We start from the raw sequence: 916,399 nt of genomic DNA, 5'->3' as shown, positions 1-916,399 counted from the left end.
GATGCCGCTGGACTGGGAGACCGTGGCCAAGGTGCACGCGGTCCTGGCCTGGATCGTGGTGTCGCTGACCTTCGCCCTGTGGTTCATCCTCAAGGCGGTCGACGCCCCCAAGGGCCCCCTGCACCGGACCCGGGACCTCTTCCTGGTCCTCCTCTCCCAGGGCGTCATCGGCTACGTCCAGTACTTCACCGACCTGCCCGAGTTCCTGGTCGGCCTGCACATGCTCGGCTCGGCCCTGGTGTGGATCGCGGTCCTGCGGGTCCTGCTGGCCCTGCGGGAGCGGGCCGAGGGTGACGTGACCGAGATCCCGGCTCAGTCGTACGCCGCCACCAGTTCGTCGATCGCCGGGCCCAGGTAGCCGCGGGTCAGCGCCGCCCTGTTCTCGACGACGGGTCCGGGCTCGCCGTAGCGCCGCCCCCGGATGTCCTCGACGACCTCCACGGGCGCCCCGAGCCCCGGCAGCACTTCCAGCGCCTCGCGCTTGCTGATCAGTCGCCCCTCCCGCAGCGTGACGCTGGCGCGGGCGAAGGTCAGCAGCCCCCCGTCGACCCACACGTCCCGGGTCCACAACGGGGCCTTGTCGAGGGCCGGACGCCAGAAGTCGCGCTGGTCACGGACGATGAAGTCAGTGAGTTCGCGGTCCGATACCGGCGGCAGCAGTTCCGCGGGCGGTTCCCCCAGCAGCACCCGCCCGAAGCCGTGCAGTTCGCGCCGGGTCACCGGGGTGACCGGCCGCTTGAACAGCTCCTCGTACGCCCAGGTGAGGTGGCGGCGGCCCGGATCGGCCGAAGGCGTCAGGTAGGTGCAGTGCAGCTGCCCGGACAGCGGCTCGGCCCGCAGCCGGGCGTGCGCCTTCGCCAGCCGCCAGACCGTGCGGGGTGTCAGCGAGGGAAGGACGGCGATCAGGTCCAGGTCGCTGCGGCCCTCCTGGTAGTCGCCGCCCGCGAGGGAGCCGTGGGCCCAGACGGCGACGGGGGCGAGCGGGGCGAGCGCGCTCAGGAAGCGGTCCAGTAACACCTCGGTCTGCATGCACTCATCCTGTACAGCTCACTCCAGCCCGTACACCCTGCGCGCGTTTCCCGCCGCGATCAGCCCGGCCACCCGCTGCGCGTCCGCCAGGGACCAGGCCCCCTCCGCGACCCAGCCGCCCAGTACCCGGGCCAGCGCCTCGCGGAACAGGCGGGCGCCCACGACATGCAGTTCGGGCAGGCTGTGGGCCCCGCTGGAAAAGACGATCTTGCCGAAGGGGGCCAGCTCCAGGATCTCCGCGAGGACGGTCGCCGCGCGGGCGCCGGTGCGGATGAGGGCGGCTCCGGAGTCGGCGTAGACGTGCGGGAAGACGCCGGCGAGATGGGCGGCGTGCCGGTGGTAGGGGTAGCTGTGCAGCAGGACGAGGTCGGTGCCGAGACCCGCGGTGGCCCGGACGAAGTCGGTGAGCAGGACGGGATCGGTGCGGTCGATGCGCAGACCAGGTTCGCCGAGCCCGGCGTGCAGCTGGAGGGGCAGGCCCGAGGCGGCCGCGATCCACAGCAGGTGCCGTAGCAGAACGGGGTCGGACAGCTCGCCGCCCACCCGGCGGTCCGCCAGCCATCGGCCGGCCGCGCCCCGCACCTCCCCCGGCCCCGGCGGCTCGGGCGCGAGCGCCAGGCCGTGCCGTACCCCCGCCACCGACGTGAAGGCGACCGCGCTCGCGGCGGCTCCGTGCACCGACTCGGCGAGGTTGGCGAGGAAGGACTCGACGGTGCCGGAGGTGTCGGCGACCTGTTCGGCGAGGAGTTCCAGGCGCACGATCTCGCGGGCCTCGGCGGCCGCGGCGGAGGCCAGCTCGGTGGGCCCGGTGAGGTCGCCGGGCAGCCCGGTGTCGACCAGATACGTCGTGATGCCACTGCCGCGCAGCAGCCTGCGGCCCGCTTCCAGTACGCCGAGTTCCCGGCGCCGGGCCAGATAGCGGGCGGGCGGACAGTGCGGTTCCAGGCCGAGCAGGGGCGGACACCATCGTCGTACGGCGAAACCCGTCTGGGTGTCGAACAGCGTGGTCCCCGGGGCGGGCGGGCCCTCGGTGCGGGCCAGCTGGGTCTCGAAGGTGCCGAGACCCAGCTCCGTCCTCAGTACGCCGTGGCAGTACTGGTCCACGAGGGACGGCGTTTCGATCATCCGGGCTCCCCGTTGCTGGACCGTGTCACTGCTCACAGGTCCTAACGGGTGAACCGGGCATCAGGTGTTGGTGTCACACACCCCGTGCGAAGCGCTCCGCGGGTTGAGCCGTTTCGCCCACCGTGAGGGAGGACGCCGGCCTTCGCGCGACTGCGGGGCCGTCATGGCTGATCGCGCCCACGCGGCGGAGCCGCACGTCGATCCAGCCCCGCGACACCTGGGGCGCGTTTGATCAGCCGTTGCTCGGGCCGCCCACCTGGATGCCCGCCATCCGGGTCCACTCGTACGGCCCCGTCTTCACCTTCGCGGCGAACTCGCCGTCGAAGTCCTCGTGAACGGTGATGCCGGACTTCTCGACGGCCTTCTCGGCGATCTCGTACGAGGGGGCCACCAGGTCGCCCCAGCCGCCGTCCTCGCCGACGAGGACGATCCGGGTGCCGCGGTCACCGATGTAGGCCAGCTGGCCCTCGGCGCCGCCGTGCTCCTTGGAGAAGGCACTGATCTGCTTGGCGAGCCGGGCGACCTTGCGCTCGGCCTTCGCGTCAACCTGCTGCGTGTCTGCCATGACCAGGATGCTACCGACGGGTAGAGGGAACGGCGACGTGACCCTTACCTCAGGAAGGGGTCGACCGCCACCGCGAGGAAGAGGATCGACACATAGGTGATCGACCAGTGGAACAGCCGCATCTCCTTGAGCTTCGCGCCCGTCACCTCGGCCTTGGCGCGGTTCTGCAGCCCGTGCGCCTCCCACAGCCAGAAGCCGCCCGCGAGCAGCGCGACCACCGTGTAGAACCAGCCGGTGTAGCCGAGCGGCGTCAGCAGCAGCGAGACCGCGACCATCACCCAGCTGTAGATGACGATCTGCCTGGCGACCACCTTGTTGGAGGCGACGACCGGCAGCATCGGCACACCCACGCGCGCGTAGTCCTCGCGCACCTTCATGGACAGCGGCCAGTAGTGCGGCGGCGTCCAGAAGAACATGACCAGGAAGAGGATGATCGGCGCCCACGACATGGAGTTCGTGACGGCCGACCAGCCGATGAGGACCGGGAGGCAGCCGGCGATGCCGCCCCACACGATGTTCTGCGAGGTACGGCGCTTGAGGATCATCGTGTAGACGACGACGTAGAAGAGGAGCGCTCCGAGCGAGAGCCAGGCGCTCAGCCAGTTGACGGCGAGTCCGAACAGCAGCGTCGAGACGACCGCCAGCGTGATGCCGAAGGCCAGACACTCGCGCGGCGACACCATGCCGGTCACCAGTGGACGCTGCGAGGTGCGGTCCATGAGCGCGTCGATGTCGCGGTCGATGTACATGTTGAGCGCGTTGGCGCCGCCCGCCGAGAGGTAGCCGCCGACACAGGTGAGCAGGACCAGTTCGAGGTCCGGCACACCCTGCTGCGCCAGGAACATCACCGGAACGGTGGTGATGAGCAGCAGCTCGATGATCCGAGGCTTGGTCAGCGCCACGAACGCCTTGACACGGGCCCCGAACGGCCGGTGAACCGGGCTCTGGCTCGCACCGAGCACACCCGCTGGACGGGATTCGACGGCCGTCACGCACACCCCTACAGAGACATCCCAGCAAGCCTCACCCGTGTGAAGTCCCGGTAAAGGCTCGCGCGTACCACGCCACTGTAGACGTTGCCCATACCCCGATATTCGCGGGGGTCGGGTCGTGTCCGAGGAGGCCCCCGGAAGAGCTCGGGCGCACTCGGTTGAGCACTCTTACGAGCGGCTGCGTATTCAGTTGCCGAATGCGGTACGGCCCAGTCGGGAGGCGGATGTCCGACCGGCCCGGCAGTCTGGAATGACTCGAAAAAACGCACGTACTCACGGGGGTAGGCTCGACAACGGCCGGGCGTCCCGTGCACCGGCATTTCGACATGCGTGACATGTGGAGAGGAGCCCTGACCCAGGGTGAGCACCAAGCCGACCACCACAGACCTCGAGTGGACCGAGTTGGACCAGCGGGCCGTCGACACCGCCCGCGTCCTGGCCGCCGACGCCGTACAGAAGGTCGGCAACGGCCATCCCGGTACGGCGATGAGCCTGGCTCCCGCCGCCTACACCCTCTTCCAGAAGGTGATGCGGCACGACCCGGCCGACCCCGACTGGGTCGGACGTGACCGCTTCGTGCTGTCCGCCGGCCACTCGTCCCTGACCCTCTACACCCAGCTGTACCTGGCCGGTTTCGGCCTGGAGCTGGACGATCTGAAGGCGTTCCGCACCTGGGGCTCGAAGACCCCGGGCCACCCGGAGTACGGCCACACCAAGGGCGTCGAGACGACCACCGGTCCGCTGGGCCAGGGTGTCGCCAACGCTGTGGGCATGGCGATGGCCGCCCGCTACGAGCGCGGTCTGTTCGACCCGGAGGCCGCCGAGGGCACCTCCCCCTTCGACCACTTCGTCTTCGCCATCGCCGGCGATGGCTGCCTTCAGGAGGGCATCTCCGCCGAGGCGTCCTCGATGGCCGGCCACCAGAAGCTCGGCAACCTGATCCTGCTGTGGGACGACAACCACATCTCGATCGAGGGCGACACCGAGACGGCCGTCTCCGAGGACACCGTCAAGCGCTACGAGGCCTACGGCTGGCATGTGCAGCGGGTGGCCCCCAAGCCGGACGGCGACATCGACCCGCACGCGATCTACAACGCGATCGAGGCCGCGAAGCAGGTGACGGACAAGCCGTCCTTCATCGCGATGCGCTCGATCATCGCCTGGCCCGCCCCGAACGCGCAGAACACCGAGGCCGCGCACGGCTCGGCGCTCGGCGACGACGAGGTCGCGGCGACCAAGCGGGTACTGGGCTTCGACCCGGAGCAGTCCTTCGAGGTCGCGGACGAGGTCATCGAGCACACCCGCCAGGCGCTGGAGCGCGGACGTCAGGCCAGGGCCGAGTGGGAGAAGTCCTTCCAGGAGTGGCGCAGCAACAACTCCGAGCGCGCGGCCACGTTCGACCGCATCGCCGCGGGTGAGCTGCCCAAGGACTGGGAGTCCTCGATTCCGGTCTTCGAGCCCGGCAAGGGTGTCGCCACCCGTGCCGCGTCCGGAAAGGTCCTCCAGGCGCTGGGCGCGGTCGTGCCCGAGCTGTGGGGCGGCTCGGCCGACCTCGCGGGCTCGAACAACACCACGATCGACAAGAACAGTTCCTTCCTCCCGGCGGACAACCCGCTTCCGGAGGCGGACCCGTACGGCCGCACGATCCACTTCGGCATCCGCGAGCACTCCATGGCCGCGGAGATGAACGGCATCGCGCTGCACGGCAACACCCGTATCTACGGCGGTACGTTCCTCGTCTTCTCCGACTACATGCGCAACGCCGTCCGGCTCTCGGCGTTGATGCACCTGCCGGTGACGTACGTGTGGACGCACGACTCCATCGGCCTGGGCGAGGACGGCCCCACCCACCAGCCCGTCGAGCACATCGCCTCGCTGCGCGCGATCCCCGGCCTGAACGTGGTCCGCCCGGCCGACGCCAACGAGACCGCCATCGCCTGGCGCGAGATCCTCAAGCGCTGGACCAAGGAGTTCGGCAAGGGCGCCCCGCACGGCCTGGCGCTGACCCGTCAGGGCGTGCCGGCCTACGAGCCCAACGAGGACGCCGCCAAGGGCGGTTACGTCCTGTTCGAGGCCTCCACCGGGACTCCCGAGGTCATCCTCATCGCCACCGGTTCCGAGGTGCACGTCGCCGTCGAGGCACGCGAGCAGCTGGAAGCCGACGGGGTGCCCACGCGCGTTGTCTCCATGCCGTCCGTGGAGTGGTTCGAGGAGCAGGACCAGGGGTACCGGGACAGCGTCCTGCCCCCGTCCGTGAGGGCCCGTGTCGCGGTCGAGGCGGGCATCGGTCTGACCTGGCACAAGTACGTCGGGGACGCCGGTCGCATCATTTCCCTGGAGCACTTCGGTGCTTCCGCGGACGGCAAGGTCCTCTTCCAGGAGTTCGGCTTCACCGGCGAGAACGTGGCCGCGAAGGCGCGGGAATCTCTCGCCGCCGCCCAGCGCTGACGCTCACATACGACACGTAGGAGATGTAATTCCATGACAGACGCACTCAAGCGCCTCTCCGAGGAAGGCGTGGCGATCTGGCTGGACGACCTGTCGCGCAAGCGGATCACGTCCGGCAACCTCGCCGAGCTGATCGACCAGCAGCACGTCGTGGGCGTCACCACCAACCCGTCGATCTTCCAGAAGGCGATCTCCGAGGGCGACGGCTACGACCAGCAGCTGTCCGACCTCGCCGCCCGCAAGGTCACGGTCGAAGAGGCCATCCGCATGATCACCACGGCGGACGTCCGGGACGCGGCCGACATCCTGCGCCCGGTCTTCGACGCCACCGGCGGCCAGGACGGTCGCGTGTCGATCGAGGTCGACCCGCGCCTGGCGCACAACACCAAGGCGACGGTCGCCGAGGCCAAGCAGCTCGCCTGGCTGGTCGACCGCCCCAACACCCTCATCAAGATCCCGGCCACCCGCGCCGGCATCCCGGCGATCACCGAGGTCATCGGCCTCGGGATCAGCGTCAACGTCACGCTGATCTTCTCGCTCGAGCGCTACCGCGAGGTCATGGACGCGTTCCTGGCCGGCCTGGAGAAGGCCAAGGACCGGGGTCTCGACCTGTCGAAGATCCACTCCGTGGCGTCCTTCTTCGTGTCCCGCGTGGACACCGAGATCGACAAGCGCATCGACGCGCTCGGCACCGACGAGGCCAAGGCCGCCCGCGGCAAGGCCGGCGTCGCCAACGCGCGCCTGGCCTACCAGGCGTACGAGGAGGTCTTCTCGGGCGAGCGCTGGTCGAAGCTGGAGAACGCCGGCGCGAACAAGCAGCGTCCGCTGTGGGCCTCGACCGGCGTCAAGGACAAGGCCTACAAGGACACGCTGTACGTCGACGAGCTGGTGGCGCCGAACACGGTGAACACCATGCCGGAGGCGACCCTGTTCGCCACCGAGGACCACGGCCAGATCCGCGGCAACGCGGTCGCCGGTACGTACGAGCAGGCCCGTGCGGAACTCGACGCCGTCGAGAAGCTCGGGATCTCGTACGACGAGGTCGTGCAGCTCCTGGAGGACGAGGGCGTCGAGAAGTTCGAGGCGTCCTGGAACGACCTGCTCAAGTCGACCGAGGCGGAGCTCCAGCGCCTCGCCCCATCGGAGGGCTGAACTCTTGTCGAGCAGCAACCCGCTGCGTGACCCCGCCGACCGACGGCTCCCGCGTATCGCGGGGCCGTCGGGCCTGGTCATCTTCGGCGTCACGGGCGATTTGTCACGAAAGAAGCTCATGCCCGCCGTGTACGACCTCGCGAACCGGGGTCTGCTGCCACCGGGCTTCTCGCTGGTCGGCTTCGCCCGGCGGGACTGGGAGAACGAGGACTTCGCGGAAGTCGTCCACGACGCCGTCAAGGAGCACGCCAGGACGCCGTTCCGCGAGGAGGTCTGGCAGCAGCTCATCCAGGGGATGCGCTTCGTCCAGGGCACCTTCGACGACGACGACTCGTTCGAGCGGCTGCGCGACACCATCGACGAACTCGACAAGGCACAGGGCACCGGCGGCAACTTCGCCTTCTATCTGTCCGTGCCGCCGTCGGCCTTCCCCGTGGTCATCCAGCAGCTGAAGAAGCACCGGCTGGCCGACCAGTCGAGCGGCTCCTGGCGGCGCGCGGTCATCGAGAAGCCCTTCGGCCACAACCTCAAGTCGGCCGAGGAGCTCAACGCGACCGTCGAGGAGGTCTTCGCCCCGGACCAGGTCTTCCGCATCGACCACTACCTGGGCAAGGAGACCGTCCAGAACATCCTGGCGCTGCGCTTCGCCAACACGATGTTCGAGCCGATCTGGAACCGGTCCTTCGTGGACCACGTGCAGATCACGATGGCCGAGGACATCGGCATCGGCGGCCGGGCCGGCTATTACGACGGCATCGGCGCCGCCCGTGACGTCATCCAGAACCACCTGCTCCAGCTCATGGCCCTCACGGCCATGGAGGAACCGGCCTCCTTCGACGCGGACGCGCTGGCCGCCGAGAAGACCAAGGTGCTCGGCGCGGTGAAGCTGCCGAAGGACCTGGGCCGGAACGCCGTGCGCGGTCAGTACGCGGCGGGCTGGCAGGGCGGCGAGAAGGCGGTCGGCTACCTCCAAGAGGACGGCATCGACCCCCAGTCCAAGACCGACACGTACGCGGCCATCAAGGTGGAGATCGACAACCGCCGCTGGGCGGGCGTCCCCTTCTACCTGCGCACCGGCAAGCGCCTGGGCCGCCGGGTCACCGAGATCGCGGTGGTCTTCCAGCGCGCGCCGCACTCCCCCTTCGACACGACGGCCACCGAGGAGCTCGGCTCCAACGCGATCGTCATCCGCGTCCAGCCCGACGAGGGCGTCACCGTCCGCTTCGGCTCCAAGGTGCCGGGCACCTCGATGGAGATCCGGGACGTGTCCATGGACTTCGCCTACGGCGAGTCGTTCACGGAGTCCTCTCCCGAGGCGTACGAGCGCCTGATCCTCGACGTGCTGCTCGGCGACTCGAACCTCTTCCCCCGCACGGAGGAGGTCGAGCTGTCCTGGAAGATCCTCGACCCGATCGAGGAGTACTGGGACACGCACGGCAAGCCCGCCCAGTACCCCTCCGGTACCTGGGGCCCGGTCGAGGCGGACGAAATGCTCGCACGAGAGGGACGGAGCTGGCGCCGGCCATGAAGACAGACCTCACGGACACCACCGCCAGCAAGATCAACAAGGCGCTGGTCAAGGGCCGCCGGGCCATCGGCACACCGGCCGTCGGCATGGTGCTCACGCTGGTCATCGTCACGGACGAGGAGAACGCCTACGACGCTCTCAAGGCCGCCAACGACGCGTCCCGCGAGCACCCCTCGCGCACGCTGGTGGTCATCAAGCGGGTGTCGAGGAGTCCTCGTGACCGCACCCAGTCCCGCCTCGACGCCGAGGTACGGGTGGGCGCCGACGCCGGCACCGGTGAGACGGTGGTGCTGCGGCTGTACGGCGAAGTCGTCGACCACGCCCAGTCGGTCGTCCTTCCGCTGCTGCTGCCGGACGCGCCGGTCGTCGTCTGGTGGCCGGTGGACGCACCGCTCGACCCGGCCGGGGACCCGCTCGGGGCGCTCGCCCAGCGGCGGGTCACCGACACCTACTCCTCCGAGCAGCCGGTGCGCGAGCTGACGGCGCGCGCCGACACCTACACCCCGGGCGACACCGACCTCTCCTGGACCCGGATCACGCCGTGGCGCTCGATGCTGGCCGCCGCGCTCGACCAGGTCACCTGCGAGGTGGACGCCGTCGAGGTGGAGGGCGAGGAGTTCAACCCGAGCTGCGAGCTGCTGGCGATGTGGCTGGCGGACCGGCTGGACGTGCCGGTGAAGCGGTCGCTGTCCGGCGGTCCGGGTCTCACGGCCGTACGCCTGCACACGGACAGCGGTCCGATCGTCCTGGACCGCGCGGACGGCTCGCTCGCCACGCTCTCCATCCAGGGCCAGCCGGACCGGGCGGTGGCGCTCAAGCGCCGGGACACCGCCGAGCTGATCGCGGAGGAGCTGCGCCGGCTGGACCCGGACGACACGTACGCCTCCGCGCTGCGGTTCGGGGTGGAGCGGCTGAACCCGTCGGCGCCCTTTCCGGAACCGGCTCCCAAAGGAGAACCCGGCTCCGTCGCCGGCGAATCCGGCTCCGGAGATTCCGTCTCCGCGGAGTCGGCCGCAGCCGGAGCCTCCGCGGAAGTCGCCGTCAAAGCCCCTGTCGAGGGCCCTGCGAAAGCTTCCGGGCAGGAAGCGGCGCCGTCGGCATCGCTGAAGCCGGTCCCTTCCGGCCTGTCCGGGAAGGCGGCGAAGTGAGCACCCCGCAGCTGGTCGTGCACCACGACAAGGAGCTGATGGCCCAGGCCGCCGCGGCCCGTCTGATCACGAAGATCGTGGACGCTCAGGCCTCCCGGGGCTCGGCGTCGGTGGTCCTCACGGGCGGCCGCAACGGCAACGGCCTGCTCGCCGCGCTGGCCGCGGCGCCCGCCCGGGACGCCGTCGACTGGAGCCGGCTGGACCTGTGGTGGGGCGACGAGCGCTTCCTGCCCGAGGGCGACCCGGAGCGCAATGACACGCAGGCCCGCGAGGCCCTGCTGGACGCCGTACCACTGGACCCGAAGCGTGTGCATGCCATGCCCGCGTCGGACGGTCCCCACGGGCACGACGTCGAGGCCGCGGCGGCGGCCTACGCCGAGGAGCTGGCCCGTGCGGCCGGTCCCGAGAACCATGGCGCGGTCCCGACCTTCGACGTCCTGATGCTGGGCGTGGGCCCGGACACCCATGTGGCCTCCCTGTTCCCGGAGCTCCCCGCGGTGCGGGAGACCGAGCGCACGGTCGTCGGCGTCCACGGCGCCCCGAAGCCACCGCCGACGCGGGTCACCCTCACGCTGCCCGCCATCCGCGCGGCCCGTGAGGTCTGGCTCCTGGCGGCCGGCGAGGACAAGGCGCAGGCCGCGGCGATCGCCCTGTCCGGCGCGGGTGAGATCCAGGCGCCGGCGGCCGGTGCCCGCGGCCGGGCCCGCACCCTGTGGCTGCTGGACTCGGCGGCGGCCTCCCAGCTGCCGAGGTCGTTGTATCCGCCGGCCTCGTCGTAACAACCGCCTTGCGTACGGCGGTCGACGCCGGGTCCCTCTCAGAAGGGGCCCGGCGTCGCTGCGACATCGGGGAAGACGTACTCCTGCCACTCCTCCGGTGCCACGCGGATCTCCCGGAGCAGCTGGGAGAACAACGGCGCGTCGAAGAGCACGCCGCTGTAGTCGGCCGGGATGCGTACCTGGTTGATCACCGCGGTCGGTGTGCCCGGGCCTTTGGGCTCCGCGCTGCCACCGGCGCTCTCATAGGCCTTCTCGGACGCCTCCACGAAGGCCTGGTACTTCATGTCCTGCACCGCCGAGTCGAAGGCCGGGCCCCGCAAACCGTCGACCCGCTCGGCGAGTTCGAGCAGACGGTCGTCGGTGAAGCCGTCCTCGGCCTCCTCGGGCTGGTGGCGGTGGAGCACCTGGTGGTACTCCGCGAACCTGCCCTCCGCCAGTGCCGCCCGCAGTGCGTTGACCGCCTTCTTCGAGCCGCTGCCGCCGACCTTGTCGTCCAGGAAGGACGCCAGGGTGTACTCGGTCTTCGCCTCGCCCCGCACGGTCGCGTCCCTCAGCTCCGGGCCGGCGCCGGTGGACTGCCTTCCTGAGAACCGGCCCGCTGACCGCACCCCGCCAGCGCCGCTCCCAGAAGGGCCGCCGTGAGTGCCACGGCGACCCGCCCAAGGTCATGGGCACAGAAAACGCCCAGCAGTTCTGGCCGGGGTGCTCACTGTCGCCGGCGCAGCTCCCGGTACGTCGCCACCAGGGCCTTCGTGGACGCGTCCAGGCCCGGCACCTGGGCCCCCTCGGTGAGCGCGGGCTCGACGCGCTTGGCGAGGACCTTGCCGAGCTCGACGCCCCACTGGTCGAAGGAGTCGATGTGCCAGATCGCGCCCTGGACGAACACCTTGTGTTCGTAGAGCGCGATGAGCTGGCCGAGGACCGACGGGGTCAGCTCGGGGGCCAGGATCGTCGTCGTCGGGTGGTTGCCCTTGAACGTCTTGTGCGGGACCAGCTCCTCGGCCACCCCCTCCGCACGCACCTCGTCCGGAGTCTTGCCGAAGGCCAGCGCCTGGGTCTGGGCGAAGAAGTTCGCCATCAGCAGGTCGTGCTGCGCCCTGAGGGCGTCGGACAGCTCGGCGACCGGCCGGGCGAAGCCGATGAAGTCCGCCGGGATCACCTTCGTGCCCTGATGGATGAGCTGGTAGTAGGCGTGCTGCCCGTTGGTGCCCGGCGTGCCCCACACCACAGGGCCGGTCTGCCACTCCACGGGGTTGCCGTCACGGTCCACCGACTTGCCGTTGGACTCCATGTCCAGCTGCTGGAGATACGCGGTGAACTTCGACAGGTAGTGGGAGTACGGCAGCACGGCATGCGACTGGGCGTCGTGGAAGTTGCCGTACCAGATGCCCAACAGGCCAAGGAGCAAAGGGACGTTGGACTCGGCCGGGGCGGTGCGGAAGTGTTCGTCGACGAGGTGGAAGCCGTCGAGCATCTCGCGGAAGCGGTCGGGTCCGATGGCGATCATCAGCGACAGACCGATCGCCGAGTCGTAGGAGTAGCGGCCGCCGACCCAGTCCCAGAACTCGAACATGTTGGCCGTGTCGATGCCGAAGTCCGACACCTTCTCGGCGTTCGTCGACAGCGCCACGAAGTGCCGGGCGACCGCCTCCTGATCCGCCTTCAGCTCATCGAGCAGCCACGCGCGCGCCGAGGTGGCGTTGGTGATCGTCTCGATGGTGGTGAAGGTCTTCGAGGCGATGACGAACAGCGTCTCGGCCGCGTCCAGGTCGCGGGTGGCCTCGTGCAGGTCGGCGCCGTCGACGTTCGACACGAAGCGGACGGTGAGGTCGCGGTCGGTGAAGCCGCGCAGCACCTCGTAGGCCATCGCGGGGCCCAGGTCGGAGCCGCCGATGCCGATGTTGACGACGTTCTTGATGCGGCTGCCGGTGTGGCCGGTCCACTCGCCGGAGCGGACCCGGTTCGCGAAGTCGCTCATCTTGTCGAGCACGGCGTGCACGCCCGGTACGACGTTCTCCCCGTCGACCTCGATCACGGCGTCCCGCGGGGCGCGCAGCGCGGTGTGCAGCACGGCCCGGTTCTCGGTCGTGTTGATCTTCTCGCCGCGGAACATGGCGTCCCGCAGGCCGAAGACGTCGGTCGCGGCGGCGAGTTCGCGCAGCAGCCGCAGTGTCTCGTCGGTGACGAGGTGCTTGGAGTAGTCGACGTACAGGTCACCGACCCGCAGTGTGTACCCGGTGCCGCGTCCGGCATCGGCGGCGAACAGCTCCCTCAGCTGCACCTCGCCGAGCTCTTCGCGGTGTTCGGCCAGCGCGGTCCACTCGGGCGTCCGGTTGAGCCTGGTACGGCCGTCTGCGTTCATGTCCGACTTCAGCCTTCTTTCGTGCCTGTGCCAGCTGTTCCAACCTAGTTGATCAGCGTGGGGTACGAAGGTGAAGTGCTGCGATACCACAGCCGTCCGAAGCCGCCGCCCCCGGATGACAATCAGCGGGGTCGGCAGCCGTGAAACTGCTCCGGCCAGGCACCTCTCGGCGGCCGGCCGGTTGTCGTCTCTAGATCTCGCCCCTCAGTTTGGCGAGCGCCTCGGCGAGGATCGCCTCGCCGTCGGCGTCGCTGCGCCGCTCCCGTACGTACGCGAGATGCGTCTTGTACGGCTCGGTGCGCGGCGGGTCCGGCGGGTTGTCCCGGTCCTGTCCGGCGGGAAAGCCGCAGCGCGGGCAGTCCCAGGTATCGGGGACCTGCGCGTCGCTGGCGAAGCTGGGCTGCGTCTCGTGCCCGTTGGAGCACCAGAAGGAGATGCGCAGACGGGGCGCGGACTCGCCCCGCTCGGCTTCGCCCATCGGCCCCGCCCCGACCCGGCTACCTCGGATCGCGTTGCCACTTGCCACGGTCGTAACTCCCTGCGTGATGGTGCCGCGAAGCGAGTCGGCGTGTCGCTTCGTTGCGAGCGCCTCAGTCTACGTAAGGCCCAACGCGCGTCCAGTGATTGGAGTTACAGCCCCCACACCTAGACGCAAGCCCCATGATAGGCCGCGCTCAGCTGCGCGTACCGAACATGGGGCCTTACGTGCGGAATGTACGTGCTGTGTGTGGCGTCGCCGCTCAGCTGTTCGTCTTCATGAGGAGACCGAGCACGATGATGCACGCGAACCACAGCAGACCGACCACGATGGTGATCCGGTCGAGGTTGCGCTCGGCGACCGAAGAGCCGCCGACGGAGGACTGCATACCGCCACCGAACATGTCGGAGAGGCCGCCGCCCTTGCCCTTGTGCATGAGCACCAGCAGCATCATCAGGCCGCTGAAGACGATCAGGGCGATCGAGAACCCCATAACCACGGCTGGACCAACTCTCTCGGATTCGGATGAACAACGGGGGCACGGCCTTCAGGGCCATGCCCCCGCAAGGGTACGACGGATCCTCGCCAGGTCCTACTCACTGATCCCGGAAGCGCACGATCTTGACGAACTCCTCGGCATCGAGTGACGCACCGCCCACGAGCGCCCCGTCGATGTCGGCCTGCGCCATGATCTCGGCGACGTTGCCGGCCTTGACGGAGCCGCCGTACTGGATGCGGACCTGGTCGGCCAGCTCCTGCGAGTACAGCTCGGCGATCTTGCCGCGGATGGCGGCGCAGACCTCCTGGGCGTCCTCCGCTCCGCAGACCTTGCCGGTGCCGATGGCCCAGACCGGCTCGTAGGCGATGACGACCGACTCGGCCTGCTCGGCCGGGAGGTCCTTGAGGCCGCCCTCGACCTGGGCGAGGGTGTGGGAGACGTGGTTGCCCGCCTCGCGGACGTCCAGCTCCTCGCCGACGCACAGGATCGGCGTGAGACCGTGCTTGTAGGCGGCCTTGACCTTGGCGTTGACGATCTCGTCGGTCTCCGCGTGGTACTGACGGCGCTCGGAGTGGCCGATCGCCACATACGTGCACTTCAGCTTGGCCAGCATCGAGCCGGAGATCTCGCCGGTGTAGGCGCCCGAGTCGTGCGCCGAGAGGTCCTGGGCGCCGTACTTGATCTTGAGCTTGTCGCCGTCGACCAGGGTCTGCACGGAGCGCAGGTCGGTGAAGGGCGGCAGGACGGCGACCTCGACGGCCTCGTAGTCCTTGTCCGCGAGGGCGAAGGCGAGCTTCTGGACGTGGGCGATGGCCTCGAGGTGGTTGAGGTTCATCTTCCAGTTGCCCGCCATGATCGGCGTGCGCGTGCTCATGTAGGTCAGTCCTCCAGTGCGGCGAGGCCGGGGAGCGTCTTGCCCTCGAGGTATTCGAGGGAGGCGCCGCCACCGGTCGAGATGTGGCCGAATGCGTTCTCGTCGAAGCCCAGGGTGCGGACGGCCGCGGCGGAGTCGCCACCGCCGACCACCGTGAAGGCCGGGGAGTCGAGGAGAGCCTGGGCGACCGCCTTGGTGCCCTCGGCGAATTCGGGGTGTTCGAAGACGCCCATGGGGCCGTTCCAGAAGACGGTGGCGGCGTCGGTGATCTTCGAGGCGTACAGCTTGCCGGACGCCGGGCCGATGTCCAGGCCCATCCGGTCGGCGGGGATCGCGTCGGCGGCGACGGTGGTGGAGTCGGCCGGGGCCTTGGTCTTCAGGTCCGGGAACGCGGGGGCGACCACCGCGTCGACCGGCAGGACCAGCTCGACGCCGGTCTTCTCGGCGCGCTCGATGTACTCCAGAACCGCCGGGATCTGGTCCTCCTGGAGGAGGGACGCGCCTACCTCGTGGCCCTTGGCCTTGAGGAAGGTGAAGGCCATGCCCCCGCCGATGAGGATGCGGTCGGCCTTGCCGAGCAGCTGGTCGATGACGGCGAGTTTGTCGGAGACCTTGGCGCCGCCGAGCACGACCACGTAGGGGCGCTGGACGTCGTCGGTGAGCTTCTTCAGGACGCCGACCTCGGTGGCGATGAGGTGGCCCGCGTAGTGCGGCAGCCGGGCCGGGAGGTCGAACACCGAGGCGTGCTTGCGGTGGACCGCGCCGAAGCCGTCGCCGACGTAGACGTCGGCGAGGGCGGCGAGCTGGTCCGCGAAGGCGCCGCGCTCGGCGTCGTCCTTGGAGGTCTCGCCGGCGTTGAAGCGGAGGTTCTCGACGACCGCTACCTGGCCGTCGGCGAGGCCCGCGACCGTGGCGGTGGCCGACTCGCCCACCGTGTCGGTCGCGAACTCCACGGGGGCGTCCAGGAGTTCACCGAGGCGGGCGGCCGCCGGTGCGAGGGAGAAGGCCGGGTCCGGGGCGCCCTTGGGGCGGCCCAGGTGCGAGGCGACGACCACGCGGGCGCCCGCGTCGGCAAGGGCCTTCACGGTCGGCAGAACGGCTCGGATACGGCCGTCGTCGGTGATGGTGGTGCCGGACAGCGGCACGTTGAGGTCGGCGCGGACGAAGACCCGCTTGCCGGCCACGCCTTCGGCGAGGAGTTCGTCGATCGTCTTCATGAAGGGGACTCCTGAGGAGGGCTCTGGATCGTATGAGAGCTGATCACGTGAGTGAGGGCTCGGGCAACGCGTCCTCACGCTGCCCGAGCCCTGCTCACACACCTAGGTGTCTGATCGGTCGATCAGAGCTGGTTGCCGACGAAGACCGTGAGGTCGACGAGGCGGTTGGAGTAGCCCCACTCGTTGTCGTACCAGCCGAGGATCTTCACCGAGTTGCCCTCCTGGACCATGGTCAGGGAGGAGTCGAAGGTGCAGGAGGCCGGGTCGCTGACGATGTCCGAGGAGACGATCGGGTCCTCGGTGTACGACAGGTAGCCCTTGAGGTCGCCGTCCTCGGAGGCCTTCTTGAACGCGGCGTTGACCTCGTCCTTGGTGACCTCGCGCTGCAGCGTCACGACCAGGTCGGTGGCCGAGCCGGTGGGGACCGGGACGCGCATCGCAATGCCGTCCAGCTTGCCCTTGAGCTGCGGGAGGACCAGCGCGGTGGCCTTGGCGGCGCCCGTGGTGGTCGGGATGATGTTCTCGGCGGCGGCGCGGGCGCGACGCAGGTCCGAGTGCGGGAAGTCCAGGATGCGCTGGTCGTTGGTGTACGCGTGGACCGTCGTCATCAGACCCTTGACGATGCCGAAGTTCTCGTCCAGAACCTTGGCCATCGGCGCCACACAGTTGGTGGTGCAGGAGGCGTTGGAGATGACGTGGTGGTTGGCCGCGTCGTACTTGTCCTGGTTGACGCCCATCACGATGGTGATGTCCTCGTCCTTGGCCGGAGCCGAGATGAGGACCTTCTTGGCGCCGCCCGCGATGTGCTTCTCGGCGTCGGCCTTCTTCGTGAAGATGCCGGTCGACTCGACGACGATGTCGACGCCCAGCTCGCCCCACGGGATGTCGGCCGGGTTGCGCTCGGACAGCACCTTGATGGTGTGACCGTCGACGGTGATCGTGTCGGCGGTGTGCGACACCTCGGCCTTGAGGCGGCCCAGGATGGTGTCGTACTTCAGCAGGTGCGCGGTGGTCGCGGTGTCACCCAGGTCGTTGACAGCCACGATCTCGATGTCAGCACCCTGCTCCAGCAGCGCGCGGAAGTAGTTACGACCGATGCGGCCAAAGCCGTTGATGCCTACGCGGATCGTCACGAACCGATCTCCTCGTTGGTACGCCGGTTGTGAGACCGGCGAGCTGTATGGGATGTCCCCGACCACCCCCGACCCTACCTCCCTGAGCCCGGCGGGGTGACATCGAGATGCCCCATACACGGCAGGGCGGTCCGTACCAGCCAGTAGGGGTACGGACCGCCCCGGACCGAGATCTCCGGTCACCCGAAATGACTACGTCGAGTCACGCCGGGTTCACCCGCCGATGGCCGCGAGCGCCTTGGCGAGAACGGCCTTGCGGTCGGCCGCCGCGGTGACGTGCTCCAGGCCGAAGCCCAGCAGCACGGTGTCGTCCGTGGTGACCGCTCCGTAGGTCTTGAACAGCTCTCCGGCGCGCCCCCAGTCCTTCACGACCGCGGGGCTGCCCGCGGGCGGCCCGGGCACGCTCCACGCGCCGAGCGAGGTCTCGAAGCCCTCTGTCTCGACGGCCTGGCCGCCGACGACGACGGAGGTGTTGTCGACGAGGACGCCGCGACCGCCGGACCCGGGGTCGGTGATGTAGCTGAAGGACACCTCGACCTTCTTGCCCGCGTACGCGGAGAGGTCGAAGGAGACCTCCTGCCAGCCGGCCGAGGCCCCGGTGAGGCTGTTCCACTGACCGCTGGTGCCGGAGGCCGTGCAGCCGTCGGCGCCCAGGGTCAGATACCGCTTCAGAGCGGGGTGGGCCGCGATGAAGTACCCGGCACCGCACTCCTCGGGCACGGCGGTGCCGGTGGCGCCGCCCTTCTCGGGGAGCGTGGTCCAGTCGTCCGCCCCGGCGGTGTGCGCCTCCAGGACGGCGTGGTCGTAGCCCTCCTCGGTGTCCCACAGCATCCGGGTGCGCAGCGTGGGCGCCTGCGCGGCGGTCACCTGGGTGAGGTCGACGGTGCGGGTGAGGCGGTTCCAGGCGTAGTCGCTGTGCGTGACGGCCGCCATGGAGGTGCCCTCGTACGGTCCGTACGGGTTGGGCGTGCCGGGGTAGGTGCCGGCTCCCGCGCTCGCGAACTGCGGGAAGGTCGCCACGGGCAGGTTGTCCGAGGTGACGCTGAAGGATCCGGCCGCGTCCAGCGGGTTGCCGGGGGCGGCCCCTAGGCTCGCGCCGGCTCCGGCGAGTCTGCCGGTGCCCTGGAAGGCCGTGGCGCCCGGCAGGGTCGTACGGGTGTAGGCGCCCAGGTAGTACTGGCTGAAGTCGTTCGACAGGGTGCCGCCGCCCAGGTCGACGTTGCCGCCGGCCCGCTCGCCCGCCTCGATCAGCTTGCCGCCCTCGTTCAGGAAGGCGCGCAGCTGGAGCTGGGTGGGGTTGCCCGGGACGGTCGCGCCCGTGTAGTGGACGACGGTCTTGAAGTGGTCCAGCACGCCGAGCGCGTCGGGCGCGCCCTGCGTGGCGACGTTCCAGACGATCGCCCTGCGGCCGGCCGCCGTGAGGGCGTCCACGTAGGTCTGCGCCTGTGCGGCGGTCGCGCCCTCCTCTGCGACCACGAGCACGTCCGCGCGCGGCCGCTCGGCCACCGTGTAGGTGAAGTGCGCGCTGGAGCCGGTCTTTCCGCTCTTCGTCCGGCCGGTGAACCAGACCTCGACCTTGTCGCCCGGATCGCCGTCGGCGACCTTGGCGCGGTACTCGTCGAAGTAGAGGTTGTCCTCACCGCCGTACGTCTCGCCGCCCTTCCAGGCCTTGAGCGCCGCGTCCTTCGTACGGCCGCCGTTGACGCGGTACTTGAGCTCCTTGTCGCGCACGGACCTGCGTGCGACGACGGAGACCTCCTGGTCCGCACCGCGCGAGTAGGACGTGGTGAACGGCTTCGGGGTGAAGTCGGCGGCCTTCAGACCGAGCGACGACTTCGGCTGGTCGGGCCTGGCCGCGGACTCGGCGACGGAGAGCGCGAACGGGATGTTCTTCTCGAACTCCTGCTGGATCAGCTTCTCGTCGTCCGGGAAGTTGAAGACCGACTGGCAGTCCGCCGCGTTCCACTGGTCGTTCGGGTCGAGGTCCGAGGCGGTCTGGCAGGTCGACATCTCGGGGGTGTACATCGCCAGGCCGTTGACGTTCGACGCGTGGCCGTCCGCCTCGCCGTTGGTTGTGTACAGCTCCGAGGAGACCTGCGGACGGTAGCCGGGGATCGCGGAGTTGTCCGGGGTGCCGGCGAGCGCCTTGTACATGATGTCGTCGGGCGTGTCGGTGGCCACCTGCCAGCCGACGCCGTAGAGGAGGAGTTCTGCGGCGGAGTGGTAGTTGATGCCGTACGTGAAGCCGATCCGCTTCTCGAAGGCGTCCAGCGCCTTGGTCTCGGGCTCCGAGGAGGGGGCCGTGCCGCGGTAGGTCTCACTGGTGGGGTTGGGGGACGAACCCTCGTTGTCGTAGCCCCACTTGTAGGAGAAGTTGCGGTTGAGGTCGACGCCGTCGCCGACGCCGATGGTGCCGTCGCCGTTGTTGTCGTGCAGGTTCTTGCGCCACAGGCGGTTGTCGTCGCTCTGGAAGGTGTGGTCGTAGCCGTCGGGGTTGGCCGACAGGACGAACCACAGCTCGGTGGAGTCGACGATCTTCTTGACGCGCTTGTCGCTCTTGTAGTTGTCGACGTAGTGGTGGAGCAGCCGGCGGGTCATCTCCGGCGTGATCCACTCGCGCGCGTGCTGGTTGGACAGGTAGAGGACGGAGGGTTTGGCGCCGTCCTTGGACTTCTTCGCGTTCTTGGTCAGTTTGAGCGCGAGGATGTCCTGGCCGTTCACGGTCTTGCCGATGGAGACGACCTTGGTGAGGCCGGGGTTGGCCCGGGCGGTCGCGAGGATCTCCTCCTGGAGGCCGCCGCTTCCGCTGTACGGCCGGAACACGCCCTCGGCGGCCTTGTCCACGCGGGCCTCGGCCCTGGCGGTCAGGGTGTGCTCGGTGAGCTCGACGCCCTGCCCTTCGAGCTTCTGGGCCTGCTGGTCGGTGAGGTAGACCTCGACCGTCGCGGTGCCCTTCGCGGGCACCTGCTCGCTCAGTTCGTGGCCGTCCTGCCCGGCCGCCAGCAGCAGGGGTACCTGCCCGCTGGTCACCTCGGCGCGGAAGACCTTGACTTCGTTCGGATCAGGAGAACTGGCGCTCTCCGCGGCCTGGGCGACGGGCGCGATGCCCGCGCCGCCGAGCAGGAGCGCGCCAACGGCGAGGATCGGTCTCGCTCTTCGTCTCATGAGCCCCCCTTGCGGTGGTCCGCCACAGCAGCGAACAGATGCCAGGCTCATGACAGTTGATGATCCAGTCAAGGGTGCCTCACGAATACGCAGACGCCGGTGCCGACGTCCCAAGTGGGCGTCGGCACCGGCGTGGTGAGTGAGGGTCAGGCCAGGTTGTCGGCCATCTCCTCGGTGATGCTGGACTCCGTGCCCGGGATGCCGAGGTCGGAGGCGCGCTTGTCGGCCATGGCCAGCAGGCGGCGGATACGGCCGGCGACGGCGTCCTTGGTCAGCGGCGGGTCGGCGAGCGCGCCCAGTTCCTCCAGGGAGGCCTGCTTGTGGTCCATGCGCAGCCGCCCGGCGGCGGCGAGATGCTCGGGCACGTCGTCGGCGAGGATCTCCAGCGCGCGCTGGACCCGGGCACCGGCGGCGACGGCCGCACGCGCCGAGCGGCGCAGGTTGGCGTCGTCGAAGTTGGCGAGACGGTTCGCCGTGGCCCGCACCTCGCGGCGCATCCGGCGCTCCTCCCAGGCGAGCACCGACTCGTGGGCGCCCAGCCGGGTGAGCAGGGCACCGATCGCGTCACCGTCCCGGACGACCACGCGGTCCACGCCGCGGACCTCGCGGGCCTTGGCGGCGATCGAGAGGCGGCGGGCGGCGCCGACCAGGGCGAGCGCGGCCTCGGGGCCCGGGCAGGTCACCTCCAGGGAGGAGGAGCGGCCGGGCTCGGTGAGCGAGCCGTGCGCCAGGAAGGCTCCGCGCCAGGCTGCCTCGGCGTCACAGGTGGCACCGGAGACGACCTGCGGGGGCAGCCCCCGGATCGGGCGGCCCCGGCCGTCGACCAGGCCGGTCTGACGGGCCAGCTGGTCACCGCCGGCGACGACCCGGACGACGTAACGCGAACCGCGGCGCAGTCCGCCCGGTGCCATCACGATCAGTTCGGAGCTGTGGCCGAAGATCTCCAGGATGTCCCGCTTGAGTCTGCGGGCCGCCATCGCGGTGTCCAGCTCCGCCTCGATCACAATGCGCCCGCTCACCAGGTGGAGGCCGCCGGCGAACCGCAGGATGGCGGAGACCTCCGCCTTTCTGCAGCAGGTCCGGGTGACGGGGAGCCGGGAGATCTCGTCCTTCACCGCTGCCGTCATCGCCATGGGCCGATCCTTCCATGCATCCGAAAAATACGGTCGTACGCGGCGGCCAACAGCTCCGGGTCGTGCCTCGGGGTCCCGTCGGGCCGGGCCACCGGCGCCAGCTCGACCGCGGCGCCGAACCGCTTGGCGGCATCGGTCAGGGAATCGCGGTCGGGCACGGCGGCCTGGTCGGCCAGCACCACGTCCAGGGCGAGTTTAGGGGCGTGTCGTCCCAAAACCTCCAAATGACGCTGCGGGGAGAAGCCATCGGTTTCTCCCGGCTGCGGTGCGAGGTTCAGGGAGAGTACCCGGCGCGCCTTCGTCTGGGTGAGGGCGTCCAGAAGTTCGGGCACCAGCAGATGCGGGATGACCGAGGAGAACCACGAGCCGGGTCCGAGGACCACCCAGTCCGCGTCCCGGACCGCCTCCACCGCCTCGGGGACCGCGGGCGGGTCGTGCGGCACGACGTGCACCGACTGCACCTCGCCCGGGGTCAGGGCCACGGTCGCCTGTCCGCGTACGGTCTCCACGTCCTCGGGCCGGTCCGGGTCGTGCCCCTTGACCAGGGCCTGGAGCTCCAGGGGTACGGCGGACATGGGCAGCACCCGCCCATGCGCGCCGAGGAGTCTGCCGACCAGGTCGAGGGCCTGGACATGGTCGCCGAGCTGTTCCCACAGGGCGACGATGAGCAGGTTGCCCACCGCGTGTTCGTGCAGGTCGCCCTTGGACTGGAAGCGGTGCTGGATGACCCGGGCCCAGGTCTGGCCCCAGTCGTCGTCACCGCACAGCGCGGCCAGCGCCTTGCGCAGGTCGCCGGGCGGCAGGACGCCCAGCTCGTCACGCAGGCGCCCGCTGGAGCCGCCGTCGTCGGCGACGGTGACGACGGCGGTGAGGTCGCCGGTGATCCGGCGCAGTGCGGCGAGCGAGGCGGACAGGCCCATGCCACCGCCGAGCGCGACCACCTTGGGCTGGGCGCCGCGCCGGCGGGGTCTCGCACCCCGGGCCTCCACGGGCCGGGTGGCGCGCCCTTCGGGGACGACCCTGCGCAGCCTGCTCAGCCGCGGACTACGTGCGGTCATTCCCGTCCCATGTCCCGGTGTACGACCACCGTCTCCACACCCTCGGCCGCGAGGCGCGCGGCGAGCTTCTCCGACGTGGCGACCGAGCGGTGCTTGCCGCCGGTGCAGCCGATGGCGATGGTCACGTACCGCTTGCCCTCGCGGCGGTAGCCGGCCGCGATGAGGCGCAGCAGCTCGGCGTAGCGGTCGAGGAACTCCTTGGCGCCGGGCTGGTTGAAGACGTAGGCCGACACCTCCTCGTTGAGGCCGGTGAAGGGGCGCAGCTCCGGGACCCAGTGCGGGTTGGGCAGGAACCGCATGTCCGCGACCAGGTCGGCGTCGACCGGGAGGCCGTACTTGAAGCCGAAGGACATGACGGTGGCCCTGAGCTCGGGCTCCTCCTCGCCGGCGAACTGGGCGTCCATCTTCGCGCGCAGCTCGTGCACGTTGAGGCTGGAGGTGTCGATGACCAGGTCGGCGTCGCCGCGCAGCTCGCGCAGGAGCTCGCGCTCGGCGTCGATGCCGTCGACGATGCGGCCGTCGCCCTGGAGGGGGTGCGGGCGGCGCACGGACTCGAAGCGGCGCACCAGGGCCTCGTCGGAGGACTCCAGGAAGACGATCCGCCGGGTGACGTGCTTGGACGCCAGGTCGGCGAGGGACTCGCGGAGGTTGTCGAAGAAGCGGCGGCCGCGGACGTCGACGACCACGGCGATCCGCGCGACATTGCCCTGGGAGCGGGCGCCGAGCTCCACCATGGTGGGGATCAGCGCGGGAGGGAGGTTGTCGACGACGAACCAGCCGAGGTCCTCCAGACACTTCGCGGCGGTCGAGCGCCCGGCGCCGGACATCCCGGAGATGATCACCAGCTCGGGGATGGCCGCCTCGGGGACTCCGGCCGCGTCGGCGGGCGCGCCCGTACTCACCTGTGCGTCTTCTCCGCCCTGGTCCTGTTGTTCTTCGTGCTCGTTCACATTCATGTCTCCTGCCCCCGTCGTTCGTCCGGGGCACCCGCCGTCACGGGTTCCCCACCGGAACCCGTGGTGCCGGGTTCCTCCTCATCCATGATCTCTCCAGTCGCCGTGTTGACGGCGGGCGCGGCCGGGGCCGCCTGGGCGAGGGCCACGGCGATCGTCTCGGCCGTCTTGCGGCCTATGCCGGGGACCTCGCAGATCTGGTCGATGGTGGCGGATCGTAGTTTCTTCAAGGACCCGAAATGTTTCAGCAAGGCCTGCTTGCGCGTGTCCCCGAGGCCGGGGACGTCGTCGAGCGGGCTCGACCGGAAGCGCTGGGCCCGCTTGGTGCGCTGGTAGGTGATCGCGAAGCGGTGGGCCTCGTCACGGACCCGCTGCAGAAGGTACAGGCCTTCGCTGGTGCGGGGCAGCACGACCGGGTCGTCGTCGTCCGGCAGCCAGACCTCCTCCAGGCGCTTGGCGAGGCCGCAGACGGCGATGTCGTCGATGCCGAGCTCGTCCAGGGCCTTCTTGGCGGCGGCGACCTGGGGCTGTCCGCCGTCGACGACGACGAGCTGGGGCGGGTAGGCGAACTTCTTGGGGCGGCCGTCGTCGTCCTTGAGGCCGTTCTCGGCGGTGCCCTCCTCGGGAAGGTCGTCCACCCACTCCCCCGTCTTCTCCTTCTCGGCGAGGTAGCGCCGGAACCGGCGGGAGATCACCTCGTGCATGGACCGGACGTCATCCTGTCCGGCGAAGCCCTTGATCTGGAAGCGGCGGTACTCGCTCTTGCGCTGGAGTCCGTCCTCGAAGACGACCATGGACGCGACCACGTCGTCGCCCTGGAGGTGGGAGATGTCGTAGCACTCGATCCGCAGCGGCGCGCTGTCCAGGTCGAGGGCCTCGGCGATCTCCTCCAGGGCACGCGAGCGTGTGGTCAGGTCGGAGGCACGCTTGGTCTTGTGGAGGACGAGTGCCTGCTGGGCATTGCGCTGCACGGTCTCCATGAGGGCCTTCTTGTCGCCGCGCTGCGGGATGCGCAGGGAGACCCCCGAGCCGCGGCGCTCGGCCAGCCACTCCTGGACCGGCTCGACCGGGTCGGGCAGGGCCGGGACGAGGACCTCCTTGGGGACCGAGTCCCCCTTCTCCTCGCCGTAGAGCTGCTGGAGGGCGTGTTCGACGAGGGCGCCGGTGGTGATCTCCTCGACCTTGTCGGTCACCCAGCCGCGCTGGCCCCGGACCCGTCCGCCGCGCACGTGGAAGATCTGGACGGCGGCCTCCAGCTCGTCCTCGGCGACCGCGATCAGGTCGGCGTCGGTCGCGTCGGCGAGCACGACGGCGCTCTTCTCCATGGCCTTCTTCAGGGCCCCTATGTCGTCGCGCAGGCGGGCCGCCCGCTCGTACTCCATCTCCTCGGCCGCCTCCGTCATCTGCTGCTCGAGACGGCGGATGTAGGTGCCGGTGCGGCCGGCCATGAAGTCGCAGAAGTCCTCGGCCAGGTCGCGGTGTTCGTCGGCGGAGACACGGTCGACGCAGGGCGCCGAGCACTTGCCGATGTAGCCGAGGAGGCAGGGGCGGCCGGTGCGGGCGGCGTTCTTGAAGACGCCGGCGGAGCAGGTGCGGACCGGGAAGACGCGCAGGAGGAGGTCGACGGTGTCGCGGATCGCCCACGCGTGCCCGTAGGGCCCGAAGTACCTGACGCCCTTGCGTTTCTGGCCACGCATCACCTGCACGCGCGGGAATTCCTCGTTCATCGTCACCGCGAGGTACGGGTAGCTCTTGTCGTCGCGGTACTTGACGTTGAACCGGGGGTCGAACTCCTTGATCCAGGAGTACTCCAGCTGGAGGGCCTCGACCTCCGTGGACACCACCGTCCACTCCACGGACGCGGCCGTGGTCACCATCGTGCGGGTGCGGGGGTGCAGGCTCGCCAGGTCCTGGAAGTAGTTCGCCAGGCGCTGGCGCAGGCTTTTCGCCTTTCCGACGTAGATCACCCGGCGGTGCTCGTCGCGGAACCTGTACACCCCGGGAGAGTCCGGGATCTCCCCTGGTTTGGGGCGGTAGCTGGAGGGGTCGGCCATGTCTCACACCCTACTGGCGAGGGCTGACAGTCCGGTGAGCCCGTGGACAACGGCCCAGGTCTGTCCGGCGGATCCTGTGCGGAGCCCGACGGAGGCGGCCGGAGTGATCTCCGGCGGCACACGGCCACGCACCGGATCGGCCGCCGTCGGTGCCCGCCGAGGCGGCGGCCTTCCAGCGACTGTCCGGAGCCGGAGTCGGATCCCGGCCGCGGTGACGGGTCCGTGGACGACAGGGGCGCCCTTCCCTTCGTCCGCCGGACAGGTCCTAGCGGGACTCCAGGAACGTCAGCACGGCCAGCACCCGGCGGTGGTCGTCGGTGTCCTCCGTGAGGGCGAGTTTGCCGAGGATGCTGCGGACGTGTTTCTCGACGGTGCCCTCGGTGACCCACAGGCGGCGGCCGATGCCGGCGTTGGAGCGGCCCTCGGCCATCAGGGCGAGGACCTCGCGCTCGCGGGCGCTGAGCTGGGCAAGTGGGTCGTCGCGGCGCTGGGCGGAGAACAGCTCCTGCACCAGGGAGGGGTCGACCACCGAACCGCCCCGGTGGATGCGCTCCAGGGCCTCGATGAAATCGTCGACGACCGTGACCCGGCTCTTGAGGAGGTAGCCGACCTTGCGGCCGCTCGCCAGCAGCTCCAGGGCGTCCTCGACCTCGACGAACGCGGACAGGACGAGGATGCCGGTGTCGGGGTGGCGCTCACGGATGGTGCGGGCGGCCTTGAGGCCTTCCGTCGAGTGGTCCGGAGGCATCCTGATGTCGACGATCGCCAGTTCGGGGCGTTCCTCGTCGACCAGCTCCAGGAGCCGGACCGCGTCACCGGCCTGGCCCGCGACCTGGTATCCGACGCGCTCGCACAGACTGGCGAGACCCTCCCTGAGCAGGATGTCGTCGTCGGCGAGGACGACCCGTCCCCGTGCCGGCTGCTGCGCCGCGTCGTCCATGCCCCAGCCCCCCTCGCCCGGCCTGTGCGGTGCGTCGTCCAAGGTCGGAGCTCCCCCGGCCCCGCCCTCTGCCCGCGCCCCAACAGCCTGCCCCACCCTTGGGTTTCCGGCTAGCCGGAAGCGGAATTGGAGGCCTGCCGTGACGACATCAGGACGTGTCCGGGCCATTCTCGAACCAGTGCAGATGCAGTCCGACCGGCCGTCCCGGGCGAGGGACGGAAGGTCGCACGGCCGAAGGGTGCGGGACATGCGGCGGACACGGATCGAGAAGCAGCGGCGGCCGGTCCGGGCCCGTCGGTACCCGGACGAGACGAATGGCACGGTCGACGCCCTGGACCCGAGGGACCCGGACATCGTGCGTGCCAAGCGCCTGCAGACCGCACAGAACGGCGGAACCCACCGCCTCTAGAGCCGGACGGATGCCTCTCCGTCCGACAGGACCGCCCGGAGCGTACGCGACGTCACCCAGTTCAGGCTCCCCCACCTGGACGAACTCCCCGGCGTGCGCCCCGGGCGGTCACCGGTCCGGCGAGGGCCCGCCCAGGGGCAGCCGCACGTCCATGGTCGTGCCCTCGCCGGGCGGGCTGCTGACGGCCAGCTTGCCGCCGATCGCCTCGACCCGGTCGATGAGACCGATCAGCCCGGAACCGCGTCCCGGCTCGGCGCCTCCGGCGCCGTCGTCGCGGATGGTCAGTTCCAGGACGCCGCCCCGGATCTCCGCCGAGACCTTCACCACGCGCGCGTGCGCGTGCTTCGTCGCGTTGGTGAGGCATTCGGAGGTCACGTAGTAGGCGGCCACCTCCAGTTGTTCCGGCAGCCGGGCCGCGGGCAGCTTCAGGTCGAGCTCGACGGGGACGGCGGAACGGCGGGCCAGTGAACGCAGGGCGGGCCCCAGGCCGCCTTTGGAGAGGATGGCCGGGTGGATGCCCCGGGCCACCTGGAGCAGGTCCTGGAAGGCGTCGTCGAGGCCCTTGCCGACATGTACCAGCTGTTCGGCCAGCTCAGAGGACCGGTCGGTCACCAGGGTCTCGGCGAGCCGCAGATCCAGCTGGAGGGCGACGAGCCGCTGCTGGACCCCGTCGTGCAGATCGCGCTCGATGCGCCGCCGGGAGGCGTCCGCCGCGGCCACCACGCGCGCGCGTGAGGCCGTCAGCTGGTCGCGGCTGTCGGCGTTGGCGATGGCGGTCGCGACGAGTTCGGTGAAGTCGGCCAGCCGCGACTCGGTGCCCACCGGCAGCACCTCCAGGGGAGAGGCCGCGACGACGAAGCCCCACAGCCGGTCGTCGACGACGATGGGCGCGCCCACGGCGTGGCCGACGTGGGCGGCGCGCCGGGTCCTGGTGACCGCGTCGATCGCCTCGTACCCGGCCTCCGTGCGCTCCTTGCGCGTGGCCTCTTCGAGTTCTTCCGGGATGCCGAGCACGGTCCCGAGGACCGTCTGGCTGCCGTCGGGCTCCTGCCGCAGGACGGCCGCCGTGGTGTCCAGCAGGTCCCCCACCTCCTCGGCCACCCTCGCGAACACCTCGGCCGGCGGGTCGCCGTGGGCCACCAGGGTGGCGACGCGACGCAGGGCGGCCTGTTCCCGGGCGGTGCGGCGGCTCTCGGTGACATCGCGGGCGGTGGCGTAGATGAGGCCCTGTTCCAGGACCGGCCGGGCGCTCCACTGCAGCCAGCACTCGGTGCCGTCCGCGCGCAGGTAGCGGTTCTCGAACTCGGCCACCTCGACGCCGTCGGCCAGCCGTGCGAGGGCCGCACGGGTGGTGTCCCGGTCCTCCTCGTGCACGAACTCGATGAACGGCATCGACAGCATCGTCTCGCGCGGGTGGCCCAGGAGGCGCTCGAAGGCCGGGTTGACCCGCTTGAAGTAGCCGTCGGTCCCGCTGATGCAGAGCAGGTCCAACGAGAGGTTGAAGATGCTCGCCAGTTCCTGCTCGGCCTCCTCACGCCGCCCGTGCGCCGCCGCGAAGGAGGCCATGGTGTCGTTCATGCCGCCCAGCAGCTGGCTCCATGTGCCCTCGAAGGAGGCCTGGTCGGCACGGTGTTCGAGGCGATTGTGGTCGATCGCCGTGTTCATGGCGCGGATCTCGGCGGCCAGCCGCTCGGTGGTCACGCGCAGTTCGCGGAAGGTGTCGGCGACCTCGCCCAGTTCGTCGCGGCCCGCGTACCGGATGTCGTACGAGAGATCGCCGTACGACAGTGCCCGGGCGCCCGCGGCGACCTGGCCGAGGGGCCGGGTGATCGACCGGCTGAGCGCGAGCGCGAGGAAGGTGACGAGGGCGAGCACGGCCAGCGAGGCGGTGAGGTCGCGCACCACGCGGACCTCCGCGTCGCGGCGGTCGTGGCCGGCCGTGGCGTCGAGTTCGCGGGCGGCCCGGTCCTGGATGCCGCGCAGCGAGTCGATGCGGGCCCCGGAGTCGGCGAGCCAGCGCTCGTACGAGGGCCAGGCGGCGGTCTCCGGGCGGGCGGTGGCCAGCAGGTCGCGGACGCTGCGGACGGCCCGGCCGGGATCCCTGAACTGGATGACGTACAGCTGGGTCCGCAGTTCGGCCGAGGTGTTCTCCCGGAAGGCGTCCAGCTGGGCCGTCTCGAGCGCGGGCCAGCGTCCGGCGCCGGTGGGTCGTCCCGCGGGCCCTGCGAGCAGTGCGGCGACCTCCGCCTGTTCCCGGTCGGCGGCCTCGATGGCTCGCAGGAGCGCGATGTGTGCGTCGGCGGCGCGGCCCGAGGCCCGGGTGGGGCGGCCGGCTTCGAGCGCGGTGACGTCGTGGAGCAGGGTGGCCTCGACGTTGCCGTACTGCTCGGCGATGTCAGGGGCGGTGAGCGAACCCGTGCCGATCTGGACGCGCAGGGAGTGGAGTTGACGGCCGACGGCGTCGAGGTCGCCTGCGATGTCGGATCCGGCCCACGAGGCGGCGCGGGTCACGGCGCTGTCCAGGGCCCGGTCGGTGGCGCGTTCGGCCTCGGTCCGCTCCGACGGCGTGTTCTGGCCGGGGCGCAGCCGGGCCTTGACGGCGGCGAGCCGCTCGCGTGCGACGGCGTCGGCGACCTCGGCCGTCGCGAACGACACCTCGGTGCCGGTGTGGAAGTCGCGCAGGGTGCGCGCCTCACGCCACTGGGCCACGGAGCTGAAGGCGGTGAAAGCGAGCATCCCGGTCACCGGCAGCAGGACCAGCAGCATCAGCTTCCGGCCGACGCGCAGCCGGGCGAGCAGGGGGACGCGGCGCGGGACCCCGGAGCTTCGTCTGAGCGGTGAGCGGCGCATGACAGGGCCTCAGGCGCCGGCGCTTCCGTGCGTGGTGCCTTTGGGTTCCGTCATGCGAAACACCCCTCTGTGGAGGGCGCTTTCACGCGCCCGTGCCGGGCACGGCCGGTCGTGGCGCGGCCCCTTCAGCATGCCCGCGAACTCCGCTGCCGTCCATGCGTCCCGGGAGCCACGCGACCCGGCACGGCGACGGCTCACGATCCGCCCTTCGGGTAACCGTCGTGGGCGGCGAGGTCCTTGTCGATGGCCTCGACCGCCTCGTCGAGTGTGGCCTTCACCGGAGCCCTGTCGATCATGATCTTGGGGAAGGCGCGGGAGAACGCCTCGGTGATCGCCGGGTAGGCGGGTGTGCGCGGCCTCGGCCGGGCCACGCCGTCGGTCAACTGCTCGATGAACAGGCGCTCGGCACCGCCGTCGGCGTACTCGGGCGAGAGCTTCACCGCGCTGTGCGTGGCCGGGATCGCGCCGTTGGCCACGGTCATCCGGCGGATCTGTTCCGGCTTCAGCAGATAGGCGAGGAAGCGCCATACGGCGTCGCCGTCGGCCCCGCCCGAGGTCACGCCCCACTGCCAGGAGCCCATCCCGGTCACGGTGCCCTCGCCGAAGTCGGGCAGCGGCACGATCGCCACGTCACCGGGGAACGTCCTGGTGTAGTCCGGGTACCTCCAGTGGCCTGCCCAGGAGATGACACTGCGCTCCTGCTCGAAGGCCTGTTCGCTCCTGCCGGGCTCGACGAGCCCCTCCTCCACCCAGTTCTGCAGGGTGGTGAGCGCCTCGACCGACTCGGGTCCGTTCAGAAAGCCGTCGGCGGTCCGGAACGTCCTGGGGTCGATGAGATCGCCGCCCGCCGACCACACCGCGGGGGCGAAGCCGTAGGTGTTCCACTCCTCGCCGGGTTTCGCGTCGACGAGGCCCATGTCGAGCGGATACCGGTGCCCCGCCTTGCGCAGGGTGCGCAGGATGTCCGTGAACTCGCGGACGGTCCAGGCGTCCTCCGCGCCCCGGGGAACACGGATGCCGGCCTTCTTCAGCACCGACGGCCGCACATAGAGCCCGAGCCCGGAGTCGAAGGTGCCGATCCCGTACAAGCTCCCCGCATAGGTGCCCTGTTGGCGGATCGAGGGCAGCAGGTCCTTGCGCAGGCCGTCGGACAGACAGGAGTCGATCGGCTTGATCCTGCCGGACCAGGCGTGGCTGTAGAGCCGGGGTCCGTCGAAGTCGAGCAGGTCCGGCAGGTCGCCGCTGGCCGCGGCGGAGAGCACGAGTTCGTTGTACGGCCGCTGCTCGGGCAGTGTGACGACCTCGACCCGCACCTCCCGCTGCGCCTTGTTGAAGTCCTGGACCTGGCGGCGCAGCGTGTTGTACTCGGCGCTCGGCCCCGCGTGGAACCACACGGTGACCTGCGCGGTGCCCTCGATCCTGCCGTCACAGGTGGTGTCGGTGCGGGGCCGCTCGCCCCTGTCGCCGCCGCCTCCCCCGCCGGCGCACGCGGCGAGCAGCAGCGCGACGGCCACCAGCCCCGTGGCCAGGGCGCGGCGCCCACGGCTTCTTCCGACGTCTCCGAGCGGCGCCTTCATCGCACACCCCCACTCGACCGGACTCGCACGGCCTCCCCAGGGCAGCCCACATGCTACCGCCTGTGACCTCCCGCTGCGCTGGGTGAGCGGAACTGACGTATTCGGCACAGGACTTGAGCACATTCCAGGTGCCGGGAAGCAATCCGTCCCGACTCTTTCCGGGTAGCCGGAAAGCGCAATCGCCGGACGACTGGCACCCTGTGCGCATGTCCATGCGCTGTCTTCTCGTCGATGACAGCATCCGGTTCCTGGAGGCCGCGCGAAGTCTGCTGGAACGCGACGGGATACCTGTCGTCGGCGTCGCACTGTCGGGTACCGAGGCTCTCGCACGGGCCGCGGAGCTGACCCCGGACATCGTCCTGGTCGATCTCGACCTCGACGGCGAGAGCGGATTCGACGTGGCGGTGGAGCTGGCCCGCAGTGTCTCGTGCGTCATCATCCTGATCTCCACGCACGCGCTCGACGACGTCCAGGAGCTGGTCGCCGGCAGTCCGGCGCGCGGCTTTCTGCCCAAGTCGGCGCTGTCGGCGCGGGCGATCAGGGAGTTGCTGAGCGGCGACGGGGAGGCCCCGCCCGCCTGAAGCAAAGGGGCCGCCGTCCGGCCAGGAGTGCGCCATCGTTCGGCGACAGGTGTTGTCGGGACTTGGTCAACACGCTTCAATGCGGGGGAACTCGGGGCGGGAACGACGGCGTACGAATGTGAAGCCTCCTTGCGGCACTGCCGCGCACGGCCCCGACGCACCCTCACGACGGCCTGACCAGCCGCCCGGACCTGCACAGAAAGGCCCCTGCATGCCGCACGCCACACAGCACGCGGACGTCGCGACCGTCGCCGAAGCGGAACTGGACACGGCCCTGCGAGGCGGCCCCTTCCACGTCGCGCTGCGTGCCGCGATCGCCGCCCGGGGGCTGCCGCTGCAGCGCGTCCAGCACCATCTGACGCGGTACGGGGTCAGGGTGGGCGTCACCAGCCTGAGTTACTGGCAGCAGGGTGCCCGGCGCCCGCAGCGTCCCGAGTCGCTGCGGGCCGTACGGGCGCTGGAGGAGATCCTGCAGCTGCCGGAGGAGTCGCTGATCCGGCTGCTCGCCGAGCAGGACGACGGGTCGGCCGCCGAGCGGCCCGCGGCCCGTTCCTACCGCTCCCTCCTCGCGGCCTCGGACGTCCTCGAACAGCTGCTGGGCGAGCTGGACTCGCCGCCCGACGGCGGGCTGCACACTCTCGGCCACCACGAGCGGATAGACATCGGGGCGCGCCGCGAACTGCGCGGTCGCGAGTCGCACCACATCGTGCGCGCCCACCGTGAGGGCGTCGACCGCTTCATGGCCGTCCACCACGGCGACCCGGGGTGCAGGCCCGAACTCATGACCGTGCACGCCCTGGAGAACTGCCGCACGGGACGCGTCCGTTCGCACCACGACACGGGGGTGCTCGTCGCCGAGCTGCTCCTCGACGCCCGGCTGCGCGCGGGTGACACCTTCCTGTTCCGCTACTGCGTCGAGGACGGCACGGCCGGAGTGTCCCGCGAGTACGTCCGCGGCTTCGGCTCACCGGGCGGTCAGTACGCGCTCCAGGTCCGGTTCGACGAGAACGCCCTGCCGCTGCGCTGCCACCGCTTCGCCCAGCACTCCCCCGCGGCCCCCCGCAGCGGCCGCCAGGAACTGGCCCTCACCGGCCACCACCACTCGGTGCACCTCGTCGAGCCGCGGGTGCGGTCGGGGGTCGTGGGGATCGGGTGGGACTGGGAGTGAGCGGTGTGACCTCAGGTCGGTGACGGCACGTAAACGTTTGCGCAAGCGTTTACGTGCGCTGCTGAATGGGATACCTTCCGGGCCGTGGGCCACCGTTCCGGTGCCCTCTGGGCGTCCTTCCGGGAGGGGACCCGATGCCGACCATGGCCGACGTGGCACGCAGCGCGGGGGTGTCCGTGGCGACCGTCTCGCACGTCCTCAACGGCACCCGGCCGGTCCTGCCCCACACCCGCCAGGCCGTGCTGGACGCCGTGGACGAGCTCGGCTACACGCCCAACACCCTCGCCCGCTCCCTGGTGACCTCCCGCACCCGCTCCATCGGGCTCGCGGTGTCGGCGATCAGCAACCCGTACTTCACGGAGATCCTCCAGGGCGTCGAGGCGGGTGCACTGGAACACGGTTACAGCCTCCTCATCGCCGATCCGCACGACGATCCCGACCACGAGTGCAAGGTCGTCCAGCTGCTGCACGAGAGGCGCGTGGACGGCATGATCGTCGCGCCTTCGGCGGACCCCCGCGAGCTCGTCTCCTACCTCGGGCGCCACCAGGTCCCGACGGTGTTCCTCGACCGTGTGATCGACGGGGTGATCGAAGGTATGGCCAAAGGTGTGGCGGACGGCCCGCTGCGCTTCGACCAGGTCTGCGCCGAGAACACCGAGCCGACGGCCCGGCTGGTCACCCATCTCGCCGGACTCGGCCACCGGCGCATCGGCCTGGTGGCGGGCCTGCCCGGGCTGAGCACCACCGCCGAACGGATCACCGGATACCGCCAGGGCCTCACCACCGCCCGTCTCCCCTACGACGACGACCTCGTCGTCCACGGCGACTCCGAGTCGGCCGGAGCCGAACGGGCCACAGCCACCCTGCTCTCCCTGGCCGCACCGCCCACCGCCCTCGTCACCGCCAACAACGCCATGACCATCGGCACCCTGCGCGCCCTGCGCGACCGCGGTCTGTCGGTACCGGACGACCTCGCCCTGTGCTGCTTCGACGACTTCGCCTGGGCCGACCTCTTCTCGCCCCGGCTCACCGCGATCGCCCAGCCCAGCCGGGAGATCGGCGCGCAGGCGGTCCGTGTGCTCCTGGAACGCCTCGCCGCGCCGGACCGGCCCGCCCGGACCGTGCGCCTCGACTGCACGTTCGTCCACCGCACGTCATGCGGCTGCCCCGACTCCGGGGAGCGGGGGCGGTCGTCGCAGGCCTCCCAGGCCTCCCACGCCTCCCTGGCCTCCCTGGCATCTCAGCCATCCCAGCCCTCGCAGTTCGAGAAAGGAAACGTCTCGTGATCGTCGTCGCCGGTGAGGCCCTGATCGACCTGGTACCGCAGGGCAGGGGCGCCCTCGCGAGCCTCACGCCGGCGCTCGGCGGCGGCCCCTACAACACCGCCGTGGCCCTCGGCCGACTCGGCTCCCCCACCGCCTTCTGCTCCCGCACCTCGCTCGACGCCTTCGGCGAGGCCCTGCTCGACGGGCTGCGGGAGGCGGGGGTGGACGTGTCCCCCGTTCAGCGCGGTGCGGAACCCACCACGCTCGCCGTCGCCACGATCGACACCAACGGCTCGGCCGCCTACTCCTTCTACGTCGACGGCACCGCCGACCGCCTGTTCGCCACGCCCGTCTCACTCCCCACCGACACGCGCGCGGTGTCCTTCGGTACCTGCTCGCTCGTCCTGGAACCGGGGGCGAGCGCCTACGAGGAACTGCTGCGGACCGCGGCCGCGCAGGGGGTGTTCACCGCGCTCGACCCGAACATCCGGGCCGGGCTGATCCCCGACGCGGACGCCTACCGGGCCCGGTTCAAGAGCTGGCTGCCGTCGGTGTCGCTGCTCAAGCTCTCCGAGGAGGACGCGCTGTGGCTGGGCGGCACCCCGCGCGAGTGGCTGGCCTCGGGGCCGTCGGCCGTCGTGGTCACCCATGGCGGTGACGGACTGACCGTGTTCACCCGGGACGGGGCGGCGCTTGCCGTGCCGGGCGAGAAGGTCGACGTCGTGGACACCATCGGCGCCGGCGACACCGTGAACGCGGCCCTGCTCCACGGCCTGGGCACCCTCGACGCGCTGTCCCCGGCGGCCCTCGCGGACCTGGGCGTCGAGGACTGGACCCGGCTGCTGCGGTTCGCGGCACGCGCGGCCGCGATCACCTGCTCACGGGCGGGGGCGCAGCCGCCGTACGCGTCCGAACTGGGCGGGCTGTAGGCAGCGACCGTCGGTCCAGGGGGCTGACGACGGAGCGAGCGGTGCCCCGCGGGGAGTTCCCGCGGGGCACCGCTCGTCGCGTGTCTTCTTCGGATGTGTGCGGCCGGCCGCCCCGGAGTCTCAGGCCTTGCGGGCCCGGGTCGCCTTCTTGGCGGGCGTGGTCGTGGTGGTCGTCGTCCTGGCCGTCGCCGTCTTCTTCGCCGTCGACTTGGCGGCGACCGTCTTCTTCGCCGCGGCCGTCTTCCTGGCCGGTGCCTTGCGCGGGGCCTTCACCGCTGCCCCGTCGCTGATCCGGTCGGCGCCGAGGATCTCCCTGAGGAACTTGCCGGTGTGGCTGGCCGGGACTCCGGCGACCTCCTCGGGGGTGCCCTCGGCGACGACGAGTCCGCCGCCCGCGCCGCCCTCGGGGCCCATGTCGACGACCCAGTCGGCCGTCTTGATCACATCGAGGTTGTGCTCGATGACGATGACGGTGTTGCCCTTGTCGACCAGGCCGGACAGGACCTTCAGCAGCTTGCTGATGTCCTCGAAGTGCAGACCGGTGGTCGGCTCGTCCAGGACGTAGACCGTACGGCCGGTGGACCGCTTCTGGAGCTCGCTGGCGAGCTTCACGCGCTGGGCCTCGCCACCGGACAGGGTGGTCGCGGCCTGGCCGAGACGGACGTAGCCGAGACCGACGTCCTTGAGGGTGTTGAGGTGGCGGGCGATCGCGGGGACGGCCTCGAAGAAGTCGGTCGCCTCCTCGATCGGCATGTTCAGGACGTCGGAGATGGACTTGCCCTTGTAGTGGACCTCCAGGGTCTCCCTGTTGTAGCGGGCGCCGTGGCAGACCTCGCACGGGACGTAGACGTCCGGGAGGAAGTTCATCTCGATCTTGATGGTGCCGTCGCCCGCGCAGTTCTCGCAGCGGCCGCCCTTGACGTTGAAGGAGAAGCGGCCGGGCATGTAGCCGCGGACCTTCGCCTCGGTGGTCTCGGCGAACAGCCTGCGGACGTGGTCGAAGACGCCGGTGTAGGTCGCCGGGTTGGAGCGCGGGGTGCGGCCGATCGGCGACTGGTCGACATGCACGACCTTGTCGACGAGGTCGTCGCCGTCCACGCGCGTGTGCCGGCCCGGGACGCTCCTCGCGCCGTTGAGCTCGCGCGCCAGGTGCGTGTACAGGATGTCGTTGACCAGGGTCGACTTGCCGGAGCCGGAGACACCGGTGACCGCGGTGAACACGCCCAGCGGGAAGGACACGTCGATGTCCTGGAGGTTGTTCTCGCGGGCTCCGTGCACCGTGAGCCGCCGGGACGGGTCGAGGGGGCGGCGGATGTGGGGCAGCGGGATGGCCTTCTTGCCCGACAGGTACTGGCCCGTCTCCGACTCGGCGTTGACGAGCAGCTCCTTCAGGGAACCGCTGTGCACGACCTTGCCGCCGTGCTCGCCCGCGCCGGGACCGATGTCGACGATCCAGTCGGCGACCTTGATGGTGTCCTCGTCGTGCTCGACGACGATGAGCGTGTTGCCCATGTCGCGCAGCCGGACCAGGGTCTCGATCAGCCGGTGGTTGTCGCGCTGGTGCAGGCCGATGGACGGCTCGTCGAGGACGTACAGCACGCCGACGAGTCCGGAGCCGATCTGGGTGGCCAGCCGGATGCGCTGGGCCTCGCCGCCGGAGAGGGTGCCCGCCGCGCGGTTCAGCGAGAGGTAGTCCAGGCCGACGTCGACCAGGAACTTCAGTCGTTCGTTGACCTCCTTGAGCACCCGCTCGGCGATCTTCTTGTCACGGGCGCTGAGCTTCAGCTCACCCAGGAAGTCCGCGCAGTCGCTGATGGACATGCCGGAGACCTCGGCGATCGACTTGCCCATGACGGTGACCGCGAGGACGAGCGGCTTGAGGCGGGTGCCCTCGCAGGTGGGACAGGGCACCTCGCGCATGTAGCCCTCGAAGCGCTCGCGGCTGGCGTCGCTCTCGGACTCGCTGTGCCGGCGCTTGACGAAGGGAACGGCACCTTCGAAGGGGGTCGTGTAGACCCGCTCGCGGCCGTACCGGTTGCGGTAGCGGACCTCGATCTGCGTCTTGTGGCCGTGGAGCAGGGCCTTCTTGGCGCGCTGGGGCAGCCCGGCGAAGGGGATGTCCGTCCGGAAGCCCAGCGCGTCCGCGAGGGCGCCGATCAGACGGCCGAAGTAGTCCTTGGTGTGGCCGTGCGACCAGGGGTGGATGGCGCCCTCGTCGAGGGACTTGTCCTCGTCAGGGATGATCAGCTCGGGGTCGACCTCCATGCGCGTGCCGATGCCGGAGCAGTCGGGGCAGGCGCCGAAGGGCGAGTTGAAGGAGAAGGAGCGGGGCTCCAGCTCCTCGAAGGACAGGTCGTCGTACGTGCAGTACAGGTGCTCCGAGAACATGCGCTCGCGCTCGGGGTCGTCCTCGGGGAGGTCGACGAAGTCGAGCACGACCATGCCGCCGGCGAGGCCGAGGGCGGTCTCCACCGAGTCGGTGAGACGGCGCTTGGCGGACTCCTTCACCGTGAGGCGGTCGATGACCACCTCGATGGTGTGCTTCTCCTGCTTCTTCAGCGTGGGCGGGTTGGAGAGCTGGATGGTCTCGCCGTCCACGCGCGCACGGCTGTAACCCTTGGTCTGGAGATCGGCGAAGAGATCGACGAACTCTCCCTTGCGCTCGCGCACCAGCGGCGAGAGCACCTGGAAGCGGCTCCCCTCCGGCAGCTCCAGGACCTTGTCGACGATGGCCTGCGGCGACTGCCGCGAGATCGGGCGGCCGCACTCGGGGCAGTGCGGCTTGCCGATGCGCGCGAAGAGCAGGCGCAGGTAGTCGTAGACCTCGGTGATGGTGCCGACCGTCGAGCGCGGGTTGCGCGAGGTCGACTTCTGGTCGATGGAGACCGCGGGCGAGAGGCCCTCGATGAAGTCGACGTCGGGCTTGTCCATCTGGCCGAGGAACTGGCGGGCGTACGAGGAGAGCGACTCCACGTAGCGACGCTGGCCCTCGGCGAAGATGGTGTCGAAGGCCAGGGAGGACTTGCCCGACCCGGACAGGCCCGTGAAGACGATGAGCGAGTCGCGAGGCAGGTCGAGCGAGACGTTCTTCAGGTTGTGCTCGCGCGCGCCACGGACGATGAGACGGTCGGCCACGCCGGTCCGCACCTTTCTTGGCTTGAGAGGAGTGACAGGGGCGGGGCCCCCGTGCTTTCTCAGACTAGGGGGAGCCACTGACAACGCCGGTCGGATTCCCCGGAGGCATAACAATCCCCGACCATCCAGCATGCCCGACGCCGCACCCGACCATATAGCACGCGCTTTCGATTTACGGCACTGCTTCACCACCTTCACCCAAAGGTGTGGCGGGGCTAGGGTCAGCACCATGATTGATCACGCTCATGACCTGGTGTCTGTACGTGGTGCGACCGAGCGGCTCCTGACCGCAGCCGCCAAGTTGGACAACGCGTCCGTGACCGAGTCGTCACGGCTGCCGGGCTGGAGCCGCGGCCATGTCCTCGCCCACCTGTCCCGCAATGCCGACGCCCTCGTGAACGTTCTGCGGGGGCAGCCCATGTATCCCTCCGCGGACGCGCGCGACGCCGACATCGAGCGCGACGCCCCGCGCCCCCTCGACGTCCAGCTCGCCGACCTCCGCGACAGTGCCGAGCGCTTCCAGGAGGCGGGGGCGGCACCGGCCGACTGGTCGCGCACGGTCGAGCTCCGCAACGGGGTCACCGACTCGGCGTCCCGGGTGCCGTTCCGGCGGTGGGTCGAGGTGGAGCTGCACCACGTGGACCTCGGGATCGGGTACGAGCTGGAGGATCTTCCGGAGGACTTCGTCCAACGCGAGATCGATTTCCTCGCGGAGCGGTTCCGGGGCCACCCCGACGTGCCTTCCCTCCTGATCGAGGAGGACGACGGCCGCCGGATCCCGACGGGCGGCCACGGGGACACCGCGCTCGTCGTCACGGGGCGCCGGGCCGACCTGCTCGGCTGGCTGGCCGGCCGCCGCGACGGCTCGGCACTGACGGTCCACGACGGCACCCTCCCCGCACTGCCCCCGCTATAGGCTGACCGCCATGACGTACAGCGGACAGGTGACCGTCGGCGGGCCCGCCGACGTGCACGAGCTCAAGGACCTGATGATCACCAAGATCGCGGTCGGCCCGATGGACAACAACGCCTATCTGCTGCGCTGCCGGGCCACCGACGAGCAATTGCTGATCGACGCGGCCAACGACGCGCACACCCTGCTGGGCATGATCGGCGACGACGGCATCGCGTCCGTCGTCACCACGCATCAGCACGGCGACCACTGGCAGGCGCTCGCCGCGGTCGTCGCGGCCACGCGCGCGCGTACGTACGCCGGCCGGGACGACGCCCAAGGCATCCCCGTGCCCACCGACGTCCTGGTCGACGACGGCGACGTCATCCGCGTGGGGCAGGTGGAGCTGACCGCGCGCCACCTGGTCGGACACACACCGGGCTCGATCGCCCTCGTCTACGACGACCCCCACGGGCATCCCCATGTGTTCACCGGGGACTGTCTGTTCCCGGGAGGCGTGGGCAACACCCGCAAGGATCCCGAGGCGTTCGCCAGCCTGATCCACGACGTCGAGACGAAGATCTTCGACGCGCTGCCGGACGAGACCTGGGTGTACCCGGGACACGGGAACGACACCTCGCTGGGCGCGGAGCGGCCGCAACTGCCGGAGTGGCGCGCGCGGGGGTGGTGAACTCCGGGGCATGCGCCCCGCGTACACCCCTCGCACGCGCCCCGTGTGAACTCTTCACACACGCCGGTGTCACACACGCGCTCCCGGCACACATGGTTGCGCAGTCAACTGGAAGAAGCCCCGCACAGGATGACGGCTCCTGCGCGGTACGGGCCGCCGGTCTTTCAATCCCCGCCCTCGACCGGCGGCCCCGGCGTCCCCTCCGGGGAGCGTTCACAAGAATGCAACACACGTTCCCAATATGCGGACGATTGCCGTCATGACCTCGACAAACGGGACGGTGGACTGCCACTCTCCCGCCATGCACCTTGCCCCCCGCGCACTGCGCCGCGCCGCCACCGCGGCATCCATAGCCCTGCTCGCCACCGCCGTCGGCTGTGCTCCGCAGTCGGAGGACGACGCGAACGCCAAGGCCTCGGGGTCGACGGGAACCACCTGTGCCAAGGGCAAGTTGGCCACCAAGAGCTCCGGAAAACTGACCGTGGCGACCGACGAGCCCGCGTACGAGCCGTGGTTCAAGGACGACAAGCCCGCGAGCGGCAAGGGCTTCGAGTCAGCCGTCGCCTACGCCGTGGCGAAGCAGCTCGGCTACGACAAGAGCGCCGTCGTCTGGCAGAGCGTCCCCTTCAACAAGGCCTTCGCACCGGGTGAGAAGACCTTCGACTTCGACATCAACCAGGTGTCGATCAGCGCCGAGCGCAAGAAGGCCGTGGACTTCTCGTCCGGCTACTACGACGTGCGTCAGGCCGTCATCGCGCTCAAGGGCACCAAGGCCGCCCAGGCGAAGAGCATCGCGGACCTGAAGGGCCTCAAGCTGGGCGCCCAGGTCGGCACGACCAGCCTCAACTACATCGAGGACGTGGTGAAGCCGACGCGCGAGGCCGCCGCGTACGCCAAGAACGACCAGGCCAAGTCCGCGCTCCAGAACCGCCAGGTGGACGCCATCGTCGTCGACCTGCCGACCGCCTTCTACATCACGGCGGCCGAGGTGACGGACGGCACGATCGTCGGGCAGTTCGAGAACCAGGGCGGCACACCGGAGCAGTTCGGACTCGTCCTCGACAAGGGCAGCGCGCTCACCTCCTGCGTGACGGCCGCCGTGGACGCCCTGCGCAAGGACGGCACGCTCGCCGGGCTGGAGCAGGAGTGGCTGTCGGACGCCGTCGACGCCCCGGTGCTCAAGTGACGCTCACGAAGGACGAGTCCGGCGCCGGGACACCGGAGGCGGACGACTCGTACACACCGTCGCAGCGGCGGATCGAGCGGGAGCGTCTCAAGCGTGCCCGCGCCCGCCGCGCGACGGCGATCGCCGCGGTCTCGACCCTGGTCACCGCCGTCGTCCTCTATCTGGTCGTCGTCAGCGCACCCGGCTGGCCGCGCACCAAGGAGACGTTCTTCAACGGGCAGTACGCGCGCGAGGCCTTCCCGAAGGTCCTCGAAGGGCTGTGGCTGAACGTCCGGCTGCTGCTGATCTGCGGTGTCGCCGTGCTGGTGCTCGGCATGCTGATCGCCATCGCCCGCACGCTGCGCGGCCCGGTGTTCTTCCCGCTGCGCTTCCTGGCCGCCGCCTACACGGACTTCTTCCGCGGGCTTCCGCTCATCATCAACCTCATGATCGTCGTCCTGGGCGTCCCGGCGCTGCGGCTCCAGGGCGTGACGGTCGACCCGGTGCTGCTGGGCGGTACGGCCCTCACGCTGACGTATTCGGCGTACGTGGCCGAGGTGTTCCGCGCCGGCATCGAGTCCGTGCACCCCTCGCAGCGCGCCGCCGCCCGCTCGCTCGGTCTCTCCAACCGGCAGGCGCTGCGTCACGTGGTGCTCCCACAGGCCGTGCGCCGCCAGGTGCCGCCCCTGCTGAACGACCTGGTGTCCCTCCAGAAGGACACCGGTCTCGTGTCGATCGGCGGCGCGATCGACGCCGTACGGGCCGCCGACATCATCGTCGGCCGCAGCCTCAACTACACGCCGTACATCGTCGCGGGCCTGGTGTTCGTGGCGCTGACCATCCCGATGACCCGCTTCACCGACTGGGTGACGGCACGGATGGACCGCAGGCGGGCCCAGGGAGGGACCACATGAGCGACGCACCGGTGCTGCGGATGGAGTCCGTCCGCAAGACCTTCGGCGACTCGGTCGTGCTGCGGGACGTCGATCTGGAGGTCGTCCCGCACACGGTGACCGCGCTGATCGGTGCCTCAGGCTCCGGCAAGTCGACCCTGCTGCGCTGCGCCAACCTCCTGGAGGAGATCGACGACGGCGCCATCTGGCTGGACGGCGAGGAGATCACCGATCCACGCGTCGACCAGGACGCGGTACGGCGCCGTATCGGCGTGGTCTTCCAGGCGTACAACCTCTTTCCGCACATGACGGTGCTGGAGAACATCACGCTGGCCCCTCGCCGGGTGCACAAAGCGGCCCGCGCGGAGGCCGAGGAGCACGCCCGCGAGCTCCTGGAGCGGCTCGGGCTGGGTGGTAAGGCCGGCGAGTACCCCGACCGGCTCAGCGGCGGTCAGCAGCAGCGGGTGGCGATCGTGCGGGCTCTCGCCGTACGCCCCCGCCTGCTGCTGCTCGACGAGATCACCGCGGCCCTCGACCCCGAGCTGGTCGGCGAGGTCCTGAACGTCGTGCGCGACCTGAAGGGCGACGGCATGACCATGGTGCTGGCCACGCACGAGATGGGCTTCGCGCGCGAGGTCGCCGACCAGGTGTGTTTTCTGGACGCGGGTGTGGTGCTCGAGCGCGGGACCGCCGAGCAGATCTTCGGCGACCCGCAGCAGGAGCGCACGCAGCGCTTTCTGAAGCGGATCGTGGAGGCGGGGCGGCTGTAGCGGTGGCGAGGCGGCGGTAAGGACCGTGCGCCAGGACTTCGGTCCTTACACGTCGGCCTGGGCCGGCCCCGCCAGCGCCGCGACACGCTCCACGCCGAAGACGTACCCCTGCACTCCGCAGCCGGCGATGACTCCGTCCGCGCGCAACGAGACGTAGGAGTGGTGCCGGAAGGACTCGCGCCGGTGGATGTTGGAGATGTGCACCTCCAGCACCGGGAGCCCGTCACAGGTGTTGAGTGCGTCCAGAATCGCGACCGAGGTGTGTGAGTAGGCACCGGGGTTGATGACGATGCCGCAGTGCTGGAGCCTGGCCTCGTGGATCCAGTCGACCAGCTCGCCCTCGTGGTTCGACTGCCGGAAGTCCACCGTGCCGCCGTGCGCGGCGGCCGCCTTGGCGCACAGGGCCTCGACGTCGGCCAGGGTGTCCTTGCCGTAGATCTCCGGCTGACGCTGACCCAGCAGGTTCAGGTTGGGGCCGTTGAGAATCATGATCGGGGCGTTGGCCAGGGTGCGGGGCACGGTTCCTCCGGTCGGTGAAGGCGGGCTGCTCGGACCCGGTTTATCACGGTGCGCCACGCGCGGCGCGGCCCGTACCCTCCGGGCATGACGACGATCTCGTACCCGCCCAAGCCCGTACCCGGCGACCGCATAGCCGTCATCTCCCCGGGGGCCGGTCTGCCGGGACTCTTCCCGCGCCCCTACGAGTTGGGGCTCGAGCGGCTGCGCAAGGAGTACGGGCTGGAGCCGGTCGAGTATCCGACGACCCGCAAGATGGGCTCGACGCCCCAGGAGCGCGCCGACGACATCCACGCCGCGTTCGCCGACCCGGCCGTCAAGGCGGTCATGGCGTCCATCGGCGGCGACGACCAGATCACCGTGCTGCCGTTCCTGGACCGGGAGTTGATCCGGGCGAACCCGAAGCCGTTCTTCGGGATGAGCGACAACACCAACCTGCTCGCGTTCCTGTACAGCACCGGCATCGTCGGCTACCACGGCGCGACCGTGATGACCGCGCTCGGACGGCCGGTGGCCATGAGCGCGCTGACGGCCGACTCCCTGCGGGCGGCCCTGTTCACCTCGGGCGAGTACGAACTGACCCCCGCCGCCCGCTGGCGGGACGTCGACCGTGACTGGGCGGACCCCACCACCTTCGACGCCGAGCCGGAGACCCGCCCCGGCAACGGCTGGACCTGGGTGAACGCCGACCGCACGGTGGAGGGCCGAGCCTGGGGCGGCTGTCTGGAGATCCTGGGCTGGCTGCTCATGGCCGACCGCGAGATCGCGCGCGACCTGAGTCGGTACGACGGCGGAGTGCTGCTCCTGGAGACCTCGGAGGAGATGCCGAGCGACGTCGAGGTCTTCCGCACCCTGCGCAACATGGGCGAGCGCGGACTCCTCCAGCGCTTCTCCGCGCTGTTGTGGGGCCGCCCCAAGTCGTGGGCCTTCGAGCGCCCCAACAGCCCCGAGGAGGCGGATCGTTACGCCGCCGACCAGCGCGAGGCCGTACTGCGGGCCATGAGCGACTATGCCCCGCACACCACCATCGTCTTCGATGTGGACTTCGGACACACCGATCCACAACTCGTCATCCCCTACGGCGGTCTCGTCCGCGTCGACGGTCCCACCCGGCGCATCACCGTCACGTACTGATCACGCCCGAGCGCGCTCACGCGCCCCCGTAACCGCCGATCACCGTGGGTAGTTGACGCGGCATGCACGACGTACGCACCGTAAGGGCGCCCTCCATGCCGCGGCTCGCGGCCGCCTCGCTCGCCGGGACGGCCATCGAGTTCTACGACTTCTTCGTCTACGGGACGGCCGCGGCACTGGTCCTGGGGCCGCTGTTCTTCCCGACGTTCTCCCCGGTGGCGGGGACGCTGGCCGCCTTCGGGACGTTCGGCGTGGGGTTCGTCGCACGGCCGCTCGGGTCGGTGCTGTTCGGGCACATCGGGGACCGGCACGGACGGCGGCCGGTGCTCGTGGCCTCACTGCTGCTGACCGGCGCCGCCACGGTCGCGGTCGGCTGTGTGCCGACGTACGACACGATCGGGGTGGCCGCGCCGGTGCTGCTTCTGGTGCTGCGTTTTCTCCAGGGGCTGGGCCTCGGCGGGGAGTGGGGCGGGGCCGTGCTGCTGACCGCGGAGCACGCGCCCGCCGAGCGGCGCGGACTGTGGACGAGCTTCCCGCAGGTGGGGCCCGCGCTGGGCTTCCTGCTCGCCAACGGGGTGGTGCTGGCGCTGTCGACCACGCTGTCCGAGGCCCAATTCGCCGCGTGGGGCTGGCGAGTGCCGTTCTGGGCGGCCGGGGTGTTGGCGGCGGTGGGGCTGTGGCTGCGCTCCTCGCTCCCGGAGAGCCCCGGTTTCCTGGAGATCGACGACCACGCGCGCGTGCCGCTCGCCGAGGTGGTGCGCGACCATGGGCGGCTCGTGCTGCTGACGGCCGGGGCGCTCGCGATCGGGTACGCGATCTTCTACACCGTGACGACGTGGTCCCTCGCCTACGGGACGGAGCGGCTCGGGGTGAGCCGTGCCGTCATGCTGACCTGCATCATGGCCGCGGTGCTGGTGAAGGGCGCACTCACGCCGGTGGCGGCGGTGCTCGGGGACCGGTACGGGCGGCGGCCGTTGTGTCTGACCGGGTGCGCGGCGGCAGCGCTGTGGATGTTCCCGATGGTGGCGCTGCTCGCGACCGGGGAGCCGCTGCTGATGTTCCTCGGTTTCCTCGGCGCGATGATCGCGTTCATCACGATGTTCGCGGTGATCGCCGCGTATCTGCCGGAGCTGTACGAGCCGCGGGTGCGCTGCACGGGTGCCGCGGTCGGCTACAACCTCGGCGGGGTCGTCGGCGGCGCGCTCACACCGATCGTGGCGACGGCGCTGGTGCAGCACGGCGGGCGGGTGCCCTGGGGCGTGGGTGCGTATCTGACCGGGATCGCGCTGCTCAGCCTGGGGTGTTTCGCGTTGCTGCCGGAGACGCGGCCGGTGCCCGTGGCGGTGGCGGAGCCCGCTATGGATTGACCGCCAGTTCCAGGTAGGCGGCGAACAGCACCAGATGGACACCGCCCTGGAGCGGTGTGGCCCGGCCGGGAACCACCGTCAGCGAGCTCACCACCACGGTCAGGGCCAGCAGCACCATGTGGGTTGAGCCCAGACCGAGGACGAGCGGGCCGGAGAGCCAGACGGAGGCCAGAGCGACCGCGGGGATGGTCAGGCCGATGCTGGCCATGGCCGAGCCGAGGGCGAGGTTGAGGCTGGTCTGCACCCGGTCGCGGCGTGCGGAGCGCAGTGCGGCGATCGTCTCGGGGAGCAGCACCAGCAGGGCGATGATCACACCGACGACGGCCTGGGGAAGACCCGCCTTGGCGACCCCGGACTCGATGGTGGGGGACACTCCCTTGGCCAGGCCGACCACCCCGATCAGCGCGAGGCCCAGCAGGCCCAGGCTGGTCAGCGCGGTACGGGCGGTGGGCGCGTCGGCGTGGTCCTCGGTGGTGATCACCTCGCCCTGACGGGTGATCGGGAGGAAGTAGTCGCGGTGCCGTACGGTCTGGGTCGCCACGAAGAGGCCGTACAGGATCAACGAGGACAGCGCGGCGAAGGTCAGCTGGGTGGCGGAGAACTCCGGGCCCGGCTTGCTCGTCGTGAACGTCGGCAGCACCAGGCTCAGCGTGGCCAGGGTGGCGACCGTGGCGAGAGCGGCGCCGGTGCCCTCGGGGTTGAAGAGCGCGGTGCCATGGCGCAGTGAGGCCACGAGGAGGCTGATGCCGACGATGCCGTTGCAGGTGATCATCACGGCCGCGAAGACCGTGTCTCTTGCCAGCGTCGAGCTCTTGTCGCCGCCGTCCACCATCAGGGTGACGATCAGGGCGACCTCGATGATCGTGACGGCGACGGCGAGGACGAGGGAGCCGAACGGTTCACCGACCCGGTGGGCGATCACCTCGGCGTGGTGCACGGCGGCCAGCACGGCCCCCGCGAGGACCAGGGTCACGAGTACGACGACCGCGCCGGGCAGATCGCGTCCCCATGTGAACACCAGCAGGACGACCGCGAGCACCGGCACGGCGGACGTCCAACGCGTGGTGAGCGTCCGGAGCCGAGCGATCATGCAGCGATCGTGTCAGAGGCCGACCGGACGCGCACTCCACCGGGGCTACTTGAGCTCGCCCGACTCCAGGACGTCGCAGTTGGTGTAGACGCGCTCGCCGATGCTCAGCGCGGCCAGCTGCTCCGCGAGTTTGCTCGTCTCGGGGTCCTCACTGTTGCGCATGGCCTCGTCGTACGAGTCGAACTCGAGCAGCGCCAGATAGTGGTTGGGCTTGTCCCGGTCCTTCAGGAGCATGCGGTGGGTCGGGCCGCCCGTCCTGCCCGCGTTGCGCTGCCCCGCCTCCTGCAGCAGCAGCTGCATCTCGTCCAGGCGCTCGGTCTCGAAGCCGATGATCTGCACGAACTTCATGGATGTCTCCAGCCGGCCACGGCGCCCCCGGGCCGGGGAACGCGCTCTGGAACCAAACAAGCACCGGGAGCGATACCCGGCAATTCGCCGCGCTCAGCTCCCGGTGCTGGTTCTTCTACGTCTGCTGTGGTCAGGCCTCGATGCTGTCCTTCGGAGCGCCTTCGCCCTCCGCCTGCGCCGCCTCGGCCGCCGCCTGCTTCCTGGAGGCCATGAGACTGGTGATCGTGGTGACGATCAGGACCGCGCAGATCACGCCGAGCGAGACCGGAATGCTGATCTCGGGGACGTGGACCCCGGACTCGTGCAGGGCGTGCAGCACCAGCTTGACGCCGATGAAGCCCAGGATGATCGACAGGCCGTAGCTCAGGTGGACCAGCTTCCGCAGCAGGCCGCCGATGAGGAAGTACAGCTGGCGCAGGCCCATCAGGGCGAACGCGTTGGCCGTGAAGACGATGTACGGGTCCTGGGTCAGGCCGAAGATCGCGGGGATCGAGTCGAGCGCGAAGAGCACATCGGTGGAGCCGATGGCGAGCATCACGACGAGCATCGGGGTCATGACCCGCTTGCCGTTCTCCACGATCCACAGCTTGGTGCCGTGGTAGCGGTCGGCCACGCCGAACCTGCGCTCGGCGGCCTTGAGCAGCTTGTTCTCCTCGAACTCCTCTTCCTCCTCGTCCGCCCGGGCCTCCTGGATGAGCTTCCAGGCGGTCCAGATGAGGAAGGCGCCGAAGATGTAGAACACCCAGGCGAAGCTGGCGATGATCGCGGCGCCGGCGGCGATGAAGATCGCGCGCAGCACCAGGGCTATGAGGACACCGACGAGAAGCACCCGCTGCTGGTACTGCGAGGGCACCGCGAACTTCGCCATGATCAGGACGAAGACGAAGAGGTTGTCCACGCTCAGGGACTTCTCGGTGATGAAGCCCGCGAAGAACTCTCCGCCGGCCTGGCCGCCGCCGAAGACGAACAGACCGAGCCCGAAGAGGCCGGCCAGGGCGATCCAGACAACCGTCCAGATGCCCGCTTCCTTGATGGACACGTCGTGCGGCTTGCGGCCGATGAAGAAGTCGACCGCGATGAGGGCGGCGAGGCCCACGATCGTCAGGACCCACAGGGTCACGGAAACATCCACAGTTCCTCCGGCAATACGTAACGGCAAGTAACCAGCGTCGTCGCGCTGCCGGAGGTCTCTTCCACCCACGGTGGGCCGACGCCCCGGGATCAGGCCTGATCCGTATTGACGGGTACGCCGCAGTCGACAGGGAGTACTCCCCTCCGTGCCACCAACCGTACCCAATCACCAAGTAAAGGTAAAGCGATTGGCAAAAGAAAGGTCAAAATCCCTGGTGAGAAGGCCTTTACGTATACTTGGTACGAGCCTTGGCGACCTGGTTCAGGACCTGCTGGACCACCTGGCTGCCGGGCGGGACGAGCGCGGGCTCGTAGGTCCAGGCATGCCCGACCCACGGGTCGGCGAGATGGTCGTCGGGCACCGGGGTCAGTCGCATGAGCGAGCGCCACAGGGGGTCGAGGAGCGGGCCGTAGGCGGAGGCCTCCTCACGGTCCGCGACCATCATCAGGTGGACGCCGACGGACGGTCCCTCGTCCGCGAGATAGCGCAGCTGGGTCACGGCCCGGTCGTCGAAGCCGTGCGGGAAGTCGTTGACGATCAGGAGTTGCTCGGAGGTGTCGAGGCCGGGCGGGAGGGAGTCGGCCGCGCCTCCGCGCACCGCCATCTGCACGAGGTCGACGCGCTCGGTGAGGCGCGCCAGGACGTCCGCCACGCCCCCGGCGCCGACGGCGGGCGGGGCCGCGAGCACGCCGGTCCACACCAGCGGGGCGAGCGACTGCGCCCCCGAGCCGGCCGGGTCGATGACGTGCAGGGTGTAGTCCCCGGCGGGGTGGACGGCGAGGAGCCGGGCCGCGAGCGCCACGGCCGTGTCCATGGCGAGGCGGTGCAGTTCGTGGGAGTCGAAGAACGAGCCGTCGAGCGATCCGGCGGCTCCGCTGTCGATCCACAGGCCCCGCTCCAGCGGCAGCCGGATCAGCATCGGGATACGCAGCTCGGCGCACTCGGGCAGATGCAGATCGCCCAGGCGCACGGCCATGGGTGCTTCGAACGGCACCCGGTAGCCGTGCCAGACGGGGTTGTCCCAGCGGGCGTACGCCGCGGGCAGGGCGGGTTCGACCACCTCCGACTCGGCCGTGAGCTGGCCGAGATCCCGGTCGTAGGCCGCACGAGCCTGTTCGACGAGCTGGGCGTGCTTGGTGCGGGCCGCCTCACGTGCGGCGTCGCCCTGCCCGCCGATCCGGCTGCGCGGGTCGGCGAGGGCCGCGTCGAGCTCCTTCTCCATGCGCGAGTCGGCGAAGTCGACGGCGCTGCGGTACGCGGCCGTGGAGCGGGCCAGGTCCTCGAACATGCCCCACACCTGGTTGTAGAGCCGCTCGTCCATGGACCAGCCGGTCGCGTCCCCGGCGACGGGCCTGGCGGGCTGTCCCGGCTGAACGGGAGGCGCGGCGGGCGGAGGCGGGGGCGGGGCGGCGTTCTGCCGTCGGGGGTGGCTGTAATCGATCGGGCCGCCGACGGTGGGCGCGGGGGGCTGAGCGGCGGACGCGTCCGCGGGCGCCTGGGCGTGTCCGGGCTGCGGCCCGCCGGTTGCCTGGGCGCCCTGCGCGCCGAAGGGAGAGGCGGGCTGCGCTGCGCCGGAGGCCGGGCCGCCGTCCGGGGCCATCGGCTGCGGCGGTGTGCCCGGAGGCTGTGTGCCGTACGACGACAGCGGCTGCGGGGGTACGGCAGCGGAGGCGCCCTGCGTCGCGGAAGAGCCGTGTTCCGGGCCCGGTGCCGGCGTGGCCGTCTGCCGGGCGCGGTCGCCGTCCGCCGTGCGGGCCGGGGGCGTCACGGCTCGGGCCAGCCCCTGGGCCACCGCCTCATGGATGGTGTTCGCGAGCTGGTGGGCCTGGGGAAGGCCCTGGTCGGTGAGGAGTTCGGTGAGACCGCCCGCGTAGCCCTGGCCGACGGCGCGTACCTTCCAGGCGCCCTGGCGTCGGTAGAGCTCCAGGGCGACGACCGCCGACTCGGCGTCCAGACCGGTGATGGTGTAGCTGGCGAGCTCGGTGCCGTCGAGGCCCGTGACCGCGACGAAGGGGGCGGCGACGGCGCCGAAGCGCACGGGTCCGCCCGCCGAGGGCAGGGCGAGCAGCACATGGACCCGGTGCACGGCCTCGGGTACGGCGCCGAGATCGACCGCGAGGCGGTGGTCGGCGGCCGCCTGCCGGGAGACCTCCAGACCCGGCAGGGCGGGCGCACCCGGGTGGACGACCCACTCGACGCCGTGCACCGTGCCGTGCTCGTCGCCGAGCGTGGCTCCGGCCACGATCGGCGTACCGGCCGCGATCCGGATCTCGAGGCGGGCCTGGGAGAGCGGGTGGTTCTGCCCCCGCACCAGCTCGGCCGTCATCGCCTTCTCCCCCTGTGTCGTGGTGTCGGTCGGGTGCCGCTCGGCGGGCCGGTTACAGGTGCGGCAGGATCGCCGGCATCAGGTCCTGGAAGGTGCGGCCGTTGGCCGGGGTGCCCAGGGCCGTCATGGTCCAGCCCGGGCCCGTCCGGTGCACCTTCGCCATGATCTGGGCGGTGTAGGCGCCGCCGCCGGCGAGCGTGTAGCGGGCCATCTCGTCGCCGTTGGTCTCGTCGACCAGTCGGCAGAAGGCGTTCTGCACCTCCTGGAAGGTCTGGCCCGTGAAGGAGTTCACGGTGAAGACGATCTGGTCGATGTGAACGGGGACGCGGGCCAGGTCGACGAGGATCGCCTCGTCGTCACCGCCCTGGCCGACGCCGCCGACGAGGTTGTCACCGGTGTGCTTGACCGAGCCGTCGTCGCTCACCAGGTGACGGAAGAAGACGACGTCGACGGGCTGCTTGTCCGCGAACAGGACGGCGGAGGCGTCGAGGTCGACCTCTCGCGTGCGCGAGCCGAACAGGCCGCGCCGGGGAGCCGCCTGCCAGCCGAGGCCCATGCGCACCGCGGTCAGGCTGCCTCCGTCGTTCTTCTGCAGACTGATGGCCTGACCCTTGGTCATGTTGACGGTCACGCGCCGAACCCCTCTCGCTGCTGTCCCCAGTTGCCGCGGTGTCCGCGGTTGTCCAGAACCCTACGCAGGGGCACTGACGGTGACGCACCCCGGAACGCACTTTGTGTCGGTCTTGCAACACAGGGCGATGGAGGTCAGGCCAGGCCGGCCTCCTTCATCTGCCGGAGCTCCTTCTTCATCTCGGAGACCTCGTCGCGCAGGCGGGCCGCGATCTCGAACTGGAGGTCGGCGGCGGCGGCACGCATGCGTGCCGTCATCTCCTCGATCTGCTCGGCGAGTTCGGCCGCGGGGCGGTCGGTCGGGACGGTTTCCTTGGCCTTGCCCTTGGCGGCCTTGGTGCCGGCCGCCGCCTTGCCGAGGGAGGGCACGGGGGCCTTGGCTGCCTTGCCGTCCTTGCCCTGGCGGTAGCCGGAGCCGAGCAGTTGCTCGGTGTCGATGTCCTCGCGGGCGATCTGCGCGACGATGTCGTTGATCTTCTTGCGCAGCGGCTGGGGGTCGATGCCCCGCTCCGTGTTGTACGCGACCTGCTTCTCCCGGCGCCGGTTGGTCTCCTCGATGGCCTTCTCCATCGCCGGGGTGATCTTGTCGGCGTACATGTGGACCTGGCCGGAGACATTGCGCGCGGCGCGGCCGATGGTCTGGATCAGAGAGGTGCCGGAGCGCAGGAAGCCCTCCTTGTCGGCGTCGAGGATGGCCACCAGGGACACCTCTGGCAGGTCGAGGCCCTCGCGCAGGAGGTTGATGCCGACGAGGACGTCGAACTCGCCGGAGCGCAGCTCACGCAGCAACTCCACGCGGCGCAGGGTGTCGACGTCGCTGTGCAGATAGCGGACCTGGATGCCGAGCTCCAGGAAGTAGTCGGTGAGGTCCTCGGCCATCTTCTTGGTGAGCGTGGTGACCAGGACGCGCTCGTCCTTCTCGGTGCGGGTGCGGATCTCGTGCACCAGGTCGTCGATCTGGCCCTCGGTCGGCTTGACGACGACCTCGGGGTCGATCAGGCCGGTGGGGCGGATGATCTGCTCGACGACGCCGTCCCCGCGCGAGAGCTCGTACTTGCCGGGCGTCGCCGACAGATAGACGGTCTGGCCGATGCGCTCCGTGAACTCCTCCCACTTGAGGGGGCGGTTGTCCAGGGCCGAGGGGAGGCGGAAGCCGTGGTCGACGAGGGTGCGCTTGCGGGAGGCGTCGCCCTCGTACATCGCGCCGATCTGGGGCACGGTCACGTGCGATTCGTCGATGACGAGCAGGAAGTCGTCCGGGAAGTAGTCGATCAGGGTGTTCGGCGGGGAACCGGGCGCGCGGCCGTCGAAGTGCATCGAGTAGTTCTCGACGCCCGAGCAGGAGCCGATCTGGCGCAGCATCTCGAGGTCGTACGTCGTGCGCATCCTCAGGCGCTGGGCCTCCAGGAGCTTGCCCTGCTTCTCCAGCTCGGTCAGGCGCTCCCCGAGCTCCTTCTCGATGTCATTGACGGCCCGCTCCATGCGCTCGGGTCCCGCGACGTAGTGCGAGGCCGGGAAGACGTACAGATGGTCGTCGTCGCTGATGATCTCGCCGGTGAGCGGGTGGAGCGTGGACAGTGCCTCGATCTCGTCGCCGAACATCTCGATGCGGACGGCGAGCTCCTCGTAGACCGGGAAGATCTCGATGGTGTCGCCGCGCACCCGGAAGGTGCCGCGGGTGAAGGCCAGGTCGTTGCGCGTGTACTGGATGTCGACGAAGCGGCGCAGCAGCTGGTCGCGGTCGATCTCCTCGCCGACCTTGAGCGCCACCATGCGGTCCACGTACTCCTGCGGGGTACCGAGGCCGTAGATGCAGGAGACCGAGGCGACCACGATGACGTCTCGGCGGGTGAGCAGCGAGTTGGTCGCGGAGTGGCGCAGGCGCTCCACCTCCTCGTTGATCGAGGAGTCCTTCTCGATGTAGGTGTCCGACTGCGGGACGTAGGCCTCGGGCTGGTAGTAGTCGTAGTACGAGACGAAGTACTCGACGGCGTTGTTCGGCAGCAGCTCGCGGAATTCGTTCGCCAGCTGGGCGGCCAGCGTCTTGTTCGGGGCCATCACCAGGGTGGGGCGCTGGAGCTTCTCGATCATCCACGCCGTGGTGGCGGACTTTCCGGTGCCGGTCGCGCCGAGCAGGACGACGTCCTTCTCACCTGCCTCGATGCGCTTGGCCAGCTCGGCGATGGCCGCCGGCTGATCGCCGCTGGGCTGGTAGGAGCTGACGACCTCGAAGGGCGCCACCGTACGTTCGATGTGGGAAACGGGCCGCATGGAGTCCACCGTACGACTCCCCACTGACAACGCGGCCCGATCAGGGGTTCCGGGGCGGAGGAGGGGCCGGTGGGTCAGCGGTTCTGCGGGGTGCGGGAGTCGCGGTGGTTCAGGTTCCGGCGGAGCGAGGGGCGGCGGGCGGCCGGGTGGTGGACGAGTTCGCGCGCGGGGACGCCGGGCTTGTTCTCGACGGGGGACCACACGGGTTTGCCCATGACCATCAGCGGATCGAACATCACGACGACAGCCGCGAGCAGCAGGAAGGCGAGCGGGCCGATCATCATGGGCGCGAGCAGGGAGGCGGGCGATTCACCGGCGACGGGGGCGGACGAGTGGTGCACATGGACGCTGAGGGCGGCCATGCCGGTGTAGTGCATGCCCGTGACGGCGAGGCCCATGATCAGGCTCGCGCCCACGCTCCACATGAATCCCCTGACCTGCCCGGCGGCCCAGAGGGCGGCGGTGGCTGCGACGACGGCTATGACCACGGAGATGGCGACGGTGACGGTGTTGTACTCCAGCTGCCCGTTCAGGCGCATCCCCGCCATGCCCAGGTAGTGCATCGAGGCGATGCCCAGGCCGGTGACGGCACCGCCGGTCATCAGGGGTGTTCCGGTCGCGCCCCGGTAGCCGACGATGAAGACCCCGATGCCCACCATGACGATGGCGACGCCCAGGCTCGCGAAGGTGATGGCCCTGTCGTAGTGGACGGGTGCCTGTTCGACCGTGAACCCCATCATCGCGACGAAGTGCATGGTCCAGATGCCGGAGCCGATCGCCGCCGAGCCGAGGGCCAGCCAGCCGGGTCGCCAGGACCGGCTGACCAGCATGGATCTGGTGGTGCAGCGCAGGCCGAGGGCGCCGCCGAGGCAGGCCATGAGGTAGGCCACCAGCGGTGTGACGAGTCCGTAACTGAATCCGTCGACCGTGCCTTGCATGCGCGGCTACCTTCCGCCCTTTTGCGTCCTGGAATTCCCTGAAATGTGCCCTTCCCAGCACCGCCCGAGCGGTCGGGGTCGAGGCAGAGAGTATGACCCTCACCGGAATGGTCGAACGATTTTCCGGCAAAGAAACACGCCCTTGCCCCAGTTGTGCGGCACCGGTGAGCGGACTTGGAACACGACCATTCAGGATGTGGCCATTCTGTACCCCACTGCCGTTGACGCGGTGCTGTCACAGTTGTGCTGTACGTGATTGCTCGACGCGAGGAGTACGTATGCACGCGCGCGCCGCGACCGCCACGACCACCGCGCTCCTGGGGACCGCCGCCCTCCTGCTTCCCGCAACCGACGTCCGAGCCGTCGAGGACGGCACACCGCCCGCGATCATCGCCCACCGGGGCGCCTCCGCCTACGCCCCCGAGAACACCCTGACCGCCGTCGACAAGGCCGCACGGCTCGGCGCCGTCTGGGTCGAGAACGACGTCCAGCGCACCAGGGACGGCAAACTCGTCGTCCTCCACGACGACAGCCTCCGGCGCACCACCGACGTGGAGCAGGTTTTCCCCGGTCGGGCGCCCTGGAAGGTGAAGGACTTCACCGCCGCCGAAATCGCGCGTCTGGACGCGGGCAGCTGGTTCGGCGCCGCCTACGCGGGCGCACGCGTGCCGACGCTCGAGCAGTACGTGCACCGCGTCGATCTTCACCATCAGAAGCTGCTGCTCGAACTCAAGAACCCGGAGCTGTATCCCGGCATCGAGCAGGAGACCCTCAAACTCCTCAGCAACGAGGGATGGCTCGACCGCAAGCACAGGAGCCGGCTGGTCGTGCAGAGCTTCAGCGCGGCCAGTCTGCGGACCGTCCACGATCTCAAGCCCGGAGTGAAGACCGGCTTCCTCGGAGCGCCGTCCGTGGCGGACCTGCACGCGTACGCGGCCTTCGCCGACCAGATCAACCCGTCGCACGCCGCCGTCTCCAGGGCGTACGTCTCCGCGATCCATGCCTTCACGGGTCCGCACGGCAAGCCGCTCGAGGTCTCCGCCTGGACCGTCAACACCGCGGACGCCGCACGGCTGGTCGCCGGGCACGGCGTCGACGGCATCATCACCAACAAGCCGGACGTGGTGCGGGACGCGCTGCGCGGGTAGCGGCCTGTTCACGCGGACCGCCGGGCGTTGTCAGTGCCGGCTCGTACGGTGGACGCATGAACAGCCAAGGGCAGGACGAGCAGCGGGTCGTGTGGACCGTCGTCGGCACGGACATCGGGCCGCTGCTGCTGGCCGCGACCGACGAGGGTCTGGTCAACGTGGTCTTCCACGCCACCGAGCCGGTCCGCGACAAAGCACTGGAGCGGCTCGCGTCCCGGCTCGGCGCCGAGCCCGTCGAGGCGCCCGGCTCCGCGCTGCTGGCCGAGGCGATGCGCCAGGTCGAGGCGTACTTCGCGGGCGAACGGCACGACTTCGAGCTGTCCCTGGACTGGTCGCTGATCTCGGGCTTCAACCGGCAGGTGCTGCGCGAGCTGGCGTCCGGTGTGCGGTACGGCCAGGTCGTCGGGTACGGCGATCTGGCCGGACGGGTCGGCCAGCCGGGTGCCGCGCAGGCCGTGGGGGTGGCCATGGGCTCCAATCCGCTGCCGGTCGTGGTGCCCTGCCATCGGGTCGTGGAGAGCGACGGCGGCATCGGCGGGTTCGGCGGCGGTCTGGAGACCAAGCGGAAGCTGCTCGCGCTGGAGGGCGTGCTGCCGGAGCCGCTGTTCTGACGCTCGGGCGGCATCCCTTCGTGAAGGACCGCGCGCGACGGCTGGCCGGAAGGCCGACCCGGTAGCAGACTCCGCCATGCGCACAGCCACTGGCATCCGAGGGATCGGAGCCGAAGGGACGGCGATCAGACATGAGCGGAAACAGGGCAGTCGCGTATCTCAAGCCGGGCGCTGTGGAGGTCAGGACCGTCGACCACCCGACGCTTGAGCTCCAGGACGGACCGGGGGTGTCCCCCGAAGCGGTCGGCAGGAAGTGCCGGCACGGGGTCGTCCTCAAGGTCCTCGCCACCAACATCTGCGGCAGCGACCAGCACATGGTGCGCGGACGGACGACCGCGCCCGAGGGACTGGTCCTCGGACACGAGATCACCGGCGAAGTCGTCGAACGGGGTCCGGACGTCGAGTTCATCGGCGTCGGCGACATCGTCTCCGTACCGTTCAACATCGCCTGCGGGCGGTGTCGTAACTGCAAGGAACGCAAGACCGGCATCTGCCTGAACGTCAACGCGTCCCGCCCCGGGGCGGCCTACGGCTATGTCGACATGGGCGGCTGGGTCGGCGGCCAGGCCGAGTTCGCCATGGTGCCGTACGCGGACTTCAATCTGCTGAGGTTCCCCGACCGGGACGAGGCCCGCGAGAAGCTGCTCGATCTGACCATGCTGTCGGACATCTTCCCGACCGGCTTCCACGGCGTCGTGAGTTCGGGCGCGGGCGTCGGTTCGACCGTGTACGTCGCCGGGGCGGGCCCGGTGGGTCTGGCGGCGGCCGCGTCGGCGCAGCTCCTCGGGGCCGCCGTGGTCATCGTCGGCGATCTCAACGCCGAGCGTCTGGCCCAGGCGCGGAGCTTCGGCTGCGAGACGGTCGACGTGTCGCAGGGCAGCGTGGAGGACCAGATCGCGCAGATCCTCGGGGAGCCCGAGGTGGACGCCGCGGTCGACGCGGTGGGCTTCGAGGCCCGTGCTCACGGCAGGGACGCCCCGGAGGCACCCGCGACGGTCCTCAACTCGCTGATGGGGATCACACGCGCGGGCGGTGCGCTGGGTATCCCCGGCCTGTACGTCACCGATGACCCCGGTGGGGTCGACGACGACGCCAGGAGCGGGACGCTGAAGGTACGGCTCGGGCTCGGCTGGGCCAAGAGCCACCGCTTCACCACCGGACAGTGCCCCGTGATGAAGTACCACCGGAGTCTGATGATGGCGATCCTGCACGGCCGTGTGCACATCGCCAAGGCGGTCAACGCGACCGTCATCGGACTGGACGACGCACCGCGTGGCTATGCCGAGTTCGACCAGGGCGCCAGCCGTAAGTACGTGCTCGACCCGCACGGAGCGCTGACCGGCGTACGGCCGGTCTGACGTATCGCAGGAGGGAGCCACACGCGCGTGGCGTGTGGCCCCCTCGCACGTCGGTCCGCGTCAGTCGTAGTGGCGCGCCTCGAAGACGTTCCCGTCCGGGTCCCGGAAGTAGAAGCTGCGCCGGGCCATACCGCGGGCGCCGAAGGAGTCGCGGGAGAAGTCCGAGACGGGCACGGACCCTTCCTCGATGCGGGCGCGGAGTGTCTCGAAATCGTCGGCGGGCAGGGCCAGGCAGACATGATTGACGGGGTGTCCCGCGCTCTCGGCAGCGCCAGGGACCATTTTCATGTGGTCCGCCATGGTGAGCGGCATGAGGTCGAAGATGGTCTCGTCGTTGAGCCGTACGGAGGGGAAGGACACCGCCCCCGCGGCGAAGTCGGTGAGCCTCACGGGTTCCATGCCCAGGGTCTTCTCGTAGAAGTCGGCCGATGCCACCGGGTCACGGACCCAGAGGACGACATGGTCGAGACGTGTCGAGTTGTCCTTCATGCTTCCCAGGCTGGTGTCGTCCTCCACAGCCCGCAAGGGTTTGACCGGACGTGCGGCCCGCCAGAGATGAGGGAAGACCGAACGACAGGAGGCAGGCCCGTGGTGCTGGTGGTGTCCGAAGAGGTGCGCGAGGCGATCGACGCGCGTCGACCCGTGGTGGCCCTGGAGTCCACGATCATCGCGCACGGGCTGCCGCGTCCGCGCAATCTGCAGGTGGCGCTGGAGCTGGAGGACGTCGTACGGCGGCAGGGAGCCGTACCGGCGACGATCGCCGTACTGGACGGGCGGCCCCTGGTCGGCCTGGACAAGGAGCAGTTGGAGCGGGTCGCCAACGAGGACGGGATCCGCAAGCTGGGTCACCGGGATCTGCCGCTCGCGGTGGCCGCGGGGGTGAGCGGGGCGACCACCGTGTCGGCCACGGCGCAGCTGGCGGCCCTGGCCGGGGTGGAGGTGTTCGCGACGGGCGGGCTCGGCGGGGTGCACCGCGAGTGGACGACGACCCAGGACGAGTCGGCCGACCTCGGCCTGCTGGCGCGCACACCGATCACCGTGGTGTGCGCGGGCGTGAAGTCCATCCTGGACGTGCCGGCGACGCTCCAGCGACTGGAGACGCTGGGGGTGGCGGTCGCCGGGTACGGGACGGACCGCTTCCCCGGCTTCTATCTGTCCGACTCCGGCTACCCCGTGGAGTGGCGGCTGGACTCCCCGCAGCAGGTCGCGGAGGTCATGCGGGCGCGGGAAGCGCTGGGCGCGCCCGGCTCTGCGCTGATCGTCGCCAACCCCGTCCCCGAGGAGGAGCAGCTGGATCCCGACTTGCACGCGCGTGTGCTCGCGGCCGCGCTGCAGGCGTGTGAGGAGGCGGGGGTCACCGGTCAAGGGGTCACGCCGTTTCTGCTGGACTACCTGGTGCGGCACACCGGCGGCGCCTCGCTGAGCGCCAACCTGGCGGCGGTGCGCGGCAACGTGCGGCTGGCGGGGCGGATCGCGGCGGCCCGGGCCGGGGCGTGAAGACGGACGGGCTCGGTACCGCCGCGGCCGACCGCGGGGGCGCCCTGCTGGTCGTCGGGGACGTCATCACGGACGTCGTCGCCCGGCACCGGGGGCCGCTCGCCGCGGGCACGGACACCGCTGCCGCGATCCGTACGGTGCCGGGCGGGGCAGGGGCCAACGTGGCCTGCTGGGCCGCCCGCGGGGGCGGTGCGGTGGTGCGGCTGCTGGGGCGGGTGGGCGCGGAGGCGGCCGCGTGGCACGAGCGGGAGCTGGCCGAGTGCGGGGTACGGCCGCGGCTCGTCGTCGATCCGGAGGCGCCGACCGGGACGGTGATCTGCCTCGTGGACGCCGGTGAGGGCGCCGAGCGGACGTTACTCACGGACAGCGGCGCCTCGTTGCGGCTGGAGCCGGACGACTGGTCGGACGCGCTGCTCGACGGCGTGGCATGGCTGCACCTGTCGGGCTATCTGCTGTTCTCGGAGCCGAGCCGGGCGCTGGTGGCGGTGGCCATGGAGTCGGCACACGCGCGTGGTGTTCCGGTGAGCCTCGATCCTGCGTCGGCGGGCTTCCTCCGGAAGCTGGGGGTGGACCGCTGCCTCTCGCTGGTCGAGGGGGTGGACGTTCTGCTGCCGAGCCGGGACGAGGCGTGTCTGCTCACCGGGCTGCCCGACGCGGCGGACGCGGCGGCCAAGCTGAGCCGCCACGTCCCGCTGGTGGTCGTCAAGCAGGGCGCGGAGGGCGCGGTCATCGCGCGCTCCGGCAGCGTGTACGCCCACGTGCCCGCCGTAGCGGCGACGCCCCGGGACACGACCGGGGCGGGCGACGCCTTCACGGGCGCGTTCCTCGCGGCCCTGCTGGCGGGCGCCGCACCCGAGGACGCGGTGGCGGACGGATGCCGGGCGGGAGCGCTGGCCGTGGAGCGGGTGGGCGGGAGACCTCCGCTGCCGGACTGACGACCGGCAGCCCGGCGCCCCGGCTTCCGCGCCCGTCCTACGCCTTGCGGCCCCATGCCGAGATCAACGGGGCCGTGGCCAGGTCCATCGTGCCGGTGGCGACGTTGGCGAGGTGGCGGTCGATGTCCTCGTCCGTGGCGAGGCCCGCCGTGACGAGCTGCTCGCGGATCTGGCGGATCGTGGCGGACTCCAGGGCGGCACAGGCCGGCGAGGCGAGCGGGAAGTAGGCGTCGGCCGTCACCTGGCGCAGACCGGCCTCGCGAAGCAGGCGCGGGAGGGTGCGGCCGTAGGAGAGGTCGGCGCCGCGGTCGGCGAGCAGCCGGCGGAACCCCTGGCGCAGCCGGTTCGCCAGTTGCTGCTCGGGGCCGCGCTCGTCGGGGCAGGTCAGGGGTTGCAGGGCGGGGTCGGCGTCCTCCAGCAGGAGCCGTCCGCCGGGGCGCAGGGACTTGATCATCGACCGCAACGCCCGTTCCCGGTCCGGCACATGGACGAGGACGAGCCGGGCGTGCACCAGGTCGAAGTCCTCCCCCGGCGGTTCCTCGGCGCTCACGTCGTGAACGCGTACGTCCACCGGCGGGCGGCCCGCCGCGGCCAGGCGCGTGGTGTCGATGTCGGTCGCGACGACCTTTCCGGTCGGACCGACCTTCTTGGCCAGCCAGGACACCACGGACGTGCCGCCCGCGCCGACCTCCCAGCAGCGCCAGCCGGATCCGATGCCGAATCCTTCGATGTGCCGGAAGGTCGTGGGGTCGAAGAGGGTGGCGAAGGCGTCGAAGCGCTCTCCCGCCTCCGTCTGCCGGTTGTCGAGGAGATACCGGTCGGTTCGTGTCATGCCGCGATGATCCCAGTTGGCGGGCTTGTCCGAAACGGACGACGCGGTCCTACGGCGACCTGGCCGGCCTCCGTCCGACGAGGCGACGGCGCCGAGGCGGGCGCCGGCCGGTTGTCCACAGGCGGGAACCAAGCGGAACCCTCCATGCCCACAGGCTCACCCGACGCTTACGTCGGCCTGGCAAACTGGCCCGCCAGGACGCAGACACGCGTCGCTGGGAGATCCACGCGAGGAGATCCGGATGTCCATGGCAGGGAATCTGCGAAAGGTCACGAGCCTCGGCAGCGTCGGCGGCCTGCGCAAGGTGGCCCGGCTGGCCCGGCGGCGCCCGCGCGTCGACCTGAGCCATCACGCCCGCTCCCCGCTGGGCACCTCGGTCGTCAACTGCGTGACGTACAGGGAGGGATCCCGCATCCCGGTCGACGGTGATCTGGTCGACACCGTGGAGCGGGTGCGCAAGAGCCGGGACGGCTTCGTCTGGCTCGGACTGCACGAGCCGTCGGACCATGAGTTCGAGGGCATCGCGGACCTCTTCGACCTGCACCCGCTGGCCGTCGAGGACGCGGTCGAGGCCCATCAGCGCCCGAAGGTGGAGCGCTACGGCGAGACGCTGTTCGCGGTGTTCAAGACGGTCTGCTACGTCGAGCACGAGGAGCTCACGGCGACGAGCGAAGTGGTCAACACCGGAGAGATCATGGTGTTCGCCGGCGAGGACTTCGTGATCACGGTGCGGCACGGCAGTCACGGATCGCTGGGTCCGCTGCGCGAGGAGCTGGAGTCCGACCCTCAGCAGCTCGCCAAGGGGCCGGCCGCGGTGCTGCACGCGATCGCGGATCATGTGGTCGACGACTACCTGGACGTCACCGACTCGATGCAGTCGGACATCGACCTGGTCGAGACGGCGGTGTTCGCGGAGAACGGCGCCCGGGTCGACCCGGGCCGCATCTACCAGCTCAAGCGCGAACTCCTGGAGCTGAAGCGGGCGGTGGTCCCGCTCAGCCGCCCGCTCGAGGAGCTCTCCACACGCCCGATCCACGTCATCGCCCCGGAGATACAGGCGTACTTCCGCGATGTCTCCGACCATCTGCTGCGCGCCAAGGAGCAGATCGCCGCGTTCGACGAACTGCTCAACTCGATCCTGCAGGCCCACCTAGCGCAGGTGACGGTCTCGCAGAACGAGGACATGCGGAAGATCACGGCCTGGGCCGCGGTGATCGCCGTCCCGACGATGGTCTGCGGTGTGTACGGCATGAACTTCGACCACATGCCGGAGCTGCACTGGACGTTCGGCTACCCGTTGGTCATGGGCGTCATAGCCGTAGCCTGTGGCGTGCTCTACCGCGGCTTCCGGCGCAACGGCTGGCTTTGACGGGGGTCGTCCGCGGGACGGTCAGTGGGTGGTGGAGCTGCGCGCATAGACGCTCTCGGCCCAGCCGGCGATCTGCTCGTCCGTCAGGTGCCGGGCCAGGTCGGACTCACTGATCATGCCCACCAGGCGCTTGTTCTCGATGACGGGGAGCCTGCGGATCCGGTGCTCCTCCATCTCGTGCAGGACGTCGGCGACGTCGGCGCTCGCGTCGATCCAGCGGGGTGTGCCCTGGGCCATCTCTCCCGCGGTGACCTTGGCCGGGTCGTGGCCCACGGCCACACAGCCGATGACGATGTCGCGGTCGGTGAGAATGCCGCACAGCCGTTCGTTCGCGTCACTGATGGGCAGGGCGCCCACGCCGAGTTCACGCATCAGCTGGGCGGCGCGGTCGAGGGTCTCGTGGGCGGGGATCCACTGGGCACCCCGGTGCATGATGTCTCCGGCGGTGGTCATGGAGTACCTCCCGGTGCCGGACGGCCGGCGCGGCGCGGACGGCACCGCAAGTCCCGGCGCCCTACATTCTCGTCGCGCCCGCGGGGGCCCGCACCCGGAACCCTTCGGTGACGGCGGCCGGGCTCGGGCAGCGACGCCACGGTCCCCGGACGGCCCGGGTCAGCCGCTCCACGCCGGGTGGCGGGGGTCGTCGGCGCGGACGAGGACGTCGGCCGTGCCGGCCGGGTCGGTCTCGTCGGCGTAGCGCTCGTAGGCGGGGAGGGTCCAGTGGTCGGGCTCGGGGGTACGGCGGCGGAGCGCGCCCTCGGAGAGGAGGACGTGGACGGTCAGGTCGAAGGGGAACCAGTGGCGCAGCAGGAGGGGGCCGTGGAGCAACAGGACGCCGCCGGGCGGGAGATGGACGTAGGAACTGCGAGTGGCGCGGTCGGTGACCGGGTCCCACAGGTCGGGCAGGACTCGGCCGTCGCCGCCGGGTTCGAGGGGGCCGAAGACCTCGCGCCAGAGAGCGCCGGTGTCGAACCAGCCGCTGTAGTAGGCCTCCAGGTCGTGGTGGCCGTATTCCAGACGGAGCGAGGCGGGGCGCAGGAAGCCCTCCGTGCCGACGACGAGCGAAGGGCGGCCGCGTATCCGCAGAGCCTCGGCGACACGCTCGGCGAGTTCACCGGGGCGGGCTGCCGGGGCGCCGTCGAGGGCGACTCGGGGCCAGGGGCTGCCGTCGGCCGGCTGCAGGTCGAGGAGCCGGTCGGCCAGCTGCTCGCCGAGCCGTTCCCAGGTGATCGCTTCGAGTCGCACACGGCCATGATGCGTCAGCCGATGTTCCGAAGGCGTCGCGCTCGTGGACCCGGTGGGCTGCGGGCAGGGATCACACACCGGTTGGTCGGTGTCAGTAATGAGCATGGCCGGGGAATGAACCCCTCATGACAGGCCTCGCGACTCCCCCGACCCCCGGCGGACCCCTTGTCGTCCAGCCGTTGCGGAGACGGCACTGTGCGGAGTGCCGGGGCGGGCCGTTGGCGATGCTCGTCGTCGAGGGCGGGGCGCCGCGGTGTCTCGACTGCGCCGACCTCGGGCACCTGGTGTTCCTGCCGCGCGGCGACACCGCGCTCACGCGCCGCTCGCGGGAGGAGAGTGCGCTGTCGGCGGTCGTCGTGCGGTTCAGCCGGCGCAGGGGGCGTTACGAACGGCAGGGCGTCCTCGTCGAGGAGGCGGGGCTGGCGCGGGCCGAGGAGCGGTGCCTGGCCGACGCGGAGGCACGGCGGCGGCGCCGGGTGCGGGACGCGCGGCGGCGGGCGGCGGAGGACGTGCGGTTCACCGAGGCGTTCGCGGCGGAGATACAGCGGTTGTTTCCGGGGTGCCCTGACGAGCGGGCTCGGGCCATCGCCTCGCATGCGTCCCTGCGCGGCAGCGGGCGTGTGGGGCGGAGCGCGGCGGGACGAGCCTTGTCGGAGGGCGCGGTGATCTCGGCGGTGGTGGCTTCCGTGCGGCATGTGGACACGCCGTATGACACGTTGCTGATGAGCGGGGTGACGCGGCACGAGGCGCGGCGACGGATCTCGGGGGGTGTGGAGGCGGTGCTCAGGGGGTGGCGGGTCATGGGAATGGTGGAGGGGGTGGCTCAGGCGCCGGGTTGAGGGCTCCGGCACCTGCTGCTGGGGCCCGGCGGAGACGGACGACCGGCGGAACAACTGGTGTGACGGACCTCAGGCGTTCGGGTGGGGTGGACGTTCGGTTATGGGGGTGCGCGCCATGGCCATGGTCCGGGAGGTGGGGGCGGGATTGACTGGTGGGAACGGGTGGCGCTGGGCCTGGGGCTCGGCCGGAGGCGGGAGCTGGTGTGGTGATGATCGACGGGCCTTACTTCTGGTTGGTCGTGCTGGGGGTGCTCGGGACCGGGCTGGTGGCCGGGGTCTTCTGTGCGTTCTCGACCTTTGTGATGAGGGGGCTCGCCGAGTTGCCGCCCGCGCAGGGCGTCGCCGCGATGAACGCGATCAATGTGACCGCGGTGCGGCCGCCGTTCATGGCCGTGTTCGCGGGCTCCGCGGTGCTGTGCGCGGTGATCGCGGTGGTGACGTTCGTGCTCTGGCCGGACGAGGGGACGGTGGAGCTGCTGGTGGGCAGCGCGCTGTATCTGTTCGGGTCGTTCGGGCTGACGATGGTGGCGAACGTGCCCCGCAACGACGCCCTGCTCAAGCTGGACCCGGGCACCCCTGAGGCGGCGGCGTACTGGCCGACGTATGTGCGCGAGTGGACGATGTGGAACCACATCCGCGCGGTCGCCTCGGGCGCGGCGGCGCTGGCGTACGTGCTGGCCCTCACGTGAGCGTCGCGCACACCGTCCTCCGAGCGCGGAGAAAGCGCTGTCCCAGCGGCTTACCGGCACTCTGCGCGAGTGGCCGATCGGCCGTATCGTGGCCGGAAGGAGTTCCGCAGGAGTGCCGCCCGATGACGCACGGCCACGGCGGACGCGAGGGCGTCACCAGCGCGAGCAAGGAAGACGGCCATGGCCGATCCCAAGGGATTCATGACCACACCTCGCCAGGACTGGCCCCGCAGGCCGGTCGAGGAGCGGGTCCGGGACTGGGACGAGGTGTACGTCCCCGGGGCGTTGCTGCCCATCATCAGCAAGCAGGCGGACCGCTGCATGGACTGCGGCATCCCGTTCTGCCACGAAGCCTGTCCGCTGGGGAATCTCATCCCCGAGTGGAACGACCTGGTCTCCCGGGAGGACTGGCGGCAGGCCGCCGACCGGCTGCACGCGACGAACAACTTCCCCGAGTTCACGGGGAAGTTGTGTCCGGCGCCGTGCGAGGCGGGGTGTGTCCTCGCCATCAACCAGCCGGCCGTCACCATCAAGAACGTCGAGGCGGCCGTCGCCGACCGGGCCTGGGAGCTCGGGTTCGCGCCGCCGCGACCACCGGACCGGTTGTCCGGGCGGACCGTCGCGGTGATCGGGTCGGGGCCGACCGGGCTCGCCGCGGCACAGCAGTTGACCCGGGCGGGCCACACGGTCGCCGTCTACGAGAAGGACGACCGGCTCGGCGGGCTCATGCGGTACGGCATCCCCGAGTTCAAGATGGAGAAGCACCATCTGGAGCGGCGGATCGAGCAGATGCGGGCCGAGGGGACGAAGTTCCGTACGTCCACGGTGGTCGGGCGCGACGTAGGGGCGGCGGAGCTCAGGTCGCGGTACGACGCGGTGGTGATCGCCACCGGGGCCACGGCGTGGCGCGAGCTGGACGTGCCGGGGCGGGATTTGGCCGGGGTTCAGCAGGCCATGGAGTATCTGCCGTTGGCCAACCGGGTACGCGAGGGGGATCTGGCGGTGTCCCCGATGTCGGCCGCCGGGAAGCATGTCGTGATCGTGGGTGGAGGTGACACGGGGGCCGACTGTCTGGGGACCGCGGTGCGTGAAGGGGCCGCCTCCGTGACCCAGTTGGACATCTATGCGCAGCCCGGGGGTGAACGGGACGAGGATGCCGAGCCGTGGCCCACGTATCCGAAGATCTACCGGCTGTCGGCGGCGCACGAGGAGGCCCGGGACCTGGAGACCGCGCCCGCGGCCGACGCGGACGCGCGGTTGTTCGCGGCGTCCACGCTGCGCTTCACCGGGGACGGGGACGGACATGTGCGGTCGCTGCATCTCGTCGAGGTGGACGCGGCGCGGCGGCCGGTGGCGGGGACGGGGCGGACGCTTCCCGCCGACCTTGTGCTGCTGGCGCTGGGGTTCTCCGGGCCTGACCTGGGGGATGGGCTCGTGGAGCAGTTGGGGCTGGGGATGGAGCCCCGGGGGACGGTCGCGCGGGATGCGGGGTTCGGTACGAATGTGCCCGGGGTGTTCGCTGCGGGGGACGCCGCTCGGGGGCAGTCGTTGATCGTGTGGGCGATCGCCGAGGGGCGCGCGGTCGCGGCGGCGGTCGACCGGTATCTGACGGGGAGTTCGCGACTGCCGGCACCCATCGGGCCGTACGACCGGCCGATGACGGCGTAGGGCGGCGGACGGGCCGAGGGGGGCGGGCGGGTTGGGCACCGCTGGGGCGCGCCGTCGCGGTGGATCGAGGGACCGGCACGAGAGGGGGCCGCCGGACCGGTGGCCCGGGAGCCGCAGGACACAGCCAGGGCCCTCCCCCGCCCGCTCCTCTGGCGGCCCCCCTCCCTCACCCCCGCTCGTCCGTCCCCGCCACCTTCGCCGTCGACAGCGCCACCCTGTTCCATGTGTTGATCGCGAGGATCAAGGACAGGACGTGGGCCAGTTCCTGCTCGTCGAAGCGGGCCGCGGCCTCCGCGTAGACCGTGTCGGGGACTCCGCCGTCGGCCACCAGCGTCACCGCCTCCGTGAGGGCCAGGGCGGCCTGTTCCTTCTCCGTGAAGAAATGGCGGGCCTCTCGCCAGACCGGGACCATGTGCAGGCGGTCCTCCGTCTCACCGGCCTTGCGGGCGTCGTTGGTGTGCATGTGGAGGCAGTACGCGCAGTGGTTGAGGTGGGAGGCGCGGATCTGGATCAGTTCGACGAGGGTGGGGTCGAGGCCCTCGCGGGCGGCCGCGTCGAAGCCGATCAGGGCCCGGAACACCTTCGGGGCGGCCTTCGCGAAGTTCAGCCGAGCCGTACCTGTCACGTTCGTGTTCGTCGTCATGTGATGAACCTACGGCCCGGAAAGACCGGCTGTAGGGTGCACTTCCATGGCGGAATCATGGGTCAATTACGCGGAGCGGATCGGCTCCGACCTGCACCTCGAGCTCTCCGGTCCGGGGAGCAAGCGGGCCGCGCTGATCCGGGCGCTGCGGGACGCCGTAGACAGCGGGCGGCTCGCCCCCGGCACCCGGCTGCCGCCCTACCCGCTCACTCGCCGCCGACCTCGGCGTCGCCCGCAACACGGTGGCCGACGCCTACGCCGAACTCGTCGCCGAGGGCTGGCTCACCGCCCGCCAGGGCTCCGGCACCCGCGTCGCCGAACGGTCCCGGCCGCTCCATCCCGCCGTACGCCCGAGGAAGCCGGCCCCCCACCCGCGCGCGCGTTCCACCCGTCACGACCTCCGCCAAGGCACCCCTGACGCCTCCGGCTTCCCCCGAACCGCCTGGCTCGCCTCCTACCGCCGGGCCCTCCACCAGGCACCCAACGAGGTCTTCGGGCCCGGTGACCCCGCCGGACGGCCGGAGCTCAGAGCGGCCCTCGCCGGATACCTCGCACGCGCGCGTGGCGTGCGGACGGAGCCGGACCGGATCGTCATCTGCTCCGGGTTCGCGCATGCCCTGCGGCTGCTCTTCGGGGGCGCCGGTGGCGGTGGCCGGCGGCCCCTGCGCGGCCCCCTGGCCGTGGAGGCGTACGGACTGCCCTTCCACCGGGAGCTGCTGGCGGCCGAGGGCGTACGGACCGTGCCGCTCCCCCTCGACGAACACGGCGCACGCGTCGACCGGCTGACCCGCGAGCGGGCCGTACTGCTCACGCCCGCGCACCAGTTCCCCACCGGCGGTCCGCTGCACGCCGAGCGCCGGGCCGCGGTGGTCGACTGGGCACGCGCGCGTGGCGCGGTGGTGCTGGAGGACGACTACGACGGGGAGTTCCGCTACGACCGCAAGCCCGTCGGCGCCCTGCAGAGCCTCGACCCCGAGCGGGTGATCCTGATCGGCTCGGTCAGCAAGAGCCTCTCACCCGCGGTGCGGCTGGGGTGGATGGTGCTGCCCGAGCGGTACGTCGGTGACGTGCTCGCGGCCAAGGGCGAGCGGGAGGCCTGGGCGAGCGTGCTCGACCAGCTGGCCCTCGCCGACCTCATCGTCTCGGGGTCCTACGACCGTCACGTACGGCAGATGCGGCAGCGGTACCGCGGCCGCCGGGACCGGCTCGTCGCCGCGCTGGCCGAGCGCGCGCCGCACATCGAGGCCAGCGGGGTCGCGGCGGGGCTGCACGCGGTGCTGCGGCTGCCTCCGGGCACCGAGCGGTCCGCCGTCAAGGCCGCGATCTGGCAGGGCGTGGCGCTGGACGGGCTCGCGGAGTTCCGTCACCCGGACACGGACATGCCGGCCCACGACGGCCTGGTCGTGGGGTACGCGACACCTTCCGAGCACGCGTACGCGGCGGCGCTGGACGCACTGTGCGGGGCGCTGCCGCCGGGCGGGACACAGGCGTCGTAGGAGACACCGGCATCCGCTGATCCCCCGGTCCTGCCTCCGCTGATCCCCCGGATCCTGCCTTCGAAGGAGCCCCCGCCCGTCCGCTCCTGCCCAGGGACGAGCGCACGCTGATCCCAGCGGACGGCGGTCCGGCGCAATCTCGCGGTCGGACCGCCGTCGATCGAGCAGATCTACTACGGCCTGAGCCTCGGCCCCCACAAGGCGGAGCAGCCACCGCTGTCGGTGGTGGCCGTCAGCAGGCTGGTGGACGCCCCGCGCCGCATGGCGTCCTGGTTCTGAGTGTCGATCTCAACCACTAAGTGATTACCCATCAATGAGCACTGATCAATTGAGCACTGAGGTCAGGAGAGCAGGAAGTCGGCCACCCCCGCCTTCGCGCCCTCGATGAACGCGGTCATCTCGTCGGTGGTGTAGATCAGCGCCGGTCCGTCAGGATCGGTGGACTGACGGACGGCGATCCGGCCGTCGGCGAGCTTCATCGCCTCCAGGCAGTTGCCGCCGTTGCCGCCGCTCCACGGCTTGTGCCAGCCTTCGCTCCCCAACTCCCGGGCAGGCATGCCGTTGTAGACGGGTCGGCGCGGCTTGATGCGATTCATTCACAGCTCCTTGCGGAGATCCCGGAGGATCTCCTTCGTGCGATGTGCCGTAGCGGCCTGCGCCGCCATGCGGTCCATGACCTCGAGATGGGTCGCCACCTCGACGCGCGCGTCCAGATAGACCGCGCCGGTCAGGTACTCGCTGTAGACCATGTCCGGAAGTTCGGGCACGGCGAATCGGAAGAGCACGAAGGGCCCGTACGTGCCGGGGTGCGGCCCGTTGGCGAACGGGGCGACCTGGAGCGTCACGTGGGGCAGCTTCGTTGCCTCGAGCAGTTTGTCGATCTGGGCACGCATCACCTCCGGGCCGCCGACGGGGCGGCGCAGCACGGTCTCGTCCATGACGACCCACAACCGGGGCGCGTCCTGACGGGTGAGCAGTCCCTGCCGTTCCATGCGCAGGGCGACATGGCGCTCGATGTCCTCGGGGCTGGTCTGGCCGATGGCGCCCGAGCGCAGGACGCCACGTGCGTAGTCCTCCGTCTGCAGCAGACCGGGGACGAAGTGCGGCTCGTACTCGCGGATGAGCGCGGCCGCGCCCTCCAGGCTGACGTGCATCGAGAACCAGCCGGGCAGCACGTCGTGGAAACGCTGCCACCAGCCGGGGCGGTTGGCGTCCTCGGCGAGCTGGACGAAGTCCTCGGCCTCCTGGTCACCGACACCGTAGGCCTTCAGCAGAAGCTGGAGGTACGGGATCTTGAGCCCTACCTCGGCCATCTCCATACGGCGGACGGTCGCGGGGGCGACCCGGAGGATACGGGCGGCCTCCTCGCGCTTGAGCCCGGCACGTTCCCGCAGGTCCAGCAGGCGCCGGCCGAGGACGACCTGGCCGACCGTCGGCGCGGACCGCGGTTCGCTCACGCTCCACCTCCACGAAGTCATGTACGGGCGTCACGGCCACCAGCATGCTGACAGCCCAGCGGCGCCATTCGAAGACCTAATTCGAAGATCTGTACGGATACGAATACCGCTACGTACGGATCTCCGGTGATCCCAACTGGCGCCGCTCAAGATGCTGTTGCGAGCAGTGTGCCACGGCCTCTCACCGCGTCACACAGCACTCTGCATTTTTCAGAGTGACACTTGCCAAGTGTTCACGACGGGGCGATAGTGGCAAGCGTGATTCCGTCCCCGCCCTTAGGAACAGACGCTGCCGTAGGCCACCCCCAGGGTCTCGGTGCTGTCCCGGGAGAGGGGCCCGACAGGGCCGCTGCCCGGCGCCGGTTCCGTTTCGAGCTGGCCGCGCATCCGGGTTCTCCCGCGCAGGCCAGACGCCTGACGAGGGCGCGGCTGACCCATTGGTCGGTCTGCGAGGACACCTGCGACTCGGCCGCCCTGGTCGTCTCCGAGCTGGTCACCAACGCCATCGTGCACACCGCGAGCAGCCGTGTGGTCTGCGAGCTGCACGACGATGACGACCTGGTGCGAATAGCCGTACGCGACGAGGGCTGTGCGCCGGGTGAACCGCACCCGTCCCCGCAGCGCGGCGAAGAGGAGCACGGGAGGGGACTGCTCCTCGTCGACTCCCTCTGTCACGCGTGGGGCGCCCATGAGCACGGCCCCGGTCTGCTGGTCTGGGCCGAGCTGCCGCGCAAGGCGGACGAGCCCCGCGAGGACACCGGCCCACGCAACGATCTGGGCTGGGGAGCCCGTCCCAAGCCGGTTCCCTCCGAGGGGTCGGGCCAGGGGGACGAGGCCGAGGAGCATCACAGAGCGGAGCCCGTGGGGGAAGCGCGCGGTCACGGAGCGGGGGGCGCGGGCGCATGGGCGTGAGCAGCGGATCCGGCGGCCAGGTGCTGACCATGGACACGCTGGTCCGCCTCGGCCGCGGGCTGCGGGCGCCGGTAACGCCGCGCAGGCTGGCCGTTCCGGAGGGGATGACGGTGCCGTTGGGCTGCGACGCGGTGGGGGTGCCGGCGCAGTTGAGCAGGCAGCTGGTGTCCCGCTTGCCGCGGGTCGGGTGCGTGTACGCCGATGACACGCACTGGTGGTGGATCGTTCCCGCCGACTCCGACTACGCGCTCGAATGGCCCAGGCCCGCCCAGTACGCCACCGGGGCGGTTGTTCCGGACGCCCCGGTGGTGCCGTCTCTTGTTCACCGGGCCGAGGGGACGCTGCCGTACACGCCGCCCATCCCTCTCTACCTGGCGTTGTGCCGGCTGACGGGGACCTCTCCCAGTTGGTCCCGGCCGGTCACCTCGGCGGGTTAGCTCCGCCGGAAGGCGGTCGATCGCGTGCGGGTCCGTGAGGGCCGGCGCGCCCGCGGCGGAGCCGCATACTGACGCAGCCCCGCGCCCCTTTGCGGCGCGTTGTACGCCCGCGTGTTTTCTCCGCTCCCCTTTGCGCCCTCCCTCCCTGCGGCCCGCCCCGCCATAGTGGCCCCGTCCGGCATCGGGGGAGGTCTGCGGTGGGGAAACGGCGTGGCACTGAGCAGCCCGGAGTCTCCGAGTCGGAACGGCTGCTCTTCGGAGGGCCGCTGAGGTACGACACGGGCTGGAACTCCCACTCCGACGCGTTTCTGGAGCTGGGGTTCCGGGCCATGGTGGCGCGGCTGCCGTCGCTGTTGTCGGCGAGTCTCCGGCTGGCCTGGCAGGCTGACCGGCGGGCCGCGCGGACCGTGCTGGCCGCCGAGGTGACCCGGGGTCTCGCGCAGGCGGTGAGTCTGCTCGCGGTCAACAGTGTGCTGGGGCGGCTGATCGGCGGGGGCGCGCTGGAGGACCGGCTGCGGGGGGCCGTGCCCGCGTTGGCCACCATGGCCGCCATGATGCTCCTCGGGGCGCTGCTGCGGGCCGCGTCGACGCATGCCACCGGCCGCCTCGAGCCCAAGGTGGAGCGGGTGGCGACCGAGCGGTATCTGGAGCGGGCGGCCACCGTCGAGCTGGCCGCGATCGAGGACCATGCCTTCCACAAGCTGCTGGACACCGCGCAGTACGGCGCCACCTCGGCCCGCCGGATGATCTCTTTCGCGACGCGGGTGGTGAACGCGATGATCTCGCTGATCGCGGCCGCCGGCGTGCTGACCGTGCTGCACCCGGCGCTGCTGCCGCTGCTGGTCACGATGACGATCCCGAGCGGCTGGGGCGCGCTGACCATCGCGCGCCGCCAGTACGAGTCCTTCCACACCTGGGTGCAGCACGTGCGGGCGGGCCGCCTCCTCGGTGCCCTGCTGATCGAGCCGGAGGCGGCGCCCGAGATCCGCGTCCACGGGGTGGGGCCGTTCCTGCTCAGGCACTACCGCGCGATGGCGGAGACGGCGGAGACGGAGCAGGCCCGACTGGCGAGGCTCGCGGCCCGGACGGGGCTGATAGCGGCGGCCTGGACGGGCCTGGCGACGGTGGCGACGTACGCGACACTGGGCGGGCTGCTGCTGGCGGGCGCGATGGCGCTGTCGGTGGCGGGTACGGCCGTGATCGCCGTGCGCACCGGCTCGCAGAGCCTGAACACCCTGGTCATCGAGATGAACGCGCTGCACGAGGAGGCCCTGTTCGTCGGCGACCTCCAGCGGCTCCACACGGAGGCGGCCGAGCGGGCGATCCCGGAGGGCGGGTCCGCGCTGCCGGACGAGCCGCGCGAGATCCGCTTCGAGAACGTCTCCTTCACCTACCCGGGTGACGCGACCCGCCCCGCGCTCGACGACGTGACACTCACCCTGCCGCTCGGCAAGATCGTCGCGCTGGTCGGGGAGAACGGCTCCGGCAAGACCACCCTGGTCAAGCTGCTCGCGGGGCTGTACGCCCCCGACCGGGGCCGGATCCTGTGGGACGACGTGGACGCGGCGCACGCGGACCGGCAGCTGCTCGCCGAGCGGGTCGCGATGGTCGCCCAGGACTTCAAGCGGTGGCCGTTCACCGCCCGCGTCAATGTGGCGGTGGGCCGCTCCTCGGTGCCGCTCACCGAGGAGCGGGTGTCCGGCGCGGTCGCCGAGGCCGGGGCCGGGGAGGTGCTGGCCGATCTGCCGCGCGGCCTGGACACCCTGCTGGCCCGCAACTTCAGCGGCGGGCACGAGCTGTCCGGCGGGCAGTGGCAGCGGCTCGGGATCGCCCGGGCCGCCTACCGGCGCGGTCGCATCCTGATCGTGGACGAGCCGACGGCCGCCCTGGACGCCCGGGCCGAGCTGGAGGTCTTCGAGAAGATCCGCGCGCTGTCCGGCACCGGTCAGACGGTCATCCTGATCACCCATCGGCTGGCGTCCGTGCGCCACGCGGACCTGGTGCACGTCCTGGAGCAGGGCCGACTCGTGGAGTCGGGCACGCCCGACGAGCTCCTGGCCTCCGGTGGTGTCTACGCGGAGCTGTACTCGCTCCAGGCCGAGCAGTTCACGGTAAAGGTGCCCGCCAAGGAGGCGGGCTGACCTCACGCGACAGCGTCTACCGCTGCCTCTCCACTGCGGACGATCACCAGGAACGTGTCCGTCGCGAGGTCCATGACGACCTCCGCCGGCAGTCCCTCAAGACGCCTCGCCTGCGCGAACTCCTCCGCCGGCCACGATCCGCGCGGCCCGCCAGCGGGAAAGCGTTCGAGCACTGTTCGCCCGTTCACCACCCTGCACCTCCAGAAAGCGTTGCGCTCCCCGTAGGAGCGCTTGTAGGAGTTAACGCCTTCCAGGGCCCGAAAGCCTCGGTGAGTTGCCGTACTGAGACGTAGCCGACACAAGTTCACCCCGGAGTGTGAGGGTCCCGTCACGGTGTGACGATCTGTCTCACTCTCCGTGCCATTCCTCGTACTCGTCGTGATACCGAATGCGTACGCTGCCTGCGGGCGCCCCGAGAGCGGACGCGCGCCCCTTGGGTTCCTCCCATTCCTCCTGCCGTCCCAGTGCGGTGAGGTCGAGGAAGCTGGTGGTCGAGCCGAGTCCGTCGAGGCCGCGTTCATAGGTCGAATAGGTGTGGAAGACCCGGTCGCGGTCGCGCAGGAAGCAGCTGATGCCGGGCCGCTCGGCCGGTTCGTCGTCGATCTCCAGGGTGGCCCCGAAGTCGTGGTTGAAGTCACCGCCGTACGACGAGTACCAGGGCACGGTCCATCCCATCCGCGCCTTGAACGGCAGGATTTTCGTATACGGCGCTCTCGACACGGCCGCGAACGTCGTCCCCCGCGCCTGCAGATGGGCCAGGTGTCCTATCTGGTCCAGGAAGGCGGAGCAGCTGCGGCAGCCCGCGTCCCACTCGGGCGCGAACATGAAGTGGTAGACAACGAGCTGGCCGCGCCCCTCGAAGAGGTCGAGCAGGGTGGCCTTGCCGTCACCGCCTTCGAAGACGTACTCCTCCTCGACCTCGACCATGGGAAGCCTGCGCCGCTCGGCGTTGAGGGCGTCCCGCGCGCGCGTGGCCGCCTTCTCCCTGACCAGCAGATCCGCGCGCGCCGCGCGCCATTCGTCCCGAGAGACGATCTCCGGAAGCGCCATGGGGTCCCTCCTGTGCGACGGTCCGTCCGGTGTGGTGACCGCGGGGAGGGGCGGAACTCATCGCTGTCGCGGGAAATTCCGGGAGGGGTTGATTCAGAACGACACCTGGAGTGCGAGCAGGCCTCGGGCGCGCAGGGAGTTGCGCCACCTCGGGGTGGGCTCGGCGAGCGCGAGATCCGGGAACCGTTCCAGCAGCGCGGCCAGGGCGATCTCGGTCTCGGCGCGGGCCAGCGGGGCGCCGAGGCAGTAGTGGATGCCGTGGCCGAGAGCGAGGTGGCCGGAGGCGTCGCGGGCGAGGTCCAGACGGTCGGGGTCGGGAAAGCGGTCGGGGTCGCGGTTGGCGGCGGACGGGGAGACCCAGACCGTCTCGCCCGCGGGAACGGTGACCCCGCCAATGGTGACGTCCTCGACGGGGAAGCGGCGGATGGCCAGCAGGGCGGGGCCCTCGTAGCGGAGGAACTCCTCGGTGGCCGCGGGGAGCCGGGCCGGGTCCTCGCGCAGGGCGGCGAGCTGTCCGGGGTGGTGGAACAGGGCGAGCACCGCGTTCCCGATCAGCTGCACGGTGTTCTCGTACCCGGCGAAGAGGATGAGGAAGGCCAGCGACATCAGCTCGTCCTCGCTGAGCCGGTCGCCCTCGTCGCGGACGGCGATCAGATCGGAGAGCAGGTCGTCGGCGGGTTCCCGGCGCTTGTCGGCGAGGAGCCGCGTGAAGAAGCCGAGCATCGCCACGACCGCCTCCTTGCCCGCCGCGGGTCCGGCCGCCGGGTCCGGCGCGACGAGGGTGTCGGTCCACACCCGGAAGTCCAGGCGGTGCTCGTCCGGAATGCCGAGCAGGTCACAGATGACCGTGATCGGGAGGGGCGCGGCGTAGGAGGCGATGAGATCGGTGGTCCCATGGGAACCGAGCGCGTCGAGGAGCCGGTCGGCGGTGCGCCGGATCGGCCCGCGCAACCGCTCGATCCGACGCGGGGTGAAGGCCCGCCCGACCAGCCGGCGGATCCGGGCGTGGTCCGGCGGATCCATGTTGAGCAGGTTGGCGTCGAGCGCGGGCGGCAACGAGAACCCCTTGTAGGTCCCCGCCGTGGCGTACCGCTTGTCCAACGACAACCGCGGATCGGCCAGAGCCGCCCGCACGTCGTCGTACCGCGTGACGATCCAGGCGGGCGTCCCGTCGGGCCCGGCGATCCGATGCACGGGCGCGGTGTCACGCAGGCGCCGGTACACGTCGTAGGGGTGCTCGAGGAGGCCGTCGGCGGGATCCATGGGCCTCAGCCTAGCGGCGCGGAGATCACGGGCTGCCGGACTCGGTGACGCCCTGGGCGAGTTGGCCCACGACGTCCAGGACCCCCTGGCCGAAGGCGGTCGGGGCGACCAGGATGCCGAGGACGAGCACGATGGCCACGGTCAGCCACTGGTCGGAGCGGCTTCGAGCCTGCACGCGGCGGCGAATCCGCACGAAGATGACGACAGCGAGCAACACCGCGACATTGATCGTCAGGTCCACCGCGCCGGCCCCCTCAGACGGATGCAGTCCCGGCTTTCCTGTGTAGCGTGAACCGACCCACCGTGTCCCACCGGTCACCGTCAGTTGGCACCAAAGCGCCTTTCCTGGGCCGGATTTCAGGTGTCGTAGTCCTGGATCCGCCTGCCGTGGCTGCGGTCGAGGAGGGCGGGCAGGCGCCTGCTCAACTCCCCTGCCACCGACGGGACATCGATGGTCAGCAGCTCACGGTCCCGCATCAGCACGCGGCCGTCGACGATCGTCGTACGGACGTCGGAGGAGCGGGCGCTGTGGACCAGGGTGGCGGCGAGGTCGTGGACGGGCTGGGTGTGCGGGCCGGTGAGATCGACCAGGATGATGTCGGCACGCCGACCGGGCGCGATGCTGCCGACGACCTCGCCGAGGCCGACCGCGCGGGCACTCTGGAGGCTCGCGTGATGCAGCGCCTGACGAGACGTCAGCCAGCGTGGGTCACCGGTCGTCGACTTCTGGATCAGTGCGGTGAGCGCCATCGACTCCCATACGTCGAGGGAGTTGTTGGAGGCGGCCCCGTCCGTGGCGAGTCCGACGGGGACACCGATGTCGTGGAGGGCACGCACGGGCGTGGTGGTGGGCCAGGCGAACTTGAGGTAGCCGCGCGGGGCGGTCGCAACAGCCGTACGGCCGACGGCACTTGCGAGAATCGGTAGGTCGCTGTCGAGGATGCCGGAGCCGTGCGCGATCAGGACGTCCGTGTCGAGGATCCCGGTGCGCCGCAACACCTCGATGGGCGTCACCCCGTGCCGGGCGAGGCTCTTCTCGGCCTGGTCGCGGTTCTCGGCGGCGTGGAGATGGACGGGCAGGCCGTGCTCCCGGGCGAGTTCGGCGGTCGCGGTGAGGTCGCCGTCGTCCACGGTGTAGGGCGCGTGCGGGGCAAGCGCCGTGGTGATGCGGCCACCGGCGCCGCCGCGGTGCCGCAGAGCGAACTCCAGGGATTTCTCCCGCCCTTGGGGCCCCTGAGAGGAGAAGTACGCCTCCCCGAGGTGCGCCCGGATCCCGCACTCCTCGACGACCTCGGCGACGGCGTCCATCGAGAAGTAGTGGTCGGCGAAGCAGGTGACACCGCCCCGGATCATCTCGGCGCAGGCCAGCCGCGCCCCCAACTCCACATCCTTCTCGGTGAGGTTGGACTCGATCGGCCAGACGACGTCGTTGAACCACTCCTCGGTCGGCAGATCCTCCGCGACCCCGCGCAGGGCGACCATGGGCGCGTGGGTGTGGCAGTTGACGAGCCCGGGAAGGGCGATCTGCCCCCGCCCGTCGATGCGCTCGGCCGCGGGCAGTTCCTCCGCCTCCGCACTGCTGATCACCGACTCGATGACACCCTCCCGTACGACGATCGCGGCGTCCTGCACGAACCCGACCTGCTCTTGATCGTCGTGCGTGAGCACCGTGCACGGGGAGATGATGAGACCTGCGGGAGAAGGCGTCATACAGGCACCGTACGACGCGGTCGTGCCCTCGCAGTGGGTGAACCGCGCATCCCGTCGCCGCTCTGTCGCGGCGGCACGAGCGCATGCACCCTGGCCTCACCACACCGCCCGTCGTACGCCTTCCGGAAGGGGTCCGGCATGCTCGTCGGCACCTGGAATCTAGAGAATCTGATGCTGCCGCGCAGCGGCGACGGCGCTCCCAGGACCGAGGCCGAGTACGAGGCGAAAGTGGAGGCCCTGGCCTCCGTGATCACCGCGCTCGACCCGGCGCTGCTGGGCGTCCAGGAGGTCAGGCAGGAGGAGACACTCGCCGATCTGGTCAAGGCGATCGGCGGGGACTGGCACATCGCGCTCTCCCGGCACGCGGACCGCAGGGGCATCCGCGTCGGTTTCCTCAGCCGCACCCCCCTGCGGATACGGCGGGACACCCATGTGTTCGCGGACAAGCTGCGCCCCGTGCAGGGTGACGACGGCACCGAGCCGGACACGCACGACGGGGAGACGAGCCGCGGCTTCCTCGCCGTGGAGACCGAGACCGGCGACGGGGTACTCCAGGTGGCGGTCGCCCATCTCAAGTCGAAGCTGCTGTCGTATCCGGGCAACCGGGACCGGAGCCGCTTCCAGCCGCACGACGAGGCCGAAAGGGCCCGCTTCGGCGCCTACGCCCTCTACCGGCGGGCGGCCGAGGCGACGACCCTGCGCGCCCTCGCGGACTTCCTGCTCGAAGGCGCCGGGACCCGAACGGGACGTGATCGTCCTCGGCGACATGAACGACGTGGTGAACGCCGCCACCACACAGATCCTGCTGGGCCCGCCCGGCTCCGAGCTCGACAAACCGCGCGCGTTCAACAAGTCCGACCTCGGCGACCCGTTCCGGCTGTGGGACATCGCCCCGCGCATACTCGAAAAGCGCCGCTTCTCCCGCGTCAGCTTCGGACGCGCCGAACTGATCGACCATGTCCTGGTGAGCCACCGTCTGGCCCGCCGCATCGTGGAGGCGGGGACGGGCCTGCCCGAGCACCGGGACGACGCCCTCGTACTGCCGTCGGTGGACGAGGATCCGATGAGGCGGGTGGGAACGCCCGGGTCGGACCACGCACCCGTGTGGGTACGGGTGTGACTCCTCCCCACCGGCCCTAACCGGCGAGGGGAACGTCGGGAAGCCGGACCCCCACTCGCCCGCGCCCCTCGTCAAGTCGGCCGAGTTCGCCGAGGAGTTCGGTGAGCCGTCGGACCTGTTCGGGGGCGAGCCGCCCGGAGTCGTCGAGGTGGACGGCGCACGCGGTGGTCGTGTCGACGATCCCTTCGAGCACGGCGACGATCTCGTCGGCGCCCTCCGAGTGCCGGGCGAGGGCGGGGAGTTCGGCGGCGGCGAGGGCGATGGCGGTACGGGCCTCGGCGAGCGCGCGGTAGGCCTCGCGGCGGAGTGTCCAGCGCCGGGCGCGGGCGTCGTCGGTGGGGGTGTCGTCGGTGGGGGTGTCCCGTACGAAGGACCCGGCGCCTCGTGGGACAGGCCGCGTGGTCTGCCGTGGAAGAGGCCGCGCCCTCTCCCGTGGGACGGGCCGTTCGGTCTCCCGCAGAACATGCGTGAGGTACGCCTCGGCCGCGCCACTCGCCGCGGCCAGCCGGGACCGCACTCCCCCACCCCGCTGCCCCGGCATGGGGAGATGCCCCACGATCAGCACGATCGCGCAGGCGAGCAGGGTCTCGGTGATCCGGCCGGCGGAGGCCTGCGGCTCGCCGCCCACCATCACGAGCGCCAGGACGAGGACCGTGACGACGGCGGTCTGCGCGGCGAAGTGCCGTGTGGCGACGGGAATGAGTGCCCCGCTGACGGCGACGAGCGCGATGAGCCCTTCGGGCCGCGGCAGCACGAGCGCGAACCCGGCGAAGACCAGCGCGCCGAGGACGGTCCCGGCGGCCCGGCACAGCACCCGGGAGGCGAGCGGTCCGAGGTCGGGCTTGACGAGGAAGACGGTGGTGGCGGGCAGCCAGTACCAGTGCTGGTGCTCCCCGTACCAGTGGGAGTGGTGCAGCGCCTGTGCCACGGCGACGCTCGCCCCGAAGCAGAGGGCGACCCGCAGCCCGTACTCCCGCCCGCCGGCCCCGAAAACGGACCGCAGCGCGCCCCGGACGGTGAGCCGGCGCTTGTGCAGATCCCCGCCCCGGCCCCCGTCGAAGGCGTCGGCGGCCCGCAGCAACGCGTCGTCGAGTGCCCGCAGCGCGGGCGCCGACCGGGCGGGCGCGGGCAACGGCCCGGTGTGCGTGTTCTCCCGTACGGCGACGGCGAGCCGCCGGGGCCCCGCGGAGGCCCGCCCGGGCACCGCTTCCTCCGCCCAGGCGAGCGCGGTGGCGGCCTCGGCGAGCGGCAGCGCGGCGGCGTACTGCGCATGCAGCCGCCGCTCGGCGGACGAGCTGGCGTACCGCCGCAGCCGGGGCCCGGTGAGCGCGTCCTGCGCGTGATCGAGGGCTGCGGTGAGCGCGACGCGTCGCGAGGTGGCGTTCTCACTTCCCACGGCGTCCAGGAGGGCGGCGACGGCCTCGTACACCTCGGCGACGGCCTCCCGTTCGCCGTCGAACCGGAAGTCCCCGGCGATGGCACCGGGGGTGGGCAGCACGAGCCGCAGCGCGAGCAGCCAGCAGGCCCCGCCGAGATACACGACGGCCCGCGGCCCGCCTTCCTCCGGCAACGGCATGCCCGCCCCGATCGCCGAAGCGACCAGCAGCTGCGTACCGGCTCCGGAGGCGACGGGTCCGACGGCGCTGACACCCCCCGCGACCAGCCCGACAAGGGTCAGCAGCACGGTCAGTGGGAGCGCCCCGATGTGTTCCCCCGCGGTGGTCCCCACGAACATCCCGACCGCCCCCGCGAGCGCCGGCACCCCGATCCGCTTGACGGAGGCCCGCCGGCTGCCGGGCCGGTCGTTGATCCCGGCGAGCATGGCGGCGATGGCGGCGACGACACCGAGGGAGGTGCGGTCGGCGAGGACGGCGACCAGCAGGATGGGCCCGGCCGACAACGCACCCCGCACCACGGCGTTCCAGGGAATCGGCCCACGCTGAGCTCGGAGAGCGTGCGCGAGCCAGGGCGGTAGGTGCATCCGTACGGCGGGGCGGGACACAGGGCTCCTGTCGTCTGGGGGAGGCGGGGGTGTGCCTTCGGGCGACGGTGGCCGGGCGTTGGGCTGTGGTGTCCACGGTAGATCGCGTTCTTGGACGGTCCGGGACGCTTGTGTTACTCGCGTGTGACGATGTGTGCAAAGGCCACGTTCTTTATGAACGCAACCCGGGAAGGTGAGCCGCAGACGTCCGACGGCCGCTCAGTTCGCTGTGTCGAACAGCTCCCGGAGCTCCGCCACCGCGCGGACGGCCGACCCGGGTGATGCCGTCAAGGACTCGACGATCCGGTCGACGTCCCGCAGTCCGGCCCGCTCCAGCAGCCGTTTCTCGTTCGTCACCCACTCCCTCCGCCCCGCCAGCACCGAGTGCCCCATCTGCACGGCGGACGTGGCGAGGGCTCCGGCCGTCTCGGTGAGGCGGGCGGCCGGGGCGTGGTGGGCCTCGGCGTAGGCGAGGGTGGCGTGGGCGGTGTCGCGCCAGCGGGCGGCGGCCGAGGCACGGAGTTTCGGCGGGTAGGTCGCGGGGCGCGGGAGGTCACCCCTCAGGACCTGGTTGATCGCGAGTTCGGCCACGATCAGATAGGTGGGGATTCCCGCGAGATGGAACAGCAAAGGCTCCACCCGGAACCGCCCCTCCTGCGCCTCCGCCAGCTCCCGTTCCACCACGTCGAGGTCCCGGTAGTGGACGTCGACCCGCCGCCCGTCGATCGTCAGCCAGGCACCCCCGTTGAACACCCCGCCGCCCCAGCCGCCGATCTCGGACACCTCGCCCTCCCAGCCGACGGCACGGAGATCGGCCGGGTGGAAGGCACCCCGGTAGTAGACGGCCAGGTCCCAGTCGCTGTCCGGCCGTGCGGTCCCCTGGGCCCGGGAGCCGCCGAGGGCGACGGCCCGGACGGCGGGGAGGGCGGCGAGCCGGTCGGCGGTGGCGTCGAGGAAGGCGGCGTCGGCGAGTGTGGGGGCCATGGGCGCAGCGTACGAAGCCCTGAGGCGGCCCCTCCACGGAATTACGCGGTGGGTGATGCAACCCGTTTTTCCGGTCGCGGAAATTCAGGTGCGGTCCCGCCCCCCGCCCCCGATGATCGGAAAGTTGTCCGCCGTTCGCCCCAGGAGTCCACGTGATCCAGCGCGTCACCGCACCGGCCCTGTTCCCGCCGCCGACCTACTCCCACGCCTCCGTCGTCGAGGCCGGTACGAAGCTCGCGTTTCTGGCCGGGTCCGTTCCGCTGGACGCGAAGGGGAATCTCGTCGGTGAGGGGGATCCCGCGCGGCAGGCCGAGCAGGTGATCGCGAACCTTCGGGAGCAACTGCACGCGGTGGGAAGCGACTTGGAGCATGTGCTGGCCACCGACGTGCACGTCGTGAGCAGCGAGCCGGCGGTGCTGTCCGCCGTGTGGGAGGTCGTGGAGGCGTCCGGGCTGAGCACCGGCCCGCACTCGTCGACGCTGATCGGGGTCGCCTGCCTCGGCTACACGGGCCAGTTGGTGGAGATCACGGCCACGGCCGTCGTACCGGAGAGGGCCTCGCGGTGAGCGCGGTCGTCATCCGCCGGGCCACCACCTCCGACGCCTCCGCCACGGCCGACGTCTATCTGCGGTCCTTCGGCGCCGCGTTGCCGACGGTCGTACGGCCCCGGTCCGACGACGAGGTGCACGCCTACATCCGGGACGTCGTGGTGCCGTCGCGGGAGACGTGGGTGGCTGTGGCGGAGGAACAGGTCGTGGGCCTCATGGTCCTCGCCGGCGATCTGCTGTCCCAGCTCTATCTCGACCCCGACTGGCGGGGGCGCGGCATCGGCGACCGGTTCGTCGCGCTCGCCAAGGAGCGCAGTCCGCGGGGGCTGAGCCTGTGGACCTTCCAGGTCAACAAGCCGGCCCACCGCTTCTACGAACGTCACGGCTTCGTCGAGGCCGAGCGCACCGACGGCAGCGGCAACGAGGAGCGGGAGCCGGACGTGCGGTATGTCTGGCTCCCCTGAAAGGGGTCAATCGGACCGCCCTCCCCACACCCGCCTCTTCGGCACCGGCCTCGCATACCCGCCCGCCCGACTGGTGTTCAGCCCCAGCCCCACCAGGGACTCCGCGAGCTTCACCGCCGCCCCCACCCCGTCGACGACGGGAAGCCCCAGCTTCTCCCCCACCGTCCGCTGCAGCCCGGTCATCCCCGCGCACCCCAGCACCAGGACCTCGGCGCCCGCCTCCCGCACCCGCTCGGCGGCCGCCAGGAACGCGGCCTCCGTGCGGTCGGCGTCGCTCATGTCGAGAACCCCCAGGCCGGTCCCGACGACGGCGGCGCAGTTGCGCCCCACCCCCGCCAGCTCCAGGCTGTCCTCGATCTGTCCGCACGACCGCTCCAGCGTGGTCACCACGCCGTAGCGCCGGCCGAGCAGACAGGCCAGATGGGCGGCGGCCTCGGTGATGTCGACGACCGGTACGTCCACCAGCTCCCGGACGCCCTCCCGGCCGTGCTCGCCGAAGCCGGCCATGACGACGGCGTCGTAGGGAGGACCGTCGTACGTGCGCAGCAGGTCGATGACCGCCGCCGCGGAGAGATAGCTGTCGAGCCAGCTCTCCGCGGACTCGGGTCCCCACCGCGGGGTGAGCCCGAGCACGGCGGTGCCCGGGCCTGCGGCGGCCCGGGCACCTCGTACGATCTCCTCGGTCATCTCCTGCGTGGTGTTGCAGTTGGTGACGACGATCCGCACGTTCCTCAGACCTCCAGAGGCTTCTCGGTCACAGCGACGGAGTCGGCCGTGCGCTCGCTCCGGCACAGCAGCGCGTACAGGCCGGCCGCGAGCGCCGTACCGATGAACCAGGAGTACGGGGCCACGTCGCTGAACGTCTTGACCAGGGCGAGGACGCCCGCGACCGCGGCCGCCGGCAGGAACGCCCACAGGGCCTTGGGGTTGACCCCCTTGCGGTAGTAGTAGCGGGAGCCGGGCTCGGCCTTGAACAGCTCGTCCACGTCCACGCGGCCCTTCTTGACCCAGTAGTAGTCGAGCATGATCACGCCGAACAGCGGGCCGAGGAAGGCGCCGAGGCCGCCGAGGAAGTAGTTGACGACCGTGGGGTTGGAGAAGAGGTTCCACGGGGTCACGAGCAGCGCGGCGACCGTGCTGATCATGCCGCCGACCCTGAAGGTGATCTTCTGCGGCCAGACGTTGGCGAGGTCGTACGCCGGTGAGACGAAGTTGGCGACGATGTTGACGCCCATGGTGGCGATGGCGAAGGTGAGCGCGCCCAGGACCATCACCCAGGTGTTGCCGACCTTGGCGACGAGTTCCGCCGGGTCGGTGATGGCCTGGCCCCAGACCTCCAGCGAGCCCGCGGTGACGATCACGGAGACGACCACGAAGGCCGTGGAGTTGATGGGCAGGCCCCAGAAGTTGCCCCGGCGGACGGTCTTGTAGTCCGGTGCGAAGCGCGAGAAGTCGCAGAAGTTGAGCATCAGCGTGCCGTAGGTGGCGAGGATCAGGCCGATCGCGCCAAACCACTGCCGCCACTGCTCACCGACGGAGACCGGGTGCGGGGTGGTGGTGAGCGAGATGCTCCAGCCGGCCTTGGCCAGCACCCAGATCGCCAGCGCGATCATGACCAGCCAGATCGCGGGACCGCAGAAGTCCTGGAACTTCCGCACGGACTCCATGCCCTGGCTGATGATCAGCGCCTGGATCAGCCACAGGGAGAGGAAGGAGACCCAGCCGAGCGCGTCGAGGCCGAGGAAGGAGCTGTGCGTCCAGGACTCCAGGCCCGGCCAGGCGGCCAGCAGCATCACGTTGACGGCGACGGAGGCCAGATAGGTCTGGATGCCGTACCACATGATGGCGATCACGGCCCGGATGAGGGCGGGGATGTTGGCGCCCCACACACCGAAGCTGATGCGGCTGACGACGGGGAACGGCACGCCGTGGCGCTGGCCGATCTTCCCCATCCAGTTCATGCCGACGTAGATCAGCACGAAGCCGACGAGCAGGGACGTGAAGACCTGCCACACGTTCATGCCGAGGACCAGCAGACCGGCCGCGAAGGTGTAGTTGCCCAGGTTGTGGACGTCGGACATCCACATGGCGAAAAGGTCGAAGACCTTCCAGTTGCGCTTGCCTGCGGGCGCCAGGTCTTCGTTGGTGAGCCGGGGATCGGGGACGAACGCTGGTGTGCCGGTGACTTCGGCACGGTCGGCGAGGGACACGGGACCTCCAGGGACAGGGGACAGGAGGATGGCGGCCGCCTGGCATCCAGTTTTGGTATACCAAACTGCGCACATGGTCCCGCCGTCAAGAGTTCGGGCCGATGTCGCGTCCGTTAACGCTTCGTAAAACAGCTCCGGAGTCGGGGAAGATGGCTCCATGAGCTCCACGACGAACATCGAGCCCCTCGGCGCCGTCCGCGAACGCGTCCTGGCCACCCTGCGGCAGGAGATCATCGCGGGCGGGCTGCGTCCGGGCGACCGGTTGGTCGAGCGGGAGCTCGCCGAGCGCTTCGGGGTCTCCCGGGTGCCGGTCCGCGAGGCGATCCGCGCCCTGGTCGCCGAGGGCTTCGTCCACTTCGAGACGCCCCGCCGGACGGTCGTACGGCGCCTGACCCCGAACGACGTCAAGGAACTCTTCGAGCTGCGCGAGGCGTTGGAGGTGTACGCCGCCGGCCTCGCCGCGGCGCGCGCGACCCCTCAGGACCTCGCCGAGGTCGAGCGGCTCCTCGCCCTCGCGGCGACCGCGACCGAGGCGGGCGACGCGGAGGCGATCACGGACGTCAACAGCCGTCTGCACGACAGCATCGTGGCCATGGCCCGCAACAGCCTGCTGGTCGACGCCCTGGAACCGGTTGCGGGGCGGCTGCGCTGGATGACCCGGCGGAACGAGGAGTGGCCCCAACTCCTCGTCGAGCACCGGGACTTGTACGAGGCGATCGCGTCCGGCGACCCAGAGCGGGCCCGCGCGCACGCCCTCGCGCACGTGCGGACCAACTACGAGTCGACGGTACGGCAGCTGTTCGGGGACTCGGCCGAGATGATCTAGCGGGGCCGACCGCGCGCGTACTTGTCCGTCGCCGCCACCATCACGTCCACACCCCGCTCCCCCGCGAAGTGTGCGCCGTCGTCGATCACCGTCAACTCGCTGCCGGGCCAGGCGTGATGGAGCAGCCAGACGGTGCCGAGGAGATTGCCGAAGTCGAGGCTGCCCTGGACGAGGGTGCCGGGGACATCCTTGAGGAGGGGCGCGTCGCGCAGGACGACGCCCTCGTCGTTGGCCTCGCCCAGGAAGTGATCGTTGCCCCAGTAGTGGGTGACGGTACGGGCGAAGCCCTGCCGGAACACCGGGTCCTCGTAGCGCGGCACCGACCGCGGCGGCGCCGACTCGATCGCGGTCTCCCAGTCGGTCCATGCCCGCGCCGCCCGCTCGCGCACCTCCGGATCGGGCGACTCCAGCAACCGGTTGTAGGCGGCGGCGAGGTTCCCGGCCCGCTCCTCGACCGGCAGCTCTCCGACAAACCGTTCGAACGCCGCCGGGAAGATCTTCCCGAGTCCCCTGGTGAGCAGGGTGACTTCGGGATTCGCGCCGGTCGCGATCCCGGTCAGCACCAGCTCCGTCACGGCCTCCGGATGCGTCTGCGCGTACCGCAGCCCGAGCATCGACCCGAAGGAGATACCCCACACCAGCCACCGCTCGATCCCCAGATGCCGTCGCAGCAGCTCCAGGTCCGCGATGAGATGCGGGGTCGTGTTGACGCTCATGTCGGTGTCGTACGCGCTCGCGTGCGGCGTCGACCGCCCGGCGCCGCGCTGGTCGAGGAGCACGATCCGGTACGCGGCCGGATCGAACAGCCGACGCACCCACGGTGTGCAGCCGGACCCCGGCCCACCGTGCAGCACCACCGCCGGCTTGCCGTCCGGATTCCCGCAGGTCTCCCAGTACACGTGGTTGCCGTCGCCGACGTCGAGCATGCCGTGCTCGTACGGTTCGATCTCCGGGTAGAGGGGCATCCGGCGACCCTAACCGTCGTACGGCGCTCTCGTCGTCCGGTTTTCGGCGGTGCGACCAGGCAGTCCTGCCGTCTCGGCAGCCGTGCGCAGCACGTCCCGCAGCATCCCGGGCGTGAGCTTGCCGGTGAAGGTGTTGCGCTGGCTGACGTGGAAACAGCCGAAGAGCTCGAGGCCGTCGAGCGGGACGCGCGCGCCGTGTCCGAAGGCGGGCCGCGGCCGGGGCACGGTCCAGCCCGCCTCCGCGAACGCGGGCAGCGCCGCCTGCCAGCCGAAGGCGCCCAGCACGACCACGCTCCGCAGCGTGGGCCGCAGCAGGTTCAGCTCCTGGACCAGCCAGGGCCGACAGGTGTCGCGCTCTCCCGGGGTGGGCTTGTTGGCGGGCGGGGCACAGTGCACGGGCGAGGTGACCCGCACGCCGTACAGCTCCAGGCCGTCGTCCGCGGTCACGGCGGTCGGCTGCGAGGCGAGCCCGATGTCGTACAGCGCCTGGTACAGCACGTCCCCGGAACGGTCACCGGTGAACATCCGCCCGGTACGGTTCCCGCCGTGCGCGGCCGGCGCGAGCCCGACGATCAGCATCCGCGCGTCCGCCGGCCCGAAGCCGGGCACCGGGCGCCCCCAGTACGTCCAGTCGGCGAACGCGGCACGCTTGGTGCGGGCCACCTCCTCCCGCCAGTCGACCAGCCGCGGGCAGGCGCGACAGCCCGCGATCCGGCGGTCGAGATCGGCGAGGGCGTTCATCGTTCCACGGTACGGGCACGTCCGAGCCGTGAGCGTGGGGGCCGGCCACCACTCCGGGCGCCGCCCGGAAAACCCACCCGGCGTACACGGCCCCGAGTACTAAGGTCGGAGCCATGGCTGTGGAACGTACGGACGACAACGAGACCGGTGGGACGGGCCGGGCCGGAACGACGGCCGAGGCTCCTGACGCGAAGGTCGCCGACCCCGGCCGCACGGCCCCCGAGGCACCGGACCCGAAGATCGCCGCCGCGGTCGCCGCCGCGGAGGCCGCCGGGCCGCAGAACGGCGAGAGCGTGCGGATCGACAGCTGGATCTGGTCCGTCCGGCTGTTCAAGACCCGTTCCGCCGGAGCCACCGCATGCCGGGGCGGGCATGTACAGGTGAACGGCGAGCGCGTGAAGCCCGCCCACTCCCTGCGCGTCGGCGACGAGGTGCGCGTCCGCCAGGAGGGCCGGGAGCGGATCGTCGTCGTCAAGCGTCTGATCCGCAAGCGGGTCGGCGCCCCCGTGGCCGTTCAGTGCTACGTCGACAACTCTCCTCCGCCCCCGCCTCGCACGGCCGTCGCCCCCGCCGGCCTCCGCGATCGCGGCACCGGCCGCCCGACCAAGCGCGACCGCCGCGAGCTGGAACGCCTGCGCGGCCTCACGGAAGGCAACCGCCGCACCCGCTTCGGCGGCCCGGGCGGGCACAGCGGCTCGGAGGGATTCGGCGACCGGGACGCGATCGCCGGCTCCGGTGGGCCCGACGGCTCGGGCAGCCCCGACAGTCCGGGCGGGGCACGCCGCTCCGACCGGGACAGACGCTCGAACAGGGGCGGCCACTCGGGCAGTACCGGACGCTGAGGCGCAACAGGACGCTGCTCCGGCGTCGGCGGACAAGCAACCGTCGGCCACCACCGTGAGGCCGGTCCCCTCCCGAAGGGCAGGGCACCGGCCTCACGGTGGTGGCCGTGGGGCGGCTCTCCTCACGCCCGTCGTCGCACCAGTCGCAGCAGGTCCGCGTTGTGCCGGCGCCGGGCCCAGGCGATCAGGGCGAGCGGGACGATCAGGATGAGCGGAGTCGCCGCGTTCTCCCCGTCGAAGTAGGTGAGCTGGACGACGAACGCGCCGACCATCAGCCCGCTCAGCGCCATGGCCGCCACCGACTGCAGCACCGGGATCAACAGGGCGATCCCACCGGCCAGTTCGAGCACGCCGATGATGTACATCCCCGCGCTGCCCCAGCCCATTTTGTCGAAGCCCTCGGCGGCCGAGGGGTGCGCGATCAGCTTGGGGAGCGCGCTCGCGACGACGTAGAAGAGGGCGAGCACGACCTGCAGGGTGCGCAGGGCGATCCGGGCCCGGCGGCCGCGTACGGTCGAGGACTCGGCGATGACAGGGGCGGCGGCGGAGGAAGCGGCGGTACGGGTGACGGGGACGGTGGTCTCGGACATCGGGGTCTCCTGTGGGAAGCGGTCCGTGTTGCTGTCGCAGAGGTAGACCCGCACCCGCACCCGAACTCATCGCCGCTCCACAACCTTTTCCTTCAGGCCGCCACCGCCCGCACCCATATCCGGTCCTCCGTCAGATACCGGTCCACCTTCAACCCCGCCTCCGCCAGCGCCTCCTCGAACTGCTCCTTCGTCAGTGGGCGGGACTGGAACGTCTGGGTCCAGGTCGCGTCCGGGAACTCGTACTCCGCGTACACCGAGTTCACGCCCTCTGCCACCGGCTCCGAGGAGACGATCCGCACGGTGTAACCGCTGGGGTCGACCCTCCCCCAGCCTTCGGCCGGGGGGACCCCCATCTCGCTGCGCTCGCGCGGCAGATCGGAGTGATAGTCCTCGCCCTCGCGCTGGATCAGTACACTGCCGCCCGCCGCCACGTGCCGGGCACAGGTGCGCAGCATCCCGCGTCGCACCTGCAGGTCGCCGTGGTGCACGAGGAACGACGCGAGCATCACCACGTCGAACGTCTCGCCCAGGTCGAGGTCCTCGATCGTGCCGCATATCGTCCGTGCCCCGCGCACGCGCTCCAGCATGTCGGGGGACTCGTCCACCGCCGTGATCGTGAAACCCCGCTCCAGCAGCGGACGGGTCATGCGCCCCACACCACAGCCCAGCTCCAGGATGTGCGCCCCCGCGGGCACCGCCCCGGCGATGATGTCCGGCTCCGGCCCGATCCGCAGCCTCGAGTAGAGCTCGACCGCGCACCCGTCCGGGGTGATCGCCCCAGGTCCCGTCCCCTGATGTCCCGCTCGCATCCTCAGCTCCATGCCCATCCAACGGCCCGTGTCCGCACGGCCGTTCCCGACTCGCACAGATTCACCCGTCCGGGTGGCAAAGGGAGCCCGCGACTTGAAGGGCCCGAACTCCAAAGCACCTGAACTACAGGGGAAACCAGCCGTGCCCGATGTACCAGTGCCCGCCCGCCCGCAGATGATCACCGACGGCCCGCTCCAGCGCCGTCCGCCTCGGCAGGCTCTCCACCGACAGCTCCGGATCCCCGAACACGAACTGCACCGGCTCGGCGTCCTCCGGCTGCGGGTCCTCGGGGGCCAGCCGGAAGCGCTCCTGGTACCGGACGATGTTGGAGTCCGCGGGCAGATACCCCTTCAACTGCGGGTCGAGCAGCCAGGAATGGCACAGCGCGGCACCATACGGCTCCTCCGGGAAATGCCGGGCGAAGAACTCGGCGGCCAGGGCGAGCGAGCGATCGCAGGCCTCCGGTGACAGCGGGCCGAGGAAGTCGGGGATGTGCAGGCTCAGACAGGGCGTGCCGGGGGCGATGTCCAGTCCGGCGGCCGTGAGCGTCCGGCTGTTCCACGGCCCGTACCGCGTCCGCTCGAACTGGAGTCGCCCCAGCTGGTACAGCTCGCCCCGGGAGTGCCGGGTCAGCCAGCGCGGTGACTCCACGCCCGTCCTGCCGTACCGCCTGCGGTGCACGGCCATGTTCCGGCCGAGGTCGGCGAGGGTGCGCCGGGACACCTCGGCCGGGATGCCGCGCGAGCGGTGGTACGCGTGCGTGTGGGGCAGCGCCGCCACGAACACGTAGACGGGGAAGCAGCGTTGGAGGGCGCCGGCCGGCCAGTCGAGCTCGGGCAGGACGACCGGGTCGTCGGCCCTGCCCATGTCCCGGACGAGTTCGTCGACGGAGTGTTCCAGGAACCGCTGCAGCTCCGGGTCGTCCATGACCCGTCGGCCCATCCGTACGAGTTCGCCCACGTCCTCGTGCGGTACAGCGAGTTCCACCAGCACCTCGGCCAGTTCGTCGGCGTCCGGAAGCACGCGGTGACCCCCCTCTTCGGCCCTTTGGTCAACGTCCGTTCCGAAGAGTACGTTGCAAGGGAGGAGTGGTGATCCCGATGCGTACGGGCAGTGAGCCGACGACAGCGCGCAGTGCACTGCGCATGCGGTTCTGGCTGAGCGTGTGGGGGGTGGTCTGGGCGGTCTTCGGTACGGCCGCGTTCGCGCTGGCGGGCCGCCCCGGGTGGGCGATCGCCTGCGGAGTGCTGTGGCTGGTGATCACCGCCGACATGGCGATGATCCTCCGGCACATCCGGCAGGGCCCGCATTATCAGCCGGGTCCCGACGTCCCGCCGTACCGCCCGCCGGAAAACCGACGCGGGTAGCGGGCCGACACGCTCAGGTGTCGAACCGCGCCGCCTTCAGGAACTCCGGCTTCGGGTCCAGCGCGGCCGCCAGCCTGAAGTGACGCCTGGCCTGGTCGGGCCGGCCCTGTCGCTCATAGGTGCGGGCGAGTGCGAAGTGGGCGAAGGCGTTGTCCGGCTCGCGCTCCAGGACGATGGTGAACTCCAGCTCGGCGGGCCGCAGTTGCGCGGCGGCGAAGAAGGCCCGCGCGCGCAGCAGCCGGGCCGCGGTGTTCTCCGGGTGGGCGGCGATGACGGAGTCGAGCAGCTTCACCGCGCCCCGCGGGTCCCGCGCGGAGAGCAACTGCTCCGCTGCGCGGTAGTCGATGACATGGGTCTCCGGAGTACGTCCGGTCGATCCGCTGGTCTCGGGCACGGCAAAGTCCTTCCCTCACTGGAAGGGTTCAACGCCCGGACAGGGGGACGCTATTCCTGAGACGTCCGGGACGCGCGTGCCCGGCGTACGAGTTCGCCCCATACCTCCTGCACGCGTCGCCGCAGCTCTTCCAGGGGTACGTCGTTGTCGATCACGACGTCCGCGATCTCCAGGCGCTTCTCGCGTGTCGCCTGGGCGGCCATACGCGCGCGTGCGTCCTGGTCGGACATGCCGCGCAGCCTGACGAGCCGGTCGAGCTGGGTCTCGGGGCTCGCGTCGACGACGACCACGAGGTCGTAGAGCGGCGCGAGGGCGTTCTCCGCGAGGAGCGGGACGTCGTGGACGACGACGGCGTCCTCGGCCGCGGCGGATTCGAGCTCGCGGGAGCGGGCGCCCACCAGCGGATGCACGATCGAGTTCAGTACGGCGAGCCGGTCCGGGTCGGCGAAGACGATGGAGCCCAGCTTGGGGCGGTCGAGGCCGCCGTCCTCGGCGAGTACGTCCTCACCGAAGGCCGCCACGACCGCGGCGAGGCCGGGCGTGCCCGGCGCGACGACCTCGCGCGCGATGCGGTCCGCGTCGATCAGGACGGCGCCGTGGTCCACGAGGAGCCTCGACACCTCACTCTTGCCGGCGCCGATACCGCCGGTCAGGCCCACCTTCAGCATGACCGGAAGCCTAGACGCTCCGCTCGGGGGCCGGTGTAGGGGTGGTACGGAAGGAAACCTGGGGCGCGTGCCTCAGTTGTCGCCTTCTCGTTCCGCCAGGAAGCGCTCGAACTCCAGGCCGATCTCGTCCGCCGACGGAATGTCCACCGGCTCGGCCAGCATGTTGCCCCTGGTCTCCGCGCCCGCCGCCGCGTCGTACTGGTGCTCGAGGCCCTGGACGAGGGCCACGAGGTCCTCGTCGCCCTCCTGGATCTGGCGCTCGATCTCGGTCTGGGTGCGGTGGGCGTCGGTGCGCAGGGCGTGGGCGATGCCGGGCAGGACCATGCCGGTGGCGGCCGTGATGGCCTCCAGGACGGTCAGGGCCGCGTCCGGGTAGGTCGAGCGCGCGATGTAGTGCGGGACGTGCGCCGCGACGCCCAGGACGTCGTGACCGGCCTCCATGAGCCGGTACTCGACCAGGGCCTCGGCGCTGCCGGGCACCTGTGCCTCGTCGAAGGGGCTGCGGTGGCCGGGGACGAGGTCGTGGCGGTTGCCGTGCGGGGTGAGGCCGACGGGGCGGGTGTGCGGGACGCCCATCGGGATGCCGTGGAAGTTCACGGACAGCCGGACGCCGAGCCGCTCCACGATCTGCTGGACGGCGGCGGCGAAGCGTTCCCACTCCACGTCCGGCTCCGGCCCCGAGAGCAGCAGGAAGGGCGCTCCGGTGGCGTCCTGGACGAGCCGCACGTCGATCGTGGGCTCCTCGTACTCCGTCCAGCGGTCACGCTTGAAGGTGAGCAGCGGACGGCGGGCGCGGTAGTCGACGAGCCGGTCGTGGTCGAAACGGGCGACGACCTGGTGGGGCAGCGAGTCGAGCAGCCGGTCGACGATCTGGTCGCCGGTCTCGCCCGCGTCGATGTATCCGTCGAAGTGGTAGAGCATGACCAAGCCGGCCGACTCCTGGGCGAGCGCCATGTCTACAACGGCGAGCCCCTTGGGCTCCCATGCGTACAAACCCTGCGGATCAAGCACTGTGACCGCTCCTCCTCGTGTTCATACGCTTCAACACGCCCTGGAACAGCGGCATTCCCACCCCGACGCTTGATCAGGCCCTCTCTTACGGCCTTTTCATGACAGGGGCGCGGGGAACTGCGCGACAAGCCCCCACCGCCCGTCGGACAAACGCTGAGGGACCGCACCCCGAAAGGTACGGTCCCTCAGTCAAGAGCTACTGCTCAGTGGGCGTTCAGCTCTGCCCACCGGCCAGCTTCTCGCGCAGCGCGGCAAGCGCCTCGTCCGAAGCCAGCGCGCCGGAGGTGTCCGCACCCTCGGAGGAGTACGAACCGCCACCGCCACCGCCGCCACCGGCGGCCGGAGCCGCACCCGCGGCGTCCCCGCCCTCGGCGGCAGCAGCCGCGTCGGCCTCGCGGGACTTGATGACCTGCTGCTGGTGCTGCTCGAAGCGGGTCTGCGCCTCGGCGTACTGGTGCTCCCACGCCTCGCGCTGGGTCTCGTAGCCCTCGAGCCAGTCGTTGGTCTCGGGGTCGAAGCCCTCGGGGTAGATGTAGTTGCCCTGGTCGTCGTACGACGCGGCCATGCCGTACAGGGTCGGGTCGAACTCGACCGAGGCCGGGTCGGCACCGAACGCCTCGTTGGCCTGCTTCAGCGAGAGGCTGATGCGACGGCGCTCGAGGTCGATGTCGATGACCTTGACGAAGATCTCGTCGTTGACCTGGACGACCTGCTCCGGGATCTCCACGTGGCGCTCGGCCAGCTCGGAGATGTGGACCAGACCCTCGATGCCCTCGTCCACGCGGACGAACGCACCGAACGGAACCAGCTTCGTGACCTTGCCGGGCACGACCTGGCCGATCTGGTGGGTCCGGGCGAACTGCTGCCACGGGTCTTCCTGGGTCGCCTTCAGCGACAGGGAGACACGCTCGCGGTCCATGTCGACGTCGAGAACCTCGACGGTGACTTCCTGGCCGACCTCGACAACCTCGGACGGGTGGTCGATGTGCTTCCAGGAGAGCTCGGAGACGTGGACCAGTCCGTCGACGCCACCCAGGTCCACGAAGGCACCGAAGTTGACGATCGAGGAGACCACACCGGAGCGGACCTGACCCTTCTGGAGGGTCGTGAGGAACGTCTGGCGAACCTCGGACTGGGTCTGCTCGAGCCAGGCACGGCGGGACAGGACCACGTTGTTGCGGTTCTTGTCCAGCTCGATGATCTTGGCCTCGAGCTCCTTGCCCACGTAAGGCTGGAGGTCGCGAACGCGGCGCATCTCGACGAGGGAGGCCGGCAGGAAGCCACGGAGGCCGATGTCGAGGATGAGACCACCCTTGACGACCTCGATGACGGTACCGGTGACGATGCCGTCTTCTTCCTTGATCTTTTCGATCGTGCCCCAGGCACGCTCGTACTGAGCGCGCTTCTTGGACAGGATCAGACGGCCTTCCTTGTCCTCCTTCTGGAGAACGAGGGCCTCGATCTCATCGCCCACGGCGACGACCTCGTTGGGGTCGACGTCGTGCTTGATGGAGAGCTCGCGGCTCGGGATAACGCCTTCGGTCTTGTAACCGATGTCGAGCAGGACCTCGTCCCGGTCGACCTTCACGATGACGCCGTCGACGATGTCGCCGTCGTTGAAGTACTTGATCGTCTCGTCGATCGCGGCGAGGAAGGCTTCCTCGTTACCGATGTCGTTGACCGCTACCTGCGGAGTGGTAGAGGTGGTCTCGGTGCTGCTCGTCATGTGGGAAAGGGCTCCGGTACGGACAGTGAGTCGTAGGTACTGCTTACGCCGGGAGCCTGTTTCGCTCTGAAGAAGCCGGACAGCCAAGGAAGCGCCACACAACCAATGGTGGCGCCTCGACAACCGAGGGGACATACAACAGATGCGAGCGCAGCCTGCTACGTCTGAGGAGCGCAGGCCCGCAGCGCAACTTGTAGCATACGGGGGCAGCCGGACAGGGTCAATGCGCGAAGGCGCACACCCGGGGCGGATCGCCGCATACCCGGCAGAAAACCAGTCTCACGAGGCCACGCGGACCCGCCGACGTCCCATTCGTGACGTCGTCACGACGGTCCGCCGGAAGAGCCCGCAGACTAATACGAGGGAGCCGATCATCCAAGAGCCCGCATCACACCAGCAGGAGACGGGTCCGGACGCGGAGTCGCAGGCCACCCGGCGTGACGCGGACGTCACCGAGAGCTCCCGGGCCAACCGGGGCTGGTGGGACCGCAACGCGGACGAGTACCAGGTCGAGCACGGCACGTTCCTCGGCGACGACCGCTTCGTGTGGGGCCCCGAGGGTCTCGACGAGGTGGAGGCCGAGCTGCTGGGCCCGCCCGAGGACCTCAAGGGCAGGGACGTCCTGGAGATCGGCGCCGGCGCCGCCCAGTGCGCGCGCTGGCTGGCGGCGCAGGGCGCCCGCCCGGTCGCCCTGGACATCTCCCACCGCCAGCTCCAGCACGCCCTGCGCATCGGTACGTCCTTCCCCCTGGTGTGCGCCGACGCGGGCGCGCTGCCCTTCGCGGACGCCTCGTTCGACCTGGCGTGCTCGGCGTACGGCGCGCTGCCGTTCGTCGCCGACCCGGTACTGGTCCTCAAGGAGGTGCGGCGCGTCCTGCGCCCGGGCGGCCGCTTCGTCTTCTCGGTCACCCACCCCATCCGCTGGGCCTTCCCGGACGAGCCCGGCCCCGAGGGCCTCTCCGTGTCCGCCTCCTACTTCGACCGCACGCCCTACGTCGAACAGGACGAGCAGGGCCGCGCGGTGTACGTCGAGCACCACCGCACGATCGGCGACCGGGTGCGTGACGTGGTCGCCGGCGGCTTCCGCCTGGTCGACCTGGTGGAGCCGGAGTGGCCGGTGTGGAACACCTCGGAGTGGGGCGGCTGGTCTCCGCTGCGCGGGAATCTGATCCCCGGGAGTGCGATCTTCGTGTGCGAGCGCGACTGAGGCGTTCCGGCAGTCGTACGACACTGGGGGCGTGATCCGTTACGACGCCCTGGACTCCCTTCCCGTACGCGGCGCCCTGCCCGCGCTGCGCGACGCCCTGGAAGGCCACGGAACGGCCGTCCTCGTCGCGCCGCCCGGCACGGGCAAGACGACCCTCGTGCCGCTGGCCCTCGCCGGCCTGCTGGACTCGGACGCACCCGCGCGGAAGGTCGTCGTCGCCGAGCCCCGCCGGATCGCCGCCCGCGCGGCGGCCCGGCGGATGGCGTGGCTGTTGGGTGAGAAGGTCGGCGGCAGCGTCGGCTACAGCGTGCGCGGCGAGCGGGTGGTCGGACGGCACGCGCGCGTGGAGGTCGTCACGACGGGCGTGCTGCTCCAGCGGCTCCAGCGCGACCAGGAGCTGGCGGGCGTCGACGTGGTGGTGATCGACGAGTGCCACGAACGGCACCTGGACGCGGACACGACGGCGGCCTTCCTGTGGGACGTACGGCAGGCCCTGCGGCCGGAGCTGCGGCTGGTGGCCGCGTCCGCGACGACCGACGCGCAGGGGTGGGCCCGGTTGCTGGGGGACGCGCCCGTGGTCGAGGCGGAGGGTGTCCCGCATCCGGTGGAGGTCGTGTGGGCGCCACCGGCCCGTCCGGTACGGCCGCCGCACGGCATGCGCGTCGATCCCGCACTGCTCGCGCACGTGGCGTCGGTCGTACGGCGGGCGCTGTCCGAGCGGGAGGGGGACGTGCTGTGCTTCCTGCCGGGCGTGGGGGAGATCGCGCGCGTGGCCGGCCGGTTGGGCGGTCTCGGTGACGTGGAGGTGCTCCAGGTGCACGGCCGGGCTCCGGCGGCCGTGCAGGACGCGGTGCTGACGGGCGGGGAGCGGCGGCGGGTGGTCCTGGCGACCTCCGTGGCCGAGTCGTCCCTGACCGTGCCCGGAGTGCGGGTGGTCGTCGACTCGGGGCTCGCCCGGGAGCCGCGCGTCGACCACGCGCGCGGGCTGAGCGCCCTCGCGACGGTACGGGCCTCGCAGGCGGCCGGGCGCCAGCGGGCGGGCCGCGCCGGACGTGAGGCGCCGGGTGCGGTGTACCGGTGCTGGGCTGAGGCCGAGGACGCCCGTCTGCCGCGCTTCCCGTCGCCGGAGATCAAGGTGGCCGACCTGACGGCGTTCGCGTTGCAGGTGGCCTGCTGGGGCGATCCGGACGCGTCCGGGCTGGCTCTTCTGGACCCACCGCCGGGCGGGGCGATGGCGGCCGCGCGGGGCGTGCTGACGGCCGTGGGGGCGGTGGACGCCGACGGACGGGCGACCGCGCGCGGTGTGCGCCTGGCTCGTCTGGGCCTGCATCCCCGGCTGGGGCGGGCGCTGCTGGACACCTCGGGTGCCGGCGCCGAGACGGTCGCGCTCTTGTCGGAGGAGCCGCCGCGGGAGTACGGCGACGACCTGGCGGCCGCCGTCCGGACCGCGCGGCGGGGCGGTGACGCCTATGCGGGACGGTGGCGGACCGAGGTACGGCGGCTGCGGTCCGCCTCGGCGGAGTTCACCGAGCCGGCTGCCGGGAACGACGGTCTCGTCGCCGCGCTCGCCTTCCCCGAACGGGTCGCCAGAGCCGACTCGGGGTCCTATCTCATGGCCTCCGGCACCCGCGCCGAGCTCTCCGACGGCTCCCCGCTGCGGGGCTCGCCCTGGCTCGCCGTCGCCGTGGCGGACCGGCCCGTCGGAAAGGGGCACGCGCGTGTGCAGCTCGCTGCCGTGATCGACGAGGACACGGCCCGGTCGGCGGCCGCCTCCCTGTATTCCGAGCGCGAGGAGGTGCAGTGGGCCGACGGGGACGTCGTGGCACGGCGGGTGGAGCGGCTCGGGGCGATCGAGCTCGCGGCACGGCCGTTGAGAGACGCCGACGCCGTCCTCGTACGCGAGGCACTTCTCGAAGGGCTCCGCCAGGAAGGGCTACGGCTGCTGCGGTGGACGCCCGACGCCGGGGTACTGCGGCAACGGCTCGCGTTCCTGCGCCACCACCTGGGCGACCCGTGGCCCGAGGTCTCCGAGGACGCGCTCCACGCGCGCGTGGACGAGTGGCTGGAGCCGGAGCTGAGCCGTGCCCGGCGACGGGCCGACCTGGCGCGCATCGACGCCGGACAGGCACTGCAAAGGCTCCTCCCCTGGGCCTCCGGTGAGGCCACGCGACTGGAGGAGCTGGCGCCCGAGCGGATCGCCGTACCGAGTGGGTCCAGGATCCGGATCGACTACGGCAGCCCCGAACAGCCCGTTCTCGCGGTGAAGTTGCAGGAGATGTTCGGGCTGCAGGAGTCGCCCCGGATAGCCGGCGTGCCCCTCCTCGTCCATCTCCTCTCCCCTGCGGGGCGCCCCGCGGCCGTCACCGCCGATCTCGCGTCCTTCTGGAAGGACGGCTACAAGGGCGTCCGGGCGGAGTTGCGCGGCCGGTATCCGAAGCATCCGTGGCCCGAGGACCCGGCGGGCGCCGAGCCGACGCGGCACACCAAGGCACGGCTCAGGCCGTGACCGGTTCGGGTTCCTCGACCTTCGTGGCGGCCGGGCGTCGGCTGCGGGCTTCCAGCCAGAGCGACAGTGCCAGCAGCAGGAGGCCCAGGGTCAGGAAGCCCCACGGCAGGTACGAGGTCATGAGGAGGACGAGGGTGCGGTTCGACTTGACCAGGTCGACCGTGTGCCTGATGTAGTCCTCGCGCATCTTCACGTCGCCGGCGAAGACGGTCACCTTGTCCCGGCCGCCGAGGAGGGTGCCGCCGCGCAGTTCCTCCGTGTGGAGCTCCTCGCCGTAGACGGGGGCGCCGGTGAGGGGTTCGACCCAGAACTTGCGGACCGTGGTGTACCAGCGGGTGGTGCCGGTCTTGGCGATGGACGCGGGGGTGATGCCCTGGACCGGCATGGTCTTCGGGAAGGGCACCTTGGTCCAGGGGATGGTCTGCTCGAAGTAGTAGACGTCGACGCCGCGGAAGGTCTGGGTGCCCTTGTAGTGGATGGGGGCCGAGGTGCGGGCCTGGGCGTCGAAGTACTCGTAGTCCCGTTTCTCCGTCAGGAACGGGAACTTGAACTCGATGCCCGCACGCTTGACCGGGTCGCCGTCGACCATCTCGCCGGTGGCGTGGACGGGTTCCTGGGTGTGGGCGTCGAAGATGTAGCGCTCGGGGATCTTGGAGACCATCTTGCCGTCGGGGCCGACGACGTAGGACAGTCCGTCCCAGACGACGACGTCCTTCCCGGCCGTCTGCTCGATCTTCTCGGAGGCCTCCACGTTGCCCTTGAGGGTCTGCACGATGGTGACCTTGGGGACCTTCTTCGCGGTCATCGAGCCGTAGTCGATGAGGGTCGCGTCCTTCGCCTCGAGGACCATGTCCTGGTACTGGTTGGCGGGGATCTTGGCCAGGCGCGGGAAGGCGTACCAGCGCAGCAGCGGGGACAGCGCCGCGAAGAACACGGCGAGGGCGAGCAGGACCAGGCTGGTCTTGCGGCGCATCTCGGCCTCCCGGGGTCACGGGTGTGCGGGCACTGTGGTCAGCAGCGGTTTCGGGGACGTCCCGCCGCTCGGTGTGCCGAGTGCGGTGATGGTGAGGACCAGCGCGAACGCGAGGGCCAGACCGGTCGCGGCGGCGATCAGGGCGCGCATATCCACCTCCCGGCGCACGGGAACTGATACATCGTCAGGTCCGGCACCGTAGCAACGGGCGGGCGAGATGAGAACAGCTCGCGCACGGACGAAGGGCGCCCTGTCCGCCGTGGCGGAAAGGACGCCCTTCGAGGTGGCTCCGGTGGTTACGAACTCGCGCTGGGGCTGGGCGACGGGCTCGCGGAGGTCTCAGCGGCCGCCACGGTCAGCGTCACGTCGATCGTCGCGCCGCCCGCGGTGGTGATGCGGAGGACGAAGGTGCCGGTGGTGTCGTCGGAGTAGAGCTGCGGCAGCTTCAGCAGGCCGTCGGCGTCCGTGGTGAGGCCCGTCAGGGTGCGGACGGTCTTGCCGTCGGCGTCCTTGAAGTAGGGGCCCTTGTCGTTCTCGGTCGCGTCGTCGGCCGACTTGATCAGGGTGGCGGTGGCCGCGACCTTGTCGGCGACGGCGTCCTTGTAGGTGGCCTTGACCTGGACCGCGTCGGCGAACTCGCCGCCCGGTGTGCAGGTCAGCGCGGTGTCGCTGGTGCGCACGAGGGCGTCGGCGACGCGCTGGGTGACGGTGGCCGTGTAGTCCGGGCCGGTGACCGTGCGGCCGATGAGAGTGGCGCGGACCGTGAAGGCGCCGGTGGTCTCGCCCGCCTGGAGCGCGGGCGCGGTGGCCACGCCTGAGCTGTTCGTCAGAGCGGTGGCGACCTTCTCGCCGCCGGTGAAGACGGCGTCGGTGTCGCCGACGATCGTGAAGCGGATCCGGACCTTGGCGACGCCCTTGCCGGCGGCGTTCTCGGCCTTGGTGCTGATCTGCTCGGTGAACGCGTCGCCCGCCATGGCGGTGAGCTTCGCGGTGCCCGAGTCCTCCAGGTGGTCCACGGACTGGGTGGGCGTGACCGGGGTCGTCGGGGCCGGAGGGGTGGGGGTCCCCGACGACGGCGGGGTGGTCGAGGGCGGGGTCGGGCTCGGCGAGCCGGGCGTGCTCGGCTTCGGCGGGCGCGGCGTCGAGGGCAACGCCGGCGAGGAGTTCGAGCCACCGCTGCCGCTGTTGCCGCTGCTGCCGTCGCTGCGGTTGTCCGGGATCGTGCCGGTGCCGTCCGGGATCTCGTAGGTGCCCTTGCGGAAGTACTCCAGCCACGACAGGACCGTGTTGAGGTAGTCCCGCGAGGGGTTGTAGCTGAGGACCGCGCTGTCCAGGTCGCCCTGGGTCGACAGGTCCCAGCCGTTGCGGCACAGGTAGTGCCCGGCGGCGAGGGAGGCGTCGTAGATGTTGTTCGGGTCCTTCACGCCGTCGCCGTTGCCGTCGCGGCCGGCCCACGCCCAGGTGGACGGGATGAACTGCATGGGCCCGACGGCCGAGTCGTAGGCGCTGTCACCGTCGTAGGCACCGTTGTCGGTGTCCTTGATGAGCGCGAAGCCGTTGCCGTCGAGCTGGGGGCCGAGGATCTTGGAGGTCGTGGTGCCCTCCGCGTCGACCCGGCCGCCGCGGGCCTGGCCCGACTCGACCTGGCCGATGGCGGCGAGGAGCTGCCAGGGCAGGTTGCAGCCGGGCTTGGACTCCTGGAGTTCGGCCGCGGCCTTCTTGTAGGCGGCGAGGACGGTCGCCGGTATGCCCGCCTCGGACTCGACCGGAGAGGTGGTCGAGGTGCCGTCGGTCGGCGCGGGGCTCGGGGTGTTCAGCGGCGGAAGGTCCGTGTAGTACGGCGAGTTGCCGGTGGCGCCGTTGTCACCGGCGGTCGCGTCGGGAGTGGGCTGGGCGTCGGCGGCGGTGGATCTGCCGTTGTCGTCGGCCGTCACCCCCGGAGCCTGGGAGGCCGACAGTGCCGCGACCGCGGCTGCGGCCACGGCGGTGGTCACCGCTCCCTTGCGCAGCCTCCTGCCGAATTGCGCCGCCATAAAGTGAACCCCTCCTGTGGACGCCCGAGCGCCCTTGTTCGTCTGTCGCTCTCGTCCGGTTGTGACAGTCGAGCCACCCTGGAGGTTGCCCCTGAGACGCGCGGCAATTCCTGATTCGCACGTTCGACCGAGCTCCCCAGCGCGGTGACCCGTGTGACCCTACGACAACTTCCTTTTCACGGACACCGGTTCGTGCCCGATATTCACCGGTTGGCCATGTTCGATCGGTGCGGGATCGCGTCGCTCATACTGGACGGGACCGATCACCCGGGCCGCCGCCCGGCCAACGACCGCCGCGAGGAGCCCCGTTGCCGTTCACCCTGAGCCATGCGGCGGCGGTACTGCCCGCGGTACGCACCGACGGAACCGGGCGTGGCCGACTGGTTCCGGCCGTGCTCGTGGCCGGATCCTTCTCTCCCGACATGACCTATTACGCGGCAAGTGTGGTGTCCGGGGCGATGGAGTTCGGCACCGTCACGCACTCCTTCCCGGGCGTCTTCACGATCGACGTGCTCGTCGCCTGGGCACTGGTGGGTCTGTGGCTGCTGCTGCGAGAACCACTGGTGGCCCTGCTGCCACGAGGGCGACAGGGCGGGGTGGCGACGCTGCTGAGCTGCGGGGCGCCACGCGCGCGCGTGACTGCGGCACTGGCCGTGCGCTGGTACGCCTCCGCCGTCCTCGGAGCACTGACCCATGTCGTGTGGGACGCGTTCACGCATCTCGACCGGTGGGGGATGCGGCTGTTCCCCGTCCTGGGCCGCGAGGTGGCCGGGTCGCCTCTGTACTGGTACCTGCAGTACGGCGGTTCGGCGCTGGCCGCGGTGGTGATCGCCGTGTTCTGCGGGTACGCGCTGCGCCGGGCACCCGTGGCGACCGAGCCGCGGGGCGTCCCTGTCCTGTCGGTGCGGGACAGGTGGTGGGCCGTGGCCGTGATCGGCGGGTGCATGACGGTGGGCGCGTTGCAGCGGGCCTCGCGGTGGTGGGCGTACTGGGGCTCCACCGCGAAGCCCTGGGAACTGATCCCGACCCTCTGCTTCGGCGCGGGCGCCGGCCTGGTGCTCGGGATACTGCTGTACGCCGCGGGGGTCAGGCTGTGGCGCCCGGCCCCGGTGTCCGATGCCGAGGAAGAGACCGGCCTCCCGCTCGCTCGCTGACAATGTCCGCCGTCGTCGCCATGAACACCGTCATGGTGGGCATCGGACGGGACCGGGGCAGCAGGGTGAGGGCAAGGGCCAGATAACTGAGCGCCAGCTCGGCCCAGAGCCGATGGCCGGACGGCTCTTCTTGTTCTACGGCGTCGGTGACGCGGTGCCGTAGCTCTGTGGCGGCATGGCGCACGGTAGTGGTGAAGCGTGCCGGGACTCGGCGCAGGAGTGTCGCCAGGTCGTAGGGAATGCGGGCGGTGCTTGCGGCGGCCGCGTGGGCCGGAACGGGACGCTGCGCGGAGGACGGGGCGGCGTACGCCTGTGCGGGTGCCGTCCGGCGGTGGAGCATGCGTATACCCATGAGCGCATCCTGGCCGGGGGTGCGGCCGGGGGCGTTGTTGTGACGTCCAGGCGAGTGACGGCCGCGGGCAGCTGCGCTGGGCTTGGGCGGGGCGCCTATGGGGGTGCCGGGTCGGGTTGTCGGGCGGGTGCGGGCCGGTGGGGGCTGGTCGCGCAGTTCCCCGCGCCCCTGGGGAGTTGCAGTCACCCGCGCCACGACGGACCGATCACCACCTCGCGCACCACGACGGACCGATCACCGCACCCCACCCCACGAGGGACCGTTCGCCACCTCGCGCACCACGACGGGCCGGTCGCCGCACCCTGCGCCACGAGGGATTGTTCGTCACCTCGCGCGCCTCGACGGGCCGGTCGCCGCACCGCGCGCCACGATGGGCCGGTCGCCGCGCCGCGCACCACGACGGGCCGGTCACCACACCGCGCGCCACGACGGGCCGGTAGCCGCGTACGGCGGGAAGGGGACGGGGTGGGGGGTGTCCGCCCGCAGCGGCCGGCGTCCGTCACAGGGCACCACTCAAGGGACCGAGCCGCCGGACCGAGGACGGACACCCCCCACCCCGGCCCCGACCCACCCACCGAACCCCACGCGCTACACCCGCCCCCACCGAAGCCGAAACGGGCCGCCGCAGGCACCCAGGGGCGCGGGGAACTGCGCACAACGCCCGCCCCCACCGAACCCGCACCCGAAACCGAACCCGCTCAACCGCCGGAGGCTAGTGCGCGGCGGACTCCCAGTCCGTCCCGTCCCCCACCGAGACACCCAGCGGCACGTTCAGATGCACGGCGTCGGACATCTCGCGGCGGACGATCTCCTCCGCGGCCACCCGCTCCCCCGGCGCGATCTCCAGCACGATTTCGTCGTGGACCTGGAGCAGCATCCGGGAGGCGAGGCCGGCCTCCCGCAGCGCACCGTCCACCTTGAGCATCGCGATCTTGACGATGTCCGCAGCCGTCCCCTGGATCGGCGCGTTGAGAGCCATCCGCTCAGCCGCCTCACGCCGCTGACGGTTGTCGCTGTTGAGGTCGGGCAGATACCGCCGGCGCCCGAAGAGCGTCGCCGTGTACCCCGTCGCCCGGGCCTCGTCGACCGCCCGCCGCAGATAGTCCCGCACCCCACCGAACCGCTCGAAGTACGCGTCCATGAGGGCCCGCGCCTCCCCCGCCTCGATGTTCAGCTGCTGCGAGAGCCCGAACGCGGACAACCCGTACGCCAGCCCGTACGACATCGCCTTGATCTTCCGCCGCATCTCCGCGTCGACCCCTCCGGGCTCCACGGAGAACACCTGTGAGGCGGCGGTCGTGTGCAGGTCCTCCCCCGACGTGAACGCCTCGATGAGCCCCTCATCCTCGGAGAGGTGGGCCATCACCCGCAGCTCGATCTGGCTGTAGTCGGCGGTCATGAGGGACTCGAAGCCCTCCCCCACCACGAAGCCCCGCCGGATCGCCCGCCCCTCGTCGGTGCGGACCGGAATGTTCTGGAGGTTCGGATCCGTCGACGACAGACGGCCCGTGGCCGCGACCGTCTGGTTGAACGTCGTATGGATACGCCCGTCCGCGGCGATCGTCTTGATGAGCCCCTCGACGGTCACCCGGAGCTTGGCCTGCTCACGGTGCCGGAGCATGATCACCGGCAGTTCGTTGTCCGTCTGGGCCGCGAGCCAGGCCAGCGCGTCGGCGTCCGTCGTGTAGCCGGTCTTCGTCTTCTTCGTCTTGGGCAGGCCCAGCTCACCGAAGAGGACTTCCTGGAGCTGCTTGGGCGAGCCGAGGTTGAACTCGTGCCCGGCCGCCGCGTGCGCCTCCTTCACGGCCTGCTGGACCGCGCCCGCGAACATCTGCTCCATGGCCTCGAGGTGGGCCCGGTCGGCCGCGATGCCGTGCCGCTCCATGCGGGCCAGCAGGGCGGAGGTGGGCAGCTCCATGTCCCGCAGCAGATCCGCGGCCCCGACCTCCTCCAGGCGGCTTTCGAAGGCCGAGCCCAGATCGAGCACGGCCCGGGCCTGGATCATCAGCGCCTCGGCCTCGGCACCGTCGTCCGCGCCGAAGGCGAGCTGTCCGTCGGCCGTCGCCGCGGGGGCCAGCTCCCGGCCCAGGTACTCGAGGGACAGCGCGTCCAGGTCGAAGGACCGGCGCCCCGGCTTGACCAGGTACGCGGCGAGCGCGGTGTCCATGCCGACACCGGCGACGCTCCAGTCGTGCTCGGCGAAGACCCGCATGGCGCCCTTGGCGTTGTGCAGGACCTTGGGCCGGTCGGCGTCGGCGAGCCAGGCGACCCAGGCCCTCTCGTCGGCCTCGTCCAGCTGGGACGGGTCGAACCAGGCGGCCGCACCGCCGGACGCGGCGAGCGCGACCTCGGCGACCGAGCCGGTGCCGAGGGCCCAGGTGTCGACGGTGGCCAGGCCGAGGGCCTGCTGCGCACCGTGCTCGGCGAGCCAGCCGGCCAGCTCGCCGGTGCCGAGCACCGTGCCGTCCAGCTCCACGCCGGGCGCGACGACCGGGGCGCCCTCGGCCTCCTCCGCACCCGGGTCGACGGCCAGGAGGCGCTCCCGCAGGGAGGGGTTCCTGATCTCCAGGGTGTCGAGGATCATCGCGAGGGTCTTGCGGTCGTACGGAGCGCGCTCCAGGTCGGTGACCGCCTTCGGGAGCTCCACCGTGCGCACCATCTCGGTGAGGCGGCGGTTGAGCTTGACGGCCTCCAGGTGGTCGCGGAGGTTCTGTCCGGCCTTGCCCTTGACCTCCTCGACGCGCTCGACCAGCTCCGCGAACGAACCGAACTGGTTGATCCACTTCGCCGCGGTCTTCTCGCCGACGCCGGGGATGCCGGGGAGGTTGTCGGACGGGTCGCCGCGCAGGGCCGCGAAGTCGGGGTACTGGGCGGGCGTCAGGCCGTACTTCTCGAAGACCTTCTCCGGGGTGAACCGGGTCAGCTCCGAGACGCCCTTCGTCGGGTAGAGCACGGTGGTGTGGTCGCTGACCAGCTGGAAGGAGTCGCGGTCACCGGTGACGATCAGCACGTCGAAGCCCTCGGCCTCGGCCTGCGTGGCGAGCGTGGCGATGACGTCGTCGGCCTCGAAGCCGTCGATCGCGAAGCGCGAGACGTGCATCGCGTCGAGGAGCTCGCCGATCAGCTCGACCTGGCCCTTGAACTCGTCGGGGGTCTTCGAGCGGTTGGCCTTGTACTCCGTGAACTCCTCGGAGCGCCAGGTCTTGCGGGACACGTCGAAGGCCACCGCGAAGTGGGTGGGGGCCTCGTCGCGCAGGGTGTTGGCCAGCATCGACGCGAAGCCGTAGATCGCGTTCGTCGGCTGGCCGGTCGCGGTGGTGAAGTTCTCCGCGGGCAGCGCGAAGAACGCGCGATAGGCCAGCGAGTGCCCGTCCATGAGCATCAGACGCGGGCGGCTGCCGCCGGGGCTGGTGTCGGTCTTCTTCGCTGCTGTCTCTGCCACGCCCCCGATCCTGCCACGCCCCACTGACAGTCAGACCCGCCCGCTGCCGACGGCACACAAGGCGCAAGCTCTGCTGCCGCTTCCCGCAGACCCGGCAAACGCCGTTGTCAGCGGCGCGTGCGAGGATCGGAGACGTACCTCACATGTGTGTGCGAAGGAGAGAGTCCGATGGCCACGAAGCCGCCCAAGGGTGATCCGGTTCAGGACGCTCCGCAGGTCACCGAACCGAAGCACGCGGCGGCCGGCCTCCCGGCCATCGGCCACACCCTGCGGATCGCCCAGCAGCAGATGGGCGTGAAGCGCACCGCGCTGACACTGCTGCGCGTCAACCAGAAGGACGGCTTCGACTGCCCGGGCTGCGCCTGGCCCGAGCCCGACCACCGGCACGCGGCGGAGTTCTGCGAGAACGGCGCGAAGGCGGTCGCCGAGGAAGCCACCCTGCGCCGGATCACCCCGGAGTTCTTCGCCGCGCACCCCGTCGCCGACCTCGCGACCAGGAGCGGCTACTGGCTGGGCCAGCAGGGGCGGCTCACCCACCCCATGTACGTCCCCGAGGGCGGCACCCACTACGAACCGGTGACCTGGGAGCGCGCCTTCGACATCATCGCCGAGGAGATCGCCGCCCTCGACTCCCCCGACGAGTCCGTCTTCTACACCTCGGGCCGCACCAGCAACGAGGCCGCGTTCCTCTACCAGCTCTTCGCCCGCGAGCTCGGCACGAACAACCTGCCGGACTGCTCCAACATGTGCCACGAGTCGTCCGGTTCGGCGCTCAGCGAGACCATCGGCATCGGCAAGGGCAGCGTCCTGCTCGACGACCTCTACAAGGCCGACCTGATCATCGTCGCCGGCCAGAACCCGGGGACCAACCACCCCCGCATGCTCTCCGCCCTGGAGAAGGCCAAGGCGAACGGCGCGAGGATCATCAGCGTCAACCCGCTGCCCGAGGCCGGCCTGGAGCGCTTCAAGAACCCGCAGACCCCCCAGGGCATGCTCAAGGGCGCCGCGCTCACCGACCTGTTCCTGCAGATCCGCATCGGCGGCGACCAGGCCCTCTTCCGCCTCCTCAACAAACTGATCCTGGAGACGCAGGGGGCCGTCGACGAGGCCTTCGTCCGCGAACACACCCATGGCTACGAGGAGTTCGCCGAGGCCGCCCGCGCCGCCGACTGGGACGAGACGCTCACCGCGACCGGTCTGTCCCGGGGGGAGATCGAGGAAACCCTCGCCATGGTCCTCGCCTCCGAGCGGACCATCGTCTGCTGGGCCATGGGCCTCACCCAGCACAAGCACTCCGTGCCGACCATCCGCGAGGTCGTCAACTTCCTTCTCCTGCGCGGCAACATCGGCCGCCCGGGCGCCGGCGTCTGCCCGGTCCGCGGCCACTCCAACGTCCAGGGCGACCGCACCATGGGCATCTTCGAGCGTCCCGCGCCCGCCTTCCTTGACGCCCTGGAGAAGGAGTTCGGCTTCGCCCCGCCGCGCGAGCACGGCTTCGACGTCGTCCGCGCCATCCGCGCCCTGCGCGACGGCGAGGCCAAGGTCTTCTTCGCCATGGGCGGCAACTTCGTCTCCGCCTCCCCCGACACCGACGTCACCGAAGCCGCCATGCGGCGCGCCCGGCTGACCGTGCACGTGTCGACCAAGCTCAACCGCTCGCACGCGGTCACGGGCGCGCGTGCCCTGATCCTGCCCACGCTCGGCCGCACCGAACGCGACCTCCAGGGCAGCGGCGAGCAGTTCGTGACCGTCGAGGACTCCATGGGCATGGTGCACGCCTCCCGCGGCCGCCTGGAGCCCGCGAGCGGACACCTGCTGTCCGAGCCCGCCATCGTGTGCCGGCTGGCCCGCCGGGTCCTCGGCGAGAACAGCCGCGTGCCGTGGGAGGAGTTCGAGAAGGACTACGCCACCATCCGCGACCGCATCGCCCGCGTGATCCCCGGCTTCGAGGACTTCAACGCGCGCGTGGCCCGGCCCGGCGGCTTCACCCTCCCGCACGCCCCGCGCGACGAGCGCCGCTTCCCCACCGCCACCGGCAAGGCCAACTTCACCGCCGCGCCCGTCGAGTACCCCGAACTGCCCGAGGGACGGCTGCTGCTGCAGACGCTGCGCTCGCACGACCAGTACAACACCACGATCTACGGCCTCGACGACCGCTACCGGGGCATCAAGAACGGCCGCCGGGTCGTCCTGGTCAACCCAGAGGACGCCGACAGGCTCCGGCTCGCCGACGGGTCCTACGTCGACCTCGTCAGCGAGTGGAAGGACGGCGTGGAGCGGCGCGCACCGGGATTCCGCGTCGTGCACTATCCGACGGCCCGGGGATGCGCGGCCGCCTACTACCCCGAGACCAACGTCCTGGTGCCGCTGGACGCCACCGCCGACACCAGCAACACCCCGGCCAGCAAGTCCGTCGTGGTGCGTCTGGAACAATCGGCGATCGACTGAGCGTTTGCTCAGCGCAGGCAGTCGTAGCGACCAGGACGAACGGAGCCCGCCCCATGGGTGAGCAGCAGCACGCCACGTTTCCCCAAGAGGTCATCGACGAGTACGCGGCGCTCGGCGTCGACCTCGTCGCCATGTTCTCGGCCGGCCACCTGGGCACCCGCATGGGCGTGCAGATCGTCGAGGCCTCGGCGGAACGGGTCGTCGGCACCATGCCCGTCGAGGGCAACACCCAGCCGTACGGGCTGCTGCACGGAGGCGCCTCGGCCGTGCTCGCCGAAACCCTGGGATCCGTCGGCTCCATGCTGCACGCCGGGAGTTCGAAGATCGCGGTGGGAGTCGACCTGAACTGCACACACCACCGCGGCGCCCGCTCCGGGCTGGTCACCGGAGTGGCCACACCGGTGCACCGGGGGCGCTCCACCGCGACGTACGAGATCGTGATCAGCGACGAGGAGGGCCGACGCGTCTGCACCGCCCGACTCACCTGCCTGCTCCGGGACGCCCCCGGCCGCTAGGGCCTGTCCGGCGGATCGGGGCCGACTTCACGCACCGGTGCCTGATCAGTGCGGGTGAGCGGGGTCATGGGTGTCCCCCCGCTCGAGCGAATCCGAGAGGTGGGCAAGGGGACGACAACGCGGCTGGGGTCCCCCTTGGGGGAGTGCGTGCCAGACCCCGCGACGTCGGCATGACCCGCCGGGCAGGCCCTGGGGCGCACACCGACTGGGCACGAACCCCCGGCACCCCTACCGTTCTCCCATGACCGGAATCGGCCCCGTCGAGCCCGTCAACTCACCGGCGGCGGGGGAGAGTCACGACGTCATCGGCGCCGACGCGACACGCCTGACGGACCGTTGGACATCGCGGTGGGAGAAGCTGTGTCGCCCAGGGCCCGCAGGACCACTCTGGCAACGGCCGCGCTCACCCTGCTCGCGGCCGGCATCCTCCTCCCCCGCGTTCTGGCCGACGAGCACCGCACGAAGGTCCCGGACACCCCCGTCCCCTGGCCCGCCAACGTCACCGCCTGGCGGTACCTCGGACCCGCCGGACTCCCCGAAACCGCCGGCGCCCACCCCACCAGCGGCCGCTTCCGCTTCGCCGTCGACGTCCGCAGCGGACCCCCCGTCACCCTCCGGGTCACCGGCGCCGCCTTCACCGGCCTCACCGCCCACGCCCTGCCCGAGGCCTTCACCGTGCACCCCGGCACGACCCGCCGGGTCACCGTGGAGATATCGGTTTCCGACTGTTCGGGTCTGCCGCTGAATGCCGACCTACCATTTCTTGACGTGACGCTCCGTAACACGCGCGCAATACAACACCACAGTTTCATCTTCGGCCGGGCCTACTCCCACGACCTTTTCGAGCTCCTTCGAGGCGCCTGCGCCACTGGGACGGCGTCACAGGCCGGACGGCCAAGCGGAAGTGCAGGTTCTCAAAATGCGGACTGAGGGGAAATTCCGCCAAACCGGCTGAGAGCCCCCTCGGCGGAAGCGCACCATCCACCCCGTCATAACAAGAAAGTCACAAGCCAGCGCACAGCGATGCCCCTGCCTGCAAACCGGGCTTAGAGTCACGGCCAGTCACCGCTCCATCGGGAGTTCGGTACCAGCGCGGCACAAGGCCGCACCCACGAGGGCGCGTGTGCCTGCGGAAAGGACCTGATTGTGCGACGTTCCATGGTGATACTGACCTCCGTCTTCGCGACTGGAGCTCTGACGCTCACCGCCTGCGGCTCCCGAGACGACAGTGGCGGCGACAGCGAAGGCGGGGGTGGCACCACCCTGACGATCGGCGTGGACGCCCCGCTCTCCGGCGAGAACTCCACCACGGGTCTCGGCATCCAGTACGGCGCTCAGATCGCCGTCGACGACGCCAACAAGAACAAGCTCGTCCCCGGCGTCACCTTCAAGCTGAAGGCCTACGACGACAAGGCGCAGCCCGCCACCGGTCAGTCCAACGCCACCACCATCACCGGCGACAAGACCGCCGTCGGCGCCGTCGGCCCGCTGAACTCCGGCGTCGCCCAGACCATGCAGCAGGTGTTCTCCTCGGCCAACATGGTCCAGATCTCCCCCTCGAACACCAACCCCGAGCTGACCCAGGGCAAGAACTGGCAGACGGACAAGAAGCGGCCGTACAAGACGTACTTCCGCACCGCCACCACCGACGAGCTCCAGGGCAGCTTCGCCGCCGACTACGCGTACAACGGCCTCAAGAAGAAGAAGGTCTTCGTCGTCGACGACAAGCAGACCTACGGCGCCGGCCTCGCGAAGATCTTCAACGAGCAGTTCAAGAAGCTCGGCGGCACCGTCGTCGGCACCGACCACGTCAACACCGGCGACAAGGACTTCGGTTCCCTCGTCACCAAGGTCAAGAACTCCGGCGCCGACCTGCTCTACTACGGCGGCCAGTACGACGAGTCCTCCCTGATCACCAAGCAGCTCAAGGGCGGCGGAGTCAAGGTCCCGCTCTTCGGCGGTGACGGCATGTTCGCCTCCACGTACATCGAGACCGCGGGCACCTCCTCCGAGGGCGACCTCGCCACGGCCGTCGGTGTCCCCGCCGACACCCTGCCCGCCGCCAAGACGTTCATCGAGACGTACAAGTCCAAGGGCTACAAGGGTGACTACGGCGCCTACGGCGCGTACTCCTACGACGCCACCACCGCCATCATCAAGGCCGTGAAGGCCGCCGTCGACGCCAACGACGGCAAGGTCCCCAGCGACATCAACGCCCTGCGCTCCTCCGTCGTCGACGGCGTCCAGAAGTCCGACTTCGAGGGCATCTCCGGCAAGGTCGCCTTCGACCAGTACGGCGACACCACCAACAAGCAGCTGACCGTCTACCAGGTCACCAAGGGTGCGTGGAAGGCTGTGAAGACCGGCACCGCCGACCTCGGCTAGGCCAGGCCCAGCAGCGCACAGCAACACCACCACGGGCCGCGCGGGAGGGGACCCCGACCGCGCGGCCCTTGCCACACCCCACCCCAGCACGCGATATGTGCACACGACCACCAGCGACAATGGAGGCCACGCGGTGAACACCCTGCCGCAGCAGCTGGCCAACGGGCTGCTTCTGGGCTCGATGTACGGGCTGATCGCCATCGGCTACACGATGGTGTACGGCATCGTCCAGCTCATCAACTTCGCGCACGGCGAGATCTTCATGACCGGCGCCTTCGGCGCCTTCACGGTCTACTTCTACCTCTTGCCCGACGGCACCTCTATGGCTCTCGCCGTCCCCCTGATGCTGATAGGCGGCGGAATAGTCGCCATCCTCATCGCCGTCGGAGCGGAACGGTTTGCCTACCGGCCCCTGCGCGGAGCCCCACGGCTCGCACCGCTCATCACCGCGATCGGTCTCTCCCTGGCCCTCCAGGAAGTCGTCCGCAACTTCTACCCCCGCGCCGACCGCGCCGTCGCCTTCCCCGGCCTCGACGGCACCCACGACATAGGCTCCGTCACCATCAAGGACGCCGACATCTTCCTCGTGGTCGCCGCCATCGTCTGCATGTCCGCCCTCGCGTTCTTCGTCCGCAAGTCCCGCACCGGCCGCGCCATGCAGGCCACCGCCCAGGACCCGGACACCGCACAGCTCATGGGCATCGACACCAACCGCATCATCGTGATCGCCTTCGCCATCGGCGGGTTCTTCGCCGCCGTCGCCGCCGTCGCCTACGGCCTCAAGTACGGCAGCATCGACTACCGCATGGGCTTCCTGATGGGCCTCAAGGCCTTCACCGCAGCCGTCCTCGGCGGCATCGGCAACATCTACGGCGCCATGCTCGGCGGCCTGGTCCTCGGCGTCGCCGAGACCCTCGCCTCCGCCTACATCGACGACATCCCCGGTATGCACCTCTTCGGCGGCGGCTCCTGGAAGGACGTCTGGGCCTTCTGCCTGCTCATCCTCGTCCTCCTCGTCAGGCCACAAGGCCTGCTCGGCGAACGCGTAGCGGACAGGGCGTGATCACGATGACCGACACCACCACTCGCGGCCTGATCCCGCTGCCCCTCGCCGCGGCCCGCGCGCTCCTCCTCGCCGGAGGCATCGCCACCGCCGCCTCCGCCTTCCTCGCCTGGACCTGGACCAGCGAGTTCCCCGGCGACCTCACCATCACCGGCTACCCCGGCGGCCTCCAGTGGCTGACCTTCATCGCCGGTCTCCTCACCACCCTGTTCGCCCTCGCGGCGTACGACATCCGCCCCCTGCGCGGCCTCATACCCGCCCGCAACAACGCACCCCTGGCGCTCACCGCCCTCGGCGGCTTCGGCGTCACCTGGTACACGATCGTCTCGATCGCCGTCGAACTCGGCGGACTCGCCAACCTCGAACCGGGCGGCTGGGTCGCGGCCATCGCCTCCCTCCTGCCCGTCATCGGCGCCTTCGCCCTCCCCGAGCCTCGCACCGCGAGCGCCAAGGAGAACCTCAAGGCGTACCTCGCCAAGCCCGACGGCATCCCCCCCGCCCAGCCCCTCAGCCCCTGGCTCGAGCGCGCGATCATCACGATCGTCACGATCATCGGCCTGGCGGTGTTCACCTACGGCATCGACACCGAGTACGGCGAACTCTTCGTCGGCTACCTCATCGTCGTCGTCTTCGCCGTCTGGGCCCTGCACACCGCAGGCCTCAACGACCGCTTCTCCCGGATCGTCGCCCGCAACCGCAGCTTCACGCTCGCCATGGGCTTCGCCGCCGCGATCGCGTTCCCCTTCACCCAGACCAACGACCACTACGCCAACATCGGCGTCAACATCCTGATCTTCGGGACCGTCGCCCTGGGCCTCAACATCGTCGTCGGCCTCGCGGGCCTCCTCGACCTCGGATACGTCGCCTTCCTCGGCGTCGGCGCCTACACCGCCGCCCTCGTCTCCGGCTCCGAGTTCTCCCGCTTCTCCGGCGTCCACTTCCCCTTCTGGGCCGCCGCCCTCACCGGCGCCGCCGCATCGCTCGTCTTCGGCGTCCTCATCGGCGCCCCCACCCTGCGACTGCGCGGCGACTACCTCGCCATCGTCACCCTCGGCTTCGGAGAGATCTTCCGCATCGCCGTCAACAACATGGACGGCGACTCCGGCCCCGACCTCACCAACGGACCCAACGGCATCCCGGCCATCCCGGACCTCAACCTCCTCGGGTTCAACCTCGGCGAAGCACACGACATCGGCGGCTTCACCCTCGGCCGCTTCGCCAACTACTACCTCCTCATGGTGCTGATCATGGCCCTCGTGGTCCTGGTCTACACCCGCGCCGCCGACTCCCGCATCGGCCGCTCCTGGATCGCCATCCGCGAAGACGAAACCGCCGCCACCGCCATGGGCATCAACGGCTTCCGCGTCAAACTCATCGCCTTCGCCCTCGGCGCCACCCTCGCCGGCCTCGCCGGCACCGTCAGCGCCCACGTCACCTACAGCGTCGTCCCGACGCCGTACCAGTTCGCCGGCTCCACGCCCCCGAACTCCGCCTTCCTGCTCGCCGCGGTCGTCCTCGGCGGCATGGGCACGGTCGCCGGCCCCATCCTCGGCGCCGCCCTGCTCTACCTCCTCCCGGAGAAGCTCGTCTTCCTCCAGGACAAGTCGCTGCTCGCCTTCGGCATCGCCCTCATCCTGCTGATGCGCTTCCGCCCCGAAGGCATCATCGCCAACCGCCGCAACCAACTCGAATTCCACGAGACCGGCCAACTCGACATACCAGAACAAACGACGCTGTCCGGCGAACCGGCCGCCGTCACCAAGGCGGGGGCGTGAGCACCATGACGACACCTGTACTCGAAGCCCGCAACGTCACCATGCGCTTCGGCGGCCTCACCGCCGTCCGCTCGGTCGACTTCACCGTCAACTCCGGCGAGATCGTCGGCCTCATCGGCCCCAACGGCGCAGGCAAGACCACCTTCTTCAACTGCCTCACCGGCCTGTACGTCCCCACGGAAGGCACGGTCTCCTACAAGGGCACCGTCCTCCCGCCCAAGCCCCACCTGGTGACCCAGGCCGGCATCGCCCGCACCTTCCAGAACATCCGCCTGTTCTCCAACATGACGGTCCTCGAGAACGTCCTCGTAGGCCGCCACACGCGGACCAAGGAAGGCCTCTGGTCGGCACTGCTCCGCGGCCCCGGCTTCAAGAAGGCGGAGAAGGCCAGCGAGGAACGGGCCATGGAACTCCTTGAGTTCATCGGCCTGGAGGCCAAGCGCGACCACCTCGCCCGCAACCTCCCCTACGGCGAACAGCGCAAGCTGGAGATCGCCCGCGCACTCGCCTCCGACCCCGGCCTGCTCCTCCTGGACGAGCCCACCGCCGGCATGAACCCCCAAGAGACGCGCGCCACCGAAGAGTTGGTCTTCGCCATCCGCGACAAGGGCATCGCCGTCCTCCTCATCGAGCACGACATGCGCTTCGTCTTCAACCTCTCCGACCGCGTCGCCGTCCTCGTCCAGGGCGAAAAACTCGTCGAAGGCACCTCCGACGTCGTCCAGGCCGACGAACGCGTCATCGCCGCCTACCTCGGCGAACCCTTCGACGGCGACCCCGGCGCGACGGAAGCCGCCGCGACCGACGCGGCCGAAGCGGAGAGCACCACCGGCACCAAGGGAGAAGCCCAGTGACCGCACTCCTCGAAGTCGAGGACCTCCGGGTCTCCTACGGCAAGATCGAAGCCGTCAAAGGCATCTCCTTCAGCGTCGAAGCCGGCCAGGTCGTCACCCTCATCGGCACCAACGGCGCCGGAAAGACCACGACACTGCGCACGCTCTCGGGCCTGCTGAAGCCGACCTCCGGCAAGATCCTCTTCGACGGCAAGCCCCTGGCCGGCATTCCCGCCCACAAGATCGTCTCCTTCGGACTCGCCCACTCCCCCGAAGGCCGGCACATCTTCCCCCGCCTGACGATCTTCGAGAACCTCCAGCTCGGAGCCTTCCTCCGCAAGGACAAGGAGGGCATCGAAAAGGACGTACAGCGCACCTACGAGCTCTTCCCGATCCTCGGCGAACGCCGCAACCAGGCGGCAGGCACGCTCTCCGGCGGCGAACAGCAGATGCTGGCCATGGGCCGCGCGCTCATGTCCCAGCCCAAGCTCCTGATGCTCGACGAGCCCTCCATGGGCCTCTCCCCGATCATGATGCAGAAGATCATGTCGACCATCGTCGAGCTGAAGTCCCAGGGCACGACGATCCTCCTCGTCGAGCAGAACGCCCAGGCGGCGCTCTCGCTCGCCGACCAGGGACACGTCATGGAAGTCGGCAACATCGTCCTGTCCGGCACCGGACAAGACCTCCTCCACGACGAGTCGGTCCGCAAGGCATACCTCGGCGAAGACTGACTCATCGGCCGTACGACGAGGCCCGCGCCCCCTACTGGGGACGCGGGCCTTGGTCTTTCGTGGCCGCCGGGGTTCAGCCCTTGTTGGCCTTCTTCTCGTCCGCGTCCTGGATCACGGCCTCCGCGACCTGCTGCATCGACATGCGCCGGTCCATCGAGGTCTTCTGGATCCACCGGAACGCGGCGGGCTCGGTCAGCCCGTACGACGTCTGAAGAATCGACTTCGCCCGGTCGACGAGCTTGCGGGTCTCCAGGCGCAGGGTGAGGTCCGCGACCTCGTTCTCCAGCTCCCTGAGCTCCGTGAACCGCGAGACAGCCATCTCGATCGCCGGCACGACATCACTCTTGCTGAAGGGCTTCACGAGATACGCCATCGCACCGGCGTCACGGGCCCGCTCCACCAGGTCCCGCTGCGAGAAGGCGGTGAGCATCAGCACCGGGGCGATCCGCTCCTCGGCGATCTTCTCGGCCGCGGAGATCCCGTCCAGCTTGGGCATCTTCACATCGAGGATGACGAGGTCCGGCTTGTGCTCACGGGCGAGCTCGACGGCCTGCTCACCGTCACCGGCCTCGCCTACGACGCTGTAGCCCTCTTCCTCCAGCATCTCTTTGAGGTCGAGCCGGATCAGGGCCTCGTCCTCGGCAATGACGACACGGGTCGTCAGCGGAGGCACGTGCGACTTGTCGTCGTCGGGCGCGTCTACGGGCTGGGGCGACTCGGGGGCGGTCACGGGGGCTCCTTGTTACGGGCCGGGCAGGTACTGCTGCTCATGCAGCCTACCTAGAGGCGGGGAGCTGCGGTGACCCGGTATGCTTCCGTGCAGCCAGTCCTGCCGGGTTGGTGGAATGGCATACACGGATGTCTCAAACACATCTGCCCGAAAGGGCTTGCGGGTTCGAGTCCCGCACCCGGCACTTCTAACGCAGAAGCGGATGTCCACGTTCCCGTGAACATCCGCTTTTTGATGCACGCAGTCGCGATCACTCACTCAGAGTAGCCGGATGAATTTTCACGGCACTGAGGTTCGACAGAAGGCGCTGGCACTGCTGCGTGGCGGCGCCAGAAACGCAGAAGTCGCTCGGAAGTTCAGCGTTCCACCCGGCACCATCGCCTACTGGAAACACCTGGACCGGGCGAAGCGCGGAGAGTGCCCGGGGAGACACGACCCGAAGTGCCCGCGATGCGATGGCAGAGACCTCGACACAGCGGCATACAGCTACTTGCTCGGCCTCTACTTGGGCGACGGCCACATCAGCCGCTATTCCCAACACCGGGTGCCCAACCTCATGATCGCGTGCGATGAGTCCTGGCCCGGCCTGATGGACGCCTGCGAGCAGGCGATGCGCAAGGTGTTTCCCGACAACGCAGTCTGCCGCGTCCGCAAGACCGGCTGCCGCAATGTGAAGGTCTACTCGAAGCACCTGCACTGCATGTTCCCCCAGCACGGCCCCGGCAAGAAGCACGAGCGCCACATCGCCTTCGAACCCTGGCAGCAGACCATCGTCGACGCCCACCCCTGGGAGTTCATCCGCGGCCTCATCCACTCCGACGGATGCCGCATCACCAACTGGACCACTCGCCTCGTGGCCGGTGAACGCAAGCGCTACGAATACCCCCGGTACTTCTTCTCCAACAAGTCCGACGACATCCGGCGGCTCTTCACCAACACCCTCGACCAGGTCGGTGTCGAGTGGACCACCCTCGCTCGCGGCAGCGACCCCTTCAACATCTCCATCGCCCGCAAATCCTCAGTCGCCCTCATGGACACCCACGTAGGCCCCAAGCACTGACCACGACTACTTGGGACTGTCGTCCTCGCCGATGTGGTGTACCCGGACCAGGTTCGTCGAGCCGGACACCCCGGGTGGCGAGCCGGCCGTGATCACGACCACGTCGCCCTTCTCGCAGCGGCCGTACTTCAGTAGCAGCTCGTCCACCTGGTCCACCATCGCGTCCGTGGAGTCGACATGCGGGCCGAGGAACGTCTCCACACCCCACGTCAGACTCAGCTGCGAGCGGGTTGCGGGCTCCGGGGTGAAGGCCAGGAGAGGGATCGGGGAGCGGTAACGAGACAACCGCTTCACCGTGTCCCCGCTCTGCGTGAACGCGACCAGGAACTTCGCGCCCAGGAAGTCGCCCATCTCCGCCGCCGCCCGGGCGACAGCGCCCCCTTGCGTCCGCGGCTTGTTGTGTTCCGTCAGCGGCGGCAGCCCCTTCGCGAGGATGTCCTCCTCCGCCGCCGCCACGATCTTCGCCATCGTCCGGACCGTCTCGACCGCGTACTTGCCGACGCTCGTCTCCCCCGACAGCATCACCGCGTCCGTGCCGTCGATCACCGCGTTGGCCACGTCAGAGGCCTCCGCGCGCGTCGGGCGCGAGTTCTCGATCATCGAGTCCAGCATCTGCGTCGCCACGATCACCGGCTTGGCGTTCCGCTTGGCCAGTTTGATCGCCCGCTTCTGGACGAGCGGCACCTGCTCCAGCGGCATCTCCACGCCCAGGTCACCGCGGGCCACCATGATGCCGTCGAAGGCCGCGACGATGTCGTCGATCTCCTCGACCGCCTGCGGCTTCTCCACCTTGGCGATCACCGGCAGCCGGCGCCCCGACTCGTCCATGATCCGGTGGACGCCCACGATGTCGCGGCCACTTCTCACGAAGGACAGGGCGATCACGTCGAAGCCCATGCGCAGGGCCCAGCGGAGGTCCTCCTCGTCCTTCTTCGAAAGCGCCGGGACCGAGACCGCCACACCCGGGAGGTTCAGGCCCTTGTGGTCGGAGACCATGCCGCCCTCGACCACCCTGGTGTGGACGCGGGGGCCCTCCACCGACGTGACCTCGAGGCAGACCTTGCCGTCGTCGACGAGGATGCGCTCACCCACAGCGACATCCTCGGCGAGTCCGCCGTACGTCGTGCCGCAGGACCGCTGGTCCCCCTCCGCGCCCTCTTCCACCGTGATGGTGAAGGTGTCGCCGCGTTCAAGGAGTACGGGTCCTTCGGTGAAGTGGCCGAGGCGGATCTTCGGGCCTTGAAGGTCGGCGAGGAGGCCCACGCTGCGGCCGGTCTCGTCGGCGGCCTTGCGGACGTGGTGGTAGCGCTCCTCGTGTTCGGCGTAGCTGCCGTGGCTGAGGTTGAAGCGGGCTACGTCCATTCCGGCGTCGACCAGGGCTTTGATCTGGTCGTACGAGTGGGTGGCGGGGCCCAGGGTGCAGACGATCTTTGCTCGGCGCATGTTTCGACCCTAGACCTTACCGGCGGGTAGGGAATTGGGGAGGCATGTCCACTCAACAACCTTTGGGTGAAGGGCTGTTGACAAGCGTTGAAGTGTGCACCATCCCGCTCTGATGAGCATTTCGTTTGCAAATCCCAACTGTCGCTCACAGCCTCGGCGGTGCCATGGTGAAGCGTGCGTTGACCTGGGCGTGGACGTGTTGGCGTTGGGGTTCGAGGTCGAGGGGGGCGGCTGAGGTGTCCGCCGCGGCTTCGTAGGCCATGGAGCGTGCGCGGCTGGCCTTGCCGACGAAGCGGGGTTCGGGGTCCTCGGCGCCGATGTCGGCGAGTTCGACAAGGGCCGCCAGCGACGTGCCCAGCGCTTCCGCGTACTCCCTCGCCCGCTGGACCGCTTCCCGTACGGCCTGTTGCCGGGCTTCGCGGTAGGCGGGTGAGTCCCGTCGGAGGGCCCACCATGGGCCGTCGACCGTCGTCAACTCCTGGTCGGCCAGCCTGGTCGTGAGTTCACCCAGTGCGGTGAAGTCGGTCAGTTCCGCCGTGATGTGGACGCGGCCGTGGTAGGCGTGGACGCGTTCGCCGCGGCCGTGTTCCTTGAGTTCCGGGGTGACCGAGAAGGAGCCGGTTTCCAGGCGTTCGACTGCGTCGCCGTAGGACTTCAGCAGGTCCAGGACGCCGGCGTTGCGGCGGGTGAGGTCGTCGAGGGCGGTGCGGCGGTCCTTGCCGCGGGCGGCGACGGTGACGCCGATGCGGGCGATCTCGGGGTCGACTTCGAGGTGGGCCTCGCCGCGGACGGCGATGCGGGGGGCGTCGGGGGTGCCGTAGGGAACGGTCATAACGACCCACTCTGTCAGTTTTTAGGTGTTGGGTCATCAGATCGAAACCTGCGAGACCTGTTGCCGTTGGGCATGACCGGGTCAGAATCTACGCGCGTCGTTGACCGTTCCCCGAGGAGATCAAGACATGCCCTTGAACCGCAGGAAGTTCCTGGAGAAGTCCGCCGTGACCGGTGCGGGTGTCGCGCTGGCGGGTGCCGTGGGCGCTCCGGCGGCTCAGGCCGCGGAGGCGAAGATGGGACACGAGAAGCGGTACTCCCTGACGGTGATGGGCACGACCGATCTGCACGGTCATGTCTTCAACTGGGACTACTTCAAGGACGCGGAGTACAAGGACTCGGCGGGCAACGCGCAGGGTCTGTCCCGGATCTCGACGCTGGTGAACCAGGTCCGTGCGGAGAAGGGCCGCTGCAACACGCTGCTCCTTGACGCGGGCGACACGATCCAGGGGACGCCGCTGACGTACTACTACGCGAAGGTCGACCCGATCACGGCCAAGGGCGGTCCCGTCCACCCGATGGCCGCGGCCATGAACGCCATCGGGTACGACGCCGTGGCGCTGGGCAATCACGAGTTCAACTACGGCATCGAGACGCTGCGGAAGTTCGAGGAGCAGTGCGACTTCCCGCTGCTGGGTGCGAACGCGCTGGACGCGAAGACGCTGAAGCCCGCTTTCCCGCCGTACTTCATCAAGAAGTTCCATGTGAAGGGCGCGCCGCCGGTGAAGGTCGCGGTGCTGGGTCTGACCAACCCGGGTATCGCGATCTGGGACAAGGCCTATGTGCAGGGCAAGTTGACGTTCCCGGGGCTTGAGGAGCAGGCGGCGAAGTGGGTGCCGAAGCTGCGGTCGCTGGGTGCGGACGTGGTGGTCGTGTCGGCGCACTCGGGTTCGTCGGGGACGTCGTCGTACGGTGACCAGTTGCCGTACGTCGAGAACTCGGCGGCGTTGGTGGCGCAGCAGGTGCCGGGGATCGACGCGATTCTGGTCGGGCATGCGCATGTGGAGATTCCGGAGCTGAAGGTCACCAACACGAAGACCGGGAAGACGGTCGTGTTGTCGGAGCCGTTGGCGTATGCGGAGCGGTTGTCGCTGTTCGACATCGAGTTGGTTTTCGTGAAGGGCCGTTGGTCGGTCGAGTCGGTCTCGTCCAAGGTGCTCAACTCGAACTCGGTCGCGGACGACCCGAAGATCACCAAGCTGTTGAAGGCCGACCATGACGTGGTCGTGAAGTACGTCAACCAGGTCGTCGGTACGGCGACGCAGACGTTGACGACGGTCGAGGCGCGTTACAAGGACGCTCCGATCATCGACCTGATCACGAAGGTCCAGGAGGATGTGGTCAGGGCGGCGCTGGCGGGCACGGAGTACGCCTCGCTGCCGGTGATCGCGCAGGCGTCGCCGTTCTCGCGGACCTCGGAGATCCCGGCGGGCAAGGTGACGATCCGGGATCTGTCCAGCCTGTACGTGTACGACAACACGCTGGTGGCGAAGCTGCTGACGGGTGCGCAGCTCAGGGCGTACCTGGAGTACTCGGCGGAGTATTTCGTGCGGACGGCGGCGGGTGCGGCGGTCGACGTGGAGAAGCTGACGAACGCGAACAATCGTCCGGACTACAACTACGACTACGTGTCGGGGCTGTCGTACGACATCGACATCGCGCAGGTGGCCGGTTCGCGGATCAAGAATCTGACGTACAACGGTGCCGCGTTGGACGACGCTCAGAAGTTCGTGTTCGCGGTGAACAACTACCGGGCGAACGGTGGCGGCGCGTTCCCGCATGTGGCCTCCGCAACCGAGGTGTGGTCGGAGTCGACGGAGATCCGGACGCGGATCGCGGAGTGGGTGACCGCGAAGGGTGTGCTGGACCCGAAGGACTTCGCGTCGGTGGACTGGAGGCTCACGCGCGACGGTACGCCTGTGTTCTAGAGGTCCAGCAGGGTGATGTCCACGGCGTCGGCGATGGCTTTCGCGCCGGCGTCGTTGACGTGCAGGCCGTCGCCGGCGTTGAACTCGTCGTGGATCCGGTCGGGTTGGTCCGGGTCCGCGACGGCGGCGGCCACGTCCACGATCCCGTCGAAGGGGTGGTCGTCGCCGAGCAGCCAGGCGTTGACCTCGGCGCGTACGGCCTGGCCGCGCTCGGTGTCGTAGCCCTCGTGGACGGTGCCCTTGTAGGGGCCGATCGTGGAGCCGATGACGGTGAGTCCGGCGGTGTGGAGGCGGTCGGCGAGGGTGGTGAGGCCGGCCTTGAACTCGGCCGTGGTGGGGCCTTCGGCGGGTTCCGGGTGGGCGAAGTGACCGGGCAGGCCGAGGTCGTTGAGCCCGATGTGGATGATGACGTGGCTGACGCCGGGGACGGCGAGGACGTCGTGGTCGATGCGGGCCAGGAGGTGCTCGCCGATCTCGTCGGTGAGGAGCCGGTTGCCGGAGATGCCCGCGTTGACGATCCAGCCGCGTTGCAGGCGGCGGCTGAGCTGTCCGGGAAAGCTGTTGTCGGTGCCGGGGGTGGTGGCGGCGCCTTCGATCCAGGAGTCGCCGAAGGCGACGGCGATGCGGGTGCCGGCCGGGGCGAGGACGTCTGCGCCGGCGAGGAGGTGGCCGGTGGCGAACTCCTCGGGGTCTTCCAGTGCGGTGGCGGACAGTTGGTTGCCGGGGACGGCGTGTCCGGTGTCGTAGGGCATGGCGGTGAAGGTGGTCGGTCCGGTGTCGCCCGGCAGGTAGAGGCTGAGGGTGAGTTCCTCGCCCGCGCTCACGGGGAGTTCGACGGGGTCGCTGATCGTCTCCTCGCCGGCGGGGATGGTGATGGTGGGGGTGCCGGAGAAGCGGAGCGGGGTGTCGCTGCCGGGGTCGATGCCGCTGCCTTTGGTGCGCAGCGCGAGGTGGGCGCCGCCGATCTCCAGGGGGGTGGAGCCGTAGCGGTTGGTCAGGTGGATGCGGACGGCCTCGCCGCCGCCGGCCAGGCGCAGGGACTGGCGGACGGTCTGGTCGGTGAAGCCGCGGGACTCGAAGAGGGCGAGGTTTTCGTGGGGGTTGATGGCGGCGGCGCGGTGGGCGGCGGTCCAGGTGGTCGTCATGTCGGAGCCAACCGGGCCGGTGTCCGGGTTCTTCCGCCGCGGCCGGTTTTTTACCGTCCCTCGAGCAGGGGGGTGAGGGTGGGGGCCTGTCGGGCGGGTGGGATCTGGGGGCGGTGTTCGAGGCCGAAGGTGGTGAAGGCCGTGCGGGCGGGGAGGGGGTAGGCGTCCTTGCCGGTGACGGTGTTGAGGATGGTGGCGCTGCGCCAGGCGGCGAGTCCGAGGTCGGGGGTGCCGACGCCGTGGGTGTGGCGTTCGGCGTTCTGGACGTAGACGTGGCAGTCGGCGCCGGAGATGGACGGGTCGAGGACGAGGCGGAAGTGTTCGTCGACGCGGGGGCGTTCGCGGCTGTCGCGGCGCAGGTAGGGGTCGAGTCCGGCGAGGATGCGGTCGAGGGGGCGTTCGCGGTGGCCGGTGGCGAGGACGACGGCGTCGGTGGTGAGGCGGGAGCGGGTGCCCTGCTGGATGTGTTCCAGGTGGAGTTCGATCTTCGTTGTGGAGATTCTGCCCGCGGTGCGGACGCGGACGCCCGGGGTGAGGACGGCGTCGGGCCAGCCGCCGTGCAGGGTGCGGCGGTAGAGCTCGTCGTGGATGGCGGCGATGGTGTCGGTGTCGATGCCGCGGTGGAGCTGCCACTGGGTGGTGCCGAGTCGGTCGCGGACGCTTTCCGAGAGGGCGTGGAAGTAGCGGGTGTAGTCGGGGGTGAAGTGTTCGAGGCCGAGTTTTGAGTACTCCATGGGTGCGAAGGCTTCGGTGCGGCCGAGCCAGTGGAGGCCTTCGTGACCGGTGGGGCGGTTGCGGAGCAGGTCGAGGAAGACCTCGGCGCCGGACTGTCCCGAGCCGACGACGGTGATGTGGTCGGCGGCGAGGAGGGTCCGGCGGTGGGCGAGGTAGTCGGTGGCGTGGATGACGGGCACGCCGGGGGCCTCGACGAGGGGTTTGAGGGGCTCGGGTACGTGGGGTTCGGTGCCGATGCCGAGGACGATGTTCTTCGTGTACGTCCGGCCGAGTGCTTCGGCTTCGCCGTCGGTGTCGAGCTGGGTGAAGTCGACTTCGAAGACGTCGCGTTCGGGGTTGAAGCGGACGGCGTCGACCTGGTGGTGGAAGTGCAGGCCGGGGAGGTTCTCGGCGACCCAGCGGCAGTAGGCGTCGTATTCGGCGCGCTGGATGTGGAAGCGCTCGGCGAAGTAGAAGGGGAAGAGGCGCTCGCGGGTCTTGAGGTAGTTGAGGAAGCTCCAGTGGCTGGCGGGGTCGGCGAGGGTCACCAGGTCGGCGAGGAACGGGACTTGGATGGTGGCGCCGTCGATGAGCAGCCCGGGGTGCCAGCCGAAGGCGGGGCGCTGTTCGTAGAAGACGGCGTCGAGGGCGGTGAGGGGCTGGGCGAGGGCGGCGAGGGAGAGGTTGAAGGGGCCGATGCCGATGCCGACGAGGTCGCGGGGTGCGTCGGGCTCGTGGTGTGGGGGGCGGGGGTTCATCGGGGGGTGGTTCCTTCCACGAGTTGCAGGAGTCCGGCGAGGTCGGCCGGCTGCGTGGTGGGGTTGAGGAGGGTGACCTTGAGCCAGAGCCGGTTTGCTGCGCGGGCTCGGCCGAGGACGGCGCGGCCGTCGGTGAGGAGTTTTCGGCGTACGGCGGCTACGGCGTCGTCGGTGGCACTCGCCGGTCGGAACAGGACCGTGCTGATGGTGGGGGGTTCGTGGAGTTCGAATCCGGGGTGGTCGTGGACGAGCTGCGCGAACTCCCGTGCTCGCTCGCAGACTTGGTCGACCAGTGCGCCGAGTCCTGTGCGTCCCAGGGTTTTCAGGGTGACGGCGATCTTGAGGATGTCGGGGCGGCGGGTGGTGCGCAGGGAGCGGCCGAGGAGGTCGGGGAGGCCGGCCTCGGTGTCGTCGTCGGCGTTGAGGTAGTCGGCGCGTTGGTGGAGGGCGGTGAGGTCGTTGCCGTTGCGGACGGCGAGGAGTCCTGCGGCGACCGGTTGCCAGCCGAGTTTGTGCAGGTCGAGGGTGACGGTGTCGGCGGCGGTGAGTCCGTCGAGCTTCCCTCGATGCCGGTCGCTGAAGAGGAGGGCTCCGCCGTAGGCCGCGTCAATGTGCAGCCGTGTTCTGTGGGCCGCGCAGAGGCGGGCGATCTCGGGGAGGGGATCGATGTGGCCGGTGTCCGTGGTGCCTGCGGTGGCGGCGACCAGGAGGGGGCCTTGGCCTTGGAGAGTCGTGAGGGTGCTTTCCAGGGCTGCGGGGTCGAGGGTGGGGAGGGTGACGGGGTGGGGCATCCCGAGCAGCCAGGCGGCGCGTGGGAGCGAGTGGTGGGCGTTTTCGCCGCAGATCAGCTGGACACCGGGGCCGTGGATTTCGCGGGCCAGGAGAAGGGCGAGCTGGTTGGATTCGGTGCCGCCGGTTGTTACCAGGGCATCGTCGTCGGCTGCGGGATGGTGGGGGCTGGTCGCGCAGTTCCCCGCGCCCCTGGGTGGGTTGCCGTACACCTCACTCGCAAGGTGCCGTGTCACCAGTGCCTCCAGCTCTGACGCCGCCGGAGCCTGGTCCCAGGAGTCGAGGGACGGATTCAGCACTGAAGCGGCCAGGTCTGCCGCTGCGGCCACCGCAAGGGGTGGGCAGTGCAGGTGGGCCGCGCAGAGGGGGTCGGCGGGGTCGGCGGCGCCTTCCGCGAAGGCGCGCACCAGGTGCCGTATGGCGTCCGGATCTCCCTCGTCCGGGAGGACATCCCCCAGCGCGTCCCGCACCCGATCCGCGACCGCCCCCGGTCCACCCGCGGGCAGGGGGCCGCCCCTCAGGCGGGCCCCCTCCTCCAGCGCGTCGAGAACCGTGTCGAGCAACGGGCGCAGGGCGTCACGGCCTTCGGGGCCCGAGGCCAGGGGCGGCGTGTTCATCGTCGACCTCCGGGGGCGCTGGGGGCTTCCAGCTTGGACGCGGTTGCGTGGGCGCGCCCGGAGAGTTCAACGATCCTGACCCGAAAGGGGGTACTCCCGTACGGGGAAAACCCGCTCTACATCTGCCTCACGCGCAACGCCCGTCCCAGGTCGTCGAGTTGGTCGATCAGCTTGCGGCGCAGGGCGGGGATGGGGTCGGCGTCGCGCAGACAGGCCTGGCCGAGGGCCTGGTTGTCCTCGTCGATGGCGTGGTCGGGGAACGCCCAGCGGCCGGCGGCGTCGGCGATGGCGGGGCCCCGGCGGGCGGCGAGGGCGACGGCGTCCTCGTAGTAGCGGGGCACGTACTGCCGTACGAGTTCGGTCTGTTCGGGCTGCCAGAAGCCCTGGGCGGTGGCGGTGAACAGGTAGTTGGAGAGGTCGTCGTGGGTGAACATCGCCTCCCAGGCCTGTGCCTTGGACTCCTCGGTGGGGAGGGCGGCGCGGCAGCGGGCGGCGCCTTCCTGGCCGGTGGCCGAGGGGTCGCGTTCCAGTTCGGCTGCGATGGCGGTCTCGTCGGTGGCGCCGAGGACGGCGAGGCGGGCGAGGACGCGCCAGCGCAGTTCGGGGTCGAGTTCGGGGCCGCCGGGGACGGTGCCGTCGGCGAGCCAGGCGGCGATGGTGTCGGGCTGGGAGGTGACGTTGATGCAGTGGCGGACGGCGATCAGGCGCAGGCCGGGGTTGTCGCCGTCCTCGGTGCGGCGGATGAGGTCGCGGCAGAGGGAGGAGAGGGTGGCGAGGGCGGCGGGGCGCTGTTCGTGGGTGACGTAGCGGTCGGCGACGTAGGTGGAGGCGAAGGCGAGGACGCCCTGGACGAGGGCGAGGTCGGTCTCGTGCGGGAGGTGGGCGCGGGCCGCCTCCAGGTAGGCGGTGGGCGGGAGTTCGCCGTCGCGGACGGCGTCCCGGAGGGCGTTCCAGACGACCGCGCGGGTCAGCGGCGAGGGCAGGCCGGAGAGGCTCTCGGTGACCGCTTTGAAGGACTCGTTGTCGAAGCGGACCTTGGCGTAGGTGAGGTCGCCGTCGTTGAGGAGCAGGAGGGCGGGGCGCTTGCCGATGGGCAGTGGGCCCTGGGAATCGGTCTGGGGGACGTCGAGGTCGAGGCGTTCGCGCAGGACGAGGTGGCGGCCCTCGTCGGCGACGTCCTGGTCGTAGAGGCCGACGGCGATGCGGTGCGGGCGGCTGCCCTTGTGCTCCACCTGGAGGGTGTACGTGCCTTCCTCGGCGCGGGTGACGGTCGGCCGGAGGGTGTCGACGCCGGTGGTGCGCAGCCAGGCGTCGGCCCAGGCGTGGACGTCGCGTTCGGTGGCGGAGGCGAGGGAGTCGATGAAGTCGGCGAGGGTGGCGTTGTCGAACTTGTGGCGGGCGAAGTGGGTGTTGATGCCTGCGAGGAAGTCCTTCTCGCCGAGCCAGGTCACCAGTTGCCGGAGTGCGGAGGCGCCCTTGGCGTAGGAGATGCCGTCGAAGTTGAGGAGGGCCGAGGCGGTGTCGTTGACTTCCTCGGGGGCGACGGGGTGGGTGGAGGGGCGCTGGTCGGCGTCGTAGCCCCAGCCCTTGCGCATGACGCCGAAGTCGACCCAGGTGTCGGTGAAGCGGGTGGCTTCGGTGAGGGTCTGGTAGCCCATGTACTCGGCGAAGGACTCGTTCAGCCAGATGTCGTCCCACCAGCGCAGGGTGACGAGGTCGCCGAACCACATGTGGGCCATCTCGTGGGCGATGACCATGGCGCGGGTCTGGCGTTCGGTGTCGGTGACGGCGGAGCGGTAGACGAACTCGTCGCGGAAGGTGACGAGTCCGGGGTTCTCCATGGCGCCGGCGTTGAACTCGGGGACGAACGCCTGGTCGTAGGAGTCGAAGGGGTACGGCTCCTCGAACTTCTCGTGGTAGCGGTCGTAACACTGCCGGGTGATCTCGAAGAGTTCGTCGGCGTCCGCGTCGAGGTGGGGCGCGAGGGAGCGGCGGCAGTGGATGCCGAAGGGCAGGCCGCGGTGTTCGGTGCGCACGGAGTGCCAGGGGCCGGCGGCGACGGCGACGAGGTAGGTGGAGATCAGGGGGGTGGGGGCGGCCTGCCAGAGGCCCTCGCCGAGGTCGGTGGTGATGCCGTTGGCGAGGACGGTCCAGTCCTCGGGGGCCTTGACGGACAGGTCGAAGACGGCCTTGAGGTCGGGTTGGTCGAAGGCGGCGAAGACGCGCTGGACGTCGTCCATGAACAGCTGGGTGTAGACGTAGGTCTCGCCGTCGGTGGGGTCGGTGAAGCGGTGCATGCCCTCGCCGGTGCGGGAGTACCGCATGACGGCGTCGATGCGCAGTTCGTGCTCGCCGGCGGTCAGGCCCTTGAGGGGCAGCCGGTTCTCCTCGAGGGTTTCCGGGTCGAGGGGGCGGCCGTCGAGGGTGGCCTCCCGCAGTTCGGCCGGCTTGAGCTCGACAAAGGTGTCCGCTTCGGCGCGCGCCGTGAACCGGACGACGGTCTGTGACTCGAAGGTCTCGTCGCCGGTGGTGAGGTCGAGCGCGATGGTGTAACGGTGAACGTCGAGGAGCTTGGCACGGGTCTGCGCTTCGTCGCGCGTCAGTACGGACATGCAGGACATGCTGCCTGATGGCAGGGGCAACTCACAGAGGCGGATCGGTACACGCCTTATGTCCGGTCCTGTTCGAGCTCCCCGGTGTGCGCCCCTTGTCCGCGCTGCACCGGTACCCGGGCATCCGGGTGGGGCAGGGGCCTGCGGGCGGCGTTCTCCTGGTCGCTCTCGCCGTGGTCCTTGACGAGAGCGCGTAGCTCCCGCACCTCGTGTTCGAGGGCGAGGTGGCGCCGGTGGGCGTCGAAGAGGTAGCGGACCTTGGTGCGCAGGGCCCAGGGGTCGATGGGTTTCATCACGAGGTCGGCGACGCCGAGGCCGAAGGCGGTGGAGGTCAGTTCGTGGTCGGCGCCGAAGCCGGTGAGCAGGACGACGGGGATGTGCTGGGTCTGTTCCAGACGCCGCATGTAGCGGACCACGTCGAGGCCGCTGACGCCGGGCATCCGCACGTCGAGGAGCAGGAGGCCGACCTGGCCCCGGAGCACCTGCTTGAGGGCCTCGTCCCCGCTGGTGGCGCGGGCGAGCCGGTAGCCCAGCGGGGCGAGGGCACTCTCCAGGGCGTAGAGCGTGTCCTCATGGTCGTCGACGATGAGGATCTTGGCATCCGAAGGCATGGCCCGACGTCCCTCCCTCGCGGACAGCCAGCCTACGCCCGCGTCCTGACGCGGAGTGCTCGCGGGCTGACAAGGAGTGCACAGCGCAGCATGCCGCTTGCGGGGCGCCGTGTCACCTCCCCGGGGCGTCGGTCGAGGTCAATTGGCCAGTGGGGTGGAGCCGTTCACGGTGTCCTCGGCGATGCGCTCGTGGTGCCTGATCACCTCGGCGATGATGAAATTCAGGAACTTCTCAGCGAAGGCCGGGTCGAGTTTGGCGTTCTCGGCGAGGGTGCGCAGCCGCTCGATCTGGCGGGCCTCGCGGGCCGGGTCGGCGGGCGGCAGCTGGTGGCGGGCCTTGAGGTGGCCGACCTGCTGGGTGGCCTTGAAGCGCTCGGCGAGCATGTGGACGACGGCCGCGTCGATGTTGTCGATGCTGTCCCGCAGACGGGCGAGCTCCTCGCGGACGGCGGGGTCGACGTCACCGGATCCGGTGTTGCTGGTGGTCATGAGCGACAACCCTACGGGCGCGGGGTCAGCGGATCGCAGGCGGATCGGCCGATCGGCGGCGTGGACGACCAGACCTTCGGCGGACCGCCCGATCGGGAGCGTGGGGCGGCATCCTCGGTGGATTGACCCGATCGGGAGGGGGCGGTCAGGTCCTCGGTGGATCGGCCCGACCGGTCGTGTGAGTGGCAGAGTCCACGGTGGATCGGCCCGACCGGTCGTGTGGATGGCAGAGTCCACGGCGGATCGCCCCGACCAGCAGCGCGGGCGATCAGATCCTCAGAACCGGCCCGACCGGTCGTGTGAGTGGCAGAGTCCACGGCGGATCACCCCGACCGGCAACACAGGCGATCGGATCATCGGCGGGCCACCCCGACCAGCAGCACGAGTGGCCAGGCCCACGGCGGGCCACCCCGACCAGCAGCGAGGGGTCAGGCCCACGGCGGACCACCCCGACCAGCAGCACGAGTGGCCAGATCCACAGCGGACCGCCCCGACCGGCAGCATGGGCGACCAGACCCGAAGCACACCGACCCAACCCGCAGCCCAGCCCACCAAACCCGAAACACACCCACCCAACCCGCAGCCCAGCCCACCAAACCCGAAACACACCCACCCAACCCGCAGCCCAGCCCAGCCCAGCCCAGCCCACCAGCCGACCCCGGCACATGACCGATCAGATCCGCGGCGGATCGTCCGGATCCGGTACCTGGTTGCTCCAGCCGCCGGGGACCGTCCGGCTCTCCTGGGCGCGGAAGCGGACCGGGGCCATGCCGACGCGGCGGGTGAACAGGCGGGAGAAGTAGGCGGGGTCGTCGTAGCCGACGCGGCGGGCGATCGAGGCGACGGGGAGTTCGGTGGCGGCGAGGAGTTCCTTGGCGCGGCCCAGGCGGATGCCGAGGAGGTAGTCCTTGGGGCTGCACCCGGCGCCCCGGCGGACGGCGGTGCGCAGTTCGGCGAGGGTCATGCCGTGGCGGGTGGCGTGGTCGGCGACCGACATCGCTTTGAAGGCGTCGCGGGCGAGGGCCTTGAGGACCGGGTCGCCGTCGGGGGCGAGGTCGGCGCGGGCGCGGCGCAGGGCGACGAGGAGTTCGTGGACGGCGGCGCCGGTCTCCACCTCCAGGAGGGGGTTGTCGCGGCGGGCTGCCCGTGCGATGCGGGCGATCACCGCGCGCGGTCCGGTGGCGTCGGACAGGGGCACGACAGGGCGGTCGGGCTCGATGTACCCCAGTTCGGTGTACGTGGCGGTGGCGGGCCCGGTGAAGCCGACGAAGCCCTCGTCCCAGCCGGCCCCCGGGTCGGGCGCGTAGTGGTGCGGGACTCCGGGTGTGAGCCACAGCAGCGCGGGCGCGGTGACTGTCGTGCGCCGGCCGTCGGGAGTCTCGTACCACCCGGTTCCGGTGCTGATGACGACGGCGACGTGGCTGTCGAGGGTGCGGGGACCGACGGTGGGCAGCGGGCCGTACTGGAGTCCGACCCCGAGGCAGACCAGGCCAAGGCGGTGATGGACGGGGCTGGGCGTGAGGAACCGCATCCACGTGTGGTACATCGCGCTCCTTGCCTGCGCTTCGGTCCAAGCAGCGACGATCTTTGTCCATGGACCTGGCCGCCGCCAGTCGTGAGGGTGGAGCCTATGAGCGAGTTCACGGTGGGTGAAACCGATTTCCTGCTGGACGGACGGCCGGTGCGGCTGCTGTCCGGCGCGCTGCACTACTTCCGCGTGCACGAGGCCCAGTGGGGGCACCGGCTGGCGATGCTGCGGGCGATGGGCCTCAACTGCGTGGAGACGTACGTGCCGTGGAACCTGCACGAGCCGCACCCGGGTGAGTTCCGGGACGTGGAGGCGCTGGGCCGGTTCCTGGACGCGGCCCGGGAGGCGGGGCTGTGGGCGATCGTCCGCCCGGGCCCCTACATCTGCGCGGAGTGGGAGAACGGTGGTCTGCCGCACTGGCTGAAGGGTCACGCGCGCACGGGCGACGAGGTGTACCTGGGGCAGGTGGAGCGCTGGTTCCGGCGGCTGCTGCCCCAGGTCGTGGAGCGGCAGATCGACCGCGGCGGCCCGGTGATCATGGTTCAGGCGGAGAACGAGTACGGCAGCTACGGCTCGGACGCCGCGTATCTGCTGCGGCTGGCGGAGCTGCTGCGCGCGGAGGGCGTCGCGGTGCCGCTGTTCACCTCGGACGGTCCCGAGGACCACATGCTCACCGGCGGCTCGATTCCCGGTGTCCTCGCGACGGTCAACTTCGGCTCCGACGCGCGGACGGCGTTCGAGGCGCTGCGCCGGTACCGCCCGGACGGTCCGCTGATGTGCATGGAGTTCTGGTGCGGCTGGTTCGAGCACTGGGGCGGCGAGCATGTCGTACGGGACGCAGGGGACGCGGCCGCGGCGCTGCGGGAGATCCTGGAGTGCGGCGCCTCGGTGAACCTCTACATGGCGCACGGGGGCACGAACTTCGCCGGCTGGGCGGGCGCCAACCGGGGCGGGGGCGCGCTGCACGACGGTCCGCTGGAGCCGGACGTGACGTCGTACGACTACGACGCGCCGATCGACGAGTACGGCAGGCCGACGGAGAAGTTCTGGCGCTTCCGTGAGGTGCTGGCGCAGTACGGTCCGGTGGCCGACCTGCCGCCCGCGCCCGGGGTGCTGGAGGCGGGCGGTGACGTGAACCTGTCCGAATGGGCGTCCCTGTCCGCCGTGCTGGAGGAGCGTGGCGGGCCGCTCCACGAGGGTCCCGTCCCGCCGACCTTCGAGGAGTTGGACGTCGACCGGGGGCTCGTGCGGTACGAGGTGACCGTGCCGGGGCCGCGGCAGCCGTATCCGCTGACCGCGCGGGGGCTCAGGGATCTCGCGGTGGTGTACGTCGACGGGGAGCGGGCCGGGGTGCTCACCGAGGAGGACGTCGAGCTCAAGGAGCCGGTCGCGGGGCACGCGCGTGTGGAGCTGTGGGTGGAGTCGCTGGGGCGGGTCAACTACGGGCCGCGGAGCGGGGAGGGCAAGGGGATCACCGGGGGGCTGCTGCACGAGCGGCAGTTCCTGCACGGGGTGCGGGCGCGGGGGCTGCGGCTGGACGCGCTGGACTCCGTGACCGGGGTCGGCTTCCGGGAGGTCCCGGGGGGTGGCTCGCCGGGGCTGTACCGGGGTGAGGTGTCCGTGCGGGGCGCCGGGGACGCGGTGCTGGAGCTGCCGGGCTGGACCCGGGGGTTCGTGTGGGTCAACGGCTTCAACCTCGGCCGGTACTGGTCGGCGGGCCCGCAGCGGACGCTGTACGTGCCCGGTCCCGTGCTGCGGGAGGGCGGCAACGACGTGTGGGTGCTGGAGCTGGAGGAGGCACCGGTGAACGGGACCGTGCTGCGGCTCCGTGCGCCCGGTCCGACCCACGAGAATCCGCTCACGACCTCGTAGAGTGGAATCGGGTTCAGGGCGTCTTGGGGGTACGGGCGTGACGAACGACGGACCGGTCCAGCACGGCTACCCGCATCTGGAGACGGTGCGGGCGTCGATCAACGCGCTCTACAAGCGGCTGTCCTACGACACCGTCCAGGCGTTCGCGACGAGTGTGGCGCCGGTGGACGTGGCGTTCTGCGACACCGACGATCTCTATCTCGGCGCGCAGCGGGTGGCGCGGGAGCTGGTGCGGCACTACCGGCTGCCGGACGCCCGGTTCGTGGTCAGCTTCCGGGAGATGACCCACGCGGCGAACGTCGAACTCACCGCGGGCCCCGAGTACTTCGTCGAGCTGAACGACCGTTTCCGCTCGCATCGGCGGGACATCGGCGCGGCGCTGGCCCACGAGGTCATGCACGTGTATCTGCACCGGCTGGATCTCTCCTTCCCGGGGGTGCGCGAGAACGAGATCCTCACGGACACGGCGGCGACGTATCTGGGGGCGGGGTGGCTCCTGCTGGACGCGTACCGGGAGGACGCGGCGTCGTCGCAGAAGCTGGGGTATCTCACGCCGGAGGAGTTCGGGTACGTGCTGGCGAAGCGGTCGCTGGTGTTCGGGGAGGATCCGTCGGTGTGGTTCACCAGTGCGCAGGCGTACACGGCGTATGTGAAGGGGATGGCGCAGGCCCGCCAGGACTCCGAGCAACCACCCCTCACCGCGGCGGGCTGGGCGGGCCGGCGCCGCTACGCACGAGACCGCCGCCACGCGCCCGGCCCCCAGCCGGGAGTCCCCTACACCTTCACTCCGGACGGCCCCGGGCGCCTGCGGGTGTCGTTTCCCTGTCCTACCTGTCATCAGCGGATCCGGGTTCCGGTGAGGGGGCGGGTGCGGGCGCGGTGTGCTCTGTGCCGGACGGTTCTGGAGTGTGACACGTAGGGGTGGCGGACCCGGTCAGGCCCCATACATCGGACCCGGTCACGCCCCGTACACCGGGCCCGGCGCCTCCGCCTCGCCGAGCAGCTTCAGGGTCGCTTCCCCCGCCTCCGCGGGGGCCCACCTCGCCCCCTTGTCGGCGGTCGGGCCCGCCCGCCAGCCCTCCATCACCGTGATGCGGCCGCCCTCCGCCTCGAAGACCCGGCCCGTCACTCCCGCGCTCGCCTCGGAGCCCAGCCAGACCACCAGCGGTGACACGTTCTCCGGGGCCATCGCGTCGAAGCCGTCGGTCGGGGCCGCCATCGTGTCGGCGAACGTCTGCTCCGTCATTCTCGTCCGGGCCGCGGGGGCGATCGCGTTGACCTGGACGCCGTAGCGGGCGAGTTCGGCCGCCGCGACCAGGGTGAGGCCGACGATCCCGGCCTTCGCGGCGCTGTAGTTGCCCTGTCCGACCGAGCCCAGCAGGCCAGCTCCGCTGCTGGTGTTGATGATGCGGGCGGTCGGCGTGCGTCCCGCCTTCGCCTCCGTCCGCCAGTGTGCCGCCGCGTGCTTCAGCGGCAGGAAGTGGCCCTTCAGGTGGACCCTGGTCACCGCGTCCCAGTCCTCCTCGTCTAGGTTCACCAGCATCCGGTCGCGCAGGAAGCCGGCGTTGTTGACGAGGGTGTCGAGGCGGCCGTACGTCTCCAGGGCCGCCTCGACGAGGGACGCGGCACCGTCGGTCGTGGCGATGTCGCCGCCGTGGGCGACCGCCTCGCCGCCCGCCGCGCGGATCTCCTCGGCCACCAGGGAGGCCGGGCTGTCGGGGCCCGGGGTGCCGTCGAGGCCGACGCCGAGGTCGTTGACGACGAGCCGTGCTCCCTCGGCGGCGAAGGCGAGGGCGTGGGCGCGGCCGAGACCGCGGCCCGCGCCGGTGACGACGACGACCCGGCCGTCGCAGATTCCGGTCATCTCACGTCTCCTTGTTGATGGTTCACGTCTCCTTGTTGACCGTTGCGGCGTCGAGGAACGCCGGCCGTTCCCCGCCGCCGTGCACCAGCAGTGAGGCCCCGCTGATGTACGCGGCGGCGTTCGAGGCGAGGAACACGGCCGCCGCCCCGACGTCCGACGGCTCGGCGAGGCGCCCGAGCGGGACCGTGCGGGAGACGGCGGCGATGCCCTCGTCGTCGCCGTAGTGCAGATGCGACTGCTCGGTGCGGACCATGCCGACGACCAGGGTGTTGACGCGCACGTCCGGCGCCCACTCCACGGCCATCGAGCGGGCGAGGTTCTCCAGGCCCGCCTTGGCCGCCCCGTACGCGGCCGCGCCGGGCGAGGGCCGGCCGCCGCTGACGCTCCCGATCATGACGATCGAGCCGCGGGTCCGTTTCAGGTGTTCGTAGGCGGCCAGCGACACCGTCAGCGGGGCGAGGAGGTTCAACTCCAGCACGCGGAGGTGCCGTTCGGGTCCGGCGTCGGCGAGCAGCCGGTAGGGCGCTCCTCCCGCGTTGTTGACGAGTACGTCCAGGCGCGGCAGTTCGGCGAAGAACTGCCGTACGGCGTCCGCGTCCCGGACGTCCAGGCTCACGAAGCGCGTCTTCGGCAGCGGGACTTCGGGCGGTCTGCGTGCGCAGACGACGACCTCGGCGCCCGCCTCCGCGAAGGAGCGGGCGATCCCGGCGCCGACTCCACGCGTCCCGCCGGTGACGGCCACGACCCTCCCGTTCAGCTCCATTCACCGCTACCCTTCACCTAACAAACGTTTGGTGGAAAGGTAGCTGATGCTTCCATGGGTGTCTCCACCTCGCCCCCGGAAAAGGGGCCGGAAAAGGACGGGATCGCCGTCGTCACGGTCGACTTCCCGCCGGTGAACGCCCTGCCGGTGGACGGCTGGTTCGCCCTGGCCGACGCGGTGCGCGCGGCCGGCCGGGATCCTCGGGTGCGGTGCGTGGTGCTGGCGGCGGAGGGACGCGGGTTCAACGCCGGGGTGGACATCAAGGAGCTCCAGGCGCGGGGCCCGGGAGCACTCGTCGGCGCCAACCGCGGCTGTTTCGAGGCCTTTTCGGCGGTGTACGAGTGCGAGGTGCCCGTCGTCGCGGCCGTGCGGGGATTCTGCCTGGGCGGCGGCATCGGGCTCGTGGGCAACGCGGACGTCGTCGTGGCGACCGAGGACGCCGTCTTCGGGCTGCCCGAGCTGGACCGCGGCGCGCTGGGCGCGGCCACGCATCTGTCCCGGCTGGTCCCGCAGCATCTGATGCGCGCCCTGTACTACACCTCGCGCACGGTGACGGCGGCCGAGCTGCACGCGCACGGATCGGTGTGGCGGGTGGTGCCACGCGCCGAACTCGACGCGGCCGCACTGGAGCTGGCCCGCGAGATCGCCGCCAAGGACGGGGAGCTGCTGCGCCTGGCCAAGGCCGCCATCAACGGCATCGACCCGGTCGACGTGCGCCGCAGCTACCGCTTCGAGCAGGGTTTCACCTTCGAGGCGAGCGTCAGCGGGGTCGCGGACCGGGTCCGGGACCGGTTCGGGAAGGAAGAGGCATGACCGACAAGACGATGACCGCCGACGAGGCCGTCTCCCGCCTGCGCAGCGGCATGACCCTCGGCATCGGCGGCTGGGGGTCCCGCCGCAAACCCATGGCCCTGGTCCGCGCGTTGCTGCGCTCCGAGGTCACCGACCTGACGATCGTGGCGTACGGCGGCCCCGATGTCGGCATGCTCGCCGCCGCCGGACGGATAAGGAAACTGGTCGCCGCCTTCGTCACGCTCGACTCGATCCCCCTGGAACCGCACTACCGCGCGGCCCGCGAGGCCGGTGCCTTCGAGCTCATGGAGATCGACGAGGCGATGTTCATGTGGGGTTTGCACGCGGCCGCGAACCGGCTGCCGTTCCTGCCGGTGCGTGCGGGGCTCGGCTCGGACGTCATGCGGGTCAACCCGGGCCTCAGGACGGTGACGTCGCCGTACGACGACGCGGAGACGTTCGTCGCGGTGCCCGCCCTGCGCCTGGACGCGGCCCTGGTCCACGTCAACCGTGCCGACCGGCAGGGCAACGGGCAGTACCTGGGCCCCGACCCCTACTTCGACGACCTCTTCTGCGAGGCGGCGGACGCGGCCTACCTGTCGTGCGAACGGGTCGTCGACACCGCCGAGTTGACGAAGGAGGCGGCTCCGCAGTCGCTGCTGATCGGACGGCACACGGTGACGGGGGTCGTGGAAGCCCCGAACGGCGCCCACTTTACGTCCTGCGCGCCCGACTACGCCCGGGACGAGGCCGCCCAGCGGGAGTACGCGACCACCCCCTGGCCGGAGTTCGCCGAGCGCTGGCTCGCATCCTCCGAAGGGGCCGGCTCATGACCGTCACCCGTGCCGAGTACTGCGTGATCGCCTGCGCCGAGGCCTGGCGGGGCGACGGCGAGGTGCTGGCGAGCCCGATGGGTCTGATCCCGTCCGCCGGCGCCCGGCTCGCCCGGCGGACGTTCTCCCCCGACCTCCTCATGACCGACGGCGAGGCCCTGCTCGTGGACATCGACGGCACCGTCGAGGGCTGGCTCCCCTACCGCCGGCATCTCGCCCTCGTCACCGGTGGCCGCCGGCACGTGATGATGGGCGCGAGCCAGATCGACCGGTACGGCAACCAGAACATCTCGTGCATCGGCGACTGGGCACGGCCGAAGCGGCAGTTGCTCGGGGTGCGGGGAGCACCGGTCAACACCCTCAACAACCCGACCAGTTACTGGGTGCCGAGGCACTCCCGGCGGGTCTTCGTGGAGAAGGTCGACATGGTGTGCGGGGTGGGGTACGACCATGCGGACGGTGCCCCCTGTCACCGCATCCCCCGGGTCGTCTCCGACCTGGGTGTCTTCGACTTCGCGACGCCGGACCACTCGATGCGGCTGGCGTCGGTGCATCCGGGGATCACCGTGGCACAGGTGCGGGAGGCCACCGGGTTCGATCTGGTGGTGCCGGACGAGGTGCCGTACACGCGCGAACCGACCGAGCGGGAGCTGCGGTTGATCCGTGAGGTGATCGATCCGCAGAACACCCGGTCCAGGGAGGTCGGCGACTGATGCTGGAGACCGCGTTCACCCGGCTGGTGGGTGTCCGCCGTCCGATCGTGCAGACCGGGATGGGGTGGGTGGCGGGCCCGCGCCTGGTGTCCGCCACGGCGAACGCGGGCGCGCTCGGCATCCTGGCCTCCGCGACCATGACGGTCGACCGGCTCCGGGATGCCGTACGGGAGGTGAAGTCCCGTACGGACGCCCCCTTCGGGGTCAATCTGCGGGCCGACGCGGCGGACGCCGGTGACCGGGTGCGCGTGATCGTCGACGAAGGGGTGCGGGTGGCGTCCTTCGCCCTCGCGCCCTCCGCCGAACTGATCGGCGCGCTCAAGGAGGCCGGGGTGGTCGTCGTCCCATCCGTCGGGGCCCGGCGGCATGCAGAGAAGGTCGCGGCGTGGGGCGCGGACGCGGTGATCGTGCAGGGCGGCGAGGGCGGCGGGCACACCGGGGAGGTGGCGACGACGGTCCTGTTGCCGCAGGTGGTGGACGCGGTGGACATCCCCGTCGTGGCGGCGGGGGGCTTCTTCGACGGGCGGGGGCTGGTCGCGGCGCTGGCGTACGGGGCGGCGGGCGTCGCCATGGGCACCCGTTTCCTGCTCACCTCGGACTCGACGGTGCCGGACGCGGTGAAGACGCGCTATCTGGCGGCGACGGTCAAGGACGTGACGGTGACACGGGCGGTCGACGGCCTCCCCCACCGCATGCTCCGCACGGACCTGGTGGAGTCCCTGGAGAACACGGGCCGTGCGCGCACCCTGCTGCGCGCCACGCGGCACGCCGCCGCCTTCCGCAGGCTGTCCGGCCTGACCTGGCGGCAGCTGCTCCACGACGGCCTCGCGATGCGCCACGGCAAGGACCTCACCTGGAGCCAGGTCCTGCTCGCCGCCAACACCCCCATGCTGCTCAGGTCGGCGATGGTGGACGGCCGTACGGATCTCGGAGTCATGGCCTCCGGGCAGGTCGCCGGGGTGATCGACGACCTGCCGTCGTGCGCGGAGCTGGTGGAGCGGATCATGAAGGAGGCGGAGGAGGTCCTGACCGGCCTCACAGCCTCTCGATGATCGTCACGTTCGCCTGTCCTCCGCCCTCGCACATGGTTTGGAGGCCGAACCGCCCGCCGGTGCGTTCCAGTTCGTGCAGCAGGGTCGTCATCAGCTTCACTCCCGTCGCCCCCAGCGGATGCCCGAGGGCGATCGCGCCGCCGTTGACGTTGACCTTCTGCGGGTCGGCGCCCGTCTCCTTCAGCCAGGCCAGGACGACCGGGGCGAAGGCCTCGTTGATCTCGACGAGGTCGATGTCGTCGATGGTGAGACCGGTCTTCTTCAGGGCGTGGGCGGTGGCCGGTATGGGGGCGGTGAGCATACGGATGGGGTCCTCGCCGCGTACGGAGAGGTGGTGCACGCGTGCGCGTGGCGTGAGGCCGTGTTCGCGCACCGCCCGCTCCGAGGCCAGCAGCATGGCAGCCGCCCCGTCGGAGACCTGCGAGGAGCAGGCCGCGGTGATGGTGCCGCCCTCGATCACCGGCTTCAGGCCGGCCATCTTCTCCAGCGACGTGTCCCGGCGCGGGCCCTCGTCGACCGCGACCTCGCCGTAGGCCACCGTCTCGCGCTCGAAGCGGCCCTCGTCGATGGCCCGCAGGGCCCGCCGGTGGGACCGGAGCGCGAACTCCTCCTGATCCTCGCGGCTGATCCCCCACTTCCCGGCGATCATCTCGGCACCGACGAACTGGTTCACCGCCCGGTCCCCGTACCTCGCCCGCCACCCCTCACTGCCCGCGAAGGGCCCCTGGGTCAGCCCGAGCGGCTCGGCGGCCTGCCGGGTCGCGAAGGCGATCGGGATCATCGACATGTTCTGCACGCCGCCGGCGACGACCAGGTCCTGCGTCCCGGACAGCACGCCCTGCGCGGCGAAGTGCACGGCCTGCTGCGAGGACCCGCACTGCCGGTCCACGGTCACCCCGGGCACCTCCTCGGGCAGCCCGGCAGCCAGCCACGAGGTCCGCGCGATGTCCCCGGCCTGCGGCCCGACCGCGTCCAGGCAGCCGAAGACGACATCCTCCACGGCGGCCGGATCGACCCCCGCCCGCTCCACCAGCGAGACCAGCACCCGCGCACCCAGATCGGCCGGGTGGACCCCGCTCAGTCCTCCCCCGCGCCGCCCCACGGGCGTACGGACCGCTTCGACGATGTAGGCCTCGGCCATGTCAACTCCCTCGGACGAAAGGGCTATTCGCGTACGGCGATCCCGTCCAGCACCATCGACAGGTACTGCCGGGCGATCTCCTCCGGGCTGTGCTGTCCGCCGGGCCGGTACCAGGACGCGGCGACCCACACGGTGTCGCGCACGAACCGGTAGGTGAGGCGGACGTCGAGGTCGGCCCGGAACACCTCGGCCGCGACCCCGCGCTCCAGCGTGGACAGCCAGGCCTTCTCGAACCTGCGCTGCGACTCGGCGAGGAACGCGAACCGCTCCTGCGCCACCAGTTGCTTGCTCTCCTTCTGGTAGATCGCGACGGCCGCGCGGTGCCGGTCGATCTCCCGGAACGACTCGGTGACCAGGGCCTCCAGCGTCTCTCGCGGGCCGAGTTCGGCGCCCAGGACGGCGTCGTAGCCGCCCCAGAGCTCGTCGAGGAAGGTCCGCAGGATCTCCTCCAGCATCGATTCCTTGGAGTCGAAGTGGTAGTAGAGGCTGCCCGCGAGCATGCCCGCGTGGTCCGCGATCTTGCGTACGGTCGTGGCGTTGTAGCCCTGTGCGGCGAAGACCTCGGCGGCGGTGTCGAGGAGTTCACGGCGGCGCGCGGGCGCTGCGGCGCTCACCTGGGGCTTCTTCTTGGTCGGCTTGGTCGGCACGGAGTCATTGTCGTCCTATGCGTGCTGGCTGCTGACGGCGACGACCTCGCCGGTCATGTACGAGGAGTAGCCGGACGCCAGGAACACGATCACGTTGGCCACCTCCCAGGGCTCGGCGTACCGCCCGAAGGCCTCGCGCGCGGTCAGTTCCTCCAGCAGCTCGGCCGAGGTCACCTTCACCAGGTGCGGGTGCATGGCGAGGCTCGGGGACACGGCGTTGACGCGTACGCCGTACTCCGCGGCCTCCAGCGCCGCGCAGCGGGTCAGCGCCATCACGCCGGCCTTCGCGGCGGCGTAGTGCGCCTGTCCGGCCTGGGCGCGCCAGCCGACGACCGAGGCGTTGTTGACGATCACGCCGCCGGAGTCCCTCGCGTCGCGCATCAGCCGCAGGGCCGCCCGGGTGCACCGGAAGGTGCCGTTCAGGGTGACGTCCAGGACGCCGGTCCACTGCTCGTCGGTCATGTCGACGAGGGCTGAGGTGCCGCCGAGACCGGCGTTGTTGACGACGACGTCGAGTCGGCCGTGCTCCCGCAGGGCCGCTTCGAACAGCGCCTGGACCTGCGCCTCGTCCGTCACGTCACAGGGCAGTGCGGCGACCCGCTCGGGCCCGAACTCCCCGGCCAGTTCGGCGCCGTACTCCTTGAGCCGTCGTGGGTGCGCGTCGCTGATCAGGACGCGCGCGCCCTCCTCCAGGAAGCGGCGCGCGGTCGCCCCGCCGATGCCCGCGCCGGCCGCGGCGGTGATGACGGCGGTGCGCCCCTTCAGCAGCCCGTGCCCCGGCTCGTACACCGGACTCTCGACGCCTGTCATGGCGCCACGCTAACCTACCAAACACTTGTTAGGGAAGGACGGTGTCCATGGATCTGGCGTTCACGCAGGAGGACGAGGCCTTCCGCGCCGAGGCCCGCTCGTGGCTGCACGCGCATGTGCCCGCCCGTCCGCTCCCCTCCCTGGAGACCGAGGAGGGCTTCGCGTCCCATCGCGCGTGGGAGGCGGAACTCGCCGCGGACCGCTGGTCGGTGGTCAACTGGCCGACGGCGTACGGCGGCCGGGACGCGGGGATCGTCCGCTGGCTGGTCTTCGAGGAGGAGTACTACGCGGCCGGGGCGCCCGGACGCGTCAACCAGAACGGCATCAGCCTCCTCGCCCCGACCCTCTTCGACCACGGCACGCAGGAGCAGCGGGACCGGGTCCTGCCGTCCATGGCCACCGGGGGGACGGTGTGGGCGCAGGCCTGGTCGGAGCCGGAGGCGGGCTCGGACCTGGCCTCCCTGCGGGCGAAGGGGGTGCGCACGGACGGTGGTTGGCTGCTCAGCGGCCAGAAGACCTGGTCCTCCCGGGCCGCCTTCGCGGACCGCGCCTTCGGGCTCTTCCGCACCGACCCCGACACCCCGAAACCCCATCAGGGCCTGACCTATCTGATGTTCGACCTGCGGGCCCCCGGTGTCACCGTCCGCCCGATCCGCCGCCTCGACGGGAAACCGGCCTTCGCCGAGCTCTTCCTGGACGAGGTGTTCGTGCCGGACGAGGACGTCATCGGCGAGCCCGGCCGGGGCTGGCGGATCGCGATGTCGACGGCGGGCAACGAACGGGGCCTGATGCTGCGCTCACCGGGCCGCTTCCTGGCCGCCGCCGACCGCCTGTACGCCCTCTGGCAGTCCCAGGGCGGCCCCCGGGCCACCCGGACCCCGGTCGCGGACGCCCTGATCGGCGCCCGCGCCTACCAGCTGTTCACCTACGCGGCTGCCTCCCGCTTCCTGGAGGGCGAGACGCTCGGCCCCGAGTCCAGCCTGAACAAGGTCTTCTGGTCCGAGTACGACATCGCCCTCACCGAGACCGCCCTCGATCTGCTCGGCGAGGAGGGCGAGTCGGCGGACACCGACTGGGCCGAACGGTACGTCTTCGCCCTGGCCGGCCCCATCTACGCCGGCACGAACGAGATCCAGCGCGACATCATCGCCGAACGCCTGCTGGGCCTGCCGAAGGGACGCCGGTGATGCGCTTCCTCCTCGACGCCGAGCAGCGGGAGTTCACCACTTCCCTGAACACGATGCTGACGGCCGCGGACACCCCGTCGGTCGTACGGGACTGGAGCCGAGGGGACCGCGCGAGCGGGCGCGCGCTGTGGCGCCGTATCGCCGAAGCGGGGGTGTTCGCCCTGGCGGTACCGGAGGCCTACGAGGGACTGGGCCCACGTCCCTTGGAACTAGCCCTGGCCTTCGTGGAGTTGGGGCGGCACGCGGTGCCGGGCCCCCTGGTGGAGACGGTGACGGCGGCGACACTGCTCGCCTCACTGGACGACACGGGCCCGGCGAAGCGGCTGCTCCCGGCGCTGGCCGCAGGCGGGACGATGGCCACGGTCGCCCGCGACCACGGGTACGCCCTGGACGGTGAGGCGGCCGGCATCCGTCTCTCCCTGACGGCCGAGGGCCTGCGGCTGGCCCCCGGCCACGGTCCCGTGCGCCCCTCGCTCGACCCCGCCCGGCGCCTCACCCCCTTGGACCCCGGCGGCGAACTGCTCACCCCGCATCCGCCGTCGGCGGCCGCCCTCGTCACCGCCCGCCTGACGACCGCCGCCCAAGCCCTCGGCGTAGGCCTCGCGCTTCTGGACAGGACCGTCACCCACGTCAAGCAGCGCACCCAGTTCGGCACCTCCATAGGGTCCTTCCAGGCCGTCGGACACCAACTCGCCGACGCCAGGATCGCGTTGGAGTTCGCCCGCCCCCTCGTCCTGGGCGCCGCCCTGACGATGACCGCGGAAGACGTCGCCGCCGCCAAGGTCACGGCGTGCGAGGCGGCGTACCGGACCGCCCGTACCGCGCTCCAGCTCCACGGCGCGATCGGGTACACGGCGGAGTACGACCTGTCCCTGTGGCTCACCAAGGCCCGCGCCCTGCGCACCGCCTGGGGCAGCCCGGACGAGTGCCGCGACACCGTCCTCAGTGGTGGTCGCCGCTGGTGATCTCGCGGTACTCCTCCGCCGTCGGCTTCTCGATGCGCGTGTCGGGCCCGAACATCGCCCGCGCGAGCCCGGCCCGCACCCACTGGGAACGCTTGACCGGCCGCCGTACCCCGTTCGCGTCGACGAGCGGCCCGATCTCGTACGGCGGTTCCTGCTTGTGCTGCGTGAGGGTGTGCAGCTGCTCCTGCCCGAGGGCTTCGTGGACCTCGACGTACTCGCCGTGCGGGAGCCGCCGGATGGTGCCGGTCTCACGGCCGTGCAGCACCTTGTCCCGGTCCCGGCGCTGCAGCCCGAGACAGATCCGCTTGGTCACGATGAAGGCGAGCACCGGCACCACGAACACGGACACCCGCACGAACCAGGTGATCGCGTTGATGGACAGATGCAGATGCGTGGCCACGATGTCGTTGCCGCCACCGATCAGCAGCACCACGTACAGGCTCAGCCAGGCGACTCCCAGCCCCGTGCGGACGGGCACGTTGCGCGGCCGGTCCAGGATGTGGTGCTCGCGTTTGTCGCCGGTGATCCACGCCTCGACGAAGGGGTAGACCCCGAGCGCGAGCAGGATCAGCGGGAAGAGGGAGAAGGGGATGAAGACACCGGGCTCCAGGGTGTGGCCCCAGAAGTTGATCTCCCATCCCGGCATCACCCGGATCAGCCCCTCGGAGAAGCCCAGGTACCAGTCGGGCTGCGCGCCGGTGGTCACCAGCTGCGGGCTGTACGGTCCGAACGCCCACACGGGGTTGATCTGGGCGAGGCCGCCCATGAGCGCCAGCACGCCGAAGGTCAGGAAGAAGAAGCCGCCCGCCTTGGCCAAGTAGACCGGCAGGAAGGGCATCCCGACCACGGACTTGTTGTCGCGGCCGGGCCCCGGGTACTGGGTGTGCTTGTGGTAGAAGACCAGGATCAGGTGGGCGACCACCAGACCGAGCATGATCCCGGGCAGCACGAGCACATGGATCGGGAACAGCCTCGGGATGATGTCGTGGCCCGGGAACTCCCCGCCGAACAGGAAGAACGACAGATACGTCCCGACGATCGGGATCGACAGGATCGCCCCGTCGGCGAACCGGATGCCGGTGCCGGAGAGCAGGTCGTCGGGGAGGGAGTAGCCGGTCAGACCGGTGATGATGCCGAGGAACAGCAGGGTCCAGCCGAACACCCAGTTGAGCTCGCGCGGCTTGCGGAAGGCGCCGGTGAAGAACACCCGCATCATGTGCACGAGCATGCCGGTGACGAAGACCAGCGCCGCCCAGTGGTGGATCTGCCGGATGAGCAGTCCGCCGCGCACGTCGAAGCTGATGTCGAGCGTGGACTCGTAGGCCCTGGTCATCACCACGCCGTTGAGGGGCTCGTAGGAGCCGTGGTAGACGACCTCGACCCCGCTGGGCTCGAAGAACAGGGTGAGATAGACGCCCGTGAGGATCAGGATGAGGAAGCTGTAGAGACAGATCTCGCCCAGCATGAACGACCAGTGGTCCGGAAAGACCTTGCGCATGTTGGCCTTGGCCAGCGCGTACAGGCCCAGCCGTCCGTCGGCCCAGTCGGCGAGCTTCTCGCCCTTTCCGGCCTCTCCGCCACGGGTGCCCTTGTTCACCGATCGTGCGCCGTCCATGAGTCGTCGCCTCCCCGTCGGATCAACCTCAGGGTGGCACGGCGCGCGGGTGATGCCAACGGGGCGGGCAGCCTCCTGAACCCGACCCCTCCGCTCTCCTCACTCACCTGCGTTCGCTATTTTGTTCGCCGCCGTCCCCACCGGCTCGATCATCGCCCCTGTCACTCCGAGGAGCCGGCCGTGGAACCCGAATCCGCCGTCACCACCTGCTATCGCCATCCGGCGGTGGAGTCCCATGTCCGCTGTATCCGCTGCGAGCGGTACATCTGCCCGGACTGCATGCGGGAGGCGGCCGTGGGCCACCAGTGCCCGGAGTGTGTGCGAGAGGGGGCACGGTCGGTACGGCAGGCCCGGACCGCGTTCGGCGGTCGGATCACGGCCGTCCCCCTGGTGACGTACATCCTCATCGGCCTCAACGTTCTCGCCTACGTCGGCGAGCTCGTGCGTCCGGCGATCGTGGACCGCTTCGAGATGCTGGGCGCCGGGCTCGTGGGCCCGGACGGCGGCCACTACGTCTGGCAGGACACCTACCCTGCCGACTTCCACGCCGAGGGTGTCGTCGACGGCGAGTGGTACCGCCTGCTGACCGGTGCGTTCCTCCATCTGCCGCCCACCGAGGGCACGTTCGGCATCCTGCACATCGTGATGAACATGGTGTCGCTGTGGAACATCGGCCGGGTGGTGGAGGTCCAGCTCGGCCGTCTCAGGTACGTCGTCCTCTATCTGCTGTCCGCGCTCGGCGGCTCGGTCCTCGTCCTGCTGATCGCACCCGGCGATCACACGCTCGGCGCCTCCGGCGCGATCTTCGGGCTCGGCGCCGCGTACTACGTGATGGCCCGCCGCCTCGGCGCCGACATGGCCGTCGTGAACCGCTTCATGGCGGGCCTGCTGCTGTGGCTGGTGATGTCGGCGTGGCTGACGTCCTGGGAGGGCCACCTCGGCGGCCTGCTCGCCGGAGCCGTCGTCACGCTCGCCTACGCCTACGCTCCCCGGGACGGCCGTCGTACTTTGGTGCAGGCTGGAGCATGTGCCGTACTGCTGGTGGTGCTCCTGGTCTCTGCCTGGGCCAAGGTCGCCGAACTGACGGGAGCGCAGTGAAAGGCGCCCGCCTGCTGCTCCTCGCGGCCGTCCCCGTGGTCGCCACGGCGTCGGTCTACCTCTTCGCGCCCGAGGACTCCGGCGCGGGAGGAGCGGGCCCCGACCTCTCCTCGGCCTACCGCTCACAGGCGGCCCAGGACGCCGAGGGCGCCCAGGGCGCCAAAGCCTGGGCCGAGCGGTCCGAGGGGGCGAAGAGCGCGGAGGACAAGGCGGTCGTCGCCGACCTGCCGCCGGGCCTGGCCGCCCCCGCCAAGAAGGAGCTCGCCCAGCAGCTCGTGGCCAGCGCCGAGAACTCCACCCTCGACTGGCGCAGCGCCTACGCCTACATCGAGGACATCGGCGACGGCCAGGGTTACACGGCCGGCATCATCGGCTTCTGCACCGGCACCAACGACCTGCTCACCCTCGTCGAGGGCTACACGAAGGCCCACCCCGGCAACGGTCTCGCGAAGTACCTCCCCGCGCTGCGCGCGGTCGACGGCACGGACTCCCACGAGGGCCTGGACCCGGGCTTCACGGCCGCCTGGAAGGCGGAAGCCAGGGTCCCCGCCTTCCAGAAGGCCCAGGACACGGCACGTGACCGCGTCTACTTCGACCCCGCCGTGCGCCTCGCCAAACTCGACGGCCTCGGCGCCCTCGGCCAGTTCGTGTACTACGACGCGATGGTCTTCCACGGCCCCGGCACCGACCCCACCGGCTTCTACGGCCTGCGCGAACGCGCCCTCCAGAAGTCCGACAGCCCGACCGAGGGCGGCTCGGAGAAGGCCTACCTGGACACCTTCCTCGACCTCCGCGAGGACGCCATGCGCACCCGCGACGCGGACATCGACACCACCCGCGTCGACACCGCGCAACGACGCTTCCTGAACGACGGGAACCTGGACCTGAGAACACCGCTGGAGTGGCAGGTGTACGGGGAGACGTTCCGGGTGCCGTAGGAGAACATGCGACGGCGCCTGCCCTTTGGTCCGGTCGGGGACGTGGGGGACAGGCGCCGTCAGTGTTCCGTACGCCTTTGTACGGGACGTTTTCTGTGGCCGTCAGACCATCAGGGATCGATCCGTCGGCCGGATCGGCGCGGGCAGTTCACTCGCGCCGGTCAGGAAGCGGTCGCAGCCGCGGGCGGCCGAGCGGCCCTCCGCGATCGCCCACACGATGAGCGACTGGCCGCGGCCGGCGTCACCGGCGACGAAGACGCCCGGCACGTTGGTCTGGAAGTCGGCGTCGCGGGCGATGTTCCCGCGCTCGTCGAGCTCCAGGCCGAACTGGTCCACGAGACCGTTCTCGCGGTCGGTGCCGGTGAAGCCCATGGCGAGGGTGACCAGCTGGGCGGGGATCTTGCGCTCCGTGCCCGGCTTCGGGGTCAGCTTGCCGTCGATGAACTCGACCTCGGTGAGGTGCAGCCACTGGACGTTGCCGTCCTCGTCGCCCTCGAAGTGGGTCGTCGAGACGGAGTAGACCCGCTCGCCGCCCTCCTCGTGCGCGGAGGTGACCTTGTAGAGCATCGGGAAGGTCGGCCACGGCTGGTGCGGGGCACGGTCCTCGCCCGGCCGCGGCATGATCTCCAGCTGGGTGACCGAGGCCGCGCCCTGACGGTGGGCGGTGCCCACGCAGTCGGCGCCGGTGTCGCCGCCGCCGATGACGATGACGTGCTTGCCCTCGGCCGTGATGGGGGGCGCCACGTAGTCGCCCTCCTGCACCTTGTTGGCCAGCGGCAGGTACTCCATGGCCTGGTGGATGCCCTTGAGCTCGCGGCCGGGGACCGGCAGGTCACGGGCGGTCGTGGCACCGGCGGCGATGACGATCGCGTCGTAGCGCTTCTTCAGGTCGGTCGCCCTGAGGTCGCGGCCGATCTCGATGCCGGTGCGGAAGCGGGTCCCCTCCGCGCGCATCTGCTCGATACGGCGGTTGATGTGCCGCTTCTCCATCTTGAACTCGGGGATGCCGTACCGGAGAAGGCCTCCGATACGGTCCGCGCGCTCGTAGACGGCGACGGTGTGACCGGCCCGCGTGAGCTGCTGCGCGGCGGCCAGACCGGCGGGGCCTGACCCGATGACCGCGACGGTCTTGCCGGACAGGCGCTCCGGGGCCTGCGGCTCGACGTCACCGCTGTCCCACGCCTTGTCGATGATCGAGACCTCGACGTTCTTGATGGTCACGGCCGGCTGGTTGATGCCGAGCACACACGCCGACTCGCAGGGAGCCGGGCACAGGCGACCGGTGAACTCCGGGAAGTTGTTGGTCGCGTGCAGACGCTCGGAGGCGGCGGACCAGTCCTCGCGGTAGGCGAAGTCGTTCCACTCGGGGATGAGGTTCCCGAGCGGACAGCCGTTGTGACAGAACGGGATGCCGCAGTCCATGCAGCGGCTGGCCTGCTTGCTGATGATCGGCAGCAGGGAGCCGGGGACGTAGACCTCGTTCCAGTCCTTCAGACGTACGTCGACCGGGCGGGACTTGGCGACCTCACGGCCGTGGTTCAGGAAGCCCTTCGGGTCAGCCATTGATCGCCGCCTCCATCATCTTCTCGGTGATCTCGGACTCGGAGAGTCCCGCCTGCTCGGCGGCGTCCTTGGCGGCGAGCACTGCCTTGTACGTGCTGGGGATGATCTTGCTGAAGCGCTCGACGGCGGTGTCCCACTCGGCGAGCAGCTTCTCGGCGACCGTGGAGGCGGTCTCCTCCTGGTGGCGGCGCACCACGTCGTGCAGCCACTGCTTGTCGGCGTCGTCGAGCGCTTCGACGGCGCCCGCGTTGCCGACGTTGACGTTGTCGGGGTCGAGGTCGATCACGTAGGCGATGCCGCCGGACATGCCGGCCGCGAAGTTGCGGCCCGTCTCGCCGAGGACCACCGCGTGACCGCCGGTCATGTACTCGCAGCCGTGGTCGCCCACGCCCTCCGAGACCACCAGCGCACCGGAGTTGCGGACGCAGAACCGCTCGCCCGAACGACCGCGCAGGAACAGCTCGCCACCGGTCGCGCCGTAGGCGATGGTGTTGCCCGCGATCGTCGAGAACTCGGCGAGGTGGTCGGCACCCCGGTCCGGCCGCACGATCACCCGGCCACCGGAGAGGCCCTTGCCGACGTAGTCGTTGGCGTCGCCCTCCAGGCGCAGCGTGACACCGCGGGGCAGGAAGGCGCCGAAGGACTGGCCGGCGGAGCCCGTGAAGGTGATGTCGATGGTGTCGTCGGGCAGGCCCGCGCCACCGAACTTCTTCGTCACCTCGTGGCCGAGCATGGTGCCGACCGTGCGGTTGATGTTGCGGATCGCGACCTGGGCGCGCACCGGCTGGGCGTCGGTCGCCGAGTCGGCGGCCAGGGCGTCGGCGGCGAGCTTGATGAGCTCGTTGTCGAGCGCCTTCTCCAGGCCGTGGTCCTGCTCGATGACCTGGTGCAGCGCCGAGCCCTCGGGCAGCTCGGGCACGTAGAAGAGCGGGGACAGGTCCAGGCCCTGCGCCTTCCAGTGGTTGACGGCTCGCTCGACGTCGAGGGTCTCGGCGTGGCCGACGGCCTCCTCGATGGAGCGGAAGCCCAGCTCGGCGAGGAGCTCGCGGACTTCTTCGGCGATGAACTTGAAGAAGTTCACGACGTACTCGGCCTTGCCGGTGAACCGGTCGCGGAGCACCGGGTTCTGGGTGGCGATGCCGACCGGGCAGGTGTCCAGGTGGCAGACGCGCATCATGACGCAGCCGGAGACGACGAGCGGCGCGGTCGCGAAACCGAACTCCTCGGCGCCGAGCAGCGCGGCGATGACGACGTCACGGCCGGTCTTGAGCTGACCGTCGGTCTGCACGACGATGCGGTCGCGCAGGCCGTTGAGCAGCAGGGTCTGCTGGGTCTCGGCGAGACCGAGCTCCCAGGGGCCGCCCGCGTGCTTCAGGGAGGTCAGCGGGGAGGCACCGGTGCCACCGTCGTGACCGGAGATCAGGACGACGTCCGCGTGCGCCTTGGACACACCCGCCGCGACCGTGCCGACGCCGACCTCGGAGACCAGCTTCACGTGGATCCGCGCCTGCGGGTTCGCGTTCTTCAGGTCGTGGATCAGCTGGGCCAGGTCCTCGATGGAGTAGATGTCGTGGTGCGGCGGCGGGGAGATCAGACCGACACCCGGGGTGGAGTGACGGGTCTTGGCGACCCAGGGGTAGACCTTGTGGCCGGGCAGCTGGCCGCCCTCGCCGGGCTTGGCGCCCTGGGCCATCTTGATCTGGATGTCGTCCGCGTTGACCAGGTACTCGGAGGTCACACCGAAGCGGCCGGAGGCGACCTGCTTGATCGACGAACGGCGCGCCGGGTCGTACAGCCGGTCCGCGTCCTCGCCGCCCTCACCGGTGTTGGACTTGCCGCCCAGCTGGTTCATGGCGATGGCGAGGGTCTCGTGCGCCTCCTTGGAGATGGAGCCGTACGACATGGCGCCGGTGGAGAAGCGCTTGACGATCTCGGAGACCGGCTCGACCTCGTCGACGGAGATCGGCTGACGGTCCGACTTGAAGCCGAACAGGCCGCGGAGCGTCATCAGGCGCTCGGACTGCTCGTTCACGCGGTCCGTGTACTTCTTGAAGATGTCGTAGCGGTTCGCGCGCGTCGAGTGCTGGAGGCGGAAGACCGTCTCCGGGTCGAACAGGTGCGGCTCGCCCTCACGGCGCCACTGGTACTCGCCGCCTATCTCGAGCGCGCGGTGCGCGGGCGCGATGCCGGAGGCGGGGTACGCCTTGGCGTGCCGGGCGGCGACCTCCTTGGCGATGACGTCGATGCCGACACCGCCGATCTTGGAGGCCGTACCGCTGAAGTACTTCTGGACGAAGCCCTCTTCGAGACCGACGGCCTCGAAGACCTGGGCGCCGCGGTAGGAGGCGACGGTCGAGATGCCCATCTTCGACATGACCTTCAGTACGCCCTTGCCCAGGGCGTAGATCAGGTTGCGGATGGCCTGCTCGGGCTCGAGGCCGTTCAGGAAGGTGCCCGCGCGCAGGAGGTCCTCGACGGACTCCATGGCGAGGTACGGGTTCACGGCCGCGGCGCCGAAGCCGATCAGCAGGGCGACGTGGTGGACCTCGCGGACGTCACCGGCCTCGACCAGCAGGCCCACCTGGGTGCGCTGCTTGGTGCGGATGAGGTGGTGGTGGACGGCCGCGGTGAGCAGCAGCGACGGGATCGGCGCGTGCTCGGCGTCCGAGTGGCGGTCGGAGAGGACGATCAGCCGGGCGCCGTTGTCGATGGCGGCGTCGGCCTCGGCGCAGATCTCCTCGATGCGCGCGGCGAGGGAGTCGCCGCCGCCGGAGACCCGGTACAGGCCGGAAAGGGTCGCGGCCTTGAAGCCGGGCATGTCGCCGTCGGCGTTGATGTGGATGAGCTTGGCCAGCTCGTCGTTGTCGATCACCGGGAAGGGCAGCACGACGGAGCGGCAGGAGGCGGCGCTCGGGTCGAGCAGGTTGCCCTGCGGGCCGAGGGAGGAGCGCAGCGAGGTGACGAGCTCCTCGCGGATCGCGTCCAGCGGCGGGTTGGTGACCTGCGCGAACAGCTGGGTGAAGTAGTCGAAGAGCAGGCGCGGTCGCTCGCTCAGCGCGGCGATCGGCGAGTCCGTACCCATCGAACCGATCGGCTCGGCAGCGGCCTTGGCCATCGGCGCGAGGAGGACGCGCAGCTCTTCCTCGGTGTAGCCGAAGGTCTGCTGGCGGCGGGTGACCGAGGCGTGGGTGTGCACGATGTGCTCGCGCTCGGGCAGGTCGCCGAGCTCGATCTCGCCGGCCTCCAGCCACTCCGCGTACGGCTGCTCGGCGGCGAGGCCGGCCTTGATCTCGTCGTCCTCGATGATGCGGTGCTCGACGGTGTCGACGAGGAACATCCTGCCGGGCTGGAGACGGCCCTTGCGGACGACCTTGGCGGGGTCGATGTCGAGGACGCCGACCTCCGAGCCGAGGACGACGAGGCCGTCGTCGGTGACCCAGTAGCGGCCGGGGCGAAGCCCGTTGCGGTCGAGGACCGCGCCGACCTGCTTGCCGTCGGTGAAGGTGACACAGGCCGGACCGTCCCAGGGCTCCATCAGGTTGGAGTGGAACTGGTAGAAGGCACGGCGGACCGACTCCATGGAGTCGTGGTTCTCCCACGCCTCCGGAATCATCATCAGCACGGAGTGCGGCAGCGAACGGCCGCCCAGGTGCAGGAGTTCGAGCACCTCGTCGAAGGACGCCGAGTCGGAGGCGTCCGGCGTACAGATCGGGAAGACGCGCTCGAGGGCCTTGTCGTCGTTGCCGAAGAGGTCCGAGACCAGCTGGGACTCGCGGGCCGCCATCCAGTTGCGGTTGCCCTTGACGGTGTTGATCTCACCGTTGTGCGCGACGAAGCGGTACGGGTGCGCGAGCGGCCACGACGGGAAGGTGTTCGTGGAGAACCGGGAGTGCACGAGCGCGATCGCGGAGGCGAAGCGGCGGTCGGACAGGTCCGGGAAGAAGGGCTCCAGCTGGCCGGTGGTCAGCATGCCCTTGTAGACGATCGTGCGCGCGGACAGCGAGGGGAAGTAGACGTCGACCTCGCGCTCGGCGCGCTTGCGCAGCACGAAGGCCTTGCGGTCGAGGTCGATGTCCGTGGCGGGCACGGCGGAGCCGTCGCCGACGAAGATCTGACGGAACGCCGGCATCGTCGAGCGGGCGGTGGCGCCGAGCAGCTCCGGGGCGACCGGGACCTCGCGCCAGCCGAGGACGGTGAGACCCTCCTCGGCGGCGATCGTCTCGATGTGTGAGACGGCGTCCTCGACGCCGTCCTCCGGCAGGAAGGCGGTACCGACGGCGTACGCACCGGCCGCGGGCAGCTCGAAGCCGGCCACCTCGCGGAAGAAGGCGTCCGGAACCTGGGACAGGATGCCCGCGCCGTCACCCGAGTCGGGCTCGGCGCCGGTGGCACCGCGATGCTCCAGGTTGCGCAGAACCGTGAGCGCCTGCTCGACCAGCGCATGGCTCGCCTCGCCGGTGAGGGTGGCCACGAAGCCGACGCCACAGGCGTCCTTTTCGTTGCGGGGGTCGTACATACCCTGCGCAGCAGGGCGAGCATCCATGAACGACCACTTCTGGCCACTCGTGGAGTGCTGGGACGGCTGGCGCGGCGTACGCATCGGCTCTCCCGTCGTCGTCAATTGGCATATTCAGCTTGCCGAGGGACGACGTTGGCCCTCTGCGTAAGTGCAAAATTTCGTGCAGGTTACATGATGGAGCGGATCTCGGGAACCGGATACTCCGTTCCAACATGCGGACGCCACGCGGTGCGAGGGGGGTGTCGCACACGTGGCTTGAAGTATGTGGGGACCGAGCCGGACCGATCGGTCAGATCGTCGTCCGTCGGCCCAGGGGCGGCGAAGGCGTCGTCGCCGACCCCGCGTGTGCGCCGCAAGCGTCATTGCCCGCAGCGCTTACGGCTCATGCCCAGTGGTTAAGCATTCGAAACCAGTGAGTAACGGCTACTTATGCGGCCCATCGCATAAGTAGCAGCCGACCTATCCTACGGCCGTTCCGAACAAACTGCCCAGGGCGTACGTCACACCGGCCGCCGCACCTCCCAGAGCGAGCTGCCGGAGTCCGCTGTACCACCAGGTCCGCGCGGTCACCCTGGCCACCACGGCACCGCACGCGAACAGCCCGACGAGAGCGAGCAGCAGGGCGGGCCACAGAACGGTCGCACCGAGCAGATACGGCAGTACGGGCAGCAGGGCGCCCAGGGCGAAGGACCCGAAGCTGGACACGGCGGCGACGAGCGGCGAGGGCAGGTCACTCGGGTCGATCCCCAGCTCCTCACGGGCGTGGATCTCCAGGGCCTGCTCGGGATCCCTCGACAACTGGCGCGCGACCTCGCGCGCCAGCTCGGGCTCGACACCCCGCCCCTCGTACAGGGCCGCGAGTTCGGCCTCCTCGTCCTGGGGGTGCTTGCGCAGCTCCCGGCGCTCCACATCCAGCTCGGCCTCGACGAGCTCGCGCTGGGAGGCGACGGAGGTGTACTCACCGGCGGCCATGGAGAAGGCACCGGCGGCGAGTCCCGCGAGTCCGGTCAGCACGATGGTGTTCTGACCGACGGACCCGCCGGCGACTCCGGTCATCAACGCGAGGTTGGAGACCAGTCCGTCCATGGCACCGAAGACGGCGGGCCTGAGCCAGCCGCCGTTCACATCCCGGTGCGTGTGGTTGTCCCGGTGCGCCTCGTGCAGTGGCGCCTCGATGTCGATGATGGCCATTCCGGTCCCCCAGGGAAGCTAAGCCAAAGCTAACTTTGGACAAGTTCTAAGTCTTAACAACGCACAGACTACGACGGTCCATTCCCGCCCGCCAGCAAGGAAAGGCTCGGCTAACCTGCGGCTTTACCTTCGAATGCGCAGACGATCAGAGCACCGCTCAGATGTCGACCGGGTGATGCTGAGGCCTCGGAGGCTCAGGTCAACCGCCGATGGTGGGACACATGCGCAAAGGGTTCCGCGCCCCATGAGGAACCCCCTCTGGGAGAGGCCGCGTATGGCATCGATCGCCTGCATTCCCCCGGTCCCGGCGCCCGAGGACGCCGCCGGACTCCGCGAGCGGGCCCGCGGCGCCCTGCTGGGCCTGGCGGTCGGGGACGCCCTGGGAGCCCCCGCCGAGAACATGAAGCCGTCGGAGATCCGCGCCCGCTGGGGCCGTATCGAGGGCTATGTGCTGGACGAGCCGGCCGGCACGGACGACACCGAGTACACGATCTTCTCCGGCCTGCTCCTCGCCCGGCACGGCTCCGCCCTCACGCCGTCCCATGTGGAGGCGGCCTGGCACGAGTGGATCGCGGACCGCGACGAGGGCCCGTTCCGGGGCGCGGGCTTCAGCGAGCGCGGCACGCTGGAGAACCTGCGCCGCGGCCTGGCGGCCCCCATCTCGGCCCAGCACCGCCACGCCTGGAGTGACGGCCTGGCCATGCGGGCGGCCCCCTTCGGGGTCTTCGCGGCGGGCCGCCCCGCGGAGGCGGCCCGCCTGGTGGCGATCGACGGTTCGGTGAGCCACGACGGCGAGGGCATCTACGGCGGCCAGGCGGTGGCGGCGGGAGTGGCGGCGGCGATGGCGGGTGCCCCCACCGTCGCCGTCGTCGCGTCCGCGCTGGCGGTGATCCCCGACGACAGCTGGACGGCCCGGTCCCTGCGCCGGGCCGTGGCCGTGGCGCACCGGGGCGAGAGGGCGGTCCGCTCCGCGGTGGTGATCGGCGGCTACCCGTGGACCGACCTGGCCCCGGAGGCGGTGGCCCTGGCCTTCGGCGCGTACGCGGCCGCCGACGGCGACTTCCGCGAGGCGGTCCTGACGGCGGTGAACATGGGGAGGGACGCGGACACGACGGCGGCGGTGGCGGGGGCCCTGGCGGGAGCGACGAGGGGCGCGTCGGCGATCCCGGCCGAGTGGGCCTCGGCGATCGGCCCGGCGAGAGGCAGCTGCCTCCCCTCCATGGCGGGCCATCACGTACTGGACGTGGCGGAGTTGCTGGTGGCGGGCGAGGACGAGAAGTGGTCCCCGACCGGCCTCACCCGGCAACCCTGGCCACCTCAGGACCCGGACGCCTTCACGCTGGTGGCGGACGGCGACGCAGGGGCGGACCAATGAGGCCGCCGGGCCCTTGGTGGGAAGCCCCGGGCCCCACGCCCACGCGGAACGGCTACGCCGAACCCACTCTCACGGCGAAGCCGCCCCAACCCGCGGCCGCCGACGGCGAGTTCGCCCCACAGGGGCCACCGGCACCCGACCACGAAAGCTGCACGGGTGGTGCGGGTGGGAACCCAAAGGCCGAAGGCGAAGCCGAGGCTGGGCAGAGAGTCCAGGGCCTCCTCCTCGGCCTGGCCGCAGGCGACGCCGCCGGCTGGCCCGCCGCCCGCCACAGAGCCGCCCGCATGCCCGACTGGACCCGCCGCCTCACCCGCGAACTCGACACCTTCGCCGAGCAGAACGCCACCACCACCCTCCCCGTCCCCATCGCCCTCAACCAACCCCCCGAGCCCCTCCGCCTCGGCCCCTCCGACGACGCCGAATGGGCGGCCTTCACCGCGGAAGCCCTCCTCAAGGCGGGCGACGGCACCACCCACGGCGACCTGACAAGAGAACGCCGTACGAGAGCCGCCATCGACCTCACCTGGAACGCCCTCGCCGCCGAAGTGGCCGCCGCGGCACATCGCGCCCCCGAGATCGAGTCCGCCGTCCTCCCCCTCCGCGCCCGTATCTCCGTAAGAGCGGGACTCGGCAACCTCGCCACCGGACTGCGTCCACCCGCCACCGGCCACGACAACCCGCACTACTTCGACGACGCGGCCTGCATCCGAGCCTGCGTCCTCGCCGTCGCCCACCCCGGCAGCCCCCGACTCGCCGCGGACCTGGCCGAGTTCGACGCCCGCTACACCCAGGACGGAGACGGCGTACACGGAGCACGAGCGATGGCCGCGGCCGTCTCCCTGGCCCTGATCGGCGCCCCCGTCCAGGCCTGCGTGGCGGCCGCCCTCACCGAACTCCCCGAGGAGACGGAGATCGGCCGCAACGCCCGCCACGCCCTGCACCTCGCCCGGTCCGCCGACACCGCCTTCGCCCTGATCCCCGCCCTGGAACACGAGATCGTCGACCACGTCTACAGCTACGGCATCGCCGCCGCCGAAACCGTCCCCGTGGCCCTGGCCCTGGCCCGCGCCGCACAGGGCCGTATCGCCGAGGCGATCCCCGCCGCGGCCTGCCTCTCCCGAGTCGCCGACTCGGCCCCCGCCCTGGTGGGCGCGTTGACCGGGGCGCTGGGCGGCGCCGGCGCGATCCCCGCCGCCTGGCGGAAGACCTGCCGGAAGCTCTCCGGCTGCGCCCTGCCCCGCCTCACCGGCACGGACCTCGTAGAACTCGCCGAACTCCTGGAAGCCGCACAACCGCCCCTCCCAGGAGGATGATTCCGGGCATGACGCCCAAAAACTCAGAAATCAGCCTTGAGGACCGGATCACCGGAGCCCTCGTGGGCGCGGCGGTGGGCGACGCCCTCGGCGGGCCCGTCGAGGGCTATTCCCCCGACCAGATCCTCGAACGTCACGCCGGCCGCGTCCACGGCATCGTCGGCCCCTGGAACGGCGACGCCTGGCGCACCGCCCGCCCCATCGCCCCGTACCACAAGGGCGACGGCCACGTCACCGACGACACCTTGATGACCCACGCCCTGATCAGGGTCTACGACCGGGTCCGCGACCACCTCGACGCCTACGCGATCGCCGACCACCTGGTCCCCGACCTGATGACGAACCCGCGCTGGATCCCGGAACTGGAGGCAACCGCGCTCCCCCTCCAGCGGATCTTCCTCGCCGAGAAATGGCTGGTCACCCGCCTCCACTACGGCCATGTCGACCCCCGAGAGGCGGGCGTCGGCAACATCGTCAACTGCGGCGCGGCGATGTACATGGCGCCCGTAGGCCTGGTCAACGCGGCCAACCCCCAGGCCGCCTACACCGAGGCCCTGGACATCGCGGGCGCCCACCAGTCGTCGTACGGCCGGGAGGCGGCGGGAGTCTTCGCGGCGGCGGTCGCGGCAGCGGCGACACCGGACGCGACACCGGACTCCGTGGTGACGACCTGCCTCTCCCTGGCGAAGGACGGCACCCGCACCGCGATCGAGCAGGTCTGCGAAGTGGCCACCCATCACACGGACTTCGAGTCGGCACTGCTCCCGCTGCGGAAGGCGATCGCGCCCTACGACACGGTCGGCCCCGACTACCGCGCCCCCTCCCTCGGCGCCCGCCGCCCCTCCCGCCTCCACACGATCGAGGAACTCCCCATCGCCCTCGCCATGTTGCTCGTGGCCGGAGGCGACTACCGCCGAGCGGTCCTCGGCGCGGTGAACTACGGCAGGGACTGCGACTCGATCGCCACGATGGCCGGCGCCCTCGCCGGGGCCCTGGGCTCCCCCGTTCCGGACGACTGGTCCAAGACGGTCTCGGAAGCAAGCCGCCTGGACCTGTGGGAACCGGCTACAGCGCTGACAGCCGTGACCCGGGAGATCTTCGACAGGGACGTGACCCAGCGCAGGACCCACGAGGCGGCCTTCGCGGCACTCGGAGGCCCGAGATGCTCCGACTGACCTGGGTCCAGCCGGAAGACCTCATCGGCCACGAACTCCGCCAGGCGGCCCAGGACGGCAGGGAGCCGTCGGCGATCGCGGCGAGGTGGAGAGCGGCTGGAGGCAAGGCGGCGCCGACACGGGCGGGCGCCTCCGCCGAACCCGCGTCCAGGTACCTGCGGCAACTGGCGGAGGACCTGCTGGACGAACTGGCGGATCTCCCCAGCGCGTTGGCGGACCACGAGCCCACGGACCTCGCGACGATCAAGGCCCGCTGCCGGGCGTGGCCGTCCCCCACCCCCGCGGCACCCCCCACGCAGGCCGGTCTGGAAGCGGCCTGGCTGGGCCGAGCAGTGGGCTGCCTCCTGGGCAAACCGGTGGAGAAGCTCCCCCTGGAAGCCATCCGCCAACTCGCCGGATCAACCGGCAACTGGCCCCTCGACACCTACTTCACGGCCAAGGGAGTCCCGGCGGACCTCCTCGCCGCCCATCCCTGGAACCGCCGCTCGGCAACCACCTCCCTCGCCGAGAACATCGACGGCATGCCCGAGGACGACGACCTCAACTACCCCCTTCTGAACCTCCTGTTGCTGCAACGCCACGGCAAGCGCTTCACCACCGTGGACGTGGCCGAACTCTGGCTGGCCGAGTTGCCCGCCGGACGCACCTTCACCGCCGAACGCATCGCCTACCGCAACCTCCTCCAGGGCCTGGAACCCCCCAGAACGGCCCGCCACCGCAACCCCTTCCGCGAATGGATCGGGGCCCTCATCCGCGCCGACGTCCACGGCTGGACCAACCCCGGCGACCCGGCCGCCGCAGCCGAACAGGCCCACCGGGACGCCACCCTCACCCACACCGCGAACGGCGTCTACGCGGCGATGTTCACAGCAGCGGTGATCGCCCGGGCGACGACGACCCCCGACATCCACACCTGCCTGCGCACCGGCCTCACCGTGATCCCCCCGAACTCCCGCCTGGCGAAGGCGATCACCCACGCCGTCCGACTGGCCGAGCGGCACGACGACTTCGACAAGGTCGTGGACGAACTCCACGCCACCCACGCCGCCACCCACCACTGGGTCCACTCGATCCCCAACACCGCGCTGATCGCCGCCGCCCTCACCCACGCGGACGGCGACTTCACCGGCTCCGTCTGCAGAGCGGTCAGCGGCGGCTGGGACACCGACTCCAACGGCGCCACCGCGGGCAGCATCGCCGCTCTCCTGGCCGGCGCCCCCGACAACCTCCCCGACCGCTGGACCACCCCCCTCAAGAACCGTCTGGCCACCTCCGTCGCCGACTTCAACGGCACCGGCTTCGACACCCTGGCCCACCTCACCCACCGGGAGGCTGCTCGCCCATGACCCACATCGCCGTGCTCGGCAGCACGAACATGGACCTGGTCACCTACGTCGAAAAGGCACCCCAACGAGGAGAAACCGTCACCGGCAGAGACTTCCGTACGATCCCCGGCGGCAAGGGCGCCAACCAGGCGATCGCCGCGGCCCGCGCCGGCGCCACCGTCTCGATGATCGGCGCGGTAGGCAACGACGGCTTCGGCACCCGGCTGCGCTCCACCCTGGAGCACTCCGGCGTGACCACCGACCACCTGCGCACCATCGAGGGCCCCTCCGGCACCGCGCACATCGTCGTGGACGACGAGGGCGGCAACGCGATCGTCGTCATCCCCGGCGCGAACGGCACCGTCGACCACCTCGCCCCCGGCGACGAGGGCCTGATCGCCTCCGCCGACGCCCTGCTCCTCCAGCTGGAGATCCCCCTGGCAGCGGTCCTCGCGGGCGCGCAGACGGCCCGCGCCCACGGCGTCCGTACGATCCTCACACCCGCCCCCGCCCAGCCCCTCCCACCCGAACTCCTCGCCACCACCGACCTGTTGGTTCCCAACGAGCACGAGGCGGCCACCCTCACCGGCCGCAGTGACCCGTTCGCCGCGGGCGCCGCGCTCCTGGACCGGGTCCCGCGCGTGGTGATCACCCTGGGCGCGGCGGGCAGCGTGTACCTGACCCGGGACGCCGAACCCCTCGCCGTCCCCGCCCCGCAGGTCACCGCGGTGGACTCCACGGGTGCCGGCGACACCTACGTGGGCGCCCTCGCCGTCGCCCTCGGCGAGGAACGGCCGATCCGGGAGGCGATGACCTGGGCCGCTGCGGCGGCCGCGCTCTCCGTCCAGCGGGAAGGCGCCTCGGCGTCGATGCCCTACCGATCCGAGATCGAGGCCCGGTACACGTCATGACACACGCACCTCTCACCGGCCTCCGCGTTCTCGACCTGGCCACCCTGTTCGCGGGCCCGATGGCGGCCACGATGCTCGGCGACTTCGGCGCGGAGGTCGTCAAGATCGAGCACCCCACGAAGCCGGACCCCTCCCGTGGCCACGGCCCCTCGAAGGACGGCATCGGCCTGTGGTGGAAGGTCCTGGGCCGCAACAAACGCACGATCACGATCGACCTCTCGAAGCGGGGCGGTCGCGCCACCTTCCTGCGCCTGGCCGAAACGGCGGACGTGGTCATCGAGAACTTCCGCCCCGGCACCCTGGAGAAGTGGGACCTCGGCTGGCCGGAGCTCTCCGCCGTCAACCCCCGCCTGGTCCTCACCCGGGTCACCGGCTTCGGTCAGTTCGGCCCGTACGCCCACCGCCCCGGCTTCGGCACCCTCGCCGAGGCGATGAGCGGCTTCGCGGCGATCACCGGCGAACCGGACGCGCCCCCGGTCCTGCCGCCCTTCGGCCTGGCCGACTCCATCGCGGGCCTGGCCACGGCGTACGCGGTGATGACGGCGCTCGCGGCCCGCGACCGCACCGGCGAGGGCCAGGTCGTCGACATGGCGATCATCGAACCGATCCTGACGGTCCTCGGCCCGCAGCCGACCTGGTACGACCAGCTCGGCCTCGTCCAGGAACGCACCGGCAACCGCTCCGCCAACAACGCCCCGCGCAACACCTACCGCACGGCGGACGGCACCTGGGTCGCCGTCTCCACCTCGGCCCAGTCGATCGCGGAACGCGTGATGCACCTGGTGGGCCGCCCGGAGCTGATCGACGAGCCATGGTTCGCGACCGGCGCCCAGCGGGCCGCCCACGCCGACGTCCTCGACCGGGCGGTCGCCTCCTGGATCGCCGAACGCACCCGCACCGAGGTCCTCGCGGCCTTCGAGAAGGCGGAGGCCGCGGTCGCCCCGATCCAGGACATCCGGGACGTGATGGCCGACCCGCAGTACCAGGCCCTCGACACCGTCACCACGGTCGACGACCCCGAGCTCGGCCCCCTGCGCATGCAGAACGTCCTCTTCCGGCTCTCCTCGACCCCTGGCACGATCCGCTGGGCGGGCCGCCCGCACGGCGCGGACACCGATGAGATCCTGACGGAACTGGGCCTGACCGAGGCCGAGTTGACGGCCCTGCGCACGGAGGGCGCGCTGTGAGACCGTACCCGCTCACCTGGCTCTACGTCCCCGGCGACCGCCCGGCGACCGTCACCAAGGCCCTCGCCTCCGGCGCCGACGTCGTGGTCGTCGACCTGGAGGACGCGGTGGCCCCCGACCGCAAGCGGTACGCCCGCGAGGCGACGGCCGAACGTCTCACCGACCCGCAGCCCGTCCCGGTGCACGTCCGGGTGAACGCCCTGGACAGCCCCCAGGCGGCAGCGGACCTGGCAGCGATCGCCGCCCTCCCGGGCATCTCCGGCCTGCGCCTGCCCAAGGTCACCGCCCCCGACCAGATCACCCACGTCGCGCAGACGACAGCCTGGGCAGAAGGAGGCGCCCCACCCCTGTACGCCCTCCTGGAGTCGGCCCTGGGCATCGAGCGCGCCTACGCCATCGCCACCGCCCACCCGGCTCTGCGCGGCATCGCCCTCGGTGAGGCGGACCTGCGAGCCGACCTCGGCGTACGACACGACAGGGGCCTGGACTGGTCCCGCTCGCGAGTGATCGTGGCGGCACGAGCGGCGTCCCTCCCTCCCCCGCCCCAGTCGGTCCACCCCGACATCCGGGACCTGGAGGGCCTCGAAGCGTCCTGCGCCCACGGCCGCGCCCTGGGCTTCCTGGGCCGAGCAGCCGTCCATCCCCGTCAACTCCCGGTGATCGAGCGCGTCTATCTCCCCACAGCGGAGGAAATCGAGCAGGCGGAGACGGTCCTCAAAGCGGCGGAAGCCCACCGGGGGGCCCTGGCCCTTCCGAACGGCACCTTCATCGACGCGGCGGTGGTGACCCAGGCCCACCGCACGCTCTCCCTCGCCCACCGCCGCTGACACACGACGAGGGCGCCCCGACAACTCGGGGCGCCCTCGTCGACGTACAACCGACCGTCAGGTCTTCTTCGCCGACTCGGCCTCGTCGGTCACCTCACGGGAGTCGGCCTCGGCCTCACCGGAGTCGGCCGTCTCCGCCTTCTCGGCACCGTCGGCCTTCTCACCCTCTTCGGCCACACCGTCGGCGGCGTCGGCACCCGGCTCGACCACTTCCTCGCGGCCGGGCCGCTTCTTCGCCGACAGCACGAAGTACGTCACCGCGAGCACGAACACGACGATCGCGGTCCAGACGTTGAGCCGGACCCCGAGGATGTGGTGGGCGTCGTCGATACGCATGTACTCGATCCAGCCGCGCCCCGTGCAGTACGCGGCGACGTACAGCGCGAAGGCCCGTCCGTGTCCCAGCTTGAAGCGGCGGTCGGCCCAGATGACGAGGAGCGCGACGCCGACGCACCACAGCGACTCGTACAGGAACGTCGGGTGGTAGTAGCCCGGCACCCGGCCGTCCGTGGAGGACGTGATGTGCAGGGCCCACGGCAGGTCGGTCGGCTTGCCGTACAGCTCCTGGTTGAACCAGTTGCCCCAGCGGCCGATCGCCTGTGCGAGGGCGATACCGGGGGCGAGGGCGTCGGCCCAGGCGGGCAGCGGGATGCCCCGGCGCCGGCAGCCGATCCACGCGCCCACCGCGCCGAGCGCGATCGCACCCCAGATGCCGAGGCCACCCTCCCAGATCTTGAAGGCGTCCACCCAGTCACGGCCCTCGCTGAAGTACAGCTCGTAGTCCGTGATCACGTGGTAGAGGCGGCCGCCGAGCAGTCCGAACGGCACGGCCCAGACCGCGATGTCGGCCACCGTGCCGACCCGTCCGCCGCGGGCGATCCAGCGTTTGTTGCCGAGCCAGACGGCAACGAAGACACCGATGATGATGCAGAACGCATAGCCACGCAGCGGGATGGGACCGAGGTGAATCACCCCGCGCGACGGGCTGGGAATGTAGGCAAGTTCCATGGCAGGGTCGACGCTACCCTGCCGGGCCGGGCCCACGGCAGGCGGCCCGGCAACGGGTCCATAACAGGCGGGTGAGAGAACCCGCCCGCCGGCTTACGCCCTGTCGGCCTCTCCTTCACCCCTTGGCAGCGGCCTCCACCTGCTGCTTCAGCTTCGCCGGCGTCATCGTCCGGTCCTGGTAGATGTTCTTGCCGTCGAGCAGCACGGTCGGGGTGCCGGAGAACCCGCCGTTGCGGAAGGCGGCCGCGGACTTGTCCACCCAGGTGTTGTGGGTGCCCTTCTCGACACAGGTGCGGAACGCGGGGGTGTCGAGTCCGTCGACCTTCTTGGCCAGTTCGAGGAGTTTCCCGTTCTCGGCGTAGTCGTCGCTGGTCTCCTCGGGCTGGTTCTCGTAGAGCACGTCGTGGTACGCCGGGAACTTCCCGGCGTCCTGGGCGCAGGCCGCGGCATTGGCCGCGTTCCGGGAGCCGGTGCCGCCCATGTTGCCGTCGATGATCGTCGCCAGGTGGTACTCGACCTTGAGCTTGCCGGACCCGGTGAGCTCGTGGATCGCCGGACTGTACGCCGCCTCGAAGGCCTTGCAGGCCGGGCAGCGGAAGTCCTCCCAGACGACGAGCGTCGACCTGGCGCCCTCCTTGCCGACCGGCACGGCGAGGCTGTCCTGGCCGTTGGCCCCCGAGGGTGCCACGACCGGGCCCGAGGACTTCTCCTTGCCGGAATTCGCCGCGATGACGCCGATCACCGCCGCGAGACCCAGGACGCACACCACACTCGCGCCCACGATCAGCACCCGGCGCCGCTTGTCCGCGGTCTTCTGCTTCGCGCGCTCGTCCGCCAGCCGCTCCCGGGCGGTGCGCTTTCCCTCACGGTTCTTCTCGCTCACACCCGCAGAACGAACCGGGGAGGCGCACCGCGCCTCCCCGGTCCCAGGACCACCCCTTCGAGTGACCGAAAATCTCACTGCGCCATGACGGGCCGCGGCTGGGTCACGCCTGTCGGCGCACGCCCTTCGCCAGCTCGCCCGCGAGTGCGCGGACACCCTCCACACCGGCCTTGTCGTCCGGCGCGTCGAGCATCCGCTTCACGAAGGCCGAGCCGACGATCACACCGTCGGCGAAGCCGGCCACCTCGGCGGCCTGCGCGGCGTTGGAGACGCCGAGCCCGACGCAGACCGGCAGGTCGGCGCCGGCACCGGCGACCCGGGTCCGTTCGACCAGGTCCTGGGCCTGCGCCCCGACCGACTCACGGGTACCGGTGACGCCCATCAGCGAGGCGGCGTAGACGAATCCGCTGCCGGCCGCGGTGATCTCGGCGAGCCGCGCGTCCTTGCTGCTGGGCGCGACCACGAAGACCGTGGCGAGCGCGTGCTTCTCCGCGTGCTCCCTCCACAGCGCCGACTCCTGCACCGGCAGGTCGGGCAGGATGCAGCCCGCGCCGCCCGCCTCGGCGAGCTCGGCCGTGAAGCGCTCGACGCCGTAGCGGTCGATGGGGTTCCAGTACGTCATCACGAGCACCGGCTTCCCGGTGGCCTCGTAGGTCTCCTTGACCGTCCGCATGACGTCCGCGATCTTGACGCCGCCGCGCAGGGCGATGTCGTCGGCGGTCTGGATGACGGGGCCGTCGAGGACGGGGTCGCTGTGCGGCAGGCCCACCTCGACGACATCGGCACCGCCGTCGAACGCGGCCTTGATCGCCTCGATCCCGCCGTCCACGGTCGGGAACCCGGCCGGGAGGTAGGCGATGAGCGCGGCGCGGCCCTCGGCCCTGGCACCGGCGAGGGTGTCGGACAGCAGCTGAATGTTCCCGCTCACTTGGCGTCCCCCTCGATCTCGGCGGTGTCGGCGTCCTGGTCGGCGGCGACCTGGGCGTCGGTGTCGTACAGGTCGAAGTACCGGGCGGCCGTGTCCATGTCCTTGTCGCCGCGGCCGGACAGATTGACGACGATCAGTCCGTCCTTGCCGAGCTCCTTGCCGACCTCCAGGGCACCGGCCAGCGCGTGGGCGCTCTCGATGGCCGGGATGATGCCCTCGGTGCGCGAGAGCAGGCGCAGGGCCTGCATCGCCGCGTCGTCGGTGACCGCGCGGTACTCGCCGCGGCCGCTGTCCTTGAGGTAGGAGTGCTCGGGGCCGATGCCCGGGTAGTCCAGACCGGCCGAGATGGAGTACGGCTCGGTGATCTGGCCCTCCTCGTCCTGGAGGACGTAGGAACGGGAGCCGTGCAGGATGCCGGGCTCGCCCGCGGTGAGGGTCGCCGCGTGTTCGCCGGTCTCCACCCCGTGCCCGGCGGGCTCGCACCCGATGAGGCGTACGTCGGTGTCCGGGATGAAGGCGTGGAACAGACCGATGGCGTTCGAACCGCCGCCGACGCAGGCGATGGCCGCGTCGGGGAGACGGCCTGCGCGCTCCAGGAGCTGGCGGCGGGCCTCGACGCCGATCACGCGGTGGAAGTCGCGGACCATGGCCGGGAAGGGGTGCGGTCCCGCGACCGTGCCGAACAGGTAGTGCGTGTGGTCGACGTTGGCGACCCAGTCGCGGAAGGCCTCGTTGATCGCGTCCTTGAGCGTGCGGCTGCCGGACTTCACGGCGATGACCTCGGCGCCGAGCATGCGCATCCGGGCCACGTTCAGGGCCTGGCGCTGGGTGTCGATCTCGCCCATGTAGATGGTGCATTCGAGACCGAACAGCGCGCAGGCGGTGGCCGTGGCGACGCCGTGCTGGCCGGCGCCCGTCTCCGCGATCACTCGGGTCTTGCCCATGCGCCTGGTGAGCAGGGCCTGGCCGAGGACGTTGTTGATCTTGTGGGAGCCGGTGTGGTTGAGGTCTTCCCGCTTCAGGAAGATCCGGGCGCCGCCCGCCTCCGCGGCGAATCGGGGCACCTCGGTGAGCGAACTCGGGCGGCCGGTGTAGTTGACCAGCAGGTCGTCGAGCTCGCGGGCGAACTCGGGGTCGTGCTTGGCCTTGTCGTACTCGACGGCGACCTCGTCCACGGCGGCGACGAGGGCCTCCGGGATGAACTTGCCGCCGAACGCGCCGAAGTAGCCCTCGGCGCTGGGGATCTGACCCTCGGGGTCGGGGATGAAGAACTCGCTGGGCATGGCAATACCTCACGGTGAGTGCGTTGAAAAGACACTATTCGCCGTGGGGGCGGGGTTTGTCCGACGACGAAAGGTCGTCTGTGGCTTGTCGCGCAGTTCCCCGCGCCCCTATAGGGCGCGCTGCCATCGACGGCCGTTCACCTGTCCAGGTTCGTCACCGATCACATACCGGACCCGACGACCGTGCACCCTGCGTGCGGGCGCGCGGCAACCACGGGGGCGGCAGCCGCGCGCGAGGCGGGCGTACCTGTCCGTAGTTGTCGTCGTGAGAGTCATCGGGGCAACCCTAGCGAAAGATCAGCCGCGCCCGTGCCGCAGGGCCGGATGCTCGCCCGCCGCCACCAGGTCGGAGACCGCTGTCTTCGGGTCCTTGCCGGTGACCAGGGACTCGCCCACCAGGACCGCGTCGGCGCCGGCGTTGGCGTAGGCGATCAGGTCGTGCGGGCCGCGGACACCCGACTCGGCGATCTTGACCAGGTTGGCGGGGATCTCGGGGGCGACGCGCTCGAACGTGCCGCGGTCGACCTCGAGGGTCTTGAGGTTACGCGCGTTGACGCCGATGATCTTCGCGCCCGCGTCCACCGCCCGCTCGACCTCGTCCTCGTCGTGGACCTCGACGAGCGGGGTGAGCCCGATGGACTCGGCGCGCTCGATCAGGGACTCCAGGGCGGGCTGCTCCAGGGCCGCGACGATGAGCAGTACGAGGTCGGCGCCGTAGGCCCGGGCCTCCCAGAGCTGGTACGACGTGACGATGAAGTCCTTGCGCAGGACCGGGATGTCCACCCGCGCGCGGACGGCCTCCAGGTCGGCCAGCGAGCCGCCGAAACGGCGCTGTTCGGTGAGGACGGAGATGACGGCCGCGCCGCCCGCCTCGTAGTCCGCGGCCAGGCCCGCCGGGTCGGCGATCGCGGCCAGCGCGCCCTTGGAGGGGCTGGAGCGCTTGACCTCGCAGATGACCTTGACGCCGTCGCCGCGCAGGGCGGCCACGCCGTCCTTGGCCGCGGGAGCCTTCGCCACGCGCTCCTTGAGCTCGTCGAGGCTGACGCGCGCCTGCCGTTCCGCGAGGTCGGCACGGACTCCGTCGATGATCTCGTCGAGCACACTCACGCGAGCGGCCCCCTTCCAGACGGTCGGCAGTTCGGGCGACTGATGAAACTAGTGGTCACTGCGATGGTATCCGCAGGAGGGCGTAGGCCTCGCATCAGGTTGACGCCGGTCCCTCCCCCATACTGGACCTTCGCCAATTGATCAAGGATGAAGCCAGCCACCGAACGGCAGGTTCCGGACAACCGTGAAGACCAGCAGCAATGTCCCCAGTGTCCACAGGTGCACGGGCCCGAGAGCGAGCCGCAGCGGTCGGCCACGGGCCGCACGGACCACCCAGACGGTCCACAGCACGGCGAAGCCCAGATAGCCCACAACGGCCATCGCGTTGTCCTGGAGGGCGGCCAGGAAGTCACCGTGGATGAACGCGTGCGCGCTGCGCAGACCGCCGCAGCCCGGGCAGTAGAGGCCGGTGATCTGGTAAAGCGGGCAGACGGGATAGTGGCCGGGCTGGTTGGGGTCCACGGTCCCCACGTACGCGAAGGCCCCGGCGACGGCCGCCAGGATTCCGCCCGGGACGGCGAGCCCGGTGAGTCGGGGTGCGCGCTGGGTGTCGGCGTTCACGCCTCGCATTGTGCCCTGTAGGGCCCCACGCACGCGTGAGGGGCGGCTCCGGCGCTTCCGCCCGGCCGCCCCTCCACGAGGTTCTGCGCGTGTCAGCTCTTGGCCTCGGCCGTCTCACGCTGCTGCGAGGTGACGAGCGCCTTGTGGGCGTCCTTGGGCATGCCCATCCCCATCGCGCTCATGATCCAGCCGACGACACCACCGATGACCACGATCGCCATACCGGCCCAGAAGCCCGCCGGCTGGGCCATCACCATGAAGGCGCCCGCGACGCAGAAACCGATGAAGGCGATAGTGACACCGGTCCAGGCGGCCGGGGTGTGACCGTGGCTGCTGCCCGCCATTGCTTGCTCCTAGGTGCTGAAGTACGTGTCTGAGCCGGACGCTCGAAGTCATTGTCCCGTACGCGAGGGCGCAAAGTGATCCGGGGTCGCGCTTTGCGGGCGACCGCTATGCCCCCGTTGGATCTTCTCCCCGGTCGAGGGCCTTCCAGATGTCCTCGGGCCGGTCGGGATCCACAACGGCCGCCTTGCGCCGCACCCGGGGCGCCCCGTCCCGCTCGTACCGTCCGGACATCGCGGGCCACGACCGCCCGTAGCGCAGGGCGAGCAACCCGGCGAGCAGGATCAGCGCACCCCCCACCGCCGCGACGTACGGCCAGGCGGTGTGGGAGAGAGCGGCGACCGTCGCCGAGGTGTCGCCGGAGGCCTGGGCCGCCTGCTCGTCCAGCGCGGACGAATCACCCGCCCCGAACAGCGCCGCGGCGACGATCCCCGCGCCGGACAGCGCGAGCAGCGCGGCGACCAGGAGCCGCCCGGCCTTGCGGACGGCGAAGACGGCGACGAGCGCGGCAAGGCCCACTATGGCCAGGGCGGCCGGGACGCCCGTGACGTCACTGCCCTTGGCGGTCAGGGGAAAGGCGCCGCCCGCCACGGTCGCGGTGCCCTCGGACCACCGCTGACGGGTGGACAGCAGCGCCACGGCGGCGCCGAGCGCGCCGCACAGCAGAGCGACGGCGAGACTCAGACGTCCGGCCCTGGCGGGTCCGGCGGCTTCGGAACGGGGGTGAGGTACAGCAGTCACGTACCCCACTATCACCCGAACCCCGGGCGAACGGGCACCCGGGGCTCCGTGAGAAGCGCCCCATTCCTCGGTGAAGACGCCTACTTGCCGAGCCGGTTCGCCGTGTGGACCGCCCGCAGCACCGCCGCCGCCTTGTTGCGGCACTCCGTGTCCTCGGCGACCGGGTCGGAGTCGGCGACGATGCCGGCACCGGCCTGGACGTAGGCCGTGCCGCCGCGGAGGAGGGCCGTACGGATCGCGATCGCGGTGTCGGAGTCGCCCGCGAAGTCGAGGTAGCCGACACAGCCCGCCGTACAACCCGCGCCGGGACGGCTCGAGTTCGTCGATGATCTGCATCGCGCGGGGCTTGGGGGCGCCGGAGAGGGTGCCCGCGGGGAAGCAGGCGGTCAGGACGTCGAAGGCGGTGCGGCCCTGCGCGACCTTGCCGGTGACCGTCGAGACGATGTGCATCACGTGGGAGTACCGCTCGACGGACATGAAGTCGACGACCTCCACGGAGCCCGGCTCGCAGACGCGCCCCAGGTCGTTGCGGCCGAGGTCCACCAGCATCAGGTGCTCGGCGCGCTCCTTCGGGTCGGCGAGCAGCTCGTCGGCGAGGGCCTGGTCCTCCTGCGGGGTCGCCCCGCGCCACCGGGTGCCGGCGATGGGGTGGACCATGGCGTGCCCGTCCTCGACCTTGACCAGGGCTTCGGGGGACGAGCCCACGACGTCGAAACCGTCGAAGCGGAACAGGTACATGTACGGGGACGGGTTCGTGGCCCTCAGGACGCGGTAGACGTCCAACGCGCTTGCCGTGCAGGGCGTCTCGAAGCGCTGGGAGGGGACGACCTGGAAGGCCTCCCCGGCCCGGATGCGCTCCTTGATGTCCTCGACGGCCTCCTGGAAGTCGGGGCCGCCCCAGAGCGCGGTGTACTCGGGCAGTTCGGAGGGCGGCAGGACCGCCGGGGGCTGGGCCACCGCGCGGGACAGGTCCGCCTCCATGGCGTCCAGGCGGGCCACCGCGTCCGCGTGGGCCTCGTCCACGCCGGTGTCGAGGTCGTTGTGGTTGATCGCGTTGGCGATCAGCAGGACCGAGCCCTCCCAGTGGTCCATGACCGCGAGGTCGCTGGTCAGGAGCATGGTCAGCTCGGGGAGCTTCAGGTCGTCGCGCTCGCCGGGGCCGATCTTCTCCAGGCGGCGGACGATGTCGTAGCCGAGGTAGCCGACCATGCCGCCGGTGAAGGGCGGCAGGCCCTCCTGGTGCGGGGTGTGCAGGGCCTCGATGGTGGCGCGCAGGGCGGCGAGCGGGTCGCCGTCGACGGGGACGCCGACGGGCGGGGTGCCGAGCCAGTGGGCCTGGCCGTCGCGTGCCGTCAGGGTCGCGGCCGAGCGCACGCCCACGAAGGAGTAGCGGGACCACGAGCGGCCGTTCTCCGCGGACTCCAGCAGGAAGGTGCCGGGGCGCTCGGCGGCGAGCTTGCGGTAGAGGGCGACCGGGGTGTCGCCGTCGGCCAGGAGCTTGCGCGTGACGGGGATGACACGGCGGTCGGTGGCCAGCTTGCGGAAGGTCTCGAGGTCCATGGCGGCTGACCTTACTGATCCGAGGCGGTGGCACCGGAATCAGCGCCGTCCTTGAGGAGCACGTCCGCGTCGAAGCAGGTGCGCGCGCCGGTGTGGCAGGCGGCACCGACCTGGTCGACCTTGACCAGCACGGTGTCGGCGTCGCAGTCCAGGGCGACGGACTTGACCCACTGGAAGTGGCCGGAGGTGTCGCCCTTGACCCAGTACTCCCGGCGGCTGCGCGACCAGTAGGTGCAGCGGCCGGTGGTCAGCGTGCGGTGCAGCGCCTCGTCGTCCATCCAGCCGAGCATGAGCACCTCACCGGTGTCGTACTGCTGGGCGATGGCGGGGACGAGCCCGTCGGCGCTGCGCTTGAGGCGCGCGGCGATCTCCGGGTCGAGGTTGCTGGGTGGGGGCGTGCTGGTCATGGTTGCCATTGTGCCGCGCGCCACCGACAAGCCCGGCGCCGTGTCCACTGGGCGGACCCGTCGGGCGGCCGTAGGCTGACTGCATGTCGACTTTCGCCAAGCGTGAACGACTTCTCCTCGCCGACCTGTTGGAGGCCGAGGGTCCCGACGCCCCCACTCTCTGCGAGGGCTGGCTCACCCGCGATCTCGCGGCGCACGTGGTGGTGCGCGAGCGCCGTCCCGACGCCGCCGGCGGCCTGCTGATCAAGCAGCTCGCGTCCCGCCTGGACCGGGTGATGACCGAGTTCTCCGAGAAGCCCTACGAGGAACTGATCCAGCTGATCCGCACCGGCCCGCCGCGCTTCTCGCCGTTCCAGCTCAAGCAGGTCGAGGAGCTGTCGAACACGGTGGAGTTCTACGTCCACACCGAGGACGTCCGCCGGGCGCGCCCCGACTGGGCGCCGCGCGAGCTGGACTCCGTCTTCCAGGACGCCCTGTGGTCCCGTCTGGAGCGCAGCGCCCGGCTGATGGGCCGCAGCGTGCCCACCGGCCTGGTCCTGCGCCGCCCGGACGGCCAGACGGCGGTCGCCCACCGCGGCACACCGGTCGTCACGGTGACCGGTGAGCCGTCGGAGCTGCTGCTGTTCCTGTACGGCCGGCAGAGCGCGGCCAAGGTGGATCTGGACGGCGACAAGGAGGCGATCGCCAAGCTGCACGAGGCGAAGGAGCTCGGGATCTGAGGTCACGTCGGGAGCTCGGCGCGGCGCAGGTTCCGTGCGCACAGCGCGACCACCCCGCCGAGCCCGCACATTGAGTCCTGCGAGCAGCCCGATCAGCAGGGCGACCCCGACAGCCGCGAGCACCCCTGGAACGAAGGCCAGGGCGCCGATCGCGACCGCCCCGCCGAGGCAGGCGTACACCATCACGTGCCCGGCATGCGGCACGCGCCCGCGCACGGCGAGCAGCAGGAAAGCCCCGGCCGTCTCGACGACCGGGGCTCAGCCGGACAAGGGCGTCACCGCACCGGGTGCCCCGCCCCCCGCAGCGTTTCCTTCACCTCGCCGATCCGCAGATCACCGAAGTGGAACACCGAGGCCGCCAGCACCGCGTCCGCGCCCGCGCCGATCGCCGGCGGGAAGTGGTCGAGCCTGCCCGCGCCGCCGGAGGCGATCAGCGGCACCGTCACGTGCTTGCGGACGGCCTCGATCATCTCCAGGTCGTAGCCGTCCTTGGTGCCGTCCGCGTCCATCGAGTTGAGCAGGATCTCGCCGGCGCCCAGCTCGGCCGCCCGGTGCGCCCACTCCACGGCGTCGATGCCGGTACCGCGGCGGCCGCCGTGGGTGGTGACCTCGAAGGTCCCCTCAGCGGTGCGCCGCGCGTCCACCGACAGCACCAGCACCTGCCGGCCGAACCGCTCGGCGATCTCCTTGATCAGCTCGGGGCGCGCGATGGCCGCGGTGTTCACCCCGACCTTGTCCGCGCCCGCCCGCAGCAGCTTGTCCACGTCCTCGGCCGTGCGGACACCGCCGCCGACCGTCAGCGGGATGAACACCTGCTCGGCGGTGCGGCGCACCACGTCGTACGTCGTCTCACGGTTGCCGGACGACGCGGTGATGTCCAGGAACGTCAGCTCGTCGGCGCCCTCGGCGTCGTACACCTTGGCCATCTCGACGGGGTCGCCCGCGTCGCGCAGGTTCTGGAAGTTGACGCCCTTGACGACCCGGCCGTTGTCCACGTCCAGGCAGGGGATGACTCGTACGGCCAAGGTCATGAGGACACTCCCCGGAACGCCTCCACCTCGACCTCGACGACCAGACTCGGGTCCACGAAGCCGGAGACGATGATCATGGACGCGGCGGGCCGGACGGCGTCGAACAGCTCCTTGTGAGCCCGTCCGACCTCGTCCACGTCCCGGGCGTGGGTGATGTACATGCGCGTCCGCACGACGTCCTCGCGGCCGAGCCCCAGCTGTCCCAGCGCCGCGAACGCGACGTCGAAGGCGTTGACCGTCTGCTCGTACGGGTCGCCCGCGACGATCTCGCCGTCCACCACCGAGGTGCAGCCGGAGACCAGCACGAGGCCGTTCGGCAGTTCCACCGCGCGGGAGTACCCGAAGGTCTCCTCCCAGGGCCCGCCGGTCGTGACGCGTCGTACGTCGCTCACTTGGTCACCGCCTCCAAGGCCTCTTCCAGGGTGAACGCCTTCGCGTACAGGGCCTTCCCGACGATGGAGCCCTCGACACCGAGGGGCACCAGCTCGGCGATGGCCCGCAGGTCGTCCAGCGAGGACACCCCACCCGAGGCCACCACCGGGCGGTCGGTCGCCGCGCAGACGTTGCGCAGCAGCTCCAGGTTCGGGCCCTGGAGCGTGCCGTCCTTGGCGATGTCGGTGACGACATAGCGGGCGCAGCCCTCGGAGTTGAGCCGGTCCAGCGTCTCGTAGAGGTCGCCGCCGTCGCGGGTCCAGCCGCGGCCCTTCAGCGTCGTTCCGCGGACGTCCAGACCGACCGCGATCCTGTCGCCGTGCTCGGCGATGACCTTGGCGACCCACTCGGGGCTCTCCAGGGCGGCGGTGCCGAGGTTCACCCGGGTGCAGCCGGTGGCGAGGGCGGCCGCCAGCGAGGCGTCGTCCCGGATGCCGCCCGACAGCTCCACCTTGATGTCCATCGCCTCGGTGACCTGCCGGACCAGCTCACGGTTGTCACCGGTGCCGAACGCCGCGTCCAGGTCGACCAGGTGCAGCCACTCGGCGCCCGACCGCTGCCAGGACAGCGCGGCCTCCAGCGGGGAGCCGTACGAGGTCTCCGTGCCGGACTCGCCGTGGACGAGCCGGACGGCCTGGCCGTCGCGCACGTCGACGGCGGGAAGGAGTTCGAGCTTGCTCACAGTGTTCCGATCCAGTTGGTGAGGAGCTGGGCACCGGCGTCGCCGGACTTCTCGGGGTGGAACTGGGTGGCCCACAGGGCGCCGTTCTCCACGGCGGCCACGAAGGGCTTGCCGTGGGTCGACCAGGTGACCTTGGGGGCCGTCATCGCCGCGTTGTGCGTCTCCAGCGACCATTCGTGGACGGCGTAGGAGTGCACGAAGTAGAAGCGGGCGTCCGCGTCCAGGCCGGCGAACAGCTGGGAGTCGGCCGGCGCGTCGACGGTGTTCCAGCCCATGTGGGGCACGATCTCGGCCTGCAGCGGCTCGACCGAGCCGGGCCACTCGTCGAGGCCCTCGCTCTCCACGCCGTGCTCGATGCCGCGCGCGAAGAGGATCTGCATGCCGACGCAGATGCCCATCACGGGGCGCCCGCCGGACAGCCGGCGGTCGACGATCCAGTCCCCGCGGGCCTCGTGCAGACCCTTCATGCAGGCGGCGAAGGCACCGACGCCCGGCACCAGCAGACCGTCGGCGTTCATGGCCGTGTCGTAGTCACGCGTTATCTCGACGTCGGCTCCCGCGCGCGCGAGGGCGCGCTCGGCGGACCTCACGTTGCCGAAGCCGTAGTCGAAGACGACCACTCGCTTGGATGCGCTCAATTCCACACCTCCAGCCTCACGACGCCCGCGACCAGACACATCGCGGCGCCGATGGAGAGCAGCACGATCAGGCTCTTCGGCATGTCCTGCTTGACGAACGAGTAGATGCCGCCGGCCAGGAAGAGGCCGACGACGATCAGGAGGGTCGAGAGGCCGGTCACAGCGCGCCCTTCGTGGAGGGGAGGATGCCGGCCGCGCGCGGGTCGCGCTCGCTGGCATACCTGAGGGCCCGGGCCAGCGCCTTGAACTGGCACTCCACGATGTGGTGCGCGTTGCGTCCGTAGGGCACGTGCACGTGCAGCGCGATCTGCGCCTGGGCGACGAAGGACTCCAGGATGTGCCGGGTCATCGTGGTGTCGTACTCGCCGATCATCGGCGCCATGTTCTCGGGCTCGGTGTGCACGAGGTAGGGGCGGCCGGAGAGGTCGACGGTGACCTGGGCGAGGGACTCGTCCAGCGGGACCGTGCAGTTGCCGAAGCGGTAGATGCCCACCTTGTCGCCGAGCGCCTGCTTGAAGGCGGCGCCGAGCGCGAGAGCGGTGTCCTCGATGGTGTGGTGGGAGTCGATGTGCAGGTCGCCCTCGGTCTTCACGGTGAGGTCGAACAGACCGTGCCGGCCGAGCTGGTCGAGCATGTGGTCGTAGAAGCCGACGCCTGTCGACACCTCGACCTTCCCGGACCCGTCGAGATCGATCTCGACCAGGACCGAGGTCTCCTTGGTCACTCGTTCCACACGTCCTACGCGGCTCATGCGCTCTGCTCCTTCTTCAACTCACGGACCGCGTCGAGGAACGCGTCGTTCTCTTCGGGGGTTCCGGCGGTCACCCGCAGCCAGCCGGGCACGCCGTTGTCCCGGACCAGGACGCCCCGGTCGAGGATCTTCCGCCACATCGCCTGGGCGTCGTCGAAGCGGCCGAACTGCACGAAGTTGGCGTCCGAGGCGGTGACCTCGTAGCCGATCTCCAGCAGCTCGGCGACCAGCCGGTCCCGCTCGGCCTTCAGCTGCTCGACGTACTTCAGGAGGGTGTCGGTGTGCTCCAGGGCGGCCAGCGCGGTGGCCTGTGTGACGGCCGACAGGTGGTAGGGCAGCCGTACGAGCTGTACGGCGTCCACGACCGCCGGGTGCGCGGCGAGGTAGCCGAGGCGCAGGCCGGCGGCCCCGAACGCCTTCGACATCGTCCGCGAGACGACGAGATTCGGCCGTCCTTCGAGCAGCGGCAGCAGCGAGTCGCCGTGGCTGAACTCGATGTACGCCTCGTCGACCACCACCATCGAGGGTTTCGCCGCCTGCGCGGCCTCGTACAGCGCGAGGACCGTCTCGGGCGGGACCGCGGTGCCCGTGGGGTTGTTGGGCGTGGTGATGAAGACGACGTCCGGCCGGTGCTCGGCGATGGCCTTCTCGGCGGCGGCGAGGTCGATCGTGAAGTCCTCGTTGCGCGGGCCGGAGATCCAGCCCGTGCCGGTGCCGCGCGCGATGAGGGCGTGCATCGAGTACGACGGCTCGAAACCGATCGCCGTACGGCCCGGTCCGCCGAAGGTCTGCAGCAGTTGCTGGAGGACTTCGTTGGAGCCGTTCGCCGCCCAGACGTTGGCGAGGCCGACCTCGTGCCCCGCGGTGTCGGTGAGGTACTTGGCGAGCTGGGTGCGCAGCTCGACCGCGTTCCGGTCCGGGTATCGGTTGAGATCGCGGGCGGCCTCGCGGACGCGCTCGGCGATGCGCTCGACCAGCGGCTCGGGCAGCGGGTAGGGGTTCTCGTTGGTGTTCAGCCGTACGGGGACGTCCAACTGGGGCGCGCCGTAGGGGGACTTGCCGCGCAGCTCGTCCCGTACGGGAAGATCGTCGATTCCGAAGTTCACTTGCTCGTCGGCACCTTCCACCCGAACCGGGCCTTGATCGCCGCCCCGTGGGCGGGCAGGTCCTCCGCCTCCGCCAGCGTCACCACGTGATGCGCCACGTCGGCCAGCGCGTCCTTCGTGTAGTCGACGATGTGGATGCCCCTCAGGAAGGACTGCACGGACAGTCCGGAGGAGTGGCAGGCACACCCACCGGTCGGGAGCACGTGGTTGGACCCGGCGCAGTAGTCGCCGAGCGAGACCGGCGCCCAGGGCCCGATGAAGATCGCGCCGGCGTTGCGCACCCGGTCGGCGACCGCGGCGGCGTCTGCCGTCTGGATCTCCAGGTGCTCGGCGCCGTACGCGTCGACGACCCTGAGGCCCTCGTCGATGCCGTCGACGAGGACGATCGCGGACTGCCTGCCCTTCAGGGCGGGCACGATCCGGTCCTTGATGTGCTTGGTGGCCGCGACCTGCGGCTCCAGCTCCTTCTCGACCGCGTCCGCGAGTTCGACGGAGTCGGTGACCAGGACGGCGGCGGCCAGCGGGTCGTGCTCGGCCTGGCTGATCAGGTCGGCGGCCACGTGCACCGGATCGGCGGAGGAGTCCGCCAGGACCGCGATCTCGGTCGGGCCGGCCTCGGCGTCGATGCCGATCTTGCCCGTGAAGTAGCGCTTGGCCGCGGCGACCCAGATGTTGCCGGGGCCGGTGACCATGGGAGCGGGCGGGCAGGACTCGGTGCCGTACGCGAACATGGCGACGGCGGTCGCGCCACCGGCGGCGTAGACCTCGTCGACGCCGAGCAGCGCGCACGCGGCGAGGATGGTCGGGTGCGGGAGCCCGCCGGCTGGGTCATTTTCAAAAGCGGGGGCCTGGGCGGGCGAGGCGAGCGCGATGGACTCCACTCCCGCCTCCTGCGCGGGCACCACGTTCATGATCACGGAGGACGGGTAGACCGAGCGGCCACCCGGCGCGTACAGCCCGACCCGGTCGACCGGCACCCACTTCTCGGTGACGGAACCGCCGGGCACGACCTCGGTCGTGTGGGTCGTACGGCGCTGCTCGCGGTGGACGAGACGGGCGCGGCGGATGGACTCCTCCAGGGCCGCGCGCACGGCGGGGTCGAGCTCTTCGAGCGCCTTGTCCAGAGCGGCGGCCGGCACCCGTACCGACTCCAGCCGCACCCCGTCGAACTTCTCCGCGAAGTCGATCAGCGCCGCGTCGCCCCGATGATGCACGGCCTCGCAGATCGGACGCACCTTCTCCAGGGCGGCCTGAACGTCGAAGTCGGCTCGGGGCAGCAGGTCGCGCAGGGCGGGGCCCTCGGGGAGGGCGTCGCCGCGCAGATCGATTCGGGAGATCACGTCGTCAATTCTCTCAGACCCTCGTCAGGGCCCGTTCGCGCATTCCAATGGCTGATACGCAACCCGGAAGATCGCCTTCACGTCTAGCGTTCAGGGGGTTACTCAGCGGGCATGAACGGTTGTACGAATCACAAGTGACCGAGGGGCTGGAAGAACCGTGACCGAGGGGGCCGGGATCCGGGACGGAGACCTGCCGGACGATCTGACCGCCGCCGAGGCCGGTATGTGGCAGGCCTTCCGCAACGGCACCGTGTACGACCTGAGCAGCGGCGACACCGTCGTCGACGATCCGCACGGCGGGCACCCCTGGGGCCCCGAACGGACGGTACGCGCGCGTATCGTGTGCTGGCTGCTCCTGGACGGTCCGCCCGCGCTCGCCGGCCGGGTCTCGTCCCTGAAGCTCACCGGCGTGCAGATCAGCGGCACCCTGGACCTCGCGGGCGGCACGGTCGTGCCGTACCTGGAGATGAAGGGCTGCCGCTTCGAGCGGGAGATCCTGCTGCCGGAGGCCCGCTTCACCACCGCGCGGTTCGTGGACTGCTCGGTGCCGCGGCTGGAGGCCGCCAGGGTGCACACGGAGGGCGATCTGCATCTGCCGCGCTGCCGCTTCCACAACGGCGTACGACTGACCGACGCGCACATCGGCACGGATCTGCTGATGAACCAGGCGATCGTCTACCGCGACCGCAGCGGCCGTTCGATCGCCGCCGACGGCATGACCGTGGGCCAGGACCTGCAGGCCGAGCTCCTGGAGTCGCACGGCGAGCTGAGCCTGCGCAGCGCCACCATCGGCGTCTCGCTGAGCCTGCGTGGCGCCCGGCTCAACAACCCGTACACCCGGCTCGCGCTGAACGCCCCCCAGCTGACCGTCGAGCGCACGCTGTACCTGACCCCCGCGGGCGTCGGCGCCTCCATGCTGAGCGGGGCGACCCCCGCGCGCGGGACGCGGATCCAGCGCTTCGAGTGCCTGGGCGGCGTGCGGCTGGACGACGGCCGGTTCGGGGACGCGGTCGACCTCGAGCGGGCCCGCTTCGTCTTCACGGAGGACCAGGAGCTGTCGCTGCGCCGGGTCCAGGCCCCGGAGCTGCGCTTCCTGGGTGAGAAGCCGCAGCGCGGCAAGGTGGTCCTCTCGGGGGCGCGGGTCGGCAACCTCGTGGACCGGGCGAGCGCCTGGCCGGGGCCGGGCAACCTCCACATGGGCGGCTTCGTCTACGAGAACCTCGTACCGCACGGCCCCTTCCCGCTGGCCGAGCGGCTGGAGTGGGTGGCGGCCGCGACCGCCGAGTACAACCCGGAGCCGTACGAGAGGCTCGCGTCCGTGCTGCGGGCCGGGGGCGAGGACGAGGACGCGCGCGAGGTGCTGCTCGCCAAGCAGCGCCGGCGCCGCGAGAGTCTGCCGCTGGCCGCCAAGCTGTGGGGGTACGTGCAGGACTGGACGGTCGCCTACGGTTACCGGCCCGGCCGGGCCGCCGTATGGATGGCGGTGCTGTGGGCGGCGGGTTCCGTGGCGTTCGCACACGCGAGCCATCCGCCGCTCAAGGGCGGCGACCATCCGGTCTGGAATCCCGCCCTCTTCGCCCTCGACCTCCTGCTCCCGGTGATCGACCTGGGACAGGTCGGTTTCTGGCAGTTGCGTGGCGGTTGGCAATGGCTGGCGGCCGCGATGGTCCTCCTCGGCTGGATCCTGGCGACCACCGTGGCGGCGGGGGCCACGAGGATGTTGCGGCGGAATTAAGGAGGCCCGTGGTGCGGAAGGTGAACAAAGGTCTCGTCTTTACCTCTCCTTGACCATCCGCCGTACAACTTTCCACGAGTTGCACGTGCGCACTGGCGCAGGGTTGACCCGCGGTCCTTCAATGGTCGACACCATGGCTCTGCTGCCCCCCTTCATCCGCGCGTCACGGATTCCCCCCTACCACCTCACCGGCGGACTGCCCGCCGACGACGAGGTGCTGCTCGACGTGCCTGACGACCGGCTCGGTCCTGCGCTGGTCGCGGCCGGGCAGGGCGGGTACGGGCGTGCGGCCGAGTTGCTCGCCGCAACCCGGGAGAGCGCCGCCTGGGAGCTGCGCGACCGTTACGTCCGGCGGCTCTCCGGCTTCGCCCGCTCGCGCCCCGAGTGGTACGACGCCTGGCGCGCCGAGGCCCCGTACGACCCGGACCAGCTGCTGCTGGGCGCCCAGCTCGCGGTGGACCGCGTCTGGGACTCACCGGCCCGGGCGGAGCTGCTGCGCGAGGTGAGCCCTCTGATCACGGCCGCGGCGCGCGGCGAGGACCGCGACCCGGTGCCGTGGCGTATCGCGCTGGACCACGCGCGCGGCTCGCAGGCGGGGCACACCTACTTCGGGGAGTTGTGGGAGGCGGCCCTCAGGCGCGCCCCGCTCCACTACGGCTGCCACGTCGCCGCTCTGCGCTATCTGGCGACCTCCTGGCGCGGCTCGTACCGCGAGTGTTTCGACTTCGCGGACCGGGCCGCACAGGACGCCCCGCCCGGATCTCTCATCCAGGCGCTGCCCACGCGGGCGGCCCTCGCCTGTCTGACCGAGGGCGGCGGCACCGCGGTGCCGCGCGAGCGGCTGGACGCGGCGGCGGACCGGGCGATCGAGCTGTCCGCCACCTTCGCGGCGGCCGACCTCTGGCCGGCCGAGGTCCGCAACAAGCTGGCGTACGTCCTGGTGTGCCTCGGCCGCTGGACGGACGCTCTGGATCAGCTGCGCATGATCGGCCCGTACGCGACCTCGTTCCCGTGGGGCCGGGAGTCCGAGGACCCGCTGGGCCGCTTCCTGGAGGTCCGCGAGGAGGTCCGGCGGCACGCCCTGATCCATCCACGGAGTGAGCACGGGGGACGTGTCCGCTCCGGAGGCCATTAGGCTTTGGCGCCGTGACCACCGTGCGGCTCCCGCTCTTCCCCCTGAACTCGGTTCTGTTCCCGGGGCTCGTGCTTCCTCTCAACGTCTTCGAGGAGCGCTACCGCGCCATGATGCGCGAACTGCTGAAGACGCCTGAGGAGGAACCGCGCCGGTTCGCCGTCGTGGCGATCCGCGACGGCCACGAGGTGGCGCCCAGCGCACCCGGCCTGCCGGACCAGACGGCCGTGCCCGAGCGCGGGCCCGCGGCCGGCTTCGGCGACGACCCGGTCAAGGCGTTCCACGCGGTGGGCTGCGTGGCGGACGCGGCGACGATACGAGAGCGGGCGGACGGCACGTTCGAGGTCCTGGCGACGGGCACGACCCGGGTCCGGCTGCTGTCCGTCGACACGTCGGGCCCGTATCTGACGGCCGAACTGGAGGAGCTGCCGGAGGAGGCGGGCGACGAGTCCGGTCCCTTGGCGGAAGGAGTCCTCCGGGCCTTCCTCCAGTACCAGAAGCGCCTGGCGGGGGCCAGGGAACGCACCCTGTCGTCCGGCACGGAGCTCCCGGACGAACCGTCCGTGGTGTCGTACCTGGTGGCGGCCGCGATGATGCTGGACACCCCCACGAAGCAGCGGCTGCTCCAGGCCCCCGACACCGCGTCCCGGCTCCGGGACGAACTGAAACTCCTGCGCGCGGAGACGGCGATCATCCGTAATCTTCCGTCGTTGCCGGCGTCGGAACTGACGCTCGGCCCGACGAGTCTGAACTGAGGCCGGAGCCGCCGGATGCCGAAGAAGCAGAAGAAGCAACAGCAGTCGGGAGGCACCCCCGCGACGGTGGCCCTGACCGCCGCGGGCGTGCCCTTCACCGTGCACTCCTACGACCACGACCCCTCCCACCCCTCCTACGGCGAGGAGGCGGCCGAGGCGATGGGCGTCTCCCCCGACCGCGTCTTCAAGACGCTGGTGGCGGACGTGGACGGGGCCCTCACGGTGGCGGTGGTCCCGGTGGCGGGCTCACTGGACCTGAAGGCCCTGGCGACGGCGGCGGGCGGCAAACGGGCGGCGATGGCGGACCCGGCCCTCGCCGAACGCACCACGGGCTACGTCCGCGGCGGCATCTCTCCCCTGGGCCAGCGCAAGAAGCTCCCCACGGTCCTCGACGCCTCTGCCTCCACCCACGACACGATCTGCGTCTCGGCCGGCCGCCGGGGCCTTGAGGTGGAACTGGCGCCGACCGACCTGGCCCACCTCACGAAAGCGGTCCTGGCGCCCATCGCCCGCGCGTGACCCCTCGACGGACCCCCCTTCCTCGGTTAAGCAGAAGGGGCATGTCGAAGAAAACACGGAAACGCAAATGGCGCACCAAGAAGGGCCGCTCGAACCACGGCAGGCGGCCGGCATAGGGCCGGGACGGGGTCGAAGTTCCCCTACTGCGCAGGCGCTCCGTACCCGTCCTTGGGGACCGCGTCCCCATATATGGGCTCAGGATCCCGGGGTCCGAACAACGCCGTCAGCCCCAGATGCACGACAAGCCCGGCCAGCGACCAGGCCAGCAACGCCCCCTTCGCCCCCAGCTTCAGCGGCGCGGAGAACGTGACTCCCTTGCCCACGGCCTTCGCATGGGCGAGCACATCCGAGGTCGGCCCGAGCCACATCCCCACCCGCCACGCGAGCAAGGACCCCAGCACCCCTCCGACGGCCAGCCCCACCACCAGCGGCACCCCGCCCCGCCGCCGCCAGAGAAACACCGCGAGCGCGCTCACAAAGCCGAAGGCCAGCGCCAGCAGGGTGAACGTCCCGTCCACCCCGACCGCCTGCTCGCCCTCGGTGTCCTTGAGATAGACGACCCAGCTGCCCTGCTCGTCCACATCCCCGACCAGCGGCACATGCGGCGCCAGCCACCACCACAGCACCCCGAGCAGCGCCCCGAGGACCGCCACGGCGACCGTGACCACCACGGCCTCCAGCAGCTCGGTCTTCATGCCGGGCCCGTCCTGCCCGTACGGGGCTTCGGCGGGAGCCGCGTACCGGGCGTCAGGGGCCTGCCACGGATCGTGCGAGGACGGTTCGTGGGGCGGCGGAGGAGGAGTCAACGGTGCGGTCACCCTGACATCGTGCCAGGCCCGCCTGTGCGGCGCGTCACCGGACGGCCGCCCGGCGATACGCCCAGGTGGCGACGGCCAGCGAGACCACGCCCACGCAGCCGCACACGGCGAGGTCACCGAGCACGAAGGCCCAGTCGGGATGCGGCCCGAAGGTACGTGCGAACGCCTCGACGCCGTAGGTCGAGGGCAACAGATCCCGCGTGAACCGCACCGCCTCGGGCATCCGTTCGGCGGGCAGCACCCCGAGCAGCAGCGCGGCGGACATCCCGAGCTGTCCCAGCAAGGTGGCCAGTTCCGGCCGGGGCGCGAGCAGCCCGAGCGCGGCACCCAGCCCCGCCAGGGCCGCACCGGCCAGCGGAATCACCGCCACGAGCACCCACAGATGGGCCAGCGGAAGCCCGAACAGCACGCACCCGAACACGGCGGTCACCACGGTCCCGGGCACGGTGAAGGAGGCGTACGCCCCCGCGGCGCCGAGCACCACGGCGGCCGGCGGCACCGGCAGGGTGGCGTAGTGATCCAGCCCGCCGCTCGCCCGCAGCTGCCCGAAGTACTGCGCGAGCAGATTGAGCGCGACGAAGGCGACGACCAGCACGGACGCCCCGGCGACCACGGACCGGGCCTCGCCCCCGCCGTCCACGACCCCCCGCATCAGGACCATGATGCCGATCGACTGGAAGGTCGCCACGAACAGCAGCGGGATGCGCGCGACCCGCGCGCGGGACAGCTGCGCCCGGTAGACGGCCGCCAGCGACGGCCACAGCCGTGCGCGCGGCCCGAGCTCGGCGGCCGCGGCGCGGCCCGTCTCCTCGACGGCCGGCACGCCACCAGGCAGAACCTCGACGGGTACGACACTCACGTGGCTCTGCTCCTCTTCGCTCCGGCGGTCGCCCTGTGACGTACGGATACGGCCGTCCGCGTACTCAAAGTGGTCAAGCCTTCACCAGCCCCTGCTGCGCGGCCCCGCCCAGCGCGAGGTACACGTCCTCCAGGCTGGGCGTGGCGAGCGTGAAGTCGTCCAGCGCGGCGAACGCGGCCCCGCCGGTGACGGTGGCCACGACCGCGCGGGCCTCCTCGGGGGCGAGCCGCAGCGTCCAGCGGCGCCCGGAGGCCACGGCACGGTCCTGGAGCGCGGCGACCTCGGGCACGTGCAGCGGGGCCGCCTCGCGCCACACGAGGTCGACGCGGACCTCTCCCGCGACCTGTTCCTTGAGGCCGGTGGGTGTGTCGCAGGCGATCACCCGGCCCTGGTCGAGGACGGCGACCCGGTCCAGGACCGTCTCCGCCTCGATGACGTTGTGGGTGACGAGCAGCACGGTCGTGCCCCGCTCGGCCCGCCGCCGGTCCACGGCGGACCACACCGCGCGCCGCGCCACGGGGTCCATCGCGGTGGTCGGCTCGTCGAGCACGAGCAGCGGCCGCTCCCCCACGAGCGCCGAAGCGAAGCACGCGAGCCGCCGCTGCCCGCCGGACAGCCGCCTCAGCGGTCGTCCGGCGATCGGCGTGAGCCCCAGCTCCTCCAGTACGGCGTCCCGCTCGGCCCGTGCCCGCCGCGCCTCCAGGCCGCGCAGCCGCCCGGTGGTCTCGGCGGCGAGCGAGACGGTCAGTTCGTCGAGGGCGGTGGACTCCTGGCCGAGGTAGGCGAGAATCCGTGAGGCCCGGTCCGGGTGGCGCACGATGTCGTGCCCGAGGATCTCGACGCTGCCGCGGTCGGGCCGCATCAGCCCTGTCAGCTGCCGTACGAGCGTGGTCTTCCCGGCGCCGTTCGGCCCGAGCAGCCCGAAGATCTCACCCCGCCGGATGTCCAGCTCCACCGCGTCGGTGGCCCGCACCTCGGGTGTCCCCGGTGCCCCGCGCCGCCCGCGCACCGCGGGATAGGTCTTGGTCAGCCCGCGCACCGCACACACGACATCACCACCGTGCCGAAGTGCCTGTGCCGCGCGCGTACTCACAAAGGACGAGACTACGGGGTGGGGGCGTCCTGTTCCCCCTTGGGGCGGCGTATGTGCCGTTTCACTCCCCCGCGGGCGCGTGCTCCGCCGCCGTCCGCACATCGATCTCCCGCCAGAAGCCGGCCCGGATCGCGTAACGGTCGTGCTCGTCGATCTGGTCGTCCTTGTGCGCGAGCAGCCCGAACCGCGCCGCGTACCTGAGCAGCTCCCCGTCGATCCGGTGCGGCACCCGCGGATACATCCCGGACAGCCGCTGCAGATGCGCCTGGTCCCCCAGCCGTTCCATCCACCGCCGCGCGAAGACCTGCCCCACCTCGAAGGGGTCCCCGCCGACCGTGGTGATGTCCTCCTCCCGGTCGGCCCACCGCTGCTCCGCCGTGGTCAGCTGCGCGAGCGTCGGCATGGAGGCGACCTCGGGCGGCTCGGCGGCACCACCGGGGCGGTCGACCCAGCCTTTGTCGGAGGACCACCGCAGGGTCGCGCTCGCGGGGTGCTGCGCGGCCTGGGTACCGGGCGCCCGCAGCGCGGCGAGGTCCTTGGGCGTCGGCACTCCCTTGGGCGCCGGCACCCGCTCCTGCGTGCCGTTCTCCGAAGGGGCGGCCGTGGCGTGCTCGCGCTCCTCCGCGGTCCGCTCGGGCGCGGACGAGGGCGCGGACTCGGGCAGCGGCGCCGAGAGGATCGCGGCGATCTCGGGCCGCGGCACGGGCGGCGGCGCGCAGATCCCGCCGAGTTCCTTGGCGCGTACGGCCTTGGTGATCCATGTACGGTCCAGCACCCGCCGCTCGTCCGCCTCGGCGACCAGGTCCTCCGACTGGTTGTAGTCCCCGTCGGCAGCCTGCACGGCCCACAGGTGTACGGCGACCCCGTGCTCCTTGGCGGCCATCATGCCCGGCAGCAGGTCCCCGTCGCCGGTGACGAGCACGACGTCGGAGCAGGCGCGGTTGCGGGCCAGCTCGGTGAGCTCGGCGTGCATGGCGGCGTCCACGCCCTTCTGGGCCCAGCGTCCGTCGCTGCGGGTCAGGGCGCCGAGCCGGACGGTGACCCGGGGCATCACGCGCAGCCTGCGGTGCTCGGGCTGCGGGACGCGGTCGGGGGCGCCGTCGAACCAGTAGATGCGCAGCAGGGGCCGTTCCGTGTCGGACTCGGCCCGGTCGCGCAGCCCCTGGACGAGGGCGGCGTGGTCGACGGTGATACGGGAACGGGAGGGCTCCCCGGCAAGGAGACTGGCGGCGGCCCCCAGCAGATACCCGGCGTCCACCAGGACGATGCAGCGGTCCACGCGATCCACCCTCTTTCCGGGAGGTTTGCTTCGGGCTTCCTTCGAGTCTGCCCGACCACGCGAGGGTTAACGGCCCGAACTCGATCTTCGGCGTGGCGTTTCGGGGCATCGCCCGGCGACATTCCCTGTCACACACGGTAATTATCCGAAATGCGCCTCTTGCCAGCGTATGTGAATCTGGTCCCGGCCCTGGCCCCTAGATCCCCCTCAGGAGGCAGATCACCATGGCCAAGAACAAGAAGCAGAACCGAAAGCAGCCGCAGTCCGAGCGTGGCCAGCAGGAGGCCCAGCACTCCTCGATGGAGGCACAGACCGAGCAGCGTGCCACGCAGGTGACCCCCGGCGATGTCGCCCGCAAGGGCCGGCAGAAGAGCTTCGGTCACAACTGACATCTGCATAAAGGGTTGTTGAGACCCAGGTACACAGAGGGGCGCACCCCGTCAGGAGTGCGCCCCTCTGCATGGTCCGGGCCCTGGTGGGTCAGCCCGCCAGGCAGGACGGTCCGAGCAGCACCTTCAGGTCCCCGAAGAGCGCCGGATCCGGCTTCACGCGGTGCCGGTCCAGCCGCAGGACCGTGGTCTTGCTGGGGCCCTGGAGCCGGATGCGGACCTCGCTCTCCCCCTTGTGGTGGCTGAGGATCTCGCCGAGCCTGCTGACCATCGGCGGGGTCACCTTCAGCGCCGGGATGGTGAGGATCACGGGAGCGTTGGTGCCCGCGTTGGACAGGTCGGGGACCTGGAGCTCCATCGCGACCAGCCGGGGTACGTCCTCGCGCTTGTCGAGGCGGCCCTTGACGAACACCACGGCGTCCTCGACGAGTTGCGTCGACACCAGCTGGTAGGTCGCCGGGAAGAACATGCACTCGATGGAACCGGCGAGGTCCTCGACGGTGGCGATCGCCCAGGCGTTGCCCTGCTTGGTCATCTTGCGCTGGAGGCCCGAGATGATGCCGCCGATGGTGACGACCGCGCCGTCGGAGTGCTCACCGCCGGTGAGCTGGGCGATGCCCGCGTCGGCCTTGTCGGACAGCACGTGCTCCAGGCCGAAGAGCGGGTGGTCGGAGACGTACAGACCGAGCATCTCCCGCTCCTGTGCGAGCAGATAGGTCTTGTCCCACTCCTCGGTGGTGAACTCCACGTCCAGGCCGAAGCCGGGCTCGCTGGTGTCCTCGTCCCCCATCCCGCCGAAGAGGTCGAACTGGCCCTCCGCCTCCTTGCGCTTGACCGCGACCACGTTGTCGATCATCGAGTCGAAGTGCGCGGTGAGGCCCTTGCGGGTGTGCCCCATCGTGTCGAACGCGCCCGCCTTGATCAGCGACTCCGTGGTGCGCTTGTTGCAGGCGACCGCCTCGACCTTGTCGAGGTAGTCGGGGAAGGAGGCGTACTTCCCCTTGGCCTTGCGGCTGCGGATGATCGACTCGACCACGTTCGTACCGACGTTGCGCACGGCTTCGAGCCCGAAGAGGATGACGTCGTCGCCCTGGGCGGCGAAGTTGTGCTCCGACTCGTTGACGTTCGGCGGGAGCACCTTGATGCGCATGCGGCGGCACTCGTTGAGGTAGACCGCCGACTTGTCCTTGTCGTCCTTCACCGAGGTGAGCAGCGCGGCCATGTACTCGGCCGGGTAGTTGGCCTTGAGGTACGCGGTCCAGTAGGAGACCAGTCCGTACGCGGCGGAGTGCGCCTTGTTGAAGGCATAGCCGGCGAAGGGGACCAGGACGTCCCACAGGGCCTGGATCGCCTCGTCGCTGTAGCCGTTCTTCTTGGCGCCGGCCTGGAAGATGGTGAAGTTCTTCGCCAGTTCGTCGGGCTTCTTCTTGCCCATGACGCGGCGCAGGATGTCGGCCTCGCCGAGCGAGTAGCCGGCGATGATCTGCGCGGCCTTCTGCACCTGCTCCTGGTAGACGATCAGGCCGTAGGTGACCGCGAGGACCTCTTGGAGGGGCTCCTCCAGCTCCTTGTGGATCGGCGTGATCTCCTGGCGGCCGTTCTTGCGCTCGGCGTAGTTGATGTGGGAGTTCATACCCATCGGGCCCGGCCGGTAGAGGGCCGAGACGGCGGAGATGTCCTCGAAGTTGTCGGGCTGCATCTGGCGGAGCAGCGAGCGCATCGGGCCGCCGTCGAACTGGAAGACACCGAGGGTCTCACCGCGGCAGAGCAGTTCGAAGGTCTTGGGGTCGTCCAGCGGCAGGGCGAGCATCTCCAGGTCGATGCCCTTGTTGGCCTTCACCATCTTGATGGCGTCGTCCATGATCGTGAGGTTGCGCAGGCCCAGGAAGTCCATCTTCAGCAGGCCGAGCGACTCGCACTGCGGGTAGTCCCACTGGGTGATGGTCACGCCGTCGGTGTGGCGCACCCAGATCGGGGCGTGGTCGACGATGGGTTCGCTGGACATGATCACGCCGGCCGCGTGCACACCCATCTGCCGGACCAGGCCCTCGACGCCCTTGGCGGTGTCGATGACCTTCTTCACGTCCGGTTCGTTCTCGTACATCGACCTGATCTCGCCGGCCTCGCTGTAGCGGGGGTGCGAGGGGTCGGTGATGCCGTTCAGGTCGATGCCCTTGCCGAGGACGTCGGCCGGCATCGCCTTGGTGAGCCTGTCGCCCATCGCGTACGGGTACCCCAGCACGCGCGCGGAGTCCTTGATGGCGTTCTTCGCCTTGATCTTGCCGTACGTGCCGATCATGGCGACCTTGTCGGCGCCGTACTTCTCGGTCACGTACCGGATCACCTCGACGCGCCTGCGCTCGTCGAAGTCGATGTCGACATCGGGCATGGAGACGCGCTCGGGGTTGAGGAACCGCTCGAAGATCAGACCGTGCGGGATCGGGTCGAGGTCGGTGATGCCCATGGCGTAGGCGACGATCGAGCCGGCCGCGGAGCCTCGGCCGGGGCCGACGGCGATGCCGTTGTTCTTGGCCCACATGATGAAGTCGGCGACCACGAGGAAGTAACCCGGGAACCCCATCTGGATGATGACGTCCATCTCGTACTCGGCCTGCCGCTGGCGGTCCTCGGGGATGCCGCCCGGGAAGCGGCGCTCCATGCCGCGGCGGACCTCCTCCTTGAACCAGGTGACCTCGGTGTAGCCCTCGGGGATGTCGAACTTCGGCATGAGGTTCTTGGCCTCGAACATGCCCTCGGTGTCGACCTGTTCGGCCACCAGGAGCGTGTTGCGGCAGCCTTCCTGCCAGGCGTCCGAGGAGTCGACGGCGTACATCTCGTCCGTGGACTTCAGGTAGTAGCCGGTGCCGTCGAACTTGAAGCGGTCCGGATCGGAGAGGTTCTTGCCGGTCTGGATGCACAGCAGGGCGTCGTGGGCGGTCGCCTCGTGCGCGTACGTGTAGTGCGAGTCGTTGGTGACCAGCGGGGGGATGCCGAGCTTCTTGCCGATCTCCAGAAGGCCGTCGCGGACCCGGTGCTCGATCTCGATGCCGTGGTCCATCAGCTCCAGGAAGTAGCGGTCCTTGCCGAAGATGTCCTGGTACTCGGCGGCGGACTTCAGCGCCTCGTCGAACTGGCCGAGGCGCAGCCGGGTCTGGAGCTCGCCGGAGGGGCAGCCGGTGGAGGCGATGAGCCCCTCGGACCACTGGGAGATGGTCTCCTTGTCCATGCGGGGCCACTTCTGCAGCCAGCCCTCGGCGTACGCGTCCGAGGAGAGCTTGAAGAGGTTGTGCAGGCCGGTCTTGTTCGCCGCCCAGATCGTCTTGTGGGTGTAACCACCCGAACCCGAGACGTCGTCCCGCTTCTGGTGCGGCTGCCCCCAGCGGATCTTGCGCTTGTTGCGCCGGGACTCGGGCGCGACATATGCCTCGATCCCGATGATCGGGGTGACCCCGGCCTTCTTCGCAGAGTGGAAGAAGTCGTACGCCCCGTGCAGGTTGCCGTGGTCGGACATGGCGATATGGGTCATGCCCATCTCGTTGCACGCGTCGAACATGTCCTTGAGCCGCGCGGCACCGTCCAGCATCGAGTACTGGGTGTGGACGTGCAGGTGCGTGAACGGCGGCTTTGACACGGCGTGGCCTCCATGGAAAACACTCGACGACAGGCGGACGGACAGTTCGGGGGACAGCGTCGAAGTCTATGCCTCGGCACTGACACTCCGGGGGTCGCCCCGCGTACCTTCACAACGAGGGTCGCGGGCACTTTCACCCGGCCCCGCCCGTTGAACTGACGACAGAAACGCTGTCGTACACATGCACCAGGAGGCACCCCGCGATGTCGGTTCCGCAGCTCAACGACGAGCACCGCGGCGAGGAGATCCTCGCTGTCTTCGACACCGCCTTCGGCGAGCTCCTGGCCGCCGACCCGGCAGCGTTCCGCGTGAAGTTCCGGAAGATGGCGGCCTCCGCGTTCGCGTTCTACCGGGGTACGGCGTGCCTCTTCTACCACGACCTGGACGCGGAGAAGAGGGGCGGCCCGTACCTCGACGAGCGCACCTCGCGCGTGTGGATCCACGGCGACCTGCACGCGGAGAACTTCGGCACCTACCTGGACGCCAACGGCCGGCTGATCTTCAACGTCAACGACTTCGACGAGGCGTACGTCGGCCCCTTCACCTGGGACCTCAAGCGCTTCGCCGCCTCCGTCGCGCTGATCGGGTACGCCAAGGCCCTCGGCGACGAGCAGATCACCGAACTGGTGGAGGTGTACGCGGGCGCGTACCGCGAGCGGATCCACGCCCTGGCCACCGGCGCCAAGAGCGACGAGGTGCCGCCCTTCACCCTGGACACCGCCCAGGGCCCCCTCCTGGACGCGCTGCGCGACGCCCGCGCCCTGACCCGCTTCGGCCTCCTGGAGTCGATGACGGAGATCCGCGACTTCGAGCGCCGCTTCGCGCCGGGCGGCGGCTCCATCGAGCTGGACGCGGCCACCCGCTACAAGGTGCTGGCGGCCTTCGACGGCTATCTGGAGACCCTCCCGGAGGCCTCCCTGTCCCGCCCGGACTCCTACCGCGTCAAGGACGTCGTCGGCCGCCGCGGCATCGGCATCGGATCGGCCGGTCTGCCGTCGTACAACATCCTGCTCGAGGGGCACACCGACGCCCTGGAGAACGACGTCGTGATCTACATCAAGCAGGCCCAGACCCCGGCCGTCTCCCGGCACATCACCGACCCGGCGATCCGCGACTACTTCCAGCACGAGGGCCACCGCACGGTGATCTCCCAGCGCGCCCTCCAGCAGCACGCCGACCCGTGGCTCGGCTGGACCGAGCTGGGCGGCGCGGGCCAGCTGGTCGCCGAGATCTCGCCGTACGCCGTGGATTTGGACTGGGGCGACATCGACGACCCGGAGGAGATCGCGGCGGTCGTCGCCGACCTCGGGCGGGCCACGGCCACCATGCACGCGGCGGCGGACGACACCTCAGGGGAGTCCCTGGTGCCCTTCTCCACCGAGCGGGCCATCGACGCGGCGATCGCGGCGGACGAGGACGGCTTCGCGGCTCTCCTGGTCGACTTCGCGCACAGCTACGGCGCACGCGCGCGTGCCGACCACCAGACCTTCGTCGACCTCTTCCGCAACGGCCGGATTCCGGGTCTGTGACAGGGCTCATCGCGCTTCCCATAACGATAGGGCCGCTCACAGGGATCCTTTAGGGGTCCCTTACAGGCCCGCGTGACACACTCTCCACGCTATGGACATATCCGGGACCCAGCTACGAGCGCTCCGCGCGGCGCTGTTCACGGCACTCGTCGTGACGCTCAGCACCGCGTCGCACGTGCTGCTGTCCCGGGCTCCCCTGCCCCTCAACACGGTGGCGGCGGTCGCCGTCGCCGTGTTCGTGCTCGCCTACGCGCTGGCCGGCCGGGAGCGCGGCTTCGGGCGGATCGCCGCCGTGCTGATCCCGCTGGAGCTGGCCGCCGACACCGTCTTCACCACCGGCCAGCACGTCTGCTACGGCGCCGCGGGCGGCCCGGTGGCGGGCCCGCTGCGCTCGGTCGGCTGGGACGTGTTCTGCGGCGACGGCACCAGCGTGGGCTCGCCACTGGCCCGGATGACCGGCACCGACCCCGACCGGCTCGGCGGCCTGCTCGCGCACGCCGACCCGCAGACCGCCTGGCTGCTGCTGGGCGCGCACCTCAGTGTCGGCCTGCTCGCGGCCGCCTGGCTGCGCCGCGGCGAGCGGGCCCTGGCCCAGCTGCTGCGGGCCGTGGCCGCCACGACCTTCCGGCCGCTCCTCCTGGTGGCCGCCGCGCTGACCGTGCGGTCGGAGCCGGAGCCGGCCCGCCCGGTGCGCCCCGGCCGCCGTACGGCCGTCGCTCTCGACGAGATCCTCGTGCACTCCCTGGGACGGCGTGGACCGCCGTGCTCGACCGCTGCCCTCTGAGCCGAGCAGCCCCTGAGCACCACCAGTCCCGACCTACGTATCCCCGCACACGACGTGTGCGCGTCCCCTTGATGGAGAACACCACCATGAGCAAGCGGAACAGCCAGGCCTCGAAGACCGCCGCCCGTGAGCGGCTGCGGCAGGAGCGCGAGCGCCAGGCCAAGCGCGACAAGGTCAAGCGGCAGGTCATCGTCGCCTGTTCCGTCGTCGGCGTCCTGGCGATAGCCGGCGGCATCGGCTACGCGGTCGTCCAGAACAACAAGCCCAGCTACTGGGAAGAGGCGAAGAACGACAAGCTCGTCAAGCCGGCCAACAGCACGGGCACCAACGGCACGACGGTCGTCATCGGAAAGAGCACCGCCAAGAAGACCCTCGTCATGTACGAGGACCCGCGCTGCCCCGTCTGCGCCCAGTTCGAGCAGACCGTCGGCTCGACCGTCGACAAGGACGTCGAGGACGGCAAGTTCAAGATCCAGTACGTCGGCGCCAGCTTCCTCGACGGCAACCTCGGCGGCGAGGGCTCCAAGAACGGCCTCAGCGCGCTCGGCGCGGCGCTGAACGTCAGCCCCGAGGCGTTCCTGAAGTACAAGACCGCGATGTACACCACGAAGTGGCACCCCGCCGAGGACACCGACAAGTTCAAGGACGACGCCTACCTCATCAAGATCGCGCAGACCGTCCCGGAGCTGAAGGACAACAAGACCTTCCAGAACGCCGTGAAGAACGGCACCTACGACAAGTGGGCCCTGGACATGTCCGAGAAGTTCAACAAGGACGGCGTGACCGGCACCCCGACCCTGAAGATGGACGGCAAGACGCTGACCGGTTCCGACGGCAAGAGCGCGCCGATGACGGTCGCCGACTTCAACACGGCGCTCGAGGCGGCCCTGAAGGCCTGATCCCCGCACTCTTCAGGCAAAGAGCGGGCGAACTTTCACGAGTTCGCCCGCTCTCGTTCATACCGGCCAGTAACCTGATCGGCCGTGACCAGTAGACAGAGATCAGCCGAGAGCAACTCCCTGTCCCCGCGCCGCCGTACGGTCGTCAAGGCCGCGGCGGCCACCGCTGTCCTCGCCGCCCCGCTCGCCGCCGCCCTGCCGGCCCGAGCCGCCGACGAGGCCCCCGCCTTCCTGCACGGCGTCGCCTCCGGCGACCCGCTCCCGGACGGCATCCTGCTGTGGACCCGGGTGACCCCCACCGCCGAGGCCGTGCCCGGTTCCGGCATCGGCCCGGACACCGAGGTCGGCTGGGTCGTCGCCCAGGACAAGGCCTTCACGACCGTCGTCGCCAAGGGGTCCGTCACCGCGACCGCCGCCTCCGACCACACCGTCAAGGCGGACGTCCGCGGCCTCACCCCCGCGACCGAGTACTGGTTCCGCTTCTCGGCGGGCGGCACCGACTCCCCGGCGGCGCGTACCCGCACCGCGCCGGCGTCGGACGCGGCCGTCGCGAACCTCCGCTTCGGCGTGGTCTCCTGCGCCAACTGGGAGGCGGGCTACTTCTCGTCGTACCGCCATCTCGCGGCCCGCGGCGACCTGGACGCCTGGCTGCACCTGGGCGACTACATCTACGAGTACGGCACCGGCGAGTACGGCACACGCGACACCGTCGTACGACAGCACGCGCCGGTCCACGAGATCCTCACCCTCGCCGACTACCGGACCCGGCACGGCAAGTACAAGACGGACCCGGACCTCCAGGCCCTGCACGCGGTCGCCCCGGTCGTCGCGATCTGGGACGACCACGAGTTCGCCAACGACGCCTGGTCGGGCGGTGCCGAGAACCACACCGAGGGCGCGGAGGGCGCCTGGTCGGCCCGTCAGGCAGCCGCCAAGCAGGCCTACTTCGAGTGGATGCCGGTGCGCACGGCGATCGCGGGCACCACCTACCGGCGGCTGCGGTTCGGCAAGCTCGCCGACCTCTCGCTGCTCGACCTGCGGTCCTTCCGCTCACAGCAGGTCGCCGTGGGCAACGGCTCGGTGGACGACCCGAACCGCACGATCACCGGCCGCGCCCAGCTGGACTGGCTCAAGGCGGGGCTGAAGTCCTCCGACACGACCTGGCGGCTGGTCGGCAACTCCGTGATGATCTCGCCGTTCGCGATCGGGGCGCTCTCCGCCGACCTGTTGAAGCCGCTCGCCGAGCTGCTGGGCCTGCCGAAGGAGGGCCTCGCCCTCAACACCGACCAGTGGGACGGCTACACGGACGACCGCCGCGAGCTGCTGGCCCACCTGCGCTCCAACGCCATCCGCAACACCGTCTTCCTGACCGGCGACATCCACATGGCGTGGGCCAACGACGTGCCGGTGGACGCCGGCACCTACCCGCTGTCGGCCTCCGCCGCCACGGAGTTCGTCGTCACCTCGGTGACCTCCGACAACCTCGACGACATCCTGAAGGTCCCCGAGGGCACGGTCACCGCGCTCGCCGCGCCGGTCATCCAGGTCGCCAACCGGCACGTCCACTGGGTCGACACCGACCGCCACGGCTACGGCGTCCTCGACATCACCGCCGAACGGGCGCAGATGGACTACTACGTCCTGTCCGGCAAGACCAAGGCGAACGCGACCTCCGCCTGGGCGCGTTCGTACCGCACGCGGAGCGGCACACAGAAGGTCGAGCGGACGTACACCCCCGTCTAGAGCGACTCCAGGAAGCCGAGGGCCACCCGCCAGGTGGCCTCGGCGGCCTCCTCGTCGTAGTCCGGGAGGCCGGGGTCGGTGTAGAGATGACCGGCCCCGGCATATCGGTAGATCTCGACATCGGCGCCGGTGCGGCCCATCTGGAGATACCAGGCGCTCAGCCAGTCGTCGGTCTCGAAGGGGTCCGGCTCGGCCACGTGCAGTTGGACCGGCAGCTCGTCCGCGGTCGCGTTCGGCGCGATGTCCGACGTGCCGTGCAGGAGCAGCAGGCCGCGGGCCTTCTCGTCGCCGAGGGCGAGGGTCTGCGCGATCGAGGCGCCGAGCGAGAAACCGGCGTAGACGAGACCGCGCTCGGAGTAGGGCGCGGCGGCCAGGACGGCCCGCTTGAGCAGCTCGTCCTTGCCGATCTCGGCGTTGAAGGCCATGCCCTCCTCGACCGTCTCGAACGTGCGCCCCTCGAAGAGGTCCGGCGTCCACACCTCGTGGCCGGCCTCCCGCAGCCGGTCGGCGGCCTGACGGACGGCGGGCCCGAGGCCGTAGGTCGAGTGAAAGAGCATGATGTTCATGAGGCCATGGTGCCGTACCCACTTCGCGGCCGAAGTCACATGTTCATGCCCCGCCCGGGCCGGTTAGGTTCGGGGGCATGGAGAACGTACTCCGGCCACTGATCGTGGTCGGTGGCTCGTTGCTGCTCACCTTGGTGATCGGCTGGGCCACCGACCTTCTGCTGCGCAAGGCCGACGCACGCCACAGCGAGACCCCGATGTGGGGCCTGCTGCGCCGTGGCCGCATCCCCTACCAGCTCGTGCTGTGCGCGGCCATGCTCAGAGGGTCGTACGACGAGACGAAGCTGCTGGAGCGGCACCGTGCCGGTATCGGGCAGACGCTGACGCTGGTCCTCATCGGGGCGGCCGCCTGGCTGGTGATCCGGATCGCCGCCGCGATAGTGGAGACGACGTACACCCGCTACGCGCGCGTGCACCGCGACCCCGCCCGGGTGCGGCGGGTCCGCACCCAGGTCACGCTGATCATGCGGGTGGTCGCCGCGACCGTCGGGGTGGTGGCCGTGGCCGCGATGCTGCTGACGTTCCCCGCGATGCGCGCGGCCGGTGCCTCGCTGCTGGCCTCCGCCGGAATCCTCGGCATCGTCGCCGGTGTCGCCGCCCAGTCGACGCTCAGCAACATGTTCGCCGGGCTGCAGATCGCCTTCGGTGACATGGTGCGCATCGGCGACACCGTGGTGGTGGACGGCGAGTGGGGCACGGTCGAGGAGATCACACTGACCTTCCTGACGGTACGGACCTGGGACGAGCGCCGGATCACCATGCCGGTGTCGTACTTCACCTCGAAGCCGTTCGAGAACTGGTCACGCGGCACCCCGCAGATGACGGGCATCGTCTTCTGGCACGTCGATCACACGGCTCCGGTGGAGCTGATGCGCGAGCGGCTGCGGGACATCCTGCGCGACTGTACGGCCTGGGACGGCCGCGCCTACGGCCTCGACGTCACCGACACCACCCCGAACACCATGCAGGTACGGGCCCTGGTGACGGCCAAGGACGCCGACGACATCTGGACGGTACGGGTCACGGTCCGCGAGCAGATGATCCGCTGGCTGGCCGACCATCACCCGTACGCCCTGCCCCGGGTCAGCACGGCGGACGCGGTCGTACTGCAACGCGGCGGCTCCTCCTCCAACGGCAACGGCACGGCCCCCCGCCGAGCCCACGAGACCCCACGGACGGGGCGGGGCTGACGGCCCGTCGTGGCGCCGGTGCCTGCACCGGCGCCACGACGGACCCGCACCCGCCCACCGTCAATGTCCCCGCTCGGCCCCACCGTTGACCTGCACGACCTGCGAAGTCACATGTCCCGCACCCGGCGAAGCCAGCCAGTGCAGCGTGGCGGCGACATCCCCGGGCGTCCCCGCCCGCCCCGTCGACGTGTCACCGATGAGCCGTTCCCGCCGAGCGGGATCGATGGCCCCGCCGAAGAACTCGGTGTCCTCGATGTACCCCGGCGCGACCACATTCGCGGTGATCCGGCGCGGCCCCAACTCCCGCGCGAGATCGTGGGCGTACGGATGCAGCCCGGCCTTCGCCGCCCCGTACGCCCCGCTCCCGGACCCCCGGTACGCGGCGATGGAACTCACGAACAGCACCCGCCCGCCCGGTGAGGCGAGCCGCTCCTTCAACCCCTCGGTGAGCAGCGCCGCGGTCAGCAGATTGAGCCGGAAGTTCACGGTCCAGTTGTGCGCGACGGCATCGAGGGGATCGGAGCTGTCGACGGGCGGCTCGAGCTGCCCGGTGCCCCCGGCGCTGTGGATCAGCAAGTCCACGGTCCCGAGTTCACGCTCCACGAAGCCGACGACCCCGCGCACCTCGTCGACGTCACCGAGATCGGCGGCGTACGTCAGCGCGCCGGGCACCCCGGCCTTCTCGAGCACCTCGGCACGCCGGCCGAGCAGCAGCACCCGGTCCCCTTCCGCGGCGAACACCTGCGCCGCCGCGAGTCCGATTCCCGTACCGCCACCGCTGATTATCACGTTGCGAGCCATGACCGCAGCCTACAAACTCCCGGTTGAAGAGCTCATCCCGGTTTCCGCACCTTCACCGCAGACTGCGAACGTCCAGATGCCGCAAAACCCGGTCCACGATCTCGGGATCGGCCCCCGGCTCGCTCCGCGCCGCCAGCACCTCGTGGCGTGCCGCGCTCAGCATCTCGCCGTGGATGCGCCGCACCCGCTTGAGCCGCCGCCGGGCCTCGCGCCGCTCCTCGTCCCCCATCTCGGGAGAGATCCGCACACCGATCTCGAACGCCCGCCGCAGCATCTGCTCCGACAGCTCCTCGGGCAGTTCCTCCACGCTCTCGATCTCCCGCAGCCGCTTCTTGGCCGCCTTCGCCGCCCGGACCGCGAGGGTCTTCTCGAACTCCATCTCCCGCTCGCTGTCCGCCCGCACCCCCAGCCGCTTCACCAGCCACGGCAGGGTCAGCCCCTGCAGCACCAGCGTCGCCATGATCACCCCGAACGCGATGAACACGATCTCGTCCCGGTCGGGGAAGCCCGCCCCCGAGTCGGTCTCCAGCGGGATGGCCAGCGCCAGCGCCACGGACGCCACGCCCCGCATCCCGGACCACCACATGATGACGGTCTCCCGCCATCCCATCGGGATCTCCTCGTCGATGTCCCGCTTGGCGTGCATGCGCTTGGTGAGCCAGGTCGCCGGCAACAGCCACAGCAGCCGTACGAGCACGACCACGGCCACGATCGCGGCGGCCCAGCCGAGCATCTCGCCCCAGCGTCCGGACGCCGTCCGGATCGCGTTGTGCAGTTCGAGTCCGATGAGCCCGAAGGCCACGCCGGTCACGAGCGTGTCGACGATGTCCCAGAAGGTGTGCCCGGCGAGCCGGGTCATCACGTCGTCGGCGTCGGTGGCGTACTCCGCGATGAACAGGGCGGTGGTCAGCACCGCGAGCACCCCGGAGCCGTGGAGCTCCTCGGCGAGCACGTAGGAGGCGTACGGCACGAGTACCGTCAGCCCGATCTGGAGAGTGGCGTCACCCAGCAGATCCATCAGCTTGTTGGCCCCCCAGCCCAGCGCGAGCCCCACGGCGACGGCGACCACCGCGGAGAGCACCAGCTCGAAGACGGCCTTGCCGGCCGTGAAGGAGCCGCTGACGGCTGCGGCGACGGCCACGTGGTAGAGCACGATCGCCGTCACGTCGTTGAAGAGCCCCTCGCCCTCCAGGATGGACACCAGCCTCCGGGGCAGCCCGAGTTGGCCGGCCACGGCGGTCGCGGCGACCGGGTCGGGCGGCGCGACCAGCGCGCCGAGCGCGACGGCGGCGGCGATCGGCAGTCCCGGCACGATCGCCTGGGCGACGACGGCGACGCACAGGGTGGTGACGAACACGAGCGCGACGGCGAGCAGGAAGATCGGCCGTTTGTTGGCCGCGAACTGCCGCCACGACGTCCGCCGCACCGCCGCATAGAGCAACGGCGGCAGCAGAATGGGCAGGATCAGCTCGGGTGGAATGTCGACATTCGGTACGAAGTCCAGTACCGCGAGCACGATCCCGAGCAGCGTCATCAGCACCGGCGCCGGCAACCCGAACCGGTCTCCCACCGGGACACTGATCAGAGCCCCCAGCAACAACACGAACAACAGGGCCAACTGATCCACGGTCAGAGCTCCGGGCAGATCGACAAATCTACGGTCCCTTCAGTCTGCCCGCTTCACGCCCGGACCTTCCCGACCGCCGCTCGCTCGCCCTCTCCCGTCGGCGCGGATCCGAGCGTCAAAGAACCCGCCGCATGGCCCGGTGCGGTATGCCCGCGTCCGGAAACTCCGGCCCGTACGCCACGTACCCCAGCCGCTCGTAGAACCCCAGCGCATGCGTCTGGGCGTGCAGATCCACGGCCACGAGCCCACGCGCGCGTGCCGCGTCCTCGACGGCCCGCACAAGAGCCGCCCCCACCCCGAGTCCGCGCGCCGCCTGTGTCACGGCGAGCCGCCCCAGCGACCCCACGGTCAGGTCACCGCCGGTCTTCCCGGCCGCCGCCGCGCCGTACAGCAGCCGCCCGGTCCCGAGCGGCAACCCGTCCTCCCGCACGGCCAGCACATGCACCGCTACGGCGTCGTAGGCGTCGTACTCGATGTCCTCCGGCACGCCCTGCTCGCCGACGAAGACCTCCTTGCGCAGCGTGAAGCAGGCCTCACGGTCGGCGGGGTCCTCGGCGACCCGCACCACGTACGCGTGCGTGCTCACCCGTAGGTCTCCTCACGCACCAGGTCCAGGGCCTGCTGCAGATCCGCCGGATAGTCGCTCGCGAACTCCACCCACTCCCCGTCCCCCGGGTGCTCGAAGCCGAGCCGCACGGCGTGCAGCCACTGCCGGGTCAGCCGGAGCCGCTTGGCGAGCGTCGGGTCGGCGCCGTACGTCAGGTCGCCGACGCCAGGGGTGGCGGTGGGCCGCCATGTGGACGCGGATCTGGTGGGTGCGCCCGGTCTCCAGCTTCACATCGAGCAGGGAGGCCGCACGGAACGCCTCGATGAGGTCGTAGTGCGTCACGGACGGCTTGCCCTCGGCCGTGACCGCCCACTTGTAGTCGTGCTGGGGGTGGCGGCCGATGGGTGCGTCGATGGTGCCGCTGGTCGGGTCCGGGTGGCCCTGAACGAGCGTGTGGTACCGCTTGTCGACCGTGCGCTCCTTGAACTGCCGCTTGAGCGAGGTGTACGCCCGCTCCGACTTGGCCACGACCATCAGCCCCGAGGTGCCCACGTCGAGCCGGTGCACGATCCCCTGGCGCTCGGCGGCACCGGAGGTCGAGATGCGGTACCCGGCGGCGGCGAGCCCGCCGATCACGGTCGTCCCGGTCCAGCCAGGGCTGGGATGCGCGGCGACACCCACCGGCTTGGCGATCACGACCACGTCGTCGTCGTCATGGACGATCTCCATGCCCTCGACCGGCTCGGCGACGATCTGCACCGGCGCGGCCGCCTGGGGCATCTCGACCTCCAGCCAGGCCCCGCCGTGCACCCGCTCGGACTTCCCGACCACCGACCCGTCGACCGTGACCTTCCCCGCGGCGGCGATCTCGGCCGCCTTGGTCCGGGAGAAGCCGAACATGCGGGAGATGGCGGCGTCGACGCGCTCGCCCTCCAGGCCGTCGGGCACGGGCAGGGTACGGATCTCGGGAACGGTGCTCACCCGTCGAGTATGCCGGACACCACCGACAGCCCCGACCGGCGGCTGTGGATCAGTCCTTGTGGACCGTGCCGTCGGGGTCGAGTCCCTTGAACGACAGCAGCACGATCAGGATGCCGCCGCACACGATCGCCGAGTCGGCGAGGTTGAAGACGGCGAAGTGCTTGGGCGCGATGAAGTCGACGACCGCACCCTCGAACACGCCCGGGGAGCGGAAGATCCGGTCGGTGAGGTTGCCGAACGCGCCGCCGAGCAGCAGACCGAGCGCGATCGCCCAGGGCAGGCTGTAGAGCTTGCGGGCGAGCCGGGCGATGACCACGATCACGGCCGCCGCGATCACCGTGAAGATCACGGTGAAGGCCTCACCGAAGCCGAAGGCCGCGCCCGCGTTGCGGATCGCCTCGAACCTCAGCCAGTCCCCGACGATCTCGATCGGCTCGTGGTGCTCCAGCTTGGCGACCACGATCATCTTGCTGACCAGGTCGAGGGCGTACGCGAAGGCGGCCACCGTGAACAGCACGGCGATACGACGCCTGCCCCTGGGCCGCGCCGTCTGGTCCTGCTCCGGCTCCGCCCCCGCCGCCTCTGGGGAATCCGGCGTACCGATGATGCGCTCCGCCTCTGTCACGTGAGTCCCTCGACCTAGATACCTGACTGAGGACGAGGGTACGACACGCCTCCAAAGACCCTCAGTACCGGCGTTCCTGCTTCTGCTTGCACTCCACGCACAGGGTCGCGCGCGGGAAGGCCTGCATGCGTGCCTTGCCGATGGGATTGCCGCAGTTCTCGCACAGGCCGTAGGTGCCGGCGTCGAGCCGGCCCAGGGCGCGTTCGGTCTGGAGGAGCATCTCGCGCGCGTTGGCCGCGAGGGCCATCTCGCTCTCGCGCGTGATGTTCTTGGTCCCGGTGTCGGCCTGGTCGTCGCCGGCGCCGTCCCCGGAGTCCCTCATGAGCCCGACCAGGGACTCCTCCGAGGTGGTGATCTCGGTACTCAGCCGCAAGGCCTCGGCCGTGAGCTCTGCGCGCGCCTCGGAGACCTCTTCGGGCGTCCACGGGTCCTCACCCGGGCGCACCGCGAGCTCGCCGGGCTCCACCGCGGAGACCCGCGCGTTGGGTAGGGCGGTCTTCGCCGCCGTGGCCGTGCCAGGAGTCTTCTTCGCAACCACTGTCGTGGCTCCCGTCTGCTTCGCGGCCTCGGCCGCGCCCGCCTTCTTGGCCGTGCTTTTCCTGGCCGCCCTCTTGGTGAGGGTGTTCTTCCCGGAGGTGCCCTGCCCGGCGTCCCCCTGCGGGGCATCGGCCTCCGTGGCGGCCTTCTCCTCGACCGCGATGTCCTTCGCGGCCGTCTTCCTCCCCGCGGCCTTCGTCGCGGTCGTGCCCTTGGCCGCGCGCTCGGTCGCGGCCGTGTCCTTCGCTGCGGTCTTCTTCGTGGCCGCCTTCTTCGTCACCGCCTTCTTCGTGGCTGCCTTCCCGGTGGCCGCCTTCTTCGCGACAGCCTTCCTGGCGACAGCCTTGTTGGCGACCGCACCCTTCTTGGCGACGGCCTTCTTCGCGGAGGCCTTCTTGGCGACCGCAGCCTTCTTGGTGGCCGCGTCCTTGGTGGCCGTCTTCTTCGCGACAGCCTTCTTGGTGGCCGCGCCCTTCTTGGCGACAGCCTCCTTGGCGGCTGCGGCCTTCTTCGGCCCCGCGGCCCTCTTCGTGGCCGAGTCCTTCTTCGTGACCGAGGCCTTTCCGACGCCTTTGGTGACCTCTGCCGTCCTGCCGACAGGTGTCTCGGCCGCCGGTCTCCCGGCCGCGACCTTCTCCCCGCCTGTCCGCCCGCCGGGAGCCGCCGTGGCCTTCTTGGCGCCGCTCGTCTTCCGGGGCGCCGCCTTCTTCGCCCCGGCCTTCTCGCCCCCCGCGCGCGTGCTCTTGACGGCGGCCTTCTTCGCGACGCTCTTCGCCGCCGCTCCGACCGCCTTCACGGCCTTGGCAGCGGCCCCCTTGGCCTCGCCGCCGGAGGCACGGGCATGGGTGGACCGGCCCGACGCCGACTGCTGTACGGCGGTCTTCTTCGCCACCATGCCGCGGCCCCTTCACATATTGTGATCTTGCTCGCGAATCGTGCTGGGACGATAAATCGACTTGAGTCCCGCGGCAACGGGGCACGCCGCCCGATTCGCCCGCCCCGCGCGCGCGGGGCGGGAAGCATGCATGCGTTGTGCCCAGCTCCCCGCCAGGTAATCCGCCGGATCGTACGTCCCGGAATCCGAACAGTCGTGCCGCTCCATTCGGGTCACTCCGAGCCCTACGGCGGCCTCCGCGTCCGGCTCCGGAAAACCGGTCGGCCGCTGTCCCCGGGGCGCCGTACACTGGTCGGAGCGAAAAGCGTGGATGGGGACGAGTAGCGGCGTACGCAGCCCAGAGCGACCCGGGGACGGTGGAAGCCCGGGGGCGAGCGCGACGTGAAGATCACCCCGGAGCCGCCGGAAGAAAGCCTTGGATCAGTGGGCTCCGCCCACGGGCCACCAGGGCCAGTAGACCCGGCATCGCGGCCCCAATGAGGGGGCTCACCGACGCACACCAGGCGTCGGCGGGCCAAGGAGGGTGGTACCGCGGGAGCGCGCCGAAACCGGCGCACGGACTCTCGTCCCTCCGGACGGAAGGCAGCAAGTCCGCCGGAGGAAGCTCGCTGATGACAACGCCGACGTACCGCCAGGTGCCCGCCCAGGTCGACCTGCCCGCGCTCGAGCACGCGGTGCTCGACTTCTGGCGCGAGCAGAAGATCTTCGCCAAGAGCCTGGAGCAGTCCGAGGGCCGCCCCGAGTGGGTGTTCTACGAGGGCCCGCCCACCGCCAACGGCATGCCCGGCGCCCACCACATCGAGGCGCGCGTCTTCAAGGACGTCTTCCCCCGCTTCCGCACCATGCGCGGCTACCACGTGGCCCGCAAGGCCGGCTGGGACTGTCACGGCCTGCCGGTGGAGCTGGCGGTCGAGAAGGAGCTCGGCTTCACCGGCAAGAAGGACATCGAGGCGTACGGCATCGCCGAGTTCAACGCCAAGTGCCGCGAGTCCGTGACCCGCCACACCGACGCCTTCGAGGCGCTCACGACCCGCATGGGTTACTGGACCGACCTCCAGGACCCCTACCGCACGATGGACCCGGAGTACATCGAGTCCGTCTGGTGGTCGCTCAAGGAGATCTTCAACAAGGGCCTGCTGGTCCAGGACTACCGCGTGGCCCCCTGGTGCCCCCGCGACGAGACGGGCCTGTCGGACCACGAGCTGGCGCAGGGCTACGAGACGATCGTCGACCCTTCCGTGTACGTCCGTTTCCCGCTCACCTCCGGTCCGCTCGCCGGCCAGGCCGCGCTCCTGGTCTGGACGACGACCCCCTGGACGCTGGTGTCCAACACGGCCGTGGCCGCGCACCCCGAGGTCACCTACGTCGTCGCGACCGACGGCGAGGAGAAGCTCGTCGTCGCCGAGCCGCTGCTCGCCAAGGCGCTCGGCGAGGGCTGGGAGACCACCGGCCAGACCTTCACGGGCGCCGAGATGGAGCGCTGGACCTATCAACGTCCGTTCGAGCTCGTGGAGTTCCCGGAGCCTGCCCACTACGTGGTCAACGCCGAGTACGTCACGACCGAGGACGGTACGGGCCTGGTCCACCAGTCGCCCGCGTTCGGTGAGGACGACCTCAAGGTCTGCCGCGCCTACGGCCTGCCCGTCGTGAACCCCGTCCGCCGGGACGGCACGTTCGAGGAGGACGTCCCCCTGGTCGGCGGCGTCTTCTTCAAGAAGGCGGACGAAAAGCTCACCGAGGACCTCCAGCAGCGCGGCCTCCTCTTCCGGCACATCCCGTACGAGCACAGCTACCCGCACTGCTGGCGCTGCCACACCGCGCTCCTCTACTACGCGCAGCCGTCCTGGTACATCCGCACCACCGCCGCCAAGGACCGCCTCCTCCAGGAGAACGAGAACACCAACTGGTTCCCGGAGACGGTGAAGCACGGCCGCTTCGGCGACTGGCTGCAGAACAACATCGACTGGGCGCTGTCCCGCAACCGCTACTGGGGCACCCCGCTGCCGATCTGGCGCTGCGAGGACGACCACCTCACCGTCGTGGGCTCCCGCGCGGAGCTCACCGAGCTGACCGGCACGGACCACTCCGGCCTTGACCCGCACCGCCCGTTCATCGACGAGGTCACCTTCGCGTGCCCCCAGTGCCAGAAGACGGCCACGCGCGTGCCGGAGGTCATCGACGCCTGGTACGACTCGGGTTCGATGCCGTTCGCGCAGTGGGGCTACCCGTACAAGAACAAGGAGCTGTTCGAGTCCCGCTACCCGGCGCAGTTCATCAGCGAGGCCATCGACCAGACACGAGGCTGGTTCTACACGCTGATGGCCGTCGGCACCCTGGTCTTCGACAAGTCGTCGTACGAGAACGTCGTCTGCCTCGGTCACATCCTCGCCGAGGACGGCCGCAAGATGTCCAAGCACCTGGGCAACACCCTGGAGCCGATCCCTCTGATGGACCGGCACGGGGCGGACGCGGTGCGCTGGTTCATGGCGGCCGGCGGCTCCCCGTGGGCGGCCCGTCGCGTGGGCCACGGCACGATCCAGGAGGTCGTCCGTAAGACGCTCCTGACGTACTGGAACACCGTCGCCTTCCAGGCCCTGTACGCGCGCACGTCCGACTGGGCGCCCAGCGAGGCGGACCCGGCCCCGGCCGACCGCCCGGTCCTGGACCGCTGGCTGCTGTCCGAACTGCACGCGCTGACCGACCAGGTGACCCAGTCCCTGGAGTCGTACGACACCCAGCGCGCCGGCAAGCTCCTGTCGGCGTTCGTCGACGACCTGTCCAACTGGTACGTGCGCCGGTCCCGGCGCCGCTTCTGGCAGGGCGACAAGGCCGCGCTGCGCACGCTGCACGAGGTCGTCGAGACGGTCACCAAGCTGATGGCCCCGCTGACCCCGTTCATCACCGAGCGGGTCTGGCAGGACCTGGTCGTGCCGGTCACCCCCGGCGTCCCGGAGTCCGTGCACCTGGCCTCCTGGCCGGAGGCGGACCTCTCCGCCATCGACCCGGAGCTGTCGAAGCAGATGGTCCTGGTGCGCCGGCTCGTCGAGCTGGGCCGTGCCACGCGCGCGGAGTCGGGTGTGAAGACCCGTCAGCCGCTGTCCCGGGCGCTCATCGCCGCGACCGGCTTCGGCTCACTCGACCGTGAACTGCACGCGCAGATCACGGAGGAGCTGAACGTGAGCGCGCTCGCCTCCCTCAGCGAGGTCGGCGGCAGCCTGGTCGACACCACGGCGAAGGCCAACTTCCGCGCCCTCGGCAAGCGTTTCGGCAAGCGCGTCCAGGACGTGGCCAAGGCCGTCGCCAACGCCGACGCGGCCGCGCTCTCCCTCGCCCTGCGCGAGGGCACGGCGTCGGTCGAGGTCGACGGCGAGACGATCACGCTCGCCCCCGACGAGGTGATCATCACGGAGACCCCGCGCGAGGGCTGGTCGGTGGCGTCCGACTCCGGTGCCACGGTGGCGCTGGACCTGGAGATCACGGAGGAACTCCGCCAGGCGGGCCTGGCCCGTGACGCGATCCGCCTGATCCAGGAGGCCCGCAAGAACAGCGGCCTCGACGTGGCCGACCGCATCGCGCTCCGCTGGACGGCCACGGACCCGGCCGTGATCGCGGCCCTGTCCGAGCACACACCCCTGATCAGCGACGAGGTCCTCGCCACGGACTTCGCCCAGGGTGAGGCGGACGACACCTACGGCACCCCGTTCACCGACGAGGGCCTGTCCCTGACGTTCCGCCTGCGCAAGGCGTAACCGCGAGAGCGAAGGCCCGGTCCCCAGGAGGGGCCGGGCCTTCCGCGTATCCACGCCACGGTGATCAACCCGCGTAAAAGGGCGAGGCCCCGGATCGAAATCCGGGGCCTCGCCCTGAACGCTGCCGACGCCTAAGGCGTACTAGAGGCCGTCAGTTGTCGTCCTCGTCGATGAGGAAGCCACGCATCGGCGAGGGAGCCTGTCCCATCGGACCGGGACCCTGCGGCCGTACCGGCGCCATCGGCTGGGTCATGGCGGGAGACATCTGCTGCTGGCCGCCGTAGGACGGAGCGGCCGGCGAAGGACCGCCGCCCATGCCCTGGTTGCCACCGTACGACGGCGCGCTCGCACCGGCCGGAGCCATGGAAGGCGCCGGGGACGGCGGCAGCGACGCGGTCGCCGGGGTACGCGGCGGAGCCAGCGAGTCGTCGGCCTGGGTCTCCAGCTGACGCAGCTGCGACTCGAGGTACGACTTCAGACGCGTGCGGTACTCGCGCTCGAAGCCGCGCAGGTCCTCGACCTTGCGCTCCAGCGTGGCGCGGGCGGACTCCAGGGAGCCCATCGCGACGCGGTGCTTCTCCTGCGCGTCCCGCTCCAGGGCGTCGGCCTTGGCACGGGCGTCACGCTCGAGACCCTCGGCACGCGAACGCGCCTCGCCGACGATCTTGTTGGCCTCGGAACGGGCCTCCGCGATCGCCTGGTCGGCGGTCTGCTGGGCCAGCGAGAGGACACGAGCGGCGCTGTCGCCACCGGGGCCCTGACCGGGGCCGCCCATCGGACCGCCCATGGGGCCGCCCATCGGGCCACCCATCTGCTGCTGCATGGGCGGCTGACCGCCCATGGGGCCCTGACCCATCGGACCCTGGCCCATCTGGCCCTGGCCCATCTGCCCCTGACCCATGGGGCCCTGGCCCATCTGACCCTGGCCCATCTGCCCCTGCGGGCCACCCTGGCCACCGCCGGGGCCGGCGGGCAGCTGCGGAGCACCGCTCGGCAGCTGGGGCGGGCCACCCATGGGGCCGCCCATCTGCTGCTGCGGCGGACCAGATATGCCGGCAGGTACGGGAGCGCCGGGACCTGGCCCACGCATGCCCTGCTGCGGCATTCCCTGTCCGGGCATGCCACCCTGCTGCTGGTCCTGCTGCTCCGGGGGCTTGCGCATGTTCTGCTGGTTCTGGGCAGCAGCACGCGTCGCCGCGGCCAGCTTGGCGCGCAGGTCCTCGTTCTCGCGCAGCAGGCGGGTCAGTTCGGCTTCGACCTCGTCGAGGAAGGCATCGACCTCGTCCTCGTCATAGCCTTCTCGGAGGCGGACGGTCGTGAACTGCTTGTTCCGCACGTCCTCGGGGGTCAACGGCATCTCTTCACCTCAACGTAGTCATCGGCAGTCGGCAAGACCGTATCGTCCACAGTCACCTCGCCAGGTTTCCCATGATGGAGATGAGGATGTAGACGATGATCATCAGCACGAAGAAGGACAGGTCGAGCGCCACGCCCCCGAGACGCAGCGGCGGGATGAACCGCCGCAGAAGCTTCAACGGTGGATCGGTGACAGTGTAGGTGGCCTCCAGAACGACCACCATCGCCTTGCCGGGTTGCCACGAGCGGGCGAACTGGAAGACGTAGTCCATGACCAACCGGAAGATGAGCACGATGAGGAACACCATCAGCGCGATGTAGATCACCTGCGCGAACACGCTCATGGTCTTTCTTTCCCTCTCCCCTGTTCCGTACTTCGATCCGGTTGTGCTTCTCAGCTCTGGTTGAAGAACCCGCCCTCTGCGATGCGGGCCTTGTCCTCCGCCGTGACATCGACGTTAGCAGGCGACAACAGGAACACCTTCTGCGTCACCCGCTCGATGCTGCCGTGAAGACCAAACACCAAACCCGCCGCAAAGTCGACAAGTCGCTTGGCGTCTGTGTCATCCATCTCAGTCAAGTTCATGATCACCGGGGTGCCCTCACGGAAGTGTTCCCCGATGGTACGGGCCTCGTTGTAGGTCCGGGGGTGAAGTGTGGTGATCCGGTAAGGCTCTCGTTCCGACACGACCTTGGGCATGATCACCGGTGCGTTCTTCTCCAGGCTTGCGCGTTCTTGTGTGATGGATGCCACGGGCGCGATGCGCGCGGGACGCACCGATTCCGCGGCCAGCGAAGTGGATCGGGGCACCGAGTCGCGCGGCACCGAGGACTGCACGACTCTGACCGATTCATCCCTTTCGGGCTGAAGTGCCTGATGTGACTGGTGAGACGGCTCATGCCGTCGGCGGTCCCGCTCGGGCTCCGGGTCGAGTTCAGGTTCGAAGTCGTCGTCGGGGTCGAAACCGCGGCCGTCGTACCCATCGTCCTCCACGAGGCCGAGGTAGACCGCCATCTTGCGCATCGCGCCGGCCATTCTCTGAGTCCTCCGCTCTGTGGTGGATCGGCTGACGACTGCCAAGTGCCCGCGATCCACGAGGTCGTTATGACCGCCTTTCGGCGGTAATGACCATATTTTCTGCTGTGGTCCGACTTCTTGGCGACGTTACCCGAGCCTGGGGCGGACTCCGAGTACCGCGGTGCCGACGCGCACATGTGTCGCCCCTGCCGCCACGGCCTGTTCGAGGTCCGCACTCATCCCTGCCGAGACCATGTTCGCAGCCTGATGGGCTCGGCGCAGGTCGGTCGACAAATCCATCAACCGCTCGAATGCCGCCTGTTCGCGTCCCGCGTACTCCCCGGTGAGCGGAGCGACGGTCATCAGCCCGTCGAGCCGCAACCCCGGAGCCCCGGCCACAAGATCGGCCAACTCCCCGATTCCGCCCGGCGCCACGCCGCCCCGCTCCCCTCGCTCGCTCGCACCGGCGTCGAGCGCGACCTGGATGAGGCATCCCACTTCGCGCCCGGCCTTCACGGCCTCCTTCGAAAGAGCCGTCACCAGCTTGGAACGATCGACGGACTGCACGAGATCCGCGTAACCGACCACAGATCGCACTTTGTTGGTCTGCAACTGACCGACAAAGTGCCAGGTAAGCGGCAGATCCGAACATTCGGCAGCCTTGGGCGCCGCGTCCTGGTCCTTGTTCTCGGCGACATGACGCACGCCGAGCTCCGACAGCATCCGCACGTCGCTCGCGGGATAGGTCTTGGTGACCACGATGAGGGTCACCTCTTCCCGCGCCCGCCCGGCAGCCGCGCACGCGGCGGCGATGCGCTGCTCCACCTTCGCCAGATTTGCGGCGAGTTCGTCCTTACGGTCCGTCATGCCCCATCAGTCCAGCCAGACATATCCCGCGAGTCGCCCCGTGGTGCGATCGCGGCGATACGAGAAGTGGTCGCCCGATTCCAGCGTGCACACCGGCGACTGCTGCCGGTCGCGCACCCCGAGCCGGTCGAGTTGCGCGTGCACTCCGGCGGTCACGTCGACCGAGGGCGTGCCCCAACTCGTCTCGGCGTGCGCCGCGGGTTCGACGGCGGCGACGTCGGCGCGCATCTCCTCGGGCACTTCGTAGCACTTGCCGCAGACGGCGGGTCCGGTGCGGGCGACGATCCGGGCGGGATCGGCGCCGAGTTCCGTCATCGCGCGTAGCGCGGCGGGGACGACTCCGGCGACCATGCCGGGCCGGCCCGCGTGGGCCGCCGCGGCGATCCCGGCGACCGGGTCGGCTAGCAGCACCGGCGTGCAGTCCGCGGTGAGGACGGCGAGGGCGAGACCGCGTTCGGCGGTGACGAGCGCGTCGACCTGGGGCACCGGCCGCTCGCCCCACGGCGCGGAGACCACCACGGCGTCCGCCCCGTGCACCTGGTTCATCCAGACCACCCGGTCGGGATCGAGACCGAGCGACTTGGCGGCCAGTTCACGATTGGTCCCCACGGCCTCGGGGTCGTCGCCGACCGCCCCGCCGAGGTTGAGCTCCTCATACGGAGCGGCGCTCACCCCGCCCCACCGGTCGGTGAAGGCGAAGTGCGCGCCGCTCACGCTCTCGCGCCGTCCTATCACTTCAGGAAGTCCGGCACGTCCAGCTCCTCGGCCGAGCTGTCGGTGTAGCTCCGCGACGGCGGGACCGGCGGGGGGACCGGAAGGTCGGCGACCGGCTCGGGCGCGGGCTCCGGGTCCTCCTTCGGCGTGACGCTGCCGAGCGAGCCGAAGGACGGGCGGCTCTCGGTCTGCCGTACCGGAGTGGGCTCCTCGCGGCGGGCCGAGTTCGAGGACGAACCCATGACCGTCTCCCGACGGGTCGGCGGCTGTCCCCCGTCGAAGCCGGCGGCGATCACGGTGACGCGGACCTCGTCGCCGAGGGCGTCGTCGATGACCGCACCGAAGATGATGTTGGCCTCGGGGTGGGCGGCCTCGCTGACCAGCTGAGCCGCTTCGTTGATCTCGAACAGGCCGAGGTCGGAGCCGCCGGAGATGGAGAGCAGCACACCGCGGGCGCCGTCGATGGACGCCTCCAGGAGCGGCGAGGAGATCGCCATCTCGGCGGCGGCCACCGCGCGGTCGTCGCCGCGGGCCGAGCCGATGCCCATGAGCGCCGAACCGGCCTCGGACATGACCGACTTGACGTCGGCGAAGTCGAGGTTGATCAGACCGGGCGTGGTGATGAGGTCGGTGATGCCCTGGACACCGGAGAGCAGGACCTGGTCCGCCGACTTGAAGGCGTCGAGGACGGAGACCTGACGGTCCGAGATGGACAGCAGCCGGTCGTTGGGGATGACGATGAGGGTGTCGACCTCTTCGCGGAGTTCGGCGATGCCGTCCTCGGCCTGGTTGGCGCGGCGCCGTCCCTCGAAGGTGAACGGGCGCGTGACCACGCCGATGGTGAGGGCGCCCAGGGTGCGTGCGATGTTGGCCACGACGGGCGCGCCGCCGGTGCCGGTGCCGCCGCCTTCACCGGCCGTCACGAAGACCATGTCAGCCCCCTTGAGGACCTCCTCGATCTCCTCGCGGTGGTCCTCGGCGGCCTTGCGGCCCACGGCCGGGTTGGCTCCGGCGCCGAGTCCGCGGGTGAGTTCGCGGCCGACGTCGAGTTTGACGTCGGCGTCGCTCATCAACAGCGCCTGCGCGTCGGTGTTGATGGCGATGAACTCGACGCCCTTGAGACCGACCTCGATCATCCGGTTGATGGCATTGACACCACCGCCGCCGACACCGATGACTTTGATGACTGCGAGGTAGTTCTGCGGTGCTGCCACGTCGAAGGCCTCTCGCCTCGAGTTACGTGTCGCCGAACCAACGGGGCACTGATGCCTCGCGATCCGCCGACTGATGCCGAATGGGACGGTCCGTAGCGCCGACCCGAACCCTAACGCTGAAGTTTAGGGTTACCAGTGTGTCTGTTCCCTGGAGTCTTCTGAACAGGACACTAAGTCGACAAGTGGCGCACGTTCAACGAACACGCCGAACCTCCCGTTTTTCTTTTCACCCTATGTGATCAGCCGTAGCAGTGCCCAACCAGGGTGCTGGCCTGCGCTGATGTGCGTCAACTCCCCGATGACGCAGGGGCTGTGGGGACGCTGACGTCGAAGTGCCGCGCATCGGGAGTGGCTTTCATGAGAGCGGCGAGCGTACGGGCCTTCGCGGCACCTTTCTCGCTGCTCCCCCAGGCGACGGTACGGCCGCCCTCCAACTCCAGGGAGATGTCGTCGTACGAACGCACCTTGACGGAACGGGTCGCGTGCGCGACGGCGGCCGGAATGTCACCCGCCACGCGCACCGCTTCGCGCACGAGCCGGGCCTCGCCGAAGCGGCGCAGGCTCGCGGCACGGGAGTCCGGCGGGGAGAGCGTCAATTCCAGCGCCGGGACGCCTTTGGGGGCCTCAGAAACCGTGGCGAATCGGACGCCTTCATCGTCCACTTCGACGAAGTTTCCGCCCTTTTGGACAAGCAGAACCGGAGTACGCTCGGTCACTTTCAGCCCGATTCCGTCGGGCCAGGAACGAGCGACATCAACTGAGTCAATTCGGGGCAATTTCCGGAGCAGTCGTGCCTCAATCGCATCGGTGTCGACGGAAATCAGCGGCGATCCGACCGGGACGTCGGCGGCCTCGCGGACCTGCCCCGGAGTCAGCACCCTGGTTCCCGAGACCGACACGCGCTCGACGCGCAGCCACTGGGAGCCGTACAACAGCCAGACGGTGCCCGCGGAAAGAAGCACGAGCGCGACGGCAAGAATGATGATCGTACGAAGCCGACGCACCCTCAACCGCCGGGCGGGGGGCGGGCCGGACGACTCCTGCTGGCGTTCACCGCGCTCGGCGGTCGTCGATCCGGCCACGCCCACTCCCTTTTCCTGGCTACTGGCGTCGGTGGGAGGCGATCGCCTCGTACACCATGCCGACGAGCAGCTCGTCGGCGTCCCGGCGGCCGAACTCGGCGGCGGCGCGGGACATCTCGTACAGCCGGTGCGGGTCGGCGAGCACGGGCAGGACGTTGGCCCGGACCCAGTCCGGCGTCAGTTCCGCGTCGTCGACCAGCAGTCCGCCGCCGGCCTTGACCACCGGCTGGGCGTTCAGCCGCTGTTCTCCGTTGCCGATGGGCAGCGGGACGTAGGCGGCCGGCAGCCCGACGGCGGAGAGTTCGGCGACGGTCATCGCCCCCGCGCGGCAGAGCATCATGTCGGCCGCGGCGTACGCGAGGTCCATCCGGTCCAGGTAACTTACCGGGATGTAGGGGGGCATTCCCGGCATCTGCTGTACGTGCGGCAGTTCGTTCTTCGGGCCGACCGCGTGCAGGATCTGGATCCCGGCCTGCTGGAGCCAGGGCGCGACCTGCTGGACCACCTCGTTGAGGCGCCGGGCGCCCTGCGAGCCGCCGGAGACCAGCAGGGTCGGCAGGTTCGGGTCGAGGCCGAACATGTGCCGGGCCTCGGGGCGGGCGGCGGCCCGGTCCAGGGTGGCGATGGTGTGGCGCAGCGGGATGCCGATGTAGCGGGAGTTGCGCAGCTTGCTGTCCGGCGTGGCGACGGCGACCTGGGCGGCGTACCGGGAACCGATCTTGTTGGCGAGGCCGGGGCGGGCATTGGCCTCGTGGATCACGATCGGCACACCGAGCCGCTTGGCGGCGAGGTAGGCGGGCAGCGCCACATAGCCGCCGAAGCCGACGACGGCGTCGGCCTTGGTGCGCTCCAGGATCTGCTCGGTGGCCTTGATCGTGCCGCGCAGCCGGCCCGGCACGGTGATCAGCTCGGGAGTGGGCTTACGAGGCAGCGGGACGGCCGGGATCAGCGCGAGCTCGTAGCCGCGCTGTGGGACGAGTTTGGTCTCCAGCCCCCGTTCCGTGCCCAGAGCCGTGATCCCCACGCTCGGGTCCTGCCTGCGCAGGGCGTCCGCGAGGGCGAGCGCGGGCTCGATGTGGCCGGCGGTCCCCCCACCGGCGAGTACGACATGCACCGAAATTCACCGCTCTCCGGACGAACGCGCCGATGGGGCGCGCCGTCTCATCGTGTTCCATCTCCGAGGCCCCCGTGCCGGCACGGCGCCTCCCGCCCGCTTTCTACCAAAGCGGGGTTGCCGCATCGAAAGCGCCGCCCGCGCGGCGGGGTCGTCACGCGCGAACGCGATCAGCAGCCCGACGGCGAACATGGTCGGCAGCAGGGCGGAACCTCCGTAGGAGAACAGCGGGAGCGGGACACCGGCGATCGGCAGCAGACCGAGCACCGCACCGATGTTGATCACAGCCTGAGCGGTGATCCAGGTGGTCACGCCTCCCGCGGCATACCTGACGAAGGGGTCCTCCGTGCGTCCGGCCACGCGGATACCCGCATAGCCTAGAGCCGCGAAGAGGGCGAGTACCGACAGCGTCCCCGCGAGGCCCAGTTCCTCACCGGTGACGGCGAAGATGAAGTCGGTGTGGGCTTCGGGGAGTTGACCCCATTTTTCCACACTCGCACCGAGCCCGGAGCCAAAGATTCCGCCGGAGGCGAGGGCGTAGATTCCGTGCACGGCCTGCCAGCAGTCGGCGGCGCCGGACTTGGGCTCGGTGGCGCCGATGCAGGCGAGCCGGGCCATGCGGTTGGGGCTGGTCTTGATGAGGACGAACCCGATGAACGCGGCGACCGACAGCACCCCCACGAACAGCCGGGTCGGTGCCCCCGCGAGCCACAGCAGGCCGAACAGGATCGCCGTCAGGATGATCGCCGTACCCATGTCGCCGCCGAGCATGATCAGCCCGAGCAGCAGGAAGGCGACCGGGACGAGCGGCACCAGCATGTGCTTCCACTGGGTCAGCAGCTTCTTGTCCTGCTTGCGGGCGAGCAGGTCGGCCGCCCACAGCACGAGCGCCAGCTTGCCGAACTCGCTGGGCTGGATCTGGAAGGAACCGCCGAGCGAGATCCAGTTCTGGTTGCCGTTGACCGACATCCCTATCCCCGGCACCTGCACCAGGGCCATCAGGAAGACCGCGCCCGCCAGGATCGGGTAGGCGAGCGCCCGGTGCAGCTTGACCGGCATCCGGGAGGCGATCAGCAGCAGTACGGTGCCGATGACGGCGGCCAGGAACTGCTTGCGGAAGAAGAAGGATCCCGGCAGGGACATCTGCAGAGCCGTGATCTGGGAGGCCGAGTAGACCATCACCAGACCGAGCACGGTGATCAGCAGGCTGCCGCCGAGGATGAGGTAGTAGGCGGTCAGCGGCCGGTCCCAGGCCTTGCGCGCGCGCGTGCAGAGCCGTTGTACGGGGTTCTCGCGCGCGGGCCGGGAGACGGCGGGGCGCCGGGACGCCCGCTGCACGGGCGGCCTGCCGGTACGGCTACTGGGCATCAACGCCTCCGCTACGTCGGTCAGGAGCCGAGTTCGCGAACCGCCTCCGCGAACGCGTCACCGCGCTTGTTGTAGTTGGCGAACATGTCCATCGAGGCGCAGGCCGGGGCCAGCAGCACCGTGTCCCCTGCGACGGCGAGGCGCGAAGCCTCCTGGACAGCCGCGAGCATCGCCCCAGTGTCGGTCCGGTCGAGGTCCACCACGGGTACTTCCGGGGCGTGTCGCGCGAGGGCTTCACGGATCAGGGCGCGGTCCTGGCCGATCAGCACGACACCGCGAAGTCGCTTCGCCGACTTGGCGACCAGTTCGTCGAAGGTCGCGCCCTTGGCGAGCCCGCCCGCGATCCAGACGATCGACTCGTAGGCCGCCAACGAGGCTTCCGCCGCGTGGGTGTTGGTGGCCTTGGAGTCGTCGACGTACGCGACCGCGTCCACGTCGGCCACGTGGGCGATGCGGTGGGCGTCCGGCGTGAAGTCCCGAAGCCCGTCCCGTACGGCCCTGGCGGGCACCCCGAATGCGCGTGCGAGGGCCGCCGCCGCAAGGGCGTTGGCGATGTTGTGCGGGGCGGGCGGATTGACGTCGGAGATCTCGGCGAGTTCCTGGGCGTTCTTGTGCCGGTCCTCGACGAAGGCGCGGTCGACCAGGATGCCCTCGACGACGCCGAGTTGGGACAGTCCGGGGGTGCCGAGGGTGAAGCCGACGGCCCGGCAGCCCTCCTCGACGTCCGCCGCGCGCACCAGGTCCTCGGTGGCCTTGTCGGCGACGTTGTAGACGCAGGCGACCCGATTGCCCTCGTAGACGCGGCCCTTGTCGGCGGCGTACGCCTCCATGGAGCCGTGCCAGTCCAGGTGGTCCGGCGCCAGGTTCAGCACGGCGGCGGAGTGGGCGCGCAGGGAGGGCGCCCAGTGGAGCTGATAGCTCGACAACTCCACGGCCAGGACGTCGTACTGCTCGTCGCCGAGCACCGCGTCCAGCAGGGAGACGCCGATGTTGCCGACGGCGGCGGTGCGCAGCCCCGCGGCCTTCAGGATCGACGCGAGCATCTGGGTGGTGGTCGTCTTGCCGTTGGTGCCGGTGATCGCGAGCCAGGGAGCCGCGTCGGGGCCCCTGAGCCGCCAGGCGAGTTCGACATCGCCCCAGATCTCCAGGCCGGCCGCACGGGCCGCCGCGAACAGCGGCTTGTCCGGCTTCCAGCCGGGTGCGGTGACGACGAGTTCGGTGCCCTCGGGCAGGGTCGCACCGTCACCGAGGCGCACGGTGATGCCGAGCGCCTCCAACTCGGCGGCCTGCTCACGCGCGCGTGCGTCGTCGCCGTCGTTGACGACCGTGACGTTCGCCCCGCGCGCGTGCAGCACCTTGGCCGCCGGGATGCCGGAGACACCGAGTCCGGCGACGGTGACGTGCCTGCCCTGCCAGTCCAAGGGCTCCGAGGAGGTCACTTTTCTGCTGCCCATCCCGCGTAGAAGAGACCCAGGCCGACGATCACACAGATGCCCTGGATGATCCAGAAACGGACCACGATGAGGACTTCTGACCAGCCCTTGAGTTCGAAGTGGTGCTGCAGCGGTGCCATCCGGAAGACCCGCTTGCCCGTCATCCGGAAGGAGCCGACCTGGATGACGACGGACATGGTGATGAGGACGAACAGACCGCCCATGATGGCGACCAGGAGCTCCGTGCGGGACAGGATCGCCAGGCCCGTGAGGACACCGCCGAGGGCGAGCGAACCGGTGTCGCCCATGAAGACCTTGGCCGGCGAGGTGTTCCACCACAGGAAGCCGAGGCAGGCACCCATCAGCGCGGAGGCGATCACCGCGAGGTCCAGCGGATCTCGCACCTCGTAACAGGCGTTCGGGTTGGTCAGGGTGCCCGCGTTGGCGCAGGACTCCTGGAACTGCCAGACGCCGATGAACGTGTAGGCGCCGAAGACGAGGACCGAGGCGCCGGTGGCGAGGCCGTCCAGACCGTCGGTGAGGTTCACACCGTTCGACATCGCGAGGATCATGAACAGCGCCCAGACCACGAACAGGATCGGGCCGATCTTCCAGCCGAAGTCGGTGATGAACGACAGCTTGGTGGAAGCCGGGGTGTTGCCGCGAACGTCCGGGAACATGAGCGCGAGCACCGCGAAGCTGATGCCGACGATCAGCTGGCCGGCCATCTTCGCCTTGGCCCGCAGGCCCAGCGAACGCCGCTTGACGATCTTGATGTAGTCGTCGAGGAAGCCGACCAGGCCCATGCCGCACATCAGGCCGAGCACCAGCAGGCCCGAGTAGGTCGGGGGGTAGCCGGTGATGACCTTGGACAGGAAGTAGGCGGCGACCGTCGCCAGGATGAAGGCGATACCGCCCATGGTCGGCGTACCGCGCTTGCTGGCGTGCTCACGGGGACCGTCGTCCCGGATGTACTGGCCGTAACCCTTGCGCGCGAGCAGCTTGATCAGCAGCGGGGTGCCGACCAGGGTCAGAAAGAGGCCGATGACTCCTGAGAACAGGATCTGCTTCATCATCGGGCGGCAACCTCACCCTCGGCATCGACCAGCGCCTGGGCGACGCTCTCCAGGCCGACCGAACGGGACGCCTTCACGAGGACGACGTCTCCCGGGCGCAATTCACTGCGCAGCAGGTCGACCGCCGCCTGTGCGTCGGACACGTGCACCGACTCCTCACCCCACGAACCCTCGTTATATGCGCCCAGTTGCAGCCAGGACGCTTCCCTGCCCCCGACCGCGACGAGCTTGCCGACATTGAGCCGGACGGCGAGCCGTCCGACCGCGTCGTGCTCGGCGAGCGCCTCGTCCCCGAGCTCGGCCATCTTGCCGAGCACCGCCCAGGTCCGCCGCCCCTTGCCCATCGCCGCGAGCGCGCGCAAGGCCGCTCGCATGGACTCGGGGTTCGCGTTGTAGGCGTCGTTGACGATGGTCACGCCGTCCGGGCGCTCGGTGACCTCCATACGCCAGCGGGAGAGGGAGCCCGCCTCGGAGAGCGCGGTGGCGATCTCACTTGCGGACATGCCCAGCTCATGGGCGACGGCGGCCGCGGCGAGCGCGTTCGACACGTGGTGCTCACCGTACAGGCGCATGGTCACTTCGCTTGCACCGGAGGGTGTGTGAAGCATGAAGGCAGGCTGTCCGCTGTCCGTGAGTCGTACGTTCTCGGCGCGAACGTCCGCTTCGTCGGACTCTCCGAAGAGGATCACCTTCGCCTTCGTACGGGATGCCATCGCACGTACGAGAGGATCGTCGGCGTTGAGAATCGCCGCGCCCCCCTCCTGTGCCGACGGCAGGGCTTCCACGAGTTCACCCTTGGCCTGCGCGATCTGCTCGCGGCCGCCGAACTCACCGATGTGCGCGGAGCCGACATTGAGGACCAGGCCGACCTGCGGGGGCGTCAGATCCGTGAGGTAACTGATGTGGCCGATGCCGCGGGCGCCCATCTCCAGCACGAGGAACCTGGTGTCCTCAGTGGCGGTGAGCGCGGTGAGCGGCAGGCCGATCTCGTTGTTGAGCGAGCCCGGCGTGAACACCGTCGGCGCCTTGCGCTGGAGCACCTGGGCGATCAGGTCCTTGGTGCTGGTCTTGCCGGCGGATCCGGTGAGGGCGACGAGGGTCGCGCCGAGCCGTCGTACGACATGACGCGCGAGGGCGCCGAGGGCCGTCTGGACGTCCTCGACGACGATCGCGGGCACGCCGACGGGGCGCTGGGCCAGCACGGCCACCGCCCCGGCCCGGACGGCTTGTTCGGCGTAGTCGTGGCCGTCGACGCGCTCCCCCACGAAGGCGGCGAACAGACTGCCGTCCTTCACCTGCCGGGAGTCGATGACGACGGGCCCGTGCACCAGCACCGACGGATCCGGTATGTCGTGCGTCTGCCCGCCGACGACTGAGGCGGTCTCGGCGAGAGAGAGGGCGATCACAAGTTCATCCCTGGGTCTTCTGGATGGCTTCTCGAAGCACCTGGCGGTCGTCGAAGGGACGGACCACCCCGGCGATGTCCTGGCCCTGCTCGTGGCCCTTCCCGGCGACCAGTACGGTGTCGCCCGGCCGCGCGCGGGCGACGGCGGCGGCGATCGCGGCGGCCCGGTCCTCGAAGACCTGGACCTCGCCGCGCTCGTGTACTGGCACGGACGCCGCGCCCTCGAGCATGGTTGCGAGAATCGCGAGGGGGTCTTCGGAGCGGGGGTTGTCGGAGGTCAGTACGGCGGTGTCGGCGAGGCGGGCCACGGCGGCGCCCATCGGACCGCGCTTGGTCCTGTCGCGGTCGCCTCCACAGCCCAGCACGACGTGCAGCCGGCCCTCGGTGACCTTGCGGAGCGCCTTGAGCACCGACTCGACGGCGTCCGTCTTGTGGGCGTAGTCCACGACCGCGAGGTAGGGCTGTCCGGCGTCCACGCGCTCCAGCCGGCCCGGCACGCCCGGCACCGCGGCGATTCCGTCGGCGGCGGTCTGCGGGTCGAGGCCCGCGGCGGCCAGGGCGACGATCGCGGCGAGGGTGTTCGCGACGTTGAAGGGCCCCGGCAGCGGCGACCTGGCGGAGATCCGCTCGTCCTTGGGGCCGATCGCGGTGAACGTCGAGTCCATCGGGCCGACCTGGACGTCCGCGGCGCGCCAGTCGGCGTCGGGGTGGCCCTCGGCGGAGAAGGTGACGACCGGGACCGCGGCCTCCTTGACGAGCCGGCGTCCGTACTCGTCGTCGAGGTTGACCACGCCGAGACGGCTGCGTTTCGGCGTGAACAACTGCGCCTTGGCCTGGAAGTAGTCCTCCATGCCGGAGTGGAACTCCATGTGCTCCGGGCTGAGGTTGGTGAAGACGCCGATGTCGAAGACGCAGCCGTCGACCCGGCCGAGGACCAGCGCGTGGCTGGAGACCTCCATGGCGACCGCCTCGACCCCGCGCTCGCGCATGACCGCGAACAGGGCCTGGAGGTCGGTGGCTTCGGGCGTGGTGCGCTCGGACTTGATGCGCTCGTCGCCGATGCGCATCTCGACGGTGCCGATCAGACCGGTGGACCTGACCCCTTTGAGACCGCCCTCGACGAGGTACGCCGTGGTGGTCTTGCCGGAGGTGCCGGTGATGCCGATCTGCAGCAGGTCCCGACCGGGGTGACCGTAGATCGTGGTCGCCAGTTCGCCCATGCGCGCGCGTGGGTCCTCGACGACCAGCACCGGGAGCCCGGTCGCGGTGGCGCGCTCGGCGCCCGTCGGGTCGGTCAGCACCGCGACCGCGCCGAGGCCGACGGCCTGGGTGACGAAGTCGGCGCCGTGCAGGCGGGCGCCCGGGAGGGCGGCGTACAGGTCGCCGGGGCGGACGGCACGCGAGTCATGGGTGATGCCCGTGACCTGCGCGGCGTTCCCCGGCTGCTCGGCACCCAGCTGGTCGGCGAGCTCCGCGAGGGGTGTTGCGGAGACCCGGACCGGCCGGGGCGGTCCGGGAAATGTCACGGGTGCGCCCTTCTGGGTGGTTTGGGACTGATCAGCGTGTGGCACGGCGGTGAGCGTACCGGGCGCACCCGCCTTGGAGCGAAGTGAGGGGCGGGGGGTGCCTTGGTTCCCGGAATCGGAGGTGATCGTCGTCACGAGGTGGTTCCTGGTGGCCTTTCCGAGCTGCTGATGAGGTGCTGAGGTGGTGCTGATCAGGGTGTGTAGGTGACGGGCAGTTTCGGGGCCTTCGCCCCCGTCGGCGGCACCTGCAGGGTCTTCAGGGCGAACTCCATGACCTGCTTGTAGACGGGTCCGCAGATCTGGCCGCCGAAGTAACTGCCGCTGGTGGCGTTCTGGATGGCGCAGTAGACGGTGATCCGGGGCTTGTCGGCGGGCGCGAAGCCGGCGAACGACGAGGTGTAGCCCTTGTACTTGCCGGTGGCCGGATCCACGCGGTTGGCCGTGCCTGTCTTGCCCGCGACCCGGTAGCCGGGGATGCGCGCCTTGGTGCCGGTGCCCTCCTCGTCGTCCACGACCGACTCCAGCATCCGGGCCAGCGTCTTGGCCGTCCTGGCGCTGACGACCCTTGTCTCCTTGGGCTTCGCGGCGGGTGTGAAGCTCCCGTCGGGTCCCTTCGTGCCGCGCACGAGCGTGGGTTCGACGCGGACGCCGCCGTTGGCGATCGTCGAGTAGACGGACGCGGCCTGCATCGCGTTGAGGGACACGCCTTGGCCGAAAGGAATCGTGTACTGCTGCGAGGTCGACCAGTCCGAGGGCTTGGCGAGGATGCCCGGGGTCTCGCCGGGGAAGTCGAGACCGGAGTAGCGGCCGAGGCCGAATTTGTGCAGGTAGGAGTAGAGGACCTGGTTGGCCTGCGCCTGGGTCTTGCCGAGCTGGCCGGTCGCCAGGATGGTGCCGATGTTGCTGGACTTGGCGAGCACGCCGTTGAGCGTGAGGTACCAGGTCTCGTGGTCGATGTCGTCCTTGAAGAGCCGGTCACCGCGGTGCAGCCGGTTGGGCACGATCACATGCGTGAGCGGGGTGGCGACGCCCTGTTCCAGTACGGCGGCCATGGACATGACCTTGGCGGTGGAACCGGGTTCGTAGGCGTCCTGGAGGGCCGCGTTGCCCATGTTCACCGAGCTCGCCTTGGACAGGTCGTTGGGGTCGAAGCCGGGCGAGTTGGCCATGGCGAGAACCTGGCCGGTCTGCGTGTCCTGCACTATCACGTACCCGCGGTCCGCCTTGGACTCCTTCACCTGGTCGGTGATGGCCTGCTGGGCGGCCCACTGGATGTCACGGTCGATGGTGAGCTCGACGTCGCTGCCGGGCACCGCGGGGGTCTCGGTGGAGCCCACGGTGGGCACCTGGCGGCCGCCGGACTGGGCGTAGCGGATCTTGCCGTCCTTGCCCGCCAGCAGGGAGTTCAGCTGCTGTTCGACACCGCCGCCGCCCTTGCCGTCGGCGTTGACCCAGCCCAGTATCCCGGCGGCGAGATCGCCGTTCGGGTACACGCGCTTGGTGGTGGGCACGGACAGGACGCCCGCGAGGACGTTGGCCGTGCCCGGGTCGGTCTCGCTCTTGGTGGCGAGCGCGGACTTCAGGTCCTTGATCTGCTTCCAGACCTGCGGGGTCTGGCGGCTGGCGAGCAGCGCGTAGCGGAGTTTCCTGTCCCTGGGCCGCAGCTTCTTGACGATCGTCTCCTGGTCCTGCCCCAGGATCGGGGCGAGCAGGGCGGCGGCCTGCTCGGGGCCGTCGTCGATCTTCAGTTCCTTGCGGGTGAACAGCGTGGGGTCGGCCGTGATGTCGTACGCGTCCTCGCTGGTCGCGAGGGCCACGCCGTCGCGGTCGGTGATCCCGCCGCGCTCGGCGGCCAGCGTGTAGCCGACGTACCGGTTCTGCTCGGCCTTGGCGGCGTACGTGCTCGCGTCGACGGCCTGCACCTGGAGCAGTCGTACGACGAAGGCGGCCAGCACCAGCGTCAGCGCGAGGCCGACCAGGCGCAGCCGGGGGCGGGGGCTGCCCAGGCGGATGGTCTTGGGGGCCGCGGAGCGGGGCGCCGAGGGGCGGCGGCCCGGGCGGGCTCCGGGGCCCGGGCGCGGTCGGCCGACGGGGCGGGCGGAGCGCTCGGGGCGCGCCGGTCCGGGCACGCGGCGGCGCGGCGGTTGCCTGCCGAAATCGTCGGACACTTCCGTCACCTGCCGGGGGTCGGGGTCGTGGGGGGCGGGACGACCGAGGGCGCGGCCTCGGTCGCTGTGACGACGGTCTCCGTCGGGGTGGGGTCGGCCGCCGGCGTCGGGACGGTCGCGCTGTCGATCACCTCGGGGGCGAGGACGAGCGGCATCTGGAAGGAGGCCTGTTCGGCACCGGAGGCGGGGGACGGGACACCCTTGACGGTGCCGTCGGGGTCCAGGAAGGCCGGATCTCCGCCGGGCACCATGCCGAGTTCACGGGCCCGGCGCACCAGGGCCTCGGGCGCGGAGTAGGCGTCGATGTCCCGTTGGAGCCCCTGTTGCTCGTCGGTGAGGCCCTTCGTCTCCCTCTGGAGGTCGGTGAGCTTGAACGACCCTTCGCTGAGGGCGGAGTTCAGCACCAGCAGCCCGATGAGGCCGCCGCCGAGGAGGAGGACCACGAGGAGCACGAAGGGGGTGCGGGCCGCCTGTCCGGAGCCCGTCGGGCCGGGGAACAGGCGCGCGAGACGGGCCGCCCTCCCCCTCAGTTCGGGTTTCCTACTCACTCACCCTCCAGTGAGTCCGGTTTCCCCACTCACTTGCGCGCCTCACGCACTTCACGCACTTCACTCGATGGACTCCCTGATTCGCTCGGCGCCCCTGCATCGCGCCGGTGCGGCCCGCCGGTTCTCGGCGATCTCTTCCTCGGTGGGAAGTTCGGCACCGCGCGTGAGCAGCTTGAGCCGGGGCTGGTACTGCTCGGGGACGACGGGCAGTCCGGGCGGGGCGGTGGTGGCGGCGCCGGCCGCGAAGACCTGCTTGACCAGCCGGTCCTCCAGCGAGTGATACGACAGCACGGCGATCCGGCCGCCCACGGCGAGCGACTTCACCGCGGCCGGGATCGCCCGCTCCAGGACGGAGAGTTCGCCGTTGACCTCGATGCGCAGGGCCTGGAAGGTGCGCTTGGCCGGGTTGCCGCCGGTGCGCTTGGCGGCCTGCGGCAGGGAGTTCCTGATCAGCTCGACGAGCCGGGCGCTGTGCGAGAAGGGCTCCTTCTCGCGCTCACGCACGATCGCGGACACGATCCGCTTGGCCTGCTTCTCCTCGCCGTACGCCCTGAGGATCCGGACGAGTTCGCCCGGCGGGTAGGTGTTCAGAACCTCGGCGGCGCTCATGCCGGTCGTCTGGTCCATCCGCATGTCGAGGGGGGCGTCCTGGGCGTAGGCGAAGCCCCGGTCGGCCTCGTCGAGTTGCATGGAGGAGACACCGAGGTCGAAGAGGACACCCTGCACGCGCGCGATGCCGAGCCTGTCGAGGACGTCGGGGAGCTCGTCGTAGACCGCGTGGACGAGGGTGGCACGCTCGCCGAAGGGCGCGAGCCGCTCGCCGGACAGGCGCAGGGCCTCCTTGTCGCGGTCGAGGGCGACGAGCCGGGCCTCGGGGAACCGCTGGAGCAGTGCCTCGCTGTGACCGCCGAGGCCGAGCGTGCAGTCGACGACCACCGCTCCGGGCCGCTCGAGAGCGGGGGCCAACAGGTCCAGGCACCGCTGGAGCATCACCGGGACGTGTCGACTCTGACTCAAGGGGCCCTCTCAGGTCCGGCGCGGGCCGTACGCACCGCCGGGTCCCCGCCCTCCCTCCCCTTCGCCGGGGGCCCCGGTGAAAGGGGAGGCCTGCCGGCGCCGGAAGCGTCAGCCGACCGGGAGCGGGAGGAGGCCGAGCCGTACGTACGCGCCGCGCACGTGGGGAGATCTCCGGAAAATCACCGGGGTCTCCGGGGAAAGTCCAGCAGGGAGGCCTCGCCTCCCGCTTCGCGTCACTTTAGTCCACGGCCTCTCGCGGTCAATCAACCGGCCTGCGCGTCGCGCCCCGGTGCGGACTCGACGCCATGAAAGGGCGGAAAACACCCGTTCGGGTGCGCCCGAGACCCTTGTGGGGTGCCTCACACAGAGGACGTGATGACGCTCTTTTTCCCTTCTCACGGCAGGACCGGAACAGCGGTGACCAGTACCGTCATGGTTATGACGACTTCCGCATCCGTTCCCATCGAAGGCGCCATATCCTCAGGCGGCCGTGTGACCGATCGCCTGGTCGACGCCAACGAGCGGTACGCCGCCGCGTTCACCGACCCCGGTATGGACGCCCGGCCGGTGCTGCACGTCGCCGTCGTGGCCTGCATGGACGCCCGACTCGACCTGCACGCCGCGCTCGGCCTGGAGCTCGGCGACTGCCACACCATCCGCAACGCGGGCGGTGTGGTCACCGACGACGTGATCCGCTCGCTCACCATCAGCCAGCGCAAGCTCGGCACCCGCAGCATCGTCCTGATCCACCACACGGGCTGCGGCCTGGAGGCGATCACCGAGGAGTTCCGCACCGAGCTGGAGATGGAGGTGGGCCAGCGTCCCGCGTGGGCGGTGGAGGCCTTCCGGGACGTCGACCAGGACGTACGGCAGTCCATGCAGCGGGTGCGCACCTCGCCGTTCCTGGTGCACACCGACGACGTGCGCGGCTTCGTGTTCGACGTCAAGACGGGCCTGCTGCGCGAGATCGACCCCGCGTAAGCGGCCGCCGTAGCTGTCGTTTCGCTGTTGATTTCGGCCCTCGGGGTGCCCAGAACATCGTAAAACCCGACATAGTGCAGCCAGTTGTCCACAGTCGAGTGACACGAATCGGTAACGGCAGCAAGAATGCGGGTGTGGCGTCACGCGGAACTTTTCACGCGTGGTGTCCGTGATTCGGGGTGGGCCGGTTACGCATCACAGAGCGTCGGCCCGGAAAGTACGGGCCGAGGAGGGCCGGGTGACCACCTATGACGATCGAGCGAGCCTCACTGATCTGACCGCCGTCGTGGAGCGGGTACGCAGTTCGGTGGAGGGCGTGATCGAGGGGAAGCCCGAGGTCGTACGGCTTTCGCTGACCGTGCTGCTCGCCGAGGGACATCTTCTGATCGAGGATGTCCCCGGCGTCGGCAAGACCATGCTGGCCAAGGCGCTGGCGCGGTCCATCGACTGCTCGGTGCGCCGCATCCAGTTCACGCCCGACCTGCTGCCCTCGGACATCACGGGTGTGTCCATCTGGGATCAGCAGCGCCGGGACTTCGAGTTCAAACCGGGTGCGATCTTCGCGCAGATCGTGATCGGCGACGAGATCAACCGCGCCTCGCCGAAGACGCAGTCGGCGCTTCTGGAGTCGATGGAGGAGCGCCAGGTCACCATCGACGGGCAGACCTACGAGCTGCCGAGCCCCTTCATGGTGGTGGCCACGCAGAACCCGGTCGAGATGGAGGGCACCTATCCGCTGCCGGAGGCCCAGCGCGACCGTTTCATGGCCCGGGTCTCCATCGGCTACCCCAGCGCGGACGCCGAGCTGCAGATGCTCGACATCCACGGCGGGGTGAACCCGCTGGACGACCTCCAGCCGGTGGCGCACGCGCACGACATCGTGAAGCTGGTCGAGGCCGTCCGCGGCGTCCACGTCGCCGAAACGGTCCGGCGGTACGCCGTCGACCTGGTCTCCGCCACCCGCACCCATCCCGACCTCAGACTCGGCGCGTCCCCGCGCGCGACGCTGCACCTGCTGCGCGCCGCCAAGGCCTCCGCCGCCCTCAGCGGCCGGGAGTTCGCGCTGCCGGACGACATCCAGGCGCTCGCCGTGGCCGTCCTCGCCCACCGTCTGCTGCCCACCGCCCAGGCCCAGCTCAACCGGCGCACCGCGGAGCAGGTCGTGCAGGAGATCCTCCAGCGCACCCCGGTTCCCGCCGCGCCCCAGCAGGGCGGCTTGGGGATCGGCCGCACCGCACCCGCGTATCCGCAGCAGCCGCCGCGGAGCCTGTGATGTCCACCGCGATGCCCTCCGCCGACGGCCCCGAGGTCGACCGCGGCGAAAAGGGCGGGGTGCGGACCGCGCTGGCGGGTCTGACCACCCGGGGCCGCTCCTTCTTCGCCGCCGGCATCGCGGCGGCCATCTGCGCCTACATCCTCGGCCAGAGCGACCTGCTGCGGGTCGGCCTGATGCTGGCCGTGCTGCCCCTGGTCTGCGCCACCGTGCTCTACCGCACCCGCTACCGGGTCGCGGGCAGCCGAAGGCTCTCCCCCGCGCGCGTGCCCGCCGGCAGCGAGGCCCGCGTGCATCTGCGGATGGACAACGTCTCGCGGCTGCCCACCGGCCTGCTGATGCTCCAGGACCGGGTCCCCTACGTCCTCGGCCCGCGCCCCCGCTTCGTGCTCGACCGCGTCGAGCCGGGCGGCCGCCGCGAGGTGTCCTACCGGGTCCGCTCCGACCTGCGGGGCCGCTACCCGCTCGGCCCGCTCCAGCTGCGCCTGACCGACCCGTTCGGCATGTGCGAACTGACCCGCTCCTTCTCGACGTACGACACCCTGACCGTGATCCCGCGCGTGGAGGCGCTGCCGCCGGTGCGGCTGAACGGCGAGGCGAAGGGGTACGGCGACGGGCGTCAGCGCTCGCTCGCCCTGGCCGGCGAGGACGACGCCATCCCGCGCGGCTACCGCTACGGCGACGACCTGCGCCGGGTGCACTGGCGTTCCACCGCCCGCTACGGCGAGCTGATGGTGCGCCGCGAGGAACAGCCCCAGCGCGCCCGCTGCACGGTGCTACTGGACACCCGGGGCCTCGCCTACGCGGGCGCGGGCCCGGACTCGGCCTTCGAGTGGGCCGTCTCGGGCGCCGCCTCCGTCCTGGTCCACATGCTCGAACGGGGCTTCTCCGTACGGCTGTTGACGGACACCGGCAACTCCGTGCCCGGCGAGGGCGCCGACGGTTTCGCGGGGGCCAGCCAGGGGACGGCGGACGCGGCCGGGCTCATGATGGACACGCTGGCGGTGATCGACCACTCCGACGACACCGGCCTGTCGCGCGCGTACGACGTGCTGCGCAGGGGGAACGAAGGACTGCTGGTGGCCTTCTTCGGCGACCTCGACGAGGAGCAGGCCACGGTGGTCGCCAAGATGCGGCAGCGCAGCGGGGGCGCGCTCGCCTTCGTGCTCGACAGCGAGAGCTGGGTGCGGGAACCGACCGACGTGCCCGGGGCGGTGCAGGAGCGCGAGGAGCGGCTGCGGATGCTGCGCGAGGCGGGCTGGACGGCACTGGGTGTGCCGCGGGGTGCCTCGCTTGAGGAGCTGTGGCGCCTCGCGGACCGCGAGCGCACGGGCGTGGGCGTGGCCGGCGCCGGGGAGGGACCATGCTGAGCGGGCGGGGACGACTGGCGCTCTGCGCGTGGGCGGCCACGCTGATGGCCGCGTGCGCCCTGCTCCCGCTGGTCGAGCCGGTCACCTGGATCGTGCAGGCCGCCTTCCTGCTCGGGGTGCAGACGGTCGTGGGCGCGGTGACCCGGCGGATCCCGCTGGCCCGTCCTCTGACGGTGGCGGCCCAGACCCTCGTCACGCTGGTCATGCTGACCGTGATCTTCGCCCGGGACCAGGCCCTCTTCGGGCTGATCCCCGGCCCGGGCGCCTTCGTGCACTTCGGGGACCTGCTCCAGCAGGGCGGCGACGACATCGCGCGCTACGCGATCCCGGCGCCGCTGGAGTCCGACGGCATCAAGCTGATGGTCTTCGGAGGTGTCCTGATCATCGGCCTCGCGGTGGACACCCTCGCGGTGACCTTCCGCAGCGCGGCCCCGGCGGGCCTGCCGCTGCTCGCGCTGTACTCCGTCGCCGCGGGACTGTCCGAAGGACACGGCGACTGGTTCTGGTTTCTGGTCGCGGCGGTCGGCTATCTGCTGCTGCTTCTGGCCGAGGGGCGGGAGCGGCTCTCGCAGTGGGGCCGCGTCTTCGGCGGGGCCGCGCGCGGCCCGGGCGTCGACTCCGGGCCGGTGGCGCCGGTGCGCACCGGGCGGCGGATCGGCGTGGCGAGCCTCGGCATCGCCCTCGCGGTGTCGGCCACCCTGCCCTCGATGAACGGCGGCCTCCTGGACGCCACCGGTGCGGGCGTGGGCGCCGGAAACGGCAACGGCGGCACGATCTCCGCCGTGAACCCGCTGCTCACCCTGCGCGACAGCCTGAATGTGGACGAGGACCGCCAGGTCCTGTCCGTGCGGACCGGGAGCAGCACCGACATCTCCAACCTGTACCTGCGGATCGTCTCCCTGGACGAATTCGACGGCCGGACCTGGAAGCCGTCCAAGCGGCCCATCAAGGCCGTACCGGACGACTTCCCCACCCCGACCGGCCTCGGCGGCGACGTCAAACGCACGGAGGTGGAGACGACCATCGCGGCGGCGAACTGGTACGCGCAGGACTACCTGCCGATGCCGTACCCGCCGAGCGGCGTGAAGATCCGGGGCAGCTGGCGCTACGAGCCCGAGGGGATGGCGCTCGTCGGCGATCACGGGCAGAACACGCGCGGGCTGACGTACCAGGTGAAGAGCCTGGACGTGCAGCCGACGGCCGAGCAGCTTGCGTCGGCGCCGACCGCGCCTTCGGCGATCGAGCGCGACTACACCAAGATGCCCGACTCGGTGCCGTCGGTCGTGGCCAAGACCGCCCGCGAGGTCACCGAGGGAGCGAAGAACCCCTATGAGCAGGCGGTCGCGCTCCAGGACTACTTCGCGGTGACCGGCGGCTTCGAGTACGACACGAAGGTGGAGGTCGGCGACGGGCCCAACGCGATCGCCAACTTCCTGCGGGACAAGCAGGGCTTCTGCGTGCACTTCTCCTTCGCCATGGCGGCGATGGCCCGCTCCCTGGGCATTCCGGCCCGGGTCGCGGTGGGCTTCGCGCCCGGCACCCCGCAGGCGGACGGCTCGATCTCGGTGGGGCTCAAGGATGCCCACGCCTGGCCCGAGCTGTACTTCGAGGGGGTGGGCTGGACGCGCTTCGAGCCCACCCCGACCCGGGGCACGGTGCCCTCGTACACCATCCCGGACGCCACCGGCAGTCTGACCCCCGACGTGCCGCGGCCGTCCGCGGGTTCGTCCACGGCGCCGTCGGCCTCCCCCTCGGCGAGCGAGAGCTGCTCGTCCCAGCTGCGCAAGCTGGAGGCGTGCGACAGCGCGTCGCCCGCTGCCGCGGCAGCCAGGGACGGTGGTGGCCCCTGGTGGGCCGTACAGGGCCAGTGGTGGTACCTGAAGCTGCTGTTCTGGGTGTTCGTGGGGCTGGTCGCGCTGTCGATCCCCTTGGCGCCGATGCTGTGGCGGCTGCGCACCCGCTCGGTACGTCTGGGCGGGCACGGCCGCAGTGACGCGGATGCCGCCGCGCACGCGCTGGCGGCATGGCAGGAGCTGACCGACACGGCGTGGGACTTCGGGATCCTGCCGGACGACTCGCAGACGCCGCGCAAGGCGGCGGCGCGGATCGTACGGCTCGGGCATCTCGATGCGACGGCCGCTGCCTCGGTGCACCGGGTGGCGGACGCCGTGGAACAGGTGCTCTACGCCCCGCGCCCGCGGCCGACGGCCGGCCTCGCCCAGGACGTCTACCGGGTGATCGGCGGCCTGCGCGGCTCCGTCGGCCGGGGCACGCGGGCGCGCGCGCTGGTCGCCCCGCGTTCCACCGCACGGGTGGTGTGGGCGGCGTCGGAGTGGTGGACCGGGGTCAGGACACGTGCGGCGGCGATCCGGCCGACCCTGCGCAAACCGTCCGGTCAGGAAGGCTGAAAAGCGCCGTCCGCAGACGGCGGAACGACGGTGGCCCGGGCCTTCCAAAGGCCCGGGCCACCGCGTCGCGAGGGGTGGGAGTGTCCTTGCGTGAGCTCAAGGACATACGTGAGGGGGTGAGCACCTGGTCGGGTGCTCACCCCCTCAGAACGTCATGTGGGAGCGGCTCGGCGGGCCGGCTACTGGCCGCCCTGCTCGTCTCGTCGCCGCTGCCAGCGCTGCTCGATCCGATCCATCATCGAGCGCTTCTGGCGTCCCTGGCGACGGGCATGCGGGGCACCCGCGGCGGGCTGCTCGCCCGGCTTGGGGGCCTTGCGCCAGCCGGTCACGGCGAGTACCGCGCACCCCAGCATGACGAGGAAGCCCACCACGCTGAGCCACACCTGCTTGGCGACCATACCGGCCATGAGGAGCGCGATACCTACGAGGAAGCCGGCAACTGCCTGGTAGACCCGCCGCCGGGTGTACGTACGCAGCCCGCTTCCCTCGAGCGCCGACGCGAACTTGGGATCTTCGGCGTACAGCGCTCGCTCCATCTGCTCGAGCATGCGCTGCTCGTGCTCCGAGAGCGGCACGGAGTCCTCCTCATCGTGCAGTCGCCGGGGCGACTCGGGGGGTCCCTTCAGGATAGGCAGGGAATCGCCCCCGTGAAACCCGCCCCTCTGCGCCAATTGGCCAACCGGATTCCGCCATGAACGCTCCGGCTGCTGAATCTTGTCATTCCCCAGCGGCCGTCCCGTCATGCCGGGCGGTCTCCCTCGATCATACGGCGCTGTGCGCGCGATCGGGGGGCCTGTGGCGTACTCCATGTGCCATCAAGTACCTGATCAGCACTCCGGCACAGGGGCGGCTCAGGCCTCGGCGGCCTCACGGGTCTCGCCGAGCACATGGAGCTGCGTGGCCACGGAGCGGAAGGCGGGGAGCTCGGCCGCCGCCTCCTCCAGCTTCAGCAGGGCTTCCAGGGCGCCGGGCTCGGTGTCCACGAGCACGCCGGGGACGAGGTCGGCGAAGACCCGCACGCCGTGCACCGCGCCTACGGTGAGGCCCGCGCCCTCGACGAGCGCGGTGAGCTGTTCGGCGGTGAAGCGGCGCGGCACGGGGTCGCCGTCGCCCCAGCGGCCGTTCGGGTCGTCGAGCGCCTGCCTGGCCTCTTTGAAGTGGCCGGCCAGGGCCCGGGCGAGCACGGCGCCGCCGAGACCGGCGGCGAGCAGACTGAGGACGCCCTCGGGGCGCAGGGCGGCCACGACGTTGCGCACGCCCTCGGCCGGGTCGTCCACGTACTCCAGGACGCCGTGGCACAGCACCACGTCGTAGCCGGCGCGCTCGGCCACGTCGAAGAGGCCGTGGGCGTCGCCCTGGACACCTCGCACCCGGTCGGCGACTCCGGCCTCGGCCGCGCGGCGCTCCAGGGCGAACAGTGCGTTGGGGCTGGGGTCGACGACGGTGACCTGGTGGCCGAGACGGGCGACGGGCACGGCGAAGTTGCCGCTGCCGCCTCCGGTGTCGAGGACGTCCAGCGCCTGACGTCCCGTGGCCTTGACCCGGCGGTCGAGGGCGTCCTGGAGGACCTCCCAGACCACGGCGGTACGGAGAGAGGCGCGGGGTCGCAGCGGGTCCGACACGACAGTTGACTCCTCGGCGCGGCACCGCCCGTTGCACGGCGGAGCGATCGGGGCGCCTTCCCGGCCAGGGGCGCGGACGGGGAAGGCTTCAGGCGCTCCCCACCCTATTGCCTCCGCCGCCACGCCCGGCCATCGCGGTGCCGCGGCCAGGGCACGTCCCGCCTGCCGGGGCGGCGGGAGACCGGGGGCGGCCGGGGTGGAGCACGGGGCGCTGCGAGGAGCGGCTCGGCGGGGGGAGCTCCGCGGTGTGCTGCGGGCCGGGGAGGCGGCGCCTGCGGCTCGGCGGGACGGTCCACGGGTGGAGTGCTCCGCGATCCGCGTCGGGTCGAGGCGACACGGCCCCCTGGGCCACCCCCTGTAGAACAAGTGCCCGAGTCGTCGCCGTCGCGGCCGCATCCCGGCCAGGAGCGTGCCGCGCTCAGCCCGCGTCCGGGAAGTCGCGGCCGCGGTCGGAGTCGCCGGCGCCCTCCTCGGGCTGGTCCGCGTCCTGGCGTGGTTGTGGCAGGACCGGCTGGAGCACCAGCATCCGCTCGACGAGGCGCAGGAACATCGCCACGTCGCGTATGAGGTCGTCCGCGTCCCGGCGGCTTGCCGCGCCCTGGATGCCGGCCTCGGCCCGGGCGCGGCGCCGGGCCCCGGAGGCGAACAGCGCGCTCCACTCGGTGAGCTCGGGCGCTATCTCGGGGAGCACTTCCCAGGCGCTCCGGATCTTGGCGCGGCGTCGGGGCGTGGGCTCCGGGCGCCCCCGCGCGGCGAGCACGGCGGCCGCGGTGCGCAGGGCGGCGAGATGCGCCGTCGCATAGCGCTCGTTCGGCGTCTCCAGCGCCGAGGCCTCGTCGAGGCCGGCGCGGGCCTGGGCGAGCAGGTCGAGGGCGGCGGGCGGGGCCGTCGTCCGGCGCAGCACGGGGTGTACGTCGCTCGCCGGGCCGGTCAGTGAGGGGGCAGGGCCGGTGGCGCGGCGCCGACGGGCGGCGGCTGCGTGATAGCTGGCCATGACGAACCTCCTGTCGTCTGGTTGACGGCACATCCCGCTACGGAGTGCCGTATGTGCCCATCGTGAGGTATGCCACTGACAATCCGTTCTGACCTGGGCTTTTGCTTCGATCGAAGGTTCGGGTTAGTTTTTGCACTGACCAGTCAGTTCAAAAAGTTCTCGATTCAAGAAGATCAGGGGGTGGCCGTGGACGGAATCGCTGTCTCGGCCGAAGGTTTCGGGCTCAGGGGACCCCGCGGCTGGGCCTTCCGCGGGATCGACCTCACCGCGGAGCCCGGCGCGCTGATCGCCGTCGAGGGGACGTCCGGCTCCGGCCGCACGAGCCTGCTCCTTGCGCTCACGGGGCGGATGAAGGCCACCGAGGGCACGGCGACCGTGGGCGGGGCGCGACTGCCGAAGCAGATGACGGCGGTGCGCCGGTTCAGTGCCCTGGCCCATGTCGCCGGGGTCACCGATCTCGACCCGGCGCTGACCGTCGCGGAGCACCTGCGCGAACGGGCGCTGCTGCAACGTCGCTTCGGCGACTCGGTACGCGCGCTGCTGCGGCCGCGCGCCGAGCGCACGGCCGAGGCGAGGCTGCGGATCGACACCGCGCTGGCGGCCGCCGGGCTCGACCTGGAGGCCCTGCCCAAGGGTGCGCGGACCGCCGTACGCGATCTGGAACGTCCGGAGGCCCTGCGTCTGTCGATCGCCCTGGCCCTGATCGGCCGTCCCAAGCTGCTGGGGGTCGACGATCTGGATCTGAAGCTCTCCGATATCGAACGGACCGGGGCTTGGGCGCTGCTCCGGTCCCTCACCGCGACCGGGACGACCGTCGTGGCGGTGTGCAGCGAGGCCCCTCACGACGCCGTGACGGTGTCCACGCGCCCTGAGACCGGGAAGGAGAAGGCAGATGCGTTCACCGCGACTGGCCGCGCTTGAGCTGCGCCGCTTCGGCAGGGGGAAGCTGCCGCGCGCCGCCCTGGTGGCGCTGCTCGTGCTGCCGCTGCTGTACGGCGCCCTGTATCTGTGGTCCTTCTGGGACCCGTACGGCCGCCTGGACCGCATCCCCGTCGCCCTCGTCAACGACGACAGGGGCGCCACCGCCGACGGCAGAAAACTGACCGCGGGCGACGACCTCACCAAGGGGTTGCGCGAGAGCGACACCTTCGAGTGGCACCAGGTGAGCGCCGCCGACGCGCGGAAGGGTGTCGAGAACGGCACCTACTACCTGTCGCTGACCATGCCGGCCGACTTCAGCGGGCGGATCGCCTCCAGTGCGGGCGACTCCCCCGAGACCGGCGCCCTCCAGGTCCGTACGAACGACTCGAACAACTACATCGTCGGGCAGATCTCACGGACGGTCTTCGCCGAGGTGCGCCGGGCCGCGTCCACGAAGGCGTCGCGGTCCTTCCTGGACCGGATCTTCATCTCCTTCTCCGACATCCACGGCGCCACGGTGAAGGCCGCCAACGGGGCCGACGACCTGGAAGGCGGCATCGGCAAGGCGGAGAAGGGATCCGAGGATCTCGCCACGGGCCTGAAGGACGCCGAGGCGGGCACCGGGAAGCTCTCCGACGGGCTGGCGAAGCTCGACACGGGCTCGGGTGACCTCGCGGACGGCGCGCAGCAGGTCGCCGACGGGACCCAGAGCCTCGCCGACAAGGTCAACGGTGTCGCGGACAAGGTGGGCCCCTTCCTGGAAGGCAACGAGAAGACCATCGGCGACACCGCCCGGCTCGTCGCCGACTCGGCCGCAGCCGTCCGCCACAACCTCGGCACCCTGGTGAGGACCGCCCCGGCGGCCGCCGAGGGAGCGCACAAGGCCGACGACACCCTGAAGGCCGTCTACACGGCGCGCTGCACGGACCCCGTGCTGCCGGACCCCGCCTGCGCCGACCTGAAGAAGGCCGCGCAGGCTGCCGGCGACGTGGCGAAGGTCGCCGACGACGTCAACGCTCTCGTCGCCGACCAGAACGGCGATCTGAAGAAGCTCGACAGCCGGCTCGCCACGCTCCAGCAGCAGGCCGGAGCGCTCGCCGACCGGGCGCCCCGCCTCTCCGAGGACCTGGACGACGCCGTAGCGAAGATCAACGAGCTGAACCGGGGCGCGGGCGAGGTCGCCGCCGGGGCCAGGACGCTCCACTCCGGCCTCGGCACCGCGAGGACCGGCGCACAGGACCTGGACGAGGGCGTCGGCCGGCTCAGGACCGGGGCCGACGACCTGAGCGGCGGCATGTACAAGCTCGCCGACGGCTCCGAGAAGCTCTCCGACGGGCTGCACGACGGCGCCTCGCAGATCCCCGACTACGACAAGAAGGACCGCGACCGGCGCACCGACGTGATGGCGGATCCGGTCCAACTGGTCTCCAGGGACCTGCACAAGGCGCCGAACTACGGCACCGGGTTCGCCCCGTACTTCATCCCGCTGTCCCTGTGGGTGGGCGCGATGGTGGCGTACATGCTGATCACACCGATGAACCGGCGTGCGCTCGCCGCCGGTGCCGCGGCCTGGCGGATCGCCCTGGCCGGGTGGCTGCCCGTGGTGGCGATCGGAGTGCTGCAGACCGTGGCCCTGATGTCGGTGCTGCACTGGGCGATCGGCCTGCAGATGGCGCGGGCGGCCGGGACCGTGGGCTTCCTCTTCCTGGTGACGGCCTGCTTCGCGGCGATCGTCCAATGGCTGAACGCACGCTTCGGAGCGGCGGGCCGGATCCTCGTCCTGGCTCTCCTGATGCTCCAGCTGACGTCCGCGGGCGGCACCTACCCCGTCCAGACCAGTCCGGGCTTCTTCAACGCGATCCACCCCTTCCTGCCGATGAGCTACGTCGTGGAGGCCCTCAGAAGGCTCATCACGGGCGGCGGTCTCACTCCGGTGTGGCACGCGTGCGTGGTGCTCCTCGCCTTCACCGCCGGCGCCCTCGCGCTGACGGCCCTGTCGGCCCGCCGCCGGCAGGTGTGGACGCTGGACCGGCTGCACCCGGAGCTGACCCTGTGAGTCCTTCCGCGACCGCAAGGGCGGCCTCACCTGTGAGAATCAGGACCATGGAAAGCAGCAGCGCCACGGCGGGCGTCAGCACGCGCCGCGAGGCCACCCGGCAGAAGCTCTACGAGGCGGCCGTCACGCTCATCGCCGAGCAGGGCTTCTCCGCCACCACGGTCGACGAGATCGCCGAGCGGGCCGGAGTCGCGAAGGGCACGGTCTACTACAACTTCGCGAGCAAGTCCGTCCTCTTCGAGGAACTGCTGCGGCACGGCGTGGGCCTTCTCACCGCCTCCTTGAGGGACGCGGCGGAATCGACGGCACGCGCTGGGGGCGGCAAGGTGGACGCCCTGGACGCGATGATCCGGGCCGGTCTCGTCTTCATCGACCGTTACCCGGCCTTCACGCAGTTGTACGTGGCCGAGTTGTGGCGCACCAACAGGGCCTGGCAGTCCACGCTCATGGTGGTCCGTCAGCAGGCCGTGGCGGTCGTGGAGGGCGTCCTGCGCGACGGCGTGGAGAACGGCGAGTTCAGCGACGAGATCGACGTACCGCTGACCGCCTCCGCCCTGGTCGGCATGGTCCTGGTGGCCGCCCTGGACTGGCAGTCCTTCCAGCCCGAGCGCTCTCTGGACGACGTGCACGCTGCGCTGTCGCGGCTGTTGCAGGGGCGGGTGAGCGGGCGCCGGGGATGACACGAGGCTGACATGCGAAAGCGCCGGTCCGGTGTGGCCGCGTCCCCCGCGGGCCACCTCGAACCGGCGCTTTCTCCTGCTCCCCCGATTCCCCCCGTTCTCCCCCGTCCCCCCGTTGGGCCCCCGTTCGGTCGTTCCCCCGCTTTCCCGGGTTCCCCCGTGCCTCGCTCCCGCCGACCTCGGCCGGCGGAAGGAGCGGATCCGGGGGCGGCTCCGTTCCGGCGCCCCGTGTCGCCGGTGCCGGAGCCGTTCCCCTTCGCCGTGGCTCCACTCTCTCGTTCGAGCAGGTCGGGGCCCATCCGCGCGCGTACTCATCTCACCCCCTAGGTACGCGTACTCAGTCCTGCGCACTCACCCCCAGACCGCCCCGCCACCGACTGGTTACGATCGCGTCCGTGTCCGTACTCCCTCTGGTGTTCACCAGCGGCTGGGCCAGCGGCGTCAACGCCTACGCGGTGGTGCTGCTGCTCGGCGTGTTCGGCGCGACGGGGCTGAGCGACGACGTGCCCGAGACCCTGCAGCGCCCTGAGGTCCTCGTCACAGCGGGCGTGTTGTTCCTGTGCGAGGCGGTGGCCGACAAGATCCCGTACGTCGACTCGGCCTGGGACTCGGTCCACACGGTGATCCGCCCCGTCGCCGGCGCCTGGGTCGGCGCGCTGCTCGCAGGTCAGAGCGGTTCGCTCTCCGATGTGGCGGCGGGCCTGATCGGCGGTTCGACGGCCCTGGCCAGCCACACCGTCAAGGCGGGCACGCGCATGGCGGTCAACACCTCGCCCGAGCCCTTCAGCAACGTGATCGTGAGCCTGGCCGAGGATCTCGGGGTCGCCGGCGTCGTCACCTTCGCGATGTTCCACCCGGAGGCGGCCGCGGTCATCGCGGGCGTACTGCTGCTGGCCGGCCTGCTGACGCTCTTCTTCCTGATCTCCCGCATCCGAAGATTCCGACGCCGCAGGGCCCAACGCCGGGAGGAGAAACGCCTCGCGGCACGCATCGGACGACCGCCCGGCTGACGTCCGGGCCACGATGTGCCGCAGGCCCCCGTCGGAAAACCGGCCGCCCGCGGCCGGAGTGTCAGTGGCGGCCGATAAAGTCGCAGGCATGGCACGGATTGCGGTGATCGGCGCCGGGATGGGCGCGATGGCGGCCGCTGCCCGGCTGGCCGTCGCGGGCCACCGGGTGGCGGTGTACGAGCGTACGGAGACGTACGGCGGGGCGGTGCGCCGGTTCGAGCGGGACGGGTTCGGATTCGACACCGGGCCGGGACTGCTCACCCTCCCCGCGGTCTACCGCGATCTGTTCATCAAGACCGGCAAGGAACCCCTGGAGTCGGTCGTCGAGCTGGTCCAGGTCGATCCGTCCTCGCGGCACATCTTCACGGACGGCACCGAGGTGTCCCTGCCCAACGCCTCGCGCGCGGGAGTGGTCGCAGCACTGGACGAGGCCCTCGGCGCGGGCGCGGGCGCACGCTGGGGTGACTTCCTCGTCCGGGCCCGCGAAGCCTGGGACCGCACCCGCAGGCCGCTCCTGGAGGAGCCCCTGTGGCCCAACTGGCAGGTGCTGCAGCGCGAGCCCTACCCCGCGGTGCCGCACAAACGGCTGCTGCGCACCCGACGGGCCTGCACGCTGCACGAGATCGGGGCCTGGGAGCTACGGGATCCGCGGCTCGCGGCCCTGCTGTACGGCCATGCGCTCGCGCACGGCGTCGACCCCGGCAGCGCGCCGGCGAGCGCGGCCGTCCTGCCGTACATGGAGCACGCCTTCGGCACCTGGTATGTCCGGGGCGGGATGCGGGAGTTGGCGCGGGCGGTGTACGAGCGGTGCGTCCAGCGCAAGGTCGAGTTCCACTTCGGCGCCGAGGTGACGGGCGTCCTGGAGAAGGACGGCCGCGCGGCAGGTCTGGAGCTGTCCGACGGGGCGGTCGTGGAGGCGGACACCGTCGTCGGCACCGGACCCTGGCGACTGCGCGGGCTCGTACCGGGTCGTGAGCTCTACGGCGCGAAGGACGTGCTTCCCGACGCCGAGGACCTGCACCCCGGCCGGGTCGTGGTGTGCCTCGCCCTGCGCGGAGCGCGGGAGCCGGACGCCGTGCACCGCACGGTGGTCTACGGCCCCGACCTGGAGGGCGAGTTGGACCTCTTCGTGCACGGGGAGATGCCCGACCCCACAGTGCGGATCGACCGGCCGGACGACCCTGCCCTGCGCCCCGACGCGGACCACGAATCCGTGGTGCTGACGGCGACCGTGTCGTCCGGCATGGGGTACGACTGGGCCACCGCGGGAGTCGTGGAGGCCTTCGCGGACCGGATGGTCGCCGCCGCCGAGCGGGCGATTCCGGGCCTGCGGGAGCGGATCCTGTGGCGCGAGGTGCGGACGCCCGTGCACACCGAGCGAGAGACAGGAGCCGTGGGCGGCGCCGTCGCCCCGCCCTCGCTGGCCGGCGGCGAAGGCACCCTGCACCCGTCCAACAGCACGGCGGTACCTGGCCTGTTCACGGCCGGCGGCTGGTCGCACCCCGGCGGGGGCCTCCCCCACGCGGGCATGTCGGGCTCGTTGGTGGCCGGACTGATCGTGGAGGGACCGGAGTTCCGCGGTTCTCAGTGACAACCGCTCAGTGACAACCGCTCAGTGACGACCGCGCGGGATCAGAAGCGGTACTGCTCGTCGTACCCGTTCCCCTGGCTCTGCCCGTGGTTCTGTTCCTGGCCGTTGTCGGGGTAGTACCCCTGCTCCGGCGGGAGTTCGCCGCCGTACTCGTCGGTGCGCTGCTGCGGCACCCACACCCCGCCGGCCGGGGTCTCGCCGCCGTACGTCCCGCCGTACTGGTCGTAGCCCTGCTGGACGAACTGCTGCTGGCCGCCGTAGGAGGCGTCGTACGACCCCGCCCCATAGGTCTGGGTGCCGATGTACGGGTCGGAGTAGGCGGCGTACTGCTGCTGCCCGGCCTGGTCGTAGCCGTACTGCTGCTGGTCGTACCCGGAGTAGCCGTCGTAGCCGTACGTCTGGTCGGCGGCGGCCGTCGCGTACTGGTCCTGGGTCTGGCCCGCGGACGCGTAGGACTGGTCACCTGCGTAGGAGGAGTCGTTGTATATGCCGTAGGAGCCGGTGTCGTCCGGCAGGGGCTGCGGCTCGTAGACCGACGTGGTCTCGGCGGCCGCGGCGGAGCGCGCGGGCGTGAAGACGTCGTCGCGGTCGTAGTCGTCGTGGCCGTAGCCGGCGGTGTCCGGCCGGCCCCTGGTCGTACCCGGCCTCGTCGCCGTGGGCCGCCTCGCCTGCCTCGAGGTCGGAGACCTCCAGGGCGGGCTCCTCGCCGCGCTCACGACGGCTCTTCTTGCCGCCGGTCAGACCGCCCAGCGCGGCCGGCGGGTTGACCGCCCAGCCCTGCTCGAAGCCGCGGCGGAACGACAGCGTGACGTAGGTCTGGCCGACCGCGAAGGCGATCGCGCCCAGCCCGATGACGACCACCGACGGCATCAGCACGCCGACGACCACACCGAGGAAGCCGACGAAGGCGAGCAGCCGCCAGCGCAGCCGTGCCTTGTACTGCAGCAGCACCTCGCCGAGCAGCCACAGCGCGACGATTCCGAACGCGATGTAGAGGACCGTCCAGCCCATGTACGCCCCTCTCCCAGTGACCGCTACGCAGTGTGTCGTATATCCGTACGGCCGGTCTAGGCCTGCGGTGGATGGTGCAGACCCAGGTTTTCGTAGATTTCCAGCGTCGCCGTGGAGTTGTTGAGCGTGATGAAGTGCAGTCCGGGCACTCCCTCGGACAGCAGCCGGGCGCAGAACTCCGTGGCGAACTCGATTCCGATCGAGCGTACAGCGGTCGGATCGTCCTTTGCTGTGAGGATCCGCTCTTTCAGGACGGAGGGGATGATCGCGTTGCTGAGCTGCGGGAGCCGTTCCAGCATCCGCACGCTGGTCACGGGCATGACCTCAGGAATGACGGGGGTCTCGCAACCCGCGGCGTGGACTCGGTCACGCAGCCGCAGATAGGACTCCGGCTGGAAGAACATCTGGGTGATGGCGTAGTCGGCGCCGGCGCGGCACTTGTCGACGAAGCGCGTGACGTCGGAGTCCCAGTCCGCGGAGCGCGGGTGCATCTCCGGGAAGGCCGCGACGCCGACGCAGAAGTCGCCCGACTCCTTGATGAGCCGGACGAGTTCGGCGGCGTAGGTCAGGCCCTGCGGATGCGCCACCCACTCGGCCATCGGGTCGCCGGGCGGGTCGCCGCGCACGGCCAGGATGTTGCGGATCCCGGCGTCGGCGTACTGGCCGATGATGTTGCGCAGTTCCGCGACGGAGTGGTCGACCGCGGTCAGGTGGGCGACCGGGGTCAGGGTGGTGTCCGCGACGATCTGCTGGGTCTCCTTGACGGTGCCCGCGCGGGTGGAGCCGCCGGCGCCGTAGGTCACGGAGACGAAGTCCGGGGCGACCGCCTCGACCCTCCTGAGCGCGCTCCACAGGTTCCGCTCACCCTTGGGGGTCTTCGGCGCCGAGAACTCGAAGGAGTACGTCGTCTTGCCCGCGGCGAGCATGTCACGCACCGTGCGTGCGCGGTCAGTCCTGGTGGATGCGGTTCCTAGGGCCATACCGGCAGGTTAGCCAGGGGGCAGCGGTCGCCCAACCGGATCAGGGAAATTTGCCCGCTTTGTCGACTTGTTGTCCACCCCTCGGACACCGGGCCGATCATGCGACCGGCGAATACCGGCCCCTCACTCCGTGTCACGCAGCCGCTTCGCGAACTCCGCGGCGGCCGCGCCCGGGTCGTCCGCCTCGGTGATCGCCCGGACGACCACGACCCGGCGGGCACCGGCCTCCAGGACCTCGTCGAGGTTGCCGAGGTCGATGCCGCCGATGGCGAACCAGGGGCGGTCGGTGCCGAGGGCGGCGGTGTACCGGACCAGGTCGAGGCCGGGGGCGTGCCGGCCTGGCTTGGTGGGGGTCGGCCAGCAGGGGCCGGTGCAGAAGTAGTCCACGCCGTCCTGGACCGCGGCAGCGGCGGCCTCCGCCTCGGCGTGCGTGGAGCGACCTATGAGGATGTCGTCGCCGAGGATCGCGCGGGCGGCGGGGACGGGCAGGTCGCCCTGGCCGAGGTGCAGCACACCGGCGCCCGCCGCGTGGGCGACGTCGGCCCGGTCGTTGACCGCGAGAAGCCTGCCGTGCCGCGCGCAGGCGTCGGCGAAGACCTGGAGATGCTCCAGTTCCTCGGCCGCTTCCATGCCCTTGTCCCGCAGCTGCACGATGTCGACGCCCCCGGCCAGGACCGCGTCCAGGAACTCGGCGAGGTCGCCCTGGTGCTTGCGGGCGTCCGTGCAGAGGTAGACGCGGGCGTCGGCGAGCCGGTCACGGGTGGTGTCGGGCATGCGTGAGTCTCCCCCGGGTTCGGTGGCGTACGGGCCGTGCCGGACCGTGGCCGTGGCCTCGGCAGTCACGGCCCGTACGCCGGTGTGGTTCGGATCAGACGGCGAGCGCCTGGGCCCGGCGCTTCACCTCCGTGCCGCGATTCTCGCTCAGGGCCTGCGCGGGGGTGCCGGGCAGGCTCTCGTCGGGCGTGAAGAGCCACTCCAGCATCTCTTCGTCGGTGAAGCCGTCGTCCCTCAGGAGCGTCAGGGTCCCGGCCAGGCCCTTGACGACCTTCTGCTCGACCCCGTCGATGAAGGCGGCGGGAACGTGCAGCGCGCGGTTCTCACCACGGCGTACGGCGATGAGCTGGCCGTCCTTGACCAGCTGCCGCACACGCGTCACCTCGACATCGAGCACTTCTGCGATGTCGGGGAGGGTGAGCCAGGCGGGGACGAGAGCATCGATCTTTGCGTCAATCTCGGTCACGGGATTAAGCGTGCCATCCCGCACTGACAGTCGGAAGCCGGGGCGCCCCGGCGGGGGAACGCAGTTCTCGCAGCGGCCCACCCGGTGGTCGCCTATGCCGTCGCCGCCTTCAGCGGCCTCGCCGGGTCCGCGAGCAGCTCCGGGTCCATCTCCGCGCCCGCCTCGATCAGGCGGCGGCCCTGGGCCAGGTCGCGGGGCCGGCCCACCGCCAGGAGGGCCACCAGGCGCCTCTCGCGCAGCCAGCACACCGTCCAGGCGGGGCCCGACGGCTCGCCGCGCCACAGCGTCGTGTCAGCGGACGCGTGGTGGCCGGCGTACTGGACGAAGCGGCCGAACTGCTCGGACCAGAAGTACGGAACGGGGTCGTAGACCGGGCGGGTCTCGCCCAGGATGTCGGCGGCCACCGTGCGGGGGCCTTGGAGGGCGTTGTCCCAGTGGTGGACCAGCAGGCGCTCGCCGTACCTGCCCGAGGGGAAGGAGGCGCAGTCACCGACCGCGTAGACGTCCGGTACGGAAGTGCGCAGCCGGTCGTCGGCGACGACCTCGCGGTGAGCGCCGAGTTCGATGCCCGAACCGGCGAGCCAGGCCGTGGCGGGCCGTGCGCCGACACCCACCACGACCGCGTCGGCGGCCACCCGGGAGCCGTCGTCCAGGACGACCGCGCCGGGCTCGACACGCTCCACGCGCGCGTGGGTGCGCAACACGGCACCCGCGTCGGCGTACCAGGAGGTCATCGGCGCGGCCACCTCGGCGGGCAGCGCGCCCGCGAGCGGCCGGTCGGCGGCTTCCACGACCGTCACCGCGCAGCCCGACTCACGCGCGGCGGTGGCGAACTCGGCGCCGATCCAGCCCGCGCCGACGACCACGATGTCGTGCTGTCGGGCGAGCACGGGGCGCAGCCGCTCGGCGTCGTCCAGGGTGCGCAGCAGATGCACGCCCGGTACACCCTCCGTGCCGGGCAGCCGGATCGGTTCGGCACCGGTGGCGAGGACCAGGGCGTCGTACGGGACAGGCCCGGCCTCGGTGTCCAGTTCGTGCGCTTCCGGGCGCACGCCCAGCGCCTCGCGGCCGAGCAGCAGTTCGATGCCGAGGGCCTCGAAGTCCACGTCGAAGGCCGAGCCCTCGGCCTTGCCGAGCAGCACGGCCTTGGACAGCGGCGGACGGTCGTACGGCTGGTGGGGCTCCGCGCCGATCACCGTGACCGTGCCCTTGAATCCCTGTTCGCGCAGAGCGACCGCGGTCTGTACGCCGGCCATGCCCGCGCCGACCACGACCACCCGCCGCTGCGCCTGCGTCTGCTCGCTCATTTGATCACCCTAGTCACCTGACAATCAGTCAGTCAGGAGTCGTGCTCAGTGACCTGTTCCACAACGCTCGTCCCGCTGCCCGGCTGCGACTCCCACTCCCACGTCTCCTCCAACCGCAGCCGACCGTCGGGAAGCTCCACGACCGTCGAGACGCAGTGCCCGGAGGATGTCGTTCCGTCCTGCTTGAGCTGCACGTACCGGAAGTCGAGACGATCCCCCGCGCGCGTGCCGACGAGATGTCCGCGCACGACGTCACCGCCCGCGTACTCGGCCCAGATCTCCCCGTCCTTCTCGTGGTAGGTGAACCGGGTCCGAGTACCCACCTGACCCGGGGCCTGATCGGCCACCGGGGCGAGGAGGAGACCGTCGAGCGAGCGGGGCATGGCGGAAGGCTCCCTTACAGAGGCGCACGGGCACGGGCTAGGGTGGCCAACGTAGAGCACTCGCGGGAGCCCGGACGCACCGGGCTGAGAGGGAGGCTGGGCGGCCTCCGACCGTACGAACCTGATCCGGGTCATGCCGGCGAAGGGAGGGGCTGGACGCCCATGTCCTCACGTACGTCAGACGTCCTCGTCGTCGGGGGCGGCATCATCGGCCTGGTCACGGCCTGGCGGGCCGCGCAGCGCGGACTCACCACGACCGTCGTGGACCCCGAACCGGGCGGCGGGGCCGCCCAGGTGGCCGCCGGGATGCTGGCCGCTGTCACCGAACTGCACTACGGCGAGCAGACCCTGCTGGGGCTGAACCTCGCCTCGGCCCAGCGCTATCCCGACTTCGCGGCCGAGCTCACCGACCTGACCGGTCTCGACCTCGGCTACCGCCGCTGCGGCACGCTCGCGGTGGCCCTTGACGCCGACGACCGCGCCCACCTGCGCGAACTGCACGCGCTCCAGCGGCAGTCGGGGCTGGAGTCGGAGTGGCTGTCCGGCCGGGAGTGCCGACGCCTGGAGCCGATGCTCGCACCGGGGGTGCGGGGCGGACTGCGGGTGGACGGCGACCACCAGATCGATCCACGGCGGCTCACGCGCGCGTTGCTGGCCGCGTGCGAGCAGGCGGGTGTCGTCTTCCACCGCGCGTGGGCCAAGGGCCTCCGTGTCGCAGGGGACCGGGCCGCAGGGCTCACCACGACCGACGGCGACGAGCTGGGCGCGGGCCAGGTGGTGCTCGCCGCCGGAAGCCTCAGCGGCCGCCTCGAAGGGGTCCCCGCGGACGTCCTGCCCCCGGTACGGCCCGTGAAGGGCCAGGTGCTGCGGCTGACCGTGCCTGCGCGCAGCGCGCCCTTCCTGAGCCGCACTGTGCGGGCCGTGGTGCGCGGCAGCCAGGTCTACCTGGTGCCGCGGGAGAACGGCGAGCTGGTGATCGGCGCGACCAGCGAGGAGCTGGGCTGGGACACGACGGTGACCGCGGGCGGGGTGTACGAGCTGCTGCGGGACGCCCACGAACTCGTCCCCGGCATCACCGAGCTGCCGCTGACGGAGACCCGCGCGGGGCTGCGCCCGGGCTCCCCGGACAACGCCCCGCTGCTCGGGCCCACGGAACTGACCGGGCTGGTGCTCGCGACCGGCCACTATCGCAATGGCGTACTGCTCACGCCGATCACCGGGGACGCCATGGCGCACGTCCTGACGACGGGCGAACTCCCCGACGTGGCACGCCCGTTCACCCCGAGGCGATTCGGCGCCGCGGAACTCCTGGAGCAGCCGGCATGAACATCTCCGTCAACGGAGAGCCGCGGGAGTTCGCTTCCGGCACGGCTCTCGACACCGTCGTGCGGGCGCTGACGCAGGCGCCCTCCGGGGTGGCCGCCGCGCTCAACGAAACCGTCGTCCCGCGCGCGCAGTGGCCCTCCACGTCCCTCTCCGAGGGAGACCGCGTGGAAGTCCTCACCGCCGTCCAAGGAGGCTGACCCATGGCCGACGATCCCTTTGTCATCGGCGGTACGTCCTTCTCGTCCCGGCTGATCATGGGCACGGGCGGAGCGCCCAGCCTGGACGTGCTCGAGCGAGCACTGGTCGCCTCCGGCACCGAGCTGACGACGGTCGCGATGCGGCGCGTGAACCCCTCGGTGCACGGCTCGGTGCTGTCCGTACTGGAGCGGCTCGGCATCCGGGTGCTCCCGAACACGGCGGGCTGTTTCACCGCCGGAGAGGCCGTCCTGACGGCCCGCCTCGCGCGCGAGGCGCTCGGCACAGACCTGGTCAAGCTGGAGGTCATCGCCGACGAGCGCACCCTTCTGCCGGACCCCATAGAGCTGCTGGACGCGGCGGAGACCCTGGTGGACGACGGTTTCACGGTGCTGCCGTACACGAACGACGACCCGGTGCTCGCCCGGAAACTGGAGGACGCGGGCTGCGCGGCGATCATGCCGCTGGGCTCACCGATCGGCTCGGGCCTCGGCATCCGCAACCCGCACAACTTCCAGCTGATCGTCGAGCACGCGCGTGTGCCGGTGATCCTGGACGCGGGGGCGGGCACGGCGTCGGACGCGGCCCTGGCGATGGAGCTCGGGTGCGCGGGTGTGATGCTCGCCTCAGCGGTGACGCGGGCGCAGGAGCCCGAGCTGATGGCGCATGCGATGCGGCACGCGGTGGAGGCGGGGCGGCTGGCGTCCCGGGCGGGACGGATCCCTCGACGGCACTTCGCCGAGGCGTCGTCTCCGGTGGAGGGCAGGGCGGCACTGGACCCGGAGCGGCCCGCTTTCCAGTGACCTGACGTGGGCGCCGGGGCCAGTGAGGTGACCCAGCGGCACACCTGCCCCCGACCGGCAACTCCGTGCGATCTGCGTCACAGCTACGCTGCAGTCCCGCCTCGATATCGGCCGAACTGGACGGGCTGTCAGCGACGGCTCGTAGACTCACCTGCGTGGATACGACCCTTCAGGACCCGCTGGTCGGGCAGGTGCTCGACGGCCGCTATCGCGTGGACGCGCGGATCGCGGTCGGCGGGATGGCCACGGTCTACCGGGCCCTGGACACCCGTCTGGACCGCGTGCTCGCGCTCAAGGTGATGCACCCCGCGCTCGCGGCGGACGGCGTCTTCGTCGAGCGGTTCATCCGGGAGGCCAAGTCCGTCGCCCGGCTCGCCCACCCCAACGTCGTGCAGGTCTTCGACCAGGGCACCGACGGGTCGTACGTCTATCTCGCCATGGAGTACGTCGCCGGGTGCACCCTGCGGGACGTGCTGCGCGAGCGCGGGGCCCTGCAGCCGCGCGCCGCCCTGGACATCCTGGAGCCCGTGCTCGCCGCGCTCGGCGCAGCGCACCGCGCGGGTTTCGTGCACCGGGACATGAAGCCGGAGAACGTCCTGATAGGGGACGACGGCCGGGTCAAGGTCGCCGACTTCGGACTCGTGCGGTCGGTCGACACCGTGACCAGCACCACCGGAGCCGTACTCGGCACCGTGTCCTATCTCTCGCCCGAGCAGATCGAGCAGCCGGGCACCGCGGACGCCCGCGTCGACGTGTACGCGTGCGGTGTGGTCCTGTACGAGATGCTGACCGGCGACCGCCCGCACGACGGCGACTCCCCGGCCGTCGTCCTCTACAAGCACCTCCACGAGGACGTCCCACCGCCCTCGGCCGTGGTCCCGGGGCTGCCGTACGAACTGGACGAACTGGTCGCGTCGGCCACCGCCCGCACCCCTGACCTGCGTCCGTACGACGCCGTGGCGCTGCTCGCGCAGACCCGCGAGGCACACGGCAGGCTGAGCGCCGACCAGCTGGACGCGGTACCGCCGCAGGCGCTCTCCGCGGAGTACGCGGGCGCCGAGAACCGCACGAGCGTGATCCCGCGCACCCTGACGGTGCCGCGCCTCCTGCCGGTCAACGAGGACGAGCCGGTGTACCACCGCACCAGCCGCCTGGAGAGCCCCCCGCCCCCGCCGTCCCGGCGCGGCCGCTCTTCCGGCGGCCCCCGGCGCGGCCCGCTCCTGATCGTCGCCGCGATCCTGCTGGCCCTCGGGCTCGGGGCGGGCGTCTGGTACATCAACTCCGGCCAGTTCACCCAGGTCCCGGCCCTCCTGACGAAGACCGAGGCACAGGCCCGGGACCGGCTGGACGAGGCCGGTCTGGAGACCGGCAAGGTCACGTACGCCTACAGCGACACCGTGAAGCGCGGCACTGTCATCAGCACGGACCCGGGGGTGGGCGAACGCATACGGAACAACGACTCCGTGTCGATCACCGTCTCCAAGGGCCCGCAGACCGTGAAGGTGCCCGATGTGCAGGGGGACGCGCTGAGCAATGCCCGGACCCGGCTGAAGGCGGAAGGGCTGCAACCGGGCATGGTCACCCGGGAGTTCAGCGACGACGTACCGAAGGGTTTCGTGATCAGCACGGATCCCGAGGACGGCACCACGCTGCGCGCCGGCTCGGCGATCGCGCTCACCGTCAGCAAGGGCGCCCCGGTCGACGTCCCGGACGTCACCGGCGAGGACCTGGCCGACGCCAGGGCCGACCTGACGGAGGCCGGTCTGAAGGTGAAGATCGCCACCACCCGGGTCAACTCCGAGTACGACGCGGGTCAGGTCGCCAAGCAGACGCCGGTCGGCGACAGCCAGGCGGCCGACGGTGACACCGTCACCCTGACGATCTCCAAGGGCCCCGAGATGATCGAGGTCCCGGACGTCACCGGCGACAGCGTCGACGACGCCAAGACCGAACTGGAGGCCGCGGGCTTCCAGGTCGACGAGGACCGCGGCCTGCTCGGCCTGTTCGGCGACACGGTGAAGAAGCAGTCCGTGAAGGCTGGGGACACAGCCCCCAAGGGTTCGACGATCAAGATCACCATTCGCTGACGTGCGCTCCGCGCCCGCCCAGGGGCGCGGGGAACTGCGCGCCCAGCCCCCACCGGCCCGCAGCCGCCGACGGCACACAGCCGCACCCCCGACCCGCGACCGCCCAACGACAAGAAGCCGCGCCCACCCCACCGACCCAAGCGCCGCAGGCAATGGCACCCTTGACCGGTGACAACTCAGCGCAACCCCGTCGGCGGCCACGTCCCCGTGGCCGGCGGCCTGAACTCCGTGGGCCTGTCGTACGCCCGTGACCTCGACGCCGAGACCGTGCAGGTCTTCGTCGCCAACCCGCGCGGCTGGGCCACCCCCGCCGGAAACCCCCGCCAGGACGAGGCGTTCCGCGAGGCCTGCGCGGAAGAGTCGATACCGGCGTACGTCCACGCCCCGTACCTGATCAACTTCGGCTCGCACACCGAGGCGACCGTGGAGAAGTCGGTCGATTCGCTCCGGCACTCCCTCAGGCGTGGACGCGAGATCGGCGCGCTGGGCGTCGTCGTGCACACCGGCAGCGCCACGGGCGGCCGCGACCGTTCCGTGGCCCTGAAGCAGGTGCGCGAGCACCTGCTGCCGCTCCTCGACGAGCTCACCCACGACGACGACCCGTACCTGCTCCTGGAGTCGACGGCCGGCCAGGGCGCCTCCCTCTGCTCACGCACCTGGGACTTCGGCCCGTACTTCGAGGCCCTGGACGCCCACCCGAAGCTGGGCGTCTGCCTGGACACCTGCCACATCTTCGCGGCCGGCCACGATCTCACCGGTCCGAGCGGCATGCACCAGACGCTCGACCTCCTGGTGGAGACCGTCGGCGAGGGCCGCCTGAAGCTGATCCACGCCAACGACTCCAAAGACGTGGTCGGCGCCCACAAGGACCGCCACGAGAACATCGGCTCCGGCCACATCGGCGAGGACCCGTTCCGCGCCCTGATGACCCACCCGTCCACCGCGGGCGTACCACTGATCATCGAAACGCCCGGCGGCAAGGAGGGGCACGCGGCGGACGTGGAGCGGCTGAAGAAACTCCGGGACGGGTAACGCATTGAGGAATACCCCTAGGGGGTATACGGTTCCTGCTCGGCGGAGGAACCGTCACCCGACATTGGGGGAACTCATGCAGCACCGGACAAGCGGATGGGCCACGGCCGTCCAGGCCACCCTTCACTGCCTCACCGGCTGCGCCATCGGCGAGGTGCTCGGCATGGTCATCGGCACCGCGCTCGGTTGGGGCAATCTGCCCACGACCGTCCTGGCGATCGTCCTCGCGTTCGTCTTCGGCTACTCGCTCACCCTGCGCGGGGCCCTGAAGGGCGGCCTGGACTTCCGGGCCGCGGTCCAGGTGGCACTGGCCGCCGACACCCTCTCCATCGCCGTGATGGAGCTCATCGACAACGGTGTGATCGTCCTGTGGCCGGACGCCATGGACGCGGCACTCGCCGACCTGCTGTTCTGGGCGTCACTGGCGATCTCGCTGGCCGTCGCGTTCGTCGCGACGGTGCCGGTCAACAAGTGGATGATCGGGCGCGGCAAGGGTCATGCCGTGGTCCACCAGCACCACGCGCACTGACCGTCACAGCTCGGGGCCGTCCCCCGGCTGCTCCTGGTACGAGTACCGCTGTTCCTTCCAGGGATCGCCGACGTTGTGATAGCCGCGCTCCTCCCAGAAGCCCCGGCGGTCGGCGGTCATGTACTCGACGCCACGGACCCATTTGGGCCCCTTCCAGGCGTACAGATGGGGCACGACCAGCCGGAGCGGAAAGCCGTGCTCCGCGGTCAGCAGTTCCCCGTCCTTGTGGGTGGCGAAGATCGCGTGCTCGGAGGCGAAATCCTCGAGGCGGAGGTTGGAGCTGAAGCCGTACTCGGCCCAGACCATCACGTGGGTGACCGCCGGGGCGGGCGGGGCGATCTCCAGGATCGTGCGGGCGGGAATGCCGCCCCACTCGGCACCGAGCATGCTGAACTTCGTCACGCAGTGCAGGTCGCCCACGACGCTGGTGTACGGCAGCGCCGTGAACTCCTCGTGGTTCCAGCAGTGCTTCTCGCCGTCCCCGGTGGCGCCGAAGACCCGGAACTCCCAGCGCTCGGGCCGGAATCTGGGAACCGGGCCGTAGTGCGTGACGGGCCAGCCGCGCTGCAGTCGCTGCCCCGGCGGAAGCTCGGAGTGCGCCGCTTCTCCGCTCTCGCGCTCCACCGGCTGACCCATGTCTTCCATCCTGACAGACCCGAGGGGATGCACCTGACCAGCCCTCGCCCAATTCACCTCATATTGGACTAAGCATGCCCTTACTTACTAAGTGAAGACTTACTGGACGATCTTCTTCACCGGTGCGAGGATGCGGCGCAACCTGCCAGTTCCCCACGGTTGGAAGGAGCCTCTGCGATGCAGGGCGACCCCGAGGTCATCGAATTCCTCAACGAGCAGCTCACGGGCGAGCTCACCGCGATCAACCAGTACTTCCTGCACGCGAAGATGCAGGAGAACTTCGGCTGGACGAAGCTCGCGAAGTACACGCGGCACGAGTCGTTCGACGAGATGAAGCACGCCGAGGTGCTGACCGACCGCATTCTCTTCCTGGAGGGGCTGCCGAACTACCAGCGGCTGTTCCACGTGCGCGTGGGCCAGACCGTCAAGGAGATGTTCGAGGCCGACCGGCAGGTCGAGGTCGAGGCCATCGACCGCCTCAAGCGCGGTATCGAGGTGATGCGCGCCAAGGGCGACATCACGTCGGCGAACATCTTCGAGTCGATCCTCGAGGACGAGGAGCACCACATCGACTATCTCGACACCCAGCTGGAGCTTCTGGAGAAGCTCGGCGAGGCGCTCTACATCGCGCAGCTGATCGAGCAGCCGGAGAGCTAGGCGGCCTCGTCGAGTTCATCGAGTCCGGTCAGGACCTGCTTGCCCGCGTCGGCCGGCTCACGGCTGGGGCAGGCGCCTCGGCCGAGGATCGCCTGGATCCGACGTACACAGGATCCGCAGTCCGTCCCGGCCTTGCAGGCGGAGGCGATCTGGCGGGGCGTACAGGCGCCGTTGTCCGCGTGCTGCTTGACCTGCGCCTCGGTCACACCGAAGCAGTTGCAGACGTACACGCGGATTCACCTCCCGCCGAGATCGATAAGGCTAACCTAACCTTACCCGGCGCTCGGGAACCGCAAAAGTGGAGCGGGGCGCGGATCGTATGTGATCCGCGCCCCATTCACGTTCCTGTAACAGGTGCTCCCGTCACTGGTCCCTGTACATCTCCGCGACGAGGAACGCCAGGTCGAGCGACTGGCTGCGGTTGAGGCGCGGGTCGCAGGCCGTCTCGTAGCGCTGGTGGAGGTCGTCGACGAAGATCTCGTCGCCGCCGCCCACGCACTCGGTGACGTCGTCGCCGGTGAGCTCGACGTGGATGCCGCCCGGGTGGGTGCCCAGGCCCTTGTGGACCTCGAAGAAGCCCTTGACCTCGTCGAGCACGTCGTCGAAGCGGCGGGTCTTGTGGCCGGAGGCCGCCTCGTAGGTGTTGCCGTGCATCGGGTCGGTGATCCAGGCGACGGTCGCGCCGGAGGCGGTGACCTTCTCGACCAGCTCGGGCAGCTTGTCGCGGACCTTGTCGGCGCCCATGCGGACGATGAAGGTCAGCCGCCCGGGCTCGCGGTCGGGGTCGAGGCGCTCGATGTACTGCAGCGCCTCCTCGGCCGTGGTCGTCGGGCCGAGCTTGATGCCGATCGGGTTGCGGATCTGCGCGGCGAACTCGATGTGCGCGTGGTCCAGCTGCCGGGTGCGCTCACCGATCCACACCATGTGCGCCGAGACGTCGTACAGGTGGCCCGAGCGCGAGTCCACGCGGGTGAGCGCCGACTCGTAGTCGAGCAGCAGCGCCTCGTGCGAGGAGTAGAACTCGACGGTCTTGAACTCCTCCGGGTCGGTCCCGCAGGCCCGCATGAAGTTCAGCGCCTGGTCGATCTCGCGCGCCAGCTGCTCGTAGCGCTGGCCGGACGGGGACGACTTCACGAAGTCCTGGTTCCAGGCGTGCACCTGGCGCAGGTCCGCGTAGCCGCCGGTGGTGAAGGCGCGCACCAGGTTGAGCGTGGAGGCGGAGGCGTTGTACATCCGCTTCAGGCGCTCGGGGTCCGGGATGCGGGCCTTCTCGTTGAACTCGAAGCCGTTGACCGAGTCGCCCCGGTACGTCGGAAGCGTCACGCCGTCGCGGGTCTCGGTGCCCTTGGAGCGCGGCTTGGAGTACTGGCCGGCGATCCGGCCGACCTTCACGACCGGCACCGAGGCGGCGTACGTCAGCACGGCGCCCATCTGGAGCAGGGGTCTTGAGCTTGTTGCGGATGTGGTCCGCGGACACGGCGTCGAAGGCCTCGGCGCAGTCGCCGCCCTGGAGGAGGAACGCCTCTCCCTTGGCGACGGCCGCCATCCGGGCGCGCAGCTGGTCGCACTCGCCCGCGAAGACGAGCGGCGGATACGACTCGAGGTCCGCGATCACTGCGCGCAGAGCCTCGGTGTCGGGGTACTCGGGCTGCTGCGCCGCGGGCAGGTCTCGCCAGGTGTTGCCAGCGCTGGAGCTGGTCTTAGCGTTCACGGTCACCTCGTAAACATTACGTGGTCGTGTCCGGGGTCCATTCATCTGCTCATCAAGTGAGACGCATTCCGCTCGTACGGGGGCGCCCCCGGCGGCCCCCGTACAGGTCAGCGGTCGAAGAGCACCCGGAGCCGGGGACGCCCCCGTTCGTCCGTATACGGCTGCACGCCCGTGGCGTCGCGGGTGGCGCCCTGCATCGCGGTGGCGATGTCGCCGGCGAAGGTCATGGCGACCGCCGCCGGCAGCACGGTGACGTTCTCCACGTCCTCCTCGCCGCCCAGAGCGACGGAGGGGACGTACGCCCAGTGCTGGTCCGGCGCGATCGGGCCGTGCCGGCGGACCGCGTCGACGACGAGGTGGTCGTAGGGCTCCTTGGCGTTGCGCAGCAGCTCGTCCGCGAGGAACGCCTCGAAACTCGGGGCGATCACCTCGGGGCGGAGCAGGACGCCCTCGAGGAAGTGGACCTCGGGGGCGAGGCCGCCGCCGGGGAGGCGGCGGTAGGCGTAGGAGTCACCGAAGGCGGTCTCGCCGAAGATCACGAATTCGTCGATCCGGTCGTCCCAGGCGAAGCGCCAGGTGTCGGGCGCGTTCCAGGCGACGACATCGAGCGCGGCCACCGGATGGCCTATGCCCAGGAGCCGGAACGCGCCGTGGTGGACGGTGAACCCGTTGAGTTGATCCAGGAGTTCGAGGTGGGCTTCCGGAAAGTGCTCGGCGGGCGTTCCCGCCGCCGCCGACGGCCCGGGCCGGGGCCCGACGTGGTCGGCGAGCGGCGGGAGTTCCGCGGCGTTCGGCATCACAGTGGCGGTCCTCCGTTGACCGTGAATCCTCGGAGCAGTACTCCGACCCGGGAGCCCAGTACACCACCCGCGATGCTGTTGGACTTGCCGGGCATGTCGAGCCAGCCGGCGGGTGGAGTGGCGGTGCCGGAGATCGCCGTGTCGGGGACATGTCCGGCCTGGCCGGTGTAGGGGGTTCCGGCGCGGGCCGCTCGCAGTCGCTCGGCGCGGGCCAGCGCGTTGGCGTCGGTGCGGAGCTGGCCGGCCGTGCTCTGGATGACCTTGGGCCCGTTCTTTGCCAGCCACTGGTTGGTGAGCTTGGCGTACTCGTGGATGGCGTCGATCTCGGCCTGGGTGGTGGCCTTGGTGAGCGGGATGTCGACGGTCTCGCCCTTGGGCGCGCCCCGCCCGGCGACTGCCTTGATCTTGTCGGCGGCCGCCTTGCCGACCTCCGCGAGCTTGGCGCCGGCCCGGGAGTTGGCGACGGCCCGCCCGGCGGTGGCGACCTTGCCGGTGATGGCGGAGGCGGCCTTGGAGCTGCTGGAGGCGACGGCCTTTCCTACGGCGGTCTTGGCGACGGCACCGACGACCTTCGGAGCGACGGCCGCGACGCCCTTGCCGATGGCCCCGCCGAGGACGCCCGCGGCCGCACCGATGCCGACCCGGGTGGCGAGTCCGCCGAGCGAGAAGTCGGTCTTGCCCTCGGCGACGTCGACCCCGTATCCGGCGGCGGCACCCGCCGCACCGGCGGCGACCCCGGCGACGACGAGGCAGCCCACGCCGGTGGAGCAGAGCGCGCCGACCGCGATGCCGACGCCGATGCCGACGGCGACGTCCGCGATCAGGCCCTTGTTCTCCTTGGCCCAGTCCCAGGCGGCGGAGGCGCCCTCCTTGACGGAGTTCCACGCCCCGGACAGCGACCACAGGCCGGTCGGGTCGATGTAGACGATCGGGTTGTTGCTGCCGTAGGCGTACGGGTTGAGGGACTGGGTGGAGGAGCTGTCCACGGCCGGGTCGGTGGAGATGAAACGGCCGAGCGAGGCGTCGTAGTAGCGGGCGCCCAGGGCGTTGAGACCGGTGGTCGGGTCCTGGACCTTGCCGAGGAAACCGTGGTCCGTCGGTGGTGGGGCGGAGCCGTGCCGGATGTCCCCGTACGGGTTGTAGTACGTCCGGGTCGCGAGCGAGGTGCCCGCCACGACCGCGACCTGCGCCGAGCCCTGGATGTCGTTCAGCTGCCAGACCAGTACCCCGGTCGGCTGCCGGACGGCGACGGTGATGCCGTCCTCGGTGTAGAAGCGGGTGCCCTTGGAGATGCCGAGGGCGACGGTGATCTCCTGGCCCTCGATGTAGAGGGTGGCCACGCCGCCGGGGGTGATCCGCGCCATGCGGGTGCCGTCGGGGGCGTAGACGAAGTCGGTCTTCTCCAGCAGGGCCTTGGTGACCCTGGTCAGCTCCTGGTTGGCGTTCCACTCGTACGTCGTCGGGACGAGCCCGTCGGTCTTCTTCTTCAGGGCGCCGTTCTCGTCGTACCCGTACGTGCTCGCGCCCTGCTTGGTGACGGCGTGCGGGTGCTCGCTGTCGCCGTAGGTGTAGGTGTCGGTGTCCAGCAGGCTCCGCCGGGAGGCGATGTTGCCGTCGGCGGTGTAGGTCCAGGACTGGTTGAAGCCGGCCGGGCCGTCGTGGACGAGCTCGGAGTCGCTGTCGGAGCAGTCGGTCTCGTACGTCGTCCAGGCGTGCTGGAGACGGGCGAGGCCGTCGTAGGTGAAGCAGCTGGCGACGTCCTTGTGGCCGGTCCTGTCGGTGATCGAGTCGAGGTTGCCGGCCTGGTCCCAGGCATAGGTGTCGTCCTGCCTGGCCTCCCAGTCGCCGGTGAGTCCGGTCGTCAGGGTCTGTACGCGGGACAGGCGCTGGCTGTCGCTCTCGTACGCGTACACGCGCCGCAGGTCGTGGTGCGGGTTGGCGTAGTCGCGCGAGGCCAGCTTGCCGTCAGCGGCGAAGCCGGTGGCGGAGACGTACGGGACGGTGACGTCCTTGCCGGTCAGCGGGTCCTTCTGGACGCCGGTGAGGGTGTCCGGGTTGCCCTGGGCGTCGTAGCTCGTGGTGATCTTCTCGCGTGGGGCGCCGATCACGGCGTCCTCGTACTCGATGCTCACCGTGTGGTCGGCGGCGTCGTAGCCGTAGTTCACTCTGTACAACGACTGGTGCAGGGCGCCGCCGAGTCCGGCCGGGAAGGTCCAGGTACGGCCGGTGGCGCGGCCCCGCTTGTCGTAGCCGTCGACGGAGATCGTGTAGTCCTTGCCGTCGCGGTGGGTGGTCATCGACGCCGGCCGGCCGACACCGTTGGCGACGGAGGTGGAGTCGTAGGTCCAGCTCGCCGTCTTCTCGGCGGCGTCGGAGCGGGTCACCGGGCGGTCCAGCTCGTCGTACTCGGTGGTCAGCGACGGGGTGTCGCCGCCCGCCGCGAGCGCCTTGGCGTCCCAGACCGCCGTGGCGTTTCCGTTGGCGTCGTACGCCGTGCGGGACTTGCCGGCGTCCGGGTCGTCCCCCGTGACGCGGCGGCCGAGCAGGTCGTAGGTGCTGGTGGACACATGCCCGGCGGGGTCCGTCACCGAGGCGACCTGGTCGGCCGGGGTGTAGGTGTACACGGTCGCCTGCTGGGCGTCGGTGCCCTCCCGCTGGCGGACCTGGCGGCTGCGGGCGTCGGTCCACACGGTGGTCACGGTGCCGCCGGGCGGCGGGGTGGAGCGGACGTGGTCGCCGTAGTAGACGATGCTGGTCGCCCACAGCTCCTTGCCGTCGCCGTAGCGGGCGGAGCGGATGACGCGGCTCATGGAGTCGTAGGCGCGCCGGGTCTCGTCGACCTGATCGGCGGGGACGGACAGCAGGGCACCGCCCGATGCACCGGCGGCGACCACGGGCAGCGACTCGGCGGCGATGTTGCCGATGTCGTCGTAGCGGGTGTCGATGACGACGGTCTTCTTGTCGTCGTCGGTCGAGGCGGGCGAGGCCTCCTGGCTCTGCCGGTCACGGCCGAGCGAGTCCAGGTACTTGAAGTTGGTCAAGTAGGTCTCGCCGGACTGGAGTTGGCGGGTGGTCACCAGCGGAGGCCGCCGGTGCTCCGGGTCGAGGAAGTAGGCGTACTTCTGCGCGGGCGGGTCGGCGTCGGCCTGGTCGGCCTCGTGGACGGAGACGATCCGGCCGAGCTGGTCGTAGGCGTTCCGCTTGGTGTTGCCGTTGGCGTCCTCGACCGCGACCGGCAGCTGGCGGTCGGGGTCGAGGGTGGTGACCTCGGTCTGGCCGAGGGCGTTGGTCTCGGTGACCGTGGCCGGGCGGCCGGTGGCCGGTGTGTAGGCGGTGCGGTCGGTGTTGCCGCGCCCGTCGGTCTCGGTGACCGTGCGGCCGTACGCGTCGAAGGTCGCCGACGTGGTGACCGTGCGGGAGACCGCGTCGGGGCCGCTCGCCGTCTCCGCCGCGACCGAGCGCGTGATGTCGCCCCTGGTGACCGTACCGCCGAGGTCGCCGGAGCCGTCGTAGTACTGGTCCTTGCCGTTGATCAGCGCCTTCGGGTCCGCGCAGGTGCCGGAGTAGGCGCGCACGCGGTACGGGAAGGCGAGCATCCAGTTGTCGACGGTGGCGGCCGAGCGGTCGTACGTCGTCTTCGTGCAGCGCACGTCCTCGCCGGCCGTGTCGAGGACCTCGGTGACCTGGCCGTAGGTGTCGTACGTCGTCTTGAGAGAGGTCGTACGAGTGCTGCGCGCGCCTGCGTCGGCGGTGACCGTCTCGCGAGTGATCGACTCGTTCTCGACGACCTGGTGGGCGTCCTTGTCCGGGTCGGTCTCGCCCTCCTTCGCCGGGGTGGTGTGCGCGGAGGTGTAGCCGTGCAGGGTGCCGCCGAGCTCGTGGTCGATCGCGCCGGAGGCGGTCACCTGGAACTGCCGGCTCTCCCGCTCCTTGCCCCGCAGATACGGCAGGTCCTTCAGGGAGGTGCCCTGCGAGTCGGTGACGTCTACGGACTTGTGGGAGCCGTCGGCCCTGATGTCGCCGTCCATGCCGCGGAAGTGCAGGGTGCGGGTGATCTGGACGGCCCGGGAGGTGTCCTCGCCCCGGTAGTCCGGGTCGGTCATCTTGGCGACGTCGACGCTGCCGTAGCCGCGCCAGTCGCTCCAGGAGCGGCGCTCCGCCTTGGTGACGGGGTCGTCGTCGTGGTGCCAGGCGGGGGTGGAGCGGTAGCGGTACTCGGTGGTCTGCGGGGGTGATCCGCCGCCGTTGTCACGGACGGTGACCTTGGTGGTGAGGTACTTGTGCCAGATGCCGAAGCCGGAGGACTCGCCGTTGGTGCGCCAGCCGGGGAAGCAGTCCTGGGTGTTGGAGTCGAAGCGGCCCTCGGGCAGGTCGTCGACCGGGCACGGGTTCGGCTGACCGTAGGTCACGTCGACCCGGCGGCCCAGCTCGTCGACGAACTCGCTGATGCGCAGCTTGCGCATCTCCGGCGCGCCCTCCTCCGGAGCCGCGTCGGCGCGGTTGGCGTACTCCTTGCCGGTGAACTCGACGGCGGGCAGCTTGAGTTCACCGTCCCCGGCGAGGCCGGTCTGCTGGACCTTGGTCAGCCACAGCATGGCACTGGTGCCGTCGGAGGGTTCGGGGTAGTCGTAGGTGAAGTCGAGCCGGTCGACGTCCGTCCAACCGCCGTCGGCGTTCGACCGCTGGGCGGTGACGGAGCGCAGAAGCGCGTTCGTGAAGAACGTCGGCGACTTCTGGTCCTCGCCGGTGCAGTCGCCGCTCGCGCACAGGGAGTCGAGCGGGGCGTCCGGGTAGGAGGTCGCGTGGTCGGCGTCGAAGGCCGGGCAGTCCCCGCTGCCGTCGGCGGCCTCGACGCAGCGCAGGCCGGTCGTGAAGTGCAGCCGAGCCGGAGCCTGATGGTCCTCGGCGCCGGAGCGCTGCGAGTAGACGATGTCCTTCAGATGCCCGCCGCGGACGTACGAGGTCGACTTGTCGGGGTCGCCGTTGCGGGCGTAGCGGTTGGTCTCCCGCTCGTAGAAGTAGGTGTTGGAGTTGCCGTGCGCGTCCACGACCCCGTCGAGGTTCCAGCGCCAGGCCTGCGTGCAGTACGAGTCCTCGACGCCGCCGGCGTGGCAGGGCTCGCCCTCGTCGTCGCCGAAGACGGGGACGGTGTAGACGGAGTCGGTGGCGGTGCCGGTGGTGGCCTGCTTGCCGCGGCCGAAGGTGTACTGGGTGCCCTGCGGGGTGGTCACCACCCAGTACTCGCCGTTGTCGTCACCGTTGTCCGCGCCGGTCTTCCGCTGGATCCGCCAGCCCGGGTCCTCCTGTGCGCGCCAGCTGTCGCCGCCCGCGGCCCTGTCCTTGACCAGTGAGGACGAGGTGCCCTGGAGGGAGATGCGGTACTCGTCTCCCGCCCAGCACAGGTCGCCGGTGTCACCGCCGTCGTCGGCGCAGCCGTTGTAGCGGCGCTCGATGTAGGGCAGGGCGAGGTCCCAGCCCTGGCCGACCCAGGACGGCTGGTTGTTCTCGGCGGCGACCATGCCGTCGACGGCCTGCGAGGAGTAGCCGAGGCTGATGTCGGGGGCGTCGCCCGCGATCGCCGGGACCTGCGGGAGCGGCAACGACCAGGAGAAGTCACCGGAGTTGAGGCCGACCTGCCATTTGCTGGAGGAGGCCAGGGTGGTGGCGGTGGCCGAGCCGGTCTCGCCGCTCGGCGCGGCGGCGACCACGAACACCGTGTCCGGGTCGGCGGCCACCTCGGCGGAGAGCGTGTGCGTGGTGAGGTCGATGCGGCTGTTGACCGGCGCGCTCTGCTCGCACGTCGCGGCGCGCGGTGTGGTCAGCGCGCAGGCGGGCTTGGCGATGAGGCGCAGCCGGGTCTCGAAGTCGGCGCCGAAGGCCTGGCGGAAGCCGGAGGTGTCGACCCGGACGCCGACCCGGTCGGCGGGCTGTGCGGCTTCGAGGGTGAACGCCGTGGCGTGACCGCCGAGTTGGCGGGCCTTGCCGTTGCCGTACGCGGTGACGTCGACGGTGTCGGGAGCGGCGCTGCGGCTGCGGGGCGCGGTGACCGACACGGCCGTACCGGCGGCGCGGGCCGGCTTGGTGCCGACACTGACCGTGTCCTCGCCGGCCTCGGGCCAGTCGACCTTCGCCGCCTCGGCGGCCGCGAGGGGCCGGCCCTGGGGGTCGACGGGTCTGGTGTCGAGCCGGGCGCCCGCCCGTAACTCGGTGCGGTCGATCGTGGTCACGGATCTCTCCGCGTCGGCGACCGAGGCGGTCTCCCCCGGTGCGGCCTGGGCGATCACCGGCTGCAGGCCCGACAGGCCAAGTGCCATGACGACCGCGGCGACGCAGGATGACCGAAAGCGCTTCATGAGTCCCCCTCCACCCGTAAAGCCCCAAGCGTCACGATAGGATCATGAGCACGTCAAGGCTGAGTCTGAGACATTCCTGTGAAGGAAAGAGGTGTAAGATCCGCGCCATGCACGCGCACTCGACCCAGAACTGGTGGTGGACCGCTCATCCGGCGGCCCACTGACAAGCGCGTACGCAAGACTTCGCGAAGGCCGCCCGAGGGGCGGCCTTCGGTGTTTCCGGGGTCGTTCCTCACCGCCATTGACAGAAGACGGACGAGGAACCATGGACCTGAACCAGCTCCTGCACGACGACCGCCCTTTCGCCCTGCTCCGCCGCCGCACCCCGGGCCACGACGAGAACACCGTCGAACTGCTCGTCGGCCCGGTCAGCACCTACGACCGTCTCGCCGACGTCCCCGACGAGGGCCTGGCGCTCGTCCCCTTCCGCCAGATCCGCGAGCGCGGCTTCGACGTGCGGGACGACGGGACGCCGCTCGCGGTGCTGACGCCCGAGCAGACCCACGCCCTCTCCCTCACGGAGGCCCTCGCACAGCTTCCCGCCCACGACGTCCGTGTCGAGAACGGCGGCTTCGACGTGGCCGACGAGGAGTACGCCGAGATCGTCGGACGGGTGCTGCACGAGGAGATCGGACGCGGCGAGGGCGCCAACTTCGTGATCCGGCGGACCTACGAGGGCGAAATCCCGGGGTTCTCCCGGGCGGACGCGCTCGCCCTGTTCCGGCGGCTCCTGGAGGGCGAGCGGGGCGCGTACTGGACCTTCGTCGTGCACACCGGCGAGCGGACCCTGGTCGGCGCGAGCCCGGAGGTGCACGTCCGGATGTCCGGCGGGACCGTCGTCATGAACCCGATCAGCGGGACGTACCGCTATCCCGCCGAGGGCCCGACCCCCGAGCATCTGCTCGACTTCCTCGCCGACGGCAAGGAGATCGAGGAGCTGTCGATGGTCGTCGACGAGGAGCTCAAGATGATGTGCACGGTCGGTGACATGGGAGGGGTCGTCATCGGGCCCCGGCTGAAGGAGATGTCCCACCTCGCGCACACCGAGTACGAGCTGCGCGGGAAGTCCTCGCTGGACGTGCGGGAGGTCCTGAGGGAGACCATGTTCGCGGCCACCGTCACCGGCTCGCCCGTGCAGAACGCCTGCCGGGTCATCGAGCGGCACGAGGTCGGCGGGCGCGGGTACTACGCCGGCGCGCTGGCCCTGCTCGGCCGGGACTCCGGTGGGGCGCAGACCCTGGACTCCCCCATCCTGATCCGCACCGCGGACATCTCCGGGGACGGCCGGCTCAGGGTCCCCGTCGGCGCGACCCTCGTGCGCGGCTCGGACCCGGTGAGCGAGGTCGCGGAGACCCACGCCAAGGCGGCGGGGGTACTGGCGGCTCTCGGCGTACGACCGTCCCGGCCCCGTGCGGAGCACGCGCGCGTGAGTCTCGCCGACGATCCACGCGTGCGTGCCGCGCTCGACGGGCGGCGCACCTCGCTGGCGCCGTTCTGGCTGCGGATGCAGGAACCCCTCGACGAACTCAGCGGACACGCCCTGGTCGTCGACGGCGAGGACACCTTCACAGCGATGCTCGCGCACGTCCTGCGGTCGAGCGGGCTGGACGTCACCGTCCGCCGGTACGACGAGGAAGGGCTCCGGGAGGCGGTGCTCGCGCACGAGGGACCGGTCGTGCTGGGCCCCGGTCCCGGTGACCCCTGCGACCTGGGCGACCCGAAGATGCGGTTCCTGCGGGGCCTGACCACCGAGGTGATCAGGCAGCACCGGCACGGCGTCCTCGGCGTCTGCCTCGGACACGAGCTGATCGCGGCCGAACTGGGCCTGGAGATCGTACGGAAGGAAGTGCCGTACCAGGGTGCGCAGACGACGGTCGATCTGTTCGGGCGGCCCGAGACCGTCGGCTTCTACAACAGCTTCGTGGCGCACTGCGACGACGAGACGGCGACCGGACTGGCCGCGCACGAGGTCGAGATCAGCCGGGCCGACAACGGGGAGGTGCACGCCCTGCGCGGCCCCGGCTTCGCGGGCGTGCAGTTCCACCCCGAGTCGGTCCTGACCCTGAACGGCGCCGTCGTCGTACGGGAGTTGGTGAGGCAGCTGCGCCGCACGACCGTGTGAGCCGGCCGGGCGTCAGCCGAAGAACACCCCCACCTCCTCGTACAGCTTGGGATCCACCGTCTTCAGCTTCGCCGTCGCCTCCGCGATCGGCACGCGCACGATGTCCGTCCCGCGCAGGGCGACCATCTTGCCGAAGTCGCCGTCGCGGACGGCGTCGATGGCGTGCAGGCCGAAGCGGGTGGCGAGCCAGCGGTCGAAGGCGCTGGGGGTGCCGCCGCGCTGGATGTGCCCGAGGACCGTCGTGCGGGCCTCCTTGCCGGTGCGCTTCTCTATCTGCTTGGCCAGCCACTCGCCGACACCGGACAGCCGCACATGTCCGAAGGAGTCGAGCGACTCGTCCTTGAGGACCACGTCGCCGTCCTTCGGCATGGCACCCTCGGCGACGACCACGATCGGGGCGTACGACGCCTTGAAGCGCGAGGTGATCCAGGCGCACACCTGGTCGACGTCGAAGCGCTGCTCGGGGATGAGGATGACGTTGGCGCCGCCCGCGAGGCCGGAGTGCAGGGCGATCCAGCCGGCATGGCGGCCCATCACCTCGCAGACCAGGACGCGCATATGGGACTCGGCGGTGGTGTGCAGCCGGTCGATGGCCTCGGTGGCGATGCCGACCGCGGTGTCGAAGCCGAAGGTGTAGTCGGTGGCGGAGAGGTCGTTGTCGATGGTCTTCGGTACGCCGACACACGGCACGCCGTGTCGGTCGGACAGTTGTGCGGCCACGCCCAGGGTGTCCTCGCCACCGATGGCGATGAGCGCTTCGATCTCCCGCGCGGCCAGGTTCTCCTGGATCCGGCGGATGCCGTCCTCCTGCTTCAGCGGGTTCGTGCGGGAGGAGCCGAGGATGGTGCCGCCGCGGGGCAGGATGCCGCGCACGGCCGGGATGTCGAGACGCACGGTGGCGTCCTCCAGTGGACCCCGCCAGCCGTCCCGGAAGCCGGTGAAGTCATAGCCGTACTCCTGAACGCCCTTGCGGACGATGGCCCGGATGACGGCGTTGAGGCCGGGGCAGTCGCCGCCTCCGGTCAGTACTCCGACGCGCATGGACAGTTCCCTTCGCCGCAGGTGCCTGACGAAGGGTCAGTGTGACGCGCGTCTCACTCGTCGTCGAGGCCTCTTTCGATGGCGTATCGGACGAGCTCGACCCGGTTGTGGAGTTGCAGCTTGCCGAGGGTGTTCTGGACGTGGTTCTGGACCGTGCGGTGGGAGATCACCAGGCGTTCGGCGATCTGCTTGTAGCTCAGGCCCTTGGCGACCAGCCTCAGCACCTCGGTCTCGCGCTCGGTGAGCTGCGGGGCCCTGGGCTGGTCGGGGTCGGTGGTGGGCGCGGGGTCGGTGGCGAGGCGGCGGTACTCGCCGAGGACCAGCCCTGCGAGGCCGGGCGTGAAGACGGGGTCTCCCACGGCCGTGCGGCGGACCGCGTCCAGGAGTTCCTCGGTCGACGCCGACTTCAGCAGATAGCCGGTCGCGCCCGACTTCACGGCCTCCAGTACGTCGGCGTGCTCGCCGCTCGCCGACAGCACGAGAACGCGCAGCGCCGGGTTGTGCCCGACGAGCTCCTTGCAGACCTGGACGCCGGGCTTCACCGGCAGGTTCAGGTCGAGCACCAGCACGTCGGGGTCCGCCGCCTTGGCCCGGCGTACGGCCTGGTCGCCGTCGCCCGCCGTCGCGACCACGTCGAGGCCGGACTCGGCCAGGTCGCGGGCGACCGCGTCGCGCCACATGGGGTGGTCGTCGACCACCATGACCTTGATCGGACCCTTGTCACTCATCGCTGTCCTGCCTTCCCCCGTGAAACCTTCGGTACCTTCAGTTCGACCTCCGTGCCCTGTCCCGGAGGCGAGATCAGCTCGGCGCTGCCGCCGAGCTCGCGCAGCCGGCCCCGGATCGACAGGGCCACCCCCAGCCGCCCCTCGCCCTCGGCCTGGGCGAGCCGCCCCTCGGGGATGCCGGGTCCGTCGTCCCGTACGGTCACGATCACCTCGTCGGGCTCGTCCTCGACGAGGATCCACGCGCGCGCGTGCTCACCGGCATGCCGGTGGACGTTGTCCAGGGCGGCCCCCACGGCCGCGGCCAGCTCGCGCGCGGCGGGCGAGGGCAGCGGGACGGGGGCGCCGGGCTCGACGAGGGAGACCTTCGCCGAGGCGTAGGGCGCGAGCAGTGCGCGCAGGTCGAGCGGACCGGTCTCGTCCGGCCCGTCGTCGTCCCGCTCGTCGTCGACGACGTGGACGACCGCTCCCTGGGCCGCGTCCCGCGACACCCGGGAGACGGAGGTCAGGCCGCCGGAGACCAGGGTGCGCAGCGCCACCTCCTGCTCACCGGCCATCCGGCCCAGCTCGGCCGCCTCGCCGCCCATGACCGCGCCCCGGCGCTGCACCATGGCGAGCACCTGGAGGACGCTGTCGTGGATGTCCCGGGCCAGCCGCTCACGCTCCCGGGTCGCCGCCTCGATCTCCAGGGCGCGGGCGAGGGTGCGCTCGGAGGCACGGGCGACCTCGACGACGTAGCCGATGGCGATGGAGGCGACCCAGACGAGGATCACGTTGTGGACGGTGTCGCGGGCCGGGTGGCCGCGCTCGAACAGGTTGGCGGCGGCGACCGGCGTGGAGGCGAGCGCGGCCCACCGCCAGCCGCCCTTGATCGCGAACGCCAGGACGGAACCGGCCGTCCATATCGACGGCAGGGTGGGGCCGCCGCTGTCGATGTGGTGATCGTTGACGACCAGGGGGGTCAGCACGATCCCGGTGATCGCGATCGCGAGGTCGACGGCGAGGAAGCGCTTGGTGCAGGCGGCCGCGTTCTGGACGCGGGGCAGCGTGGCGAGCGTCCACACGCACAGGACGACGTAGTAGGCGATGGCGATGCCGGGCCGGTCGTACTCGTCGTAGGCGGTGGCGAAGAGCCCGACCGCGTACAGCATGGTGAGCACCCGGTACCCGGTCAGCGCACGCCACAGCGGCTGCTCGACCGACATGCGCATGACGCGCACCTGCTTGGCCATGTCCCCCACCCCGAACTCAGACTGCCGTGTCCCAGGATCCTAGGACGCCGGCTGCTCGGGCTTGTCCTGCTCGGCCTTCGCGGCAGCCGCCTTGGCGGCCTTCTCGGCCTTGGCCGCGTCCGAGATCCGCCGCTTGGCCGCGGTCGCGTAGATGTCGACGTACTCCTGGCCGGAGAGCTTCATGATCTCGTACATGACCTCGTCGGTCACCGCGCGCAGCACGAAACGGTCGTGCTCCATGCCCTGGTAGCGGCTGAAGTCCAGGGGCTCGCCGATGCGGATGCCCGGCCGCATCAGCTTGGGCATGACCTTGCCCGGCGGCTGGATCTTCTCCGTGTCGATCATCGCGACCGGGATGACCGGGGCGCCGGAGGCGAGCGCCACGCGTGCGAGGCCGCCGGGCTTGCCGCGGTAGAGGCGGCCGTCGGGCGAGCGGGTGCCCTCGGGGTAGATGCCGAACAGCTCGCCGCGCTCCAGCACGTCGAGGCCGCTCTTGATGGCCGCCTCGCCCGCGCCGCGCGCGCCGGAGCGGTCCACCGGGAGCTGGCCGACGCCCTTGAAGAAGGCGGCCGTGAGGCGGCCCTTCACCCCGGGAGTGGTGAAGTACTCGGCCTTCGCGATGAAGGTGACCTTGCGGTCGAGGACCGCGGGCAGGAAGAAGGAGTCGGAGAAGGACAGGTGGTTGCTCGCCAGGATGGCCGGGCCCTCGGCGGGAATGTTCTCGAGGCCCTCCACCCAGGGCCTGAAGGCGACCTTCAGCGGCCCTCCGATGGCGACCTTCATCGTGCCGTACAACAACCGAGTGCCTCCTGTGTCCGTCGATGAGACCTTAACCCGGAGCCCTGTCAAACAGTCCGACGGCCCTGGTCGGTGTCAGTGCGGTCGCGTACGGTGAACCTCACCTGGACTTGCTCACGCTTCTTTCATGAACAGGAGACCTAGGTGCCGGTCCTCCCCGGAGCCGAGCCGTTCCGCCATGAGGGCGGGGAGGCCGGTGTCCTTCTCTGCCACGGCTTCACCGGTTCCCCTCAGTCGCTGCGCCCCTGGGCCCAGCACCTCGCCGAGCACGGCCTGACGGTCTCCCTGCCGCTGCTGCCCGGGCACGGCACCCGCTGGCAGGACATGGCCCTCACCGGCTGGCAGGACTGGTACGCCGAGGTGGACCGCGAGCTGCGCGCCCTCAGCGAGCGCTGCGCCTCCGTGTTCGTGGCCGGTCTGTCCATGGGCGGCACCCTGGCCCTCAGGCTCGCCGCCAAGCACGGGGACGCGGTGAGCGGTGTCGTGGTCGTCAACCCGGCGAACCGCATGCACGGCCTCGCGCCGTACGCCCTTCCGGTGGCCCGTCACTTCGTCCGTACGGCGCCCGGGATCGCCAGCGACATCGCCAAGGAGGGCAGCGTCGAGCTGGGGTACGACAAGGTGCCGCTGCACGCGGCGCACTCCCTGCGCACCTTCTTCCGGCAGGTCGACGGCGAGCTGCCGCAGGTCACCCAGCCGCTGCTGGTGCTGCGCAGCGCCCAGGACCATGTGGTGCCCGCGGCCGACTCCGCGCGCGTGCTGAGCCGTGTGTCGTCGACGGACGTAACTGAGATCGTGCTGGAACAGAGCTACCACGTGGCGACGTTGGACCATGACGCGGAGCGGATTTTCGACGAGAGCCTCGCGTTCATCGGCCGGCACACCACCGGCATCGGCAGCGAAGGGACGGCCGCACGTGGCTGAGCACGACTCCGACCGCGAGGACCGCGAGCCGGACGAGCAGGGCGTCCCGTTCGACGAGGAGGCCGCGTGGGCGGCCATCGTGGCCGGGTACGGCGAGGAGCCGAAGGACCCGCCGGGCACGAAGCCGTTCAAGTCGGTCGAGGATCTCGCGCTGCTCGAGACCGAGACGAACGACGAGCCGACGACCACGGAGACGCAGCCCAAGAAGGACGAGCCGAAGAAGGACGCGCCGAAGAAGGACGGGAACCCGGCTAAGCCGCTGGGCGGTTCCGTCGCCTTCGCACCCGGTGTCGGGCCTCGCGACTACAGCGCGCCCGAGCCGTCCGAGGAGGACTTCGAGGAGGACGACGAGGGGCACTTCGTCCCGCCGGAGCCGCCGCCGCTGCCGGCCGCCGACACCACTTCGAGGTTCGCCTGGCTGGGAGTGCTGGGCGGGCCGGTTCTGCTGCTGGTCGCGGTACTGCTCGGCTGGGAGATGACGTGGTGGCTGGCCACGGCGGGGATCGGCGGGTTCCTGGGTGGCTTCGTCACACTGGTGACGCGGATGCGGGCGGACGACGAGGACGACGAGGGTCCCGGCCGGGGTGCCGTGGTCTAGTCCGGCTCAGTTCGCGGGGATTCCGAGGGTGGCCAGGACCGGGAGATGGTCGGTGGCCGCCCTCATGTCCGCCTCCGTGATCCCGGGGATGTGCGTGGGGACTCCGCAGCCGAGCACCTCGATGCCCTTCGTGGCGAAGATCGCGTCGATGCGCCGGCGTGGTTCGGTGCGGGTCCAGGTGTGTTCGCCGCCCGTAGGCCTGGTCGCCCAGCAGTCCTGGAGGTTCGCGGCGAGGCGGGTGAAGGTGCGGCCGGTGGGCCGGTCGTTCAGGTCGCCGCCCGCGACGGCGTGGTCCACGCCCATGCCGGCGAGGCGGTCGAGGAGCATGCCCGCCTGGTCGTGGCGCTCGTCCTCCTGCAACGACAGGTGACAGCTCAGTACGCCGAGGCGGGCGCCGCCAAATCGTACGACCGCTGTGGCAAAGCCTCGGCGGTGCTGGCCGGGGGTGAGGGGGAGGAGGACGTCTTCCGTACGTTCGACCGTTGCCCGCAGGTTGCAGAGGATCGCGGGGCCCGCCGCTGTGCCGCCTCCGGTGAGGATGACCAGTCCTGAGGCTGACGCCAGCCTCGCCAGCTTCTTGCGCCAGCGGAAGAAGCGGGGGGCTTCCTGGATCAGTACGAGATCGGGTTCGCAGGCCTTGATGACTCGGGCCAGCGCGGCTGTGTCGTCTCGCATCGAGCGGATGTTGTAGCTCAGGACTTTGACCGGAACCATGTGGATCAATTTACGCCCAAGAGGGAGGGGCGCGAGGTGTGTGCGGCAGAGCCGCACGGTGAAACGGCCCCGCGCCCCTGAGTAGGTCCACTCCATGCCCGTTTACATGATCGGGTCGGGCTCTCTCGCCAGGTCCGCCGCGCCCACCAGGCCCGCCTTGTTGCCCAGTTGGGCCGCGATGACGTCGGCGACCGGGCGCCAGTTGCCGCCCACCAGCCAGCGCTTGTAGGACTTGCGGATCGGGTCCAGGACCAGTTCTCCCTCGTCGGAGAGGCCGCCGCCGACGATGAACGCGGAGGGGTCGAAGAGGGAGGCCAGGTCGGCGAGGCCGGCGCCGGCCCAGCGGGCGAGCTCGCGGTAGGAGTCGACGGCCACCGGGTCGCCCTGGCGGGCGGCCATGGAGATGTGCTTGCCCTCGATGCCGTCGGGGCTGCCGTCGCCGAGGCCGAGGAGGATCTCGGCGTTCTCCGGGGTGGCGTTGGCGCGCTGCTTGGCGTAGCGCACCAGGGCGCGGCCGGAGGCGTACTGCTCCCAGCAGCCCTGGCTCCCGCAGCCGCACAGCAGACCGTCGGGCACCATGCGGATGTGGCCGAACTCGGCCGCCACGCCGAAGTGGCCGCGGCGCAGCTTGTTGCCGATGATGATGCCGCCGCCGAGGCCGGTGCCCAGTGTGATGCAGATGACGTTGCGGTGGCCCTTGCCCGCGCCGAACTTGTACTCGCCCCACGCTGCCGCGTTGGCGTCGTTCTCCACGACGACCGGAAGGCCGACCCGGGTCTCGACCTTCTCCTTCAGCGGCTCGTTGCGCCAGTGGATGTTGGGCGCGAAGTAGACCTCCGAGCGCTGGCGGTTGACGTATCCGGCCGCACCGATGCCCACGCCCACGATCGCGTGCCCGGCGCGCGCGCCCTCCACCGCCGAGGCGATCGCGTCCACGATGCCCTCGGCCGTGCCCGGGGTCGGCACCTTGTAGGTCGAGAGGATGTTGCCTTCCTCATCGACCACGCCGGCCGCGATCTTCGTGCCGCCGATGTCGACGCCGATGGTGAGTCCCATGAATCCCTCAGTTTCGGTCGAGCCCCGCTACGGCCAACCGTACCCGAGCCCCTGCCGTCAGGGGGTTTCAGTCCAAGTCGATGCGCTCGCCGGGGCCGGGGTCCTCGCCCCGGTCGCGCAGGGTGTCGTCGTCGCGGCGGCTCCAGCGCTGCTCCTGCGCCTGGACCGCGGAGCGGTAGGCGGCGAGGAGTTCGCCCCCCGCGGCGGCGAGGTGGTCGAAGACGTCCGGGTTGCGTTCGATGACCGGCTCGACCGCGGCCTTGGCCTGCTGGACGACCTGCTTGACCACCTGCTGGGCGGCGGGTCCGGCGATGCCACCGAGGAGCGGGGACTGGAGGCCGGACAGCTTCTCGGCGACGTTGTCGACGAGCTTGCGCAGTTCCTCGGCGGCCGAGCCCGGGGGCGGGCCGTACTGGGTGCGGCGGCGGGCCTTCTCCGCCGCGAGGTCCTCCGCGACCGCCGTCGCCCACGCGTCGGCGTCGGTCGCCCGTACCTCGTCCACGGAGTCCACGGGCTCGCGGTCTCCGGCGTCGGACGGGGGGAGCTCTTCGCTCATGACGACCTCCTGACTACGGTTCGTCCCTACGACGTTACCCGAACGGGCGTACACGGTTCACGGGGTCCGGGGCCACAGATCCGGGTCCGGCGCGAACCGGATCCGCAGCTCGCCCTCGCGCAGGGCGGCGCCGGCGACGGTGCAGCGGCGTAGGGCCGAGGGCAGCGGGACGATCCGGCGGAACTGCCCCGCGCTGACGACGAGTTCGTCGCCGCGCCGGATCAGGTCCAGTTCGTCGCGTATGGCGCCGGGCAGCGGGAGGTGCCACACCAGGACGCCGTCCTCGGCGAGGTGATCGGTGACAGGCCACTCGACGGTGGAGGTCGTGTGGTTGACCTCGGGGACGGCGAGGGCGGTGAGGTCGTCGGTGCCGCGCGGGTCGTGGCCGAGGTGCGGGACGGCATGGACGTCGTACGACTCCTGCCACTCCTCCAGGGCCTTGCGCTGCTGGGCGACGAGGCCGGCGGGCCAGTCCTCCGGTACGACGCGGTTGGCGATCAGGGCGTCGGGGCGCAGGCCGCGCAGGGCGAGGGCGAGGCCTGCGGACCGTACGTCGTCGGTGCCGGCGGGGCCGGGTTCGGCGACGAGTCGCACGACGGCCTCCCGATCGGCGAGGACGGCCTCGACCGCGCCGAGTTCGGTGTCCCAGCGGGCGGCGGTCTCGTACAGCCACTCCGAGGGCATGGGGACGCCGGCGAGCCTTCCGAGCACGGGGCGCAGGCCCGCGGCGGCCTGACGCTCGGCCGGGAGCAGGCGGCGCAGGTAGCGGCGGAGTTCCTCGGGGAGGGAGAGGAGGGAGAGGGCCTGCTGGGTGGGCGGCAGGTCCACGACGAGCAGCTCGTGCCGCTCGGAGAGCGCCGCGTCGCGCAGGGCCCGCAGGAGGGTGAGTTCCTCGGCGCCGGGGAGGGGGGTGACCTCCTCGGGGTCCAGGCGGGAGGCGCCGAGCAGGTTGAGCACGTTGGAGGCGCGGTCCTGGAAGCGGGCGAGATCATCCCGGAAACCGGCGGTGGCGTCGGGGCGCCAGGCGGTGAGGTGCGGGGTGATCCGGGTGGGGGTGGGGCCCGTTGCCGCGCCGAGCATCGTGCCCAGGGTGTCCGTGCGGTCGGCACTCAGCACCAGGGTGCGGGTGCCGTTGCCTGCGGCGCGCAGGGCGGTGGCGGCGGCGACTGTCGTACGACCGCTGCCGCCGGGGCCGGTGATCAGGATGGTGCGCATAGGGGTGAACCGTAACGGACACAAGGACGTGCCTGGTTGTGCGGTCATTATGGCTGCGGGCGCGTTGCAGCGGGCGTGACAGCACCTACCCAGGGGCGCGGGGCTGCATCCATATGCGGCTCCGCCGCGTGGGCGCGACCGGCCCCCACCGGCCCGCAGCCGACCGCGGACCCCTACTCCCCCGACTCCACCCGCTTCTTCAACCCCGCCAGCGCCCGGTCGATGATGACCTTCTCCGCCTTGCGCTTGATCATGCCGAGCATCGGGATCTTGACGTCGACCGTCAGCAGATACGTGACCTCCGTGGCCCGCGCACCCGCCGGCTTCAGCACATACGAACCGTCCAGCTGCCGCAGCATCTGGGACTTCACCAGCGTCCAGGAGACCTCGTTCTCGCCGGTCCACGTGTAGCCGAGGACCTGGTCGTCCTTGATGGCGCCCGCGTCCATGACCAGCCGGACCTGCTCGGCGCGGCCGGACGCGTCCGTCGAGAGGACCTCCGCCTGCTTCACCTCGCCCGTCCAGTCCGGGTAGCGGGCGAAGTCCGCGATCACCGCCATGACGTCGGCAGGCGCAGCTTCGATCGTGATGCTCGAACTGGTGTGTTCCGCCATCGCCGTGGATCCTCCAGATATGGACCGGTGAGGAAGGGTGGTACGCACGTCTGTGCAGCGTGAAGGCTACCGCGCGTCCGGCTTCACCATTCCAGCGCCCACGGCTTCCCGCTCCCCGCGAAGTGCCCCACGTTCACGCACTCGGTCGCCCCGATCCGCATCCGCCGGACCAGGGGCTGGTGGACGTGACCGAACAGCGAGTACCGGGGCCGGGTGCGGCGGATCGCGTCCAGCAACGCCCGGCTCCCCCGCTCGAACCGCCGCGCCACCGTGTCGTAGACCAGCTCCGGCACCTCCGGCGGGATGTGCGTGCACAGCACGTCCACCTCGCCCAGCGCCTCGATCTTCGCCGCGTACTCCTCGTCGCTGATCTCGTACGGCGTCCGCATGGGGGTCCTGAGACCGCCGCCCACGAAGCCGAACGTCCAGCCGCCGATCTCCACCCGCTCGCCGTCGAGCACGGTCGTACCGGGTCCGGCGTACTCCGGCCACAGAGGCGGCATGTCGACATTGCCGTAGGTCGCGTACGTCGGTGTCGGGAACGCGGCGAACATCTCGGCGTACTGCTTGCGTACCGCCTTCTCGATCACGGAGGCGCGGTCGGCGCCGATCCCGCCCCACAGCCGGGCCCCGAGCTCTCGCGCCTCCTCGAAACGGCGGGCGGTGCGCAGTTCCACGATCAGGTCGGCGTTCTCCGTCCCGAACAGGTCGGGGAAGATCCCGCGCGAGTGGTCGGCGTAGTCGAGGAAGAGAACGAGGTCACCCAGACAGATCAGGGCGTCGGCACCCTCGCCGGCTCTGGCCAGGTCACGGGCGTTGCCGTGCACATCGCTGACCACATGTACGCGCGTCTTCCGGTTTCCGGCCGGTGTGGGTGCCATGACGATCAAGAGTAGGCCTGTGCGGCATACGTGAACAGTGCCGACCGGTCCCGCGGTTACTGGCCAGTCAGTAAGCAGGTGGACTACTGTGCGCGAAGAACCCCAATCCGTGTGACGCAGCGAACATCTCGCCGGGACCCCCTGTCGAAGACGCCATACCGGCGGGTAACGTCCGGGCAGTCCAGTCGTGCTCAGCTTTCAATTACTGAATCTCTGAGCACCTGCCCGAGCCTTGGACCGACCGTCGCATCACACAACGTCGTGGCGCCGGCGCCCTATGAGGAGCAGCAGTCTTGCGCGAGTTCAGCCTTCCGGCTTTGTACGAGGTCCCTGCGGACGGCAATCTCACCGACATCGTCCGTAGAAACGCCGCGCAGCATCCCGACGTCGCCGTCATCGCCCGCAAGGTGGGCGGTCAATGGCAGGACGTGTCGGCCACGGCGTTCCTGGCCGAGGTGCACGTCGCCGCCAAGGGGCTCATCGCCTCCGGCGTCCAGCCGGGCGACCGGGTCGGTCTGATGTCCCGTACCCGCTACGAGTGGACGCTGCTCGACTTCGCGATCTGGAGCGCGGGCGCGATCACCGTGCCGGTGTACGAGACCAGTTCGCCGGAGCAGATCCAGTGGATCCTCGGCGACTCGGGCGCGACCGCCTGCGTCGTGGAGCTGGACGGTCACACCGCGGCCGTCGAGTCGGTGCGCGACTCACTGCCCGCCCTCAAGCACGTCTGGCAGATCGAGGGCGGCGGGATCGAGGAACTGGGCCGCGCGGGCAAGGACATCAGCGACGCGGCCGTGGAGGAGCGCAGCTCGCTGGCGAAGGCCGACGACCCGGCGACCATCGTCTACACCTCCGGCACCACAGGGCGTCCCAAGGGCTGTGTGCTCACCCACCGCAGCTTCTTCGCGGAGTGCGGCAACATCGTGGAGCGGCTGCGCCCGCTGTTCCGCACCGGTGAATGCTCGGTGCTGCTCTTCCTGCCGCTCGCACACGTCTTCGGCCGGCTCGTGCAGATCGCGCCCATGATGGCGCCGATCAAGCTGGGCATGGTCCCGGACATCAAGAACCTCACCGACGAGCTGGCGTCCTTCCGGCCGACGCTGATCCTGGGCGTCCCGCGCGTTTTCGAGAAGGTCTACAACTCGGCGCGCGCCAAGGCGCAGGCGGACGGCAAGGGCAAGATCTTCGACAAGGCCGCCGACACGGCGATCGCCTACAGCAAGGCGCTGGACACCCCGTCGGGTCCGTCGCTGGGCCTGAAGATCAAGTACAAGACCTTCGACAAGCTGGTCTACAGCAAGCTGCGCGCGGTCCTCGGCGGCAAGGGCGAGTACGCCATCTCCGGCGGCGCCCCGCTCGGCGAGCGCCTGGGTCACTTCTTCCGCGGCATCGGCTTCACGGTCCTGGAGGGCTACGGCCTGACCGAGTCCTGTGCCGCGACCGCGTTCAACCCGTGGGACCGCACGAAGATCGGCACGGTCGGTCAGCCGCTGCCGGGCTCGGTGATCCGGATCGCCGACGACGGCGAGGTGCTGCTGCACGGCGAGCACCTGTTCAAGGGCTACTGGAACAACGAGGCCGCCACGGCCGAGGCGCTGACCGACGGCTGGTTCCACACCGGTGACATCGGCACCCTCGACGAGGACGGCTACCTCAGGATCACCGGCCGCAAGAAGGAGATCATCGTCACCGCGGGCGGCAAGAACGTCGCGCCGGCCGTGATCGAGGACCGTATCCGCGCGCACGCGCTGGTCGCGGAGTGCATGGTGGTGGGCGACGGGCGGCCGTTCGTCGGCGCGCTGATCACCATCGACGAGGAGTTCCTGGGCCGTTGGGCCGACGACCACGGAAAGCCGGCGGGTTCCACCGCGGCGTCGCTGGCCGGGGACGCGGACCTGAACGCGGCGATCCAGGCCGCGATCGACGACGGCAACGCCGCGGTGTCGAAGGCGGAATCGGTGCGGAAGTTCCGCATTCTGTCCTCCCAGTTCACGGAGGAGACGGGCCACCTCACGCCCTCGCTGAAGCTCAAGCGGAACGTGGTGGCGAAGGACTACGCGGACGAGATCGAAGCGATCTACGCGAAGTAGAGCGCTTTTTGAGCGAGCGTCATGGCGCGGTGTCCTCGGCGAGGACCCGCGCCATCGTGCGTTCGGCGAGCGCGGTGATGGTGACGAACGGGTTCACCCCGATGTTGCCGGGGATCAGCGAGCCGTCGGTGACGTAGAGCTTCGAATAGCCCTTCACCCGGCCGTAGTTGTCGGTGGCCCTGCCCAGCACACAGCCGCCCAGCGGGTGGTAGGTGAAGTCGTCGGCGAAGACCCTGCTGGGGGAGCCGAAGAGGTCGTACCGGTAGATGGTCGAGTTGGCGGAGTTGATCCGGTCGAAGAGCTTCTTGGCCATGCCGGAGGAGACCGAGCTCTGCGCGGCACTCCAGTTGAGGTTCAGAGCGCCGCCCGAGTACGAGAAGGCCGCGCGCTGCGGGTTCTTGGTGATCGCCAGATACAGGCTCACCCAGTGCTCGAGTCCCGTGGGCAAGGGCGCGATCTCGGCGAAGACGGGATTGTCGGTGTTGGCCCAGTCGTCGATGCCCATGACCGGCATGGTCGACTGGTTGGCGCCGACGGTGTCCCACAGGTGGTTGGCCCGCCCGAGCATCACGTTGCCGTTGGGCCCCCAGCCGGCCCCGACGCTCGCGTCCAGCGCCGGGAGCGTCCCCGACTGCCGTGACCGGAGCAGGAGTTCACTCGTACCCAGGCTGCCTCCGCCGAGGAACAGATAGGTGCAGCCGTACTGCTTGGTCTCGACGACCGCGCCGGTGTCGTCGATACGGTCGGCGGTCAGCACCCAGCTGCCGTCGCCCGCCCGGCTGATCCCGGTGACCTTCTCCATGGTGTGGATGGTGACGTTGCCGGTGCCGAGCGCGGACGCCAGATACGTCTTGTCGAGGCTCTTCTTGCCGTGGTTGTTGCCGTAGATGACCTCCTGGCCGAGGGCCGACTTGGTGGCGGTACCGGCGGCCTCGCGCTGCATGTAGCCGAAGTCGTAGACGCTGGGCACGAAGGTGGTCTTCAGGCCGGTGTTGGTGGCGTGCTTCCGGGAGATGCGGCTGAACCGGTACCACTCGGTCGACTCGAACCAGGCCGGGTCGACGGAGTTGACGCCGAGCATGGCGCGGGCGCGCGGGAAGTACGTGCTGTACATCTCCGCGGTGTCGACGCCGGGGAACTGCTCGGCGAAGTAGGACTGGAGCGGGGTGACCGCCATCGAGCCGTTGACCAGGGAGCCGCCGCCGACCCCGCGGCCCACGAAGACGGACATGTTGGAGAAGCGGACGCGGTCCAGGACGCCGGGATAGGGGTTGATGTCCTTGTTGACGACGTCCAGCCACAGGAAGGTGGCCAGCGGCGCCTCGGTGCGGGTGCGGAACCACATGGAGCGCTGGTCCGGACTGGCCGTACTGCAGAAGATCTTGCCGTCGGAGCCGGCGGTGTTCCACAGCCGGCCCATCTCGAGGACGAGGGTGCGGATGCCGGCCTGGCCGAGGCGGAGGGCGGCGACGGAGGCGCCGTAGCCGGAGCCGACGACGATGGCGGGCGCGGACTCGACCGCGGCGGGCTCGTCCGCGCGGGCCGACTGGAGCCCGACACGGGTGAAGCCGAGAGTGGCCGCCGTCTGGAGGGCGGCCATACCAAGGATCTGACGTCTAGTCAGCTGACGCTGTATCAGTTTTACTGTCATGCGCGCAGCATCGGCGGATTATTGGCCTCCGGCTATAGCAACGTCTTCAACTTTTCCGCCAACAAATCCCATCGCCACTTCTCCTCGACCCACTCCCGTCCCCGCTCCCCCATGCGGCTCCGCAGTTCCGCGTCGCCGAGGAGGACGACGATCCGCTCGGCGGTCTCCTCGACCGATCCGCCGCGCACGACCCAGCCCGTCTCGCCGTCGAGGACCGCGTCCGGGGCACCTCCGGAGTCCCCGGCGACGACGGGCAGACCGGTCGCGGAGGCCTCCAGGTAGACGATCCCGAGCCCCTCGACGTCGAGCCCGCCCCGGCGGGTCCTGCACGGCATCGCGAAGACGTCACCGGCGCCGTAGTGGGCGGGCAGCTCGGCCCAGGGCACGGCTCCGGTGAAGCGCACGGAGTCGGCGACACCGGTCTCGTGGGCGAGCCTGCGCAGCTCTTTCTCGTAGGGCCCGCCGCCGACGATCAGCAGAACGGCGTCGGGCTCCTTCATGAGGATCCGCGGCATGGCGAGGATCAGCGTGTCCTGCCCCTTGCGCGGCACGAGCCGGGACACGCACACGACCACCGGCCGGTCCGTCAGCCCCAGCCGCGCCCGCACGGCGTCGCCGCCCGACCCGGGATGGAAGGTCTTCTCGTCGACGCCCGGCGGCAGCTGCACCATCCGCGCCGCCGCCCGAGGCGTCAGCGCGCCGGCGATCCGCGAGCGCGTGTACTCGCCGAGGTAGGTGACGGTGTCGGTCGACTCCCCGATCCGGCCCAGCAGCTGCCGCGCGGCGGGCAGCTGGGCCCACCCGGCCTCGTGCCCGTGGGTGGTGGCCACCAGCCGCTCGGCACCCGCCCTCCTGAGCGCCGGCCCCATCAGCCCGAGCGGCGCGGCCGCCCCGAACCACACCGACGTACAGCCGTGCCCCCGCAGCAGCCCGACGGCCCTGCGGGTGGCCCCCGGCGTCGGCAGCAACATGGTCGTGGAATCCCGTACGACGGTGAAGGGCTGCTCCGCGTCGAAGGCGGCGGTCGCCTCGATGCCCTCCCGGCTCCGCTTCCAGGTGGAGGCGTAGACGACCAGGCGCTCGGGGTCGAGCCGAAGCGCCATGTTGTGCAGGAACGCCTGGATGCCACCCGGGCGGGGCGGGAAGTCGTTCGTCACGATCAGGGTCTTGTGCATCGCCGCCGACCCTACCGAACCGGCAGCTCACAGCCGGGGACGACCGCCCTTATGGCACCCTCACAGGAGAGCGGGACATCATGTTCTCCTCAAGCGACCATTTCAGGGCGACGGCGAACGGCGGGGAACCACGTGGAGACGACGGGTGTGCGGCGGTCTCTGACGTGGCTGCTGCTGACCTGGGGCGTGACCAGGCTGCTGCTGCTCCTGTTCGTCTTCAAGGTGTACGTCTTCCCCGGGCCGGACGTCACCAGTGACGTGTCGGTCATCTACCAGGGCTGGTACGACGTCCTGCGCACCGGAACGTTCCCGCAGTCGGACGTGACCTGGCAGTATCCGCCAGCCGCGGCGCTCGCGATCCTCTCCCCCGCCCTGCTGCCCTTCCTGGAGTACACGCAGGCCTTCTTCCTCATGGCCTTCGCCGCGGACCTGGCCGCCCTCCTCCTGCTGCTGTACGCGGGCCTGCGTCCCGGACGGCGGCTGCGGGGAGCCTGGGTGTGGGTGGCGGGCGTACCTCTGCTCGGCCCGACCGTCTACTCCCGTTACGACGTGATGGTGACCGCGGTGGCCGTCGCCGCGGTCCTCGCGGCCGCCCGGCATCCGAAGGTGGCCGGGGCGCTGGTGGGCTTCGGGGCGCTGCTGAAGGTGTGGCCCGCGCTGATCCTCGTCGGGATCCGCAGGCGGAGCGTCTGGGCCTCGGCGGCGGTGACGGTCGTGGTGGTGGCCGGACTGTTCTCCGTCGCGATGCCCGGGGCGTTCGCCTTCCTGACCTTCCAGCGGGAGCGGGGCACCGAGGTGGAGTCGCTGGGCTCGCTGGTCTTCCACATCGCCCGGCACCACGGCTGGGAGGGCTCGGTCCTGCTCAACTACGGCTCTGTCGAATTCCTGGGGCCCTGGGTGACCATGGTCAGCACGGCCGCGCTCGCGCTGACCGGCATGGCCTTCGGACTGCTGCTGCTGTGGCGGCTCGCGGCCACCCGCTTCGAGGCGCACACGGCGGCCGACGCGGCGCTGGTGGCGGTGCTGATGTTCACCACGACCAGCCGCGTGATCAGCCCGCAGTACATGGTGTGGCTGGTCGGTCTCGCGGCGGCCTGTCTGTGCTTTCGCGCGAGCCGGATGGGCGTGCCGGCCGTCCTGGTGCTGATGGCGTGCTTCGTGACGGTCCTGGAGTTCCCGATCTGGTTCGCGGACGTCGTGGGGAGCACCCCGCGTGGCATCGTCCTCCTGGTCGCGCGCAACGGCCTGCTGGTCCTCGCCACCGTCATCGGCATGCGCGAGCTGTGGAAGGCGACGGTCCGGAAACCGGCCCCGGAGGTCCCGGTGCCGGATCAGGCCGAGGCTCCCGCCCAGGAGGCCTCCGCCTCCTCCTGAGCCCCGGCGGGCGTCCGCCGGAACAGCACCGTCGCGACCCCGCACTGGACGGCCATCGCCAGCGCCATCGCCAGGCACACACCGGGCAGGCCGAGACCCGTGCAGCCGTACGCCAGCGCCAGCTGGACCGCCGTGCCGAGCAGCGTCACCCGCAGCAGCACCTTCGCCTGTCCACTGCCCTCGAAGACCCCGCCGAGCGCGATGAGGCAGGCCATCAGCAGCAGGTACGGCCCGACGCAGCGCAGGAACAGCACGCCGTCGTGGGCGACGTCGGGGCCCGCGCCGAAGGCGGCCATGATCCAGGGGGCGGTCACAAAGAGCAGCACCGCCGCCACGAGCCCCACCGCGCCGGACACGGCCACCGCCTCCCGCCCGATCATCCGCCGTGCGTCCCGGCCGGAGCCCCGCAGGTGCGCGGTGTGGATGGCGGCGGCCTGCCGCACGGCGTAGAAGGCCATGGTGGCCACGTACATGACCTTGTACGCGATGGAGTAGGCGGCCACCGCCGTCACCCCGAGCCGCGCCACGATCGCCACCAGGACGAGCGCACCGCCCTGGCGCACGGTGAAGTCGGCGGCCATGGGCAGCCCGGTGGTGAGCGTCGCGCGCAGCGGGACACCGGACGGAGTACCCGGGCACGACCGGAGCAGTGTGTTCCGGCGCAGGGCGAACAGCCCCACCGCGAGGGTCAGGGCCCGGCACAGCACGGTCGAGGCCGCGGCGCCCTGGACGCCGTACACATGGATCAGGAACGGATCGCACACCAGGATCAGCCCGTTCGCGAGGAGGGCGAGCCGCATGGGGGTCCGGGTGTCGCCGGCGCCCTTGAGGATGCCGTCGACGAGCTGCTGGGCGAAGAAGACGGCGATGCCGGGCATCGAGATCGCGAAGTAGGCGGTGGCCAGGGACACGGCCCGGCCGCCGTCGAGCACCAGCCGGGACAGCGGCTCGCGCAGCAGGAACCCGCCCACGGCGACCACCGGGGTGACCAGCGCCCAAAGCGCCACGCCGCCGCGCACGGCCGCCCGCACCCCGCCGGGATCCCGCGCGCCCCGGGCGTGCGCCACCAGCACGGTCGTCCCGGAGGCGAAGACGAGCGCGACGCCGAGCAGCACGTTCTCGGTGTTGGTCGCGACGGCCACGGCGGCGACGGCGGGGCCGCCCAGCCGGGAGACCCACACGGTGTTGATGATCCCGGCGGCGACGGAGGCCAGCAGACCCAGGTAGACGGGGTGGGCGAGAGCGACGAGCTGCTTGCGGTGGCTGTTCATCCAGACTCCCCCTCGATACGAGCTACCTCGAATAGAGGTAGCTCGATAAGAGGTAGCATGACGTCACGACCCCCGCAAGGAGGAATGCAGTGCTGGAGCTGTCGATCCTCGGCTTCCTCGCCGAGGAACCCCTGCACGGCTACGAGCTCAAGGAGCGCATCAAGGCGCTCACCGGGCATGTCCGCCCGGTCAGCGACGGCGCGCTCTATCCGGCGATCACGCGTCTCGTCAAGGCGGGCAAGCTCGACGAGCGGGCGGAGCCGGGCGCGAGTGCGGCCCCGCGTCGGACGCTGTCGCTGACCGACCTGGGGCGCGAGGAGCTGCTGGAGCGGCTGCGGCACCCGAAACAGGCCGAGATCACCGACCAGGTCCGTTTCAACACCGTCCTGGCGTTCCTGCGGCACCTGCCGGACCGACGGGAGCAGGCGGCCGTACTGCGCCGGCGGCTGGAGTTCCTCCAGACGCCGGCCAGCTTCTTCTACGACGGCGGCGAACCGGTGCGCGCGGAGGGGACGGACGACCTGTTCCGGCAGGGCATGCTGCGGGTGGCGCGGGCGACCGGCCAGGCCGAGCGGGCGTGGCTGACGGAGGCCATCGAGCGGTTGGATCAGCCGAACTGAGTCCGCAGATACTCCTGCCACTCGGCCGTGAAGGCCTCCAGGTCGGTGCCGAGCACCTTCGCCATGGCCTCCTCCACCGCCCCCGGCCGCTCCTTGTGCGTGCCCACGGCCCGGTAGAACGCGCGCAGCTTCGCCTCGCCCCACCGGTCCGCGATCATCCGGCAGGCCATCCAGCCGCCCTCGTAGGACTTGGCGAGCGCGGTCGCGCTGCCGCCGAAACCGAAGCTCGCGTCGGACGGCAGGGCCGTCGGCACCCGGCGCTCGGCGACGGCCTCGCCCAGCTCCGGTGCGGCCTCGGCCGGGGTGCGTCCGGTGCCGCGGTAACCGACCCAGTCGGCGTACCCCTCCGACAGCCACAGCGGGGTCGCGGCGGTGGTGTCGGCGCGGGTGGCGACATGGGTGGTCTCGTGGGTGAGCACGACCTGCCCGCCCACGGTGCCGAGGAGGCCGTACGCGTCGGGGTTGACGATGATCCGGTCCGCGGGCGCCTGTGCCGGGGCGCCGGTCTCGCCGGTGGTGACGGCCGCGATCCCGCGGTACGAGGAGGCGGGCGAGCCGAGCAGGCCCGCCATTCCCTCCACGGACTTCGGTACGAGCACGACGACGTGGCGGGACCACCCGGTGCCCCAGGCGTCGGAGACGGCGGGCACGGCACGGTCGGCCAGATCCGCGAAGGAGTGCAGCTTCTCGCCGGACTGTCCGACGCCGAGGACCATGCTGTGCTTTCCGCGGACGACGGTCACCTCGCCCTGGTCCCACAGCTGTTGCGGGGCCTTCTTGGCGGGCTTCTCACCGACGACGTACCACTGGCCGGACGCGTCCAGGGAGAGGTCCAGGGTGCGGGCGACGGTGACGGGGGCGCTGTCGTAGCCCTGGACCTGGTAGCGCAGTTCCGCGTCGGCGGTGGCGGTGGAGCCGCTGCGGTGGACGCCGGTGACCTTGTAGGACCAGGAGGCGAGCGGTACCGCGCTGACGTCCTCGAACCAACTCGCGCTGCCCGTCTCGGCGATCGCCGCCTTGTCCCGGTCGAGGACGGCGGTGGCCCGCAGGTCGAGGACGCGCTGGACGTCGGACTTCGCGGTGTCGGTGGCCGTCGGCCTCCCGCCGCAGGCCACCAGGGAGGTCAGCAGCAGGCACAGCACCACGACACCGTGTTTGGACGCCCGCCTTCGACCAGCCATGTTTCCCGATCGTACGGGTATCGGAGCCGTCGGTCAGGGGCGTGTGACCGTCGCGCCCGGCATCATGCCCACCGGGTCGTAGCGCACCGGGGCGCCGGGGTAAGGGGCGTGGACGACCTGACCGTTGCCGACGTACATACCGACGTGACTGGCGTCACCCCGGTAGGTGACCAGGTCGCCGGGCCGCGCCTGGGAGAGCGGGACCTGGTGGCCGGCGTAGCGCTGGGCCTGGGAGGTGCGGGGCAGGGAGACGCCGGCCTGGGCGTAGGCCCACTGCGTCAGGCCCGAACAGTCGAAGCCGGTGGGGCCGTTGGCGCCCCACACGTACGGCATGCCGATCGCGGACTGCGCGGCGGACACGGCGGCGGCCGCCCGGCCCGAGGGCGCCACCGCACCCGAGAGGTCGGGCATCTCCGAGCGGCCGGAGCGGGAGGCCCGGTCGTAGGCGGCGCGTTCGTCGGACGGCAGGGAGTTGAGCAGCTCGCGCGCCCTGGCGAGCTTCCTCTCGACGGTCCGCTTGTGGGAGGCGACGGCCTTGCGGCTCTTCTCCAGTTCGACGAGCTTCTGTGCCGCTTCGCTGCGCTCCTGGGCGAGTTCGCGCATGGCCTCCTGGAGGTCCTTGAGCTCACCCGCCTGGTGGGCGCTGATCCGGTCGAGGACGGCGGCCTTGTCGAGGTACTCGTCCGGGTCGTCGGAGAACAGCAGCGCGAGGGACGGGTCGAGGCCGCCGGAGCGGTACTGGGCGCCGGCCAGCGAACCGAGCGCCTCCCGCATGGAGTTGATGCGCTCCTGCTGCCGCGCGATCCCGTCCTGCGCGGTTCCGACCTCCTCGCGCAGCGAGTCGGCGCGCTCGTCGGCCTTGTTGTAGGCCTCGGTGGCGTGCTCGGCCTCCTCGTAGAGACGGTCCACCTCGGCCCGGGTGTCGTCGGACGGGGCGGCGACGGCCGGTACGGCGCCGAGCGCGGCGGCCGCCGCGGACAGCACGCACAGGGCGGCACCGGCGCCCCGGTTGAACCCGGACGTCTGGACAAGGCGGCGATGGGACCCCACGGGAAGCCGCGCTCCTTCCACTGACGGACAGAGACGTTCCCCGGCGAGGGGAAACGCGGCCGACAGTAGCCCCGCGGCGGGGACGTATCCAACGACCTCCGTGGGCACACAACGTGACACCCCGCCTATGACGCAGGTCATGGGCGGGGTGTGGAGTCAGTTGTGCTTGTCGCGATTCGCCCGAACGGGCGGCAAGTCGCCGCGATCTTGAGCAGTCGGGCGGCTCAGATCCGCACGCCGAACTGGAACGGCATGTTGTTGATCGACTCGTAGCGCACGACCGTCCCGGTGCGCGGAGCGTGGATGACCTGGCCGTTGCCCGCGTACAGGGCGACGTGGTGCAGGTCGCCGTAGAAGATGACCAGGTCGCCGACCTTGAGGTCGCTCATGCTGTAGATGCGCGTGCCGGCATTGGCCTGGGCCTGGGAGGTGCGCGGGATGGTGATGCCGGCCTGGGCGTAGGCCCAGGAGGTCAGGCCCGAGCAGTCGTAGGAGGCGGTGCCGGTGGCGCCGTAGACGTACGGCTTGCCGAGCTGGGTCTGGGCGGCGTTGAAGGCCGCCTGGGCCCGGGCGGAGGAGGCGGGGGCGTCCCCGAGGTCCACGCGCTCGGTCGCGGAGCGGCTGGCACGGGCGTCGGCGGCGGCGAGGGCGGCCTTCTCGGCGGCCGTCAGCGTGTTGAGGAGCTTCTGCGCCTCGGCGAGCTTGCCCTGAACGGCCTTCTTCTGCTTGGCCAGTTCGGTGCGGGTGCTCGAGAGGTCCTTGAGCTTCTCGGAGGCCTCGGCGCGGTCCTGGGCCAGCTCGCGCTGCTTCTCCTGGATCTTCTTCAGCGCCTCGACCTGCTGGGAGCTGAGCTGGTCCGCGGTGGACGCCTTGTCCAGGTAGTCCTCCGGGTTGGAGGACAGGAAGAGCTGGAGCGAGGAGTCGATGGTGCCGCTGCGGTACTGCGCGGCGGCCGCGAGGCCTATGGAGTCCCGCAGTTCGTTCAGGTCGTCCTGGCCGCGGGCCACGTTGTCCTGGATGGTGGAGATCTCCTTCTGGAGCTTCTCCTGCTTCTCCTTGGCGCCGTTGAGCTTCTCGGTGGCCTGCTCGGCCTGCTCGTAGAGGGCGTCGACCTTCGCCTTGACCTCGTCCTTGCTCGGCTTCTCGCTCGGCGCGGCATTGGCGGCATTGGCACTGAGGGCCACGGCGGCAGCGGCTGCGGTCGTGAGCACGGTCACGCGCGTACGGCTCGGCTGCTTGGGTCGACGGTGGGACGCCACGGAGGTGAACTCCTTCTTTTGAGTGATCACCCGCTCGGAGGTTCGAGCCCAGACCTTAGTGACCTTCCCGTGATCAGTTCAAATCCTCAGGAGCAAAATCTCGTCACGCCGTGCATTCTTTGCACATAACTCACATGCAGTGATGCCAACTTGACACTACGTTGCGTGACGATACGCCCAATTCGGGCATTAAACCTGGACTTTGATGTTTAGGACAGCCGCTTCAGAAGCACCGCGGAAGCCACCGGCCGCGCCCCCGCCTTGGCGATGCCGTCGGCGACCTCACGGTCGGTCGAGGCGACGATCACCGGCCGCCCGGGCGGCTCGGCGCGGACCAGCTGGCGGATCAACTCGTCGGCGGTGATGCCCGCCTTGGAGAACAGCACCCGCACCCCGCGCGGCGGCGCGAGCAGCACGGGCGCGGCCAGCTCCGCCCCGTCGAAGACACAGGTCACCTCTGCCCCCGTCTGCGCGGCGAGCTGGGAGAGCTGCCCGAGGAGCCTCAGGCGCTGCTTCTCCAGCGGCATCTGGGGATAGCCGGTCTTGGTGACGTTGTAGCCGTCGACCACCAAGTGCGCCTGGGGCAGGGCCAGCAGCTGGTCCAGGATGGCGGGGTCGTTCTCGGACAGCGCCCGCGCGGCGATGTCCTTCGGGGTCATTCGTCCCGGTTCGACCGCGTCCACCGTCTCGGCGGGCCGCACGGAGACCGGCGGCAACGCCAGCTCCCGCCGCAGCCCCTGGGCCGCGTCCAGAACGGTGTCCAGAAGCAGACGCACGCGCATGTCCTCGACACTGCGCCCCTCCCGCGCCGCTCTGCGCGTGGCCTCCAGAGCGGCCTCCGACTCCCCGAGGCGAGCCTTCAGGCGCCGGGACTCGCTCTCGGCGGCGGACACCTGGGTCTGCCCCTCGGTGCGTACGGTCTCCATCTCGGCCTGCAGCTTGCGCAGGGCCGCCTCACCGCGCTTGACGTCACTGAGTGCCGCGCGCAGTTTGCGGTGCAGCGATTCGGCTTCCTTCTTGGCGGACTCCAGCTCGGTGCGCAGCCGCTCGGTCTCGGAGCGCGTCTGGTCACGGGCGGCCGCGAGCTCCTCGCGCAGCCGCTCCAGCTCGGCGCGGTTCTCCTCGTCGGCGCGCTCGGCGTCCGCCCGCAGAGCCTCCTCGCCGGCCGCGGTGACCAGCTTGACCCATCCGGTCGGCCGCAGAACATAGGCCGCGGCCGCCACATCGAGCGGATCCGCGGCCGGGGGCGGCGCACCGGAGTCGAGCGCCCCGGCCAGCTCCGGCTGGGCCTCTCTGAACTTCTCCCCGATCCGCTGGCGGAACAGCGGATCGGTCTCCAGCGCGGCCGCCATGGCGTTGCCCGCGAACTTGGCCCGCCGGTTCGGCGCGAAGCGCGCGTACTGCCTGAGCTGTGCGGGCAGTTCGCCGACGGTCAGCCCGCCGAAGCCCTCCGAGACGATGTGCACGACCCTGCGCCGCACACCGTCGGGCAGCGGACGGTCGAGCACCTCGGCGGCGCCGTCGCCCGGCTCCCCGCCTTGTGTCTCCACCATCCGTCACACCCCATCACTGTGCGGGGCCGGCTCTGTCAGGAGTCGGCGCCCGGCCTGTCCACGAGTTCCACCTGGTCCACGGCATTGCACCAGCGGCACCGCACCGACTCGATCGTCTCACTGACCACCTCGCGCTCCTCGACCTTCGGCTCTCCGGCCAGGTCGAGGTGGACGTACTCGACGACCTTCGACGAGCGGGTCACGTCGAAGCGCGTGAGGTTGCCGCAGAGGGTGCAGCGCCACCGCGTCGAGGCGGTCGGGAGGGGAACCGTCATCGTGACTGTGCTCTTTCCTACTAGCCATTGTCGGTGACACACCGGCGTCCCGGTGCGTGTGGCTCGTAACCCTAAGGCCTGGCGGGTACTCGCCGCTCGGACGTCCACAGGGCCTGCCCGACGGCGAGGCGGTCTGGGCTGTTGCGTCCCGTTACGCCATGCTCTGTGTTCGTGATCAGTAACTGGAGGGTGACCGTCGGTGGAGCGAGCAGGTCGCTGTGGGGGCCGGCTCCGGTCACCTACGGTCTGATCGCCCTGTGCTCTCTGATCTTCCTGGTCGGCCCCGCCTCGGGTCTCGATCCGGCGTACGGCTCCGGGGACGCGGCCCTGGCCGCCCAGCGGGCCTACTTCCACCGCTGGGGCGTGGTCCCCGCCGAGCTCTTCGCGGACGCCCCCGGTGCCGCCCTCACGCCGGCCACCGCGCTGTTCGTGCACGGCAGCTGGGTGCACCTGCTGGGCAACATGCTCTTCCTCTACGTCTTCGGGGTGATGACCGAGGAGCGGATGGGCCGGGTGCAGTTCCTCCTCTTCTACGTCGGCTGCGGCTACCTCGCCCTGCTGGGCTACGCGGCCGCCAACGCCGACTCCGAGCAGTCCCTGGTCGGTGCCTCCGGGGCGATCTCGGCGGTCCTCGGCGCGTTCCTGTTCCTGTTCCCCGGGGCCCGGGTGACCAGTCTTCTGCCGTTCCTCTTCTTCCTCCCGCTGCGTTTCCCGGCCTGGGTCGTCCTTCCCTTCTGGGCGGCCCTGCAGTGGCTGGCGGCGGGCCGCGCCTCCGACGGCCCGGGGGTGGCCTATCTGGCCCACCTGGTGGGCTTCGGCCTGGGCCTGGTCTTCGCGTGGGTGCGTTTCGGCCGTGGCACTAGAGTGAAGGCCGCCCCAGCTCCGTCCCCCGAGGGAGAGAACCAGCCGTGATCACCGCGATCGTCCTCATCAAGACCAGCGTGGACCGGATCCCCGAGATCGCGGAGCGGATCGCCGCGCTGGAGTCCGTGAGCGAGGTCTTCTCCGTCACGGGCACCTACGACCTGATCGCCATGGTCCGGGTCAAGCAGCACGAGGACCTCGCCGAGGTCATCCCCGGCAGCATCAGCAAGATCCCGGGCGTGGAGGGAACGGACACGCACGTGGCGTTCCGGACCTACTCCCAGCACGACCTGGAGGCCGCGTTCGCGATCGGCCTCGACGGCTAGGGCCTAGGAGTCGAGCGCGAGCACGGTGATGCCGTCGGCGGTCGCGACGTACACGCGGCCGCTTCGGACGACCGGCGACTGGTTGCCGACGGAGGCACCGCCCTCGACGCGCTTCTGCCAGGTCTGCTTGCCCTTGCGGTTGACGCCGTAGAGCGTCGAGCCGTGGCGTACGTAGACGGTGTCGCCGAAGACCGTCGGGTTGCTGTACTGGCTTCCCTCGTCGGTGAAATGGAAGGACCACGCCGTCGACCCGTCGGCGGGGTCCAGGGCGACGAGTTCGTAGTCGGAGGCGGTGACGCCCAGGCCGCCGAAGGGCACGCAGGTGAAGTAGCGGCTGCCGTACACCTTGTCGTTGGTCGAGTCCCACAGCGGCTTGCCCTTGCGGCCGATGCCGTGCAGCATCTGCTCGCCGCCCGATCCGACCACCAGCGTGTCGCCGACCAGCGCGGGCCGCCCGGTGTCGAGGCCGGCCGCCGTCTCCCAGAGCCGCTTGCCGGTCTTCGCGTCCAGCGCCTGCACCCGGTCCCCGAAGGTGCCGACGTAGACCACCCCGTCCGCCACCATGGGCTCACTGGTGGGCGCGGGGCCGGTGGGCGTGGACCAGCGCACGCTGCCGTCGGGGGCGTAGGCCCGCACCCCGCCCGCGTCCGAGCCGTCGCCGTAGGACACCAGGATCAGTTGCCCCGCGGTGACCAGGAACTGGCTGTTCGCGGCGAACGCCCTGGTCCAGCGGACCTTGCCGCCCCGGCCGAGCGCGCACAGCTTGGAGGCGCCCTCCTGGTCGTCCTCCAGCAGGCAGTACACGCCCTGCGCGGTGGCGAGCGGGGACATGGCCTCGGCGCCCAGTGCGGTGTGCCAGAGGGTCCGCCCGTCCAGGTCCAGGGCGTGCAGCGAGCCGTCCGCGCCGCCGACGTACACCCGCGTGCCGTCGGGCGAGAGGGCGGCGCAGGGGCCGCGCCGCCCGCCGAGCCCCTGGACCTTGTACTGCCAGCCCGTCGCGGGCTTACCCGTCACGGACCCCGCACCGGCCGCCCCGGCGGCCATCCCGCCCGTCGCGGATCCGTCCGAGGAATCCCGCAGCCACAGCCACCCGCCCACACCGCCGGCCGCCACGACCCCGGCACCTCCCACCGCGGCCCGCAGCAGCCGGCGCCGGGACGGCGGAGCGGGCGTCGGTGAGCCATGGGTGACGGCGGGGACGTCCGTGACGGTCACGGGCGCCACGTACTCGACCCGGCTCTCCCGCTCCCCCGAGTCGTGAGCGGGAACCCAGCGCGCATCGCTCTGCGCGGCCTCGGGCTCCTTCGCGGCACCGGGGCCGTACCACCCCGCCCGCAGTCCCTCGCGGAGCGATCCCGCGGTGTGCCCCGCGGCCGCGACCAGTTCCGCGGGCGTCGGCCGCGCGCCGGGGTCGTCCCGCAGACACGCCTCCACCAGTGGCAGCTGTTCCTCCGGTACGGCGGACAGGTCGACGTCCCCGGTCAGGATCCGCAGCAGAACGACCGAATCCTGCCCCTCGCCGAACGGTTCCTTGCCGCCGGACGCGTACGCGAGGACCGCGCCCAGGGAGAAGACGTCACTGGCCGGCACCACCTGGGCGCCGTTGCGGATCTGCTCGGGAGAGAGATAGCCGACCGACCCGACGACCACGCCGGTCCGGGTCAGTGCCGTGCCCTCCAGAGCCCTGACGATCCCGAAGTCGATGACCCTGGGCCCGTCCGGCGAGAGCAGGATGTTGGAGGGCTTGAGGTCCCGGTGCACCAGCCCCTTGGCGTGGATCGCGGCGAGCGCCTCGGCGAGCGCGGCCGCCAGCAGCCGTACCGCGTCCGCGGGCAACGGCCCCCGGTCGAGCACCGCGTCCCGCAGGTTGGGCCCCGCCACGAACTCGGTCGCCATCCACGGCCGCGCGGCCTCGGTGTCCGCGTCCACGACCCGTGCGGTGTACGTGCCCGCCCCGCCGACGGTCTGCGCGGCCCGCACCTCGTGCCGGAACCGGGCGCGGAAGGTGCGGTCCTCGGCGTGCTCGGCCCGTACGACCTTCACGGCCAGCCGCAGCCCGCCCCGCGCCTCGGCGAGATACACCTCGCCCATGCCGCCGGACCCGAGTCTGCCCAGGACCTCGTAGGGCCCGATGGTCCGCGGGTCCGTCTCGCGCAGCTCCTGCACCCCGTGCTCCCCCTGCTTTCCGTACGGCTGCTGAGGGGGAGCGTATACGCGCGCCGGACGCCGGTACGTCAGACGGCCGGGACGCAGCGGCCTTCCTCGGTGCGGTACGTCCACTTCGCGCCGTCCGCGACCAGTTCCTTCACGGCCCGCACGAACCGCTCCACGTGCTCGTCCGGTGTGCCCGCGCCGAAGCTCACCCGGATCGCGTTCAGGGACTTCTCGCCGGGCGCGGCCTCGGGGGCGCCGCACTCGCCCTGGGACTGCGGGTCGCTGCCGAGGAGGGTGCGGACGAGGGGGTGGGCGCAGAAGAGGCCGTCGCGGACGCCGATGCCGTACTCGGCGGAGAGGGCGGCGGCGAAGTGGGAGCTGTTCCAGCCCTCGACGACGAAGGAGATCACGCCGACGCGGGGGGCGTCGTCGCCGAAGAGGGACAGGACGCGGACCTCGGGGACCTCGGCGAGACCCGCCCTCACCTTCTCGATCAGGTGCTGCTCGCGGGCGACCAGGGTGTCGAAGCCGGCCTCGGTGAGGGCCCGGCAGGCGGAGGCGATGGAGTAGGCGCCGATGACGTTCGGCGAGCCGGCCTCGTGGCGGGCGGCGCTCTCGTGCCACTCCACGTCCACTCCCCCGTCCTCGCGCCGCGTGACCTTGCGGCTGGCGCCGCCGCCCGCGAGGTAGGGGTCGGCGGCCCGGAGCCAGTCGGCGCGGCCGGCCAGGACGCCCGAGCCGAAGGGGGCGTAGAGCTTGTGGCCGGAGAAGGCGACCCAGTCGACGTCGAGGTCACGGACGCTCAACGGGTGGTGCGGGGCCAGCTGGGCCGCGTCCAGGACGATCCGGGCGCCGTGCGCGTGGGCGGCCGCCGTCAGCTCGCGGACCGGCCACAGCTCGCCCGTGACGTTGGAGGCGCCGGTCACGCAGACCAGGGCCGGGCCCCGGGGGTCGCGGTCGGCGAGGGCCTTCTCCAGGGTCTCGACGGCCTGCCCCGGGGTGCGCGGGGCGTCGAGGTAGGTGACCCGGGCGTCCTTCCACGGCAGCAGCGAGGCGTGGTGCTCGGTCTCGAAGACGAAGACCTGGCAGTCGGCGGGGAGGGCGGCGGCGAGGAGGTTGAGCGAGTCGGTGGTCGACCGGGTGAAGACCAGCTGGTCGTCGTCCCGGCAGTCGAGGAACTCGGTGACGGTCCTGCGGGCGTTCTCGAACAGGTCGGTCGACAGCTGCGAGAGGTAGCCGGCACCGCGGTGCACGCTGCCGTAGTAGGGCGCGTAGGCCGCCACGTCGTCCCAGACCCGCTGCAGGGCGGGGGCGCTGGCCGCGTAGTCGAGGGCCGCGTAGGTGACCTCGCCGCCGGTGACGAGCGGGACGGTGACATCTCGCCCCAGAACAGGCAGCTGGTCACAAATGGTCCGGGCGGGGGCAGCGGTGGAGACAGACATGGGGAACTCCCGTGAAAAGAAAGGTGAGATGGGTGTGCGGAGGCGGGGCTCGGCGCCCTATCGCATTCGCTTGCTCACGGAAGACTCCCTCGAATGACCAGGACCCCTGGTTTCGAGAGGGGCCCGCGCTTGCCGTAGACCTCGCTGCCTACGGCCTGGTCCTCACCCGGGGCACCCCGCCACGGACGGAGGGTTGCCGGACAGTCGGCCGGGGCCTCATGACTGTCACTCATGACCTGGTACAGAAACGTACGTGAAGTGATCGCGGTCCCGCAACCCGTGTCCGGATGACGGGACCGCGATGCCCGTCACGCGTGGCTCGCGGCCACCCAGCGATCCAGTGTGCGCCGGGCGGACCCGGAGTCGATCGACTCGGCGGCCTTCGTCATGGCGGCGCGGATCTGCTCGGCCAGCGTCCCCGGACCCGGGTCCAGCGCCACCAGCGCCGCCGCCGAGTTCAGCAGTACGGCGTCCCGGACCGGGCCCTTCTCGCCGTCCAGCAGCCGCCGCGCGACCTCCGCGTTGTACGACGGGTCCGCGCCCCGCAGTGCCTCCACCGGGACCAGCTCGATGCCCACGTCCCGCGGGTCGAAGCTCTGCTCGGTGACCTTGCCGTCGCGCACGACCCACACCCGGGAGGTGGACGTCGTGGTCAGCTCGTCGAAGCCGTCGTCGCCGCGGAAGACGAGGGAGGAGTTGCCCCGCTCGGCCAGGACGCCGGCGATGAGCGGCGCCAGGCGGGGGTCGGCGACGCCCACGGCCTGCGCCTTCACCTTGGCCGGGTTGGTCAGCGGACCGAGCGCGTTGAAGGTGGTCCGGATCCCCAACTGCCCTCGTGCGGCGGCCACATGACGCAGCGCCGGATGGAACTTGATCGCGAAGCAGAAGGTGATCCCGGCCTCCTCGGCCACCTCGGCCACCCGCTTCGGCGTCAGCTCCAGATTGACGCCGAGCTTCTCCAGGACGTCCGAGGCGCCGGACGCGGAGGAGGCGGCCCGGTTGCCGTGCTTGACGACCTTCGCGCCGGTGCCGGCGATGACGATCGCCGACATCGTGGAGATGTTCACCGTCTTGGCCCCGTCGCCGCCCGTGCCCACGATGTCGACGGTCCGGCCCGGCACCTCGATGACGTTCGCGTGCTCGTACATCGTCCGGACGAGCCCGGTGATCTCCTGGACGGTCTCGCCCTTGGCGCGCAACGCCACCGCGAACCCGGCGATCTGCGCGTCGGTGGCCTCGCCGCGCATGATCAGGTCCATCGCCCACGCGGTGTCGTCGGCGGAGAGGTCACGGCCTTCCAGCAGGCCGTTGAGCAGAGCGGGCCAGGAACGGCCCGCCGCGGTGTTGCCTCCAGCGGGGGTCACAGCGCTCATGGGGCCGCTCCAGGTGTCGTAGAACAAGGTGCTCCCACCCTATCCAGCCCAGGGCACGGCAAAGGGCCCCGTCCGGTGTTCGGACGGGGCCCTTCATCGCGCGTGGCGAGCGCAGCGATCAGTGGTGGCCGTGGCCGCTCGTGATCTCCTTGTACTCCTCGACGGTGGGCTTGGGGATCTGGGCCTCTTCGCCGTAGTACGCCTCGCTCAGCTTGGCGCGCAGCTTCTCAGAGCCCTTCACCTTGCGCTCGACGCCGTTCTCGTCGACCGTGGCACCGATCGCGGCCGGCTCGTACTGCTCGTGCGCCGTGAGCGTGTGCAGCTGCTCCTGGCTGAGCGGCTCGTGCACCTCGATGAACTCACCGTGCGGCAGGCGCTTGATGATGCCGGACTCGCGGCCGTGCAGCACCTTGTCCTTGTCGCGGCGCTGGAGGCCGAGGCAGATCCGCTTGGTGGCGATGAACGCGAGGACCGGGGCGACGAAGAACGCGACCCGGACGAACCAGGTGATGGCGTTGATCGACAGGTGGAAGTGGGTGGCCCAGAGGTCGTTTCCACCACCGATCAGCAGCACCATGTACCAGGTGATCCACGCGACGCCGAAGGCGGTGCGCGTCGGCGCGTTGCGCGGGCGGTCCAGGATGTGGTGCTCGCGCTTGTCGCCGGTGACCCAGGACTCGATGAACGGGTAGACCGCGATCGCGACCAGGACCAGCGGGAAGATCACCAGCGGGATGAACACACCCAGGACGAGCGTGTGGCCCCAGAAGTTGATCTCCCAGCCCGGCATGACACGGATCAGGCCCTCGGAGAAGCCCATGTACCAGTCCGGCTGGGCGCCCGTGGACACCTGGTCGGGACGGTAGGGGCCCATCGACCAGATCGGGTTGATCGAGGCGATCGCCGAGATGGCCGCGATGACACCGAAGACCAGGAAGAAGAAGCCTCCGGCCTTGGCCATGTAGACCGGCAGCAGCGGCATGCCGACGACGTTGTTGTTCGTCTTTCCGGGGCCCGCGAACTGCGTGTGCTTGTGGTAGAAGACCAGGATCAGGTGGCCGACGACCAGGCCGAGCATGATGCCCGGCAGCAGCAGTACGTGGATCGAGTAGAAGCGGGCCACGAAGTCGCCGCCCGGGAACTCGCCGCCGAAGAGGAAGAACGACAGGTACGTGCCGACGATCGGCACGGACAGGATCGCGCCCTCCATGAAGCGGACACCGGTGCCGGACAGCAGGTCGTCCGGGAGCGAGTAGCCGGTGAAGCCGGTGAACATGCCCAGGACGAACAGCAGGAAGCCGAACAGCCAGTTGACCTCACGCGGCTTGCGGAACGCGCCCGTGAAGAACACGCGCATCATGTGCACGAACATGCCGGCGAGGAAGATCAGCGCCGCCCAGTGGTGGATCTGCCGGATCAGCAGACCACCGCGCACATCGAAGGAGATGTGCATGGTCGAGTTGAACGCCTCGGACATCAGCTGGCCCTGCAGCGGGACGTAGCTGCCGTGGTACTCCACCTCGTTCATCGACGGGTGGAAGAACAGCGTCAGATACACACCCGTGAGGATGATGATGATGAAGCTGTAGAGGCAGATCTCGCCCAACATGAACGACCAGTGGTCGGGGAAGATCTTGCGCATGTTGGCCTTGGCCAGGGAGTAGATCCCCAGGCGGCCGTCGGCCCAGTCGGCGACGCGCTCGCCCGCCGGTGCCTTGTCGCGCCGCGCCCCGTTGGCCGCGGTGCTCTCGTTTGTGCTCATCCGCGCTCCCAGAAAGCAGGACCGACGGGCTCCTCGAAGTCGCCGAGCGCTTGGAGGTAACCCTGGTCGTTCACACCGATGCGCAGCTGCGGCAGGGCGTGACCGGCGGGGCCGAAGATCACCCGGGCACCGTCGGAGAGGTCGAAGGTGGACTGGTGGCAGGGGCAGAGCACGTGGTGCGTCTGCTGCTCGTACAGGGAGATCGGGCAACCCACGTGGGTGCAGATCTTCGAGTACGCGACGATCCCCTCGTGCGACCACTCGAGCTCGCGCTTGTCCTTGATGTTGTCCGGCTGGATGCGGATGATCATCAGGGCGGCCTTGGCGATCTCGGTCTGGAACTCCTCGTCGTGCTCCTCCAGGCCCTCGGGCTTGGCGAAGGTCAGCGAGCCGACCGCGACGTCGGAGGGACGCAGCGGCTCGTTGGTGTTCATGTTGACGAGCTGGAGGCCCTTGCGCCACATGGTGTGGCGGAGCTTGGTGCCGGGCAGCGGGCCGAGGTCGCGCAGCAGCATGACGCCGGAGAGCGGGAACAGGGCCAGCGCGCCGAACATCGTGTTGCGGATCAGCTTGCGACGGCCGAGCGCCGACTCCTTGGCGCCCTGCTTGAAGTCCGCGTGGACCTTCTCGCGGACCTCGGGGGACGCCTCGATCGGGTGGCGCTCGTCGGCGATCTCCTCGTCGGACATCAGGGTGCGGGCCCAGTGGACCGCACCCGCGCCGATCGCGAAGAGGGCGAGACCGAGGGTCAGGCCCAGCGCGAAGTTCAGCGCGTTGATGTGCCCGATCGGGAAGACGAAGATCGACTTGTCGTGGGGGATGCCCACGTACGAGGCGATGAACCCGACGGTGGCCAGCATCGACACCGTGAACAGCATGGCCACCGTGCGCTCGGACCGCCTGGCGGCCCGCTCGTCGATGTCCTGCACACGGTGCTCGTGGGGCGGGAGGCCGGGGTCCGCGAAGGGGTTCTTCTCGTCCGCGACGCCTACCGCGCCGTGCGCGTCCTGCTCTGCGGGCAGGTTCTCTTCTGGAATGTCTTGGCTACTCATGACTTCTTGGCCTTTGCGGTCCGAGCGGCGACCCAGACGGCGACCGCGATCAGCGCGCCGAGGCCGAAGATCCAGGCGAACAGGCCTTCGGAGACCGGGCCGAGACCGCCCAGCTCAAGGCCGCCGGGGCTCACGGTGTCGTCGCCGTTGACCGCGTTCAGGTACGCGATGATGTCCTTCTTGTTCTGCTCCGACAGCGTGGTGTCGGGGAACGACGGCATGTTCTGCGGGCCGGTCTGCATGGCCTCGTAGATGTGCTTCGGGTCGACACCCTCGAGGCTCGGCGCGAACTTGCCGTGCGTCAGCGCGCCACCCTTGCCGGTGAAATTGTGGCACTGCGTGCAGTTGTCACGGAAGAGCTCGCCGCCCTTGGCGATGTCGGCACCGTCGGGGCCGTACTGCGCCTCGGTCGGGATGCTCGGACCCGCGCCCAGCGAGGAGATGTACGCGGCCAGCTGGTCGATCTCGGCCTGCGTGTAGATGACCTTCTTGCGCGGAACCTGCGCGCCCGGCTGCTGGGCCGGCATGCGGCCGGTGCCGACCTGGAAGTCGACGGCCGCGGCGCCCACGCCCACGAGGCTCGGACCGTCGGAGGACCCCTGACCGCCGGTGCCGTGGCAACTGGCGCAGCCAACGGCGAAGAGCTTCTTGCCCTCGTCGATGGCCAGGGACTGGGCGGTTTCATCTGCCTGCGCCTTGCTCGCGGGTGCGAACACGGCGTACAGCCCCCCGGTGCATGCCAGCGCGAGGAGTAGGACGACGAGCGCCGCCAGCGGGTGGCGTCGTCGTGCGGAGAGCTTTTTCACGGATTACCCCGGTGTCAGGATCTTCTGCGTCGATGCTTGCGATGTCGGGAGCGGGCCCGGCTACTTGATCAGATAGATCGTGGCGAAGAGGCCGATCCAGACGACATCGACGAAGTGCCAGTAGTAGGACACGACGATGGCCGCGGTCGCCTGTTCGTGGGTGAACCGCTTCGCCGCGTACGTACGGCCGAGGACGAACAGGAAGGCGATGAGGCCGCCTGTCACGTGCAGACCGTGGAAGCCGGTGGTCAGGTAGAAGACCGACCCGTACGGATCGGACGAGAGGGAGATCCCGTCCTTCTTCACCAGCTCGGTGTACTCGTAGATCTGACCACCGATGAAGATCGCACCCATGATGAAGGTGATGATGAACCAGCCCCGGAGCTTCTTCACGTCACCCCGCTCGGCGGCGAAGACGCCGAGCTGGCAGGTGAGGGAGGAGAGCACCAGGATCGTGGTGTTCGTCGCCGAGAACGGAACGTTCAGGGCGTGCGCCATCTCTTTCCAGTGATCAGGACCCGTCACCGATCGCAGGGTGAAGTACATCGCGAAGAGGGCCGCGAAGAACATCAGCTCGGAACTCAACCAGATGATGGTTCCGACGCTGGTGAGGTTCGGCCGGTTGACCGACGGGTGCGCGTGCCCGGTTGTCTCTGTCGTTGCTGTCGCCACGACCGACATTATGTCGGTCGCTTATCCCGCCCTCACCCCGGGGGGTGCCGTTCGGAGTGTCTCCCTGCTCCGGACCGGTGTTGACGTGGTGTTCAAGGGAGTAGCATCCGGCCCAACGGGCCTGTCCTTACGACGCTGACGTCACGGAGGAACAATGCAGCCGACCGCCACGGTGCTGGTCTACAGCGACGATTCCAACACCCGCGAGCAGGTACGGCTCGCCGCGGGCCGTCGGCCGGCTCCCGACGTCCCGTTGGTCGAGTTCCTGGAGTGCGCGACGCCTGCGGCGGTGCTGAAGGAGCTGGACAAGGGCGGGATCGACGTCTGTGTGCTGGACGGGGAGGCCGTGCCCATGGGGGGCATGGGGCTCTGCCGGCAGATCAAGGACGAGGTCTTCCACTGCCCACCGGTGCTGCTGCTGATCGGGCGGCCGCAGGATGCGTGGCTGGCGACGTGGAGCCGGGCGGAGGCCGCGGTGACCCATCCGGTGGATCCGGTGGAGTTCGCCTCGGCGCTGGCTTCCCTGCTGCGGGACCGGAAGGCCTTGAGCGCCTGAGAGCCGCTCCCACGTCCCTCTAGATGCTCTGTGGCCTCAGCCTTGCCGTCTGGTCGGGGCCGGAGCCGTCCGGGGTGCCGGCCACCAGGGCGCTGCCGTCGCGCCATTTCTTCCAGTCGAGGTTCCAGTCGCCGAAGCCGTTGCCGAAGGTCTCCATCGTGTGGCCGTTGGAGTTGATGACCTGCACCACGTCGCCCTCGTGGACGGTGTTGAAGAACCACTCGGCGTTGGACGTGCTCATGCCGGTGCAGCCGTGGCTGACGTTGGCGTAACCCTGGGAGCCGACCGACCACGGGGCGGCGTGGACGTACTCACCGCTCCAGGTGACGCGGGTGGCGTAGTAGACCGGGAGGTCGTACGACTCCGAGGAACCCTCGGCGATCCCGATGCTGGTGCCGCGCATACGTACGAAGTACTCCTTGCCCAGCACGACCTTGACGCCGTTGCGGGTGTCGAAGCCCGGCTTGCCGGTGGTGACCGGGAGCTCCTTGATGACCTCGTCGTTCTTGTAGACCTTCATCGAGTGTGACGAGGCGTCCGTCACGGCGATGATGCGGTCGCCGGTGGTCAGCTTCAGGGGCTTCGCCTTGCCGCCCCAGAGCCGGTCGCCGATCTTGATGCCCTCCAGGTCGCTGCGGACCTGGAGCGTGGCGTGGGCCGGCCAGTACTCCCTGGGCCGGTAGTGGAGCTCCTTGTCGTCCACCCAGTGCCAGGCGCCCGGTACGGCGGGCGTGGAGTCGACCCTGAGGGCGCGTTCTATGACGGCCCGCTGAGCCTTGTCCTTGACGGGTCTGTCCAGCGTGGCGGTGACGGGCTGGCCGACGCCGTACGTGCCCGACTTGGGACCGAAGGTGACCTTCAGGCGCGTCTTGCCCAGAGGCTTGCTGGTGTCGAAGTCGAGGACCTTGCGGCCCGGTGCCCCGTCCTCGTCCTCGGTGCTCACCCGGACGGTGTAATGGGCGTTTGCCGCCAGCGGGGAGGTGCTGCGCCAGCGAGTGCCGTCGGCAGAGAGTTCGCCCGCCAGATAGCGGCCTGTGGCGTCCGTGGCCGTGACGTCGGTGATGCGGCCGTCGTCGTCCTCGGCGGTGACCTCGAGCGGCTTGTCCGGGTCGGCCTTCTTGCCGTCGCCGGTGGGCGCGTTGAAGGCGATCTGGTCCGCCGCGTCGAACGGCGTGGCCGCCAGCGGGTTCCCGTCGGACCCGCAGGCGGCGGCGCTCGCGCCGAGGGCGATCACCAGCAGCGTGCAGCTCACGAGGATGCGGGTACGCGGTGCGTGGTTCATGACTTCACGCTAGGAAGCGCCGTCAAGAACGGCGCGCTGAGTGACTCGTACGAGGGACAAGGATTGCGGCAGAAGAAGGAGCCCGGACCCTCCTGACGGAGTGTCCGGGCTCCTGTTGAGCTCCGCTCGTGCTACTGCGTGCGGTTCTCACCGCGGTAGTACTCGAAGACCCAGCCGTACAGGCCGATCATGATGACCGGCACCGAGAAGTACAGCAGCCACCAGCCGATCGCGACCGACAGGAAGGCGAGGGCGCCGCCGAAGCCGAGGGCGAGCGGCTGCCAGCTGTGCGGGCTGAAGAACCCGACCTCGCCGGCGTCGTCCGCGACGTCGGCCTCCTTGTTGTCCTGCGCGCCGGCGTCCACCCGCTTGGCCGTGAAGCCCAGATAGAAGCCGATCATGATGGACAGCCCGAAGGCCAGGAAGAGCGCGGTGGTACCGGCCGGCTCCTTCGACCACACGCCATAGACGATCGCCATGACGAGGATGAAGACGCTCAGCCAGATGAACATCCGTCCCTGGATCTTCACTTGCCGGCCTCCTTGCCGCCGTTGCCGGCCAGAGCCTTCTCACCGTGACCGGAGTTCTCGAGCTGGTCGAGCGCGGCGATCTCGGGGTGGTGCAGGTCGAACGCCGGGGATTCGCTGCGGATCCGCGGCAGGGTGAGGAAGTTGTGGCGCGGCGGCGGGCAGGAGGTCGCCCACTCGAGCGAGCGGCCGTAGCCCCACGGGTCGTCGACGCCGACCGGCTTGCCGTACTTGGCCGTCTTCCACACGTTGTAGAGGAACGGCAGGATCGACAGGCCGAGCACGAACGAGCTGATCGTCGAGATCGTGTTCAGGGCGGTGAAGCCGTCGGCCGCCAGGTAGTCGGCGTAACGACGCGGCATGCCCTCGGCGCCCAGCCAGTGCTGGACCAGGAAGGTGCCGTGGAAGCCGATGAACAGCGTCCAGAACGTGATCTTGCCGAGGCGCTCGTCGAGCATCTTGCCGGTGAACTTCGGCCACCAGAAGTGGAAGCCGGAGAACATCGCGAAGACGACGGTGCCGAAGACGACGTAGTGGAAGTGCGCCACCACGAAGTACGAGTCCGAGACGTGGAAGTCCAGCGGAGGCGAGGCCAGGATGACACCGGTCAGACCACCGAAGGTGAAGGTGATCAGGAAGCCGGTGGCCCAGAGCATCGGGGTCTCGAAACTCAGGGACCCCTTCCACATCGTTCCGATCCAGTTGAAGAACTTCACGCCCGTCGGTACGGCGATGAGGAACGTCATGAAGGAGAAGAACGGGAGCAGCACACCGCCGGTGACGTACATGTGGTGCGCCCACACCGTCACGGACAGACCCGCGATCGCGATGGTCGCCGCGATCAGACCCATGTAGCCGAACATCGGCTTGCGGGAGAAGACCGGGATGACCTCGGAGATGATGCCGAAGAACGGCAGGGCGATGATGTACACCTCTGGATGGCCGAAGAACCAGAAGAGGTGTTGCCACAGCAACGCTCCGCCGTTCGCGGCATCGAAGACGTGTGCCCCGAATTTCCGATCCGCCTCCAGCGCGAACAGCGCGGCGGCGAGAACGGGGAAGGCGAGCAGGACCAGCACCGCGGTCAGCAGCACGTTCCACACGAAGATCGGCATGCGGAACATGGTCATGCCGGGCGCGCGCATGCAGATGATCGTGGTGATGAAGTTGACCGCACCGAGGATCGTGCCGAAGCCGGAGAAGGCCAGACCCATGATCCACAGGTCGGCGCCGATGCCCGGCGAGCGGACCGCGTCCGACAGCGGGGAGTAGGCGAACCAGCCGAAGTCGGCCGCACCCTGCGGGGTGAGGAAGCCACCGACCGCGATCGTCGAGCCGAACAGGTAGAGCCAGTAGGCGAACATGTTCAGCCGCGGGAACGCCACGTCGGGCGCGCCGATCTGCAGCGGCATGATCCAGTTGGTGAAGCCGGCGAACAGCGGCGTCGCGAACATCAGCAGCATGATCGTGCCGTGCATCGTGAACGCCTGGTTGAACTGCTCGTTCGACATGATCTGCAGACCCGGCCGGGCCAGCTCGGCGCGCATGAAGAGCGCCATCACGCCGCCGATGAGGAAGAACGCGAACGACGTGACCAGGTACATCGTGCCGATGGTCTTGTGGTCAGTGGTGGTGAGCCACTTGATCACGACACTGCCGCGGTTCTGGCGCCGGACCGGCAGCTCGTCCGTGTAGTGGGACCCTGCTGCCGCGGCACCCTGGGGTTCGTTGAGGATGCTCACAGGTTCGTCGTCTCCCGGTCCTTCTCGTGGGCGGTCTGCTCGATGCCCGCGGGAACGTAACCGGTCTGCCCCTTCTTCGCGAGGTCCTTGAGGTGCTGCTCGTAGCGCTCGGGGGAGACGACCTTCACGTTGAACAGCATCCGGGAGTGGTCGACGCCGCAGAGCTCGGCGCACTTGCCCATGAAGGTGCCCTCCTTGTTCGGAGTCACCTGGAAGGCGTTGGTGTGGCCCGGAATCACGTCCTGCTTCATCAGGAACGGCACCACCCAGAAGGAGTGGATGACGTCACGCGAGGTGAGGACGAAGCGGACCGTCTTGCCCTTGGGGAGCCAGAGGGTCGGTCCGGGGTTGCCGGTCTGCGGGTTCCTCGTGGCGGGCGTACCGAAGTCGTAGACACCGCCGGCGTTCGCCGGGAAGTCGTTCTTGAACCGGGTCGGAATGGCGTCCAGGTTCTTGTCGGTCTTCGCGTCGCCCGTCGAACCCGCGACGGGCTCGATGTAGTTGAAGGCCCAGCTCCACTGGTAGCCGACGACGTTGATGGTGACGTCGGGCTCCTTCTTGAGGCTGAGGAGCTTCGACTCGTCGCGGGCCGTGAAGTAGAACAGGACCGAGACGATGACGAGCGGAACGACCGTGTACAGCGCCTCGATGGGCATGTTGTACCGGGTCTGCGGAGGAACTTCGACCTTGGTGCGGCTGCGCCGGTGGAAGATCGTGCTCCACAGGATCAGGCCCCACACCAGCACGCCGGTGGCCAGCGCGGCTGCCCAGGAACCCTGCCAGAGGGAGAGGATCCGCGGAGCCTCTTCCGTGGTCGGGGTGGGCATACCAAGGCGGGGGAAGTCCTTGTATGTGCAGCCGGTGGCGGTCGCCAGGACCAGGCCCGCGGTCATTGCCTGCAGCAGCTTCCGCCGCATCGGGCGCCGCGGCGAGCGGTCGGAGCCGTTGGGACTCACGTAGCGCCTTCCCGAGAGTCTCGCCCGCGCGGATTGGCTGCGGCCTGCCCTTACTCGGTGGTCGGTCGCCGCCCTGCGTCGGGCAGGGGTTTGGATGTTTATGCGGACCAAACCCTAGCCGACGCTCTCCGAGGGTTCAGCGGGAGGGGTGCCTACTGGGTAGGGGGTTCGCTGAATTGGCGGCTGCGGGCCTGTTGTGGCTGGTCGCGCAGTTCCCCGCGCCCCTGGGGGGTTAGCGTGGCTGTGTGTCTTACTTCGACGCTGCTTCCAGTGCTCCGCTCCATCCCGTTGCTCGTCAGGCGCTGTTGGCGGCGCTTGACGAAGGGTGGGCTGACCCCTCCCGTCTCTATCGGGAAGGGCGGCGGGCTCGGTTGTTGTTGGATGCGGCTCGGGAGGCCGCTGCCGAGGCCGTGGGGTGCCGGGCTGACGAACTGACCTTCACGTCCTCCGGGACGCGGGCCGTGCACAGCGGGATCGCCGGGGCGCTCGCCGGTCGTCGTCGCGTCGGACGTCACCTGATCGTGTCAGCCGTCGAACACTCCTCGGTACTTCATTCGGCGGAGCTGTTCGAGGTGAGTGAGGTTCCGGTGAGCCGTACGGGAGCGGTGAGCCCTCAGTCGTACGCCGATGCTCTTCGCCCCGACACCGCGCTGGCGTGTCTCCAGTCGGCGAACCATGAGGTGGGGACCGTGCAGCCGGTGGCCGAGGTGGCCGCCGTGTGCCGTCAGGCCGGGGTGCCGTTGCTGGTGGACGCGGCGCAGTCGCTCGGGTGGGGGCCGGTCGAGGGCGAGTGGTCGCTGTTGACCGCCAGCGCGCACAAGTGGGGCGGTCCGTCGGGGGTCGGCCTGCTCGCCGTAAGAAAGGGTGTCCGATTCTCACCTCAGGGGCCCGCCGACGAGCGGGAGTCGGGGCGAGCGCCGGGGTTCGAGAACCTGCCGGCCATCGTCGCTGCGGCGGCCTCACTGCGGGCGGTGCGGGCCGAGGCCGCGCAAGAGGCCGTACGACTGCGGGAGCTGACGGCGCGGATCCGGGCGCGGGTGCCTCAGCTGGTCGCCGACGTGGAGGTGGTCGGGGATCCGGAGCAGCGGCTGCCGGGGATCGTCACCTTCTCCTGTCTCTATGTCGACGGGGAGACCTTGCTGCACGAGCTGGATCGCGCCGGTTTCTCCGTCTCCTCCGGTTCGTCCTGCACGAGCAGCACGCTGACGCCGAGCCATGTGCTGAAGGCGATGGGCGTGCTGAGTGAGGGGAATGTGCGGGTTTCGCTGCCGTTCGGGGCGGTCTCCGAGGAGGTCGACCGGTTCCTGGAGGTGCTGCCGGGGGCGGTGGCGGCGGTACGGGAGAAGTTGGGAGCACCGACGCCGACGACTGCCGTGCACGGGGACGCCCTGGTGGTGGACGCCCTCGGCAAGCGCTGCCCCATCCCGGTCATCGAACTGGCCAAGGTGATCGGGGACGTGCCGGTGGGCGGGACCGTCCGGGTCCTGTCGGACGACGAGGCGGCCCGCCTGGACATCCCGGCATGGTGCGAGATGCGGGAGCAGGAGTACGTAGGAGAGGAACCGGCGGACAACGGAACGGCATATGTGATCCGCCGGATCAGCTGATGACGAGCCTCAGCCCAGGTGCCCCTGGACCTCCGCCGCGGCCTCGTCCCCGTACGCCTTGGTGAACCGCTCCATGAAGTTCCCCCGCCGCAGCCGGTACTCCTGTGTCCCGACGGTCTCGATGACGAGCGTCGCCAGCATGCAGCCCACCTGAGCCGCCCGCTCCAGCGAGACCCCCCAGGCCAGCCCCGACAGGAACCCGGCGCGGAACGCGTCGCCGACCCCCGTGGGGTCCGCCTTGCGCTCCTCCTCCGCGCAGCCGACGACGATCGGCTCCTCGCCCGCCCTCTCGATCCGCACGCCCTGCGCGCCGAGCGTGGTGACCCGGTGGCCCACCTTCGCCAGGATCTCCGCGTCGGACCAGCCCGTCTTGGACTCGATGAGCCCCTTCTCGTACTCGTTGGAGAAGAGGTACGTGGCGCCGTCCAGCAGTATCCGGATCTCGTCGCCGTTCATCCGGGCGATCTGCTGGGAGAAGTCCGCGGCGAAGGGGATGCCGCGCGACCGGCACTCCTCGGTGTGGCGGAGCATCGCCTCGGGGTCGTCGGCACCGATGAGGACGAGGTCGAGGCCCTCGACCCGGTCGGCCACCGTCTTGAGCTCGATCTGGCGGGCCTCGCTCATCGCGCCCGTGTAGAAGGAGCCGATCTGGTTGTGGTCGGCGTCGGTCGTGCACACGAAGCGGGCGGTGTGCAGGGTCTCGGAGATGCGGACGGACGCGGTGTCGACGCCGTGCCGGTCCAGCCAGGCGCGGTACTCGTCGAAGTCGAAGCCCGCGGCGCCGACGAGGATCGGGTTGGTGCCGAGCTGGCCCATGCCGAAGGCGATGTTCGCGCCGACGCCTCCCCTGCGTACGTCGAGGTTGTCGACGAGGAAGGAGAGCGAGACCGTGTGCAGTTGGTCCGCGACGAACTGGTCGGCGAAGCGGCCGGGGAAGGTCATGAGGTGGTCGGTGGCGATGGAGCCGGTGACTGCGATGCGCACGGCGTGGCTCTCCTGGGGGGAGGGTGTATTGACGGTTAACGCTATCGGGTCCGTACGGGGTACTGCGAGGCGGCCGACGGCGCGGTGAAGCAGGTAAAACTACCCGATAGTAGATCTTTCTTCGCGGGCTCCGGCGTGCATACGGTGCGGTCATGACCAACCTTGAGCTGTACGTCTCCGCCCCGGCCGACCTGGACGGGGGCCTCGCGTCGCTGCTCGGTGACTGCGCCCGGATGGCTCCGCACTGGGCGGTTCCGGACCGGATCGTTTCCCTTCCGATTTCTCCCTCGCTCATCCACGGTGTGACGGTTCCCGAGGGCTCCGCGCGGCTGCTGGAGGCGATGTCGGAGTACGGCGACTGAGTCACGGCGCTCGAGTCGGCGCGTTCGAGGGAACCGCGCGCTCCCCTGCTGCGTCCCATCGCCGTCCCCCGGAAAGGGGATGCGGGATACGACCCGTTTGCCGACCTTTTTGACAGGGTCGGGTCAGGGTCGAGGGACAGTTGCGCAGCAGAAGGAGCGATGCGGTGAACACCGAGCGACCCGACAACGACGAGGCCTCCGGCGGCGGGGACGGGAGCTCTGCGGAAGCGCGCGATGCGGGGGCTCTCGGCGCCGAGGAAGTGAGCGGTGTCGAGGAGACGCGGGGTTCCGACGCTCCCGGCGACGGGACGAGCACCGAGGGCACCGAGGAAGCCTCCGGTGCCGCGGGAGGCTCGACGGAGCAGGCCGAGGGCGCGGCGGACGACTCCCCGGCCTCCGGCACCGACACCGACACCGACGAGCCTGGCAAGGTTCCGGCACCCGACGCCGCTGCCGACGAGCCGGACGGCCCCGCGGCCCCCGACGCCCATGCCGACGCTGACACACCACAGGCTCCCGCCGATGGCGACAGCGCGGCGACTCCCAGCCGCACCGGCCTCGGCAAGCTTCCGGCACCCGACGCCGCTGTCGGCCCGGGCGAGCCCGTGGGCGTGGACGCCGATCTCGATCAGCCTCAGCCTTCCGCGCCGGATACCGCTGTCGCCGGGGCGGGGTCCGACCATGATCACGTTCCCGACGTCGCCGCTCTCTCCGACCCCGAGGTCCCCCGTTCCGGTCGGCACCGCTCCCCCGTCGTCATCGCCGCCGTCGCCGCTGCCGTCCTGCTGGTCGGGGGTGGTGGGGCGTACCTCGCCGCCAGTTCCTCCGGAGGGTCCGGCGGCGGCACGAGCTCCGGCGCGTCGGGGGACGACACTCCCCCGCCCCTCGCGCTCGACGGTTACAGCGAGAGTGGTGGGGCGGGGAACGGGATCGCGCCCGGGGAGCCGAATCCGTACGGCGTGACGTACCGCGTCGACGGCAGCCTCCCGGCGGGGCCCGGCTCGGCTCCGGTCTACCGGGCCCAGGGGCAGGTCACCGAGGACGACGTGGTGCGGCTCGCCGGGGCGCTCGGGGTCGACGGGACGCCGGTGGCGCAGGGACAGGTCTGGCGGGTCGGGGCCAAGGACGGTTCGGGACCGAGTCTCCAGGTGAACCGGCAGGCGCCGGGCGCGTGGACCTTCCAGCGCTACTCCCGCGTCATCGACCACTGTGACAGCGCCACCGTGTGCGGGGCGGAGCAGACCCCCACCGGCTCTCCGGTGAGCGTCGCGGTCGCGGAGAAGGCCGCCGCGCCGGTACTGAAGGCGGCGGGTCAGGACGGCGCGAAGCTGGACTCGAGCCAGGTCATGGGCGCCCAGCGGGTCGTGAACGCCGATCCGGTCGTGGGCGGGCTGCCCACGTACGGCTGGACGACCGGCGTCACCGTGAACGGCCGGGGTGAGGTGGTCGGCGGCACCGGCCAGTTGAAGGCGCCGGTGAAGAGCGACACGTATCCCGTGCTGAGCGCCGAGAAGACGCTGGGCCTGCTGAACAAGGTGCCCGCGGCCGACCACCGCATGGGGATCGGCGGCTGCGCCAGTCCGGTACCGCTGAAGGACCGGTTGGAGGCGCCCTGCGGGGAGTCGACGGCGAGCCCCGCGAAGAGCACGCTCACCGTCGAGAAGGCGGTGTTCGGGCTGGCGTCGCATCTCGTGGCCGGCCGGCCGGCGCTGGTGCCGTCCTGGCTGTTCGAGGTGCGGGCGACGGGCGCGAAGGACGCCTTCACGGTGACGTATCCGGCAGTCGACCCGACGTACCTCGCCTCCTCGGCGACGGCGACGCCCACGTCACCCGCGACCCCCACGGCACCCTCGGACCAGCCGACCTCCGCGCCGAAGACGCGGGACGTCAAGGTGGACGGCTACTCGGCCGAGGGCGACGAGCTGACCCTGAGCTTCACGGGCGGGGTGTGCGGGGACTACGCGGCGACGGCGAGCGAGACCTCGGGCGAGGTGACGGCCAAGGTGACCTATACGCCGTGGCCGGACAAGGTCTGCATCATGATCGCCAAGGAGATCCAGAAGACCGTGCCGCTGAACGAGCCGCTCGGTGACCGCGAGGTCGTGGGCTCGGACGGCAAGGAGATCCCGCTGAAGAAGGCGGGGGCACGGCTGCCGGAGACCTCCGGGGCCCAGTAGCCCTGGAGACACGCGAAGGCGGCGGCCCCGTCGGAGGGGGCCGCCGCCTTCTGTCGCTCGAGCTGTGGTCGAACTCGACGCCTAGCTGAAGGAGTCGCCGCAGGCGCAGGAGCCGGTCGCGTTCGGGTTGTCGATCGTGAAGCCCTGCTTCTCGATGGTGTCCACGAAGTCGATGGACGCGCCACCGAGGTACGGGGCGCTCATGCGGTCGGTGACGACCTTGACGCCACCGAAGTCCTTGACGACGTCCCCGTCGAGGGAACGCTCGTCGAAGAAGAGCTGGTAACGCAGGCCGGAGCAGCCGCCGGGCTGAACGGCGACGCGCAGGGCCAGGTCCTCACGGCCTTCCTGGTCGAGCAGGGCCTTGACCTTCGCCGCGGCGGCGTCGGACAGGATGATGCCGTCGGTGACGGTGCCGGTCTCGTCCGATACGGACATCTACATCTCTCCCGGGTTGTACGGAGACTGCTTGCCGACGATTGCAACCGCCGGGGCCGCGGATTCATTCCGGGCCGAGCAACTTGTCTTTTCGCCTGTCCTCTTCATGCTCGCACACCCGCGACGAAGCGAACAGCGACCCGAGGACCACCCCGCCCCGGGAGGACCGGGATTCACGTCACATCGACGCTATAGCCATCGTCAAAGTGACGTGAACCGGGTTATGATAGATAACGTCAGTTCGACGAAAAGTAGAAAGGGTGCGTGTCGTGACCACCGCCCAGACCACGGAGCTCGACGTACAGCCGACTCCGCTCGCCCTGTTGCTGCTCGGCCGCGAGGCCGACCCGAGGAGCGAGCGGGGCGTCGAGTGTCCCGGCGACCTGCCCTCGCCCTCCGACCCCGACCTGGTCGAGCGCGCCCGCGCGGCCAAGGAGAAGCTCGGCGACAAGGTGTTCGTCCTCGGCCACCACTACCAGCGTGACGAGGTCATCCAGTTCGCCGACGTCACGGGCGACTCCTTCAAGCTGGCCCGGGACGCGGCCGCGCGCCCGGAGGCCGAGTACATCGTGTTCTGCGGTGTGCACTTCATGGCCGAGTCGGCGGACATCCTCACGTCCGACGACCAGAAGGTGGTCCTCCCCGACCTCGCCGCCGGCTGCTCCATGGCCGACATGGCGACGGCCGAGCAGGTCGCCGAGTGCTGGGACGTGCTCACCGAGGCCGGCATAGCCGAGCAGGTCGTGCCGGTGTCGTACATGAACTCCTCGGCGGACATCAAGGCGTTCACGGGCAAGCACGGCGGCACCATCTGCACGTCGTCCAACGCCAAGAAGGCTCTCGAGTGGGCCTTCGAGCAGGGCGAGAAGGTGCTGTTCCTCCCCGACCAGCATCTCGGCCGCAACACCGCCGTGCGGGACATGGGGATGACGCTGGAGGACTGCGTCCTCTACAACCCGCACAAGCCGAACGGCGGCCTGACCGCCGAGCAGCTGCGCGACGCGAAGATGATCCTGTGGCGCGGCCACTGCTCGGTGCACGGCCGCTTCTCGCTGGAGTCGGTGGAGGACGTCCGCGCCCGGATCCCCGGTGTGAACGTCCTCGTGCACCCCGAGTGCAAGCACGAGGTCGTGGCCGCTGCGGACTACGTCGGCTCTACCGAGTACATCATCAAGGCGCTGGAGGCGGCCCCGGCCGGCTCGAAGTGGGCCATCGGCACGGAGCTCAATCTCGTACGCCGGCTCGCGAACCGTTTCGCCCCCGAGGGCAAGGAGATCGTCTTCCTCGACAAGACGGTCTGCTTCTGCTCGACCATGAACCGCATCGACCTGCCCCACCTGGTCTGGACCCTGGAGTCGCTGGCCGAGGGCAAGCTCGTCAACCGGATCGAGGTCGACAAGGAGACGGAGGCGTTCGCGAAGCTGGCGCTGGAGCGGATGCTGGCGCTGCCGTAGAACCGTCGTGAGACGCGCTCACCCCGATGCGGAGGTCCGCTCGGGGTGGGCGGGGTCGAGGGTGAAGACATCGCCGGACGGGGTGGTGACGACCAGGGCGCCCTTGTGGAGCAGCACCCTGGGCAGCCGCTCGTTCAGGTCGTTCACCCACTGGGCACGCGGCAGGGTTTCCCACAGCAGCGTGCCCTTCTTGGCGTCCAGGGCCGCGACCCGGCCGCCGGCGCTGGACAGATAGACCACGCCGGGGCGCGGGGCGGCGGTGACACCGCTCGGCTGTTGCAGGCTGGTCCGGGTCTGCCACAGCTGCCTGCCGGTGCGGACCGACACGGCGGTCACCTGTCCGGAGGTGCCGACGAACCACAGCACGCCGTCCGCCGTCGTCACCGTGCCCTCGAACTCCTTCGCCAGCTCCGTCGTCGTGGCGGCACCGGTGTCCGGGTTCACCAGCCGGATCCGGGAGAAGGGTCCCTTGCCCTCGGAGGCCAGGTGCCCTTCCTCGAGGTAGAGCAGGCGGCCGTCGTAGGTGCCGACGAGGGTCGCTTGATTGGGCACCGTCAGACGCCGCACCGAGCCGTCGGAGCGGTCGAAACCCATGACCAGCCTCTCCTTGCTGGCCGTCATGGCGGGTACGCACTCCAGGTAGAGGCCCTCGTTCGAGCGCGCCGGGTCGCACTGCATCCCCGCCGGAAGCGGCGCCTTCCAGCGCTCGGCGCCGGTGCGCGCCGAACGTGCGGTCACCGATCCGCGCTCGATGTCCGGGACGAGCAGGAGGTCGCCCGAGAGGTACGGGTGGCTCGACGCGGAGTCCACCGTGCGGCGCCACAGCCGTTCCCCCGTCCCGGTGTCGAGGGCAATGACCGAGATCACGAGATTCCCGCCCTCGGGTTGGTAGTGCTGCTCGACCAGCATCACGTCGTCCGCGACCCCGAGGAGCGAGAAGACGTGCGACCTCTTCCTCACGACGGACGGCACCCCGTCGGCGCGCCAGTCGGCCCGTCCGGTGACTCCGTCAAGGCGCACAGGCAGAACCGCGTCGCCCGCGCAGTAGACGGAACCCTCGTACATCTGGCACTCCGGGCCGCTGTCCATCCCTCCCTCCAGGAGGGTGATCCCCTTCGTCAGGCCCCGCTCGGCATCCGCGTACACCGTCGTCTGCCAGGGCTGCCAACCACTGGGCAACGCCGTCCAGCGGGAGACGGCGGCCTGCGCACCGGCCGTGCCGCCGCCCGCGCTGTCGCCGCCCGTCCGTCCCGGTCCGGTCAGCAGATACGCCGTCAGCCCGAGAGCCACCACGCCGATCGTGGCGGTCGCCGCCCACAGCGGGCGCAGCCGACCTCGGCGGCCCGGCAACGTGGCAGACCCCGGGCTCGGGGTCCCGGTGTCGGAAAGGTCCGGCAGGTCCCCGCTCAGGGTCACCGTCTGCGGGCCGTCCATCGCCTCCTCGGGCAGCACCCTCGCGAACTCCCGGGCCACGGCGTCCAGTCCGGGCCGGTCCGCGGCCTTCTTGGCCAGACAGCTCTGAAGGACCGCCCGCAGCTGCGGTCGTACGCCGTCCAGGACCGGTTGGTCGTGGACCACCTGGTACGCCGTGAGGTAGGGGCTGTCCGCGTCGAACGGCCCCCGGCCCGTGAGGGTGTACACCAGCAGCGCGCCGAGCGCGAAGACGTCGGAGGCCGGGCCGACCGTGCGGGCGTCGGTGAGCTGCTCCGGGGACATGAAGGGCGGGGTGCCGATCATCTGGCCGGTCTCGGTCAGGGGGTTGTTCTCCGCCGCCCGGGAGATGCCGAAGTCGATGACGCGGGGGCCGTCGTCTGCCATCAGGACGTTGCCGGGCTTGAGGTCGCGGTGCACGACACCGGCACGGTGGATGTCCCGCAGGGCCTCCACCAACCCCAGCGCCAGGCGCCGCAGTTCGGTCTCCCGCAGTGGGCCGAGCTCGGAGATCCGGTCGGCGAGCGAGCGGCCGGGGACGTACTGGGTCGCCATCCACGGCCGCGCCGCCTCCAGATCGGCGTCCACCACCGGTGCGGTGAAGGCGCCGCTCACCTTGCGCACGGCCTCTATCTCCTGGCGGAAGCGGGTGCGGAAGACGGGGTCCTCGGCGTACTGGGCGTGCACGACCTTCACCGCGACCTCGCGCCCGGAGCGGGATCTTCCCCGGTAGACGATGCCCATTCCCCCGGACCCGAGCCGGTCGACCAGCTTGTACCCGCCGACCGATTTCGGGTCGTCCTTGTTCAACGGCACGCCCGCGTCCCCTTCCCCCGTGCGGCACTGCGAGCACCCAGCATAGGTAACGGGGTGCCCGGCCCAGCCTCACGAAGGTCCCGGCCGCACCGTCAGTGTGGCGTACGGGAGTTGAGCCGGGCCGCCTGGCGGGTCAGGTAGTCGCGTTCGGCGAGGTTGGGGGCCTTGTGGGCGGCCTCGGCGTACAGGCGGGCCGCGGTCGTCAGGTCGCCGGCGCGTTCGTGGAGATAGGCCGCGGCCGCGGTGCGGCGGGGCAGCGAGTCCTCGATCGCGGCCAGGGCGGCCAGGCCCGCGCGGGGGCCGTCCGCCTCGCCCACGGCGACCGCCCGGTTGAGGCGGACGACGGGGCTGTCGGTGAGGCGGGCGAGTTCGTCGTACCACTCGACGATCTGCACCCAGTCGGTCTCCTCGGCGGTGGGTGCGTCGGCGTGCAGGGCGGCGATCGCGGCCTGGGCCTGGAACTCGCCCAGCCGGTCGCGGGCGAGAGCGGTCTGCAGGATCCGGACGCCCTCGGCGATCGCCGCGGTGTCCCAGAGGGTGCGGTCCTGCGCGGCGAGCGGCACCAGACTGCCGTCGGGGGCGGTGCGGGAGGCGCGGCGGGCGTGGTGGAGCAGCATGAGGGCGAGCAGCCCCGCGACCTCGGGGTGGTCGATGGCGGCGGCGAGCTGCCGGGTGAGCCGGATGGCCTCGGCGGCGAGGTCGACGTCGCCGGAGTAGCCCTCGTTGAAGACCAGGTAGAGGACGCGCAGCACGGTGGCGACGTCGCCGGGCTGGTCGAAGCGGACGTCGGAGACCGTGCGCTTGGCCCGGCTGATGCGCTGCGCCATGGTCGCCTCGGGCACGAGGTAGGCCTGGGCGATCTGGCGGGTGGTGAGTCCGCCGACGGCGCGCAGGGTGAGCGCGACGGCGGAGGACGGGGTGAGCGAGGGGTGGGCGCACAGGAAGTACAGCTGGAGCGTGTCGTCCACGGCGGGCGTGGGTCCGGGCGCCGGTTCCTCCTCGATACGGTCCTCACGTCGGCGGCGCGCGGTGTCCGAGCGGGTCGCGTCGAGGAACTTGCGCCAGGCCACGGTGACCAGCCAGCCCTTCGCGTCCCGTGGCGGGTCCGCCGGCCAGACCCGGACGGCCTCGACGAGCGCGTCCTGGACGGCGTCCTCGGCCGCCGCGAAGTCGGCTCCCCGGCGGACGAGGACGGTGAGCACGCTCGGCGTGAGTCTTCTGAGGAGCGCCTCATCCACCGGGGTGGCACTCCGGGTCGGTGGGCAACGCCGCGTAGAACGGGCGGAGCTCCAGCCACTCGTGGATCGGCTTTCCGCCGGCACCGGGGGCGGCCGACAGCTCACCGGCCAGCTCGACGGCCCGCTCGTAGCTGTCGACGTCGATCACCATCCAGCCGGCGATGAGGTCCTTGGTCTCGGCGAACGGCCCGTCGGTGACGGGCGGGCGCCCCTCGCCGTCGTACCGCACCCACGTCCCCTCGGGAGCGAGCGCCTGCCCGTCGACGTACTCCCCGGTCTTCACCAGCCGGTCCGCGAAGTCCCGCATGTACTGCACGTGCGCCGAGATCTCCTCGGGCGTCCACTGCTCCATGGGCACGTCGTTGGCCGGAGCCGGAGCGCCACGGTAGTGCTTCAGCAGCAGGTACTTGGCCATGGTGTCTCTCCTCGGTCCTGATGCGACCCATTCTGATCGCTCTCACCACGGGGACGGAGCGGGGCACGGGTTCTCGACATCACCACGAGAATTCTTTTCGCGGACCTCGTCGGGTCATTCCACCCTCGGCCGTACCAGCCCCGACTCGTACGCGATCACCACGAGCTGGGCCCGGTCCCGGGCGCCCAGCTTGGCCATGGCCCGGTTGACGTGGGTCTTGACGGTGAGCGGGCTGACCTCGAGGCGCTCGGCTATCTCGTCGTTGGAGTGACCACCGGCGACCTGGACGAGGACCTCGCGCTCGCGGACGGTGAGGGCGGCGAGGCGTTCGGAGCGCACCGGGTCGTTGCCGTCGGCGTCGCCCTGGGCGAGGAAGCGGGCGATCAGCCCCTTGGTGGCGGCCGGGGAGAGCAGGGCCTCGCCGCCGGCCGCGACCCGGATGGCGCTGAGGAGTTCCTCGGGTTCGCTGCCCTTGCCGAGGAAGCCGGAGGCACCGGCCCGCAGGGACTGCACGACGTAGTCGTCGACCTCGAAGGTGGTCAGGATGACCACGCGGACGTGGGCGAGGGTGGGGTCCTCGCTGATCATGCGGGTGGCCGCGAGGCCGTCCGTGCCGGGCATCCGGATGTCCATGAGGACGACGTCGGCGCGCTCCTGTCTGGTCAGCCGGACCGCCTCGGCACCGTCGGACGCCTCGCCGACCACCTCCATGTCCGGCTCCGAGTCGACGAGCACACGGAACGCGCTGCGCAGCAGTGCCTGGTCGTCGGCGAGCAGGACACGGATCGTCATACGGGCTCTCCCGTGGCAGGGGTGGTGGTCATACGGCGCCGCCCGCGGCCGGGGTGCGGGTCTTGACCGGCAGGATCGCATGGACGCGGAAACCGCCGCCGTAGCGGGGACCGGTGGTGAGGGTGCCGCGCAGGGCGGTGACCCGCTCGCGCATGCCGAGCAGGCCGTGACCGCCGCCGCTGTCGGGGTCGTCGTCCTCGCCGGCGCCGTTGTCGAGGACGGTGATCTCCAGGTTGGGGCCGACGCGTACGACGCTGACCTCGGCCTTGGCCTCCGTGCCGGCGTGCTTCTGGACGTTGGTGAGGGCTTCCTGGATGACCCGGTAGGCGGCCAGGTCGACGGCGGCGGGGAGGGTGGTGCCGTGGTCGGCGCGGGCGACCTCGACATGGAGGCCCGCGCTGCGGAAAGTGCCGACGAGTTCGTCGAGGCGGGCGAGTCCGGGGGCGGGTTCGGTGGGGGCCTCGGGGTCGCCGGACTGTCTCAGCAGGCCGACGGTGGCGCGGAGTTCGTTGAGCGCGGAGCGGCTGGCCTCGCGGACGTGGGCAAGGGCTTCCTTGGCCTGGTCGGGGCGCTTGTCCATGACGTGCGCGGCGACTCCGGCCTGGACGTTGACCAGGGCGATGTGGTGGGCGACGACGTCGTGCAGGTCGCGGGCGATCCGCAGGCGCTCTTCGGCGACGCGGCGGCGGGCCTCCTCCTCGCGGGTGCGTTCGGCCTTCTCCGCGCGCTCTCTTATGGCCTGGACGAAGGCGCGGCGGCTGCGGACGGCGTCGCCCGCGGTGGCACCGATACCGGTCCAGGCGAAGATGCCGAGGTTCTCCTGGGCGTACCAGGGCAGCGGGCCTGCGAGCATCGCGGCGGCGGTGAGCACGGTCATGGTGAGCAGGCCGGCCCGCAAGGTGGTGGGGCGGTCGGTGGCGGAGGCGACCGTGTAGAGGGCGATGACGGCGGCCATGGCGACGGGGGCCCGTGGATCGCCGGTGACGCACTCGATGATGGAGGCGGTGCCGGTGAGGGCCAGGACCGTGAGGGGGGCACGGCGGCGGAACACCAGGGCCAGAGCCGCGAGGACCATGAGCACCAGGCTGAGGAACTCCGGGGTGCGCAGGCTCCAGCTGACGGCGTCCTTCTCATGGGGCGCCACGAAGGAGCCCGCCATCATGCAGCCGAGGACGCCCGCCGCGAGGACGGCGTCCAGGGCCAGGGGATGCGCCTTGAACTGCTGTCTGGCGCGCTGGAGAGTGCTCACGTCCGCAACGGTACGGGTGCCCCCGCGGAGGCGGAACGGAGGCTGCCTGTACGTCCCGGGTGGCCGGGCCGGAGACGCGGTGACCGTCGTCCCCGGGAGCGCACCGTCCGCCCGGTCACCCCGGGATGAGGCCGTCGTCGCTGAGCAGGTCCCGGACCTCCTCCAGGGTGGCGTCCGGGGACGGGAGGATCAGTTCGGAGGGTTCCAGGGAGTCGTCCGGGAGGGGCTCGCCCAGTTCGCGGACCCTGGTGAGGAGGGCCTGGAGGGTGCGGCGGAAACCTGGGCCGTCGCCGTTCTCCATCTCGGCCAGCAGCTCGTCGTCCAGCTTGTTCAGGTCGGCGAGGTGGCTCTCGGCCAGCCTCACCTGCCCCTCCCCCATGATCCGTACGATCATGTCGCCCTCCTCGGCGTGGGCCCTACTGCTTGTCGAAGCGTGGGGTGTCCTGCGGCTGCTGGGACTGCGACTGGCCGGTGCCGCCCTCGATGGCCTGCTGCGACGACGACCCTCCCGCCAGCTCCGCCTTCATGCGCTGCAGTTCCAGCTCTACATCCGTACCACCGGAGAGCCGGTCCAGCTCGGCCTGGATGTCGTCCTTGTGCATGCCGGACTGGTCGTCGAGGGCGCCGGAGGCGAGCAGTTCGTCGATCGCGCCGGCACGGGCCTGGAGCTGTGCCGTCTTGTCCTCGGCCCGCTGAATCGCCAGGCCGACGTCGCCCATCTCCTCGGAGATGCCGGAGAACGCCTCGCCGATACGGGTCTGGGCCTGGGCCGCGGTGTACGTCGCCTTGATGGTCTCCTTCTTGGTGCGGAAGGCGTCCACCTTGGCCTGGAGGCGCTGGGCCGCAAGGGTGAGCTTCTCCTCCTCGCCCTGCAGCGTCGAGTGCTGCGTCTCGAGGTCCGTCACCTGCTGCTGGAGCGCGGCACGGCGGGACAGCGCCTCACGGGCGAGGTCCTCCCGGCCGAGCGCGAGCGCCTTGCGGCCCTGGTCCTCCAGCTTCGAGGACTGCGACTGCAGCTGGTTCAGCTGGAGTTCCAGGCGCTTGCGGGAGGTGGCCACGTCGGCCACGCCCCGGCGCACCTTCTGGAGCAGCTCCAGTTGCTTCTGGTACGAGTAATCGAGGGTTTCGCGCGGGTCCTCGGCCCGGTCAAGGGCCTTGTTCGCCTTCGCGCGGAAGATCATCCCCATACGCTTCATGACACCGCTCATGGGCTTCGCGCGCCCCCTTCTGACGGACTTCCAGCTCCAGCTCTGCGACAGAACCCACAGTACGGGCCCTGCATCCATTGACGCACTGTTCCGGGACGGATGCGCTCATCCCCAAGGACGACTGACCAATCCCTTGCTCCGGCGTAAGGAGTAGGTGACCTTCAGGGTGAGCAACCGATCACCGGACGTCCCCTCTGTCCCCCTACATGACGACTGGTGTTGCCGGATCGTTCCCCACCGGGCTGGGGTCCAACCCCGGACACCCCTTACCCTTGGGTTTTGTGTTCCGTAGCCGTGCCACCAAGGATGAGAAGGCCGCCGTCGCCGACAAGGCGCAGCTGACCGACTCCAAGCAGCCCCGCGACCCGCAGGCCCCCAAGGGCCGGCCCACGCCCAAGCGCAGTGAGGCCCAGTCCCAGCGCCGCAGCGTCGCCAATACGTCGCTGACGCGCAAGGACGCCGCCAAGCGCCAGCGCGAGGAGCGCCGCAGCGCGCTGGAGAGGCAGCGCCAGGCGCTGGCCGGCGGCGACGAGCGGTACCTGCCCGCGCGGGACAAGGGCCCGGTGCGCAAGTTCGCCCGCGACACCATCGACGCCCGGTTCAACGTGGCGGAGTTCTTCCTGCCGATGGCCGTGGTCATCCTCGTGCTGAGCCTGGTGCAGGTGGGTGCGCTGCAGAGCATCGCGCTGCTGCTGTGGCTCGTCGTGATCGTGCTCATCGTGCTCGACTCGATCCTCACCGGTTTCCGTCTGAAGAAGCGGCTCGCCGAGCGCTTCCCGGACCACAACCGCAAGGGCGCGGTCGCCTACGCCCTGATGCGCTCCCTCCAGATGCGTCGCCTCCGGCTGCCGAAGCCGCAGGTCAAGCGCGGAGAGCGGCCCTGAGTACGACGTCTTTCTCCGGGGGCGCGGCGGATGCCTGGCTGAACAAGCTGGGCGGGCTGCGGAATGTCGTACGACAGGAGCTGGTGGCCCGGCAGCTCGACGAGCAGATAGTCGGGCGGTACCCCGTCGGGCAGCGGCTGCGGGTGCTCGACGTGGGTATGGGTCAGGGCACCCAGGCGCTGCGGCTGGCCCGGGCCGGGCACCAGGTGACCGGGCTCGAACAGGATTCCACGATGGTGGCGGCGGCCCGGGAGGCCCTGTCAGCCGAGCCCGAGGGCATCCGGGAGCGGATGCGGATCATCGAGGGCGACGGCCGGGACACCGGGGTGCACTTCCTGCCGGGCAGTTTCGACGTGGTGCTCTGCCACGGTGTGCTCATGTACGTCGATCAGCCGGACCCGCTCCTCGCCGGGCTGGCGCGGATGCTGGCACCGGGCGGGCTGCTGTCGCTGCTCGTGCGCAACGGTGACGCGCTGGCGATGCGGCCGGGGCTGGCCGGGGACTGGGGCGCGGCGCTCGCCGCGTTCGACACGACCGCCTATCGCAATCGGCTCGGGCTCGATGTGCGGGCGGACCGGCTGAGCACGCTCACCGCGACGCTCGCCGGGATCGGGGCACCGCTCCAGGCCTGGTACGGCGTGCGGGTGTTCACCGACACCGCGGCGGACGACACCGAGGCGCCGGCCGATCTGGAGGCGCTGCTGGCCTGCGAGGAGCGGGCCGGGCGGACGGATCCGTATCGCGGGGTCGCCGCGCTGCTGCACCTGTGCGGAGTGCGGGGCTGAGCGGAGGCGGGCGAGGGGGCCACGGCACCCTCGCCCGTCGAGGTCATGCCTCCTCGGCCGCGCGCAGGCTCATCGGACCGTAGATCTCCGTGGCGTCCTCGAACAGCCGTACCTGTTCCGCGCCGCCCGCGAGCAGGGCCTTCCAGTACTCGCCGAGCCAGGACTCGGCGTCTCCCTGGGTGGTGAACTCCTCCGGCTCCACGGCGGGCTGGGTCTCAGCGCCGTCGGCCTTCTCGAATCGCCAGGTCCATGTCGCCATGCAGGCCTCCCTCGTATGAGCACGGTCAGTGGTCGAGCCTATGCGTTCCGCTGGGGTCGGTGGAACAAGATCGCGGCAGGTGGTCGCGGCGGAGGCGCGGAATCGACGCGGCCCCGCGCCCCATAGGGTGCCTCCGCTCGCGCAAGATCAACGGGGACCGGCGAGAATCGTTTCCGTGGAACTCACTCTGCTCGGTACCGGTGCCCCCAACGGCCTTCCCCGCCCCGGCTGTCCCTGCGCCGCCTGCGCGGTCGCCGTCGGGGCGGACGCACGTGGTGCCACCGCCGTCCTCGTCGACGAGACCCTGCTGCTCGATCTCACTCCCGGTGCCGCCTTCGCGGCCGCCCGCGCCGGGCACTCGCTCGGTGGCGTACGGCAGGTTCTGCTGTCGCACCCCCATGACGGGCCCCCGGTCGAGGTGCCGGCCGGGCTTCCGCAGCCGGGGCGGGTGCCGGACGGGCGGGAGTTGGCGTTGCTGACGGGGCATCGGGTGCGGGCCGTGGCGATGGACGCGCCGGGGACCGGGTACGCCGTCACCGGGCCCGACGGACAACGGGCGCTGTATCTGCCGCCGGGGGGTGCGCCCGCCGGGCTGGAGGAGGGGGCCGTCGACTCGTACGACATGGTGCTCGTCGATGTCGTACGGCGGCCGGACGCGCTGGCCCGGCTGCGGGCCGTGGGCGCTGTCGGGCCCACGACGGACGTCGTCGCCGTGCATGTCGATCACGATGTGCCGCCGGGGGCCGAGTTGCGGCGGCGGCTGGCCGCGGCGGGGGCGCGGGCCGTGCCCGACGGGACGACTCTGGTCGTCGGGGTCTACGAGGACGTACCGGATGTGCCGCGGCGGACGCTGGTGCTGGGCGGGGCGCGGTCCGGGAAGTCGGTGGAGGCCGAGCGGCGGCTGGAGTCCTTCCCCGAGGTGCTGTACGTGGCGACCGGCGGGTCGCGGAACGGGGACACCGAGTGGGCCTCCCGGGTTTCCGCCCATCGGGAGCGTCGGCCCGGGTCGTGGCGTACGACCGAGACGTGCGACCTGGTGCCGCTGCTGAAGGACGACGGGGCGCCGCTGCTGATCGACTGTCTGTCGCTGTGGCTGACCGACGCGATGGACGCCGTGGGGGCGTGGGACGACGCGGAGTGGGCCGACGGCGGGGAGCGCGAACTGCGGTCGCGGGTGCGGGAGTTGACGGAGGCGGTGCGGGGCGCGCGGCGGACCGTGGTGGCCGTGTCCAATGAGGTGGGGTCGGGGATCGTGCCGGCCACCGCGTCCGGGCGCCGGTACCGGGACGAGCTGGGGCGGCTGAACGCGGCGTTCGCGGGCGAGTGCGAGCAGGTGGTGCTGGTGGTGGCGGGGCAGGCGATGGTGCTACGGGGCTGAGGTGTCCGTGTTCTTGCGGGCGATCACCCGGTACGCCTTCGCGAAGCGGGTGCCGGCGAGGAGGAGGGCCAGGGTGTGGTCCAGCGCTCTCGCCGCCAAGTCCAGCGGTCCGTTCACCGTCGGGGGCAGGCGGGTCGTCACGCGGCCGGGGATGTGCGCGGATCTGCGGGCCGTGGTGACGATCGTGCAGCCCTGGGACTCCAACTCGGCGCGGGGGTCGTCCTGGCATTCCACGAGGAGGTGGCCGCCGGGGCGAAGGACGGCGAGGGCGGCCTGGAAATCCTTGGTGCGGGGCCGCTGGTTCAGCAGGCTGACCACGTCGTAGCGGGCGCGGAGACGGGCGGTGATCTGCGGGTCCGTCAGCCGGCCGAGGTGGCCTTCCTCCAGGCGTTCGACCGCCTGGGCGTGCAGGACGCGGTGGCTGAGGTCCAGGCCGTCGAAGGCCGTGTAGGGGAAGAACGTTCTCGCCGCCTCCGGGAAGTCCGCGTCCCCCGTCTCCACGTCCAGCCAGCTCTCCGGTTCGGGGAACCGCAGTATCGCGCGGGCGGTGGAGCGAAGACGCCGTACGGAAGGGGCGGTCGGTGCGGGCATGAGGCCTCCCGGGAACGTACGGCAATTCGCTGCAAATCGGAACGTATGGGATCCCGATCTCGGGTGCAATGACGTCATGGCCATGTGGCGCCCCCGTGTTCGATCAGGGCCGGTACTGTTCGGCGAATGAGCTCGCTTAATCTCGACGACTTCACCGATCTGATCGAGCGTCCCGACGGCGGGGTGCGTCGCGACGCCGAGGCGCGCCGGGAGCGTCAGATCGTGCCGCCCGGGGCGCTGGGCCGCCTGGACGACCTGGGTGAGTGGCTGGCCGCGGCGCAGGCGGCCGTACCGGTACGGCCGGTCGAACGGCCGCGGGTCGTGCTGTTCGCCGGTGACCACGGGATCGCCGAACTGGGCGTCTCGGGGCGGGCCGCGGGCAGCGCCTCGGAGTTGGTGCGGGAGGTCCTGGAGGGCGGCCGTCCGGTGTCGATCCTCGCGCGGCGGCTGGGTGTGCCGGTACGGGTCGTCGACATGGCGCTGGACTGCGATCCGGCCGAGCTGCCGGAGGATGTCGTACGGCATCGGGTGCGGCGCGGGAGCGGTCGTATCGATGTCGAGGACGCGTTGACCCTCGAGGAGGCGGAGGCCGCCTTCCGGGCCGGGGTCGCGGTGGCCGACGAGGAGGCCGACTCCGGTACGGATCTCGTGGTGCTCGGCGATGTGAGCGTGGGCGGGACCACGGCGGCCGGGGTGCTGGTCGCGGCGCTGTGCGGGACCGACGCGTCCGTCGTGACCGGGCGCGGCGGGACCGGGATCGACGACCTGGCCTGGATGCGCAAGTGCGCGGCGATCCGGGACGCGCTGCGGCGGGCGCGGCCGGTGCTCGGGGACCAGTTGCAACTGCTGGCGACCGTCGGCGGGGCCGACCTCGCCGCGATCACGGGCTTCCTCCTCCAGAGCGCGGTGCGCAAGCTGCCCGTCGTGCTGGACGGGGTGGTCGTGGCCGCCTGTGCGCTGGTGGGTCAGCGGATCGCGTTCCGGGCGCCGGACTGGTGGCTGGCCGGGCAGAACAGCGGTGAGCCGGGACAGACGAAGGCGCTGGACCGGATGGCCCTGGACCCGCTGCTCGACCATGGCGTGACGGTCGGGGAGGGCGCGGGCGGACTGCTGGCGCTGCCGCTGGTCCAGGCCGCGGCGGCGCTGGCCGCCGAGCTGCCGGAGAAGCCCGCGGTTTCCGAGGAGGAGCCGGAGAAGGTGTCCGACGAGGAGTAGTCCCGGACCGGTGAGTGCCCTTGCGGCAGAATCGCCGGCGCAACGGGCATGATCGCCCTTCATGGGAGATGTCCGAGTTGCACCTGTTCGGGATGCCCGCCGGTTCACCGCTGCCTCGCGGCGGGCCGCCGGGTTCGCCGTCTGGTACCTGCGGGTCGTCGCGTTCGTCAACTTCCTCAGCGCGGTGTGGGTCTCGCTGGGGCAGGACGTGCGGCGGCACAACCAGGAGGACTTCTTCACGCCGTATCTGCTGACGGCGGGTTTCGCCTCCGGGGTGTTCACGGCCTTCCTCGCGATCACCATGCGGCGGCGCAAGCGCGCGGCGTGGATCCTGAACCTGGTGCTGTCGGGGGCGTTCCTCGCGCTGTTCGTCTTCGCGATGGCGTTCCCGGAGATCCGGCGGTACGCGCAGAACTGGATCTCGCTCGGCCTCACGGCCGCGTTCGTCGCCGCCCTGCTCGTCGGCCGGCGGGAGTTCTACGCCAAGGGTGACCGGTCCAATCCGCGGCTCGCCGCCGCCGTGGCCGTGGGCGGACTGCTCGTGTGCTCGTTGCTGGCCGCGCTGCTGGTGACCGTCACCAATCAGGCCTCGAGGTCCTCGGCCTTCGGGGAGCGGTGGTGGTACGGCACGCTGCGGCTGGTCTCCGTCGCCGCCGACGACTCCCGCTTCGACGGGATCCTCACGGCGAACTGGGTCAACGTCGTCATCAACGTGCTCAGCACGATCCTCGTCCTCGCCGTCCTCTACGCCGCCTTCCGCTCCCGGCGTGCGGTCGACCCGCTCACCGAGGACGACGAGCGGTGCCTGAGAAAGCTGTTGGATCGGCACGGCGAGCGGGACTCGCTCGGGTACTTCGCGCTGCGCAGGGAGAAGAGCGTCGTCTGGTCGCCGACCGGGAAGGCGGCCGTGACCTACCGGGTCGTCAGCGGGGTCTCGCTGGCCTCCGGCGATCCGATCGGCGACCCGGAGGCCTGGCCGGGGGCGATCGGGCCGTGGCTCGCCGAGGCGCGGGCGCACGGGTGGCTGCCGGCGGTGATGGGCGCGGGTGAGGACGCGGGGACGGTGTACGCGCGGCACGGCCTGAACGCGCTGGAGCTGGGCGACGAGGCGATCGTCGAGGTCGCCGAGTTCACGCTGGAGGGGCGGGCCATGCGGACCGTCAGGCAGGCCTACAACCGGGTCAAACGTGCCGGGTACACGGTACGGATCCGGCGCCACGAGGACATCCCCGCCGAGGAGATGGCGGCTCTCGTACGGCGTGCGGACGACTGGCGGGACGGTGCCACCGAGCGCGGGTTCAGCATGGCGCTGGGGCGGCTCGGGGATCCGGAGGACGGCCGGTGCGTCGCGCTGGAGTGCAGTGCCGGCGACGGTGAGCTGAAGGCGGTGCTCTCCTTCGTGCCGTGGGGGCCGCACGGGCTGTCCCTCGACCTGATGCGCCGGGATCGCGACGCGGACAACGGGCTCATGGAGTTCATGGTCATCGAGCTGCTGAACCGGGCCCAGGAGATCCAGATCACCCAGGTTTCGCTCAACTTCGCCATGTTCCGTTCGGTCTTCGAACGTGGTGCACGTCTTGGTGCCGGGCCGGTGCTGCGGCTGTGGCGGTCGCTGCTCAGCTTCTTCTCGCGCTGGTGGCAGATCGAGTCCCTGTACCGGGCCAACGCCAAGTACCGGCCCATCTGGGAACCGCGGTTCCTGCTCTTCGAGAAGAGCGCGGACCTGCCGCGCATCGGCATCGCCTCGGCCCGTGCGGAGGGGTTCCTGGAGGTGCCGGGACTGCCGGGGTGGCTACAGCGGCGGGAGCACCTGAGCACGCACAGATGAGGACCATGGGATGCAGACGCTCGCCCGCTGGGCCCGCGCGGAGTGGGGGCCGCTGTACGTCACCGTGCGCGGACCTCTGCTGCGCCGGAAGTGGCGGGCGGTCCCCCTGGCGTTGACGGCCGTCGGGCTGACGGCCGCCCTGCACTTCGTGCACAACCAGTCGTGGGGCTACGACTTCGTCCAGGACGCCGGTGCCGTACGCGCCGCGGACCCGCTGTGGCTCGCCCTGCTCCGCACTCCCCTCTCCCTGTTCGTGCCGGCCCTTGACCTGCCGGTGTGGGGCGCGCTGGCGCAGATCCTGTTCGTGTTCGGGATCGCCGAGATCTGTCTGGGCCGCCGGCGCACGCTCGCTCTGGCGTACGCGGCCACGCTCGCCGGCACGCTGTACGCGCGCGTGGGCATCTGGCTGGGACCCGACAGCCCGCTCGGCCTGTCCGCCTCGGACGCGCACGTCGTCGACACCGGCCCGTCGGCGGCCGTGGTGGGCCTCGCGGTCTTCCTCGCCCTGCGCCACGGCGCCCGGGTCACCGCGGGTGCCGTCATCGCGGCGATGGTGGCGGAGGTGCTGGTGAAGGAGAACCTCGCCGGCAGGGAACACCTGGCGGCGATCGCGGCGATGCTGGTGCTGTGTGCGATCCCGGCGGCACGTCGGCGGCGTGCGAGGGAAGAGGCCGGGTCGGGGCTGCGGTCCGGCGAACCCTGACGGGCACCGACGCGTACACCGTCCCGGCGTCCTCACCCGCGCCCATCACCGCCGGCAGCCACCCGTGCGCCCGCGCCCCGGCGAGCCACAGCTCGATCGCCCCCAGCCAGGCCTCCGGGTCGCGGGGCTGCCGCCCGGCGAACCCTGAGCCGAGCACCGCCGCGGACGCCGTCCCCGCGTCCTCACCCGCGCCCATCACCGCCGGCAGCCACCCGTGCGCCCGCGCCCCGGCGAGCCACAGCTCGATCGCCCCCAGCCAGGCCTCCGGGTGGCCGCCGTCGGATCGCCGGAGGACGGCGACCGGACGACGCTCTTCTCCCCGCGCAGCGCGTGCGGCCCAGGCCCCGGAAACCGGCATGGACGCCGACCGCCCCTCACCACTGACCAAGATCCCCGCGGCGCGTCAGCGGCGTTCCAGCGACGGGGTCGGGTCCGGTTTGCCGCCGATCAGGTCCTGGAACTTGCGGCGGGGGCCCGACCAGCGCTTGTCGCGGTGGTAGGCGCGCAGGGTGGCCCGGGCGCGGGCGCGCGGGCGGCGGCGGTAGAAGCGCCGGGCCCAGGGGGAACCCGGGCGGGCCAGGCGGATGACACCGATCAGGCCGACGAGCGGGACGATCACGCTGAAGATCGCCATCCGGGTCTTGCCCTTGAACAGGACGAGCATCGCGAAGAGGAAGTTGACCACGACGCTGCTGATCACGCCGCCGCGGTCCTGGGCCTCCTCCTGCGTCACGTCGTTGACACCGAACGGCGAGAATCCCGCGAGCATCAGGCCGACGAGCGCCGCGGTGAGGACGACGACCTCGACACTCTTGCGGCCCTCCTCGGTCCAGTAGACGTCGTCGAGATGCAGGATCAGCGCGAACTCGTCCAGCACCAGACCCGCGCCCATGCCGAAGACCACCGCGCACAGCCCCGCCACGAAGCCGTTCCGCCCGCTCGCGACCGCGCCGAAGCCGCCGACGACGGTGAGGACGACTCCGGGCACCACGTGGTGGATGTGCACCCCTCCGGTGCTGACGTTGCCGAAGGGACCCTTGCCCGCCCGGATGAGCCGGGTGATGACCCGCGTGATCAGGAAGGTCAGTACGAACGCGGTCAGGGCGAGGAGCAACGGCAGCTTGCCCGGTTCCACGATGTTGCGCTCCAGCCAGTGACCCATGTTCCCCAGTCTCCGACCGGCAGGGGTGGGCCGCCCGGCGGCCACGGCGTCCGGGCTACCCTGCCGACGTGTCCATGACCCCGCCCCCGCTCGACGGTCTCCGCTTCGCCTTCGGCACGCTCAGCGTGCTCCCCGTGAAGGTGACCCGCTGGGACCGGGAGGCGGCACGCGGCGGAATGCTGTGCGCTCCGCTGGTCGGGGTGGCACTGGGGGGTGTGTCGGCCGCGCTGGGCCTCCTGCTCCTGGCCCTGGGTTCCTCCGCACTGCTCGCCGCGGTCGCCACCGTCGCCGTACCGGCGGTCCTCACGCGGGGCCTGCACCTCGACGGCCTCGCGGACACCGCCGACGGCCTGGGCAGCGGCAAGCCCGCCGAGGACGCCCTGCGGATCATGAAGCAGTCGGACATCGGACCGTTCGGGGTGATCACCCTCGTCTTCGTACTGCTCGCTCAGGTGGCCGCGCTGTCGCAGATGTACGGCGACTCGTGGGCGCGGGGTGCGACGGCGGCCGTGGTCTCGGCGACGGCCGCGCGGCTGGTCCTGACGCTGGCGGCCCGCGCCGGGGTCCCGCCGGCCAGGCCGGAGGGACTGGGGGCCGCGGTGGCGGGGGTGGTCCCCGTACGAGGTGCGATACCGGTGGCCGTCGCGGTGACGCTGGGCGCGGCCGGAGCGGGTGCGCTCCTCGGGTCGTACGACATCGTCCGCGCGGTCCTCGCGGTCGCCGCCGCCGTGGGAGCGGCCGAGCTTCTCCTGCGGCACTGCACGCGCCGCTTCGGCGGGGTGACCGGGGACGTGTTCGGCGGGCTGGCGGAGACCGCGGCGACGGCGGCCCTGGTGATCCTGTCGATGAACTTCTAACAGGCCTCGCGCCACACCCCGAGCTCGTACTTCTTCAGCATCGAACTCAGCTTCAGCCGCCGGGACTCGGCGCAGAAGCGGCTGGTGGGCAGCTCGTACTCGACGTGGAAGACCGCCTTGTCCGCCTTGATGAACGGCTCCATGTCCGCGCACTCGGCGTACTGCGCGCACTGCTCGTTGACCGCGAAGTCGAAGTCCGCCACCAGCTCCGGGATCTGGTCGAGGTCGTTCTTCAGGCCGACCGACAGCCCGCGGTCGTGGGCCATTTCGGCGATCAGGCGGTTGTAGCGGAGCTGGTCCGCCGCCGTCAGTGCGAAGCCCGTGCGGTTCTTGTAGCCGTCCATGTTGTCCGGCTCCACCGCGTCGAAGCCCTTCTCGCGGCACATGTCGAGGCGGTCCGCCATCAGCGGTTCCAGGGCGTCCGTGGCGCGGATGTCGAGCCAGCGCTCCCCCTCCCAGCCGTTGCCGCGCCCGATCACCGACTCGGGGAACTTGCCGGCGTCGGGGCGCCAGTCCTCCCACGCGCCGGTGGAGAGGTAGCAGATGACCTTGCGGCCCTTGCGGTGCAGGGACGACACCACCGCCTCGGACTGGTCGAAGCCGTCGATGTCGTACACCGGCACGTCCACGGACGTGTCGACACGGCCGGTCAGCTGCCACTGCCAGGCGACACCGGGGCGGGGCCGCCAACGGGATTCTCCGGACGCGGAGTCGGGGGCGGTCGAGCATCCCGTCACCAGAACGAGCAGGGTGACGAGCAGGAGAGGGCGCTTCAACGGACGGGCTCCAGACAGTGCGACGGCGTACCCAGGGATGATCTCGTGTGCCGCAGCCGGAGGTACGCTCGGCCGACCCGAGCGTAGGCTCGTCCCGGGTGGTCGCCGACAGGGGTGAAGGCCCCGATCGGGACCCGTGCTCGGACACGAAATAGGGTCGGCCGTCGGGCCCGGTCGACCCACCCGCTCGACCCACGCAACTTCACATCGGAAGCGAGAATTCACCACCGTGACTGCTCTCACTCTCAGCACCTCCGCGGCGCCCGGCCTGCGGGCCGACGCGATCGTGATCGGTGTCGCCAAGGGCGCGAAGGGCCCGGTAGTGGCGCCGGGCGCCGAATCCGTGGACAAGGCCTACGACGGCAGGCTCGCCGGCGTCCTGGAGACCCTCGGTGCCTCCGGCGCCGAGGGCGAGGTGACGAAGCTGCCGGCGCCCTCCGGCATCAAGTCGCCGCTCGTGGTGGCCGTGGGCCTGGGCGCCGAGCCCGAGAAGGACTCCTCCTTCGACCCGGAGGCACTGCGCAAGGCCGCCGGTGTCGCCGCCCGCACGCTGGCCGGCTCGAAGAAGGCCGTGTTCGTGCTGCCGCTCGGCGACGCCGCCGACCTCGGCGCGGTCGCCGAGGGCGTGCTGCTCGGGGCGTACTCCTTCACCACCTACAAGGAGAATGCGCCTTCGAAAAACGACGCCAAGGCGAAGAACGGCCAGGCTCCGCTGGCCGAGGCCGCGCTGCTGGGCGGCAAGCCGCGGGACGCCGCGTACAAGGCCGCGCTCTCCCGGGCCACCGCGGTCGCCGAGGAGCTCAACCGCGCGCGCGACCTCATCAACATGCCGCCGAACGACCTGAACCCCGAGGTGTTCGCCTCGATCGTGCAGGCCGCGGGCAAGGAGCACGGCCTCAAGGTGCAGGTGCTCGACGTGAAGGCGCTGGAGAAGGGCGGCTACGGCGGCATCCTCGGCGTCGGCGCCGGGTCGGCGTCGGGGCCGCGGCTGGTGAAGCTGTCGTACACCTCGTCCAAGGCGAAGAAGCACCTCGCACTGGTCGGCAAGGGGATCACGTACGACTCGGGCGGCATCTCGCTGAAGCCGGCGGGTCACAACGAGACGATGAAGTGCGACATGAGCGGGGCGGCGGCGGTCTTCGCGGCCGTGGTCTCGGCCGCGCGTCTGGGCCTCGAGGTCAACGTCACCGGGTGGCTGGCGCTCGCCGAGAACATGCCCTCGGGGTCGGCCACGCGCCCCGGTGACGTGCTGCGGATGTACAGCGGCAAGACCGTGGAGGTGCTCAACACCGACGCGGAGGGGCGGCTCGTCCTCGCGGACGCTCTCTGGGCGGCGTCCCAGGAGAAGCCGGACGCCATCGTGGACGTCGCCACCCTCACCGGCGCGATGATGCTGGCGCTCGGCAGCCGGACGTTCGGGATCATGGCCAACGACGACGCGTTCCGCTCCGCGGTGTACGAGGCCGCCGAGGAGGTCGGGGAGCCTGCCTGGCCGATGCCGCTGCCGGAGCACCTGCGCAAGGGGATGGACTCTCCCACCGCCGACATCGCGAACATGGGTGAGCGGATGGGCGGTGGGCTGGTCGCCGGGCTCTTCCTGCGGGAGTTCGTGGGTGAGGGGATCACCTGGGCGCACCTCGACATCGCGGGTCCCGCGTTCAACGACGGCGGGCCGTTCGGGTACACGCCGAAGGGCGGGACGGGGTCTGCGGTGCGGACGCTGGTGCGGCTCGCCGAGTTGACCGCCTCGGGTGACCTGGGGTGATGTTCGCCCAATAGCTCGGTCCCTGAGGGGCGTGGGCGGCTGCGGGCCCGTTGTGGCTCGTCGCGCCCGCGCGGCGGAGCCGCATACCGATACAGCCCCGCGCCCCTTCAGGCGTCTCACCGTGGCCCTCGTTCTCATGTGAGCGTGTGGTGTCTCACACCCCGGCCCGGCGTCTCGTTCAGGGCTGACAAGTGCGAAGATGGGGCTCGGCAGGACAGGGCCCCCACCACAGGGCCGAAGAAAGAGCGGCCGGACACCAGCCGCCGCGCGGTCACTGGAGACCGGCGTACGGCGCACATGCATGGAGGACGTGACGTGGCGAACGACGCCAGCACCGTTTTCGACCTAGTGATCCTCGGCGGTGGTAGTGGCGGTTACGCCGCGGCCCTGCGCGGGGCTCAGCTGGGGCTTGACGTCGCCCTGATCGAGAAGGACAAGGTCGGCGGTACCTGCCTGCACCGGGGATGCATCCCCACCAAGGCCCTGCTGCACGCGGGCGAGATCGCCGACCAGGCCCGCGAGAGCGAGCAGTTCGGCGTGAAGACCACCTTCGAGGGCATCGACATCGCCGGGGTGCACAAGTACAAGGACGGCGTGGTCGCCGGCCTGTACAAGGGCCTCCAGGGGCTCGTCGCCTCCCGGAAGGTCCACTACATCGAGGGCGAGGGCCGGCTGTCGTCGCCGACCTCCGTCGACGTCAACGGCCAGCGCATCCAAGGCCGCCACGTGCTCCTCGCGACCGGCTCCGTGCCGAAGTCGCTGCCGGGCCTGGAGATCGACGGCAACCGCATCATCTCCTCGGACCACGCCCTCGTCCTGGACCGCGTACCGAAGTCCGCGATCATCCTGGGCGGCGGTGTCATCGGGGTCGAGTTCGCCTCCGCGTGGAAGTCCTTCGGGTCTGAGATCACGATCATCGAGGGGCTCAAGCACCTCGCCCCGCTCGAGGACGAGAACTCCTCCAAGCTGCTCGAGCGCGCGTTCCGCAAGCGCGGCATCAAGTTCAACCTGGGCACCTTCTTCCAGAAGGCCGAGTACACCCAGGACGGCGTCAAGGTCACCCTCGCCGACGGCAAGGAGTTCGAGGCCGAGGTGCTGCTGGTGGCCGTCGGCCGCGGGCCCGTCTCCGCCGGTCTCGGCTACGAGGAGCAGGGCGTCGCGATGGACCGCGGCTACGTCCTGGTCGACGAGTACATGCGCACCAACGTCCCGACCATCTCCGCCGTCGGAGACCTGGTCCCCACGCTCCAGCTCGCGCACGTCGGCTTCGCCGAGGGCATCCTGGTCGCGGAGCGTCTGGCCGGTCTCAAGACCGTTCCGATCGACTACGACGGCGTCCCGCGGGTGACCTACTGCCACCCCGAGGTCGCCTCCGTGGGCATCACCGAGGCCAAGGCCAAGGAGATCTACGGCGCGGACAAGGTCGTCGCTCTGAAGTACAACCTCGCGGGCAACGGCAAGAGCAAGATCCTCAACACCGCGGGCGAGATCAAGCTCGTCCAGGTGAAGGACGGTGCCGTGGTCGGCGTCCACATGGTCGGCGACCGCATGGGCGAGCAGGTCGGCGAGGCCCAGCTGATCTACAACTGGGAGGCGCTGCCGGCCGAGGTCGCCCAGCTCATCCACGCCCACCCGACGCAGAGCGAGGCGCTCGGCGAGGCGCACCTGGCCCTTGCGGGCAAGCCGCTGCACGCACACGACTGATCCCTCGGTCGACGAAGCGACGATCACAGACTTCCGCAATTCGTAAGGAGCAACCGAAACCATGGCGGTTTCCGTAACCCTTCCGGCGCTCGGCGAGAGCGTCACCGAGGGCACCGTCACCCGCTGGCTGAAGGCCGAGGGTGAGCGTGTAGAGGCCGACGAGCCGCTGCTCGAGGTGTCGACCGACAAGGTCGACACCGAGATCCCCTCCCCCGCCGCGGGCATCCTGGCCTCCATCAAGGTCGCCGAGGACGAGACGGTCGAGGTCGGCGCCGAGCTGGCCGTGATCGACGACGGCACCGGCGCCCCCGCCGCTGCCCCGGCACCGGCCGCCGAGCCGGTCGCCGAGCCCGCCCCGGAGCCGGCTCAGGCCGCTCCGTCCACCGAGCAGGCCGCCCCCGCGCCCGCTCCCACCGCCGAGGCCGCTTCCGGCGGCGGCTCCGCCGAGGGCACGGACGTCGTCCTGCCCGCGCTGGGCGAGTCCGTCACCGAGGGCACCGTCACCCGGTGGCTGAAGGAGGTCGGCGAGGAGGTCGCGGAGGACGAGCCCCTGCTCGAGGTCTCCACCGACAAGGTCGACACCGAGATCCCGTCGCCTGCCGCCGGTGTGCTGCTGGAGATCGTGGTCGGCGAGGACGAGACGGCCGAGGTCGGCGCGAAGCTCGCCGTCATCGGCGCCCCGGGTGCGGCTCCGGCCGCTGCCCCGGCCCCCGCCGCTCCGGCCCCGGCCGCCGAGGCCCCCGCCCCGGCTCCGGCGCCCGCTCCGGCCCCCGCCGCTCCGGCGCCCGCTCCGGCTCCGGCTCCGGCCCCGCAGGCGCCCTCGGCTCCGGCCCCGCAGCAGCAGACGGCTCCGGCTCCCGACCCGGCGCCCGCCGCTCCGGCTCCGGCGCCCGCCCCGGTCACCCCGGCCCCGGCTCCCGCCGCGACCTCCGGTGACGACGGCGCCTACGTGACCCCGCTGGTGCGCAAGCTCGCCGCCGAGAACGGCGTCGACCTGGCAGCCGTCAAGGGCACCGGCGTCGGCGGTCGGGTCCGCAAGCAGGACGTCATCGCCGCCGCCGAGGCCGCGAAGGCCGCCGCCGCTCCGGCTCCCGCCGCTGCCGCCCCGGCTGCCCCCGCCGCCAAGAAGGCGCCGACGCTGGAGGCCTCCCCCCTCCGTGGCCAGACCGTCAAGATGCCGCGCATCCGCAAGGTCATCGGCGACAACATGGTCAAGGCGCTGCACGAGCAGGCGCAGCTGTCCTCGGTCGTCGAGGTCGACGTCACCCGCCTGATGAAGCTGCGCGCCCGCGCCAAGGACGGGTTCGCGGCTCGTGAGGGCGTCAAGCTCTCCCCGATGCCGTTCTTCGTCAAGGCCGCGGCCCAGGCGCTGAAGGCGCACGCGCCCGTCAACGCCCGGATCAACGTGGACGAGGGCACGATCACCTACTTCGACACCGAGAACATCGGTATCGCGGTGGACTCCGAGAAGGGCCTGATGACCCCGGTCATCAAGCACGCGGGCGACCTCAACATCGCCGGCATCGCCAAGGCCACGGCGGAGCTCGCGGGCAAGGTCCGCGCGAACAAGATCACGCCCGACGAGCTGTCCGGCGCGACCTTCACCATCTCCAACACCGGTTCGCGCGGTGCGCTCTTCGACACGATCATCGTGCCGCCGGGCCAGGTCGCGATCCTCGGTATCGGTGCCACGGTCAAGCGTCCGGCGGTCATCGAGACCGAGGAGGGCACGGTCATCGGCGTCCGCGACATGACCTACCTGACCCTCTCCTACGACCACCGTCTGGTGGACGGCGCCGACGCGGCCCGTTACCTGACCGCGGTCAAGGCGATCCTTGAGGCGGGCGAGTTCGAGGTCGAGCTCGGCCTGTAAGCCTCAGTAGTGCCTGTACGGTGCCCCGTCCGGAGCTCTCCGGACGGGGCACCGTCGTCTCACCGGGGCGTCAGCGTCCTGTCCGACCAGCCCCACAGTTCCTCCACCCACACGTTGGGGACGGAGAGCTTGGGTGCGGGCGTGAGCCGCTTCGTCCGGTACGCCTTCAGGACGTCGTAGGTGGCGTCCAGGCAGTCCCGCGAGGTGAGCTTCCCGGTCTTCGGGTCGACCCCGACGAGGAAGCCGCGGGCCTCGACCTCGCTGATCATGGCCCGGGCGTTGTTCACGTCGTGGGTCGAGGACCTGGTGCAGCGGTAGCGGCTGTAGGGATGTTCGGAGGTGCCCGGATAGTGGGCGTCGGTGCTCATCTCGCTGAGCATGCGGTCGTACGATCCCTCCGCGTGCCAGGCCCCGATGTCGCCGCCCGGCGGGGTGTAGAGCTTGGCGCTGGGGTTCTCGACGGCGCCGTAGACCCAGCGTCCGGTGCCCGGGAGCTTGAAGCCCCAGCCGACGTGCCCGAACTTCTGCGCCCCGTCGGGCTTGACGAAGACGCAGGCGGCGCCGCCGCCCCGGACCGCACCCGCCATGTTGGTGATCGTTTCGGTCGCTTCGGTACTGCTCGGCGTCACGTCGGCCGTCGCCCGTGTGGCCGACTGACCGCAGCCCGTCACGGCGACGATCGCACCGATCACGGCCGCGAACGCCAGTCCGCGCTGTCCCCCGATGTTCATGCCGTCCCCCTGTGGTGCGAGGGGGCGCCCCGCGCGGGAACCCCTGACGAACGCGACACTTCTCAGAGCCGTGGGGTTCCGTGTCTTGACAGAAGTCGTGCGGCTGGGAGCGTGTAAGCCTCGTCTCACCTGCATGAAAGCGCCCCCGTGCGCCCCTCCCGGACGGGCACTCGGCCTTATTGTCTAAACGTCAAACGCCCTTAAGGAGCTCTCATGACCGCGCCCGTCGTCCACTCGCTGCGCGAACAGATCCGCGAGCACATCGTGGAGGGGATCGTCAGCGGGCGCTGGCAGCCGGGCGAGCGGATCGTGGAGCGCCGTATCGCGACCGAGCTGGAGGTCAGCCAGACGCCGGTGCGGGAGGCGCTGCGCGAGCTGGAGTCGCTGCGGCTGATCGAGTCCGCGCCGAACAAGGGCGTACGGGTGCGGAATCTGACGGCGGCCGACCTGGAGGAGAGCTACCCCGTGCGGGCCGGTCTGGAGGCCATCGCGGCGGAGCTGGCGGCGGAGCGGCTGGCGCAGGACTGCTCGGCCCTGGAACCGCATGTCGCCGCGCTCTACGACGCCGACCGCGACTCGGACGGCACCGGGCAGGTGCGGCACACGGTGGGTTTCCACCGCGAGCTGGTGCGGGCGGCCGGCAACTCGGTGCTGCTGCACACCTGGGAGGGCCTGGGCATCGAGGTCTTCACCGCTCTGTCGATCCGCTGGCTGGGGACGGTCCAGCAGTCGTACGCGGAGGAGCACGAGGAGCTGGTGGCGGCGTTCAAGCGCCGGGACCCGCGGATCCCGGAGATCGTGAAGGCGCATGTCCTGGGGTGCGCGCCGAGGGCCTGACGCAGCCGAGCAGACCCGCGCTCACCTGCGGAAACCCTTCGAAAACAAGGCACCCGGTGTCTCCGTCGAAGGCACCCCGTGCCTACTTTCTCGTCATCGAGAAGTTTTGCCTCTCAACCCTTTGATCGATCATCGATCAGCGAGTTAGAGTCCTCGACGGGCCCTTACCGGGGCCCTCCGCCCTGTCCTGCCAAAGACAAAGGGCACCCCCGAAACCCTGCCTGATTGAGGGAACCCCCTTCGACTGAGGAAGGCGGCGACATGACCGACCCCATCGCCATCCAGCCGAGCGAGCTCGACCAGCTCCCCGACCGGGACCCGGAGGAGACCGCCGAATGGCAGGCCTCGCTGGACGCGGTCGCCAAGGCGGCCGGCCCGCACCGAGCCGCGTACCTGATGCGTCGCACGCTGGAGAGGGCGGAGGGCAACGGCATCGCGCTGCCGAAGCTCCTCGAGACCGACTACGTCAACACCATCCCCACCGCCGCCGAGCCGTCCGCGCCCGGTGACGAGGAGATGGAGCGGAAGATCACCGGGTGGAACCGCTGGAACGCGGCCGCCATGGTCACCCGCGGCTCCAAATACGGCGTCGGCGGCCACATCGCCACCTTCGCCTCCGCGGCCTGGCTCTACGAGACCGGCTTCAACCACTTCTTCAAGGGCAAGGAGGCCGACGGGTCCGGCGACCAGCTCTACATCCAGGGCCACGCCTCCCCCGGCATCTACGCCCGCGCCTTCCTCGACGGCCGGCTGGACGAGCAGCAGCTCGACAACTTCCGCCGCGAGTCGGGCGGCAACGGCCTCCCGTCGTACCCGCACCCCCGTCGCCTGCCCTGGCTGTGGGAGTTCCCGACGGTGTCGATGGGCCTCGGCCCGCTCTCCGCGATCTACCAGGCGCGCTTCAACCGCTACCTGACGGCCCGCGGCATCAAGGACGTCTCGGACTCCCACGTCTGGGCCTTCCTCGGCGACGGCGAGATGGACGAGCCGGAGTCCACGGCGGCACTCGCACTCGCGAGCCGCGAGGGCCTCGACAACCTCACCTTCGTCATCAACTGCAACCTGCAGCGCCTCGACGGCCCGGTCCGCGCGAACTTCAAGATCGTGCAGGAGCTGGAGGCCCAGTTCCGCGGCGCCGGCTGGAACGTCATCAAGTCGCTGTGGGGCAACGCCTGGGACGAGCTGTTCCGGCTCGACACCACGGGCGCGCTGGTACGACGGCTCCGCGAGGTACCCGACGCGCAGGTGCAGACGTACCAGACGCGCGACGCCGCCTACATCCGCCAGGACTTCTTCGGCAAGGACCCGGCTCTCGTCGAGATGGCGAAGCTGCTGTCCGACGACAAGATCCTCGAGTGTTTCCACCTCTCCCGCGGTGGCCACGAGGCGCGCAAGGTGTACGCCGCCTACAAGGCCGCCGTCGAGTTCAAGGGCGCGCCGACGGTCATCCTGGCCCAGACGGTCAAGGGCCACACCCTCGGCGAGGGCTTCGCGTCGAAGAACGCCAACCACCAGATGAAGAAGCTGACGGTGGACGAGTTCAAGACCATGCGTGACCTGCTTGAACTGCCCATCAAGGACAGTGACTTCGTCGACGGCGTGGTCCCCTACGGCCACCCGGGCGCCGACTCCCCCGAGGTCCGCTACCTCCAGGAGCGCCGCGCCGCCCTCGGCGGTCCGGCCCCGGCCCGCCGTGTGCACCCGGTGGCCCCGCTGCCGGCCCCCGCCGAGAAGGCCTTCGCCTCCTTCGACAAGGGCTCCGGCTCGCAGAACGTGGCCACCACCATGGCCTTCGTCCGCCTGATCAAGGACCTGGTCCGCGACAAGGAGACCGGCAGGCGCTGGGTGCCGATCGTCCCCGACGAGGCGCGCACCTTCGGTATGGAGTCGCTGTTCCCGTCGCTCGGGATCTACTCCCCCAAGGGCCAGACGTACGAGCCGGTCGACCGCGACCAGCTGATGTACTACAAGGAGGCCCAGAACGGCCAGATCCTCAACGAGGGGATCACCGAGGCCGGTTCGATGGCCGACTTCATCGCCGCGTCCACCGCGTACGCGACGCACGGCGAGGCGATGATCCCGTTCTACATCTTCTACTCGATGTTCGGCTGGCAGCGCACGGCCGACCAGATGTGGCAGCTCGGCGACCAGCTGGGCCGCGGCTTCCTCGTCGGCGCCACGGCGGGCCGTACCACCCTGACGGGCGAGGGCCTGCAGCACGCGGACGGTCACTCGCCGGTGATCGCGGCGACGAACCCGGCGGCGTTGACGTACGACCCGGCGTTCGCGTACGAGGTCGCCACGATCGTGCGCGACGGCATCCGCCGTATGTACGGCGAGGCGGCGCCCGGCGAGGACCCGAACGTCTTCTACTACCTGACGGTCTACAACGAGCCGCTTCCGCAGCCCGCCAAGCCGTCCGGTACGGGCATCGACGAGGGCATCGTCAAGGGCCTCTACCGCTTCAACACGGCGGAGTCCGCGGGCCTTTCCCCGGCCGCCAACGCCCCCCGCATCCAGCTGCTGGGCTCCGGCACGGCGATCCACTGGGTGCTGAAGGCGCAGCGGATGCTGGCCGAGGAGTGGGGCGTGGCGGCCGACGTGTGGTCCGCGACGTCCTGGACGGAACTCCGCCGGGATGCGCTGGAGGCCGACGCCGGTCTGCTGCGCGGCGAAGAGCGGGTCCCGTACGTCCGTCAGGCGCTGCACGGTGCCGAGGGCCCGGTCCTCGCGGTCTCCGACTACATGCGCCAGGTCCCGGACCAGATCGCGCAGTGGGTCGAGCAGGACTGGTCCTCGCTCGGCGCGGACGGCTTCGGCCTCTCCGACACCCGCGAGGGCGCCCGCCGCCACTTCGGCGTCGACGCGGAGTCCGTCGTGGTCGCGGCCCTGGCTCAGCTCGCCCGGCGCGGTGAGGTGAAGGCGACGGCCGTGAAGGAAGCGCGGGAGAAGTACGGGCTGTAGGGGCCCGGGCTTCGATGAAGGGGTACGGCGGCCGCCGTACCCCTTCGCTGTCAGTGGCCCCCGGCATCATGAACCCATGCGTGCTGCCCGGCTCATCAAGATGGTGCTGTTGCTCCAGTCCCGTACCTCCATGACCGCCGCCGAGCTGGCACGGGAGCTGGAGGTGTCGGAGCGGACGGTGACGCGGGATGCGCAGGCGTTGTCGGAGGCCGGGGTTCCGGTGTACGCGGACCGGGGCAGGGCGGGCGGGTACCGCCTCATCGGCGGCTATCGCACCCGTCTCACCGGCCTGGCCCGCGGCGAGGCGGAGGCGCTGTTCCTGTCCGGTGTGCCGGGGGCGCTGCGCGAGATGGGGCTGGATGACGCCGCCTCCGCCGCCCGGCTGAAGGTGTCCGCCGCGCTGCTCCCCTCCCTCAGCGACGCCTCCCGTACGGCCGCTCAGCGGTTCCATCTCGACGCGCCCAACTGGTTCACCGAGCCGAAGTCCCCCGAGTTGCTGCCCGCCGTCGCCGACGCCGTGTGGGACGACAGACGGGTCACCGCGCGCTATCGCGGCCGCGAGCGCGAGGTGCAGCGGGAGATGGAGCCGTACGGGCTCGTGCTCAAGGCGGGCGTCTGGTACCTGTGCGCGCGGATCCCGGAGAACGGCTCCTTCCGGGTGTACCGCATCGACCGGTTCCTGGCGGTGACGGCCGCCGGGGAAGGGTTCGAGCGCGACGAGGAGTTCGACCTGCCCAAGTTCTGGGAGGAGCGCGCCGAACAGTTCGCGCGCTCGATCCTGCGGGCCGAGGTCGTCGTACGGCTGTCCGCAGCAGGGGCGCGCAGACTGCCGTACGCCGTCGATCCCGCCGGTCCCGCCCGGGAGGCACTGGCGGCCGCCGGGCCGCCGGACGATGGCGGTTGGGTGACGGTGACCCTCCCGGTGGAGTCCGAGGAGGTCGCCCACGCGCAGCTCGCGTCGCTGGGGCCGGAGGCCGAGGTGCTGGCCCCGGAGAGCCTGCGGGCGCGGTTCGCGCGGGACGCCGTACGTCTGGCGGGGCTGTACGGGAGCAACGGGACGCTGTTCGGGACATAACAATCCGCCGCACTCCACGTGCGCCCCACCCTTCCAGGCCCGATGCTGGACCCGTGATGGACGAGACGGAGTTCTGGGAGCTGGTGGACGCCACCCGCGAGGCCGCCGAGGGAGACCCCGAGGAGCAGGCCGACCTGCTCGTGGACCGACTCCTGGCGCTGGACCCGGACATGGTCCTCGACTTCGCCCGTCACTTCGAGGCCCGCTTCAACCGTGCGTACACCTGGGACCTGTGGGGCGCCGCCTGGATCCTGCTGGACGGGGTGAGCGACGACGCCTTCGACTCCTTCCGGTGCTGGCTGATCGGCCAGGGGCGTGAGGTGTACGAGGGGGGCGTGCACGATCCCGACTCGCTCGCCGACCTGCTGGCCGACTTCGACGAGGAGATCGACGGCGACGGCGAGGAACTGGGCTACGCGGCTGACGAGGCCTATGAGCAGCTCACCGGTGCCGTCGCTCCCGACCTGGGTATCCCGCCCGCGGCCTCCGAGCCGCTCGGCGCGCCGGTCGACCTGGAGAGCGACCGGGTACTGGCGGAGCGGTATCCCAAGCTGTGGGAGCGGTTCAGGGGCTGAGTCCCGGTCAGGCCGCTCGCGCTGTGTTCAGGCCTCCGTCGTGGCCCTGCGCCGGGTCGTGTCCGTCGGGATGTACGCCTGCGTCTGGTCGGCCTTCACCGCGTGGTGCATCGGGGCCGCGTTGGCCTGGTCGAGCGCGGACGCGGTGACGGCTGCCGGGCCGAGGATCACGGCCGCGACGGCGCAGACGACCGCCCAGGGTCCGCGGGCGGTCCGGGTCCATCCGCCGGCCTTCTCCATGGTGTTCGTGTGACTGCTGTTCATTTCTTCCCCACCTCCAGTCAGTGCGTGTGCATGACGATAGGGCGACTGTTTCGGAGTGGTCCTTGAGTCGCCTACGAGAAACCTGTGAGGGCTCGGCCTCTTGACCCCTGCCGTGACTCCCGGCTTACCGTGGCCGCCCCGAACAGGAGCACCCCGCCCATGACCAGCCCGTATGTGCGCGAGATCACGCGCGAGGAACATCTCGCCCACCTGCGGCTGCACCCCGACGCGAGCCATCTCCAGATCCCCGAGTGGGCCGACGTGAAGCCCGACTGGCTGGCGGAGAGCGTCGGCTGGTTCGAGGGCGAGGCGACGGTCGCGACGGCACTCGTCCTGTACCGGCCGCTGCCCGGCACCCGGCGCTGCCTCGCCTACCTCCCCGACGGGCCCGCGATCGACTGGCGCGGCCCGCGCCCGGAGCGCCTGCTGGATCCGCTGGTCGCCCACCTGGAGAAGCGCGGGGCGTTCTCGGTGCGGATCGGGCCACCCGTGGTCGTTCGGCACTGGGACGCCGGGACTGTGACGGCGGGCATCGCCGACCCCGACGTACGCCATGTGCGCGAGTTGCCGGCGGCCGGCGTCGACGGGTTCGCGCTGGACGCCGCGGAGCGGCTGCGCGGGCTGGGGTGGCGACGGTGCGCGCAGGACGAGGACAGCGGGTTCGGGCTCGGGCAGCCGCGCTACGGCTGTCACATACCGCTCGCGGGCCGCTCGGTGGACGAGCTGCGCGAAGCCCTCGCACCGCACTTCGAGCAGTCCCTGCGCACGGCCGAGTCGGCGGGTGTCCGGGTCTCCTGGGGGACGGCCGCCGATCTGCCCGACTTCTATCGCCTCTATGCCGCGACCGCCGCCCACGACGGCTTCCGGGCCCGCCCGCCGGTCTACTTCCGGCGCATGTGGGAGGCCATGAACGCCGAGGACTCCGACCGGCTGCGGCTGTATCTCGCCGAGTACGACGGGGAGGTGCTCTCCGCCGCGCTGATGATCAACGTCGGTTCCCGTGTCTGGCACTCCTACGCCGCGTCCGGTCGCCGGGGGCGGGAACTGCGGCCCAGCAGCGCGCTGTTGTGGCGGATGCTGTGCGATGCGCGGGCGGCCGGGGCCGAGACGTACGACCTGCGTTCCGTGAACCCCTCCCTCGGGGATGACCGTCTGCTGGGCCGGCTCCGCTTCAAGACGGGGGCGGGCGGCCGGGTCGTGGAGTACCTCGGCGAGTGGGAACGGCCGGTGGGGCTCCAGGGCAGGGTGTTGCAGCGGGCCTTGGGGGTGTATCTCGGCCGCAGGTGACCCGTGGGACTGGGCGGGTCAGGTCCGGCCCTGGAGGCGGGCCGCCGTCTCCCTGATCTCCGGCAGCCGTGCCCTGAGGGCGGCGCCGGGACAGGTCGTCATGTAGCCGTCGCCGTGGGCGGCGAGGGCGGGCAGCTTCGCGGTGGTGCCGGCGGTGTAGCGGCTGAGGCTGTTGCTGGAGGTGAGACGGACGGTTTTGCGCGGGTCGATGCCGGTGAGGCCGAGCTTCCAGGCGGCCAGTGCGGCGATCGCGTCGGTCATGGCCCGCGGCACGGGTGCGCCTGCGGTGAAGGTACCGATGGCGGCGATGCCCGCCGTGCGGTGGTTGAAGCCCTGGGTGTGGGCGCCGGTGACGGGTCGGTCGACGCCGCCCGCGCGGCCCTCGTAGATGGTGCCGCAGCGGTCGACGAGGAAGTTGTAGCCGATGTCGTCCCAGTCCCGGGCGCCGGTCTGGCCGGCGGCGAGGTAGCGGATGATGCGGGGTGCGTCGGCGCAGTCGTAGCCGTTGGGCGAGTCGGTGTGGTGCACGAAGACCGCGAGCACCTTGTCGTCGTAGTGCGGGGGCGGTGGCGTGCGGGCGGCGGAGTTCGCCTCACCGGTGCCGGCGGCCCACACCGACCGCGACACGATGTGCGGCCTGGCCGCCCCGTGCGCCACGAGCCCGTCCCGGGCCACTTCGGCAGCCCTGCCGGGCCCGGCGTCGACCGCACGCTCGACACCGCTGACACACAGCACCAGCCCGAGGACGGCACCGAGCCCGGGAACACACCCGAGCAACACCCGCACGGCGGCGGGAACCACCGGCGCCGACCGAACAGGAGCCGCGCGACGGCCGACGGCCACGGGAGTGGCGGGGGCCGCTGGCCGGGCGGAGGTTGCTGGCCTTGAGGGGGCCGCCGGCCGGGCGGGGGCGGCTGGCCGGGCGGGGGCAGCTGGCCGGGCGGGGGCAGCTGGCCGGGCGGGGGCAGCTGCGTCGGCGGGATGCGCAGGTCGGACGGGAGTCGCGGCACGGACGGGGGTGACGGGCCCGGCGGGGGTCGCCGAACGTACGGGGGTCGCGGGCCCGGTGGGGGTCGTCGGCCGAACGGGAGTTGCGGGCCCGGTAGGGGGCGTCGGCCGAACCGGAGTTGCGGGCCCGGTAGGAGGCGTCGGCCGAACCGGAGTTGCGGGCCCGGTAGGAGGCGTCGGCCGAACCGGAGTTGCGGGCCCGGTAGGAGGCGTCGGCCGAACCGGAGTTGCGGGCCCTGTAGGGGGCGTCGGCCGAACGGAAGCGGCGGTCCCTGCGGAGACAGCAGACCCGTCGGCGGCCTCCGCCCCGGCGGGGCCAGCCGGCCCAACCGAAGCCGCAGGCCCGCCGACGGCCGTCGGACGTGAGGGGACCGGGGGCCCGGCAGACGCCGCAGGCCTGTCAGGAGGCGACGGACGTGAGGGGACGGTAGGCCCGCCAGACGCCTCCACTCCGGCAGGGACCGTATTACCGGCAGACGCCGTCGAGCGGACAGGACCGGGGGGCCCAGCGGAGGCCGAAGGCCCGGCAGATGCCTCCGCCCCGGCAGGAGCCGCAGGCGACCTGGCAGGAGCCTCAGGCCCAGCGGAAGCCGTTGGGCTGGCGGGATCGGCGGGCGCCGCATGAGCCCCCGCCCCGGCAGCGGCCACAGACCCGGCAGACGCCGTCGGGGCGACCGGAGCCGTGAACCCGGCCGACGCCTCCACCCCGGCAGAAGCCGCAGGCGACGTGTCAGGGCCCTCAGGCCCGGCAGAAGCCCCCGCCCCAGCAGCGGACACAGAACCGACAGACGCCGTCGGGGCGGCAGGAGTGGTGGGGCTGGTCGGCGCCGCAGGGGCGCCGCCAGACACTTCCGTCCCGGCAGGCGCCCCTTCCCCGGCGGCTGTCGCCGAGGGGCGTTTGTGGGGCAGGCGGTTTTGGAGTGCGAGGCCCAGTCGGCTCGCGTCGCGTATTCGGGCCGCGAGTGCTGTCCGGCTCGCGTCACGTATTCGAGCCGTTCGCCGTCCTCGCATCCCCCGCGCTCTTCGGACACGCATGGTTCCACTGTCGGCCGGATCCGCTCCGCCCGCGATGTGTGCTGTGCCACCCGGTGGAACCATCGTCCTGGTCCGCAACGTTTTTCCAGGTGCACGCACGCGTACCGCCGGGAACCGGCCACGCGTGCGCGTAGCTGATCACTGGACGCCTCGCCTGCGTACTGAAGGTTCCGAGAGAGAAGGGCGGCTCCGTGGACGTGCTCGACATCCTGCTGTTGCTGGTGATCGCCGCCTATGCGGCCTCCGGCTACCGGCGCGGCCTGGTGGCCGGCTGCGTCTCGCTCGCCGGGTTCGTCGGCGGCGCGGTCGTGGGCGTGTGGGTGCTGCCGTGGATGATGGACCTGGTGGCACCGGGGAGCACGGCCGCGACGGTGACCGCGGTGCTGACCGTGCTGGTTCCGGCCGCGGTGGGGCACGAGCTGGCGGGACGGCTGGCGCTCAGGCTGCGCCGGGAGCTGGACCAGGGTCCGCTGAGAGTCGCGGACGGCGTCGGCGGGGCCGTCGCCAACTCCGTGGCCGTGCTCATCGTGGCCTGGGTCGCCGCAAGCGTGCTCGGCGCGTCCTCGTCCCCGCTGGTCACCACCGCCATCCGGGACTCCGCGCTGCTCGGCGCCGTCCAGGACTCCATGCCGGAGACCACGCCGTCCTGGTTCTCCCGGGCCACCTCCGCCCTGACCGAGGCAGGCTTCCCGCAGGTCTTCAACCCGTTCGAGAACGAGTCGACGGCCGAGGTCGCCAAACCCACCGGCGACAGCGTCACGGCCGCCGCCACCAACGCGGCCAAGCTCAGCACCGTCAAGATCGAGGGCGCCTCCGGCACCCAGGGCCGCGAGGGCAGCGGCTTCGTGTACGCCCCGCAGCACGTGATGACCAACGCCCACGTGGTGGCCGGCATCGACGAGCCGAGCGTCCGGGTCGGCGGGGTGGGACAGTCGTACCAGGCACGGGTGGTGCTGTTCGATCCGAACCGGGACGTGGCCGTGCTGTACGTCCCGGATCTCCGGGCGCCGGTGCTGCGCTTCGACGACAGTGCCTCGCGGGGCGACTCCGCGGTGGTCGCGGGCTATCCGCAGGACGGTGACCTGAACCTCCAGGCGGCCACGGTGGCCAACCGGGTGAAGGCGACCGGCCAGAACATCTACAGCGACGCCACCGTCACTCGCGAGATCTACTCGATCCGCTCGACCGTCCGCCCCGGCAACTCCGGCGGCCCGCTGCTGACCGCCTCGGGCCAGGTCTACGGCGTGGTCTTCGCCCGCTCCACCTCCGACAACGAGACGGGTTACGTCCTGACGGCCGACGAGGTCGCCGGAGACGCAGAGAAGGCGGCGGACGCCACGTCGCCGGTGGACACGGGCGAGCTGGTCACGTCGTGACGCGGCGGTCTCCCGGATGATGGGGCCACGTCCCGCATGGCACCGGTCCCGCACCGGTCCCGCATGGCACCCGGAGGCTCCCGTGCCCGTGTTCTTCCTGATCTCGCTGTTCGTGGCGGGGGTCGCGCTCTGCCTGGTGGTGCGCAGGCGGCGTACGACCGCCGCGGCCGACCAGGTCCTCAGAGACGGCGCCCCATGAGCACGTCGTCGACGTACTCCCCCGCCAGCAGGAACTCCTCGGGCAGCACTCCCTCGACCGCGAAGCCCTCGGACTCGTAGAGCCCCCGGGCGGGCGTGTTGTGCCCGAGGACGCGCAGGGTGAGGCGGCGGGCGCCCCGGCGGCGGGCCTCGTCCGTGACCGCGCGGATCAGGGCGCGGCCGACGCCCCGGCCCCGGGCCTCCTCGCTGACGGCCAAGCCCTGGATCTGGCGTACGTGGGCGTTCGCTTCGATCGGAGTCGGGAAACCGAGAAGGACGTACCCCAGGATGCGGCGGTCGGCCTCGGCGACCAGGCAGTCGTCGGGAAGGTGGTGCTCGCCGAAGAACGGCCGGTAGGGAGGCTGCTGCTGCGGCGTGACCGCGTGCAGGGGCGACCAGGTCGCGCGGTCGAGGCGGGCCAGCTCCTCTTCGTCGTCAGGGAGGGCGAGGCGTATGGACAGCTGGGACATGACCGCCACCCTACGGCCGGGGTACCGGAACCAGACATCGCTCTTACGCACCCACCAGGCAGGATGAGGTCATGCAACTTTCAAGAATCGCGGTGGCCGGAGCGTCCGGGCTGATCGGCTCGGCCCTGACGCGGTCCCTGGCCGCGGACGGGCACGAGGTGGTGCGGCTGGTGCGCCGGGAGCCCCGGGACGGGACCGAGGTCCGGTGGGACCCCGAGGCCGGGCGGGTCGACACGGCCGGGCTCGCCGGGTGCGACGCCGTGGTCAACCTCGCCGGGGCGGGCGTCGGTTCGCGGCGCTGGACGGACGCGTACAAGAAGCAGATCCACGACAGCCGGGTCAACGGCACGACCGCCCTCGCCAAGGCCGTCGCCTCGCTGGACAAGCCGCCGCGGGTCTTCGTGAACGGCAGCGCGATGGGGTACTACGGCGAGACCGGCGACCGGATCGTCGACGAGGACTCCCCCGCAGGACAGGGCTTCCTGCCCGAGCTGTGCGTGGAGTGGGAGGGGGCGGCCGCACCCGCGCAACAGGCGGGCGTGCGGACCGCGTTCACCCGCACCGGGCTCGTGGTGGGCCGCGGCGGCGGGGCCTGGGGCAAGCTGTTCCCGCTGTTCCAGGCGGGACTCGGCGGGCGGATGGGCGACGGGCGGCAGTACTGGTCGTTCATCGCGCTGCACGACGAGGTGGCCGCGATCCGCCATCTCCTGGAGACCGACGGGCTGTCCGGACCCTTCAACCTCACCGCCCCGCAGCCCCTGACGAACCGTGAGATCACCGAGGCCATGGGCCGCGTGCTGCACCGGCCGACCCTCTTCAGCGTCCCCGCGCCGGTACTGCGGGCCGCGCTCGGCGAGATGGCCGGGGACGTGCTGGGCAGCGCACGCGTGCGGCCGACGCGGCTGCTGGAGTCGGGGTTCACGTTCGCGTTCCCGGACATCGAGGGGGCGATCAGGGCGGCGTGAGGGTTCCGGTGGCCGTCTGTGACTACATGCGACCGCTGTGCGACCGTGCCCTGTTGATGCGCGACTGTTCCTGACCGGTAACCGCCCTACCCTCGACCCGAACTCGGGTATCCCCGGAGCCTGTTGGGGGCATGACGTCTCCACCGGCCGCGCAACCTCGAGGAGGGGCACGTGCTTGAGCCCGCGTACCAGGCGGACGTCGTGATCGTGGGAGCCGGGGTCGCCGGACTCTCCGCGGCGCATCGGCTGACCAGCCAAGGAGTGACCGTCGCGGTGTTGGAGGCCGCCCCGTGTGTGGGCGGCCGGATGTCGACCGAGAAGGTCGACGGCTTCCGGCTCGACCGGATCGGACAGCTGCTGTCCACGGCGTATCCCGAACTACGGCTCGCGCCCGGGCTCGACGGGCTCGCGCTACGGCCCTTCGCGCCGGGCGTCCTGCTGCACGGCGACGGACGCCACCACCGCGTGGACGCTCCGGCGGGCGCCCGGAGCGCAAGGGGCGCACTGCATGCGGTGCGCGCCCTGGCGAGCGCCCCTCGGGGGATGCCGGGGCCGAGGCTGGTGGCCGCATCACGGAGGGCCGCATCCCGGAGGGCCGCGTTCCGGGTGCTGCCCGGTGCCGGTCAGGGGACCACGTCCAGGGCCGCCCGCGCGGCCGCGCCGCTCGGCGGTGCCGTCGACCAGGCCCGGCTCGGTGCCGCGCTCACCCGGTTCGCCACCGTGCCCGTCGAACGCCTCCTCGCCCGTCCGGAGTTGCCCGCCGGGCAGTCGCTCGCGGCCCGGGGACTGCCCGCGCGCACGATCGACGGCTTCCTGCGTCCGCTGCTCGCCGCACTGCTGTGCGACCCCGCGCTGACGACGTCCAGCCGATGCGCCGACCTCGCGCTGCGGGCCTTCGCGGGTGGGCGGCTGTGCGTGCCCGAGGGCGGTGCGGAGGCGCTTCCGGAGCTGCTCGCGCAGACGCTGCCGGCGGGAACCGTGCACACAGGGGTGCGGGTCACGTCCGTCGCGACGACGTCGGTGACCACGGCCGAGCACGGCGAGATCCGGTGCCGGGCGGTGCTGCTGGCGACGGACGCGCGGGCCGCGGCCGAGCTGCTGCCGGGGTTGCGGGTGCCGGACTTCCACCCGGTGACGGTCGTCCACCACACGACGGACGAACCGCCCCGCACGGGTTCCGCGCTGCTGCTCGACGCCGACCGGGGCGGCCCGGTGGCCCACACGGCGGTGATCAGCGAGGTCGACCCGAGCCGGGCCCCTTGCGGCCGGGCCCTGATCTCCTCGACGGTCCTGGGCGCCCCTCCTCCGGACCTGGAGACGGCCGTACGCACCCACCTGGGCCGCCTGTACGGCATGCCGACGCACCGCTGGGAGACCCTCGCGGTCCACCACACCCGGGAGGCGGTCCCGGCCATGCCCGCCCCGCACGACCTGCGCCGCCCGGTACGCCTGCTGGCCGGCCTGTACGTGTGCGGCGACCACCGCGACACCAGCACGGTCCAGGGCGCCCTGCACTCGGCCCACCGGGCAACCACAGCAATCCTGAAGGACCTGGGCGCGTCGGGCTCCATGCACCGAGCAGACCCGACTCCGACAGCTCAGGCAGCCTGACGGTTCACCCGCGCCCCGAAGGGGCGCGGGGAACTGCGCGATCAGCCACCACGCAGTCGTCACACGGCAAACGAGCTGCTGAGTTACGGCGAGACCCCTACCCGAGTGCGGCGACCTGGTCGCGATAACTCCGAACCGGCGCCGCATCCTTATAGGGCTCCAACCGCCGCTCGAAGTCCCGCACATACTCCACCGCCCGCACCGACCGCATCTCCGCGGCCTGCCCCGCCGCCTCCGCCGCCAGCGCACAGGCCTGGTCCAGTTCCCCCAGACCCAGACGCGCGGAGGCAAGGACCACCCGGCAGAACAACCGGCTCCGCGCATACGCGGGCGCACGCAACTGAAGGGAGCGCTCGGCGTGTTGCGCCGCCGCCCGGAACTGCTGCAGATCCCGGTGACAGTGCCCGAACTCGTCCGCCAGCTGCGCCTCGTCGAAGAACCGTGCCCAGTGCGGGACTTCGTCACCGGGACGGGCCGTCTCCAGGGCCCGTTCCGCGCGGACCAGTGACGCCGTGCACGCCCGCACCTCCCCCAGTACGCCGTGCCCCCGCGCCTCGGCCGAGTGCAGCAGAGCCTGCACGACCGGTGGAGCCGTCGTACCGACGCCCTGCTGGGCCACCCGCGCGAGCTGGATCGCCTCCCGCCCGTGCCCCAGATACACGGCCTGACGGCTCATCGTGACCAGCACATACGCCCCGTACGCCCGGTCCCCCGCCGCCTGCGCGAGCCGCAGCGCCTGCACGAAGTACCGCTGTGCGAGACCGTGCGCCGCGATGTCGTACGACGTCCAGCCCGCGAGCCGGGTCAGGTCCGCCGCCGCGGAGAACAGTCTGCGGCCGGTCGTCTCCCCGTAGGTGCCGCGCAGCATCGGCTCGCACTCGTGCTCCAGATAGCGCACCAGGGCCTGCCGGGCGTGGCCGCCGCCGTACTGGTCGTCGAGGGTGCGGAAGAGCTCGCCGACCGAACCGAGCGCGGCGATGTCGCCCCCGGTGACCTTCTGACCGGGCGCGCGCTCGGCCTGGCCGCGCTGCCGTGGCACCACCGGACGCCCCTGGGGAGGGACCCGGACCGGCTCGCCGCGGGCGACCCTGTCGTCGGGGCGGCCGATCAGCCAGTCACGGCTCGGCACGACCAGTCCGGCGGGTGTGAAGGCGATCTTGCGCAGTTCGGCGTGGCTGCCGGAGTCCTTGCGCCACAGCCCGCTGACGATGTCGACGGCCTCCTCGGGACCCGCGGCGAACTCCAGGCCGGCGTAGACGGGCGCGCAGGCGTCGAGGCCCAGGTCCTGCGCGGAGAGCCGGCGGCCGAGACGCCGGGTGAAGACCTCGGCGATGAGGGCGGGCGTGGTGCCCCGGGGCTGTTGTCCGCGCAGCCACCGGGTCACGGACGTCTTGTCGTATCTGAGATCCAGCCCGTGTTCGAGACCGAGCTGGTCCACGCGTCGGGCGAGACCCGCGTTGGAGAACCCCGCTTCTGCGATGAGCGCGGCGAGCTGTCGATTGGGAGTGCGCTGCGCGGGTCGTTCCGTCATCTGCGGTGCGGTCTCCTGCCTTTCGGGCTGTCACGTGGCCACGTGGTGCCCGGATTGCCTGTGAGCAGCCCTTATGGCCTGCGCGAACGGCGAATGTAGCGGAGAGTGAGCAGACGATCGCACACTTCGACGTTCGTTCATCCGATCGTGTGAGGATTGACCCCGAAGCTGACGCCCACGGGCCGGACGTACAGTGGCGTGGGCACCCTTCGTGCCTTACGACCTTCTAGGGAGGCGCTTGCCGTGAGTGGGTTGCGGTTCGTCCGTATGGGCTTCGGTGCGGACGCGGTCGAGTACCAGGAGGCGTGGGACGAACAGCGCCGGGTGCACGCGGCGCGGTTCGAGGACGAGATCCCCGACACCGTCCTGCTGCTCGAACACCCCCCTGTGTATACGGCGGGCCGGCGCACCGCGGACAACGAACGCCCCCTCGACGGCACCCCGGTCATCGACGTGGACCGCGGCGGCAAGATCACCTGGCACGGTCCGGGCCAGCTGGTGGGCTACCCGATCCAGAAGCTCCCGCGTCCGGTGGACGTCGTGGCGCACGTACGGCGCCTGGAGGAGGCCCTGATCCGCACGTGCGCGGAGTACGGGCTCGAGACGAGCCGGGTCGAGGGCCGCAGCGGCGTATGGGTGCTCGGCGATCCGGTCGAGCAGCGTCCGGCGATCGGCGGCCTCTCCCTGGACTTCGACCCCCGGCTCACGGACGAGGAGTTCGACCCGCGCATGAACGGCCCGGAGTACGCCCCGTCCAACGCCGGGCAGCGCCGTGAGGACCGCAAGATCGCGGCGATCGGCATCCGGGTCGCCAAGGGCGTGACGATGCACGGCTTCGCGCTGAACGTGAACCCGGACAACAAGTGGTTCGACCGGATCATCCCCTGCGGCATCCGCGACGCGGGGGTCGCCTCCCTCGCGGGCGAACTCGGCCGGGACGTGACCATCGGCGAGGTGCTCCCGGTCGTCGAGCGGCACCTGAGGGACGTACTGGAGAACGCGGAACTGAAGCCGAGAGTGATCGAGAAGACACCGGCGGCCTGAACACCGCCGCTGACTTTCAAATCAACGGGCGTACCCTGAACAACGCCGAAGAATCAATCGCTAGGGAGCCGGTCGTGTCCGCAGTCGCACCCGACGGACGCAAGATGCTGCGCCTGGAGGTCCGTAACGCCCAGACCCCCATCGAGCGCAAGCCCGAGTGGATCAAGACCCGGGCGAAAATGGGTCCCGAGTACACCGCGATGCAGAAGCTCGTGAAGAGCGAGGGCCTGCACACGGTCTGCCAGGAAGCCGGCTGTCCCAACATCTACGAGTGCTGGGAGGACCGCGAGGCGACCTTCCTCATCGGCGGCGACCAGTGCACCCGGCGTTGTGACTTCTGCCAGATCGACACCGGCAAGCCCGAGGCGCTGGACCGTGACGAGCCGCGCCGCGTCGGCGAGTCCGTGGTCACCATGGACCTGAACTACGCCACCATCACCGGCGTCGCGCGTGACGACCTGGAGGACGGCGGCGCGTGGCTGTACGCCGAGACGGTCCGGCAGATTCACGAGCAGACCGCGGGCCGTGAGGCCGGCCGCACCAAGGTCGAGCTGCTGGCCCCCGACTTCAACGCCGTGCCGGAGCTGCTCCAGCAGGTCTTCGAGTCCCGGCCCGAGGTCTTCGCGCACAACGTCGAGACGGTCCCCCGGATCTTCAAGCGCATCCGCCCCGGCTTCCGCTACGAGCGCTCCCTGAAGGTCATCACCGAGGCCCGCGACTTCGGCCTGGTGACCAAGTCCAACCTGATCCTCGGGATGGGCGAGACCCGCGAGGAGGTCAGCGAGGCGCTCCAGCAGCTGCACGACGCCGGCTGCGAGCTCGTCACCATCACCCAGTACCTGCGCCCGTCGGTGCGCCACCACCCCGTGGAACGCTGGGTCAAGCCGCAGGAGTTCGTGGAGCTGAAGGACGAGGCCGAGCAGATCGGCTTCTCCGGTGTGATGTCCGGACCCCTCGTCCGGTCCTCCTACCGGGCGGGCCGGCTCTACCAGATGGCGGTCGAGAAGCGTGGCTCCTACGTCGCTTCGCAGGCCGTCTGAGCACTGCCTGCGCACTCCCTGAGCACTGCTCCAGCCCCTTCGGAATGGCACGGAGTGCCACTCCAAACGTGTGAATCCGAGCACAAGCAACTACCGCTCGGTAGCGGCCGATTGACGCGGTCCCGGACATCCCCGCAGATAGGGGGGTCATCGGGGCCGCGTCCGTGTTTTCGGGCGGCACATCAAGGCTTCATGGGTGTTTGACCGGTCGGTCACGTCCTGGTAACACCATTCAGTGACCCTGGATGTACAGCCCGTGCACCACTCACCGAAGCCGCCACTCCCGAGGGGGACCCCCATCATGCAGGCCGCGCCGGTTCGCGCCACCGCCATCCCGTCGTTCACCGATGCACTCCGTGCCGTCGAGTCCGTGCTCATGAGCAGCGGCCAGCGGACCGCCCGCCGCAATGCCTGGACGTCCGTCCTGGAGGACCGCCGCCGCGCCAAGGACAGGGTCGAGGCGCAGCGTGTCCTGGAGCGGACGCTCACCGAGACGGTCACCGTCCGCTCCTGAATCGTCCCCTTCGACGGTGGACACTGCCGTCGTCGGCGCCTGCGGGGCCACGTAGACTTCGGGGCATGGCGAGAAGTGACAGTGCGGCGGATGCCGCGAACCCCGGGCGACTGAAGCAGATCGCCCTGACGTACAAGATGACCCGCAAGGCCGACAAGAAGATCGGCCTGGTACTCGCGGGTGTCTTCATCCTCATCCTCGGTGTCTTTCTCGCGATCGGTTTCCTGATCGGTCACCCGGTCTACCTCGGCATCCTGGGCTTCCTGCTCGCCTTCCTCGGGACGGCGGTCATCTTCGGACGCCGGGCCGAGCGGGCCGCGTTCGGGCAGATGGAGGGTCAGCCGGGCGCCGCTGCGGCCGTGCTGGACAACATCGGCCGGGGCTGGACGACGACCCCCGCGGTGGCGATGAACCGCAGTCAGGACGTGGTGCACCGGGCCGTCGGCAAGGCCGGCATCGTCCTGGTCGCCGAGGGCAACCCGAACCGGGTCAAGGGCCTGCTGGCCGCCGAGAAGAAGAAGATGAACCGTATCGTCGCGGATGTGCCGGTGCACGACATCCTCGTCGGCACGGGTGAGGGCCAGGTCCCGCTCAAGAAGGTGCGGACCACGATGCTCAAGCTGCCGCGCGTGCTGACCGGCCCCCAGGTGACGGCCACGAACGACCGCTTGCGGGCGATGGGCGACCTGATGAGCAACATGCCGTTGCCGAAGGGCCCCATGCCCAAGGGCATGAAACTCCCGAAGGGTGGGCCCAAGGCCCGCTGAATCCTCTCGTACGACGATGGGGGCGCCCGGTGTGACACCGGGCGCCCCCATCGTCGGTTCTGCAGGAGCGGGAAACGTGACCCTGTGGAGACCTGGTCAGATACGTACTTCCACGGTCTTCGCCAGCCGGTCGTGCAGGCCCCTGCCGTCGCGGTCCCAGATCAGGGCCGGGAGGGCGAGGCAGAGCAGGACCGTGCGCAGGAGGGCCCGCGCCGGGTTCACGCGACCGGTGTCGAGGGCGATCACCCGCAGGCCGAAGAGGCGCTTGCCGGGGGTGAAGCCGAGGGTGCCGACGGTGAGGACGCCCATCACGAAGAAGACCAGCAGCGCCCAGTTCGAGGTCGCCGGACCGCCGTAGCTCTGAGTGATCAACCGGGATGCAATCAGGACGCTCATCGCCCAGTCCACGGCGAGTGCGCCCAGCCGCCGTCCGGGGCGGGCGATCGAGCCCGGCCCCTCCTCCGGCAGGCCGAGCTGCTGTCCGCGGTATCCGAAGTCGACACCGGCGTCCTCGGCGGCCGCGCGGGGGCCCGAGAGCCACGATCCGATTGCATCCCTCTTGTCCACGGGTCCACCGTACTGCCAGCGTTTCGGGATACGGACAGGTGGGGCGGGGCCCACGATGTCCGGTTAACTTGTGCGAAACAAATGGGTCACGCCCGAGAAACCACCCGTCCCTAGGGTCGTGGACAGCGTGTGCCACCGCACTGGCCGCACGAACGAACTACCACCCCGGTCCAGGAACGGTCGGGAGTAGGAGGAGCTGGATGTTCCAGAACGCCGACGAGGCCAAGAAGTTCATCGCGGACGAGGACGTCAAGTTCGTCGACGTCCGCTTCTGCGACCTGCCGGGCGTCATGCAGCACTTCACGCTGCCCGTCGAGGCGTTCGACCCGGACGAGGAGCTCGCGTTCGACGGCTCGTCGATCCGTGGCTTCCAGGCCATCCACGAGTCCGACATGGCGCTGCGCGCGGACCTGTCGACCGCCCGGGTCGACTCCTTCCGCCGCGACAAGACGCTGAACATCAACTTCTTCATCCACGACCCGATCACCGGCGAGCAGTACAGCCGTGACCCGCGGAACGTGGCGAAGAAGGCCGAGGCCTACCTCGCCTCCACCGGTATCGCCGACACCGCGTACTTCGGCCCCGAGGCCGAGTTCTACGTCTTCGACAGCGTGCGCTTCGCCACCTCGTCGAACGAGTCCTTCTACCACATCGACTCCGAGGCGGGCGCCTGGAACACCGGCGCCCTCGAGGACAACCGTGGTTACAAGGTCCGCTACAAGGGCGGCTACTTCCCGGTCCCGCCGGTCGACCACTTCGCCGACCTGCGTGCCGAGATCTCCCTCGAGCTGGCCAAGTCCGGCCTGCAGGTCGAGCGCCAGCACCACGAGGTGGGCACCGCCGGCCAGGCCGAGATCAACTACAAGTTCAACACCCTGCTCGCCGCGGCCGACGACCTGCAGCTCTTCAAGTACATCGTGAAGAACGTCGCCTGGCGCAACGGCAAGACCGCGACCTTCATGCCGAAGCCGATCTTCGGTGACAACGGCTCGGGCATGCACGTCCACCAGTCGCTGTGGACGGGCGGCCAGCCGCTCTTCTACGACGAGGCCGGTTACGCGGGCCTGTCGGACACCGCCCGCTACTACATCGGCGGCATCCTCAAGCACGCCCCGTCGCTGCTCGCCTTCACCAACCCGACGGTGAACTCCTACCACCGTCTGGTCCCGGGCTTCGAGGCGCCGATCAACCTCGTCTATTCGCAGCGCAACCGCTCCGCGGCCATGCGTATCCCGATCACGGGCTCCAACCCGAAGGCCAAGCGCGTCGAGTTCCGTGCGCCCGACTCCTCCGGCAACCCGTACCTGGCCTTCTCGGCGCTGCTGCTCGCGGGCCTCGACGGCATCAAGAACAAGATCGAGCCGGCCGAGCCGATCGACAAGGACCTGTACGAGCTGGCTCCCGAGGAGCACGCGAACGTCGCCCAGGTCCCGACCTCCCTCCCGGCCGTCCTCGACCGCCTCGAGGCCGACCACGAGTTCCTCCTCCAGGGCGACGTCTTCACGCCGGACCTGATCGAGACGTGGATCGACTTCAAGCGGACGAACGAGATCGCCCCGCTCCAGCTGCGCCCGCACCCGCACGAGTTCGAGCTGTACTTCGACGTGTGATCGACGCGTAGGCCAGTCCTACGGCGGCTTTGCGGCGCCCCCGTTCCCGTTTCCCGGGACGGGGGCGCCGTCGTATCGTTTTCTGCACAGCTGTTCGACAGGAGACGACGGGGGATACGGGGATGTCAGCGCAGGACGAGGACGGCGAGCGGGAGTTCGACATCAAGTGGGCCGACGGGGCCGAGCTCAAGGAGCCCTCTGCCCGGGCCCGGATGCTCGCCGCCCGTTGGAAGGAGAACCCGCCGAAGCCACAGCCGTTCCGTGCCGACCCGGAGCCGAGGGCACCGAGCCGCTCGTCCTGGAGGTCGACGGCCATCGTCCTCGGGACCGTGGCAGTGATCATTCTGGTGCTGGGGTATGCGGGCTTCCGTCCGTTCTAGCGCGCTGAGCAGGTAAGGGGCGGACGTGCGGAGCAGTATCTGGAACGGGGCGCAGGCGGCGGTACGCCTCGCCAAGGGGGCGGTCCTGCGGGAGGCCATGTTCGACGTGGCCGACCCGGCTGTCTGGATCGCGCTGGACGAGGCGGTGCGGCACAGTGCCCGGTCCTCGGCCGACGGCACCTGGCTGCCGGCCTGGCAGCGGACCGAACAGGGGTGGACGCTGACCGACGGCCAGATCGCGCTCGGCCTGTGCCAACGGGACGGGAGGATCCGCGAGTGGGCGCTGGGGGAGGTCGCGGGGCGGCCGGAGCTGCTGCCGTTGGTCGTGATCCGGTGCGCGGACTGGGCCGAACCGGTGCGGGACCGGGCCAGGACGCGGTGGGCCGAGGCGGTCACCGTGGAGACCGCGACCGCGCTGACCCCGCTCGCCCTGCGGATCGGCATCCGGCACCGGGGTGACTTCGCCCTCGGCCTGATCGAGAAGGTGCTGCGCTCGGCGGACCGCGAGGCGCTGCTTCCGCTCCTCACCCATGCCGACCGCACCGTGCGCCGCTTCGCCCACCGGCTCGCTGTCGAGGAGGGCTTCCTCTCCCCCGCCGAGCTGGCCCGCGCCGCCGCCCGGGACGAGGACACCGTCGTCCAGGGCCTGTGCGCCGAAGCCGCGCTGGCCGCCGTGGCGGAAGGCGGCGCGGACGACGACGTACTCGAACCGCTGCTCGCCGCCCGCAATCCGCGGGCGCGGTCGGCCGGGGTGACCGCGTTGCGGCGGGCCGGGCGCGGGGAGCGGGCGGTCGGGTTTCTCGCCGACCGGGCCGGGGTGGTGCGGGCCTGTGCGCGGTATGTCGTACGGCAGTCCGGGGGTGAGCCGGTGGAGTGGTACCGGCGGCGGTGCGCCGAGGCCGGCGATGCGGCGCTGTCGGGGGGGGTGGTGAGCGGGCTCGCGGAGTGCGGCGACCGGAGTGACGCCGAGGTGCTGTGGGCGTTGACCTCGTATCCGGATCCGGTGGTCAGGGCGCGCGCCGTGGGCGGGCTGCGGGCGCTGGACGTGCTGGACGTACGGCGGCTGCGGGCGCTGCTCGACGATCCCGCGCCCGGTGTGGTGCGGGAGGCGACCCTGGCTCTGATGCCGTCCGCGCGGATGCTGGACGACGGATGGCTGCTGGAGCGGCTGGCGGTGGAGCGGCCCCGGGAGACGCGGGTCTCCGCCTTCCGGCTGCTCAACGCGTACGGCGGGCTCGTACGGCTGCGGGCCGCCGTCGCGCTGGTCGACGATCCGGACGACAAGCTGCGGCACTGGGCCCGGCAGTCCGTGCTGCGCTGGCATCCGACGGCGGGGGTGCCGCCGGGGTCGGCGGCGGTGGGTGAGCTGCTGGAACGGGCGCGTCTGTTCGACGAGTACGGGTTGAAGAGGCTGAAGTGGGAGGCCGGGCTCAAGGCCTGAGCCTTTGCTGCCCCTAGGGCTGATCGCGACCGCTTCATGGGCTGGGCCAGGTGCACACTGGACGGTGGGACGAGTGCCTGACTGCGGGGTGGTGCAGATGCGGAGTCGTTTCCGGAGCGACCGGCGGCTGACCGTGCGGATGACGGTCACCATGTTCCTGCTCGGACTGCTGTACGTGGCCTTCTTCGCCGCGTTGATCGTGTTGCTGAAGTCCTGGCTGCTGGTCGTGGCCCTGATCGCCGTGATGTTCGTGGCGCAGTTCTGGTTCTCCGACAGGATCGCGATGTTCGCGATGCGCGGGAAGGTCGTGGGGCGCGAGGAGTATCCCGAGCTGCATGCGGTGGTCGACCGGCTGTGTGCCATCGCCGACATGCCCAAGCCCGTGATCGCCGTGTCCACGATGGACATGCCCAACGCGTTCGCCACCGGCCGGAACCCGGACAACGCCGTGGTGTGTGTGACCACGGGGCTGCTGCGGCGGCTGGATCCCGCCGAGCTGGAGGGTGTGCTCGCGCACGAGCTGTCGCACGTGGCGCACAAGGACGTGGCCGTGATCACCATCGCCTCGTTCCTGGGCGTGATCGCCGGGCTCATCGTGCGGTTCGCCTTCTACAGCCAGCTGTTCGGCGGGCGGAAGGACCAGAACACCGCCGTGATCTTCGCCGCCGTGATGGGTGTCTCGGCGGCCGTGTACGCGCTCAGCTTCCTGCTGATCAGGGCACTGTCCCGGTACCGGGAGCTGGCGGCGGACCGGGCCGCGGCCCACCTCACCGGCCGGCCCTCGGCACTCGCCTCCGCGCTCACCAAGGTCTCCGGCGAGCTCGCCCGCATCCCCACCAAGGACCTGCGCACCGCCCAGGCCTTCAACGCCTTCTACTTCACCCCTGCCACCGGCAAGGAGCCCGGCATCGAGCGGATCTTCTCGACCCACCCGTCCCTGGAACAGCGGCTGGAGCAACTGGGTCGGATCTCGGCCGAGTTGGGTGAGGCGGCGACGCCCGGGAAAGGTGAGGCGGGCTGAGGATGGGGCTGCTGGACATCCTGCTCGGGCGCACGAAGCCCGTCGCGCCCGATCTCGACCAGCTCTTCGCGCTGCCGTCGGCGGCCGTCACGCTGGAGGCGGCCGCCTCCTTCACGCCGACCGGACGCGGGGCGGTGTGCTTCGCCACGGTCGAGGGGGCGGCCTTCGAGCAGACGCACCGGGAGGTCCAGGCCCTGCTGGACGCGGACGCCGACCGGGACGGCCCCCCGGTGGAACTGCGGCGGGACGACTTCGGTTACTCCTGGCTGGTCTCCGAGCGCACCCCGGACCAGCTGCCGCAGCTGGTCAACGACCTGCACGCGGTGAACAGTTCGATGGAGGTCAACGGCTTCGGGCCGCAACTGCTGTGCTCGCTCGCCGGGTTCCAGGACAGCGAGGGCCGCTCCCTCGCGCTGGTGTACCTCTACAAGCGTGGCAGCTTCTACCCCTTCGCGCCGCTCCCCGGCGAGGGACAGCGGCGCGACAACCCGCTGGAGCTGCGGGTGAAGGCCGCGCTCACGAACGATCTGCGGATCGAGCAGGACCTGAACCGCTGGTTCCCCCTGTGGGGTGCCCCCGGCCTCTGAGGCCCTGGCCCTAGCCCTTTCTCTCGCGTGCCTGCCGACGGGACTCCAGGGGGTGCTCGCGGCGGTAACGGCGGTCCCACCTGGCCTGCTTGTCACGGCGGTCGCGGTACGCCCGGTAACTGCCGGGCGTAGCCCCCGAAGCGCCGCCGGACGGGCCGCCCGGCGAGGACGCCGAGGTACCGCCCCGGCCGTACTGCATGTACACGAAGAGCAGGGCGACGGCGACAAGCCACCAGATGTGGTTCCCGAAGCCCAGGATGACCAGGACGACGGTCCCGGAAATGACGATGGTGCCCATGACGGGCCTCCGTGTGCGTGGGTGTGGTGTAGAAGAGTAGCCCCGGAGGGGCGGGGTGATGCCTGCCCTGCGCGAAGCTCTTTCCCCGCACTCTGGAGTTGACGGCATGCCCGAGTCCTTCACACAGGAACACGCCGGTGAGCGCCTGTGTGGCGTCCACGGCGGGAGCATTGACAGTCGTCCCACCGCTGTCACCGCCGTACTGCTGCACGGGGCCGGCCGCGGCAGCAAGGAGCGACTCCTGCCGCTGCTCGAGGAGTTCGTGGCGCACGGCTGCCGCGCGCTCGCCTTCGACTTCTCGGGGCACGGCGAAAGCGCGGGCGAACTCGGCGAGTTGAGTCTGCGCCGCCGATTCGAGCAGGCGGTCGCCGTGATCGACGCGCACGCCCCGGCGGACGGGCCGCTGGTGCTGGTCGGGTTCAGCATGAGCGGCCAGACGGTGGCGGACCTGACCCGCCACTACGGCAAGCGGGTGGCGGCGCTGGGACTGTGCGCGCCCGCCGTGTACGCGGCCGAGGCCTGGGAGGTGCCGTTCGGGCACGGTGACGGGAGGTTCAGCGGGATCATCCGGCGGCCGGACAGCTGGCGGCGGTCTCCGGCGCTGGAGGTGCTGCGGGCGTACGAGGGACGGGCGGTGCTCGCCGTGCCGGGCACGGACGCGGTGATCCCGCCGGAGGTGACCGAGGCCGTGCAGGAGGCGCTGGCCTCCCGGGCCCAGTTCACACGCCTCGAACTGCCGGATGCAGACCACCAGTTGGGCCTGTGGCTGCGCGATCACGCCGACGACCGGCGGGAGTTGGTGACCGCGCTGCTGACCGGGCTCGGCGACCGGGGCTGGACGGCGACCCGGGGCTGGGTCGCCAAGCAGCTCCCCGAGGGCCGTTCGGTCGTCGACTCGGGCTTTCTGTCGGGAGGTTGGAGCTCCCAGATGCGACGGCTCACCCTCGACGACGGCACCGAGCTGGTCCTGCGGTCGTTCGTGAAGCCGTTCTTCCGGCACCACGCCCCCGGTCTGCTGGGCCGCGAGGCCTCGATCCTGGCGCTGCTCGCCGACGCCGACGGTGTTCCGGCCCCCGAGCCCGTCGCCGTCGACACGACGGCCGAACACTGCGACCATCCCTCGCTGTTGATGTCCCGGCTGCCGGGGCGGGTACGCGTAGACGAAGAGGATCTCGAACGGCGCCTGGACCTGCTGGCGGCCCAACTCGTACGGATCCACCGGGTCGTTCCCGAGCAGCGGCCGCGCACCTACCAGGCGTGGACCCGGCCGGAGAAGGTGCACGGGGTGCGGGGCCGACTGTGGGAGCGGGCCGTGGACGTGATCCGCCAGGACCCGCCGCCGTACGAAGGATGCTTCCTGCACCGGGACTTCCACCCCGGGAACGTGCTGTTCACCGGGGCGGGCGACGACCTGCGGATCAGCGGGGTGGTCGACTGGGTGGAGACCTCCTGGGGACCCGCCGACCTGGACGTCGCCCACTGCTCAACAGCCCTCGCCCTGCTCCACGGCCCCGAACACGGCCTCGCCTTCCGGCAGCGGTACGAGGCCCACGGCGGATACCGGCTCGCCGACGGGCCGGACCACTTGTACTGGCGGCTCCTCGACGCGCTCGCCTACTGCCCCGACGCGGCCAAGCTCGCCGGACCGTGGCGCGAACTCGGGCGGACCGAGTTGACGCCCCGGATGCTGGGCGGGCGGCTGGAGGCGTACGTGCGGGGGCTGGTGGAGCGGTACGGGTGAGTGGCGGGCGGCCGGGGGTCACTCGCCCGGGGCCGCCGTGACGACACCTGCCGCGATGGCGGCGGACAGGACCGCGTGGTCGTTCGTGGTCCGGTCGGCGTAGGTGAGCGCGAAGTCGGCGACCGACTGGTCGAAGGTGTCAGAGGTGCCCAGGTACGCGGCGATGGCGATGCGGTCGCCGGAGCGGGCGTGGGCGCGGGCCAGGGTGGTGCCGCACAGGCGGGCGTAGGCCCTGAGGTCGGCCGGGGGCATGCCGGCGACGTCCGCGGCGCCCTTCATGTCACGCAGCCTGCGCCAGTAGTAGGCGCGCCCCTGCGGTCCGCTCATCCAGCCCAGGAAGATGTCGCTCGCCGCCTGCAGCAGCCGCTGGCCCACGACCACACGGCGGCCGGGATGGTCGTACGGGCCATGCGGCAGATACTCCTCCAGTACGGATTCCCGCGCTTCCTTGAGCTGCAGGAACAGCGGGTCGTCGACGTCCCGCCCCTCCAGCAGCACGATGAAGCAGCGCAGGCCGACGCTCCCGACGCCGACGACCTTGCGGGCCGCGTCGACGAAGCGGAAGCGGTCCAGGAGCAGCCGGCGTTCCTCGGAGAGCGTGGAGCGGTAGTCGCTGAAGATCTTGCGCAGGCTGGCCATGTCGGAGGCGCCGGCCGGCTCGAGGAGCGGCGGGTCGTGGACGATGCGGCGGCGGCCGTCGACGACCTCCGTGAGCTTGCCGAGGGCCTGGATGCTGGTGCGGCGCCGGGCCCGGGTGAGGCTGGACTCCACCTGCCGGCGGTGACGGGCGGAACGCACGAGGGGCAGCAGGCTGTCGGCGTCGGCGCTCGCGTACCAGACCTCCAGCTCGCCCATGCGGGCCAGTCGGCGCATGGCCGTGCGGTACGCGGTGACGGCCTCCCCCGCCGCCCGGTGGGCCTTGGCCTCGCCGTGTCCGTTCTCGCGGGCGGCCACGGCGACGCTCGCGGCGAGCCGTTTGACGTCCCACTCGAAGGGGCCGGGGAAGGTCTCGTCGAAGTCGTCGAGGTCGAAGAGGAGGGAGCGTTCCGGGGAGGCGTAGAGGCCGAAGTTGAGCAGGTGGGCGTCGCCGCAGAGCTGCACGGTGAGGCCGGTGTGGGGCTGGGCGGCGAGATCGGCGGCCATCACGGCGGCAGCGCCGCGCAGGAAGGCGAAGGGGGAGGCCGACATCCTGCCGTACCGGATGGGCAGCAGCTCCGGGAGCCGGTCGCGGCCCTGCCGTTCCAGTACGGCGACGGGGTCGGGGCGGTCGACGGACGGTATCCAGAGGGCGTGGGCGGAACGGGGGACGCGTTTGCGGGCGGTGCGGCCGCGCTCCGCGCGGGTGGCGGGGGTGTTCATGTGCCCTGTCTCCGGGTCACGCTCGCCTCCTGGTCGCCGGTGTCGTTCACCTCCTCATCGCAGTGAAGGGCCGGAGGGGGCAGGTGCGCATGCGGGGTACGGCGATCGGGTGACGTGTGCGTCGGGGGTGCGGTGTGTCGTCGTGTATCTGCCGCGCCATCGTGGCTGGTCGCGCAGTTCCCCGCGCCCCTATAGGGCGCGTTGTCAGTGCCCTGGGTCAGGATGGGCCGTATGGGCTTGGATGACGGAGTGCGGTACATCGGGGTCGACGAGCGGCGGGCTCGGCTGGCGTTGCGGCAGCAGCTTGCCGGGGCGGCTCGGGTGGGGAGTCCCGAGGAGGTGGCCGGGGCTCTGGTCGCGCTGCACGGGTCCGACCCGGCGACCGTGTATCTGGCGGTCGGCGCGCGGCTCGTGGATCCCTCGGGGACCGTCGCGGAGACCGAGCGGGCGTTGTACGAGGACCGGTCGTTGGTGCGGATGCACGGGATGCGGCACACCGTGTTCGCGTTCCCGACCGAGCTCACCGCCATCGTGCACGCCTCGACCGGCCTCGCGGTCGCCGCGCGGGAACGGGCCTCTCTCGTCAAGGACATGGCGAAGGCCGGGGCCCCGGACGCGACCTGGCTGAAGGAGGTCGAGGAGGCGACGCTTGCCGCGCTCGCCCGGCGCGGCGAGGCGACGGCGACGGAGCTCGCCGAGGACGAGCCGCGGCTGCGGGAGCAGTTCGTGTACGCGGCCGGGAAGAGCTACGAGGGCGTCCACTCCGTCTCGAGCCGCCTGTTGAGGGTGCTCGGCGTGGAGGGCAAGGTGGTCCGCGGCCGGCCGCTCGGCTCCTGGATCTCCACGCAGTTCCGCTGGGCGGTGGCACCCCCGCATCCCGAACTCGACGTGGCCGAGGCCCAGGCCGAGTTGCTGCGGCGCTGGCTCACCGTGTGCGGCCCCGCCACCGAGGCCGACCTGAAGTGGTGGACGGGCTGGAAGGTGACCGACGTCCGCCGCGCGCTCGCGACGATCCATGCGATCCGGGTGTCCGTGGACGAGGGGCCGGCCTACGTCGTCGACGGCGACGCCGGACCGGTCACGGGCCCCGTGGAGCCCTGGGCGGCGTTGCTGCCCGGCCTCGATCCGACGGCGATGGGCTGGCAGCAACGGGACTGGTACCTGGCGCCGTCGCTGCGGCCCGCCCTGTTCGACCGCAGCGGCAACGTGGGACCGACGGTGTGGTGGAACGGGCGGGTGGTGGGGGGTTGGGGACAGCGGCCCGACGGGGAGATCGTCTGGCGGCTGCTGGACACGGAGGGCGTGGGGAGCGAGGCCGAGGCGGCCGTCGCGGCGGAGGCGGAGCGACTGCGGGGGTGGGTGGGGGCGACGCGCGTGACACCGCGGTTCCGGGTGCCGTTGGAGAAGGAGTTGGCCGGGGGCGCCGGCTGACCGGAACGCCGGGCGCCCAGGAGGGCGCCCGGCGCCACGGCCTACCGCGAGTAGCGCATCAGCGCCCGCACCATGTGGCACGTCGTGTCCGACGGTGGGTGGACGCCGATCATCTCCGCCGTGTCCCGGATCGTCTCGTTGCGGGCCTGGTTCGGCACGTAGACGCCGGAGTCGAGCAGGGCGATCGCGAGCCGCATCGCCTTGAGGCGGCGGTTGTGGGTGACATACCACTCGCGGGGACGGCCCGGCGGCAACGGGCGCTTCTCCACGGGGGTGTACGGCAGGTCGAGCAGCACGGGGTGCTTCGCGGTGGACTGGGTCGGGAACGGCTTCGCCTTCAGTGCGGCAGCGGGCACAGGCATCCTCCTGTCGCGATAAGGACGGCCACCGGGGAACCCGGCGACGCCCTCGAACACTGGTTTTATTCTACCGTCCGCCACTGACAAAAGCCCCTGGCCACAAGGGCTTTCGGGGGTGCTGTGACGCAGGTGGAAGACGGGTTTTCGCGTACCGTGGACACCATGGAGATCTGGATCAATCCGGCCTGTTCGAAGTGCCGCAGCGCGATCGGCCTGCTCGACGCGGAGGGCGCCGAGTACACCGTCCGCCGCTATCTGGAGGACGTCCCGAGCGAGGAGGAGATCCGCGAGGTGCTCGTCCGGCTCGGGCTCGAACCGTGGGACATCACCCGCACCCAGGAGGCCGCCGCCAAGGAGCTCGGCCTCAAGGAGTGGGCCCGGGACGACAGTTCGCGCGACCGGTGGATCACCGCGCTCGCCGAACACCCGAAGCTGATCCAGCGACCCATCATCACGGCGGACGACGGCTCCGCGGTGGTCGGCCGCACCGAGGACGCCGTACGGGATGCCCTGGCCAGGAAATAGCGGGGTGTGACGCAGGTTACGTCTGATGACTCCTGTAACCACTGAGTAACCTCGTTCGGTATCTCGTACATAGCGGCGTACGCTCCCCTAGCTCTCAGGAGGCGCGGATGTCGCGCAGGAGAACACTCGGTACGAAGAAGAAGATCGCGCTGCTGGTGAGCGCGGCGGCGGTGGCGGGTGGTGGGGCCTTCGTGATGGCCAGCACCTCGAACGCCGCGCAGAGTCCGAAGACGGCGGCGGAATCGACGGTCTGCCAGGGACTCGCCACCGCGCTCGGCAACAACCAGCGGTTCATCGAGGGGCAGCGCTCCGCTCCCGACGCCCAGTCGGCGGCCCGGATCGCCAACCGGGAAGCGGTGATCACGCAGATCAAGGTGCAGCAGGAAGCGTCCGGTTGTGCGGTCGGGGAGTCGGCTCAGGACTCCCAGGCCGCCACGGTGCAGCCCTCACAGGCCGCGTCCGCGCCCGCGTCAGCGCCCGCTACTCAGGCTCCCCCCGCGGGAAACGCCGCCTCCGGGCAGCAGGTGTGCAACGGCTCGACCGTCACACTCTCCGGTGAGGGCGGTGCACCCGCCGCGTCCAGCAACCAGTTCCCGGCCGGCACGAAGCTGAAGGTCACCAACCTGGACAACAACAAGTCCACGACGGTGGAGGTCACTTCGGTCTCCGGCAGCTGTGCGCTGCTCAACAACGCGGCCTTCGAACAGGTGCGGGAGCCGGGCAAGTTCCTCATCCGCCGGGCTCTGATCGAGAAGGTCGGGTGAGGCGGTCCGCGGGCTAGAGACCCGCCAGCGCCTTCGCCTCCGTCTCCGCATCGATGCCGACCACCGGCCGGTCCGGGCGCTGGGGAGCCACCCCGCCGAGGTCCCGCAACCAGCGCCAGGTGTCGGACACCGTCTCGGTGACCGGACGGCAGCGCAGGCCTGCCTCGGCGGCCCGCGAGGTGTCCCCGCCGTGGAGGGTGTCGTGGAGGTCGGAGCCCGGCGGTACCCACACCGGGAGGCCGGTCCACGGGGCGATGCCCGCGGCGAGGACTGCGTTCGGATCGGCCCAGCGCAACTCCGCGTTCGAGCCGGTCACGGCCACGCAGGCGCCGAGGAGTTCGGCCATGGTGGTGTGGCCGGGCGGGCTGACCAGGTTGTACGGGCCGCTCAGCTCCGCCTCGGCGGCGCCCAGCGTCCACTGCGCCAGGTCGCGGACGTCGACGTACTGGAGGGGAAGGTCGCGTGGCCCCGGGGCGAGGACCGGCCCGCCGCGGGCGATGCGGCCCAGCCACCACGGCAGGCGGCCGATGTTCTCGTACGGGCCGAGGATCAGCCCGGCCCGTACGAGCAGGGACCGGTCCGTGCCGAACGCCTCGACGGCGGCCAGTTCACCGCCCCGTTTGTCCCGGGCGTAGTCGGTCTGCTCCGCGTCTGCCCCGGCGCCCTCGACCACGGGCGCGTCTTCGGTGTATCCGGCCGGCTGCGGCCAGGTGTACACCGAGCAACTCGACACGTACACATACCGGTCGGCGCGGCCCCGCAGCAGCCGCGCCGCGTCCCGGACCGCGCGGGGCGCCGCCGACCAGGTGTCGACGACCAGGTCCCAGGGGCCCCCTTCGGCCAGGGCCGTGAGACCGTCGGGCGCGGTGCGGTCGCCGTGCAGCGACCGCACCCCGGCCACGGGCGCGTGCCGTCCCCGGTGGAAGACGGTCACGTCCCAGCCGCGTTCCAGGGCCGCCTCGGCGACGGCCCGGCCGACGAACTCCGTACCACCCAGCAGAAGAAGTCTCATGCCGGTGACTGTGCCCGCCGGAGCGCCGTGAGGGAACCCGGATCTGCCCTGGGCAGACAGTCAGCCGCCGGTCGGCGGGGTGTACTTGTAGCCGACCCGGCGCACGGTCTGGATCGCGCCCCGGAATTCCGCGCCCAGCTTGCGGCGCAGCCGGGCGATGTGGACGTCTACGGTACGGCCGTCGCCCACGTGGCCGTAGCCCCAGACCGTGGTGACCAGCTGGTCGCGGGTGTGCACCCGGTGGGGGTTCTGGACGAGGTGGGCGAGGAGCTCGAACTCCAGGTAGGTCAGGTCGAGTTCCTCACCGTTCACCTCGGCGGTGCGCTGCACGGTGTCGATCCGCACGAGGGGGGCGTCGGCGTCCGCGTCCGTGACCGTCGGTTCCGGCCGGAAGGGCTGGTGCTGGTCGGCCGGGACGAGCACGAGGTAGCCGATCATCGGGGGCTGGCCCGGCAGGACGGGCAGGGTGTGCTGGGGAGCGGGCAGCCAGGTGGCGCCTGGAGGAAGGAAATCCGGTGCTTCGGGAACCTCGTCGGGGCGGACGGCTCGGAGTCGGTGCCGTGCGCCGTTCTCGGACGGGGTGGTGAGGGGGGCGGTGGAGAGAGAACGAGTGGTCGCCATGAGGTCAGCTCTTTCGCGCGAGAGGGTCGTCGGGAGACGTACGTCCGCGCGCTGGCCGAAGGCCGGGGTATACGGCTTTAGAGGGCCGGCGCGTTCATCGCGCGGCAACACACCCGGTCGAAGTCGTGGTGCTGACGGGAAGGCCAGAAGGGCTCGAGGTCATGGCGACCCGTCGCGCTGCACTTCTGGAAGCTGGCCATGAGCCCATTGAAGCAGACACGGGCCCGCGACAGGAGCCTTCTCTCACTGCTCGGACACTTCCCGGCGTGCCCGCCCCACCGGTAACACGCCGAGGGGCGCCCACCGTGGCCGGTGGGCGCCCCTCGGGAGGCTGAAGGCGGGGATCAGACCTGGCCGGCCTTCTCCAGCGCGGAGCAGCAGGTGTCGACGATCAGACGCGTCACCAGGTACGGGTCGACGTTGGCGTTCGGGCGGCGGTCCTCGATGTAGCCCTTGCCGTCCTTCTCGACCTGCCACGGGATACGGACCGAGGCGCCACGGTTGGAGACACCGTAGGAGTACTCGTTCCACGGGGCGGTCTCGTGCAGACCGGTCAGGCGGTCGTCGATGCCGGCGCCGTAGTTCTTGACGTGGTCGAGGGGCTTGGAGCCCTCACCGAGCGACTCGCAGGCGGTGATGATCGCGTCGTAGCCCTCGCGCATCGCCTTGGTGGAGAAGTTGGTGTGCGCGCCCGCGCCGTTCCAGTCGCCCTTGACCGGCTTCGGGTCCAGGGTGGCGGCGATGCCGAAGTCCTCGGCGGTGCGGTAGAGCAGCCAGCGGGCCACCCACAGGTGGTCGGAGACCTCCAGCGGGGAGACCGGGCCGACCTGGAACTCCCACTGGCCGGGCATGACCTCGGCGTTGATGCCGGAGATCGCGAGGCCCGCCTTGAGGCAGTTCTCCAGGTGCGCCTCGACGACGTCACGGCCGAAGATCTCGTCCGCGCCGACACCGCAGTAGTAGCCGCCCTGCGGGGCCGGGAAGCCGCCCTTGGGGAAGCCGAGGGGGTAGCCGTCCTTGAAGAACGTGTACTCCTGCTCGATGCCGAAGATCGGCTCCTGGGAGGCGAACTTCTCGGCGACCTCGGTGAGCGCGGCACGGGTGTTGGACTCGTGCGGCGTCATGTCGATGTTGAGGACCTCGCACAGGACGAGGATGTCGTCGCCGCCGCGGATCGGGTCGGGGCAGGAGAAGACCGGCTTGAGGACACGGTCGGAGGAGTGACCCTCGGCCTGGTTCGTGGAGGACCCGTCGAAGCCCCAGATCGGCAGCTCCGCGCCCTTGGCGTCGTCCGCCATGATCTTCGTCTTGGAACGGAGCTTGGCAGTCGGCTGGGTGCCGTCGATCCAGATGTACTCAGCCTTGAAGGTCACGGGCCACTTCCTTCGGGGATGTGTCTACGCACTGCGGGTGCTGCGGCGCTGCGGCACTGAAACGCCGCCTCTTTGATGCCCGCGAGCCTGTCAACAGGCGATTTCCCGGTCATTGCTCGAATGTGAACCCCGTGTTACCGGGTGGTGCTGTGGCGCGATTCACGGTGTGAGCGCGGCGGAGGGTGTACCTGGCACCACCCCCCGACCCTGCGGCCAGGCCCAGTGACCCGCGTCGCCCTCTCGACGAGACTGACCGTATGACCATCGAGACGCGGAACGGCAGCTGGAGCACGAGGACGCGGGGCATCGGTCTCGCGGCCGTGCGGGGGCTCGCACTGTCGCTGGTGACGCTGCCGGGGGCGCTGCTCGGGTTCACGCTCAGCCTGGTGTCCATCGCCCTGGTCCCGGTCGGGATCGGGGTCTTCACGACTCCTTGGGTGCTGACGGGTGTGCGTGCCTACGCGGACTGGCGGCGGGTGCTCGCGGCCGAGTGGTGCGGGGTGCGGATCCCGTCGGCGTACCGGCCGATACCAAAGGACGCCCACGCCTGGGCCCGCACCTACGCGATGCTGCGCGACCCGGCGACCTGGCGGGATCTGCGGTGGTTGCAGGTGGACATGACGGCGGGGTACGTGACGGCGCTGCTGTCGGCGGTGGTGGTCCTCTACCCGCTGGAGGGACTCGCGGTCGCGGCCGGGCTGTGGCGGCCGCTCGCGAAGACGGGTGGCTACTGGTACGGCTTCGTGCGCGTCAGCGACCAGTCCTCCGCGCTCGCCGCCGGCGCCCTGGGCGTCGCCCTGCTGGCCCTCGCCCCCCTCGCCCCGCGGCTGCTGACCGCCCACTTCCGGCTCACCCGCGCCGTACTCGGCGCCGGACAGGGCGAGTTGGCCGAACGCGTCCGCGTCCTCACCGAGACCCGGCGGGACGCCGTGGACACCTCCGCGGCCGAACTGCGGCGCATCGAGCGGGACCTGCACGACGGGGCGCAGGCCCGTCTGGTCGCCATGGGCATGGATCTCGGCACCATCGAGATGCTCCTCGACAAGGACCCCGCGCAGGCGAAGCGGCTCCTGGCGCAGGCCCGTCAGTCCTCGGTGGACGCGCTCACCGAGCTGCGCGACCTGGTGCGCGGCATCCATCCGCCGGTGCTGGCCGAGCGCGGACTGGGCGACGCCGTACGGGCGTTGGCGCTGCGGCTGCCGGTTGCGACCGAGGTGAACGTGGAGCTCGAGGGCCGGCCGGACGCGCCCGTGGAGTCGGCCGCCTACTTCGCGGTCAGCGAGGTCCTCACCAACGCGGTCAAGCACTCCGGCGCCGACCGGATCTGGATCGACCTGCATCAGGCGGAGGGGATGCTGCGGATCACGGTCACCGACAACGGCCGGGGCGGCGCCCTGATCACGGCCGGTTCGGGACTGGCCGGAGTGGAGCGGCGGCTGGGTACATTCGACGGCGTCCTGGCCGTCAGCTCACCCGCGGGCGGTCCCACCATGGTCACCATGGAGATCCCTTGCGCGTAGTCCTGGCCGAAGACCTCTTCCTGCTGCGCGACGGTCTCGTGCGGCTCCTTCAGGCGCACGACTTCGAGATCGCGGCGGCCGTCGAGAGCGGGCCCGAACTGGCCCGCGCGCTGGCCGAACTGGAACCGGACGTCGCCGTGGTCGACGTACGGCTGCCGCCGACGCACACCGACGAGGGGCTGCAGTGCGCGCTGAACGCCCGGCGGGACAGACCCGGGCTGCCGGTGCTGGTGCTGTCGCAGCACGTGGAGCAGCTGTACGCGCGCGAGTTGCTGGCCGACGGCACCGGCGGGGTGGGCTATCTGCTCAAGGACCGGGTGTTCGACGCGGAGCAGTTCGTGGATGCCGTACGACGGGTCGCGGCGGGTGGTACGGCGATGGACCCGCAGGTGATCCAGCAGTTGCTGACCCGGCGGGCGGCCGACGACCAGCCGCTCGCCCGGATCACGCCCCGCGAGCGGGAGGTGCTGGAACTGATGGCACAGGGCCGGTCGAACGCGGCGATCGCCGGAAAGCTCGTCGTCACGGAACGGGCGATCGCCAAACACACCGCCAACATCTTCGCCAAACTGGGCCTTGAGGTGTCGGACGACGACAATCGGCGCGTTCTGGCGGTGCTCGCGTATCTCGACCAGGGCCGGTGAGCGACCCCTCATTCTCTGTAACTCCTGCTGCTCAACGGGCTGTTGTCAGCCCGGTGCCCGGCAAACCTCTGATTTGTTTGTGGGGCGGCTGAACACCCCTGGGACGGCATCCGTAAGGGAGGGAGCCGCTTCACTCCTGTCGGGCGCCTCGATGGCCCGGAAAAGGAAGTCAGAGGAGTTCCATGGGACGCAATACACGTAAACGCCGCTCGTCGATGGCCACGAAGGCCATAGCCGCGTCGGCGGCCCTAGCGCTCGGTGGGGGCGGGCTGATCTGGGCGAACTTCTACGCCTCGGCGCACGAGTCCAACAACGACGGCTGGTCTCAGAACCAGACCAAGGCCGCCGCCGCGCAGGTGGCGACCATCTCCTGCCCCGATGTCGGTCAGAAGCTGACGAACGTGCCTCAGTCGGCGCGTCAGGGTGTGGCCACGGAGCTGGCCAACCTGGACAAGCAGATCACCGAGGCCTACGCCAGGCTCGCCTCGACGCGACAGGCTCAGGCGGGTGACTCGGGCTTCGTCCAGAACGCCATCGTCGGCCCCCTGAAGGAGAAGCGGGCGGCCACGATCGACCGGATCCGCCTCGACATCCAGCGGGTCGGTGGCCAGTTCAACACGTCGCTCAGCCAGTTGGCCGCCTGCACCACGCAGAACGCGCAGACCAACGCCGGCGAGACCGGCGGTCAGCAGCAGGACGGTGGCCAGCAGCAGGACGGCGGTCAGCAGCAGGACGGTGGCCAGCAGGACGGTGGCCAGCAGGACGGCGGTCAGCAGGACGGCGGCCAGCAGCAGGACGGCGGTCAGCAGGACGGCGGCCAGCAGCAGGGCAACGGCGGTCAGGGCGGCAACGGCCCGGTCGCGGCCGACTTCGTGGACATCACCAAGGTCCAGGGCAACGCCCAGCTCGGTGTCGGCCAGAACGGCCTCCCGGCCAACGGCAACTCGGGCTCGCGGGGCACCTTCACCACGAAGTGCGGCACCAACGGGAACGACAACCACAACACGGACAACGTGATCGTCGCCCCCGGTGTCGCCAACGGCGCCCACCACCTGCACGACTACGTCGGCAACCAGAACAACGACGCCTTCGCGAGCGACCAGGAACTGGCCGGGGCCGGCACCAGCTGCCAGAACCAGGGCGACAAGTCCTCGTACTTCTGGCCGGTGCTGCGCCTGCAGGACGGGTCGCAGGACTTCGACCAGAACAACGACGGTGGTGGCAAGGAGGGCAACGTCGGCAAGATCCTCCAGCCCGCCCAGGCGCAGCTGAAGTTCGTCGGCAACAAGAAGGGCAACGTCGTCGCGATGCCGACCGCCCTGCGCATCATCACCGGTGACGCGAAGGCCTTCGTCAACGGCAACGCCAACGCCAACGTGAACTGGAGCTGCACCGGCTTCGAGAACAAGGTGCAGCTGAAGGACCAGTACCCGATCTGCCCGCAGGGCAGCCAGGTGGTGCGTACGACCAACTTCCAGAGCTGCTGGGACGGTCAGAACATCGACAGCGCCAACCACCGCACGCACGTGTCCTTCGTCCAGGCGGACGGCACCTGCGCCAACGGCTTCAAGGCGATCCCGCAGCTCCAGGTCCGGCTCGTCTACAACGTCCCGGCCCCGAAGCTCGAGAACGGCACGGTGGTCAACCCCTACGCGGTCGACACCTTCCCGGAGAACCTGCACAAGCCGATCACCGACCACAACGACTTCATCAACTTCTTCTCCACGAACACGATGAACAAGATGGTCAACTGCATCAACACCGGCAAGAAGTGCCAGTGACGCACTGAGAAAGCCGGCGGTGAGAATCTCTCACCGCCGGCTTTCGCGTGTTCGGGTTCCTCAGTGGGCCGAGTGGGTGGCGCCCATCTTCGAGTGGTCCGTGCCCTCCTCGATGTCCCCGCCGAGCGTCTTGCGGAGCACTGTCACCGTCTTGGTGGTGTCACCGACGGCGACCCATTTGCGGCCGACCAGGAAGTGACCGCCGTAGTCCTTGGCGCCGTTGATCCACTCGCGCTGGCCGCGGTCGGTGGCGAAGGTGGCGAGGATGAACTTGCCGTCGGCGTCCTTGGACTTCTTGCACACGGCCTGGCGCAGCTCGTCGGCGTCGATCTGGATGTTGGGCGTGCACTTCACCTCGGCGGCCAGGTGCTCCAGACTGCCGGTGGCCGCGGAGGGCACCGCGGCGGCCTTCGCGTCACCGCCGGATCCGCAGCCCGCCAGCGCCAGCACCGCGGCCGCGCCGGTCAGCGCGAGCATCGGTCGGGTCAACCTCATCTGTTCCTCCGGTCACGGGTCACGTCGGACGGGCCCCGGCGGGGGTCCGTCTCCTCCCATACGGCTGCGAGGCGCGGGACGCTCAAATCCTGGTGTCACCACGGGTACGGCTGTGCGAAAGTGTGCCGGTGAACGAGGACTGGGAAAAGCGCGTGGTCGCCGCCTGGGCGACTTTGGACGACTATCCGGAGGAACGGGCGGCCGAGTTCCGGGCCGTGATCGACGCGCTCGTGGCCGAACTGCCGGACGGCAGCCCGCTCGGACTGTTCGAGCAGGCCTCCGCCTGGGACTCGACGGGGCACTCGGACAAGGCGGTCCCGCTGTACCGGGAGGCGCTCGCGAGGGGGCTCAGCCGGGAAAGCGGCTACAAGGGGCGGCGCGCCAAGATCCAGCTGTCCAGTTCGCTCCGGAACACGGGGCAGGCGGAGGAGGGCGTCAAGCTGCTCACTCCCGAACTGGACGCCCCGTCCGACGAGTTGGACGATGCCGTACGGGCCACCCTGGCACTGTGCCTGTCCAGCCTCGGCCGGGACCGCGAGGGACTGTCGCTGGTCCTGGGTGCGCTCGCCCCCCATCTGCCGCGCTACCAGCGCTCGATGGCCCGCTACGCCCGCGCGCTGGTCGACCCGGAGGACTGATTCACCCGGGGGCGGTGACCAACCACCGATTCGCTCGTTCTGCTGAACGTGCAGTCACAGGATGTCGCCCCTCGCCCCGCACCCGCTTCCGGCTCCGCCTCCGCCACCGTCGTCGACGTCGAACAGGCCGAGGCCGCGCTCGTCGAGCACTACCCCCGGCTGGTCCGGCTCGCGTATCTGGTGCTGCCGCCGGGCCTCGGCCGCAACCGGCGGGTCCTGACCGCGCACGCCCTCACCCAGCGTGCCCTGCCCCGGGGCCGCACGGCGACGCCCGTGATCCCGGCCCAGCCGGACGGCCGCGAGGGCGACCCCGGCTACGCCTTCGTCCGCCTCCAGGTGGTGCGTACGGCATTGGAGGCGGGGCTGCCGCTCCGGCGCAAGGCGTGGCCCAAGCGCTCCCAGCTCCCGCCGCTGCTCCCCCAGGTGTGGGGCCTGAGGCTCTTCCCGCGCTCCGGCGGCGCCGACGAACTGGCCCTGGACCAGAGCCTGTCGGCCCTGACCGGCCCGGCCCGTGCCGCCTACGTCCTGCGCGGCCTGGAGAAGCTCCCCGACAGCGACGTACGCGGTCTGCTGACGGCGGCGGGCGTGGCGGACGTGGACGCGGCCCTCGACGAGGCCGACTCCGCGCAGGCCGAGTACGCCCTCCTCGACTCCCCCGAGTTCGACCCCTGCTCGCTCCAGGCCCGGCCCACCGACCTGATGCGGCGCAGGCAGCACATGAAGGCCGCGCTCACCGCTGCGGCGGCCGTCGCCGTGTGCGGGGCGCTGCTCGGCATGCCGGGCGACGGCTGGGCCCCCGACGGCGCGGCCGCGCCCCCCTACGCGCGGAACCCCGCCGCCCAGGCGGCTCTGGACCCGGCCCTGCTGCTGAAGGTCCCGGGCGCCGCGTGGGAGTCCTCCGCCCGCACCGACTTCTCCGTGTGGCCGGCGCGCGGCGACCTCACCGGCGACTCGGCCCTCCTGCGCCGAGCCCTCGCCGTGTGGGCCCGCCCCGGCGAGACCGTCCAGGTCTCCGCGACCCCCGGCACCCCCTCGGGCGGCCCCTCCGGCCCGCCGCAGCTGCTGTACGCCGGGACCGTCGACAACGCGCGCGTGGTGATCCTCTACGACGGTCTGCGCATCGTCCGCTACGCCGAGCCGCGGGACAGCACCAAGGGTGCCGCCCTCGACTTCGCGCGGGTCGACGGAGCCGGCCGGGCGGAGGCGAGCGCGGTCGTCCTGGGCCGGGCCGACGGCAACATCCGCTATCTGACGGCCCCTTGGGTGACCAAGGCGGCCGACCGGGACCTGCTGAAGCCGGACTCCGACGCCACCGATCTCGCGCTGGCAGGCGGCACCACCGCGCCGATGGCCGGCCCCGCGCAGAGCGGCCCCTGCACGTCCTGGAACGTGCTCCAGCTGACGGACGCCTCCGGCACCCGGTTGCTGACCGACCTGGGCGAACTGGTCCCGGCCCGCCTGACCACCGGCCGCCCCGGCTCCGTGAAGGACGTGTCCGGGGCGGGCGCGCTGCGCGCCTGGGCGCCGTACGCCTGCTCGCTGGGCGCGATGCGCTCCGCGGGCGTGCGCAGTGTGAACGCCTGGGCCTACGCGGCGCAGCCGCTGCCCGACGCGAGCGGTTCGGCCACTTGGGTGTGCACCCGGGCCGAGACCTGGCAGGGCGGCGGGGAGCGGGTGCTGGCCCAGTTCCACACGCCGGGCGGAAGGTACGGGGCGGTCGCGGCGAAGGCCGAGAACGTGCCGGCGTGCGGGGCGAAGGATCCGCAGGTGCTGGCCGGGGTGCTGTGGAAGTCGGGGACGGGTACCTGGTACCTGCTGGCGGCGGGGAGCCGGGGGACGTCCTCGATCAACGCGTCGGGCGGGGTCCGGGCGACGGCGGACGGCAATCTGCTGGCCGCGAAGGCGAAGCAGGGGGCCCAGGCCGAGCTGAAGGGGACCCTGGAGGACGGGCGGGCGGTCAGCGGGCTCCGGTAGAGCGGCTGTGAATACCGCTGGTCGGTCCAGCCCGTTCCAGGCCGTATCCGATCGGTAAGGTGTTCGTATGACTACCGGGGTCCGCCGAAGAATGGGCGTCGAGGAACGGCGTCAGCAGTTGATCGGCGTCGCCCTCGAACTGTTCGCCCGCCGCTCGCCCGACGAGGTCTCCATCGACGAGATAGCGGCGGCGGCCGGTATCTCGCGGCCGCTGGTCTATCACTACTTCCCCGGCAAACTCAGCCTGTACGAGGCCGCGTTGCAGCGCGCGGCGCAGGATCTGGCGAGCCGGTTCGAGGAACCGCACGAGGGGTCGCTGGGCGGCCGGCTGCTGCGGGTGATGCGCCGGTTCTTCGACTTCGTGGACGAACACGGACCGGGTTTCTCGGCGTTGATGCGCGGGGGGCCCGCGGTCGGCTCCTCGGCGACGAACGCGCTCATCGACTCCGTACGGCAGGTCGCCTATGAGCAGATCCTGTCGCATCTGCGGGTGACGGACCCGCCCGCCCGGCTGGAACTGCTCATCCGCTCCTGGATCTCGCTCGTCGAGTCGACGGCCCTGATCTGGCTGGACGGCCGGCGCATCCCGCGCGCCGAACTCGAGACCCAGCTCGTGCACAGCTTCGCCGCGCTGGCCGCGGTGAGCGCGGCCTACGACGAGGAGATGACCGCGCTGCTGCGCCACATGCTCAGGGACGAGCCGAACGACGGTCCCTTCACCGACCTCGCCGCCCGGCTGATCGCACTGGCCTCCTAGAGCACGGCCTTGGTGTAGGAGGCGTCCAGGTCGCGTACCTCGGCGGAGAGGTGCACGGTGAGGCCGTCCACGGGTCCGACGTGCTTGCGCAGGAGTTCCACGACGGCCTCGGTGAGCTTCGCCTTCGTCTCCTCGGACCGTCCGGCGAGCAGGGCGAGCGTGACGTTCACGATCGCGTGGTTCCTGATCTCGCCGCCGACCGCCTCGTCCTCGGTGCGCAGGACCCGGGTCTTGCACGCCTCGAGCTTCGCGGCCGCCGTCTCGACGACGACCGGGTGCAGCGCCAGGGCGAACTCCTCCCAGTCGACATGGTCGAGATACGGGGAGTGTTCGACGGTGATCTGCGGCATGAGGACTCCTGTTCTACGACGGCACAGGTCACCCTAGCCGCAGCGCCAGCATGGCGATGTCGTCCTCCCGGTCGTGGCCGAAGGTGTCCAGGAGGGTGTCGCACAGGGCGTCCAGGCCGGGCAGGGCGCCGGAGGAGGCCGCGCGGAGGTGTTCCAGGGAGGCCGTGAGGTCGGTCCCCCGGGTCTCGATGAGGCCGTCGGTGACCATGAGGAGCCGGTCGGTGGGTTCGAGGAACAGCTCGGTGGCCGGCGGATGGGGCAGGCCGACGCCGAGCAGCGGTCCTGCCGCCTTGGCGTAGTCGGCGGTGCCGGTGTCGCGGACGATCAGCGGCGGGATGTGGCCGGCGTTGGCGATCCGGGTGCGCCCGGTGTCCGGGTCGATCAGGGCCAGGCACACGGTGGCCGTGGTGTCGGGGTGGTAGCGCTGGAGCGTCCGGTCGAGGCGCTGGGCGAGCACGGCCGGATCGCTCTCGTCCACGGCGTAGGCGCGCAGCGCGTGCCGGAGCTCGACCATGACGGTCGCCGCGTCCAGCGAGTGCCCGACGACGTCCCCGACCGCGGTGAGCACCCCCTCGTCCACGCGCAGGGCGGCGTAGAAGTCGCCGCCGATCTCGGTCTGCCGGGAGGCGGGGACGTAACGGACCACGACGTCGATGCCCGGCAGTTCGGGCAGCCGGTGCGGCTGGGGCAGGAAGCTGTGCTGGAGGGTGAGGGCGACATGCCGCTCGACCTTGTACATGAGCAGCGGCTGGGCGGCGAGCGCGGTGGCCTGCGCGAGCTGGGCCAGCAGGGTCTCGCCCTCCAGACCCACCCTGCGCATCCCGCGCGCGGGCGCGGCCAGGCACACCGGTGCCCGGCCGTCCTGGGTGACGACGAGCGCGAGCCGGGCGTCGTGCTCGACGCCGGGCCGGAAGAACCCGGCGGGCCACAGCGGCGCGGGCACGGTGGTGAGCTGCACTCCGGCCTGCCCCCGGGTGAGCCGGCGCAGCAGGGCGGCCACGGCCCGGTCGGCGTCCTCGTCGGGCAGGGCGACGGGGATGCGGTCGCGGGACAGGCCGCGGTAGAGCACGTCGTCCTGGTCGAGGACGAAGACGGCGCCGGGGGTGCCGGTGAGCCGCGAGAGACCCTCGGCGGCCGCGTCGGAGAGCTCCTGAAGGGTGCGCGCCGCCTGGATGGTGACGATCGTCTCGGACAGCAGGGTGAGCCGTCGCACCAACGCCCGGTCACCGGCCCGCAGTTGCGCGTTGCGTACGGCGGCCCGGACGACCGCCTCGATCTCCAGGGGCTCGGCGGGCACCTTCAGATAGGCCTCGACACCCATGTCCATGCCCGCGCAGTGCACGGCCGGGGGCACCGCGGAGGCCGAGAAGTGCACCACGGGCATCCCGGCCGTGTGCGGGCGTTCCTTGAACAGCCGGCACAGGTCGAAGCCGCTCATGTCGGGCAGCCCCACGTCGACGAGGGCCACGTCCGGCAGGGTGCCCTTGCGCAGCCGTGTGTCGAGTTCCGCGAGGGCCTCGCCACCGGTGGCGACCGGTACGACGCGATGCCCGGCCCGGCTCAGCACGGTGCCCATGGCGTACCGGCTGGCCTCCACGTCGTCCACGACCATCACGGTCGTGCCTGTCAGCTTGGCTTTTGCATCCATCTGTCCGCCCTCGGGCAACACCGGTGGAGCAGAGCGGGGTTCGGGCTCTGCTCCACCAAGGTAATGCCTTCAGCTACGGATGGCGGATGAAAACGGCCACGGTCCGTCCCGGAACGGCGAAGGTGCCCGATTTCCGCTCGTAGGACGCCCCTTTGACGGTAGAGTCCGCGCCCGCCACCTGCACGGGATGCAGCCGGTATGTGCCCCCGGCAAGGGCCTCGACCCGCTGGCTCCGCGCCTTCGGCGTCGCGTTGAAGACGACGACGAGATCACCCAGTTCCATCGTGATCACACCGGGCGTCTCGTCCTTCCCTGACAGCGGGAAGGACAGCTTCGACTGCACCCGCTCCGCCGTGCCGAGCGAGAACGCATTCTCCGTCGTACGGATCCGCAGCAGGTCCTGGTAGGCGGCGGAGGCCCCCTGGATCTGGGCGCAGCCGACCTGCACCGAGGCCAACAGGGGCTTGGCGTACGGCCACTTGGACGCGTTGTCGGCCGCCATGGGCAGTCCGCGGCCGAAACCGTTGCCGTCCTGGCAGTTCCAGTGGATCGCGTTGAACCAGTCGCCGCTGTCGAAGGAGTTGCGGTCGAGGGACTTGGAGCGCAGCAGGTCGGTGCCCGCCTGGGAGAGCGACGGGCCCTGTGACAGGGCTGCCGTGGCCATGGCGAGGACCTGCATCCGGGCCCGGTCGGCGGCGCCGGTACCTGCGGGCAGCTTGTACGTCAGCGCGTCGAACAGTGACTCGTTGTCGTGCGCGTCGGCGTAGGCGAGGGCGTCGCCGGGGGCGTCCGCGTATCCGGCCGGCTGGCCGTTGTAGTCGACCTGGGCGCCGGTGACCTCCTTGCCGTCGGTGTCGGTGAAGGTGAACTGCTTGAGGTTGCCGGACAGGCCCACCTTGATGAGGTCCTGGTAGTGCAGCAGACGGGCCTTCTGCTCCTGTGAAGTCCCGTTCGCGGTGGACGAGTTGGGGTCGGTGTACAGCCCGGACGCGAAACCCTGGACGCCGGGGTCCTCGTCGAAGGGCCCGCCGCCGCGTACGGCGTCACGGGCGCGGTCGGAGAAGGTCGCGATGCCGGTGCCGGCCATGTTCTTCTGTGTGGCCTGCACGAACCGGGCGTCGTCGGCGACCTCGCCGAAGTTCCAGCCCTCGCCGTAGAGAATGATCTTCTTGCCGTCGACGCCGTCCTTCTTGGGGGTCAGCGCGTCGAGGGCCTTGCGCACGGCCAGGATGTTGGCCTTGGGGTGGTGTCCCATGAGGTCGAAGCGGAAGCCGTCGACCTTGTACTCCTTGGCCCAGGTGACGATCGAGTCGACGACCAGCTTGCCCATCATGGCGTTCTCGGTGGCCGTGTTGGCGCAGCAGGTGCTGTTGGCCACCGAACCGTCGGCGAGGAGCCGCTGGTAGTAGCCGGGGACGATCCGGTCGAGCACGCTGGCGGCGGCCTGTCCGCTCGCCGCGGTGTGGTTGTAGACGACGTCCATGACGACCCTCAGGCCGTCGTCGTTGAGGGACTTGACCATCTTGCGGAACTCGACCGTGCGGCCGGTGCCGTCCGGGTCGGTGGCGTACGAGCCCTCGGGGACCGTGTAGTGGTACGGGTCGTAGCCCCAGTTGTAGGCGTCCTTGGCGGCGACCGCGGAGACGCACTCCTGCTGCTTGTCGGAGCCGGCCGGGTAGGAGGCGAGGTCGCAGGCGGGGGTCGCCTGATCGGACCTCTTCTCGGGGACGGTCGCGAGGTCGAAGACCGGCAGCAGGTGGACATAGCTCGTGCCCGACTTGGCGAGCTCACGCAGGTGCTCGGAGCCGTCGCCGTCCTTGTAGGTGAAGGCGAGGTAGGTGCCCCGGTCCTTGGACGGTACGGTCTCGTCCGCCACCGAGAAGTCCCGGACGTGCAGCTCCTGGATCTCGGCGTCCCTGAGGGGCACGGCCTTCGGCTTGGTGTACGTCGACCAGCCGCTCGGCGCCAGGGACCTGTCGTCCAGGTCGACGACGAGGCTGCGCTCGGAGTCCGTGGTGAGGGCGACCGAGTAGGGGTCGGTCACCTTGTTGGTGACGACCTTCCGGACGCCGGGCGCCCAGACCTTCACGACGTACCGGTAGGGCTTGCCCTTCCAGGACTTGGGACCGGTGACGGACCACACGCCGGTGGTGGGGTCGCGTCGCATGTCCTTCAGGGACCCGTCGAGCTCGAGCTTCACCGACTGCGCGGTGGGCGCCCAGACGGACAGTGTGGGGCGGCCCTTGTGGAAGGCCGGGCCCAGTTCCGCCTTCGTCGCGGCGGGATACAGGTCGTCGAGCACACCGGCGATCTGGACGCCGGTCGCGGTCAGCACGGCGCCGTTCGCGGCTCGTTGGGAGGCGACGAGCTGACCGTCGAGGGACTCCCTCACGCGGTCGCGATCACGTGGGTCGACGGACCAGGCCGAGTAGTCCTTCAGGTGCGGGAACCTGGCCTTCTGGGCGTCCGTGAGGCTCGTTCTGGTGAGCCGCAGCCACCTCTCGTCGTCGCTGGTCAGGGCTCCTCCGTCGACGGCGATCGAGCCGTCGTGGGAGTACAGCAGCTGGGTGGAGGCGGCCGCCTCGGAGCCGTTCCAGGCGACCGTGTTCCGGTCGATCCAGACGGCCTTGGAGGTGGTCGGGTCGAGCGCGGCTGCGGACCCGGCGGGCTGCGGGAGCAGATACTTCTCCTGGCCGTTCAGCAGCCACACCTCATGGCCGTTCGCCGTGAGGTCCAGGGACTGGTCGGTGGGCAGATCCTTCTCGTCGCCCTTGTGGATGATGTAACTCAGGCTCGTGGCATTGTCGGCCAGCGGTACCTCGAAGACCGCGCCGTAGGCGTCGGTCCTCACCGGCTCCAGCGGCTTCGACCAGTCCGTGGGGTTCGCGGCACCCGTCCAGACGTGCAGTCCCCAGCCGTCGTAGGTCCCGTCGGCCCGGTGGTAGTGGACGACGGCCTTGGTCCTGTCCTGCGCCGGGTAGTCGGGCCGCTGCGTCTGTACGGCGTCCTTGCCCTGCTCGATCCACACCTCGCCGGTCCTGGTGACGTCGATCGTGCGGTCGGCGGAGACGTCCTTGTCGCCGTCCTTGTCGATGACGAGGAAGCCGACGTTCGAGGCGCCGGGCTTCAGCTTGACGTAGGCGAAGGCGCCATATGCGTCCCGGCCGGCGAAGGGGTGGCTGTCGGGCCAGGTGGTGGACTCGCCGTCGGCGAGGTCTCCCCAGGCGTACAGACCCCAGTCGTCGTAGTCGCCGTCGGCGCGCTGGTAGTGGACGACCGCGTAGTCGCGGGAGGAGGCGGTGGGGAGTTCCTCGGCGGGCGGGGTACCGGTGACGGACTCCGCCGTCGCTGAGGCGGTGCGTCCCGTCGAGTCGGCGACAACGGCCTTGTAGCGCAGGGCTGTGCCGGCCGGTATCGCCTTGCCTATGGTCTGGGTGACCTTGTACGGCGCGTGGTCGGCGGATCCGAGTGTCCGCCACTTGCCGCCACCGATCTGGGCGGCGAAGACGACCCGGTTGAGCTGTCCGCCGTCCACGTCGGCGGTGAGCTCGACGGTGCCGGTGGCTCCGGTGGCGGGGGCCTTGAGGGTGATCGTCGGCTTGGTGGCGGGCGGGGCGAGCTTGCCGGCCGCCTTCAGGACGATCGCGGAGCCGGCGGGGACGGTGACGGTGATCTTCTTGTCGGTGTCGGAGGTGACGCCTGAGGCACCGCCGTAGATCCCCTTGAACGCCATGTTCGCCGAACCGGTCGCGAAGGTCGCGGACTTGGCCTCACTCGCGTTGTTGAAGGCGACGACGTACTCGGTGTCGCCCTGAGTGCGGGAGAAGGCGTAGACCCCGGCCCCGTCCGCCGCGTACCGCTCCTCCTGGACTCCGTCCGTGAGCGCCGGGTTGGCTTTGCGGAGCTTGGCCAGTGCGCTGATCTGCTCGTACAGCGGCGCGCTCGGGTCGTAGGCGTCGCTCGCGTGTGTGCGGTCGGTGCCGATCTCGTCGTCGTCCAGGTAGTCGGCCGTCCTGGACGCGAACATCGTCTGGCGGGCGTCCTTGTCGCCGCCGGGGCCGGTGAAGCCCTGTTCGTCGCCGTAGTAGACGACGGGGTTGCCGCGGCTGAGGAACATCAGCTCGTTGGCGAGCCTGTCCTTGGCGAGGAGTTCGGCGTCGGTGGCCTTCGGGTTGTCCTGGTTCAGGAAGTACCCGATGCGGCCCATGTCGTGGTTGCCGAGGAAGGTGACCTGTTCGTAGGCGTTGGCCTTGTCGGTCGTGTACTTGTAGTCGTCGCCGAAGACGCTCGCGAGCTTTTGCGCGCTGCCGCCCTGGGAGGCGTACCGCCGTGCGGCTTCCTGGAAGGGGAAGTCCAGCGTGGCGTCGAGACGGCCCTGGGTGACGTACGGCGAGGTGATCGACGTGTCGGCGGAGTACACCTCGCCGAACATGAAGAAGTCCTTGCGGCCCTGTCTGGCCGCGTATGCGTCGAGAGCCGTGGCCCACTGGGTCCAGAACTCCATGTTCACGTGCTTCACGGTGTCGATCCGGAAGCCGTCGATGTCGAAGTCCCTGACCCAGCGCCGGTAGATCTTCTCCATGCCGGAGACGACCTCGGGACGCTCGGTCCACAGGTCGTCGAGGCCGGAGAAGTCGCCGTAGGTCGTCGACTCACCGGCATAGGTCGAGTCGCCGCGGTTGTGGTACATCGTCGGGTCGTTGAGCCAGGACGGGACCTTGGCGCCCGCGCCGGTGACCGTGGGCTTGCGCGGGAAGGAGTCGGCGTCCACGGACGGGAAGGCCTTGGAGCCGTCGGCGTGGTCCGCGTCGTCGAAGGGCTCCCCGTCCTTCGTCAGATACGGGAAGGCGCCCTTGGAGAGGTAGTCGTAGGACTTCTCCTCGTAGTCGACGACGTCGGCGGTGTGGTTGGTGATGACGTCGAAGAAGACCTTCATGCCCTTGGCGTGGGCCTTGGAGATGAGGGTCTCCAGGTCCTTGTTGGTGCCGAAGTGCGGGTCGACCTGGGTGAAGTCCGTGATCCAGTAGCCGTGGTAGCCGGCGGAGGCGTTGGTGCCCGTGCCCTGGACGGGCCGGTTCTTGAAGATCGGGGCCATCCAGATGGACGTGGTGCCGAGGCCCTTGATGTAGTCGAGCCTCTTGGTGAGGCCCTTGAGGTCGCCGCCCTGGTAGAAGCCCTTGTCGGTGGGGTCGTAGCCGGTGCTCAGCCGTGAACCGGTGAGCCCGCCCCGGTCGTTGGAGGTGTCGCCGTTGGCGAAACGGTCCGGCAGGACGAAGTAGAACTGCTCACGGGTGTCGTCGTGCCGGGCCGGTTCCGCGGCGAGCTTCGCGTCGGAGGGCGGTGGCGGCGGGGTGTCCGCCCGGGCGGACAGCGGCTGGACGAGCGCTGCGGCCAGCGCGGTCACGGTGACCGCGGCGACCCGTCCGGCGTGTGCGGTACGGCGCCTCGACGGCACCGGCCATCTCGGTATCACTGACGTGGACTCCTTGCGATGACGGCTCTGTGGGTCCGACCCCGCGCGACCGTATCGCCGCCGCAAGCCTTACAGCAATAGTCTTGAAACAGCCGGAAAGAACTTTCAGTGTTTCCGTGAGTCGCTCAGCAGCTTGACTTGCCCGCGTAGATCGCCAGTGCCGTGTTGGACCCGAGCGTGGCCGTGAACTGGCCGTTGGAGCCGACCGTCACGCTCGTGTTGTTCTGCACGTTGCAGTACGTCCCGGCGGGCAGCGAGGTCTGGTAGGTACGGCTCAGGCTGCCGGACTCGTGGTTGATGGCGACGTAGCCCTTGGCGCCCCGCCCGAAGGCGATCGCGTCGCCGCCGTTGTCCCACCAGTTGGTGACCGGCTCACCGCGGGTGGCGTTGCGGAAGGCGACCATGCGCAGGATCTCCGGCCAGGCGTGCTGACACTTCCAGCCGTCCTGCCAACAGGCGTTCACCGAACCGTTGTTGGGCGGGCCCGCGTCCGTGTCGGACCATTCGTAGCCGGAGTTGATGTCCGGGGCGCCGTACGGGTGGGCGAGCATGAAGACGTTGGCGAGGGTGTAGTTCGCGCCGTCCTTGTAGTTGAGCGTGGAGCCGTTGCGCTCGGTGTCGTGGTTGTCGACGAAGACGCCGGCCACCGAGCTGTTCATGTAGCCCCAGCCCTCGCCGTAGTTCTTCAGATAGGCGAGGTTCTCGTTGTTGAAGACGCGCTTGAGGTCGTAGGCGTAGCGGAACTCCTGGACGTCCCCGTTGCCCGTGTACTCGGTGGGCTGGACGGCCTCCCCGCTGCCGTAGATGACCTCCTGCTTCCAGTAGACGGAGGGGTTCGTCAGACGTGACTTGATGTTGGCGAGGTCGGTGGCCGGGATGTGCTTGGCCGCGTCGATGCGGAAGCCGTCGACGCCGTAGCCGAGCAGGGAGTTCATGTAGCCGGCGATGGTGGCGCGGACGTACTCCTCGCCGGTGTCCAGGTCGGCGAGGCCGACGAGTTCGCAGTTCTGGACGTTGGCGCGATTGGTGTAGTCGGTGATGGTCGACGTGCAGTCGTCCATGTCGTACGAGGAGTACAGGCCCGGGTAGGTGTACTTCGTGTACGACGATCCGCCGGTACCGGTGCCGCTGCCCGCGGACATGTGGTTGATGACGGTGTCGACGACGACCTTCACACCGGCCGCGTGGCAGGTGGTGACCATGTTCCTGAAGGCGGTGGCGTCACCGAGGCGCCCCGCGATCCTGTAGCTGACCGGCTGGTACGAGGTCCACCACTGCGAGCCCTGGATGTGCTCGGCGGGCGGGGAGACCTGCACGGAGCCGTATCCGGCGGGGCCGAGGGTGTTGGTGCACTCCTTGGCGACGGAGGCGAAGTTCCACTCGAAGAGGACGGCGGTGACGTCCTTGGTTCCGGGCGGGGAGGCGTAGGCGGCCTGGGGGGCCGGCACGGCCACCGCGGCGGCGAGCGCGGCGGCGGTGGCGACAGCGGATGCGGTCCATCTCGATATCACGTGGGGGTTCTCCTTGCGTGACGGCCAGGCGTCTTTGCCTGGCGCCGGCGAGAACGTACCGCTGCCGAAATGTTTACAGCAAGACTCTTGAAAGCAAGAGAAAGAACTTTCACCTACTCTGCTCAGCGCTGGCTGGCGGGCTTGCCCGGCAGGTCGCCGCGACTGCCCCGGCAGGAGTAGACGATCTCCACGGACCCTCCGGGCAGGGCGCGTTGGCTCTGGAAGGTCAGTCCGGCCTCGGGGCTGAGCGCGGGGGTCAGCTGCATGCCGCCGCCGAACAGCAGGGGCAGGACGACCAGTTCGAGACGGTCGAGCGCGCCGAGGGCGTGGAAGGTGCCGATCGTGCGCGGGCCGCCGATGAGGTGGACGTCGCCGCCCCGGTTGGCCGCGCGGAGCTTCTCCAGCAGCCGTACCGGGTCGCTGTCGGTGGTGACGTGGTCCGGGGTGCCCTCCGGGCGGTGCGAGCCGAGGACGAACACGTCGAGGTCGGGCCACGGCCAGCGGCTGTTGGTCAGCGCGGGCTCGAAGGTCGTACGGCCCATGAGCGCGGCCTCGCAGTCCGCCAGGAACTCCCGGATGCCGTGGCTCTGGCCGGAGACGAACGAGGGGTCGGCGGTCAGTGCGGGCCAGCCGTTCGGCGTGGTCACGTAGCCGTCGGCACTCGTGCTCAGGCGGGCGCGGATCTGCATGGTCTCTCCTCGGGTGCGGGGCGCTGTTCGCCCTTCCACCCAAGCGTCGATCGCGGGTCCCGCCGATCGACACGCCCGACAAGAAATCACCGGACCCCCCGTGAGGGCCCGGTGATCCCTGCGTGTGCTCAGGCCGTCGTCCACCACACCGTCGTGTCGGCCGGCACCTTCGCCTCGCCGTCGGCCTCGGCCACCTCTCCGCTCGCGAGGAGCAGACGGCCGTACGCCGGAGTCGTCACCGCCTCACTGCCGGTGTTCGCGACGCAGACGAACTCGCCGCGCCGGAAGGCGAGAACACCCTCGGGCGCCCGGAGCCACTCCACCACGTCGCCGGCACCCAGGTCGGGCTGGGCGCGGCGGACGGCGAGGGCGGAGCGGTAAAGCTCCAGGGTGGAGTCGGGGTCGCCGGTCTGCGCCTGCACGCTCAGGTCCGCCCACTCAGACGGCTGGGGCAGCCAGCTGCCGCCCGCGCCGAAGCCGTACGACGATCCCTCGCGCGTCCACGGGATCGGCACCCGGCAGCCGTCGCGGAAGCCGTCCTGGCCTGCGCCGCGGAAGTACGCCGGATCCTGGCGGACCTCGTCGGCCAGGTCGACGACGTCCGGGAGGCCGAGCTCCTCGCCCTGGTAGATGTACGCCGATCCCGGCAGGGCCAGCATCAGCAGCGTGGCGGCGCGGGCCCGGCGCAGGCCCAGGTCCCGGTCGCCCGCCGTGCGGATCTGGGTGCCGAGGCCGGGCGGGTTGGCGAAGCGGGTGGCGTGTCGCGTGACGTCGTGGTTGGACAGCACCCAGGTGGCCGGGGCGCCGACCGGACGCATCGCCTCCAGCGTGCGGTCGATGACCTCGCGCAGTTCCTCGGCGTCCCAAGCGGTGCTCAGGTACTGGAAGTTGAAGGCCTGGTGGAGCTCGTCGGAGCGGACGTAGTTCGCGGTGCGCTCGATGGTCGGGGTCCAGGCCTCGGCGACGAAGATCCGCCCGCCCGTCTCCCACCCCCGCCCTTCTGCGGAAGGCCCTTCGGGCCCCTTCTTGTTTCCGGAGTACTCGTCGAGGATCAGTCGCCACTGGCGGTAGATCTCGTGGACGCCGTCCTGGTCGAAGAACGGCATGACATCGTTGCCCAGCAGCTTCACCTGGTCGTGGGATCCCAGGTCGGGCAGCCCCTCCGCCTTCACCAGGCCGTGTGCCACGTCGATGCGGAAGCCGTCCACGCCCATGTCGAGCCAGAAGCGCAGGATCGAGCGGAACTCGTCGCCGACGGCCGGGTGGTCCCAGTTGAAGTCGGGCTGCTCGGGGGCGAAGAGGTGCAGGTACCACTCCCCGTCCGCGACGCGCGTCCAGGCGGGACCGCCGAAGATCGACTCCCAGTCGTTGGGCGGGAGTTCGCCGTTCGCGCCCTTGCCGGGCCGGAAGTGGTAGCGGTCCCGGAGCGGCGATCCCGGGCCCTCGGCGACCGCCCGCTTGAACCATTCGTGCTGGTCGGAGGAGTGGTTGGGCACCAGGTCGACGATGATCCTGAGGCCCAGTCCGCGGGCGTCGCGGATCAGTGCGTCGGCGTCCAGGAGGTTGCCGAACATCGGGTCCACGGCCCGGTAGTCGGCCACGTCGTAGCCGGCGTCGGCCTGCGGGGAGGCGTAGAAGGGGCTGAGCCACACGGCGTCCACGCCCAGGTCGCGCAGGTACGGCAGTCGGGTGCGGATGCCCTCCAGGTCGCCCATGCCGTCACCGTTGCTGTCGGCGAAGCTGCGCGGATAGACCTGGTAGATCACCGCGTCCCGCCACCAGTCGCTGCGCTGGGCTTTGGCGGAGGTCGATGCCGGGGCGGTGGCGTAGTACTGCTGGCTCATGGCGTCCTTGAAACGTAAGGGGGTCATGGGGGTCGTCAAGTGGCGAGGCGGCCGCAGTGACAGCGGGGTCGGATGGACACTGCGGCCGCCTCGGGTCTTCGAGTGGGCGCTAGCCCTTGGTGCCGCCCGCGGTGAGGCCGGTCACCAGGTTCTTCTGTACCAGGTAGAAGAACACGGACACCGGTATCGCGATCAGCACGGCCGTCGCGGCCATCAGGTTCCGCTGGGCGTCGTGCTCGCTCACGAAGCTCTGCAGACCGACCGCGAAGGTGTACTTCGTGTCGGAGAGCATGAACGTCGAGGCGAACGCGACCTCACCGAAGGCGGTGAGGAAGCTGTAGAACGCGGCGACCGCGAGCCCCGGCTTGGCGAGCGGCAGGATCAGCCGCGCGAACGTGCCGAAGGGGGTCAGCCCGTCGACGCGTCCGGCCTCGTCGATCTCGAACGGGATGGTGTCGAAGTAGCCCTTCAGCAGCCATGCACAGTACGGCACCGCCGTCGAGCAGTACACGAGGACGAGTCCAAGATAGGTGTCGATGAGCTGGAGGTCCGAGAGCATCTGGTACATCGGCACCATGAGTACGGCTACCGGGAACATCTGCGTGACCAGGAGCACCCACATGAACTTGCGGTAGCCCGGAAACCGCATACGGGACACGGCGTACCCGGTGGTCGCGGCGATCAGCACACCGATCACCGTGGTGCCGAGCGAGACGATCAGCGAGCTCTTCAGCCAGTCGAAGAAGGCCGTGTGCTGGAGGACGAACGAGTAGTTGTCGAACGTCATCTTCTTCCAGATGCCGCCCGGGTGGAGGTAGTCGTCCTTGTCCGGGCCGAGGGACAGGAAGACCAGCCAGACGATCGGGAACAGCGCGATCAGGCTCGCGACGATCAGGATGCCGTGCGAGACGAGGGAGCCGGCGAGGCTCTTGTCACCGCGGCGGCGGATCCGTCCGGGTGCCTGCGCGGGGGCGGTCGGGGACACCTCGGCGGAGCTCTCGACTGTGGTCGTACTCATGAAGACTCCTGCCTCAGATCGCGAGCTGCTGGTCATTGCGGTTCAGCCAGCGGCGGTAGAAGGAGGTGAAGACGATCAGGATGGCCAGCAGCAGGATGCCGTACGCGGCCGACTGGGCGAAGTCACGCGGCTGCTGTCCGAAGCCCAGGTAGTAGGCCCAGGTGACGAGGATCTGCGCGTCCGGCGCGGTGTTGCCGAACATCAGGAAGAGCACGGCGAACTGGTTGAACGTCCAGATGATGCCGAGCAGGACGACGGTGGAGCTGACGCTCCTGAGTCCCGGCAGGGTGACGTACCGGAACCGCTGCCAGGCGCTCGCGCCGTCCATCTCGGCGGCCTCGTAGAGGGAGGCGTCGATGGACTGGAGTCCGCCGAGCAGCGAGACCATCATGAAAGGCACACCGCACCAGGTGTTGACCATGATCGCGGCGAACCGCTGCCAGAAGGTGTCCTCCAGCCAGGCCGGCGAGGGCAGGTGCAGCGCGTCCAGCACGGTGTTGATGATGCCTCCGTCGGCGAGCATGAAACGCCAGCCGAAGACGGTGACGAAGGTCGGCACGGCCCAGGGCAGCACCAGGATCAGCCGGTACAGCGTCCGCCCCCGCAGCTTCTGGTTGAGCAGCAGCGCGAGGCCGAGGCCGATGCAGTAGTGGAGGGCGACGCACAGGGCCGTCCAGACGATCGTCCAGATGAAGTGCGACCAGAAGCGGTCGTAGGCGGTGTCGCCCCACAGGATGTCGGCGTAGTTGTCGAGGCCGATGAACTTGTAGGTGGCGTCGATGTGGTTGACGCCGATCGTGCGGGCCGTGTTGAGGCTGTTGGCGTCGGTGAGCGTGAGGTAGACGCCGTAGACCAGGGGGTACAGCACGAGGACACCGAGGACGACCGCCACCGGGGTGATCATCGCGTAGGCGTACCAGTGCTTCTGGTAGCTCTGCTTCAGGCGTTGGCCCCGCCCGGGCCGTGGCGCGCGGTCACCGTGCCGTTTGCCGGTGGCGCGGTCGATGGCGACTGTCATGTTCGACACCTTCTGAAAGTTCTGCGGCTCTGAGAAGTGACTGGGCCGAGCGGCCGGCCGGTGTGGCCGGGCACAGGCCGGTGGCCGCCGGATCCCTCCCCCCATGACCGGGAGATCCGGCGGCCACACGGGCTCACTTGCTGAAGTCGGGCACCAGCTTGGCGAGGGCGGTCTCCGCGTTGCTCAGACCCTTGTCCAGGGACTCCTTGCCGCCGGCGATCTTGACCAGCTCGGTGTCCAGCGGGGTCAGCAGGGAGCTGTACTCCGGCAGGGCCACGCGCGGCTGGGCGGAGGAGAGGACCGACTGGTATCCGGCGATGCCCGGGTCGGCCTTGACCTCGGCCGTGTAGGCGTCGTCGCGGGTGGGCAGCGTGGAGTTCTTCAGTGCGATCTGCGTCTGCGACTTCGCGGAGGTCATGAAGCCCACGAACTTCTCGGCCGCCTTCTGGTGGGCGGAGTCCGAGCCGGCGTAGACCGAGAGGTTGTGGCCGCCGGTCGGGGCGCCCGCCTTGCCGCTGGAGCCGGCCGGGACGGTGGCGATGCCGAGGTTGTTCTTGTCCTTGAAGGCCGAGCCCTTGTAGAAGTTGGTGATCTCCCACGGGCCCTGGATGATCGCGGCGACCTTGCCGTTGACGAACGCGTCCTGGATGTGGGCGTAGGCGTCGGCGGTGGTGTCGGCCTTGTGCAGGCCCTTGCCGGAGAAGAGGCTCAGCCAGGTGCCGTAGCCCTTCTTGGCGGCGTCCGAGTTCACCGTGATCTTCTTGGCGGCGGCGTCGACGGTGTCGGTGCCCTCGCCGTAGAGGAAGGTCTGGGCGTAGTAGGCCGCGGTGGAGCCCCAGTAGCCGTCGACGCCGGTCTTCGACTTGATCGTGGCGGCGGCGGCCTTCAGGTCGTCCCAGGTCTTGGGGGCCTCGACGCCGGCCTTCTCGAAGAGCTGCTTGTTGTAGACCAGGGCGAGGGTGTCGGTGACGAACGGCACGCCGTAGGTCTTGCCGTCGTACTGGGCCTGCTTGATCAGGTTCGGCTTGAACTTGGCCTGGTCGGCGAGGGCCTCGGTGCCGTCGAGGGGCAGGAAGTAGCCCTTCTTGGCGAAGGCGGGGGTCCAGCCGACGTCGGAGCGCAGCACGTCGGGGGCGCCGCTCGCGCCGGCGGCGGTGTCGAACTTGTTCTGCGCCTGGTCGAAGGGGACGTTGACGTACTTGACCTTGACGTCCTTGTTGGCGGCCTCGAAGTCCTTGATCAGGGCCTGGTACGTCGGCGCCTCATTGGTGGCGTTGGAGGTGTCCCACCAGGTGATGGTCACCGGACCGTCGGCCTTGTCGCCGCTGTCACTTCCGCCGCAGGCCGTCGCCGCGAGGGCGAAAGACGCCACCAGCGCTGTGGCCGCTATGCCACGCCGCATGAGTTCTCCTTGAGGGTGAAAGCCCGTGTGCTGCGGGGAGAGGTCCCGTCTGCCCTCCCCGTCTGCCGACTGCGCCTTTGCGGCCGCCGGGCGAGTGGGAACGTAACAGCGATGCAAGGCTTGCGAAAGAGCTTGCAGCAAAAAAGTGCAAGAGACTGCGGAAGTTACCCCGTCGTGATCCCTCGTCGACCGTCACGAGACCCTTGTTTTACGGGGCTGAGCGGGACGACTACGGGTTGTGCAAGACTCTGCAAGCTCTTGCCATCCCCCTCCCGGACGGGAATCATCCCCTTGCGGGACAATGGGCGCCGATCAGAACAGAGGGACCGCGATGACGATACGGCCGGTACAGTCCGGTGCCGTGACCACACGGCTAGCCGACATCGCTGCTCAGGCGGGCGTGAGCGAAGCGACCGTCAGCCGCGTCCTCAACGGGAAGCCGGGTGTCGCCGCCACCACCCGCCAGTCCGTGCTGGCCGCACTCGACGTACTGGGCTACGAACGCCCGGTCCGGCTGCGCCAGCGCAGCGAGGGCCTGGTGGGCCTGATCACCCCGGAGCTGGAGAACCCGATATTCCCGGCCCTCGCCCAGGTGATCGGCCAGGCGCTGACCCGGCAGGGCTACACCCCGGTCCTCGCCACCCAGACCCCGGGCGGCTCCACGGAGGACGAGCTCACGGAGATGCTCGTCGACCGGGGCGTGGCGGGCATCATCTTCGTCTCCGGGCTGCACGCGGACACCTCCGCGGACATGCAGCGCTATGAGCAGTTGCGGGCGCAGGGCGTGCCGTACGTGCTCGTGGACGGGTTCTCGCCGAAGGTGCAGGCGCCGTTCATCTCCCCCGACGACCGCGCGGCGATGTCGCTGGCGGTGACGCACCTGGTGTCGCTGGGGCACAAGCGGATCGGTCTCGCCCTCGGCCCGAAGCGCTTCGTGCCGGTCCAGCGCAAGATCGAGGGCTTCGTCCGCACCATGCAGGACCTGCTCGGGCTGGCCGGGGCAACCGTCGAGGCGGACCTCGTCCAGCACTCGCTCTACACCCTGGAGGGCGGCCAGGCGGCCGCGTCGGCGCTCATCGACCGTGACTGCACGGCGGTGGTGTGCGCGAGCGACATGATGGCGCTGGGCGCGATACGGGCGGCCCGGCAGCGGGGTCTGGAAGTGCCGCGGGACGTCTCGGTCGTGGGGTTCGACGACTCCCCGCTGATCGCCTTCACCGACCCGCCGCTGACGACGATCCGCAAGCCGGTGCCGGCCATGGGGCAGGCGGCGGTACGGACGTTGCTGGAGGAGATCGGCGGAACGCCCGCGCCGCACAGCGAGTTCGTGTTCATGCCGGAGCTGGTGGTGCGGGGTTCGACGGCTTCGGCCCCTGGGGACCGCACTCGTCCGTAGGGCGGAGACGCCGGGCGTGCACCCGTGCGCTGGTAGGAGAACGGGACAGTCTTCCCGTCGTAGGACATGCGACCCGAACCCGACCGCGGGATGATCGGTGGGGTAAGGCATTTCTGGCAGACTTCATGTCTATGGGTGACTCGACCGTGACCAGCCTGGAAGACCGCGAGACCGCGGCCGCTCCGGACTCCCTCACGGCCGCCGACCGGCCGGGTCTCCTCCGCCGTCTGCGCTCCCCGCGCCGCCCTCGCCTCTGGTTCGAGATCCTTCTGATCGCGGTGAGTTACTGGACGTACTCACTGGTCCGCAACGCGGTGCCGGAGCAGAGGACGGAGGCGCTGCGCAACGCCGACTGGATCTGGCGGATGGAGCACCATCTGGGCATCGCGGTCGAGGAGTCCGTCAACCACGCGGTGAACTCCGTGACTTGGCTCGTCGTCGGCATGAACTACTACTACGCGACGCTGCACTTCATCGTGACGCTGAGCGTCCTGGTCTGGCTCTACCGCAGCCACCCCGGCCGCTACGCGGCGACGCGACTGGTGCTCTTCGCGACCACGGGTGTGGCGCTGGTCGGTTACTACCTGTATCCGCTCGCACCCCCGCGGCTGATGAACGGCGGCCACTTCGTCGACACGGTCATGGTCCACCAGACCTGGGGCTCGATGGCCTCCGGCGACCTGAAGCACATGTCCAACCAGTACGCCGCGATGCCGTCCATGCACATCGGCTGGTCCCTGTGGTGCGGTCTGACGATCTTCGCGCTGGCGTCGGTGCCGTGGGTGCGCGTCCTGGGCCTCCTCTACCCGACGGTGACGCTCCTGGTCATCGTCGCCACCGCCAACCACTTCTGGCTCGACGCGGTCGGCGGCATCCTGTGCCTGCTGTTCGGCTTCATGGTGGCGCGGGTCTGGTACGGGGCGCTGCCGTACGCGTTGCCGAGGGTGGTACCGGCGAAGGCGAAGGCCACTCCGCGGCCTGTCAAGGCCTAGCCGGTGCCCGGCAGGCACCGTGCGCCCCGTGGCGACGCCGGGCACGCTCCCGCAGAGGCGGTGCCCCCCAACTCGTCGCACCGGACACGCTTGGCCGCACCCCGCGGCCCGGTGCCGTACGCCCCCGTCTGGACGCCCGCCACACTCCCCCGAGGCGGTGCCCCACTCGCCGCAACGGACACCGCTCCCCGACCGGCCGCACGCCGCGGCCCACCAACGCCCAACCGGCGCCCCCCGACAGACACCGTGCGCCCGTGGCGACGCCGGGCACGCTCCCGCAGAGGCCGTGCGCCCAGTCGCGGCACCGGACACCGCTCCCCTACGGGCTGCATGCCACGGCCCGGCAACGCCTGACTGGTGCCGTACGCCCCGTCGCGACGCCCGGCACGCTCCCCCGAGGCGGTGCCCCACTCGCCGCACTGAACGCCGCTCCCCTACGGGCAAGCGCTGCCTGCCGAGGCATCAGGGCCTGCCCGGCGGACGAGGCCGACTTCGACTTCAAGCCGGTGCCTGATCGGGGCAGATGTGCGTGCCGGACCCCGCGATGTCGGCGTGATCCGCGGACAGGCCCTAGCCCGCGGCCGCCTCCCGCAGTGCCTCGATGAACGCCTCGAGTGCCGGTTGCGGCAGGGCGGTCTCGCGTACGGCCGCGTAGATCGCCCGGGACGGCTCCGGGCCCTGGATCCGCCGTACCGCCACGTCCGGATGCCGGCCCCCGAGCCCCAGCCGCGGGATCAGGGTCACCCCGAGTCCCGCCGCCACGAAGCCCTGTGCCGTGGCGTAGTCCTCGCTGTCCACGACGAAGCGCGGATGGAACCCCGCCGTGGCGCAGGCGGTGAGCTGGGCTTCGAGGCAGGGGCCGGGCCACTCGCTGCCCACCCACGGTTCGTCGGCCAGGTCGGTCAGGTGGATCGATCGGCGGTCGGCGAGGGCATGCGCTGCGGGGAGCACGGCCAGGTACGGATCGTCGAGCAGATGCAGGAGCCGTACGCCGTCCTCGTCCGACGGTCCCACCACCAGCGCCAGGTCCGCCCGCCCCTCCCGTACGTCCGGCAGCGGGTCGGGTCCCGTCAGCTTCAGATCGATCTGTACGCCCGGCTGTTCGGCCCGCAGCCGCGCCACCGCGGGGGCGACGAGATGGGCTCCGGCCGTGGCGAAGTAGCGCACCGAGAGCCGGCCCGTGCGGCCCGCGAGGAGGTCCCCGAGGGCCGTCTCCGCCTCGGCGACCTGTCGGCCGATCGCGTCCGCGTACTCCGTGAGCAAGAGCCCGGCGGCCGTGGGCCGCACACCCCGCCCGACCCGTTCGAGGAGCTCGGTCCCGGCCTCCTTCTCCAGTGCCGCCACCTGCTGGCTGATCGCGGAGGGCGTGTAGCCGAGCCGGGCCGCGGCCGCCGTCACGGAGCCGTTGCTCACCACGGCCGCCAGCATCTGCATACGTCGCACATCAAGCATGTACTCCAGCTTAATGATGCATCCAGGATCTTTCACTTGTCCTGACAGGTCTGTCGCGGGACCGTGGACGACATGTCCCCCGCCTCCACTCTCCGTATGGCCGCCCTCGCTCTCCTCTGGGGATCCGGCTTCCTCTGGATCAAGCTCGCCCTCGACCACGGCCTCTCCCCCGCCCAGATCACGATCGCCCGGTGCGTGCTGGGCACGGCGGTGCTGTTCCTCCTGGCCCGCGCCGCCGGTCAGCGGCTGCCCCGCTCCCGCTCCACCTGGGGTCGTCTGGTCGTCGCCGCGCTGTTCTGCAACGCCATTCCCTTCGCCCTGTTCGCGATCGGTGAGCAGAGCGTCGACTCCGGCGTCGCGGGCGTCCTGAACGCGACGACCCCGCTGTGGTCCCTGCTGATCGGCGTCCTGCTCGGCACCGACCGCGGCCTGCGCCCCCTACGGCTGACCGGCCTGCTCCTCGGCTTCGCAGGCACCGTGCTGATCTTCGCCCCCTGGCACCGCTCGGGTCTGCTGACCTGGGGCGCCCTGGCCCTCCTGGCCGCCGCCGCGAGCTACGCCGTGGCCTTCGCGTACATGGCCCGCAAACTCACCTCCGGGCAGGCCCCGTTGGCGTACTCCGCCGCCCAACTTCTCATGGCGACGGCGTGGAGCACGCTGGCGGTGCCGGTGGCTGGCCCGGTGGACACCGACTTCATCGGGCTGGGGGCGGTGACGGCCCTCGGGGTGCTGGGCACGGGGGTGACCTTCTACCTCAACTACCGCCTGATAGCGGACGAGGGCCCGGTGACGGCGGCGACGGTCGGCTACCTGCTGCCGGTCGTGTCGGTAGCTCTGGGCGCGGTGGTGCTGGACGAGCGGGTGGAGTCGAGGGTGCTGACAGGCATGGCGATCGTATTGACGGGGATCGCGCTGACCCACCTAGGGGCGCGGGGAACTGCGCGACAAGCCCCCACCGGCCCGCAGCCGAAGACGGTGGTCCGCCCGGCGAAGAACTACGCCCCGTAGAACAACTCCTCCACCACACCCCGAGCCCGCCGAGCAGTCCGCCGGTAGTCATCGAGCATGTCCCCGACATGCCCCGCCTCATACCCCAAGTACCGACCCACCGCAGCAAGTTCCCGCGTCTCGGAAGGAAACGTGTCCCCGGCCCGCCCGCGCACCAGCATCACGGCGTTCCGCACCCGCGTCGCAAGCACCCACGCCTCGTCGAGGACCTGGGTGTCCTCCGCAGAGATCAGCCCGGCCGCCCGCGCGGCGGAAAGTGCCGCACGGGTGCGAGTAGTACGCAGCCCCGGCTCGCCGGCACCGTGCCGCATCTGGAGGAGCTGGACCGTCCACTCGACGTCGGACAGCCCGCCGGGCCCGAGCTTGGTGTGCAGCTTGGGGTCGGCGCCGCGAGGCATCCGCTCGGACTCCATGCGCGCCTTCAGCCGCCGGATCTCGCGTACGGCGTCGTCGCCGAGGCCCGCCGTCGGATAGCGCAGGGGGTCGATCAGTTCGACGAACCGTCGGCCCAACTCCTCGTCCCCGGCGACCGGTTCGGCCCGCAGCAGCGCCTGTGACTCCCAGACCAGCGACCAGCGGCGGTAGTAGGCCCCGTACGACGTCAACGTGCGCACCAGCGGCCCGGACTTGCCCTCCGGGCGCAGGTCGGCGTCGATGAGCAGCGGCGGGTCGGCGCTCGGGATCTGGAGCAGGCGGCGCATCTCGGAGACGACCTTGTTGGCGGCCTCGGAGGCCACCCGCTCCTCGACGCCCTCGCGCGGCTCGTGGACGAACAGGACGTCCGCGTCGGAGCCGTAGCCGAGTTCGTGACCGCCGAAGCGGCCCATGCCGATGACGGCGAACCGGGTGGGCAGGGTGTCGCCCCAGCCCTGCCGGACGACCGCGCGCAGGGTGCCGGCGAGGGTCGCGGCGGTCAGGTCGGACACGGCGGCGCCGACACGCTCCACCAGGGCGCCCTGGTCCGGCTCGGCCGGCTGGGTCTCGGTGCCGTAGGAGCCGACGATGTCCGCGGCGGCCGTACGGAAGAGTTCGCGGCGGCGGACACCACGGGCCGCCGTGACGCCCTGGACGGCGCCCTCGGCGCGGCCGACCGCTGAGAGTATCTCCTGTTCGAGACCGGCCCGCCCGCGTGGAGCCAGTCCGCCGCCGTCGCCGTCGCCGAGGAGCGCCACGGCTTCGGGTGCGCGCATCAGCAGGTCGGGGGCGAGGCGTCCGGCGGACAGGACGCGTGCGAGGTTCTCGGCGGCGGCGCCCTCGTCCCTCAACAGCCGTAGGTACCAAGGGGTCTTGCCCAACGCGTCCGAAACCTTGCGGAAGTTGAGCAGTCCGGCATCCGGGTCGGCGGACTCGGCGAACCAGCCCAGCAGGACCGGGAGGAGAGTGCGCTGAATGGCGGCCTTGCGGGAGACGCCGGAGGCCAGGGCCTCCAGGTGCCGCAGGGCGGAGGCCGGGTCGGCGTACCCGAGGGCGACCAGCCGCTCGCGTGCCGCTCCGGCGCTCAACCTGATCTCGCCGGGACCGAGTTGGGCCACGGCGTCCAGCAGCGGCCGGTAGAAGAGCTTCTCGTGCAGACGCCGTACGACGGAGGTGTGCCGCTTCCACTCGCGGTTCAGCTCGGTCACCGGGTCGGCGCGCAGGCCCAGGGAGCGGCCGAGGCGGCGCTGGTCGGTCTCGTCCGCGGGGACCAGGTGGGTGCGGCGCAGCCGGTAGAGCTGGATGCGGTGCTCCATGGACCGCAGGAAGCGGTAGGCCTCGTCCAGCTGTGCCGCGTCGGCACGGCCGACGTAGCCGCCGGCGACGAGGGCCTGCAGGGCGTTGAGGGTGGTGCCGCTGCGCAGCGAACGGTCCTCGCGGCCGTGCACCAACTGCAGGAGCTGTACGGCGAATTCGACGTCCCTGAGGCCGCCGGGGCCGAGCTTCAGTTGCCGGTCGAGCTCGGCGACGGGGATGTTCTCCACGACCCGGCGCCGCATCTTCTGCACGTCGGCGACGAAGTTCTCGCGCTCGGCGGCCTTCCAGACCAGGGGTTCGAGGGCGGCGACGTACTCCTCGCCCAGCTCGAGGTCGCCGGCGACCGGGCGGGCCTTGAGGAGGGCCTGGAACTCCCAGGTCTTGGCCCAGCGCTGGTAGTAGGCGAGGTGGGCTGGCGAGGGTGCGGACGAGCGGGCCGTTTCTGCCCTCGGGCCGCAGGTTGGCGTCCACGGGCCAGATGGACCCCTCGACGGTGGTCTCGGAGCAGACGCGCATCATGTGCGAGGCGAGCTTGGTGGCGGCGCGCAGGGCCTTGCCCTCGTCGGCCCCGTCGACGGCCTCACCGACAAAGATCACGTCCACGTCGGAGACGTAATTCAGCTCGTGGCCCCCGCACTTGCCCATCGCGATCACCGCGAGCCGGCACAGCGCGGCGTCCTCGGGTGCGGCCGCCCGCGCTATGGCGAGCGCGGCGCGCAGGGTCGCGGTGGCGAGGTCGGCGAGTTCGGCGGCGGTCTCGGCGAGGTCGGTGGTGCCGCACACGTCACGGGCGGCGATCGACAGCAGACAGCGGCGGTAGGCGACGCGCAGGGCGACGGGGTCGGTGGCCTCGGCGAGCCCGCGTTCGAACTCCTCGACGCCGGGGTGCAGATCGCGCGGCTCGTAGGTGACGAGGGCTTGCCAGTCGCCGGGGTGCCGGGCGAGATGCTCGGCGAGCGCGGCGGACGCGCCGAGCACCCCGAGCAGCCGGTCGCGCAACGGCTTCGCCGCTATCACGGTGTCGAGCAGCTCCCGGTCGGGCTGCACCTCCAGAAGCCGCACCAGACCATGCAGCGCGAGGTCGGGGTCGGCGGTCGCGCCGAGCGCCTCCAGCAGCACCGGGTCATTGCGTACGCCGCTCAGCTCCCCGCTGTCCAGCAGCCGCTCGGCGGCGGACGGATCGGTGAAACCGTGCCGCAGAAGCCGCGTGAAGGTACTGCTCCTGCGCCCCGGCGCCGCCGTCATCCCCGGCCTCCCGTCCGATCAAGGTCGTATCGATTGAGCCTAACCGGAGAGTTGGGGATGAGCGCCGGGGCGCGGATGGGGGGATTGGGGGTGGGGTCCTGGTGGGGCGTGGATGGGTGACCCCGGGTGGGTCCTGGCGGTGGGGTGGACGGGTGACCGCGGGAGGGGGTCCTGGCCGTGGGGTGGACAGGTGACCCCGGGGGTCCTGGCGGTGGGGTGCACGGGTGACCCCGAGTGGAGTCCTGGCGGGGGGTGCACGGGTGACCCCGGGTGAGGGTCCTGGCCGTGGGGTGGACAGGTGACCCCGGGGGTCCTGGCCGTGGGGTGCACGGGTGACCCCGGGTGAGGGTCCTGGCCGTGGGGTGCACGGGTGACCCCGAGTGGAGTCCTGGCGGGGGGTGGATGGGTGACCCCGGGTGGGGATCCTGGCCGTGGGGTGCACGGGTGACCCCGAGTGGAGTCCTGGCGGGGGGTGGACGGGTGACCCCGGGTGGGGGTCCTTGAGGGGGCGGAGGTGCGATCCCGGATGAGGGTCCCGCGCGGGCGCGGACGGGCGGGGCTCTGGCGCGAGCCCTACGGGGCACGTACTGGCGATCCCCAGGCGGGAGCCCCCCGTGAGCACGGACAGACGATCCCCTGGCGGGAGCCCCCGTGGACGCGGACGAGCGATCCCCGGCCGAGCACTCCCGCGGGAATGGACGGCGAAGTCCCGGGTGAGGATCCCGGCGAGAGCGGACGGACGATGCCCGGGCAGGAGCCCCAGGGGGCTAGGACGGCGGACTCCCGACCGAGCACTCGCGCAGGACAGGCACGGCGGACTCCCGACCGGGAGCCCCCGCGGAGGCGGACAGGCGATCCACCGGCGGGAGCCCTTGTGGACGCGGACAGGCGATCCACTGGCGGGAGCCCTTGCGGACGCGGACGGACGATCCCCGGCCGAGCCCTCCCGAAAGGCACCCAGGGCGGGCTCCCGGACGGGGCCCCGGCGCGCGGCTGCGTCAGTGGATCACTACCACCGTGGTCGGGCGGGAGGGGTCCGTGAGGATCTTGTCGCCCGGCAGGCGGCCCTGGGCGGGGCTGCCCTCGGTGGATGGCAGCTCGGCCACCGGGGCCGTGTGGCCGGCGACCGGTATCTCGATCCACCACACGGTGCCCCGGTGCACACCGCCGGGCATGGAGACGTACTGGACGTCGAGGCACCGCTCGCGCAGCCGCGCGAGGACCTCCGGGACGGGCGTGCCCGACTCGACCTCCGGGAGGACGACGAACCGGTTCACCGCCGGGTCGACGCCCTCGCACGCGCGGTCGTCCGGCGGGGGCGTGACCTGTCCGGGCCGCCTCCCGCGCGGTCCGGACAGGGTGAGGTGGGTGCGTCCCACGGCGCCCGCCTTCGTCGCGTCGACGCGGATCGTGTCGCGGCGCAGCCACTGCACCGGGTGACCGTCGAGCTCGGCCAGCGCCCAGTCGCCGGTGTCGACGAGGTAGGCGCTCTCGATCGCGACGTCGTCCGGCGGCGGCAGCAGGCGCACCGCGTCGCGTGCGGCCCGCTGCCCTGACGGCGACGGCCAGTGCCGCAGCACCACGAGCAGCTTGCCCGGGGGCCGGTCGAAGGGGTACGCGCGGCCTCCGGTCACCGTGCGGTCCCCGGCCCGGGTGACGGCCGTACGGGACGTGCCGGCGACCTGGATGTCACCGCGGGCGCCCAGCGTGAACCGTACGGACGAGATCACGTCGTCGGCCCGCGCGTCCGCGGCGGTAGAGGTGGTCGACGCCTCGCAGCCGGAGACCAGCAGGGCGAGGGCCAGAGGGACTGCGCCCGCGACCAGGGCCGCGGGTCGGTGCGCACGGCCGTCGGGGCGGTGCGGATGTGAGCGCATGGGATGCCTCCGTGTCTGCGGGCGGCCGAACCGGTCGCCCGAGACGAGCGTGCTCGTTTCCAGGCCCGTGGCCCATTCGTCATTTGGCGAATCCCGGGGTGGCCCGGACGGGTCGGGCGTAGCGTCGGTCCAGGTATCCGAATCGGCCCGGGAGGCCGACATGACCCCGCCCCACACCACCGCCGAGGCCCATCTGCGCCGCATGGCGGACGTCCTGGAGGAGGCCCGGCAGGATCTCGTGGTGGGCGGGCTGCCTCCGAAGTGCCTGTTACCGGCGCTGATGCGGCTGATCGCGTGCGACGCCGCGAGCTTCAGTGAGCTGGACATCTCCACCAGGAGACAGCTCAACGGCCAGGAAATAGGCGACGAGGACGCAGACCTCGACATGGACGCGTACTGGCGCTGGCGCCATCAGCACACCCAGTGCACCCAGGTCGCCCGGCCGCACGACACTCCCGAGACGACACAGATGGCCGACTTCCGCTCGGTCCGCGAGCTGCGGAGACTCCCCATCTACACGGAGTTCCTCGCCCCGCACCCGACCATCGCGGCCATCGCCCTGCCGACCGCGCCGAACCGTACCCGGGTCTTCCAGTTCTTCCGCGAGGACGGGAAGGCCTTCACCGACCACGAGATGACGACGCTGCGGATGCTGGCCCCGCACCTGTACGAGCTCTACAGGGACGCCGCCCGCCGCCGCAGGCAGCCCGTCCGCCTCACCCACCGCGAACTGGACGTGCTGCGCTGCGTGGCCCTCGGAATGAGCACAGCGCAGATCGCGGGACAGCTCGTCGTCTCCCCCAGCACCGTTCGCAAGCATCTGGAGAACGCCTTCGGCAGACTGGGAGTGTCGAGCCGGACCGCCGCGGTGGCCCGGGTGTTCCCCGAGCCGGAGGCTCTTTGATGACCGTGAACGAACCCGAGACCCACCTCGACCCCCGCTACAGCGACCCCGACGCGACGGCACACTCGTGGGCCGACGCCGTGTCGCTGCTGGCCGCCGCCGAACTGTTCTGGATCTCGACGGTACGACCGGACGGGCGCCCGCACGTCACGCCGTTGCCGGCCGTGTGGGCGCACGGGGCGCTGCACTTCTGCACCGGCCCCGAGGAGCGCAAGGCGAAGAACCTCGCGCACAACGCGCACGTGACGCTGACGACCGGCACCAACATCTGGGACAAGGGCTACGACCTGGTGGTGGAGGGGGCGGCGGTGCGGGTGTCCGACGACACACGTCTGCGGGAGCTGGCCGCCGCGTGGGAGGCGAAGTACGGCGACTTCTGGCGCTTCGAGGTGCGGGACGGCTACTTCCATCACGGACCGGGACACGCTCTTGTCTATGCGGTGGCGCCGCGCACGGTTTTCGGCTTCGGTAAGGGACAGCCGTTCAGCCAGACGCGGTGGCGCTTCTGAGGACGGCCGTACGTACTGACGTCGACAAGGGAGTCACGCCATGGACATGAGCCTCGAAGTGATCCTTATACCGGTCACGGACGTCGACCGTGCCAAGGAGTTCTACCGCGACAAGGTCGGCTTCCACGTGGACCTGGACGGCGAGGTGATGGAGGGCGTCCGCATCTGTCAGCTGACCCCGCCCGGCTCGGGCTGTTCCATCGCCCTGGTGGACGGCCTCCAGGTGCCGACGGGAGCCCCGCAGCCCGGGACGTACCACGGCATGCAACTGTGTGTGACGGACGCGAAGGCGGCGTACGAGGAACTCACCTCACGCGGCCTGGACGTTAGCGAACCGGTCCAGTTCGCCCCGCAGGACGGCGCCACCTTCATGTACTTCAAGGACCCGGACGGCAACGGCTGGGCAATCCAGGAGTACAAGCGCCGCGAGACGGAGCCCCTGCACAAGGTCTTGGCGGACCTGGCGGCCGGACAGCAGTAGACCGCGTACGCCGCCGTGCGGTGATCTATCCAACCCTCGGCACACCCCTCTACCGTATGAACCCGGCGCTACGGAGGAACGCCCGGAGAACGTAGTCGCAGCCAGGGGGATCGTTGATCAGAGATCCATGGGGGATAGCCACCCTTGCCTTCCTGCTGATCGCAGTCCTGTCGGCGGTCACCCTGGCTTTGAGAACGAAACCGAAGTTCCCCGTCAAAACGGCGGGGTCGGACACCCAGGAGACCCCGTTCTCCGACGCCATGTTCATCGATGAGGAATTACGGGAGTGGCTGCAGAGCCATTTCGATCGCACTCATCCCGTCCTCCGGGTGTGGCAGCGCAGGGCATGGATCTACGGGTGGATGCACTACTATGCGGTCACCTGGACCACGCTCATATCCCTGTCCCTTCCCTTCCTCATCCCATACGCCTCCCACGGCTTCTATCAAAGAATTTTCACGCAGGTGGTCTCCGCTTTCGGCGCCACCGTCTACGGCATGCACGAAGCGTTCAAGATTCGGGACAACTACATCAGGTTCAGGATGCACGAATCCAATGTTTATACCCTGATCCGGCGTATCAAGGACTCCCCCGAGACGTTCGGCGACTCGAACGAGAAGATCATCAGGCGTTACGCACTCGAAGTGGAAGAGGTCCGTGAGCAGGCTCGGGCCGACGAACTCGGAAACGTTGCCAAGATCACAAAGATGGACCGTGGTTGAGGTGTCGAAATCCATCACCGCTTTCATCAGTTACCCGCGAGCGCTCGAAAAGACGGCCGCCGAAATCGCCGACAAGCTGCGAGTCGACGGGTACGACATCTGGATCGATGTACACAACTTCGACAAGGAAGCGGATGGGCACACCCAACTCAAACGCGCCATCGAAGATTGCGACTACTTCCTCTCCATAAGTCCCACCACCGGCGAACAGTCGTACTGGGTCAGGTTCGAGAACGCCATAGCCGCCCAGACGTGCACCGTCCTGGCCGATTCCTATTCCTTTCGCGGCAACCGGCTCGAGGTCTGGCGAAAGTCCGAGGTCGGTGCCGGGCATCCCGACGCGGTGATACTCGGCTCGCTGAAACAGATCGAGGCGATCAGCGCATACGCATAGGGCCGACGGTTCCCGACCGTCGGCCCTGATGCCGTTCGCGAGCGACTCTCCGGCGGAGCTAGAGCACCGGCAGGTTCTTCCGCAGCTCGAACGCCGTCACCTCGGAGCGGTACTCCTCCCACTCCTGCCGCTTGTTCCGGAGGAAGAAGTCGAAGACGTGTTCGCCCAGGGTCTCGGCGACCAGGTCGCTGCGCTCCATCAGGGTGAGGGCCTCGCCCAGGTTCTGGGGCAGGGGCTCGATGCCCATGGCGCGGCGCTCGGAGTTGGAGAGGGCCCAGACGTCGTCCTCGGCGCCCGGCGGGAGCTCGTAGCCCTCCTCGACGCCCTTGAGGCCGGCGGCCAGGAGCAGGGCGTACGCCAGGTACGGGTTGGCGCCGGAGTCGATGGAGCGGACCTCGATACGGGCCGAGCCGGTCTTGCCGGGCTTGTACATCGGGACGCGGACCAGGGCGGAGCGGTTGTTGTGGCCCCAGCAGATGTAGGAGGGGGCCTCGCCGCCGGCGCCCGCGGTGCGCTCCGAGCCGCCCCAGATGCGCTTGTACGAGTTCACCCACTGGTTGGTGACCGCCGCGATCTCCGCCGCGTGCTTCAGCAGGCCCGCGATGAAGGAGCGGCCCACCTTGGAGAGCTGGTACTCCGCGCCCGACTCGTAGAACGCGTTGCGGTCGCCCTCGAAGAGGGAGAGGTGCGTGTGCATGCCGCTGCCGGGATGCTCGGAGAACGGCTTCGGCATGAAGGTCGCCTGAACGCCCTGCTCGAGCGCCACCTGCTTCATGACCAGGCGGAACGTCATGATGTTGTCCGCCGTCGAGAGCGCGTCGGCGTAGCGGAGGTCGATCTCCTGCTGGCCCGGGGCGCCCTCGTGGTGGGAGAACTCGACCGAGATGCCCATCGACTCCAGCATGGTGATCGCCTGGCGGCGGAAGTCCATGCCGATGTTCTGGGGGGTGTGGTCGAAGTAGCCGGAGTTGTCGGCCGGGGTCGGGCGCGAGCCGTCCAGCGGGCGGTCCTTCAGCAGGAAGAACTCGATCTCCGGGTGGGTGTAGAACGTGAAGCCCAGGTCGGAGGTGCGGGCCAGGGCGCGCTTGAGCACATACCTGGGGTCCGCGAAGGACGGGGAGCCGTCCGGCATGAGGATGTCGCAGAACATCCGGGCCGTACCGGGGGCCTCGGCCCGCCACGGCAGGACCTGGAAGGTCGACGGGTCCGGCTTGGCGATCATGTCCGACTCGTATACGCGGGCGAAGCCCTCGATCGCGGAGCCGTCGAAACCGATTCCCTCGTCGAAGGCCTGCTCCAGCTCCGCCGGGGCCACGGCCACGGACTTGAGGAAGCCCAGCACGTCCGTGAACCACAGACGTACGAACCGGATGTCGCGTTCCTCCAAGGTCCGGAGCACGAACTCCTGCTGCTTGTCCATCTTCCGCTTCCCCATCCTTGCTGGTCAGGCCGCCTGTCTCCGTGTCCCGCAGGAGGCGGTCGGGCACCTGAGCATCACACCACAGCAGCATTTCGTGCGCGTTGCCGACCTTGATCGTCCCGGCGACCCGGGAGTGAACGCCTCACGTGCGGCGGATGTACTGCTCTGCCGCCCATCTTGCCTGCTCGGACCGACATACGTAATGCCCGGCCCTTCCCGTCTCACCCCGCGCGCGGGTTTCCTGTGGGCTCCCTGCGAGAAGTCACCCCCGCCCCACTACGATCAGCAGACCGATCGTCACCATCCGACCCGCCCCTTTCCCCCAGAAGGACACACCTCATGGGTTCCGCCAAGAAGAGCACCAACGCGGCACGCAAGGCGCGCATAGAGGAGATGCGGCGCGCCGAACAGGCCAGAGAGCGCCGCAACCGGATCCTCACGATCGCCGCGAGCGTGGTCGTCGTCGCCGGTCTGGTCGTCGGCGGCATCGTGCTGGTGCAGTCGCAGTCCGACGACACGGCGGCCGACGGCAAGGGGAAGGGGCACTTCGTCACCGGCTCGGACGGTGTGAAGACCTGGAAGGGCACGCTGGGCCGCAACCACGTCGCCAAGGCGGTGGACTACCCGATGGAGCCGCCGGTCGGCGGTGACCACAACCAGGCCTGGATGAACTGCAACGGTGACGTCTACGCCAAGGCGCTCAACAACGTGAACGCCGTGCACTCGCTGGAGCACGGCGCGGTCTGGGTGACGTACACCGACAAGGCCAAGAAGGCCGACGTCGAGGCGCTCGCGGCGAAGGTGAAGAAGACGCCGTACACGCTGATGAGCCCCGACGACAAGCAGAAGGACCCGATCATGCTGTCGGCGTGGGGCCACCAGCGGACGGTGACGGGGGCGAGCGACCCGAACGTCGACAAGTTCTTCGAGAAGTTCGTGCAGGGCGCGCAGACGCCCGAGCCGGGCGCGGCGTGCACGAGCGGTCTGTCGCAGTGAGGTTCGCCGGAGTGGCCGTGGCCGTGGCGGGCGTGCTCGTCGCGGCCGGCGCCATCACCTACGCCGTGGCCGAGGACGGCGGCTCGGCCGACACCCCGTCCGCCGGGTCCGCGGACGCCGGTTTCGCGCGTGACATGGCCGTACACCACCAGCAGGCCGTCGAGATGTCGTACATCGTCCGCGACCACACCAAGGACGTCGAGGTGCGGCGGCTCGCCTACGACATCGCGCAGACGCAGGCCAACCAGCGCGGCATGCTGCTGGGTTGGCTGGATCTGTGGGAGCTGCCGAAGGTGTCGGCGGATCCGCCGATGACGTGGATGGACATGGGCGACATGCCGTCGGCGGGCGAGGGTTCGCTGATGCCGGGCATGGCGACCGACAGCGAGATGAAGAAGCTGGGCACGCTGAACGGCAAGCAGGCCGAGATCTTCTATCTGCAGTTGATGACGGACCATCACAAGGGCGGCATCCACATGGCGAAGGGCTGTGTCGAGCGGTGCACGGTCGGTGTGGAGAAGCGGCTCGCGCAGGGCATGGTCGACGCGCAGCAGTCGGAGATCGACCTGATGGCGGGCATGTTGAAGGAGCGGGGCGCGAAAGCGCGTTCCTAGAGGGTCACAGCGGGTCGCAGAGGGTTATCCCTCGGTCTTCGCAGCGTCTTAATCCTCAAATGGCTTTGTCATTAGGTTAATTGGGCTCTTCTTGGGACTCGCATTCCCCTGGCATGAACCGTTCATCGAAAGAGTGACGACGGTCGAGTGATCACTCGCGACGAACCGCACAGGGGGTTCCATGAGATCCAATCGCGCCAAGGTGCGCGCCGGAGTGAGCATGGCGGCGACACTGCCGATGCTCGCGGGCGCGCTGGCGCTCGGCATACCCGCGGCCCACGCCGCGGACAACCCGAACCGGGACACGCTGGCCGGGACCAAGCCCGCGTGGGCCACGGCCAAGGCCGACAAGGGCTCCACCGCGGACAGCTCCAAGGTCTCCGCCCGGGTCTACCTGGCCGGCAAGGACGCCACCGGGCTCGCCGCCTACGCGAAGTCCGTGGCCGACCCGAGCTCGGCGTCGTACGGCAAGTACCTGAGCGCGCAGCAGGCGAAGCAGCGTTTCGGCGCCACCGCCGCCCAGGTCGCGGCGGTCAAGTCCTGGCTGACGTCCGCCGGACTGAAGGTCACGGACGTCACCGAGCACTACGTCGCCGTCAGCGGTGACGTGGCCGCCGTCGAGAAGGCCTTCGGGACCCAGCTGCACAACTACACCAAGGGCTCGAAGACCTACCACGCCCCGGCCAAGGCCGCCTCCGCGCCGGCCGCCCTCGACGGTGCCGTCCTGACCGTCACGGGCCTGGACAACGCGCCGCACAAGGCGAGCAGCAAGGACCAACTGCCGCCGCCGGACGCCGTGTTCAAGAACGCCGGGCCGTTCTCCTCGTACTACGGCTCGAACACCGCGAGCACGCTGCCCGCGGCCTACGGCTCGAAGATCCCGTACGCGATCAAGGGCTACACGGGCAAGCAGCTGCGCGCCGCCTACGGCGCGGGCACGTACACCGGCAAGGGGGTGCGCGTCGCCATCACCGACGCCTACGCCTCCCCGACCATCGCCTTCGACGCGGCCACTTACGCGAAGAAGAACGGTGACGCGGCCTACACCAGCGGCCAGCTGAAGCAGGTCCTGCCGAAGAACTACACCAAGACCGAGGAGTGCGGGGCGGCCGGCTGGTACGGCGAGGAGACCCTCGACGTCGAGGCCGTGCACGCGGTCGCGCCGGACGCGAACATCACGTACGTGGGCGCCTCGTCCTGCTACGACGACGATCTGCTCGACTCGCTCAGCAAGGTCGTCGACAACCACCTGGCCGACATCGTCTCCAACTCGTGGGGCGACATCGAGGCCAACCAGACGCCGGATCTCGCGGCCGCCTACGACCAGGTCTTCCAGTTCGGCGCGGTCGAGGGCATCGGCTTCTACTTCTCCTCCGGCGACAACGGCGACGAGGTCGCCAACACCGGTACGAAGCAGGTCGACACCCCGGCCAACTCGGCGTGGGTGACGGCGGTCGGCGGTACCTCCCTCGCCGTCGGCAAGGGCGACAAGTACCTGTGGGAGACCGGCTGGGGAACCGAGAAGGCCACGCTGTCCGCGGACGGCAAGAGCTGGACCAACTTCCCCGGCGCGTTCACCTCCGGTGCGGGCGGCGGCACCAGCAAGACGGTCGCCGAGCCCTTCTACCAGAAGGGTGTCGTCCCGAACGCGCTCGCCACGGCCAACAACGCCGCGGGCAACCGAGTCGTGCCGGACATCTCCGCGATCGCCGACCCGAACACCGGTTTCCTGGTGGGGCAGACGCAGACCTTCCCCGACGGCTCGCAGCAGTACAGCGAGTACCGCATCGGTGGCACGTCGCTGGCCTCGCCGGTGATCGCGGCCATACAGGCGCTCGCCCAGCAGGCGCGGGGCGGCAAGGCGATCGGGTTCGCCAACCCGTCGATCTACGCGAAGTACGGCTCGAAGGCCTTCCACGACGTCACGGACAACCCCACGGGGTCCGGACTCGCGGTGGCCCGCACCGACTTCGTCAACGGCTATGACGCCAGCGGTGGTCTGACCATCTCGGTCCGCAGCCTCGGCAAGGACAGCTCGCTGTCCGCGGTGAAGGGATACGACGACGTCACCGGCGTGGGTACGCCCGCGAACGGTTACGTGCAGTCGTTCGGCCGGAACTGACCCGGACGCGCCTCCACAGGGGCCCGGCCCCGAAGGTGAGAACCTTCGGGGCCGGGCCCTCGCGCATGTCCCGCCCGGCTACCTTCCCGGCATGCGGCCCGCCCGCCCGCGGCGGCCGGTCATCACGTGGATCGCGCAACCCGCCAGCAGCACGAGCGCCCCGGCGACGAGGAACGGAAGGGGCGTGTACTCGTCGGTGCAGGTCTGCCCGCCCGGCACCGCGTGGCACACCTCCCCAGGACCGCCGCGGTTCAGGTACGCGAGGTAGAACAGCGGCAGGGCCAGTCCCGAGACGCCGCCCAGGACAGCGCGTCCAGGCCCCCTGCGGAGCAGGAACACGGCGGCCACCGCGGCGAGTACGACGAAGGCCGCGCCCACCGTCAGGATCGCCGCGAGGCCGATGCCGCCGCACGCTCCCACGAGGAGCCAGGCCAGGAACCAGCCCCATCCCGCCGCACGGCCGGGGCCGTCGTCTCGCGTACCGCTCATGCCCGTCATGCCGCTCATGCCGCTCATTGAAGGCGAGGTCATGACAATCCGGCAAGGGGCAGTGGTGGTGCACAGGCCCCTCCCCCATCGCGTCGCTCTGACGATTACACTGATCGCGTGTCTGCCTTGAACTTCTGGTCGATCTATCAGCACGGGTTCGCACGCGTGGCCGCGTGTACGGGTCACACCGTCATCGCGGACCCGCCCGCCAACGCCGAAGCGGTTCTGCGTCACGCGCGCCGCTGCGGCGACGAGGGGGTCGCCGTCGCCGTCTTCCCGGAGATGGGGCTGTGCGGCTACTCCATCGAGGACCTGCTGCTCCAGGACGCACTGCTCGACGAGGTCGAGGCGGCGCTCGCGGAGGTGGTGGCCGGATCGGCCGACCTGCTCCCGGTGCTGGTCGTCGGCGCTCCGCTGCGCCACCGCAACCGGGTCTACAACTGCGCGGTGATCGTGCACCGCGGCCGGGTCCTCGGTGTCGTACCGAAGTCGTACCCGCCCAACTACCGGGAGTTCTACGAGCGTCGGCAGATCGGCGACGGCGCCGACGAGCGCGGTGGGTCGATCCGCGTGGCCGGCTCGCAGGTGCCCTTCGGTGTGGACCTGCTGTTCGCGGCGGCCGACGTCCCCGGGCTCGTGCTGCACGCGGAGATCTGCGAGGACATGTGGGTGCCGGTGCCGCCCAGCGCGGAGGCGGCTCTCGCCGGTGCGACCGTCCTGGTCAACCTCTCCGGCAGCCCGATCACCGTCGGGCGGGCCGAGGACCGCAAGCTGCTGTGCCGCTCGGCGTCCTCCCGCTGCCTCGCCGCCTACGTGTACGCGGCGGCCGGCCTCGGCGAGTCGACCACCGACCTGTCCTGGGACGGCCAGGCCCTGGTCTACGAGAACGGCGCGCTGCTGGCCGAGACGGACCGGTTCCCGATCGGCGACGAGTACGCGGTGGCCGACGTGGACCTGGACCTGCTGCGGCAGGAGCGGATGCGGATGGGCACGTTCGACGAGAACCGGCGTACCCATCAGGTGCGCACCGGTGACTTCCGGACGGTGTCGTTCGAGCTCGACCCGCCGTCGGGCGACCTGGGTCTCAAGCGCCGCCTGGAGCGCTTCCCGTTCGTGCCGGCCGACGCCGACCGGCTCGCCCAGGACTGCTACGAGGCCTACAACATCCAGGTCGCGGGCCTCCAGCAGCGGCTCGCGGCGATCGGCGGTCCGAAGGTCGTCATCGGGGTGTCCGGCGGCCTCGACTCCACGCACGCGCTGATCGTCGCCGCCCGGGCGATGGACCGCGCGGGCCGCCCGCGCAGCGACATCCTGGCCTGGACGCTGCCCGGCTTCGCCACCAGCGACCACACCAAGGACAACGCCCACAAACTGATGCGGGCTCTCGGCGTCACCGCGGCCGAGCTGGACATCACGCCGACCGCACGGCTGATGCTCCAGGAGATGGACCACCCCTTCGCCTCCGGCGAGCCGGTGTACGACGTCACCTTCGAGAACGTCCAGGCGGGCCTGCGCACCGACTACCTGTTCCGGCTGGCCAACCAGCGCGGTGGCATCGTGCTCGGCACCGGCGACCTCTCCGAGCTGGCGCTCGGCTGGTCCACGTACGGCGTGGGCGACCAGATGAGCCACTACAACGTCAACTCCGGTGTGCCGAAGACGCTGATCCAGCATCTGATCCGCTGGGTCATCAGCAGCGAGCAGTTCGACGAGGAGACCGGCAAGATCCTCGCCGCGATCCTCGACACCGAGATCAGTCCGGAGCTGGTACCGGGCGAGGAGATGCAGTCCACCGAGTCCAAGATCGGCCCGTACGCGCTGCACGACTTCACACTCTTCCATGTGCTGCGCTACGGCTTCCGGCCGTCGAAGATCGCCTTCCTGGCCTGGCACGCCTGGCACGACGTCGATGCCGGTGCCTGGCCTCCGGGCTTCCCCGAGGCCAAGCGCGGGACGTACGACCTGCCCGAGATCCGGCGGTGGCTGGAGGTGTTCTGCAAGCGCTTCTTCGCGTTCGCGCAGTTCAAGCGGTCGGCGATGCCCAACGGGCCGAAGGTCTCGGCCGGCGGTTCGCTCTCGCCCCGCGGTGACTGGCGGGCACCGTCGGACAGTTCGGCGGGGGCGTGGCTGCGGGATCTGGAGCGGTTCGACTGATGCCTGTTCGGCGGATCAGGCCGACTTCACTCAACGGTGCCTGATCAGTGCAGGTGAGCGGGGTCATGGGAGTCCCCCCGCCCGAGCGAAGCCGAGTGACGACAGCGCGGCCGGGCCCCCTGTGGGAGAGTGCGTGCCAGACCCCGCGACCTCGGCATGATCCGCCGGCCAGGCCCGAGGCCGGTAGGGGGGGCGGCCCTGGGTTCAGCCGCCTGGCCTGACCGGTGCGCTGCTGCGCCCACTCCCCCGCCCGGTCATCTCCGCGTCGAACGTCTCCTGCGCCACCTTCATCGCCTCCGCGGAGGTGACGACCCGGGCGCCGGCCGCCACCGCCCGTGAGAACTTCTCCTCCACGTCCGTGACGAAGACCCGCAGCAGGCTCGGCATGACCGGCCAGTCCGCGCTCCGGTCGAAGGCCAGGACGACCGTGTCGCCGATCCGGATCTCGCCGTGGCCGATCGAGCCGTCCTCGGTGGCCACCCTGGCGAGCTCCCCGCCTTCGAACACCTCGGTGACGAAGTCGAGGAAGGCACCGGTGTCATCGGTGACGTGCGGCGCTGGCCTGCTCGGACATAGTTGCCCCTCCTGAACGGAGGGCGCCCCGCCGACGGGGGAAGATCGGCGGGGCGCTGTGGTGCCGCTGTGGCTCTAGTGGACGGAGTGCTCCTCCAGCGGGAACGTGCCGCCGACGACATCCTCCGCGAAGGCCTTCACCGCGTTGCCCATGACCTCGCGCAGGTTGGCGTACTGCTTGACGAACTTCGGCACGCGGCCGCCGGTGAGGCCCAGCATGTCGGTCCAGACGAGGACCTGCGCGTCGGTCTCGGGGCCCGCGCCGATACCGACCGTCGGGATGTGCAGGACCCGGGTGACCTCGGCCGCGAGCTCCGCCGGGACCAGTTCCAGGACGACGGCGAACGCGCCCGCGTCCTGGACGGCCTTCGCGTCGCGCAGCAGCTGCTGGGCCGCCTCCTCGCCGCGGCCCTGGACGCGGTAGCCCATGGAGTTGACGGACTGGGGGGTCAGACCGATGTGGGCCATGACCGGGATGCCGGACTCCACCAGCAGCCGGATCTGCTCGTGGGAGCGCTCGCCGCCCTCGAGCTTCACGGCGCCGACGCCCGCCTCCTTGACCAGCCGGGTCGCCGAGCGCAGCGCCTGCACCGGGCCCTCCTGGTACGAACCGAAGGGCAGGTCGCCGACGATCAGGGCACGCGAGGTGCCCCGTACGACGGCCGCCGACAGCATGGTCATCTCGTCCATCGTGACGGGCACGGTGGTCTCGTACCCGAGATGGCAGTTGCCCGCCGAGTCACCGACGAGCATGACCGGGATCCCGGCCTCGTCGAAGACGGACGCGGTCGTCGCGTCGTAGGCGGTGAGCATGGGCCACTTCTCGCCGCGTTCCTTGGCGAGGGCGATGTCCCGAACAGTGATGCGGCGGGTGCCCTTCCCCCCGTACAGCGCCTTGCTGCCGTCGGAGGGCTTGGTGTGGGCAGCCGAAAGCTGCGTCATTGCAACGGCTCCTTACGTCATCTCGAGGCGCCCTCACGGCGTCCCCGGATCACCTCCATGGTGGCACCTCGTGCCAGTCAGGGCCAGAGGTGGTGGATGTGACCGTTCAGGCACGTAAGGTCTCGGTAAAGACTTACGATACGAGACGGTCCCGTATCGTAATGGCGCTACCCTCGATCGCATGACTACCGCAGTCCCTGACTCCCGGGTACCGGAAGCGGTGCACCGGCGCCGCTGGGCAATCCTCGGCGTGCTGATGCTGAGCCTGCTGATCGTGGTGCTCGACAACTCGATCCTCAACGTCGCGATCAAGACGATCTCGACTCCCGCGCCGACCGGCCTGGGCGCCACCCAGAGCGAGCTGGAGTGGGCGATCAACGCCTACACCCTGGTCTTCGCGGGCCTCCTGTTCACCGCGGGCCTGCTCGGCGACCGGCTCGGCCGCAAGAAGGTGCTGCTGGGCGGTCTGCTCGTGTTCGGCGCAGGCTCCGCCCTCGCCGCCTTCTCCGGATCGCCGGTCCAGCTGATCACCTTCCGCGCGCTGATGGGCCTCGGCGCGGCGTTCGTCATGCCGGCCACGCTCGCCGTCCTGATGAACGTCTTCGAGCGCGAGGAGCAGCCCAAGGCCATCGGCATCTGGGCGGGTGGCGTCGGACTCGCCATCGCCATCGGGCCGATCACCGGCGGTGTGCTCCTCGCCCACTTCTGGTGGGGCTCCGTCTTCCTCATCAACGTGCCGATCGTGGTGCTCGCCCTCGGGCTGATGCTGTGGCTGGTGCCCGACTCCCGTGACCCGAATCCCGGCCGGATCGACCCCGTCGGTGTCGTGCTGTCGGTCGTCGGCCTGGTCCTGCTCGTCTACGGCATCATCAAGGGCGGTCAGCTCGCCGACTTCACGGACGCGACCGTGCTGGCCACCATCGGTGCCGGTCTCGCCGTGCTCGTCGCCTTCGTGGTGTTCGAGAAGCGCAGCGACCATCCGTCGATCGATGTCACCTACTTCAAGAACAAGGTCTTCTCGGCCGCGATCGGCGCCATAGGGCTGGTGTTCTTCGCGCTGATGGGCGTGACCTTCTTCTCGGTCTTCTACACCCAGAGCGTGCGGGGCTACTCGCCGCTGCAGACCGGTCTGCTGATGCTGCCGCTGGCCGCCGCGCAGCTGATCTTCGCGCCGCGCGCCCGGCTGGTCGTCGACCGCTTCGGCAACCGGGCGACGACCACGGGCGGCATGCTGCTGATCGCCGCGATGCTGGTCGCGTTCGCCGCGCTGGAGGCGGACACGCCGATCTGGCTCCTCGAGGTGATCTTCTTCCTCATGGGCACCGGCATGGCGCACATCATGACGCCGACCAGCGTCGTCATCATGCAGGCCCTGCCGCGCGAGAAGGCCGGCTCCGCTTCCGCGCTCAGCAACACCTTCCGGCAGGTCGGCGGCGCGCTCGGCATCGCCGTCCTCGGCTCGGTGCTCTCCACGGCCTACCGCAACAGCATCGAGTCCCATCTCGGGCAGGTTCCGGCAGGCGTACGGCACACCGCGGGCGAGTCCATCGAGGCCACCCTCGGCGTCGCCGCGAAGCTCGGCCCCCGGGGCGACGCCCTGGTCGGCCCGGCCAACGACGCCTTTCTGCACGCGATGCACGTCACCGCGCTGTGCGGAGCGGGCGTGGCCCTCATCGGCGCCGTCGTGGTGGCCCTGTTCCTGCCGGGCCGGCCGACGGAGCCTCAGCAGGGACAGGAGAAACAGGAGTTGGTACCCGCGAGCGAGTGACCCGGCCGGGCGACGGGAGGTGACGGTGGCGGCCGGGCCCGGCCGCCGGACCGGTCGGAAGGCCGCGGGAAGCCGCGGCCCCGGGCGGAAGGGCGGTCGACCGGCGCGGCCCGTGTGCGGCGACCAGCCGGGCAGGCCTGCCAGGTGTACGGGGAGGGCGTCGGCCGGCTGGATCGGCGAGCCGGGGTCGCACATGAGGAGGTCACCGTCGCGGACAACGGCCGGGCCCCGCCCCCCTGTCCGGCCATAGGGCAGGGACAATCATCCCATCCCACCGAGAGGACCAAGCGACGTGAGCGGCCTCGCCGAGAGTCAGCCCAGGCAGACGGGGCCCGTACGGGGCCGGCCCCGCAGTGAGGCCGTGGAGCGGTCGATCATCGAGGCCGTCATCAAGCTGCTCGAGGACGGCGTGCCGCTCGCCGAACTGTCCATCGAGCGCATCGCCCGTACCGCGGGCGTCGGCAAGGCCACCATCTACCGCCGCTGGAACGGCAAGGAGGAGCTCTTCGTCGACGTCGTGCGCACCGCCGAGCCCCCGGACGCGGAACTGCCCGGCACCTCGATGCGCGACGATCTCGTGGCGCTGCTCGAGCAGTTGCGGCAGCGCGGGCTGATGACCCGTTCCTCGGCGCTGCTGCACAGTGTCTTCGCCCAGATGAAGAGCAGTCCGAAGGTGTGGGACGCCTACCACGCGATCGTCGTCGCGCCCCGGCGCCGCAAGCAGGTCGCCGTCCTGCGCCGGGGGCAGGCCAACGGCGAACTCCGCACGGACGTCGACGTCGAACTGGTCAACGACCTGTTCATCGGCCCCATGCTCTTCCGCACCATCATGCAGCCCAACTCCGCGCTGCCGGAGGGCCTGTCGGAACAGATCGTCGACGCCGTCCTCGAGGGCCTACGCCCCGTCAGTTCCTAGAGCCGTCCGGGCCCCGCGGCCCGCATGTGCGCGTTTCGTCACAGAGGGCGCTTTCCCCGCCGGGCCAGGGAACTCAGGAAGGCGACTTGTACGTCATCGCCCCCGTACGGTCGTCATGGGACGACGAGATGGGAGCCGATCATCCCCTAGGGTCGTACGGGGTGTCTGAGACCCCACGGCAACGGGGCGAACGGCGTGCACGGCAGGTAGTGAGGCGACGGTATGGCGCAGCAGGCGTACGTGACGGAAACGGCGGAGGGCGGCTCGGGACCCGAGCGCCAAAGAGCCCGGTTCCGGCGCCTGCTCGCACGGCCGGTCTCCGGCTGGCGCGGTGACCGGGGGATCTGGCGCCGCGGTGCCGTCCTGGCCGCCCTCGCGGTGATCCTCGCCCTGGTGATGCTGCTGCACGCGCAGATCCCGAACGCCATCGGCAACCTCGGCAGTCTCATCGAGACGTTCCTGCCGTGGCTGGGCCTGTTCGTCCCGGTGCTGCTCCTGTTCGGCTTCCTCCGCAGGTCAGCCACCGCGCTGATCGCGGTGCTGCTCCCGGCGGCCGTGTGGCTGAACCTCTTCGGGGGGCTGCTCTCCGACAAGTCCGCCACCGGCGGCGACCTCACGGTGGCCACCCACAACGTCAACGCCGACAACCCCGATCCGTCCGGCACCGCCCGGGACGTGGCCGCCTCCGGCGCGGACGTGGTCGCCCTGGAGGAGCTGACCGCCTCGGCGGTGCCGGTGTACGAGAAGGCGCTGGCGTCGACGTACAAGTACCACGCGGTCGAGGGCACCGTGGGGCTGTGGAGCAAGTACCCGCTGACCGGGGTGAAGCCCGTCGACATCAAGCTGGGCTGGGTCCGGGCCATGCGGGCCACGGTGGCCGCGCCGGACGGTCAGGTCGCGGTCTACGTCGCCCACCTGCCGTCCGTGCGGGTGAAGATGGAGGCCGGGTTCACCGCCCGGCAGCGTGACAAGAGCGCGGACGCGCTGGGCGAGGCCATCGCCGACGAGAAGCTCCCCCGCAAGATCCTGCTCGGCGACCTCAACGGCACGATGAACGACCGCGCGCTCAACGCCGTCACCTCTCAGATGCGCTCCACGCAGGGCGCGGCGGGCAGCGGCTTCGGGTTCAGCTGGCCGGCGTCGTTCCCGATGGCGCGGATCGACCAGATCATGGTGCAGGGCGTGGAGCCGGTGAGCTCGTGGACGCTGCCCGAGACCGGCAGCGACCATCTGCCGGTGGCGGCCCGTGTGAACCTCGCCACCTCGTCGTAACCCGCTGGCAGCCCCTTGGAATACCGGGCCCGGGAGTGTTTGTTCCGTACTTGAACATAAACTCGCACGGAACTCCGCTCTCCCCTGAAAGGCTCGGCTCTTCATGCCCTTGGCCCTGCTCGCACTGGCCGTCGGCGCTTTTGGTCTCGGCACCACCGAATTCGTGATGATGGGCCTGCTGCCCGACGTCGCAAGCGACCTCGGCATCTCGATCCCGACCGCCGGCCATCTCGTCTCGGCGTACGCGCTGGGCGTGGTGATCGGCGCCCCGCTGCTCGCCGCGGTCACCGCCCGGATGTCCCGCCGTACGGTCCTCATCGGCCTGATGGGTCTGTTCGTGGCCGGCAACGCGCTCTCCGCCCTCGCCCCCGGCGAACACTGGCTGCTCGCGGCCCGCTTCCTGAGCGGTCTGCCGCACGGTGCCTTCTTCGGGGTGGGCGCGGTCGTCGCCACCGGCATGGTGGCGCCTGAGCGCAAGGCCCGCTCGGTGTCCCTGATGTTCCTCGGCCTGACCCTCGCCAACATCGCGGGCGTCCCCGTCGCCACCCTCATGGGCCAGCACTTCGGCTGGCGGGCGACCTTCCTCGGCGTCAGCGCGATCGGCCTGGCGGCGATAGCCTCCCTGGCGCTCCTCATCCCGCACGACCACGCGCACGCCCCCGCGGCGGGCCTGCGCCGCGAACTGGTCGCACTGAAGTCGGTGCCCGTCTGGCTGGCGCTCGGCACGACGGTCGCGGGCTTCGGCGCGCTGTTCGCCGCGTACAGCTACATCACGCCGATGCTCACGGACGCCGCCGGCTACGCCGACTCCAGCGTGACGCTGCTGCTCGCGCTGTTCGGCGTCGGCGCGACGGCGGGCAACCTGGTCGGCGGACGGCTCGCCGACCACTCGCTGCGCGGCACCCTGTTCGGCGGCCTGACCTCGCTGGTCGTGGTCCTGGCCCTGTTCCCGGTGCTGATGTCGACGCAGTGGAGCGCGGCCGTGGCGGTGGTGCTGCTGGGCACGGCGGCCTTCGTGACCGGCTCCCCGCTCCAGCTGATGGTCATGGAGAAGGCCTCGGCCGCCCCCTCCCTGGCCTCCTCCGCCAACCAGGCCGCCTTCAACCTGGCCAACGCCGGTGGCGCCTGGATCGGCGGCCTCGCCCTGGCCGCGGGCCTCGGTGTGACGTCCCCGGCACTGACGGGCGCGGCCCTGGCCGTGCTCGGCCTCGGGGTCGCCGCGGTGGCCGCGGTCGTGGACCGGCGGCGCGTGGACCTCTCGCCCGGGCGGGAGCGCGTGGTCGCGGCCCATCTGCCGGAGCAGGCGGAGGCCGTACGGTACTGAGCGGTCGTACGACGAGAAGGGGCGCCCGGTGAACGCCGGGCGCCCCCTTTTTTGCTCTGTCGGCGACCTGTAGGCCCGTGTAGGCGACCTGTCGGTGGTTTGTCGGTGGGGGCTGACACCGTCCTCGGTATGACGCGAATCGACAAGAACCCCAAGAGCGGGGACTCCGCCGTTTCCGTGCGGGGGCTGGTCAAGCACTACGGCGAGACCAAGGCGCTGGACGGCGTCGACCTGGACGTGCGCGAGGGCACCGTGATGGGTGTGCTCGGGCCGAACGGGGCCGGGAAGACCACCCTCGTACGCATTCTGTCCACCCTCCTGTCTCCGGACGCCGGGCAGGCCACCGTCGCCGGGTACGACGCCGTGCGGCAGCCCCGTCAGCTGCGGCGGGTCATCGGGCTCACCGGGCAGTACGCCTCGGTGGACGAGAAGCTGCCGGGCTGGGAGAACCTCTACATGATCGGGCGGCTGCTCGACCTGCCCCGCAAGGAGGCCCGCACCCGGGCCGACGAACTGCTGGAGCGCTTCTCGCTCACGGACGCGGCGAAGCGGCCGGCGAGCACCTACTCCGGCGGTATGCGGCGCCGGCTCGACCTCGCCGCCTCGATGATCGGCCGGCCCCAGGTGCTCTTCCTGGACGAGCCGACCACCGGTCTCGACCCGCGCACCCGCAACGAGGTGTGGGACGAGGTCAAGCGGATGGTCGGGGACGGGGTCACCGTCCTGCTGACCACGCAGTACATGGAGGAGGCCGAGCAGCTCGCCTCCGAGCTGACCGTTGTGGACCACGGCAAGGTCATCGCCGCCGGCGCCATCGAGGACCTCAAGGCGAAGGTGGGCGGGCGCTCACTGCGGGTACGGCCCGTCGATCCGCTGCAGCTGCAGCCGCTCGCCGGGTGGATCGACGAGCTCGGCATCACCGGGCTCGCCACCAGCACCGTGGACACCGAACGCGGCACCGTCATCGTCCCGATCCTCAGCGACGAGCAGCTGACCGCCGTGGTCGGCGCGGTCACCGCTCGTGGCATCACCCTCTCCTCCATCACCACCGAACTGCCCAGCCTGGACGAGGTGTTCCTGTCCCTCACCGGCCACCGCGCCAGTGCCCCGCAGGACACCGTCCCCACCGACACCCGCGAGGAGGTCGCCGTATGAGCGCCGCCACCCTTACCGCCACGGAAGCCGACGCCCGGATCCCGCTGCGCGGGCACCTCCGGCACACCGGCGCCCTCGTCCGCCGCAACCTGCTGTGGATCCGGCAGGACCCGGAGTCGATGTTCGACGCCATACTGATGCCGGTCGTCTTCACCCTGCTGTTCGTCTACGTCTTCGGCGGCTCGATCGGGCAGGCCCTGGGCGGCGGGCAGGACGGATACGTCCAGTACGTCATCCCGGGCATGATCGCGATGATGAGCATGACCCTCTCCCAGGGCGTCGGCACCGGCTTCAGCCAGGACTTCAACTCCGGTGTCATGGACCGCTTCCGGTCCCTGCCGATCGGGCGCGGCTCCGTGCTGTTCGCGAAGATCTCCGTGGAACTGCTGCGGATGCTGTTCGCGACCACCGTGCTGATGATCGTCGCCGTCCTGGTCGGGTTCGACATCAATCACTGGGCCGGACTGTTCGCGGCGGTGGGCCTGTCCGCCGTGTTCGCCTCCTCGATCATGTGGGTGTTCCTCACCCTGGGCGTGATCCTGAAGAACGCGCAGTCCGTGCAGGCGATGGGCTTCCTGGTGCTGTTCCCGCTCCAGTTCGGCTCGTCGATCTTCGCTCCGACGAACTCCATGCCGGGCTGGCTCCAGCACTTCACCGACTACAACCCGCTGTCCACGCTCGCCGACGCGGCCCGCGGGCTGATGGTGGGCGGCCCGGTCGCCCACGACCTGTGGGTCACGCTCGGCTGGTCGGCGGCGATCACGGCGGTGGCGGCACCGTACGCCATCCACAAGTTCCGCACGAAGAACTGAAGTTCGGCGTCGGTGCGCGTCACACCAGGGCGGCGGCCTCCCGGGGGGAGAGGCCGTCGCCCTCCGCGTACGCCGACTCGTAGGCCGCGTCACCGAGCACCGCGCGCAGCTCCTGCTCGGCCCTGCCGCGCACGCTGCGCTCGACCGACGTCGGGCAGTGGCTGGGCGGCAGCAGCGCGTCCCCGGCCCTGAGGCAGCGGGCTCCGTCGCGGGCGCGGTCGCCGCCGTCGGCCCCGGCGAGGGCGAGCCCGGCGGTGTGCAGGTACATGGTGCGCATGTGCGGGGCGATGGTCAGGGCCAGCGGATCCTCGGACTTCTCCAGCGCCCGGCGGGTCAGGGTCAGACACTTGTCGTAGCAGCCGTCCACGGCCTCCAGCCAGGCCTCCGAGCCGAGGATGAAGGCGTCGAAGATGACGAAGTGAGCGATGCCGAACTGCTGGCGCAGCAGCTGGAGTTGTTCGCGCGCCTCGGGAATGCGGCCGGTCAGGCCGAGCCGGCCGGCGAGGAACATCCGGGCGGCGGGCATCGCCTCGTTGCGGGCGCCTTCCTGGTCGGCGATCACCTCATGCAGCAGGAGTTCGCCGCGCTCGGCCTCCCCCGTCTCCAGCAGCGTGCTGCCCAGTCGGGCGTTGAGCACGGACTTCTGGGCGCGGGCGCCGAGTTGTTCGGCCCGCTCGATCGCCCGCTCGTAGTCGGCCGCGGCCGCGTGCCATTCGCCCTTGCGCTCATGTGCTTCGGCGCGTGCGGAGAGCGCCTCGGCGGTGCCCCACAGGTCGCCGATCCGCTCGTAGATCTCCAGCGCCTCCTCGGCGTCCTGGATGGCGTCGCCGGCCCAGTCGGAGCGGTTGGCGAGCAGGTTGGCCCGCCACTGGAGGGCCGCGGCGAGCTCCCACTCGTAGCCCGGGGTGGCCCGGCAGGTGTCGACGGTCGCCTGGATGACCTTCCGCAGCCGCTCCATGTCCCCGGTGAGCATGATGGCGAAGAACCACAGGGAGCCCGGCATCCGGCAGGTCTGTGCCATGCCGGGCTCGTAGGTGCTGGCGATGGCCCGCAGTTTCGCCTGCGCGTGCTGGTTCTGCCAGGCGTCCAACTCGGTGTCCATGCAGGCGAGATGGACGAGGTGCGCGCCGCGCCGGGCCTCTTCCAGCACCTCGCCGGTCCACGGCGGCGGGGTGTCCGTGCAGCGCTCCCACACCGGCGCGGCGGGGCGGACCGGCTCGGTGAAGGGGTCGGGGCCGAGGCCCTGGACGTCGCGGGACCAGTTGCGGGCCTCGATGCGCAGGTCACGCATCTGCCAGTACCAGGCCAGCGACAGCACCAGGCACAGCCCCTCCTGCTCGTCGCGGTCGGCGACGGCCCGGCGCAGGGCGGTGCGGAGGTTCTCGTACTCGCGCTCCAGGCGCTCGATGGCGGTGAGTTGGCGGGGGCCGCGCAGCAACGGGTCGGTGGTGCGCGCGAGTTCGCGGTAGTACGCCAGATGCGCGCGCTCGGCGTCGGCGCGCGAGCCGTCCGTCTCGTCGAGGCGCTCGCCGGCGTATTCGGCGACGGTCTCCAGGAGCCGGTAGCGCATCTCGCCGTCCCCCGAAGGAGCAGCCACCACAAGGGACTTGTCGACGAGCGAGCCGAGCGCGTCCAGTGCGGCGGGCCCGCACACGGCCTCGGCGGCGGCCAGGTCACAGCCGCCGGCGAACACCGAAAGCCGCCGCAGGACGTCCCGTTCCTCGCCGTCGAGCAGGTCCCACGACCAGTCGACGACGGCCCGCAGGGTCTGCTGGCGGGGCAGCACGGTACGACTGCCGGAGGTGAGCAGCCGGAAGCGGTCGTCGAGCCGGTCGGCGATCTGACGTGGGGTCAGCATCCGTAGCCGGGCGGCGGCGAGCTCGATACCGAGGGGCAGCCCGTCGAGGCGCCGGCAGATCTCCGCGCAGGCCGCCGCGGTCCCCTCGTCGCCGTCGACCCGGAATCCGGGCCGGGCCGCGGCCCCCCGGTCGGCGAGCAGCCGCAGCGCGACCGGCTCGGGCAGCGGCTCCACGGGCCGCAGCAACTCCCCCGGCACGCCGAGGGGTTCACGGCTGGTGGCCAGGACGGTCAGTCCGGGGCAGCGCTCCAGGAGCGTCTCCGCCAGACGGGCGGCCGCGTCGACCACGTGCTCGCAGTTGTCGAGGATCAGCAGCATGCTGCGTCGGCCGCAGTGCTCGGCGAGCCGCTCGACGGGGTCGTCGAGCCGCTCGCTCCCGGCGGCACGCATCGCCTCGGCACCGGCGCCGTACAGCACGGTCTCGCGGGCACCGACGGCGGTGAGCACGGCCTCGGGCACCGCGTCCGGGTCGTCGACCGGCGCGAGTTCGGCCAGCCACACCCCGTCCCGCACCACGTCCCCCACGGCCTCGGCGGCCTCCTGCGAGAGCCGCGTCTTCCCGGCCCCGCCCGGCCCGAGCAGCGTGACGAGCCGCGCGGCCGCGAGGTCCTCGCGGATGGCATCGATGTCGGCTTCCCGGCCGACGAAGGAGGTGAGACGGGCGCGGAGGTTGCCGGAGGGCGGGGTGGGGGCTGCGGCCGGACGAGCGGGGTCGGCGCCGGACACCTGGCCGTGCTGTCCGCCCTTTTCGCCCTGTCCGCCCGCAGCTGACGGTTCCGGCCGCAGCAACTCACCGTGCAGCGCCCGCAGTTCGGCCCCCGGGTCCGCTCCCAGCTGGTCCGCGAGGAGCTGTCGTACGGACTCGTAGGCGGCCAGTGCCTCCGCCGTGCGGCCCGTGTCGCGCAGGGCGCGCAGACGCAGGGACTGGAGGGGTTCGTCGAGGGGGTGGGTGTCGCAGAGTGCGGTCAGTTCGGGGAGGGACTGATCGGCGTGGCCGAGGGCGAGCGCGGCGGTGTGGCGGGCGCGCAGGGCGTCCAGCCGGCGGGCCTCCGCGCGCGCCGCCTCGGCCGTACGGTCGGGCAGATCGGCCAGGGCCGGACCCCGCCACAGCGCGAGGGCGTCGTCCAGGACCACGGCCGCCTTCGCGGGGTCACCGTCGGCCAGCGCCCGCATACCGTCACCGGCGAGCCGCTCGAAACGGTGCAGGTCGATGTCGTCCGGGCCCGCCGTCAGCCGGTAGCCGCCCTCCACCGAGGCGACCGCGTCCGCCCCGAGCGCGCGCCTGAGCCGCCCGACCAGCGCCTGCAGCGCGCCGGTGGCGTCGGCCGGCGGGTCGTCACCCCACACCTCGTCCACGAGGTGGCTCACGGGGACGGTACGGCCGGGCCGCAGAGCGAGCACGGTCAGCAGCGCGCGCAGCCGCGTGCCACCGACCGGGACGGACGTACCGTCGGGACGGAGTGCCTGGGTGGTGCCGAGGATGCGATAGCGCACGGTTCCATTGTCTCCGGTGTGGTCGGGGCCGGTCACGGGGTTCCGCTCGCGGGGTGTTGACGGGGCGTACGCCCTCGGACGGACGGGCCGGCCCCGGGCAGTCGCCGTGAGCGCGGCCCGGGCCGCCAGCACAGCGGACTCACGCCCTGCTCAGCCCCGCCAGCAACTCGGCGAGCTCGTCGGCCGGCAGGCCCTCGGTCTCCCTCGGCGGGGTGACGGGCCGGTCGCCCTCGGATGGACGGGCCGGGTCCGGGCAGTCGCCGTGAGCGCGGCCCGGGCCGCCAGCACAGCGGACTCACGCCCCGCTCAGCCCCGCCAGCAGCTCGGCGAGCTCGTCGGCCGGCAGGCTCTCGGTCTCCGTACCGGGCGGCGAGCCGGGCGGGATGCCCCGGACGCTGCGGACGGTGTGCGACAGCACCGAGTCCGTGTCCGGGACCTCCAGGGTGACCACGAGCCCCGCCTCGGACCGCGCGCCCCCGCCGCCGGCGAACCACTTCGGGCTCGCGTCCACCGACCGCAGCGACCGGCGCCCCGGCACCGGCTCCCAGGTCCTCGAACCCGGCTCCGTCTCGCCGTACTCCTGTGTCACGACCTGCACGCACCGCACCCGGCCGCGGACCTCGGGCAGCCGGCCCCCGTGCGCCTCGACCGTGACCAGCCCGACGAACCGGGCCGAGCCGCCCGGTGCCGCAACGCTCTCCCCGACCCCGACGACCAGGCCGTTCCTGTCCCGCAGCACCCGCTCGGCGCCCTGTTCCACCGGGCCGGCGAGCTCGGTGAGCTGGTCCTGCCAGCCGCCCCCGAGGACGTCGTCGGCGGCATGGAACAGCAGCGGCCAGCGCACTTCCTCCCCCACCGAGAACGGCGTACCGCAGCACTCGATCTGCCAGTCCGCGTAGAACACGTGCCACAGCCCCATGTCCCCACCCTTCCACGGAACCTCCGCCCCACCCCAAGACGTTTTCACCTGTGCCCGGTACCGTCGGGCCGTCCCACCGCGCGCAGGTCCAGTCCAGGGAGCCCCATGACCACCGCCACCACCCGCCACAGCGACCGGCGGATCAGCCCCGTCTTCATCGGGATCGTCGCCGTGACGGCGGTGACGGGCTGGGCCACCTGGACCGGATTCGCCGAGCGGACGGACATCGCCGTCTTCCTGTTCGTGACCGGCGCCTGGATCGTGTCCCTCTGTCTGCACGAGTACGCGCATGCCCGCACCGCCCTGCACAGTGGCGATATCTCAATAGGGGCGAAGGGCTACCTGACCCTCAACCCTCTCGCCTATACCCATGCCCTGCTCAGCATCGTGCTCCCCGTCCTCTTCCTGATCATGGGCGGCATCGGCCTGCCCGGCGGCGCGGTGTTCATCGAACGCGACAGGATCCGCGGCCGCTGGCGGCACAGCCTGATCTCCGCGGCGGGCCCCCTCACGAACGTCCTGTTCGCGATCGCCTGCACGGCCCCGTTCTGGCTGGACGCCCTCGACGGCGTACCGCTGGAGTTCCGCTTCGCGCTGGCCTTCCTCGCCCTGCTCCAGGTCTCCGCCGCGATCCTGAACTTCCTGCCCGTCCCGGGCCTGGACGGCTACGGCGTCATCGAGCCCTGGCTCTCGCACAGCGTCAAGCGCCAGATCGAGCCCTTCGCCCCGTTCGGCCTGCTGTTCGTGTTCGCGCTGCTGTGGGTGCCGCAGGTCAACAGCGTGTTCTTCGACCTGGTGCACGCGGTCCTGAACGGACTCGGGGTCAGCGAAGCGGAGGCGTCGATCGGCTGGAGCCTCTACCGCTTCTGGTAGGAGTCCGTCTTGCCGCGCTTGACGTAGTACCAGCACATGTTGGACGAGAGCCCCGCCAGCAGCACCCACACGATCCCCAGCCAGCTGCCCTGTGTGAAGGAGACGACCGCCGCCGCGACGGCGAGCAGGCAGACGGCGAGGGCGTAGAGGGCGAGGCGGGGCATTTCCATGGCTCCTGTCGGGGGGACACTGCTGTGCTACGCCGACCAGTGTCCCCCATCGGCTCACACGTCCGTGACCCGCAGCCCCGCGTGCGCCTTGTACCGCCGGTTGACCGAGATCAGGTTGGCGACCAGCGACTCCACCTGGTGGGCGTTGCGCAGCCGACCCGAGAAGATGCCGCGCATCCCGGGGATACGGCCGGCCAGCGCCTGCACGATCTCCACGTCGGCCCGCTCCTCGCCGAGCACCATGACGTCGGTGTCGATCTCCTCGACCTCCGGGTCCTGGAGCAGCACGGCCGACAGGTGGTGGAAGGCGGCGGTGACCCGCGAGTCCGGGAGCAGGGCCGCCGCCTGTTCCGCGGCGCTGCCCTCCTCCGGCTTCAGCGCGTAGGCGCCCTTCTTGTCGAAGCCGAGCGGGTTGACGCAGTCGACGACGAGCTTGCCGACGAGTTCCTCGCGCAGCGACTCCAGCGTCTTGCCGTGGCCCTCCCACGGCACGGCGACGATCACGATGTCGCTGCGGCGCGCGGTCTCGGCGTTGTCGGCGCCCTCGACACCGTGCCCGAGCTCGTCGGCGGCGGCCTGTGCGCGGTCGGCGGCCCGGGAGCCGATGATCACCTTCTGCCCGGCGCGGGCGAGCCGGTAGGCGAGGCCCTTGCCCTGCGGCCCGGTCCCGCCGAGCACGCCGACGACGAGTCCGGAGACGTCGGGAAGGTCCCAGGGGTCCTTGGCGGGAGCCTTCTGTGCAGCACTGTCGGTAGAGGTCATGGGCCCGACTTTACGTCCGCCCCGCGCGCCCCGGCCGGTCGGGTGAGCCGCGTCACGGGCACCCGCCCGACGGTGATCCGCTCACCGGGGCCGCGGTCCCCGGCTTCGTAGCGGCGCCCGACGGGCGAGGCGTCGACCCGGGCCAGGTCAGATCCCCCGATCCGGACCGGCTCGGAGCAGGCGGCGGCAGGCCGAAGGCGGTGCGTGCCGGCGTCGGCGGGCTGTCGTCCTCGGTGGCTTCCTGCCCGGTTCGGGCGAATCCGGAGTGAACCACCGGTCACGGACGACCGCTTGCGGCAGGATGCGGCCCCATGGACGCCGTACGGGTCGCGCTGCTGCGCGAAGTGCTCGCCGGGACCGAGTGGTTGGGGGCCACGCGACGCTTCGCGGGCGTACTGCGGGGATCGGTGGTCTCGCACGGCGGCGGGCTGCTCCTGGTCGGCACGCCCGAGTACGAACCGTGGCACCTGGCGGCCCACCTGGTCGACGAGGCCGCCTGGTCGGGCACACCGGAGCTGGCCCCCACTCTCGTACGCCACGACGCGCGCCCCACCGACCCCGCGCACCTGTCGGTCGGCCCGGGCCGGCTCGCGGCGGCCCGGCGTGGCGAGACCCTGCTGGTGGTCTCCCCGGACCGGCCGGGCGCCCCGCTTCTGGAGCACGTGAACGACGCCCGACGGGCCGGCGCGACGATCCTCTCCCTCGGCCCCGGTGAGGGTGAACTCGCCGCGATGGCCCACGAGTCGCTGGCCGTACCGGAGGGCACGGACCTGGACCTGGACACCGTGCAGCACCTGGTGAGCGCGGCGGCGGGAGAGAACGCCGTCCCCACTCCCAGGGGCCGGCGGCGGTTCCGGGACCGGCTGTCGAGACTGGCCGACCTGCTGACCGCGCCGCCTCCGGCCCGCTGGTAGCCGCGAAAAACAGTTGCCGGACCGGCAGGCCCGCCCCGACCATGACCGGTCGTGACCGACGACGCCCCCGAACCCCCCTCCGGCCTTCGCGCCATGCTCCCCGACCTCGCCCCCTGGCGGGCCTCCCGGGACTTCCGGCGGCTGTGGTACGCGGGGCTGATCTCGAACTTCGGCAGCTTCCTGACCTTCGTGGCGCTGCCGGTGCAGCTGAAGGACCTGACCGGTTCGGCCGCGGCGGTGGGCGCGATCGGGGCCGTGGAGCTGATCCCGCTCCTCGTCTTCGGGCTGTACGGCGGGGCGCTCGCGGACGCGTGGGACAAGCGGAAGCTGATCGTGTGGACCGAGGCCGGGCAGGGCCTGCTGAGCGTGGCCCTGCTGCTCAACGCCCTGCTCCCGCACCCCGCCGTCTGGCCGCTGTACGTCGTCGCCGCGCTGTCCTCCGCCCTGGTCTCGGTGCAGCGCCCCGCGCTCGACTCCCTCTGGCCCCGGATCGTGGCCCACGACCACCTCCCGGCGGCGGCCTCGCTGAACTCCTTCCGCTGGACGGTCGGCGGGGTCGCGGGCCCGGCGCTGGCGGGCGTGGTGGTGGCCTATGCGGGCCTCGGCTGGGCATACGGCGCGGACCTGCTGACCTTCGCCGTGTCCGTCGTCCTCGTCGTACGGATCGCGGCCTCCCCCGCCTCCCACGAGGCGGCCAAGCCGTCGCTGAAGGCCATCGCGGAGGGCGCGCGGTACGCGTGGGGGCGCAAGGAACTCCTCGGCACCTACGCCGTCGACCTCGCCGCGATGTTCCTGGCGATGCCGCTGGCCCTGCTGCCGTTCCTCGCGGACGAGCTGGACGCGGACTGGTCGCTGGGCCTGATGTACGCGAGCGTCCCGCTCGGCGCGCTGCTGGTGAGCCTGGTCAGTGGCTGGACCGCGCGGATCCACCGGCACGGGCGGATGGTGGTCCTCTCGGCGGCCCTGTGGGGTTTGGCCATCGCGGCGGCCGGGATCATGAGCAACGTCTGGCTGGTGCTGTTGTTCCTCACCGTGGCCGGAGGATGCGACATGGTCAGCGGGATCTTCCGGGGGATCATGTGGAACCAGACGATCCCGGACGAGCTGCGCGGCCGGCTCGCCGGGATCGAACTGCTGTCGTACTCGGTGGGGCCGACCCTCGGCCAGGTCCGCAGCGGCGGTTTCGCCGCGTGGTGGGGCGTACGGACGTCCGTCTGGTCGGGCGGGGTGCTGTGCGCGGGCGCCGTGGGCCTGCTGGCCCTGTGCCTGCCGAAACTGATGACCTACGACGCACGCACGGACAAGCACGCGGCACAGGTGCGGGACCAGAGAGCCGCGGCCCAGGTGTGATCAGTCGTCCTCCCGGCTTCCCGCCGGAGAGTCGTGCCACTTGGGGTCGTTCTCCCACTCGAGGTTGCGCTCGCGGGCCGTCTCCATCGCCTGCTCGGCCTCCTTGCGGCTCGCGTAGGGCCCGAACCGGTCCTTGGCCGGGCACTGGGGCCCTTCCTCGACCTTCTTGTGCTCCAGGCAGTAGTACCACTCGCCCGGCTTGCCGCCCGCGCGCTTCTTGAACAAGGGCATGACCTGCTCCTCTCGCCACCGACATGTTCCCCCAACGGCGCTGGATAGACTCGTCGGCATGTCTGGCCAGTCGCTGCTCGTGCCCGGGGAACTCTCCCCCATCCGTTCCGTGCCCGGAAACATCCGTCGCCCCGAGTACGTCGGCAAGCCCGCGCCGACGCCGTACAAGGGTCCGGAGGTGCAGACTCCGGAGACCGTCGAGGCGATGCGGGTCGCCGGCCGTATCGCGGCCCGGGCGATGGAAGAGGCGGCGAAGCTGATCGCCCCCGGGGTGACCACCGACGCACTGGACAAGGTGGCGCACGAGTACATGTGCGACCACGGCGCCTACCCGTCGACGCTCGGCTACCGGGGCTTCCCGAAGTCCCTGTGCACCAGCCTCAACGAGGTGATCTGCCACGGCATTCCGGACTCCACCGTGCTCCGGGACGGCGACATCATCAACCTCGACGTGACGGCGTACATCGGCGGGGTGCACGGCGACAACAACGCGACGTACCTGGTGGGTGACGTCGACGAGGAGAGCCGGCTGCTGGTCGAGCGCACCCGGGAGTCCCTGGCCCGCGCGATCAAGGCGGTCAGGCCGGGCCGTCAGATCAACATCATCGGCCGGGTCATCGAGTCGTACGCCAAGCGCTTCGGCTACGGAGTCGTCCGTGACTTCACGGGCCACGGCATCAACTCCTCCTTCCACAGCGGCCTGATCATCCCGCACTACGACAGCCCGCACGCGACGACGGTCATCCAGCCCGGCATGACGTTCACGATCGAGCCGATGCTGACGCTCGGGACGCACGAGTACGACATGTGGGACGACGGGTGGACGGTCGTCACGAAGGACCGGAAGCGGACGGCGCAGTTCGAGCACACGCTGGTGGTGACGGAGACGGGGGCGGAGATCCTGACGCTGCCGTAGTACGTCCTGGACCCGTCCCCCTGCGGGGGCGGGTCTTTTGTTGGACACTTTTACCGACAGTGCGTCGGCAAAAGCATTGACTTAGGTAACCCTAACCAGAGAAAATCTGCCCCATGGACTCGTTCTCGACACTCATCCGCACCGCGTCCCACGAGCAGCACGTGGAGGCGGAGACCTCGACGTTCATGAGCGACCTGCTCGGCGGCCGGCTCGGCGTCGACGCGTACGCGCGCTACACCGAGCAACTGTGGTTCGCCTACGAGGCGTTGGAGACGGGGGCCGAGAAGCTGGCGTCGGACCCGGTGGCGGGCGCCTTCATACGGCCCGAGCTGTTCCGGCTGCGGGCGCTGGAGCGGGACCTGACGCATCTGAGGGGCCCGGAGTGGCGGTCCGGTCTGTCCGCGCTGACCGCCACGCAGGTGTACGCGGACCGGGTGCGCGCCTGTGCGGAGTCCTGGCCGGCCGGATACATCGCGCACCACTACACGCGCTACCTGGGCGATCTCTCCGGCGGCCAGATCATCCGCGACAAGGCGGAGAAGACCTGGGGCTTCGAGAAGAAGGGCGACGGGGTGCGCTTCTACGTCTTCGAGGAGATCTCCAACCCCGCCGCCTTCAAGCGGGGTTACCGGGAGCTGCTGGACGCGGTGGACGCGGACGATCTGGAGAAGCAGCGGATCGTGGCGGAGTGCAAGAGGGCGTTCGCGCTGAACACCGGGGTGTTCCGGGCCCTGGGCGAGGAGTTCCCCCTGTCGGCGTGAGCCTCAGCGCTCCAGGAAGACCCGGCCTCCCACTTCCACCCATCCCCCCGGCTGCGGAGCCGTGAGGATCTGGGAGCCGGCGCCCTGGACGATGTTCAGGGCCCGGCCCAGTTCGGCGGTGAGCTGGAGAGCCGCGGCTCCGGTGGCCTCGTCCTCCTCGACACCGTCGCCCCGGCCGGGGAATCCACGGGCCCGGATCCGTCCGGCGGCCTCGTCCTCCCACGCCCAGGCGTAGATCCACTCCCCTGCCGCCGGAACGGCAAGATCGTCCACCTCGGCTGCGGTGCCGTACTGGCGGAAGGCGCGCGGCGCCGCCCATTCGGCCCGCGCCTCGATCCAGCTGAACTCCCCGTCGAGCCGGGTGCCGACGACCCCGGCGGGCGTGACGAGTTCGGGCACGTCGAGCAACCAGGCCGCCCCGACGCAGGGGTATCCGGCGAAGGCCAGCCGCACGGAGGGCGTGTAGATGTCGATGACCCCTCGCTCGGGATCATCGACGAAAACGGTCTCGCTGAACCCGAGCTTGGCGGCGAACGCCTGCCGCTCGTCCCGGTCCGGCATCACGGACCCCTCACGGACGACGCCCAGCTCATTGCCGTAGCCGCCGTTCGGCGCGCAGAAGACGCGCAGCACGTCGTAGTCACTCACGGGGGAATTGAAGCATCCGCCCGGGCACCGCACGTCCACTGACTCCGGAGCGGAACCTTTGAATCTCCTTTGACCTTTACTTGACGGCTATTTTGCGCCATAGATAGATAAGCCTCAGATAAGTTAGGCGAGCCTCACCAACCCTCAGGAGCTCGTATGCGTGCCGCCAGACTGTCCGTCCTCACCTTCACCGCCGTGGCGGCCCTGACCGCCGTCACGGGGTGCACGGAGAAGGGAAGCTCGGGCGACAGCGACCGTGTCATCGACGTGACCGCCACCGACAGCAAGTGCGAGGTCTCCAAGAAGGAGTTCCCGGCCGGGCACGTGGAGCTCGCCATCGAGAACAAGGGCTCCAAGGTCACCGAGGTCTACGTCCTGTTCCCGGACGACCGGATCGTCACCGAGCGCGAGAACATCGGCCCCGGCACCAAGCAGAAGGTCACCGCCGAGGTGAAGGCCGGCGCCTACACGATCGCCTGCAAGCCCGGTATGAAGGGCGACGGCATCCGGCAGGAGGTCAAGGCCACCGGCGGGACCGTGGCCAAGCGCGACCCGCGCCTCGACGCGGCGGTCGCCGCGTACCGCAAGTACGCGCAGGAGCAGGCCGACGCCACCCTGCCGCTCGCGAAGACCTTCGCCGCCGCGGTCAAGGCCGGCGACCTCGAGGCCGCCAAGAAGGCCTACGCCCCCTCCCGGATCGGCTGGGAGCGCACCGAGCCGGTCGCCGAGTCCTTCGGGGACATCGACCCGAAGGTCGATGTGCGGGCCGACGGGCTGGAGGGCGGGCAGAAGTGGACCGGCTGGCACCGGCTCGAGAAGTCCCTCTGGCAGGACAAGAAGATCACCGCCGAGGACAAGACCCTCGCCGACCAGCTGATCACCGACCTCACCGACTGGCAGAACCGGGTCGGCAAGGCGGACATCACCCCGACCTCGATGGCCAACGGCGCCAAGGAACTCCTGGACGAGGTCGCCACCGGCAAGGTCACCGGCGAGGAGGAGCGCTACTCGCACACCGACCTCGTCGACTTCAAGGCCAACGTCGAGGGCGCCGAGAAGTCGTACGCGCTGCTGAAGCCGGTCGCCCAGGAGAACAACGCGGCCCTGGTCACCGAGCTCGACAAGCAGTTCGCCGCGCTGAACACGCTGCTGGACAAGTACCGCGCCGACAAGACGTCCTACGACTTCACCTCGTACGACAAGGTCGGTGACGGCGATCGCAAGCAGCTGTCCGACGGTGTGAACGCGCTCGCGGAGCCGCTGTCCAAGCTCGCCGCAGCCGTCGTCACCAAGTCTTCCTGAGGCGGGGATCATGACCGACGCAGCAAAGGACCCGGCTCCCTCGCGCCGTGCGCTGATCGGCTGGGGCGGGGCCGGGCTCGCGCTCGGTGCCGCCGCTGCCGGCGGCGCGGTCGCGATGACCCGGACCGGCGACGACATCGAACCGACCGCGGCCGAGGCCGGTGCCGCCGTCGAGTTCCACGGGGCCCACCAGGCGGGCATCGCGACCCCCGTGCAGGACCGGCTGCACTTCGCCGCGTTCGACGTGACGACCGAGGACCGCGCCGAGTTCGTGCAGATGCTCAAGGACTGGACGGCGGCCGCGCGGGCCATGACCGCGGGGAAGGCGGTCGGGGAAGGGGCGTACGGCGGGCTCGCCGAGGCGCCGCCGGACGACACCGGGGAGGCGCTCGGGCTCAAGCCCTCGCGGCTGACGCTGACGATCGGCTTCGGGCCCTCCCTCTTCGAGAAGTTCGACCTGGCCGACCGGCGCCCCGAGGCGCTCGTCGACCTCCCCCAGTTCGCCGGGGACAACCTCGACAAGAACCGCAGCGGCGGCGACCTGTGCGTCCAGGCCTGCGCGGACGACCCGCAGGTCGCCGTGCACGCGATCCGCAACCTCGCCCGGATCGGCTTCGGCAAGGTCGTCATCAAGTGGTCGCAGCTCGGCTTCGGCAAGACGTCCTCGACGACACCCGACGCGCAGACCCCGCGCAACCTGCTGGGTTTCAAGGACGGCACCCGCAACATCGCGGGCACGGAGACGGACCGGCTGAAGAAGTTCGTGTGGGTGGACTCCGCGAAGGAGGCCAAGGACGCCCCGTGGATGAACGGCGGCTCCTATCTCGTGGCCCGTCGTATCCGTATGCACATCGAGACCTGGGACCGCACCTCGCTGCAGGAGCAGGAGGACATCATCGGCCGGGACAAGGGCGAGGGCGCCCCGGTCGGCAAGGCGAAGGAGCGCGACAAGCCGTTCCTGCCGGCGATGAAGCCCGACGCGCACGTCCGGCTCGCGCATCCCGACTCCAACCACGGGGCGACGATCCTGCGCCGCGGCTACTCCTTCACCGACGGCACGGACGGACTCGGCCGGCTGGAGGCGGGCCTGTTCTTCCTCGCCTACCAGAAGGACGTCCGCGAGGGCTTCATCCGGATCCAGCGTCAGCTGGCCACCGACGCGCTCAACGAGTACATCCAGCACGTGGGTTCGGCGGTCTTCGCCGTCCCGCCCGGCGTCCGTGACAAGGACGACTGGTGGGGCAGCACGCTGTTCTCCAAGGAGGGCTGACCCGTGTTCTCCAACTACCTGATCGGTCTGCGCGAGGGTCTGGAAGCCAGCCTGGTCGTCTGCATCCTCATCGCCTACCTGGTGAAGACGGACCGCCGGGACGCCCTGCGGCCCATCTGGATCGGCATCGGCGTCGCGGTCGCGCTCGCCCTCGGTTTCGGGTGCGCGCTCGAATTCGGCTCGCAGGAGCTGACGTTCGAGGCGCAGGAGGCGCTCGGCGGCTCCCTGTCGATCCTCGCGGTCGGCCTGGTGACGTGGATGGTCTTCTGGATGCGGCGCACCGCCCGGCACCTGAAGTCCGAGCTGCACGGCAAGCTGGACGCCGCCCTTCAGATGGGCACGGGCGCCCTGGTCGCCACGGCGTTCCTGGCCGTCGGCCGGGAGGGCCTGGAGACCGCCCTGTTCGTATGGGCGTCGGTGCACGCGGCGAGCGACGGCACCCCGCGTCCGCTGGTCGGCGTCGGCCTGGGCATCGCGACGGCGGTGTTCCTCGGCTGGCTGTTCTACCGGGGAGCGGTGCGCATCAACCTCGCCAGGTTCTTCACCTGGACCGGCGGCATGCTGGTCGTGGTGGCGGCGGGCGTGCTGGCGTACGGCTTCCACGACCTCCAGGAGGCCGACTGGCTGCCGGGGCTGACCGACAAGGCCTTCGACATCACCGGGACCATCCCTCCGGACAGCTGGTACGGCACGCTCCTCAAGGGCGTGTTCAACTTCCAGCCGGACCCGACCGTCCTTCAGGTCACGGTGTGGCTGCTGTACTTGATCCCGACGCTCGCGCTCTTCCTCGCCCCGGTAGGGTTCGCCTCCGGGAAGGGGAAGGTGAAGGCACCTGATGAGCAGGGATCGCGGCCCTCAAAGGCTCCGCAGGCTTGACCGGAGCGCACTGATAGCAGCCTCTGTGACCGCTTTGTCGTTGACGGCGAGCGGATGCATGGTGGTGCACGGCGAGCGGGAGGTGCTTCCCGCGACCACGAAGGCGGAGGCCGCCAAGGCGCTCCAGCAGTTCACGAACGCGTACAACGCGGCGGACAAGGCGTACGACAGTTCGCTGGACGCCGCCCACGTCACCGGGGCGCTCGGCGCCATCGACGCGGCGCGGCTGAAGGCCGGCAAGGCCAACAGCCCGAGCGGCAACGCCACGCACACGCCGCTGAAGCTGTCGGACGTGACGTACACCATCCCGAAGAAGGCGGGCTGGCCGCGCTGGTTCGTCGCCGACGCGGCCGCGAACAAGGGCGGCACCGCGCGCTGGCTGCTCGTGTTCACCCGCAACGGGCTGGGCGAGCCGTTCCAGGTGGCGTATCTGACGCTGGTGGCCGAGGGCAAGGTGCCGGAGTTCAAGAAGGACGCGGACGGCTGGGCCGAGGCCGTGCCGGTGAACTCGGCCGAACTGGCCGTTCCGCCCGGCGAGGTGGGCCAGGAGTACGCGACCTACCTCAAGAGCGGCGGCGACGCCTTCGCGGACGGCGCGTACACCAGCACGTGGCGTGCGGCGCGCGAGAAGGACGGCAAGCGGCCGGGCCTGGTCACCCAGTACATCGACGAACCGATGACGAGCGGCGACTACGCACCGCTGGCCCTGCGCACGACGGACGGCGGGGCGCTGGTGTTCTTCGCCACGCACCTCTACACGAAGCAGACGGCCGCCCCGGGCACCTCGATCCCCACCACCGATGACGTGCAGGCCCTGACGACCGGCGAGATCAAGCAGTCCCTGACGATGGAGATCGTCTCGAACTCGGTGGCCGTCGACCCGCCGAAGGGCGCGGGCGAGCAGCAGGTCACCGTGCTCGGCCGGATCCAGGGACTGACGTCCGCGAAGGGTTCGTAGAGAACGGCCCGCTCGCTACCGGCGCAGGGGCCAGGCCGCGTTCTCGTGGTCCGGCTCCTCGCCGACGTAGCGGGAGCAGGCGTCGGTGAGGACTTCCAGGAGGCTCAGCGGGTCGGGCAGCGGGTGTTCGGGGCCGCGGACCCAGTGCACGGTCTGGTCGCCGGGCAGCCGGGCGGGCGGTACGAGGACGTAGGAGCCCCGGCAGTGCCAGCGCAGGCCGGGGTGTTCGTCCGCCGTCTCGGGGTGGCAGTCCAGTTCGCACGGCCACCACTCGTCCTCCTCCTCGGGGGTGCCGCGGGTGAGGGTGAAGAACAGGAGCCGGCCGTCGTCGCTCTCGGCGACGGGTCCGACTTCGATCCCGGAGTCGAGGAGCCGCTCCAGCGCTTCCCGCCCGGCCTCCAGGGGGACGTCGAGGACGTCGTGGACCATGCCGGTCGCGGTGATGAAGTTGGCCTGCGGCTGGTGCCGGGCCCAGCGCTCGATCTGCGCGCGGTCGGTGGTCGACTGGGTCTGCCAGGCGAAGGACACGGGATGGCGGGCGGGCGTGGGACATCCGACCCGGTCACAGGAACACCGGTACCCGGGGGCGGGATGCGCGGCGGGCGCGAGCGGGAGTCCCGCTGAGGCAGCGGCCAGCAGCAGGGCCTCACGACCGCCTTCGTCCCCGGCGTCGGCCTCCTTCGGCCGGCGTCCGCGCAGCCATTGGGAGAGTTTGCCCTGCAGGCCGGTCAGGCCCCCCGACTCCGCGCTCATCTATCACCCTCGCCTCGCTGTCGTGCGGAACAGCATGCCTTATGGTCCCACCTTCTTCCGCTCCGGGGGGCCCTGAGCGGATTTGAGCGTGAGTGAGCGTCTCGCGGGCGGCTCAGCGGGGTGCGATGCCGTGGAGGGCGTAGTCGACGAGGGTGTCGGTGTAGTCGTAGGTGATCGGGCCGGTGTACTGGAGCCAGCGCTGGGCGAGGGGGGAGACCCAGAGTTCGAGGGCGATGCGCGGGTCGACGTCGGGGCGCACCTGGCCGGCCTCCTGGGCGGCGCGCACCCGGTCGACGTAGAGCTGGAGCGACGGTTCGAGGAGCTTGGCCATGAAGGCCCGGCCGACCTGCTCGTTGACGACGCCCTCGGCGGCCAGGGCGCGGGAGGGGGCCTCGAAGCGGGGGTCCTTGAGCTGGTCGACGGTGAGCCGCAGTACGGCCTTGAGGTCGGCGGCGAGATCACCGGTGTCCGGAATGGTGTACGTCGCCTCGGGACCGGCCTCCCGTGCCGCCTGGTCGCTCAGGTCGAGGAAGGCCTCCATCAGCACCTCCGCCTTCGACGACCACCAGCGGTAGATCGTCTGCTTGCCGACACCGGCGCGGGCGGCGATTCCCTCGATCGTGGTCTTGGGGTAGCCGACCTCGGCGACGAGGTCGAGGGCGGCGTCGTAGATGGCGCGGCGGGACTTCTCGCTGCGTCGGGTGGTGTCGGGGGCGGCGGGCTGCTTGGAGGTATGGGTGGCCATGGGGCGAACTTACCAGGTTGACAAGACGGTGCGTCTCGCCGGAGAGTGGATGCGTTGAGCGAGACGAGACGTCTCGTCATGAACCGGATGAGTGAGGGAGCAGGTCATGACACGAGGTGGATCGGGCGGCATGCTCGGAGTCGGCGGCACGCGCAGCAACATCGGCCGCAAGGCCCTGCGCGGCGGCGACGGCGACGGCCGGATCGGCGGCGCGCGGGACCCGCAGGCGTACAAGCGTGAGCTGTTGCGGAAACTCCAGGAGAAGCGGGAGGGGGAAGCGGCGGGGGAAGCTTCGTCGTGACCGGGCCACCGCGGACCGGGGCTACGGCCTGTCCGACGGAGGCCAGGGGTCGCCCCACGCCGCGTCCCGCGCCGCCTTGTACAGGTCACCGTGCCGCTTCGTGACCGTGCGCCGGGTCAGTTGCTCGTCGGGCTCGCACAGGTCGAGGAGAACCTGTCCCTTGCGGATCTGCGGCCGGCGGATCACCCGCGCGGGGGCCGGAGTGGCCGGGAGCCGGGTCGCCGCCACGTAGCTGAACTTCTCGTCCTCGTACGGCAGTGAGCCGCCCTTGACCTGACGGTGGAGGGACGACCGGCTGACCCTCGCCGAGAAGTGGCACCAGTCCTCGCCGGGGACGATCGGGCACGCGGCGCTGTGCGGGCAGGGCGCGGCGATCCGGAAGCCGGCGGCGATCAGCCGGTCGCGGGCCTCGATGACGCGGGCGTACCCGGCGGGGGTGCCGGCCTCGACGATCACGACGGCCTGTGCCGACGCCGCCGCGGTGTCCACGAGGGCGGTGCGGTCGGCGGGGGTGAGTTCGTTGAGGACGTACGAGACGGTGACCAGATCCGTGGCGGGCAGGGTGAGGTCCTTGCCGATCCTGGTGCGCTGCCAGTGGGCGTCGCGCAGGGCCGGGTTCGCGGTGGCGATCTCGCGGCCGAGGGCGAGCGCGGGGTCGGACCAGTCGAGGACGGTGACCGCGCGGTCGCCCGGCCAGGTGGCGGTGACGGCCCAGGTGGCGGCGCCGGTCCCGCCGCCGACGTCGGTGTGACCGGTGGGGGTCCAGTCGGGGGTGGCCTCGGCGAACGCCTCCAGGGCCGCGTGGACCGCCTCGAAGGTGGCGGGCATGCGGTACGCGGCGTAGGCGGCCACGTCCGCGCGGTCGCGCAGGATCGGGCTGTCGGTGGGGGTGACTCCGCGGTAGTTGGCGATCAGGCGGTCCACCGCCTGGGCCGCCTGCTTCGGGGGGAGGCCGTCGAGGAGGGTGGCGAGGGCGGTGCGGAGGGTTTCGGACGGGAGTGCGGGGGCGGTCACCCGAGGATTCTATGGGCGGCCGGTGCGGGTGGGCCTCGCCGGTTTTCTCGCCCCCGCCGCCCCTACCCGTCCCGTCCCCAGGGGCGCTGCCCCTTCGACCCCGCTGGGGGCTGCGCCCCCGGACCCCCATCGGCCCTGAAGGGGCCTCGTCCTCAAACGCCGGACAGGCGGACGGCCGGAAGAGCTCACGTCCCCCTCACCGCCCGCGCCACCCTCGTCGCCAGCTGCGCCCTCGGTCTGTTGTCCGGGGGGCGTCTTCGTGGGTGGACCGTGTTGGCCAGCAGGACCACGAAGGTGTCCGTCGCCGGGTCCAGGACCAGGGACGTGCCCGTGAAGCCGGTGTGGCCGGCCGCGCCCCGTCCCGCGAGTTCGCCCATGAACCACTTCTGGTCGATGGCGAAGCCCAGGCCCGGTGGGGTCAGCAGGAGCTCCACGAAGTCCGGGCCGAGGATGCGGGCGGGGCCGTACGCGCCGCCCGCCAGCAGGGTCCGGCAGAAGATCGCGAGGTCGCGGGCGGTCGAGAAGAGGCCCGCGTGGCCCGCCACTCCGCCCAGCGCCCACGCGTTCTCGTCGTGGACCTGGCCCCGCAGCATCCCCCGGTCCGCCTTTGGCCCACGGCCGGCGCTGGTCCTCCGTGGCGGCCGCTCCGGGGCAGGGGCCGAAGCGGGTGGACGTCATGCCGAGGGGGCGGGTGATGCCCTCGTGGAGGAGGACGTCGAGGGGGCGGCCGGTGATGCGTTCGAGGACGTGCTGGAGGAGGAGCGGGTTGAGGTCGGAGTAGGTGTAGGTGCCGGGGACACCGATGGGCGGCTCGGCGCGCAGGAGGTCCAGGCGCTCCTCGTCGCTGTCGCAGTCGTGAAGTGGGAGTTCGGGGCGCAGTCCGGAGGTGTGGGTGAGCAGCTCGCGGACGGTGACGGAGTGCGCCGCGGCCGCCGTGAAGTCGGGCAGGTAGGCCCCCACGCGCGCGTCTATGCCGAGCGTGCCGCGCTCGATCTGCTGCACCGCGGCCACGGCCGTGAACAGCTTGGTGAGGGAGGCCAGGTCGAAGGGGGTGTCCACCCGGACGGGGACGCGTGCGGCCGGGGGCAGTTCCACGCCCGCGTCGGTCTCGGGGTCGTAGGACGCGTAGCGGACGGCAAAGCCCGACGCCTCCTCCACGGCGATCACCGGGCCGCGTCCGGCGGCCAGGACGGCTCCCGGGGCCCAGGGGTGTGCGCCGGCGGTGAGGGCATGGAACTCCCGGACGAGAAGCCGGAGTTCCCCGGGGTCGAGCCCGGCCCGTTCCGGTGTGTCGGTGCGCAGTCTCGGTGCGCTCAGCTCCCCGCTCCCTCCGTAGTCGCACGCGTGTTCCCAGAACGGCACATTGCCATGAAACAGGTGAGCGCTACCAGTGCTGCCGCCAGTTGGACGACCGCCATCGGGACGGCCGTGTCCTCCCCGGCCATCCCGACCAGCGGGGAGGCGATCGCACCGATGAGGAAGGAGGACGTGCCGAGCAGGGCGGAGGCGGAGCCGGCGGAGTGCTTGGTGCGCAGGAGGGCGAGGGACTGGGCGTTGGGCAGGGTGACGCCCATCGCCGACATCAGGACGAAGAGCGCGGCGGCGACGGGAGCCAGGCCCACCTCGCCGAAGGTCCCTGTCGCCATCAGCAGCAACGCCGTGGCCGCCGCCGTCACGATCAGCAGGCCCACGCCCAGCACACGGTCCAGGCTCACCCGGCCCACCAGCACCTTGCCGTTGATCTGGCCGACGATGACCAGCCCGACGGAGTTCACGCCGAACAGCAGGCTGAAGGTCTGCGGGGAGGCGCCGTAGATCTCCTGGATCACGAACGGGGACGCCGAGATGTAGGCGAACAGCGCGGCGAAGGCGAAGCCGCCGGTGAGCAGGTAGCCGGTGAAGGGCAGGTCGGCGAGGAGACGGCGCATCGAGTGCAGGGCCTCGCCGACGCCGCCGGTGTGCCGCTCCGCAGCCGGCAGGGTCTCGGGCAGCCGCGCCCAGACCAGGGCGGCGAGCAGCGCGCCGATGACCGTCAGGACCACGAACACGCCCCGCCAGTCCGTCACCCGCAGGATCTGCCCGCCGATCAGCGGCGCGACGATCGGCGCGACCCCGCCGATCAGCATGAGAGTGGAGAAGAAGCGGGCCATCGCCACGCCGTCGTACAGGTCCCGGACCACGGCCCGGGCGATCACTATGCCCGCCGCGCCCGCGAGACCCTGCGCCAGCCGGAAGCCGACCAGGAACTCCACCGTCGGCGCGACGGCACACAGCGCGGTGGCGACGACGTACACGACGAGACCGGTGAGCAGCGGGCGCCTGCGGCCCCAGCGGTCGCTCATCGGGCCGACCACCAGCTGTCCGAGCGCCATGCCGAGCAGACAGGCGGTGAGGGTGAGCTGGACGGTGGCGGCGGGCGCGTGCAGGGCGTCGGTGACCTCCGGCAGCGAGGGGAGGTACATGTCCATCGCCAGCGGTGGTGTGGCGGTGAGGCCGCCGAGGAGCAGGGTGACGAACAGGCCGGTGCGGCGGACGGCGACCGTGGGTGGTGCCTTGTCCGTCGCGGCCGCCCGCTGCTCCAGGTGCGGTGTCGGTCCCCCCTGCTCGGGCATGTGCCCCTCCCTCTCCCAATGATCCGGCACCTATGCTCTCAGCTCGTACAGAGTGCCGAGGGTCACGTGAGCGAGGGTGGGACCGGGATGACGACGGAGCAGAGCGTGCGCTGGGGGATTCTGGCGACGGGCGGGATCGCGGCCGCGTTCACCGCGGACCTGGTCGATCTGCCGGACGCGGAGGTGGTCGCGGTGGCCTCGCGGTCCGAGGCCTCGGCGAAGGCGTTCGCGGAGCGGTTCGGGATCGAGCGGGCGTACGGCGACTGGGTCGCCCTGGCCGAGGACGCGGACATCGATGTCGTGTACGTCGCCACCCCGCACGCGGCGCATCGCGCGGCCGCCGGGCTGTGCCTGACCGCCGGCCGCAACGTGCTGTGCGAGAAGGCGTTCACGCTGAACGTGCGGGAGGCCGAGGAGCTCGTCGCGCTCGCGAAGGAGCACGACCGCTTCCTCATGGAGGCCATGTGGATGTACTGCAACCCGCTGATCCGGCGGCTCAAGGCCCTCGTCGACGACGGCGCGATCGGCGAGATCCGCACGGTGCAGGCCGACTTCGGGCTCGCCGGGCCCTTCCCGCCCGCGCACCGGCTGCGGGACCCGGCGCAGGGCGGGGGCGCGCTCCTCGACCTCGGGGTGTACCCGGTGTCGTTCGCGCATCTGCTGCTCGGGGAGCCCTCGGACGTCACGGCGAAGGCGGTGCTCTCCGAGGAGGGCGTGGACCTGCAGACGGGCGCGCTGCTGTCCTGGGACGACGGGGCGCTCGCCTCCCTGCACTGCTCCCTGACCGGCGGCACCGCCACGATCGCGTCGGTCACCGGCTCGCTGGGCCGGATCGACATCCCGAACGGCTTCTTCCACCCGGACCGTTTCGTGCTGCACCGCGACGGGCGCGACCCGGAGGAGTTCGTGGCCGACCCGGCCGACGGGCCCCGCAACAGCCTCAAGCACGAGGCCCGCGAGGTCATGCGCGCGCTGCGGGCCGGTGAGACCCAGTCGCCGCTGGTGCCGCTGGAGGGCACCCTCGCGGTGATGCGGACGCTCGACGCGATCCGTGACCGCGTGGGCGTCCGCTATCCCGGCGAGATCGGTGAGACGGAACTCACGCCGGCGTGAGCCCCTGGTTCCCCACCTCCGTCACGAAGGACGCGGCCGTCGCGATCGGCGCCCCGGGCCTGGTCACGTACGGCACGCTCCTGAAGTCGGCCCGGGCCCGCTCGCGGCCCAGCTCGACGGTCACGTAGCCGCGCAGCCCGTTGTAGAACTTCAAGTGCGGGTTGGCCCGGGTGTACGTGTCCCAGGTCGCGGGCTTGTCGGCGCCGTCCCGGCCGCTGGCGATCGACGATCCGACGATCTCCGTGCCGAGGGTGCGGGAGGCCGGGTCGTCGAAGTCGTCCTTGATGTCGTAGGCGTACGCGACGTGCACGTCACCGGTGAGGACCATCAGGTTGTCGATGCCGGCCGACTTGGCCCCGTCGAGGATCCGGCGGCGGGAGGCCCGGTAGCCGTCCCAGGAGTCCATCGACAGCCGGGCCGGGTCCGTGAGGTCGAGCTTGCGCTGCGAGAAGTTCACCTGCTGCGGTACGACGTTCCACAGGGCCCGTGAATCGCGCCAGCCGTCGAGCAGCCACCGCTCCTGGGTCTCTCCGGTCATGGTGCGCGCCGGGTCGTCGATCTCGGGGCCTGGCAGGTCGAGGCCGTCGCCGTAGGCCTGGTCGGAGCGGTACTGGCGGGTGTCGAGGACGTCGAACTGGGCGAGCCGGCCCCAGTGCAGGCGCCGGTACAGCTGCATGTCCGGGCCCGCGGGCTGCTGCGGGCGGCGCAGCGGCTGGTTCTCCCAGTAGGCGCGGTAGGCGGCGGCGCGGCGGAGCAGGAACTCCTCCGGCGGGACGCTGTTCTCGGGGGTCTCGTCGGCGTAGTTGTTCTCGGTCTCGTGGTCGTCCCAGGTGACGACGAAGGGGTGTGCGGCGTGCGCGGCCATCAGGTCCGGGTCGGACTTGTAGAGGGCGTAGCGCAGGCGGTAGTCCTCCAGGGTGACCGTCTCGCGGTTGAAGACCGCCGGGAGGGTGCGGTCGGTGTAGTTGCGGTATCCGCCCACCGAGTTGACCGCGTACTCGTACAGGTAGTCCCCGAGGTGGAAGACCATGTCGACGTCCTCGGCGGCGAGATGGCCGTACGGGGTGAAGTAGCCGTCGGTGTACGCCTGGCAGGAGACCGCGGCGAAGGTGAGGGCCGCGGCGCGGCTGCCGGGGGCCGGTGCGGTGCGGGTGCGGCCGGTGGGGCTGATCCACCTGCCCACGCGGAAGCGGTAGTAGAAGAAGCGGTCGGCGTCGAGGTGCCCGACCTCGGCGTGGACGGTGTGGTGGAACTCGGGGTGCGCGACGGCCGTGCCGCGTCTGGCGATCCTGCGGAATCTCTCGTCGTGCGCCAGTTCCCAGTGGACCAGGACGCGTTCGGCCGGGAGGCCGCCGTCGGACTGGAAGGGGACGGGGGCGAGGCGGGTCCACAGGAGCACGGAGTCGGGCTGCGGATCGCCGGAGGCGACGCCGAGAGTGAAGGGGTTCTCGGTGATCTTCGCGGCGTCGAGCTCGGCGGCGCTCGCCGTGCCGGCGGCGGGCAGGTTCACGGAGAAGGCGAGCGCGGCGGCGGCGCCGGTGACGGTCAGGAAGCGGCGGCGGCCCATGTGCCGGGCGGCGGCGCGCAGTTCGGGGGCGTGCTGTGACGGCTGGGTGTCGAGTGTCATCCGGTCCTCCCCTGACTGATGGATGCAGGAGGCAATTGGAGTGGCCGGGAACGACGACTGCTTGGCACGTACACAACACTCAGATGGCGGACGGATGTGTTTCGCATGGCGGACCCCGCTCGGGCCCTCCCGTACGCTGCGGGGCCATGAATGCCAAGCAAACTGCGCAACATTCGAGGATCGCGGTGGTGACCGGCGCGGGTTCCGGCATCGGTCGCTCGGTCGCCGTGGAGCTGCTGCGCGCGGGCTGGTCGGTCGCCCTGGCGGGTCGGCGCACGCAGACGCTGGAGGGGACGGCGGCACTGGCTCCCGACGACACCGGGGGCGCCTCGATCGCCGTACGCACCGATGTGTCACAGCCGGACGACGTGGCCGCGCTGTTCGCCGCCACCGTGGAGCGGTTCGGGCGGGTGGATCTGCTGTTCAACAACGCGGGGACGTTCGGTCCCGGCGGGGCGCCGGTGGAGGAACTGCCGTACGACGCCTGGCGGCATGTGGTGGACACCAACCTCAACGGGGCGTTCCTGTGCGCGCAGGCGGCGTACCGGCAGATGAAGGAGCAGGATCCGCAGGGCGGACGGATCATCAACAACGGCTCGATCTCGGCGCACACCCCCCGGCCGCACTCCGTCGCCTACACCGCGACCAAGCACGCGCTCACCGGCCTCACCAAGTCGCTGTCGCTGGACGGGCGGCCGTACGGCATCGCGGTGGGGCAGATCGACATCGGGAACGCGGCGACCGACATGACCGCGCGGATGGGGGCCGGGGCGTTGCAGGCCAACGGGGAGGTCGCTCCGGAACCCGTGATGGACGTGGCCGATGTGGCGCGCACGGTGCGGCACATGGCGGAGCTGCCGCTGGCGGCGAACGTGCAGTTCGCGACCGTACTGGCGACGGCGATGCCGTATGTGGGGCGTGGCTGAGCAGCCGATCTCCCCAAACGGAATATGACCTTCCACCCCACCGCGGCTGGTTGGCGGCTTATGCTCGTCACGCGCCCTCCACAAGAGCTTCACACTTGGGGAGTGGCGTTCCGCCGACCGCATCCGAGGGGGGAGCGCGGCGGCCATCCATCGACCGGGTGGGGGTGGATCTCGCGTGGGACCGCGAGGTGCGCACCGGTCCGTGGACGGCCGCCGCGCAACATTCTCAGCTCGCGCACATCCCTTCTCAGCCGGCACATATCCCTTCCTCACGGCCGCGCAATGCTGCGTCCCTACCTTGAGGGCGCGCCCACAGCGGGCGCCAAGAACCTTCGAGGAACGGGATGTTTGGCATCTATCTCAAGCGCGAGCTGGGCCGGCGCAAGAAGGCGGCCCTGGTCATCGCTCTGGGTCTGGCGCTCGGTATCGCGCTGGTCATCACCGTCAACTCGGTGTCGGCCGGCATGACACAGGCTCAGGACAAGGTCCTGAAGTCGCTCTACGGACTCGGCACCGACATGACCGTCACCAAGGCCAGGTCGGCCCCGACGTCCGGAAGTTCGGGCAGACCGAACTTCCAGTTCGACGCCAACTCCAACGACAGTGACGACACGCAGAGTTCGGACCGCGTGATGACCCAGGGCGGTCAGGCCCTGGCGTCCAGTGTGGTCACCAAGGTCTCCCGGCAGAGTGGCGTGGCGAGCGCGGTGGGCGCGCTGACCCTGAACGTCACCAAGGTCGACGGCTCCTTCACCCAGGGCAAGGCGCAGAGTTCCGGTGGAAGCACCGGGAACGGCGGCCAGGGCGGCCCGGGCGGCGGCAGCAGTGGCAGCACCGCAGCGCCCCAGGTCCAGGGCGGCGGCGCCGACTTCGATGTGAACTCCTACTCCGTCGCCGGCGTGGACGTCACCGACCAGACGCTCGGCCCGCTGGCCGGCTCCAAGATCACCACCGGCAAGACCTTCACCGCCGCGCAGACCGACGCGAAGGTCGCCGTCGTCAGCAAGGCGTACGCCAAGGAGAACTCCCTCAAGGTCGGCGGGACCCTGAAGATCTCCGGCACCAAGTACACGATCATCGGGATCGCGACGCCCGACAGCAGCGAGTCCACCACCGACGTCTACCTGCCGCTGCAGCAGGCGCAGACGCTGGCCGACGCCAAGAACCAGGTCACCACGATCTACGTCAAGGCGAGCGACTCGCAGCAGATCGACTCCGTCAAGTCGGCGATCCAGAAGAACATCTCCGGTACGACCGTCACGACCTCCGCCGATCTCGCGGAGACCGTCTCGGGGTCCCTGTCCACCGCCTCCAACCTCGCGACCAGCGTGGGCAAGTGGCTGTCCGTCGCCGTGCTCGTCGCCGCCTTCCTGGTCGCCGCGTTGCTGACCTCCTCGGCGGTCTCCCGCCGGGTGCGCGAGTTCGGCACCCTGAAGGCGCTCGGCTGGCCGAGCCGCCGGGTCACCCGGCAGGTCGTCGGCGAGTCGATCGTGAACGGCCTGCTCGGCGGCGCCCTCGGTATCGGCCTCGGCCTCGCGGCCGCGTACGCCGTGACGATGATCAGCCCGAAGCTGACCGCGCAGCTCGGCAACACCGGCGGCGGTGGCGGTGCGGGCGGCCCCGGCGGTGGCGGCCCCGGTCAGCAGGCCACCCAGAACACCATGGAGATCGCGCTGACCGCGCCCGTCTCGATGACCACCATCGCGCTCGCGGTGGGCCTCGCGGTGACCGGCGGGCTGATCGCCGGGGCGATGGGCGGGTGGCGGGCCTCCCGGATGCGACCCGCGGACGCGCTGCGCAGCGTGTCGTAACGCCTGCCGCCTTCCCCACTTCTTCTTCTCTACGGAGTTCCCATGTACAGACTCACCGGCGTCACCAAGCGCTACACGCGCGGCAAGGAGACGGTGGAGGCGCTGCGGGGCGTCGACCTCACCATCGAGGACGGCGACCAGTTGGTCATCCAGGGCCCCACCGGTGGCGGCAAGTCCACCTTGCTGCAGATGATCGGCGGCCTGGACCGCCCGACCGAGGGCAGCGTCGAACTGGACGGCGTCGACCTGGCGAAGATCAGCGAGGCCAGACTGACCCGGCTGCGGGCCGAGAAGATCGGCATCATCTTCCAGTCGTTCAACCTCATCCCGACCCTGACCGCGCAGGAGAACGTCGAGACGGCGATGGTCCCACTGGGGGTGAAGCCGGCGGAACGGCGCGAGCGGGCCGCGGATGCGCTCCGCTCGGTGGGGCTGGGTGAGCGGCTCACCCACGCGCCCTCCGAGCTGTCCGGCGGTCAGCAGCAGCGGGTGGCCATCGCGCGTGCGCTGGTCAAGAAGCCGAAGGTGCTGCTCGCCGACGAGCCGACCGGCAACCTCGACGAGTCGATGCGCGACGAGATCATGGCGTTGCTGGAGGGGCTGTGGCACGAGTACGGGCTGACGTTCATCCTGGTCACCCATGACTCGTCGATCGCTCGTCGGTCACCCCGCCTCGCGACCATCAAGGCGGGACAACTCACTTTGATCGAACAGTCGTTGGCTCAGGGCTAGCAGCCGTTCGAGGCGGGGCCGCTCACCGTTCCAGAAGGCTGTCGACCTCGGTCAGCTGCTCGGCGGTGAGCGGCCCCTTCTCCATCGCCCCCGCGTTCTGTTCCGCCTGGGCCACCGACCGGAAGCCGGGGATGGGAACCGTGCGCGGGCTCCGGGCCCACAGCCAGGCCAGGGCGCCCTGAGCCAGGGTGCGGCCCTCGCTGGTGAGGATCTCCCGCAGCGCGTCGATGCGGGACAGCCACTCCGGGTCGGCGGACGTACCGTCGCCGAAGCCCTGGAGCCAGACCGGGGGCTTGCTGCGGATGTCACCGGGATCCTTCGGCCCCTGGCGCTTACCGGCCAGCAACCCCATGGCGAGCGGGCTGCGGTTGATGCTGGCCAGGTTCAACTCCTCGCACAGGGCCAGCATTTCGGGCGTGTCCTGCAGCACGTTGAGCGCGTGCTGTACGGCCGTGCAGTGCTCCCCCTCCGCGAACAACGCGGCACGGGCCGGGTCGTCGGTGCTCCAGGCGTAGGCGCGGATCAGCCCCTCGCCCACGAAGTCCTCGCACAGGTCCCGGAGTTCGGCCGCGCGCTCGGGGTCCAGGTCGTTCAGGTGCAGCTGGTACAGGTCGACATGGTCGGTGCCGAGCCGGTCGAGGGACGCCGTGAGGGCGCGGCGGGCGTGGGCCGGGGTGTCGTCGACGCCGGTGCGGGTGCGGGTCTCCTCGTCGAAGACGTTGCCCCACTTGGTGGCGACGATCACGTCGTCCCGCCGCTTGCCCAGGGCCCGTCCGAGCACCCGCTCGCTGTGTCCGGCGCCGTAGGTGTCCGCCGTGTCGAAGAAGGTGATGCCGAGGTCGAGGGCGCGGTGCACCGCCCGTACGGACTCCTCGTCGTCGACCTTGCCCCAGCCGAGGGGCCGGCCGTCCGCGTCCTGCCATTCGCCGCCGATCGCCCAGCAGCCGAAGCCGAGTGCGCTGACCTCGATGCCGGAGCGACCGAGAGTGCGTGTGATCTCCATGCCCGAACGCTAGGAGTTGAAGTGCGCTTCAGGGCAAGGGGTTCGGCGAGGGGGTTCTCGGGGCTTCAGGCCTGGCCGGTCTCGAAGCGGGAGATCCTGCCGTCCTCCTCGACCGTGAAGTCCCAGCGGGTGCGCATCTCGCCCCAGGTGTCGTTGCTGTAGTGGGCGAGGAGGGAACGGCCTCCGTTGGACTCGTTGTCGACGTCGATGTGGCCGTGGGAGGAGAAGATCTCCCGGTCGATCCACTCGTCGAGGTCACGGTCGCTGCCGTCGTCCGCCATGGTCGCGCCGGGCGCGAGCAGGGACAGGAAGGCCTCGCGGTCATGGGCGTTGACGGCGGAGACGAAGGCGCGGACGGCCGGGTCGCTGAGTCTGGCGGTCTGAATCGTCATGCCAGCCAGACTCACACCGCGCCCCCGGGGCCGCCACCCGAACGGCGGCGCGAGTATTCCGGGCAGGTGTGAGCGGTGCGACGGTGGAAACGCGAGGGGGGTCTCGTTCCACTTCTGCTGGGAGTCATCGTGACCGCTTACGACCGACGTGATCTGGGCCTGCTGCTCCTCCGGCTGGGAGCCGGGGGTGTGCTGGCCGCCCATGGCGCGCAGAAACTGCTCGGCTGGTTCGGCGGGGGCGGCCTGGAGGGAACCGGCCAGTTCATGGAGTCCGTCGGCTACGCGCCGGGCCGGGCGAGCGCCACGGCGGCGGGGCTGGCCGAGGCGGGCGGCGGCACCCTGCTGGCACTGGGCCTGGCAACCCCGGCGGCGGGCGCGGCGGCGGCCGGCGCGATGGCCGGCGCGTCCGCGGTGCACGCCCCCAACGGCTTCTTCAACGCGGGCGGCGGCTACGAGTACGCGGCCACGCTGGGTCTCACGGCGGCGGGCCTGGCGGTGACGGGGCCGGGCCGGATCTCCCTGGACCACGCCCTCGGCCACACGGTCAACCGGGGATGGATGGTGCCGGTGGCGCTCGCGGCGACGGGGCTGGTGACCGCGGCGGTCGTGGGGGCGCGGGGTCTGCGGCTGCGGGAGAAGAGGGACGGGGGCGATGACGCGCAGACGGCGCTCTTCGATGAGGAGGAGGCGTTGTTCGGGGAGTAGGTGGGGGCTGTCTGACGTAGGGGTGGTGCGGGGGTAGAGGTGGGGCGGGGTGGGTGTCCCTGTCCCCTCGCCCGAGGCGGGGCCGGGCAAGGGCGGTGGCCTTGTCCCTTGTCCGACGCAGGGAGGGCGGCCACTTCGGCAGCTCCGGCCGGATCCGAGACCAGCCGAGCGCCTTGCCCGACCCGTCGGCCCCCGTGGGAAGCTGCTCCGCATGAGTGATCACGGCACGTCCTCCGAGGACCTGTGGACATCCGTCGACGCCCTGTGGGCCTGGCTGGAGACGGATCAGCCGGTGAGCGGCCGTGAAGGCCTCCTCCTGCGCATGCTGAAGCTCTCCGAGGAGGTCGGCGAGGTCTCCGAGGCCGTCATCGGGGCGATCGGCCAGAACCCGCGCAAGGGCGTCAGCCACACCTGGGAGGACGTGCAGGGTGAGCTGTGCGACGTGGTGATCACCGCGTTGGTGGCGCTGCGCACGCTGACCCCGGACACCCGCGAGGTCTTCCACCGCCATCTGGCCCGGGTGACGGAGCGTTCACTCGGCCCCGAGGCGGCCTGAACCCTCACCCGGTCGGTCTACGCCCCCGGGCACCCCGCACCTCCCTCCTCGGACGATGAACCGGACGACGGCAGCGGTCGGAGGAGCCCCATGGACGACACCCCCGCCCCCTTCACGGAGGAGGACTACGCGGCCCGCATGACCAGGGCGGTCAGGGACGCGGCCGAGGCCCGCCTGGCCGGACTGCTCATCACCCCCGGCCCCGGCCTGGAGTGGCTCTGCGGCTACCGCCCCGCCGCGACGGAACGCCTCACCGTCCTCGTCCTCACCCCCGGCTCCGAACCCCGCCTGCTGGTCCCGTCCCTCGAACGCCCCGACGCGGAGGCGGCGCCCGGCGCGGAGGCGGTCCGCGTCTCCGACTGGCGCGACGGCCAGGACCCGTACGCGACAGCCACCGGCCTCCTGCTCCCCAACGGCCGCTACGGCGTCTCCGACACGACCTGGGCGATACACCTGCTGGGCCTCCAGGAAGCGCTCCCCCTCACCACCTACCGCCCCCTGACCGTCGTACTGCCACTGCTGCGCGCCGTGAAGGACGACCACGAGGTGGCCCGCCTCGCGTCGGCGGCAGCGGCGGCGGACGCGGTGTACGAGGAGATCCTTTCCCTACGATTCACCGGCCGCCGCGAGTTCGACGTGGCCGCCGACCTCGCCCGCCTGCTCCGCGAACGCGGCCACAGCCAGGTCTTCACCGCGGTGGCGTCCGGCCGGAACAGCGCGGACCCGCACCACAGGACGGGCGAACGGACGCTGAAGAAGGGCGACATGGTGGTCCTGGACTTCGGCGGTCTGAAGGACGGCTACGCCTCGCACCTGACCCGCACGGTCCACGTCGGCGAACCGGCGGAGGAGGAACGCACGGTCCACGCCCTCGTCCGTACGGCCCAGCAGGCGGCCTGCGAGGCGGTCGCCCCCGGCGCGACCTGCCAGGAGGTCGACCGCCGGGCACGCCGGCTGATCGAGGACGCGGGGTACGGCGGGTACGCCGCCGAGCGCACCGGCCACGGCATCGGAGTCACCGCACACGAGCCGCCGTACCTCACCGAGGGCGAGGAGACCTTCCTCGTCCCCGGCATGTGCCTCTCGATGGGCCCCGGGGTGCGTCTGCCGGGCCGCTTCGGCGTACGGATCGCGGACGTCGTGACGTGCACGCCGGACGGGGGAAGGCGGCTCAACGCCACGGATCGCGGGATGGCGATCGTGGCGTGAGAGCGCCGGCCGCCGTGCCCCCTCAGCCGCGCAGCCGGTCGAAGCCGAACGGGGCGAGGACCTCAGGGCGGTGGCCGGTACGGATGTACTCGGCGAGCCGGTGGCCGGTGGCCGGACCCAGGGTGACGCCGAGCATGCCGTGGCCGGTGGCCGCGAAGACGTTCTCCCGGCCCGGCAGCCGGTCGATCACCGGGAGGCCGTCCGGCAGGAAGGGCCGGCCGCCGACCCAGGGGTCGCGGATCAGGCTCACCAGGTCGTCGGGGTCGTCGAACCACCGGCCCAGGTAGTGGCGGCTGGCGAGCGCCACCGCGACGATCCGGCGCCAGTCGAGGCGGTTGTTGTTGCCGCTCAGCTCCATCGTGCCGCCGATCCGGGTGGTGGTGCCGATCGGTGAGGCGACGGCCCGTCGCTCGCCGAAGTACAGGGTGTGCCGGGGTGCCGGGTCCAGGTCCACCGCGAAGCTGTAGCCCTTGCCGGCCTGGAGCGGCAGCCGGTGTCCGAGCTCGCGCAGCAGCGCCGGGGACCGCATTCCGGCCGCGACGACGACGGCCGAACAGGGGATCTCGCCCCGGTCGGTCCGCAGTGCGGTCACCCGCCCTGCCGCGGACCGGAATCCGGTGACCTCCGCGTTCTCGTGGACCTTCACCCCCGCGGCGGCGAGCGCCTCGCCGAGCCCGCGGGCGAACCCCTCCGGATCGACCACGCCCTCGCCCTCGACGAGGTAGGCCGCGCGCACCTTGGACGAGAGCGCGCCGTCCAGCAGCCGGGCCTCGTCGCCCGTGGTGATGTCGTCGGGCATCGGATAGTGGCCCTCCGCCATCTCCCGCTGGATCGCGAGGTGATGACGGGCCTCGGCCTCCGACAGGAACGCGTGCACCATGCCGGGCCGGGTCAGGGTGGTGGCCACCCCGGCCTCGCGCAGCCCGTCGAAGAGGTCGAAGGTGTCGTGGTTCAGGTCGGCGATCGCCGCGTAGCCCCGCCGGAAGGCGGCCGGTGCGCTGCTGCGCCAGAACCGCCACAGCCAGCGCAGGAACGCCGGGTCGGGAAGGGGCCGCAGATAGAGCGGCGAGTCCGGACGGCCCACGGAGCGCAGGGCGTAGCGCAGCACGCCGGGGGACGGGACGGGCGTCGAGTGGCTGAGGCAGACCCAGCCCGCGTTGCCCCGGGAGGCCCCCGAGCCCAGCGCGCGCCGCTCGACGACCTCCACCGGAAGTCCGGCCGTCGCCAGGTAGTACGCGGTGCACAGTCCTACGACACCGCCCCCGACGACCACCACGGGTCCGTCGCCGGTGAGAGTCGGCGTACCGGTCATGACGCGGTTCCGTACGAGGCGAGGAACTCCCGGGTGCGGGCCTGGGAGGGGTTGTCGAGCACGTCCTCGGGCCTGCCCTCCTCCACGATGCGGCCGCCGTCGACGAAGACGACGTGGTCGGACACCTCGCGGGCGAAAGGGAGTTCGTGGGTGACCAGCAGCATCGTCATCCCGTCCGCGGCGAGTTCGCGCATCACGCTCAGTACCTCCCGGGTCGCCTCGGGGTCCAGGGAGGACGTGGGCTCGTCGAAGAGCAGCAGCTCGGGCTTGAGGGCGAGGGCCCGCGCGATGGCGACACGTTGCTGTTCGCCGCCGGACAGCTGCTCGGGCCGGCCGAGGGCGCGGTGTGCGACGCCGACGCGGCGCAGCAGCGTGACGGCACGCTCCAGCGCCTCCTGCTCCGGGATGCCCGCCTTGCGCTGGGCCAGGACGACGTTCTCCACTGCGGTCAGGTGCGGGAAGAGGTTGAACCGCTGGAAGACCATGCCGACGGTACGGCGCAGCCGGGGCAGGTCGCGGCAGACCGTGCGGCCGTCGCTGTGCACCACCTCTCCGGCGACCTCGATCGTGCCGCGGTCGGGCCGTTCCAGCAGGTTGACGCAGCGCATCAGGGTCGTCTTGCCGCCGCCGCTCTGTCCGATGACGCTGACGATCCGGCCGCGGTCGACCTCCAGGTCCACCTGGTCGAGGACGAGGCGGCCGTCGAAGGACTTGCTCAGGCCGTTGATCCGTACGACGGCCTCTGGCTGTGTCCGAGGCGTGGTCTGCGGGGTGGTGACCGACTCGGTCATACGGCGCCTGCCTTCATGTCGGTCTCCGCGGCCGGGGCGAGCAGGGCGCGGGCCGCCTTCAGGCGCCGTCGTCGCCACGGGGAGAGGGGGATGCCCGCCCGTACCTTGCGTTCGAGGAGCAGGAGCAGCTGGGAGAGCGGGTAGCACAGGGCGAAGTAGATGGCCGAGATGACCAGGTACACCTCCAGGGCCCGGAAGGTGGCCGAGGTGATGAGCCGTCCCTCGGACATCAGCTCGGCGGCGGAGACGGTGACCAGCAGCGAGGTGGACTTCAGCAGGTCGACGAGCATGGTGTTGGTGCCGGGCAGCGCCTGCCGTACGGCCTGCGGCAGCACGATGTGCCCGAAGATGCCCGCCCGGCCCAGGCCCAGCGCCTCCCCGGCCTCCGTCTGTCCGGCGTGCACCCCGCTGATCGCGGAGCGGAAGATCTCGGACAGGTAGGCGGCGTAGAAGACGACGAGGCTGAGGCAGCCGGCGGTGAAGACGTCCAGCCGGATGCCCGCCGAGGCCAGGCCGAAGTAGGTGAGGAAGATGATGGCGAGGAGGGGGACGTTCTTGAACACCTCGGTGTAGACCGCGGCGACGGCCCGCGCGGGCCACGCCTTGCTGAGCCGGAGCAGCGCCACCGCGAGACCGAGCAGGACCGCGCCGACGAAGCTCACGACCGTGTAGGAGACGGTGCGCCACAGGGCGTCGACGAGGTCGGGCCGGTAGTCGGACCAGGGAACCTGAAAGAGGCCGGACATGTCGTCCCCTCACTTCGCGATGGTCGGCGGGTTCCAGTCCTGCGGCCGGTCCACGCCCCGGCGCGCGGTGGCGACGTCGGCGGCCGGCTTCAGGAACTGCTCGGGGTCGCCGCCGTACTTCTCGACGAGCTTGGCCATCTCGCCGTTCGTGTACATGGCGTCGATCTGCGCGGAGATCGCCTGTTCCAGCTTGGTGGCCTTCTTGGGCAGGTAGAAGCCGGTCTGGTACGGCTGGAAGTAGGCGTAGGCGGGCTTCGCCTTGACCTGGGCGGCGGTCGGCGGGGTCAGGTACTGGGTGCTGATCTTCAGCTCCGGGCGTTCCTTCTGTGCGGCGATGATGAGGAGCGGGTCGAGGAAGCCGACGTCGACGCGGCCCGCGCCGAGGTCGTCGAAGACGCCGTTGGCGTCGGGGTAGGCGTGCAGCTTGGCGCCGGGGACGGACTGGATCGACTTGACCCAGACATAGCCCTCGACGGTGCCGAGGCTCCGATTCTCGAGGTCGTCGACGGTCTTGTAGGTCTTGCCGTTGCGGACGGCCATCGCCGGGGGCGAGTAGTAGGGCGGGTCGGTGAACAGCCCCTGCTTCTGCCGGTCCGCGGACCAGGCGACACCGCCGACGGTGATGTCCACACGGCGGGACTGCACCCCGGCGAGCATGCCGGCGAAGTCCGTGACCTGCGGTTCGACCTCCAGGCCGAGCTTTTTGGCCACGTGGTTGAGGATGTCGCCGTCCAGGCCGACGATCTTGTCGCCCTGGACGCTGGTGTAGGGGGCGTACGGCTGTACGGCCACCTTGATGACGCCGGGTGTGAGGGTGCCCAGCGCGGCGGTCTTCGCCGACACGTTCTTGGGGCCGTCGTCGTCACCGGAGCCGCAGGCTGCGGTCCCGAGGAGCAGGAGGGTGGCGGACAGGGAGACGGCAAGCGGACGCATACGGATCATCGGCATGGGCCTTCCGTAACGATGCTGAAGGATGCGGAGGGGGAGCCCGCCGACTCACCGCGCTGTGCCCCCGGCGGGGATGTGAGGGGGGATGGATCGAGAACGTGATTGCGGATGCGATTGGGGCCATACGCTACGAACCGGCTCCGGTTACGTCACCGTGTACTCCGTACAGACTTGTGGCCGAATTCGATCGATCCGCTGTACGGTGCGTCCACCCGGGCCCGCCCCGTCGACGGGAGTACCGCTCATGCTGAGCCCGTCACTCGCGCAGGAGATCGCCTCCGACACCACCGCCGTCATCGGCTTCAACGTGCTGATCACCGACGCGGGCGGCCTGGTCATCGGCAGCGGCGACAGCAGCCGGGTGGGCAGCTTCCACGAGGCGTCCGTCGAGGTCGTCCGCACCCAGGAACCCGCCACGCACAACGCGTCGCAGGCACAGCGACTGCGCGGAGTACGCCCGGGAGTCACCCTGCCCCTGGTCGCGAACGGGAAGGCCGTGGGCACGGTCGGGATCACCGGAACGCCCGCGCAGGTGCGCCGGTTCGGGCTGCTCGTCAAACGCCAGACGGAGATCCTGCTCAGGGAGTCCGTGATGCTGCGCTCCCGCCTGCTCGCCGAGCGGGCGGCGGAGAAGCTGCTGGCCGACGTCGCGTCGTACGACCCGCAGGTCGTGGAGGGCGACTTCCTGCTGTTCCGGGCCGCCGAGCTGGGCTTCGACCTACGGCTGCGGCGGGTCGCGGTCGCCATCGAGGTACGGGTCCCCGACGGGGGCGCCCGACGTCAGGGCGCACCCACCCGGGACATGGCACTGGTCCGTTCGGAACTGCTGCGCACGGTCCGCGAGGTCTTCGCCGACCCCCAGGACATCATCGCCTCCACGGCTCCCGGCTGGATCGGCGTCCTGCGCAGACTCCCGGACCGGCGCCCGGTGACCTCCCTGCTGGACGACTGCCGGCGGACCACCGACGTCATCGCCGCGCAGGACGGTCTCGTCGCCCGAGCCGGTATCGGCGAACCGGCCGCCTCCGTGATCGGCCTCCACGACTCCTACCAGGACGCCTGCGACGCGCTCCGCCTCGGGGCGCGCGTGGCGAGCGACTCCCCCGTCCACCTGATCACCGACCTGCGCGTCCACCAGGCCCTCACGGCGGTGTCCCAGTCGGCCCGCAACCGCCTGATCGAACGCACCACCGCGAGCCTGCGCGACCAGCCGGACTGGCCGGTCCTGCGCGACACCATCACGGCGTGGTGCGAGAGCGGTTTCAACCTCGTCCGCGCCTCCGAGGCCCTGCACATCCACCGCAACACCGTCGTCTACCGGATGAACAAGATCGAACAGACGACCGGCCGGCCGTTGCGGGACCACCGGACCACGATGGCGTTGTATCTGGCGTGTCTGGCTGATCGGTTGGGCGGAGGGACGGGGGCCGGCGGCGGGGGCGGAGGCGAGTGAGTCTCCGGCCCGATCGCCCCCGGTCAGCCGGAGGCCGTGGTCGCCTCTGGGTCTCGCTGGCGGATCGCCGAGGTCCGCACGACGAGGCTGGGCGGTATGACGATGTGGGGTCTCTCGCCGGATGACGGGATCCCGGCGTCCGGATCACCGACGAGCTCGATCAGTGCGCGCAGTCCTCCGGCACCCGGCGCCCTGCCTGCTGCAGGGCCCGCAGCAGGCCGAGGGCAGGCGCTCGGACAGCTCGGCGGCGCCCTTGGCGGCGAGCTGCTCCAGCTCGACGCGGCGGTCCAAGGCGGCGCGCCAGGCGGCCGGCCCGACGAGGTGGTGCAGGGGGTGGGGGCGCCACGTCGGCAGCTCCGGCCGGACCGCGACCAGCCGAGCGCCCTTGCCCGACCGTCGACCCCCGTGGCAGTCGGCCCGTGGCAAGGTGCTCCGCGTTCACTGGGGAACGGGCCCCTCTGACGGGCACTCGTACCCGTCAGGGCATGGCCGGGCCCCGGATCCGTCGGGGGACGGTCGGATCCGGGGCCCTGGTTCGGTGGTGGTCAGGCGATCTGGCGCAGCTTCGGGACGATCACATGGCTGACGTGCTCCTGGACGGTCTGCATCGGGACGCGCCGCGCCTCGAGGACCACGGTGCCGTGCGGAGCGGCGTGCTCACGCACCGGCGGACGGGACTCCCACTCGACGCCGCTGCCGACCAGGACCGCGATGAACCGGCCGGTGTCCAGCAGGGAGAGCGCCTCCTCGTCACGGGTCACGCCCACCGCGTGGAAGCCGTTGGCCTCGATGATCCCGGTGGAGGCGTCGACCAGGTGCCGCTCTCGGCCGAGGACCAGGACGTTCTTCTCGTTGCTCATGCCGTCACCTCGGTGGGCTCGGGGCTCGCGGCGGCCGCGTCGGCGGGCCGCGAGTGCTTGGGCAGGGTCAGGAAGCCGGCGGCGGCGATCACCAGGATGCCGGCGTCCAGCAGCAGGACGGTACGGAACGCGGAGGAGTAACTGACCGAGTCGGCGCGGGCGATGGCCCCGCCGAAGGCGCCGGCGACCTTGGGGTCGTCCTTGCGGCAGTCGGCCGGGACCTCGCTCGGGTCGACGGAGTCGGCGCGCTGCTGCACACAGGTGCGGAAGTCGGCGAGCAGTTGGTCCTGGGAGGTGACGCCGGCACTGCTGAGGGCGGACTTCAGCGCCGGGGCGGCCTCGTCGGCGGCGTCGCCGGACGCGTTGCCGACCTGGGCGAAGAAGATCACGCCGGTCAGCGCGACACCGAGCGCCATCCCGAGCTGCTGGACGGTGTTCAGCAGGCCCGAGGCGTTGCCCGCCTGTTCGCCGGGGACCTGGCCGAGCAGCAGATCCAGGGTCGGCGCGACGATCAGGCCGAAGCCGATGCCGGAGACGATGTGCACCGGGATGACCTGCCAGGACGCGAGGCTGTGGCCGTAGTGGGCGACCAGGACGGAGAAGGCGACGAAGCCGATCGCGTTGACGATGCCGCCGGCCACCAGCACGTTGCGGCCGAACTTGGGGACCAGCTTGTCGGGGGCGTTGCCCGCGCCGATGCCCACCCCGATGGCGAAGGTGGCGGCGGTCAGGCCGGCGTGCATCGGCGTCCAGCCGAGGCCCTGCTGCAGGAAGAGCGTCCAGACGAAGAAGAATCCGCCGACCGCGGTCCAGAACAGGAACCACACCGCCATGCCGATGGAGAACGAGCGGGAGCGGAACACCCCGAACTCGACCAGCGCGGAGCCGACTTTGGCGAAGCGGCGCTTCTCGTAGGCGAGGAAGACCGCGAGCAGCACCAGGGCGCCGGCGATCATGCCGTAGGTCCAGGCCGGCCAGCCCAGGCGGCGGCCCTCGGTGAGCGGGTAGACGAGCAGCACCACGGCGGCGAGGGCCAGCGGCATGCCGAGCAGGTCGAGCTTGGGGCGCTGCGGAGCGCGGGACTCACGGATCACCAGAACGCCGGCGATCAGCGCGGCGATCCCGACGGGGACGTTGACCAGGAAGATCGGGCGCCATTCCCAGCCGAAGAGGTTCCACTGCACGACCACGCCGCCGAGGGCGAGGCCGAAGACCGCGGAGGAACCCGTGACCGCCCCGAAGATGGCGACCGCCTTGCCGCGCTCGCCCGGCGGGAAGACCACGTGCAGGATCGCCAGGATCTGGGTGACCATCAGGCCTGCCATGGCGCCCTGGACGAACCGGGAGACGATCAGCATCTCGGGGTTGACCGCGACGCCGCACAGCAGCGAGGCGATGGTGAAGCCGGCCATGCCGATCAGGAAGACGCGCTTGCGTCCGAAGATGTCGCCGAGCCGGCCGCTGAGGATCAGCAGGGCGGCGAAGGAGAGCACGTACGCCGCGATGACCCACTCGATCTGGGCGTAGTCGGCGTGCAGGTCGCGCTGGATGCTCGGGACGGTGACGTTGACGATCGTCGTGTCGACCAGGTCCATGAATCCGGCGATCAGGACGACCGCGAAGGCCAGGCGGCGCTTCGGGTCGGGTGCGGTGCCACCCGCGGCTTCCTGCGGCGGGGCGGCGGGAGTAGATGCGGAGATGTCTTGGGTCACGGAACAAGTATGCACTTCGAGTGACTATCCCTCAAGGTGATAATTTCTCGGAGGTATCATGGCGGGCGTGAGTACTCCATCGCTGTTCGACCACCCCGCCTGCGTGATGACCCACCTCAGCGCCCATGTGCAGGAGCAGCTCGTCGACGTGCTCGCGCCCCTGGGCATCCACCCCCGCCAGTTCGGCCTGCTCGACCTGCTGATCGAGAAGGACGGCCTCAGTCAGCACCAGCTCGCCGGACCGTTGAACGTGCACCGGAACGTGATGGTCGGCCTGGTCGACGAGCTGGAGCGGCGCGGCCTGGTGGAGCGCCGCCGCCACCCCACCGACCGTCGCGCCCATGCCGTCCATGTGCTCCCGGCCGGCCGCGAGCTGCACACCGAGGCCGAGTCGCTCATCAGCGGCTTCGAGACCCGGCTGCTCGGCGGACTGGAGCCGGAGGAGGCGCGGACCTTCGTCACCCTGCTCAAGCGGGTCTTCGCGCACGCCGGACTCGCCGGCGACCTGCACCCCGGGCTCCTCACGTCCGAGGCCGCCCTCACCGAGGCCGCCCTCACCGAGAGCCGCTGACGAGGACGGTTTCGTACGAGGGCGCCCGGACCAACGCCGAGGGCCTGTCCGCCGACGGTCCGGCGGACAGGCCCCTTGGTGAACAGGCCCGGTCAGGCGCGGTCTGCCAGCCGCTCGGTGACCAGGTCGGCGGTGCGCAGGGTGTAGGAGTTGATCAGGTTGAGGCTGGTGTGCGCCTCCCTGGGGTGCACCTCGAGCGAGTGCCGGTCCGACCACGCGCGGTCGAGGTCGTAGAGCCCCTCGATCGGGAAGATGTCGTCCAGCGCGCCGCAGATGCTCAGCACCTCGGTGGCCGGAGCCGGGCCGGGGTCGATCGCCAGTTCGTCGAAGCGCGGCTGCAGGTCGGCGCCCGGCTCGGCGCCGAAGGCGAACCGGAAGTTGTCCTTCAGCCGGCGTGGCAGGCCGTCGAAGTTGGCGATCGCCGGTCCGCCGCCGAAGTTGACGACGCATCGGAAGTGCTCACCGAGCTCTCGGGCCACCCGCAGCGCCAGGTAGCCGCCGAAGCTGATGCCGGCGAAGGCCAGCCGGTCGGCGGCGATCCCCGGCTCGGTGCGCAGCTTCTCCAGCAGCTCGGCGACCACCGGCTCCATCTCCGCCAGGACCGGAGTGCGGCCCAGCCGCAGCCCCTGGCCCGGGCCCTCGAAGAGCACCGCGGCGATCCCGCGCTCGAGGTAGGCCTCGGCCAGCGCCACCACCTCGACCTCGGTGGCGGAGTCGAGCCCGTTGGAGAGCACCACCGCGGGCAGCGGCTCGCCCGATGCGCGCATCGCCTCGGTGCGCAGCACCCAGTAGCCCGCGCCGGTGCCGGGCAGCGACCCCTCGGTGACCTGGAGGTCGGTGCCCGCCAGGCTGCCCAGGAAGCAGTCCCGGATGCGCTGCCGCAGCCGCTGTTTGACCGCCCGGTCGTCGAAGTACTGGAACTCCGCCCAGTGGTAGGCCGCCGCGGCACCGCGCAGCGCGCGACTGCGCCCTGCCACCGTGCCGGACGCCTCGGCGAGGGCGGTGCAGCTCTCCGCCCGGTCGGTCCAGCGCTCGCGCCAGAGGTCCCAGAACCCGGCGGAGGCGAGGTCCAGATCGTCGGTGGGGAAGCCGTCCAGCGCCTCCGCGATGTCGCCCCAGTGCACCTGCGGGGCGTAGCGCGCGTTGAGGAACATCAGCCGCGGGAAGAGGTAGCCGAGCGCGCGGAACATGTGCTCGGGCACCCGCAGGCGCTCCGTGGTCTCAGTCATCGGAGCCACCCTTCAGCAGCACGACCCGGGCCGGGTCTACGGCCGCGGCCACCTCGCCGCGCATGATCTTGCCGTTGGCGCTGCGGGCGAACGGCTCAGGGGTGGCCCAGATCCGGTCGGGCCACTTCTCCGGTGCCAGCGCGCGGCGCAGTTCGGCGGTGACCAGCTCGCGCAGTTCCTCGTCGCTGCGCTCACCGATCGGGCCGCACAGACAGGCGACCGGCAGCTCGTGCGGGCCGTCCGGGTTCGGCAGGCCGACCAGCACCACCTCGTCCGCGCCCGGGGTGTCCGCGAGCACCGCCTCGATCTCCTCGGGGTAGATGCGGTGGCCGTTCTCGCTGAGCAGCACCCCGGCGAGCCGGCCCTTGAGGACCAGGTCGCCGTCGGGGCTCCACTCGGCGAGGTCGCCGGTGCGCAGCCACTCGCCGACCGGCTGGATCACACCGGTGGCGACGTCCACGTAGCCCTCCATGACCGACTCGCCCTGGACCCAGATCTCGCCGACCCCGTCCGGGTGGCCGGCCACCGGCTCCAGACGCACCGTCAGGGAGTCGTCGGGCCGGCCGATGCAGTAGACGTGCTTGAGGTAGCGGGCTTCGGCGTGGCCCTGCTCGGCCAGGAAGCAGAACGGGCCGTAGGTCTCGGTCAGCCCGTAGCCCTGGATCCAGTCGCACCGCAGCAGTGCGCGGCCCTGCTCGAGCACCGCCCTGGGGACGGCCGCCCCGCCGTAGGAGACCACCCGCAGGCAGGACAGGTCGTCCTCGCCGGTGGCCGCGGCGGCCACGAACTGCTTGAGCGCCACCGGCCGCAGTGCCAGGTGGGTGGCCCGGTGGCGGGCCACCTGGGCCGGCCACTGCGCCGGGTCCGGGGTCTCCGGGAAGACCACGGTGGCGTCGTGCAGCAGCGCGCCGAAGGAGTTGATCACCCCGGTGGTGTTGTTCATCAGGCCGGTCATGAAGATCCGGGCGGTCGGGCCGTAGCCCATGGTCCGGGTGACCCAGCCGATCCTGGCGACGATGTGTGCCTCGTTGACGCTGATCGCCTTCGGCTTGCCGGTGGTGCCGCTGGTGAACAGCGTCAGGAAGTGCTCCACCGGCTCGGGGTGGAGCACCTCCACCTCCGCCTCGGGTGCCTCGCCGGTGGGGAACGGCAGCTCCACCACGGTGGCGCAGCGCTCCCGCAGCACGTCCAGGCCGGTCCGGTCGCGCTTGAAGTGCAGGACCACGTCGGGCTCGGCGGCGTCCGCGATGGACAGCCACTCGGGCAGCGCCGCCGCCTGCAGCCCGTAGGGCATCAGCAGATGCAGGCCCAGCGAACTGGCCGCGGCGAGGAAGAACACCGCCTCCGGCCCGTGGTCGAGCAGCGCCAGCACCCGGCTGCCCGGGGCCAGGCCGTGATCGAGGAGGGCGGCCCGGGTCCGGGCCACCTCGCGTCGGACCTGGCGCCGGGTCAGCGAGCGGTCGCCCGCGACCATGCACACCCGGTCGGCCTCGGCGTCCGGGGACAGCGCGAGACCGACCAGCTTCGGCGTCGGGGTCATGGGCGCCGCACCACCGATGCCGCGTACGCGCAGGCCGCCCCCATGGTGGCGCGGCTGTTGGCGCTCAGGGTGTCGCGGACGTGGGCGCACGCTTGCTCGAAGGTGGTTCCCTCGCCGAGCACCCGCTCCACGGCGGCCGGGTCGACCGCCACGGTGTGGTGCGAGACGATCGCGGTGCCGCCGTCCGACTTCTCGAACTCCCAGCGGCCGCTGTGCCCGGACAACAGGGCGGGCAGCACGGTCTGCTTGTAGGCGATCCGCTCGCCCGGCACGCACAGCCGGACCGAGGCGGTGGTGTGGGTACGGCCGTCGGAGGTGACGGTGTCCATCTCCATCCGCTGCACCCCCGCCGGGTCCTCGGTGAGGTCGACCCGGCCGACGTGCGGCAGCCGCTCGGGCCACAGGTCCGATCGGTGCACGAAGTCGTAGACCTCGGCCGGGTCCACCCCGGGCTCCTCCACCCGGTCGCTGAAGGAGAAGGCCAACTGCTCCAGCGGATGCGGGCGTTCGGCGAAATCACCGAGGGCGGCCAGCTCCTGGACGCTGTTTCGGTCCACCGCTTGGGCGATCCACTCCAGCGCTTCGGGTGCGTCGTCCACGGCGGTGAAGGCGTGGGTCAGCACGATCCGGGTCCGGCCGTCGCCGGCCGGGTGGAAGGACCAGTCACCGGACATCGAGGCGACCGGCGCGGTGGAGCGGTCCTGCCGGAAGGAGATCCGCAGGGACCGCGGGTCCAGGGTGCGGCGGGAGGTCCAGGTCGCCACCTTGCCGTTGGTCTGCGCCCACAGCTCGATCCGCTCGTCGGCGCCGTGCCGCTCGATCTGCCGTGCCGACAGGCACGGCCCGAGCAGCACCGGCCAGCGGCTCACGTCCGCGACCAGCGCGTACAGCCGGTCGGCGGGGGCGCGCACCACCCGGCTGTGCTCCATCTCCCGGGTGCGCGGGCTCATGCGGCCGCGGCTTCCTTGGCGGAGCGGACCAGCTCGGCCAGATCACGCGGCGTACGGGCTTCGAAGAGCAGATCGTCCGGCACCGACACGCCGAACTCGCGCTCGATCGCGGAGGCGGTCTCCATCAGGGCCAGCGACTCGTAGCCGAGTTCGTCGAAGGAGGTGTCGGCGAAGTCGGCCTCGACGACGGCGGCCTCGGGGGCGCCCGCGCTGGCGATGATGATACGGCGGATCTCGTCCACGGTGATGTTCACAACTGTCTCCTCAGGAAAGGTCGTTGGCGGCGTCGGCGTCCCAGGCGCGGACGACGACGGCCGAGTTGAAGCCCCACAGACCGCGGGCGACCACGAGTGCGGTGCGTACGTCCGCCTCGCGGGCCCGGTCGCGGACCAGGTCGATGCCGTACTCGGCCGGCACTTCGCGGGTGCCGGCGGTCGGCGGGATCACGCCGTCGCGGATCGACAGCAGCGCGGTGGCGACGTCCAGCGCGCCGCCGCCCGCGTAGGTGCGGCCGGACGCGGCCTTCGGTGCGGTCACCGGCACCGCGCCCGTGCCGAACACCTCGCGCAGCGCGGATGCCTCCGCCCGGTCGAGCTCGGGCACACCGACCGCGTCGGCGAAGACGACGTCGACCTGGCCGGCCGTCACCCCGGCGTCGGCGAGTGCCGCCTCGACGGTGCGGCGCAGCGCCGGGGGCCGGCCGGAGCCCGGCGCGGGGTCGAAGCCGCTGGCGTAGCCGGCGATCTCGCCGAGGATGTCCGGGGCGCCGCGGCGCAGTGCCGCCTCGGCGTCCTCCAGTACCAGCAGCGCGCCGCCCTCGCCGGGGACGTAACCCCCGGCGTCCCGGTCGAAGGGCAGGTAGGCGCGGTCCGGGTCGGTGCCGGTGGACAGCCGGCCGCCCGCGATCTGCGAGGCCCAGCCCCAGGGGTCGAGCGCGGAGTCCACGCCGCCCGCGACCACCAGCGGGGTGCCGCGGCGCACGGTGCGCCGGGCGTGGCCGACGGCGTCCAGGCCGCCCGCCTGCTCGGTGACCAGGGCGCTGGAGGGGCCGCGCATGCCGTGCCGGATGGAGATCTGACCGGCGTTCACCGCGTAGAACCAGGCGAAGGACTCGTAGACGCTGACCGTCTGCGGGCCTTCGGTCCACAGTTTGTGGAACTCGCGGTGGGTGAACTCGAAGCCGCCGAGTGCGTTGGCGGTGACCACGCCCATGTCGTAGTCGACCAGGCTGGCCGGGTCGACCTTGGCGTCCTCCAGTGCCCAGCCGGCCGCGACCAGCGCGTACCGGGTGGAGACGTCGGTCTGCGGGAGCAGCCGGTCCGGCAGGTGGTCGGCGGCGTCGAAGCCGCGGATCTCGCCGGCCAGTGTGGCCGGGTACTTCCGCACGTCGAACCGGCTGAGCTCGCCGATCCCGTGCCGGCCCTCCCGGGTGGCGGCCCAGTAGTCCTGGGTGCCGAAGCCGTTGGCGGCGAGCGCGCCGATCCCGGTGACTACGGTCCTGGTCATTCCCTCTCCCCCGTCGGACGCTGCAACACCATCGCGGTCTGGAAGCCGCCGAAGCCGCTGCCGACCGTCAGCACGGTCCGCACGTCCCGTTCGCGTGCGGTCAGCGGTACGTAGTCGAGGTCGCACTCGGGGTCGGCCTCGTGCAGGTTGGCGGTGGGCGGCACCACGCCGTTCTTGATGGCGAGTGCGCAGGCGGCGATCTCCACCGAGCCGATGGCGCCCAGCGAGTGACCGACCATCGACTTGATGGAGCTGACCGGCGTGCGGTACGCGTGGTCGCCGAGGGCTCGCTTGACCGCGGCGGTCTCGTGCCGGTCGTTCTGCTTGGTGCCGGAGCCGTGGGCGTTGATGTAGTCCACGGCGGTCGGGTCGATGCGGGCCTGGTTCATGGCGACCCGGATCGCCTCGGCCATCTCCCGGCCGTCCGGCTTGAGGCCGGTCATGTGGTACGCGTTGCATCGGGTGCCGTAGCCGGTGACCTCGGCGTAGATCGGAGCGCCGCGGCGCCGCGCCGACTCCAGCGTCTCCAGTACGAACACCGCGGCTCCCTCGGCGAGCACGAAGCCGGTGCGGGAGCGGTCGAACGGGCGGGAGGCGGTCTCCGGCTCGTCGTTGCGGGCGGTGGTCGCCTTGATCGCGTCGAAGCAGGCCACCACGATCGGGGTGATCGGGGTGTCGGTGGCGCCGGCCACGATGACGTCGGCCGAGCCCTCCTGGATCAGCTGGAGGGCGTGCCCGACCGCGTCCAGGCCGGAGGTGCAGCCGTTGGAGACCAGCGACACCGGCCCCTCCGCGCCGACCTTCCACGCCACCTCGGCCGGCATCACGCTCGGCGCCAGGTAGTCGAACATGTGCGGCGACAGCCACTCCTCGCTGTCCACCAGCCAGTTGCGGCCGGAGTCGGACAGCACCAGGTACTCGCGCTCCAGGCTGGTCGCGGCGGCCACCGCGCTGCCCAGGGTGACGCCGATCCGCGCCGGGTCGATGCCCGCGAAGTCCAGGCCGCTGTCCTGCACGGCCTCCTGGGCGCAGACCACGGCGAACTGGGTGGCCCGGTCCATGCGGCGGATCTCCCGCTGGCTCAGCCCCTCCCACACCGGGTCGAAGTCCGCCTCGCCGGCGATCTGCGACCGGTACGGCGACGGGTCGAAGAAGCTGATCCGCCGGGTCGCGGTACGACCCGCGGTGAGCAGATCCCAGAACTCCTTGGTGCCCCGGCCACCCGGGGCGCGTACGCCGATGCCGGTGATGACCACTCGTCGGCTCATCACAGCCCCCTCTCTCAGAAACCGTCGTGGTCGACGAGCCGCTCCTGGTTGCGCAGCCGCCCGTCCTCGCGGACCAGGGCATCGCGCACCACACAGCTGCGGACCATCTGCGGACCGTCGCCGGGGCGGGTGGTCAGCACCAGCGCGTAGCAGGTGCTGCGGAGCCGGTCGTCCGCCAGCTGCTCGACGTCGACCATCGTGAACATGTGGCGCCGCTGCTGCGGGTCCGCGGCGAGCCTGTCGCGCACCTCGTAGAGGTCGGACAGGATGCCGGCCCGGGTGCGCGCCGGCTCCCGGCCGGGCGTGTGGCCGAAGACCGCGTCGTCGGTGAACGTGTCGGCGTACTCCTCCACCTTGCCCGCGTCCAGCGCCTGCATCTGGCGCGCGTAGTACTGAAGAACCTCTGCGTACAACTCGGCGCTGACGCCGGTCGACTCCATCTCCTCGAACTCCTTCACGCGACCGTTGATTGCGCTCAGTCTTCAATCACGCCCAAGAGCCACGGTCGAGACCGGCTCAACGCCCGTAGGGCTGTCCGGGGATCGCGCCGGCGTCGCGGGGTCCGGTGCGTGCTCCGCCAGAGGTGGTGCGCCCTGCGCGCAGCCGGCCTGATCCGCCGGGCACGCCCTCGCCGCCGGTCTGGAGCGGGGCTCGACCGGGGCGCGAGGCGGGACGGCGACGGTGGGTTGCATGGACTCATCGACTTCCACCGCCACCGAGCGCCGCGTCGCGCTGGTCACCGGTGCCACCAGCGGCATCGGCCACGAGATCGCCCGCACCCTGGCCCGCCAGGGTTACGCCGTCTACCTGTGCGCCCGCACCGCCAAGACCCTCGAGGACACCCTCGCCGAGCTGCGTGCCGAAGGTCTCGACGTCGACGGCAGCACCTGCGACGTCACCTCGCCCGAGCAGGTGCGGGCGCTGGTCGCCGCCGTCGTCGAGCGTTACGGGCGGCTCGACGTGCTGGTCAACAACGCCGGCCGGCCGGGCGGCGGCGCCACCGCCGAGGTGCCCGACGAGCTGTGGTTCGACGTCATCGACACCAACCTGAACAGCGTCTTCCTGGTCACCAAGGCGGCGCTGACCGGCGGCGGCATGCTGGCGCGCGGTACGGGACGCATCGTCAACATCGCCTCCACCGGCGGCAAGCAGGGCGTGGTGCACGCCGCCCCGTACACCGCCTCCAAGCACGGTGTGGTCGGCTTCTCCAAGTCACTGGGCCTGGAGCTGGCCAGGACCGGCATCACCGTCAACGCGGTCTGCCCGGGCTTCGTGGAGACCCCGATGGCCGAGCGGGTGCGCGAGCACTACGCCGGGATCTGGGGTGTGGACGAGCAGGAGGCGCACAGCCGGATCACCACTCGGGTGCCGCTCGGCCGCTATGTGGAGCCGAGCGAGGTGGCCGCGATGGTCTCCTATCTGGTCTCCCCCGGTGCCGCGGCGGTCACCGCGCAGGCGTTGAACGTCTGCGGCGGCCTCGGCAACTACTGATCGGCCCTTCTCCACGTGCAACGCCCGGGTGCCGGGACCTCGACGGAGGTCCCGGCACCCGGGCGTTACGCGTGGCTCGCGGGTCAGGCCTTGAGCACCTGGTCGACCCAGCCCCGGGCGGCCGGCTCGAACTGCAGCGCCACATGGGTGGAGATGGCGGTGACGTCCCGCCACAGCCGCTGCATCGGGCCGGAGAGCGCCTGTCCCCGGGTGCCGGACTGGCGGAACAGCCGGTCCACCGCGGTCACCGACAGGTCGACGGCGAGGGCGCAGTCCCGCAGGTTCCGGGTGGCTTCCAGCGGGTCGGCGACGGCACCCTCGTCGGCGAGCCGGGCGGCCCTCCCCAGCAGCAGCCGGGCCGCGTCCACCTCGCCGGCCGAACGGGCCAGCGCCTGCTCGGCGGAGCCCCGTACGCCCTGCACCCCGGTGGTGCCGGGCAGGTTCGGGGCGTTGCCGACCTTCTCGGCGAAGTACGCCGAGAAGGTGCGGACCATGCCGAGCGCGGCGCCGACCGCCGGTGCGGCGAACATCAGGCCGTTGACCGCCTGGAGCGGGGCCCGGTGGCAGGCCGCCGCCACCCCGCCCCAGGCCTCACTGGTGCGCCCGGCGAACAGGTCGGCCCGGTCGAAGGTGAGGTGCTCGGGCACGAACACCTCGTCGAGGACCAGGGTGTTGCTGCCGGTGGCGGCCATGCCGACGCTGTGCCACGTGTCCTCGATGCGGTACGCGGAGCGCGGCAGCGCGAACAGCCGCGCCTCACTGCCCGTCCCGGTCTCCACCAGGCCGCACATCAGCGCCCAGTCCGAGTGGGCGACGCCGCTGATGTACGGCCAGCGGCCGCGGACCAGCCAGCCGCCGGGGGCCGGCCTGGCCGTGCCGAACGGCGTCACGGACCCCACCAGCACCGTGTCCGGGCCGGCCGCCCAGATCTCGGCCTGGCCCTGCTCGGGCAGGAACGCCCCCGCCATCCGGGCGATCGAGGCGATCAGTGAGGCGCACCAGGCACTGGCCGGGCACTCCCCGGCGATCACCTCGACCGCCTCCACCAGTTCGGTGAAGGAACCGGCGGTGCCTCCGACGGCCGCGGGGGCGAAGTGCCGGGCGAAACCCGCCCGGACGATGTCCTTCAGTACGGCGGGGTCGACGTCGCGGGCCCGTTCGGCGGCCTCGGCGCGACGGCCGGCGGCGGGTGCGACGGCGGCCGCGGCGGTGGACAACCCGGTGGTGGGTGCCGGGGCGGCTGCGGCCGTGGCCATCTCGGCGGTGGGGGCGACGGCGGCTGCGGCGGAGGACAACCCGGAGGTGGGAGCGGGGACGGCCGCGCCGGTGGGTGTGACGGCGGCCGCTGCGGAGGGCATCCCGGCGGTGGGCATCTGTCTTCTCCTCACTACTCGGTGCTCAGGAGGCGGCCGGCAGCCGGTGGAAGGTGTTGCGGAAGAAGGTCAACGGCCCCTCCTCGCGCTGCACGGCCAGGTCGATCACCTCGCCGATGACGATGACGTGGTCGCCGCCGTCCACCTCGCGGTCGGTCCGGCACTCCAGATAGGCCAGCGCGTCGGAGAGCACCGGCACGCCGGTGATCCCCGGCCGGGTGTCGGCCTCGACGGAGTGCCGGGTGTGCCGGCTGGCGAAGGACCGGCACAGCTCCTCCTGGTCGGCGGCCAGGATGTTCACCGCGAAAGCGCCGGTCCGCCGGAAGACCGGCAGTTCGCCCGAGTCCTTGTGGATACAGACCAGGATCAGGGCCGGGTCGAGCGAGACCGAGGTGAAGGAGTTCACCGTCAGTCCCACGGTCCGCCCGGTGCCGCCGGTGGTGATCACGGTGACGCCGGTGGCCCAGTTGGCGCAGACGCTGCGCAGCGCCTGTGGGTCCACCAGGGCCGGTTCCGGCTGCAGCACACTCGCCGCGCGGTGCTCGCTCATGCCGCACCGTCGAGCAGCGGGTCGGCGAACAGGCCCTGGCTGCCCTCGGAGATCTCCTCCGCCTGAGCCAGGGTCAGCAGCACCTCCCCGGTGTACAGACCGTCGGTCTCCCAGTCGTCGGGACGCAGGCTGATCGCGTACGGGTTCACCGGCACCTCCGGGTCGGGGGTGACGCCGAGTTTGCGGGCGGCCCGGTGGAAGACGGCGACCGCCAGCGCCTCGGCGACCCTGACGTCCCGGGCGAGCTCGGCGGCCAGTTCGTCGTCGGTGTAGTCGACTACCAGCGTCGCGTGGCTGTCCTTGATCGCCTTGGCCGGCACATAGGCGGCCGCGGGGCCGTCGGTGACGACCTTCTCCAGCTCGTTCCAGTCGCGGAAGATCTGCTGGATCCGGTCGTTGACCGTGAACAGCTTCTCGAGGTCACCGCGCACGCCCCGCATGAACCCGTAGTCCAGGAAACGGTCCTTGACGAAGGTCAGCACCACGCCGACGTGGTTGAGCATGGCGTCCCAGCACAGCTTCGGCACCATCACCGCCGGGTTCCCGAAGGCCGGGTAGTGGTCCTCGACCTTGGAGAGCACGAACTCGAAGGTGCGCAGGTGGAGTTCGTTGTAGAACTCCAGCCGTTCGGTGATGTCCTCGCCCGCGAAGTCCCGGGTGACCAGGTCGGTGGTGACGCTGTTGCCGTAGCCGATCATGTCCGAGCCGGGAGAGTAGAAGGCGTCCGCGAAGGCGCCGGCCTCCCCGACCAGCATCCAGCGGTCCGGCGAGTACACCCGCTCGGTACCGAAGGCGAAGTCCTTCAGGCTGATGAAGTCCGCGACGTCGCCGGTGCGGCCGTCGACCACCTCGGCCAGCTGCGGCTCGTTGGCGCGCAGCCACTCCTGGACCTTCTCGAAGGTCTGGATCCCCTCGTACGGGTGCACCCGCGGGTCCGCGCAGACGCCGACCGAGATGTGGTCCGAGCCCAGCGGGATCAGCCACACCCAGTAGCCCTCGCCCATCAGGTGGTTGGTGGAGAACTTGCGGATGCCGGGGCGGTTCGTCCGCGCCATCCACCGCGGGTCGTCCTTGCCCCACTCCTCCAGGTCGATGCCGCCGGTGAGGCGGAACCAGGAGGCGTTGATGGTGTGCGACACCTCGCGGGACAGGCCCAGCTTCCGCTTGACGAAGTGGGCGCGGCCGGCCGCGTCGACCAGCCAGCGGGCGGCGATCGTACGCTGCTCGCCGCCCTGCGTGTAGGACACCGTGTGGTCCTGGTCGCCCTCGCGCAGCTCGATGTCGGTGATCGCGGCGCCCTGGCGCAGGTCGGCGCCGGCGTCCAGCGCCATCCGGGTCAGCTCGTTCTCGAACCGGCCGCGGTCGATCTGGTAGTTGTCGTGTGCGGGGAACTCCCGCGGGCCGAGCTCGATGCGCCGGGTGAGGTCGTGGTTGCCGCCCGCGGGCTGGAAGAACCGCAGGCCGTTCTTCTTCAGGTGGAACTTCTCCAGGTGCTCCTTCATCCCGACGGTCTGTGCGAAGTAGTGCGCGCCCGCCGGCACCGTCGACTCGCCGACCTTGAACGCCGCCTCCGGCGCCAGGCCCTGCCGCTTGTCGAGGATCACCACGTCCGTCTCCGGCCGGGCGTTCTTGAGCTGGACCGCGAGCGTGAGACCCGCGAGCCCGCCGCCCAGAATCACCACGTCGGTCGTAGCCTGATCCACCATCGCTCCTCCTGCTGGTAACAATTCGTCAAGAAGTCTGTGCGGGCGCTCTCGCGCCCCGCTCAAGCCCGCGTGGAAGCGGCCGGATGCCGGTTCACACCACCTCGGCGGCCACTTCGGCGACCACCTCGAACAGGCCCGGATTGGCCGTGGCGTACGGCGGGTTGACGGCCTTGCGGGCCTGGAACTCGGGGTCGGCCTGCAGCGCCTTCCACGCCTCGACGCTGGCGTAGTGGGCGACGTTCACCAGGGGCAGCGAGGCCTCGCCGAGCGCCTGGTGCATCCGGAAGTCGACGAAGCCCGGTGCCTCGCTCGCCCGCTCGGCCCGGGGCCGCCAGGCGCCCAGGAACTCCTCGACCCGCTCGTTCGGCAGCTCGAAGGCGTTGACCATGGTCACGCCCGCGCCGTCCGTCCGCTGCCCGGACGCGGCTTCGCCGATCACCCGGTAGACGCCCCGGTGGACGGTCTTGGCGTACGTCTCCGCGCCCGGGCCGCCCCGCTCGCCGGCCGCCGCCGCGGCCAGGTCGGCGGTGCTCGCCCAGTCGGCGACCGCGACCAGCTGGAAGCGGTGGTCGGCGCGCAGGGCCCGGTGCAGGCGGGCACCGCGGAAGCCGGGCGCGGTGCGCAGCAGCTCCAGGTGGGTGCGCCAACCCGCGATGAACTCCTCGGTGTTCTCCACCGGTGCTTCGAGTACCGCGATCAGGGTGACCGGGCCGCTCTCGTCCTTCGTGCTCACTTGTCCGTCCTCTCCCCGTGGGGTTGGGAAACGTGTCGTCAGGCGTGGCAGGCGGGGAAGCCGCCGTGCAGCTCCGCCATGCCGCGGACCATCTCGTCGATACCGGCGAAGTCCTCCGGGCGTCCGCCGCGCAGTTCGCCGTAGGCGCGGTACAGGTTGGGCACCAGCCGTTCGGTGTCCAGGAAGTCGGCGAACTCGCCGAGGTCGGCGGCGCGGGCCGCCTCCAGCGGGTCCAGTCCCTCGGCGAGGCCGGACTTGGCCACGTCCAGCAGCCAGGCGAGGTAACGCTCGGTGGTCTCAAGGAGTTCGGGGCCACCGACCGGACCGTGCCCGGGCACCACGGTGGCCGCGTCGAGCGCCCGCAGCCGGGCCACCGCGTCGCGCAGGCCGCTGACCGAGCCGGTCAGTACGAACGGGGTGACCGCGTTCATCACCAGGTCGCCGGCGAACAGCACCCGGCGCTCGGGCAGCCACACCACCGTGTCGCAGGAGCTGTGCGCCGGGCCGAAGGCACGCAGCCGCACTTCCTGTTCGCCGACGTGGAGCGTGAGTTCCTCGGCGAAGGTGACCTGGGGCGCGGCCGGTTCGACCGCGCCCCAGTCCACGTCGGGCCACAGGCCGGTCAGGTGCAGTCCGGTACGGATCGCCTCCTGCCGGGTCCGCTCGGCGGCCACCACCACCGCTTCCGGGAAGAGGTGGTTGCCGAAGGTGTGGTCGCCGTGCGAGTGGGTGTTGACGAGCAGCCGCGGGAGCTGCGGCGCGGTGCCCGCGACCAGCTCGCGCAGCCGTCCGGCCCGGGCCTCGGTGGCGGCGGTGTCGATCAGCAGCGCGTCGCCGCCGTCGACCACCAGCCCCGCGTTGTTGAGGCACCAGCCGCCGTCGGGCTGCAGGAAGGCGTGGACCCCTTCGGCGATCTCTTCGAGTCTCGGTGCACCGGTGAAAGCTGCCATACGGCCACTGTCGTCCGGGCCGCTCGACGGCCACTCGAAGCGGACCTGATCAGCGGGCCAGACGCCAACTGTGCCCCGGCCGGAACGCCGCCGTGCGCTCCCACCGGTACCAACGAGCCGTACCAGGCCCCGACGAGCTCGGCCGGACCTCCGCGGCGGGCCCGGTCACCGGGCCAGACGCCAGCTATGCCCCGGCCGGAACCCGGCGGTGCGCTCCCAGCGATACCAACGAGCCGCACCAGGCCCCGACGAACTCGGCCGGACCTCAGCGGCACGGGCCGCCGCGACCACCAACAGCGCCGCGGTCAACGCCGCCGTCTCCTCAGCCGTCGGCCGCCCCCGCTCGACCCGCACCAGGAACCGCTCCTCGGAGGCGGGCCCGGTCACCGGGCCAGACGCCAACTGTGCCCCGGCCGGAACCCGGCGGTGCGCTCCCAGCGGTACCAACGAGCCGCACCAGGCCCCGACGAACTCGGCCGGACCTCCGCGGCACGGGCCGCCGCGACCACCAACAGCGCTGCGGTCAACGCCGCCGTCTCCTCAGCCGTCGGCCGCCCCCGCTCGATCCGCACCAGAAGCCGCTCCTCGGCGGCGGGCCCGGTCACTGCGGCGGGTTGCCGTGCTTGCGCATCGGCAGGTCGGCGTCCTTGGTGGCGAGCATCTCCAGGCCCCGCACCAGCACTGCCCGGGTATCGGCCGGGTCGATGACATCGTCCACCAGGCCGCGCTCGGCCGCGTAGTACGGGTGCATCAGCTCGGTCCGGTACTCCTCGGTGCGCGCCTTGCGCACCGCCTCCGGGTCCTCGGCGGCGGCGATCTCCCGCCGGAAGATCACGCCTGCGGCGCCGTCGGCGCCCATCACGGCGATCTCGTTCGTCGGCCAGGCCAGCGCCAGGTCCGCGCCGATGGAACGCGAGTCCAGCACGATGTAGGCGCCGCCGTAGGCCTTGCGCAGCACCACGGAGATCCGGGGCACCGTCGCGTTGCAGTACGCGTACAGCAGCTTGGCGCCGTGCCGGATGATGCCGTCGTGCTCCTGGTCGACGCCCGGCAGGAAGCCCGGCACGTCGACCAGGGTGACGATCGGGATGTTGAAGGAGTCGCAGGTCTGCACGAATCCGGCCGCCTTCTGCGAACTCTTGATGTCCAGCACGCCGGCCAGTGAGCGCGGCTGGTTGGCGACGATGCCCACCGCCCGCCCGCCCAGCCGCGCCAGGGTGCAGATCACGTTGGTCGCCCAGCGCTCGTGCACCTCGAGGTGCACCCCGTCGTCGACCAGTTCCTCGATCACCGCCCGCATGTCGTAGGGCCGGTTTCCGTCGCTGGGCACCAGTTCGTACAGCGCCTCGCCGCGCCGGTCGGTTGGGTCGTCGGTGACCACCGCCGGCGGTTGCTCCCGGTTGTTCTGCGGCAGCAGGGACAGCAGATAGCGCACCTCCTCCAGGCAGGTCTGCTCGTCGTCGTAGACGAAGTGCGCCACGCCCGACAGCTCGGCGTGCACATCGGCCCCGCCGAGGCCGTTCTGGGTGATCTTCTCGCCGGTGACGGCCTGTACGACGTCCGGGCCGGTGATGAACATCTGGGAGGTCTCGCGGACCATGAAGACGTAGTCGGTCAGCGCCGGCGAGTAGGCCGCGCCGCCGGCGCACGGGCCGAGCATCACCGAGATCTGCGGGATCACCCCGGAGGCACGGGTGTTGCGCTGGAAGATCCCGCCGTAGCCGGCCAGTGCGGACACGCCCTCCTGGATCCGGGCTCCGGCGCCGTCGTTCAGCGACACCAGCGGGGCGCCCGCGGCGATCGCCAGGTCCATGATCTTGTGGATCTTCTGGGCGTGCGCCTCGCCCAGCGCACCGCCGAACAGCCGGAAGTCGTGGGCGTACACGAACACCGTGCGGCCCTCCACCGTCCCCCACCCGGTGATCACACCATCGGTGTGCGGACGGTTGCCCTCCAGCCCGAACCCGGTGGCCCGGTGCCGCCGCAGCGCCTCGACCTCCTGGAAGGAGCCCTTGTCGAGGAGTACGGCGATCCGCTCACGCGCCGTCAGTTTCCCTTTGGCGTGCTGCCGTTCGGTGGCCTCCGGACTGGGCCCGTCCAGGACGAGCTGTTTGAGCTCCTGCAGTGTGTCGACGCTCCGGCGCATCGCACTCGTCGGACTCGTCGGATGTGTGGTGTCTTCGTCAAGCATCGGATCCCGCCCCGTTTCTCATGGCTGACGTGTCCCGGCCGTTCCCTGAGTCTGGGAGGGGGCTTCGACCGGGAGCAAGCCGCCTCCAGGGGTCTGCGAGAGCCGGTCGAGCCGCAGCAGACGCAGCAACGGGTCGGTGGCCACAGTGGTCACCAGGGTCATCACCACCAGCACCGCGAACAGCCGGGAGTCGATCACCCCCAGCGACAGACCGACGTTGAGCACCACCAGCTCCGTCAGGCCACGGCAGTTCATCATCACGCCGAGCCCCAGCGACTCCCGGTTGCCCTCACCGGCCAACCGGGCCGCCGCGAACGTCCCGCCGATCTTGCCGGCCACCGCCACCAGCAGCACCAGGGCAAGTACGCCGAGCGCCGAGAGCGAGAACACCGACTGCAGCCGGGTCTGCAGGCCCACCGCGGCGAAGAAGAACGGCAGCAGCAGCCACAGCGCCAGGCCCTCGGTCCGGTGCGCGAAGTCCCGCACCGTCCGGGAGGAGCGCGGCATGACCACGCCCGCCAGGAAGGCGCCGAAGATCGCGTGTACCCCGAGCACGTTGGTGGTCACCGCGCAGATCAGTACGAAGAAGGTGATCAGGGTGCCGACCGGCAGCGCCCCGCTGTGCCGGCTCTCCAGCACCCGCAGCACGTGCGCCAGCGCCGGGCGCACCGCGAACCACAGCACCAGGGTGAAGGCCACCACCTCGGCCACGGCGACCAGCACACCGAGCGGCGAGTCGCTGCGCACCTCGGCGACCACCACGCCCAGCGCACACCAGGCGGTGACGTCGCCGACACCGGCCATGGCCAGGCCCATCGCGCCCAGCCGGGTGCCTATCAGGCCCCGGTCGGCGAGGATCCGGGCCAGCACCGGGAACGCGGTGACCGACACCGACAGCGCCACGAACAGGAGGAAGGGCCCGGTGTGGACTCCGTCGGGCTGGTACTCGTCGCGCAGTCGCAGCGCGGCGAGCATGCCCAGCAGGAAGGGCACGGCGAGCGCCGCGTGCCCCGCGGAGAGCACCTTGCCGCCGAGTCTGCGCAGCATGGTCAACGGCATCTCCAGGCCGATCAGGAACATGAAGAAGACCACGCCGACCTGCGCCAGGTTGTTCATGATCGGCGTCACCGCGGCGGGGAACACCTCCTTGGAGAGACCGGGTGCCAGCGCCCCGAACACCGAGGGTCCGAGCAGCAGGCCGGCCAGGATCTCGCCGACGACCGGCGACTGGCCGACCGCGCGGGCCGCCAGACCCAGCAGCCCCGCCGCCGCGACCACCACGGCTCCGGCCACCAGCACCTGACCGACCAGGTCGGCCGGCTCTGCCGCCTTCGTCGCGCCGGTGATCTCCTTCGCCGGATGATCGACGCCATACCTGAGCAGCAACAGCGCCAGCGCCACCGGCACCAGGACCAGCAGGCCGTAGCTGATCAGGGCGCGGGCAGCGCCGTGGAAGCGGGGTGGATCGCCCCCTGGTTCGTTCACGAGGGACGAGGTTGGATCATGCGTCATGGCCAGGTTCTCCTCACAGGACGATGACTGCGTCAGGACGATGGCAGCGTCGCCGCTCCTGGAGCCGGGGCGGTGCGGCCGGTCCGCGGGCAGCCGGGCCGGTGTAGTCGGTTCGCGGCAGCCGGTCTGCGGTCAGCCGGGACGATGCGGCCGGTCCGCGGGCAGCCACGGATCGGCCCGGGACGGAGCCGCCGCTCCGTCCCGGACCTGTCGGGTGGGTGACGCCGGGTCAGCCGGTGCGCAGCAGGGCGGTCACGGAGCCGCCGTGCACCCCGTTGAGCACCTCGGCCTGAAGCCGCTGCACGTCCGGGGCCGGTTCCAGGCCCAGTTCGGACTTGAGCACCCTGCGCAGATCCTGGTACGCGCCCAACGCCTCGGCGCGGCAGCCCACGGCGCGCAGTGAGTCGATCAGCTGGGCGTGCAGCCGCTCGTTGAGCCGGTGCTCCGCGACCAGCGACCGCAGTTCGGGGATCAGTTCCTGGTGCCGGCCGAGCCTGGCGTCCGCCTGGATGCGCAACTCCAGCACGCGCAGCCGCAGTTCGCACAGGTGCGCCTTGTGGATCGTCAGCTCCGGCCCCAGGTTGATGTCGGCCAGCGCATGGCCGCGCCACAGGCCGAGTGCCTGCCGCAGCCGCTCGGCGGCCTCCGCGACATGGCCCTGGCGCCACAGGCAGCGGCCCTGATCGGCCACTGTCAGGAAGCGCTCGGCGTCGGTCTCCCCGGTGCGCAGGACGTAGCCCGGCGCCTTGGTGACGATGTCGCAGCGCCGATCACCCTGGGGTATGGAGTCCAGGATCCGGCGCAGCTGGTAGACGTAGGTCTGCAGCGTGGTGGCCGCACTGCGCGGCGGCCGGTCGTCCCACAGCTCGGCGAACAGGGTGTCCGTGCCGACCACCCGGTTCGCGTTGAGCGCCAGCAGCGCCAGCACCGCCTTGACCCGCGGTGCGGTCGGCGCCAGGTCGCGCCCGCCCGCGATGACCTCCAATTGCCCTAGCACATTGATCGTGACCACGATCTTTTCCCCCGTTCACAGTTGTCTCGCTCCCCGTCGTTGCGGAATCGATTCGCTTTCAACCAATTACCTGTCGATGCCGCAGAGGCAACAATGCCTTTTTAACGGGCCCCGCGCCAGAACCTCTCAAGCCCACCTCGAGCCGCACTTGAGAGCTGAGGAATATCGGAAGTGCAGGGCGGACACCCTTTAGATAGTGCGACCACGGAACTCCACCAGAACTTAGTAAAATCGGGCGCCCAGATTGTGAATTCGCGGTTGCCGGAAGGAGTACTTGCCCAGAAGTCATGACACGGGTTGATATCAGATGACATGTCTATATTCCGACGCCCCGACTACCGCTCCTGTGCAGGTGGGAGCACCTGCCGAGGTCGGGAAGCACCAGCCCCGCAGCCGCCCGCCCCCGAAGGCACCGGGTGTCGAACTGTCGAGTGTGTGAAATGGCACACTGGATCCGCACACTCAAATAAGCGGAAAGAAGAATTCCACCTCGCGGCATGATTGCCCGCTCCGTCAAAGATTTCCGGATCACCCCGACTTCCTGATTACAAGGTCGGTTCAGATGGAAAGCGCTTGAGTGCCGCCGCGTCGAGTGGACAGACGAGTCGCGCTGTATGCCGGCCTGTAGAAATCTCAACCAACAACGGCGAAAGGTACCGCCGGTAGCCCCCTGAGTTGCCTGAGACCGGCCGGCGCGACGGCGTCCGGACGCTCTGCTCATCGACTCGGGTCGGACGAATCCTGTAGGCCGCGGCAAGCACGGCTGGAAGATCCACCTCACCACTGAGCGGACTGCCATCTCGGGGGGCAACGTCCACGACAGTCAGGCCTTCAGCCCGCCCGTCCAGGCCGAGCTCCGTGGCGACAAGGGCTACGACTACCACCACCTGCGGGCTGGTTACGCTTGCGTGGTATCACGCCGCGGATCGCCCACAAGGGCAAAGACTCCAGCCAACGACTGGACCGGCACTGCTGGAAGACGCAACGCACCACGGCCTGGCTCGCCCGCCGGGTGCCTGCGCCTGCACCGCGCCAAGAACGCGCCGGCCACTTCCTGGCCTCACCAGCATCTCTGTGCCCTCAGCTGCCACCGGCGGCACACCAACCAAGACGACTTGCAAGTGTCTGGGCGGAAGCGTCGTCGGAGACGACGTGCACCGAAGCCGTCCTGGTCGCTGAGACCACGGCCTGAGCCGGCGCGGGACCGTCGCAGGAGTGACGCCGTAGAGGCCGTTGACGCCTGGGGTGGTCGCGAGGATGGCCTCCGCGTCCGAAGTAGCCGTACCGGCCTGGCGGTTGTCGTCGGCCTTCTGGTCGACCATGATCTTGGTGCCCTTGAGCGCCGCCTCGAAACAGTTGAGCCAAGTTGATCCAGGCGGCCACCGAGAAGGATTGTCGAGGTGCCGACGACCGGTCCTGACGCGGCGGCATTGCCGCCTGCCGTGAGGCTCAGGCCGTGGGCACCGGATGTTGGGGGCCACCCCTTCCGGGCTGCTGCGGCGGGTACTACTGCTGACTCATGCCCCCCCCTGGGACGTATCGCGCCGTGCAAGGGGGATGACTCGCAGAGCTCACGCACAGACTCCCGATGAAGATGGATTCACCTGAACGGGGTGAACTCATCGCAAACCGAATGTTCCTGGCGTCGGACACTCATCCAGAGACGTCGAAGTCACGGCGCCCGATGGATGCCCGACATCCACGCAGCCGACCTCCGTTGCCAGCGTCAACGCGGAACGGCGGCGCCGGGCAGCGCTGGTGAATCATCGTCAAACGCTGTCCCCCCAGGGGCTTTTGAGCAGTCCAAGTGACACAGATCACTCAAGCCACCGCCACCTCACCGCCCGCCTTCTGTGATCTTGTCACCCTTTCCGATCTTTACTCAATGCATACATTCCCTTTGGAATTGCATGGGTGACGCCAACGGCGTGAGAGAAATCGGGGAATCATGAAGGTTCACAGACCTGCGCCACGACTGCGCGGGAGACTCTGGCCCCGGGGGGCCGCTCGCTGGACAGCGGGCAGTATCGCCTTGACCATGGCTATTACCCTGCTCGACGCGACCAGTTCGGGGGCGGTCTCGCAGACCCGGACGGTGGACGCGCCGAAGAAGGCAACGGCGACCCAGGCAGCTGACATCCCTTCCGCCCGAGTCGCGGCAAGGTTGTCCGGCAAGCGCGTTGAGGCACTCTCGGAACGAACCGAGATGTCGACGACGTGGGTGAACAAGGACGGCAGTCTCACAAGTGAATTTGCGGCAGGCCCGGTTCGCTTCGAGCGGGACGGCAAGTGGGTCGATGTCGACGTTGAACTGCGCGAAACCGCGTCAGGAGTTGAGCCGGTAGCGCATCCCGAAGGGCTGCGGCTCGCGGGCAAGGCGGGTACGCCGGCGAAGTCGCTGAAGGCTGCTCGTGAGGCCAAGGCCACCGACCTGGTGACACTCGGCGAAGGCGACCAGCAGATCACCCTTCAGTGGAAGGGCGGACTGCCCAAGCCGAAACTGGACGGTACACGCGCCGAGTACGTCAACGCGGTACCCGGCGCAGATGTGGTCGTCGAGGCCACCCGCACCGGCTTCGAGCAGTTCGTGGAGATCAAGCAGCGCCCGGACGCCGGCGCCTACTCCTACACGCTGCCGCTGAAGGCAAAGGGCCTGAAAGCCAAGCAACTCGCCGACGGCAGCGTCCTGTTCACCGACGAAAAGAACAAGAAGCGAGCCGTGATGCCCGCGCCGGTGATGTGGGACGCAGCCGTCGACAAGAGGTCGGGCGAGCACACGAACCGGGCCAAGGTGGGCCTGAAGGTGGTGCGGAAGGGCTCCGCCTTCGATCTGGTGGTCACCCCGGACGCGAAGTTCCTCGCGGACTCCGACACTCAGTACCCGGTCACCGTCGACCCGTCCACCTCCTCGTTGTCCAACGTCTTCGACACCTACGTGCAGCAGGGCGAGACGGTCGACTGGTCCACTGACACCGAGCTGGACCTGGGCAACCCCGGCACGACCAACTCCGACGGGACTCCGCGCACCGCGCGCTCCTTCATCTCCTGGAACACCACACCGATCCAGGACGCGCTGGTTCTGGATGCCAAGCTGTCGCTGTGGAACTTCCACTCCGGCAACAACACCGACTGCGCGCTCTATCCGTGGGAGGTTTGGTCGACCGGTGCGGCCTCGACGTCGTCGCGCTGGACGGCACAGCCGTCGTGGACCGCGAAGAAGGCCACCTCAACCGAGACCCGCGGCAATACAGCCTGTACCGCACAGCCGGACGGCTGGATCAACTCCGACGTGACCGCGCTGGTGCAGGAGTGGGCTTCGGCCAAGGCCACCCGCGGCCACATGGGACTGCGGGCTTCCAGCGAGTCGGTCGTGGCGCAGTGGAAGCGGGTCAACTCCGCGAACGCCGCCTCGAACCCGCCCAAGCTCGTCGTCAATTACAACTACCGCCCGCGCACCGGCACCAAGCAGGAGGCCGGCCCGCCGTACTTCTCCTACGGCGGCGCCTACACGGTCAACACCACGACGCCCACGCTGCGCGACACCTTCGTCGATGCCGACGGTGACAAGGTCAACGGCACCTTCCAGATCTACGACAGCGCCACCAACGCGCAGGTGGGCGACGTCATCGTCTCACCGTACGTGCCCTCCGGGCAGGCCTCCGCGGTCACTGTGCCCTCCGGGATGCTGAGCAACGGCAAGACGTACAAGTTCCGTACCTCGCCGTATGACGGGGCGCACTACAACACCGGCTGGTCGGCGTGGAAGACCTTCACGGTCGACACCGCCGCGCCGTCCGCCCCCACCGGGGTCACATCGACGGACTATCCGTCGAGCACGTGGGTCAAGGGCGCGGGTCAGACAGGGACGTTCAGCGTCACACCGAACGGTACGGACCACAACTGGCTGGAGTGGTCGCTGGATGGCGTGACCTGGACGAAGGTCGCAACCGGCGGCTCCAGTGCAGCGAAGGCCATCAGCATCACCCCGCCCGAGGACGGCACTCACCTCCTCCAGGTGCGCCAGGTGGACAAGGCGGACAACAAGTCCGAGGCGGTCGATTACACCTTCCATGCCGGGCCCGGTGGCTTCGTCCAGCCAGATGACGGTGAGCGCACAGCCCGCCGTCTTCCGCTGGTCGCGGAGGCCGACGGCAGCAAGTACAACGCGGTGTCGTTCTCCTGGCGGCGCTCCGAGGCCGATCCCTGGGTGCGCATTCCCGCAGGTGACGTCACTGCTGGTGGAACGCCTCTGACATCCTGGCCGGTGCCCCTGGTCAGCGGTAAGAACGCCGCCTTGGTGTGGAATGCCACCGACACGGTGAATCCGGACGGAACAGTCGAGATCAAGGCCGACTTCACCGGCCCGAACTCGGCCTCGGGCAGCACACGGTCCATCGATGTGATCGTGGACCGCAACGCGACGGGCGCCGCGGCCGAAGAGGTCGGGCCGGGAGAGTTGAACCTCCTCACGGGCGACTACTCGCTGTCCGCGGAGGACGCTTCCGGCTTCGGACTGTCGGTGTCCCGGACGGCTTCGTCGCGCACCCCTGACCAGGCGGCCCAACAGGACGGCCAGGCGGCGATCTTCGGCAAGGAGTGGGTCTCCGGCACCGTGGCGGAGGCGACAGAGTCGGACTATTCACACATCCGCCGGATCTCCGACACAGCCGTCGCCGTCGTCGACGTCGAGGGTACGGAAACACACTTCACCGCGAACGCCGCCAAGACCGCATGGGTTCCCGAGACCGGCTCCGAGTACCTGACGCTCACAGGCAGCGTGTCCGGTTCGTTCACCCTCTCGGACACCGATGGCACGGTCACCGCATTCACCAAACCAGACACGGCCTCCGCGACCTGGCAGGTGTCCTCCACTCTGATGGAAGGCCTGCCCAACTCCACCACCACGGTGGTCTCCGAGACCGTGACGGTGGACGGCCAGGCGCTGGCCCGCCCGAAGCGGATCATCGCCCCGACCTCCGCAGCGAGCGCCGCGACATGCACCGCGACGCCGTCGACCAAGGGCTGCCGCTCGGTGGAGTTCGTCTACGCCACCGCCACCACCGCCACGTCCTCCGCGTTCGGCGACTTCCTCCGCCAGGTCAAGGAGGTCCGCCTGTGGTCCACCGAGCCCGCTGCCGCCTCGGCCAGTGCCAAGACTGTGCAGACCTTCGCCTACGACACCGCCGGCCGACTGCGTCAGGCGTGGAACCCGCAGATCAGCCCGGCGCTGAAGACCGAGTACGCCTACGACACGGCCGGGCGGGTCACCGGCCTGACCCCGGCCGGGGAACTGCCGTGGACGTTCACCTACGGCAAGGTGGGCACCTCCGCCACCGCAGCTGAGGGCATGCTGCTCAAGGTGTCCCGCTCCGGCCTTCAGCAGGGGAGCAAGGATGTCGTATCCGGTACCGCGTCAACGTCTGTCGTGTACGACGTCCCGCTGACCGGCACGGCCGCTCCACACACGATGAGCGCGGCGGAGGTCAAGAAGTGGGGGCAGTTGGATGCCCCGACCGATGCGACAGCGCTGTTCCCCGCAGACGTGGCACCCGCCTCGCACGACGGCAGTGCCCTGACCTCCACCGGCTATACGCGCGCCACGATCAGCTACCTGGGGGTCTCCGGCCACGAGGTCAACACAGCGGCTCCAGGTGGATACATCAGCACGACGGAGTACGACCGCTTCGGCAACACTGTTCGCGAACTCTCGGCCGGCAACCGCGCCGTCGCCCTCGGAATCAGTGCCGCAGACCGAGCCGTACAGGCCGACCTGGGCATCGGATCGCTGTCCGCTGCCGAACGGGCGAACCTTCTGGCCGCCACCTCGCTCTACGACGAGACCGGCATACGCGAACTGGAGAAGCTGGGCCCGCTTCGTCGTATCGACCTGACCGCCGACCTGAAGTCGGGGAGCACCACCTTGGTCCCCGCGGGTTCCCCGGTGACGGCCCGCAGCTGGGTCATCAACGAGTACGACACGGGCCGACCGACGGACGGCACGGCGACGGTCAGGGACCAGCTCACCAAGAGCACCGTAGGCGCGCAGGTCCGGGAGCACCCCACGGTGCACGGCGAGACCAAGACATCCGTGGTCTCCTATGACTGGGCAAGGGGTCTCGCCACCCAGAACGTGCAGGATCCCGGCGGCCTGGCGATCACCACCAAGACGGAGTACGACGCCCAGGGCCGCGTCATCAAGCAGCTCCGGCCCGGTGCCACCGGCACGGACGCCGCGACCCGAGTGACGACTTACTGGAGCGCCACCGGTTCGGGTGCCTGTCAGGGCCGTCCGGAGTGGGCCGACCTGGTCTGCTCCACCGGAGTCGCCGGTGCCATCACCGGCGGCGGCACCAACCCGTCCCAGGTACCGACCACCACCACCGAATACAACTGGTGGGGCCGATCGGCGACAGTACGCGACACTGCGAACGGCAGCACCCGAACCACCACGATCCAGTACGACACGGCCGGTCGTCCCATCAAGACGACCATCAGCGGAGGCATCGGGCAAGCCGTTCCCGAATCCACCACGGAGTACGATCCGGCGACAGGTCATCCCGTGAAACTGACCTCAGCGACCGGCGGCACCATCAGCAAGGCTTACGACAAACTCGGCCGTCAGATCTCTTACACCGACGCCGATGGTGGTGTCACGACCACCGAGTACGACCTGCTCGACCGCCCGGCCAGGACAACGGACAACTCGCCCTCGACCGTCACGTACACCTACGACCACTCGATCGAGCCGCGTGGCCTCGCCACAAAGACAACCGACTCCGTCGCTGGTGTCTTCCAGGCCACCTACGACGCCGATGCGTCCCTCGCCTCGCAGAAGCTGCCCGGCGGCTACACCCTGCAGCAGACGGAGGACACCACTGGGGCTGTCGTCAGGCGTACATACACCCGCGACAGTGACGGCCTCAGCGTCATGGCCGACACCGTGACGCGCTCTGTTCTCGGGCAGGCCATCACCCACGCGGGCTGGTCCAACCAGTCCTACACCTACGACAAGCTCGGTCGCCTCACCACCGTGGACGACACCACCAGCACCGTCTGCACCAGGCGGACGTACGCCTTCGACAACCGCAACAACCGCACTTCGCTGGCCACCGCGGCCGGCGCCCCCGGCCTGGACTGCCCCACCACGGGCGGCACAGCCGACAACCACACCTACGACAGTGCCGACCGCATCGTCGACACCGGCTACACCTACGACGCCTTCGGGCGAGCCATCACGACTCCCGGCAGCGGCACGATCGCGTACTACGCCAATGACCTCGCCTACCAGCAAACCGAGAATGGAAAGCGCCAGACCTGGCAGCTCGACGCCAGCCTGCGGTTCCGCTCCTGGAAGACCGAGACCGGCAGCGGCTCCACCTGGACCCAGACCGCGTCCAAGGTCAACCACTACGACAGCGACGACGGCAGTCCTCGCTGGATCACGGAGGACACCACCACGGGCGCGCTGACACGCAACGTGAGGGGCCTCGACGGCAGCCTGGCGGCCACTACGGGCAAGACCGGCGGCACCGTCCTGCAGTTCACCAACATCCACGGGGACGTCAGCCTCCTGCTCCCTCTGGACACCAGCGTCGCGCCGACCGCCCTGGACGCCGACGAGTACGGCAACTCCAAAGTCGGCCAGACCCAAGCCCGCTACAACTGGCTCGGAAGCCAAGGCGTTTCCAACGACGCCTTGGGTGGTCTGCTGGTCACGGGAGTTCGGGTGTACAACCCGGCAACCGGGCTCTTCCTCTCACCTGATCCCGTGGTGGGGGGAAACGCCAACGCCTACGGTTACCCCACCGATCCGGTCAACTTCATGGATGCGGACGGCCGGTTCGCCATTCCTCTGGGGGTCCCCTACCTCCTCGGTGTCGGAACCGCGATCCTGGTCGCCTATGTCATCCTTCTGGCTACGAGCTGGATCTGCGGGCAAATCGGGTGCTCAATCAGCCTGCCCGGTCCGAACGTCGCCATTCCGAACAAGAACTCCAACTCGGCCAAGAAGTACAAGAAAACCGCGTACATCGGCTACATGATCCACTACAAGGGCAAGATCTGGAAATACGGGATATCCCGCGTCGGCACGAGCAGGCCGGCCAGTCAGATCAGTACCTGCAACAGGTACTACGGAACCATCGGTGGTTGCAGGTACACCGTGATGAGGCGCATGACGGGCTGGCTCAACGCCCGCAGCTGGGAAACAGCCATGATCCTCAAGTACGTGGCCAGGCATCGCCACTGCCCGCCAGGGCAGGCCAAGAAAATCTGCGTGTAAGGACCCGCACACGTCGGGATGAATGAACGACAGGCGGGTGGGGTGCCGTGGAGGCACCCCACCCGCTGCACCCATCAAGGGAAAAGAGCCTGATCCATGACAGAAGAAGACTTCTGGTCCCTCATCGATCTTCTCGGAGGTGCGGCAAACCAGCGAACCACTCCCGCCTTGAAGGAGGCCCTGGCTCGCCAGGGGGAGGCTCGCGTCGAAGAATTCGCCGACAGGCTGACGGAGAAGATGGGCCGGCTTGCGGATGTACCTCTGTCGGGAATCCCTGCCCAAGACGTGAGTGATCCGTCAGGCGCACAGCCGGTGCCACTGGCCGGTGACGCTCTCATCAATCTTCATTTCGCGGTGGTAGCCGCAGGCATCGAACAGTTCCAACAAATCCTGAGAAATCCGGGTCACGTGGCTGAGCGCGCCTGGGACTTCAGTGAATCGGACAGCCTTGCGGAGGCTGTGTCCAAAGCCTACGAAGTCGCCACCGGAAAACCCTGGCTGGGCCCACTGCCAGGGTTCCTTGTGGACGAACCAGAGGATCCGACGGCCATCGCGAAGAGTGAAACACCCTGGCTCAACCTCGCGCTGCACGGTGAGAACGAGATTCCCTCAGCGTATTTCGATGCGGCCGGCACTGTAGTTGAGATGATCCACGACGATCCACAGTGGCGGGCCTGGTGGTCGAGCGCCGAGCAGCTCAGCTTGGAAATCGATATCGATTACACCTCACAGGCGGAAAACAGTCGCGTCGCTACACGAAAAGGACGGGCTTGGGCCTCGTTCCGCAGGAGCGGTTCTCGCTTCCGTGGGCTGAACAAGAGCCGTCTCGCCTACCTCGCAACCACGGATCTGGACGCAGTTCTCGCACTCGTATCCACGTCTCTGCGCATGCCCACGCCACCCCAAGTACCTCGTCCGGCACACGCAACCGCACCGACCAGGCAGGACGACACGGCTCGCGCCAGGCTGGAAGAACTGCGGCAGCGGCACCGCGAAGGCCCCTGAACCACACCACTTTGGGTGCCCGCTTTCAGCGCTGTTCCATAGACTTCTCTCCACCAGGTCGAGCCGTAGGTATGTCCGGGTTGCCGTAGTACGCGTCAGGTCCGTGTTTGCGGGTGTAGTGGCGGTCGAGCAGGTGGCTGGGAGGTGGGGCGGCCGGGGACAGGGACAGGGTGTGCAGGGCGATGTCGGCGACGGCTTCGCAGATGATCGCGTGTTCCAGGGACTTGCGGGCGGTGGTGCCCCAGGTGAAGGGGCCGTGGTTCGCCACGAGGGCCGCCGGGACCTCGACCGCCTTCTGGTCCTCCTCCCCCAACAGGTCCACGATGACGACGCCGGTGTTGTACTCGTAGTCCTTCGTGCACTCCTCGGCGGTGAGGTCACGAGTGACGGGGATGGGTCCGTTGAAGGTGTCGGCGTGGGTGGTGCCGAGGACGGGGATGTCGCGGCGGGCCTGGGCGAACGCGACAGCATGCGTGGAGTGGGTGTGGGTGACGCCGCCGATGGAGGGGAAGGCGCGGTAGAGGCAGCGGTGGGTCTCGGTGTCCGTGGAGGGGCGCAGGTCGCCGTCCACCACGGCGCCGTCGGACAGACGGACCGTCACCAGGTCGTCGAGAGCGAGATCCTCGTAGGGCACGCCCGACGGCTTGATGACGAAGACCCCCGCCTCGCGGTCGACCCCGCTGACGTTGCCCCACGTCAGGGTTGCCAGGCCTACCTGGGGGATGGCGAGGTTCGCCCTCAGGACCTCCTCTCGCAGGCCGTCACGGACTCGTACGGTCATCGCTCGTCTCCTTCGACGCGGCCGTCGGTCATGATCACAGAGCCTGTGCGAGACGGTGGTACGCGGCGTTCCAGCGGAGCTCCTTGGCGAACTGGTCGGTGCTGGTGTGCTCGTCGATGGTGAGCAGTTCGACGCCGGTCATGGCGGCGTAGTCGGTGAGCGTCTCGACGTCGACGGCCGAGCTGAGCACGGTGTGGTGTGGGGCGCCGGCCAGCAGCCAGCTCTCCGCGGACTCCGCGAGTGAGGGGCGCGGCTTCCACACCGCCCGGGCGACGGGCAGGTGGGGCAGGGGCTCGCTGGGGCCGACGACGTCGACGGCGTTGGCGGTCAGCCGGAAGCGGTCACCGAGGTCACAGAGGCCGACGACCACGGCGGGGCCCTCGGCCGCGTCGAAGACCAGGCGGACCGGGTCCTCGCGGCCACCGATCGACAGCGGGTGGATCTCGCAGCGGGGGCGGGCGGCGGCCACCGAGGGGCAGACCTCCAGCATGTGCGCGCCGAGGATGCGCGGGACGCCCGGGCCGAGGTGGTAGGTGTAGTCCTCCATGAAGGTGGTGCCGCCGGACTGACCCTGGCCCATGACCTTCATCGTGCGCAGCAGCGCGGAGGTCTTCCAGTCGCCTTCGCCGCCGAAGCCGTAGCCGTCGGCCATCAGGCGCTGGACGGCCAGGCCGGGCAGCTGGCGCAGCCCGCCGAGGTCCTCGAAGTTGGTGGTGAAGGCGGTGAAGCCGCCCTCGGTGAGAAAGGTGCGCAGGCCCAGTTCCTGGCGGGCGGCGTACAGGAGCGAGTCGTGGCGGATACCGCCGGGGTGCAGGGAGGGCACGACGTCGTAGGACTCGACGTATTCGGCGGCGAGTTCGGCGGCCGCCTTGTCCTCGACGGCGTCGACGACGGCGACCAGGTCGTTGACGGCGTAGGTGTTCACGGAGAACCCGAACCGCATCTGCGCTTCGACCTTGTCGCCTTCGGTGACGGCGACGTCGCGCATGTTGTCGCCGAAGCGTGCCAGGCGCAGGGTGCGCGCCGCCTGGCGGCCCGCGGCGGCTCTCGTCCAGGCGGCGAGCCGCCGGATCACGCGGGGGTCGGTCGCGTGTCCGGCGACGATCTTGCGGTCGATGCCGAGCCGGGACTCGATGTGGGCGAACTCGCGGTCGCCGTGGGCGGCCTGGTTGAGGTTCATGAAGTCCATGTCGATGCTCGACCAGGGCAGCGACAGGTTGTACTGGGTGTGCAGGTGCAGCACGGGGCGGTCCAGCGCGCTCAGGCCCGCGATCCACATCTTCGCCGGGGAGAAGGTGTGCATCCACACGATCACCCCCACGCAGCTGTCGGAGGCGGAGGCCTCCTGGCACAGCCGCCGGATCGAGTCGGCGTCGGTGAGCACCGGTTTCCACACGATCCGCAGGGGGATCGGCTCGGCCGCGTCGAGTCGTTCGGCGATCATCCGTGCCTGGTGGGCGACCTGGTTCAGGGTCTCCTCGCCGTACAGGCCCTGGCTGCCGGTGAGAAACCAGATCTCCTGGCCGGCGGACGGTATTTCGGGAGCGGTCATGACGGAGGTTCCTTTCGAAGGGGACTACTGGGGAAGGGAGTTGGGGCGGAAGTTGGGGCGGGAGTTGGGGCCGCCATTCAGGCGGAGGCCTCGGCGCGCAGACGCCTTAGCCGGTGCATGACCTCGTTGGCTCCGCGGCCGAAGTAGTCGTGCAGGAGCCGGTATTCGGCGTAGAGGCGGTCGTAGGCTGCGGCGCGTTCCGGGTCCGGCTGGTAAACGCCGCGGTCGGCCTTGCCCATGGACCGGGCGGCCGCCTGGATGTCGGGGTACGCCCCCGCCGCCACCGCGGCGTGCATCGCCGCGCCGAGGGCGGGGCCCTGGGCGGAGCCGATGACGCCGAGGGGGCGGCGGGTGACGTCGGCGTAGATCTGCATGAGCAGCGCGTTCTTCGTCAGGCCGCCCGCGATGATCAGCTCGCCGACCGGCACCCCGGACGTCTCGAACGCCTCGATGATGGTCCGGGTACCGAAGGCGGTGGCCTCCAGGAGCGCGCGGTAGACGTCCTCGGGCCGGGTCGACAGTGTCAGGCCGACCATCACACCGCTGAGGTCGTGGTCGACCAGGACGGAACGGTTGCCGCTGTGCCAGTCCAACGCGATCAGCCCGTGCTCGCCCACCCGTTGCCCGGCCGCGAGAGCCGTCAGGTGTTCGTGCGCGTCACGGCCGAGGACGGCGGCCTGTTCGGCGTACGCGGCGGGGAATCCGGTGCGGACGAACCAGCCGAAGATGTCGCCTACGCCGCTCTGCCCGGCCTCGTAACCCCACAGCCCCGGCAGGATGCCGCCGTCGACCACGCCGCACATGCCGGGCACCGTCTCGTGGCGGTCGGAGCTCATCACATGGCAGGTCGAGGTGCCCATGATGGCCACCATCTGCCCCGGCTCCACCGCGCCCGCCGCGGGTGCCGTCACATGGGCGTCGACGTTGCCCACGCAGACCGCGATGCCCTCGGGCAGTCCGGTCCAGGCCGCCGCCTCGGACGTCAACCCACCCGCGAAACCACCGAGTTGGCCGATCGGCTGCTCCAGCTTCTCCGTCACGAAGTCGGCGAAGCCGGGGTTGAGCGCCTCCAGGTAGGCACGGGAGGGGTAGGCGCCGTCCTGGAGCTGGCCCTTGTAACCGGCGGTGCAGGCGTTGCGGACGTACGTGCCGCACAGCCGCCAGACGATCCAGTCCGCCGCTTCCACCCACCGCTCCGTGCGGTCGTAGATCTCGGGGTCCTCCTCCAGCACCTGGAGGGCCTTGGCGAACTCCCACTCGGAGGAGATCTTCCCGCCGTACCGCGGCAGCCACGTCTCCTTCCGTTCGGCGGCCAGTGCGGTGATCCGGTCGGCCTGGGCCTGGGCGGCGTGGTGGCGCCAGAGCTTGACGTAGGAGTGGGGGCGGGAGGCGTATTCGGGCAGCTCGCACAGGGGTGTGCCGTCGGCGAGCACCGGCAGCACCGTGCAGGCGGTGAAGTCCGTGCCGATGCCGATCACTTGCTCAGGGCGCACACCGGCTGCCGCGAGCGCTGCCGGCACCGCGTGGCGGAGCACGTCGACGTAGTCCGACGGGATCTGGAGGGCCCAGTCCGGGGGCAGTCCCGTACCGTCCGGCAGTTCCCGGTCCAGGACCGCGTGCCGGTACGCGTGCTCGGCCGTCCCCAACTCCGCGCCGTCCCGCACGCGGACCACCACAGCCCTTCCGGACAGCGTCCCGAAGTCGACTCCTACGACGCAGGGTTCGGGGTTCGTGACTGTCTCTTGTCCGGCGTTCACCGGCGGCCTCCTCCACACTGAGGTGTTCGACATATCGATCTACGTTCGAAGAGATGGGGACGCGGGCGACTTCCAAACCCACACCCGACGTACTAACTCCGACTCCTGCCGAAGTAACGAGCGCGCGCCCGGTCCAGCAGGATGGCGACGCCGAGGACCGCTCCCTGGACGACCTGCTGGTCGTAGGGGCTGACCTTGAGGGCGAGCAGGCCGTTGGTGATGAACTCCAGCAGGATGGCGCCCGCCGCGATCCCCGCGATACGGCCCTCACCGCCCGAGAGTGACATCCCGCCGACCACCGCGGCGGCGATCGCGGTCAGTTCCCAGCCGGCGCCGACGGAGGGGTCGGCCACGTTCATACGGCCGATCACCAGGATGCCGACCAGGCCGGCGAGGGCCGCGCTGGCGACGTAGGTGGAGGTGATCCGGCGGGCGGTCGGGATGCCGGCCAGCCGGGCGGCCTCCTTGTTGCCGCCGACCGCGTAGATCTGGCGGCCCACGTAGGTGCGCTCCAGCACGAACCAGGCGACGGCCGCCGCACCGACGAAGAACAGGGCGGGGACCGGTACTTCGCCGAGGTAGAACTGGCTCAGGTTGCTGAACATCGGGTCGAGGTTGTTGATGGGCGAGCCGCTGGTGATAGCGAGCGCCGTGCCCTGCGCCACGGTGTAGGTGACCAGGGTGATCACGAAGGGCGGCACGTTGAGGCGGGTGACCATGACGCCGTGCCAGAGACCGACGCAGGCGGTGATCACCAGTGTGAGCAGGATCGCGAGGGGGGCGGGCAGGCCCTCGTTGACGTTCAGCCAGCCGGCCAGGATGCCGGCCAGACCGGCCAGCGCGCCCACCGACAGGTCGATGCCACCGGTCAGGATGACCAGCGCCTCACCGATCGCGAGGATCCCGACCTGCGAGAGGTCGCGGCCCATCACCTGGAGGTTGCCCACCGCCGTGTACGTCTCCGCGTTGGCGGCGATCGCCGCGAACACCACCACGCAGGCGATGATCACGCCGGCCTCCGGGGAGGCGGCGAGTCTGCGGGCGAGGGTCGATACGGCCGAACGGGAGCGCGGTGCGACCTCGTTCGGGGCGAGCGTGGTCTGCGCGCTCATGCTGTGGCTCCGTTCGTCACGTGGTGCTCGTCGAGGGAACTCGTCGGTCGGTGCTGGTCGAGTGAGGAGGTGCCGGCCGCGGCCGTCATGATCCGTTCCTTGGTGGCGTCGGCCCGGTCGATGACCGTGACCACCCGCCCGTGGTTCATCACCGCGATGCGGTGGCAGATCCACAGCAGCTCCTCCAGTTCGGAGGAGGCGACCACGATCCCCATGCCCTGCTCCGCCGCGTGGTCGATCAGCTTGTAGATCTCCGCCTTCGCGCCCACGTCCACGCCACGGGTCGGCTCGTCGAGCAGCAGCAGACGCGGTTCGGCGGCGAACGCCCGGCCGAAGATGGCGCGTTGCTGGTTGCCGCCGGACAGCGAGCCGATCGGCTGCTCCACCGACTGCATCCGCACGTTGACGTTCTCGGTGATCTTCCGTGCCTCGGCACGTTCCCGGCCCGGTGCGAGCAGACCCCGGGTGCTGATCCGCTTGAGCACCGAGACGACGACGTTCGCCCGGATCGACGCGAACAGGACGAGCGACTGCTCCTTGCGGTCCTCGGGGATCAGCGCGATCCCCGCCGCCACGCCGTCGCCCGCGCCCCGCGGCCGGTAGGGCGTGCCGCCCAGCAGCATCCGGCCACCCGTCGAGGGCTGTGCCCCGGCGATCGTGTGGACCAGGCGGCTGCGGCCCGAACCCATCAGCCCGGCCACGCCCAGGATCTCGCCCTCCCGTACGTCCAGGTCGACCGGTCCGAGACCGTCCGCGGTCAGGCCCTCGGTCTGAAGCAGGACCGGGCTCGTCGCGGGCGGTGCCTTCGGTTCGCCCTGCGCGACCTCGCCGCCGACCATCTCCCGGATCAGCCGTTCCTCGTCGGCCTCGGCCGGTTCGAGGTCGGCTACCAGCCTGCCGTTGCGCAGCACCAGGACGCGGTCGCTGATCTCCCGCACCTCGTCGAGGCGGTGTCCGATGAACAGCACGGTCCCGCCGCGGTCGGCGAGTTGGCGGGCCAGGCCCAGCACCATCTGGGCCTCGACCGGCCCCAGTGAGGAGGTCGGCTCGTCCAGGATCAGCAGCTTGGGTTCGCGGCCCCAGGCCTTGGCGATCTCGATCATCTGGCGGGTCGGCACCGGAAGGGTGCGGACCTCCCGGTTCACCTCGATCGTCTCGGCGGACAGACCGATCTCCGCGAGCATCGCCTTCGCCTCGGCCCGCTGTGCCGTACGGTCCACCAGCAGCCGTCGCTTCGACTGGCGCGGGCGGCGGCCGAGGAGCAGGTTCTCGGCCACCGAGAGCTGTCCGACCAGGGGGAACTCCTGGGAGACCATGGCGATGCCGAGCTGCCCCGCGGCCTCGGTGGACCCGGCGGCGAGTGGTTCCCCGTCGATCAGGATCTCGCCGCCGTCCCGGTGCACCGATCCGGCCAGCGTGCCCATGAGCGTGGACTTCCCGGCGCCGTTCTCGCCGACCACGCCGATCACCTGGCCGGCGTAGAGGTCGAGTTCGGGCAGGTCGAGGACGCGCACCGGCCCGTAGGACTTGTGCACCCCCCGCAGCCGCGCGGTGACCGCGCGGTCCGGGGCGTTGTCCGGGACGTCGTTCGGGGCGTTGTCCGGGACGTCGTCCGGGGCGTTCTTGGTGGCCGTCATGCTCAGCCGATCCCGAGCTGCGACTCGAGGGACTGGTACGCGCTCAGGTCGGACTTGGTGACCAGGCCCACGCCGGAGCTCAGCGTCGAACCGTCCTTCTCCAGGTACGGCTTGACGAGCGCCATCGTCTTGTCCTTGCCCAGCACCTTCTCCGCGGCCAGGATGTACGCCCCGGTGTAGCCCTGCTGGTACGGCATCTGCACGACGGTCCCGGAGATCACGCCGGACTTGATGAACTTCAGCGTCTGGGCGTCGGAGTCGTCGGAGACGATGTGCACGGAGGCCGTCTTGCCCGCCGAGGTGACCGCCTGCGCCAGCGCGGGACCGTCGTAGGAGTAGACGCCGTACAGGCCGTTGACGTCCGGGTTGTTGGCGAGGATGGTCTCCGCGTCCGAAGTCGCCGTACTGGCCTGGAGGTTGTCGTTGACCTTCTGGGCGACCGTGATCTTGGTGCCCTTGAGCGCGGCCTCGAAGCCGGCGATCCGCTGGGTGGCGTTGGACGCGGTGAGGGAACCGACCAGGATGGCCACCTTGCCCTTGCCGCCGAGCACCTGCTTCATCGCGGTGCCCGCCTGGAAGCCGGCGGTGTAGTTCGGGGTGCCCAGGTAGAGCGAGGCGGCGTCGGTGCCCGGCAGCGGGGAGTCGATCGCCAGGACGCCGATGCCCTTCTGGACGTCGGTGTGGATGGTCCCCGCGGCCGAGGTCGGGTCGATCGCCGAGATCGAGTAGCCGGTGACGCCCTGCGAACGCAGGGTCTCCAGCTCCGAGTTCTGCTCGGTCAGCTTGCCGCCGGGCGGGGCGAAGTAGGTGCACTTGCTCTTCGCGATGCCGAGGTCGGAGCAGCCCTTGAGGAAGCCGACCTGACCGGCCTTCCAGTAGTCGGCGGCCACGTTCACGACCATCGCGATGTCGACCTTGGACAGGTCCTTGCCGGCCAGCGCGGACTTCAGCGCCGCGTCGAGCTTGGCGAGGTTCGCCTGGTTGAAGGTGACCGAGCCGGCCAGCGCGACCGGCGCGGCGGCCTTGGTACCGGCCGAGCTGGACGCGTCGGAGCCGCCCGCGCTCTTGGAGCAGCCTGCGGCGGCGAGCGAGAGGAGCACGGCGGTCGCGGTGGCGAGGGTGCGGGACCTTCTGGTGCGGAGCATGGGAATCAGCGCCCTTCTTGGCGTGTCTGGCGTGTCTGGTTCGCGTGTCTGTTTGGTGTCTCGGGATGAGTGGGAACGCTGGGAAGGCACACCTGTTCAGGGGCATGCCGGTGCCGGGGAGGCGGGGCAGGTGTGGGGGCCACTTGGAAGCGGTACGTGGCGTAGGGCGTCGGCGTCGCCGGGCGGGGGGCTCATCGGGGTGAGCGCGGCGAGGGCGCGGGATGCCTGACGGAGTCTCAGGACCGGGGAGGAGCCGACCGCTCGGGGCGGTGGGCGGGGGTGGAGCCGTCGTGTGTCGGGGACGTCACGGCCGAAAGCTCATGGTCGGCGCGGCGGCTGCCCGAAGGGCACACGGCTCACAACAAGGCCTGTTAATAAGGGATTTGGCGCCGGAGCGCTAGCAGCGACGTCGGGTCATGTGGGACTTTCCGTTCGAGGTCGCGGGCGGGTCGCCGAGGTCCGCACGACGAGGCTGGGCGGTATGACGATGTGGGGTCTCTCGCCGGATGCCGGGATCCCGGAATCCGGATCACCGACGAGCTCGATCAGCGCCCGCAGGGCGCGGCGGCCGAGTTCGTCGAAGTCCTGGCGGACGGTGGTCAGCGACGGGCCGAAGTACTCGGCCTCCGGCATGTCGTCGAAACCCACGACGCTGATGTCCTCCGGCACCCGGCGTCCTGCCTGCTGCAGGGCCCGCAGCAGGCCGAGGGCCAGGTGGTCGTTGGCGCAGAACACCGCGGTGACCTCGGGGTCGGCGGCGATCCGACGGCCGTGCTCGTATCCGGTACGAGCCGTCCAGTCGGCACCGGCCAGCGGTTCGGGCACGGGAGCCCCCCGCTTCTCCAGGGCGGCGCGCCAGCCGGCCTCGCGTTCCTGCGCGTCGAGCCAGGAACGCGGCCCGACCAGGTGGTGCACCGTGCGATGGCCGAGGTCGAGCAGGTAGGAGGTGGCCAGTTCGGCACCCGCCTCGTTGTCCACGGCGACCGAGACCAGCGCGGTGTGGGTGCCGCAGCCGACCGCGACCAGGGGCACGTCCGCAGGCACGTTGGCGAGTGCGCCCACCGCCGCGGTCTGCGGCGCGATGACGACGATCCCCGCCACGTTCTGGTCGCGCAGCCGGTCCACGGCGTCCAGCACCGAGTGCCGGTCGAGTGTGCCGACCGCGGCCACGGTGACGGAGTACTCGTGCTCCCTGGCCGCCTGCTCGATGCCGTAGAGCATGCAAGCGGGGCCGTAGAGCGTGGTGTTGAAGCTGATCACACCCAGGGTGCGGGTGCGGCGGGACGCCAGGGTGCGGGCGGCGGCGTTGGGCCGGTAGCCGAGTTCGCGGACGGCGGCGAGCACGCGTTCCCGGGTGCGGGGGCGGACGTTGGGGTGGTCGTTGAGGACCCGGGAGACGGTCTGGTGCGAGACCCCCGCGATCCGGGCCACGTCCGCCATCACCGGTGCGCGATCGCCGTCCATGTCCCGCCTCCTCACACACCGTCGTGTTGTCGTCGATCAGCTGCTTCTCCGGTGGGAGCGGCAGGCTGTGACGAATTGTTAGCGCACACATTCCTCGGCGGCAAGGCAGGTCGGGTCCCTCGATTCCGCGTTTTGCGGACTTCGACGCGCAGGCAAAGAGGCTTGTGACCTGGCAGTACTGTCCACGCGAACGCCCCTTCCGGCAACGCCGCGCACCCGGGTAAACAGACGGCACAGCTTTTGTTTCCGCACTCTTGACTGTTCGACCATGTTGACCCGGTATTCATCCGGCCGTAAAAAGACGGTGCCACAAAAGCGGCCGCCCAACTCGCCGACCGCGCGAGAACGGCACCCGCACAAGCCCCCCACTCCGGACCGATCCGCCGCCCTGACCAGCAGTGACACTCTCGACGACGCTGCACGATCTGCGGATCGCCCAGTCCGGCCCTCCCCCTCCCCTCGCCCTCCCGTACAGCTCGCATGTGCGCCGACTCGCATGTGTGCCGATCCGAGGGCCCGAAATGTTAGCGCCCACATTTCTGTCTCCCGGAGCACAAGGCGCCGGACGAGAGAAGAACCAACGACGGAAGAGGTTCACCGTGACAGGTCGAGTGAGTCGAGTGACAGGCCGAGTGAGCAGTCGGGTGAGAAGCCGACTGCGAGGCCCGCGCCAGAGAGGGCTCCTGCTGACACTGGGCGCGATCCTCACGCTCATCGGGGGCATCCTGGCCGGGGTCGTCGGCACCGCGGGCACAGCAGCGGCCGCCACCTCCCTGCCCTGCGACATCTACGCCTCCGCGGGGACACCGTGCGCCGCGGCACACAGCACCACGCGGGCGCTCTACGCCTCCTACAGCGGCTCCCTCTACCAGGTCAAACGCGCTTCGGACGGCGCGACCACCAACATCGGCGTCCTCAGCACCGGCGGCTACGCCAACGCGGCGGCCCAGGACTCCTTCTGCTCCGGGACGACCTGCACCATCACCGAGATCTACGACCAGAGCTCGAACCACAACGACCTGACCATCGAGGGGCCCGGCGGCAACGGCGGCCAGGATGTGGGCGCGATCGCCAACGCCCTTCCGGTCACGGTCGGCGGCCACGCGGCGTACGGCGTCTTCGTGTCCGCCGGCGTCGGCTACCGCGACAACAGCACCACGGGCATCGCCACCGGCAGCTCGCCCGAGGGCGCGTACATGGTGACCAGCGGCCACCACGTGAACAACCGGTGCTGCTTCGACTACGGCAACGCCGAGACTTCCGGCAACGACACCGGCAATGGCCACATGGACGCGATCAACTTCGGTACGGAGTGCTGGTTCTCGTGTTCCGGCGCCGGATCGGGCCCCTGGGTCGAGGCGGACCTGGAGAACGGGCTCTTCTTCGGAGGGAACGGCTCGAACTCGAACAACAAGGGCAACTCCAGCGAGTACGTCACCGCCTTGGAGAAGAACAACGGCACGACCACCTACGCGATCAAGGGCGGCAACGCCCAATCAGGCTCACTGACCACCTGGTACAACGGGGCCTTGCCCAACCTCGGCGGATACACCCCGATGCACTTGGAGGGCGCCATCGTCCTCGGCACCGGCGGTGACAACAGCAACGGCTCCGACGGCTCCTTCTTCGAGGGCGTCATGACCTCCGGCTACCCGACCGACGCCGCCGACAACGCCGTACAGGCCAACATCACCTCCGTCGGCTACACCACCCCCGCCGCGAACTTCCCGGTCACCGGCACCGCCTACCGCCTGACCAACGCCAACTCCGGCAAGGTCCTGGACGCGGTCAACTGCGGCACCGCCAACGGCACGTCGATCGACATCTGGGCCTCACTCGGCAACACCTGCCAGCAGTGGAAGTTCGCCAGCGCGGGCAACGGCCACTACACGATCACCAACGCCAACAGCGGCACGGTCCTGGACGACAAGAACTGCGGGCAGAGCAACGGCACGGCCGTCCAACTCTGGGCCTCGCTCGGTAACACCTGCCAGCAGTGGGACGTCACCAAGGCCGGCAGCCACTACACGATCACCAACGTCAACACCGGCATGGCGTTGGACGTGGCGAACTGCGGAACGGCCAACGGCACGGCGGTCCGCCAGTGGCAGCAGCTCGACAACGCGTGCCAGCAGTGGAACATCGCGCCGTGACCTGACGGTCGGGGCCATCGCGGGCCCGTCGGCCCCCTCCCCGCCGACGGGCCCGCGCTTCATCGGTTCACCTGGGTTTATTTGGGTTCATCTAGTTACATCTGACACGAAGGAACTGAGCATGCCCTCAGAAGCCGCCGGACCGTCCCGCAGGACCGTCCTGACCGCCATCGGTGTCACGTCCCTGGCCGGGACCTTCGCCGGATCCGTTCCCGCTGTCGCCGCTCCCGCAGCCGTGGCCGCTCCCGTCGTCCTCCCCGCCGCGGCCGCGCACTGGAGCTTCGACGAAGGCTCCGGCACCACCGCCGCCGACGCGTCCGGCAACGCCCACACCGCCACGCTCCAGGGCGCGGCCGGCTGGGACACCGGCAAGGTCGGCGCCCACAGCCTGAGCCTCACGGCGGGCGGCAACGCCACCGCGTCCGGACCGGTCGTCGACACCTCGAAGGCCTTCTCGGTGTCTGCCTGGGTCAACCTCGCCCAACTGGGCGGCTACCAGACCGCAGTCAGCATCGACGGCAAGGTGGTCAGCGCCTTCTACCTGGGCCTACGAGACGACACCGGCACCTTCGCCTTCGCCCGCCTCGCGTCCGACGCCACCCAGGGAGCCGCTGTCGCGGCCGCCGCCTCCGCCCCGACCGCCGGAACCTGGACCCACCTGGTCGGCGTCAGCGACGCCGCGGCAGGCGTCACCCGCCTGTACGTCAACGGCGTGCTCGAAGGCGAGACCGCCTACACGGCAGGCTGGGCAGGCACAGGCGCCACCGCCATCGGCCGCGCGCTGTACGGCGGCGGACAGGTAGACCAGTGGCACGGCCTGATCGACGACGTACAAATGTTCCCGACAGCTCTCACCTCAGAACAGGTGGCAACGCTGGCCGGCGTCCCGGTGGAGACCACGACCCCACTGCTCAGCGTGGACGTAGCGAATCCTGCTCACGCGGTCTCCCCCATCCTCCCGGGCCTGATGTTCGAGGACATCAACCACTCCGGCGAGGGCGGCATCTACGCCGAACTGGTGCAGAACCGCTCGATGATGGCCAGCGACACGTCACCGGTCCACTGGTCCGCGGTGGGCGGCACGACGCTGACGCTGGACACGGCCACGCCGTTGAACGAGGCGCTGAACCGCTCCCTCAAGGTGGTACTGCCGAGCGGCACAGGGGCCGGCAGCCGAGCCGGTGTTGCGAACGACGGCTTCTGGGGCATCCCGGTGCGCCCCCGAACCACGTACACGGCCCGCCTGTTCGCGAAGGCATCGCGCGGGATCGGTCCCCTGACGGTGTCGATCGAGTCGGCGGACGGGGGAACGGTGTACGCCTCCGCGAGGATCGCGCACATCGGTACGGCCTTCCCCGACCGCCCCTTCGAACTGACCCTGAGCACGGGTTCGGGCGCCCCGATAACGGGCGACGCAAGGCTGACCGTAACCACGACCGACCCGACCGCCGCGGGCGAGACGCTGTGGCTCCAGCACGTCTCCCTCTTCCCGCCCACGTACAACAACCGCCCCAACGGCCTGCGCATCGACCTGATGGAGAAACTGGTAGCCCTGAAGCCGAAGTTCCTGCGCTTCCCCGGCGGCAACTTCCTCGAGGGCAACACGATCGCGACCCGCTTCAACTGGAAGAACACGATCGGCCCGGTCTGGGAGCGCCCCGGCCACATGGACGACGCGTGGGGCTACTGGTCCACGGACGGACTGGGTGTTCTGGAGTACCTGCAGTGGGTCGAGGACATGAAGGCCCAACCGGTCCTGGCCGTCTTCGCCGGCTACACCCTGAAGGGCGAACACGTCACGGGCGACGCACTCAAGCCGTACATCCAGGACGCCCTGGACGAGATTGAGTACGTCACGGGCCCGGTCACCAGCACCTGGGGCGCCCGGCGTGCGGCCGACGGCCACCCGAAGCCGTTCCCCCTGGAGTACGTGGAGATAGGCAACGAGGACTGGTTCGACGGATCGGGCTCGTACGACTCCCGCTTCACGGACTTCTACGACGCGATCAAGGCGAAGTACCCACACCTGAAGCTGATCGCGACGACAACGGTGACGAGCCGCACCCCGGACCTGATAGACGAGCACTATTACCTGGCCCCGTCCGCAGCCCAGGCCGCCACCCACAAGTACGACAACAGGGACCGCGCCTCGACGAAGGTCTTCGTAGGCGAGTGGGCGGCGCAGGAGGGCCGCCCGACCCCCGACCTGAACGCAGCTCTGGGCGACGCGGCTTGGCTGGCAGGCCTGATCCGCAACTCGGACCAGGTCTTGATGGAGTGCTACGCCCCGTTGTTCTCCCACGTGAAGAACAACGTCTGGGCTACGAACCTGATCGCCTACGACAACCTCACGAGCTATGTCTCCCCCAGCTACTGGGCCCAGCAGATGCTGACGAGCAACCTGGGCGACACGGTCCTTCCGGCCACGGCACGCGCGCTGCCGGGCTTGGCGACGGTGGCCACGCGCTCCGGGAAGCGGCTGTATCTGGCGCTGGTGAACTACGGGACGGAGAAGGTGGATGTGCCGGTGGAACTCCAGGGCTTGGCGAAGGGGGTCAGGAAGACCGCCACGGCCACGGTCCTGTCGGGCCCGTCCCCTGCTACGACGAACACCCTGACCGCGCCCGACACGCTCGTGCCCACTTCCCGCACGGTGACCGGCGCGGCGGCGACGTTCACGAGCACGCTGCCACCGCTGTCGGTGACGGTGCTCGAGCTCACCTTGACCTGAGACCTGCAAGCCTCCGAAGGCTCAGTAAGGGCCTCCGTTCCGAACCGGAGGCCCTTTCGTCAGCTGGGCCACCTCAGCCAGTCTGAATGTTGGTGATCTCAACGGAAGGCTCTGTGCTTCCGAAGTGGTGCTGATCAGAGACGGTCACGCGGAGCCGCTGGCCTTGGTGGTCGGGGTTACCCGGCTCCGCTCACCGCACCGCAGGATCACCCTGGTGTGGGACAGCGGCGGATACGCTGACCCGCTCGTCGACTGGGCCCACAAACGCGCCGATCACGCCACGCGGTTCGTCGTCCAGTACAACCGCTCACCGGCGAAGCCATGCCCGAGCGGTGGCCAGCACCAGGAGCAGTTGGCCCAGGCAGTCCACGGCCACGTGCCCCTTGCGGCCGGCCGCCTTCTTCGCGCGGTCCCGGCCTTGCCCGTCGGCGCCGACGTGTCGGCCGGCCGCAGGGACTGTGAGTCGACGATCATCGCCGTCGGCGTGCGGTTGCAGGCGTACACTTCTGATCAAATAGGTTTTTAATTGCTACATATGGACAATTCGGGCAGAAGTGTCGTCAGAACTGTCGGATCCGGCGTCCGATCTGCCTGGGAGGTCCGCAGCGAGTGGCCGTCGGCAGCCTTGGGAGGCGCGGGCGGATCACGCAGGCGCCAGGAGGATTTCTCGATGACCCGGCGCGATGACCCGCGCACCGCGGCGGCCCGGGTGTTCTCCGAGGGCGGCGCGTTCGGCGAGCTGCTGTCAGGGATCGACTGGGCGGCGACGCCGCTCGGGCCCCCCGTCTCCTGGCCGGGGCCCCTGGTGGACACCCTGCGCCTCATGCTCACCTCTGCGCATGGGATGGCTCTGTACTGGGGGGCGGAATTCGCCACGCTGTACAACTTGGGCTCCACACCCATTGTCGGCGCCAAACACCCCTGGGCGCTCGGCAGGCCCTATAAGGAAGTGTTCCCCGAGGTCTGGGCCCACCCCGTGAGCTCCCACTTCCACTATGTGACCGACACCCGCAAGCCCCTGCTGGTCCCGGATGAGCTGCTCATCATGGAGCGCCACGGCTTTTTGGAGCAGTGCTACTTCGACTCCGCCTTCCAGCCCGTGCTGCTGGATGACGGCACCGCCGGCGGCGTGCTGCAGATCCTCACCGAGACCACCGGCCGGGTACTGGGCGAGCGCCGGCTGCGCCTGCTGAGCGAGACCGGCACGCGCACGGCCGGGCTGCCCACTCCGGGCGAGGTCGCCCGTGTGGTCGCCGAGGTGGCGGGCTCCTACCCCGACGAGATCCCGTTTCTGGGCGTGTATCTGGCTTCCGAGCCAGGGATGCAGCGGCCGGCGGCCTCCACCGGGCTCCGGTCGGCGCCCGAGACCGTCTCGCTGAATGCGGCCGACGGGCCGGAGGCGGCGGCCCGGCTGGCGCAGGTGGTCGCCGACGGTGCCCCGGCCACGCTGCCGGCCGCCGCGTTCACCGGCGGCAGCATGGCCGGGCAGCACGCCGCGGCCTCCCTGCTCCCGGTCGAGCAGGCTCTGGCCCTTCCGCTGCACTGCGCGGGCCAGGTGGAGGGCGTGCTGGTGGTGGGCGTCAACCCCTGCTTCCCCCCGGGCGGGGCCTACTACGACTTCCTGGAGGTGCTCGCCTCAGCTGTGGCCGGGGCGCTGTCGGCCGCGCTCGCGCACGAAGAGCAGCGCAGGCGGGCGGAGGCGCTGGCCGAGCTCGACCGGGCCAAGACCACCTTCTTCGCCAACGTCAGCCACGAGTTCCGCACCCCGCTCACCCTGCTCCTGGGCCCGCTCCAGCAGGCCCTGGCCGACGAGGACCGGCCCGAGCGGCGCGAGCAGCTGGAGCTGGCCGAGCGCGGCGCCCTGCGCCTGCTGAAGCAGGTCAACACCCTCCTGGACGTCGCCCGTGCCGAGGCCGGGCAGACGCACCCGGCCCTCGAGCCGGTCGACCTCGCCAGCGCCACGGCCGAGCTGGCCGGGGTGTTCCGGTCCGCCTTCGAGGCGGCAGGGCTGACGCTGGACGTGGACTGCCCGCCGCTGCCCAAGCCGGTGCCCCTGGACCGGGAGATGTGGGAGAAGGTCATCCTCAACCTGCTCAGCAACGCCCTGAAGTTCACCTTCACCGGCGGCGCCCAGGTCCAGGTGGCCGCGGCCAGCGACTGGGCCAGGCTGACCGTGACCGATACCGGCACCGGCATCCCCGCGGACGAGCTGCCGCGCCTGTTCGAGCGCTTCCACAGGGTCCGCGGCGCCCGCTCCCGCTCCCACGAGGGCAGCGGCCTGGGCCTGGTGCTGGTCAAGGATCTGGTGGAAGCGCACGGCGGCACCGTCGGCGTGGACAGCCGCCTCGGCCAGGGCACCACCCTCACCGTGGACCTCCCCTTCGCCACCGCCCAGCGGCCCCGCCCGGCCCCGCCCGAGGCCGGCGCCGGATCCCCCGGGGAGATCCCCAGGGAAGGCGGAGGCGACCGGCCCGGCCGCACGGCGGCCTACGTGGACGAGGCGCTGGGCTGGCTGGCGGCCGACCCCGTCCCCGCCGCGGCCACCTCCGCGGCACGCACCCCGCACGCTCCCGCGACCCACGATGCCCTCCACGGTCCCGGCCCGCACGAATCCGACCGCCCCCACGACCGCCCCCACCGGGCCCGCCTGCTGGTCGTCGACGACAACGCCGACATGCGCGCCTACCTCACCCAGCTCCTACAGCCCGACTACGACGTGCTGCTCGCCGCCGACGGCCGGGCCGCCCTGGAGACGGCCCTGGCGCAGCCGGTGGAGATGGTGCTCAGCGACGTGATGATGCCCCGCATGGACGGCTTCGAGCTGGTCCGGGCGCTCCGCGCCGACCCGCGCACCGCCCGCCTGCCCATCGTCCTGCTCACCGCCCGCGCCGGCGAGGAGGAATCCATGCAGGGCCGGCACGCCGGCGCCGACGACTACCTGGCCAAACCCTTCTCCGCACGCCAGCTGCTGGCGCGTGTCCGCACCGGGTTGGAACTGTCCCGGCTGCGCGAACAGGCCCTGACCGAGACCCGCAACCAGCTGGCCGTGCTGGCCTCCCTGGCCGACGCGGGCCTGCGATTGTCCGCCACCCTCGACCCGGACCAGATACTGCAGACCGCCGGTCAGATCCTGCTGCCCGACTTCGCCGACCAGATCAGCATCCACCTCACCTCTGCGGCACCCGCCCCGGCGCAGTCGCCCCCGCCGTACATCGCCGGCACCCCCCTTCTTGCCCGCGAGGCCCTGGCCACCGCCGCCACCCGCGCGATCAACGGCAACGCCCCAGCCCCAGTCGGCCCGCACCCGGCGCCCGCCGCCGTGCTGGCCCTGCCGCTGCACGCCCACGACCAGACGCTGGGGGCCCTGGTACTGGTCCGGCACACCGGCGGCTATTCCGCGGTCGAACACAAGTATCTGGAGAACCTCGCCCACCGCCTGGCCCTGGCCTACGACAACGCCACCCGGTACCACAACGAGCGCCGCCTCGCCCTGACCCTGCAGCGCGCCCTGCTGCCCCACCGCCTGCCCCAGCTGCCCGGAGTGCGCCTGGCCACCCACTATCGGGCCAGCAACCGCGGCGCCGAGGTCGGCGGCGACTGGTACGACGTTCTCGCCCTGCCCGACGGCGCCGTGGGGCTGGCCATCGGCGACGTCATGGGCCACGACGTGGAAGCCGCCACCCTGATGGGCCAACTCCGCTCCGCCCTGCACAGCCTCGCCCTGGAGGGCGCCGGCCCGGCCCAGGTGCTGACCAGGCTGGACGCCTATCTGCAGTCGCTCGCCACCGACCGCTTCGCCACCTGCCTCTACGCGGTCTACAACCCCAACCAGCACCGCCTGCGCTACGCCGCCAGCGGACACCTGCCGCCCCTCCTGATAGCCGCCGACACCGCCTACCTGGAGCTGCCCCCGGCACTGCCCCTGGGTCTGGGCAGCACCCCGGTCGACCGCGAGGTGGCGTTCCCGCCCGGCACAGGCCTGCTGCTGTACACCGACGGCCTGGTGGAAAACCGGTCCCTGTCCCTGGACGACGGCCTGGCGGCCCTGCGCCGAACCTGCGCCACGCTGCCCGCCACCGCCCGCTCCGACCCCCAGCGAATCACCGAACGGGCCCTGGAACTGCTGAACACCCCCGACCGGGTCGACGACGACGCCGCCCTGCTCGCAGCCACCGCCGAACCATCGAGTCGAACCAACGCCCCGCAGACCGACAGAAGTGCCATACAACCGACTGCTACTGCTCGCAGTCATTGCTAGGAAGCTGCTGCGTGGAGCACACCACCGCCGGGTACAAGCGGTGGCGGCCCCTCCAGAGATTCACCGAACGGCGCGAGACCTACACCGAGACCCACCTCGCCATCGTCGGACTCCTCTCCGACCGCTCCACCCGCACGGCGACCCACCGCAAGCCCAGCACCGAACTCGTGCTCGCCCGACAGGCCGCCTGCTGATCACCCAACAGCCGATCCGCCAGGCCAGCGCGCCCCGAACTCAATCGCTCCCAAGGTCTCAAGCGTGCGGACGGCTCCGGCCGTACGACGGCCACGCGCCGTAGTGAGATGTCGTCGGGGCGATGCCCTCGATGAGCAGCCAGAGCACCTCGTACTGGTCTTCCGGTCAGCATGGCGCCTACGCGCTGTGGTGCGCGTGTTGGACGAGAACTGAAGCATTTCCGTGGCTGTAAGCGGGAAGCCCTATGGTCGTTCCCACGTGCCACGACCGCATCAACTGCCAAGGGGGGACCACGATGCAGGCGAAGGAGACGCTGTTCGCCGATCTCGTGCAGGGGAGGGCCCAGCAGTTCCAGGTGCCGCTCTACCAGCGGACGTACTCCTGGACGGATAAGCAGCTCAAGCAGCTGTGGAGCGACATCCTGGAGCAGGCCGAGTTGATCGAGCGCGGCGAGAAGGCGAACACGCATTTCCTGGGGTCCGTCGTCCTCGCGCCGTCGCCGCAGAACGATGCGACGTTCCCTCGCTGGCTTGTCGTCGATGGCCAGCAGAGGCTGACCACACTCTCCCTCGCCCTGGCCGCGATCCGCGATCACGTCAGGGACGCCCAGCCGCGTGATGCCGAGCGCATCGACGAGCAATACCTGATCAACAAGTGGCAGAACGGCAGTGACCACTTCCGGCTGCTGCCGACCCAGGCGGACCGGTCGCAGTTCGCCGCGCACGTCCGTGGCCCGCTCACGGAACAGGCCGCCGGCGGCGGTGTCGCAGCTGCCTACACCTTCTTCCGCCGCAAGCTGGTCGAGGCGGCCGATCCCGCCGCCCCGCAGGACGTGTTCCGCATCGAGCAGGCCATCACCTCCCGGCTGACGCTGGTGGCGGTGACCGCCGAGCGCGGGGACAACGTGCACCGCATCTTCGAGTCCCTGAACAACACCGGACTCAAGCTCAGCCAGGCGGACCTGCTGCGCAACTACCTGTTCATGAAGTTGCCCACCCGCGGTGAGCACGTCTACGAGACCTATTGGCTGCCGCTGCAGGCCAGTCTGAGCAACGAAGAGCTGGAACAGCTCATGTGGCTGCAACTGGTCCTCGACGGCGACGACCGGGTGCGCCGCCAGGACCTCTATGCGGCTCAGCAGCAACGCTTCGAGCGCAGCAAGGCGAGCGAGGAGGACATCGAGGCCTACATCAGGGAGTTGCACCGCAGTGCCGCTCTCTTCCGCCGCCTGCTGCACCCCGAGGAGGAGCCGGACACATCGGTCCGCGCCCAACTGCACCGCCTGGACGCCTGGCAGGCCCAGGTCACCTATCCCGCGCTGATGCTGCTGCTCGACCGGCGCGAGCGGGGGTCCCTCGACTCCTCGGACACGGCCCGTGCGATGTCGTACATCGAGAGCTTCCTGGTGCGCCGGATGATCTGCCGGGTGCCGCCCAACAACCTCAACAGGATCTTCCAGGCCGTGCCCGGGCAGCTCCCTCTCGACGTGCCCGTCGCCGACGGACTGCACCAGTTGCTTTCCGCCGACAACCGGTTCTGGCCCGCCGACGACGAGCTGCGCGAGAAGATCCGGAAGGCACCCTTCTACCAGTTCGGACGGCCCCAGCAGCGCAAGATGGTGCTACAGCGGCTGGAGGAGAGCTACGAGCATCCGGAACCGGTGGACTTCGCCGCCGCGCAGCTCACCATCGAGCACGTCATGCCGCAGTCGCCCGGCGACGAGTGGCTCCGGATGCTGGCCGAGGATGTGGCCGCCGGAGAGCGCGTGGAGGACCTGCACTCCCGGCTGCAGCACACCCTCGGCAACTTGACGCTCACCGCAGTCAACTCGGAGCTGTCGAACCACCCCTTCGAGCGCAAACAGGGCTTGCTCCAAGGCAGCCACCTGGAGATGAACCGCCGCATCGCCGCCACCGAACGGTGGGGCGCAAAGGAGATCTTCGCGCGCGCCGACGAACTCACTGACCGTGCAGTCGCGTTGTGGCCGGCCCCTCTGCGCGGAGTCGGCCGCGCGGAGCGCAGCCGGGACTGGCACTTGGCACACCAGGTGCTCGCGGCGCTCCCCCACGGCATGTGGACGTCGTACGGGGATCTCGCCGCGTTCCTCGGCTCCGGAGCCCAGGCTGTGGGCAACCACCTGGCGGGAACACCGGGGTTGGCCAACGCGTATCGGGTGCTCACCTCCGAGGGCAGGGTCTCCGAGGGATTCCGCTGGACATCTGAGGACGAGGGCGGCGACGTCCGCTCCCGGCTGACCGCCGACGGCATCAGGTTCACGGCGACCGGATCCGCCGATCCGGTCCAGCGCCTCACCGCCGACGACCTCGCGCTGCTGGTCAATGAGGACGACGACCGGACTGAGGGCGAGGACACCGCACAGCGGACGCCGGGCGGCAGCCAGGGCGAGGAGACGCGCGCCGACCGGTTCTTCCGCCAGCTCGCGGCGGACGACTCCCCCGAGACGGTCGAGGCGGTACGCGCGCTCTTCGCCCGATGGGAGAAGCTCGGCGGCTGGATCGGGCACGGGGCGGGCCAGGTCATGACGAGCGCGTTCCTCATGCTCGGGGAGGCGGGCGCGCCGGGCCGCGGTATCTGGCCGATGACGCTCTACCCGGGCGGTGGGCGAGGCGGCACGGCGGAGGTGGTGTTCCAGTACCTGGCCGCACGCGAACCGTTCACCGACCGAGCACTGCGCGCCGAACTCCTCACCCGCCTCAACGAATTGGAGGGCGTAGACATCCCGGAGGGCAAGCTGGAGCTGCGCCCCAACTTCCGTCTGTCAGTGCTGGAGAAGGACCGCAACCGCGAATCGCTCGCCGAGACACTGGCGTGGTTCCGGGGTTGCTGGGAGGAGCGGGGCACAGTCTGAGCGCACGGGCACCGCTCCTGGTCCAATTCCAACCAGGAGCAGGCACAGACACGGCGACGGATGCGGAAAGTCAGAGCAGGTCAAGATCGTCCGGGAGTAGCCAGAACGCGGGATGATCAGTCAGCGAGCGCATCCTGCGGAAACTGGCGGTCCTTCGTGAACATGTCCGCCGTCCCATAGCCAGTCTCCAGCGCGACGTTCATGGGCTCCGCGCGCCCCTGATCTCCTGTGAGGAGACACGGGGCCACCGGAGCCGTGTGCGCAGGTTCGAATCCTGCCGGGGGCACCCTTCATGAGGTGCCCAAAGATCCCGTCACCAGCGGAAACGCTGAGGCCGGGGTCTTCGCGTATGTGCAGCCGTATGCCGCTCTGAGTGGCCGTATGCCGGGGTCCGTGGACTACTTGTGGACACGATCTGAGACGTTGTCCCTGCTCAACCCTGGGAACGGCGAAGGCCCCCGGACGCATCCAGGGGCCGCACCGTGCAGAGGTGCCGTTCGCTAATGCTGTGACCGCGTAGGTTCGCCGGGTTGGTGGTCGTGGCGGTTGGATGTGCGGTGACGTCCGATCCGACCGCTGGAGACGCGGTGGCTGAGCCTGTCCGTGTGCGCAGACTGACCGACCAGGAAGGTCAGCGGCTGCAGCAGATCGTGCGTCGTGGCAGCACGAGTTCGGTGCGATACCGGCGCGCGATGATGCTGCTGGCCTCGGCCGGCGGGAACCGCGTGCCGGTGATCGCGCAACTGGTGCAGGCCGACGAGGACACCGTCCGGGACGTGATCCACCGGTTCAACGAGATCGGCCTGGCCTGCCTGGACCCTCAATGGGCGGGAGGCCGTCCCCGCCAACTCAGCCCTGACGACGAGGACTTCGTCATCCAAACGGCCACCACCCGACCCGCCAAGCTCGGCCAGCCCTTCACCCGCTGGTCGATCCGCAAACTCGCCGCCTACCTGCGTAAAATCCACGGCCGGATCATCCGCATCGGCCGCGAAGCATTACGCTGCCTGCTCGCCCGCCGCGGCATCACCTTCCAGCGCACCAAGACCTGGAAGGAATCACCAGACCCCGAGCGCGACACCAAACTCGACCGCATCGAGCACGTCCTGGACCGCTTCCCGGACCGCGTCTTTGCCTTCGACGAGTTCGGCCCGCTCGGCATCCGCCCCATTGCGGGCTCTGGCTGGGCCGAGCAACGGCGTCCCGACCGGTTGCCCGCCACCTACCATCGCACCCACGGAGTCCGGTACTTCCACGGCTGCTACTCGGTCGGCGACGACCGCTTGTGGGGCGTCAACCGCCGCAAGAAGGGCGCCGCGAACACTCTCGCCGCGCTGAAATCGATCCGCGCCGCACGGCCCGACGGCGCCCCGATCTACGTGATCATGGACAACCTGTCCGCCCACAAGGGCGCCGACATCCGGCGCTGGGCGAAGAAGCACAAGGTCGAGTTGTGCTTCACCCCGACCTACGCCTCGTGGACAAACCCGATCGAGGCACACTTTGGACCGCTGAGGCAGTTCACCATCGCCAACTCGAACCACCACAACCACACCGTGCAGACCCGCGCCCTGCACGCCTACCTGCGCTGGCGCAACGCCAACGCCCGCCACCCCGACGTGCTCGCCGCCCAGCGCAAGGAACGCGCCCGCATCCGAAGCGAGAGAGGCATCCGCTGGGGAGGCCGACCTCTTCCAGCAGCAGCTTGATCAGACAGGAACTTCAAATATGACTTCGAGGCCGTCTTCCTCGTCCCATTGCTCTCCGACCTCCACAAAGCCAAACCCCGAAATCGTGGCCAGGGATGCGGCGTTGTCAGGACTGATCGTCACCCGCACGGTCCCGACTCGGGCTTCGGCAACGGCCCGATGCACCAACGCGGTCAGCATCGCCCTGGCGTAGCCCTGACGACGGTAGACGGGGACCACCGAGTAACCGAGCTCCACCATCCCCGCCTCATCCGGCGGCCCATGGAACCCGGCATACCCCACGACGGCACCTTCCGGCTCGGCCACCACAATCTCAGTGAGCCACCCCGTGTAACCCGGGTCCGAGGTCAGCTGATTGACCCGATACTGCCACACCCACTTTGCCGTGTCGGTGACGAAGTACTCGGTGAGAGCGACACCTGCTTCGGCACTCGCGCGAGCCAGGTCGTCCTTCAGCAAGGCCCTCATGGTCGTGCTCGACAACTCAACAAATCGCACGGACTTCGGGCTCGTGGGTGCCGGGGTCCGGCGCTCGACTTTGTCTGTCACAGCTCGAATCGTCGTGGAGAGTCCAGGACGTGTCCAACTGTTTCCACAGTGGCTGATGCATGCCCCCGACCAGATCGCGTCCCATCCACTCGTCCCGACCTGCGCCCCGGTGAACCTTCCCGGTCAGAGCACGCGACCGAGCCCCCGGTCATTTCGGCCAGCCGCGCGGCATAGCAGTCGTAGGCACGATCCACCGCCTTCTGCTCGAAGGCGATGATCTCTTCGCGCGTGGTGGTGCCCATGTACATATCCCCTCCCCTTGCAACACCCCGGAGGACGCTGCGACGGGCATACGCCCGGCCCCGCCGAAATAACTATCAGAGACCTGCTGATAACAAACAGTCAGATGGTCAACGTCCCGACCAGCTCACCGACCTCCGTCCGCCAGGCGCGAACCTGGTCGTGGGTAGGGCCGATCTCGTACTGGTGGTAGTGGCATCCCAGGCAGAGGTGCGACCAGACGGCGTTGGTGCGGCGAGCGGTCTCCGCCGCGGTGTAGCAGTGGAGGCACAGCAGCTTGGCCCGCATCGTGGTGTCGGCGAGCCCTGGCACCGCGGCGTCGAGCACGCGGTCGACGGAGAGCTCCAGGGCGGTCCGCAGAGCGAGGGAGGCTCCGCGGTGCCGGCCGGCGGCCGTGGCGCCCGTACGGGCGGCAAGCAGCTGATCGGCCGTCAGCAGGAGCTCCTCGACCGAGGTGGTGGGAGTGCTCATCACGCGGTCACCCCCGGCTTGCGCACCTTCTGCGCCATGATCTCGATGTCGTCCACGAATCGGTGGGGGTCGGTGATCTGCGCTCCCGTGGCGTGGGCGCCGTTCTGGCACTCCTTGAGGAGGTCCACAGCACGCGGTCCGCAAAGGGTGCGCAGTTCCCGGTAGACGTCGCCGGTCCGGCCGGCGTCGCCGAACAGGGCCAGTGCCGCGACCTTCATGAGCTTGTCGGCGCTGCCGACGGCGGCCTGCAGCTCGTCCTCGGGCGCGCCGGAGCGGTGATGCCGGATCCAGGCGGCTTCGAGGAAGGCGTTCTCCAGGGCGATACGGCACAGGCTGGGCAGCACGTGGGTCCGTGCCGCCGACGGCAGGTCACCGGAACTGGCGAGGGCCCGCGCGTCGTCGAGTGCCTGCCGTACCGGGTCTGTCACCGGCTTGACCTTCACCTTGGACGACTTGCCCCGCTCGACCTCGAACACCGTCACGGGCAGACCCTGGCTGGTGAACGCCCGCTGGAGCCGGGTGTCGTGGGTGAACACGACGACCTGCCGGTGCTCACCGAGCTCGTGCAGGACCTGGGCGAGTCCGTTGACCTTGGCGGGGTCCATGGACTGCACGGGGTCATCGATGACGATGAAGCCGAACGGGCTGTCGGCGGTGGCGGCCCGGGGCAGGAACAGAGACAGCGCGAGGGAGTGCTGCTCGCCCTGGCTCATGACGCTGAGAGCCGAGGCCTCCTGGCCGTCGACGGTGACATCCATGACGAGCTTGCGGACAGTGGCCTTCTCGCTGCCCTTCAGGCTCACGGCCTTGAGGTCGATGTTGCTCTCCTGGCGGAGCCGCTCCCAGATGCGCTGCGACTGGTCGGCGAAGCCTTCCATCCGCTGTTCCCGCAACTCGGCGGCCAGCGCCTTGATCCAGGTGCTCGCCTTCCTGATGTCCCGCAGCCGGGGCTTGTTCGCCTCCACGGCACGAGCCCTCTCCGCCCAGCCCGCCAGGCGGGTGACGAGCCCGCGCCAGCGTTCGTCCCGCTTCTCCAGTTCCCTGACGGCGTTCTCCTTGACCGCGGCGCAGGCATCGGCCAGGGTGGCGGCCGCCTCGTGGGCGCGCTGGGCGAGCTCGCCGGGATCACTGATCGTCCGGCAGGCGGTCCAGGCGCGCCACGGGTCGGCCAGGGCGGCGGGGATCTGTCGGGGCGTGTGGACGAGGTCCTGCACGGCCCGCGCGGCCGACCGGAGTTCGCTCCGCGCGCCCGCTGCTGCCTCCGCCTCCTGCCGCAGTGCGGCGATCTGCGCGATGGCGTCCGCGGTCCATGCCGGGTCCAGCATCCCGTCGGTCCCGCACACGGGGCAGGCGGCCGCGTCGGGGTGACGGTCGTGGTGCGCCACAGCCCGTTCGAGGAGTTCCGCACGCCGCAGGGCGTCCTCGGTGCCGGTGCCGCGCAGGTCCTCGGCATCGGCGAGGGCATTGCGCAGGCGGTCCAGGGCCGCATGGACCTGCGCCATCTCGGGTCCCTGCACGTCGGCCTCGGCACGCAGCCGGGCGAGCAGGCCATCGTCCGCGTCGGTGGGCAGACCGGCGATGAGGGCTTCGACGGTCGCGAAGTCGGGGGTTCCCCCCGTGTCGACGGCGACGAGTGCCTGGACCGCGCGGTCGTCATCCTCCAACTCGTACAGCGCCTCCTTGAGGTCCGGCAGCTCCGCCTTCGCCACCTTCTCCGCGTCTTCGAGCGCCTTGGCCTCCTGGCGGAGCCGGCCGTCGGCGGCATTGAGCTGCCCCAGGCCGAGGATGGTGGCGATGGCGTCGTACATCTCGGAGGGCTTGCCACTGATCATGCGGTCGAGGTCGACGTAGGACAGGAAGGGCCGGAAGTCCCGCAGGGCCTGCTTCCAGTCCGCCTCGTCGAGGGGGGCGCGGCCGTGCCCGGGTCGCCTGAGTTCGGCCCGGGAGACGTCGAAGTCGTCGCCCTCCCAGGTGCGGGTAAGGGTGCTGCGGCCGGTGTCGCCCTCGATGGCGAGCTTGACCTCGATCTCCGGCCTGCCGTCGGTGTCGTGAAGGTTGCGCCAGTTGCTGCTGCGCATCGCGTGCTGCCCCTGCCAGCGCATGTTCACACCGGTGAAGGCTGTCTCGATGCCCTCAGCGATGCTGGACTTGCCGGAGCCGTTGCGCCCCACGACCAGGTTCACGCCGGGTCTGGGGCTGAGCTTGAGCCAGGCGCGCGGTCCGATGCCACGGAACCGGGCGACGGCGACGGACTCGAGGTAGATCCGGCCGGCAGGGGAGGTCCCCCGGGGCTCGCCGTCGCCCATGGCCTCCTTCAGGAGCACCTTCACGGGCTCGGTGAGCGCCTCCTCCGCCAGGCGGGCCTCCACCAGACCAGCCACGGGCACGGACTGGTCGGACGGGGCCGGACGGGCGGGGTCGGTGGGGTGGTGTGCGTTCTGCCGGGGCTGTTCCGTCACGGTCATGCGGGTTCCTCCCGTGTGTGCGGTGGGTGGCGACTGCGGTGCGGAATGGACGCGAAGTGGACGGCCCCGAGGTATGGCGTTGCGACGAGAAGGGACCGGGAGAGATCGGATGCGTGGCGCGGTACGGCGCCAGGACGCTTCACGTTGAGGTTGCGGAGTCGCGGCCATGCTTCCATCCGGAAGCGTGACCAGATAAGCATAGCCGTGAAAGCACTGTCAAACAGCTTGACGAACTTGACGGCTGTTGTAACGTGTTAACCGTCCCTGTCCGACTGGCCCGAGAGGTGCGGAACTCCACGCCATGCCCCAGCCACCAGCCCGACCGGCGCCCTCCGCACACGTGACAGCCGCCGAGATCTCCCGCATCGCGGGGGTCACACGCGCCACCGTCAGCAACTGGCGTCGCCGCCACGACGATTTCCCCGCGCCCAGCGCAGGCACGGAGGCCAGCCCGCTCTACGATCTGTCGGCCGTCCAGGCATGGCTGCGTGGCCGCGGTCACACCTCCGCCGCCTCGCCGACCGAGGAGCTGCGGACGGCACTACGGCTGCTGGGGCCCGGCTCGGGGGTGGCCGCGCGACTCTTCCCGCTGGTGGCTGCCGCGTCCCGCCGTACGCAGGAGGAGCTGGCCGAACTCGCCGCCGTGCCCGACGACCAGCTGCTCGCCCGAGCGGAGAAGGCCGCGGGCGAGCTCCCGGCCACCGTGCCCGAGGCCGAGCCGGTCCACTACGGCCCGGACGACGCGGGCGCGGTCCGCGCGCTGCTGGGCTGCGTCCGTGAGGCGGGGGCCCAGGCCGCCCTCGACGTCCTCGCCGAACGCGAACTGGACGAGGGCGCCGCCAGCGGCGTCTACCAGACCCCGGAGGGGCTGGCCCGGCTCATGGCACGTCTCCTGCCCGCCGACGTGTCCCGCGTCCTCGACCCCGCCTGTGGCAGCGGTACGCTCCTCGCCGCCGCCGCACGGCAGGGCGTGCGGGAGCTGTTCGGACAAGACTCGCTCCCCGTCCAGGGCCAACGCACCGCGGTCCGGCTGCTGATCGCCGCACCCGAGGCCGAGACGGCGATCCGCGTCGGCGACAGCCTGCGCGCCGACGCCTTCCCCGACGTCACCGTGGACGCCGTCCTGTGCAACCCGCCGTTCGGCGACCGCGACTGGGGTCACGACGAGCTGGCCTACGACCCGAGGTGGGCGTACGGGGTCCCGCCCCGCTTCGAGTCCGAACTGGCGTGGGTGCAGCACGCCCTCGCGCACCTGGAGCCGGGCGGCCACGCCGTCATGCTGCTGCCTCCCGCGCTCGCCTTCCGCTCCTCCGGCCGCCGCGTCCGCGCGGAACTCATCCGCGGCGGGGCCCTGCGCGCCGTCGTCTCCCTTCCGGCGCGTGCCGCGTATCCGCTCCACATCGGCCTGCAGATCTGGGTGTTCCAGCGCCCCGAGCCGGGCGGCACGGACCGTGCGGCGGTGCTGTTCGTCGACGGGGAGGGCGAGCAGCGGGACGGCGCCGCGGGTACGCCGTCCGCCACCGGTACGGCCACGGTGGGTGCCGGATCCCGCGGCGGCTCGCGCTCCCGCCGGTCCGGCCCTTCCGCTTCCGCCGCCTCCACCACCACCTCTTCGGTCTCCGCCGCCACCTTCGACTGGGAGGGGCTGACGGAGCGGGTCCTCGGCCAGTGGACCGCGTTCACCACCGCCCCCGACACCTACGCCGACGAGCCCAGCGTCGCCCGCGCGGTGCCGCTCGTCGACCTCCTCGACGACGTCGTCGACGTCACCCCGGCCCGCCATGTCCGGGCGACCGCGGCCGACATCGACCCGGTAGCCCTGGCCCGGCGCGCCCACGACCTGCACGACCAACTGGCCGAGCAGGTCGCCGCCCTGGCATCCGCCTCCGCGTCCGGCGGCTGGCAGCCGTCCGGAGCATCGGCCCGCGAGTGGCGTACGGCGACCGTCTCCGACCTGGCGCGCGGCGGGGCCCTGACCGTGCTGCGGGCGGCGCCGCCCGGCACCCGCGGCTCAAAGGGCTCCGCCGCCCCCACCGTGGACCGGCCGGTCCTCACCGCCCAGGACGTCTCCACCGGCAACCCCCCGTCCGGCGGGGCCGTGGACCTCCACGCCGACGCTGCGCAGCCCGTCGCCGCCGGGGACGTCCTGGTACGCGCCCTCGCGGGCAGCGGCAACGAGTCCGCGATGACCCGGGTCGCGGACGACCGGGACGCCGGAGCGCTGCTCGGTCAGCACATCCACCTCCTGCGCCCCGACCCGGCCCGCCTCGACCCGTGGTTCCTGGCCGGGTTCCTCGGCGCCGACGACAACATCGCCTCCGCGTCCACCGGCTCCACCCTCGTGCACGTCACACCGGGCCGCCTGCGCGTACCGCTGCTGCCGCTGGAGGAACAGCGGCGCTACGGGGAGGCGTTCCGCCGCGTGTACGAGCTGCGCGCGGCAGTCCGCCGAACCGCCGACCTAGCCGCTGACACCGCGTCCACCCTCACCACCGGCCTGACCGCAGGCGTACTCCTGCCGCCGGACACCCGGGACAGCGATTCCGCCTGAAACGCCCAACGCGTCCCACCGCACACGACCACACTGGATCCCTGCCGTCCCTACGCCCGGACGGCGCTCTTCGGAAGGAAGCCGGGACCTCTTGAACAGCAGCAAGCACACGGAGCTGGCGAACCACGCCTGGTCCGTCGCCGATCTCCTGCGCGGCGACTACAAGCAGTCCGACTACGGCAAGGTCATCCTGCCGTTCACCGTGCTGCGCCGCCTGGAGTGCGTCCTTGAGCCGACGCGCGAGAAGGTCGTCGAGACCGTCGCCAAGTTCGCGGGCCAGGAGATCGACACCGACCACTTCCTGCGCAAGGCCTCGGGCCACTCCTTCTACAACAAGAGCGATCTCACGCTGCGGAAGATCGCGGCCGACCCGCAGAACGCGGCGAAGAACCTGCAGATCTACGTCGGCGCCTTCTCCGAAAACGCCCGCGAGGTCCTCGACAAGTACGAGTTCAACCAGCAGGTCAGGAAGCTCGACAGCGCGAACCTGCTCTACCAGGTCATCGGCAGGTTCACCGACCTCGACCTGCACCCCGATGTCGTGCCCAACCACAACATGGGCTACATCTTCGAGGAGTTGATCCGCCGCTTCGCCGAGCAGTCGAACGAGACCGCGGGTGAGCACTTCACCCCGCGCGAGGTCATCAAGCTGATGGTCAACCTGCTGGTCGCACCGGACGCGGACGCCCTCACCGTGCCGGGTGTCGTCCGCACGGTCATGGACCCGGCCTGCGGCACGGGCGGCATGCTCAGCGCCGCCGACGACCGCATCAAGGCCCTCAACCCGGACGCGACGGTCGAGGTGTACGGGCAGGAGCTCAACCCCGAGTCCTGGGCGATCTGCCGGTCCGACCTCATGATCAAGGGTCAGGACCCGGAGAACATCCGCTTCGGCAACTCCTTCTCCGACGACGGCCACGCCCGCCGGAAGTTCGACTACATCCTCGCCAACCCGCCGTTCGGCGTGGAGTGGAAGAAGGTCAAGGAGGAGGTCGAGTACGAGCACAAGTCGCTCGGCGACGCCGGCCGCTTCGGCGCGGGCCTGCCGCGTATCAACGACGGCTCGCTGCTCTTCCTCCAGCACATGATCTCGAAGATGAAGCCGGTGGATGTCAACGGCGGGGGCGGCTCACGCATCGCCATCGTCTTCAATGGCTCCCCGCTGTTCAGCGGTGCGGCGGGGTCTGGTGAGTCGGAGATCCGACGTTGGATCCTGGAGAACGACTGGCTGGAGGCCATCGTCGCCCTGCCGGACCAGCTCTTCTACAACACCGGCATCTCCACGTACTTCTGGATCCTCACCAACCGCAAGGACGCCGACCACAAGGGCAAGGTCATCCTGGTCGACGCGCGCGACCAGTGGCAGAAGATGCGCAAGTCGCTCGGCGACAAGCGCAAGGAGCTGGGCGACGGGACGAACGGCCGCCCCGACCACATCGGCGCCATTACCCGGCTGTACGCGGAGGCCGTCCAGGTCGCCAAGGACCCCGAGCACCCGCTGCACGGCAAGGTCAAGCTCTTCGCCAACGAGGACTTCGGCTACCAACGCATCACCGTGGAGCGGCCGCTGAAGCTGCGCTTCGAGGTGACGGAGGAGACGTTGGCGGCGCTGGCGGAGGCCAAGCCGGTGGCGAGGCTGGAGCGGAGCGAGGAGTTCGTCGCGGCGGTGCGTACGTTGCTCGGCTCGTCCTGGACGACGAAGTCCGAGGCGTTCATCGCCCTCAAGGACGCGGTGGTCGCGGCCGGGCTGACGTGGCCTTCGGGAGCGCCGTTCGCGAAGGCGGTTCGGGAGACGATCGGCGTCCGGGATCCCGAGGGCGAGGTTCAGAAGGTCAAGGGCGCGGCGGAGCCGGACACGGACCTGCGGGACTACGAGAACGTCCCGCTGGGCGAGGACGCTGAGGAGTACCTCAAGCGGGAGGTCCTGCCGCACGTTCCGGACGCTTGGATCGACCACGCGAAGACGAAGATCGGATACGAGATTCCGTTCGCGCGGCACTTCTACGTGTACAAGCCGCCGCGGCCATTGCCGGAAATCGATGCGGAGTTGAAGTCGCTGGAGGCGGAGATTCAGGCACTGTTGGGTGAGGTAACGAATTGATGAAGCTCAAGCACTGCCTTGCGGATACAGATTCGGGAGCTTGGGGCGATGACCCTGAAGATGGTCGCGGCGTTCCTGTACTACGGTCTACGGAGATTGACCTCGACGGAAACCTGGATCTTAAGGACACCGCAAATCGCTCATTGACCGAACGGGAGATTTCACGAACGCGCCTGACCAAAGGTGACCTTCTGGTTGTGCGATCCAGTGGTAGCGATGCCCACCTGGGTAAGACCGGATACGTTGGCGACGAATCGGCAGGAGCTTCATTTTCGAACTTCCTGCAGAGGCTCCGCCTCGCACCAACCCACAACTCGCGATTCGCGTGGTACTTCATGAATAGTACGTACGCCAAGCAGCAGATTCGGAAGTTGAGCTCCACGACAACTGGGCTGCAGAATCTGAGCGCTGCGCTCATTGGTGAGCTCGAGATCCCCTCTCCGTCGCTGGATGAGCAGCGCCGCATCGCCGACTTCCTTGACGCCGAGACTGCCCGCATCGACCATCTAGCAGCAAAGCTTCATCGGCAGAGTCAACTGGTTACCGAGCGGGAGGATGCCTCTATCCCCATGGGGGTTGCTGGCGCCCTTCTGTGCACCACAAAAGTGAGAACAGGGCTTCCTTGGATGCCTTTCATGAATCCAGATGCCCAGATTATCCCCTTGCTCAGAGTGCTGCAACTGCAGCGCGGCGTGGACCTATCGGACGACCAGCGCATTGACGGTCCTGTGCCGGTTGTCACAACAGCCGGCCTCAGTGGTTGGCACAATCGAGCGATTGCCGAGGGCCCGGGAGTCGTAATCCGGAGGTACGGGTCGCGAGGCAACGTTCACTGGGTAGACAGCGACTACTGGCCGCACAATACGACGCTTTACGTGAAGAATTTCAACGGAAACAGTCGTCGGTACTGTTACCATCTTCTCCGCGCCCTCCCATACGAGATGGAGCAGGTCAAGTCTGCAATCCCTGGGGTTAATCGGAATGACCTCCATCGGCTAAAAGTTGCGATGGTTCCGCAGTCTCTCCAGGAGTCAGTTGCTGAAGCTATGGATTCCGAAATGGTCAAATTTCACGTGGCGCATGAGCGTATCCAGCGGCTTAAGCAACTGCTTACCGAACGCCGCCAAGCCCTCATCACCGCCGCTGTAACCGGCCAGTTCGACGTATCCACCGCCAGCGGGCGCAACGTAACGGACGGAGTCACCGCCTAAACATGAGCCCCATCCACACGGAGTCCGCCTTCGGTGAAGCCATCGTCGCCGCCATGGTCGAGCGCGGCTGGCGCGAAGCGCGCCCGCAGGACTACCGGGCCGATCTCGGCCTGGACACCAACGAGTTGTTCACCTTCATCGGCGCGACCCAGCCCGACGAGTGGAGCGAGCTGCTCACCGTCTACGGCGGCGACCCGAACGAGGCGCAGCGCGGATTCGCCGGTCGTCTCGACCAGGCCATCGCCACCAACGGACTCCTCGACGTCCTCCGCAACGGCGTCAAGGACCGGGGGGTCCTGCTCCGCCTCGCGTACTTCAAGCCGAACCTCGTCGCCCACGACTCGGTGCTGGACGGCTACCGGGCCAACCGCCTCACCGTCGTCCGCGAACTCGAATACGCGACCAAGCAGGCAGACTGGGGCAACCGGCTCGACCTCGCCCTCTTCCTCAACGGAATCCCCGTAGCCACGGCCGAGTTGAAGAACCCGCTCACCAAGCAGGGGGTGGAGCAGGCCAAGGAGCAGTACCGCACGGACCGCGACCCCACCGAGCTGATCTTCACGCGCCGGGTAGTCGCAAACTTCGCCGTCGACCCGGACCTGGTCTTCGTCGCCACCCAGCTCAAGGGCAAGAACACCCGCTTCCTCCCGTTCAACACCGGCTCCAACGGCCCCGGCCAGCCGGGCGGCGCGGGCAACCCGGCTCCGACCGCCTACGGCACGTACGCGACCTCCTACCTCTGGGAGCAGGTCTGGCAGCCGGACAACTGGCTGGACCTGCTCCAGCGCTTCGTGCACCTGCACAAGACCAAGACGCCCGGCGGCGGCACGACGAAAACGATGGTGTTCCCGCGGTTCCAGCAATGGGACGCAGTCAAGAAGCTCACCGCGCACGCCGCGTCGCACGGTGCCGGGCACGACTACCTGGTGATGGCGTCGGCCGGCTCGGGCAAGTCGAACACCATCGGCTGGCTCGCGCACCGGCTCAGCGACCTGCACACCGCCGCCGACCCCCGTGAACTCGACCCCGAGGCCGTGTCGTCCAAGGGCCTCAAGCCGGGCGTTCCGGTCTTCGACAAGGTCATCGTCATCACCGACCGTCGTAACCTGGACGCCCAACTCCGGGAAACGATAGGCAGTTTCGAGCAGACCGCCGGTCTCGTCGTGAAGATCGACGAGAAGCACGGGGCGAAGGGCGAGCAGCTCGCGAAGGCGCTCTCCCGGGACACCGGGAAGATCGTCACCGTCACGCTGCACTCGTTCCCCGCGCTGCTGGACTACCTGCTGCGCAACCCGACCGAGCTCCGGGGCACTCACTTCGCGATCATCGTGGACGAGGCGCACTCCTCGCAGGCCGGCGATGCCGCGACCGACGTACGGGCCGTGCTACGTGAACTGGGCCTGGACTCCGACTCGGACGAGGGCGGCGCGACCGAGGTCGAGGTTCCGGCCGCCGAGCTGCGGAAGAAGCTCCGGAAGCGGGCCGAGGACCGCTCCCGCGCCGCGAACCTCTCCTACTTCGCCTTCACCGCCACGCCGAAGGCCAAGACCCTCGAACTCTTCGGCACGCTCCAGGACGTCAACGGCACGGCCACCTACCGGCCCTTCCACACGTACTCGATGCGGCAGGCGATCGAGGAGGGGTTCATCCTCGACCCGCTGCGCAACTACGTCACGTACAACACGTACTGGAAGCTGGTGAACCAGAACCCCGACGAGCGGGAGGTCGACCCCTCCAAGGCCAACTCGCTGCTCGCCCGGTACGCGCTCACCCACGACTCGACGGTCGCCCAGCACGCCCAAGTGATCGTTGAGCACTTCGTGGCGCACAGCAGGGGCCGTCTCGGCGGGCGGGCCAAGTCCATGGTGGTGACCGCCTCGCGGCAGTCCGCCGTCCAGATGGCCCGCGCGATCAAGAGCTACCTCAAGGACCGGGACTACGACACCAAGTACCCCGACCTGGGCGTCCTGGTCGCCTTCTCCGGTTCGCTCACGGTCGACGGCGAGGAGACCACCGAGTCGAAGGAGAACGGCGGTCTGTCGGAGAGCGCGCTGCCGAAGGCGTTCGGCTACACGCGTGCCGACGACAAGGCCGCGCGGGCCGGCGGTGCGGGCCGGCCCGAGTACCGGATTCTGGTCGTCGCGGAGAAGTACCAGACCGGCTTCGACCAGCCGCTGCTGACGACGATGTACGTGAACAAGTCGCTGACCGGCATCTCCGCCGTGCAGACGCTGTCCCGGCTGAACCGGACCGCCGAGCGCAAGACCCAGGCAGACCTGGCCGTGCTCGACTTCGTCAACGACGCCGAGGACATCCAGGCCGCCTTCCGCCCGTACTTCGAGGAGGCGGACGCCCTCCCCTCCGACCCCAACCTGCTCTACACCGCGCAGAGCAAGGTCATGCGGGCGGCGATCCTGTCCGGGCAGGAGATGGACGAGTTCGCCGCCGCGTTCTTCGCCGCCAAGGAGAAGGCGGCCGGCTCGCAGTCCAAGTGGGAGAAGCTGCACGCGGAGTTGTACCGGCTGCTCTCGCCGGCCGTCGCCCGCTTCACGCACCTGCTGGAGAGCGAGGACGAGGACGACCAGGAGGTGGCGGAGACGTTCCGCGCCGACCTCAACGACTTCGTCAGGAAGTACGGCTTCCTCGCGCAGATCGTCCCCTACCAGGACCCCGAGCTGGAACGGCTGCACCTCTACGGCCGCTACCTCCTCAACCGGCTGCCGCGCAGCGCCGACGGCGGCGTCGACATAGGGGAGGTCGACCTCAGCCACATGCGGGTGGAGAAGACCGGCGAGTACGACGTCTCCCTCACCGCGGACGGGTCGACGACGCTGAAGGGCTTCGGCGACGGCTCGGGCGGGGCGAAGGAGGCGGAGAAGTCGCTGCTCTCGCAGTTGATCGAGAAGTTCAACGAGCGTTTCGGCACCGAGTTCACCGAGCAGGACGTCATCCGGCCATTCGAGGAGGCCAAGGCCGATCCGAAGGTGCGGGCGGCGGCCGTCGTCAACGACGAGGAGAACTTCGGCCTCGTCTTCGACAACGTCTTCGCCGACAAGATGGCCGACCACATCGACACCATCGCGGGCATGGGCCGCCAGTACTTCGGCCCGGACAAGGGCTTCAAGTCCAGCCTGGACCGCAGCGCCCGCAAGGCGGCCTGGCGGATGATCCGCCGCGAGGAGGGGTTGGACGACGACATCTGACGTGTACGCCCCGGCTGGGTGACCGGCCGGGGCGTCCTTCGAGAACGTCACCAGTACAGCCGTAAGTACAGGTTGCCCTCAGCACGAGGTGCAGCAAATGGGGAGGGGTAAATGGACAACGCGGTGGACGAGCCCGCAGGCTCTCGGCTCCAGAAAGCCGTCGAGACGATCGTCATGACACCGGCAGCAGCCGAAAAGGTCGTGGACGGTTACCGCGGGGCCTTCGAGGACAAGAACGAGCGGAAGCCCGAGAGCCTGGAGGACAAGCGCCGGATCGCGGCCAAGATCATAGGCCGGTACTCCAAGATGTCGGCAGCCGCTGGGGCTGCCACCGCCGCCCCGAGCGTGATTCCGGGAGTCGGGACCGCGGTCGCGATCCTGGGCGGTGGTGCCACCGACGTCGCCGTGACGCTCAAGCTCCAGGTCGACATGTGCATGTGCCTGGTCGAGGTGTTCGAGACCGAGCTGAGCACCGAGGACAAGAAGCACCTCGCCTTCACCATCGCCTTGGCGGGTTCGGCGGAACAGATGGCGTCGAAGGGCGGCAAGGCGGCGGTACAGAAGATCGCCCAGAAGCTGGTCTACCAGTACCTCACAGGGCCCGCCCTGGTCACGATCAAGCAGCTGTTCAAGCGGGTGTCCATCACCTTCACCCAGAAGGCGATGGCCAAGGCGATTCCGGCAGGCGTGGGTGTCGCTTTCAGCAGCTCGACCAACTACGTACTGACGAGGGTGGTGGGCAGGGTTGCCGTCGCCGTCCTGGCCAAGGATGTGAAGTAGCAGCGCCGCATCAGGCCCGTGATCGCCGACTCAGACCGAGCTTGGCTATGCGGAGGGGGCGGGGGTTTCGGAGGAGGGCGGCAGGGGGTCGGCGACGAACCACCCCCGCTGGGGTACGGCGTACACCCAGCCTTCTTCGGCCAGCAGTCCGAGCCCCCGCCGCACGGTCGTACGCGCGATCCCGTATCGCTGCACAAGCTGGGCCTCACTCGGCAGCATCCGCCCGGGCTGCCAATCACCGCGCTGAATCTGCCCACGCAGGATCTCGGCCAGTTGCCGGTACGGGGTCAGCGGCGCGCCATGGTCGATCTCAGCATCAGGGTTCATGGACTTGACGCTAGGCAAGCCGACTGATGCACGCTCTTTGAGATACGTCTCGCGACGAATCGATACAAGGCGATACCATGCCCCAAAGAAACACCCCGGCCGGAAGGGTGAGAGCTTCCATGCCGGGGCTGAGCCGACTGATTGGGAGTCGACCTATGCGCAGCCTACTGGCCGCGATTCTGGCCCTGTTCCTGCCCGCCCGGGGTGCCCATCGCGCCGCAGCACCGCCGTCACTGCCCCCTATCTCCTGTCCCCCCGCTCCGGAACCCCCGCCCGTGATCACGTGTCCGCATCCGGCGGACGTCATCACCGCCGACGGCATGCCCCTGGTCCGGCCGTACGTCGTCGAATGGGAACGCGAGCGGGACGAACATGACCGGCGCCACCTTCAGCGCGAGCGGCGCCGGGCGGCGGTCCTGGCGACGCTGGGGCAGGACTACGTTCCGGTTCCGTGGGAGGTCGCCGCATGAGCACGAGTACGCCGCGTCTGCGCAGTCTCGGCCTCGACCCGGCCACCGGCAAGGAGGCCCTGGCGGTCACGCACCCCGGCGGCCGTCTTGAGGAGCTGGCCGACGCGCACGCGCTGAAGGCCGCCGCTGTCCTGGTGACGGTCGTCGGCGCAGTGCTGGAGGTGGGGAAGGCGTCGGACACCGAGCTCGCCGCCTTCGTAACGCCGTTGCACGCCGCGCTCGAAGAATGCGTCGGCATCATGGCGGCGGACAGGGAGTGACGGCGTAGAGGCAATTCGGCCGCAGGGCCGGTGGTGCCGTGGGTGCCCGGGGTTCCTCCTGGGCACCCACCGTCCACCGACCGCGGCACGGGGCTGTTCCTGCGGCGGGAGGCCGGCCGCCGCCCCCTCCTGCCCGTCGTCCACCGCCGGGCTCATGTCCATGTCGCACCGCGAACCCTGGACGGCATCCTGACGCAGCGGTCACACTTGACCCCTGACCGTGACTGTTCATCACGCACACCGGGGGCAAGGTGCCGCAGGAGGCGATCTCCGACCGTTACGAACTCCTGGAGGAGCTCAGCCACGGCGGCATGGGCGACGTGTGGCGCGGCTACGACGCCGTGCTCGACCGGCCCGTCGCCGTGAAGCTGATCCGGCAGGCGTCGGTCACCTCCCCGCAGCTGGCCGAGGAGTTCGCCAAGCGCTTCCGTCGCGAGGCCCGCATCACCGCGCGCATCCAGCACCCCGGCGTGCCGCAGGTGTACGACGCGGTGCTCGACGCGTCCTTCGAGCGGCTGTTCCTGGTGATGGAACTCGTCGACGGCGTACCGCTGTCCGCCTACCTCGACCCCGACCGGCCGCTGCCGGTCAGCTGGGCGGCAGCCGTCGCCGCGCAGGTCGCGACCGTGCTGTCGTACGCGCACGACGTGCCGGTGATCCACCGGGACCTCAAGCCGGGCAACATCCTCGTCGCCCGCGACGGCACCGTGAAGGTCCTCGACTTCGGCATCGCGGCGATTCTGCGCACCGACGTCACCAAGCTGACCGCCACCGGCAGCCCCATCGGCACCCACCAGTACATGTCGCCGGAGCAGGTCCGCGGCGGACGCATCACCCCGCAGACCGACCTGTACGCGCTCGGCTGTGTGCTGCACGAACTCCTCAGCGGGCGCCTCGTGTTCGAGGCGGAGAGCGAGTACCTGCTGATGTACCAGCACGTCAACGCCGCCCCCACCCCGCTGCGACACCTGCGGTCCGACGTCCCCGAGGCGCTGGAGGAGCTGGTCCTGCACCTGCTGCGCAAGGCACCCGAGGCGCGGCCCGCAGACACGCAGGAGGTGTACGCGCGGCTGCTGCCGTTCCTCCCGCCGGCAGGCCAGGAGCCGGGCACGGCGGATGCCGGGCCGACCGGCGCGCCCGACCCGACGGACGTGTTCCGTCGCCCCTTCGCGCCCCGCGCCCGCGCCCAGGCCCCGGCGCCCGGAGGCCCGGCTCCGACGGCCGTCCTCCCGGGGTCCCCGCCGGTGCCCGTCCCCGCCCGGCTGCGCGAGGACATCAAGGAGGCGTACGCCCACTCCGACGCCCTGCTGGAGGAGGAGCGGTTCGCGCAGGCCGCCGAGGTGCTCGGCGAAGTCATCGCACCCGCCGCCCTCGCCCTCGGCTCCGAGAGCAAGCAGGTCCTGGCGCTGCGCCGCCAGCGAGCGGCCATCCGCCTCCTCGGCGGCGACTACCGGGCCGCCCTGCCCGAGTTCGACGCCCTCGCCGACGCCTACGCCCGTATCGCCGGGCCCACCAGCGAGCAGGCCCGCGCCTGCCGCGCCCAAGCGGCCCGGTGCCGCGCCGAGCTCGGCCAGGTCACCGACGCGCTGGCCGCGCTCCAGGGTGTGCTGAACGTCGTGCGGGCCGTCGACAGCGACGTGAGCGAGGAAGCCGTGGAGCTGCGGCACAACATCGGGATGCTGCTGCTCGCCCAGGGCCGGACCGCCGAGGCGCGGCAGGTCCTCGAACCACTCCACCAGGACATGTGCATGGTGTTCGGCCCGGAGGACGAGATGACCGTCGAGATCGCCGAGGCGCTCGCCGTGATCCGCCTCGACCTCGACGGTTCGGCTTCCTGACCCGCTTCCTGCACAAGCGACATCGCCAACACCATGCCGCTCTGCGGCCGAGGGTTTCGCGACGGTCACGTCGCCGGGTGGTTCAGCGCTCACCGGTGTGGCCGCCAGGTCAGTGGTGCCGCCGGCCGTGTTCCGATCCTCTGGCGGCGAGTCCACCGCGCCGGTCTCCCCCTTGTCGTGGGCTTGCTGGTCGGATGTCGGCCGCCGGGAGGGAGCGTGAGCGAGATCAGCGTTCCGGACGGATGGCAGACAGTACGCTGAATCCAGCGGGATCGGGCCCGCGGCACAGTGTCCGGGAGGTGCTTCATGACGGCCGAGATGGTGGCCCCGGCGTGGATGCATGAGCAGATCACGGCGGAGGAGTACGAGTCCTGGTCCGAGGAGCAGTGCGCCGGGATCGAGATCGTGGACGGGATGGTCGTTGTGAGTCCGAGCGCCTCCAAGCGGCACAACCGGCTGGCCCGGATTCTGGCGAACGCCCTGGATGCCGCCGCGGGCCCGGAATGGAACGCCGACACGGACTTCGACGTCCGGCTTCAGGACGTCCCGCTCACCAATCGCCGCCCGGACGTCGTCGTGTACCGCGCAGAGACGATCGACATCACCCCGACCCGCCCTGAGCACGTGCTGCTGGTCGCGGAGGTGGTGTCGCCGGGCTCGGAGACCACCGACCGGATCGTGAAGGTCGACCAGTACGCCAAGGCAGGCATTGCCTTCTACTGGCGGATCGAGCAGGCCGTGACAGGTGTCCCTCTCGTGTACACCTATGTTCTCGACCCCGCGACGAAGACCTACCGGGACGGAGACGTCTTCACCGGCGTCCTCAAGGTCGCGGCCCCCTTCCCGGTGGAGGTCGACCTCGGCCAGGTCTGACCATGCACTGCTTGGCAGTCGGCGACGCGTGAGCGATGCGTGAGCGGACTGCCCGAACAGGGCGGCATGAGCCGGATCAAGCGGCTCGCCGCGCGGTTCTGACCAGGGAAAACAGCACCGTACGGCAGCGCCAGGCAGCCCTCGGCGGGGATTCGATCCCACTACCGCCGGCCCGACACCGCGAAGCCCTCATGCCGGCACCCGCGCGTCTCGCCGGGTCCGCCATCGCGAGCGCGCCGCCCCGGCCGCTCGGGGAGATCTTGACGGACGTGCGTGCGGACCCCGTTTCCTGAAATCGCCCCGCTCCGTGCGACGGACCCGCCGCCCTGGCACGTAGAGCAGACGACATCAGTTCACCGGGAGGGGAGCACGACGTGGCAGGGCACAGAGTCAGAGGCGCCAGGGGTACGGCGATCGCGGCGGCGACCATGGCGGCTCTGACCGCGTCACAGGCGCCGGCGGCGCTTCCGGCACGGGCCTCCGTACCCCCGCGGCAGGCGCCCGCCGAGCACGGGCCGAGCGTGTCGGGCGACACCGGGTACCGCACCGAGCTCCCGCCACTGCGGACCCGGAAACGCAAGGGCGGGGCGTCGGTGGCGGGCGCCGCGCTGCCGGTGAGCGTGTTCGCCGCCTACCGGCAGACCGAGGCAGAGCTCGCGCGCACCGCGCCCGGCTGCCGGCTGCGGTGGCAGTTGCTGGCCGCGATCGGCCAGGTGGAGTCCGGGCAGGCGCGTGGCGGTCGGGTGACGGCGGACGGTACGACCGTGGCGCCGATCCTCGGGCCGCGACTGGACGGCGGCCTTTTCGCCGTCGTGCGGGACACCGACGGGGGCGCGTACGACGGGGACCCGGCCTACGACCGGGCGGTCGGCCCGATGCAGTTCATCCCGTCGACCTGGGTCCGCTGGGGCACGGACGGCAACGGCGACGGGCGGGCGGACCCGGACAACGTCTTCGACGCGGCGCTCGCCGCCGGGCGCTACCTGTGTGCGGGCGGGCGAGACCTCTCCGACCCGGCCGAACTGGACCGGGCGGTCCTCGGTTACAACCACTCGCAGGACTATTTGCGCACGGTCAGGGCTTGGTACGCGTACTTCCTGGAGGGGCACCGGGTGGTGCCGGACAGCTCCGCGAAGGCGTCGACACGCCCCGAGCCGTCGCGGCCGAAACCCACGCCGGAGCCGACATCGTCCCCCTCCCCCAGCGCCTCCGCGTCCCGGACTCCGTCCGCGCCTGACTCGCCGGCCCCCACCAGGTCACGTCCGGCGGGCGGGGCCGAGAGGACCGAGGAGCCCCAACTCCCCCCGCCCGGCACGGACATCGAGCTGCCCGGCGACGATCTGCTGCCCAGCGACGGTCCGCTGACCAGCAACAATCTGGATTTGATGGTCTCCTCCCCCTCCCCAACCGCGGATACTGGGCGGTAATGTCGCCACCCGCCGGACGGCACAGGACCGGCGGGTGAGCGCAAAGGGGCCCTCATGGCGACGGACATGCCGGACATGCCTGCTGAGATACAGGCGGCCCACGACCGTTGGCAGCGCATGTGGAGTCACCGCGAGCAACTGCTCAAGGTGGCCCGGCGCAGGTCGATGAGCCCGGAGGACGCCGAGGACGCGGTGCACGAGGCGATGCTGCGCGCCGCGGAGCGCCCCGACCTGGACGACGAGCGCCTCGGCGGCTGGCTGACGACTGTGACCATGCGGCTGTGCGTCGATCGATACCGCCAGGTCAACCGTGAGATCGAGGTACACCGCAGCCCCACACTCGCCGCGCCGGGTCCGGTGCCCGTCGAGGAGGCGGTGTGCGACCGGGCCGAGGCCAGGTGGCTGGCCGTGCGCAGCGGGGAACTGCCCGCGCGCCAGGCCGAGGCACTCCGGCTGAAGTCCGAGGACCTCGACGTCGGCCAGGTCGCCGTGCGCATGGGGCTGAGCTATCGCACCGTCGAGTCGCTGCTCGCCCGGGCCCGGCGCACGCTGCGCAACTCGCTGGCCGGAACGCTGGGGCTCACCCTGTTCTTGTGGGGGCGCGGCAAGCTGCGCGCGGGCGGACACGCGCAGGCCGTGGTGGTGACCTCGACGGCCGCGACCCTGGTGGTGGCGGGGTTCGTGTTGCCGTACGTCCACGACGGGGACGGGCAGGGCACAGCTCCCCGTCCCTCCGTGTCCCGCATGGCCCAGGCGACCACGCAGACCGTCCGGCCCGACAGCGTCAGCCGGATCGCCCCGAACGCCCGTGATCTCTCGGCCGCCTCGACGTCTCCCGCAGCGACGCCGGCGGTGCCGCCCGGCGATCACGACCGGTCGCTGCTGCCTCTGTCGGTGCCACCGCTTCCGGATGCCTCGCTGTCACCAGTGCCGTCCGTCCCCGACGTCCCCGGCGTGTCCGACCTGCCTAGCGTGCCCGGCCTCCCCGATCTGCCGGCCACGTCCACGGTCCCGACGACGCTTCCGTCCCTCCCGAAGGCTCCCGCCACGCCCGCCGCCCCGACCGACGTACCGACCCCGACCGCGCTGCCATAGCACCGCCGGAAAGCACTGCCCCAGCACCGCCGGAAGAGCACTGCCGTAGAACCAGCGGAAAAAGCGCGGCCGCCGAGCCGCCGGAACCCCGGCCGCAAGACCCCCGAAAAAAACCGCCTCCGTCGCGACGGACGCCCCGCCCCTCCCCGTAGAGCAGATGTCGGAGCTGCTCCACGGCCGAAGGGTGGACTGGATGGGTGTCGAGATCTGTGTGGAAGGGCTGACCAAGTCCTTCGGTCACCAGGTCATCTGGCAGGACGTCTCGCTGACGCTGCCCGCCGGGGAGGTATCGGTCATGCTCGGCCCCTCGGGCACGGGCAAGTCGGTGTTTCTCAAGACGCTCGTCGGACTGCTGAAGCCGGAGCGGGGTTCCGTGAAGGTCGCGGGCCGGGACGTCACCAAGCTGCGCGAGCGCGACCTGTACGAGGTGCGGAAGCTGTTCGGGGTGCTGTTCCAGGACGGCGCGCTGTTCGGCTCGATGAGCCTGTACGACAACATCGCTTTTCCGCTGCGGGAGCACACCCGTAAGTCCGAGAGCCAGATCCGGCGCATCGTGCTGGAGAAGATGGACATGGTCGGGCTGATCGGTTCGGAGGGGAAGCTGCCCGGCGAGATCTCCGGCGGCATGCGAAAGCGGGCCGGTCTCGCCCGAGCCCTGGTCCTCGACCCCGAGATCATCCTCTTCGACGAACCCGACTCCGGCCTCGACCCCGTACGCGTCGCCTATCTCAACCAACTGATCGTCGACCTCAACGCACAGATCAATGCGACCTTCCTGATCGTCACCCATGACATCGCCTCGGCCCGCCAGGTGCCGGACAACATCGGGCTGTTGTTCCGCCGTGAGCTGATCATGTTCGGCCCCCGCGAGGAGCTGCTGACCAGCGACGAGCCCGTCGTACGGCAGTTCCTGAACGGCCGGATGCAGGGCCCCATCGGGATGGCCGAGGAGAAGGACGCCGCGCAGGTCGAGCAGGAGCTGGCCCAGCTCGGCGACGGAGCGCACACAAAATCTCCCGGCAGCCAGGCTCTGACTCCCCGCCTGCTGCCGGGACCAGGCATCACCAGGCCACCCCGCTGGGAGGCGATCGCGAGACGCGAGGCCGAGCTGCGCCGAAAGGCGGTGACCGGCGCATGAGGCTGTCACCGACCGGAGCCCTCAGACAATCCGGGAACCTCTTCGCGATGGCGCTGGACGTCGTCCGGACCATCCCCCGACGGCCCTTCCAGGCGCGGGAGTTCATCCAGCAGGCCTGGTTCGTCGCGAGCGTCACGATCCTGCCGACGGCCCTCGTGTCCATCCCCTTCGGCGCGGTCATCGCGCTGCAGATCGGCAGCCTGACCCGGCAGCTGGGCGCCCAGTCCTTCTCCGGGGCCGCCTCGGTCCTTGCGGTGTTGCGGGAGGCCTCACCGATCGTCACCGCCTTGCTGATCGCGGGCGCCGGCGGCACGGCGATCTGCGCGGACCTCGGGGCCCGGAAGATCCGCGAGGAGATCGACGCGATGCAGGTGCTGGGCATCGACCCCATCCACCGGCTGGTCGTTCCGCGGGTCCTTGCGTCGATGGTGGTGGCGGTGCTGCTCAACGGCCTGGTCTCGGTGGTCGGCGTCGCGGGCGGCTACTTCTTCAACGTCGTCCTGCAGAACGGCACACCCGGCGCCTATCTCGCCTCCTTCACCACGCTCGCCCAGCTCTCCGACCTGTGGGCGGCGGAGATCAAGGCGCTGGTGTTCGGTGCGATCGCCGCGATCGTCGCCTCGTACAAGGGACTCACCGCGAAGGGCGGTCCGAAGGGTGTGGGCGACGCGGTGAACCAGTCGGTGGTGATCACCTTCATGTTGCTGTTCGTAACGAACTTCGTGATGACCGCGGTGTACTTCCAAGTCGTCCCGCAGAGGGGTTAGCCGATGCGACGGATACGACCTCAAGGACTCCTCGACCAACCACTCCGTTCCCTCGAAGAGCTGGGCGCCCAACTCTCCTTCTACGGCCGCTCGTTGGCCTGGACGGGCCGCACCCTGCGCCGCTACAAGAAGGAGATCCTGCGGCTGCTCGCCGAGGTGAGTTTCGGGCGCGGCGCCCTCGCCGTCGTGGGCGGCACGGTCGGCGTCATCGCCTTCCTGTCGTTCTTCACCGGCACGGAGGTGGGCCTGCAGGGGTATGCCGCGCTCAACCAGCTCGGCACCTCCAACTTCGTGGCGTTCCTCTCGGCGTACTTCAACACCCGGGAGATCGCCCCGCTGGTGGCCGGCCTCGCGCTGTCCGCCACGGTGGGCGCCGGGTTCACGGCGCAGCTGGGCGCGATGCGGATCAGCGAGGAGACGGACGCCCTCGAAGTCATGGGCGTCCCCTCGCTGCCGTTCCTGGTGACGACCCGGATGATCGCCGGTTTCGTCGCGGTGATCCCGCTGTACGTCGTCGGACTGCTGTCCTCGTACTTCGCCGCCCGCACCATCACCACCGGCTACTACGGGCAGTCGGCGGGCACCTACGACCACTACTTCCAGCAGTACCTGCCGCCGGTCGACGTGCTGTGGTCCTTCGGGAAGGTGCTCGTCTTCGCCGTCCTGATCATCCTGGTGCACTGCTTCTACGGCTACTACGCGAGCGGCGGCCCGGCGGGCGTCGGCGTCGCCGTGGGCCGCGCCGTGCGCACCTCGATCGTCGCGATCAACGTCCTGGACTTCTTCCTGTCGCTCGCGATCTGGGGCGCCAACACAACCGTACGGATTGCGGGGTGAGCCGAATGAGGGTGCTGAGACTGCGGTTGTACGGCGTCGTGTTCCTCGCCGTGCTCGCGCTGCTGCTGTCGCTGTCGGTCGCCGTGTACCAGCAGGTGTTCACCCCGGCCGTACGGATCGAGCTGGAGGCCGACAGCCTCGGCAACCAGCTCGATCCCCGCGCCGACGTCAAGCTGCGAGGACTGCTGGTCGGCGAGGTGCGCGCGGTGCACGCCGACGGGACGAAGGCGACGCTCGACATCGCGCTCAAGCCGGAGTACGTCACGTACATCCCGTCCGACGTGCACGCGCGCCTGCTGCCCAAGACGCTGTTCGGCGAGAAGTACGTCGACCTGGTCGCGCCCGCGCGCCCCTCGGCCAGGCCCATCCGCGCGGGGGACGTCATCACCCAGGACCGCACCCGCGTCGGCATCGAGCTCCAGCAGCTGATGAACGACCTGCTGCCGCTGCTGCGGACCGTGCAGCCCGGCAAGCTCAACGCCACGCTCTCCGCGTTCGCCACCGCCCTCGAAGGGCGCGGCGACCGGATCGGCGCCAACCTCACGCGCGTGGGGGACTATCTGCACCGGCTCAATCCTCACCTGCCCTCCCTCACCGAGGACTTCGCACGCCTGGCCGACGTCGCCGAGGTGTACGGCGACGCGGCTCCCGACCTGATGGAGATCCTGCGCAACACCGTCACCACCAGCCGCACCATCGTCGAGCAGCGGGACCGGCTCGCGGCCGCGCTCACCACGACGGCCACCGCCGCGGCCACCGCGGACGACTTCCTCGACGCGAACGGTGACCGGCTGATCACCCTGGGCCGGGTCTCCCGCCCCACGCTCGAACTCTTCGCCCGCTACTCGCCCGAGTACCCCTGCCTTCTCGCCGGCCTGGTCCATGAGGAGCAGGCCTCCGAGCAGGCGTTCCGCGGCGGCAAGATGCACATCACGCTCGAAGTCGTCCGCCAGCAAGGGGCGTACGAACCCGGTGAGTATCCCCGCTACGACGACCGGTCGGGGCCCGACTGCCGCGACCTGCCCCATCCCCCGGTGCCCGCCCCCGGGGTCCACCTCAACGACGGTTCGGCGAAGGGCAGTTCGTCCGGTCCGGTCGGCGTCTCCGCCACCCGGGCCGAGCAGCGCTCCGTCGGCTCGCTCGTGGCGCCCGTCATGGGCGTACCCGCCGACGAGGTGCCGCCGGTCGCGACCCTGCTGTTCGGACCGATGGCGCGCGGAACGGCGGTGAGCGTCGCATGAGGACGTCAGGAGCCCGGCAGGCCGCCGCCCCGCTGATCAAGTTCAGCCTCTTCGCCCTGGTGACAATCCTGGCGACCGCCCTGCTCGCCGCCACCATCGTCAACATCTCCCTCACCCCCGAGCACACGTATCACGCGGTGTTCAGCGATGTGACGGGCCTGGAGAAGGGCGACGACATCCGGGTGGCCGGGGTGCGGGTCGGCGAGGTCGAGGGCATCCGGATCAAGGACCGGACGCTGGCGGAGGTCACCTTCACCGTCAGCGCGGAGCGTCCGCTGCTGAACAGCACCGGCGCGGTCATCCGCTACCGGAACCTGGTCGGACAGCGCTACGTCGCCCTGACCGAGGGCGCGGGAGACGGCACCCTGCTGAGGCCAGGCGCCGCGATCCCGCTGTCGCGCACGCAGCCCGCGCTGGACCTCAACGCGCTGCTGAACGGCTTCAAGCCACTGTTCGCCGCGCTCAGCCCGCAGGACGTCAACCAGCTCGCCACCGAGATCATCCGGACTCTCCAGGGTGAGGGCGGCACCGTCAACAGCCTGCTCGTGCACACGGCTTCGCTCACCACGACCCTGGCCGGCCGCGACAAGCTGATCGGGTCGGTGATCGACAACCTCAACACCGTGCTGGAGACGCTGGACAAGCGCGATGCGCGCTTCTCCGGGCTCCTCAAGCAGCTGCGTCGGGTGATCTCGGGGCTGTCCGCCGACCGCAAGCCCATCGGACAGTCGCTGGTGGGCATCGGCGACCTGACGGACGCCACCGCGGGGCTGCTCAAGGACGCGCGTCCGCCCCTGAAGGACGACATCGCCGAGCTGACCGATCTCACCGGAACGCTCAACAAGAACGAGAACACCGTGGAGGGCGTCCTGAAGCGGCTGCCGAACAAGCTCAACGCGCTGACGGGGACGGCGTCCTACGGCTCCTGGTTCAACTTCTACCTCTGCGACTTCGACGGCCGGATCGTGCTGCCGAAGACGAAGCAGGTGCTCACACCGGAGCTGCACGTGGCGAGGGCGAGGTGCGGCGCATGACGAAGCACTTCCTTCCGCGCAGGACCCGCAAGCGCCGCCCGGAGCCGCTGGTCAAGGTCCGCATCGACCCACCGAAGCTCCCGAAAATACGGCTCCTGCCGCGCCGGGCACCACGCCCCCGCCGCCCCGACCCCCTGGTCAAAGTCCGCGTCGACCCACCCAAGCTGCCCCGCATACGGATACGCCGCCCACGCCTGACCCCGTTCCGCGACCGCAACCCCGTGGTGATCGGAGCCGTCGGCCTCACCATCCTCGGGCTGCTGACCGTGGCCGCGTTCAACGCCGACAGCCTGCCGCTGATCGGCGGCGGCGAGACGTACAGCGCGGCCTTCTCGGAGGCGGGCGGCCTCAAGCCCGGCGACGAGGTGCGGATCGCCGGCGTCAAGGTCGGCAAGGTCGAGGACGTCGATCTGGACGGTGACCACGTCAAGGTCACCTTCAAGATCAAGGACGATCCGGGGTTCGGTACCGAGACCGGCGCCTCGATCCGGGTCAAGACGATCCTCGGCGCGAAGTACCTCGCGCTGCGCCCCAAGGGACCGGGGCAGCTGAAGCCCGGCAGTGAGATACCGCTGAAGAGGACGGTTCCGGCGTACGACGTCGTGCAGGCGTTCAGCGATCTCACCACAACGACGGAGAAGGTCGACACCGACCAGTTGGCGAAGGCCCTGGACACCATCTCCACCACCTTCCAGGACTCGCCCGCCGAGGTACGGGCGTCCATCAAGGGCCTGTCGAAGATCTCCCGGACGGTCGCCTCGCGCGACAGGGCGCTGGGTGAACTCCTCGACCACGCGAACGGAGTCACGGGCGTGCTGGCCGAGCACTCCGAGGACTTCTCCGCGCTGGTCAAGGACGGCGACAAACTGTTCAAGGAGATCAGCCTGCGGCGCGAGGCGATCCACAAGCTACTGAAGAGCTCGGCCGTGCTCGGCATCGAGCTCTCCGGCCTGGTCGCGGACAACGAAAAGGAGATCGGGCCCGCGCTCAAGGGCCTGAACCGCGTGGTGCAGATGCTCGAACGGAATCAGTCCAGCCTCGACCGGAGCGTCAAGCTGCTCGCGCCGTACGTCCGGGTCTTCACCAACGCCGTCGGCAACGGCCGCTGGTTCGACAGTTACGTCCAGAACCTGGTCGCCGCTCCGGTGGTGCCGCGGACGGGAGGCGCGCAGTGAAGAATCTGAAGAGGCGCGTGGCCGTGGTCACCGCACTCGCCCTCGCCGTCGCGCTCACCTACGTGCTGTGGCCGCGCTCCGAGTCCGTGCACGTCACCGCGTACTTCCCGCGCACCGTCGGCATCTACCCCGGCTCGGACGTCCGCGTCCTCGGCGTCCGGATCGGCGAGGTCGAGAAGATCACGCCGGAGGGCGACCGGGTGCGGGTGGAGCTGGCGTACGACGAAGGCCGCAAGGTCCCGGCGGACGCGAAGGCCGCAATCATCAACTCCTCGGTGGTCAGCGACCGTTACCTGCAGCTGCTGCCGGTGTACCGAAAAGGCCCGGTGCTACAAAACGGCGCCGTCATCCCCGAGACGCGGACCGCCGTGCCGGTCGAGCTGGACCGCGTCTTCGACAGTCTGCACACGACGGCCGACGCGCTTGGCCCCAAGGGCGCCAACAAGGACGGCTCGCTGTCGCGGCTTCTCGGAGTGAGTGCGGACAACCTCGACGGCCAGGGCGAGAACCTCAACCAGACGGTCGAGGACCTCTCGCAGGCCGTCACCACGCTGTCCGACGGCCGCACAGACCTCTTCGGCACGGTCCGGAACCTTCAGGTGTTCACGGCGGCACTGGCCGCCGACGACAAGAGCGTGCGGTCGTTCAACACCAGCCTCGCCGAGGTCGCCGGGCAGCTCGCGGGCGAGCGTGAGGACCTCGCGGACGCGCTGCGGAACCTGGGGACGGCGCTCGGCGACGTGTCGGACTTCGTGAAGAACAACAAGAAGTCGCTGACCTCGAACGTGAAAGGCCTCAGCAAGGTGACCAAGGTGCTCGTCACCCAACGGGCCGCGCTGGAGGAGCTGTTGGAGGTCGCTCCTACGGGTCTGTCGAACCTGAACAACGCGTACAACCCGTCCGCGGGCACCCTCGACACCCGCAACAACGCCCAGCAGGCGCAGGATCCGGCCTCGCTGTTGTGCTCCGTGCTGAAGACGACCGGCGACGAAGGCGGAAAGAGCCCTGACTGCAAGGAACTGAAGGATCTCTTCGACTCCCTGCCGAAGGCGCCTCAGGGCTCCGCGGTGACGGGAACGGTCGACCGGACGCTCGGCGGAATTCTGGGGGCGAGCGCATGAGCGCACTGCGCAAGGTCGGGACGGTCGCGTGGGCCGCGGTCGGAGCACTGCTGCTGTCCGGGTGCGAGTTCAACGGTTGGTACGACGTCCAGCTGCCCGGTGGAGCCGCCGCCGACGGCCACGCGTACCACGTCACCGTCGAGTTCCGCGACGTCCTCGACCTGGTGCCGCAGTCGGCGGTGAAGGTCAACAACGTCACCGTGGGCGCGGTCGAGAAGGTGCAGCTGGACGGCTGGCACGCGCGCGTACGGCTGCGGGTCGCCGACTCGGTGAAGCTGCCCGCCAACGCGGTCGCGGAGCTGCGGCAGACCAGCATGCTCGGCGAGAAGTACGTCGCGCTCTCCGCCCCGTCCGGCACGGCCCCCATGGGCCGGCTCGGCGACGGCGACCGCATCCCGCTGTCCCGCAGCGGCCGCAACCCGGAGATCGAGGAGGTGCTGTCCGCGCTGTCGGCGCTGCTCAACGGTGGCGGAGTGGCCCAGCTCAAGACGATCACCGTGGAGCTGAACAAGGCTCTGAACGGCCGGGAGAACCGGGTCAGGTCGCTGCTCAAGGAGCTGAACACGTTCATCGGCGGTCTGGACGACCAGCGCGAGGACATCGTTCGCGCCCTCAAGGCCGTCGACCGGCTCGCGGGGCGGCTCGGTAAGGAGAAGAAGACGATCGCCCAGGCCGTCGACGCGATGCCGCCCGCGCTGAAGGTCCTGGCCGACCAGCGGCGCGATCTGACAAAGATGCTCACCGCCCTGTCGAAGCTGGGCAAGACGGGCACCAAGGTGGTCAAGGCCTCGCACGACGACACGGTCGCGAACCTCAAACAGCTGCGGCCGATCCTGAAGCAGCTGAACAAGGCGGGTGACGATCTGCCCAACTCCCTGGAGCTGCTGACCACTTACCCGTTCCCGCGCAACGCGGTGGACGCCGTCAGGGGTGACTACGTCAACCTCGACATCACGGCCGACCTCGATCTGTCCGACCTGTACGGGAACTTGACGGGCGGGTCCGGCAAGTCCGGGGAGGGGAACGGCGATTCCAAGCAGCCCGAGACCCCCGATATACCCGACCTCCCGGACCTGCCGGCCGTCCCGACCCCCACCGCGCTGCCCAGCACACCGAGCCTGCCGTCGTCCCCCTCGGTGCCGTCGGCCCCGTCGGGCGGCGGCGGTCCGTTGTGCCCGCCGGTGTGCACCAGCAGCTACACCACCCGAGGAGAGCTGCCCGAGGGGATCGACCTCGCGCTCGCAGAGCTGATGCTGAAGGGGATTCAGCCGTGATCACACGTACGGTCAAGGCCCAGCTGCTCGCCTTCGCCACCGTCACCGCCGTCGGGGTCTCGTACGTCGGCGCCGAGTACACGGGCCTGGTGGACGACGTCCTGGGCCGCGGCTACACCGTGCGGGCGGACTTCGCCGACTCCGGGGGCATCTTCCCCGGCGCCGAGGTCACCTACCGCGGTGTGCCGGTGGGCCGCGTCGGCGCGCTGCGGCTGACCGGCTCCGACGGCGTCTCGGTCGCCCTCGACATCAAGGACGTCGCGCCGCGCATCCCGGCGGACACCCTGGCCGTCGTGGCGAACCGCTCGGCGGTGGGCGAGCAGTACGTAGATCTACAGCCGCGAACTTCGCATGGCCCGTATCTCCTCGACGGCAGCGCCATCCCGCGCGGCAGCACCCGCGTGCCGCTGGCAACGACGGACTTGGTCCTCAGCCTGGACGGACTGGTGAACTCCGTCGGCAAGGACGATCTACGCATCACCGTCGACGAGCTGGGCAAGGCATTCTCGGGCACCGGCCCGAACCTGAGCCGGCTGGTGGACTCGGGCAACGCGCTCGTGGAGTCGGCCTCCGAGTCACTCCCCCAGACGATCTCGCTGATCGAGGACTCGCGAAAGGTCCTCAGGACACAGGCCGACCAGGGCTCGTCCATCAAGTCGTTCGCGCACGATCTGGCGGCGCTCAGCGCACAGCTGAAATCGAGCGACGGGGACCTGCGCAAACTGATCGGCAACGCGACGCCGGCCGCGCAACAGGTGAACTCTCTGCTGAAATCCACCGGCCCACGGCTGTCGGTCCTGCTGGCCAACCTGATCAGCGGCGGCCAGGTCACGCTGGCCCGACTGCCCGGCGTGGAGCAGTCCCTGGTCACCTTCCCGGCGCTGGTCGCGGGCAGCTACACGGTCGTCCCGGGCGACGGCACCACCCACTTCGGCCTGGTGGTGAACGCCGACGACCCGCCGGCGTGCACCCAGGGATACGGGACAACACGGCGTGACCCCTCGGCCACCAGCACACGCGAGGCGAACACCGACGCACGCTGCACCGCCCCGCGCGGAAGCAAGACGTCGGTGCGGGGCGCACAGAACGCCCCCGGCGCGTCGACCACGTCCGGCGGTGCGAACCAGGCGGCGTACGTCACGCCGTACGACCCGGAGACCGGCACCGCAACCGGCCCGGACGGAAGGCCCGTCGAGATCGGCTCGACGGGCGGTCAACAGGCGGTGTTCGGAGGGGAGTCGTGGCAATGGCTGCTAGTCGGACCGATGGCATGAGCAGGATCATGAGAGGTGCCCTGTCGGGCAGAGGGACGGGCAGAGCCTGGTCGGTGGGGCTGGCCGTGGCGACCGTCCTCACCACCGCACTGACGATCTGGCTGAGCTTCGGGCTCTACAACCAGCGCGAGGCGGAGCAGCGGCGCCAGGACCTCCTGGCCGCGGCCCGCCAGTCGGCGCTGAACTTCACCTCGCTCGACTACCGGCACTACGACCGGGACAGCGCGAACGTCCTCGAGAGCGCCACCGGCGACTTCAAGAAGCAGTTCGCCGCGCAGACGGAGGAGCTGACGCAGCTGGTCGCCCAGAACAAGTCGGTCTCCGAGGGCCAGGTTCTGGAGGCGGGCATCGTCCGGTCCGACGAGCACTCGGCCCGCGTCCTGGTGGTCGCCGACAGCAGGGTGACCAACATCGCCGCGCCCAAGGGCGAGGCGCGCACCTATCGGCTGCAGCTCGACCTGGTGCACCGGGACGGCCGCTGGCTGACTTCCGACGTCGAGTTCGTCGGCTGACCGCGGGTCGGCTGACCGCGCCCCGACCGCCGCACGCCCCATGAGTACTTGAGGAGCAAGACCGTGACAAAGACGACCACCCGAAGCCGCGGCTCCGGTTCCGGATCCGGCACCGGGCGCACCATGACCGCAGCCGCCCGCGCGGCGGCCAAGCGCGCGGAGCGCGGCCACCGCGAACCGGACCCGGCGGCCGCCAACAAGGAAACCCCGGGACGGCCGGAGGCCCCGGAAGCCGGACGCACCGTGCTCATCGAGCCCAAGGACGAGAACGGCTGGGACGACCCGCCCGAGCCCTCGCCGGAGTCCTTCGAGGAGGACGCGCCGCAGCAGGAGTGCGAACCCGGCGGCCCCGCTGCGCCAACGCGGTACGGTCGGCGGCGCCTGCTCACCACGACCCTGTGCGTCCTGCTCGTGGCGGGCCTGGTCGCGGCCGCCGTGCTCGGATGGCGGTACCGGGAGGGGGCGCGGGCCGAACAGGCCCGGGGACAGGCGCTCGCGGCCGCGCGGCAGGCGGCGCCCGTCGTGCTGTCGTACGACTACCGTCACCTGGACCGCGACTTCGCCGCGGCCCGCGCCCGGCTCACCGGCCACTTCCGCGACGAGTACGCGAAGACCACCACGGCGGTGGTCGGCCCGACGGCCAGGAAATACCACGGGGTGGTGAAGGCGACGGTGGCGGCTCCCACCGGCGGCTCCCCGGCAGCCTCCGTGATCTCGGCCTCGGCGGACCGCGCCGTCGTCCTCCTCTTCGTCAACCAGGTGACCACGAGCACCCAGGTCTCGGGCTCCCGCGTGGACCTGAACCGGGTGCGGATGACGCTGACCCGTACGTCCGACGGCTGGAGGGTGAGCGCGGTCGACGCGCTCTGACATCCGTATCTTCCGGCCCGCGGAGGGCAGCCGAGTCGGACTGGAGTTCCAGTCGATCACCTGCATCTGGTCGATCTGCGTCGCGACGACCGCGCCTATCGCTGGCGCGTCATCGAGCAAGGGGCTCTGAGCTGATCGCATCCCTGGCGCCCTCTGCAGACGTACCAGCTCAGAGGTGTCCCTCGCCCCTCCGCTCCAGGGACCTTTCAGGGACTTCCAGTGCTGCCTGGGGGACTTTCGAGGGACTTTTCGCCACCTGACGCGGCAAGCCCCTGAAAGATCGGAAAGGGCCTCCGACGCAGGTCAGAGGCCCTTTACCAGGCAAAGCCGCAGCTGGCGGCAGACGAGTCGGGCTGTACGCCGGGTTCTGTTCTGAGGGGTTCTCGCGAATCCCTCAGCGACGGCCATCCATCTAGGACCGGTGTTGCCGCCGGTCTCGTGCGGTCTACCCGGGGACTCGGGCGGGCAGCCCTCGAACGTCCCCGCAGGGCCACCATTACAGCGGCCCCTTTTGACCTTGCTCCGGGTGGGGTTTACCTAGCTGCTCAGGTCGCCCTGGGCACTGGTGGTCTCTTACACCGCCGTTTCACCCTTACCGAGGACCGAAGTCCCCGGCGGTTTGTTTTCTGTGGCACTTTCCCGCGGGTCACCCCGGGTGGCCGTTAGCCATCACCCTGCCCTGTGGAGCCCGGACGTTCCTCGGGAAGGCCCCTGAGGGACTTCACGCGGCCGTCCGCCCGGCTCGTCTGCCGTGTCGACCATGTTACCGGGCGCGCGCCTCGCCTCTGTCCCGCCTGTCCGGCCGGGGTCCGGCCCGCGGCGGAGTCGCTGTGCGCGGCCTTGCCCCTAGGGTGATCCAGCACCGGGCGGGTGGCGGCTCGCTGACCGGAGGCGGTTGCCAGTACCGAGCCCGCCAGGATCAGGGTGAAGGCCGCCAGGATGGTCGCCGTCAGTGGCTCGGACAGGAAGATCGCGCCCGCTGCCACCGCTACCGCCGGGTTGACGTACGTGAAGACGGTTGCCCTGGTCGGGCCCGCCTCCTTGATCAGTTCCAGGAAGGCCACGAAGGCGACCGCGGTGCAGACCACGCCCAGGACGGCCAGCGCGGTCAGGACCGAGGCGGCGGGCATCGCCGATGGCCAGGTCATCGCCGCCGCCGGGGCGTAGACCAGGGCCGCGAGGGCCAGGCAGGGGGCTATGAGCTGGAGGGTCGGGACAGCCTTGAGGTAACGCGCGGCGATCAACGGGGCCGTTGCGTAGCCGATCACCGTCACCAGGACCTCCGCCAGGGAGCGGGCGTCCCCGCCCGTCAGGTGCGGGACCGTGAGGACTCCTACGCCGGCCAGGCCCAGGCCGAGCCCGACGACGCGCCGCACTCCCAGCCTCTCCGTTTCGCCGAAGAAGCGGGCCAGGGCCACTCCTACGATCGGGACGCCCGCGATCAGCAGGCCCGCTGTCGAGCTGGACAGGTGGCGTTCCGCGTCGGTCAGGGTCCACCAGGGGCCGATGATCTCGATGCACGCGAAGGCCAGCATCGGGCGCCAGTGGGTTCGAACGGTGGCGGTCAGGCCGCCCTGCCGTATCGCGAAGGGCAGGAGCAAGGCCGAGCCCAGCGCGCAGCGCGTGAACACCACCATCGACGGGGACAGCGGGGCGTCCACCGCCACCTTGATCAACAGGTAGGGGATGCCCCAGACCACTCCCATCAGGGAGAACAGAAACCAGCCGCGTGCAGTCATGCGGCCATGTTCGTCGCGTCAGCGGCGGCCGTCTTGAACGCTGTTGCGGTACGCCGCCGGGGTGACCCCGAGGACCCGCCGGAACCAGCGGGTCAGGTGCGCCTGGTCGGCGAAGCCCACCAGGCCCGCGACCTCGGCCGGCTTCAAGCCGGACTCCAGTAGGCCGCGGGCCCGGTGGACCCGATGCTGCGCCAGCCAGGCGTACGGGGGTATCCCCATCGTCGTACGGAAGGCTCGGAGGAGTTGGTAGCGGGACAGGCCCAAAGCGGTGGCTAGTTCGGCGAGGGAGGGGGGCTCCAGGAGGTCGTCGGCCAGGCGGTCCCGTACCGCGTGGGCGATGTGGGCGGCGCCTGGCACCGCGTCGCTTGTCGCGCGGGCCGTGGAGTGGCGGCTGGCGAGGGCCGTGAGCAGCCATGGGAGTCGGGACTCCATCTCCAACGGGTCGGGGCAGGCGCTCAGTTCGGTGTGGGCTCGGCGGAGCGCGGCGGCTAGTTCGGGGTCGTCCAGGAGCGGCTCGCGGAAGTACGGGAGTCCGCCGCCGAGGGTGCCTTCGGTGAGGAGGGACGGGTCGGGGTACAGGGCGCGGTAGGCGTAGCCGCCGTCGGAGGCTGCGGGACGGCCTGTGTGCATCTCGCCGGGAGCCAGTACGACGATGGAGCCCGGGCCTGGGCGGAGGTGGTCGCCCCGGTAGTCGATGACCTCGGAGCCGCCGACGCAGATGCCGATGCTGAACTGCTCGTGCGTGTGCGAGGCGTAGACGTGGCGGTCGAAGCGGGCGGTCAGGAGGTCCAGCGGGGGGCCGCAACGGCCCAGCCGCGCCCTGGTCCACAGAGCCTGTTCCGCCACGGTCCGTCCCCCTGTCCGTCTTGCTCAGAGGATGCAACGCCCCAGCACTCAGAGAAAGTCCGCGGTCTCCAGCTCGAAGGCGAACGGCTCCGGGAGGGTGAGCGCCTTGCCGAAGGGGCGAGTGCAGTGCTCGCGGTAGTCGTCCTTCTCCGGGTCGCTGAACAGCGTGATCGAGTCGGCGTCCCGGTCGACGAGCAGGTAGAGGGGGATGCCTCCGCGCGCGTAGCAGCGGCGCTTGGCCTCACGGTCGGCCTTGGGCTTGGTGGACGTCACCTCCAGGACCATGGCGACACCCTCGCAGGGCATCCAGGGGTCGGCGCCTTTGAAAAGACGTAGGTGAGTGGGCGCGAAGGTGGTGTCTGGGACCACATGATTCTTCGGGCAGGTGTCTCCGCTCTTCAGCCTCAACCCTTTGTTGCCGGAGAAGTCCATGTCGGACCGAGAGCGTCGAATCACCTGCTTCACGATCACGTTGATGTAGTTCTCGTGATCCCCGTCCGGCGGCGGCGTCACAACGATCTCCCCCTCGATCAGCTCGGCCCGGAAACCCTCCGGCGTGTCCAGGGCGAGAAAGCCCTCCAGCAGGACCTCTTCCTGCGTGAGCGGCTCATGGGCCATGGCAGTCATGTCACGCCCCTCCTTCGGTCGCTCGCCAGACTGGGACATCGGAAGATCACCTGTCCGAGAGATCGGGAACCGTTCCCTCGATCGTGGCACACGATCATGAGCGACGTCAGTCGACGAGCCCGCTGCCTTATATAACGCCGGCACCCTCGTACACGCGACAGGACATCGACTCAGGCAGGCGCGAACCGCACCTTCGCCCCTCCCGAACCCACCGGATCCGCCTCCGTCAGCCGCACCCTCAGCCGCTCCCCCAACTCAAGCCCCGCCCCCTCCACCCGCCCGATCACCGCCGGTGTCTCCAACTGCACGGTCCCGACGGTCGGTCGGCTTTCCTCCACGTCCACCACGCAGCCGTCGAACACCTCCCCCACCCGGTCCTTCAGCAGCGCCGCCTCCACGATGTCGACGCACTCCCGTTCGGCCTTCGCGGCGAGCCGACCTCCCTCGGCCATCTCGCGGGGCAACGCCTCGAAAGCCGCGAGCACCCAGTCCGGTACGGCCTTCCCCGCCACCGCCGCCAGGCAGATCTCCGATGCGTACCGGTCGGCGAGGCGGCGCAGGGGCGCCGTGCAATGGGCGTAGGGGGACGCCACAGCCGCATGCGTGGTGATGGCCGGCAGGACCCCGTCCCGGAAGACCGTGTAACCGGCGCCGCGCAGCAGGGTCGTGCACTCCTGGAGGAAGGCCGCGTGGTGGGGGATCCGTGGGTCCAGGGAACGCACCAGCGCCGCGTACGACACATGGTGCGGCCAGTCGATGTGCAGGGCGTGGGCGGTACGGCGCAGCCGTCCCACCGCGCCGTCCGGGGCGGCGGGCAGGGTGCGGAGGACGCCCGTGCCGTAGGCGAGCATCAGGTCGGCCGCCGTCATGCCGGTGAGCAGGGAGATCTGGGCGTTCCAGCCGTCGGCGGGAACCCCGGCGCGGTACGTCAGTTCGTACGTGCCGTTCCGCTGGACTATCTCCTGCTCCGGCACGTTCAGTGAGATGCCGCCGCGCTCCACCTCCAGCCGTTCCCGGAGCTCACCGACCTCCTTCAGCAAGAAAAGCGGCTCCTCGGCGGTGCCCGAGTCGATCGCCTTCTGCACACCCTCGTAGTCGAGCCTGGCCCGGCTGCGGACGAGGGCGCGGCGGACGTCGGCGGCAGTCGTACGGCCGTCCGCGTCGAGGTCGATCGTCCAGAGGGCGGCCGGGCGGACCTGGTCCGGGAGCAGGCTCGCGGCGCCCTCACTCAGTACCGGCGGATGCAACGGAATCCGGGTGTCAGGGAAGTACAGGGTCAGCACGCGTCGGTGCGTCTCCGCGTCCAGCGCCGATCCCGGTACGACGAAGGCGGCGACGTCGGCGATGGCGTACCGGACGCGGTAGCCGGTGCCCCGTCGAGTCAGGTGCATCGCCTGGTCGAGGTCGGTGGAGCCGGGTGGGTCGATGGTGAAGAGGGGGATGTCGGTGGCGTCGTCGTACGCCTTGAGGAGAGGCGGCCGTTCCGCCTCGGCCGTCACCTCGGGCGGGAAGTCCGACGGCACGCCGAGTTCGGTGCGCAGGGCCGTGAAGGCGCTCCTGAAGGCGGCGTCGGTCACGCGTATGCGGCGGCGGGGCATACAGCGAGCGTAGGACCGGGACCACCGAGGGGCACGCCGTACGCTGTCTCGGAGCTCAACCGAAGGAGATCGATCCCGTGCTTGTCCTGCTGCCTCCCTCCGAAGGCAAGGCGTCCTCCGGTCGTGGCGCCCCGCTGAAGCTGGAGACGCTGTCGCTGCCGGGGCTCACCGAGGCCCGTGCGGCGATCCTCGAGGAACTCGTCGAGCTGTGCGCCGGGGACGAGGAGAAGGCCCGCGAGGTGCTCGGTCTGAGTGAGGGACTGCGCGGCGAGATCGCGAAGAACACCGAGCTCAGGACGGCGGGGGCCCGGCCGGCCGGGCAGATCTACACAGGCGTGCTCTACGACGCCCTCGACCTGGCCTCCCTGGACGCGGCCGCGAAGAAGCGCGCCGGGCGTTCGTTGCTCGTGTTCTCGGGGCTTTGGGGAGCGGTCCGGGTGACGGACCGGATTCCGTCGTACCGGTGCTCAATGGGGGTGAAGCTGCCGGGGCTCGGAGCGCTGGGCGCGCACTGGCGTGCGCCGATGGCCTCCGTGCTCACCGAGGCCGCGGGGGACGGGCTCGTGCTCGATCTGCGGTCCTCCGCGTACGCGGCCGCGTGGAAGCCGAAGGGTGAGGTCGCGGGGCGGACGGCGACCGTACGGGTGCTGCACGCGCCGACACGGAAGGTCGTCAGCCACTTCAACAAGGCGACCAAGGGGCGGATGGTGCGGAGTCTGCTGTCGGCGGGGATCGCGCCCAAGGACCCCGCCGAGCTGGTGGAGGCCCTGCGGGGGCTCGGGTACGTGGTGGAGGCGTCGGCGCCCGCGAAGGCCGGGCAGGCGTGGGCGCTGGATGTGCTGGTGGACGAGATCCACTAACGACGCCATTGCACAGGATGCAATGGCCTTTGCGCACACCGCACCGCATCGGCAGGATGAGGCCATGGCCTCCTCCTCGCCGCACTCCTCGCTGCTCGGCATCGCGCCCGTCGTCCCCGTCGTCGTCCTCCAAGACGCCTCCGACGCCGTGCCGCTCGCCCGCGCCCTGGTCGCCGGAGGGCTGCCCGCGATCGAGGTGACGCTCCGGACGCCGGCCGCGTTGGACGCGATCCGGGCGATCGCGGAGGAGGTGCCGGACGCGGTGGTGGGTGCGGGGACCGTCATCACGCCGCAGCAGGTGAAGGACTCGGTGGCCGCCGGTGCGCGCTTTCTCGTCAGCCCGGGCTGGACGGACGTACTCCTGGAGGCGATGCAGGCGTCCGGGGTGCCGTTCCTGCCCGGGGTGTCGACCACCTCGGAGGTCGTGGCGCTGCTGGAGCGGGGCGTCACCGAGATGAAGTTCTTCCCGGCCGAGGCCGCCGGAGGTACGGCGTATCTGAAGTCGCTTGCCGGGCCGTTGCCGCAGGCGCGGTTCTGCCCGACGGGGGGCATAGGTTCCGCCAACGCGCCCGACTACCTGGCCCTCCCCAACGTCGGCTGCGTGGGCGGCACTTGGATGCTTCCGGCGGATGCGATCACCGCGCGGGACTGGGGGCGGGTGGAGGCGCTGGCCCGCGAGGCCGCCGGGCTGAAGACGCTACGGGCGCAGGTGTGAGGTGTCGTTGAGGAGCCGCACGCTCGCGTTGCCGTCGGCGTAGTACGCGACCGCCGACATGGAGGCCGCTGAGAGTTCCATGCGGAACAGGGACTCGGGCGGGGCGCCGAGGGCGAGACGGACGAACGTCTTGATCGGGGTGACGTGGGTGACGAGCAGGACCGTGCGGCCCGCGTACGCCGCGACGAGCTTGTCCCTGGTCGCCGCGATCCGGGTCGCCGTGGCCGCGAAGCTCTCGCCGCCGCCGGTGGGTTCGGCCTCCGGGTCGGACAGCCAGGTGTTCAGGTCGTCCGGGTAGCGCTCGCGCACCTCGCCGAAGGTCAGGCCCTCCCAGGCGCCGAAGTCGGTCTCGATCAGGCCGTCCTCGATGGTGACCTCGATGCCCAGACGTTCCGCCACGGCGGCGGCGGTCTGCCTGGTCCGGGTGAGCGGCGAGGCGAGGATGTGCTGGATCGTGCCCCGCCTGGCCAGGGCTTCGGCGGCCCGCTCGGCCTGTTCCCTGCCCACCGCGGAAAGAGAGGGATCCGTACCGCCGCTTCCCGAGAACCGCTTCTGGGGGGTCAGGGGCGTCTCACCGTGCCGCAGGAGTACGAAAGTGGCGGGCGCCCCCATGTCGGCCGGCGCCCACGCGGGGGCAGCGACCGCCTTGGCAGCACGCCGGTCCGCCTCGGACTTGGCATCGGCGTCCGGCGACGGCTGCCGTACCGAACTCGCCGACGCCCCCGAGTCCATCGCCTCGTTCGCCAACCGATCCGCCCGCTTGTTCTCCTCGCGCGGGATCCACTCGTACGTCACCCGCCCCGGCGGAAACACCCGCCCAGCCTCCAGGGCGAGCGGCTTCATGTCCGGATGCTTGATCTTCCAGCGGCCCGACATCTGCTCGACGACGAGCTTGGAGTCCATGCGGACGTGCACGGTGGCGGACGGGTCCAGGTCGTGCGCGGCGCGTAGGCCGGCCAGCAGGCCCCGGTACTCGGCGACGTTGTTCGTGACGACGCCGAGGTACTCGTACGTCTCGACCAGCGTCTCCCCCGTCGCCGCGTCCAGCACCACGCAGCCGTAGCCGGCGGGGCCGGGGTTGCCCCGCGAGCCTCCGTCGGCCTCGACGATGAACTCCCGCACGTCCAACGCTCCTTACAGGCCGGACTCGGACGTGCGCACCAGGATCCGGCGGCAGTTCTCGCAGCGGACCACGGTGTCGGGCGCGGCCGCGCGGATCTCGTTGATGTCGGTGATGGCCAGCTCCTGGCGGCAGCCCTGGCAGGTGCGCTGGTACAGCTTGGCCGCGCCGATGCCGCCCTGCTGCGCGCGGAGCTTGTCGTAGAGCTTGAGCAGGTCGGCGGGGACGGAAGCGGAGATGACCTCGCGCTCCTTGGTCACCGAGGCGATCTCGCCGTCCAGCGACTCGAGGGCCGCGTCCCGGCGGGCGGTGGCGTCCTCGATCTTCGACTGGACGGAGGAGACCCGCTCGGTCAGCTCGGCCACCCGCTCCTGCGCGGACTCCAGGCGCTCCATGACCTCCAGGACGATGTCCTCGAGGTCGCCCTGTCGCTTGGCGAGGGAGGTGATCTCGCGCTGGAGGTTCTCCAGGTCCTTGGGCGAGGTCGCGGCTCCGGAGTCCAGGCGCTGCTGGTCGCGGGTGGCGCGCTGGCGCACCTGGTCCACGTCCTGCTCGGCCTTGGTCTGCTCGCGGGCGGTGTCGCTCTCCTCGGTCTGGGCGGCCACGAGGAGGTCGCGCAGCTGGGTGGCGTCCTTGGTGAGCGACTCGATCTCGGCGTGCTCGGGCAGCGACCTGCGCTTGTGGGCGAGCTGCTGGAGGCGGACGTCGAGGTCCTGGACGTCGAGAAGTCGGATCTGGTCGGCGGGCGCGGCGTTCAGTTGGGGGCTCCAGGTGAAGGGGAGTGGCTGGTCCAGGGGTCGGTGACCGTCCTGGAGACGTGCACGCGCAGGTCCCAGCCGTGGCGGTCGGAGATCTCGTCGAGCTGGGCGGCGGCCAGCTCGCACCAGGGCCACTCGGTGGCCCAGTGCGCCGCGTCGAGCAGCGCGAGAGGACTGTGGGCGCGATCCGCGATGAACTCTGACACCGGGTGGTGGCGCAGGTCCGCGGTGAGGAAGGCGTCGACGCCGGACGCGCGGACCTGGTCGAAGAGGCTGTCGCCGGAGCCGCCGCTGACGGCGATCGTGCGGACCGTGGCCTCGGGGTCGCCGGCCACGCGGATGCCCTGCGCGGTGGCGGGCAGGCGCTCGGCGGCCCGCGCGGCGAGCTCGCGGACGGTCATCGGGGGGTCGACCTCGCACACGCGGCCCAGCCCCCGGCGCCCCGACGTGTCCGTCGGGTCGGGCACCAGCGGGCCTACGACCCGGAGGTCGAGCGCGCCCGCGAGCGCGTCCGAGACGCCCGGGTCGGCGGTGTCCGCGTTGGTGTGGGCGACGTGCAGCGCGATGTCGTTCTTGATGAGGGTGTGGACGACCCGGCCCTTGAAGTGCGAGGCCGCCACGGTCGTCGTACCGCGCAGATAGAGGGGGTGGTGGGTGACCAGCAGGTCCGCGCCCAGCTTCACCGCCTCGTCGACGATCTCCTGGACCGGGTCGACGGCGAAGAGGACCCGCGTGACCTCCTGGTCGGGTTCGCCCACGACGGTGCCGACCGCGTCCCAGGACTCGGCCCGCTCGGCGGGCCACAGGTTCTCCAGCGCGGCGATGACTTCAGACAGACGGGGCACGGGGAAAGGCTACCTGCCTGGTCTGTCCCACTGAACCCGAGCTGCCCACGGGTGTCCCGCTCAGCACAGTCGCCTCGGTTTCCTCAGGCGAATCGTTCCTGGGCCACCCCTTTGTGTGAAGGGGAAGCGCGGCCGTCCCACGCCTGTGCGTGCGAAAACTACCTTCGTGGCCGGAGGTGACCGGACGATGACGGCCTGTGCCATCGAACCCGCGGCGGCGAACGACGAGAACGAGGACGGGGAGCCCCCGCGGACGGAGTGCGCGATCGCCGAGAACGGGAACGAGAACGGGAAGACGCCGCGGACCGGGTGCGTGATCACCGTCGACGGCTCCTACGCGGCCCGTCTCGCCCAGGACGGCGGCTCCTGGTTCCCGGAGCGCTGGACGCTGGACGGCCCGGAGCCCTACGCGGTGCCGCTGCCGGGCAACCAGCCCGAGGAGCCCGGCACCGAGGTGCAGCCGATGGGTGACGGACGGGTGCTGATCAGGCGGTTCGCGGACGGGCGGCACAACTTCTCGCTGCTCTACCCGACCGGCCCGACCACCGGCGAGCTGCCACTGGGCGCGGTCGAGTGCCCGGAGGAGGGGGCGGTCCTACGGCTGCTGCCGCCTGCGCCGTGCGGCGAGAAGGCGTACGCCCTCGCCGTGGGCGCGCGCTCCAGTGCCGTGTGGCTGGTGGCGGGCGGTGCCTTCGGGCCTGAGCACCTCGCGGAGATCCCGGGGCGCTGCTCGGGCGGGGTGTGGCTGGACCGGACCGGGCGGATGCTGGCCCTGGACCGGGAGCTCGGCGGGCGGACCAAGGCGGTCGTGGTCGATCTGGGGCGCGGCGGGGAGGTGTCGCCGCTGCTGCAGATCGCCGACGGCAGCGATGACCGGCTGCTGCTGGCCGACCCGGACAGCGGGCTGCTGCTGATCTCCTCGGACGCGCCCTCTCCGGGGCGCGCGCGGCTGGGCTGGGGGGTGCTGGGCAGCACGTTGCCGGTGCGGTTCCCGGAGTGCCTGCGGGTGCCGGACTGCACGGTGACGCCGTTCGCGATCCAGCCCGGGCAGGTGCTGACGCCGGAGAGCTGCGGGGTGGCACTGCGGATCGACGGCCCGACGGGCGGCTGGGTGGGGGTGTGGCGGCCGGCCGCACGGCACGTCCAGCATCTGGCGGGGCCCGAGGGGTGGTTGGCGGGTTCCGGGCTGTGGACCGAGGCCGGTGAACTGCTCCTGCCGTACGCGACGGCGGACGCGCCGTGCGGGGTGGCGCGGTGGGCGGCGGCACCGAGGAGCGGGGCCCTCACCGGGGAGGCGGAGGGCCCGGGGGGAACGGGGGGAACGGGGGCGGGGGACGCGGGCCCGGAGGATCCGGAGGGCGGCGGCGGTACGGCCGCGCGGTCGCCCGAATCGGGTCCTCCGGAGCCTGCCGTGGCACGTCCTGTGCCCTTGCAGCAAGCCCCGTTGGGCAATCTTGTAACGAAGTAGTGCCGGTTGGCCCGGCCGCCTGGATTCGGCCCGTGGTGCGCCGGTTAAACTCGCCCCGCTGTAAAGAAAGATCATGTTGACGGGGTGAATTTCTTCCATGAGCGACGCCAGCACGAACCAGTCGACTGCAGACGTCCAGGAGTCCACGGGCCACGGTAAGCACCGGGGTCCGGTCTCGGTCCAGGACAGCGAGACGGCCCCGCGTGGCCGTCACCGCAAGTCGGTCGAGCAGACCGAGGCCGCGGCCTGAGGGCAGACGACGACACACGGCCCGCTCCTTGTCCTAGGAGCGGGCCGTTGCGCGTCTACTCCCCTTACCCCCTACTCCCTTACTCCCTTACTCCCTCTTGAGTCCCAGCACTTCGGCCGCCGCGAACGTCTCCTCCGCCGGCCGTCGCGCGTAGTGCGGGGTGAGCAGGGCGTCCAGTTCGTCGTAGGTGAAGGTGTCCTGCTTGCTGTCGAACTTGGCCTGCACCCGGGGTCGTTCGACGACCACGACCATCCCTCCGTGGACGACCATCAGCTGGCCGTTGACGCGCTCGGCCGCCGGTGAGGCCAAGTAGCCGACGAGCGGGGCGACATGCTCGGGGGCGAGGGGGTCGAGCCCCGACTCGGGCTGCTCGAGACCGGCGAAGACGTCCTCGGTCATCCGGGTGCGGGCGCGCGGGCAGATGGCGTTGGCCGTCACGCCGTACTTGGCGAGCGCGAGGGCCGTCGAGGTGGTGAGCCCGACGATTCCGCCTTTGGCGGCCGCGTAGTTGGGCTGCCCGGCGGACCCGGCGAGGAACGCCTCCGAGGAGGTGTTCACGATACGGCCGTACACCGGCTCACCCGCCGCCTTGGACCGCTCCCGCCAGTGGGCGGCCGCGAACCGGGTCGTGTTGAAGTGACCCTTGAGGTGGACCCGGATCACCGCGTCCCACTCGCCCTCGGTCATGGAGAAGACCATGCGGTCGCGCAGGATGCCCGCGTTGTTGACGAGGATGTCGAGCCGGCCGAACTCGTCGATCGCCAACTCGACGAGCCGACCGGCCTGTTGGTGGTCGGCCACGTCCCCGGTGTGGGCGACGGCCTGTCCGCCCGCGGCCCGGATCTCGTCGGCGACCTGCTCCGCGGGGCCCGCGGAGGCCTCGCCGGAACCGTCCCGGCCCGGCTGTCCGTAGTCGTTGACGACCACGGCCGCGCCGAGTCGGGCCAGCTCCAGCGCCTCGGCCCGGCCCAGCCCCCGGCCGGCGCCGGTGACGATCGCCGTGAGCCCTTCGAGGGGCAGTGGCTCGGTCATCGCGGCCCTCAGATCTCGATGCACGTACGGAGCGAGACCCCCGTGCGCATCTGGTCGAGCGCCTCGTTGATCCCGCTCAGCGGCACCCGGTGGGTGATCAGACGGTCCAGGTCGATGCGGCCGGCCCGCCACAGGGCGATGGTCCGCTCGTAGGAGCGCAGGACGTCCCCGCCGCCGTACATGGACGGCAGGATGCGCTTCTCGTCGAAGAACAGCTCGAACATGTTGAGCTGGAGGAAGTCGTCCATGGCACCCGCGCCGACGACGACGAGGGTGCCGCCGCGCCGGGTGGTCTCGTACGCCGTCCTGGCGGTCGCCGACTTGCCGACGACCTCGAAGACGTAGTCGAAGCCCTCGCCCGCGGTCACCTGCTGTTTGGCGTCGGCCAGTTCGTCCGGGGAGACGGCCCGGGTGGCGCCGAACTCGAGGGCGGCCTCGCGGCGTGAGGCGACGGGGTCGACGGCGACGATCTCGGCGGCACCCTTGAGCCGGGCCCCCTGGATGGCGGAGATGCCGACGCCGCCGCAGCCGATGACGGCGACCGACGAACCGGCCTCCACGTCCGCGGTGTTGAGCGCGGCGCCGAGTCCGGTGGTGACCCCGCAGCCGATCAGTGCCGCGATGTCGAAGGGCACGTCGTCGGGTATCGGCACCGCGCAGCCCGCGTCGACGACGACCTCCTCGGTGAAGGTGCCGGTGCCCGCGAAGCCGAACACATCGCCGCCGGGGCGCCGGAAGTTGGGGGTGCCCGCGTTCATGAACCCGGCCAGGCACAGCTCGGTCTGGCCGCGCTTGCAGGCGGGACAGGCCCCGCAGGCGGGCAGCCAGCACACGACGACCCGGTCGCCGGCCTTCAAGTGGCCGACACCTTCCCCGACTTCGAGGATCTCGCCCGCGCCTTCGTGGCCGGGGACGAAGGGCGCGGGCTGCGGGAGGACCCCGGCCATCGCGGACAGGTCCGAGTGGCACAGTCCGGTGGCCCGGACCCGGATCCGCACCCTGCCGGGCCCGAAGCCCACCGCCTCGACGTCATCGAGGACTTCGAGTTTTTCCTGGCCGATCTCGTGCAGTACGGCTGCGCGCATGGTGCGGCTCCCCTCGTACGGCGTTCTGGGTTCAGGAGTGTTCGACGATGGTGTCGGCGAGGACGGGCGCGTCGTCCCGCTCGACCGCGCCGACGGCGACCCGGGTGGACTGCGGCGTGTGCCACATACGGATCCGCAGGGTCTCCCCCGGGTACACGACCCCGGCGAACCGGGTGACGTACGACCGCACCCGGGTCACGTCCCCGCCGAGCAGCGTGTCGACGACCGCCTTGAGCGTGATGCCGTAGGTGCAGAGCCCGTGCAGGATGGGCCGTTCGAACCCGGCGACCTTGGCGAACTCCGGGTCGGCGTGCAGCGGGTTCCAGTCGCCGGAGAGGCGGTAGAGCAGGGCCTGGTCCTCGCGGATGGGGCGCTGCACGGTCCGGTCGGGCTCGCCGGACGGGGGGTCGAGGCGGGCGGAGGGGCCTCGGTCGCCACCCCAGCCGCCTTCTCCCCGGACGAAGATCTGGGCGTCGTTGGTCCACAACGGGCCCTCGGCGTCCGCGACGTCGGTCCGCATGACCAGGACGGCCGCCTTGCCCTTGTCGTACACGGCGGCGATGCGGTTGGTGGCGGTCGCGGTGCCCTGGGCGGGGAGGGGACGGTGGATGGTCAGCGCCTGGCCGCCATGCAGGACCTTGGCGAGATCGACGTCGATGCCGGGCATGGACAGACCGCTGATCACTCCCGGCGACCCCGAGCCGGCCACCGTGGCGAAGCTCGGCAGGACGTGCAGCCGGGATTCGAGGGTGTAGCGCAGTTCGTCGGGATCGGTGGCGGGGCTGGGTTTGTCAGGATGCGAGCCCGCCCCGATGCCGAGGTGGTAGAGCTGGACGTCCTTGGAGTTCCAGGAGATCTCGCCGGTCCGGGGCTCGGCGGCGAGGGCCTTGGCTGCGTCGATGGGCATACGGCTCCTGACAGTGGCGGATCCGACCGTGGCGGAGTCAAGACCTCGGTACAGCCGTCCGCACCGTCGGCCGCACCGAGGTCGTCGCGGGCCGATCTAGAACGCGTTCCAGTCCGGCGCCCTCTGTATAGCCGAGCCCACCTCAGTTGTGAAGACTCCTGACGGGGTGTCAGGTTGGTCGTCGGGGCAGTCTCGCCCGGGTTCCGGGACCGTGACATTTGTACTGCCCAAGTCCGTACACGCACATCTGCCGCGCGGACTCCGCGATCCGTAGCGTCGTCGGTATGACAACAGGGGACAAGCTCTCGTGCCGCGTGGACGAGATCCGCGAGAAGGTCCGCGAGGCCCGGAAGCACCAGCGGTACTACAAGGCGAACAAGAAGCGCCTCAACGCCGAGTGCAAGGCCGCGCAGAAGGCGGGCGAGGTCCCCGCGAACGCGGGCCTGGGCAGCGGCTTCGGTCTGCTGCCGTGGCTGCTGTTGGGGATGGGCGCCTTCTCCAACCTCTTCCAGGGCGAGGCCTCCAACCCGTGGATCGGCGGCCTGGGGCTGCTCACGTTCAACTCGCTCTACATCTACGTCGCCTTCCGCGCCTTCCACCAGCAGACCCGGGACGCGGTTTCCACACGGGTGGCACTGGTGCTGATGGGACTGGTCACCTGCGGTCTGGCGATGGGGTACGGCGGCAACTGGCTGCTGTTCTTCCCCCTGTTCGGGCTCGCGACGGGCGCGGTCGTGCGGCTGCCGCACCTGCGGTGGGTGGGTGCGCTGGTGGCCGTGGTCGCCGGCGCGGCCTCCGTCTACCGCGACGGCTGGGGCGGACTCGACACCGCATACGCCACGTGGATCTCCACGATGGTGACGGCCGCGATCATGTCCCTCTCCGAGGCGGTACGGCAGTTGCGGGAGGCCCGCGAGGAACTGGCCCGGCGTGCGGTCGAGGAGGAGCGGCTGCGGTTCTCCCGCGATCTGCACGACCTGCTCGGGCACACGCTGTCGGTGATCGTGGTGAAGTCGGAGGCGGCCCGGCGCCTCGCCCCCCGCGATCTGGACGCGGCGCTCGTCCAGGTCTCCGACATCGAGTCGGTGGGCCGCCAGGCGCTCACCGAGATCCGCGAGGCGGTGACCGGCTACCGCGAGGGCAGCCTCAGCACCGACCTCGACCGGGCCTCCTCGGCCCTGCGCGCCGCGGGCATCGAGCCGGTCGTCCACCGCTCCGGCCAGCCGCTCGCCGCCCAGACCGAGGCCCTGCTGGGCTGGGTGGTCCGCGAGGCGGTCACCAACGCGGTACGGCACAGCGGGGCGGAGCGCTGCGAGATCTCCGTGCAGGGCTCGGCGGAACGGGTACGGCTGCGGGTCTGGGACGACGGCCGGGGGACGGCGGCGGGCACGGCGCCGACCGTGGGTGAGTGCGTGGATGAGTGCACCCCTGAGAACGCCGGCACGGTGCCCGTCCCGGTCGTCGGCGGCACCGGTCTCAAGGGGCTCGCGGAGCGGCTGGCCGCGGCCGGTGGGTGGTTGGAGGCGGGCCCGGGGTCACGGGGCGGGTTCGTGGTGCGGGCCGAGCTGCCGGTCGAATCGGTGGCGCCGGAGCCGTCCGGGGAACCTGCGGGGGCGGTGCGCGGGGCCCGGATCGGCGAGGTGGCCGGGTGACGCCGTACGGGGCCGTCCCCTCTTCGGTTCTTCCTGTTTTCAGGGATTCTTCTGTTCTCAAGGATCCTGCGCGTCGGCGCAACGTCGTCGCACCCCCACCGCTCCCGCCGACGCGCCCTACTCTTGGGCCGTGAACGAGATGCCCCGGGAGCACCGGGCCGCCAAGTCCATCCGCGTGCTGCTCGCCGAGGACCAGGGCATGATGCGTGGGGCGCTCGCGCTGCTGCTCGGGATGGAGGCGGACATCGAGGTCGTGGCCCAGGTCGCGGCCGGGGACGCGATCGTGGACGCGGCCCTCGTCCACCGCCCCGACGTGGCGCTGCTCGACATCGAGCTGCCGGGGATGAGCGGTCTGGACGCCGCCGCCGAACTGCGCGACCAGGCGCCGGACTGCCGGGTGCTGATCCTGACCACCTTCGGACGCCCCGGCTACCTCCGCCGGGCCATGGAGGCGGGTGCCGCCGGTTTCCTCGTCAAGGACGGTCCCGTGGAGGAGCTGGCGGCCTCGATCCGCCGGGTGCTGACCGGCGAGACCGTGATCGACCCCGCCCTCGCCGCGGCCGCCCTGAGCGCCGGCCCGAACCCCCTCACCGCCCGCGAGTGCGATGTCCTCAAGGCGTCCACGGACGGCGCGACGGTCGCCGACATCGCGGGCAGGCTCCACCTCTCCGAGTCCACCGTCCGCAACTACCTCTCCTCCGCCATCGGCAAGACGGGCACCCGCAACCGGATGGAGGCCGTACGGGCGGCCCGACAACAGGGGTGGCTGTGAGCCCGGCGGCTCCCTACTCGATCACCTCCGCCGTCTCGTACTCGGTGCCCTTCGGTGCCACGCACACGAACCAGTTGTAGGGGGAGCCATCCGCCGACCGGATCGCCGGGACGTCGGTGCCGGTCGCGGAGCCGGCCTTCTCCACCACCGTCGCCGTCCCGTTCGTCCAGGTGCAGTTGACGCGCTGGGCGGTCTTGGCGACGTAGCCGATGACGAGACGGACGTCCTTCGTGTCGCCGGGTTCGAGGGGGAGGGAGCCGGACATGAGGTCCGTGCCGGTGAGCCGGTCCGTCTTGGGGACCGTGTTCTCCATGACCTTCGTCGACTTGCCGCCGTAGTCGCGGTACACGAAGTACGTGATCTTGCCGATGAGGTCGGAGGCATCGTGGGCGTCCGGCGGGGTCTCACTGCGCAGGGCCATGGCGGCGCGCTGGGCCTCGGCCTGCTTCTCGTCGTGCGGGGCCGACCACACGTTGATCAGGACCCGCCACTTGGTGCCCTGGTCGGTGCCGGAGGCCAGGGTGGTCTGCAGGACCCGGGACGGGTCGGCGTCGGCCGGGACGAGCGGCTGGGTCGCCACCTGGCCCCCGTCCCCGTCCCCACCCGGCAGACCCGCCACCGCGAGGGTCGCCGAGGACCCCGCGAGCACCAGTGCCGTGGCCGCGGCCACCGCCCAGCGGCGGGCCCGGCGCCTGCGGCCACCGCGGAGCACCGCCTGGTAGGGGGCTATGCCGATCTCCACCTCGTCGGCGGCGTCGGCCAGCAGGAGGGCGATGTCGCTGTCGCTCATGTCGTGGCTCTTCTCCCGGTCCGCGCTCATCACTTCCGCCCTCCCTGCGTCGCCATGTCGGCCAGTCCGGGTATGGCGCGAAGTTTGGCGATTCCCTTGGCCGCGTTGCTCTTCACCGAGCCGACCGAGCAGCCCATCGCCTCGGCCGTCTGTGTCTCGGTCAGGTCCTCCCAGTACCGCAGGACCACCGCCTCCCGCTGCCTGGGCGGCAGTTGGGCCAGCGCCGTCAGCAGGGCGCTGCGGTCGTCGGCCTGGGCGATGCGGTCACCGGTGTCGGCGATCTCGCGCACCAGGCCCGAGTCGTCCCCCCGCGCCAGGAACTCCCTGAGCTTCCTGCGGTGCTTGCGTGCGTGCGCGTTGATCATCACGCGCCGTACATACGCCTCCGGATCGTCCGCCGAGCCGACCCTGCGCCAGGCCACGTAGGCCTGTTCGAGCGTCGACTGGACCAGGTCCTCCGCGGCGTGCTGTTCCCCCGTGAGGAGAAATGCCGTCCGCATCAGCCGTGGCCAGCGGCCGATGACAAAGCTCTGGAACTCCTCGTCCCGAGCCTGTTTCCGATCCCCCATGGGCACCTCCTAGATGTCTGAAGGAGTCCATGAGCCGTCCGGACCGTTGCCTCAGTTCGCGGAGATCTTTCTCGGCAGCCATGCCAGCATCAGCGCCACCCCGCAGAGCAGCACTCCCGTCCCCACCCGGAACGCCAGGGCGTACCCCTCCGTCAGCGCCTCCGGCGACGTCACACCCCCCGTCCGGGCCGCCGCCAGCGTCGACAGGACCGCGAGCCCGAGCGAGCCGCCCATCGTGCGCGAGGTGTTGACCAGTCCGGACACCAGCCCGGCCTCCCCCGGCGCCGCCCCGGAGAGGGCCAGCGAGGCGAGCGGGGTCACCGCGAGGCCGGCGCCCAGCATCATCAGGATCCCGGGGCACATGATCGCGGTCACATAGCCGCCGTCCGCGGTCATCGTCGACTGCCAGCCGAACCCGGCGACCGCGACCGTCGTGCCGAGCACCGCCACCCACCGCGCCCCGAGCCGGCGCATGAAGCGCGGGGCGAGTTTCGAGCCGACCACGATCGCCAGCGAGGTCGGGATCAGTGCGGCTCCGGCGGCCAGGGGTGAGTAGCCGAGGACGTTCTGGGCGTAGAGCGTCATGAAGAACCACATGGAGAACATCGCGGAGCCGCTCAGGAACATCGCCGCGTTCGCCGACGCCACCGCCCGCACCCTCAGCAGCCCGAGGGGCATCAGCGGGGCCGCCGTACGGGACTCGACGAGGAGGAAGCCCCCTACCAGCGCGAGCCCGGCGGCCAGCGGGAGCAGGGTGGCCGCCGCCGTCCACCCCTCGGCCTCGGTCTGCGAGATGCCGTACGCCAATACCGCCAGTCCCCCGGTGACCAGCAGCGCTCCCGGCAGGTCGAGGCGCCGCCCGTCCCCGCTGCGGCTCTCCGTCAGCCACAGCAGCGAACCCAGCAGGACCAGCGCGCCGACGGGCACGTTGATCAGCAGCACCCAGCGCCAGGACAGGGTGTCCACCAGAAGTCCGCCGACGAATCCGCCCGCGGCGCCGCCACCCGCGCCCACGGCCGTCCAGGTGGCGATGGCCCGGGCCCGCGCGGCCCCCTCCGGGACGGCCGACGTGACAATGGTCAGCGTCGCGGGCGCCAGCACCGCCGCGCCCAGCCCCTGCACGGCCCGCGCGATCAGCAGCTCGGCGTCCCCCTGGGCCAGCCCGCCGGCCAGCGAGGCCGCCGTGAACAGGCCGAGGCCGACCAGGAACATCCGCTTGCGGCCATACAGGTCACCCGCTCGGCCGCCGAGGAGCATGAACCCGGCGAAGGCGATGGAGTAGGCGTTCACGACCCACTGCAGGCCGGACTCGCTCATCCCCAGGTCGGTGCGCATGGACGGCAGCGCCACATTGACGACGGACACGTCGAGCACGACCAGGAACTGGCCCGCGCACGCCAGCGCCACCACCAGCCAGGCGGGCGGAGCCGACCGGGGACGGCGGGGTCTATGGGCGACTTCAGCGGCTTCGAGCATGGTCGTCATGCTCTCAACCCGGCTCCACTTCCCCAAGAGAATATAAAGAAATCGTTAGTACGCCGAAGCATCGGAATAGTTGCCCATGCATACGTAGTTCAAGCCACACGTAACCCGATCTTCCAGGCCCGGAGGCCTCGCTCACATGACGCACACGCCGACCGACCAGCCCACCCGGAGAGCGTCCGGCGCTGTCGTCCCGGTGCTCGCCTTCGCGGGCATCGTGGTCGCGGTGATGCAGACCCTGCTCGTCCCGGTCATCAAGGACCTGCCGGAACTGCTGGACACCGCGCCCAGCAACGCCACCTGGGTCCTGACATCCACCCTGCTCTCCGGCGCCGTCGCCACCCCGATCATGGGCCGCCTCGGCGACCTGTACGGCAAGCGCCGCATGCTGATCCTCAGCCTCGCCGTGATGGTCGTGGGCGCCCTGGTCAGCGCCCTCACCAGCGACCTGCTCACGATGATCGCCGGCCGCACCCTCCAGGGCTTCGCGATGGGCGCGATCCCCCTCGGCATCGGCCTCATGCGGGACATGCTGCCCCGCGAGAAGCTCGGCTCGGCCATGGCCCTGATGAGCTCCTCGATCGGCGTCGGCGGCGGCCTGGCGCTGCCCCTCGCGGCACTGATCGCCCAGCACGCCGACTGGCACGCCCTCTTCTACGGCGCCGCGGGCATCGGCGCGCTCGCCATCGTCCTCACCCTCCTCGTCGTCCCCGAGTCCCCGGCCCGCGCCGAGGGCACCTTCGACGTCCTGGGCGCGATCGGCCTCTCCGCCGGCCTGGTCCTCTTCCTCCTGCCGATCACCAAGGGCAGCGACTGGGGCTGGTCCTCCGGCACCACGCTCGGCCTGTTCGCCGCGTCGGCCGTCGTCCTCCTCCTGTGGGGCGTCATGGAACTGCGCGTCAAGGCCCCCCTGGTCGACCTGCGCACCACCGCCCGCCCGGCGGTCCTCTTCACCAACCTGGCGTCGATCATGGTGGGCGTCTCCTTCTACGTCGTCTCACTCGTCCTCCCCCAGCTGCTCCAGCTCCCGAAGGCGACCGGCTACGGCCTCGGCCAGTCCATGGTCGTCGCGGGCCTGCTGGTCGCTCCGCTGGGCCTGACGATGATGATCACGGCCCCCGTCTACGCACGGCTGTCGGCGAAGTACGGCCCCAAGTTCACCCTCATCCTCGGCATGCTGATCATCGCGATCGGCTACGGCGCCGGACTGGGCCTCATGAGCGCGGCCTGGCAGAGCCTCGTCATCGCGGTGGTCCTCGGCGCGGGCATCGGGCTCGCCTACTCCTCCCTGCCCGCACTGATCGTGGGCGCGGTCCCGGCCTCGGAGACGGGGGCGGCGAACGGGCTCAACACGCTGATGCGGTCCATCGGTACGTCCGTGTCGAGCGCCGTGATCGGCATGGTGCTGGCGAACACGGCGAACAATGTCGGGGGCGTCGCGATACCGACCATGCACGGCTTCCGGGTGTCGTTCCTGATCGCGACCGGCGCGGTGGCGGTCGGGCTGCTGATGGCCCTGTTCCTGCCGAAGCCGAACCGGGCGCCGCAGCTGCGCGCGAGCAGCGAGGAGGACGCTGTGATCGAGCGGGCCGACGAGGTGCTGCGTGGCTTCCGTGGCCGCGTCCTGGACGCCGCGGGCACGCCGGTCCCCCGGGCCAAGGTCACGCTGATCGACCGGCGGGGGCGCCAGGCGGGCGCGACGCTCTCCGGTGACGACGGCACGTACGTCCTCACCGTCCCCACCCAGGGCGCCTACGTCCTCGCCGCCCGCGCCACCGGCCACGGCCCCCTGGCCTCCTCGGCCACCCACGCGGGCGACGACCGCGCGATCGACCTCGACCTGGCCCTGCCGGGCGAGACGGTCACGGCCTGACCGACACGCAGCCGGACCGCATCCCCGCCCCGCCCCACGGGCGGGGATGTGTCGCGTCGGGGGCGCCCGGAAGGACGTAGGACCGAACCCACAGCCGCACTCTGCAGCGCCCTCGGAAGCAGCCGCGACGCCGGGCCTCGGCCCGGGCCCGCACGACGGGCGGGCCGACCAAGACAGGCGCCCATCCGACCGACGACCGCCCGGCGCCCGGCGCCCGGACGACGACGTACGGGCCCAGGCCCGCACTACTGCCCGGCCGACCAGGACAGGCGCCCATCCGACAGACGCCCGCGCCGCGTCCAGTGCAGGACGACGACCTACAGCGGCCGGGTCCGGATCAGCCCGACGTACGCCGTCAGGTCCTCGCCCAGCACCACGTCCTGATCGACGACCGTGAACCCGGCCTCGGCGTACGCGTCAGCTGTCTGCCAACCTGGCGCCGGGCCCCACCGGAACCCGCACGGCACGCCCATCGCGCGCGTCCTTCGCGGCAACCCGCACCATGCGCCCGCAGCACGTTCCCACCCCCCTGTCCCCCGTCGGGCAGAGGGGTGCGGCAGCATGGACCGTCCGGAGAGGGCGTACGGCGCCAGCGCGGTCGTACGACGTCTGCCCGCACGCACGACCGACGACCGAGAGGAACCGCATGGCCGCGGCCGCACCCAAGCCCGAGATCCTCGCCGCCTTCGAGGCCGCCAAGGGGTTCATGCCCCTGAGCGAGGGGCTGGCCCTCCATGAGGCCGCTCTGGACGCCGGGCGGCTCGGGCTGCCGCTGCTGGAGGTCGGTACGTACTGTGGCCGCTCCGCGATCCTGCTGGCCGACGCGGCCCGTGAGGCTGGGGTCACCGCGCTGACCGTCGATCATCACCGCGGCAGCGAGGAGCAGCAGCCGGGGTGGGACTTCCACGATCCGGAGACGGTGGATGCCGAACTCGGACTGATGGACACGCTGCCCACCTTCCGCAGGACCCTGCACCGGGCCGGGCTGGAAGACCACGTGGTCGCACTTGTCGGTCGTTCTCCCCAGATCGCGAAGGTCTGGGGCTCGCCTCTCGGCCTGGTCTTCATCGACGGCGGTCACACCGACGAGCACGCGAACGCCGACTACGAGGGCTGGGCCCCCCACGTGGCCGAGGGCGGGCTGCTCGTCATCCACGACGTGTTCCCCGAGCCGGAGGACGAGTTCACCGGCCAGGCGCCCTACCGAGTCTATCTCCGGGCCCTCGCCTCCGGCGCCTTCACCGAGGTCTCGGCGACCGACTCGCTGCGGGTGTTGCGGCGGGTGCGGGCGGGGATCTGAGAGCGCGGTTAGAGTCGCAGACGTGTCGTACGCAGGCCCTGAATTCGGTTCCCCCCAGCCCCGCCGCCCCCGGCGCCGACCGCTGACCCTCGCCCTCGCCGTGCTCGTGCCGGGCGCGCTGCTCGGGTGGCTGGTGTACGCGGGGGTGAGCGGAGCGGCCGACGGCGGCGGGACGACGGCCGCGGCGAGTCCGCGGGCGAGCGCTCCGCCGACCGTCTCCTCCACCACCGTCGAGGACAAGAAGCCGCTCGGCTCGCTCGCGGGCAAGGTCGTCGTCATCGACCCGGGGCACAACCTCACCAACTTCCGGCACACGGCCGAGATCAACCGCAAGGTGGACATCGGTACGAACCGCAAGGAGTGCGACACGACGGGGACGTCGACCAACTCCGGTTACGCGGAGGCGAAGTTCACACTCGACGTCGCCCACCGGCTGCGCACGCTGCTGGAGAAGCGGGGCGCGACGGTGAGACTGACCCAGGACGGCGACCGGCCCTACGGCCCCTGTGTGGACGAGCGCGCCAGGATCGGCAACAGCGCGAAGGCCGACGCGGTGGTGTCGATCCACGCGGACGGCGCGAGCGCAGGGCAGCGCGGCTACCACGTGATCCTTCCGGGCCGCGTCCACCAGGGCATCGCCGACACCCGCCGGATCGTCGCCCCCTCCGCCCGACTCGGCGAGCGCATCGCGCACGACTTCGGACGCGCGACGGGCACCGCCCCCTCCAACTACATCGGCGACGGCACCGGCCTGGACACCCGCACAGACCTCGGCGGCCTCAACCTCTCGACGGTTCCCAAGGTGTTCATCGAATGCGGCAACATGCGCGACAGCAAGGACGCGGCCCTGCTCACCAGCGCGGCCTGGCGGCAGAAGGCGGCGCAGGGAATCTCTGAAGGAATCGTGAGTTTCCTGCACGAGCAACGATCTGCGCGCTGATCCCGACATACACTCCGCCCGGGCGGACGATAGGGTCTACCGACGACGAGACGACCTACGAAGGACTTGAAGTGAATATCCGCTCCCTCACTCGAGGCGACGGCGTGGTGATCGGTGCAGCGGTGTTGCTGTTCATCGCGTCGTTCCTTGATCTCTACTCGGTCGACGGAGCCCCCGACGACGCCGACCTCCCCAGCGCCTGGGCGAGCGGCCCGGTCGTGATGGGGGTCGTCCTCGCGGGCATCATCGGCGCCGCACTCGTCGTCGTGTCGCGCGGCCTGCCGCAGGTTCCCAAGGTGGCGGGACTCGACCTCGGCCAAGTCGGCGTCGCGTTCACGGTGTTCGCCGCCTGGAGCGCGCTCGGGAACGTGTTCGACCCGCTGAGCGCCGCGGACTACGGCTCCAGTTCGGACACGGTCAGCGCCGGCATCGGTCTGATCCTCGCTCTCGTCGCCACCCTGGTCATGGCCGGGGCCGCCGTCGCCACCCCGCTCGTCCCCGCCCTGCAGGCCGGCCTCGTCCCGGCCCCCAAGCCGCCCCAGCCGCAGCCCTACGGCGCCCAGCCGCCCGGTGGTTACGGCTACCCGGGCGCCCAGCAGCCGGGGCAGCAGCCCGGGCCGCAGGGTCAGCAGCCCTACGGCGGTCAGCCGCAGCCGGGGCAGCCGTTCGGCGCGCAGCCCCAGCCGCAGGCGCAGGCCCCGCAGCCGCCGGCGGCGGAGTTCTCGCCGTTCTGGTTCGCCGTGCCGGTGCCGCGCCCGCTGTTCGCGGAGGACGGTTCGCCGACGCCGATCGCCGAACTCGCGCCGGGCACCTGGTACCTGGCCGTCGAGCAGCGCGGTCCGGGTCTGGTCGCCCAGACGCAGGACGGCCGTCGTGGCGTGCTGCAGGACACGAGCGGCATCCAGCGCGGCTGAGCCCTTCGAGGTCGTAGGACGGCCCCTCGCCCCTTCCGGGCGGGGGGCCGTTGCCGTACATTCGCGAGCGCTCCCGAACATCTGACATACCGTCAGGAGGCGTCGTGCGACTCGGTCTTGCGCTCGGCTACTGGGGCCGCGGCCCCGACCCCCGCCATGTGCCGCTGGCCCAGGAGGCCGAGCGGCTCGGCTATCACTCGGTGTGGACGGCCGAGTCGTGGGGGTCGGACGTTTTCACACCGCTCACCTGGATCGCGGCTCAGACGTCGACGATCAGGCTGGGTACGGCCGTTGCCCAGATGGCCGCCCGCTCCCCCACCACGACCGCCATGCACGCCCTCACCCTGGACCACCTCTCCGGCGGACGGGTCATGCTGGGCCTCGGGCTGTCCGGGCCGCAGGTCGTCGAGGGCTGGTACGGCCGCCCGTTCCCCAAGTCGCCGCTGACCGCGACTAGGGAGTACGTCGACGTCGTACGGCAGGTCCTCAGGAGGCAGGCGCCGGTCGAGCTGGACGGCCGCTTCCACTCCCACCCCTACCGGGGCCCGGACGGCACCGGGCTCGGCAAGGCGCTCAAGCCCATCACCCACCCCCTGCGCGCCGAACTGCCCATCCTGCTGGGCGCCGAGGGGCCGAAGAACATCGCCCAGACGACCCGGATCGCGGACGGCTGGCTGCCGTTGTACTGGTCGCCGAACCGGCCCGAGGTCTACGAGGCCTCGCTCGCCGAGGCTCCGGAGGGCTTCCTCGTCGCCCCCATGGCCCAGGTGCGGGTCTGCGACGACGTGACCGAAGGACTGCTGCCGGTCAAGACGATGCTGGGCTTCTACATCGGCGGAATGGGCCACGCGGCCCGCAACTTCCACGCCGACCTGATGGCCCGCATGGGATACGAGGAGCAGGCGCGCAGGATCCAGCGGCTGTTCCTCGAGGGCCGCCGCGAGGAGGCCGTGCTCGCCGTGCCGGACGCCTTCGCCGACGAGATCTCCCTGGTCGGACCGCGCGAACGTATCGCCGAGCGGCTGGAGTCGTGGCGCAAGGGGCCGGTGACGGACCTGCTGGCGCTGGCCCCGGACCGGGAGTCGCTGCGGGTGCTGGCGGAGGTCAACGCGTGACGCCAGGTTTCGTCAAGGAATTCGGGGCCATTCGAACACCATGTCCACTGAATCTCGCCGCGGTGCCAACTCCGCCGGGACGGTCATAGCGATCGTCGCCGACATCATGGCCCTCATTCTGGGCCTGTGGATCCTGATGTACCTGCTGGACGCCAACCGGGCGAACGACTTCGTGCAGTTCATCCACGACGCCGCCCGCTGGCTCGCCGGCTGGTCCTACGACCTGTTCACCTTCGACGAGGCCTGGGCCCGGGTGGTCGCGGGCTACGGCCTGGCAGCGGTCGTCTACCTGTTCGTGGGCCACGCCATCGCCAACCGCGCCCACCGTCACTGAGACCTGACCGCGCCCACCGCCTCTGAGACCCGACCGAGCGCTCAGGCGCAGCAGTCCGGGTCAAGGCCCAGCGGCAGGCGCTCCCCGCCGAACACCACGCAGGTGGCCTCATGGCCACCCAGCGCGGCGACGGCCAGCAGCAGTGACCCCGCCGTCCACGTGGTCAGCTCCCGTGGCCACACCGCCCCGTCCTCGAACACGTACCCGGTCCAGTACAGCCCGCTCTGCGGGTCCCGCAGATGCTGGATCGACTGGAGGATCTCCAGCGCCCGGTCGGACTCGCCCGTCGCCCACAGGGCCAGGGCGAGTTCGGCCGACTCCCCGCCCGTGACCCACGGGTTGGGGACGACACAGCGCACTCCGAGAGCGGGCACGACGAACCGCTCCCAGCCCTCCTCGATACGGGACTTGGCCTCCGCGCCGGTCAACGCCCCGCCCAGGACCGGGTAGTACCAGTCCATCGAGTAGCGGTCCTTGTCGAGGAAGCGTTCGGGGTGCCGGCGGATCGCATGGCGCAGCGCACCGACCGCCAACTCCCAGTCCGGCTGGGCCTCTTCGCGCTGTTCGGCGATCGCGAGGGCGCATCGCAGCGCGTGGTGGATCGAGGAGGATCCGGTGAGCAGCCCGTCGGTGAGGGCGCTGCCGTCGTCCTCCCGCTTCCACCCGATCTGCCCGCCCGGCTGCTGGAGTTCCAGTACGAACTCCATCGCCGCGTACACCGTCGGCCACATCCGGTCGAGGAACATGTCGTCGCCGGTGGAGAGGTAGTGGTGCCACACTCCTACGGCTATGTAGGCGACGAAGTTCGTCTCCCGGCCCCGGTCGGTGACCTGCGTGAAGTCCCCGTCCTGGTACGCCGCGTACCAGGATCCGTCCTCGTTCTGGTGGCGTGCGAGCCATTCGTAGGCCCGCTCGGCCGCCTCGTGCTCGCCCGCCGCGTCCAGCGCCATCGCGGCCTCGGTGTGGTCCCACGGGTCGAGGTGGTGCCCGCGGAACCACGGGATCGCCCCGTCCTCCCGCTGCGCGGCCAGGATCCCGGCGACGGTCGCGGCGGCCTGCTCGGCGGTGAGGACCCCGGGCAGGACGAGGTGTTCTGTCCGGGGAGTGGTCACGAGGTGGCCACCTGCGGAAGGTGCGGCTTGGTCGCGTACGCCACGAAGCTCTTGCCGATCAGCGGGTTCAGTGCCTGCTCGGCGACCCGGGTGGCCAGCGGCTTCTTCATGATGTCCCAGACCAGCAGCTTGTGGTACGCCTGCACCGGCAGCGCCTTGTCGTTGTCGACGCCGAACGCGCACTTGAGCCACCAGTACGGGGAGTGCAGGGCGTGCGCGTGGTGGGTGCCGTACGGCTTGAGGCCGGCCTCGCGGATCTTCGCGAGCAGCTCGTCCGCCTTGTAGATGCGGATGTGGCCGCCCTCGACCTCGTGGTAGGCGTCGGACAGCGCCCAGCAGACCTTTTCGGGGCCGTAGCGCGGGACGGTGATGGCGATCCGCCCACCCGGCTTGAGCACCCGGACCATCTCGGCGAGTACGCCCTTGTCGTCCGGGATGTGTTCCATCACCTCGGAGATGATCACGACGTCGAAGGACTCGTCGGGGAAGGGGAGGGCCAGGGCGTCGCCCTCCATCGCGGTGGCGGTGGCCCCTTCCGGTGCCTCACCGGCCTCCTTCATCGCCGTGAACCACTTCGCGACCTCGCGGATCTCCTCGGCGTTCTGGTCCAGCGCCACGACCTGCGCGCCGCGCCGGTAGCACTCGAACGCGTGCCGGCCGGCCCCGCAGCCGAGGTCCAGTACGCGGTCGCCCGGCGCGAGTGGGAACCGGGAGAAGTCGACGGTCAGCACGTGGCCCTGCTTTCGGGGTTGAGATCGGCGTCGGTCACTCGTGGGGCGGTCAGTGGTACGCCCGTCGCTGAGGCCGTGGAGCGGTCGGGGTGCTTGGCCGCGGAACGGGGCGTGGCCTCGGCGGCGGGTCCGGCGATCGCCTCGCGGTACCGGGCCACGGTGCCCTCCGCGGCTTTCGCCCAGGTGAACTTCGCCAGTACCCGCTCACGTCCGGCCCGGCCGAGTCGCGCCCTCAGGTCCGGGTCGCCCAGGAGACGGCTCAGGGCGGTCGCCAGTGCGCCCGGGTCCCCCGGCGGTACCGCCAGGCATGTCTCGCCGTCGCGCCCGGCGACCTCGGGGATGGCGCCGCCCGTCGTGGCGACCAGCGGGGTGCCCGTGGCCATGGCTTCCGCCGCCGGGAGTGAGAAGCCTTCGTAGAGCGAGGGCACGCAGGCGACCTCCGCCGAGCGGACGAGGTCGACCAGTTCGGCGTCCGTGATGCCCTTGACGAAGTCGACGGCGCCTTCGAGGCCGTAGCGCTCCATGGCCTGGGCGACCGGGCCCTCGGCCGGTCGCTTGCCCACAACTATGAGGTGCGCCCCGGGGTGTTCCGTGCGGACCTTCGCGAGCGCCTCGACGAGGAAGACGAGGCCCTTGAGGGGGACGTCCGCGCTGGAGGTCGTGACGATCCGGCCCGGCACCACGCGCACCGACGGATCCGGCGAGAACTGGTCGGTGTCGGCGCCGATGTGGACGACGTGGATGCGGTCGTCGCGCACGCCGAGGTGGTCGACGATCTCCTGGCGGGAGGTGCCGGAGACGGTGAGCACGGACGGCACGCGGCGGGCCACGCGCTTCTGCATACGGGTGAAGGCGTACCAGCGGCGCTTGGACAGCCGCTGCCGCCATCCCTCGGCCGCGTCCAGCTCCAACTGCCGGTCCACGGTGATGGGGTGGTGGATGGTGGTCACCAGCGGAGCGCCGACATCGCCCAACAGGCCGTAACCGAGGGTCTGGTTGTCGTGAATCACGTCGAACTCACCGCTGCGGGCCCGGAGATGACGTCGGGCCCGCAGGGAGAAGGTGAGCGGCTCGGGGAAGCCGCCGGTCCACATCGTGGCGACTTCCAGGGCGTCTATCCAGTCGCGGTACTCGTCGCGTTTCGGGGTGCGGAAGGGATCCGGAGAGCGGTAGAGGTCCAGGCTGGGCAGCTCGGTCAGGCTCAGGCCGTCGTAGCCCGGATCGAGAACGGGGTAGGGCTGGGAGCCTATGACCTCGACACGGTGGCCGAGGCGGGCCAGTTCGCGTGAGAGGTGGCGTGTGTAGACACCCTGGCCGCCGCAGAACGGGTTCCCTTTGTAGGTGAGGAGCGCGATACGGAGCGGTCGCTCGCCGTCGGCGGCCGGGCCCTCAAAGGCCCCTGCCTGACTGGCCTCAGCGGTCACTCTGGGCCCCCTTCTGCCTGCACTGTCCCGCGAGATTACGACGAGAAGGTAATCTAGAACAAGTTTCAGACTTGATCGTTCAGGAGGCTCTGAATCTACCGGCAGGTAGGGGTCCTGTGAGCGGTGGATCAGGTGATTCACGCCACGACCGGCACCCTGGCATGCTGAGTGATCACACATCCTCACGGACTGTCACGGAACCCAAGGTGGACAAGGTGGCCAAGCCGGCCAGAGTGGAAGCCAGCACCGTACGACCCGACACACCGCCGCTGACCGAGCGACAGGAGGCGCGGCGCCGCCGCATCCTGCACGCGAGCGCGCAGCTGGCGAGCCGCGGCGGGTTCGACGCGGTGCAGATGCGGGAGGTCGCGGAGTCCTCACAGGTGGCGCTCGGCACCCTTTACCGGTACTTCCCCTCCAAGATCCATCTGCTGGTCGCCACCATGCAGGACCAGCTGGAACACATGCACGGCACGCTCCGCAAGAAGCCGCCGCAGGGCGAGACGGCGGCCGAGCGGGTCGCGGAGACCCTGATGCGGGCCTTCCGGGCGCTCCAGCGCGAGCCGCATCTGGCGGACGCGATGGTCCGCGCGTTGACCTTCGCGGACCGCAGTGTGAGCCCGGAGGTCGACCAGGTCTCCCACCAGACCACGCTGATCATCCTGGACGCCATGGGGCTCGAGGACCCGACGCCCGAGCAGCTCTCCGCGGTCCGCGTCATCGAGCACACCTGGCACTCGGCCCTGATCACCTGGCTCTCGGGCCGGGCCTCCATCGCCCAGGTGAAGATCGACATCGAGACGGTGTGCCGACTGATCGACCTCACGGAACCGCCGTCCTAGCATCCCGGTCCTGGCGCCCCGGTCCTGGCGCCCCGGTCCGACCGCCCCGGTCCTGGCGCCCCGGCCCCACCGCCCCGGCGCTAGCCGACGGCCGCCAGTCCGCTCCAGCTCCGTCCCGTCGCCGTCTCCCCCGCCCACCGTTCCAGCAGGCGTCGGGCCTCCGTCTCGGGGGCCGCGAGGGAGACCTGCTGGGCGCCGGCGTCGACGGCGCGCTCCTGTTCGTGGGTGCCCTCGCTGCAGCAGGCGCACATCATGCGGACGCTGCTCGCCGGCTCGGCGCCGAAGCCGTGGTCGGTGAACAGCTCCAGGAGGGCCTCCAGGTCGGCCTTCTCGCCCGCGGCCACCGTGACCTCCAGGGTGGGCAGTTCGGACGCCTCGAAGAGCAGGAGTTCCTCGAAGACGGGGTACGTCGAGCCCTCGACGACCCGCTCGCCCTTCGGTTCGCCGTCGTGGACGACGATCTCGCCGTAGCGCCGTCCGCCCGTGACGGGCACGCTGACGACCCGGCCGCGGGTGGGGCACAGCCGCTCGATCCAGACGACCTCGCGCTCGCCGCCGGTGTCGAGGCGCACGCAGGCGTACCCGAAGCGCGCGTCGATCTGCCCTTCCCCGTCGGGGAGTTCGATGCCGAAGCCGCTCCACGCGTCCCGTGCCGTCGCCCAGTCCCGCTGGATCGTGGCCGCGATGCCGAGGTTCCAGTACGCCGGGTCGCCCTCGCCGCGCGGGGAGCGGGCCGCGGCCTCCCGGCCCAGCTCATACGCCTTGGCCCAGTTCCGCAGGAACTTGTGGGCGAGCGCGGCGTCGTACCACCACACGGCGCTTGCCTTCAGGTCCGGGAAGTGTGCGAGCACCTGCTCGTACAGCTCGGCGGCGCGCAGCCAGTCCTCGGCGTCCCAAGCGACCCGTGCCTGCTTGATCAGCTTCTTGGCCTCGGACTTCTCCACGCTTCCCCACTCCCGCGATGCGCTGACGACGACCGCAGGAGCGTAAGCCCTCACACCGGCGGGGAGCACGTGAGGGACCTACGAGACGGGTTCCCTTCGCCGGTATGGTCCGGATCAGGTTCTGGGGGTCGCCGTCGAGCCTTCCCGCTGCTCTTCGGCCTCTCAGCCCTACCGTCGACGTCGGCCCTGGCGGAAGCCTTCGCATCTCGCCTGAGTCGGCTACTTCGGTGGGACTCCCTCACTCGCCTCGTAGGCCTATGTCCAGAATAGAACCCTCGTCCGGGAATGAACCCTCTCAAACCATGATTTTCTCGGCTCCTACTCCTCCGGCGGGAACACCGGCTCCCCGCTCCCCAGCAGCGTGATCATGATGGCCTCCACCGGGCAGTTCTCCGCCGCCGCCAGGATCTTCTCGTTGGCGTCGCTCTCCGGGTCGGCGGGGTGGGACTGGCGGGCGGTGTCCAGGCGGAAGCCGTCGGGGGCGGTGTGCACGCACTGCGCGGAGCCGATGCACAGGGAGCGGTCGACCTCGACGTGCCAGCGGTCTCCCATCGCCGCTCACGCCTCCCAGCCGGCCGGCAGATGGATCATCTTGTGCTCCAGGTACTCGCCGTAGCCCTCGGGGCCGAACTCCCTTCCCAGGCCGGAGCTCTTGTAGCCGCCGAAGGGGCCGAGCATGTCGAGGCTGAAGGTGTTGACGTTGTAGGTGCCGGTACGGACCTGGCGGGCGACCTCGATGCCGCGCTCGACGTCGGCCGTCCACACGCTGCCCGACAGTCCGTAGTCCGAGTCGTTGGCGATCTTCACCGCCTCGGACTCGTCGCCGTAGGGAAGGAGGCAGATCACCGGTCCGAAGATCTCCTCGCGCGCGATCCGCATCGAGTTGTCGACGTCGCCGAAGAGCGTCGGCTCGACGTACCAGCCGCGCTCCAGGCCCGCCGGACGCCCGCCGCCGGTGAGGATCTTGGCGCCCTCCTCCTGGCCGATGCGGATGTAGTCGAGGTTGCGGCGCTGCTGGCGTTCGGCGACCAGCGGGCCGACCTGGGTGGCCGGGTCGAGCGGGTCGCCGACGACCAGTGCACTCGCCGCCGCGGCAAGGGCCTCGGCGAACTCGTCGTAGCGGGAGCGGGGCAGCAGGATGCGGGTCTGGGCCACGCAGGCCTGGCCGTTGTTCATCCAGGCGGACGGGACGATCCCGGCGACGGCCGTCTCGACGTCCGCGTCCGGGAGGACCACGGCCGCCGACTTGCCGCCCAGCTCCAGGGTCACGCGCGTGAGATTGCGGGCGGCGACCTCCATCACGCGCTTGCCCGCGCCCACCGATCCGGTGAAGGAGACCTTGTCGATCCCCGGATGCCCGACCAGGTACTCGCTCACCTCACGGTCGGCCGGGAGGATGGACAGGACGCCGTCCGGCAGCCCGGCCTCCTTGGTGATCTCGGCCAGGATGTACGCGTCCAGCGGTGACTCGGGCGACGGCTTGAGCACCACCGTGCAGCCGGTGAGCAGCGCGGGGGCGAGCTTGGCGGCGGCGACGAACTGCGGGACGTTCCAGGGCACCACGGCCGCCACGACCCCGACCGGCTCGCGGCGCACGAGGATGCGGCCGAGCACTCCGTCGCGTGTCTCCTCGTACGTGAAGCCGCGTGCGACCGTGATCGCCGAGTCCCAGACCATCATCGCGCCGAGGGCCTGTGCGAGGACGCTCCAGGAGTACGGGGAGCCGTTCTCGGAGGAGATCACGCGGGCGATCTCCTCGTGCCGGACCGCGATCGCGTCCTTGATCCTGGTGACGACCTCGATGCGCTCGTCGAGCGACATCCGCGGCCAGGGTCCCTCGTCGAAGGCGGTGCGTGCGGCGGCGACCGCCGCGTCCACGTCCGCGCGCGAGGCGTGCGGCACGCGTCCGATGACCTCCTCGGTGTGCGGGGAGATCACCTCGATGACGTCCTTGCCCAGGGGGTCGGTCAACTCCCCGCCGATGAACAGCTGTCCGTGTTCCACGAGCTCGGTCATGGCGACTGCCTCCCCGGGGCGGCTTACTGACGATCCATCAGATACGGAACTGATACCAGTTCCACTGGGAGGAGTCCACGGCCCGCACACCACGACTGTTGGTGACCTCGGGCTACCGTCGAAACTCGTTCTAGTTATCATGCTGGGAACGCGGTGATTGGGGAGCTCATGGCGCAGGTGTACGACCATGGTGGCGGCGTCCGGTCCGTTCAGGTGCCCATCCCCGACAATCCGCTCGGCCACACCCTGGTGTACGTCGTCGAGACCGACCGAGGACCGGTGCTGGTCGACACCGGCTGGGACGACCCGGACTCCTGGGACACCCTCGCCGAGGGGCTGACCGCGTGCGGGACCGACGTGGGCGGGATCCACGGCGTGGTCATCACCCACCACCACCCCGACCACCACGGCCTCTCCGGCAAGGTGCGGGAGGCGTCCGGGGCCTGGATCGCGATGCACGCGGCGGACTCCGCGATCGTGCGGCGCACCCGCGAGACCCGTGCCGAGCGCTGGTTCACCTATATGACGGCCAAGTTGGTGGCCGCGGGCGCCCCCGAGGACCACGTGGCCCCCCTGCGCACCGCGCGGCGCCGCGAACTGCCCGGATTCTCGCCCGCGTTGCCCGACCGCGAGATCGTCCCCGGCGAACTCCTCGACCTCCCCGGCCGCAGGCTCCGCGCCATCTGGACCCCGGGACACACGCCCGGCCATGTCTGCCTGCACCTGGAGGAGGAGCACCCCTCCGGACTGCCGGGCCACGGACGGCTGTTCTCCGGCGATCATCTGCTCCCCGAGATCACCCCGCACATCGGCCTGTACGAGGACCCCGACGACGCCACCGTCACCGACCCCCTCGGCGACTACCTCGACTCCCTGGAACGCGTCGGGCGGCTCGCCCCCGCCGAGGTCCTCCCCGCCCACCAGCACGTCTTCACCGACGCGAGCGCCCGCGTAGGGCAGTTGCTCGCCCACCACGAGGAACGCCTCACCGACCTGCGCTCCCTCCTGGCCGAGCCCCTCACCCCCTGGCAGCTCGCCGAGCGCATGGAGTGGAACCGCCCCTGGGAGCAGATCCCCTACGGATCACGCAACATCGCGGTCTCGGAGGCCGAGGCGCATCTGCGGCGACTGGTGAAGTTGGGCCGCGCGGAGGCGGTGACGGGGAGCGATCCGGTGACGTACGTGGCCGTCTAGCCCGGACGGAGGCTCCCTTGGGCGGCTCTCAGTCGCTTTCCTACGGGCGAGTACAGTAGCCAGGTCGTCATCAGATGCCGTACGGGGGGAAGCCGGTGCAATTCCGGCGCTGCCCCTCGCCCAGTGCCTCAAGGGCCTGGGAGACCGGCCGGTGCGCGGCACCGTCGAGATATACGGAGCCGAGCCGCCCGGGGTCCTCCCGCGCTGCCCGGCTCCCCGCAGGGAGAAGGGCATCCGCCGATCATGAACGTCCGCCGCAGCGCCGCGGTCCTGGCCGCCACCGTCGCCTTCGGCACGGCCACACCCGCCGTGGCCGCCTCGCCGTCCCCGTCTCCCTCGTCCCCCTCCGGGCTGTACGGCAGCACGGATCCCACCTACGACGGGGTCTGGCGCCAGTCCCTCGCCCTGATCGCCCTGCACCGGGTGGACGTGGAACCCGCCGACGCGGCCGTCGACTGGCTGGCCGGGCAGCAGTGCGAGAGCGGGGCGTTCCCGGCGTTCCGCGCGAACCCGGCCAAGGCCTGCGACGCCAAACTGATGGTCGACACCAACAGCACGGCCGCCGCCGCGCAGGCCCTGTCCGCGGTCGGCGGGCACGGCACCGCGGTCACGAAGGCGGTGACCTGGCTCAAGTCCGTCCAGAACAAGGACGGCGGCTGGGGCTACACCCCCGGCGGGGCCAGCGACGCCAACTCGACGTCCGTGGTGATCGGTGCGCTCAACGCCTCGGGTGCCGACATCTCGCGGATCGCCAAATACGGCAAGTCGCCCTACGACGCCTTGCTGAAGCTGTCCCTGCCGTGTGCCGACGGAGGTGCGTTCGCCTACCAGCCGGACAAGAAGGGCAAGCTCACGGCCAACGCGGACGCGACCGCGGCGGCCGTCGTCGGTGCGCTGGGCCAGGGCATGGTCTCGGTGAAGGCCGGCGACAAGAAGAACGCCGCCTGCACCGACGCGGCCCGCCCCACCCCGGAGGACGCGGCGGCCAACGGCTCGGCCTACCTGGCGAAGGCCGTCGCGAAGGACGGCCACCTGACCTCCGCCCTGCCCGGCTCCGAGAACCAGCCCGACTACGGCAACACGGCCGACGCGGTCGTGGCGCTGGCCGCGCGGGGCGGTACGGCGGCGGCCACGGGTCCGCTGCGCTGGCTGGAGCGGAACTCCGCGAAGTGGGCCGAGCAGAGCGGCCCGGCGGCATACGCCCAGCTGATCCTCGCCGCCGAGGCGGGTGGCGCCGACCCGAGCGACTTCGGCGGCACGGACCTGGTCAAGCAGCTGACCGCGACGGGACCGGCGCCGGTCACCGCGTCCCAGGACGACTCCGACACCTCCGTGTGGTGGATGGTCGGCGCGGGACTCGCCGCCGGCGCGGGCGTCGGCTTCCTGCTCAGCAGCCGCAACAAGAGGAAGCAGCCGTGACCCGGCGGGCACTCCTCCTCTCCCTCCTGGCGGGCCTCCTCCTGGCCACCGCGAGCCCGGCCCACGCCGCCGGGTACCGCTACTGGTCCTTCTGGGACCGCACCGGCTCGACCTGGACCTACGCCACCGAGGGCCCCTCGACGACGGTCCCCTCCGACGGCGACGTCCAGGGCTTCCGCTTCGCGGTGAGCGAGGACTCGGCGGACGCGGACACGCCCCGCGGGCCGGCCTCGTTCACGGCGATCTGCGGGGACACGGCGGCACGGGACGGCCGTAAGCGCGTGGCGTTGGTCATCGACTTCGGTACGGCTTCGGACGCCCCGTCCGGCGAGACACCCCCGGCCCGGCGCACCGAGTGCGCGGTGGTACCCCGCGACGCGACGACCGCGGAGGCCCTGGCAACTGCCGCCAAGCCGCTGCGCTACAACACCAACGCCCTGCTGTGCGCGATCGCGGGGTATCCGCAGACGGGGTGCGGGGAGCAGGTGACGGGAGCGACGAGGCCGGCGCCCGCCGAGAAAAAGCAGGACGGCGGCCCGTCGGTGGGCCTGTGGGTGGGAGCAGCGGGCGTGGTGGCGTTGGGCGCGGCGGCAGTATGGCAGGCGAGGCGCCGCCGGCATGCGTAACGCACCCGCGCGGCCTGCCGGCGGTCGTGCCGCCGCCGCGAAAACGGGCGGCACCCTACCGGCACCGGCGAGCGCACCCACCCCGGCCCAGGTCCACCGCCCCGCGCCCCTGCACCCCGGCGCCTGGTGGCTGTGGTCCCTCTCCCTCGGGATAGCGGCGACCCGCACCACCAACCCCCTCCTCCTCGCCCTCCTCATCGCCACCTCCGCGTACGTGGTGGCGACCTGCCGCCGCCCCACGCCCTGGTCCCACTCCTACGCCGCCTTCGTCAAACTCGCCCTCGCCGTCCTCCTGGTCCGCCTCCTCTTCGCGATCACCCTGGGCTCCCCCATACCCGGCACGCATGTGCTCGTCACCCTCCCCGAACTCCCCCTCCCCGACTGGGCGCAGGGCATCCGGCTGGGCGGCAGGGTCACCGCGGAGTCCCTCGTCTTCGCCCTCTACGACGGCCTGAAACTGGCGACCCTCCTCATCTGCGTGGGCGCGGCGAACGCCCTCGCCAACCCGCACCGCCTCCTCAAGTCCCTCCCCGGCGCCCTCTACGAACTCGGCGTCGCCGTGGTGGTGGCCCTGACCTTCGCCCCCCATCTCATCGCCGACGTCCAGCGCCTCCGCTCCGCCCGCCGCCTCCGAGGCCGCCCGGACACCGGCATCCGCGGTCTCCTCCAGGTCGGACTCCCGGTGCTGGAGGGCGCGTTGGAGCGCTCGGTCGCCCTCGCCGCGGCAATGGACGCCCGCGGCTACGGCCGTACGGCCGAGGTCCCGCCCCGAGTCCGCCGTACGACCACCGCGCTCACCCTCGGTGGCCTGCTCGGTGTCTGCGCGGGAACGTACGGACTCCTCACCGCCGAGGGCGGCACGTACGGCATCCCCGTCCTGCTCGCCGGCCTCGCCGCCGCCCTGGCGGGTCTGCGGCTGGGCGGGCGCCGTACCCCGCGCACCCGTTACCGCCCGGACCGCTGGGACGTCCGGTCCTTCCTGGTCGCCGGTTCCGGCGCGGCCGTGGCGGCGGCGATGTTCCTCGCGGGCGCCACCGATCCTGCGGCCCTGCATCCGGGCGTGGTGCCGCTCGTCGCCCCCACCCTGCCACTCCTGCCCGCCGCGGCCGTCCTGCTCGGCCTGCTGCCGGCCTTCCTCTCCCCCACGCCCAAGGAGCCGTCGTCGTGATCCGCTTCGAGGATGTCTCCGTGACGTACGACGGGGCATCCGAACCCACCGTCCAGGGTGTCGACTTCGAGGTGCCGGAGGGGGAACTCGTGCTGCTCGTGGGCCCGTCGGGGGTCGGCAAGTCCACGATCCTCGGCGCGGTCAGCGGGCTCGTCCCGCATTTCACCGGCGGCACCTTGCGCGGCCGGGTCACGGTGGCCGGCCGCGACACCCGTACCCACAAGCCGCGCGAACTGGCCGATGTGGTCGGCACGGTGGGCCAGGATCCGCTGTCCCACTTCGTGACGGACACCGTGGAGGACGAACTCGCCTACGGCATGGAGTCGTTGGGACTGTCGCCGACGGTGATGCGCCGCCGGGTGGAGGAGACCCTGGACCTGCTGGGCCTGGCGCCCCTGCGCGACCGCCCGCTGGCCACCCTCTCCGGCGGCCAGCAGCAACGCGTGGCGATCGGCTCGGTGCTCACCCCGCATCCCCGGGTCCTGGTCCTGGACGAGCCGACGTCGGCCCTGGACCCCGCGGCGGCGGAGGAGGTCCTCGCCGTCCTCCAACGGCTGGTCCACGATCTGGGCACCACGGTCCTCATGGCCGAACACCGCCTGGAACGTGTCATCCAGTACGCCGACCAGGTCGCCCTCCTGCCCGCCCGCGGGGAAGCACCGGTCTTCGGCACCCCGGCCGAGATGATGGCCGTATCCCCGGTATATCCGCCGGTGGTGGACCTGGGCCGGCTGGCGGGCTGGGCTCCCCTGCCGCTGACGGTGCGGGACGCGCGGCGCAGGGCGGGCGAACTGCGGGAGCGGCTGTCCGGGCGCACGCCCATGGACAACGCACCCGCAGCCGCCAACGGCGAGACCGCCCCACAGGGGCCACCCGCACCCGGCGACGAAAGCCGCACGGGTGGTGCGGGTGGGAACAGCATCCCGGCCGAAGGCCGGGCATTCCGTCGTTGGCGTCCCCGCCGCAGTCGCCCCACGCCCAGCACGACCCCCCTCACCGCCGAAGTCCAGGCCCTCTCCGTCCGAAGAGCCCGCGTCCAGGCCCTGCGCCACATCGACCTCACCGTCCGCCCCGGCGAGACCATCGCCCTCATGGGCCGCAACGGCGCCGGAAAGTCCACCCTCCTCAACACCCTGGTAGGCCTCGTCGAGCCCTCCACCGGCACCGTCCACGTAGGCGGCGCCCAGCCCCACAGCACCGCCCCGCAGGACCTCGTACGCCGCGTGGGCCTCGTACCCCAGGAACCCCGCGACCTCCTGTACGCCGACACGGTCGCCGCAGAATGCCGAGCCGCGGACACCGACGCCCAAACAACACCAGGCACCTGCCGCGCACTCGTCGACGACCTCCTCCCCGGCGTGACCGACGACACCCACCCCCGCGATCTCTCCGAAGGACAGCGGCTCGCGCTCGCCCTCGCCGTGGTCCTGGCCGCCCGCCCGCCCCTCCTGCTCCTCGACGAACCGACCCGCGGCCTGGACTACGCCGCGAAGGCCCGTCTCGTCGGCCTGCTGAGGGAACTCGCCGCCACCGGCCACGCGATCATGCTGGCCACCCACGACGTGGAACTCGCCGCCGAGCTCGCCCACCGGGTGATCCTGCTGGCCGAGGGCGAGGTGATCGCCGACGGCCCGGCGGCGGACGTCATCACGGCCTCACCCTCCTTCGCCCCGCAGGTCAGCAAGATCCTCGCCCCTCAGCGGTGGCTCACGGTGACCCAGGTGAGGAAGGCCCTGCCATGACCCGGGCCGTGCGCCTCGGACCCCGCTCCCTCCTCACCCTCGCCCTGGTCAGCGCCGTGGGTGTGGTCGCCTTCGGCTGGCCCTTCCTCGCCCCGCCCACCTCCCGGGTCGGCACTCACGCCCAGGACGCCCCCTGGCTCTTCGCCGGACTGCTCGTCCTGCTCGTCGCGGTGGTCGCGGCGGCGATCGCGGAGTCGGGGCTTGGCCCCAAGGCCGTGGCCATGCTCGGGGTGCTCGCCGCGACCGGTGCCGCACTCAGACCGATCGGCGCGGGTACCGCCGGCATCGAGCCGATGTTCTTCCTGATGGTGCTCAGCGGCCGGGTTCTCGGCCCCGGCTTCGGCTTCGTGCTCGGCAACGTCACGATGTTCGCGTCCGCCCTGCTCACGGGCGGGGTGGGTCCGTGGATGCCGTTCCAGATGCTGGCGATGGGCTGGTTCACGATGGGCGCGGGCCTGCTGCCGGGCCCCGACCGCACCAGGGGCCGCGCCGAGGTCCGCCTCCTCGCGGTGTACGGCTTTTTCGCCGCCTTCGCCTATGGCACCGCCATGAACATGGCCGGCTGGCCGTTCATGGGCGCCCTGGCCTCGAACATCGCCTTCGACCCGCACGCCGGCGTCCCCGCCAACCTGGCCCGTTTCGTCACGTACTGCCTGGCCACGTCCCTCGGCTGGGACCTCGGCCGGGCCCTGGTGACCGTCGTCCTGACGCTCACCCTCGGCCCGGCCCTCCTCAGGGCGCTCCGCCGGGCCACCCGGCGCGCCGCCTTCGAGGCCCAGGTCACATTCGAGGCGTCCGAGCGGTGAACCACCCCACATGACGCAGCTCACCTACTAGCGGGAGCAGTAGGAATATTTCAGACATAACGCCCACTCTGCACCCCCTCTGACCTGCGCTTTGAGAGCCAAGTCACACGGGTACCCTTTCCCGGCGATTCGACCACAACTAGTAAAAGGGGTCATTGCGGACGTCTTCCGAGCCTGTTTCTCTGGACCACGTCGCACGGCGCCGACAAGCCCACGGGCCTCGGCGCCGACGCACGTCCCCCGGGTCTGCGAGCGGCAGCCACGTCCCCGAAGAAAAGGTTCTCCGTGTCCGTCTCCCGTATCGCCCGCCGCATCTCTTCCCCGAAGAAGGCCATCACCACCGTCGCGATGGCCGCCGCCACCGCCGGCCTGGTCCTGACCGCGGCGCCGGCTCAGGCGGCCACCACCAACTCGCCCGCCCAGGCCAAGGCCATCGCGCACAAGATGATCCCGAACGCCGCGCAGTACGCCGCGTTCAGCAAGATCGTCGAGCACGAGAGCGGCTGGGACGTCGACGCCATGAACTCCTCCTCCGGCGCCTACGGCCTGGTCCAGGCCCTGCCCGGTTCGAAGATGGCCGCCGCCGGCTCGGACTGGAAGACCAACGCCAAGACCCAGATCAAGTGGGGCCTGGACTACATGAACTCCCGCTACGGCAGCCCGACCGCCGCCTGGGCCTTCTGGCAGGCCAACGGCTGGTACTGAGCCGCCGCACGCATCACCCCCGGACGCCGTCGAAGAACCGCACCACCTGCGGTGCCGACACGGCGAGGGAGCCGAAGTGATCCACGGCTCCCTGCTCGACCACCCGCACCCTCGCTCCCTGACCTGCGAGGGTGCGGGCGCATGTCCGGGTGTTGCCGATGGGCACGTCGGTGTCGCCGGCAGCGGCGTACAGCCGCACCGGCACCTCCGGCTTCCAGTCGCAGGTGTGGTCGGCGGCGCGCATCGCGTCCAGCACGGCGCCGGACGGGTGCCGCAGACGCTCGTAGAAGGCGGGCGTGAGCAGCTGCTTCACCGAGGGCGCGAGTCCCCCGAGGACGTCCTCCTCCTCGTGGTCTCCGTCGAAGAGGCCCTCGACCCGGCTCGCGTACGGCGCGCGGAAGACCTCGGACGGGTCCTTGTAGAAGGGGTGCAGTCGGTTCTGCGCGACCAGCCAGTAGGAGATGTAGAGGACCCCGCTGATGTCGTTGACGCGGCCGTCGAACAGCGCGGGCATCTCCTGGCCCTCGCCGTCGTACGGGCCGCTGACCGGCGCCAGCGCCTTCAACCGGAAGTGCCGGTCGGCGCCCCCGTCCAGCGCCTTGCCGAGCGCCATCGCGACCTGGCCGCCCTGCGAGAAGCCCGTCGCGTACACGTCCCCCGTGAGCGGACGCGCGAGCCGGTCCGCGGCCGTCCGGGCGGCGCGCAGCATGTCGAGGGAGGCGGTCACCGACGAGACGGTGTCCATGTACGGATGCCGGCCCGGACCCCTGCCGAGGCCGAGGTAGTCGGGCGCGGCCACGGCACGGCCCGCGCTCGCGTTCAGATACGACGGCACCCGCCCGAAGTCCTCGCTCGCGGAGGGCGCGTAGTCGCGGTGGACCATCGTGCCGTGGGTGTCGGAGACCAGGTCGAGGCGGTGGCCGCCGCCCTTGGGGAGCGTCAGCAGCCCGGTCGCGGTGGTGGGTGCGCCCTGCGGGTCGACAGTCCGGTACGTCAGCCGGTATGCCCGTACGCCGTACCGCACGGAGTCGGTGGCGACGCCCCGCCCGTCCAGGAACGCCCGGACGGCCCCCGCGTCCCGGTCGGCGACCGGGGTGACGGAGACCAGCTCCCCGCGCCCCGTCCGGTGCGCCTGCTCACCGGCAGCTGCCACCGGGGCCGCGGCGAGGGCGGCGAGCAACAGGGCCGCCGCTCCGGCGAGCCCCCGCCGCGTACGCCAACTCGCCCGTGTCACCTGGGATGTGCGCGTCTCATCACTCATGTCCTCGACGCTAGGGACGCGCAGGTCATGCCGACATCCGAGAGTCCCCCGCATCCGTGGTGGACTTGAGTGCACCCTGCCCGTCCGGCCGCCCGGAGACTCGATGAGCGAACAGAGCAGCACCGACCCCAAGACGGCCGGCGATCCCGAGGCGCGAGGACTGCGCCTGGTGCCCGTGCTGTTGGGGCTGACGGTGGTCAGCGGACTGATCGACGCGGTCAGCTATCTGGGCCTGGAGCACGTCTTCACCGCGAACATGACCGGCAACGTGGTCGTGCTCGGGTTCGCCGCGGCCGGGGCGCCCGGCTTCTCGGTGGCGCACACGCTGACCTCGCTGGGGTCCTTCGTCGTGGGCGCGGCGGCGGGTGGCCGGGGCGCCGTACGGCTCGGCGGTGGCTCCCGGCGCACCTGGGTCCGGCTCACGCTCGCCGCCGAGGCGGTGCTGCTGGGGATCTCGGCGGTGGTCGCCTTCGCCGCGCCCGGCGCCACGGCCACCGCCTACACCCTCATCGCCGTCACGGCCTTCGCCATGGGCCTGCGCAACGCCACGGTCCGCAAGCTCGGCGTCCCTGACCTGACGACGACCGTGCTGACCATGACGCTGACCGGCCTCGCCGCCGACTCCCGGGCCGGCGGCGGCGCCAGCATCCGTTCGCCCCGCCGTACGGCGTCCGTGATCGCGATGGTCGCCGGGGCCACGCTGGGCGCGTGGCTGGTGCTCCATCACGGCCTCGGGATTCCGCTGGCGATCGCGGCGGGGCTGGTGGCGGTGCTGGCGGTGACCGCCTCGGGGCGTGAGTGAGCCCCCTCTTCTCCAGGAACTACTTGGCCAGGAAGGCCAGCAGCGCCGAGGTGACCTCCTCCGCGTGGGTCCACAGCAGGCCGTGCGGCGCGCCCTCGATCTCGACGTACTCGGCGGAGGGCAGCAGCGCGTGGAAGGGCCGACCGGTCGCGTCGATCGGAAGGATGCGGTCGCCCGTGCCGTGCAGGATCAGCGCCGGTACGTCGATCTTCGCCACGTCCGCGCGGAAGTCGGTGATCCAGGTCGGCACACACGCCACCGACGCGTGCGCCGAGGCACCCGCGGCCACGTTCCAGCTGCCCCGCACGGCCGCCTCGCTGATCCGGCTGCCGAGCGTCTCGTCCAGGTTGTAGAAGTCCTGGTAGAAGGCGTCGAAGTAGGCGTACCGGTCCTTGGTCACGGCCTCCAGGATGCCGTCGAAGACCGACTGGTCCACACCGGTCGGGTTGTCGTCGGTCTTCAGCAGGAAGGGCTCGAGCGAGGCCAGGAAGACGGCCTTGGCGACCCGCCCCGAGCCGTACGTGCCCAGGTAGCGGCCCACTTCACCGGTGCCCATCGAGAAGCCGACGAGGACCGCGTCGGTCAGGTCCAGGCTGGTGAGCACCTTGTCGAGGTCGGCGGCGAAGGTGTCGTAGTCGTAGCCCGTGGTCGGCTGCGAGGAGCGGCCGAAGCCGCGGCGGTCGTAGGTGATGACGCGGTGGCCGGCCTCCAGCAGGACCGGGACCTGCTTCTCCCAGGAGTGGCCGTCGAGCGGGTAGCCGTGGATCAGGACGACGGGCTGTCCGGTGCCGTGGTCCTCGTAGTAGAGCTCGATCGGCGCGCTGTTCTCTTCCCCAACGGCGATGTACGGCATGTCGGTTCGTCCTCTCGTAGCGGAGCTCCCAGCTCACCAGGAGTGACCGCTCAGCACCAGGCAGAAGGACAGGCGAAACTAAGTGGGAAGCGCTTGTTCTAATTGTCGTGATGACCAGTCACCCTCCTGAAGTCCCGCAGACCGAGATCCCGCACGGCGGCACCGCCTTCGGCGTCATGCTGCGCTCCCTGCGCCGGACCGCCCGGCTCACCCTGGAGGACCTGTCCGGGGCGTCCGGGGTCAGCGTCCGCGCCCTCGGCGACCTGGAGCGCGGCCGCAGCCGGGGACCACAGCGCCGTACGGTCGACGCGCTCGCCGCCGCCCTCCGGCTCGACACCGAGCAGCGCGAGCGCCTCCAGCGGCTTGCCGACGCCGGCCGGGAACGCGGGGGCCCGCCGGCCCCGCCGTATCTCCTGCGCACCGTCCCGGACTTCACCGGCCGGGAGCCGGAGCTCGCGGAGCTGGAGTCCCTGGCCACCGGCACGCGTACGCGTGCCGTGGTGCTCTTCGGGCCGGGCGGACAGGGCAAGACCACGCTCGCCGCGGAAACGCTACGACGCCTGTCCGGCTCCTTCCCGGACGGCAGCGTCTGCGTCCAGCTGCACGGCATGAGCGACTCCCCGCTGCCGGCCGCCGAGGCGCTGGTCCTCCTGCTCGTGGCGCTCGGCCACCCGCCCGACCGGATCCCGGTCGACCCGGTGGCCCGGGAGGCCGTCTACCGGGCCACGCTCGCGACCCGGCGGGCGCTGGTCGTCCTCGACGACGCGGCCGACGAGACCCAGACCAGGCCGCTGCTGCCGGACGCCGAGGGCAGTTTCGTGCTGGTCACCAGCAGACGGCCGCTGGCCGGTCTCGAAGGCGTACGCCGGATCAGGCTCGGCGGGCTCAGCGGCGGGGAGTCGGCGACCCTCCTGGAGCGGATCCTCGGCGCCCCGCGCACCGACGGGCAGTCCGAGGCGATCACCCGGCTGACCGAGCTGTGCGGACACCTCCCGCTGGCCCTGCGCATCGTCGGCAACCGCCTCTCCAGCCGCCCGAGCTGGACCCCGGCCCGCCTGGTGGGCCACCTCGCGGACGAGGAACGCCGGTTGAGCGGACTGGTCGCGGGCGACCTCGCCGTACGCGGCGCCCTCGCCCTCTCCTACGGCCAACTCACCGAACCGCACCGGCTGCTGCTGCGCCGGCTCTCGCTCATCCCCGGCCATGACACCGGCCCCGACCTCGCCGCCGTCCTGACCGGCGACGACCCGCTCACCACCGGGGACGCTCTCGACGTCCTGGTCGACCGGGGCCTGCTGGAGGAGATCGCACCCGGCCGGTACGCCCTCCATGATCTCGTGCGGCTCTTCGCTCGCGAGCGACTCGACGGCGAGGAGCCCGAGTCGGCGGCCCGGGAAGTCCAACTGCGCCTGGCGGATTGGTTGTTGCGGTCGGCCTCGGCGGCGGGCCGGATGTTCGAGGCGCCGGGCGCGCCGGAGCCGTGGGCGGGCGAACCCGCCGCCTCCGTCCCGGAGTCCGCCGCGGATGCGGAGGAGTGGCTGATCGCCGAACGCTCCCACTGGGCGGGCGCCCTGCCCCTGATGTCCGCGGCGGGCCGGCACGCGGAGATCCTGCACACCTCACGCACCCTGTACTGGTTCTCCGACCGCTGGCCCCAGTGGCCCGAGTGGCAAACCCTCTTCTCGTACGGCGCCCGGTCCGCGGCCGCCGTGGGGGACCGGGCGGCCGAGGCCCACCAGCTGAACTGCCTCGCCTGGGCCCACGGGGTCGGCGCGTCCCAGTACGAACGGGCCGAACAACTCGCCCGCAGGGCCCTGGAGTTGGCGATCGAGACCGGTGACGAGGGCCAGCAGGCCTGGGCGTGGTCGTACATCACCGGGGCCCGGCTGAGCCTGGAGCGGCCCGCGGAGGCCGCGGAGGCCGCCGCGAAGGCCATCCGGCTCTTCGAGTCCGTCGGCGACAACGCCGGGAAGGCGGTCTCCCAGCGGGTCCTCGGCAAGGCGCTGCGCGAATCCGGCCGTGCCGAGGAGGCGCTGGCCCTGCACCGGGCCCTGCTCGACACCTCCGCCGGGGATGTCCCCGGCCTGACCGAGTTCGTCCAGACCCTGCTCCGCCACGAGATCGCGAACGACCTGCTGGCCCTCGAACGATGGCCCGAGGCGGTGGCGGCCTACCGCACCGTCACCACGCCCCTCGCCCGCGGCGACCTCGACCGCTTCCAGGCCCAGGCCCTCACCGGCCTCGCCACGGCCCTGCGCCACTGCGGCGAACTCCCCGAGGCCCGCGAACACCTCACCCGGGCACACGAACTGTTCACAGCGGCCGGCGACACGGCGTCGGCAGCGGAGACGGCGACGACGATCGAGCGCCTCGGGTAGCTCGGCGACCCCGCGCCCACCTCCACCGAAGCGAGCGGCCGACGACCGCCCTCGCCATGACCGGCGCCCTCTCGGCCCGCCACCCCGAGGCGATCAAGCGCCTCGGACAGACCCGTCCCCCCACGCCCGCACCGCACCGCAAGCCACCAACGACCACCCTCGCTATGGCGGCACCGTCCGCGTCGTCCTCCGGCGCCCTCTCGGCCCGCCACCCCGAGGCGATCAAGCGCCTCGGGCAGACCCGTCCCCCCACGCCCGCCTCCGCCGAACCGCGAGCCACCGGCGACCGCCCTCGCCATGGCCGGCGCCGTCCGCTGCCTCCGCCGGGCCGCCGCCACGATGGACCGCACTCCCGAATGCCGGGTGCAGCCCGCTGGACGCTCAGCCCGGATCCACCGCCACCCGGTGATCCGGGCGCCCGTCCTTCGCCAGCATCGAGTGCGCCTCGGCCACCGCCCGGTAGAGCCGCATCCCGGAGTCGCCGCGCACGTCGTCGAGGGTCCAGACCCGCCCGCCGTGCTCCAGCGACCGCCGGGAGAAGACCTCCAGCGCGTTGATTGCCGCCGTCCCCTCCACTACCTCGGACGCGGCGGCGGGCATGTACACACCCTGCCCGGTGCCGATCTCCACCGACGAGTCGAAGACCGCGATCCCCACCTCGGGCCGCACCGCGATGTTCCGCGAGTGAACCGCCTCCGGCGAGGACACCCAGAAGAACTCCCGGCACCCCACATGCGCGAAGTAGACCGGCGTACTCCAGGGCCGCCCCTCCGCGTCCGCCGTGGCCAGCACCAGGTACCGGCTCGCGTCGACGATCCCTCGTGCGTTCTCCGCCGTAGGCCTCATGTCAGCGGCTCCTTCGGTACGTCAGCGCGAAGTCCGTCTCCCACTGCGCCGACCCGTCCTTCGACTGCTCCCAGACGCCGTGGATGCTGTCGCCGTCCGCGCTCAGCCGCCCGGTGAAACGCTGCCGGAAGGACAGCGGGGAGAAGTCCTCCTCCTCTCGCAGCAACTGCCACACCTCGCCGTCGAAGGTCATCCCGTACAGGCGTACAACCCCCCGCGCGTCGAAGTAATGCTGCGTGTACGCCCCCGTCTCCGGCTCGACCGACACGATCGACGTACTGTCCGGCGCGGGGTCCGGCGCCTCGGTCCGCTGCACCAGGAACTGCCCGTCCAGCGCCCACTCGAACTCACTCCGCCCGACCCCCCACCGCCTGCCGGGGAAACTCCGCCTCCACCACCCACTCCCCGACCAGAACCCGCAGCCGCTCCAGAGCCTCCTGCCGTACCGTCGCGCCCATCGCGAACACCTCCTCGCAGTGATGACCGCACAGGAGGGCCGAAGTCATCGGTGGGTCGACAGGCCCGCCGCCCACCCCTGCCGGAGGAGAGCGCGGGGAGGTGGTTAACCGCCGAGACGTACGACGTGGAGACCTGGACGGCGAAGGCCCAGCCCTCGATCGACCCGGCCCGCACCACCGCGTCCATCGAGCGCCGCAGGAATCCGAGTTCCGCCACGGCCCCCTGGGCCTCGTGCCGGGTCAGCGGAAAGACGGACTCGCGCCGGGCACCGAGTCGCCGGAGCAGGGGCGTGACGGCGAAGGACACCCAGCGGAGTTTGTGGATGCCGGGTTCTTCACACACTCGAACCAGACAACTTTTCCGCCACCAGATCTCGGTCCCACGCCCCACTTGTCCACGACGGCGTCCAGCAGCGCGAGGCCGCGGCCGTGTTCGGCCTCCGCGTCCGACTCGGACGCCGGCAGCGGGAGTTCGGGCACCCCGTCCGCGACCTCCACCCGAACACCGGACTCCAGCCGCAGCACGAGCACCACACACCGACGGTCCGGCACATGGCGTACGACATTGGCGACCAGCTCCGTCACGCCGAGCTCGGCGGCGTCGCACAGCGGGGTCAGCCCCCACTCGTCCAGCAGCGAGCGGACGATCCGGCGGATGTGTCGGGCGGAGTGTTCGCCCGCGGTGAGGGACAGGCGCCACTGGGGAATGTAGGAGTTCACGGGACGAGCGTGACCTCGCATGACTACGCTGGGCTATCGAACGGACACAACTGGTTGAGCCGTGGACCCAGTTACCCGAGAGGGGACCTTCGCGTGACCGGCATTCACTCCCTCGACCCCGGCGCCTCACCCGGCGACTACTACGGTTTCGAGCTGCGCCGACTCCGAGAAGCCGCCCACCTGACCCAGCGTCAACTCGGCGACATCCTCAGCTACACCGGCTCACTGGTCGGCCAGATCGAGACGGCGAGGAAGGTCCCGACACCGGAGTTCAGCGAGCGGGCGGACGCGGCGCTGGGGTCGGACGGGCTGCTGACCCGTCTCGTCGACCTGGTGCTGCGCAGCCAACTTCCCGCCTGGTTTCAGCAGGTTGCCGAACTGGAGGCACGGGCGACCGAGATCTGCACCTTCCAGGCCACCATGATCCACGGACTGCTGCAGACCCCCGCCTACGCCCGCGCCACACTCAGCGCACTCCGACGGAACAACCTCGACGACCGCACCGCCGTACGACTGGCTCGTCAGCGGATCTTCGAAAAGGAAGAGCCACCGGTCTTCTGGATGGTCATCAGCGAGGCCGCGCTGTACCAGGAGATCGGCGACGAGGAAACGATGCGTGGCCAACTGACCCATCTGTTGTCCTTCGAGAGCGATCCCCGGATCAACATCCAGGTGCTGCCGTTCTCCGCAGGGGCGCACGCCGGACTGACTGGCTCGTTCAACCTCTACCGATTCGGCGGCGACCACACCATCGTCTACACGGAGGGATACGGCAGCGGACATCCGACCGCGAATCCGGACACCGTCAAGGACTGCTCGCTCCGTTACGATCATCTTCGAGCCGCCGCTCTATCCCTCAAGGACTCGGCGGAGTTGATCCGGCGCGCGATGGAGGACCGCTATGGAGAGCAACTGGCGTAAGTCCAGCTACAGCAGCGACCAGGGCGGTGATTGCGTGGAGATCGCCGAGACGACCAGCACCGTATCCGTCCGCGACTCCAAGACCCCGGCGGGACCGATCCTCACGATCGACCCCGCCGCCTTCACCAGCTTCGTCGACTGGACGTCTACAACCGCTGGATGATCGTGCCGGTGGCCAGTCCGCCCCCCGCACACATCGTGATCAGCGCGAACTCCTTGTCCGCGCGCTCCAGTTCATGCAGGGCCGTCGTGATGAGCCGGGCCCCGGTGGCTCCCACCGGGTGCCCGAGCGCGATCGCGCCGCCGTTGACGTTGACCTTCTCCAGGCCCTGCTCGAAGACCTGGGCCCAGCTGAGCACCACGGACGCGAAGGCCTCGTTGATCTCGACGAGGTCGATGTCCTTCAGGGACATGCCCGCCTTGCCGAGCACCGCACGGGTCGCGTCGATCGGACCGTCGAGGTGGAAGTGCGGGTCGGCCCCGACCAGCGCCTGTGCCACGATCCGGGCCCGCGGCTTCAGCTTCAGCGCCCGCGCCATCCGCTTCGACGCCCACATGATCGCCGCGGCGCCGTCGCTGATCTGGGAGGAGTTGCCCGCCGTGTGGATCGCCGTCGGCATGACCGGCTTGAGGCCCGCCAGCGCCTCCATGGACGTGTCGCGCAGCCCCTCGTCCCGGTCGACCAGACGCCACATGCCCTGCCCGGCGCGCTGTTCGTCCTCGGTGGTCGGCACCTGGACCGCGAACGTCTCCCGCTTGAAGCGCTCCTCGGACCAGGCGACGGCCGCCCGCTCCTGCGAGACCAGACCGAGCGAGTCGACGTTCTCGCGGGTCAACCCCCGGTGGCGTGCGATGCGTTCGGCCGCCTCGAACTGGTTCGGCAGGTCGACGTTCCACTCGTCCGGGAACGGCTTCCCGGGCCCTTGCTTCGACCCCGACCCCAGCGGCACCCGGGACATCGCCTCGACACCGCAGCTGATGCCGACGTCGATGACCCCGGCCGCGACCATGTTGGCGACCATGTGGGAGGCCTGCTGGGACGAGCCGCACTGGCAGTCGACCGTCGTCGCCGCCGTCTCGTACGGCAGCCCGACGGTCAGCCAGGCGGTGCGCGCGGGGTTCATGGACTGTTCGCCGGCGTGGGTGACCGTGCCGCCGACGATCTGTTCCACCGCGTCGGCGGGGATGCCGGTACGGCCGAGGAGTTCACGGTAGGTCTCGCCCAACAGGTAGGCGGGATGCAGATTGGCGAGCGCGCCGCCGCGCCTGCCGATGGGAGTGCGGACGGCTTCGACGATCACGGGTTCGGCGGCCATGGGTGCGGGTCCTCTCCTCCGAACGGATCCATGGAACTTCCGTAGCACACGCATAACTAGTACGTGTTCTACTTCGCGCTGCTTTGCAGTCTGCTGACGAGCTGCCCACCACCGCAAGGGTCGTGCACACAATTGAGGGCTCCGTGCCCCTTGCCACTTGTAGAACCCGTTATTACCTTCACGGCAGCTCTGTTCCTGATGGGCCGTCAGAAAGCTGTCGAACGGCTGGAGTGAGTTGCCGATGTCGTGTCCAGCGCTTCCCGACGGGTTCGACTTCACCGACCCCGACCTGCTGCAAAGTCGCGTACCGCTGCCGGAGTTCGCCGAACTGCGCCGGGCCGAACCGGTGCGCTGGATCCCCCAGCCGGGGAACGTCGCCGGCTTCCAGGACGAGGGGTACTGGGCGGTCACCCGGCACGCGGACGTCAAGTACGTCTCCACCCACCCGGAGATCTTCTCGTCGTACCTCAACACGGCGATCATCCGCTTCAACGAACGCATCGATCGCGACGCGATAGACGCGCAACGGCTGATCCTGCTCAACATGGACCCGCCCGAGCACACCCGCGTCCGCGGAATCGTCCAGCGCGTCTTCACCCCGAGGGCCATCCGCGCCCTGGAGGAACGCCTCCGCAACCGCGCCCTGTCGATCGTCGACACCGCGCGGGCCCTGCCCGGCGCCTCCTTCGACTTCGTCACCCAGGTCGCCTGCGAACTGCCCCTCCAGGCCATCGCCGAGCTCATCGGCATCCCGCAGGACGACCGGGCGAAGATCTTCGACTGGTCCAACAAGATGATCTCGTACGACGATCCGGAGTACGCGATCAGTGAGGAGGTCGGCCAGGAGTCGGCCATGGAGGTCATCGCCTACGCGATGAACATGGCGGCCGACCGCAAGCAGTGCCCGGCGAAGGACATCGTCACGACCCTGGTGGCGGCGGAGGACGAGGGCAACCTGAACTCCGACGAGTTCGGCTTCTTCGTGCTGATGCTGGCGGTCGCGGGCAACGAGACGACCCGCAACGCCATCACCCATGGCATGCACGCCTTCCTCACCCACCCCGACCAGTGGGAGCTCTACAAGGCGGAGCGCCCCTCGACGGCGGCGGAGGAGATCGTCCGCTGGGCCGCCCCGGTCAACTCCTTCCAGCGCACGGCCACCCAGGACACCGAGCTGGGCGGCAAGCAGATCAAGAAGGGCGACCGCGTGGGCATCTTCTACGCCGCCGCCAACCACGACCCCGAGGTCTTCGAGAACCCGGACGTCTTCGACATCACCCGCGACCCCAACCCGCACCTCGGCTTCGGCGGCGGAGGCCCGCACTACTGCCTCGGCAAGTCCCTGGCGGTCCTGGAGATCGACCTGATCTTCAACGCGATCGCCGACGCCATGCCGAACCTCCGCGCAGCCGGCGACCCACGCCGCCTGCGCTCGGCGTGGATCAACGGCGTCAAGGAACTCCAGGTCACCCTGAGCTGACTCCTGTCCCGGTGTTCCGGGCCGACCGCTTCACCAGGCGGTCGGCCCGCTCCGCGTCGGCCTCCGCGGCAACGGCCACCACCCGGGCCCGCGGCCCCTGGAACAGATACGACAGCCCGAACCCACCGGCGACGACCGCCGCGCCCCCCGCCGCATCCAGCACCCAGTGGTTACCGGTGGCCACGATCGCCGAAACGGTGAACAGCGGGTGCAGCAGCCCGAGCCCCTTCATCCACCACCGGGGCGCGATGATCGCGATGACGACCCCGCACCACAGCGACCACCCGAAGTGCAGCGAGGGCATCGCCGCGTACTGGTTGGTCAGGGCGGTCAAGGTCCCGTAGTCCGGCTTGGAGAAGTCCTGTACGCCGTGCACGGTGTCGATGACCCCCAGCCCCGGCATGAGCCGCGGCGGTGCCAGCGGATAGAGCCAGAACCCGACGAGGGCCAGCAGGGTCGTGAAGCCGAGCGAGGCCCGGGCCCACCGGTAGTCCCCCGGCCGCCGCCAGTACAGGACGGCCAGCACGCTCAGCGGCACCACGAAGTGGAAGGACTCGTAGTAGAAGTCGAAGAAGTTCCGCAGCCAGTCGACCTTGACGACCGCGTGGTTGGCCCAGTGCTCGATGTCGATGTGCAGCCACTGCTCGAGGTCGAGGATCTGCCGGCCGTGCTCCTCGGCGGTGGCCCGCCCCGCGGAGTTGCTTCCGCCGGTGGCCGCGAGTCTGACCTGCTGGTAGGCGGCGTAGGTGACACGAATCAGCAGCAGCTCGAGGAGCAGATTCGGCCGGGTCAGCACCCGCCGCAGGAACGGCAGCAGCGGCACCCGCCGCAGCCGCGCGGGTACCGGCGCGGCGTAGTCCGTGGGGATCGGCGCCTGGTAGTACGGCGAGGTCCGCGACAGGAAGGGAATCACCGTGGCGGCGGCGAGCGCGGCCAGCAGCACCACGTTGTCCCGCAGGGTGTACAGCGCCGAGATGTGCGGCAGCATCATCGACGCCGGGAGGGTCATCACCACGACGACGGCCACGGGCCACACGTACCGGTCGGAGGCGCGCTTGCCGACCCGCCCGACGACCGCGAGCAGCACCCACAGCAGCTGGTGCTGCCAGGTGGTCGGCGAGACGGCGATCGCCGCGCACCCGGTGATCGCGACGGCGAGCAGCAGCTGGCCGTCACGGGCGTAGCGCACGGCCCGCCGCACGCCCAGCGCGGCGACGGCCACACCCAGGACCAGGAAGAGGGAGATCTCCAGCGGTCCGGCCACACCCAGACGCAGCAGCAGGCCGTGCAGTGACTGGTTGGAGAGGTCGTCGGCGGGACCGCCGAGTCCGGTGCCCGCGATGTGGTGCACCCAGTAGGTGTACGAGTCGTGCGGCATCGCGGCCCAGGCCAGCGCGGTGCCGGCGGCGAAGGTCGCGCCCGTGGTCAGGGCGCCCCGGCGGCGGCCGGTGAACCAGAGCAGGGGCGCGAAGAGCAGGACCGTGGGCTGGAGGGCGGCGGCGAGACCGATGAGCAGGCCGCTGAGCCGCTCACCTCGTACGACGAAGCAGGCGACCAGGACCAGCAGGACGGGCATGATGCTGGTCTGCCCGAGGTAGAGCGTGTTGCGCACGGGCAGCGACAGCATGAGAAGGCTGATCGCGACCGGCGCGGCGAGCAGGGAGGTGCGGCGGTCGACCGGCTGGGGGAGAGCGCGGGCGGCGACGAGGCCGAGGGCGACGACCAGGAGCAGGGTGCCGAAGGTCCAGCCCCAGCCGAGAGCCTGTTCGGCGGCACGGGTGAGCGGCTTCAGGACGAGTCCCCCGAACGGGGTACCGGTGAACTGCGTCGAGTCGTACAGCGAACCCTTCACATGCAGGACGCCGTCCGGGCCGACCCAGGTCTCCAGGTCCGTCAGCCGCTCGCCTCTGGGGGTACTGAGGACGACGGCCACCTGTCTGACGGCGAGGAACGCGGCCACCAGCCACAGGGCCAGCCTGGCCGCGCGCAGCCGCGCCTGGACCTCCGTAGTCCCACTGTGCTCCGCATTCGCCACGCCTCGTCGGCCTCTCAATTCCGGTCGTGCCATGCGTCCGAGAGGAAGGACGCAGGCAACCCCGGCTTCACCTGACGTCCGCCTCCATTTGTCCGAATGACGATAGTCCGCCGCGAGTGCCGTCGCTCAGCCAGGCGCGAGATGGATCACATGCGCTCCGGGAAGACACGCCCCTGACCAGGCACGGGATACCTGCATACAGCACATTTATGCACGCTCCGCGACCGGAACCGAGCAGTACGTGAACCCGGCAAGTCCACCTATGGTCGCTTTTTGCCCTTGTCCCCGTCGAAAGGCAGGCGAGCGAAGTTTTGCCGAGTGCCCCAGCCCTCACCCATCCCGTCCACGCCCCTCGCGACCCCGACACCCCCGATGCCGTCGTCGTCGATCCGGCCCTCGTGAAGCGTGCCGTCAAGGCCGCCGCACTGGGCAACGCCATGGAGTGGTTCGACTTCGGCGTCTACAGCTACATCGCCGTCACCCTGGGCAAGGTCTTCTTCCCGTCCGGCGATCCGACCGCCCAGCTCCTGTCGACGTTCGGCGCCTTCGCCGCGGCCTTCCTCGTCCGCCCGCTCGGCGGCCTGGTCTTCGGCCCGCTGGGCGACCGGGTGGGCCGCCAGAAGGTCCTCGCCGTGACCATGATCATGATGGCGGCCGGCACCTTCGCCATCGGCCTGATCCCGTCGTACGCCACGATCGGCGTCGGCGCCCCGCTGCTGCTCCTGGCCGCCCGCCTGGTCCAGGGCTTCTCCACCGGCGGCGAGTACGCGGGCGCGTCCACCTTCATCGCCGAGTACGCGCCCGACAAGAAGCGCGGCTTCCTCGGCAGCTGGCTGGAGTTCGGCACGCTGGCCGGTTACATCGCCGGCGCCGGTCTGGTCACGCTGATGACGGCCCTGCTGTCCACCGAGGACCTGGTGTCCTGGGGCTGGCGGATCCCGTTCCTGATCGCGGGCCCGATGGGCGTCATCGGCCTCTATCTGCGGCTGCGCCTGGAGGAGACCCCGGCGTTCGCGGCGGAGGCCGAGAAGGCCGAGTCGAGCCGCCCGAAGGTCCCGCTGCGCGAGATGATCACCGGCCAGTGGCAGGCCCTGCTGCTCTGCGTGGGTCTGGTCCTGGTCTTCAACGTCACCGACTACATGCTGCTGTCGTACATGCCGAGCTATCTGACCAGCGAGCTGAAGTACGACGAGACACACGGCCTGCTCGTCGTCCTCGCGGTGATGGCGCTGATGATGGTCGTCCAGCCCTTCGCGGGCGCCCTGAGCGACCGCGTCGGCCGCCGCCCGGTGATCGCCGCGGGCTGCGCGGGCTTCCTGCTGCTCTCGGTACCGGCCCTGCTGCTGATCCGTCAGGGCAGCCTGTTCGCGATCGCGCTCGGCATGGGCGCGCTGGGCCTGCTCCTGGTCTGCTTCACGGCGGCGATGCCCTCGGCCCTCCCGGCCCTCTTCCCGACCCGGGTGCGCTACGGCTCCCTCTCGGTGGGCTTCAACATCTCGGTGTCCCTCTTCGGCGGCACGACCCCGCTGGTGGTGACGGCCCTGATCGGCGCGACCGGGAACATGATGATGCCCGCCTACTACATGATGGCCGCGGCCGTGATCGGCGGCGTGGCGGTGTGGTTCATGACGGAGTCTGCGGGCCGGCCACTGCCGGGCTCGCCGCCGCAGCGGTAATCCGCTGACAGAGACCGGGTGCCGGACTATATTCGTTAGCGCAACTAGTTAGCTGCTCTAACTAGACATATGAAAGGCACAGGTGCATGAGCGAGTCGAAGCTCTGGGACGACGTCGACGACTACTTCACCACCCATCTGGCCCCGGAGGACGATGCACTCCGGGCGGCCTTGCGCGACAGCGAGGCCGCCGGCCTGCCGTCCATCGCCGTGACGGCACCACAGGGCAAGCTTCTTCAGCTCCTGGCCCAGATCCAGGGCGCCCGCACGGTCCTGGAGCTCGGCACGCTCGGCGGCTACAGCACGATCTGGCTGGCCCGCGCCCTGCCCGCCGACGGCCGTCTGGTCTCACTGGAGTACAGCCCGGTCAACGCCGAGGTCGCGAACCGCAACATCGCCCGCGCGGGCCTCGACAAGATCGCCGAGGTGCGGGTGGGCCCGGCCCTGGAGTCCCTGCCCCAGCTGGCCGACGAGAACCCGCCCCCCTTCGACCTGGTCTTCATCGACGCCGACAAGGGCAACAACCCGCACTACGTGGAGTGGGCGCTCAAGCTCACCAGCGCGGGCAGCCTGATCGTGGTGGACAACGTCGTACGGGGCGGCCGGGTCGCCGATCCCGGCAACCCCGCCTCCGACGTCCAGGGCACCCGCACCGCGCTCGAACTGATCGGACAGCACCCGAGGCTGAGCGCCACGGCGATCCAGACGGTGGGCAGCAAGGGCTACGACGGCTTCGCGCTGGCGCGCGTGCTGCCGTGACCCGGCACGCTCACACCTCGTGGTAGAAGCCGACGTTGACGCTGCGCGGGGCGGTGCGGTCACGGATGACGATCTCGCCGTTGCCGCCCCTGGGCAGCGTCACGGAGCCGCCGTAGACCAGCGGCTGCGCGTAAGCCCCGGCCACCAGCTGTACCTCGGACGAGGGATCGGGCTGCGAGCCCTGGAGCCAGGTCACCTGCCAGACGCCCTCGGGCCCGCACAGGAACTCCAGGTGCACCCGGGAGACGAACAGCCAGTCGTCGGGCGTCGCGAGCCGGCACACGGACTTGTCCCGGCCCACCCGCAGCACGGTGCCCGGGTCACTGGGCGCGTCGGCCATCTGCATCCCGGCCGTGGCACCCTCCTCCGCCGCGGTGACGACGGCCATGGTGAGTTCGAGCACGTGCGCTCCTCCTGGGTCCTTGCGCGGCAGCCCCGTTGGCCCACCGCCGCCGCATGATAAATCGCCCGGCACGGTCGTGTCCGGTGCAAGGCACCCAAGACCGGCCTGCCGCCCGACTCCGGGCGACAGGCCGGTCGTACGCATGAACGATGCGTCAGCTGTGCAGCAGCCGCTCCGTCAACTCACGGTAGTCCCGCAGCGCCAGCCGGAGTTGCTCGGTGTCGCCGGCGCCGACCGCCTTGTCGTCCCGGCCGCCGTCACCGGTCTGCCAGGAGTTGCGCAGCGTGCGCCGACGCTGCTTCACGGCATCGGTGAACCGGGCGGCGACCTCCTCCAGCACGTGGTCGGCCTCCTCGACGGCGGACCGGGGCTCGTCCACGAACCCGGCTACGGCGTGCTGGAGCCGCGTACTGAGCTTGTCGCACTCCTCGTGCGGCAGCAGCCGGGCCTCGTGGCCCTCGGGGCGCGAGGACCCGCCCACGCCGGTCCCGACGCCGCCGACGGCGTCGGAAGCGGCGTCCCGCCCCCGCTCGGTCTCACGACCGAGACCGGAGGACTTGTCGCGGCCGGGAACCGGGTCGGCGCCGAAGCCGCCCTCGTCACCCCGCCCGGGAGGCGTCATCGCGCCCGGTACGGACTCCCGACGGTCCCCACGGCCCCCACGGTCCTCTTCCGCGCCACGAGGCACACCCGCCGGGCGTCCCGTCACGGACCCCCGGGCGTCCGGTGCCTCGGTCGGTGCCTCGGTCTCGGCGGGAGTCACTAGGGGGCTGCGAGCACCCGAGGGGTCGCCTGTGGTCCGGCCCCTCCGCTCCTCGCCCGCCCCGCTCACGGCATCCGTCATGTCACTCAACTCCCCTTCGCGTGACGCCTGTTGAATGCCCACGGCAGGTGCCCCCGGCCGTCACTGCGACCGTCGCGGGGCTGACCCGCGCGCACGTGGGACTCGTCGGTGGGTGTACGGGACTCCTCGCGGCTCCGCGCCGGGCGGACGAGGTCCTCGAAGAGGGCCCGCGCCTCCACCATGGCGGCGCGCATCTCCTCCGTGTTCGTCCTGCCGTCGCCGTCCTGCCGGGCGTTCGTGCGGGCACCCGCCACCGCGTGCACCCGCCGGTAGCCGTGCACATGGTCCGCGTGGTGCACGGACAGTGCGTTGAACTGTTCCTCGTACTGCCCGCCGTCCGGGAAGCCCCGGGCCTTGGCGAGCTCGGCGAGCAGCCGGTCCGCCTCGGCGACGGCCTCCCGAGGAGAGTCGACGAAGCGTTCCTGGGCGGCCGCCCAGCGGTCCTCGTACCGCTGGCGCTCCGCCGGTTCCAGTGGCTGCTCGCGCAGGGATCCATGCCGCTCGACGCGCTCGGCGAGTTCGCGCTCGGCGGCCTTCTCGTCCCCGTCGTGCCGGGCAACGGCGCGGTCGTACTCGGGCCCGAAGCGTCGCTTCAGGCCCCGGCCGTGCTGCGGGCCCCGGCCACGCAGGGTCAGGACGGCCGCCACGACTACGACGGCCGCCACGATCACGATCAGAGCGATGATCAGGCCTGTTGACATGTCTGCCGGGTTGCCCTGAACGGTTTGTTCAAACCGTCTCCGCATGTGTGCAGACGGTATCGGGCCATGACCTGGGAGGCCGCCTCAGGAGAACCGGGCCGTCGGCCCCTCGTGCGGCTGTTCCCGGTCGGAGCCGCACAACTCGTCGTTCAGATCCTTCACCAGCTGGGCGAGATCAGTGGGCCGGTCGGGCCCCCACCAGTCCCCCAGCAACTCCCCCAACGACGCCTCCCGGGCCGCCGCGAGCCGCGCGGCGACCTCGTGGCCCGGCTCGGTGAGCAGCAGATCAAGCCCCTCCCGCGTCGCCAGCCCCCGCCCCTCCACCTGCCGCGCCCCCTCGATGATCGCGCTCAGCGGCACGGACGTGCGCTCGGCGAGCAGCGCCGGTTCCACCCACCCGTACTTCCGCATCCGCAGCACCAGCCAACTCGACGCGGGCAACAGGTCGTACCCGGCCCGCGTGGTGATGTCCCGGTAGACCTCCCGCCGCCCCTCCCGGGTCCCGAGCACCGACAACGCCCGGCACACCTCGTCGTACGACGACCGCTGCACGGGGTTGCTGGCCAGCGTCTCCGTGACGTCGGGTGCGGTGACCGACCCCCGCAGCCGGTCCTCCTTGAGGAACCACGCGAGCACGAACCCGAGGAACGCCACGGGCGCGGCGTAGAGGAAGACGTCGGTGATCGACGAGGCGTACGCGTGCAGTGCCTCGGGCCGCACCGAGCCCGGCAGCTCCGCGAGCCCCCGGGAATCGGCCTCGAGCCCCGAGACCGAGATTCCGGGCGGCAGTTGGGCGCCCCGCAGGGCCTCGGCCAGCTTGTCCCCGAGGCGGTTCGCGAACACGGTCCCGAAGATGGCGACCCCGAAGGACGCCCCGATGGACCGGAAGAAGGTCGCGCCGGACGTGGCGACGCCGAGATCCTCGTACGACACGGCGTTCTGCACGATCAGCACGAGCACCTGCATGACCAGCCCGAGCCCCAGCCCGAACACGCAGAAGTAGAGGCTCATCACCCAGGTGGAACTGCTCTCGTCGAGCCGGTGCAGAAGCAGCAGCCCGAGCGTGGTGACCGCGGTCCCGGCCACCGGGAACACCTTCCAGCGCCCGGTACGGCTGACGATCTGCCCGGAAACGGTCGAGGACAGCAGCAGCCCGAACACCATGGGCAGCATGTGCACACCGGACATCGTCGGTGAGACACCCTGCACCACCTGGAGGAAGGTGGGCAGATAGGTCATGGCCCCGAACATCGCGAAGCCGACGATGAAGCTGATGACGGCGGACAGGGTGAAGGTCCGCACCCGGAACAGTTTCAGGGGCAGCACGGGCTCGGCGGCCCGCCGCTCGACCCCCACGAACGCGACCGCCAGCAGCACCCCCAGCACCGCGAGCCCGACGATCTGGAGCGACCCCCACGCCCAGGTGTTCCCGCCCAGCGAAGCCACCAGCACCAGACACGTGGCGACGGCGGCGATGAGAAAGGTCCCGAGGTAGTCGATGACGTGCTTCGTCGACTTACGGGGAATCCGCAGCACCACGGCGATCACGGCCAGCGCGACCACGCCCACCGGAAGGTTGACGTAGAAGACCCACCGCCAGCTCAGATGCTCGGTGAACAGCCCGCCCAGCAACGGCCCGAGCACGCTCGTCGCCCCGAACACGGCTCCGAACAGCCCCTGATAGCGCCCCCGTTCGCGCGGCGGAACGAGATCGCCGACGATCGCCATCGACAACACCATCAACCCGCCGCCGCCCAGCCCCTGCAGGGCCCGGAAGGCGATCAACTGGGTCATGTCCTGGGCCATGCCGCACAGGGCGGACCCGATCAGGAAAATCACGATCGCGGTCTGGAACAACCGCTTGCGCCCGTACTGGTCCCCGAGCTTGCCCCACAGCGGCGTGGCGGCCGTGGACGCCAGCAGATACGCGGTCACCACCCACGACAGGTGCTCCATGCCGCCGAGATCGCTGACGATCGTGGGCAGCGCGGTGGACACGATCGTCTGGTCCAGCGCGGCGAGCAGCATCCCGAGGAGCAGGGCCCCGATGGAGACGAGGACGTTGCCGGAGACGTGTTGTTCTTGTTCGTCTCTCACATTCCCCGTCATACCGTGCGGGTGCGCGGCCATGAAGACCTCCTGTGGCTCTCGTTACGTCCATCGTGATCGGTGTGACCGGTTATGGCCTGTTGAGTCCTGTTGGAAGCCGGTATTCCGGGGGCTTCCGAGAGTCGGCTGTGGAGGGGTTCTGCATAATCGCTGGAGTTTGTGAGGGGAGGGACGAACACATGGCGGAGTCGAACGGCCATCTGTGCCCGGAGTGCGGGGCGCCGAGAGGGACCGACAACACCCCGTCCTGCGGGTGCAACCAGCGCGCGTCGGACGCACTGCGGGACACGCGTACAGCGGAGGCGGCCGCGGCGGAGGACTTCGATCCGCTGCGCATACGGCCGTACGTGGAGTTGGACGACGAGACCGCACCGGTGCCGAAGGCGCCCGCGCCGGACGCCACGATGCCGTTACGCGTGCCGGCACCGCCGCCGACCGCCCCGAGCCGCACGGACCTGAACCTGTTCGAGGTGGAGGCGGACTCCTCCGCACCCGGCCGGACCACCGACGGGCCGCCGCGCCGCACCCGACGCCGTACCGTCCTCCTCGCCGCCGCCGGGGCGGTCGTGACGGTCGCCGCCGCGACCGCCTTCGCCGGCGGGCTGTTCACGTACGAGTCGCCGTCGCGGGACGAGGCGGCACGGAAGAACGTACGGCCGGCGGTCCCGGATGCGACGACGACCGCGGCGTCGGCGTCCCCGTCCACGGCAGCGGCGTCCGTACGGCCGTCCTCCGCGCCCCCGTCCGCCACGGCGAGCGCGAGTCCGTCGGCCTCCCCGTCCCCGTCGAGGTCCAGCGCCTCGCCCAGCCCGTCACTGTCCGCCGAGCCCTCGGCGACCCCGACGGCCTCCGCCGCGACGGATTCGGCGGCCGGGTCCGACGCGGCACGCGAGGTCGCTCCGCAGGTTCTGCGGCGCGGGTCCGAGGGGCCGGAGGTCGTCGAGCTCGAGCTGCGGCTCACCCAGGTCGGGCTGTACGCGCGCAAGGCGAGCGGGCACTACAACGAGGGGGTCGAGGACGCGGTCGCCGCGTATCAGTGGCAGCGGGGGATTCAGGTGCCGGAGCACGGGGTGTACGACCTGGCGACCCGGGAGCGGCTGGAGTCGGAGACCACTGAGCCATAGGTGATTTTGCGGATGCGGGGCGGTGGGGGCTGGTCGCGCCCACGCGGCGGTAGCCGCAGACAGGCACAGCCCCGCGCCCCTAAAAACTCTTACTTCACGTAGATCCGGAGCATGCCGTCTGCCTGCGCTTCCACCCTCACCCGCGTCAGATCCTCCACCACCACATCCGGCCCGTGCACCGCGGCTCGCGCCCCGACTCCCACGACCCTCATCCCGGCCGCCTTGCCGGCGGCGATTCCCGCCCCGGAGTCCTCGAAGACGATGCAGTCGGCGGGCGCGACACCCAGCTCCGCCGCTCCCTTCAGGAAGCCCTCGGGGTCCGGCTTGCTCGCCCCCACGGACTCGGCGGTGACACGGACATCGGGCAGCCCCAGCCCCGCGGCCGCCATCCGGGCCGTGGACAGCGGGACGTCGGCCGAGGTCACCAGCGCGTGAGGCAGGTCCCGCAGGGAGGCCAGGAACTCGGGCGCGCCCGGTATCGCCACGACACCGTCCATGTCGGCGGTCTCCTCCGCGAGCATGCGCGCGTTGTCCGCGAGGTTCTGCTCCATGGGCCGGTCGGGCAGCAGGATCGCCATCGACGCGTGCCCCTGGCGGCCGTGGACGACCTTCATGACCTCGTCGGCGTCCAGTCCTTGGCGTTCGGCCCAGCGGCGCCAGATGCGCTCCACGACGGCGTCGGAGTTGACGAGGGTGCCGTCCATGTCGAGCAGGAGGGCGCGGGCGGTGAGCACGGTGGGGGCGGCGGTGGCCGTCATCGGCAGCTCCAAGACGCGGGACGTGGGGCTTCGGAGGTGTCTCCCCCGCACCCCCCGGAGGGACAAGGCGGCCCCGCCCGCCGGTCAGGGAAAACGGGCGGGAGCCACTTTGTTTCTCCACGGTACAAAATCCGGCGGGTTCCCGCCACCATCCCCGGAAACCGCCCGGATCAGTTCACCCACCGTTCAGCTCATCCGGCCACGGCCTCCCACAGGCTCCACAGCCCGAGCCCCAGCATCAGCAGCGCCGCGACCCTGGTGACGATCTTGAGCGGGACCCGCTTCATCAGCGCCTTTCCGCCGACGATGCCGAGACCGGCCACCGCCCACAGCGCGAGCACCGCGCCGAGACCGACGGAGAGCGGGTCGTCGTAACGGGCCGCGAGGTTCGCCGTCATGATCTGGGTCAGGTCCCCGAACTCGGCGACCAGGATGAGCATGAACCCGGCCCCGGCGACCTTCCAGAACGACTGGTCCTCGGGCCTGCGGATCTCCTCGTCGCCCTCGCCCTTCCTCAGCAGCAGGACGGCCGCGCCGCCGAGGAAGAGCACGCCCGTCAGCGCCTGCACGATCTGCTGCGGCAGCAGGGTCAGCACGCTGCCGGCCGCCACGGCGAGCGCGACATGCAGCGCGAAGGCGGCGGCGACGCCCGCGAAGACGTAGGAGGCGCGGTAACGGGTGCCGAGGACGAGGCCGGCGAGCGCGGTCTTGTCCGGCAGTTCGGCGAGGAAGACGACGCCGAAGACGACGGCCGTCACGGTGAAGCTGATCAAGGGTCCTCAATCGGTCGGGGCTGCCCCACCGAGAGTGTTCCTGCGAAACGACGCCTCGGCACGGCAGCACACAGTCAGTGCACTACTGGCCGAAGGTCTCGCTGGCGGGCCGCACGCGACCTGCCTCCGGGCGCCGGCTCAGACGAGCTGAGCAGTATGTCGACGGTCCGGCGAAGAGCTACTCCCCTTCAACGCCCCCCATCGTACGTGATCGTTTCGTCGTAAACCTTGTCGTGTCATGTACGCGTCACTAACTTCTTACCGAACGCACACCTCCCCGCAACGCGGAGCCGCGAGCATTCCCTCGCTCGCGCTTCAACATCCCCGCCCCCCAAGGGAGTTCGCATGTCGAAGTTCTACGCGCGTCGACGGCTCAGCATACTCGGAGCGCTCACCGCCCTCATAGCCTCCGTCGCGGTCCTCAACGGCCCGACCGCCTCCGCCGCCCTTCCCACGCCGGTCAGCGCGGCCACCGCCCGCACCTACCTCGCCTCGCTCACCGTGGCCACCGAGAACCGCACCGGCTACGACCGCGATCTCTTCCCGCACTGGATCACCCAGTCCGGCACCTGCAACACCCGTGAGGTCGTGCTCAAGCGCGACGGCACGAACGTCGTCCAGGACTCCGCCTGTGCCGCGACCAGCGGCAGCTGGTACTCCGTGTACGACGGCGCCACCTGGACCGTCGCCTCCGACCTCGACATCGACCACCTGGTCCCGCTCGCCGAGGCCTGGGACTCCGGCGCCAGTGGCTGGACCACGGCCCGGCGCCAGGCCTTCGCCAACGACCTGACCCGCCCGCAGCTCATCGCGGTGACGGACAACGTCAACCAGGCGAAGGGCGACCAGGACCCTGCCACGTGGATGCCGTCGGTCACCTCGTACCGCTGCACCTACGTCCGCGCCTGGGTCCAGGTGAAGTACTACTACGGTCTCTCCGTCGACTCGGCGGAGAAGAGCGCGCTCACGAGCTACCTCGCCAACTGCTGACGATTCCGTAACGGAACCTCCCCGCGGACCTCCGCCGTTCCGTACCGTACGGGGCGACGGAGGAGGATCACGTGGCCGAACTGCGGCTGGGACCACTGCTCAGGTACGTCGACGGCTCGTCCGCGACCGTGTGGGTCGAGACGAGCCGTCCGTGCACCGCCGAGGTGCGCTGCTCGGACGGCACCGGCGGCGAGGCCCCCACCTTCCAGATCGCGGGCCACTACTACGCCCTCGTCCCGGTCGACGGCCTGGCGCCGGGCACCGAGCGGTCGTACGAGGTGTTCCTGGACGGCACGCGCGTGTGGCCCCTGCCCGAGTCGCCGTTCCCAGCGTCCGTCATCCACACGCCCGCCGGCACGGACACTGTCCGCGTCGCCTTCGGCTCCTGCCGCTGGGCCTCGCCCCCGAAGGGCGAGAAGGACCCCGTGGGCCCCGACGCCCTGGACACCCTCGCGGCCCGTATCGCCGCCGACCCGGAGGGCGAACGGCCGGACGTCCTCCTGCTGCTGGGCGACCAGGTCTACGCCGACGAGACCTCACGGTCCACCCAGAGCTGGCTGGCCGCACGCCGCGATCTGAGCGACCCGCCGGGCAACCAGGTGGCGGACTACGAGGAGTACACCCACCTCTACTACGAGTCCTGGCTCGACCCCGAGGTGCGCTGGCTGCTGTCCACCGTGCCCAGCTGCATGATCTTCGACGACCACGACGTCATCGACGACTGGAACACCTCCGCCTCCTGGGTCGAGGACATGCGCGAAGTCTCCTGGTGGCGGGAGCGGCTGCTGAGCGGCCTGATGTCGTACTGGGTCTACCAGCACCTGGGCAACCTCCCCCCGGCCGAGCTCGCCGCCGACCCGCTCTACGCCGTCGTACGACGATCCCCGGACGGCACCGACGAGTTGCGCGACTTCGCCTGCCGGGCCGAGGCCGACGCGGCCTCCGTGCGCTGGAGTTACCGGCGCGACTTCGGCCGGGTGCGCCTGCTCATGGTGGACTCCCGCGCGGCCCGCGTCCTCGACGAGGAGAACCGCTCGATGCTGGACCCCGGCGAGGCCGAGTGGCTGCGCGGACAAATGCTGGAGGAGCGCGCCTCCTACGACCATCTCCTGATCGGCACCTCGCTGCCCTGGCTGCTGCCGCATCTGGTGCACCATGCCGAGGCGTGGGACGCCGCGCTGTGCCGGGGGGACCGAGGGGCGCGCTGGGCCCGGTTCGGGGAGAATCTGCGGCGGAAGGCGGACCTGGAGCACTGGGCGGCGTTCCCGGAGTCCTTCGCGGCGCTGGCGGACCTGATCGCCGAGGTGGGCTCGGGGCCCGAGGCGCCGGCGACGGTTCTGGTGCTGTCGGGGGACGTGCACCACGCGTACGTGGCCGAGCCGAAGTGGCACTCCGACGGACCCGAGGCCCGCGTCCTCCAGCTCACCTGCTCCCCCGTCCACAACTCGGTGCCCAGCTATATCCGGTTCGGCTTCCGCTTCGGCTGGAGCGCGACCGCGCGGGCACTCGGGCGGCTGCTCGCCCGGCACGGCGGCTGTGAGCAACCGCCGGTCTCCTGGCGGCACACGGGCGGCCCGTGGTTCGGCAACCAGCTCATGACGCTGACGCTGAGCGGGCGTTCGGCGCGGCTGCGGCTGGATCAGGCGCGGGAGTCGGGCGAGGGGCGGACGCGACTGGTGACGGTCTCGGAGTCGGAACTCACCGGCGGGAGCGGGCGCGAGGCGACCCGGCTCGCCCGGTAATCGCCCCCTTCCGGCCGTTTGTTGTGCCCGTGGCACGGGATGCGCGTGATGCATCCCACAGTCCAGGCCTCCCAGGCTCGGCACCCCCTACTCCCGGCGGCATGATGAGGCGGACCGTCCGCTTCCGGTGGAGCTCCACGGCTCCGCCACGCGCCCCACACGCCCGGGAGTCCCGCTCTTGCCCGCACCGACCACGGACCACGCGCCCGTCTCCGTCGCCCTGGTCGGCGCGGGGCCTCGCGGCACCAGCGTCCTGGAACGCCTCTGCGCCTCCGCCCCCGAACTCCTTCCGCCCGGCACCCACTTGACGGTCCACGTCATCGACCCGTCCCCACCGGGACCCGGCCGCGTATGGCGCCCCACTCAGTCCCCCGACCTCCTGATGAACACGGTGGCCTCCCAGGTCACCCTCTTCACCGACGAGACCGTGGACTGCGCGGGCCCGATACGCCGGGGGCCGAGCCTGCACGAGTGGGCTTGCGGGCGGTGGGGGACGGGGTGCGGGGCCGAGGGGGAGGCGGGGGCCGGCACGGGCTCGGCCGCCTGCGGCCCGCTCGGGCCCGATGACTATCCCAGCCGTGTTCAGTACGGGCGTTATCTGGAGTGGGTGTTCGCTCGGATCGTGCGGCAGGCGCCCGGGGCGGTGGGTGTGGAGGTGCACGCGGCGCGGGCCGTGCGGGTCGATGACGGCGTCGACGGGCGGCAGACGGTGACGCTGGACGACGGGACCGTGCTGTACGGACTGTCGGCCGTGGCGCTCGCCCAAGGACATCTGCCGGTCGTCGCCGACGCGCCCCAGCGCGGCCACACCGCCCACGCCGAACGCCACGGTCTGCGCCACGTCCCGCCCGCCAACCCGGCCGACGTGGACCTGTCCCGCATACGGCCGCACGAACCGGTGCTGCTGCGCGGCCTTGGCCTGAACTTCTTCGACCACATGGCCCTGCTGACCACCGGCCGCGGTGGCCGTTTCGTCCGCTCGGACACCGGCACCCTGCGCTATCTGCCCTCCGGCAACGAACCGCGCCTGTACGCCGGTTCGCGCCGCGGCGTCCCGTACCAGGCACGCGGCGACAACGCCAAGGGCCCCTACGGCCGCCACCTCCCCCTCGTCCTCACCGACGAGACGATCGCCCGCTTCCGCAAACGTGCCGACTCCGGCGAGGCCCCCGACTTCCTCACGGAGATATGGCCGCTGGTCGCGAAGGAGGTGGAGACGGTCTACTACGAAGCCCTCGTCGAGGACGGGGAGTTCAGGGACCGCTTCCTCGCCACGGACCACCGCGGTCCCGAAGAGGCCGCCGTACTGGACGAGTTCGGCATCCCGCACGCCAACCGCTGGTCCTGGGACCGCATTTCACGGCCGTACACCGGGCAGACCTTCACGGACCCCGGCAGCTGGCGGCACTGGCTCCTCGGCCATCTGCGCCAGGACGCCGCCGAGGCCGCGCTCGGCAATGTGGCCGGCCCTCTGAAGGCGGCCCTCGACGTCCTGCGGGACCTGCGCAACGAACTGCGGCAGATCGTCGACCACGGCGGCCTCCCGGGCCCGTCCCGCCGGGACCACCTGGACCGCTGGTACACCCCTCTCAACGCCTTCCTCTCCATCGGCCCGCCCCGCCGCCGCATCGAGGAACTGACCGCGCTGATCGAAGCGGGCACCGTGGACGTGCTGGGCCCACGCCTGGAGGTCCGCGAGGCAGAGGGCACGTGGGTGGCCCGCTCCCCTGAGGTACCAGGGTCCGCCGTCCACGTGACGACCCTCATAGAGGCGCGCCTTCCGGAACCGGATCTGCGGCGCACCGCCGACGACTTGCTCACCCGGCTGCTGAAGACGGGCCAGTGCCGCCCGCACACCGTGGACGGTTACGAGACCGGCGGCCTGGACGTCACCCGGCGGCCATATCACCTGATTGACCGTCAAGGACGGGCACACCCAAGGCGGTTCGCCTTCGGCGTGCCCACGGAGGGGGTGCACTGGGTGACCGCGGCCGGCGCCCGGCCAGGGGTGGATTCGGTCACGCTTTCGGACGCCGATGCGGTGGCGAGAGCCGTTCTACGTGCGACGGCGGGCGAAACAGGAGGGACCACAGAGGCAAACGAGTGGCCAAATGTTGAACTTGCAAGCATCGATTAGGGACACCTAACGTGGATGGCTCACTCGGTTCCATCCCCCTGGGGCGACCCCCCTGTGGGACCGACCCGACCGAAGGAGTCCCCCACAATGACCGGACGCCTGAACAGCGCCCAGCCATACGCCCTCGGCCTCTACCGCATCGTCGTCGGCCTGCTCTTCCTCTGTCACGGCGCCGCCTCCCTCTTCGGTGTCCTCGGCGGTGCCTCGGGCACCGACGGCGGCACCCTCGAAGCGGGCACCTGGCCCGGCTGGTACGCGGCCGTGATCCAGCTCGTCGGCGGCGGCCTCGTGATGCTCGGCCTCGGCACGCGCGTCGCCGCGTTCATCGCCGCGGGATCCATGGCGTACGCGTACTTCAAGGTGCACCAGCCCATGGCCCTGTGGCCCATGGAGAACGGCGGCGAGGCCGCGGCGATGTTCAGCTGGGCCTTCCTGCTGCTGGTGTTCACCGGGTCCGGCGCGTTCGGCCTCGACCGGCTGTTCGCGAAGCGCTCGGCCGAGGAACGGAAGCCGGCGGCGGAGCCCGTGGCCGTCTGAGGCGATCGCGTACGGTGCCCTCCCCCGCGTCCGTGGGGGAGGGCACCGGCGCGTTGGGACGCGGCAGCCGGGTGAACATGCCGCACCCATCTCATGAGCCCCCCGTGAATCTCCTGTCCCTGCCCCGGCGTACGCTGTATGGCTGTCTACGGGGGAATCACGGGGAGTCGCAGTGCTGGAGAATCTGGGGTCACTGACCGGCAGTCCATGGATCTACGTCATGGTCGCGCTGTCGGTGCTCCTCGACGTGTTCGTGCCGGTGCTGCCCAGCGGGGTGCTGGTCATCACGGCCGCGACGGCCGCGGCCGCGGGCAGTGCGGCGACCGGCAAGGTCCCGGACGTGATGGCCCTGATCCTCTGCGCGACGACCGCCTCCGTCCTGGGCGACCTGGCGGCGTACCGCCTCGCCTTCCGGGGCGGTGAGCGCCTCGACCGTGCGATCGCCCGCTCGCGTCGCCTCACCACGGCGCAGGAACGTCTCGGCGACGCGCTTTCCGCGGGCGGCGGGGCCCTGGTGGTCCTCGCCCGCTTCGCCCCCGCCGGCCGCTCGGTGGTCTCCCTCCTCGCCGGCACCGCCCACCGCCGGGCCCGTGACTTCCTCCCCTGGTCCGCCCTCGCGGGCCTGTCCTGGGCCGCGTACAGCGTCGCCCTCGGCTACTTCGGCGCCCACTGGCTGGGGGCGACCTGGCTGGCGACGGCGGTCTCGGTGGCGGCGCTGTTCGGCGCGGGAGCGGGGGCGGCGTATGTGATGCGACGACGCCCGGAGACGGCGCAGGCGCGATAGCGGCCGACGGCGGCGGCAGGACGTACGTCGGCTACGGGCCGGAGCAGACGCAGACGGTCAGCTCGGCCGCGGCACCGTGTTGTACGCCGAGGTGGCCGATGCAGCCATGTCGAGCAGGAGCAGGGCGTCGTGCTCGGGGGTGCCGGGTTCGGCGGTGTAGACACCGATGCGCTGCCCCGGGGTGCCTTCCACGTGCAATGACTGCGAGGCGAGGGTGACGGTCCCGACCTGGGGGTGCTGGAAGATCTTCTGCGCGGGCTTGCGGCCGGTGACTTCGTAGCGTTCCCACAGGCCCGCGAAGTCGGCGCTTTTCAGAAGCAGTTCGCCGACCAGGTTGGTCAGGTCGGGGGCGTCGGGGGCGGTGCCGGCGACGGCGCGCAGCCGGGCGACACAGCCGGTGACCTGGCGGTCCCAGTCCGGAAACAGGTCACGCGCGGCCGGATGGAGGAAGAGGTAGCGGGCGAGGTTGCGGTGCTTGACCGGCCAGCCCTCCAGGCCCGCGTAGAGGGCCAGGCCGCCGGGGTTCCAGGCCAGCATGTCCATGCTGCGGCTGATCACGTAGGCGGGGTTGGGGCGCAGCGACTCCAGCAGGAGCTTCAGGTGGGGGCGCACGGTGCGGCTCGGGGCCGGGGGCGGTTCGGGCGCGTACCGGGCCGCCCGGGCGGCGAGCTCGCGCAGGTGCTGGTGTTCCTGGTCGTCCATGTGCAGGGCGCGGGCGAGGGAGTCGAGGACGGCGGGGCTGGGTCGGGTCTCCTTGCCGCGTTCCAGGCGTACGTAGTAGTCGATGCTGATGCCCGCGAGGGTGGCCAGCTCCTCGCGGCGCAGGCCGGGGGTGCGGCGGATGCCGGCGCCGACGGTCAGGCCGACGTGTTCGGGGCTGGTCTGGGTGCGGCGGGCGCGCAGGTAGCGGCCCAGCTCGGCGCCCTCGCTGTGCACGCTCTGGGATGCCATGACTCCAGTCTCACCCGCCGGGCACCGGCTATGCGGGCGGGAGGGGGGCCCTGTCATTACCCCCGAAGAGCCCGCCCTGCCACCCCGGAGCGATCCGGGCGAGGGTGAATGAGGAAGAGCCGGCCCCTCGCGCCGCTCGGGCTTCGACCGGCACGACCTGCCGGCCCGGGCGAGAGTGAGAGACCGGGTAACACCATGATCGGAAGAGGACGAGATGCGGTACATCAAGCTGCGTGACCTGGAGGTCTCCCGGATCGGTCTGGGCGCCATGGGCATGTCCCACGGCTATACCGGCTCGGGCACCGATGACGCGGAGTCGATCAGGACCGTGCACCGGGCGCTGGAGCTCGGCGTCACGCTCATCGACACCGCCGAGATCTACGGCCCCTACACCAACGAGGAGCTGATGGGGCGGGCGCTGAAGGGGCGCCGGGACAAGGTGGTGCTGGCCACCAAGTTCGGCCTGGTCTCGCACGCCGGTGAAGGCGCGTGGAACCTGGACTCCAGCCCGGCGAACATCCGCGCCGCGGTCGAGGGCTCCCTCAAGCGGCTGGGCACCGACCACATCGACCTGTACTACCAGCACCGGGTGGACCCGAACACGCCGATCGAGGAGACCGCCGGCGCTGTCAAGGAGCTGATCGACCAGGGCAAGGTCCGAGCCTTCGGCCTCTCCGAGGCCGGCCCGGACACGATCCGCCGGGCCCACGCCGTACAGCCCGTCACCGCGGTGCAGTCGGAGTACTCGCTGTGGACCCGCGGGATCGAGGAGCGCGTCCTGCCCGTCCTGCGCGAGCTGAACATCGGCCTGGTGCCGTTCTCCCCGCTCGGCCGCGGCTTCCTGACCGGCACCGTCCGCTCCATCGACCAGTTCGACGAGAACGACTTCCGCCGCGACAACCCGCGCTTCACCGGCGAGAACTTCCAGCGCAACCTGGCGCTCGCCGACGAGGTCAAGGCCCTGGCCGCAGAGGTCGGCGCCACCCCCGCGCAGGTCGCGCTCGCCTGGCTGCTCGCCCAGGGGGACGACATCGCCCCCATCCCCGGCACCAAGCGCGTCAGCCGGGTCGAGGAGAACACCGCCGCCGACGCCGTCACGCTGACCGCCGAGCAGCTCGACAAGCTCAGCAGCCTGCCGCCCGCCGCCGGCGACACCCACACCGAGGCCCAGGCACAGATGCTCGAACGCTGATCCCGCCCCGCCCCGTCGCGCCGCGCTTCGCGTGGCGCCCCGGCGTCAGCCCAACTCAACCCTGGCAGGTCCAGTCGAGGCGGCACCCGCCCGGCGGCGAGCACGGCCTACCCCGGCCGGCGGCCCCCGCGCCCGCCCAGGTCACCCCGCCTCGCGGCGAGCCGCTCCGCGGACTTCCAGGCCCGCCAGCAACTCCGCCGTAGCCTCCGCGATCACCTCCACGGCTCGGTCGAAGACCTCCTGGTTGTGGGCGGCGGGGGCCCGGAAGCCCGACACCTTGCGCACATACTGAAGCGCGGCGGCCCGGATCTCCTCCTCCGTCGCCTCCTCGGGCAACACGGGCGGACGAAGCGTCTTGATACTGCGGCACATACCGACAGTCTCCCTCCCCGAGCGGATCGGCGCTTCCGTCCGCCCGTTCCGAATGTCATGATCCTCGACGAGGCGGCCACCGGTTCCGGGGCCGACCGACGAGAGGAACAATCCGACATGGCGCACGACTCGGCGCACCAGAAACTCACCGTGGCCGTCCTGGGCCCGGGCGGCACCGGCGGCCTTCTCGCCGCCCTCCTCGCTCGCGCCGGACACCGCGTGATCTGCCTGGCGGGCGACGACACGGCGACCACCCTGCGCAGGGCCGGCCTCCAGATCCGCAGCGGCACCTTCGGCGACTTCACCGTCCCGGTGGAGGCCGACACCGAACTGCGCGAACCGGTCGACGCCTGCCTGATAGCCGTCAAGCACACCTCCCTGCACTCCGCCCTCGACCGCGTCCCGCCCACCACCCTGGGCCACGGCCTGGTCGTCCCCCTCCTGAACGGCGTGGAACACCCGGCGACCCTGCGCACCCGCTACCGCCCGGACCGGGTCGCCCCCGCGGTGATCCGCGTCGAGTCGACACGGATCGCGCCGGGTGTCATCGAGCACGGCAGCCCCTTCGCCGAGCTCGACCTGACCGGCGACGGCGTCCCCCGCGAGCGCCTCGACGCACTGGCCTCCGCCCTGGCCGAGGCCGGCCCCGCAACCCGTGTCCTGGACGACGAGTCGGCCGCCCTGTGGGCCAAGATGTCCTTCCTCGCTCCCTTCGCCCTCCTCACCACGCTGCACGCCCTCCCCCTCGGCGAGGTACGCACCCGCCACCGCGAGGAGCTGACCGCCCTGGTCGAGGAGACCGCCGCGGTCAGCGCGGCCTGCGGCGGCCCCGCCGACCCGGCCCAGGCCCTCGCCCGCTACGACGCCTTCCCGCCCCGGACGAAGTCCTCGATGCAGCGAGACGCGGAGGCGGGCCGCCCCCTCGAACTGGACGCGATCGGCGGGGCGTTGCTGCGCGCGGCGGACCGGCACGGGGTGAAGGTGCCCGTCGCGACCCGGGTGGTGGGCGAGTTGGCGGACGCCACCCGCTGACGGCCCAGCCCCGACCGCCACCGCCCGCCCTTACGCGCCCGGGCGTTGCTGCGCGCGGCGGACCGGCACGGGGTGCAGGTGCCCGTCGCGACCCGGGTGGTGGGCGAGTTGGCGGACGCCGCCCGCTGACGGCCCGCCCCGACCGGCACCGCCCACCCTCACGCGCGCCCCCTCAGCCGCCGTCGCCGCCCGTCAGGTCGAACCGCCAGTCGTTCGACATGAGCCAGTGCCCCTTCGGGTACTCGAACTCGGCCTGTCCGAGCAGCGTGAAGCCCGCCCGGCGACAGACGCTGTTCGACGCGGTGTGGTCCACGCTCGGGAACGCGTGCAGATACCGGTGCTCTCCGGCGGCCCGTGCCTCCTCGACGACGGCGCGGGCCGCCTGCGCGGCCAGTCCCCGTCCCTGGAACTCCGGCAGGATCCCCCACCCGGTCTCCCAAATCAGCGAGTCCCGCCACTCGCGCTGCCAGAACCCCACCGAGCCCACGGTCTCCCCGTCGTCCGCGAGCGTGACGCGGTACATCCGCCCCGCCGACAGCTCGACGTACCGCCGATGCCGTGCGACGAGCTTCTCCTCACTCTCCGGCCCGCCCAAGTGATCGGTCATCTCGGGGCTGTTGGTCCGCTCCAGCAGCCAGAAGTCGCCCTCCGCCCAGGGCACCAGCCGCACCTGCTCCGTATCCATGCCCGCCACCTTAGGCGCCAGGTCTGACAACGCCCCCGGCCTGCGGTTTTGCCGAACCGGCAACAGACCTCGCGCCATCCCGCCGTACGTTGACAGGATCGCCGTGAGCCGCAGTCCGTGAGCCGCCACCGCACCGCCGTACGCACGGAGGACACATGCCGCACCGCACCCACCGTCTGGTCCCCGGTCCCGCCGGCCGGATCCATCTCGTGGAGCAGGGCAGCGGGCCCCTGGTCCTGCTGCTGCACGGCTTCCCGGAATCCTGGTACTCGTGGCGCCACCAGCTGCCGGTGCTGGCCGCGGCCGGCTACCGCGCGGTCGCCGTGGACGTGCGCGGATACGGCCGCTCCTCGAAGCCGGAGGCGGTGGCGGCGTACCGGATGACCCAGCTGGTGGAGGACAACGCAGCCGTGGTGGAGGCACTCGGCGAGCGTTCCGCGGTGGTCGTCGGGCACGACTGGGGCGCGGCCATCGCCGCGCACTCGGCGCTGCTCAGGCCGGACGTCTTCCACGCGGTCGCCCTGCTGAGCGTGCCGTACACCCCGCCCGGCGGCCCCCGCCCCAGCGAGGTCTTCGCGCGGCTCGGCGGGGAGGAGGAGTTCTACGTCTCCTACTTCCAGGAGCCCGGCCGGGCCGAGCGCGAGATCGAACCGGACGTCCGCGGCTGGCTGGCCGGCTTCTATGCCGCGCTCTCCGCCGACACGATGCCCACGGCCGACGCCCACCTCATGCCCGCCGACCCCCACTTCGTCGCACCCGGCGGCCGGCTCCGCGACCGCTTCCCCGCCGACCGCCTCCCGGGCTGGCTCACCGAGGACGATCTCGACGTCTACGCGGGCGAGTTCGAGCGCACGGGCCTGACCGGTGCCCTGAACCGCTACCGCGCGATGGACCGGGACTGGAAGGATCTGGCCGCCCACGCGGGCGCGCCGATCCGTCAGCCCTCTCTCTTCCTGGGCGGCACCCTGGACGCCTCCACCACCTGGCTCTCCGACGCCATCGACGCCTTTCCCACCACCCTCCCCGGCCTCCGCGGCGCCCATCTCCTCGACGGCTGCGGACACTGGATCCAGCAGGAACGCCCCGAGGAGGTCGGCCGTCACCTGACCGACTGGCTGGGCTCGGTCGTGGCGGGTCGGTAGCGCACGTTCACCGCGGCCGTGCGGTCGCCGCCGTTGAGGAGTTCGAGGCGGAGGGGAGCGCCGCCGGGGTTGTCGAACAGCCGGATGCCGTCGCCGAGCAGGACGGGCGCGATGTGGAGGTCGATCTCGTCGATCAGTCCGCGTTCGAGGAGTTGGCGGCCGATCGTGGGTGAGAGGACCTCGACGTTCTTGCCGCCGGCGGCCTTGAGCGCGATCCGGACCGCTTCGGCGACGTCACAGCTCAGGAAGGTCACGCCGTCGGCGCTCGGCGCGTCCTCGGGGTGGTGCGTGAGGACGAACACCGCTCCCTGCCACGCCCCGCCGTAGATACCACCGGCGTCGGGAAAGGCGTCCCAGCCGTCCCGCCCGCCCAGCACGGCGCCGGTCGTTCCGGCGTACTCCTCGACGAGACCGGGCCGGAACGAGAACCCCGTCATCCAGTCCATCCCGTGCCCGGGGCCCGCCACGAACCCGTCCAGCGACATCGTGAAGTGCCAGAGCACCTTGCCCGCGGCGGTCTGCGGTTCCATGTCCGCGGCAGGCCTCGTGTTCACGTGCTGAGGGTTCTCCATGGCCGGTCCTCTCTCAGGGCGTTCCTCGTCCCCCTTGAGACCGGCCCCGCGCGCGAAAGTCATCGCCGGACCGCCGACGCGCGGGCCTGCCTTACGGCCGGCCTCGCTCGATGCGCGGCGACGGTCATGACGAAGACGGCGGTGAGCACGATGCCGGCGCCGACGTAGAGCGGTGCGGTGTAGCCGAGGCCCGCCGTGATCGCGAGGCCTCCGGCCCAGGCGCCCAGCGCGTTGCCCATGTTGGACGCGGACACGTTGGCACTGGCGGCCAGGGCGGCCCCGTGCGCGTAGTCGGTGACGCGGGTGATCATGCCGGGCACCCCGGCGAACCCGAACACGCCCATCAGGAACACCAGCACCACCGAGGCCGTGGCGCTGGTGGCGAGCAGCCCGAACACCACCAAGGTGACGGTGAGCCCGACCAGGGCGAGGACCAGCGCGCGGTCACGGTCGTGGTCGGCGGCCCGCCCGCCGATCAGGTTCCCGACGACCAGGCCGACGCCGTACACCATGAGCAGCCAGGCGACATCCGCCGAGGAGAAGCCGGTGACCTCGGTGAACGTGTAGGCGATGTAGCTGAACGCGCCGAACATCCCGCCGTAGCCGAGCGCGGTGGCGACCAGGGTCAGCCAGACCTGCCCGGACCGGAAGGCGCCGAGCTGAGCGCGCAGGCCGGTGGGGACCGTCGGCGGTGTCTGTCCGACGTGGCTCGGCACGAACGCGACGATTCCCACGAGCGCGAGCAGGCCGATCACGGTGACCGCCCAGAACGCGGCCCGCCAGCCCCAGCGCTCCCCCACCAGCGCGCCGAACGGCACACCGAGCACGTTCGCGACGGTCAGCCCGGCGAACATGACGGCCACCGCGCGGGACGCGCGCTCCGGCGCGACCAGGCTGCGCGCGACCAGGGAGCCGATGCCGAAGAACGAGCCGTGACACAGCGCCGCGACGATCCGACCGAGCAGCATCACCGGATAACTCGGCGCGATCGCGGACAGCAGGTTGCCGAGGACGAACAACACCACCAGGCCGACCAGCACGTGTTTGCGGGGCAGCCGCGCGGTCGCCGCGGTCAGGGCGATCGCACCGACCGCCACGCTCACCGCGTATCCGGAGATCAGCCGCCCCGCTGCCGCCTCGGACACCGCGAAACCCGCCGCCACCTGGGGCAGCAGCCCCGCGATCAGAAACTCGGTCAACCCGATCCCGAACCCACCGACGGCCAACGCGACAAGCCCCCTTGGCATCCGCGACCGTCCGATCACCGGGCTATGCACGACAATCCTCAAGATCCGCCTTCATGAGCCGACCCTCGCGTCCCGACCGCGAGTCGGTCCATGGACAAAGAAACGACGACGCTTGGACGAAAGCGGGGCACGAAATGCCGTTGAGATGAGGCCGCCCGTGGACAAGGCTCCGTGGTCATGGAGTTCTTCTGTTACCACCGTGACCGGCCCGGCTCCCTGTCACTGCGCGAGGAGCTGACGGAAGCGCACTGGTCCTACATGGACCGGTACGCGGCCGAACTGATCGCCCGTGGGCCGACGTTCGCCGTCGGCGGTGAGGCGCCGACGGGGAGCGTACACATCGTCGAGCTGCCCGATCCGGCGGCCGCCCGCGCTTTCGCGTTCGACGAGCCCAACTATCAGGCGGGTGCGTACCGGGACGTACTCCTGCGCCGTTGGCGCAATCTGCTGGGCCGCACCATGTGGGACTTCCCGGGCGGCCGGACCGGTGGCGACCGGTATCTGGTGCTCGGTCTCGGCGCGGGAGAGGCCGTCGACCTCGCCGTACCGGCCGACAGGGACGACCTGATCGCCTACGGTCCTCTTCTGTCCGACGACGCCGACGCCTGGCTGGGCACGGCGGCCCTGGTCCGTGCCCCGGACCCGGAGGGGGCTCGGGCGGTGCTGACCGCGGACCGGTACGCGGCCGTGGAGGTCCACGAGTGGGAGTTCGGCGGACGACGCTGACAACCTTGGTTCTCGGGGCAACCGCACAGGGACCAGCCGTCCGAGCAAGGAGCGTCCGCGCCATGGGTACCGTCGTCCGCGTCCCGCAGACCAGGGACATGATCGGGGACGAGCTCTCCGGAGACGAGGCCTTCACCGCCCTGCGCCACTACGGCGGGCTGCGGCTGCTGGCCGACTCCTTCGCGCGGTTCCGTTACGCCGACGGCTTCACCAACGCCCGCGCCCTCGCCTTCCAGGTGGTGCTCGGGCTGGTTCCGTGCACTGTGGCACTGGTCGGCCTCGCCACCTCGGTGCACACGGAGGGCGTGGGCCGGATCATCGAGCTCACCCTCGGCCGGATCGTGCCGGGCGCGAGCGCCGACATCGTGAAGGACGCCTTCGACGGGACGCGGCGCACCGCGCACGGCGATGTCTGGAGCACGCTCGCCCTGTGGCTCGGTCTGGGCTTCGCGCTGTTGAACCTCGCCTCGGCCATGGGCCAGATCGAACGCGGCGCGAACCGCATCTACGGCATCGAGCGGGACCGGCCCTTCCCGCGCAAGTACGCGCGCGGGCTCGTCCTCGCGCTCGCCGCCGGTCTGCCGCTGGTGCTGGGGTTCGTCGCGCTGGTGGCCGGTGAGGCCGTGGGCGACGCGGTGGCCGCGTCCGCGGGCCGGGACGGCGGCGGGCCGCGCTGGTGGGGTGTGCTCGACCTGCCCGTGGGGCTCGCGCTGGCCTGGGTGGCCTCCGCCGTGATCTTCCGCTGGTCGCCGCGGCGCGTGCAGCCCGGTTACACCTGGCTGGCCTTCGGCTCGGCCGTACATCTGTTGCTGTGGGTGGCGGCCACCTGGCTGCTCGCCCTGTACGTCGAGGAGAGCGGTGCCTTCGGCGCCGTGTACGGGCCGCTCACCGCCTTCATCGCCCTGCTCCTGTGGGCCAACCTCACCGCCGTCGCGCTCTTCCTGGGCATCGCCTTCGCCGCCCAACTGGAAGCGGCCCGCGCCGGCATCAAGTCGGCCGTCCATCCGGACCCCGGCCCGGGTGTCTGAAGCCAGCACGGTCAGCCCTGCGCGGCGGCGGTCACCGTCGCCGGATCCACCCCGGTCAGCTCGACGACGCGGTGCGGCGGCACACCCGCGGCCGGCGCAGGCCTGGGAGACCGGGCGGCAGCTTCATCGTCAGCCCTCCGCCCCGGCGGTCACCGTCGCCGGGTCCACCCCGGTCACTTCGACCATGCGGCGCGGCGGCACGCCCGCGGCCGACGCAGACGCGTGAGGCCGGACGGCAGTCTCGTCCTCAGCCCTGCGCGGCGGCGGTCACCGTCGCCGGATCCACCCCGGTCAGCTCGACGACGCGGTGCGGCGGCACACCCGCGGCCAGTGCGCGGCCGATCAGGTCGTCCCGGCCGTCCGCGGACTCGCGGTAGGCGAGCAGCTCCTCCTCGACCCCGGCGATCGGTTCCGGTGCCAGGTGGTGGCGGAGCCGGTTCAGTTCCTCGTCGTTCAGCGGCACCGGCAGTCGCTCGGCCCCCTCGGGCACGGCGGCGGTCTCCTCAGGTGGCAGCAGACGCAGCTGCGGGGAGGTCGCCGTGGTTCCCTGCGCGTCCAGCCACGCGCGCACCGCGGGAGTCTCCATGCACGCGAGATCGCCGACGGCGGCGGGGGGCACGCCGAGTTGCGCGGACGCGTCGTCGAGCAGGAACAGATAGGCGTCGTCGGTCATCCTCGGCTCCTTCGCGACACTGACTCCTCAACCTCCTCAACAGGGGCTGATCGACCTCCCATTACCCCGCCTCGCCCGGCTAATGTTCTGCTTCGGCGAGTGACCGAAGAGGAGCGAGGACATGGTCGGTCTTCCGAGCGCGCGTTGACGTCGTAGGCCGTCCGGCCTGTCATCGCGTGCTGCCCTTGATGGTGTGGCACAGCAAGCCTTCGATCGAAGGGTCCCCGTGCCGTCCGCTTCCTCCTTTTCCTCCGCCGTGTCCGATTCCGGTCGCCCCGCCCCGTCGAGTCTGTGGCGGGACCGTGACTTCCGTCGCCTCTGGGTGGGCCAGACCGTCTCCCAACTCGGCGAGCACACAAGTCTGTTGGTGTTGCCGCTCTTCGCCGTCCTGACACTCGACGCCAGTGCCGGCCAGTTGGGCATCCTCCGCGCTGTCGGACAGGCGCCCATCCTGTTGCTCTCGCTCTTCGCCGGCGCGTGGGTGGACAGATGGCGGACCCGCACGGTGATGGTGCTGACGGACGCCGGCCGGGCCCTGGCACTGGGCGCCGCCGCCCTGGGCGGTCTTTTCGGCCTGCTCGGCCTGCCCGCACTGCTCGTGGTCGCCTTCACCGTGGGCGCCCTGTCCGTGTTCTTCGACGTGGCGTACCAGGCGTCTCTCGTACGGCTGGTGAGACGCGATCAGCTGGTGCGGGGCAACAGCGCGCTCGAGGGCAGCCGGTCCGCGGCGCAGATCGGCGGCCCCGCCCTCGGCGGTGCGTTGGTGTCCCTGCTCTCGGCGCCGATCGCCGCCGCCGGCAGCGCGCTGTTCTTCGCCCTGTCGTTCCTGTCGATCCGACGGATCCGTCGCCGCGAGGCGATACCGGAGCGCTCGGAACGTCCCCCTCGCATGGGGCGGCGCATTCACGAGGGCCTCCGTTTCGTCGTCGGCGACACCTCGCTGCGGACCGTGTGCCTCGCCTCGGCCGCCTTCCAGTTCTGCTTCGCGGCCATGATGACCGTCTATCTGCTCTTCCTGCCGCGGGAGCTGCACCTGTCGGGCACCGCCGTCGGGCTGGCGCTCGCGGCGACGGGGCCGGGCGCGCTCCTGGGCTCGGTGCTGGCCGCCCGGCTGCCGGGCCGGTTCGGTTACGGCGTGGTGCTCGTGTCCGCGGCGGCACTCGGCGACGGCGCGTTCCTGTGCGTGCCCGCGCTGCACGGCTCCGCCGCGGTGACGCTCCCCGTGCTCCTCGCGGTCGGCTTCGTGTTCGGGACGGGCGGCCAGTTGGTGAACGTCATGGTCATGGCCGTCCGGCAGACGGCCACCCCGGACGGGATGCAGGGCCGCGCGTCCGCCACGATCACGTTCGTCGGTATGGGGATGACCCCGCTCGGCTCCCTCCTCGGCGGATTCCTCGCGCAGGAGTGGGGGTTGCGCACCAACCTCCTGGTGACGGCCGCGGGCATGCTGCTGTCCCCGGTGGTGCTGGCCCTGTCCCCGCTCGCCAGCCTGGGGCGGACGCTTCCCGCGCGTGCAGGAGGCGGGAGGGATCGAACGCCCCCGTTCGCATGAACCTCCCGAAGCCACTCGCAACCCAAAATCGAACAGGCGTAGCATTGTGGCGTGGCTACGACCTATGACTTTCCGAGTGACCTCCTCGCCGGTCAGGAGGAGCTGCATCAGGTCCGGGCCGAGCTGTCGGCCCTGCTCAAGCGGCTTCCCTGGTCGGTCGCGCCGCTGGACGGCTTCAGTGACAGCACCGGCTGGCGGAAGGTGGAGCGCCCCGCCTCCCCCGGCTGGACCCCCGACGAACAGGCCGAGGTGGAAAAGCTCCGGCAGCGCGAACACGAACTCGCGGTCTTCGTCACCACCCACCGCTTCTGGACGGACGTGGCGACACCGGAACGCGTGGACGCCCGCACCAGGCTGAAGCACGCGTCCCGCGGGCCGGAAGCCGGCTGAACGACGAAGGACCCCGGCCGAGATCGGCCGGGGTCCTCTTCCGGTGTGGGCGCGGACGGTTTCGAACCGCCGACATCCTGCTTGTAAGGCAGGCGCTCTACCCCTGAGCTACGCACCCGAGACGAGTCGACAGCCTACCTTGCCCGGGACCCTGTCCTGCAAACTCTTTGCCGGGGGCCCGGCGGAGTCGGAGCAGGAGTCAGGGCAGGCGTCAGGGTCGATACGGGGGAAAACCCCACCCCCTATCCGGGAGCGGCCCGGATCCCCCGCGGGAGCCCCGGTCCCTAGCCTCGAACCAGGGTCGCGGACTGCCCGCGGCCGCCCGCTCAGGGCTAGCTCAGGGGGAGATCGTCATGGTCCGTTCCGTTCCCGTACGTGCCGCCGCCGCGGCCGGGGTCGTCGCGCTCGTCGTCGCGGGGGCCACCGCCTGCGGCGCCTCCGCCGGGGACGACAAGACCCCCGACCACAAGTCCTTCGCGCTACACGGCCGCACCCTCACCGTCGACTCCGACGACTCGGCACTGGAGATCGTCGCCGCCGATTCGAACAAGGCGGGCACGGTCGAGGTCACCCGCTGGTTCCAGGGGACCGTCGCCCTCGGCAAGGACCCCGAGGTGACCTGGTCGATGAAGGACGACCGGCTGGTGCTGCGCATGAAGTGCAGCGGTGTCGTGGCCGACTGCGCGGCCAAGCACCGCATCGAGGTGCCGCGGGACATCAGCGTGAAGGTCCAGGACGGCGACGGCAGTGTGCGGGCCCGGGGATTCACCCGGCCGCTGAGCATCAGCACCGGTGACGGTTCCGTGCGGGTCACCGACTCCAGCGGGCCGCTGGAGCTGCACACCGGCGACGGCTCCATGAGGGCGGAGGTCACCTCCCGCCGCATCACCGCCCGCACCGGGGACGGCTCGCTCCACCTCGAACTCGGCGCCGTACCGGACCGGGTGGAGACCCGCAGCGGCGACGGCTCCGTGACCGTCGAGCTGCCGAAGGCCACCTACCGCGTGGACACCAAAACCGGCGACGGAGGGGTCGACGTGTCCGTGCCCCGGTCCGACTCCAGCGACCACGTCGTGTCCGCCCAGAGCGGAGACGGCAAAGTCACGGTCCGAACCGCGAACTGACCGGCCCGTGTGTTCGTCCTCTACCGGTGGGAGAATGACATCGGGCACCGCCAGGACGGAACACAGCACGGGAGAGGGATGTGACGGCGACACCATCGCAGCCGTACTCGTCGCCGATGGTGCCGCGCGCACCCCGCCAGGGGCTCAAGGACACCCTCACCCTCGTCGGGCTGCCCCTGCTCGTCGCCCTCGCCCTGCCGGCCGCGTTCGCGGGCGGCGGCACCCGGCGCTGGTTCGGCGGGCGGGCGGAGAGCCAGCGGGCCGAGGCGCAGGCCGCCAAGGACGCCGCCGCGGCCGCCTTCTACGAGCTGGACACCGCCCAGCGGGATCTGCGGATCTCGATAGAGACCATCACGGCCGTCGACGACTCCCCCGCCGCCCGGCGGGCGGTCGCCGACTTCCAGGCGGTCAGCGGGCGGATCGACGAGGCCAGTCAGCGCTACATCGAGGCCGTCGACGCCCATGACCTCGACCGGGACGACCTGGAGGCCTCGGCCGCCGCACACGCGCGTACCGAGCTCACCCGGGCCAAGGACGACCTCGGCAACGTCAAGCGGGAGCTGGACCGTTTCGGCGACAGCCTCGGACCGCTGCTCGGCAAGGCCGAGACCCAGCTCGCCCGCCTCGCCCCGGCCGTCGAGCGGGCCCGGCAGGGGCTGCTGGCCGCCTCCAACGCCCTGGACGCCGTACGGGAGTCGGGGCTGACGGCGGACGACCTCGCCGCCCGGCTCGCCGCCCTGGGACCCGAACTGACCAAGCTCAACCAGGGCGCGGGACAGCACGGCGTGCCACAGACCCTGGAGCGGGCCGAACGGGTCGCGCGGGAGGCCGAGTCGATCCGGGTGGAGGCCGAGCGGCTGCCGGAGCGGGCCGCGGAGATCGACCACCGGCTCGTCTCCCTCCGCACCCGCGCCGAGGCCCTCACCACCCGCGCGGGCCAGGTCGACCCGGTGCTCAGCGAACTGCGCCGCCGGTTCACGGCCGCCTGCTGGCAGGACCTCCAGCACGTCCCGGACCAGGCCACGGAGAACGTACGGCAGGCCGAGCAGAAGCTTCGCGAGGCCCGCGCCGCGCGTGACGAACAGCGCTGGCCGGACGCGACCGCCCTGCTCTCCACCGTCCGCGCCCTGCTCAAAACCACCGACGAGTCAGTCTCCGCCGCCGGCGACCGGCTGCACCGGCTGAACGCCGTGCAGAAGGACCCCCAGCAGGAGATCGACCGCACGCGCTTCGCCATCCGCGACGCCCAGCGCCTCGCCATGAGCGGCCGCAACACCCCCGAACCCAGGCACGCACGCCCGTTGGACGACTCCGTGGCCCGCCTGGACCGGGCGATCGGCACGCTGGAGGGCCGCCACCCCGACTACTGGCACTTCCTCACCGAGACGGAAGCGGTACGGCAGTCGGTGGCTCGGGTGGTCTCGCAGATCCGCGAGGAGCGCGGGGGCTCGCACTGAGAGTGCGTCACTCGTCAACTACTCGCGAGCGGGAGATTGAATCTCGCACGAGATAGACAAATCGCTCTCTTTTGCATAGATCGCTCGAATGGGGTGACATGGAATGAGACCCGCATATCTCTCGTAAAGGAGATGGTGGTATGTCTTCCACCGAGTTCCTGCTCGACGACCTGACCGACGCCCCCGGCATCGACGTAGAAGCGGCTCTCGACCCCGTCGAGGCCGACGGCTACTACCGCGACAGCCGCCAGTGCGCGGCGCTCGCTCTGGTGTCGTCGTCGAGCCAACTCCTGCTCTCGCCTCCGACGCCACGGCCGAAGAAGGGCTGACGGGAGAACCCGAATGGAGCAGTCAGGCACTTCGACCCGCCTCGCGGGCGCGGTGCAGGACCTCATGTCGGAACTGGTCTCCGCTCTTCGGAGCGGAGACCGTTTCCGGCTCGCAGGCACGGTCGGGCGGGGGAACGGCCCCCAGGCGACCGCCGACCCGGCCCTCGCCGCCGTACGGGTGGTCGGAGCCGATGTCGTCCTGCCGAGCGTCCTGCTGCGCTGCGCGCCCCCCGAATCGGACGATCTCACCGTGTTCAGCAGGGCCGTGCACGCCTACCCACCACCCGCCGGAGCCCCTCCCACCTCGGTGTGGAGCCATTGGGCCATGCGGCGGGCGCTGCTGCGGCTGGACGCGTCCCTCGACGGCGCGTCGGGCGACGACACCGAGCCCGAGGCGGCCTGGCTCGAGGACGCGCCGTGGCAGGTCCTGACCCATCAACTCGCGGTGCTCGCCCCGCTCGCGCTCCCCGGCGAGGACTGCGCGGTGGCCCGAGTGGCGCGCCGCCGCCCGCTCGACGTGGCCCGGGGATTCGTACGGGCGGTCCGCCGCCGCGACTGGCTCCAGGCGGCCGGAGCGGGACGCTGGCTGGTCCTCCTCGACGAGGTGCCGCAGACGCTGGGCCTGGACACCGGGCTGGAGTTCGTGGCGCAGATGGGCGGCGAGGACGCCCGCGTGGCGTTCCAGGTCGAGGCCGCTCAACTGATGCGTGCCGGAGTGCCGGTGTGACGGCGCACGAGGTCCGGGCGACGCGCGAGGTCCGGGCCCTGGGCGAGGCCGCGTTGGCCTGGGTCTCCGCCCACCGCGAGCAATTCGCGCTCGGCGACGACGCGCTCGCCGAGCACGGCAACGTGAACACCACCTGGAAACCATTCGGTGAGTTGGCCCAGGTGTGCGTGTGCGTACGACGGCACACCGATCCGGCCGACCCGCTCCACGTGCTGGCGTCCGACCTGCTGTCCTTTGCGTGGCAACAGACCGGGCGCGGCGCGCTCTTCGTGGAGTTGCAGCGCCTCGAACCCTTCGCGACCTATCCCCTGGAGGTCTACGCGGCATTCGCGTCGGCCGGCCTGCGCCACGCCGGCTACGAGAGCGCCACCGCGACGGTGGCCCGTACCCGAGGCTGGCACCTGACGGAGCAGGAACCGAACCGACGCCTGAGCGTGCTCAACTCCGAGCGCCGCAGCGGCCTCCCGGAACACGAGGACATGCCGCGGGCACTGCGCCGCACCTGGCTCGCCGGCCTACCGGAACCGTGGACGTTCGAGCTGGCCGCCGGCTACACGCTCACCCACGTGATCTTCCATCTCACCGACTGGGGCCTGACCCCGCAGGCCGTACCCCCGCCCGTCGCGGCCTACCTCCGGCACTGGCTCGCGCCCTGGCTCGACACCTGTCTGGAGGACGAGCAGTGGGACCTGAGCTGCGAACTGCTGGCCGTGGCGAGCAGTCTGCCCGGCCCGCCGGACCGCGCCCTGTTCCAGGAGGCCTGGGCCAGACTCTCGGTGGCGCAGAACGACTCGGGTGCCGTCCCGGAGGTCGGCGGCCGGGGCAGCCGTACGACCGATCCCGACTTCATCGACTGTTACCACTCGACACTGATGACGGCCTTCGCCGCCGTGCTGACCGTCAACCGGCTGCGCGAGACGGCCGGGGACGCGCAGGCGGTTGCGGCGGACGGCGGACAGGGAGTGCCGGGATGACCAACACGCGTCTCATCCACAACGTCGGGGTCGGCGCTCTCGAGTGGCTGCACGCCCACCGCGACGGATTCCGGCTGGAGTTGGACGCCGACCCGGAGATCGGCTTCCTGGAACGCTTCAAACCGGTCGGTGAACTCGCCCTCATCTGCAAGGTGCTGTTCCGCGAGGGCGTGGCCGGATCCCGACAGGCCGCGCTGGCACGGCAGTTGATCGACCACGCCTGGTGTCACACCCTGGACGGCGGCCGGATGCTGGTGCGCGGCCAGCGCACCGAGCCCATCTCGCCCATCCCCTTCGAGGTGTACCTGCCGTTCAAGGAGCTGGGCTACAGCAGCCCCGAGGCCGAGCGGGCCTTCCGGCTCAACCAGCGGCTGGACAGCTACGCCGCCCTGGAGATGTCACCGGTCCGGCGCCTCGGCCTGTCCGCCTTCCAGCGCCGCTTCGGCCTGCCGGCCCGGGTTCCGGAGGCCGACGTCGTCGGCGCGACGTGGCTGGGGCGTTCACCCGAACCCTGGACCGTGGAAGGGCACATCGCCTACGACATCACCCACACCGTCTTCCACCTCACCGACTGGGGAGAGAACCCCGACGGTCTGCCGGCCGAGGTGGCCGGCTACCTCGCGGACTGGCTGCCGGCCTGGCTGGACGACTGGCTCGACCTGCAACGCTGGGACCTGCTCGGTGAACTGCTCGTCGTCGATGCCTGTCTGCCCCGCCCCACCTTCGACGAGCGGGCCTGGGAAGGCTTCGCCGCCGCCCAGCAGCCCGACGGCGCGATGCCCGCCGTGCGCCATATGCCTGAGGGCGCACCCGACGAGGTCTTCGACGTCGTCTACCACCCGACGCTGGTCGCCGCCTTCGCCTCCGTCCTGGCCACGTCCCGCGCCCTGACGCGGCTGGCGCACGCACCGTCATGACAGTCGGCGCACACCCCGCGCGTCCCGCCCCCTGGCCGGGCGTCCCGCCCGACGTCACCGGCGTGACGTGGAGGGGGACACTCGACGACGACGAGGCGGTGCGGCGGCTCGACGAGGCCGTTGCCGCCGTGGACGCGCCCGACGTCGTCTTCGCCCTCTCCCGGTACGGTCGCCGCACCGTGCGCACCGGCGGTACCGCGCCGCCCCCGCCCGTTCCCCGCGATCGGCTGCGCTACGAAATGGGCTCGGCCTCCAAGACGTTCACCGGACTGCTGCTGGCCCATCTGACCCAGACGGGTCTGCTGTCCGCGGGCGAGCCCGCCGCCGCCCTGCTGGATCCGGCTCGGCGGCCCGGCGGGGATCCCGTCACCCTCGCCCATCTGATCACCCACACCTCCGGACTGCCCGGCCTGCCCGGCGACTTCTTCGTCAGGGCGCTGCCGACGTGGCGCACCAACCCCTACGCCCGCTATCCGGCCGAGCGCGTGGTCGACGCCTTTCTGCGCCACCGGCAGCGCCACCGGCCCGGCACCCGCTGGCACTACTCCAACTTCGGTGTCGCCGTCCTCGGTCACGCCCTGGCGGCGGCGACCGCCACCCCGTGGGACGAGCTGCTCACCGGTCGTGTGCTGGATCCGCTCGGGCTGAGCGGCGCCACCCTCGCCCCCGGCGGCCCGGACACCGACGCCGGCGGGCACCGCAAGGACGGCACCACGCCCGTTCCGCCGCTGACCGTCGGCGGCTTCCAGGCGGCCGGTGCCGTCCGGGCCACCCCGCACGACCTGCTCACGTTCCTGGAGGCACATCTCGATCCGTCGGACAGGCCACTGACCGGTGCGCTGCGCGCGGTACGCCGCCCCGTGCTCCGGCGCGGTCTCGGGCACCGGCAGGTGCACACGGTGGCCTGGTTCCAGCACCCCACGGAGTGCGGTCCCATGTACTTCCAACGGCGGGGCGACACTCGGTCAGCAGGCCTTCCTGGGCTTCCGGCCCGACATCGGAACGGCGCTGGCCGCAATGTGCACCCGCCGCTTCCGCGCCCGCGATGCCTTCGTGCCGACCGCGTACACCCTGCTGGCAGAGATGTAGCGGGCCGGCGAGTCAGGCATCGCCGACGTCACCGCGTCCTCAGACGCGCTGCCACAGGGCCGGAGTGAGGGCGGGCTGCCACGTGGCCTGCGCCTGATGGGGCTGCAGGCACTCGTACGAGACGCCGTCGTGGATCACCTGCGCTCCCACCTCGTAGACCCGACCGGCGGCCCAGCCACCCTCCTGACCGTCCTCGGGGGCGGTGGTACCGCTTTCGGCCGTGCTCGTCCTGAGAGTGAGGCCGTACGTGCTGAGGAGCGGGTTGATCGGCTGGTAGAAGGTCGTTCCGCCCCTCGTGCAGTCGCCGGACCCGCCGGACGTGACGCCCTGGGCCTGGGCCCCGGAGATGTACGAGCCACCGGAGTCGCCCGGCTCCGCGCATACCGTCGTACGGGTCACGCCGTCGACGGTGCCCTGGGAGTAGCTGACGCTCGTGTCGTGCTGCTGGATCGTGCCGCAGTGCCAGCCGGTGGTGGAACCGGACCGGCACACCGCGGCACCCGTCAGGGCCTGCACCGAGCCGGCGGTCTGAACGTCCTGGTCGCCCTCCCCCCTGACGGCGGGCGTAGCAGTCCAGTCACTGTTGACGCCCACCCATGCCATGTCCTGGCCGGGGAAGACGGACGCCTGGAAGGTGCCCTGGGCGACCTGGTTGAACCCGGTGGTCTTCGCCCCGGCCTTCCCGCAGTGGCCGGCCGTCGCGAACCCGTGCTGGCTGCCCTTGGTGACGCCGAACCCCACGGAACAGCGGGCCGTGCCGTCGATGTAGAAGGCGTCGCCGCCCCGGATGTCGTACAGGGCGCGCGGCTGGTCGGCCGACACCTTGACGCGCACGATCGCCCTGTCGACGCCCGCGGCCGCGATGAGTGTGTCCGCGGCGGCGCGGCTCTTCGCCTGCACCGTCACCCGGTTGGTCCGTACGTCGATGTACCGGACCGGAGTGTCCAGGGCCTCGCCGGTCACGGAAGCGTCCAGCCTCGCCTTGGCGGTCTTCAGGTCCTGCAGCGGGGTCCTGACGACCACCGCCCGCGCTCCACCGGCCTCGATGGCGGGGCTGTCCGCGGCCTCGGTGGTCGCCACCGTCAGGTCCGCGGAAGTGTCGCCGCTCACCCAGGCTCCCGCGAAGCGCTTGCCCAGCGCGTTCTGGAGGCGGCCCGCGCGAGTGCCCGCCTCGGCCTCGTTGACCAGGCGCGTCCTGGCCTGGGCCTCGGTCAGGCGCAGATCACGCTGCAGCGCCCGCAGGACCTCGGGCGAGGGATCGTTCGCGCCGAGCGTCTCGGCGGCGGAGGGCACCGTCGTCGGCGCGGGGGGCTCGACGGCCGCGGCCGCGGGCAGCGCCGTGAGCACGAGGGCACTGAGCAGCGTCAGCGCGGCACAGCCGGCCGAAGCGTGTCTGTGGACCATCAGGCATCTCCTCGGGTGTGAGTAAAGGTCTCGAATCCCTAGGCTTTGCCGGGAAGGGCACGGACGATGTCCGATTCGTGCCCGTTCCACGCATCGGACGACAAGAGAGGGCCGCCCGGCGGAGCACGGGATGCCGACGGGCCGTCCTCAGGCCGGTTGGAGGCCGGCGTTGCCGGCCTCCGTCACGAAGGACGCGGCGGTGGTGACCGGCGCACCCGGCGTCGTCACGGCGGACACGGTCCTGAAGTCGGCCTGCGCCTGCTGCCGGTCGAGTGTGACCCTCACATAGCCGCGGCGCCCGTCGTAGAACTTGAGATGCGGGTTGGCCCTGAGGTACGTGTCCCAGGTGGGGGGCCGTTCGGCGCCGTCCCGTCCGCTCGCGACCGACGTGGCGGTGAACTCCGTGCCCAGGGTTCTGGAGGCCGGGTCATCGAAGTCGTCCTTGATGTCGAAGGCGTAGCCGACGTGCACGTCCCCGGTCATGACCACCAGGTTCTCCACCCCGGCCGATTTCGCGCCGTCGAGGATCCTGCGACGCGAGGCCCGGTAGCCGTCCCAGGCGTCCATGGACATCATGGGCTCCGACGTGAGGTCGAGTTTGCGCTGCGAGAAGCAGACCTGTTGCGGCATCACGTTCCACAGGGCCCGCGAGTCACGCCAGCCGTCGATCAGCCAGCTCTCCTGCGCCGCCCCGGTCATGGTGCGCGCCGGGTCGTCCTGGAGGGGACCGCCGGTGTGCTTGGTGTCCGCGTACACCTGGTCGGAGCGGTACTGCCGGGTGTCGAGGATGTCGAACTGGGCGAGGGTGCCCCACTGGAGACGACGGTAGAGCCGCGCGTCGGGCCCGTTCGGCAACTGCGCGCCGCGCAGCGGCTGGTTCTCCCAGTACGCCCGGTAGGCGGCGGCCCGGCGCAGCAGGAACGCCTCCGGCGGATCGTTGTTCTCGCTGATGGCGTTCGCGTAGTTGTTCTCGGTCTCGTGGTCGTCCCAGGTGACGACGAAGGGGTGCGCGGCATGGGCCGCCCGCAGGTCCGGGTCGCTCTTGTAGAGCGCGTAGCGCAGCCGGTAGTCCTGCAGCGTCATGGCCTCACGGTTGAAGAGGCCGGGCAGCTTGCGGTCGGTGTAGCCGCGGTGGCCGCCCGTGGCGTTCACGGCGTACTCGTACAGGTAGTCGCCGAGGTGGAAGACCACGTCGACGTCGTCCCGGGAGAGATGGCGGTGCGCCGTGAAGTACCCGTCGTGGTAGGCCTGGCAGGAGACGGCGGCGTAGGAGAGCGACGCGGCGGCGGCAGTGGTGACCGGCGCCGTGCGCGTACGGCCCGTCTCGCTGATCCATGATCCGGTCTTGAACCGGTAGTAGTAGACGCGGTCGGGCTCGAGGCCCGCGACGTCGATGTGCAGGGTGTGGTGGTACTCGGGGTAGGCGATGCCGACGCCACTGCGGACGGGTGCGCTGAAGCGCTCGTCGAGGGCCATCTCCCACTGGACGGTGACGTACTGCTGGGGCAGACCGCCGTCCGGCTCGAACGGGGCGGGGGCGAGCCGGGTCCACAGCAGCACGGAGTCGGGCAGCGGGTCCCCGGAGGCGACGCCGAGTGTGAAGGGATCGCTGGAGATCCTCGCCGCGTCGAGTCCGGTGGAGCCCGCCGCGCCCCGGGCCGGCAGCTGGGTGCTGAACGCGAGGGCGGCGGCCGCCGCAGTGACCGTGAGAAAGCGGCGCCGCCCGAAGTACCGGGCGGCGGCGAGCAGTTCGGGATGGTGTCGCACAGCCAAGGGGTTCCCCCACGGTTGATCGTCGGCAGAGAACCCCCGCATGCTAACCGGATAAAGATCATAATTCGGGCACCCCGCCGGGGCGCCGGTTAACCTGTGCTCATGCCTCGCTACGAGTACCGCTGCCGGACCTGCGGCGACACCTTCGAACTGAGCCGTCCCATGGCCGAGTCCTCCGCCCCCGCCGACTGCCCGGCGGGCCACGACGACACGGTGAAGCTGCTGTCGACGGTGGCGGTGGGCGGTTCGGCGTCCGCGTCGGCCCCGGCGCCCCAGGCGGGTGGCGGTGGAGGCGGCTGCTGCGGCGGAGGCTGCTGCGGCTGATCGCCGTACGAGAACCTCTTCAGGCTGCCTTCAGGTCGGCCTCCCTAGCGTGGGCCCATGTCAGCCATCGACTGGGTCAACGGCCTCATGGACACGCTCGGCGCGCCCGGTGCCGGGATCGCCATCGCCCTGGAGAACCTCTTCCCGCCCCTCCCGAGCGAGGCGATCCTGCCGCTCGCGGGCTTCGCGGCGAGCACCGGCCGGATGAGCCTGGTCGCCGTGCTGCTGTGGACGACGGCGGGCTCGGTGATCGGCGCCCTCGCGCTCTACGGCGTCGGCGCGTTGCTCGGCCGGGACCGCACGGTGGCGCTCGCGGCCCGGCTGCCCCTCGTCAAGGTCTCGGACATCGAGCGGACCGAGGCCTGGTTCCTGCGGCACGGCACCAAGGCCGTGTTCTTCGGCCGGATGATCCCGGTCTTCCGCAGCCTCGTCTCCGTCCCGGCCGGTGTCGAACGCATGCCGCTGCCCGTGTTCCTGACGCTGACCACCTTGGGCAGCGCCCTGTGGAACACGGCGTTCGTCCTCGCGGGCCACGCCCTGGGCGCCAACTGGACCCAGGTCACCGACCTCGTGTCCGCGTACTCGAAGGTCGTCCTCGCGGTCGCCGCGCTCGCGGTCGTGGCCTTCATCGCCGTACGACTGCTGCGGCGAGGCCGGCCGAGCCCTACTGAGGTGTCCGAGCCGTCCTGAGGAACTCCCGCAGGATCCGCTCCCCGGCCGCGACACCCCGCTCGGGCAGCGCGGTGATCTCCGGAGCCGTCCAGCCCGCGTCCGCCAGCTCCCCGTGTCCGGGCCGCCAGCCCCGGTCGGCCGCGAGGAGCAGGTCGGCGTCCAGCAGGGAGTCACCCGCGGCCAGCGTCAGGGCGGCACCGGTGCGCCGGGCCACCTCACGCATGGCCGCGCTCTTGGTGAGCGGCTTGGGGACGGCGTAGATCTTGCGGCCCTGGAGGGAGACCGTCCAGCCGCGGTTCTCCGCCCACACCGCGAGCTCCTTCACCCAGTCCTCGGGCAGCAGTTCACGCTCGACGACGAGGTAGACGAAGAGGTCCTCGGCGATCCGGTGCTTGCGCACCCACAAGGGATCTGCCCTTTCCTGGAGGTGCGCGCGGATCTCCTCCAGGGGCGCGCACTCGTCGGCGAGGCGGGCCGTGACGCGGGTGTGCCAGTCGAGGTCGGTGACACCGTCGACCAGCAGATGGCCGCCGTTCGCGCAGATCGCGTAAGTGGGCGCGGGGCCCGGCAGGTTGATGCGCTGGTACTGCTTGCGGGTGCGGGTCGTCGTCGGCACGAAGACCGCCGCGTCCCCGAGCTCGGAGAGCAGCCCGGCCGCGGTCTCCGTCATGTACGACAGCGGCCTGCTCTCGTGCACCTCGACGCAGAGCAGCCGGGGCGCCCGCGCGTCCGGCATGGTGAGCGCCAGGGCGGCGGCGGAGTAGATGAGCGTACGGTCGAGGTCGCTCGCCACGAGCACCGGAGGCTGCGTCGGCATCAGAGGGTCACCGCCCTGCCGTCGGCGCCGGTCGCGCCCCGCGTGTACTTGGGGTGGATCAACCCCACGCAGGTGTACGGGAGTTCGGCAACCTCTTCCACCGGGACACCTCTCTGCTCGGCCAACAGGCGTACGTGGTCCAGGTCGGCGCCCGCCCCGGCCCGCGCCAGGATCTTCCAGGGCACCCGGCGCAGCAGCACCCGCGTGGTCTCGCCGACGCCCGGCTTGACGAGGTTGACGTCGTGGATGCCGTACTCCTCACTGATGCGCTCGACGGCCGCCCAGCCCTCCCAGGTGGGCTCCCGGTCTCCGGCGAGGAGCTCCTTGACCTGTGCGCCGACCGCCTCGGCGACCTCGGGGAAGCGGGCGGCGACGGCGTCCAGGAAGTCCACCGACACGTCCGCGCCGGCGAGTTCGCGGTAGAACTTCGCGCCGTGGAAGTCGTCCGGGCCGACCAGGTCCGCGCGCAGGACCGTACGCGAGATCAGGCCGGACACCGTGGAGTTGAGACACGCGGAGGGGATGAGGAAGTCCTCGCGGGTGCCGTACGTCTTCACGCACGAGCCCGGGTCGGCGAGTACGGCGATCTCCGGGTCGAATCCGACGGGACCGCCCTCGGCCTCGAACTGCTTTATCGCTTCCGCCAGTTCACGTGTGATCGCGCCCTTGCCGGTCCAGCCGTCGACGAACACGACGTCGGCGGGGTCGTGGTGTCCGGCCAGCCAGCGCAGGGCGTTGGCGTCGATGCCGCGGCCCCGGACGATCGAGACCGCGTAGTGCGGCAGTTCGAGGCCGTGGCGGAACTGGGCCCAGCGGCGCATCAGGACCCCGACGGGGGTGCCGGCGCGGGCGAGGGAGACCAGCACGGGGCGGGGCGAGCGCTCCTGGAGCACGATCTCCGTCACCGCGCCGACCGCCTGGGCGAGCCTCGCGGAGGACTCCTGCAGGGCCGTACGGAACAGCTCCTGGTACTGGTCGCTCGGCTGGTACTCCACCGGCAGCGACTCCGCGTAGTGCGCGCCGCCGCTCTGGATGGCCTCCTCGCGCTCCTCGGTCGGCGCCTCCAGCGTGACGTCCGAGAGGTCCTGGAGCAGCCAGCCGACCTCCTCGGGGGCGTACGAGGAGAAGGCGGGGCCGCGGAGGGGCTCGGGGAGCATGGGGGGCCTTTCGGGGGTGTAGCTGGGGACGACGGCGAGGACGACCTGCTGGGTGTGCGCGGCGAGTTGGGCCAGGAGGCCGTCGGGGGCGTGCAGTTCGGGGGTGTCGGCGGTGGAGTCGATCACCGCGACGATCGCGTCGAAACCGGCGCCGGCGACGTTGTACGCGTAGCGGTCGCCGGGGCCGTCGGCGGGGGTGTCGTGGGCGGGGGAAGACGATCCGGCTGCGGATGGCGTAGCCCGGGTCGTCGACGGCGAGCACCGGTGAGCGGGTGGTGGTCGAGTAGGTCACCTCCACACCGTCAGCGACCTGCTCGAGTTCTCGGGCGAGCCTCAGGGGGGCGTACATGAGCTCTTCGAAGCCGAGGATGTGCACGCGGTGCGCGTCTGCCGGGAGGGCCTCGGCGAGCCTTGCGGCCATGGCGGGGAGGGCGGTCTCCAGGCGTATTCGGTGCTGGGGAGTAAATCCGTGGCGGCCACCGTCCGGGACGTCTCGGGGCCACATGAGGTCCATGCGGTTGATTGCCGGGTGCGGGCGGGTGGGGGCTGGTCGCGCAGTTCCCCGCGCCCCTGCGTAGGACACCTCATGCCTCGCTACAAGGTCCTGGCCCTTTTCCAGGACCCCCTCCGGCAGGCGTACGGTGCCCGACGCCGCTGCCACCAGGTCCACCCTCGCGTTGATCTCGCGAGCGAAGTCGTCCAGTCGGCCCGCGTCCTCCTCCGACCGCATGTCCACCAGGGCGACCACCACGTACCGGCTCCGCGGATAGCGCCCGTGCAGGTCCCTGATGGTGTTCAAGACCGTGTTGCCTGTCGAGAACTCGTCGTCGACCAGGACCAGGGGGCCGTCGCCGGCCAGGAGCGCTGGGTCCTCGGGGAGGAGCAGGTGGGACGTGGCGTGGGAGTGGGACTCCTCGAAGCCGCCCGCGGGGGCCACACCGGGGACCGGGCGGCGGGTGGAGTGGAGGTAGGGGGCGAGGGCGATGCCGTCGGCGACGGAGTGGCCGAGACCTGTCGCCGTCTCCGCGTAGCCGAGGACGACCGCTCGGGCCGCCTCCTGGTCACCCAGCAGGTCGCGGACCCTGCGGCCCAGCGCGAAGCCCTGGCCGTAGACCACCGACGGCGACTGCGGGACGTGCTTGCCCAGCACGTTGGAGACCAGCAGATGGGCCCGCTTGGGGTTGCGGCGCAGCGCCAGTCCCAGCAGGTCGGTCAGTCGGCTGTCGCCCACGAGTTCGACGCCGAGCCGGTCGGCGACCCACGTCCCCGACCAGAGCCGGTCGTTCACTGCCTTGTTCATGCGTCCCTTGGTGTCCACGGATGATCAGCCGGAGATTCCGGCGGCGAGCAGCTCCACGAAGCCGATGTCCTCGTTCGCCACCCCGAAGACCTCGGCGCGCAGCAGGGTCCGCTCGGCCCAGGCGCGATGCGGCTTCACTTCATTCATCTTGTTCGTGTATTGCGACCTCAGCACCCCGCCACCGCCGCGCTCGGGCCGCAGGATGTCCTGCGCGTCACTGAACTCCTCGTGGCTGACCACGGACAGTGCGTGCACGGGCAGCACGTGGGAGGGGTGGATGCAGGTCTTGCCGAGCAGGCCGTTGGCCTGGTCGAGGGTGATCTCGCGCAGCAGGCCGTCCATGGCGTGCTCGATGAGCGCCTCGCGCAGTTCCTCGGCCTGGCCCTCCAGGAAGGGGCTGCGGCGCAGCTGCGGCTTGAACATGCGCTCCTGGACCCGGAAGTACTCCCAGACCGGCCCGGTCACGGTGAAGCCGGTGCCGTCGGCGCGGCCCAGCATGTTCACCACGTCGGCGATCACGGAGGCGACGATCTGGACGTCCCAGGCGGTCATGTCGGGGGCGCGGCGCAGGCCGTAGGAGGAACAGAAGTCGGTGACGCCGAGCCGTAGCGCCAGGACCCGGTCGCGGTACTTGTCGACCGCGCGCGCGATGCCCTCCAGGGTCTCTACGCGCGTCTCCCGGTAGAGCAGCTCGGGAGACTCCAGCACGGGCATGGCGAACAGCCGGTGTCCGCTCGCGACCTCGGCGCCGGAGAGGGCCTCCAGGAAGGGGATGCCGCGTTCCTCGGTGAACTTCGGGAGCACGAATCCGGACAGCAGCCGGACGGCGGGACCGAGCCGTCGTACGAGATCGGGGATCTGCTCGGGGTGGCGGACCCGGATGAAGAGCAGGGGCGGGTCCACCCGCCGGTCCGCGAGGTCCGTGAACTGCCGGACGAGGTTCTCCTCGCCCTCTGCGACTTCCTCGTCACCGATCGAGTCTTCCAGGCACAGCACCATCGAGACCACGCCGCGTCCGGTCTGCTTGACGATGTCGTCGGCGAGCCGCGGCCGCGTGGCCGGACTGTAGAGCGTGGCGCCCAAGGCCGCGGAGAGCAGCCGGGCCGAGGAATCCGCGGTGAACTCGCAGGGCTCCTGGTGGAAGAGGCGCTGACGCACCTCAGGGGCGATGTGCCCGAAATGACGCATATGACTCCCCCGTGACAGCTGTGCCGCCTGTGAACCGTTCACAGGTGGCCGGTAATAGTACGTAGGTACCCATGTCCGAGGTTCCCACCGGGCATGAATTTCAGGTAACGCAGACAAACACGACCTTGTCGACACCGGTACGACATGAACCGGTATCCCGCACCCCCGCGTTGTCGTGACCAGGACCGAGAGGGCAGGATGACCGCATGACGCACGCCATGCTGAAAGGGTCGAACGTCCCGCTGGAAGCCACCACGGTACGCGCCGTGATGCGCTGGGCGCCCGGGCAGGGGGTCCCGGTCGTCGATGCCTCGGCGCTCCTCCTCGGCCCCGACGGTCGTGTGCGATCCGACGAGGACTTCGTCTTCTACAACCAGCCCCGGCACCCCTCCGGGAAGGTCTGGCTCCTCGGCAAGAAGCGCGTCGCCGAGGGTCCCACCGACACGATCCAGACAGATCTGGCCGGTGTCGAGCCCGAGGTCAGCCAGATTCTCCTGGTCGCGTCGGTGGACGACTCGTCGGTGGACAACGCCACCTTCGGCCGCGTGCAGGGCCTGCGCATCCTGTTGTACGACGCCTCGGTCGCCGATGGCGAGCCGCTGCTCTACTTCGACATCAAGCCGGAGACGGGCGCGGAGACCGCCCTGATCTGCGGCGAGCTGTACCGCCGCGGCGAGGGCTGGAAGTTCCGCGCCCTGGGCGAGGGCTATGTGGAGGGCCTCCAGGGCCTGGCCACGGACTTCGGCATCGTGGTGGACGAGTCCGACTCCGCGGAGACCCCGCTCCAGCCCGAGCCCACGTCGTTCCCCCTGCCGCCGGAGCAACCGGCCCAGTCGGCATCCTCGGTCCCCACCCAGCCGGCCTACGGCTACCCCCAGCAGGCGACTCCGGCGACCGCCCCCGTGGCCGCGTCGGGCTACGGCTACCCGCAGCCGGTGAGTCCGGTACCGGCCCCGGCGGAGTTCCGTATGCCTCCCCAAGGGCCGCAGTTCATCGGACGGTAGCGGCCCCTCACCGGTCCGCCTTCGCCTTGTAACCCCGACCCCACTGCAGCCCCCACCCGTACAGCCGGTCCAGCTCGCCCTGGAACCCGTACACGAACTGCACCTCACGCCGCACGATGAGCTCGCCCTTGATGTTCTCGATCATCACGACCGCGCAGGACCGGGCCTGAGGGTGCCGCTCGTCGAGACCTATCTCGATCCGCGGCCCATTGCTCGGGTACAGCGTCACGATGGCGTGCGTACGGTCGAACGCCGGTGTCTGGTCGTAGATGTACACGAAGACCAGCAGCCGCTTGATCTGGTCCCGGTGATCGAGGTTGACGTACATCGTCTCGCCGGACGCCGACCCGAACCGGTCGTCCCCGCTGAGCTTCACGTACGGCGGCGCGTTGACGTCCCCCAGCAGACCGCCGAGGGGCTGGACGACGCCCTTCGTGCCGTCGGCCAGCTCGTACAGGCACCCGAGGTCGAGGTCGACGTTGACCATGCTCTGGCTGTGTCCGAGGACCTCCGGCGGCTTGAGCGCCTTGAAGGGGTGCCGCAGCAGCGACTCCCGCTGTGAGCCCCCGATGTCGGAGGTCCGCATCCGCCAGGTCAGGTTGACACGGAGGTTCCCGGTCGCCGCGCCCTGCTTGGTGAGCGAGACCCGGTTGTGCCGCTTGGTCAGTTCGATCGCGTTGCTGGCCGCGCTGCCCGAGTCGAAGTCGACCTCACGGCCGCCCCGGAGTCCGTCCAAGAAGCCCATTCCCGCCCCCATGTTCACTTTGGAGAAAACCGGCGGGGCGGCCGGAGGCCGGCCGCCCCGCTCAGAGCGTTCCTCACCAGGAAGGGTGTCACACCCCGGACGAGACCTCAGTCTTCTCGTCCGAGCCCTCGGCTTTTCCCTCGGCGGCCGCCAGTGCCCTGTTGCGGCGTACGGAGGACAGGAAGGACCAGCCGATCAGGAGGACACCGACGAGACCGGTGATGAGCTCGTGGATCTCGTACTGGATGGTGACCATGAGGATCACCGCGAGGGCGCCGATCGCGTAGTGGGCGCCGTGCTCCAGGTAGACGTAGTCGTCGAGGGTGCCCTGGCGGACCAGGTACACGGTCAGGGACCGGACGTACATCGCGCCGACGCCGAGGCCCAGCGCCATCAGGACGATGTCGTTGGTGATGGCGAACGCGCCGATCACGCCGTCGAAGGAGAACGAGGCGTCGAGAACCTCCAGGTAGAGGAACATGAAGAACGCGGCCTTGCCGGCCATCAGGACCGCCGACTTGGGCTTGCCCTCGCGCTCGGCCTGTTCCTCCTCCTCGTGCTCGCGTTCCTCGTCCTCTTCGAGTTTGTCCTCGAAGTAGCCGGAGAGGCCACCGACGATCATGTAGGTGATCAGACCCGCGATACCGGAGATCAGGACGGTCTGCGCCTTGTCCACATGCGCGCCGCCGTGCTGGTGGGCGTGGGTCGCGAAGGTGAACGCGGTGACCAGCAGGACGACCAGCGCGATGCAGACCGACAGCATGTCGACCTTGCCGAGCTTGGCCAGCGGCCGCTCCAGCCAGGCCAGCCACTTGATGTCCCGGTCCTCGAAGATGAAGTCCAGGAAGATCATCAGCAGGAACATGCCACCGAACGCGGCGATCGACGGGTGCGCGTCGGTCACCAGCTCCTGGTAGCGGTCCTTGTTGTTGAGGGCGAGGTCGACCGCCTCGATGGGCCCCAGCTTGGCGCTGATCGCGACGATCACGACGGGGAAGACCAGCCGCATGCCGAACACGGCGATCAGGACACCGATCGTGAGGAAGATGCGCTGCCAGAAGGCGTTCATCTTCTTCAGGATTCCGGCGTTGACCACCGCGTTGTCGAACGACAGGGAGATCTCGAGGATGGAGAGGATCGCCACGACACCGAAGCCCTCCCACCCCCCGTAGAGGACCGCAGCGACCAAGCCGAGCGCGGTGACCGCGAACGACCAGCCGAAGGTTTTGAGAACCACTGGCTACCCAATCCGTACGTGTACGGGGTTCCCCCGTGCCGCACTCGGCTTTACGAAACTTTGAAGCGAAGTGTAGTCGGGCGGCCTCGAAGCCCCACCCGACCCCGGCTTTTGCTCATATCGCGTTATGAGACGTTGACCCCGAAGTCCAGCGCGATGCCCCTGAGGCCCGACGCGTACCCCTGCCCCACCGCCCTGAACTTCCACTCGCCCTGGTAGCGGTAGAGCTCGCCGAAGATCATCGCGGTCTCGGTGGAGGCGTCCTCGGAGAGGTCGTAGCGGGCCAGTTCCTGGCCGTCGGCCTGGTTGACCACGCGGATGAAGGCGTTGCTGACCTGGCCGAAGGTCTGGCCGCGGTTGTCGGCGTCGTGGATCGACACCGGGAAGACGATCTTGTCGCACCGCTCCGGCACCTTGGAGAGGTCGACCAGGATCGACTCGTCGTCGCCCTCGCCCTCACCGGTGAGGTTGTCGCCGGTGTGCTCGACCGAGCCGTCCGGGCTCTTGAGCTGGTTGTAGAAGACGAAGTACTCGTCACCCAGGACCCGTCCGCTGCTGCACATCAGGGCGCTGGCGTCGAGGTCGAAGTCGGCTCCGGTGGTGGAGCGCGCGTCCCAGCCGAGTCCGACCATCACCTGGGTGAGGTTGGGTGCGGCCTTGGACAGGGAGACGTTCCCTCCCTTGGCGAGCGTGACGCCCATGTGCTGTTCCCTCCCCGAGAGTGTGCTTCTGTGCTTGTCCTGCACGTCCGGCGCCGCACCCAAACAGTGCGGCGCCGGACGAAAAAGCCGGGGCGGGTCCGAGGGCCTGCCCATGGAACAGGTACTAGACGTTGACGCCGAAGTCCTGGGCGATCCCGCGCAGACCCGAGGCATAGCCCTGGCCGATCGCGCGGAACTTCCACTCGGCGCCGTTGCGGTACAGCTCGCCGAAGACCATGGCGGTCTCGGTGGACGCGTCCTCCGAGAGGTCGTAGCGGGCGATCTCGGCGCCGCCGGCCTGGTTGACCACGCGGATGAACGCGTTGCGCACCTGGCCGAAGGACTGCTGGCGGTTCTCGGCGTCGTAGATCGACACCGGGAAGGTGATCTTCTCGACGTCGGCCGGGACCGCGGCGAGGTCGACCTTGATCTGCTCGTCGTCGCCCTCGCCCTCACCGGTGAGGTTGTCGCCGGTGTGCTCGACCGAGCCGTCCGCGCTCTTGAGGTTGTTGAAGAAGACGAAGTTGGCGTCGCTGGCGACCTTGCCTGCCGGGTTCAGCAGCAGTGCACTGGCGTCCAGGTCGAAGTCGGTGCCGGTCGTGGTGCGGACGTCCCACCCCAGACCGACGATGACCGCGGTCAGGCCCGGGGCCTCCTTGGTCAGCGATACGTTGCCGCCCTTGCTGAGGCTGACTCCCACGAGTCCTCCATAGGTTTGCTGGTTGAGATGCTGCCGGATCAACGATTCGATCCTAGTGACGGGTTCCCGGACCACGCAGTCCCTGGAGGCGAACAATCACAGGGTGTCGAGCGCCTTGACGTACTCGTTCAGGTCGCGGGCGTCCGGCAGGGCGTTGACGACGGTCCAGCGGACCACGCCCTCCTTGTCGATGACGAAGGTGCCACGCACCGCGCAGCCCTTGTCCTCGGCGAAGACGCCGTAGGCGCGGGAGACCTCGCCGTGCGGCCAGAAGTCGCTCAGCAGCGGGTACTCCAGGCCCTCCTGCTCGGCGAAGACGCGCAGGGTGTGGATGGAGTCGTTGGAGACGGCGAGCAGCTGGGTGTCGCGGTCGGAGAACTGCGGCAGGTTGTCACGCAGCTCGCACAGCTCACCGGTGCACACACCGGTGAAGGCGAAGGGGTAGAAGAGCAGCACGACGTTCTTGCTGCCGCGGAAGTCGGACAGCTTCACGGCCCGGCCGTGGTTGTCCTTGAGCTCGAAGTCGGGGGCCTTTTCGCCGACCTGGATCGCCATCGCGTGGATGTCCCTTCGGGGGGCTGTTCGAGTGACGCAACCACCCTACGCAGCGATCACCACGGGTATGCGGACGGGCCGGTCGCGCCGGCCCGTCCGGTCCCACAGGGCTACTTCTTGGACTTGGCCGCCTTGGGCGTCACCAGCCGGCTGCCGCTCCAGTCCTTGCCCACACTGACGCTCTTGGAGGCGGACAGGCCTGCCGTCGTCGCGGCTTCGGAGATGTCGCTCGGCTCCACGTAGCCGTCCCGGCCGGTCTTCGGCGTCAGCAGCAGGATCGAGCCGCCCTCCTCGATGTACGTGGTGGCGTCCACCAGCACATCGGTCAGGTCGCCGTCCTCGTCACGGAACCAGAGCACCACGGCATCGGCGACGTCGTCGTAATCCTCGTCCACAAGGTCGCTGCCGATGACTTGCTCGATGGCCTCGCGGAGTTCCTGGTCTACGTCGTCGTCGTAGCCGATCTCCTGGACCACCTGCTCGGGCTGGAACCCCAGCCTCACGGCAGGGCTCGTCTCCGCGTGGTCCGCGGTCGCGCTCACGGGTTGCCTCCTGATCATGTCTTGATGATTGTCTCAGCCACGCGCGTGCGCGAAGCATTGGCCGTAGTCCACACGGGCGGGACGGATCGCGCAAGTACCCGGCGTTTCAGACCGCCGAAACGGTGACGTTCCGGAACGTGTCGACGCAACTCCAGGCACATCATCGCGGTCGCGTCGTGACGCATGCCACACCTTTCTGCCCTCTTTGCGTGTTTGGGAACCATACCCGGGCGCGGAGCCCCGGGTTACCACGGAGTAGAGATGACGTTTGGCCCCCCGAGGTACACGATGGGGAGCGGTGCAGACATCTAGAAATACGGCCCTCTGACAGGTAAGGAACAGCGTGGCTTCCGGATCCGATCGCAACCCGATCATCATTGGCGGCCTTCCGAGTCAGGTTCCTGACTTCGATCCCGAGGAAACCCAGGAGTGGCTCGACTCCCTCGACGCCGCCGTGGACGAGCGCGGCCGGGAGCGGGCCCGCTATCTGATGCTGCGGCTCATCGAGCGGGCCCGTGAGAAGCGCGTGGCCGTGCCGGAGATGCGCAGCACGGACTACGTCAACACGATCCCCACCCGGGCGGAGCCGTTCTTCCCGGGCAACGAGGAGATCGAGCGGAAGATCCTGAACGCCACCCGGTGGAACGCGGCCGTGATGGTCTCGCGTGCCCAGCGTCCCGGGATCGGCGTCGGCGGCCACATCGCCACCTTCGCCTCCTCCGCGTCCCTCTACGACGTCGGCTTCAACCACTTCTTCCGCGGCAAGGACGAGGGCGACGGCGGCGACCAGGTCTTCTTCCAGGGCCACGCCTCCCCGGGCATCTACGCACGCGCGTTCCTGCTGGACCGCCTCAGCGAGGACAACCTCGACGGGTTCCGCCAGGAGAAGTCGAAGGCCCCGCACGGACTGTCCTCGTACCCGCACCCGCGGCTGATGCCGGACTTCTGGGAGTTCCCGACCGTGTCGATGGGCCTCGGCCCGATCGGCGCGATCTACCAGGCGCGGATGAACCGTTACATGCACGCGCGCGAGATCGCCGACACCTCCAAGTCGCATGTGTGGGCGTTCCTCGGCGACGGCGAGATGGACGAGCCGGAGTCGCTCGGCCAGCTGACGATCGCCGCGCGCGAGGGCCTGGACAACCTGACCTTCGTCGTCAACTGCAACCTGCAGCGCCTCGACGGCCCGGTGCGCGGCAACGGCAAGGTCATCCAGGAGCTGGAGTCGGTCTTCCGGGGCGCCGGCTGGAACGTGATCAAGCTGATCTGGGACCGCACCTGGGACCCGCTGCTCGCGCAGGACCGCGACGGCATCCTCGTCAACCGGATGAACACCACCCCGGACGGCCAGTTCCAGACCTACGCCACCGAGTCCGGCGCCTACATCCGCGATCACTTCTTCGGCGACGACCAGCGCCTGCGCGCGATGGTCGAGGGCATGACCGACGACCAGATCCTGCACCTGGGCCGCGGCGGTCACGACCACAAGAAGATCTACGCGGCGTTCAAGGCGGCCGTGGAGCACAAGGGCCAGCCGACGGTCATCCTCGCCAAGACCGTCAAGGGCTGGACGCTGGGGCCCAACTTCGAGGGCCGCAACGCCACGCACCAGATGAAGAAGCTGACGGTCGACGACCTCAAGGGCTTCCGCGACCGGCTGCACCTGCCGATCTCCGACAAGGAGCTGGAGTCGGGCGCACCGCCCTACTACCACCCGGGCCGGGACTCGGAGGAGATCCAGTACATGCACGACCGCCGACTGGGTCTCGGCGGTTACGTCCCCACGCGTGTCGTGCGCTCCAAACCGCTCGCTCTGCCGGGCGACAAGACGTACGCGACCGTGAAGAAGGGCTCGGGTCAGCAGTCGATCGCCACGACCATGGCGTTCGTACGACTGCTCAAGGACCTCATGCGGGACAAGGAGCTCGGCAAGCGCTTCGTGCTGATCGCGCCGGACGAGTACCGCACCTTCGGCATGGACTCGTTCTTCCCGAGCGCGAAGATCTACAACCCGCTCGGGCAGCAGTACGAGTCGGTCGACCGTGAACTGCTGCTCGCGTACAAGGAGTCGCCGACCGGGCAGATGCTGCACGACGGCATCTCGGAGGCGGGCTGCACGGCGTCGCTGATCGCGGCGGGTTCGGCGTACGCCACGCACGGCGAGCCGCTGATCCCGGTGTACGTCTTCTACTCGATGTTCGGTTTCCAGCGCACCGGCGACCAGTTCTGGCAGATGTCGGACCAGCTGGCGCGCGGTTTCGTGCTGGGTGCGACCGCGGGCCGTACGACCCTGACCGGTGAGGGGCTGCAGCACGCGGACGGCCACTCGCAGCTGCTCGCCTCGACCAACCCGGGCTGTGTCGCGTACGACCCGGCGTTCGGGTTCGAGATCGCGCACATCGTGCAGGACGGTCTGCGCCGGATGTACGGCCCGGACAGCGAGGACGTCTTCTACTACCTCACCGTCTACAACGAGCCCATCCAGCACCCGGCCGAGCCGGAGAACATCGACGCCGAGGGCATCCTCAAGGGCGTCTACCGCTTCTCCGAGGGCACCTCGGGGTCGATCCCGGCGCAGATCATGGCGTCCGGTGTGGCCGTGCCGTGGGCGGTCGAGGCGCAGAAGATCCTCGCCGAGGAGTGGAACGTCAAGGCGGACGTCTGGTCGGCGACCTCCTGGAACGAACTGCGGCGCGAGGCCGTGGCCTGCGAGGAGTACAACCTGCTGCACCCGGAGGAGGAGCAGCGGGTGCCGTACGTGACGCGGAAGCTGGCCGGGGCGCAGGGGCCGTTCGTGGCGGTGTCCGACTGGATGCGGGCGGTTCCCGACCAGATCGCGCGGTGGGTGCCGGGCACGTACCAGTCGCTGGGAGCGGACGGGTTCGGCTTCGCCGACACCCGGGGTGCGGCGCGGCGGTTCTTCCACATCGACGCCCAGTCGATCGTGGTGGGCGTGCTGACGGAGCTGGCGCGGGAGGGCAAGGTGGACCGTTCGGTGCTGAAGCAGGCGATCGACCGGTACCAGCTGCTGGACGTCTCGGCGGCGGACCCGGGGGCGGCGGGCGGCGACGCGTAGCCGCTGCGCTCGGCCGGAACTGAGGAAGGGCGGTGGGGCTGTGGCCCCACCGCCCTTCACCGTTTCCTTACGATGCGGTCATGAAGGAACAGTCGGCGCAGGTCCGTTGGGAACAGCACACCCAGCGGCCCCTTCTGGCGCTCGCGGTGCTGTTCGCCGTCGCCTATGCCGTGCCGATCGTGGACACCTCGGCGGGACGGTCGTTGACGGCGGTGTGCACGGTGGTCGAGTGGGTGGTGTGGGGGGTCTTCGCCGTCGACTACCTCGTGCGGCTGTCGCTCTCGCGGGATCGGCGGGGATTCGTGCGTCAGCACTGGGTGGACCTGTGTGCCGTGGTGCTGCCGCTCATTCAGCCGCTGCGGCTGCTGCGGCTCGTCTCCACCCTGCTGCTGGTGGGGCAGCGGGCGCGGATGGCCTCGCAGATCCGGGTGACGACGTATGTGGCCGGGGCGGTCGTGGGACTGCTGATGTTCGGGTCGCTGGCGGTGCTCTCGGTGGAACGGGACGCGCCGGACGGGAACATCCGCACGTTGGGTGACGCGGTGTGGTGGTCCTTCACGACCATGACGACCGTGGGCTACGGCGACCACGCCCCGACCACCGGACTGGGCCGGATGGTCGCGGTCGGGCTGATGCTCTCCGGGATCGCCCTGCTGGGTGTGGTGACCGCGAACATCGCCGCCTGGTTCATCGAGCGGTTCGAGAAGGACGACGTGGAGGAACGCCGCCAGACGGAGGCGATCCAGGCCCTGACGGAGGAAGTACGGGAACTCCGCGCGGAGGTCGCGGCCCTGCGCAAGACGTCCATCGGCGGTTGAGGGAGGCCTGGCTCGCAGACGCGGGCGGGTCCCAGGTCGTCGCCGCACGCAGACCGGCACTCTCCGCGGACACCCCGGCGGGGATGTCCCGACGCCACGCAGCGAACGTCGGTACGCGGTCGGCGGGGCCGGAGTGGACGAGCGCGGGCCTTGGCCACCGCAACCGGCCGCGGACCGCCGCCCGCACGAGACCGCCCTAGCGCGGCGCACCCACCGCGCCCAAGGCCGCGGACCGCCGCCCCCCCCGAGCATGGAAACGCGCGAGGGCACCCAAGCGCGGGACATCGCCCACTCGGACCCCGGCGATGAATACCAGCGCCGCACCCGAGGTCGCGGCCTGCGGAAGACATCCGTCGGCGGCTGACGGAGGCCCTGGGCCGCGGGCGACCCCGCGGACACCGGCGATGTTCCCAAGCGCCGCGCCTGAGGTCGCGGCCCTGCGCGAGGCCTTCGTCGGCAGAGCGAGAGCGGGCCCCCGGTCGTCCCACCGGGGGCCCTTCCCTCACGCGCCCCGGGTCAGAACAACCCGCTGCCCGGGGTGGCCGCTCCGACGAGCCAGATGATCGCCAGGAGCGTGTCGATGGCGCCCAGAACGAAGGCGACCAGAGCAGGCCAGGCACGGTTGCCGCCCGACCAGGTGCGGCCCATGGCGAGCCAGCCGCAGACGATCGCGACGGGGCCGAGGATGATCCCCAGCACGAAGAATCCCGCGATCGCGCAGATGACTCCGATGATTCCGAGCGTCGCGCGATCCGGCCCGGTCCGTGACCACGTACGGCCACGTGATCGGGGGTACCTGCGCGTTCCGTGTCCGAAGCCCGCCATCATCAACTCCCTGACACCCTTGATTGGTTGGGTTCGTCTCGGGTTCAACGATGCGAGTACCCCCGGCACAGCCGTTAATCCTCCGGCCTTGCGGCGCGCCGCCCCCCTCCGGCAGCGCGCCGCAGCGCCGTCCGTCCTCCCATGCCGTGCGGAGGACTTGACCCACTGTGACCTGCGGCGCGTACCGAGTGCGAGAAATCTTTAGCCTCTTCACCCTGATAGGGGAAGAACGCTGAAGTCCCGTCAGATGCCGGATCAGGCGTCAGATGTGGCCCACGCCCGCGCCCGCCTCCGCGTTCTCACCGCGCTTGGTGAGCAGGGCGACGAACACCGCCACGACCGCGACCCCGGCGGCGACCAGGGACGCCAGGCTCATGCCGGAGATGAAGGTGTCGTGGGCGACGTCGGTAATCTTCGTGACGATCGCCTCCGGGGTCCCCTTGGCGACCGGGGCCACGCCCACCTGGACGGCCTCGGACGCCTGGTCCAGCTGGGCCGGCGTGAGCGCCGGCAGACCCGCGTCCTTCCAGTTGGCCGCGAGGTCGCCGTCCACCTTGGAGGCCATCACGGCGCCGAGGACGGCCGTACCGAGGCTGCCGCCGATCTGCATCGCGGCCTGCTGGAGACCGCCGGCCACACCGGAGAGCTCCATCGGCGCGTTGCCCACGATGACCTCGGTGGCGCCCACCATCACGGGCGCGAGGCCGAGGCCCAGCAGGGCGAACCAGAGCGACATCACGGCGCTGCCGGTGTCCGTCTCCAGCGTGGACATCCCGAACATGGCGATCGCGACGGACGCCATGCCGCCGGCCAGGGGCACCCGCGGGCCGAGCTTGGTGATCATGGCGCCCGCGAGCGGCGAGCCCACGATCATCATCCCGGTGAGCGGGAGCAGATGGAGACCGGCGTCGATCGGGCTCATACCGTGAACGTTCTGCAGATAGAAGGTCACGAAGAACAGGCCGCCCATGAACGCGATCGCCATCAGGACCATGAGGACCACGCCCGCCGACAGCGCCACCGAGCGGAACAGCGCGAGCGGGACCAGCGGCTCCTTGACCTTCGTCTCCCAGACGGCGAACAGGACGAACCCCGCGAGGGACACGGCGATGAAGCTCCAGGTCAGTCCGTCGCCCCAGCCCCAGGTCGGCGCCTTGATGAGCGCCCACACCAGGCAGAACATGGCGGCGGACAGCAGGGCTATGCCCAGGATGTCGAAGGAGCGCGGGGCGTTCTCGGCGCGGTGGTCGAGCAGGATCAGCACGCCGAGGACGAGGGCGAGGACACCCACCGGCACGTTGATGAAGAACACCGACTGCCAGTTGACGTGCTCGACGAGGACACCGCCGAGGATCGGACCGCCCGCGGTGGAGGCGCCGATGACCATGCCCCAGATGCCGATGGCCATGTTGAGCTTCTCGGCCGGGAAGGTGGCCCGCAGCAGACCGAGCGCGGCCGGCATCAGCAGGGCGCCGAACAGTCCCTGGAAGACGCGGAAGGTGACGACCGCGGCGATGCTGCTGGACAGTCCGATCGCACCCGAGGCGGCGGCGAAGCCGACGACACCGATCAGGAAGGTCTGGCGGTGGCCGAAGCGGTCACCGAGCTTGCCCGCGGTGATCAGGGCGACGGCCAGCGCGAGGAAGTAGCCGTTGGTGATCCACTGGACGTCCGCGAAGCTCGCCTTGAGGTCGGCCTGGATGGCCGGGTTGGCGATGGCCACGATGGTGCCGTCGAGGGCCACCATCATGACCCCGACGGCCACGGTCAGCAGGGTGAGCCAAGGGTGGCCGCGCAGCCCCGTGGCGGGCGGCTGATCCGACGGGGCTGATGACGCCCTGTCCCCCGGCCCCGGCGTGTCGATCGTCTGACTAGTCATGCGATCGAGGCTAATGACAGCCACTGACAATTGACAAACCAATTCACAAGTCGGTAACTGACACCAATGGAAACACTCCGCGAACGAAAGAAGCAGCGCACCCGAGAGGCACTGCTGCGGGTCGCCATCGAGCTCTTCACCACCGAGGGCTACGAGGAGACGACCGTCGACGACATCGCCGACGCCGTCGGGGTCTCGCAGCGCACCTTCTTCCGGTACTTCGCCGGCAAGGAGGACGCGGCGCTCGCGCTCGACGAGATGACGGTGACGCGCTTCGTCGAGGCCGTACGCGCGCGTCCGCCGCACGAACCCCCGCTGGAGGCGCTGCGCCAGGCCGTGCTGGAGGGCTGGGACACCCTGCACGAGGTCGTCGAGTCGGTCGTGCCGGTGGAACGCTTCCTGGCCATGTACCGGGTGATCGAGTCGACACCCGTCCTGCTCGCCGCCCATCTGCGGCGCTCGGCGGAGGTCGAGGAGGTGCTCACGCGCGTGCTCGCCGAACGCGAGGGCCTCGACCCGGCCACCGACCCGCGACCGAGACTGCTGGTGGCGGTCTTCAGCGGTGTGATGCGGGTGACGGAACGGCAGTGGCTGACCGACGGGGAGTTCAGTCTGGAGGCCATGCGCGAGTTGACGGTCTCGCACCTGGAACTGCTCGGTCCCGCGCTGACCGGCAAGTGGCTCCCTTACACCAAAACGTGATCCCCGTCACTTGATTAACCCGAGACCGTCCCGTTCTCCTAGTGTGTCCTTTCAGTGACTTCCTTCGACACCTCCCCGCAACTCAACGTCTGGCGCGCACTGCTCGCGCTGGCCGTGGTGTTCGTGATGCTGGCGACCACCGGTTGGACCGCGCTGCGCAACCAGAGGGAGGCCACGCCACTCCAGGCCTCGCTCGAGTCCTGGGCGCACGGCCGCCTCCACGGACACCCGCTGCCCGACCCGGACGCCGCCCCCGCCCAGCTCACGCGATTCTTCGCCTCGCTCACCTCCCAGGAGCGGGTCCGCCTCGCCCAGCGCTACCCGCTCGCGGTCGGCAACATGAACGGCGCCCCCGTCACACTGCGCTACCAGGCCAACCGCCTCGCGCTCCTGAAGGCCCGCGCCCTCGAGCGCACCCGCATGCACGACAGCCGGCTCACGCCCGCCGGTCAGCAGGAGGCGGGCCGCCGTATGCACCGCTTCGAGTCGCTGACCGCCCCCGAGCGCCACATCCTCGCCTTCGACCCCGACGGCTCCGGCCGGATCGCCGAGGTCTTCGGCAATCTCGGCACGGCGGAGCGGATCTCCCTCGTCGTGCCCGGCGTCGACACCGACCTGCTCACCTTCCAGCGCACCAACCGCAGCTACTCCGCGCCGGTCGGCATGGCCAAGGCCCTCTACCAGGCCGAACGTCAAGCGAGCCCTGCCACGCGCACGGCGGTGATCGCCTGGGCCGACTACACGGCGCCCGCCGGACTCGGCATCGACTCGGCCACCGCGATGCGCGCCGAGACCGGCGCCGTCCGGCTGAACGCGCTGGTGCGCGCACTGCCCGGCGCCTCGCCGGTCTCCCTCTTCTGCCACAGCTACGGCTCCGTGGTGTGCGGGGTGGCCGCGCACACACTGCCCGACCGGGTGGCCGACATCGCGGTGGCCGGCAGCCCCGGGATGCGGGTCGCCAACGCCTCCCATCTGCGCACCACCGCGCATGTGTGGGCGATGCGGGACGCCGACGACTGGATCCAGGACGTGCCGTACATGGAGGTCGGCGGGCTCGGCCACGGCGCCGACCCGGTGTCCTCCGCGTTCGGCGCGCGCGTGCTGTCCGCGCGGGGTGCGGACGGTCACGCCGGTTACTTCGAACCCGGAACGGAGAGCCTGCTCAACTTCGCCGAGATCGGCATTGGCGCGTACCGCTCGGTGCACTGCGCCCACGAGGACGAAGCCTGCCGCGCCGGTTTGTCCGGCACGGCCACGGCCGGACGCGCGTAGAGACTGCAGGAACTGCGGTCTGCGCGAGGAGGGGACGAAGGAGCTCGTGCCGAATACGATGACCCGCATGGGTGACGTACTGGCCGGATTTCATGCCGCCTGGGAGTTCGAGTCCGACTCCGTGCTCATCCGCTACGAACGGGGGATTCGAACACCGAAGCTCTTCCAGGCGCTGGGAGAGCGGCGTATCCCCCTGGAGGCGATCTCCGGGGTGACGCTGACTCCCGGCAAGCGGGGCACGGTGGTGTTGCACGCCGAGCCGCGACCGGGGGCGGATCCGCTCATGGAGGCGGCGGCGGGGCAGCTGAAGGAAGGGTGCGATCCGTACCGGCTGGTGCTGCCGGGCGACAAGGAGACGCTCGCCGAGTACTACGCGGACGAGTTGCGCACGCTCCTGAAGGAGGACGACGAACCGGCCGACCGATTCCTGGTGCCGGCGCCCGAGGTGCCGTTGCAGTTCAAGGCGTACGACGGGAAGGCGTCCTTCGACGGCCGTACCGTGCACTTCCGGTGGTTCTGGACGGGAGCGTCCTCGGCGAAGTGGAAGGCCGGCGACCAGAGCTTCCCGGTGTCCGAGCTGACCGGGGTGGAGTGGCGGTCGCCGGAGGTCTTCGAGGGTCATCTGCGGCTGCTGCGCGGGGAGCCGGGGCCGGTGCAGGCGGATCAGGATCCGGCGGCTGTGGTGTTCGGGCTCGGGTACGGGCCGGTCCATGAGTCGCTGCCGTTCGCGGCGGCGGTCCTGGCGGCCGTACGCCGACGGGGGCCCGCGGCGGCGGTCCCGGCCGCGACCGCGCCGCGCCGGGACCCCGCCGACATCGCCGAGCGCATCCGCCACCTCGGAGAACTGCACCAGGCGGGCCTGGTCACCGACGAGGAGTTCTCCGTGAAGAAGGCGGAGTTGCTGGCGGAGCTCTAGCTCACTCGCGGCCCGCGGACGAGAACCGCATGTCCGCGTACCGGTCGCCCGCCACCTGTGCCGCGATCGGCTCCAGGAGCTCCAGCTCCTCCTTGGTGAGCTCGATGGTCGTCGCCGCCGCGTTCTCCTCGACCCTGCCGGGCTTGCGGGTGCCCGGGATCGGGATCACCGGGAGGTCGTGCACCGTCCTCTGCTGCTGGACCCAGGCCAGGGCGATCTGGCCCAGGGAGACTCCGTGGGCCTCGGCGACCGTACGGATCGGCTCCAGCAGGGCCGCGTTCGCCGTCGCGTTCTCGCCCGTGAAGCGGGGCTGCTGGCGGCGGAAGTCGTCGGCCGTGAGGTCCTTGTCGGCGTTGGTGAAGGACCCGGTGAGGAAGCCACGCCCGAGCGGCGAGTACGGCACGAGCGCCACGCCCAGGTCGCGGGCCGCCGGGACCACCTTGGCCTCGATGTCACGGCTGAACAGGGACCACTCCGACTGCACGGCGGCGATGGGGTGCACCGCCTGCGCCGCACGCAGCTCCGCGGCGGTGACCTCGCTCAGGCCCAGGTGCTTGACCTTGCCCTCGCGCACCAGCTCGGCCATGGTGCCGACGGACTCCACGATCGGCACGTGCACATCGCGCCGGTGCATGTAGTAGAGGTCGATCGCGTCGACGTCGAGGCGCTTCAGGCTCGCCTCGACGGCCTGGCGGATGTACGGCGGGTCGTTGCGGATGATCCGCCGGGTCGGGTCGTCCGGCGGGATCGACAGGGCGAACTTGGTGGCGATCACGACCTCGTCGCGGTGGGCCTTGAAGAACGGGGACAGGAACTTCTCGTTCTCCCCGTTGCCGTAGGCGTCCGCCGTGTCGTAGAGCGTGATGCCGAGTTCCAGGGCCCGCTCCAGGGTGGCCCGGGACTCCTTCGCGTCCGTGGGGCCGTACGCGAAACTCATGCCCATGCAGCCGAGTCCCTGGGCGCCGACCTCGGGACCGGTGTCGCCGAGCCGTGCGGTCGGGATCGTGCTGTCCGTCATCCTGCCTTCTCCGTTTCATAGGTGCGACCGGCGTCGGCGTAGAAGCTGATCTTCCGGTCGAGTACGGCGAGCGTGTCCTGGAGCTCCGCGATCCGGGACAGCACGTCCCGGCGGGTCGTCTCCAGGAGCTCGAACCGTTCGGTGAACGTGTGGTCGCCCTCCCGCACCAGTTCCGCGTACCGCACCATGTCGGCGACCGGCATGCCGGTGAGCCGGAGCTTGCCGACGAGGTCGAGCCAGTCGAGGTCGCGGTTGCTGTAGCGACGCTGGCCGGTGTGCGAGCGGTCGATGTGCGGCATCAGCCCGATGCGCTCGTACCAGCGCAGGGTGTGCGCGGTCAGGCCGGTGAAGGCGACGACCTCGCTGATCGTGTAGCTGTCCTGGCCCGCAGGACGCCGGTGGGGGTGCGGCGGAGCCGCGCAGCTGTCGGTCCTGGTACCCGTGGTCTCCATCACCGTCATGACCCCAACGCTATGGCCTTGGAGTGCACTCGAAGCAAGCGGAACCGGTAAGAAATCGGCAGGACGGCTCTCGGGTGCGATCGCTAACGTGCGGTGCATGAGTCTCGTACGCCGTGCCACGACCGAGGACGCCGGGGAAGTACTGCGGCTGCGCCAGGTGATGATCGACGCTCTGCCGGACGGGGACGGCTCCACAGCGTGGCACACGGAGGCGCTGCCGTCGCTGCGGGGGAAGCTGGCCGAGGCCGACGGGGACTTCGCGGCCTTCGTCGTCGACCACCCGGACCGGCCGGGGGCGCTGGCGGCACTGGTGGTGGGGACGGTCGACTACCGGATCGGGAAGGCGGCCAATCCGCACGGCCTGGCCGGGTACGTCTTCAGCGTCGCCACCGACCCGGACGCGCGTCGGCGCGGCTACGCGCGCGCGTGCATGGACGAACTGCTGGCGTGGTTCCGCGAGCGGGGCGCCGGACAGGTCATGCTGACCGCGTCCCCGGAGGCCGAGCCGCTCTACGTCTCCCTCGGCTTCGTCCACAAGCCGGACCCCACGATGATTCTGAGGCTCTGAGCCGCTTAGTCTCGACGGCATGTCCTTGCAGAGCCTCGCGTTGATCGAGAACTGGCCGGTTCCCACCGCTGCGGCGGGGGTGGTGCGTGCCGACGGCAGGGTCCTCGGTACCCACGGCCCGGTCGAGCGGCGTTTCCCGCTGGCCTCGGTCACCAAGCCGCTCGCCGCGTACGCCGTCCTCGTCGCTTACGAGGAGGGGGCGATCGAGCTCGACGAGCCGGCCGGGCCGAGCGGATCGACGGTGCGTCACCTGCTCGCGCACACCTCGGGGCTGGCCTTCGACGAGCACCGGGCGACGGCTGCTCCCGGGGAGCGGCGGCTGTACTCGAACGCGGGGTTCGAGCAGCTCGGCGACCATGTCGCCAAGGCGGCGGACATCCCGTTCGCGGAGTATCTGCGGCAGGCGGTGCTCGAGCCGCTGGGCATGGCGTCGACGTCCCTGGAGGGCTCCCCGGCGAAGGACGGTGTGTCGACGGTCGAGGATCTTCTCCGGTTCGCGGCGGAGGTGCAGGCGCCACGGCTGCTGGACCCGCGCACGGTCGCGGCGGCGATGACGGTCCAGTACCCGGGCACGAAGGGCGTGCTCCCCGGCTACGGCCACCAGAACCCCAACGACTGGGGCCTCGGCTTTGAGATCCGCGACGGCAAGTCCCCCCACTGGACGGGCTCGTCGTCCTCGCCGCGCACCTTCGGGCACTTCGGCCAGTCCGGCACGTTCCTGTGGATCGACCCGGACGCGGGGGCGGCCTGTGTGGCGCTGACGGACCGCGCGTTCGGACCGTGGGCGGTCGAGGCGTGGCCGGCGTTCACCGACGCCGTCCTGGCAAGCCTCTAGGACATCTCCCACACCAGCAGCTCGGCCGGGGTCGCCGCCACCACGTCCAGTTCCTTGGCGTCGGTGACCCGGACCGCGTCACCCGGCCCCAACTCCGCGCCGTCCAGCCGCACTTCACCCCGCACGACATGGACGTACAGGTACCGCCCGTCGGGCACCGCGGTCCGCTCCCCCGCAGCCAGCCGCCGCACGTGGAGCATCGCGCCCGCCTCCGGAACGGCGTACGGCGTCGAGTCGGCGATCCCGCGGACGATCTCGTACGACGGCTCACCGCCCGGCTCCAGGGGCGCCAGCCAGGTCTGCACGAAGGTCAGCGGGGTCTCGGCGTCGTTGCGCTCGACGTGCCGGACGCCCGCGGCGGCGCTGAGCCGCTGGACGTCACCGGCGCGTACGACCGTCTCGTGCCCCGTCGAGTCCCGGTGCGTCAGCTCGCCCTCGACCACCCACGTCACGATCTCGGTGTGGCTGTGCGGATGCTCGTCGAACCCGGCGCCCGGCACGAGCCGCTCCTCGTTGCAGGCGATCAGCGCGCCGAAGCGGAGGTTGTCGGGGTCGTAGTGCGGCCCGAACGAGAAGGCGTGCCACGACTCGATCCCGGCCCCCGGATCCCCGCCTGGGTAGCGCTCCGTCGCGCGCCGTACGTCCGTCACGGGACCACGGTAGTCCCCGGGGGGACCGCAGTCGGTACCCGGCGGCGCGCGTCGACGTCCGGATAAGGCAGTCTTGTCCCGTGCCCGAACCCGAACACCGCAACTCCGACCCCGACGCGCCCGGCGTCCACGCCCATGTCGCGACCCTGAAGCGGCTGGAGAAGTCGTCCGGGTCTCTCGCGCAGCAGGCCATCGCGCGCATGGACGAGACGCTGCCGTGGTACCGGGCCATGCCCCCGGAGAACCGTTCCTGGATCGGGCTGGTCGCCCAGGCCGGCATCGCGGCCTTCACCGAGTGGTTCCGGCATCCGGACGCCCCGCAGGCCATCTCCACCGACGTGTTCGGGACCGCTCCCCGTGAGCTGACCCGGGCCATCACGCTCCGCCAGACCGTGGAGATGGTGCGCACCACCATCGAGGTCATGGAGAGCGCCATCGACGAGGTCGCCGCCCCCGGTGACGAGTCCGTGCTGCGTGAGGCCCTGCTCGTGTACGCCCGCGAGATCGCCTTCGCCACCGCCCAGGTCTATGCCCAGGCCGCCGAGGCACGCGGTGCCTGGGACGCCCGGCTGGAGTCGCTCGTCGTGAACGCCGTTTTGAGCGGTGAGGCCGACGAGGGAGCCGTGAGCAGGGCCGCCGCGCTGGGCTGGAACGCTCCCGAGCATGTGTGCGTCCTCCTCGGCACCGCTCCCGACGGTGACTCCGAGCTGACCGTCGAGGCCATCCGGCGGGCCGCCCGGCACGCCAAGCTCCAGGTGCTGACCGGGGTGCTCGGCTCCCGGCTGGTCGTCATCGCGGGCGGCAGCGACAACCCCCTGGCCGTGGCCAAGTCGCTGATCGGGCCTTATGCGGCCGGGCCCGTGGTCGCGGGGCCCGTCGTACCCGATCTGCTCGCCGCCACCCGGTCCGCGCAGGCCGCCGCCGCGGGGCTCAAGGCGTGTTCCGCCTGGCAGGACGCCCCGCGCCCGGTCCTGGCGGACGACCTGCTTCCGGAACGCGCGATGGCCGGGGATCCCGCTGCGCGCCAGCAGTTGGTGGAGGAGATCTACAGACCACTGGAGGAGGCCGGTTCCGCGCTCCTCGAGACGCTCGCCGTCTACCTCGAACAGGCGTCCAGTCTGGAGGGCGCGGCCCGGATGCTCTTCGTGCATCCCAACACCGTGCGCTACCGGCTTCGACGTGTGACTGACGTCACCGGCTGGTCGCCCTCCGATGTACGTTCGGCGTTCACCTTGCGGATCGCGCTCATCCTGGGGCGTCTGGCCGATGGGGATCCCCAGCCCTAGGCTTTTGTCGGGGGCCCACAAAACCCCTCCATGTTCTTCGTCCCTGTCCCCACGGGCGGCTTGGGCCGCCCTCAAGAGAGAGTGTGAGAGTGCTCGTACTCGTCGCTCCCGGCCAGGGCGCCCAGACGCCCGGCTTCCTGAACCCCTGGCTCGAACTCCCCGGTGCCGCGGACCGCGTCGCCACGTGGTCCGACGCCATCGGCCTGGACCTTGCCCACTACGGCACACAGGCCGACGCGGACGCCATCCGTGACACCGCGGTGGCCCAGCCGCTGCTGGTCGCGGCCGGGATCCTGTCCGCCTCGGCACTCGGTGCCATCACCGACATCGCCCCCGGCGCGGTCGCCGGGCACAGTGTCGGTGAGATCACCGCCGCCGCCTTCGCGGGCGTTCTGGACGACACCACCGCCCTCACCCTCGTACGCAAGCGGGGTCTGGCCATGGCCGACGCCGCCGCGATCACCGAGACCGGCATGTCGGCGCTGCTCGGCGGCGACCCCGAGGTCTCCGTCGCGCACCTGGAGAAGCTGGGTCTGACACCGGCGAACGTCAACGGCGCGGGGCAGATCGTCGCCGCCGGCACGCTGGAGCAGCTCGCCGTCCTGAACGACGACAAGCCCGAGGGCGTCCGCAAGGTCGTCCCGCTCAAGGTCGCCGGCGCCTTCCACACGCACCACATGGCCCCCGCGGTCGACGCGCTCGCCAAGGCCGCCGCCGACCTGACGCCGGCCGACCCGACGGTCACCTACGTCTCCAACAAGGACGGCCAGGCCGTCGCGACCGGCGCCGAGGTGCTGGAGCGACTGGTCGGGCAGGTCGCCAACCCGGTGCGCTGGGACCTGTGCATGGAGACGTTCAAGCAGCTCGGCGCCACCGCGTTCATCGAGGTCTCCCCCGGCGGCACGCTGGTCGGCCTCGCCAAGCGCGCGCTGCCCGGCGTCAAGACGCTGGCACTGAAGACCCCCGAGGACCTCGACGCTGCTCGCGAGCTCATCGCCGAGCACGGTGCCTGAGAAGGAGCACGAGAGCATGTCGAAGATCAAGCCCAGCAAGGGCGCCCCGTACGCGCGCATCCTCGGTGTCGGCGGCTACCGCCCGACCCGGGTCGTGCCGAACGAGGTGATCCTCGAGACGATCGACTCGTCCGACGAGTGGATCCGCTCGCGCTCCGGCATCGAGACCCGGCACTGGGCGAACGCCGAGGAGACCGTCGCCGCGATGTCGATCGAGGCGTCCGGCAAGGCGATCGCCGACGCCGGGATCTCCGCCGAGCAGATCGGCGGCGTGATCGTCTCGACCGTCTCGCACTTCAAGCAGACCCCGGCCGTGGCGACGGAGATCGCCGACAAGCTGGGCACGAACAAGGCCGCCGCCTTCGACATCTCGGCGGGCTGCGCGGGCTTCGGCTACGGCCTCACCCTCGCCAAGGGCATGATCGTCGAGGGCTCGGCAGAGCACGTACTTGTCATCGGTGTCGAGCGGCTGTCCGACCTGACCGACCTGGAGGACCGCGCCACGGCCTTCCTGTTCGGCGACGGTGCCGGCGCGGTCGTCGTGGGTCCCTCCCAGGAGCCGGCCATCGGCCCCACCGTCTGGGGCTCCGAGGGCGACAAGTCCGAGACGATCAAGCAGACCGTGGCGTGGACCGAGTACGACTCCACGGGCAAGTTCCCTGCGATCACGCAGGAGGGCCAGGCGGTGTTCCGCTGGGCCGTGTTCGAGATGGCGAAGGTCGCCCAGCAGGCGCTGGACGCGGCCGGGATCAGCCCGGACGACCTGGACGTCTTCATTCCCCACCAGGCCAACGAGCGGATCATCGACTCGATGGTGAAGACGCTGAAGCTGCCGGAGCACGTCACGGTCGCGCGTGACGTGCGCACCACCGGCAACACCTCGGCCGCCTCGATCCCGCTCGCCATGGAGCGGCTCCTGGCGACCGGCGAGGCGAAGAGCGGCGACACCGCGCTCGTCATCGGTTTCGGGGCGGGTCTCGTCTACGCCGCCACTGTCGTTACCCTCCCCTAGGCACTCCGTGCCGGATCACTCGGTCCGGGACGGGAAGCACTGCCAACCCTCTGGATAAGAAAAACGAAGGAGCGCCCAATGGCCGCCACTCAGGAAGAGATCGTCGCCGGTCTTGCCGACATCGTGAACGAGATCGCCGGCATCCCGGTTGAGGACGTCCAGCTGGACAAGTCCTTCACCGACGACCTGGACGTCGACTCGCTGTCCATGGTCGAGGTCGTCGTCGCCGCTGAAGAGCGCTTCGACGTCAAGATCCCGGACGACGACGTCAAGAACCTCAAGACGGTCGGCGACGCGACCGACTACATCCTCAAGCACCAGGCCTGAGTCTCCCGGGCTCCCTCCGGAGCCCTCCAGGCCGGACGTGCCGGCCCCGCCACCCGGCGGTGGCGCCGCTTAATCCTCGTAACGTTGGAGAAAGATTTCCCGTGAGCCCGACCAATCGCACCGTGGTCGTCACCGGTATCGGCGCAACCACACCGCTGGGTGGCGACGCAGCCTCTACCTGGGAGGGTCTGGTCGCCGGCAAGTCCGGCGTCAAGCCCCTGGAGCAGGAGTGGGCCGCTGAGCAGGCAGTCCGCATCGCCGCGCAGATCGCGGTGGAGCCGACCGAGGTGATTCCCCGGCCGCAGGCCCGCCGTCTTGACCGCTCGGCGCAGTTCGCGCTGATCGCGGCCAAGGAGGCGTGGGCCGACGCGGGCTTCGAGGCCAAGGCCGGCGAGGACGACAAGGTCGACCCGGACCGTCTCGGCGCCGTCATCGCCTCCGGCATCGGTGGCGTGACGACCCTGCTCGACCAGTACGACGTGCTCAAGGAGAAGGGCGTCCGCCGCGTCTCCCCGCACACCGTGCCGATGCTGATGCCCAACGGCCCGTCCGCCAACGTGGGTCTGCTGGTGGGCGCCCGCGCGGGCGTGCACACCCCGGTCTCCGCCTGTGCGTCGGGCGCCGAGGCCATCGGCTACGGCATCGAGATGATCCGTACCGGCCGCGCCGACGTCGTCGTCGCCGGTGGCACGGAGGCGGCGATCCACCCGCTGCCCATCGCCGCGTTCGGCAACATGATGGCGATGTCCAAGAACAACGAGAACCCCGAGGGCGCCTCGCGTCCCTACGACATCGCCCGGGACGGCTTCGTCCTCGGCGAGGGCGCCGGTGTCGTCGTCCTGGAGTCCGCCGAGCACGCCGCCGCGCGCGGTGCGCGGGTGTACGCCGAGGCGGTGGGGCAGGGCGTCTCCGCCGACGCCCACGACATCGTGCAGCCGGAGCCCGAGGGGCGCGGCATCTCGCGCGCGCTGGAGAACCTGCTGGACAGCACCGACCTGAACCCGGCGGAGATCGTGCACGTGAACGCGCACGCGACGTCGACCCCGGCCGGTGACATCGCCGAGCTCAAGGCGCTGCGGAAGGTGTTCGGCGACGACGCCGACCACATGGCCGTGTCCGCCACCAAGTCGATGACCGGTCACCTGCTGGGTGGCGCGGGCGGCGTGGAGACGGTCGCGACGGTGCTCGCCCTGTACCACCGGGTGGCTCCGCCGACCATCAACGTCGAGAACCTCGACCCGGAGGCGGAGGCCAACGCCGACGTCGTCCGCGGCGAGGCCCGCAAGCTGCCCGTGGAGGGCCGTATCGCCGCGCTGAACGACTCGTTCGGGTTCGGTGGGCACAACGTGGTGCTGGCGTTCCGTACGGTCTGAGAATCGTTTGTACGCAACTGAAGGGCCCCCACCGGTCGGTGGGGGCCCTTCACGTGTGCGGAGACCTCAGACGACCTGGTGCAGCCAGCGGACCGGGGCGCCCTCGCCGGCGTACCTGAAGGGCTCCAGTTCGTCGTCCCAGGGCTTGCCGAGGAGCTTGGCCAGCTCGGCCTCCAGGTCCGTCTCCCCGCGCTGCGAGCGGGTCAGGGCCGCGCGCAGGCGGTCCTCCGGGATCAGGATGTCGCCGTGGATGCCGGTGACGGCGTGGAAGATGCCCAGTTCCGGGGTGCAGCTGTAGCGCTCGCCCTCGGCGGTGGGGCAGGGCTCGGCCGTGACCTCGAAGCGCAGCAGGTGCCAGCCTCTGAGGGCCGACGCGAGCTTGGACGCCGTGCCCACCTCGCCCTTCCAGGAGAACTCCGAGCGCCACGTGCCCGGTGCGGCCGGCTGCCGGATCCAGTCGAGGTTGACGCGCGTGCCGAGCACCCCGGCGACGGCCCACTCGACGTGCGGGCACAGCGCGCGCGGCGCGGAGTGCACGTACAGAACTCCACGTGTCGTCACCGGGACCTCCGGGCAGAGCGGGACAGGTCTTGCTGGCCGGCATGGCGGCGATGCCGGCCGGCCACGTTGATGGCGAGGCTACCGTGCGGCGGCGCAAGGAGTGTGACGTACCGTCGGTCCCAGTGCCCCGAAACGCCCGCCATTCACCCGGCAGGACGCTAGTACGGGTGTCGATCGTTCCCTCGCGCGTCACCGGGAACTCTTGTGCGTTGTTATGAGAGGACCATCATTTTCACGAGGGGAACACCACGGATGCGCAAGCAGGGCCCCCGATCACGGGCCGTCGTCGCCGTCCTGACGGCGGCTCTCCTGGGCGTCGCCGGGTGTGACGCGGTGGGGGGCGACGCGGCGGGACCCACCCAGAAGGCCAAACCCTCGCCGAAGCCCACTCCGGCGTGGGACAGCAGCCCGGCTTCGATTGCCGCTGTGGGCGACTCGATCACGCGCGGCTTCGACGCCTGCGGGGTCCTGAAGGACTGTCCCGACGTGTCCTGGGCCACCGGCGCCAGCACCCAGGTCGACTCTCTCGCCGTACGGCTGCTGGGACGGGCGAAGGCGGCCGAGCGCAGCTGGAACTACGCGGTGTCCGGGGCACGGATGGCCGATCTGTCCGGGCAGATGGCGCAGGCGGCGGCGCGGACGCCCGGGCTGGTGACGGTGATGGTGGGTGCCAACGACGCCTGCCGGGACTCCACGGCGGCGATGACCTCTGTCTCCGCGTTCCGGTCCGGCTTCGAGGACGCGCTGAGCGTGCTGCGCAAGCAGGCGCCCAAGGCGCAGGTGTACGTGGCGAGCGTGCCGAACCTCAAGCGGCTGTGGTCCGAGGGCCGCACCAATCCGCTGGGCAAGCAGGTGTGGAAGCTGGGCGTGTGTCCGTCGATGCTGGGCGACGCGGACGCCCTGGACGCGGCGGCGACCGAGCGGCGGGACACCGTGCAGGAGCGCGTGGAGGCCTACAACTCCGTACTGAAGGAGGTGTGCGCGAAGGACGAGCACTGCCGGTACGACGGGGGCGCGGTGTACGACTACCGGTTCGGCACCGATCAGCTCAGCCACTGGGACTGGTTCCACCCGAGTGTGAACGGACAGGCGCGTCTGGCGGAGATCGCATACCGCAAGGTCAGGTCGGTGACTTAAAGTTCCGCACATGAACGAACTCTTCGCCACACTTTCCGACGGCACCCCGGTTCACCGCTGGACCCTGGAGCGCGCGGGCGTCCGCGTGCGGATCCTGTCGTACGGCGGGATCGTGCAGTCGGTCGAGGTTCCGGACCGGGACGGGCGGACGGCGGACGTGGTGCTGGGGTTCGCCGAGCTGGACGGATATCTGGAGCACTCCGGTCCGTATCTCGGCGCCTTCATCGGGAGGTACGCGAACCGGATCGCGGGCGGCCGCTTCGAGCTCGACGGGCTGACCTACGCCCTCGCCCCCAACAACGCGCCCAACTCCCTGCACGGCGGCGAGAACGGCTTCGACAAACGGGTGTGGGACATGGAGCCCGCCGGCGAGCACGGGGTGCGGCTGAGCCGGGTCAGCGCGCACGGCGAGGAGGGCTTCCCGGGGCGCCTCGAGGTCTCGGGGACGTACAGCCTGGACGAGTCGGGCGCGCTGCGGATCGCGTACGAGGCGGTCACCGACGCGCCGACCGTCGTCAACCTGACCAACCACAGCTACTTCAACCTGGCCGGTTCCGGGAACGCGGGCGGGCACGAACTGCGGATCGCCGCCTCGCGGTTCACCCCGGTGGACGCCGATCTGATCCCGACCGGCATCGAGGAGGTCGCGGACACGCGTTTCGACTTCCGTCGGGCGCGCAAGGTCGGCGCGGGCTACGACCACAACTTCGTGCTCGACAAGGGGATCACCGAGCGGGCCGTCGGGGTCGCCGAGTTGTCCGACCCCGGGTCCGGGCGAGTGATGACGGTGGCCACCACCGAGCCGGGGCTCCAGCTGTACACCGCGGACCATCTGCCCGAGCCCTTCGCGCCCGGCGACGGCATCGCGCTGGAGACCCAGCACTTCCCCGACTCCCCGAACCGGCCGGAGTTCCCGAGCACCGTGCTGCGGCCGGGAGAGACCTACCGCTCGGAGACCGTCTACGGATTCACGAGCCGGTAGACACGCACGAGCCCCGGCCCAGGGGTCAGGTCCCGGGCCGGGGCTGCTTGTGTGAGGGCTGTGCCCCCTCGGATCAGACGTTAATCGTCGCGGTGACCCGGCGGTCCCCGATCGAGCGCCCCACCTGGATTTCGTACGAACCCTTCACATAGGACCACGACGAGGTCTTCTCGTCCCAGATCTCGAAGGCCCGGCGCGGGATCTCCACGGTGACCTCGACGCTCTCACCGGGGCCGGCCGCGGCCCCCGCGAATCCGGCGAGCCGGCGGGCCGGGCGCTCGGCGTCGGGTCCGGCGGGCGCCAGATAGACCTGGACGACCTCACGGCCCGCGCGGGAACCGGAGTTGCGCAGCCGGACCCGGACGGTGGTGCCCCGGACCTCGACGGACTCGTAGGTCCAGTCGGTGTAGCCGAGGCCGTGGCCGAAGGGGTAGGCCGGGGTGCGGCCCTCCTTCTCCCAGGCCGCGTATCCGATGAACACGCCCTCGTCGTAAGGGAGTTCGCCGCCCTCCGGAGCGACCCGGGTGACCGGGGCGTCGGCCAGGGTGCCCCAGGTGGTGGGCAGGCGGCCACCGGGCTCGTGGGCGCCGGTCAGCACGTCGGCGAGGGCCGCGCCGCCCTCCTGGCCGGGGAACCAGCCGAGCAGGACGGCGGCGACGTCCTCGCGCCACGGCAGCTCCACCGGGGAGCCGGAGTTGACGACCACGACGGTGTTCGGGTTGGCGGCGGCGACCGCGTGGACCAGCTCGTCCTGGCGGCCCGGGAGCGCGAGGTCCTTGCGGTCGTAGCCTTCGGACTCGACGCGCTCGGTGGTGGCGACCACGACGACGGCCGTGTCGGCGTTGCGCGCCGCCTCGACGGCCTCGGCGATCAGTTCGTCGGGGTCGCGCCGCGGGTCCTGGTGGGCGAGGGAGAACGTGACGACCTTCATCGGGACCTCCTCGGGGAGGACGACGACGTGGGTGAGGGAGACCTCGACCGGCTCGCCCGCGGTCAGTTCGACCTGGGCGCGGGGCTCGGGGGCGCCGAAGAAGGTGACGAAGGGGTCGTCCTCGTCGGTGCGCTGGACGTCGTCGTAGTACGTCGTGCCGTCGACGACCAGCTTGAAGGCGCCGAGTCCCTTGATGCCGAAGGTGTGGGTGCCGCTCTCGCGCGGGGTGAAGGTGCCCTTCACCTCGACGGTGTGCAGCCGGTCGTGGGTGACGCCCTCGGGGAGGTCCGAACCCATCCACTGGATCTGGCCGCTGGGCACGGAGGCCGCGCCGATGACCTCGCCGGCCGCGTCCCGGCAGACCGCTTCGAGGGTGAACCCCGCGTCGGCGGCGGCGAGTTCGGTGTTGGGGTCGGCGCCGACGGCGTAGCTGAGGGTGCCTTCGGGGAGGGCGGCGGTGAGGCCGTCGAGCGGGGAGACGATCCGGTCGGGGAAGACGGTGGCGGAGCCGCCGCCGAGGACACGGGCGTCGCGGGCGGCGGCGCCGATGAGGGCGACCGTGCCGGGCTTCAGCGGGAGCGCGCCTTCGTTGCGGACCAGCACGAAGGAGCGGCGGGCGACCTCGCGGGCCAGTTCGATGCCGTCGACGGTCTCCGGAAGCTCGGTGACGACGGGTTCGGCGCCGGCCAGGATTCCCACGCGGGCGGCGAGCCGCAGCACATTGCGTACGGCCGTGTCGACCGCGCTCTCCTCGACCTCGCCGTCCCGCACGGCCTGGGCGAGGGCCTCGCCGTAGACGGTCGTCGGACCGGGCATGGCGACGTCGAGGCCGCCCTCGATGGCGGCCTTGGTGGAGCGGGCGGCCATCCAGTCGGAGACGTTGTAGCCGTCGAATCCCCATTCGCCGCGCAGGACTTCGTTGACCAGGTGGTGGTGCTCGGTCATCGTCGTGCCGTTGACCGTGTTGTAGGCGGTCATGATGCCCCACGGGCGGGCGTTCTCGACGATGAGCTCGAAGGGCGCCAGGTACAGCTCGCGCAGGGCGCGTTCGGAGACGAGGTTGTTCACCGTGAAGCGCTCGGTCTCGGCGTCGTTGGCGACGAAATGCTTGACGGTGGTGCCGACACCGCCCTCCTGTACGCCGGTGACGTACCCGGCGCCGATCCGTCCGGTCAGATACGGGTCCTCGCTGTAGGCCTCGAAGTGGCGGCCGCCGAGCGGGGAGCGGTGGAGGTTGACGGTGGGGGCGAGGAGGACGTGGACGCCCTTGCGGCGGGCCTCCTGGGCGAGCAGCATGCCTGCTCGGCGGGCGAGTTCGGGGTCCCAGCCGGCGGCCAGCGCGGTCGGCGAGGGCAGGGCGATCGACGGGTCGTCGGCGCTCCAGCGCACGCCCCGGACACCGATCGGGCCGTCCGACATGACGAGGGAGTCCAGGCCGATCTCGGGGAGCGCGGGCAGGGTCCACATGTCCTGGCCTGCCAGGAGCCTTGCCTTGGCATCGAGGTCGAGCCCGGCCAGCGCCGCCTCGACGGCCGCCTCGCGGGCCTGGTCGGCGGGGGTGGGTGCCGCCATGTCGGTGCCTCCTCGTTGAAGTCCGTGCGGGTCCTCTCATCGTGCCTCGATTACCTGGTGAACGGTAGGTTTCGTTATGTTGCTGTTATATTCAGCCTCCCGGGATGTCGTACGGTGACGCCATGAACGCCAGGACCAGAAGCGAGGAGCGCCGGGCCGAGATCGTCCGGGCGGCCCTGGAGGTCATCGCCGAGCGCGGCTACCGGGGCGCGAGCCTGGCCGCGGTGGCCGAGCGGGTCGGGCTGACCCAGCAGGGGCTGCTGCACCACTTCCCGACGAAGGACGCGCTCCTCGTCGCGGTGCTGGAGGAGCGGGACAAGTGGGACGCGGTGCCCAACGGCAGCTGGCGGGTCGACCTGCTCGCCTCGCTCGTCGAGTACAACGCGATGCGGCCGGGGATCATCCAGACCTTCTCGGCGCTGCTCGGCGAGAGTGTGACGGAGGGGCATCCGGCGCGGGAGTACTTCACCGACCGCTACACCCGGGTGCGCGCGTCCATGACCGTGGCCCTGCGTGCCGAGTACGGCGACCGGCTGCCCAACGGGCTGAGCCCCGAACGCACCGCGCCGCTGCTGGTCGCGGTCATGGACGGCCTGCAGTACCAGTGGCTGCTGGACCCCGAGTCGGTGGACATGCCGGGGGCCTTCCGGGACTTTCTGCGACTGCTGGGCGAGACGGCGGAGTGAGGGTCACTGGCTCCAGGCGGCGGCAAGCGTCTTGCTCACCACGCAGACGACGGCGAAGGCGAACGCCCAGACCTGGGCTCCGGCGGCGAACAGGGCGAGCGCGCCCGCCCCGAACCAGAACAGCTCGAAGCCGACGCGACCGGCGCCGCTCGTCCTGTACTTCGCGCGCGGTGAGCCGAACAGCGCCCACAGGGCGACGAGTACGGCGGGTGCGGCGAGGCCGAGCAGCCAGGACGCGCCGACGTCCTGGGTGAAACCCCAGTACGCGGCACCGGCCAGGGCGCCGAGCTCGATGAGGAAGAGAACACCCGAGTTGGCTGCCTTCATGGGCGGCAGTATCACCCGGCCCCCGGCACCGCCGCCACGATTTCGATCTCTATCCGTGCCTCCGGCCGGAAGAGCCGGGACACCTCGAAGGTCATGCTGGTGGGCGGGGTGCCGGTGAGGAACTCCCTTCGTACGGCGCCGTACTCCTCCAGCTCGGAGATGTCGGTGAGGTAGGTGCGGATGTTGATCACGTCGGCCAGACTCGCCCCGTGCGCCTCCAGCAGCGCGGCGAGGGTCTCGAAGACGCCGCGGGACTGTTCGGCGAGCGTGGCGCCCTCGGCGATCTGGCCGGAGACGAACAACAGGGCGCTGCCGTCGGCCTGTTGCACGCGGGCGACCTGGGAGTAGTAGGGGCTCAGCGGCTGGGGTGCGCCGGCGGGGTTGTCGAGGGTGATCTGCATGCCGTCGACGCTAGGTCCGCACTTGCGATGCGACAAGCGAATGTCCAGCATGGCTGCCATGCCGAACCCGCATCGCACCGTTCCTCCTCCCGACCTCGCCACCGTCTGGCTGCGGGTCTTCCTGGAGGTCGCCCGGCACGAGTCGTTCACCGTGGCCGCGCGCACCCTGGGCTGGACGCAGTCGGCGGTGTCCCGGCAGATCTCCTCGCTGGAGGCGGCGCTGGGCGGGGCGCCGCTGTTCGACCGGCTGCCGCGGGGCGTACGGCTGACGGAGGCCGGCAGGGTCCTCGTGCCGTACGCGCAGACCGTCACCGGAGCGCTGCACGCAGCCGCGCGCGAACTGGCCGCGCTGCGTGAAGTGGCGGGCGGGCGAATGCGGTTCGGGGCGTTCCCGACCGCGGACGCGGCGCTGATCCCGCACGCCCTCGGCGCCTTCCGCACCCGCCATCCCGGTGTGCGGGTCACCCGCGAGGAGGGACTCACGCCGGCACTCCTCGACCGGCTCACCGAGGGGCGGCTGGATCTCGCGGTCGTCTCCACGACGGGCGGCGCACCGCTGTCGGCGTACGAACTGCGCCATCTGCTCGACGAGTCGCTGTACGTCGCCGTCCCGGCCGGACATCCGCTGGTGGGCGAGGGCGCCGGCCCGGTGCGGCTCGGGCGGCTCGCGGACGCCGACTGGATCTCCGGGAGCCCACGCCCCGAGGGGACGCCCTCGACGCGGCTCTGCGGCAGGGCTTCCGGCCGCGGATCGCGCATGTCGTCGGCGAGTGGACCGCCAAGCAGGGGTACGTCGCCGCGGGGCTCGGCGTGACACTGGTCCCGGCGCTCGCCGCGGAGTCCGTGCGGCCGGACGTCGCGCTGCTGCCGGTGCTCGACGAGGGTGCTCCGGCGCGGGCGGTGTACGCGGCGGTGCTGCGGGGGCGGTCGCCCTCGCCGCCGGTGGAGGCGTTCGTCGGGGCACTGCGGGAGGCGGCGGGGCGGATTCCCGGTACCTCGGCCCCCATGGCGTAGACCACTTCCGTCACGCGATACTGCCGTCGTCCGGCACCACTCGCGCCCCCCACCACGGAAGGACCTGAACTCCCTTGACTTCCCTACGTGTTCGGATCGGCATCCTCGGACTGGCCCTGTTGGCGGGATCGGCGGCACCCGCGAGCCCGGCTGCGGCCGCGGCCGCGCCCCCACCCACGGTGGAGGAGCAGCGGCTCGACCGGGCCGTGCCACGGGAGATCCTCGAACGGTCCGGATTCGACACCGTGCCGCTCCGCTTCACGCGGGCGCTCGGAACGGCGCGTTCCTACGCGGAGGCGCGGAAGGTCGTCGTACGGCAGGGGTCCGCGCTGTGGAAGCGGGCCGTCGACCGGGCGCAGGGGCGGGGGCCGGCGGGTGGGGATCTGAGCCGGGACGACGATCGGCCCCTGTACTGGGCGCGGTTGGGGATGACCCGTGAAGTGCGCACCTGGGAGCCGTCCTTCGGGCTCTCCGAGGGACAACGTGCCGCACTGCTGAACGAGTTGGAGCGGACCTCGCGGGGGCAGACCGGTGTGCGGTATCCGGGCGGGGAACGGCTGAAGCGGGTCATGGTGACCGGGTTCGATCCGTTCACGCTGGACCGGGACATACGGATCTCGAATCCGTCGGGGGCGAGTGCGCTCGCGCTCGACGGGACGGTGATCGAGACGGCGGAGGGTCCTGCGCGGGTGGAGACCGTCGTCTTTCCCGTGCGGTGGCAGGACTTCACGGACCGGACCGTGGAGCGGGCGCTGCGGCCGTATCTGAAGAAGGTGGATCTCTTCACGACCGTGAGTCAGGGGCGGGTGGGGCGGTTCGACGTCGAGCGGACCAACGGGGCCTGGCGGGGCGGCTTTCCGGACAACGACAACGTCGGGGTGACGGGGGTGGTGCCGGTTCGGGATCCGGCCTCGCAACCGCAGTGGACGACGACGACGCTGCCGTACAAGGCGATCGTGGACGCGGACACCGGGCGTTTTCCCGTCTACGACAACACGAGCGTGACCGAGATCCCGGCGGGCGGGACCGTGCCTGTCGTACGGGCGGACGGGCCGACCGCGGGGTCCACTGCGCGGGCCGGGGGCGGCGGGAACTATCTCTCCAACGAGATCGCCTACCGGGTCACGCTGCTGCGGGACCGCCTCGGACTGCACGACGTGCTGCCGGGTGGGCATGTGCACACGCCTGTGCTGGAGTTCGGGGCCGGAAACACGGATCCCGCGACGGGGGCGGTGACCGATCCGGGGTTCGTGAAGAACCGGCTGGACATCATCGCGCAGGTCCGGGCGATTCTGGTGGTGGCGGTGGAGAAGGCCACTTGAGGTAGGTCGCCGTCTCGGTGAAGCCCAGGCGGCGGTAGAAGTCGGCGGCCCTGCGCGTCGGTACGGTCATCTCCACGTCCTGGGCGTGCCGCGCGCGGTCCTGCATGGCCCGGACGAGCCGGGAGCCCGTGCCGCGGCCGCGCAGGGGCGTGGCCACGGCGAGTTCGAGGAGTTCGAGGAGCGTGCCGCCCGCGAACAGGGTCGGCATCCGGACCGCGTAGGCGTAGCCGATCACCTGGGTGTTCCGCTCCGCCACCAGGAACTCGGCACGGCCTTCGGCGGCCGCCCGCAGCACCTCGGGAAAGGTGACGGTCGTGAAGCGGTCGGGGTCGGGACGGTAGGTGGTCGCGAAGCCGGCGAGGAGCCGGAAGACGGCGTCCGCGTCCGAGGCGGTCGCCGGGCGGACCGTCGGCTCAGGTGGCGAGCCCATCGGACACCGTCTCCTCGTCGGCCTCGTCCGACTCGTCCTCCCCGTCCCGGGTCTCCTCCCCCAGCAGTTCCCGTGCCATCAGCGTCGCCCCCGCCACCGCGCCCGGCATCAGGAACACCGCGACGAAGGGGACCACGAAGGCCAGGGCCAGGGGGGTGCCGAAGCCCCAGATGAGGGTTTTGCGGGAGCGGAGGAGGGTGAGGCGGGCCCGGAGGTCGACGCCTCGGCGCTGGAGGGCCACCGCGGTGAGCTCCTCGGTGAGGAAGAAGCCCGTCACGAAGAAGCCGATCACCGGGACCACGGTCTGGCCGACCACGGGGATGAACCCCAGGGCGAAGAGCAGGACCGCCCACAGGACGGCCCGGACGACGATGCGGAGGCTGTCCCTCGCCGAGATCCACAGCTCGCGCCAGAGCGGGAGGCCGGACTCGGGGGCCGTGCCGTCCGGGGAGACGTCCCGGTCGACCTTCTCCGAGAGGTTCTCGTAGAAGGGCTGGCCTATCAGGAGGGTGACCGCCGTGAAGGTCAGGACCGCGAGGAGAAGGGCCAGCGCGAACAGGACCACCGTGAGGAAGCCCCGGAACAGGCCCTGCCACGGGCTCGACCAGTCGTCGGCGAACGGCGTCGCCCAGGACACGAAGTCCTCGCCCCAGGTGGCCAGGGCGACCAGCGCCGCCACATACAGCACCAGGGTGATCAGGCCCGGGATCAGGCCGAAACCGTACTGCTTGCCGTGCCGGGCCACCCACCGCTGGCCCTTCAGGAGATAGTGGAAGCCCGCCCCGAGATCACGCATGTCCCGAACCCTATCGGGTGCCCGTCAGGCCGGGGATACGGCCACCACCACCCCCTGTTCCGCCGCCGGCGACACCGCCGCCGACACCCTGACCGCCACCGCCCGTGCCACGCTGCCCGCGTGGGAGGCCGCGGCCATCAGCGCGGGCTGGAGCCGCTCCAGTCCGGACACGAACAGCTCCTCCCCGGCGATCAGCACCGGCCGGGCCGCCTTCGCCGTGGCCGCCGCCGCTTCGGTGAGGTCGGCGAGGGGCGGGAGCGTCGCCCGTACGGCCCCCGCACCGGCGGCGGCCGCGCGTTCGGCCAGGGTCACCTGCAAGGGCAGCAGCGGGGCCAGCGCCGCCGTCAACGCATCGGCTATCCGCCGGAGTTCGGGCGTCGAGTCGCGCAGGACCCCGGTCGCCGAGCGGATCAGGGGAGTCAGGGCCAGGAGTGTCCCCGCGGCCAGACCGGCCGCCGCGGGGAGCAACGGGGAGGTCGCCTCGACCAGTTCGCCCAGCGCGGTCGCGAACTCCTCCACCGCTGGCTCCACCGCGTCCAGGACGGGCAGCAGACTGTCGCCCAGCGCCGCCAGCAGCGCCCGCGCCGGTTCGCTCACCGGGTGCACGGCCAGCGGGGCGCCGGTGGTGCCGAGCCGGGTGAGGGTGTCGACGATCCGGTAGAACGCCTCCTGGGCCTGCGGGGACGCGCTCGCCTCGGCCAGTTCCGCCGTCGTCTCGCGCAGGACACGCAGCACCTCCGGGCCCGAACCGTCCCTGGGGTCGAAGGTGTTGATCGCGATCCTGGTGATGTTCTGGGCCGTGTCCAGGAGCTGGCCGGTGATGTCGGTGGTGTTCCGTGCCATGCGCAGTACTTCGTCCCTGCTGGGGAGCGAAGGGATCGTCGCCATGGGCCTCTCCTGTGGACTCGCTCGCCGCCCGCTTCCGCCGCACTCAGCATGCCCCGTCCGGGCACCCGAGTTGCGCCATCCGTGGCATCCGCGCCACGAACTCCCTCTTGTTGCGGTTGAGTCGAACGGGTACATCTCGCCGTACCGATCTCAGGAAGCCCCTCAGGAGGTACGCGTGCACACCACGAGAACCGTTCCTGCGAGACCCGTCCTGCTCATCGCCCTCACCGGCTCGCTGCTGCTCACCCCGAACAGCGCGAGCGCCGACCCCGAGCCCCCCACCCGCGAGAGCGCCGGCGACCATGGCGTGGCCCGGGCCCCGGAGAGCGCCACCCTGCGGGCGCTCACCGCCCCTACCACCGGCTTCACGGACACCACCCGGGGCTATCCCCGCGAGCAGGTCCTCACCCCCGACCCCGTGAACCCGGCGGACAAGTCCGTCAAGCTGGGTCTCACCCCCTATCACGCGATCGCCCCGAGGCTGAACGCCCTTCAGCGGCTGGGCGACCGGGTGAGCGTCGAGGTCGCGGGGCGTTCGGCGGGCGGGCACCGGCTCTACCTGGTCACCGTGACCGCCCCGGAGACCACCGCCCAGGCCCGCGCCCAGGAGCGGATGCGCGAGCTGATCGAGAACGCGCCCGCGAGCGCCGCCAAGTCAGGGGAGATCAGGGCCGGTTACAAGGCGCCCGTCTTCTTCAACAACAACATCCACGGCAACGAGTGGGAGGGCACGGACGCCTCCCTGAAGCTCATTGAGCAGCTCGCGACCGCTGAGGACGCACGCACGAAGAGCCTTCTCGCCCACTCCCGCCTGTACTTCAACATCACCGCGAACCCCGACGGCCGTATCGCCGGAACCCGCGCGAACGCGGGCGGCTTCGACCTGAACCGGGATTTCGTGACCGCCTCGCAGCCCGAGGTGCGGGCGATGCGGCAGATCGAGATCGACAAGCAGCCCGCCGTGATGCTCGACCTGCACGGGTACGTCAACGGCACGCTCATCGAGCCCACCACTCCCCCGCACGGCGAGAACTACGAGTACGACCTCTTCCTGAAGAACACCTACGCCAACGCCCTGGGCATGGAGGCCGCCGTCAACGGCCTCGGCTACACACCCGCGCAGGACGGTGTCGAGCCTGCGCAGATCCCCTTCCGGGACCAGGAGGAGGGCTGGGACGACTGGCCGCCGATCTTCACCCCGCAGTACGCGGCCTTCCACGGCACGGTCGCCGCGCACACGGTCGAGATCCCGCTGGCCGTCAACAACTCCCTCTACGACAGCCTGCCCGTCGCGGAGCTGCGGCGCCGGTCCGCGATCAACACGACCGTGGCGGGCGCCGCCATCAGGGCGACGCTCGACTTCGTGCAGGAGAAGCGCACGTCGCTGATCGCCGACCAGATCGAGGTCTTCCGGCGCGGGGCGGCGGGGGCCGCACAGGTGCCGGTGTCCGAGGAGACGGTCCCCGGGGTGCCGGGCATCGGGCCCGAGGACGTGTACACCACGGACTTCCCCCGCGCGTACGTGATTCCCTCGGGCTCGACGGCCGCCGCCCGGCTCGTCGACCACCTTCTCGCCAACGACGTCCGCGTCAGCCGCGCGAGTCGCGACCTGCGGCTCGGCGGACGGACGTATCCGAAGGGCTCGTACGTCGTCGACATGCGCCAGCCGAAGCGGGGCCTGGCGAACGTGCTGCTCGCGGACGGGCGGGACATCAGCGACAAGGTCTCGGTGATGTACGACATCTCGGGCTGGAGCCTGGGCCGGCTGTGGGGCGCGACGGTCACGCCGGTGACGACGGGGAGCCTCGCCGGTGCGCCGCTGAGGCGCGTCCGGGCCGCCGCGCCCGTGGGTCGTCTCGCCCCGCGCGGCGATCTGCGGCTGCGGCTGACCGACCCGCAGGAGATCGCGGCGCTCAACTCGCTGCTCCGGCAGGGCGTTCCGGTACGGCGGGCCGCCGACGGCAGTGCGATCGTGCCCGCGTCGGCGCGGAAGCCTGCCGCCGAAGCCGCTCGCACCTACGACGTCGTCCTCGACACGACCCGGCAGACCGGCACGGCCGCACTGCACCGCACACGCGTGGCCGCCGCCGTGACTCCCGGCGAGCTGTTCGCGCTGCGGGAGATGAACTTCGAGGTCACCCCGGTCTCGACGGCCGTCCTGAACGCCGGTTTCGACTGGTCGTCGGTGGACGTGCTGTTCGTGTCGGCGGGGCTGGACCGCGACGCCCTCACCACCGGGGCCCGCACGGCCCTGGACGCCTTCCTGGGCGCCGGGCACGGGCTCGTCGGCCGCGGGGTCGCCGGGGCCGAACTGAGCGCGGCCACGGGGCTGCTGGCCGCGAAGCCGGTGGAGGGCAACGGGGACGCCAACGGCGTGGTGCGCGTGGTGAACTCGGGTCCGGTGACGGCCGGGGCCCCGGACCACGGGTTCGTCTACGCGCCGGTCTGGTTCACCGATCTCGGGCCCGGGGTGCGGGTGGAACAGTCGTACGCCACCGGCGCTCCGCTGGTCTCCGGGCACTGGCGGCCCCTGCCGGACGGCTCCGGCGGGCCCGCCGCCGCGGCCGGGCAGGCCTCGGTCGTCAGCGGCCAAAGGGCCGTTCTGTTCGGCACCGAGCCTCTCTTCAGGGATCATCCGAAGGGGGAGTTCGCCCAGGTCGGGCGGGCATTGTTCACCATGGCACACGCGAGCAGCGGCTGAGGTTGAGGAGAGCGGATGACGCAGGAGATCCACGGCACCGTCGCGGACGGCTTCGAGGCGGTGCGCGAGCAGTTCGCCGCCTTCGTGGCGGGCGAACGGCCCGACTACGAGGGGCAGTTGAGCGCGTATGTGCACGGTCGGCGGGTCGTCGACCTGTGGGCGGGCGAGGGCGTCGGACCGGACTCCCTCTACGGCGTGTTCTCGTCGACCAAGGGTGCCGCCCATCTGGTGGCCGCGCTCCTGGTCCAGGAGGGCACGCTGGAGCTGGACCGCAAAGTGACCTATTACTGGCCGGAGTTCGGGGCCGAGGGCAAGGGCCAGCTGACGCTGCGCGATCTGCTGGCGCACCGGGCCGGGGTGATCGGGCTGGACGCCGGGTTCAGCGCGCAGGAGCTGACGGACGACCGGGCGGTGGCGGAACGGCTCGCGGACCAGAAGCCGTTCTGGCGCCCCGGCACGGCGTTCGGGTATCACGCGCTCGTGATCGGCGCGCTCAGCGGTGAGATCGTGCGCCGGGCGACCGGCCGTTCGCTCCAGGAGGTGTACGAGGAGCGGATCCGGGCGCCGTACGGGCTGGACTTCCACCTGGGGCTGCCCGAGGCGCTGGAACCCCGCTACCGCTCCGTGCAGCCGATGGCCCCGACCGCCGAGCAGCAGGCCCTGCTGGACGCGGCGCTGACAGGTCCGCACAGCCTGGCCGCGATCGCCTTCAACCAGCAGGTGCCGGACCCGGGTGACCTGGTGGGCTACGCCAACTCCCGTGCCGTACGGGCGAAGGGGCCGGCGTCGGCGGGCGGAGTGGCGGCCGCCCGCGGGCTGGCCGGGATGTACGCGGCGGCGATCAGCGAAGTCGCCGACCGGCCGCCCCTGTTGAAGCCGGACACCATCGCCGAGGTGGGCCAGATCCAGTCGATCGGCTACGACCTGGTGGCCCGCGCCCACAAGTCCTACGGCCTGGGCTTCCAGGCCACGGCCGACATGTGGTACCCCTTCCTCGGTGCCGGCGCCTTCGGCCACAGCGGCGCCGGTGGCTCCCAGGCCTTCGCCGATCCCCGCAGTGGCCTGGCCTACGGCTACACCCGCCGCCGGATGGCGTTCCCGGGAGGGGCGGCGCCGGAGAACGAGCGGTTCGTGCGGGCCGTACACCAGGCGGCGTTGGCCGTATGAGCCGTAGGGCATGAGCAAAGGCGGCACCCCACGTCCAGGAGTGCCGCCTTTGCCCTGTACGACCAACGAGCTCCGTCAGGTGAGCGTCACGGAGATGTTCCCGCGGGTCGCCTTCGAGTACGGGCAGACCTGGTGGGCCTTCTCAAGGAGGGCCCGGGCCGTGGCCGCGTCGAGGTTCGGGAGGGTCGCCGAGATCTCGACGATCAGCCCGAAGCCGTCGGTGTTCTTGCCGATGCCGACCTTCGCGGTGACCGTCGAGCCGGAGATGTCGGCCTTCTCCTGGCGGGCGACGACGCCGAGGGCGCCCTGGAAGCAGGCGCTGTACCCGGCGGCGAAGAGCTGCTCCGGGTTGGTGCCGCTGCCGCTGCCGCCCATCTCTTTGGGCGGGTCGACGACCACGTCGAGCCTGCCGTCGTCGGTGGCGACACGGCCGTCGCGGCCGTTCTCGGCGGTGGCGACGGCCGTGTAGAGGACATCGGTCTGCTGGATGGACATGCGGTTGTCTTCCTCCTCGGTCCACCGCGACTCGCGCCCACGATCGACGGCGGAATTCGGAAAGAAGTTACCGCATGCCGGAAATCCAGCACAGGGCTACAGCTTGACGATCATCTTTCCGGTGTTGTCGCCGCGCAGGACCCCGAGGAACGCCTCCAGGTTGTTCTCGATGCCCTCGACGACCGTCTCGCGGTACTTGAGCTGCCCGGACGCCACCCACGGGCCGACCTCGGAGACGAACTCCGACTGGAGGTCGTAGTGGTCGCCGACCAGGAAGCCCTCGATGCGGCCGCGGGTCTGGATCAGCCGGGCGAGGTTGCGCGGGCCGGGAGCGGCCTCGGTGTTGTTGTAGACGGAGATCATGCCGCAGACCGCGATCCGGCCACCCTGATTGAGGGACCCGATGGCGGCCTCCAGGTGGTCACCGCCGACGTTGTCGAAGTAGACGTCGACGCCGTCCGGGGCCGCCTCGCGCAGCTGGTCGCCGACCTTGCCGCTCTTGTAGTTGAAGGCCGCGTCGAAGCCGTACTCCTCGACGAGCAGCTTGACCTTCTCGTCCGAGCCGGCGGAGCCGATGACCCGGGAGGCACCCTTGAGCTTGGCGATCTGGCCGACCTGGCTGCCGACGGCACCCGCGGCGCCGGAGACGAAGACCGAGTCACCCTCCTTGAAGGAGGCGGTGCGCAGGAGGCCGGCGTAGGCGGTGAGGCCGGTCATGCCGAGGACGCCGAGGTACGTCGAAAGGGGCGCGGCGTCCGCGTCCACCTTGACGGCGTTCTCGGCGCGTACGACCGCGTACTCGCGCCAGCCGAGGAAGTGCAGGACGTGGTCACCGACGGCGATGCCCTCGGCGTTGGACTCGACGACCTCGCCGACCGCTCCGCCCTGCATGACCTTGCCGAGCTCGAAGGGGGCGACGTACGACTTCGCGGCGCTCATGCGGCCGCGCATGTACGGGTCGACGGAGAGGTACTTGTTCCGGACCAGCACCTGGCCCTCACCGGGGGTCGGGACCTCGGCTTCGACCAGGGCGAAGTCCTCCGGCTTGGGCCAGCCGACCGGGCGGGACAGGAGGTGCCATTCGCGGTTGATCATGATGCCTGGACCTTTCCATTTACTTCAGTACCTTAAACAACCATGCCCCTGAATATTTCAGGTTGTCAAGTAAAGGGGTACCCTGGATCCCATGCCCACTCCTCACAAGACCCGGCCCGACGCGCTGACCATGGAAGTCGTGGAGCTCATCGGGGACGTGGTGGCCCGCTTCTACTCGGACTACGAGGACGCGGCCGCGGAGCACCTCCTCACCGGGGCGCAGGCGCGGCTTTTGAGTCTGCTGTCCCTCGAGCCGCTGCCCATGCGCAAGCTGGCCCAGAAACTGAAGTGCGAGCCGTCGAACGTCACCGGGATAGTGGACCGTCTTGAGGCACGCGGGCTCGTGGAGCGGCGGCCCGACCCCGCGGACCGGCGCGTCAAGGTGGCGGCGGCGACGGAGGCGGGGGTCCAGGTGGCCCGGGAGCTGCGGGAGGGCCTGCGGTTCGCACGGGAGCCGCTGGCCGGGCTGTCGCAGGGGGAGCGGGAGTCACTGCGGGATCTGTTGCGGCGGATGCGGGACGCGTAGGCGTGGCTTTCGGAGCCTTCGCTTCACTTGAGCGAAGGTCTCAGGTGCACCACCAGAGGAAGCGTTCGCAGTCCGTCGGGGACGGGGCCGGGCTCGGGGCCGCGGTGGTGGGGGTGGCGGTGGGGGCCGAGCCGCCGCTCGTGGACGTGGCTGTCGCGGTGGGGGTCGACGCACCGGAGGCCTTGGTGGGCGCCGACTCGGCGTCGGGGCTCTTGCTCGCGTCGGCGTCCTCGCTCTTGGACGCGGAGGGCGACGGGGACTCGGAGACCTTCGGGGAGGGCGATCCCGAAGGGACGGTTCCGCTGGAGTCGGCCGCCGTCGACGCCGACTCGCTCGCCTCCGGGGAGGCGCCACCCTCGGCCGATTCCCCGCCCGCCGCGGCCGGCTTGGGGGAAGACCCGGGGGCGTCCATGCCCAGCTCCGCGAGGCTCAGACCGCCGGCCGCGAGCACGAACCCGGCGGCGACCAGCAGGGTCCGGCGGCGGCGCCTGCGGTGGGCTGCCGCTTTGCGGTCGCGCCGGCTGGCTCCGCCGGTGGGGTCGTCGTCCTCGTCCTCGTCGTACTCGTCGGCGTGCGCGTCCTCGGGTTCCGCGGAGGGGGCGGGACCGTCGGCACTCTCCGCACTCCGGCCGCGCGCGCGCCGCCGCGAGGCCCGGCCACCGGTCGGCTCCGCCGCGACCTCGGCCACGCCATCGCTCCCGTCGGCCTCGACGCCGGCATCACTCCCGGTCGAGCCGTAGCCCGCCCCGGCCTCCGCCGACCGACCACCTGCAGGATCGCCCGCGGCGCTACGACCGTCCCCGCCGTACGCCATGCCACCGTGATCGCCGGCGTCGTGCGCCACACCACCCGGGCCGTACGAGGTGGGGCCGTGCCCGTCTCCGCCGTACGGCGTGACCTCGTCGCCACCTCCGCCGTACTGAGAAGTCGCACCCGTGCCGTACGCCCCGGCCATCCCCTGGCCGCCGTACCCACCCGTCCCGCTCGCGTACGCGCCCGCGTGGGCGTCCCCCGCGAGGGAAGGGCCGCCGTACTGCTCCTCGGCTCCGTACGTCGCGTACGCCGGGGTCACCGAAGGCTCCTGCGGCTGGGCCTGGGCCGGTACGCGGTGGGCGTACGCGCGTAGCTCTTCGATCGAGGTGCCGCACCCCGGGCAGGCGAGGGCGCCGTTGAGGTGCCGTCGGCACGGGAGGCAGAAGTCCATGACGCGGGAAGATTAAGTTCCCAACCGGTGGCGTTCCTAGAGCCAGCCGTGAAGGTTGTGTGGGGAACCGGCCGTTCCGGCGCGGCGGGTCGAGGATGTTCCACTCCCATCGCGTCGAAACCGACATCGCCGGTTCCCCGTCGGCTCAGGTTTTCCTACGGGTCGTCATCACGCGCTGGATCAGGATGAACGCGCAGAGCAGCACACCGGTGGCGATCTTCGTCCACCAGGAGCTGAGCGTGCCCTCGAACTGGATGATGCTCTTGATCAGGCCGAGGACGAGGACGCCGAAGAGGGTGCCCAGGACATAGCCGGAGCCGCCCGTCAGCAGGGTGCCGCCGATGACCACCGCGGCGATCGCGTCGAGTTCCATGCCCACGGCGTGCAGCGGGTCACCGGACTGGATGTAGAGCATGAAGAGCAGGCCGGCCAGCGCGGAGCAGAAGCCGCTCATCGTGTAGACCGCGATCTTCGTGCCGCCCAGCGGGAGACCCATCAGCAGGGCCGACTGCTCGTTGCCGCCGATGGCGTACACCCGGCGTCCGAAACGCGTGTAGTGGAGGACGTAGAAGGCCGCGGCCAGGACGACCAGGGCGACGACGGCGCCGATCGACAAGTCGCCCACGCCGAGCGGCACCCGTGTCTGCGCGAGGCTGCTCACGTCGGAGTCGTCGATGGCGATCGACTCCTTGCTGATGACCAGGCACAGGCCCCGGAAGAGGAAGAGCCCGGCGAGCGTCACGATGAACGGCTGGATCTCGAAGTTGTGGATCACATAGCCCATGAGGAAGCCGCCGAACGCTCCCACGGCCAGGGATATGGGGATCACCAGGAGCAGGGGCAGGCCCACGTCCTGTACCAGCCACGCCGTCAGCATCGTCGTGAAGCCGATCACCGAGCCCACCGACAGGTCGATGCCGCCCGACATGATGACGAAGGTGGCCCCGACGGCGGCGACCAGCAGATAGCCGTTGTCGATGAACAGGTTGAGGAACACCTGCGAGTCGCCGAAGCCGTAGTTCTGGTAGCGGCTGAGGCCGACGATGTACATCACGAGGAACAGGCCGGCCGTGACCAGGACGGGCAGCCGTCGGTCGCCGAGCAGGCGGGCGGACCTGGACGTCGTACGACGCTCCGGCGCGCCCGGTGTCGCGGGAGTCCTGGTGGTCGTACTCATCACGACACCTCCATCTTGGGAGCGGAGTCGGCGGGCTCGGCGACCGCGGCGGGCGCTGCCGGGCCCGCGGTCTTCGCGCGGCCGCCGAAGACCTTGGCGCGGAACTTCGGGGACTGGAGCAGGCACACGACGATGACGACGGCTGCCTTGAAGACCAGGTTGGTCTGGGTGGGAACGCCGATGGTGTAGATCGTCGTCGTGAGGGTCTGGATGACCAGGGCGCCGACGACCGTGCCGCCGATGGAGAAGCGTCCGCCGAGCAGCGAGGTGCCGCCGATGACGACGGCGAGGATCGCGTCGAGTTCGATCCACAGGCCGGCGTTGTTGCCGTCCGCGGCCGAGGTGTTGGAGCTGATCATCAGGCCCGCGATGCCCGCGCACACCGCGCAGAACACGTACACCATGATCTTGATGCGCATCGACCGGATGCCCACCAGACGGCTGGCCTCGGCGTTGCCGCCCACCGACTCGACGAGCAGGCCGAGGGCCGTGCGGCGGGTCAGCAGGACGGTGACGGCCACGACCGCGGCCACCACGAAGATGGAGAAGGGCAGCGTCAGCCAGTAGCCGCCGCCGATGAGCTTGTACGGCTCGCTGTTGATGGTGATGATCTGGCCGTCGGTGATCAGCTGGGCGACACCGCGGCCGGCGACCATGATGATGAGGGTCGCGATGATGGGCTGGATGCCCATCCTGGCGACGAGGAAGCCGTTCCACAGACCGCAGACCACCGCCGCGATCAGGCCGAGGCCCATCGCGAGGAGCACGGAGGACAGGGCGCCCTGGTCGGCCTGGTCGCTGATGTACGAACAGGTCAGGGCTCCGGTGATGGCGACCACGGCGCCGACCGAGAGGTCGATGCCGCCGGTGGCGATGACCAGGGTCATGCCGACCGCCACCAGGATCAGGGGCGAGCCGAACAGCACGATCGAGACGAGGCTGCCGTAGAGGTGGCCGTTCGTCATGTGGATCGCGAAGAAGTCGGGCGTGAAGGGAACGTTGACGAGCAGCAGGGCCACCAGGACCGCGACCGGCCAGAACAGGTGATGGTGTGTCAGTGCTCGCCAGCGGGAGGTGGTGGTCACTGGTGTTCTCCGCTCGCGATGGTCTCGAGGATCTTGCTGGGGGTGATCTCGGGCCCGTTGGTGAGCTGTGCCACCAGCTTGCGGTCGCGCAGCACCCCGATGGTGTGGCTGAGGCGGAGGACCTCCTCCAGCTCGGCCGCGATGTAGAGCACGGACATGCCGTCCTCGGAGAGGGAGACCACCAGCTTCTGGATCTCCGTCTTGGCGCCGATGTCGATGCCGCGCGTCGGCTCGTCCAGGATGAGCAGCTTCGGCTGGGTGATCAGCCAGCGGGCGAGAAGCACCTTTTGCTGGTTCCCGCCGCTCAACTGGCCGACCCTGGCTTCCGGGTTGGCGGGGCGGATGTCCAGCGCCTTGATGTACTTGGCGACGAGTTCGTCGCGCTGGGCGGTGGGGATGGGCCGGGTCCAGCCGCGGGCCGCCTGCAGGGCGAGGATGATGTTCTCACGGACCGTCAGATCCGGTACCAGGCCCTCCGTCTTGCGGTTCTCCGAGCAGAACGCGACCCCGGCGCCGATGGCGTCGTTGGGGGCGCTCATGGAGACCTGCTTGCCGCCGATGGTCACCGTGCCGCTGTCCGGCTGGTCGGCGCCGAAGAGCAGCCGGGCCAGTTCGGTACGGCCGGAGCCGAGCAGTCCCGCGAGGCCGACGACCTCGCCCTTCTTGATGTCCAGGTCGAAGGGGGCGATGCCGCCGGTCCTGCCGAGGCCCTCCGCCTTCATCAGCGACTCGCCCACGTCCGCGTGGAGTTGCTGGTCGTGCAGCTCCTCCAGCTGGTCCAGGGCCTTGCCGATCATCAGCTCGATCAGTCCGACCTGGTCGAGGTCGCGGACCATGTGCTCGCCGACCAGGGTGCCGTTGCGCAGGACGGTCATGCGGTCGCAGATCTCGTAGATCTGGTCGAGGAAGTGGGAGACGAAGAGGATCGCCACGCCCTCGTCCCTCAACTGCCGCATCAGGCGGAACAGTTCGAGGACCTCGTCACGGTCGAGGCTGGAGGTCGGCTCGTCCAGGACCAGGACCTTGGTGCCGGAGCCCTCGCCGTCGCTGTCGCCGGTGCCCACCGACCGTACGATCGCGACCAGTTGCTGAACGGCCAGGGGGTACGAGGACAGCGGTGCGGTGACGTCGATGTCCAGACCGAGGCGGTCGACGAGCTCCGCGGCCTCCTTGCGCATGCGCTTCCACTGGATGCGGCCCGCGCGGGTGGGTTCGCGTCCGATGAAGATGTTCTCCGCCACCGACAGGTTGGGGCAGAGGTTGACCTCCTGGTAGACCGTGCTGATGCCGGCGTGCTGCGCCTGCAGCGGGCTGCCGATCCGCACGGCCTTGCCGTCGAGGGTGATGGTGCCGCCGTCCAGGGAGTAGACCCCGGTCAGCACCTTGATCAGGGTGGACTTCCCTGCCCCGTTCTCGCCCATCAGGGCGTGGATCTCGCCGGGGAAGAGCCGGAAGTCGACGCCCGACAGAGCCCTTACCCCCGGAAACTCTTTGACTATGCCCGTCATCTCCAGGACGGGCTGCGGCTCTGCCATGGCAGCGCTCCTCATGGACTCATCGAATCTCGTTCACGGCCCGCGGGGAGCCTCCTTGAGCCGAGCTGTGCTCGGCCTGCCGGAGGCTCCCTGCCGGTGGGTGCGGTCGGTCGGTACCGCGGTCGGTCGGTACGTGCGGTCGGTCAGTACCTGCGCGGTCGCTCAGTACTTGCGGCTGGGGAGCGCGGCCTTGGCCTGGTCCTGCATGAAGTCGCCCTCCTTGGTCTTGATCCAGCGCTCGACCGACTCGCCGTTCTTGACCTTCTTCACGACGTCCATCAGCTGCGGGCCGAGCAGCGGGTTGCACTCGACGATGGCGTTGATCTTGCCTTCGGACATGGCCACGAAGCCGTCCTTCACGCCGTCGATCGAGACGATCAGGATGTCCTTGCCGGGCTTCTTGCCCGCCGCCTCGATGGACTGGATGGCGCCGATGGCCATGTCGTCGTTGTGCGCGAAGAGGACGTTGATGTCCGGGTTGGACTGCAGGAAGGCCGCCATGACCTGCTTGCCGCCGGCGCGGGTGAAGTCACCGGTCTGGCTGACGACGATCTTCCAGTCGTCCTTGTGCTCGGCGTCCATGACCTCCTTGAAGCCCTTGGCGCGCTCGATGGCGGGGGCGGCACCGGTGGTGCCCTCCAGCTGGGCGATCTTCACGGCGCCCTTGTGACCGGCCGTCGTCAGGACCTTCTCCAGGATCCTGGCGGCGCGGCGGCCCTCGTCGGTGAAGTCGGAGCCCACCAGGGTGACGTAGAGGGAGTCGTCGGAGGTCTCGACGGAGCGGTCGGTGAGGACCACCGGGATCTTCGCGGACTTGGCCTCCTTGAGCACCGCGTCCCAGCCGGTGACGACGACCGGGGAGAAGGCGATGACGTCCACCTTCTGCGCGATGTAGCTGCGGATGGCGGAGATCTGGTTCTCCTGCTTCTGCTGGGCGTCGGAGAACTTCAGGTTGTAACCCGCCTCCTTGGCCGCGGACTTCACCGAGTCGGTGTTGGCGCTGCGCCAGCCGCTCTCGGAGCCGACCTGGGAGAAGCCGAGGGTGATCGCCTTGCTGCCGTCGGAGGAGGTGCTGGAACCCTTGTCCTCCTTGGCGCAGGCCGCCAGGGTGCCGGCCGCCGCCACGCCGATCGCCGCAGTGAGGAAGTTCCTTCTGTTGAGCATGTTCTTCTCCTTTGAAGAGCCAGGACCGATCGCACTGCGTCCAGCCTGTCGATCATTATTCGAAATATCGGTCACACTGGTGTGCGAATGTTGCCGATTGGTGCTGCTTGGTGCGCGTCAGTCGGGTGCGGTGCTGGCCCGGACGACGAGTTGGGGTTCGATGGCGACTCCGGGCGCCCCGGAGGGGGCCCGGCCCTCGATGAGATCCAGCAGCAGGGCGATGCTCCGCTTGCCCACCGTCGCGAAGTCCTGCCGGACGGTGGTGAGCGGTGGAGCGAAGAACTCCGATTCCGGGATGTCGTCGAAGCCGACCACCGCGACGTCCTGGGGAGTGCGTACGCCCGCCTCCCGCAGCGCCCGCAACACCCCCAGCGCCATCTGGTCGTTGGCGACGAAGACGGCGGTCAGTCCGCGGCCCACCCAGCCGGCCAGTTCCTGGCCCGCACGATAGCCCGACAGCGGACTCCAGTCCCCCCGCAGCGGCAGCGGCGGCTCGACGCCCGCCGCTTCGAGGGTCGCCCGCCAGCCGGCGGCCCGGTCGGCGGCCTCCTGCCAGTCCTCGGGTCCGGCGAGATGCCAGACCGTGCGGTGACCGGCGGCCAGCAGATGACTGGTGGCCAGCCGCCCGCCCAGCCACTGGTCCACGTTGACGCTGGGGATCTCCGCGCCGGAGCCGGTCCCCACGGCCACCACCGGGAAGGGATGGCGGAGTTCGGCGAGAGCCTCGACCGCCGACCGCTGCGGGGCGATGGCGATCACCCCCTCCACCCCGCCCTCACTGAGGTGGTCCAGGGCCTCGGAGAGGGTCTCCACCGCGAGCTTGCGCAGGCTGACCGTGGAGACGGTGTACCCCTTGGCGCGCGCCGCCTCCTCCAGCGCGAACAGCGTGCTGGCGGGTCCGTAGAGGGTGGTGTTGGAGGCGACCACACCCAGGGTCCGGGTGCGCCGGGTCGCCAGGGCCCGTGCCGAGGAGTTGCGGCGGTAACCCATCTCCTCGATCGCACGCAGCACCTTGGCACGCGTCTCGTCCCGCACATTGGGGTGGTCCCCCAGGACACGGGAGACGGTCTGGTGGGACACCCCGGCCAGGCGTGCCACATCGGCCATGGTGGGTGGCCGGAGCTGTACGTGGTTCACGGCCGCACCTCCTTGGCGATCGTTTGTGGGCAGGTCCTGTGTCGTGGGCGGACGATTCCGCGCCGCCCGGGTCACTCCGGGGTTCCGGACAGCCCCGTGACATCGACCGGTGGGGCGGCTGGGAGCAGTGCCGACACGACGCTCGTACCTCCTTGGATGCCGGTGGGCACCGATCGGTGAATGCGGAGGTCATTGTGAGCGCTAACAATTCACGGCGGTCAAGAGGGCTGCAGCGGGAAGTGTCGTCACGGTTGAATAACGCCACCACCTGCGGGAGTTGAGGAGGGGGGCGGTTTCGCGTGGCCGTACACCCTCCATGTGCGGCCATGTGGGCGCAACATCTAAACCGTTACGCGTTCGACCACCCGACCCATTGACACTCCGACCGGGTCGTCCTTACGGTCGGGCCAGCATTTCGAACGTGAGCCGAAATTTCGAACAAGCTGAGAGCCTAGGGAGTAGCTGACGTGCGCATCACGGGAATCAGCACGCACGTGGTCGGGACGCCGTGGCGGAACCTGACCTACGTCCAGGTGCACACCGACGAGGGACTCACCGGAGTCGGCGAGACCCGCATGCTGGGCCACACCGACGCCCTGCTCGGCTATCTGCACGAGGCGAAGACCAACCACATTCTCGGGTCGGACCCGTTCGCTGTCGAGGACCTCGTCAAGCGTATGAAGTACGGCGACTACGGCCGGGCCGGCGAGATCGTGATGTCCGGTATCGCCGTGATCGAGATGGCCTGCTGGGACATCAAGGGCAAGGCCCTGGGGGTGCCCGTCTGGCAGCTGCTCGGCGGCAAGGTCACCGACAAGGTCAAGGCGTACGCCAACGGCTGGTACACCACCGAGCGGACCCCGGAGGCCTACCACAAGGCCGCCCAGGGGGTCATGGAGCGCGGCTACAAGGCGCTCAAGATCGACCCCTTCGGCACCGGGCACTTCGAGCTCGACCACGAGCAGAGCCTGTACGCCGTCTCGCTCATCGAGGCCGTCCGTGACGCCATCGGGCCGGACGCCGAGCTGATGCTGGAGATGCACGGCCGCTTCTCCCCCGCCACGGCCGTCCGCCTGGCCAAGGACCTCGCGCCCTTCAAGCCCGCCTGGCTCGAGGAGCCGGTGCCGCCGGAGAACCTGAAGGCGCTGGAGAAGGTCGCCGCCAAGGTGGACATGCCGGTCGCCACGGGTGAGCGGATCCACGACCGCATCGAGTTCCGCGAGCTCTTCGAGAGCCAGGCCGTGGACATCATCCAGCCCGACGTCGGCCACATCGGCGGCATCTGGGAGACCCGGAAGCTGGCCGCGACCGCCGAGACCCACTACATGCTGGTGGCGCCCCACAACGTGGGCGGGCCGGTCCTGACCGCCGCCTCCCTCCAGGTCGGCTTCACCGCGCCGAACTTCAAGATCCTGGAGCACTTCAACGACTTCGCCGACGCGGAGATCAAGAAGGTCGTCAAGGGCGCCCCGCAGGTCGTGGACGGCTACTTCCACCTCACCGACGCCCCCGGCCTCGGTGTCGAGCTGGACGTCGACGCCGCCGCCGAGTTCCCGCAGCAGCAGGCCCGGTTCGACCTGTGGGCCGACGGCTGGGAGCAGCGCAAGCCGAAGGGCGCCACGCAGTGAGCACCGCGGTCGTCATCGAGGCGCCCGGCGAGCACCGGCTCGTCGAGCACACCCCTCGTGAGCCCACCGCCGGCGAGGCGCTGGTCCGCGTCCACGCCGTCGGCATCTGCGGCAGCGACCGCGAGGTGTACCAGGGCAACCGGCCCGAGGGGTACGTCCGTTACCCGCTCACGCCCGGCCACGAGTGGTCCGGCACGGTCGAGGCGGTGGGCTCCGGGGTTCCGGCATCGCTCGTCGGCCGCAAGGTGGTGGGCGAGGGCTTCCGCAACTGCCAGGTCTGCGACCGCTGCCACGCGGGCGAGACCACGCTGTGCACGGCCGGCTACGAGGAGACGGGCTTCACCGAGCCCGGCGCCATGGCCGCCACCCTCACCCTGCCGGCCCGGCTGCTGCACGCCCTCCCGGACGACGCCGACCTGACGGCGGCCGCGCTCCTGGAACCCGCCGCCTGCATCGCCGCCGCCGCCCTCAAGGCGAACGCGCGGCCCGGCGAGCGGGTCGCCGTGGTGGGCACCGGGACGCTCGGGATGTTCGCCGTCCAGTTCCTGAAGGCAGGTTCGCCGTCGGAGCTGCTGGTGGTGGGCACCCGCCCGGACCGTGCGGAACTGTCGAGGACCTTCGGCGCCACCGACTTCCGCACCCGGGACCAGGAGCTGCCGGACGACTTCGACGTCGTCATCGAGACCGCCGGATCGGCGTCCGCCGCCAACACCGCCGCCTCGCTGCTCAGACGCGGTGGCCGGCTCGTCCTCACCGGCATCCCGGCCGCGGGCGCCGACGGACTCGACCCCACCGATCTCGTCGTACGGCAGCTGGAGGTGCACACCGTGTTCGGGGCGCCGCCGGACGCCTGGGCGCACACCGTGCGGGTCTTCGGAGCCGGGCTGCTCGATCCGCTGCCGCTCGTCACGCACGAGTTGCCGCTGGACGAGTTCCCCCAGGCCATCGAGCTGGTGGGGTCCGGCGACCCGAAGGTCGGGAAGGTCCTCCTGAGGCCATGACACACCGCTGAGCCGTACGCCGGTACGGGGTACCTGACGACTTCGTACCGGCGTACACCCAGAGCCTTGCGTACCCAGAGCCGCGAATGTCGTCCGAAATACCGAACATGAAGGACAGCTTGTGACCGAGACCACCGCCAGCGCGGCCCGACGACCCGGCGAGCGGGCACTCGCCGCGCTGGGCCTGAACGCGCCCGCCCTCGACCCCTCCGACGCGTCCCCGCACACCTTCCCCGGTGGCGGACGCTGGCGCACCGAGGTGCCCTCCGTGGAGGGCCCCGAGGCGCTCGGCGTTGTCCTCAAGGAGTCCTCGCGGCTCGACGTGCCGATCCACCGGATCAGCCAGGGCTCGGGCGTATGGATGCTCACCGACGCCGAGATCACCGAGATGGTGGAGGCGACGTCCGAACGTGACATCGAGCTCTGCCTGTTCACCGGGCCCCGCGGCACCTGGGACATCGGCGGCTCCACCCGCACCGACTCCCGCGGGGCCGGGCTGCGCGCCCGGGGCCACGACGCGGTCGCCGGGTGCGTCGAGGACGCCGTCCGCGCCACCGAACTCGGCGTGAAGTGCCTGCTCGTCGCCGACGAGGGTGTGCTGTGGACACTGCACCGGGCGCGGGCCACCGGGGTCATCCCGGCCGACACGACACTGAAGGTGTCGGCGCTGATCGGGCCGGTGAACCCGGCCGCGTACGCCGTGTACGAGAACCTCGGCGGCGACTCGATCAACGTGCCCAGCGATCTGACGCTCGATCACCTCACCGAGATCCGGCGGGTGTCGGCCGCCCCGATGGACATGTACATCGAGGCTCCCGACGATCTCGGCGGTTACGTGCGGATGTACGAGGTCGCCGAGCTGATCCGGCGCGGCGCGCCGCTCTATCTGAAGTTCGGCCTGTCGAAGGCCCCCGGGATCTACCCGTACGGGCATCACATGCGCGATCTCACGCTGTCCACCGCCAAGGAGAGAGTGCGGCGCGGACGGCTCGCCCTGGACCTGCTCGCACGGCACGGGGCGGACGGCGACATGGCGCCGCTCGGCTCCCGGCTGCCGGGCGCGCTGAAGCGGTTCGAAACGCCTGCATAACGTTCCGGACAACCCCCCTTCACAAAAGCCGACGCAATCGCACAGACTCCGACACAACCCAGCCTCTCCCGGTCGCTCCCCCGTACCGCCCCAGGCACCCGTACCGCCGGAACCGCACCCGGCCTCCCGACATCAAGGATGATGATCATGCGTACTCGTCGAGCCGCACTCACCGCCATAGCCGGCGCCGCCTCTCTCGCCCTCACCCTCACCGCCTGTGGCCAGGACAGCAAGGGCGGCAGCGAGGAGAGCGCGGGCAGCGCCAAGGGCGGCACGATCGGCATCGCGATGCCGACCAAGTCCTCCGAGCGCTGGATCGCCGACGGCAACAACGTCGTCAAGAACCTCCAGTCCAAGGGCTACAAGACCAAGCTGGTCTACGGCGAGGACGACCCCGACCAGCAGGTCTCCCAGATCGAGAACCTGATCACGCAGGGCGTCAAGGGCCTGATCGTCGCGGCCATCGACAACAAGTCGCTGAACAACGTGCTCCAGCAGGCCAAGGACGCCAAGATCCCGGTCATCGCCTACGACCGTCTGATCCTCGGCACGCCGAACGTCGACTACTACGCGTCGTTCGACAACACCAAGGTCGGTGAGCTGCAGGCCAGCTACATCGTCGACAAGCTCGGCCTGAAGAGCGGCAAGGGCCCCTTCAACATCGAGCTGTTCGCCGGCTCCAACGACGACAACAACACCAAGTACTTCTTCGGCGGCGCGATGAGCGTGCTGCAGCCGTACATCGACAGCAAGAAGCTCGTCGTCAAGTCCGGCCAGACCAAGATCAACCAGGTCACCACGCTGCGCTGGGACGGCGCCACCGCCCAGAAGCGCATGGAGGACATCCTCACCTCGACGTACGGCAGCGCCAAGGTCGACGCGGTCCTGTCGCCGTACGACGGCATCTCCATCGGTATCCTCGCCGCGCTGAAGTCGGACGGCTACGGCTCCGCGAGCAAGCCGCTGCCGGTCATCACCGGCCAGGACGCCGAGCTCGCCTCGGTGAAGTCGATCATCGCGGGTCAGCAGACGCAGACCGTCTACAAGGACACCCGCAAGCTCGCCGAGGTCGCCTCGACGATGGTGGACGACGTCCTCAACGGCAAGAAGCCCGAGGTCAACGACACCAAGACGTACGACAACGGCTCCAAGGTCGTCCCCGCCTACCTGCTGCAGCCGGTCAGCGTCGACAAGAGCAACTACACGAAGGAACTGGTCGACACCGGCTACTACAAGGCCAGCGAGCTCAACTAGTCAGCCCTGTCGGCACATTCCTCTGATTGAAAGGCACGACCATGGCGGGACCCGTCCTGGAAATGCGCTCGATCGTCAAGACCTTTCCCGGCGTCAAAGCGCTGTCGGACGTCACACTGACCGTCCGTCAAGGCGAGGTCCATGCCATCTGCGGCGAGAACGGCGCCGGGAAGTCCACCTTGATGAAGGTGCTCTCCGGCGTCCATCCGCACGGCACGTACGAGGGCGACATCCTCTTCGAGGGAGATGTCGTCCAGTTCAAGGACATCCGGGCGAGCGAGCAGCACGGCATCGTGATCATCCACCAGGAACTGGCTCTGGTGCCGTTCCTGTCGATCGCGGAGAACATCTTCCTCGGCAACGAACACGCCTCCGGCGGGTTCATCAACTGGAACGAGACGCTGAAGCACGCCACCGAGCTGCTGCGCCGGGTGGGTCTGAGCGACCACCCGGAGACCCGGATCACCGACATCGGTGTGGGCAAGCAGCAGCTGGTGGAGATCGCCAAGGCGCTCTCGAAGAAGGTGAAGCTGCTCATCCTCGACGAGCCGACCGCGGCTCTGAACGACGAGGACAGCGGCAAACTCCTGGATCTCATCCTGGAGTTGAAGAAGCAGGGCATCACCTCGATCATCATCTCCCACAAGCTCAACGAGATCCGCAAGGTCGCCGACTCGGTGACGATCATCCGCGACGGGAAGTCGATCGAGACCCTGGACGTGAAGGCCCCGGAGACCACCGAGGACCGGATCATCTCGGGCATGGTGGGCCGCGACCTCGACCACCGCTTCCCCGAGCGCACCCCGTACGAGGGCGAGATGGACGCGGCCCCGGCGCTGGAGATCCGCGACTGGACCGTCCACCACCCCATCGACCAGCAGCGCAAGGTGGTCGACGACGTGTCGATCCATGTGCGGCGCGGGGAGATCGTCGGCATCGCGGGCCTGATGGGCGCGGGGCGTACCGAGCTCGCGATGAGCGTGTTCGGGCGGACCTACGGCCGGTACGCGGGCGGCAAGGTCTTCAAGGACGGCAAGGAGATCCGTACGAAGTCCGTCGCGGAGGCGGTCGAGCACGGCATCGCTTACGTCACCGAGGACCGTAAGCACTACGGCCTCAACCTCATCGACAACATCAACCGGAACATCTCGCTGACCGCCCTGAACAAGGTCGCGAAGCACGGTGTGGTCGACGAGCACGAGGAGCGGAAGGTCGCCGAGCGCTTCCGCAAGTCGATGAACATCAAGGCGCCGACGGTCTTCGAGACGGTGGGCAGGCTGTCCGGCGGCAACCAGCAGAAGGTCGTCCTCAGCAAGTGGATCTTCGCGGGTCCCGAGGTGCTGATCCTGGACGAGCCCACGCGCGGTATCGACGTGGGCGCCAAGTACGAGATCTACACGGTCATCGACCAGCTGGCGGCCGAGGGCAAGGCGGTCGTCTTCATCTCCTCCGAGCTGCCGGAGCTGCTCGGGATGTGCGACCGCATCTACACCATGGCCGCCGGACGGCTCACGGGTGAGGTTCCGCGGGCCGAGGCCACGCAGGAAGTGCTGATGCGCCAGATGACGAAGGACAAAGAGGTAACGCGATGAGCACCGATGTGACGAAGGTTCCGGCCGCGGCGCCGCCGGGCAAGAGCGGGGGGTCGTCCTCCGACGGGGGCCTGCTCCAGCTGATGCTGAACGGGCTGCGCCGCAACATGCGGCAGTACGGCATGCTGATCGCGCTCGGCCTGATCGTCGCGCTGTTCGCGGTGTGGACCGACGGCGACCTGCTGCTGCCGCGCAACGTCTCCAACCTGGTGCTCCAGAACAGCTACATCCTGATCCTCGCGATCGGCATGATGCTGGTGATCATCGCGGGGCACATCGACCTGTCGGTCGGTTCACTGACCGCCTTTGTGGGCGCGTTCGCCGCCGTACTGACGGTCCAGCACGACGTGGCCTGGCCGGTCGCGCTGGTGCTGACCCTGGTGGTGGGCGCGGTCGCGGGCTCCGTCCAGGGCTATCTGATCGCGTATCTCGGCATCCCGTCGTTCATCGTCACCCTGGCCGGCATGCTGCTCTTCCGCGGTCTGACGGAGATCCTGCTGGAGGGCCAGACCCTCGGCCCGTTCCCGAACGGTCTGCAGAAGCTCGGCAACGGCTTCCTGCCCGAGGTCGGCCCGGAGACCAACTACCACAACATCACCCTGCTGCTGGGCTTCGCGCTGCTGGCCTTCGTGGTCTACCAGGAAGTCCGCGACCGCAAGCGCCAGCAGGAGTTCGCGCTGGACGTGCTGCCCAGGAACGCCTTCCTGCTCAAGCTCGTCGCGATCGCCGCGGCGGTCCTCGCGGTCACGATGCTGCTCGCCAGCTACCAGGGAGCGCCGATCATTCTGATCGTCCTCGGCGTGCTGGTGGTCGGCTACGGCTACGTCATGCGCAACGCGGTCTTCGGCCGGCACATCTACGCGATCGGCGGCAACCTGCCGGCCGCGAAGCTGTCCGGCGTCAAGGACAAGAAGGTCACCTTCCTTGTCTTCCTGAACATGGGAGTGCTCGCGGCCCTGGCGGGTCTGGTGGTCGCGGCCCGCCTCAACGCGGCCTCCCCGAAGGCGGGCCTGAGCTTCGAACTCGAGGCGATCGCCTCGTCGTTCATCGGTGGCGCGTCCATGAGCGGCGGTGTGGGAACCGTCCTCGGCGCGATCATCGGTGGTCTCGTCCTCGGTGTGCTGAACAACGGCATGAACCTCCTCAGCGTCGGCACCGACTGGCAGCAGGTCATCAAGGGCCTGGCCCTGTTGGCAGCGGTCGGCTTCGACGTGTGGAACAAGCGCAGGGTCGGTTCGTAGACCGGACCGACCGGATCGGGCCCCGCCGGAAGGCGGGGCCCTTCCCATGGGAGGAGAGGAAGCACCGGTGAAGACGCTCTTCGGCAGGCTCGCCGACGGGACCGAGGTCGACCGCTGGTCGCTGGAGAACGGCGGCACCCGGCTGAAGGTCCTGTCGTACGGCGGGATCGTGCAGTCCCTGGAGGTCCCCGACCGGGACGGCAGGTACGCGAACGTCTGCCTCGGCTTCGACCGCGTCGAGGACTACGTCGCCTCCAGCCCGTACTTCGGCGCGCTGATCGGGCGTTACGGCAACCGCATCGCCAAGGGCCGGTTCACCCTGGACGGCAAGAGCCACCAGCTCTCCGTCAACGACGGGGTCAACAGCCTGCACGGCGGCGCCCAGGGCTTCGACAAGCGGGTGTGGGACGTCGAGCCGTTCACCAAGGGCTCCGACGTCGGCCTGCACCTGTACTACACGTCCGTCGACGGCGAGATGGGCTACCCCGGCACCCTCAAGGTGAAGGTGACGTACACCCTCACCCGGCACGGCGAGTGGCGGATCGACTACGAGGCCACCACCGACAGGGCCACCGTCGTCAACCTCACCAGCCACGTGTACTGGAACCTCGGCGGCGAGGGCACCGGCACCATCGAGGACCACGAGCTGCGGATCGCGGCCTCCCGCTACACGCCCACCGACTCGGGTCTGATCCCCACCGGTGAGCCGGCGAAGGTCGCGGGCACCCCCTTCGACTTCCGCAAGGGCAAGCAGATCGGCCGGGACATCCGGGCCGGCCACCAGCAGCAGGTCCTCGCCAAGGGCTACGACCACAACTGGGTGCTCGACAAGGGCATCACGGCCAAGCCCGAGCACGTGGCGACCCTGCGCGACCCGTCGTCGGGCCGCACGCTGAAGATCTCCACCGTCGAGCCGGGGCTGCAGTTCTACTCCGGCAACTTCCTCGACGGCACCCTCACCGGCACCGGCGGTCACACCTACCGCCAGGGCGACGCGCTGTGCCTGGAGACGCAGCACTTCCCGGACGCGCCGAACCACCCGTCGTTCCCGTCGACGGTGCTGCGTCCCGGCCAGACATACCGGACGACGACGATTCACTCGTTCCACGCCTGACCTGGTCAGATGACGAGTTCGGGCCCGGGGTTCCCGAACTCACACTTCTTTCACACCCGTTGAACAGCGCCACGCAGGCATCCGTATGTAAGGGCGGCCCGTGCTCCCCCGCGCGGGCCACCCAATGACGACGGACCCGGTCGTCCCCGCCGGGTCCGCCCCATACGGAGGTTCGATGGCCGACAACGTCACCTCGTTGTTCCGCAGCACGGCTGCGCACAGCCCGTCCATGGCGGCGCTGGCGCGCGAGGGCGGCGACGGGACGGGGCCGGTGGACTTCTGTATCCCCTGCAATCCCTACTTTCCCACTCCGGCGATGATGGACACCATGGCCTCGCGGCTGAAGGACATCATCACGTACTACCCCAGCAGCGCCGACACGATCACCGCCGAGCTGTGCAATCTGCTCCAACTCCCGCCGCAGGCCGTGGCGATGGGCAACGGCTCGACCGAACTGATCACCTGGATCGACCACCTGCTGGTCCGCGAGTCCCTCGCCATCCCCGTCCCCACCTTCGGCCGCTGGACCGACCAGCCGATGGAGACCGGCAAGCGGGTCGACATGTTCCCGCTCCAGGAGTCCAGCGGATTCGCCCTGGACCTCGCGCAGTACGCCGAGTTCATACGCACCCGGGGCACGCGGGTCGCGGTCATCTGCAACCCGAACAACCCCGACGGCGGCTTCCTCCACAAGCACGCGCTCGTGCAGTTCATGGACGCCATGGCCGACCTCGACCTCATCGTCATCGACGAGTCGTTCCTGGAGTTCGCGGACGCCGAGCAGGAGCCGTCGGTGGTCCAGGAGGCGATGATCCGGCCGAACGTCATCGTCCTGCGCAGCCTCGGCAAGAACTTCGGCCTGCACGGCATCCGCTTCGGCTACATGGTCGCCAACCCCTCCCTCGCGGGCCGGGTCCGCTCGATGCTGCCGAAGTGGAACCTCAACGCCTTCGCCGAGTACGTGGTGTTCATGCTCAAGGAGCACGGCGCCGAGTACGCGCAGAGCCTCCACCAGGTCCGCCGGGACCGCCTCGACATGGCGAGCCAGCTCGCCGCGCTGCCCGGCCTGACCGTCTACCCCTCCCAGGGGAACTTCCTCTTCGTGCGTCTGCCCGTGGGCGCCGAAGGCACCGTGGTCCGGGACCGGATGCTCACCGAGCACCGGATCCTCGTCCGCGAGTGCGGCAACAAGATCGGCTCTTCAAGCCGCTTCCTGCGACTCGTGGTGCGCCCCCAGGTGGACGTGCGTCGCCTGGTGTCCGGCCTGGAACAGGTGCTCTACGGGACCAGGAGGGGAGCCGCCGTGCCCGAGCTCGCTCAAGGGACCAGCTACAGCTCGGGTACGGCGGCAGTGGACCGGTTGGTCGGCCAGACCAACGGGGCAGGCATGCAGGATCTGGCCGCGATGGCCGTCGGCGGCGGCGGGGGGATGGGCGCAGGCGTCGGCATGCCGATGCCTGTCGCCCAGCCGATGGCGGTGGCCACGGCGGCGCCCATGGGGGCGGCAGCTTCCATGGGTTCGGTTGCTTCCATGGGCTCGGCTGCTTCCATGGGAACGGCAGCCTCCATGGGCGCGGGGATGCCGATGCCGGCCCAGATGCCGGCGCCGGCTCCGATGCCCGCCCCTGCTCCTGCTCCTGCCCCGATGCCGACGCCTCCGCCGGCTCCGGCGCCCTTCGCGCCGCCCCACGGGCCGACTCCGCCGGGAGTGCCGGCCCGTGGGGGGCTCACCGCCGCGCAGGTGCGGGGGATGACCGCACCGGCGCCGGGCGCTCCGCAGGAACTTTCCCAAGCGCCCGCCACCGGGTGGCCCAACGCTCAGAGCTGGCCGAACGCGGCGGGGATGGGGCAGGCCGGCTGAGAGGCGACTAGACCGGGTTCAGTCTCCACTGCTGGCAGGTGTTGGACAGCCACGACCACTGGCGTACGTCCGCGGCGTCCGCCGTCGAGCAGTCAGCCACGTCGGCCACCTTGCCCGTGGCCTGATTGACGATCCTCACGTAGCCGCTGTCCGTCACCAGGAACCGGAACCGCTGGCAGGTGTTGTCCAGCCAGGTCCACTGGCGCAGGTCCGCGCCGTCCGCCGTGGAGCAGTCGGCGGTGTCGAGGACCTTCCCGGTGGCCGCGTTGACCAGGCGGCTGGTGTCGTCGCCCCGATCCTCGACGCGCCAGCGCTGGTTGGTGCCGCCGTTGCAGGTGTACTGCCGGACGTCGGCACCGTCGGCCGCCGAACCGCCCGCCACCGCCAGGCACTTGCCGCTGTTGCGGTTCGTGAGGGTGTACGTCGTCGAGGTCGCGGAGGGTTCGCCCGCGGGGCCCGTCAGGGACGCGCCCAGGGCGACCGGGGTGCCGAGGTTCGGGGTGCCGTCGGTGTTCCAGGTGAACTTCTGGGCCCTGGTCGTACGGCCGTTGTCGCAGCCGTCGGACGCCGAGTCGTTGGCGTGGTAGACGATCCAGCTCTCGGTGCCGTCGGGTGAGGTGAAGAACCCGTTGTGCCCCGGGCCGTAGACGCCGGCCGAGTCGTTGCGCTGGAAGACGGGTGTGGAGCTCTTCGTCCAGGAGGACGCGGAGAGGGGGTCCGAGCCGGTGAGGGTGAGCCGGCCAAGCTTGTAGTCGGGGGTCCAGCAGCCGCTCGCCGAGTAGATCAGGAAGGTCTTGCCACCGCGCTGGAGGACCTCCGGGCCCTCGTTGACCGAACCCCCGCTCCGCTCCCAGGAGTTGGTCGGCGTGGAGATCGTCGAGAAGCCGGTGGCGAGGGTGTACGGGTTGGAGAGGCGGGCCGCCACGAGGTTCTGGGTGCCGCCGCTCGCGCTGCCGAACAGGTACAACTGGCCGTTGACGGTCGCGACCGTCGGGTCCAGCATCCAGGAGGAGTTGAGCTGGTTCTTGTAGGTGTACGGCCCCATGGGGTCCGACCCGGCGCTCTCCAGCACATGCGTGCGCTGGGTCGGGTTGTAGTCGGAGACGTCCTGGCCTGCGACGTAGTACAGGTACCAACGGCCGTTGATGAAGTGGATCTCCGGCGCCCAGATGTTGCAGCAGCGCGAGGCCGCGTCCCCGGTCCACACCTGCACGCTCGGCGCGGTGGCGAGGCCGGCGAGGGTGGCCGACTTGCGCATGGTGATGACGTTGGTCCAACTCGTCGTCACCAGGTAGTAGTTGCCCTCGTGGTACGAGATCCAGGGGTCGGCGCCCTTCTGCGCCTTGACCGGGTTGGCGAACGAGGCCGCGCTCGCGGGGGACTGTCCGAGTCCTAGGGCGAGAAGCAGGGCGGCCAGCAGGGTCAGTAGGCGACGGGCCATCCGCTGCTCCAGTTCAGGAGGTTGATGCCGAGCTTGGGTGTGCCGTTGTCGTTGCCGTCGTAGTAGTGGTAGACGATCAGGTCGCCGTCGGTGTCGCTCATGATCGACTGGCCGCCGGGGCCGATGTACCGGCCGTGCGACTCCAGGACCGGCGTGCCGCCGTTGTTCGTCATCGAGACGCCGTTCTTGTCGACGTACGGCCCGGTGACGCTGGTGGCCCGGCCCACCTTGACCTTGTAGGTCGAACTCGTGCCGGCGCAGCAGGTGTCGTAGGACGCGAAGAGGTAGTAGTAGCCGTTTCGCTTGACGATGTACGGCGCCTCGACGGCCTTGGTCCCGGTGGGCCGGGAGGCGATCGAGTACCGGGTCGTGTTGGTGGAGAGCTGCTTGCCGGTGGACGGGTTGATCTGGATCGTCTTCAGGCCCGTCCACCAACTGCCGAAGGACAGCCACCACTTGCCGTCGCCGTCGACGAACAGGTTCGGGTCGATGGCGTTGTAGTCGCTGGAGGTCGTGGAGGTGTAGACGGTCCCCTGGTCCGCCCAGGAGCCGGGCAGGCCGGTGCTCGAGGTGGCGAGGCCGATGGCGGACTTGTTGGAGCCGAAGGTCGAGACGGCGTAGTACATCAGGTACTTGCCGCCCTGGTAGGAGATGTCCGGCGCCCAGGCCTCGGTGGCGTACGACGACCACCAGCCCGGCTTGGTGGTGAAGGCGTCGCTGCCGGCGGTGAACGCCGTCCGGTCGGTGGAGGTGCGGTAGCCGAGGCCGCCGCCGGTGCCGTACAGCAGATAGCGGCCCGCCGATGTGCGGATCATCGTGGGGTCGTGGATGGTGGTGGCGCCGGTGACGGTCCCGGGGTTGGGGTAGGCGGATGCCGTGCCCGGGATCAAGGCCAGCAGGAAGGCGACGGGAACGGCCAGAAGTGAGGTGCGGCGCACGCTGACGCTCCTTGGGGGGGGGGATGCGAGTGGGGGGATGTTCGACATACCGATCGCCGATCAGAGCTTCGGACGGGACCGTAGAATCGAACCCCTTGCGCGTCAATGGTCCGCGCACACCTCACTGGTCGTCAGTGGTCGTTCTCCAGGTGCAGCTTGAGCAGATCGATCCCGTAGTCGCCGCCGTTCGGGGTGCGGATGATGGTGTGGATGTGCTCCTGGGACGGGGTCCCGCCGCCCATGCCCATGCCGCCGCCCGGGCCTCCGGCGTCGGAGCCGGAACTCGCGCTCGCGCTGGGGGTCGCCGAGGAGTCGCCCTTGTAGAAGAGCGGGGCCTGGGCGTCGTACTCGACGAGGACCACCGGGCTGTGCACGCGGTAGTAGAAGGCGGAGTCGTCCTCCGTCTCCCCCATCCAGTAGAAGTACGTGCCGTCCAGGTGCGTCTTCACCTCGGCCATCTTGACCTCGGCGTGTCCCTCGTTGATGTAGCCGACGTACACACCGACGAGGTCCAGCAGCTTCTCCTGCTGACCGGAGGTGAGTTCGGAGCCCTTGAGCCCCTCGTAGGCGAGCTCGAGGTTGTCCTGGCCGGCGCCGGCCTTCATGTCCTCGTTGCCGTTCGACTGCGCGGAGACCGCCTTGGCGCGCTGGGCCGTGGTGAGGGAGCGGATCATGGCAAGGCCCGCCGTGGTCTCCGGCCGGAAGAGGGTGATCTTCTCGCCCTTGTACGTGCCCGTCGTGGGCTCCGAGCCCATGAAGGTCGGCGTCATCACCACCTGGTCGCCCAGGACGAAGTAGTTGATGGCGACGTGGTGGCCCTCGTACTGGAAGCCCCAGGGCTGCGTGGTCGACGGGGTTCCCATGAAGGTGAAGAACGTGGGTCTCCCGCTGATGGCCGTCGCCGAGTCCCTCACGGACTCCCTCGGGGCACGCCTCGTACGCGTGCCCGGGTACTACCCGCACACCCAGCGGCCCGCCGCCGTCAACGCCGCGCTGCGGGAGTTCTGGGACTCCGGGACATGAGCGCCGTAGGACTCAGCCGACCTGCTCGAAGACCATCGACCACCAGCTGTCCGGCTGCGCGAACGCGTACGGGTCGCGGGCCTTGAGGTATTCGACGAGCTTGTCGGTGTACGGGGCGCGGTCCTGCGGGGCGGCCTGTTCCAGGTGCTTGGTGCGCAGCGCGAAGCGGTACAGGAACTCGACGAGGTCGGCGAGGGTCCGGTTCACGATCTCGGCGCGCGGCTCGGCGTCGAAGGACATGAGGATGACGTAACCGCGGTCCATGTCGAGGCAGTACCGCATCACGGGGTCGTCGGTGGGACCGCCGAGCACGAGGATGTGGGTCTCGTCGCCGCCCGCGGCCACCGGCACCACGGTGAAGGGATCGGGTCCCTCCTCGGCGGTGTCGAGGGTGAACAGCACGTCGACGAAGACGGGCACACCGACCTCGCACAGCACCTCGGCGTCGGCCTCGGACAGTCCGCGCTCCTCGGCGACGGCACGGTCCAGCGTGACCACGCGGTCCGCGCCGAACAGCTCCGTCATCTCGTCATGGGTGGCCATGCGTCCTCTGCTTTCCCTTCGTCATGCCTCAGCCGGTGAGACCGGCCCGTCGCAACAGCTTCAGCCAGTCGTCGTACTCCACCAGTTCGTCGTCGACCAGCGCGAGCCGCTTGTACTCGGCGGGCGTGGTGAGCCGCTCCAGGAAGAACGTCTCGAGGCCGGGCGCGAGCTCGTCGAAGCGCTCCGCGTCGACCCAGTCGGGGCCTGCTTCCGGGGCGCCGAGGACACCGCCGCCCGCGCGGTCGAGGTAGACCGGGGCTTCCTGGATCATCCCGACACAGTAGAGCTTCGCCGGGGAGAGCGGCAGCGGGGAGTCGACCACAGGCTCGCAGTAGAACTGGTGCTCCTCGGCCTCCTCCAGGCCGAAGAGCTGCACGGACGGCCCGCAGCTCGCGCCGTCCAGCACCCGGCAGAAGTCCAGGAACTCCCGCGGCACACCGTCGGCCTCCGCGGCGGCGGCCGTCTCCTCGTCGATCGTCCCGCCGAGCGTGAAGGACAACACGTCCGTGCTCTCCGCCAGTGCCGTTCGCAGGGCGTCCACCGTCGCGATCAGACGGGCCGACGCCGGGTTCGCGCTAGTCATCCGGCCACCACTTGATGTCGATGTTGATGGGATTGCCGTCCGGAAGATCCTTGATCTGCGGACGTATCTGCTGCGTACCGATGTCGTAGTTCGTCGTCCGGTCGAGCATCCGCAGATTACGCCACGCGTCCGGACCACCGGTCTGGAGCTCGTTGACATGGTCGGGTTGCATTTTACGGGCCGCCACCGCGGCCTCTTCGGCGAAGTCGGGGTCGTCCTTGTGGTTCCTGCGGATCAGTGCTTCCAGCGCGCCCTTGTACTGCGCGGTGATCTGCTTGTCGCGGTAGTCCTCGGTCCTGCCCTTGAACTTGAAGAGCTTGCCCTCCTCGCCGAGCCGCTGCAGGGCCCGTGCCTTCCGCTCGAAGGCCTGCTTGGGCATCCCGGGCTTCCACTCCAGGGTGACGGTGTGCGGGTCCTTCGTCGTGTCCGGGCGGTCCTTGCCGATCCCGCCGCCGTCACGGACGGTGTCCTGGTCGCGGGAGCGCTTGACGATGCTCTGCAGCATCGTCTCGATGTTCTTGTCGTTGCGCGCGTGGTTGTCCCCCATCGCCCGCACGCCCTTGGACACGTCCTGGAGGTGCTTGTGGAGCTGGTCCTCGGCCTCCTCGATGGCCCTGAGGATCTTCTCGGCCCCGGTCTCGACGGCCGCCGCCAGGGCGCCCTTGCCGCGCGTCCGGTCCAGGCCGGCCCGGCTGCGGTGCAGGTGGGGGCGGGCGCCGGACTCGTGCTCGTCGGCCTGGGAGGTGATCCGGTCGGCGAGCCGCTCATGGAGGTCCTTGTCGCTGCGTACGGTCTCACTCACGCGGCGCCTCCCTTCGAGGTGAAGGTCCCCGTGGTCCCCGTGGCGGCGTCCAGCCCGTCGGAGAAGCCCTCGCTGCCCGCGTGCAGGGTCTTGCCCGGGCTGTAACCGTCCTGCAGCCCCACGGCGTTGGCGCCGAGCTGGAGGACGAGGTCGGTGGCCATGTTGCCGAGCGCGGAGTAGACCGGGCCCATCGCGACGGACATGAGCTCCTCGACGAGGAGTTGCTCGGCCTCCTTCAGCAGCCGCCGCACGATGAGGCGGGTGGCCTGGGTGGCACCGAGCGCGCCGACTTCGGAGAGCCCCAGGGTGAACGGCGCGGCGGCCTGGGCGGCGATGATCTCGGCGGCGAGGATGCCCAGTTGGACGATGGCGGCGACCTTGGCACCGGCCACGGCCACGGCGGCGCCGTCCAGGGCCATCGCCCCGAGGTCGGCCGCTTCGCCGAGGCGTTCCAGGTGTACGTCGCTGACCTTGCCCCAGTGCTGCTGGAAGGCCGCGGTGGCGATGCCCTCGTTCCCTTCCAGGAACTCCCGGACGACACCCGCCGTGGCGTCCTTGCCCTCCCGCATCTGCGAGGCGAAGGACCGCAGGCCGTCGGCCATGTCCCGGTAGTCGTCCTCGTCGACGTTGGGCCACTCGACGCCGATGAGGTCCAACACCCAGGCCGCCTCGTCGGGCAGCACGACCCCCATGTTCGTTCCCCCTCGTCTTGGCAGGACCATTTCAGGTCACGCGTACGACGGCCGAACTTTACTACGTGAGGCGGGATTTGCTGGGGGTGTGGAAGGGAGTGAGGTGGGGGCTTTTGTCGGTGGGGCGTGGTGGGAGTAGTTCGTGGCGGCGGGGTGCGAGGCAGGGGGGTGGGTTGGGGTTCGGCGGCTGGATTTCGGCGGTGGGGGGATGAGTCGGGCGGGCGGGTCTTCGGCGAGTGTGCTCGACGGTGGACGGAGAGGGCCGGGGCGGGGCAGTGCCGGACGGCGGGCCGGGGTCCATCGGTAGCCGAAGGGCCCAGGGTGCGGGGAGTGCTCGACGAGAGGCTGGTCGTACGACGACCGGGGCGGGGGTCGAGCTCGACGAGGGCCGAAGTGGCCCAGGACAGGCGCGCCGCTCAGCAGCGACCGAAGCGGCCTGCCGAGGGGGGCCGAAGTGACCCGCGGCAGGCGCGGTGTTCAGCGGTGGCGCAATCCGCCTGCCGGGCGGGAGCCGCCCAGGGCGCCCGGGCCGCCCACCCCACCCGCGCCGGAGTGCCGCCACGGCCCGGTGGGCTGCTGGGGAGACGTACGGGGCGACGTGTCGGACTGTGGCGTGCCCTCGCCCTCGTCCTGGTCCTCGCGCTCGTCCTCGGTGCGGCGCGCCTGCTGCCACTCCCCGAAACGCTCGCCGGCCTCGCGGGCCTCGGCCTCGGAACGCAGCTCCCCCGCGCGGCGGACCTTGTCGGCGCCGGAGAACAGGGCCGCGGTGTACTCCGGGTCGGTGAAGGCCTGTTCGGCGGTGAGGTCACCGCGCAGCACACCCCGCGCCATCTCCCGCAGCTTCGGATCGGGCCCGGTGCTCAGGGTGCGCAGCGCGCGGAGCAGGCTGCGTGCCCGGTCCTCGTCCTTGGCGACGTCCAGCAACTCCGCCTGGTCCACCTCACGTCCGTCCGGCACGCGAACCTCCCCCTTCCGTACGCCAGTCGCCAGTTCGACAGTCCGCCCAGTATCCAACAGCCCCGTGGGGCACGGGAGTCGGAAGCACGTCCTCAGGAAGCGAGCGCGTCCCGCATCGCCTTCGCCGTGGCCGCGGGGTCGTAACCGTCGGGAACGCCCTCGACGAGGATGATGTCGCCCTCGATGTGCCGCGAACGCAGCGGTGCGATCTCCTGGTACGCGGCGGAGTCCCACCAGGCCCGCGCCTCGGCGATCCCCGGGAAGCCGATCACCACGACATGCCCCGGCCAGCCGCCCTCCTTCACCTCGTGCCCCGTGCCGTGCACGAGGAAGCGTCCGCCGTACGGCTCGAAGGTGGCGGGGATGCGCTCGATGTACTCGGCGATCTCCGGATGCGGCGCGGCTTCCCGCAGGTGGGCTATGGCGTAGGCGGTCATGGTGTCCTCCCGGTCGGTAGGGCTCCGTACGCCGACGAGCCTGGCACGCGGGGCGAACCGAGGTCGATTACCCGGGAGGTAAGCGGTGAGGGAAGCCGCGTCGAGTCGTCCGGGTACCTCCGGGTACCTCCGGGTAAGGAGCGTGCGCACGGCGAGTCGTTCAGTCGGATGTCTCGGCCGGTCCGGCCGACTCGGAGTCGCTCTCCAGGGCGGACCGCCCGATGTCGTCGTTGCTCGCGGCCCAACTGGCCAGCAGGTTCAGGGCGTCCTGCGAGGGGGACGCGGGCTCGGCGGTGTAGGTGAGGAGGAACTGGCTGGGGCCGTCGCCGAGTGGGAAGGTCTCGAAGGGCAGGTCGAGGTCGCCGACGACCGGGTGGTGAAGGAGTTTCACGCCGGTGGTGTGCATGCGGACGTTGTGGGCCGCCCAGCGGCGCCGGAACTCCTCGCTGCGGGTGGACAGCTCCCCGATCAGGTCCGTGAGCCGCCGGTCGTAGAGGTCACGGCCGGCCTCGGCACGCAGCATGGCGACGGCGTCGTTGGCGACTTCGTCCCAGTGGCGGAAGAACTCGGTCGCGTGCGGGCTGAGGAAGACGAACCGGGCGTTGTTCGGGGGCCGTACCGGGTCGGCGTAGACGGGGGAGAACAGGGCGCGCCCGAGGTGGTTGGCGGCCAGGATGTCCCCGCGTCCGCTGAGGACGAACGCGGGTGTGCCGGCCATCGAGTCGAGGACGCGCCGCACCGTCGGCCGGACGCGCTGCTGAGCGGGTCGGCGGCGTGGCGGACGGGTCGTGCCCGCGCCGCGCAGGAGGTCGTTCAGGTGGAGGCGCTCGGCCTCGTCGAGCTGCAGCGCTTGCGCGATGCCTTCGATGACGCTCTCGGAGACGCCGGTGGCGTTGCCGCGCTCCAGCCGTGTGTAGTACTCGCTGGAAATGCCCGCGAGCAGGGCGACCTCCTCGCGGCGCAGCCCGGTGACCCGTCGGCGCTCTCCGCCGTACACGGGCAGTCCGGCCTGCTCGGGCGTGACCCTGGCCCGTCGCGTGCCGAGGAATTCCCGGATCTCCGCGCGGAAATCATCACGGATGTCACGTTTGCCGCCTTGTGGGTCGTTTCTGCCTGCCATGCGCTTCACTCTACGAGCGCTTCCGTCGGGGAGGGGGTCCCTGTCAGTGACCCCCTCATCAGGGACTCCCACCCTCGCGTGACAGCGGCTTTTGTAGGTGGTGCACCGCCCACGGTGGTGCGAACCCCCGCACACACCAGGTGCCGGATCACGGCGCCTGAAAGGAAACTCCGCATGAGCAAGGTCATTCTCGTCACCGGTGCCGGACGCGGCCTGGGCACCGACATCACCCGCGAGGCCCTCGCCGCCGGCCACCAGGTCGTCGCCACCGGCCGCCGCCCTGAAGTGGTCGAGAAGGCCCTGGGCGGACCGCAGGACAATCTGCTGGTCACCAAGCTCGACGTCACCAGCCTCGAGGACGCCGAGGCCGCCGCGCAGGCCGCCGTCGACCGCTTCGGCCGCATCGACGTCCTCATCAACAACGCCGGCAATCTCTTCACCGGTTACTTCGAGGAAATCTCGCCCGCGCAGATGCGCCGGCAGTTCGAGACGAATCTCTTCGGCCCGATGAACGTCACCCGCGCCGTCCTGCCCGTCCTGCGCAGGCAGCGCGCCGGTCACATCATCACCATCACCTCGACCGCCGGCGTGGTCGGCATGGAATTCACCTCCGCGTACGCGGCCTCCAAGTTCGCGGAAGAGGGCTGGATGGAGTCCCTGCGCCACGACGTCGAGCCGTACAACATCCGCACCACGGTCGTGGAGCCCGGCTACTTCCGCACCGAACTCCTCGTGGACGGCTCCACCATCTGGCCCGAGCTGTCCATCGAGGACTACGCCCCGCGCACCGCCCCGAGGATCGAGGGCATGAAGAGCATGAACGGCAAGCAGCCCGGCGACCCCGCCAAGCTCGCCCGCGCCCTGCTCGCCATCGCCGGCCAGGACAAGCCCCTGGAGCGCTTCGTCGCCGGCGCGGACGCCATCGAGGCCGCCGAGGCCAAGGCGCGGGAGCTCCTCGCCCAGGCGGAGGCCTCCCGCGAACTGGGCGACAACCTCGCCTACGACGACACCACCGTCTGAGGAGGGCACCGTGCCATTGAATGGCGAGTATGAGCCGAGCACGGCGCAGTTCGTGCGTGACCAGGTCGAACTGTACGAAAGCTCCGGCGGTACACAAGGAACGACGCTGGGTGTCCTGGTCACCCGTGAAGAAGACGAGAAACTGGAGGACGTGCCCGTCGTCATCCTGACCACGCTGGGCGCGAAGAGCGGCAAGATCCGCAAGTCCCCGCTCATTCGGGTGGAGCACGACGGCTCCTACGCCGTGGTCGCCTCCGCGGGAGGAGCCCCCAAACACCCGGTCTGGTACCACAACGCGGTGGCCGAGCCCCGAACCGAGCTGCAGGACGGCCCGGTGCGCCGGGACATGCTGGCACGCGAGGTGACCGGGGACGAGAAGGCCGTGTGGTGGGCCCGAGCCGTCGAGGCGTTCCCGGACTACGCGGAGTACCAGAGGCAGACGGACCGCGAGATCCCGGTCCTCGTCCTGGAGCCGGCCGCCCAGGAGCACTGACACGCACACCCGGCCCTCCTGGGCCGCCTGACAACCTACGGAGCACCTGATGAAGCACGTATCACTGGGCGGGCTCGATGTCTCCCGCATCGGCCTGGGAGCCATGACCATGGCCGGCGTCTACACCACGGGCGGAGGGCTCGACGACGCCGAGTCGATCCGCACCATCCACCGGGCGCTGGACCTCGGGGTCACCCACATCGACACCGCCGAGATCTACGGCCCCTTCCACAGCGAGGAACTCGTCGGCAAGGCCATCAAGGGCCGACGCGACGACGTCGTCGTGGCGACGAAGTTCGGCCTCGTCTCGCACGCCGGCGGCGGCCCCGGCGTCATCGACAGCAGCCCCGCCAACGTGAAGGCCGCGGTCGAAGGTTCGCTCCTGCGGCTCGGCACCGACCACATCGACCTCTACTACCAGCACCGCGTCGACCCGAACACGCCCATTGAGGAGACCGTCGGCGCGCTGGCCGAGCTGGTCGCCGAGGGCAAGGTGCGCCACATCGGCCTCTCCGAGGCCGGACCCGACACGATCCGCCGCGCACACGCCGTACATCCGGTGGCCGCGCTGCAGACGGAGTACTCGCTGTGGACGCGTGACGTGGAGGCCGACATCCTCCCGCTGCTGCGCGAGCTCGGCATCGGGTTCGTTCTCTACTCCCCGCTCGGCCACGGCCTGCTGACCGGGCAGATCCGCACCGTCGACGACTTCACCGACGACGACTGGCGCAAGACCAACCCGCGCTTCACCGGCGAGAACTTCCAGCGCAACCTGGCCATCGTCGACGAAGTGCGCGCCATCGGCGCCGAGATCGGAGCCACCCCCGCCCAGACCGCACTGGCCTGGCTGCTGACCCGCGGCGACGACATCGCCCCCATCCCCGGCACCCGGCGGGTCTCACGCGTCGAGGAGAACACCGCCGCCGACGACGTCGAACTCAGCGCCGCTCAGCTCGACCGCCTGAACAACCTCACACCCGCCGCAGGCGAGCGCCACGACGAGGCCAACATGGCCAGCATCGACCGCTGACCGCCTACGCCCACGGCTCAAAGCGGCCGACCCCACGGCACAGCACCAAGCGGGCCGTTCAGCCGTCCGACCTCGCCCGTGCTGCCTCGACGAGGAGCAGACCGCGGCCGCAGTCGTCCAAGGGAACTGCTGGTCGTACGGCAGCCCGGAGCTCACGGTGTAGCCACCGTCGGGCGGCCCCACGGCGAGACCGGCGGTTCGACAGCCGCCGTGGGGCTCACACCCGTGTATCAGCCGGCCGGAACCACCGGCCCGAAGTCCGCCTCCAACCGCTCCCTCCACCCGGCGTCCGCCAGCCCCGCCCCCACCAGCACGTCCCGCCAGTCCTCCTTGGCCAGCTGGACGGCGTCGAGGAGCCGGTCCACCCGGCCCTGTCCGCACAGCAGCGTCGCTGCGGCGATCCGTTCCTTGTCCTCCCGGTCGCCGCGGTCGGTCAGGTGGTTGACCAGTTCGGTGAGGAGATCTCCCACCACCTCGCCGTCCCGGCCGGGGAAGTCCTCCGCGATGCGCCGTTCGACCCGCACGGTAAGCCCCATTTACCCTCCTTGTCGGCATACGCCCCGGTACGGTACCGCGCCCGCCCCTCCAGACACCGCAACCTGACTCGCAAGAAACTTGACGATCCCTCATTTTGCCGAACTGACAGCCCATCAACAGCGACCGCTTCTACGGTGCCGTGTTCATGACAGACACCCCCATGAACGAGACCCCCATGAACGAGACGCCCGTGAACGAGACGCCTACGAGCCAGGCCCCGACGAGAGACACCGTCGCCCGCCGCACCGTCCTGGTCGCCACGGGCGCCACCGCCGCCACCCTCGCCCTCGGCGCCGCCGCGCCCGGCACCCCCACCGCGCGGACGGCCGGCACCGCCGACACGGCCCCCGTGGCCGCCGCGGCGGTCTGCACCCTCACCAAGGAGATGACCGAAGGCCCCTACTACCTAGACGGCCAGTACGTCCGCGCCGACATCACCGAGGGCAAGACCGGCTTCCCGCTCAAGCTCGCCCTCACCGTCGTCGACGACGACACCTGCGCCACGATCAGCGACGCCCTCGTCGAGATCTGGCACTGCGACGCGCTCGGCGAGTACTCCGGCTACGTCGGCAACAACGGCCACGACGAGCCCGACAGCGGCACCTTCCTGCGCGGCGGCGTGCTCACCGACGCCGGCGGTGTCGCCCGCATCACCACGGTGTACCCGGGCTGGTACCGGGGCCGCTGTGTCCACATCCACGTGAAGGTGCATGTCGGCGTCACGCTCACCTCCGACGGCTCCTTCACCGGCGGCACCGAACTCCACACCGGCCAGCTCTTCTTCGACGAGACGGTCACCGCCAAGGTCGGCGCGCTCTCGCCGTACTCGGCCAACACGGTCACCCGCACCACCCTCGCCCAGGACTCGATCTACGACGACGGCGGCGCCGCGTCCGGCCTGCTGACCCTCACCGCCCTGGGCAGCAGCCCCTCCACCGGCTACACCGGCACCCTGACCCTCGGCGTCGAACGCTGATCACGCGTCGCCCGCCGCCCACAGGAGCGGCGGGCGACACCCGTTCACCTGCCGGGGCACTCCTTCCACGCCATGTGGTACACGGTGCTGATGTCGCCGTCGGTCGAGTCCATCGTCATGAAGCTGACCTTGGACGGCGAGGAGGTGCCCGCGTTCACGCGGACCTCCGTGTTGATGTTGAAGTTGCGCTGAACTCCGCAGGGTGCCCACACGAGTTGGGCCCAGTCGGTGGTGTCGGTCGCCTGCCAGTTGTCGTTGTAGGCGCCGGGGAAGGTGTGGGTCTTGGCGGCCGTCTGCGAGGAGCCCTGGAAGTAGTACGAGGCCCGCTGGACGCCGCTCGCGCCGGCCTGGAGCGAGGCGAAGCCCCGGTAGTCCGCCTCGGCGATGGCGTACGTGAAGCCCTGGGGGACGTGGACGATCAGGTTGAGCTGGCAGTTCTTCCGGAACGCCGTGGGGTCGGAGTTGCCGCCGACCTGGGCGAGGTAGTCGCTGTAGGTCACCGTGAACGCGGTGTTGTCCTCGGAGACCGCGACGGCCGCCGTGCCCGCGGGACAGCCGGAGCCGTTCACCGTGGCGACGTTGATCACGATCTTGTCCGGGGGCGGGTCGACGAACCCGCCGGACGGGTTGTGCGCGGGTACCGCCGCGGCCACGAGAGCGGCGACGGCGCCGCCCAGAAGAAGTCCACTTGCCATGGGGGGTCTCTCCTCTGCGCTGTAGTTGAAGCGTGGAGAACCTGTGTGGTTTCTGTGAAGCACCGCGGCGATCGAATCGTAGGGAGCGCCCTGTGACACCGCCAGGGCGAACTCCAGCCATTCCAGTGTTGTCCGAACTCACGTGTGAACAGCGTCAGTTGGGTGGCTACCGCCTCGGACCGGCGACGGCGTACGCCGTGCTGCCGACGACCGTGAGGACCAGGGCTGTCCAGGTGCCCGCCGCCGTGCCGGGAGGCAGCAGCATCCACATCGCCACGTGCATCGGCGCACTCGTCGGGGGCGGGGCGAAGAACACCAACGAGAGCCAGGCGAACGGCAGCGTCCATGCGTACTGGCCGCCCGAGAGCGCCGCGCCGAGGGCGACCAGGCCCATCAGGCCCGCGCTGTCCCGGACGACGAACGCGGCGGTGGCCATGGACGCGCCCATGGTCTGCACCGTCACCAGCGACGCGGCGACGGCCACACCGGCGAGCAGCACGTGCGCCGCTCTGCGGGGAATCCAGCGGATCGCGGCCGTCCGGTCCAGCGCGAGGTCCTGCCCGCCGAGCCCGACCGAGACCGCCATCGCCCCCGTGGTGAGGACGAGCACGGGCATGCGCGGATCACCGGGCCCCGCGTTCCCGTCCCGGGCGAGGGCCCACACCGTCACCGCGCCGATCAGCACCGCGGCGAGCGCCGCGGGTACCTGCCGCGAACGCGCGTACAACGTCAGCCATCTCACCGGGACGCACCGCCGGACAGGATGTCGAACGGGTCGCCCTCGCAGGAGAACGCGGCAGCGCGCATCGCGTTGATCCGCGAGAGCTGCTCGGCTCGTGGCAGTGCCTTGAGTTCCTTCCACACCGGGCGGGTCTCGGCTTCGACCTCGCGGCGCAAACCTGCTGACAACGTGCCGGGAAGCGGCTTGAGGTCCCCGAGGACCCAGCCCAGCGCGACGGCCTGCGCGTATTCGTCACCCCCGAGGCCGCTCCAGCCGACGGGGGTGCACCCCGGCACCATGCCCTTGGCGATCAGGGCCCAGGTCAGCTCCTCGCCCTTCGCGCCGGCAACGATGTCGTCGTCGAAGTCGAAGAGCACGGTGCCGCGGGACCACCGCGGCGTGGAGCCCTCCGGCAGTGCGGCGGTGTTCTCCCGGACCGAGTCCGGCGCCTGATCACCGAGGGCACCGCGCAGCAGGCGCAGCGCCTCCTTGCCGGGGCCCGCGAGGTCCGCGAGCCGTGCCTGCTGCGTCTTCGTCACGCACACCGGGCCGTCGCACACCGGCTCCGAGGCGGCCTTGTCGACGACGTACATCCGGCGCGCGTCGGCGGGAAGCACGAGCAGGGCGATCACCGCACCCGCCAGGACGGGCGTCAGGGCGGTGAGCCGGGCGCGCGGGGTCGCGGCGACGAGCAGTGCGAAGCCGGTCGCGGCCATGCCGAGCAGCCAGATCGTCTGGCCGACGTGCACGGGGGCGGACAGCGTGACGAACGCCTCGCGCACGTCCTCCAGCGTCGGTGACAGCAGCGAGACCCGGTTCGGCTCCGTGCTCGTCAACCCGTCCGCCGTGCTCGTCTCCGTCCGGCCCAGGGACATGTGCATGAGGGCTGTGAACACGAAGGCGCCCATGGCCAGCGCGGGCGGGGTGAGCGGCGACGGCAGGGCCCTCGCGGCCCCCATGCCCAGCACGGCCCCCGCGACGAGGAAGAGCACCCCCACCAGCGAGATGGGCAGCCACCCGAGATGCGAGTACTCGGTGTGGGCGAGCACCTGGACCCCGCCCACGAGGACGAGGAACGCGAAAGCGGAGGCCAGCGTGATCGCCGTCGCGACCGTGAGGGTGGCCGCGCGGTGCCGGGCCGGCCGCGGGGTGCTCGTCAGCAGCTCGGACATCTTCGAGCGGTGGTCGCGCAGTCCCTGCAGCGCCCCGAGCCCTGTGGCGAGCGGCCACAGGTAGAACAGCAGGGAGCGGGTCTTCATGGCCAGCGGCGTCCACTGGGCCGTCCACGCCGTGGTGCCGCTCCACCAGGTGCCGTCCAGTACGTACAGGAACGTCAGCGCCGGCACCAGGACCACGACGCCGGCCCATGGGGCGACCGAACGCCTCAACTCGATACGCAGAACGCGGCCGTTCACCAAGTCCCCCTTCCCTGCTCGGGGTTGAGCAGCATGGCCGAGTAGCCGCGCTCCAGCGGGCTGTCGCCCTCGTGCTCCGGTCCGCCCGCCGAGGCCAGTTCGTCCGGAGGCCCCTTGAAGACCAGCCGCCCGTCGGCGAAGAGCACGACGTCGGTGCAGGCGGCGGCGACGTCCTCCACCAGATGGGTCGAGACGAGCACACAGGTGTCCGTACCCAACTCCTGGAGCAGCTCGCGGAAGCGCAGCCGCTGCGCCGGGTCCAGGCCGACCGTCGGCTCGTCGAGGAGCAGGATCGTCGGGTCGTTGACGATGGCCTGGGCGATACCGACCCGGCGCACCATGCCGCCCGACAGGGCCTTCATCCTCTCGTCGGCGCGGTCCGCCAGACCCACCCGCTCCACGGCGCGCTGCACCGCCGCGGGGATGCTCGCTTTGGGCACCTCCTTCAGCCACGCCATGTACTCGACGAACTCGCGCACGGTGAAGCGTTTGTAGTAGCCGAACTCCTGTGGCAGATAGCCGATTCGGCGGCGCACCGCTCGGTGCTCGCCCATGCCGTCCACGGACTCGCCGAGCAGTTCCAGGCTGCCCTCGGTGGGGCGCAGCACGGTGGCCAGCGTCCGGATGAGAGTGGTCTTGCCCGCCCCGTTGGGGCCGAGGAGTCCGTGGACGCCGATGCCCAGCGAGAGGTCGAGGCCGTCGACGGCCATCCGTTTCCTGCCGACCCTGACCTTCAGCCCGGTGGCCTGGATCTCCCAGGCGTAGGCCGTCGGTGCGATGTCGGCCGCGCTCACGGCGGACGTCATGCGGTGTTCCTTTCCCATGTTCTTTCCGATGTTCTTTCCGACGGTCATCGATGAGCTCCCAGCAGGGTGTACGCGCCTCTGCGGGCGATCACGACACCGGTACCGAGCGCGAGGATCAGTCCCCACACGGGCAGACCGCCCGTCTGCAGGGCGAAGGTCGTACGGCTGGTGGCCAGGGTCGGCGCCACGACCACACCGGCCCACACAGCGCCCAGTACGAAGGCGGCGCGGGTCACACCGATGACACCGCCGAGCGCCAGGGTCGTCGAGGTGAAGGCCAGACAGGGCAGCAACCACTGCACCACCATCACTCCCGTCGCCCAGCCGCCCACCAGCAGCGCGGGGACCACCACACCGAGCACGGACACGGTGCGCCGCAGCACCAGATAGAGCCCGCTCCTGGGCACCGAGGCCGTCAGCTCGTAGGCCGGGTCCAGGCCGCGCGACCAGGACGCCGCGACGCCGAGCACGGGCAGCACCGGCGCGAGCAGCAGCACCAGCGACACCTCGCCGGAGCCGGTGTAGGCCAGGTCGAGCAGCAGGGTCAGCAGCGTCACGCCCACGGCCATGGCCAGCCACGGCACCATCGTGGGGGTCATCCACCTCGACAGCCGCGCCGACCAGCGCCGTCGGCGCGGCATCGTGGCGGTGACCGCGAGTCGGGGTTCGAGGCCGGACCACACGGTGTCGACGAGCCGCGCCACGTCGGGCGCCCCGGCACCGACCGCGGCGGACAGCCGGTCACGGCACACCCGGCACATCTCCAGATGCGCCTCCACGGCCCACACCTCGTCGGCGGAGAGGTCCGCGCCGCCGCGTACGTATCCCTCGATGATTCGCTTCGACGCGTGTTCGACACTCATGCCAGCGCCCTCCGCATCTCGATACGGGCCCGGCGGGCACGGGTCTTGACCGTGCCCTCGGGCAGCCCGAGCAGGACCGCGGTCTCCCGGACGGACAGCCCGTCGAGCACCATCGCCTGCAGTACCTGTCTCAGCTCCGGTGCGAGGCTCCGCAGCGCGTCCCCGACGTCACCGCCGACGGTCTCCGCGAGCGCCAACTCCTCGGCGGCGGGTGCCACGTCGGGCGGGGCGGCGGCCGGCGGCGGCTCCGCGTGGTGAGCCCTGCGCCGGAACGCGTCGACCAGGCGGCGTGCCGCGATCGTCCAGAGCCAGCCGGTGGCCGTCCCCCCGACAGCGGTCCCGGCGAACGCACCTGCCGCGCGCCACACCGCCAGGTAGGTCTCCTGCATGACCTCCGCGACGATCTGCTCGTCCACGCACCGGCGGCGCAGCCGCACCACCATCCACGGCGACGTACGCCGGTACAGCTCCTCGAACGCGGCACGGTCGCCTTTGGCCACCAGCCGGACGAGACGCTCCTCGTCCATCTCGTGCAGCGCTGCTCTGACTGATCTCACACCTGCTAGACGCCCGGCCCCGGCGACAGGTTTTCCCCTCGCCGTGATCCACGTCACACAGTCAGGCGGAGCTCCCCGGTGGGCCTTCTACCTCAGGGGTTCTCCCACGCGGCCGGTTCGGCCGCGAGTTGCTGGACCGGCTCCGGGAGCGCGTCGCCCGCGATGTCGGCGATGGTGACGCCCTCGAGGATTTTGCGGACGTTGGCCCGCAGGGCGATCCACAGCGGGAGCAGCGGCTGTGCGGAGCCGGTGTACTCCAGACCGGTGGGGCGCTCGCCGCGCACCGACACGATCGGCCCGTCGACCGCGCGGATGACGTCCGCGACCGTGATGGCCGAGGCCTCCCGGGCGAGCCGGTAACCACCGCCCCCGCCGCGCCTGCTGTCGACGATCCCACCGCGCCTCAGGTCGCCGAGAATCCCCTCCAGGAACTTGTGCGGAATGTCCTGGACCGCGGCGATGGCCCCGGCCTTCACCGGCTCCGCGTCCTGCCTCACAGCAAGCTCCAGCACTGCCCGTACCGCGTAGTCCGCCCGTGCAGAGATCCTCATACGACAATTGTGCGGCGTTGGGGCGTAGACAATGGCCACGCCACAATAGGCACACCACTCACACCCACGAACGGACTGGCGCTAGCGCGGCACGACCAGGAGGCGCTCCCTTGGAGCTGAGCAGACGTACATTCAGCGCCCTCGCCGGCACCACGGCGCTCGGCTTCGCGCTGAGCGGCAGTGGTGGAGAGACCACCCCGGCGTACGCCTCCCACAGCGTGCCCACCGGGCCCGCACCGGGCGCGCCCGTGGCCGACCGGGTGCGGCACAAGGTCGGCTACGACAAGTACTCGCTGCTGGTCGACGGCCGGCGTCTGGTGCTGCGGTCGGGCGAGATGCACCCCTTCCGGCTGCCGAGTCCGTCGCTGTGGCGGGACGTCCTGCAGAAGATGCGCGCGCACGGCTTCAACGCGGTGAGTGTGTACGTGGCCTGGAACTACCACTCCCCCGGCCCCGGCCAGTACGACTTCACCGGCGTCCGCGACCTCGACCTGTTCCTGCGCACGGCCACCGAGACCGGCCTGTACGTGATCCTGCGCCCCGGCCCGTACATCAACGCCGAGGTCGACGGCGGCGGCTTCCCGGGCTGGCTCTCGGCGACCGCGGGCCGGGCCCGCACCTCCGACCCGACGTATCTGTCCTACGTCGACGAGTGGCTGACCGAGGTCGACTCGATCGCCGCCCGGCACCTGTTCACCAAGGGCACGGGCACGGTTCTGCTCTACCAGATCGAGAACGAGTACGACGCCTTCGTCGACGAGAGCCTCGGCCGCGACTACATGTCCCACCTGTACAAGAAGGTGCGCGCCGACGGGATCGACGTACCGCTGTTCCACAACGACAAGGGCAGGAACGGCTACTGGGCCCCGGGGTCCTTCAACACCGGGGGCGAGGAGCGCGGTTGGCTGTACGGCTTCGACGGGTACCCCGACCCGGCCCAGGTGCCTCCGGACTGGGGGGACTTCGGGGAGGGCGGCCTCAGGGGCGGGGCGACGGCCAGTCCCAGGACGCCCGGGTTCATCCCGGAGTTCGGCGGCGGCTGGTTCGACCCGTGGGGCGGGGCCACCTTCGACGGCAAGGGGTACGCCGAGGCGCGGTACACCCGGGACGCGGCCTACGAGCGGCGCTTCCAGCTGACCAACCTCGCCAACGGCATCACCGTGCACAACGTCTACATGACCTTCGGCGGCACCTCGTGGGGCTGGCTGCCGGCGCCGCAGGTGTACACGTCGTACGACTACGGGGCGGCGATCGACGAGGCACGCCGGCAGACACCGAAGCTCGCCCCGCTCCACCAGCTCGGCCATCTCCTGGGGACCGTGCCGGACTTCGCCAAGCTGGACCGGGCGGACGCGGTGCGGGCCGAGGACGAGCGGCTGAAGGTGTACCACCTGACCAACCCGGACACCGGCTCCCAGGTGTACGTCGTGCGCAACGACACCGACGCGCCGATCACGACGACCATCCCGGAAGCCGGGATCGACGTGGCGTTCACCATCGCCGCCCATGACGCCCGACTGCTCACCGCCAACCTGCAGTTGGGCGGCCGCACCCTCAAGTACGCCACCGCGCAGCCCATGATGTGCCTCAAGGTCGGGCGGATGGACGTCGTCGTCTTCACGGCCCCGCACGGCGAGATGGCGCAGGTCCTGCTGGAGTGCCCGGAGGAGCCTCTGGTCACCCGGGGCGACGCGGAACCCGCGTGGAACTACGACCTCGGCGTCCTCAGGATCACCGCGCCGATGGGCGTCGGCGGGCTGGCCCGGGTGCGGATCGAGGGCGGTGGCAGCGACACCCCGCTGCTGGTGGTCCTCGCCGACGACGCGGCCGCGCTCAGGCTGTTCCCGGTGGACACCCCGACCGGCCCGGTGCTGGTGTACGGGCCCTCGCTGGTGCGCGGGGCCACCCTGGACGGCCAGACCGCCCATCTCACCGGCGACACCGTCGAGGGGACCGGCATGGAGGTGTGGGCCCCGCGCGGCATCGGCCGGATCACCTGGAACGGACGCCCGCTGCGTACCTCGGCCACCCCCATGGGCAGCCTGCGCGCCGACATGCCGGCCACGCCCGGACAGCTCCCCGTGCCCGCCGTGGGCGAGGTACGGCTGCCCGCGCTGGGCGGCTGGCGGCGCCGTACCGAGAACTTCGAGTCCCTTCCGGACTACGACGACTCCGGCTGGACGACGGCCGACCGCACCGATTCGTACAGCGTCACCCCGGTCCCGAAGATCGGGCCGGTCCTGTTCGCCGACGACTACGGCTTCCACTACGGCGACGTCTGGTACCGGGGCCGCCTCACGGACGCGGACGACCTGGAGTCGGTGTCCCTCGCCTACAGCACCGGCACGCAGGGGCTGCTGATGGCGTGGCTGGACGGCGAGCCGCTGGGCACGCACCGGATGCCGGTGCCGGACAAGCGCACCGCACGCAAGGGGAGTTGGTCGGCGACGGCCACCTTCGAGGTGCCACCGGCCACCGGGGAGTCGCCTCGCGTGCTGTCCGTCCTCGTACGGCGGATGGCACACGACATGGACGGCAGATCCGCCGACTCCCACAAGGTGGCCCGGGGGTTGACGCAGGTCACCTTCAAGGGCGGTTCGCCGAAGGCGAGTTGGCGCATCCAGGGCGAGACGACACCCGACCCGGTGCGCGGTCCGCTCAACAACGGCGGACTGTACGGGGAGCGCAAGGGCTGGCATCTGCCGGGCTTCGCCGAGGACGGCTGGGAGGCCGCGGAGCTGCCCCGCGCCGACCGGCGCCAGGGCGTCACCTGGTACCGGACGACGTTCCGGCTCGCCGTCGACGCCGGCATCGACGCCTCGGTCGGCCTCACCCTCGACGACGATCCGAAGCGCGCCTACCGTGTCCAGATCTTCCTCAACGGCTGGAACATGGGCCAGTACGTCAACGACGTGGGCCCGCAGCACACCTTCGTCCTGCCGAACGGCATCCTGCGCACCCGCGGCACCAACACCCTGGCGCTGGCGGTGCTGTCCGACGGGACGACGGAGTCGGGGCCGAGTGACGTACGGCTGAAGCTGCTGGGGACTTCGGCCGGAGGTGTACCGGTCACGCAGGTGGATTCACCCGGCCGCTAGCCTGATGTCGTTGAACTTTCGAGCACCCGTACTTGGGAAAGGTGACCGGCGATGTCGCTGAGCCCCGGCGATCCGGAGTCCATCGGCGGTTACACGCTGGTCGACCGGCTCGGCAGCGGCGGCATGGGGATCGTCTACCTCGGTCGCTCGGACTCCGGGCGGCAGGTCGCGGTCAAGCTCGTGCACCCCGCGTACGCGCTGGACGAGGAGTTCCGCACCCGCTTCCGGCAGGAGGTCGCGGCCGCCCGCCGGGTGAGCGGGGCGTTCACGGCCCCGGTGGTGGACGCCGACCCGGACGCCCCGCAGCCATGGATGGCGACGCTGTACGTCCCGGGCCGCACCCTCGCGGACATCGTGGCCCAGGACGGCCCGTTGCGCGGCAGCGGACTGCGGGTGCTCGCGCTGGGCCTCGTCGAGGCGCTGCGGGACATCCACCGGGTCGGCATGGTCCACCGGGACCTGAAGCCGAGCAACGTCCTGATGGCCGAGGACGGGCCCCGTGTCATCGACTTCGGCATCTCGTACGCCGTCGACAACGAGGCGCTCACCATGACCGGGCGGCTGATCGGCACCCCGCCCTTCATGTCCCCGGAGCAGTTCGCCGCGCCGCGCGAGGTCACCGGGGCCTCGGACGTCTTCTCGCTGGGGTCGCTGCTGGTCTACGCGGCCACCGGCAGCCGCCCGTTCGACGGCAGCAGCCCGTATCTGACGGGCTACCAGGTGATGTACGAGCCGCCGGCCCTTGAGGGGGTCGCGGAACCGCTGCACAGCATCGCCGAACGCTGCCTGGACAAGGACCCGGCAGCCCGGCCGCAACTCGGTGAACTGCGCGAGCTGCTGAGGGCGTTGCCGGACACCGACGCGCCGACCGCCTCGGCCGCACCGGTGTCGCCCGGACCGTCCGGCCCCGTGGCGACCAGCCACCAGCGGGAGAGCCGAGGCGATCGGGGAGGCCGCGGGTCCCGGCGGCGGGTCCTCGTCGGTCTGGTCGCGGCCCTGGCCGTCACCGGGCTGAGCATCGCGGCGTTGCGGGCCGGGTCGGACACTGAGGGCGCGTCCCCGTCACCGGCCGAACCGTCGTCCACCTCGTCCGGGTCCACCGTCCCCGCCGCCGTGACGCTCCCGCCCAAGCACGTGCCCTGGGACTACCAGATCGGCGGCGCGTACCCCCCGGCGACGGGGGTCCGTGTGGTGAGCCGCAGCTACGAGGACGCCCCCGCACCCGGGCTCTACAACATCTGCAACATCAACGCCTACCAAGCGGAGTCGGACGCGGAGACCGACTGGGACGCCGACCTGCTGCTGCGCGACGCCGACGGGAAGGTCGTCCACGACACGGACTGGGACGAGGCCGTCCTGGACATCCGTACGGCCGCCAAGCGCGAACGCATCGCCGCCAGACTGGACACCTGGATCGACGCCTGCGCGGCCAAGGGCTACCAGGCCGTGGAGCCCGACAACTACGACTCCTTCACCCGCTTCCCGTCGTATCTCAAGGCCGCCCAGGCGGAGGCCCTGATGAAGCGGCTGGCGGCGCACGCCCATGCCGAGGGCCTGGCCATCGCGCAGAAGAACACCGCGGAGCTCGTCTCCGACCGCGCGTCCCTGGGCCTGGACTTCGCCATCGTCGAGGAGTGCGCGGAGTACGACGAGTGCGGCGAGTTCGCCGACGCCTTCGACGACAACGTCCTCATGGTCGAGTACACCAAGAAGGGCCTGACCACGGCGTGCGCCACCTGGAGCAGCACCCTCAGCGTGGTGCGCCGGGACGAGGAGGTCGAGCCCGAGGGCGCCGACGGATTCCTGCGGGAAACCTGCTGACGCCCTCGGGGGCCTCGTTCAGCCGAGCCGGATCACGTTCCAGGACAGCGGCTCCAGTACGGCGGTGAGGGTGCCGTTCCGCAGCGCGGTGCCCTCGGCCGCGTGCGGGGCGACCCGCTCGGGGGCGTCGAGGGTGTTGCGGGCGTCCGGGTCGGCGTCCGCGAGGACGCTGTGCTCGACGACGCTCGTCAAGTCCAGTCCGCTCAGGGCGACTTCGAGCGGCAGGGGGTCGTTCTGGCTGCGGTTGACGGCGAAGACGGTGACCGTGCCGTCCTCGGCGCGCACGGCCGTGGCGTGCAGGAGGTCCGTCTCGCCGAACTTCTTGGTCTCGTACGTCGGCGAGTCGACCCGTACGTCGAGGACCTCACCGCGGCCGTACTGCGAGGCCTGCGCGAACGGGAAGAACGTCGTCTGGCGCCAGGCCGGGCCGCCCGGTTCGGTCATGATCGGGGCGATCACATTGACGAGCTGGGCGAGACAGGCGACCGTGACGCGGTCGGCGTGTCGCAGCAGGGCGATGAGGAGCGAGCCGAAGACGACCGCGTCGAGGACGCTGTAGTTGTCCTCCAGGAGACGGGGGGCCTCGGGCCAGTCGTCCCGCTCGAACTCCTTGGCGCGCGCTTCCCACTCGGGCAGGTACCAGACGTTCCACTCGTCGAAGGAGAGGTTGATCTTCTTCTTCGACTTGAGCTTCGCTCCCACGTGGTCGGCGGTCGCGACGACGTTGTCGATGAACGACTCCATGTCGACGGCCGAGGCGAGGAAGGAGTCGACGTCACCGTCCTCGGGCCAGTAGTAGGCGTGCAGGGAGACGTAGTCGACGAGGTCGTACGTCTCCTCGAGGACCGTCGCCTCCCACTCGGCGAAGGTCGGCATGGACTGGCTGGAGGAGCCGCAGGCGACGAGTTCGACGCCGGGGTCGATCTGGCGCATCGCGCGGGCGGTCTCGGCGGCGATCCGGCCGTACTCCTCGGCCGTCTTGTGGCCGGTCTGCCAGGGGCCGTCCATCTCGTTGCCGAGGCACCAGAGTGTGATGCCGAAGGGGTCCTTGTCGCCGTGGGCGACCCGCAGGTCCGCCAGGGCGGTGCCTTCGGAGTGGTTGGCGTACTCCTGGAGTTCGAGGGCCTCGGCGACGCCCCTGGTGCCGAGGTTCACGGCCATCATGGGCTCGGCCTGGGGGCCGACCTTGCGGAGGAAGTCGATGTACTCCGAGAGGCCGAAGCGGTTGGTCTCGGTGGAGTGCCAGGCGAGGTCGAGTCGGCGGGGGCGGTCCGCGGCCGGGCCGACCGAGTCCTCCCACTTGTAACCCGAGACGAAGTTGCCGCCGGGGTAGCGCAGGGCGGTGACGCCGAGTTCGCGGACGAGGTCCAGGACGTCCTGGCGCAGGCCCTTGTCGTCGGCGGTGGGGTGGTCCGGTTCGAAGATGCCGGTGTAGACGCAGCGCCCGAGGTGTTCCACGAAGCTGCCGAAGAGGCGGGGGTTCACTTCGCCGACCTTGAAGGCGGGGTCGAGGGTGAAGCGGGCGGTGGACTTGCTCATGGGGACCTTTCAGGAACGGAGTTACTTGACAACCGGCCAGTCACGCACCCAGCCGAGCCTGTTCAGGCCGAGCTTCGGTGTGCCGTTGTCGTCTGCGTCGTAGTAGTGGTAGGCCAGCCAGTCCTGGCCGCGGGTGCGGAAGACCGACTCGCCTCCCGTGCCGATGTACCTCCCGTGCCCTGCCAGCAGCAGGTCGCCGCCGCCCTCCAGCAGCGGTGTGCCCGTGCTGTCGACGTAGGGTCCCGTGACCGTCGTGGACCTTCCGACCCTGATCTTGTACGTGGAGTTCACTCCCGCACAACAGGCGTCGTAGGACGCGAAGAGGTAGTAGTAGCGGCCGTGCTTCACGATGTACGGGCCCTCGACCGCGTACGGGGCGTCGGCGCGGGTGGCCAGGTGGTGGACGGTGGCACCCGGGAGGGCCTTCCCGGTGACCGGGCTGAGCTCGACCATGCGGATGCCCGTCCAGTACGAGCCGAACGACATCCACAGCCTGCCGTCCGCCCGGACGATCGCGGGGTCGATGGCGTTCCAGGAGTCGGTGGTCTCGGAGGTGAAGACCTTGCCGTGGTCCGTCCAGGTGCCGGGGAGGCCGGACGGGGAGGTGGCCACGCCGATCGCGGAGTGGTTGGTGCCCCAGGACGAGACGGCGTAGTAGAGCCAGTACCTGCCCGCGCGGTAGGAGATGTCCGGGGCCCAGGGGTCGCCGGTGTCGTTGTACTCGTACCACCAACCCGGCGGCTCGGCGAAGGCGTTGCCCGCGTCGGTCCAGTGCCTGAGGTCCTTGGACAGCCGGGCGCCGATCACCCCGCCGGTCGAATAGGCCGCGTAGCCACCGGACTTGAGCTGGATCACCGTCGGGTCGTGGATGATCTGCTGACCGGTGACCGGGAGCGGGTCGGGGTAGGTGGTGTCCGCCTGGGCCGTGGTCGGCAGGAGCGCGACGAGAACGGCGGTCAGGACGGCGGCAAGTCTGAGTCGCTTCAACTGGGGCTCCCTACGCTGATGGTGACCCGCACGGGCCGGACGAGGTGGGTGTGGCGCTGCCGTCCGGGCGACGGCGAAGAGGCGACCGCCCGCGCGCCGGCCCCGGCGGGACCACGGCCAAGTCCCGGCCGCACGGTGGTTGGGTCACCAGCCCGCGGGGACCGCGTACGTCCGGTGCGGCCATGTCCCCTCGCCGACTGCAAGGAAACGACCGCCCCGGCGAGCCACGCCCGACGCCCAGACCCACGCCACACCGCGACCGGACCCCCGGCACCGCACACGCCACCGCCCTGTCGGCGGACACCAAGGCGCGACCGCCCCGGCGGGACCACCGCCGGGTCTCGGCCGGTGTCCGGGCCCGCGCAGTACCGTGGTCGTGTCACTGGCCCGCCAGCCCCGTGTGGGCCACGCCCGCCACGATCTGCCGTTGGAAGAAGACGAACACGATGATCAGCGGCAGGCCTGCCATGAGGCCGCCGGCCATGAGCTGGGCCCACTGGATGCCGTAGGAGTTCATGACGGTGGCGATGCCGTTCGGCATGGTCATCAGGTCGGGGTTGTTGGTCACCATGTAGGGCCACAGGAAGTTGTTCCAGGAGGCGATGAAGGTGAAGATGCCGACCGCCGCCAGAGACGGCCTCGCGAGCGGGACGACGATCGTGAAGAAGACCCGCCAGCGGCCCGCGCCGTCGATGAAGGCCGCCTCCTCCAGTTCGCGCGGGACGCCCTGGAAGAACTTGTAGAGGATGTAGACCATCGCGGCCGGCGCGCACTGGGGGAGGATCATGCCCCAGTACGTGTCGACCATCCCCATCTGCTGGACCGTGGTGAACAGCGGGACGCCGAGGACCGCCGGGGAGATCATCAGGCCCGACATCACGATGCCCATGAGCACGTTCTTGCCACGGAACTCGGTGCGGGCGAAGCCGTATCCGGCGAGGGCGCTGACCGTCAGCACGACGGAGGTGACGCAGACCGACACCACCAGCGAGTTGATGAACCAGTTGGTGATGTTGCCGGTCTCCCACAGCGCCTTCCACGCCTGGACCGTCCAGACCTCGGGCAGCCAGTGCGGCGGGATCTCGGCCGCCTCCGCCTCGGACTTGAGGGAGGTGAACAGAGCTGCCGCGATCGGCGCCACGAACACGGCGGACACGGCGACGCCGATCAGCGTGAGGATGATCTGGCTGGGCGTCCAGGGCTTGCGGGGGTTCTTGCGGACCTGTACGGCGGTGGTCATCGGCCGCCCTCCTCACGGGTGCGCAGCAGCCACATCCGAGCCAGGGCGACGACTGCGATGATCACGAAGAAGATGATGGACATCGCGGAGGCGTAGCCCACGCGGTAGCTGGTGAAGCCCTGTTCGAGGGTGTACTGGACGAAGGAGCGGGTGCTGACCTCCGGCCCCGGCCCGAAGTCCATCATCACGACGGCCTGGTCGAAGAGCTGGAGCGAGGCGAGGATCTGGAGCGCGATCACCAGACCGGTGATGTTCCGCAGCATCGGCAGCGTGATGTGGACCATGCGGTGCCAGGCGTTCGCGCCGTCCAGCTTCGCGGCCTCGTAGAGGTGGTCGGGGATGCCCTGGAGGGCGGCGAGGTAGAGCAGGAAGCTGAAGCCGACGGTCCACCACAGGGTCTCGATGACGATGGCGAGCATCGCGTACGACTTGTCGGTCAGCCAGGGTGTGTCTAGCCCGAAGGTCTCGTTGACCAGGCCGATGCCCTGGGTGAACAGCCACTGGAACATGTTGGCGGCGACCGTCGAGGGCAGCAGGAACGGCACGAAGAAGCACAGCCGCCACAGCCATTTGCCGCGCTCGATGTGGTGGGCGAGCATCGCGAGCAGGAAGGCGAGGACCGTGATGCACGGGACGACCAGAAGCGTGAAGTACGCGCTGTGGCCGAGCGCGTCCCACATAGCCGAGTCGTTCAGGGCCTCGCGGTAGTTGTCGAGGCCGACGAAACTCGCGTCGTCGCCGGAGATGTTGGCGTCCGTGAAGCTGAGGTAGACGCCGCGCAGCAGCGGCCAGATCACGAACAGTACGAAGAGCGCGAGGAACGGGGCGACGAACCAGCCGCCGTGCTGGAAGCCCTGCTTGCGGCGGACGGTCGCCGTGACGGTCGCGGTCCTGGCCCGTGCCGGTGCGGCGACGGTCTGAGCGCTGGTCGTCATGCGACCGCACCTCCCTGCGCGGCGGTCCTGCCGTCCATCGGGTTCTTCGAGGCGAGGAGCTTGGCGAGACGGCTCTTCATCGTCTGCGCGACCTTGTCCGGCTTGGCGGAGCCCATCGTCGAGGAGACGACGACCGGGCCGAGGTCCTGGGCGAGCACGCCGGTGGAGCCCGCGAACCACACCTTGGGCTCGGTGGCCTGGTGGTCCATGGCGCTGACGTACTCGTTCTGCGGGGTGAGCTTCTTGTACGCGGCCGTGGAGAGCGTCGGTGTGTACGCGGGGATGTGACCGCCGGCCGCCCACTGGAGGGCGTGCGTCACGACGTACGCGGCGAGTTCGTGCGCGCCCTCGTTGGTGGCGCCGCCGCGGCCCGCCTGGTGCGGCAGGACGAAGGCGTGCGACTCGGCGTGGGTGGCCGGCCTGCCGAAGACGGGTGGCAGCGGGGTCGCGCCGTAGTCCAGCTTCGCGCCGGAGAAGACCGGCACGGACCAGTTGCCCTCCCAGGTGAAGGGGGCGCCGTTGATGAACTGTTCACCGGTGGGGGCGCCGGGGATGACGTACCCGTCGGTGACGTGCCTGCGGAGGAACTCCAGTACCTGGGTGGCCTTGTCGGGGTCGAAGAGGACCTCGGTGTCGGCGTCGTTGAACCACTTGCCGCCGAGCTGGGTGTAGAAGGCGACGAAGAACCACCACTGGAAGTTCTGGTCGTTGGTCCACAGGCCGATCGTCTGGAGCCCCTTCTTCTGGGCGGCCTTGGCCTTCTTCAGGACGTCGAACCACTCGTCGGTGGAGGTGACCGGGATCATCCGGCCGTCGTCGCCGAGCAGGCCCGCCTTGCCCAGTACGTCCTTGCGGTAGAAGCAGAGCTGGACGTGGATGTCGAGCGGGAGGGCGTAGAGCTTGCCGTCGATGACGCCGCGCTTCCACAACGCGGGGTTGTAGTCCTGCTCCCGTACGCCGTACTTGGCGAGCAGGTCGACGTCCCACGGGTCGAGGAGCCGGCCGGGCGAGAAGCCGGTGACCCGGCCCATGTGCATGACGCCGAGGTCGGGTGCGCGGTTGCCCGCGGCCGCCATGGCGAGCTTGGTGTAGAAGGGGTTGCCCCACTGGAGGGTGGAGTCCTTCACGTCGATGTCCGGGTTGGCCTTTCGGAAGGCGTCAAGCATCGTGATCATGTTGGCGCCGTCGCCGCCGCTGAAGAGGTTCCAGTAGCGCACCCGGGTGTCCGCGCCGGAGGCGAGCGCGTCGGCGCCGGTGCCGAGGGCCGCGAAGCCGAAGCTCGCGGCGACGCTCAGTCCGCCCGCCGCGGCGAGAAGTTGCCTGCGGCTCAGGTCAGGTCGTCCCATTCCCTGCCCTATCTGTTCGATATTTCGAATTGCGCTCGTAACTTCGAACGGGACCGTAGGCAGGAAGCGCTTTCTAGTCAATGGCCCGCGCAGCAAAATCGGATCGCGTGACGGGACAGTTCCGGGCGGCGTAGTCTCGAACAGCCCGTCCTACGGCGGCGGGAGAGCTCAGGGGGTGGGATGGACATCGCGGGCGCTCGCAGGAGTGCGGCCCGGATCGCCTCGGCACTACGACGCACCCGTGCGACCTCGGCCATGCGCGATCTGGTCTCCCACCTCACCGCCGCGGTCCGGGCCAGACCCCGCCCCCCGGCCGACGTGCCGGAGCTGTGCCGGGCCCTGTGCCAGGAGATGAGCGCGCGCCGCGGCGGCCGGCCCGTGGACCTGCGCTTCGAGCGGTTCCCCGACGAGATCGCGGTGACCGGACTGTGGGTGGAGTTCCAGGACTTCGACCTCGTCATCGTGGAGGAGCGGGCCGAGGAGATGCAGCAACTGGTCATCCTGGGCCATGAGTTGTGGCACCTGCACGCGGGCCACTCGCACCATCACGCGGCCGCGGCGGACGCGCTGGCCGGCCGGCCCGGCTGGGACTCCGTCGCCCTGACCGTGGCGGCCCGCAACGGCTCCCGCGAGGCGGACGAGGCCGAGGCCGACGACTTCGGGCACCGGCTGGCGGCCGCCTTCCGGCCGTTCGTCTCCGCACGCGGCTCCGGCGTGCGGCCCGACCCCGTCCAGAGGTCCCTCGGCTACCGCGGAGGCCGAGGGCGGTGACCCACCCCGAACCGGCACCCCAACTGGCCGCCTCCATCACCGGCCTGTACGTCTCCTTCTGGCTCCCGGGCCTGGTCCTGACCGCCGCCCTGGTGATCAAACTGCCCAGCATCCTCAAGCTGTGGCGGGACCCGCTGCTGCGTGCCGTGGGCGGTCTGCTGCTGTTCGCCTGCGCGGTGTTCGTCTTCGCGGCGCCCAGCACCATCGCCTGGACCAACCGGGTCACCGGCGTCCCGAACATCGCGGCGCCCTGGGTCTACTCCCTGATCACCGCGCTGTCCGCGTCCTGGCTGCTGCTGGTCGTGCACTGGCGCAACGGCCTCACCGAGCGGTCGGCCGAGACGCGCCGCGCGACCCGGTGGGTGGTCTACGCGTACGCGGCGGTGGTGGTCGCGCTGTGGACGCTCTTCGTGCTCGCCGACGTGCCCGTGGAGCGGATCGAGGACCTGGACACGTACTACGCCAGTACGCCGTTCATGCGCGAGGAGATCCTGCTCTACCTGTTCGCACAGGCCCTGGCCTGCTCGATCACGACCCGGCTGGTGTGGAACTGGATCCGCACCGACGGCCTCAACGCGTGGCTGCGCTGGGGGCTGAGGTTCCTCGGCATCGGATTCGCGACCAACCTGCTCTTCAGCGCGGCCAAGCTCACGGCCGTGGTGGCCCGCTGGACCGGGCACGACCTGGACTGGCTGAACACCAACATCGCGCCGTCGGCCGCCTGCATCGCGGCGACGCTGGTCGCGATCGGTTTCATCGTCCCGCACGCCGGCCAGTACCTGCACGAGCGCTGGCTGGTCCGCCGCCGCCACCGTGAACTGGGGCCGCTCGCCCGGCTGATGCGGACCGTCGCGGGCGGCCGCGAGCCGCTCGCCCTGCGCACCACCCCCGAGATGCGCCTCATCCGCCGCGAGACCTTCATCCGCGACGCGCTGCTCCAGCTGTCCCGGTTCCTCGACGAGGACCTGCGCACCCGTTCCTACGACGCGGCCGTCGCCCTCGGCTTCGAGCGCGGCCGCGCCCAGGCCCTCGCCGCCGCCGTGACGATCCTGGACGCCGTCGAGACCCGGCGGCACTCCCCGGACGCCGACGGCGACGGGGACCCCGACACCACGTACCTGCTGCAGGAGATCGCGGCCGTGTCCGACGTCCTGCACAGCCCCGACGAGATCAAGGCGGTACGCGCCCGCGCGGCCGTCCCGGCAGAGAGCATGTCCACGCATGAGCACTCCGTCTTCCCGGGGGACAGCCCCCGGACCCCCGGCAGCAAAGCAGGTCGGCGAGGGTGACCGGCGTGGACAACGCGAGGCGGACCTGAGCGAGCGCCCCTCCCCCGCCAGGGTCGCCGTCGTCCTCGGGGGATCCCACACGGGCATGCTCGCGGCGGCCGCGCTGACGGACCTCGCCGACCGGGTCCTCGTGGTGGAGCGCGACGAGCTGCCCGGGGAGCCCGCGCCCCGCAAGGGCCTGCCGCAGGCCCGGCACGCCCACATGCTGTGGTCGGGCGGGGTACGGGCCATGGAGGACCTCCTGCCCGGCGTCACCGGCACGCTGACGGACGCCGGGGCGCGCCGCGCGCCGGTCACCACCGACATGGTCGTCCTGTCGGCACACGGCTGGTTCCGGCGCTGGCCCGAGTCCCACCACGTGATCCTGGCCGGGCGGGACCTGCTGGACGCGACGGTCCGGGCACGGGTCCTCGCGGACGACCGGGTCGAGGTGCTCGGCGGCACCGAGGTGCTGGGGCTGACGGGTGACGCTCAGGGGGTCACCGGGGTCCGGGTACGGGAGCGCGACGGCCGCGAACGGACCATCGACGCGGGCATGGTCGTGGATGCGACCGGGCGGGCCTCCGGGACGCCCCGCTGGCTGACGGAGCTCGGACTGCCGACGCCGGAGCGCCGCGAGGTCGACTCCGGCCTGGCGTACGCGAGCCGCCTCTACCTCGCGCCGGAGCAGGCCCGCGACGGCTTCCCCGTCATCAGCGTGCAGCCGGACACCCGGGCGGCCGGACCGGGCCGGGCGGGCTTTCTGCTGCCGATCGAGGACGGCCGGTGGATCGTCACCCTGAACGGCACGCGCGGAGGCGAACCGTCGCCCGCCGACGACGACTTCGTGCGGTTCGCCCGCGAGGAGCTGCGGCATCCGCTGATCGGCGACCTGATCTCCCGGGCCGAGCCGCTGTCCGGCGTCTCCTTCACGCGTACGACCGTCAACCGGCGGTACTTCTACGAGCGCATGCCGGCCTGGCCGGAGAACTTCACGGTCCTCGGCGACGCGCTGGCGGCGTACAACCCGCTGTACGGGCACGGCCTGGCCGTCGGCGCCCAGAGCGCGCTCGTCCTGCGGGACCTCACTCGGCGGTACGGGTGGGGAACCGCCGGGTTGGCGCGTCGGGTGCAGAAGGCGGTGGCCCGGCCGGTCGGGGCGGCGTGGGAGCTGGCGACCGGGCAGGACGTGTTCTATCCGGGGGCCACGGAGAACGGGCCGACGGCACGGGACCGGGCCGTGGCCGCGTACGTCTCCCGGCTCATGTACACGGCCACGGGGAACGGGCGTATCGCCCGCCGCGTCACCGACGTGACGTCGCTGGAGCGGCGGGCGGAGGTGTTGCTGGCGCCGGGTGTACTGCTGGCGGCGGCGGTGGGCCCGTTGAAGCCGACTCTGACCGAACCGCCCCTGACCGCAGAGGAGTTGAAGAAGGCGGAGCTGCGGTAGTCAGCCCGCGAACGGCTGTTGCGCCACGCCCTTGCCGGCCCCCGGCACCACCAGCAGTGAGCCCGCCACCGGGTGCGGGGCGTCCAGCCCCACCCGTGCGGTCGTGATGTACAGGTCGGTCAGGTCCGGGCCGCCGAACGCGCACGCGGTGACGCGCGGGGTCGGGAGGGTGATCACGTGGTCGAGGCCGCCGTCCGGGGTGTAGCGGCGGACCGCTCCCCCGTCCCACAGGGCTACCCAGACGCAGCCGTCGGCGTCGACCGTGAGCCCGTCGGGGAAACCGGCGCCGTCCTCGATCACGGCGAAGGGCCGGCGGTCGGAGAGCCGCCCGCTCTCGTGGTCGAAGACGTCGACGCGGCGGGTGGGTGAGTCGATGTAGTACATGAGCCGGCCGTCCGGGCTCCACCCGGTGCCGTTGCTGACGGCCACGTCGTCGAGGACGGTGCGGTGCGTGCCGTCACCCGTGATCCGGGACAGGGTGCCGCCGCCCGGTGCCTCGTCGTAGCGCATGGTGCCCGCCCACAGAGAGCCGTCGGGGGCCACGGCGGCGTCGTTGGCCCGGCGGCCGGGGACGGGCTCGTGGTGGAGCCAGCGGAAGGAGTCGTCGGGGTCCAGCAGGGCCACGCCGTCCCGGAGGTTGAGGACGAGTCCGCCACCCGCGCGCGGCTTGACGGCGCCGATGTGCTGGTCCAGGACACGGACCGTGCGGTGGCCGGAGACGGGGTCGTAGGTGTGGAGCCGGGCGCCGAGGATGTCGATCCACAGGAGCCGCTCGCCGTCCCACGTGGGCCCCTCGCCGAGGGTGGCCTCGGCGCGTACGGCGACGTCGTACTTCGTGAAGCGGGTCATCCCACGCTCCGGTGGCCGAGGCGCTCGGACAGCTCGGCGGCGCCCTTGGCGGCGAGCTGCTCCAGCTCGCCGCGGCGGTCGTCGCTCCAGCGGATCATCGGCACGGAGATGGAGAGCGCGGCGACGACCTGCCCGGTGCGGTCGCGGACCGGGGCGGCCACGCAGGACACGTCCGGGTTGGACTCACGGTTCTCGACGGCGACGCCGCGCTGCCGGATCTCGTCGAGGGCCTCGCGCAGGGCAGCGGGGTCGGTGATGCTGTTGGGCGTCATACCGGGGAGCGGAGTGTCATCGGGGATACGGGAGGCGAGCTGCGGCTCCGGGAGGGAGGCGAGGAGCATCTTGCCGACGGAGGTGCAGTGCGCGGGCAGGCGCCGGCCGGCGGCCGACACCATCCGCACCGCGTGCGTCGAGTCGACCTTGGCGATGTAGATGACGTCGGTGCCCTCGAGGATCGCCACGTGTACGGTCTCGTCACAGGTCTCGGCGACGGACCGGGCGACCTGCTGGCCCTCGGCGGCGAGGTCGAGCTGCTCGGCGTACCGGCTGCCGAGCTGGTAGGGCCGCACCCCGAGCCGGTAGCGTCCCGGCTGGCCCGGGACCTGGACGATGTACGACCGGGCGGCGAGAGTGGTCACCAGCTCGTGCACGGTGGTGCGTGGCAGCTGGAGCCTGCGCACGATGTCGGGGGCGGAGAGCGTCCCGTCTCCGTCGAGGAAGAGCTCGAGAATATCGAGAGCCCGGGTCACGGCAGGTACGAGGCGTCCCACAACCGGCCCCCTCTCTTTTAAGGCGTCTGCGTTCGAAATTTCAACAGACGATCGGCATGACGAACACAGGCTAGCGACAGGCGGTTTCCTCCGGCAATGGGCAAGGGGGAGGTAGACCCACTCCGTGTGCGGCACGTCACACTGGGTTGCTCACGCCAGCTCTCCCCGCAACCGCCGGGCCCGCAGCACCAGCTCCAGTTCGAACCGCCGGTCCGGGTCGTCGATCTCGTCGCCCCACAGCTCCCGGATCTGGCGGAGACGGTAGCGGACGGTCTGGGGGTGGACGCCCAGGCGGGCCGCCACTTCCGGGGCCCCCGCCCCTGGTCTCCAGCCAGGCCAGCAGAGTCTCCGCGAGGCGGCGGCCGTGGGTGGGGCCGCAGTGCCGCAGGGGGGCCAGGCAGCGCAGGGCCAGATCGTCGATCAGCTCCTCCGGCTGCAGCAGGACCAGGGCCTCGGTGTGTTCGGTGCAGTACAGGACGTCCCCGGCAGGGAGCAGGTCCCGTTCCATCAGGCGTACGGCGGCCTCGGCCCAGCGGAGGGACTTCGCCGCGTCGGCGAGCGGGACCGGGGGTCCTATCGCGCCCGCCCAGCCGGTCAGGGCCCGGTGCAGAAGTTCGGGGCGGCCCGCCGCGCCCGGTTCCGGGACGACCATGCGGGGCTGTTCGTAGTCCATGTCCAGGAGGACGCCCTGGCCCACCGCGGGAGGCACCGCCTCACGGGCCGGACGGAGCAGGACGCCGACCGCCACCTTCTTCGGGAGGGGCCAGCCGATGCGGGCCGCGCGTTCCGTCAGCGCGTCCGCCGGGTCGCCCCGGTGGCGTTCGGCCAGCAGTAACTCCATCAGGCGGCGCTGGAGGCGCAGGCGCTCGCCCGCCTGGCGGGCCGCTGCCTCCGCGTAGCCCCGGACGGACTGGTCGACCAGTCCGTCCAGGTACTCGTAGCCCGCGTCCACCAGCTCGTACATCGCCGGCGGCGGGATCTCCACACGCTGGCCGATGTCGGCGAACCGGCGCCATGCCAGACGTACGCCCATGCGGTAGATCGCCTGGAGGGAGTCGAGGCTGCGGCCGTTCAGCCCCTCGCCCCGGCCGAACTCCTGGAAGACGCCCGGGGGGACCGTGGGACGGCCCTCCGCCGTTTCCAGGTGCTGGACGAAGACCTCGATCGCGCGGCGGATGCCGACCAGGGCCATCGGTTCGCCGGACTCGTCGAGGATCACCGGCAGATGGGGGTACTCACGGCGGATCTCGCGCAGGATCTCCTCGGCGAGGGCCGGCGCCTCGGCCATGGCGATGGCAGCGAAGCGGCGGACCTGGAGGCGGGGGACGTCGTGCCAGGCCGAGCGGGCGTTCACAGTTGCCGGGCGGGCGGCCACGGGTCAACTCCCTTGGTCCGTCTGCTCGTAGGTGATCAAGGGGGTGTTGGGCTGCTCGGGCGTCGCCTCCAGCAGCGCGACGATGCCGAGCGCGGCACCGAGGGCGAGCAAAGCGGAGACCACGACGGTCAGTGCGGCGGCGAGCAGTCTGGACATCGCAGGGGCAGCCTCTCTCGAGCGGCTCGATCCGGCGTACGTCCCCACCCGGAACCCGTCCGGTACCCACCCTGCCTGTCGCCCCAGTGTCGACAGGACATTGACAATCCGTCAAGACATTGACACCCCGTGCCAAGACGCCTACGGTCTCCGGCCCATAGAGCGGCCCGAACTCCGTCAACTCAAGCCCCTGGAGTGTCCGGATGCGCCGTACAGCCTCTCCAATCTCCCTGATTCTGCTGGGACTCGGCACGTTCCTGCTGGTACTGGCGCCGTTGCTCGCGTGGTACGTGGCCCCGCGAGCGGCCGTGAATCCGATCGACATCGACCAGACCGCGGTCTACCGCGGAACGGGCAGCGTCTTCGACACCGAGGAACTCGAGACGGTTCCCGGACAGCGGATCACCGTCACCCAGCGGGTGCGCGCCGACGTCGAGGACAGCGAACGCAGCGGCCGGGCCGCGGTGTGGGACGTCACCACCACCGTCGACACCGACAAGTCGCTTCCGGCCGCCGACCCGCACGACGCCCTGGAGTTCGTCCCGCACCGCTGGGTCATGGACCGCAAGACCACCAGGCCGGTGCACTGCTGCGGCGAGAAGCCGTACATCGAGGGCGAGGCCTATCTGAAGTTCCCCTTCGACGTGGAGCGGCGCTCCTACCAGTGGTGGGACAACTCCCTGGGTTCGACGGTGACGTTGCGTTACCAGGGTACGAAGAAGGTTCAGGGGTACACGGGTTACCGGTTCACCGGCACGGTCGCCCCGGCCAAGGTCGGGACACGGCTGGTGCCGGGCACGATCGTGGACGAGCCCGACCGGCCGCAGGTACTGGCCGAGGAGTGGTACTCCAACCACGGCATCGAGCTGGTCGTCGACCAGCGCACCGGCCGGGTGGTCTACGCACAGGTGGGCCCGAAGCGCACCCTGCGGGCGCCCGGCGCGAAGAAGGACGCCGTGGTCCTGCTGGACAGCCCGAAGATCGCGTTCACCACCGCGACCCAGAAGGACGCGGTGCGGCTGGCCAAGCGAGACAGCGGCCAACTGCGCGCGGTGGGCGAGACGTTGCCGATCGGGGCGGCTGTGGCTGGATTCGTACTGGCTGCCGTGGGGGGCGTTTTGGCGGTACGGGGACGCAGGCGCCCCGAGTCCACCGATATGAGCGATACGCCCGAGCCCGTCCTCACGATGTGACTGGACGTCAGCTCTAATAAGCCCCGAAATTGTCACCTGGGTGAGTAGCCACGACGTACGGGTGGGCGAAAACTGTGCCACCCCACCTGAACACAGCCCGTCCACATCCTCCCCCTGAGAAGCGCTCAGTCCCCCCACAACCAGCCTGAAAGACACTGCTGAGTTCCGCACCCTGAGACGAGTTGGAGCACCCATGCCCCAGCACGTGCCCCACCCGCTGCACACGCCTCCCCAGGCGTCGCAGCGGCAACCCTCATCGCACAGCCCGCACCGTTCCCCGGCGCTCCCCCCACCTCCGCGCCGAATCGTTTTCCTCGCCCATCGTGACCTGGACAATCCCGCGGCAGGCGGCTCCGAGCTGCTCGTCGACCGGCTCGCCGACGGACTGACCCGGCTCGGCCACCAGGTGACCCTCCTGTGCGGCGGCCCGGCCTCCTACCGGGACTACCGCGTCGTGTCGGCGGGCGGCGAGTTCGGCCACTACCTGCGCGCCCGTACGGCCTTCGCCCGCCAGGTCGGCGAGACCGACCTGCTGGTCGAGGTGTGCAACGGCATGCCGTACCTCGCGCCCCTGTGGCACCACGGCCCCACCCTGTGTCTGGTCAACCATGTGCACACCGACCTGTGGAAGATGCGGTTCGGCGGGCCCCTGGCCCCGGCCGCCCGGATCGGCCGAAGACTCGAACACTGGGCCCTGGCCGGTGCGGCGGCCAGACACCGGAGCCTGCTGGTCGCCGTGTCTCCGTCGACGGCGCACGCCCTGCGGGCGATCGGCGTCGAGCGGGACCGCATCCGCGTCGTGCACAACGGCGTCGAGGAGCCGGAGCCACTCGTCCGCCGCTCTTCCGAACCGCTCTTCGTCGCCGTGGGCCGGCTGGTCGAGTACAAACGGATCGATCTGCTGCTGAGGCTCTGGGAGCGGGTGCGGCCGGTGACCGGTGGCCGGCTGGTGATCGTCGGAGACGGGCCCGAGCGGTCCCGCCTGGAGCAACTCGCCGGTCCTGGCGTGGAGTTCACCGGGCATGTCTCCGAGGCCGAGAAGCACCGGCTGTTGTGCGAGGCGTGGCTGCTGCTTCATCCCTCGGCCGTGGAGGGTTGGGGACTGGTCGTCACCGAGGCCGCGACCCGGGAGACGCCGACCATCGCCTTCGACGTGCCCGGGCTGCGGGATTCCGTCGTGGACGGGGAGACGGGAGTACTCGCCCGGGGCGAGTCCTCGTTCGCCGCCGCGTGGTGCACGTTGGCCCTGTCTTCCCATCAGCGGGAGTTGATGGGCAAGGCTGCTCGCGATCGGGCTGCCAGATTCCGTTGGCATCGGACTGTCAGACAGTTTCGCGCTGTGGCCTCTGAGGCGGTGAGGGGCTGGGGACCGTGACGAGAGTGCGGCGCCATCGTGGCTGGTCGCGCAGTTCCCCGCGCCCCCAAGCATTCAAGGACCCCTCGTTTCGACGTTCCCTGGGCCTCCTTCGTGCCTTTCGGCACGAGCAGGACGACCCCGAGTCCTGCTACGCGCTGCTCGCCCGCGACGCCGTGGACCAGGTCGAGGCCTACGACGGTGCCGTCGCCGGCCGTACCGTCGTGGACGTCGGCGGCGGCAGCGGGTACTTCACCGAGGAGTTCCGCAGACGCGGTGCCGACGCGTTCCTCTTCGAGCCCGATCCCACCGAACTGGGAGCGAAGCCACCCGACGCCACCGTGATCGCCGACGGCTATCTGCTCCCCCTGCGGGACGCGGCCGCCGATGTCACCTTCTCCTCCAACGTGCTGGAGCACGTGGCCGATCCGGAGACCTTCCTCAGTGAGCTCGTGCGGGTCACCCGGCCCGGTGGGCTGATCTACGTGTCGTTCACCAACTGGCTGTCCCCGTGGGGCGGTCACGAGTGGGCGCCCTGGCACTACCTGGGTGCCGAACGGGCCCGTGCCCGCTATCGGCGCCGTACCGGAAAGGCCGCGAAGCACACCCTCGGCGAGAACCTGTTCGCCGTGCACATCGGCCCGACCCTGCGGCAGGTGCGTGCCCGGGACGACGTCACGGTCGTCTCGGCGCGCTCCCGCTACTGGCCCTTCCTCGCGGAGACCGTCGTCCGGGCTCCCGGCATCCGCGAGGTGGCCACCTGGAACCTCCTCCTCATCCTCCGGCGGTGTCCACCATGACGACGTCCACGGTCCAGGCCCCTCCTCCGGCAGCCGTTCCCACCACCGCGAGCATGTCGGGCCCCCCGGAGGGTCCGCGGTCGCGGCGCTGGCTGCTGGGGTTCTGGGCCGTGGTGTTCGTGCTGTTCCTCGTGGTGCACCCGGGCCGGCAGACCTTCGACACCAAGCTGGGCGTCACCACCGACCCGGGGCGCTTCCTCGCCGACCTCGGGCAGTTGTGGCACGACCAGGGCTCCTTCGGCGGGATCCAGGACCAGTACGTCGGCTATCTGTGGCCGATGCTGCCGTTCTACTGGCTGGGCCACGCCCTCCAGTTGCCGGTGTGGCTGGTGGAGCGGCTGTGGCTGTCGCTGATCGTGTCGGTGGCCTTCTGGGGCGCGCTGCGGCTGGCCGAGCGGCTGCGCGTGGGCAACGGGGCGTCCCGGCTCCTCGCCGCCGCCGCGTACGCGCTGTGGCCGACCTTCACCATCGTCATCGGCTCGACCTCCGCCGCCGCGCTGCCCGGCGCCTTCCTGCCGTGGGTGCTGCTGCCGCTGACGAACGAGCGCTACACCGCCCGGATCGCCGCCCTGCGCTCGGCGCTGGTCATCCCGTTCATGGGCGGGGTGAACGCGGCCTCCACGCTGGCCTCTCTGCTGCCCGTCGGCCTGTATCTCCTCTCCCGGCCACCCGGGCCCCGGCAGCGCAAGCTGATCGCCTGGTGGGTCCCGGGAGTGATCCTGGCGACGGCCTGGTGGGTGATCCCCCTGCTGCTGCTCGGCCTCTACGGCGAGAACTTCCTGCCGTACGTCGAGAGCGCGCGGACCACGACCGAGACGATGTCGGCGACGGAGGCACTGCGCGGGGCCGGTAACTGGGTCGCCTATCTGCACCTGGTGGAGGCGTGGCTGCCGGCCGGCTGGACCGTGGCCTCCTCGGTGATCGTGATCCTCTGCTCGGCGCTCGCGGCCGGGCTCGGTCTCGCGGGCCTGGCGCGGCGGGACATGCCGGAGCGCCGGTGGCTGGTGCTGACCGTGCTGACGGCCGCCCTGATGCTGCTCGCGGGATACGGCGGCGCGTTCGGCGCACCCTTCCACGGGCTCGTGCAGGACTGGCTGAACGGCGGCCTCGCCCCCTTCCGCAACATCTACAAGTTCCAGCCGGGGCTGGCGCTCGCGCTGGTGCTCGGCCTCGCCCATCTGGTGGGCGTGGCCTCCGAACCGCGCGGGGCGCGTGAGATGAGAGGCCGCCGGTATGCCCCGCTGATCGCGGCGGTCCTCGTCCTGCCCGGGCTGATGTGGCCGTATCTCAACGGCACGATCCTGAACCCGGGCTCCTTCCAGCAACTGCCCAAGTACTGGCAGTCCACGGCCGACTGGCTGGAGAAGTACTCCCCCGACTCGCGCGCCCTCGTCGTCCCCGCGACCGCGCACGGCATCTACACCTGGGGCTCCCCCATCGACCAGCCGCTCGACGTGCTCGCGGAGTCCCGGTGGGCGCAACGCGACTACGTCCCCTTCGGCACCCCCGGCAACCGGCGCGCGACGGACGCGGTCGAGCAGGCGCTGCTGACCGGCGGTGAGATCCCGGGACTCGCCGACTACCTGAGCCGGGCCGGGGTCTACTACGTCGTCGTCCGCAACGACCTCGACCCCGACCAGATCGGCTCCGTGTCGTCGTCGGTCGTCAAGCGGGCCCTCGAACAGTCCGGCTACGAGCGGGTGACGGGCCTCGGTCCGCTCATGACGGGCGGGAAGATCGCGAACGACACCCCGCTCCAGATCGAGGGGCTGTACCCGAGGCAGCGGGCGGTGGAGATCTTCCGTCCGGCGAGCGAGGCCGTGCCACGGCCCGGTCAGGCGGGGCTGCTGCCGGTCGCCGACACCGTCCAGGTGTCCGGCGGACCCGAGTCGCTGCTCCCGCTGGCGACCGAACTACGGGGCCGGGCAACGGTGTTGACCGGTGACAACCACCCGGGGCTCGGCACCCCGCCGCTCCAGATCGTCGGCGACGGCCTGCGGCGCGCGGACACCCGGTTCGGGCTCGTCAACGCGAACACCTCGTACACGTACACCGACGACGAGCGGAACGCCTCCGGGGCCGCCCAGGACGCCGGCGGGAAACCGCACCAGATCCTGCCGACCAAAGGACTCTCGCACCAGACGGTGGCCGAACTGCGCGGCGCCCGTACGGTGACGGCGTCGTCGTACGGCAACTGGCTGTTCCATCTCCCGCAGTTCGACCCGGTCAACGCCTTCGACGGCAACCCGGACACCGCCTGGGCGGAGGGTGTGGCGGGCTCGCCGGACGGGGAGTGGCTGCGGATCGGGTTCTCCGACCCCGCGTACGACATGCCCTCGTCGTTCAAGGTCACGCCGTTGCCGCAGGAGAGCGTGCGGTCGGCGGCGACCAAGGTACGGGTGGAGACCGAGAACGGCTCGCGCACCAGTTACCTGCGGGCCGACGGATCGACACAGAGCATCAAGTCCCCTCCGGGCACGACGGGTTGGATGAAACTGACGATCGTCGACTCGGTCGCGCGAAGGACCGGTCTCGCCGGGGCCGGGTTCTCCGAGATCGACCTGCCGGACGTGCAGGTGACCCGGCTGCTGCGGCTGCCGGCCGACGCGGACTCCTCCGACGCGCCCGCCGAGATCGTCTCCCTGCACCGGGTCCCCGACCCGGCCGGGATCTCCCCGACCGGCACCGAGGCCGGCCTGCACCGCCGCTTCGACACGGCGGCCTCGGGAACGCACTCGGTGAAGGCGAGCGCGGTGCCGGTGACCGGGGAGGAACTCGACAGGCTGCTGTACGAGGTCGCCCCCGACCAGCGCAACCGCATCACCGCGACCGCCGACTCCACGGCCACCCTCGGCACGGGCCTGTCCGCCCGCAACCTCACCGACGGCGACCTCACCACGGCCTGGATCGCGGGCGACCGACCGACCATCCACCTCAGCTGGAACGGCAAACAGCCCATCGGGGAAGTGGTGCTGGCGCCCGCCGGCGGACTCTCCACCCGTCCCACCGAGGTCGACATCACCTCGCCCGACGGCGCGACGGTCGCCGCTGTCGACGAGAACGGCGCGGTGCGCTTCCCGGCGATCACGACCGACCGCCTCGACATCACGATCACCAAGACGGCCCCGCTGACCCTGCACAACCCGGTCGCGGACGAGGACCTCCAACTCCCGGTGGGGCTCACGGAGGCCTACATACCGGCCCTCGACCAGTACCGGACCCCGCAGCCGAAGGCCACGCGGACGTTCTCACTGCCGTGCGGCAAGGGGCCGGTGCTGGCGGTCGACGGCAAGCTGTACCAGACCGGCGTGTCGGGCCGGATCCGGGACCTGACCGAGCGGCGCGAGCTGACGGTGACGCTCTGTCAGTCGGGCCGCTCGGACGCGGAGTTGTCCCTGACTTCCGGTGAGCATGTCGTCGAGGGCGGGGACGCCGGGCCGCTCGCCCTGACCGGCATCACGCTGACCCGCGGCACTGTCGCCGAACCGACCTCCCTCGCACGGGAGTTGCGGATACGGGACTGGCTCGGCGACAAACGCGAGGTGACCGTGGGATCGGGCGCCGCCTCGTACCTCACGACGTACGAGAACTACAACGACGGCTGGAAGGCCACCCTGAACGGGAAGTCGCTGTCCCCGCTGCGGCTCGACGGCTGGCAGCAGGGCTGGCGCATCCCCGCCGGTGCGGGCGGCACGGTGAAGCTGTCGTACGAGCCCGCGGCGACCTACGACGGCGCCCTGATCGGCAGCGGGGTCGCACTGGCGGCGCTGGTCGGCCTGGTGCTGTGGCGCAGGCGCTCTCCGAACCCCGACGACCCGCAGCGGGTACCCCCGGCCCCGGGGGTGTGGCTCGGAGTGGTGGCGCTCACGGTGGTGGGCGTGGTCATCGCAGGCTGGTTCGCCCTGCTGGTCCCGGCGTTGGCGCTGCTCGCGTCCCGGCGCCATCGACTCCTGGTGCCGATCGCCTTCGTGGCCCTGGCGGGGGCGGGGATCGCCGCGGCGGTGGGAGCCGGTGAGCCGGTGGGCGCAGCGGACGGGGCGTTCGGTCACCTAGCCCAACTCCTCGCGCTGATCGGGTTGTTCGCGGCTCTGGTGAGTGTGCGTGAGCGTGAGACACCCCCCGAGTCCGAGGCACCGACACAGCAACTGCCGCCGGTCGAGGTGAGCAAGGGGAGGACGGAACCGACATGACCCCATCGACACGCATCCCGTTCCCGGTGGTCGACGAGGTCTCCCGGCACTGCCTCCAGGAGGAGGAACCGGAGACGGTCCACATCGAGGTGCACCTGCCGGGACGACTGGACCAGTCCCGGCTCCGGAAGGCGTTCCTGGAGGCCCTGCACCGACACCCGAGGATCCTGATGCGGGAGGCCCCGGGGGGCCGGTACCGCCGCCGCTACGAGTGGGAGCTGACGGCGGAGCCGGATGTGGAGGTGGTGACCTTTGCGGCGCCGGGGAGGAACGCACTACGGGACGCGAGGACAAGGGCACTGGTCGAAGCACCTCCCCTGTCATTGTCCCCACCCGTAAGACTGGAGGTGGTGGAGGGAGCAGGTCCAGCAGAAGGCAGCGAGGCGACAGACATCGTGGGCCTGCACCCACCTCTTGAGGGGCGCGGGGAACTGCGCGATCAGCCCCCACTCAGCCGCACCCGAAACACGACCGTCCTCTTCCTCACCATCAACCACACCGCCCTGGACGGCCCCGCCTGCCTCCGCATCCTCGCCACGGCGGCCGAAATCTACGGCGGCAAGGACAACTCCCCCGCCCCAGCCCCCACCCGCGCACCGGAAACCCCACAGCGGACCCCGGACACGGCCTCCAACTGGACCCGCCCCGCCCGCGTAGCGCCTGGCACACCCGAACCCTCCCCCGGCAACGGCCTCCTCGTCACCGAACTCCCCCTCCCCCACCGCCCCAAGGGCTCCCCCTACACGGTCAACGACCAGCTCATGGTCACCACGGCCCTGACGATCGCCCACTGGAACAGGGAACACGGCGCCCACCCCCGCCCCCTCCGCATCACGATGCCCGTCGACGACCGCCCGAGGGACACGACGATGCCGATAGGAAACGGCACCCGCCTGGTAGAAGTCCCCTTCTCACCGGACGAGTTGACACACACCCGAGCCGACATGCCCGAGTTCCTGCGCCGCACGGCACAACGCACGCGCGCCCTCAAATCCCTCACCCGCCCCCAACTGGGCCACGGCGCAAGCCTGCTCACCGCCCCAATCACCCCGGTGACCTGGCGGGCGGCCCTCACCCGCGGCCTGCGCAGAGCCGCCGCCCCCTGGACCTCGACCACGCTGCTCAGCAACATCGGCCGCGTCCCGTACCCCTTGGACTTCGGCGAGGAGGCCGGCCGCGCGCACGCCGTGTGGTTCTCGGCGCCCGCGAGGATGCCGCGTGGGCTCACGGTCACGACCGCCTCCACCGCGGGCCGGCTGCACCTCGCGCTGCGCTGGTCACGCGCCCTGCTCAGCCACGGCGACGGCACCCACCTGCGGGACCTTTTCGAGCACTACCTGCACTCCACGGAGGTGGCCCCGTGAACACCAGCGCACCCCCGCGCCGCGGCGGCCTCAGAGACTTCTACGAGGACCCCGCCGTTCCCGTCGCCTCCGGCACCCCCCGCTCGCTGCGCCAGGCCCGCATGCTGGCCACGGCCCTCGGAGCGCCCGGAAAGACCCGGCGCACCGTCCTCGACATCGGCTGCGGCGACGGCACCGCGGCCGCCACGGCGGCTCCGCTCCTCACCGGCCACACGATCGTCGGCGTCGACTGGTCCCAGGACGCCCTGAAACGCGCCCGCACCCGACTGCCGTACGCCGTCCGGGGCGAACTCACCGGCCCCGGGCTGCCGTTCGGGTCGGCGTCCGTCGACGCCGTGCTGTTCAGCGAGGTCGTCGAGCATCTCGTCGACCCGGACGCCGCGCTCGACGAGATCCGCCGCATCCTGCGCCCGGGAGGTCATCTCATGCTGTCCACACCGAACTTGGCCGCCTGGTACAACCGCGGACTGCTGCTGGCCGGCGTCCAGCCGGTGTTCTCGGAGGTGAGCCTGCGGGCGATCCACGGCAGGCCGGGACGGGAGGTCGTAGGGCATCTGCGGCTGTACACGGCCCGTGCGCTGCGGGAGTTCGTCGCGGCGGCAGGTTTCGAGGTCGTACGACTGGAGGGGGCGCCCTTCCACGGTGTGCCGCGTCCGCTGCGCGCACTGGACCGGCTGGCGTGTGCCAGACCGTCGCTCGCGTCGATCCTGCTGCTGCACGCGCGCAAGACCTAGGGGGCGGGACGATGTGGTGGGGAGTGGCGGCGGCCCTGTTGGCGAACACCCTGTACAGCGTGGGATTCGTCCTGGAGAAACGGGCGCTCACCGCCCTGCCCGAGGTGTCGATCCGGCAACCGGCGCGGCTGCTCGGGCTGGTCCTCAGAAGTCCGCTGTGGATCGGTGGTTCGCTCTCGCTGGCGGCCGGGTTCGGGGCGCAGCTCGCGGTCTACCGGACGCTGCCGATCGCGGCCGCGCAGGGCATCTTCGTCTCCGGTCTGGTGCTGCTCGTCCTGCTGTCGGCCCGGCTGCTGGGCGAGGAGACGACCGGCCGGGAGCGGTACGCGCTGGGCGCCATCCTCGCCGCGCTCCTCATGGTCGTGCTGTCGCTGAAGGAGGGTTCGGACCAGGTCAGCCAGGACGCCCCGTACCAGCTGATCCTGCTGGTGTGCGTGCCGTCGCTGGCGGCGGGCGTGTGGCTGTACGGGTCCGCCGAGCGGCGCACGAGGCACCGGCACCGCATGCCGACGACCGGCGTCGAGTACGGCGTGGCGGTGGGCCTGCTGTACGGGGTCAGCTCGCTCGCGATCAAGGGCGTGTCGAGCTACCTGACGTCAACTGGGCTCGGCAGCGCGGTGGTTGAGCTGTTGGCCTCCCCGTATCCGTATCTCCTGTTGTTCACCGGGGCGTTCGGCCTGGTGATGTCGCAGGCGGCGCTGCAACGCTGCCGGGCCTCGCTGATCGTGCCGGTGTGCACGACGGTGACCTGCCTGTACACGGCGGTGCTCGGCACGCTCTCGTTCGGCGAGTCCCTGCCCCACGACCCGCTGCGCCTCGCGCTGCGCCTCGCGGGCACGGTGCTCGCCGTCGCCGTACTGCTCAGCATGCCCAAGCATGATCCGGCGCCCAAACCCCCCATCGGTGCCAAGGAGTTGACGCCCCCATGAACCCCGACGACCCGCTGCTGCAGATCCTGGCCTGCCCGCTCGACAAGGGCCCTCTGCATCTCGTACCGCCGGACGAGGCCCTGTACAACCCGCGGCTGCGCCGTCGCTATCCGATCGTCGACGGCATCCCGCAGTTGCTGCCCGCCTCCGGCGAGCAGGTGACGGACGACGAGCACGAAGACTTACTGAAACGGATGACTCCATGACCGGACCGGCTCGTACCTGGGCTGCCCGAGTGGCCCCCCTTCTGCCCACCCGGCTGGTCGCGGCGGCCGCCCGAGCCGTGTACCCGCGCTTCGAACCGGAGCTGGCGCGCCTTGCCGACCTGTGTCCGGCGGACTGCCGGACGGCGGTGGACGTGGGCGGCTGGTACGGGCCGTGGACACGGCGGCTGGCCGGGCGGGCGCGGCGGGTGGTGACCGTCGAGCCGGTACCCCATCTGGCCCGGCTGCTGACCGTGGCGGCCCCGGCGAACGTCCAGGTCGTACAGGCCGCCGCCACGGACCGGCCGGGCACCGCCCGGCTGTGGCTGCCACCCGGCGACGAGGGCGACCGGGGGGTGTCCTCCCTGGTCCGGCGGGACATCCACGGCCGGGCGGTGGACGTCCGCTGCGTCACGCTGGACGAACTGGACCTCAAGGACGTCGGCTTCATCAAGATCGACGTGGACGGCAGCGAGCTGGCGGTGCTGCGCGGCGCCACGGGAATCCTCGCGCGCGACCGGCCCGCGCTCTTCGTCGAACTGGAGTCCCGGATCCAGCCGATCGCCCCGGTGGTGACGTACTTGTCCCTCCTCGGCTACGACGGCTGGGTGCTGCCCCGCACCACCTGGGTCCCGCTGTCCGGCTTCCCCCTGGAAGCCCACCAGGCGACGGCGTCGTACGTCGTCAACCAGGGTCTCCTCCGTCGTGTCCTGCCCTTCCTCCGCCGCCCGCGGTACATCAACTCGGTCCTCTTCCTGCCGGACGGGCGCCGTCCCGGTGTCAGTGCTGTAGGGGACGATGGGGGGCATGCCCTCCGGAAAGCAGGCGGCTAGCGCGCCCTTCACCCCGCTCGACTTCCAGCTGGTCCTGCTGCGCCGCATGGCCGATCACAACCCCGGCCTGGTGGAGGACGCCCGGCACGCGCTGGGCGTCTCGATCGCGGACATGCGGGAGGCCAACAAGCGCTGGCAGGCGATGGTCCGTTCTCCCCGCGCCCGCACTCCCGCCTCCCGCTACCGCTCGGTCCTCGGCGCCCCCGAGACCGTCCTGACCCGCAAGGTCGGCGACCTGGAGTGCGAGGCCTGGCTCTGGCCCGTCCCCCTCTGGCCCGACCTCCGCTTCGAGGCGCTCCTGGCGCCGAACGGCTCGACGGTGTGGAACGAGTGGCTGATCAGGGCACCGGAGGCCGAAGGCCCTGACCTGCGCACCCTCGACGACCTCACCCCATGGTCGTGCACCGTGGACGAGGCGGCCCGGGCCTTCCCCCCGGCCCGCCCCCTGGAGGGCACGGCCCCGACGCGCTGGGGCCTGACGTTCACGGCCCCGGACGAGAAGGGCGTGCGCCGGGAGGTGGTGGCCGAGTTCACGTGGGGCCTGCTGCAAAGGGTTGCGGTGCGCTGATCGTCCCTACTGCCCGGCGCCGCGTCCCCACCAGCGTGGCCAGGTCCTCGGCCAGGGGCAGTTCGACCGTGTCCAGGGCGGGATGCTCCAGCCAGAAGACGCGGGGGCGATCCACGGAACCGCCGTGCCGGGGCGGCCAGTCCGACGCGGGAGTGAAGTCGTCGATCACGATTCTGCCGCCCGGGGTGAGGAGGCGGGCCGGGTCGCCCGGGGTGTCGTCGGGGGTCTTACCGGTGCCGCCGCCGTCCAGGACGAGGAGGTCGTAGGGTCCGTAGGCCTCGATGCACCGCCAGTCGCCGTGGAGGATCCGCACGTCGGGACGGTCGGCGAAGACCTCGGCGGCGACGCGGGCGCGCTCCGGGTCACGCTCGACGCTGAGGAGCCGTACGCCGTCCCGCGCCCCCGAGGCCAGCCAGGCCAGGCCCACCCCGCAGCCCGTGCCGGTCTCCCCGACGAGGGTCGGGGCCCCGCCCGCCAGAACCTGCAGCAGACGGCCCTGTTCGGGGCGGCAGGAGTAGGGGAAGCCGTGGTTGCGGGCCGCCGCGAGGGCTCGTTCGACGAGCGGGGGGAGGTGGGGTTCCCCCTCGTACGCGTCGGTTCCGGACATCGACATGGCGTCATGATGCAGGGCTCCGGGCCACCGTCTCCACCACGTCCGCCACCACACAGCTGACGTTGTCCGGGCCGCCCGCGGTGTTCGCCGCGTCGACCAGGGAGTGGACGGCCGTGTCCGGGGCGGTGGCTGTGGTGAGCAGGTCGCGGATGGTGGTGTCGGGGACGACGGCCGAGAGGCCGTCGGAGCACAGCAGATAGCGGTCGCCGGGTTCAGCGTCGTGCAGTTTCAGGTCCGGGGTGCCGGTCGTGAGGGCCTTGAGGAGCAGGGCCCGTTGGGGGTGGGTGCCGGCCTCCTCCGCGGTCAGCCGGCCCTCGTCGACCAGTGACTGGACCACCGTGTGGTCGTGGGTGATACGGAAGAGGGCGCCGCCGCGCAGGAGATAGGCGCGGGAATCGCCGATGTGCACGAGGGCGAGGCGGGAGCCGGTCCACAGCAGGGCGGTCAAAGTCGTGCCGTTCTCGTCGGTGCCCGCGGCCACGTCCCGTACCGCCTCGGTCGCCCCGTGCACGGCGTCCGCCAGGAGGTTGAGGACGTTGCCGGCCGGAATGTCGGCGGTGTCCAGGAACCGCAGTGCCGCCACGGCCGCGCTGCTGGCGGGGGCGCCCGCGGGACCGTATCCGTCGGCGATCGCGAGCAGGCGGGCGCCCGCATGGGCGGTGTCCTGGTTGGCGGGGCGGACCAGGCCCGGGTCCGAGTGGGCGGAGTACCGCAGTTCGAGCACGGTGGTGTCCTTCCTCGGCGTCGCCGCCAGTTCGTCGACGAGGAACGCGGCGAGGTCCCGCCGTACGGCCGTCTCCGCCTCGACCTGCGCCCAGTACGCGCGGATCTCGTCGGCGGCGGCAGCGGCCGGGAGCGCGCACACCGTGCGGATCCGGGCCAGCGGCATGCCCAGCCGCCGTAGCCACGCCACCAGCCGGGCCTGTTCCAGCTGGGCCGGCGTGTAGTAGCGGTAACCCGTCGCCGCGTCGACGCGGGCCGGACGCAGCAGCTCCAGCTCGTCGTAGAGCCGCAACGCCTTCGGCGACAGACGGCACGCCCGCGCGAAGGCCCCGATCGTCAGCCACTCCATACGGCCTCCTCCGTTCCTCGCCCTCGATGGTGGGGCTTGACCGAGGGGGAAGGTAAACGGGTTGCCGCGCTTTCCCCTGCCGCCGTTAGCCTGCCGGACGAGCCCCCATGGGAAAGGAACCCGCCGTGCCCCGAATAGCCCTCGTCACCTACGACCCCCGACCCGAACCCAGCAAGGACGCCGACCTGCCCGTGCTGGTGGCCGCGCTGCGCGAGGCCGGGGCCGAGGCGGAAGCCGTGTGCTGGGACGACGGTGACGTCGACTGGGCCGAGTACGACCTGGCCGTCATCCGGTCCACCTGGGACTACAGCTGGCGGGCGGCCGAGTTCGTGGCGTGGGCGGAGCGGTGCGCCAAGGTGACGCGGCTCGCCAACCCGGCGGAGGTCGTGCGCTGGAACACCGACAAGCGGTACATCGGGGAGCTCGCGGAGGCGGGGGTGCCGGTGGTGCCGACCCGGTATCTCGCGCCCGGCGACCCGGCCGACCTGCCCCGCGACCACGAGTACGTCGTCAAGCCCACGTCCGGGGCGGGCGCACGGTATGCCGCGCGGTACACGCCCGAACAGCACGACAGTGCCGTACGGCAGCTGGAGCGCATGCACGCCGAGGGGCTGACCGCGATGGTGCAGCCGTACATGCGGGGCATCGACGCGGGCGGTGAGCGGGCGCTGCAGTTCTTCGGGGGCCGGCTGCTGCACGCCAGCCGCAAGCGGGCGGTCCTCGCTCCCGGTACGGCCTTCGACGCGACCAAGGTCGCCCACCCGGGCCTGGAGCCCTGGACGCCGACCCCGGCCGAACTCGCGGTCGCCGAGCGCGCCCTGGCCGCCGTACCGGATGCGCCGGAGCTGCTGTACGCGCGCGTGGACCTCGTCGACGGGGAGGACGGGCGGCCGCAGGTGATGGAACTGGAGCTGGTCGAGCCGAACCTTTTCCTGTTCCTGCACCCGGCGTCGGTGCGGACGGTGGTGGAGGCGGTGCTGCGGGCGGCGCGTTGACTTGCTCCTCGGGCTGAAGCCCGAGGATTCTGGCCTTCTCGTCCGGGTTCTGTGCCGCTACGCGGCACGGGGTCCGGTGGAGAATCCGTGGCTTCCTGCTTCGTCGCACTGTGCCAGAACGGGTTCTGGTCTTACCGGCGCTCCACAGGCTGGCACCGCCAGTCCGGCGGCCTTCTTCACATTGCGTGCGGAGTTGATGTCCCGGTCGAGGACGGCGCCGCAGGCGGGACAGGTCCACTCCCGGATGTGGAGGGGTTTGGGCCCGTCCACGGTGTCGCAGACCGAGCAGGTCTGGGACGTGGGCACGAACCGGCCGATCTTGACCAGGGTGCGCCCGTACCTGGGCCTTGTACTCCAGCATGGCCACGAACTGTGACCAGCCCGCATCATGCACGCTCTTGGCCAGGTGGGTACGCGCCAGTGCCTTGACCGCCAGGTCCTCCACGCCGATCGCTTGATTCTCGCGGATCAGCGTCGTGGAGAGCTGGTGGTGGAACTCGCGGCGCGCATCCGCCACTTGGGCATGGGCGCGGGCGACCTTGAGGCAGGCTTTGTTCCGGTTCTTGCTGCCTTTCTGTTTGCGGGACAGCTCCCGCTGGGCCCTCTTGAGTTTCTTCTCCGCCCGTCTGAGGAACCGCGGGGAGTCGATCTTTCTGCCGTCGGACAGGATCGCGAAGTGCGTCAGCCCCAGGTCGATGCCGGTCTGCTGGTCGCTGTCGGGCATGCGGGCGGCCTCGGCGGCCTCGGCGGTGGCGATGACGAAGGAGGCGAAGTACCGTCCGGCCGAGTCCTTGATCACAGTGACCGACGACGGGGTGGCGGGCAGGGAGCGGGACCACTTCACCTTCACCGCCCCGACCTTCGGCAGATTCAGCCGCCCGGCTTTGTCGATGTGCCAGCGGGCGTTGGCGGTGAACCGGATCGACTGATGCTGGTCCTTGCGGGACTTGAAGCGCGGAGCGCCCAGCCTGGTGCCCTTGCGGGTGCCCTTGAGGGAGGCGAAGAAGTTCTTGTAAGCCCTGTCCGCGTCGCGCAGGGACTGCTGGAGCACCACCGCGGACACCTCGCCAAGCCAGGACCGCGAAGCGGTCTGCTTGGCCTGGGTGATCAGGCGGGTGGACAGCTCGCCGGCCTTCGGGAACGGCAAGCCCGCCGAGCGGGCACTCTCACGGGCGCGCACCGCGTCGTTGAACACGACACGGGCGCACCCGAACGCCTTTGCCAGCGCGGTGCGCTGGGAGGCATCCGGGTACAGGCGGAAGCCGTACCTCAGCTGCATGACGATCACACTAGGCACCCCGCACAAGCGTCACCAGAGGGAACATTCGCTTGAACCATCACCGCCCCCTGCGCACAGTCCGGCTCCGCCGGAACGACACCGCGACGCTCCGCGTCGCCACCTTCAGATTCGCTTCACCCCCGGTCTGAAGGCCGGAGCGCTGCGAATGAATCCCGGTAGCGCGATCCCGGGTCACCCTCGGCACACGGCGCTCGCCGCTAACCGTCCTCCTCCGGCTCCCAGTCCAGCAGCCGTACCTTCGCCACCGTTCGGACGTGGCGGCGCATCGCCGAGGCCGCCTGGCCCGGGCGCTGGAGGGCGATCGCGTCGAGGATCGCCCGGTGCTGGGCGAGGGAACGCTCGGGGCGGTGCGGCTGGCGCAGGGACTCGGTGCGGCTCTCGGCGATCTGGTCGGCGATGGAGCGCATGAACTCCGCGAGCAGAGAGCTGTGCGCGGCGGCGGTGACGGCCGCGTGGAACAGCCGGTCGCCCTCGATGCCGTGACCGCCGTCCTCGATCTCCCCGGCCATTCTGGCGAGGGCCATGCGCATGGCGACCAGGTCCTCGTCGGTGCGGCGCTCGGCGGCCAGTTCGGCGAGCTTGGTCTCCAGGGCCTCGCGGGCGTCGAGGACGTCGGGCAGGCGCCGGCGCCGCTCGACCATCTTCTCGACGGGCTCGACGTCGAGGCTGTCCCGGACGAGATACGTCCCGCCGCCGTGCCGTGCCTCGACCAGCCCCTGGACCTCCAGCACGACGATCGCCTGCTTCACGGAGGCCCGGCTGACGCCGAGGCGGGTGGCCAGGTCGCGCTCGGGCGGGAGCCGGTCGCCGGCCCGGAGCCCGCCCTCGGCGACGTACTGGCGCAGCCGGTCGAGCACCTGCTCGTAGAGCCGTGGCTTGGTCATGGGGCGCAGGGCGTCGGTCACGGGTCCCCCTCTCGTTCGTCGGGAGAGTAACACCCCATAGGTGGCCAATTGGCCAAGTGGCTGAGCCAATTTTGCGCGACCCCTTGACGTGTCGCGCGGCCCGCACCACGCTAACCAGCCATCCCCCATGTGGCTGAGTGGCTCAGCCAATTGTCCACTGAGCCAGTCGGCCACCCCACCGCTCCGGGGCCCAACGACGGGAGCCCGTATGTCCCCAGAACTCATCTCGATCCTCGTCCTGGTCGTGGTGTTCGTCATCGCCACCACCCGTTCCGTCAACATGGGCGCCCTGGCCTTCGCCGCCGCCTTCGCCGTGGGCGAGCTCGTCGCCGACCTCGACGCGGACGGCATCTTCGCCGGCTTCCCCGGCGACCTGTTCGTCGTCCTCGTCGGCGTGACGTACCTGTTCGCGATCGCGCGGGCCAACGGCACCACGGACTGGCTGGTCCACGCGTCCATCCGGCTCGTGCGCGGGCGGGTGGCGCTGATCCCGTGGGTGATGTTCGCGATCACCGGCGCGCTGACGGCGATCGGCGCGGTCAGTCCGGCCGCGGTCGCGATCGTCGCGCCGATCGCGCTGAGCTTCGCCGCGCGGTACGGGATCAGCCCGTTGCTGATGGGCGCGATGGTCGTGCACGGCGCCCAGGGCGGCGGTTTCTCACCGATCAGCATCTACGGCACGATCGTCAACGGCATCGTCGAGCGCGAGCACCTCCCGGGCAACGAGGTGTTCCTCTTCCTGGCCTCGCTCATCGTCAACCTCGTCATCGCGGGCGTGATGTTCGTGCTGTTCGGCGGGCTGAAGCTGTGGGCGCAGGGTGCGGTCCCGTTGGACGAGGCCGCCGGGTCCGGGGCTCCCGACAAGCGGGACGCACCGGAGGGCGGCACCGCCCCCGCCCCCGCCCCCGCCTCAGGCAGCGGCCCCGCCACCGCCGTGGCCACCCGCACCGAGGCCCCCGACACCACCCGTCTCACCCCCGCCCGGATCGCCACCCTCACCGCTCTGGTCGCCCTGGTCGTCGCCGTCCTCGCCTTCGACCTCGACGCCGGGCTCACGTCCATCACCCTCGCGGTGATCCTGAGCGCCGCCTGGCCGGAGGACAGCCGCAAGGCGGTCGGTCAGATCGCCTGGTCCACGGTGCTGCTGATCTGCGGTGTTCTCACCTACGTCGGCGTGCTGGAGGAGATCGGCACGATCAAGTGGGCCGGTGAGGGCGTCGGCGGCATCGGCGTCCCGCTGCTGGCCGCCGTACTGCTGTGCTACATCGGCGCGATCGTCTCCGCGTTCGCCTCGTCCGTGGGGATCATGGGCGCGCTGATCCCGCTGGCGGTGCCGTTCCTCGCGCAGGGCGAGATCGGGGCGGTCGGGATGGTGGCGGCGCTGGCGGTGTCGGCGACGGTCGTGGACGTGAGCCCGTTCTCGACGAACGGCGCGCTGGTGCTGGCCGCGGCACCGGACGTGGACCGCGAGCGTTTCTTCCGGCAGCTGATGATCTACGGAGGCATCGTGGTGGCGGTGGTACCCGCGGTGGTGTGGCTGGTGTTGGTGGTTCCGGGCTTCGGGTAGGACCGACAGGCGACAACAGGTTAGGAGTTGTGAAGCGTGACCTCTCTCTTCCCGGCCCTCAGGGGCGCCACGGCGGACCGTCCCGCCCTGCGGTTCGGCGACCGCTCACTCACCTACGCGCAACTCGCGGCCGCGACCGGCGCCCTGGCGGGCCGTCTCGCGTGGTACGACCGCGTGGCCGTCTGGGCGACCGCGGAACTGGAGACCGCGGTGGCCGTGGTGGCGGCGCTGGAGGCCGGTGTCGCCGCGGTGCCGCTCAACCCGAAGTCCGGGGAGAAGGAGCTCGGGCACATCCTGAACGACAGCACGCCGGGCCTGCTGCTCGTCCCGCCGGGCGCCGAACTGCCCGCTGCCGTCGGTGACTTGGAGCGTGTCGACATCGACGTGCACGCCACCGGGGGCACCGCACCCGACGTTTCGGCCCAGGACGGCGACCCCGCCCTGGTCGTCTACACCTCCGGCACCACAGGGCCGCCGAAGGGCGCCGTGCTCCCCCGCCGGGCCATCGCCACCACGCTGGACGCCCTCGCCGACGCCTGGCAGTGGACGTCGGACGACATCCTGGTGCACGGCCTGCCCCTCTTCCATGTGCACGGCCTGGTCCTCGGCATCCTCGGCCCGCTGCGCCGCGGCGGCTCGGTCCGTCACCTCGGGCGTTTCAGCACGGCCGGGGTGGCCCGCGAGCTGAACCACGGCGCGACCATGCTCTTCGGCGTCCCGACGATGTACCACCGCATCGCCGAAACCCTGGCGGGGGACCCCGAGCTGGTGAAGGCACTGGGCGGGGCCCGGCTGCTCGTCTCCGGTTCGGCGGCGCTCCCCGTGCACGACCACGAGCGCATCACGGCCACGACCGGCCGCCGGGTCATCGAGCGCTACGGCATGACGGAGACCCTCATGAACACCAGCGTGCGCGCGGACGGCGTGCCACGCGCCGGGACCGTGGGCGTACCGCTGCCGGGCGTGGAGGTGCGGCTGGTGGAGGAGGACGGGTCGCCGATCACGTCGTACGACGGCGAGACGGTCGGCGAGATCCAGGTGCGCGGGCCGAACCTGTTCACCGAGTACCTCAACCGGCCGGACGCGACGGCGGCGGCGTTCACGGCGGACGGCTGGTTCCGCACGGGGGACATGGCGGTGCGGGACGCGGACGGATACGTCCGGATCGTCGGCCGGAAGGCCACCGACCTGATCAAGAGCGGGGGTTACAAGATCGGGGCGGGCGAGATCGAGAACGCGCTGCTGGAGCACCCGGGGGTGCGGGAGGCCGCCGTGACCGGGGAGCCGGACCCGGATCTGGGTGAGCGGATCGTGGCGTGGATCGTCCCGGAGGATCCCCAGTCCCCGCCCGCTCTGGACGAGTTGGCGGACCACGTGGCCGCCCGCCTCGCCCCGCACAAGCGCCCGCGGGTCGTCCACCATCTCACCGCCCTCCCCCGCAACGACATGGGGAAGATCATGAAGCGGGCGCTGCATGACTGAGCGGCCGTCAGCGCGCGAGGTCGTGGCCCTGGTGGCCGACGACTTCGCCGAAATCCCGTACCCCGAACGGCAGTCGAAGCCCGACGGGCCACTCGCCTGGCAGGGCTACGACGCCTCGCGCGCGCGTGCCGCCGAACGCACCGGCGAGCAGGAGTCGGTCATCTGCGGCACCGCGCGCATCGAGGGCACCCGAGCCGTCCTGATCGCCTTCGAGTTCGGCTTCCTGGGCGGCTCGCTGGGCGAACGCACCGGCGACCGTCTGGAGGCGGCGTACACGTACGCCCGCGAACACCGGCTCCCCCTCGTCCCGTTGGTGGCCACGGGCGGCAGCCGTATGCAGGAGGGCATGCTCGCCCTGACCCAACTCCAGCGCGTGGCACGCCAGTCGGCCCTCACCCGGGAGGCCGGTCTCCCCCAGATCGCGGTACTGCGCGACCCCACCACGGGCGGCGGCTGGGCCACCCTGGGCGCCGGCGCGGACGTGATCCTCGCCCTCCCGGGCGCCCAGGTCGGCTTCGCGGGCTCCCGGGTCCGCCCCCCGGACGCCGACCCGTCGGCGTACACGGCGGAGGCCCAGGTGGCGGCGGGCGCGGTGGACGCGGTCGTACGACCGGAGGAACTGCGGCGGACGCTGGGGACGTGGCTGCGGTTGCTGGCGAGGCGGTCGGCCAGTGCCGCCGACGCCCCCACGGACGGCCACACCACCGAGGCGGCCCCCGTCCCGGCCCCCCTCGGTACCACCGAGCTCCCCGCCACCGGGTGGGACGCGGTCCGGCGTGCCCGTTCCGCGGAGCGGCCGCGTGCGGACGCCTACCTGGACGCCTACTTCACTCACCGCGCGGCCATCTCCGGGGACCGCTGCGGCGGCACCGACCCGGGCATGCTGTGCGGCTTCGGCGAGCGCGGGGGCCGCACCGTCGCCTACGCCGCCCAGACCGGCACGGCGACCCGTCCCGCCGGCTACCGCACCGCCACCCGCCTGATCCGCCTCGCGGACCGGCTCGGCATCCCGGTGCTCACCCTGGTGGACACCCCGGGCGCGGCCAACGACGCGGAGGCCGAACGCCAGGGCGCGGGCGCGGCCATCGCCGACCTGTTCACCACGGTCGCCTCCGCCCGCACCCCGATCACCACCCTCCTCATCGGCGAGGGCGGCTCCGGCGGCGCCCTGGCTCTGGCGGCACCCGGCGCCACGTACGCCACCCCGGACAGCTACTTCTCCGTGATCGCACCCGACCTGGCGGCGGCGATCCTCAAGCGACCGCGGGAGGAGGTCGAGGCGACGGCGGGCCAACTGCGGATCCGGCCACAGGACTTGGCGGAGCTCGGGGTGATCGCCCACCCCGAGGGGAGAACACTGCCGTAACTTTACAAAACGCTCATATCGGGCATAGATGATAAAACCGCCCATTTAGCCGCACCCCACCCGGCCCTTCAATAAGGGCCCCTCCTCCCCCACCGCCGCACAATGCCACTAAGCCCCGCCACCCGGCGCGGCCCCACGGTCTGTGCTCTCGGGAGGACCTTCCATGACCGCCAGTCTGGAGCAGCTGCGCCGCTGCCACTTCGCCGTGGACCTGGGTGCGGCGAGGACGCGGGTGTACGTGAAGGGGGCCGGGCTCGTCGTCGACCAGCCGTCGGCCGCCGCCGTGAACACCCGTACCGGCGCGCTGATCGCGGTCGGTGAGTTCGCCGAGAAGATGACCGGCCGCACCCCCGACTACATCCGTGTCGTACGGCCCGTCTCCGGCGGCACCGTCGTCGACATCGAGATGGCCCAGCGCATGCTGCGCCATCTGCTCGGCGACAAGATCCGCCGCAATCTGCGCCGCAAGCCCCGCCTGCGGGCCGCCGCCTGCACCCCGCACGACGCCGACCCGCTGGCCCGGCGCGCGGCGATCGAGACCCTCGTGGGACTGGGGGCGCGGCGCGTGGAGCTCGTGGACACCCTCATCGCCGCCGCCGTCGGCTGCGGACTGCCCGTCGAGCGCCCCGAGGCCACCATGATCATGGTGTGCGGGGCCGCCGCCACCCAGGTCGCGGTGCTCTCGCTCGGGTCGATCGTGACCGCCGAACGCGTCCCGGTCGGCGGCGAGGCCGTCGACCACGCGATCGTGCAGCACCTGCGTCACGAGCACGAGCTGATGCTGCCCAGCCAGTCCGTACGACCGCTGCAGCTCGCCCTCTCCGGCAACGGCCTCACCCCGCAGGGCCCCGCCTCCACCGAGATCCACGGCCGGGACGTCGCCACCGGTCTCGCGCGTTCCGTGCAGGTCGACACGGCCGCCGTACGGGACGCGATCGAGACCCCGCTGACCGCCGTCCTGGACGGTATCGGCCGGGTGCTGCGCAACTGCCCGCCCGACCTGGTGGCCGACCTCGCCGACCGCGGGATCATGATGGTCGGCGGTTCCGCCCTGCTCCCCGGGCTCGACCAGATGTTGCGGCAGGCAACCGGAATGCCGGTGCACATCGCCGAGCGGCCCGACGTCTGCGCCGTACAGGGACTGGGGTACATGCTGGAGGGCCGGATCGAGCCGCTGTCGCTGGACCCGCTGGCCACCTGAGGCACGGCACACGCCACGGCGCTCTTCACGCGCCCCCGTGAGACCCCGTCAGGCCATCTCGGGCACCAGCGCCGTGCCCTCGGGACGGAACCGCTCCAGCCGCCGCGGCGGCACGATGCTCGGCAGCAGCATCTCCCACATCAGGGTGGTCTCCTCGGTCAGGTCGGCCCGCCCGCTGAGGACCTGGGAGCTCAGCTGCATCCCGGTCCAGGAGCCGACGATCAGCCGGGCCACCCGCCCGGGGTCGAGGTCCGCCTTGACGTCCCCGCGCTGCTGCGCCTGGACCAGGCACTCCCGGAAGAGCTCGATCCACCGGGTGTACGGCTCGCTGACGATGCCCGTCTTGGAGCTCTGGTCGATGACCAGGCGGATGCCGGCCCGCACCCGGACGTCCGCCACCAGCAGCCGGGCCATGGTGTGCACGATGTCGATGACGGTCTGCACCCCGGGCTTGCCCGCGTCCGTGACCGACTCCAGGGCGGAGAACTGCTCGTCGACGAGGGCCTGGGCGAGCTCCTCCTTCGACCCGAAGTGGAAGTAGAGCGCGCCCTTCGTCACCCCGGCCTCCTTGACGATGTCCCCGAGAGACGTCCCGTGGTACCCCTCGGCGTCGAAGGCGCGGGCCGCCCCGTCGAGGATGGCCGACCGGGTGACCTCCGCGCGTTCCTGCCTGACCATGCGTCCAACCCCTGCCTGTGTCGCGACGAGCTCTCGGGATCAGTGTGCCTTCCCGACCCGTAAAAAAACCAACCGACTGGTACTTTTATCGACGGACCAGGGAACCGCCCTGGAAACGTGGGGAGTTGGCATGGCGGACAGGATCCGGGTGGGAGTCGTGGGCGCGCACGCCGAGCGGGGATGGGGTCGCAACATCCATCTCCCGGCACTCAGGGCGCTAAACGACTTTCAGGTCACGGCAGTTGCCGGTACGACCGCCGCGTCGGCGCGGGCCGCCGCCGGGGTGTGGGGCGCGGAGAAGTCGTACGACGACGCCCGGGCGCTGATGTCCGACCCGGACGTCGACCTGGTCACCGTCGCGGTCCAACTCCCCTCCCGGGACGGCCTGGTGGAGGCGGCGATCGCCGCGGGCCGGCATGTGTACAGCGAGTGGCCGCTGGCCCCGGACGCGGCGACCGCCGAGCGCTTCGAGTCGGCGGCGCTGGCGGCGGGCGTACGGCACGCGGTGGGGCTGCAGAGCCGGCACCACCCCGAAGTACGACTGCTGCGGGAGGTGTTGGCGCAGGGGCTGATCGGGGAGGTGCTCTCGGCGTCCCTGCTGTACTCGCTCGCGACACCCGAGGTGTGGTCCACGCGGTACGCGGCGCTGTTCGACGAGACGAAGGGCGTCAACCATCTCGCCGTGGTGGGCGGTCACTCGCTGGACATGTTCCAGTACGCCGTCGGGGAGTTCACCGAGATCTCGGCGACCCTGGCGACCCGGATCGACCGGATCACGATGGAGGAGACCGGCGAGCCGATCGAGGTGACCTCCCCGGACCAGATCGTGCTGGCCGGTCTGCTGGAGTCGGGCGCGGCGGCCTCGGCGCACTTCATGACGGGCGGCCCCCGCGGCGACGGTTTCCGGATCGAGGTGCACGGGCGGACGGGCCGACTGGTCCTGGTGTCGTCGGACGACTCGCTGGTGGGCCCCCGCTTCACCCTGACCCACACCCCGGCCAACGGCTCCCCCGCCCGGCAGCTCACCGTCCCCGACGCACACCGCCCGCTGCTCGGCACCCCGTCCCCGGTCAGCAATGTCGCCCAGGTCTACACGGACCTGGCCCGGGCGATCCGCACGGGAGACGACTTCGGCCCGGACTTCACCACCGCCGTGCGGGTGCACCGGCTGCTGGACGCGGTCAGGTCCTCGGCGGGGAGCGGCCGCCGGGTGCGGCTGAACCGAGTGGCCGGGCCGAGGGGACGTCACCCGACGAGCCCGGTGTGAGCAGGTGCGCCCCTGTGTGCTCCCCGCCGACGGCGTTACGGTGGAGTTCCGACGGCTGTGGGAGGCTCTCTCGTGACGAGCGGAACCGCGACGACCCGACAGGCCGGAACCGATTCCACCGCGACCGCACCGGCTCACACCTCCGTCACCCGGATCGGCGTGACGGGGCACCGCTCCATCCCGGGCGCCGTCCTGCCGGGTGTGCGTGCGGAGATGCGCAGGCACCTCAGCGGCGGCGCCCTGGAGGCCTTCACCTGTCTCGCGGCCGGCGCCGACCAGCTGTTCGCGGACATCGCCCTGGCGGGCGGTGTCCCGGTGACGGCGGTGATCCCGGGCATGGACTACGAGGCCCACCTCGACGACGACGCGGCGCGCGCCGGGTACCGCAGGATCCTGCGCGCCTGCGCGAACCGCGTCGATCTGCCGCCCGAGCCGACGCACGAGGAGGCGTACTTCGCGGCGGGCCGCTGGATCGTCGACCACTGCGACCGCCTGATCGCCGTGTGGGACGGCCGCCCGGCCCGGGGGCTGGGGGGCACCGGCGATGTGGTCGCCTACGCGCGGAGGACTGGGGTGCCGGTGACCGTGCTGTGGGAGCCGGACGTGCGCCGCGCGCCATGACGCCCGGCTCATGACGCGCCGTCAGCCACCGAACCTGCCGAGCCAGTCCGAGTGCTGCGGCGACACCAGCCGCTCCGCCTCCGCCACCGCCAGGGCCCACCGGTCCTCGGTCACGGTCGTGCTCATCTCGACCCGCAGGGTCTCCAGATCCTGCTCGACGAGCGAGTGGGCGTAGGTCAGCGGCCGGTGCCGGCGCACCTCCTGCCAGGCGACCCCGGCCGCCGCGGCCGCGCTGAGCACCCCGGTCAGGTCCCAGGCGCCGAGCATCCCGGCCGCCCTGAACACGGCCGCCAGCAGCGCCAGGAGGGTCAGTACGGCGGTCACTGAGGACCACTGCATGGAGGCGCGGTGGGCCTGGGCGGCACGCCGCCGGTACCAGGCGTGCTGCTCGAGTAATCGCTCACGCAGGTAGATGTCCCGCCGCACCGAGAAGGCCTTCGCCCGTACCTGACGCATCGCCGGGGTGATCTGGCCCTCGCCGCGAGCGTGGACCCCGTTCCTGGAGTCCTCCCAGCCCACCTTGCGCATCTCTCTGAGGCGTTCCTCGACCCGTTCCGCGAACAGCGCGTCCGCGTTGGCCACCTGGGAGTGGAAGATCCCGCCGTGCACCATGTACTGCCACGCCAGGGACTTCAGCAGCTCGGCCACGGCACGGTGGGCCTGCCAGCGTGCGCGGGCACGACGGCGTGTGGTGCGCAGTCCGATGCCGATGGTCAGGGCGTACAGCAGCGCGGCGAGGAACGCCGGGACATGGCTGTCCAGGCGTTCGGCCAGCATGGCCGAGGTGGTCGCCGCGAGCAGGACGAGCAATTGGGCGCGGACGGCGCGGAACGATTCACTCTGATGGGTGATCGCGAGTTGATCGTTAACGCGGAAGAGCGGGGGGAGGTCGTGTTCACTCCATGTCGTGCCAGGACCCGGAATTGCGGCGCTCATGAACCACCCCCGACGGCATGCTCACCTGGACCATCGAGTATGGGCGTGTACGCGCCGTCAAGCCATGCTCCGGGCCGGGTCTCCTGAGGTATCGTCCGCCTAAACCCGGGCTGTCTCTGCCTCATGGATCGCGAAGCGACACCGGACCCTCTGGTCCCCTTGGGCCGGGGGCAGACCGGTGCCCTCGAGAGGAGACATCAGCACACATGAACGCACAAACCACCACGGAGCGCGGACCGGTCTCCGGTCCCACGTCCCGTCGACTCACCCCGCTCGGGACGATCGTCCCCAGCGAGTCGGCCAGGACCGAGGCCGCTCGGGTTCTGGACGTCCCGGAAAGGCGTCCCGCCAAGCCCATCACGTTCGACAGTGCACTGTAAATCGCGCTGTCCGGCACTCGCTTGACAGAAGTGGGCTGTAAGTCAGCCTCGTTGGGCTTGCGCAGCCCACTTCTGAGTCAACCTCACCGGTACACCGCTCCCCCGTCAACCCCTCTGGTTCACCTGGGAGTTGTCTCGAACCGGGGCGTCAGGGGTGGCCGTAGGTACTAATCTGTGGTAAATGACCGACCCCGCAGCGGACACCCCGCTCCAGCAGCTCGTTTTCAAGGTGCACAGCCGCTGCGATCTGGCGTGCGACCACTGTTACGTCTACGAGCACGCCGACCGGAGCTGGAAAGCGCGGCCGGTCGTCATCCAGAAGGAGACGGTCACTCAGACGGCCCAGCGGCTCGCCGAATACGCCGGAACCGTCGGACTGGAATCCGTCTCCGTCATCCTGCACGGCGGTGAACCCCTTCTCGCGGGCCCGGCCCGACTGCGCGAGATCTGCTCAGAACTCAACACCGCACTCACCGATGTCACCACGCTGGACCTCCGTATTCACACCAACGGAATTCAGCTGAGCAGACGCCATCTGGACGTGTTCGCGGAATTCGGCGTCCGGGTGAGCCTGAGCCTGGACGGCGACAGGCTCGCCAACGACCGGCACCGGCTCGACCGTCGCGGCAGGAGCAGTTACGACCGGGTCCTGCGCGCCGTCGACCTGTTGCAGACACCGCCGTACCGTCACCTCTTCGGCGGACTGCTGTGCACCGTCGACGTCCGCAACGACCCGGTCGCCGTCCATGACGCACTGACCGCGCTCGATCCGCCGCGCATCGACTACCTCCTGCCGCACTCCACCTGGGACACACCGCCCCCACGCGGCGACTCCGGCTCACCAACCCCGTACGCCGACTGGCTGTTGACCATCTTCGACCGCTGGACCGAGCAGGGCCGCAAGGTGCCCGTGCGGACCTTCGACTCGGTGCTCAGCACCCTGCGCGGCGGCCCCAGCCTGACCGAGGCCATGGGGCTCGCCCCGTCCGACCTCGCGGTCGTGGAGACCGACGGCACCTTCGAGCAGGCGGACTCGCTGAAGACCGCCTACGACGGCGCCCCCGCCACGGGGTACGACGTCTTCCGGAACGACTTCGCGGAACTCGCCCGGCATCCCGGGGTGCGGGCCCGCCAGACGGGCCTCGCGGGAGTGTCCGAGACCTGCCGTCGCTGTCCCGTGGTGGAGTCCTGCGGCGGTGGCCTCTACGCCCACCGCTACAGCTCCGAGAGCGGCTTCGACAATCCCTCCGTGTTCTGCGCGGACCTGCGGGCCCTGGTCGACGGCATCGCCGACCGGATCACCGAACGCGCCCTCTTCCCCGGCGTCCACGACCCGGACGAGCTGTCCTTCGCCCTGCTCAAACAGGACCGGGAACGGCTGGCCGCCGCCAACGAACGGCTCGCCGGGCGCCCGGACTGGGACGAGACCTGGCACGCCCTGCTGCGACTGGACGCGGACGACGACGGAGCCACCCACCTCAACCGACTGCTGACCCACCCCTATGTACGGTCCTCACTGCGCCGCTCGGGCCAGTCCGGCACCACCACGACCGCCCGCTGCGCGTCCGTCGCGGTCGCCGCGGCCGTTCACGCCCAGGCCCCCCTGCGGCTCTCCTGGGAGCAGCCGTCCCGCGAGCTGCACCTTCCGACGCTGGGCACCATGACACTGCCCGCCCCCGGGCGCGTGGAGGCGACCGTCACCGGCCGCACGGTGAGCGTGCGTCTCGCCGACGGCAGCTCACTGGCGACGGACACCGGTCCCGGCCCGTGGTGGCGGCCGCTGACGACGCTGGAGATGTCCGACGGCAAGGGCACACCGCCGCTGCTCATCGACGACGCCGACCCCTGGCGTGCCGTCTACGCGGCCGAGGTGTCCGCCCCCCTGGCTCCGGACGCCCTGGCCGCGTTCAGGGACCGTCTTCGTACCGCGCTGTCGTCCGGGCCGCGTCCTCCGCTGCTCCTCGCCGTCGTCACCCCGCTCCAGGCCGGGACGGGCATCCGCGGCGACGAGCACGGGCTGGGCGCGCTGGGTGTCGCGGTCGACGCCGAACCCGCCGTACTGGCAAGGGAATTACCTCGTCACCTGCGCCGGGCCCGGCTGGCCGCGCTGCGCGAGGCGGCGCATCTGCACGTGCCGGGAAGCACGGCCGGCGAGTTGTTCACCGAGGCGTCCGACGCCCTGGGGGACGCCGAACACGCGGGGCCCTCGAGTGCTGCGGCGGCCTCGGCGCTGGCCCGCACGGAACGGGCCCTGACCCGGCTTGACGGACTGCCCGCGCGGGAGCTCACCGAGAGCGGCGCCGCCCTCCTGGAGGAACTGCGCGCGGAGTGGCAGCGACTTGTCTGAGCTGACGCGACTGCGCCTGCTGCTGGGCGAGTTGGGCATCCGACCCGGCGGTGTCCTCATGGTGCACACCTCGCTGAGCGGCACCGGGCTGCCCCCCACCCTGGTCCGGGACGCGCTGCTGGCCGCCCTCGGGCCCGACGGGACCCTCGTGGTGCCGGCCTTCACCCCGGAGAACTCGGACACCTCCCGCGCCCACCGGGCCCGCGTCGCCCACCTGAGCGCGGAGGAGGCCGCCGCGTACCGGGCGCGGAAGATGCTCCCCTTCGACCCGGACACCACGCCCTGTCCGTCGATGGGCGCGCTCGCCGAGTGCGTGCGCACCACGAGGGGAGCCGTGCGCAGCGCGCATCCGCAGACCTCGCTGGCCGGAATCGGGGCGCGGGCCGCCGAGTTGCTGTCCGGACACGACCCGCACTGCCACCTCGGTGAGCGATCCCCGCTCGCCCGGCTGTACGCGGCGGACGCCGAAGTGCTGTTGCTGCGCGTCGGGTTCGAGGTGTGCAGCGCCTTCCATCTCGCCGAGTACCGCATGACTCCGGCACCCCCCACACGCGAGTACCGGTGCGTGGTCGGAGCGCCGGGCAACTGGTACCCGTACGAGGATGTCGCCCTGGACGACCGGGACTTCGCGGAGATGGGCGCCCGGCTGCCGGGCAAGCTCCTCACCCGGGGACAGTGGGCCGGAAAGACGGTCACGCTCTTCGGTATGAGGGCCGTCGTGGACGACGTACGCGATCAACTGTCCAGATATCGCCTCCGAAATGACCTGAATTAAGTGAACCGCCCAGGCCCTTGGTCAGGCACATTGTTCTTCCGGTCACAGGTGGCTCCGGCTACGGGGTCATCGACGCGCAGGGGGGCGTGTTGGACACACCTGACGGAGAGTGGGGGCAGGCCTCGGCCGAGGGGCAGCCCTATTTCTTCCTCAGCTACGCCCACACCCCGCCGTGGGGTTCGGGTGGCGGCGACCCCGATCACTGGGTGCACCAGCTCTACCGGGACCTGTGCAACCACATCATGGCGCTGACCGACCTGCCCGCCGGCGCCGAAGTCGGCTTCATAGACCGGGAGATGGGCTCCGGCGTGGGGTGGCCGAGGAAGCTCAGCGAGAACCTGGCCCGCTGCCGGGTCTTCGTACCGCTGCTGTCACCGCGCTACTTCACCAGCGAGATGTGCGGCCGTGAACTGTTCGCGTTCAACGAGCGCATCCTGCACGCCCGGGCCGCCGGCGGACGCGAGGTGTCGGCCATCGTCCCGGCCCTGTGGACGCGCGTCGACTTCCACCAACTGCCGGACTCCATACGCCACATACACCTCGATCGCACGACCTTCGGCGACCGTTACGCGACCAACGGCTTCTACGGGCTCATCAAACTCAGCAGGCTGCGCGACGAGTACGAGGAGACCGTCCTCACCCTCGCCCAGCGGATCGTCCAGGTGGCCGAGGAGTCGCCGCTGCCGCCGGGCCGGCTGCGCGACTACGAGTCGACACCGAGTGCGTTCCGGCCGCGCGGCGAGGAACCGCGGCACATCCATCTGACGGTGGCCGCACCCACCCGCGACAGCGTCCCCGAGGACCGCGACCCGCGCCCCTACGGCGAGGACGCGCTGGACTGGAACCCCTACCACTCCGAGTCGACGCGCCCGCTGCCCGCCCTGGCGGAGGAGCTGATCCGCTCGCTGGACTACCGGCCCACGGTCTCCTCCTTCGACGACGAGGACACCGACGGCCCCCTCTCCCCCGGCACCGGCGAGGAGAGCGGCAAGACCGGCCGGCCGCGCATCCTGCTCGTCGACCGGTGGACGCTGACCGACGAGGAACGGCGGCGCAGACTGAAGGCGTTCGACGCCCAGGCCCAGCCGTGGGTGAGCGCGGTCGTCCCCTGGAACCGGGCCGACCTGCAGTGTCACGGCGACGAGGGACAGCGCCTGACCATGGAGTTCGAGCGCACGCTCCCGCTGCTGCTGGAGCGCGGCAGACGCACCGACTGCCGTACCGCGGTCAACGGCGTCCCCACGCTCAAGGCGTTCACCGACGTGCTGCCCGCCGTCGTGGCGCACACCACCCGGCAGTACCTCAAACACGCGGAGGCCCATCCGCCGCCGGGACCGCACGTGCCCAGGCCCCGTCTGCTGGGCCCCATCCAGCCGCCGTACCCGGAAGGCGGACCCGACCACGGAGGAGAAGCATGACGGGCCCGCGCGACGGACGTGTCATCACTTTCTATTCGTACAAGGGCGGTACGGGCCGCACCATGGCCCTGGCCAACACCGCCTGGATCCTCGCGGCCAACGGCAAACGCGTGCTCGCGGTCGACTGGGACCTGGAGGCGCCGGGCCTGCACCGCTTCTTCCACCCGTTCCTGGACCCCAAGGCGCTGTCCGCGACCCCGGGGGTCATCAACATCATCCAGGACTACGCCTGGGCCGCGACCACGGGCACCCAGCGCCCCGACGACTGGCACCTGGCCTACGCCCAGGTCGAGCAGCACGCCGTGTCCATCCGGCCCGAGCGCTTCGACCTGCACTTCCCCGAGGGCGGCTCCCTCGACTTCCTCTCCGCGGGCCGCCAGGACCGGGCCTACTCGGCGGCGGTCACCTCGTTCGAGTGGGACAACTTCTACGAGCGCCTCGGCGGCGGCACCTTCCTCAGGGCGCTCAGGGCCAGCATGAAGAAGACGTACGACTACGTCCTGATCGACAGCCGCACCGGTCTCTCGGACAACGCCGACATCTGCACCATGGAGATGCCCGACGTTCTGGTGGACTGCTTCACCCTCAGCGACCAGGCGCTGGAGGGAGCGGCGGTGGTCGCCCGCAGTGTCGAGGAGGGCTACCGGCCGCGCCGGATACGGGTCCTGCCGGTGCCGATGCGCATCGACGAGGGCGAGAAGGAGAAGGTCGACGCCGGTCGCGCGCTGGCCCGGATGCGGTTCGAGGGACTGCCCAAGGGGGCGGACGGCCGGCCGCTGAGCCAGGAGGAGCTCAGCGCCTACTGGGGCAACGTCGAGATCCCCTACCGCCCGTACTACGCCTACGAGGAGACCCTCGCCACCGTCGGCGACGAGAGCGGCATCGCCAACTCGCTGCTGTCCGCCTTCGAGCGGCTCACGGCCGTCATCTCCGACCGCGAGGTCACCTCGCTGCCGCAGATCCCCGAACCGGTCCGGCTGCGCTGCCGGGACGCCTACCTCAGGCGCCGGCCGCTGACCAGCGTGGCCGATGTCGTGGTCGCGTACGCGGCGGAGAAGCGGATGTGGGCCGACTGGGTCGAGTACCTCCTCAAGCGGGCCGGCTGCGAGGTCACGCTGCACGAGATATCCACCGGCCCGGTCGAGCCGGCGGAGACGACCGCCCACACCGTGGTGCTGCTGTCGAAGACCTTCCAGGAGTCCCGGTACGCCGACTCCGTCTGGCGTGCCCTCGGCGAGCGGACCCCGGACGGCGCCCGCAGCTCGGTGGTGCCGCTGCGGGTCGAGGAGGTCCCGCTCCCGGAGCCGTGCACCGACCTGCACCGGCTCGACGAGACGGAGTGTGTGGCCGCGCTCCAGCGCGCGCTGGAACTCCCGCTGCAGCCGGCCGAGAGCAGCCCCTCGGCCCCCCGCTTCCCCGGCATCACCCCCGGTATCTGGAACGCGCCCCAGCGCAACACCACCTTCACCGGCCGGGCCCCGATCATGGACCGGATCCGCACGCAGCTGGGCGACCTGTCCGGCCCGCCGCAGCCGCAGGCACTGTTCGGACTGGGCGGCGTGGGCAAGACCCAGCTCGCCATCGAGTACGTGCACCGCTTCATGGCCGACTACGACCTGGTCTGGTGGATGTCCGCCGAACACATCGACGACGTGGTCGCCTCGCTGGCCGAACTCGCCCCGCTGATAGGCGCGACGAGCCCCGAGGACGACATGACGAAGGCCAGCCAGGAAGCCGTGCAGCGGCTGTCCCGCGGGCTGCCGACCAAGCGCTGGATCCTGGTCTTCGACAACGCCGGCGATCCCGCGGAGCTGGCCCGCTACTTCCCCACCGGGGACGGTGGGCACATCCTCGTCACCTCCCGCAACCAGGCCTGGTCCCAGCACGGGGCGTCCCAGCAGATCGACGTCTTCGAGCGCAAGGAAAGCATCGAGCACCTGACCCGGCGCCGCGAGGACGGCCTGACGGCCGAGGACGCCGACCGGGTGGCGGAGGCCCTCGGCGACCTGCCGCTGGCGGTCGAGCAGGCGGCGGCCTGGCTGGCCGAGACCGCCACCCCGATAGAGGACTATCTGCGACAGCTGGCCCGGCAGACCACCGAGGTGCTGGACCTCAACCAGCCGCCCGACTACCCGCGGACGGTCGCGGCCACCTGGAACGTGTCGATCGAACAGCTGGAGAAGCGGTCACCCGCGGCGGTGCGGCTGCTGCAGCTGTGCGCCTTCCTCGCTCCCGAGCCGATCTCCCAGCAACTGCTCTACAGCAAGGAGATGATCACTGCGCTCAAGCCGTACGACCCCTCGCTCCAGGAGAGCCTGCTGCTCGGCCGGGTCATCCGGGAGATCGGCCGGTTCGCGCTCGCCAAGGTCGACCAGAAGACCAACAGCCTCCAGGTGCACCGGCTGGTGCAGGCGGTGATCCGCGCCCAGATGCCCGAGGAGAAGCAGCAGGAGGCCCGGCACGTCGTGCATACCGTCCTGGCGGGCGCCCGGCCCGACGGCGACGAACCCATCGACGACCCGGCCACGTGGCCCCGCTTCGCCGTCATCTGGCCGCACCTGTCCGCTTCCGACGCCCGCAACTGCCGTGAGGCCGACACCCGTCGACTGCTCATCGACCGGGTCCGCTACCAGTGGAAACGCGGTGACTTCCTGGCCGCGAGGCGCCTCGCGGAGGACCTGCTCCAGCACTGGATGCCGGTGCTCGGGGAGGACGACGTCTACTACCTCTACCTGCGTTTCCACCTCGCCAACGTGCTGCGGTCGCAGGGGCGTTACGTGGAGGCCCGGGAGATCGGCGAGGACCTGCTCGAACGCCAGCGCCGGGAACTGGGCGAACAGCACCCGCACACGTACGCCACCATGTCCGCGCTCTCCAGCGACCTGGCGGCCCTGGGCGAGTACACGAAGGCGGTCGACCTGGCCAAGAGGGCGCACGACGGCTTCAGCGAGATCTTCCACGAGTCGCACCGGCGCACCCTCAGCGCGGCCAACAACCTCGCTCTCGCCCTGCGGATGGTGGGCAACTACGGCCAGGCACGCGGCATCGACCAGGACACGCTCGACCGGCGTACGGCCGTCCTCGGCCCCGACCATCCCTACACGCTGGCCTCGGCCGAGCGGCTCGGCCGTGACCTCAGGGAGGTCGGGCGGTACGCGGAGTCGGTGTCCATCCTGTCGCGGGCGTACGCGGCCCACAAACGGATCCTGAGCAGGGAGTTCCCCGGCACCCTGCGCTGCGCCAAGTCCCTGGCGGTGTCGCTGCGCCGCAACGGGCAGCTGGAGGACGCCCGTCGGCTGACCGAGGCGACCCGCAAGCAGTACAAGGACCAGTACTCGGCCGCGACGCCCGACTCGCTGGCCTGCGACCTGAACCTGGCGGCGGACCTGTTCGCTGCCGACGAACGGGACAGGGCCCGCGAGGTGGCCCAGGAGGTGCTCGCCGAGTACATGAAGGTGCCGGGCGAGGCGCATCCGTACACCCAGGCGGCCCTGAACAACCTGGGGATCTTCCACTGGGGCTGCCGGGACCTGGACGAGGCGGAGGCGGTGTTCCTCAAGGTGCTGCCCCGCATGGCGGAGGTGCTGGGCGAGCACCATCCGCACGCCGTGTTCAGCAGCGTGAACTACGCCAACGTCCTCTACGACCAGGGCCGCTTCGAGGAGGCGCGGGAACGGGACGAGGCGGCGCTGCCGGTGCTGCGCGAGGCCCTCGGCGGCCACCACCCCGAGACGCTCGCCGTGGTCACCAACCTGGGGCTCGCCCTGCGGGCCCTGGGCCGTGACGCCGAGGCCCGCGCCCTGCGGGACGACGCGCTGGCGGAACTGCGCCTGCTGCTCGGGGAGGACAACGGCATCACCCTGCTGGCGAGCCGTGAGCGGCGCATCTACCGGGACCTGGAGCCACTGTCCGTGTGACCCCGCGCGGGCCGGCGCCGCCGAGTGAGACGGCGCCGTCCGTCGTACGTCAGCGCGTCCACCCGCCTGCCCGAGCGCCCGTCCACCCCTGCCTCCGCCAACCCGTCCACCCGCCCACGCGTCCACCCACCCGCGCGAGCGCCCGTCCACCCCTGCCTCCGCCAACCCGTCCACCCGCCCACGCGTCCACCCACCCGCGCGAGCGCCCGTCCACCCCTGCCTCCGCCAACCCGTCCGCCCGCCTGCCCTAGCGCCCGTCCGCCTCTGCCTCCGCCAAACCCGGCCGTCCGCCCACGCCTCGGCCCCCGCTCGTCCGCGCGCCCACCAGCCCACCCATGCGCTCGTGCGTCCGCGCCTCCGATCATCCCCTCGCCCGCCGGCCCGCCGGCCCGGCCGTCCGCCCACGCCTCCACCAGCCCGTCCGCCCACCCCGCGCGGATGCGCGTCAGTGCGTCCGCGTTTCGGCCAGCAGCCAGTCCAGCACGGCGGGCAGGGCGCGCAGTGCGGCGAAGTGTGCCGACGTGGGTTCCAGGACGGCCGTGGCACGCGGGATGCGGTCGGCGAGCCAGGAGGCGTGCGAGGCCGGGGAGAAGACGTCGTCCTTGCCGTGCCACAGCAGCACCGGCACCTTGATCCGCGCCGGGTCGAAGCCCCAGGACGCGGTGAGGGCCAGGGCGTCGTCGATCCAGCCGTACGGCGAAGTGCGCAGCGCCTCACGGTAGTTGCGCAGCAGCATCGAGCGGATGGTGTTGTCCGAGACGATCAGCCTGTCGTCGGCGGTGAGTTCCTCGCGCAGTTCCTCCAGCAGGCGCGCGGGATCACTGCGGATGGCGGCGGAGCGCGGGATGATCCCGGCGGCGAAACGCTCGGGGTCGGTGGCGGCCGTGCTCAGGGCGGCGACGTTGGACGGCGCCATCCCCGCATACCAGTCCAGGCCCTCCGCGTCGCGCGGTGCCCAGCCCACCAACGCCGCCGCCCTGGTCACCCGGTCCGGCAGCAGCGCGGCGCAGGCCAGGGCGTGCGGGGCTCCGGCGGAGCGGCCGGCCACCGCGAACCGGTCGAGTTCGAGGGCGTCGGCCACATCGGCCACATCCTGGGCCACGTCCGCCACCCGGCGGCGCGGCATGCGGTCCGAACCGCCGTACCCCGGCCGGTCGTAGCTGATGAGGCGCGCGCCGCGCTGGTGGAGGAAGAACGAGCGGGGTTTCGGCCCCACCCGGCTGCCGGGCATGCCGTGCAGGAGGAACACGGGGCGTCCGTGCGGATCCCCCGAGACCTCCACCCGTAACCGTCGTCCGTCCGCCGTACGCACATGGTCGGGCACCGCCGCGCTCCCCCCACCCGAGGCCTTGACCGGGCCACGCTGCCCGAACCTTGCCCACGCGGGGGTACGGCGAAACGAATTCGCAGGTCAAACGGGACCGGGGCGGGGTGGACCGGCGCAGTTCGGCCACCGGGACGAGGACTCGCCGTGACCGGCGGCCGTGGCGCGCGGGTCGCGGCATCTCAGAGGGCGAACCAGCAGCGGACCGTCGAGCCCTCCGGCCCGGCGTGCACCCGCACGAGACCGGCGACGAGGTTGACGATCTCGCCATGACCGGCGGCCGCGCGCGGATCACGGCCTCTCAGAAAGCGAACCAGCAGCGGACGGTGGAGCCCTCCGGCCCGGCGTGCACCCGCACGAGACCGGCGACGAGGTTGACGATCTCGCCATGACCGGCCGCCCTGGCGCTCGGGGCGCCGCCTCTCAGAGAGCGAACCAGCAGCGGACGGTGGAGCCCTCCGGCCCGGTGTGCACCCGCACGAGGTCGGCGACGAGGTTGACGATGAGGAGGCCGCGGCCGCCGTGCTGGCCCCGTGAGGGCGGTCGGCGGCCGGCCAGCAGGTCGGTGAGGTGTCCCCGGTCGCGGACCTCGCAGACCACGTGCCCGTCCTCGGCCCATACCCGCAGCAGGCCCGAACCGCCGCCGTGCACCACGCTGTTGGTGGTCAGCTCGGCGACGGCCAGCGCCAGGTCGTCGAGCCGTGGCCGCACGAGCCCGAACCGCGCGGCCGCGTCGGTGGCGAAGTGCCGGATCTCGCCGAGCACATCGGCGACGAAGGCGTGGGCCGGCACGTCCGGGGCCGGCGGCAGGGGTGCGTTGTAGCGGGCGTGCACGGCCTCGAAGTCGTAGCGTGCGCTCTCCTCCTCGCGCCCGGAGCCGGCGTCGACGACCACGGGGTGGGTGGCGTAGGCGTCGGCGACGGCCTGCCGGTCGAGGCGCCGGGTGTCGTACGGGCACAGGATGGTGACCGGGCGGCCCTGGAAGGCCGCGTTGATCAGGGCCTCGTGCTGGACGCAGGCCGGGTACTCGGTGGCCGTGCGCCCGGCCCAGATCGGCTCGCCGACGATCCGCACCCGGGTACCCGGCGGCTGGGCGTCGGCGAAGGCGCGCAGCACCCCAGGGATGATCCGGCCGGGGTTGCGCCCGGCCTCGCGCATGTCGAGGAACCGTACGGCCTCCCCGGCGCCGATCTCCGCCTTCAGCAGCCGCAGGTTCTCGGTGGGCACGGCCACGGCCACCGGTTCCCCGGCGGCGAGCGCCTTGCGTACGAACGGCACCACACCGGCGAGGTAGTCCCGCTCGTCGCGGTAGAAGAGCGCGGGATGCACGAACGGACCCGCGGTCTCGGCCACGGCGTTCACGGCGTCGTCACCGCGCTCCCGCCTGCCGGAAGGCGGCGCCTGGGCGCCTTGGACCATGTGTCCACACCTGCTCTCCACTCTGCCGACCGGGCTGTCTCCCCTTCGATACGTCTCCCCGACAGAAACGTCTCTGCGCCACTACCTGGACGAGACCGCGTTTACCCCCGGGAGGCGCCTGTCACTCCCCCCATGAGCCGGATGTACTCCCCGGATGAGCCGGATGTACTCCCCGGATGAGCCGGGTGTACTGCCCGACACGCCGGGCAGGCGCATTCCAGCACCGCCGGGCCCTGCGCGGCCACACCCTCGGACCGGGCCGGGAGTCGGCGGCGATCGGTGACTCAACGTCGTGACGACTGTGGGGAGCAGCGAGGCGGACATGAGCTCAGCGACACACACATCGCTCGCAGGGCGACTGAACACTCTGACCATCGACGCCGGCGTGGAGGGGGGCAGGGCCGTGCTCGTCCTCCGCGGCGATCTGATCCACGGCTGTGCGGACACCCTGGCCCAGGCGCTGGCGCGGCTGCCGGACGGCACCGGCCGGGTCGACCTGGACATGACCGGCGTCGCCTTCATGGACACGACGGGACTGCGGTTCCTGGAGGTCCTCGACACCTACGGCCGCCGCCGTCGCGTACGGGTGACGGCGACCGGCTGGAACGACCAGCCGCGCCGCGTCCTGGAGATGGCCGGTCTGGATCCCGACGATCCGCTGCACGGCCCCGGAACCCACCGCGAGCCCGTGCCCTCCGCGGTGGTCCTGGAGCGCGCGGAACAGCTGGACGCGCTGCGCACGGAGGTCGAGCAGCTCCGGCAGGCGATCGTCACCCGCCCGGTCATCGACCAGGCGCGCGGTGTCCTGATGGCCACCCATGCCTGCTCCTCGGACCAGGCATGGAACGTCCTGCGGGAGGCCTCCCAGCTCTCCAACACCAAGCTGCGCAAGGTCGCGGCGGTGGTCACGGCCGGGGCCGGGGGCGCCGGCCCGCTGCCGTCACCGGAGCTGCGGCGGGCGCTGCGGACGGCGATCGACCGTTGTCTGAACTGAGTGCAGGGGGGCGGGTCGTCGAGCCGGCGGTCGGTGCGGACGGGTCGCCGATCAGGTCGTACGACGGCGAGACGGCCGGCGCTGTCCAGGTACGCGCGATTGCCCGGACCGGCGTCAGTACGGCAGCAGCCGTCCCGACGGTGTCCTGCGGTCGATCTCGGGCTGCCGGGTGTCACGGGAGGACGAGGGCCGACGGCTGACGCGAACGCGGATCTGGCGGTTCATGGCGCCCTCCTCGGGCCTGATTTCCTGTTCCCAGACACGGACCAGCCTCGTCCTCGAGACCCGCCCGCACATCGTGCCCACGGAGGCACCTGCCCTGCCTCCCCGGGACGACCGCACCGCCTTCCGCTACTCCCGGGGGAGGACAACTACCCCTGAGAACGCCCGATCAAGCCTTGCCGGACGGGACGCACGGGAACACCCGGCAGCGCACGAGGCGCACACTGGAGGAACGCGACGGGCGGAGCCCGGCTCCCCACGGCCGCGAGGACCTGCCGACGGGGCCCGTTCCGCGGTGGCACAGGCCCCACCGACCGGGCCCGGAGCATCGCGGTCGCGGGGCCGCCACGGACGCCACGGACGCCACGGACGCCACGGACGCCAGGAGGGGTTATGCGCACAGGCACAGCTCCGGACGCGCCCGCGCCCCGAGCGGAACGGCCGCTCGGGGCCCGGCGGTGGCTCGCTGCCGTGCAACTGCTCGGTGCCGTACGACCGCTTCTGCGCCCCCGCCGCCGCCCGGCCCCCGCCCGCCCGTCGCGGCCGGAGCAGTTGCGGGCGCTCGTCGCGGTTCTGGACGAGGCGGTGGCCGCGCAGACGCCGGCCGACGAGGCCGTGGCCGCGTGCGGGGAACCCGGTCCGCCGTCGCGCGGCACGGCACGGGACTGCGGGCAGCAGAGCATCACCCTGCACCGGCTGCGCACCCGGCTTCAGGACCTGGGGACGACCGACCCGGACCTGGTGGCCGCGCAGGCCCGCGCGGGCCGCCTGCTCGCCTACGACCTGTGGATGCTGCGCGCCTCGATGAACCTGGCCTTCACCACCCGCCCCGTCGACCGCACCGAGGCGGCCCGGCTGCGCCTCAACGGCCTGGGCCGCCCCGCGGACGACCTCCGCCGGCTGCGCGACTCCCTGCGCGCGGAACTCCGGAACTCCTAGAGCGTTCGGCAATACCCGGTCAAGAGTTCCCAATGAACGCTTGTGAGCATGTGCGGCGGCGTCGATCATTGGCCGAATTCCGCCTGTACCGCCCATCGGCAGGAGCCCCTGGTGACCGCTGGCCCCATAACCTCAGAGCCTGCGGACGCGCCGCCGGCAGCCCGGTCGGAACGCCAGAAGCTGCGCAAGCACTTCGGCCGCTTCGACATCCTGTTCTTCCTGCTGTGCACCATCGTGGGCGTGGACACGATCGGCACGGTGGCCTCCTCCGGTGCGGAGGCGTTCACCTGGCTCCTCGTGCTGGCCGCCGTGTTCTTCGTCCCCTCGGCCCTGCTGACCGCCGAACTCGGCGCCGCGTTCCCCGACGAGGGCGGCCCCTACATCTGGACCAGCCGCGCCTTCGGCCGCCTGGCCGGCGCGGTCAACAACTTCCTCTACTGGATCACCAATCCGGTCTGGCTCGGCGGCACCCTCTCCGTCTCCGCGGTCACCGCGTACACGACCTTCTTCAACGGCGGCAAGGACCTGAGCACCCCGGCCTTCTACGTCTTCACCCTCGCCTTCGTCTGGATCGGCGTCCTCGCCGCGATCCTCTCCTTCGACGTCGGCAAGTGGATCCCCACCGTCGGCGCGTGGAGCCGCTTCCTCCTGCTCGGCCTGTTCACCGCCACGGTCGTCGTCTACGGCGTCCAGCACGGCCTGCACGGATTCGGCCTCGGCGACTTCTCCCCGACGTACGCGGGCTTCGTCGGCCTGGTGCCCGTCCTGATGTTCAACTACGTCGGCTTCGAACTGCCCAGCACCGCGGGCGACGAGATGACCGACGCCCAGAAGGACGTGCCGTACGCCGTCTTCCGCAGCGCCGCCCTCTCCGTACTCCTCTACGCCCTGCCGATCCTCGGCATCCTGCTCGTGCTGCCCGTCAAGGCCATAACCGGCCTCGGCGGGTTCATCGACGCGATCCGCCAGGTCTTCACGGTCTACGGCGGCCATGTCGCCGGCGACGGCACCGCCACGCTCAGCGGCGCCGGGAGCCTGCTCGGGGACCTGGCCGCGGTCCTGTTCATCCTCACCGTGCTGTCCTCGGGCGTGACCTGGGTGATGGGCTCCGACCGTGCCCTCGCCGTCTCCGGCTACGACGGCGCGGCCCCGCGCTTCCTCGGCGTCATCTCCAGCCGCTTCGGCACCCCGGTCCGCGTCAACGTCCTCAGCGGGCTGGTCTCCACGGCCGTCCTGGTCCTGGCCCACGAACTCACGAACGGCAGCGCGGCGAAGCTCTTCGGCGCCGTCCTTGGCCTGGCCGTCTCCACCACCCTGGTCAGCTACCTGGGCATCTTCCCGGCGCTCGCGGTACTGCGCCGCAAGGCCCCGGACGTCCCGCGCCCCTACAGGGCACCCGCTCCCCTCGCCATCAGCATCGTCCTGACCGTGCTCGTCCTGTTCGCCTGCGTGCAGTTGGTCGCCCCGGGCGCCGGCGACGGGTGGTTCGGCCCGGACTACGCGCCGGACGGCTGGAGCCACCACGAACGCGTCAAGTACCTCCTCACGGAGGCTCTCCCCCTGCTCGGGTTCATGCTCCTCGGCGTCCTGTTCTGGGCACTGGGCGCACCGACGCGCAGGGCGGAGTCCGAGGCGGCCGCCCGCCCCTGAGTTCTCCTCCACGGCCCCGCGGCGCGGCTCGGGGCGGCCCTGCTGCGGGGACGGTAACCGGCGGACGGCCGCAACCGGCTCGCGCTGCGCGTTGCCGTCCTCGACACCCTGCGCGCCACGTTCGACATCATCGGCAGCGTGGGAGTCGCGATCCGCATGATCGTGGGCGCGACGGTGGCGATGGACCGCCTCCCGCAACCGCGCCGCCTGGCCACACCGCTCATCGCTGTGGGCGCGCTCCCTGACCACCTGTGTCGGCCACTTCGTCATACGGGCTGGCTGCCCGGGCTGGGCGCACACCCGGCGAAGCACATCCGATGAGCCCCGGCCGGGTTGGCTCGCCGCCACGTCCCCCCGGCCCGGACCATCCCCGACCACCTCTCTCCGTAACCATTACAGCAAATAGTTGGCTAGCCACATGTTTGCTGTTACCTTGATTATGTGTCCAGCCACCTAAATGGGTGGCGACACGAGAGGAGTCGTCATGAAAGCCATCCTGTTCGACCGTTTCGGAGGCACCGACGTGCTGCACGAGGCGGACATCGAGGTCCCGCAGCCCGGCCCCGGGCAGATCCGCGTCCGCGTCAAGGCGGCCGGGCTGAACGCGCTGGACGGCAAGATCCGCTCCGGGGCGATGGAGGCCGCGTTCCCCACGCCGCTCCCCGCCGTCCCCGGTGCCGAGATCGCCGGCGTGGTGGACGCCCTGGGTGAGGGCGTGCAGGACGTGAAGGTGGGCGATGAGGTGCTGGGCTGGTCGGACACCGGCTCGTACGCCCAGTACGCGCTGGCCACCACCGTGGCCCTCAAGCCCGCCGGCCTCGACTGGCAGCACGCGGTCGCGCTGCCGGTGGCGAGCGAGACGGCCGAGCGGGTCCTGGACCTGCTGGGCGTCGCCGCCGGGGAGACCGTACTGATGCACGGCGCGGCCGGAGCGGTCGGCACCCTGGCGGTCCAGCTCGCCACGGCCCGCGGAGCGCGTGTCATAGCCACCGCCGGCCCCGCGAACCAGGACTACCTCACCTCGCTCGGCGCCACCGCGACCCTCTACGGCGAGGGTCTGGTCGAGCGGGTCCGGGCGCTCGCCCCCGACGGCGTGGACGCGGTGTTCGACCTGGCCGGGAAGGGCGCCCTGGAGGACTCCATCGCCCTGCGCGGCGGCACCGAGCGCATCGTCACCATCGCCGACTTCCGTGCGCACCAGCTCGGCATCACCTTCTCCAGCGGTGGCCGGCAACGCTCGGCCGCCCGCCTGGCCGCCCTGGCGCAGGACGCCGCGACCGGCAAGCTCGTCACCACCGTCACCGTCTACCCGCTCACCCAGGCCGCCACGGCCCAGCAGGTCAGCGACGCCGGGCATGGCCGGGGCAAGCTCGTCCTCACCCTCGACTGATCACGCCCGCCTTTCCCTCTTGTTCTGCCTTGTTCTGCTCAGCACCGCACCGAAGGACCACTCATGCTGAACGCCCTGTGGACACCGACCACCGTCGGCGACATCAACCTCCCGCACCGCCTGGTCATGGCCCCCATGACCCGTGACCGCTCCACACCCGAAGGCGTCCCCACCGAGCTGAACGCCGAGTACTACGCCCAGCGGGCCTCGCACGCGCTCATCATCACCGAGGGCACCCAGCCCAACGCGGACGGCCAGGGCTACCTCCTCACGCCCGGCATCCACAATGACGACCAGATCGCCGGGTGGCGCAAGGTCACCGACGCCGTGCACGCGGCCGACGGACGGATCGTCATCCAGCTGATGCACACCGGACGCATCTCCCACCCAGACAACACCCCTCACGGGCGTCAGCCGGTCGCCCCTTCGGCGGTCCAGCCGCAGGGCGCGATGTTCACCGCGTCCGGGCCCCAGGAGATGCCGACGCCCCGTGCGCTGTCGACGCAGGAGGTCGTGGCGACCGTCGACGACTTCCGCCGCGCCGCAGCGGCCGCCGTCGCGGCAGGCGCCGACGGCGTCGAGATCCACGGCGCCAACGGCTACCTCGTGCACCAGTTCCTCGCCGACAACACCAACCAGCGCACCGACCAGTACGGCGGCTCCATCGACAACCGCATCCGCTTCGCCGTCGAGGTCGCCACCGCCGTGGCCGAGGAGATCGGCGCGGACCGCACCGGCCTGCGCGTCTCCCCCGGCAACCCCTACAACGACATCGCCGAGTCCGACACCGCCGAGCTGTATCCGGCGCTCCTGCGTGCGCTCAGCCCGCTCGGCCTCGCCTACCTCCACGTGATGCACTCGGGCGACGACGAGCTGCTGGGCACCCTGCGGTCGCTGTGGCCGACCACGCTGATCCTCAACCGGGCCGGCACCGACCTGCCCACCCGCGCGAAGGACATCGACCACGGCACGGCCGACCTCGTCTCCGTCGGCGCCCTCGCGCTCGCCAACCCGGACCTGGTCGAGCGGCTACGCTCTGACGCGCCGCTGAACACCCCCGACCCGGCGACCTTCTACGGCGGCGGAGTGGCCGGCTACACCGACTACCCCACCCACACCGTCTGAGGAATCGATGTCCGCCTCCACACACCGCACGCCCTCCACGGCCAGCGAGGGGCCGATGAGCTACGCGATCTTCCAGCTCGCCCGCGCCCACCGCGCCCGCGCCGCCGCCATGCTCCGTGCGATGAACCTGCATCCCGGACAGGAACTGCTGCTGATGCAGCTCCTCGACCGGGACGGCCAGACCCAATCCGAGCTGCTCGAGAGCGTCGGCCTGGACCACTCCACCGTCTCCAAGTCCCTGCGCCGCATGCAGGACGCCGGACTGCTCGTCCGCGAGCCGGCCGCACACGATCGGCGCGTCATGGTCGTCCATCTCACCGACAAGGGCCGAGCCCTGCGCGAGCCCATCGCGGCGATGTGGCAGGCCCTGGAGGAGACCTCCGCGCTGAACCTGTCGGCGCAGCAGGCGGAGTCGTTCGTCCGCACCGCCTACGCGATCGCCGACGCGATCAACAGCAGCGCTCTTCCGCGGGAAGAGTCCGAGTAACTCCCCAGGACAACGCTGCAGTTCACGAAGGCCCGTGCCGAACGGAGCCACGCGCCCCGGCTGTCTGAAGAAGCCCGGTGAGCTGAGCGGCCGGTGCCCCGGCGGATGCCCCGTCGGAAGGACGGCGGGGCAGGGCAGCGCCCCCGCGGGCCCCCACCACCCTCCCCCGCCGCCGGCCGACCGGCCGCACCTCGATGACGACCGCATCGCCCACGTTCCGCGGTCACCCCTGCCCCGCGCACCCCATCCCCCCACCACTGACCTGATGGAAAGTGAGACCCCCATGACCACCACCCTCCCCGTCCTCGTCGTCGGCGCGACCGGCTCCCTCGGCGGCAAGGTCGTCGACGAACTGCTGGGGCGCGGCAAGAACGTCCGCGCCCTGGTCCGGCCGACCACCGACGCGAGCAGGCTCGAAAAGCGGGGTGTCGAGATCGCCCGCGGCGACATGCTCGACCTCGACTCGCTCGTCGCCGCGATGAACGGCGCCGATGCCGTCATCACCACCGCCGCCGGCTACACCCGCGGCGGCCGGAACGCGTACGACATCGACACCGTCGGCAACGCCAACCTCGCCGAGGCCGCCCACCGCTCCGGCATCCGGCGGTTCGTCCTGACCAGCATCCTCACCAGCGACCAGACGCCCCAGGTCCCGCACTTCTGGCACAAGAAGATCGCCGAGGACAAGCTCGAGCAGCTCGGCGTCCCGTTCGTCGCCCTGCGCCCAGGGGCGTTCCTCGACCAGATCGCGACCATGGCGGGCGACCCGCTCGACAAGGGCCGCCTGACGTGGATCGGCAAGGCCGGCGTCCCGCTGACCTTCGTCCACACCTCCGATCTCGCGGCGTACCTGGCGGCCGCCGTCGACGCCGAGGCCGCCAACGGTGAGCGCGTCGACATCGGCTGGGACCGTCCGGTCAGCATGCGCGAGATGGCCGACCTGATGGGCAGCCGGGCCGGAAAGAAGATCAAGGTGTGGGCCGTTCCTTCTGCTGTCGCCCGCGCCGCAGGGACCGTCGCCGGCCGCTTCCTGCCCCTTGTCAAGGACATGGCCGCGATGTTCGGCTGGTTCGACACGGGCCGCTACGTCGCCGACACCCGCCGCCAGGACCAGCTGTTCGGCCCCGTCCCCACGGCCGAGGACGTCCTCGCCCGGTACACCGACGAGCTGGGCGCGGCACGGCTCCGGTGACCGGCCCGCATGCCGTTCCGGTCAGGCGGTGAGGCCGGCGTCGCGGGCCACGAGGGCGGCCTGGACGCGGTTGGTGACCTCCAGCGCGGTCAGGATGCGGCTCACGTGAGCCTTGACGGTGCTCTCGCGCATGGCGAGACGAGCGGCGATGTCGGCGTTGGTGTCGCCCTGGGCGAGCAGGGCGAGTACGTCCCGTTCGCGGGGCGTGAGCCGCTCCAACCGTGCCTGGGCCGCGGTGACTTGGGGCTGGTTGATGGCGTGGTAGCGGTCGATGAGGCGGCGGGCCGCGGTGGGGTGGAGCATGGCCGACCCGGCGGCCACCAGGTGGACGGCACGCAGTATCTCGGCGGGGTCGGTGTCCTTGAGGAGGAACCCGTCGGCTCCGGCGGCGAGGGCGTCGTAGACGTATTCGTCGAGGTCGAAGGTGGTCAGGGTGATCACCTTCGGGGGGTGCGGGAGGGCCCGCAGCCGGGCCGTGGCGGTGATGCCGTCCATGCGGGGCATCCGTACGTCGACGAGGGCGACGTCGATGCGGTGTGCTGCGGCCTGCTCGACGGCCTGCAGTCCGTCGGCGGCCTGGGCCACGACCTCGATGCCGGGGTCGCCTTCGAGGAGGTCGGTGAGGCCGAGGCGGACCAGGGCGTCATCGTCGACGATCAGGGCACGGATCATGTGGGGGTGCCGTTCTGCTCGATGCCGAGGGGGTGGGGGATGCGGGCGGCCACGCGCCACGCGCCCGCGCCGGCCGGTCCGGCGTTCAGGTGGCCGCCGAGGGTGGTGACGCGTTCGCGCAGGCCGACGAGTCCGTAGCCACTGCCGACGGTGTCCGTGCGGGGAGTGCCGGCAGGGTTGGTGACCTCCACGAGGGTGGCGGGCGGCCGGTAGTCGATGCGTACGGTCACCGGAGCACCGTCGGCGTGCTTGCGGGCGTTGGTCAGTGCTTCCTGGACGACGCGGTGCACGGCCAGGCGGTGGGTGGTGGGAGCCTGTTCGGGAAGGCCGTCGGTGGTCAGCTCGACGTGCTGACCGGCGGCGCGGGCCTCGTCCGCCAGTTCCCCCACCTCCCTCATCACCGGCGTGAGCGCTGCGTCGGCCGGCGCGGCGTCGGGGTCGCGCAGCACACCGAGAACGTCGCGCAGATCGGTGAGGGCTTCGACGGAGGCCGTGCGCAGCAGACCGAGTCGTTCGACGACCGGTGCGGGCAGCATGTCGCCCTTGGTGGCCAGCACGCCGGTGTGCAGGGCGATCAGGCTCAGACGGTGGGCCAGGACGTCATGCATCTCGGCGGCGATACGGGACCGTTCCGCGATGCGGGCCGCTTCCTCGCGCAGCTGCGACTCGATGCGCAGGTGCTCGACGTCGGCCGCCAGTGCCTGGACCAGGCGGCTCCGGCCACCCCGCCACAGCCCGACGAGCACGGCCAGCACGGGGAGGAGCAGCGTGGACGCGTAGGACTGCGCCGTCCACAGGGAGGTGTCCTGGTAGCTGAGCAGGTTGGCGCCCAGGGCGGCGACGGCACAGCCCACCGCCACCCGCGCCCGGCGATCCACGGCCAGGTCGAACAGGGCGACCGCCAGCAGCGGCAGCAACGGCCATCCCCACCACGCCGTGGCCACGGTGACCAGCAGCGGCGCGACCGGCCATCGCAGCCGGGGCACGAGCAGGGCCGTTCCGCACACCAGCGCCGCGGTGATGACGGCAGCCAGGTGGCGCCCTGCGAACGACATGTCGTTCAGCGCGGCGGCCACTACGCAGAACGCCACGAGGACGCCCCGTCCGTAGGCCTGCCACCTGCGGCCTTCTCTGCTGCTCACCGGGCCCATGCTAGGCAGACCCGTGTGCCGTTCCGTCCGGCGATCTACGATGCTCACCCCCTACTTTCGTAGGGGCATGCCGTCGCAGAACGGCCGATCCAATGCCGGACGCGGCTTTCTAGCGTCGATTCCATGAACGACTGGACCACCTCCCACGACCGTGTCCTGGCGCAGCGCAACGCCGAAGGCTGGATGTTCCTGATCGAAGCGGCCCGTGATCTGCGCACCACGGGCGCCATAGCCCCCAGCGGCACGGCCCTGGCCCGTGCACTCACCGAGCCGGTTCGGGCTCAGGCGCCCCGCCCGCTGGCGGTCCTGGAAGCCGGTGCCGGCACCGGTCCGGTCACCCGGGCCCTGATCCCTCAGCTGTCCCGCGGCAGCCGGCTGGACATCGTCGAGGCCAACCCCCGTTTCGCCGCACGACTGCGCCACCTCGTCACCGCGCACCCGCATCTGGCGGCCAGGCCGGCCCAGGTGACCGTGCATCAGACCTACGTCGAGCAGCTCGACACCGACCAGCGGTACGACGTGATCGTCTCGGGGCTGCCGCTGACCAACTTCACGCCCGCGCAGGTCGAGCGCATCATGGCCCGCTACCTGGAGCTCCTCCACCCCGGCGGAACGCTGACCTACTTCGCCTATCTCGGCACCCGCAAGGCCCGCGCCCTGACGGCATCGCGAGCCGAGGCCCGCCGGCACGCCGCCGTCGACGAGATCATGGCCGCCTACCAGCGGACGTACGCCACGGGCTGCTGGACGGTATGGGCCAACCTGCCCCCCGCCTGCGTCTGGCACCTGCAACGTCCCCTTCTCTCCGCGGAGCACTCTGAGCCGCAGTTCGACGGGGCGAGGCGGTGAACGCGCTGTCCGACATCCTCGGCGGCCTCCCACCGACCGCGGCGTACGCGGTGGTGACCGCCGCCGTCCTGGCCGAGTCGGTCCTTCTCATCGGCGCCTTCATCCCCACGCTGACTCTGCTCCTGACTGCCGGCGCACTGGCCCGCACCGGCCACATCAGCCTTCCCCTCGTCATCGCCGCCGCGGCCGGAGCCGTGATGGCGGGGGACTTTCTCGCCCACCGCACCGGCAGGTATCTCGGTGACCGGCTGCGCGGAGGCCCGATGGGCCGTCGGATACCGGGCGCCGCCTGGCAGCAGGCCGAGACGCTGATGACGCGCCACGGCGGCCGGGCGGTCTTCCTGGCCCGCTTCCTGCCGGTGGTGCGCACCCTCGCCCCGCACTCCGCGGGCGTCGCCCGCCTGCCCTACCGCCGCATCGCCCCGTACAGCGTCCTCGCCGCCTGTGTGTGGGCCACGGCTGAAGCGGGTGTCGGATATGCCGCCGCGACCTCTCTCCAGCGCGTCCTCACCCTCGGCGGCCCTGCCCTCGCCCTGGTGGCTCTGGTGGTGATCGGGGGCGCCCTGCTGTGGCGAACATGGTCAAGCAGGTCGGACGAGACCGGTGTCGTAGGCGAAGATCACCGCTTGGACCCGGTCCCGGACTCCGATCTTGGTGAGGATGCTGCTCACGTGTGACTTGACGGTGGACTCGGCGAGGGAGAGGCGTTCGGCGATCTCGGTGTTGCTCCAGCCGGTCGCGACGGCGGTGAGCACCTCGCGTTCGCGGTTGGTGAGGCGGGCCAGCTGACGTTGCTGTTCGGGCGTGTGACCGGGCAGACGGCTGCCGAAGGCATCGATGAGCTTGCGGGTCAGACCGGGCGAGATGACGGCGTCCCCGGCGGCCACCGCGCGGATCCCGGCGACGAGTTCGTCGGGCATGGCGTCTTTCAGCAGGAACCCGGAGGCTCCGGCGCGCAGGGCGTCGTAGGCGTATTCGTCGAGGTCGAAGGTGGTCAGGACCAGGATGCGGGAGCGGCCGCCGGACTCGACGATGCGTCTGGTGGCCTCGATGCCGTCCATGCCGGGCATACGGACGTCCATGAGGACGACGTCGGGTTTGAGCTCGGCGGCCTTGCGGACGGCTTCGGCACCGTGGGTGGCCTCGCCGATGAGGGTGAGGTCGGGGTGCTGTTCCAGGAGCATGCTGAAGCCGAGGCGTTGCAGGGCCTGGTCGTCGACGATGAGCACGGTGGTCATGTGCGGGGGTGCTCCCTTGTTGCCGTTGGGGTCGTTTTGACGGGCGGGGCGGTCAGGAGACGCGCGTGGACGCTCCAGCCGCCTTCGCGGTTGGGCCCGGCGGTGACCCGGCCCTGGTAGATGGCCGCGCGCTCGCGCATACCGACCAGACCGCGACCGCTTCCGGTGCCCCGTCTGCGGGACCGGGGTGTGCGCGGGGGGCCGGTGTCCTCGACATCGACGTGGACCGTGTCGGAACCGACGGCCACCCGGACGCTGACGGAGGTGTCGGCGGCGGCGTACTTGAGGGTGTTGGTGAGGGCTTCCTGGACGATGCGGTAGACGGCGAGCTGAAGGCCCGGGGCCAGTGCGGTGAGGTCGCCGTCGGTGCTGAGGGTGACGGCCGTACCTGCCGCGCGGACACGTTCGATCAGCGGATCGAGGTCGGCCAAACCGGGCTGCGGGGCGAGCGGGGCATCATGCGGCCGGTCGGCCTCGTCGCCGATGACGGCGAGGAGGCGGCGCAGTTCGGCGAGGGCGCTGCGGCCGCTGCCGGCGATGATCCGCAGGGTCTCGGCACCGCGGTGCGGCTTCGCCTCGGTCAGGCCCGCGGCGCCGTCGGCCAGACCGACGATCACGGCCAGGGTGTGGCCGAGGATGTCGTGCATCTCCTTGGAGACGCGGGCGCGTTCCTGGGCGACGGCGAGGCGGGCCTGCTGGTCCTTCTCCTTCTGCAGGGCGGCGATGACGACGTTGACCAGGCGGGTGGCGAGACCGAGACCGGCGATGGCCGTCACCGTCACCACCCCCAGCAGGATGAGGATTTCCGGCCGGGTGGCGTACGCCGGCCGGCCGTCGCTCCAGAGCGTGGCGGCCCAGGCCACCAGTTGCACCAGGGAGACGGCGACGGCGATGAGCAGCCGGCCGGGGGTGGCGAAGCGGCCGACGTTGAACAGGGCCACGATGCGGGCGACGTCGGCACTGGCGTTGGCACCGTGGAGAGACCCGGTGGAGGCCATCAGCACGGCGGTGGCGGTGATGAGCGCGAAGACCAGCATGGGCCTGCGCTCCCGCCACAGCAGCGGCACGGCCACGGCGACGGTGAGGACCAGCTCTTCGGCGACCCCGGATCCGCCGACGGGATCGAGTACGGACGGCAGTCCCAGGACGGCGCAGAACAGCGGTACGCCCCACCTCCGGACCCGGGGGTGGGTCCGGTCCGCCCACCGCCAGGACGACAGCCACGCGATGATCGACACGATCACACGCTGCTCGGCATCGTTCGTCAGTGCCTCGGGCAGCTCGGGCCGGGAATCGTGTGGGGGCGTGGGGGTCAAGGTCTGTGCCCTTCGCGGTGCGGGCGGGCGGCGCCTGGGGCAGAGCGCCGACCGGGACCGATCGCTCTTCCGTGATCGTAAGAGGTCTTGTGTGGACGGGCCTGCCGGGCCCGGACCTCACCCTAGAAGCGGTATCGACGGGCGCCACGGCACTGTGGGCGGGAATACGGCGACGCCGGCCGGTACCGGAGTACTACGTTCATGCTCCTGGCGGCTGCTATGAGGCGAGCGTGCGGAGCACGGCGTCGGCTATGCCCTGCTCGCCGTGCGCGTTCGGGTGGACGGCGGCGGCCGGGCTGCTGGGCCGGAGGGGCTCTATCCAGCGGGTTTTCCGCGCGGAGCAGGCGTCGTGGCCGACGGACGGGGAGTAGGTGTCGACGTACGTCGCTCCGGCGGCCTCGGCCTGCTCGTGCAGCATGGTGTTGAGCTGCTCCCCCTTGTCGTGCAGGTAGCTCGCGTCGCCGGGCGCGAGGGGGAGCTCCCTGCCGCAGCCCTTCCCTTCGGCGGGCAGGATCGCCGGATAGCCGACGACGTAGACCCGGGCCTTCGGCGCGCGCCGTGCGATCTCGGCCAGCGCCGCGGAGAGCGTTCGGCCGGTTGCCCGGATCTTCTGTTTCACTTCGTCGGTGCCGCCGTCGACGTACTGCTTCTCGCAGGGCGCGTCGTCGGAGAAGAGGCGGCCGCTGCCGGTCGCGCGGTACATCGCACCCATCGTGACGCATCTCGTGACCGTCGAGGCGAAGCCGATGTCGTTGCCGCCGATGCCGAGGGTGACCAGCCGGGTCCGCTTCGAGAGGGCCGAGAGCTGGGCGGGGTTGGTGCCGTTGGACGTCTTCTGCGGGGCGGTGAGGGCGATGACGGTGGCGCCGCTGCAACTGACGTCATGGAAGTCGGCAGCCGGCACGCCGAGGTGGCGTGCCACGAGTGCGGGGTAGTTGTGGTCGGAGCGGTCGCAGCCGGCCGGTGTCCCGGTTTGCCGGGGGATCCTCGGGCCGGAGGTGTAGGAGTCGCCGAGAGCGACGTAGGGCCCGGGCTGCGGTCGCTCGTCCTGGGAGCTGTCGTGGTTGCCGTCCGGCCGTCCGATGAGGACGGCGGTGAGCAGAACGCCGCAGCTCACGATCCCGGCCAGAGCTGCGCGTGCATACGCTCCCATGGGTTTTCTCCTGTCGTCGTGGCGGTGCTGGATGGCGGGGCATTCCGTGTGCGGGCCGTTCCGCGGTCACGCGGGGCGTTGCTCCAGGGAGTTGGCCGGCGCGTTGGGGATGAGGACGGCGTGGACGGTCCAGCCGCCGTGCGGGTTGGGGCCGGCGGTGACCTCGCCCCGGTAGAGGGCGGCGCGCTCGCGCATACCGACCAGGCCCCGGCCGCCGCCGGCGGGGCCGCGCCGGGCACGTGGGGTGCGGGGCGGGCCGGTGTCCTCGACGGTGAGGCGCACGGTGTCGGGGTCGGCGGCGATCGAGACGTGGACCGAGGTGTCGTAGGCGGCGTACTTGACGGTGTTGGTCAGGGCCTCCTGGATGATGCGGTAGACGGAGAGCTGGAGTCCGGGGGCCAGACCGGTGAGGTCGCCGTGCGCGTGCAGGGCGACGGCGGGGCCGGCGGCGCGGACCCGGTCGAGCAGCGCGTCGAGGTCTGCGAGGCCGGGTTGCGGGGCGAGTGGGACGTCGTGTGAGCCGTCCCTGCCGTCCTGGTCGTCGCCGATGACGGCGAGCAGGCGGCGCAGTTCGGCCAGGGCGTCGCGGCCGCTGACGCCGATGATGCGGAGGGTCTGGGCGCCGCGTTCGGGCTTGGCCTCGGCGAGAGCGGCGGCGCCGTCGGCGAGACCGACGATGACGGCGAGGGTGTGGCCGAGGATGTCGTGCATCTCGCGGGAGACGCGGGCGCGTTCCTGTGCGGTGGCGAGCCGGGACTGCTGGTCGCGCTGTTTCTTGAGTGCGTCGATGTAGGCGTAGGCCAGCCGCAGGAGCAGGCCCAGTGCCGCGAACGCCGCCACGGCGACCATCACCATCAAGGTCACGGGCTCCGGACGCGTGACGTACTCCAGTTGCCGGCCGCGCCAGAAGAAGTAGGCCCATGCGACGAGTTGCACGAGAGTGACGCCGGTGGCGACCGCCAGTCGGCGTGGGGTGCAGTGCCGGCCGACGTTGAAGAGGGCGATCACCCTGGCGAACTCTGCGCCTGTCAGCACACCGAGAGGAAGGGACACGATCGAGACGGCCGTGGTGAGGGCGAAGATCAGCATGGGACGCCGCTCCCGCCACAGCAGCGGGACGCAGAAGGCGAGGACGATCGGCAGCTGGGGGTCGCTGACGTTGTGGGGATTGACGTAGGCGTCGCTGCCGACCGCGAAGCAGAAGACCGGCATCGCCCACCGCCGGGCCCAGGGGTGGGCCCGGTCGGCCCGCCGCCACGAGGCGAGCCGGGAGGCCGCCGACGCGATCACCCGCTGCTCGGGATCGCTCGTCAGGGCCTGGAGGAACTGGCGCTCGTCCGGGCGTGGGGCGGGAGCGGGGGCACTCGGTGCGGGCACGGGGGTTGGCCCTTCGCAAGGTCGGGCCGCCCGCCGGCCCGGGGGGATCGGGCCGGCGGGCGGGGCGGGGAAGACGGCCGGTGGGAGTCGACCGCCACGTCAGGAGCCGGTGCGGAAGCCGGTGCTGCGGCCCGCTCTCGTCAACTCCTGCGCATCGGGTTCTTCAGCAGCTTCCTGCGGGCGGGTGCCTGCGACTCCGTCGAGTCGGCCTGCTGGGCAGGTGCCGGCGTTTCCGTATCGTCAGAAGTGCGGACGCCGGTGAAGGCCCGGGGGGCGCCGTGGTCGTCCGATCCTGCGTGGACCGTCGCGGCGACACCGGCGGGCACGGGTTCGGGCGCGGAGTCCGTCTGCTCGGCTTCCCGATCGGCTTCGAGAGCGTGGCGCAGTTTCTCGCCCTCGACGTCCACGTTCGGCAGGATTCGGTCGAGCCACTCCGGCAGGGTCCAGGAGCGGTGGCCGAGCAGGGCCATCACCGCGGGGACGATGGTCATCCGGACGACGAAGGCGTCGAAGAACACGGCGGCGGCGAGCCCCAGGCCGATGGATTTGATCAGCACCTCGTCGTCGAGGAGGAATCCGGAGAAGACGGAGACCATGATGACCGCGGCGGCGGTGACCACCCGGCCGCTGTGCCGGAAGCCCTGCACGATGGCCTGTGTGGGTTCGGCGCCGTGGACGTACTCCTCCCGCATCCGGGAGACGAGGAAGACCTCGTAGTCCATGGCGAGTCCGAACACCACGCCGATCAGCACGATGGGCAGCAGGCTGACGATGGGTCCGGTCTGGTCGACGCCGAAGAGGTCCTTCAGCCAGCCCCACTGGAAGACCGCGACCAGGACACCGAGGGTCGAGACCACGCTGAGCAGGAAGCCGAGAGCGGCCTTGAGCGGGATCACGATCGACCGGAAGACCAGCAGGAGCAGGATCAGGGCCAGCCCGACGACGATGGCCAGGTAGGGCACGAGGGCGTCGGAGAGCTTGGTGCTGACGTCGATGTTGACTGCGGTCAGGCCGGTGACCATCAGTTCGGCGCCGGTGTCCTGGTGCAGGGCGGCGCCGTGGTCGCGGATCTCGCCCACGAGGTCCTTGGTGGCCTCACTGGTGGGGGCGCTCTTGGGGACGGCGCCGAGCAGGGCCACGTCGCCGGTCTGGTTGAAGGAGGGAGGCCGGACGGCCGCGACATCGTCCAGCTTGCTCAGCATGGTGTACGCGTCCTGGGCGGCGGCCTTGGGACTGTCGCTGTCCCGGGCGTCGACGACCACGGTGAGCGGTCCGTTGAAGCCCGGCCCGAAGCCCTTGCTGAGGGTGTCGTAGGCGATGCGCTGGGTGGTGCCGGGGGGCTTTCCGGAGTCGTCGTTCAGGGCCATCTTCAGGGACATCGTGGGGATGGCCAGCAGGGCCAGGCCGGCCACCGAGACGACGAGCACCTTGACCGGGTTGCGGGTGACGAACCTCGCCCAGCGCACGCCCATCGACTCGCCCTCGCCGCGCTCCAGCGCCTTCATGCGGCGGGTGTGCAGCCTGCCCTTCATGATCCGCATACCGGCGAAGCCGAGCACGGCGGGCAGCAGGGTCAGCGCGATGATCACGGCTACGGCGACGGCGAAGGCGGAGGCCAGGCCCATGGAGGTGAGCATGCCGATGCCGATGACGCTCAGGCCGCTCAGCGCGACGATCACGGTCAGGCCCGCGAAGACGACCGCCGATCCGGCGGTGCCCAGGGCACGTCCGCAGGCTTCCTCGGGTTCGTGGCCGTCGCGGATCTCGTTGCGGTAGCGGGAGACGATGAACAGGGCGTAGTCGATGGCGACGGCCAGACCCAGCATCAGTGCCAGGGTCGTGGAGGACGAGGCCAGGTCGAAGAAGTGCGTGGCGAGTGTGACCGACAGGACGGCCGCGGCCACCCCGAGGATCGCGGTGAGGAGGGGCAGTCCGGCCGCGATCATCGAGCCGAAGGTGATCACCAGGACGACGGCGGCGACCCCCACGCCGATCAGCTCGGCCGCCTTGCTGGTGGCCTTGTTCTCGACGGCGTTGCCGCCCAGGCTCACCTTCAGGCCCGCCTTCTCGCCCTGGGCGACGACGTCGGTCTGGACGGTGTGGGCCGCGGCGCCGACGTCGGCCTGGGCGACCTTGTAGGACACCTGGGTGTAGGCGATGGTGCCGGACCTGCTGACCAGGCCGTCGGCGAAGGGATCGGTGACGCCCGAGACCTGCGGTGACTTCTCCAGCCTCGCCACCAGGGACTCGACCTCGGTCCTGTTGGCGGCGGAGGTGAGCTTCTGCCCGCTGGGCGCCTCGAACACGACACGCGCGGTGGCGCCGTCGGCGGAGGCCTGCGGGAACTCCTTCTGGAGCAGGTCGATCGCCCGCTGGGACTGGGTGCCCGGAACGCTCAGGGCCCCGGAGGAGGTGCCGGGCGCACTCATGGCGCCGATGCCGATGGCGGCGAGGACGGCGACCCACAGCATCGCGACGACGCGTCGTCGCCGGAACGCCAGCCGGCCGAGCCGATAGAGGAAGGTGGCCACGGAGTACTCCCACCAGGAGAAGAGATCATTGGGTGAGCCGGTCCTGACTGACCCGCGATCTCAACGTAGGAGCGGTACCGGGCGACCATCCCGTACCGCGGAACCGAATCCGGCGAGGCCCCCTAGTACCTCAGTACTATTCCGTCTTCGCTCAGCCCTTGACCGCCGAGCTGGCGACGCCCTGGACGAACCAGCGTTGGAAGAACGCGAAGACGATCAGGACGGGCAGGACGAGAAGGACGCCGAAGGCGAGGATCTGGCCCCAGTCCGGGGGCTGTTGGCCCTGGAAGACGCTCATCTCCAGCGGGAGGGGGCGGACGGAGGGGTCGGAGACCATCAGGACCGGCCACAGGAAGGAGCCCCACTGGGTGAGGAAGGTCAGGATCGCGATGGAGGCGAAGACCGGTTTGCTCATCGGCACGATGATCGCGAAGAAGGTGCGCCACGGACCCGCTCCGTCCAGCCGGGCCGCCTCCTCGATGCTCGGCGGGATCGAGCGGAAGAACGTGTGGAACTGGTAGATCGAGAAGGCGTTGGCCACGAACGGGATCGCCTGGATGTAGATCGTGTTGCGCTGCTCGTTGAACATGTAGAACAGCGGCACCGCCACCGACTCGAACGGGACCAGCATCAGCAGCAGGACGAGCGTGAAGACCGCCTCCCTGCCCCGCCACTTCAGCCGTGACATGCCGTACGCGGCCATCGAGTTGACGAACAGGCCACCGGTCACGACCACGAACGCGACGAGCAGGGAGATGCCCATGAACCGCCAGAAGTAGCCGGTGCTGTCGGAGTTCAGGGCGTCGAGGACACGCGCGTAGTTGTCGAAGGACAGGTGGGTGGGGAGGAAGCCGCTCAGGCCGTTCAGTACTTCGTCGGAGGGCTTGAGACTGCCGAGGAGCAGATACAGGACCGGCAGGACGAAGACGAAGGCGAGCACGCTGAGGACGGCGTAGTCGCCGACGCGGCGCAGGCGCAGCCGACGGCGTGGCGCGCGGGTCGCGGTCGTAGCCGTGGTCGTGGTCGTGGCCATGTGGGGTCAGTCCTCGTTGTCGGGCCGGACGACGCGGCGCTGGATGAGGGTCAGGGCGACGACGATCAGGAAGAAGACGACGGTGATCGCGGATGCCTGACCGATGTTGTTCTGGTCGAAGGCGGTGGTGACGGCCTGGTACATGACCGTCCGGGTGGCGTCCTCGTCGAGACCGCCGCCGTGGATGAGGACGTACACCTGGTCGAAGACCCGGAAGGACAGCACCGAGGTGAGCGTGGCGACGAAGACGAGCGTGCCGCGGATGCCGGGCAGCGTGACATGCCGGAACTGCTGCCAGGGCGTGGCCCGGTCGAGCTCGGCGGCCTCGTACAGCTCGCCGGGGATCTGCTGGAGGCCGGCCAGCAGAATGACCATCTGGAAGCCGACGCCCTGCCATACCGACAGCACGATGACCGAGGCCATGGCGGTGGCGGAGTCGCCGAGCCAGTCGAAGGCGCCCCAGTTGCCGAAACTCACCGCGTGCAGTGCGGAGTTGAGCAGGCCCTGGTCGCTGCGGGCGAGGATGAGCCGCCAGATCACGGCGACCAGCGTCATGGGGAAGACGACCGGCATGAAGAAGAAGGAGCGGAAGAGGCCGATGGCCTTGAGCTTGCGGTTGAGCAGGATCGCCAGCGCCAGCGCCAAGCCCGTCTGGAGCGGTACGACGACTACGGCGAAGGTCAGGTTGTTCAGCAGGGCCCGCAGGAACGGGCCCGACAGGTCCGGGTCGGTGAACAGCCGCCGGTACTGCTCCAGGCCGAAGAACGAGGGGGCCAGGGGCGAGCCGAGGCGGACGTTGTAGAAGGAGAGGACGACGGCGTAGGCGAACGGGATGCCGACGAAGGCGACGAGCCCGGCGACGGCGGGCGCGGACATCAGCAGTCCGTGCAGCCAGTCGCGGTTCCTGGGCCTGTTCCGGGGCCCGGAACGGGTCGACCGGGCTGCTTTCACGGCGGTCATGGGCGGGCTGTGCTCCCGGTCGGGGGCCGCGGCGGGCGCGGGGTCCAAGGGGTCCACTGGTTCCACTGTCTTCACGGGTGGGTCCTGTTCCCGGCGCGGCGGGCAGCGTCTGCGCGTACCCGCCGCGGCCGACACGGTCCTACGGGATCTTGTATCCGGCGTTGTCGGAGAAGTCCTGGTCGATGGAGCGGGCGGCCTTGGCCAGCGCGCTCTTCGGGTCGGCGCCGCCGTAGATCGAGTTCAGGGCGTCGCTGAACTTGGCGGTGACCGTGGGGTATCCGGCCGTGACCGGGCGGGTGACGGCGACGCAGGACTTGGTGATGTCACTGTCGCCGCAGGGCTTGGCGAGCTGGTCGGCGAAGAGCTGGAGCGGGCCGCCCCGCTGGTAGAGGGGGCTGGCGGCGAGCGCGGTCTTCGTGGCGGGCGGGGCGCCGTTGGCCGTCGTCATGGCGGTGACGTTGGTGTCGTTCATGAGGTAGTCGAGGAAGGCGCCGGCCGCCTTGGCGTTCTTGGTGTTGGCGCCGATGCCCCAGGCCCACGAACCCTGGCCCGACTTGGGGCCGTTGCCGAAGTCGGGAAGCGGCAGGACGACGAGGTCGCTGCCGAGGGCCTTGCTGTAGGCGGGGTACATCCAGTGGCCGACCCAGCTGAGAGCGACGCGGCCCTTGGCGAAGGCGTTGCCGTCCGTGTTGGGGTCGGTGTAGGTCTTCCAGGACTGGAAGGTCTTCATGGCCGAGACCACGGCCGGGGTGTCGAGGGCGCCCTCCGCCTTGCCGTCCTTGAGCAGGGAGCCGCCGGCGGACCACACGATCGGGGCGAAGCCGTAGGTGCCCCACTCGTTGGACAGGCCGTTGTTCTCCTGGAGGTCGAGGACCTTGCCGTCGGAGTCCTTGGCCTTGAGTGCCTTGAGTGCGGCGGTGAACTGAGGGGCCGTCCAGTCGTCGGACAGGCCCGTCGGGTACTTCACCCCGGCCGCGTCCAGGAGCTTCTTGTTGCCGTAGACGCCGAGCCCGGAGTCGTACATGCCCAGGCCGTAGTGCTTGCCGTCGACCTCGCCCTGCGCCTTGCTCGCGGCGGTGGCGTTGCCCATGGTCTTGGCGGAGACGTACGAGTCGATCGCGGCGAGCTTCTTGTTGTAGACGAAGTTCGCCATGGTCGGTCCGTCGAACTCCATCACGTCCGGCAGCTGGGAAGCGTCGGTGGCGGTGATGGTCTTGGTGTAGTCGTTGCCGGGTATGAGCTTCAGCTCGACCTTGATCTTGCTCTGTGAGGAGTTGAAGGACTTCACCGCGTTCTGCAGGGCGGTGTCCTCGCTCTTCTGGCCCTGGTGGGCCCAGACACTGATCGTGCCCTTGCCGCTGCCCGCGTCGGCGGAGGTGCCACCGCTGCCGCCGCCGCAGGCCGCCAGGGCGGCGAAGGGCAGGACGAGGGCGAGACTCGTACAGGCCGTGCGGCGGTACCTTCTGCTGGTCGAGCTCATGGTTGTGCCTCCGTGCGATGCGAGGGTTTCGAAGTGCGCTGGTGCTTTCCGGCGTGGGGCGTGGGGTACCTCGGGCCTGACGGCCGCGGAGGGGTCACTGAGGTCCGCGCGGGCGCGGCGGGGCGGTCGTCTCGCGCAGGACGAGACGGATGGGCATCTGCACGTGCCCGGGTGCCTCGGTGCCCGGCTCGTCGAGCTGCCGCAGCAGCAGCCGGGCGGCCTCGGCGCCCTGGCCGGCCACCGGCTGGGCGACGGTGGTCAGTCCGATCACGTCGGCGAGCTCGTGATCGTCGAAGCCGACGACGGACACGTCGTCCGGCACCTTCAGCCGGTGCCGCCGCAGGGCGCGCAGCGCGCCCATCGCCATCTCGTCGGACTGGGCGAACACCGCCGTCGGCGGCCGGGAGGCGGCCAGCAGTTCGGTCATGGCCCGCTCGCCGCCCTCGACGGTGTAGTCGCCGTCCGCCTCCAGGGCCGGATCGTGCTCGATCCCGGCCTCGGCCAGCACGTCCAGGTACGCCTGGCGTCGCGCGATGGGCGTGGTCCAGTGCTGCGGCCCGCTCGACCCGCTGATCATGGCGATCCGGCGGTGGCCGAGGTTCACCAGATGCCGTACGGCGCTCTCCGTGCCGGCCCGGTCGTCGATGCCGACCACGGTGAAGCCGGGCCGGGCGCCGCCGACCGTGCTGGCCAGCGGCACCCCCAGGGAACGCAGTGCGGCCGACTCCTCGTCGTCGGGAATGAGCAGCGACAGCAGCGCGTCCACCCGCTTGCGGACCGGCATCCTGGTGAAGAAGCGCTTGCGGGTCTCCGGCGAGCCCAGGTTGTACAGCAGGACGTCGTACCCGGCGGCGCTGAACACGTGCTCGGCGGCGTCCAGCACGGTGCCGAAGAACCAGCGGCCCACGTACGGGACCACGACGCCGATGGTGAAGGTGCGCCCGCTCGCCAGGCTGGACGCCGACTGGGACGCCGTATAGCCGAGCTGCGCGGCGACGGCCGTGATCTGAGCGCGCACCTCGTCGGACACGCCCTGCCGGCCGCGCAGGGCGCGGGACACGGTGGACGCCGAGACTCCGGCGGCGCGGGCGACATCGGTGATGCTCACGGTCACAGCGCATTTCTCCCGTCGGTTTCACGTCGGTGTGATCTGGGGGTGACGTGACCGTAAACCCGGCCTCCTTGTTGCGCAAGCGTTTGCGTTCAGTTTTACTTGGGCCGATTCTCAAGCGAGACCTTCTGGATCACTGGTCAGCGCACGCGTTTGCGCGCTGCGAGCCGACAGGAACTGTGCATGCGATACGCCCCGCCCGGCCTCTGCGTGAACGACTTCGCCCTGCTCCGCGACGACGACGGCACCTACGCGGTGCTGCATCTGCAGGGCCCGTGGACGGCCGAGTTCGACCACCTGAGGATGGAGACGTCGTACGGCAGGGCCACGTCCACCGACCTGGTCCGCTGGAGGCCGGAGGGCACCGCCTTCGGCAACGGACTGCCCGGTCGCTTCGACCAGCAGGCGGTGTGGACCATGCACCCCGTCCGCCACGGCACCGGCATGGCGATGTTCTACACGGGCGTTTCCGGTCTCACCCCCGACGGCTGGCCGCTGCAGTCGGTCGGGCTGGCGTACTCGGACCGCACGGACGGCACCGGCTGGCGGCGCCACGGCACCGGACCGGTCGTCGAGGCGGACGCGCGGTGGTACCGCGCCGGCGAACACATGGGCTGGCGCGACCCGTTCGTCGTACGCGACGACGAGTCGGACGGCTGGGTCATGGTGATCTGCGCAGCCGACGCCTCCCTGCCGGTCGAGGTCAGCGGCTGTGTGGCGTGGGCGACGTCGGACGACCTGGAGCACTGGACCGTGCAGCCCCCGCTCATCTCACCGGGCGACGTGGACGAGTTGGAGTGCCCGGTCCTGGAACGCCTGGACGACGGCAGCTGGTTGCTGCTCGGTTCCATCGGCGCGACGCGCGGCTTCGAGGCATGGACGGCGCCCCGGCTGCGCGGTCCCTGGACCCGCCGCGGTCCGCTGGGCCCGACCGGCTCGTACGCTCCCCGGGTCATCGCCGCTCCCGACGGCTCACGTGTCGTGCTGCACACCACCCCACGCCGCGTCGGCCTCACCGACTCCGGCGAGCGCTGCCGGGGGATGCTCGCGCAGCCCAAGTCCCTTGTGGTGCCGGAGGATTCGGCGCCCCGACTGGAGTGGTGGCCGGGCCTGGACGGCTGGCTGGGCGAGGAGACGGAGGAGCCCGTGCTGCACGCGGTCGGCGACGTGGACGTCTCGGGGCGGATCGAGATCACCCTGCGGACCGGAGACGACGGCCGGCCCGCCCTGGCCGTCGGGTGCGACGGCAAGAACCTCTGGGTCACCGGCCCCGAGGGCAGGAGGCTCGCCGAGTCCGACCTGACCGAGCCCGCCGCCACCCTGCGCATCCTCACCATCGGTGAGTACGTCGAGGTGTACGCCGACGGCGCCTTCGTCCTGACCAGCCTGTGCTACTCGGGTCACCCCGCCCCCTGGACGGCGGTGACGGAAGGATGCACCCGCACCCTCACCGTCCGTCCGGTCCACCTGCCCGACCCCGGCCGCGACGACGCCTCGGCCATCTGGCCCGGACCGGTACCGACCTGAAAGGCACAGCCATGAAGTCGACTTCCGGCGGTCGCCCCTTCCCCGACGGCTTCCTGTGGGGAGCCTCCACCGCCGCCCACCAGATCGAGGGCAACAACGTGGGCAGTGACTGGTGGCACCGGGAGCACGAAGAGGACAGCACCCTCCCGGAACCCAGCGGTGATGCCTGCGACAGCTATCACCGCTGGCGCGAGGACACACCTTCACACGCACACCGAAGCCGTCCGCTGCCTGGCTGGGCGGCTTCGCCCGAACCCGGGTTCTTCCGCGGGTCAGCGTCTGACACCGTGATGGTCACTGCCCAGGGTCAGCGCATCAGCGCAGGTCAGCCTCGCGGTCCTGCGCCGTGCAGCAGGGTGTCGATGACGAGTGCGGCCAGCGCGTCCGGGTCCCGCGCGGCCGGATCCTGATCGGCACCGGGCCTGTCGAGGGCTTCGCCGAGGAGGGCGTAGTACACCTGCCGCGTCCAGTCCAGGTCCGCGTCCGGGGCGAGCAGCCCCTCCCGCTGCACCCGGTTCAGGAGTTCGACGGTGCGGGTGTCGATCTCCTCCCAGAGGGCGGCCGCTGCGGCGGTGTGGGGCGTGGAGTGGCTGAGGGTGAAGCGCCAGGTGTCCTTGACCCGCAGGACGTTCGCGGTCACCCGGTACAGCGCCACCAGAGCGGGAGCGGCAGCGGGCCGGGCTTCCTCGATCGCGTCGATGATCTGCTGCTTCGCGGAGACCGCGAGCGCCTCCAGCAGTGCCTGCCGGTTCGCGAACCGGCGGTGAACGGTGATCCTCGTCAGCCCCGCCGCCTCGGCGATCTGCTCCATGGAAGCGCCGGCGTCCTGGGCGAGGACCCGCTCGGCCGCCTCCAGAATCGCGCGCACACTGCGCTCGGCATCTGCCCGCAGTGCTCGGCCCATGTCTGTCTCCTGTCTGGTTCGCTACCCGGGGTCCCTTTTAGAGGATACGCGAGCGCTACGGGTACCCCATTAATTGATTCTCCAGTGTTGCAACTATAGATATATTTGATACGTTCGTGACCTGAATGTCGATCATGTGATCCCATCCTCCGAACCCAGCGGAGCTCCTCCTTGACAGACCGCGCCGTACGCCGACGCCGTCAGGCCCTGTTCCTCCTGTTCTTTCTTCCTGGCATCGCCCTGTCGTCCTGGGTCACGCGCACCCCGGATGTCCGCGATCAACTGGGCCTGTCCACCGGTCAGATGGGTCTCGTCCTGTTCGGCCTGTCCGTCGGTTCCATGATCGGCATCCTGTGTTCCGGCCGTTTCGTGTCCCGGTTCGGCACCCGGCCGGTCATCGCGCTCGGCACTCTCCTGATCATCGTGGGCACGGCCGTCATCGGTGCGGGCAGCGCCGTGCCGTCGGCACCGCTGGTCACCGCGGGGCTGTGCCTGTTCGGCGCGGGCATGGGCGGCGGCGAGGTGGCGGTCAACGTGGACGGCGCCGACGTGGAGCGCATCACCGGGACCGCGGTGCTGCCCACGCTGCACGGCTGCTTCAGCCTGGGGACGGTCATCGGGGGGTCGGCCGGAATGGCGGCCACCGCCGCCGACGTCCCCGTCTCCTGGCATCTGGCCGTGGTCGCGCTCGTCGCCACGGGGATCCTGGTCCGCGCGATGCGTGCCGTTCCCGTCGGTATCGGCATCAGCGCCGCGCCGTCGACGCCGGTTTCCGGTCCCGGTCCTGGTCCGGCGCAACGGCCCCGGCCGCAGGTGTGGAAGGACCGGAAGCTGCTGCTCATCGGCGCCATCGTGCTGGCCATGGCGCTGGCCGAGGGCGCCGCCAACGACTGGCTGCCGCTGCTCATGGTCGACGGCCACGGCCTCGACGCCGCGATGGGCTCGCTCGTCTATGTGGGGTTCGCGGCGGCGATGACCCTGGGACGCTTCAGCGGCACATACTTCCTCGGTCGTTTCGGGCGGGCCGCCGTCGTGCGCGCGAGTGCCGTCTCCGGTGCCGTCGGGCTTCTCTTGGTCATCTTCTCCGACAACGCTGTGGTCGCGGCAACAGCCGTGCTCTTCTGGGGACTTGGGGCCTCCCTCGGCTTCCCGGTGGCCCTGTCGGCGGCGGGCGACTCAGGCCCCGACCAGACCGCCCGCGTCTCACTGGTCGCCATCATCGGCTACGTCGCCTTTCTCGTGGGGCCGCCCGCCCTCGGGTTCCTGGGCGACCACTACGGGCTGCGCTCGGCCATGGTGGTGGTTCTGGCGTTCGTCGCCTCCGCCACCCTCATCGCTCCGGCCGCCGACACCCGCGGCCGCTCCACCACCGCGGTGGACGTCCCTCACGACACGCTGCCCAGCGCGAATCCCGCAGGCCACCGAGAAGACCGCTCTTGAGCCCGAGGTAGCGCCCCGGCTTCCACAACGAACCCGTCGAGCTGCGAAGTAATCAGCGCGCGCCCGGCGGCACTCGCCCGGGCCCCGGCCACGGCGACGGGACGTACAGACACCCCCCGGGTCCCGCCCTGCCCTGCGTAGGAGATACGTCGACGCTACGACTACCTGACTAATTGATGCCGATTGGGGGCAGCCGGAAGCGGCCCCTTCACGTCGAGGCAGCGCCGCCGCAGCCGGCCCGATCGGGCGCAGTGCCACACCGGACGAGATCGCGGCTTGTGCCATGTTTCTGGCGCACGAATCGGCGTCGTTCGTCACCGGATCGGTACTCGTGGCCGATGGCGGACACGGTCTTCCGGAGACGTGGCCGCGACCGAGCCCCGTGCAACCAGGATCGGAGCGCTCGATTCACGTTTCATGGCGATCGAATCGAAGGCGATGCGAGTGTATTGCGCGTGAATCGCTCGCATGCTTAGCTGTTCGCGCACCTGGGAGGTGAATGTCCTGGACGACATCGATCGGGCCATCCTGCGCGAGCTGCAGACCGACGGCCGCATCCCCTACGCCGATCTCGGCCCGAAGGTCGGCCTGTCGGCGTCGGCCGCCCGGCAACGGTTGCAGCGGCTGATCGACACCAAGGCGGTGCAGGTCGTCGGCGTCACCGACCCGATGGCCATGGGCGGGCAGGCCATGGCCCTCCTCGGGCTCGGCGTCGACGGCGATCCGCGAGCGGTGGCCGACGAACTCTCACGCCACGACGAGGTCGTCTACGCCGTCCTGACGGCCGGCACCTTCGACCTGTTCGCCGAGGCCGTCTGCCGGCATCCGCGTGACCTGCTGGACTTCGTCAACGACGTCGTGCGTCCCATCGAGGGCGTGACCACGGTGGAGAGCTTCCCCTACTTCGGGATTCACACCCATCGGTTCCTCTGGAACGTCGGCTGAGCAGCGCCCTGCTCACGTCGCTCGGGGCGCGCTCGTCCTCCACTGCTCGGGCGAGCCACATGGTCCGACCAGGCCCGTACACCTAGCGCCCCGTCACCTGCGCACAGTCCCGGCCACTCCACCACACCCTCCCTCACCGACAGCCGAGGACAGACGCCATGACGCACCATCAGCCGCGCACCGTCGACTTCTTCGCACGCGAGGCCCTCGCCGCCCCTGAGGTGACACCGGACCAGGCCCGGCGCATCGCCGCCGAGAGCTTCGGAATCGCCGCGCGTGCCGAGTCGCTGGGCAGCCAGCAGGACGCCAACTTCCTGCTGCGTCAGGACGACGGAACGCCCACGGCGGTCCTCAAGATCGCGAACCCGGCGTTCGGCGCCACCGAGATCGACGCCCAGGACACCGCCGCCGACCTGATCGCCGCCGCACACCGGGACCTGCGCCTGGCCACGGTCCTGCGTACACCGGACGGCGCCGCGCAGACCGCCACCGTCCCCACCGACGGCGGACCTGCCACGGCGCGGTTGCTGCGCTATCTGCACGGCGGGACCCTGTCGGGGCCACGCCACCTCTCCCCGCGCACGGTCGCCGCCATGGGCCGCGTCGCCGGCCGCGTCAGCACCGCGCTGCGTACCTTTCGTCACCCCGGGCTTGAGCGTGTGCTGCAGTGGGATCTGCGGTACGCCGACCGCGTCGTGGACCTGCTTGTGGAGCACATACCGGAAGCGGCGCGCCGCACCGCTGTCCTGGCGGCGACGGCCGAGGCGTGGACAGAGGTGGGGAAGGTCGGCGACCGACTCCCGCGGCAGGCCGTGCACCTGGACCTCACCGACGACAACCTGGTCCGCTCACCCGACAGCCGTCTCCCCCTGCCCGACGGGATCATCGACTTCGGGGACGTGACGGCGAGTTGGGCGGTGTGCGAACTCGCGGTGACCCTGTCCTCGATACTGCACCACGACGGCATGGAACCGCACCACGTGCTGGCTGCCGTCCGCGCCTTCCACAAAGTCCGCCCGCTGTCCGCCGAGGAGGCGGCGGCCCTGTGGCCGCTCACCGTGCTCCGGGCCGCCACCCTCGTCGTGAGCGGGCGGCACCAGGCCGCGGTCGACGCGGACAACGCCTACGTGCACGCCAACCTCGACCAGGAGTGGCGGATCTTCGAGCAGGCCACCGCCGTGCCGTGCGCGGTGATGACCGGCCTCGTCACGGAGACCCTCGGCCTGGCCGAGCGCCGAGCCCCCGCCCGGCCGCCGGTCGAACCCCTGGTGGCAGAGCCGGCTCTCACCGATGTCGCCGTACTCGACCTCTCCACCGAGGCCGACACGATGGACCACGGAGCCTGGATGGAGGAGAGCACCCCGGACCGCCTCGCGGCTTCTCTCCTCGCACAGGGAACTGCGGCGGTGGCCACCCGCTACGCCCAGCCACGGCTCAGCGCGGCCAGGGCGCTGTCCCACAGCTCGCCCGCGACGATCGCCACCGGCGTCGACCTCTGGCTCCAGCGGCCGACCGCCCTCCGGGCGCCCTGCGACGGGGAGTTGCTCCACGCTGCACCCGGCCACGCGGTACTGACCTGCCGGCCGCACGTGCTCCACCTGACCTTCACCGACGCCGTCCGACCCGGCCCGCCCGAGGGAACGCCGATACGCGCAGGCGAGCAACTGGTCTCCCTGCCCGCCGGCGCACACGTCCACGTCTCCCTGCAGCACCCCGACGGTCCGGCCGTTCCGGCGCTGGTCAGGCCCGAGTACGCCGCCGGCTGGCTCGCCCTCACAGCCGATCCCTCCCCGCTCATCGGCTCGCCCGCCGCCGGCACCCCGCCGCAGCCGGACCTGCTCGCACGACGCGAGGCCGCCTTCGCCACCGTCCAGGAGCACTACTACGACGACCCGCCCCGCATCGAACGCGGTTGGCGCCACCACCTGATGTCCACCGACGGACGCTCCTACCTGGACATGGTCAACAACGTCACCCCCCTCGGCCACGCACACCCCCGCGTGGAACAGGCGATCTCACGGCAGTTGCGCAGGCTCAACACCAACTCGCGCTTCCACTACGCCTCCGTCGTCGAGTTCACCGAGCGGCTGGCCGCGCTGCTGCCCGACCCGCTGGACACCGTCTTCCTCGTCAACTCCGGCTCCGAAGCGGTCGACCTGGCGATCCGCCTGGCCGTCGGCGCCACCGGCCACCCCGACGTCCTCGCCCTGCGCGAGGCGTACCACGGCTGGACCTACGCCTCCGACGCCGTCTCGACGTCGGTCGCCGACAACCCCAACGCCCTCGCCACCCGGCCGAGTTGGGTTCACACGCTGGACTCACCCAACTCCTACCGGGGACGCCACCGCGGCGAGAAGGCCTCCGCGTACGCGCCCGAGGCCGTCCGGGTCATCGACGACCTCGCCGCGGACGGCCGGCCGCCCGGCGCCTTCATCAGCGAGCCCTACTACGGCAACGCGGGCGGTGTCGCCCTGCCCGACGGATACCTGGACCAGGTGTACAAGGCGGTGCGCCGCCACGGCGGCCTGGCCGTCGCCGACGAGATCCAGGTCGGCTACGGCCGTCTGGGCACCTGGTTCTGGGGATTCGAGCAACAGCGGGTCGTCCCCGACATCGTGTGCGTCGCGAAGGCCATGGGCAACGGTCACCCGCTCGGCGCCGTGATCACCTCCGAGGCCATCGCCGCCAGATACCGCGACCAGGGCTACTTCTTCTCCTCGACCGGCGGCAGCCCCGTCTCCAGCGTCGCCGGTCTCGCCGTCCTCGACACCCTCCGTGACGAAGACCTCCAGGGCAACGCCGTACGCAACGGCGCCCGCCTCAAGAGCAGGCTCCGCGCCCTCGCGCACCGCCACCACATCATCGGCGCCGTCCACGGCTCCGGCCTCTATCTCGGCGTCGAACTGGTCCGCGACCGCGCCACCTTGGAACCGGCGACGGAGGAGACGAGCGAGCTCTGCGACCGCATGCTCGAACTCGGCGTCATCGTCCAGCCCACCGGCGACCACCTCAACATCCTCAAGATCAAGCCGCCGCTGTGCATCGACTCCACCGCCGTCGACTTCTTCACCGAGACCCTCGACCGCGCCCTCACCGAGCTGGGCGAACGTGACGGAAGTGAGCACGCGTCACGCTGAGGGCCGGGGGGCCCGCGCGTGCGGACGGGTTGCAAGGTCACCCGGACGAACAGGTTCAGGTCGTCGTCTTCGACAGCGGCACGCCCGGGCACTTCCTCAACCACGCCGCGCGCGGAAACTGGCGGGAATGCAGGGCCGGCAGTCGGATACGCGAATCCGCGTGCTCCCTCACTCCCTGACGTCGACAGATCGTGCCTGCGGGGTGTCAGCGGAGGGGAAACCACGCACGCTCCGGTCAGCTCGGCCCGGGGCTTGTGCAAAACGTTTTGGATCCTTAGCGTCCGGTTCGGACGGAAGGATCCGCATGATGCGCCGACTGATCGTGACGTCCTGCTCGGTGCTTCTGGTGCCCGAGCAGGGCCCCTGCCGAGTGGAGACCGACCAGGACATCCTGGTCGAGGACGGTGTGATCGCCTGGCTGGGCCCGGCGGGCTCAGGGCCGGACTCAGCCGGGGCCGAGGCCGTGGACGGCACGGGCCTGATCGCCGTACCCGGGCTGGTGAACGCCCACACGCACGGACCGATGACGCTGATGCGCGGCGCCGCCGAGGACGTGAGCGTGGAGGCCTGGTTCAACGAGCGGGTGTGGCCCATGGAGGTCAACCTCACCCCCGCCGACATCGGCCTCGGTGCGGAGCTGGCCTGTGCGGAGATGCTGCTCAGCGGGGTGACCACGTTCGCCGACCACTACTTCCACGCCGAGCGGATCGCCGATGCCGTCGTACGGACCGGAATCCGGGCCGACATCGCGCCGACCTGCTTCAGCAGTCAGGGCCGCGCGGCCCTCGAGGAGAGCGCCGGGACCGCAGCCGCCCTGCACGGCACGGGCGACGGGCGGGTCACCGCGTCGCTGGGCCCGCACGCGCCGTACACCGTCGAGGACGCGGACCTCGTGCGGGTCGCGGAGCTGGCCCGGGACCTGGGCCTACGGATCCACCTCCACGCCGCCGAGCACCTGGAGCAGACCGAGTCGAGCCTGGCGAAGCGTGGCATCACGCCGATCACGGTGCTGGAGCGGACCGGTGTGCTGGACGCGGGCGCGCTGATCGCGCACGGGTGCGGCATCGTCCCGGACGACCTGCCGACGCTGGCGGCGCACCGGGACCGTACGGGCGTGGCCTGCTGCCCGAAGGTGTACCTGAAGCACGCCCTGCGTCCGCTCACGCCGGTGCGGGGCCTGCTGGACGCCGGTGTCGCCGTCGGGGCCGGTACGGACGGGGCGGCCGGGCACAACACGCTGGACGTGTGGGAGGCGATGCGGCTGGTCGCGCTGACCCAGAAGCAGGCCGAGCGGGACGCCACCTGGATGTCGGTCTCCGACACGGTCCGGCTGGCCACGCGCGGCGGGGCCCGGGCGCTCGGGCTCGGGGACCGGATCGGCGCGCTGGAGCCGGGCCGGGCCGCGGACATCGTGCTGGTCGACCTGGGCGGAGCACACTGCCGGCCGGTGCACGACCCGGTGGCGGCCTTGGTCTACAGCGTGCGGGCGAGCGATGTGCGCACGGTCGTGGTCGACGGACGGGTCGTCGTACGCGACGGCCGGCTGCTGACGGTGGACCTGCCGGGGCTCCTGACCGAGATCGAGGCCCGCGTGCCCGCGCTGCTCGACACCTCGCACGGCAGGGCGGTGCAGCACTATGACCCGTGAACAGCACGAGCACGCGGGCCGCCGCCGACTGCACACCCTGAACCCGCCCCCCGGCACCCCCCGCGGCAAGGCGGTGCAGCACCATGCCTCGTGAGCAGGACGACGACGGGGGTCGCCGTCGGCTGCGGCGGCCCGCGTCGATCAAGGACGTGGCCGCCGCCGCCCGGGTGAGCCCGACCACGGTGTCGCACGTGCTGAGCGGCAACCGGCCGGTCGCGGAGGAGACGGCCGACCGGGTCCGCTCGGTCGTGAGCCGGCTCGGCTACGTGCCGGCCTCGACGGCCCGCAATCTCCAGGCCGGTTCGACCAACGTCATAGGGCTGCTGGTGCCCGACATCACCAACCAGTTCTTCGCCGAGCTCGCCAAGGGTGTCGAGGACGCCGCCCACGACCTGGGCTATGGGGTCATCCTGTGCAACACGGAGTTCGACCCCGACCGCGAGGACCGCTATCTGGAACTGCTGCGCGGCCGGTTCATCGACGGCATGGTGTACGCCTCGGGATCGCCGCCCTCCCAGGGCCGGCTGGCGTCGCTGCTCGGGCGGTTCCCCATCGCCCTGGCCCGACGAGGTCGTTCCCGGTCTGCTGGAGCAGACCATCCTGGTCACCGCCGACCACCGCGCGGGAGGCCGGCTGATCGGACAGCACCTGAGGGAGCTGGGCCACCGCCGGGTACTGGCGATCAGCGGCCCGACGGACCTGGTCAGCAGCCTGGAACGGATCGCCGGTTTCCGGGAGGCGTTCGGCGACGCGGGGGTCACCGAGGTCGAGGGCGCCTTCGTCGAACGGTCCGGCTACCACCTGGTCGCCGCGGCCCTGGAGGACGGCGGCCCGCGCCGCTTCACCGCCGTGTTCGCCGCCAACGACCTGATGGCGCTCGGCGCGATCGCCGCCCTCGAGGACGCGGGCCTGCGCGTCCCCGACGACGTCTCGGTGGCCGGCTTCGACGACATCATGATCGCCTCCCGTGTCCACCCCCGCCTCACCACCGTCCACCAGCCCGCCTACGACGTCGGCCGCACGGCCGGCGCCCAGCTGCTGAGCTACGTCCACCGGGACGAGGTGCCCCCCGCCTCCCGGCACATCCTGCCCGTCCGGCTGAAGGTCCGCGCCAGTACGGCGCCCGTACGCCCGCCCCGCTGAACAGGGCACCGCCGCCCCACCACCACGCACCACACATCACCTGAAAGGTCGTTCCGCGATGCCCCATGTCCTCGTCGTGGGTGAGTCCTGGTTCATCCACTCCGTCCATCAGAAGGGGTTCGACTCCTTCTTCACCTCCGAGTACGTCGAGGGCGCCCAGGTCTTCCTCGACGCGCTGCGCGACCGCGGCCACACGGTGACGTACGTCCCGGCGCACGAGATACCGAGCAGGCTGCCCGCCACGGCCGAGGGCCTGAAGCCCTACGACGTCGTCGTGATCAGTGACGTCGGGGCCAACAGTTTCCAGCTCACGCCGGAGACCTTCGCCCGCTCGGTGCCCACGCCGGACCGGACGGAACTGCTGCGGGCCTACGTCGAGCGCGGCGGCGGCCTGCTGATGGTCGGCGGCTATCTCACCTTCACCGGCATCGACGCCAAGGCCCGTTGGGGGCGCACGCCGCTGGCTGCCGCACTGCCGGTCGGTCTGCACGACCGGGACGACCGGGTGGAACTCCCCGCCGGGGCCCCACCGCGGGTCGTCGCCCGGCACCAGGTGGTCGACGGGCTGGAGGCGACCTGGCCGGATCTGCTCGGCCTCAACGAGGTGACGGTGAAGGACGGGGCGGACCTCCTCGTCGAGTGCGCGGGCCATCCGTTGCTGGCCGTGGGCGGCTACGGGGAGGGAAGGTCGGCGGCCTTCACGTCCGACCTGGCGCCGCACTGGGCCCCGCCCGCGTTCCTGGACTGGAAGGGCTACCCCGAACTGTGGGACCGGCTGGTCCGCTGGCTGGCGCAGGCCCCGGTGGAGGAGGACGCCTGATGGTCACCCCCCACCTCTCGGCCGCCCCCGGCGACTTCGCACCGGACGTGCTGATGCCCGGCGACCCGCGCCGGGCACGCCGTATCGCCGAAACGATCCTTCAGGACGCCCGGCTGGTCACCGACGTGCGCGGCATCGAGGGATACACCGGAACCTACCGAGGCGTGCCCCTGTCCGTCCTCGCCTCCGGCATGGGGATGCCATCGGTCACGATCTACGCCACCGAGCTGTTCCGGTTCTACGGCGTGCGCAGCATCGCGCGGGTGGGCACGGCGGGCGGCATACCCCCCTCGGTGGGACTGCGGGACGTCGTCGTGGCCACCGCCGCTCATACCGACTCCGCGATGGGCAGCCACCGTATCGACGGGGTGCACCTGAGCCACGCCGCCTCCTTCCGCCTGGCCGCGGCCGCCGCTCAGGCCGCCGGGACCGGACGGCACATCCATGTCGGGCCCGTGTTCACCACCGACCACTTCTACCTGGAGCGCCCGGCGCTGTTCGAGCGGCTGGAGGCGCACGGCACGCTGGCCGTGGAGATGGAGGCCGCGGGCCTCTACGCGACCGCCGCCGCCGAGGGCGGCCAGGCGCTCGCCGTGCTGACGGTCAGCGACCATGTGCGCCGCGCGGAGGCGCTCACTCCCGCCGAACGCGAGACGGACTTCGACCGCGCCGTCACCATCGCGGCCACCGCACTGCTCGCGGAAACAATTTCCTAACACGACGGCCATAGCCAAAACGTTTTGCATTGCATAGCTTTCGGCCAATGGCAAAGACCGGTCCCCGCTAGAGAAAGAAAATCCAGACGATGAGCAAGATCAGAATTCTGGGGGCCGTCGCGGCGCTCTCCCTCACCCTCGCCGGATGCGGCGCCTCGACCGCCACGGACTCCGCCTCGTCCGGGAAATCCGGAAAGCTGAGAATCAAGTTCGTCATCAACGGAAACCTCGGTGACCGTTCCTTCTTCGACTCGGCGTACGCGGGCCTGCAGAAGACGGAGAAGGACCTCGGCTACAGCCTGAAGGTCGTCGAGTTGGGCAGCGACCGCACCAAGTGGTCCTCCGGCTTCGAGGACGCCGCCGCCGGCGACGACTACGACGTACTCGCCGCGGGCACCGTCGACACCGTCGGCTTCGTCTCCAAACTGGCCCCGGAGTACCCGGACAAGAAGTTCTGGCTTTTCGACGGATCCGTCGACTACACGGGCAAGAGCGGCTGTTCCAACAAGTGCGCGAACGTCTACTCCGTCACCTTCAAGCAGAACGAGGCCGCTTATCTGGCCGGATTCCTCGCCGACAAACTGGTGGCCGCCAAGGCTCTTCCCGGCAGTACCGGAAACGGGAAGGTGGGCGTGATCGGCGGAGTGAAGATCCCGGTCATCGAGGACTTCGTCGTCGGATTCAAGGCGGGCTTCAAGGCGGCGGGCGGGAATCCGTCCTCCGGTGTCCTCGTGCAGTACGTCGGCGGCGACAACCCGTTCGGCGACCCGGCCAAGGGGAAGCAGATCGCCTCGGCGATGTACGGGCAGGGAGCCGAGCTGGTGTGGCCCGTCGCCGGGTCCTCGGGCCTCGGCGTCTTCGAGTCGGCCGTATCGACGAAGCGGTACGCCTTCGGCGTCGACTCCGACCAGTACAGGACGCTGACCGACCCCGCCCAGCGGCAGACCGTCGTCACCTCCATCCTCAAGAACGCCGGCAACGCCCTCTACCTGGCGGCCGAGGCGAACAAGGCCGGCACCCTGGCCTACGGGAAGCCCGCCGCCGTGGGCCTGGCCGAGGACGGCGTGGGCTACGTGGACAACGCCAACTTCGACAAGCTCGTCCCGGCCGCCGTGCGCGCCGAGCTCAAGGCGCAGGCCGCAAAGGTCAAGTCCGGTGCCGTCAAGGTCCCTTCGGCCTTCTGACCTCCGAGGAACGCTGGTGGAACCCATGGAGAGAACCGACGAGACCGTGGACGGAACGCTCGGCAAGGCCCCTGTCGCCCTGGAGGCGGTGGGCCTCGGCAAGACCTACCCCAACGGCACCCGCGCCGTCAGCGACGTCGACCTGGTGGTCCCCGGCGGCGAGATCAGGGCGATCGTCGGCCAGAACGGCGCCGGCAAGTCCACCCTGATGAAGCTGCTGTACGGACTTGAGCAGCCGTCGGCCGGGCAGATCGCCGTACACGGACGGCGGGTCAGGTTCGCCGGACCGCAGGACGCCATCGCCCTGGGCGTGGGCATGGTCCACCAGAACCTCATGCTGGTCCCGTCGTTCACCATCGCCGAGAACGTCGTCCTCGGCGTCGAGCCCGGCCGGGCGGGCCGCGTCGACCGCGCGGCCGCCGCCGAACGCACCGCCGCGCTGGCCGAGGAGGCGGGGCTCGCCGTCGACCCGGAGGCCAGGGTCGACGCGGTGTCCGTGGGGATGCGCCAGCGCGCCGAGATCCTCAAGGCCCTGCACCGCGGCGCCCGCATCCTGATCCTGGACGAGCCCACCGCCGTGCTCACCCCCCAGGAGACGACCGACCTCTTCACGGCGGTCCGCAGGCTGCGTGACTCGGGCATGACCGTGCTGTTCATCTCGCACAAGCTCAAGGAGGTACGGGAGATCAGCGACCGGGTCACCGTCATGCGCGCCGGGTCGGTGATCGGCACGGTACGCACCGAGGACGCGACGCCCGCGCAGCTGGCGACCATGATGGTCGGCCGGGAGATGTCCCTGGACGTGCCGAAACCCCCGGCGCGGCCCGGGCGGTGCGTGCTGCGGGTGCGCTCACTCGCGGGCCCGGCGGTGCACGGCGTGTCCCTCGACATCGCGGCCGGTGAGATCGTCGGTCTCGCGGGCGTCGAGGGCAACGGCCAGACGGAACTGGTCGAACTCCTCGCCGGACTGCGCCGCCCCACCGCGGGCTCGGTCACCGTGGACGACACCGACGTCACCCACCTGGACGCGGCGGGCCGGCGCCGGGCCGGCGTCGCCCACGTGCCCGAGGACCGGCTGACCAACGGGGCGGCCCTGGACCGCTCCCTCGCCGACAACCTGATCGTCGACCGTCACGACCGGCCCCCCGTCGCCCGCCGCGGCATCCTGCGCACCCGTCGCATCCGCGAGCTCGCCGAGGACCTGATCGGCCGTTACGAGATCCGTGCCCCGCACCCCGACGCGACGGCCGGAGCGCTGTCCGGCGGCAACCTCCAGAAGGTGGTCGTCGCCCGCGAACTGTCCGCCCGGCCACGCCTGTTGCTGGCCGCGCAGCTGACCCGGGGCGTCGACATCGGCGCCATGCACTTCATGTACGAGCGGCTCCTCGAAGCCCGTGACGCGGGCGCGGCGGTGCTGCTGGTCTCCGCCGACCTCGGTGAACTCCTCGCGCTCTCCGACCGGTTGCTGGTGATCAAGGACGGCCGTCTCGTCGCCCGTTTCGACGACCCGGCCGGACTCACCGAGGAGGCCACCGGCCTGTACATGCTCGGTGTCGAGCGGCACCCGGACGAGCGGATCACGGCGGGTGTCCGATGACCTCGACCCTGGAACCGGCGGCGGAGGAACAGCGGCGGCCCGAGACGCAGGGCCGCCGGGAGTTCCTGGCGAGCCGGCGCCGTACGGTGGCCGTCGAGCTGACGATGACGGTGCTGACCGTCGCCGTGGCCGTCCTCATCGCCTTCCTGGTCGTCCTGGCCACCGGCAAGGACGCCACCGGCGCACTGAACGCCCTGCTCACCGGCCCGCTGGAGCGCACTCCCCGGATCGGCCGCTGGCTCGCCGACGCGACCACCCTGGCGCTGCTCGGCCTGTCTGTCGCGATCCCCTTCCGGGCCCGGCAGATCAGCCTCGGCGCGGAGGGCCAGGTCTACGCCGGTGCCCTGGCGAGCGCCCTGGTGGCGATCAACCTCCACCTGCCGCCCGTCGCCGCCGTCCTGGTCCCGCTGGGCGCCGCCGCCCTCGCCGGGGCCTCGCTGGGCGCGGTACCGGGGGTGATGAAGGCCCGCCTCGGCGCGAACGAGATCGTCGCCACGCTGATGCTGAACGCGGTCGTCGTACGGGTCTTCGACTATCTCCTCACCGACCATCTCAAGGCACCCGACAGCAGCGCCGTACAGTCCGCCCCGGTACGCCCCGACTCGGCGCTGCCGCTCCTGTCCGACTTCTTCGGCGTCCCCCTGGACCAGGCGAACATCGGCCTGTTCGGCATGCTCGCGGTGGCCGCGGCCGTCTGGTTCCTGCTCGCCAGGACACCGCTCGGCTACCGCATCCGGATCACCGGTTCCAACCCGGACTTCGCCCGGTACGGCGGCCTCGACGTCCCGCGCACCATCGAGTGGAGCTTCGTCATCGGCGGCGCGCTGGCCGGCCTCGCCGGAGCGCACCTCGCGCTCGGGATCTACGGCGGGCTCCAGCCCGACATGGCCGGCGGCCTGGCGTTCGAGGGCATCGTCGTCGCCCTGCTGGGCCGCAACAACCCGGTCGGGGTGGTCGCGGCCGCACTCCTCTACTCGTATCTGCGGGTCGGCGGCGACGTGATGGAGCAGCAGACCGACGTCGGCTCCGAGGCCGTGACCATCATCCAGGCGGTGATCGTGCTGCTCGTGACAGCGCGGGCGCTGCCCGAACTCGTCAAGCGGTACCTCGCCCGAAGGGAGGCCCGCTGATGGGTCCCGTCCTCGACGTAGTGCTCAGCACCGGATTCCTCGCTGCGATCCTCGGGGTGTCGACGCCGTACGTCCTCGCCGCCCTCGGCGGTCTCCTGGCCGAGCGGGCCGGGGTGCCCAACATCGCCATGGAGGGCTCGATGCTGTCGGCGGCGTGCACCGGTGCGCTGGTCGCCGGGTACAGCGGCTCGGTCTGGGCCGGAGCGGTCTGCGGGATCGCCGCCGGCGCACTCCTCGCGCTGCTGCTCGGCGTACTGCATCTGTATCTGGGTGCGGACGCCATCATCGCGGGCATCGGCCTCAACCTCCTGGCGGCGGGCGCGACCGCGTACACCGTGTACGCGCTCCTCGGCGACAAGGGCGGGACCAGCCGGCTGCACAGCGGCGCGCTGCCCTCGGTCCGGCTGCCGCTGATCGAGGACGTCCCCGGTCTCGGCGCGGTACTGAGCGGGCAGAACGTGCTCACCTGGGCCGCCCTCGCCGCCACCCCGGCGGTCGCCTGGCTGCTGTACCGGGCCCGGTTCGGCTTCCATCTGCGCGCGGTCGGCGAGCATCCCGAGGCGGCCCGCTCGGTCGGCATCCACGTCCACCGGGTCCAGTTCCGCGCCCTCGCGCTCAGCGGCGCGCTGGCCGGTGCGGCCGGGGTGTTCCTGAGCATGGGCGCCGTGTCCTTCTTCGTCACCGGCATGACCGCCGGCCGCGGCTACATCGCCCTGGCCGCCGTCTTCCTCGGCGCCCTGCGCCCCTGGGGCGTGTTCCTCGCCGCCCTCGGCTTCGGCACCGCCGAGGCCCTCGCCGTCCAGCTCGGCAACCTCGACATCCCCTCCCAGCTGGTCTCCGCGATCCCGTACGTCTTCACCCTGCTGGCCCTCGCGTACTTCGCCTGGCGCCGCAGCCGCGCCGCACGCACCGCTGCGGCTCCTGTGTCACCGCCCTCGCTGGAAACCACGTAAACCTCCACGCCACCCGCGCCCCCACCACCGCCGAGACCGCCGCCGTCCAGCCCGGCAAAGTCACCATCCCGCCGCCGCCCGTACACAGCCAGGTGGTCCCCACGGCACGACCCGCCCCGCCCACCTTGGAAACCACATAGGCCGCCGCCTGTGCACAACCACGTGGACCCCACAGCACCACCCGCCCCGTCCCGCCCACCTGGGAAACCACACAGGCCTCCACGCCACCCCCGACGCCACCCCCACCGAGACCTTCGCCGCCCAGCCCGACAACCACGACATCCCGCCCCCGCCCGTGCACAGCCACACGGTCCCCACCGCACCACCCACCCCACCCACCCATCCGGGAAACCACATAGGCCCCCACGCCACCCCCACCGAGACCTTCGCCGCCCAGCCCGGCAACCACGACATCCCGCCCCCGCCCGGACACAGCCACACGGTCCCCACCGCACCACCCACCCCACCCACCCATCCGGGAAACCACATAGGCCTCCGCGCCACCTGCGACTCCGCCCGCGCCCAGAGCCTCCACAACCTCGACATCCCGCCGCCGCCCGTGCACAGCCAGGTGCTCCCCATAAGGATCCGCGCCGCCCGCGACTTCACCCACCGCCGAATCCCTCAACTACCCGCCCCGCCCTCCTTGGAGACCCCATGCGCATCCGCGCCGCCCGCGCCCGGATCATCGCCACCGCAGTCGTGCTTGCCTCCCTCCCCGCCCTCATCGGCACCCCGGCCGCCGCCGCCCAGGACAGTTCCGTACGCCTGGACTTCCTCGGTGCGCGGGAGCTGCCCAACGCCATGGCCTTCCAGGGCACCACCGTCGGCGGGTTGTCCGCGATCAGCTACGACGCCAGAACCGGCACGTACTACGTGATCAGCGACGACCGCTCGCAGACCGGCCCCGCCCGCTTCTACACCGCTCACGTCGAGTTCGCCGACGGCACCCTCAAGGGCGTCGCACTCACCGGCACCCATCCCTGGCTCCGCCCGGACGGCACCACCTTCCCACCCACCTCGACCGCCACCTCCACCGTCGCACCCGACCCGGAGGGCATCGCCGTTGATCCGCGCGACGGCACCCTGGCCTGGACGAGCGAGGGCGAGCGCATCGTCCCGTCCGACGGACCCGCCCTTCTCGGCGACCCCTGGATCCGCCGCGCCACCACGACCGGCACCTACACCGGCCAGGTCCCGCTGCCTCCGCAACTGCACATGAACTCCCAGGAGTTCGGCCCCCGCAAGAACCAGACCCTCGAAGGAGTCACCTTCACCCCGGACGGCCGGCGGATCGTCACCGCCATGGAGGACCCCCTCTATCAGGACGGCGACGACCCCACCCCCGAGCACGGCGCGCTCACCCGCATCACGGTCCACGACGCACGCACCGGACAGCCGCTGGTCCAGTACGCCTACCCCCTGGAACCGCTGTTCGCCACGCCGCCCGCAGGCAGCACCGACACCAACGGCGTCAGCGACATCGTGGCCCTCGACCACGACCGCTTCCTGGTCCTCGAACGCGCCTCGATCTACAGCGACAACAACTGGAAGGCCCGCATCTACCTGGTCGACCTCCACGGCGCCACCGACGTCCTCGGCCGCGATTCCCTCACCGACCCATCCGCACAACGCGTCCAGCCGGTCCGCAAGACGCTCGTGACCGACCTGTCCGACGTCCCCGGACTGCCCCGGGTCGACAACGTCGAGGGCATCACCCTCGGCCCTCGCCTCCCCGACGGCCGCCGCACCGTCGTCCTGGTCTCCGACGACAACTTCGCCGCACGCCAGGTGACCCAGTTCCTCGCCTTCGCAGCCCACAGGATCTGAAAGGGCCATTTCCGAACAGTGCGCTGGTCGGGCGACGTCTCCGGTCGCCACGGTCTCGGCACGGCCACCTCGCGAGGTCGCTCAGAACGGGCAGGTGTCCATCCAGCGCGTGACCAGGGAGGCGTCGTTCTTGTCGCCGTCGCGTACCGGACCGCACAGGAACGGGCCGAAGCGGGTGTCGGCACGCAGCCAGAGGCTGAGGAACGACACGATCCACTTGCCCTGCTTGGCCTTGTTGCCGTAGTCCGTCATCGGGCAGAGATGGTCGCCCGGAACCTCGATGTACAGCTTCTCGGACTGGGACATGGAGTTGTACCAGGGCACCGCGTAACTGTTGCCGTGGGCGACGGGGTCGCTCTGACAGGTCAGGAAGAACGTGGGCTCGGTGACTGAGGAGAAGTTCATGTTCGGGTAGTACGGGGCCGTCGGCACACCTGCCCGGAAGCGCGGGTCGTCCCGGAGGGCAGCCATGACGCCACCTCCGCCCATCGAGTGACCGACCGCGCCGAGCGTGCCGTTGAGCTTCCCCGACAGCGGGTTGCCGGGGGCGGTGCCGAGCGCGAGCAACTGTGTGCCGGCGGCGGTGATCTGGCGGCCACGCGAGCCGGGATCGTCGGTGAGGGTGTTGGTTCCCACGTTGATGACGACGAAGCCCCAGGAAGCGAGGCGCGGTGCGAGCCACTGCAGGTTCTGCTGTGTGCCCTGATAGCCCGGCATCAGGACGACGCCCGGGTACGGGCCACCGGCCGTCGGGTACGTGACCGTGCCGGAGCCGTACCCGTTCGGACTGGGAACAGTGTAACCGGCCGTGGTCAGCGGCCCGTTGGCGGCCTCCAGGGAGGCGGTCGTCGGGTCCGGGATCCCGTTGCCCGGAGGGGTGCCGCCACCGGAGCCGTACACCTGGAACTCCCACAGCGAGTAGCCGTAGGCGGTGCCCCGCTGGGTTCCGTGGACGCGGACGTACCGGCCGTTGGCGTTCACGTCGAGGGTCTGAAGGCCACCGGTGCTTGTCGTGGTCGAGTAGACGGTGGTCCACGTGGTGCCGTTGTCGGAGGTCTGGATCTGGAACGCGCGGGCGTACGCGGCCTCCCAGCGCAGCTCCACTCGGCTGATGGTGAAGGTGGAGCCCAGATCGACTCCCAGCCACTGCGGATCGCTGAAGGTACTCGACCAGCGCGTGCGGGTGTTGCCGTCCACCGCCGCCGACGCGGGGGTGGCCGCGTTCTCGGTGGACGATGAGGTCGCGGGCCTGCCCTGGGACAGCAGGTCGGCGGCGGCGGTCGCGGGCGGGGCGGCTGTCAGCAGGGTCAGCGCCAAGCCGATGGCGGTGGCCAGTGCGATGAGTGCCGTCATGGCCCGGGGCCGGGTCCTTAACGGCACGGTCGTGTCGGTTGAGCGGCTGGATGAACGCATTGATCTACCTCCGGATGGCGGGGAGAGCGCGGTGACCGGACAGCGAGGGGCCGGCTAGCGGGACTGTTCGAAGAGCCAGTCGATGACCACGTCGTTCTCATATGTCTGGGCCCATGCGAGGTGTGGGTTCAGCGGTGTCGTTCCGGCCGTGTAGCTCGTGAACAGCACGTGGCTGCGCGCGGCCCGGGCCTGCCGCAGGAGCGCCCGGGACCGGGCCTCGAACTGGGCCTTCGGCAGATCGTTGGCCCACTCCCCCCGGCTGACCCGTGCGCCGGAGGCCTCCAGGGCGTTCATCAGGGTCCAGGTGCCGGGCTTGCCGAACCGGCCCTCCCGGTAGGGGACGACCGGGTCGTCGACGGAGTGGTCGGCCCAGATCGGGATGTGCGTGATCTTTTCCATGACGGCCGGGTCGCCCCAGCCGGCCGTGGGCAGGGCGGCCGCGAACACGTCGGGGCGCTTCGACAGCAGGCTGTAGATACCGCGACCGCCTGAGGACAGTCCGACGAGATAGAGCCGGTCCGTGTCCACCACTCGCGAGTGCTCGCTCACGAAGGTGTCGATGAGTTCGATCAGAGCGGCCTGGACCTTGGCGTCGGTCCAGTCCGTGCCGTCGGGTCCGTCCATGGGACGGGGCAGGGGGATCTGCGGAGAGAGGACGAACGCGGGGTCACGGCGCTGTCGTTCCGGTTTCGCGAACGTGACCGCGACCCGGTTGGAAGTGAGCTGGGTCATGTTGTTGTCCGCGACTTCGCCACCGCCGTGCAGGGTGACGACAAGGGGGTAGCGCGTGCGCGTCCGAGGGTTCCGTACGAAGTCCGCGGGCCGGTACAGCCGGAAGTCCATTTCGAAACCCGCGGAGTCGGTGAAGGAACCGGCGGTGAAGTCGTCGACCACGGGAGTGATGACGTCGTCGTTCCGGTACGTGAACGGACCGGCCCTGAGTACCGTTTCGCCTCCAGGGGTGCGTACGTCCGCCACCTGTCTGACGGCGTACGCACGGTCGAGCGGAAGGGGGTCGGTGCCTGCGGCCCGCGCGTTGGAGTCGTTCGGGTCGAGTTCCACGATCAGGTGCTCCCCCGGCCGGCCGGGGTGAGAGCGGTCGTCCACTTCGGCGGCGGTGTTGGAGTAGACCCTGGTCACCGTGCGAGCCGCGGTCTGCCCGCCCACGGTGGCCTTCACCTCGAAGGCGGAGGGCGGGATCACCGCACCGCGTAAGTCGATGCGGTGCGCGTACTGGACCGCGACGGCCGCCACCAGCCAGTTGTTCCTCGGCGTCACCCGCGTGACGAGGTCCGTCCGCAGGACCGGACTGAGTCCGGAGGCCGCTTGTCGTCCCTCGGCCGGGACCGCCGACCGGTCGGCGGCCGCGGCGGTCGCCGTGCTCACGGCCGGCGTTGTGACCGCACCCGCGGTGGCGGCGAGCACCGTGCGTCTGGCGATCCGTCTCATGGGTCCTCTTCTCAGTCGGTGGGGGCACCCGGGTCGGGTGCCTCTGTACGTGGCTCCGGTCACAGGGAGAAGGCGCCGGTCACCAGGGCTCCGGCGGTCATGACGAGGGTGGTGGCGAAGGCCCAGCGGAAGATGAAGCGCTGGTGTTCGCCGAGTGACACACCGCTCATGCCGACCAGGATGAACGTGGACGCGGTGAGCGGACTGAGCGGGAAGCCCGTGGTCATCTGGCCGAGGATGGCGGCCCGGGCGACCTCGGCCGGGTCCGTGCCGAAACCGTTCGCGGTCTCGGCGAGCACGGGCAGTACCCCGAAGTAGTAGGCGTCCGGGGTGAAGACGAGACTCAGCGGCATGCCCGTGACGGCCACCGCGACGGGCAGGTGAGACCCGAGAGAGTCGGGGACGACGGAGACGAAGGCCTCGGCCATCTCGTCGATCATCTTGGTGCCGCTGAGGATCCCGGTGAGGACGCCGGCCGCGAAAATCATCGTGGTGACCAGGACCACGCTCTTGGCGTGCTTGTCGAGCAGCGCCTGCTGCTGCTCCCAGGTGGGGTGGTTGACCAGCACGGCGATCGCGAACCCGAGGACGAACAGCACCGGAAGCGGCAGCACTTCCTGGATCAGGCAGACCACGAGGGTGATGGTGAGCAGGAGATTGAAGATGTTCAGCCAGGTCCGCGGCGGCGGCGGGACCCGGACGGCGCCTGGGCCGTCCCCGGGGGATCGGATGGCCTGCGGCTCCTGCCCGTCGGCCGTCGTGGCAGTGGCCTGCCGGCTCGGCTCGGCTGCCGCGGCAGCCGTGGAAGCGGCGGGTTCACGGGCGTCCCGCTTGTCCTCTCCCTGGGGCACGTCCGTGGCCGGAACCGGTGGGGACAGCGCGCCGAGACGGTTGCGCTCCCGGCGACCGAGCAGGTACGAGGCCACCAGCACCCAGGCGACGCCGAAGCCCATCGCGGGCAGCACGGGGTTGAAGACCTCGGAACTGTCCAGCTTCAGCGCCGCCATGGCCCGTACGGTCGGACCACCCCAGGGGACCATGTTCATCACACCCGCGCCCAGGCAGACCACGCCGGACAGCACCAGAGGGTTCATGCCGAGCCTCTTGTAGACCGGCAGCAGCGCGGAGACGGTGATGAGGAAGGTGGAGGCACCGTCGCCGTCCAGGGCCACGCACAGCGTGAGGACGGCCGTGGCGACGGTGATCCGCAACGGGTCGCCCCGCGCCGCGCGCAACAGAGCGCGGATCAGGGGGTCGAAGAGCCCGGCGTCCACCATCAGGCTGAAGTACAGGACCGCGAAGGCGATCATGATGCCGGTGGGGGCCACCTTGGACAGCCCACCGAGAGTCAACTCGCCCAGATCGCTCGCAAAGCCGCCGATGAGCGCCGCCAGCACCGGAAGCAGGATCAGAGCGACCAGCACCGAGGCGCGTTTGGTCATGGTGACCAGCAGGAGGACGGTGATCGTGGCGAAGCCCAGGGCTGCCAGCATGGCGGCGCTCGCTTTCTCGGGGACGGCCCTCGGCGGCGGTGGGCGGAGTCGGGCGAGGGCAAGCCGAGGTGTTACGCGAGAGTTTCGGAGCACCACCGGATCGGTGTCCAGCATCAAACGGAGATCTGTCCATGCGATAAGCGCATCAATGCACGCGGTCGCGCCCTATGCTCGTCGGCCATGGAGGCCACCACCCTGCGACAACTGACGGCGTACACGGCCGTCGCCCGGGCCGCGAGCTTCACCGCGGCCGCCGCGGAGATGCACGTGTCCCAGTCCTCACTCAGCCGCGCCGTCGCGGACCTGGAACGGCAGTTGGGCGTCCAACTCCTCGAACGGGACACCCGCAATGTGCAGTTGACCGCCGCGGGCGTCGAGGCCCTGCGTATCGCCGAGCAGATCGTCACCGCTCACCGTGCGGGCATGAAGGAACTCAGGCGATTCCTGCTCGGCGAGTCGGGAACGGTCGCCGTGGCCACCCTCCCGTCGGTCGCCGCGGTGCTCCTGCCGCAGGTGATCTCCGACTTCCGTGAGCGGCGGCCGCAGGTGGCGGTACGCCTCCTCGACGGGCTGGAGCGGCTGGTACTGGACCGGGTCCTGTCCGGTGACGCCGATTTCGCGATCACCACCGTCGGGGACCCGCCCGAGCAGTTGGAGCACCGCCCCCTGGTCAGGGACCGCTTCGTCGCGGTGCTGCCGGAAGGCCACCCGCTCGCCGAGCGCCACGAAGTCGCCTGGGACGACCTGGCCCGTCAGCCGTTCCTGGCCGTCGGGCGCGACTCGAGCGTGCGCCGGCTCACCGATGCGGCGTTCGCCCAGATCGACGCGCACGCGGCACCGGCGGCCGAGGCGGGCAGTATCGCGACCGTGGGCGGACTGGTGACCGCCGGCCTCGGAGTGTCGGCGATGCCCGCCCTCGTGCTCCCGCTGATGGGCTCCGGACGCATCGTCTGCCGTCCTCTGGTGGACCCCGTCGTGGACCGGCGGCTGGACATCGCGCTGCGCGCCCGTCGAACGCTCCCGGTCGTGACGCAGCGGTTCCTGGAGACGCTTGAAGAGTTCCGTCTCCAGGACCGCCCTCTCCCGCCCGGCGTTTCGTGGGCGTGAAGGCCCCGGTCGTTCGGCGATTCATGCGTTCTTCGCATTGATTGATGGTCTTCTGTTGCTCGACAAGCATTTCTCCGCTCCTGCAGTCTGAAGACCCGAACAGCAGGGCGAGGGAGCACACCGGTGTCGGAGGACGAGCAGAGCACCAGCGGACGCGGGCAGTTGCGCGGACTGAAAGTGGTCGAGTTCGCCCATGTGGTGGCCGGGCCGCTGGCGGGTTCGATGCTCGCCGACCAAGGGGCCGACGTCGTACACGTGGAGCCCCCCGGCGTCGGAGACGCGGCCCGCGCCATGGGGCCCCAACGTGACGGTGTCCCGCTGTGGTTCAAGGTCGCCGGCCGCAACAAGCGCTCGGTCACCCTCGACCTGCACCGCGAGGCCGGCCGGGCCGTGGCCCGCCGACTCGTCGCCTGGGCGGACGTCGTCATCGTCACCCTGCGCGCCGGACGCCTGCGCGACTGGGGACTCGACTGGGACTCCGTGCACCGGATCAACCCCCGGGCCGTACTCCTGCAGATCTCCGGATTCGGCGCCACCTCGTCGCAGGCGGACGCCCCCGGCTTCGGCAAGATGGGGGAGGCGCGCAGCGGAGTCGTCCACCTGACCGGGTTTCCCGACGGCCCGCCCGTCCACACCGGCTTCTCCCACGGTGATGCCGTGACCGGCCTGATGGGCGCCTACGCCGTCCTCGCCGCCCTGCACCGCCGTGACCACGATCCCGGCTTCGACGGCGAGTGGATCGATCTCGCCCTCTTCGAGTCCCTGTTCCGTCTCGTCGAGTGGCAGGTCATCGTCCACGACCAGTTGGGCCGCGTTCCCGAACGTTCCGGCAACCAGCTGGCGGTCGCCCCGGCGGCCGTGATCAACACCTACCGCTCCCGCGACGGCGAGTGGATCACGGTGACCTCCGCGACGCTGCGCTCGGTCCGCAACATCGCCTGCCTGCTGGGACTCCCCGAGGAGGAGTTCGCCACAGCGCGGCAACAGCACGCCCGGCGCGAAGAGTTGGACGAGGGCCTGCGGAACTGGGTGGCGGAGCGCGGCACCGGCCAGTGCCTGGAGGAGTTCGCCCGTGCCGAAGTCGTGGCCTCACGGGTGTTCGACGCCGCCGACATCGCCGCCGACCCCGTGTACGCCGAACGCGAGGACATCGTCACCGTCGACGACCCCGACCTCGGTCCGGTGCGTATGCAGGCGGTGATCCCGCACTTCCGGCAGCGGCCCGGCCGGGTCTGGCGGACGGGGCCCGCCCTCGGGCAGGACAACCACCTCGTCTACGGGCAGTGGCTCGGACTCAGTGCGGACGAGCTGGCCGACCTGGAGAAGAGCGATGTCATCTGAGGCGTCCTCGGAGCGGCTTGCCGAGGCGGACGCGGCAGCGGTCGACCGGCCTCCGCTGCGCTCCCTGCTCTTCGTCCCCGGCAACAGAACCGGCTGGCTGCCCAAGGCCCGGGCGGCGGGCGCCGACGCGGCGATCCTCGACCTGGAGGACGCGGTGCCCGCCCCCGGCAAGCTCGTCGCCCGTGCACAGGTAACGGACGCCCTCGCACAGGCCGCCACCGAACCGGCCGAGCAGGCGGGACGGATGGCCCTCTTCGTCCGCGTCAACCCACTGGATGGCTGGGCGGGGGCCGAGGAACTGCGGGCGGTCGTACGGCCCGGTCTCGCCGGCATCGTGCTCCCCAAGGTCCGCTCGGCCCAGGACGTGAAGCTGGCCGACCGGCTGCTGGGCTGGTGCGAACAGGAACAGGGCCTGCCGCCGGGGCGGGTCGCCCTGCTGCCCCTGCTGGAGACGGCCCGTGGCCTGCGCGAGGCCTACGACATCGCCCGAGCCGCCGCACGCATCGCCTACCTGGGCGCACTCACCGCCCCCGGAGGCGACGTGGAACGCGCCGTCGGCTACCGCTGGAGCCCCGAGGGAACCGAAACGCTGTCTCTGCGTTCCCGCGTCCTGCTGGACGCCAGGGCAGCCGGAGTGCCGCACCCGGTCAGCGGGTTGTGGACGCGCGTCACCGACCTGCCGGGGCTGCGCTCCTTCGCCGAACAGAACCGCTCCCTCGGCTACGAGGGAATGACGGCGATCCACCCGTCCCATGTCCCCGTGATCAACGAGGTGTTCTCCCCCGGCCCCGACGAACTCACCCGCTGCGCAGAGCTGATCGCGGCGGTCGAGGCGGCACAGCGGGAGGGGACGGGCGCGGTGGCGTTCCGAGGCGAGATGGTCGACGAGGCCATGGCCGCCACGGCACGCCTTGTCCTCGAACGACACGAAGCGCTGGTTCGCGTCAACGCCGTTGTCAGTGCCTCCTCATAAAATGAAGACATCATTCGGGGAGCCTCGGAGGGGGAGCACAAACGTGTCCGCAAACAAGATCCAGCACAAGGTGAATCACGTCGCGCTGGTAGTGGACTGTTCGGGTTCGATGCGTCCGCACCAGAGTCAACTCATTCGAGTCGTGGACGAGTTCGTGGCGGGGCTGAAAGCGGAGTCGGACAGCCTCGGCCACGAGACACGGATCAGCCTCTATTCCTTCGATCACAGGGTGGAGAACCTGGTCTGGGACATGGACGTGAAGCATCTGCCGTCCATGCGGGGCCTGTACCAGGTCAACAATGGTGCTACGGCCCTCATCGAGGCTTCTCTGAAGTCCCTGGACGACCTGGGCCATATCTGGGAGGAATACGGCGAGCACAGCTTCCTCCAGATCGTCGTCACGGACGGTGAGGAGAACGCCTCCGGCGGCGACAGGCGGCACGACGGCGACATGGCCATCCTCGGCCCCTGGCTCGACAGGATCACGGCGAAGATGCGCGGGCTTCCGGGCCACTGGACCTCCGCGATCCTCGTGCCGAACTCCCTGGCCAAGCGCACCGCCCAGAACTACGGTTTCCCGGCCGGCAACATCGCCATCTGGGACGCGGACTCCCAGAAGGGCGTGGAGGAGGCGATCGGCACCGTGCGCGCTGCCGCCACCAGCTTCCTTCGCGGGCGAGAGCAGGGAGTGCGCGGCACGAAGAACTTGTTCGCTGTCGGCCAGGACATATCGGTCGACGACGTGCGGGCGAACCTCGAACCGATTCCGGCCGACAAATACCGGCTCCTGAAAGTCGACAAGGAGGTCGAAATCCGCTCCTTCGTCAACTCACATCCGGGCGTGACGTACGAACGTGGCTCCTGTTACTACCAGCTGGGCGCCCGGGCTCAGGTTCAGCAGAACAAGGAAGTCATCGTGGTCGAGAAGGACACCGACCGCGCCTATACGGGCGACGCGGCACGCAGCCTTTTGTTCGGTACGGATGTCCAGGGGACCGTCTCCGTGAAGGCGGGGAACAACCCCAAGTTGGAGGTGTACGTACAGAGCCGTTCGGTGAACAGGAAACTCAAGCCGAAGACGCGTCTGCTCATCATGCTCTGAATGCAATGAGCCAGCCGGGTCGTCAGTCCGTCGAGTCGAAGTCGGCCTTCCGCCAGCGGGCGCGCAGACTGAACGCCGCGCTCTTCGGCCGACGTTCGCGGGTGAACACCCCCTTCTTGTTGCCGTCGACGCGGAAGACACCGGGCGCTGTGGCGAAGTCGGCGAAGTTCCACACCTGCTCGCCGACGACCGCGTCGACACGGTCGAACACCCGGTGATACACGTCGAGCAGTTCGGTCTGGTACTCCTCGGTCCACGGGCTGGGTACGACGCCACGCAGTCCGGGGTAGGCGTCCGATCCGTACTCGGTGATGACGATGGGCTTGTCGCTCTCGGCCCACTGCCGCAGTTCCGCCTCGAGCTCGGTCTCGGCCGCCGCCAGGTCGTCGGGGCCGAAGTACCAGCCGTAGTAACGGTTGAGGAGCACGACGTCGAACAGGTCGGTGACCACGCACTCGTCCGGTTTCCCCATGAGCGCGTTGACGTAGGCGACGGGACGTGAGGGATCCAGCCGGCGTGCCTCGGCCGCCAGTGGTGCGAAGTAGTCGCGCGCCTCGGGCTGGACGTTGTCCGGCTCGTTGGCGATGGACCACAGCACGACACTCGGATGGTTCTTGTCGCGCTCCACTAGCTCCCTCACCGCCTGCAGGTGCGTGCGAAGGGTGCTCTCACCCACGGTGTCGGGCGAGAACGTGGGCACCTTCCGGCCGGAGCCGAAGACACCTCCCGCGATGTTCAGGTTCAGGCCGACGGCCGCCGTCTCGTCGATGACCACCACACCCTGTCGGTCCGCGTAGTCCAGCACCTCCTCGGCATAGGGATAGTGCGAGGTGCGGAAAGAGTTCGCGCCGGTCCACTCCAGCAGGGCGAAGTCATGCACCATCAGGGTGTCGTCGTGAGCCCTGCCGCGCACCGCGGCGTCCTCGTGTTTGCCGAAGCCCTTGAAGTAGAAGGGGGTTCCGTTGATCAGGAATTCCTTGCCCCGTACCTCCACCGTGCGCACGCCCACGGACTGCCGGTAACTGTCGACGAGGTCGCCGGAGATGCTCCACACCGTGGCCTCGAGTTCGTACAGATAGCCGTCTCCGGGCGCCCAAGGGTGCACGTCGGCGATCCTGAGGGTCCCCACCGCTCCGGTGGCGGCCTGGACCTCGGCCCCGGACGCGTCGCGCAGCGAGACACGTACGACGTGCTCTTCGGCTTGTGCGGTGCTGTCCACGCGGTAGGCGACGAGGCCGGTCGTGTCCTCCAGGTCGGCGGTCACGGTGAGGTCGGTGATGTGGACGAGGGGCGTGGTGTACAGCCACACGGGCCGGTGCAGTCCCGCGTAGTTGAAGAAGTCGTGGAAGTAGCGCTGCACCCGGCGGCCGTCTTCGCGTTCCTCCACTCGGCCGGGGGGTATCGACTCCCAGGTCAGCTCGTTGTTGACGACGACGGTGACACGGTTCTCGGCACCCGGCCGCAGGTGCGCCGTGACGTCGGCCTCGAAGGGGGTGTAGCCGCCTTCGTGCCGAACGACCTCGACATCGTTGACCCAGGCCGTGGCGCGATGCGTCGCGGAGTCGAAGCGGAGTACCGTCCGCGCCCCCGCCCACCCGGCGGGAACCCATACCTGCGTCTGGTACCAGACGTCGCCGACATGGTCACGGACGGTCGTGTCCGGGAAGATGTCGTTGTAGCTGGCCGGCACGGGGATGTCCACTGCGCCCGCGAGCTGCGAGCGCCACCACCCCTCGGCACGGCCGGCACCCTCCGCGTCCAGGCGGAAGCTCCACAGGCCGCCGAGAGAGCGGCGTTCACGAGTGGGGCCGTCCTGGGGACGAAGCATGGTTGGTTCTCCTGTTCGTTGTGCGCGTGTCGACTCGGTGGTCGAGGAGGCAGGTCCGCGGCGGTCGGAAGAGGGCTATTTGATGCCGGTGTTGGCGATGCCCTGGATGAAGTGCCGTTGCAGGGCGAGGAAGAGCAGGATGATCGGCGTGACGACCGTGACCGCCCCGGCCAGCAGCAGGCCGTAGTTGGTGCCGTTGGCTCCCGTGGAGAAGAGGGCGAGGGCGACGGGCAGCGTGTAGTGGTCCTCGGTCTGCGCGATGACGAGCGGCCACAGGAAGTTGTTCCACTGCGCGAGGAACGTGAGGATCGCCAGTGTCGCCAGCGCCGGCCGTGTCAACGGCAGGATCACTTTGAGGAAGATCCGGGATTCGCCCGCACCGTCGAGGCGCGCCGCCTCGACGAGGGCGTCCGGGATGTCCCGGATGAACTGCCGCATGATGAACACGCCGAACGGTGTCACGAGGAAGGGCAGGATGAGCCCGAGGTAGGAGTTGCCCAGGCCCATGTTGCTGACGAGCACGAACAGCGGGACGAAGGTGGTGACGCCGGGGATGATCAGCATGGTGAGGACGAGGCCGAAGAGCAGACGTTTCCCCGCGAACTCGATCTTCGCGAAGGCGTATCCGGCCATCGAGCAGAACAGCAGGTTGCCCAGCACACAAGCCACCGCGACGACTGTGCTGTTCAGGAAGTACAGTCCGAAGTTCTGCTTCGACAGCAGGTCTTCGAAATTGGCGAAGGTCGGGGACCGGGGAAGCCAGGAGCTCGGATGGGCGACGATCTCGCCCGTCGGTTTCACCGAGCCGAGGAACATCCAGGCGAAAGGCGCCAGCGTCGCCAGCAGTCCGAGCACGAGGGCGCCGTAGAGAACGAGACGAGCGGTGGGGACTCGCCGGGACGGGCGCCGGTCCCGGAAGGCTGGTCCCGTCGTTGTGGTGGTGGCGGTCATGTCAGGCCCTCGCTCGGAAGATGCGGAACTGAAGAAGGCTCAGTAGGGCGATCGCGGTGACCAGCACATAGGACGCGGCCGATGCCAGTCCGTAGTTGCCGAAGCCGAATTGCTGGTAGGCGTAGTAGCTGATCGACGTCGTGCTGTCCAAGGGGCCGCCGCTCGTCATGACGAACGGTTCCTCGAAGAACTGGAGGTAGCTGATGCTGAGCAGGATGGCGACCACCAGCGTGGTGGGCCGGAGCAGTGGCAGGGTCACACTGCGGAAGGCCCGCCAGCGGGACGCGCCGTCCACGACGGCCGCCTCGTGCAGTTCGGGCGGTATCGACTGCAGTCCCGCCAGGAAGATCACCATGGGGATGCCGAAGTGCCGCCAGACCGCCATCAGTATGAGGGCGGGCATGGACCAGTTGGGATCGTTCAGCCAGTCCGGACCGGAGATTCCCACGACGGACAGGGCCGAGTTGATCATCCCGTCGGGCTTGTAGAGGTACCTCCACACGACCGCCACCGCCACGATGCTCGTCACGACCGGGGCGAAGTAGGCGACCCGGAAGAAGCCCTTCGCGCGCTGGATCCCGGAGTTGAGTGCGACGGCGACGCCGAGGGAGAGCACCATCGTCAGGGGAATGCCCACCGCGACGAAGTAGAGCGTGTTCAAGGCGGCGCGGACGAAGGTGGGATCGTCGAAGAGCGCGGTGTAGTTCTCCAGACCGACGAAGTTGACGCTGAAGGGCGTCCGCACGTCCCTGCTGGTGATGTCGGTGACGCTCATCGACAGTGACGAGAAGACCGGCCAGATACCGAACGTGGCGAACAGCAGGACGAAGGGTGAGCAGAAGGCCCAGGCGACCACTGTGCGCCGCAGGCGTCCCGAACCGCGCCTCGACGGTGGGGTCGGCTGCCCGGTGGAGGACATCTCATGTGCGGGTCGCAGGGAGGTGGCCGTGGTCATCGGGGCTGCCCCGTTCCGATCGCGGACGCTTTCGCCTGGATCCGTTCCAGGGCCGCCTTCGGTGACGAGACTCCCTTGGCCACCTTCTCGATCTCGGCATCGAGGACCGCTGAGATCTGCTTCCAGGTGGTGACGGTCGGGCCGGGCAGTGCGGTCCGGAGCTGGGATCGGAAGACGGCCAGCGTCGGGTCCGCCTTGAGCTTCCCCTCATCCCAGGCCGCCTGCACGGCGGGAAGGTCTCCGGACTGTTCGTACCAGTCCTGCTGGATGTCGGGCCGGGAGAGCCACCGGATGAGCTTCCAGGCACCGTCGCGGTTCTTCGCGTTCTTGAACACCGCCCAGTGCCCTCCCCCGATGAAGCTGGCGTTGGACGTCGCTCCCTTCGGGAGCGTGGCGACCCCCACCTTGTCCTTGACGAAGTCCGCTCCTCCCGCCCCCTTCAGCAGTGCCGTTTCCCAGGGGCCCGAGACGAGTGCGGCGGTGGAACCGGCGACGAACTGCGGCTCGATCTCCCCCAGACTCACAGCCCCGTTGCGGGTCGCGGTCTGCGACGTGAAGAACGACTGGTAGTACTCCAGCCCCTCGAGCGCCTCGGGTGTGTCGAAGGTGAACTCGGTGCTGTTCTCGTTCATGAGACGCGCGCCGGCCTGCCACATGAAGGGCAGCACGCCCTGCCAGCTCGCCGCCACGCCGGTGGGCAGCGCCAGGCCCCACTTCGCTCCCTCCTTCTGGAGGGCCTTGAGGAACGGGCCGTACTCCTTCCAGGTCTTCGGCGCGGAGACTCCGGCAGCCTGTGCCAGGTCCTTGCGGTAGAAGAGGACGCGGGTGTCCACATACCAGGGGACGCCGTACGTGCCACCGTCGTAGGTGGTGCTCTGAGCGGCGCCCCGGTAGAAGGAAGAGGTGTCGACGAGGTCGGCGGGCACCTGCTCGAGTCCGCCCGTCGAGGCGAAGTTCGTCAGGTCGGCGGATCCGACGAGCGTGGCGTCCGGCGTGTCCTGGGAGGCGATCGCCGTTTCGACCTTCTTGGCGTAGTCCTGCCACGGGATGGCCGTGACCTTCACTTTCGCGTCCGGGTTGGCCTTCCGGAAGCGCGCGGCCAACTCGGGCAGGCGCTCGCCCTCGGTGCCCATGGCCCAGACGTTGATCTCGCCCTTGGCGGGTGAGTCGCTGATGGGAGCGCCCTTGGCGCCCCCGCTGCCTTGTGTGTCGGACCGGCCGCAACCGGCCAGAACCAGTGCGGCGGCCAGGCCGCCGATGATCGCTTTCGACAAATGCGAGGTGGACATCCTTGTCCGTCTCCTCTCCACCCGGTGGATGCGTCAGCGGCTCCACCGCACGTCGTGGTGTGGGTCAGCGAGACCGTACAGCGAAAACCGAACAGGTGCCACACTTTCGGCAGGCGCGATGTTGGCGGATTATCGGCCGGACACCGCCCCGCACCGCCCGCTTAGGGTTGGGGGTATGACCGAGAAGACGGCGGCCCGACCGGCCACTCGCCGAGGCCCGTATGCCAAGAGCGCACAGCGCAGGGTCGAGATCGTCGCCTCGGCGACCGCCGTGTTCGCTGCTCGCGGTTACCGCGGAGGGTCCCTGCGGGAGATCGCCAAGCAGCTCGACCTCAGCCTGACCAGCGTCGTGCACCACTTTCCGAGCAAGAGCGCGCTCCTCGTGGCCGTCCTCGAGAACGCGGACTCCGCGAGCATCGACTCCTTCGAGGCGGACAGCCGGGGAAAGGGTGTGGCCTACGCGGTCCTGCGGTACATCCGCCGCAACCTGGAAAGGCAGGAGATGCTGCGCCTCCTCGCCTTGATGGCCGCGGAGGCCTCGGCCCCCGACCACCCGGCGCACGAGTGGTTCCGTGACAGGTACGAGCGGGTCGTCACCGCTTTCACGACCGCGGTACGCAGGGACCAGGATCTGGGTCGCATCTCGAACCGCAGGCACCCCGAGCTGATCGCGGCGGCCCTTGTCGCGATGTGGGACGGCCTCCAACTCCAGTGGCTCATCGACCCGCGGCGTGATCTCCTGGCCGGGATGTCGGCGGGCCTGGAGGATCTGCTGGGCGATCCTGCCGTAGGTGACCGGCACCCTTAGCAGCAAGCACCTTCTGCTCCCCAAAGCAGATGGCCGCGCCCGCCCGTCTCGGTGCGTTGTCTGGGGTCCGGTTCGGTGTCGGGGACCTCGGGCGAGACGGCGGCGCCGCCGTTCAGCATCGTGGACCGGTCGCGGTGCGCCGCCGTCCGGCGCCCGGCATCACGCCGTCAACGCCGGGCTCGCCCAGTCTCCGCCGACGGACGGCACCGTCAGCCGGACAAACCGGGCGCAGCCAGAGCCGGATCGCGGCGACGAGACCCTGCGCGTAGTGCCTCGTCATGGAACGCCGGCGCTGTAATCATGTCGCTTCCCGTGCCAGGTACAGCCCGGATGGCCGGGGCGGCACGCGCGCCCGGCTCAGGGGGCGCGTTCGCCGAGGCGGGGGGCAGCGGAATGATGGTCGGCCTCGCCGACGCCATCCGTCCGCCCGGTGGCGGCTCCGAGGTTCCGTACGGTTCCCCGGACCGCGCCGAACTCACCAGCGGTCGGCCACCCCGAGCGCCCGGGAACCGGAGATAGCCGAACTGGTGGCGCACGGGCTCACCAGCCAGGCCATCGCGGACCGGCTCTACGTCAGCCGGCGCACCGTAGAGACCCACGTCTCCCGCGCTTTCCGCAAGACCGGGGTCTCCTCACGTACCGACCTGGCCACGCTGATGGCCCGCCGCCGCACCGGGAGCCGTTCCGGGGACGCCCGCGCGGAGCAGGACTGAGCCTGGTCCAGGTGCCCTCGGCGGTGACCGGTGAGCCTCTGCGAACCAGCCACCGCGGTCTCGGCCGGGAAGCTGCCTACCTGACGTCGACGAAGTCGCCGGGCGCCGTCGCGGAACCGGTCGTGGTGGTGCCGGCGAACACGAAGCGGTAATAGCCGTCGGAGCCGGCCTTGGTGGTGGTGCTCAAGGTGCCGGTGCTGCTGGTCTTGACCGTCTTGAGGGTGGTGTAGGTGTTGCTGCCCTTCTTGCGGAACTGCAACTGCACCGGCTGGTTCGTGTATCCCGCGTACTTGCCCGTGGTCCAGTTGGCGCGGCTCAGTTTGCCGGTGACCGTGATGGTCTTGCCCTTCTTCACCGGCTCGGGGGAGGCGTTGGCGGTCAGCTTGGCGGCACGCTTGATCTTGGTCCTGGCGACGTCGTCGTCGTAACTGGCGTTCGCGTAGAGGTCGTAGGCGCCCAGGAAGAGTTTCCAGGTCCCCGCGGTGCCGTTGCCGTCCTTGAAGGCGACCGCGGGGTCGATGGTGAAGACCGTCCTGCAGCTGTAGCTGTAGCCGTCCTGGACCGGCGTCTCCGTGCAGACGGGGTAGTCGTCCGACTCCAGGCCGCCGGTGATGGTGTCCGTGCTCGAACTGTCGGTGCCCTGCCACAGAAACGCCTGGGTGATGGCTACGCCTTCCGCGTCGAAGGCGGTGAACGTGACGGGAACGGCCTTCTTGCCCGTGACGCCGAGAACGATGTCCTTGCCCTTGTTGACGACTCCGTTCTTGAATGTGGTGCCGCCCAGCGCGTCCTGCGGCCGGACGCTCTGCGAGGCGAAGACTCTGAGATCCGTCGCCGCCCCAGGGTGCTCCGCTGCCTGGGCGGCGCCCGGAAGAACGAGCGCCGAGAATACGACGGCGCCGGAAAGGACGGTGGCCGCAGTGTGTATACGCATGTGATTCCCCCAAGGTGAGGTCGGATGGCCCTGCCGAACCGGCCTTGTGGCAGGTCCCGTTGATGTGGTGAAGAGGTCGGTGCCGGCCCGGATCCCGCGGAAGGGGCTCAGGGCGCGGGAGAGCGGAGGACGTCGTCGATGTCGAAGCTGTGGTCGGGCGTCGGGTAGAGGTCCGTCGGCCAAAGGTCCGTCGGCTGGGAGCCCGGTGTGGGTACATCGGCCGGGTCGGCGGTGGGCTTGCCGTCCGAACTGCACACCTGCGGCGCCAAGGGCTGGGACAGTTCGTGGCCGGCGACCCACTGCGACCGGAAGTCCGCAGTGGCGCGACCCCAGAGGCCCTCTCCGCCGCGGGCCTCGACCTCCTTGGGCAGTTCCTTGCTGGTCAGCGGCTTGCCCACGGTGATCGAGAGGAGGGCACCCCCGCAGGGGTTGCGGTCCGGCGCGCAGAGGGACGCGGGCAGGGCAATCTTCTGCTCGACGCTCGCGTCCGCGTGGAGTTCGGCGCGCTTCGCCCGGCGGACGTCGAAAGGACAGTCGGGTCGAGTCCCGTCCGAGAGCCGTTCGCCGTCGGCGCCGTTCGCGACTCCGTACACCAGTTTCCAGAACTCGACCTGCACGGTGATCTTCCAGCAATGCGGTCCGTTGTACCCCAACAGGCTGGCGGCCCTCAGCCCGTCGCCCCCGTAGTTCTCCTTGGGCGTGTCGACGACGAGCCGGACCCAGTCCCTGAATTCCTCGGCCGACCACCCCTTGTTGTCGTGGCAGCCGGACGCCCCGGTCGGATACGGCGGAGTGAGAGAGGGGGTCGGCGAAGGGCTCGGCGACTCGGACACCCCCGTCGCGCTCTCGGACGGATCCCCGGAAGGGGAGGTGCCATGGGCGTTCGAAGAACCCTCCTGGCTTCCACGGTGCTGAAGCCCCGCAGCACGGCGAGGGCGAAGGCGATGCCCGGGAGAACCGAGACGCCGCCTCCCTGAAGCAGGCCCGGCACACCGCTCAGCAGGCTCGGCGCCTCGATGACGATGACCGTGACAAATATCCCGTGCGACCGCCGGCCCGCGAGAACGCCACACAGCAGATGCGCCCCGGCGATCAGCAGCGACAGCACGGCCAGGACCCATAACCCCCGCCAACGCCGGCCAGACACACTTCGGTATCTGCGCTTTCACGCTCGGTGTCGTCATGAATGCAAGAAAACGGCACGCGTGTCAGGGACACGTCGGTAGGAGTACGCAGTCCATGTACGTATGTGCCATCGCCGCCCGGCCGCCGCGATCTCCTCCGCCGTCGTTTCGGCGCGCGGAAACGCGCTGCCCGCTCTCGGCGATGAGGTCCACGGGCGAGACCAGGATGCGAGCGCCGGGCCAACCCCGCCGACCGCACGGTCGACGCGCCCCTGGACACGGACGGGCGCCGGCAGGAGGACGGCCCCATCCTGAGAATCGCTGCAACGGGACTGCTCCTGCTGGACTGGCGGACCGGCGGCAAACCCGGACAGCTTCGAACTCAAGTCAGCCGGGCCCTTGATCGCATCGGCGCCCACGAAGAGGCCCGTCACATCCGACGCTCACAGATCCTGACATGAGAACCGTCTGGCCCCCTCTGAGCATCCGGACTTCGATCCCGAGACACGCGGCGACGAGCCCTCCGCCACGTCCTGGGGAATATCGCCTCAATCCGCGAGGGCCTGTCCGGTGTCCACTCCCCGCCGATCGGCCAGTCCTGGCCCACACGAACGGTGGCGAACCCACACCCTGGAATATATAAAAGATCTTGTATCGTGATACACTCGGCCTGATACACCCGAGTGGAGGAGGCCACCATGAGTCGGACGGTCATCGATCTCGACGACGAGGCACTGGAAGCAGCTGCCAGAGAGCTCGGCACCTCCACCAAACGCGACACCATCAACACCGCTCTGCGGGAAGTCACGGCCCGCTACCGGCGTTTGCGAGCACTCGACGAGGCCCGCGAACTGGTGGCCGAGGGCGCTCTGGACATCGACCTACTCCTGGACAAGAGCACATACCGCCCCACGAGCGCGGGCGCGGGCGCGGGCGCGGCGGACTATGACCGCGACACCGGAGCGCACGGGTGACAGTCGCCGACTACCTCATCGACACCTCCGCCCTTGCCCGCGTCCTGCTCCGCCAGAACACGGCCGAGTGGGACGACAGGGTCGCCGCCGGCCTCGTCGCGATCTGCGACATCACCGAACTGGAAGTCCTCTACTCGGCCCGTTCGGCCGCGGACCGCGCCCGCTTGAAGGCGGCCCTCGCCGCCCACTACGCCTGGTGCCCCATGCCCGACGGTGTCTACCGCCGCTCCCGCGTCATCCAGGAACAGTTGACCACCAAGGGAGAACACCGCAGCGCGGGCCCCGTGGACCTCCTGGTGGCCGCAGCCGCGGAAGAAGCGGGACTCACTCTGCTCCACTACGACCGCGACTTCGAAACCATCGCCCGAACGACAGGGCAGCCGGTCCGCACGATCGACCTCAGGCAGTAGAGCTCGCGCAATGCCGACGGGCACCGAGGTCTCTGACCGACCCGGCCGCCTGGCGGTCAGCCCCCTGTGGCCTGGGCCGTCTCCCGACACCCAGGGGTCACGGGCGACACCACTTCCGGATCCTCGCGTCCAGCCAGCGTCCAGATGTGACGTCCAGACGCTCGCACAGCCCACCCACGACGCCATCCTCCAGCCGTGGGCTGCTACGTCTGCGCAGGTCACAGTTACCTCAGCTAACGCTGATGGCAACGGAGTCGAACTCACGAGCAGCGGATTCAGCCCCATGGACAGGGGTGCATGGTGGGGCGGGTGGGACTCGAACCCACGGCCGACGGATTATGAGTCCTTTGAGGATCTCGGCGACCCTTGTCAATCAATGCCAATCTTGGCCGTCTTCCCAGCTCAGAAGGGATTTGGCACCTCACCCCTTCTCAGCCCTTGTCAGCCTTCTCCGATCCTTGTGTCCAACCTGCGTCCAGAACCGGGCCCCGATGGGCACGCACACCTGGTTCAAGGACGCTCTCCCCAGTTGGTGAGAGGGTCTCGAAACCATGCGCAGCGGATTTCCTTACCGACGAGATGATGCTCCACCCCTTGACCCAGGTGGAGCATTGTCCCTGACGAGTTCGTCTGCCGGGCTGCGCATGATCCTGGACTCAGTCTGTCTATCGGGTCAGCCGAGGACGTAGGTCTCATCGCCGAAGTCAGCGACGATCTTCAGCTTGCCGCCGAGCGCCTTGACGTAGGCAGCGAGGGTGTCGACCTCACTGCGCTCCAGTTGCCCCTTCTCGATGCGTGAGACGCGGGCCTGGGTGACGCCCATGGCTTCGGCAACCTGGACCTGTGTGGTGTGCTGCCGCTTCCGCAACTCGGCGAGGCGGTGCACACGGGAGGCCAGGACCATCGCCTGCACCCCCTTCTGGATCTGGTCCTTTTCGGCATCGGTGAAGGCGAAATCCTCGGCCAGGTCTCCCCAGGAGACGGCCTGCGGGTCCTTGAGGTGATCAGTCATCGTGCCCCGTCCTCTCCATCGATTCGCTTCAGATGCTCCGCGTATGCCTGCTCCGCTTGGGGCACCGCGACGCGGTACCAGCCGGACCAGTTGCCCGCATTGTCACCGCCGACCAGGATCACGGCCTGGCGGTTCGGGTCGAACACGAACAGCAACCGCACTTCCGTGGCCCCTGCCGAGCCGGGCCGGAGCTCCTTGAGGTTCGGCAGCACTGATCCCTTGATCGTGTCCACCAGGGGCCGGCCCAGCGCGGGTCCTTCCTCCTGAAGAGCAGTGACAGCCTGGCTGACCTGAATCAGCGTGTCGCGGTCAGTGCGGCGCAGTCCGTGAAGCCACGAAAGAGCCGGCTCGACCACGACGATCTCCCAAGCCATGCACCTGCCCCCACCTGCAATTTATTACACTGGTAGCATACACCACTGGCGTCATAATGGCAGGCGTGGGACCCGGCCCGGCCCGGTCAGCCAAGAGGATGGAGGCATCATCCCCAACGCCAAAAGGCGATTTTGTCCACCGGACCATGCATGGACCTGGGCCGCAGCGCGTCAATCGGATCAGCCGAGGACGTAGGTCTCATCGCCGAGCCCGGCGGTGTCCAGGGTGGTTTCGGTGTCCGGGAGGGCTTGGATCTGATCGGCCATGTTGAGGAGGTAGCGGCCGTCGCCGTCCGCCATGGCGATCAGGGCGCTGCGGGCGTCGTCGTCCAGGGGCAGGCGGTGGCCGGTGAGCTGCTCGGCGCGGTCGAGGAGCGTGGACAGCGCGGCTTCGTCGAGACGTTTGAGGACGAGGACCTGGGTGCGGGACAGGAGGGCACCGTTGAGTTCGAAGCTCGGGTTCTCCGTGGTGGCGCCGATCAGGGTGACCGTGCCGTCCTCGACGTAGGGCAGGAAGCTGTCCTGCTGGGCGCGGTTGAAGCGGTGGATCTCGTCGACGAACAGCAGGGTGCCCTGGCCGATGCCGCGTCGGCTTCGTGCGGTGGCGAAGACCTTGCGCAGGTCGGCCACGCTGGAGAAGGTGGCGGACACCGGTTCGAAGGCCAGGTTGCCGGCGTCCGCGAGGAGCCGGGCGATGGTGGTCTTCCCGACGCCGGGCGGGCCCCACAGGATGGCGGAGCTGAGGCGCTGCTGGGCGACCATGCGGCCCAGCGGGGCGTCCAGGGCCAGGAGGTGGTCCTGCCCGACGACATCTTCCAGCCGGGTGGGGCGCAGGCGGTCGGCGAGGGGCCGGGCGGGCTCCTCGTCGAAGAGCGGCAGGGTCGCTTCGGTCGGTTCCATCGGTCTCTCGGGTCGCAGGCGGGCGTGTGCGGACGTGGCGAGCCGTGCACAGGGCACTGACAGGCGTCGGCTCAGCCGCTCGTGGGAAAGCTCGCGGCGTTCATCGGGCACCGGGGCGGTCGCGTCGCGGCAGCCGCTCGGCGACCAGGTCGTAGGAATTTTCGACCGTGTCGGTGACCAGTCGCTCGGTGATGCCGGGTCCTGGCCCGAGCGAGATCCAGTGGCGTTTGTCGAGGTAGCGGCCCGGTGTGATCGAGGCGTAGTCGCGTACGTGCGCGCGGGCGTGTTCGGGTTCGCACTTGACCGTGATGATCTGCTCGTCCGGATCGTCGGTGACGATCAGGAAGACCTTGCCCGCGACCTTGTACACGTCGAGTCCCGGGGTGAAGGGGTATCCGTGGCTGACGTCGGGGAGGGCCAGGGCCGCCTGGCGGGCGGTGTCCTGGAGCCGGTCACCGGCCGCGCTCATCGGGCCGCCCGTGCGCCGGCGCCGTAGGTGTGCGGGTCGACGGGCCGCTCAGCCTTGGGCAGGTGGGCGACGACGAGCCGGTAGGAGTCGGTGACGAGTTCCCTGATGAGCTCCTTGTCGACGCCTTCTCCGCTCTCCAGGGTGATCCAGTGCTTCTTGTTCATGTGGTAGCCGGGGGTGATGTGGCTGTACTGCTCCCGCAGGGCCTCGGCCTCGCCGGGGTCCGCCTTGAGGATCACGACGGGACGCCCCGGGACTTCGGTCATCAGCATGAACACCCTGCCGCGTACCTTGAAGACCTCCCAGTCGTCACCGAAGGGATGCTCCAGCCGAGCTCCGGGAAGCTCCTCGGCGCAGGCGGCGGCGGTCTTGTGCAGGGCCGTTCCGTTCATGAACGTTTCCTTCATCGGGTGAGCGCGGGCTGGGCACCCCATGACGCGAGTGGCGCGCCGCACGGTCGTGGCGGCACCTCCCACTCTCTCCCCGAAACCGGTATAAGGCGCAGTAAACTGCGGACACATGATGGTCGACAAGCGACACCCCAGCCCAAGCGGACGGGCTGAACCGGCCGCGGTTCCGCTGTACGGTTTCCAGCCCCCGGTCGGTACTCCGTACGGCCTCGAGGTGAACACCATCGAGGACTTCTTCGCCCAGCACGCCGACTGGCCATGGAGCCCGCCCCGTCCGGTCCGCGCCACCTTCCACTACCTCATCGCGGTCACCGAGGGCGAGCTGCTGCACGACGTCGACCACGTCACGCGGACCGTCGCCCCCGGCCAGTGGCTCTGGGTGCGTCCCGGACACACGCTGTGCTTTCATCCGCCCGGCTCCGCCCGCGGCCCGTTCGTCCTGTTCGAACCAGATGTACTGCGGCCCGACATCGCCCGTCTGCTGGCCCCGCTCACCGCGCACGACGCCCCGGCCGTGCTGAGCCCGCAAGCCGATGACGCCGCCTGGCTCCAGCAGACGGCGCTCCAGCTCCTGGACGAACACCGCGCACTCGGGCGCCGCCCCCTCGACATCCACCACGCCCTGCGCCGCAGCCTGCTCGAATCGCTGCTGCTGCGCCTGACCAACTCCCCGGGCATCACCCCCATCGCCACAGCCACGGCCGACACGGGCCGCATCGACCGGTACGTGCGCTTCCTGGACGCCCTGGAACTGCACTTCCGGGAGCTGCACCAAGCCGCGGACTACGCCGAGCTGCTCGACTGCTCGGTCCGCACCCTCAGCCGCGCCGCCCGGGACGCCACCGGCAAGGGGGTACGTGAACTCATCGACGAACGCCGCCTCCTCGAAGCCCGGCGCCTGCTGGGAGGTGCCCGATGGGACGCCCGGACGGTGGCCGCCCACCTCGGCTTCACCGACCCCGCGAACTTCGGCCGCTTCTTCCGCGACCGCACCGGTCTCACCCCGGCCGCCTTCGCCACCCGCGAGGCGAGGACCGACGCGTGACGCAACGCGGCACAGGCGCCTTGCCCGTCAGGAGGAGACGGCCGCCTTCGCGGTCGGCGTGAACGCCCAGTGGGAGTGCCCGACGTGCCACTCGCCGTCGATCAGCCGGTACGCCTCGCGCCGGCCGTGCGGAGGTCGCGTTCGCAGACGGCAAGAACGTTGCCGGAGGGGTCGGTGAACCAGGCGAACCAGGGGCCGTTGGCGCGGTAGATCCCGTCTGAGTCGATCTGCACTCCCTCATAGTGCTCGAAATCCACGCCGCGTCGGGTGAGGTCCGCGACAGTACTGGGGAGGTCAGGGACGACGATGTTGAGGATGGTGAATCGTGCTGGTTGATGGTTGCGGGAGGCGTACGCGACGGTGCTCGCACCGCCGGGGAGGCGGATGGTGAGCATGGCGTCCCGGTCTTCGACTTGCAGCCCGAGTACGTCGCGGTAGAAGGTGCGGGTCGATTCCAGGTCGGTCACGGTGAAGGAGCTGTAGGCGTCGGTTGCGGTGTCGGTGATCATGGGATCCTGACGTTCGGTCATTCGGGTGCGCTGGTGTCGCGGGGCGTGTCTCGGAGCTGATCGGTGCGGCTGGGACGACCACTGGCCGGATGCCGGCGGCACAGGCGGCCCCGCTCGCCATGCCGGAGGAACCCGGTCAGGCTGGGGACCACAGGCTGCGCCGCGGTCAGGAGGCGGTCCTTTCGGTCACGGTCTGGGAGAACGCCCAGTTGGAGTGCACAATGAGCCACTGGCCGTCGATGAGCCGGTAGCCGTGCGTGGCGTTCCAGGCGCGCCGCTGCTTCTCGTTGCCGTCCTCGTCGAGCACGTAGGTCTTCAGGTTGTAAGCCAGGACGGCGAAGTCGCCGCTGTCGCCGACGTGGACCGTCGGGTTGAGGTACTCGCTGCGCACGATGTGCGGGTTGGAGTAGATGGACGACAGCCACGCGACGGTCTTCTCCTTGCCGACGACGATGTTCTCGAGGATCGGGTCGAAGTAGCTCACCTCGTCCGCGAAGCCGTCCAGGTAGCCGCCCGGGTCGCCGACGCTGAAGCGTTCGTTGTACGACTTCTCCAGCTCGATGAGGGTCTTGCTGACTTCTTCCTTGTTGACGCCCACGGCGTCCTCCCTTTCTTTGTGCATGCCCCAGCCGGTGCCTGTCGGCGAACCAGGGGATGTGTTTCTTTCAGTCGTCCAGGACGACGACGTGCTTGCCCGGCGTGGTACCGGATTCGAGGTCGGCCTGGGCGTCTCGGACTTGTTCCAGGCCGTGGTAGACCTTCGCGACCGGGACGTTGAGGCGTCCGGCGGCGATGGCCTGGAGCTGGTGGGCGAAGACGTCGGCCGGGAGGTCGCTGGCCTGACCGCCGTAGGAGGTCAGGCGTACCCCGAAGGGGATCATGAACGGGGTGAAGTCCGGGATGGACCACTGGCCTGCCAGGGCTCCGGTGAAGCAGACGGTGCCGTGCCGACGGACGGTGCGGAGGGTGTCGGGGAGGACCGAGCAGCCGACCAGTTCCAGGGCGGCGTCGACGCCGTCTGGGATCAGCTCGCGCACCTGGTCGGCGAGGGTGCCGTTGTCGACGAGGGGGTGGTCGACGCCCGCGGCCCGCAGTTCCCCGGCCCGGGCCGGGGCTGCGGGTGGTGGAGATGACGGTGGCGCCGAGGTCCTTCGCGATGGTGGCCGCGCTCAGCCCGACCGTGGAGGTGCCGCCGCGGATCAGCAGCGTCTGCCCGGCTTTGAGGTCCAGGCCGCGGGTCAGGGATCCGTAAGCGGTCTGGAACATCTCGGGCAGCGCGCCGACGACGTCCCACGGCAGGCTGGTCTCGAACGGGATGACCTGCCCGGCGGGGACGGTGACGTACTGGGCGTACGCGCCGTCGTACGAGCGGCCCATGCCGCCCATCATCGTGGCCACCTGCTGTCCTGGCCGCAGCCCGCTGTCCTCGTCGGCCTCGTCGACCACGCCGACGCCCTCGATGCCGGGCACGCGCGGGTAGGTGACCACCGCGTCCGACTCACCCTTGCGGGTGGTTACCTCGGACTCGTTGACGCCGAACGCCTTCACCTTGATCCGCACCCAGCCGGGCTTGCGGACGGGCACCGGCACGTCCTCGATCTCCAGTGCGTCGAGGCCGCCGGGCCGGGTGACGACGACGGCCCGCATCGTCGCCGTTGCGGCGCCGCCGGTTGCTGTCGGTTGGCTCATGCCGAGCTCCTTGTTGTGTTCGTCTGCCGGGAATGTGAAGGCGGAGCCGGGCTCCAGGCACAGGTGCCCGGGTCATCAGTCAGTGGTGACCCTGCGCCGTTGCGCATCTCGGGATCGCCCGACGACCGTCAGGGGCGGTCGATGCCCTCCCACAGGCCGAGGGCCTGCTGGTAGTGGGCGGTGGCCTCGAAGGGCGGGTTGCCGACGCTTCCCGAGGTGGGTTCGTCCGTGACGGCGGGCCACAGACGGGACTGCTCGCCGGTGGCGAAGTCGAGCACGATGTCGCGGATCCGTGTGTCACGCTCGGCCTGTTCGGCGCTGCGGCCCGGCTGTTCCTGCCCGACGAGGGCGTACATCTCGCTGCCGTGCACGGCGGGCGCGCCCTCGGCGGGCCCGATCATCAGGAGTTGGGCGTTGCCGCCCGCGGCGGCGTGCGCCAGGGCGCCGCGGGCGGCCGGGAGCGCGAAGAGGTAGTCCGCCATGACCGCGGCGCGGACCTCGACCGGGGTACGGCCGCCCTGGTCGTAGACGTCGACGATCTTCTGCGCACGGGAGCGGGAAATACGCCACCCCGCGACCTCGTCGACGACGCCGTCGAGGGTGTGCGGGTCGAACCGTTCGAGGTCGTTCGCCACCCACCACCCCATGTCGTCACTCGCCATGCTCAGCAGCACGTCGACATCGCGGTGCGCGCCCGAGGCCAGGACGTCCATGGGATGGGCGTGCACCACCGCGCCGGGCTGCCCGATGTCCAGGACGACGCCGGTGGCCTTGTTGTCCACCCCGCCGCGGACTCCGAGGTCCGTCGGGGCGACCTTGCGCAGGGCGTCCCTCAGGGAGACCGCGTCGAGGTCGAGCAGCTTCTCCGGGTTGTCCGCCACGCCGAGTTCGGTGACGAACAGGTGCGCGAGCTCCTCGGCCCACCAGGCCGGGATGCTGCGGGCGGGCCCGCCGGAGAACCCGGCCAGGCGCCGGTACAGGCCGTCGGCGGAGGCAGCTCCGAGCAGCCCGAAGGTGGAGTAGGCGCCAGCGCTATGGCCGTAGACGGTGACGTTGTCGGGGTCGCCGCCGAAGTGGGCGATGTTCCGCTTGACCCAGGTCAGCGCGGCGATGATGTCCTGCAGGAAGAGGTTGCTGGCCTCGGCGAGCCGCCCGCCGTACTGGGAGAGCGAGAGCGCGCCCAGGGCGCCGAGCCGGTAGTTGACGGACACGCTCACCACGCGCCCGGACGCGGCGAGACCGGCGGCGTTCGAGGTGATCTGGGTGTTCGCGCCGAACTCGAATCCGCCGCCGTGGATGTACACGGTCACCGGGAGCGTCTTGTCGGCCGGCTGCTCGGGAGCCCACACGTTCAGGTTCAGGCAGTCCTCGCCCATCCCGCTGTCCGCTTCGAGCCAATCGCCGCTGTCGGGCTGGACAGAGACAACGCCCTTGCGGTCATAGGGGCGTTCCGGATCGAAATCCGCGACCACGGGGCGACGGTACCGCTCGGCGGTGGCGTACGGGATCCCCCACCAGGACCGCACCCCTGGTGCAGTCGGAGCCTTGGGCGCGGTCGCGGTCATGACATGTCCTTCCAGCGCGGTTCGGGTGTTTCGCGCGGCGTGTCGTGGCTGGTTGCGAGCGGTGACGTCTCCCATCGTTTCCTGGGATCCGACGAAGCGCCCGGCGAGTGGCGGTCACCTGGTGGTCAGCAGGTGACACTTCGGGAACAAGATCCCGGTGCAGGCCGTGAACTTCTCCTAGCTGGCTGACGGCCGGATCGTCGGCGAACGGAGCCAGCGACCTCGCGCAAGAGGTCGGTCTCCTCTTCTTGATCCGGCGTCTTCGCGCGAACAGCGCCCGCTGCGGTGAGAGTTGTACTCCCTGTCACCGAGACTCGTAGGGGTGCGGTGTTGCGGCTGGCTGAGGCGGTCGAGGGAGATGCGCAGGAGGCGGCGCCCCTGGCCCGGGTGACTGTCGCCGGTCGTCAGGGCGACCTGGCTCAGGGAGCCGCTGAAACAGAACCAGATCCTCGGCGGTGAGATCGGGGCGCAGCAGGCCGTCGTTCGTCACGAAGCTCGCCCGGCTCGCGATCGCCGTCGGCCGACGTCCTACTGTCCACATCCCGCGGTCCCCAGACGCTGGCCGAGCTCGGCCGGCGAGCCCGCGCCGCGACACCCGAGGAGGCGGCCCACGCCGGTGACCGGGTCGTGGTGAGCATCCCGCCGGCTCCCTATCGGGAGCTTTCCCGCCGCCGCGCTGTCGGGCAAGGTCGTGCTCGACATCGGAGCGTCCGTGACACGCCGTACGACGAACCCGACGACGGCCGCGTCGGCCTTGTCGAGCCACGTCACGTCGTCGGCGATCACCAGCAGCACGCGCTCGGCGGCCCTGGGCAGCGGACCACGTCTCGCCTCAGCGGGAGGCGTCGCTGCCCCGGGAGGAAGGGGATGAGCAGGAAGACCGGCGGCTGTATGTGCGGGAGCCGCGCAGCCCGGCCGCTCCCGCCCCGCCTGTCGGTCCTCTCTGGGCCGTTTCCAGTACGGGCTGTTTTCGCCTCCCAATTCGGACCGCACGCCATTCGGACTGCGTCCGTGCCCCGCCGACCCGGCAGGCCCGCCCACTCGAAGGTCCCTGGGCACCACTTCCGGATCCTCGCGTCCAGCCAGCGTCCAGATGTGACGTCCAGACGCTCGCACAGCCCACCCACGACGCCATCCTCCAGCCGTGGGCCGACACGTCTGCGCAGGTCAGAGCGACCTCAACTAACGCTGATGGCAGCGGAGTCGAACTCACGAGCAGCGGATTCAGCCCCATGGACCAACGCCCTGAATCCGCACCCCAGATGAGACGTTTCCGCAGGTCACAGGGGTGCATGGTGGGGCGGGTGGGACTCGAACCCACGGCCGACGGATTATGAGTCCTTTGAGGATCTTGGCGACCCTTGCCGATCAATGCCAATCTTGGCAGTTTTCCCAGCTCAGAAGGGGTTTGGCACCTCACCCCTCCTCAGTCCTTGTCAGTCTTTTCCGATCCTTGTGTCCAACCTGCGTCCAGAACGCGTTCCTTTCCCCAGCTGGAGGCCGGAGTCACACAACCATGCCCAGCGGATTGCCCTTCGGACGCGCAGCGACCGCAATCCTGTGCACCCGCGAGCAACCCCGCTCAAAGCGCCGAGACCCATGCATTGAGCGGAGAGATTCAGACCTCACCTGACACCCGGTCGAGCAGTTCGGCTGCCAGGCGTACGTCCACGTCCAGCGGGCGGTCGGGGCCGATCGGAAGGAGGGCGTCGGTCAGCCGGGAGAGAAGCGCGGCGCAGGCCGGAGCCTTGGGGCGACGGGCCCTCGATGGTGATCGGCGGCTGCTTCGGGTGCCGCAGCACCGAGGAACGGTAGGGCGCTTAGTCCCGGCGGGGCTGGTGCTCGACGGGGGCGCCGTCGGCGAGCCGCTTCTCGTAGGCGGCGTGCTCGGCGGCGATCTCCTGGTCGATGTCGTGCTGGGTGAGAGTCATGAGGCTTCCTGCGTTTCGTTAACGTTCGAGGACGAGAGCGAGACCCTGGCCCACTCCGATGCACAGCGTGGCCACGCCCACCCCGCCGCCCCTGCGGGCGAGTTGATGGGCGACCGTGCCGGCCAGGTGGGCCGTAGGCACCCAGCGGGTGGCCCAGCGCGATCGCGCCGCCCTGCGGGTTGAGGATCGCCGGCTCGAACTCGGGCAACTCGGCCACGCAGCCGAGCACCTGGGCGGCGAAGGCCTCGTTCAGTTCCAGTACTGACAGATCGTCAAATCCCTTGCCCGCCTTGGCGAGTGCCCGGTTGACGGCCTCCACGGGGGCGAGCCCGAAGTAGTGCGGGTCGAGGGCGTTGACCCCGGTCGCGGAGATCCGGGCCAGCGGCTCGCGACCGGTCGCGGCAAGGCCGTCGTCGTCGACGAGCAGCAGGGCGGCGGCCCCATCGTTGAGAGGTGAGGCGTTGCCTGGGGTGACCGTGCCGGCGTCCTTGCGGAACGACGGCTTTGAGCTTCGCCATCGCCTCCAGTGAGGCATCCGCCCGTACACATTCGTCGGCACCGAACAAGACCGGCTCGCCCTTGCGCTGCGGGACCGGCACCGGCGCGAGCTCGGCGTCGAACAGCCCCGCTTCCTGGGCCTCGGCCGCCTTGCGGTGACTGGCCAGCGCGAACTCGTCCTGCTGCTCACGCGTGATCTTGTGCTTTTCGGCGATCAGCTCGGCCGACTCGCCGAGCGGGATCGTCCACTGCGGTTCCATCCGCGGGTTGACCATGCACCAGCCCAGCGTGGTCGAGTACAGGTCGGTGTGGGCGGCGGGGAAGGGCTTGTCGGACTTGGGCAGCACGTACGGCGCCCGCGTCATGGACCCCACGCCACCGGCCACGGCGAGGAGGCGTCCCCGAGAGCGATCGCGCGGGCCGCCTGGATCACGGCTTCGAGGCCGGAGGCGCACAGGCGGTTGACCGTCACGCCGGGCACGCTGGTCAGCAGTCCGGCCAGCAGCGCGGCCATACGGCCGACGTTGCGGTTCTCCTCGCCGGCGCCGTTGGCGTTGCCGAAGTAGACGTCCTCGATCCGGGCCGGGTCCAAGTCGGGTGTACGGCCGAGCAGTTCACGGATCGCGTGGGCTCCCAGGTCGTCCGGGCGCACCGAGGAGAGGCCGCCGTTGTAGCGGCCGACCGGTGTGCGGACCGCGTCGACGATGTAGACGTTCTTCACTTCAGGCCCTCCGTGACGGTCAGCTTGGCGTCGGTCCTGGCGGTGATCTCCTCGACGCTCACCCCGGGCGCGGTCTCGACGAGGACCAGGCCGTCCTCGGTGACGTCCAGGACGCCGAGGTCGGTGATGATCCGGTTCACGCACGCCTTGCCGGTCAGCGGCAGCGCGCACTCGGCGAGGATCTTCGGCGAGCCGTCCTTGGCGGTGTGGGTCATCACCACGATGACCGTGCGGGCGCCGTGGACCAGGTCCATCGCCCCGCCGATCCCGGTGATCATCTTGCCCGGGACGGCCCAGTTGGCCAGGTCGCCGGTCTCGGACACCTGCATGGCGCCCAGTACGGCGACGTCGATGTGCCCGCCCCGGATCATCCCGAAGGACAGCGCCGAGTCGAAGAAGGACGCCCCCGGCAGCACGGTGACGGTCTCCTTGCCCGCGTTGATCAGGTCGGGGTCGACCTGGTCCTCGGTGGGGTAGGGGCCGGTGCCCAGGATGCCGCGGACGGATCGGGCAACCCGGCGAGGTCGCCAACGTCATCCTCTTCCTGGCCAGCGACGAGGCGTCCTACGTGACCGGGGCGCAGTACATGGTGGACGGGGGGTACACAACGCCATGACCGGACAAGGCCCGTCCCCAACACATGTGTCGGAGGCTGTCGTCCAACTCTTCCAAGCCACCGTGGTGTTGTAGATCGACCGACTGTCCCTCCCTGACACTGGCGACCGAATGCCCTTGGTGAGGTCGAGCCCGCTTACCGGCCTCACTGGCACGCTGCCGCGCCACCACCTGCTCCGCCGCCCACTGCCCCGGCTGCGCTATGAAGACCTCAGACCGCGTCTGTACGGCTGTCGCCGGACAGCCCACACACCTCATTCACCAGTGACGTTGCCCTGACAGCCTGAAGGCTGCTCACTCACGGATACGCGCTTCGGTGTGACGGCCACTGTGATGGTCTTCGACGACCCCGAGGCCCTTGCCGCATGGCAGCCGGGCCGCCGCGAACTGCGCAGGGCTCCGTGGCACCCACTACCGAGTTCTGGCGGCGCCAGCGGTTTCATCCGAGGAACGATGCGGCCGTCACACGGGCGGCAGGTTGAGCGGCGTGACCACCTGGATCGCCGAGGGCGGGGGCTGGCCGTCGTCCGGCAGTGCCTTGTGGGCGCGCATGATGGTCTGGCAAGCGCGGCGGACGTCCTGGGGCAGGTCGTGGTGGAGCACCGCAGAGAGGCGGCGCTCGCGCAGGAGACTGATGTTGTCGTGATCGAGATCGTGGGCGATGAAGACGGCACACGGCCTGCCCAGCGCGTCGAAGGCGTCCAGCGTGGCGAAGTTGCCCCCTCCCATCGAGTAGACCGCGACGATGTCCTCGTCACGCTTGAGAGCCTCGAGCACCAGGTCGCGCTGGGTGGCGTCCAGACCGTCGCTGTCGGTGACCTCCACGAGAGAACGTCTGGGCTGCGCGAGGCGCATCGCGCTGCGGAATCCCATTTCGCGTTCCTCCTCGCCTCGGAAGGAGCCCCGGCTGATGGTGGTGAGCACATTGCCGGGGCGGTCGCCGAGCCACTGTTCGAGGAGGTAGGCGGCGGTGGCGCCTGCCGCGCGGTTGTCGATGCCGACGTAGGCCAGGCGCGCGCTGTGGGGAAGGTCTGTCACCAGGGTGACCACAGGGATGCCGGCCGCGGACAGTCGCCCTACGGCGGCGGCGACCTCAGGCACGTCGGGAGCCTTGAGGATCACGCCCTGCGTGCCACGCTTGGCGATCTTGTCGAGGATGCCGGTCATCTCGTCGGGCGGGCAGGTCTCGCGGAAGTGGAAACGTGAGCGGACGACGGCGGGGTGCAGGGCAGGCATTTCGGCCTCGAGTGCCTCGCGTACGGCGGCGGAGAACCGCTCTGGTGCCTGCATCACGATGTCGATCATGAAGGTGTGGCCCCCGATGCGGACCTGGGTCTGCTGACGGTCCAGGTCTTTGATCGCTTGATGCACTTCCCTGGTCGTGCTTTCGGTGACGCTGCCCCGGTTGTTGAGGACCCGGTCGACCGTCGCGGTGCTCAGTCCGGCCTGCCGGGCGATTTCCCTGATGGGGTAGGGGTGGCGCATGACGGTTCCCTGAAGACGATGATGGACTTTTGATTTATTTCAGAGGATTGATTGATGGGCGTGATCCCTCAAGACTGGCAGAAATGCAGGCACCGCGAAAGGACCCCGCATGTCCCTCACCGCTGCGCGATCACGGACTTGGCTGACCGAGGACGACTGCGATCTCGACGCGTTCCGCTTGCTCGTCGAGCAGGACACCGACCCGGCCGACCACCCTCTGGCCGAGCGAGTTGAGCAGAATGTTCCCCTCTACGACAGCGACCGGCTCCGTAGCCTTACGGCCACCGCCGACGGCCGACGCGAGGTACAGACCGAGCTGATCCGGGCGCTCCTCGACGGACCCGGCATCGTGGTCCTCAAGGGCGCCTTCCCCGATGCGACGGTCGTGGACCGGGCTTCCGAGGCCTTCACCGCGCTGATTGAGGAGGAGCGCGCTGGCGGCACCGCCCGCGGCGATCACTTCGCCAAGCCGGGCGCCAACGACCGGGTCTGGAATGCACTGGACAAGGTGGCCGTACGGTCCCCCGAGGTGTTCGCCGACTACTACGCCAACGACATGCTGGCGCTGATCTCCGAGGCCTGGCTGGGCCCTGCCTACCAGGTGACCTCCCAGGTCAACGTCGTCAACCCGGGCGGCGCCGCGCAAAGCGTGCACCGCGACTACCACCTCGGTTTCCTCACCCAGGAACGCGCTGCGGCCTATCCGGCGCATGTCCACCGCCTGTCGCCCGTGCTCACCCTCCAGGGCGCCGTCGCCCACTGCGACATGCCCGTCGAGTCCGGACCGACGCTCTACCTGCCGCACTCGCAGAAGTACGAACCCGGCTACCTCGCCTGGCGACTCCCGCAGTTCGTCGAGTACTTCGACGCCCACCATGTCCAGCTCCCCTTGGCCAAGGGCGATGCGGCCTTCTTCAACCCCGCGCTCTTCCACGCCGCCGGACACAACCGCTCGAACGCCATCCGGCGCATGGCCAACCTGCTGCAGATCTCCTCCGCATTCGGCCGCGCCATGGAGACAGTGGACCGCGAGGCGATGGCGAACGCGCTCTTCCCGGTGCTGCTGCGCCGCAAGGCCGAGGGGGTTTCGCAGGACTGGCTTCGCCGCGTGGTCGCCGCCACTGCTGACGGCTACCCCTTCCCCACCAACCTGGACCTCGACCCCCCGGTCGGAGGTCTCGCACCGCCCTCCCAGGCTGACACCGTCTGGCAAGCCGTAACCGAGGGCTGGACCCGCGACCGACTTCGCCAGGAACTGCAGGCCGGCGCCGAGCGCCGCCGCGGCTGAAAGGGTCACAGCATTCATGGCACTTCTTCAGGACAAGATCGTTCTGGTCAACGGTGGCAGCCAGGGCGTCGGGGCCGGCATCGTGCGGGCTGCTGTGAGGGAGGGCGCGACCGTCGTCTTCACCGGCCGCCGGGTCGAGGTGGGCGAGAAGCTCGCCGCGGACACGGGTGCGCTTTTCGTGCAGGCGGACCTCGCCGATCCGGCGCAGGCAGGCGCCTCCGCCGCACGGACCGTGGACGCACGCGGCCGCGTCGACTGCCTGGTCAACGCGGCCGGGCTGACGTCACGCGGCTCGCTCCTGGACACCACGCCGGAGCTGTTCGACCAACACATGGCGATCAACCTGCGGGCGCCCTTCTTCGCAATGCAGGCAGCAGTGGCCGACATGAAGGCCCGCCTAGCGCCGGGCACCATCGTCAACATCGGCTCCAACTGCGCCCATGGCGGACCGCCCTACTTGGCCCCTACTCCGCGGCCAAGGCCGGGCTGGCCGGACTGACCCGCAACGCCGCCCACGCCCACCGCTGGGACCGCATCCGCGTCAACGGCCTCAACATCGGCTGGACGGACACCGAGGGCGAGGACGCGACCCAGCGAGCCTTCCACGGCGCGGGGGACGACTGGCGGGAGAAGGCCGCCGCATCCCAGCCCATGGGCAAACTCGGACAGGTCGACGAGATCGCCGACTTCGTCGCCTTCCTGTTCTCCGACCGCAGCGGTGTGGTGACCGGCTCGGTCATCGACTGGGACCAAAACGTCTTCGGCGGCCAGGAGTGAACCGCCTCCCTTCGCCGGGCTAACAACTTGGTGCGCGATTGCCTGGAGTAACGCGTTCGGGCGGAGCGGGACTATCGGACTTCGAGACGGCCCAGGAACTGCGGTGCGATCTGCGGTGGAAGGCAGGATGTGGGCTGGGCCTTCACGACACGGCGTTCGATCCGTCACTGCTGGCCTACTTCCGCCGCCGGCTGGCCCGTTCCGCCCGCCCCAACCGCAATCTTCGAGGCCGTGCGCGAGGTCGTGAAGGCCACCGGCGTCCTCAAGGGCAAGCACCGCCGGGCGCTGGACTCCACCGTGCTGGACGACGCGGTCGCCATATTCGAGACCGTCACGACCACACCGGCCCTCCAGGCCGCGTGACCACACCTGTCACCCGAACAAGGTCAGCTTCCGGCAGTCCGTAGTCAGAGCAACCGAACGGGGCACGCCGGCAACCCTCGGCTTACATGCCCCACCGAAACCGTGAGGCACGGGGGGCGACTCCGTGGTGCGATCTGGGGCCGTTTTCAGTACGGGCCGTTTCTCCCCTACTCCGACCGGCCACGTCGGCAACGGCACGATCCAGGCGAGGCCAGTTGCCACCACACCGCGCCGACTCCGCTACACCCCTGGGCAGAGTGGATGACTCAGCACCGGAGCGGCCACTTCCGGTTTCCCTGCGTCCAGCCAGCGTCCAGAATCCAGTGCCCACCCAGCCGCAGGAGCCATGTACCGCAAGTTCAACCGCTGCGAACTGGAACATCCGCGCAGGTCAGCGGCATCCGCACTACCGACACCGACAACGAGGCCGAACTCGCGAGCAGCGGATTCAGTCCGTTCAGGCGAAGTTGACGATCCGACACCCAAAAATGAACGTTTCCGCAGGTCAGAAGCCTGCACAGTGGGGCGGGTGGGACTCGAACCCACGGCCGACGGATTATGAGTCCGCTGCTCTAACCGGCTGAGCTACCGCCCCATAGCGGCGTGTCGCGTACATGCGTGCGCGCCGTCTGCCGCAGCATAGCCGCTCATACGATCTCCTGCCTCGCAGGGGCGACTTCGCCTGCCCTTGAGGACTACGCCGTGACCTGCACGGTTGCGGCGGACATGAAAAAGGACCCCATCGGGGTCCTCCTTCTTCCTGCTCTCCCGACTGGACTCGAACCAGTAACCTGCCGGTTAACAGCCGGCTGCTCTGCCAATTGAGCTACGGAAGATCGAAGCTCCCCCGACTGGACTCGAACCAGTAACCTGCCGGTTAACAGCCGGCTGCTCTGCCAATTGAGCTACGGAGGATCGCCTCGTTTGCATCGAACGTACCTCCCTGGGTATTCGCCAGGGGGCGGGCGCTCGCTGCGACACATACATTAGCGCAAGCAGGGGGGTGCTCCGCCAATCGGTTCCCCCGACACCGACATCGCACCGGAGACCTACACAAGGGAGAAGGGTGGCCGCCATGCGCTACAAGCTCACGTTCGTGGTCGGACTGACTCTGGGTTACGTGCTGGGCACCCGTGCCGGGCGCGAGCGCTACGAACAGCTGAAGAAGTCCGCCCGCCAGGTTTCCCAGAACCCCGCCGTCCGCAACACCGCGGAGACGGCGGCCCAGCAGGGCCGCCAGTTCGCCGGCAAGGCCTACCACGCGGTCAGCGACAAGGTCGGCGACCGGGTCCCGGAGTCCGTGACCCAGCGGGTGCGCTCGCTCCGGGACCGCAACACGAACGGTGCGCCGGAGGACGACTGGGGCACCAGCAGCACTTGAAGCCGACAGTGACGCATACCACCCAGAGCCGCGGGGCCATGGCGCCCCGCGGCTCCGTCGCAGGACACGACCGGTCGTGACGGTTCCGGGCCCGCGAATCCGTGCGCGCCGCCACGACGCTACGCCCATAGAATTTGCGCCATGGGGATAGTCGCCGGGTTGGACAGCTCACCCGATTTCACTCGCATCGTCGTCTGCGACGCAGACACCGGTGCCGTGCTCAAGCAGGGGTATGCCCCGCACCCGGTGGAGGGCGGCGGCCGCGCATCCGACGTCGATCCCCAGGCGTGGCTCCTCTCCCTCGGTGAAGCCGCCGGCGGCGGTCTCCTCGAGGGCGTGCAGGCCATCGGCGTGTCGTCGCAGCAGAACGCCGTCGTGCCCCTCGACGCCCAGGGCAACACCGTCCGTCCCGCCATGGCCGGCGGCGACAAGCGCGCGCAGGTCGCCGCGGCCGACCTCGTCGACGCGCTCGGCGGGCGCGAGGCGTGGGCCCAGGCGGTGGGGTGTGTGCCGCAGGCGGCGCAGCCCGTCACCAAACTGCGCTGGCTGAACAAGACCGAGCCCGACGCCGCTCTGCGCACCGCCGTGCTCCTCCAGGCGCACGACTGGCTGGTGTGGCAGCTCCTCGGCCGGCCGGTCAGGAGGACCACCGACCGCGGCGGCGCCTCCGGCACCGGCTACTGGTCCGCGGCCACCGGCGCCTACCGCTCCGACCTTGTCGAACTGGCCCTGGGTCACCAGGCGATGCTCCCCGAGGTGATCGGGCCCTCGGACGCGGCCGGTACGACCCCGGAGGGGCTGCTGATCTCCGCCGGGACCGGTGAGACCATGGCCGCCGCCTTCGGTCTCGGGATCGGTCTCGGCGACGCCGTGGTGTCGCTGGGCGCCTCCGGGTCCGTGATGGCCGTGCACCCCGAGGCCCTCGTCGACAACAGCGGGATGATCACCTCCCTGGCCGACGCGACCGGCATGCACCTGCCCGTCGTCACCACCCTGAACGCCGTACGGACCCTGCGCGGGGCCGCCGAGATGCTCGGGCTGAACGACCTGGAGAGCCTGTCCGAGCTGGCGATGAAGTCGACGCCGGGGGCCCACGGGCTCGTACTGCTGCCCTATCTGGAAGGTGAGCGGACGCCGAACCTGCCGCACACCGCGGGGACGCTGAGCGGGCTGCGGCGGGAGTCGATGAAGCCGGAGCACCTGGCGCGGGCCGCGTTCGAGGGCATGCTGTGCGGGCTCGCCGACGCGCTCGACGTGCTGCGCGGCCGCGGTGTCGAGGTGCGGCGGGTCTTCCTGCTGGGAGCCGCCGCCGAGCTGTCCGCCGTACAGGCCGCCGCGCCCGCGCTGTTCGGCGCGCAGGTCGTCGTGCCGCAGCCCGCGGACTACGCGGCGATCGGTGCCGCCCGGCAGGCGGCCTGGGCGCTCGGGGTCTCGCAGGGCACGCTCGATCCGCGTACCCCGCCGATGTGGCAGGGCCCGGCCGCGCAGGTTCTGGAGCCCGGCGAGGAGCTGGCGGTGGGGCAGGCGGTGCGGCAGCAGTACGTGTCCGTGCGGGAGCAGACCTACCCGGGCGCGTTCCGGTAGGCAAGTCGCGGAACGTAAGAGTCCGGTAGGAGTCCGGGCCCACGAGGACCCGGAAGGCCGTACGAAGCACTGCTGTCGGCTTAATCGGTTGAGGTAACACGGGTGGAGTGTTCGACGATAGGGGCCAGGGGCAACCACCCGCCCCGTCGCCGACTCCGAGAGACGTAGCGTGCTCATACGACTTCTGCGGACCTATCTCAGGCCCTACAAGAAAGCCATCACCATCCTGGTGCTGCTGCAGTTCCTGCAGACCTGCGCCACCCTCTACCTGCCCACGCTGAACGCGGACATCATCGACCACGGCGTCGTGAACGGAGACACCGGTTACATCCTGAGCTACGGCGCCGTGATGATCGGCATCTCGCTGGCGCAGGTGGTGTGCAACATCGGGGCCGTGTTCTACGGCGCCCGGACCGCCTCCGCGCTCGGCCGGGACCTGCGGGCGGCGGTCTTCGACCGGGTGCAGTCGTTCTCGGCGCGCGAGGTCGGCCAGTTCGGGGCGCCCACGCTGATCACCCGTACGACCAATGACGTGCAGCAGGTCCAGATGCTGGCCCTGATGACGTTCACGCTGCTGGTGTCGGCGCCCATCATGTGCGTGGGCGGCATCGTGCTGGCGCTCGGCCTGGACGTGCCGCTGTCCGGGGTGCTGGTGGCCGTGGTGCCGACGCTGGGCATCTGCGTGACGTTGATCGTACGGCGGCTGCGGCCCCTGTTCCGGTCCATGCAGGTGCGTCTCGACACGGTGAACCGGGTGCTGCGCGAGCAGATCACCGGCAACCGGGTCATCCGGGCGTTCGTGCGCGACGCGTACGAGGAGGACCGTTTCCGGAAGGCGAACAGCGACCTGACGGAGATCTCCCTCAAGACCGGCAACCTGCTCGCGCTGATGTTCCCCGTGGTCATGACGACGGTGAACCTGTCCTCGATCGCGGTGGTGTGGTTCGGTGCCCACCGGATCGACAGCGGCGGGATGCAGATCGGTGATCTGACCGCGTTCCTCGCCTATCTGATGCAGATCGTCATGTCCGTGATGATGGCCACCTTCATGTTCATGATGGTGCCGCGCGCGGAGGTGTGCGCCGAGCGCGTCCAGGAGGTCCTCGACACCTCCTCCAGCGTGGTGCCTCCCCTGGCCCCCGTCCGCGAGCTGCGGCGGCACGGGCATCTGGAGATCCGGGGCGCGGGCTTCCGCTACCCGGGCGCCGAGGAGCCGGTGCTCAAGTCGATCGACCTGGTGGCCCGGCCCGGCGAAGTGACCGCCGTGATCGGCTCGACCGGCAGCGGCAAGTCCACGCTGCTCGGGCTGGTTCCCCGGCTGTTCGACGCGACCGACGGCGAGGTGCTCGTCGACGGGGTGGCCGTCGCCGAGGTCGACCCCGTGCTGCTGGCCAAGACCGTGGGGCTCGTGCCGCAGAAGCCGTATCTCTTCGCGGGCACGGTCGCCACGAACCTTCGCTACGGCAACCCGGACGCCACGGACGAGGAGCTGTGGCACGCGCTGGAGGTGGCGCAGGCCAAGGACTTCGTCTCCGGGCTGGAGAACGGCCTTGACTCCCCCATCGCGCAGGGCGGCACCAACGTCTCCGGTGGTCAGCGGCAGCGGCTCGCCATCGCGCGCACGCTCGTGCAGCGGCCGGAGATCTACCTCTTCGACGACTCCTTCTCCGCCCTCGACTACGCGACCGACGCGGCCCTTCGCGCGGCGCTCGCCGAGGAGACCTCGGAGGCGACCGTCGTGATCGTCGCGCAGCGGGTGGCCACCATCCGCGACGCCGACCGGATCGTCGTCCTCGACGAGGGCCGGGTCGTCGGCACTGGTACCCACCGCGAGCTGATGGCGGACAACGAGACCTACCGGGAGATCGTGCTCTCCCAGCTCACGGAAGCGGAGGCTGCCTGATGGCCGGGCCCATGGGGCGCATGATGGCCGGCACCGGTCCCGAGAACCGGTCGATCGACTTCAAGGTGTCCGGCAGGCGGCTGCTCGCCCAGTTCAAGCCGGAGCGGCTGACGCTCTACGCGATGTTGTTCTGCGTCGTGCTGAGCGTCGGCCTCAACGTGGTCGGGCCGAAGATCCTCGGCGAGGCCACCGACCTGGTCTTCGCGGGCATCATCGGACGGCAGATGCCCTCCGGCGCCAGCAAGGCGGAGGTCCTCGCGTCGATGCGGGAACGCGGCGAAGGTCAGGTCGCCGACATGCTCCGCAGCACCGACTTCACGCCCGGCGAGGGCATCGACTTCACCGCCGTAGGGCATGTGCTGCTGTTCGCGGTCGGGGTGTTCCTCATCGCGGGGCTGCTGATGGCGGTGGCGACGCGGCTGGTCAACCGGACCGTCAACCGCACGATGTTCCGGATGCGCGAGGACGTGCAGACGAAGCTGTCGCGGCTGCCGCTGTCGTACTTCGACAAGCGCCAGCGCGGCGAGGTCCTGTCCCGGGCCACCAACGACATCGACAACATCGGCCAGACCCTCCAGCAGTCGATGGGCCAGCTCATCAACTCGCTGCTCACCATCATCGGTGTGCTCGCGATGATGTTCTGGGTGTCCTGGCTGCTGGCCCTGGTCGCGCTGGTCACCGTGCCGCTGTCGTTCGTCGTCGCCACGCGCGTGGGCAAGCGCTCGCAGCCGCACTTCGTGCAGCAGTGGCGCACCACGGGCAAGCTCAACGCCCACATCGAGGAGATGTACACCGGGCACACCCTGGTGAAGGTGTTCGGCCGCCAGGACGAGTCGGCCGCGCAGTTCGCCGAGCAGAACGACGCGCTGTACGAGGCCGGGTTCAAGGCGCAGTTCAACAGCGGGGTCATGCAGCCGCTGATGATGTTCGTCTCGAACCTCAACTACGTGCTGGTGGCGGTCGTCGGCGGGCTGCGGGTCGCGTCCGGCTCGCTGTCCATCGGTGACGTGCAGGCCTTCATCCAGTACTCCCGGCAGTTCTCGATGCCGCTCACGCAGGTCGCGTCGATGGCGAACCTCGTGCAGTCGGGTGTCGCCTCGGCCGAGCGGATCTTCGAACTCCTGGACGCGGAGGAGCAGGAGGCGGATCCGGTGTCGAGCGCGAGGCCCGAGGAACTGCGCGGGCGGGTCGCTCTGGAGCATGTCTCCTTCCGCTACGACCCCGAGAAGCCGCTCATCGAGGACCTCTCGCTGAAGGTCGAACCGGGACACACGGTCGCGATCGTCGGTCCGACGGGAGCCGGAAAGACCACCCTGGTCAACCTGCTCATGCGGTTCTACGACGTCTCGGGCGGGCGGATCACCCTCGACGGCGTGGACATCGCCCGCATGTCCCGGGACGACCTGCGCGCCGGGATCGGCATGGTGCTCCAGGACACCTGGCTCTTCGGCGGCACGATCGCGGAGAACATCGCGTACGGCGCCTCGCGCGAGGTCACCCGCGGCGAGATCGAGGAGGCGGCCCGGGCGGCCCACGCGGACCGGTTCATCCGGACCCTCCCCGACGGCTACGACACCGTGATCGACGACGAGGGCAGCGGGGTGAGCGCGGGTGAGAAGCAGCTCATCACCATCGCCCGGGCGTTCCTGTCGGACCCGGTGATCCTGGTGCTGGACGAGGCCACCTCGTCGGTGGACACCCGCACGGAGGTCCTGATCCAGAAGGCGATGGCGAAACTGGCCCACGGCCGCACGTCGTTCGTCATCGCCCACCGCCTCTCGACGATCCGGGACGCGGACACCATCCTGGTGATGGAGAACGGCTCGATCGTCGAACAGGGCACGCACACGGACCTGTTGGCGGCGGACGGGGCGTACGCGCGGCTGTACACGGCACAGTTCGCGCAGGCGGTGGCCGAGGTGGACTAGCTGAAGGGGGCCGTGGCGAAACGGCCCCCTTTCCTCAGTCCAGGTAGCCCCGGAGCTGATCCGCAAAAGCGTGATCCCGCAGCTTGTTCAGCGTCTTGGACTCGATCTGCCGTATCCGCTCCCGCGTCACGCCGAAGATGCGGCCGATCTCCTCCAGTGTGCGCGGCCGCCCGTCGGCCAGGCCGTACCGGAGTTGGACGACCTTGCGCTCACGTTCGCCCAGGGTCGACAGCACCGCCTCCAGGTGCTCCCTGAGCAGCAGGAACGCCGCCGACTCGACCGGCGAGGCGGCGTCGCCGTCCTCGATGAGGTCGCCGAGGGCCACGTCGTCCTCCTCGCCGACCGGCGCGTGCAACGACACCGGTTCCTGGGCCAGGCGCAGGACCTCGCTGACGCGTTCGGGGGCGAGGTCGAGGTGGGCCGCGACCTCTTCCGGGGTCGGTTCGTAGCCGCGCTCCTGGAGCATGCGGCGTTGGACGCGCACGACCCGGTTGATCAACTCGACGACGTGGACCGGGACTCGGATCGTCCGGGCCTGGTCGGCGAGGGCCCGGGACATGGCCTGGCGGATCCACCAGGTGGCGTAGGTGGAGAACTTGTAGCCGCGGGCGTAGTCGAACTTCTCGACGGCCCGGATCAGGCCCAGGTTTCCCTCCTGAACCAGGTCGAGCATGGTCAGGCCGCGGCCGACGTACCGTTTCGCGACGGACACGACGAGACGCAGGTTCGCCTCGATGAGGCGGCGCTTGGCCATGCGGCCCAGCACGACCAGACGATCCAGGTCGAGCGCCAACTGGCTGTCCAGGTCGGGGGCGTTGCTCAGTTTCTCCTCGGCGAACAGGCCGGCCTCGACCCGGCGGGCGAGGTCGACCTCCTCGGCCGCGGTGAGCAGCGGGATGCGGCCGATCTCCCGCAGGTACTGGCGGAACAGGTCCGAGGACGGGCCGCCGGTGTCGGCGCGGGCGCGGGGCGGCTCGGGCGGTTCGACCGGCTCGGTCTCCACGTTGTCGAGGGCTTCCGCGGGCGGGGTGTCCGGCTCCGCCTCGGGGTGGTGCGCGACACGGCTCTGCGGGGGCACCGCGACGAGTACGTCGGTCTCGGCGTCCTGCTCTGTCGTGTCGTCCGTACCGTTCTCGGTCTGTGTCAGGGTCTGGGTCTGCACGGGGGCGACCTCCAGGATGATCGCTGCCATGGAGTGCGGCAGCGGTACTTCGGGGGCGGAGTCGGCGGCCTCGCCGCTGTCCGTCCCGTACGCGATGAGCGGAACCGCGGGGGTCTGGGACCCGCTGGGGGCGGATCGGCCGCGCTCCGAGGACTCAGGCACCGGACCCAGTGTGGAGTACGACACATCGCCGCCACGAGGGGCGTGCGGGGACTTTTTGAGTCCGGTCCGTGACCGCCTGGTTACTTTGCCTTACGAGTACGCGGGCCAACGGCCGTGAAACCACTTGAAAGGCGTACGGGAACCGGCGCTAGAGAGCGGCCGCGCCGCGCTCCCGCAGTGCCTGGCCGTACTGCTGGAGTACCCACACCTCGTTCTGTACGGCGGCCAGGTGGGCCGGGTCGCCGCCGGAGCCGAGGCGGATCAGGGTGCCCTGGATCTCCTGGATGCGGCGGTCGACGGCGCGGCGGCGGACCGTGACGAGCTGTTCGCCGGCGTAGTTCTCGTCGACCGTGCGCCGCATGATCGCCTCGACGGCCAGCTCCGTGACCATGGCGCGGACCGCGTCATCGGGGGCGGCCTCGCGGACCCGGACGAGGTAGTCCTGGGAGTCCTGGACGCCGTACTCCGCGCCGCCCGCGTCCATGATGGCCTGGCGTACGGCGGCGTAGGGCGGGGCGGTGAACTCGTCGATGCCGTACGCGTCGAAGGCCGGGGAGACCAGCTCGGGGCGCTGCAGGGCGAGCTTGAGCAGCTCGCGCTCGGTGGCGTAGACGGGGTTGCGCAGGGTCAGGGCGGGGCCGGAGACGGCGGGGCGGTGGGCTCCGTCGTACGACGGCTGCTGCGGGCCGCGTCCCGAGGGGGCCGGGCCCCTGCCGCCGCGGTCGCGGGACCAACGGGCCAGCTGGGCCACCCTCTTGACCACGAACTGGGTGTCGAGGATGCCGAGCATGCCGGCGAGCTGGACGGCGACCTCGTGCTGGGCGCCGCTGTTCTTGATGCGGGCGACGATCGGGGCGGCCTCGTCGAGGGCCGCGGCGCGGCCGGCGGGGGTGTCGAGGTCGTAGCGGACGACGATCTGGCGCAGCGCGAACTCGAAGAGCGGGGTGCGGGGTTCGGCCAGGTCGGCGACCGCCTCGTCGCCCTTGGCGAGGCGCAGCTCGCAGGGGTCCATGCCGTCGGGGGCGATCGCGATGTAGGTCTCGGCTGCGAACTTCTGGTCGTCCTCGAAGGCGCGCAGGGCCGCTTTCTGGCCGGCCGCGTCGCCGTCGAAGGTGAAGATCACGCGGGCCGAGCCGTTGTCCATCAGCAGCCGGCGCAGGATCTTGATGTGGTCGCCGCCGAAGGCCGTGCCGCAGGTCGCGATCGCGGTCGTCACGCCGGCGAGGTGGCAGGCCATGACGTCGGTGTAGCCCTCGACGACGACCGCGCGGGACGCCTTGGCGATGTCCTTCTTCGCGAGGTCGATGCCGTAGAGGACCTGGGACTTCCGGTAGATCGCCGTGTCGGGCGTGTTGAGGTACTTGGGGCCGTTGTCCGCCTCGTAGAGCTTGCGTGCGCCGAAGCCGACGACGTCTCCGCCGATGTCGCGGATGGGCCACATCAGACGGCCGCGGAAGCGGTCGATGGGGCCGCGGCGGCCTTCCTGGGAGAGACCGGAGAGCAGGAGCTCCTTGTCGGTGAAGCCCTTGCCGCGCAGGAAGCGGGTGAGGTGGTCCCAGCCCTGGGGGCTGTAGCCGACGGAGAAGTGCGCGGCGGCGGCCTGGTCGAAGCCGCGCTCGGCGAGGAACTGGCGGCCGGTGTCGGCCTCCGGGCCGGTGGCCAGCTGCTCCATGTACCAGTCGGCGGCGATCTTGTGGGCCTCGACCAGGCGGATGCGCTCGCCGCGCTGGTGGGAGGGGTTGTAGCCGCCCTCCTCGTACCGCAGGGTGATGCCGGCCTGGCCCGCCAGGCGCTCGACCGCCTCGGAGAAGGAGAGGTGGTCGACCTTCATCACGAATGTGATGGTGTCGCCGCCCTCCTGGCAGCCGAAGCAGTGGAAGAGGCCCTTGCTCGGACTGACCTGGAAGGACGGCGACTTCTCGTCGTGGAAGGGACACAGGCCCTTGAGGTTGCCACCGCCCGCGTTGCGCAGCTGGAGGTACTCGGACACCACGGCGTCGATCGGGACCGCGTCCCGTACCGCCTTCACGTCCTCGTCGTTGATCCGTCCTGCCACGCGTGAAGTCTACGGGGAGGTACTGACACCTACGGGACGAGGCTGACGAGGGGAACGTGCGGGTCCGCCAGTGCCTCCGTGTCCACCTGAGCCCTGGATCGGATCAGTCCCTGAATCGGCTCTGTGACGTCCCACACGTTGACGTTCATCCCGGCCAGCACACGGCCCTGCTTCACCCAGAAGGCGATGAACTCCCGCTTCCCGGCGTCTCCCCGGATCACCACTTCGTCGTACGAGCCCGGGGGTGCCCAGCCGCTGTACTCCATTCCCAGGTCGTACTGGTCGGAGAAGAAGTAGGGCACCCGGTCGTACGTCACCTGGCGGCCCAGCATCGCTCGCGCCGCCGCAGGGCCGCCGTTGAGCGCGTTGGCCCAGTGCTCGACCCGCAGCCGGTTGCCGAAGAGGGCGTGGTGGAAGGAGGCCACGTCGCCCGCCGCGTAGATGTCCGGGTCGGAGGTGCGCAGTTGTGCGTCCACGGCGACACCGCCGCCGTGCGCCCGGTCCGCCAGTTCGAGCCCGGCCGCCTCCGCGAGAGCGACGCGGGGGGCCGCGCCGACCGCCGCGAGGACGTCGTGCGCGGGATGCTCCTCGCCGTCGTCGGTACGGGCCGCGAGGACCATGCCGTCCTGCCCGACGATCTCCGTCAGTCTGGCCCCGAAGTGGAAGCGGACACCACGCTCGCGGTGCAGCTCGGCGAAGAGGTTGCCGAGCTCGGGGCCGAGGACCGAGTACAGGGGGGTCGACAGGGGCTCGACGACGGTGACCTCGGCGCCGTACTCCCGGGCCGCCGCCGCGACCTCCAGGCCGATCCAGCCGGCGCCGGCGATCACAAGGTGACCGTTGTCCCTGCCCAGGGTGGCCAGGACACCCTTGAGGCGCTCGGCGTGGGCGAGGCGGCGCAGGTGATGGACGCCCGCGAGATCGGTCCCCGGGATGTCCAGCCGGCGCGGCTCCGCGCCCGTCGCCAGCAGCAGCTTGTCGTAGCGGACGACGGTGCCGTCCTCGCCGAAGCGGACCGTCTTCGCCGCACGGTCGATGGCGTCCACGGTCTCGCCGAGGTGCAGCTCGATGTCGTTGCGCGCGTACCAGGCGGGTTCGTGGACGAAGACGCTGTCGCGCTCCTCCTTGCCGAGGAGGTAGCCCTTGGAGAGCGGCGGGCGCTCGTAGGGGTGGTCGCGTTCGTCGCAGATCAGTATCACGCGGCCGGTGAAGCCCTCCGTGCGGAGTGTCTCGGCCGCCTTCGCGCCGGCGAGACCTCCTCCGACGATGACAAATGTCTGATCCGCGTCGACCACTTGATGCCTCCTCGTAAGGGTGCCGCCACATGGGAGCGTCCCGCACGGAGTGTGATGGGGGAAGAGGGAGTGGCCCGATCAGGCCACGGAGGGTCACATTCGGTCTCGATCCATGTCACTCCCGTCTCCTCCACACAACTTGTGTCCCGCAAGCATCACAGGTGACCCGTGAGACGGGCGTGAAGCGAACGGGCGGACGCGTCGGTGAGGGACGCGATCTGGTCGACGATCACCCGCTTGCGCGCGCGGTCGTCGGGCGCGTCGTCGAACAGCGCGTGGAACTGGGGCTCGAGGCCGTCCGGGGCGCGGACGGTGAGCACCTCGGCCAGTTCGGCGACGACGATCCGCTGGTCGGCCCGCAGCCGCTCCTGCTCCGCGCGCTGCATGACATACCGGTCGGCGACGGCCTTGAGGACCGCGCACTCCAGGCGGGTCCCGTGCGGTACGACGAGTTCGGCGTCGTATCTCGTGAGTCTGCCGGTGCCGTACCGCTCGCGCGTGGCGGCTTCGGCGGAGAGGCAGAAGCGGCCGATGAGCTGGCTGGTGGCGTCCTTGAGGCGGGCCTGGGCGACGGCCGAGCCGTCGTAGCCGTGCGGCCACCATGGCTGGTCCTGGAGGCGGTCGAGGGCTTCCGCTAGTTCCGCCGGGTCGGTGTCGGCGGCGACGTACCTGCCGAGGGCCACCTCGAAGACGGCCCGGCGTTCCGGTTCGGCGTGCAGGTAGTTGGGGTCGATGTGGCCCGCGTGCAGGCCGTCCTCGACGTCGTGGACCGAGTAGGCCACGTCGTCGGCCCAGTCCATCACCTGGGCCTCGAAGGTGGTGCGGGTGCCCGGGGCGTCCTTGCGGATCCAGTCGAAGACGGGGCGGTCGTCCTCGTAGACGCCGAACTTCCGCGACTGCGCTCCGCGCGGCCAGGGGTACTTGGTGGCGGCGTCGAGGGTGGCTCTGGTGAGGTTCAGTCCCACCGATCCCTCGTCGGTGAAGCGTTTGGGCTCGATGCGGGTCAGGAGCCTCAGGGACTGGGCGTTGCCCTCGAAGCCTCCGCAGTCGTCGGCGAACTCGTTCAGCGCCTGTTCGCCGTTGTGACCGAACGGGGGGTGGCCGAGGTCGTGGGCCAGACAGGCGGCCTCGACCAGGTCCGGGTCACAGCCGAGGGCCGCGCCGAGCTCACGGCCGACCTGGGCGCATTCCAGGGAGTGGGTGAGCCGGGTGCGGGGGCTGGCGTCCCAGGCGTGACTGCGGGTTCCTGGTGTGACGACCTGCGTCTTGCCGGCGAGCCTCCGGAGCGCGGCGGAGTGGAGGATGCGGGCCCGGTCGCGCTGGAAGGCGGTGCGGCCGGGGCGTTTATCGGGTTCTGGGGCCCAGCGTTCTGTTGACTGCAGGTCGTACGGCATGTCTCGACAGTACGGGCAGTGACTGACAATTCGCCTGTACGTCTGCCGGGTGGCGGTTATACGGCGAGTGCGGGCAGTTGGTGGCTGGTCGCGCCCCTTCGGCCGGCGACCTGGTCGTAACGGTGCAGGATCAGGTCCGCCATCGCGGGGTGGGTGCCCAGGGGGGCCGAGGCGATCCACGGGGCCTTCGCCGCGCACTGGGTCGCGAACAGGCCGGGGGCCGTGAAGTACGACGCCACCGCCACCCTGTCGCGACCTCGCGCTGCCAGTGCGCGGATCGCCGTGTCGACCGTCGGGGTCGCCGCGGAGGCGTAGGCCGGGACCACCGGGACGCCCAGGCGGTCCGACAGAAGGTGGGCCGTGCGGCGGGTGTCCACGGCCGAGTCGGGGTCGCGGGAGCCCGCCGACGCGAGGACCACCGCGCTGGTGCGGCGGGTCTCCTGGTTCGTGCCCCAGCCCGCCTCGACCAGGCGGGCGTGCAGGGTCTCCACGAGCAGCGGGTGCGGGCCCAGCGGGGCAGCCACGCGCGTGCGGGCCGCGGAGGCCGCCGCCATCTCCGGGATGTCGCGCTTGACGTGATAGCCGCGGCTGAGCAGCAGCGGGACCAGGACCGCCTCCGCCGTACCCAGGGACGCCAGGGTGTCCGGCAGCAGGGGCTCGTTCAGCTCGATGTGGCCCAGGTGCACCGGCAGGTCGGGGCGCTGGGCGCGGACCTGGTCCAGGAGTTCGTGGACCGTGTTCAGGGTGCGCGGATCGCGGCTGCCGTGGGCCACCAGGACGAGCGCGGACGGCTCGGGGCGGCGCCTGTCGTCGAGGGAGACGAGGCTGGGCTGGCTGCTGATCCGGTTCATGGAACGATGGTGACGGCCTGAGGTTGCCACCCCGTTTCACGGCAATAACGCGTGCTTTCCGACGGTTCACCATGCGGGGCGCAGGCGTGTGAGGCGGCGTGACCTGCGCATTCTCGTCCGGCAGTGAGGCTGGTCACGCTCCTGCGGGCGAACCGATCGGCCTGACCGTACGTCTCTCGTTGTCGGAAGGCCGACCGGGGAGGGACCGTCCGATGCGACTGCCGAAGGTGCGCGGACCGCGCCTGCCACGCACGCGTGCCGGGCGGCGCAGGCTCGTGCAGGCCGTGATGGCGGGGTGTGTGCTCGCGCTGCTGCCGTCGACCTGGATGTACGTCGTGACGGGTGACCGGCTGCGGACGACGGCCGACGTGCCGCGCACCGAGGTGGCCGTCGTCTTCGGTGCCGGGCTGTGGGACGGCGAGCCGTCGCCGTATCTCGCCCATCGGCTCGACGCGGCGGCGAAGCTGTACCGGGAGAACCGGATCGAGGTCGTCCTCGTCACCGGCGACAACAGCCGCGAGGACTACGACGAGCCCGACGCCATGCGCGCGTACCTGACGCGGCACGGCGTCCCGGACACGCGGATCGTCAGCGACTACGCGGGCTTCGACACCTGGGACTCCTGCGTGCGCGCCAGGAAGATCTTCGGCGTCCACAAGGCGGTGCTCATCAGCCAGGGCTTCCACATCCGGCGCGCGGTCGCGCTCTGCCAGGCGGCGGGGGTGACGTCGTACGGCATCGGTGTCGACGCCAAGCACGACGTCACCTGGTACTACGGCGGTACCCGGGAGATCCTCGCGGCGGGCAAGGCGGCCCTGGACGTGGTGGTCCGGCCGGATCCGCGGTTCCTGGGACCGAAGGAGCCGGGTGTGGCGGACGCGCTGGCCTCGGCCCGCCGCTGAGGCCGCCGAGGTGGCCCGGGAGGCGGGGCACGGTGCCCCGCCTCCCGGGTCGGCCGTCACCGGCCGGTGAAGCGCGGGGCGCGTTTCTCGAGGAACGCGGTCATGCCCTCCTTCTGGTCGGCCGTCGCGAACAGGGCGTGGAAGACCCGGCGTTCGAAGCGGATGCCGTCGCGCAGGCCGGTCTCCAGGGCCTGGTGCACACACTCACGGGCCGCCCTGACCGCCGTACGCCCGTACGAGGCGATCGTCGCGGCCGCCTCCAGGGCCTCCGGCAGGACCCGGTCGTCCGGTACGACCCGGGAGACGAGACCGCAGCGTCCCGCCTCCCGCGCGTCCATCGTGCGGCCGGTGAGGACCAGGTCCATCGCCTTCGCGTGGCCGACCAGGCGGGTCAGGCGCTGGGTGCCGCCGATGCCCGGGATCACGCCCAGCTTGATCTCCGGCTGTCCGAAGACGGCCGACTCCCCCGCGATGACGAGGTCGCACATCATCGCCAGTTCGCATCCTCCGCCCAGCGCATGGCCGTTGACGGCGGCGATCTTCGGGGTGCGCAGGTCCGCGAACTCCTCCCACGCGGCGAAGTAGTCCTCGGCCGCCATGTCCACGGCCGACTTCCCGGCCATCTCCCTGATGTCGGCTCCCGCCGCGAAGACGCGTTCCGAGCCGGTGACGACGTAGCAGCCGACCTCGGGGTCCGCGTCCAACGGGCGCAGCGCGTCGAGGAGTTCGGCCAGCAATTCGGAGCTGAGCGCGTTGCGGACGTGCGGGCGGTGCAGACGTACGGTCACGACCGCGCCGTGCCGTTCGAGCTTCAGGTTGTTCATCGACGTCCCCTTCTACGAGTCCCAGATCGCGCCGTACGCCGGGATCCCCCGCCGCTCCAGGCCGTGCACCACCTGCCAGGTCAGCCTCTTGTTGGAGATGCAGATGACCGCCTCGGCGCCGAAGTCCCGGTAGGCCTCGTACGCGAGGCGCACCATGTCGGGCTTGCCGCGCTGTGAGGTGTCCCAGACCAGGGCGTGCGGCTGGACGGCGAGGATCTCGTCGACGAGGGCGTCGCCGTAGGTGGTGCGGGGGTCGCGGGTCGCCCAGACCAGACGGGAGGGGACCTCGGCCGCGAGGAGGTGGGGCAGGCAGGGGCCGATGCCGCTGCCGGTCGCCACGTAGACCACCTTCGTGAACAGGGTCTCGATGTTGGCGACTCCGGCCGTGGTGATGCCCTTCACCCAGACCTTCGCCGGCAGGTCGTCGATGAAGGCGCCCGTCCAGTCGCCGGCCCGGGAGATGGTGAGCCGGAAGCCGGGCTCGCCGGGTGCGGGGACGTTGGCGAAGGAGTGCCATTCCCTCAGCGGGCTGCGACTGATCGCGGTGGAGGAGCCCGCGAAGGGGGTCTCGCCGTGGTCGAAGCGGGCCAGCACGACGTGGGAGGAGGGGCGTTCGAGGCGTACGGCCACCTTGCGCAGCCGTAGCCAGGGCAGCGCCACGCTGAAGGTGACCAGCGCGAGCACCGCCAGTGACGCCGGTCCCGCGGACGACAGCAGGGTGTGCGTCCAGAACAGGGCGAGGGCCGTCCAGCCGCCGAAGCGGTGGATCTTCTCGAAGTGATCGTGGTGGCGGGAGCGGAACGGGGGCAGGGCGGTGGCAATGATGAGCGCGAGGAGGGACAGCAGGGTCCAGCCGACCGCCGCCAGGGGGCCATTGGGTGTCGTGACCGTCAGGGCCAGGAACCAGGCCGTCCCGGCCAGTGCTCCGCCGACGTGCAGTCCGCCGAAGTGGTAGACCTTCCCGAGCGTCCAGCGGATCTTCAGCGGCCAGGTCGTCGGGGGCCGAGTGGCCAGCCGGAAGAAGAGGTTGACGACGTACTGCTGGCGGACGATCACGGCGAGGGCGAGGTTGGCGAGCGCCGCGTGGCCGAGGGTCCGCGTCGACAGGGGCCAACCGGCCCACAGGAAGGCCAGGTTGGCCGCGATCACCAGTCCCGCCAGCCGGTTGTAGTGCATCAGCCGCGGGTGCTTCAGGAGCCGCCTCGCCGCGGAGGTGAGGGGCGGGAGGTCGGTCGTCTCGCGGACGGGTGCGGTCGTCATCGGGCCACCGCCAACCGCTCGTCGGCCATCCGCAGCAGGGCCTGCTTGTCGATCTTGCCGCGGTCGGTCTCCGGTAGGTGTGTCAGGGCCATGACACTCTCGGGCACGCAGTAGTACGGCAACGCCTCCGCCACCGCCCGCCTCGCCGCGTCGGGGTCCACGTCCGCCGGGCTGACGAACGACACCAGGGTCCGGGCGTCCCGCTTCAGGGTCACCGCGCGGGCGCAGCCCTCGACCGCTTCCAGGACCGAGGAGACGGAGTCGAGTTCGACCCGGAAGCCGCGGACCTTGACCTGGTCGTCGGTGCGGCCGAGGTGTTCGAGCTCGCCGCTGGGCGTCCAGCGGCCGAGGTCGCGCGTGCGGAACATACGGTGCTCGCCGCCGAGAAAGGGGTCGGGGGCATAGCGCTCGGCGTTCAGCGCGGGGTTGTCCAAGTAGCCCGCCGATACGCAGTCGCCACCCGCCCACATCTCGCCGACCGCGCCGATGGGCAGCGGGCGACGGTCGCCGTCGAGGACGTAGACCGTGTTGTTGGGGGTGGGGCGGCCGATGGTCAGCAGGGGGGCCGCCGGGTCGTGGCGGCTCATCGTGTTGACGATGGTCGTCTCGGTCGGGCCGCAGCAGTTGTAGAAGACGGCCTGGCGGGCCCAGCGGTCGGCGAGGGGGCGCGGGCAGGGCTCTCCGGCGACGGCGACCGTGCGGACGCGCGGGCAGACGGCCGGGTCGATGCCGGACAGGACGGTCGGGGTGGCGATCAGGACGTCGGCCGTGCGGGCCGTCGCGTTGATGTCCCGGCCGCGGATGACGAGGGTGCCGCCGTGGGTGAGGCAGCCGAGGATCTCCCAGGCCGCCATGTCGAAGGCCACGTTGAGCAGGTGGGCCACGCGGTCGCCGGGGCGGATGCCGAGGCCGCCGGGTTCGGTGAGGAGGATGCCCGCGACGTTGCGGTGGGTGACCTTCACGCCGTTGGGGCGGCCGGTGGTGCCGGAGGTGAACAGGACGTAGCAGCCGTCGTCGGGGCGGACGGTCCGCGGGGGCGCGCCCGCCGGCTCGTACGGCAGCGGTTCGTCGAGGGTGATCACGTGGGGGCCCCGCGGGACGCGGGCCGCGTGCTCGGCGACGGTCAGGACGATCCGGGTGCGGGCGGTGCGGATCACATGGGCGAGCTGGGCCGGGGGCGCTAGGCCGATGTCCTGGGGGACGTAGGCGGCGCCCGCCTTCAGGATGCCGAGCAGGCCGACGAGCATCGGGATGGAGCGGCGTACGAAGAGTCCGACGTGGTCGCCGGGCCGTACGCCCTCGCGGATCAGACGGGTGGCGAGGGCGTCGGCGTAACGGTCGAGCTCGCCGTAGGTGATCGTCGCGCCGGCGTGCTCGGCGGCCACGACGCGCGGGGTGGCGGCCGCCTGGCGCTCGACGGCGTGGTGGACGAGCGGGTCCGGGACGGAGACGGCGGGGCCGTGTCCGTAGACCCGGAAGAGGTGCCGGTCGCGGGGGGCCAAATGGCGCAGAGACATGCTGGGGGAACCTCCTGGCTGGCTTATCGCATGACGGTTTGCCTGGCGCCAAGCTGGATCCGCGCTCGACTGTAGCCGCGGTTTTTCAACACTCAACAATGCGTGCTCGGCCAAACACGCAACGGAATGCGCCACATGTGGCGTCTTTCACATCGCAGGCAACTTCCGTACCGCCCTGCGACGACTCTCAGGTGGGCGAGTATGCGCCTCACCGCTCCCGGGCGCCGATCGGGAGGTCGCCGTCTTTGCCGCGTAACACGGAGCCGTCCTCGGTGTAACACGGCCGAAGCACGCTGAAAGGCATGCAGAACACCGCGACGCCCACGCACTGCCCGTACTGCGCCCTGCAGTGCGGCATGAACCTGACCCCCGCTCCGGACGGGACCGTCGAGGTGAGCGAGCGCGCGGACTTCCCGGTGAACCGGGGGGCGCTGTGCGGCAAGGGCCGTACGGCACCCGCGGTGCTCTCGTCCCGGGTGCGCCTGACCTCCCCGTTGGTGCGCTCCGGGGGCACACTCGTGCCCGCCACCTGGGACGAGGCACTGGGCCGGATCGCCGAGGAGCTGTCCCGCACGCGCGCGGAGCATGGCCCGGACGCGTGCGGGGTCTTCGGCGGGGGCGGCCTGACGAACGAGAAGGCGTACACGCTCGGCAAGTTCGCGCGGGTCGTCCTCGGCACCTCGCAGATCGACTACAACGGGCGTTTCTGCATGTCGTCCGCGGCGGCCGGGGGGATGAAGGCCTTCGGCCTGGACCGGGGGCTGCCCTTCCCGTTGGAGGACATCCCGAAGTCCGGCTGTGTGATCCTCGTCGGCTCGAACCTCGCCGAGACCATGCCGCCGTCCTTGCGGTTCTTCACCGAACTGAGGGAGAACGGCGGCACGTTGATCGTCATCGATCCCCGCCGCACCAAGACCGCCGAACAGGCCGACCTGCATCTGATGCCCCGGCCGGGGACGGACCTCGCGCTGGCGCTCGGTCTGCTGCACCTCGTCGTCGCCGAGGGGCTGGTCGACGAGGAGTACGTCCGTGAGCGCACGGCCGGCTGGGAGGACGCGCGGGCCGCCGCGATGGCCCACTGGCCGGAGTACGTGGAGCGGATCACCGGCGTTCCGGTGCCCCAGCTCCGGGAGACCGTACGGATGTTCTGCGAGCCCGAGTCCGCGATGGTGCTCACCGCGCGCGGGCCCGAGCAGCAGTCCAAAGGCACCGACACCGTGAGCGCGTGGATCAACCTGTGCCTGGCGACCGGGCGGGCAGGGCGGCCGTTCAGCGGCTACGGCTGTCTGACCGGGCAGGGCAACGGACAGGGCGGGCGCGAACACGGCCAGAAGGCCGACCAGTTGCCCGGCTACCGCAAGCTGGACGACCCGGCGGCGCGGGCGCATGTCGCCGAGGTGTGGGGCGTGGACCCCGACTCGCTGCCCGGACCGGGGCGCAGCGCCTACGAGTTGCTCGACGCGCTCGGCACGGACATCAAGTCGCTGCTGCTGATGGGCTCCAACCCGGTGGTGTCGGCGCCGCACGCCGCGCACATCGAGGAGCGCATCAAGTCCCTGGACTTCCTCGCCGTCTGTGACGTCGTGCTCTCGGAGACGGCCGCCCTCGCGGACGTGGTCCTGCCGGTCACGCAGTGGGCCGAGGAGACGGGCACGACGACCAATCTGGAGGGGCGGGTGCTGCTGCGCCGGCAGGCGATCACGCCGCCGGACGGCATCCGCAGCGACCTGGAGGTCATGCACGAACTCGCCGACCGCCTCGGGGTGGAGAAGGGCTTCCCGACCGACCCCGAGGAGGTCTTCGAGGAGCTGCGCCGGGCGAGCGCGGGCGGTCCTGCCGACTACTCCGGGATCACCTACCGGCGGCTGGCCGAGGAGAACGGGGTGTTCTGGCCGTGTCCGACGGAGGACACGGTGGTGCACCCCGGTACCCCGCGCCTCTTCCTGGACCGCTTCGCCACCCCGGACGGCCGGGCCCGCTTCGTCCCCGTCTCGCACCGGGCGATCGCGGAGGAGCCCGACGAGGAGTACCCGGTGCTGCTGACGACCGGCCGGGTCGTGGCGCAGTACCAGTCCGGGGCGCAGACCCGCCGGGTGGACGAGCTGAACGCCGCCGCGCCGGGGCCGTTCGTGGAGCTGCACCCACGGCTCGCGGAGCGGCTGGGGGCGGCCGAGGGCGACCCGGTCGCCGTGGTCTCACGGCGCGGGCGGGCCGTGGCCCCGGCCCGCATCACACTCGGCATCCGCCCGGACACCGTCTTCATGCCCTTCCACTGGTACGGCGAGGGCCGCGCCAACACCCTCACCAACCCGGCACTGGACCCGACGTCCCGGATGCCGGAGTTCAAGGCGTGCGCGGTACGGGTGGAGGCGGTCAAGTCGTAGTTGCCGCACGGCTGTTGGCTCACAGGAGTGGAGGCGAGCCGCTGGGGCGTTGCGCTGGGGTGGTACGCCGCGGTGGTGCGGGCGGGGCGGGGGACGCCGGGTGGGGCGTCGGGGCCGGTGCGCTGGGGCGGACGCCCGGCCGGTACGTGGGGGCTGGTGCGCTGGGGCGGGCGCCCGGCCGGTACGTGGGCTGGTGCGCCGGTCCGGTGCGCTGAGGCGGACGCCCGGCCGGTGCATGGGCTGGTGCGCCGGTCCGGTGCGCTGAGGGCGGTGCGCCGGGGCAGCCGCCGAGCCGGTACGCCAGGGCAGACGCCCCCGCCGGTATGCCAAGGCGGACGCCAAAGCGGTGCACTGGAGCGGACGCCCGGCCGTACGCCAGGGCCGGTGCGGTGGGGCGGACTCCCAGCCGGTGGGCGAGCCGGGCGCCGGGGCGGTGCCCTTCCCCTCAGGGCGACAGCGACGGTCGACGTCGGCCGAGGTGCCCGTGCGGCCGGTCGCTCGCACCGCTCAGCGGCGGGACAGCCAGTCGCCGCTCTCGATCAGTTTGCCGCGCGACCGCAGGCGGGCCGTGACGGAGGGCGCGGCCACGTACACCCACGCGCGCACGGCCGTGCCGTCGGCGGTCCTGGTCACCTCGCGCGCGACGCGTTCGTAGAGGTTGCGCGGGTCGCCCGGGGCGTACTCCTCCAACTCGTCCAGGGCGGCGAGCAGTTCGCCGTAGTCCTCCGGGGCGGCGGTCACGAGCTCGCCGAAAACCGGTCCGCCGCCCGGTTCCTCGACGGCGTACGGGTAGCCGGGACCGTCGTAGAGCAGCGCGCCGGCGAGTCGGCCCGGCTCCTCGGAGCGGATACGGCCGCGCAGGAAGAGGTCGTGGTTGGCCTCGCCGGGGCGGAGCGTGCCGTAGACGAAGAACGGGAGTCTCGCAGAGGTCACAGAAACGATTCTCTCCCCTCACAACCCTGCACGTGACACGGTATGGACACGGCTTGTCATGACCTCTTAAATCTTGGTCAACGTCCGCGCCACCCCCCACGCGCCGCGTTGGCGCCTTTCAGAGGAGACCGATGAGTCGGATACGGCCGTACGTCCGAGGTGCCCGTTCCCGCCGTCTCGCCACCGCCGGAGTCGCCGCCACCACCGCCACCCTGCTGGCCGCCGCCCTTTCCCCCGCCGCCGGTGCGGCCGACAGACCGACCAGGGCCACCGCGCTCGAGAACGCCGCCTCCGTCCTGGCCGACCGGGCCTCGGCGCTGGGCCTCACCTCCGCGCAGGACACGAAGGTCCGTGACGTGATCGTCGACGCCGACGGCACCCAGCACGTCCGCTACGACCGTACCTACCGCCAACTGCCCGTACTGGGCGGCGACTTCGTGGTCCACCTGGCGCCGGACGGGGCGTACAAGAGCTCCTCGCGTGCCACGAGGAGCGCGATATCCCTCTCCAGCGTCACCCCCGTCCTGTCCGCCCCGAAGGCGGCCGACCTCGCGGCGAACGCCCTCAAGGCCGCCAACCTCGGCGAGACGCTGAAGAAGCTGACCGCCAAGCCGCAGCTGGTCGTCGACGCCCTGCACGGGGCGCCGAAGCTGGCCTGGCAGACGAACGCCGCCGCACAGGACTCCCTCGGCAACCCGGTGGCGCGGACGGTGCTGACGGACGCGCGGACGGGCGCGCAGATCGACGCGTGGGACAGCATCGAGCAGGCGGCCGGCGACGGCAAGTCGCTGTACAGCGGGACGGTTCCGCTGCAGACGACGCAGTCGGGGTCGACGTACCAGCTGAAGGACGCGGCCCGTGGGAACACCTACACCGGCGACGCGGCCAACAAGACCGACCTGTGCTTCCTGACCATCTGCCTCAGCCGGGCGCCGTCGACCGTGTTCACCGACGCCGACAACCACTGGGGGACGGGGGCGACCTCGGACCGGGCCACGGCGGCGGTGGACGCGCAGTACGGCACCGACGTGACCTGGGACTACTACAAGAACGTCCACGGCAGGAACGGCATCGCCGGGGACGGCAAGGGCTCCTACAACCGCGTCCACTACGGCACGAACTACAACAACGCCTTCTGGGACGACAGTTGCTTCTGCATGACGTACGGCGACGGTGACGGGACCCAGCTCGGTCCGCTGGTGTCGCTGGACGTGGCGGGCCACGAGATGTCCCACGGCGTGACCTCGAAGACGGCGGCACTGACGTACTCGGGCGAGTCGGGCGGCCTCAACGAGGCGACCTCCGACATCTTCGGCACGCTGGTGGAGTTCTACGCGGGCAACTCCTCGGACACCGGCGACTATCTGATCGGCGAGAAGATCGTCCGCTCCGGCTTCGGCCGCGACGCCCTGCGCTACATGGACAAGCCCTCCAAGGACGGCAACTCCGCCGACTCCTGGAGCAGTTCGGTCGGCAACCTCGACGTCCACTACTCCTCCGGCGTGGCGAACCACTTCGCGTATCTGCTGGCGGAGGGCAGCGGCGCCAAGACCGTCAACGGCGTCAGCTACAACTCCCCCACCTCCAACGGCTCCACGGTCACCGGCATCGGCCGCGACAAGCTGGGCGCCATCTGGTACCGGGCGCTGACGGTCTATATGACATCCTCGACGAACTACGCGGGGGCACGGACGGCCACCCTGAACGCGGCGAAGGATCTGTACGGCGCGGGCAGCACGGAGTACAACGCGGTGGCGGCGGCCTGGAGCGCGGTGAACGTGAACTGAGAGCCCTTGCTCGTGACACGGCCGCCCCGGGATCCGGGGCGGCCGTACCCGTCGGAGGACGAGGGCGGTTGGGCGAGGAGGACGGTTGGGCGAGTACGACCCGCACATCCATGTCGAGGTGAAGGTGGTCCGTGGCGAGGCCGCCGTCCGCAATATGCTCGCGGCCACGTTCGGCCTGGCCGGGGACCTGCCGAGCGTCGTCGCCACCGGGTGCGGACGGCGGGTGCCGTACGCCATGGCCTCGCCGCGACCGGACCACGTCACGTGCCTGCCCTGCCGGGAGCACGCCCGGTCGGAGCATCTGCGCTTCGCCGACGAGATCGAGCGTCTCAGCCGGCTGCCGGGCTCGTCCGTCACCCCCGCCCAGGCCCAGCAGGCCGCGGCCCGGCACCGCGCGCTGGCGGACGGGTTCTCCGGCCGGGAGGGCTGAGAGTTTCCGGAGTGGGACGGACTTTTCACGCGCCGGGTCGAGTCCGCCGGGACCGAGGTCCAGGCCCTGTCCGGCGGACCAGACGGGAGCCCGGCACGCGCGCCCCCGATCGGGAGGCCCTAGCCGAAGTCCGGAAGCGCGACCGTGCCGTCCTCCGCCAGGGGGAAGCCCGGGTTGTACGCCACCTCCCAGGCGTGTCCGTCCGGGTCCGTGAAGGCGCTGGAGTAGAAGCCGATCTCGTTCACCGCGGCCGGTTTGGTGATGGTGCCGCCCGCCTCCGCCACCTTCGCGAGGAGGGCGTCGACCTCCGCCTCCGAACGGACGTTGTGGGCGAGGACGATACCGCCGAAGCCGTCCCCCGGGCCCGGTTCGAGGCCGCAGTCCGCCGCCAGTTTCTCCCGGCTCCACAGGACCAGGCCCAGCCCCCCGGCCTGGAAGAAGACGGTCTCCGCGACCTCCTGGCCCCGCCATCCCAAAGCCTCGTAGAAGGCCTTGGAGCGGGCCAGGTCCGTGACGCCCAGCGTGATCAGGGTGATGCGCTGTTCCATGCCCATCGCCTCACCGTAACGCCGGTACGGGGGTCCGGCGCGACAGCCCTGACCGCCCGACCGTCACCTTCCGTACGGCCTGGCGGTCCTCCCCTCCCTCAGCACCTGGCCCCACCACACCAGCTGGTCCAGCATCGTCTTCGCCGCGGCGTCCGGGCCCGAGGGATCCTTCAGGCGGCCGTCGGCGAAGGAGCCCCCGGCGTTGTGGAAGCTCACCGTGTCCCTGACCGTCACCGCGTGGAGTTCGGCGAAGACCTGGCGGAGGTGTTCCACCGCGCGCAGGCCGCCCGAGATGCCGCCGTAGGAGACGAGGGCCACCGGCTTGGCCTGCCACTCCGTGAAGTGCCAGTCGATCAGGTTCTTCAGGCCGGCCGGGTAGGAGTGGTTGTACTCCGGGGTGAGGACCACGAAGGCGTCCGCCGACGCGAGTTTCGGGGTCACCGAGGCGAGGGCGGCGGTCGCCTCGGGGCTCGGCGCCATGGTCATGGGCAGGTCGGTCTCGGCCACGTCCACGATGTCGGGGACCAGGTCGTCGCGGTCGCGGAGGCGGTCGAGGAGCCAGTCGGCGACGACCGGGCCGAAGCGGCCGTGGCGGTTGCTGCCGATGACCAGGGCGACGTGAAGAGGAGCGGTGTCTGTCTGCATGAGGGACAGCCTGATACCTCGACCAAAGTTGAGGTCAAGCGCGGATCGCGGGCGCCGGGTCACCCGTTCACACGCGCGCCCCGCACTCTTCGGGATCTCTTCGGCGACCGGCCCGCCGTACGGCGATGACCTGCTGAAACTCTGGCCGAAGCGCCCCGGGACGCAGCGATCTGACACCCATTCACCACATTTCTGACGAACTCTCAGGAAGCGGGCTCGGCCCACTGCCACTTACCTCGAAGGCACAGACATCCACTGGAGAGCTCGAAGGAGCATCATGCGCCCCACCGCCCGGCTGCTGACCGGCAGCGCGCTCGTCGTCGCCGCGGGTCTCGTCTGTGCGCCCGCGTACGCCGGGGACTCGGACGGTCTCGAGGTGTTCCCGTCGTCCGCGGTACCGGGCGGCCGGGTCACGGTGAACACGACCGCGTGCGGGGACAGCGGTACGGCGGAGGGGGACGCCAGCGCGGTGGGCGCGGACTCCTTCACGCTGGCGCCCAGCACGCACGAGGGTGACGCGATCGGAGAGTTCCGGGTGCCGCCGAGCGCGCAGCCGGGGACGTACGAGATCGCCGCGACCTGCGCGGAGGGCGGCCGGCGGGTGACCGGTGACCTGGTGGTCACGCTGACCTCGCAGCGTCAGCCGGTGCATCCCAGAGGAAGTGTGAAGACGGGGGTCGGTGGCGCTCTGGGCCCCGATCCCGTGCAGACCGCGGCCGGTGTGGCGGCTCTCGCCGTCGCCGCCGCGGGCGGTACCTGGCTCCTGCATCGCCGGGCGAGAGGCGACGGGATCTGACGGACACCCTCCGCTGTCCGTCCGCCGGTACCGCATGTCCCCTCCCCCTCCGGGTCCGACGCCCCTCGCGGCCCGGAGGGGGACGGGCCGGCCGTCGAGGAGGTTCCTGTGCGCAACCGCAGCTTCGGCAACACCGTCATAGCGGGCGTCACCGTGGTGGCCCTGTGCACCGGCGCGTGGCTGCTGCGCAGCGGCACCGAGACACATGCCCCGCCGCAGCCGTCCGCGGCCCAGGCAAACTCCCCCACACGGGGGGAGGTCGCCCGGGCGGGGGTCCCCGCGCTGCCCCCGTCCCCGCCGGACCGCGTGCGCATCCCCGCGATCGGCGTGGCCGCGCCGCTGATGGGCCTCGCCCTCACCCGGAGCGGCAGCCTCGACGTCCCGCCGGCCGGCCGGAAGAACCTCGCCGGCTGGTACGAGGCCGGCACCACCCCGGGCGAGACGGGCACCGCGATCGTCGCCGGGCATGTCGACAACGCCGAGGGACCCGCCGTCTTCTACGACCTCGGCGCCCTCCGGAAGGGCAGCGCGATCGAGGTGGACCGGCGCGACGGAAGCGTCGCGGTGTTCACGGTGGACGCGGTCGAGGTGTACGACGCGAAGGACTTCCCCGACGAGAAGGTGTACGGGGCCGCGAGCAGGCCCGAGCTTCGGGTGATCACCTGCGGCGGCGGCTACTCACGCGCGACCGGCTACCGGGGGAACGTGGTGGTGTTCGCGCACCTCACGGCGAGCCGCTGACGACCGCCTCGGCGATGGCGCGCGCGCAGACCAGGGCCTCGGTGTGGGTGGTGTCGACCTCGATGTCGTAGACCACACCCTGGTGGACGAGCTCCGCCTGCTTCTCGGCCATCCCCCGCGACCGGTCGCCCCGGACGATCTCCCGCCCCGCGGCCACCTCCGCGTCGCACCGGACGCCGACCCACAGCACGTCCAGCCCGTCCAGCGACTTCCGCCACCGTTCCTGCGAGTGCGCGCCGCCCAGGAACACGTCGTCGACGATCACCCGGGCGCCCGCCCAGGCCGTCGCGGCGACCCCGGCCCGCCAGGCCGCCTCCAGCCGCGTGAACTCCTCGCCCACGCTCACTCCGCCGTCCGCCGCGAACTCGATGCCCGTGTCCGAGGACTGGAGCGAGGCGGGCATCGAGTCGACGAACCCGTCGATACCGAAGGACAGCCACGGGTCCGGCAGGACCGCCTGAAGACAGCGCACGATGCCGGACTTGCCCGAGCTGGAACCACCGTTGAGCACGATCACCTGAGTCGTCACGGCGTCACGCTAGCGTCGGGCGAGCGATTGTTCGTACGCAATAAACGCCGAGGAAGGCACCGGCGACCGGGGGCCGCGCGGCACAGGGCCCCCGGGGACACCCCGGGACCGCGTGATCGCGGCGGCGGAACGTGCGTCCCGTCACACCGCGGCTCAGCAGGGGCGCTGCCGAGGGGGCTGACGGAGACCGGGTCGTAGACCACGCCGTACGCCCTCACCGGGACCGACGCCCGCATCGCGGCCCTCCTCACAGCGCGCACCGGCCGCCCGCCCCGAACCCTCACATCCGCCCCCGGCACCTGCTGAGGGCAGCGTTCCTCGCGGGAAACAGACGTGATGCGGTCGGGTAACACCCACAACGCACGCTCCTAGACATGACCTCGAATACGCGTGTGGTGGTGATCGGCGCCGGGCTCGCGGGCGTCCGGCTCGCCCGGCGGCTCGGAGAGCTCGGCACGCCCGTGACGCTCGTCGGCGAGGAGGAGCACCGCCCGTACAACCGGGTGCTCCTCGCCGAGGTGCTGGCGGGACGGTACACCCCGGACGTGATCGCGCTTCCGGCGCCGGCCGCGCTGACCCGTGCCCGGGTCCTGGGCATCGACCGCGAGGCGCGGACCGTCGAGTGCGCGGACGGTTCGAAGATCGCATACGACCGGCTGGTTCTGGCCACCGGCTCGAACCCGGTACTGCCGCCGCTGCGCGGTCTGTTCACCCCCGACCACGAGCTGCCGGAGGGTGTCCACGCCTTCCGCACCATGGACGACTGCCTGGGTCTGTCCAAGGCTGTCCGGCCGGGAGTGAAGGCGGTCGTGATCGGCGGCGGGCTCCTCGGGGTCTCGGCGGCCCGCGCGCTCGCCCAGCGTGGCGCCCAGGTCATGCTGGCCCAGCAGTCCGAGCGGCTGATGGAGCGCCAGCTCGACCCGAGCGCGTCCAAGCTGGTCCGGCGCCACCTCGGAGACCTCGGTGTCGAGGTCCACACCGATCTGCGCGTCCGTGACGTGCGCTGCGTCGGCGGCGCGGTCCGCTCGGTCGAGATGGCCGACGGATACGCCCTCGACGCCGAGATCGTGGTCCTGGCCTGCGGGGTCCACCCCCGTGTCGGTCTCGCGCAGACCGCGGGCCTTCAGGTCCGCAAGGGAGTCGTCGTCGACGACGAACTGCGCACGTCCGACCCGTACATCCACGCCATCGGCGACTGCGCCCAGCACGACGGCAATGTCTACGGCCTCGCCACCCCGGCCCTCGAACAGGCCGATGCGCTCGCCGAGTTGCTGGCCGGACGGGTGAACGCCCGCTACACCGGCACCCGTTCGCTGACCCGGCTCACACTGCCCGGCCAGACCGCCTTCGACCTGGCGGCGTTCGGCGAGACCGAGGCGCTCCCGGGCGACGACGTCGTCCAGCTCGCGGACGCCACCCGCGGCACCTATCGCAAGGTCGTCGTGCGCGACGACCGCCTGGTCGGCGGGGTTCTCGTCGGCGAACTCGGCACCGTCGGCGCGCTCGCCCGCGCCTGGGAGGGAGCAGAGCCGCTCCCCTCCGACGGCGGCCCGCTGCTCCACCTGCTCACCAACGATGGAGGCTCCTGAGATGACCGCCACCCCGGGGCCCACCCCCACGATCGTGCTCGTCGGCCACGGCATGGTCGGCCAGCGCTTCCTCGAAGCACTCGCCGAGCGCGGCATGACCGCCACCCACCGCGTGGTCGTGCTGTGCGAGGAGCCGCGTCCCGCGTACGACCGCGTCGCGCTCACCTCGTACTTCTCGGGCAAGACGCCCGAGGACCTCTCCATGACGGACATGGAGTTCATCGAGACGCACGGCATCGAGCTGTACGTCGGCGACCCCGCCGTCGCCGTCGACCGCGAGGCGAAGACGGTCACCGCGAAGTCCGGGCAGGTCTTCGCGTACGAGACCCTCGTCCTCGCCACCGGCTCCTACCCGTTCGTGCCGCCGGTCCCCAACAAGGACGCCGCGGGCTGTTTCGTCTACCGCACGATCGAGGACCTCCTCGCCATCGAGGAGTACGCGAAGACCCGCACCACCGGTGCCGTGGTCGGCGGCGGTCTGCTCGGTCTGGAGGCGGCCGGCGCGCTGAAGGGTCTCGGACTCACCTCCCACATCGTGGAGTTCGCGCCGCGGCTGATGCCGGTGCAGGTCGACGAGGGCGGTGGCGCGGCGCTGCTGCGCACCATCGAGGAGATGGGCCTGAGCGTCCACACCGGGGTGGGCACGCAGGAGATCGTGGTCGACGCCGAGGGTGCCGTCACCGGCATGAAGCTCTCCGACGGCAGCGAACTCGCCACCGACCTGGTGGTGTTCAGCGCCGGTGTCCGCCCCCGCGACCAGCTGGCCCGCGACTGCGGCCTCACGGTCGGCGAGCGCGGCGGCATCACGGTCGACGAGCAGTGCCGTACGGTCGCCGACCCGCACGTCTTCGCGATCGGCGAGTGCGCGCTGGCCGCCGACGGCCGGGTGTACGGCCTGGTGGCGCCCGGTTACGAGCAGGCCGAGACGGCCGCGGCGACCATCGCCTCCGACGAGGCCGCCTTCCTCGGCGCCGACCTGTCCACCAAGCTGAAGCTGCTCGGTGTGGACGTCGCCTCCTTCGGTGACGCGCACGGCGCGACCGCGGACTGCCTCGACGTCGTCTACTCCGACTCGCGTGCGGGCCTGTACAAGAAGCTGGTCATCGGCCGCGACGGCACGCTGCTGGGCGGCATCCTGGTCGGCGACGCGGAGGCGTACGGCACGCTGAAGGCGTTCACCGGTTCGGTCCCGCCGGTCAAGCCCGAGTCGCTGGTGCTTCCCGCCGGTGCCGGGGAGTCGGTCCAGCTCGGCCCGACCGCGCTGCCGGACGACGCGATCATCTGCTCCTGCAACAACGTCCGCAAGGGCACGATCCGCGCCGCGGTCACCGACCACCAGTGCACGACCGTGCCCGAGGTGAAGAAGTGCACCAAGGCCGGTACGACGTGCGGCAGTTGCGTCAAGGTGCTCGGCCAGCTGGTCACCGCCGAGCTGGAGGCGTCCGGCGTCGAGGTCGACAAGGGCCTGTGCGGCTGCTTCTCGCAGACCCGCGAGGAGCTCTACGAGATCGTCCTCGCCCTGCGCATCAACACCTACCAGGACCTCCTGGACCGCTACGGCCGCGACGGCGCCAAGGGCGGCGACGGCTGCGAGATCTGCAAGCCGGCGGTCGGCTCGATCATCGCCTCCCTCGCCCCGACCATCGGCGCGAGCGGCTATGTCCTGGACGGCGAGCAGGCGTCGCTGCAGGACTCCAACGACCACTTCCTCGCCAACATCCAGAAGAACGGCTCGTACTCGGTCGTCCCGCGCATCCCCGGTGGTGAGATCACCCCGGAGGGCCTCATCGTGATCGGTGAGATCGCCCGCGACTTCGGCCTCTACACGAAGATCACCGGTGGCCAGCGGATCGACATGTTCGGCGCCCGCGTCGAGCAACTCCCGCTGATCTGGACCCGGTTGGTGGACGCCGGCTTCGAGTCCGGCCACGCCTACGGCAAGTCCCTGCGCACGGTGAAGTCCTGCGTCGGCCAGACCTGGTGCCGCTACGGCGTCCAGGACTCGGTCCGCATGGCGATCGACCTGGAGCTGCGCTACCGGGGCCTGAGGTCGCCGCACAAGCTCAAGTCGGCGGTCTCCGGCTGCGCCCGCGAGTGCGCCGAGGCCCAGTCGAAGGACTTCGGCGTCATCGCCACCTCCAACGGCTGGAACCTCTACGTCGGCGGCAACGGCGGCGCGACCCCCCGCCACGCGGACCTCTTGGCCCAGGACCTCTCGGACGCCGAACTGATCAAGTTGATCGACCGGTTCCTGATGTTCTACATCCGCACCGCGGACCGTCTGGAGCGCACCTCGACCTGGCTGGAGCGCATCCCCGGCGGCCTGGACCACGTCCGTGACGTGGTCGTGGAGGACTCCCTCGGCATCTGCGAGGAGCTGGAGTCCCTGATGACGGCCCACGTGGCGCACTACGCCGACGAGTGGGCGACCACCATCAACGACCCCGAGAAGCTCGCCCGGTTCGTGTCCTTCGTCAACGCCCCCGACACCCCCGACCCGGTCGTCGGCTTCGTCGCCGAGCGCGACCAGATCAAGCCCGACCTGCCGCTGCTGACCATCGGCCACCGCCCCCTGGAAGGAAGCGCCCAGCGATGACTCTGGCACCCGAGACCACCGACCTGAAGGTCGAACTCCAGCTGAACGACGACTGGTTCGCGGTCTGCGAGCTGGCCCGGCTGCTCCCCGGCCGGGGCGTGGCGGCCCTGCTGCCCGACGGCCGTCAGGCCGCCCTGTTCCGCGACCGCGCCGGCAACCTCTACGCCGTCGACAACCGCGACCCCTTCGGCGGCGCGGCGGTCCTCTCCCGCGGCCTGACCGGCACCCACCAGGGACGGCCGTTCGTGGCCTCACCGCTGCTGAAGCAGCGCTTCGACCTGGAGACCGGGCAGTGCCTGGACGACGAGTCGGTGCGGATCACGACGTACGCGGTGCGGACGGCGTAGAAAGCTTTCTTGACCGACCGTTCTCGATAAGTCTAGGCTGCGATGCGTGGCCAGGACCAAGGAGTTCGATCCCGAGGCCGCGCTGCAGTCAGCCCTGGAGCTGTTCTGGCGGCGCGGCTACGAGGCGACGTCGATGTCCGACCTCGTGGAGCACCTCGGTATCGGGCGGGCCAGCATCTACGCCACCTTCGGCAGCAAGCACGAGCTGTACCTGAGGGCGCTGGACCGCTACGACAGGGCAGGGCTCCCGCCGATCGTGCGGGAGCTGTCCCAGCCGGGGCCCGCGCTGCCGGCCGTACGGACGGTCGTACGGCGGTACGCCACGGAGGCCGCCGACGAGCAACTGCGCCGGAACGGCTGCATGGTCACCAACGCGGCGGCCGAACTGGCCCCGCACGACCCGGCGGCCGCGCGGCACGTCGAGCGCAACTGGGACCAGCTGGAGACCGTGCTGCACTCGGCGCTGGTCCGCGCGCAGGCGCAGGGCGAACTACCGGCGGACCGCGACCCGTTGACCCTCGCGAGGATGCTGCTGGTACTGCTCCAGGGGCTGCGGGTCGTCGGCAAGGCGTCGGCGGACCCGGCCCGGGTGCGGGACGCGGCGGAACAGGCGCTGGCGCTGCTCGACTGAACCCTTTCGGGGCGGGCGGCGCCCTTTTCTTTGCCGCCATACTGAACCGATCGGTCAAGAATAAGTCGGCCGTCGGTCGTGAACAAGTCGTTCAAGAATCAGGGGAGATCATGACGCGCTTCACCGGCAGGACCGCTCTCGTCACCGGCGCGGGCTCGGGCATCGGCCGAGCCACCGCCCTGGCGTTCGCCGCGGAGGGTGCGCAGGTGGTCGTCGCCGGACGCGGGCGGGAGCCGCTGACGGAAACGGTCCGGCTGATCGAGGAGGCGGGCGGCAAGGCGCTCATGGTGACCGGGGACGTCACGCGGGACGCCGAGATCCAGGCCGTCGTGGACGCCGCGGTGGACCGCTTCGGCTCGCTCGACGTGGCCGTCAACAACGCGGGGGTGTTCCGGGGCGGGCAGCCCTTGGCGGAACTGTCGTCGGCGGACTGGCAGGAGCAGCTCGACATCAACCTCACCGGGATGTTCCTGGCGCTCCGGGCCGAGATCCGCCAGATGCGCTCGCAGTCCTCCGGCGGCGCGATCGTCAACATCGCCTCCACCTTCGGCGCCCACACCCGCTCCCCCGGCGCCGCCGCTTACGCCGCCACCAAGGCGGCCGTCTCCGCGCTCACCCGGGGCGCGGCCCTGGACCACATCCACGACGGCGTCCGCATCAACGCGGTCAGCCCCGGCGCGGTGGACACCCCGATGTCCCTGCGCCCCGGCGAGGCGGAGGCGGACCGCGCCGACCGTGCGAAGGCCACCCTCCCCCTGGGCCGTGTCTCGACCACGTCCGAGATTGCCGCCGCGGTCCTGTACCTGGCCTCGGACGACGCCTCCTCGGTGGTGGGCACCGACCTGGTGGTGGACAGCGGCGCGACGGCCTGAACAGCCACCGGCGAAGACCGGCTGGGAGAAAACGGCTGGAGAGCGAAAGTCCCCCGTGCTTGCATGGGCGACATGGTGCCCACCGACCGTCTTCTCGCCTTCGCGGCCATGTCGTTCCTGCTGATCGTGGTCCCCGGACCCAGCGTGCTGTTCGTGATCGGCCGGGCGCTCGCTCAGGGCCGGCGTGCCGCCCTGACCACGGTGGCGGGGAACACCATCGGCGCCTACGTGCTGGTCCTGGCCGTCGCGTTCGGGGTCGGCTCGATCGTGGAGCGCTCGGTCCTGGTCTTCACCACGCTCAAGCTCGCCGGTGCCGCCTACCTCGTGTACCTGGGTGTCAGGGCGTGGCGCGGGCGCGGGTCACTGCGCGCGGCGTTCGCCGATGACGTGACGGCCGCGGCGGCGGGGCACGGCGGTCTGCGAACGTTCTGGGAGGGGTTCGCGGTCGGCGTGACCAACCCCAAGACCATCGTGTTCTTCGCCGCCGTACTGCCGCAGTTCGTGGACCGCGGCCAGGGCCATGTGGCCGCGCAGATGCTGCTGCTCGGGCTGGTCTTCAACATCATCGCGCTGGTCTCCGACGCCGGGTGGGGGCTGGTCGCGGCGACCGCGCGGGGCTGGTTCGCCCGCTCGCCGCGCCGCCTCTCCCTGGTGGGCGGGGCCGGCGGACTGACCATGATCGGCCTCGGTGTGACGGTGGCGGTGACGGGCCGCAAGGACTGAGGGCTCAGAGGGCTCAGACTCAGAGAGCTCAGACCTTCAGGGCGTCGTACGTCACCCCCGTGAGCTCCTCCGACGCGGCCCAAAGCCGCTGGGACGCCCGGTCGTCGCGGGTCCAGGGGGCCCGCCAGGAGGGGGCCGGGGAACCGCGCCACCCCGCCAGGGACGGGCCGGTGAAGGAGTCGGGCGGTACGTCGGGGGCGGTGGCAGCGTAGAGGGTGGGGAGGGCGCCGGCGTCGGCGGACTGGGCGAAGAAGCGGTTGCCGACCCGCATGAAGCGTTCCGCCGCCCTGCGGCCCGCCATCTTCGGGCCCGCCGTCTGGAGGTTGGTGGCCGCGTACCCCGGGTGTGCCGCCGCCGCGACCACGTCCGAGCCGTGGGCCGCCAGCCTGCGGGCCAGTTCGTGGACGAAGAGGAGATTGGCGGTCTTGGAGCGGGCGTAGGCGACCCAACGGCGGTAGCGGCGCTCGCTGTTGAGGTCGTCGATGTCGATGTTGGCCAGCGCGTGCGCCGTGCTGGAGACGGTCACGACGCGTGCGGCGGGTGTCTCGAGAAGTGTGGGCAGCAGCAGGCCGGTCAGGGCGAAGTGGCCCAGGTGGTTCGTGCCGAACTGGGTCTCGAAGCCGTCCGCCGTCGTGCCGTACGGCAGTGCCATCACGCCCGCGTTGTTGACCAGGAGGTCGAGGCGGTCGTAGGGATACGCCGCCGCGAACTGCCGTACGCAGGACAGGTCGCCGAGATCCAGGCGGGCGAACTGCACCTGCGCGCCCGGCACTTCGGCGACCAGCCGCTCCCCGGCCCCGGCACCGCGCGCCTCGCTGCGGCAGGCGAGCAGCACGCGGGCACCCCTACGGGCCAGCTCCCTCGCGGTCACGTACCCGATCCCGCTGTTGGCCCCGGTGATGACGGCGACGCGTCCGCTCTGGTCGGGGATGGCCTTCGCACTCCAACCTGACATGGCCGGGCTCCCTCCGCAGACGGTGGGACTCAGCCTACGAGCGGAGGGCCCGGCGCGTAATCGTCCGGCACGGGCCGCGTGTCCAGGTAGAACCATTCGACCCCGGGCCTCGGCGCACCTGGGAACACCTGGGCTGCGGAGGCGGCTGGGGTACGGAAGTCGTCGGGCGGGGTGCCCGGCGCGTCGGAAGCCTGGGCTGCGGAGAAATCGTGGGCGTCGGCGAGATCGGGCCAGGAGGTGGCGGCTCCGGCCCCGGCGGCCACCGTATCGAATGCGCCCCCCTCGCCGCCGACGGCGGTGTCGGAGACCCGGCCCCCGAAGGCCGACTCGGCGGAGGTCCCGCTTCCGAAGGCCCACTCGCCCGGTGCCCCGGCGCCGACCGTCCTCGCCCCGGCACCCGCGGACGTCACGCCGGCGCCCTCCGCCCCCGCACCCGCAGACGTCGTCCGGACACCCACCGCCCCAGGACCCGCGAACGCTGTCCCAGCCTCCACCGCCCCAGCACCCCCAGACGCCGCCCCAAGACCCGCAGACGCCGACCCGGCACCCGCAGACGTCCACCCGGCGCCCACCTCCCCAGCACCCCCAGACGCCGTCCGCACACCCGCCGCCCCGGCACCCGCAGACGCCATCCCGACGGTCCGCCCGTCGGTCGGCGAGGTCGCGGCCCCCGAGGTCGCCGAGACCACCCCCGGCCCCGGCATCAGCAGTTCCACCCGCAGCCCCCGCCCCCGCTGCTGGGCCGTGAACTCCTCCACCTGGCTGCGGCAGGCGTGGTCCAGGTGGGTCACGCCGGTGAGGTCGAGGCGGATGCGCGGCTTGCCGGAGGCGGCCGCGGACTCCAGGGCCTCGATGACCTTCGGCAGGCGGAGGAAGGTCGCGTTGCCGGCCATGACGATCTTCGCGGTGTCATCCTCGATGTGCTGCCGGATCACGGTCTGCGACATGCGCAGGGCCGCCAGCACGATGCCGGCAGCGAGCCCCACGAGCACGCCCTCCAGCAGCGCGGTCGCCACGATGACGAGCGTGGTGACGGTCATGACCACGAACTCGCCCCGGTCCTGGCGCCACATCTTCGGGAACTCCTCCGGCGCGAGCAGCTTCCACCCGCTGTGCACCAGGACCCCGGCCAGCACCGAGATCGGGATCAGCGCGAGGACCTGCGGGAGCAGCAGCGCGAAGGCCAGCAGCCACAGGCCGTGCAGGGTGCGGGAGAGCCGGGTCTTCGCGCCCGCCTGGACGTTCGCCGAACTGCGTGCGACCACGGCCGTGATCGGAAGCGCGCCGAGGATGCCGGCCACCGTGTTCCCGGCGCCCTGGGCCACCAGTTCGGTGTTGTAGCGGGTGCGCGGACCGCTGTGCATACGGTCCACAGCCGCCGCCGTGAACAGGCTCTCCGCCGAGGCGATGACCGTGAAGGTGAGAATCGACGTGATGATCGCCGCGTCGGCGAGGCCCGCGAACTGCTCTGCGCCCGGCACCTGGACGGCCGCGAGCAGGTTGCCGACCTGGAGCGTCTTCACCTCGACCCCGGGCAGCGTGGCGACCGCGATCCCGATGCCCACGGCGACCAGCGCGGCCGGGACCTTCCTGACCGGCCCCGGCGCCTTCTTCCACACGAAGCTCAGGACGACGGTGACGATGCCGAGCAGCAGCGCCGTCATCGCCTGCCGGTCGGTCAGGACGTCCGCGAGCAGCCCGGGTATCCCGGCCATGTTCTCGATCGGGGTGCCGGGCGCCTTGCCGTCGGCCATCGGATAAGCCTGGCTGAACATCAGCGGCAGCCCGATTCCGGCGAGCATGCCCTGCACGACGGCGATCGAGATGGCCTGGAACATCCGCCCGAGCCGTACGACACCGAGCACGACCTGAAGTATCCCCGAGCACAGGACGATCACCCCGAGCATGGCGACCCCGTGCTCGGCGACCGTCTCCGCGACCAGCGCGGCGAGCCCCGCGGCGGGTCCGCTGACCTGCAAGGTGCTGCCGCGGACCGCGCCGACCACGAGTCCGCCGATCACCCCGGAGATGATGCCCAGTTCGGCCGGGACACCGGAGGCGACGGCCACCCCGATGCAGAGCGGCAGGGCGACGAGGAACACGACGAGGGAGGCGGTGATCTCGGTGCCGAGGTCGGCCTTCGGGCCCTTGGGCGTCTGTGGACCCTTGGGTGCCCGCGGGCTGCTCGGCTCCTCCCGCGAGTCGGCCGGTTGCACCGAACTCCTCGGTTCCCTACGGCTTTTCGGCGCCGCCCTGTCTCCCCTCCCCCGCGCATGCGCCCCGCTCATCCGGCGTGCACCCGGAAGCGGCCGTCCTCGTCGAGCTCGTGCACCTGGCCGGTGTCGACCTCGTAGTACCAGCCGTGCAACCGCAGCCGGCCGGTGTCGAGCCGCTGCCGCACCACGGGGTAACTCCGCAGCGCCGCAAGCTGGTTGACGACATTGCGCTGGACCACGTCGGAGAGCGCGAGTTCGTCGGAGGCGCCGGTGAGCACGGGGGCCAGGGACGGGCGGGCGATCCCGAGCCAGGCGTCCACTCCCGGCAGCGCGGTCAGGTCGTCGCCGGACCGCAGCGCCCCCATCGCCCCGCAGTGTGAGTGACCGCACACGACCACGTCCTGAACCCCGAGCACCTCCAGTGCGTACTCGATGGTGGCGGCCTCACCACCGGCCGCGTGCTGTCCGTACGACGGCACGATATTGCCCGCGTTGCGCAGCTCGAATATCTCACCGGGCCGGGCGCCGGTGATGAGTGCGGGGATTACCCGTGAGTCCGAGCAGGTAATGAAGAGCGCCTCGGGATATTGGCCCTCGGCCAGCTTCCGGTATTCACCGCTCTCGAAATCGACCCGCCGCCTGAACGAACGCGCACGGTCCAGCAATGCCTTCAAGGGTGCCTCCTGAGCTGGGAGTTCGACCAGTTCGCATCACCGTAGAGGGGTGATGTACAGACGAAGGTTAAAAGCGGGCCAGAGCGCGGCCAGAAGCAGGACATTCTTTTTCCCGACTCCCGGTACGCGCCTGCTTCTTGTAGCGTGTCGGGCACAGGGCAGAGAATATGAATTCGGGTGGGAGAGATAAGACGTATGGGCCTGCGCGTGCTGCTCATCGAGGACGACGAGACGATCGCCGAACCCCTGGCCGAGGGCCTCGGGCACTTCGGCCTGACGGTCGATCACGTGACCACCGGCACCGAGGGGCTGAGAGCGCCGTACGGCGATGTCGTACTCCTGGACCTGGGGCTGCCGGACATGGACGGCATCGACGTCTGCCGGGGCATCCGTGAGGTCTCCGACGTCCCGATCGTCATCCTCAGTGCGCGCGGGGAGGAGGCCGACCGGGTGCTGGGCCTGGAGCTCGGCGCCGACGACTATCTGGCGAAGCCGTTCAGCGTAAGGGAGTTGGTGGCCCGGGTACGGGCCGTGACCCGGCGGACGCGGCGCACGCAGGGGGCCGCCGTCCCGCCTGCCGCGGCGGCGCCCGCGCCCGAACCCGGTCCGCTCGCCGTGGACCGCCGTACCCGGCAGGTCTGGGTCGGCGAGGCCCAAGTCCCGCTCACTCCCAAGGAGTTCGACCTGCTCGCGCTGCTCACCGAGGACCCGGGCGCGGTCTACTCCCGGCAGCAGATCCTGGACCGGGTCTGGGACCCGTTCTACGAAGGTCCGACGAAGACGCTGGACGTCCATGTCGCTTCGCTGCGACGGAAGTTGGGACATCCGGCCTGGATCCAGACGCTGCGCGGGGTCGGCTTCCGGCTGGCGGTGCACACCGGACCGGCCGGGCCGGCATGACGCGCCGGATCCTGCTCAGCTATCTCACTCTGGCCGCCCTGGTGCTGCTCTGCCTGGAGATCCCGCTGGGGTTCGTGTACTCACGCGGCGAGCGGGAGCGGGTGGTGGGCGCCGCGCGGGACGAGGCCGAGTCGGTCTCCGCGTACGCGGCGCTGGCACTGGAGACGGGCCGCGCGGAACGGGACCTGCCCGAGCGGGTGGTGCACTGTGCCGCGCGCATCGGCGGGAAGGTGGTCGTCGTGGACGGGGCGGGCGCGCTGCTGGCCTCCTCGCACCCGCTGTCCGGGAAGGCGTCCGCCGCCCTGGCCTCGCGACCGGGCATCGTGGCGGCGCTGCGGGGCGCGTCGACGGCGGACGTGCGCACCTCCACGATCGGCGGGGTCGAGTACCTGTCGGTCGCCGCACCCATGGGCCACGGCACTCAGGGCGCCGTGTGGCTGACGGTCCCCACCCGGATGGTGCACGAGCGCGTCCACCACGTGTGGCTGCTGCTCGCCCTCGGCGGGCTCGGTGTCCTCACGGCCGTCGTCCTGGTGGGCTTCGGCATCGCGCGCTGGACCGGCCGCCCCATCCGTGAACTGGAGCGGGCCACACACGAGTTGGCCGACGGAGGCCGCGTGACGCCGGTGGCGGTGACCAAGGGGCCGCCCGAAGTACGCAGTCTGGCCGCCGCGTTCAACCGTACGGCGGCCCGGCTCGCCCATCTTCTCGACGCTCAGCGCTCCTTCGCGGGCGAGGCCTCGCACCAGCTCAAGACGCCGCTGGCCGCGCTCCGGCTGCGGCTGGAGAACCTGGAGCCCAGCGTGTCGGCGCGCGGCCGGGGCAGCCTGACCGCGGCCGTGACGGAGACCGACCGGCTGGCCCGGATGGTGGAGGGGCTCCTCGCGATGGCCCGGCTGGAGGAACACGCGGCGACGCGGGGCCTGGTGGACGTCGGCGAGGTCTGCGCGGAGCGGCACCGCACCTGGCTGCCGCTCTACGGCCGGCAGGGTGTCTCGCTGGTCCTGTTCGCGGGCAGCGGGGGCCCGGTCCTCGCGCTCCCGGGCGCCGTGGAGCAGATCCTGGACAACCTCCTCTCCAACGCGCTGCGCGCGTCGCCGGCCGGCAGCACGGTGACCGTGGAACTCCGCCCTCACGCCCCGTCCCGCCGCGCCCTCCGCCCCGGCTGGGTGGACCTGCACGTCACCGACGAGGGCCCCGGCATGACGGCCGACCAGCGCGCCCGCGCCTTCGACCGGTTCTGGCGCGCACCGGGCGCCCCCAAGGGCGGCACCGGTCTGGGACTCGCCCTGGTCCAGCGGCTGGCCCACGCGAGCGGCGGCGAGGCGAGTCTGCACGCGGCGGCGACGGGCGGACTGGACGCGGTGGTCCGGCTGCCGTCGGCACAGGGACCGACGATGGGTCCTGGGAGGCCGGGCGGGCGGCGCAGGGAGACGCCGACGCTGCGGGTGCCGGTGGGGGACGAGCGGGAGTTCGTCGGGCGGCATCCCGTATGAAGCGACAGGGCCATTCCGGACGTAACGCCGTCTGACATGTAATGGTCACGGAATGAACACTTCACCTCCACAACCGCGACGTCGGCAATACGGTCATCCCCTCACGTAACACCTCCAGGGGGACGACATGGCCAACCCGTACAACAATCAGCCCGCGCCGCCGTGGCCGCCGACCCCGGCGCCCGCTTCCCGGCCCGCGCCCAAGTGGGCCCGGAAGCGGTACGTCCTGCCCGCCCTCGCGCTCGCGCTCTTCCTCGGCGTCGGCATAGGCAGCGGCGACCCGGACAAGACGGCGAGCGACGCGAAGCCGGCCGCCGCCAAGCCGCAGCCGACGGTGACCGTGACAGCGACGACCACGGCGACGGCGACGGCGACGGCCGAACCGGAACCGGCGGCCACGGTGACCGCCACGAAGACGGTCAAGGTCACCAGGACGGTCACGGCACAGGCCGAGGCGGACACCGGCTCCGATCCGGACCCCGGCAGCGTCTACTACGCCAACTGCTCCGAGGCCCGCGCCGCCGGCGCCGCACCCATCCACCGGGGCGAGCCGGGCTACGCCTCCCACCTGGACCGCGACAACGACGGAGTGGCCTGCGACAGCTGAGCCTCCGGCAACGGGCTCGCTACCTCAGCCGCGAACGAAAGGGCGGCACCCCCGCACAAGGGTGCCGCCCTCTCTTCGTGATCCGGAGCCGCCGCCCATCGGATGAGGGTCGGGGACGGGCGGCGGATCCGGGGTTCCGGGGCCGTCAGGGGCCCTACCGGTGGTCGCTGCCGTTCGCCGTGATCGCCGCGCGCCCCGCCTCGAGGCGGGCCACCGGGATGCGGAACGGGGAGCAGGAGACGTAGTCCAGACCCACCTCGTGGAAGAAGTGGACCGACTCCGGGTCGCCGCCGTGCTCGCCGCAGACACCGAGCTTGAGGTCGGGGCGGGTCTTGCGGCCCGCCTCGGCGGCGAGCTTCACCAGGGAGCCCACGCCGTCCTTGTCGATCGTCTCGAACGGGGAGACCCCGAAGATGCCCTTCTCCAGGTAGGCCGTGAAGAAGCTCGCCTCCACGTCGTCCCGGCTGAAGCCCCACACCGTCTGGGTGAGGTCGTTGGTGCCGAAGGAGAAGAACTCCGCGGCCTCCGCGATCTGACCGGCGGTCAGCGCGGCACGCGGGAGCTCGATCATCGTGCCGATCGACAGCTTCAGCTCCACACCCGTGGCCGCCTCGACCTCCGCGACGACCTGGTCGGCCTCCTCGCGGACGATCTCCAGCTCCTGGACCGTGCCCACCAGCGGGATCATGATCTCCGCGCGCGGGTCGCCCTTGGCGTTCTTCCGTTCGGCCGCCGCCTCCGCGATCGCGCGGACCTGCATGGTGAACAGGCCGGGGATGACCAGGCCGAGGCGCACTCCGCGCAGGCCCAGCATGGGGTTCTGCTCGTGCAACCGGTGCACGGCCTGGAGCAGCCGCAGTTCGTTCTCGTGCGGCTCCTGACGGGACTCCGCCAACGCCACGCGGACCGAGAGTTCGGTGATGTCGGGCAGGAACTCGTGCAGCGGCGGGTCCAGCAGCCGTACCGTCACCGGCAGCCCGTCCATCGCCGAGAACAGCTCCACGAAGTCCTGCTTCTGCAGCGGGAGCAGCGCCTTCAGCGACTCCTCGCGCTCGGTCTCCGTGTCGGCCAGGATCAGCCGCTCGACGAGCTCGCGGCGGTCGCCGAGGAACATGTGCTCGGTACGGCAGAGGCCGATGCCCTGGGCGCCGAAGCGCCGCGCCCGCATCGCGTCCTCGGCGTTGTCCGCGTTCGCGCGCACCCGCAGGCGCCGCTTGCGGTCCGCGAACGCCATGATCCGGTGCACGGCCTCGACCAGCTCGTCGGCGTCGTTGGCGCCCGCGTGCATCCGGCCCTCGAAGTACTCCACGACCGGCGACGGCACGACCGGGACCTCGCCCAGGTAGACCTTGCCGGACGAGCCGTCGATGGAGATCAGGTCGCCTTCCTCGACGACGTGTCCGCCCGGGACCGTCATCCGGCGCCGCTTGGTGTCGACCTCCAGCTCCTCCGCGCCGCAGACACAGGTCTTGCCCATGCCGCGCGCGACCACGGCCGCGTGGGAGGTCTTGCCGCCGCGCGAGGTCAGGATGCCCTCGGCCGCGATCATGCCGTCGAGGTCGTCGGGGTTGGTCTCACGGCGGACGAGGATGACCTTCTCGCCCGAACGCGACCACTTCACCGCGGTGTACGAGTCGAACACCGCCTTGCCGACGGCCGCGCCCGGCGAGGCCGCGATGCCCCGGCCGACCTGCGCGACCTTGGTGTTCTCGTCGAAGCGGGGGAACATCAGCTGGGCGAGCTGGGCGCCGGTGACGCGCTGGAGCGCCTCGGCCTCGTCGATCAGGCCCTGGTCCACCAGCTGGGTCGCGATCCGGAAGGCCGCGCCCGCCGTGCGCTTGCCGACCCGGGTCTGGAGCATCCACAGCTGACCGCGCTCGATGGTGAACTCGATGTCGCAGAGGTCCTTGTAGTGGTTCTCCAGCGTCTCCATGATCTGCATCAGCTGGTCGTACGACTTCTTGTCGATCTGCTCCAGCTCCGCGAGCGGGACGGTGTTGCGGATGCCCGCGACGACGTCCTCGCCCTGGGCGTTCTGGAGGTAGTCGCCGTAGACGCCCTGGTGGCCGGAGGCGGGGTCACGGGTGAACGCGACGCCGGTGCCGGAGTCCGGGCCGAGGTTGCCGAAGACCATCGAGCAGACGTTGACCGCGGTGCCCAGGTCGCCGGGGATGCGCTCCTGGCGGCGGTAGAGCTTGGCGCGGTCGGTGTTCCAGGAGTCGAAGACCGCGTGGATGGCGAGGTCCATCTGCTCGCGCGGGTCCTGCGGGAAGTCCCGGCCCGCCTCCTTCTTGACGATCTTCTTGAAGGCGGTGACGAGCTTCTTGAGGTCGGCGGCCTCCAGGTCGGTGTCGACCGTGACCTTCTTGACCTCCTTGGCCTTCTCGAGGGCCTCCTCGAAGAGGTCGCCGTCGACGCCGAGGACGGTCTTGCCGAACATCTGGATGAGCCGTCGGTAGGAGTCCCAGGCGAAACGGTCGTCGCCGGCCTGCTTGGCGAGCCCCTGGACCGACTTGTCGGAGAGACCGATGTTCAGGACCGTGTCCATCATTCCCGGCATCGAGAACTTCGCGCCGGAGCGGACCGAGACGAGCAGCGGGTCGTCGGCCTGGCCGAGCTTCTTGGCCATGCGCTGCTCCAGCGCGTCGAGGTGCGCACTCACCTCGTCACGCAGTGCCGCGGGCTCCTCGCCGCTGTCCAGGTAGACCTTGCAGGCTTCCGTCGTGATGGTGAAGCCGGGGGGAACGGGGAGTCCCAGGTTGGTCATCTCGGCGAGGTTCGCGCCCTTGCCACCCAGGAGGTCCTTGAGGTCCTTGTTTCCCTCGGTGAAGTCGTAGACGAACTTAGCTACGTGGGGTTCTTTGTTTTCCGACACGGGTCTCGACTCCCTCGAGGACGCGGTGGCTGCCCTGACGGCGAGGAACATACCCAGATCGAAGGCGTCTGGGTACGTCTACTCGGGCGTCATACGCCCGTAACCAGTCGTCCGCCAGCGGATCGAAAGTCAAAGCTTGGCAAGCGACACACGGCGGATGTTTTCACTTCTTGAACGCGGCAACCCCCACAGACCCTCCTAACCGCTCATTCGAGCGGCTATTCGCACGCCTGATTTCGATCGATGAACGATCAAGGGGTGGCACTCAGTGCCACCCCTTGGAGAAGTGCAGTCGCCCAAGATCCGCTCATCCGAGCGGCACCCTTCTCAAGGGTGGCGAGAATCACGCTGCCACAGGGCGCCGGATTTCACCATGCGGACGGGCATCCGGACGGAAACGGAGGCGGAAACACGGGCGTCATACGCCCATGGCCAGCAGCCTCTCCTCGACCCGCTCGGGCGCGTACAGATGCTCCACGACCAGTGCACCCGCCCCGATCAGCCCGGCCCGCTCCCCCAGCCGCGACGTCACGACCTCCAGCCGGGCGGTGGAGCGGGGCAGCGCCCGCTGGTACAGCAGCTCCCGGACGCCCGTGAGGAAGGGAGTGCCGGCCAGATCGCCGGCGATCATCAGGACCCCGGGGTTCAGCAGGGTCACGACGGTCGCCAGCACGTCCCCGACCTGCCGCCCCGCCTCGCGCGCGAGCGCCGCCGCCCCCGGATGCCCGGACGCGAGCAGGTCGCGCACATCCGAGCCCGAGGCCGCCGGCACCCCGGTCGCCGCCAGCCGCCGCGCCACGGCACCGCCGCTCGCGACGGCGGCGAGACAGCCGTAGGAACCGCACCGGCACAGCGCCTCCGCGCCCGCGGGGACCCGGATATGGCCGAGGTCGCCCGCGCCGCCGTCGATGCCCCGGTAGACCGAGCCGTCGACCACGACTCCGGCGCCGATGCCCGTCGAGACCTTGACCAGCACGAACGCCGAGCAGTCGGGGTGGGCCGTGCGCTGTTCGCCGTACGCCATGAGGTTGGCGTCGTTGTCGACGAGCACGGGGACCGGACCGGTCCCGGTGTGCTCGGTGAAGGCTCCGGCCAGGCGGCTCCGTATGTCGTAGCCGTCCCAGCCGGGCATGATCGGCGGCTGGATCACCCGGCCGCTCTCCAGGTCGACCGGGCCCGGCACGGCGAGCCCGATCCCGCAGACCTCCTCGGCACGGTGTCCCGCCTTCTCCAGCAGCTCGGCGAACCAGCGGCCGAGCTCGCCGAGCACGGCGTCCGGGCCGTCCTCGATCACCAGGGTGCCGCTGTGCTCCGCGAGGATCTCGCCGGTCAGGGACAGCACGCACGCGCGCGCGTGCCGGGTCTCCAGGTCGGCGGCGAGGACGACGGCATGGGCGTCGTCGAACTCCAGGGTGATGGAGGGGCGGCCGCCCAGCGGGGAGTCGACGGGGCCTCCGGCGCCCTCGCGCAGCCAGCCCGCGCGGAAGAGCCGGTCGAGGCGCTGGCCGACGGTCGCCCGGGACAGTCCGGTGGCCTGCTGGAGCGCCCCGCGCGTGACGGCTCGCCCGCTGCGGACCAGTTCGAGCAGATCTCCGGCGCCGGTCTGACTCCGTCCGGTCATGCGCACCCCCTTGTGTTTCTCAACTCTGCATTACATTCTGAGTTTTGCGTGTTAAATAGACGTAACCCTACGGTAGCCCTGACCGAACCGCTCGGTCACACGTCTTTCGGGGAGCCCCGAGTGGATCGCACTGCCCAGCTCATCACCCCTTCCGCGGCGCGCTCGATCGCATACGATCCGCCGGGTTCGTCACATTCCCTGCACGTCAGGGCGGCGAGGGTGCTGGAAGGCAACTGGACCGGCGTCTCCACCGTGCCCTCGCGCGGTCTGTACCCGCACCAGTGGTCCTGGGACTCCGCGTTCATCGCGATCGGCCTGCGCCACCTCTCCCCGCTGCGGGCCCAGACCGAGCTGGAGACGCTGTTGGCGGCCCAGTGGGGCGACGGGCGCGTCCCGCACATCGTCTTCAACCCCTCCGTACCGCTCGACGCGTACTTCCCGAGCCCCGACTTCTGGCGCTCCTCGACCGCGGGGCGCGCCGCGGGCGCCCCGCGCACCGTACAGACGTCCGGCATCGTGCAGCCACCGGTCCACGCCCTGGCGGTGTGGCTGGTCCACCGCGCCGACCCCGGTCTGTCCCGTGCGCGCGGCTTCCTCGCCCGGATGTACCCACGCCTGGCCGCCTGGCACCGCTACCTCCTGCACCGCCGCGACCTGGGCGGAGGCGGCCTCGCGTCCGTCGTGCACCCCTGGGAACAGGGTATGGACAACAGCCCCGCCTGGGACCTCCCGCTCTCCCGCGTCACCCCGGCGCCGGCACGCTCCTTCCGCCGCGCCGACCTCGACCACGGAGCCGCCGAGGACCGGCCGACGGATCTGGACTACGGACGGTACGTGCGGCTGGCGACGGACTACCGGGACGCCGGATACGCCGACGGCGGCGGAGAGTTCGCCGTCGAGGACCCCGCCTTCAACGCCCTGCTCATCGCCTCCGAACACGCCCTCGCCCGGATCGCCGAGGAGCTGGGGGCGCCCGGCACGGCCCGGCACGCGCGCGCGGAAAGGCTGACGGCGGCGCTGGTGGACCGGCTGTGGGATCCGGCGAGCGGGATGTTCCTGTGCCGGGACCTGCGAGGATCCGCCCAGGACAGGCGCGGCACCCTGATCCCCGAGCGCGGGGTCTCCGGCCTGCTCCCCCTGCTGCTCCCCGGCCTCCCGCGGGACATCGTCACGGCGGTCGTGCGGACCGCCTCCGGCCCCCACTTCGGCCTCGGCACCACCACCCGCCTCCCCCCCAGCTACGACCTCCTCGGCGAGGCCTTCGACCCGCACCGCTACTGGCGCGGCCCGGCCTGGTTCAACACCGCCTGGCTGCTGGAGCGCGGGCTGCGCACCCACGACGAGCACCGACGGGCCGACGCGCTGCGGGAGTCGGCCCTCGAGCTCGCCGGGACCACCGACTTCGCGGAGTACGTCGACCCGTACACCGGAGCGGCCTGCGGGGCGACCGGCTTCAGCTGGACCGCCGCGCTCGCGCTCGACCTGCTGCACAGCGACACCACAGTCACGGCGGACATGGGACTCAAGGGAGGGATCCGGCGATGACGGACCGGCATCATCTGCTCGTGCACGGCGGGACGTTCGCTGCCGTGGGTGACGGCGGGGACATCAGCGGCGTCCGGAGCGGCGGCAGCTCCCCGGACGGGCTTTTCGTACGCGACGCCCGGCACCTGAGCCGCTGGCAGCTCACGGTGGACGGCGCGGTACCGGAGGCGCTGTCGCCGGTGGCCGACGGCGACACCGCGCGCTGTGTCCTCGTCCCGCGCGGCGGCCGCCAGGAGCCGCCCGCCTGCACGCTCTTCCGTGAACAGGCGGTGGGGGACGGCTCGTTCGTCGAATCCCTCCGGGTCACCAGCAACCGTCCGGTGCCGACGACGGTCCGCCTCGCGGTCACCGCGGACGCCGACTTCACCGACCAGTTCGAACTCCGCTCCGACTACCGCACCTACACGAAGACCGGCGCCACCCGCCGCCGCGAGATCCTCGACGACGGCGTGGAGTTCACCTACCAACGCCGCGAATGGCGTTCCTGTACGACGGTGACGGCCGACCCCGCCCCGGACGGCATCGAGGAGACGGGCACCGGAGCCAGGCGCCTGGTCTGGACGCTGGACCTGGAGCCGCACGGCACGGCGGAGCTGACCCTGCGGGTGATGGCCCGCCCGCACGGTGACAAGCGGGCCCGGCGGGTACCGAGCTCCCCGGCCGCGCTGAACAATCAACTCCTCTCGCTGGAAGGCGAGTTCGTGGAGGGCATCGCCTTCCCGACCGGCTGGCCGGAGCTCGCCGCCGCGTGCGCCCGCGGTCTCGCCGACCTCGCCTCGCTCCAGGTCCCGGCGACCGGCCCCGACGGCGAGGAACTGCGCGTCCCGGCCGCCGGAGCCCCCTGGTTCCTGACCCTGCTGGGCCGGGACGCCCTCCTGACCTCGCTCTTCGCCCTCCCGTACCGCCCCCAGCTGGCCGCCGCGACGCTCCCCGCGCTGGCCGCGACCCAGGCGACCGAGACCGGCGCGGCCTCCGTGGCCCAGCCCGGCAAGATCGTGCACGAGGTGCGGCACGGAGAGCTGGCCCACTTCGGGCAGGTGCCGTACGGCCGCTACTACGGCTCGGTCGACGCCACCCCCCTGTTCCTCATCCTGCTCGGCGCGTACGTGGAACACACCGGGGACCTCCCGCTCGCCCGGCGCCTGGAGCCCCACGCCCGCGCGGCGATCGGCTGGATGCTCGACCACGGCGGACTCACCTCGCGCGGCTACCTCGTCTACCGCGCCGACCAGGGCGGCCTCGCCAACCAGAACTGGAAGGACTCCCCCGGCGCGATCTGCGGCGCCGACGGAGCACGGGCGAGCGGACCGGTGATGGCGGCGGGCGCCCAGGGCTACGCGTACGACGCGCTGCGCCGGACCGCCTGGGTCGCGCGCACGGTGTGGAAGGACGAGACCTACGCGGCCCTCCTCGAACAGGCCGCGGTGGATCTACGCGATCGCTTCCAGCGGGACTTCTGGATGCCGGACCGTGCCTTCCCCGCGCTCGCACTGGACGGCGAGGGCCGGCAGGTCGACGCGCTGGCCTCCGACGCCGGGCATCTGCTGTGGTCGGGGCTGCTCGACAAGGAGTACGGAGAGCTCGTGGGGCGGCGGTTGCTGGAGCGGGACTTCTTCTCCGGGTGGGGGGTGCGGACAGTGGCGGCCGGGCAGGCGGCGTACCACCCGCTCTCGTATCACCGGGGCTCGGTGTGGCCGCACGACAACGCGCTGATCACGCTGGGGCTGGCCCGGTACGGGCTGCACGACGAGGCGCGGGCGGTGGCGCACGGGCTGGTGGACGCGGCGACGGCCGCCGGGCACCGCTTGCCGGAGGTTCTGGCGGGGTACGGGCGGGAGACCCACGGGGAGCCGGTGCCGTATCCGCACGCGTGTGTGCGGGAGGCGCGGTCCGCCGCGGCGCCGCTCGCGCTGCTGACGGCGGTGGGGGGCGCGTAGTGCTCCGCGGTGAGGGCGTGTGAAAAGCCCTCACCTGACCGTTGACCACGCGTTTGCCCGGTGTTTGCCCGGATCGGTGAACTGCTGCCGGTAGCCGGACGTACGGGAATGTGGCGGATCCGAGACCCCCTGTCGGGTCCGCCTCTACCAGGACCCGTACGGAAGGACCCTCGGGTGTCCGAGACCCTTGCAGAGAGCACGTCACCCGAGGCCGAGGCGACAGGTGCGGACAGTCCGCCACCGGCCGGGAAGCCGTCCCTGCGCGCGCGTCTGATCCGCTGGCGGGACGCGCACCCCACCGCCGTACGCAACACCCGGTGGACCCTCAACGTCCTCGCCGCCCTGCTCGTCCTCGGCGCCCTGCTCCTGCCGAACAAGGTGACCAATCTGCACATGCGGGAGTTCGCGCGGATTCCGGCGGAGGCGATCATCGGTGCGGCCGTGGCGCTGGCGCTGCCGCGTCGGCCGCGGCTGGTGGTGGCCGTGGTGTCCGGGGTGGGGCTCGGAGTGATGACGATCCTGAACCTGCTCGACATGGGATTCAACGACTACCTCGGGCGGGCCTTCAATCCCGTCCTCGACTGGGAGTTGCTCGACGACGCGCAGTCCTATGTCGCGGACTCGATGGGTCAGGGTGTGGCGATCGGTGCCGCGGTCGGCATGGTCGTCCTGGTGCTTCTGCTGCTGGCCGTCATGACGCTGGCGATGGTCCGGCTGAGCAATCTGCTGGTCCTGGACCGGCAGACCGCCACCCGGGGCACCCTCGTCGCGGCCACCGTCTGGGTCACCTGCTCCGCCCTCGGTCTGCAGATCTTCGGCCCTCCGCTGGCCTCCGAACACACCGCCGCGCTCGCCACACTCCAGGCCAAGCGGGTGCTGTACACCGTGCGGGACGAGGCGGAGTTCCAGAAGGTGGCCAAGGTCGACGCCTTCGGGAACACGCCCGGCTCCCAGCTGGTGCCCGACCTGCGCGGCAAGGACATGATCTTCACCTTCATCGAGAGCTACGGCCGCAGTGCCGTCGAGGACCCGGCCATCGCGCCCGGCGTGGACAGGACCCTCGACACCAGCACCGCGGCCCTCGCGAAGGCCGGTTTCCACGCGAAGAGCGGCTGGCTGACGTCGGCGACGTACGGCGGCAGCAGCTGGCTGGGCCACTCGACGACCCTCTCCGGCCTCTGGATCGACAACCAGCAGCGCTACCGCACCGTCATGGCCAGTGACCACCTCAGCCTTACCAAGGCCTTCAAGAAGACCGGCGCCTGGGACACGGTCGGGGTGATGCCGGGCGTCCAGAAGGGCTGGCCCGAGCAGAAGTACTACGACCTCGACAAGGTCTACAACGCCTTCCAACTCGGCTACCAGGGACCCAAGTTCAGCTGGTCGACGATGCCCGACCAGTACGCCCTGGAGGCCTACCAGCGCCAGGTACACGGCAAGAAGCGCGACAAGCCGCTGATGTCCGAGATCATCCTGACCTCCAGCCACCAGCCCTGGGCGCCCATCCCGAAGATGGTCGACTGGAACGACCTCGGCGACGGCTCGATCTTCAAGGGCATCCAGAAGGCCGGCAACAAACCGTCCGAGATCATCGCCGACTCCACCCGCTCCAAGCAGGAGTACGGCAAGTCCATCTCGTACTCGGTCACTGCGCTGACCCAGTGGCTGGAGCGCTACGGCAGCGACGACACGGTCCTCGTCTTCCTCGGCGACCACCAGCCGATCGCCCGGGTCAGCGGGGAGAACGCCAGCCGTGACGTGCCGATCTCGATCGTCGCCAAGGACCCGAAGGTTCTCGACAAGATCGCGTCCTGGAACTGGACGGACGGCCTGAAGCCGGCGCGCAACGCCCCGGTCTGGAAGATGAGCTCCTTCCGAGACCGCTTCCTGACGGCGTACGGCTCGACTCCGCACCCGTCAAAGGGGTGACGCTGCGCTGGCTTGGGCGGGGCGCCTAGGGGGGTGCCGGGTCGGGTTGTCGGGCGGGTGCGGGTGAGTGGGGGCTGGTCGCGCAGTTCCCCGCGCCCCTGGGGAGTTGCGGTCACCCGCGGCACGACGGACCGATCACCACCTCACGCGCCACGACGGACCGTTAGCCACCTCACGCGCCCCGACGGACCGTTCGCCGCACCGCGCACCCCGACGGACCGCTCGCCACACCGCGCGCCCCGACGGGCCGGTAGCCGCGTACGGCGCGCAGGGGACGGGGTGGGGGGTGTCCGCCCGCAGCGGCCGGCGTCCGATACCGGGCACCACTCAAGGGACCGAGCCGCCGGACCGAGGACGGATACCCCCCACCCCGGCCCCGACCCACCCACCGAACCGCACGCGCTACACCCGCCCCCACCGAAGCCGAAACGGGCCGCCGCAGGCATCCAGGGGCGCGGGGAACTGCGCACAACGCCCGCCCCCACCGAACCCGAACCCGCACACGACCGGTCAACCCCCCGACGTGTCCAGCTCCGCGTCCTCTCCGACCCCCGCCCCACAGTCGTACGGGTCCTTCAGCCAGCCGTCCGGGAGGACCACCCGGTTATTGCCGGACGTGCGGCCACGCGGTCCGTCGGCGCCCGTCGGCCAGGGCTGGTCCAGGTCCAGCTCGTCCAGCCCGGACCGGAGTTCCGCCAACGACGACGTGATCGCGAGCCGCTTGCGCATCTCGCTGCCGACCGCGAAGCCCTTGAGGTACCAGGCCACGTGCTTACGGAAGTCGATGACACCGCGAGACTCGTCACCGATCCACTCGCCGAGGAGCGTGGCGTGGCGGACCATGACATCCGCCACCTCGCGCAACGAAGGCCGCGCGATGGCCTCCGTACGCCCCTCGAACGCCGCCACCAGGTCCGCGAACAGCCACGGCCGCCCCAGACACCCCCGCCCGACGACCACCCCGTCGCAGCCGGTGGACGCCACCATCCGCAACGCGTCCGACGCCGACCAGATGTCCCCGTTGCCGAGCACGGGAATCTCCGGAACGTGTTCCTTCAGACGGGCGATCGCGTCCCAGTCCGCCGTGCCGCCGTAGTGCTGGGCGGCGGTACGACCGTGCAGCGCGATGGAGGTGACCCCCTCCTCGACCGCGATCCGCCCGGCGTCCAGATACGTCATGTGGTCGTCGTCGATGCCCTTGCGCATCTTCATCGTGACCGGCAGATCCCCCGCCCCGCTCACCGCCTCACGCAGGATCGCCCGGAGCAGAGGACGCTTGTACGGCAGCGCGGACCCGCCGCCCTTCCGCGTCACCTTCGGCACCGGGCACCCGAAGTTCAGGTCGATGTGGTCGGCGAGATCCTCCTCCGCGATCATGCGGACGGCCTTGCCGACGGTGGCCGGGTCGACGCCGTACAGCTGGATCGAACGAGGCTTCTCGCTCTCGTCGAAGTGGATCAGCTGCATGGTCTTCTCGTTGCGCTCGACGAGCGCCCGGGTCGTGATCATCTCGCTGACGAACAGCCCCTTGCCCCCGCTGAACTCCCTGCACAGGGTGCGGAAGGGCGCGTTGGTGATCCCGGCCATCGGAGCCAGGACGACAGGCGGCTGCACGGTGTGCGGACCGATCCGCAGGGGCGTGTTCTCGGTGAGCGCGGTCGTGGACATTCCCCCATTGTCACGCACGGCCCGGGGTGCCCCGGCATTGATCATGCATGAACCATTAGTTAGACGCACTATCGAAATCGGCGTACGATGGCACGCATGCCTGAGCTCAGCCATCGCCGACGCATGCTGGTACTCGCGATCTGCTGCATGAGCCTGCTGATCGTGAGTCTCGACACCACCGCCCTCAACGTCGCCCTGCCCTCCATGCAGCGCGGCCTGGACGCGAGCACGGCGGGCCTCCAGTGGACGATCGACGCGTACACCCTCGTCCTCGCCTCGCTGCTGATGCTGGCCGGCTCCACGGGAGACCGGATCGGCCGCAAGCGCGTCTTCATGGCGGGCCTGGTCGTCTTCACGATCGGCTCCGCGCTGTGCTCCGCCGCGCCGAACCTGGAGGCGCTGATCGCCTTCCGCATGGTGCAGGCGGTCGGCGGTTCGATGCTCAACCCGGTCGCGATGTCGATCATCACCAACACCTTCACGGACCCGCGCGAGCGCGCCCGGGCGATCGGCGTGTGGGGCGCGGTCGTCGGCATCTCCATGGCCGCGGGACCGCTGCTCGGCGGCGTGCTCGTGGACTCGGTCGGCTGGCGCTCGATCTTCTGGGTCAACCTGCCGGTCGGCCTCGCGGCCCTGCTGCTCACCCTGCGGTACGTCCCCGAGTCCCGGGCCCCCAAGGCCCGCCGCCCCGACCCGGTCGGACAGGTCCTGGTGATCGCGCTGTTCGGCTCACTGACGTACGCCATCATCGAGGCGCCGGCCTCGGGGTTCTCCTACGTCCTGCCCTTCGCGGTCGTGGCCGTCGTCGCCCTGGCCGGACTGCTCTGGTACGAGCCCCGGCGTGACGAGCCCCTCATCGACCTGCGGTTCTTCCGGTCCGCGCCGTTCAGCGGGGCCACGGTGATCGCGATCTGCGCGTTCGCGGGTCTGGGCGGGTTCCTGTTCCTGTCGACGCTGTATCTCCAGAACGTCCGCGGGCTGGACGCGCTGCACGCCGGCCTGTGGATGCTGCCGATGGCGGTGCCGATCCTCCTCTGCGCGCCCCTCGCCGGACGGCTGGTGGGGAGCCGGGGGCCGCGGCTGCCGCTCGTGATCGCGGGGGTCATGATGACGGCGAGCGGGGTGCTGTTCGCCGCGTTCGACGCGGAGACGTCCGATGTGACGCTGTTCCTCGGATACGTGCTGTTCGGCATCGGCTTCGGGCTGGTCAACGCGCCGATCACGAATACGGCGGTGTCGGGGATGCCGCGCGCTCAGGCGGGAGTCGCCGCCGCGGTCGCGTCCACGAGCCGTCAGCTGGGGCAGACGCTCGGGGTCGCGGTGATCGGGGCGGTGCTGGCTTCCGGGGTGAGCTCCTCGTCGTACAAGGAGACCTTCGTGTCCGCTGCTGTGCCGGGGTGGTGGATTCTTGCCGGCTGTGGGCTTGCCGTGCTGCTGCTGGGCGCGGTGACCACCGGGCCGCGGGCCCGGCGTTCCGCCGAGCGTACGGCTGAGCGGCTGGAGTCGGTCGAGGTGCGCGAGGCCGCCGGAGTCAGCGCGTAGTCAGCCCACCGAGCGCAGTTGCTTCAGCACTGTTCGCTCCACAGCAGGCACAAACCTCTGCCCCGCCAGCGCCAGCGTGATCGCTGCCGCCACCCCCGCCCACGCCAGTGGGCCCAGCGGTGTGCAGCCGAACAGCTGGCTCACGCCCGGGATCTCCACCAAGGCGAACAAGGCCACCGCCGAGCCCAGGGACGTGAAGCGGACCAAGGGGCTCTCCCGGCGGTCCGCCAGTGTCTGGGCCAGCTGCGTGCCCACCACCGCGCACAGTGCCATCGTCGTCGAGCGGCGGGCCGTGCCCGGGGTGAAGCGGCCGATCAGCCAGGCGACGGTGGCGCCCAGGCAGGTGGTGATGGCGCGGTCGCGGATCTGCCGGGTCAGGGCGCTGCCCAGAACCGTGTCGATCGAGGGCTCGTCCTCGGTCGGTTTCTCCGTCGGCGTCACCGCCACCGCCATCGCCGGGAACAGGTCGGTGAACAGGTTCACCAGGAGCATCTGGCGGGTGGACAGGGGCGCGGAGCCCGACAGGAGCGTGCCGAGGATGCCGAAGCCCACCTCGCCCGCGTTGCCGCCGATCAGGATGGCGATGGCGTCGGCGACGCTGTGCCACAGGGCGCGGCCCTCGCGGACGGCCTCGATGAGGACGGTGAGGTCGTCGCCGGTCAGGACGAGGTCGGCGGCGTTGCGGGCGGCGGCCGAGCCGCGGGCGCTGATGCCGACGCCGATGTCGGCGGCGCGGATGGCGGCCGCGTCGTTGGCGCCGTCGCCGACCATGCCGACGACCCGGCCCGCGTCCCTGAGGGCCTCGACGACCTGGAGTTTCTGCTCGGGCGCGACCCGGGCCACGACATCGGCGTCGCGCAGCATCCGGGAGCGGGCCGAGCGGTCGGCGGCGGCCAGTTCGTCGCCGGTGACGACGGTGGCGTCCTCGGGCCAGCCGAGGTCGGTGGCGATGGCGCGGGCGGTCTGCGGGTGGTCGCCGGTCAGCACGACAGGCCGTACGCCCGCCTCACGCAGTCCGCGGACCAGGTCGGGGGAGGTCTCCCGGGCGACGTCGGCGAGGGCCAGCAGGCCCACGAACTCCAGGTCGCGCAAAGGCTCTTCGAGTACGTCCTTCTCGTCGCCGTCGAGCGGACGCCGGGCCACCGCCAGGACGCGCAGGCCGTCACGGGCCAGCGACTGGGCCCGTTCGGAGGCCTCGGCGGGGAGGTCCGCGCAGGCGGGCAGGACGGTCTCCGGGGCGCCCTTGAGCACCAGCACCGGGGGGCCGTCGGCCGGGTGTCCGACGGCGGCCGCGTAACCGCGGCCGGCCTCGAAGGGCTGGCCCTCCAGCTGGGTCCACTCGTCGGGGGGAGCCGCGTCCAGGACGGCCTCGTCGGTGGCGTGGGCCGGGCGCTGGTCGGAGTCGCCGTCGAGCTGGGGGCAGGCACGGGCCGCGACCCGCAGCGGACCGTCCGCGTCGGGCGCGTCGAGAGTGTGGACCGTGCCGTCCGCGTCGGTGACCCGGACCAGGCGCAGCCGGTTCTCGGTGAGCGTGCCGGTCTTGTCGAAGCAGATGGTGTCCATGCGGCCCAGGGCCTCCAGGGTGCGCGGGGCGCGGACCAGGACGCCGTGCGCGCTGAGCCGGCGGGCCGCCGCCAGCTGCGCGACCGTGGCCACCAGCGGCAGCCCTTCCGGTACGGCGGCCACCGCGACCGCGACCCCGCCGCTGACCGCCTGCCGCAGGGGCGTGCCGCGCACTAGAGCGAGCCCGGTGACCGCGGCGCCGCCCGCCATCGTCAACGGCAGTGCCTTGCGGGTGAGTTCCTGGAGCCGGGCCTGGACTCCGGCGGCGGCCGGGGTACGGGCGGCGAGCGCGACGGCGCGGGCGGCCTCGGTGCGGTCGCCGGTGTCCACGACGACCGCGCGGGCCTGTCCGGCCACCACGGTCGTCCCCTCGAAGACCATGCAGTGCCGTTCGGCGACGGGGGCGCGCGGGCTCGGGTCGGTGCACTTGTCCACCGGGAGGGACTCGCCGGTCAGCGCGGACTCGTCGACCTCCAGGCCGTCCTCCCACAGCAGGCGGGCGTCGGCGGGCACGACGTCGTCCAGCGTGAGCTCGATGACGTCCCCAGGGCTCAGCTTGGCGGCGTCGACGACATGCGGTTCCGCGTCCTCCTCCGTGACCCGGGCCTTCTGCTTCTGCTGGGCGAGCAGACCGGACAGGGCCCGCTCGGCGCGCAGCCGCTGGAGTCCGCCGACGAGCGCGTTCAGGTCGAGCGCGCCGACCACCAGCAGGGCGTCCATCGCGGACCCGAGGATCGCGGACGCGGCCGAGCCGACCGCCAGGACGGGGGTGAGCGGATCGTCCAGCTCCCCGCGCACGGCCCGGGCGAGCTGCGCCGACCACCGGGCGGGGGCCAGCACGGGCAGTCGTACGACGGCGTCGGCGGCGGTGCGGACCCGTTCGGTCGTCTGCTCGACGAGCGTCGGCTCCGGCGGTGCCTCCTGTTCCAGCCGGTCGCGTACGTCGTCCGGATCCAGGGCGTGCCAGGCCACCCGGGGACGCGGGTGCGGGGGGCTCGCGCCGGCCACGCGGAGGGCGGCACGGGTGCCGGTGAGGAGGGCGGCGGCCGCGGCCGCGTCGACGGGTGCGTGCCGGAGGCCGGGCAGTGCCGTACGGCGTCGGCCGTTGCCCGACTCGCCGACGGCGACGAGGAGTCCGGACAGGGCGGCGCCCGAGCGGGCCAGGGTCTGGGAACGGCGGCCGACCGCGCGGGCCTGCGGGACGGCGGTCAACAGCCGCCAGACGTCGGGCAGTCCGTGCGGGGCGAGGACGTCGGCGCCCCAGGCGACCGCGCAGCCGCCGTCGGTGAGGGAGACGGCCACATCACCGCGGAGGAGTCCGGCGACCACGTCGGCGTCCTGGGGGCGGGCGATGGTGAGAACGCCACCACCACCCTCGCCACCCTCGTCGCCGTCGTCGCCGTCGTCGTGGCGGAGTTGGTCGACGATGTCCTTCAACGGGCGCTCGGCGTCCACGACTTGGTCCGCGAGGCCGGTGAAGTCGGCCAGTGCGGGGTCGTCCAGGACGACGACGCGGAGTCCGGCGCGCCGGGCCGCGTCCAGCACGGGTTCCGCCCAGGGGTCCGCGCCCGCGCCCGGGGTGCGCAGGGCGCTCGGGTGCAGGAGGACGGTGCCGAGGGTCTCCAGCTGTCGCAGCCGGTCCGGGTCGCGCACCAGGACGCCGGAGCGGGACAGGGCCGCGCTCAGTACGGCGTGGAAGGCGGCGGGGCCGTAACGCGCGGCCTTCGGGGAGCCCGCGAGGACCGCCTCCGCGGCCTCGGTCACCTCGTGTTTGACGAGCAGCGCGGCGACGGCGCCGGCGATGCTGCCGGCCGAGGCGTGGCCCGCGTACTCCTGGGCGGGCGAGGGACGCGGCAGCGGACGCAGGGTCAGGTCCGCGGGCACGCTGTCCCGGTCCGGGACGCACAGGTCGTCGTGGACGGCTTCGAAGGTGGCCGTCCGTACGACCGCCTCCGCCAGCTGGCAGGTGCGCAGCGTTCCGTCGAGCAGCAGGGAGGTGGGGCTGTGACCGGCGCCGTGCACGGCGGCGTTCACGACGGCCAGCGCCACGTCCATCCGCGCGCTCCCGAGCCGCCCTCCCAGCCAGCCCCTGAAACGGGGGTTCTCCCGCAGCAACGTCACCACCGCCGTCACCGGCCGCGGCGAGGCCGGCAGCCGCAGTGCGGACCCGGCGAAAGCGGCGGCGACTCCGACGGCGTCGGCGGCGAGCGCCACGGCGGCGGTCCTGATGGAGCCGGGGTCACCGGGGTGGGCGAGCTCCTCGACGTCCTGGCCGGCCGCCACCAGCCCGTACCGCTCGGCAAGCACCGAGATCCGCTCCACGACCCGATCGGTGGCCACGCCCTCCGCCGCGGTCACGACGAGCCGCCCGAGCCCCTGGTCCCAGTAGGCGAGAGCGATGTCGGGGTGCTCGGCGAGGGCGGTGACGAGACGGCGGGCGCGGTGTTCGGTGCGGGTGGAGCGGGGCGGTGGAGAGGAGGGAGGGACTTCTTTGTTCTCTCCCTCCGCGTCCGTCTCCGCGTGCAGCGCCAGATGGGCCCGCTGTCCCGCCCGCCAGTCCTGGGGTGCGCCCGGCAGGGCCGCGCGGGCGGCCCTCGTCGCGCGGGCCGCGAAGTCCGCGGTGCGTACGCCGGCCCGGGCCGTTCCGGCCACCGCTCCCGCGGCCGCGCCGACCGCGGCGGGCGTACCCCTGGCCAGCAGGCGTGGGCCGGCCAGGACGAGGCCCGCGGCGGCTGTCGTGAGTCCTCGGTTCATCGCTGGTCCTCAGTCGCCGGATCGGGTACGGCCTGTGGTGGCGCCGCCGGGGCCGCCTCGGCCGGACGGCGACGCCGTCTCGTGCGGAGGGAGCTTGTCGGAGGGCGATGACGAGGCCGACGGCCCGCCCCGTGACGTCGTGGTCGCTGTTCCGTGTGTCGACGCCAGTACCCGGGGTGTGGGACGGCTCTCGTCCCCCGACTCCCCGTGTTCCCCGCGCTCTCCCGGCCTCGGCTGCGTCAGCCACGCCACCGCCGCCCCGGTGACCGCGACGGGCCACTCGACGACGCCCGCGACGCCGAGCACCCCGGCCCCGGCGTACACCGCGAGCCGCCGGCCGCGGGGGGAAACCGCCCCGACCCGGTCCAGCGCTCCACCGGCCACCCGGCCCACCGTCCCGGCCCCGGGAACCTTCCCCAGTGCCGACACGGCCGCCCGCAGCGGCTGCGGAAGCCCCTGCGCCGTTGACGGTGATTCTGACTCTTCTACCTGCTGCGACGACTTCTGCTCGGCCATGACTCGCCTCGCCTGTGGGGGGTCTTCTCTTCGGACCGACCGAGTTCCCGCACTGCGGGCGGTCATCCCCACCGGCGACAATCGGTCAGGGTTGCTGTCGGGCCCGTTCCAGAGCGATCGCGTGCAGCTTCTCCAGCCGCAGCCGGGACTCCTCGTCCGCGGGGGCGTAGGTCACCATGCGCGGGCCTGCCTCGGGGCCGAGCCACAGGTCGGTGTGGTCGACGGAGACATGGCCGACGTAACGGTTCACGAACTCCTTGCGGCGGCCCCGGTGTTCGATGACCTCGTGCCGGTCCCAGACCTCGCGGAACTCCGGGGACTCCGTGCGTAGCCGCTTCAGGAGCATCTTCCAGCCGGGCTCGGCGAGGTGTCCGGCCATGGTGGCACGGAAGCGGGCGGCCATCAGGCGCTGCGCCTCCGGCAGATGCACGATCGAGGAGCGCCAGTCGTCGTGGGTGTAGGAGAGGACCATGCAGTTGCGGTCCTCGGGCGGCACCGCGTCCAGATCGCACAGCAGCAGGCCGTAGGTGCGGTTGTAGGCGAGGATGTCGTAGCGGCTGTTCTGCACACAGGCCGGGACCGGCTCCAGCTGCTCGAGGACCTGCCGGATGGCCGGGGTGACCGACGGGCAGACGGTGGCCGGCGTCGGGTCGACGGCTTCGGCGAGCTGGAAGAGGTGCGAGCGCTCGGTCGGGTCCAGCAGCAGCGCGCGGGCGAGGGCGTCCAGGACCTGCACGGAGACCTGGATGTCACGGGCCTGCTCCAGCCAGGTGTACCAGGTGACACCGACCGCTGAGAGCTGGGCGACCTCCTCCCGGCGCAGACCCGGGGTGCGGCGCCGGCGGCCGCGGGGCAGGCCGACCTGTTCGGGGGCGATGTGCTCGCGGCGGTGGCGCAGGAAGGCGGCGAGCTCATGGCGCCGGATCGCCGAGGCGGACGCGGTCGCCGTCACGGGTACGGCTGTCTCCTGGGCCATGGTCGTCATGCCTCCAGCCTGCCTCCGCCGGGACCCTGTTGCCAGGTGGTTCTTCTACCAGGATAAGAAGACTCTGGTACCCCTCTGGGGGCGGGCGCAGGCTCATGGGTGTGACCACCGAAACCACCACTGCACACTCCGTCCGCCCGGCCGCGCCACCCCAGCTGGGCGGCCTCGGGCTGTTCACGGTGCTGCTCGCCGCGGCACTCCCCCTCATCGACTTCTTCATCGTCAACGTCGCGCTGCCCACCATCGGCGCGGACCTGTCCGCGAGCGAGTCGGTCCTCGAACTCGTCGTGGCGGGTTACGGGTTGGCGTACGCCGTCCTTCTCGTCCTCGGCGGCCGCCTGGGCGACCTGTTCGGGCGGCGCCGGCTGTTCCTGGGCGGCATGCTGGCCTTCGGGCTGACCTCGCTGGCGTGCGGGCTCGCGCCGACCGCGTGGACGCTGGTCGCGGCGCGGGTAGCCCAGGGCGCCGCGTCGGCGGCGATGCTGCCGCAGGTCCTCGCCACGATCCAGTCGGCGACGGCCGGACCCCGCCGGGCGCGGGCGATGGGCCTGTACGGCGCCACGGCGGGCCTCGCCATGGTGGCGGGCCAGATCCTCGGCGGTGTCCTGGTGGCTGCCGACATCGCGGGCACGAGCTGGCGGGCGGCGTTCCTGGTGAACGTCCCGGTCGTCGTGCTCGGCCTGTTCCTCGCGGCCCGTACGGTTCCCGAGACCCGGTCCCCCCGCCCGGAGCCGGTGGACGGCCCCGGCACGGTCCTGCTGGCGGCGACCCTGCTCGCGCTGCTGGCCCCGCTGACCGAGGGCAGGGCGGCGGGCTGGCCGCTGTGGACGTGGCTGTCGCTGGCGGCGTTCCCGTTCCTGGCGTGGGCGTTCTTCGAGGTGGAGCGCAGGGCGGACCGCGACGGCCGCACTCCCCTGGTCCCCCCGAGCCTCTTCCAGCTGGTGTCCCTGCGCCGCGGTCTACTGCTGATCCTGCCCTTCTCGATGGGCTTCGCGGGCTTCATGTTCGTGATCGCGGTGGCGCTCCAGGAGGGGGCGGGCCGCAGCCCCGTCCAGGCCGGTCTCGCGCTGGTCCCGCTGGCGGTGACGTTCCTGTTCACCTCGATCGCCGGACCGCGGCTGATCGCCCGCCACGGCACCCGGGTGGTGACCGCGGGCGCGCTGATCCAGGGGGTCGGTCTGGGCCTGATGATCCTGGCCGCGCACTCCTCCTGGCCGGACCTCGGCCTGCTCCCCCTGCTCCCCGGCGGCGCGATCGCCGGAGTCGGCCAGGCCCTCCAACTGCCCGTGGTCTTCAGGATCGTCCTGTCCGAGGTGCCGCCCGCCCGGGCCGGTGTCGGCAGCGGCGTGATGGTCACCACCCAGCAGGTCTCCCTGGCCCTCGGCGTGGCCACGCTGGGCACCCTCTTCCTCGCCCTGGCGCCGGGCATGGGCATGCGGGACGCCCTGGTGACGACGCTCCTCGTCCAGCTGGCCGGGGTGGCCCTGACGGGCGTACTGAGCCTGCGTCTGCCGCGCACGATCGACTGACCGGGCCGCCGGCCTGGCTCAAGTCCTCGCGAACGCCCGGTGAAGATACTGCTGTTGATGTTGTTCTTGCTGCACACTCCTAGCCGGAGGCGAGGCGCATGTTGCAGATCAACACGAGCAGGGTGAGCCGCTGGGACCAGCACGGCCGCGAACACGTGGTCCAAGTGCAGCGCAAGGGCGCGCAACGCACGATCAGATGTGACACCTGCGGCTGGCGCAAGGGAGCGCAGTTCCTGCCCTGGCTGAAGGCGGAGGAACACCTGGCGGAGGAACACCAGGCGACGGTGGACCGGTCGCAGACGTAGCGGTGGTCAGGCCTTCAGGCCGCGTACCAGCAGGTCCAGCAGCGCCGTGAACTCCTCTTCCGCACCCGGCTTTTCCCACTCACCGGCATAGCCGGGGTCGTGGAATCGGCCGGTGGCCTGGAAGAGGGCCAGGGCCGTGGTGGCGGGGGCGGTGACGGTGAAGATGCCCGCGTCGATGCCGTCCTGGACGACGCGGGTCAGCTGGTCGGTCAGCTCGGTGAGGTGCTCGACGACCGCGTCGACGTTCTCACCGGTCAGGACCGTGTACGTGGCGAACAGTTCCGGATCGTCGCCCGCCTTGCGGCGTTTGGCCTCGAAGAGCGCGGCGAGCCACTCCCGCAGCCGGGCCTCCGGGTCACGGTCCGCCTCGACGATTCCGGCCAGCACGCCCGTCGTCCGGTCCAGCCACCGCTTCGTCACCGCCTCCCGCAGCGCCGCCTTCGTCCGGAAGTGCCGGTAGACGCTGCCATGGCTGACGCCGAGCGCGCGGGCCACGTCGACCACGGTGGCCTTGGCCGGGCCGTGGCGGCGCAGCACCTCCTCGGTGGCTTCGAGGATGCGCTCGGCGGTCAGGGTCTCGGTGCTCGGTGGCATGCCTAGACCGTACCTGGCACGGTGTTCACCGTTCGCTGTCGAGCATGGCCATCAGCGGGGCCGCGTACCGCTGGCCGGCCGCCGCGTCCGCCGGTACGGCGTCCTCGATGGCGGCGAGGTCGGCGGCGGCCAGGGTCACGTCCATGGCGCCCAGTGCCTCGCCGAGCCGTTCGCGGGTCCGCGCGCCGACCAGCGGCACGATGTCGTCGCCTCGTGAGAGCACCCAGGCGATGGCGATCTGCGCGACCGTGACGCCCTTCTGTTCGGCGATCTTGCGCAGGGACTCGACCAGCGTGAGGTTGTGCTGAAGGTTCTCGCCCTGGAAGCGGGGCGAGTGGGCCCGGAAGTCGTTCGCGGCGAGCTGCCGGTCGGCCGTGAGGTGGCCGGAGATCAACCCGCGTGAGAGCACTCCGTACGCGGTGACGGCGATGCCCAGCTCACGCAGGGTGGGCAGGATCTCCCGCTCGGGGCCACGGGATATGAGGGCGTACTCGATCTGGAGGTCGGCGATCGGGGCGGTGGCGGCGGCCCGGCGGATGGTGTCCGCGCCGACCTCGCTGAGCCCGATGTGCCGGACCCAGCCCTTCTCGACCAGTTCGGCGATCGCGCCGACGGTCTCCTCGATCGGTACGTCCGGGTCGAGCCGGGCGGGGCGGTAGACGTCGATGTGGTCGACGCCGAGCCGCTGGAGGGAGTACGCGGCCCAGGTCTTCACGGCCGCCGGGCGTGCGTCGTAGCCGAGCCATTCGCCGTCCGGCCCGCGGTGGGCGCCGAACTTCACGCTGAGCAGCGCGTTCTCGCGCAGGGCGGCCGGTGCGGTGCGCAGTGCCTCGCTGATCAGCAGTTCGTTGTGGCCCATGCCGTAGAAGTCGCCGGTGTCCAGCAGGGTGACGCCGGCCTCCAGGGCGGCGTGGATGGTGGCGATCGACTCCGCGCGGTCCGTCTCGCCGTACATGCCGGACATGCCCATGCAGCCGAGGCCGAGGGCGGAGACCTGGGGGCCGGTGGTTCCGAGGGTTCGGGTTCGCATCGTCATGCCGTCCACCTTGCCATGACAGCTGACAGATTTCAATATCTGTCAGCTGTCAGGCGGCGGTCCGTCGGGCAACGGTCATGCGTCGGTCGTGGCCAGCTTCGCTCCGAGCAGCACGAAGGACGCCGCGAAGCTCCGCCGCAGCCAGGCCATGACCCGGGGGCCGGGAGATCACATGACTGCGGACCGCGGCCGCGAGCACCCCGTAGGCGGCGAAGACCACGAAGGTCGCGAGCATGAAGACGCCGCTCAGCACCAGCATGCGCGGCAGGGCGTGCGGCTCGGCCGGACTCACGAACTGGGGCAGGAACGCGAAGAAGAAGATCGTCAGCTTCGGGTTGAGGAGGTTGATCAGCACACCCCGGACGATCACGCGCCCCGATGACAGGGGAGCGCCGCCCTGGTCGACTTCGATCACCTCTTTGTCCCGCACGGTCGCCCAGGCCATGTACAGGAGATAGGCGACCCCGGCGTACTTGACCGCCTGGAACGCCACCGCACTCGCGTTCAGCAGCGCGGCGAGCCCGGTGACGGTGGCCAGGACGTGCGGCACGATCCCGAGCGTGCAGGCGAACGCGGCGACGACGCTCGCGCGCGGACCGCGGGAGAGCCCGGCGGCGAGCGTGTAGACGACCCCGGTGCCGGGAGTGGCGACCACGACGAGGGTGGTGAGGAGAAAGGCGAGGCTCATGGGGCAAGCCTGGACACGGAAAGGCCCCCGACACAGGGCCAAAGCGAGGCCTGTATCGGGGGCCAATGACAAACGGGTGGAGCTAGCAGCCGACGAGACGCCCGGCCAGGTAACCCTCGATCTGGTCGAGAGACACCCGCTCCTGCTTCATGGAGTCCCGCTCGCGGACCGTCACCGCGTTGTCCTCGAGCGTGTCGAAGTCGACCGTCACGCAGTACGGCGTACCGATCTCGTCCTGGCGCCGGTAACGGCGGCCGATGGCGCCGGCGTCGTCGAATTCGATGTTCCAGTTCTGGCGCAGCGCCTGTGCGAGCCCCTTGGCCTTCGGGGACAGCTCGGCGTTGCGGGAGAGCGGGAGGACCGCGACCTTCACCGGGGCCAGGCGGTGGTCGAGGCGCAGCACGGTGCGCTTCTCCAGCTTGCCCTTGGCGTTGGGCGCCTCGTCCTCGACGTACGCGTCGAGCAGGAACGCCAGCATCGCGCGGCCGACACCGGCCGCGGGCTCGATGACATACGGCGTCCAGCGCTCGCCGGCCTCCTGGTCGTAGTAGGCGAGGTCCTGGCCGGAGGCCTTGGAGTGGGCGCCCAGGTCGTAGTCGGTGCGGTTGGCCACGCCCTCCAGCTCACCCCACTCGTTGCCGCCGAACTGGAAGCGGTACTCGATGTCGGCGGTGCGCTTGGAGTAGTGCGAGAGCTTCTCGGCCGGGTGCTCGTACCAGCGCATGTTCTCCTCGCGGAGACCAAGGCCCGTGTACCAGTTCCAGCGCTGCTCCATCCAGTACTCCTGCCACTTCTCGTCCTCGCCCGGCTTGACGAAGAACTCCATCTCCATCTGCTCGAACTCGCGGGTGCGGAAGATGAAGTTGCCGGGCGTGATCTCGTTGCGGAAGGACTTGCCCATCTGCGCGATGCCGAACGGCGGCTTCTTGCGCGAAGCGACCTGCACCTGGGCGAAGTTGGTGAAGATGCCCTGGGCGGTCTCGGGGCGCAGATAGGCGATGGAGCCGGTGTCCTGCGTCGGGCCGAGGTGCGTGGAGAGCAGACCCGAGAACTGCTTCGGCTCGGTGAACTGGCCCTTGTTGCCGCAGTTGGGGCAGTTGATGTCCGCCAGGCCGTTCTCCGGCTCGCGCTTGTGCTTGGCCTCGTAGGCCTCGATCAAGTGGTCCGCGCGGAACCGCTTGTGGCAGGAGGTGCACTCGGTGAGCGGGTCGGAGAAGGTGGCGACGTGACCGGACGCGACCCAGACCTCGGGGGCCAGGATCACGGACGAGTCGATACCGACCACGTCCTCGCGGGACGTCACCATGTAACGCCACCACTGGCGCTTCAGGTTCTCCTTGAGCTCGACACCCAGCGGTCCGTAGTCCCAGGCGGCCTTCTGGCCGCCGTAGATCTCACTGCAGGGGAATACGAAGCCACGGCGCTTGCTCAGGCTGACGATGGTGTCGATCTTGTCGGCGGCCACGGTGCTCTCTTCATTACGACGACGGGCGACGAAGCAATCTCTACGGAGCAGTGCTTCAGAGCGAATGCTTCAGGTTACCGGCGGAGGCTGCCCCCCAATCAAATCGGTGCCGCTCAGCCCGTTTGTTGACAACGGTTTCCATAATTGATGAAAATGACTGTCATGAACGTACGACGTCACCTCATACCCACGGTCGCCGTGGCCGCTGCCCTCGCCGCCCTCTCCGCCTGCTCCTCCGACAGCGCTGCCGCGGGCGACACCGGCAAGTTCGACGTCGTCGCGTCCTTCTACCCGATGGCCTTCCTCGCCGAGCAGATCGGCGGCGACCATGTGAGCGTCACCAGCCTGACCGAGCCCGGTCAGGAGCCGCACGACCTGGAGATCAGCGCCAAGCAGACCGCGCAGCTCCAGGAGTCCGACGCGGTGCTCTACCTCAAGAACCTCCAGCCCTCCGTCGACGACGCGGTGAAGCAGTCCGAGATCAAGACCAAGATCGACGCCTCCTCCCTCACCGAGCTGGAGAAGCACGGCAACGAGGTCGGCGGCCACGCGGCCGAACACGACGACCACGCGAACGAGGACCTCGAAGGCCTCGATCCCCACATCTGGCTCGACCCGGTGCGCTACGCCCAGGTCGCCGAGGGCGTCGGCAAGGCCTTCGAGAAGGCCGACCCGGACCACGCGGCCGACTACAAGGCGCGCACCGCGGCTCTCGTGAAGAAGCTCGACGCCCTGAACACCGAGTTCGAGACCGGGCTCAAGAACACCGACACCAAGGTCTTCATCACCACGCACGCCGCCTTCGGCTACCTCGCCGAGCGCTACGGCCTCACCGAGGAGGCCATCAGCGGCCTCGACCCCGAGTCCGAGCCCAGCGCCGACCGCGTCAAGGACCTTGAGAAGATGGCGAAGGCCGACGGCGTCACGACCGTGTTCTACGAGACGCTCGTCAGCGACAAGACCGCGAAGACCATCGCCGCCGACGCCGGACTGAAGACGGACGTCCTCGACCCCATCGAGGGCATCACCGCCAAGTCCCGCGGCAAGGACTACTTCGCGGTCCAGGAAGCCAACCTCAAGGCGCTGCAGAGCGCACTGGGAGCGAAATGACACCGGAGGACGGCATGACCGAGCCCGTCATCGCGCTGCGCGGAGTCCGCGCCGACCTGGGCTCGCGGCCCGTCCTGCGCGGCATCGACCTCACCGTGCACCGCGGTGAGGTCGTCGCGCTGCTCGGCGCCAACGGCTCCGGCAAGTCCACCGCGATCCGCACGATCATCGGCCAAGTGCCCCCGTCCGCGGGGGAGATCGAGCTCTTCGGCACCCCGCGCGGGCGGTTCAGGAACTGGGCGCGGGTCGGGTACGTCCCGCAGCGCACCACCGCCGCGGGCGGCGTCCCCGCGACCGTCACCGAGATCGTCTCCTCCGGGCGGCTGTCCCGCGCCCGCTTCGGTGTGCTCCGCAAGGCCGACAAGGAAGCCGTACGCCGGGCCCTGGAGCTGGTCGGCATGGCGGACCGCGCGAAGGACTCCGTCAACGCCCTCTCCGGGGGCCAGCACCAGCGGGTGCTGATCGCCCGCGCGCTCGCCGCCGAGCCCGAACTGCTGATCATGGACGAGCCGATGGCGGGCGTGGACCTGGCCAGCCAGGAGGTGCTCGCGCGGACGCTCGGTGAACAGGTCGCCCAGGGCAGCACGGTCCTGCTCGTGCTGCACGAACTCGGCCCGCTGGAGCCCCTGATCGACCGGGCGGTCGTCCTGCGCGACGGCTGTGTCCAGCACGACGGCCCACCCCCGCGAGCCGTCGGCCAGCACGCCCTGCCCGGCCATGACCACGTCCACCCCCACGACCACGAGCCGATCCGCACGGGACTGCTGAGCTGATGGACTTCCTCGACTACGCCTTCATGCAGCGGGCTCTGCTCGCCGCCGTCCTGGTCGGCATCACCGCCCCCGCCGTCGGCATCTACCTCGTCCAGCGCCGCCAGGCCCTCATGGGCGACGGCATCGGCCATGTCGCGATGACCGGCGTCGGCCTCGGCTTCCTGCTCTCCTGGTCGCCGGTGTGGATGGCGACCCTGGTCTCGGTCCTGGGCGCGGTCCTCATGGAGCTGATCCGCTGGTACGGCAGGACGCGGGGTGACATCGCCCTCGCGATGCTCTTCTACGGCGGTATGGCCGGCGGCGTGATGTTCATCAACCTCGCGCCCGGTGGCTCGAACGCCAACCTGACGTCGTACCTGTTCGGTTCGCTCTCCACGGTCTCCGAGTCCGACGTGACGGCGATCTGCGTGCTGGCCGCGTTCGTGGTGCTCGTCACCCTCGGTCTGCGCCGGCAGCTCTTCGCGGTCAGCCAGGACGAGGAGTTCGCGCGGGTCACCGGTCTGCCCGTGCGGGCGCTCAACCTGCTGACGGCGGTCACGGCGGCGGTGACGGTGACCGTCGCGATGCGCGTGGTCGGGCTGCTGCTGGTGAGCGCGCTGATGGTGGTGCCGGTGGCGGCGGCGCAGCAGCTCAGCCGGAGTTTCGCGGCGACCTTCGCGATCGCGGTGGCCATCGGTGTGACGGTGACGATCGGCGGCACCGTGACGTCGTACTACCAGGACGTGCCGCCCGGCGCGACGATCGTGCTGCTGACCATCGCGGCCTTCGTCCTGCTGACGGGTCTGGCCACCCCGCTGGCCAGACGACGGGCCCGGGCGGCCGCCGCCGCGCGGCCCGCCCCGGACCCCGCGGAGTGTGCGATTCCGGCCAGCCGGGAGGCGGACGGCCCGGTCGGCGTCTGACCCGGCACAGGCCGGGCTGGCACAATGGCCCGGCAGGCCGATCGAAGGAGGAACCCGTGACGACCGCAGGACCGCCAGTGAAGGGCCGCGCGACCCGGCAGCGGGCCGCCGTGGCGGCGGCCCTCGACGAGGTCGACGAGTTCCGCAGCGCGCAGGAACTGCACGACATGCTCAAGCACAAGGGCGACGCCGTCGGTCTGACCACGGTCTACCGCACGCTCCAGAACCTCGCCGACGCCGGCGAGGTCGACGTCCTGCGCACCTCCGACGGCGAGTCCGTCTACCGCCGCTGTTCCACCGGCGAGCACCACCACCATCTGGTCTGCCGGGTCTGCGGCAAGGCGGTGGAGGTCGAGGGACCGGCCGTCGAGAAGTGGGCCGACGCGATCGCCGCCGAGCACGGATACGTCAACGTGGCGCACACCGTGGAGATCTTCGGCACCTGCGCGGACTGCGCGGCCGCCCAGGGCTGACACACAAGGACCTCACAGCCGAGCCGAGGGTTAACCCTTGACTCGGCCTCCTTTGCATGACATGGACCGGTCAACAGTGCCACGCTCCCCCCAGCTCTCACGCAGTTCCCGCACGGCACCTCCACCCCTGTCGCAGTAGGAGTACGAGTGAGACCCTCCCCCCGAAGATCGGCCGCCGCCGCGTCCCTGGTCGCCGCCGCATCACTGCTCGCCGTAGGTGTCCAGACGGTCCCCGCGACCGCGAAGCCCGCAGCCCCCCACCCCAGCCCCCTGCGCGCCGGAGGCCTGGAGGCGAAACTCTCCCCGGCCCAGCGCACAGCGCTGATCAGGAGCGCGTCGGGCAAGGCCGGAGCGACCGCCGACTCCCTCGGCCTCGGCGCCAAGGAGAAGCTGGTCGTCAAGGACGTCGTCAAGGACAACGACGGCACCCTCCACACCCGCTACGAACGCACCTACGACGGCCTCCCCGTCCTCGGCGGCGACCTGGTCGTGCACACACCCCCGGCCGCACAGGCGACGGGCACGCTCAGCACCACCTTCAACAACAACCGCCGTACCGTCTCGGTCAGGTCCACGACCGCCGCGTACAGCAAGGCCTCCGCCGAGACCAAGGCGCTGAGGACCGCCAAGGCGCTCGACGCCGAGAACCCCGCCGCGCAGAGCGCCCGCAAGGTGATCTGGGCGGGCTCGGGCACGCCGAAGCTCGCGTGGGAGACGGTGGTCTCCGGCTTCCAGGACGACGGCACGCCCAGCAAGCTGCACGTCGTCACCGACGCCACGACCGGCGCCGAGCTCTCCCGCTTCGAGGGCGTCGAGACCGGCACCGGCAACAGCCAGTACAGCGGCACGGTCACCATGGGCACCGCGCTGTCCGGTTCGACGTACCAGCTGTACGACACCTCTCGCGGCGGCCACAAGACGTACAGCCTCAACAACGGCACGTCGGGCACCGGCACCCTGATGACCGACACCGACGACGTCTGGGGCACGGGCTCGGGCTCCAACACCCAGACCGCCGGGGTCGACGCCCACTACGGGGCCCAGACCACCTGGGACTTCTACAAGAACACCTTCGGCCGCAGCGGCATCAAGAACGACGGTGTCGCCGCCTACAGCCGCGTCCACTACAGCTCGTCGTACGTCAACGCCTTCTGGGACGACGACTGCTTCTGCATGACCTACGGCGACGGCTCCGGCGGCACCCACGCGCTGACCTCGCTGGACGTGGCCGGTCACGAGATGACCCACGGCGTCACCTCGAACACCGCAGGACTCAACTACACCGGTGAGTCAGGGGGGTTGAACGAGGCGACCTCCGACATCTTCGGCACCGGTGTGGAGTTCTACGCGGCGAACTCCTCCGACGTCGGCGACTACCTCATCGGCGAGAAGATCGACATCAACGGCGACGGCACGCCGCTGCGTTACATGGACAAGCCCAGCAAGGACGGCGGCTCGGCCGACAGCTGGTACTCGGGCGTCGGCAACCTCGACGTGCACTACTCGTCCGGGCCCGCGAACCACATGTTCTACCTGCTCTCCGAGGGCAGCGGCAGCAAGACCATCAACGGGGTCACGTACAACAGCACGACCTCCGACGGTGTCGCCGTCGCCGGGATCGGCCGGGCCGCCGCCCTGCAGATCTGGTACAAGGCGCTGACGACGTACATGACGTCGAGCACCACCTACGCGGGGGCCCGCACTGCCGCCCTGAACGCTGCCGCCGCCCTCTACGGCTCGACCTCCGCGCAGTACGCCGGGGTCGGCAACGCCTTCGCGGGCATCAACGTCGGCAGCCACATCACCGTGCCGTCGACCGGCGTGACGGTGACCAACCCGGGCAGCCAGTCCACCACGGTCGGGACGGCCGTGAGCCTGCAGGTCTCGGCCGGCTCCACCAACAGCGGCTCACTGACCTACGCCGCGACCGGACTTCCGACCGGTCTGTCGATCAGCAGCTCCACGGGGCTGATCTCCGGGACCCCGACCACGGCCGGCAGCTACAGCACCACGGTCACGGTGACCGACAGCACCGGAGCCACCGGTACGGCGTCCTTCACCTGGACGGTGAGCTCGTCGGGCGGCGGCAGCTGCACCTCCTCCCAGCTGCTGGGCAACCAGGGCTTCGAGTCGGGCAGCACCACCTGGACCGCGAGCAGCGGAGTGATCACCAACTCCAGCAGCCAGGCCGCCCGCACCGGCTCGTACAAGGCCTGGCTGGACGGCTACGGCTCCACCCACACCGACACGCTCTCCCAGTCGGTGACGATCCCGAGCGGGTGCACGGGAACGACGTTCACCTTCTACCTGCACGTCGACACCGCGGAGACCACCACCAGCACGCAGTACGACAAGCTGACGGTGACCGCCGGGTCGACGACCCTGGCCACGTACTCGAACCTGAACGCGGCCTCCGGGTACGTCCAGAAGTCCTTCAGCCTGTCGGCCTTCGCCGGTCAGACGGTCGCCCTGAAGTTCACCGGTGCCGAGGACTCCTCGCTCCAGACCAGCTTCGTGATCGACGACACGGCGGTGACGACGAGCTGATCCCCTGAACGACGACGGGGCGGGTCGGAGGTCAGTCCTCCGGCTCGCCCTTCATCGCTTCCTCCATGGCGAGCAGCTCCTCGTTCGGGACGGCTCCGCCGAAGCGCCGGTCCCGGGAGGCGAACTCGATGCAGGCCCGCCAGAGGTCACGGCGGTCGAAGTCGGGCCACAGGACGTCCTGGAAGACCATCTCGGCGTAGGCGCTCTGCCAGAGGAGGTAGTTGGAGGTGCGCTGTTCCCCGCTGGGCCGCAGGAAGAGGTCCACGTCGGGCATGTCGGGGTAGTAGAGGTACTTCGCGAGGGTCTTCTCGTTGACCTTGGACGGGTCGAGGCGGCCCGCCTTCACGTCCTCGGCGAGGGCCTGCGCGGCATCGGCGATCTCGGCCCGGCCGCCGTAGTTCATGCAGAAGTACAAGGTCAGTTTGTCGTTGCCCTCGGTCTGCTCCTGGGCGACCTGGAGCTCCTTGGCGACGGACTTCCACAGCCTGGGCATCCGCCCCACCCAGCGCACCCGGACGCCGAGCTCGTCGAGCTGATCACGCGTCTTGCGGATGAAGTCGCGGTTGAAGTTCATGAGGAAGCGGACCTCGTCGGGCGAGCGCTTCCAGTTCTCGGTGGAGAAGGCGTAGAGGGAGATGTTGCGCACACCCATCTCGATCGAGCCCTGGAGCACGTCCAGCACCCGCTCGGCGCCGACCTTGTGCCCTTCCGTCCTGGGCAGCCCGCGCTCCTTGGCCCACCGGCCGTTCCCGTCCATGACGATCGCCACATGCTCGGGGATCAGCTCACCGGGGAGCTTCGGCGCACGGGCGCCGGACGGGTGCGGCTCGGGCGCCTTGTACTCACGGCGCTGACGACCG

The 916,399-nt window shown here is 70.6% G+C and carries 786 protein-coding genes, 6 tRNA genes, 1 other RNA gene, 30 pseudogenes and 3 riboswitches (2 of these 826 cut by a window edge); of the genes and pseudogenes, 394 read left to right on the top strand and 429 right to left on the bottom strand.

Annotated features, from left to right (window positions below):
• Positions 1–358, top strand: the 3' portion of a protein-coding gene (locus tag M2157_RS36190) for a COX15/CtaA family protein (protein WP_280867316.1). 665 nt of this gene lie to the left of the window's left edge; the window shows 358 of its 1,023 coding nt (coding positions 666–1,023); the start codon falls outside the window, past its left edge; it ends in the stop codon at positions 356–358.
• On the opposite strand, the gene M2157_RS36185 is transcribed toward M2157_RS36190, so the two are convergent.
• From M2157_RS36185 to M2157_RS36170, 4 genes are all read right to left on the bottom strand, one after another.
• Positions 313–1,029 carry a nucleotidyltransferase domain-containing protein gene (locus M2157_RS36185; RefSeq protein ID WP_280867315.1) on the bottom strand — a complete coding sequence of 239 codons (717 nt, stop codon included), beginning with the start codon at positions 1,027–1,029 and terminating at the stop codon, positions 313–315. The genes M2157_RS36190 and M2157_RS36185 overlap by 46 nt on opposite strands.
• Before the next feature lie 18 nt (positions 1,030–1,047).
• Positions 1,048–2,154 (bottom strand): amidohydrolase family protein, encoded by a 1,107-nt coding sequence (locus M2157_RS36180; RefSeq protein WP_280867314.1) that lies wholly within the window; start codon positions 2,152–2,154, stop codon positions 1,048–1,050.
• A 232-nt stretch (positions 2,155–2,386) separates the two neighbouring features.
• Positions 2,387–2,719, bottom strand: coding sequence for a hypothetical protein (locus M2157_RS36175; RefSeq protein WP_280856854.1), 333 nt, complete (start codon positions 2,717–2,719; stop codon positions 2,387–2,389).
• Between the two features lie 44 nt (positions 2,720–2,763).
• On the bottom strand, positions 2,764–3,717 hold the full coding sequence (locus M2157_RS36170) for a heme o synthase (protein ID WP_280856855.1): 954 nt from the start codon (positions 3,715–3,717) through the stop codon (positions 2,764–2,766).
• A 354-nt stretch (positions 3,718–4,071) separates the two neighbouring features.
• On the opposite strand from M2157_RS36170, the gene tkt reads away from it, so the two are divergent.
• Genes tkt through pgl form a run of 5 tightly spaced genes read left to right on the top strand, consistent with a single transcriptional unit; the run spans position 4,072 to position 10,766 of the window.
• Positions 4,072–6,159 carry a transketolase gene (tkt, locus tag M2157_RS36165; RefSeq protein ID WP_280867313.1) on the top strand — a complete coding sequence of 696 codons (2,088 nt, stop codon included), beginning with the start codon at positions 4,072–4,074 and terminating at the stop codon, positions 6,157–6,159.
• 33 nt (positions 6,160–6,192) lie between these two features.
• A complete protein-coding gene (gene tal / locus M2157_RS36160) occupies positions 6,193–7,311 on the top strand; it encodes a transaldolase (RefSeq protein WP_280867312.1) in 1,119 nt (372 codons plus the stop codon).
• 4 nt (positions 7,312–7,315) lie between these two features.
• On the top strand, positions 7,316–8,839 hold the full coding sequence (gene zwf / locus M2157_RS36155) for a glucose-6-phosphate dehydrogenase (RefSeq protein WP_280856858.1): 1,524 nt from the start codon (positions 7,316–7,318) through the stop codon (positions 8,837–8,839).
• The gene (gene opcA, locus M2157_RS36150; protein WP_280856859.1) at positions 8,836–9,987 is read left to right on the top strand and encodes a glucose-6-phosphate dehydrogenase assembly protein OpcA; all 1,152 of its coding nucleotides are present in this window, start codon (positions 8,836–8,838) and stop codon (positions 9,985–9,987) included. The genes zwf and opcA overlap by 4 nt, the downstream gene beginning before the upstream one ends.
• The gene (gene pgl / locus M2157_RS36145) at positions 9,984–10,766 is read left to right on the top strand and encodes a 6-phosphogluconolactonase (RefSeq protein ID WP_280856860.1); all 783 of its coding nucleotides are present in this window, start codon (positions 9,984–9,986) and stop codon (positions 10,764–10,766) included. Before opcA ends, pgl begins: the two co-directional genes overlap by 4 nt.
• 38 nt (positions 10,767–10,804) lie before the next feature.
• Here pgl and M2157_RS36140 read toward each other — a convergent pair whose 3' ends face one another.
• From M2157_RS36140 to M2157_RS36080, 13 genes are all read right to left on the bottom strand, one after another.
• Positions 10,805–11,305, bottom strand: coding sequence for a thioredoxin domain-containing protein (locus M2157_RS36140; protein ID WP_348541816.1), 501 nt, complete (start codon positions 11,303–11,305; stop codon positions 10,805–10,807).
• 167 nt (positions 11,306–11,472) lie between these two features.
• Positions 11,473–13,128 (bottom strand): glucose-6-phosphate isomerase, encoded by a 1,656-nt coding sequence (gene pgi, locus M2157_RS36135; RefSeq protein WP_280867311.1) that lies wholly within the window; start codon positions 13,126–13,128, stop codon positions 11,473–11,475.
• A gap of 190 nt (positions 13,129–13,318) precedes the next feature.
• A complete protein-coding gene (locus M2157_RS36130) occupies positions 13,319–13,654 on the bottom strand; it encodes an RNA polymerase-binding protein RbpA (RefSeq protein WP_003957010.1) in 336 nt (111 codons plus the stop codon).
• A 214-nt stretch (positions 13,655–13,868) separates the two neighbouring features.
• Positions 13,869–14,099, bottom strand: coding sequence for a preprotein translocase subunit SecG (secG, locus tag M2157_RS36125; RefSeq protein ID WP_020120079.1), 231 nt, complete (start codon positions 14,097–14,099; stop codon positions 13,869–13,871).
• A 103-nt stretch (positions 14,100–14,202) separates the two neighbouring features.
• A complete protein-coding gene (gene tpiA, locus M2157_RS36120) occupies positions 14,203–14,979 on the bottom strand; it encodes a triose-phosphate isomerase (protein WP_280856861.1) in 777 nt (258 codons plus the stop codon).
• A 5-nt stretch (positions 14,980–14,984) separates the two neighbouring features.
• Entirely contained in the window at positions 14,985–16,196 is a 1,212-nt protein-coding gene (locus M2157_RS36115) for a phosphoglycerate kinase (protein ID WP_280856862.1), read from the bottom strand.
• A 122-nt stretch (positions 16,197–16,318) separates the two neighbouring features.
• Positions 16,319–17,329, bottom strand: a complete 1,011-nt coding sequence (gene gap / locus M2157_RS36110) for a type I glyceraldehyde-3-phosphate dehydrogenase (protein ID WP_057618359.1) — start codon at positions 17,327–17,329, stop codon at positions 16,319–16,321.
• Between the two features lie 213 nt (positions 17,330–17,542).
• The gene (locus M2157_RS36105; protein WP_280867310.1) at positions 17,543–20,494 is read right to left on the bottom strand and encodes a M14 family metallopeptidase; all 2,952 of its coding nucleotides are present in this window, start codon (positions 20,492–20,494) and stop codon (positions 17,543–17,545) included.
• 146 nt (positions 20,495–20,640) lie between these two features.
• The gene (gene whiA, locus M2157_RS36100) at positions 20,641–21,627 is read right to left on the bottom strand and encodes a DNA-binding protein WhiA (protein ID WP_280856864.1); all 987 of its coding nucleotides are present in this window, start codon (positions 21,625–21,627) and stop codon (positions 20,641–20,643) included.
• Entirely contained in the window at positions 21,618–22,685 is a 1,068-nt protein-coding gene (yvcK, locus tag M2157_RS36095; protein WP_280856865.1) for a uridine diphosphate-N-acetylglucosamine-binding protein YvcK, read from the bottom strand. Before yvcK ends, whiA begins: the two co-directional genes overlap by 10 nt.
• A complete protein-coding gene (gene rapZ, locus M2157_RS36090) occupies positions 22,682–23,641 on the bottom strand; it encodes an RNase adapter RapZ (RefSeq protein ID WP_280856866.1) in 960 nt (319 codons plus the stop codon). Before rapZ ends, yvcK begins: the two co-directional genes overlap by 4 nt.
• A complete protein-coding gene (gene uvrC, locus M2157_RS36085) occupies positions 23,638–25,692 on the bottom strand; it encodes an excinuclease ABC subunit UvrC (protein WP_280867309.1) in 2,055 nt (684 codons plus the stop codon). The genes rapZ and uvrC overlap by 4 nt, the downstream gene beginning before the upstream one ends.
• A gap of 265 nt (positions 25,693–25,957) precedes the next feature.
• Positions 25,958–26,632: a response regulator transcription factor gene (locus tag M2157_RS36080; RefSeq protein ID WP_280856868.1), complete on the bottom strand. Its 675-nt coding sequence runs from the start codon at positions 26,630–26,632 to the stop codon at positions 25,958–25,960.
• A gap of 247 nt (positions 26,633–26,879) precedes the next feature.
• On the opposite strand from M2157_RS36080, the gene M2157_RS36075 reads away from it, so the two are divergent.
• A complete protein-coding gene (locus M2157_RS36075) occupies positions 26,880–27,041 on the top strand; it encodes a hypothetical protein (protein ID WP_280856869.1) in 162 nt (53 codons plus the stop codon).
• Between the two features lie 108 nt (positions 27,042–27,149).
• Here the strand turns inward: M2157_RS36075 and M2157_RS36070 are convergent, their stop codons facing one another.
• Together M2157_RS36070 and M2157_RS36065 are read right to left on the bottom strand one after the other, a co-directional pair.
• Complete coding sequence (locus M2157_RS36070; RefSeq protein WP_280856870.1) at positions 27,150–29,891, bottom strand: nitrate- and nitrite sensing domain-containing protein; 2,742 nt, start codon at positions 29,889–29,891, stop codon at positions 27,150–27,152.
• A gap of 194 nt (positions 29,892–30,085) precedes the next feature.
• On the bottom strand, positions 30,086–31,468 hold the full coding sequence (locus tag M2157_RS36065; RefSeq protein ID WP_280856871.1) for a sugar ABC transporter substrate-binding protein: 1,383 nt from the start codon (positions 31,466–31,468) through the stop codon (positions 30,086–30,088).
• A 206-nt stretch (positions 31,469–31,674) separates the two neighbouring features.
• Here M2157_RS36065 and M2157_RS36060 point away from each other — a divergent pair, with 206 nt between their 5' ends.
• The 4 genes from M2157_RS36060 to M2157_RS36045 all read left to right on the top strand — a co-directional run bounded on the left by M2157_RS36060 (position 31,675) and on the right by M2157_RS36045 (position 35,411).
• On the top strand, positions 31,675–32,049 hold the full coding sequence (locus tag M2157_RS36060) for a response regulator (RefSeq protein ID WP_280856872.1): 375 nt from the start codon (positions 31,675–31,677) through the stop codon (positions 32,047–32,049).
• Between the two features lie 211 nt (positions 32,050–32,260).
• Positions 32,261–33,217 carry a hypothetical protein gene (locus tag M2157_RS36055; protein WP_280856873.1) on the top strand — a complete coding sequence of 319 codons (957 nt, stop codon included), beginning with the start codon at positions 32,261–32,263 and terminating at the stop codon, positions 33,215–33,217.
• A 134-nt stretch (positions 33,218–33,351) separates the two neighbouring features.
• A complete protein-coding gene (locus tag M2157_RS36050; RefSeq protein ID WP_280856874.1) occupies positions 33,352–34,503 on the top strand; it encodes a LacI family DNA-binding transcriptional regulator in 1,152 nt (383 codons plus the stop codon).
• Positions 34,500–35,411 carry a carbohydrate kinase gene (locus M2157_RS36045; RefSeq protein WP_280856875.1) on the top strand — a complete coding sequence of 304 codons (912 nt, stop codon included), beginning with the start codon at positions 34,500–34,502 and terminating at the stop codon, positions 35,409–35,411. The genes M2157_RS36050 and M2157_RS36045 overlap by 4 nt, the downstream gene beginning before the upstream one ends.
• A gap of 120 nt (positions 35,412–35,531) precedes the next feature.
• On the opposite strand, the gene uvrA is transcribed toward M2157_RS36045, so the two are convergent.
• The gene (gene uvrA, locus M2157_RS36040) at positions 35,532–38,546 is read right to left on the bottom strand and encodes an excinuclease ABC subunit UvrA (protein ID WP_280867307.1); all 3,015 of its coding nucleotides are present in this window, start codon (positions 38,544–38,546) and stop codon (positions 35,532–35,534) included.
• Between the two features lie 229 nt (positions 38,547–38,775).
• On the opposite strand from uvrA, the gene M2157_RS36035 reads away from it, so the two are divergent.
• From M2157_RS36035 to M2157_RS36015, 5 genes are all read left to right on the top strand, one after another.
• A complete protein-coding gene (locus M2157_RS36035) occupies positions 38,776–39,462 on the top strand; it encodes a maleylpyruvate isomerase family mycothiol-dependent enzyme (protein WP_280867306.1) in 687 nt (228 codons plus the stop codon).
• A 10-nt stretch (positions 39,463–39,472) separates the two neighbouring features.
• Entirely contained in the window at positions 39,473–40,129 is a 657-nt protein-coding gene (locus M2157_RS36030; protein ID WP_280856878.1) for an MBL fold metallo-hydrolase, read from the top strand.
• Positions 40,130–40,430: 301 nt separating this feature from the next.
• Positions 40,431–41,315 (top strand): ABC transporter substrate-binding protein, encoded by an 885-nt coding sequence (locus M2157_RS36025; protein WP_280868328.1) that lies wholly within the window; start codon positions 40,431–40,433, stop codon positions 41,313–41,315.
• Positions 41,312–42,208 (top strand): amino acid ABC transporter permease, encoded by an 897-nt coding sequence (locus tag M2157_RS36020; protein ID WP_266380285.1) that lies wholly within the window; start codon positions 41,312–41,314, stop codon positions 42,206–42,208. The genes M2157_RS36025 and M2157_RS36020 overlap by 4 nt, the downstream gene beginning before the upstream one ends.
• Complete coding sequence (locus M2157_RS36015; protein ID WP_280867305.1) at positions 42,205–42,957, top strand: amino acid ABC transporter ATP-binding protein; 753 nt, start codon at positions 42,205–42,207, stop codon at positions 42,955–42,957. The genes M2157_RS36020 and M2157_RS36015 overlap by 4 nt, the downstream gene beginning before the upstream one ends.
• A gap of 45 nt (positions 42,958–43,002) precedes the next feature.
• Here the strand turns inward: M2157_RS36015 and aroQ are convergent, their stop codons facing one another.
• Positions 43,003–43,476, bottom strand: a complete 474-nt coding sequence (gene aroQ / locus M2157_RS36010; RefSeq protein WP_059206156.1) for a type II 3-dehydroquinate dehydratase — start codon at positions 43,474–43,476, stop codon at positions 43,003–43,005.
• A gap of 84 nt (positions 43,477–43,560) precedes the next feature.
• Between aroQ and M2157_RS36005 the strand changes: the two genes are divergently transcribed.
• Both M2157_RS36005 and M2157_RS36000 read left to right on the top strand, forming a co-directional pair.
• The gene (locus tag M2157_RS36005; protein WP_280856881.1) at positions 43,561–44,607 is read left to right on the top strand and encodes a S66 peptidase family protein; all 1,047 of its coding nucleotides are present in this window, start codon (positions 43,561–43,563) and stop codon (positions 44,605–44,607) included.
• A 62-nt stretch (positions 44,608–44,669) separates the two neighbouring features.
• On the top strand, positions 44,670–45,974 hold the full coding sequence (locus M2157_RS36000) for an MFS transporter (protein ID WP_280867304.1): 1,305 nt from the start codon (positions 44,670–44,672) through the stop codon (positions 45,972–45,974).
• On the opposite strand, the gene M2157_RS35995 is transcribed toward M2157_RS36000, so the two are convergent.
• The 7 genes from M2157_RS35995 to M2157_RS35965 form a co-directional block, all read right to left on the bottom strand.
• Complete coding sequence (locus M2157_RS35995) at positions 45,964–47,064, bottom strand: ionic transporter y4hA (RefSeq protein WP_280856883.1); 1,101 nt, start codon at positions 47,062–47,064, stop codon at positions 45,964–45,966. The genes M2157_RS36000 and M2157_RS35995 overlap by 11 nt on opposite strands.
• Positions 47,065–47,109: 45 nt before the next feature.
• Positions 47,110–47,412 (bottom strand): hypothetical protein, encoded by a 303-nt coding sequence (locus tag M2157_RS35990; protein WP_280856884.1) that lies wholly within the window; start codon positions 47,410–47,412, stop codon positions 47,110–47,112.
• Between the two features lie 130 nt (positions 47,413–47,542).
• Positions 47,543–48,544 carry a TerC/Alx family metal homeostasis membrane protein gene (locus M2157_RS35985; protein ID WP_280856885.1) on the bottom strand — a complete coding sequence of 334 codons (1,002 nt, stop codon included), beginning with the start codon at positions 48,542–48,544 and terminating at the stop codon, positions 47,543–47,545.
• A gap of 226 nt (positions 48,545–48,770) precedes the next feature.
• Positions 48,771–50,870 carry a TerD family protein gene (locus M2157_RS35980; protein ID WP_280856886.1) on the bottom strand — a complete coding sequence of 700 codons (2,100 nt, stop codon included), beginning with the start codon at positions 50,868–50,870 and terminating at the stop codon, positions 48,771–48,773.
• Between the two features lie 52 nt (positions 50,871–50,922).
• A complete protein-coding gene (locus tag M2157_RS35975) occupies positions 50,923–51,501 on the bottom strand; it encodes a TerD family protein (RefSeq protein ID WP_280856887.1) in 579 nt (192 codons plus the stop codon).
• 134 nt (positions 51,502–51,635) lie between these two features.
• Entirely contained in the window at positions 51,636–53,771 is a 2,136-nt protein-coding gene (gene uvrB / locus M2157_RS35970) for an excinuclease ABC subunit UvrB (RefSeq protein WP_280856888.1), read from the bottom strand.
• A 74-nt stretch (positions 53,772–53,845) separates the two neighbouring features.
• Complete coding sequence (locus M2157_RS35965; RefSeq protein ID WP_280856889.1) at positions 53,846–54,709, bottom strand: MHYT domain-containing protein; 864 nt, start codon at positions 54,707–54,709, stop codon at positions 53,846–53,848.
• A gap of 278 nt (positions 54,710–54,987) precedes the next feature.
• On the opposite strand from M2157_RS35965, the gene M2157_RS35960 reads away from it, so the two are divergent.
• The 3 genes from M2157_RS35960 (at position 54,988) to fdhA (ending at position 57,826) form a co-directional block, all read left to right on the top strand.
• On the top strand, positions 54,988–55,857 hold the full coding sequence (locus M2157_RS35960; protein WP_280867303.1) for a glycerophosphodiester phosphodiesterase family protein: 870 nt from the start codon (positions 54,988–54,990) through the stop codon (positions 55,855–55,857).
• A gap of 56 nt (positions 55,858–55,913) precedes the next feature.
• Positions 55,914–56,468: a methylated-DNA--[protein]-cysteine S-methyltransferase gene (locus tag M2157_RS35955; protein ID WP_280867302.1), complete on the top strand. Its 555-nt coding sequence runs from the start codon at positions 55,914–55,916 to the stop codon at positions 56,466–56,468.
• A gap of 131 nt (positions 56,469–56,599) precedes the next feature.
• Positions 56,600–57,826: a formaldehyde dehydrogenase, glutathione-independent gene (gene fdhA / locus M2157_RS35950; RefSeq protein ID WP_280856892.1), complete on the top strand. Its 1,227-nt coding sequence runs from the start codon at positions 56,600–56,602 to the stop codon at positions 57,824–57,826.
• A gap of 60 nt (positions 57,827–57,886) precedes the next feature.
• On the opposite strand, the gene M2157_RS35945 is transcribed toward fdhA, so the two are convergent.
• Positions 57,887–58,315, bottom strand: coding sequence for a VOC family protein (locus M2157_RS35945; RefSeq protein ID WP_280867301.1), 429 nt, complete (start codon positions 58,313–58,315; stop codon positions 57,887–57,889).
• Between the two features lie 99 nt (positions 58,316–58,414).
• Between M2157_RS35945 and M2157_RS35940 the strand changes: the two genes are divergently transcribed.
• On the top strand, positions 58,415–59,323 hold the full coding sequence (locus tag M2157_RS35940) for a pseudouridine-5'-phosphate glycosidase (RefSeq protein WP_280867300.1): 909 nt from the start codon (positions 58,415–58,417) through the stop codon (positions 59,321–59,323).
• Complete coding sequence (locus M2157_RS35935) at positions 59,320–60,258, top strand: sugar kinase (protein ID WP_280867299.1); 939 nt, start codon at positions 59,320–59,322, stop codon at positions 60,256–60,258. The genes M2157_RS35940 and M2157_RS35935 overlap by 4 nt, the downstream gene beginning before the upstream one ends.
• 37 nt (positions 60,259–60,295) lie before the next feature.
• Here the strand turns inward: M2157_RS35935 and M2157_RS35930 are convergent, their stop codons facing one another.
• Positions 60,296–61,090, bottom strand: a complete 795-nt coding sequence (locus tag M2157_RS35930; RefSeq protein ID WP_280867298.1) for a methyltransferase domain-containing protein — start codon at positions 61,088–61,090, stop codon at positions 60,296–60,298.
• A gap of 241 nt (positions 61,091–61,331) precedes the next feature.
• On the opposite strand from M2157_RS35930, the gene M2157_RS35925 reads away from it, so the two are divergent.
• Positions 61,332–62,459, top strand: coding sequence for a magnesium and cobalt transport protein CorA (locus tag M2157_RS35925; protein WP_280867297.1), 1,128 nt, complete (start codon positions 61,332–61,334; stop codon positions 62,457–62,459).
• Positions 62,460–62,480: 21 nt separating this feature from the next.
• On the opposite strand, the gene M2157_RS35920 is transcribed toward M2157_RS35925, so the two are convergent.
• Both M2157_RS35920 and M2157_RS35915 read right to left on the bottom strand, forming a co-directional pair.
• Positions 62,481–62,912 carry a CBS domain-containing protein gene (locus M2157_RS35920; protein ID WP_280867296.1) on the bottom strand — a complete coding sequence of 144 codons (432 nt, stop codon included), beginning with the start codon at positions 62,910–62,912 and terminating at the stop codon, positions 62,481–62,483.
• Between the two features lie 159 nt (positions 62,913–63,071).
• The gene (locus tag M2157_RS35915) at positions 63,072–63,704 is read right to left on the bottom strand and encodes a uridine kinase (RefSeq protein ID WP_280867295.1); all 633 of its coding nucleotides are present in this window, start codon (positions 63,702–63,704) and stop codon (positions 63,072–63,074) included.
• 125 nt (positions 63,705–63,829) lie between these two features.
• Between M2157_RS35915 and M2157_RS35910 the strand changes: the two genes are divergently transcribed.
• The 3 genes from M2157_RS35910 (at position 63,830) to M2157_RS35900 (ending at position 66,900) form a co-directional block, all read left to right on the top strand.
• Entirely contained in the window at positions 63,830–64,543 is a 714-nt protein-coding gene (locus M2157_RS35910; RefSeq protein WP_280867294.1) for a DUF2293 domain-containing protein, read from the top strand.
• 209 nt (positions 64,544–64,752) lie between these two features.
• Positions 64,753–65,232: an anthrone oxygenase family protein gene (locus M2157_RS35905; protein WP_280856901.1), complete on the top strand. Its 480-nt coding sequence runs from the start codon at positions 64,753–64,755 to the stop codon at positions 65,230–65,232.
• Between the two features lie 180 nt (positions 65,233–65,412).
• Positions 65,413–66,900, top strand: coding sequence for a glutamate synthase subunit beta (locus tag M2157_RS35900; protein WP_280867293.1), 1,488 nt, complete (start codon positions 65,413–65,415; stop codon positions 66,898–66,900).
• A gap of 166 nt (positions 66,901–67,066) precedes the next feature.
• Here M2157_RS35900 and M2157_RS35895 read toward each other — a convergent pair whose 3' ends face one another.
• The gene (locus M2157_RS35895; RefSeq protein ID WP_280867292.1) at positions 67,067–67,543 is read right to left on the bottom strand and encodes a carboxymuconolactone decarboxylase family protein; all 477 of its coding nucleotides are present in this window, start codon (positions 67,541–67,543) and stop codon (positions 67,067–67,069) included.
• Positions 67,544–67,589: 46 nt separating this feature from the next.
• Here M2157_RS35895 and M2157_RS35890 point away from each other — a divergent pair.
• A pseudogene (locus tag M2157_RS35890) lies at positions 67,590–69,039 on the top strand (PLP-dependent aminotransferase family protein).
• A gap of 341 nt (positions 69,040–69,380) precedes the next feature.
• Here M2157_RS35890 and M2157_RS35885 read toward each other — a convergent pair.
• Both M2157_RS35885 and M2157_RS35880 read right to left on the bottom strand, forming a co-directional pair.
• Positions 69,381–69,635, bottom strand: coding sequence for a DUF397 domain-containing protein (locus M2157_RS35885; protein WP_123988480.1), 255 nt, complete (start codon positions 69,633–69,635; stop codon positions 69,381–69,383).
• Positions 69,636–70,496: a helix-turn-helix transcriptional regulator gene (locus M2157_RS35880; RefSeq protein WP_280856905.1), complete on the bottom strand. Its 861-nt coding sequence runs from the start codon at positions 70,494–70,496 to the stop codon at positions 69,636–69,638. It lies immediately after the preceding gene.
• 249 nt (positions 70,497–70,745) lie between these two features.
• On the opposite strand from M2157_RS35880, the gene M2157_RS35875 reads away from it, so the two are divergent.
• From M2157_RS35875 to M2157_RS35865, 3 genes are all read left to right on the top strand, one after another.
• The gene (locus tag M2157_RS35875; protein ID WP_280867291.1) at positions 70,746–71,408 is read left to right on the top strand and encodes an ATP-binding protein; all 663 of its coding nucleotides are present in this window, start codon (positions 70,746–70,748) and stop codon (positions 71,406–71,408) included.
• On the top strand, positions 71,399–71,845 hold the full coding sequence (locus M2157_RS35870; RefSeq protein ID WP_280867290.1) for a hypothetical protein: 447 nt from the start codon (positions 71,399–71,401) through the stop codon (positions 71,843–71,845). Before M2157_RS35875 ends, M2157_RS35870 begins: the two co-directional genes overlap by 10 nt.
• A gap of 197 nt (positions 71,846–72,042) precedes the next feature.
• On the top strand, positions 72,043–73,986 hold the full coding sequence (locus M2157_RS35865) for an ABC transporter ATP-binding protein (RefSeq protein ID WP_280867289.1): 1,944 nt from the start codon (positions 72,043–72,045) through the stop codon (positions 73,984–73,986).
• A gap of 2 nt (positions 73,987–73,988) precedes the next feature.
• Here M2157_RS35865 and M2157_RS35860 read toward each other — a convergent pair whose 3' ends face one another.
• The 5 genes from M2157_RS35860 to M2157_RS35840 form a co-directional block, all read right to left on the bottom strand.
• Positions 73,989–74,174: a hypothetical protein gene (locus M2157_RS35860; protein WP_079162746.1), complete on the bottom strand. Its 186-nt coding sequence runs from the start codon at positions 74,172–74,174 to the stop codon at positions 73,989–73,991.
• A 160-nt stretch (positions 74,175–74,334) separates the two neighbouring features.
• Positions 74,335–75,036: a DUF899 domain-containing protein gene (locus M2157_RS35855; protein WP_280867288.1), complete on the bottom strand. Its 702-nt coding sequence runs from the start codon at positions 75,034–75,036 to the stop codon at positions 74,335–74,337.
• A gap of 93 nt (positions 75,037–75,129) precedes the next feature.
• Positions 75,130–76,299, bottom strand: coding sequence for a cytochrome P450 (locus tag M2157_RS35850; protein ID WP_280856910.1), 1,170 nt, complete (start codon positions 76,297–76,299; stop codon positions 75,130–75,132).
• A 25-nt stretch (positions 76,300–76,324) separates the two neighbouring features.
• On the bottom strand, positions 76,325–76,540 hold the full coding sequence (locus M2157_RS35845) for a hypothetical protein (RefSeq protein WP_280867287.1): 216 nt from the start codon (positions 76,538–76,540) through the stop codon (positions 76,325–76,327).
• Between the two features lie 116 nt (positions 76,541–76,656).
• Entirely contained in the window at positions 76,657–78,009 is a 1,353-nt protein-coding gene (locus M2157_RS35840; protein WP_280867286.1) for an amidohydrolase, read from the bottom strand.
• A gap of 138 nt (positions 78,010–78,147) precedes the next feature.
• Between M2157_RS35840 and M2157_RS35835 the strand changes: the two are divergent.
• Positions 78,148–79,129 (top strand): annotated as a pseudogene (locus M2157_RS35835) (endonuclease/exonuclease/phosphatase family protein).
• 16 nt (positions 79,130–79,145) lie between these two features.
• Here M2157_RS35835 and M2157_RS35830 read toward each other — a convergent pair.
• Positions 79,146–81,110: an FUSC family protein gene (locus M2157_RS35830; protein ID WP_280868327.1), complete on the bottom strand. Its 1,965-nt coding sequence runs from the start codon at positions 81,108–81,110 to the stop codon at positions 79,146–79,148.
• A gap of 219 nt (positions 81,111–81,329) precedes the next feature.
• A complete protein-coding gene (locus M2157_RS35825; RefSeq protein WP_280867285.1) occupies positions 81,330–82,094 on the bottom strand; it encodes a nucleotidyltransferase domain-containing protein in 765 nt (254 codons plus the stop codon).
• Between the two features lie 152 nt (positions 82,095–82,246).
• Between M2157_RS35825 and M2157_RS35820 the strand changes: the two genes are divergently transcribed.
• Positions 82,247–82,660, top strand: coding sequence for a RidA family protein (locus M2157_RS35820; RefSeq protein WP_280856914.1), 414 nt, complete (start codon positions 82,247–82,249; stop codon positions 82,658–82,660).
• Entirely contained in the window at positions 82,657–83,106 is a 450-nt protein-coding gene (locus tag M2157_RS35815) for a GNAT family N-acetyltransferase (RefSeq protein ID WP_280856915.1), read from the top strand. The genes M2157_RS35820 and M2157_RS35815 overlap by 4 nt, the downstream gene beginning before the upstream one ends.
• 6 nt (positions 83,107–83,112) lie before the next feature.
• Here the strand turns inward: M2157_RS35815 and M2157_RS35810 are convergent, their stop codons facing one another.
• Positions 83,113–83,832: an aspartate/glutamate racemase family protein gene (locus tag M2157_RS35810; RefSeq protein ID WP_280856916.1), complete on the bottom strand. Its 720-nt coding sequence runs from the start codon at positions 83,830–83,832 to the stop codon at positions 83,113–83,115.
• A 5-nt stretch (positions 83,833–83,837) separates the two neighbouring features.
• Positions 83,838–85,316, bottom strand: coding sequence for an NCS1 family nucleobase:cation symporter-1 (locus M2157_RS35805; protein WP_280856917.1), 1,479 nt, complete (start codon positions 85,314–85,316; stop codon positions 83,838–83,840).
• 157 nt (positions 85,317–85,473) lie between these two features.
• On the opposite strand from M2157_RS35805, the gene M2157_RS35800 reads away from it, so the two are divergent.
• Complete coding sequence (locus M2157_RS35800; RefSeq protein ID WP_280856918.1) at positions 85,474–86,142, top strand: GntR family transcriptional regulator; 669 nt, start codon at positions 85,474–85,476, stop codon at positions 86,140–86,142.
• Here M2157_RS35800 and pip read toward each other — a convergent pair.
• Positions 86,139–87,107, bottom strand: coding sequence for a prolyl aminopeptidase (gene pip, locus M2157_RS35795; RefSeq protein WP_280867284.1), 969 nt, complete (start codon positions 87,105–87,107; stop codon positions 86,139–86,141). The genes M2157_RS35800 and pip overlap by 4 nt on opposite strands.
• A 9-nt stretch (positions 87,108–87,116) precedes the next feature.
• Complete coding sequence (locus tag M2157_RS35790; protein ID WP_280856920.1) at positions 87,117–87,848, bottom strand: uracil-DNA glycosylase; 732 nt, start codon at positions 87,846–87,848, stop codon at positions 87,117–87,119.
• Positions 87,849–87,961: 113 nt separating this feature from the next.
• On the opposite strand from M2157_RS35790, the gene M2157_RS35785 reads away from it, so the two are divergent.
• A complete protein-coding gene (locus M2157_RS35785; RefSeq protein WP_280856921.1) occupies positions 87,962–88,690 on the top strand; it encodes an RNA-binding S4 domain-containing protein in 729 nt (242 codons plus the stop codon).
• 122 nt (positions 88,691–88,812) lie between these two features.
• On the opposite strand, the gene M2157_RS35780 is transcribed toward M2157_RS35785, so the two are convergent.
• From M2157_RS35780 to M2157_RS35770, 3 genes are all read right to left on the bottom strand, one after another.
• Positions 88,813–89,280 (bottom strand): DoxX family protein, encoded by a 468-nt coding sequence (locus tag M2157_RS35780; RefSeq protein WP_280867283.1) that lies wholly within the window; start codon positions 89,278–89,280, stop codon positions 88,813–88,815.
• A 92-nt stretch (positions 89,281–89,372) separates the two neighbouring features.
• Positions 89,373–90,089: a class I SAM-dependent methyltransferase gene (locus M2157_RS35775; protein ID WP_280856923.1), complete on the bottom strand. Its 717-nt coding sequence runs from the start codon at positions 90,087–90,089 to the stop codon at positions 89,373–89,375.
• A 124-nt stretch (positions 90,090–90,213) separates the two neighbouring features.
• On the bottom strand, positions 90,214–91,113 hold the full coding sequence (locus M2157_RS35770) for an acyltransferase domain-containing protein (protein ID WP_280867282.1): 900 nt from the start codon (positions 91,111–91,113) through the stop codon (positions 90,214–90,216).
• Between the two features lie 77 nt (positions 91,114–91,190).
• On the opposite strand from M2157_RS35770, the gene M2157_RS35765 reads away from it, so the two are divergent.
• Positions 91,191–91,457 carry a DUF6343 family protein gene (locus M2157_RS35765; RefSeq protein WP_280856925.1) on the top strand — a complete coding sequence of 89 codons (267 nt, stop codon included), beginning with the start codon at positions 91,191–91,193 and terminating at the stop codon, positions 91,455–91,457.
• Positions 91,458–91,470: 13 nt separating this feature from the next.
• On the opposite strand, the gene M2157_RS35760 is transcribed toward M2157_RS35765, so the two are convergent.
• The 4 genes from M2157_RS35760 to rpsA form a co-directional block, all read right to left on the bottom strand.
• Entirely contained in the window at positions 91,471–91,851 is a 381-nt protein-coding gene (locus M2157_RS35760) for a tetratricopeptide repeat protein (protein WP_057618417.1), read from the bottom strand.
• 50 nt (positions 91,852–91,901) lie between these two features.
• Complete coding sequence (coaE, locus tag M2157_RS35755; protein WP_280856926.1) at positions 91,902–92,519, bottom strand: dephospho-CoA kinase; 618 nt, start codon at positions 92,517–92,519, stop codon at positions 91,902–91,904.
• Between the two features lie 72 nt (positions 92,520–92,591).
• Positions 92,592–93,530: a PAC2 family protein gene (locus M2157_RS35750; protein WP_266525392.1), complete on the bottom strand. Its 939-nt coding sequence runs from the start codon at positions 93,528–93,530 to the stop codon at positions 92,592–92,594.
• A 214-nt stretch (positions 93,531–93,744) separates the two neighbouring features.
• Positions 93,745–95,256: a 30S ribosomal protein S1 gene (gene rpsA, locus M2157_RS35745; RefSeq protein WP_069763109.1), complete on the bottom strand. Its 1,512-nt coding sequence runs from the start codon at positions 95,254–95,256 to the stop codon at positions 93,745–93,747.
• Positions 95,257–95,479: 223 nt separating this feature from the next.
• On the opposite strand from rpsA, the gene M2157_RS35740 reads away from it, so the two are divergent.
• Both M2157_RS35740 and hrpB read left to right on the top strand, forming a co-directional pair.
• Entirely contained in the window at positions 95,480–96,463 is a 984-nt protein-coding gene (locus tag M2157_RS35740) for a class I SAM-dependent methyltransferase (protein WP_280856927.1), read from the top strand.
• Between the two features lie 31 nt (positions 96,464–96,494).
• Entirely contained in the window at positions 96,495–98,969 is a 2,475-nt protein-coding gene (gene hrpB / locus M2157_RS35735) for an ATP-dependent helicase HrpB (protein ID WP_280867281.1), read from the top strand.
• Here the strand turns inward: hrpB and M2157_RS35730 are convergent.
• The 3 genes from M2157_RS35730 to M2157_RS35720 form a co-directional block, all read right to left on the bottom strand.
• Positions 98,959–99,942 carry a DUF3068 domain-containing protein gene (locus M2157_RS35730; protein WP_280867280.1) on the bottom strand — a complete coding sequence of 328 codons (984 nt, stop codon included), beginning with the start codon at positions 99,940–99,942 and terminating at the stop codon, positions 98,959–98,961. The two genes, hrpB and M2157_RS35730, sit on opposite strands and share 11 nt — an antisense overlap.
• Before the next feature lie 15 nt (positions 99,943–99,957).
• A complete protein-coding gene (locus M2157_RS35725; RefSeq protein WP_280856930.1) occupies positions 99,958–100,092 on the bottom strand; it encodes an SPW_0924 family protein in 135 nt (44 codons plus the stop codon).
• 146 nt (positions 100,093–100,238) lie between these two features.
• Complete coding sequence (locus M2157_RS35720) at positions 100,239–101,975, bottom strand: lytic transglycosylase domain-containing protein (RefSeq protein ID WP_280867279.1); 1,737 nt, start codon at positions 101,973–101,975, stop codon at positions 100,239–100,241.
• A gap of 308 nt (positions 101,976–102,283) precedes the next feature.
• On the opposite strand from M2157_RS35720, the gene M2157_RS35715 reads away from it, so the two are divergent.
• Positions 102,284–103,129, top strand: coding sequence for a DUF4184 family protein (locus tag M2157_RS35715; RefSeq protein ID WP_280867278.1), 846 nt, complete (start codon positions 102,284–102,286; stop codon positions 103,127–103,129).
• Between the two features lie 1,064 nt (positions 103,130–104,193).
• Here the strand turns inward: M2157_RS35715 and polA are convergent.
• Positions 104,194–106,923 (bottom strand): DNA polymerase I, encoded by a 2,730-nt coding sequence (gene polA / locus M2157_RS35710; RefSeq protein WP_280867277.1) that lies wholly within the window; start codon positions 106,921–106,923, stop codon positions 104,194–104,196.
• Positions 106,924–107,091: 168 nt separating this feature from the next.
• Here polA and M2157_RS35705 point away from each other — a divergent pair, with 168 nt between their 5' ends.
• The 8 genes from M2157_RS35705 to M2157_RS35670 all read left to right on the top strand — a co-directional run bounded on the left by M2157_RS35705 (position 107,092) and on the right by M2157_RS35670 (position 116,676).
• Positions 107,092–109,371 carry an FdhF/YdeP family oxidoreductase gene (locus M2157_RS35705; protein ID WP_280867276.1) on the top strand — a complete coding sequence of 760 codons (2,280 nt, stop codon included), beginning with the start codon at positions 107,092–107,094 and terminating at the stop codon, positions 109,369–109,371.
• Between the two features lie 53 nt (positions 109,372–109,424).
• Positions 109,425–109,886, top strand: a complete 462-nt coding sequence (locus tag M2157_RS35700; protein WP_069763116.1) for a hotdog fold thioesterase — start codon at positions 109,425–109,427, stop codon at positions 109,884–109,886.
• A 360-nt stretch (positions 109,887–110,246) separates the two neighbouring features.
• Positions 110,247–110,816 (top strand): hypothetical protein, encoded by a 570-nt coding sequence (locus M2157_RS35695; RefSeq protein ID WP_280867275.1) that lies wholly within the window; start codon positions 110,247–110,249, stop codon positions 110,814–110,816.
• Positions 110,817–111,044: 228 nt separating this feature from the next.
• Positions 111,045–112,271 (top strand): branched-chain amino acid ABC transporter substrate-binding protein, encoded by a 1,227-nt coding sequence (locus tag M2157_RS35690; RefSeq protein WP_280867274.1) that lies wholly within the window; start codon positions 111,045–111,047, stop codon positions 112,269–112,271.
• A gap of 133 nt (positions 112,272–112,404) precedes the next feature.
• Positions 112,405–113,334, top strand: a complete 930-nt coding sequence (locus tag M2157_RS35685) for a branched-chain amino acid ABC transporter permease (RefSeq protein WP_280856938.1) — start codon at positions 112,405–112,407, stop codon at positions 113,332–113,334.
• A 5-nt stretch (positions 113,335–113,339) separates the two neighbouring features.
• On the top strand, positions 113,340–115,109 hold the full coding sequence (locus tag M2157_RS35680) for a branched-chain amino acid ABC transporter permease (protein WP_280856939.1): 1,770 nt from the start codon (positions 113,340–113,342) through the stop codon (positions 115,107–115,109).
• Between the two features lie 5 nt (positions 115,110–115,114).
• Positions 115,115–115,963, top strand: a complete 849-nt coding sequence (locus M2157_RS35675) for an ABC transporter ATP-binding protein (protein WP_280856940.1) — start codon at positions 115,115–115,117, stop codon at positions 115,961–115,963.
• A complete protein-coding gene (locus tag M2157_RS35670) occupies positions 115,960–116,676 on the top strand; it encodes an ABC transporter ATP-binding protein (RefSeq protein WP_280867273.1) in 717 nt (238 codons plus the stop codon). Before M2157_RS35675 ends, M2157_RS35670 begins: the two co-directional genes overlap by 4 nt.
• A 73-nt stretch (positions 116,677–116,749) precedes the next feature.
• On the opposite strand, the gene M2157_RS35665 is transcribed toward M2157_RS35670, so the two are convergent.
• On the bottom strand, positions 116,750–117,406 hold the full coding sequence (locus M2157_RS35665; RefSeq protein ID WP_031041938.1) for a response regulator: 657 nt from the start codon (positions 117,404–117,406) through the stop codon (positions 116,750–116,752).
• Between the two features lie 101 nt (positions 117,407–117,507).
• Here M2157_RS35665 and M2157_RS35660 point away from each other — a divergent pair.
• A tRNA-Leu gene (locus tag M2157_RS35660) sits at positions 117,508–117,590 on the top strand.
• Positions 117,591–117,677: 87 nt separating this feature from the next.
• The gene (locus M2157_RS35655; protein WP_280856942.1) at positions 117,678–118,466 is read left to right on the top strand and encodes a helix-turn-helix domain-containing protein; all 789 of its coding nucleotides are present in this window, start codon (positions 117,678–117,680) and stop codon (positions 118,464–118,466) included.
• 6 nt (positions 118,467–118,472) lie between these two features.
• Here M2157_RS35655 and pyk read toward each other — a convergent pair whose 3' ends face one another.
• Positions 118,473–119,909, bottom strand: a complete 1,437-nt coding sequence (gene pyk / locus M2157_RS35650; protein WP_280856943.1) for a pyruvate kinase — start codon at positions 119,907–119,909, stop codon at positions 118,473–118,475.
• Between the two features lie 145 nt (positions 119,910–120,054).
• On the bottom strand, positions 120,055–120,741 hold the full coding sequence (locus M2157_RS35645) for an SIMPL domain-containing protein (RefSeq protein WP_280856944.1): 687 nt from the start codon (positions 120,739–120,741) through the stop codon (positions 120,055–120,057).
• Between the two features lie 127 nt (positions 120,742–120,868).
• Here M2157_RS35645 and M2157_RS35640 point away from each other — a divergent pair, with 127 nt between their 5' ends.
• Complete coding sequence (locus M2157_RS35640) at positions 120,869–122,668, top strand: 5'-nucleotidase C-terminal domain-containing protein (protein WP_280856945.1); 1,800 nt, start codon at positions 120,869–120,871, stop codon at positions 122,666–122,668.
• Here the strand turns inward: M2157_RS35640 and M2157_RS35635 are convergent.
• The 7 genes from M2157_RS35635 to M2157_RS35605 all read right to left on the bottom strand — a co-directional run bounded on the left by M2157_RS35635 (position 122,665) and on the right by M2157_RS35605 (position 131,949).
• Positions 122,665–123,813, bottom strand: a complete 1,149-nt coding sequence (locus M2157_RS35635; RefSeq protein ID WP_280856946.1) for a GDSL-type esterase/lipase family protein — start codon at positions 123,811–123,813, stop codon at positions 122,665–122,667. The genes M2157_RS35640 and M2157_RS35635 overlap by 4 nt on opposite strands.
• Before the next feature lie 50 nt (positions 123,814–123,863).
• A complete protein-coding gene (locus M2157_RS35630) occupies positions 123,864–125,285 on the bottom strand; it encodes a SidA/IucD/PvdA family monooxygenase (RefSeq protein ID WP_280856947.1) in 1,422 nt (473 codons plus the stop codon).
• Positions 125,282–126,691, bottom strand: a complete 1,410-nt coding sequence (locus tag M2157_RS35625) for an aminotransferase class V-fold PLP-dependent enzyme (protein ID WP_280856948.1) — start codon at positions 126,689–126,691, stop codon at positions 125,282–125,284. The genes M2157_RS35630 and M2157_RS35625 overlap by 4 nt, the downstream gene beginning before the upstream one ends.
• 116 nt (positions 126,692–126,807) lie before the next feature.
• Positions 126,808–129,303: an aminopeptidase N gene (gene pepN, locus M2157_RS35620; protein WP_280867272.1), complete on the bottom strand. Its 2,496-nt coding sequence runs from the start codon at positions 129,301–129,303 to the stop codon at positions 126,808–126,810.
• Positions 129,304–129,359: 56 nt separating this feature from the next.
• Positions 129,360–129,914 carry a response regulator gene (locus M2157_RS35615; protein WP_280856950.1) on the bottom strand — a complete coding sequence of 185 codons (555 nt, stop codon included), beginning with the start codon at positions 129,912–129,914 and terminating at the stop codon, positions 129,360–129,362.
• A gap of 138 nt (positions 129,915–130,052) precedes the next feature.
• Positions 130,053–130,403, bottom strand: coding sequence for a chorismate mutase (locus M2157_RS35610; RefSeq protein ID WP_059206094.1), 351 nt, complete (start codon positions 130,401–130,403; stop codon positions 130,053–130,055).
• A gap of 673 nt (positions 130,404–131,076) precedes the next feature.
• A complete protein-coding gene (locus M2157_RS35605; RefSeq protein ID WP_280867271.1) occupies positions 131,077–131,949 on the bottom strand; it encodes an AraC family transcriptional regulator in 873 nt (290 codons plus the stop codon).
• 84 nt (positions 131,950–132,033) lie between these two features.
• Between M2157_RS35605 and M2157_RS35600 the strand changes: the two genes are divergently transcribed.
• Both M2157_RS35600 and M2157_RS35595 read left to right on the top strand, forming a co-directional pair.
• On the top strand, positions 132,034–133,803 hold the full coding sequence (locus tag M2157_RS35600; protein ID WP_280856952.1) for a beta-galactosidase family protein: 1,770 nt from the start codon (positions 132,034–132,036) through the stop codon (positions 133,801–133,803).
• Between the two features lie 37 nt (positions 133,804–133,840).
• Complete coding sequence (locus tag M2157_RS35595; RefSeq protein ID WP_280856953.1) at positions 133,841–134,722, top strand: hypothetical protein; 882 nt, start codon at positions 133,841–133,843, stop codon at positions 134,720–134,722.
• Between the two features lie 39 nt (positions 134,723–134,761).
• Here M2157_RS35595 and M2157_RS35590 read toward each other — a convergent pair whose 3' ends face one another.
• Both M2157_RS35590 and M2157_RS35585 read right to left on the bottom strand, forming a co-directional pair.
• On the bottom strand, positions 134,762–135,667 hold the full coding sequence (locus tag M2157_RS35590; protein WP_280867270.1) for an SDR family oxidoreductase: 906 nt from the start codon (positions 135,665–135,667) through the stop codon (positions 134,762–134,764).
• A gap of 22 nt (positions 135,668–135,689) precedes the next feature.
• Complete coding sequence (locus tag M2157_RS35585) at positions 135,690–136,430, bottom strand: SDR family oxidoreductase (RefSeq protein ID WP_280867269.1); 741 nt, start codon at positions 136,428–136,430, stop codon at positions 135,690–135,692.
• 54 nt (positions 136,431–136,484) lie between these two features.
• On the opposite strand from M2157_RS35585, the gene M2157_RS35580 reads away from it, so the two are divergent.
• Genes M2157_RS35580 through M2157_RS35565 form a run of 4 tightly spaced genes read left to right on the top strand, consistent with a single transcriptional unit; the run spans position 136,485 to position 139,820 of the window.
• On the top strand, positions 136,485–137,243 hold the full coding sequence (locus M2157_RS35580) for an enoyl-CoA hydratase family protein (protein WP_280867268.1): 759 nt from the start codon (positions 136,485–136,487) through the stop codon (positions 137,241–137,243).
• Positions 137,240–138,055, top strand: a complete 816-nt coding sequence (locus M2157_RS35575) for a CoA-transferase (RefSeq protein ID WP_280856957.1) — start codon at positions 137,240–137,242, stop codon at positions 138,053–138,055. Before M2157_RS35580 ends, M2157_RS35575 begins: the two co-directional genes overlap by 4 nt.
• Entirely contained in the window at positions 138,052–138,768 is a 717-nt protein-coding gene (locus M2157_RS35570) for a CoA-transferase (RefSeq protein ID WP_280867267.1), read from the top strand. The genes M2157_RS35575 and M2157_RS35570 overlap by 4 nt, the downstream gene beginning before the upstream one ends.
• A gap of 2 nt (positions 138,769–138,770) precedes the next feature.
• Complete coding sequence (locus M2157_RS35565) at positions 138,771–139,820, top strand: nitronate monooxygenase (RefSeq protein WP_280858977.1); 1,050 nt, start codon at positions 138,771–138,773, stop codon at positions 139,818–139,820.
• Here M2157_RS35565 and M2157_RS35560 read toward each other — a convergent pair.
• Genes M2157_RS35560 through M2157_RS35550 form a run of 3 tightly spaced genes read right to left on the bottom strand, consistent with a single transcriptional unit; the run spans position 139,804 to position 142,418 of the window.
• On the bottom strand, positions 139,804–140,961 hold the full coding sequence (locus tag M2157_RS35560) for an acetyl-CoA C-acetyltransferase (protein WP_280856959.1): 1,158 nt from the start codon (positions 140,959–140,961) through the stop codon (positions 139,804–139,806). The genes M2157_RS35565 and M2157_RS35560 overlap by 17 nt on opposite strands.
• A 23-nt stretch (positions 140,962–140,984) precedes the next feature.
• On the bottom strand, positions 140,985–141,608 hold the full coding sequence (locus M2157_RS35555) for a TetR/AcrR family transcriptional regulator (protein WP_280867266.1): 624 nt from the start codon (positions 141,606–141,608) through the stop codon (positions 140,985–140,987).
• Between the two features lie 15 nt (positions 141,609–141,623).
• Entirely contained in the window at positions 141,624–142,418 is a 795-nt protein-coding gene (locus tag M2157_RS35550; protein ID WP_280867265.1) for an SDR family oxidoreductase, read from the bottom strand.
• 47 nt (positions 142,419–142,465) lie between these two features.
• Here M2157_RS35550 and M2157_RS35545 point away from each other — a divergent pair, with 47 nt between their 5' ends.
• Complete coding sequence (locus M2157_RS35545; RefSeq protein WP_280867264.1) at positions 142,466–143,605, top strand: acyl-CoA dehydrogenase family protein; 1,140 nt, start codon at positions 142,466–142,468, stop codon at positions 143,603–143,605.
• On the top strand, positions 143,605–144,570 hold the full coding sequence (locus tag M2157_RS35540; RefSeq protein ID WP_280867263.1) for an acyl-CoA dehydrogenase family protein: 966 nt from the start codon (positions 143,605–143,607) through the stop codon (positions 144,568–144,570). Before M2157_RS35545 ends, M2157_RS35540 begins: the two co-directional genes overlap by 1 nt.
• Here M2157_RS35540 and M2157_RS35535 read toward each other — a convergent pair.
• Complete coding sequence (locus tag M2157_RS35535; protein WP_280867262.1) at positions 144,548–146,185, bottom strand: cytochrome bc complex cytochrome b subunit; 1,638 nt, start codon at positions 146,183–146,185, stop codon at positions 144,548–144,550. The two genes, M2157_RS35540 and M2157_RS35535, sit on opposite strands and share 23 nt — an antisense overlap.
• A 180-nt stretch (positions 146,186–146,365) precedes the next feature.
• On the opposite strand from M2157_RS35535, the gene M2157_RS35530 reads away from it, so the two are divergent.
• Both M2157_RS35530 and M2157_RS35525 read left to right on the top strand, forming a co-directional pair.
• Positions 146,366–147,283 carry a rhomboid family intramembrane serine protease gene (locus tag M2157_RS35530; protein ID WP_280856965.1) on the top strand — a complete coding sequence of 306 codons (918 nt, stop codon included), beginning with the start codon at positions 146,366–146,368 and terminating at the stop codon, positions 147,281–147,283.
• Positions 147,280–148,221: a chitosanase gene (locus M2157_RS35525; protein WP_280856966.1), complete on the top strand. Its 942-nt coding sequence runs from the start codon at positions 147,280–147,282 to the stop codon at positions 148,219–148,221. The genes M2157_RS35530 and M2157_RS35525 overlap by 4 nt, the downstream gene beginning before the upstream one ends.
• A 102-nt stretch (positions 148,222–148,323) precedes the next feature.
• Here M2157_RS35525 and M2157_RS35520 read toward each other — a convergent pair whose 3' ends face one another.
• The 3 genes from M2157_RS35520 to M2157_RS35510 form a co-directional block, all read right to left on the bottom strand.
• Positions 148,324–149,784, bottom strand: coding sequence for a glutamate synthase subunit beta (locus M2157_RS35520; protein ID WP_069763149.1), 1,461 nt, complete (start codon positions 149,782–149,784; stop codon positions 148,324–148,326).
• On the bottom strand, positions 149,777–154,384 hold the full coding sequence (gene gltB, locus M2157_RS35515; RefSeq protein WP_280856967.1) for a glutamate synthase large subunit: 4,608 nt from the start codon (positions 154,382–154,384) through the stop codon (positions 149,777–149,779). The genes M2157_RS35520 and gltB overlap by 8 nt, the downstream gene beginning before the upstream one ends.
• Before the next feature lie 378 nt (positions 154,385–154,762).
• Positions 154,763–155,494, bottom strand: a complete 732-nt coding sequence (locus tag M2157_RS35510) for a VIT1/CCC1 transporter family protein (protein WP_280856968.1) — start codon at positions 155,492–155,494, stop codon at positions 154,763–154,765.
• A gap of 274 nt (positions 155,495–155,768) precedes the next feature.
• Here M2157_RS35510 and M2157_RS35505 point away from each other — a divergent pair, with 274 nt between their 5' ends.
• Genes M2157_RS35505 through M2157_RS35475 form a run of 7 tightly spaced genes read left to right on the top strand, consistent with a single transcriptional unit; the run spans position 155,769 to position 163,607 of the window.
• The gene (locus M2157_RS35505) at positions 155,769–156,869 is read left to right on the top strand and encodes an ADP-ribosylglycohydrolase family protein (protein ID WP_280856969.1); all 1,101 of its coding nucleotides are present in this window, start codon (positions 155,769–155,771) and stop codon (positions 156,867–156,869) included.
• The gene (locus M2157_RS35500; RefSeq protein WP_280867261.1) at positions 156,866–158,182 is read left to right on the top strand and encodes an ADP-ribosylglycohydrolase family protein; all 1,317 of its coding nucleotides are present in this window, start codon (positions 156,866–156,868) and stop codon (positions 158,180–158,182) included. Before M2157_RS35505 ends, M2157_RS35500 begins: the two co-directional genes overlap by 4 nt.
• A gap of 8 nt (positions 158,183–158,190) precedes the next feature.
• Positions 158,191–159,357 carry an ADP-ribosylglycohydrolase family protein gene (locus M2157_RS35495; RefSeq protein WP_280856971.1) on the top strand — a complete coding sequence of 389 codons (1,167 nt, stop codon included), beginning with the start codon at positions 158,191–158,193 and terminating at the stop codon, positions 159,355–159,357.
• Positions 159,345–160,703 carry an ADP-ribosylglycohydrolase family protein gene (locus M2157_RS35490; protein ID WP_280867260.1) on the top strand — a complete coding sequence of 453 codons (1,359 nt, stop codon included), beginning with the start codon at positions 159,345–159,347 and terminating at the stop codon, positions 160,701–160,703. The genes M2157_RS35495 and M2157_RS35490 overlap by 13 nt, the downstream gene beginning before the upstream one ends.
• Positions 160,700–161,593, top strand: coding sequence for a ribokinase (gene rbsK / locus M2157_RS35485; RefSeq protein ID WP_280856973.1), 894 nt, complete (start codon positions 160,700–160,702; stop codon positions 161,591–161,593). Before M2157_RS35490 ends, rbsK begins: the two co-directional genes overlap by 4 nt.
• Complete coding sequence (locus tag M2157_RS35480) at positions 161,590–162,780, top strand: CoA transferase (RefSeq protein WP_280856974.1); 1,191 nt, start codon at positions 161,590–161,592, stop codon at positions 162,778–162,780. The genes rbsK and M2157_RS35480 overlap by 4 nt, the downstream gene beginning before the upstream one ends.
• Positions 162,777–163,607: a CoA ester lyase gene (locus M2157_RS35475; protein WP_280867259.1), complete on the top strand. Its 831-nt coding sequence runs from the start codon at positions 162,777–162,779 to the stop codon at positions 163,605–163,607. Before M2157_RS35480 ends, M2157_RS35475 begins: the two co-directional genes overlap by 4 nt.
• A 57-nt stretch (positions 163,608–163,664) precedes the next feature.
• On the opposite strand, the gene lgt is transcribed toward M2157_RS35475, so the two are convergent.
• From lgt to hisI, 10 genes and pseudogenes are all read right to left on the bottom strand, one after another.
• Positions 163,665–164,615, bottom strand: a complete 951-nt coding sequence (gene lgt / locus M2157_RS35470; RefSeq protein WP_280867258.1) for a prolipoprotein diacylglyceryl transferase — start codon at positions 164,613–164,615, stop codon at positions 163,665–163,667.
• Between the two features lie 115 nt (positions 164,616–164,730).
• Positions 164,731–165,498: a thioredoxin domain-containing protein gene (locus M2157_RS35465; protein ID WP_280856977.1), complete on the bottom strand. Its 768-nt coding sequence runs from the start codon at positions 165,496–165,498 to the stop codon at positions 164,731–164,733.
• A gap of 103 nt (positions 165,499–165,601) precedes the next feature.
• Entirely contained in the window at positions 165,602–166,426 is an 825-nt protein-coding gene (gene trpA / locus M2157_RS35460) for a tryptophan synthase subunit alpha (RefSeq protein WP_280867257.1), read from the bottom strand.
• Positions 166,423–167,709: a tryptophan synthase subunit beta gene (gene trpB / locus M2157_RS35455; RefSeq protein ID WP_280856979.1), complete on the bottom strand. Its 1,287-nt coding sequence runs from the start codon at positions 167,707–167,709 to the stop codon at positions 166,423–166,425. The genes trpA and trpB overlap by 4 nt, the downstream gene beginning before the upstream one ends.
• Before the next feature lie 297 nt (positions 167,710–168,006).
• A complete protein-coding gene (gene trpC, locus M2157_RS35450) occupies positions 168,007–168,816 on the bottom strand; it encodes an indole-3-glycerol phosphate synthase TrpC (protein WP_266525497.1) in 810 nt (269 codons plus the stop codon).
• A gap of 141 nt (positions 168,817–168,957) precedes the next feature.
• Positions 168,958–169,386, bottom strand: coding sequence for a DUF2752 domain-containing protein (locus M2157_RS35445; RefSeq protein ID WP_280856980.1), 429 nt, complete (start codon positions 169,384–169,386; stop codon positions 168,958–168,960).
• An 83-nt stretch (positions 169,387–169,469) separates the two neighbouring features.
• The gene (locus tag M2157_RS35440) at positions 169,470–169,721 is read right to left on the bottom strand and encodes an HGxxPAAW family protein (protein ID WP_057618472.1); all 252 of its coding nucleotides are present in this window, start codon (positions 169,719–169,721) and stop codon (positions 169,470–169,472) included.
• A 106-nt stretch (positions 169,722–169,827) separates the two neighbouring features.
• A complete protein-coding gene (locus M2157_RS35435; protein ID WP_280867256.1) occupies positions 169,828–170,460 on the bottom strand; it encodes a TIGR02234 family membrane protein in 633 nt (210 codons plus the stop codon).
• An 80-nt stretch (positions 170,461–170,540) separates the two neighbouring features.
• Positions 170,541–172,020 (bottom strand): annotated as a pseudogene (locus M2157_RS35430) (anthranilate synthase component I).
• 11 nt (positions 172,021–172,031) lie between these two features.
• A complete protein-coding gene (gene hisI, locus M2157_RS35425; RefSeq protein ID WP_280867255.1) occupies positions 172,032–172,427 on the bottom strand; it encodes a phosphoribosyl-AMP cyclohydrolase in 396 nt (131 codons plus the stop codon).
• Between the two features lie 83 nt (positions 172,428–172,510).
• On the opposite strand from hisI, the gene M2157_RS35420 reads away from it, so the two are divergent.
• Positions 172,511–173,146 carry a TIGR03085 family metal-binding protein gene (locus M2157_RS35420; RefSeq protein ID WP_280867254.1) on the top strand — a complete coding sequence of 212 codons (636 nt, stop codon included), beginning with the start codon at positions 172,511–172,513 and terminating at the stop codon, positions 173,144–173,146.
• Positions 173,147–173,148: 2 nt separating this feature from the next.
• Here M2157_RS35420 and M2157_RS35415 read toward each other — a convergent pair.
• From M2157_RS35415 to hisD, 9 genes and pseudogenes are all read right to left on the bottom strand, one after another.
• A pseudogene (locus M2157_RS35415) lies at positions 173,149–173,374 on the bottom strand (hypothetical protein); the annotation flags it as partial.
• Positions 173,375–173,421: 47 nt separating this feature from the next.
• Complete coding sequence (gene hisF, locus M2157_RS35410) at positions 173,422–174,177, bottom strand: imidazole glycerol phosphate synthase subunit HisF (RefSeq protein WP_280867253.1); 756 nt, start codon at positions 174,175–174,177, stop codon at positions 173,422–173,424.
• Complete coding sequence (locus M2157_RS35405; RefSeq protein WP_280856985.1) at positions 174,174–174,569, bottom strand: RidA family protein; 396 nt, start codon at positions 174,567–174,569, stop codon at positions 174,174–174,176. The genes hisF and M2157_RS35405 overlap by 4 nt, the downstream gene beginning before the upstream one ends.
• Complete coding sequence (gene priA, locus M2157_RS35400; RefSeq protein WP_280856986.1) at positions 174,566–175,291, bottom strand: bifunctional 1-(5-phosphoribosyl)-5-((5-phosphoribosylamino)methylideneamino)imidazole-4-carboxamide isomerase/phosphoribosylanthranilate isomerase PriA; 726 nt, start codon at positions 175,289–175,291, stop codon at positions 174,566–174,568. The genes M2157_RS35405 and priA overlap by 4 nt, the downstream gene beginning before the upstream one ends.
• The gene (gene hisH, locus M2157_RS35395) at positions 175,288–175,929 is read right to left on the bottom strand and encodes an imidazole glycerol phosphate synthase subunit HisH (RefSeq protein WP_280856987.1); all 642 of its coding nucleotides are present in this window, start codon (positions 175,927–175,929) and stop codon (positions 175,288–175,290) included. Before hisH ends, priA begins: the two co-directional genes overlap by 4 nt.
• A complete protein-coding gene (locus tag M2157_RS35390; RefSeq protein WP_057618481.1) occupies positions 175,926–176,090 on the bottom strand; it encodes a hypothetical protein in 165 nt (54 codons plus the stop codon). Before M2157_RS35390 ends, hisH begins: the two co-directional genes overlap by 4 nt.
• Positions 176,087–176,680, bottom strand: a complete 594-nt coding sequence (hisB, locus tag M2157_RS35385; protein ID WP_007381383.1) for an imidazoleglycerol-phosphate dehydratase HisB — start codon at positions 176,678–176,680, stop codon at positions 176,087–176,089. The genes M2157_RS35390 and hisB overlap by 4 nt, the downstream gene beginning before the upstream one ends.
• Complete coding sequence (locus tag M2157_RS35380) at positions 176,677–177,786, bottom strand: histidinol-phosphate transaminase (protein ID WP_280856989.1); 1,110 nt, start codon at positions 177,784–177,786, stop codon at positions 176,677–176,679. Before M2157_RS35380 ends, hisB begins: the two co-directional genes overlap by 4 nt.
• Positions 177,783–179,126 carry a histidinol dehydrogenase gene (gene hisD / locus M2157_RS35375; protein ID WP_280867252.1) on the bottom strand — a complete coding sequence of 448 codons (1,344 nt, stop codon included), beginning with the start codon at positions 179,124–179,126 and terminating at the stop codon, positions 177,783–177,785. Before hisD ends, M2157_RS35380 begins: the two co-directional genes overlap by 4 nt.
• Before the next feature lie 157 nt (positions 179,127–179,283).
• Here hisD and M2157_RS35370 point away from each other — a divergent pair, with 157 nt between their 5' ends.
• The 4 genes from M2157_RS35370 to ybaK all read left to right on the top strand — a co-directional run bounded on the left by M2157_RS35370 (position 179,284) and on the right by ybaK (position 183,267).
• Positions 179,284–180,861: an oxidoreductase gene (locus tag M2157_RS35370; protein ID WP_280867251.1), complete on the top strand. Its 1,578-nt coding sequence runs from the start codon at positions 179,284–179,286 to the stop codon at positions 180,859–180,861.
• Positions 180,862–180,982: 121 nt separating this feature from the next.
• Positions 180,983–181,996, top strand: coding sequence for a hypothetical protein (locus M2157_RS35365; protein ID WP_280856992.1), 1,014 nt, complete (start codon positions 180,983–180,985; stop codon positions 181,994–181,996).
• 11 nt (positions 181,997–182,007) lie between these two features.
• Positions 182,008–182,748 carry an LON peptidase substrate-binding domain-containing protein gene (locus M2157_RS35360; RefSeq protein ID WP_280856993.1) on the top strand — a complete coding sequence of 247 codons (741 nt, stop codon included), beginning with the start codon at positions 182,008–182,010 and terminating at the stop codon, positions 182,746–182,748.
• A 15-nt stretch (positions 182,749–182,763) separates the two neighbouring features.
• On the top strand, positions 182,764–183,267 hold the full coding sequence (gene ybaK / locus M2157_RS35355; RefSeq protein WP_280856994.1) for a Cys-tRNA(Pro) deacylase: 504 nt from the start codon (positions 182,764–182,766) through the stop codon (positions 183,265–183,267).
• Between the two features lie 140 nt (positions 183,268–183,407).
• Here the strand turns inward: ybaK and M2157_RS35350 are convergent, their stop codons facing one another.
• From M2157_RS35350 to M2157_RS35335, 4 genes are all read right to left on the bottom strand, one after another.
• Positions 183,408–184,085, bottom strand: coding sequence for an AAA family ATPase (locus M2157_RS35350; protein WP_280856995.1), 678 nt, complete (start codon positions 184,083–184,085; stop codon positions 183,408–183,410).
• Between the two features lie 34 nt (positions 184,086–184,119).
• Positions 184,120–184,944, bottom strand: a complete 825-nt coding sequence (locus tag M2157_RS35345; RefSeq protein WP_280856996.1) for an ABC transporter permease — start codon at positions 184,942–184,944, stop codon at positions 184,120–184,122.
• 73 nt (positions 184,945–185,017) lie between these two features.
• Positions 185,018–185,992, bottom strand: coding sequence for an ABC transporter ATP-binding protein (locus M2157_RS35340; protein ID WP_280858978.1), 975 nt, complete (start codon positions 185,990–185,992; stop codon positions 185,018–185,020).
• 106 nt (positions 185,993–186,098) lie between these two features.
• Entirely contained in the window at positions 186,099–187,316 is a 1,218-nt protein-coding gene (locus M2157_RS35335) for an NYN domain-containing protein (RefSeq protein ID WP_280856997.1), read from the bottom strand.
• Positions 187,317–187,540: 224 nt separating this feature from the next.
• Here M2157_RS35335 and M2157_RS35330 point away from each other — a divergent pair, with 224 nt between their 5' ends.
• A complete protein-coding gene (locus M2157_RS35330) occupies positions 187,541–187,705 on the top strand; it encodes a hypothetical protein (protein WP_280856998.1) in 165 nt (54 codons plus the stop codon).
• 91 nt (positions 187,706–187,796) lie between these two features.
• Here the strand turns inward: M2157_RS35330 and dnaE are convergent, their stop codons facing one another.
• On the bottom strand, positions 187,797–191,336 hold the full coding sequence (gene dnaE, locus M2157_RS35325; protein WP_280856999.1) for a DNA polymerase III subunit alpha: 3,540 nt from the start codon (positions 191,334–191,336) through the stop codon (positions 187,797–187,799).
• 203 nt (positions 191,337–191,539) lie between these two features.
• On the opposite strand from dnaE, the gene M2157_RS35320 reads away from it, so the two are divergent.
• The 4 genes from M2157_RS35320 to M2157_RS35305 all read left to right on the top strand — a co-directional run bounded on the left by M2157_RS35320 (position 191,540) and on the right by M2157_RS35305 (position 196,291).
• Positions 191,540–192,865, top strand: a complete 1,326-nt coding sequence (locus M2157_RS35320) for a DUF2252 domain-containing protein (protein ID WP_280867250.1) — start codon at positions 191,540–191,542, stop codon at positions 192,863–192,865.
• A 91-nt stretch (positions 192,866–192,956) separates the two neighbouring features.
• Positions 192,957–193,649, top strand: a complete 693-nt coding sequence (locus M2157_RS35315; RefSeq protein ID WP_280857001.1) for a hypothetical protein — start codon at positions 192,957–192,959, stop codon at positions 193,647–193,649.
• A gap of 86 nt (positions 193,650–193,735) precedes the next feature.
• A complete protein-coding gene (locus tag M2157_RS35310; RefSeq protein ID WP_280857002.1) occupies positions 193,736–194,548 on the top strand; it encodes a thioredoxin domain-containing protein in 813 nt (270 codons plus the stop codon).
• A gap of 84 nt (positions 194,549–194,632) precedes the next feature.
• Positions 194,633–196,291 (top strand): alkaline phosphatase D family protein, encoded by a 1,659-nt coding sequence (locus tag M2157_RS35305; protein ID WP_280867249.1) that lies wholly within the window; start codon positions 194,633–194,635, stop codon positions 196,289–196,291.
• On the opposite strand, the gene M2157_RS35300 is transcribed toward M2157_RS35305, so the two are convergent.
• Positions 196,288–196,857 carry a dienelactone hydrolase family protein gene (locus M2157_RS35300; protein ID WP_280857004.1) on the bottom strand — a complete coding sequence of 190 codons (570 nt, stop codon included), beginning with the start codon at positions 196,855–196,857 and terminating at the stop codon, positions 196,288–196,290. The two genes, M2157_RS35305 and M2157_RS35300, sit on opposite strands and share 4 nt — an antisense overlap.
• 77 nt (positions 196,858–196,934) lie before the next feature.
• Between M2157_RS35300 and M2157_RS35295 the strand changes: the two genes are divergently transcribed.
• Entirely contained in the window at positions 196,935–198,047 is a 1,113-nt protein-coding gene (locus tag M2157_RS35295; RefSeq protein WP_280867248.1) for a mechanosensitive ion channel domain-containing protein, read from the top strand.
• A gap of 60 nt (positions 198,048–198,107) precedes the next feature.
• Here M2157_RS35295 and M2157_RS35290 read toward each other — a convergent pair whose 3' ends face one another.
• From M2157_RS35290 to M2157_RS35265, 6 genes and pseudogenes are all read right to left on the bottom strand, one after another.
• Positions 198,108–198,848 carry an SDR family oxidoreductase gene (locus tag M2157_RS35290; protein ID WP_280867247.1) on the bottom strand — a complete coding sequence of 247 codons (741 nt, stop codon included), beginning with the start codon at positions 198,846–198,848 and terminating at the stop codon, positions 198,108–198,110.
• Between the two features lie 52 nt (positions 198,849–198,900).
• The gene (locus M2157_RS35285; RefSeq protein WP_280867246.1) at positions 198,901–200,475 is read right to left on the bottom strand and encodes a Na+/H+ antiporter; all 1,575 of its coding nucleotides are present in this window, start codon (positions 200,473–200,475) and stop codon (positions 198,901–198,903) included.
• Between the two features lie 115 nt (positions 200,476–200,590).
• A complete protein-coding gene (locus M2157_RS35280) occupies positions 200,591–201,061 on the bottom strand; it encodes a GNAT family N-acetyltransferase (protein WP_280867245.1) in 471 nt (156 codons plus the stop codon).
• Positions 201,058–202,003, bottom strand: a pseudogene (locus tag M2157_RS35275) (RluA family pseudouridine synthase). Before M2157_RS35275 ends, M2157_RS35280 begins: the two are co-directional and overlap by 4 nt.
• A 49-nt stretch (positions 202,004–202,052) precedes the next feature.
• Positions 202,053–202,628, bottom strand: coding sequence for a signal peptidase II (gene lspA, locus M2157_RS35270; protein WP_057618500.1), 576 nt, complete (start codon positions 202,626–202,628; stop codon positions 202,053–202,055).
• A gap of 61 nt (positions 202,629–202,689) precedes the next feature.
• The gene (locus M2157_RS35265; RefSeq protein ID WP_280867244.1) at positions 202,690–204,060 is read right to left on the bottom strand and encodes a TraR/DksA family transcriptional regulator; all 1,371 of its coding nucleotides are present in this window, start codon (positions 204,058–204,060) and stop codon (positions 202,690–202,692) included.
• A gap of 611 nt (positions 204,061–204,671) precedes the next feature.
• Between M2157_RS35265 and ileS the strand changes: the two genes are divergently transcribed.
• The gene (gene ileS, locus M2157_RS35260) at positions 204,672–207,809 is read left to right on the top strand and encodes an isoleucine--tRNA ligase (protein WP_280867243.1); all 3,138 of its coding nucleotides are present in this window, start codon (positions 204,672–204,674) and stop codon (positions 207,807–207,809) included.
• Positions 207,810–207,960: 151 nt separating this feature from the next.
• On the opposite strand, the gene M2157_RS35255 is transcribed toward ileS, so the two are convergent.
• The 16 genes from M2157_RS35255 to rsmH form a co-directional block, all read right to left on the bottom strand.
• Entirely contained in the window at positions 207,961–209,166 is a 1,206-nt protein-coding gene (locus M2157_RS35255) for a DivIVA domain-containing protein (RefSeq protein ID WP_280857012.1), read from the bottom strand.
• Between the two features lie 52 nt (positions 209,167–209,218).
• Positions 209,219–209,509: a YggT family protein gene (locus tag M2157_RS35250; RefSeq protein ID WP_053847334.1), complete on the bottom strand. Its 291-nt coding sequence runs from the start codon at positions 209,507–209,509 to the stop codon at positions 209,219–209,221.
• Between the two features lie 50 nt (positions 209,510–209,559).
• Complete coding sequence (gene sepF, locus M2157_RS35245; RefSeq protein ID WP_266525569.1) at positions 209,560–210,201, bottom strand: cell division protein SepF; 642 nt, start codon at positions 210,199–210,201, stop codon at positions 209,560–209,562.
• Positions 210,202–210,330: 129 nt separating this feature from the next.
• Positions 210,331–211,050: a YggS family pyridoxal phosphate-dependent enzyme gene (locus M2157_RS35240; RefSeq protein WP_280867242.1), complete on the bottom strand. Its 720-nt coding sequence runs from the start codon at positions 211,048–211,050 to the stop codon at positions 210,331–210,333.
• 6 nt (positions 211,051–211,056) lie between these two features.
• Complete coding sequence (gene pgeF / locus M2157_RS35235; RefSeq protein WP_280857014.1) at positions 211,057–211,785, bottom strand: peptidoglycan editing factor PgeF; 729 nt, start codon at positions 211,783–211,785, stop codon at positions 211,057–211,059.
• Positions 211,782–212,978, bottom strand: a complete 1,197-nt coding sequence (gene ftsZ, locus M2157_RS35230; protein WP_266525575.1) for a cell division protein FtsZ — start codon at positions 212,976–212,978, stop codon at positions 211,782–211,784. Before ftsZ ends, pgeF begins: the two co-directional genes overlap by 4 nt.
• Before the next feature lie 287 nt (positions 212,979–213,265).
• A complete protein-coding gene (locus M2157_RS35225; protein ID WP_280857016.1) occupies positions 213,266–214,060 on the bottom strand; it encodes an FtsQ-type POTRA domain-containing protein in 795 nt (264 codons plus the stop codon).
• 19 nt (positions 214,061–214,079) lie between these two features.
• Positions 214,080–215,174 (bottom strand): undecaprenyldiphospho-muramoylpentapeptide beta-N-acetylglucosaminyltransferase, encoded by a 1,095-nt coding sequence (gene murG / locus M2157_RS35220; protein WP_057618508.1) that lies wholly within the window; start codon positions 215,172–215,174, stop codon positions 214,080–214,082.
• Positions 215,175–215,180: 6 nt separating this feature from the next.
• A complete protein-coding gene (ftsW, locus tag M2157_RS35215) occupies positions 215,181–216,542 on the bottom strand; it encodes a putative lipid II flippase FtsW (RefSeq protein ID WP_280857017.1) in 1,362 nt (453 codons plus the stop codon).
• Between the two features lie 20 nt (positions 216,543–216,562).
• Positions 216,563–217,996, bottom strand: a complete 1,434-nt coding sequence (gene murD / locus M2157_RS35210; RefSeq protein WP_280867241.1) for a UDP-N-acetylmuramoyl-L-alanine--D-glutamate ligase — start codon at positions 217,994–217,996, stop codon at positions 216,563–216,565.
• Positions 217,978–219,051 carry a phospho-N-acetylmuramoyl-pentapeptide-transferase gene (mraY, locus tag M2157_RS35205; protein ID WP_280857019.1) on the bottom strand — a complete coding sequence of 358 codons (1,074 nt, stop codon included), beginning with the start codon at positions 219,049–219,051 and terminating at the stop codon, positions 217,978–217,980. The genes murD and mraY overlap by 19 nt, the downstream gene beginning before the upstream one ends.
• Positions 219,048–220,457 (bottom strand): UDP-N-acetylmuramoyl-tripeptide--D-alanyl-D-alanine ligase, encoded by a 1,410-nt coding sequence (gene murF / locus M2157_RS35200; protein WP_280857020.1) that lies wholly within the window; start codon positions 220,455–220,457, stop codon positions 219,048–219,050. The genes mraY and murF overlap by 4 nt, the downstream gene beginning before the upstream one ends.
• A 4-nt stretch (positions 220,458–220,461) precedes the next feature.
• Positions 220,462–221,982: a UDP-N-acetylmuramoyl-L-alanyl-D-glutamate--2,6-diaminopimelate ligase gene (locus tag M2157_RS35195; protein WP_280867240.1), complete on the bottom strand. Its 1,521-nt coding sequence runs from the start codon at positions 221,980–221,982 to the stop codon at positions 220,462–220,464.
• Between the two features lie 191 nt (positions 221,983–222,173).
• Positions 222,174–224,150, bottom strand: a complete 1,977-nt coding sequence (locus M2157_RS35190; protein ID WP_280857021.1) for a penicillin-binding protein 2 — start codon at positions 224,148–224,150, stop codon at positions 222,174–222,176.
• Between the two features lie 5 nt (positions 224,151–224,155).
• Positions 224,156–224,698, bottom strand: coding sequence for a hypothetical protein (locus tag M2157_RS35185; protein WP_280867239.1), 543 nt, complete (start codon positions 224,696–224,698; stop codon positions 224,156–224,158).
• 60 nt (positions 224,699–224,758) lie between these two features.
• Positions 224,759–225,715 (bottom strand): 16S rRNA (cytosine(1402)-N(4))-methyltransferase RsmH, encoded by a 957-nt coding sequence (gene rsmH, locus M2157_RS35180; RefSeq protein WP_280867238.1) that lies wholly within the window; start codon positions 225,713–225,715, stop codon positions 224,759–224,761.
• 375 nt (positions 225,716–226,090) lie between these two features.
• On the opposite strand from rsmH, the gene M2157_RS35175 reads away from it, so the two are divergent.
• From M2157_RS35175 to M2157_RS35160, 4 genes are all read left to right on the top strand, one after another.
• On the top strand, positions 226,091–226,696 hold the full coding sequence (locus M2157_RS35175; RefSeq protein WP_280857024.1) for a carbonic anhydrase: 606 nt from the start codon (positions 226,091–226,093) through the stop codon (positions 226,694–226,696).
• Positions 226,697–226,934: 238 nt separating this feature from the next.
• A complete protein-coding gene (locus M2157_RS35170; protein ID WP_057618518.1) occupies positions 226,935–227,969 on the top strand; it encodes a MoxR family ATPase in 1,035 nt (344 codons plus the stop codon).
• Complete coding sequence (locus tag M2157_RS35165; protein ID WP_280857025.1) at positions 227,969–229,339, top strand: DUF58 domain-containing protein; 1,371 nt, start codon at positions 227,969–227,971, stop codon at positions 229,337–229,339. The genes M2157_RS35170 and M2157_RS35165 overlap by 1 nt, the downstream gene beginning before the upstream one ends.
• Positions 229,336–231,747, top strand: a complete 2,412-nt coding sequence (locus tag M2157_RS35160) for a DUF3488 and transglutaminase-like domain-containing protein (protein ID WP_280868326.1) — start codon at positions 229,336–229,338, stop codon at positions 231,745–231,747. Before M2157_RS35165 ends, M2157_RS35160 begins: the two co-directional genes overlap by 4 nt.
• A gap of 179 nt (positions 231,748–231,926) precedes the next feature.
• Here M2157_RS35160 and M2157_RS35155 read toward each other — a convergent pair whose 3' ends face one another.
• The 3 genes from M2157_RS35155 to M2157_RS35145 form a co-directional block, all read right to left on the bottom strand.
• On the bottom strand, positions 231,927–232,322 hold the full coding sequence (locus tag M2157_RS35155; protein ID WP_057618523.1) for a DUF3040 domain-containing protein: 396 nt from the start codon (positions 232,320–232,322) through the stop codon (positions 231,927–231,929).
• 276 nt (positions 232,323–232,598) lie between these two features.
• Complete coding sequence (locus M2157_RS35150; RefSeq protein ID WP_280857026.1) at positions 232,599–233,369, bottom strand: methyltransferase; 771 nt, start codon at positions 233,367–233,369, stop codon at positions 232,599–232,601.
• Between the two features lie 418 nt (positions 233,370–233,787).
• The gene (locus tag M2157_RS35145) at positions 233,788–234,363 is read right to left on the bottom strand and encodes an SAV_6107 family HEPN domain-containing protein (RefSeq protein ID WP_280867237.1); all 576 of its coding nucleotides are present in this window, start codon (positions 234,361–234,363) and stop codon (positions 233,788–233,790) included.
• 180 nt (positions 234,364–234,543) lie between these two features.
• Between M2157_RS35145 and M2157_RS35140 the strand changes: the two genes are divergently transcribed.
• The 5 genes from M2157_RS35140 (at position 234,544) to M2157_RS35120 (ending at position 240,621) form a co-directional block, all read left to right on the top strand.
• Positions 234,544–235,284 carry an ATP-binding cassette domain-containing protein gene (locus tag M2157_RS35140; protein WP_280857028.1) on the top strand — a complete coding sequence of 247 codons (741 nt, stop codon included), beginning with the start codon at positions 234,544–234,546 and terminating at the stop codon, positions 235,282–235,284.
• On the top strand, positions 235,256–237,340 hold the full coding sequence (locus M2157_RS35135; protein ID WP_280867236.1) for a YhgE/Pip domain-containing protein: 2,085 nt from the start codon (positions 235,256–235,258) through the stop codon (positions 237,338–237,340). The genes M2157_RS35140 and M2157_RS35135 overlap by 29 nt, the downstream gene beginning before the upstream one ends.
• Before the next feature lie 47 nt (positions 237,341–237,387).
• Positions 237,388–238,020 carry a TetR/AcrR family transcriptional regulator gene (locus M2157_RS35130; RefSeq protein ID WP_280857030.1) on the top strand — a complete coding sequence of 211 codons (633 nt, stop codon included), beginning with the start codon at positions 237,388–237,390 and terminating at the stop codon, positions 238,018–238,020.
• Positions 238,021–238,415: 395 nt separating this feature from the next.
• Positions 238,416–239,030 carry a DUF4126 domain-containing protein gene (locus M2157_RS35125; protein ID WP_280857031.1) on the top strand — a complete coding sequence of 205 codons (615 nt, stop codon included), beginning with the start codon at positions 238,416–238,418 and terminating at the stop codon, positions 239,028–239,030.
• Positions 239,031–239,118: 88 nt separating this feature from the next.
• Positions 239,119–240,621: an NAD(P)/FAD-dependent oxidoreductase gene (locus tag M2157_RS35120; protein WP_280857032.1), complete on the top strand. Its 1,503-nt coding sequence runs from the start codon at positions 239,119–239,121 to the stop codon at positions 240,619–240,621.
• Positions 240,622–240,662: 41 nt separating this feature from the next.
• Here the strand turns inward: M2157_RS35120 and M2157_RS35115 are convergent.
• From M2157_RS35115 to M2157_RS35090, 6 genes and pseudogenes are all read right to left on the bottom strand, one after another.
• Positions 240,663–241,632, bottom strand: a pseudogene (locus M2157_RS35115) (hypothetical protein).
• A 56-nt stretch (positions 241,633–241,688) separates the two neighbouring features.
• On the bottom strand, positions 241,689–242,612 hold the full coding sequence (metF, locus tag M2157_RS35110) for a methylenetetrahydrofolate reductase [NAD(P)H] (RefSeq protein WP_266525618.1): 924 nt from the start codon (positions 242,610–242,612) through the stop codon (positions 241,689–241,691).
• A 123-nt stretch (positions 242,613–242,735) separates the two neighbouring features.
• Positions 242,736–243,386 (bottom strand): thiamine phosphate synthase, encoded by a 651-nt coding sequence (thiE, locus tag M2157_RS35105; protein WP_280867235.1) that lies wholly within the window; start codon positions 243,384–243,386, stop codon positions 242,736–242,738.
• Positions 243,387–243,480: 94 nt separating this feature from the next.
• Complete coding sequence (locus M2157_RS35100; RefSeq protein ID WP_280867234.1) at positions 243,481–243,852, bottom strand: Rv2175c family DNA-binding protein; 372 nt, start codon at positions 243,850–243,852, stop codon at positions 243,481–243,483.
• 92 nt (positions 243,853–243,944) lie between these two features.
• The gene (locus M2157_RS35095; RefSeq protein WP_280867233.1) at positions 243,945–245,159 is read right to left on the bottom strand and encodes an FAD-dependent oxidoreductase; all 1,215 of its coding nucleotides are present in this window, start codon (positions 245,157–245,159) and stop codon (positions 243,945–243,947) included.
• A 32-nt stretch (positions 245,160–245,191) separates the two neighbouring features.
• Complete coding sequence (locus M2157_RS35090; protein WP_280857036.1) at positions 245,192–245,542, bottom strand: hypothetical protein; 351 nt, start codon at positions 245,540–245,542, stop codon at positions 245,192–245,194.
• A 52-nt stretch (positions 245,543–245,594) separates the two neighbouring features.
• A riboswitch (TPP riboswitch) is annotated at positions 245,595–245,707 on the top strand.
• Between M2157_RS35090 and thiO the strand changes: the two genes are divergently transcribed.
• The 6 genes from thiO (at position 245,705) to M2157_RS35060 (ending at position 251,514) form a co-directional block, all read left to right on the top strand.
• On the top strand, positions 245,705–246,868 hold the full coding sequence (gene thiO, locus M2157_RS35085; protein ID WP_280867232.1) for a glycine oxidase ThiO: 1,164 nt from the start codon (positions 245,705–245,707) through the stop codon (positions 246,866–246,868). It overlaps the preceding riboswitch by 3 nt.
• A complete protein-coding gene (gene thiS, locus M2157_RS35080; RefSeq protein WP_280867231.1) occupies positions 246,865–247,065 on the top strand; it encodes a sulfur carrier protein ThiS in 201 nt (66 codons plus the stop codon). The genes thiO and thiS overlap by 4 nt, the downstream gene beginning before the upstream one ends.
• 3 nt (positions 247,066–247,068) lie before the next feature.
• Positions 247,069–247,866 (top strand): thiazole synthase, encoded by a 798-nt coding sequence (locus tag M2157_RS35075; RefSeq protein ID WP_280867230.1) that lies wholly within the window; start codon positions 247,069–247,071, stop codon positions 247,864–247,866.
• A gap of 155 nt (positions 247,867–248,021) precedes the next feature.
• Positions 248,022–249,953 (top strand): Stk1 family PASTA domain-containing Ser/Thr kinase, encoded by a 1,932-nt coding sequence (gene pknB, locus M2157_RS35070; protein WP_280857040.1) that lies wholly within the window; start codon positions 248,022–248,024, stop codon positions 249,951–249,953.
• Positions 249,954–250,121: 168 nt separating this feature from the next.
• Complete coding sequence (locus M2157_RS35065) at positions 250,122–250,985, top strand: deoxyribonuclease IV (RefSeq protein WP_280867229.1); 864 nt, start codon at positions 250,122–250,124, stop codon at positions 250,983–250,985.
• Positions 250,986–251,061: 76 nt separating this feature from the next.
• Entirely contained in the window at positions 251,062–251,514 is a 453-nt protein-coding gene (locus tag M2157_RS35060; protein ID WP_280857042.1) for a DUF4396 domain-containing protein, read from the top strand.
• A 3-nt stretch (positions 251,515–251,517) separates the two neighbouring features.
• Here the strand turns inward: M2157_RS35060 and M2157_RS35055 are convergent, their stop codons facing one another.
• The gene (locus tag M2157_RS35055; protein ID WP_280857043.1) at positions 251,518–252,150 is read right to left on the bottom strand and encodes a sulfite oxidase-like oxidoreductase; all 633 of its coding nucleotides are present in this window, start codon (positions 252,148–252,150) and stop codon (positions 251,518–251,520) included.
• Positions 252,151–252,327: 177 nt separating this feature from the next.
• Between M2157_RS35055 and bfr the strand changes: the two genes are divergently transcribed.
• Complete coding sequence (gene bfr / locus M2157_RS35050; RefSeq protein WP_280857044.1) at positions 252,328–252,807, top strand: bacterioferritin; 480 nt, start codon at positions 252,328–252,330, stop codon at positions 252,805–252,807.
• Here bfr and M2157_RS35045 read toward each other — a convergent pair.
• The 4 genes and pseudogenes from M2157_RS35045 to M2157_RS35030 all read right to left on the bottom strand — a co-directional run bounded on the left by M2157_RS35045 (position 252,804) and on the right by M2157_RS35030 (position 261,671).
• Positions 252,804–253,037: a (2Fe-2S)-binding protein gene (locus M2157_RS35045; RefSeq protein ID WP_280857045.1), complete on the bottom strand. Its 234-nt coding sequence runs from the start codon at positions 253,035–253,037 to the stop codon at positions 252,804–252,806. The genes bfr and M2157_RS35045 overlap by 4 nt on opposite strands.
• A gap of 133 nt (positions 253,038–253,170) precedes the next feature.
• A pseudogene (locus M2157_RS35040) lies at positions 253,171–254,524 on the bottom strand (3-deoxy-7-phosphoheptulonate synthase class II).
• 101 nt (positions 254,525–254,625) lie between these two features.
• Complete coding sequence (locus M2157_RS35035; protein ID WP_280867228.1) at positions 254,626–255,315, bottom strand: T6SS immunity protein Tdi1 domain-containing protein; 690 nt, start codon at positions 255,313–255,315, stop codon at positions 254,626–254,628.
• Positions 255,315–261,671 (bottom strand): RHS repeat-associated core domain-containing protein, encoded by a 6,357-nt coding sequence (locus M2157_RS35030; RefSeq protein ID WP_280867227.1) that lies wholly within the window; start codon positions 261,669–261,671, stop codon positions 255,315–255,317. Before M2157_RS35030 ends, M2157_RS35035 begins: the two co-directional genes overlap by 1 nt.
• A gap of 265 nt (positions 261,672–261,936) precedes the next feature.
• Here M2157_RS35030 and M2157_RS35025 point away from each other — a divergent pair, with 265 nt between their 5' ends.
• Positions 261,937–263,793 (top strand): anthranilate synthase family protein, encoded by a 1,857-nt coding sequence (locus M2157_RS35025; protein ID WP_280867226.1) that lies wholly within the window; start codon positions 261,937–261,939, stop codon positions 263,791–263,793.
• 12 nt (positions 263,794–263,805) lie between these two features.
• On the opposite strand, the gene M2157_RS35020 is transcribed toward M2157_RS35025, so the two are convergent.
• The 4 genes from M2157_RS35020 to M2157_RS35005 are packed head-to-tail and all read right to left on the bottom strand — an operon-like array spanning position 263,806 to position 267,589.
• On the bottom strand, positions 263,806–264,834 hold the full coding sequence (locus M2157_RS35020; protein WP_280857050.1) for a 6-phosphofructokinase: 1,029 nt from the start codon (positions 264,832–264,834) through the stop codon (positions 263,806–263,808).
• 53 nt (positions 264,835–264,887) lie between these two features.
• A complete protein-coding gene (locus M2157_RS35015) occupies positions 264,888–265,562 on the bottom strand; it encodes a response regulator transcription factor (RefSeq protein ID WP_280857051.1) in 675 nt (224 codons plus the stop codon).
• Positions 265,559–266,791 (bottom strand): DUF5931 domain-containing protein, encoded by a 1,233-nt coding sequence (locus tag M2157_RS35010; RefSeq protein ID WP_280867225.1) that lies wholly within the window; start codon positions 266,789–266,791, stop codon positions 265,559–265,561. The genes M2157_RS35015 and M2157_RS35010 overlap by 4 nt, the downstream gene beginning before the upstream one ends.
• Positions 266,792–266,830: 39 nt before the next feature.
• Complete coding sequence (locus tag M2157_RS35005) at positions 266,831–267,589, bottom strand: lysophospholipid acyltransferase family protein (RefSeq protein WP_266525687.1); 759 nt, start codon at positions 267,587–267,589, stop codon at positions 266,831–266,833.
• Positions 267,590–267,733: 144 nt separating this feature from the next.
• Here M2157_RS35005 and M2157_RS35000 point away from each other — a divergent pair, with 144 nt between their 5' ends.
• A complete protein-coding gene (locus M2157_RS35000) occupies positions 267,734–268,513 on the top strand; it encodes an alpha/beta fold hydrolase (protein WP_280857054.1) in 780 nt (259 codons plus the stop codon).
• Positions 268,506–269,111, top strand: coding sequence for a hypothetical protein (locus M2157_RS34995; RefSeq protein WP_280867224.1), 606 nt, complete (start codon positions 268,506–268,508; stop codon positions 269,109–269,111). Before M2157_RS35000 ends, M2157_RS34995 begins: the two co-directional genes overlap by 8 nt.
• 6 nt (positions 269,112–269,117) lie before the next feature.
• On the opposite strand, the gene M2157_RS34990 is transcribed toward M2157_RS34995, so the two are convergent.
• The 6 genes from M2157_RS34990 to M2157_RS34965 all read right to left on the bottom strand — a co-directional run bounded on the left by M2157_RS34990 (position 269,118) and on the right by M2157_RS34965 (position 274,105).
• Entirely contained in the window at positions 269,118–269,825 is a 708-nt protein-coding gene (locus M2157_RS34990; protein ID WP_280867223.1) for an endonuclease/exonuclease/phosphatase family protein, read from the bottom strand.
• A gap of 102 nt (positions 269,826–269,927) precedes the next feature.
• Positions 269,928–270,881: an ROK family glucokinase gene (locus M2157_RS34985; RefSeq protein ID WP_057611808.1), complete on the bottom strand. Its 954-nt coding sequence runs from the start codon at positions 270,879–270,881 to the stop codon at positions 269,928–269,930.
• Positions 270,882–270,948: 67 nt separating this feature from the next.
• Positions 270,949–271,437 (bottom strand): DUF5304 domain-containing protein, encoded by a 489-nt coding sequence (locus M2157_RS34980; protein ID WP_057611807.1) that lies wholly within the window; start codon positions 271,435–271,437, stop codon positions 270,949–270,951.
• A gap of 57 nt (positions 271,438–271,494) precedes the next feature.
• Entirely contained in the window at positions 271,495–272,652 is a 1,158-nt protein-coding gene (locus M2157_RS34975) for an ArsA-related P-loop ATPase (protein ID WP_280867222.1), read from the bottom strand.
• Between the two features lie 173 nt (positions 272,653–272,825).
• The gene (locus tag M2157_RS34970) at positions 272,826–273,266 is read right to left on the bottom strand and encodes an SRPBCC family protein (RefSeq protein WP_280867221.1); all 441 of its coding nucleotides are present in this window, start codon (positions 273,264–273,266) and stop codon (positions 272,826–272,828) included.
• A gap of 83 nt (positions 273,267–273,349) precedes the next feature.
• Positions 273,350–274,105: a metallophosphoesterase gene (locus M2157_RS34965; RefSeq protein ID WP_280858981.1), complete on the bottom strand. Its 756-nt coding sequence runs from the start codon at positions 274,103–274,105 to the stop codon at positions 273,350–273,352.
• 335 nt (positions 274,106–274,440) lie between these two features.
• Between M2157_RS34965 and M2157_RS34960 the strand changes: the two genes are divergently transcribed.
• On the top strand, positions 274,441–276,237 hold the full coding sequence (locus M2157_RS34960; protein WP_280857058.1) for a long-chain fatty acid--CoA ligase: 1,797 nt from the start codon (positions 274,441–274,443) through the stop codon (positions 276,235–276,237).
• Positions 276,238–276,256: 19 nt separating this feature from the next.
• On the opposite strand, the gene M2157_RS34955 is transcribed toward M2157_RS34960, so the two are convergent.
• Positions 276,257–277,837, bottom strand: coding sequence for a GMC oxidoreductase (locus tag M2157_RS34955; RefSeq protein ID WP_280867220.1), 1,581 nt, complete (start codon positions 277,835–277,837; stop codon positions 276,257–276,259).
• 83 nt (positions 277,838–277,920) lie between these two features.
• Positions 277,921–279,063 (bottom strand): glycosyltransferase family 4 protein, encoded by a 1,143-nt coding sequence (locus M2157_RS34950; protein ID WP_280857060.1) that lies wholly within the window; start codon positions 279,061–279,063, stop codon positions 277,921–277,923.
• Positions 279,064–279,195: 132 nt separating this feature from the next.
• On the opposite strand from M2157_RS34950, the gene M2157_RS34945 reads away from it, so the two are divergent.
• Entirely contained in the window at positions 279,196–280,437 is a 1,242-nt protein-coding gene (locus tag M2157_RS34945; RefSeq protein WP_280857061.1) for a glycosyltransferase 87 family protein, read from the top strand.
• Here M2157_RS34945 and M2157_RS34940 read toward each other — a convergent pair.
• Positions 280,395–281,708, bottom strand: coding sequence for an MATE family efflux transporter (locus M2157_RS34940; protein WP_280867219.1), 1,314 nt, complete (start codon positions 281,706–281,708; stop codon positions 280,395–280,397). The genes M2157_RS34945 and M2157_RS34940 overlap by 43 nt on opposite strands.
• A gap of 89 nt (positions 281,709–281,797) precedes the next feature.
• Here M2157_RS34940 and M2157_RS34935 point away from each other — a divergent pair, with 89 nt between their 5' ends.
• Positions 281,798–282,328, top strand: coding sequence for a PadR family transcriptional regulator (locus M2157_RS34935; RefSeq protein WP_280857063.1), 531 nt, complete (start codon positions 281,798–281,800; stop codon positions 282,326–282,328).
• Here M2157_RS34935 and M2157_RS34930 read toward each other — a convergent pair.
• From M2157_RS34930 to M2157_RS34910, 5 genes are all read right to left on the bottom strand, one after another.
• On the bottom strand, positions 282,316–283,509 hold the full coding sequence (locus M2157_RS34930) for a hypothetical protein (RefSeq protein ID WP_280857064.1): 1,194 nt from the start codon (positions 283,507–283,509) through the stop codon (positions 282,316–282,318). The two genes, M2157_RS34935 and M2157_RS34930, sit on opposite strands and share 13 nt — an antisense overlap.
• Before the next feature lie 33 nt (positions 283,510–283,542).
• The gene (locus M2157_RS34925) at positions 283,543–284,559 is read right to left on the bottom strand and encodes a C40 family peptidase (protein WP_280857065.1); all 1,017 of its coding nucleotides are present in this window, start codon (positions 284,557–284,559) and stop codon (positions 283,543–283,545) included.
• Positions 284,560–284,783: 224 nt separating this feature from the next.
• Positions 284,784–285,818, bottom strand: coding sequence for a C40 family peptidase (locus M2157_RS34920; RefSeq protein ID WP_266525717.1), 1,035 nt, complete (start codon positions 285,816–285,818; stop codon positions 284,784–284,786).
• Between the two features lie 209 nt (positions 285,819–286,027).
• Positions 286,028–287,371, bottom strand: coding sequence for an NYN domain-containing protein (locus M2157_RS34915; RefSeq protein ID WP_280857067.1), 1,344 nt, complete (start codon positions 287,369–287,371; stop codon positions 286,028–286,030).
• Positions 287,372–287,406: 35 nt separating this feature from the next.
• Entirely contained in the window at positions 287,407–287,646 is a 240-nt protein-coding gene (locus M2157_RS34910; protein WP_020137397.1) for a hypothetical protein, read from the bottom strand.
• Between the two features lie 171 nt (positions 287,647–287,817).
• Between M2157_RS34910 and M2157_RS34905 the strand changes: the two genes are divergently transcribed.
• Together M2157_RS34905 and M2157_RS34900 are read left to right on the top strand one after the other, a co-directional pair.
• Positions 287,818–288,558, top strand: a complete 741-nt coding sequence (locus M2157_RS34905) for a rhomboid family intramembrane serine protease (protein ID WP_280857068.1) — start codon at positions 287,818–287,820, stop codon at positions 288,556–288,558.
• The gene (locus tag M2157_RS34900) at positions 288,555–288,836 is read left to right on the top strand and encodes an Lrp/AsnC ligand binding domain-containing protein (protein WP_057611794.1); all 282 of its coding nucleotides are present in this window, start codon (positions 288,555–288,557) and stop codon (positions 288,834–288,836) included. Before M2157_RS34905 ends, M2157_RS34900 begins: the two co-directional genes overlap by 4 nt.
• 3 nt (positions 288,837–288,839) lie before the next feature.
• Here the strand turns inward: M2157_RS34900 and M2157_RS34895 are convergent, their stop codons facing one another.
• The 7 genes from M2157_RS34895 to M2157_RS34865 form a co-directional block, all read right to left on the bottom strand.
• The gene (locus tag M2157_RS34895) at positions 288,840–291,002 is read right to left on the bottom strand and encodes a serine/threonine-protein kinase (protein ID WP_280867218.1); all 2,163 of its coding nucleotides are present in this window, start codon (positions 291,000–291,002) and stop codon (positions 288,840–288,842) included.
• A 68-nt stretch (positions 291,003–291,070) separates the two neighbouring features.
• Positions 291,071–292,432, bottom strand: a complete 1,362-nt coding sequence (locus M2157_RS34890; protein ID WP_280867217.1) for an aminotransferase class V-fold PLP-dependent enzyme — start codon at positions 292,430–292,432, stop codon at positions 291,071–291,073.
• A 120-nt stretch (positions 292,433–292,552) separates the two neighbouring features.
• A riboswitch (SAM riboswitch) is annotated at positions 292,553–292,669 on the bottom strand.
• A gap of 71 nt (positions 292,670–292,740) precedes the next feature.
• On the bottom strand, positions 292,741–293,805 hold the full coding sequence (trpD, locus tag M2157_RS34885) for an anthranilate phosphoribosyltransferase (protein ID WP_280857071.1): 1,065 nt from the start codon (positions 293,803–293,805) through the stop codon (positions 292,741–292,743).
• A gap of 118 nt (positions 293,806–293,923) precedes the next feature.
• Complete coding sequence (locus M2157_RS34880) at positions 293,924–295,567, bottom strand: cytochrome bc complex cytochrome b subunit (protein WP_280857072.1); 1,644 nt, start codon at positions 295,565–295,567, stop codon at positions 293,924–293,926.
• A complete protein-coding gene (locus tag M2157_RS34875) occupies positions 295,564–296,619 on the bottom strand; it encodes a Rieske 2Fe-2S domain-containing protein (protein ID WP_280857073.1) in 1,056 nt (351 codons plus the stop codon). The genes M2157_RS34880 and M2157_RS34875 overlap by 4 nt, the downstream gene beginning before the upstream one ends.
• Positions 296,616–297,425: a c-type cytochrome gene (locus M2157_RS34870; RefSeq protein ID WP_028809595.1), complete on the bottom strand. Its 810-nt coding sequence runs from the start codon at positions 297,423–297,425 to the stop codon at positions 296,616–296,618. Before M2157_RS34870 ends, M2157_RS34875 begins: the two co-directional genes overlap by 4 nt.
• 60 nt (positions 297,426–297,485) lie before the next feature.
• Positions 297,486–298,106 (bottom strand): heme-copper oxidase subunit III, encoded by a 621-nt coding sequence (locus tag M2157_RS34865; protein ID WP_062037772.1) that lies wholly within the window; start codon positions 298,104–298,106, stop codon positions 297,486–297,488.
• A 145-nt stretch (positions 298,107–298,251) separates the two neighbouring features.
• Here M2157_RS34865 and M2157_RS34860 point away from each other — a divergent pair, with 145 nt between their 5' ends.
• Positions 298,252–298,653 carry a hypothetical protein gene (locus M2157_RS34860; RefSeq protein ID WP_280857074.1) on the top strand — a complete coding sequence of 134 codons (402 nt, stop codon included), beginning with the start codon at positions 298,252–298,254 and terminating at the stop codon, positions 298,651–298,653.
• 19 nt (positions 298,654–298,672) lie between these two features.
• Here the strand turns inward: M2157_RS34860 and M2157_RS34855 are convergent, their stop codons facing one another.
• The 4 genes from M2157_RS34855 to coxB form a co-directional block, all read right to left on the bottom strand.
• Positions 298,673–299,935, bottom strand: coding sequence for an Ig-like domain-containing protein (locus M2157_RS34855; protein ID WP_280867216.1), 1,263 nt, complete (start codon positions 299,933–299,935; stop codon positions 298,673–298,675).
• A gap of 131 nt (positions 299,936–300,066) precedes the next feature.
• Positions 300,067–300,465 (bottom strand): cytochrome c oxidase subunit 4, encoded by a 399-nt coding sequence (locus tag M2157_RS34850; RefSeq protein ID WP_123988657.1) that lies wholly within the window; start codon positions 300,463–300,465, stop codon positions 300,067–300,069.
• On the bottom strand, positions 300,462–302,204 hold the full coding sequence (gene ctaD / locus M2157_RS34845) for a cytochrome c oxidase subunit I (RefSeq protein ID WP_266525736.1): 1,743 nt from the start codon (positions 302,202–302,204) through the stop codon (positions 300,462–300,464). The genes M2157_RS34850 and ctaD overlap by 4 nt, the downstream gene beginning before the upstream one ends.
• Positions 302,201–303,160 carry a cytochrome c oxidase subunit II gene (coxB, locus tag M2157_RS34840; RefSeq protein WP_280867215.1) on the bottom strand — a complete coding sequence of 320 codons (960 nt, stop codon included), beginning with the start codon at positions 303,158–303,160 and terminating at the stop codon, positions 302,201–302,203. The genes ctaD and coxB overlap by 4 nt, the downstream gene beginning before the upstream one ends.
• Positions 303,161–303,405: 245 nt before the next feature.
• Between coxB and M2157_RS34835 the strand changes: the two genes are divergently transcribed.
• Positions 303,406–304,767: a cysteine desulfurase/sulfurtransferase TusA family protein gene (locus M2157_RS34835; RefSeq protein ID WP_280857076.1), complete on the top strand. Its 1,362-nt coding sequence runs from the start codon at positions 303,406–303,408 to the stop codon at positions 304,765–304,767.
• 9 nt (positions 304,768–304,776) lie between these two features.
• Here M2157_RS34835 and M2157_RS34830 read toward each other — a convergent pair whose 3' ends face one another.
• A complete protein-coding gene (locus tag M2157_RS34830; RefSeq protein ID WP_266525742.1) occupies positions 304,777–305,751 on the bottom strand; it encodes a carbohydrate kinase family protein in 975 nt (324 codons plus the stop codon).
• A gap of 152 nt (positions 305,752–305,903) precedes the next feature.
• On the opposite strand from M2157_RS34830, the gene M2157_RS34825 reads away from it, so the two are divergent.
• Both M2157_RS34825 and M2157_RS34820 read left to right on the top strand, forming a co-directional pair.
• Positions 305,904–306,113, top strand: coding sequence for a hypothetical protein (locus tag M2157_RS34825; protein WP_280857077.1), 210 nt, complete (start codon positions 305,904–305,906; stop codon positions 306,111–306,113).
• A 605-nt stretch (positions 306,114–306,718) separates the two neighbouring features.
• Positions 306,719–308,290, top strand: a complete 1,572-nt coding sequence (locus M2157_RS34820; RefSeq protein ID WP_280868325.1) for a hypothetical protein — start codon at positions 306,719–306,721, stop codon at positions 308,288–308,290.
• A gap of 81 nt (positions 308,291–308,371) precedes the next feature.
• Here M2157_RS34820 and M2157_RS34815 read toward each other — a convergent pair whose 3' ends face one another.
• Positions 308,372–308,728, bottom strand: a complete 357-nt coding sequence (locus M2157_RS34815; RefSeq protein ID WP_266525746.1) for an iron-sulfur cluster assembly accessory protein — start codon at positions 308,726–308,728, stop codon at positions 308,372–308,374.
• Between the two features lie 269 nt (positions 308,729–308,997).
• On the opposite strand from M2157_RS34815, the gene nadA reads away from it, so the two are divergent.
• Positions 308,998–310,182, top strand: a complete 1,185-nt coding sequence (nadA, locus tag M2157_RS34810) for a quinolinate synthase NadA (RefSeq protein ID WP_037719710.1) — start codon at positions 308,998–309,000, stop codon at positions 310,180–310,182.
• 18 nt (positions 310,183–310,200) lie between these two features.
• On the opposite strand, the gene M2157_RS34805 is transcribed toward nadA, so the two are convergent.
• The 7 genes from M2157_RS34805 to M2157_RS34775 all read right to left on the bottom strand — a co-directional run bounded on the left by M2157_RS34805 (position 310,201) and on the right by M2157_RS34775 (position 317,319).
• A complete protein-coding gene (locus tag M2157_RS34805) occupies positions 310,201–312,429 on the bottom strand; it encodes a serine/threonine-protein kinase (protein WP_280867214.1) in 2,229 nt (742 codons plus the stop codon).
• 92 nt (positions 312,430–312,521) lie between these two features.
• Positions 312,522–313,667, bottom strand: a complete 1,146-nt coding sequence (locus tag M2157_RS34800; RefSeq protein WP_280867213.1) for a DUF6596 domain-containing protein — start codon at positions 313,665–313,667, stop codon at positions 312,522–312,524.
• Positions 313,660–314,082 carry a YciI family protein gene (locus tag M2157_RS34795; RefSeq protein ID WP_280857081.1) on the bottom strand — a complete coding sequence of 141 codons (423 nt, stop codon included), beginning with the start codon at positions 314,080–314,082 and terminating at the stop codon, positions 313,660–313,662. The genes M2157_RS34800 and M2157_RS34795 overlap by 8 nt, the downstream gene beginning before the upstream one ends.
• Before the next feature lie 114 nt (positions 314,083–314,196).
• Positions 314,197–314,874: a response regulator transcription factor gene (locus M2157_RS34790; RefSeq protein ID WP_280857082.1), complete on the bottom strand. Its 678-nt coding sequence runs from the start codon at positions 314,872–314,874 to the stop codon at positions 314,197–314,199.
• A 28-nt stretch (positions 314,875–314,902) separates the two neighbouring features.
• The gene (locus M2157_RS34785) at positions 314,903–316,123 is read right to left on the bottom strand and encodes a sensor histidine kinase (protein ID WP_280867212.1); all 1,221 of its coding nucleotides are present in this window, start codon (positions 316,121–316,123) and stop codon (positions 314,903–314,905) included.
• A gap of 115 nt (positions 316,124–316,238) precedes the next feature.
• On the bottom strand, positions 316,239–316,517 hold the full coding sequence (locus M2157_RS34780) for a hypothetical protein (RefSeq protein ID WP_062037737.1): 279 nt from the start codon (positions 316,515–316,517) through the stop codon (positions 316,239–316,241).
• 22 nt (positions 316,518–316,539) lie between these two features.
• The gene (locus M2157_RS34775; protein ID WP_234358555.1) at positions 316,540–317,319 is read right to left on the bottom strand and encodes a PspA/IM30 family protein; all 780 of its coding nucleotides are present in this window, start codon (positions 317,317–317,319) and stop codon (positions 316,540–316,542) included.
• 218 nt (positions 317,320–317,537) lie between these two features.
• Here M2157_RS34775 and M2157_RS34770 point away from each other — a divergent pair, with 218 nt between their 5' ends.
• Both M2157_RS34770 and M2157_RS34765 read left to right on the top strand, forming a co-directional pair.
• Positions 317,538–318,215 (top strand): DUF3043 domain-containing protein, encoded by a 678-nt coding sequence (locus M2157_RS34770; RefSeq protein ID WP_280857084.1) that lies wholly within the window; start codon positions 317,538–317,540, stop codon positions 318,213–318,215.
• Between the two features lie 83 nt (positions 318,216–318,298).
• Positions 318,299–319,000, top strand: a complete 702-nt coding sequence (locus M2157_RS34765; RefSeq protein ID WP_280857085.1) for a methyltransferase domain-containing protein — start codon at positions 318,299–318,301, stop codon at positions 318,998–319,000.
• Between the two features lie 43 nt (positions 319,001–319,043).
• Here M2157_RS34765 and M2157_RS34760 read toward each other — a convergent pair whose 3' ends face one another.
• The gene (locus M2157_RS34760) at positions 319,044–319,259 is read right to left on the bottom strand and encodes a hypothetical protein (protein ID WP_057611769.1); all 216 of its coding nucleotides are present in this window, start codon (positions 319,257–319,259) and stop codon (positions 319,044–319,046) included.
• Positions 319,260–319,434: 175 nt separating this feature from the next.
• On the opposite strand from M2157_RS34760, the gene M2157_RS34755 reads away from it, so the two are divergent.
• Entirely contained in the window at positions 319,435–320,637 is a 1,203-nt protein-coding gene (locus tag M2157_RS34755) for a bifunctional adenosylcobinamide kinase/adenosylcobinamide-phosphate guanylyltransferase (protein ID WP_280867211.1), read from the top strand.
• Here the strand turns inward: M2157_RS34755 and M2157_RS34750 are convergent.
• Positions 320,626–321,228: a MarR family transcriptional regulator gene (locus tag M2157_RS34750; RefSeq protein WP_348541815.1), complete on the bottom strand. Its 603-nt coding sequence runs from the start codon at positions 321,226–321,228 to the stop codon at positions 320,626–320,628. The two genes, M2157_RS34755 and M2157_RS34750, sit on opposite strands and share 12 nt — an antisense overlap.
• Before the next feature lie 126 nt (positions 321,229–321,354).
• Between M2157_RS34750 and cobT the strand changes: the two genes are divergently transcribed.
• From cobT to M2157_RS34735, 3 genes are all read left to right on the top strand, one after another.
• Positions 321,355–322,443: a nicotinate-nucleotide--dimethylbenzimidazole phosphoribosyltransferase gene (gene cobT / locus M2157_RS34745; protein WP_280857087.1), complete on the top strand. Its 1,089-nt coding sequence runs from the start codon at positions 321,355–321,357 to the stop codon at positions 322,441–322,443.
• Between the two features lie 61 nt (positions 322,444–322,504).
• Positions 322,505–324,271: a phosphatidylglycerol lysyltransferase domain-containing protein gene (locus tag M2157_RS34740; RefSeq protein ID WP_280867210.1), complete on the top strand. Its 1,767-nt coding sequence runs from the start codon at positions 322,505–322,507 to the stop codon at positions 324,269–324,271.
• Between the two features lie 10 nt (positions 324,272–324,281).
• Positions 324,282–324,974, top strand: a complete 693-nt coding sequence (locus M2157_RS34735) for a hypothetical protein (RefSeq protein ID WP_280867209.1) — start codon at positions 324,282–324,284, stop codon at positions 324,972–324,974.
• Positions 324,975–325,377: 403 nt separating this feature from the next.
• Here M2157_RS34735 and M2157_RS34730 read toward each other — a convergent pair whose 3' ends face one another.
• Complete coding sequence (locus M2157_RS34730; protein WP_266525772.1) at positions 325,378–326,136, bottom strand: hypothetical protein; 759 nt, start codon at positions 326,134–326,136, stop codon at positions 325,378–325,380.
• Between the two features lie 74 nt (positions 326,137–326,210).
• On the opposite strand from M2157_RS34730, the gene M2157_RS34725 reads away from it, so the two are divergent.
• Positions 326,211–326,993, top strand: a complete 783-nt coding sequence (locus tag M2157_RS34725) for an adenosylcobinamide-GDP ribazoletransferase (protein WP_280868323.1) — start codon at positions 326,211–326,213, stop codon at positions 326,991–326,993.
• Here M2157_RS34725 and M2157_RS34720 read toward each other — a convergent pair.
• The gene (locus M2157_RS34720) at positions 326,990–327,769 is read right to left on the bottom strand and encodes an endo alpha-1,4 polygalactosaminidase (RefSeq protein ID WP_280857090.1); all 780 of its coding nucleotides are present in this window, start codon (positions 327,767–327,769) and stop codon (positions 326,990–326,992) included. The genes M2157_RS34725 and M2157_RS34720 overlap by 4 nt on opposite strands.
• Before the next feature lie 229 nt (positions 327,770–327,998).
• Between M2157_RS34720 and M2157_RS34715 the strand changes: the two genes are divergently transcribed.
• The 3 genes from M2157_RS34715 to sucB all read left to right on the top strand — a co-directional run bounded on the left by M2157_RS34715 (position 327,999) and on the right by sucB (position 333,111).
• Positions 327,999–329,534, top strand: a complete 1,536-nt coding sequence (locus M2157_RS34715; protein WP_280867208.1) for a leucyl aminopeptidase — start codon at positions 327,999–328,001, stop codon at positions 329,532–329,534.
• Between the two features lie 315 nt (positions 329,535–329,849).
• A complete protein-coding gene (lpdA, locus tag M2157_RS34710) occupies positions 329,850–331,238 on the top strand; it encodes a dihydrolipoyl dehydrogenase (protein WP_280857092.1) in 1,389 nt (462 codons plus the stop codon).
• A gap of 61 nt (positions 331,239–331,299) precedes the next feature.
• Complete coding sequence (gene sucB / locus M2157_RS34705) at positions 331,300–333,111, top strand: 2-oxoglutarate dehydrogenase, E2 component, dihydrolipoamide succinyltransferase (RefSeq protein ID WP_280857093.1); 1,812 nt, start codon at positions 331,300–331,302, stop codon at positions 333,109–333,111.
• A 59-nt stretch (positions 333,112–333,170) separates the two neighbouring features.
• Here sucB and M2157_RS34700 read toward each other — a convergent pair whose 3' ends face one another.
• Positions 333,171–333,842 carry a hypothetical protein gene (locus tag M2157_RS34700; protein WP_280867207.1) on the bottom strand — a complete coding sequence of 224 codons (672 nt, stop codon included), beginning with the start codon at positions 333,840–333,842 and terminating at the stop codon, positions 333,171–333,173.
• A gap of 213 nt (positions 333,843–334,055) precedes the next feature.
• Between M2157_RS34700 and M2157_RS34695 the strand changes: the two genes are divergently transcribed.
• The 4 genes from M2157_RS34695 (at position 334,056) to M2157_RS34680 (ending at position 339,293) form a co-directional block, all read left to right on the top strand.
• Positions 334,056–334,679, top strand: a complete 624-nt coding sequence (locus M2157_RS34695; RefSeq protein ID WP_280867206.1) for a GntR family transcriptional regulator — start codon at positions 334,056–334,058, stop codon at positions 334,677–334,679.
• Positions 334,680–334,940: 261 nt separating this feature from the next.
• Complete coding sequence (aceE, locus tag M2157_RS34690; protein WP_280857095.1) at positions 334,941–337,643, top strand: pyruvate dehydrogenase (acetyl-transferring), homodimeric type; 2,703 nt, start codon at positions 334,941–334,943, stop codon at positions 337,641–337,643.
• Positions 337,644–337,719: 76 nt separating this feature from the next.
• A complete protein-coding gene (locus M2157_RS34685) occupies positions 337,720–338,718 on the top strand; it encodes a YafY family protein (protein ID WP_280867205.1) in 999 nt (332 codons plus the stop codon).
• A 56-nt stretch (positions 338,719–338,774) separates the two neighbouring features.
• Entirely contained in the window at positions 338,775–339,293 is a 519-nt protein-coding gene (locus M2157_RS34680) for a DUF4240 domain-containing protein (protein WP_280858984.1), read from the top strand.
• Between the two features lie 27 nt (positions 339,294–339,320).
• On the opposite strand, the gene M2157_RS34675 is transcribed toward M2157_RS34680, so the two are convergent.
• The gene (locus M2157_RS34675) at positions 339,321–339,557 is read right to left on the bottom strand and encodes a hypothetical protein (protein ID WP_280867204.1); all 237 of its coding nucleotides are present in this window, start codon (positions 339,555–339,557) and stop codon (positions 339,321–339,323) included.
• 159 nt (positions 339,558–339,716) lie between these two features.
• Between M2157_RS34675 and M2157_RS34670 the strand changes: the two genes are divergently transcribed.
• A complete protein-coding gene (locus M2157_RS34670; RefSeq protein ID WP_280867203.1) occupies positions 339,717–340,844 on the top strand; it encodes a peptidoglycan bridge formation glycyltransferase FemA/FemB family protein in 1,128 nt (375 codons plus the stop codon).
• 18 nt (positions 340,845–340,862) lie between these two features.
• Here the strand turns inward: M2157_RS34670 and M2157_RS34665 are convergent, their stop codons facing one another.
• Positions 340,863–341,645 (bottom strand): peptidoglycan recognition protein, encoded by a 783-nt coding sequence (locus M2157_RS34665; protein ID WP_280857099.1) that lies wholly within the window; start codon positions 341,643–341,645, stop codon positions 340,863–340,865.
• A gap of 1,433 nt (positions 341,646–343,078) precedes the next feature.
• Here M2157_RS34665 and M2157_RS34660 point away from each other — a divergent pair.
• Positions 343,079–344,263, top strand: coding sequence for a MarP family serine protease (locus M2157_RS34660; protein ID WP_280867202.1), 1,185 nt, complete (start codon positions 343,079–343,081; stop codon positions 344,261–344,263).
• Between the two features lie 179 nt (positions 344,264–344,442).
• Here M2157_RS34660 and M2157_RS34655 read toward each other — a convergent pair whose 3' ends face one another.
• Positions 344,443–344,931 carry a GNAT family N-acetyltransferase gene (locus tag M2157_RS34655; protein ID WP_280867201.1) on the bottom strand — a complete coding sequence of 163 codons (489 nt, stop codon included), beginning with the start codon at positions 344,929–344,931 and terminating at the stop codon, positions 344,443–344,445.
• A gap of 71 nt (positions 344,932–345,002) precedes the next feature.
• On the opposite strand from M2157_RS34655, the gene M2157_RS34650 reads away from it, so the two are divergent.
• Together M2157_RS34650 and M2157_RS34645 are read left to right on the top strand one after the other, a co-directional pair.
• Complete coding sequence (locus M2157_RS34650; protein ID WP_280857102.1) at positions 345,003–345,896, top strand: TIGR01777 family oxidoreductase; 894 nt, start codon at positions 345,003–345,005, stop codon at positions 345,894–345,896.
• A gap of 171 nt (positions 345,897–346,067) precedes the next feature.
• A complete protein-coding gene (locus tag M2157_RS34645) occupies positions 346,068–347,507 on the top strand; it encodes an NAD(P)/FAD-dependent oxidoreductase (protein ID WP_280867200.1) in 1,440 nt (479 codons plus the stop codon).
• Positions 347,508–347,604: 97 nt separating this feature from the next.
• On the opposite strand, the gene M2157_RS34640 is transcribed toward M2157_RS34645, so the two are convergent.
• Positions 347,605–349,038 (bottom strand): regulator, encoded by a 1,434-nt coding sequence (locus M2157_RS34640; RefSeq protein WP_280857104.1) that lies wholly within the window; start codon positions 349,036–349,038, stop codon positions 347,605–347,607.
• A 243-nt stretch (positions 349,039–349,281) separates the two neighbouring features.
• Here M2157_RS34640 and lipB point away from each other — a divergent pair, with 243 nt between their 5' ends.
• The 4 genes from lipB to M2157_RS34620 all read left to right on the top strand — a co-directional run bounded on the left by lipB (position 349,282) and on the right by M2157_RS34620 (position 352,403).
• A complete protein-coding gene (gene lipB, locus M2157_RS34635; RefSeq protein WP_266525804.1) occupies positions 349,282–350,082 on the top strand; it encodes a lipoyl(octanoyl) transferase LipB in 801 nt (266 codons plus the stop codon).
• Positions 350,083–350,156: 74 nt separating this feature from the next.
• Entirely contained in the window at positions 350,157–351,122 is a 966-nt protein-coding gene (lipA, locus tag M2157_RS34630) for a lipoyl synthase (RefSeq protein WP_266525806.1), read from the top strand.
• A 301-nt stretch (positions 351,123–351,423) separates the two neighbouring features.
• Positions 351,424–351,636, top strand: a complete 213-nt coding sequence (locus M2157_RS34625; protein ID WP_280857105.1) for a hypothetical protein — start codon at positions 351,424–351,426, stop codon at positions 351,634–351,636.
• Positions 351,637–351,701: 65 nt separating this feature from the next.
• Complete coding sequence (locus M2157_RS34620; protein ID WP_280857106.1) at positions 351,702–352,403, top strand: DUF4191 domain-containing protein; 702 nt, start codon at positions 351,702–351,704, stop codon at positions 352,401–352,403.
• A 96-nt stretch (positions 352,404–352,499) separates the two neighbouring features.
• Here M2157_RS34620 and M2157_RS34615 read toward each other — a convergent pair whose 3' ends face one another.
• Entirely contained in the window at positions 352,500–352,970 is a 471-nt protein-coding gene (locus M2157_RS34615) for an RDD family protein (RefSeq protein ID WP_280867199.1), read from the bottom strand.
• Between the two features lie 200 nt (positions 352,971–353,170).
• Between M2157_RS34615 and glnA (M2157_RS34610) the strand changes: the two genes are divergently transcribed.
• The 5 genes from glnA (M2157_RS34610) to M2157_RS34590 all read left to right on the top strand — a co-directional run bounded on the left by glnA (M2157_RS34610) (position 353,171) and on the right by M2157_RS34590 (position 358,009).
• Positions 353,171–354,580, top strand: a complete 1,410-nt coding sequence (glnA, locus tag M2157_RS34610; protein ID WP_057611742.1) for a type I glutamate--ammonia ligase — start codon at positions 353,171–353,173, stop codon at positions 354,578–354,580.
• Between the two features lie 122 nt (positions 354,581–354,702).
• Entirely contained in the window at positions 354,703–354,960 is a 258-nt protein-coding gene (locus tag M2157_RS34605; protein ID WP_280857108.1) for a hypothetical protein, read from the top strand.
• A 97-nt stretch (positions 354,961–355,057) separates the two neighbouring features.
• Positions 355,058–356,401 (top strand): hypothetical protein, encoded by a 1,344-nt coding sequence (locus M2157_RS34600; RefSeq protein WP_280868322.1) that lies wholly within the window; start codon positions 355,058–355,060, stop codon positions 356,399–356,401.
• Between the two features lie 97 nt (positions 356,402–356,498).
• Positions 356,499–357,422, top strand: a complete 924-nt coding sequence (gene htpX, locus M2157_RS34595) for a zinc metalloprotease HtpX (protein WP_266530223.1) — start codon at positions 356,499–356,501, stop codon at positions 357,420–357,422.
• Positions 357,423–357,424: 2 nt separating this feature from the next.
• Positions 357,425–358,009, top strand: coding sequence for a hypothetical protein (locus M2157_RS34590; RefSeq protein WP_057611740.1), 585 nt, complete (start codon positions 357,425–357,427; stop codon positions 358,007–358,009).
• Positions 358,010–358,019: 10 nt separating this feature from the next.
• On the opposite strand, the gene M2157_RS34585 is transcribed toward M2157_RS34590, so the two are convergent.
• The gene (locus tag M2157_RS34585; protein WP_280857109.1) at positions 358,020–358,307 is read right to left on the bottom strand and encodes a hypothetical protein; all 288 of its coding nucleotides are present in this window, start codon (positions 358,305–358,307) and stop codon (positions 358,020–358,022) included.
• Between the two features lie 106 nt (positions 358,308–358,413).
• Here M2157_RS34585 and M2157_RS34580 point away from each other — a divergent pair, with 106 nt between their 5' ends.
• A complete protein-coding gene (locus M2157_RS34580) occupies positions 358,414–360,048 on the top strand; it encodes a phosphotransferase (RefSeq protein WP_280867198.1) in 1,635 nt (544 codons plus the stop codon).
• Between the two features lie 18 nt (positions 360,049–360,066).
• On the opposite strand, the gene M2157_RS34575 is transcribed toward M2157_RS34580, so the two are convergent.
• Complete coding sequence (locus M2157_RS34575) at positions 360,067–361,407, bottom strand: DUF2252 domain-containing protein (protein WP_280867197.1); 1,341 nt, start codon at positions 361,405–361,407, stop codon at positions 360,067–360,069.
• Positions 361,408–361,638: 231 nt separating this feature from the next.
• On the opposite strand from M2157_RS34575, the gene M2157_RS34570 reads away from it, so the two are divergent.
• Positions 361,639–362,838: a winged helix DNA-binding domain-containing protein gene (locus M2157_RS34570; protein ID WP_280867196.1), complete on the top strand. Its 1,200-nt coding sequence runs from the start codon at positions 361,639–361,641 to the stop codon at positions 362,836–362,838.
• A 41-nt stretch (positions 362,839–362,879) separates the two neighbouring features.
• Here the strand turns inward: M2157_RS34570 and M2157_RS34565 are convergent, their stop codons facing one another.
• Positions 362,880–363,194, bottom strand: a complete 315-nt coding sequence (locus M2157_RS34565) for a hypothetical protein (RefSeq protein ID WP_280857113.1) — start codon at positions 363,192–363,194, stop codon at positions 362,880–362,882.
• Positions 363,195–363,359: 165 nt separating this feature from the next.
• On the opposite strand from M2157_RS34565, the gene M2157_RS34560 reads away from it, so the two are divergent.
• Together M2157_RS34560 and M2157_RS34555 are read left to right on the top strand one after the other, a co-directional pair.
• Entirely contained in the window at positions 363,360–363,722 is a 363-nt protein-coding gene (locus M2157_RS34560) for an arsenate reductase family protein (RefSeq protein ID WP_280867195.1), read from the top strand.
• Between the two features lie 107 nt (positions 363,723–363,829).
• Positions 363,830–364,486: a hypothetical protein gene (locus M2157_RS34555; RefSeq protein ID WP_280867194.1), complete on the top strand. Its 657-nt coding sequence runs from the start codon at positions 363,830–363,832 to the stop codon at positions 364,484–364,486.
• 13 nt (positions 364,487–364,499) lie between these two features.
• Here the strand turns inward: M2157_RS34555 and M2157_RS34550 are convergent, their stop codons facing one another.
• The 3 genes from M2157_RS34550 to glnII form a co-directional block, all read right to left on the bottom strand.
• Positions 364,500–365,498, bottom strand: coding sequence for an SDR family oxidoreductase (locus M2157_RS34550; protein ID WP_280867192.1), 999 nt, complete (start codon positions 365,496–365,498; stop codon positions 364,500–364,502).
• Positions 365,499–365,558: 60 nt separating this feature from the next.
• The gene (locus M2157_RS34545) at positions 365,559–366,119 is read right to left on the bottom strand and encodes a winged helix-turn-helix domain-containing protein (protein ID WP_280857117.1); all 561 of its coding nucleotides are present in this window, start codon (positions 366,117–366,119) and stop codon (positions 365,559–365,561) included.
• Between the two features lie 344 nt (positions 366,120–366,463).
• Positions 366,464–367,492: a glutamine synthetase gene (gene glnII / locus M2157_RS34540; RefSeq protein WP_057611728.1), complete on the bottom strand. Its 1,029-nt coding sequence runs from the start codon at positions 367,490–367,492 to the stop codon at positions 366,464–366,466.
• A gap of 257 nt (positions 367,493–367,749) precedes the next feature.
• Between glnII and M2157_RS34535 the strand changes: the two genes are divergently transcribed.
• From M2157_RS34535 to M2157_RS34525, 3 genes are all read left to right on the top strand, one after another.
• Entirely contained in the window at positions 367,750–369,012 is a 1,263-nt protein-coding gene (locus tag M2157_RS34535) for a sensor histidine kinase (protein WP_280867191.1), read from the top strand.
• Positions 369,003–369,656 carry a response regulator transcription factor gene (locus M2157_RS34530; RefSeq protein WP_069764337.1) on the top strand — a complete coding sequence of 218 codons (654 nt, stop codon included), beginning with the start codon at positions 369,003–369,005 and terminating at the stop codon, positions 369,654–369,656. The genes M2157_RS34535 and M2157_RS34530 overlap by 10 nt, the downstream gene beginning before the upstream one ends.
• Before the next feature lie 182 nt (positions 369,657–369,838).
• Positions 369,839–371,437 carry a DUF1996 domain-containing protein gene (locus M2157_RS34525; protein ID WP_280867190.1) on the top strand — a complete coding sequence of 533 codons (1,599 nt, stop codon included), beginning with the start codon at positions 369,839–369,841 and terminating at the stop codon, positions 371,435–371,437.
• A gap of 60 nt (positions 371,438–371,497) precedes the next feature.
• On the opposite strand, the gene M2157_RS34520 is transcribed toward M2157_RS34525, so the two are convergent.
• The gene (locus tag M2157_RS34520) at positions 371,498–371,932 is read right to left on the bottom strand and encodes a hypothetical protein (RefSeq protein ID WP_063803809.1); all 435 of its coding nucleotides are present in this window, start codon (positions 371,930–371,932) and stop codon (positions 371,498–371,500) included.
• Between the two features lie 110 nt (positions 371,933–372,042).
• Between M2157_RS34520 and M2157_RS34515 the strand changes: the two genes are divergently transcribed.
• The 3 genes from M2157_RS34515 to M2157_RS34505 all read left to right on the top strand — a co-directional run bounded on the left by M2157_RS34515 (position 372,043) and on the right by M2157_RS34505 (position 375,301).
• The gene (locus tag M2157_RS34515) at positions 372,043–372,570 is read left to right on the top strand and encodes a tetratricopeptide repeat protein (RefSeq protein ID WP_280858986.1); all 528 of its coding nucleotides are present in this window, start codon (positions 372,043–372,045) and stop codon (positions 372,568–372,570) included.
• A gap of 48 nt (positions 372,571–372,618) precedes the next feature.
• Entirely contained in the window at positions 372,619–374,544 is a 1,926-nt protein-coding gene (locus tag M2157_RS34510; RefSeq protein WP_280867189.1) for a hypothetical protein, read from the top strand.
• Between the two features lie 67 nt (positions 374,545–374,611).
• The gene (locus tag M2157_RS34505) at positions 374,612–375,301 is read left to right on the top strand and encodes a TetR/AcrR family transcriptional regulator (protein ID WP_280857121.1); all 690 of its coding nucleotides are present in this window, start codon (positions 374,612–374,614) and stop codon (positions 375,299–375,301) included.
• On the opposite strand, the gene M2157_RS34500 is transcribed toward M2157_RS34505, so the two are convergent.
• The 9 genes from M2157_RS34500 to M2157_RS34460 form a co-directional block, all read right to left on the bottom strand.
• Positions 375,298–375,651 carry a 5-carboxymethyl-2-hydroxymuconate Delta-isomerase gene (locus tag M2157_RS34500; RefSeq protein WP_280857122.1) on the bottom strand — a complete coding sequence of 118 codons (354 nt, stop codon included), beginning with the start codon at positions 375,649–375,651 and terminating at the stop codon, positions 375,298–375,300. The two genes, M2157_RS34505 and M2157_RS34500, sit on opposite strands and share 4 nt — an antisense overlap.
• 28 nt (positions 375,652–375,679) lie before the next feature.
• Entirely contained in the window at positions 375,680–377,299 is a 1,620-nt protein-coding gene (locus M2157_RS34495; protein WP_280857123.1) for a fused response regulator/phosphatase, read from the bottom strand.
• 73 nt (positions 377,300–377,372) lie between these two features.
• A complete protein-coding gene (pulA, locus tag M2157_RS34490; RefSeq protein ID WP_280867187.1) occupies positions 377,373–382,772 on the bottom strand; it encodes a pullulanase-type alpha-1,6-glucosidase in 5,400 nt (1,799 codons plus the stop codon).
• A 125-nt stretch (positions 382,773–382,897) separates the two neighbouring features.
• Entirely contained in the window at positions 382,898–384,283 is a 1,386-nt protein-coding gene (locus M2157_RS34485) for an alpha-amylase family protein (RefSeq protein ID WP_280867185.1), read from the bottom strand.
• Positions 384,284–384,405: 122 nt separating this feature from the next.
• Entirely contained in the window at positions 384,406–384,972 is a 567-nt protein-coding gene (locus M2157_RS34480; RefSeq protein WP_280857126.1) for a dihydrofolate reductase family protein, read from the bottom strand.
• Positions 384,973–385,100: 128 nt separating this feature from the next.
• Positions 385,101–386,816: a glycoside hydrolase family 13 protein gene (locus tag M2157_RS34475; RefSeq protein ID WP_280867184.1), complete on the bottom strand. Its 1,716-nt coding sequence runs from the start codon at positions 386,814–386,816 to the stop codon at positions 385,101–385,103.
• 109 nt (positions 386,817–386,925) lie between these two features.
• Complete coding sequence (locus M2157_RS34470) at positions 386,926–387,834, bottom strand: ABC transporter permease subunit (RefSeq protein WP_280867183.1); 909 nt, start codon at positions 387,832–387,834, stop codon at positions 386,926–386,928.
• 13 nt (positions 387,835–387,847) lie between these two features.
• Positions 387,848–388,852: a sugar ABC transporter permease gene (locus M2157_RS34465; RefSeq protein WP_057611715.1), complete on the bottom strand. Its 1,005-nt coding sequence runs from the start codon at positions 388,850–388,852 to the stop codon at positions 387,848–387,850.
• A 133-nt stretch (positions 388,853–388,985) separates the two neighbouring features.
• The gene (locus tag M2157_RS34460; RefSeq protein WP_057611714.1) at positions 388,986–390,254 is read right to left on the bottom strand and encodes an extracellular solute-binding protein; all 1,269 of its coding nucleotides are present in this window, start codon (positions 390,252–390,254) and stop codon (positions 388,986–388,988) included.
• A gap of 361 nt (positions 390,255–390,615) precedes the next feature.
• Between M2157_RS34460 and M2157_RS34455 the strand changes: the two genes are divergently transcribed.
• Together M2157_RS34455 and M2157_RS34450 are read left to right on the top strand one after the other, a co-directional pair.
• The gene (locus M2157_RS34455) at positions 390,616–391,650 is read left to right on the top strand and encodes a LacI family DNA-binding transcriptional regulator (protein WP_280857129.1); all 1,035 of its coding nucleotides are present in this window, start codon (positions 390,616–390,618) and stop codon (positions 391,648–391,650) included.
• Between the two features lie 131 nt (positions 391,651–391,781).
• Positions 391,782–392,642: a phosphatase PAP2 family protein gene (locus M2157_RS34450; RefSeq protein ID WP_280867182.1), complete on the top strand. Its 861-nt coding sequence runs from the start codon at positions 391,782–391,784 to the stop codon at positions 392,640–392,642.
• A gap of 570 nt (positions 392,643–393,212) precedes the next feature.
• On the opposite strand, the gene M2157_RS34445 is transcribed toward M2157_RS34450, so the two are convergent.
• Positions 393,213–394,094, bottom strand: coding sequence for a LysR family transcriptional regulator (locus tag M2157_RS34445; RefSeq protein ID WP_280857131.1), 882 nt, complete (start codon positions 394,092–394,094; stop codon positions 393,213–393,215).
• A gap of 72 nt (positions 394,095–394,166) precedes the next feature.
• Here M2157_RS34445 and M2157_RS34440 point away from each other — a divergent pair, with 72 nt between their 5' ends.
• The gene (locus tag M2157_RS34440; RefSeq protein WP_280857132.1) at positions 394,167–395,102 is read left to right on the top strand and encodes a DMT family transporter; all 936 of its coding nucleotides are present in this window, start codon (positions 394,167–394,169) and stop codon (positions 395,100–395,102) included.
• On the opposite strand, the pseudogene M2157_RS34435 reads toward M2157_RS34440, so the two are convergent.
• Both M2157_RS34435 and M2157_RS34430 read right to left on the bottom strand, forming a co-directional pair.
• Positions 395,090–398,078, bottom strand: a pseudogene (locus M2157_RS34435) (bifunctional [glutamine synthetase] adenylyltransferase/[glutamine synthetase]-adenylyl-L-tyrosine phosphorylase). The gene M2157_RS34440 and the pseudogene M2157_RS34435 sit on opposite strands and share 13 nt — an antisense overlap.
• A gap of 998 nt (positions 398,079–399,076) precedes the next feature.
• The gene (locus M2157_RS34430; RefSeq protein ID WP_280867181.1) at positions 399,077–399,955 is read right to left on the bottom strand and encodes a hypothetical protein; all 879 of its coding nucleotides are present in this window, start codon (positions 399,953–399,955) and stop codon (positions 399,077–399,079) included.
• Between the two features lie 160 nt (positions 399,956–400,115).
• On the opposite strand from M2157_RS34430, the gene M2157_RS34425 reads away from it, so the two are divergent.
• The 5 genes from M2157_RS34425 to M2157_RS34405 all read left to right on the top strand — a co-directional run bounded on the left by M2157_RS34425 (position 400,116) and on the right by M2157_RS34405 (position 402,965).
• The gene (locus M2157_RS34425) at positions 400,116–400,859 is read left to right on the top strand and encodes a helix-turn-helix transcriptional regulator (protein WP_280867180.1); all 744 of its coding nucleotides are present in this window, start codon (positions 400,116–400,118) and stop codon (positions 400,857–400,859) included.
• Positions 400,859–401,368 carry a pyridoxamine 5'-phosphate oxidase family protein gene (locus tag M2157_RS34420; protein ID WP_280857135.1) on the top strand — a complete coding sequence of 170 codons (510 nt, stop codon included), beginning with the start codon at positions 400,859–400,861 and terminating at the stop codon, positions 401,366–401,368. Before M2157_RS34425 ends, M2157_RS34420 begins: the two co-directional genes overlap by 1 nt.
• Positions 401,369–401,408: 40 nt before the next feature.
• Positions 401,409–401,849, top strand: coding sequence for a VOC family protein (locus tag M2157_RS34415; protein ID WP_280867179.1), 441 nt, complete (start codon positions 401,409–401,411; stop codon positions 401,847–401,849).
• A 113-nt stretch (positions 401,850–401,962) separates the two neighbouring features.
• On the top strand, positions 401,963–402,571 hold the full coding sequence (locus tag M2157_RS34410; RefSeq protein ID WP_280857137.1) for a hypothetical protein: 609 nt from the start codon (positions 401,963–401,965) through the stop codon (positions 402,569–402,571).
• A 1-nt stretch (position 402,572) separates the two neighbouring features.
• Positions 402,573–402,965 (top strand): toll/interleukin-1 receptor domain-containing protein, encoded by a 393-nt coding sequence (locus M2157_RS34405; RefSeq protein ID WP_280867178.1) that lies wholly within the window; start codon positions 402,573–402,575, stop codon positions 402,963–402,965.
• A 58-nt stretch (positions 402,966–403,023) separates the two neighbouring features.
• On the opposite strand, the gene glnA (M2157_RS34400) is transcribed toward M2157_RS34405, so the two are convergent.
• Positions 403,024–404,385, bottom strand: a complete 1,362-nt coding sequence (glnA, locus tag M2157_RS34400) for a type I glutamate--ammonia ligase (protein ID WP_057611816.1) — start codon at positions 404,383–404,385, stop codon at positions 403,024–403,026.
• A 339-nt stretch (positions 404,386–404,724) separates the two neighbouring features.
• Between glnA (M2157_RS34400) and M2157_RS34395 the strand changes: the two genes are divergently transcribed.
• The 3 genes from M2157_RS34395 to M2157_RS34385 all read left to right on the top strand — a co-directional run bounded on the left by M2157_RS34395 (position 404,725) and on the right by M2157_RS34385 (position 408,117).
• On the top strand, positions 404,725–405,381 hold the full coding sequence (locus tag M2157_RS34395; RefSeq protein WP_280857139.1) for a DUF3105 domain-containing protein: 657 nt from the start codon (positions 404,725–404,727) through the stop codon (positions 405,379–405,381).
• Positions 405,378–405,995 (top strand): DUF305 domain-containing protein, encoded by a 618-nt coding sequence (locus M2157_RS34390; RefSeq protein WP_280867177.1) that lies wholly within the window; start codon positions 405,378–405,380, stop codon positions 405,993–405,995. The genes M2157_RS34395 and M2157_RS34390 overlap by 4 nt, the downstream gene beginning before the upstream one ends.
• A gap of 181 nt (positions 405,996–406,176) precedes the next feature.
• Entirely contained in the window at positions 406,177–408,117 is a 1,941-nt protein-coding gene (locus M2157_RS34385) for a S53 family peptidase (RefSeq protein ID WP_280867176.1), read from the top strand.
• 78 nt (positions 408,118–408,195) lie between these two features.
• Here M2157_RS34385 and M2157_RS34380 read toward each other — a convergent pair whose 3' ends face one another.
• On the bottom strand, positions 408,196–408,624 hold the full coding sequence (locus tag M2157_RS34380; RefSeq protein ID WP_280867175.1) for a hypothetical protein: 429 nt from the start codon (positions 408,622–408,624) through the stop codon (positions 408,196–408,198).
• 99 nt (positions 408,625–408,723) lie between these two features.
• Between M2157_RS34380 and M2157_RS34375 the strand changes: the two genes are divergently transcribed.
• The gene (locus M2157_RS34375; protein WP_280857143.1) at positions 408,724–410,760 is read left to right on the top strand and encodes an NAD(+) synthase; all 2,037 of its coding nucleotides are present in this window, start codon (positions 408,724–408,726) and stop codon (positions 410,758–410,760) included.
• A gap of 204 nt (positions 410,761–410,964) precedes the next feature.
• Here M2157_RS34375 and M2157_RS34370 read toward each other — a convergent pair.
• Positions 410,965–411,318: pseudogene (locus M2157_RS34370) on the bottom strand (VOC family protein); the annotation flags it as partial.
• Between the two features lie 90 nt (positions 411,319–411,408).
• The gene (gene panB, locus M2157_RS34365; protein ID WP_280857144.1) at positions 411,409–412,275 is read right to left on the bottom strand and encodes a 3-methyl-2-oxobutanoate hydroxymethyltransferase; all 867 of its coding nucleotides are present in this window, start codon (positions 412,273–412,275) and stop codon (positions 411,409–411,411) included.
• Positions 412,276–412,456: 181 nt separating this feature from the next.
• Between panB and M2157_RS34360 the strand changes: the two genes are divergently transcribed.
• The 6 genes from M2157_RS34360 (at position 412,457) to M2157_RS34335 (ending at position 419,522) form a co-directional block, all read left to right on the top strand.
• The gene (locus M2157_RS34360; RefSeq protein ID WP_280867174.1) at positions 412,457–414,043 is read left to right on the top strand and encodes an MFS transporter; all 1,587 of its coding nucleotides are present in this window, start codon (positions 412,457–412,459) and stop codon (positions 414,041–414,043) included.
• A 292-nt stretch (positions 414,044–414,335) separates the two neighbouring features.
• A complete protein-coding gene (locus M2157_RS34355) occupies positions 414,336–414,959 on the top strand; it encodes a TetR/AcrR family transcriptional regulator (protein ID WP_280857146.1) in 624 nt (207 codons plus the stop codon).
• A gap of 222 nt (positions 414,960–415,181) precedes the next feature.
• Positions 415,182–416,231: an endonuclease/exonuclease/phosphatase family protein gene (locus M2157_RS34350; RefSeq protein ID WP_266530099.1), complete on the top strand. Its 1,050-nt coding sequence runs from the start codon at positions 415,182–415,184 to the stop codon at positions 416,229–416,231.
• A gap of 103 nt (positions 416,232–416,334) precedes the next feature.
• Complete coding sequence (locus M2157_RS34345; RefSeq protein ID WP_280857147.1) at positions 416,335–417,555, top strand: MFS transporter; 1,221 nt, start codon at positions 416,335–416,337, stop codon at positions 417,553–417,555.
• A gap of 129 nt (positions 417,556–417,684) precedes the next feature.
• Positions 417,685–418,710, top strand: a complete 1,026-nt coding sequence (locus M2157_RS34340; RefSeq protein WP_266530093.1) for an ATP-binding cassette domain-containing protein — start codon at positions 417,685–417,687, stop codon at positions 418,708–418,710.
• A complete protein-coding gene (locus M2157_RS34335) occupies positions 418,707–419,522 on the top strand; it encodes an ABC transporter permease (RefSeq protein WP_280857148.1) in 816 nt (271 codons plus the stop codon). Before M2157_RS34340 ends, M2157_RS34335 begins: the two co-directional genes overlap by 4 nt.
• Positions 419,523–419,541: 19 nt before the next feature.
• Here M2157_RS34335 and M2157_RS34330 read toward each other — a convergent pair whose 3' ends face one another.
• Both M2157_RS34330 and M2157_RS34325 read right to left on the bottom strand, forming a co-directional pair.
• Positions 419,542–422,874: a BTAD domain-containing putative transcriptional regulator gene (locus M2157_RS34330; RefSeq protein ID WP_280867173.1), complete on the bottom strand. Its 3,333-nt coding sequence runs from the start codon at positions 422,872–422,874 to the stop codon at positions 419,542–419,544.
• A 295-nt stretch (positions 422,875–423,169) separates the two neighbouring features.
• Positions 423,170–423,793, bottom strand: a complete 624-nt coding sequence (locus M2157_RS34325; protein WP_280867172.1) for a DUF6578 domain-containing protein — start codon at positions 423,791–423,793, stop codon at positions 423,170–423,172.
• Positions 423,794–423,898: 105 nt separating this feature from the next.
• Between M2157_RS34325 and M2157_RS34320 the strand changes: the two genes are divergently transcribed.
• Complete coding sequence (locus M2157_RS34320; RefSeq protein WP_280857151.1) at positions 423,899–424,666, top strand: site-2 protease family protein; 768 nt, start codon at positions 423,899–423,901, stop codon at positions 424,664–424,666.
• Here the strand turns inward: M2157_RS34320 and M2157_RS34315 are convergent.
• Both M2157_RS34315 and npdG read right to left on the bottom strand, forming a co-directional pair.
• The gene (locus M2157_RS34315) at positions 424,651–424,830 is read right to left on the bottom strand and encodes a hypothetical protein (protein WP_280858987.1); all 180 of its coding nucleotides are present in this window, start codon (positions 424,828–424,830) and stop codon (positions 424,651–424,653) included. The genes M2157_RS34320 and M2157_RS34315 overlap by 16 nt on opposite strands.
• 60 nt (positions 424,831–424,890) lie before the next feature.
• The gene (npdG, locus tag M2157_RS34310; protein ID WP_280857152.1) at positions 424,891–425,598 is read right to left on the bottom strand and encodes an NADPH-dependent F420 reductase; all 708 of its coding nucleotides are present in this window, start codon (positions 425,596–425,598) and stop codon (positions 424,891–424,893) included.
• A 311-nt stretch (positions 425,599–425,909) separates the two neighbouring features.
• Between npdG and M2157_RS34305 the strand changes: the two genes are divergently transcribed.
• Positions 425,910–426,512 (top strand): hypothetical protein, encoded by a 603-nt coding sequence (locus M2157_RS34305; protein WP_280857153.1) that lies wholly within the window; start codon positions 425,910–425,912, stop codon positions 426,510–426,512.
• A gap of 93 nt (positions 426,513–426,605) precedes the next feature.
• Entirely contained in the window at positions 426,606–427,862 is a 1,257-nt protein-coding gene (locus M2157_RS34300; protein ID WP_280858988.1) for an MFS transporter, read from the top strand.
• Here the strand turns inward: M2157_RS34300 and M2157_RS34295 are convergent, their stop codons facing one another.
• Positions 427,863–428,093: a hypothetical protein gene (locus M2157_RS34295; protein ID WP_280857154.1), complete on the bottom strand. Its 231-nt coding sequence runs from the start codon at positions 428,091–428,093 to the stop codon at positions 427,863–427,865.
• A 58-nt stretch (positions 428,094–428,151) separates the two neighbouring features.
• Between M2157_RS34295 and map the strand changes: the two genes are divergently transcribed.
• The gene (gene map, locus M2157_RS34290) at positions 428,152–429,009 is read left to right on the top strand and encodes a type I methionyl aminopeptidase (RefSeq protein WP_280857155.1); all 858 of its coding nucleotides are present in this window, start codon (positions 428,152–428,154) and stop codon (positions 429,007–429,009) included.
• Between the two features lie 113 nt (positions 429,010–429,122).
• On the top strand, positions 429,123–429,770 hold the full coding sequence (locus M2157_RS34285; protein WP_280867171.1) for a biliverdin-producing heme oxygenase: 648 nt from the start codon (positions 429,123–429,125) through the stop codon (positions 429,768–429,770).
• Between the two features lie 3 nt (positions 429,771–429,773).
• On the opposite strand, the gene M2157_RS34280 is transcribed toward M2157_RS34285, so the two are convergent.
• Positions 429,774–430,418, bottom strand: a complete 645-nt coding sequence (locus M2157_RS34280) for a PhzF family phenazine biosynthesis protein (protein ID WP_280867170.1) — start codon at positions 430,416–430,418, stop codon at positions 429,774–429,776.
• A 156-nt stretch (positions 430,419–430,574) separates the two neighbouring features.
• On the opposite strand from M2157_RS34280, the gene efeO reads away from it, so the two are divergent.
• From efeO to M2157_RS34260, 4 genes are read left to right on the top strand one after another with little or no spacing between them, the layout of a single operon-like run.
• A complete protein-coding gene (gene efeO, locus M2157_RS34275) occupies positions 430,575–431,720 on the top strand; it encodes an iron uptake system protein EfeO (protein ID WP_280857158.1) in 1,146 nt (381 codons plus the stop codon).
• 10 nt (positions 431,721–431,730) lie between these two features.
• On the top strand, positions 431,731–432,990 hold the full coding sequence (gene efeB / locus M2157_RS34270; RefSeq protein WP_280867169.1) for an iron uptake transporter deferrochelatase/peroxidase subunit: 1,260 nt from the start codon (positions 431,731–431,733) through the stop codon (positions 432,988–432,990).
• A gap of 3 nt (positions 432,991–432,993) precedes the next feature.
• Positions 432,994–433,866, top strand: a complete 873-nt coding sequence (gene efeU / locus M2157_RS34265; protein WP_280857160.1) for an iron uptake transporter permease EfeU — start codon at positions 432,994–432,996, stop codon at positions 433,864–433,866.
• Entirely contained in the window at positions 433,826–434,824 is a 999-nt protein-coding gene (locus tag M2157_RS34260) for a hypothetical protein (protein WP_280857161.1), read from the top strand. The genes efeU and M2157_RS34260 overlap by 41 nt, the downstream gene beginning before the upstream one ends.
• A gap of 15 nt (positions 434,825–434,839) precedes the next feature.
• Here M2157_RS34260 and M2157_RS34255 read toward each other — a convergent pair whose 3' ends face one another.
• Positions 434,840–435,577 (bottom strand): bifunctional DNA primase/polymerase, encoded by a 738-nt coding sequence (locus tag M2157_RS34255; RefSeq protein WP_280857162.1) that lies wholly within the window; start codon positions 435,575–435,577, stop codon positions 434,840–434,842.
• Between the two features lie 112 nt (positions 435,578–435,689).
• Positions 435,690–436,322: a TetR/AcrR family transcriptional regulator gene (locus tag M2157_RS34250; protein ID WP_280857163.1), complete on the bottom strand. Its 633-nt coding sequence runs from the start codon at positions 436,320–436,322 to the stop codon at positions 435,690–435,692.
• Between the two features lie 106 nt (positions 436,323–436,428).
• On the opposite strand from M2157_RS34250, the gene M2157_RS34245 reads away from it, so the two are divergent.
• Positions 436,429–436,623, top strand: coding sequence for a DUF6243 family protein (locus M2157_RS34245; RefSeq protein WP_280857164.1), 195 nt, complete (start codon positions 436,429–436,431; stop codon positions 436,621–436,623).
• Positions 436,624–436,644: 21 nt separating this feature from the next.
• Here M2157_RS34245 and M2157_RS34240 read toward each other — a convergent pair whose 3' ends face one another.
• The 3 genes and pseudogenes from M2157_RS34240 to M2157_RS34230 all read right to left on the bottom strand — a co-directional run bounded on the left by M2157_RS34240 (position 436,645) and on the right by M2157_RS34230 (position 440,249).
• Entirely contained in the window at positions 436,645–437,637 is a 993-nt protein-coding gene (locus tag M2157_RS34240; RefSeq protein ID WP_280857165.1) for a small ribosomal subunit Rsm22 family protein, read from the bottom strand.
• A 185-nt stretch (positions 437,638–437,822) separates the two neighbouring features.
• A pseudogene (locus tag M2157_RS34235) lies at positions 437,823–438,999 on the bottom strand (serine hydrolase domain-containing protein).
• Complete coding sequence (locus tag M2157_RS34230) at positions 438,951–440,249, bottom strand: multidrug effflux MFS transporter (protein WP_280867168.1); 1,299 nt, start codon at positions 440,247–440,249, stop codon at positions 438,951–438,953. Before M2157_RS34230 ends, M2157_RS34235 begins: the two are co-directional and overlap by 49 nt.
• Positions 440,250–440,336: 87 nt before the next feature.
• Here M2157_RS34230 and M2157_RS34225 point away from each other — a divergent pair, with 87 nt between their 5' ends.
• Complete coding sequence (locus M2157_RS34225; RefSeq protein ID WP_280867167.1) at positions 440,337–441,362, top strand: Gfo/Idh/MocA family oxidoreductase; 1,026 nt, start codon at positions 440,337–440,339, stop codon at positions 441,360–441,362.
• Here the strand turns inward: M2157_RS34225 and M2157_RS34220 are convergent.
• A complete protein-coding gene (locus M2157_RS34220; RefSeq protein WP_280867166.1) occupies positions 441,349–442,989 on the bottom strand; it encodes an alkaline phosphatase D family protein in 1,641 nt (546 codons plus the stop codon). The two genes, M2157_RS34225 and M2157_RS34220, sit on opposite strands and share 14 nt — an antisense overlap.
• A gap of 146 nt (positions 442,990–443,135) precedes the next feature.
• On the opposite strand from M2157_RS34220, the gene M2157_RS34215 reads away from it, so the two are divergent.
• The 3 genes from M2157_RS34215 to M2157_RS34205 all read left to right on the top strand — a co-directional run bounded on the left by M2157_RS34215 (position 443,136) and on the right by M2157_RS34205 (position 446,458).
• Positions 443,136–443,915: an SDR family oxidoreductase gene (locus M2157_RS34215; RefSeq protein WP_280867165.1), complete on the top strand. Its 780-nt coding sequence runs from the start codon at positions 443,136–443,138 to the stop codon at positions 443,913–443,915.
• 344 nt (positions 443,916–444,259) lie between these two features.
• On the top strand, positions 444,260–445,726 hold the full coding sequence (locus tag M2157_RS34210) for an ABC transporter permease (RefSeq protein WP_280867164.1): 1,467 nt from the start codon (positions 444,260–444,262) through the stop codon (positions 445,724–445,726).
• 42 nt (positions 445,727–445,768) lie between these two features.
• Positions 445,769–446,458, top strand: a complete 690-nt coding sequence (locus M2157_RS34205) for an ABC transporter ATP-binding protein (RefSeq protein WP_280867163.1) — start codon at positions 445,769–445,771, stop codon at positions 446,456–446,458.
• A 22-nt stretch (positions 446,459–446,480) separates the two neighbouring features.
• On the opposite strand, the gene M2157_RS34200 is transcribed toward M2157_RS34205, so the two are convergent.
• The gene (locus M2157_RS34200; protein WP_280867162.1) at positions 446,481–447,461 is read right to left on the bottom strand and encodes an aldo/keto reductase; all 981 of its coding nucleotides are present in this window, start codon (positions 447,459–447,461) and stop codon (positions 446,481–446,483) included.
• A gap of 65 nt (positions 447,462–447,526) precedes the next feature.
• Positions 447,527–447,853: a hypothetical protein gene (locus M2157_RS34195; RefSeq protein WP_069764392.1), complete on the bottom strand. Its 327-nt coding sequence runs from the start codon at positions 447,851–447,853 to the stop codon at positions 447,527–447,529.
• A gap of 129 nt (positions 447,854–447,982) precedes the next feature.
• Between M2157_RS34195 and M2157_RS34190 the strand changes: the two genes are divergently transcribed.
• The 3 genes from M2157_RS34190 to M2157_RS34180 all read left to right on the top strand — a co-directional run bounded on the left by M2157_RS34190 (position 447,983) and on the right by M2157_RS34180 (position 450,323).
• Complete coding sequence (locus M2157_RS34190) at positions 447,983–448,558, top strand: DoxX family membrane protein (RefSeq protein ID WP_280857173.1); 576 nt, start codon at positions 447,983–447,985, stop codon at positions 448,556–448,558.
• Positions 448,559–448,769: 211 nt separating this feature from the next.
• A complete protein-coding gene (locus M2157_RS34185) occupies positions 448,770–449,114 on the top strand; it encodes a MazG-like family protein (protein ID WP_280857174.1) in 345 nt (114 codons plus the stop codon).
• Positions 449,115–449,204: 90 nt separating this feature from the next.
• Entirely contained in the window at positions 449,205–450,323 is a 1,119-nt protein-coding gene (locus M2157_RS34180; RefSeq protein WP_280867161.1) for a M24 family metallopeptidase, read from the top strand.
• A gap of 22 nt (positions 450,324–450,345) precedes the next feature.
• Here the strand turns inward: M2157_RS34180 and M2157_RS34175 are convergent, their stop codons facing one another.
• The 4 genes from M2157_RS34175 to M2157_RS34160 are packed head-to-tail and all read right to left on the bottom strand — an operon-like array spanning position 450,346 to position 454,120.
• Positions 450,346–451,635, bottom strand: coding sequence for an FAD-dependent oxidoreductase (locus M2157_RS34175; protein WP_280857176.1), 1,290 nt, complete (start codon positions 451,633–451,635; stop codon positions 450,346–450,348).
• Entirely contained in the window at positions 451,632–452,426 is a 795-nt protein-coding gene (locus M2157_RS34170) for an amino acid ABC transporter ATP-binding protein (RefSeq protein ID WP_280857177.1), read from the bottom strand. The genes M2157_RS34175 and M2157_RS34170 overlap by 4 nt, the downstream gene beginning before the upstream one ends.
• Complete coding sequence (locus M2157_RS34165; RefSeq protein ID WP_280857178.1) at positions 452,423–453,172, bottom strand: amino acid ABC transporter permease; 750 nt, start codon at positions 453,170–453,172, stop codon at positions 452,423–452,425. Before M2157_RS34165 ends, M2157_RS34170 begins: the two co-directional genes overlap by 4 nt.
• Positions 453,173–453,181: 9 nt before the next feature.
• The gene (locus tag M2157_RS34160; protein ID WP_280857179.1) at positions 453,182–454,120 is read right to left on the bottom strand and encodes a transporter substrate-binding domain-containing protein; all 939 of its coding nucleotides are present in this window, start codon (positions 454,118–454,120) and stop codon (positions 453,182–453,184) included.
• Between the two features lie 244 nt (positions 454,121–454,364).
• Here M2157_RS34160 and M2157_RS34155 point away from each other — a divergent pair, with 244 nt between their 5' ends.
• On the top strand, positions 454,365–455,573 hold the full coding sequence (locus tag M2157_RS34155) for a sugar diacid recognition domain-containing protein (protein WP_280867160.1): 1,209 nt from the start codon (positions 454,365–454,367) through the stop codon (positions 455,571–455,573).
• 545 nt (positions 455,574–456,118) lie between these two features.
• Here the strand turns inward: M2157_RS34155 and M2157_RS34150 are convergent.
• Entirely contained in the window at positions 456,119–456,433 is a 315-nt protein-coding gene (locus M2157_RS34150; RefSeq protein WP_280867159.1) for a hypothetical protein, read from the bottom strand.
• Positions 456,430–458,145, bottom strand: coding sequence for an MFS transporter (locus M2157_RS34145; protein WP_280867158.1), 1,716 nt, complete (start codon positions 458,143–458,145; stop codon positions 456,430–456,432). Before M2157_RS34145 ends, M2157_RS34150 begins: the two co-directional genes overlap by 4 nt.
• Positions 458,146–458,212: 67 nt before the next feature.
• Between M2157_RS34145 and M2157_RS34140 the strand changes: the two genes are divergently transcribed.
• On the top strand, positions 458,213–458,716 hold the full coding sequence (locus tag M2157_RS34140) for a MarR family transcriptional regulator (RefSeq protein WP_280857184.1): 504 nt from the start codon (positions 458,213–458,215) through the stop codon (positions 458,714–458,716).
• 92 nt (positions 458,717–458,808) lie between these two features.
• Here the strand turns inward: M2157_RS34140 and M2157_RS34135 are convergent, their stop codons facing one another.
• The 7 genes from M2157_RS34135 to M2157_RS34105 are packed head-to-tail and all read right to left on the bottom strand — an operon-like array spanning position 458,809 to position 465,667.
• Positions 458,809–459,945, bottom strand: coding sequence for an alpha/beta hydrolase (locus M2157_RS34135; RefSeq protein WP_280857185.1), 1,137 nt, complete (start codon positions 459,943–459,945; stop codon positions 458,809–458,811).
• Positions 459,938–461,485: an AMP-binding protein gene (locus M2157_RS34130; protein WP_280867157.1), complete on the bottom strand. Its 1,548-nt coding sequence runs from the start codon at positions 461,483–461,485 to the stop codon at positions 459,938–459,940. Before M2157_RS34130 ends, M2157_RS34135 begins: the two co-directional genes overlap by 8 nt.
• Entirely contained in the window at positions 461,482–462,435 is a 954-nt protein-coding gene (locus M2157_RS34125) for an aromatase/cyclase (protein WP_280867156.1), read from the bottom strand. Before M2157_RS34125 ends, M2157_RS34130 begins: the two co-directional genes overlap by 4 nt.
• The gene (locus M2157_RS34120) at positions 462,432–462,689 is read right to left on the bottom strand and encodes an acyl carrier protein (protein WP_280857188.1); all 258 of its coding nucleotides are present in this window, start codon (positions 462,687–462,689) and stop codon (positions 462,432–462,434) included. The genes M2157_RS34125 and M2157_RS34120 overlap by 4 nt, the downstream gene beginning before the upstream one ends.
• Positions 462,690–462,699: 10 nt before the next feature.
• A complete protein-coding gene (locus tag M2157_RS34115) occupies positions 462,700–463,941 on the bottom strand; it encodes a ketosynthase chain-length factor (RefSeq protein ID WP_280857189.1) in 1,242 nt (413 codons plus the stop codon).
• Positions 463,938–465,209 carry a beta-ketoacyl-[acyl-carrier-protein] synthase family protein gene (locus tag M2157_RS34110; protein ID WP_057613879.1) on the bottom strand — a complete coding sequence of 424 codons (1,272 nt, stop codon included), beginning with the start codon at positions 465,207–465,209 and terminating at the stop codon, positions 463,938–463,940. Before M2157_RS34110 ends, M2157_RS34115 begins: the two co-directional genes overlap by 4 nt.
• 14 nt (positions 465,210–465,223) lie before the next feature.
• Positions 465,224–465,667 carry a nuclear transport factor 2 family protein gene (locus M2157_RS34105; RefSeq protein ID WP_280867155.1) on the bottom strand — a complete coding sequence of 148 codons (444 nt, stop codon included), beginning with the start codon at positions 465,665–465,667 and terminating at the stop codon, positions 465,224–465,226.
• Positions 465,668–465,899: 232 nt separating this feature from the next.
• On the opposite strand from M2157_RS34105, the gene fabG reads away from it, so the two are divergent.
• A complete protein-coding gene (fabG, locus tag M2157_RS34100; RefSeq protein ID WP_280867154.1) occupies positions 465,900–466,700 on the top strand; it encodes a 3-oxoacyl-ACP reductase FabG in 801 nt (266 codons plus the stop codon).
• Positions 466,701–466,783: 83 nt separating this feature from the next.
• Here the strand turns inward: fabG and M2157_RS34095 are convergent, their stop codons facing one another.
• The 10 genes from M2157_RS34095 to M2157_RS34050 form a co-directional block, all read right to left on the bottom strand.
• Complete coding sequence (locus M2157_RS34095; protein ID WP_280867153.1) at positions 466,784–468,073, bottom strand: hydrolase; 1,290 nt, start codon at positions 468,071–468,073, stop codon at positions 466,784–466,786.
• A gap of 25 nt (positions 468,074–468,098) precedes the next feature.
• Entirely contained in the window at positions 468,099–468,623 is a 525-nt protein-coding gene (locus M2157_RS34090; protein WP_280857194.1) for a flavin reductase family protein, read from the bottom strand.
• A complete protein-coding gene (locus M2157_RS34085; RefSeq protein ID WP_280867152.1) occupies positions 468,620–470,329 on the bottom strand; it encodes an FAD-dependent monooxygenase in 1,710 nt (569 codons plus the stop codon). Before M2157_RS34085 ends, M2157_RS34090 begins: the two co-directional genes overlap by 4 nt.
• Positions 470,330–470,420: 91 nt before the next feature.
• Entirely contained in the window at positions 470,421–471,062 is a 642-nt protein-coding gene (locus M2157_RS34080) for an antibiotic biosynthesis monooxygenase (protein WP_280857196.1), read from the bottom strand.
• A gap of 38 nt (positions 471,063–471,100) precedes the next feature.
• Positions 471,101–472,012, bottom strand: a complete 912-nt coding sequence (locus M2157_RS34075) for an MBL fold metallo-hydrolase (protein WP_280867151.1) — start codon at positions 472,010–472,012, stop codon at positions 471,101–471,103.
• A gap of 165 nt (positions 472,013–472,177) precedes the next feature.
• Positions 472,178–472,366, bottom strand: a complete 189-nt coding sequence (locus tag M2157_RS34070) for an acyl-CoA carboxylase epsilon subunit (RefSeq protein WP_348541836.1) — start codon at positions 472,364–472,366, stop codon at positions 472,178–472,180.
• Between the two features lie 29 nt (positions 472,367–472,395).
• Positions 472,396–472,617, bottom strand: a complete 222-nt coding sequence (locus M2157_RS34065; RefSeq protein WP_280867149.1) for an acyl-CoA carboxylase epsilon subunit — start codon at positions 472,615–472,617, stop codon at positions 472,396–472,398.
• Complete coding sequence (locus tag M2157_RS34060; protein WP_280868320.1) at positions 472,614–474,158, bottom strand: acyl-CoA carboxylase subunit beta; 1,545 nt, start codon at positions 474,156–474,158, stop codon at positions 472,614–472,616. Before M2157_RS34060 ends, M2157_RS34065 begins: the two co-directional genes overlap by 4 nt.
• Before the next feature lie 63 nt (positions 474,159–474,221).
• On the bottom strand, positions 474,222–475,715 hold the full coding sequence (locus M2157_RS34055; RefSeq protein WP_280867148.1) for a cation:proton antiporter: 1,494 nt from the start codon (positions 475,713–475,715) through the stop codon (positions 474,222–474,224).
• Between the two features lie 229 nt (positions 475,716–475,944).
• On the bottom strand, positions 475,945–476,727 hold the full coding sequence (locus M2157_RS34050; RefSeq protein ID WP_280857200.1) for an AfsR/SARP family transcriptional regulator: 783 nt from the start codon (positions 476,725–476,727) through the stop codon (positions 475,945–475,947).
• Between the two features lie 2,038 nt (positions 476,728–478,765).
• Between M2157_RS34050 and M2157_RS34045 the strand changes: the two genes are divergently transcribed.
• Both M2157_RS34045 and M2157_RS34040 read left to right on the top strand, forming a co-directional pair.
• Positions 478,766–485,008, top strand: coding sequence for a DNRLRE domain-containing protein (locus tag M2157_RS34045; protein ID WP_280868319.1), 6,243 nt, complete (start codon positions 478,766–478,768; stop codon positions 485,006–485,008).
• A 96-nt stretch (positions 485,009–485,104) separates the two neighbouring features.
• Positions 485,105–486,013: a DUF4240 domain-containing protein gene (locus tag M2157_RS34040; protein ID WP_280867147.1), complete on the top strand. Its 909-nt coding sequence runs from the start codon at positions 485,105–485,107 to the stop codon at positions 486,011–486,013.
• 25 nt (positions 486,014–486,038) lie between these two features.
• Here M2157_RS34040 and araD read toward each other — a convergent pair whose 3' ends face one another.
• From araD to M2157_RS34005, 7 genes are all read right to left on the bottom strand, one after another.
• Positions 486,039–486,794, bottom strand: a complete 756-nt coding sequence (gene araD, locus M2157_RS34035; protein WP_280867146.1) for an L-ribulose-5-phosphate 4-epimerase AraD — start codon at positions 486,792–486,794, stop codon at positions 486,039–486,041.
• A gap of 34 nt (positions 486,795–486,828) precedes the next feature.
• Positions 486,829–488,346, bottom strand: coding sequence for an L-arabinose isomerase (araA, locus tag M2157_RS34030; RefSeq protein WP_280867145.1), 1,518 nt, complete (start codon positions 488,344–488,346; stop codon positions 486,829–486,831).
• Between the two features lie 77 nt (positions 488,347–488,423).
• The gene (gene araB, locus M2157_RS34025; RefSeq protein WP_280867144.1) at positions 488,424–490,103 is read right to left on the bottom strand and encodes a ribulokinase; all 1,680 of its coding nucleotides are present in this window, start codon (positions 490,101–490,103) and stop codon (positions 488,424–488,426) included.
• A 92-nt stretch (positions 490,104–490,195) separates the two neighbouring features.
• On the bottom strand, positions 490,196–491,215 hold the full coding sequence (locus M2157_RS34020; protein ID WP_280857205.1) for an ABC transporter permease: 1,020 nt from the start codon (positions 491,213–491,215) through the stop codon (positions 490,196–490,198).
• Positions 491,212–492,852, bottom strand: coding sequence for a sugar ABC transporter ATP-binding protein (locus tag M2157_RS34015; protein ID WP_280867143.1), 1,641 nt, complete (start codon positions 492,850–492,852; stop codon positions 491,212–491,214). The genes M2157_RS34020 and M2157_RS34015 overlap by 4 nt, the downstream gene beginning before the upstream one ends.
• Before the next feature lie 2 nt (positions 492,853–492,854).
• Positions 492,855–493,997 (bottom strand): substrate-binding domain-containing protein, encoded by a 1,143-nt coding sequence (locus tag M2157_RS34010; RefSeq protein WP_280867142.1) that lies wholly within the window; start codon positions 493,995–493,997, stop codon positions 492,855–492,857.
• A 414-nt stretch (positions 493,998–494,411) separates the two neighbouring features.
• Entirely contained in the window at positions 494,412–495,461 is a 1,050-nt protein-coding gene (locus tag M2157_RS34005; RefSeq protein WP_280857208.1) for a LacI family DNA-binding transcriptional regulator, read from the bottom strand.
• A gap of 644 nt (positions 495,462–496,105) precedes the next feature.
• On the opposite strand from M2157_RS34005, the gene M2157_RS34000 reads away from it, so the two are divergent.
• The 8 genes from M2157_RS34000 to M2157_RS33965 all read left to right on the top strand — a co-directional run bounded on the left by M2157_RS34000 (position 496,106) and on the right by M2157_RS33965 (position 509,376).
• Positions 496,106–497,614: an arabinofuranosidase catalytic domain-containing protein gene (locus M2157_RS34000; RefSeq protein ID WP_280867141.1), complete on the top strand. Its 1,509-nt coding sequence runs from the start codon at positions 496,106–496,108 to the stop codon at positions 497,612–497,614.
• A 121-nt stretch (positions 497,615–497,735) separates the two neighbouring features.
• Positions 497,736–500,345, top strand: coding sequence for a LamG-like jellyroll fold domain-containing protein (locus M2157_RS33995; RefSeq protein WP_280867140.1), 2,610 nt, complete (start codon positions 497,736–497,738; stop codon positions 500,343–500,345).
• Positions 500,346–500,469: 124 nt separating this feature from the next.
• The gene (locus M2157_RS33990; RefSeq protein WP_280867139.1) at positions 500,470–500,871 is read left to right on the top strand and encodes a hypothetical protein; all 402 of its coding nucleotides are present in this window, start codon (positions 500,470–500,472) and stop codon (positions 500,869–500,871) included.
• A 144-nt stretch (positions 500,872–501,015) separates the two neighbouring features.
• Positions 501,016–504,603, top strand: a complete 3,588-nt coding sequence (locus M2157_RS33985; RefSeq protein ID WP_280867138.1) for a SpoIIE family protein phosphatase — start codon at positions 501,016–501,018, stop codon at positions 504,601–504,603.
• An 11-nt stretch (positions 504,604–504,614) separates the two neighbouring features.
• The gene (locus tag M2157_RS33980; RefSeq protein ID WP_280857213.1) at positions 504,615–504,797 is read left to right on the top strand and encodes a hypothetical protein; all 183 of its coding nucleotides are present in this window, start codon (positions 504,615–504,617) and stop codon (positions 504,795–504,797) included.
• Between the two features lie 296 nt (positions 504,798–505,093).
• The gene (locus M2157_RS33975) at positions 505,094–507,667 is read left to right on the top strand and encodes a DUF262 domain-containing protein (RefSeq protein WP_280867137.1); all 2,574 of its coding nucleotides are present in this window, start codon (positions 505,094–505,096) and stop codon (positions 507,665–507,667) included.
• A gap of 214 nt (positions 507,668–507,881) precedes the next feature.
• Positions 507,882–507,953: transfer RNA gene (locus tag M2157_RS33970), tRNA-Arg, on the top strand.
• Between the two features lie 301 nt (positions 507,954–508,254).
• On the top strand, positions 508,255–509,376 hold the full coding sequence (locus M2157_RS33965) for an IS630 family transposase (RefSeq protein WP_348541835.1): 1,122 nt from the start codon (positions 508,255–508,257) through the stop codon (positions 509,374–509,376).
• Here M2157_RS33965 and M2157_RS33960 read toward each other — a convergent pair whose 3' ends face one another.
• From M2157_RS33960 to M2157_RS33950, 3 genes are all read right to left on the bottom strand, one after another.
• Positions 509,377–509,844: a GNAT family N-acetyltransferase gene (locus M2157_RS33960; RefSeq protein WP_067444711.1), complete on the bottom strand. Its 468-nt coding sequence runs from the start codon at positions 509,842–509,844 to the stop codon at positions 509,377–509,379.
• Positions 509,845–510,267: 423 nt separating this feature from the next.
• Positions 510,268–510,636, bottom strand: a complete 369-nt coding sequence (locus tag M2157_RS33955) for a hypothetical protein (RefSeq protein ID WP_280867136.1) — start codon at positions 510,634–510,636, stop codon at positions 510,268–510,270.
• Positions 510,636–513,101 carry an AAA family ATPase gene (locus tag M2157_RS33950; RefSeq protein WP_280867135.1) on the bottom strand — a complete coding sequence of 822 codons (2,466 nt, stop codon included), beginning with the start codon at positions 513,099–513,101 and terminating at the stop codon, positions 510,636–510,638. The genes M2157_RS33955 and M2157_RS33950 overlap by 1 nt, the downstream gene beginning before the upstream one ends.
• Before the next feature lie 340 nt (positions 513,102–513,441).
• Between M2157_RS33950 and M2157_RS33945 the strand changes: the two genes are divergently transcribed.
• The 5 genes from M2157_RS33945 to M2157_RS33925 all read left to right on the top strand — a co-directional run bounded on the left by M2157_RS33945 (position 513,442) and on the right by M2157_RS33925 (position 522,947).
• Positions 513,442–515,652, top strand: coding sequence for an N-6 DNA methylase (locus M2157_RS33945; RefSeq protein WP_280867134.1), 2,211 nt, complete (start codon positions 513,442–513,444; stop codon positions 515,650–515,652).
• 91 nt (positions 515,653–515,743) lie between these two features.
• A complete protein-coding gene (locus tag M2157_RS33940; RefSeq protein WP_280867133.1) occupies positions 515,744–517,753 on the top strand; it encodes a class I SAM-dependent DNA methyltransferase in 2,010 nt (669 codons plus the stop codon).
• On the top strand, positions 517,753–518,964 hold the full coding sequence (locus tag M2157_RS33935; RefSeq protein WP_280867132.1) for a restriction endonuclease subunit S: 1,212 nt from the start codon (positions 517,753–517,755) through the stop codon (positions 518,962–518,964). Before M2157_RS33940 ends, M2157_RS33935 begins: the two co-directional genes overlap by 1 nt.
• Before the next feature lie 2 nt (positions 518,965–518,966).
• Complete coding sequence (locus M2157_RS33930; RefSeq protein WP_280867131.1) at positions 518,967–522,167, top strand: type I restriction endonuclease; 3,201 nt, start codon at positions 518,967–518,969, stop codon at positions 522,165–522,167.
• A gap of 111 nt (positions 522,168–522,278) precedes the next feature.
• On the top strand, positions 522,279–522,947 hold the full coding sequence (locus M2157_RS33925) for a hypothetical protein (RefSeq protein ID WP_280857221.1): 669 nt from the start codon (positions 522,279–522,281) through the stop codon (positions 522,945–522,947).
• A gap of 45 nt (positions 522,948–522,992) precedes the next feature.
• Here the strand turns inward: M2157_RS33925 and M2157_RS33920 are convergent, their stop codons facing one another.
• On the bottom strand, positions 522,993–523,274 hold the full coding sequence (locus M2157_RS33920; protein WP_280857222.1) for a GntR family transcriptional regulator: 282 nt from the start codon (positions 523,272–523,274) through the stop codon (positions 522,993–522,995).
• A 275-nt stretch (positions 523,275–523,549) separates the two neighbouring features.
• Between M2157_RS33920 and M2157_RS33915 the strand changes: the two genes are divergently transcribed.
• The 17 genes from M2157_RS33915 to M2157_RS33835 all read left to right on the top strand — a co-directional run bounded on the left by M2157_RS33915 (position 523,550) and on the right by M2157_RS33835 (position 540,480).
• Positions 523,550–523,744, top strand: coding sequence for a hypothetical protein (locus tag M2157_RS33915; protein WP_280857223.1), 195 nt, complete (start codon positions 523,550–523,552; stop codon positions 523,742–523,744).
• Complete coding sequence (locus M2157_RS33910; protein ID WP_280867130.1) at positions 523,741–524,004, top strand: hypothetical protein; 264 nt, start codon at positions 523,741–523,743, stop codon at positions 524,002–524,004. Before M2157_RS33915 ends, M2157_RS33910 begins: the two co-directional genes overlap by 4 nt.
• Positions 524,005–524,255: 251 nt before the next feature.
• Entirely contained in the window at positions 524,256–525,842 is a 1,587-nt protein-coding gene (locus tag M2157_RS33905) for a serine/threonine-protein kinase (protein WP_280867129.1), read from the top strand.
• A 306-nt stretch (positions 525,843–526,148) separates the two neighbouring features.
• The gene (locus M2157_RS33900) at positions 526,149–526,715 is read left to right on the top strand and encodes a Uma2 family endonuclease (protein WP_280867128.1); all 567 of its coding nucleotides are present in this window, start codon (positions 526,149–526,151) and stop codon (positions 526,713–526,715) included.
• Positions 526,716–527,089: 374 nt separating this feature from the next.
• Positions 527,090–528,142, top strand: a complete 1,053-nt coding sequence (locus tag M2157_RS33895; protein WP_280867127.1) for a lytic transglycosylase domain-containing protein — start codon at positions 527,090–527,092, stop codon at positions 528,140–528,142.
• A gap of 75 nt (positions 528,143–528,217) precedes the next feature.
• Complete coding sequence (locus M2157_RS33890; RefSeq protein WP_348541814.1) at positions 528,218–529,237, top strand: sigma-70 family RNA polymerase sigma factor; 1,020 nt, start codon at positions 528,218–528,220, stop codon at positions 529,235–529,237.
• Positions 529,238–529,430: 193 nt separating this feature from the next.
• The gene (locus M2157_RS33885) at positions 529,431–530,375 is read left to right on the top strand and encodes an ABC transporter ATP-binding protein (protein ID WP_280868317.1); all 945 of its coding nucleotides are present in this window, start codon (positions 529,431–529,433) and stop codon (positions 530,373–530,375) included.
• A complete protein-coding gene (locus tag M2157_RS33880) occupies positions 530,372–531,142 on the top strand; it encodes an ABC transporter permease (protein WP_057614781.1) in 771 nt (256 codons plus the stop codon). The genes M2157_RS33885 and M2157_RS33880 overlap by 4 nt, the downstream gene beginning before the upstream one ends.
• A 3-nt stretch (positions 531,143–531,145) precedes the next feature.
• Positions 531,146–531,979: an ABC transporter permease gene (locus tag M2157_RS33875; protein WP_280867125.1), complete on the top strand. Its 834-nt coding sequence runs from the start codon at positions 531,146–531,148 to the stop codon at positions 531,977–531,979.
• A gap of 5 nt (positions 531,980–531,984) precedes the next feature.
• Positions 531,985–533,220 (top strand): MCE family protein, encoded by a 1,236-nt coding sequence (locus tag M2157_RS33870; protein WP_280867124.1) that lies wholly within the window; start codon positions 531,985–531,987, stop codon positions 533,218–533,220.
• Entirely contained in the window at positions 533,217–534,254 is a 1,038-nt protein-coding gene (locus M2157_RS33865) for an MlaD family protein (protein WP_280867123.1), read from the top strand. The genes M2157_RS33870 and M2157_RS33865 overlap by 4 nt, the downstream gene beginning before the upstream one ends.
• Before the next feature lie 194 nt (positions 534,255–534,448).
• A complete protein-coding gene (locus M2157_RS33860; RefSeq protein WP_280868315.1) occupies positions 534,449–535,429 on the top strand; it encodes an MCE family protein in 981 nt (326 codons plus the stop codon).
• On the top strand, positions 535,426–536,550 hold the full coding sequence (locus M2157_RS33855; protein ID WP_280867122.1) for an MCE family protein: 1,125 nt from the start codon (positions 535,426–535,428) through the stop codon (positions 536,548–536,550). The genes M2157_RS33860 and M2157_RS33855 overlap by 4 nt, the downstream gene beginning before the upstream one ends.
• Complete coding sequence (locus tag M2157_RS33850) at positions 536,547–537,824, top strand: MCE family protein (RefSeq protein ID WP_280867121.1); 1,278 nt, start codon at positions 536,547–536,549, stop codon at positions 537,822–537,824. The genes M2157_RS33855 and M2157_RS33850 overlap by 4 nt, the downstream gene beginning before the upstream one ends.
• Complete coding sequence (locus M2157_RS33845) at positions 537,821–539,098, top strand: MlaD family protein (RefSeq protein WP_280867120.1); 1,278 nt, start codon at positions 537,821–537,823, stop codon at positions 539,096–539,098. The genes M2157_RS33850 and M2157_RS33845 overlap by 4 nt, the downstream gene beginning before the upstream one ends.
• An 8-nt stretch (positions 539,099–539,106) precedes the next feature.
• Positions 539,107–539,610 (top strand): hypothetical protein, encoded by a 504-nt coding sequence (locus tag M2157_RS33840; RefSeq protein ID WP_280857234.1) that lies wholly within the window; start codon positions 539,107–539,109, stop codon positions 539,608–539,610.
• 63 nt (positions 539,611–539,673) lie between these two features.
• Positions 539,674–540,480, top strand: coding sequence for a hypothetical protein (locus M2157_RS33835; RefSeq protein ID WP_280867119.1), 807 nt, complete (start codon positions 539,674–539,676; stop codon positions 540,478–540,480).
• A 340-nt stretch (positions 540,481–540,820) separates the two neighbouring features.
• On the opposite strand, the gene rnpB is transcribed toward M2157_RS33835, so the two are convergent.
• The 5 genes and pseudogenes from rnpB to M2157_RS33810 all read right to left on the bottom strand — a co-directional run bounded on the left by rnpB (position 540,821) and on the right by M2157_RS33810 (position 545,290).
• Positions 540,821–541,225: RNase P RNA component class A (gene rnpB / locus M2157_RS33830), an RNA gene on the bottom strand.
• 211 nt (positions 541,226–541,436) lie between these two features.
• Positions 541,437–542,186, bottom strand: a pseudogene (locus M2157_RS33825) (DMT family transporter); the annotation flags it as partial.
• A gap of 51 nt (positions 542,187–542,237) precedes the next feature.
• Positions 542,238–543,065 (bottom strand): AraC family transcriptional regulator, encoded by an 828-nt coding sequence (locus tag M2157_RS33820; RefSeq protein WP_280867118.1) that lies wholly within the window; start codon positions 543,063–543,065, stop codon positions 542,238–542,240.
• A gap of 48 nt (positions 543,066–543,113) precedes the next feature.
• Positions 543,114–543,692 (bottom strand): Uma2 family endonuclease, encoded by a 579-nt coding sequence (locus M2157_RS33815; protein WP_280867117.1) that lies wholly within the window; start codon positions 543,690–543,692, stop codon positions 543,114–543,116.
• Between the two features lie 170 nt (positions 543,693–543,862).
• Entirely contained in the window at positions 543,863–545,290 is a 1,428-nt protein-coding gene (locus M2157_RS33810) for an RNB domain-containing ribonuclease (RefSeq protein ID WP_280867116.1), read from the bottom strand.
• Between the two features lie 77 nt (positions 545,291–545,367).
• On the opposite strand from M2157_RS33810, the gene yaaA reads away from it, so the two are divergent.
• Positions 545,368–546,150 carry a peroxide stress protein YaaA gene (gene yaaA / locus M2157_RS33805; RefSeq protein WP_280867115.1) on the top strand — a complete coding sequence of 261 codons (783 nt, stop codon included), beginning with the start codon at positions 545,368–545,370 and terminating at the stop codon, positions 546,148–546,150.
• Positions 546,151–546,214: 64 nt separating this feature from the next.
• Complete coding sequence (locus tag M2157_RS33800; RefSeq protein WP_280867114.1) at positions 546,215–546,865, top strand: bifunctional 4-hydroxy-2-oxoglutarate aldolase/2-dehydro-3-deoxy-phosphogluconate aldolase; 651 nt, start codon at positions 546,215–546,217, stop codon at positions 546,863–546,865.
• On the opposite strand, the gene M2157_RS33795 is transcribed toward M2157_RS33800, so the two are convergent.
• Genes M2157_RS33795 through M2157_RS33785 form a run of 3 tightly spaced genes read right to left on the bottom strand, consistent with a single transcriptional unit; the run spans position 546,848 to position 549,588 of the window.
• A complete protein-coding gene (locus tag M2157_RS33795; RefSeq protein ID WP_280867113.1) occupies positions 546,848–547,987 on the bottom strand; it encodes a bifunctional RNase H/acid phosphatase in 1,140 nt (379 codons plus the stop codon). The genes M2157_RS33800 and M2157_RS33795 overlap by 18 nt on opposite strands.
• Positions 547,988–547,999: 12 nt before the next feature.
• A complete protein-coding gene (locus M2157_RS33790) occupies positions 548,000–548,743 on the bottom strand; it encodes a C4-type zinc ribbon domain-containing protein (protein ID WP_280858992.1) in 744 nt (247 codons plus the stop codon).
• The gene (locus M2157_RS33785; protein WP_280857249.1) at positions 548,740–549,588 is read right to left on the bottom strand and encodes a Nif3-like dinuclear metal center hexameric protein; all 849 of its coding nucleotides are present in this window, start codon (positions 549,586–549,588) and stop codon (positions 548,740–548,742) included. The genes M2157_RS33790 and M2157_RS33785 overlap by 4 nt, the downstream gene beginning before the upstream one ends.
• A gap of 187 nt (positions 549,589–549,775) precedes the next feature.
• Here M2157_RS33785 and M2157_RS33780 point away from each other — a divergent pair, with 187 nt between their 5' ends.
• On the top strand, positions 549,776–551,056 hold the full coding sequence (locus tag M2157_RS33780; protein WP_280867112.1) for a hypothetical protein: 1,281 nt from the start codon (positions 549,776–549,778) through the stop codon (positions 551,054–551,056).
• A gap of 97 nt (positions 551,057–551,153) precedes the next feature.
• Complete coding sequence (locus tag M2157_RS33775; RefSeq protein WP_086724430.1) at positions 551,154–551,306, top strand: hypothetical protein; 153 nt, start codon at positions 551,154–551,156, stop codon at positions 551,304–551,306.
• A gap of 87 nt (positions 551,307–551,393) precedes the next feature.
• On the opposite strand, the gene M2157_RS33770 is transcribed toward M2157_RS33775, so the two are convergent.
• Genes M2157_RS33770 through M2157_RS33760 form a run of 3 tightly spaced genes read right to left on the bottom strand, consistent with a single transcriptional unit; the run spans position 551,394 to position 554,330 of the window.
• Positions 551,394–552,338, bottom strand: coding sequence for a 3-oxoacyl-ACP reductase (locus M2157_RS33770; protein ID WP_280867111.1), 945 nt, complete (start codon positions 552,336–552,338; stop codon positions 551,394–551,396).
• A gap of 8 nt (positions 552,339–552,346) precedes the next feature.
• Positions 552,347–553,423 (bottom strand): Zn-dependent alcohol dehydrogenase, encoded by a 1,077-nt coding sequence (locus tag M2157_RS33765; protein ID WP_266522592.1) that lies wholly within the window; start codon positions 553,421–553,423, stop codon positions 552,347–552,349.
• Between the two features lie 31 nt (positions 553,424–553,454).
• On the bottom strand, positions 553,455–554,330 hold the full coding sequence (locus M2157_RS33760; RefSeq protein ID WP_280867110.1) for a MaoC/PaaZ C-terminal domain-containing protein: 876 nt from the start codon (positions 554,328–554,330) through the stop codon (positions 553,455–553,457).
• 284 nt (positions 554,331–554,614) lie between these two features.
• On the opposite strand from M2157_RS33760, the gene M2157_RS33755 reads away from it, so the two are divergent.
• Both M2157_RS33755 and M2157_RS33750 read left to right on the top strand, forming a co-directional pair.
• A complete protein-coding gene (locus M2157_RS33755) occupies positions 554,615–555,982 on the top strand; it encodes a sensor histidine kinase (protein WP_280867109.1) in 1,368 nt (455 codons plus the stop codon).
• Between the two features lie 139 nt (positions 555,983–556,121).
• Complete coding sequence (locus M2157_RS33750) at positions 556,122–556,754, top strand: response regulator transcription factor (RefSeq protein WP_280868314.1); 633 nt, start codon at positions 556,122–556,124, stop codon at positions 556,752–556,754.
• Positions 556,755–556,767: 13 nt separating this feature from the next.
• On the opposite strand, the gene M2157_RS33745 is transcribed toward M2157_RS33750, so the two are convergent.
• Genes M2157_RS33745 through M2157_RS33735 form a run of 3 tightly spaced genes read right to left on the bottom strand, consistent with a single transcriptional unit; the run spans position 556,768 to position 559,598 of the window.
• Positions 556,768–557,574: a hypothetical protein gene (locus tag M2157_RS33745; protein ID WP_280867108.1), complete on the bottom strand. Its 807-nt coding sequence runs from the start codon at positions 557,572–557,574 to the stop codon at positions 556,768–556,770.
• Positions 557,574–558,113: a SigE family RNA polymerase sigma factor gene (locus M2157_RS33740; RefSeq protein ID WP_059205766.1), complete on the bottom strand. Its 540-nt coding sequence runs from the start codon at positions 558,111–558,113 to the stop codon at positions 557,574–557,576. Before M2157_RS33740 ends, M2157_RS33745 begins: the two co-directional genes overlap by 1 nt.
• A gap of 51 nt (positions 558,114–558,164) precedes the next feature.
• Positions 558,165–559,598, bottom strand: coding sequence for an MFS transporter (locus M2157_RS33735; protein WP_280867107.1), 1,434 nt, complete (start codon positions 559,596–559,598; stop codon positions 558,165–558,167).
• A 136-nt stretch (positions 559,599–559,734) separates the two neighbouring features.
• Between M2157_RS33735 and M2157_RS33730 the strand changes: the two genes are divergently transcribed.
• Positions 559,735–561,468, top strand: coding sequence for an MFS transporter (locus M2157_RS33730; RefSeq protein WP_280867106.1), 1,734 nt, complete (start codon positions 559,735–559,737; stop codon positions 561,466–561,468).
• A gap of 320 nt (positions 561,469–561,788) precedes the next feature.
• On the opposite strand, the pseudogene M2157_RS33725 reads toward M2157_RS33730, so the two are convergent.
• Positions 561,789–561,893 (bottom strand): annotated as a pseudogene (locus tag M2157_RS33725) (phosphotransferase); the annotation flags it as partial.
• 221 nt (positions 561,894–562,114) lie between these two features.
• Between M2157_RS33725 and M2157_RS33720 the strand changes: the two are divergent.
• The 5 genes from M2157_RS33720 to M2157_RS33700 all read left to right on the top strand — a co-directional run bounded on the left by M2157_RS33720 (position 562,115) and on the right by M2157_RS33700 (position 566,071).
• A complete protein-coding gene (locus M2157_RS33720; RefSeq protein ID WP_280867105.1) occupies positions 562,115–562,768 on the top strand; it encodes a class I SAM-dependent methyltransferase in 654 nt (217 codons plus the stop codon).
• Positions 562,769–562,790: 22 nt separating this feature from the next.
• Entirely contained in the window at positions 562,791–563,708 is a 918-nt protein-coding gene (locus M2157_RS33715) for an N-acetylmuramoyl-L-alanine amidase (protein WP_280867104.1), read from the top strand.
• Between the two features lie 71 nt (positions 563,709–563,779).
• Positions 563,780–564,622 carry a DUF5336 domain-containing protein gene (locus M2157_RS33710; RefSeq protein ID WP_280867103.1) on the top strand — a complete coding sequence of 281 codons (843 nt, stop codon included), beginning with the start codon at positions 563,780–563,782 and terminating at the stop codon, positions 564,620–564,622.
• Positions 564,623–564,726: 104 nt separating this feature from the next.
• Positions 564,727–565,737, top strand: a complete 1,011-nt coding sequence (locus M2157_RS33705) for an LLM class F420-dependent oxidoreductase (protein ID WP_280867102.1) — start codon at positions 564,727–564,729, stop codon at positions 565,735–565,737.
• Between the two features lie 40 nt (positions 565,738–565,777).
• Positions 565,778–566,071, top strand: coding sequence for a hypothetical protein (locus M2157_RS33700; protein WP_057615136.1), 294 nt, complete (start codon positions 565,778–565,780; stop codon positions 566,069–566,071).
• A gap of 41 nt (positions 566,072–566,112) precedes the next feature.
• Here the strand turns inward: M2157_RS33700 and M2157_RS33695 are convergent, their stop codons facing one another.
• The 3 genes from M2157_RS33695 to M2157_RS33685 are packed head-to-tail and all read right to left on the bottom strand — an operon-like array spanning position 566,113 to position 569,338.
• On the bottom strand, positions 566,113–567,183 hold the full coding sequence (locus tag M2157_RS33695; protein ID WP_280867101.1) for a terpene cyclase/mutase family protein: 1,071 nt from the start codon (positions 567,181–567,183) through the stop codon (positions 566,113–566,115).
• The gene (locus tag M2157_RS33690; protein ID WP_280867100.1) at positions 567,180–567,914 is read right to left on the bottom strand and encodes a class I SAM-dependent methyltransferase; all 735 of its coding nucleotides are present in this window, start codon (positions 567,912–567,914) and stop codon (positions 567,180–567,182) included. Before M2157_RS33690 ends, M2157_RS33695 begins: the two co-directional genes overlap by 4 nt.
• Entirely contained in the window at positions 567,908–569,338 is a 1,431-nt protein-coding gene (locus M2157_RS33685) for a glycosyltransferase family 4 protein (protein WP_280867099.1), read from the bottom strand. The genes M2157_RS33690 and M2157_RS33685 overlap by 7 nt, the downstream gene beginning before the upstream one ends.
• A gap of 206 nt (positions 569,339–569,544) precedes the next feature.
• On the opposite strand from M2157_RS33685, the gene M2157_RS33680 reads away from it, so the two are divergent.
• Entirely contained in the window at positions 569,545–570,180 is a 636-nt protein-coding gene (locus tag M2157_RS33680) for a TetR family transcriptional regulator (protein WP_280867098.1), read from the top strand.
• A gap of 80 nt (positions 570,181–570,260) precedes the next feature.
• Here M2157_RS33680 and M2157_RS33675 read toward each other — a convergent pair whose 3' ends face one another.
• The 3 genes from M2157_RS33675 to M2157_RS33665 form a co-directional block, all read right to left on the bottom strand.
• On the bottom strand, positions 570,261–571,124 hold the full coding sequence (locus M2157_RS33675) for a tetratricopeptide repeat protein (protein WP_280867097.1): 864 nt from the start codon (positions 571,122–571,124) through the stop codon (positions 570,261–570,263).
• Positions 571,125–571,198: 74 nt separating this feature from the next.
• Positions 571,199–571,374: riboswitch (TPP riboswitch) on the bottom strand.
• Positions 571,375–571,442: 68 nt separating this feature from the next.
• Entirely contained in the window at positions 571,443–571,676 is a 234-nt protein-coding gene (locus tag M2157_RS33670; RefSeq protein ID WP_280857266.1) for a ferredoxin, read from the bottom strand.
• A gap of 6 nt (positions 571,677–571,682) precedes the next feature.
• A complete protein-coding gene (locus M2157_RS33665; protein WP_280867096.1) occupies positions 571,683–573,140 on the bottom strand; it encodes an aldehyde dehydrogenase in 1,458 nt (485 codons plus the stop codon).
• 168 nt (positions 573,141–573,308) lie between these two features.
• Here M2157_RS33665 and M2157_RS33660 point away from each other — a divergent pair, with 168 nt between their 5' ends.
• The 7 genes from M2157_RS33660 to M2157_RS33630 all read left to right on the top strand — a co-directional run bounded on the left by M2157_RS33660 (position 573,309) and on the right by M2157_RS33630 (position 580,800).
• Complete coding sequence (locus M2157_RS33660; RefSeq protein ID WP_280867095.1) at positions 573,309–574,334, top strand: MBL fold metallo-hydrolase; 1,026 nt, start codon at positions 573,309–573,311, stop codon at positions 574,332–574,334.
• 243 nt (positions 574,335–574,577) lie between these two features.
• The gene (locus M2157_RS33655; protein ID WP_280867094.1) at positions 574,578–575,753 is read left to right on the top strand and encodes a terpene cyclase/mutase family protein; all 1,176 of its coding nucleotides are present in this window, start codon (positions 574,578–574,580) and stop codon (positions 575,751–575,753) included.
• Positions 575,750–576,379 (top strand): SCO2322 family protein, encoded by a 630-nt coding sequence (locus tag M2157_RS33650; protein WP_280867093.1) that lies wholly within the window; start codon positions 575,750–575,752, stop codon positions 576,377–576,379. The genes M2157_RS33655 and M2157_RS33650 overlap by 4 nt, the downstream gene beginning before the upstream one ends.
• Complete coding sequence (locus tag M2157_RS33645; RefSeq protein ID WP_280867092.1) at positions 576,372–577,547, top strand: energy-coupling factor transporter transmembrane component T; 1,176 nt, start codon at positions 576,372–576,374, stop codon at positions 577,545–577,547. The genes M2157_RS33650 and M2157_RS33645 overlap by 8 nt, the downstream gene beginning before the upstream one ends.
• Positions 577,544–579,289, top strand: coding sequence for an ABC transporter ATP-binding protein (locus tag M2157_RS33640; RefSeq protein ID WP_280867091.1), 1,746 nt, complete (start codon positions 577,544–577,546; stop codon positions 579,287–579,289). The genes M2157_RS33645 and M2157_RS33640 overlap by 4 nt, the downstream gene beginning before the upstream one ends.
• Positions 579,286–580,095 (top strand): ECF transporter S component, encoded by an 810-nt coding sequence (locus tag M2157_RS33635; RefSeq protein WP_280857273.1) that lies wholly within the window; start codon positions 579,286–579,288, stop codon positions 580,093–580,095. Before M2157_RS33640 ends, M2157_RS33635 begins: the two co-directional genes overlap by 4 nt.
• A gap of 285 nt (positions 580,096–580,380) precedes the next feature.
• A complete protein-coding gene (locus M2157_RS33630; RefSeq protein WP_280857274.1) occupies positions 580,381–580,800 on the top strand; it encodes a transglycosylase SLT domain-containing protein in 420 nt (139 codons plus the stop codon).
• Between the two features lie 13 nt (positions 580,801–580,813).
• Here the strand turns inward: M2157_RS33630 and M2157_RS33625 are convergent, their stop codons facing one another.
• A complete protein-coding gene (locus M2157_RS33625; RefSeq protein ID WP_280857275.1) occupies positions 580,814–582,061 on the bottom strand; it encodes an alpha/beta hydrolase in 1,248 nt (415 codons plus the stop codon).
• 103 nt (positions 582,062–582,164) lie between these two features.
• Here M2157_RS33625 and M2157_RS33620 point away from each other — a divergent pair, with 103 nt between their 5' ends.
• Positions 582,165–582,863: a YoaK family protein gene (locus tag M2157_RS33620; RefSeq protein ID WP_280857276.1), complete on the top strand. Its 699-nt coding sequence runs from the start codon at positions 582,165–582,167 to the stop codon at positions 582,861–582,863.
• Between the two features lie 19 nt (positions 582,864–582,882).
• On the opposite strand, the gene M2157_RS33615 is transcribed toward M2157_RS33620, so the two are convergent.
• Complete coding sequence (locus M2157_RS33615; protein ID WP_280867090.1) at positions 582,883–583,716, bottom strand: alpha/beta hydrolase; 834 nt, start codon at positions 583,714–583,716, stop codon at positions 582,883–582,885.
• 110 nt (positions 583,717–583,826) lie between these two features.
• On the opposite strand from M2157_RS33615, the gene M2157_RS33610 reads away from it, so the two are divergent.
• Positions 583,827–586,094: an XRE family transcriptional regulator gene (locus M2157_RS33610; RefSeq protein ID WP_280867089.1), complete on the top strand. Its 2,268-nt coding sequence runs from the start codon at positions 583,827–583,829 to the stop codon at positions 586,092–586,094.
• A 381-nt stretch (positions 586,095–586,475) separates the two neighbouring features.
• Here M2157_RS33610 and M2157_RS33605 read toward each other — a convergent pair whose 3' ends face one another.
• The 4 genes from M2157_RS33605 to M2157_RS33590 form a co-directional block, all read right to left on the bottom strand.
• A complete protein-coding gene (locus M2157_RS33605) occupies positions 586,476–586,940 on the bottom strand; it encodes a pyridoxamine 5'-phosphate oxidase family protein (protein ID WP_280867088.1) in 465 nt (154 codons plus the stop codon).
• A 1-nt stretch (position 586,941) separates the two neighbouring features.
• The gene (locus M2157_RS33600; RefSeq protein WP_280867087.1) at positions 586,942–587,256 is read right to left on the bottom strand and encodes a hypothetical protein; all 315 of its coding nucleotides are present in this window, start codon (positions 587,254–587,256) and stop codon (positions 586,942–586,944) included.
• 31 nt (positions 587,257–587,287) lie between these two features.
• The gene (locus M2157_RS33595) at positions 587,288–587,446 is read right to left on the bottom strand and encodes a hypothetical protein (RefSeq protein ID WP_280867086.1); all 159 of its coding nucleotides are present in this window, start codon (positions 587,444–587,446) and stop codon (positions 587,288–587,290) included.
• A 192-nt stretch (positions 587,447–587,638) separates the two neighbouring features.
• Positions 587,639–588,118 (bottom strand): ATP-binding protein, encoded by a 480-nt coding sequence (locus M2157_RS33590; protein WP_348541813.1) that lies wholly within the window; start codon positions 588,116–588,118, stop codon positions 587,639–587,641.
• Between the two features lie 93 nt (positions 588,119–588,211).
• Here M2157_RS33590 and M2157_RS33585 point away from each other — a divergent pair, with 93 nt between their 5' ends.
• Together M2157_RS33585 and M2157_RS33580 are read left to right on the top strand one after the other, a co-directional pair.
• Positions 588,212–589,039: a helix-turn-helix transcriptional regulator gene (locus M2157_RS33585; RefSeq protein WP_280867085.1), complete on the top strand. Its 828-nt coding sequence runs from the start codon at positions 588,212–588,214 to the stop codon at positions 589,037–589,039.
• Entirely contained in the window at positions 589,020–589,202 is a 183-nt protein-coding gene (locus M2157_RS33580; protein ID WP_280867084.1) for a DUF397 domain-containing protein, read from the top strand. The genes M2157_RS33585 and M2157_RS33580 overlap by 20 nt, the downstream gene beginning before the upstream one ends.
• Here the strand turns inward: M2157_RS33580 and M2157_RS33575 are convergent.
• Positions 589,186–590,355, bottom strand: a complete 1,170-nt coding sequence (locus tag M2157_RS33575; RefSeq protein WP_280867083.1) for a steroid 3-ketoacyl-CoA thiolase — start codon at positions 590,353–590,355, stop codon at positions 589,186–589,188. The two genes, M2157_RS33580 and M2157_RS33575, sit on opposite strands and share 17 nt — an antisense overlap.
• A gap of 241 nt (positions 590,356–590,596) precedes the next feature.
• Here M2157_RS33575 and M2157_RS33570 point away from each other — a divergent pair, with 241 nt between their 5' ends.
• Positions 590,597–591,835, top strand: coding sequence for a cytochrome P450 (locus tag M2157_RS33570; RefSeq protein WP_280867082.1), 1,239 nt, complete (start codon positions 590,597–590,599; stop codon positions 591,833–591,835).
• Here M2157_RS33570 and M2157_RS33565 read toward each other — a convergent pair.
• Positions 591,822–593,870 carry a bifunctional glycosyltransferase 87/phosphatase PAP2 family protein gene (locus M2157_RS33565; RefSeq protein WP_280867081.1) on the bottom strand — a complete coding sequence of 683 codons (2,049 nt, stop codon included), beginning with the start codon at positions 593,868–593,870 and terminating at the stop codon, positions 591,822–591,824. The two genes, M2157_RS33570 and M2157_RS33565, sit on opposite strands and share 14 nt — an antisense overlap.
• Before the next feature lie 311 nt (positions 593,871–594,181).
• On the opposite strand from M2157_RS33565, the gene proP reads away from it, so the two are divergent.
• Together proP and M2157_RS33555 are read left to right on the top strand one after the other, a co-directional pair.
• Positions 594,182–595,546 (top strand): glycine betaine/L-proline transporter ProP, encoded by a 1,365-nt coding sequence (gene proP, locus M2157_RS33560; protein WP_280867080.1) that lies wholly within the window; start codon positions 594,182–594,184, stop codon positions 595,544–595,546.
• Between the two features lie 86 nt (positions 595,547–595,632).
• The gene (locus tag M2157_RS33555; protein ID WP_280857286.1) at positions 595,633–596,304 is read left to right on the top strand and encodes an O-methyltransferase; all 672 of its coding nucleotides are present in this window, start codon (positions 595,633–595,635) and stop codon (positions 596,302–596,304) included.
• A gap of 10 nt (positions 596,305–596,314) precedes the next feature.
• On the opposite strand, the gene M2157_RS33550 is transcribed toward M2157_RS33555, so the two are convergent.
• The 4 genes from M2157_RS33550 to M2157_RS33535 form a co-directional block, all read right to left on the bottom strand.
• Positions 596,315–596,707, bottom strand: coding sequence for a hypothetical protein (locus tag M2157_RS33550; RefSeq protein ID WP_020116060.1), 393 nt, complete (start codon positions 596,705–596,707; stop codon positions 596,315–596,317).
• 154 nt (positions 596,708–596,861) lie between these two features.
• Positions 596,862–597,551, bottom strand: a complete 690-nt coding sequence (locus M2157_RS33545) for a hypothetical protein (RefSeq protein ID WP_280867079.1) — start codon at positions 597,549–597,551, stop codon at positions 596,862–596,864.
• 5 nt (positions 597,552–597,556) lie between these two features.
• Positions 597,557–598,252 (bottom strand): hypothetical protein, encoded by a 696-nt coding sequence (locus M2157_RS33540; protein ID WP_280857288.1) that lies wholly within the window; start codon positions 598,250–598,252, stop codon positions 597,557–597,559.
• An 84-nt stretch (positions 598,253–598,336) separates the two neighbouring features.
• The gene (locus tag M2157_RS33535; RefSeq protein WP_280867078.1) at positions 598,337–600,382 is read right to left on the bottom strand and encodes an MDR family MFS transporter; all 2,046 of its coding nucleotides are present in this window, start codon (positions 600,380–600,382) and stop codon (positions 598,337–598,339) included.
• 158 nt (positions 600,383–600,540) lie between these two features.
• On the opposite strand from M2157_RS33535, the gene M2157_RS33530 reads away from it, so the two are divergent.
• The gene (locus M2157_RS33530; RefSeq protein ID WP_280867077.1) at positions 600,541–601,485 is read left to right on the top strand and encodes a peptidoglycan-binding domain-containing protein; all 945 of its coding nucleotides are present in this window, start codon (positions 600,541–600,543) and stop codon (positions 601,483–601,485) included.
• A gap of 89 nt (positions 601,486–601,574) precedes the next feature.
• Here the strand turns inward: M2157_RS33530 and M2157_RS33525 are convergent, their stop codons facing one another.
• Together M2157_RS33525 and M2157_RS33520 are read right to left on the bottom strand one after the other, a co-directional pair.
• The gene (locus tag M2157_RS33525; RefSeq protein ID WP_280867076.1) at positions 601,575–602,243 is read right to left on the bottom strand and encodes an HAD-IA family hydrolase; all 669 of its coding nucleotides are present in this window, start codon (positions 602,241–602,243) and stop codon (positions 601,575–601,577) included.
• A gap of 191 nt (positions 602,244–602,434) precedes the next feature.
• Entirely contained in the window at positions 602,435–603,016 is a 582-nt protein-coding gene (locus tag M2157_RS33520; protein ID WP_280857292.1) for a TMEM165/GDT1 family protein, read from the bottom strand.
• Positions 603,017–603,361: 345 nt separating this feature from the next.
• On the opposite strand from M2157_RS33520, the gene M2157_RS33515 reads away from it, so the two are divergent.
• The 5 genes from M2157_RS33515 (at position 603,362) to M2157_RS33495 (ending at position 609,206) form a co-directional block, all read left to right on the top strand.
• On the top strand, positions 603,362–604,006 hold the full coding sequence (locus M2157_RS33515; RefSeq protein WP_280857293.1) for an HNH endonuclease family protein: 645 nt from the start codon (positions 603,362–603,364) through the stop codon (positions 604,004–604,006).
• Between the two features lie 71 nt (positions 604,007–604,077).
• Positions 604,078–605,748, top strand: coding sequence for an alkaline phosphatase D family protein (locus M2157_RS33510; protein ID WP_280867075.1), 1,671 nt, complete (start codon positions 604,078–604,080; stop codon positions 605,746–605,748).
• A gap of 178 nt (positions 605,749–605,926) precedes the next feature.
• Entirely contained in the window at positions 605,927–607,885 is a 1,959-nt protein-coding gene (locus M2157_RS33505) for an FAD/NAD(P)-binding protein (RefSeq protein WP_280867074.1), read from the top strand.
• An 87-nt stretch (positions 607,886–607,972) separates the two neighbouring features.
• On the top strand, positions 607,973–608,422 hold the full coding sequence (locus tag M2157_RS33500; RefSeq protein ID WP_280857296.1) for a DoxX family protein: 450 nt from the start codon (positions 607,973–607,975) through the stop codon (positions 608,420–608,422).
• Between the two features lie 172 nt (positions 608,423–608,594).
• Positions 608,595–609,206, top strand: a complete 612-nt coding sequence (locus tag M2157_RS33495) for a VTT domain-containing protein (protein WP_280867073.1) — start codon at positions 608,595–608,597, stop codon at positions 609,204–609,206.
• A 57-nt stretch (positions 609,207–609,263) separates the two neighbouring features.
• On the opposite strand, the gene M2157_RS33490 is transcribed toward M2157_RS33495, so the two are convergent.
• Positions 609,264–610,157, bottom strand: a complete 894-nt coding sequence (locus M2157_RS33490) for a helix-turn-helix transcriptional regulator (RefSeq protein WP_280867072.1) — start codon at positions 610,155–610,157, stop codon at positions 609,264–609,266.
• A 214-nt stretch (positions 610,158–610,371) separates the two neighbouring features.
• On the opposite strand from M2157_RS33490, the gene M2157_RS33485 reads away from it, so the two are divergent.
• Positions 610,372–611,349, top strand: a complete 978-nt coding sequence (locus M2157_RS33485; RefSeq protein WP_280867071.1) for an aldo/keto reductase — start codon at positions 610,372–610,374, stop codon at positions 611,347–611,349.
• Positions 611,350–611,490: 141 nt separating this feature from the next.
• Here M2157_RS33485 and M2157_RS33480 read toward each other — a convergent pair whose 3' ends face one another.
• Positions 611,491–611,721, bottom strand: a complete 231-nt coding sequence (locus M2157_RS33480) for a DUF2277 domain-containing protein (protein WP_030325559.1) — start codon at positions 611,719–611,721, stop codon at positions 611,491–611,493.
• Between the two features lie 117 nt (positions 611,722–611,838).
• Between M2157_RS33480 and M2157_RS33475 the strand changes: the two genes are divergently transcribed.
• A complete protein-coding gene (locus M2157_RS33475) occupies positions 611,839–612,753 on the top strand; it encodes a 2-dehydropantoate 2-reductase (RefSeq protein WP_280867070.1) in 915 nt (304 codons plus the stop codon).
• A gap of 172 nt (positions 612,754–612,925) precedes the next feature.
• On the opposite strand, the gene M2157_RS33470 is transcribed toward M2157_RS33475, so the two are convergent.
• Positions 612,926–613,438 carry a GNAT family N-acetyltransferase gene (locus M2157_RS33470; RefSeq protein WP_280867069.1) on the bottom strand — a complete coding sequence of 171 codons (513 nt, stop codon included), beginning with the start codon at positions 613,436–613,438 and terminating at the stop codon, positions 612,926–612,928.
• Between the two features lie 155 nt (positions 613,439–613,593).
• Here M2157_RS33470 and M2157_RS33465 point away from each other — a divergent pair, with 155 nt between their 5' ends.
• Entirely contained in the window at positions 613,594–614,580 is a 987-nt protein-coding gene (locus M2157_RS33465) for an alpha/beta hydrolase (RefSeq protein WP_280867068.1), read from the top strand.
• Here the strand turns inward: M2157_RS33465 and M2157_RS33460 are convergent.
• A complete protein-coding gene (locus tag M2157_RS33460; protein WP_280857301.1) occupies positions 614,538–615,134 on the bottom strand; it encodes a dihydrofolate reductase family protein in 597 nt (198 codons plus the stop codon). The two genes, M2157_RS33465 and M2157_RS33460, sit on opposite strands and share 43 nt — an antisense overlap.
• A gap of 77 nt (positions 615,135–615,211) precedes the next feature.
• A complete protein-coding gene (locus M2157_RS33455) occupies positions 615,212–616,399 on the bottom strand; it encodes an MFS transporter (RefSeq protein ID WP_280857302.1) in 1,188 nt (395 codons plus the stop codon).
• A gap of 177 nt (positions 616,400–616,576) precedes the next feature.
• Here M2157_RS33455 and M2157_RS33450 point away from each other — a divergent pair, with 177 nt between their 5' ends.
• Positions 616,577–617,125 carry a YciI family protein gene (locus tag M2157_RS33450; protein WP_280867067.1) on the top strand — a complete coding sequence of 183 codons (549 nt, stop codon included), beginning with the start codon at positions 616,577–616,579 and terminating at the stop codon, positions 617,123–617,125.
• 62 nt (positions 617,126–617,187) lie between these two features.
• Positions 617,188–618,153 carry a YihY/virulence factor BrkB family protein gene (locus M2157_RS33445; protein WP_280867066.1) on the top strand — a complete coding sequence of 322 codons (966 nt, stop codon included), beginning with the start codon at positions 617,188–617,190 and terminating at the stop codon, positions 618,151–618,153.
• Between the two features lie 247 nt (positions 618,154–618,400).
• Here M2157_RS33445 and M2157_RS33440 read toward each other — a convergent pair whose 3' ends face one another.
• On the bottom strand, positions 618,401–618,826 hold the full coding sequence (locus tag M2157_RS33440; RefSeq protein WP_280867065.1) for a DUF6003 family protein: 426 nt from the start codon (positions 618,824–618,826) through the stop codon (positions 618,401–618,403).
• 226 nt (positions 618,827–619,052) lie between these two features.
• On the opposite strand from M2157_RS33440, the gene M2157_RS33435 reads away from it, so the two are divergent.
• Complete coding sequence (locus M2157_RS33435; RefSeq protein WP_348541812.1) at positions 619,053–620,378, top strand: MFS transporter; 1,326 nt, start codon at positions 619,053–619,055, stop codon at positions 620,376–620,378.
• Positions 620,379–620,429: 51 nt separating this feature from the next.
• On the top strand, positions 620,430–620,768 hold the full coding sequence (locus M2157_RS33430; RefSeq protein WP_059205715.1) for a hypothetical protein: 339 nt from the start codon (positions 620,430–620,432) through the stop codon (positions 620,766–620,768).
• Between the two features lie 46 nt (positions 620,769–620,814).
• Here M2157_RS33430 and M2157_RS33425 read toward each other — a convergent pair.
• Positions 620,815–620,886, bottom strand: a tRNA-Val gene (locus M2157_RS33425).
• A 235-nt stretch (positions 620,887–621,121) separates the two neighbouring features.
• Between M2157_RS33425 and M2157_RS33420 the strand changes: the two genes are divergently transcribed.
• The 7 genes and pseudogenes from M2157_RS33420 to M2157_RS33390 all read left to right on the top strand — a co-directional run bounded on the left by M2157_RS33420 (position 621,122) and on the right by M2157_RS33390 (position 627,385).
• A complete protein-coding gene (locus M2157_RS33420; protein WP_280857306.1) occupies positions 621,122–621,892 on the top strand; it encodes a DUF4097 family beta strand repeat-containing protein in 771 nt (256 codons plus the stop codon).
• An 80-nt stretch (positions 621,893–621,972) separates the two neighbouring features.
• Positions 621,973–623,349, top strand: coding sequence for a hypothetical protein (locus M2157_RS33415; protein ID WP_280867064.1), 1,377 nt, complete (start codon positions 621,973–621,975; stop codon positions 623,347–623,349).
• 140 nt (positions 623,350–623,489) lie between these two features.
• Positions 623,490–623,678 (top strand): hypothetical protein, encoded by a 189-nt coding sequence (locus M2157_RS33410; protein ID WP_059205712.1) that lies wholly within the window; start codon positions 623,490–623,492, stop codon positions 623,676–623,678.
• Positions 623,679–623,691: 13 nt separating this feature from the next.
• Positions 623,692–624,405, top strand: a complete 714-nt coding sequence (locus M2157_RS33405; RefSeq protein WP_280867062.1) for a hypothetical protein — start codon at positions 623,692–623,694, stop codon at positions 624,403–624,405.
• Positions 624,402–625,379 carry a hypothetical protein gene (locus M2157_RS33400; RefSeq protein WP_280867061.1) on the top strand — a complete coding sequence of 326 codons (978 nt, stop codon included), beginning with the start codon at positions 624,402–624,404 and terminating at the stop codon, positions 625,377–625,379. Before M2157_RS33405 ends, M2157_RS33400 begins: the two co-directional genes overlap by 4 nt.
• On the top strand, positions 625,376–626,296 hold the full coding sequence (locus M2157_RS33395; protein ID WP_280867060.1) for a hypothetical protein: 921 nt from the start codon (positions 625,376–625,378) through the stop codon (positions 626,294–626,296). Before M2157_RS33400 ends, M2157_RS33395 begins: the two co-directional genes overlap by 4 nt.
• Positions 626,293–627,385, top strand: a pseudogene (locus M2157_RS33390) (serine hydrolase domain-containing protein). Before M2157_RS33395 ends, M2157_RS33390 begins: the two are co-directional and overlap by 4 nt.
• 39 nt (positions 627,386–627,424) lie before the next feature.
• Here the strand turns inward: M2157_RS33390 and M2157_RS33385 are convergent.
• A complete protein-coding gene (locus M2157_RS33385) occupies positions 627,425–628,789 on the bottom strand; it encodes a carbohydrate-binding protein (protein WP_280857312.1) in 1,365 nt (454 codons plus the stop codon).
• 147 nt (positions 628,790–628,936) lie between these two features.
• Positions 628,937–630,562 (bottom strand): alkaline phosphatase D family protein, encoded by a 1,626-nt coding sequence (locus M2157_RS33380; RefSeq protein ID WP_280867059.1) that lies wholly within the window; start codon positions 630,560–630,562, stop codon positions 628,937–628,939.
• Positions 630,563–630,664: 102 nt separating this feature from the next.
• Here M2157_RS33380 and M2157_RS33375 point away from each other — a divergent pair, with 102 nt between their 5' ends.
• Complete coding sequence (locus M2157_RS33375) at positions 630,665–630,886, top strand: zinc ribbon domain-containing protein (RefSeq protein WP_280867058.1); 222 nt, start codon at positions 630,665–630,667, stop codon at positions 630,884–630,886.
• 57 nt (positions 630,887–630,943) lie between these two features.
• Complete coding sequence (locus M2157_RS33370; protein ID WP_280867057.1) at positions 630,944–631,576, top strand: DedA family protein; 633 nt, start codon at positions 630,944–630,946, stop codon at positions 631,574–631,576.
• On the opposite strand, the gene M2157_RS33365 is transcribed toward M2157_RS33370, so the two are convergent.
• The 3 genes and pseudogenes from M2157_RS33365 to M2157_RS33355 form a co-directional block, all read right to left on the bottom strand.
• The gene (locus M2157_RS33365) at positions 631,551–632,375 is read right to left on the bottom strand and encodes an HAD family hydrolase (RefSeq protein ID WP_280857315.1); all 825 of its coding nucleotides are present in this window, start codon (positions 632,373–632,375) and stop codon (positions 631,551–631,553) included. The genes M2157_RS33370 and M2157_RS33365 overlap by 26 nt on opposite strands.
• A pseudogene (locus M2157_RS33360) lies at positions 632,375–634,832 on the bottom strand (phosphoribosyltransferase). Before M2157_RS33360 ends, M2157_RS33365 begins: the two are co-directional and overlap by 1 nt.
• A 24-nt stretch (positions 634,833–634,856) precedes the next feature.
• On the bottom strand, positions 634,857–636,020 hold the full coding sequence (locus M2157_RS33355) for an HpcH/HpaI aldolase/citrate lyase family protein (protein ID WP_280857317.1): 1,164 nt from the start codon (positions 636,018–636,020) through the stop codon (positions 634,857–634,859).
• Between the two features lie 206 nt (positions 636,021–636,226).
• Here M2157_RS33355 and M2157_RS33350 point away from each other — a divergent pair, with 206 nt between their 5' ends.
• On the top strand, positions 636,227–637,024 hold the full coding sequence (locus M2157_RS33350; protein WP_280867056.1) for a TerD family protein: 798 nt from the start codon (positions 636,227–636,229) through the stop codon (positions 637,022–637,024).
• Between the two features lie 7 nt (positions 637,025–637,031).
• Here the strand turns inward: M2157_RS33350 and M2157_RS33345 are convergent, their stop codons facing one another.
• The 6 genes from M2157_RS33345 to M2157_RS33320 all read right to left on the bottom strand — a co-directional run bounded on the left by M2157_RS33345 (position 637,032) and on the right by M2157_RS33320 (position 641,504).
• On the bottom strand, positions 637,032–637,769 hold the full coding sequence (locus M2157_RS33345) for a Tellurium resistance (protein ID WP_057615266.1): 738 nt from the start codon (positions 637,767–637,769) through the stop codon (positions 637,032–637,034).
• Between the two features lie 88 nt (positions 637,770–637,857).
• Positions 637,858–639,006: a DUF475 domain-containing protein gene (locus M2157_RS33340; RefSeq protein ID WP_280857319.1), complete on the bottom strand. Its 1,149-nt coding sequence runs from the start codon at positions 639,004–639,006 to the stop codon at positions 637,858–637,860.
• A 125-nt stretch (positions 639,007–639,131) separates the two neighbouring features.
• Complete coding sequence (locus M2157_RS33335; protein WP_266522743.1) at positions 639,132–639,707, bottom strand: TerD family protein; 576 nt, start codon at positions 639,705–639,707, stop codon at positions 639,132–639,134.
• A 124-nt stretch (positions 639,708–639,831) separates the two neighbouring features.
• Positions 639,832–640,407: a TerD family protein gene (locus M2157_RS33330; RefSeq protein ID WP_280867055.1), complete on the bottom strand. Its 576-nt coding sequence runs from the start codon at positions 640,405–640,407 to the stop codon at positions 639,832–639,834.
• A 96-nt stretch (positions 640,408–640,503) separates the two neighbouring features.
• The gene (locus M2157_RS33325; RefSeq protein ID WP_057615270.1) at positions 640,504–640,962 is read right to left on the bottom strand and encodes a peroxiredoxin; all 459 of its coding nucleotides are present in this window, start codon (positions 640,960–640,962) and stop codon (positions 640,504–640,506) included.
• 110 nt (positions 640,963–641,072) lie between these two features.
• The gene (locus tag M2157_RS33320; RefSeq protein ID WP_020116104.1) at positions 641,073–641,504 is read right to left on the bottom strand and encodes a DUF3052 domain-containing protein; all 432 of its coding nucleotides are present in this window, start codon (positions 641,502–641,504) and stop codon (positions 641,073–641,075) included.
• A gap of 343 nt (positions 641,505–641,847) precedes the next feature.
• On the opposite strand from M2157_RS33320, the gene aceE (M2157_RS33315) reads away from it, so the two are divergent.
• Both aceE (M2157_RS33315) and M2157_RS33310 read left to right on the top strand, forming a co-directional pair.
• On the top strand, positions 641,848–644,580 hold the full coding sequence (gene aceE, locus M2157_RS33315; protein WP_280867054.1) for a pyruvate dehydrogenase (acetyl-transferring), homodimeric type: 2,733 nt from the start codon (positions 641,848–641,850) through the stop codon (positions 644,578–644,580).
• 80 nt (positions 644,581–644,660) lie between these two features.
• The gene (locus M2157_RS33310; RefSeq protein ID WP_280857322.1) at positions 644,661–645,398 is read left to right on the top strand and encodes a potassium channel family protein; all 738 of its coding nucleotides are present in this window, start codon (positions 644,661–644,663) and stop codon (positions 645,396–645,398) included.
• A 516-nt stretch (positions 645,399–645,914) separates the two neighbouring features.
• On the opposite strand, the gene M2157_RS33305 is transcribed toward M2157_RS33310, so the two are convergent.
• Together M2157_RS33305 and M2157_RS33300 are read right to left on the bottom strand one after the other, a co-directional pair.
• Complete coding sequence (locus M2157_RS33305) at positions 645,915–646,226, bottom strand: hypothetical protein (protein ID WP_057615275.1); 312 nt, start codon at positions 646,224–646,226, stop codon at positions 645,915–645,917.
• A gap of 259 nt (positions 646,227–646,485) precedes the next feature.
• A complete protein-coding gene (locus tag M2157_RS33300) occupies positions 646,486–648,102 on the bottom strand; it encodes an MFS transporter (protein WP_280867053.1) in 1,617 nt (538 codons plus the stop codon).
• 66 nt (positions 648,103–648,168) lie between these two features.
• Between M2157_RS33300 and M2157_RS33295 the strand changes: the two genes are divergently transcribed.
• From M2157_RS33295 to M2157_RS33285, 3 genes are read left to right on the top strand one after another with little or no spacing between them, the layout of a single operon-like run.
• On the top strand, positions 648,169–648,804 hold the full coding sequence (locus tag M2157_RS33295; protein WP_280867052.1) for a TetR family transcriptional regulator: 636 nt from the start codon (positions 648,169–648,171) through the stop codon (positions 648,802–648,804).
• Positions 648,805–648,858: 54 nt separating this feature from the next.
• Positions 648,859–650,076, top strand: a complete 1,218-nt coding sequence (locus M2157_RS33290) for an alpha/beta hydrolase (RefSeq protein ID WP_280867051.1) — start codon at positions 648,859–648,861, stop codon at positions 650,074–650,076.
• Between the two features lie 58 nt (positions 650,077–650,134).
• Positions 650,135–650,992, top strand: a complete 858-nt coding sequence (locus M2157_RS33285) for a DUF4429 domain-containing protein (protein WP_280858996.1) — start codon at positions 650,135–650,137, stop codon at positions 650,990–650,992.
• Between the two features lies 1 nt (position 650,993).
• Here M2157_RS33285 and M2157_RS33280 read toward each other — a convergent pair whose 3' ends face one another.
• Complete coding sequence (locus M2157_RS33280; RefSeq protein ID WP_280857326.1) at positions 650,994–652,010, bottom strand: aldo/keto reductase; 1,017 nt, start codon at positions 652,008–652,010, stop codon at positions 650,994–650,996.
• Positions 652,007–652,471, bottom strand: a complete 465-nt coding sequence (locus tag M2157_RS33275) for a MerR family transcriptional regulator (protein WP_069759259.1) — start codon at positions 652,469–652,471, stop codon at positions 652,007–652,009. Before M2157_RS33275 ends, M2157_RS33280 begins: the two co-directional genes overlap by 4 nt.
• Before the next feature lie 97 nt (positions 652,472–652,568).
• Between M2157_RS33275 and M2157_RS33270 the strand changes: the two genes are divergently transcribed.
• Together M2157_RS33270 and M2157_RS33265 are read left to right on the top strand one after the other, a co-directional pair.
• Entirely contained in the window at positions 652,569–653,039 is a 471-nt protein-coding gene (locus M2157_RS33270; protein ID WP_280867050.1) for a GNAT family N-acetyltransferase, read from the top strand.
• Positions 653,040–653,058: 19 nt separating this feature from the next.
• Complete coding sequence (locus M2157_RS33265) at positions 653,059–653,874, top strand: serine hydrolase domain-containing protein (protein ID WP_280867049.1); 816 nt, start codon at positions 653,059–653,061, stop codon at positions 653,872–653,874.
• Here the strand turns inward: M2157_RS33265 and M2157_RS33260 are convergent.
• Positions 653,871–654,524, bottom strand: coding sequence for a pirin family protein (locus M2157_RS33260; RefSeq protein ID WP_280867048.1), 654 nt, complete (start codon positions 654,522–654,524; stop codon positions 653,871–653,873). The two genes, M2157_RS33265 and M2157_RS33260, sit on opposite strands and share 4 nt — an antisense overlap.
• Positions 654,525–654,604: 80 nt before the next feature.
• On the opposite strand from M2157_RS33260, the gene M2157_RS33255 reads away from it, so the two are divergent.
• The 5 genes from M2157_RS33255 (at position 654,605) to fabF (ending at position 659,535) form a co-directional block, all read left to right on the top strand.
• The gene (locus M2157_RS33255) at positions 654,605–655,810 is read left to right on the top strand and encodes a helix-turn-helix domain-containing protein (RefSeq protein ID WP_280857330.1); all 1,206 of its coding nucleotides are present in this window, start codon (positions 654,605–654,607) and stop codon (positions 655,808–655,810) included.
• Between the two features lie 89 nt (positions 655,811–655,899).
• Positions 655,900–656,823 carry an ACP S-malonyltransferase gene (locus tag M2157_RS33250; protein WP_280867047.1) on the top strand — a complete coding sequence of 308 codons (924 nt, stop codon included), beginning with the start codon at positions 655,900–655,902 and terminating at the stop codon, positions 656,821–656,823.
• 16 nt (positions 656,824–656,839) lie between these two features.
• On the top strand, positions 656,840–657,835 hold the full coding sequence (locus M2157_RS33245) for a ketoacyl-ACP synthase III (RefSeq protein WP_280857332.1): 996 nt from the start codon (positions 656,840–656,842) through the stop codon (positions 657,833–657,835).
• A gap of 78 nt (positions 657,836–657,913) precedes the next feature.
• Positions 657,914–658,162, top strand: coding sequence for an acyl carrier protein (locus M2157_RS33240; RefSeq protein WP_007381745.1), 249 nt, complete (start codon positions 657,914–657,916; stop codon positions 658,160–658,162).
• Positions 658,163–658,263: 101 nt separating this feature from the next.
• Positions 658,264–659,535: a beta-ketoacyl-ACP synthase II gene (gene fabF / locus M2157_RS33235; RefSeq protein WP_062042564.1), complete on the top strand. Its 1,272-nt coding sequence runs from the start codon at positions 658,264–658,266 to the stop codon at positions 659,533–659,535.
• A 66-nt stretch (positions 659,536–659,601) separates the two neighbouring features.
• Here the strand turns inward: fabF and M2157_RS33230 are convergent, their stop codons facing one another.
• On the bottom strand, positions 659,602–660,096 hold the full coding sequence (locus M2157_RS33230) for a DUF3145 domain-containing protein (RefSeq protein WP_007381747.1): 495 nt from the start codon (positions 660,094–660,096) through the stop codon (positions 659,602–659,604).
• Positions 660,097–660,348: 252 nt separating this feature from the next.
• On the opposite strand from M2157_RS33230, the gene M2157_RS33225 reads away from it, so the two are divergent.
• Positions 660,349–661,233 (top strand): SGNH/GDSL hydrolase family protein, encoded by an 885-nt coding sequence (locus tag M2157_RS33225; protein ID WP_280857333.1) that lies wholly within the window; start codon positions 660,349–660,351, stop codon positions 661,231–661,233.
• A gap of 10 nt (positions 661,234–661,243) precedes the next feature.
• Positions 661,244–662,215, top strand: a complete 972-nt coding sequence (locus M2157_RS33220) for an aldose epimerase family protein (RefSeq protein ID WP_280857334.1) — start codon at positions 661,244–661,246, stop codon at positions 662,213–662,215.
• Positions 662,216–662,288: 73 nt separating this feature from the next.
• On the opposite strand, the gene M2157_RS33215 is transcribed toward M2157_RS33220, so the two are convergent.
• Positions 662,289–664,718: a glycoside hydrolase family 3 C-terminal domain-containing protein gene (locus M2157_RS33215; RefSeq protein WP_280867046.1), complete on the bottom strand. Its 2,430-nt coding sequence runs from the start codon at positions 664,716–664,718 to the stop codon at positions 662,289–662,291.
• Positions 664,719–664,822: 104 nt separating this feature from the next.
• Between M2157_RS33215 and M2157_RS33210 the strand changes: the two genes are divergently transcribed.
• Positions 664,823–665,404 (top strand): TetR/AcrR family transcriptional regulator, encoded by a 582-nt coding sequence (locus tag M2157_RS33210; protein WP_057615327.1) that lies wholly within the window; start codon positions 664,823–664,825, stop codon positions 665,402–665,404.
• 3 nt (positions 665,405–665,407) lie between these two features.
• On the opposite strand, the gene M2157_RS33205 is transcribed toward M2157_RS33210, so the two are convergent.
• The gene (locus M2157_RS33205; RefSeq protein WP_280857336.1) at positions 665,408–665,731 is read right to left on the bottom strand and encodes a YrdB family protein; all 324 of its coding nucleotides are present in this window, start codon (positions 665,729–665,731) and stop codon (positions 665,408–665,410) included.
• Between the two features lie 11 nt (positions 665,732–665,742).
• Positions 665,743–666,132, bottom strand: a complete 390-nt coding sequence (locus tag M2157_RS33200) for a RidA family protein (protein WP_280857337.1) — start codon at positions 666,130–666,132, stop codon at positions 665,743–665,745.
• 49 nt (positions 666,133–666,181) lie between these two features.
• Between M2157_RS33200 and M2157_RS33195 the strand changes: the two are divergent.
• Together M2157_RS33195 and M2157_RS33190 are read left to right on the top strand one after the other, a co-directional pair.
• Positions 666,182–667,146, top strand: a pseudogene (locus M2157_RS33195) (LysR family transcriptional regulator).
• 74 nt (positions 667,147–667,220) lie between these two features.
• Entirely contained in the window at positions 667,221–668,468 is a 1,248-nt protein-coding gene (locus tag M2157_RS33190; RefSeq protein ID WP_280867045.1) for a pyroglutamyl peptidase, read from the top strand.
• Here M2157_RS33190 and M2157_RS33185 read toward each other — a convergent pair.
• The 3 genes from M2157_RS33185 to M2157_RS33175 are packed head-to-tail and all read right to left on the bottom strand — an operon-like array spanning position 668,416 to position 670,582.
• Positions 668,416–668,898, bottom strand: coding sequence for a GNAT family N-acetyltransferase (locus M2157_RS33185; protein ID WP_280867044.1), 483 nt, complete (start codon positions 668,896–668,898; stop codon positions 668,416–668,418). The two genes, M2157_RS33190 and M2157_RS33185, sit on opposite strands and share 53 nt — an antisense overlap.
• Positions 668,882–669,694, bottom strand: a complete 813-nt coding sequence (locus M2157_RS33180; RefSeq protein WP_280867043.1) for an EI24 domain-containing protein — start codon at positions 669,692–669,694, stop codon at positions 668,882–668,884. The genes M2157_RS33185 and M2157_RS33180 overlap by 17 nt, the downstream gene beginning before the upstream one ends.
• A gap of 24 nt (positions 669,695–669,718) precedes the next feature.
• Positions 669,719–670,582, bottom strand: coding sequence for a hypothetical protein (locus tag M2157_RS33175; protein ID WP_280867042.1), 864 nt, complete (start codon positions 670,580–670,582; stop codon positions 669,719–669,721).
• A 175-nt stretch (positions 670,583–670,757) separates the two neighbouring features.
• On the opposite strand from M2157_RS33175, the gene M2157_RS33170 reads away from it, so the two are divergent.
• Together M2157_RS33170 and M2157_RS33165 are read left to right on the top strand one after the other, a co-directional pair.
• Complete coding sequence (locus tag M2157_RS33170) at positions 670,758–673,283, top strand: M14 family zinc carboxypeptidase (protein ID WP_280867041.1); 2,526 nt, start codon at positions 670,758–670,760, stop codon at positions 673,281–673,283.
• 15 nt (positions 673,284–673,298) lie between these two features.
• On the top strand, positions 673,299–674,450 hold the full coding sequence (locus M2157_RS33165) for a serine hydrolase domain-containing protein (protein WP_280867040.1): 1,152 nt from the start codon (positions 673,299–673,301) through the stop codon (positions 674,448–674,450).
• Between the two features lie 75 nt (positions 674,451–674,525).
• On the opposite strand, the gene M2157_RS33160 is transcribed toward M2157_RS33165, so the two are convergent.
• Complete coding sequence (locus tag M2157_RS33160; protein ID WP_280867039.1) at positions 674,526–674,945, bottom strand: organic hydroperoxide resistance protein; 420 nt, start codon at positions 674,943–674,945, stop codon at positions 674,526–674,528.
• A 96-nt stretch (positions 674,946–675,041) separates the two neighbouring features.
• On the bottom strand, positions 675,042–676,040 hold the full coding sequence (locus M2157_RS33155) for an NADP-dependent oxidoreductase (RefSeq protein ID WP_280867038.1): 999 nt from the start codon (positions 676,038–676,040) through the stop codon (positions 675,042–675,044).
• Positions 676,041–676,131: 91 nt separating this feature from the next.
• Between M2157_RS33155 and M2157_RS33150 the strand changes: the two genes are divergently transcribed.
• Positions 676,132–676,566, top strand: coding sequence for a MarR family transcriptional regulator (locus M2157_RS33150; RefSeq protein WP_069759237.1), 435 nt, complete (start codon positions 676,132–676,134; stop codon positions 676,564–676,566).
• A gap of 40 nt (positions 676,567–676,606) precedes the next feature.
• Here the strand turns inward: M2157_RS33150 and M2157_RS33145 are convergent, their stop codons facing one another.
• The 6 genes from M2157_RS33145 to M2157_RS33120 form a co-directional block, all read right to left on the bottom strand.
• The gene (locus M2157_RS33145; protein WP_280867037.1) at positions 676,607–677,770 is read right to left on the bottom strand and encodes a hypothetical protein; all 1,164 of its coding nucleotides are present in this window, start codon (positions 677,768–677,770) and stop codon (positions 676,607–676,609) included.
• Positions 677,771–677,915: 145 nt separating this feature from the next.
• Positions 677,916–678,947 carry a galactofuranose ABC transporter, permease protein YjfF gene (yjfF, locus tag M2157_RS33140; protein WP_280867036.1) on the bottom strand — a complete coding sequence of 344 codons (1,032 nt, stop codon included), beginning with the start codon at positions 678,945–678,947 and terminating at the stop codon, positions 677,916–677,918.
• The gene (locus tag M2157_RS33135; protein WP_280867035.1) at positions 678,947–680,032 is read right to left on the bottom strand and encodes an ABC transporter permease; all 1,086 of its coding nucleotides are present in this window, start codon (positions 680,030–680,032) and stop codon (positions 678,947–678,949) included. The genes yjfF and M2157_RS33135 overlap by 1 nt, the downstream gene beginning before the upstream one ends.
• The gene (locus M2157_RS33130) at positions 680,029–681,567 is read right to left on the bottom strand and encodes a sugar ABC transporter ATP-binding protein (protein ID WP_280867034.1); all 1,539 of its coding nucleotides are present in this window, start codon (positions 681,565–681,567) and stop codon (positions 680,029–680,031) included. Before M2157_RS33130 ends, M2157_RS33135 begins: the two co-directional genes overlap by 4 nt.
• A gap of 162 nt (positions 681,568–681,729) precedes the next feature.
• Entirely contained in the window at positions 681,730–682,731 is a 1,002-nt protein-coding gene (locus M2157_RS33125; RefSeq protein ID WP_280857351.1) for an ABC transporter substrate-binding protein, read from the bottom strand.
• A gap of 117 nt (positions 682,732–682,848) precedes the next feature.
• Positions 682,849–683,868, bottom strand: a complete 1,020-nt coding sequence (locus M2157_RS33120) for a LacI family DNA-binding transcriptional regulator (RefSeq protein ID WP_280857352.1) — start codon at positions 683,866–683,868, stop codon at positions 682,849–682,851.
• Positions 683,869–684,335: 467 nt separating this feature from the next.
• Here M2157_RS33120 and M2157_RS33115 point away from each other — a divergent pair, with 467 nt between their 5' ends.
• From M2157_RS33115 to M2157_RS33080, 8 genes and pseudogenes are all read left to right on the top strand, one after another.
• On the top strand, positions 684,336–685,496 hold the full coding sequence (locus M2157_RS33115; RefSeq protein ID WP_280857353.1) for a mandelate racemase/muconate lactonizing enzyme family protein: 1,161 nt from the start codon (positions 684,336–684,338) through the stop codon (positions 685,494–685,496).
• On the top strand, positions 685,493–686,497 hold the full coding sequence (locus M2157_RS33110; RefSeq protein ID WP_280857354.1) for an alcohol dehydrogenase catalytic domain-containing protein: 1,005 nt from the start codon (positions 685,493–685,495) through the stop codon (positions 686,495–686,497). Before M2157_RS33115 ends, M2157_RS33110 begins: the two co-directional genes overlap by 4 nt.
• Before the next feature lie 121 nt (positions 686,498–686,618).
• Positions 686,619–687,587: a hypothetical protein gene (locus M2157_RS33105; protein ID WP_280857355.1), complete on the top strand. Its 969-nt coding sequence runs from the start codon at positions 686,619–686,621 to the stop codon at positions 687,585–687,587.
• 147 nt (positions 687,588–687,734) lie between these two features.
• Positions 687,735–688,841 (top strand): multiple monosaccharide ABC transporter substrate-binding protein, encoded by a 1,107-nt coding sequence (chvE, locus tag M2157_RS33100; RefSeq protein WP_280857356.1) that lies wholly within the window; start codon positions 687,735–687,737, stop codon positions 688,839–688,841.
• A gap of 41 nt (positions 688,842–688,882) precedes the next feature.
• Complete coding sequence (mmsA, locus tag M2157_RS33095) at positions 688,883–690,433, top strand: multiple monosaccharide ABC transporter ATP-binding protein (RefSeq protein ID WP_280857357.1); 1,551 nt, start codon at positions 688,883–688,885, stop codon at positions 690,431–690,433.
• Positions 690,430–691,674 (top strand): multiple monosaccharide ABC transporter permease, encoded by a 1,245-nt coding sequence (mmsB, locus tag M2157_RS33090; protein ID WP_280857358.1) that lies wholly within the window; start codon positions 690,430–690,432, stop codon positions 691,672–691,674. Before mmsA ends, mmsB begins: the two co-directional genes overlap by 4 nt.
• Positions 691,675–691,738: 64 nt before the next feature.
• Positions 691,739–692,788, top strand: a pseudogene (locus M2157_RS33085) (aldose epimerase family protein); the annotation flags it as partial.
• Between the two features lie 175 nt (positions 692,789–692,963).
• The gene (locus tag M2157_RS33080) at positions 692,964–694,649 is read left to right on the top strand and encodes a histidinol-phosphate transaminase (RefSeq protein WP_280867033.1); all 1,686 of its coding nucleotides are present in this window, start codon (positions 692,964–692,966) and stop codon (positions 694,647–694,649) included.
• A gap of 7 nt (positions 694,650–694,656) precedes the next feature.
• Here the strand turns inward: M2157_RS33080 and M2157_RS33075 are convergent, their stop codons facing one another.
• The 3 genes from M2157_RS33075 to M2157_RS33065 form a co-directional block, all read right to left on the bottom strand.
• The gene (locus tag M2157_RS33075; RefSeq protein WP_280867032.1) at positions 694,657–696,090 is read right to left on the bottom strand and encodes a family 43 glycosylhydrolase; all 1,434 of its coding nucleotides are present in this window, start codon (positions 696,088–696,090) and stop codon (positions 694,657–694,659) included.
• Positions 696,072–697,076 carry an arabinan endo-1,5-alpha-L-arabinosidase gene (locus tag M2157_RS33070; RefSeq protein WP_280867031.1) on the bottom strand — a complete coding sequence of 335 codons (1,005 nt, stop codon included), beginning with the start codon at positions 697,074–697,076 and terminating at the stop codon, positions 696,072–696,074. The genes M2157_RS33075 and M2157_RS33070 overlap by 19 nt, the downstream gene beginning before the upstream one ends.
• Positions 697,077–697,159: 83 nt before the next feature.
• Positions 697,160–697,891: a DUF3500 domain-containing protein gene (locus M2157_RS33065; protein WP_280867030.1), complete on the bottom strand. Its 732-nt coding sequence runs from the start codon at positions 697,889–697,891 to the stop codon at positions 697,160–697,162.
• 7 nt (positions 697,892–697,898) lie between these two features.
• Here M2157_RS33065 and M2157_RS33060 point away from each other — a divergent pair.
• A pseudogene (locus M2157_RS33060) lies at positions 697,899–698,051 on the top strand (alpha/beta hydrolase); the annotation flags it as partial.
• A 12-nt stretch (positions 698,052–698,063) separates the two neighbouring features.
• On the opposite strand, the gene M2157_RS33055 reads toward M2157_RS33060, so the two are convergent.
• From M2157_RS33055 to M2157_RS33025, 7 genes are all read right to left on the bottom strand, one after another.
• Complete coding sequence (locus M2157_RS33055) at positions 698,064–698,594, bottom strand: SUKH-4 family immunity protein (protein ID WP_266522844.1); 531 nt, start codon at positions 698,592–698,594, stop codon at positions 698,064–698,066.
• Between the two features lie 28 nt (positions 698,595–698,622).
• The gene (locus M2157_RS33050) at positions 698,623–699,177 is read right to left on the bottom strand and encodes a hypothetical protein (RefSeq protein WP_280867029.1); all 555 of its coding nucleotides are present in this window, start codon (positions 699,175–699,177) and stop codon (positions 698,623–698,625) included.
• On the bottom strand, positions 699,170–699,979 hold the full coding sequence (locus tag M2157_RS33045) for a hypothetical protein (protein ID WP_280857365.1): 810 nt from the start codon (positions 699,977–699,979) through the stop codon (positions 699,170–699,172). The genes M2157_RS33050 and M2157_RS33045 overlap by 8 nt, the downstream gene beginning before the upstream one ends.
• Positions 699,976–700,671, bottom strand: a complete 696-nt coding sequence (locus tag M2157_RS33040; protein ID WP_280857366.1) for a hypothetical protein — start codon at positions 700,669–700,671, stop codon at positions 699,976–699,978. Before M2157_RS33040 ends, M2157_RS33045 begins: the two co-directional genes overlap by 4 nt.
• 477 nt (positions 700,672–701,148) lie before the next feature.
• Positions 701,149–701,628: a hypothetical protein gene (locus M2157_RS33035; protein WP_280867028.1), complete on the bottom strand. Its 480-nt coding sequence runs from the start codon at positions 701,626–701,628 to the stop codon at positions 701,149–701,151.
• A gap of 92 nt (positions 701,629–701,720) precedes the next feature.
• A complete protein-coding gene (locus tag M2157_RS33030; protein WP_280867027.1) occupies positions 701,721–702,065 on the bottom strand; it encodes a DUF1330 domain-containing protein in 345 nt (114 codons plus the stop codon).
• Positions 702,066–702,225: 160 nt separating this feature from the next.
• Positions 702,226–703,185 carry a helix-turn-helix transcriptional regulator gene (locus M2157_RS33025; protein ID WP_280857369.1) on the bottom strand — a complete coding sequence of 320 codons (960 nt, stop codon included), beginning with the start codon at positions 703,183–703,185 and terminating at the stop codon, positions 702,226–702,228.
• Between the two features lie 174 nt (positions 703,186–703,359).
• Between M2157_RS33025 and M2157_RS33020 the strand changes: the two genes are divergently transcribed.
• From M2157_RS33020 to M2157_RS33010, 3 genes are read left to right on the top strand one after another with little or no spacing between them, the layout of a single operon-like run.
• Entirely contained in the window at positions 703,360–704,205 is an 846-nt protein-coding gene (locus tag M2157_RS33020) for an SDR family oxidoreductase (RefSeq protein WP_280867026.1), read from the top strand.
• A 10-nt stretch (positions 704,206–704,215) separates the two neighbouring features.
• The gene (locus M2157_RS33015) at positions 704,216–704,698 is read left to right on the top strand and encodes a nitroreductase family deazaflavin-dependent oxidoreductase (protein WP_280857371.1); all 483 of its coding nucleotides are present in this window, start codon (positions 704,216–704,218) and stop codon (positions 704,696–704,698) included.
• A gap of 49 nt (positions 704,699–704,747) precedes the next feature.
• Complete coding sequence (locus M2157_RS33010; RefSeq protein WP_280867025.1) at positions 704,748–705,728, top strand: aldo/keto reductase; 981 nt, start codon at positions 704,748–704,750, stop codon at positions 705,726–705,728.
• A 230-nt stretch (positions 705,729–705,958) separates the two neighbouring features.
• Here the strand turns inward: M2157_RS33010 and M2157_RS33005 are convergent, their stop codons facing one another.
• On the bottom strand, positions 705,959–706,264 hold the full coding sequence (locus M2157_RS33005; protein WP_280857373.1) for a hypothetical protein: 306 nt from the start codon (positions 706,262–706,264) through the stop codon (positions 705,959–705,961).
• A 176-nt stretch (positions 706,265–706,440) separates the two neighbouring features.
• Here M2157_RS33005 and M2157_RS33000 point away from each other — a divergent pair, with 176 nt between their 5' ends.
• Positions 706,441–707,241, top strand: coding sequence for an intradiol ring-cleavage dioxygenase (locus tag M2157_RS33000; protein ID WP_280858997.1), 801 nt, complete (start codon positions 706,441–706,443; stop codon positions 707,239–707,241).
• Positions 707,242–707,285: 44 nt separating this feature from the next.
• Here the strand turns inward: M2157_RS33000 and M2157_RS32995 are convergent, their stop codons facing one another.
• The 7 genes from M2157_RS32995 to M2157_RS32965 all read right to left on the bottom strand — a co-directional run bounded on the left by M2157_RS32995 (position 707,286) and on the right by M2157_RS32965 (position 712,849).
• Positions 707,286–707,936 (bottom strand): DUF4360 domain-containing protein, encoded by a 651-nt coding sequence (locus tag M2157_RS32995; RefSeq protein WP_280857374.1) that lies wholly within the window; start codon positions 707,934–707,936, stop codon positions 707,286–707,288.
• 166 nt (positions 707,937–708,102) lie between these two features.
• Positions 708,103–708,678, bottom strand: a complete 576-nt coding sequence (locus tag M2157_RS32990; protein ID WP_280857375.1) for a hypothetical protein — start codon at positions 708,676–708,678, stop codon at positions 708,103–708,105.
• A complete protein-coding gene (locus M2157_RS32985; RefSeq protein WP_280867024.1) occupies positions 708,675–710,072 on the bottom strand; it encodes a hypothetical protein in 1,398 nt (465 codons plus the stop codon). The genes M2157_RS32990 and M2157_RS32985 overlap by 4 nt, the downstream gene beginning before the upstream one ends.
• Entirely contained in the window at positions 710,069–710,878 is an 810-nt protein-coding gene (locus M2157_RS32980; protein WP_280867023.1) for an ABC transporter ATP-binding protein, read from the bottom strand. Before M2157_RS32980 ends, M2157_RS32985 begins: the two co-directional genes overlap by 4 nt.
• 44 nt (positions 710,879–710,922) lie before the next feature.
• Positions 710,923–711,741: a zf-HC2 domain-containing protein gene (locus M2157_RS32975; RefSeq protein ID WP_280857378.1), complete on the bottom strand. Its 819-nt coding sequence runs from the start codon at positions 711,739–711,741 to the stop codon at positions 710,923–710,925.
• Positions 711,738–712,268 carry an RNA polymerase sigma factor gene (locus tag M2157_RS32970; RefSeq protein ID WP_107104973.1) on the bottom strand — a complete coding sequence of 177 codons (531 nt, stop codon included), beginning with the start codon at positions 712,266–712,268 and terminating at the stop codon, positions 711,738–711,740. The genes M2157_RS32975 and M2157_RS32970 overlap by 4 nt, the downstream gene beginning before the upstream one ends.
• Before the next feature lie 122 nt (positions 712,269–712,390).
• Positions 712,391–712,849: an Rrf2 family transcriptional regulator gene (locus tag M2157_RS32965; protein ID WP_280867022.1), complete on the bottom strand. Its 459-nt coding sequence runs from the start codon at positions 712,847–712,849 to the stop codon at positions 712,391–712,393.
• 110 nt (positions 712,850–712,959) lie between these two features.
• Between M2157_RS32965 and M2157_RS32960 the strand changes: the two genes are divergently transcribed.
• Together M2157_RS32960 and M2157_RS32955 are read left to right on the top strand one after the other, a co-directional pair.
• On the top strand, positions 712,960–715,947 hold the full coding sequence (locus tag M2157_RS32960) for a beta-galactosidase (RefSeq protein WP_280867021.1): 2,988 nt from the start codon (positions 712,960–712,962) through the stop codon (positions 715,945–715,947).
• 51 nt (positions 715,948–715,998) lie between these two features.
• Positions 715,999–717,768 carry an endo alpha-1,4 polygalactosaminidase gene (locus M2157_RS32955; protein ID WP_280867020.1) on the top strand — a complete coding sequence of 590 codons (1,770 nt, stop codon included), beginning with the start codon at positions 715,999–716,001 and terminating at the stop codon, positions 717,766–717,768.
• An 18-nt stretch (positions 717,769–717,786) separates the two neighbouring features.
• Here the strand turns inward: M2157_RS32955 and M2157_RS32950 are convergent, their stop codons facing one another.
• The 5 genes from M2157_RS32950 to M2157_RS32930 form a co-directional block, all read right to left on the bottom strand.
• Positions 717,787–719,307 (bottom strand): alpha-N-arabinofuranosidase, encoded by a 1,521-nt coding sequence (locus tag M2157_RS32950; protein WP_280867019.1) that lies wholly within the window; start codon positions 719,305–719,307, stop codon positions 717,787–717,789.
• Between the two features lie 21 nt (positions 719,308–719,328).
• Positions 719,329–720,294 carry an arabinan endo-1,5-alpha-L-arabinosidase gene (locus M2157_RS32945; RefSeq protein ID WP_280867018.1) on the bottom strand — a complete coding sequence of 322 codons (966 nt, stop codon included), beginning with the start codon at positions 720,292–720,294 and terminating at the stop codon, positions 719,329–719,331.
• Positions 720,295–720,673: 379 nt separating this feature from the next.
• Complete coding sequence (locus M2157_RS32940; protein WP_280857384.1) at positions 720,674–721,534, bottom strand: carbohydrate ABC transporter permease; 861 nt, start codon at positions 721,532–721,534, stop codon at positions 720,674–720,676.
• On the bottom strand, positions 721,531–722,469 hold the full coding sequence (locus tag M2157_RS32935; protein WP_280867017.1) for a sugar ABC transporter permease: 939 nt from the start codon (positions 722,467–722,469) through the stop codon (positions 721,531–721,533). The genes M2157_RS32940 and M2157_RS32935 overlap by 4 nt, the downstream gene beginning before the upstream one ends.
• Complete coding sequence (locus M2157_RS32930; RefSeq protein WP_280857385.1) at positions 722,466–723,815, bottom strand: extracellular solute-binding protein; 1,350 nt, start codon at positions 723,813–723,815, stop codon at positions 722,466–722,468. Before M2157_RS32930 ends, M2157_RS32935 begins: the two co-directional genes overlap by 4 nt.
• A gap of 180 nt (positions 723,816–723,995) precedes the next feature.
• Here M2157_RS32930 and M2157_RS32925 point away from each other — a divergent pair, with 180 nt between their 5' ends.
• Genes M2157_RS32925 through M2157_RS32915 form a run of 3 tightly spaced genes read left to right on the top strand, consistent with a single transcriptional unit; the run spans position 723,996 to position 727,304 of the window.
• Positions 723,996–724,586 (top strand): toxin-antitoxin system, toxin component family protein, encoded by a 591-nt coding sequence (locus M2157_RS32925; RefSeq protein ID WP_079077490.1) that lies wholly within the window; start codon positions 723,996–723,998, stop codon positions 724,584–724,586.
• Positions 724,583–725,875, top strand: a complete 1,293-nt coding sequence (locus M2157_RS32920; protein ID WP_280857386.1) for an MAB_1171c family putative transporter — start codon at positions 724,583–724,585, stop codon at positions 725,873–725,875. Before M2157_RS32925 ends, M2157_RS32920 begins: the two co-directional genes overlap by 4 nt.
• Before the next feature lie 25 nt (positions 725,876–725,900).
• Complete coding sequence (locus tag M2157_RS32915; RefSeq protein ID WP_280868312.1) at positions 725,901–727,304, top strand: FAD-dependent oxidoreductase; 1,404 nt, start codon at positions 725,901–725,903, stop codon at positions 727,302–727,304.
• On the opposite strand, the gene M2157_RS32910 is transcribed toward M2157_RS32915, so the two are convergent.
• The 4 genes and pseudogenes from M2157_RS32910 to M2157_RS32895 all read right to left on the bottom strand — a co-directional run bounded on the left by M2157_RS32910 (position 727,305) and on the right by M2157_RS32895 (position 730,454).
• Complete coding sequence (locus M2157_RS32910; protein ID WP_280867016.1) at positions 727,305–728,153, bottom strand: SMP-30/gluconolactonase/LRE family protein; 849 nt, start codon at positions 728,151–728,153, stop codon at positions 727,305–727,307.
• Entirely contained in the window at positions 728,150–728,923 is a 774-nt protein-coding gene (locus tag M2157_RS32905; RefSeq protein ID WP_280857388.1) for an IclR family transcriptional regulator, read from the bottom strand. The genes M2157_RS32910 and M2157_RS32905 overlap by 4 nt, the downstream gene beginning before the upstream one ends.
• 150 nt (positions 728,924–729,073) lie before the next feature.
• Positions 729,074–730,298, bottom strand: a pseudogene (locus M2157_RS32900) (helix-turn-helix domain-containing protein).
• 3 nt (positions 730,299–730,301) lie between these two features.
• Positions 730,302–730,454 carry a hypothetical protein gene (locus M2157_RS32895; protein ID WP_167368209.1) on the bottom strand — a complete coding sequence of 51 codons (153 nt, stop codon included), beginning with the start codon at positions 730,452–730,454 and terminating at the stop codon, positions 730,302–730,304.
• A gap of 203 nt (positions 730,455–730,657) precedes the next feature.
• On the opposite strand from M2157_RS32895, the gene M2157_RS32890 reads away from it, so the two are divergent.
• The 10 genes from M2157_RS32890 (at position 730,658) to M2157_RS32845 (ending at position 742,622) form a co-directional block, all read left to right on the top strand.
• Positions 730,658–731,647, top strand: coding sequence for a DUF3068 domain-containing protein (locus M2157_RS32890; protein ID WP_280867015.1), 990 nt, complete (start codon positions 730,658–730,660; stop codon positions 731,645–731,647).
• A 193-nt stretch (positions 731,648–731,840) separates the two neighbouring features.
• Positions 731,841–733,022, top strand: coding sequence for a glycosyltransferase family 4 protein (locus M2157_RS32885; protein WP_280867014.1), 1,182 nt, complete (start codon positions 731,841–731,843; stop codon positions 733,020–733,022).
• A 5-nt stretch (positions 733,023–733,027) separates the two neighbouring features.
• Positions 733,028–733,801 (top strand): class I SAM-dependent methyltransferase, encoded by a 774-nt coding sequence (locus tag M2157_RS32880; protein ID WP_280867013.1) that lies wholly within the window; start codon positions 733,028–733,030, stop codon positions 733,799–733,801.
• Complete coding sequence (locus M2157_RS32875; RefSeq protein ID WP_280867012.1) at positions 733,798–737,991, top strand: DUF3367 domain-containing protein; 4,194 nt, start codon at positions 733,798–733,800, stop codon at positions 737,989–737,991. Before M2157_RS32880 ends, M2157_RS32875 begins: the two co-directional genes overlap by 4 nt.
• Positions 737,988–739,355 (top strand): condensation protein, encoded by a 1,368-nt coding sequence (locus tag M2157_RS32870; protein WP_280867011.1) that lies wholly within the window; start codon positions 737,988–737,990, stop codon positions 739,353–739,355. The genes M2157_RS32875 and M2157_RS32870 overlap by 4 nt, the downstream gene beginning before the upstream one ends.
• Positions 739,352–740,089 carry a class I SAM-dependent methyltransferase gene (locus M2157_RS32865; RefSeq protein ID WP_280857393.1) on the top strand — a complete coding sequence of 246 codons (738 nt, stop codon included), beginning with the start codon at positions 739,352–739,354 and terminating at the stop codon, positions 740,087–740,089. The genes M2157_RS32870 and M2157_RS32865 overlap by 4 nt, the downstream gene beginning before the upstream one ends.
• 23 nt (positions 740,090–740,112) lie before the next feature.
• Positions 740,113–741,018 carry a hypothetical protein gene (locus M2157_RS32860; RefSeq protein ID WP_280859000.1) on the top strand — a complete coding sequence of 302 codons (906 nt, stop codon included), beginning with the start codon at positions 740,113–740,115 and terminating at the stop codon, positions 741,016–741,018.
• Complete coding sequence (locus M2157_RS32855; protein WP_057615464.1) at positions 741,015–741,224, top strand: Trm112 family protein; 210 nt, start codon at positions 741,015–741,017, stop codon at positions 741,222–741,224. Before M2157_RS32860 ends, M2157_RS32855 begins: the two co-directional genes overlap by 4 nt.
• Positions 741,221–742,054: an FkbM family methyltransferase gene (locus M2157_RS32850; protein ID WP_280857394.1), complete on the top strand. Its 834-nt coding sequence runs from the start codon at positions 741,221–741,223 to the stop codon at positions 742,052–742,054. Before M2157_RS32855 ends, M2157_RS32850 begins: the two co-directional genes overlap by 4 nt.
• Entirely contained in the window at positions 742,020–742,622 is a 603-nt protein-coding gene (locus M2157_RS32845; RefSeq protein WP_280857395.1) for a hypothetical protein, read from the top strand. The genes M2157_RS32850 and M2157_RS32845 overlap by 35 nt, the downstream gene beginning before the upstream one ends.
• On the opposite strand, the gene M2157_RS32840 is transcribed toward M2157_RS32845, so the two are convergent.
• Both M2157_RS32840 and M2157_RS32835 read right to left on the bottom strand, forming a co-directional pair.
• Positions 742,585–743,235 carry a class I SAM-dependent methyltransferase gene (locus tag M2157_RS32840; RefSeq protein WP_280857396.1) on the bottom strand — a complete coding sequence of 217 codons (651 nt, stop codon included), beginning with the start codon at positions 743,233–743,235 and terminating at the stop codon, positions 742,585–742,587. The two genes, M2157_RS32845 and M2157_RS32840, sit on opposite strands and share 38 nt — an antisense overlap.
• A gap of 4 nt (positions 743,236–743,239) precedes the next feature.
• Complete coding sequence (locus M2157_RS32835) at positions 743,240–744,307, bottom strand: MerR family transcriptional regulator (protein WP_280867010.1); 1,068 nt, start codon at positions 744,305–744,307, stop codon at positions 743,240–743,242.
• Between the two features lie 125 nt (positions 744,308–744,432).
• Between M2157_RS32835 and M2157_RS32830 the strand changes: the two genes are divergently transcribed.
• A complete protein-coding gene (locus M2157_RS32830) occupies positions 744,433–745,302 on the top strand; it encodes a hypothetical protein (RefSeq protein ID WP_280868311.1) in 870 nt (289 codons plus the stop codon).
• Between the two features lie 57 nt (positions 745,303–745,359).
• Here the strand turns inward: M2157_RS32830 and M2157_RS32825 are convergent.
• Together M2157_RS32825 and M2157_RS32820 are read right to left on the bottom strand one after the other, a co-directional pair.
• Positions 745,360–746,581, bottom strand: a pseudogene (locus M2157_RS32825) (RNA-guided endonuclease TnpB family protein).
• A 218-nt stretch (positions 746,582–746,799) separates the two neighbouring features.
• Entirely contained in the window at positions 746,800–747,507 is a 708-nt protein-coding gene (locus M2157_RS32820; RefSeq protein ID WP_280867009.1) for a FadR/GntR family transcriptional regulator, read from the bottom strand.
• Positions 747,508–747,715: 208 nt separating this feature from the next.
• On the opposite strand from M2157_RS32820, the gene M2157_RS32815 reads away from it, so the two are divergent.
• The 4 genes from M2157_RS32815 to M2157_RS32800 all read left to right on the top strand — a co-directional run bounded on the left by M2157_RS32815 (position 747,716) and on the right by M2157_RS32800 (position 753,123).
• Positions 747,716–749,074: an SLC13 family permease gene (locus M2157_RS32815; protein WP_280867008.1), complete on the top strand. Its 1,359-nt coding sequence runs from the start codon at positions 747,716–747,718 to the stop codon at positions 749,072–749,074.
• A gap of 36 nt (positions 749,075–749,110) precedes the next feature.
• Positions 749,111–750,556, top strand: coding sequence for an acyl-CoA synthetase (locus M2157_RS32810; protein ID WP_280867007.1), 1,446 nt, complete (start codon positions 749,111–749,113; stop codon positions 750,554–750,556).
• Positions 750,549–751,922 (top strand): carboxyl transferase domain-containing protein, encoded by a 1,374-nt coding sequence (locus tag M2157_RS32805; RefSeq protein ID WP_280867006.1) that lies wholly within the window; start codon positions 750,549–750,551, stop codon positions 751,920–751,922. The genes M2157_RS32810 and M2157_RS32805 overlap by 8 nt, the downstream gene beginning before the upstream one ends.
• A gap of 163 nt (positions 751,923–752,085) precedes the next feature.
• On the top strand, positions 752,086–753,123 hold the full coding sequence (locus M2157_RS32800; protein WP_280857403.1) for a rod shape-determining protein: 1,038 nt from the start codon (positions 752,086–752,088) through the stop codon (positions 753,121–753,123).
• 48 nt (positions 753,124–753,171) lie between these two features.
• Here the strand turns inward: M2157_RS32800 and M2157_RS32795 are convergent, their stop codons facing one another.
• Positions 753,172–753,801 carry a ScbR family autoregulator-binding transcription factor gene (locus M2157_RS32795; RefSeq protein WP_280857404.1) on the bottom strand — a complete coding sequence of 210 codons (630 nt, stop codon included), beginning with the start codon at positions 753,799–753,801 and terminating at the stop codon, positions 753,172–753,174.
• A gap of 130 nt (positions 753,802–753,931) precedes the next feature.
• Here M2157_RS32795 and M2157_RS32790 point away from each other — a divergent pair, with 130 nt between their 5' ends.
• Together M2157_RS32790 and M2157_RS32785 are read left to right on the top strand one after the other, a co-directional pair.
• Complete coding sequence (locus M2157_RS32790) at positions 753,932–755,068, top strand: Gfo/Idh/MocA family oxidoreductase (RefSeq protein ID WP_280867005.1); 1,137 nt, start codon at positions 753,932–753,934, stop codon at positions 755,066–755,068.
• Positions 755,069–755,221: 153 nt separating this feature from the next.
• The gene (locus tag M2157_RS32785) at positions 755,222–755,689 is read left to right on the top strand and encodes a hypothetical protein (RefSeq protein ID WP_280859001.1); all 468 of its coding nucleotides are present in this window, start codon (positions 755,222–755,224) and stop codon (positions 755,687–755,689) included.
• Positions 755,690–755,710: 21 nt separating this feature from the next.
• Here the strand turns inward: M2157_RS32785 and M2157_RS32780 are convergent, their stop codons facing one another.
• Entirely contained in the window at positions 755,711–756,625 is a 915-nt protein-coding gene (locus tag M2157_RS32780; RefSeq protein ID WP_280857406.1) for a DUF4231 domain-containing protein, read from the bottom strand.
• Positions 756,626–756,831: 206 nt separating this feature from the next.
• Here M2157_RS32780 and M2157_RS32775 point away from each other — a divergent pair, with 206 nt between their 5' ends.
• The 5 genes from M2157_RS32775 to fxsT all read left to right on the top strand — a co-directional run bounded on the left by M2157_RS32775 (position 756,832) and on the right by fxsT (position 765,462).
• Positions 756,832–757,005: a hypothetical protein gene (locus M2157_RS32775; protein ID WP_158013118.1), complete on the top strand. Its 174-nt coding sequence runs from the start codon at positions 756,832–756,834 to the stop codon at positions 757,003–757,005.
• A gap of 181 nt (positions 757,006–757,186) precedes the next feature.
• Positions 757,187–759,352, top strand: a complete 2,166-nt coding sequence (gene fxsB / locus M2157_RS32770; protein WP_280867004.1) for a radical SAM/SPASM protein FxsB, inactivated metallohydrolase extension form — start codon at positions 757,187–757,189, stop codon at positions 759,350–759,352.
• Positions 759,345–760,127 carry an AAC(3) family N-acetyltransferase gene (locus M2157_RS32765; RefSeq protein ID WP_280867003.1) on the top strand — a complete coding sequence of 261 codons (783 nt, stop codon included), beginning with the start codon at positions 759,345–759,347 and terminating at the stop codon, positions 760,125–760,127. Before fxsB ends, M2157_RS32765 begins: the two co-directional genes overlap by 8 nt.
• Before the next feature lie 89 nt (positions 760,128–760,216).
• Positions 760,217–761,545 carry a TIR-like protein FxsC gene (locus M2157_RS32760; RefSeq protein ID WP_280857409.1) on the top strand — a complete coding sequence of 443 codons (1,329 nt, stop codon included), beginning with the start codon at positions 760,217–760,219 and terminating at the stop codon, positions 761,543–761,545.
• The gene (gene fxsT / locus M2157_RS32755; protein WP_280867002.1) at positions 761,542–765,462 is read left to right on the top strand and encodes an FxSxx-COOH system tetratricopeptide repeat protein; all 3,921 of its coding nucleotides are present in this window, start codon (positions 761,542–761,544) and stop codon (positions 765,460–765,462) included. Before M2157_RS32760 ends, fxsT begins: the two co-directional genes overlap by 4 nt.
• Before the next feature lie 445 nt (positions 765,463–765,907).
• On the opposite strand, the gene M2157_RS32750 is transcribed toward fxsT, so the two are convergent.
• Both M2157_RS32750 and M2157_RS32745 read right to left on the bottom strand, forming a co-directional pair.
• The gene (locus M2157_RS32750; protein ID WP_280857411.1) at positions 765,908–766,786 is read right to left on the bottom strand and encodes an alpha/beta hydrolase; all 879 of its coding nucleotides are present in this window, start codon (positions 766,784–766,786) and stop codon (positions 765,908–765,910) included.
• A gap of 423 nt (positions 766,787–767,209) precedes the next feature.
• The gene (locus tag M2157_RS32745; RefSeq protein WP_280868310.1) at positions 767,210–768,139 is read right to left on the bottom strand and encodes an anti-sigma factor RsbA family regulatory protein; all 930 of its coding nucleotides are present in this window, start codon (positions 768,137–768,139) and stop codon (positions 767,210–767,212) included.
• Positions 768,140–768,527: 388 nt separating this feature from the next.
• Here M2157_RS32745 and M2157_RS32740 point away from each other — a divergent pair, with 388 nt between their 5' ends.
• The 7 genes from M2157_RS32740 to M2157_RS32710 all read left to right on the top strand — a co-directional run bounded on the left by M2157_RS32740 (position 768,528) and on the right by M2157_RS32710 (position 776,204).
• The gene (locus tag M2157_RS32740) at positions 768,528–769,199 is read left to right on the top strand and encodes an ANTAR domain-containing protein (protein ID WP_280867001.1); all 672 of its coding nucleotides are present in this window, start codon (positions 768,528–768,530) and stop codon (positions 769,197–769,199) included.
• Between the two features lie 615 nt (positions 769,200–769,814).
• Positions 769,815–770,360: a hypothetical protein gene (locus M2157_RS32735; RefSeq protein WP_280867000.1), complete on the top strand. Its 546-nt coding sequence runs from the start codon at positions 769,815–769,817 to the stop codon at positions 770,358–770,360.
• A 111-nt stretch (positions 770,361–770,471) separates the two neighbouring features.
• Positions 770,472–772,010: an APC family permease gene (locus M2157_RS32730; RefSeq protein WP_280866999.1), complete on the top strand. Its 1,539-nt coding sequence runs from the start codon at positions 770,472–770,474 to the stop codon at positions 772,008–772,010.
• A gap of 484 nt (positions 772,011–772,494) precedes the next feature.
• Positions 772,495–773,400, top strand: a complete 906-nt coding sequence (locus M2157_RS32725; RefSeq protein WP_280866998.1) for an NADP-dependent oxidoreductase — start codon at positions 772,495–772,497, stop codon at positions 773,398–773,400.
• Between the two features lie 63 nt (positions 773,401–773,463).
• Positions 773,464–774,525: an alkene reductase gene (locus M2157_RS32720; RefSeq protein WP_280866997.1), complete on the top strand. Its 1,062-nt coding sequence runs from the start codon at positions 773,464–773,466 to the stop codon at positions 774,523–774,525.
• Positions 774,526–774,532: 7 nt separating this feature from the next.
• Entirely contained in the window at positions 774,533–775,012 is a 480-nt protein-coding gene (locus M2157_RS32715) for a MarR family winged helix-turn-helix transcriptional regulator (protein ID WP_280857417.1), read from the top strand.
• A gap of 283 nt (positions 775,013–775,295) precedes the next feature.
• Positions 775,296–776,204, top strand: a complete 909-nt coding sequence (locus M2157_RS32710) for an SDR family oxidoreductase (RefSeq protein ID WP_280866996.1) — start codon at positions 775,296–775,298, stop codon at positions 776,202–776,204.
• A gap of 21 nt (positions 776,205–776,225) precedes the next feature.
• On the opposite strand, the gene M2157_RS32705 is transcribed toward M2157_RS32710, so the two are convergent.
• The gene (locus M2157_RS32705) at positions 776,226–776,876 is read right to left on the bottom strand and encodes a response regulator transcription factor (RefSeq protein ID WP_280866995.1); all 651 of its coding nucleotides are present in this window, start codon (positions 776,874–776,876) and stop codon (positions 776,226–776,228) included.
• Positions 776,873–778,027 carry a histidine kinase gene (locus M2157_RS32700; protein WP_280866994.1) on the bottom strand — a complete coding sequence of 385 codons (1,155 nt, stop codon included), beginning with the start codon at positions 778,025–778,027 and terminating at the stop codon, positions 776,873–776,875. Before M2157_RS32700 ends, M2157_RS32705 begins: the two co-directional genes overlap by 4 nt.
• Positions 778,028–778,150: 123 nt before the next feature.
• Between M2157_RS32700 and M2157_RS32695 the strand changes: the two genes are divergently transcribed.
• Positions 778,151–778,876, top strand: coding sequence for a methyltransferase domain-containing protein (locus M2157_RS32695; RefSeq protein ID WP_280866993.1), 726 nt, complete (start codon positions 778,151–778,153; stop codon positions 778,874–778,876).
• Entirely contained in the window at positions 778,873–779,553 is a 681-nt protein-coding gene (locus M2157_RS32690; RefSeq protein ID WP_280866992.1) for a DedA family protein, read from the top strand. Before M2157_RS32695 ends, M2157_RS32690 begins: the two co-directional genes overlap by 4 nt.
• Here M2157_RS32690 and M2157_RS32685 read toward each other — a convergent pair.
• From M2157_RS32685 to M2157_RS32645, 9 genes are all read right to left on the bottom strand, one after another.
• Positions 779,458–780,114 (bottom strand): response regulator transcription factor, encoded by a 657-nt coding sequence (locus M2157_RS32685; protein ID WP_266522960.1) that lies wholly within the window; start codon positions 780,112–780,114, stop codon positions 779,458–779,460. The two genes, M2157_RS32690 and M2157_RS32685, sit on opposite strands and share 96 nt — an antisense overlap.
• Entirely contained in the window at positions 780,111–781,352 is a 1,242-nt protein-coding gene (locus M2157_RS32680; RefSeq protein ID WP_348541811.1) for a histidine kinase, read from the bottom strand. Before M2157_RS32680 ends, M2157_RS32685 begins: the two co-directional genes overlap by 4 nt.
• Positions 781,353–781,647: 295 nt before the next feature.
• A complete protein-coding gene (locus M2157_RS32675; RefSeq protein ID WP_280866991.1) occupies positions 781,648–782,583 on the bottom strand; it encodes an SGNH/GDSL hydrolase family protein in 936 nt (311 codons plus the stop codon).
• Positions 782,584–782,649: 66 nt separating this feature from the next.
• Entirely contained in the window at positions 782,650–783,960 is a 1,311-nt protein-coding gene (locus M2157_RS32670; RefSeq protein ID WP_280866990.1) for a histidine kinase, read from the bottom strand.
• Positions 783,961–784,100: 140 nt separating this feature from the next.
• Positions 784,101–786,491, bottom strand: a complete 2,391-nt coding sequence (locus M2157_RS32665; protein ID WP_280866989.1) for an MMPL family transporter — start codon at positions 786,489–786,491, stop codon at positions 784,101–784,103.
• 151 nt (positions 786,492–786,642) lie between these two features.
• A complete protein-coding gene (locus M2157_RS32660) occupies positions 786,643–787,524 on the bottom strand; it encodes a carbohydrate ABC transporter permease (RefSeq protein WP_280866988.1) in 882 nt (293 codons plus the stop codon).
• 6 nt (positions 787,525–787,530) lie between these two features.
• Complete coding sequence (locus M2157_RS32655; RefSeq protein ID WP_348541834.1) at positions 787,531–788,484, bottom strand: sugar ABC transporter permease; 954 nt, start codon at positions 788,482–788,484, stop codon at positions 787,531–787,533.
• Between the two features lie 139 nt (positions 788,485–788,623).
• Entirely contained in the window at positions 788,624–789,964 is a 1,341-nt protein-coding gene (locus M2157_RS32650) for a sugar ABC transporter substrate-binding protein (protein ID WP_280866986.1), read from the bottom strand.
• A 94-nt stretch (positions 789,965–790,058) separates the two neighbouring features.
• Entirely contained in the window at positions 790,059–791,072 is a 1,014-nt protein-coding gene (locus M2157_RS32645) for a LacI family DNA-binding transcriptional regulator (protein ID WP_280857421.1), read from the bottom strand.
• A 186-nt stretch (positions 791,073–791,258) separates the two neighbouring features.
• On the opposite strand from M2157_RS32645, the gene M2157_RS32640 reads away from it, so the two are divergent.
• Together M2157_RS32640 and M2157_RS32635 are read left to right on the top strand one after the other, a co-directional pair.
• Positions 791,259–792,602 carry a mucin-1 gene (locus M2157_RS32640; RefSeq protein ID WP_280866985.1) on the top strand — a complete coding sequence of 448 codons (1,344 nt, stop codon included), beginning with the start codon at positions 791,259–791,261 and terminating at the stop codon, positions 792,600–792,602.
• 11 nt (positions 792,603–792,613) lie between these two features.
• Positions 792,614–792,799 (top strand): annotated as a pseudogene (locus tag M2157_RS32635) (family 1 glycosylhydrolase); the annotation flags it as partial.
• A 128-nt stretch (positions 792,800–792,927) separates the two neighbouring features.
• Here M2157_RS32635 and M2157_RS32630 read toward each other — a convergent pair.
• Positions 792,928–793,506 carry a TetR/AcrR family transcriptional regulator gene (locus M2157_RS32630; protein ID WP_280857424.1) on the bottom strand — a complete coding sequence of 193 codons (579 nt, stop codon included), beginning with the start codon at positions 793,504–793,506 and terminating at the stop codon, positions 792,928–792,930.
• Between the two features lie 171 nt (positions 793,507–793,677).
• Between M2157_RS32630 and M2157_RS32625 the strand changes: the two genes are divergently transcribed.
• From M2157_RS32625 to M2157_RS32560, 14 genes and pseudogenes are all read left to right on the top strand, one after another.
• Positions 793,678–794,946 carry an MFS transporter gene (locus M2157_RS32625; protein ID WP_280857425.1) on the top strand — a complete coding sequence of 423 codons (1,269 nt, stop codon included), beginning with the start codon at positions 793,678–793,680 and terminating at the stop codon, positions 794,944–794,946.
• A 172-nt stretch (positions 794,947–795,118) separates the two neighbouring features.
• The gene (locus M2157_RS32620) at positions 795,119–795,445 is read left to right on the top strand and encodes an SDR family oxidoreductase (protein WP_280859003.1); all 327 of its coding nucleotides are present in this window, start codon (positions 795,119–795,121) and stop codon (positions 795,443–795,445) included.
• A 5-nt stretch (positions 795,446–795,450) separates the two neighbouring features.
• Positions 795,451–795,891, top strand: coding sequence for an Lrp/AsnC family transcriptional regulator (locus tag M2157_RS32615; protein WP_280859004.1), 441 nt, complete (start codon positions 795,451–795,453; stop codon positions 795,889–795,891).
• 158 nt (positions 795,892–796,049) lie between these two features.
• Entirely contained in the window at positions 796,050–799,028 is a 2,979-nt protein-coding gene (locus M2157_RS32610; RefSeq protein WP_280866984.1) for an aminotransferase, read from the top strand.
• A 304-nt stretch (positions 799,029–799,332) separates the two neighbouring features.
• The gene (locus M2157_RS32605) at positions 799,333–800,676 is read left to right on the top strand and encodes an amidohydrolase (RefSeq protein WP_280866983.1); all 1,344 of its coding nucleotides are present in this window, start codon (positions 799,333–799,335) and stop codon (positions 800,674–800,676) included.
• Between the two features lie 83 nt (positions 800,677–800,759).
• A pseudogene (locus tag M2157_RS32600) lies at positions 800,760–801,119 on the top strand (LacI family DNA-binding transcriptional regulator); the annotation flags it as partial.
• Positions 801,076–801,819, top strand: a complete 744-nt coding sequence (locus tag M2157_RS32595) for a substrate-binding domain-containing protein (protein WP_280866982.1) — start codon at positions 801,076–801,078, stop codon at positions 801,817–801,819. The pseudogene M2157_RS32600 and the gene M2157_RS32595, both read left to right, overlap by 44 nt.
• Positions 801,820–801,877: 58 nt before the next feature.
• Entirely contained in the window at positions 801,878–802,639 is a 762-nt protein-coding gene (locus M2157_RS32590) for a glutamine amidotransferase (RefSeq protein WP_280857429.1), read from the top strand.
• The gene (gene deoD / locus M2157_RS32585) at positions 802,639–803,355 is read left to right on the top strand and encodes a purine-nucleoside phosphorylase (RefSeq protein WP_280866981.1); all 717 of its coding nucleotides are present in this window, start codon (positions 802,639–802,641) and stop codon (positions 803,353–803,355) included. The genes M2157_RS32590 and deoD overlap by 1 nt, the downstream gene beginning before the upstream one ends.
• An 89-nt stretch (positions 803,356–803,444) precedes the next feature.
• Complete coding sequence (locus M2157_RS32580; protein WP_280866980.1) at positions 803,445–804,539, top strand: BMP family ABC transporter substrate-binding protein; 1,095 nt, start codon at positions 803,445–803,447, stop codon at positions 804,537–804,539.
• Positions 804,540–804,564: 25 nt separating this feature from the next.
• Positions 804,565–806,136 carry an ABC transporter ATP-binding protein gene (locus M2157_RS32575; RefSeq protein ID WP_280866979.1) on the top strand — a complete coding sequence of 524 codons (1,572 nt, stop codon included), beginning with the start codon at positions 804,565–804,567 and terminating at the stop codon, positions 806,134–806,136.
• Positions 806,133–807,266, top strand: coding sequence for an ABC transporter permease (locus tag M2157_RS32570; RefSeq protein ID WP_280866978.1), 1,134 nt, complete (start codon positions 806,133–806,135; stop codon positions 807,264–807,266). Before M2157_RS32575 ends, M2157_RS32570 begins: the two co-directional genes overlap by 4 nt.
• Entirely contained in the window at positions 807,266–808,219 is a 954-nt protein-coding gene (locus M2157_RS32565) for an ABC transporter permease (protein WP_280866977.1), read from the top strand. Before M2157_RS32570 ends, M2157_RS32565 begins: the two co-directional genes overlap by 1 nt.
• 657 nt (positions 808,220–808,876) lie before the next feature.
• Positions 808,877–810,049 (top strand): esterase-like activity of phytase family protein, encoded by a 1,173-nt coding sequence (locus tag M2157_RS32560; protein WP_280866976.1) that lies wholly within the window; start codon positions 808,877–808,879, stop codon positions 810,047–810,049.
• Positions 810,050–810,130: 81 nt separating this feature from the next.
• Here the strand turns inward: M2157_RS32560 and M2157_RS32555 are convergent, their stop codons facing one another.
• From M2157_RS32555 to M2157_RS32545, 3 genes are all read right to left on the bottom strand, one after another.
• Positions 810,131–811,402: a discoidin domain-containing protein gene (locus M2157_RS32555; RefSeq protein WP_280866975.1), complete on the bottom strand. Its 1,272-nt coding sequence runs from the start codon at positions 811,400–811,402 to the stop codon at positions 810,131–810,133.
• 114 nt (positions 811,403–811,516) lie between these two features.
• Positions 811,517–812,911, bottom strand: a complete 1,395-nt coding sequence (locus M2157_RS32550; RefSeq protein WP_280857440.1) for a prolyl oligopeptidase family serine peptidase — start codon at positions 812,909–812,911, stop codon at positions 811,517–811,519.
• 59 nt (positions 812,912–812,970) lie between these two features.
• Positions 812,971–814,404, bottom strand: a complete 1,434-nt coding sequence (locus M2157_RS32545; RefSeq protein ID WP_280866974.1) for a citrate:proton symporter — start codon at positions 814,402–814,404, stop codon at positions 812,971–812,973.
• Positions 814,405–814,584: 180 nt separating this feature from the next.
• Here M2157_RS32545 and M2157_RS32540 point away from each other — a divergent pair, with 180 nt between their 5' ends.
• The 4 genes from M2157_RS32540 to M2157_RS32525 all read left to right on the top strand — a co-directional run bounded on the left by M2157_RS32540 (position 814,585) and on the right by M2157_RS32525 (position 818,927).
• Positions 814,585–815,511, top strand: a complete 927-nt coding sequence (locus tag M2157_RS32540) for a LysR family transcriptional regulator (protein ID WP_280866973.1) — start codon at positions 814,585–814,587, stop codon at positions 815,509–815,511.
• A 123-nt stretch (positions 815,512–815,634) separates the two neighbouring features.
• Positions 815,635–816,852, top strand: coding sequence for a CoA transferase (locus M2157_RS32535; RefSeq protein WP_280866972.1), 1,218 nt, complete (start codon positions 815,635–815,637; stop codon positions 816,850–816,852).
• The gene (locus tag M2157_RS32530; RefSeq protein ID WP_280866971.1) at positions 816,842–817,825 is read left to right on the top strand and encodes a CoA ester lyase; all 984 of its coding nucleotides are present in this window, start codon (positions 816,842–816,844) and stop codon (positions 817,823–817,825) included. The genes M2157_RS32535 and M2157_RS32530 overlap by 11 nt, the downstream gene beginning before the upstream one ends.
• Positions 817,826–817,868: 43 nt before the next feature.
• Positions 817,869–818,927, top strand: coding sequence for a vWA domain-containing protein (locus tag M2157_RS32525; protein ID WP_280857444.1), 1,059 nt, complete (start codon positions 817,869–817,871; stop codon positions 818,925–818,927).
• Between the two features lie 22 nt (positions 818,928–818,949).
• On the opposite strand, the gene uidA is transcribed toward M2157_RS32525, so the two are convergent.
• The 4 genes from uidA to M2157_RS32505 form a co-directional block, all read right to left on the bottom strand.
• Positions 818,950–820,755, bottom strand: a complete 1,806-nt coding sequence (uidA, locus tag M2157_RS32520) for a beta-glucuronidase (protein ID WP_280866970.1) — start codon at positions 820,753–820,755, stop codon at positions 818,950–818,952.
• A 75-nt stretch (positions 820,756–820,830) separates the two neighbouring features.
• Positions 820,831–821,706: a carbohydrate ABC transporter permease gene (locus tag M2157_RS32515; protein WP_280866969.1), complete on the bottom strand. Its 876-nt coding sequence runs from the start codon at positions 821,704–821,706 to the stop codon at positions 820,831–820,833.
• A gap of 1 nt (position 821,707) precedes the next feature.
• Positions 821,708–822,661, bottom strand: coding sequence for a sugar ABC transporter permease (locus M2157_RS32510; RefSeq protein ID WP_280866968.1), 954 nt, complete (start codon positions 822,659–822,661; stop codon positions 821,708–821,710).
• The gene (locus M2157_RS32505) at positions 822,658–823,950 is read right to left on the bottom strand and encodes a sugar ABC transporter substrate-binding protein (protein WP_280866967.1); all 1,293 of its coding nucleotides are present in this window, start codon (positions 823,948–823,950) and stop codon (positions 822,658–822,660) included. The genes M2157_RS32510 and M2157_RS32505 overlap by 4 nt, the downstream gene beginning before the upstream one ends.
• Before the next feature lie 175 nt (positions 823,951–824,125).
• On the opposite strand from M2157_RS32505, the gene M2157_RS32500 reads away from it, so the two are divergent.
• Both M2157_RS32500 and M2157_RS32495 read left to right on the top strand, forming a co-directional pair.
• Positions 824,126–824,758, top strand: a complete 633-nt coding sequence (locus tag M2157_RS32500; protein ID WP_280866966.1) for a TetR/AcrR family transcriptional regulator — start codon at positions 824,126–824,128, stop codon at positions 824,756–824,758.
• A gap of 372 nt (positions 824,759–825,130) precedes the next feature.
• Positions 825,131–825,471, top strand: a pseudogene (locus tag M2157_RS32495) (helix-turn-helix transcriptional regulator); the annotation flags it as partial.
• A 76-nt stretch (positions 825,472–825,547) separates the two neighbouring features.
• On the opposite strand, the gene M2157_RS32490 reads toward M2157_RS32495, so the two are convergent.
• Together M2157_RS32490 and M2157_RS32485 are read right to left on the bottom strand one after the other, a co-directional pair.
• Complete coding sequence (locus tag M2157_RS32490; RefSeq protein ID WP_280857451.1) at positions 825,548–826,405, bottom strand: hypothetical protein; 858 nt, start codon at positions 826,403–826,405, stop codon at positions 825,548–825,550.
• Positions 826,406–826,512: 107 nt separating this feature from the next.
• Positions 826,513–827,238, bottom strand: coding sequence for a hypothetical protein (locus tag M2157_RS32485; RefSeq protein ID WP_280866965.1), 726 nt, complete (start codon positions 827,236–827,238; stop codon positions 826,513–826,515).
• Between the two features lie 989 nt (positions 827,239–828,227).
• Between M2157_RS32485 and M2157_RS32480 the strand changes: the two genes are divergently transcribed.
• Positions 828,228–828,503 carry a type II toxin-antitoxin system VapB family antitoxin gene (locus M2157_RS32480; RefSeq protein WP_280866964.1) on the top strand — a complete coding sequence of 92 codons (276 nt, stop codon included), beginning with the start codon at positions 828,228–828,230 and terminating at the stop codon, positions 828,501–828,503.
• On the top strand, positions 828,500–828,913 hold the full coding sequence (locus M2157_RS32475; protein WP_280857454.1) for a PIN domain nuclease: 414 nt from the start codon (positions 828,500–828,502) through the stop codon (positions 828,911–828,913). Before M2157_RS32480 ends, M2157_RS32475 begins: the two co-directional genes overlap by 4 nt.
• Before the next feature lie 673 nt (positions 828,914–829,586).
• On the opposite strand, the gene M2157_RS32470 is transcribed toward M2157_RS32475, so the two are convergent.
• From M2157_RS32470 to M2157_RS32450, 5 genes are all read right to left on the bottom strand, one after another.
• A complete protein-coding gene (locus tag M2157_RS32470; protein WP_280857455.1) occupies positions 829,587–829,925 on the bottom strand; it encodes an XRE family transcriptional regulator in 339 nt (112 codons plus the stop codon).
• A complete protein-coding gene (locus M2157_RS32465) occupies positions 829,922–830,299 on the bottom strand; it encodes a type II toxin-antitoxin system RelE/ParE family toxin (protein WP_280866963.1) in 378 nt (125 codons plus the stop codon). Before M2157_RS32465 ends, M2157_RS32470 begins: the two co-directional genes overlap by 4 nt.
• 180 nt (positions 830,300–830,479) lie before the next feature.
• On the bottom strand, positions 830,480–831,199 hold the full coding sequence (locus M2157_RS32460) for an AAA family ATPase (RefSeq protein ID WP_280866962.1): 720 nt from the start codon (positions 831,197–831,199) through the stop codon (positions 830,480–830,482).
• 100 nt (positions 831,200–831,299) lie between these two features.
• Positions 831,300–831,668: an MmcQ/YjbR family DNA-binding protein gene (locus tag M2157_RS32455; protein ID WP_280857458.1), complete on the bottom strand. Its 369-nt coding sequence runs from the start codon at positions 831,666–831,668 to the stop codon at positions 831,300–831,302.
• Positions 831,665–832,060, bottom strand: a complete 396-nt coding sequence (locus tag M2157_RS32450) for an MmcQ/YjbR family DNA-binding protein (protein ID WP_280866961.1) — start codon at positions 832,058–832,060, stop codon at positions 831,665–831,667. Before M2157_RS32450 ends, M2157_RS32455 begins: the two co-directional genes overlap by 4 nt.
• A 127-nt stretch (positions 832,061–832,187) precedes the next feature.
• Here M2157_RS32450 and M2157_RS32445 point away from each other — a divergent pair, with 127 nt between their 5' ends.
• Positions 832,188–833,123, top strand: coding sequence for an AraC family transcriptional regulator (locus M2157_RS32445; protein WP_280857460.1), 936 nt, complete (start codon positions 832,188–832,190; stop codon positions 833,121–833,123).
• Between the two features lie 101 nt (positions 833,124–833,224).
• On the opposite strand, the gene M2157_RS32440 is transcribed toward M2157_RS32445, so the two are convergent.
• From M2157_RS32440 to M2157_RS32400, 9 genes and pseudogenes are all read right to left on the bottom strand, one after another.
• Complete coding sequence (locus tag M2157_RS32440) at positions 833,225–833,653, bottom strand: VOC family protein (RefSeq protein WP_280866960.1); 429 nt, start codon at positions 833,651–833,653, stop codon at positions 833,225–833,227.
• 145 nt (positions 833,654–833,798) lie between these two features.
• Positions 833,799–834,254, bottom strand: coding sequence for a nuclear transport factor 2 family protein (locus M2157_RS32435; RefSeq protein WP_280866959.1), 456 nt, complete (start codon positions 834,252–834,254; stop codon positions 833,799–833,801).
• A 43-nt stretch (positions 834,255–834,297) separates the two neighbouring features.
• Positions 834,298–835,321: pseudogene (locus M2157_RS32430) on the bottom strand (zinc-binding dehydrogenase).
• 128 nt (positions 835,322–835,449) lie between these two features.
• Positions 835,450–836,886, bottom strand: coding sequence for a carboxylesterase family protein (locus M2157_RS32425; RefSeq protein WP_280866958.1), 1,437 nt, complete (start codon positions 836,884–836,886; stop codon positions 835,450–835,452).
• A 528-nt stretch (positions 836,887–837,414) separates the two neighbouring features.
• The gene (locus tag M2157_RS49175; RefSeq protein WP_348541810.1) at positions 837,415–837,681 is read right to left on the bottom strand and encodes a hypothetical protein; all 267 of its coding nucleotides are present in this window, start codon (positions 837,679–837,681) and stop codon (positions 837,415–837,417) included.
• An 830-nt stretch (positions 837,682–838,511) separates the two neighbouring features.
• Positions 838,512–838,704, bottom strand: a pseudogene (locus tag M2157_RS32415) (hypothetical protein); the annotation flags it as partial.
• 5 nt (positions 838,705–838,709) lie between these two features.
• A pseudogene (locus M2157_RS32410) lies at positions 838,710–838,817 on the bottom strand (protocatechuate 3,4-dioxygenase subunit beta); the annotation flags it as partial.
• A gap of 18 nt (positions 838,818–838,835) precedes the next feature.
• Positions 838,836–840,036: pseudogene (locus M2157_RS32405) on the bottom strand (thiolase family protein).
• Positions 840,033–840,533, bottom strand: a pseudogene (locus M2157_RS32400) (3-oxoacid CoA-transferase subunit B); the annotation flags it as partial. The pseudogenes M2157_RS32400 and M2157_RS32405, both read right to left, overlap by 4 nt.
• 8 nt (positions 840,534–840,541) lie before the next feature.
• Between M2157_RS32400 and M2157_RS32395 the strand changes: the two are divergent.
• Positions 840,542–840,652 (top strand): SDR family oxidoreductase, encoded by a 111-nt coding sequence (locus tag M2157_RS32395; protein WP_280868307.1) that lies wholly within the window; start codon positions 840,542–840,544, stop codon positions 840,650–840,652.
• Positions 840,653–841,113: 461 nt separating this feature from the next.
• Here M2157_RS32395 and M2157_RS32390 read toward each other — a convergent pair whose 3' ends face one another.
• Complete coding sequence (locus tag M2157_RS32390) at positions 841,114–842,136, bottom strand: LacI family DNA-binding transcriptional regulator (RefSeq protein WP_280866957.1); 1,023 nt, start codon at positions 842,134–842,136, stop codon at positions 841,114–841,116.
• Between the two features lie 109 nt (positions 842,137–842,245).
• Here M2157_RS32390 and M2157_RS32385 point away from each other — a divergent pair, with 109 nt between their 5' ends.
• From M2157_RS32385 to M2157_RS32375, 3 genes and pseudogenes are all read left to right on the top strand, one after another.
• Entirely contained in the window at positions 842,246–843,424 is a 1,179-nt protein-coding gene (locus M2157_RS32385) for a phytanoyl-CoA dioxygenase family protein (RefSeq protein ID WP_280866956.1), read from the top strand.
• Positions 843,425–843,440: 16 nt separating this feature from the next.
• Positions 843,441–844,201: pseudogene (locus tag M2157_RS32380) on the top strand (SDR family oxidoreductase).
• A 68-nt stretch (positions 844,202–844,269) separates the two neighbouring features.
• Positions 844,270–844,537, top strand: a pseudogene (locus M2157_RS32375) (transposase); the annotation flags it as partial.
• A 548-nt stretch (positions 844,538–845,085) separates the two neighbouring features.
• On the opposite strand, the gene M2157_RS32370 reads toward M2157_RS32375, so the two are convergent.
• The 3 genes from M2157_RS32370 to M2157_RS32360 all read right to left on the bottom strand — a co-directional run bounded on the left by M2157_RS32370 (position 845,086) and on the right by M2157_RS32360 (position 845,479).
• A tRNA-Ile gene (locus M2157_RS32370) sits at positions 845,086–845,159 on the bottom strand.
• Positions 845,160–845,327: 168 nt separating this feature from the next.
• Positions 845,328–845,400, bottom strand: a tRNA-Asn gene (locus tag M2157_RS32365).
• Positions 845,401–845,406: 6 nt separating this feature from the next.
• Positions 845,407–845,479: transfer RNA gene (locus M2157_RS32360), tRNA-Asn, on the bottom strand.
• Between the two features lie 160 nt (positions 845,480–845,639).
• Here M2157_RS32360 and M2157_RS32355 point away from each other — a divergent pair.
• The 4 genes from M2157_RS32355 (at position 845,640) to M2157_RS32340 (ending at position 851,360) form a co-directional block, all read left to right on the top strand.
• Positions 845,640–845,945 (top strand): YtxH domain-containing protein, encoded by a 306-nt coding sequence (locus M2157_RS32355; RefSeq protein WP_280857468.1) that lies wholly within the window; start codon positions 845,640–845,642, stop codon positions 845,943–845,945.
• Between the two features lie 141 nt (positions 845,946–846,086).
• Positions 846,087–847,529: an FGGY family carbohydrate kinase gene (locus M2157_RS32350; RefSeq protein ID WP_280857469.1), complete on the top strand. Its 1,443-nt coding sequence runs from the start codon at positions 846,087–846,089 to the stop codon at positions 847,527–847,529.
• A gap of 169 nt (positions 847,530–847,698) precedes the next feature.
• A complete protein-coding gene (locus M2157_RS32345; protein ID WP_280857470.1) occupies positions 847,699–849,432 on the top strand; it encodes an ABC transporter ATP-binding protein in 1,734 nt (577 codons plus the stop codon).
• Positions 849,432–851,360 (top strand): ABC transporter ATP-binding protein, encoded by a 1,929-nt coding sequence (locus M2157_RS32340; protein ID WP_280866955.1) that lies wholly within the window; start codon positions 849,432–849,434, stop codon positions 851,358–851,360. The genes M2157_RS32345 and M2157_RS32340 overlap by 1 nt, the downstream gene beginning before the upstream one ends.
• A 34-nt stretch (positions 851,361–851,394) precedes the next feature.
• Here M2157_RS32340 and M2157_RS32335 read toward each other — a convergent pair whose 3' ends face one another.
• The 5 genes from M2157_RS32335 to M2157_RS32315 form a co-directional block, all read right to left on the bottom strand.
• Positions 851,395–852,684, bottom strand: a complete 1,290-nt coding sequence (locus M2157_RS32335; RefSeq protein ID WP_280866954.1) for an RNA polymerase sigma factor — start codon at positions 852,682–852,684, stop codon at positions 851,395–851,397.
• Positions 852,685–852,832: 148 nt separating this feature from the next.
• Positions 852,833–854,740 (bottom strand): DNA primase, encoded by a 1,908-nt coding sequence (gene dnaG, locus M2157_RS32330; RefSeq protein WP_280866953.1) that lies wholly within the window; start codon positions 854,738–854,740, stop codon positions 852,833–852,835.
• A 29-nt stretch (positions 854,741–854,769) separates the two neighbouring features.
• Positions 854,770–856,035 carry an FAD-dependent oxidoreductase gene (locus M2157_RS32325; protein WP_280866952.1) on the bottom strand — a complete coding sequence of 422 codons (1,266 nt, stop codon included), beginning with the start codon at positions 856,033–856,035 and terminating at the stop codon, positions 854,770–854,772.
• 155 nt (positions 856,036–856,190) lie between these two features.
• A complete protein-coding gene (locus M2157_RS32320) occupies positions 856,191–857,429 on the bottom strand; it encodes a deoxyguanosinetriphosphate triphosphohydrolase (RefSeq protein ID WP_280866951.1) in 1,239 nt (412 codons plus the stop codon).
• Positions 857,430–857,485: 56 nt separating this feature from the next.
• Complete coding sequence (locus M2157_RS32315) at positions 857,486–858,280, bottom strand: sirohydrochlorin chelatase (protein ID WP_280866950.1); 795 nt, start codon at positions 858,278–858,280, stop codon at positions 857,486–857,488.
• Between the two features lie 212 nt (positions 858,281–858,492).
• Here M2157_RS32315 and M2157_RS32310 point away from each other — a divergent pair, with 212 nt between their 5' ends.
• Complete coding sequence (locus M2157_RS32310) at positions 858,493–859,182, top strand: ElyC/SanA/YdcF family protein (protein ID WP_280857477.1); 690 nt, start codon at positions 858,493–858,495, stop codon at positions 859,180–859,182.
• Positions 859,183–859,238: 56 nt separating this feature from the next.
• Here M2157_RS32310 and M2157_RS32305 read toward each other — a convergent pair whose 3' ends face one another.
• The 3 genes from M2157_RS32305 to M2157_RS32295 are packed head-to-tail and all read right to left on the bottom strand — an operon-like array spanning position 859,239 to position 862,783.
• Positions 859,239–860,006 (bottom strand): enoyl-CoA hydratase-related protein, encoded by a 768-nt coding sequence (locus M2157_RS32305; protein ID WP_280866949.1) that lies wholly within the window; start codon positions 860,004–860,006, stop codon positions 859,239–859,241.
• A gap of 12 nt (positions 860,007–860,018) precedes the next feature.
• Entirely contained in the window at positions 860,019–861,266 is a 1,248-nt protein-coding gene (locus M2157_RS32300; RefSeq protein WP_280866948.1) for a hypothetical protein, read from the bottom strand.
• A complete protein-coding gene (locus tag M2157_RS32295; RefSeq protein WP_280866947.1) occupies positions 861,263–862,783 on the bottom strand; it encodes an amino acid adenylation domain-containing protein in 1,521 nt (506 codons plus the stop codon). The genes M2157_RS32300 and M2157_RS32295 overlap by 4 nt, the downstream gene beginning before the upstream one ends.
• 302 nt (positions 862,784–863,085) lie before the next feature.
• Between M2157_RS32295 and M2157_RS32290 the strand changes: the two genes are divergently transcribed.
• Positions 863,086–865,167: a molybdopterin oxidoreductase family protein gene (locus tag M2157_RS32290; RefSeq protein WP_280866946.1), complete on the top strand. Its 2,082-nt coding sequence runs from the start codon at positions 863,086–863,088 to the stop codon at positions 865,165–865,167.
• A 507-nt stretch (positions 865,168–865,674) separates the two neighbouring features.
• Here the strand turns inward: M2157_RS32290 and M2157_RS32285 are convergent.
• The gene (locus M2157_RS32285; RefSeq protein WP_280866945.1) at positions 865,675–866,100 is read right to left on the bottom strand and encodes a gamma-glutamylcyclotransferase; all 426 of its coding nucleotides are present in this window, start codon (positions 866,098–866,100) and stop codon (positions 865,675–865,677) included.
• A gap of 131 nt (positions 866,101–866,231) precedes the next feature.
• Between M2157_RS32285 and M2157_RS32280 the strand changes: the two genes are divergently transcribed.
• Both M2157_RS32280 and M2157_RS32275 read left to right on the top strand, forming a co-directional pair.
• Positions 866,232–867,887: a M4 family metallopeptidase gene (locus M2157_RS32280; RefSeq protein WP_280866944.1), complete on the top strand. Its 1,656-nt coding sequence runs from the start codon at positions 866,232–866,234 to the stop codon at positions 867,885–867,887.
• A gap of 85 nt (positions 867,888–867,972) precedes the next feature.
• Positions 867,973–868,317, top strand: a complete 345-nt coding sequence (locus M2157_RS32275; protein WP_280866943.1) for a hypothetical protein — start codon at positions 867,973–867,975, stop codon at positions 868,315–868,317.
• 119 nt (positions 868,318–868,436) lie between these two features.
• Here M2157_RS32275 and M2157_RS32270 read toward each other — a convergent pair whose 3' ends face one another.
• A complete protein-coding gene (locus tag M2157_RS32270; RefSeq protein ID WP_280868306.1) occupies positions 868,437–868,865 on the bottom strand; it encodes a VOC family protein in 429 nt (142 codons plus the stop codon).
• A 63-nt stretch (positions 868,866–868,928) separates the two neighbouring features.
• A complete protein-coding gene (locus M2157_RS32265; protein WP_280866942.1) occupies positions 868,929–869,510 on the bottom strand; it encodes an NAD(P)H-dependent oxidoreductase in 582 nt (193 codons plus the stop codon).
• Between the two features lie 277 nt (positions 869,511–869,787).
• Between M2157_RS32265 and M2157_RS32260 the strand changes: the two genes are divergently transcribed.
• Both M2157_RS32260 and M2157_RS32255 read left to right on the top strand, forming a co-directional pair.
• Positions 869,788–870,306, top strand: a complete 519-nt coding sequence (locus M2157_RS32260) for a hypothetical protein (RefSeq protein WP_280857486.1) — start codon at positions 869,788–869,790, stop codon at positions 870,304–870,306.
• A 108-nt stretch (positions 870,307–870,414) separates the two neighbouring features.
• Positions 870,415–871,047, top strand: a complete 633-nt coding sequence (locus M2157_RS32255) for a class F sortase (RefSeq protein WP_280866941.1) — start codon at positions 870,415–870,417, stop codon at positions 871,045–871,047.
• Here M2157_RS32255 and cpt read toward each other — a convergent pair.
• Positions 871,031–871,576 (bottom strand): chloramphenicol phosphotransferase CPT, encoded by a 546-nt coding sequence (cpt, locus tag M2157_RS32250; RefSeq protein WP_280866940.1) that lies wholly within the window; start codon positions 871,574–871,576, stop codon positions 871,031–871,033. The genes M2157_RS32255 and cpt overlap by 17 nt on opposite strands.
• Before the next feature lie 374 nt (positions 871,577–871,950).
• Between cpt and M2157_RS32245 the strand changes: the two genes are divergently transcribed.
• The 6 genes from M2157_RS32245 to M2157_RS32220 all read left to right on the top strand — a co-directional run bounded on the left by M2157_RS32245 (position 871,951) and on the right by M2157_RS32220 (position 878,334).
• Positions 871,951–873,165 carry an FAD-dependent oxidoreductase gene (locus M2157_RS32245; protein WP_280866939.1) on the top strand — a complete coding sequence of 405 codons (1,215 nt, stop codon included), beginning with the start codon at positions 871,951–871,953 and terminating at the stop codon, positions 873,163–873,165.
• 1 nt (position 873,166) lies between these two features.
• Entirely contained in the window at positions 873,167–875,761 is a 2,595-nt protein-coding gene (gene nirB / locus M2157_RS32240) for a nitrite reductase large subunit NirB (RefSeq protein ID WP_280866938.1), read from the top strand.
• Entirely contained in the window at positions 875,758–876,108 is a 351-nt protein-coding gene (gene nirD, locus M2157_RS32235; RefSeq protein ID WP_280866937.1) for a nitrite reductase small subunit NirD, read from the top strand. Before nirB ends, nirD begins: the two co-directional genes overlap by 4 nt.
• A gap of 46 nt (positions 876,109–876,154) precedes the next feature.
• The gene (locus M2157_RS32230; protein WP_280866936.1) at positions 876,155–876,739 is read left to right on the top strand and encodes a TetR/AcrR family transcriptional regulator; all 585 of its coding nucleotides are present in this window, start codon (positions 876,155–876,157) and stop codon (positions 876,737–876,739) included.
• 110 nt (positions 876,740–876,849) lie between these two features.
• Positions 876,850–877,611, top strand: a complete 762-nt coding sequence (locus tag M2157_RS32225; RefSeq protein WP_280866935.1) for a glucose 1-dehydrogenase — start codon at positions 876,850–876,852, stop codon at positions 877,609–877,611.
• Positions 877,612–877,683: 72 nt separating this feature from the next.
• On the top strand, positions 877,684–878,334 hold the full coding sequence (locus tag M2157_RS32220) for a LysE family translocator (RefSeq protein WP_280866934.1): 651 nt from the start codon (positions 877,684–877,686) through the stop codon (positions 878,332–878,334).
• 28 nt (positions 878,335–878,362) lie between these two features.
• On the opposite strand, the gene M2157_RS32215 is transcribed toward M2157_RS32220, so the two are convergent.
• From M2157_RS32215 to M2157_RS32205, 3 genes are all read right to left on the bottom strand, one after another.
• A complete protein-coding gene (locus M2157_RS32215) occupies positions 878,363–879,289 on the bottom strand; it encodes an oxidoreductase (RefSeq protein WP_280866933.1) in 927 nt (308 codons plus the stop codon).
• Positions 879,290–879,318: 29 nt separating this feature from the next.
• Positions 879,319–881,391: a SulP family inorganic anion transporter gene (locus M2157_RS32210; RefSeq protein WP_280859008.1), complete on the bottom strand. Its 2,073-nt coding sequence runs from the start codon at positions 881,389–881,391 to the stop codon at positions 879,319–879,321.
• A gap of 182 nt (positions 881,392–881,573) precedes the next feature.
• A complete protein-coding gene (locus M2157_RS32205; RefSeq protein WP_280857493.1) occupies positions 881,574–882,179 on the bottom strand; it encodes a carbonic anhydrase in 606 nt (201 codons plus the stop codon).
• Between the two features lie 195 nt (positions 882,180–882,374).
• Between M2157_RS32205 and M2157_RS32200 the strand changes: the two genes are divergently transcribed.
• The 3 genes from M2157_RS32200 to M2157_RS32190 all read left to right on the top strand — a co-directional run bounded on the left by M2157_RS32200 (position 882,375) and on the right by M2157_RS32190 (position 885,182).
• Positions 882,375–883,079, top strand: a complete 705-nt coding sequence (locus M2157_RS32200) for a response regulator transcription factor (protein ID WP_280866932.1) — start codon at positions 882,375–882,377, stop codon at positions 883,077–883,079.
• On the top strand, positions 883,076–884,575 hold the full coding sequence (locus tag M2157_RS32195; protein WP_280866931.1) for a HAMP domain-containing sensor histidine kinase: 1,500 nt from the start codon (positions 883,076–883,078) through the stop codon (positions 884,573–884,575). Before M2157_RS32200 ends, M2157_RS32195 begins: the two co-directional genes overlap by 4 nt.
• 127 nt (positions 884,576–884,702) lie before the next feature.
• The gene (locus M2157_RS32190; protein WP_280866930.1) at positions 884,703–885,182 is read left to right on the top strand and encodes an excalibur calcium-binding domain-containing protein; all 480 of its coding nucleotides are present in this window, start codon (positions 884,703–884,705) and stop codon (positions 885,180–885,182) included.
• A gap of 154 nt (positions 885,183–885,336) precedes the next feature.
• Here the strand turns inward: M2157_RS32190 and ppdK are convergent, their stop codons facing one another.
• Positions 885,337–888,057 carry a pyruvate, phosphate dikinase gene (gene ppdK / locus M2157_RS32185; RefSeq protein WP_266523173.1) on the bottom strand — a complete coding sequence of 907 codons (2,721 nt, stop codon included), beginning with the start codon at positions 888,055–888,057 and terminating at the stop codon, positions 885,337–885,339.
• 418 nt (positions 888,058–888,475) lie between these two features.
• Positions 888,476–889,678, bottom strand: a complete 1,203-nt coding sequence (locus tag M2157_RS32180) for an ROK family protein (protein WP_280857497.1) — start codon at positions 889,676–889,678, stop codon at positions 888,476–888,478.
• Positions 889,679–889,798: 120 nt separating this feature from the next.
• Here M2157_RS32180 and M2157_RS32175 point away from each other — a divergent pair, with 120 nt between their 5' ends.
• The 3 genes from M2157_RS32175 to M2157_RS32165 all read left to right on the top strand — a co-directional run bounded on the left by M2157_RS32175 (position 889,799) and on the right by M2157_RS32165 (position 895,089).
• Complete coding sequence (locus M2157_RS32175; protein WP_280857498.1) at positions 889,799–891,223, top strand: hypothetical protein; 1,425 nt, start codon at positions 889,799–889,801, stop codon at positions 891,221–891,223.
• Complete coding sequence (locus tag M2157_RS32170) at positions 891,220–893,160, top strand: glycogen debranching N-terminal domain-containing protein (protein WP_280857499.1); 1,941 nt, start codon at positions 891,220–891,222, stop codon at positions 893,158–893,160. The genes M2157_RS32175 and M2157_RS32170 overlap by 4 nt, the downstream gene beginning before the upstream one ends.
• Before the next feature lie 174 nt (positions 893,161–893,334).
• Positions 893,335–895,089 carry a CDP-alcohol phosphatidyltransferase gene (locus tag M2157_RS32165; RefSeq protein ID WP_280866929.1) on the top strand — a complete coding sequence of 585 codons (1,755 nt, stop codon included), beginning with the start codon at positions 893,335–893,337 and terminating at the stop codon, positions 895,087–895,089.
• Between the two features lie 510 nt (positions 895,090–895,599).
• On the opposite strand, the gene dusB is transcribed toward M2157_RS32165, so the two are convergent.
• Complete coding sequence (gene dusB, locus M2157_RS32160; RefSeq protein WP_280866928.1) at positions 895,600–896,757, bottom strand: tRNA dihydrouridine synthase DusB; 1,158 nt, start codon at positions 896,755–896,757, stop codon at positions 895,600–895,602.
• A 96-nt stretch (positions 896,758–896,853) separates the two neighbouring features.
• On the opposite strand from dusB, the gene M2157_RS32155 reads away from it, so the two are divergent.
• Entirely contained in the window at positions 896,854–898,299 is a 1,446-nt protein-coding gene (locus tag M2157_RS32155; protein ID WP_280866927.1) for an MFS transporter, read from the top strand.
• Here the strand turns inward: M2157_RS32155 and M2157_RS32150 are convergent, their stop codons facing one another.
• The 3 genes from M2157_RS32150 to M2157_RS32140 all read right to left on the bottom strand — a co-directional run bounded on the left by M2157_RS32150 (position 898,300) and on the right by M2157_RS32140 (position 904,117).
• Complete coding sequence (locus M2157_RS32150; RefSeq protein WP_280866926.1) at positions 898,300–902,616, bottom strand: cation-translocating P-type ATPase; 4,317 nt, start codon at positions 902,614–902,616, stop codon at positions 898,300–898,302. It abuts the gene before it with no gap.
• Positions 902,617–902,625: 9 nt separating this feature from the next.
• Entirely contained in the window at positions 902,626–903,132 is a 507-nt protein-coding gene (locus M2157_RS32145; RefSeq protein WP_280866925.1) for a hypothetical protein, read from the bottom strand.
• 85 nt (positions 903,133–903,217) lie between these two features.
• Positions 903,218–904,117, bottom strand: coding sequence for a helix-turn-helix domain-containing protein (locus M2157_RS32140; protein ID WP_280866924.1), 900 nt, complete (start codon positions 904,115–904,117; stop codon positions 903,218–903,220).
• A gap of 95 nt (positions 904,118–904,212) precedes the next feature.
• On the opposite strand from M2157_RS32140, the gene M2157_RS32135 reads away from it, so the two are divergent.
• Both M2157_RS32135 and M2157_RS32130 read left to right on the top strand, forming a co-directional pair.
• Positions 904,213–905,646 carry an MFS transporter gene (locus tag M2157_RS32135; protein ID WP_280866923.1) on the top strand — a complete coding sequence of 478 codons (1,434 nt, stop codon included), beginning with the start codon at positions 904,213–904,215 and terminating at the stop codon, positions 905,644–905,646.
• A gap of 98 nt (positions 905,647–905,744) precedes the next feature.
• On the top strand, positions 905,745–905,951 hold the full coding sequence (locus tag M2157_RS32130) for a hypothetical protein (RefSeq protein ID WP_057615735.1): 207 nt from the start codon (positions 905,745–905,747) through the stop codon (positions 905,949–905,951).
• Between the two features lie 6 nt (positions 905,952–905,957).
• Here the strand turns inward: M2157_RS32130 and M2157_RS32125 are convergent, their stop codons facing one another.
• The 4 genes and pseudogenes from M2157_RS32125 to M2157_RS32110 all read right to left on the bottom strand — a co-directional run bounded on the left by M2157_RS32125 (position 905,958) and on the right by M2157_RS32110 (position 909,734).
• Positions 905,958–906,545: a TetR family transcriptional regulator gene (locus tag M2157_RS32125; protein ID WP_280857506.1), complete on the bottom strand. Its 588-nt coding sequence runs from the start codon at positions 906,543–906,545 to the stop codon at positions 905,958–905,960.
• Positions 906,546–906,570: 25 nt separating this feature from the next.
• On the bottom strand, positions 906,571–907,581 hold the full coding sequence (locus tag M2157_RS32120; RefSeq protein WP_280866922.1) for an aldo/keto reductase: 1,011 nt from the start codon (positions 907,579–907,581) through the stop codon (positions 906,571–906,573).
• 75 nt (positions 907,582–907,656) lie between these two features.
• A pseudogene (locus tag M2157_RS32115) lies at positions 907,657–908,269 on the bottom strand (LysE family translocator).
• Between the two features lie 82 nt (positions 908,270–908,351).
• On the bottom strand, positions 908,352–909,734 hold the full coding sequence (locus M2157_RS32110; RefSeq protein WP_057615743.1) for a glycine--tRNA ligase: 1,383 nt from the start codon (positions 909,732–909,734) through the stop codon (positions 908,352–908,354).
• A 162-nt stretch (positions 909,735–909,896) separates the two neighbouring features.
• Here M2157_RS32110 and M2157_RS32105 point away from each other — a divergent pair, with 162 nt between their 5' ends.
• The 5 genes from M2157_RS32105 to M2157_RS32085 all read left to right on the top strand — a co-directional run bounded on the left by M2157_RS32105 (position 909,897) and on the right by M2157_RS32085 (position 915,539).
• Complete coding sequence (locus M2157_RS32105) at positions 909,897–910,844, top strand: metal ABC transporter substrate-binding protein (protein ID WP_280866921.1); 948 nt, start codon at positions 909,897–909,899, stop codon at positions 910,842–910,844.
• Complete coding sequence (locus tag M2157_RS32100; RefSeq protein WP_280866920.1) at positions 910,841–911,617, top strand: metal ABC transporter ATP-binding protein; 777 nt, start codon at positions 910,841–910,843, stop codon at positions 911,615–911,617. Before M2157_RS32105 ends, M2157_RS32100 begins: the two co-directional genes overlap by 4 nt.
• Positions 911,617–912,519: a metal ABC transporter permease gene (locus M2157_RS32095; RefSeq protein ID WP_280857510.1), complete on the top strand. Its 903-nt coding sequence runs from the start codon at positions 911,617–911,619 to the stop codon at positions 912,517–912,519. The genes M2157_RS32100 and M2157_RS32095 overlap by 1 nt, the downstream gene beginning before the upstream one ends.
• Before the next feature lie 56 nt (positions 912,520–912,575).
• Positions 912,576–912,992: a transcriptional repressor gene (locus M2157_RS32090; RefSeq protein ID WP_266523213.1), complete on the top strand. Its 417-nt coding sequence runs from the start codon at positions 912,576–912,578 to the stop codon at positions 912,990–912,992.
• 147 nt (positions 912,993–913,139) lie between these two features.
• Positions 913,140–915,539 (top strand): M4 family metallopeptidase, encoded by a 2,400-nt coding sequence (locus tag M2157_RS32085; protein WP_280857511.1) that lies wholly within the window; start codon positions 913,140–913,142, stop codon positions 915,537–915,539.
• A gap of 31 nt (positions 915,540–915,570) precedes the next feature.
• Here M2157_RS32085 and M2157_RS32080 read toward each other — a convergent pair whose 3' ends face one another.
• Positions 915,571–916,399: the 3' portion of an isoprenyl transferase gene (locus M2157_RS32080; RefSeq protein WP_280857512.1), read on the bottom strand. The gene runs 20 nt beyond the window's last position; the window shows 829 of its 849 coding nt (coding positions 21–849); the start codon falls outside the window, past its right edge; it ends in the stop codon at positions 915,571–915,573.

The organism is Streptomyces sp. SAI-127 (genome assembly GCF_029894425.1).
In the GTDB taxonomy this organism is placed as follows: domain Bacteria; phylum Actinomycetota; class Actinomycetes; order Streptomycetales; family Streptomycetaceae; genus Streptomyces.
This window is presented reverse-complemented; position numbering and strand designations above follow the sequence as displayed.

Excerpts from the sequence above, each read along its gene's own strand:
- M2157_RS33020 (WP_280867026.1), top strand. The coding sequence starts at position 703,360 with ATGAGCAAGGTCATTCTCGTCACCGGTGCCGGACGCGGCCTGGGCACC.
- M2157_RS32735 (WP_280867000.1), top strand. The coding sequence starts at position 769,815 with ATGCGCACAGGCACAGCTCCGGACGCGCCCGCGCCCCGAGCGGAACGG.
- cobT (WP_280857087.1), top strand. The coding sequence starts at position 321,355 with ATGAGCTCGCTTAATCTCGACGACTTCACCGATCTGATCGAGCGTCCC.
- M2157_RS32105 (WP_280866921.1), top strand. The coding sequence starts at position 909,897 with ATGAACGTACGACGTCACCTCATACCCACGGTCGCCGTGGCCGCTGCC.
- M2157_RS35300 (WP_280857004.1), bottom strand. The coding sequence starts at position 196,857 with ATGAACATCATGCTCTTTCACTCGACCTACGGCCTCGGGCCCGCCGTC.
- M2157_RS33755 (WP_280867109.1), top strand. The coding sequence starts at position 554,615 with ATGACAACAGGGGACAAGCTCTCGTGCCGCGTGGACGAGATCCGCGAG.
- M2157_RS33985 (WP_280867138.1), top strand. The coding sequence starts at position 501,016 with ATGACCCGGCGCGATGACCCGCGCACCGCGGCGGCCCGGGTGTTCTCC.
- M2157_RS35095 (WP_280867233.1), bottom strand. The coding sequence starts at position 245,159 with ATGAGCGAGCAGACGCAGGCGCAGCGGCGGGTGGTCGTGGTCGGCGCG.
- M2157_RS33455 (WP_280857302.1), bottom strand. The coding sequence starts at position 616,399 with ATGCCAAGGGGGCTTGTCGCGTTGGCCGTCGGTGGGTTCGGGATCGGG.
- M2157_RS32245 (WP_280866939.1), top strand. The coding sequence starts at position 871,951 with ATGACCTCGAATACGCGTGTGGTGGTGATCGGCGCCGGGCTCGCGGGC.
- M2157_RS35240 (WP_280867242.1), bottom strand. The coding sequence starts at position 211,050 with ATGACGGACCGTAAGGACGAACTCGCCGCAAATCTGGCGAAGGTGGAG.
- M2157_RS33210 (WP_057615327.1), top strand. The coding sequence starts at position 664,823 with ATGTCGTACGGTGACGCCATGAACGCCAGGACCAGAAGCGAGGAGCGC.
- M2157_RS32605 (WP_280866983.1), top strand. The coding sequence starts at position 799,333 with ATGATGCGCCGACTGATCGTGACGTCCTGCTCGGTGCTTCTGGTGCCC.
- M2157_RS35955 (WP_280867302.1), top strand. The coding sequence starts at position 55,914 with ATGAACAGCCAAGGGCAGGACGAGCAGCGGGTCGTGTGGACCGTCGTC.
- mmsB (WP_280857358.1), top strand. The coding sequence starts at position 690,430 with ATGAGCACCGATGTGACGAAGGTTCCGGCCGCGGCGCCGCCGGGCAAG.
- M2157_RS32315 (WP_280866950.1), bottom strand. The coding sequence starts at position 858,280 with ATGAACCGGATCAGCAGCCAGCCCAGCCTCGTCTCCCTCGACGACAGG.
- secG (WP_020120079.1), bottom strand. The coding sequence starts at position 14,099 with ATGGGGTTCTCGATCGCCCTGATCGTCTTCAGCGGCCTGATGATGCTG.
- M2157_RS35830 (WP_280868327.1), bottom strand. The coding sequence starts at position 81,110 with ATGCACCTACCGCCCTGGCTCGCGCACGCTCTCCGAGCTCAGCGTGGG.
- M2157_RS32310 (WP_280857477.1), top strand. The coding sequence starts at position 858,493 with ATGCGACTGCCGAAGGTGCGCGGACCGCGCCTGCCACGCACGCGTGCC.
- M2157_RS36065 (WP_280856871.1), bottom strand. The coding sequence starts at position 31,468 with ATGAAGGCGCCGCTCGGAGACGTCGGAAGAAGCCGTGGGCGCCGCGCC.
- M2157_RS33500 (WP_280857296.1), top strand. The coding sequence starts at position 607,973 with ATGACCGGACGCCTGAACAGCGCCCAGCCATACGCCCTCGGCCTCTAC.
- M2157_RS33810 (WP_280867116.1), bottom strand. The coding sequence starts at position 545,290 with ATGCCCCGCCGCCGCATACGCGTGACCGACGCCGCCTTCAGGAGCGCC.
- map (WP_280857155.1), top strand. The coding sequence starts at position 428,152 with ATGTCTGGCCAGTCGCTGCTCGTGCCCGGGGAACTCTCCCCCATCCGT.
- M2157_RS33955 (WP_280867136.1), bottom strand. The coding sequence starts at position 510,636 with ATGAGCACTCCCACCACCTCGGTCGAGGAGCTCCTGCTGACGGCCGAT.
- M2157_RS35725 (WP_280856930.1), bottom strand. The coding sequence starts at position 100,092 with ATGCGCGCCCTGATCGCCGCCGCGACCGGTCTGGCCCTCGCGTTCGCG.
- M2157_RS34770 (WP_280857084.1), top strand. The coding sequence starts at position 317,538 with ATGACGACTGGTGTTGCCGGATCGTTCCCCACCGGGCTGGGGTCCAAC.
- M2157_RS36035 (WP_280867306.1), top strand. The coding sequence starts at position 38,776 with ATGATTGATCACGCTCATGACCTGGTGTCTGTACGTGGTGCGACCGAG.
- M2157_RS32855 (WP_057615464.1), top strand. The coding sequence starts at position 741,015 with ATGAACCCCGACGACCCGCTGCTGCAGATCCTGGCCTGCCCGCTCGAC.
- fabG (WP_280867154.1), top strand. The coding sequence starts at position 465,900 with ATGGACTCATCGACTTCCACCGCCACCGAGCGCCGCGTCGCGCTGGTC.
- M2157_RS34005 (WP_280857208.1), bottom strand. The coding sequence starts at position 495,461 with ATGGACGGCGATCGCGCACCGGTGATGGCGGACGTGGCCCGGATCGCG.
- M2157_RS34160 (WP_280857179.1), bottom strand. The coding sequence starts at position 454,120 with ATGCCGATGATCCGTATGCGTCCGCTTGCCGTCTCCCTGTCCGCCACC.
- M2157_RS35310 (WP_280857002.1), top strand. The coding sequence starts at position 193,736 with ATGAGCAAGCGGAACAGCCAGGCCTCGAAGACCGCCGCCCGTGAGCGG.
- M2157_RS35905 (WP_280856901.1), top strand. The coding sequence starts at position 64,753 with ATGATCGACGGGCCTTACTTCTGGTTGGTCGTGCTGGGGGTGCTCGGG.
- M2157_RS35855 (WP_280867288.1), bottom strand. The coding sequence starts at position 75,036 with ATGGCGCTTCCGGAGATCGTCTCTCGGGACGAATGGCGCGCGGCGCGC.
- M2157_RS36060 (WP_280856872.1), top strand. The coding sequence starts at position 31,675 with ATGTCCATGCGCTGTCTTCTCGTCGATGACAGCATCCGGTTCCTGGAG.
- M2157_RS34545 (WP_280857117.1), bottom strand. The coding sequence starts at position 366,119 with ATGGCGACCACTCGTTCTCTCTCCACCGCCCCCCTCACCACCCCGTCC.
- M2157_RS34220 (WP_280867166.1), bottom strand. The coding sequence starts at position 442,989 with ATGACACTCGACACCCAGCCGTCACAGCACGCCCCCGAACTGCGCGCC.
- M2157_RS35960 (WP_280867303.1), top strand. The coding sequence starts at position 54,988 with ATGCACGCGCGCGCCGCGACCGCCACGACCACCGCGCTCCTGGGGACC.
- M2157_RS36005 (WP_280856881.1), top strand. The coding sequence starts at position 43,561 with ATGACGACGATCTCGTACCCGCCCAAGCCCGTACCCGGCGACCGCATA.
- M2157_RS34675 (WP_280867204.1), bottom strand. The coding sequence starts at position 339,557 with ATGAACAGCAGTCACACGAACACCATGGAGAAGGCCGGCGGATGGACC.
- M2157_RS32320 (WP_280866951.1), bottom strand. The coding sequence starts at position 857,429 with ATGCCGTACGACCTGCAGTCAACAGAACGCTGGGCCCCAGAACCCGAT.
- M2157_RS33200 (WP_280857337.1), bottom strand. The coding sequence starts at position 666,132 with ATGCAGATCACCCTCGACAACCCCGCCGGCGCACCCCAGCCGCTGAGC.
- M2157_RS34340 (WP_266530093.1), top strand. The coding sequence starts at position 417,685 with ATGACGCGAATCGACAAGAACCCCAAGAGCGGGGACTCCGCCGTTTCC.
- M2157_RS35945 (WP_280867301.1), bottom strand. The coding sequence starts at position 58,315 with ATGAAGGACAACTCGACACGTCTCGACCATGTCGTCCTCTGGGTCCGT.
- M2157_RS35025 (WP_280867226.1), top strand. The coding sequence starts at position 261,937 with ATGGACCTGAACCAGCTCCTGCACGACGACCGCCCTTTCGCCCTGCTC.
- M2157_RS33275 (WP_069759259.1), bottom strand. The coding sequence starts at position 652,471 with ATGACGGTGATGGAGACCACGGGTACCAGGACCGACAGCTGCGCGGCT.
- pepN (WP_280867272.1), bottom strand. The coding sequence starts at position 129,303 with ATGTCCGTACTGACGCGCGACGAAGCGCAGACCCGTGCCAAGCTCCTC.
- M2157_RS33365 (WP_280857315.1), bottom strand. The coding sequence starts at position 632,375 with ATGCCGACGCAGCCTCCGGTGCTCGTGGCGAGCGACCTCGACCGTACG.
- M2157_RS34345 (WP_280857147.1), top strand. The coding sequence starts at position 416,335 with ATGCCCTTGGCCCTGCTCGCACTGGCCGTCGGCGCTTTTGGTCTCGGC.
- M2157_RS34940 (WP_280867219.1), bottom strand. The coding sequence starts at position 281,708 with ATGAACAGCCACCGCAAGCAGCTCGTCGCTCTCGCCCACCCCGTCTAC.
- M2157_RS32955 (WP_280867020.1), top strand. The coding sequence starts at position 715,999 with ATGTCGCTGAGCCCCGGCGATCCGGAGTCCATCGGCGGTTACACGCTG.
- M2157_RS33900 (WP_280867128.1), top strand. The coding sequence starts at position 526,149 with ATGACGGCCGAGATGGTGGCCCCGGCGTGGATGCATGAGCAGATCACG.
- M2157_RS35690 (WP_280867274.1), top strand. The coding sequence starts at position 111,045 with ATGGTGATACTGACCTCCGTCTTCGCGACTGGAGCTCTGACGCTCACC.
- M2157_RS32135 (WP_280866923.1), top strand. The coding sequence starts at position 904,213 with ATGGGTGTGACCACCGAAACCACCACTGCACACTCCGTCCGCCCGGCC.
- ileS (WP_280867243.1), top strand. The coding sequence starts at position 204,672 with ATGACAACGCCGACGTACCGCCAGGTGCCCGCCCAGGTCGACCTGCCC.
- M2157_RS34170 (WP_280857177.1), bottom strand. The coding sequence starts at position 452,426 with ATGACCGAGTCGGTCACCACCCCGCAGACCACGCCTCGGACACAGCCA.
- M2157_RS32385 (WP_280866956.1), top strand. The coding sequence starts at position 842,246 with ATGTCCCTCACCGCTGCGCGATCACGGACTTGGCTGACCGAGGACGAC.
- M2157_RS36030 (WP_280856878.1), top strand. The coding sequence starts at position 39,473 with ATGACGTACAGCGGACAGGTGACCGTCGGCGGGCCCGCCGACGTGCAC.
- M2157_RS32575 (WP_280866979.1), top strand. The coding sequence starts at position 804,565 with ATGGAGAGAACCGACGAGACCGTGGACGGAACGCTCGGCAAGGCCCCT.
- M2157_RS35505 (WP_280856969.1), top strand. The coding sequence starts at position 155,769 with ATGGCATCGATCGCCTGCATTCCCCCGGTCCCGGCGCCCGAGGACGCC.
- M2157_RS34295 (WP_280857154.1), bottom strand. The coding sequence starts at position 428,093 with ATGCCCTTGTTCAAGAAGCGCGCGGGCGGCAAGCCGGGCGAGTGGTAC.
- M2157_RS34550 (WP_280867192.1), bottom strand. The coding sequence starts at position 365,498 with ATGAGACTTCTTCTGCTGGGTGGTACGGAGTTCGTCGGCCGGGCCGTC.
- M2157_RS33225 (WP_280857333.1), top strand. The coding sequence starts at position 660,349 with ATGCGCAAGCAGGGCCCCCGATCACGGGCCGTCGTCGCCGTCCTGACG.
- M2157_RS35320 (WP_280867250.1), top strand. The coding sequence starts at position 191,540 with ATGTCGGTTCCGCAGCTCAACGACGAGCACCGCGGCGAGGAGATCCTC.
- M2157_RS34750 (WP_348541815.1), bottom strand. The coding sequence starts at position 321,228 with ATGCCCGCACCGACCGCCCCTTCCGTACGGCGTCTTCGCTCCACCGCC.
- M2157_RS34150 (WP_280867159.1), bottom strand. The coding sequence starts at position 456,433 with ATGAGCAACGAGAAGAACGTCCTGGTCCTCGGCCGAGAGCGGCACCTG.
- M2157_RS34040 (WP_280867147.1), top strand. The coding sequence starts at position 485,105 with ATGACAGAAGAAGACTTCTGGTCCCTCATCGATCTTCTCGGAGGTGCG.
- M2157_RS33040 (WP_280857366.1), bottom strand. The coding sequence starts at position 700,671 with ATGGGGGTCGTGCTGCCCGACGAGGCGGCCTGGGTGTTGGACCTCATC.
- M2157_RS34930 (WP_280857064.1), bottom strand. The coding sequence starts at position 283,509 with ATGGCTGGTCGAAGGCGGGCGTCCAAACACGGTGTCGTGGTGCTGTGC.
- M2157_RS34380 (WP_280867175.1), bottom strand. The coding sequence starts at position 408,624 with ATGAGCGGCATGACGGGCATGAGCGGTACGCGAGACGACGGCCCCGGC.
- M2157_RS35840 (WP_280867286.1), bottom strand. The coding sequence starts at position 78,009 with ATGACGCCTTCTCCCGCAGGTCTCATCATCTCCCCGTGCACGGTGCTC.
- M2157_RS32260 (WP_280857486.1), top strand. The coding sequence starts at position 869,788 with ATGCGCCCCACCGCCCGGCTGCTGACCGGCAGCGCGCTCGTCGTCGCC.
- M2157_RS36050 (WP_280856874.1), top strand. The coding sequence starts at position 33,352 with ATGCCGACCATGGCCGACGTGGCACGCAGCGCGGGGGTGTCCGTGGCG.
- M2157_RS33215 (WP_280867046.1), bottom strand. The coding sequence starts at position 664,718 with ATGGCGGCACCCACCCCCGCCGACCAGGCCCGCGAGGCGGCCGTCGAG.
- M2157_RS35510 (WP_280856968.1), bottom strand. The coding sequence starts at position 155,494 with ATGGCCATCATCGACATCGAGGCGCCACTGCACGAGGCGCACCGGGAC.
- pgi (WP_280867311.1), bottom strand. The coding sequence starts at position 13,128 with ATGAACGCAGACGGCCGTACCAGGCTCAACCGGACGCCCGAGTGGACC.
- uvrC (WP_280867309.1), bottom strand. The coding sequence starts at position 25,692 with ATGGCCGACCCCTCCAGCTACCGCCCCAAACCAGGGGAGATCCCGGAC.
- M2157_RS34020 (WP_280857205.1), bottom strand. The coding sequence starts at position 491,215 with ATGAGCGCGCAGACCACGCTCGCCCCGAACGAGGTCGCACCGCGCTCC.
- npdG (WP_280857152.1), bottom strand. The coding sequence starts at position 425,598 with ATGACCTCTACCGACAGTGCTGCACAGAAGGCTCCCGCCAAGGACCCC.
- M2157_RS32870 (WP_280867011.1), top strand. The coding sequence starts at position 737,988 with ATGACCCCATCGACACGCATCCCGTTCCCGGTGGTCGACGAGGTCTCC.
- M2157_RS32695 (WP_280866993.1), top strand. The coding sequence starts at position 778,151 with ATGAACGACTGGACCACCTCCCACGACCGTGTCCTGGCGCAGCGCAAC.
- ftsW (WP_280857017.1), bottom strand. The coding sequence starts at position 216,542 with ATGCCCAGTAGCCGTACCGGCAGGCCGCCCGTGCAGCGGGCGTCCCGG.
- sucB (WP_280857093.1), top strand. The coding sequence starts at position 331,300 with ATGGCGGTTTCCGTAACCCTTCCGGCGCTCGGCGAGAGCGTCACCGAG.
- M2157_RS34525 (WP_280867190.1), top strand. The coding sequence starts at position 369,839 with ATGGGACGCAATACACGTAAACGCCGCTCGTCGATGGCCACGAAGGCC.
- M2157_RS35490 (WP_280867260.1), top strand. The coding sequence starts at position 159,345 with ATGCTCCGACTGACCTGGGTCCAGCCGGAAGACCTCATCGGCCACGAA.
- M2157_RS36080 (WP_280856868.1), bottom strand. The coding sequence starts at position 26,632 with ATGGACGACGCGGCGCAGCAGCCGGCACGGGGACGGGTCGTCCTCGCC.
- M2157_RS32965 (WP_280867022.1), bottom strand. The coding sequence starts at position 712,849 with ATGAGGATCTCTGCACGGGCGGACTACGCGGTACGGGCAGTGCTGGAG.
- M2157_RS33645 (WP_280867092.1), top strand. The coding sequence starts at position 576,372 with ATGCGTAACGCACCCGCGCGGCCTGCCGGCGGTCGTGCCGCCGCCGCG.
- panB (WP_280857144.1), bottom strand. The coding sequence starts at position 412,275 with ATGACGCAGCTTTCGGCTGCCCACACCAAGCCCTCCGACGGCAGCAAG.
- M2157_RS34255 (WP_280857162.1), bottom strand. The coding sequence starts at position 435,577 with ATGAGCGCGGAGTCGGGGGGCCTGACCGGCCTGCAGGGCAAACTCTCC.
- M2157_RS34440 (WP_280857132.1), top strand. The coding sequence starts at position 394,167 with ATGTCCCCCGCCTCCACTCTCCGTATGGCCGCCCTCGCTCTCCTCTGG.
- M2157_RS35255 (WP_280857012.1), bottom strand. The coding sequence starts at position 209,166 with ATGCCGTTGACCCCCGAGGACGTGCGGAACAAGCAGTTCACGACCGTC.
- thiE (WP_280867235.1), bottom strand. The coding sequence starts at position 243,386 with ATGCCCGACACCACCCGTGACCGGCTCGCCGACGCCCGCGTCTACCTC.
- M2157_RS32280 (WP_280866944.1), top strand. The coding sequence starts at position 866,232 with ATGAGTCGGATACGGCCGTACGTCCGAGGTGCCCGTTCCCGCCGTCTC.
- M2157_RS34500 (WP_280857122.1), bottom strand. The coding sequence starts at position 375,651 with ATGCCGCAGATCACCGTCGAACACTCCCCGTATCTCGACCATGTCGAC.
- glnA (WP_057611742.1), top strand. The coding sequence starts at position 353,171 with ATGTTCCAGAACGCCGACGAGGCCAAGAAGTTCATCGCGGACGAGGAC.
- M2157_RS34260 (WP_280857161.1), top strand. The coding sequence starts at position 433,826 with ATGAGCAGGGATCGCGGCCCTCAAAGGCTCCGCAGGCTTGACCGGAGC.
- M2157_RS32935 (WP_280867017.1), bottom strand. The coding sequence starts at position 722,469 with ATGACGACCAGCGCTCAGACCGTCGCCGCACCGGCACGGGCCAGGACC.
- M2157_RS33395 (WP_280867060.1), top strand. The coding sequence starts at position 625,376 with ATGACCAACACGCGTCTCATCCACAACGTCGGGGTCGGCGCTCTCGAG.
- M2157_RS33055 (WP_266522844.1), bottom strand. The coding sequence starts at position 698,594 with ATGGCCACCCATGACGAGATGACGGAGCTGTTCGGCGCGGACCGCGTG.
- M2157_RS34420 (WP_280857135.1), top strand. The coding sequence starts at position 400,859 with ATGACCGTGAACGAACCCGAGACCCACCTCGACCCCCGCTACAGCGAC.
- M2157_RS32530 (WP_280866971.1), top strand. The coding sequence starts at position 816,842 with ATGTCATCTGAGGCGTCCTCGGAGCGGCTTGCCGAGGCGGACGCGGCA.
- M2157_RS32970 (WP_107104973.1), bottom strand. The coding sequence starts at position 712,268 with ATGGACGAGGAGCGTCTCGTCCGGCTGGTGGCCAAAGGCGACCGTGCC.
- M2157_RS34790 (WP_280857082.1), bottom strand. The coding sequence starts at position 314,874 with ATGACGATCCGTGTCCTGCTCGCCGACGACCAGGCACTGCTGCGCAGC.
- M2157_RS32510 (WP_280866968.1), bottom strand. The coding sequence starts at position 822,661 with ATGACCACGGCCACCTCCCTGCGACCCGCACATGAGATGTCCTCCACC.
- M2157_RS34655 (WP_280867201.1), bottom strand. The coding sequence starts at position 344,931 with ATGTCCCAGCTGTCCATACGCCTCGCCCTCCCTGACGACGAAGAGGAG.
- M2157_RS35895 (WP_280867292.1), bottom strand. The coding sequence starts at position 67,543 with ATGACGACGAACACGAACGTGACAGGTACGGCTCGGCTGAACTTCGCG.
- M2157_RS32130 (WP_057615735.1), top strand. The coding sequence starts at position 905,745 with ATGTTGCAGATCAACACGAGCAGGGTGAGCCGCTGGGACCAGCACGGC.
- M2157_RS36175 (WP_280856854.1), bottom strand. The coding sequence starts at position 2,719 with ATGGCAGACACGCAGCAGGTTGACGCGAAGGCCGAGCGCAAGGTCGCC.
- tal (WP_280867312.1), top strand. The coding sequence starts at position 6,193 with ATGACAGACGCACTCAAGCGCCTCTCCGAGGAAGGCGTGGCGATCTGG.
- M2157_RS34315 (WP_280858987.1), bottom strand. The coding sequence starts at position 424,830 with ATGCCCCGCCTCGCCCTCTACGCCCTCGCCGTCTGCCTGCTCGCCGTC.
- M2157_RS32340 (WP_280866955.1), top strand. The coding sequence starts at position 849,432 with ATGGCCGGGCCCATGGGGCGCATGATGGCCGGCACCGGTCCCGAGAAC.
- M2157_RS33740 (WP_059205766.1), bottom strand. The coding sequence starts at position 558,113 with ATGGGGGATCGGAAACAGGCTCGGGACGAGGAGTTCCAGAGCTTTGTC.
- M2157_RS33870 (WP_280867124.1), top strand. The coding sequence starts at position 531,985 with ATGAGGGTGCTGAGACTGCGGTTGTACGGCGTCGTGTTCCTCGCCGTG.
- M2157_RS35850 (WP_280856910.1), bottom strand. The coding sequence starts at position 76,299 with ATGGATCCCGCCGACGGCCTCCTCGAGCACCCCTACGACGTGTACCGG.
- M2157_RS33180 (WP_280867043.1), bottom strand. The coding sequence starts at position 669,694 with ATGCGTGATCTCGGGGCGGGCTTCCACTATCTCCTGAAGGGCCAGCGG.
- M2157_RS33525 (WP_280867076.1), bottom strand. The coding sequence starts at position 602,243 with ATGACGGCCACCGCCGCCCCCACCGTGCTCACCGCCCGCGCCCTCCTG.
- M2157_RS33145 (WP_280867037.1), bottom strand. The coding sequence starts at position 677,770 with ATGGACTTCTGCCTCCCGTGCCGACGGCACCTCAACGGCGCCCTCGCC.
- M2157_RS34360 (WP_280867174.1), top strand. The coding sequence starts at position 412,457 with ATGACTACCGCAGTCCCTGACTCCCGGGTACCGGAAGCGGTGCACCGG.
- M2157_RS34110 (WP_057613879.1), bottom strand. The coding sequence starts at position 465,209 with ATGAGCCGACGAGTGGTCATCACCGGCATCGGCGTACGCGCCCCGGGT.
- M2157_RS35990 (WP_280856884.1), bottom strand. The coding sequence starts at position 47,412 with ATGAAGTTCGTGCAGATCATCGGCTTCGAGACCGAGCGCCTGGACGAG.
- M2157_RS34825 (WP_280857077.1), top strand. The coding sequence starts at position 305,904 with ATGACCAACCTTGAGCTGTACGTCTCCGCCCCGGCCGACCTGGACGGG.
- M2157_RS35590 (WP_280867270.1), bottom strand. The coding sequence starts at position 135,667 with ATGACCGGAATCTGCGACGGCCGGGTCGTCGTCGTCACCGGCGCGGGC.
- M2157_RS32225 (WP_280866935.1), top strand. The coding sequence starts at position 876,850 with ATGACGCGCTTCACCGGCAGGACCGCTCTCGTCACCGGCGCGGGCTCG.
- M2157_RS35765 (WP_280856925.1), top strand. The coding sequence starts at position 91,191 with ATGCGTACGGGCAGTGAGCCGACGACAGCGCGCAGTGCACTGCGCATG.
- M2157_RS34670 (WP_280867203.1), top strand. The coding sequence starts at position 339,717 with ATGACCAGCCCGTATGTGCGCGAGATCACGCGCGAGGAACATCTCGCC.
- M2157_RS34735 (WP_280867209.1), top strand. The coding sequence starts at position 324,282 with ATGCAGACGCTCGCCCGCTGGGCCCGCGCGGAGTGGGGGCCGCTGTAC.
- M2157_RS34045 (WP_280868319.1), top strand. The coding sequence starts at position 478,766 with ATGGCTATTACCCTGCTCGACGCGACCAGTTCGGGGGCGGTCTCGCAG.
- M2157_RS32570 (WP_280866978.1), top strand. The coding sequence starts at position 806,133 with ATGACCTCGACCCTGGAACCGGCGGCGGAGGAACAGCGGCGGCCCGAG.
- M2157_RS33130 (WP_280867034.1), bottom strand. The coding sequence starts at position 681,567 with ATGGCAGAGCCGCAGCCCGTCCTGGAGATGACGGGCATAGTCAAAGAG.
- M2157_RS35825 (WP_280867285.1), bottom strand. The coding sequence starts at position 82,094 with ATGGCCCCCACACTCGCCGACGCCGCCTTCCTCGACGCCACCGCCGAC.
- M2157_RS34285 (WP_280867171.1), top strand. The coding sequence starts at position 429,123 with ATGGACTCGTTCTCGACACTCATCCGCACCGCGTCCCACGAGCAGCAC.
- M2157_RS33355 (WP_280857317.1), bottom strand. The coding sequence starts at position 636,020 with ATGCGTCATTTCGGGCACATCGCCCCTGAGGTGCGTCAGCGCCTCTTC.
- M2157_RS35290 (WP_280867247.1), bottom strand. The coding sequence starts at position 198,848 with ATGGCTCGCAACGTGATAATCAGCGGTGGCGGTACGGGAATCGGACTC.
- araD (WP_280867146.1), bottom strand. The coding sequence starts at position 486,794 with ATGACCGTACGAGTCCGTGACGGCCTGCGAGAGGAGGTCCTGAGGGCG.
- M2157_RS33160 (WP_280867039.1), bottom strand. The coding sequence starts at position 674,945 with ATGTCCATCCAGCAGACCGATGTCCTCTACACGGCCGTCGCCACCGCC.
- M2157_RS33010 (WP_280867025.1), top strand. The coding sequence starts at position 704,748 with ATGAAGCACGTATCACTGGGCGGGCTCGATGTCTCCCGCATCGGCCTG.
- M2157_RS33910 (WP_280867130.1), top strand. The coding sequence starts at position 523,741 with ATGAGCACGAGTACGCCGCGTCTGCGCAGTCTCGGCCTCGACCCGGCC.
- M2157_RS35055 (WP_280857043.1), bottom strand. The coding sequence starts at position 252,150 with ATGGGTCAGCCGGTGGAGCGCGAGAGCGGAGAAGCGGCGCACTCCGAG.
- M2157_RS32305 (WP_280866949.1), bottom strand. The coding sequence starts at position 860,006 with ATGAACAACCTGAAGCTCGAACGGCACGGCGCGGTCGTGACCGTACGT.
- M2157_RS36180 (WP_280867314.1), bottom strand. The coding sequence starts at position 2,154 with ATGATCGAAACGCCGTCCCTCGTGGACCAGTACTGCCACGGCGTACTG.
- M2157_RS32295 (WP_280866947.1), bottom strand. The coding sequence starts at position 862,783 with ATGTCTCTGCGCCATTTGGCCCCCCGCGACCGGCACCTCTTCCGGGTC.
- M2157_RS33450 (WP_280867067.1), top strand. The coding sequence starts at position 616,577 with ATGGAGTTCTTCTGTTACCACCGTGACCGGCCCGGCTCCCTGTCACTG.
- M2157_RS35920 (WP_280867296.1), bottom strand. The coding sequence starts at position 62,912 with ATGACCACCGCCGGAGACATCATGCACCGGGGTGCCCAGTGGATCCCC.
- M2157_RS32640 (WP_280866985.1), top strand. The coding sequence starts at position 791,259 with ATGCGATACGCCCCGCCCGGCCTCTGCGTGAACGACTTCGCCCTGCTC.
- M2157_RS35440 (WP_057618472.1), bottom strand. The coding sequence starts at position 169,721 with ATGGCGGGCAGCAGCCACGGTCACACCCCGGCCGCCTGGACCGGTGTC.
- M2157_RS33660 (WP_280867095.1), top strand. The coding sequence starts at position 573,309 with ATGGCGCAGGTGTACGACCATGGTGGCGGCGTCCGGTCCGTTCAGGTG.
- M2157_RS32455 (WP_280857458.1), bottom strand. The coding sequence starts at position 831,668 with ATGAGCGCGGCCGGTGACCGGCTCCAGGACACCGCCCGCCAGGCGGCC.
- M2157_RS34985 (WP_057611808.1), bottom strand. The coding sequence starts at position 270,881 with ATGGGACTCACCATCGGCGTCGACATCGGCGGCACGAAGATCGCGGCC.
- M2157_RS32465 (WP_280866963.1), bottom strand. The coding sequence starts at position 830,299 with ATGGCTTGGGAGATCGTCGTGGTCGAGCCGGCTCTTTCGTGGCTTCAC.
- M2157_RS33625 (WP_280857275.1), bottom strand. The coding sequence starts at position 582,061 with ATGAGTGATGAGACGCGCACATCCCAGGTGACACGGGCGAGTTGGCGT.
- M2157_RS33635 (WP_280857273.1), top strand. The coding sequence starts at position 579,286 with ATGACCCGGGCCGTGCGCCTCGGACCCCGCTCCCTCCTCACCCTCGCC.
- M2157_RS34175 (WP_280857176.1), bottom strand. The coding sequence starts at position 451,635 with ATGACCGGTACGCCGACTCTCACCGGCGACGGACCCGTGGTGGTCGTC.
- M2157_RS34185 (WP_280857174.1), top strand. The coding sequence starts at position 448,770 with ATGAGTGATCACGGCACGTCCTCCGAGGACCTGTGGACATCCGTCGAC.
- M2157_RS32655 (WP_348541834.1), bottom strand. The coding sequence starts at position 788,484 with ATGACCGCCGTGAAAGCAGCCCGGTCGACCCGTTCCGGGCCCCGGAAC.
- pip (WP_280867284.1), bottom strand. The coding sequence starts at position 87,107 with ATGCCCCTCTACCCGGAGATCGAACCGTACGAGCACGGCATGCTCGAC.
- M2157_RS33030 (WP_280867027.1), bottom strand. The coding sequence starts at position 702,065 with ATGACCGCCTACGCCATAGCCCACCTGCGGGAAGCCGCGCCGCATCCG.
- M2157_RS35535 (WP_280867262.1), bottom strand. The coding sequence starts at position 146,185 with ATGGACGGCGCACGATCGGTGAACAAGGGCACCCGTGGCGGAGAGGCC.
- M2157_RS35910 (WP_280867294.1), top strand. The coding sequence starts at position 63,830 with ATGACAGGCCTCGCGACTCCCCCGACCCCCGGCGGACCCCTTGTCGTC.
- M2157_RS33310 (WP_280857322.1), top strand. The coding sequence starts at position 644,661 with ATGAAGGAACAGTCGGCGCAGGTCCGTTGGGAACAGCACACCCAGCGG.
- M2157_RS35740 (WP_280856927.1), top strand. The coding sequence starts at position 95,480 with ATGCGCGAAGGCGCACACCCGGGGCGGATCGCCGCATACCCGGCAGAA.
- M2157_RS33815 (WP_280867117.1), bottom strand. The coding sequence starts at position 543,692 with ATGACTGCCATGGCCCATGAGCCGCTCACGCAGGAAGAGGTCCTGCTG.
- M2157_RS35250 (WP_053847334.1), bottom strand. The coding sequence starts at position 209,509 with ATGAGCGTGTTCGCGCAGGTGATCTACATCGCGCTGATGGTGTTCCTC.
- M2157_RS33515 (WP_280857293.1), top strand. The coding sequence starts at position 603,362 with ATGTCGAAGTTCTACGCGCGTCGACGGCTCAGCATACTCGGAGCGCTC.
- M2157_RS33485 (WP_280867071.1), top strand. The coding sequence starts at position 610,372 with ATGCGGTACATCAAGCTGCGTGACCTGGAGGTCTCCCGGATCGGTCTG.
- M2157_RS33155 (WP_280867038.1), bottom strand. The coding sequence starts at position 676,040 with ATGATCAACCGCGAATGGCACCTCCTGTCCCGCCCGGTCGGCTGGCCC.
- M2157_RS34570 (WP_280867196.1), top strand. The coding sequence starts at position 361,639 with ATGGGCTTGGATGACGGAGTGCGGTACATCGGGGTCGACGAGCGGCGG.
- M2157_RS35365 (WP_280856992.1), top strand. The coding sequence starts at position 180,983 with ATGGTCGACACCATGGCTCTGCTGCCCCCCTTCATCCGCGCGTCACGG.
- M2157_RS32300 (WP_280866948.1), bottom strand. The coding sequence starts at position 861,266 with ATGACGACCGCACCCGTCCGCGAGACGACCGACCTCCCGCCCCTCACC.
- M2157_RS36000 (WP_280867304.1), top strand. The coding sequence starts at position 44,670 with ATGCACGACGTACGCACCGTAAGGGCGCCCTCCATGCCGCGGCTCGCG.
- M2157_RS33580 (WP_280867084.1), top strand. The coding sequence starts at position 589,020 with ATGGAGAGCAACTGGCGTAAGTCCAGCTACAGCAGCGACCAGGGCGGT.
- M2157_RS33575 (WP_280867083.1), bottom strand. The coding sequence starts at position 590,355 with ATGGCCGCCGAACCCGTGATCGTCGAAGCCGTCCGCACTCCCATCGGC.
- nirB (WP_280866938.1), top strand. The coding sequence starts at position 873,167 with ATGACCGCCACCCCGGGGCCCACCCCCACGATCGTGCTCGTCGGCCAC.
- M2157_RS34205 (WP_280867163.1), top strand. The coding sequence starts at position 445,769 with ATGTACAGACTCACCGGCGTCACCAAGCGCTACACGCGCGGCAAGGAG.
- M2157_RS34585 (WP_280857109.1), bottom strand. The coding sequence starts at position 358,307 with ATGGGCACCATCGTCATTTCCGGGACCGTCGTCCTGGTCATCCTGGGC.
- M2157_RS34090 (WP_280857194.1), bottom strand. The coding sequence starts at position 468,623 with ATGAGCGAGCACCGCGCGGCGAGTGTGCTGCAGCCGGAACCGGCCCTG.
- M2157_RS32805 (WP_280867006.1), top strand. The coding sequence starts at position 750,549 with ATGACTGAGCGGCCGTCAGCGCGCGAGGTCGTGGCCCTGGTGGCCGAC.
- M2157_RS35925 (WP_280867297.1), top strand. The coding sequence starts at position 61,332 with ATGTCCATGGCAGGGAATCTGCGAAAGGTCACGAGCCTCGGCAGCGTC.
- M2157_RS33540 (WP_280857288.1), bottom strand. The coding sequence starts at position 598,252 with ATGTCAACAGGCCTGATCATCGCTCTGATCGTGATCGTGGCGGCCGTC.
- M2157_RS34385 (WP_280867176.1), top strand. The coding sequence starts at position 406,177 with ATGAGATCCAATCGCGCCAAGGTGCGCGCCGGAGTGAGCATGGCGGCG.
- M2157_RS34605 (WP_280857108.1), top strand. The coding sequence starts at position 354,703 with ATGTCAGCGCAGGACGAGGACGGCGAGCGGGAGTTCGACATCAAGTGG.
- M2157_RS32775 (WP_158013118.1), top strand. The coding sequence starts at position 756,832 with ATGAACGCACAAACCACCACGGAGCGCGGACCGGTCTCCGGTCCCACG.
- M2157_RS32995 (WP_280857374.1), bottom strand. The coding sequence starts at position 707,936 with ATGGCAAGTGGACTTCTTCTGGGCGGCGCCGTCGCCGCTCTCGTGGCC.
- M2157_RS34350 (WP_266530099.1), top strand. The coding sequence starts at position 415,182 with ATGGCGCAGCAGGCGTACGTGACGGAAACGGCGGAGGGCGGCTCGGGA.
- M2157_RS33735 (WP_280867107.1), bottom strand. The coding sequence starts at position 559,598 with ATGACGACCATGCTCGAAGCCGCTGAAGTCGCCCATAGACCCCGCCGT.
- M2157_RS34480 (WP_280857126.1), bottom strand. The coding sequence starts at position 384,972 with ATGCAGATCCGCGCCCGCCTGAGCACGAGTGCCGACGGCTACGTGACC.
- M2157_RS34580 (WP_280867198.1), top strand. The coding sequence starts at position 358,414 with ATGCCCGAGTCCTTCACACAGGAACACGCCGGTGAGCGCCTGTGTGGC.
- M2157_RS33265 (WP_280867049.1), top strand. The coding sequence starts at position 653,059 with ATGTCCTTGCAGAGCCTCGCGTTGATCGAGAACTGGCCGGTTCCCACC.
- M2157_RS35655 (WP_280856942.1), top strand. The coding sequence starts at position 117,678 with ATGAATTTTCACGGCACTGAGGTTCGACAGAAGGCGCTGGCACTGCTG.
- M2157_RS33345 (WP_057615266.1), bottom strand. The coding sequence starts at position 637,769 with ATGGGCTTCTTGGACGGACTCCGGGGCGGCCGTGAGGTCGACTTCGAC.
- yjfF (WP_280867036.1), bottom strand. The coding sequence starts at position 678,947 with ATGAGTACGACCACCAGGACTCCCGCGACACCGGGCGCGCCGGAGCGT.
- M2157_RS32390 (WP_280866957.1), bottom strand. The coding sequence starts at position 842,136 with ATGCGCCACCCCTACCCCATCAGGGAAATCGCCCGGCAGGCCGGACTG.
- M2157_RS35570 (WP_280867267.1), top strand. The coding sequence starts at position 138,052 with ATGACCGTCACCCGTGCCGAGTACTGCGTGATCGCCTGCGCCGAGGCC.
- M2157_RS32155 (WP_280866927.1), top strand. The coding sequence starts at position 896,854 with ATGCCTGAGCTCAGCCATCGCCGACGCATGCTGGTACTCGCGATCTGC.
- M2157_RS32875 (WP_280867012.1), top strand. The coding sequence starts at position 733,798 with ATGACGACGTCCACGGTCCAGGCCCCTCCTCCGGCAGCCGTTCCCACC.
- M2157_RS36075 (WP_280856869.1), top strand. The coding sequence starts at position 26,880 with ATGCGGCGGACACGGATCGAGAAGCAGCGGCGGCCGGTCCGGGCCCGT.
- M2157_RS33665 (WP_280867096.1), bottom strand. The coding sequence starts at position 573,140 with ATGACCGAGCTCGTGGAACACGGACAGCTGTTCATCGGCGGGGAGTTG.
- M2157_RS32910 (WP_280867016.1), bottom strand. The coding sequence starts at position 728,153 with ATGACCCGCTTCACGAAGTACGACGTCGCCGTACGCGCCGAGGCCACC.
- M2157_RS32470 (WP_280857455.1), bottom strand. The coding sequence starts at position 829,925 with ATGACTGATCACCTCAAGGACCCGCAGGCCGTCTCCTGGGGAGACCTG.
- coaE (WP_280856926.1), bottom strand. The coding sequence starts at position 92,519 with ATGCTGAAGGTGGGCCTGACCGGCGGTATCGGCGCCGGCAAGAGTGAG.
- M2157_RS32885 (WP_280867014.1), top strand. The coding sequence starts at position 731,841 with ATGCCCCAGCACGTGCCCCACCCGCTGCACACGCCTCCCCAGGCGTCG.
- M2157_RS34640 (WP_280857104.1), bottom strand. The coding sequence starts at position 349,038 with ATGACGGAACGACCCGCGCAGCGCACTCCCAATCGACAGCTCGCCGCG.
- M2157_RS35720 (WP_280867279.1), bottom strand. The coding sequence starts at position 101,975 with ATGGCGGCGCAATTCGGCAGGAGGCTGCGCAAGGGAGCGGTGACCACC.
- M2157_RS32150 (WP_280866926.1), bottom strand. The coding sequence starts at position 902,616 with ATGAACCGAGGACTCACGACAGCCGCCGCGGGCCTCGTCCTGGCCGGC.
- M2157_RS34890 (WP_280867217.1), bottom strand. The coding sequence starts at position 292,432 with ATGTCTGTCTCCACCGCTGCCCCCGCCCGGACCATTTGTGACCAGCTG.
- trpB (WP_280856979.1), bottom strand. The coding sequence starts at position 167,709 with ATGCCCAGCGAGTTCTTCATCCCCGACCCCGAGGGTCAGATCCCCAGC.
- M2157_RS35560 (WP_280856959.1), bottom strand. The coding sequence starts at position 140,961 with ATGGCCGAGGCCTACATCGTCGAAGCGGTCCGTACGCCCGTGGGGCGG.
- metF (WP_266525618.1), bottom strand. The coding sequence starts at position 242,612 with ATGGCCCTAGGAACCGCATCCACCAGGACTGACCGCGCACGCACGGTG.
- M2157_RS32555 (WP_280866975.1), bottom strand. The coding sequence starts at position 811,402 with ATGACGGCACTCATCGCACTGGCCACCGCCATCGGCTTGGCGCTGACC.
- sepF (WP_266525569.1), bottom strand. The coding sequence starts at position 210,201 with ATGGCCGGCGCGATGCGCAAGATGGCGGTCTACCTCGGCCTCGTGGAG.
- thiO (WP_280867232.1), top strand. The coding sequence starts at position 245,705 with ATGTCCTCACGTACGTCAGACGTCCTCGTCGTCGGGGGCGGCATCATC.
- M2157_RS34700 (WP_280867207.1), bottom strand. The coding sequence starts at position 333,842 with ATGAACATCGGGGGACAGCGCGGACTGGCGTTCGCGGCCGTGATCGGT.
- whiA (WP_280856864.1), bottom strand. The coding sequence starts at position 21,627 with ATGGCGATGACGGCAGCGGTGAAGGACGAGATCTCCCGGCTCCCCGTC.
- M2157_RS33050 (WP_280867029.1), bottom strand. The coding sequence starts at position 699,177 with ATGACTAGCGCGAACCCGGCGTCGGCCCGTCTGATCGCGACGGTGGAC.
- M2157_RS34865 (WP_062037772.1), bottom strand. The coding sequence starts at position 298,106 with ATGTCGGTCGTGGCGACAGCAACGACAGAGACAACCGGGCACGCGCAC.
- M2157_RS32595 (WP_280866982.1), top strand. The coding sequence starts at position 801,076 with ATGGGGTCATCCTGTGCAACACGGAGTTCGACCCCGACCGCGAGGACC.
- M2157_RS34430 (WP_280867181.1), bottom strand. The coding sequence starts at position 399,955 with ATGCGCTCACATCCGCACCGCCCCGACGGCCGTGCGCACCGACCCGCG.
- M2157_RS34445 (WP_280857131.1), bottom strand. The coding sequence starts at position 394,094 with ATGCTTGATGTGCGACGTATGCAGATGCTGGCGGCCGTGGTGAGCAAC.
- M2157_RS33960 (WP_067444711.1), bottom strand. The coding sequence starts at position 509,844 with ATGAGGGCCTTGCTGAAGGACGACCTGGCTCGCGCGAGTGCCGAAGCA.
- M2157_RS32650 (WP_280866986.1), bottom strand. The coding sequence starts at position 789,964 with ATGAGCTCGACCAGCAGAAGGTACCGCCGCACGGCCTGTACGAGTCTC.
- M2157_RS32710 (WP_280866996.1), top strand. The coding sequence starts at position 775,296 with ATGACCACCACCCTCCCCGTCCTCGTCGTCGGCGCGACCGGCTCCCTC.
- M2157_RS33070 (WP_280867031.1), bottom strand. The coding sequence starts at position 697,076 with ATGTCGAACATCCCCCCACTCGCATCCCCCCCCCCAAGGAGCGTCAGC.
- M2157_RS35035 (WP_280867228.1), bottom strand. The coding sequence starts at position 255,315 with ATGCCGAACGCCGCGGAACTCCCGCCGCTCGCCGACCACGTCGGGCCC.
- M2157_RS33765 (WP_266522592.1), bottom strand. The coding sequence starts at position 553,423 with ATGCGCGCAGCCGTACTGCACGAGATCGGCCAGGAAAAACTCGAAGTC.
- araA (WP_280867145.1), bottom strand. The coding sequence starts at position 488,346 with ATGACCGCTCCCGAAATACCGTCCGCCGGCCAGGAGATCTGGTTTCTC.
- M2157_RS33865 (WP_280867123.1), top strand. The coding sequence starts at position 533,217 with ATGAGGACGTCAGGAGCCCGGCAGGCCGCCGCCCCGCTGATCAAGTTC.
- M2157_RS32725 (WP_280866998.1), top strand. The coding sequence starts at position 772,495 with ATGAAAGCCATCCTGTTCGACCGTTTCGGAGGCACCGACGTGCTGCAC.
- M2157_RS32200 (WP_280866932.1), top strand. The coding sequence starts at position 882,375 with ATGGGCCTGCGCGTGCTGCTCATCGAGGACGACGAGACGATCGCCGAA.
- M2157_RS33150 (WP_069759237.1), top strand. The coding sequence starts at position 676,132 with ATGCCCACTCCTCACAAGACCCGGCCCGACGCGCTGACCATGGAAGTC.
- M2157_RS33295 (WP_280867052.1), top strand. The coding sequence starts at position 648,169 with ATGGAAACACTCCGCGAACGAAAGAAGCAGCGCACCCGAGAGGCACTG.
- M2157_RS34685 (WP_280867205.1), top strand. The coding sequence starts at position 337,720 with ATGCGTGCTGCCCGGCTCATCAAGATGGTGCTGTTGCTCCAGTCCCGT.
- M2157_RS36025 (WP_280868328.1), top strand. The coding sequence starts at position 40,431 with ATGCACCTTGCCCCCCGCGCACTGCGCCGCGCCGCCACCGCGGCATCC.
- mmsA (WP_280857357.1), top strand. The coding sequence starts at position 688,883 with ATGGCGGGACCCGTCCTGGAAATGCGCTCGATCGTCAAGACCTTTCCC.
- M2157_RS32890 (WP_280867015.1), top strand. The coding sequence starts at position 730,658 with ATGCGCCGTACAGCCTCTCCAATCTCCCTGATTCTGCTGGGACTCGGC.
- M2157_RS34695 (WP_280867206.1), top strand. The coding sequence starts at position 334,056 with ATGACCGCGCCCGTCGTCCACTCGCTGCGCGAACAGATCCGCGAGCAC.
- M2157_RS34075 (WP_280867151.1), bottom strand. The coding sequence starts at position 472,012 with ATGGCAGCTTTCACCGGTGCACCGAGACTCGAAGAGATCGCCGAAGGG.
- M2157_RS33025 (WP_280857369.1), bottom strand. The coding sequence starts at position 703,185 with ATGGCAGGCAGAAACGACCCACAAGGCGGCAAACGTGACATCCGTGAT.
- M2157_RS33890 (WP_348541814.1), top strand. The coding sequence starts at position 528,218 with ATGCCTGCTGAGATACAGGCGGCCCACGACCGTTGGCAGCGCATGTGG.
- M2157_RS33285 (WP_280858996.1), top strand. The coding sequence starts at position 650,135 with ATGACCCGCATGGGTGACGTACTGGCCGGATTTCATGCCGCCTGGGAG.
- M2157_RS33975 (WP_280867137.1), top strand. The coding sequence starts at position 505,094 with ATGCAGGCGAAGGAGACGCTGTTCGCCGATCTCGTGCAGGGGAGGGCC.
- M2157_RS33125 (WP_280857351.1), bottom strand. The coding sequence starts at position 682,731 with ATGCTCAACAGAAGGAACTTCCTCACTGCGGCGATCGGCGTGGCGGCG.
- M2157_RS34555 (WP_280867194.1), top strand. The coding sequence starts at position 363,830 with ATGTCGCGCAGGAGAACACTCGGTACGAAGAAGAAGATCGCGCTGCTG.
- M2157_RS34725 (WP_280868323.1), top strand. The coding sequence starts at position 326,211 with ATGACCCCGCCCCCGCTCGACGGTCTCCGCTTCGCCTTCGGCACGCTC.
- M2157_RS33325 (WP_057615270.1), bottom strand. The coding sequence starts at position 640,962 with ATGGCGATCCAGGTCGGCGAAAAGGCCCCCGACTTCGAGCTCAAGGAC.
- M2157_RS34325 (WP_280867172.1), bottom strand. The coding sequence starts at position 423,793 with ATGGGGCTGTGGCACGTGTTCTACGCGGACTGGCAGATCGAGTGCTGC.
- M2157_RS34125 (WP_280867156.1), bottom strand. The coding sequence starts at position 462,435 with ATGAGCCCGCGCACCCGGGAGATGGAGCACAGCCGGGTGGTGCGCGCC.
- M2157_RS34680 (WP_280858984.1), top strand. The coding sequence starts at position 338,775 with ATGGACGAGACGGAGTTCTGGGAGCTGGTGGACGCCACCCGCGAGGCC.
- tpiA (WP_280856861.1), bottom strand. The coding sequence starts at position 14,979 with ATGAGCACGCGCACGCCGATCATGGCGGGCAACTGGAAGATGAACCTC.
- M2157_RS33335 (WP_266522743.1), bottom strand. The coding sequence starts at position 639,707 with ATGGGCGTCACGCTCGCCAAGGGAGGGAACGTCTCCCTGTCCAAGGCC.
- M2157_RS33490 (WP_280867072.1), bottom strand. The coding sequence starts at position 610,157 with ATGGCATCCCAGAGCGTGCACAGCGAGGGCGCCGAGCTGGGCCGCTAC.
- M2157_RS35520 (WP_069763149.1), bottom strand. The coding sequence starts at position 149,784 with ATGGCTGACCCGAAGGGCTTCCTGAACCACGGCCGTGAGGTCGCCAAG.
- M2157_RS34795 (WP_280857081.1), bottom strand. The coding sequence starts at position 314,082 with ATGGCCAAGTACCTGCTGCTGAAGCACTACCGTGGCGCTCCGGCTCCG.
- M2157_RS33535 (WP_280867078.1), bottom strand. The coding sequence starts at position 600,382 with ATGGCCGCGCACCCGCACGGTATGACGGGGAATGTGAGAGACGAACAA.
- M2157_RS35615 (WP_280856950.1), bottom strand. The coding sequence starts at position 129,914 with ATGCCTTCGGATGCCAAGATCCTCATCGTCGACGACCATGAGGACACG.
- M2157_RS35575 (WP_280856957.1), top strand. The coding sequence starts at position 137,240 with ATGACCGACAAGACGATGACCGCCGACGAGGCCGTCTCCCGCCTGCGC.
- M2157_RS32265 (WP_280866942.1), bottom strand. The coding sequence starts at position 869,510 with ATGCAGACAGACACCGCTCCTCTTCACGTCGCCCTGGTCATCGGCAGC.
- M2157_RS35680 (WP_280856939.1), top strand. The coding sequence starts at position 113,340 with ATGACCGACACCACCACTCGCGGCCTGATCCCGCTGCCCCTCGCCGCG.
- M2157_RS35030 (WP_280867227.1), bottom strand. The coding sequence starts at position 261,671 with ATGAAGCGCTTTCGGTCATCCTGCGTCGCCGCGGTCGTCATGGCACTT.
- M2157_RS35015 (WP_280857051.1), bottom strand. The coding sequence starts at position 265,562 with ATGAGTGACAAGGGTCCGATCAAGGTCATGGTGGTCGACGACCACCCC.
- glnA (WP_057611816.1), bottom strand. The coding sequence starts at position 404,385 with ATGGACAAGCAGCAGGAGTTCGTGCTCCGGACCTTGGAGGAACGCGAC.
- M2157_RS32500 (WP_280866966.1), top strand. The coding sequence starts at position 824,126 with ATGACCGAGAAGACGGCGGCCCGACCGGCCACTCGCCGAGGCCCGTAT.
- M2157_RS32440 (WP_280866960.1), bottom strand. The coding sequence starts at position 833,653 with ATGACCGAACGTCAGGATCCCATGATCACCGACACCGCAACCGACGCC.
- M2157_RS33595 (WP_280867086.1), bottom strand. The coding sequence starts at position 587,446 with ATGACTTCGGCCCTCCTGTGCGGTCATCACTGCGAGGAGGTGTTCGCG.
- M2157_RS32270 (WP_280868306.1), bottom strand. The coding sequence starts at position 868,865 with ATGGAACAGCGCATCACCCTGATCACGCTGGGCGTCACGGACCTGGCC.
- M2157_RS33775 (WP_086724430.1), top strand. The coding sequence starts at position 551,154 with ATGAGCGACGCCAGCACGAACCAGTCGACTGCAGACGTCCAGGAGTCC.
- M2157_RS32590 (WP_280857429.1), top strand. The coding sequence starts at position 801,878 with ATGCCCCATGTCCTCGTCGTGGGTGAGTCCTGGTTCATCCACTCCGTC.
- hisF (WP_280867253.1), bottom strand. The coding sequence starts at position 174,177 with ATGACCTTGGCCGTACGAGTCATCCCCTGCCTGGACGTGGACAACGGC.
- M2157_RS33840 (WP_280857234.1), top strand. The coding sequence starts at position 539,107 with ATGAGAGGTGCCCTGTCGGGCAGAGGGACGGGCAGAGCCTGGTCGGTG.
- M2157_RS35885 (WP_123988480.1), bottom strand. The coding sequence starts at position 69,635 with ATGAATCGCATCAAGCCGCGCCGACCCGTCTACAACGGCATGCCTGCC.
- ybaK (WP_280856994.1), top strand. The coding sequence starts at position 182,764 with ATGCCGAAGAAGCAGAAGAAGCAACAGCAGTCGGGAGGCACCCCCGCG.
- M2157_RS33065 (WP_280867030.1), bottom strand. The coding sequence starts at position 697,891 with ATGGGAACCCCGTCGACCACGCAGCCCTGGGGCTTCCAGTACGAGGGC.
- yvcK (WP_280856865.1), bottom strand. The coding sequence starts at position 22,685 with ATGACCGCACGTAGTCCGCGGCTGAGCAGGCTGCGCAGGGTCGTCCCC.
- dusB (WP_280866928.1), bottom strand. The coding sequence starts at position 896,757 with ATGTCCACGACCGCGCTCACCGAGAACACGCCCCTGCGGATCGGTCCG.
- M2157_RS32290 (WP_280866946.1), top strand. The coding sequence starts at position 863,086 with ATGCAGAACACCGCGACGCCCACGCACTGCCCGTACTGCGCCCTGCAG.
- M2157_RS35800 (WP_280856918.1), top strand. The coding sequence starts at position 85,474 with ATGAGCTCCACGACGAACATCGAGCCCCTCGGCGCCGTCCGCGAACGC.
- M2157_RS34780 (WP_062037737.1), bottom strand. The coding sequence starts at position 316,517 with ATGATCGTACGGATCATGGGGGAGGGGCAGGTGAGGCTGGCCGAGAGC.
- M2157_RS34590 (WP_057611740.1), top strand. The coding sequence starts at position 357,425 with ATGGGGCTGCTGGACATCCTGCTCGGGCGCACGAAGCCCGTCGCGCCC.
- M2157_RS34650 (WP_280857102.1), top strand. The coding sequence starts at position 345,003 with ATGCAACTTTCAAGAATCGCGGTGGCCGGAGCGTCCGGGCTGATCGGC.
- M2157_RS34335 (WP_280857148.1), top strand. The coding sequence starts at position 418,707 with ATGAGCGCCGCCACCCTTACCGCCACGGAAGCCGACGCCCGGATCCCG.
- M2157_RS32515 (WP_280866969.1), bottom strand. The coding sequence starts at position 821,706 with ATGACCGCCACCACCACAACGACGGGACCAGCCTTCCGGGACCGGCGC.
- M2157_RS34135 (WP_280857185.1), bottom strand. The coding sequence starts at position 459,945 with ATGACTGAGACCACGGAGCGCCTGCGGGTGCCCGAGCACATGTTCCGC.
- M2157_RS35675 (WP_280856940.1), top strand. The coding sequence starts at position 115,115 with ATGACGACACCTGTACTCGAAGCCCGCAACGTCACCATGCGCTTCGGC.
- M2157_RS32845 (WP_280857395.1), top strand. The coding sequence starts at position 742,020 with ATGGGGGGCATGCCCTCCGGAAAGCAGGCGGCTAGCGCGCCCTTCACC.
- M2157_RS33610 (WP_280867089.1), top strand. The coding sequence starts at position 583,827 with ATGACCAGTCACCCTCCTGAAGTCCCGCAGACCGAGATCCCGCACGGC.
- M2157_RS36185 (WP_280867315.1), bottom strand. The coding sequence starts at position 1,029 with ATGCAGACCGAGGTGTTACTGGACCGCTTCCTGAGCGCGCTCGCCCCG.
- M2157_RS32435 (WP_280866959.1), bottom strand. The coding sequence starts at position 834,254 with ATGCACAAAGAAAGGGAGGACGCCGTGGGCGTCAACAAGGAAGAAGTC.
- M2157_RS35550 (WP_280867265.1), bottom strand. The coding sequence starts at position 142,418 with ATGACAGGCGTCGAGAGTCCGGTGTACGAGCCGGGGCACGGGCTGCTG.
- M2157_RS33370 (WP_280867057.1), top strand. The coding sequence starts at position 630,944 with ATGTCAGCCATCGACTGGGTCAACGGCCTCATGGACACGCTCGGCGCG.
- M2157_RS33545 (WP_280867079.1), bottom strand. The coding sequence starts at position 597,551 with ATGACGGATGCCGTGAGCGGGGCGGGCGAGGAGCGGAGGGGCCGGACC.
- M2157_RS33875 (WP_280867125.1), top strand. The coding sequence starts at position 531,146 with ATGCGACGGATACGACCTCAAGGACTCCTCGACCAACCACTCCGTTCC.
- M2157_RS34740 (WP_280867210.1), top strand. The coding sequence starts at position 322,505 with ATGGGAGATGTCCGAGTTGCACCTGTTCGGGATGCCCGCCGGTTCACC.
- M2157_RS35500 (WP_280867261.1), top strand. The coding sequence starts at position 156,866 with ATGAGGCCGCCGGGCCCTTGGTGGGAAGCCCCGGGCCCCACGCCCACG.
- M2157_RS34730 (WP_266525772.1), bottom strand. The coding sequence starts at position 326,136 with ATGGGTCACTGGCTGGAGCGCAACATCGTGGAACCGGGCAAGCTGCCG.
- M2157_RS34760 (WP_057611769.1), bottom strand. The coding sequence starts at position 319,259 with ATGGCGACATGGACCTGGCGATTCGAGAAGGCCGACGGCGCTGAGACC.
- M2157_RS33005 (WP_280857373.1), bottom strand. The coding sequence starts at position 706,264 with ATGGGGCTTACCGTGCGGGTCGAACGGCGCATCGCGGAGGACTTCCCC.
- M2157_RS34575 (WP_280867197.1), bottom strand. The coding sequence starts at position 361,407 with ATGAACACCCCCGCCACCCGCGCGGAGCGCGGCCGCACCGCCCGCAAA.
- M2157_RS34560 (WP_280867195.1), top strand. The coding sequence starts at position 363,360 with ATGGAGATCTGGATCAATCCGGCCTGTTCGAAGTGCCGCAGCGCGATC.
- M2157_RS34955 (WP_280867220.1), bottom strand. The coding sequence starts at position 277,837 with ATGGCCGCCCTCCAGACGGCGGCCACTCTCGGCTTCACCCGTGTCGGG.
- trpD (WP_280857071.1), bottom strand. The coding sequence starts at position 293,805 with ATGAGCGCTGTGACCCCCGCTGGAGGCAACACCGCGGCGGGCCGTTCC.
- M2157_RS35605 (WP_280867271.1), bottom strand. The coding sequence starts at position 131,949 with ATGTACCACACGTGGATGCGGTTCCTCACGCCCAGCCCCGTCCATCAC.
- M2157_RS35135 (WP_280867236.1), top strand. The coding sequence starts at position 235,256 with ATGCGTTCACCGCGACTGGCCGCGCTTGAGCTGCGCCGCTTCGGCAGG.
- M2157_RS33385 (WP_280857312.1), bottom strand. The coding sequence starts at position 628,789 with ATGGTCCACAGACACGCTTCGGCCGGCTGTGCCGCGCTGACGCTGCTC.
- M2157_RS33745 (WP_280867108.1), bottom strand. The coding sequence starts at position 557,574 with ATGAGCGCGGACCGGGAGAAGAGCCACGACATGAGCGACAGCGACATC.
- rpsA (WP_069763109.1), bottom strand. The coding sequence starts at position 95,256 with ATGACGAGCAGCACCGAGACCACCTCTACCACTCCGCAGGTAGCGGTC.
- M2157_RS34415 (WP_280867179.1), top strand. The coding sequence starts at position 401,409 with ATGGACATGAGCCTCGAAGTGATCCTTATACCGGTCACGGACGTCGAC.
- M2157_RS32480 (WP_280866964.1), top strand. The coding sequence starts at position 828,228 with ATGAGTCGGACGGTCATCGATCTCGACGACGAGGCACTGGAAGCAGCT.
- M2157_RS33700 (WP_057615136.1), top strand. The coding sequence starts at position 565,778 with ATGTCCACTGAATCTCGCCGCGGTGCCAACTCCGCCGGGACGGTCATA.
- M2157_RS32950 (WP_280867019.1), bottom strand. The coding sequence starts at position 719,307 with ATGAGCAAGTCCACCGCCCGCTTCACCCTCGACCCCGCCTTCAAGGTC.
- hisI (WP_280867255.1), bottom strand. The coding sequence starts at position 172,427 with ATGACCAGCACGCCCCCACCCAGCAACCTCGACCCGGAGATCGCCGCG.
- M2157_RS34395 (WP_280857139.1), top strand. The coding sequence starts at position 404,725 with ATGGGTTCCGCCAAGAAGAGCACCAACGCGGCACGCAAGGCGCGCATA.
- M2157_RS35645 (WP_280856944.1), bottom strand. The coding sequence starts at position 120,741 with ATGACCGTTCCCTACGGCACCCCCGACGCCCCCCGCATCGCCGTCCGC.
- M2157_RS34950 (WP_280857060.1), bottom strand. The coding sequence starts at position 279,063 with ATGCACAAGACCCTGATCGTGACGAACGACTTCCCGCCCCGCCCGGGT.
- M2157_RS32925 (WP_079077490.1), top strand. The coding sequence starts at position 723,996 with ATGGACATCGCGGGCGCTCGCAGGAGTGCGGCCCGGATCGCCTCGGCA.
- M2157_RS32790 (WP_280867005.1), top strand. The coding sequence starts at position 753,932 with ATGGCGGACAGGATCCGGGTGGGAGTCGTGGGCGCGCACGCCGAGCGG.
- M2157_RS34910 (WP_020137397.1), bottom strand. The coding sequence starts at position 287,646 with ATGACGGTTCCCCTCCCGACCGCCTCGACGCGGTGGCGCTGCACCCTC.
- efeB (WP_280867169.1), top strand. The coding sequence starts at position 431,731 with ATGACCGACGCAGCAAAGGACCCGGCTCCCTCGCGCCGTGCGCTGATC.
- M2157_RS33555 (WP_280857286.1), top strand. The coding sequence starts at position 595,633 with ATGAGCGAGTCGAAGCTCTGGGACGACGTCGACGACTACTTCACCACC.
- rapZ (WP_280856866.1), bottom strand. The coding sequence starts at position 23,641 with ATGAATGTGAACGAGCACGAAGAACAACAGGACCAGGGCGGAGAAGAC.
- M2157_RS32100 (WP_280866920.1), top strand. The coding sequence starts at position 910,841 with ATGACACCGGAGGACGGCATGACCGAGCCCGTCATCGCGCTGCGCGGA.
- M2157_RS33080 (WP_280867033.1), top strand. The coding sequence starts at position 692,964 with ATGGCCGACAACGTCACCTCGTTGTTCCGCAGCACGGCTGCGCACAGC.
- M2157_RS33800 (WP_280867114.1), top strand. The coding sequence starts at position 546,215 with ATGGCCTCCTCCTCGCCGCACTCCTCGCTGCTCGGCATCGCGCCCGTC.
- M2157_RS34320 (WP_280857151.1), top strand. The coding sequence starts at position 423,899 with ATGACCACCGCCACCACCCGCCACAGCGACCGGCGGATCAGCCCCGTC.
- M2157_RS35900 (WP_280867293.1), top strand. The coding sequence starts at position 65,413 with ATGGCCGATCCCAAGGGATTCATGACCACACCTCGCCAGGACTGGCCC.
- M2157_RS33950 (WP_280867135.1), bottom strand. The coding sequence starts at position 513,101 with ATGACCGTGACGGAACAGCCCCGGCAGAACGCACACCACCCCACCGAC.
- M2157_RS33930 (WP_280867131.1), top strand. The coding sequence starts at position 518,967 with ATGAGCCCCATCCACACGGAGTCCGCCTTCGGTGAAGCCATCGTCGCC.
- M2157_RS32125 (WP_280857506.1), bottom strand. The coding sequence starts at position 906,545 with ATGCCACCGAGCACCGAGACCCTGACCGCCGAGCGCATCCTCGAAGCC.
- M2157_RS33475 (WP_280867070.1), top strand. The coding sequence starts at position 611,839 with ATGGCGCACGACTCGGCGCACCAGAAACTCACCGTGGCCGTCCTGGGC.
- M2157_RS32705 (WP_280866995.1), bottom strand. The coding sequence starts at position 776,876 with ATGATCCGTGCCCTGATCGTCGACGATGACGCCCTGGTCCGCCTCGGC.
- M2157_RS33920 (WP_280857222.1), bottom strand. The coding sequence starts at position 523,274 with ATGAACCCTGATGCTGAGATCGACCATGGCGCGCCGCTGACCCCGTAC.
- M2157_RS32490 (WP_280857451.1), bottom strand. The coding sequence starts at position 826,405 with ATGCGTATACACACTGCGGCCACCGTCCTTTCCGGCGCCGTCGTATTC.
- bfr (WP_280857044.1), top strand. The coding sequence starts at position 252,328 with ATGCAGGGCGACCCCGAGGTCATCGAATTCCTCAACGAGCAGCTCACG.
- deoD (WP_280866981.1), top strand. The coding sequence starts at position 802,639 with ATGGTCACCCCCCACCTCTCGGCCGCCCCCGGCGACTTCGCACCGGAC.
- M2157_RS34460 (WP_057611714.1), bottom strand. The coding sequence starts at position 390,254 with ATGCGGCGTGGCATAGCGGCCACAGCGCTGGTGGCGTCTTTCGCCCTC.
- M2157_RS33405 (WP_280867062.1), top strand. The coding sequence starts at position 623,692 with ATGGAGCAGTCAGGCACTTCGACCCGCCTCGCGGGCGCGGTGCAGGAC.
- M2157_RS33760 (WP_280867110.1), bottom strand. The coding sequence starts at position 554,330 with ATGCCCATCGACGCAGCCAAGGCCCTCGCCGCCGAGCCCCGGACCGGC.
- M2157_RS35730 (WP_280867280.1), bottom strand. The coding sequence starts at position 99,942 with ATGCGCCGCAAGACCAGCCTGGTCCTGCTCGCCCTCGCCGTGTTCTTC.
- M2157_RS34180 (WP_280867161.1), top strand. The coding sequence starts at position 449,205 with ATGGACGACACCCCCGCCCCCTTCACGGAGGAGGACTACGCGGCCCGC.
- M2157_RS32780 (WP_280857406.1), bottom strand. The coding sequence starts at position 756,625 with ATGAGCGCCGCAATTCCGGGTCCTGGCACGACATGGAGTGAACACGAC.
- M2157_RS32120 (WP_280866922.1), bottom strand. The coding sequence starts at position 907,581 with ATGACGATGCGAACCCGAACCCTCGGAACCACCGGCCCCCAGGTCTCC.
- M2157_RS35700 (WP_069763116.1), top strand. The coding sequence starts at position 109,425 with ATGGGTGAGCAGCAGCACGCCACGTTTCCCCAAGAGGTCATCGACGAG.
- M2157_RS32550 (WP_280857440.1), bottom strand. The coding sequence starts at position 812,911 with ATGAGACGGATCGCCAGACGCACGGTGCTCGCCGCCACCGCGGGTGCG.
- M2157_RS32545 (WP_280866974.1), bottom strand. The coding sequence starts at position 814,404 with ATGCTGGCAGCCCTGGGCTTCGCCACGATCACCGTCCTCCTGCTGGTC.
- M2157_RS34470 (WP_280867183.1), bottom strand. The coding sequence starts at position 387,834 with ATGAGTACGACCACAGTCGAGAGCTCCGCCGAGGTGTCCCCGACCGCC.
- M2157_RS32610 (WP_280866984.1), top strand. The coding sequence starts at position 796,050 with ATGACGCACCATCAGCCGCGCACCGTCGACTTCTTCGCACGCGAGGCC.
- M2157_RS33205 (WP_280857336.1), bottom strand. The coding sequence starts at position 665,731 with ATGAAGGCAGCCAACTCGGGTGTTCTCTTCCTCATCGAGCTCGGCGCC.
- M2157_RS34465 (WP_057611715.1), bottom strand. The coding sequence starts at position 388,852 with ATGACAGTCGCCATCGACCGCGCCACCGGCAAACGGCACGGTGACCGC.
- M2157_RS36115 (WP_280856862.1), bottom strand. The coding sequence starts at position 16,196 with ATGAAGACGATCGACGAACTCCTCGCCGAAGGCGTGGCCGGCAAGCGG.
- M2157_RS35995 (WP_280856883.1), bottom strand. The coding sequence starts at position 47,064 with ATGATCGCTCGGCTCCGGACGCTCACCACGCGTTGGACGTCCGCCGTG.
- M2157_RS34195 (WP_069764392.1), bottom strand. The coding sequence starts at position 447,853 with ATGACGATTCAGACCGCCAGACTCAGCGACCCGGCCGTCCGCGCCTTC.
- fxsT (WP_280867002.1), top strand. The coding sequence starts at position 761,542 with ATGACGGGCCCGCGCGACGGACGTGTCATCACTTTCTATTCGTACAAG.
- M2157_RS35480 (WP_280856974.1), top strand. The coding sequence starts at position 161,590 with ATGACACACGCACCTCTCACCGGCCTCCGCGTTCTCGACCTGGCCACC.
- M2157_RS33440 (WP_280867065.1), bottom strand. The coding sequence starts at position 618,826 with ATGACCGACGACGCCTATCTGTTCCTGCTCGACGACGCGTCCGCGCAA.
- M2157_RS34230 (WP_280867168.1), bottom strand. The coding sequence starts at position 440,249 with ATGCCCGAGCAGGGGGGACCGACACCGCACCTGGAGCAGCGGGCGGCC.
- M2157_RS34200 (WP_280867162.1), bottom strand. The coding sequence starts at position 447,461 with ATGGAGATCACACGCACTCTCGGTCGCTCCGGCATCGAGGTCAGCGCA.
- M2157_RS33935 (WP_280867132.1), top strand. The coding sequence starts at position 517,753 with ATGAAGCTCAAGCACTGCCTTGCGGATACAGATTCGGGAGCTTGGGGC.
- M2157_RS35630 (WP_280856947.1), bottom strand. The coding sequence starts at position 125,285 with ATGAACCCCCGCCCCCCACACCACGAGCCCGACGCACCCCGCGACCTC.
- M2157_RS32540 (WP_280866973.1), top strand. The coding sequence starts at position 814,585 with ATGGAGGCCACCACCCTGCGACAACTGACGGCGTACACGGCCGTCGCC.
- M2157_RS32195 (WP_280866931.1), top strand. The coding sequence starts at position 883,076 with ATGACGCGCCGGATCCTGCTCAGCTATCTCACTCTGGCCGCCCTGGTG.
- M2157_RS33350 (WP_280867056.1), top strand. The coding sequence starts at position 636,227 with ATGACGCACGCCATGCTGAAAGGGTCGAACGTCCCGCTGGAAGCCACC.
- M2157_RS34475 (WP_280867184.1), bottom strand. The coding sequence starts at position 386,816 with ATGAGCCAGCAGTACTACGCCACCGCCCCGGCATCGACCTCCGCCAAA.
- M2157_RS32815 (WP_280867008.1), top strand. The coding sequence starts at position 747,716 with ATGTCCCCAGAACTCATCTCGATCCTCGTCCTGGTCGTGGTGTTCGTC.
- M2157_RS34495 (WP_280857123.1), bottom strand. The coding sequence starts at position 377,299 with ATGGATGCAAAAGCCAAGCTGACAGGCACGACCGTGATGGTCGTGGAC.
- M2157_RS32660 (WP_280866988.1), bottom strand. The coding sequence starts at position 787,524 with ATGGCCACGACCACGACCACGGCTACGACCGCGACCCGCGCGCCACGC.
- M2157_RS34855 (WP_280867216.1), bottom strand. The coding sequence starts at position 299,935 with ATGAACCACGCACCGCGTACCCGCATCCTCGTGAGCTGCACGCTGCTG.
- M2157_RS32220 (WP_280866934.1), top strand. The coding sequence starts at position 877,684 with ATGGTGCCCACCGACCGTCTTCTCGCCTTCGCGGCCATGTCGTTCCTG.
- M2157_RS33925 (WP_280857221.1), top strand. The coding sequence starts at position 522,279 with ATGGACAACGCGGTGGACGAGCCCGCAGGCTCTCGGCTCCAGAAAGCC.
- M2157_RS34970 (WP_280867221.1), bottom strand. The coding sequence starts at position 273,266 with ATGGCGGAACACACCAGTTCGAGCATCACGATCGAAGCTGCGCCTGCC.
- M2157_RS36070 (WP_280856870.1), bottom strand. The coding sequence starts at position 29,891 with ATGCGCCGCTCACCGCTCAGACGAAGCTCCGGGGTCCCGCGCCGCGTC.
- M2157_RS33165 (WP_280867040.1), top strand. The coding sequence starts at position 673,299 with ATGACGCAGGAGATCCACGGCACCGTCGCGGACGGCTTCGAGGCGGTG.
- M2157_RS35930 (WP_280867298.1), bottom strand. The coding sequence starts at position 61,090 with ATGACACGAACCGACCGGTATCTCCTCGACAACCGGCAGACGGAGGCG.
- M2157_RS35420 (WP_280867254.1), top strand. The coding sequence starts at position 172,511 with ATGTCGACTTTCGCCAAGCGTGAACGACTTCTCCTCGCCGACCTGTTG.
- gltB (WP_280856967.1), bottom strand. The coding sequence starts at position 154,384 with ATGCGTACGCCGCGCCAGCCGTCCCAGCACTCCACGAGTGGCCAGAAG.
- M2157_RS33750 (WP_280868314.1), top strand. The coding sequence starts at position 556,122 with ATGCCCCGGGAGCACCGGGCCGCCAAGTCCATCCGCGTGCTGCTCGCC.
- M2157_RS32895 (WP_167368209.1), bottom strand. The coding sequence starts at position 730,454 with ATGTCCAGACTGCTCGCCGCCGCACTGACCGTCGTGGTCTCCGCTTTG.
- M2157_RS34620 (WP_280857106.1), top strand. The coding sequence starts at position 351,702 with ATGGCGAGAAGTGACAGTGCGGCGGATGCCGCGAACCCCGGGCGACTG.
- M2157_RS35780 (WP_280867283.1), bottom strand. The coding sequence starts at position 89,280 with ATGTCCGAGACCACCGTCCCCGTCACCCGTACCGCCGCTTCCTCCGCC.
- fxsB (WP_280867004.1), top strand. The coding sequence starts at position 757,187 with ATGACCGACCCCGCAGCGGACACCCCGCTCCAGCAGCTCGTTTTCAAG.
- M2157_RS35625 (WP_280856948.1), bottom strand. The coding sequence starts at position 126,691 with ATGAACACGCCGCCCCTGGCCTCGGGCCCCGAAGGCCGTGACGCCCTG.
- M2157_RS34095 (WP_280867153.1), bottom strand. The coding sequence starts at position 468,073 with ATGCCCACCGCCGGGATGCCCTCCGCAGCGGCCGCCGTCACACCCACC.
- M2157_RS35130 (WP_280857030.1), top strand. The coding sequence starts at position 237,388 with ATGGAAAGCAGCAGCGCCACGGCGGGCGTCAGCACGCGCCGCGAGGCC.
- M2157_RS34055 (WP_280867148.1), bottom strand. The coding sequence starts at position 475,715 with ATGACGCATGATCCAACCTCGTCCCTCGTGAACGAACCAGGGGGCGAT.
- M2157_RS34245 (WP_280857164.1), top strand. The coding sequence starts at position 436,429 with ATGACACGAGGTGGATCGGGCGGCATGCTCGGAGTCGGCGGCACGCGC.
- M2157_RS33420 (WP_280857306.1), top strand. The coding sequence starts at position 621,122 with ATGGTCCGTTCCGTTCCCGTACGTGCCGCCGCCGCGGCCGGGGTCGTC.
- M2157_RS33000 (WP_280858997.1), top strand. The coding sequence starts at position 706,441 with ATGAACGAGACGCCCGTGAACGAGACGCCTACGAGCCAGGCCCCGACG.
- nirD (WP_280866937.1), top strand. The coding sequence starts at position 875,758 with ATGACTCTGGCACCCGAGACCACCGACCTGAAGGTCGAACTCCAGCTG.
- M2157_RS35060 (WP_280857042.1), top strand. The coding sequence starts at position 251,062 with ATGCAGCACCGGACAAGCGGATGGGCCACGGCCGTCCAGGCCACCCTT.
- M2157_RS32720 (WP_280866997.1), top strand. The coding sequence starts at position 773,464 with ATGCTGAACGCCCTGTGGACACCGACCACCGTCGGCGACATCAACCTC.
- M2157_RS32675 (WP_280866991.1), bottom strand. The coding sequence starts at position 782,583 with ATGGGAGCGTATGCACGCGCAGCTCTGGCCGGGATCGTGAGCTGCGGC.
- M2157_RS35295 (WP_280867248.1), top strand. The coding sequence starts at position 196,935 with ATGGAGAACGTACTCCGGCCACTGATCGTGGTCGGTGGCTCGTTGCTG.
- M2157_RS34425 (WP_280867180.1), top strand. The coding sequence starts at position 400,116 with ATGACCCCGCCCCACACCACCGCCGAGGCCCATCTGCGCCGCATGGCG.
- M2157_RS32840 (WP_280857396.1), bottom strand. The coding sequence starts at position 743,235 with ATGTCGATGTCCGGAACCGACGCGTACGAGGGGGAACCCCACCTCCCC.
- M2157_RS34085 (WP_280867152.1), bottom strand. The coding sequence starts at position 470,329 with ATGGTGGATCAGGCTACGACCGACGTGGTGATTCTGGGCGGCGGGCTC.
- M2157_RS33995 (WP_280867140.1), top strand. The coding sequence starts at position 497,736 with ATGCCCTCAGAAGCCGCCGGACCGTCCCGCAGGACCGTCCTGACCGCC.
- M2157_RS34130 (WP_280867157.1), bottom strand. The coding sequence starts at position 461,485 with ATGACCCCGACGCCGAAGCTGGTCGGTCTCGCGCTGTCCCCGGACGCC.
- opcA (WP_280856859.1), top strand. The coding sequence starts at position 8,836 with ATGAAGACAGACCTCACGGACACCACCGCCAGCAAGATCAACAAGGCG.
- lgt (WP_280867258.1), bottom strand. The coding sequence starts at position 164,615 with ATGGAACTTGCCTACATTCCCAGCCCGTCGCGCGGGGTGATTCACCTC.
- M2157_RS34210 (WP_280867164.1), top strand. The coding sequence starts at position 444,260 with ATGTTTGGCATCTATCTCAAGCGCGAGCTGGGCCGGCGCAAGAAGGCG.
- M2157_RS32560 (WP_280866976.1), top strand. The coding sequence starts at position 808,877 with ATGCGCATCCGCGCCGCCCGCGCCCGGATCATCGCCACCGCAGTCGTG.
- M2157_RS34520 (WP_063803809.1), bottom strand. The coding sequence starts at position 371,932 with ATGAGGTTGACCCGACCGATGCTCGCGCTGACCGGCGCGGCCGCGGTG.
- M2157_RS34010 (WP_280867142.1), bottom strand. The coding sequence starts at position 493,997 with ATGCTCCGCACCAGAAGGTCCCGCACCCTCGCCACCGCGACCGCCGTG.
- M2157_RS36105 (WP_280867310.1), bottom strand. The coding sequence starts at position 20,494 with ATGAGACGAAGAGCGAGACCGATCCTCGCCGTTGGCGCGCTCCTGCTC.
- M2157_RS33780 (WP_280867112.1), top strand. The coding sequence starts at position 549,776 with ATGACGGCCTGTGCCATCGAACCCGCGGCGGCGAACGACGAGAACGAG.
- M2157_RS33730 (WP_280867106.1), top strand. The coding sequence starts at position 559,735 with ATGACGCACACGCCGACCGACCAGCCCACCCGGAGAGCGTCCGGCGCT.
- M2157_RS33410 (WP_059205712.1), top strand. The coding sequence starts at position 623,490 with ATGTCTTCCACCGAGTTCCTGCTCGACGACCTGACCGACGCCCCCGGC.
- M2157_RS33530 (WP_280867077.1), top strand. The coding sequence starts at position 600,541 with ATGGCGGAGTCGAACGGCCATCTGTGCCCGGAGTGCGGGGCGCCGAGA.
- M2157_RS33655 (WP_280867094.1), top strand. The coding sequence starts at position 574,578 with ATGAACGTCCGCCGCAGCGCCGCGGTCCTGGCCGCCACCGTCGCCTTC.
- M2157_RS32580 (WP_280866980.1), top strand. The coding sequence starts at position 803,445 with ATGAGCAAGATCAGAATTCTGGGGGCCGTCGCGGCGCTCTCCCTCACC.
- thiS (WP_280867231.1), top strand. The coding sequence starts at position 246,865 with ATGAACATCTCCGTCAACGGAGAGCCGCGGGAGTTCGCTTCCGGCACG.
- M2157_RS32795 (WP_280857404.1), bottom strand. The coding sequence starts at position 753,801 with ATGGTCAGGCAGGAACGCGCGGAGGTCACCCGGTCGGCCATCCTCGAC.
- M2157_RS34875 (WP_280857073.1), bottom strand. The coding sequence starts at position 296,619 with ATGAGTAGCCAAGACATTCCAGAAGAGAACCTGCCCGCAGAGCAGGAC.
- M2157_RS35120 (WP_280857032.1), top strand. The coding sequence starts at position 239,119 with ATGGCACGGATTGCGGTGATCGGCGCCGGGATGGGCGCGATGGCGGCC.
- M2157_RS32145 (WP_280866925.1), bottom strand. The coding sequence starts at position 903,132 with ATGGCCGAGCAGAAGTCGTCGCAGCAGGTAGAAGAGTCAGAATCACCG.
- M2157_RS35965 (WP_280856889.1), bottom strand. The coding sequence starts at position 54,709 with ATGCAAGGCACGGTCGACGGATTCAGTTACGGACTCGTCACACCGCTG.
- efeO (WP_280857158.1), top strand. The coding sequence starts at position 430,575 with ATGCGTGCCGCCAGACTGTCCGTCCTCACCTTCACCGCCGTGGCGGCC.
- M2157_RS34915 (WP_280857067.1), bottom strand. The coding sequence starts at position 287,371 with ATGGTGGAGACACAAGGCGGGGAGCCGGGCGACGGCGCCGCCGAGGTG.
- M2157_RS35145 (WP_280867237.1), bottom strand. The coding sequence starts at position 234,363 with ATGGCCAGCTATCACGCAGCCGCCGCCCGTCGGCGCCGCGCCACCGGC.
- chvE (WP_280857356.1), top strand. The coding sequence starts at position 687,735 with ATGCGTACTCGTCGAGCCGCACTCACCGCCATAGCCGGCGCCGCCTCT.
- M2157_RS32715 (WP_280857417.1), top strand. The coding sequence starts at position 774,533 with ATGTCCGCCTCCACACACCGCACGCCCTCCACGGCCAGCGAGGGGCCG.
- M2157_RS35445 (WP_280856980.1), bottom strand. The coding sequence starts at position 169,386 with ATGCGAGGCGTGAACGCCGACACCCAGCGCGCACCCCGACTCACCGGG.
- M2157_RS33245 (WP_280857332.1), top strand. The coding sequence starts at position 656,840 with ATGTCGAAGATCAAGCCCAGCAAGGGCGCCCCGTACGCGCGCATCCTC.
- M2157_RS32140 (WP_280866924.1), bottom strand. The coding sequence starts at position 904,117 with ATGACGACCATGGCCCAGGAGACAGCCGTACCCGTGACGGCGACCGCG.
- hisB (WP_007381383.1), bottom strand. The coding sequence starts at position 176,680 with ATGAGCCGCGTAGGACGTGTGGAACGAGTGACCAAGGAGACCTCGGTC.
- M2157_RS33305 (WP_057615275.1), bottom strand. The coding sequence starts at position 646,226 with ATGATGGCGGGCTTCGGACACGGAACGCGCAGGTACCCCCGATCACGT.
- M2157_RS33300 (WP_280867053.1), bottom strand. The coding sequence starts at position 648,102 with ATGACTAGTCAGACGATCGACACGCCGGGGCCGGGGGACAGGGCGTCA.
- M2157_RS36015 (WP_280867305.1), top strand. The coding sequence starts at position 42,205 with ATGAGCGACGCACCGGTGCTGCGGATGGAGTCCGTCCGCAAGACCTTC.
- M2157_RS32800 (WP_280857403.1), top strand. The coding sequence starts at position 752,086 with ATGACCGCCAGTCTGGAGCAGCTGCGCCGCTGCCACTTCGCCGTGGAC.
- pyk (WP_280856943.1), bottom strand. The coding sequence starts at position 119,909 with ATGCGCCGAGCAAAGATCGTCTGCACCCTGGGCCCCGCCACCCACTCG.
- aceE (WP_280857095.1), top strand. The coding sequence starts at position 334,941 with ATGACCGACCCCATCGCCATCCAGCCGAGCGAGCTCGACCAGCTCCCC.
- M2157_RS35020 (WP_280857050.1), bottom strand. The coding sequence starts at position 264,834 with ATGCGCGTCGGAGTACTGACCGGAGGCGGCGACTGCCCCGGCCTCAAC.
- M2157_RS32355 (WP_280857468.1), top strand. The coding sequence starts at position 845,640 with ATGCGCTACAAGCTCACGTTCGTGGTCGGACTGACTCTGGGTTACGTG.
- M2157_RS32445 (WP_280857460.1), top strand. The coding sequence starts at position 832,188 with ATGATGGTCGACAAGCGACACCCCAGCCCAAGCGGACGGGCTGAACCG.
- M2157_RS35090 (WP_280857036.1), bottom strand. The coding sequence starts at position 245,542 with ATGCCCCGCTCGCTCGACGGTCTCCTCCTCGCCCCGGTGGCCGATCAG.
- M2157_RS32190 (WP_280866930.1), top strand. The coding sequence starts at position 884,703 with ATGGCCAACCCGTACAACAATCAGCCCGCGCCGCCGTGGCCGCCGACC.
- M2157_RS35330 (WP_280856998.1), top strand. The coding sequence starts at position 187,541 with ATGGCCAAGAACAAGAAGCAGAACCGAAAGCAGCCGCAGTCCGAGCGT.
- M2157_RS33185 (WP_280867044.1), bottom strand. The coding sequence starts at position 668,898 with ATGGGCTCGCCACCTGAGCCGACGGTCCGCCCGGCGACCGCCTCGGAC.
- M2157_RS34535 (WP_280867191.1), top strand. The coding sequence starts at position 367,750 with ATGACCATCGAGACGCGGAACGGCAGCTGGAGCACGAGGACGCGGGGC.
- M2157_RS33270 (WP_280867050.1), top strand. The coding sequence starts at position 652,569 with ATGAGTCTCGTACGCCGTGCCACGACCGAGGACGCCGGGGAAGTACTG.
- M2157_RS35175 (WP_280857024.1), top strand. The coding sequence starts at position 226,091 with ATGACGCTCTTTTTCCCTTCTCACGGCAGGACCGGAACAGCGGTGACC.
- M2157_RS32975 (WP_280857378.1), bottom strand. The coding sequence starts at position 711,741 with ATGAGTGTCGAACACGCGTCGAAGCGAATCATCGAGGGATACGTACGC.
- M2157_RS34060 (WP_280868320.1), bottom strand. The coding sequence starts at position 474,158 with ATGCGCCGGAGCGTCGACACACTGCAGGAGCTCAAACAGCTCGTCCTG.
- M2157_RS34225 (WP_280867167.1), top strand. The coding sequence starts at position 440,337 with ATGACGACGGAGCAGAGCGTGCGCTGGGGGATTCTGGCGACGGGCGGG.
- M2157_RS34115 (WP_280857189.1), bottom strand. The coding sequence starts at position 463,941 with ATGACCAGGACCGTAGTCACCGGGATCGGCGCGCTCGCCGCCAACGGC.
- M2157_RS33240 (WP_007381745.1), top strand. The coding sequence starts at position 657,914 with ATGGCCGCCACTCAGGAAGAGATCGTCGCCGGTCTTGCCGACATCGTG.
- M2157_RS35775 (WP_280856923.1), bottom strand. The coding sequence starts at position 90,089 with ATGCGAGCGGGACATCAGGGGACGGGACCTGGGGCGATCACCCCGGAC.
- M2157_RS33280 (WP_280857326.1), bottom strand. The coding sequence starts at position 652,010 with ATGACGGACAGCACGATCCCGACCGCACGGCTCGGCGACACCGGTCCC.
- M2157_RS32980 (WP_280867023.1), bottom strand. The coding sequence starts at position 710,878 with ATGACGTCCGCCGTGAGCGCGGCCGACATCGCACCGACGGCCTACGCC.
- M2157_RS36055 (WP_280856873.1), top strand. The coding sequence starts at position 32,261 with ATGCCGCACGCCACACAGCACGCGGACGTCGCGACCGTCGCCGAAGCG.
- M2157_RS33850 (WP_280867121.1), top strand. The coding sequence starts at position 536,547 with ATGAGCGCACTGCGCAAGGTCGGGACGGTCGCGTGGGCCGCGGTCGGA.
- M2157_RS34165 (WP_280857178.1), bottom strand. The coding sequence starts at position 453,172 with ATGTCCGGCCTCTTTCAGGTTCCCTGGTCCGACTACCGGCCCGACCTC.
- M2157_RS35635 (WP_280856946.1), bottom strand. The coding sequence starts at position 123,813 with ATGACGACCACCTGGACCGCCGCCCACCGCGCCGCCGCCATCAACCCC.
- M2157_RS32180 (WP_280857497.1), bottom strand. The coding sequence starts at position 889,678 with ATGACCGGACGGAGTCAGACCGGCGCCGGAGATCTGCTCGAACTGGTC.
- M2157_RS32460 (WP_280866962.1), bottom strand. The coding sequence starts at position 831,199 with ATGGAACCGACCGAAGCGACCCTGCCGCTCTTCGACGAGGAGCCCGCC.
- M2157_RS35600 (WP_280856952.1), top strand. The coding sequence starts at position 132,034 with ATGAGCGAGTTCACGGTGGGTGAAACCGATTTCCTGCTGGACGGACGG.
- M2157_RS35075 (WP_280867230.1), top strand. The coding sequence starts at position 247,069 with ATGGCCGACGATCCCTTTGTCATCGGCGGTACGTCCTTCTCGTCCCGG.
- rbsK (WP_280856973.1), top strand. The coding sequence starts at position 160,700 with ATGACCCACATCGCCGTGCTCGGCAGCACGAACATGGACCTGGTCACC.
- M2157_RS32685 (WP_266522960.1), bottom strand. The coding sequence starts at position 780,114 with ATGACCACCGTGCTCATCGTCGACGACCAGGCCCTGCAACGCCTCGGC.
- M2157_RS34215 (WP_280867165.1), top strand. The coding sequence starts at position 443,136 with ATGAATGCCAAGCAAACTGCGCAACATTCGAGGATCGCGGTGGTGACC.
- M2157_RS35580 (WP_280867268.1), top strand. The coding sequence starts at position 136,485 with ATGGGTGTCTCCACCTCGCCCCCGGAAAAGGGGCCGGAAAAGGACGGG.
- M2157_RS33465 (WP_280867068.1), top strand. The coding sequence starts at position 613,594 with ATGCCGCACCGCACCCACCGTCTGGTCCCCGGTCCCGCCGGCCGGATC.
- M2157_RS34975 (WP_280867222.1), bottom strand. The coding sequence starts at position 272,652 with ATGCGCACCATCCTGATCACCGGCCCCGGCGGCAGCGGTCGTACGACA.
- M2157_RS32930 (WP_280857385.1), bottom strand. The coding sequence starts at position 723,815 with ATGGGACGACCTGACCTGAGCCGCAGGCAACTTCTCGCCGCGGCGGGC.
- M2157_RS35870 (WP_280867290.1), top strand. The coding sequence starts at position 71,399 with ATGGGCGTGAGCAGCGGATCCGGCGGCCAGGTGCTGACCATGGACACG.
- M2157_RS34305 (WP_280857153.1), top strand. The coding sequence starts at position 425,910 with ATGGACGCCGTACGGGTCGCGCTGCTGCGCGAAGTGCTCGCCGGGACC.
- M2157_RS35785 (WP_280856921.1), top strand. The coding sequence starts at position 87,962 with ATGGCTGTGGAACGTACGGACGACAACGAGACCGGTGGGACGGGCCGG.
- M2157_RS33605 (WP_280867088.1), bottom strand. The coding sequence starts at position 586,940 with ATGAGGCCTACGGCGGAGAACGCACGAGGGATCGTCGACGCGAGCCGG.
- M2157_RS34600 (WP_280868322.1), top strand. The coding sequence starts at position 355,058 with ATGTTCGACGTGGCCGACCCGGCTGTCTGGATCGCGCTGGACGAGGCG.
- M2157_RS32565 (WP_280866977.1), top strand. The coding sequence starts at position 807,266 with ATGGGTCCCGTCCTCGACGTAGTGCTCAGCACCGGATTCCTCGCTGCG.
- M2157_RS35495 (WP_280856971.1), top strand. The coding sequence starts at position 158,191 with ATGACGCCCAAAAACTCAGAAATCAGCCTTGAGGACCGGATCACCGGA.
- M2157_RS34880 (WP_280857072.1), bottom strand. The coding sequence starts at position 295,567 with ATGAGCACAAACGAGAGCACCGCGGCCAACGGGGCGCGGCGCGACAAG.
- M2157_RS35315 (WP_280857001.1), top strand. The coding sequence starts at position 192,957 with ATGGACATATCCGGGACCCAGCTACGAGCGCTCCGCGCGGCGCTGTTC.
- M2157_RS32425 (WP_280866958.1), bottom strand. The coding sequence starts at position 836,886 with ATGACCGCGACCGCGCCCAAGGCTCCGACTGCACCAGGGGTGCGGTCC.
- M2157_RS33615 (WP_280867090.1), bottom strand. The coding sequence starts at position 583,716 with ATGCCGTACATCGCCGTTGGGGAAGAGAACAGCGCGCCGATCGAGCTC.
- M2157_RS32835 (WP_280867010.1), bottom strand. The coding sequence starts at position 744,307 with ATGGAGTGGCTGACGATCGGGGCCTTCGCGCGGGCGTGCCGTCTGTCG.
- M2157_RS32630 (WP_280857424.1), bottom strand. The coding sequence starts at position 793,506 with ATGGGCCGAGCACTGCGGGCAGATGCCGAGCGCAGTGTGCGCGCGATT.
- M2157_RS34815 (WP_266525746.1), bottom strand. The coding sequence starts at position 308,728 with ATGTCCGTATCGGACGAGACCGGCACCGTCACCGACGGCATCATCCTG.
- M2157_RS33620 (WP_280857276.1), top strand. The coding sequence starts at position 582,165 with ATGAGCGAACAGAGCAGCACCGACCCCAAGACGGCCGGCGATCCCGAG.
- M2157_RS34450 (WP_280867182.1), top strand. The coding sequence starts at position 391,782 with ATGGGTGACTCGACCGTGACCAGCCTGGAAGACCGCGAGACCGCGGCC.
- M2157_RS32170 (WP_280857499.1), top strand. The coding sequence starts at position 891,220 with ATGACGGACCGGCATCATCTGCTCGTGCACGGCGGGACGTTCGCTGCC.
- uidA (WP_280866970.1), bottom strand. The coding sequence starts at position 820,755 with ATGCTTCGTCCCCAGGACGGCCCCACTCGTGAACGCCGCTCTCTCGGC.
- M2157_RS33220 (WP_280857334.1), top strand. The coding sequence starts at position 661,244 with ATGAACGAACTCTTCGCCACACTTTCCGACGGCACCCCGGTTCACCGC.
- M2157_RS33445 (WP_280867066.1), top strand. The coding sequence starts at position 617,188 with ATGGGTACCGTCGTCCGCGTCCCGCAGACCAGGGACATGATCGGGGAC.
- M2157_RS33470 (WP_280867069.1), bottom strand. The coding sequence starts at position 613,438 with ATGGATACGGAGCAGGTGCGGCTGGTGCCCTGGGCGGAGGGCGACTTC.
- M2157_RS33480 (WP_030325559.1), bottom strand. The coding sequence starts at position 611,721 with ATGTGCCGCAGTATCAAGACGCTTCGTCCGCCCGTGTTGCCCGAGGAG.
- murD (WP_280867241.1), bottom strand. The coding sequence starts at position 217,996 with ATGGGCAGCAGAAAAGTGACCTCCTCGGAGCCCTTGGACTGGCAGGGC.
- M2157_RS35705 (WP_280867276.1), top strand. The coding sequence starts at position 107,092 with ATGGCCACGAAGCCGCCCAAGGGTGATCCGGTTCAGGACGCTCCGCAG.
- M2157_RS32350 (WP_280857469.1), top strand. The coding sequence starts at position 846,087 with ATGGGGATAGTCGCCGGGTTGGACAGCTCACCCGATTTCACTCGCATC.
- M2157_RS32215 (WP_280866933.1), bottom strand. The coding sequence starts at position 879,289 with ATGTCAGGTTGGAGTGCGAAGGCCATCCCCGACCAGAGCGGACGCGTC.
- M2157_RS33375 (WP_280867058.1), top strand. The coding sequence starts at position 630,665 with ATGCCTCGCTACGAGTACCGCTGCCGGACCTGCGGCGACACCTTCGAA.
- M2157_RS33770 (WP_280867111.1), bottom strand. The coding sequence starts at position 552,338 with ATGACCGAGCCACTGCCCCTCGAAGGGCTCACGGCGATCGTCACCGGC.
- M2157_RS35585 (WP_280867269.1), bottom strand. The coding sequence starts at position 136,430 with ATGGAGCTGAACGGGAGGGTCGTGGCCGTCACCGGCGGGACGCGTGGA.
- M2157_RS32505 (WP_280866967.1), bottom strand. The coding sequence starts at position 823,950 with ATGTCCACCTCGCATTTGTCGAAAGCGATCATCGGCGGCCTGGCCGCC.
- M2157_RS32700 (WP_280866994.1), bottom strand. The coding sequence starts at position 778,027 with ATGGGCCCGGTGAGCAGCAGAGAAGGCCGCAGGTGGCAGGCCTACGGA.
- fdhA (WP_280856892.1), top strand. The coding sequence starts at position 56,600 with ATGAGCGGAAACAGGGCAGTCGCGTATCTCAAGCCGGGCGCTGTGGAG.
- M2157_RS32940 (WP_280857384.1), bottom strand. The coding sequence starts at position 721,534 with ATGACCACCGCCGTACAGGTCCGCAAGAACCCCCGCAAGCCCTGGACG.
- M2157_RS34990 (WP_280867223.1), bottom strand. The coding sequence starts at position 269,825 with ATGGTTCCGGTCAAAGTCCTGAGCTACAACATCCGCTCGATGCGAGAC.
- M2157_RS34015 (WP_280867143.1), bottom strand. The coding sequence starts at position 492,852 with ATGACGGCCACCAAGAACGCCCCGGACGACGTCCCGGACAACGCCCCG.
- M2157_RS35265 (WP_280867244.1), bottom strand. The coding sequence starts at position 204,060 with ATGGTGGCGAAGAAGACCGCCGTACAGCAGTCGGCGTCGGGCCGGTCC.
- M2157_RS34980 (WP_057611807.1), bottom strand. The coding sequence starts at position 271,437 with ATGAGCGAAGAGCTCCCCCCGTCCGACGCCGGAGACCGCGAGCCCGTG.
- M2157_RS32450 (WP_280866961.1), bottom strand. The coding sequence starts at position 832,060 with ATGAACGGAACGGCCCTGCACAAGACCGCCGCCGCCTGCGCCGAGGAG.
- mraY (WP_280857019.1), bottom strand. The coding sequence starts at position 219,051 with ATGATGAAGCAGATCCTGTTCTCAGGAGTCATCGGCCTCTTTCTGACC.
- M2157_RS34505 (WP_280857121.1), top strand. The coding sequence starts at position 374,612 with ATGACTACCGGGGTCCGCCGAAGAATGGGCGTCGAGGAACGGCGTCAG.
- M2157_RS35610 (WP_059206094.1), bottom strand. The coding sequence starts at position 130,403 with ATGACCACCAGCAACACCGGATCCGGTGACGTCGACCCCGCCGTCCGC.
- M2157_RS35790 (WP_280856920.1), bottom strand. The coding sequence starts at position 87,848 with ATGAACGCCCTCGCCGATCTCGACCGCCGGATCGCGGGCTGTCGCGCC.
- M2157_RS33175 (WP_280867042.1), bottom strand. The coding sequence starts at position 670,582 with ATGGCGACGATCCCTTCGCTCCCCAGCAGGGACGAAGTACTGCGCATG.
- M2157_RS34300 (WP_280858988.1), top strand. The coding sequence starts at position 426,606 with ATGCTCCCCGACCTCGCCCCCTGGCGGGCCTCCCGGGACTTCCGGCGG.
- M2157_RS33670 (WP_280857266.1), bottom strand. The coding sequence starts at position 571,676 with ATGGGAGACCGCTGGCACGTCGAGGTCGACCGCTCCCTGTGCATCGGC.
- uvrB (WP_280856888.1), bottom strand. The coding sequence starts at position 53,771 with ATGCGGCCCGTTTCCCACATCGAACGTACGGTGGCGCCCTTCGAGGTC.
- M2157_RS34860 (WP_280857074.1), top strand. The coding sequence starts at position 298,252 with ATGCAGCCGACCGCCACGGTGCTGGTCTACAGCGACGATTCCAACACC.
- M2157_RS34250 (WP_280857163.1), bottom strand. The coding sequence starts at position 436,322 with ATGGCCACCCATACCTCCAAGCAGCCCGCCGCCCCCGACACCACCCGA.
- M2157_RS35010 (WP_280867225.1), bottom strand. The coding sequence starts at position 266,791 with ATGGCCAAGCAGGTGCGCGTCATGCGCATGTCGGTCGAGCAGCCGCTG.
- M2157_RS34155 (WP_280867160.1), top strand. The coding sequence starts at position 454,365 with ATGCTGAGCCCGTCACTCGCGCAGGAGATCGCCTCCGACACCACCGCC.
- M2157_RS34775 (WP_234358555.1), bottom strand. The coding sequence starts at position 317,319 with ATGAAGCGTATGGGGATGATCTTCCGCGCGAAGGCGAACAAGGCCCTT.
- M2157_RS33075 (WP_280867032.1), bottom strand. The coding sequence starts at position 696,090 with ATGGCCCGTCGCCTACTGACCCTGCTGGCCGCCCTGCTTCTCGCCCTA.
- M2157_RS35640 (WP_280856945.1), top strand. The coding sequence starts at position 120,869 with ATGCCCTTGAACCGCAGGAAGTTCCTGGAGAAGTCCGCCGTGACCGGT.
- M2157_RS32850 (WP_280857394.1), top strand. The coding sequence starts at position 741,221 with ATGACCGGACCGGCTCGTACCTGGGCTGCCCGAGTGGCCCCCCTTCTG.
- M2157_RS33720 (WP_280867105.1), top strand. The coding sequence starts at position 562,115 with ATGGCCGCGGCCGCACCCAAGCCCGAGATCCTCGCCGCCTTCGAGGCC.
- M2157_RS32740 (WP_280867001.1), top strand. The coding sequence starts at position 768,528 with ATGAGCTCAGCGACACACACATCGCTCGCAGGGCGACTGAACACTCTG.
- M2157_RS33570 (WP_280867082.1), top strand. The coding sequence starts at position 590,597 with ATGTCGTGTCCAGCGCTTCCCGACGGGTTCGACTTCACCGACCCCGAC.
- M2157_RS35545 (WP_280867264.1), top strand. The coding sequence starts at position 142,466 with ATGGATCTGGCGTTCACGCAGGAGGACGAGGCCTTCCGCGCCGAGGCC.
- M2157_RS35540 (WP_280867263.1), top strand. The coding sequence starts at position 143,605 with ATGCGCTTCCTCCTCGACGCCGAGCAGCGGGAGTTCACCACTTCCCTG.
- M2157_RS33885 (WP_280868317.1), top strand. The coding sequence starts at position 529,431 with ATGGGTGTCGAGATCTGTGTGGAAGGGCTGACCAAGTCCTTCGGTCAC.
- M2157_RS33880 (WP_057614781.1), top strand. The coding sequence starts at position 530,372 with ATGAGGCTGTCACCGACCGGAGCCCTCAGACAATCCGGGAACCTCTTC.
- M2157_RS34625 (WP_280857105.1), top strand. The coding sequence starts at position 351,424 with ATGCAGGCCGCGCCGGTTCGCGCCACCGCCATCCCGTCGTTCACCGAT.
- htpX (WP_266530223.1), top strand. The coding sequence starts at position 356,499 with ATGCGGAGTCGTTTCCGGAGCGACCGGCGGCTGACCGTGCGGATGACG.
- M2157_RS35165 (WP_280857025.1), top strand. The coding sequence starts at position 227,969 with ATGTCCACCGCGATGCCCTCCGCCGACGGCCCCGAGGTCGACCGCGGC.
- M2157_RS35980 (WP_280856886.1), bottom strand. The coding sequence starts at position 50,870 with ATGACGGCCGAGCTGGTGCGGGGGCAGAACCACCCGCTCTCCCAGGCC.
- M2157_RS32095 (WP_280857510.1), top strand. The coding sequence starts at position 911,617 with ATGGACTTCCTCGACTACGCCTTCATGCAGCGGGCTCTGCTCGCCGCC.